Source organism: Leptolyngbya sp. FACHB-1624 (genome assembly GCF_047649235.1).
Lineage (GTDB): Bacteria > Cyanobacteriota > Cyanobacteriia > Leptolyngbyales > Leptolyngbyaceae > Leptolyngbya > Leptolyngbya boryana.
Genome location: NZ_CP180258.1, coordinates 4,706,260 through 5,629,005 on the forward strand (window position 1 = coordinate 4,706,260; position 922,746 = coordinate 5,629,005).

The 922,746-nt window shown below is 47.1% G+C and carries 866 protein-coding genes, 7 tRNA genes, 1 other RNA gene and 4 pseudogenes (2 of these 878 cut by a window edge); 465 read left to right on the forward strand and 413 right to left on the reverse strand.

Translation table 11 applies throughout. From position 1 onward, the window contains the following. The 5 genes from ACMUEV_RS22270 to ACMUEV_RS22290 all read left to right on the forward strand — a co-directional run. Positions 1–208, forward strand: the 3' portion of a protein-coding gene (locus ACMUEV_RS22270) for a thiamine phosphate synthase (RefSeq protein WP_190647381.1). It extends 848 nt beyond the left edge of the window; the window shows 208 of its 1,056 coding nt (coding positions 849–1,056); its start codon lies beyond the left edge, outside the window; the stop codon is at positions 206–208. After that, complete coding sequence (thiS, locus tag ACMUEV_RS22275) at positions 209–412, forward strand: sulfur carrier protein ThiS (protein WP_017287025.1); 204 nt, start codon at positions 209–211, stop codon at positions 410–412. A 34-nt stretch (positions 413–446) separates the two neighbouring features. Further along, entirely contained in the window at positions 447–1,289 is an 843-nt protein-coding gene (gene lgt, locus ACMUEV_RS22280; protein ID WP_190647382.1) for a prolipoprotein diacylglyceryl transferase, read from the forward strand. 117 nt (positions 1,290–1,406) lie between these two features. Further along, complete coding sequence (locus ACMUEV_RS22285; RefSeq protein ID WP_190647384.1) at positions 1,407–2,969, forward strand: FAD-dependent oxidoreductase; 1,563 nt, start codon at positions 1,407–1,409, stop codon at positions 2,967–2,969. An 11-nt stretch (positions 2,970–2,980) separates the two neighbouring features. After that, entirely contained in the window at positions 2,981–3,805 is an 825-nt protein-coding gene (locus tag ACMUEV_RS22290) for a SirB1 family protein (protein WP_017287022.1), read from the forward strand. 48 nt (positions 3,806–3,853) lie between these two features. Here the strand turns inward: ACMUEV_RS22290 and ACMUEV_RS22295 are convergent, their stop codons facing one another. After that, positions 3,854–4,300, reverse strand: a complete 447-nt coding sequence (locus ACMUEV_RS22295; RefSeq protein WP_017287021.1) for an SRPBCC family protein — start codon at positions 4,298–4,300, stop codon at positions 3,854–3,856. A gap of 489 nt (positions 4,301–4,789) precedes the next feature. Between ACMUEV_RS22295 and ACMUEV_RS22300 the strand changes: the two genes are divergently transcribed. Then, entirely contained in the window at positions 4,790–6,439 is a 1,650-nt protein-coding gene (locus tag ACMUEV_RS22300; RefSeq protein WP_190647386.1) for a mechanosensitive ion channel, read from the forward strand. Positions 6,440–6,563: 124 nt separating this feature from the next. After that, on the forward strand, positions 6,564–7,304 hold the full coding sequence (gene ftsE / locus ACMUEV_RS22305) for a cell division ATP-binding protein FtsE (protein WP_239741304.1): 741 nt from the start codon (positions 6,564–6,566) through the stop codon (positions 7,302–7,304). On the opposite strand, the gene ACMUEV_RS22310 is transcribed toward ftsE, so the two are convergent. Continuing rightward, entirely contained in the window at positions 7,301–7,489 is a 189-nt protein-coding gene (locus ACMUEV_RS22310) for a DUF2949 domain-containing protein (RefSeq protein ID WP_017287018.1), read from the reverse strand. The two genes, ftsE and ACMUEV_RS22310, sit on opposite strands and share 4 nt — an antisense overlap. 274 nt (positions 7,490–7,763) lie before the next feature. On the opposite strand from ACMUEV_RS22310, the gene ACMUEV_RS22315 reads away from it, so the two are divergent. Both ACMUEV_RS22315 and ACMUEV_RS22320 read left to right on the forward strand, forming a co-directional pair. Further along, on the forward strand, positions 7,764–8,660 hold the full coding sequence (locus tag ACMUEV_RS22315) for a glycoside hydrolase family 19 protein (RefSeq protein ID WP_190647388.1): 897 nt from the start codon (positions 7,764–7,766) through the stop codon (positions 8,658–8,660). A 113-nt stretch (positions 8,661–8,773) separates the two neighbouring features. Further along, on the forward strand, positions 8,774–9,562 hold the full coding sequence (locus tag ACMUEV_RS22320) for a YdcF family protein (protein ID WP_017287016.1): 789 nt from the start codon (positions 8,774–8,776) through the stop codon (positions 9,560–9,562). A 75-nt stretch (positions 9,563–9,637) separates the two neighbouring features. Here the strand turns inward: ACMUEV_RS22320 and ACMUEV_RS22325 are convergent, their stop codons facing one another. Beyond that, entirely contained in the window at positions 9,638–9,775 is a 138-nt protein-coding gene (locus ACMUEV_RS22325; RefSeq protein ID WP_415354682.1) for a hypothetical protein, read from the reverse strand. Between ACMUEV_RS22325 and acsF the strand changes: the two genes are divergently transcribed. From acsF to ACMUEV_RS22345, 4 genes are all read left to right on the forward strand, one after another. Beyond that, positions 9,774–10,850 carry a magnesium-protoporphyrin IX monomethyl ester (oxidative) cyclase gene (acsF, locus tag ACMUEV_RS22330; RefSeq protein ID WP_017287015.1) on the forward strand — a complete coding sequence of 359 codons (1,077 nt, stop codon included), beginning with the start codon at positions 9,774–9,776 and terminating at the stop codon, positions 10,848–10,850. The genes ACMUEV_RS22325 and acsF overlap by 2 nt on opposite strands. A gap of 110 nt (positions 10,851–10,960) precedes the next feature. After that, positions 10,961–11,557: a hypothetical protein gene (locus ACMUEV_RS22335; RefSeq protein ID WP_190647389.1), complete on the forward strand. Its 597-nt coding sequence runs from the start codon at positions 10,961–10,963 to the stop codon at positions 11,555–11,557. A gap of 33 nt (positions 11,558–11,590) precedes the next feature. Continuing rightward, positions 11,591–12,832, forward strand: coding sequence for a tryptophan synthase subunit beta (gene trpB / locus ACMUEV_RS22340; protein ID WP_190647391.1), 1,242 nt, complete (start codon positions 11,591–11,593; stop codon positions 12,830–12,832). Between the two features lie 103 nt (positions 12,833–12,935). After that, entirely contained in the window at positions 12,936–13,211 is a 276-nt protein-coding gene (locus tag ACMUEV_RS22345) for a hypothetical protein (protein ID WP_190647393.1), read from the forward strand. A gap of 16 nt (positions 13,212–13,227) precedes the next feature. On the opposite strand, the gene dnaX is transcribed toward ACMUEV_RS22345, so the two are convergent. Further along, positions 13,228–16,629 (reverse strand): DNA polymerase III subunit gamma/tau, encoded by a 3,402-nt coding sequence (gene dnaX, locus ACMUEV_RS22350; RefSeq protein ID WP_199329207.1) that lies wholly within the window; start codon positions 16,627–16,629, stop codon positions 13,228–13,230. A 40-nt stretch (positions 16,630–16,669) separates the two neighbouring features. Further along, complete coding sequence (mrdA, locus tag ACMUEV_RS22355; protein WP_017287010.1) at positions 16,670–18,439, reverse strand: penicillin-binding protein 2; 1,770 nt, start codon at positions 18,437–18,439, stop codon at positions 16,670–16,672. Positions 18,440–18,609: 170 nt separating this feature from the next. On the opposite strand from mrdA, the gene ACMUEV_RS22360 reads away from it, so the two are divergent. Beyond that, positions 18,610–19,839, forward strand: a complete 1,230-nt coding sequence (locus ACMUEV_RS22360) for an LL-diaminopimelate aminotransferase (protein ID WP_017287009.1) — start codon at positions 18,610–18,612, stop codon at positions 19,837–19,839. 231 nt (positions 19,840–20,070) lie between these two features. Further along, positions 20,071–21,096 (forward strand): DUF389 domain-containing protein, encoded by a 1,026-nt coding sequence (locus ACMUEV_RS22365; RefSeq protein ID WP_190647397.1) that lies wholly within the window; start codon positions 20,071–20,073, stop codon positions 21,094–21,096. On the opposite strand, the gene xdhB is transcribed toward ACMUEV_RS22365, so the two are convergent. The 3 genes from xdhB to ACMUEV_RS22380 all read right to left on the reverse strand — a co-directional run bounded on the left by xdhB (position 21,074) and on the right by ACMUEV_RS22380 (position 25,344). Beyond that, positions 21,074–23,401, reverse strand: coding sequence for a xanthine dehydrogenase molybdopterin binding subunit (gene xdhB, locus ACMUEV_RS22370; protein WP_190647399.1), 2,328 nt, complete (start codon positions 23,399–23,401; stop codon positions 21,074–21,076). The genes ACMUEV_RS22365 and xdhB overlap by 23 nt on opposite strands. Next, complete coding sequence (xdhA, locus tag ACMUEV_RS22375) at positions 23,398–24,807, reverse strand: xanthine dehydrogenase small subunit (RefSeq protein WP_190647401.1); 1,410 nt, start codon at positions 24,805–24,807, stop codon at positions 23,398–23,400. Before xdhA ends, xdhB begins: the two co-directional genes overlap by 4 nt. Before the next feature lie 135 nt (positions 24,808–24,942). Next, on the reverse strand, positions 24,943–25,344 hold the full coding sequence (locus tag ACMUEV_RS22380) for a gamma-glutamylcyclotransferase family protein (protein ID WP_190647532.1): 402 nt from the start codon (positions 25,342–25,344) through the stop codon (positions 24,943–24,945). Between the two features lie 314 nt (positions 25,345–25,658). Here ACMUEV_RS22380 and hpxO point away from each other — a divergent pair, with 314 nt between their 5' ends. The 8 genes from hpxO (at position 25,659) to ACMUEV_RS22420 (ending at position 31,343) form a co-directional block, all read left to right on the forward strand. Next, a complete protein-coding gene (gene hpxO / locus ACMUEV_RS22385) occupies positions 25,659–26,819 on the forward strand; it encodes an FAD-dependent urate hydroxylase HpxO (RefSeq protein ID WP_017287003.1) in 1,161 nt (386 codons plus the stop codon). Then, positions 26,816–27,316 (forward strand): 2-oxo-4-hydroxy-4-carboxy-5-ureidoimidazoline decarboxylase, encoded by a 501-nt coding sequence (uraD, locus tag ACMUEV_RS22390; RefSeq protein WP_190647404.1) that lies wholly within the window; start codon positions 26,816–26,818, stop codon positions 27,314–27,316. Before hpxO ends, uraD begins: the two co-directional genes overlap by 4 nt. Further along, positions 27,313–28,545, forward strand: coding sequence for a Zn-dependent hydrolase (locus tag ACMUEV_RS22395; RefSeq protein WP_190647406.1), 1,233 nt, complete (start codon positions 27,313–27,315; stop codon positions 28,543–28,545). Before uraD ends, ACMUEV_RS22395 begins: the two co-directional genes overlap by 4 nt. Before the next feature lie 181 nt (positions 28,546–28,726). Continuing rightward, the gene (locus ACMUEV_RS22400) at positions 28,727–29,245 is read left to right on the forward strand and encodes a hypothetical protein (RefSeq protein WP_190647408.1); all 519 of its coding nucleotides are present in this window, start codon (positions 28,727–28,729) and stop codon (positions 29,243–29,245) included. Positions 29,246–29,949: 704 nt separating this feature from the next. Then, a complete protein-coding gene (locus ACMUEV_RS22405; protein ID WP_190647410.1) occupies positions 29,950–30,210 on the forward strand; it encodes a hypothetical protein in 261 nt (86 codons plus the stop codon). A 55-nt stretch (positions 30,211–30,265) separates the two neighbouring features. Continuing rightward, positions 30,266–30,622 (forward strand): hypothetical protein, encoded by a 357-nt coding sequence (locus ACMUEV_RS22410; RefSeq protein ID WP_199329209.1) that lies wholly within the window; start codon positions 30,266–30,268, stop codon positions 30,620–30,622. 102 nt (positions 30,623–30,724) lie between these two features. Beyond that, positions 30,725–30,895, forward strand: coding sequence for a hypothetical protein (locus ACMUEV_RS22415; protein WP_190647537.1), 171 nt, complete (start codon positions 30,725–30,727; stop codon positions 30,893–30,895). Positions 30,896–30,965: 70 nt separating this feature from the next. Further along, entirely contained in the window at positions 30,966–31,343 is a 378-nt protein-coding gene (locus ACMUEV_RS22420; protein ID WP_190647413.1) for a nuclear transport factor 2 family protein, read from the forward strand. Positions 31,344–31,357: 14 nt separating this feature from the next. Here the strand turns inward: ACMUEV_RS22420 and ACMUEV_RS22425 are convergent, their stop codons facing one another. Beyond that, the gene (locus ACMUEV_RS22425; protein WP_348251523.1) at positions 31,358–31,480 is read right to left on the reverse strand and encodes a hypothetical protein; all 123 of its coding nucleotides are present in this window, start codon (positions 31,478–31,480) and stop codon (positions 31,358–31,360) included. A gap of 315 nt (positions 31,481–31,795) precedes the next feature. On the opposite strand from ACMUEV_RS22425, the gene ACMUEV_RS22430 reads away from it, so the two are divergent. The 8 genes from ACMUEV_RS22430 (at position 31,796) to mnmE (ending at position 37,143) form a co-directional block, all read left to right on the forward strand. Further along, positions 31,796–32,107, forward strand: a complete 312-nt coding sequence (locus ACMUEV_RS22430; protein WP_190647414.1) for a hypothetical protein — start codon at positions 31,796–31,798, stop codon at positions 32,105–32,107. A gap of 287 nt (positions 32,108–32,394) precedes the next feature. Further along, entirely contained in the window at positions 32,395–32,622 is a 228-nt protein-coding gene (locus ACMUEV_RS22435; protein ID WP_017286994.1) for an antitoxin, read from the forward strand. A gap of 82 nt (positions 32,623–32,704) precedes the next feature. Further along, positions 32,705–32,908: a PIN domain-containing protein gene (locus ACMUEV_RS22440; protein WP_242044214.1), complete on the forward strand. Its 204-nt coding sequence runs from the start codon at positions 32,705–32,707 to the stop codon at positions 32,906–32,908. After that, on the forward strand, positions 32,905–33,261 hold the full coding sequence (locus tag ACMUEV_RS22445) for a nucleotidyltransferase family protein (RefSeq protein WP_242044215.1): 357 nt from the start codon (positions 32,905–32,907) through the stop codon (positions 33,259–33,261). Before ACMUEV_RS22440 ends, ACMUEV_RS22445 begins: the two co-directional genes overlap by 4 nt. A 75-nt stretch (positions 33,262–33,336) precedes the next feature. After that, positions 33,337–33,549, forward strand: coding sequence for a type II toxin-antitoxin system VapB family antitoxin (locus ACMUEV_RS22450; RefSeq protein WP_190647416.1), 213 nt, complete (start codon positions 33,337–33,339; stop codon positions 33,547–33,549). A gap of 247 nt (positions 33,550–33,796) precedes the next feature. Next, on the forward strand, positions 33,797–35,215 hold the full coding sequence (locus tag ACMUEV_RS22455) for a protein adenylyltransferase SelO (protein ID WP_190647418.1): 1,419 nt from the start codon (positions 33,797–33,799) through the stop codon (positions 35,213–35,215). Positions 35,216–35,221: 6 nt separating this feature from the next. Continuing rightward, a complete protein-coding gene (locus tag ACMUEV_RS22460; protein WP_017286990.1) occupies positions 35,222–35,788 on the forward strand; it encodes a GNAT family N-acetyltransferase in 567 nt (188 codons plus the stop codon). After that, the gene (mnmE, locus tag ACMUEV_RS22465) at positions 35,785–37,143 is read left to right on the forward strand and encodes a tRNA uridine-5-carboxymethylaminomethyl(34) synthesis GTPase MnmE (protein ID WP_190647421.1); all 1,359 of its coding nucleotides are present in this window, start codon (positions 35,785–35,787) and stop codon (positions 37,141–37,143) included. The genes ACMUEV_RS22460 and mnmE overlap by 4 nt, the downstream gene beginning before the upstream one ends. Before the next feature lie 115 nt (positions 37,144–37,258). On the opposite strand, the gene eno is transcribed toward mnmE, so the two are convergent. Beyond that, the gene (eno, locus tag ACMUEV_RS22470) at positions 37,259–38,554 is read right to left on the reverse strand and encodes a phosphopyruvate hydratase (RefSeq protein WP_017286988.1); all 1,296 of its coding nucleotides are present in this window, start codon (positions 38,552–38,554) and stop codon (positions 37,259–37,261) included. Positions 38,555–38,866: 312 nt separating this feature from the next. Between eno and ACMUEV_RS22475 the strand changes: the two genes are divergently transcribed. The 5 genes from ACMUEV_RS22475 (at position 38,867) to ACMUEV_RS22495 (ending at position 44,519) form a co-directional block, all read left to right on the forward strand. Further along, positions 38,867–40,396: a hypothetical protein gene (locus ACMUEV_RS22475; protein ID WP_190647423.1), complete on the forward strand. Its 1,530-nt coding sequence runs from the start codon at positions 38,867–38,869 to the stop codon at positions 40,394–40,396. 47 nt (positions 40,397–40,443) lie between these two features. Beyond that, positions 40,444–41,256, forward strand: a complete 813-nt coding sequence (gene map, locus ACMUEV_RS22480) for a type I methionyl aminopeptidase (RefSeq protein ID WP_017286986.1) — start codon at positions 40,444–40,446, stop codon at positions 41,254–41,256. A gap of 4 nt (positions 41,257–41,260) precedes the next feature. Continuing rightward, positions 41,261–42,376, forward strand: a complete 1,116-nt coding sequence (locus ACMUEV_RS22485) for an anhydro-N-acetylmuramic acid kinase (protein ID WP_190647424.1) — start codon at positions 41,261–41,263, stop codon at positions 42,374–42,376. A 44-nt stretch (positions 42,377–42,420) separates the two neighbouring features. Continuing rightward, positions 42,421–42,879, forward strand: a complete 459-nt coding sequence (locus ACMUEV_RS22490; protein ID WP_071596146.1) for a hypothetical protein — start codon at positions 42,421–42,423, stop codon at positions 42,877–42,879. Between the two features lie 86 nt (positions 42,880–42,965). Continuing rightward, positions 42,966–44,519 (forward strand): serine/threonine protein kinase, encoded by a 1,554-nt coding sequence (locus ACMUEV_RS22495; RefSeq protein ID WP_017286983.1) that lies wholly within the window; start codon positions 42,966–42,968, stop codon positions 44,517–44,519. Here ACMUEV_RS22495 and ACMUEV_RS22500 read toward each other — a convergent pair. The 4 genes from ACMUEV_RS22500 to ACMUEV_RS22515 all read right to left on the reverse strand — a co-directional run bounded on the left by ACMUEV_RS22500 (position 44,516) and on the right by ACMUEV_RS22515 (position 47,588). Beyond that, positions 44,516–45,370 carry a universal stress protein gene (locus ACMUEV_RS22500; RefSeq protein ID WP_190647426.1) on the reverse strand — a complete coding sequence of 285 codons (855 nt, stop codon included), beginning with the start codon at positions 45,368–45,370 and terminating at the stop codon, positions 44,516–44,518. The genes ACMUEV_RS22495 and ACMUEV_RS22500 overlap by 4 nt on opposite strands. A 365-nt stretch (positions 45,371–45,735) precedes the next feature. Then, positions 45,736–46,113, reverse strand: a complete 378-nt coding sequence (locus ACMUEV_RS22505) for a hypothetical protein (protein WP_190647428.1) — start codon at positions 46,111–46,113, stop codon at positions 45,736–45,738. A 97-nt stretch (positions 46,114–46,210) separates the two neighbouring features. Continuing rightward, positions 46,211–46,837, reverse strand: coding sequence for a Holliday junction branch migration protein RuvA (ruvA, locus tag ACMUEV_RS22510; protein ID WP_017286980.1), 627 nt, complete (start codon positions 46,835–46,837; stop codon positions 46,211–46,213). A 7-nt stretch (positions 46,838–46,844) separates the two neighbouring features. Then, positions 46,845–47,588, reverse strand: coding sequence for a sucrose-phosphate phosphatase (locus ACMUEV_RS22515; RefSeq protein ID WP_190647430.1), 744 nt, complete (start codon positions 47,586–47,588; stop codon positions 46,845–46,847). A gap of 156 nt (positions 47,589–47,744) precedes the next feature. Between ACMUEV_RS22515 and ACMUEV_RS22520 the strand changes: the two genes are divergently transcribed. After that, entirely contained in the window at positions 47,745–49,718 is a 1,974-nt protein-coding gene (locus tag ACMUEV_RS22520; RefSeq protein ID WP_190647432.1) for an amylo-alpha-1,6-glucosidase, read from the forward strand. Positions 49,719–49,788: 70 nt separating this feature from the next. Here the strand turns inward: ACMUEV_RS22520 and ACMUEV_RS22525 are convergent, their stop codons facing one another. The 3 genes from ACMUEV_RS22525 to ACMUEV_RS22535 are packed head-to-tail and all read right to left on the reverse strand — an operon-like array spanning position 49,789 to position 51,495. Then, complete coding sequence (locus ACMUEV_RS22525) at positions 49,789–50,781, reverse strand: permease (protein ID WP_190647434.1); 993 nt, start codon at positions 50,779–50,781, stop codon at positions 49,789–49,791. Between the two features lie 15 nt (positions 50,782–50,796). Beyond that, positions 50,797–51,039: a thioredoxin family protein gene (locus ACMUEV_RS22530; protein WP_190647436.1), complete on the reverse strand. Its 243-nt coding sequence runs from the start codon at positions 51,037–51,039 to the stop codon at positions 50,797–50,799. A gap of 42 nt (positions 51,040–51,081) precedes the next feature. Beyond that, positions 51,082–51,495 carry a heavy metal-responsive transcriptional regulator gene (locus ACMUEV_RS22535; RefSeq protein ID WP_190647437.1) on the reverse strand — a complete coding sequence of 138 codons (414 nt, stop codon included), beginning with the start codon at positions 51,493–51,495 and terminating at the stop codon, positions 51,082–51,084. 383 nt (positions 51,496–51,878) lie between these two features. On the opposite strand from ACMUEV_RS22535, the gene ACMUEV_RS22540 reads away from it, so the two are divergent. Further along, positions 51,879–52,481 (forward strand): hypothetical protein, encoded by a 603-nt coding sequence (locus ACMUEV_RS22540; RefSeq protein WP_190647440.1) that lies wholly within the window; start codon positions 51,879–51,881, stop codon positions 52,479–52,481. Here ACMUEV_RS22540 and ACMUEV_RS22545 read toward each other — a convergent pair. Genes ACMUEV_RS22545 through ACMUEV_RS22555 form a run of 3 tightly spaced genes read right to left on the reverse strand, consistent with a single transcriptional unit; the run spans position 52,478 to position 54,849 of the window. Continuing rightward, positions 52,478–53,503, reverse strand: a complete 1,026-nt coding sequence (locus ACMUEV_RS22545; protein WP_086371041.1) for an ABC transporter permease — start codon at positions 53,501–53,503, stop codon at positions 52,478–52,480. The two genes, ACMUEV_RS22540 and ACMUEV_RS22545, sit on opposite strands and share 4 nt — an antisense overlap. A gap of 6 nt (positions 53,504–53,509) precedes the next feature. Next, entirely contained in the window at positions 53,510–54,064 is a 555-nt protein-coding gene (locus ACMUEV_RS22550; protein ID WP_017286972.1) for a thioredoxin family protein, read from the reverse strand. A gap of 29 nt (positions 54,065–54,093) precedes the next feature. Then, complete coding sequence (locus ACMUEV_RS22555) at positions 54,094–54,849, reverse strand: HAD family hydrolase (protein WP_017286971.1); 756 nt, start codon at positions 54,847–54,849, stop codon at positions 54,094–54,096. A 98-nt stretch (positions 54,850–54,947) separates the two neighbouring features. Between ACMUEV_RS22555 and ACMUEV_RS22560 the strand changes: the two genes are divergently transcribed. Beyond that, a complete protein-coding gene (locus tag ACMUEV_RS22560) occupies positions 54,948–55,727 on the forward strand; it encodes a hypothetical protein (RefSeq protein WP_017286970.1) in 780 nt (259 codons plus the stop codon). Here ACMUEV_RS22560 and ACMUEV_RS22565 read toward each other — a convergent pair. The 3 genes from ACMUEV_RS22565 to ACMUEV_RS22575 form a co-directional block, all read right to left on the reverse strand. Continuing rightward, positions 55,724–56,758 (reverse strand): molybdopterin-dependent oxidoreductase, encoded by a 1,035-nt coding sequence (locus ACMUEV_RS22565; protein WP_190647442.1) that lies wholly within the window; start codon positions 56,756–56,758, stop codon positions 55,724–55,726. The genes ACMUEV_RS22560 and ACMUEV_RS22565 overlap by 4 nt on opposite strands. A gap of 37 nt (positions 56,759–56,795) precedes the next feature. Next, entirely contained in the window at positions 56,796–57,713 is a 918-nt protein-coding gene (locus ACMUEV_RS22570; protein ID WP_190647444.1) for a bifunctional riboflavin kinase/FAD synthetase, read from the reverse strand. A gap of 78 nt (positions 57,714–57,791) precedes the next feature. Beyond that, the gene (locus tag ACMUEV_RS22575; RefSeq protein ID WP_242044216.1) at positions 57,792–59,051 is read right to left on the reverse strand and encodes a glycoside hydrolase family 10 protein; all 1,260 of its coding nucleotides are present in this window, start codon (positions 59,049–59,051) and stop codon (positions 57,792–57,794) included. A gap of 361 nt (positions 59,052–59,412) precedes the next feature. On the opposite strand from ACMUEV_RS22575, the gene ACMUEV_RS22580 reads away from it, so the two are divergent. Then, positions 59,413–60,120 carry an SGNH/GDSL hydrolase family protein gene (locus tag ACMUEV_RS22580; RefSeq protein ID WP_190647447.1) on the forward strand — a complete coding sequence of 236 codons (708 nt, stop codon included), beginning with the start codon at positions 59,413–59,415 and terminating at the stop codon, positions 60,118–60,120. Here ACMUEV_RS22580 and uraH read toward each other — a convergent pair. From uraH to ACMUEV_RS22600, 4 genes are all read right to left on the reverse strand, one after another. Next, positions 60,117–60,476, reverse strand: coding sequence for a hydroxyisourate hydrolase (uraH, locus tag ACMUEV_RS22585; RefSeq protein WP_017286963.1), 360 nt, complete (start codon positions 60,474–60,476; stop codon positions 60,117–60,119). The genes ACMUEV_RS22580 and uraH overlap by 4 nt on opposite strands. 101 nt (positions 60,477–60,577) lie before the next feature. Then, positions 60,578–61,792, reverse strand: a complete 1,215-nt coding sequence (locus ACMUEV_RS22590) for a lipid-A-disaccharide synthase-related protein (protein ID WP_190647449.1) — start codon at positions 61,790–61,792, stop codon at positions 60,578–60,580. 25 nt (positions 61,793–61,817) lie between these two features. Further along, on the reverse strand, positions 61,818–62,267 hold the full coding sequence (locus ACMUEV_RS22595; RefSeq protein ID WP_190647451.1) for a salt stress protein, Slr1339 family: 450 nt from the start codon (positions 62,265–62,267) through the stop codon (positions 61,818–61,820). Positions 62,268–62,374: 107 nt separating this feature from the next. Then, on the reverse strand, positions 62,375–63,397 hold the full coding sequence (locus ACMUEV_RS22600) for a LysR family transcriptional regulator (RefSeq protein ID WP_017286960.1): 1,023 nt from the start codon (positions 63,395–63,397) through the stop codon (positions 62,375–62,377). Between the two features lie 210 nt (positions 63,398–63,607). On the opposite strand from ACMUEV_RS22600, the gene ACMUEV_RS22605 reads away from it, so the two are divergent. The 10 genes from ACMUEV_RS22605 (at position 63,608) to ACMUEV_RS22650 (ending at position 70,600) form a co-directional block, all read left to right on the forward strand. Beyond that, complete coding sequence (locus ACMUEV_RS22605; RefSeq protein WP_190647453.1) at positions 63,608–64,360, forward strand: hypothetical protein; 753 nt, start codon at positions 63,608–63,610, stop codon at positions 64,358–64,360. A gap of 7 nt (positions 64,361–64,367) precedes the next feature. Continuing rightward, positions 64,368–64,853 (forward strand): 2Fe-2S iron-sulfur cluster-binding protein, encoded by a 486-nt coding sequence (locus ACMUEV_RS22610; protein WP_017286958.1) that lies wholly within the window; start codon positions 64,368–64,370, stop codon positions 64,851–64,853. Between the two features lie 60 nt (positions 64,854–64,913). Then, positions 64,914–65,387: a phycobilisome protein gene (locus tag ACMUEV_RS22615; RefSeq protein ID WP_190647455.1), complete on the forward strand. Its 474-nt coding sequence runs from the start codon at positions 64,914–64,916 to the stop codon at positions 65,385–65,387. 85 nt (positions 65,388–65,472) lie between these two features. After that, positions 65,473–66,153, forward strand: a complete 681-nt coding sequence (locus ACMUEV_RS22620) for a V4R domain-containing protein (protein WP_017286956.1) — start codon at positions 65,473–65,475, stop codon at positions 66,151–66,153. Then, the gene (locus ACMUEV_RS22625) at positions 66,150–66,464 is read left to right on the forward strand and encodes a hypothetical protein (protein ID WP_190647457.1); all 315 of its coding nucleotides are present in this window, start codon (positions 66,150–66,152) and stop codon (positions 66,462–66,464) included. The genes ACMUEV_RS22620 and ACMUEV_RS22625 overlap by 4 nt, the downstream gene beginning before the upstream one ends. Positions 66,465–66,477: 13 nt before the next feature. After that, positions 66,478–66,975 carry a hypothetical protein gene (locus ACMUEV_RS22630; RefSeq protein ID WP_190647459.1) on the forward strand — a complete coding sequence of 166 codons (498 nt, stop codon included), beginning with the start codon at positions 66,478–66,480 and terminating at the stop codon, positions 66,973–66,975. Beyond that, positions 66,975–67,631: a V4R domain-containing protein gene (locus ACMUEV_RS22635; protein ID WP_190647461.1), complete on the forward strand. Its 657-nt coding sequence runs from the start codon at positions 66,975–66,977 to the stop codon at positions 67,629–67,631. The genes ACMUEV_RS22630 and ACMUEV_RS22635 overlap by 1 nt, the downstream gene beginning before the upstream one ends. Positions 67,632–67,637: 6 nt before the next feature. Further along, positions 67,638–69,464 (forward strand): serine/threonine-protein kinase, encoded by a 1,827-nt coding sequence (locus tag ACMUEV_RS22640; protein WP_190647463.1) that lies wholly within the window; start codon positions 67,638–67,640, stop codon positions 69,462–69,464. Between the two features lie 29 nt (positions 69,465–69,493). Continuing rightward, positions 69,494–70,201: an NnrU family protein gene (locus ACMUEV_RS22645; RefSeq protein ID WP_190647466.1), complete on the forward strand. Its 708-nt coding sequence runs from the start codon at positions 69,494–69,496 to the stop codon at positions 70,199–70,201. A gap of 51 nt (positions 70,202–70,252) precedes the next feature. Then, complete coding sequence (locus ACMUEV_RS22650; RefSeq protein WP_017286950.1) at positions 70,253–70,600, forward strand: thioredoxin family protein; 348 nt, start codon at positions 70,253–70,255, stop codon at positions 70,598–70,600. A gap of 69 nt (positions 70,601–70,669) precedes the next feature. Here ACMUEV_RS22650 and ACMUEV_RS22655 read toward each other — a convergent pair whose 3' ends face one another. After that, entirely contained in the window at positions 70,670–71,056 is a 387-nt protein-coding gene (locus tag ACMUEV_RS22655; protein ID WP_017286949.1) for a hypothetical protein, read from the reverse strand. A gap of 101 nt (positions 71,057–71,157) precedes the next feature. Here ACMUEV_RS22655 and trxA (ACMUEV_RS22660) point away from each other — a divergent pair, with 101 nt between their 5' ends. Together trxA (ACMUEV_RS22660) and ACMUEV_RS22665 are read left to right on the forward strand one after the other, a co-directional pair. Beyond that, positions 71,158–71,490, forward strand: a complete 333-nt coding sequence (trxA, locus tag ACMUEV_RS22660) for a thioredoxin (RefSeq protein WP_190647469.1) — start codon at positions 71,158–71,160, stop codon at positions 71,488–71,490. A gap of 14 nt (positions 71,491–71,504) precedes the next feature. Continuing rightward, positions 71,505–72,674, forward strand: coding sequence for an LL-diaminopimelate aminotransferase (locus ACMUEV_RS22665; protein WP_190647471.1), 1,170 nt, complete (start codon positions 71,505–71,507; stop codon positions 72,672–72,674). On the opposite strand, the gene ACMUEV_RS22670 is transcribed toward ACMUEV_RS22665, so the two are convergent. The 3 genes from ACMUEV_RS22670 to ACMUEV_RS22680 all read right to left on the reverse strand — a co-directional run bounded on the left by ACMUEV_RS22670 (position 72,671) and on the right by ACMUEV_RS22680 (position 74,071). Beyond that, positions 72,671–72,955: a type II toxin-antitoxin system YafQ family toxin gene (locus tag ACMUEV_RS22670; RefSeq protein WP_190647473.1), complete on the reverse strand. Its 285-nt coding sequence runs from the start codon at positions 72,953–72,955 to the stop codon at positions 72,671–72,673. The two genes, ACMUEV_RS22665 and ACMUEV_RS22670, sit on opposite strands and share 4 nt — an antisense overlap. Then, the gene (locus tag ACMUEV_RS22675) at positions 72,952–73,179 is read right to left on the reverse strand and encodes a hypothetical protein (RefSeq protein WP_190647474.1); all 228 of its coding nucleotides are present in this window, start codon (positions 73,177–73,179) and stop codon (positions 72,952–72,954) included. The genes ACMUEV_RS22670 and ACMUEV_RS22675 overlap by 4 nt, the downstream gene beginning before the upstream one ends. 208 nt (positions 73,180–73,387) lie before the next feature. Beyond that, entirely contained in the window at positions 73,388–74,071 is a 684-nt protein-coding gene (locus ACMUEV_RS22680; protein ID WP_190647476.1) for a response regulator transcription factor, read from the reverse strand. A 112-nt stretch (positions 74,072–74,183) separates the two neighbouring features. Here ACMUEV_RS22680 and ACMUEV_RS22685 point away from each other — a divergent pair, with 112 nt between their 5' ends. Continuing rightward, a complete protein-coding gene (locus ACMUEV_RS22685) occupies positions 74,184–75,596 on the forward strand; it encodes an ATP-binding protein (protein WP_190647478.1) in 1,413 nt (470 codons plus the stop codon). Here the strand turns inward: ACMUEV_RS22685 and purU are convergent. Together purU and ACMUEV_RS22695 are read right to left on the reverse strand one after the other, a co-directional pair. Next, on the reverse strand, positions 75,546–76,400 hold the full coding sequence (gene purU, locus ACMUEV_RS22690) for a formyltetrahydrofolate deformylase (RefSeq protein WP_017286940.1): 855 nt from the start codon (positions 76,398–76,400) through the stop codon (positions 75,546–75,548). The genes ACMUEV_RS22685 and purU overlap by 51 nt on opposite strands. Next, positions 76,397–76,993 (reverse strand): DUF4340 domain-containing protein, encoded by a 597-nt coding sequence (locus tag ACMUEV_RS22695; RefSeq protein ID WP_190647481.1) that lies wholly within the window; start codon positions 76,991–76,993, stop codon positions 76,397–76,399. Before ACMUEV_RS22695 ends, purU begins: the two co-directional genes overlap by 4 nt. Before the next feature lie 91 nt (positions 76,994–77,084). On the opposite strand from ACMUEV_RS22695, the gene ACMUEV_RS22700 reads away from it, so the two are divergent. Both ACMUEV_RS22700 and ACMUEV_RS22705 read left to right on the forward strand, forming a co-directional pair. Beyond that, the gene (locus ACMUEV_RS22700) at positions 77,085–77,381 is read left to right on the forward strand and encodes a hypothetical protein (RefSeq protein ID WP_190647483.1); all 297 of its coding nucleotides are present in this window, start codon (positions 77,085–77,087) and stop codon (positions 77,379–77,381) included. 209 nt (positions 77,382–77,590) lie between these two features. Further along, on the forward strand, positions 77,591–77,782 hold the full coding sequence (locus tag ACMUEV_RS22705) for a PIN domain-containing protein (RefSeq protein WP_242044217.1): 192 nt from the start codon (positions 77,591–77,593) through the stop codon (positions 77,780–77,782). Positions 77,783–77,784: 2 nt separating this feature from the next. Here ACMUEV_RS22705 and ACMUEV_RS22710 read toward each other — a convergent pair whose 3' ends face one another. After that, the gene (locus ACMUEV_RS22710; RefSeq protein WP_190647485.1) at positions 77,785–78,414 is read right to left on the reverse strand and encodes a rhomboid family intramembrane serine protease; all 630 of its coding nucleotides are present in this window, start codon (positions 78,412–78,414) and stop codon (positions 77,785–77,787) included. Between the two features lie 44 nt (positions 78,415–78,458). Between ACMUEV_RS22710 and ACMUEV_RS22715 the strand changes: the two genes are divergently transcribed. Continuing rightward, the gene (locus ACMUEV_RS22715; RefSeq protein ID WP_190647487.1) at positions 78,459–79,541 is read left to right on the forward strand and encodes an acyl-CoA dehydrogenase family protein; all 1,083 of its coding nucleotides are present in this window, start codon (positions 78,459–78,461) and stop codon (positions 79,539–79,541) included. Here ACMUEV_RS22715 and ACMUEV_RS22720 read toward each other — a convergent pair. After that, the gene (locus ACMUEV_RS22720) at positions 79,507–80,379 is read right to left on the reverse strand and encodes a pentapeptide repeat-containing protein (protein ID WP_017286934.1); all 873 of its coding nucleotides are present in this window, start codon (positions 80,377–80,379) and stop codon (positions 79,507–79,509) included. The two genes, ACMUEV_RS22715 and ACMUEV_RS22720, sit on opposite strands and share 35 nt — an antisense overlap. 185 nt (positions 80,380–80,564) lie before the next feature. Here ACMUEV_RS22720 and lnt point away from each other — a divergent pair, with 185 nt between their 5' ends. Further along, positions 80,565–82,034 carry an apolipoprotein N-acyltransferase gene (gene lnt / locus ACMUEV_RS22725; RefSeq protein ID WP_190647489.1) on the forward strand — a complete coding sequence of 490 codons (1,470 nt, stop codon included), beginning with the start codon at positions 80,565–80,567 and terminating at the stop codon, positions 82,032–82,034. Here the strand turns inward: lnt and ACMUEV_RS22730 are convergent. From ACMUEV_RS22730 to ACMUEV_RS22750, 5 genes are all read right to left on the reverse strand, one after another. Beyond that, entirely contained in the window at positions 81,984–82,928 is a 945-nt protein-coding gene (locus ACMUEV_RS22730; RefSeq protein WP_017286932.1) for a bestrophin family protein, read from the reverse strand. The two genes, lnt and ACMUEV_RS22730, sit on opposite strands and share 51 nt — an antisense overlap. A gap of 49 nt (positions 82,929–82,977) precedes the next feature. Then, on the reverse strand, positions 82,978–83,388 hold the full coding sequence (locus ACMUEV_RS22735; protein WP_225885710.1) for a hypothetical protein: 411 nt from the start codon (positions 83,386–83,388) through the stop codon (positions 82,978–82,980). Between the two features lie 120 nt (positions 83,389–83,508). Further along, entirely contained in the window at positions 83,509–84,654 is a 1,146-nt protein-coding gene (locus ACMUEV_RS22740) for an AI-2E family transporter (RefSeq protein WP_190647491.1), read from the reverse strand. Between the two features lie 161 nt (positions 84,655–84,815). Further along, a complete protein-coding gene (locus ACMUEV_RS22745) occupies positions 84,816–85,313 on the reverse strand; it encodes a GNAT family N-acetyltransferase (protein WP_190647493.1) in 498 nt (165 codons plus the stop codon). After that, on the reverse strand, positions 85,313–85,909 hold the full coding sequence (locus ACMUEV_RS22750; RefSeq protein WP_353736644.1) for a tRNA-(ms[2]io[6]A)-hydroxylase: 597 nt from the start codon (positions 85,907–85,909) through the stop codon (positions 85,313–85,315). The genes ACMUEV_RS22745 and ACMUEV_RS22750 overlap by 1 nt, the downstream gene beginning before the upstream one ends. 10 nt (positions 85,910–85,919) lie before the next feature. Here ACMUEV_RS22750 and ACMUEV_RS22755 point away from each other — a divergent pair, with 10 nt between their 5' ends. Then, entirely contained in the window at positions 85,920–86,783 is an 864-nt protein-coding gene (locus ACMUEV_RS22755) for a DMT family transporter (RefSeq protein WP_017286925.1), read from the forward strand. A 51-nt stretch (positions 86,784–86,834) separates the two neighbouring features. Here ACMUEV_RS22755 and ACMUEV_RS22760 read toward each other — a convergent pair whose 3' ends face one another. The 5 genes from ACMUEV_RS22760 to groES all read right to left on the reverse strand — a co-directional run bounded on the left by ACMUEV_RS22760 (position 86,835) and on the right by groES (position 90,325). Continuing rightward, positions 86,835–87,350: a hypothetical protein gene (locus tag ACMUEV_RS22760; RefSeq protein WP_242044218.1), complete on the reverse strand. Its 516-nt coding sequence runs from the start codon at positions 87,348–87,350 to the stop codon at positions 86,835–86,837. A gap of 67 nt (positions 87,351–87,417) precedes the next feature. Further along, positions 87,418–87,759, reverse strand: coding sequence for a XisI protein (locus tag ACMUEV_RS22765; RefSeq protein ID WP_190647497.1), 342 nt, complete (start codon positions 87,757–87,759; stop codon positions 87,418–87,420). Beyond that, positions 87,747–88,163 (reverse strand): XisH family protein, encoded by a 417-nt coding sequence (locus ACMUEV_RS22770; RefSeq protein ID WP_190647499.1) that lies wholly within the window; start codon positions 88,161–88,163, stop codon positions 87,747–87,749. The genes ACMUEV_RS22765 and ACMUEV_RS22770 overlap by 13 nt, the downstream gene beginning before the upstream one ends. A gap of 109 nt (positions 88,164–88,272) precedes the next feature. After that, positions 88,273–89,913 carry a chaperonin GroEL gene (gene groL, locus ACMUEV_RS22775; protein WP_026148478.1) on the reverse strand — a complete coding sequence of 547 codons (1,641 nt, stop codon included), beginning with the start codon at positions 89,911–89,913 and terminating at the stop codon, positions 88,273–88,275. A gap of 100 nt (positions 89,914–90,013) precedes the next feature. Next, entirely contained in the window at positions 90,014–90,325 is a 312-nt protein-coding gene (gene groES, locus ACMUEV_RS22780) for a co-chaperone GroES (RefSeq protein WP_017286920.1), read from the reverse strand. Positions 90,326–90,565: 240 nt separating this feature from the next. Between groES and ACMUEV_RS22785 the strand changes: the two genes are divergently transcribed. Further along, complete coding sequence (locus ACMUEV_RS22785; RefSeq protein ID WP_190647501.1) at positions 90,566–91,129, forward strand: hypothetical protein; 564 nt, start codon at positions 90,566–90,568, stop codon at positions 91,127–91,129. Between the two features lie 71 nt (positions 91,130–91,200). Here the strand turns inward: ACMUEV_RS22785 and ACMUEV_RS22790 are convergent, their stop codons facing one another. Continuing rightward, positions 91,201–91,953, reverse strand: coding sequence for a phycobilisome rod-core linker polypeptide (locus ACMUEV_RS22790; RefSeq protein ID WP_190647503.1), 753 nt, complete (start codon positions 91,951–91,953; stop codon positions 91,201–91,203). A 544-nt stretch (positions 91,954–92,497) separates the two neighbouring features. On the opposite strand from ACMUEV_RS22790, the gene ACMUEV_RS22795 reads away from it, so the two are divergent. From ACMUEV_RS22795 to ACMUEV_RS22810, 4 genes are all read left to right on the forward strand, one after another. Beyond that, the gene (locus ACMUEV_RS22795; RefSeq protein WP_017286917.1) at positions 92,498–93,016 is read left to right on the forward strand and encodes a phycocyanin subunit beta; all 519 of its coding nucleotides are present in this window, start codon (positions 92,498–92,500) and stop codon (positions 93,014–93,016) included. An 80-nt stretch (positions 93,017–93,096) separates the two neighbouring features. Then, on the forward strand, positions 93,097–93,585 hold the full coding sequence (locus ACMUEV_RS22800) for a hypothetical protein (RefSeq protein WP_017286916.1): 489 nt from the start codon (positions 93,097–93,099) through the stop codon (positions 93,583–93,585). A 134-nt stretch (positions 93,586–93,719) separates the two neighbouring features. Then, entirely contained in the window at positions 93,720–94,535 is an 816-nt protein-coding gene (locus tag ACMUEV_RS22805) for a phycobilisome linker polypeptide (protein ID WP_017286915.1), read from the forward strand. A gap of 172 nt (positions 94,536–94,707) precedes the next feature. Next, a complete protein-coding gene (locus ACMUEV_RS22810; protein WP_017286914.1) occupies positions 94,708–95,568 on the forward strand; it encodes a phycobilisome linker polypeptide in 861 nt (286 codons plus the stop codon). A gap of 142 nt (positions 95,569–95,710) precedes the next feature. Here the strand turns inward: ACMUEV_RS22810 and ACMUEV_RS22815 are convergent, their stop codons facing one another. From ACMUEV_RS22815 to ACMUEV_RS22825, 3 genes are all read right to left on the reverse strand, one after another. Then, positions 95,711–95,914 (reverse strand): hypothetical protein, encoded by a 204-nt coding sequence (locus ACMUEV_RS22815; protein ID WP_242044219.1) that lies wholly within the window; start codon positions 95,912–95,914, stop codon positions 95,711–95,713. After that, a complete protein-coding gene (locus tag ACMUEV_RS22820) occupies positions 95,869–96,639 on the reverse strand; it encodes a manganese catalase family protein (RefSeq protein ID WP_242044220.1) in 771 nt (256 codons plus the stop codon). The genes ACMUEV_RS22815 and ACMUEV_RS22820 overlap by 46 nt, the downstream gene beginning before the upstream one ends. An 89-nt stretch (positions 96,640–96,728) precedes the next feature. Next, positions 96,729–97,232 (reverse strand): DUF2243 domain-containing protein, encoded by a 504-nt coding sequence (locus ACMUEV_RS22825; protein ID WP_017286912.1) that lies wholly within the window; start codon positions 97,230–97,232, stop codon positions 96,729–96,731. Between the two features lie 148 nt (positions 97,233–97,380). Between ACMUEV_RS22825 and ACMUEV_RS22830 the strand changes: the two genes are divergently transcribed. The 9 genes from ACMUEV_RS22830 (at position 97,381) to ACMUEV_RS22870 (ending at position 112,155) form a co-directional block, all read left to right on the forward strand. Then, positions 97,381–99,927, forward strand: a complete 2,547-nt coding sequence (locus tag ACMUEV_RS22830; protein WP_190647504.1) for a DUF4132 domain-containing protein — start codon at positions 97,381–97,383, stop codon at positions 99,925–99,927. Beyond that, complete coding sequence (locus tag ACMUEV_RS22835) at positions 99,920–101,017, forward strand: ATP-binding protein (protein ID WP_190647507.1); 1,098 nt, start codon at positions 99,920–99,922, stop codon at positions 101,015–101,017. Before ACMUEV_RS22830 ends, ACMUEV_RS22835 begins: the two co-directional genes overlap by 8 nt. After that, a complete protein-coding gene (locus ACMUEV_RS22840; RefSeq protein WP_190647509.1) occupies positions 101,017–103,341 on the forward strand; it encodes a DUF5682 family protein in 2,325 nt (774 codons plus the stop codon). Before ACMUEV_RS22835 ends, ACMUEV_RS22840 begins: the two co-directional genes overlap by 1 nt. Further along, positions 103,338–104,537: a VWA domain-containing protein gene (locus ACMUEV_RS22845; protein ID WP_190647511.1), complete on the forward strand. Its 1,200-nt coding sequence runs from the start codon at positions 103,338–103,340 to the stop codon at positions 104,535–104,537. Before ACMUEV_RS22840 ends, ACMUEV_RS22845 begins: the two co-directional genes overlap by 4 nt. A 1-nt stretch (position 104,538) precedes the next feature. Beyond that, a complete protein-coding gene (locus ACMUEV_RS22850) occupies positions 104,539–106,437 on the forward strand; it encodes a hypothetical protein (protein ID WP_190647513.1) in 1,899 nt (632 codons plus the stop codon). 79 nt (positions 106,438–106,516) lie between these two features. Next, entirely contained in the window at positions 106,517–109,069 is a 2,553-nt protein-coding gene (locus tag ACMUEV_RS22855) for a U32 family peptidase (protein WP_190647515.1), read from the forward strand. Then, complete coding sequence (locus tag ACMUEV_RS22860) at positions 109,070–109,531, forward strand: MgtC/SapB family protein (RefSeq protein WP_190647516.1); 462 nt, start codon at positions 109,070–109,072, stop codon at positions 109,529–109,531. It begins immediately after the preceding gene. 65 nt (positions 109,532–109,596) lie between these two features. Next, entirely contained in the window at positions 109,597–111,282 is a 1,686-nt protein-coding gene (locus ACMUEV_RS22865; RefSeq protein ID WP_190647518.1) for an ArnT family glycosyltransferase, read from the forward strand. Between the two features lie 102 nt (positions 111,283–111,384). Continuing rightward, complete coding sequence (locus ACMUEV_RS22870; protein WP_190647521.1) at positions 111,385–112,155, forward strand: hypothetical protein; 771 nt, start codon at positions 111,385–111,387, stop codon at positions 112,153–112,155. Positions 112,156–112,231: 76 nt separating this feature from the next. Here the strand turns inward: ACMUEV_RS22870 and ACMUEV_RS22875 are convergent, their stop codons facing one another. Together ACMUEV_RS22875 and ACMUEV_RS22880 are read right to left on the reverse strand one after the other, a co-directional pair. Next, positions 112,232–113,062, reverse strand: a complete 831-nt coding sequence (locus ACMUEV_RS22875) for a Ycf66 family protein (RefSeq protein WP_190647523.1) — start codon at positions 113,060–113,062, stop codon at positions 112,232–112,234. Positions 113,063–113,143: 81 nt separating this feature from the next. Then, positions 113,144–114,070, reverse strand: a complete 927-nt coding sequence (locus ACMUEV_RS22880; RefSeq protein WP_190647525.1) for an NAD-dependent epimerase/dehydratase family protein — start codon at positions 114,068–114,070, stop codon at positions 113,144–113,146. A gap of 125 nt (positions 114,071–114,195) precedes the next feature. On the opposite strand from ACMUEV_RS22880, the gene ACMUEV_RS22885 reads away from it, so the two are divergent. After that, complete coding sequence (locus ACMUEV_RS22885; protein ID WP_415354614.1) at positions 114,196–114,987, forward strand: IS5 family transposase; 792 nt, start codon at positions 114,196–114,198, stop codon at positions 114,985–114,987. A 117-nt stretch (positions 114,988–115,104) separates the two neighbouring features. Here the strand turns inward: ACMUEV_RS22885 and ACMUEV_RS22890 are convergent, their stop codons facing one another. Beyond that, positions 115,105–117,870, reverse strand: a complete 2,766-nt coding sequence (locus ACMUEV_RS22890; RefSeq protein ID WP_190653863.1) for a TIR domain-containing protein — start codon at positions 117,868–117,870, stop codon at positions 115,105–115,107. A 187-nt stretch (positions 117,871–118,057) separates the two neighbouring features. Here ACMUEV_RS22890 and ACMUEV_RS22895 point away from each other — a divergent pair, with 187 nt between their 5' ends. Next, positions 118,058–118,957 carry an MbnP family copper-binding protein gene (locus ACMUEV_RS22895; RefSeq protein WP_347277640.1) on the forward strand — a complete coding sequence of 300 codons (900 nt, stop codon included), beginning with the start codon at positions 118,058–118,060 and terminating at the stop codon, positions 118,955–118,957. Then, on the forward strand, positions 118,954–120,084 hold the full coding sequence (locus tag ACMUEV_RS22900; protein ID WP_190653864.1) for a methanobactin export MATE transporter MbnM: 1,131 nt from the start codon (positions 118,954–118,956) through the stop codon (positions 120,082–120,084). Before ACMUEV_RS22895 ends, ACMUEV_RS22900 begins: the two co-directional genes overlap by 4 nt. Before the next feature lie 95 nt (positions 120,085–120,179). Here ACMUEV_RS22900 and ACMUEV_RS22905 read toward each other — a convergent pair whose 3' ends face one another. Continuing rightward, complete coding sequence (locus tag ACMUEV_RS22905; RefSeq protein ID WP_190653865.1) at positions 120,180–121,958, reverse strand: iron uptake porin; 1,779 nt, start codon at positions 121,956–121,958, stop codon at positions 120,180–120,182. A 131-nt stretch (positions 121,959–122,089) separates the two neighbouring features. After that, complete coding sequence (locus ACMUEV_RS22910) at positions 122,090–122,794, reverse strand: GntR family transcriptional regulator (protein ID WP_017286895.1); 705 nt, start codon at positions 122,792–122,794, stop codon at positions 122,090–122,092. Between the two features lie 443 nt (positions 122,795–123,237). Here ACMUEV_RS22910 and ACMUEV_RS22915 point away from each other — a divergent pair, with 443 nt between their 5' ends. The 5 genes from ACMUEV_RS22915 to ACMUEV_RS22935 all read left to right on the forward strand — a co-directional run bounded on the left by ACMUEV_RS22915 (position 123,238) and on the right by ACMUEV_RS22935 (position 127,451). Then, positions 123,238–124,356 (forward strand): ABC transporter substrate-binding protein, encoded by a 1,119-nt coding sequence (locus ACMUEV_RS22915; protein WP_347277641.1) that lies wholly within the window; start codon positions 123,238–123,240, stop codon positions 124,354–124,356. 59 nt (positions 124,357–124,415) lie between these two features. Next, positions 124,416–125,243 carry an ABC transporter ATP-binding protein gene (locus ACMUEV_RS22920; protein ID WP_017286893.1) on the forward strand — a complete coding sequence of 276 codons (828 nt, stop codon included), beginning with the start codon at positions 124,416–124,418 and terminating at the stop codon, positions 125,241–125,243. A gap of 5 nt (positions 125,244–125,248) precedes the next feature. After that, positions 125,249–126,010: an ABC transporter permease gene (locus ACMUEV_RS22925; RefSeq protein ID WP_017286892.1), complete on the forward strand. Its 762-nt coding sequence runs from the start codon at positions 125,249–125,251 to the stop codon at positions 126,008–126,010. 226 nt (positions 126,011–126,236) lie between these two features. Then, positions 126,237–126,884, forward strand: coding sequence for a TMEM165/GDT1 family protein (locus ACMUEV_RS22930; RefSeq protein ID WP_190653867.1), 648 nt, complete (start codon positions 126,237–126,239; stop codon positions 126,882–126,884). A gap of 291 nt (positions 126,885–127,175) precedes the next feature. Next, positions 127,176–127,451: a GlsB/YeaQ/YmgE family stress response membrane protein gene (locus ACMUEV_RS22935; RefSeq protein ID WP_190653868.1), complete on the forward strand. Its 276-nt coding sequence runs from the start codon at positions 127,176–127,178 to the stop codon at positions 127,449–127,451. An 89-nt stretch (positions 127,452–127,540) separates the two neighbouring features. Here the strand turns inward: ACMUEV_RS22935 and ACMUEV_RS22940 are convergent, their stop codons facing one another. The 3 genes from ACMUEV_RS22940 to ACMUEV_RS22950 form a co-directional block, all read right to left on the reverse strand. Next, a complete protein-coding gene (locus tag ACMUEV_RS22940) occupies positions 127,541–128,905 on the reverse strand; it encodes an FAD-binding oxidoreductase (RefSeq protein WP_190653869.1) in 1,365 nt (454 codons plus the stop codon). 142 nt (positions 128,906–129,047) lie between these two features. Next, the gene (locus ACMUEV_RS22945) at positions 129,048–129,428 is read right to left on the reverse strand and encodes a response regulator (RefSeq protein ID WP_017286885.1); all 381 of its coding nucleotides are present in this window, start codon (positions 129,426–129,428) and stop codon (positions 129,048–129,050) included. Positions 129,429–129,495: 67 nt separating this feature from the next. Continuing rightward, positions 129,496–130,980 (reverse strand): ATP-binding protein, encoded by a 1,485-nt coding sequence (locus ACMUEV_RS22950; protein WP_190653870.1) that lies wholly within the window; start codon positions 130,978–130,980, stop codon positions 129,496–129,498. A 414-nt stretch (positions 130,981–131,394) separates the two neighbouring features. Here ACMUEV_RS22950 and ACMUEV_RS22955 point away from each other — a divergent pair, with 414 nt between their 5' ends. The 3 genes from ACMUEV_RS22955 to ACMUEV_RS22965 are packed head-to-tail and all read left to right on the forward strand — an operon-like array spanning position 131,395 to position 133,693. Continuing rightward, entirely contained in the window at positions 131,395–131,871 is a 477-nt protein-coding gene (locus ACMUEV_RS22955; RefSeq protein ID WP_190653871.1) for a hypothetical protein, read from the forward strand. A 37-nt stretch (positions 131,872–131,908) separates the two neighbouring features. Beyond that, complete coding sequence (locus tag ACMUEV_RS22960) at positions 131,909–132,913, forward strand: acetylserotonin O-methyltransferase (RefSeq protein ID WP_242044990.1); 1,005 nt, start codon at positions 131,909–131,911, stop codon at positions 132,911–132,913. A 21-nt stretch (positions 132,914–132,934) separates the two neighbouring features. After that, complete coding sequence (locus ACMUEV_RS22965) at positions 132,935–133,693, forward strand: hypothetical protein (protein ID WP_190653872.1); 759 nt, start codon at positions 132,935–132,937, stop codon at positions 133,691–133,693. 36 nt (positions 133,694–133,729) lie between these two features. Here ACMUEV_RS22965 and ACMUEV_RS22970 read toward each other — a convergent pair whose 3' ends face one another. The 8 genes and pseudogenes from ACMUEV_RS22970 to ACMUEV_RS23005 form a co-directional block, all read right to left on the reverse strand. Next, complete coding sequence (locus tag ACMUEV_RS22970) at positions 133,730–137,602, reverse strand: PAS domain S-box protein (protein ID WP_190653873.1); 3,873 nt, start codon at positions 137,600–137,602, stop codon at positions 133,730–133,732. A 4-nt stretch (positions 137,603–137,606) separates the two neighbouring features. After that, on the reverse strand, positions 137,607–139,547 hold the full coding sequence (locus ACMUEV_RS22975) for a response regulator (RefSeq protein WP_199329770.1): 1,941 nt from the start codon (positions 139,545–139,547) through the stop codon (positions 137,607–137,609). A 338-nt stretch (positions 139,548–139,885) separates the two neighbouring features. Continuing rightward, positions 139,886–140,275 (reverse strand): annotated as a pseudogene (locus ACMUEV_RS22980) (transposase family protein); the annotation flags it as partial. Between the two features lie 5 nt (positions 140,276–140,280). Beyond that, a complete protein-coding gene (locus ACMUEV_RS22985) occupies positions 140,281–140,754 on the reverse strand; it encodes a hypothetical protein (protein WP_415354683.1) in 474 nt (157 codons plus the stop codon). After that, positions 140,735–141,304 (reverse strand): rhodanese-like domain-containing protein, encoded by a 570-nt coding sequence (locus tag ACMUEV_RS22990; protein WP_242044503.1) that lies wholly within the window; start codon positions 141,302–141,304, stop codon positions 140,735–140,737. The genes ACMUEV_RS22985 and ACMUEV_RS22990 overlap by 20 nt, the downstream gene beginning before the upstream one ends. A 155-nt stretch (positions 141,305–141,459) precedes the next feature. Further along, positions 141,460–141,744 (reverse strand): hypothetical protein, encoded by a 285-nt coding sequence (locus ACMUEV_RS22995; protein ID WP_242044500.1) that lies wholly within the window; start codon positions 141,742–141,744, stop codon positions 141,460–141,462. Between the two features lie 158 nt (positions 141,745–141,902). Beyond that, complete coding sequence (locus tag ACMUEV_RS23000; RefSeq protein ID WP_190651920.1) at positions 141,903–142,343, reverse strand: hypothetical protein; 441 nt, start codon at positions 142,341–142,343, stop codon at positions 141,903–141,905. Positions 142,344–142,813: 470 nt separating this feature from the next. Next, a tRNA-Val gene (locus tag ACMUEV_RS23005) sits at positions 142,814–142,885 on the reverse strand. A gap of 174 nt (positions 142,886–143,059) precedes the next feature. Here ACMUEV_RS23005 and ACMUEV_RS23010 point away from each other — a divergent pair. Then, positions 143,060–143,275, forward strand: a complete 216-nt coding sequence (locus ACMUEV_RS23010; RefSeq protein WP_017286758.1) for a hypothetical protein — start codon at positions 143,060–143,062, stop codon at positions 143,273–143,275. Between the two features lie 68 nt (positions 143,276–143,343). Here the strand turns inward: ACMUEV_RS23010 and sppA are convergent, their stop codons facing one another. Together sppA and ACMUEV_RS23020 are read right to left on the reverse strand one after the other, a co-directional pair. Beyond that, entirely contained in the window at positions 143,344–145,149 is a 1,806-nt protein-coding gene (gene sppA, locus ACMUEV_RS23015; RefSeq protein WP_190651919.1) for a signal peptide peptidase SppA, read from the reverse strand. Between the two features lie 106 nt (positions 145,150–145,255). Next, positions 145,256–147,916, reverse strand: a complete 2,661-nt coding sequence (locus tag ACMUEV_RS23020) for a DUF4912 domain-containing protein (protein ID WP_190651918.1) — start codon at positions 147,914–147,916, stop codon at positions 145,256–145,258. A gap of 257 nt (positions 147,917–148,173) precedes the next feature. Here ACMUEV_RS23020 and ACMUEV_RS23025 point away from each other — a divergent pair, with 257 nt between their 5' ends. The 7 genes from ACMUEV_RS23025 (at position 148,174) to ACMUEV_RS23055 (ending at position 155,939) form a co-directional block, all read left to right on the forward strand. Beyond that, positions 148,174–149,676, forward strand: coding sequence for a glycosyltransferase (locus ACMUEV_RS23025; protein WP_190651917.1), 1,503 nt, complete (start codon positions 148,174–148,176; stop codon positions 149,674–149,676). 57 nt (positions 149,677–149,733) lie between these two features. Then, on the forward strand, positions 149,734–150,567 hold the full coding sequence (locus ACMUEV_RS23030; protein WP_190651916.1) for a glycosyltransferase: 834 nt from the start codon (positions 149,734–149,736) through the stop codon (positions 150,565–150,567). Further along, a complete protein-coding gene (locus ACMUEV_RS23035) occupies positions 150,567–151,982 on the forward strand; it encodes a NupC/NupG family nucleoside CNT transporter (protein WP_017286753.1) in 1,416 nt (471 codons plus the stop codon). The genes ACMUEV_RS23030 and ACMUEV_RS23035 overlap by 1 nt, the downstream gene beginning before the upstream one ends. 3 nt (positions 151,983–151,985) lie before the next feature. After that, entirely contained in the window at positions 151,986–152,720 is a 735-nt protein-coding gene (locus ACMUEV_RS23040) for a hypothetical protein (protein ID WP_190651915.1), read from the forward strand. Continuing rightward, positions 152,720–154,060, forward strand: coding sequence for a cobyrinate a,c-diamide synthase (locus ACMUEV_RS23045; protein WP_190651914.1), 1,341 nt, complete (start codon positions 152,720–152,722; stop codon positions 154,058–154,060). Before ACMUEV_RS23040 ends, ACMUEV_RS23045 begins: the two co-directional genes overlap by 1 nt. A 7-nt stretch (positions 154,061–154,067) precedes the next feature. Then, on the forward strand, positions 154,068–154,946 hold the full coding sequence (locus ACMUEV_RS23050; RefSeq protein ID WP_017286750.1) for a hypothetical protein: 879 nt from the start codon (positions 154,068–154,070) through the stop codon (positions 154,944–154,946). Positions 154,947–155,027: 81 nt separating this feature from the next. Further along, entirely contained in the window at positions 155,028–155,939 is a 912-nt protein-coding gene (locus ACMUEV_RS23055; RefSeq protein WP_190651913.1) for a TIGR04168 family protein, read from the forward strand. Between the two features lie 114 nt (positions 155,940–156,053). Here ACMUEV_RS23055 and ACMUEV_RS23060 read toward each other — a convergent pair whose 3' ends face one another. The 4 genes from ACMUEV_RS23060 to ACMUEV_RS23075 form a co-directional block, all read right to left on the reverse strand. Beyond that, the gene (locus tag ACMUEV_RS23060; protein ID WP_026148458.1) at positions 156,054–156,257 is read right to left on the reverse strand and encodes a phycobilisome linker polypeptide; all 204 of its coding nucleotides are present in this window, start codon (positions 156,255–156,257) and stop codon (positions 156,054–156,056) included. Positions 156,258–156,563: 306 nt separating this feature from the next. Further along, positions 156,564–157,049, reverse strand: coding sequence for an allophycocyanin subunit beta (gene apcB / locus ACMUEV_RS23065; RefSeq protein ID WP_017286747.1), 486 nt, complete (start codon positions 157,047–157,049; stop codon positions 156,564–156,566). A gap of 61 nt (positions 157,050–157,110) precedes the next feature. Continuing rightward, the gene (gene apcA, locus ACMUEV_RS23070; RefSeq protein ID WP_017286746.1) at positions 157,111–157,596 is read right to left on the reverse strand and encodes an allophycocyanin subunit alpha; all 486 of its coding nucleotides are present in this window, start codon (positions 157,594–157,596) and stop codon (positions 157,111–157,113) included. A 332-nt stretch (positions 157,597–157,928) separates the two neighbouring features. Then, the gene (locus ACMUEV_RS23075; RefSeq protein WP_017286745.1) at positions 157,929–158,147 is read right to left on the reverse strand and encodes a hypothetical protein; all 219 of its coding nucleotides are present in this window, start codon (positions 158,145–158,147) and stop codon (positions 157,929–157,931) included. A 182-nt stretch (positions 158,148–158,329) separates the two neighbouring features. On the opposite strand from ACMUEV_RS23075, the gene ACMUEV_RS23080 reads away from it, so the two are divergent. Together ACMUEV_RS23080 and ACMUEV_RS23085 are read left to right on the forward strand one after the other, a co-directional pair. Further along, positions 158,330–159,925, forward strand: coding sequence for an Hsp70 family protein (locus tag ACMUEV_RS23080; protein WP_190651912.1), 1,596 nt, complete (start codon positions 158,330–158,332; stop codon positions 159,923–159,925). A 78-nt stretch (positions 159,926–160,003) separates the two neighbouring features. Next, the gene (locus ACMUEV_RS23085; protein ID WP_190651911.1) at positions 160,004–160,228 is read left to right on the forward strand and encodes a hypothetical protein; all 225 of its coding nucleotides are present in this window, start codon (positions 160,004–160,006) and stop codon (positions 160,226–160,228) included. A 20-nt stretch (positions 160,229–160,248) separates the two neighbouring features. On the opposite strand, the gene hisC is transcribed toward ACMUEV_RS23085, so the two are convergent. Both hisC and ACMUEV_RS23095 read right to left on the reverse strand, forming a co-directional pair. After that, complete coding sequence (gene hisC, locus ACMUEV_RS23090) at positions 160,249–161,295, reverse strand: histidinol-phosphate transaminase (protein WP_190651910.1); 1,047 nt, start codon at positions 161,293–161,295, stop codon at positions 160,249–160,251. 40 nt (positions 161,296–161,335) lie between these two features. Then, positions 161,336–161,755, reverse strand: a complete 420-nt coding sequence (locus tag ACMUEV_RS23095) for a hypothetical protein (RefSeq protein WP_190651909.1) — start codon at positions 161,753–161,755, stop codon at positions 161,336–161,338. An 88-nt stretch (positions 161,756–161,843) separates the two neighbouring features. Between ACMUEV_RS23095 and ACMUEV_RS23100 the strand changes: the two genes are divergently transcribed. Then, positions 161,844–165,989: a tetratricopeptide repeat protein gene (locus ACMUEV_RS23100; RefSeq protein WP_190651908.1), complete on the forward strand. Its 4,146-nt coding sequence runs from the start codon at positions 161,844–161,846 to the stop codon at positions 165,987–165,989. Between the two features lie 118 nt (positions 165,990–166,107). On the opposite strand, the gene ACMUEV_RS23105 is transcribed toward ACMUEV_RS23100, so the two are convergent. Further along, positions 166,108–166,515 (reverse strand): hypothetical protein, encoded by a 408-nt coding sequence (locus ACMUEV_RS23105; protein ID WP_190651907.1) that lies wholly within the window; start codon positions 166,513–166,515, stop codon positions 166,108–166,110. A 12-nt stretch (positions 166,516–166,527) separates the two neighbouring features. After that, entirely contained in the window at positions 166,528–166,767 is a 240-nt protein-coding gene (locus tag ACMUEV_RS23110) for a DUF5678 domain-containing protein (protein WP_190651906.1), read from the reverse strand. Between the two features lie 295 nt (positions 166,768–167,062). Here ACMUEV_RS23110 and ACMUEV_RS23115 point away from each other — a divergent pair, with 295 nt between their 5' ends. The 3 genes from ACMUEV_RS23115 to ACMUEV_RS23125 all read left to right on the forward strand — a co-directional run bounded on the left by ACMUEV_RS23115 (position 167,063) and on the right by ACMUEV_RS23125 (position 168,388). Beyond that, the gene (locus ACMUEV_RS23115) at positions 167,063–167,383 is read left to right on the forward strand and encodes a hypothetical protein (protein ID WP_190651905.1); all 321 of its coding nucleotides are present in this window, start codon (positions 167,063–167,065) and stop codon (positions 167,381–167,383) included. Between the two features lie 101 nt (positions 167,384–167,484). After that, entirely contained in the window at positions 167,485–167,724 is a 240-nt protein-coding gene (gene yidD / locus ACMUEV_RS23120) for a membrane protein insertion efficiency factor YidD (protein ID WP_190651904.1), read from the forward strand. Then, the gene (locus tag ACMUEV_RS23125) at positions 167,702–168,388 is read left to right on the forward strand and encodes a M15 family metallopeptidase (RefSeq protein ID WP_190651903.1); all 687 of its coding nucleotides are present in this window, start codon (positions 167,702–167,704) and stop codon (positions 168,386–168,388) included. The genes yidD and ACMUEV_RS23125 overlap by 23 nt, the downstream gene beginning before the upstream one ends. Here the strand turns inward: ACMUEV_RS23125 and ACMUEV_RS23130 are convergent. From ACMUEV_RS23130 to ACMUEV_RS23140, 3 genes are all read right to left on the reverse strand, one after another. Beyond that, entirely contained in the window at positions 168,385–168,825 is a 441-nt protein-coding gene (locus ACMUEV_RS23130; RefSeq protein ID WP_017286739.1) for a peptidylprolyl isomerase, read from the reverse strand. The genes ACMUEV_RS23125 and ACMUEV_RS23130 overlap by 4 nt on opposite strands. Before the next feature lie 256 nt (positions 168,826–169,081). Continuing rightward, entirely contained in the window at positions 169,082–170,575 is a 1,494-nt protein-coding gene (locus tag ACMUEV_RS23135) for a UDP-N-acetylmuramoyl-L-alanyl-D-glutamate--2,6-diaminopimelate ligase (protein WP_190651902.1), read from the reverse strand. Between the two features lie 30 nt (positions 170,576–170,605). Then, positions 170,606–170,860, reverse strand: coding sequence for a glutaredoxin family protein (locus ACMUEV_RS23140; protein ID WP_190651901.1), 255 nt, complete (start codon positions 170,858–170,860; stop codon positions 170,606–170,608). A gap of 31 nt (positions 170,861–170,891) precedes the next feature. Here ACMUEV_RS23140 and ACMUEV_RS23145 point away from each other — a divergent pair, with 31 nt between their 5' ends. The 4 genes from ACMUEV_RS23145 (at position 170,892) to ACMUEV_RS23160 (ending at position 174,570) form a co-directional block, all read left to right on the forward strand. Beyond that, positions 170,892–171,692, forward strand: coding sequence for an SDR family oxidoreductase (locus tag ACMUEV_RS23145; protein ID WP_190651900.1), 801 nt, complete (start codon positions 170,892–170,894; stop codon positions 171,690–171,692). A gap of 5 nt (positions 171,693–171,697) precedes the next feature. Next, a complete protein-coding gene (gene sbcD / locus ACMUEV_RS23150; RefSeq protein WP_190651899.1) occupies positions 171,698–172,966 on the forward strand; it encodes an exonuclease subunit SbcD in 1,269 nt (422 codons plus the stop codon). A gap of 253 nt (positions 172,967–173,219) precedes the next feature. Then, positions 173,220–174,020 (forward strand): PEP-CTERM sorting domain-containing protein, encoded by an 801-nt coding sequence (locus tag ACMUEV_RS23155; protein ID WP_199329550.1) that lies wholly within the window; start codon positions 173,220–173,222, stop codon positions 174,018–174,020. 106 nt (positions 174,021–174,126) lie between these two features. Further along, a complete protein-coding gene (locus ACMUEV_RS23160; protein WP_190651898.1) occupies positions 174,127–174,570 on the forward strand; it encodes an SH3 domain-containing protein in 444 nt (147 codons plus the stop codon). A gap of 196 nt (positions 174,571–174,766) precedes the next feature. On the opposite strand, the gene ACMUEV_RS23165 is transcribed toward ACMUEV_RS23160, so the two are convergent. Genes ACMUEV_RS23165 through ACMUEV_RS23180 form a run of 4 tightly spaced genes read right to left on the reverse strand, consistent with a single transcriptional unit; the run spans position 174,767 to position 180,435 of the window. After that, positions 174,767–175,132 carry a response regulator transcription factor gene (locus ACMUEV_RS23165; RefSeq protein WP_017286732.1) on the reverse strand — a complete coding sequence of 122 codons (366 nt, stop codon included), beginning with the start codon at positions 175,130–175,132 and terminating at the stop codon, positions 174,767–174,769. An 11-nt stretch (positions 175,133–175,143) separates the two neighbouring features. Then, positions 175,144–176,520, reverse strand: coding sequence for an adenylate/guanylate cyclase domain-containing protein (locus ACMUEV_RS23170; RefSeq protein WP_190651897.1), 1,377 nt, complete (start codon positions 176,518–176,520; stop codon positions 175,144–175,146). Continuing rightward, positions 176,486–179,341, reverse strand: coding sequence for an ATP-binding protein (locus ACMUEV_RS23175; RefSeq protein ID WP_348251643.1), 2,856 nt, complete (start codon positions 179,339–179,341; stop codon positions 176,486–176,488). The genes ACMUEV_RS23170 and ACMUEV_RS23175 overlap by 35 nt, the downstream gene beginning before the upstream one ends. A gap of 17 nt (positions 179,342–179,358) precedes the next feature. Then, entirely contained in the window at positions 179,359–180,435 is a 1,077-nt protein-coding gene (locus ACMUEV_RS23180; RefSeq protein ID WP_190651895.1) for an AEC family transporter, read from the reverse strand. A 346-nt stretch (positions 180,436–180,781) separates the two neighbouring features. Between ACMUEV_RS23180 and ACMUEV_RS23185 the strand changes: the two genes are divergently transcribed. The 3 genes and pseudogenes from ACMUEV_RS23185 to ACMUEV_RS23195 all read left to right on the forward strand — a co-directional run. Then, entirely contained in the window at positions 180,782–182,116 is a 1,335-nt protein-coding gene (locus ACMUEV_RS23185; protein ID WP_242044497.1) for an iron uptake porin, read from the forward strand. A gap of 104 nt (positions 182,117–182,220) precedes the next feature. Next, positions 182,221–183,378 (forward strand): transposase, encoded by a 1,158-nt coding sequence (locus tag ACMUEV_RS23190; RefSeq protein ID WP_415354608.1) that lies wholly within the window; start codon positions 182,221–182,223, stop codon positions 183,376–183,378. Between the two features lie 31 nt (positions 183,379–183,409). Next, positions 183,410–183,673 (forward strand): annotated as a pseudogene (locus ACMUEV_RS23195) (iron uptake porin); the annotation flags it as partial. 136 nt (positions 183,674–183,809) lie between these two features. Here the strand turns inward: ACMUEV_RS23195 and ACMUEV_RS23200 are convergent. After that, positions 183,810–185,000 (reverse strand): pyridoxal phosphate-dependent aminotransferase, encoded by a 1,191-nt coding sequence (locus tag ACMUEV_RS23200; RefSeq protein ID WP_190649023.1) that lies wholly within the window; start codon positions 184,998–185,000, stop codon positions 183,810–183,812. Between the two features lie 106 nt (positions 185,001–185,106). On the opposite strand from ACMUEV_RS23200, the gene ACMUEV_RS23205 reads away from it, so the two are divergent. After that, entirely contained in the window at positions 185,107–185,841 is a 735-nt protein-coding gene (locus tag ACMUEV_RS23205) for a DUF561 domain-containing protein (protein ID WP_190649026.1), read from the forward strand. A 66-nt stretch (positions 185,842–185,907) separates the two neighbouring features. Here ACMUEV_RS23205 and ACMUEV_RS23210 read toward each other — a convergent pair whose 3' ends face one another. The 4 genes from ACMUEV_RS23210 to ACMUEV_RS23225 all read right to left on the reverse strand — a co-directional run bounded on the left by ACMUEV_RS23210 (position 185,908) and on the right by ACMUEV_RS23225 (position 189,431). Continuing rightward, the gene (locus ACMUEV_RS23210; RefSeq protein WP_190649030.1) at positions 185,908–186,282 is read right to left on the reverse strand and encodes a DUF4870 domain-containing protein; all 375 of its coding nucleotides are present in this window, start codon (positions 186,280–186,282) and stop codon (positions 185,908–185,910) included. A 185-nt stretch (positions 186,283–186,467) separates the two neighbouring features. Further along, positions 186,468–187,097 (reverse strand): lytic transglycosylase domain-containing protein, encoded by a 630-nt coding sequence (locus tag ACMUEV_RS23215; protein ID WP_190649033.1) that lies wholly within the window; start codon positions 187,095–187,097, stop codon positions 186,468–186,470. Positions 187,098–187,281: 184 nt separating this feature from the next. Beyond that, a complete protein-coding gene (gene fba / locus ACMUEV_RS23220; RefSeq protein WP_017286723.1) occupies positions 187,282–188,364 on the reverse strand; it encodes a class II fructose-bisphosphate aldolase in 1,083 nt (360 codons plus the stop codon). A gap of 227 nt (positions 188,365–188,591) precedes the next feature. Then, positions 188,592–189,431, reverse strand: coding sequence for an acyl-CoA desaturase (locus ACMUEV_RS23225; RefSeq protein ID WP_017286722.1), 840 nt, complete (start codon positions 189,429–189,431; stop codon positions 188,592–188,594). Between the two features lie 183 nt (positions 189,432–189,614). Between ACMUEV_RS23225 and ACMUEV_RS23230 the strand changes: the two genes are divergently transcribed. Further along, positions 189,615–190,790 carry a TetR family transcriptional regulator gene (locus ACMUEV_RS23230; RefSeq protein WP_190649038.1) on the forward strand — a complete coding sequence of 392 codons (1,176 nt, stop codon included), beginning with the start codon at positions 189,615–189,617 and terminating at the stop codon, positions 190,788–190,790. A 38-nt stretch (positions 190,791–190,828) separates the two neighbouring features. Here ACMUEV_RS23230 and dnaG read toward each other — a convergent pair whose 3' ends face one another. Then, positions 190,829–192,733: a DNA primase gene (gene dnaG / locus ACMUEV_RS23235; protein WP_190649041.1), complete on the reverse strand. Its 1,905-nt coding sequence runs from the start codon at positions 192,731–192,733 to the stop codon at positions 190,829–190,831. 128 nt (positions 192,734–192,861) lie between these two features. On the opposite strand from dnaG, the gene ACMUEV_RS23240 reads away from it, so the two are divergent. Beyond that, a complete protein-coding gene (locus ACMUEV_RS23240) occupies positions 192,862–193,467 on the forward strand; it encodes an HD domain-containing protein (protein WP_190649044.1) in 606 nt (201 codons plus the stop codon). Between the two features lie 119 nt (positions 193,468–193,586). On the opposite strand, the gene ACMUEV_RS23245 is transcribed toward ACMUEV_RS23240, so the two are convergent. Genes ACMUEV_RS23245 through ACMUEV_RS23265 form a run of 5 tightly spaced genes read right to left on the reverse strand, consistent with a single transcriptional unit; the run spans position 193,587 to position 196,681 of the window. After that, on the reverse strand, positions 193,587–193,778 hold the full coding sequence (locus ACMUEV_RS23245) for a type II toxin-antitoxin system PrlF family antitoxin (RefSeq protein ID WP_190649047.1): 192 nt from the start codon (positions 193,776–193,778) through the stop codon (positions 193,587–193,589). Positions 193,779–193,787: 9 nt separating this feature from the next. Next, positions 193,788–194,123, reverse strand: a complete 336-nt coding sequence (locus ACMUEV_RS23250; protein WP_190649050.1) for a cupin domain-containing protein — start codon at positions 194,121–194,123, stop codon at positions 193,788–193,790. Continuing rightward, entirely contained in the window at positions 194,108–195,328 is a 1,221-nt protein-coding gene (locus ACMUEV_RS23255; RefSeq protein WP_242044287.1) for a caspase family protein, read from the reverse strand. Before ACMUEV_RS23255 ends, ACMUEV_RS23250 begins: the two co-directional genes overlap by 16 nt. Positions 195,329–195,373: 45 nt before the next feature. Further along, positions 195,374–196,216: a M28 family peptidase gene (locus ACMUEV_RS23260; RefSeq protein WP_190649053.1), complete on the reverse strand. Its 843-nt coding sequence runs from the start codon at positions 196,214–196,216 to the stop codon at positions 195,374–195,376. Continuing rightward, positions 196,217–196,681, reverse strand: a complete 465-nt coding sequence (locus tag ACMUEV_RS23265) for an acyl-CoA thioesterase (RefSeq protein ID WP_017286713.1) — start codon at positions 196,679–196,681, stop codon at positions 196,217–196,219. Between the two features lie 136 nt (positions 196,682–196,817). Between ACMUEV_RS23265 and ACMUEV_RS23270 the strand changes: the two genes are divergently transcribed. Continuing rightward, a complete protein-coding gene (locus tag ACMUEV_RS23270; protein ID WP_017286712.1) occupies positions 196,818–197,663 on the forward strand; it encodes a universal stress protein in 846 nt (281 codons plus the stop codon). An 89-nt stretch (positions 197,664–197,752) separates the two neighbouring features. Here ACMUEV_RS23270 and ACMUEV_RS23275 read toward each other — a convergent pair whose 3' ends face one another. Continuing rightward, positions 197,753–199,099 (reverse strand): HlyD family secretion protein, encoded by a 1,347-nt coding sequence (locus ACMUEV_RS23275; protein WP_190649056.1) that lies wholly within the window; start codon positions 199,097–199,099, stop codon positions 197,753–197,755. Between the two features lie 248 nt (positions 199,100–199,347). On the opposite strand from ACMUEV_RS23275, the gene ACMUEV_RS23280 reads away from it, so the two are divergent. From ACMUEV_RS23280 to sixA, 3 genes are all read left to right on the forward strand, one after another. After that, entirely contained in the window at positions 199,348–199,857 is a 510-nt protein-coding gene (locus ACMUEV_RS23280) for an HNH endonuclease (protein WP_190649059.1), read from the forward strand. Between the two features lie 221 nt (positions 199,858–200,078). Next, on the forward strand, positions 200,079–201,329 hold the full coding sequence (locus ACMUEV_RS23285) for a DHH family phosphoesterase (protein WP_017286709.1): 1,251 nt from the start codon (positions 200,079–200,081) through the stop codon (positions 201,327–201,329). A 70-nt stretch (positions 201,330–201,399) separates the two neighbouring features. Beyond that, complete coding sequence (gene sixA / locus ACMUEV_RS23290) at positions 201,400–201,888, forward strand: phosphohistidine phosphatase SixA (protein WP_190649061.1); 489 nt, start codon at positions 201,400–201,402, stop codon at positions 201,886–201,888. A 106-nt stretch (positions 201,889–201,994) separates the two neighbouring features. Here sixA and ACMUEV_RS23295 read toward each other — a convergent pair whose 3' ends face one another. From ACMUEV_RS23295 to ACMUEV_RS23315, 5 genes are read right to left on the reverse strand one after another with little or no spacing between them, the layout of a single operon-like run. Further along, positions 201,995–202,213, reverse strand: coding sequence for a type II toxin-antitoxin system HicB family antitoxin (locus tag ACMUEV_RS23295; protein WP_190649063.1), 219 nt, complete (start codon positions 202,211–202,213; stop codon positions 201,995–201,997). Further along, positions 202,210–202,437 (reverse strand): type II toxin-antitoxin system HicA family toxin, encoded by a 228-nt coding sequence (locus ACMUEV_RS23300; protein ID WP_190649066.1) that lies wholly within the window; start codon positions 202,435–202,437, stop codon positions 202,210–202,212. The genes ACMUEV_RS23295 and ACMUEV_RS23300 overlap by 4 nt, the downstream gene beginning before the upstream one ends. 49 nt (positions 202,438–202,486) lie before the next feature. Next, positions 202,487–203,155, reverse strand: coding sequence for a pentapeptide repeat-containing protein (locus ACMUEV_RS23305; RefSeq protein ID WP_190649069.1), 669 nt, complete (start codon positions 203,153–203,155; stop codon positions 202,487–202,489). After that, positions 203,156–204,517 (reverse strand): DICT sensory domain-containing protein, encoded by a 1,362-nt coding sequence (locus ACMUEV_RS23310; protein ID WP_190649072.1) that lies wholly within the window; start codon positions 204,515–204,517, stop codon positions 203,156–203,158. 9 nt (positions 204,518–204,526) lie between these two features. Further along, on the reverse strand, positions 204,527–206,098 hold the full coding sequence (locus ACMUEV_RS23315) for a photosystem II high light acclimation radical SAM protein (RefSeq protein WP_190649074.1): 1,572 nt from the start codon (positions 206,096–206,098) through the stop codon (positions 204,527–204,529). A gap of 358 nt (positions 206,099–206,456) precedes the next feature. Between ACMUEV_RS23315 and ACMUEV_RS23320 the strand changes: the two genes are divergently transcribed. Together ACMUEV_RS23320 and ACMUEV_RS23325 are read left to right on the forward strand one after the other, a co-directional pair. Further along, on the forward strand, positions 206,457–206,777 hold the full coding sequence (locus ACMUEV_RS23320; protein ID WP_017286704.1) for a DUF1830 domain-containing protein: 321 nt from the start codon (positions 206,457–206,459) through the stop codon (positions 206,775–206,777). 147 nt (positions 206,778–206,924) lie between these two features. After that, positions 206,925–207,338 carry a DUF4079 domain-containing protein gene (locus ACMUEV_RS23325; protein WP_026148455.1) on the forward strand — a complete coding sequence of 138 codons (414 nt, stop codon included), beginning with the start codon at positions 206,925–206,927 and terminating at the stop codon, positions 207,336–207,338. Positions 207,339–207,355: 17 nt separating this feature from the next. On the opposite strand, the gene ACMUEV_RS23330 is transcribed toward ACMUEV_RS23325, so the two are convergent. Together ACMUEV_RS23330 and ACMUEV_RS23335 are read right to left on the reverse strand one after the other, a co-directional pair. Continuing rightward, positions 207,356–208,345 (reverse strand): adenylate/guanylate cyclase domain-containing protein, encoded by a 990-nt coding sequence (locus tag ACMUEV_RS23330; protein ID WP_017286702.1) that lies wholly within the window; start codon positions 208,343–208,345, stop codon positions 207,356–207,358. A gap of 168 nt (positions 208,346–208,513) precedes the next feature. Next, the gene (locus tag ACMUEV_RS23335; protein ID WP_190649077.1) at positions 208,514–209,251 is read right to left on the reverse strand and encodes a DUF3120 domain-containing protein; all 738 of its coding nucleotides are present in this window, start codon (positions 209,249–209,251) and stop codon (positions 208,514–208,516) included. Between the two features lie 243 nt (positions 209,252–209,494). On the opposite strand from ACMUEV_RS23335, the gene ACMUEV_RS23340 reads away from it, so the two are divergent. Next, complete coding sequence (locus ACMUEV_RS23340; RefSeq protein ID WP_190649080.1) at positions 209,495–210,349, forward strand: undecaprenyl-diphosphate phosphatase; 855 nt, start codon at positions 209,495–209,497, stop codon at positions 210,347–210,349. 27 nt (positions 210,350–210,376) lie between these two features. Then, positions 210,377–211,723, forward strand: coding sequence for a TIGR03279 family radical SAM protein (locus tag ACMUEV_RS23345; RefSeq protein ID WP_190649082.1), 1,347 nt, complete (start codon positions 210,377–210,379; stop codon positions 211,721–211,723). 47 nt (positions 211,724–211,770) lie between these two features. Here ACMUEV_RS23345 and ACMUEV_RS23350 read toward each other — a convergent pair whose 3' ends face one another. The 5 genes from ACMUEV_RS23350 to acpP form a co-directional block, all read right to left on the reverse strand. Further along, entirely contained in the window at positions 211,771–212,172 is a 402-nt protein-coding gene (locus ACMUEV_RS23350) for a hypothetical protein (protein WP_190649085.1), read from the reverse strand. Between the two features lie 115 nt (positions 212,173–212,287). After that, complete coding sequence (locus ACMUEV_RS23355) at positions 212,288–212,503, reverse strand: hypothetical protein (protein WP_017286697.1); 216 nt, start codon at positions 212,501–212,503, stop codon at positions 212,288–212,290. Between the two features lie 371 nt (positions 212,504–212,874). Next, positions 212,875–214,884: a transketolase gene (gene tkt / locus ACMUEV_RS23360; RefSeq protein WP_190649087.1), complete on the reverse strand. Its 2,010-nt coding sequence runs from the start codon at positions 214,882–214,884 to the stop codon at positions 212,875–212,877. Positions 214,885–215,061: 177 nt separating this feature from the next. Then, the gene (gene fabF, locus ACMUEV_RS23365; protein ID WP_190649090.1) at positions 215,062–216,315 is read right to left on the reverse strand and encodes a beta-ketoacyl-ACP synthase II; all 1,254 of its coding nucleotides are present in this window, start codon (positions 216,313–216,315) and stop codon (positions 215,062–215,064) included. Between the two features lie 80 nt (positions 216,316–216,395). Beyond that, positions 216,396–216,647, reverse strand: a complete 252-nt coding sequence (acpP, locus tag ACMUEV_RS23370; protein WP_017286692.1) for an acyl carrier protein — start codon at positions 216,645–216,647, stop codon at positions 216,396–216,398. A 225-nt stretch (positions 216,648–216,872) separates the two neighbouring features. Here acpP and ACMUEV_RS23375 point away from each other — a divergent pair, with 225 nt between their 5' ends. The 3 genes from ACMUEV_RS23375 (at position 216,873) to ACMUEV_RS23385 (ending at position 220,225) form a co-directional block, all read left to right on the forward strand. Further along, positions 216,873–217,757 (forward strand): CoB--CoM heterodisulfide reductase iron-sulfur subunit B family protein, encoded by an 885-nt coding sequence (locus tag ACMUEV_RS23375; RefSeq protein WP_017286691.1) that lies wholly within the window; start codon positions 216,873–216,875, stop codon positions 217,755–217,757. A gap of 78 nt (positions 217,758–217,835) precedes the next feature. Continuing rightward, positions 217,836–219,212 carry a protein kinase domain-containing protein gene (locus tag ACMUEV_RS23380; protein ID WP_190649093.1) on the forward strand — a complete coding sequence of 459 codons (1,377 nt, stop codon included), beginning with the start codon at positions 217,836–217,838 and terminating at the stop codon, positions 219,210–219,212. Beyond that, on the forward strand, positions 219,209–220,225 hold the full coding sequence (locus ACMUEV_RS23385; RefSeq protein ID WP_190649096.1) for a substrate-binding domain-containing protein: 1,017 nt from the start codon (positions 219,209–219,211) through the stop codon (positions 220,223–220,225). Before ACMUEV_RS23380 ends, ACMUEV_RS23385 begins: the two co-directional genes overlap by 4 nt. Here ACMUEV_RS23385 and ACMUEV_RS23390 read toward each other — a convergent pair. Both ACMUEV_RS23390 and lipB read right to left on the reverse strand, forming a co-directional pair. After that, on the reverse strand, positions 220,222–221,307 hold the full coding sequence (locus ACMUEV_RS23390; protein ID WP_190649098.1) for a sensor protein KdpD: 1,086 nt from the start codon (positions 221,305–221,307) through the stop codon (positions 220,222–220,224). The genes ACMUEV_RS23385 and ACMUEV_RS23390 overlap by 4 nt on opposite strands. Beyond that, positions 221,276–221,932 carry a lipoyl(octanoyl) transferase LipB gene (gene lipB, locus ACMUEV_RS23395; protein ID WP_190649101.1) on the reverse strand — a complete coding sequence of 219 codons (657 nt, stop codon included), beginning with the start codon at positions 221,930–221,932 and terminating at the stop codon, positions 221,276–221,278. The genes ACMUEV_RS23390 and lipB overlap by 32 nt, the downstream gene beginning before the upstream one ends. Before the next feature lie 198 nt (positions 221,933–222,130). Here lipB and hpf point away from each other — a divergent pair, with 198 nt between their 5' ends. From hpf to ACMUEV_RS23410, 3 genes are all read left to right on the forward strand, one after another. Continuing rightward, on the forward strand, positions 222,131–222,760 hold the full coding sequence (hpf, locus tag ACMUEV_RS23400) for a ribosome hibernation-promoting factor, HPF/YfiA family (protein WP_017286686.1): 630 nt from the start codon (positions 222,131–222,133) through the stop codon (positions 222,758–222,760). Positions 222,761–223,023: 263 nt separating this feature from the next. Next, positions 223,024–225,048, forward strand: a complete 2,025-nt coding sequence (locus ACMUEV_RS23405) for an elongation factor G (protein ID WP_190649104.1) — start codon at positions 223,024–223,026, stop codon at positions 225,046–225,048. A 235-nt stretch (positions 225,049–225,283) separates the two neighbouring features. After that, positions 225,284–227,131, forward strand: a complete 1,848-nt coding sequence (locus ACMUEV_RS23410) for a VWA domain-containing protein (protein WP_190649107.1) — start codon at positions 225,284–225,286, stop codon at positions 227,129–227,131. Between the two features lie 6 nt (positions 227,132–227,137). On the opposite strand, the gene ACMUEV_RS23415 is transcribed toward ACMUEV_RS23410, so the two are convergent. Then, on the reverse strand, positions 227,138–227,827 hold the full coding sequence (locus ACMUEV_RS23415) for a DUF6745 domain-containing protein (protein ID WP_017286683.1): 690 nt from the start codon (positions 227,825–227,827) through the stop codon (positions 227,138–227,140). Next, a complete protein-coding gene (locus tag ACMUEV_RS23420; protein WP_190649110.1) occupies positions 227,827–228,147 on the reverse strand; it encodes a hypothetical protein in 321 nt (106 codons plus the stop codon). Before ACMUEV_RS23420 ends, ACMUEV_RS23415 begins: the two co-directional genes overlap by 1 nt. 377 nt (positions 228,148–228,524) lie before the next feature. Between ACMUEV_RS23420 and ACMUEV_RS23425 the strand changes: the two genes are divergently transcribed. The 5 genes from ACMUEV_RS23425 (at position 228,525) to ppk1 (ending at position 233,483) form a co-directional block, all read left to right on the forward strand. Further along, on the forward strand, positions 228,525–229,355 hold the full coding sequence (locus ACMUEV_RS23425; protein WP_190649112.1) for a Tic22 family protein: 831 nt from the start codon (positions 228,525–228,527) through the stop codon (positions 229,353–229,355). A 5-nt stretch (positions 229,356–229,360) separates the two neighbouring features. Next, on the forward strand, positions 229,361–230,230 hold the full coding sequence (gene prmC / locus ACMUEV_RS23430) for a peptide chain release factor N(5)-glutamine methyltransferase (protein ID WP_190649115.1): 870 nt from the start codon (positions 229,361–229,363) through the stop codon (positions 230,228–230,230). Further along, a complete protein-coding gene (locus tag ACMUEV_RS23435) occupies positions 230,227–230,724 on the forward strand; it encodes a DUF427 domain-containing protein (RefSeq protein ID WP_190649117.1) in 498 nt (165 codons plus the stop codon). The genes prmC and ACMUEV_RS23435 overlap by 4 nt, the downstream gene beginning before the upstream one ends. Before the next feature lie 378 nt (positions 230,725–231,102). Next, positions 231,103–231,324: a hypothetical protein gene (locus ACMUEV_RS23440; RefSeq protein ID WP_017286676.1), complete on the forward strand. Its 222-nt coding sequence runs from the start codon at positions 231,103–231,105 to the stop codon at positions 231,322–231,324. Then, positions 231,324–233,483, forward strand: coding sequence for a polyphosphate kinase 1 (gene ppk1 / locus ACMUEV_RS23445; RefSeq protein ID WP_017286675.1), 2,160 nt, complete (start codon positions 231,324–231,326; stop codon positions 233,481–233,483). The genes ACMUEV_RS23440 and ppk1 overlap by 1 nt, the downstream gene beginning before the upstream one ends. 5 nt (positions 233,484–233,488) lie before the next feature. On the opposite strand, the gene ACMUEV_RS23450 is transcribed toward ppk1, so the two are convergent. Next, positions 233,489–234,103 carry a hypothetical protein gene (locus ACMUEV_RS23450; protein WP_144056151.1) on the reverse strand — a complete coding sequence of 205 codons (615 nt, stop codon included), beginning with the start codon at positions 234,101–234,103 and terminating at the stop codon, positions 233,489–233,491. A gap of 211 nt (positions 234,104–234,314) precedes the next feature. Then, positions 234,315–234,391, reverse strand: a tRNA-Met gene (locus ACMUEV_RS23455). A 111-nt stretch (positions 234,392–234,502) separates the two neighbouring features. On the opposite strand from ACMUEV_RS23455, the gene ACMUEV_RS23460 reads away from it, so the two are divergent. From ACMUEV_RS23460 to ACMUEV_RS23470, 3 genes are read left to right on the forward strand one after another with little or no spacing between them, the layout of a single operon-like run. Then, positions 234,503–234,853 carry a YkgJ family cysteine cluster protein gene (locus ACMUEV_RS23460; protein WP_017286673.1) on the forward strand — a complete coding sequence of 117 codons (351 nt, stop codon included), beginning with the start codon at positions 234,503–234,505 and terminating at the stop codon, positions 234,851–234,853. Between the two features lie 60 nt (positions 234,854–234,913). After that, complete coding sequence (locus tag ACMUEV_RS23465; protein WP_017286672.1) at positions 234,914–235,270, forward strand: TMEM165/GDT1 family protein; 357 nt, start codon at positions 234,914–234,916, stop codon at positions 235,268–235,270. Positions 235,271–235,273: 3 nt separating this feature from the next. After that, the gene (locus ACMUEV_RS23470; RefSeq protein ID WP_017286671.1) at positions 235,274–235,564 is read left to right on the forward strand and encodes a TMEM165/GDT1 family protein; all 291 of its coding nucleotides are present in this window, start codon (positions 235,274–235,276) and stop codon (positions 235,562–235,564) included. A gap of 110 nt (positions 235,565–235,674) precedes the next feature. Here ACMUEV_RS23470 and ACMUEV_RS23475 read toward each other — a convergent pair whose 3' ends face one another. Next, positions 235,675–236,145, reverse strand: a complete 471-nt coding sequence (locus tag ACMUEV_RS23475) for a DUF4149 domain-containing protein (RefSeq protein ID WP_017286670.1) — start codon at positions 236,143–236,145, stop codon at positions 235,675–235,677. A gap of 496 nt (positions 236,146–236,641) precedes the next feature. On the opposite strand from ACMUEV_RS23475, the gene ACMUEV_RS23480 reads away from it, so the two are divergent. Both ACMUEV_RS23480 and ACMUEV_RS23485 read left to right on the forward strand, forming a co-directional pair. Continuing rightward, on the forward strand, positions 236,642–237,202 hold the full coding sequence (locus ACMUEV_RS23480; RefSeq protein WP_190649120.1) for a DUF2808 domain-containing protein: 561 nt from the start codon (positions 236,642–236,644) through the stop codon (positions 237,200–237,202). Positions 237,203–237,372: 170 nt separating this feature from the next. Further along, on the forward strand, positions 237,373–237,795 hold the full coding sequence (locus ACMUEV_RS23485; RefSeq protein WP_190649123.1) for a hypothetical protein: 423 nt from the start codon (positions 237,373–237,375) through the stop codon (positions 237,793–237,795). A gap of 101 nt (positions 237,796–237,896) precedes the next feature. Here ACMUEV_RS23485 and ACMUEV_RS23490 read toward each other — a convergent pair whose 3' ends face one another. From ACMUEV_RS23490 to ACMUEV_RS23515, 6 genes are all read right to left on the reverse strand, one after another. Continuing rightward, a complete protein-coding gene (locus tag ACMUEV_RS23490; protein WP_190649126.1) occupies positions 237,897–238,307 on the reverse strand; it encodes a response regulator transcription factor in 411 nt (136 codons plus the stop codon). A gap of 195 nt (positions 238,308–238,502) precedes the next feature. Next, entirely contained in the window at positions 238,503–239,492 is a 990-nt protein-coding gene (locus ACMUEV_RS23495; RefSeq protein WP_017286666.1) for an RNA polymerase sigma factor RpoD/SigA, read from the reverse strand. A gap of 562 nt (positions 239,493–240,054) precedes the next feature. Beyond that, entirely contained in the window at positions 240,055–240,639 is a 585-nt protein-coding gene (locus tag ACMUEV_RS23500; protein ID WP_017286665.1) for a CPBP family intramembrane glutamic endopeptidase, read from the reverse strand. Between the two features lie 66 nt (positions 240,640–240,705). Next, positions 240,706–241,785 (reverse strand): DUF3326 domain-containing protein, encoded by a 1,080-nt coding sequence (locus ACMUEV_RS23505; RefSeq protein ID WP_017286664.1) that lies wholly within the window; start codon positions 241,783–241,785, stop codon positions 240,706–240,708. Beyond that, on the reverse strand, positions 241,778–241,942 hold the full coding sequence (locus ACMUEV_RS23510) for a hypothetical protein (protein ID WP_017286663.1): 165 nt from the start codon (positions 241,940–241,942) through the stop codon (positions 241,778–241,780). Before ACMUEV_RS23510 ends, ACMUEV_RS23505 begins: the two co-directional genes overlap by 8 nt. Continuing rightward, positions 241,939–242,259, reverse strand: a complete 321-nt coding sequence (locus ACMUEV_RS23515) for a 2Fe-2S iron-sulfur cluster-binding protein (RefSeq protein ID WP_017286662.1) — start codon at positions 242,257–242,259, stop codon at positions 241,939–241,941. The genes ACMUEV_RS23510 and ACMUEV_RS23515 overlap by 4 nt, the downstream gene beginning before the upstream one ends. Positions 242,260–242,713: 454 nt before the next feature. On the opposite strand from ACMUEV_RS23515, the gene ACMUEV_RS23520 reads away from it, so the two are divergent. Then, a complete protein-coding gene (locus ACMUEV_RS23520; RefSeq protein WP_017286661.1) occupies positions 242,714–243,709 on the forward strand; it encodes a hypothetical protein in 996 nt (331 codons plus the stop codon). A gap of 46 nt (positions 243,710–243,755) precedes the next feature. Then, positions 243,756–244,751 (forward strand): pentapeptide repeat-containing protein, encoded by a 996-nt coding sequence (locus ACMUEV_RS23525; RefSeq protein ID WP_026148450.1) that lies wholly within the window; start codon positions 243,756–243,758, stop codon positions 244,749–244,751. A 164-nt stretch (positions 244,752–244,915) separates the two neighbouring features. Here the strand turns inward: ACMUEV_RS23525 and atpC are convergent, their stop codons facing one another. The 10 genes from atpC to ACMUEV_RS23575 all read right to left on the reverse strand — a co-directional run bounded on the left by atpC (position 244,916) and on the right by ACMUEV_RS23575 (position 252,365). Next, complete coding sequence (atpC, locus tag ACMUEV_RS23530; protein ID WP_190649129.1) at positions 244,916–245,326, reverse strand: ATP synthase F1 subunit epsilon; 411 nt, start codon at positions 245,324–245,326, stop codon at positions 244,916–244,918. Between the two features lie 82 nt (positions 245,327–245,408). After that, on the reverse strand, positions 245,409–246,860 hold the full coding sequence (gene atpD, locus ACMUEV_RS23535) for a F0F1 ATP synthase subunit beta (protein WP_017286658.1): 1,452 nt from the start codon (positions 246,858–246,860) through the stop codon (positions 245,409–245,411). A 241-nt stretch (positions 246,861–247,101) separates the two neighbouring features. Further along, positions 247,102–247,755, reverse strand: a complete 654-nt coding sequence (locus ACMUEV_RS23540; protein ID WP_190649131.1) for an urease accessory protein UreF — start codon at positions 247,753–247,755, stop codon at positions 247,102–247,104. Further along, positions 247,739–248,170, reverse strand: coding sequence for an urease accessory protein UreE (ureE, locus tag ACMUEV_RS23545; RefSeq protein ID WP_190649135.1), 432 nt, complete (start codon positions 248,168–248,170; stop codon positions 247,739–247,741). Before ureE ends, ACMUEV_RS23540 begins: the two co-directional genes overlap by 17 nt. Before the next feature lie 55 nt (positions 248,171–248,225). Further along, positions 248,226–249,224: a Gfo/Idh/MocA family protein gene (locus ACMUEV_RS23550; RefSeq protein ID WP_190649138.1), complete on the reverse strand. Its 999-nt coding sequence runs from the start codon at positions 249,222–249,224 to the stop codon at positions 248,226–248,228. Between the two features lie 27 nt (positions 249,225–249,251). Next, positions 249,252–249,968, reverse strand: coding sequence for a ribonuclease III (rnc, locus tag ACMUEV_RS23555; RefSeq protein ID WP_017286654.1), 717 nt, complete (start codon positions 249,966–249,968; stop codon positions 249,252–249,254). A gap of 59 nt (positions 249,969–250,027) precedes the next feature. Then, entirely contained in the window at positions 250,028–250,636 is a 609-nt protein-coding gene (locus ACMUEV_RS23560) for a hypothetical protein (protein WP_017286653.1), read from the reverse strand. Between the two features lie 264 nt (positions 250,637–250,900). Then, positions 250,901–251,296: RNase P RNA component class A (gene rnpB / locus ACMUEV_RS23565), an RNA gene on the reverse strand. A 96-nt stretch (positions 251,297–251,392) separates the two neighbouring features. Continuing rightward, complete coding sequence (locus tag ACMUEV_RS23570; RefSeq protein ID WP_190649141.1) at positions 251,393–252,076, reverse strand: hypothetical protein; 684 nt, start codon at positions 252,074–252,076, stop codon at positions 251,393–251,395. Positions 252,077–252,203: 127 nt separating this feature from the next. Further along, positions 252,204–252,365 (reverse strand): hypothetical protein, encoded by a 162-nt coding sequence (locus ACMUEV_RS23575; protein WP_172410470.1) that lies wholly within the window; start codon positions 252,363–252,365, stop codon positions 252,204–252,206. Between ACMUEV_RS23575 and ACMUEV_RS23580 the strand changes: the two genes are divergently transcribed. From ACMUEV_RS23580 to ACMUEV_RS23615, 8 genes are all read left to right on the forward strand, one after another. Further along, complete coding sequence (locus ACMUEV_RS23580) at positions 252,364–252,597, forward strand: hypothetical protein (protein WP_190649144.1); 234 nt, start codon at positions 252,364–252,366, stop codon at positions 252,595–252,597. The two genes, ACMUEV_RS23575 and ACMUEV_RS23580, sit on opposite strands and share 2 nt — an antisense overlap. A gap of 165 nt (positions 252,598–252,762) precedes the next feature. After that, on the forward strand, positions 252,763–254,097 hold the full coding sequence (locus tag ACMUEV_RS23585) for a nicotinate phosphoribosyltransferase (RefSeq protein ID WP_190649146.1): 1,335 nt from the start codon (positions 252,763–252,765) through the stop codon (positions 254,095–254,097). Then, positions 254,094–254,681, forward strand: coding sequence for a nicotinate-nucleotide adenylyltransferase (locus tag ACMUEV_RS23590; protein ID WP_190649148.1), 588 nt, complete (start codon positions 254,094–254,096; stop codon positions 254,679–254,681). Before ACMUEV_RS23585 ends, ACMUEV_RS23590 begins: the two co-directional genes overlap by 4 nt. After that, complete coding sequence (locus ACMUEV_RS23595) at positions 254,645–255,388, forward strand: NUDIX hydrolase (protein ID WP_017286647.1); 744 nt, start codon at positions 254,645–254,647, stop codon at positions 255,386–255,388. Before ACMUEV_RS23590 ends, ACMUEV_RS23595 begins: the two co-directional genes overlap by 37 nt. A gap of 11 nt (positions 255,389–255,399) precedes the next feature. Beyond that, on the forward strand, positions 255,400–255,696 hold the full coding sequence (locus tag ACMUEV_RS23600; RefSeq protein ID WP_190649151.1) for a nucleotidyltransferase family protein: 297 nt from the start codon (positions 255,400–255,402) through the stop codon (positions 255,694–255,696). Next, a complete protein-coding gene (locus ACMUEV_RS23605; protein WP_190649154.1) occupies positions 255,693–256,040 on the forward strand; it encodes a DUF86 domain-containing protein in 348 nt (115 codons plus the stop codon). The genes ACMUEV_RS23600 and ACMUEV_RS23605 overlap by 4 nt, the downstream gene beginning before the upstream one ends. Next, positions 256,037–257,719 (forward strand): NAD+ synthase, encoded by a 1,683-nt coding sequence (locus ACMUEV_RS23610; protein WP_190649157.1) that lies wholly within the window; start codon positions 256,037–256,039, stop codon positions 257,717–257,719. Before ACMUEV_RS23605 ends, ACMUEV_RS23610 begins: the two co-directional genes overlap by 4 nt. Positions 257,720–257,746: 27 nt before the next feature. Continuing rightward, a complete protein-coding gene (locus ACMUEV_RS23615) occupies positions 257,747–257,935 on the forward strand; it encodes a hypothetical protein (protein WP_017286641.1) in 189 nt (62 codons plus the stop codon). Here ACMUEV_RS23615 and ACMUEV_RS23620 read toward each other — a convergent pair. The 4 genes from ACMUEV_RS23620 to cutA form a co-directional block, all read right to left on the reverse strand. Then, positions 257,892–258,482: a pseudouridine synthase gene (locus tag ACMUEV_RS23620; RefSeq protein WP_190649160.1), complete on the reverse strand. Its 591-nt coding sequence runs from the start codon at positions 258,480–258,482 to the stop codon at positions 257,892–257,894. The genes ACMUEV_RS23615 and ACMUEV_RS23620 overlap by 44 nt on opposite strands. A gap of 26 nt (positions 258,483–258,508) precedes the next feature. Beyond that, the gene (locus ACMUEV_RS23625) at positions 258,509–258,709 is read right to left on the reverse strand and encodes a hypothetical protein (protein WP_017286639.1); all 201 of its coding nucleotides are present in this window, start codon (positions 258,707–258,709) and stop codon (positions 258,509–258,511) included. 93 nt (positions 258,710–258,802) lie between these two features. Further along, entirely contained in the window at positions 258,803–259,315 is a 513-nt protein-coding gene (locus ACMUEV_RS23630; protein ID WP_242044289.1) for a GNAT family N-acetyltransferase, read from the reverse strand. Continuing rightward, the gene (gene cutA, locus ACMUEV_RS23635) at positions 259,285–259,611 is read right to left on the reverse strand and encodes a divalent-cation tolerance protein CutA (protein ID WP_190649162.1); all 327 of its coding nucleotides are present in this window, start codon (positions 259,609–259,611) and stop codon (positions 259,285–259,287) included. Before cutA ends, ACMUEV_RS23630 begins: the two co-directional genes overlap by 31 nt. Before the next feature lie 41 nt (positions 259,612–259,652). On the opposite strand from cutA, the gene ACMUEV_RS23640 reads away from it, so the two are divergent. From ACMUEV_RS23640 to aroF, 6 genes are all read left to right on the forward strand, one after another. Beyond that, a complete protein-coding gene (locus tag ACMUEV_RS23640) occupies positions 259,653–260,324 on the forward strand; it encodes a DUF2834 domain-containing protein (protein WP_190649166.1) in 672 nt (223 codons plus the stop codon). Then, entirely contained in the window at positions 260,321–260,989 is a 669-nt protein-coding gene (locus tag ACMUEV_RS23645; RefSeq protein WP_190649171.1) for a 4'-phosphopantetheinyl transferase family protein, read from the forward strand. Before ACMUEV_RS23640 ends, ACMUEV_RS23645 begins: the two co-directional genes overlap by 4 nt. Before the next feature lie 38 nt (positions 260,990–261,027). Then, entirely contained in the window at positions 261,028–262,623 is a 1,596-nt protein-coding gene (locus ACMUEV_RS23650) for an alpha-amylase family glycosyl hydrolase (protein ID WP_190649174.1), read from the forward strand. Between the two features lie 66 nt (positions 262,624–262,689). Next, on the forward strand, positions 262,690–262,959 hold the full coding sequence (gene rpsO, locus ACMUEV_RS23655) for a 30S ribosomal protein S15 (RefSeq protein ID WP_017286633.1): 270 nt from the start codon (positions 262,690–262,692) through the stop codon (positions 262,957–262,959). Positions 262,960–262,965: 6 nt separating this feature from the next. Beyond that, a complete protein-coding gene (locus ACMUEV_RS23660) occupies positions 262,966–263,508 on the forward strand; it encodes a PAM68 family protein (protein ID WP_190649177.1) in 543 nt (180 codons plus the stop codon). A 101-nt stretch (positions 263,509–263,609) separates the two neighbouring features. Then, the gene (gene aroF, locus ACMUEV_RS23665; protein WP_190649180.1) at positions 263,610–264,671 is read left to right on the forward strand and encodes a 3-deoxy-7-phosphoheptulonate synthase; all 1,062 of its coding nucleotides are present in this window, start codon (positions 263,610–263,612) and stop codon (positions 264,669–264,671) included. A gap of 113 nt (positions 264,672–264,784) precedes the next feature. Here aroF and ACMUEV_RS23670 read toward each other — a convergent pair. From ACMUEV_RS23670 to ACMUEV_RS23680, 3 genes are all read right to left on the reverse strand, one after another. Then, positions 264,785–265,530 (reverse strand): IS1 family transposase gene (locus tag ACMUEV_RS23670; RefSeq protein WP_415354656.1). Its coding sequence is split into 2 segments (ribosomal slippage): positions 264,785–265,275 and positions 265,275–265,530, totalling 747 coding nucleotides; the frame shifts between segments, so codons are not numbered across the junction. 8 nt (positions 265,531–265,538) lie between these two features. Then, positions 265,539–266,414, reverse strand: coding sequence for an Rpn family recombination-promoting nuclease/putative transposase (locus tag ACMUEV_RS23675; protein ID WP_190653558.1), 876 nt, complete (start codon positions 266,412–266,414; stop codon positions 265,539–265,541). Between the two features lie 63 nt (positions 266,415–266,477). Continuing rightward, positions 266,478–266,984: a DUF2396 family protein gene (locus ACMUEV_RS23680; protein WP_190653559.1), complete on the reverse strand. Its 507-nt coding sequence runs from the start codon at positions 266,982–266,984 to the stop codon at positions 266,478–266,480. A 167-nt stretch (positions 266,985–267,151) separates the two neighbouring features. On the opposite strand from ACMUEV_RS23680, the gene ACMUEV_RS23685 reads away from it, so the two are divergent. The 8 genes from ACMUEV_RS23685 to ACMUEV_RS23720 all read left to right on the forward strand — a co-directional run bounded on the left by ACMUEV_RS23685 (position 267,152) and on the right by ACMUEV_RS23720 (position 273,333). Then, complete coding sequence (locus tag ACMUEV_RS23685; RefSeq protein WP_017286628.1) at positions 267,152–267,421, forward strand: helix-turn-helix domain-containing protein; 270 nt, start codon at positions 267,152–267,154, stop codon at positions 267,419–267,421. Continuing rightward, entirely contained in the window at positions 267,418–267,678 is a 261-nt protein-coding gene (locus ACMUEV_RS23690) for a hypothetical protein (RefSeq protein WP_190653560.1), read from the forward strand. Before ACMUEV_RS23685 ends, ACMUEV_RS23690 begins: the two co-directional genes overlap by 4 nt. A 59-nt stretch (positions 267,679–267,737) precedes the next feature. Next, positions 267,738–268,502 (forward strand): ABC transporter ATP-binding protein, encoded by a 765-nt coding sequence (locus ACMUEV_RS23695; RefSeq protein ID WP_190653561.1) that lies wholly within the window; start codon positions 267,738–267,740, stop codon positions 268,500–268,502. A gap of 36 nt (positions 268,503–268,538) precedes the next feature. After that, positions 268,539–269,249: an ABC transporter ATP-binding protein gene (locus ACMUEV_RS23700; protein WP_017286625.1), complete on the forward strand. Its 711-nt coding sequence runs from the start codon at positions 268,539–268,541 to the stop codon at positions 269,247–269,249. 64 nt (positions 269,250–269,313) lie between these two features. Then, positions 269,314–270,498: an ABC transporter substrate-binding protein gene (locus ACMUEV_RS23705; RefSeq protein WP_190653562.1), complete on the forward strand. Its 1,185-nt coding sequence runs from the start codon at positions 269,314–269,316 to the stop codon at positions 270,496–270,498. 41 nt (positions 270,499–270,539) lie between these two features. Then, positions 270,540–271,490: a branched-chain amino acid ABC transporter permease gene (locus ACMUEV_RS23710; protein ID WP_190653563.1), complete on the forward strand. Its 951-nt coding sequence runs from the start codon at positions 270,540–270,542 to the stop codon at positions 271,488–271,490. Continuing rightward, entirely contained in the window at positions 271,487–272,413 is a 927-nt protein-coding gene (locus ACMUEV_RS23715; protein ID WP_190653564.1) for a branched-chain amino acid ABC transporter permease, read from the forward strand. Before ACMUEV_RS23710 ends, ACMUEV_RS23715 begins: the two co-directional genes overlap by 4 nt. 92 nt (positions 272,414–272,505) lie before the next feature. Next, positions 272,506–273,333, forward strand: a complete 828-nt coding sequence (locus ACMUEV_RS23720) for a slipin family protein (protein WP_190653565.1) — start codon at positions 272,506–272,508, stop codon at positions 273,331–273,333. Positions 273,334–273,371: 38 nt separating this feature from the next. Here ACMUEV_RS23720 and ACMUEV_RS23725 read toward each other — a convergent pair whose 3' ends face one another. Both ACMUEV_RS23725 and ACMUEV_RS23730 read right to left on the reverse strand, forming a co-directional pair. Then, positions 273,372–273,713 (reverse strand): DUF5615 family PIN-like protein, encoded by a 342-nt coding sequence (locus tag ACMUEV_RS23725; protein ID WP_190653566.1) that lies wholly within the window; start codon positions 273,711–273,713, stop codon positions 273,372–273,374. Then, a complete protein-coding gene (locus tag ACMUEV_RS23730) occupies positions 273,710–273,934 on the reverse strand; it encodes a DUF433 domain-containing protein (RefSeq protein WP_017286619.1) in 225 nt (74 codons plus the stop codon). The genes ACMUEV_RS23725 and ACMUEV_RS23730 overlap by 4 nt, the downstream gene beginning before the upstream one ends. Positions 273,935–274,132: 198 nt before the next feature. Here ACMUEV_RS23730 and ACMUEV_RS23735 point away from each other — a divergent pair, with 198 nt between their 5' ends. The 5 genes from ACMUEV_RS23735 (at position 274,133) to ACMUEV_RS23755 (ending at position 282,407) form a co-directional block, all read left to right on the forward strand. After that, positions 274,133–274,831, forward strand: a complete 699-nt coding sequence (locus tag ACMUEV_RS23735) for a diacylglycerol/polyprenol kinase family protein (protein ID WP_199329738.1) — start codon at positions 274,133–274,135, stop codon at positions 274,829–274,831. A gap of 49 nt (positions 274,832–274,880) precedes the next feature. Then, positions 274,881–276,515, forward strand: coding sequence for a dipeptide ABC transporter ATP-binding protein (locus ACMUEV_RS23740; protein ID WP_190653567.1), 1,635 nt, complete (start codon positions 274,881–274,883; stop codon positions 276,513–276,515). Between the two features lie 65 nt (positions 276,516–276,580). Then, entirely contained in the window at positions 276,581–277,270 is a 690-nt protein-coding gene (locus tag ACMUEV_RS23745; protein WP_190653568.1) for a glycoside hydrolase family protein, read from the forward strand. 422 nt (positions 277,271–277,692) lie between these two features. Then, the gene (locus tag ACMUEV_RS23750) at positions 277,693–277,857 is read left to right on the forward strand and encodes a hypothetical protein (protein ID WP_017286615.1); all 165 of its coding nucleotides are present in this window, start codon (positions 277,693–277,695) and stop codon (positions 277,855–277,857) included. Positions 277,858–278,024: 167 nt separating this feature from the next. Next, entirely contained in the window at positions 278,025–282,407 is a 4,383-nt protein-coding gene (locus ACMUEV_RS23755) for a PAS domain S-box protein (RefSeq protein ID WP_190653569.1), read from the forward strand. Between the two features lie 306 nt (positions 282,408–282,713). On the opposite strand, the gene ACMUEV_RS23760 is transcribed toward ACMUEV_RS23755, so the two are convergent. After that, positions 282,714–283,652, reverse strand: coding sequence for an alpha/beta fold hydrolase (locus ACMUEV_RS23760; RefSeq protein WP_190653570.1), 939 nt, complete (start codon positions 283,650–283,652; stop codon positions 282,714–282,716). A gap of 524 nt (positions 283,653–284,176) precedes the next feature. Here ACMUEV_RS23760 and ACMUEV_RS23765 point away from each other — a divergent pair. Next, complete coding sequence (locus tag ACMUEV_RS23765) at positions 284,177–285,136, forward strand: inositol monophosphatase family protein (protein WP_190653571.1); 960 nt, start codon at positions 284,177–284,179, stop codon at positions 285,134–285,136. Here ACMUEV_RS23765 and ACMUEV_RS23770 read toward each other — a convergent pair. Further along, entirely contained in the window at positions 285,083–285,898 is an 816-nt protein-coding gene (locus ACMUEV_RS23770; protein WP_190653572.1) for a VanZ family protein, read from the reverse strand. The two genes, ACMUEV_RS23765 and ACMUEV_RS23770, sit on opposite strands and share 54 nt — an antisense overlap. 543 nt (positions 285,899–286,441) lie before the next feature. Here ACMUEV_RS23770 and ACMUEV_RS23775 point away from each other — a divergent pair. From ACMUEV_RS23775 to ACMUEV_RS23805, 7 genes are all read left to right on the forward strand, one after another. Further along, positions 286,442–287,674 (forward strand): class I SAM-dependent methyltransferase, encoded by a 1,233-nt coding sequence (locus ACMUEV_RS23775; RefSeq protein ID WP_190653573.1) that lies wholly within the window; start codon positions 286,442–286,444, stop codon positions 287,672–287,674. Between the two features lie 131 nt (positions 287,675–287,805). Next, a complete protein-coding gene (locus tag ACMUEV_RS23780) occupies positions 287,806–288,939 on the forward strand; it encodes an NAD-dependent epimerase/dehydratase family protein (protein WP_051077844.1) in 1,134 nt (377 codons plus the stop codon). Beyond that, positions 288,939–290,276 carry a UDP-glucose dehydrogenase family protein gene (locus ACMUEV_RS23785; RefSeq protein WP_190653574.1) on the forward strand — a complete coding sequence of 446 codons (1,338 nt, stop codon included), beginning with the start codon at positions 288,939–288,941 and terminating at the stop codon, positions 290,274–290,276. Before ACMUEV_RS23780 ends, ACMUEV_RS23785 begins: the two co-directional genes overlap by 1 nt. A gap of 77 nt (positions 290,277–290,353) precedes the next feature. Continuing rightward, a complete protein-coding gene (locus ACMUEV_RS23790) occupies positions 290,354–291,286 on the forward strand; it encodes a phytanoyl-CoA dioxygenase family protein (RefSeq protein ID WP_017286607.1) in 933 nt (310 codons plus the stop codon). Positions 291,287–291,291: 5 nt separating this feature from the next. Continuing rightward, complete coding sequence (locus tag ACMUEV_RS23795; RefSeq protein ID WP_017286606.1) at positions 291,292–292,608, forward strand: DUF4910 domain-containing protein; 1,317 nt, start codon at positions 291,292–291,294, stop codon at positions 292,606–292,608. A gap of 26 nt (positions 292,609–292,634) precedes the next feature. Continuing rightward, entirely contained in the window at positions 292,635–293,423 is a 789-nt protein-coding gene (locus tag ACMUEV_RS23800; protein WP_017286605.1) for a glucose-1-phosphate cytidylyltransferase, read from the forward strand. A gap of 23 nt (positions 293,424–293,446) precedes the next feature. Then, entirely contained in the window at positions 293,447–294,100 is a 654-nt protein-coding gene (locus tag ACMUEV_RS23805; RefSeq protein ID WP_017286604.1) for a PIG-L deacetylase family protein, read from the forward strand. Between the two features lie 143 nt (positions 294,101–294,243). Here the strand turns inward: ACMUEV_RS23805 and ACMUEV_RS23810 are convergent, their stop codons facing one another. Continuing rightward, positions 294,244–295,887 (reverse strand): Ppx/GppA phosphatase family protein, encoded by a 1,644-nt coding sequence (locus ACMUEV_RS23810; protein WP_190653575.1) that lies wholly within the window; start codon positions 295,885–295,887, stop codon positions 294,244–294,246. Positions 295,888–296,079: 192 nt separating this feature from the next. Between ACMUEV_RS23810 and ACMUEV_RS23815 the strand changes: the two genes are divergently transcribed. After that, positions 296,080–296,979, forward strand: a complete 900-nt coding sequence (locus tag ACMUEV_RS23815; protein ID WP_017286602.1) for a 4-hydroxybenzoate solanesyltransferase — start codon at positions 296,080–296,082, stop codon at positions 296,977–296,979. Here the strand turns inward: ACMUEV_RS23815 and ACMUEV_RS23820 are convergent. From ACMUEV_RS23820 to ACMUEV_RS23835, 4 genes are all read right to left on the reverse strand, one after another. Further along, on the reverse strand, positions 296,976–297,608 hold the full coding sequence (locus ACMUEV_RS23820) for a DUF6391 domain-containing protein (protein WP_017286601.1): 633 nt from the start codon (positions 297,606–297,608) through the stop codon (positions 296,976–296,978). The genes ACMUEV_RS23815 and ACMUEV_RS23820 overlap by 4 nt on opposite strands. A gap of 98 nt (positions 297,609–297,706) precedes the next feature. Continuing rightward, positions 297,707–298,642, reverse strand: a complete 936-nt coding sequence (locus tag ACMUEV_RS23825) for a hypothetical protein (RefSeq protein WP_348251540.1) — start codon at positions 298,640–298,642, stop codon at positions 297,707–297,709. A 58-nt stretch (positions 298,643–298,700) separates the two neighbouring features. Further along, positions 298,701–299,474: an RNA polymerase sigma factor SigF gene (locus tag ACMUEV_RS23830; RefSeq protein WP_017286599.1), complete on the reverse strand. Its 774-nt coding sequence runs from the start codon at positions 299,472–299,474 to the stop codon at positions 298,701–298,703. Between the two features lie 370 nt (positions 299,475–299,844). Next, positions 299,845–300,672 (reverse strand): photosystem II manganese-stabilizing polypeptide, encoded by an 828-nt coding sequence (locus tag ACMUEV_RS23835; protein WP_017286598.1) that lies wholly within the window; start codon positions 300,670–300,672, stop codon positions 299,845–299,847. Positions 300,673–300,884: 212 nt separating this feature from the next. Between ACMUEV_RS23835 and ACMUEV_RS23840 the strand changes: the two genes are divergently transcribed. Further along, positions 300,885–301,325: a hypothetical protein gene (locus ACMUEV_RS23840; RefSeq protein ID WP_017286597.1), complete on the forward strand. Its 441-nt coding sequence runs from the start codon at positions 300,885–300,887 to the stop codon at positions 301,323–301,325. A 62-nt stretch (positions 301,326–301,387) separates the two neighbouring features. Here ACMUEV_RS23840 and psbM read toward each other — a convergent pair whose 3' ends face one another. Together psbM and ACMUEV_RS23850 are read right to left on the reverse strand one after the other, a co-directional pair. Continuing rightward, complete coding sequence (psbM, locus tag ACMUEV_RS23845) at positions 301,388–301,501, reverse strand: photosystem II reaction center protein PsbM (protein WP_017286596.1); 114 nt, start codon at positions 301,499–301,501, stop codon at positions 301,388–301,390. Positions 301,502–301,553: 52 nt separating this feature from the next. Beyond that, positions 301,554–301,940 (reverse strand): 2Fe-2S iron-sulfur cluster-binding protein, encoded by a 387-nt coding sequence (locus ACMUEV_RS23850; protein ID WP_415354684.1) that lies wholly within the window; start codon positions 301,938–301,940, stop codon positions 301,554–301,556. Between the two features lie 347 nt (positions 301,941–302,287). On the opposite strand from ACMUEV_RS23850, the gene psbB reads away from it, so the two are divergent. The 6 genes from psbB (at position 302,288) to ACMUEV_RS23880 (ending at position 307,502) form a co-directional block, all read left to right on the forward strand. Beyond that, positions 302,288–303,817 (forward strand): photosystem II chlorophyll-binding protein CP47, encoded by a 1,530-nt coding sequence (psbB, locus tag ACMUEV_RS23855; RefSeq protein ID WP_017286594.1) that lies wholly within the window; start codon positions 302,288–302,290, stop codon positions 303,815–303,817. Between the two features lie 63 nt (positions 303,818–303,880). Then, positions 303,881–303,976 carry a photosystem II reaction center protein T gene (locus tag ACMUEV_RS23860; protein WP_017286593.1) on the forward strand — a complete coding sequence of 32 codons (96 nt, stop codon included), beginning with the start codon at positions 303,881–303,883 and terminating at the stop codon, positions 303,974–303,976. Between the two features lie 122 nt (positions 303,977–304,098). Beyond that, positions 304,099–304,668: a GNAT family N-acetyltransferase gene (locus ACMUEV_RS23865; RefSeq protein WP_017286592.1), complete on the forward strand. Its 570-nt coding sequence runs from the start codon at positions 304,099–304,101 to the stop codon at positions 304,666–304,668. 130 nt (positions 304,669–304,798) lie between these two features. Next, positions 304,799–306,001, forward strand: a complete 1,203-nt coding sequence (locus ACMUEV_RS23870; RefSeq protein ID WP_190653636.1) for an inorganic phosphate transporter — start codon at positions 304,799–304,801, stop codon at positions 305,999–306,001. A 79-nt stretch (positions 306,002–306,080) separates the two neighbouring features. Further along, positions 306,081–307,244 (forward strand): EamA family transporter, encoded by a 1,164-nt coding sequence (locus ACMUEV_RS23875; protein ID WP_017286590.1) that lies wholly within the window; start codon positions 306,081–306,083, stop codon positions 307,242–307,244. 27 nt (positions 307,245–307,271) lie between these two features. Then, positions 307,272–307,502, forward strand: coding sequence for a hypothetical protein (locus ACMUEV_RS23880; protein ID WP_017286589.1), 231 nt, complete (start codon positions 307,272–307,274; stop codon positions 307,500–307,502). A gap of 135 nt (positions 307,503–307,637) precedes the next feature. Here the strand turns inward: ACMUEV_RS23880 and ACMUEV_RS23885 are convergent, their stop codons facing one another. Further along, positions 307,638–309,437 carry a DUF3352 domain-containing protein gene (locus ACMUEV_RS23885; protein WP_190653577.1) on the reverse strand — a complete coding sequence of 600 codons (1,800 nt, stop codon included), beginning with the start codon at positions 309,435–309,437 and terminating at the stop codon, positions 307,638–307,640. Positions 309,438–309,553: 116 nt separating this feature from the next. On the opposite strand from ACMUEV_RS23885, the gene ACMUEV_RS23890 reads away from it, so the two are divergent. Continuing rightward, the gene (locus ACMUEV_RS23890; protein ID WP_017286587.1) at positions 309,554–310,423 is read left to right on the forward strand and encodes a CNNM domain-containing protein; all 870 of its coding nucleotides are present in this window, start codon (positions 309,554–309,556) and stop codon (positions 310,421–310,423) included. Positions 310,424–310,481: 58 nt separating this feature from the next. Here the strand turns inward: ACMUEV_RS23890 and ACMUEV_RS23895 are convergent, their stop codons facing one another. The 4 genes from ACMUEV_RS23895 to ACMUEV_RS23910 form a co-directional block, all read right to left on the reverse strand. Further along, the gene (locus ACMUEV_RS23895) at positions 310,482–311,873 is read right to left on the reverse strand and encodes an amidohydrolase family protein (RefSeq protein WP_190653578.1); all 1,392 of its coding nucleotides are present in this window, start codon (positions 311,871–311,873) and stop codon (positions 310,482–310,484) included. 23 nt (positions 311,874–311,896) lie between these two features. Continuing rightward, positions 311,897–312,220 (reverse strand): Mpo1-like protein, encoded by a 324-nt coding sequence (locus ACMUEV_RS23900; protein ID WP_026148442.1) that lies wholly within the window; start codon positions 312,218–312,220, stop codon positions 311,897–311,899. Between the two features lie 259 nt (positions 312,221–312,479). Continuing rightward, the gene (locus tag ACMUEV_RS23905) at positions 312,480–312,722 is read right to left on the reverse strand and encodes a bacteriocin (protein ID WP_190653579.1); all 243 of its coding nucleotides are present in this window, start codon (positions 312,720–312,722) and stop codon (positions 312,480–312,482) included. 111 nt (positions 312,723–312,833) lie between these two features. Next, on the reverse strand, positions 312,834–313,052 hold the full coding sequence (locus ACMUEV_RS23910) for a hypothetical protein (protein WP_017286583.1): 219 nt from the start codon (positions 313,050–313,052) through the stop codon (positions 312,834–312,836). 254 nt (positions 313,053–313,306) lie between these two features. Between ACMUEV_RS23910 and ACMUEV_RS23915 the strand changes: the two genes are divergently transcribed. Further along, positions 313,307–314,575: an FAD/NAD(P)-binding oxidoreductase gene (locus ACMUEV_RS23915; RefSeq protein ID WP_190653580.1), complete on the forward strand. Its 1,269-nt coding sequence runs from the start codon at positions 313,307–313,309 to the stop codon at positions 314,573–314,575. 132 nt (positions 314,576–314,707) lie between these two features. Here ACMUEV_RS23915 and wecB read toward each other — a convergent pair whose 3' ends face one another. After that, positions 314,708–315,823 carry a non-hydrolyzing UDP-N-acetylglucosamine 2-epimerase gene (wecB, locus tag ACMUEV_RS23920; RefSeq protein WP_190653581.1) on the reverse strand — a complete coding sequence of 372 codons (1,116 nt, stop codon included), beginning with the start codon at positions 315,821–315,823 and terminating at the stop codon, positions 314,708–314,710. 209 nt (positions 315,824–316,032) lie between these two features. After that, positions 316,033–316,410, reverse strand: a complete 378-nt coding sequence (locus tag ACMUEV_RS23925; RefSeq protein WP_017286580.1) for a hypothetical protein — start codon at positions 316,408–316,410, stop codon at positions 316,033–316,035. Positions 316,411–316,895: 485 nt separating this feature from the next. Here ACMUEV_RS23925 and ACMUEV_RS23930 point away from each other — a divergent pair, with 485 nt between their 5' ends. After that, complete coding sequence (locus ACMUEV_RS23930; RefSeq protein WP_190653582.1) at positions 316,896–320,351, forward strand: HEAT repeat domain-containing protein; 3,456 nt, start codon at positions 316,896–316,898, stop codon at positions 320,349–320,351. Positions 320,352–320,434: 83 nt separating this feature from the next. On the opposite strand, the gene ACMUEV_RS23935 is transcribed toward ACMUEV_RS23930, so the two are convergent. The 3 genes from ACMUEV_RS23935 to ACMUEV_RS23945 all read right to left on the reverse strand — a co-directional run bounded on the left by ACMUEV_RS23935 (position 320,435) and on the right by ACMUEV_RS23945 (position 323,675). Further along, positions 320,435–322,072 carry a RecQ family ATP-dependent DNA helicase gene (locus ACMUEV_RS23935; RefSeq protein WP_190653583.1) on the reverse strand — a complete coding sequence of 546 codons (1,638 nt, stop codon included), beginning with the start codon at positions 322,070–322,072 and terminating at the stop codon, positions 320,435–320,437. Positions 322,073–322,139: 67 nt separating this feature from the next. Beyond that, the gene (locus ACMUEV_RS23940; RefSeq protein ID WP_190653584.1) at positions 322,140–323,153 is read right to left on the reverse strand and encodes an SDR family oxidoreductase; all 1,014 of its coding nucleotides are present in this window, start codon (positions 323,151–323,153) and stop codon (positions 322,140–322,142) included. Positions 323,154–323,165: 12 nt separating this feature from the next. Then, positions 323,166–323,675: a DUF6335 family protein gene (locus ACMUEV_RS23945; RefSeq protein WP_017286576.1), complete on the reverse strand. Its 510-nt coding sequence runs from the start codon at positions 323,673–323,675 to the stop codon at positions 323,166–323,168. 190 nt (positions 323,676–323,865) lie between these two features. On the opposite strand from ACMUEV_RS23945, the gene ACMUEV_RS23950 reads away from it, so the two are divergent. From ACMUEV_RS23950 to ACMUEV_RS23970, 5 genes are all read left to right on the forward strand, one after another. Beyond that, positions 323,866–324,957 (forward strand): DJ-1/PfpI/YhbO family deglycase/protease, encoded by a 1,092-nt coding sequence (locus ACMUEV_RS23950; RefSeq protein WP_242044871.1) that lies wholly within the window; start codon positions 323,866–323,868, stop codon positions 324,955–324,957. Between the two features lie 70 nt (positions 324,958–325,027). Then, positions 325,028–325,738, forward strand: a complete 711-nt coding sequence (locus ACMUEV_RS23955; protein ID WP_190653586.1) for an SRPBCC family protein — start codon at positions 325,028–325,030, stop codon at positions 325,736–325,738. Between the two features lie 18 nt (positions 325,739–325,756). Next, positions 325,757–326,926, forward strand: a complete 1,170-nt coding sequence (locus ACMUEV_RS23960) for a zinc-dependent alcohol dehydrogenase (RefSeq protein ID WP_190653587.1) — start codon at positions 325,757–325,759, stop codon at positions 326,924–326,926. Positions 326,927–326,928: 2 nt separating this feature from the next. Beyond that, positions 326,929–327,372 (forward strand): hypothetical protein, encoded by a 444-nt coding sequence (locus ACMUEV_RS23965; protein WP_190653588.1) that lies wholly within the window; start codon positions 326,929–326,931, stop codon positions 327,370–327,372. Next, a complete protein-coding gene (locus tag ACMUEV_RS23970; protein WP_017286570.1) occupies positions 327,373–328,542 on the forward strand; it encodes a zinc-dependent alcohol dehydrogenase in 1,170 nt (389 codons plus the stop codon). A 93-nt stretch (positions 328,543–328,635) separates the two neighbouring features. Here ACMUEV_RS23970 and ACMUEV_RS23975 read toward each other — a convergent pair whose 3' ends face one another. The 10 genes from ACMUEV_RS23975 to ACMUEV_RS24020 form a co-directional block, all read right to left on the reverse strand. Beyond that, entirely contained in the window at positions 328,636–329,355 is a 720-nt protein-coding gene (locus ACMUEV_RS23975) for a carbonic anhydrase (RefSeq protein WP_190653589.1), read from the reverse strand. A gap of 254 nt (positions 329,356–329,609) precedes the next feature. Continuing rightward, the gene (locus tag ACMUEV_RS23980) at positions 329,610–330,737 is read right to left on the reverse strand and encodes a THUMP domain-containing class I SAM-dependent RNA methyltransferase (RefSeq protein ID WP_415354685.1); all 1,128 of its coding nucleotides are present in this window, start codon (positions 330,735–330,737) and stop codon (positions 329,610–329,612) included. Then, positions 330,738–331,823, reverse strand: coding sequence for an undecaprenyldiphospho-muramoylpentapeptide beta-N-acetylglucosaminyltransferase (gene murG, locus ACMUEV_RS23985; protein WP_190653590.1), 1,086 nt, complete (start codon positions 331,821–331,823; stop codon positions 330,738–330,740). Positions 331,824–331,928: 105 nt separating this feature from the next. After that, a complete protein-coding gene (locus ACMUEV_RS23990) occupies positions 331,929–332,747 on the reverse strand; it encodes a segregation/condensation protein A (protein WP_017286566.1) in 819 nt (272 codons plus the stop codon). Between the two features lie 15 nt (positions 332,748–332,762). Then, positions 332,763–332,915 carry a hypothetical protein gene (locus ACMUEV_RS23995; RefSeq protein WP_154660823.1) on the reverse strand — a complete coding sequence of 51 codons (153 nt, stop codon included), beginning with the start codon at positions 332,913–332,915 and terminating at the stop codon, positions 332,763–332,765. A gap of 67 nt (positions 332,916–332,982) precedes the next feature. Then, the gene (locus ACMUEV_RS24000) at positions 332,983–333,336 is read right to left on the reverse strand and encodes a LapA family protein (RefSeq protein ID WP_017286565.1); all 354 of its coding nucleotides are present in this window, start codon (positions 333,334–333,336) and stop codon (positions 332,983–332,985) included. A gap of 125 nt (positions 333,337–333,461) precedes the next feature. Continuing rightward, a complete protein-coding gene (locus tag ACMUEV_RS24005; protein WP_017286564.1) occupies positions 333,462–334,541 on the reverse strand; it encodes an AI-2E family transporter in 1,080 nt (359 codons plus the stop codon). A gap of 6 nt (positions 334,542–334,547) precedes the next feature. After that, positions 334,548–335,288: a DUF3153 domain-containing protein gene (locus ACMUEV_RS24010; RefSeq protein ID WP_190653591.1), complete on the reverse strand. Its 741-nt coding sequence runs from the start codon at positions 335,286–335,288 to the stop codon at positions 334,548–334,550. A 58-nt stretch (positions 335,289–335,346) separates the two neighbouring features. Beyond that, positions 335,347–335,883, reverse strand: a complete 537-nt coding sequence (locus tag ACMUEV_RS24015; RefSeq protein ID WP_017286562.1) for a tetratricopeptide repeat protein — start codon at positions 335,881–335,883, stop codon at positions 335,347–335,349. A 43-nt stretch (positions 335,884–335,926) separates the two neighbouring features. Next, complete coding sequence (locus ACMUEV_RS24020) at positions 335,927–336,403, reverse strand: hypothetical protein (protein ID WP_190653592.1); 477 nt, start codon at positions 336,401–336,403, stop codon at positions 335,927–335,929. A gap of 38 nt (positions 336,404–336,441) precedes the next feature. Here ACMUEV_RS24020 and ACMUEV_RS24025 point away from each other — a divergent pair, with 38 nt between their 5' ends. After that, positions 336,442–336,570 carry a hypothetical protein gene (locus ACMUEV_RS24025; protein ID WP_277880477.1) on the forward strand — a complete coding sequence of 43 codons (129 nt, stop codon included), beginning with the start codon at positions 336,442–336,444 and terminating at the stop codon, positions 336,568–336,570. Between the two features lie 68 nt (positions 336,571–336,638). Here ACMUEV_RS24025 and nuoK read toward each other — a convergent pair whose 3' ends face one another. From nuoK to ACMUEV_RS24050, 5 genes are all read right to left on the reverse strand, one after another. After that, the gene (gene nuoK, locus ACMUEV_RS24030; protein WP_017286559.1) at positions 336,639–336,944 is read right to left on the reverse strand and encodes an NADH-quinone oxidoreductase subunit NuoK; all 306 of its coding nucleotides are present in this window, start codon (positions 336,942–336,944) and stop codon (positions 336,639–336,641) included. Positions 336,945–336,956: 12 nt separating this feature from the next. Then, entirely contained in the window at positions 336,957–337,556 is a 600-nt protein-coding gene (locus ACMUEV_RS24035) for an NADH-quinone oxidoreductase subunit J (RefSeq protein WP_190653593.1), read from the reverse strand. A 50-nt stretch (positions 337,557–337,606) separates the two neighbouring features. Further along, positions 337,607–338,188 (reverse strand): NAD(P)H-quinone oxidoreductase subunit I, encoded by a 582-nt coding sequence (gene ndhI, locus ACMUEV_RS24040; protein WP_199329744.1) that lies wholly within the window; start codon positions 338,186–338,188, stop codon positions 337,607–337,609. Positions 338,189–338,217: 29 nt separating this feature from the next. Further along, positions 338,218–339,336 carry an NADH-quinone oxidoreductase subunit NuoH gene (gene nuoH, locus ACMUEV_RS24045; protein WP_017286556.1) on the reverse strand — a complete coding sequence of 373 codons (1,119 nt, stop codon included), beginning with the start codon at positions 339,334–339,336 and terminating at the stop codon, positions 338,218–338,220. Between the two features lie 381 nt (positions 339,337–339,717). Beyond that, positions 339,718–340,860, reverse strand: coding sequence for a citrate synthase (locus tag ACMUEV_RS24050; RefSeq protein ID WP_017286555.1), 1,143 nt, complete (start codon positions 340,858–340,860; stop codon positions 339,718–339,720). A gap of 324 nt (positions 340,861–341,184) precedes the next feature. Here ACMUEV_RS24050 and ACMUEV_RS24055 point away from each other — a divergent pair, with 324 nt between their 5' ends. Both ACMUEV_RS24055 and codA read left to right on the forward strand, forming a co-directional pair. Continuing rightward, positions 341,185–341,529, forward strand: coding sequence for a hypothetical protein (locus ACMUEV_RS24055; RefSeq protein WP_017286554.1), 345 nt, complete (start codon positions 341,185–341,187; stop codon positions 341,527–341,529). A 155-nt stretch (positions 341,530–341,684) separates the two neighbouring features. Continuing rightward, positions 341,685–342,938, forward strand: a complete 1,254-nt coding sequence (gene codA, locus ACMUEV_RS24060) for a cytosine deaminase (RefSeq protein ID WP_190653595.1) — start codon at positions 341,685–341,687, stop codon at positions 342,936–342,938. A 115-nt stretch (positions 342,939–343,053) separates the two neighbouring features. On the opposite strand, the gene ACMUEV_RS24065 is transcribed toward codA, so the two are convergent. Next, positions 343,054–343,386: a hypothetical protein gene (locus ACMUEV_RS24065; RefSeq protein ID WP_190653596.1), complete on the reverse strand. Its 333-nt coding sequence runs from the start codon at positions 343,384–343,386 to the stop codon at positions 343,054–343,056. A 224-nt stretch (positions 343,387–343,610) separates the two neighbouring features. Here ACMUEV_RS24065 and ACMUEV_RS24070 point away from each other — a divergent pair, with 224 nt between their 5' ends. The 4 genes from ACMUEV_RS24070 (at position 343,611) to ACMUEV_RS24085 (ending at position 347,249) form a co-directional block, all read left to right on the forward strand. After that, on the forward strand, positions 343,611–344,969 hold the full coding sequence (locus tag ACMUEV_RS24070) for an 8-oxoguanine deaminase (protein ID WP_190653597.1): 1,359 nt from the start codon (positions 343,611–343,613) through the stop codon (positions 344,967–344,969). 43 nt (positions 344,970–345,012) lie between these two features. Beyond that, the gene (gene glgA / locus ACMUEV_RS24075) at positions 345,013–346,422 is read left to right on the forward strand and encodes a glycogen synthase GlgA (RefSeq protein ID WP_190653598.1); all 1,410 of its coding nucleotides are present in this window, start codon (positions 345,013–345,015) and stop codon (positions 346,420–346,422) included. Positions 346,423–346,572: 150 nt separating this feature from the next. Next, positions 346,573–346,926 carry an element excision factor XisH family protein gene (locus ACMUEV_RS24080; protein ID WP_415354795.1) on the forward strand — a complete coding sequence of 118 codons (354 nt, stop codon included), beginning with the start codon at positions 346,573–346,575 and terminating at the stop codon, positions 346,924–346,926. Next, on the forward strand, positions 346,914–347,249 hold the full coding sequence (locus ACMUEV_RS24085) for a XisI protein (RefSeq protein WP_190653599.1): 336 nt from the start codon (positions 346,914–346,916) through the stop codon (positions 347,247–347,249). The genes ACMUEV_RS24080 and ACMUEV_RS24085 overlap by 13 nt, the downstream gene beginning before the upstream one ends. Positions 347,250–347,383: 134 nt before the next feature. On the opposite strand, the gene ACMUEV_RS24090 is transcribed toward ACMUEV_RS24085, so the two are convergent. Beyond that, complete coding sequence (locus tag ACMUEV_RS24090) at positions 347,384–347,788, reverse strand: PIN domain-containing protein (protein WP_190653600.1); 405 nt, start codon at positions 347,786–347,788, stop codon at positions 347,384–347,386. A 3-nt stretch (positions 347,789–347,791) separates the two neighbouring features. After that, positions 347,792–348,082, reverse strand: a complete 291-nt coding sequence (locus tag ACMUEV_RS24095) for a hypothetical protein (protein ID WP_190653601.1) — start codon at positions 348,080–348,082, stop codon at positions 347,792–347,794. 172 nt (positions 348,083–348,254) lie between these two features. Between ACMUEV_RS24095 and ACMUEV_RS24100 the strand changes: the two genes are divergently transcribed. Beyond that, positions 348,255–349,217: a glycerol acyltransferase gene (locus tag ACMUEV_RS24100; protein WP_190653602.1), complete on the forward strand. Its 963-nt coding sequence runs from the start codon at positions 348,255–348,257 to the stop codon at positions 349,215–349,217. On the opposite strand, the gene ACMUEV_RS24105 is transcribed toward ACMUEV_RS24100, so the two are convergent. Together ACMUEV_RS24105 and ACMUEV_RS24110 are read right to left on the reverse strand one after the other, a co-directional pair. After that, positions 349,214–349,576 (reverse strand): Lin0512 family protein, encoded by a 363-nt coding sequence (locus tag ACMUEV_RS24105; RefSeq protein ID WP_190653603.1) that lies wholly within the window; start codon positions 349,574–349,576, stop codon positions 349,214–349,216. The genes ACMUEV_RS24100 and ACMUEV_RS24105 overlap by 4 nt on opposite strands. A 2-nt stretch (positions 349,577–349,578) precedes the next feature. Then, on the reverse strand, positions 349,579–351,276 hold the full coding sequence (locus ACMUEV_RS24110; protein ID WP_017286542.1) for a helicase HerA domain-containing protein: 1,698 nt from the start codon (positions 351,274–351,276) through the stop codon (positions 349,579–349,581). A 113-nt stretch (positions 351,277–351,389) separates the two neighbouring features. Between ACMUEV_RS24110 and ACMUEV_RS24115 the strand changes: the two genes are divergently transcribed. After that, positions 351,390–353,012, forward strand: a complete 1,623-nt coding sequence (locus tag ACMUEV_RS24115; RefSeq protein ID WP_190653604.1) for an ArnT family glycosyltransferase — start codon at positions 351,390–351,392, stop codon at positions 353,010–353,012. Between the two features lie 51 nt (positions 353,013–353,063). Here ACMUEV_RS24115 and ACMUEV_RS24120 read toward each other — a convergent pair whose 3' ends face one another. Both ACMUEV_RS24120 and recF read right to left on the reverse strand, forming a co-directional pair. Continuing rightward, entirely contained in the window at positions 353,064–353,864 is an 801-nt protein-coding gene (locus tag ACMUEV_RS24120; protein ID WP_190653605.1) for a glutathione S-transferase family protein, read from the reverse strand. Positions 353,865–353,963: 99 nt separating this feature from the next. Next, a complete protein-coding gene (gene recF, locus ACMUEV_RS24125) occupies positions 353,964–355,136 on the reverse strand; it encodes a DNA replication/repair protein RecF (protein ID WP_190653606.1) in 1,173 nt (390 codons plus the stop codon). Between the two features lie 169 nt (positions 355,137–355,305). Here recF and ACMUEV_RS24130 point away from each other — a divergent pair, with 169 nt between their 5' ends. Beyond that, positions 355,306–356,679 (forward strand): cytochrome P450, encoded by a 1,374-nt coding sequence (locus ACMUEV_RS24130; protein WP_190653607.1) that lies wholly within the window; start codon positions 355,306–355,308, stop codon positions 356,677–356,679. Between the two features lie 14 nt (positions 356,680–356,693). On the opposite strand, the gene ACMUEV_RS24135 is transcribed toward ACMUEV_RS24130, so the two are convergent. After that, entirely contained in the window at positions 356,694–360,413 is a 3,720-nt protein-coding gene (locus ACMUEV_RS24135) for a CHAT domain-containing protein (RefSeq protein WP_415354686.1), read from the reverse strand. Positions 360,414–360,507: 94 nt separating this feature from the next. On the opposite strand from ACMUEV_RS24135, the gene ACMUEV_RS24140 reads away from it, so the two are divergent. Further along, a complete protein-coding gene (locus tag ACMUEV_RS24140; RefSeq protein WP_190653609.1) occupies positions 360,508–360,750 on the forward strand; it encodes a CopG family transcriptional regulator in 243 nt (80 codons plus the stop codon). Between the two features lie 197 nt (positions 360,751–360,947). On the opposite strand, the gene ACMUEV_RS24145 is transcribed toward ACMUEV_RS24140, so the two are convergent. Beyond that, complete coding sequence (locus ACMUEV_RS24145) at positions 360,948–361,649, reverse strand: DUF1822 family protein (RefSeq protein ID WP_190653610.1); 702 nt, start codon at positions 361,647–361,649, stop codon at positions 360,948–360,950. Between the two features lie 17 nt (positions 361,650–361,666). Further along, positions 361,667–362,359 carry a hypothetical protein gene (locus ACMUEV_RS24150; RefSeq protein ID WP_190653611.1) on the reverse strand — a complete coding sequence of 231 codons (693 nt, stop codon included), beginning with the start codon at positions 362,357–362,359 and terminating at the stop codon, positions 361,667–361,669. Between the two features lie 329 nt (positions 362,360–362,688). On the opposite strand from ACMUEV_RS24150, the gene ACMUEV_RS24155 reads away from it, so the two are divergent. Then, positions 362,689–362,982 carry a hypothetical protein gene (locus ACMUEV_RS24155; protein ID WP_348251542.1) on the forward strand — a complete coding sequence of 98 codons (294 nt, stop codon included), beginning with the start codon at positions 362,689–362,691 and terminating at the stop codon, positions 362,980–362,982. 228 nt (positions 362,983–363,210) lie between these two features. Here ACMUEV_RS24155 and ACMUEV_RS24160 read toward each other — a convergent pair whose 3' ends face one another. Further along, complete coding sequence (locus ACMUEV_RS24160; RefSeq protein ID WP_190653613.1) at positions 363,211–363,684, reverse strand: DUF29 domain-containing protein; 474 nt, start codon at positions 363,682–363,684, stop codon at positions 363,211–363,213. Positions 363,685–363,794: 110 nt separating this feature from the next. After that, positions 363,795–366,641 carry a cation-translocating P-type ATPase gene (locus ACMUEV_RS24165; RefSeq protein WP_017286534.1) on the reverse strand — a complete coding sequence of 949 codons (2,847 nt, stop codon included), beginning with the start codon at positions 366,639–366,641 and terminating at the stop codon, positions 363,795–363,797. 176 nt (positions 366,642–366,817) lie between these two features. Between ACMUEV_RS24165 and ACMUEV_RS24170 the strand changes: the two genes are divergently transcribed. The 4 genes from ACMUEV_RS24170 to ACMUEV_RS24185 all read left to right on the forward strand — a co-directional run bounded on the left by ACMUEV_RS24170 (position 366,818) and on the right by ACMUEV_RS24185 (position 371,621). Next, positions 366,818–367,879 (forward strand): AAA family ATPase, encoded by a 1,062-nt coding sequence (locus ACMUEV_RS24170; protein ID WP_017286533.1) that lies wholly within the window; start codon positions 366,818–366,820, stop codon positions 367,877–367,879. A gap of 101 nt (positions 367,880–367,980) precedes the next feature. Continuing rightward, complete coding sequence (locus ACMUEV_RS24175) at positions 367,981–368,220, forward strand: helix-turn-helix domain-containing protein (RefSeq protein ID WP_017286532.1); 240 nt, start codon at positions 367,981–367,983, stop codon at positions 368,218–368,220. A gap of 137 nt (positions 368,221–368,357) precedes the next feature. Continuing rightward, the gene (locus ACMUEV_RS24180) at positions 368,358–369,659 is read left to right on the forward strand and encodes an AAA family ATPase (RefSeq protein WP_017286531.1); all 1,302 of its coding nucleotides are present in this window, start codon (positions 368,358–368,360) and stop codon (positions 369,657–369,659) included. A gap of 30 nt (positions 369,660–369,689) precedes the next feature. Then, positions 369,690–371,621 (forward strand): tetratricopeptide repeat protein, encoded by a 1,932-nt coding sequence (locus ACMUEV_RS24185; protein ID WP_190653614.1) that lies wholly within the window; start codon positions 369,690–369,692, stop codon positions 371,619–371,621. Between the two features lies 1 nt (position 371,622). On the opposite strand, the gene ACMUEV_RS24190 is transcribed toward ACMUEV_RS24185, so the two are convergent. After that, positions 371,623–371,991, reverse strand: coding sequence for a 2Fe-2S iron-sulfur cluster-binding protein (locus ACMUEV_RS24190; RefSeq protein WP_017286529.1), 369 nt, complete (start codon positions 371,989–371,991; stop codon positions 371,623–371,625). Between the two features lie 90 nt (positions 371,992–372,081). On the opposite strand from ACMUEV_RS24190, the gene ACMUEV_RS24195 reads away from it, so the two are divergent. Continuing rightward, positions 372,082–372,168: transfer RNA gene (locus tag ACMUEV_RS24195), tRNA-Ser, on the forward strand. A 27-nt stretch (positions 372,169–372,195) separates the two neighbouring features. Here the strand turns inward: ACMUEV_RS24195 and ACMUEV_RS24200 are convergent. Next, positions 372,196–372,384, reverse strand: a complete 189-nt coding sequence (locus ACMUEV_RS24200; protein ID WP_190653615.1) for a hypothetical protein — start codon at positions 372,382–372,384, stop codon at positions 372,196–372,198. Positions 372,385–372,732: 348 nt separating this feature from the next. Here ACMUEV_RS24200 and ACMUEV_RS24205 point away from each other — a divergent pair, with 348 nt between their 5' ends. From ACMUEV_RS24205 to ACMUEV_RS24220, 4 genes are all read left to right on the forward strand, one after another. Beyond that, positions 372,733–373,443 carry a DUF305 domain-containing protein gene (locus ACMUEV_RS24205; protein WP_199329740.1) on the forward strand — a complete coding sequence of 237 codons (711 nt, stop codon included), beginning with the start codon at positions 372,733–372,735 and terminating at the stop codon, positions 373,441–373,443. A gap of 150 nt (positions 373,444–373,593) precedes the next feature. After that, a complete protein-coding gene (locus ACMUEV_RS24210) occupies positions 373,594–375,252 on the forward strand; it encodes an efflux RND transporter periplasmic adaptor subunit (RefSeq protein ID WP_190653617.1) in 1,659 nt (552 codons plus the stop codon). Positions 375,253–375,256: 4 nt separating this feature from the next. Beyond that, a complete protein-coding gene (locus tag ACMUEV_RS24215) occupies positions 375,257–378,373 on the forward strand; it encodes an efflux RND transporter permease subunit (protein ID WP_190653618.1) in 3,117 nt (1,038 codons plus the stop codon). After that, positions 378,363–378,860, forward strand: coding sequence for a hypothetical protein (locus tag ACMUEV_RS24220; protein WP_190653619.1), 498 nt, complete (start codon positions 378,363–378,365; stop codon positions 378,858–378,860). Before ACMUEV_RS24215 ends, ACMUEV_RS24220 begins: the two co-directional genes overlap by 11 nt. Positions 378,861–378,896: 36 nt before the next feature. On the opposite strand, the gene ACMUEV_RS24225 is transcribed toward ACMUEV_RS24220, so the two are convergent. Beyond that, positions 378,897–380,999, reverse strand: coding sequence for a heavy metal translocating P-type ATPase (locus tag ACMUEV_RS24225; RefSeq protein ID WP_190653620.1), 2,103 nt, complete (start codon positions 380,997–380,999; stop codon positions 378,897–378,899). 433 nt (positions 381,000–381,432) lie between these two features. Here ACMUEV_RS24225 and ACMUEV_RS24230 point away from each other — a divergent pair, with 433 nt between their 5' ends. Genes ACMUEV_RS24230 through rppB form a run of 3 tightly spaced genes read left to right on the forward strand, consistent with a single transcriptional unit; the run spans position 381,433 to position 384,170 of the window. Beyond that, positions 381,433–382,092 (forward strand): DUF305 domain-containing protein, encoded by a 660-nt coding sequence (locus ACMUEV_RS24230; protein WP_190653621.1) that lies wholly within the window; start codon positions 381,433–381,435, stop codon positions 382,090–382,092. A gap of 54 nt (positions 382,093–382,146) precedes the next feature. Next, complete coding sequence (gene rppA / locus ACMUEV_RS24235; protein WP_190653622.1) at positions 382,147–382,836, forward strand: two-component system response regulator RppA; 690 nt, start codon at positions 382,147–382,149, stop codon at positions 382,834–382,836. Positions 382,837–382,838: 2 nt separating this feature from the next. Further along, the gene (rppB, locus tag ACMUEV_RS24240; RefSeq protein WP_190653623.1) at positions 382,839–384,170 is read left to right on the forward strand and encodes a two-component system sensor histidine kinase RppB; all 1,332 of its coding nucleotides are present in this window, start codon (positions 382,839–382,841) and stop codon (positions 384,168–384,170) included. Positions 384,171–384,230: 60 nt separating this feature from the next. Here the strand turns inward: rppB and ACMUEV_RS24245 are convergent, their stop codons facing one another. Both ACMUEV_RS24245 and ACMUEV_RS24250 read right to left on the reverse strand, forming a co-directional pair. Continuing rightward, positions 384,231–384,731 carry a GNAT family N-acetyltransferase gene (locus ACMUEV_RS24245; protein ID WP_017286519.1) on the reverse strand — a complete coding sequence of 167 codons (501 nt, stop codon included), beginning with the start codon at positions 384,729–384,731 and terminating at the stop codon, positions 384,231–384,233. A 200-nt stretch (positions 384,732–384,931) separates the two neighbouring features. Further along, positions 384,932–385,579, reverse strand: coding sequence for a ComF family protein (locus ACMUEV_RS24250; RefSeq protein ID WP_190653624.1), 648 nt, complete (start codon positions 385,577–385,579; stop codon positions 384,932–384,934). 115 nt (positions 385,580–385,694) lie between these two features. Here ACMUEV_RS24250 and ACMUEV_RS24255 point away from each other — a divergent pair, with 115 nt between their 5' ends. Both ACMUEV_RS24255 and ACMUEV_RS24260 read left to right on the forward strand, forming a co-directional pair. Then, a complete protein-coding gene (locus ACMUEV_RS24255; protein WP_190653625.1) occupies positions 385,695–387,860 on the forward strand; it encodes a putative PEP-binding protein in 2,166 nt (721 codons plus the stop codon). A 77-nt stretch (positions 387,861–387,937) separates the two neighbouring features. After that, a complete protein-coding gene (locus ACMUEV_RS24260; protein ID WP_190653626.1) occupies positions 387,938–388,810 on the forward strand; it encodes an ABC transporter permease in 873 nt (290 codons plus the stop codon). Between the two features lie 67 nt (positions 388,811–388,877). On the opposite strand, the gene ACMUEV_RS24265 is transcribed toward ACMUEV_RS24260, so the two are convergent. Both ACMUEV_RS24265 and ACMUEV_RS24270 read right to left on the reverse strand, forming a co-directional pair. After that, the gene (locus tag ACMUEV_RS24265; RefSeq protein WP_017286514.1) at positions 388,878–389,063 is read right to left on the reverse strand and encodes a hypothetical protein; all 186 of its coding nucleotides are present in this window, start codon (positions 389,061–389,063) and stop codon (positions 388,878–388,880) included. Between the two features lie 165 nt (positions 389,064–389,228). Then, positions 389,229–390,527 carry a CCA tRNA nucleotidyltransferase gene (locus ACMUEV_RS24270; protein WP_190653627.1) on the reverse strand — a complete coding sequence of 433 codons (1,299 nt, stop codon included), beginning with the start codon at positions 390,525–390,527 and terminating at the stop codon, positions 389,229–389,231. Positions 390,528–390,708: 181 nt separating this feature from the next. Between ACMUEV_RS24270 and ACMUEV_RS24275 the strand changes: the two genes are divergently transcribed. Both ACMUEV_RS24275 and ACMUEV_RS24280 read left to right on the forward strand, forming a co-directional pair. Then, positions 390,709–390,957: a Ycf34 family protein gene (locus tag ACMUEV_RS24275; protein WP_017286512.1), complete on the forward strand. Its 249-nt coding sequence runs from the start codon at positions 390,709–390,711 to the stop codon at positions 390,955–390,957. Between the two features lie 114 nt (positions 390,958–391,071). Beyond that, positions 391,072–392,487 carry a tetratricopeptide repeat protein gene (locus ACMUEV_RS24280; RefSeq protein WP_190653628.1) on the forward strand — a complete coding sequence of 472 codons (1,416 nt, stop codon included), beginning with the start codon at positions 391,072–391,074 and terminating at the stop codon, positions 392,485–392,487. Positions 392,488–392,598: 111 nt separating this feature from the next. Here ACMUEV_RS24280 and ACMUEV_RS24285 read toward each other — a convergent pair whose 3' ends face one another. Next, the gene (locus ACMUEV_RS24285; RefSeq protein ID WP_190653629.1) at positions 392,599–393,786 is read right to left on the reverse strand and encodes a glycosyltransferase family 4 protein; all 1,188 of its coding nucleotides are present in this window, start codon (positions 393,784–393,786) and stop codon (positions 392,599–392,601) included. A gap of 347 nt (positions 393,787–394,133) precedes the next feature. Here ACMUEV_RS24285 and ACMUEV_RS24290 point away from each other — a divergent pair, with 347 nt between their 5' ends. Then, positions 394,134–394,679: a late competence development ComFB family protein gene (locus ACMUEV_RS24290; RefSeq protein WP_017286509.1), complete on the forward strand. Its 546-nt coding sequence runs from the start codon at positions 394,134–394,136 to the stop codon at positions 394,677–394,679. A gap of 54 nt (positions 394,680–394,733) precedes the next feature. Here the strand turns inward: ACMUEV_RS24290 and ACMUEV_RS24295 are convergent, their stop codons facing one another. The 4 genes from ACMUEV_RS24295 to ACMUEV_RS24310 all read right to left on the reverse strand — a co-directional run bounded on the left by ACMUEV_RS24295 (position 394,734) and on the right by ACMUEV_RS24310 (position 399,341). After that, positions 394,734–396,158, reverse strand: coding sequence for an IctB family putative bicarbonate transporter (locus tag ACMUEV_RS24295; RefSeq protein WP_190653630.1), 1,425 nt, complete (start codon positions 396,156–396,158; stop codon positions 394,734–394,736). A 71-nt stretch (positions 396,159–396,229) separates the two neighbouring features. After that, positions 396,230–397,639 (reverse strand): GAF domain-containing sensor histidine kinase, encoded by a 1,410-nt coding sequence (locus tag ACMUEV_RS24300; protein ID WP_190653631.1) that lies wholly within the window; start codon positions 397,637–397,639, stop codon positions 396,230–396,232. Between the two features lie 201 nt (positions 397,640–397,840). After that, a complete protein-coding gene (locus ACMUEV_RS24305) occupies positions 397,841–398,560 on the reverse strand; it encodes a GUN4 domain-containing protein (RefSeq protein ID WP_017286506.1) in 720 nt (239 codons plus the stop codon). A 103-nt stretch (positions 398,561–398,663) separates the two neighbouring features. Then, positions 398,664–399,341, reverse strand: coding sequence for a response regulator transcription factor (locus ACMUEV_RS24310; RefSeq protein WP_017286505.1), 678 nt, complete (start codon positions 399,339–399,341; stop codon positions 398,664–398,666). A gap of 300 nt (positions 399,342–399,641) precedes the next feature. Between ACMUEV_RS24310 and ACMUEV_RS24315 the strand changes: the two genes are divergently transcribed. Next, positions 399,642–401,063 carry an NADP-dependent isocitrate dehydrogenase gene (locus ACMUEV_RS24315; protein WP_190653632.1) on the forward strand — a complete coding sequence of 474 codons (1,422 nt, stop codon included), beginning with the start codon at positions 399,642–399,644 and terminating at the stop codon, positions 401,061–401,063. Between the two features lie 73 nt (positions 401,064–401,136). Here the strand turns inward: ACMUEV_RS24315 and ACMUEV_RS24320 are convergent, their stop codons facing one another. The 5 genes from ACMUEV_RS24320 to ACMUEV_RS24340 form a co-directional block, all read right to left on the reverse strand. Further along, positions 401,137–402,024 carry a hypothetical protein gene (locus tag ACMUEV_RS24320; RefSeq protein WP_348251543.1) on the reverse strand — a complete coding sequence of 296 codons (888 nt, stop codon included), beginning with the start codon at positions 402,022–402,024 and terminating at the stop codon, positions 401,137–401,139. A gap of 93 nt (positions 402,025–402,117) precedes the next feature. Continuing rightward, on the reverse strand, positions 402,118–402,360 hold the full coding sequence (locus ACMUEV_RS24325; RefSeq protein WP_242044877.1) for a hypothetical protein: 243 nt from the start codon (positions 402,358–402,360) through the stop codon (positions 402,118–402,120). After that, on the reverse strand, positions 402,357–402,908 hold the full coding sequence (locus ACMUEV_RS24330) for an IS630 family transposase (RefSeq protein WP_415354687.1): 552 nt from the start codon (positions 402,906–402,908) through the stop codon (positions 402,357–402,359). Before ACMUEV_RS24330 ends, ACMUEV_RS24325 begins: the two co-directional genes overlap by 4 nt. A gap of 20 nt (positions 402,909–402,928) precedes the next feature. Next, entirely contained in the window at positions 402,929–403,432 is a 504-nt protein-coding gene (locus ACMUEV_RS24335) for a helix-turn-helix domain-containing protein (protein ID WP_415354688.1), read from the reverse strand. 34 nt (positions 403,433–403,466) lie between these two features. Continuing rightward, on the reverse strand, positions 403,467–403,676 hold the full coding sequence (locus ACMUEV_RS24340) for a hypothetical protein (protein WP_190647264.1): 210 nt from the start codon (positions 403,674–403,676) through the stop codon (positions 403,467–403,469). 197 nt (positions 403,677–403,873) lie between these two features. Here ACMUEV_RS24340 and ACMUEV_RS24345 point away from each other — a divergent pair, with 197 nt between their 5' ends. Both ACMUEV_RS24345 and ACMUEV_RS24350 read left to right on the forward strand, forming a co-directional pair. Beyond that, a complete protein-coding gene (locus ACMUEV_RS24345; RefSeq protein WP_190647262.1) occupies positions 403,874–405,673 on the forward strand; it encodes a response regulator in 1,800 nt (599 codons plus the stop codon). Positions 405,674–406,032: 359 nt separating this feature from the next. After that, positions 406,033–406,503: an Hsp20/alpha crystallin family protein gene (locus tag ACMUEV_RS24350; protein ID WP_017286500.1), complete on the forward strand. Its 471-nt coding sequence runs from the start codon at positions 406,033–406,035 to the stop codon at positions 406,501–406,503. 364 nt (positions 406,504–406,867) lie between these two features. Here ACMUEV_RS24350 and ftsH read toward each other — a convergent pair whose 3' ends face one another. The 4 genes from ftsH to ACMUEV_RS24370 form a co-directional block, all read right to left on the reverse strand. Then, on the reverse strand, positions 406,868–408,781 hold the full coding sequence (ftsH, locus tag ACMUEV_RS24355) for an ATP-dependent zinc metalloprotease FtsH (RefSeq protein WP_017286499.1): 1,914 nt from the start codon (positions 408,779–408,781) through the stop codon (positions 406,868–406,870). Between the two features lie 107 nt (positions 408,782–408,888). Beyond that, positions 408,889–409,365, reverse strand: coding sequence for a hypothetical protein (locus tag ACMUEV_RS24360; protein ID WP_242044203.1), 477 nt, complete (start codon positions 409,363–409,365; stop codon positions 408,889–408,891). After that, the gene (locus ACMUEV_RS24365; RefSeq protein ID WP_190647261.1) at positions 409,362–409,739 is read right to left on the reverse strand and encodes a nucleotidyltransferase family protein; all 378 of its coding nucleotides are present in this window, start codon (positions 409,737–409,739) and stop codon (positions 409,362–409,364) included. The genes ACMUEV_RS24360 and ACMUEV_RS24365 overlap by 4 nt, the downstream gene beginning before the upstream one ends. Positions 409,740–409,795: 56 nt before the next feature. After that, positions 409,796–410,275 carry a nucleoside deaminase gene (locus ACMUEV_RS24370; protein ID WP_190647259.1) on the reverse strand — a complete coding sequence of 160 codons (480 nt, stop codon included), beginning with the start codon at positions 410,273–410,275 and terminating at the stop codon, positions 409,796–409,798. Positions 410,276–410,373: 98 nt separating this feature from the next. On the opposite strand from ACMUEV_RS24370, the gene ACMUEV_RS24375 reads away from it, so the two are divergent. The 3 genes from ACMUEV_RS24375 to ACMUEV_RS24385 all read left to right on the forward strand — a co-directional run bounded on the left by ACMUEV_RS24375 (position 410,374) and on the right by ACMUEV_RS24385 (position 412,662). Continuing rightward, positions 410,374–410,844 carry a CBS domain-containing protein gene (locus ACMUEV_RS24375; RefSeq protein ID WP_017286497.1) on the forward strand — a complete coding sequence of 157 codons (471 nt, stop codon included), beginning with the start codon at positions 410,374–410,376 and terminating at the stop codon, positions 410,842–410,844. Positions 410,845–410,857: 13 nt separating this feature from the next. After that, the gene (nblB, locus tag ACMUEV_RS24380) at positions 410,858–411,517 is read left to right on the forward strand and encodes a phycobilisome degradation protein NblB (RefSeq protein ID WP_190647258.1); all 660 of its coding nucleotides are present in this window, start codon (positions 410,858–410,860) and stop codon (positions 411,515–411,517) included. Between the two features lie 353 nt (positions 411,518–411,870). Further along, the gene (locus ACMUEV_RS24385; RefSeq protein WP_190647257.1) at positions 411,871–412,662 is read left to right on the forward strand and encodes a PEP-CTERM sorting domain-containing protein; all 792 of its coding nucleotides are present in this window, start codon (positions 411,871–411,873) and stop codon (positions 412,660–412,662) included. Between the two features lie 67 nt (positions 412,663–412,729). Here the strand turns inward: ACMUEV_RS24385 and ACMUEV_RS24390 are convergent, their stop codons facing one another. Further along, entirely contained in the window at positions 412,730–413,599 is an 870-nt protein-coding gene (locus ACMUEV_RS24390) for a hypothetical protein (RefSeq protein ID WP_017286494.1), read from the reverse strand. A gap of 21 nt (positions 413,600–413,620) precedes the next feature. After that, the gene (locus ACMUEV_RS24395; protein ID WP_190647255.1) at positions 413,621–415,717 is read right to left on the reverse strand and encodes a CapA family protein; all 2,097 of its coding nucleotides are present in this window, start codon (positions 415,715–415,717) and stop codon (positions 413,621–413,623) included. Between the two features lie 270 nt (positions 415,718–415,987). Between ACMUEV_RS24395 and ACMUEV_RS24400 the strand changes: the two genes are divergently transcribed. After that, positions 415,988–417,220: a pentapeptide repeat-containing protein gene (locus ACMUEV_RS24400; RefSeq protein WP_190647253.1), complete on the forward strand. Its 1,233-nt coding sequence runs from the start codon at positions 415,988–415,990 to the stop codon at positions 417,218–417,220. Between the two features lie 104 nt (positions 417,221–417,324). On the opposite strand, the gene ACMUEV_RS24405 is transcribed toward ACMUEV_RS24400, so the two are convergent. The 3 genes from ACMUEV_RS24405 to ACMUEV_RS24415 form a co-directional block, all read right to left on the reverse strand. Further along, positions 417,325–417,642 (reverse strand): hypothetical protein, encoded by a 318-nt coding sequence (locus tag ACMUEV_RS24405; RefSeq protein WP_017286491.1) that lies wholly within the window; start codon positions 417,640–417,642, stop codon positions 417,325–417,327. Between the two features lie 106 nt (positions 417,643–417,748). Further along, the gene (locus tag ACMUEV_RS24410) at positions 417,749–418,213 is read right to left on the reverse strand and encodes a cupin domain-containing protein (RefSeq protein ID WP_017286490.1); all 465 of its coding nucleotides are present in this window, start codon (positions 418,211–418,213) and stop codon (positions 417,749–417,751) included. A gap of 167 nt (positions 418,214–418,380) precedes the next feature. Then, a complete protein-coding gene (locus ACMUEV_RS24415) occupies positions 418,381–420,270 on the reverse strand; it encodes a tetratricopeptide repeat protein (RefSeq protein ID WP_199329189.1) in 1,890 nt (629 codons plus the stop codon). Positions 420,271–420,697: 427 nt separating this feature from the next. Between ACMUEV_RS24415 and ACMUEV_RS24420 the strand changes: the two genes are divergently transcribed. Continuing rightward, positions 420,698–421,009, forward strand: a complete 312-nt coding sequence (locus ACMUEV_RS24420; protein WP_017286488.1) for a hypothetical protein — start codon at positions 420,698–420,700, stop codon at positions 421,007–421,009. Positions 421,010–421,177: 168 nt separating this feature from the next. Here the strand turns inward: ACMUEV_RS24420 and ACMUEV_RS24425 are convergent, their stop codons facing one another. The 4 genes from ACMUEV_RS24425 to ACMUEV_RS24440 form a co-directional block, all read right to left on the reverse strand. Further along, a complete protein-coding gene (locus ACMUEV_RS24425) occupies positions 421,178–421,624 on the reverse strand; it encodes a hypothetical protein (RefSeq protein WP_190647251.1) in 447 nt (148 codons plus the stop codon). Between the two features lie 165 nt (positions 421,625–421,789). Next, on the reverse strand, positions 421,790–422,875 hold the full coding sequence (locus tag ACMUEV_RS24430) for a glycosyltransferase family 4 protein (protein ID WP_190647249.1): 1,086 nt from the start codon (positions 422,873–422,875) through the stop codon (positions 421,790–421,792). Positions 422,876–422,918: 43 nt separating this feature from the next. Continuing rightward, positions 422,919–423,173: a DUF2949 domain-containing protein gene (locus tag ACMUEV_RS24435; protein ID WP_017286485.1), complete on the reverse strand. Its 255-nt coding sequence runs from the start codon at positions 423,171–423,173 to the stop codon at positions 422,919–422,921. Next, positions 423,166–423,375, reverse strand: a complete 210-nt coding sequence (locus ACMUEV_RS24440) for a hypothetical protein (RefSeq protein ID WP_017286484.1) — start codon at positions 423,373–423,375, stop codon at positions 423,166–423,168. Before ACMUEV_RS24440 ends, ACMUEV_RS24435 begins: the two co-directional genes overlap by 8 nt. 151 nt (positions 423,376–423,526) lie before the next feature. On the opposite strand from ACMUEV_RS24440, the gene ACMUEV_RS24445 reads away from it, so the two are divergent. Beyond that, positions 423,527–424,333: a hypothetical protein gene (locus ACMUEV_RS24445; protein WP_190647247.1), complete on the forward strand. Its 807-nt coding sequence runs from the start codon at positions 423,527–423,529 to the stop codon at positions 424,331–424,333. A 58-nt stretch (positions 424,334–424,391) separates the two neighbouring features. Here ACMUEV_RS24445 and bchM read toward each other — a convergent pair whose 3' ends face one another. After that, the gene (gene bchM / locus ACMUEV_RS24450; RefSeq protein WP_190647245.1) at positions 424,392–425,078 is read right to left on the reverse strand and encodes a magnesium protoporphyrin IX methyltransferase; all 687 of its coding nucleotides are present in this window, start codon (positions 425,076–425,078) and stop codon (positions 424,392–424,394) included. A 561-nt stretch (positions 425,079–425,639) separates the two neighbouring features. Further along, positions 425,640–426,773 (reverse strand): N-acetylglucosamine-6-phosphate deacetylase, encoded by a 1,134-nt coding sequence (nagA, locus tag ACMUEV_RS24455; RefSeq protein WP_190647243.1) that lies wholly within the window; start codon positions 426,771–426,773, stop codon positions 425,640–425,642. Between the two features lie 40 nt (positions 426,774–426,813). Here nagA and purE point away from each other — a divergent pair, with 40 nt between their 5' ends. From purE to ACMUEV_RS24490, 7 genes are all read left to right on the forward strand, one after another. Then, on the forward strand, positions 426,814–427,332 hold the full coding sequence (gene purE / locus ACMUEV_RS24460; protein WP_190647241.1) for a 5-(carboxyamino)imidazole ribonucleotide mutase: 519 nt from the start codon (positions 426,814–426,816) through the stop codon (positions 427,330–427,332). A gap of 93 nt (positions 427,333–427,425) precedes the next feature. After that, positions 427,426–428,325, forward strand: coding sequence for a 2-carboxy-1,4-naphthoquinone phytyltransferase (menA, locus tag ACMUEV_RS24465; RefSeq protein WP_190647239.1), 900 nt, complete (start codon positions 427,426–427,428; stop codon positions 428,323–428,325). Next, a complete protein-coding gene (locus tag ACMUEV_RS24470) occupies positions 428,325–429,206 on the forward strand; it encodes an o-succinylbenzoate synthase (protein WP_190647237.1) in 882 nt (293 codons plus the stop codon). Before menA ends, ACMUEV_RS24470 begins: the two co-directional genes overlap by 1 nt. Then, positions 429,191–430,597, forward strand: coding sequence for a 2-succinylbenzoate--CoA ligase (locus ACMUEV_RS24475; protein WP_190647235.1), 1,407 nt, complete (start codon positions 429,191–429,193; stop codon positions 430,595–430,597). The genes ACMUEV_RS24470 and ACMUEV_RS24475 overlap by 16 nt, the downstream gene beginning before the upstream one ends. Positions 430,598–430,659: 62 nt before the next feature. Then, the gene (locus ACMUEV_RS24480; protein ID WP_017286476.1) at positions 430,660–430,992 is read left to right on the forward strand and encodes a hypothetical protein; all 333 of its coding nucleotides are present in this window, start codon (positions 430,660–430,662) and stop codon (positions 430,990–430,992) included. A 72-nt stretch (positions 430,993–431,064) separates the two neighbouring features. Beyond that, positions 431,065–431,146, forward strand: a tRNA-Leu gene (locus ACMUEV_RS24485). Positions 431,147–431,220: 74 nt separating this feature from the next. After that, positions 431,221–432,696, forward strand: a complete 1,476-nt coding sequence (locus ACMUEV_RS24490) for a CoA-acylating methylmalonate-semialdehyde dehydrogenase (RefSeq protein WP_017286475.1) — start codon at positions 431,221–431,223, stop codon at positions 432,694–432,696. 59 nt (positions 432,697–432,755) lie between these two features. Here ACMUEV_RS24490 and ACMUEV_RS24495 read toward each other — a convergent pair whose 3' ends face one another. Continuing rightward, positions 432,756–433,430: an FHA domain-containing protein gene (locus tag ACMUEV_RS24495; RefSeq protein WP_017286474.1), complete on the reverse strand. Its 675-nt coding sequence runs from the start codon at positions 433,428–433,430 to the stop codon at positions 432,756–432,758. A gap of 372 nt (positions 433,431–433,802) precedes the next feature. Here ACMUEV_RS24495 and smc point away from each other — a divergent pair, with 372 nt between their 5' ends. The 3 genes from smc (at position 433,803) to ACMUEV_RS24510 (ending at position 439,236) form a co-directional block, all read left to right on the forward strand. Next, a complete protein-coding gene (gene smc, locus ACMUEV_RS24500) occupies positions 433,803–437,507 on the forward strand; it encodes a chromosome segregation protein SMC (RefSeq protein WP_190647234.1) in 3,705 nt (1,234 codons plus the stop codon). Positions 437,508–437,599: 92 nt separating this feature from the next. Next, positions 437,600–438,742 (forward strand): PRC-barrel domain-containing protein, encoded by a 1,143-nt coding sequence (locus ACMUEV_RS24505; protein ID WP_017286471.1) that lies wholly within the window; start codon positions 437,600–437,602, stop codon positions 438,740–438,742. 89 nt (positions 438,743–438,831) lie between these two features. Further along, positions 438,832–439,236: a hypothetical protein gene (locus tag ACMUEV_RS24510; protein ID WP_071596144.1), complete on the forward strand. Its 405-nt coding sequence runs from the start codon at positions 438,832–438,834 to the stop codon at positions 439,234–439,236. Here the strand turns inward: ACMUEV_RS24510 and ACMUEV_RS24515 are convergent. Continuing rightward, complete coding sequence (locus ACMUEV_RS24515; RefSeq protein WP_017286470.1) at positions 439,143–439,622, reverse strand: methylmalonic aciduria and homocystinuria type D protein; 480 nt, start codon at positions 439,620–439,622, stop codon at positions 439,143–439,145. The genes ACMUEV_RS24510 and ACMUEV_RS24515 overlap by 94 nt on opposite strands. A gap of 61 nt (positions 439,623–439,683) precedes the next feature. Between ACMUEV_RS24515 and ACMUEV_RS24520 the strand changes: the two genes are divergently transcribed. The 5 genes from ACMUEV_RS24520 (at position 439,684) to ACMUEV_RS24540 (ending at position 445,447) form a co-directional block, all read left to right on the forward strand. After that, a complete protein-coding gene (locus ACMUEV_RS24520) occupies positions 439,684–440,631 on the forward strand; it encodes a DNA-methyltransferase (RefSeq protein WP_199329188.1) in 948 nt (315 codons plus the stop codon). Further along, complete coding sequence (locus ACMUEV_RS24525) at positions 440,564–441,913, forward strand: hypothetical protein (RefSeq protein WP_017286468.1); 1,350 nt, start codon at positions 440,564–440,566, stop codon at positions 441,911–441,913. The genes ACMUEV_RS24520 and ACMUEV_RS24525 overlap by 68 nt, the downstream gene beginning before the upstream one ends. A gap of 81 nt (positions 441,914–441,994) precedes the next feature. After that, positions 441,995–443,245 (forward strand): GNAT family N-acetyltransferase, encoded by a 1,251-nt coding sequence (locus ACMUEV_RS24530; RefSeq protein ID WP_190647232.1) that lies wholly within the window; start codon positions 441,995–441,997, stop codon positions 443,243–443,245. Continuing rightward, positions 443,246–443,677, forward strand: a complete 432-nt coding sequence (gene ruvX / locus ACMUEV_RS24535) for a Holliday junction resolvase RuvX (RefSeq protein WP_190647230.1) — start codon at positions 443,246–443,248, stop codon at positions 443,675–443,677. A gap of 99 nt (positions 443,678–443,776) precedes the next feature. Beyond that, positions 443,777–445,447 carry a sensor histidine kinase gene (locus ACMUEV_RS24540; protein ID WP_190647228.1) on the forward strand — a complete coding sequence of 557 codons (1,671 nt, stop codon included), beginning with the start codon at positions 443,777–443,779 and terminating at the stop codon, positions 445,445–445,447. A gap of 95 nt (positions 445,448–445,542) precedes the next feature. On the opposite strand, the gene ACMUEV_RS24545 is transcribed toward ACMUEV_RS24540, so the two are convergent. The 8 genes from ACMUEV_RS24545 to ACMUEV_RS24580 form a co-directional block, all read right to left on the reverse strand. Continuing rightward, positions 445,543–445,854, reverse strand: a complete 312-nt coding sequence (locus ACMUEV_RS24545; protein ID WP_190647226.1) for a DUF3181 family protein — start codon at positions 445,852–445,854, stop codon at positions 445,543–445,545. A 57-nt stretch (positions 445,855–445,911) separates the two neighbouring features. Then, entirely contained in the window at positions 445,912–446,220 is a 309-nt protein-coding gene (locus ACMUEV_RS24550) for a 2TM domain-containing protein (protein ID WP_017286463.1), read from the reverse strand. Positions 446,221–446,381: 161 nt separating this feature from the next. After that, positions 446,382–447,443 (reverse strand): anthranilate phosphoribosyltransferase family protein, encoded by a 1,062-nt coding sequence (locus ACMUEV_RS24555; protein WP_190647224.1) that lies wholly within the window; start codon positions 447,441–447,443, stop codon positions 446,382–446,384. Positions 447,444–447,525: 82 nt separating this feature from the next. Further along, complete coding sequence (locus tag ACMUEV_RS24560; protein ID WP_017286461.1) at positions 447,526–448,452, reverse strand: LysR family transcriptional regulator; 927 nt, start codon at positions 448,450–448,452, stop codon at positions 447,526–447,528. Positions 448,453–448,570: 118 nt separating this feature from the next. Further along, positions 448,571–449,353: a PolC-type DNA polymerase III gene (locus ACMUEV_RS24565; protein WP_017286460.1), complete on the reverse strand. Its 783-nt coding sequence runs from the start codon at positions 449,351–449,353 to the stop codon at positions 448,571–448,573. A 77-nt stretch (positions 449,354–449,430) separates the two neighbouring features. Beyond that, positions 449,431–450,879, reverse strand: coding sequence for a DEAD/DEAH box helicase (locus tag ACMUEV_RS24570; RefSeq protein WP_036045359.1), 1,449 nt, complete (start codon positions 450,877–450,879; stop codon positions 449,431–449,433). Positions 450,880–451,113: 234 nt separating this feature from the next. Beyond that, positions 451,114–452,466, reverse strand: a complete 1,353-nt coding sequence (gene rimO, locus ACMUEV_RS24575) for a 30S ribosomal protein S12 methylthiotransferase RimO (RefSeq protein WP_017286458.1) — start codon at positions 452,464–452,466, stop codon at positions 451,114–451,116. Between the two features lie 278 nt (positions 452,467–452,744). After that, a complete protein-coding gene (locus ACMUEV_RS24580; protein WP_190647222.1) occupies positions 452,745–454,217 on the reverse strand; it encodes an HlyD family efflux transporter periplasmic adaptor subunit in 1,473 nt (490 codons plus the stop codon). Positions 454,218–454,342: 125 nt separating this feature from the next. Between ACMUEV_RS24580 and ACMUEV_RS24585 the strand changes: the two genes are divergently transcribed. Next, positions 454,343–454,624 carry a hypothetical protein gene (locus tag ACMUEV_RS24585; RefSeq protein WP_190647220.1) on the forward strand — a complete coding sequence of 94 codons (282 nt, stop codon included), beginning with the start codon at positions 454,343–454,345 and terminating at the stop codon, positions 454,622–454,624. A gap of 125 nt (positions 454,625–454,749) precedes the next feature. On the opposite strand, the gene ACMUEV_RS24590 is transcribed toward ACMUEV_RS24585, so the two are convergent. Beyond that, positions 454,750–455,061, reverse strand: a complete 312-nt coding sequence (locus ACMUEV_RS24590; RefSeq protein WP_017286455.1) for a DUF6679 family protein — start codon at positions 455,059–455,061, stop codon at positions 454,750–454,752. 645 nt (positions 455,062–455,706) lie between these two features. Here ACMUEV_RS24590 and ACMUEV_RS24595 point away from each other — a divergent pair. From ACMUEV_RS24595 to ACMUEV_RS24615, 5 genes are all read left to right on the forward strand, one after another. After that, a complete protein-coding gene (locus ACMUEV_RS24595) occupies positions 455,707–456,438 on the forward strand; it encodes an SIMPL domain-containing protein (RefSeq protein WP_144056147.1) in 732 nt (243 codons plus the stop codon). Between the two features lie 13 nt (positions 456,439–456,451). After that, a complete protein-coding gene (locus ACMUEV_RS24600; protein ID WP_190647218.1) occupies positions 456,452–457,114 on the forward strand; it encodes a YqiA/YcfP family alpha/beta fold hydrolase in 663 nt (220 codons plus the stop codon). A gap of 344 nt (positions 457,115–457,458) precedes the next feature. Further along, the gene (locus ACMUEV_RS24605) at positions 457,459–457,893 is read left to right on the forward strand and encodes a CAAD domain-containing protein (protein ID WP_017286452.1); all 435 of its coding nucleotides are present in this window, start codon (positions 457,459–457,461) and stop codon (positions 457,891–457,893) included. A gap of 257 nt (positions 457,894–458,150) precedes the next feature. Continuing rightward, the gene (locus ACMUEV_RS24610; RefSeq protein WP_190647216.1) at positions 458,151–458,816 is read left to right on the forward strand and encodes a hypothetical protein; all 666 of its coding nucleotides are present in this window, start codon (positions 458,151–458,153) and stop codon (positions 458,814–458,816) included. Then, complete coding sequence (locus ACMUEV_RS24615; protein ID WP_017286450.1) at positions 458,816–459,238, forward strand: surface-adhesin E family protein; 423 nt, start codon at positions 458,816–458,818, stop codon at positions 459,236–459,238. The genes ACMUEV_RS24610 and ACMUEV_RS24615 overlap by 1 nt, the downstream gene beginning before the upstream one ends. A gap of 61 nt (positions 459,239–459,299) precedes the next feature. Here the strand turns inward: ACMUEV_RS24615 and ACMUEV_RS24620 are convergent, their stop codons facing one another. Continuing rightward, positions 459,300–459,920, reverse strand: a complete 621-nt coding sequence (locus ACMUEV_RS24620; protein WP_190647214.1) for an exopolysaccharide biosynthesis protein — start codon at positions 459,918–459,920, stop codon at positions 459,300–459,302. 123 nt (positions 459,921–460,043) lie between these two features. On the opposite strand from ACMUEV_RS24620, the gene ACMUEV_RS24625 reads away from it, so the two are divergent. Then, positions 460,044–460,862, forward strand: a complete 819-nt coding sequence (locus ACMUEV_RS24625) for a TlyA family RNA methyltransferase (protein ID WP_190647212.1) — start codon at positions 460,044–460,046, stop codon at positions 460,860–460,862. 107 nt (positions 460,863–460,969) lie between these two features. Next, on the forward strand, positions 460,970–461,779 hold the full coding sequence (locus tag ACMUEV_RS24630; protein WP_190647210.1) for a prohibitin family protein: 810 nt from the start codon (positions 460,970–460,972) through the stop codon (positions 461,777–461,779). A gap of 21 nt (positions 461,780–461,800) precedes the next feature. On the opposite strand, the gene ACMUEV_RS24635 is transcribed toward ACMUEV_RS24630, so the two are convergent. After that, the gene (locus ACMUEV_RS24635) at positions 461,801–462,340 is read right to left on the reverse strand and encodes a phycobiliprotein lyase (protein WP_190647209.1); all 540 of its coding nucleotides are present in this window, start codon (positions 462,338–462,340) and stop codon (positions 461,801–461,803) included. Positions 462,341–462,525: 185 nt separating this feature from the next. Between ACMUEV_RS24635 and ACMUEV_RS24640 the strand changes: the two genes are divergently transcribed. From ACMUEV_RS24640 to ACMUEV_RS24655, 4 genes are all read left to right on the forward strand, one after another. Next, complete coding sequence (locus ACMUEV_RS24640) at positions 462,526–463,434, forward strand: ABC transporter ATP-binding protein (protein WP_190647207.1); 909 nt, start codon at positions 462,526–462,528, stop codon at positions 463,432–463,434. Then, on the forward strand, positions 463,435–464,208 hold the full coding sequence (locus ACMUEV_RS24645; RefSeq protein WP_190647205.1) for an ABC transporter permease: 774 nt from the start codon (positions 463,435–463,437) through the stop codon (positions 464,206–464,208). A gap of 217 nt (positions 464,209–464,425) precedes the next feature. Next, positions 464,426–464,671, forward strand: coding sequence for a DUF2281 domain-containing protein (locus ACMUEV_RS24650; RefSeq protein WP_017286443.1), 246 nt, complete (start codon positions 464,426–464,428; stop codon positions 464,669–464,671). Then, positions 464,668–465,015, forward strand: coding sequence for a type II toxin-antitoxin system PemK/MazF family toxin (locus ACMUEV_RS24655; protein WP_017286442.1), 348 nt, complete (start codon positions 464,668–464,670; stop codon positions 465,013–465,015). Before ACMUEV_RS24650 ends, ACMUEV_RS24655 begins: the two co-directional genes overlap by 4 nt. Positions 465,016–465,071: 56 nt before the next feature. Here the strand turns inward: ACMUEV_RS24655 and mazG are convergent, their stop codons facing one another. Both mazG and ACMUEV_RS24665 read right to left on the reverse strand, forming a co-directional pair. Beyond that, positions 465,072–465,881 (reverse strand): nucleoside triphosphate pyrophosphohydrolase, encoded by an 810-nt coding sequence (gene mazG / locus ACMUEV_RS24660; protein WP_242044202.1) that lies wholly within the window; start codon positions 465,879–465,881, stop codon positions 465,072–465,074. Positions 465,882–465,911: 30 nt separating this feature from the next. After that, positions 465,912–466,460: a metal-binding protein gene (locus tag ACMUEV_RS24665; protein WP_190647203.1), complete on the reverse strand. Its 549-nt coding sequence runs from the start codon at positions 466,458–466,460 to the stop codon at positions 465,912–465,914. 79 nt (positions 466,461–466,539) lie between these two features. Here ACMUEV_RS24665 and ACMUEV_RS24670 point away from each other — a divergent pair. Next, positions 466,540–466,612: transfer RNA gene (locus ACMUEV_RS24670), tRNA-Val, on the forward strand. A gap of 466 nt (positions 466,613–467,078) precedes the next feature. On the opposite strand, the gene ACMUEV_RS24675 is transcribed toward ACMUEV_RS24670, so the two are convergent. Beyond that, a complete protein-coding gene (locus ACMUEV_RS24675; RefSeq protein WP_017286439.1) occupies positions 467,079–467,285 on the reverse strand; it encodes a hypothetical protein in 207 nt (68 codons plus the stop codon). 325 nt (positions 467,286–467,610) lie between these two features. On the opposite strand from ACMUEV_RS24675, the gene ACMUEV_RS24680 reads away from it, so the two are divergent. The 8 genes from ACMUEV_RS24680 to ACMUEV_RS24715 all read left to right on the forward strand — a co-directional run bounded on the left by ACMUEV_RS24680 (position 467,611) and on the right by ACMUEV_RS24715 (position 480,564). Then, positions 467,611–469,581: a bifunctional aldolase/short-chain dehydrogenase gene (locus ACMUEV_RS24680; protein ID WP_190647200.1), complete on the forward strand. Its 1,971-nt coding sequence runs from the start codon at positions 467,611–467,613 to the stop codon at positions 469,579–469,581. Positions 469,582–469,828: 247 nt separating this feature from the next. Beyond that, complete coding sequence (locus tag ACMUEV_RS24685) at positions 469,829–471,010, forward strand: aspartate aminotransferase family protein (RefSeq protein WP_199329187.1); 1,182 nt, start codon at positions 469,829–469,831, stop codon at positions 471,008–471,010. An 83-nt stretch (positions 471,011–471,093) separates the two neighbouring features. Further along, entirely contained in the window at positions 471,094–471,330 is a 237-nt protein-coding gene (gene rpmB, locus ACMUEV_RS24690; protein WP_017286436.1) for a 50S ribosomal protein L28, read from the forward strand. 588 nt (positions 471,331–471,918) lie between these two features. Continuing rightward, positions 471,919–477,333, forward strand: coding sequence for a hormogonium polysaccharide biosynthesis protein HpsA (gene hpsA / locus ACMUEV_RS24695; RefSeq protein WP_190647197.1), 5,415 nt, complete (start codon positions 471,919–471,921; stop codon positions 477,331–477,333). Positions 477,334–477,459: 126 nt separating this feature from the next. Then, positions 477,460–478,215, forward strand: a complete 756-nt coding sequence (locus ACMUEV_RS24700) for a type II secretion system protein (RefSeq protein WP_348251401.1) — start codon at positions 477,460–477,462, stop codon at positions 478,213–478,215. Between the two features lie 27 nt (positions 478,216–478,242). Then, on the forward strand, positions 478,243–479,313 hold the full coding sequence (locus ACMUEV_RS24705; protein ID WP_190647193.1) for a PilW family protein: 1,071 nt from the start codon (positions 478,243–478,245) through the stop codon (positions 479,311–479,313). Between the two features lie 31 nt (positions 479,314–479,344). Beyond that, on the forward strand, positions 479,345–479,929 hold the full coding sequence (locus tag ACMUEV_RS24710; protein ID WP_172410472.1) for a prepilin-type N-terminal cleavage/methylation domain-containing protein: 585 nt from the start codon (positions 479,345–479,347) through the stop codon (positions 479,927–479,929). Positions 479,930–480,021: 92 nt separating this feature from the next. Further along, positions 480,022–480,564 (forward strand): type II secretion system protein, encoded by a 543-nt coding sequence (locus ACMUEV_RS24715; RefSeq protein ID WP_348251400.1) that lies wholly within the window; start codon positions 480,022–480,024, stop codon positions 480,562–480,564. 8 nt (positions 480,565–480,572) lie between these two features. Here the strand turns inward: ACMUEV_RS24715 and glgB (ACMUEV_RS24720) are convergent, their stop codons facing one another. Both glgB (ACMUEV_RS24720) and ACMUEV_RS24725 read right to left on the reverse strand, forming a co-directional pair. Then, positions 480,573–482,861 (reverse strand): 1,4-alpha-glucan branching enzyme, encoded by a 2,289-nt coding sequence (gene glgB / locus ACMUEV_RS24720; protein WP_190647189.1) that lies wholly within the window; start codon positions 482,859–482,861, stop codon positions 480,573–480,575. A 248-nt stretch (positions 482,862–483,109) separates the two neighbouring features. After that, entirely contained in the window at positions 483,110–483,457 is a 348-nt protein-coding gene (locus tag ACMUEV_RS24725) for a 30S ribosomal protein PSRP-3 (RefSeq protein WP_071596143.1), read from the reverse strand. A 55-nt stretch (positions 483,458–483,512) separates the two neighbouring features. On the opposite strand from ACMUEV_RS24725, the gene ACMUEV_RS24730 reads away from it, so the two are divergent. After that, positions 483,513–484,292, forward strand: coding sequence for a TIGR01548 family HAD-type hydrolase (locus ACMUEV_RS24730; RefSeq protein WP_190647187.1), 780 nt, complete (start codon positions 483,513–483,515; stop codon positions 484,290–484,292). A 110-nt stretch (positions 484,293–484,402) separates the two neighbouring features. Here ACMUEV_RS24730 and ACMUEV_RS24735 read toward each other — a convergent pair whose 3' ends face one another. Beyond that, positions 484,403–485,458: a hypothetical protein gene (locus tag ACMUEV_RS24735; protein ID WP_190647185.1), complete on the reverse strand. Its 1,056-nt coding sequence runs from the start codon at positions 485,456–485,458 to the stop codon at positions 484,403–484,405. 328 nt (positions 485,459–485,786) lie between these two features. Between ACMUEV_RS24735 and ACMUEV_RS24740 the strand changes: the two genes are divergently transcribed. The 5 genes from ACMUEV_RS24740 (at position 485,787) to ACMUEV_RS24760 (ending at position 489,929) form a co-directional block, all read left to right on the forward strand. Beyond that, a complete protein-coding gene (locus ACMUEV_RS24740) occupies positions 485,787–487,418 on the forward strand; it encodes a hypothetical protein (RefSeq protein ID WP_415354689.1) in 1,632 nt (543 codons plus the stop codon). A gap of 188 nt (positions 487,419–487,606) precedes the next feature. Then, positions 487,607–488,518: a PilW family protein gene (locus ACMUEV_RS24745; protein ID WP_415354690.1), complete on the forward strand. Its 912-nt coding sequence runs from the start codon at positions 487,607–487,609 to the stop codon at positions 488,516–488,518. After that, positions 488,487–488,678: a hypothetical protein gene (locus ACMUEV_RS24750; protein WP_415354691.1), complete on the forward strand. Its 192-nt coding sequence runs from the start codon at positions 488,487–488,489 to the stop codon at positions 488,676–488,678. The genes ACMUEV_RS24745 and ACMUEV_RS24750 overlap by 32 nt, the downstream gene beginning before the upstream one ends. A 31-nt stretch (positions 488,679–488,709) precedes the next feature. Continuing rightward, the gene (locus ACMUEV_RS24755) at positions 488,710–489,294 is read left to right on the forward strand and encodes a prepilin-type N-terminal cleavage/methylation domain-containing protein (protein WP_172410472.1); all 585 of its coding nucleotides are present in this window, start codon (positions 488,710–488,712) and stop codon (positions 489,292–489,294) included. A 92-nt stretch (positions 489,295–489,386) separates the two neighbouring features. Further along, positions 489,387–489,929 carry a type II secretion system protein gene (locus ACMUEV_RS24760; RefSeq protein ID WP_348251400.1) on the forward strand — a complete coding sequence of 181 codons (543 nt, stop codon included), beginning with the start codon at positions 489,387–489,389 and terminating at the stop codon, positions 489,927–489,929. Between the two features lie 8 nt (positions 489,930–489,937). Here the strand turns inward: ACMUEV_RS24760 and glgB (ACMUEV_RS24765) are convergent, their stop codons facing one another. Both glgB (ACMUEV_RS24765) and ACMUEV_RS24770 read right to left on the reverse strand, forming a co-directional pair. Next, entirely contained in the window at positions 489,938–492,226 is a 2,289-nt protein-coding gene (gene glgB / locus ACMUEV_RS24765) for a 1,4-alpha-glucan branching enzyme (protein ID WP_190647189.1), read from the reverse strand. A gap of 248 nt (positions 492,227–492,474) precedes the next feature. Then, positions 492,475–492,822, reverse strand: coding sequence for a 30S ribosomal protein PSRP-3 (locus tag ACMUEV_RS24770; protein WP_071596143.1), 348 nt, complete (start codon positions 492,820–492,822; stop codon positions 492,475–492,477). 55 nt (positions 492,823–492,877) lie between these two features. Between ACMUEV_RS24770 and ACMUEV_RS24775 the strand changes: the two genes are divergently transcribed. Then, a complete protein-coding gene (locus ACMUEV_RS24775; protein ID WP_190647187.1) occupies positions 492,878–493,657 on the forward strand; it encodes a TIGR01548 family HAD-type hydrolase in 780 nt (259 codons plus the stop codon). Positions 493,658–493,767: 110 nt separating this feature from the next. Here ACMUEV_RS24775 and ACMUEV_RS24780 read toward each other — a convergent pair whose 3' ends face one another. Beyond that, positions 493,768–494,823 (reverse strand): hypothetical protein, encoded by a 1,056-nt coding sequence (locus ACMUEV_RS24780; protein WP_190647185.1) that lies wholly within the window; start codon positions 494,821–494,823, stop codon positions 493,768–493,770. 328 nt (positions 494,824–495,151) lie between these two features. Here ACMUEV_RS24780 and ACMUEV_RS24785 point away from each other — a divergent pair, with 328 nt between their 5' ends. After that, positions 495,152–497,008, forward strand: coding sequence for a hypothetical protein (locus ACMUEV_RS24785; RefSeq protein ID WP_415354692.1), 1,857 nt, complete (start codon positions 495,152–495,154; stop codon positions 497,006–497,008). A gap of 182 nt (positions 497,009–497,190) precedes the next feature. Further along, the gene (locus tag ACMUEV_RS24790; protein WP_071596142.1) at positions 497,191–497,655 is read left to right on the forward strand and encodes an HNH endonuclease signature motif containing protein; all 465 of its coding nucleotides are present in this window, start codon (positions 497,191–497,193) and stop codon (positions 497,653–497,655) included. 146 nt (positions 497,656–497,801) lie between these two features. On the opposite strand, the gene ACMUEV_RS24795 is transcribed toward ACMUEV_RS24790, so the two are convergent. Next, positions 497,802–498,881 carry a tocopherol cyclase family protein gene (locus tag ACMUEV_RS24795; protein ID WP_415354693.1) on the reverse strand — a complete coding sequence of 360 codons (1,080 nt, stop codon included), beginning with the start codon at positions 498,879–498,881 and terminating at the stop codon, positions 497,802–497,804. After that, positions 498,847–499,146: a DUF6464 family protein gene (locus tag ACMUEV_RS24800; protein WP_017286423.1), complete on the reverse strand. Its 300-nt coding sequence runs from the start codon at positions 499,144–499,146 to the stop codon at positions 498,847–498,849. Before ACMUEV_RS24800 ends, ACMUEV_RS24795 begins: the two co-directional genes overlap by 35 nt. Positions 499,147–499,288: 142 nt before the next feature. On the opposite strand from ACMUEV_RS24800, the gene ACMUEV_RS24805 reads away from it, so the two are divergent. Both ACMUEV_RS24805 and ACMUEV_RS24810 read left to right on the forward strand, forming a co-directional pair. Beyond that, the gene (locus tag ACMUEV_RS24805; protein ID WP_017286422.1) at positions 499,289–500,260 is read left to right on the forward strand and encodes a sodium-dependent bicarbonate transport family permease; all 972 of its coding nucleotides are present in this window, start codon (positions 499,289–499,291) and stop codon (positions 500,258–500,260) included. Between the two features lie 4 nt (positions 500,261–500,264). Further along, positions 500,265–500,573: a P-II family nitrogen regulator gene (locus ACMUEV_RS24810; protein WP_190647181.1), complete on the forward strand. Its 309-nt coding sequence runs from the start codon at positions 500,265–500,267 to the stop codon at positions 500,571–500,573. On the opposite strand, the gene ACMUEV_RS24815 is transcribed toward ACMUEV_RS24810, so the two are convergent. Beyond that, positions 500,564–501,640, reverse strand: a complete 1,077-nt coding sequence (locus tag ACMUEV_RS24815; RefSeq protein ID WP_190647180.1) for a hypothetical protein — start codon at positions 501,638–501,640, stop codon at positions 500,564–500,566. The genes ACMUEV_RS24810 and ACMUEV_RS24815 overlap by 10 nt on opposite strands. Before the next feature lie 12 nt (positions 501,641–501,652). Between ACMUEV_RS24815 and menH the strand changes: the two genes are divergently transcribed. Continuing rightward, positions 501,653–502,507: a 2-succinyl-6-hydroxy-2,4-cyclohexadiene-1-carboxylate synthase gene (gene menH / locus ACMUEV_RS24820; protein WP_242044200.1), complete on the forward strand. Its 855-nt coding sequence runs from the start codon at positions 501,653–501,655 to the stop codon at positions 502,505–502,507. Between the two features lie 67 nt (positions 502,508–502,574). Here menH and ACMUEV_RS24825 read toward each other — a convergent pair whose 3' ends face one another. Further along, on the reverse strand, positions 502,575–502,796 hold the full coding sequence (locus ACMUEV_RS24825) for a hypothetical protein (protein ID WP_017286418.1): 222 nt from the start codon (positions 502,794–502,796) through the stop codon (positions 502,575–502,577). A gap of 187 nt (positions 502,797–502,983) precedes the next feature. On the opposite strand from ACMUEV_RS24825, the gene ACMUEV_RS24830 reads away from it, so the two are divergent. The 9 genes from ACMUEV_RS24830 (at position 502,984) to ACMUEV_RS24870 (ending at position 513,067) form a co-directional block, all read left to right on the forward strand. After that, positions 502,984–503,760 (forward strand): DUF554 domain-containing protein, encoded by a 777-nt coding sequence (locus ACMUEV_RS24830; protein ID WP_190647179.1) that lies wholly within the window; start codon positions 502,984–502,986, stop codon positions 503,758–503,760. 249 nt (positions 503,761–504,009) lie between these two features. Then, positions 504,010–504,543: a sigma-70 family RNA polymerase sigma factor gene (locus ACMUEV_RS24835; protein ID WP_144056144.1), complete on the forward strand. Its 534-nt coding sequence runs from the start codon at positions 504,010–504,012 to the stop codon at positions 504,541–504,543. Positions 504,544–504,637: 94 nt separating this feature from the next. Further along, positions 504,638–505,957, forward strand: coding sequence for an aspartate aminotransferase family protein (locus ACMUEV_RS24840; protein ID WP_190647178.1), 1,320 nt, complete (start codon positions 504,638–504,640; stop codon positions 505,955–505,957). 58 nt (positions 505,958–506,015) lie between these two features. Beyond that, on the forward strand, positions 506,016–506,519 hold the full coding sequence (locus ACMUEV_RS24845) for a methylated-DNA--[protein]-cysteine S-methyltransferase (RefSeq protein ID WP_036045338.1): 504 nt from the start codon (positions 506,016–506,018) through the stop codon (positions 506,517–506,519). 188 nt (positions 506,520–506,707) lie between these two features. Then, positions 506,708–507,313 (forward strand): DUF3038 domain-containing protein, encoded by a 606-nt coding sequence (locus ACMUEV_RS24850; protein WP_017286413.1) that lies wholly within the window; start codon positions 506,708–506,710, stop codon positions 507,311–507,313. 39 nt (positions 507,314–507,352) lie between these two features. Next, the gene (locus ACMUEV_RS24855; protein WP_190647177.1) at positions 507,353–508,735 is read left to right on the forward strand and encodes a DUF4335 domain-containing protein; all 1,383 of its coding nucleotides are present in this window, start codon (positions 507,353–507,355) and stop codon (positions 508,733–508,735) included. 79 nt (positions 508,736–508,814) lie between these two features. Continuing rightward, positions 508,815–510,260: a glutamate--tRNA ligase gene (gltX, locus tag ACMUEV_RS24860; RefSeq protein ID WP_190647176.1), complete on the forward strand. Its 1,446-nt coding sequence runs from the start codon at positions 508,815–508,817 to the stop codon at positions 510,258–510,260. Between the two features lie 272 nt (positions 510,261–510,532). Beyond that, complete coding sequence (ftsH2, locus tag ACMUEV_RS24865; protein ID WP_017286410.1) at positions 510,533–512,419, forward strand: ATP-dependent zinc metalloprotease FtsH2; 1,887 nt, start codon at positions 510,533–510,535, stop codon at positions 512,417–512,419. A gap of 132 nt (positions 512,420–512,551) precedes the next feature. Continuing rightward, a complete protein-coding gene (locus ACMUEV_RS24870) occupies positions 512,552–513,067 on the forward strand; it encodes a DUF1993 domain-containing protein (RefSeq protein ID WP_190647175.1) in 516 nt (171 codons plus the stop codon). A 201-nt stretch (positions 513,068–513,268) separates the two neighbouring features. On the opposite strand, the gene ACMUEV_RS24875 is transcribed toward ACMUEV_RS24870, so the two are convergent. Both ACMUEV_RS24875 and holA read right to left on the reverse strand, forming a co-directional pair. Continuing rightward, the gene (locus tag ACMUEV_RS24875) at positions 513,269–513,781 is read right to left on the reverse strand and encodes a DUF4168 domain-containing protein (RefSeq protein ID WP_144056143.1); all 513 of its coding nucleotides are present in this window, start codon (positions 513,779–513,781) and stop codon (positions 513,269–513,271) included. A 94-nt stretch (positions 513,782–513,875) separates the two neighbouring features. Next, on the reverse strand, positions 513,876–514,865 hold the full coding sequence (gene holA, locus ACMUEV_RS24880) for a DNA polymerase III subunit delta (RefSeq protein ID WP_190647174.1): 990 nt from the start codon (positions 514,863–514,865) through the stop codon (positions 513,876–513,878). A gap of 142 nt (positions 514,866–515,007) precedes the next feature. Here holA and ACMUEV_RS24885 point away from each other — a divergent pair, with 142 nt between their 5' ends. Continuing rightward, positions 515,008–515,793, forward strand: a complete 786-nt coding sequence (locus ACMUEV_RS24885; protein ID WP_026148424.1) for a DUF1868 domain-containing protein — start codon at positions 515,008–515,010, stop codon at positions 515,791–515,793. A 246-nt stretch (positions 515,794–516,039) separates the two neighbouring features. Continuing rightward, the gene (locus tag ACMUEV_RS24890) at positions 516,040–516,864 is read left to right on the forward strand and encodes a hypothetical protein (RefSeq protein ID WP_190647173.1); all 825 of its coding nucleotides are present in this window, start codon (positions 516,040–516,042) and stop codon (positions 516,862–516,864) included. 109 nt (positions 516,865–516,973) lie between these two features. On the opposite strand, the gene ACMUEV_RS24895 is transcribed toward ACMUEV_RS24890, so the two are convergent. From ACMUEV_RS24895 to sufR, 6 genes are all read right to left on the reverse strand, one after another. Continuing rightward, positions 516,974–517,333, reverse strand: coding sequence for a type II toxin-antitoxin system RelE/ParE family toxin (locus tag ACMUEV_RS24895; protein ID WP_190647172.1), 360 nt, complete (start codon positions 517,331–517,333; stop codon positions 516,974–516,976). Further along, positions 517,326–517,565: a hypothetical protein gene (locus tag ACMUEV_RS24900; RefSeq protein ID WP_190647171.1), complete on the reverse strand. Its 240-nt coding sequence runs from the start codon at positions 517,563–517,565 to the stop codon at positions 517,326–517,328. Before ACMUEV_RS24900 ends, ACMUEV_RS24895 begins: the two co-directional genes overlap by 8 nt. A gap of 22 nt (positions 517,566–517,587) precedes the next feature. Next, positions 517,588–517,968: a hypothetical protein gene (locus tag ACMUEV_RS24905; RefSeq protein WP_190647170.1), complete on the reverse strand. Its 381-nt coding sequence runs from the start codon at positions 517,966–517,968 to the stop codon at positions 517,588–517,590. 11 nt (positions 517,969–517,979) lie between these two features. Continuing rightward, a complete protein-coding gene (locus tag ACMUEV_RS24910; protein WP_017286404.1) occupies positions 517,980–518,189 on the reverse strand; it encodes a type II toxin-antitoxin system HicA family toxin in 210 nt (69 codons plus the stop codon). Then, positions 518,186–518,386, reverse strand: a complete 201-nt coding sequence (locus ACMUEV_RS24915) for a type II toxin-antitoxin system HicB family antitoxin (protein WP_017286403.1) — start codon at positions 518,384–518,386, stop codon at positions 518,186–518,188. The genes ACMUEV_RS24910 and ACMUEV_RS24915 overlap by 4 nt, the downstream gene beginning before the upstream one ends. Before the next feature lie 135 nt (positions 518,387–518,521). Further along, positions 518,522–519,157 carry an iron-sulfur cluster biosynthesis transcriptional regulator SufR gene (sufR, locus tag ACMUEV_RS24920; RefSeq protein ID WP_017286402.1) on the reverse strand — a complete coding sequence of 212 codons (636 nt, stop codon included), beginning with the start codon at positions 519,155–519,157 and terminating at the stop codon, positions 518,522–518,524. A 203-nt stretch (positions 519,158–519,360) separates the two neighbouring features. On the opposite strand from sufR, the gene ACMUEV_RS24925 reads away from it, so the two are divergent. The 5 genes from ACMUEV_RS24925 to ACMUEV_RS24945 all read left to right on the forward strand — a co-directional run bounded on the left by ACMUEV_RS24925 (position 519,361) and on the right by ACMUEV_RS24945 (position 524,732). Then, positions 519,361–519,723: a ferredoxin thioredoxin reductase catalytic beta subunit gene (locus ACMUEV_RS24925; RefSeq protein ID WP_017286401.1), complete on the forward strand. Its 363-nt coding sequence runs from the start codon at positions 519,361–519,363 to the stop codon at positions 519,721–519,723. Positions 519,724–519,795: 72 nt separating this feature from the next. Next, positions 519,796–521,232 carry a Fe-S cluster assembly protein SufB gene (sufB, locus tag ACMUEV_RS24930; protein ID WP_017286400.1) on the forward strand — a complete coding sequence of 479 codons (1,437 nt, stop codon included), beginning with the start codon at positions 519,796–519,798 and terminating at the stop codon, positions 521,230–521,232. Between the two features lie 127 nt (positions 521,233–521,359). Next, a complete protein-coding gene (gene sufC, locus ACMUEV_RS24935) occupies positions 521,360–522,142 on the forward strand; it encodes a Fe-S cluster assembly ATPase SufC (protein WP_017286399.1) in 783 nt (260 codons plus the stop codon). Further along, positions 522,139–523,467, forward strand: a complete 1,329-nt coding sequence (gene sufD, locus ACMUEV_RS24940) for a Fe-S cluster assembly protein SufD (RefSeq protein ID WP_190647169.1) — start codon at positions 522,139–522,141, stop codon at positions 523,465–523,467. The genes sufC and sufD overlap by 4 nt, the downstream gene beginning before the upstream one ends. A gap of 2 nt (positions 523,468–523,469) precedes the next feature. Then, a complete protein-coding gene (locus tag ACMUEV_RS24945; RefSeq protein WP_190647168.1) occupies positions 523,470–524,732 on the forward strand; it encodes a SufS family cysteine desulfurase in 1,263 nt (420 codons plus the stop codon). Between the two features lie 79 nt (positions 524,733–524,811). Here the strand turns inward: ACMUEV_RS24945 and ACMUEV_RS24950 are convergent, their stop codons facing one another. The 5 genes from ACMUEV_RS24950 to rsmH all read right to left on the reverse strand — a co-directional run bounded on the left by ACMUEV_RS24950 (position 524,812) and on the right by rsmH (position 529,313). Then, positions 524,812–526,416, reverse strand: a complete 1,605-nt coding sequence (locus ACMUEV_RS24950) for a DUF3352 domain-containing protein (protein ID WP_190647167.1) — start codon at positions 526,414–526,416, stop codon at positions 524,812–524,814. A gap of 168 nt (positions 526,417–526,584) precedes the next feature. Further along, positions 526,585–527,004 carry a helix-turn-helix domain-containing protein gene (locus ACMUEV_RS24955; RefSeq protein ID WP_242044199.1) on the reverse strand — a complete coding sequence of 140 codons (420 nt, stop codon included), beginning with the start codon at positions 527,002–527,004 and terminating at the stop codon, positions 526,585–526,587. Between the two features lie 86 nt (positions 527,005–527,090). Next, on the reverse strand, positions 527,091–527,285 hold the full coding sequence (locus ACMUEV_RS24960; RefSeq protein ID WP_242044198.1) for a type II toxin-antitoxin system HigB family toxin: 195 nt from the start codon (positions 527,283–527,285) through the stop codon (positions 527,091–527,093). Positions 527,286–527,295: 10 nt separating this feature from the next. Next, a complete protein-coding gene (locus ACMUEV_RS24965) occupies positions 527,296–528,369 on the reverse strand; it encodes a histidinol-phosphate transaminase (protein ID WP_190647166.1) in 1,074 nt (357 codons plus the stop codon). Between the two features lie 80 nt (positions 528,370–528,449). Next, positions 528,450–529,313 (reverse strand): 16S rRNA (cytosine(1402)-N(4))-methyltransferase RsmH, encoded by an 864-nt coding sequence (gene rsmH / locus ACMUEV_RS24970; RefSeq protein ID WP_190647165.1) that lies wholly within the window; start codon positions 529,311–529,313, stop codon positions 528,450–528,452. Between the two features lie 191 nt (positions 529,314–529,504). On the opposite strand from rsmH, the gene ACMUEV_RS24975 reads away from it, so the two are divergent. The 3 genes from ACMUEV_RS24975 (at position 529,505) to ACMUEV_RS24985 (ending at position 532,984) form a co-directional block, all read left to right on the forward strand. After that, positions 529,505–530,689 carry an NAD(P)H-quinone oxidoreductase subunit H gene (locus ACMUEV_RS24975; RefSeq protein ID WP_190647164.1) on the forward strand — a complete coding sequence of 395 codons (1,185 nt, stop codon included), beginning with the start codon at positions 529,505–529,507 and terminating at the stop codon, positions 530,687–530,689. A gap of 724 nt (positions 530,690–531,413) precedes the next feature. Next, positions 531,414–531,632: a hypothetical protein gene (locus tag ACMUEV_RS24980; RefSeq protein ID WP_017286390.1), complete on the forward strand. Its 219-nt coding sequence runs from the start codon at positions 531,414–531,416 to the stop codon at positions 531,630–531,632. 269 nt (positions 531,633–531,901) lie between these two features. After that, complete coding sequence (locus tag ACMUEV_RS24985; protein WP_199329186.1) at positions 531,902–532,984, forward strand: class I SAM-dependent methyltransferase; 1,083 nt, start codon at positions 531,902–531,904, stop codon at positions 532,982–532,984. Positions 532,985–533,189: 205 nt separating this feature from the next. On the opposite strand, the gene ACMUEV_RS24990 is transcribed toward ACMUEV_RS24985, so the two are convergent. After that, complete coding sequence (locus ACMUEV_RS24990; RefSeq protein ID WP_017286388.1) at positions 533,190–534,242, reverse strand: septal ring lytic transglycosylase RlpA family protein; 1,053 nt, start codon at positions 534,240–534,242, stop codon at positions 533,190–533,192. A gap of 343 nt (positions 534,243–534,585) precedes the next feature. Between ACMUEV_RS24990 and purM the strand changes: the two genes are divergently transcribed. Next, on the forward strand, positions 534,586–535,614 hold the full coding sequence (gene purM, locus ACMUEV_RS24995) for a phosphoribosylformylglycinamidine cyclo-ligase (protein WP_017286387.1): 1,029 nt from the start codon (positions 534,586–534,588) through the stop codon (positions 535,612–535,614). A 1-nt stretch (position 535,615) separates the two neighbouring features. Beyond that, positions 535,616–536,428 (forward strand): 16S rRNA (adenine(1518)-N(6)/adenine(1519)-N(6))-dimethyltransferase RsmA, encoded by an 813-nt coding sequence (gene rsmA / locus ACMUEV_RS25000; RefSeq protein WP_190647162.1) that lies wholly within the window; start codon positions 535,616–535,618, stop codon positions 536,426–536,428. A gap of 120 nt (positions 536,429–536,548) precedes the next feature. Here the strand turns inward: rsmA and ACMUEV_RS25005 are convergent, their stop codons facing one another. Next, positions 536,549–537,169 (reverse strand): hypothetical protein, encoded by a 621-nt coding sequence (locus ACMUEV_RS25005; RefSeq protein ID WP_017286385.1) that lies wholly within the window; start codon positions 537,167–537,169, stop codon positions 536,549–536,551. A 148-nt stretch (positions 537,170–537,317) separates the two neighbouring features. Here ACMUEV_RS25005 and ispE point away from each other — a divergent pair, with 148 nt between their 5' ends. Continuing rightward, positions 537,318–538,259 (forward strand): 4-(cytidine 5'-diphospho)-2-C-methyl-D-erythritol kinase, encoded by a 942-nt coding sequence (gene ispE, locus ACMUEV_RS25010; protein WP_190647161.1) that lies wholly within the window; start codon positions 537,318–537,320, stop codon positions 538,257–538,259. Here the strand turns inward: ispE and ACMUEV_RS25015 are convergent. The 12 genes from ACMUEV_RS25015 to ACMUEV_RS25070 all read right to left on the reverse strand — a co-directional run bounded on the left by ACMUEV_RS25015 (position 538,245) and on the right by ACMUEV_RS25070 (position 547,584). Continuing rightward, on the reverse strand, positions 538,245–538,376 hold the full coding sequence (locus ACMUEV_RS25015; RefSeq protein WP_348251399.1) for a hypothetical protein: 132 nt from the start codon (positions 538,374–538,376) through the stop codon (positions 538,245–538,247). The two genes, ispE and ACMUEV_RS25015, sit on opposite strands and share 15 nt — an antisense overlap. A gap of 5 nt (positions 538,377–538,381) precedes the next feature. Next, on the reverse strand, positions 538,382–538,861 hold the full coding sequence (locus tag ACMUEV_RS25020; RefSeq protein ID WP_190647160.1) for a DUF3368 domain-containing protein: 480 nt from the start codon (positions 538,859–538,861) through the stop codon (positions 538,382–538,384). Further along, positions 538,858–539,142, reverse strand: a complete 285-nt coding sequence (locus tag ACMUEV_RS25025; RefSeq protein ID WP_017286382.1) for a UPF0175 family protein — start codon at positions 539,140–539,142, stop codon at positions 538,858–538,860. The genes ACMUEV_RS25020 and ACMUEV_RS25025 overlap by 4 nt, the downstream gene beginning before the upstream one ends. 255 nt (positions 539,143–539,397) lie before the next feature. Next, positions 539,398–539,757: a hypothetical protein gene (locus ACMUEV_RS25030; RefSeq protein ID WP_190647159.1), complete on the reverse strand. Its 360-nt coding sequence runs from the start codon at positions 539,755–539,757 to the stop codon at positions 539,398–539,400. 45 nt (positions 539,758–539,802) lie between these two features. After that, positions 539,803–541,878 carry an NACHT domain-containing protein gene (locus ACMUEV_RS25035; RefSeq protein WP_190647158.1) on the reverse strand — a complete coding sequence of 692 codons (2,076 nt, stop codon included), beginning with the start codon at positions 541,876–541,878 and terminating at the stop codon, positions 539,803–539,805. A gap of 111 nt (positions 541,879–541,989) precedes the next feature. Continuing rightward, on the reverse strand, positions 541,990–542,784 hold the full coding sequence (locus tag ACMUEV_RS25040; RefSeq protein WP_190647157.1) for a tryptophan-rich sensory protein: 795 nt from the start codon (positions 542,782–542,784) through the stop codon (positions 541,990–541,992). 47 nt (positions 542,785–542,831) lie between these two features. Continuing rightward, positions 542,832–543,254, reverse strand: coding sequence for a hypothetical protein (locus ACMUEV_RS25045; RefSeq protein ID WP_190647156.1), 423 nt, complete (start codon positions 543,252–543,254; stop codon positions 542,832–542,834). Between the two features lie 9 nt (positions 543,255–543,263). After that, complete coding sequence (secF, locus tag ACMUEV_RS25050; RefSeq protein ID WP_190647155.1) at positions 543,264–544,226, reverse strand: protein translocase subunit SecF; 963 nt, start codon at positions 544,224–544,226, stop codon at positions 543,264–543,266. Beyond that, entirely contained in the window at positions 544,223–545,647 is a 1,425-nt protein-coding gene (gene secD, locus ACMUEV_RS25055) for a protein translocase subunit SecD (RefSeq protein WP_017286376.1), read from the reverse strand. The genes secF and secD overlap by 4 nt, the downstream gene beginning before the upstream one ends. Before the next feature lie 154 nt (positions 545,648–545,801). Continuing rightward, the gene (locus ACMUEV_RS25060; protein WP_190647154.1) at positions 545,802–546,230 is read right to left on the reverse strand and encodes a type II toxin-antitoxin system VapC family toxin; all 429 of its coding nucleotides are present in this window, start codon (positions 546,228–546,230) and stop codon (positions 545,802–545,804) included. After that, a complete protein-coding gene (locus ACMUEV_RS25065; protein ID WP_190647153.1) occupies positions 546,227–546,457 on the reverse strand; it encodes a hypothetical protein in 231 nt (76 codons plus the stop codon). The genes ACMUEV_RS25060 and ACMUEV_RS25065 overlap by 4 nt, the downstream gene beginning before the upstream one ends. Positions 546,458–546,600: 143 nt before the next feature. Continuing rightward, on the reverse strand, positions 546,601–547,584 hold the full coding sequence (locus ACMUEV_RS25070) for an alpha-ketoacid dehydrogenase subunit beta (protein ID WP_017286372.1): 984 nt from the start codon (positions 547,582–547,584) through the stop codon (positions 546,601–546,603). A 111-nt stretch (positions 547,585–547,695) separates the two neighbouring features. On the opposite strand from ACMUEV_RS25070, the gene ACMUEV_RS25075 reads away from it, so the two are divergent. Further along, positions 547,696–548,841 carry an aminotransferase class V-fold PLP-dependent enzyme gene (locus ACMUEV_RS25075; RefSeq protein ID WP_190647152.1) on the forward strand — a complete coding sequence of 382 codons (1,146 nt, stop codon included), beginning with the start codon at positions 547,696–547,698 and terminating at the stop codon, positions 548,839–548,841. A gap of 57 nt (positions 548,842–548,898) precedes the next feature. Here ACMUEV_RS25075 and ACMUEV_RS25080 read toward each other — a convergent pair whose 3' ends face one another. Together ACMUEV_RS25080 and ACMUEV_RS25085 are read right to left on the reverse strand one after the other, a co-directional pair. Further along, complete coding sequence (locus ACMUEV_RS25080) at positions 548,899–549,282, reverse strand: DUF4346 domain-containing protein (protein WP_190647151.1); 384 nt, start codon at positions 549,280–549,282, stop codon at positions 548,899–548,901. A gap of 30 nt (positions 549,283–549,312) precedes the next feature. Then, positions 549,313–550,503: a GNAT family N-acetyltransferase gene (locus ACMUEV_RS25085; protein ID WP_190647150.1), complete on the reverse strand. Its 1,191-nt coding sequence runs from the start codon at positions 550,501–550,503 to the stop codon at positions 549,313–549,315. Positions 550,504–550,843: 340 nt separating this feature from the next. Here ACMUEV_RS25085 and ACMUEV_RS25090 point away from each other — a divergent pair, with 340 nt between their 5' ends. Beyond that, positions 550,844–552,880, forward strand: coding sequence for an ATP-binding protein (locus ACMUEV_RS25090; protein ID WP_190647149.1), 2,037 nt, complete (start codon positions 550,844–550,846; stop codon positions 552,878–552,880). A 43-nt stretch (positions 552,881–552,923) separates the two neighbouring features. On the opposite strand, the gene ACMUEV_RS25095 is transcribed toward ACMUEV_RS25090, so the two are convergent. Further along, positions 552,924–553,904 (reverse strand): phosphodiester glycosidase family protein, encoded by a 981-nt coding sequence (locus ACMUEV_RS25095; protein WP_190647148.1) that lies wholly within the window; start codon positions 553,902–553,904, stop codon positions 552,924–552,926. 192 nt (positions 553,905–554,096) lie between these two features. Next, a complete protein-coding gene (locus ACMUEV_RS25100) occupies positions 554,097–556,445 on the reverse strand; it encodes an HD family phosphohydrolase (RefSeq protein WP_190647147.1) in 2,349 nt (782 codons plus the stop codon). A gap of 401 nt (positions 556,446–556,846) precedes the next feature. On the opposite strand from ACMUEV_RS25100, the gene ACMUEV_RS25105 reads away from it, so the two are divergent. Continuing rightward, positions 556,847–557,461 carry a Crp/Fnr family transcriptional regulator gene (locus ACMUEV_RS25105; protein WP_036044394.1) on the forward strand — a complete coding sequence of 205 codons (615 nt, stop codon included), beginning with the start codon at positions 556,847–556,849 and terminating at the stop codon, positions 557,459–557,461. A gap of 76 nt (positions 557,462–557,537) precedes the next feature. Beyond that, positions 557,538–558,524 carry a methyltransferase domain-containing protein gene (locus ACMUEV_RS25110; RefSeq protein WP_190647146.1) on the forward strand — a complete coding sequence of 329 codons (987 nt, stop codon included), beginning with the start codon at positions 557,538–557,540 and terminating at the stop codon, positions 558,522–558,524. 94 nt (positions 558,525–558,618) lie between these two features. On the opposite strand, the gene ACMUEV_RS25115 is transcribed toward ACMUEV_RS25110, so the two are convergent. After that, positions 558,619–559,332: a PEP-CTERM sorting domain-containing protein gene (locus tag ACMUEV_RS25115; RefSeq protein ID WP_190647145.1), complete on the reverse strand. Its 714-nt coding sequence runs from the start codon at positions 559,330–559,332 to the stop codon at positions 558,619–558,621. Positions 559,333–559,863: 531 nt separating this feature from the next. Here ACMUEV_RS25115 and metG point away from each other — a divergent pair. The 3 genes from metG (at position 559,864) to lptC (ending at position 563,392) form a co-directional block, all read left to right on the forward strand. Continuing rightward, complete coding sequence (gene metG / locus ACMUEV_RS25120; RefSeq protein WP_190647144.1) at positions 559,864–561,462, forward strand: methionine--tRNA ligase; 1,599 nt, start codon at positions 559,864–559,866, stop codon at positions 561,460–561,462. A 74-nt stretch (positions 561,463–561,536) separates the two neighbouring features. Beyond that, on the forward strand, positions 561,537–562,154 hold the full coding sequence (locus ACMUEV_RS25125) for an NYN domain-containing protein (protein ID WP_017286360.1): 618 nt from the start codon (positions 561,537–561,539) through the stop codon (positions 562,152–562,154). Positions 562,155–562,261: 107 nt separating this feature from the next. After that, positions 562,262–563,392, forward strand: coding sequence for an LPS export ABC transporter periplasmic protein LptC (gene lptC / locus ACMUEV_RS25130; RefSeq protein ID WP_225885746.1), 1,131 nt, complete (start codon positions 562,262–562,264; stop codon positions 563,390–563,392). Positions 563,393–563,557: 165 nt separating this feature from the next. Here the strand turns inward: lptC and psaB are convergent. Further along, positions 563,558–564,205: pseudogene (psaB, locus tag ACMUEV_RS25135) on the reverse strand (photosystem I chlorophyll a apoprotein A2); the annotation flags it as partial. A 65-nt stretch (positions 564,206–564,270) separates the two neighbouring features. Next, positions 564,271–565,248, reverse strand: a complete 978-nt coding sequence (locus ACMUEV_RS25140; RefSeq protein WP_190647143.1) for a helix-turn-helix domain-containing protein — start codon at positions 565,246–565,248, stop codon at positions 564,271–564,273. 529 nt (positions 565,249–565,777) lie between these two features. Here ACMUEV_RS25140 and ACMUEV_RS25145 point away from each other — a divergent pair. Together ACMUEV_RS25145 and ACMUEV_RS25150 are read left to right on the forward strand one after the other, a co-directional pair. After that, positions 565,778–566,722 carry a ParA family protein gene (locus ACMUEV_RS25145; RefSeq protein WP_017286356.1) on the forward strand — a complete coding sequence of 315 codons (945 nt, stop codon included), beginning with the start codon at positions 565,778–565,780 and terminating at the stop codon, positions 566,720–566,722. A gap of 126 nt (positions 566,723–566,848) precedes the next feature. Next, positions 566,849–567,535: an SAM-dependent methyltransferase gene (locus ACMUEV_RS25150; protein ID WP_190647142.1), complete on the forward strand. Its 687-nt coding sequence runs from the start codon at positions 566,849–566,851 to the stop codon at positions 567,533–567,535. Here the strand turns inward: ACMUEV_RS25150 and ACMUEV_RS25155 are convergent. Beyond that, a complete protein-coding gene (locus ACMUEV_RS25155; RefSeq protein WP_190647141.1) occupies positions 567,522–567,926 on the reverse strand; it encodes an NIL domain-containing protein in 405 nt (134 codons plus the stop codon). The two genes, ACMUEV_RS25150 and ACMUEV_RS25155, sit on opposite strands and share 14 nt — an antisense overlap. Before the next feature lie 221 nt (positions 567,927–568,147). Between ACMUEV_RS25155 and ACMUEV_RS25160 the strand changes: the two genes are divergently transcribed. Beyond that, entirely contained in the window at positions 568,148–568,849 is a 702-nt protein-coding gene (locus ACMUEV_RS25160; protein WP_190647140.1) for a PEP-CTERM sorting domain-containing protein, read from the forward strand. Between the two features lie 134 nt (positions 568,850–568,983). Beyond that, positions 568,984–570,162 carry a SpoIIE family protein phosphatase gene (locus tag ACMUEV_RS25165; RefSeq protein WP_190647139.1) on the forward strand — a complete coding sequence of 393 codons (1,179 nt, stop codon included), beginning with the start codon at positions 568,984–568,986 and terminating at the stop codon, positions 570,160–570,162. Positions 570,163–570,196: 34 nt separating this feature from the next. On the opposite strand, the gene ACMUEV_RS25170 is transcribed toward ACMUEV_RS25165, so the two are convergent. Next, on the reverse strand, positions 570,197–570,529 hold the full coding sequence (locus ACMUEV_RS25170; protein WP_190647138.1) for an STAS domain-containing protein: 333 nt from the start codon (positions 570,527–570,529) through the stop codon (positions 570,197–570,199). A gap of 415 nt (positions 570,530–570,944) precedes the next feature. On the opposite strand from ACMUEV_RS25170, the gene ACMUEV_RS25175 reads away from it, so the two are divergent. From ACMUEV_RS25175 to leuD, 3 genes are read left to right on the forward strand one after another with little or no spacing between them, the layout of a single operon-like run. After that, positions 570,945–571,931, forward strand: coding sequence for an exopolysaccharide biosynthesis polyprenyl glycosylphosphotransferase (locus ACMUEV_RS25175; RefSeq protein ID WP_190647137.1), 987 nt, complete (start codon positions 570,945–570,947; stop codon positions 571,929–571,931). Between the two features lie 19 nt (positions 571,932–571,950). Next, a complete protein-coding gene (locus ACMUEV_RS25180; RefSeq protein ID WP_190647136.1) occupies positions 571,951–572,421 on the forward strand; it encodes an ATP-binding protein in 471 nt (156 codons plus the stop codon). A 23-nt stretch (positions 572,422–572,444) separates the two neighbouring features. Continuing rightward, positions 572,445–573,047: a 3-isopropylmalate dehydratase small subunit gene (gene leuD, locus ACMUEV_RS25185; RefSeq protein ID WP_190647135.1), complete on the forward strand. Its 603-nt coding sequence runs from the start codon at positions 572,445–572,447 to the stop codon at positions 573,045–573,047. Positions 573,048–573,122: 75 nt separating this feature from the next. On the opposite strand, the gene ACMUEV_RS25190 is transcribed toward leuD, so the two are convergent. Next, the gene (locus tag ACMUEV_RS25190; RefSeq protein WP_190647134.1) at positions 573,123–574,757 is read right to left on the reverse strand and encodes a CTP synthase; all 1,635 of its coding nucleotides are present in this window, start codon (positions 574,755–574,757) and stop codon (positions 573,123–573,125) included. Positions 574,758–574,930: 173 nt separating this feature from the next. Between ACMUEV_RS25190 and ACMUEV_RS25195 the strand changes: the two genes are divergently transcribed. Together ACMUEV_RS25195 and ACMUEV_RS25200 are read left to right on the forward strand one after the other, a co-directional pair. Continuing rightward, positions 574,931–576,679, forward strand: a complete 1,749-nt coding sequence (locus tag ACMUEV_RS25195) for an N-acetylmuramoyl-L-alanine amidase (protein ID WP_190647133.1) — start codon at positions 574,931–574,933, stop codon at positions 576,677–576,679. 66 nt (positions 576,680–576,745) lie between these two features. Beyond that, the gene (locus ACMUEV_RS25200; RefSeq protein ID WP_017286344.1) at positions 576,746–577,186 is read left to right on the forward strand and encodes a hypothetical protein; all 441 of its coding nucleotides are present in this window, start codon (positions 576,746–576,748) and stop codon (positions 577,184–577,186) included. A 165-nt stretch (positions 577,187–577,351) separates the two neighbouring features. Here the strand turns inward: ACMUEV_RS25200 and recJ are convergent, their stop codons facing one another. Then, positions 577,352–579,595 carry a single-stranded-DNA-specific exonuclease RecJ gene (gene recJ / locus ACMUEV_RS25205; protein WP_190647132.1) on the reverse strand — a complete coding sequence of 748 codons (2,244 nt, stop codon included), beginning with the start codon at positions 579,593–579,595 and terminating at the stop codon, positions 577,352–577,354. Positions 579,596–579,748: 153 nt separating this feature from the next. Here recJ and ACMUEV_RS25210 point away from each other — a divergent pair, with 153 nt between their 5' ends. Next, positions 579,749–581,092 (forward strand): P-loop NTPase fold protein, encoded by a 1,344-nt coding sequence (locus ACMUEV_RS25210; protein ID WP_190647131.1) that lies wholly within the window; start codon positions 579,749–579,751, stop codon positions 581,090–581,092. Next, positions 581,076–582,986, forward strand: coding sequence for a tetratricopeptide repeat protein (locus ACMUEV_RS25215; protein ID WP_190647130.1), 1,911 nt, complete (start codon positions 581,076–581,078; stop codon positions 582,984–582,986). Before ACMUEV_RS25210 ends, ACMUEV_RS25215 begins: the two co-directional genes overlap by 17 nt. Before the next feature lie 91 nt (positions 582,987–583,077). On the opposite strand, the gene ACMUEV_RS25220 is transcribed toward ACMUEV_RS25215, so the two are convergent. From ACMUEV_RS25220 to ACMUEV_RS25230, 3 genes are all read right to left on the reverse strand, one after another. Next, a complete protein-coding gene (locus ACMUEV_RS25220) occupies positions 583,078–583,512 on the reverse strand; it encodes a type II toxin-antitoxin system VapC family toxin (RefSeq protein WP_190647129.1) in 435 nt (144 codons plus the stop codon). Beyond that, complete coding sequence (locus ACMUEV_RS25225) at positions 583,509–583,853, reverse strand: type II toxin-antitoxin system HicB family antitoxin (protein WP_190647128.1); 345 nt, start codon at positions 583,851–583,853, stop codon at positions 583,509–583,511. Before ACMUEV_RS25225 ends, ACMUEV_RS25220 begins: the two co-directional genes overlap by 4 nt. Before the next feature lie 94 nt (positions 583,854–583,947). Then, positions 583,948–584,577, reverse strand: coding sequence for a phosphorylase (locus ACMUEV_RS25230; RefSeq protein WP_190647127.1), 630 nt, complete (start codon positions 584,575–584,577; stop codon positions 583,948–583,950). Positions 584,578–584,648: 71 nt separating this feature from the next. On the opposite strand from ACMUEV_RS25230, the gene ACMUEV_RS25235 reads away from it, so the two are divergent. Genes ACMUEV_RS25235 through ACMUEV_RS25260 form a run of 6 tightly spaced genes read left to right on the forward strand, consistent with a single transcriptional unit; the run spans position 584,649 to position 595,214 of the window. Next, on the forward strand, positions 584,649–587,249 hold the full coding sequence (locus ACMUEV_RS25235) for an efflux RND transporter permease subunit (protein ID WP_190647126.1): 2,601 nt from the start codon (positions 584,649–584,651) through the stop codon (positions 587,247–587,249). Then, the gene (gene hpnA / locus ACMUEV_RS25240) at positions 587,246–588,232 is read left to right on the forward strand and encodes a hopanoid-associated sugar epimerase (protein ID WP_190647125.1); all 987 of its coding nucleotides are present in this window, start codon (positions 587,246–587,248) and stop codon (positions 588,230–588,232) included. Before ACMUEV_RS25235 ends, hpnA begins: the two co-directional genes overlap by 4 nt. 10 nt (positions 588,233–588,242) lie before the next feature. Continuing rightward, entirely contained in the window at positions 588,243–589,256 is a 1,014-nt protein-coding gene (gene hpnH, locus ACMUEV_RS25245; protein ID WP_017286333.1) for an adenosyl-hopene transferase HpnH, read from the forward strand. A gap of 59 nt (positions 589,257–589,315) precedes the next feature. After that, a complete protein-coding gene (locus ACMUEV_RS25250) occupies positions 589,316–591,286 on the forward strand; it encodes a protein kinase domain-containing protein (RefSeq protein ID WP_190647124.1) in 1,971 nt (656 codons plus the stop codon). A gap of 4 nt (positions 591,287–591,290) precedes the next feature. Continuing rightward, entirely contained in the window at positions 591,291–593,390 is a 2,100-nt protein-coding gene (locus ACMUEV_RS25255) for a protein kinase domain-containing protein (RefSeq protein ID WP_190647123.1), read from the forward strand. 57 nt (positions 593,391–593,447) lie between these two features. Further along, positions 593,448–595,214: a S8 family serine peptidase gene (locus tag ACMUEV_RS25260; protein WP_190647122.1), complete on the forward strand. Its 1,767-nt coding sequence runs from the start codon at positions 593,448–593,450 to the stop codon at positions 595,212–595,214. Between the two features lie 63 nt (positions 595,215–595,277). On the opposite strand, the gene ACMUEV_RS25265 is transcribed toward ACMUEV_RS25260, so the two are convergent. The 9 genes from ACMUEV_RS25265 to ACMUEV_RS25305 are packed head-to-tail and all read right to left on the reverse strand — an operon-like array spanning position 595,278 to position 605,077. Further along, complete coding sequence (locus tag ACMUEV_RS25265) at positions 595,278–596,093, reverse strand: glycosyltransferase family 2 protein (protein ID WP_190647121.1); 816 nt, start codon at positions 596,091–596,093, stop codon at positions 595,278–595,280. Between the two features lie 28 nt (positions 596,094–596,121). Beyond that, positions 596,122–597,327 carry a polysialyltransferase family glycosyltransferase gene (locus ACMUEV_RS25270; protein WP_190647120.1) on the reverse strand — a complete coding sequence of 402 codons (1,206 nt, stop codon included), beginning with the start codon at positions 597,325–597,327 and terminating at the stop codon, positions 596,122–596,124. Further along, the gene (locus ACMUEV_RS25275) at positions 597,324–598,817 is read right to left on the reverse strand and encodes a glycosyltransferase family 39 protein (RefSeq protein WP_348251398.1); all 1,494 of its coding nucleotides are present in this window, start codon (positions 598,815–598,817) and stop codon (positions 597,324–597,326) included. The genes ACMUEV_RS25270 and ACMUEV_RS25275 overlap by 4 nt, the downstream gene beginning before the upstream one ends. A 59-nt stretch (positions 598,818–598,876) precedes the next feature. Beyond that, positions 598,877–600,484, reverse strand: coding sequence for a glycosyltransferase (locus ACMUEV_RS25280; RefSeq protein ID WP_190647118.1), 1,608 nt, complete (start codon positions 600,482–600,484; stop codon positions 598,877–598,879). After that, positions 600,463–601,449: a glycosyltransferase family 2 protein gene (locus tag ACMUEV_RS25285; protein WP_190647117.1), complete on the reverse strand. Its 987-nt coding sequence runs from the start codon at positions 601,447–601,449 to the stop codon at positions 600,463–600,465. The genes ACMUEV_RS25280 and ACMUEV_RS25285 overlap by 22 nt, the downstream gene beginning before the upstream one ends. After that, positions 601,446–602,219: a glycosyltransferase gene (locus tag ACMUEV_RS25290; protein WP_190647116.1), complete on the reverse strand. Its 774-nt coding sequence runs from the start codon at positions 602,217–602,219 to the stop codon at positions 601,446–601,448. The genes ACMUEV_RS25285 and ACMUEV_RS25290 overlap by 4 nt, the downstream gene beginning before the upstream one ends. Beyond that, the gene (locus ACMUEV_RS25295; RefSeq protein ID WP_190647115.1) at positions 602,216–602,923 is read right to left on the reverse strand and encodes an FkbM family methyltransferase; all 708 of its coding nucleotides are present in this window, start codon (positions 602,921–602,923) and stop codon (positions 602,216–602,218) included. Before ACMUEV_RS25295 ends, ACMUEV_RS25290 begins: the two co-directional genes overlap by 4 nt. 60 nt (positions 602,924–602,983) lie before the next feature. After that, the gene (locus ACMUEV_RS25300) at positions 602,984–604,240 is read right to left on the reverse strand and encodes an ATP-binding cassette domain-containing protein (protein WP_190647114.1); all 1,257 of its coding nucleotides are present in this window, start codon (positions 604,238–604,240) and stop codon (positions 602,984–602,986) included. Between the two features lie 9 nt (positions 604,241–604,249). Next, positions 604,250–605,077, reverse strand: a complete 828-nt coding sequence (locus ACMUEV_RS25305) for an ABC transporter permease (protein WP_017286321.1) — start codon at positions 605,075–605,077, stop codon at positions 604,250–604,252. Positions 605,078–605,096: 19 nt separating this feature from the next. Between ACMUEV_RS25305 and ACMUEV_RS25310 the strand changes: the two genes are divergently transcribed. Further along, positions 605,097–606,926, forward strand: coding sequence for an ABC transporter ATP-binding protein (locus ACMUEV_RS25310; RefSeq protein WP_190647113.1), 1,830 nt, complete (start codon positions 605,097–605,099; stop codon positions 606,924–606,926). Between the two features lie 29 nt (positions 606,927–606,955). Here ACMUEV_RS25310 and ACMUEV_RS25315 read toward each other — a convergent pair whose 3' ends face one another. Together ACMUEV_RS25315 and msrB are read right to left on the reverse strand one after the other, a co-directional pair. After that, entirely contained in the window at positions 606,956–610,507 is a 3,552-nt protein-coding gene (locus tag ACMUEV_RS25315; protein WP_190647112.1) for a response regulator, read from the reverse strand. A gap of 115 nt (positions 610,508–610,622) precedes the next feature. Continuing rightward, a complete protein-coding gene (msrB, locus tag ACMUEV_RS25320; protein ID WP_190647111.1) occupies positions 610,623–611,039 on the reverse strand; it encodes a peptide-methionine (R)-S-oxide reductase MsrB in 417 nt (138 codons plus the stop codon). A gap of 253 nt (positions 611,040–611,292) precedes the next feature. On the opposite strand from msrB, the gene ACMUEV_RS25325 reads away from it, so the two are divergent. Next, complete coding sequence (locus tag ACMUEV_RS25325; protein ID WP_190647110.1) at positions 611,293–612,621, forward strand: acetamidase/formamidase family protein; 1,329 nt, start codon at positions 611,293–611,295, stop codon at positions 612,619–612,621. 48 nt (positions 612,622–612,669) lie between these two features. Here the strand turns inward: ACMUEV_RS25325 and ACMUEV_RS25330 are convergent, their stop codons facing one another. The 3 genes from ACMUEV_RS25330 to ACMUEV_RS25340 all read right to left on the reverse strand — a co-directional run bounded on the left by ACMUEV_RS25330 (position 612,670) and on the right by ACMUEV_RS25340 (position 617,023). Then, positions 612,670–613,851: an AGE family epimerase/isomerase gene (locus ACMUEV_RS25330; RefSeq protein WP_190647109.1), complete on the reverse strand. Its 1,182-nt coding sequence runs from the start codon at positions 613,849–613,851 to the stop codon at positions 612,670–612,672. 30 nt (positions 613,852–613,881) lie between these two features. Continuing rightward, the gene (locus tag ACMUEV_RS25335) at positions 613,882–614,337 is read right to left on the reverse strand and encodes a single-stranded DNA-binding protein (RefSeq protein ID WP_190647108.1); all 456 of its coding nucleotides are present in this window, start codon (positions 614,335–614,337) and stop codon (positions 613,882–613,884) included. A 142-nt stretch (positions 614,338–614,479) separates the two neighbouring features. Continuing rightward, positions 614,480–617,023: a mannose-1-phosphate guanyltransferase gene (locus ACMUEV_RS25340; RefSeq protein WP_086371047.1), complete on the reverse strand. Its 2,544-nt coding sequence runs from the start codon at positions 617,021–617,023 to the stop codon at positions 614,480–614,482. Between the two features lie 200 nt (positions 617,024–617,223). Between ACMUEV_RS25340 and ACMUEV_RS25345 the strand changes: the two genes are divergently transcribed. The 4 genes from ACMUEV_RS25345 (at position 617,224) to ACMUEV_RS25360 (ending at position 619,683) form a co-directional block, all read left to right on the forward strand. Then, complete coding sequence (locus ACMUEV_RS25345; protein ID WP_017286310.1) at positions 617,224–617,403, forward strand: hypothetical protein; 180 nt, start codon at positions 617,224–617,226, stop codon at positions 617,401–617,403. 5 nt (positions 617,404–617,408) lie between these two features. Continuing rightward, positions 617,409–618,086: a class I SAM-dependent methyltransferase gene (locus tag ACMUEV_RS25350; protein ID WP_017286309.1), complete on the forward strand. Its 678-nt coding sequence runs from the start codon at positions 617,409–617,411 to the stop codon at positions 618,084–618,086. 28 nt (positions 618,087–618,114) lie between these two features. Beyond that, the gene (rbsK, locus tag ACMUEV_RS25355; RefSeq protein ID WP_190647107.1) at positions 618,115–619,041 is read left to right on the forward strand and encodes a ribokinase; all 927 of its coding nucleotides are present in this window, start codon (positions 618,115–618,117) and stop codon (positions 619,039–619,041) included. Between the two features lie 246 nt (positions 619,042–619,287). Then, positions 619,288–619,683 (forward strand): response regulator, encoded by a 396-nt coding sequence (locus ACMUEV_RS25360; RefSeq protein ID WP_017286307.1) that lies wholly within the window; start codon positions 619,288–619,290, stop codon positions 619,681–619,683. A gap of 8 nt (positions 619,684–619,691) precedes the next feature. On the opposite strand, the gene ACMUEV_RS25365 is transcribed toward ACMUEV_RS25360, so the two are convergent. The 5 genes from ACMUEV_RS25365 to ACMUEV_RS25385 form a co-directional block, all read right to left on the reverse strand. Next, positions 619,692–620,438, reverse strand: a complete 747-nt coding sequence (locus tag ACMUEV_RS25365; protein ID WP_017286306.1) for a superoxide dismutase — start codon at positions 620,436–620,438, stop codon at positions 619,692–619,694. Between the two features lie 163 nt (positions 620,439–620,601). Next, the gene (locus ACMUEV_RS25370) at positions 620,602–621,918 is read right to left on the reverse strand and encodes an ATP-binding protein (RefSeq protein ID WP_190647106.1); all 1,317 of its coding nucleotides are present in this window, start codon (positions 621,916–621,918) and stop codon (positions 620,602–620,604) included. A 39-nt stretch (positions 621,919–621,957) separates the two neighbouring features. Beyond that, a complete protein-coding gene (locus ACMUEV_RS25375) occupies positions 621,958–622,707 on the reverse strand; it encodes a proteasome-type protease (RefSeq protein ID WP_026148415.1) in 750 nt (249 codons plus the stop codon). A gap of 139 nt (positions 622,708–622,846) precedes the next feature. Then, positions 622,847–623,410: a TIGR04376 family protein gene (locus tag ACMUEV_RS25380; RefSeq protein WP_017286303.1), complete on the reverse strand. Its 564-nt coding sequence runs from the start codon at positions 623,408–623,410 to the stop codon at positions 622,847–622,849. Positions 623,411–623,460: 50 nt separating this feature from the next. Further along, positions 623,461–624,498, reverse strand: coding sequence for a type II secretion system protein N (locus ACMUEV_RS25385; protein ID WP_190647105.1), 1,038 nt, complete (start codon positions 624,496–624,498; stop codon positions 623,461–623,463). Positions 624,499–624,745: 247 nt separating this feature from the next. Here ACMUEV_RS25385 and ACMUEV_RS25390 point away from each other — a divergent pair, with 247 nt between their 5' ends. Next, positions 624,746–624,880, forward strand: coding sequence for a hypothetical protein (locus tag ACMUEV_RS25390; RefSeq protein ID WP_277880178.1), 135 nt, complete (start codon positions 624,746–624,748; stop codon positions 624,878–624,880). Here ACMUEV_RS25390 and ACMUEV_RS25395 read toward each other — a convergent pair. Beyond that, positions 624,851–625,438, reverse strand: coding sequence for a Uma2 family endonuclease (locus ACMUEV_RS25395; protein ID WP_190647104.1), 588 nt, complete (start codon positions 625,436–625,438; stop codon positions 624,851–624,853). The genes ACMUEV_RS25390 and ACMUEV_RS25395 overlap by 30 nt on opposite strands. A gap of 148 nt (positions 625,439–625,586) precedes the next feature. Here ACMUEV_RS25395 and ACMUEV_RS25400 point away from each other — a divergent pair, with 148 nt between their 5' ends. The 6 genes from ACMUEV_RS25400 to ACMUEV_RS25425 all read left to right on the forward strand — a co-directional run bounded on the left by ACMUEV_RS25400 (position 625,587) and on the right by ACMUEV_RS25425 (position 629,767). After that, entirely contained in the window at positions 625,587–628,094 is a 2,508-nt protein-coding gene (locus ACMUEV_RS25400) for a toll/interleukin-1 receptor domain-containing protein (protein WP_190647103.1), read from the forward strand. 272 nt (positions 628,095–628,366) lie between these two features. Then, a complete protein-coding gene (locus ACMUEV_RS25405) occupies positions 628,367–628,639 on the forward strand; it encodes a papain fold toxin domain-containing protein (RefSeq protein WP_415354796.1) in 273 nt (90 codons plus the stop codon). Further along, positions 628,564–629,052 carry a hypothetical protein gene (locus ACMUEV_RS25410; protein WP_190647102.1) on the forward strand — a complete coding sequence of 163 codons (489 nt, stop codon included), beginning with the start codon at positions 628,564–628,566 and terminating at the stop codon, positions 629,050–629,052. The genes ACMUEV_RS25405 and ACMUEV_RS25410 overlap by 76 nt, the downstream gene beginning before the upstream one ends. A gap of 32 nt (positions 629,053–629,084) precedes the next feature. Further along, complete coding sequence (locus tag ACMUEV_RS25415; RefSeq protein ID WP_190647101.1) at positions 629,085–629,282, forward strand: hypothetical protein; 198 nt, start codon at positions 629,085–629,087, stop codon at positions 629,280–629,282. Continuing rightward, on the forward strand, positions 629,279–629,545 hold the full coding sequence (locus ACMUEV_RS25420; protein WP_190647100.1) for a hypothetical protein: 267 nt from the start codon (positions 629,279–629,281) through the stop codon (positions 629,543–629,545). The genes ACMUEV_RS25415 and ACMUEV_RS25420 overlap by 4 nt, the downstream gene beginning before the upstream one ends. Positions 629,546–629,560: 15 nt before the next feature. Beyond that, positions 629,561–629,767 (forward strand): HNH endonuclease, encoded by a 207-nt coding sequence (locus tag ACMUEV_RS25425; protein ID WP_190647099.1) that lies wholly within the window; start codon positions 629,561–629,563, stop codon positions 629,765–629,767. Between the two features lie 84 nt (positions 629,768–629,851). Here ACMUEV_RS25425 and gndA read toward each other — a convergent pair whose 3' ends face one another. The 3 genes from gndA to ACMUEV_RS25440 form a co-directional block, all read right to left on the reverse strand. Next, positions 629,852–631,369: an NADP-dependent phosphogluconate dehydrogenase gene (gene gndA, locus ACMUEV_RS25430; protein ID WP_190647098.1), complete on the reverse strand. Its 1,518-nt coding sequence runs from the start codon at positions 631,367–631,369 to the stop codon at positions 629,852–629,854. Positions 631,370–631,587: 218 nt separating this feature from the next. Then, positions 631,588–632,424: a hypothetical protein gene (locus ACMUEV_RS25435; RefSeq protein WP_017286294.1), complete on the reverse strand. Its 837-nt coding sequence runs from the start codon at positions 632,422–632,424 to the stop codon at positions 631,588–631,590. Between the two features lie 154 nt (positions 632,425–632,578). Continuing rightward, a complete protein-coding gene (locus ACMUEV_RS25440; protein WP_190647097.1) occupies positions 632,579–633,322 on the reverse strand; it encodes a histidine phosphatase family protein in 744 nt (247 codons plus the stop codon). 118 nt (positions 633,323–633,440) lie between these two features. On the opposite strand from ACMUEV_RS25440, the gene ACMUEV_RS25445 reads away from it, so the two are divergent. Next, complete coding sequence (locus ACMUEV_RS25445) at positions 633,441–633,779, forward strand: NAD(P)H-quinone oxidoreductase subunit M (protein WP_017286292.1); 339 nt, start codon at positions 633,441–633,443, stop codon at positions 633,777–633,779. A 103-nt stretch (positions 633,780–633,882) separates the two neighbouring features. Here ACMUEV_RS25445 and ACMUEV_RS25450 read toward each other — a convergent pair whose 3' ends face one another. The 3 genes from ACMUEV_RS25450 to ACMUEV_RS25460 all read right to left on the reverse strand — a co-directional run bounded on the left by ACMUEV_RS25450 (position 633,883) and on the right by ACMUEV_RS25460 (position 639,103). Beyond that, positions 633,883–635,823 (reverse strand): peptidoglycan D,D-transpeptidase FtsI family protein, encoded by a 1,941-nt coding sequence (locus ACMUEV_RS25450; protein WP_242044196.1) that lies wholly within the window; start codon positions 635,821–635,823, stop codon positions 633,883–633,885. Between the two features lie 2 nt (positions 635,824–635,825). Beyond that, positions 635,826–636,215, reverse strand: coding sequence for a hypothetical protein (locus tag ACMUEV_RS25455; protein WP_017286286.1), 390 nt, complete (start codon positions 636,213–636,215; stop codon positions 635,826–635,828). Positions 636,216–636,373: 158 nt separating this feature from the next. After that, positions 636,374–639,103 carry a GAF domain-containing protein gene (locus tag ACMUEV_RS25460; protein WP_190647096.1) on the reverse strand — a complete coding sequence of 910 codons (2,730 nt, stop codon included), beginning with the start codon at positions 639,101–639,103 and terminating at the stop codon, positions 636,374–636,376. Between the two features lie 146 nt (positions 639,104–639,249). Here ACMUEV_RS25460 and ACMUEV_RS25465 point away from each other — a divergent pair, with 146 nt between their 5' ends. Beyond that, on the forward strand, positions 639,250–640,365 hold the full coding sequence (locus ACMUEV_RS25465) for a quinone-dependent dihydroorotate dehydrogenase (RefSeq protein WP_415354694.1): 1,116 nt from the start codon (positions 639,250–639,252) through the stop codon (positions 640,363–640,365). A gap of 59 nt (positions 640,366–640,424) precedes the next feature. Here ACMUEV_RS25465 and ACMUEV_RS25470 read toward each other — a convergent pair whose 3' ends face one another. The 4 genes from ACMUEV_RS25470 to ACMUEV_RS25485 form a co-directional block, all read right to left on the reverse strand. Next, the gene (locus tag ACMUEV_RS25470; RefSeq protein WP_190647095.1) at positions 640,425–642,020 is read right to left on the reverse strand and encodes an NAD(P)H-quinone oxidoreductase subunit 4; all 1,596 of its coding nucleotides are present in this window, start codon (positions 642,018–642,020) and stop codon (positions 640,425–640,427) included. A gap of 741 nt (positions 642,021–642,761) precedes the next feature. After that, complete coding sequence (locus ACMUEV_RS25475; RefSeq protein ID WP_190647094.1) at positions 642,762–644,258, reverse strand: type IV pilus twitching motility protein PilT; 1,497 nt, start codon at positions 644,256–644,258, stop codon at positions 642,762–642,764. A gap of 129 nt (positions 644,259–644,387) precedes the next feature. Next, positions 644,388–645,332, reverse strand: coding sequence for a glycosyltransferase family 2 protein (locus ACMUEV_RS25480; protein WP_017286280.1), 945 nt, complete (start codon positions 645,330–645,332; stop codon positions 644,388–644,390). A 44-nt stretch (positions 645,333–645,376) separates the two neighbouring features. After that, positions 645,377–646,099 (reverse strand): hypothetical protein, encoded by a 723-nt coding sequence (locus ACMUEV_RS25485; protein ID WP_190647093.1) that lies wholly within the window; start codon positions 646,097–646,099, stop codon positions 645,377–645,379. 79 nt (positions 646,100–646,178) lie between these two features. Here ACMUEV_RS25485 and cobU point away from each other — a divergent pair, with 79 nt between their 5' ends. Then, complete coding sequence (gene cobU / locus ACMUEV_RS25490) at positions 646,179–646,709, forward strand: bifunctional adenosylcobinamide kinase/adenosylcobinamide-phosphate guanylyltransferase (RefSeq protein WP_190647092.1); 531 nt, start codon at positions 646,179–646,181, stop codon at positions 646,707–646,709. On the opposite strand, the gene ACMUEV_RS25495 is transcribed toward cobU, so the two are convergent. Beyond that, positions 646,706–647,299 (reverse strand): Uma2 family endonuclease, encoded by a 594-nt coding sequence (locus ACMUEV_RS25495; RefSeq protein WP_190647091.1) that lies wholly within the window; start codon positions 647,297–647,299, stop codon positions 646,706–646,708. The genes cobU and ACMUEV_RS25495 overlap by 4 nt on opposite strands. Before the next feature lie 95 nt (positions 647,300–647,394). On the opposite strand from ACMUEV_RS25495, the gene ACMUEV_RS25500 reads away from it, so the two are divergent. From ACMUEV_RS25500 to ureC, 5 genes are all read left to right on the forward strand, one after another. Then, the gene (locus ACMUEV_RS25500) at positions 647,395–648,138 is read left to right on the forward strand and encodes a phosphoadenylyl-sulfate reductase (RefSeq protein ID WP_190647090.1); all 744 of its coding nucleotides are present in this window, start codon (positions 647,395–647,397) and stop codon (positions 648,136–648,138) included. Positions 648,139–648,388: 250 nt separating this feature from the next. Then, entirely contained in the window at positions 648,389–649,729 is a 1,341-nt protein-coding gene (locus tag ACMUEV_RS25505; protein WP_017286275.1) for an efflux RND transporter periplasmic adaptor subunit, read from the forward strand. Beyond that, the gene (locus ACMUEV_RS25510) at positions 649,726–652,917 is read left to right on the forward strand and encodes an efflux RND transporter permease subunit (RefSeq protein WP_190647089.1); all 3,192 of its coding nucleotides are present in this window, start codon (positions 649,726–649,728) and stop codon (positions 652,915–652,917) included. Before ACMUEV_RS25505 ends, ACMUEV_RS25510 begins: the two co-directional genes overlap by 4 nt. 56 nt (positions 652,918–652,973) lie before the next feature. Continuing rightward, entirely contained in the window at positions 652,974–654,089 is a 1,116-nt protein-coding gene (locus ACMUEV_RS25515) for a LuxR C-terminal-related transcriptional regulator (RefSeq protein WP_190647088.1), read from the forward strand. A 126-nt stretch (positions 654,090–654,215) separates the two neighbouring features. Further along, on the forward strand, positions 654,216–655,925 hold the full coding sequence (gene ureC, locus ACMUEV_RS25520; protein WP_190647087.1) for an urease subunit alpha: 1,710 nt from the start codon (positions 654,216–654,218) through the stop codon (positions 655,923–655,925). A gap of 85 nt (positions 655,926–656,010) precedes the next feature. On the opposite strand, the gene ACMUEV_RS25525 is transcribed toward ureC, so the two are convergent. Further along, complete coding sequence (locus tag ACMUEV_RS25525) at positions 656,011–656,385, reverse strand: c-type cytochrome (protein ID WP_017286271.1); 375 nt, start codon at positions 656,383–656,385, stop codon at positions 656,011–656,013. A 223-nt stretch (positions 656,386–656,608) separates the two neighbouring features. On the opposite strand from ACMUEV_RS25525, the gene petG reads away from it, so the two are divergent. From petG to ACMUEV_RS25540, 3 genes are all read left to right on the forward strand, one after another. Further along, a complete protein-coding gene (gene petG, locus ACMUEV_RS25530; protein WP_017286270.1) occupies positions 656,609–656,722 on the forward strand; it encodes a cytochrome b6-f complex subunit V in 114 nt (37 codons plus the stop codon). A 110-nt stretch (positions 656,723–656,832) separates the two neighbouring features. Then, entirely contained in the window at positions 656,833–657,522 is a 690-nt protein-coding gene (locus tag ACMUEV_RS25535) for a DUF1361 domain-containing protein (RefSeq protein ID WP_190647086.1), read from the forward strand. A gap of 38 nt (positions 657,523–657,560) precedes the next feature. Continuing rightward, positions 657,561–658,379, forward strand: a complete 819-nt coding sequence (locus tag ACMUEV_RS25540) for a hypothetical protein (RefSeq protein WP_242044195.1) — start codon at positions 657,561–657,563, stop codon at positions 658,377–658,379. A 100-nt stretch (positions 658,380–658,479) separates the two neighbouring features. Here ACMUEV_RS25540 and ACMUEV_RS25545 read toward each other — a convergent pair whose 3' ends face one another. Both ACMUEV_RS25545 and ACMUEV_RS25550 read right to left on the reverse strand, forming a co-directional pair. Beyond that, entirely contained in the window at positions 658,480–660,093 is a 1,614-nt protein-coding gene (locus tag ACMUEV_RS25545) for a 2-isopropylmalate synthase (RefSeq protein WP_017286267.1), read from the reverse strand. 167 nt (positions 660,094–660,260) lie between these two features. After that, positions 660,261–660,767: an NYN domain-containing protein gene (locus ACMUEV_RS25550; protein WP_239741285.1), complete on the reverse strand. Its 507-nt coding sequence runs from the start codon at positions 660,765–660,767 to the stop codon at positions 660,261–660,263. A 556-nt stretch (positions 660,768–661,323) separates the two neighbouring features. On the opposite strand from ACMUEV_RS25550, the gene ACMUEV_RS25555 reads away from it, so the two are divergent. The 4 genes from ACMUEV_RS25555 to ACMUEV_RS25570 all read left to right on the forward strand — a co-directional run bounded on the left by ACMUEV_RS25555 (position 661,324) and on the right by ACMUEV_RS25570 (position 665,948). Further along, on the forward strand, positions 661,324–663,786 hold the full coding sequence (locus tag ACMUEV_RS25555) for a protein kinase domain-containing protein (protein ID WP_190647084.1): 2,463 nt from the start codon (positions 661,324–661,326) through the stop codon (positions 663,784–663,786). 303 nt (positions 663,787–664,089) lie between these two features. Continuing rightward, positions 664,090–665,067 carry an aromatic ring-hydroxylating oxygenase subunit alpha gene (locus tag ACMUEV_RS25560; RefSeq protein ID WP_190647083.1) on the forward strand — a complete coding sequence of 326 codons (978 nt, stop codon included), beginning with the start codon at positions 664,090–664,092 and terminating at the stop codon, positions 665,065–665,067. 141 nt (positions 665,068–665,208) lie between these two features. Continuing rightward, complete coding sequence (locus tag ACMUEV_RS25565) at positions 665,209–665,502, forward strand: hypothetical protein (protein WP_242044194.1); 294 nt, start codon at positions 665,209–665,211, stop codon at positions 665,500–665,502. A 245-nt stretch (positions 665,503–665,747) separates the two neighbouring features. Beyond that, entirely contained in the window at positions 665,748–665,948 is a 201-nt protein-coding gene (locus tag ACMUEV_RS25570) for a hypothetical protein (RefSeq protein ID WP_242044193.1), read from the forward strand. A gap of 155 nt (positions 665,949–666,103) precedes the next feature. Here the strand turns inward: ACMUEV_RS25570 and ACMUEV_RS25575 are convergent, their stop codons facing one another. Then, positions 666,104–667,003, reverse strand: coding sequence for a transposase family protein (locus ACMUEV_RS25575; protein WP_316425607.1), 900 nt, complete (start codon positions 667,001–667,003; stop codon positions 666,104–666,106). A 222-nt stretch (positions 667,004–667,225) separates the two neighbouring features. Here ACMUEV_RS25575 and ACMUEV_RS25580 point away from each other — a divergent pair, with 222 nt between their 5' ends. The 19 genes from ACMUEV_RS25580 (at position 667,226) to rplO (ending at position 677,268) form a co-directional block, all read left to right on the forward strand. Beyond that, positions 667,226–668,140 (forward strand): hypothetical protein, encoded by a 915-nt coding sequence (locus ACMUEV_RS25580; protein ID WP_348251545.1) that lies wholly within the window; start codon positions 667,226–667,228, stop codon positions 668,138–668,140. Positions 668,141–668,654: 514 nt separating this feature from the next. Next, on the forward strand, positions 668,655–669,293 hold the full coding sequence (rplC, locus tag ACMUEV_RS25585) for a 50S ribosomal protein L3 (RefSeq protein WP_190652365.1): 639 nt from the start codon (positions 668,655–668,657) through the stop codon (positions 669,291–669,293). A 3-nt stretch (positions 669,294–669,296) separates the two neighbouring features. Further along, the gene (gene rplD / locus ACMUEV_RS25590) at positions 669,297–669,932 is read left to right on the forward strand and encodes a 50S ribosomal protein L4 (RefSeq protein WP_190652366.1); all 636 of its coding nucleotides are present in this window, start codon (positions 669,297–669,299) and stop codon (positions 669,930–669,932) included. After that, entirely contained in the window at positions 669,922–670,224 is a 303-nt protein-coding gene (locus ACMUEV_RS25595) for a 50S ribosomal protein L23 (RefSeq protein ID WP_017286259.1), read from the forward strand. Before rplD ends, ACMUEV_RS25595 begins: the two co-directional genes overlap by 11 nt. An 18-nt stretch (positions 670,225–670,242) precedes the next feature. Further along, entirely contained in the window at positions 670,243–671,106 is an 864-nt protein-coding gene (gene rplB / locus ACMUEV_RS25600) for a 50S ribosomal protein L2 (RefSeq protein ID WP_017286258.1), read from the forward strand. Between the two features lie 18 nt (positions 671,107–671,124). Next, on the forward strand, positions 671,125–671,403 hold the full coding sequence (rpsS, locus tag ACMUEV_RS25605; protein WP_017286257.1) for a 30S ribosomal protein S19: 279 nt from the start codon (positions 671,125–671,127) through the stop codon (positions 671,401–671,403). Between the two features lie 5 nt (positions 671,404–671,408). Then, positions 671,409–671,768, forward strand: coding sequence for a 50S ribosomal protein L22 (gene rplV, locus ACMUEV_RS25610; RefSeq protein ID WP_017286256.1), 360 nt, complete (start codon positions 671,409–671,411; stop codon positions 671,766–671,768). Positions 671,769–671,783: 15 nt separating this feature from the next. Further along, positions 671,784–672,536, forward strand: a complete 753-nt coding sequence (gene rpsC, locus ACMUEV_RS25615) for a 30S ribosomal protein S3 (protein WP_017286255.1) — start codon at positions 671,784–671,786, stop codon at positions 672,534–672,536. 102 nt (positions 672,537–672,638) lie between these two features. After that, positions 672,639–673,067, forward strand: coding sequence for a 50S ribosomal protein L16 (gene rplP, locus ACMUEV_RS25620; RefSeq protein ID WP_026148407.1), 429 nt, complete (start codon positions 672,639–672,641; stop codon positions 673,065–673,067). 3 nt (positions 673,068–673,070) lie between these two features. Next, positions 673,071–673,277, forward strand: coding sequence for a 50S ribosomal protein L29 (gene rpmC / locus ACMUEV_RS25625; protein ID WP_190652367.1), 207 nt, complete (start codon positions 673,071–673,073; stop codon positions 673,275–673,277). Positions 673,278–673,283: 6 nt separating this feature from the next. Continuing rightward, positions 673,284–673,529, forward strand: a complete 246-nt coding sequence (gene rpsQ, locus ACMUEV_RS25630) for a 30S ribosomal protein S17 (protein ID WP_017286252.1) — start codon at positions 673,284–673,286, stop codon at positions 673,527–673,529. Positions 673,530–673,547: 18 nt separating this feature from the next. Further along, entirely contained in the window at positions 673,548–673,913 is a 366-nt protein-coding gene (rplN, locus tag ACMUEV_RS25635) for a 50S ribosomal protein L14 (RefSeq protein ID WP_017286251.1), read from the forward strand. Continuing rightward, positions 673,914–674,264, forward strand: coding sequence for a 50S ribosomal protein L24 (rplX, locus tag ACMUEV_RS25640; RefSeq protein WP_199329630.1), 351 nt, complete (start codon positions 673,914–673,916; stop codon positions 674,262–674,264). Positions 674,265–674,313: 49 nt separating this feature from the next. Then, positions 674,314–674,859, forward strand: a complete 546-nt coding sequence (gene rplE / locus ACMUEV_RS25645) for a 50S ribosomal protein L5 (protein WP_017286249.1) — start codon at positions 674,314–674,316, stop codon at positions 674,857–674,859. Positions 674,860–674,884: 25 nt separating this feature from the next. Beyond that, positions 674,885–675,286 (forward strand): 30S ribosomal protein S8, encoded by a 402-nt coding sequence (rpsH, locus tag ACMUEV_RS25650; protein WP_190652368.1) that lies wholly within the window; start codon positions 674,885–674,887, stop codon positions 675,284–675,286. Between the two features lie 72 nt (positions 675,287–675,358). Then, on the forward strand, positions 675,359–675,907 hold the full coding sequence (gene rplF / locus ACMUEV_RS25655; protein WP_017286247.1) for a 50S ribosomal protein L6: 549 nt from the start codon (positions 675,359–675,361) through the stop codon (positions 675,905–675,907). Positions 675,908–675,910: 3 nt separating this feature from the next. Further along, a complete protein-coding gene (gene rplR, locus ACMUEV_RS25660; protein WP_017286246.1) occupies positions 675,911–676,276 on the forward strand; it encodes a 50S ribosomal protein L18 in 366 nt (121 codons plus the stop codon). 11 nt (positions 676,277–676,287) lie between these two features. Then, positions 676,288–676,815: a 30S ribosomal protein S5 gene (rpsE, locus tag ACMUEV_RS25665; protein WP_017286245.1), complete on the forward strand. Its 528-nt coding sequence runs from the start codon at positions 676,288–676,290 to the stop codon at positions 676,813–676,815. 9 nt (positions 676,816–676,824) lie between these two features. Next, on the forward strand, positions 676,825–677,268 hold the full coding sequence (gene rplO / locus ACMUEV_RS25670; RefSeq protein ID WP_190652369.1) for a 50S ribosomal protein L15: 444 nt from the start codon (positions 676,825–676,827) through the stop codon (positions 677,266–677,268). Positions 677,269–677,343: 75 nt separating this feature from the next. On the opposite strand, the gene ACMUEV_RS25675 is transcribed toward rplO, so the two are convergent. Then, positions 677,344–677,733, reverse strand: a complete 390-nt coding sequence (locus ACMUEV_RS25675; protein WP_190652370.1) for a hypothetical protein — start codon at positions 677,731–677,733, stop codon at positions 677,344–677,346. A 281-nt stretch (positions 677,734–678,014) separates the two neighbouring features. On the opposite strand from ACMUEV_RS25675, the gene ACMUEV_RS25680 reads away from it, so the two are divergent. Both ACMUEV_RS25680 and ACMUEV_RS25685 read left to right on the forward strand, forming a co-directional pair. Beyond that, positions 678,015–678,278, forward strand: a complete 264-nt coding sequence (locus ACMUEV_RS25680) for a hypothetical protein (protein WP_190652371.1) — start codon at positions 678,015–678,017, stop codon at positions 678,276–678,278. Next, positions 678,272–678,712 (forward strand): type II toxin-antitoxin system VapC family toxin, encoded by a 441-nt coding sequence (locus tag ACMUEV_RS25685; protein WP_190652372.1) that lies wholly within the window; start codon positions 678,272–678,274, stop codon positions 678,710–678,712. The genes ACMUEV_RS25680 and ACMUEV_RS25685 overlap by 7 nt, the downstream gene beginning before the upstream one ends. A gap of 114 nt (positions 678,713–678,826) precedes the next feature. Here ACMUEV_RS25685 and ACMUEV_RS25690 read toward each other — a convergent pair whose 3' ends face one another. Both ACMUEV_RS25690 and ACMUEV_RS25695 read right to left on the reverse strand, forming a co-directional pair. Further along, positions 678,827–679,123 carry a type II toxin-antitoxin system RelE/ParE family toxin gene (locus ACMUEV_RS25690; protein WP_190652373.1) on the reverse strand — a complete coding sequence of 99 codons (297 nt, stop codon included), beginning with the start codon at positions 679,121–679,123 and terminating at the stop codon, positions 678,827–678,829. Continuing rightward, positions 679,120–679,344 (reverse strand): addiction module protein, encoded by a 225-nt coding sequence (locus ACMUEV_RS25695; RefSeq protein WP_017286239.1) that lies wholly within the window; start codon positions 679,342–679,344, stop codon positions 679,120–679,122. The genes ACMUEV_RS25690 and ACMUEV_RS25695 overlap by 4 nt, the downstream gene beginning before the upstream one ends. Positions 679,345–679,442: 98 nt before the next feature. Here ACMUEV_RS25695 and ACMUEV_RS25700 point away from each other — a divergent pair, with 98 nt between their 5' ends. From ACMUEV_RS25700 to ACMUEV_RS25715, 4 genes are all read left to right on the forward strand, one after another. Then, positions 679,443–679,589 carry a hypothetical protein gene (locus tag ACMUEV_RS25700; protein WP_190652374.1) on the forward strand — a complete coding sequence of 49 codons (147 nt, stop codon included), beginning with the start codon at positions 679,443–679,445 and terminating at the stop codon, positions 679,587–679,589. 82 nt (positions 679,590–679,671) lie between these two features. Next, positions 679,672–679,908 carry a type II toxin-antitoxin system Phd/YefM family antitoxin gene (locus ACMUEV_RS25705; protein WP_017286237.1) on the forward strand — a complete coding sequence of 79 codons (237 nt, stop codon included), beginning with the start codon at positions 679,672–679,674 and terminating at the stop codon, positions 679,906–679,908. A gap of 149 nt (positions 679,909–680,057) precedes the next feature. Then, positions 680,058–680,168, forward strand: a complete 111-nt coding sequence (locus tag ACMUEV_RS25710; RefSeq protein WP_242044615.1) for a type II toxin-antitoxin system YoeB family toxin — start codon at positions 680,058–680,060, stop codon at positions 680,166–680,168. Next, positions 680,161–680,694, forward strand: coding sequence for an HNH endonuclease (locus ACMUEV_RS25715; RefSeq protein WP_415354695.1), 534 nt, complete (start codon positions 680,161–680,163; stop codon positions 680,692–680,694). Before ACMUEV_RS25710 ends, ACMUEV_RS25715 begins: the two co-directional genes overlap by 8 nt. Here the strand turns inward: ACMUEV_RS25715 and cas1 are convergent. Then, entirely contained in the window at positions 680,682–681,158 is a 477-nt protein-coding gene (gene cas1 / locus ACMUEV_RS25720) for a CRISPR-associated endonuclease Cas1 (RefSeq protein ID WP_415354696.1), read from the reverse strand. The two genes, ACMUEV_RS25715 and cas1, sit on opposite strands and share 13 nt — an antisense overlap. 81 nt (positions 681,159–681,239) lie before the next feature. Between cas1 and ACMUEV_RS25725 the strand changes: the two genes are divergently transcribed. Together ACMUEV_RS25725 and ACMUEV_RS25730 are read left to right on the forward strand one after the other, a co-directional pair. Beyond that, positions 681,240–682,136 (forward strand): ABC transporter substrate-binding protein, encoded by an 897-nt coding sequence (locus ACMUEV_RS25725; protein WP_190652375.1) that lies wholly within the window; start codon positions 681,240–681,242, stop codon positions 682,134–682,136. A 174-nt stretch (positions 682,137–682,310) separates the two neighbouring features. Continuing rightward, on the forward strand, positions 682,311–682,940 hold the full coding sequence (locus tag ACMUEV_RS25730; RefSeq protein ID WP_242044617.1) for an N-formylglutamate amidohydrolase: 630 nt from the start codon (positions 682,311–682,313) through the stop codon (positions 682,938–682,940). A gap of 233 nt (positions 682,941–683,173) precedes the next feature. On the opposite strand, the gene ACMUEV_RS25735 is transcribed toward ACMUEV_RS25730, so the two are convergent. Continuing rightward, the gene (locus tag ACMUEV_RS25735) at positions 683,174–684,871 is read right to left on the reverse strand and encodes a TROVE domain-containing protein (RefSeq protein ID WP_242044618.1); all 1,698 of its coding nucleotides are present in this window, start codon (positions 684,869–684,871) and stop codon (positions 683,174–683,176) included. A 73-nt stretch (positions 684,872–684,944) separates the two neighbouring features. Then, a tRNA-OTHER gene (locus ACMUEV_RS25740) sits at positions 684,945–685,072 on the reverse strand. Between the two features lie 249 nt (positions 685,073–685,321). Here ACMUEV_RS25740 and ACMUEV_RS25745 point away from each other — a divergent pair. After that, positions 685,322–688,201 (forward strand): NACHT domain-containing protein, encoded by a 2,880-nt coding sequence (locus ACMUEV_RS25745; protein WP_190652376.1) that lies wholly within the window; start codon positions 685,322–685,324, stop codon positions 688,199–688,201. Between the two features lie 4 nt (positions 688,202–688,205). Next, positions 688,206–688,433 carry a hypothetical protein gene (locus tag ACMUEV_RS25750; protein ID WP_348251546.1) on the forward strand — a complete coding sequence of 76 codons (228 nt, stop codon included), beginning with the start codon at positions 688,206–688,208 and terminating at the stop codon, positions 688,431–688,433. Here ACMUEV_RS25750 and ACMUEV_RS25755 read toward each other — a convergent pair. From ACMUEV_RS25755 to ACMUEV_RS25765, 3 genes are all read right to left on the reverse strand, one after another. Next, positions 688,406–688,939: a DUF4174 domain-containing protein gene (locus tag ACMUEV_RS25755; protein ID WP_190652378.1), complete on the reverse strand. Its 534-nt coding sequence runs from the start codon at positions 688,937–688,939 to the stop codon at positions 688,406–688,408. The two genes, ACMUEV_RS25750 and ACMUEV_RS25755, sit on opposite strands and share 28 nt — an antisense overlap. 84 nt (positions 688,940–689,023) lie before the next feature. Beyond that, positions 689,024–690,478 (reverse strand): alpha/beta fold hydrolase, encoded by a 1,455-nt coding sequence (locus ACMUEV_RS25760; RefSeq protein WP_347277623.1) that lies wholly within the window; start codon positions 690,476–690,478, stop codon positions 689,024–689,026. A 109-nt stretch (positions 690,479–690,587) separates the two neighbouring features. Further along, positions 690,588–693,335, reverse strand: coding sequence for a CHAT domain-containing tetratricopeptide repeat protein (locus ACMUEV_RS25765; protein WP_242044619.1), 2,748 nt, complete (start codon positions 693,333–693,335; stop codon positions 690,588–690,590). A gap of 318 nt (positions 693,336–693,653) precedes the next feature. Between ACMUEV_RS25765 and ACMUEV_RS25770 the strand changes: the two genes are divergently transcribed. From ACMUEV_RS25770 to ACMUEV_RS25810, 9 genes are all read left to right on the forward strand, one after another. Further along, a complete protein-coding gene (locus tag ACMUEV_RS25770; RefSeq protein ID WP_190652381.1) occupies positions 693,654–694,577 on the forward strand; it encodes a type IV pilin-like G/H family protein in 924 nt (307 codons plus the stop codon). Between the two features lie 74 nt (positions 694,578–694,651). After that, entirely contained in the window at positions 694,652–696,445 is a 1,794-nt protein-coding gene (locus ACMUEV_RS25775) for a hypothetical protein (protein ID WP_190652382.1), read from the forward strand. Positions 696,446–696,663: 218 nt separating this feature from the next. Continuing rightward, entirely contained in the window at positions 696,664–697,194 is a 531-nt protein-coding gene (locus ACMUEV_RS25780; protein ID WP_348251547.1) for an SH3 domain-containing protein, read from the forward strand. 43 nt (positions 697,195–697,237) lie between these two features. Then, positions 697,238–698,200: a hypothetical protein gene (locus ACMUEV_RS25785; RefSeq protein WP_190652383.1), complete on the forward strand. Its 963-nt coding sequence runs from the start codon at positions 697,238–697,240 to the stop codon at positions 698,198–698,200. A gap of 133 nt (positions 698,201–698,333) precedes the next feature. After that, a complete protein-coding gene (locus ACMUEV_RS25790; protein ID WP_190652385.1) occupies positions 698,334–698,954 on the forward strand; it encodes a tetratricopeptide repeat protein in 621 nt (206 codons plus the stop codon). A 74-nt stretch (positions 698,955–699,028) separates the two neighbouring features. After that, the gene (locus ACMUEV_RS25795) at positions 699,029–699,511 is read left to right on the forward strand and encodes a hypothetical protein (RefSeq protein WP_190652386.1); all 483 of its coding nucleotides are present in this window, start codon (positions 699,029–699,031) and stop codon (positions 699,509–699,511) included. Between the two features lie 29 nt (positions 699,512–699,540). Further along, the gene (locus ACMUEV_RS25800; protein ID WP_190652387.1) at positions 699,541–700,080 is read left to right on the forward strand and encodes a hypothetical protein; all 540 of its coding nucleotides are present in this window, start codon (positions 699,541–699,543) and stop codon (positions 700,078–700,080) included. Positions 700,081–700,336: 256 nt separating this feature from the next. Beyond that, positions 700,337–702,286: a hypothetical protein gene (locus ACMUEV_RS25805; RefSeq protein WP_190652388.1), complete on the forward strand. Its 1,950-nt coding sequence runs from the start codon at positions 700,337–700,339 to the stop codon at positions 702,284–702,286. Next, the gene (locus tag ACMUEV_RS25810; protein ID WP_190652389.1) at positions 702,283–702,585 is read left to right on the forward strand and encodes a hypothetical protein; all 303 of its coding nucleotides are present in this window, start codon (positions 702,283–702,285) and stop codon (positions 702,583–702,585) included. Before ACMUEV_RS25805 ends, ACMUEV_RS25810 begins: the two co-directional genes overlap by 4 nt. Before the next feature lie 131 nt (positions 702,586–702,716). Here ACMUEV_RS25810 and ACMUEV_RS25815 read toward each other — a convergent pair whose 3' ends face one another. From ACMUEV_RS25815 to ACMUEV_RS25840, 6 genes are all read right to left on the reverse strand, one after another. Continuing rightward, complete coding sequence (locus tag ACMUEV_RS25815) at positions 702,717–703,391, reverse strand: pyridoxamine 5'-phosphate oxidase family protein (protein WP_190652390.1); 675 nt, start codon at positions 703,389–703,391, stop codon at positions 702,717–702,719. Positions 703,392–703,677: 286 nt separating this feature from the next. After that, positions 703,678–704,412 carry an SGNH/GDSL hydrolase family protein gene (locus ACMUEV_RS25820; RefSeq protein ID WP_190652391.1) on the reverse strand — a complete coding sequence of 245 codons (735 nt, stop codon included), beginning with the start codon at positions 704,410–704,412 and terminating at the stop codon, positions 703,678–703,680. A gap of 1 nt (position 704,413) precedes the next feature. Next, on the reverse strand, positions 704,414–705,832 hold the full coding sequence (locus ACMUEV_RS25825; RefSeq protein WP_190652392.1) for a hypothetical protein: 1,419 nt from the start codon (positions 705,830–705,832) through the stop codon (positions 704,414–704,416). Positions 705,833–705,870: 38 nt separating this feature from the next. Then, the gene (locus tag ACMUEV_RS25830; protein ID WP_190652444.1) at positions 705,871–706,695 is read right to left on the reverse strand and encodes a hypothetical protein; all 825 of its coding nucleotides are present in this window, start codon (positions 706,693–706,695) and stop codon (positions 705,871–705,873) included. A 363-nt stretch (positions 706,696–707,058) separates the two neighbouring features. Continuing rightward, a complete protein-coding gene (locus ACMUEV_RS25835; protein WP_242044625.1) occupies positions 707,059–708,126 on the reverse strand; it encodes a DUF1822 family protein in 1,068 nt (355 codons plus the stop codon). A 2-nt stretch (positions 708,127–708,128) separates the two neighbouring features. After that, positions 708,129–709,430 carry a hypothetical protein gene (locus ACMUEV_RS25840; protein WP_190652394.1) on the reverse strand — a complete coding sequence of 434 codons (1,302 nt, stop codon included), beginning with the start codon at positions 709,428–709,430 and terminating at the stop codon, positions 708,129–708,131. 249 nt (positions 709,431–709,679) lie between these two features. On the opposite strand from ACMUEV_RS25840, the gene ACMUEV_RS25845 reads away from it, so the two are divergent. Beyond that, a complete protein-coding gene (locus ACMUEV_RS25845; RefSeq protein WP_190652395.1) occupies positions 709,680–711,746 on the forward strand; it encodes a caspase family protein in 2,067 nt (688 codons plus the stop codon). Positions 711,747–711,979: 233 nt separating this feature from the next. Here the strand turns inward: ACMUEV_RS25845 and ACMUEV_RS25850 are convergent, their stop codons facing one another. The 5 genes from ACMUEV_RS25850 to ACMUEV_RS25870 all read right to left on the reverse strand — a co-directional run bounded on the left by ACMUEV_RS25850 (position 711,980) and on the right by ACMUEV_RS25870 (position 716,881). After that, complete coding sequence (locus tag ACMUEV_RS25850; RefSeq protein ID WP_190652396.1) at positions 711,980–712,672, reverse strand: hypothetical protein; 693 nt, start codon at positions 712,670–712,672, stop codon at positions 711,980–711,982. Next, entirely contained in the window at positions 712,665–714,923 is a 2,259-nt protein-coding gene (locus tag ACMUEV_RS25855; protein WP_190652397.1) for a CHASE2 domain-containing protein, read from the reverse strand. Before ACMUEV_RS25855 ends, ACMUEV_RS25850 begins: the two co-directional genes overlap by 8 nt. Continuing rightward, complete coding sequence (locus ACMUEV_RS25860) at positions 714,898–715,131, reverse strand: hypothetical protein (RefSeq protein WP_190652398.1); 234 nt, start codon at positions 715,129–715,131, stop codon at positions 714,898–714,900. Before ACMUEV_RS25860 ends, ACMUEV_RS25855 begins: the two co-directional genes overlap by 26 nt. 242 nt (positions 715,132–715,373) lie before the next feature. Continuing rightward, positions 715,374–716,345, reverse strand: a complete 972-nt coding sequence (locus ACMUEV_RS25865) for an NAD(P)-dependent alcohol dehydrogenase (RefSeq protein WP_017286207.1) — start codon at positions 716,343–716,345, stop codon at positions 715,374–715,376. A gap of 35 nt (positions 716,346–716,380) precedes the next feature. Beyond that, a complete protein-coding gene (locus ACMUEV_RS25870; protein WP_190652399.1) occupies positions 716,381–716,881 on the reverse strand; it encodes a hypothetical protein in 501 nt (166 codons plus the stop codon). 311 nt (positions 716,882–717,192) lie between these two features. Here ACMUEV_RS25870 and ACMUEV_RS25875 point away from each other — a divergent pair, with 311 nt between their 5' ends. Then, entirely contained in the window at positions 717,193–719,559 is a 2,367-nt protein-coding gene (locus ACMUEV_RS25875) for a TonB-dependent hemoglobin/transferrin/lactoferrin family receptor (RefSeq protein WP_190652400.1), read from the forward strand. A gap of 3 nt (positions 719,560–719,562) precedes the next feature. Then, the gene (locus ACMUEV_RS25880) at positions 719,563–720,426 is read left to right on the forward strand and encodes an ABC transporter substrate-binding protein (protein ID WP_190652401.1); all 864 of its coding nucleotides are present in this window, start codon (positions 719,563–719,565) and stop codon (positions 720,424–720,426) included. On the opposite strand, the gene ACMUEV_RS25885 is transcribed toward ACMUEV_RS25880, so the two are convergent. Both ACMUEV_RS25885 and ACMUEV_RS25890 read right to left on the reverse strand, forming a co-directional pair. After that, positions 720,403–721,209: an ABC transporter ATP-binding protein gene (locus ACMUEV_RS25885; protein WP_017286203.1), complete on the reverse strand. Its 807-nt coding sequence runs from the start codon at positions 721,207–721,209 to the stop codon at positions 720,403–720,405. The two genes, ACMUEV_RS25880 and ACMUEV_RS25885, sit on opposite strands and share 24 nt — an antisense overlap. Then, a complete protein-coding gene (locus ACMUEV_RS25890; RefSeq protein WP_190652402.1) occupies positions 721,209–722,261 on the reverse strand; it encodes a FecCD family ABC transporter permease in 1,053 nt (350 codons plus the stop codon). The genes ACMUEV_RS25885 and ACMUEV_RS25890 overlap by 1 nt, the downstream gene beginning before the upstream one ends. Before the next feature lie 532 nt (positions 722,262–722,793). Between ACMUEV_RS25890 and ACMUEV_RS25895 the strand changes: the two genes are divergently transcribed. From ACMUEV_RS25895 to ACMUEV_RS25905, 3 genes are all read left to right on the forward strand, one after another. Continuing rightward, the gene (locus tag ACMUEV_RS25895) at positions 722,794–722,952 is read left to right on the forward strand and encodes a hypothetical protein (protein ID WP_190652445.1); all 159 of its coding nucleotides are present in this window, start codon (positions 722,794–722,796) and stop codon (positions 722,950–722,952) included. 63 nt (positions 722,953–723,015) lie between these two features. Continuing rightward, the gene (locus tag ACMUEV_RS25900; protein WP_190652403.1) at positions 723,016–724,044 is read left to right on the forward strand and encodes a chlorophyll a/b binding light-harvesting protein; all 1,029 of its coding nucleotides are present in this window, start codon (positions 723,016–723,018) and stop codon (positions 724,042–724,044) included. A gap of 411 nt (positions 724,045–724,455) precedes the next feature. Further along, on the forward strand, positions 724,456–725,067 hold the full coding sequence (locus tag ACMUEV_RS25905; protein WP_017286199.1) for a Crp/Fnr family transcriptional regulator: 612 nt from the start codon (positions 724,456–724,458) through the stop codon (positions 725,065–725,067). A 353-nt stretch (positions 725,068–725,420) separates the two neighbouring features. On the opposite strand, the gene ACMUEV_RS25910 is transcribed toward ACMUEV_RS25905, so the two are convergent. Both ACMUEV_RS25910 and ACMUEV_RS25915 read right to left on the reverse strand, forming a co-directional pair. Further along, complete coding sequence (locus ACMUEV_RS25910) at positions 725,421–725,822, reverse strand: ExbD/TolR family protein (RefSeq protein WP_190652404.1); 402 nt, start codon at positions 725,820–725,822, stop codon at positions 725,421–725,423. A gap of 14 nt (positions 725,823–725,836) precedes the next feature. Continuing rightward, a complete protein-coding gene (locus ACMUEV_RS25915; protein WP_017286197.1) occupies positions 725,837–726,478 on the reverse strand; it encodes a MotA/TolQ/ExbB proton channel family protein in 642 nt (213 codons plus the stop codon). 276 nt (positions 726,479–726,754) lie between these two features. Between ACMUEV_RS25915 and ACMUEV_RS25920 the strand changes: the two genes are divergently transcribed. Further along, a complete protein-coding gene (locus ACMUEV_RS25920) occupies positions 726,755–728,227 on the forward strand; it encodes an energy transducer TonB (protein WP_190652405.1) in 1,473 nt (490 codons plus the stop codon). 21 nt (positions 728,228–728,248) lie between these two features. Here ACMUEV_RS25920 and ACMUEV_RS25925 read toward each other — a convergent pair whose 3' ends face one another. Together ACMUEV_RS25925 and ACMUEV_RS25930 are read right to left on the reverse strand one after the other, a co-directional pair. Continuing rightward, complete coding sequence (locus ACMUEV_RS25925; protein WP_190652406.1) at positions 728,249–730,270, reverse strand: iron ABC transporter permease; 2,022 nt, start codon at positions 730,268–730,270, stop codon at positions 728,249–728,251. Continuing rightward, positions 730,267–731,184: an ABC transporter substrate-binding protein gene (locus tag ACMUEV_RS25930; RefSeq protein ID WP_190652407.1), complete on the reverse strand. Its 918-nt coding sequence runs from the start codon at positions 731,182–731,184 to the stop codon at positions 730,267–730,269. The genes ACMUEV_RS25925 and ACMUEV_RS25930 overlap by 4 nt, the downstream gene beginning before the upstream one ends. A 308-nt stretch (positions 731,185–731,492) precedes the next feature. Here ACMUEV_RS25930 and ACMUEV_RS25935 point away from each other — a divergent pair, with 308 nt between their 5' ends. Both ACMUEV_RS25935 and ACMUEV_RS25940 read left to right on the forward strand, forming a co-directional pair. Beyond that, positions 731,493–732,485 carry a helix-turn-helix transcriptional regulator gene (locus ACMUEV_RS25935; protein ID WP_190652408.1) on the forward strand — a complete coding sequence of 331 codons (993 nt, stop codon included), beginning with the start codon at positions 731,493–731,495 and terminating at the stop codon, positions 732,483–732,485. 176 nt (positions 732,486–732,661) lie between these two features. Then, complete coding sequence (locus ACMUEV_RS25940) at positions 732,662–735,205, forward strand: TonB-dependent receptor domain-containing protein (RefSeq protein ID WP_190652409.1); 2,544 nt, start codon at positions 732,662–732,664, stop codon at positions 735,203–735,205. Between the two features lie 102 nt (positions 735,206–735,307). On the opposite strand, the gene ACMUEV_RS25945 is transcribed toward ACMUEV_RS25940, so the two are convergent. Further along, entirely contained in the window at positions 735,308–736,120 is an 813-nt protein-coding gene (locus tag ACMUEV_RS25945) for an ABC transporter ATP-binding protein (RefSeq protein ID WP_242044626.1), read from the reverse strand. Positions 736,121–736,386: 266 nt separating this feature from the next. Then, on the reverse strand, positions 736,387–738,120 hold the full coding sequence (locus ACMUEV_RS25950; protein ID WP_190652411.1) for an ABC transporter ATP-binding protein: 1,734 nt from the start codon (positions 738,118–738,120) through the stop codon (positions 736,387–736,389). 341 nt (positions 738,121–738,461) lie between these two features. Between ACMUEV_RS25950 and ACMUEV_RS25955 the strand changes: the two genes are divergently transcribed. The 4 genes from ACMUEV_RS25955 to ACMUEV_RS25970 all read left to right on the forward strand — a co-directional run bounded on the left by ACMUEV_RS25955 (position 738,462) and on the right by ACMUEV_RS25970 (position 744,453). Further along, entirely contained in the window at positions 738,462–739,433 is a 972-nt protein-coding gene (locus ACMUEV_RS25955; RefSeq protein ID WP_190652412.1) for a helix-turn-helix transcriptional regulator, read from the forward strand. A gap of 144 nt (positions 739,434–739,577) precedes the next feature. Then, entirely contained in the window at positions 739,578–742,139 is a 2,562-nt protein-coding gene (locus ACMUEV_RS25960) for a TonB-dependent receptor domain-containing protein (protein WP_190652413.1), read from the forward strand. After that, positions 742,139–743,152 (forward strand): iron-siderophore ABC transporter substrate-binding protein, encoded by a 1,014-nt coding sequence (locus tag ACMUEV_RS25965; protein ID WP_190652414.1) that lies wholly within the window; start codon positions 742,139–742,141, stop codon positions 743,150–743,152. Before ACMUEV_RS25960 ends, ACMUEV_RS25965 begins: the two co-directional genes overlap by 1 nt. Before the next feature lie 56 nt (positions 743,153–743,208). Next, entirely contained in the window at positions 743,209–744,453 is a 1,245-nt protein-coding gene (locus ACMUEV_RS25970) for an MFS transporter (RefSeq protein ID WP_190652415.1), read from the forward strand. Here ACMUEV_RS25970 and ACMUEV_RS25975 read toward each other — a convergent pair. The 4 genes from ACMUEV_RS25975 to ACMUEV_RS25990 all read right to left on the reverse strand — a co-directional run bounded on the left by ACMUEV_RS25975 (position 744,434) and on the right by ACMUEV_RS25990 (position 750,717). Next, entirely contained in the window at positions 744,434–745,447 is a 1,014-nt protein-coding gene (locus tag ACMUEV_RS25975) for an iron-siderophore ABC transporter substrate-binding protein (protein ID WP_190652416.1), read from the reverse strand. The two genes, ACMUEV_RS25970 and ACMUEV_RS25975, sit on opposite strands and share 20 nt — an antisense overlap. Positions 745,448–745,456: 9 nt before the next feature. Continuing rightward, positions 745,457–747,661 carry a TonB-dependent siderophore receptor gene (locus ACMUEV_RS25980; protein WP_190652417.1) on the reverse strand — a complete coding sequence of 735 codons (2,205 nt, stop codon included), beginning with the start codon at positions 747,659–747,661 and terminating at the stop codon, positions 745,457–745,459. A 128-nt stretch (positions 747,662–747,789) separates the two neighbouring features. Beyond that, complete coding sequence (locus ACMUEV_RS25985) at positions 747,790–748,797, reverse strand: AraC family transcriptional regulator (protein ID WP_190652418.1); 1,008 nt, start codon at positions 748,795–748,797, stop codon at positions 747,790–747,792. A 126-nt stretch (positions 748,798–748,923) separates the two neighbouring features. Next, the gene (locus ACMUEV_RS25990; protein WP_190652419.1) at positions 748,924–750,717 is read right to left on the reverse strand and encodes an ABC transporter ATP-binding protein; all 1,794 of its coding nucleotides are present in this window, start codon (positions 750,715–750,717) and stop codon (positions 748,924–748,926) included. Positions 750,718–750,808: 91 nt separating this feature from the next. On the opposite strand from ACMUEV_RS25990, the gene ACMUEV_RS25995 reads away from it, so the two are divergent. After that, positions 750,809–751,225 carry a DUF1636 family protein gene (locus ACMUEV_RS25995; protein WP_017286181.1) on the forward strand — a complete coding sequence of 139 codons (417 nt, stop codon included), beginning with the start codon at positions 750,809–750,811 and terminating at the stop codon, positions 751,223–751,225. A gap of 143 nt (positions 751,226–751,368) precedes the next feature. Next, complete coding sequence (locus ACMUEV_RS26000; protein ID WP_242044629.1) at positions 751,369–752,397, forward strand: iron-siderophore ABC transporter substrate-binding protein; 1,029 nt, start codon at positions 751,369–751,371, stop codon at positions 752,395–752,397. A gap of 10 nt (positions 752,398–752,407) precedes the next feature. Here the strand turns inward: ACMUEV_RS26000 and ACMUEV_RS26005 are convergent, their stop codons facing one another. Together ACMUEV_RS26005 and ACMUEV_RS26010 are read right to left on the reverse strand one after the other, a co-directional pair. Beyond that, a complete protein-coding gene (locus ACMUEV_RS26005; protein WP_190652420.1) occupies positions 752,408–753,436 on the reverse strand; it encodes a FecCD family ABC transporter permease in 1,029 nt (342 codons plus the stop codon). Continuing rightward, positions 753,433–754,452 carry a FecCD family ABC transporter permease gene (locus ACMUEV_RS26010; RefSeq protein ID WP_190652421.1) on the reverse strand — a complete coding sequence of 340 codons (1,020 nt, stop codon included), beginning with the start codon at positions 754,450–754,452 and terminating at the stop codon, positions 753,433–753,435. The genes ACMUEV_RS26005 and ACMUEV_RS26010 overlap by 4 nt, the downstream gene beginning before the upstream one ends. A gap of 459 nt (positions 754,453–754,911) precedes the next feature. Here ACMUEV_RS26010 and ACMUEV_RS26015 point away from each other — a divergent pair, with 459 nt between their 5' ends. The 6 genes from ACMUEV_RS26015 to ACMUEV_RS26040 are packed head-to-tail and all read left to right on the forward strand — an operon-like array spanning position 754,912 to position 772,591. After that, entirely contained in the window at positions 754,912–755,913 is a 1,002-nt protein-coding gene (locus tag ACMUEV_RS26015; RefSeq protein ID WP_190652422.1) for a hypothetical protein, read from the forward strand. Positions 755,914–755,959: 46 nt separating this feature from the next. Beyond that, a complete protein-coding gene (locus tag ACMUEV_RS26020) occupies positions 755,960–758,050 on the forward strand; it encodes a hypothetical protein (protein WP_190652423.1) in 2,091 nt (696 codons plus the stop codon). A 38-nt stretch (positions 758,051–758,088) separates the two neighbouring features. After that, complete coding sequence (locus tag ACMUEV_RS26025; RefSeq protein ID WP_190652424.1) at positions 758,089–761,478, forward strand: DUF6603 domain-containing protein; 3,390 nt, start codon at positions 758,089–758,091, stop codon at positions 761,476–761,478. Further along, a complete protein-coding gene (locus ACMUEV_RS26030) occupies positions 761,475–764,861 on the forward strand; it encodes a hypothetical protein (protein WP_190652425.1) in 3,387 nt (1,128 codons plus the stop codon). The genes ACMUEV_RS26025 and ACMUEV_RS26030 overlap by 4 nt, the downstream gene beginning before the upstream one ends. A gap of 60 nt (positions 764,862–764,921) precedes the next feature. Then, the gene (locus tag ACMUEV_RS26035; protein WP_190652426.1) at positions 764,922–770,651 is read left to right on the forward strand and encodes a hypothetical protein; all 5,730 of its coding nucleotides are present in this window, start codon (positions 764,922–764,924) and stop codon (positions 770,649–770,651) included. Further along, positions 770,648–772,591: a hypothetical protein gene (locus ACMUEV_RS26040; protein ID WP_190652427.1), complete on the forward strand. Its 1,944-nt coding sequence runs from the start codon at positions 770,648–770,650 to the stop codon at positions 772,589–772,591. The genes ACMUEV_RS26035 and ACMUEV_RS26040 overlap by 4 nt, the downstream gene beginning before the upstream one ends. A 48-nt stretch (positions 772,592–772,639) precedes the next feature. Here ACMUEV_RS26040 and ACMUEV_RS26045 read toward each other — a convergent pair whose 3' ends face one another. Next, a complete protein-coding gene (locus ACMUEV_RS26045) occupies positions 772,640–773,194 on the reverse strand; it encodes a TetR/AcrR family transcriptional regulator (protein WP_190652428.1) in 555 nt (184 codons plus the stop codon). A gap of 116 nt (positions 773,195–773,310) precedes the next feature. Here ACMUEV_RS26045 and ACMUEV_RS26050 point away from each other — a divergent pair, with 116 nt between their 5' ends. From ACMUEV_RS26050 to ACMUEV_RS26060, 3 genes are all read left to right on the forward strand, one after another. Then, positions 773,311–773,910, forward strand: a complete 600-nt coding sequence (locus ACMUEV_RS26050) for a glutathione S-transferase family protein (RefSeq protein ID WP_190652429.1) — start codon at positions 773,311–773,313, stop codon at positions 773,908–773,910. Positions 773,911–773,943: 33 nt separating this feature from the next. Then, complete coding sequence (locus ACMUEV_RS26055) at positions 773,944–774,894, forward strand: pyridoxamine 5'-phosphate oxidase family protein (RefSeq protein WP_190652430.1); 951 nt, start codon at positions 773,944–773,946, stop codon at positions 774,892–774,894. Between the two features lie 158 nt (positions 774,895–775,052). Further along, entirely contained in the window at positions 775,053–775,496 is a 444-nt protein-coding gene (locus ACMUEV_RS26060; RefSeq protein WP_036044364.1) for a YidH family protein, read from the forward strand. Positions 775,497–775,568: 72 nt separating this feature from the next. Here the strand turns inward: ACMUEV_RS26060 and ACMUEV_RS26065 are convergent, their stop codons facing one another. Together ACMUEV_RS26065 and ACMUEV_RS26070 are read right to left on the reverse strand one after the other, a co-directional pair. Continuing rightward, positions 775,569–779,075: an AAA-like domain-containing protein gene (locus ACMUEV_RS26065; RefSeq protein WP_190652431.1), complete on the reverse strand. Its 3,507-nt coding sequence runs from the start codon at positions 779,073–779,075 to the stop codon at positions 775,569–775,571. 111 nt (positions 779,076–779,186) lie between these two features. Beyond that, complete coding sequence (locus ACMUEV_RS26070) at positions 779,187–780,515, reverse strand: AAA-like domain-containing protein (RefSeq protein WP_199329631.1); 1,329 nt, start codon at positions 780,513–780,515, stop codon at positions 779,187–779,189. Positions 780,516–780,792: 277 nt separating this feature from the next. Between ACMUEV_RS26070 and ACMUEV_RS26075 the strand changes: the two genes are divergently transcribed. Together ACMUEV_RS26075 and ACMUEV_RS26080 are read left to right on the forward strand one after the other, a co-directional pair. Further along, positions 780,793–781,329 (forward strand): CARDB domain-containing protein, encoded by a 537-nt coding sequence (locus tag ACMUEV_RS26075; RefSeq protein WP_190652432.1) that lies wholly within the window; start codon positions 780,793–780,795, stop codon positions 781,327–781,329. A 177-nt stretch (positions 781,330–781,506) separates the two neighbouring features. Next, a complete protein-coding gene (locus tag ACMUEV_RS26080) occupies positions 781,507–783,399 on the forward strand; it encodes a serine hydrolase (RefSeq protein WP_190652433.1) in 1,893 nt (630 codons plus the stop codon). 195 nt (positions 783,400–783,594) lie between these two features. Here the strand turns inward: ACMUEV_RS26080 and ACMUEV_RS26085 are convergent, their stop codons facing one another. From ACMUEV_RS26085 to ACMUEV_RS26095, 3 genes are read right to left on the reverse strand one after another with little or no spacing between them, the layout of a single operon-like run. Then, positions 783,595–784,167: a transposase gene (locus ACMUEV_RS26085; protein WP_415354697.1), complete on the reverse strand. Its 573-nt coding sequence runs from the start codon at positions 784,165–784,167 to the stop codon at positions 783,595–783,597. Positions 784,168–784,184: 17 nt separating this feature from the next. Next, the gene (locus ACMUEV_RS26090) at positions 784,185–784,382 is read right to left on the reverse strand and encodes a hypothetical protein (protein WP_242044643.1); all 198 of its coding nucleotides are present in this window, start codon (positions 784,380–784,382) and stop codon (positions 784,185–784,187) included. Then, complete coding sequence (locus ACMUEV_RS26095; protein ID WP_348251548.1) at positions 784,330–784,659, reverse strand: helix-turn-helix domain-containing protein; 330 nt, start codon at positions 784,657–784,659, stop codon at positions 784,330–784,332. The genes ACMUEV_RS26090 and ACMUEV_RS26095 overlap by 53 nt, the downstream gene beginning before the upstream one ends. Here ACMUEV_RS26095 and ACMUEV_RS26100 point away from each other — a divergent pair. The 4 genes from ACMUEV_RS26100 (at position 784,658) to ACMUEV_RS26115 (ending at position 788,798) form a co-directional block, all read left to right on the forward strand. Continuing rightward, entirely contained in the window at positions 784,658–785,488 is an 831-nt protein-coding gene (locus tag ACMUEV_RS26100) for an IS5 family transposase (protein WP_190652434.1), read from the forward strand. The genes ACMUEV_RS26095 and ACMUEV_RS26100 overlap by 2 nt on opposite strands. 99 nt (positions 785,489–785,587) lie before the next feature. Then, positions 785,588–785,872, forward strand: a complete 285-nt coding sequence (locus ACMUEV_RS26105; RefSeq protein WP_190652435.1) for a hypothetical protein — start codon at positions 785,588–785,590, stop codon at positions 785,870–785,872. 122 nt (positions 785,873–785,994) lie between these two features. Continuing rightward, entirely contained in the window at positions 785,995–786,126 is a 132-nt protein-coding gene (locus ACMUEV_RS26110) for a hypothetical protein (RefSeq protein ID WP_277880423.1), read from the forward strand. A gap of 149 nt (positions 786,127–786,275) precedes the next feature. Continuing rightward, positions 786,276–788,798, forward strand: a complete 2,523-nt coding sequence (locus ACMUEV_RS26115; RefSeq protein ID WP_190652436.1) for a filamentous hemagglutinin N-terminal domain-containing protein — start codon at positions 786,276–786,278, stop codon at positions 788,796–788,798. Positions 788,799–789,039: 241 nt separating this feature from the next. Here the strand turns inward: ACMUEV_RS26115 and ACMUEV_RS26120 are convergent, their stop codons facing one another. Continuing rightward, positions 789,040–789,600, reverse strand: a complete 561-nt coding sequence (locus ACMUEV_RS26120; protein WP_190652437.1) for a tyrosine-type recombinase/integrase — start codon at positions 789,598–789,600, stop codon at positions 789,040–789,042. A gap of 112 nt (positions 789,601–789,712) precedes the next feature. On the opposite strand from ACMUEV_RS26120, the gene tnpA reads away from it, so the two are divergent. Further along, the gene (gene tnpA, locus ACMUEV_RS26125) at positions 789,713–790,147 is read left to right on the forward strand and encodes an IS200/IS605 family transposase (RefSeq protein WP_415354698.1); all 435 of its coding nucleotides are present in this window, start codon (positions 789,713–789,715) and stop codon (positions 790,145–790,147) included. Positions 790,148–790,533: 386 nt separating this feature from the next. Here the strand turns inward: tnpA and ACMUEV_RS26130 are convergent. The 7 genes from ACMUEV_RS26130 to ACMUEV_RS26160 form a co-directional block, all read right to left on the reverse strand. Beyond that, positions 790,534–790,604 (reverse strand) — tRNA-Cys (locus tag ACMUEV_RS26130). A gap of 22 nt (positions 790,605–790,626) precedes the next feature. Beyond that, complete coding sequence (gene upp / locus ACMUEV_RS26135; RefSeq protein WP_190653716.1) at positions 790,627–791,262, reverse strand: uracil phosphoribosyltransferase; 636 nt, start codon at positions 791,260–791,262, stop codon at positions 790,627–790,629. A 2-nt stretch (positions 791,263–791,264) separates the two neighbouring features. Beyond that, positions 791,265–792,464 (reverse strand): DUF1688 family protein, encoded by a 1,200-nt coding sequence (locus ACMUEV_RS26140; RefSeq protein WP_190653717.1) that lies wholly within the window; start codon positions 792,462–792,464, stop codon positions 791,265–791,267. Next, positions 792,457–793,719 carry a GTP cyclohydrolase II gene (locus ACMUEV_RS26145; protein WP_017286155.1) on the reverse strand — a complete coding sequence of 421 codons (1,263 nt, stop codon included), beginning with the start codon at positions 793,717–793,719 and terminating at the stop codon, positions 792,457–792,459. Before ACMUEV_RS26145 ends, ACMUEV_RS26140 begins: the two co-directional genes overlap by 8 nt. 118 nt (positions 793,720–793,837) lie before the next feature. Beyond that, entirely contained in the window at positions 793,838–794,398 is a 561-nt protein-coding gene (locus ACMUEV_RS26150) for a hypothetical protein (protein ID WP_017286154.1), read from the reverse strand. Positions 794,399–794,434: 36 nt separating this feature from the next. Continuing rightward, complete coding sequence (locus ACMUEV_RS26155; RefSeq protein ID WP_017286153.1) at positions 794,435–794,704, reverse strand: hypothetical protein; 270 nt, start codon at positions 794,702–794,704, stop codon at positions 794,435–794,437. Between the two features lie 88 nt (positions 794,705–794,792). Further along, positions 794,793–796,064 (reverse strand): pentapeptide repeat-containing protein, encoded by a 1,272-nt coding sequence (locus ACMUEV_RS26160; protein WP_017286152.1) that lies wholly within the window; start codon positions 796,062–796,064, stop codon positions 794,793–794,795. A gap of 35 nt (positions 796,065–796,099) precedes the next feature. On the opposite strand from ACMUEV_RS26160, the gene ACMUEV_RS26165 reads away from it, so the two are divergent. Both ACMUEV_RS26165 and ACMUEV_RS26170 read left to right on the forward strand, forming a co-directional pair. Next, on the forward strand, positions 796,100–796,552 hold the full coding sequence (locus ACMUEV_RS26165) for a GNAT family N-acetyltransferase (protein WP_017286151.1): 453 nt from the start codon (positions 796,100–796,102) through the stop codon (positions 796,550–796,552). 19 nt (positions 796,553–796,571) lie between these two features. After that, on the forward strand, positions 796,572–799,232 hold the full coding sequence (locus tag ACMUEV_RS26170; RefSeq protein ID WP_199329759.1) for a glycosyltransferase family 39 protein: 2,661 nt from the start codon (positions 796,572–796,574) through the stop codon (positions 799,230–799,232). A gap of 774 nt (positions 799,233–800,006) precedes the next feature. Here the strand turns inward: ACMUEV_RS26170 and ACMUEV_RS26175 are convergent. Then, positions 800,007–800,204: an NblA/ycf18 family protein gene (locus tag ACMUEV_RS26175; protein WP_017286149.1), complete on the reverse strand. Its 198-nt coding sequence runs from the start codon at positions 800,202–800,204 to the stop codon at positions 800,007–800,009. Positions 800,205–800,428: 224 nt separating this feature from the next. Here ACMUEV_RS26175 and ACMUEV_RS26180 point away from each other — a divergent pair, with 224 nt between their 5' ends. Next, entirely contained in the window at positions 800,429–800,629 is a 201-nt protein-coding gene (locus tag ACMUEV_RS26180; RefSeq protein ID WP_017286148.1) for a hypothetical protein, read from the forward strand. Here ACMUEV_RS26180 and ACMUEV_RS26185 read toward each other — a convergent pair. The 5 genes from ACMUEV_RS26185 to ACMUEV_RS26205 all read right to left on the reverse strand — a co-directional run bounded on the left by ACMUEV_RS26185 (position 800,594) and on the right by ACMUEV_RS26205 (position 807,040). After that, positions 800,594–801,907 (reverse strand): DNA methyltransferase, encoded by a 1,314-nt coding sequence (locus ACMUEV_RS26185; RefSeq protein ID WP_199329760.1) that lies wholly within the window; start codon positions 801,905–801,907, stop codon positions 800,594–800,596. The genes ACMUEV_RS26180 and ACMUEV_RS26185 overlap by 36 nt on opposite strands. 171 nt (positions 801,908–802,078) lie before the next feature. Next, positions 802,079–802,507: a SufE family protein gene (locus tag ACMUEV_RS26190; protein ID WP_190653718.1), complete on the reverse strand. Its 429-nt coding sequence runs from the start codon at positions 802,505–802,507 to the stop codon at positions 802,079–802,081. A gap of 157 nt (positions 802,508–802,664) precedes the next feature. Next, positions 802,665–803,231 carry a CAP domain-containing protein gene (locus ACMUEV_RS26195; protein ID WP_199329761.1) on the reverse strand — a complete coding sequence of 189 codons (567 nt, stop codon included), beginning with the start codon at positions 803,229–803,231 and terminating at the stop codon, positions 802,665–802,667. A gap of 503 nt (positions 803,232–803,734) precedes the next feature. Beyond that, the gene (gene polA, locus ACMUEV_RS26200) at positions 803,735–806,632 is read right to left on the reverse strand and encodes a DNA polymerase I (protein WP_190653720.1); all 2,898 of its coding nucleotides are present in this window, start codon (positions 806,630–806,632) and stop codon (positions 803,735–803,737) included. A 51-nt stretch (positions 806,633–806,683) separates the two neighbouring features. Continuing rightward, positions 806,684–807,040 (reverse strand): hypothetical protein, encoded by a 357-nt coding sequence (locus ACMUEV_RS26205; protein WP_190653721.1) that lies wholly within the window; start codon positions 807,038–807,040, stop codon positions 806,684–806,686. An 836-nt stretch (positions 807,041–807,876) separates the two neighbouring features. Here ACMUEV_RS26205 and ACMUEV_RS26210 point away from each other — a divergent pair. The 5 genes from ACMUEV_RS26210 (at position 807,877) to ACMUEV_RS26230 (ending at position 815,468) form a co-directional block, all read left to right on the forward strand. Then, positions 807,877–808,890 carry a response regulator gene (locus ACMUEV_RS26210; RefSeq protein ID WP_017286141.1) on the forward strand — a complete coding sequence of 338 codons (1,014 nt, stop codon included), beginning with the start codon at positions 807,877–807,879 and terminating at the stop codon, positions 808,888–808,890. Positions 808,891–808,981: 91 nt separating this feature from the next. After that, positions 808,982–809,347, forward strand: a complete 366-nt coding sequence (locus tag ACMUEV_RS26215) for a response regulator transcription factor (protein WP_071596139.1) — start codon at positions 808,982–808,984, stop codon at positions 809,345–809,347. 4 nt (positions 809,348–809,351) lie between these two features. After that, positions 809,352–809,858 (forward strand): chemotaxis protein CheW, encoded by a 507-nt coding sequence (locus ACMUEV_RS26220; protein ID WP_017286139.1) that lies wholly within the window; start codon positions 809,352–809,354, stop codon positions 809,856–809,858. A gap of 60 nt (positions 809,859–809,918) precedes the next feature. Then, on the forward strand, positions 809,919–812,681 hold the full coding sequence (locus tag ACMUEV_RS26225) for a methyl-accepting chemotaxis protein (protein ID WP_190653722.1): 2,763 nt from the start codon (positions 809,919–809,921) through the stop codon (positions 812,679–812,681). A gap of 96 nt (positions 812,682–812,777) precedes the next feature. Continuing rightward, a complete protein-coding gene (locus ACMUEV_RS26230; protein ID WP_017286137.1) occupies positions 812,778–815,468 on the forward strand; it encodes a hybrid sensor histidine kinase/response regulator in 2,691 nt (896 codons plus the stop codon). 59 nt (positions 815,469–815,527) lie between these two features. On the opposite strand, the gene ACMUEV_RS26235 is transcribed toward ACMUEV_RS26230, so the two are convergent. Both ACMUEV_RS26235 and ACMUEV_RS26240 read right to left on the reverse strand, forming a co-directional pair. Then, the gene (locus ACMUEV_RS26235; protein ID WP_190653723.1) at positions 815,528–816,817 is read right to left on the reverse strand and encodes an ABC transporter substrate-binding protein; all 1,290 of its coding nucleotides are present in this window, start codon (positions 816,815–816,817) and stop codon (positions 815,528–815,530) included. 80 nt (positions 816,818–816,897) lie between these two features. Next, the gene (locus ACMUEV_RS26240) at positions 816,898–817,635 is read right to left on the reverse strand and encodes a glutathione peroxidase (protein ID WP_017286135.1); all 738 of its coding nucleotides are present in this window, start codon (positions 817,633–817,635) and stop codon (positions 816,898–816,900) included. Between the two features lie 306 nt (positions 817,636–817,941). On the opposite strand from ACMUEV_RS26240, the gene ACMUEV_RS26245 reads away from it, so the two are divergent. Next, on the forward strand, positions 817,942–822,930 hold the full coding sequence (locus tag ACMUEV_RS26245; RefSeq protein WP_190653724.1) for a translocation/assembly module TamB: 4,989 nt from the start codon (positions 817,942–817,944) through the stop codon (positions 822,928–822,930). On the opposite strand, the gene trxA (ACMUEV_RS26250) is transcribed toward ACMUEV_RS26245, so the two are convergent. The 3 genes from trxA (ACMUEV_RS26250) to ACMUEV_RS26260 all read right to left on the reverse strand — a co-directional run bounded on the left by trxA (ACMUEV_RS26250) (position 822,927) and on the right by ACMUEV_RS26260 (position 824,473). Beyond that, positions 822,927–823,244, reverse strand: coding sequence for a thioredoxin (trxA, locus tag ACMUEV_RS26250; protein ID WP_017286133.1), 318 nt, complete (start codon positions 823,242–823,244; stop codon positions 822,927–822,929). The genes ACMUEV_RS26245 and trxA (ACMUEV_RS26250) overlap by 4 nt on opposite strands. A 181-nt stretch (positions 823,245–823,425) precedes the next feature. Then, positions 823,426–823,641 carry a Nif11-like leader peptide family natural product precursor gene (locus ACMUEV_RS26255; protein WP_017286132.1) on the reverse strand — a complete coding sequence of 72 codons (216 nt, stop codon included), beginning with the start codon at positions 823,639–823,641 and terminating at the stop codon, positions 823,426–823,428. A gap of 139 nt (positions 823,642–823,780) precedes the next feature. Then, positions 823,781–824,473, reverse strand: coding sequence for an exopolysaccharide biosynthesis protein (locus ACMUEV_RS26260; RefSeq protein WP_199329762.1), 693 nt, complete (start codon positions 824,471–824,473; stop codon positions 823,781–823,783). Between the two features lie 379 nt (positions 824,474–824,852). Between ACMUEV_RS26260 and ACMUEV_RS26265 the strand changes: the two genes are divergently transcribed. From ACMUEV_RS26265 to ACMUEV_RS26275, 3 genes are all read left to right on the forward strand, one after another. Continuing rightward, positions 824,853–825,647 (forward strand): S-layer homology domain-containing protein, encoded by a 795-nt coding sequence (locus tag ACMUEV_RS26265; RefSeq protein ID WP_197693292.1) that lies wholly within the window; start codon positions 824,853–824,855, stop codon positions 825,645–825,647. 239 nt (positions 825,648–825,886) lie between these two features. Beyond that, the gene (locus tag ACMUEV_RS26270; protein ID WP_017286128.1) at positions 825,887–827,197 is read left to right on the forward strand and encodes a hemolysin family protein; all 1,311 of its coding nucleotides are present in this window, start codon (positions 825,887–825,889) and stop codon (positions 827,195–827,197) included. Between the two features lie 124 nt (positions 827,198–827,321). Continuing rightward, positions 827,322–827,744 (forward strand): GFA family protein, encoded by a 423-nt coding sequence (locus tag ACMUEV_RS26275; RefSeq protein WP_026148393.1) that lies wholly within the window; start codon positions 827,322–827,324, stop codon positions 827,742–827,744. 168 nt (positions 827,745–827,912) lie between these two features. Here ACMUEV_RS26275 and ACMUEV_RS26280 read toward each other — a convergent pair whose 3' ends face one another. Beyond that, entirely contained in the window at positions 827,913–828,746 is an 834-nt protein-coding gene (locus ACMUEV_RS26280) for an inositol monophosphatase family protein (RefSeq protein ID WP_415354699.1), read from the reverse strand. Positions 828,747–828,823: 77 nt separating this feature from the next. Here ACMUEV_RS26280 and ACMUEV_RS26285 point away from each other — a divergent pair, with 77 nt between their 5' ends. Together ACMUEV_RS26285 and ACMUEV_RS26290 are read left to right on the forward strand one after the other, a co-directional pair. Next, positions 828,824–829,408 carry a DUF99 family protein gene (locus ACMUEV_RS26285; RefSeq protein ID WP_190653726.1) on the forward strand — a complete coding sequence of 195 codons (585 nt, stop codon included), beginning with the start codon at positions 828,824–828,826 and terminating at the stop codon, positions 829,406–829,408. A 130-nt stretch (positions 829,409–829,538) separates the two neighbouring features. Then, positions 829,539–830,420 carry a DUF4351 domain-containing protein gene (locus ACMUEV_RS26290; RefSeq protein ID WP_190653727.1) on the forward strand — a complete coding sequence of 294 codons (882 nt, stop codon included), beginning with the start codon at positions 829,539–829,541 and terminating at the stop codon, positions 830,418–830,420. A 342-nt stretch (positions 830,421–830,762) separates the two neighbouring features. Here the strand turns inward: ACMUEV_RS26290 and ACMUEV_RS26295 are convergent, their stop codons facing one another. The 3 genes from ACMUEV_RS26295 to ACMUEV_RS26305 form a co-directional block, all read right to left on the reverse strand. After that, positions 830,763–831,347: a hypothetical protein gene (locus ACMUEV_RS26295; protein WP_017286123.1), complete on the reverse strand. Its 585-nt coding sequence runs from the start codon at positions 831,345–831,347 to the stop codon at positions 830,763–830,765. A gap of 174 nt (positions 831,348–831,521) precedes the next feature. After that, on the reverse strand, positions 831,522–833,057 hold the full coding sequence (locus ACMUEV_RS26300; protein WP_415354700.1) for an FAD-dependent oxidoreductase: 1,536 nt from the start codon (positions 833,055–833,057) through the stop codon (positions 831,522–831,524). 27 nt (positions 833,058–833,084) lie between these two features. Beyond that, complete coding sequence (locus tag ACMUEV_RS26305) at positions 833,085–835,124, reverse strand: S9 family peptidase (RefSeq protein ID WP_190653728.1); 2,040 nt, start codon at positions 835,122–835,124, stop codon at positions 833,085–833,087. A 186-nt stretch (positions 835,125–835,310) separates the two neighbouring features. On the opposite strand from ACMUEV_RS26305, the gene ACMUEV_RS26310 reads away from it, so the two are divergent. Continuing rightward, a complete protein-coding gene (locus ACMUEV_RS26310; protein ID WP_190653729.1) occupies positions 835,311–836,759 on the forward strand; it encodes a serine/threonine protein kinase in 1,449 nt (482 codons plus the stop codon). 104 nt (positions 836,760–836,863) lie between these two features. Here the strand turns inward: ACMUEV_RS26310 and ACMUEV_RS26315 are convergent, their stop codons facing one another. Further along, positions 836,864–838,012 carry an AbrB family transcriptional regulator gene (locus ACMUEV_RS26315; RefSeq protein ID WP_190653730.1) on the reverse strand — a complete coding sequence of 383 codons (1,149 nt, stop codon included), beginning with the start codon at positions 838,010–838,012 and terminating at the stop codon, positions 836,864–836,866. A 542-nt stretch (positions 838,013–838,554) separates the two neighbouring features. Between ACMUEV_RS26315 and ACMUEV_RS26320 the strand changes: the two genes are divergently transcribed. The 3 genes from ACMUEV_RS26320 to ACMUEV_RS26330 all read left to right on the forward strand — a co-directional run bounded on the left by ACMUEV_RS26320 (position 838,555) and on the right by ACMUEV_RS26330 (position 841,824). Next, the gene (locus ACMUEV_RS26320; RefSeq protein WP_415354701.1) at positions 838,555–840,018 is read left to right on the forward strand and encodes an ABC transporter substrate-binding protein; all 1,464 of its coding nucleotides are present in this window, start codon (positions 838,555–838,557) and stop codon (positions 840,016–840,018) included. Between the two features lie 82 nt (positions 840,019–840,100). Continuing rightward, on the forward strand, positions 840,101–840,979 hold the full coding sequence (locus ACMUEV_RS26325; protein ID WP_242044927.1) for an ABC transporter permease: 879 nt from the start codon (positions 840,101–840,103) through the stop codon (positions 840,977–840,979). Positions 840,980–841,008: 29 nt separating this feature from the next. Continuing rightward, entirely contained in the window at positions 841,009–841,824 is an 816-nt protein-coding gene (locus ACMUEV_RS26330; RefSeq protein ID WP_017286116.1) for an ABC transporter ATP-binding protein, read from the forward strand. 243 nt (positions 841,825–842,067) lie between these two features. On the opposite strand, the gene ACMUEV_RS26335 is transcribed toward ACMUEV_RS26330, so the two are convergent. After that, positions 842,068–844,026, reverse strand: a complete 1,959-nt coding sequence (locus ACMUEV_RS26335; RefSeq protein ID WP_017286115.1) for a LysR family transcriptional regulator — start codon at positions 844,024–844,026, stop codon at positions 842,068–842,070. Between the two features lie 267 nt (positions 844,027–844,293). Between ACMUEV_RS26335 and ACMUEV_RS26340 the strand changes: the two genes are divergently transcribed. The 6 genes from ACMUEV_RS26340 to ACMUEV_RS26365 all read left to right on the forward strand — a co-directional run bounded on the left by ACMUEV_RS26340 (position 844,294) and on the right by ACMUEV_RS26365 (position 850,218). After that, positions 844,294–845,997: a fumarate reductase/succinate dehydrogenase flavoprotein subunit gene (locus ACMUEV_RS26340; protein ID WP_026148391.1), complete on the forward strand. Its 1,704-nt coding sequence runs from the start codon at positions 844,294–844,296 to the stop codon at positions 845,995–845,997. Between the two features lie 25 nt (positions 845,998–846,022). Continuing rightward, entirely contained in the window at positions 846,023–846,250 is a 228-nt protein-coding gene (locus ACMUEV_RS26345; protein WP_017286112.1) for a ferredoxin family protein, read from the forward strand. Positions 846,251–846,259: 9 nt separating this feature from the next. Beyond that, complete coding sequence (locus tag ACMUEV_RS26350; protein WP_190653732.1) at positions 846,260–847,228, forward strand: HEAT repeat domain-containing protein; 969 nt, start codon at positions 846,260–846,262, stop codon at positions 847,226–847,228. After that, positions 847,221–848,318 carry an Mrp/NBP35 family ATP-binding protein gene (locus tag ACMUEV_RS26355; RefSeq protein ID WP_190653733.1) on the forward strand — a complete coding sequence of 366 codons (1,098 nt, stop codon included), beginning with the start codon at positions 847,221–847,223 and terminating at the stop codon, positions 848,316–848,318. The genes ACMUEV_RS26350 and ACMUEV_RS26355 overlap by 8 nt, the downstream gene beginning before the upstream one ends. A 98-nt stretch (positions 848,319–848,416) precedes the next feature. Next, a complete protein-coding gene (locus tag ACMUEV_RS26360; protein WP_190653734.1) occupies positions 848,417–849,487 on the forward strand; it encodes a YeiH family protein in 1,071 nt (356 codons plus the stop codon). 8 nt (positions 849,488–849,495) lie between these two features. Then, on the forward strand, positions 849,496–850,218 hold the full coding sequence (locus ACMUEV_RS26365) for a sulfite exporter TauE/SafE family protein (protein WP_190653735.1): 723 nt from the start codon (positions 849,496–849,498) through the stop codon (positions 850,216–850,218). A gap of 35 nt (positions 850,219–850,253) precedes the next feature. Here ACMUEV_RS26365 and ACMUEV_RS26370 read toward each other — a convergent pair whose 3' ends face one another. The 5 genes from ACMUEV_RS26370 to ACMUEV_RS26390 all read right to left on the reverse strand — a co-directional run bounded on the left by ACMUEV_RS26370 (position 850,254) and on the right by ACMUEV_RS26390 (position 861,687). Continuing rightward, positions 850,254–856,127 (reverse strand): ATP-binding sensor histidine kinase, encoded by a 5,874-nt coding sequence (locus tag ACMUEV_RS26370; RefSeq protein ID WP_190653736.1) that lies wholly within the window; start codon positions 856,125–856,127, stop codon positions 850,254–850,256. Between the two features lie 293 nt (positions 856,128–856,420). Continuing rightward, positions 856,421–858,610 carry a DUF4157 domain-containing protein gene (locus ACMUEV_RS26375; RefSeq protein WP_190653737.1) on the reverse strand — a complete coding sequence of 730 codons (2,190 nt, stop codon included), beginning with the start codon at positions 858,608–858,610 and terminating at the stop codon, positions 856,421–856,423. Positions 858,611–858,681: 71 nt separating this feature from the next. Beyond that, positions 858,682–860,199, reverse strand: a complete 1,518-nt coding sequence (locus tag ACMUEV_RS26380) for a DUF4157 domain-containing protein (protein WP_190653738.1) — start codon at positions 860,197–860,199, stop codon at positions 858,682–858,684. A gap of 22 nt (positions 860,200–860,221) precedes the next feature. Continuing rightward, the gene (locus ACMUEV_RS26385) at positions 860,222–860,431 is read right to left on the reverse strand and encodes a hypothetical protein (RefSeq protein WP_190653739.1); all 210 of its coding nucleotides are present in this window, start codon (positions 860,429–860,431) and stop codon (positions 860,222–860,224) included. A 5-nt stretch (positions 860,432–860,436) separates the two neighbouring features. Continuing rightward, positions 860,437–861,687: a DUF4255 domain-containing protein gene (locus ACMUEV_RS26390; RefSeq protein WP_190653740.1), complete on the reverse strand. Its 1,251-nt coding sequence runs from the start codon at positions 861,685–861,687 to the stop codon at positions 860,437–860,439. 373 nt (positions 861,688–862,060) lie between these two features. Here ACMUEV_RS26390 and ACMUEV_RS26395 point away from each other — a divergent pair, with 373 nt between their 5' ends. From ACMUEV_RS26395 to ACMUEV_RS26435, 9 genes and pseudogenes are all read left to right on the forward strand, one after another. Next, the gene (locus ACMUEV_RS26395; protein WP_190653741.1) at positions 862,061–863,770 is read left to right on the forward strand and encodes a phage tail sheath C-terminal domain-containing protein; all 1,710 of its coding nucleotides are present in this window, start codon (positions 862,061–862,063) and stop codon (positions 863,768–863,770) included. A gap of 134 nt (positions 863,771–863,904) precedes the next feature. Next, positions 863,905–864,369, forward strand: a complete 465-nt coding sequence (locus ACMUEV_RS26400; protein WP_190653742.1) for a phage tail protein — start codon at positions 863,905–863,907, stop codon at positions 864,367–864,369. A gap of 44 nt (positions 864,370–864,413) precedes the next feature. Beyond that, positions 864,414–864,917 carry a phage tail protein gene (locus tag ACMUEV_RS26405; RefSeq protein ID WP_190653743.1) on the forward strand — a complete coding sequence of 168 codons (504 nt, stop codon included), beginning with the start codon at positions 864,414–864,416 and terminating at the stop codon, positions 864,915–864,917. Between the two features lie 2 nt (positions 864,918–864,919). Further along, the gene (locus tag ACMUEV_RS26410) at positions 864,920–865,426 is read left to right on the forward strand and encodes a phage tail protein (RefSeq protein ID WP_190653744.1); all 507 of its coding nucleotides are present in this window, start codon (positions 864,920–864,922) and stop codon (positions 865,424–865,426) included. Further along, on the forward strand, positions 865,416–865,736 hold the full coding sequence (locus tag ACMUEV_RS26415) for a hypothetical protein (protein WP_199329763.1): 321 nt from the start codon (positions 865,416–865,418) through the stop codon (positions 865,734–865,736). Before ACMUEV_RS26410 ends, ACMUEV_RS26415 begins: the two co-directional genes overlap by 11 nt. A 3-nt stretch (positions 865,737–865,739) precedes the next feature. After that, entirely contained in the window at positions 865,740–866,105 is a 366-nt protein-coding gene (locus ACMUEV_RS26420) for a phage tail assembly protein (RefSeq protein WP_190653746.1), read from the forward strand. A gap of 23 nt (positions 866,106–866,128) precedes the next feature. After that, positions 866,129–866,272 (forward strand): annotated as a pseudogene (locus ACMUEV_RS26425) (DUF6760 family protein); the annotation flags it as partial. Beyond that, the gene (locus ACMUEV_RS26430) at positions 866,253–866,411 is read left to right on the forward strand and encodes a hypothetical protein (RefSeq protein ID WP_190653747.1); all 159 of its coding nucleotides are present in this window, start codon (positions 866,253–866,255) and stop codon (positions 866,409–866,411) included. The pseudogene ACMUEV_RS26425 and the gene ACMUEV_RS26430, both read left to right, overlap by 20 nt. Then, on the forward strand, positions 866,408–866,944 hold the full coding sequence (locus ACMUEV_RS26435) for a phage tail protein (RefSeq protein WP_190653748.1): 537 nt from the start codon (positions 866,408–866,410) through the stop codon (positions 866,942–866,944). Before ACMUEV_RS26430 ends, ACMUEV_RS26435 begins: the two co-directional genes overlap by 4 nt. Positions 866,945–868,928: 1,984 nt before the next feature. Here ACMUEV_RS26435 and ACMUEV_RS26440 read toward each other — a convergent pair. After that, a complete protein-coding gene (locus tag ACMUEV_RS26440) occupies positions 868,929–869,291 on the reverse strand; it encodes a hypothetical protein (RefSeq protein ID WP_190653749.1) in 363 nt (120 codons plus the stop codon). A 477-nt stretch (positions 869,292–869,768) separates the two neighbouring features. Here ACMUEV_RS26440 and ACMUEV_RS26445 point away from each other — a divergent pair, with 477 nt between their 5' ends. From ACMUEV_RS26445 to ACMUEV_RS26470, 6 genes are all read left to right on the forward strand, one after another. After that, positions 869,769–870,152 carry a hypothetical protein gene (locus ACMUEV_RS26445; protein ID WP_190653750.1) on the forward strand — a complete coding sequence of 128 codons (384 nt, stop codon included), beginning with the start codon at positions 869,769–869,771 and terminating at the stop codon, positions 870,150–870,152. Positions 870,153–871,981: 1,829 nt separating this feature from the next. Beyond that, positions 871,982–872,788: a hypothetical protein gene (locus ACMUEV_RS26450; RefSeq protein WP_190653751.1), complete on the forward strand. Its 807-nt coding sequence runs from the start codon at positions 871,982–871,984 to the stop codon at positions 872,786–872,788. A 16-nt stretch (positions 872,789–872,804) separates the two neighbouring features. Further along, positions 872,805–873,323: a hypothetical protein gene (locus tag ACMUEV_RS26455; protein WP_190653752.1), complete on the forward strand. Its 519-nt coding sequence runs from the start codon at positions 872,805–872,807 to the stop codon at positions 873,321–873,323. Between the two features lie 52 nt (positions 873,324–873,375). Beyond that, positions 873,376–875,289 (forward strand): VgrG-related protein, encoded by a 1,914-nt coding sequence (locus ACMUEV_RS26460; RefSeq protein ID WP_190653753.1) that lies wholly within the window; start codon positions 873,376–873,378, stop codon positions 875,287–875,289. Between the two features lie 13 nt (positions 875,290–875,302). Then, positions 875,303–875,695, forward strand: a complete 393-nt coding sequence (locus tag ACMUEV_RS26465) for a DUF4280 domain-containing protein (RefSeq protein WP_190653754.1) — start codon at positions 875,303–875,305, stop codon at positions 875,693–875,695. A gap of 73 nt (positions 875,696–875,768) precedes the next feature. Then, the gene (locus tag ACMUEV_RS26470; RefSeq protein ID WP_190653755.1) at positions 875,769–876,035 is read left to right on the forward strand and encodes a Precorrin-3B methylase; all 267 of its coding nucleotides are present in this window, start codon (positions 875,769–875,771) and stop codon (positions 876,033–876,035) included. A gap of 23 nt (positions 876,036–876,058) precedes the next feature. On the opposite strand, the gene ACMUEV_RS26475 is transcribed toward ACMUEV_RS26470, so the two are convergent. Both ACMUEV_RS26475 and ACMUEV_RS26480 read right to left on the reverse strand, forming a co-directional pair. After that, positions 876,059–877,477: a GH39 family glycosyl hydrolase gene (locus tag ACMUEV_RS26475; RefSeq protein ID WP_190653756.1), complete on the reverse strand. Its 1,419-nt coding sequence runs from the start codon at positions 877,475–877,477 to the stop codon at positions 876,059–876,061. Continuing rightward, positions 877,443–879,491: a GumC family protein gene (locus ACMUEV_RS26480; RefSeq protein ID WP_190653757.1), complete on the reverse strand. Its 2,049-nt coding sequence runs from the start codon at positions 879,489–879,491 to the stop codon at positions 877,443–877,445. The genes ACMUEV_RS26475 and ACMUEV_RS26480 overlap by 35 nt, the downstream gene beginning before the upstream one ends. Positions 879,492–879,681: 190 nt before the next feature. On the opposite strand from ACMUEV_RS26480, the gene ACMUEV_RS26485 reads away from it, so the two are divergent. Continuing rightward, positions 879,682–880,992, forward strand: a complete 1,311-nt coding sequence (locus ACMUEV_RS26485) for an O-antigen ligase family protein (protein ID WP_190653758.1) — start codon at positions 879,682–879,684, stop codon at positions 880,990–880,992. On the opposite strand, the gene ACMUEV_RS26490 is transcribed toward ACMUEV_RS26485, so the two are convergent. Genes ACMUEV_RS26490 through ACMUEV_RS26520 form a run of 7 tightly spaced genes read right to left on the reverse strand, consistent with a single transcriptional unit; the run spans position 880,989 to position 888,836 of the window. Next, positions 880,989–882,071: a family 43 glycosylhydrolase gene (locus tag ACMUEV_RS26490; protein ID WP_190653759.1), complete on the reverse strand. Its 1,083-nt coding sequence runs from the start codon at positions 882,069–882,071 to the stop codon at positions 880,989–880,991. The genes ACMUEV_RS26485 and ACMUEV_RS26490 overlap by 4 nt on opposite strands. After that, positions 882,068–883,249, reverse strand: a complete 1,182-nt coding sequence (locus tag ACMUEV_RS26495) for a glycosyltransferase (RefSeq protein ID WP_190653760.1) — start codon at positions 883,247–883,249, stop codon at positions 882,068–882,070. The genes ACMUEV_RS26490 and ACMUEV_RS26495 overlap by 4 nt, the downstream gene beginning before the upstream one ends. Before the next feature lie 2 nt (positions 883,250–883,251). Continuing rightward, entirely contained in the window at positions 883,252–884,394 is a 1,143-nt protein-coding gene (locus tag ACMUEV_RS26500; protein WP_242044928.1) for a glycosyltransferase family 4 protein, read from the reverse strand. Continuing rightward, positions 884,381–885,505: a glycosyltransferase family 4 protein gene (locus ACMUEV_RS26505; protein WP_190653761.1), complete on the reverse strand. Its 1,125-nt coding sequence runs from the start codon at positions 885,503–885,505 to the stop codon at positions 884,381–884,383. The genes ACMUEV_RS26500 and ACMUEV_RS26505 overlap by 14 nt, the downstream gene beginning before the upstream one ends. Before the next feature lie 4 nt (positions 885,506–885,509). Beyond that, a complete protein-coding gene (locus tag ACMUEV_RS26510) occupies positions 885,510–886,424 on the reverse strand; it encodes a DUF6625 family protein (RefSeq protein ID WP_190653762.1) in 915 nt (304 codons plus the stop codon). Positions 886,425–886,434: 10 nt separating this feature from the next. Beyond that, positions 886,435–887,853, reverse strand: a complete 1,419-nt coding sequence (locus ACMUEV_RS26515) for an oligosaccharide flippase family protein (RefSeq protein ID WP_190653763.1) — start codon at positions 887,851–887,853, stop codon at positions 886,435–886,437. Next, complete coding sequence (locus tag ACMUEV_RS26520) at positions 887,850–888,836, reverse strand: glycosyltransferase family 2 protein (protein WP_190653764.1); 987 nt, start codon at positions 888,834–888,836, stop codon at positions 887,850–887,852. The genes ACMUEV_RS26515 and ACMUEV_RS26520 overlap by 4 nt, the downstream gene beginning before the upstream one ends. A 533-nt stretch (positions 888,837–889,369) precedes the next feature. Between ACMUEV_RS26520 and ACMUEV_RS26525 the strand changes: the two genes are divergently transcribed. Both ACMUEV_RS26525 and ACMUEV_RS26530 read left to right on the forward strand, forming a co-directional pair. Continuing rightward, complete coding sequence (locus tag ACMUEV_RS26525) at positions 889,370–890,236, forward strand: WecB/TagA/CpsF family glycosyltransferase (protein WP_190653765.1); 867 nt, start codon at positions 889,370–889,372, stop codon at positions 890,234–890,236. 2 nt (positions 890,237–890,238) lie between these two features. After that, positions 890,239–891,174, forward strand: a complete 936-nt coding sequence (locus ACMUEV_RS26530; protein WP_190653766.1) for a beta-1,6-N-acetylglucosaminyltransferase — start codon at positions 890,239–890,241, stop codon at positions 891,172–891,174. A 7-nt stretch (positions 891,175–891,181) separates the two neighbouring features. Here the strand turns inward: ACMUEV_RS26530 and serS are convergent, their stop codons facing one another. The 6 genes from serS to ACMUEV_RS26560 all read right to left on the reverse strand — a co-directional run bounded on the left by serS (position 891,182) and on the right by ACMUEV_RS26560 (position 898,926). Then, entirely contained in the window at positions 891,182–892,453 is a 1,272-nt protein-coding gene (gene serS, locus ACMUEV_RS26535; RefSeq protein WP_190653767.1) for a serine--tRNA ligase, read from the reverse strand. Between the two features lie 70 nt (positions 892,454–892,523). Further along, entirely contained in the window at positions 892,524–893,153 is a 630-nt protein-coding gene (locus ACMUEV_RS26540; protein ID WP_190653768.1) for a ribonuclease H-like domain-containing protein, read from the reverse strand. A gap of 92 nt (positions 893,154–893,245) precedes the next feature. Continuing rightward, positions 893,246–893,791, reverse strand: coding sequence for a CAP domain-containing protein (locus ACMUEV_RS26545; RefSeq protein WP_144056133.1), 546 nt, complete (start codon positions 893,789–893,791; stop codon positions 893,246–893,248). Between the two features lie 264 nt (positions 893,792–894,055). Continuing rightward, positions 894,056–895,624 (reverse strand): ArnT family glycosyltransferase, encoded by a 1,569-nt coding sequence (locus ACMUEV_RS26550; RefSeq protein WP_190653769.1) that lies wholly within the window; start codon positions 895,622–895,624, stop codon positions 894,056–894,058. A 3-nt stretch (positions 895,625–895,627) separates the two neighbouring features. Continuing rightward, the gene (locus ACMUEV_RS26555; protein ID WP_242044932.1) at positions 895,628–897,322 is read right to left on the reverse strand and encodes a glycosyltransferase family 39 protein; all 1,695 of its coding nucleotides are present in this window, start codon (positions 897,320–897,322) and stop codon (positions 895,628–895,630) included. A gap of 143 nt (positions 897,323–897,465) precedes the next feature. Continuing rightward, positions 897,466–898,926 carry a type IV pilus twitching motility protein PilT gene (locus tag ACMUEV_RS26560; protein WP_017286087.1) on the reverse strand — a complete coding sequence of 487 codons (1,461 nt, stop codon included), beginning with the start codon at positions 898,924–898,926 and terminating at the stop codon, positions 897,466–897,468. Positions 898,927–899,083: 157 nt separating this feature from the next. On the opposite strand from ACMUEV_RS26560, the gene ACMUEV_RS26565 reads away from it, so the two are divergent. Next, positions 899,084–899,281, forward strand: coding sequence for a hypothetical protein (locus tag ACMUEV_RS26565; RefSeq protein WP_017286086.1), 198 nt, complete (start codon positions 899,084–899,086; stop codon positions 899,279–899,281). A gap of 35 nt (positions 899,282–899,316) precedes the next feature. Here the strand turns inward: ACMUEV_RS26565 and ctpC are convergent, their stop codons facing one another. From ctpC to ACMUEV_RS26580, 3 genes are all read right to left on the reverse strand, one after another. Further along, entirely contained in the window at positions 899,317–900,600 is a 1,284-nt protein-coding gene (ctpC, locus tag ACMUEV_RS26570; RefSeq protein ID WP_017286085.1) for a carboxyl-terminal processing protease CtpC, read from the reverse strand. A 198-nt stretch (positions 900,601–900,798) separates the two neighbouring features. Next, complete coding sequence (gene ispG, locus ACMUEV_RS26575; protein WP_017286084.1) at positions 900,799–902,022, reverse strand: (E)-4-hydroxy-3-methylbut-2-enyl-diphosphate synthase; 1,224 nt, start codon at positions 902,020–902,022, stop codon at positions 900,799–900,801. 99 nt (positions 902,023–902,121) lie between these two features. Then, positions 902,122–902,310, reverse strand: a complete 189-nt coding sequence (locus ACMUEV_RS26580) for a hypothetical protein (RefSeq protein ID WP_026148388.1) — start codon at positions 902,308–902,310, stop codon at positions 902,122–902,124. Between the two features lie 363 nt (positions 902,311–902,673). On the opposite strand from ACMUEV_RS26580, the gene ACMUEV_RS26585 reads away from it, so the two are divergent. After that, complete coding sequence (locus tag ACMUEV_RS26585) at positions 902,674–903,528, forward strand: transglutaminase family protein (RefSeq protein ID WP_190653771.1); 855 nt, start codon at positions 902,674–902,676, stop codon at positions 903,526–903,528. A 77-nt stretch (positions 903,529–903,605) separates the two neighbouring features. Continuing rightward, positions 903,606–904,013, forward strand: a complete 408-nt coding sequence (locus ACMUEV_RS26590; RefSeq protein ID WP_190653772.1) for a hypothetical protein — start codon at positions 903,606–903,608, stop codon at positions 904,011–904,013. Between the two features lie 82 nt (positions 904,014–904,095). On the opposite strand, the gene ACMUEV_RS26595 is transcribed toward ACMUEV_RS26590, so the two are convergent. After that, positions 904,096–904,440 (reverse strand): hypothetical protein, encoded by a 345-nt coding sequence (locus tag ACMUEV_RS26595; protein WP_017286080.1) that lies wholly within the window; start codon positions 904,438–904,440, stop codon positions 904,096–904,098. Between the two features lie 168 nt (positions 904,441–904,608). On the opposite strand from ACMUEV_RS26595, the gene murQ reads away from it, so the two are divergent. Beyond that, positions 904,609–905,517 carry an N-acetylmuramic acid 6-phosphate etherase gene (gene murQ, locus ACMUEV_RS26600; RefSeq protein WP_190653773.1) on the forward strand — a complete coding sequence of 303 codons (909 nt, stop codon included), beginning with the start codon at positions 904,609–904,611 and terminating at the stop codon, positions 905,515–905,517. Here the strand turns inward: murQ and ACMUEV_RS26605 are convergent. Together ACMUEV_RS26605 and ACMUEV_RS26610 are read right to left on the reverse strand one after the other, a co-directional pair. Beyond that, positions 905,514–905,798, reverse strand: coding sequence for a hypothetical protein (locus ACMUEV_RS26605; protein WP_017286078.1), 285 nt, complete (start codon positions 905,796–905,798; stop codon positions 905,514–905,516). The genes murQ and ACMUEV_RS26605 overlap by 4 nt on opposite strands. Before the next feature lie 114 nt (positions 905,799–905,912). Further along, on the reverse strand, positions 905,913–907,070 hold the full coding sequence (locus tag ACMUEV_RS26610) for an MFS transporter (protein WP_242044934.1): 1,158 nt from the start codon (positions 907,068–907,070) through the stop codon (positions 905,913–905,915). A 276-nt stretch (positions 907,071–907,346) separates the two neighbouring features. Here ACMUEV_RS26610 and ACMUEV_RS26615 point away from each other — a divergent pair, with 276 nt between their 5' ends. Then, complete coding sequence (locus ACMUEV_RS26615; RefSeq protein ID WP_242044936.1) at positions 907,347–908,792, forward strand: phosphoglucomutase/phosphomannomutase family protein; 1,446 nt, start codon at positions 907,347–907,349, stop codon at positions 908,790–908,792. 51 nt (positions 908,793–908,843) lie between these two features. Here the strand turns inward: ACMUEV_RS26615 and ACMUEV_RS26620 are convergent, their stop codons facing one another. Next, a complete protein-coding gene (locus tag ACMUEV_RS26620; RefSeq protein WP_026148387.1) occupies positions 908,844–909,221 on the reverse strand; it encodes a BON domain-containing protein in 378 nt (125 codons plus the stop codon). Between the two features lie 236 nt (positions 909,222–909,457). Between ACMUEV_RS26620 and ilvN the strand changes: the two genes are divergently transcribed. Then, the gene (ilvN, locus tag ACMUEV_RS26625) at positions 909,458–909,985 is read left to right on the forward strand and encodes an acetolactate synthase small subunit (RefSeq protein ID WP_017286074.1); all 528 of its coding nucleotides are present in this window, start codon (positions 909,458–909,460) and stop codon (positions 909,983–909,985) included. 102 nt (positions 909,986–910,087) lie between these two features. On the opposite strand, the gene ACMUEV_RS26630 is transcribed toward ilvN, so the two are convergent. Continuing rightward, positions 910,088–913,537 carry a PA14 domain-containing protein gene (locus ACMUEV_RS26630; protein ID WP_190653774.1) on the reverse strand — a complete coding sequence of 1,150 codons (3,450 nt, stop codon included), beginning with the start codon at positions 913,535–913,537 and terminating at the stop codon, positions 910,088–910,090. Positions 913,538–914,184: 647 nt separating this feature from the next. Continuing rightward, a complete protein-coding gene (locus ACMUEV_RS26635; RefSeq protein ID WP_190653775.1) occupies positions 914,185–916,557 on the reverse strand; it encodes an endonuclease MutS2 in 2,373 nt (790 codons plus the stop codon). Between the two features lie 365 nt (positions 916,558–916,922). Here ACMUEV_RS26635 and ACMUEV_RS26640 point away from each other — a divergent pair, with 365 nt between their 5' ends. The 4 genes from ACMUEV_RS26640 to treY all read left to right on the forward strand — a co-directional run. Continuing rightward, positions 916,923–918,113 (forward strand): hybrid sensor histidine kinase/response regulator, encoded by a 1,191-nt coding sequence (locus tag ACMUEV_RS26640; RefSeq protein WP_190653776.1) that lies wholly within the window; start codon positions 916,923–916,925, stop codon positions 918,111–918,113. Then, complete coding sequence (locus ACMUEV_RS26645) at positions 918,110–920,815, forward strand: ATP-binding protein (RefSeq protein WP_190653777.1); 2,706 nt, start codon at positions 918,110–918,112, stop codon at positions 920,813–920,815. Before ACMUEV_RS26640 ends, ACMUEV_RS26645 begins: the two co-directional genes overlap by 4 nt. A 65-nt stretch (positions 920,816–920,880) precedes the next feature. Beyond that, positions 920,881–922,671: a malto-oligosyltrehalose trehalohydrolase gene (gene treZ, locus ACMUEV_RS26650; RefSeq protein ID WP_190653778.1), complete on the forward strand. Its 1,791-nt coding sequence runs from the start codon at positions 920,881–920,883 to the stop codon at positions 922,669–922,671. 8 nt (positions 922,672–922,679) lie between these two features. Beyond that, a protein-coding gene (gene treY, locus ACMUEV_RS26655) for a malto-oligosyltrehalose synthase (protein ID WP_190653779.1) crosses the window boundary here: on the forward strand, positions 922,680–922,746 show its 5' end (the start). Its footprint extends 2,693 nt past the window's final position; only the first 67 of its 2,760 coding nucleotides appear in the window; it begins with the start codon at positions 922,680–922,682; its stop codon lies off the right edge, out of view.

Consider the following 922,746-nt stretch of genomic DNA (forward strand, 5'->3'; position numbering starts at 1 on the left):
ACATTGTTCGATTCCTTGGTATGCGATCGGGGGAATTGACACGCAAAATATTCATGAGGTGCTCGGCGCAGGAGCGCAGCGAGTCTCGGTTGTGAGAGCAATTATGCAAGCTGAACAGCCGACCTTTGTAACGCAATTTTTTATCGCGCAATTAGAACAAAAGCGGCGATTTCAACCTCAATCTACTCCTGATCCTTGGGAAGCGTGAATGATTACATTGCAAGTGAATGGCGAGACAAAAACTTGTGCAGCCGCATTGAACATGCCGGAATTTTTGGAGTCTTTAGGTATGAATCCGCGCTTAGTTGCAGTGGAGTACAACGGCGAGATTTTGCATCGACAGCTTTGGGAAACGACTGAGGTGAAGGATGGCGATCGCTTAGAGATTGTCACGATCGTCGGAGGCGGCTAATGTTGATTAGTGCCACTTCGGATGAATTGCGTTTATGTTGCCTTTACTCGCTGAATTTACTTCGCCAGGAATTGGATTTCAAATTGGGCCGCTTTCGATTCGCTGGTACGGGGTGCTCATCGCATCGGCAGTGCTGATCGGGGTGAATTTGTCTCAATATCTGGCATCGCGACGGCAAGTGAATCCAGAATTACTGAGTGATTTAGCAATTTGGCTTGTGCTTGCTGCGATTCCCAGCGCTCGCCTATATTACGTGATTTTTCAGTGGCGCGATTATGTCGGGAATCCGGCTTCGATGATTGCAATTTGGCAAGGCGGGATCGCGATTCATGGTGCGATTTTAGGTGGAACGATCGCGGCTTTGATTTTCGCACGAGTGAAAAAGATTTCGTTTTGGCAATTGGCGGATTTAGTTGCACCGTCACTGATTTTGGGACAAGCGATCGGGCGTTGGGGAAATTTCTTTAATTCGGAAGCCTTTGGTAGTCCGACGGATTTACCTTGGAAGCTATTCATCCCGCTCGATCGCCGTCCGCTGGGATTAGAGAATGTTGCGTACTATCATCCGACCTTTTTGTATGAGTCCCTTTGGAATTTAGGCGTTTTTGCGTTGCTGATGTTCCTGTTTTTCAAAGGGTCTCGGTTAAAGGTTGGAACGCTGTTTTTAACGTATATGGTTGCGTATAGTGCGGGGCGGTTTTGGATTGAGGGACTGCGAACTGATAGCTTGATGTTGGGCTTTTTGAGAATGGCTCAAGTGGTCAGTTTGACAGGAATTGCGATCGGGGCGATTGGATTGTTCTGGCTGTATGGGATGAAGCGATCGCTCCCCGATGTGGTGGATGATCCAAATCCGGATTCGCAACCGACTCGATAATGCTCATAAAAAACCCTAGAGGCAAGCCCTCTAGGGAATTAAGTCAGGGTGCATCTACCATTGCTGTTTCCTCCAGCGAACAAAGCCAATCCGGAAAACTCAAATTCTTGCTCATTCATGTCGCTTACTGAACAAATTCTTGCGAAAACTCCAGGCAATCCATTGGAAGGATTACGTCGCGTCGATGCACTATGGAAGGCTTTGCGTGAAGGTGCGATCGCAGTTCCGAACGTGGTACAGACGAGTGCCGACGGGTATAGCCCGACTGAGCGCACTTTAGAAATTGAATACGATGTGCTCATCGCGGGCGGAACGCTTGGAATTTTATTAGGTGCAGCGCTCGTTTTGAAAGGCTGGCGAGTTGCCCTAATCGAACGCGGAATCTTAAAAGGACGCGAGCAAGAATGGAATATTTCGCGCAAAGAATTAGCAGCATTTCTGGAATTAGGATTGTTAAGCGAGACCGAGCTAGAAACCGCGATCGCGACTCAATTTAATCCGGTTCGAGTTAGCTTTTCAGAAGGCTCAAATATCTTTGTGCAGGACGTGCTGAATATCGGCGTTGATCCGGTCTACTTGCTCGAAACGTTGAAGCAAGTTTTTCTGCAGCAGGGCGGAACTTTGTTGGAGAACACGCCTTTTGAGAGCGTAGAAATTTGTGCGAATGGGGTTTGTGTCAATCGATCGCTCAATGCCCGATTGATGCTAGACGCAATGGGGCATTTTTCCCCGATCGTTCAGCAAGCGAGACGGGGACAAAAACCGGATGGAGTTTGCTTAGTGGTTGGGACTTGTGCAAAAGGATTTGATCAGAATGAATCAGGGGATCTGATTGCGTCTTTTACGCCGATTCAGAAGCAATGTCAGTACTTTTGGGAAGCTTTTCCAGCAAGAGATGGCAGAACAACGTATCTATTCACTTATTTAGATGCAAATCGCGATCGCTTTTCGTTAGAAGATTTATTCGAGGACTATCTGAATCTGCTGCCTGACTATCAAAACATTCAGCTTGAACAATTAGAATTTGTGCGCGCGCTATTTGGATTTTTTCCTTGCTATCAGAACAGTCCCTTGCACTTGAAATGGGATCGGATTTTGCCCGTTGGAGATAGTAGTGGAAGTCAGTCTCCTCTGAGTTTTGGCGGATTTGGGGCAATGGTGCGGCATCTGGTGCGCTTAACCAATGGTATCGATGAAGCGCTACGATATGAAATGCTAAATCATTCGGCTCTGTCTTTGCTGCAACCGTATCAGCCTAATTTGTCGGTCACTTGGTTATTTCAACGATCGATGAGTGTCGGAGTGAATCAGAACATTGATCCAGATCAGATCAATCAATTGTTGAACACTGTCTTTGGAGAAATGCAGCGATCGGGAGAGCCAGTTTTGAAGCCATTTTTACAAGACGTGGTGCAGTTTGTCCCACTTTCTCAAACCTTACTGAAGACCGGAATTCTCCATCCTGGCTTAGTGTTAAAAATCATTCCCCATGTTGGGATTTTCGCTTTGCTAGATTGGATGTTGCACTATTTCAATTTGGCAACTTATACCGTTCTCTATTCGATTTCCCAATCTTTTCACCCCTGGATTGCCAAACTCCCGCCAGCGCAGCACTATACCTGGCATCGACGAGTTGAAGCGTGGCAATTTGGCTCAGGAAAAGATTACGTAACTGATTAAGGATCTTAGTGATGGAATTCTCGTTAGCTCGGCAGCGGTTTTATCAAGAGGTACGTCAAGATGACGAGAAAATTAACCTTGAGAAAGCAGCTTTATACATCGCTCAAGAGGAATATCCAAATTTAGAAATTGAGAAGTATTTAACTGAGATCGATCGCATGGCTGCGGAAGTTCATGCCCGCCTGCCAGAAGAACCCTATCCGCTCAAAATCATTCAGACGATTAATCGATATTTATATGAGGATTTAGGATTTTCAGGTAATTCTGAAGACTACTACGATCCCTGTAATAGCTTCTTAAACGATGTCATTGATCGTCGAACCGGAATCCCGATTTCGCTGGCATTGTTGTATTTAGCGATCGCGGAGCGGATTGAATTCCCGATGGTCGGAATCGGAATGCCAGGGCATTTTCTGATTCGTCCGGCTGTGAATGAGGAGATGGAGATCTTTGTCGATGCGTTTCACAACGGAGAAATTCTATTCCCTCAAGATTGTCAGGAGCGCTTAAATCAATTAGCAGGACAGCCGGTTGAAATGCGTCCTCAATTTCTAGAAGCGGTTTCTCCACGGCAATTTCTCGCGCGAATGTTGACGAATTTGAAAGGCATTTATCTCAATCAAGGCAAGATTGAGAAATGTCTGGCGATGATTGAGCGGATTCTAATTCTGTTTCCAGATGCGGCGTATGAATTGCGCGATCGCGGCATTATTTATTTTCAAACGCATCGCTGGATTGAGGCGCGGCAGGATTTAGAGGGTTATCTCGATCAAGTGCCAGCGGCGAACGATCGCGATTTGATTCAGCAATTGCTTGATCAAATTGAGAGCGATTGAAGTCGAGCGAACTGGCAGACGGAGCAGGCTGAACTGCAAACGCCCAAGTTAATTCAATGACTCTGCGACCTGCTTCAATCGCCTCAATTGAGCTTCCATATCCTCCTGTGTCCACTTTGCTGCAAACTGATTAAACCCAAAGCGCACGATCGGATTCGGAATCTCAAACTCAAACTGATTCAACAATCTTGTTCCCTTCGCTTCCGGCTGACACTCCCAGCGATCGCGACCCTTAAAAAATCCCTCAAACTGCCATACAACCAGTCCCGGCTGCCGCTCAACTACCACATTCTTCAGCGTCGGGCGCAACAGCGGTATCTGCACAACAAAACGGCTCTGACTGCCCAAATCCGTAGACCAAGCTTCGATCGGTTCACAGCGCAAAGCCGGATTTAGCCAGCGATGCATCAAATTCAAATCCGTAAAACAACGCTCCACATCCGTTGCGCTCGCCTGAATCAAAATCGACTGCTCAAAAACCTGCGGCACTCCCATTTTTCGCTCCCCCAACAGTCCATGAAATTGATCATGGCAAACGAATTGTGCCTTGAGATTAATTCTTAACTAAACCTAAAAAAATGCTGACCTGCATTATCTCTTTCCAGAGAGGGAAGATCCCCCGATTTCTAGAATGGGATACTCTGCCGTGAGGATGCGAGTCAGCATTCGTAGGATACATACGGACTTATCAATTCAAGCTTATTTGTTCATACAAGGCTTGAAGACTTTATGGAAAATTCAAAAAAGTGTTTCTGAGAGCTTTTCTCCAGTGAGAGATACGAGTAATCTTAGGAGTGCAACTGTAAATTTTTGGATGAAATGATAAGTTGTGCGAGATATTTCAGTAATTTTACGATTGACTTCGCAAGGTTATTTTGAACGGTCAAGCCACTTATCTCTTATCTAAATTTCACAGTTGTAAGCATCATACAAAAGCGCTCAAACAACGCTTTTTTGTAAGCGAAAGGGGTTTATCAAAAGACCATGAATGAAACTTATCAGTTTGGGGGAGCGCAGCTACTCATGGGCGACCAAATCCTAGCTCAACTTCCTCCGCCTGGAGAGGCTCCATATTTAGTAGTCTTTGGGGTCAATATTGGCGATATTCTCGTGAAATGGGGCGGGGCATTAATCATCTTCCTGCTCGGTATTATTATTGCCGCCTTTGTTTCGAGTATTGTTCGTGGACTCTTGAAACGGACGACTCTAGACGATCAGCTTGCAAATTGGATGTCTGGCGGTCGCACTAGAGCCGACTTTAAAGTTGAAAAACTCATTGCATCGATCGTGTTTTGGATTATCACGATCCTGGCATTGGTGGCTGCATTAAATGTGCTCGGTCTGAATACCGTTTCACAACCACTCAACAATTTTCTCAATCAGATTTTTGCGTTTCTGCCTCAGTTAGGTGCGGCTGCACTTTTAGCAGGTGTCGCCTGGGTGGTGGCAACTTTGGCAAAAACGATCGTGGTGCGTACCTCAGAATCATTTGGGCTAGATGAGAAAATCTCTGATCCAGAGGATTCCACTTTAGAAGCTAGCCCTTTTCGGCTCAGCGATACCTTAGGAAATGCAGTTTACTGGTTTGTTTTCCTATTTTTCTTACCGCTGATTTTGGGTGTTTTGAATCTTCAAGGCCCGCTTCAGCCCGTCCAAAACTTGTTGAATGACATCTTAGGCGCGCTTCCCAACATTATTAAGGCGGCTGTCATTGGGGTCGTTGGCTGGTTCTTGGCGCGAACTGTTCGCGGCATTGTCACGAACTTGCTGGCAGCAACCGGAACGGATCAAATTGGCGCAAGAATGGGACTCAACCGAGCGCGAGGCGGGCAATCTTTGTCCTGGTTGCTCGGAACGATCGTGTATGTTTTGATCTTGATTCCCACGATCACCGCAGCCTTAGATGCCCTGAGTATTCCGGCAATTTCGGCACCTGCAACTGCAATGCTGAATCAAGTATTGAATGCGTTGCCATTAGTCTTTACAGCGGCGGCAATTTTGGCAGTAGCTTATGTGGTGGGTAAATTCATCAGCGATTTGGCTTCAGGCATTCTCGCCAGTATTGGATTTGATAATCTCTTTTACTGGCTTGGGTTGCAAGCGGCTCCAACGACTCCGACCGTTGCCCCCGATCGCTTCGACACCGAATTTCAAACGGGCGAAACCATGCTTCAGCCCGATCAGCCAACCGGGTTGCGTAGCCCCTCTGAGATTGCAGGGGTAGTGATCTTAGTCGGTATCATGCTGCTAGCGACCGTTGCCGCAGTTGATGTGCTGAATATTCCAGCATTGACCGCGATCTTGTCCGGAATTTTGGTGATTTTCGGACGGATTCTAGCAGGGTTGGCAGTCTTTGCTGTAGGGCTATACCTTGCGAATTTGGCTTATAGCTTGATTACCAGTTCGGGAAGTCGGCAAGCGAAATTATTAGGTCAAACGGCTCGAATTGCGATTATTGGCTTAGTTGCCGCGATGGCGCTTCAGCAAATGGGGATCGCATCGAACATTGTCAATTTGGCGTTTGGACTGCTGCTAGGCGCGATCGCGGTTGCAATTGCGATCGCATTTGGGCTTGGCGGTCGGGATGTTGCAAGCGAGCAACTCCGGGATTGGCTGAGAAGCTTTAAAAATTAAAACTTGAGCCAAAGCGAAATAGAACTGCGTCGGGGATCTAACCCGGCGTTTTTTTTGGGCGATCCCGAGATTTCACGGAGGGATCACATCGGCTTCAGGTGTACAAGAATGGAGTTGATTTCCCGTGCCAAATTCTATGGCTCCTGTCCTGAATTCGCCTCAATCCCCTACCCGTGAAATCGATGCTTCTCAATCGACCGAAGCGCTGATTCAATTGCGTCAAGTGAGTAAAACTTACGCGAATGGCAGTCCAGCGCTGACTGGAATCTCTTTGTCTGTCAACAAAGGTGATTTTTTATTTATTACAGGACCGTCTGGCTCTGGGAAATCGACGCTTCTTAAGTTGCTCTACGGGGCTGAGCGTCCTTCAGATGGGGAAGTTTTAATCGATCGCGAGAATCCTGCCCGCTTAAAAGGCAACAAACTTGCGTTCTTGCGGCGACGCATTGGCGTTGTGTTTCAGGATTACAAATTGATTCCGCGCCGAACCGTGGCAGAGAATATTTCGTTTGTGCTGTGGGCGCAAGGCTATTCGCGAGGTGAAATTCAACGCCGTTTACAGCCCGCTTTGAAGATGGTGGGACTCGTTCACAAAGCCGATTGTTTTCCTGAAGAACTGTCCGGTGGAGAGCAGCAACGGGTAAGCATTGCCCGTGCGATCGTGGGTACACCTCCGATTCTCTTAGCCGATGAGCCAACTGGAAATCTTGACCCGGATAATTCGTGGCAGGTGATTAAAATTTTGAAGAAGCTAAATCAGATTGGCATTACTGTGCTGGTGACGACTCACGATGAAAATCTGATTCGGATGGCAAACCATCCAGTCGTGCAAATCCGTGGTGGCAGATTATATCGAGAGCGTTAAGCCTTTTCTAGCCAATCAAAAATCTGATCTAACTGGTTTAAGGTGACTAAGCCATACTGCCAGAGAATCATCGGCAAGGGTTCGGTGTCGATTTGGCTATGACGCACCGCCAAATCGATCGCTGAATTGGGCAGAGCCAGTTCAGTTTTGAGAAATTCAATTAATTTTGATCGTTTCGCTTCCATCGTGCAGCTACCCATTTATGAAAATCAATTTAACTTATGTAAACAGTTTCTTACAATCCATAGATCATCCTAAAGGTGAGGATTTTTGGAATTGAACAGAGAGAAACCTCTATCCCTGAAATTACGGAGATGTATTGAGAGAGGTAGGGGAGTTGCCCGAAATTACCGACTTTTCAAATCTAATCTTTGTCCAATCTGAGTAAACCAAATAGTTTCAGCAAGATTATTAGAACTTGTTGAAACTTAACCATTGATTTTCTCAGGGACTTTAAGCATGTCATCACCTCAACTGATCATTTGGAGAAAACAAGCTGCTGATCGCTTGCAGCAAGTCTTATTTAGCATGACGAGCCAAGATTTACAGCCGATCGATGCTCATGTGGATACGCTACTACGCCAGTTGAGTAACCTTCCGGCACGTCCAAGCGATCGTGCGCCTTATCAAGGTAGTTTTCCGAATGAATCGGTCAGTGGGGCACGGGTGAAGACAGTGAACCGCTTAAGACAGTTGATTGTGCATATCAAGGGTGCAGAGTTTCAACCGCAAGATCAAATGGTGGATGCAGCTTTGCGATCGATTCTCAATCTGCCTGCGCGCACGACTCAGAATCCTTATGCTGAGATTTTTCCTGAAACGCCGTTGCCTGCGATTACGCTCAATCATTTATTAAAGATTGCACCGTATGCGGATACTCATCAACTGACTTCGCTCTTTCCTCATTTACTGCTGACGATGGCGGAATATGAGATTTCGACTCCCATGCGGCAGGCACATTTTCTCGCGCAGTTGATTCATGAATCGGGTTCGTTCAATTACTTGGAAGAGATCGATCTCGGTGATTATCTAGAAGGTCGCGAAGATTTGGGGAATGTTCATCCTGGAGATGGTCGTCGGTTCAAAGGGAGAGGGCTGATTCAGATTACGGGTCGTGCCAATTATGAGGCGTGCGGGTTAGCGCTAGGTGTGAATTTGATTGAGACTCCGACTCGCTTAGCTGAGCATGATTTAGCTTGTTTGAGTGCAGGCTGGTTTTGGTCGAAACATGAAATCAACAAGTTTGCTGATCGCGATGATGTGGAGACTGTGACTCGGACGATCAATGGTGGATTGAATGGGTTTGCCGATCGACAATATTATTTGGAAATTGCGAAGAAAGTGTTGAACGTGTAAGGCAAAAGGTCAAATCGGACGTATACCTGAGTCGAAACGCCCGATTTGAGGTCTTTTGTGATCTGAGCGGATGCGATGGCACGATAGAATGTCTGCGTCTCAAGCGCATCCTTATGTTTTTATTTCTCTCCAAACTGCTGCCAATCTTCCTTTATCCGTTGGGTTTGAGTTGCATTCTCCTGTTGATTACGCTGGTTTTACTTTGGAAAAAGCGATCGCGACTTGCCCTCATTCCGGTTACGCTTACCGGATTAATTTTGTTTCTCAGCTCGAATGCCTCGGTCAGCAACGCGATCGTTCAATCCTTAGAATTTCAATACTTGCCGCAACAAATTCCGACGGCTGACGCGATCGTGGTTCTCGGTGGTGCAACTGAATCAGCAATTCCGCCGCGCCCGTGGATTGAACTGAAAGAAGAAAGCGATCGTGTGCTGTACGGCGCAAAACTGTATCGAGATCAAAAAGCTTCTCGAATTATCCTCAGCGGCGGACGCATCGATTGGCGACCGAGTAGTTCGTCTGAAGCAGAAGATATGGCAGTGTTAATGGAAACGATGGGCGTTCCGCGATCGGCAATGCTACTCGAACCGAATTCACTCAACACTAGAGAGAACGCCGTAAATTCATTAGAGATCATGAAAGCGCAAAAGATTCAAAAAATCCTGCTCGTGACTTCTGCCATGCACATGCCCCGCGCCATGATGATTTTCAGAAAACTAGGAATTGATGCGATCGCTGCTCCAACCGATTACATAGCACTCCAGATGGATCAAGCATCTCAATCGAAGATAGAAGCGACCATTCTCGATTTCTTCCCAGATGCAGATCAGATGCGGCGAACAACGCGGGCGCTGAAAGAATATCTGGGGATTTTTGTCTATCGATTGCGGGGATGGGCTTAAAGAGGTGGGGAGATCCACTCCCCACCTCCCTACCCCTTAACCAATGTTCCAAATTGTAAAGACTCGTTGCAACTCTTAATAAAACTGTGGAGAAGCATTGCGGGAAGCTTGGTAGACTAGGAGACGTAAAAAAGTCGTGGAATGCTGATGGTAAAACCGTTTATCAGATCCACGCACCGCACATGAACCACACTGCGCGATCGTAAAACTCATGGTAGATTCTCTTAAAAAACCAGGCTTTGAAGAACTGCGCCCTGGAATCAAAGTTCCAGCGAAAGAAACCATTCTCACGCCGCGCTTCTACACCACCGACTTTGACGAAATGGCGCAGATGGATCTGTCTGTCAATGAGGAAGAATTTGAAGCACTCGTGGCAGAATTGCGCAATGACTACAATCGTCACCACTTCGTGCGCGATCAAGAATTTGAGCAATCCTGGGATCACATTGATGGTGAAACCCGCAAAGTCTTTGTCGAATTCCTAGAGCGCTCTTGCACGGCTGAATTCTCCGGCTTCTTGCTGTACAAAGAACTCTCGCGCAAACTCAAAGACCGCAATCCTCTCCTGGCAGAAGGATTTGAGCTGATGTCCCGTGATGAAGCGCGTCACGCTGGATTTCTGAACAAAGCTTTATCCGACTTCAATCTCTCGCTTGACTTGGGCTTTTTGACCAAGAGCCGCAAGTACACCTTCTTCAAGCCGAAGTTCATCTTCTACGCCACCTACTTGTCTGAGAAGATCGGCTACTGGCGGTACATCACAATCTTCCATCATCTGAATGCTCACCCTGAAGATCGGCTCTATCCGATTTTCAAGTTCTTCGACAACTGGTGTCAGGACGAGAACCGTCATGGTGACTTCTTTGATGCTTTGATGCGGACTCAGCCCCAGTTCTTGAACGATTGGAAAGCGAAACTGTGGTGTCGGTTCTTCTTGCTGTCGGTGTTTGCAACCATGTACTTGAATGATATTCAGCGTACCGACTTCTATGAAGCAATCGGGCTAAATACGCGCGAATTTGAGTACACCGTTATTGAGAAAACCAACGAAACCGCAGGTCGCGTGTTCCCGATTATTCTCAACGTTCAGCATCCGGAGTTCTACCCACGCTTAGAAACTTGTGTGAAGAACAACGAGAACTTAAGAGCGATCGACAGCACGAATGCTCCGAAATTTGTGAAGACCCTGAAGAAATTGCCTTACTACATCTCAAACGGTGTGCAACTTGCGAAGTTGTACTTCATTAAGCCGATTGATATGACGACAACCCACGGTCAAGTTCGCTAGACATCTAAAACCCCTTGGTCAGGAGCGGTTCCATCATGGAGCCGCTTTTTCTATGGAAACCTACCCAGAATTTTCGCTTCAATGTTAGGAGTGAGACATGAGCATTGACGATGAAAGCCTCAATTATTGGGTTGATGATTCTGAGCGGATCGCCTGGATTTGCAGCAGAACTTGACCTTGATCCGACCGTGATTCAAAACAGCCCGGTGCTACAGCGTTGGCAAAAACAAGTGCCAAATTTAGCAGACAAAATTCGCAATGATCCGAGTTTTCGGACACGATATCGAGTTGGTTATGCGTCTGAGCTATACATTGGTGTAGAAGATTTGCGACTTGATCGCACAAATTTCGCTACCAGCGCGAACTATCGAGCCTCAAATTGGGGAGCCGATCTCCACTACTATATGCGTCCACTCGGCAGTTATATCAATGTCGCGCCGACAATTGGATATCGACATTTAGAGACAGCGGAAGGCGCAAATTTAGGAGTCAGAGCATTATTTGTGCTGTCGCGTGGGGGAGGAGCAGATATCAGTTTGACTCAAAGTTGGGTGGCTCCCTTTAGCGGAGAAGAAACAGGACTGACCACTTTATCGATCGGCTATGCAGTGACTCATAATTTGAGACTTTCAACGGACATCCAGAAACAGAATTCTCGCGATCGTAAAGAGAGCCGATTTGGAATTGGACTCGAATGGATGCCTTAAGATAAAGAAGTTCTGATTTGAATTGTGCGACTCGTGACTACTACTCCGCTTCCTCCTAATCGCTCTGTTTCGATTGAAAACCGTCCCGACAAGCTTGGCAGATTTGGTAAATTCGGCGGCAAGTATGTGCCGGAAACCTTGATGCCTGCCTTGGCAGAACTCGAAGCTGCGTACCAGCAGTACAGTCAAGATCCGCAGTTTCAAGCTGAACTTCAAGGGTTACTCAAAGATTATGTCGGTCGCCCCAGTCCGCTTTATTTTGCAGAACGGTTGACTCAGCATTATGCACGTCCTGATGGCACAGGCGCACAGATTTATCTCAAGCGCGAAGATTTGAATCACACAGGCGCACATAAGATCAACAACGCGATCGCGCAAGCGCTCCTCGCAAAACGGATGGGCAAACAGCGCATTATTGCTGAAACCGGAGCAGGTCAGCATGGTGTGGCAACGGCAACCGTTTGTGCGCGGTTTGGGTTGAAGTGCATTATTTACATGGGCGTTCACGATATGGAACGTCAATCGCTGAATGTGTTTAGAATGCGCTTGATGGGTGCGGAAGTTTGCCCGGTTGCATCAGGAACAGGAACCCTGAAAGATGCAACTTCAGAAGCGATTCGCGACTGGGTGACGAATGTCGAGACGACCCATTACATTTTAGGATCAGTCGCAGGGCCACATCCCTATCCGATGATCGTTCGAGATTTCCATGCGATGATCGGACAAGAAACGCGATCGCAATGCCAAGAAAAATGGGGTGGGCTGCCTGATATTCTCATGGCTTGTGTCGGCGGCGGCTCGAATGCAATGGGACTGTTCCATGAATTTATCCCTGATTTGAGTGTGCGGATGATTGGCATCGAAGCCGCAGGTCATGGTGTCCCGAGTGGCAAACATGCAGCGACCTTAACGGCGGGTAGAGTTGGGGTCTTGCATGGTGCGATGAGCTATTTGCTGCAAGATGAGGATGGTCAGGTGATTGAACCGCATTCGATTAGTGCGGGCTTAGACTATCCGGGTGTTGGTCCTGAGCATAGCTTTTTGATGGAAGCAGGTCGGGCTGAGTACTATGGCGTGACGGATCAGCAAGCATTGGATGCGTTTCAAAGATTGTCGCAGTTAGAAGGGATTATTCCGGCACTGGAAACCTCTCATGCGATCGCATATCTCGAAACCCTTTGTCCTCAGCTTTCGGGCAGTCCTCGGATTGTCATTAACTGCTCGGGACGGGGCGACAAGGATGTTTTGACCGTCTCGAAGATGCTCAATCCTTAGAGCTTTCTGTGCTCGTTATAAATTACCCGAAAGGGTAATATCCGCTCTCCGTAGCGATGCTCTGTAGAGGTGATGTAATCACTACCATCTACAGAGCATCATCATGCAAATGAATCACTCTTCTAGCGCTCCCCAAAAGAGCATCTTTCAAAGCACCACGTTTTGGGGGGCGGTTTTGACTGCGATCGCTGCTATCTCACCCGCAGTTGCTAAAAACGTCGAAACCTATCAAAACACTGGAAAAATTGATCCAAATGGCATTTCTCAGATTGTTGTTGTTCTAGCAACCTCTGGAGTAACGATTTTGGGACGAATCAATGCTACTGATGTTGTTTACACTCCGTCTGGATTACCTGGAGCGGATAAGCCTAAGGAATAATAGAGTTGGGGAAATGTTAGAACGGAGTATCATCATCGTCCTCTTCTTCGACCTCTTCTAAGGGTGCAGCGTCCGCAGCGAGGGATTGCTCTGCTGTTTCAAGTATCTCGATTTCTGGCTCTTCGGCATCGATCAATTCACCATTAAATGCTTCTGCTAGGATTCTTGCTGCACGAGTCACTTCGTCTTCATCCCAATCTGCCCTAGACAGAGGAACATCTTGAGGAGGCTCTTCTATCGGGGCTTCAACAATGGGCTGCGGTGGAGCAGGGCTAGGTGAAGTCGGTTTAGATACAGTCGGTTTAGGCGGTTCCTCAACTTTTGATTCAGGAAGTGGAGCAGTCGGTGTATCCAAAGTAGGGGCAATGACTAAGCTGAGCTTGATCTCTTTTTCAAAGGTCTTCGTTAATGCGGCTAAGATGCTCTTTGATCGGCTCTGTGCCATCGGTAACAGCTTTTCAGGAATGCCGATTTGAATCGCATCGCCATTGTATGAGAGAAGCGTGCCATGCTGCTTGAAGAGTGCCTGGGTTCCAAAGGGTTGAACTTTGCTGATGATCGTTTGCCATAAGCGATCGAGATCCCCATCAGCACTTTCAGGTTCACGAGGTTGCACTGCCTGTACAGGCTCTGGCTCTGGTTCTACAACAGGTTGAACAGGTTCAATCGGTTCTGCAATCGGTTCTGCGATCGGCTTGGAAATGCTAGGGTTTGCAATCGGTTTGGAGACGCTTGCTTTTATAGATGGAGTAATCGGCTGGCTTGGAACAGTGCTGGTCGATGCAGACAAGAGTCCCATTAGAGTTACTTCTAACCAAAGACGCGGCTGAGTTGAGTTTCTCAGTTGAACTTCGCTTTCTTTAAGGCGTTGTTGTCCAGCAAGAATCGTTGCGATCGACATCGATTTAGCAAATTCGCACAATTGCGCCCAAGTTGGTGCAGTCATTGCGACTAAATCTCCACGACTCGGAGCCGTTTTTGCAATGAGCAGATCGCGATAAAAGCCTGCTAGATTTTGCAGCACGATTAGTGGTTCTCGTCCGCGATCCATCAATCTCCGGGTCGTATCCAGCACAGTTTCAGGCTGATTTTGCGCGATCGCTGCAATCAGTGCCATCAAATCGCGCTCTGGCACTGCACCGACGAGATCCCACACTCGCTCAACAGTAATATCGCCTGATAAGAGACTCAATTGATCGAGCAAACTTTCGGCATCGCGTAAGCCCCCTTGCGAGATTTGTGAGATTAGATAAATTGCATCCTCTGCGATCGCGATTTGTTCTTTTTGCGCAATGGTTTTGAGATGTTTAACCATGCTGTCGAGCGGAATCCGCCGAAAGTCGAATCGCTGACAGCGAGAGATGATTGTTGGTAACACGCGTTGTGGATCAGTGGTCGCTAGAACAAAAACAACCTGTTCTGGCGGCTCCTCTAAAGTCTTCAGCAGTGCGTTAAAGGAAGCTGAAGTCAGCATGTGGCAATTATGGACTAATAGCCCGTTTGCTACAAAGTTGTGATTATCTTCGACTTCGATATCGTAGACGGGTTCAAGCTCTCCTAACTCGATCGACTCAATTGGCTCTAAACTTGTATGCCATTGCTGGGATTGAGAAAGCTTTGAGGTCAGAGATCCATTGACGAGTGGCTCTTTCACCCATGTAAATGTATGGGTAGCGTTTTTCGGCTTTGCGGGCATAGTGAAGCTTTGCAGCATATCCCCAATCGTTGAGCCATGCAACCAAGAGTTGGTTTTCTTCGATCGAGAATCCTTGCGTGTGGAGTCTAATCGACGGGCTGTTGGTACTGGTAATACTAAGCGATCCATCATCCATGTACCACCAAGCCAATCCTTCTGAAGTAACTTGATTGAGCCAGTCTTGTGTAACTGTTTTCTTTCCTGAAGGTTCAGGCTTAACCACTGCACACACTTCTCGAAGTTGAGGATGGCAAGCTGTACGGCAGTAGAATGCTGTCTTTCCGCTGGAATATCCCATATTGGGAGCAGACCAGGTTGTAGGGTGCAATTGTGCCAGTCGCTGTGCTTTGTGTTCCAGCCATTCTTTTTGTTGCTCTGAATGGATGAAGGTAAGCCTGGGAAAGCGACTATGGGAGTTGGGGTAAGTAATTGAACTATCTCCCAGTAAAGTTCCATAAATAAGTCCCAAGCATTCTGCATCCAATGTCTCAAATGCTTCCAAATAGCTTTCGGTGCGGGTGTTCCAGATTCCGTGCCCTTGTCGGTAAGGATGCTTCTGCCAATGCTTTTGAACAGTTTGGGCGTTAACTGGATGAGATCGGGTGAAAAAGTGGGTTGGAATGTCCAAGAGTTTGCCACATCCGCAGGCACAGAGAGGTCGCGAAGCTTCCAACTCAGCAATCCGCTCAGGAATGGATTGAACAATTCGATGATTCTGTTTCGTCGGGTGTTTTTGCCAGTACTTTTGGATATAGGTAACGCTGAGATGTTCTGCGATCGTTGGAATGTCCAAGCGTTCGCCACATCCGCAGGCGCATAGAGGGCGCATTGACTCCAACTGTTCCAACTTGGCTTGATAGGGTGTGGGCTTGAGTCGATGATGCCGTTTGTAGGGGTACTGTTTCCAATATTTTTGGTAAGTAGAGAGACTGGCAGCGTTTTTGAGAAAGCTGGTTGGGATGATGAGAAGCTCACCACAGCCGCAGGCACAGAGAGGTCTGAATGCGTCGATTTCTGGCTGTGTAGCTGCTTTGGTGCGTTTTTTGGGGATAGAATCTGCATCCCAGGCTTCAGGTCGCTTGCTGAGATCCATCCTTCGGTTGTCCGGATTAAATGATTACCAGTACATTTGATTGTACTGCTTTTTGTTTTAATCACGAACACTTGACGATTTCCTTGGTCAAACCAGTTCAGAACTTTCTTGTATTCCCAGGTTCCGGTTTTATCGTTGTAGCTTAAAACTTGCTTGCCAACTAATGTTGGATCATCAATTCGAGTCAGCCCTTGATCTGTTTTAACCAGTGTGTCCCCTGTTAGACATTCATCAATGACATAGACTTTGTAGCGACATTGCACTGGGGCAAATTGAGCACGTTCTATTAATTCACGAATGTTATCAACGCCAGTATTACTGGCAGCATCGATTTCAATGACATCTAAAGCATTTCCCCTCGTAATTTCTTGGCAGGTTTGACAAACGCCACAAGGATTGTCAGTTGGAGCATTCGCTGCAATACAATTGAGAGATTTTGCAAAGATTCGGGCGCTAGAGGTTTTGCCCGTACCGCGTGCGCCAGTGAAGAGATAGGCGGGGGCAATTCGATTTTGCAGCAGCGCATTCGAGAGCGTTGTCGCGATCGCTTCTTGACCCACAAGTTGCGAGAACGTTTGGGGACGGTATTTATGATGCAGGGGAATATAGGTCACAGGATCAATCAGCAAATCGACTGATTGATCCTACCAAGCGATCGTGAATTTGAGTTTATTCGGCTTTGGGTTTCGTCACACCGAAGAACGCTTTATAGATTTCATGGGCAATGGGAACTGCAGCAGTCGCACCATACCCCCCATTTTCAACCACTACGGCAACGGCGATCTGCGGATTATTCGCTGGACCATAGCCGACATACATCGAGTTATCTTCTTGCCCCTGCACTTCTGCCGTTCCAGTCTTCCCTGCTGTGAGTGGAATCGAGCCATCATTCAAGCTCTGAGCCGTTCCAGCTTGCACAACCGCAATTAATCCCTCTTGCAGCACTTTCAAAGCAGCAGGGTCAAATGCGAGCGATTCAGGTTGCATATTCGGCTGATAAGTCTGATGGGCAAATAAGTGCGGCTTGATGCGCTTGCCCCCATTTGCCACCGTTGACACCATGACTGCCATCTCGAGTGGGGTCATCTGCACCATGCCTTGCCCGATCGAGGTACTGACTGTATCCCCGACATACCACTGCTCGTTAAAAACCTTTTCCTTCTCCTTTGGGGTCGGAATCATGCCATGACTTGCCCCATCTAAGCCCATCGTCGAAGTCGTGCCCACGCCAAATTTACCACCCCACTGCGCGATCGCTTCAGGTCCAATGGACATGCCGAGTTGGTAGAAGAATGAATTACTACTGACTGCTAGGGCATCCTTAAACCCGATTGTGCCATAGCTTGCATCGCCGTGCTCGTGGAACAGTGTCCCGCCAATGTTCATAGCGCTGTAGGTCGGCAGCATCGAAGTTGCATTGAACTTACCGGATTTCATGGCTGCCATTGCCGTGACAATTTTGAAGGTACTACCGGGTGGATAGCCTTGCAGGGCACGATTTAAGAAAGGATGCTCTTTCTTTTGCAATTCATCCCAAGCTTTCTGGCTAATTTTGCGCGTAAACATGTTGGGGTCAAACGTTGGTCCGCTTGCCATTGTCAACACGCTTCCTGTTTTGACATCAAGAACCACGACCGCGCCGCGCCGACCGCCTAATGCTCGTTCTGCGGCTTGTTGAAGTTTTACATCTAACGTGAGTTGTAACGGCTGTCCTGCCACAGGCTGCTGAGTTCCTAGCATTTTTAGCTCTCTGCCAGTCGAATCGACTTCGATGAGGCGATTTCCCCAGGTTCCACGGAGTACTGCATCCTGAATGCGCTCAATTCCCATTTGTCCGACTAACATGCCATTGGGAAATTCAGGATGCGCTTTGAGATCTTCTGCGGTTGCTTCACCGATGTACCCTAAAACATGGGCTGCTAGGCTGCCAAACGGATATTGTCGAGTTGATTCAGCTTGCACTTCTAAGCCGCGAATCTGCCCGATTTCGTTAATTGCGGTGTATTTCTTCTCGTCAATGCCGCGCAAAATTCTGACCGGAGCCACTGATTTATATTGAACCGCTTCTAGTTTTTTAAGAATTTCTTCTTTGGGAATCTCTAAAAGTTGGCTAATTTTCTCAGCCGAAACCTGCCATTGCTCTTTGGTTTGTTCGCGTGGATAGAGATAGACCGATCGTGACAGTCGATTCACGACGATCGGCGTACCTTTGCGATCGATTAAATTTCCCCGATCTGCCACGATCGAAATGGATCGAATTCGGTTCTGGTCAGCCAGTTGACGGTTGCGGCTGCCTTCGACCAGTTGTAAATATGCTAACCGGAAGCCACAGATACTCATCAAACCACTGGCAAGCATAAACAAGATCACCGCTCGGAAAGACCGTTGCGATCGCGCTTTATTTACCCAAGAACTGGCAGAGACGGAAAGGTTTGCCATAAGGTCAAGACGAATTCAATGGATCGAAATTACTGTAACAGAAACTTTGCGACTACGGAGTTCTCCGACAAGTCTCCTTCAGAGATTTCAAGTGCGATTTGATACGCTCCGGAGATTTAAGCGAACAATCAACGATAATAGTGGGCTGAACCTGATTTAACTTAATCGACATGGCCACCGTTAACGACAATTATTTGAAGCTGAAAGCAGGCTATCTGTTCCCCGAAATTGCCCGCCGGGTCAATGCTTTCGCTCAGGCGAATCCGGATGCTCCAATTATTCGCTTAGGCATTGGAGATGTGACTGAGCCTTTACCGGAAGCCTGTCGAACCGCCATGATTCAAGCGGTGGAAGATATGGGCGATCGTGGTCTCTTCAAAGGCTATGGACCTGAGCAGGGATATGAATGGCTCAGAGAGAAAATTGCGAAACACGATTTTCAGGCGCGGGGTTGTGAGATTGATGCGTCTGAGATTTTCGTATCGGATGGCTCGAAGTGCGATACCGGAAACATTTTGGAAATTTTTGGTAAAGGCAATACGATCGCCGTGACTGATCCGGTTTATCCCGTCTATGTCGATACGAATGTGATGGCAGGGAATACCGGAGACGCGAATGAGAAAGGCGAGTATGCTGGACTCGTTTATTTGCCGATTTCGGCTGAGAATAACTTCACGGCTGAGATTCCGTCTCAGAAAGTGGATTTAGTCTATCTCTGCTTTCCGAACAATCCAACGGGTGCAACAGCGACAAAAGAGTATCTGAAAGCTTGGGTGGATTATGCGAAGGCAAATGGCACGATCATTTTCTTTGATGCAGCTTATGAAGCCTTTGTGACCGATGAGAGTCTGCCGCGATCGATTTATGAAATTGAAGGCGCGCGTGATTGTGCGATCGAATTTCGATCGTTCTCGAAAAATGCAGGCTTTACCGGAACCCGATGCGCGTTTACCGTGGTGCCCAAAACTTTGACGGCAAAAGCAGCTGATGGCTCAGATGTCGAATTGTGGAAACTGTGGAATCGTCGGCAATCGACTAAATTCAACGGCGTATCTTACATTGTGCAGCGCGGTGCAGAAGCGGTTTACTCAGAAGCCGGACAAGCTCAGACGAAGACCTTAGTCAATTTCTACTTAGAAAACGCCAAGATCATTCGGGAACAACTCACGGCAGCAGGTCTGTCTGTGTATGGTGGAGTGAATGCGCCTTATGTGTGGGTGAAGACTCCGAATGGATTATCGAGTTGGGATTTCTTCGATAAGTTGCTGGATGTATGTAATGTGGTTGGAACTCCCGGCTCAGGTTTTGGGGCGGCAGGTGAAGGCTATTTCCGCATCTCAGCGTTTAACAGTCGCGAGAATGTGATTGAGGCAATGAAGCGGATTACGGCGAAGTTTTAGCACAAGTTGTCGATCGTACTGAATTTGTGGTTGCGAGAGATCTCACTCTTCCTTAATTCCTCTTTGTTTGAGAGGAAAGCGGAATGTAGGGGGATCTCTTGCTACTTTTGAACAAGGAGTTGGGAAAACAGCTTGACCAACCGAAGGCGGTGGAAATTTGTCTCCTCAAATCAATTTATCAATTTGGGAGTGCATTGGTGCTGCTCGATTGTTTAGTGGAGGAATCAGCTCGTGATCATTAACATTCGCAATCGCTTCTCCAGATTTAGGAAGAAAAAAGGACATCCGAATCGGATTCAGAAAGTGCAGACAGAATTGCTCGACGAATCAACACTCAGTCTGCATTACCTCATTCTGATCATGGGGTCCTGCGCGATCGCGACTTTTGGGTTGCTTTCAAACAGTGCGGCTGTGATTATTGGCGCGATGATTATTGCTCCCTTGATGTTACCGATTCGCGGAATTGCTTTTGGTGCTTTGTCAGGAGACTTAGAGCTATTTCGCAAAGGCGCGATCGCAGTGATTGTCGGGACGCTTTTAGCCTTGCTGATGTCTTTGCTGCTAGGACTGATGGTTGGATTACCGAGCTATGGAAGTGAAGTGCTTGCTCGATCGAAACCGACCCTTTTAGATTTGGGAGTAGCAGTGGTCGCAGGAGCAATTAGTGCCTACGCTAAGGCAGAACCGAGAATTTCTGGAACTCTGGCAGGAACCGCGATCGCGGTTGCACTGATGCCTCCGGTGTGTACGATTGGCTTAGGACTCGCGCAGACGAATAGTTCTCTCAGTCTCGGCGCAACTCTGCTCTATTTGACCAACTTGCTTGGTATTGCGCTCTCTTGTGCGCTAACGTTCTTGCTGATTGGATATGCTCCATTCAAACGTGCTCGGAAAGCTCTGATTTGGATGCTGGTGCTGACCTCTGTTTTGCTGCTTCCTTTAGGAGTCAGCTTTGCACGATTGGTACGTCAAGCACAGCTCGAAATGAGTCTTGAACGGGCGTTACTCAATCGCACGGTCACGTTTCAACGCATGGAACTGCTCAATATTCAAACGAATTGGTTGACGACACCGCCCGAAGTGTATTTGAGTGTGCGCTCAAGAGGAGAAATCACACCGAATCAGGTGCAGTTATTGGAACAGTTTATTCAGCGCGAAATGGGACGGCAATTCACGCTGATTTTTTCGGCGAGTCAAATTGAAGAAGTTCGAGGGCAACCAAACCCCTCTAACTCTACGCCTCAGAAGAGACGGTGACTTCTTGGCTTGAATGGGTTCGCACGGATTCGATCGCCCATAAGACGGTTTCAGGGGTCGCAGGTGACGGTAAGGAAACCGTATCGGTCTGACCAAAGGCAGCGATCGCGGCTCGAATGGCTTCTCTCACGGACATGGCTAACATAAACGGCGGCTCACCTACAGCTTTACTGCCATAGATCACTCCATCTTGAGCAGCACGTTTGAGCAAGTGAACATTAAAAGCTTCTGGAATCTCGCAAATCGTTGGAATTTTATAAGTACTTGGCGCATCGGTGCGAAGTCGTCCTTGCTCATCCCAGACTAGCTCTTCCATCGTTAGCCAGCCCATTCCTTGAACGAATCCGCCTTCAACTTGACCACGATCGACAAGTGGGTTTAGCGATTCACCCACATCATGCACAATATCAACTTGACGCAGCTTGTAAGTCCCAGTAAAGCCATCGACTTCTACTTCGCTGACCGCAGCCCCGTAAGCAAAATAGTAAAACGGTCTGCCTGTACAGGTTTCGGGATTCCAATGAATGTTGGGAGTGCGATAGTATCCTGTTGCAGAAAGAGAAACGCGATCGTTATAAGCTCGATCGACCACTTCGGCAAAGCTCACTCTCGCACTCGGATAGCTCTGGCAGTAAATCCAATCATCTTCAAAGACAAGATCTTCTGGTGTATCTAGGTCGAGAAGTTGGATCGCCACATTAGCAAGGCGAGCCTTTAAAGTTTCACAAGCATTTTTAATCGCTTGACCATTGAGATCAGAACCACTAGAAGCGGCTGTGGCAGAGGAGTTTGGAACTTTATCTGTACTGGTATTCATCATGCGAAAGCGATCGAGCTTCACACCAAGCGAAGATGCGGCAACTTGGAGCATTTTCGTGTGTAAGCCTTGCCCCATTTCGGTGCCGCCGTGATTCAGTTGAATACTGCCATCGGTGTAGATGTGAATGAGTGCGCCTGCTTGGTTGTATTGGGTTTTATTAAATGAAATTCCGAACTTGACGGGCGTGATCGCAATGCCACGCTTTTTGTAGCGATGAACTTGGTTAAATTCAGCGATCGCGATTTTTCGCTCTGCAAAATTCGCATTGGCTTGCACTTCGCTCCAAACGCGATCGAGGCGATTATCAAAGAGTTCTTGCCCGTAATGTGTCGTATTTGTTTCACCCGAACCATAGTAAAAATTGCGTTCGCGAACTAGCTCAGGGGGCAAATTCAAAGTTCGAGCGATGCGATCGACAATATCCTCAATCACAATCATACCTTGAGGCCCACCAAAGCCTCGATAGGCAGTGTTTGAGACTTTATTCGTTTTAGCAATTGCACCTCGAACTTCAACATCTGGAATGTAGTAGGCATTATCAACATGCAGCATGGCTCGAAGTAACACAGGCGGAGAGAGATCTAAACTCCAGCCTCCATCTGCATAGAGATCAACGTCTAGTGCCATAATTTTTCCAGTTTCACTAAACCCGACTTGATAGATTCCGAGAAAGCCGTGACGCTTTCCAGTTAAAGTCATATCGTGCGATCGCTTTAGTTTCACGCGCACCGGACGACCTGTTTTATGGGCAGCAATTGCTGCGATCGCAGCGTAAGGATTCGCCTGAGATTCTTTCCCACCAAAGGCTCCACCCATACGAATACAAGTCACAGTAATTTGATTCGAGGGGAGATTCAATACTCGACCGATAATGACTTGAGTTTCTGTCGGATGCTGAGTCGAAGAATAAACTTGATAGTTTCCTTCCCCATCAGGAATCACCCAACTGGTTTGAGTTTCCAGATAAAAGTGATCTTGTCCATTCATGTACACTTTGCCGCTCAAATTAAAAGCAGAGTTTTCGAGTGCGGTTTGAACATTGCCCCGTTTGACGGGATTTGCTTTTGAGTGAAAGCTGTGGTGAGCGATCGCATCTTTGATGCTCAAAATCGGTTGAAGCGGTTCATAGTCGATCGTGACTTTCGAGGCTGCTAGGCGTGCTGCTTCCTCAGTTTCGCCCACTGCCCAAACCACTGCTTGTCCCCAATAGCTAATTTCCTCGGTTGGAAATAGCACTTCATCTTGAACAATCACGCCTGTATTGTTCCGACCTGGAACATCTTCCGCTGTGAGCACTGTGACAAAGCCTTCGACTTCAGCAGCTTTAGACGTATCAATGCTGAGAATTTTTGCTTTTGCGTGAGGAGCAATGACTGGATAAACCGAAAGCATTCCCAGTGGAGGACGTTGCTCATCGGTGTAAATGGCTTTTCCGGTCACATGCAGTTCTGCACTCTCATGAGGCTTATGTTTACCGACGCTCATGATAGCTCCTCCATTTCTACAAAGAATTTTTCTAATAAGTTCGCAACCAAAAGCTTGCGATATGCAGCGCTTCCTCGGAAGTCAGTTAAAGGGGTAAAGCTTTCTCGTAAAACGGGTTTGACTTGTTGAATCGTTTCGATCGTCCAGGGCTGACCGATCAGCAAATTTTCAACCTCGATCGCTCGAATTGGAGTTGCTGCGACACCCCCATATCCTAGTCGAGCATGAACAATGGTGTTGTTTTGATCTACGTCAATTACGAAAGCAGCAGCAACAATGCTAATGTCATCGGTTCCGCGTTTGCCAATCTTGTAGGATTGGCTGAGGCGTTTGACTCCGTGAATTGATTTCGGAATGCTAATAGAAACAATGATTTCACCGGGTTTGAGATCCGTTTGACGATAGCCTTTGAAGAAGTCAGATAAAGGAATCGTTCGAGTTTCGGCTAAATTCGCGATCGTCAATTCTGCATCTAAAGCGAGTAAAACCGGAGGTAAGTCTCCAATCGGTGAAGCAGTGCCAATATTTCCGCCGAGTGTGGCTCGATTCCGAACTTGCCTTGCCGCAAACCAATGCAGCATTTCATCAAGGCTAGGAAAAACTCCTTTCAGAGTTGTTTCAATCGTATGTAGAGGAACGACTGCACCAATCGTGAGTTGGTTACTATCTTGCTCAATGTGCTGTAATTCTCGAATGCCTTCTAGCGAAATCAGAATCGGAAACGATCGCCGATGATGGCTCATTTCCAAGCCTAAATCCGTTCCGCCTGCGACTAAAGTTGCTTCTGGATACTGTTGTAGTAGTTCTAATGCTTCTGAGAGTTGAGTGGGGCGATAGAACTGTTGCGTTTGATTGGAATAGGCAACTGAACTGAGATCTAATGCAGCTTGTTCTAATCGTTCTGAGAATTGATCCGCAGGCGGAGCATTCGTCACATTCTGAGCCGCTTTGCGAATCGGAATATAACCTGTACAGCGACAAAGATTCCCTTCTACTGAGAAATCATCCACTCGACCGTCATAGTAGGCAGAAAACAGACTCATGATGAATCCGGGTGTACAGTACCCGCATTGAGATCCCCCGGCTTCTACCATTGCCGCTTGAACTGGGTGAAGCTTTCCGTTGGCGATTCCTTCAACCGTGACAATTTCCCGACCTGCGATCGCTCCTATAGGAATCAAGCAGCTATTGACCGCTTGATAACATGCCTGACCGTCAGGATTGCGACCCACGATCGCAACTGTACAAGCCCCACAATCACCGTCCCCACAGCCTTCTTTCGTCCCCGTCCGCCGCGACTGTTGCAGATATTGCAGCAAAGTCATCGATGGCGAAACACCCTTGAGGCAAACTCGTTCTCCGTTGAGGGTGAGAAATAATTGGTTCTCTAAAGCCTGATGGGTCATGGGTTTTTTCGATAGAGGGTGGGGAGTGGGGAGTAGGGGAATTGAGAGATAGGGGGATTGGAGAATGCAGAGTGGAGATTTGAGAATTGAATCCACAATTTTGCTTCATCTCCCCACTCCCCACTCCCCACCTCCCTAAACCTTCACCTCTCTCGCCTTATAAGCCGCCCAACCCCCATACGTATTAGAAATGTCTGGCAAATTGTGCTCATCAATCAGTGCTTTCGGATACAAGAAAGCCGTCGCGACTTCCCCATTCTCCAAATACACATCCGTTGCATACATATTCGGCGGTTCATTCGCCTCTAAATACTCAAATTGGGCTTGCGTCATCTCGTAAATTTCTCCTGGAATCGAAATGCCACCCGATTCGACCTCATGAATGGCAGGATGCCAATCTTCTCCTGCAACATGCAGCCGATAGCGCGGCTGAGTGGCAGTCGCACCGATAAAGACTGCATCTTGTAGGTTTTGATGGTCTGGCTGTCCCCGCAAGGCAGAACCACAAATGAACACACGTCGATTGTTTGAGGTCATATTGCTCGTCACGATACTAACTACTCCTTGTGTATGTTGTAGAACTCTAAGGCGGGATCAGAGTGCAGAATAGACAGGTTTGTTACCTTTCTTCATGCTGTCAAGATTCCCTTATCATCTGGGTGAGAGCCGATTGATGGCTCAGCCTATCAGTGTCGGAGGTGACTCGACTAAATTGATAATTTTGCTTCAAGCATGTGGTCATTCACACAATGAGATCACAAGCTATTCTTAAGCAAGCTTGATTGTATACAGTATTCTGAAATTCTGTAACAATCAAGGTACGGGATAATCATTTCGCGAGGAAGTTCGGTATGGATGGGCTAAAGGTGGTGATTATCGGGGCGGGAATCGGTGGGCTGACTGCCGCGATCGCGCTTTCGCAGTCAGGTCACACCGTCGAAGTGTACGAGCGGGCACAAGAACTGCGTCCCCGTGGAGCAGGGATCTCACTCTGGTCGAATGGGGTGAAAGTCCTGAACCGATTTGGCATGGGGAAAGACATTGCCGAAATTGGCGGGCAAATGGATTTTATGCAGTACCTCAGCACTTCGGGAGAGGTACTGAATCATGTTAATTTGCATCCTTTGATTGAAGAGGTTGGGCAGCGTCCTTATCCGGTCGCCAGAGCCGATTTACAGGCAATGCTGTTAAAGAAATTTCCGGGAACTGTGAATTTGGGATATCGCTGTCTCTCAGTTGAGGAACATGGAGAGCAAGTGACGGCGCAGTTTGAGAATGGGCATAAAGCGACCGGAGATTTGTTGATTGCGGCAGATGGCGTGCGATCGAGCTTGCGGCAATATGTTCTCGATCGAGAAGTGCATCCCACTTATCGCGACTATGTGAATTGGAATGGATTAGTCGCAGCCGACGAAGCGTTAACTCCGGCGAATACTTGGACAATCTATGTGGGCAATCATCAACGCGCTTCCCTGATGCCTGTGGGCGGAGATCGCTTGTATTTCTTTTTTGATGTGCCCTTACCCCTCGGAACGAGTGCGCCGCCTGAATTAATTCGCTCTGAACTGGCTGAGCATTTCAAAGGTTGGGCTGAACCCGTTCAAACGTTGATCGAGCGAATCAATCCAGAGCAGACCAATCGCTTAGAAATTTCAGATGTTGGTCCAGTCGATCGTATGGTGCGCGGACGAGTAGCTTTACTGGGTGATGCGGCTCATGCGACTTGTCCCGATTTGGGACAAGGCGGCTGTCAGGCACTCGAAGATGTCTACATGCTGAACCATTTCTTACTGACAACGAATATCAGCGTTGAGGATGCGTTGAAACGCTATGAAGCAGCGAGAGAAGATCGAACTCGCTCGATCGTCAAAAAAGCGCGCAATCGTGCAGAAGTCATTCACGGAAAAGATCCTGAAGTGACGGCTCAATGGTATGACCAACTGCGACAAGAATCGCCCAGTGATGTCACCGATGCGATCGCAAAAACAATTCTCACAGGTCCCTTGCAATGACCTATTCACTCTCAGCGCTCAATCAAATGGAACAATCTGCCTTTACCGATGCATTGGGCGAGATTTTTGAACAGACTCCGACGATCGCGGCTCAAGCTTGGCAGCAGCGACCGTTCGAGAGTGTGGAGGATCTGCATCAAGCCATGATCTCGATCGTGCAATCGATGACCTCTGAACAACAGCTAGCTTTAATCTGTGCCCATCCAGATTTAGGCAGTAAAGCAAAAATGGCAGATGCTTCTGTGAAAGAACAGGCAGGAGTGGGATTAGATCGGCTTAGCCCTGAAGAATACGATCGCTTTCATCAGTTAAATGAACGCTATAAAGCTCAGTTTGGTTTTCCTTTCATCGTTGCGGTGAAGAATCATACAAAGGACAGCATTCTTGAAGCGTTTGTGACGCGCTTGGAGCATTCTCAGAGTGCAGAAATGCAAACTGCGATCGCTGAAATTTCCCAGATTGCTTATTTTCGTCTTATCCAACAGGTAACCTCATGACTTTGACCCTTTTATCGATTAATTGTGCTCGTTTAAATCAAAGTATTACTGACCTTGCTAATATTGGCAGACTCGCAAATGGTGGGGTCTGTCGGCTTGCTTTTACAGATGCAGATTTACTAGCTCGTCAAACTGTTCAATCCTGGATGGAAGCAGCAGGGATGACGACTCGGATTGATGCTGCGGGAAATGTGATTGGTCGATATGCAGGTAAGATTGCTGATGCGCCTGCTTTAGCAACGGGTTCACACATTGATACTGTTCCAGTCGGAGGTAAGTTCGATGGGTGTTTGGGTGTGTTAGCAGGCATTGAAGTGGTTCGGACATTGCAAGAGAACAAGATTCGGCTGGATCATCCGATCGAGGTAATTGTTTTTAGTGATGAAGAGCGATCGGTGATTGGTAGTAAAGCGATGTCTGGCGAAGTTCATGAAGATCCAGGCTACTATGTGCGATTGGATGGTACGCCGATTCAAGACTGTTTAGCAAAAGTGGGTGGAGATTGGGAACGGATTGAAACGGCTCAACGCACTGATATTGCTGCATTTGTAGAATTGCATGTCGAGCAGGGTGGAGTGCTGGAACATGCACAGGTTCCGATTGGTGTGGTTAGCGGTGTTGTTGGACAGTATCGATTTGCGGTCAATATCAAAGGTCGCCCAAATCATGCGGGCACTACTCCAATGCATCTACGCAAAGATGCTTTAGTTGCCGCAGCGCAGATTGTTTTACTAGTAAATCAAATTGCTTCAGAGACTCCGGGTGATCAAGTGGCGACGGTTGGCTATTTGACCGTTTCCCCGAATGCGACGAATACAGTTCCAGGAGAAGTAGATTTAAGAATTGATTTACGAGATTTGTCGCAGTCGCATCTAGAGATGCTAGTAGAACAATTAAAGTCTGGAATTGCAGCGATCGCGGATTCGACTCTGACGGAAATCGAGATGCGGCAGACGTTACACATTCTTCCGACGTTGGCAGCCCCGAAGATTATGAGCACGATCGAGGAAATCTGCGGGGATCTCAAACTACCCAATATCCAGCTTCCAAGCCGCGCGGGGCATGATGCTCAAGAAGTCGGGCGGATGACTGATATGGGCATGATTTTTGTGCCGAGTCGGGCGGGAATTAGTCATTCGGAAGAAGAATATACTTCACCCGAAGAGTGCGCGCAGGGAACGAATGTTTTGTTACAGACGTTTTTGAAGCTCGATCGTCTGTATAGGTAAACTTGGTTTTACTCATCAGGAGTTGGATTTCGGATTTGCCATAAGGTGTATTTTCAATGTGAAGTGGAAAACATGCTGAAATTTTCCGTATAGTGCGTCGATTTGGTGTGGTGTACGGAAAATTTTAGTCTAAACAATTATTAGATGCCTTATGGTGAAACTAAAAGATTAGTAAAATATCATGGATTTAACGCTTCTCAGAACATTTCAACGACAAGTTCTTAACCAATGCGAGTTTTTATTGTTTGCTGCCGAAGATGTGAACGTCAGTTTACATGCTCACAATACAACTCGCGTGTTTTATGCTTTACAGAACTTGCTAAATGCCGCCGCTAATATTTCTAAGGCATTATGGGGACAAGGTGGGCGGTTTGCTGCACAACGTCAAGCCTTACGCGATAGCATTGGTATATCCGACGCTTCTCCTCTTCGAGTTGTCACAATGCGAAATAATTTTGAACATTTCGACGAACGACTCGATAAGTGGTGGAATGAATCTCAACGTCACAATAATGTTGATTTTAACATCGGTCATAAATATGCTTTCGGTCATCACGACCCGATTGATTTTTTTCGTAACTTCGATCCGCAAAACGGCGAGTTATATTTTTGGAGTCAGGAATTTAATATTCCAGAACTCATAACCGAAGTCCAAAGGATTCTCCCGACGCTTCGAGCAGAAGTAGATAAACCTCACTAGGAGTTAACTTTTAAATCACCCGCAGGATAGACTATTGACAACCGCTTGCGTGCGGCATGTGTAAAAAAGACACAGCAACTTTCTTATCTCTATGTGAGGCTACTTGCTGTCGCTCATCTCAGCTGCGATGCCGCAAGCCTTCGGTAGGGGGAATTAAAACTTATCTGTTAGTCCTTAGAATTAAGCTGCTGTGATGCTGGCGGTTTGGTCAGTTTCAGTTGAAGTCTTAAACTCTTATAACGTTGAAGTCTCCCACCAAAAGAGATCGAGACCGGAACAACTACTAGAAATTGCTAAAACAGGAGTAGCACGAGCGATCGAAATGAATCGACAGCAATGATTTGGATTAATGAGCAGTTAGAAGCCTTGAACATCAAACTCACCTAGAGGATCTGCACCATAAATATTGCCAAACTTAGCACCGATGGCACTCCTCAAATTGTCATACTCCCCGAAGACTGCAAAATGACGGGTACAGAGGTCTACATTAAATAAAAAAGTTGGGAGTGAGATCGTTCTGATTGCCAAAGATCATCTCTAGCGATCGCTCTTCGATAGCCTAGAGCTATTCTCTGAAGACTTCATGACCACCAGAGAGCAGCCCCTCAACGTTCGTGAGACTCTCTAGCCGGATAACATATGCTCTGAGGCTAACCGCAGAATCAAACCTATAATAGAGAAGCGTATTCTTTGGAGCAAGCGATATGTCACTCAGCGAACTGTTGCCGACCGTTGAGCAGTTATCTCATCAAGATAAGCTACGACTTATCCATTTTCTCCTTCTAGCAGTTGCTAAGGAAGAAGGATGCAACCTAGAACCAACAGAAATTTCTAATTCGGAGAATATGCTGCTCCAGCAACTTGCATCCACTGAAGCCGTGGTATGGTCGCCTCAAACTGATAGTGCATCTGTCCAAGCACTATCAGACCTTTTGGTCGCAGCAAAGGAAGCCTCCAATGCTTAGTGGGCAGCGCTATTCATTTACTGAACGAAGAGACAAGCTAGGGCGAGCAGTGATCATGCCGTATATCCCTTTAACCCTTACACTGGGCGATCGCTCTCTAGAAGTGACAGCATTGCTGGATACAGGTGCGAGTGTTAATGTTCTGCCCTACGAGATTGGTCTACAGCTAGGGGCAGTCTGGGAAAATCAAACGGTATCCATTCCATTAAGTGGAAATTTAGCGCGGAGTGATTCACGCGGTATAGTCGTGTCAGGTACGATCGCACGGTTCCCTCCTGTCCTGCTTGGATTTGCTTGGACTGAGATGAGAGATACACCTGTAATTCTTGGGCACATGAACTTCTTCGCAGAGTTCAACGTGTGTTTTTACCGACACGAGTTGGCTTTTGAGGTTTGCCCGAAGGACGAATGAAGTTGGTAGCCACAGCCAGTAGCCTAACAACACAGTGGATCGGACGGTACAGAGTCTTCGCGCTTCGTTCCAGTTCTCACGCCGCTGCTAACTTTAGCCGTTATGCTGCAAGCCTTCGGTGGAGGGATCTTAAAGCTTGAAGTCTCCTACCAAAAGCGATCGCGATCGAAACAACTGCTAGAAATTGCTAAAACAGGCGTAGAACGAGCGATCGCAACCGATGAAGCGACAGCAGCAACCTGGCTCAAGCAGCAGCTAGAAGTCTTGGGGTAGAAATGACATGACGATTAAGGCGATCGATAATAAGAAATAGTTAAGTGTCGGTATAACTGTAGTGGGAAAGATGGATTCAGAAATTGAAACCCAAATTCGTGAGTGTGAAGCGCGGCTTTATACCGCAATGTTAGCCTCCAACGTATCTGAGTTAGATATGCTCATTGCTGATGATCTACTTTTCGCTGGACCAACCGGTGAACTGGCCACTAAAGCTATGGATTTAGACTTGCACCGTACTGGTGGTACTCAGTTTCACGAACTTGTGCCTAAAGAGCTAGTAATACGAGTTTGCAGCGAACACTTTGTTCTTGCATCAGCTAAAATTTTCTTGAACGGCACGTATTTAGGAAATGCTTTTGCAGGTGATTACCGCTACATGAGAGTTTGGCATAAAGGAACAAGTGGCTGGCAAATCGTTGGTGGTAGCGTTATTGCGATCGTCTAAAGTTCTAAACTTGCTCAATCTTGCATCGTGGCAAATGGCAATACTTTGAAGTAATCGGTTCGTTGCTGAGAATTGACTTGCAGCAATGATTTAGAGTTGATGCGGAATAATACTTGGGGGCTACTGGAGATGTTCATTAGCAACATCTCAAAATCATCGGACTTGTCAAGCAAATTGCATCAGGTCATAAGGCATCAACAGCGATCGCAAAAGCACGCTTTAAGAATGAGATTGCATAACCTCTCTAGACTCGAAACTTAAACCTATACAAAGCGACCTAAATTAAAGTTGCTTCTATTCACAATTGAGCTTTTTTCATTGCCACAAGGTATCGATGAATCTTGCCAGAAGTTTTTCTCGATCGACAAAACTAGCTTTATCGCTTGCTGTCATCCGTGCAATCATTTCCCACTTGCCAACTGCACCCTCTACTTAGAACATCAACCAAAACCATGCCCAAACGTGAACCTCCAGAAATCCAGACCCCCTTACCACGATCGTCGCGGTGGTCTTACTGGGTGTTTGTCCCACTCTGCGCGCTTGCATACACTTTGTTCTGCTTTGCGTTTATTATGGCTGCTTGGGGCTGGCGCGGTGCACCAAAGCCGTGGTGGTATGCAGTAGCCCATGTGCTGACAATACCGGGCGTGTGGTTCCCCCCTTACATCGGCGCGCCATTATGGGGTGGAATCATGGGGTTCGGACTCATCCGACTGACCCGGCGGATTCGGAGCCGTCGTCCTCCTATTCCACCGCGCTTATGAACCCAACACCTGCCATCATGTGCACCGACCGGATTGCACGCTTATGCTTCGTTGCGCTTTGTCTATTAGCCTGTGATGCTGAATATGGAGTTTCCTACTTTCCCTGCTAAAAATAGCGCCTAGAATGTTGTTGGTGAGGGCAATGGCGATCGACATCGAAACAACTACTAGAAATTGCTAAAACAGGAGTAAAACAAGCGATCGCAACCGATGAAGCGACAGCAATAATTTGGATGAATGAGCAGTTAGAAGCCTTGAACATCAAATACACTTAGAGGATCTGCACCATGAATATTGCCAAACTTAGCACCGATGGCACCCATCAAATTGTCATACTCCCCGAAGACTGCAAAATGACGGGTACGGAGGTCTACATTAAAAAAGTTGGAAGTGCGATCGTTCTAATTGCCAAAGATCATCCTTGGCAATCGCTTTTCGATAGCTTAGAGCAATTCTCTGAAGACTTCATGACCACGAGAGAGCAGCCCCCTCTCGACGTTCGTGAGGCTTTCTAAATGCAATATCTGTTGGACACGAACATCTGCATCTATTTGATTAAGCAAAGACCTCCAAAGGTATTGGAGCGATTTTCAAATCTTGCTTTGTCAGATATTTGATCAAGCGGCTGCGACCCTCTATGGCGCAATCAGAAGCGATCTAGAAAGTAGAGGACTGGTTATCGGAGCAATGGACATGCTGATTGCTGCCCACGCATTGAGCCTTAGCGTTACGTTAGTCAGCAACAATGTGCGAGAGTTTTCACGCATTGCCAATCTATCTCTGCAAAACTGGGCAGAATGAATCGCGACAAAGGGAGTAAATCTGACATGAGCATTGCAGCGATCGAATTACTAATGGAGAACATTGCTGAGTTTTGTCACAAATGGCAAGTGACAGAATTCGCTCTATTTGGCTCTATCCTGCGCGATGACTTTCGCCCCGACAGCGACATTGATGTAATGGTGCAATTTCACCCAGACGCTCACCCCACTTTCCGTACCCTAGACCAGATGGAAGCAGAGTTGCAAACCATTTTTCGTCGGGAAGTTGACCTGATTACCCGTCAGGGCATTGAAACCAGTCGTAACTACTTACGCCGTCACGACATTCTTTCCTCAGCCCAGGTGATTTATGCAACTCGAAATTCAGGATGAGTGTTAAGTGCAGAATGGAGCCTCAATCCTTCAGTTATACTGAAACCCCAATGCGGGTCATCCAACCGTTTCCCCATGCAAACTACTCTCAATCTCGATGAATCACTTCTCAACGAAGCCTTGGAGCTTACCAACCTTACTGATCAAGAGGAATTAGTTAATTTGGCTCTTCGAGAATTTGTACGATCGCGCCGTAAGAAGAACCTTCTTGACCTCACGGGGCAAATTCAATTCGCTGAGGATTTCGACTACAAGGCATTGCGCGAGACTCGTCATGCTGCTGATTGATACATCGATTTGGATTAGTGTCTTCCGAGATCGTACAAGTCAAGTCTGTCAAAAGCTCGAAGCTCTGATTCACGATCGTGATTTTGAGACGATGGCTCAAGTACGATCTCTACAACATTTTCGTTTTCAGCCTTGAGAACCTTCAGAAGCATATCTTCCGAATTCCAAAATTCTGTGCAAGGCGAGAAGTCGTTCTGGGGATCTCGATTTCCCGCTAGGATGATAGAAACCTCACCGATCCAAGTTGATGACCGAATTTGTGAACCCACTCTTAGCACTCGACTACGAGCCTGCGTTTGAGCGCTTAGGAGATGATTTTTCCGATCGCGTTTCTGCCGCGTCTTTTCCGCAACATATTCTTAGATTTCGCAACGACGATATCTTGGCACAGTTGGGCTTAGATGCCGTAACGGATGAGCATTTCATCGAAGCGTTTGGCAAATTTCAGGGGCGCGATCCCCTCCTGGCGATGCGCTATCACGGGTATCAGTTTGGAACTTATAATCCAGCCTTGGGCGATGGGCGCGGCTTTCTCTATGGGCAAGTTCGTGCAAATGATGGTGAATTGTATGACTTTGGCACAAAAGGCTCTGGGACAACGCCTTATTCACGTGGGGGTGATGGTCGATTGACGCTCAAGGGTGGCGTGCGAGAAGTTTTAGCAGCAGAAATGCTGCATCGATTGAAGGTGAGAACTTCGCGCTGTTTGAGCTTGATTGAAACGGGAGAAGGGCTTTGGCGAGGCGATGAACCTTCGCCCACTCGATCGTCGGTGATGATTCGCTTTAGTCGATCGCATATTCGCTTCGGAACATTTGAACGACTCGATGCCCTGAACCGCAAAGATTTGATCGCGATTCTGCTCGATCATGTGATTGAAATTTACTATCCGCATTTGACCAATGAGCGCGATCGCTATGCTTTGTTTTATGCAGAATTAGTTGAAAAAGTTGCTGATCTCGTTGCGCAATGGATGGCGGCAGGCTTCTGTCACGCCGTTTTGAATACGGATAATATGTCGATTACTGGAGAAAGCTTTGATTACGGGCCTTATGCTTTCATTCCAGCGTATCAGCCTGGATTTACTGCGGCTTACTTTGATTACTATGGGCGCTATGCCTATGCCAATCAGCCTGAAATTTGCTACTGGAACTTGGAAATGTTGCAGGCTCCATTAAAGCGAGTGATTTCGGCTGAAGATCTGAAATCTGGATTGTCGAAATTTGTCGATCGCTATGAGTCATCTTATCGGCAGAGAATGCTGTATCGATTGGGATTTGATCAGCTAGAGCAATCGATCGCGACAAATTTGGTCTATCGAACTGTGCAATTTCTGCAAGCGTCTCAAATCGACTATCACGATTTCTTTGCTCAGATTACGCAACAGTTCGATCGCAGTTGGAGTGAGGATGCAGGCAATATTTTCTCTCAACGTGAGACTTCTAACACGGAGTTAGCAACCCTATTTGAAAACTGGCGACAGAGTTATTGCCAGGCTTTAAATACCTTGAGCCATCCTGAGCTTGAAGCAGTTCCGGCGCGGTTGAAAGCTTACAATCCTGACTTTGGTTTAGTTCGATCGGAGATTGAAGCGGTTTGGAATCCGATTGCAGATGACGACAACTGGCAACCGTTTTATGATTTACTCACTCGAATTCGCCATTGAAAGTCTATGCTGCAAACACCAGTTCTTTTAACGTCCCGCTTAATTGTTCGGATGCTTCAGCAGAATGACACAACTGCGATCGTCAATTACTATACGGAGAATCGAGATTTTCTAGAGCCATTTGAACCCTTTCGTCCTAAAAATTTCTATACACGTGATTTTTGGGCACAGCAGATCGAGAAAAGCCTGATCGAATTTGGCTATGATCGATCGCTCAGGCTCTTTCTGTTTAAGAAAGATGATCCTAAAAAAGTTATTGGTGCTGTCAATTTCACGAACATTACTCAAGGCATTAGCTATTCGTGTAGTTTGGGCTATAGCCTCGCTGAGAATGAACAACGCAATGGTTATATGAGTGAGGCATTAGAAACAGCGATTCGCTATGTTTTTAATGACTTGAATATGCACCGAATTACTGCCAACTATATGCCCCACAATCGCCGCAGTGCAGGCGTTTTAAGACGATTAGGTTTTACGATCGAAGGATATTCCAGAGATTACCTGCTCATCAATGGCAAATGGGAAGATCATATTCGCACAAGCTTAATTAATCCAAATTGGAGAGTGGGATGAGTGACACCATTGCGGCGATCGCGACTGCAATTGTTCCAGAACAAGGCAGTGTTGGCATTGTCAGATTGTCTGGATCGGAATCAGTTGAGATCGCAAAAAAACTCTTCCATGCACCGGGTCAGCAAGCTTGGGAAAGTCATCGAATTTTATATGGATTTATTCGTCATCCTGAAACCGATCATCTGATTGATGAAGCTTTACTTTTACTCATGCTCGCTCCGCGATCGTACACGCGCGAAGATGTAGTCGAATTGCACTGTCACGGTGGAATTATGGCAGTCCAGCAAGTTCTGCAACTCTGCATTGAGCAAGGCGCAAGACTAGCGCAACCTGGAGAATTTACACTCAGAGCGTTTTTGAATGGACGAATTGATCTGACTCAAGCGGAAAGTATTTCAGACCTAGTCGGAGCGCGATCGCCGCAAGCTGCACAAACAGCACTCGCCGGATTACAAGGCAAACTCGCGCATCCCATTCGTCACTTGCGCGCCACTTGTCTCGATATCTTGGCAGAAGTAGAAGCGCGAATCGATTTTGAGGATGATTTACCGCCGTTGGATGAAGATCTGATTCGATCGCAGTTTGATCAAGTCTTAGCCGATGTCACTCGCATCTTAGAGACGGCCGATCGTGGAGAACTGCTGAGAACGGGGCTGAAAGTTGCGATCGTCGGTCGTCCGAATGTTGGAAAATCGAGCTTACTCAATGCCTGGAGTCGCTGCGATCGCGCAATTGTCACGGATCTTCCTGGCACAACGCGCGATGTTGTCGAATCTCAATTGGTTGTGGGTGGAATTCCGATTCAAGTTTTAGATACGGCAGGGATTCGTGAGACTGAGGATCAAGTCGAAAAAATTGGCGTTGAGCGATCGCGTTTAGCCGCTGAATCTGCGGATTTGGTTCTGTTCACGATCGATGCTCAAGCCGGATTTACCCAACTCGATCGCGAAATTTACGATCGAGTCCGCGATCGCCCTTTAATTCTCGTGATTAATAAAATCGATCTAGCTGAACCGACTTCAGCCCTACCTTCAGCCCTACAAATTGTGAAAACGGCTGCGGCTCAAAACCAAGGCATTGATGCACTCGAAACTGCGATTTTAGACACCGTTCAATCGGGACAAATTCAAGCCGCAAATATGGATTTGGCGATTAATCAACGTCAAGCAGCAGCACTGACTCGCGCAAAACTGGCATTGCAACAGGTGCAAGTGACGATCTCGAATCAGTTGCCCTTAGATTTTTGGACGATCGATTTACGCAGCGCCATTCAAGCCTTGGGCGAAATTTTAGGTGAGGATGTTACAGAATCAGTGCTCGATCGGATCTTTAGTCGATTCTGTATTGGTAAATGAGTTGAACTGGCTGCGTTTTGGTTGCGTTGCGAAGTGGGGAGTGGGGAGTGGGGAGAACCTAGACTCAGATTGCTCCCTATCCCTTTATCCCCCTATCAGGTTGATTGTTGCCGGGTTACTGATAACTCGGAGCCATACCAATCGTTCCGGCATACACCGCACGATCGCCCAATTCATCCTCAATTCTCAGCAAGCGATTGTATTTCGCTACCCGCTCACTGCGACAGAGCGATCCGGTTTTAATTTGTCCTGCGCGGGTCGCGACTGCCAAATCTGCGATCGTCGTATCTTCCGTCTCACCGGAGCGATGGCTGATGATCGAGCGGAATCCATTTCTTGCGCCTAAATCGATCGCCTGCAAGGTCTCGGTCAACGATCCGATCTGATTCAGCTTAATCAGAATCGAGTTGCCAGCTTTTTGCTCAATGCCTTTCTGCAAGCGCGTGATATTCGTCACGAACAAATCATCACCTACAAGCTGACATTTGCTGCCGATCTTCTCCGTCAGCAATTGCCAATGCTGCCAATCATCTTCGTGTAAACCATCTTCGATCGACACGATCGGATAGCTGCTGACCAATTGCGCTAAATAATCCACCATTTCCGTTGGTGCATGAGCCGTTCCATCGTAGGTGTATTGCCCATTTTTATAGAACTCACTCGCCGCCACATCCAGCGCTAGCGCCACTTGTTCACCCGGCTTGTATCCCGCTTTCTCGATCGCCAGAATTAATAAATCAAGCGCCGCCTGATTCGACTCTAAATTCGGCGCAAATCCGCCTTCATCGCCTACGCCTGTCAGCAAACCTTTATCATGCAACACCTTGCTGAGTGAAGCAAAAACCTCTGCACCCCATCTCAGCGCTTCTCGGAACGTTCCCGCTCCCACTGGCACAATCATGAACTCCTGAAAATCCACATTGTTGTCTGCATGTGCGCCGCCATTAATCACATTCATCAATGGCACAGGCAAAACATTCGACAGCGGACCGCCCAAATACCGATAAAGCGGCAATCCCAAGGAATCTGCGCCAGCCTTCGCCGTTGCCAACGATACGCCTAAGATCGCATTCGCGCCCAAACTTGCCTTATTCGCAGAACCATCGATCGCGATCATCGTACGATCGATCAATTCCTGATTAATCGCATCTAATCCAATCAATTTTGGAGCCAGCGTTTTTTCAACATTTTCAACGGCTTTCAGCACACCTTTTCCACCGTAGCGACTCTTATCATCGTCACGGAGTTCATGCGCTTCAAAACTTCCCGTCGATGCACCGCTTGGAACTTGTGCAATTCCATAGGCACCATTGGCAAGGGTAACTTCAGCTTCGATCGTCGGGCGACCGCGAGAATCAAGAATCTCACGAGCGCGGATGGATTCAATTGCAGTGTCTCGTGCATCAATCATTGGGATCAACCTTTATAAAGAGGGAGCAGAAAATAGGCAAATCGATTTTTGCCTTTGCTTAGAATACAGGCTATGGCGATAGGCTTGATAGTCTTGAATGTTTAAGTCTATGGCTTACGTAAAAGTCGGGAGAACAGGCACAGTCCAAAGTCCCGTCTCACCCGTTGCGATCGCGTCATCCAATCGTCAAATTTTCCTGACTGCGCCAGAGGATTTTCAATCCTGATCCTCTATCGTGTTTGCAGATCTAAAGAGCTGGATTGCGTAGCGTAGAATCAGATAACGCTCGGAGATCTTCAATCTTATTTTCCTATGCAAACGTCTCGTGAATCGCTCCGCAAGTTTCCCCAACCGCTCGATCGAGTCGCGATCGCACTGATGCTCGCCACTGCCTTTTTGATCGGAATTCTGCTGCTGAGCGGCGATCGCAGTGCACCCAGAGTACGTGATTTTAATTGGCAAGGAAAACAAATTGGGGCAGACGATCGCGCCTTCCTGCTCACCTTTAGTCGCCCGATGGATCATGCCAGCGTTGAGAAAAATCTCCGCATCCAGCCCGAATTAAAAGGCAAAGTCAGTTGGGCAGGACGACGCATGGCGTACACCTTCGATCAACCCGCGCCTTACGGAACCGAATTCACAATCTCACTCGAAAGTGCCCGCGATCGCTTTAGTAAAGAAGGCTCAAGCAACGGCATTCTCCAACCCTTTCGCGAGACCTTTAAGAGCCGCGATCGCAGTTTTGCGTTTATCGGCGCAGAAGGCAATGAAACTGGGCGGCTGATTCTCTACAACATGACTCAGCAAGATAAAAAAGTCCTCACGCCGGAAAACCTGACTGTGATGGATTTCAAAGCGTATCCCGGCAATGACAAAATTCTATTTAGCGCGATCGAACGCACGAATCCACCGCAATCTCTTGCCGAACAGAAACTCTACACCGTGACAACGGGGATTCACATCAATGATCCGGTGCAGTTAGGCAGTGCCTCAACCTCCACCGCATCCGCTTCTCCCACTCAAGTCGGACAAATCACCGAGGTTCTAGACAATCGAGACTATCAAAACCTGAAATTCGATCTTTCGCGAGATGGCAGTGTAATTGTCATTCAGCGCTTGAGCCGTCGCGATCCCAATGATGCAGGCGCGTGGATTTTGCGAGAAGGGCAACCTGCACAACCGATCGATAATCGCCAAACTGGAGGCGACTTTCTGATCACACCCGATGGAGGATCGCTCGCGGTTGCTCAAGGACAAGGATTGGCAATTTTGCCCCTCAAACCCCAATCTGAACAATCTCAAGCTAATCCGCTCGATTTTCTGCCCAAATTTGGAACCGTGCTCAGCTTTTCGCAGGACGGAAGCGCTGCTGCTATGGTGAAATTCAACACCGACTACACGCGATCGATGTTCCTCGTTTCCCAAGGGGTGCAAAAAGAAATTCTCAAAATTCCGGGATCGATTATCAGCGCCGAATTTGATGCGAACAATCAATTTTTGTACTGTTTGCTGACCAATCTTCTTCCAGGCACAACCTTTCAAGAACAACCGTTCTTAGCCGCGATCGACTTGAAAGCAGCGCGAGAAGGCAAACCGATGGAACAGACCTTACGCCCGCTGGTCTTACTGCCGAATCAGCGCGAAACTACAGTTGATTTAGCACCTGACGGCAAAGCCTTAATTTTTGATCAAACTCAAGCAGACGATCGTGCCAAAGCTGAAGGCGGACAAGCAGTTGCCAATAGTAGACTCTGGCTCCTGCCGCTCAAAGACGATCTAACGGCTAAAACGCAGCCAGAAGAATTACCATTTGCTGGACTGCACCCGCGATGGTTGCCGTAGTTTGAGCTAAGTTAGTAAAGCAGATATTTCTCAATAAGCGCCCTTACATGAACATTCTGAGCAATCTTCTTCCGCAACCCTCGAAAAAACAGCGTCGGGGCATCGAACTCAAATCTCCTGAAGAAATCGCAATCATGCGCCAATCTGGGCGCATCGTTGCCACCGTGCTGAAAGAGATCTCAGAAATGGTTCAGCCAGGAATGACCACTTGGGATTTAGATGCTCATGCAGAAAAACGCATCCGCGAAATGGGGGCGACTCCAAGCTTTAAGGGATATCACGGGTTCCCGGCTTCGATTTGTTCTAGCATCAATCACGAAGTCGTTCACGGTATTCCCAATAAGAAGAAAGTGATTCACAAAGGAGATGTGCTGAAAGTCGATACAGGCGCATTCTTTGAAGGATTTCACGGCGATTCTTGCATTACGATCGCCGTTGGCGACGTTCCCCCAGATGCCGCTAAATTAATCCATGTGGCTGAGCAGGCGTTATACAAAGGCATTGAAAAAGTGCGCGCCGGGGCATTTTTGCTCGAACTCGCGGGCGCAATCCAGGATTATGTGGAAGAAAATGGCTTCAAAATCGTGGAAGACTTCACAGGACACGGCGTTGGGCGGAATCTGCACGAAGAACCGTCGGTGTTCAATTTCAGAACCTATCAAATGCCGAATGTGAAGCTGAGAGCAGGCATGACATTAGCGATCGAGCCAATTGTCAACGCAGGCTCCAAAAATACGAGAATTCTGCCCGATCGCTGGACAGCGGTGACGGTAGATCGTTCTCTGTCTGCACAATTCGAGCATACGGTTTTAGTCACAGAAACCGGATACGAAATCTTAACCGATCGCAATTTGGTCTAATCTCATGCGCGTTATTGGGCTAATGAGTGGTACGTCCGTCGATGGAATTGATGCGGCGCTTGTTGATATTTCTGGCTCGACCGAGGATCTGCAAGCGACGTTAATCGCAGGCGCAACCTATCCCTATCCAGCAGACCTGCGCGATCACATTCTCGCAGTCTGCGGGGGTGCGCCGTTGTCGCTGGCGGAACTTGCAGAACTCGACGATGCGATCGCGACTCAATTTGCCCAAGCCGCACTGAAGATTCAAGCCAATCAAGCTCCGGCTGTGCTGATTGGCTCACATGGTCAAACGGTCTTTCATCGTCCGCCAAATGCTCAACTCGGATACAGTTTGCAGATCGGAAGAGGGGAGGTGATCGCCTATCAGACCAAAATTGCGACGGTGAGTAACTTTCGGGCGGCAGATATCGCGATCGGGGGTCAGGGCGCGCCGCTAGTTCCGCCGATTGATGCTGCATTGTTAAGACACCCAATCGAGCATCGCTGTGTGCAAAACATTGGCGGCATTGGCAATGTCACTTATCTGCCGCCGCTCAAAGCTGACCTGCCGATTCGAGGATGGGATACGGGGGCTGGCAATATGCTGATCGATTTAGCAGTTCAACGATTTTCCGAGCAAACGTATGATCGCGATGGAGCTTGGGCTGCCCGTGGCACTCCAAATCTAGAACTTGTCGATCACTGGTTACAACAAGACTTTTTCCAACAACCGCCGCCCAAATCTACGGGGCGCGAACACTTTGGTGCAGCTTATCTCGATGCGTGTCTTGCAGACGCGTCTGGCTTAACTCAAGCCGACATCCTAGCAACCCTCACCGAATTTACCGCTGCCTCGATTGCCGAGAGCTATCAGAGATTTTTGCCGCAATTGCCCGATCGAGTACTCGTCTGCGGTGGAGGCAGTCGCAACACTTACTTAAAGCAGCGGCTGCAATTTTTACTGCCTGACAGCATCATTTGCACGACCGACGACCTGGGATTAAATGCCGACTTTAAAGAAGCGATCGCCTTCGCTGTGCTTGCCTATTGGCGATATCACGAGATCCCTGGTAATCTCCCGGAGGTCACAGGCGCACCAAAATCTGTTCTTCTAGGGGAAATTCACCACGTAGTATAGAAAGCGGCGTGATAGCATGTGGAGCCACCGATCTAAAACTTACCGTGAACCACACGTTTTTAATGCAACCCGGACGTTGGACGCTTCAAGGCAACTGGCTGGAGCGCGAAGAACTTCCGATCGCGGTCAAAGGCAGAATTCTCATCGCCTGGAGCCGCGATGATTGGTTCACAATGATTACGAAGCTCACCTTCCCCTATCACGATCGTGATGAAGTGACGTTGCAATATCGAGGACGCTTGAGTGCAGGCGATCGCCGTTATACATTCGTGCTTCAGCATAGCCAACTCGGACGGGTTGAAGGCGAAGGATTGGTTGCACCAGAGTCGCTTGTGCAACGGCATTGGGTGTTAAGCGATCGCCAACAGCGCCGCAGTAGTTTTGAAACTCTGTATCGATTAAACGACGATCGCTATTATTTCTCAAGCACGACACTCACCGGACATCATCTGAACAGCACCATGGAAGCGACCTTAGAGCGGCAGGCAGAACAAAATACTTAAGTACAAGATTGCAGCTTCATAAAGTTATTACAAAATCGAAGCTGTCCATACTGAAAGCATCTTGTTCATCGATTCCCCTTCCCTGCATGGCTGACCCTAGAATTGGACAACTGCTCTCAAATCGCTACCAACTGATCCAACTGATCGGTCGTGGTGCGATGGGGCAAGTATACAAAGCAGAAGATGTCCTGCTCGGCGGGGTCATTGTTGCTGTGAAGTTTCTTTCACAGACGTTACTGACTCGCAAAATGCGCGATCGCTTCCGCAGCGAAGCTCGAACCTGTGCCTTGTTAAGTACAAAAAGTATGCACATTGTTCGAGTCATGGACTATGGCGTGGACGATCAAGAAGTGCCTTACTATGTGATGGAATATCTAGAAGGCAATAGTCTGAGCGATGTGATTGGGGTGCAGAATTTACCATTGCCGCGATTTTTAAGCCTAGCGCGCCAAATCTGCGCAGGGCTGCAATGCGCCCATCAAGGCATCACGATCGAGGGCACGACGTATCCGATTATCCACCGTGACATTAAGCCCAGTAATATTCTCGTCATTCAAGACCCAGGATTTGGGGAACTCGTTAAGATCTTAGACTTTGGCATCTCGAAACTATTGCAAAGTGATGCCAGCCAAACGAGTTCTTATATGGGCACGTTGGCATATTCCTCTCCGGAGCAGATGGAAGGGCGCGAACTGGATGCACGATCGGACATTTATAGTTTGGGTGTGCTGCTCTACGAGATGCTGACTGGGAAAATGCCGCTCAAAGCAGATACGCATTCTTTTGGCGGTTGGTATAAAACGCATCATTTTCAAGCTCCAGAGCCTTTTGAAGCGATCAGTCCTTCAGCGAAAGTGCCAAAGATATTGGAGTCTTTGGTGATGAGTTGTCTGGCAAAATTACCACAAGACCGTCCTGACACGATCGAAGATATTCTCAAAGCGTTGGAGCCGTTAGAACAACGCTACAATGCGACTCGTCAAATTAGTCATCGCATCGGGGAAGCGCTGCTCCGGCGACCTGTTGTGACACCGCCGAGAGATCCGAACGGTCTTTCGCCAGATGAAGCCTGTCAGTTAACGACTTGGCCTAAAAATAAACCGATCGCGCAAATTGTCTTTCCCCATATTCTCGAAACCAAGCGTGAGACTTCTGCAACGCTTTGGGTGATGTTATCGCAGCAAGAAATTGAGAACATTCAAATTGGGAAGCTCTACAATCAGTTTTTCAAAACCTTCTTGTGTATTCAATCCCCGCATCCTGTCATCATGTGGGTCACTGCGCTATACAATCAACTCCAGCATAAAGATGGAAATCCTCGCTGGCTCAAGTGTTTTCTGGATTTGAAGACCGAGCAAGGGCAAAAACTGACGCGATTACTGATCGAGAAAGAAAGCTACTACATCTTATTCTTTGCCATCGAAGATCCTCATCACTGTGCTTACGTGATGCCGTTACAGACAACACCAATGCAGCGATCGCAGTTGCTCGAATGGATGCTCGCGAGTCAAACTTGGGCATCGGTTGGCAATGCTGCTACGAGTAAAGAGTTGCTCAAAACCGAATTTGAGAAAGCAAAGCCAAAAATCATTGCAGAGTTAGCCAACCGCGATTCGCAGATTAAAACGCTGCTGCCTTAGGGAGCAGGAAACAATAAGATTGGATGCATACTTTGACGCAGGAGTTCAGCCGCAAAGCTTGGGATTGCGCCAAATGCATGATCGCTCAAATTAGAAGACAAGGAGATCGCGCTAATATCGTTTTCTTGGGCTGCTTGTAGAATTTGAGTCAGCGCATTCCCTTTACGAAGTTCAATTTCAGCTTGTAGTCCTGCTGCTTGTAGTTGTGCTTTCGCAGGCTCTAAGGTTTCAGTCAAGATCTGCTGTTCTTCTGCGGCTGAAAGTTCATAGTGTCCACTTTCAAGGACGCGACAAATCATACAAGCAGGAGAAGCATTGGCGCGTTTGGCAATTTCAGCGATCGTATGTTTGGACGCATCGCTGTCATCGTATGGAACGAGCAATTCTCGAAACAGATGCTGACAGCGTAAGCTCAATTCTTCGGAAGTCATGGCTGAGATCAACTGCGGACGAATTGCCAGGATGGGAATGGGAGATCGCTGAGCTAATTCTACCGTGGTACTGCCAAATAGCTTTTCTGTGAGCAGATTGCGGCTTTGAGTCCCCATCAAAATGACATCTGATTGATGCTTTTTGACTGCGCGAAGCATCACCTCAATCGGTTTCCCGCTTTCGACTTCGACTTGAACGTCAATCCCGGTTAGATCGTGCTCCAGTGCAGGAGCAAGTTGAGCCTGTGCGCGTTCAATTTTTGCTGCATCCGGTTTTGGCATACCCGGATCTGCCGCAATAGGCACACTGTGCAGAAAAGTAATTTGTTGTATTCCGCCTTGTGCAAGCTGCGGCACGAACCGCACGAGGCGCTGAAGACCGTCTGTCAAATCTGTGCAAATGAGAATTCGGTGAAACATAGGAGTGAACGATCGCGGTGTTGCTTTTACTGTGCAACATTGGACGCAATCCGACAAGGTTTCGATGATTTCTGTTGTGTCTTGCCTGTTCCTACTGAGTGCGACATCTTTCCACTTCACAGAATGATGTGAATTCGTTTGAATTAGGATGGTTTGGAATGGTCTTGCAATTCTTGAGGGTGGAGCACTTTGAGAAGTCAAGATCGCATGTTGCAAACGATAATATGCAAAATCCCCTCAGATCTGTGTTCACAAGATTGAGGGGATTCTGTATCTTCAAAGCTCGCTAAATTAGGGGATTTAGCGAACTGAACCGAACGACTGCGATGAGCGGATATTGCTATCCGATCGTCGTCCTGTCCGGCTTAGTCAAGCGCGTTTTTAACGCCACTCACTGCCTTATCAACAGCCTGTTTGGTGTTATCGATCGCTTTCTGAGTCCGAGATGCATCCTCGTTTGCACGCTTCTCGATCCGAGCTGCATCTTTTCGAGCTTTCTTCGCAAAGAAGCCGCCATCGGTGGCATCAGAAACCTTCGATGCATTGCTTCTCGCTGCATCTTTGACGGTCTCACGTGCTCCACGCACAAAGTTTTTGGTATTTGCCGTATCTTCGCTCACTTTCGAGTGAACGTTACTCTCTGCATTCATCGGAGCCGCGATCGAGAACGCAGGACTCGCAAAAATCATCACCGCAGCCAAAGCAAAACTCATCAACGCTTTCACAACATAGTTTAGTTTCATAGGACACACTCCATATGTAATTTCATCTTGTTGTACCTGGTTTGCGCTGTGGCTCAAATCGCTCGACCGATAGAGCTTAGAATATCTCAGGATGTAATCATTGACTCAACCAAGCGATCGCTTGTCGAATCCAAGCTTCGGTATCTGCTGATTTCGACAAGGCTGTATTCTGCCCAACTGCTTGCAACGCCTGTGAAATTTCTTGATCGGTATAGCCGAGTGCGAGTAGCGTCATTTCTACATCTTCGAGAATATTCGCCGCAGGTCCTGCACCCGGAGTCACGACAATTCCCGATTGTTGTCGCCATTCGGATAGCTTCGTTTTTAGCTCCAACGCAATCCGCTCGGCTGTTTTCGCTCCCACTCCTGGCGTTCGAGAAAGCAAGCGCGTATTGCCCGACACGATCGCTTGCACCAAGTCCTGCAATCCCAGAGTATCGAGCAACGCAACAGCTAACTGGGGTCCAATCCCGCTGACGCTCACCAATTGCCGAAATAGATCCCGCTCTGCTGCTGAGCCAAACCCAAACAACGTCACCTGATCTTCTCGCACATTCAAATGCGTAAAAATCTGCGCCTCTTCACCTTGACCTGGTAGAGATTGAATCAATCGCGGTACAACTTGAATGTCATACCCGATTTGATTCACCTCTAACGTCAAGGTGACGCGATTAGTGTTGGTTTTTTGAATTGCAGCGATCGTACCTTTAAGATAGCCAATCATAGAATTTTTACTGAAAGCCGAAGTATTTTAGCCCTTCTAAGATGCCAGCAGCACAATGAGATTGAGCCAGATAATGATGCGGAATCGGATGATCTCGATGCCAAGCGAGCAGTTCTGCTTGAGCATTGCCGACAATGATGCCGCGTTCTTCTCCGACCGCAAATAAAGCAATATCATTCCCCGAATCGCCACACACGATCGTTGCTTCAGGTGCAAAATTTAAGGTCTGCCGCACAAAGGTCAAAGCCGATCCCTTATTCGCATGACGGGGCAATAGGTCTAAGTCTCTGCCGCTACTGTAAATCAATTGCACGTCTAAACCCTGTTGAGTCAGCAGTAGCTCAAGTTGCGGTAAAACCTCGATCGATGCTTCTTCCGTCAAGAAAAAGCTAACCTTAAATTCGCTCTGCTCGGTATCCGGTTGCAGGACAAGATCGGCGAAATGTGCTGTGGTTGCTCTGACCTGTTCAACATTCCACCCGATTTTGAGCTTTTCTGACCAAGTTGCATCCGGCTCTCCTGCTAAATCTGTATAGATCGCAGTACCAACGGCGGCAATCAGCAAATCGGGTTCAAACAGCGGCGCTTCGGCTGCTAACTCTCGGTACAGCGCTAGCGATCGCCCGGTCGAATACACAATTTTGCTGCCGTGCGATCGCGCTTCTAGCAACCACTCATTCAAGGCTTCGTGAGCGAAGTCATCGCCCACCAACGTATGATCCAAATCAGTCACAAATAAAAACGGCGACACATTTCACCTCATAACTGCCACTGTACGAGTTTAGATCTCAACTGCAAAAATATCTTGATTCCCAAGATTGAGCTTTGAAATCCGAATTTCTTGTAGCGAAACTGCTCCTTCTTTGCGACCGTCTCCTAGAATCATTAGGCTGGCTAGATTATTTTTATGGTCATTGATTTTGGGCGGGAAATTTGCGGGGTTCTGCCGTCTGCGGAAACACGAGAATGGTTGGTCACAAACGGAATTGGTGGATTTGCATCCGGCACGATCGCAGGGGTTCTCACCCGCCGCTATCACGGACTCCTGATTGCAGCACTCAAGCCTCCCCTCGATCGCACACTGCTGGTGACAAAGCTGGATGAGTCCGTTCGATACGGTGAAGATGTTTACCCGCTCAGCACAAATCGTTGGTCAGATGGAATTGTTGGCCCGCACGGATACCGACATCTTGAGCGCTTTTTTCTCGAAGGAACGGTTCCGGTTTGGCGATACGCTTGTGGCGATGCCATCCTCGAAAAACGCATCTGGATGCAGCAAGGTGAAAACACAACCTATGTTCACTATCAATTACATCGTGCAACACAGCCGTTAACACTGACGTTCAAGACATTTGTAAATTATCGGGATTATCACGGTAATACCAATGGAAATGGTTGGCAAATGGAAATAGATGAAATTGAGCATGGTTTAAAGCTCTCTGCCTATCCTGATGCAACGCCTTTCTTTTTAATCTGCCGAGGTGCGAGCGTCACAGCCTTTCATGATTGGTACTACGGATTTGATTTAGCCGTTGAGCGATCGCGAGGACTCAGCGATCGAGAAGATCATCTCCATGCTGCAACATTTCAAACCACGCTCTATCCTGGTCAGTCGCTCACCTTCATTACGAGTACAGAAGCGAATCCGAATCTTGATGGCGAAACTGCCCTACGCGCCCAGCATAATCATGAACAAAGACTGTTTGACTGCTGGCGACTCGATCGCGTCAAACAAGTCGAAACCTCTCCTATTTGGGTACGCCAACTGGTACTGGCGGCAGATCAGTTCATTGTGAATCGTGCTCCGAATGGGAAAACCATCATTGCGGGATATCCCTGGTTTGGAGACTGGGGACGCGATACGATGATTAGTCTTTCGGGCTTAACGCTAGCAACCGGACGAGTAGAAATTGCCCGATCGATTCTCTACACGTTCGCGCAATATCTCGATCAAGGGATGCTTCCGAATCGTTTCCCTGATGCTGGAGAAATTCCTGAATACAATACTGTCGATGCAACGTTATGGTACTTCATCGCGATTTTTGATTACTACAATGCAACCGAAGATCATGATGTAATCGATAATTTATTTCCCATGCTGTCTGAAATTATCGATTGGCATTGTCGTGGGACTCGGTACAACATTCACTTAGATTCAGCCGATGGCTTGCTGTATGCCGGAGAAGCTGGAACTCAATTGACCTGGATGGATGCCAAAGTTGGAGATTGGGTGGTTACGCCTCGGATTGGTAAACCGATCGAGGTCAATGCTCTTTGGTACAATGCGCTGCGAATTATGGCAAAATTCGCTCGGCAACTCGGGAAACCTTACCGAGAATATGACGCGATGGCAGAACGAGTGCTTGCCCGCTTTGAACGCTTTTGGAATGCAGAGACAGGTTACTGCTACGATGTCCTCGATTCACCTGACGGCAACGATGCCTCACTGCGCCCGAATCAGATTTTTACGGTCTCTCTGCCGGAAAGTCCATTGAATGTGAATCAGCAGAAAGGCGTGGTCGATGCTTGTTCGCGATCGCTGCTCACATCTTACGGATTACGATCTCTTGATCCACGCGATATGAACTATCGAGGACGGTACAGCGGTGACTCAGTTCAACGAGATGGAGCTTACCATCAGGGCACAGTCTGGGGCTGGTTGATTGGATCGTTTGCGATCGCGCATCATCGAGTGTATGGTGATCCGGTCAAAGCCCGAGAATTTCTCGAACCGATGGCAAACCATCTGCGGAATCAAGGCTTAGGCAGCCTCAGCGAAATTTTCGATGGAGACGCACCGATGATGCCACAGGGGTGTTTCGCTCAAGCCTGGACGGTTGCAGAAGTCTTACGAGCTTGGATTACTTTAGCCAAGAGCTAAATCATCGTTAGATGCCCTTATTCCCTGGTTGGGGCTATCTTCTAAGCAATGCTTGAGAGACAAGAGGTGGTTAAGCAAGGAGAGCATTAAACAGGTAGCCGATACTAATGATCCCAAAAGTCATTAGGCTAATAAACACAGCTAAAAGTTGGGGGCGAAGCACTTTTCTTAGAATGACCATCTCAGGCAATGAGAGAGCCGTCACAGCCATTGTGAACGCTAATACAGTACCCAGCGGCATTCCTTTGTTGACCAATGCTTCGGTAATGGGCATAACACCAGCAATGTTTGCATAGAGCGGTACACCCAAAATTACGGCAATAGGAACAGCAAATGGGTTGCTAGCCCCTGCTAACTGTGTAACTAAAGTGGTTGGAACATAGCCATGAATCCCAGCACCGATCGCAATACCTACAACGACATAAAGCCATACCGATCGCACAATTTCACTGGACTGAAACCATCCTTGCTGAAATCGCTGTTTCCAAGTGACATGATTGACGTTAAAGTTGTCCTCTTGAGCATTGCCTTGGTGGGCTTTTTGTAGTTGCCATACAAAAGGTTCAACCCATTTTTCCAACTTGAGCCATCCGATGATATACCCAGCTAAGATTGCTAATCCAACCCCAAAGCCGATATAGAGGAGTGTAACTTTTAATCCGAATAGTCCCCACAACAGCACAACAGCTACTTCATTCACCATTGGGGCAGAAATCAGATAAGAAAATGTCACACCCAGAGGAATACCTGCTTCCAAAAAGCCAATAAATAGTGGTACGGCAGAACAAGAACAAAAAGGTGTGATAATCCCCACCATTGCCGCTAGAATATTTCCGCCCAAAGTACGCTTGCCTTCTAACCATTGCCGCACGTTTTCAGGTTGCAAAAAGCTCTGAAATGTTCCCACAACAAAACTAATGACGATCAGTAAGGTCAAAACTTTGGGGACATCGTAGAGGAAAAAATGCAAGCTAGCTCCGAGGTGGGATTCCACAGTCAGCCCAAAAAGATGATGAACAATCTGGCTTGCCAACCAGTCAAACGGATAAAATGGATCGAACATGATTCGCGCTCCCCTCTATATTTGCAAGAGCGGTTGAATTTCTTCACTGGTCATCACTTTACCTTTGCCTACAACCTTACCGTTAACCGTCAAGGCAGGTGTAGACATGACTCCTCGCTTGGCAATTTCGATGGGATCAGTAATGTGAAGAATTTCTGCTTCTAGGTTAAGTGCCGCGATCGCTGCTCTGGCATTAGCTTCTAGTTGCTGACATTTTTTGCAGCCTGTTCCCAATACTTCGACTGTAATCGGATTCATAGCAATTTTCCTCCTAATGGTTTACGTCAGATCGCAATCGCATTAACTTCTGGAAGGCGTGACTTGAGATTGATCTAGGACAACGCATTCTCGATCAGTTGTTTGTAGATTGGCGTAGCACTGGTTAACCAGCGGTGTTAGCTCATCATGAAGCGTTTGTAACTGGCGAATCATATTCTCAATTTCACTAACTTTTTTGCTGAGACGCTCATAAACCGCCTGACAGGTGAGCGATCGCCCATCCTTTAACGCAAGAATGTCTTTGATTTCATCTAGACTCAGCCCCAAAGATTTAGCCCGTGTAATAAAGGTAAGCCGATCCACATCTTGTTGACTGAATAGCCGATATCCTGCTTCTGTGCGCTGAGGGGATGGAATTAACCCAATTCGCTCATAAAAGTAGAGAGTTTGTGGATTAACGTCTAATCGGCGCGAGACTTCCCCCACTTGAAACATTGACATCACTCCATTACGACCTGGTAAGCTAATGATAAACCTTATACTGTGATATAAGGTCAAGGATTACCAGGTAAAGTTTGTTGAAGTTGCCGGGCATCTAACACTGCGTTGGTGCGGACGGAACAGAGGTTATCGGTGAGAGTTCAAGCTTGTCTGCCGCCGCACAACTTCAACGATCAATAGAATGCATGAGCGAGGCTGTAATTCAGGCTCTCAATTCTCACAATTAAAGTTGGATTAGATTTGTTGGTACCGTTTCTAACTCTTGGCAGATTAGCATCAATGCCAGAAGACAGAGGGCGATCGTAGATTGAATTTCTACAGTAATAGCGTATCTATCATTACAAAAAATTCACATCTAACGACCTTCGAGGAGAAAAATGAATCTTTTACAACGCACCTTGGCAACCCTCAGTGCAACAGGTACAGCCGCATTAATGGCACTCCCTGTTTTCGCACAATCTGCTCCTACTGCTGCGGAGTGCTCAGCTTATATTAATGGTGGAGTTGGAGGTCCAGTGGATACTCAATCTTCTTCCAATTATTCCAATCAAACCTCGTCTTCTGGCGCTTCTAATCAAACCTCTCCTTCGAGCTACGATACGGCATCAAGCGGCATTCAAGGAAATACCTCAGTTCCACTCGGAAATGGTGCAGTTCCCCCTTCGCCTTCGAGTGTGAATCAATCTCCAGGTTCGACGAACATGGAGCAGTCGATGAATGCAGAAACGATTAGTTCGACTCAATATAATACAGTTCTGCAAGCCGCAGGCTCGCCTCAGCACCGTCAGTTTGATGCAAACAACCGCAGTGCTGCGATCGCATTCCGCAACAATGGTCCTGCTGGAACTTCAGGGCACGAAGCTATGATGAATCTCGAAGCTTACCGAGAAGGTCAGAACTTGATCGCGTCGCGGAATTTGAATGAAACTGCGATTCGCACCTCGTCTAACCCGATTCCGGTTGCTTGTCTGCCTCGCTAGTAGCGGATTCGTGGATCAATATAAGCATTGATAATGTCGATCGCAATACTCGCGATCGACACAATTGCCGCAAAGAAAACGACAATGCCTTGCACCGTGGGATAGTCTCTTTGATTAATGGCTCGGTACAAGCGATTTGCAAGTCCCGGCCAAGAGAATGTCACTTCGGTGAGAATTGCTCCTCCTAACAACGCAGCCAGCGTCAGCCCCAGAATTGTAATCACTGGAATCATTGCGTTTTTCAACGCGTGATTGATCAGGATTTTCGATTCTGGGATTCCTCTTGCGCGTGCCGCTTCGACATATTCGGCTTGCAAAGTCTGCCTAAGATTGACGCGCACAATTCGCTCAAAAATCCCACTAATCAGCACCCCTAAGGTGATCGAAGGTAAGGCGAGATAGTAAATCGCGATCGCAAATTGCTCGAAATTTCCACTCAGCAAACTATCGATCGTATATAAACCCGTGACATTCGGCGGCGGGCTGATCGTCACTGGGAATCGAGTCCCCAATGGAAACCATCCCAAACCGACTGAAAAAATTAGCTGCAAGACCATTCCAAACCAAAACATCGGAATGGAGTACGTAATAATGCCAAACAGCCGACCTGTCGCATCGAGTGAACTATTCGGACGTGAGGCAGAGATCGCGCCGACGGTTATGCCGACAACGAGCGCGATCGCTAAACCGACGATTGTTAGTTCAACCGTTGCCGGAAAGAACTTGCCAATAATTTCCCAAACCGATTGTCCTTGAGTCGTCAAAGACTTACCCAAATCGAAGCGCAAGAGCGCTCCAATATAATCAAAGTATTGAAATAGCAAAGATTTGTTCAATCCAAGCTGCGCCCGCAACTCGTCTTTTGCGGCTTGCGATGCCCGAGTGCCTAGCATGGCATCAACTGTATCCCCAGGCGTGGCTCTCAGCAGCAGAAATACGATCGTCGTAATCAGCCAGAGCATCAGCGGAGCCATCAATAGACGAGATAAAACGTAGTAGCGTAACGCACTCGATCGAGACATAGCTTTCTATGATTTTTCAACAACCTGGCTGCCATGACCTCGCGGATCGCTTGGCTTGGTTCCAACGGGCGATGAGAACGCCGAAGTCTGTCCAATACTTTGAGCGTGAGGTAAATCTGAACCAGAAGATAACGCTACCAGATTTTCTTCAATAATGGTGCGTGGTTGTTCCCCAATTGCTTGCGCGATCGCGGTTCCTTTGTCATTCAGATAAACGAAATGCGGAATACCATCAACGCGATACGACAAAATCTCTGGCAACCATTTCTCGTTATCCACATTCAGCATGACGAAATTAATGCGATCGCCGTAGCTATCTTTTAACGATTTGAGTTCGGGAGCCATTGCCTGACAGCTTGTACACCAATTGGCGTAAAACTCCATCAGCGTTGGGTTGCCATTGGTGAGTGCCACTTCAAGCGGAACTGCCTCAGCAGACATCGCATTCAGCGAAACGCCTGTAGTTTGAGTTTTCAGCCCAAGTGCAACGGCAACCGAAAGAGTGATTGCAACGATGGCAATAAGAAAGTTTCGGATACGATTTGGGGTTGAGGATTCCATGATTTCTGATATCAGCAATTTTCTATAGTTTACCGACCCTTTAAGACAGCATCGACGAATTCGCAAAATCCATTGCCTTCTTCTGCGATCGTTACATAAGTCGGCAAATGCTGAAGTTGATTCTGATAACGCTTCAGATTCGCAACTCCAATCGAGATGGGAAACTGGCTTGCATCAAATAAACTTTCGTCGTTGGGACTGTCGCCGATCGTGGCAATCTGTTCGCGATCGTAGTGGGTAAAGTCATGCTCTAAAATTCGGCTCAATCCCAATGCTTTGCTTTGTGCTACCAGTTTCAGGTGACATTGAATCGTGCTGTATGTGAAGCCCCAACCTTTGGTTTGGCACAGGAGATTGATGCGTTCGAGTTCTTCTAACGTCAAATCTGCCACATCAAATGTCCAATCTGTTCGCCGAAAGGCATTATCACTCGATTCTTGCAGATTAGGAAAATGAGTCTGCAACTCGGCAAACATCTCTGCTAATTTCTGACGATGCAAATTCACATCGAGAATTGGGACAAGGAATTCTTGAGTTTCACCGCGATAAAACAAGCCGCCATTCTCTGCGATCGCACCCCAGATCGGCAAATAATTCGCTAAGCCGCTCACCCAACCTGCCGATCGCCCCGTCACCACAAGGATTTGAATTCCAGCGTGATGGCATCGATCAAAGGCTGCTAACAGTTTCGTGCTGAATTTTTCCTGAATGGTCAGCGTTCCATCCATATCTGTTGCAATTAATCGAATTCGGTGTAAATTTTCAGCACAATCGAGTGGTGTCATTTCAAAAAAATCCTGACTTGATTTGTGTACAAATTATCAAGTTCCCAGTGACATCGGGGCATTCTGGAATCGACCACCTCTTCCTGTAAAAACGTCTTATGTCGATGGTGTCCCCCCTTTTGGCTCAGACTGCTGCAAAGCCTGTCAAAACTCAATCTGCATCGAGTCAGCCTGCTCGTCCGAATTCTCCTGCTGGCGGTAATGTTTGGATGATGACCTCCGGCGGGCTGTTTTTACTGCTGATCGTTTTAGGGGTTTTCTCGACACTGCAGGCGAATAAGCTGAAGAAACAGGTGAAGTTTGAGATCGTTAAAAATCGCGAAATTCAGAAAAAGCTGAAATATGCGGTGGAAATGATGGGGAAAATGGAGCGCAACCCCGATCTGATTCACTCGCGTGAATTTAACCTCGACTATCTGCGGATGAGAATGGCAGAAGAGGTCTTCCATTTCGCGATCGTCAATCAAATCAAAATCAGAGTCAAAGACAAAATTACATTGGCACTCCGCCCGACTCAAGCAAATCAGGGAGAAATTGGAATTGCGAGCACAGGTCGCCAAGTCGATGAGATCTTTGATGTCTTGTACAAATCTGGCGAATCGGCTCAATCGACTCGCGTCCTGTTTCGGATTCAAATCAAAATTCTCAAACTTCCAACTCAGCCGACTTCTGTGACGATCAATCAAATCATTGATTGCTTTGAAACCTTCCTCAGCCCCACGCATGAAAATGATACGTGGCAACCTGCGATTCAAGGCAGAATCGCGAACATGCGCTGGGATCAAAATGCAAAACCCACGCCGCTCCTAGTTTTAGAACAGACTCAAGAAGGCTCGAACGTCACCTTCAGAACAAATCGCATCGCGAGTAAAAACTAGGCGTCTAAAGTAGTTTGAATTTTCAGGATTCCAGAACTTCCGTCTTTACTATTCTTATCCTCGATCGCTTGCTGCTGTCGTTCTGAACTCGCACGCGCTAATAGCGAATATTTTCCAGCCTGAGTTGGTTTCCACAGATAGCGCCACAATGTCCATTCATGCGGCGATTCTGGACGATTCTGCTCGGCAGCTTGCCAGGTTACACCGTCATCTGTACTGATTTGAATTGACGTGATCGCAGTCGATCGATCTAAAGCAACGCCTGCTAGTAAAACGCCTTTTTCCCAGTTATTGCGGGTTAGCTTGACTTGATGCTGCTTGTTCCAGACTCTAGAATCGTGAACTTGCCGCATCAACGAATGAGTTGGGATTTCGGCAGTATTCGACCAGCCTTGATTCTCCCAAAATCCGGTCTTCGTTTTGGCGATCGCATCAATTCCAACGATCCATTTCGGTTGCTTTTGCCCAAAATGCCCCGGAATGATAATCCGAACCGGATAGCCATGTGCTGCCGTTAAAGGTGTGCCATTCATTTGATGCACTAATCGCACTTCAGGACGCATTAATTCTGCAACAGGTAAAGTCGTTTCATACCAATCTGCGCCTTTCATCGCAAACTCGATCGCGCTTTTTTTCACACCTGCCTGCTTCAAAAAGGGCAGCAATGGCGTACCTGTCCATTTCGCATTCCCGATTAAATTCCCACCTGCTGGATTGCCGATACATTCCATCGTCAGGTAAAACTCTTCTTGCGGCGCATTGAGAATATCTTGAAAGTTCAAAGTCACAGGAGTATTGACTTCACCCCCAATCTTCAACTGCCATTTCTCAACATTTACCTGAGAAGGGAGCGCATAAGACTGCACATAAAACTCGTCAAGCGGCGTGATCAAGTGATCTGGTAGAGCTTCAGCCGGATCAAGCGAAAAGAGTAAATTCATCGATTTAGCTTGACAGCCGCCCAAAACACTTGCAGCAATCAGCCCGCCCGAAGTTTGACCTAATAATTTCAGAAGTTCTCGACGATTCACAGCAAGCTCACAAGGTAAAATCTCAAACTTATTATCGCTAACTCATTGCAGCAAGTGTCGATCGTGCTGTTTCACAATCTGCTTGAATCTGCGCTTTCAACTCTTCTAATGACGCAAACTTTTGCTCAGGGCGAATAAACTCCTCAAGCTCCACAATCAGCGTCTTTCCATACAAATCGCCCGACCAATCGAGCAAATGCACTTCGATCGTTTGACTGAGACCATTCACCGTCGGACGATTGCCAATGTTCATCACACCCAGGATCGAAGTTTCTCCAGCCCCTGAAACTCTCACCGCATACACGCCCCGGCAAGGCACAAGCTTATCTCCTAAAAGCTGCAAATTCGCGGTTGGAAATCCGATCGCTCGACCCAGTTGTTGACCCGTTACGACCTGTCCAATCAGCCGATAAGGTCTGCCGAGCATTCGATTCGCAGTCTGCAAATCTCCAGACAACAGCGCTTCTCGAATTGCTGAACTGCTAATCCGCTTGCCTTGAAAGAGTAACAACGGCACGATCGTCACCCCAATCCCAAACGTTGCCGCGATCGCTTTCAGATCGTCCGCCGTTCCCGTGCGTCGATGTCCAAAACAAAAATCAGCCCCTACACTCACCTGTCGAGCCTGAAGCTGATTGACCAAAATTTCTTCGACAAATTGCTGCGGCGTTAGCTTTGCCAGTTCACGGTTAAACGGCAGCAACACCAATTGTTGAACCCCGATCGCTTCTAGGTGCAACACTTTCTCTTCTTGAGGCGTGAGCAGCGATCGAGGTTCTCCAGTAAAAAATTCTTTCGGATGTGGACTAAAAGTTACAACCGTAGTCCGAGCGATCCCGTCATTTTCCAGCACAGGTGCAATGACTTGTCGATGCCCCAAATGGATACCGTCAAAGTTTCCCAGGGCAACGGCAGTCGGAGTTAAAGCAGTAGTCGGCGATGAAGTTATCCACACGCTTCACATTTTTACACACTTCGATCCGCAAAAGTTGGAAGACAGTCTTAAAAATAGACAAATCTCCCCCTGCACGATCTACCACTGTGCGAGTCGAGTCGCAGGTTCAGGGAAAAGCGCCTGGAATCCCGCTTGGCGATCGCTGGCAGGCTCCGGAGCAATATCCCAAAGGCTCTCGTAATAGAAGTAGGCAACGCCTAACCCTCGTTCCTGAGCCGCTCGCGTTTGCTCTTGAATTTGGCGAATCGAAACGGGATTTGTTCTTTGCCCTGTGAAGACCCCAACCCCGGTTGAGATTCGTTTTTGGGCTTCTTGAATTTCAGGACGTGAAATCTTTTCAATGAAGCTTTGCAAATTTGGACGGTACACTTGCACAATCAATTCATCTGCAATCCCTTGCCGAACCCAAGCGAGCCAGTCCTGCAAATGGAATTTGTAGGCAAAGTCATAATAGTTAGGTGAAATTGAGAAAATTGCATTGGGTTTGCGGTCTCTCACGGCTTTCTTCAATTGCGCCATGAATGCCGTAATTTTGTTGGCTCGCCAACGCATCCAAGCTTGATCCGCTGGATTATTGGGAACGTCTTTTTTTGTCTCTCTCTTATAGAGCGCTCGGGTGTAAGCATCATAGCCAAACTCACGCGGCAGGCTCATATTGTCATCAAACTGAATCCCATCCACGTTGTACTGAGTCACCACTTCTAAGACTAAATCGGTGATGAACTGCTGCACCTGAGGATGAAAGGGATTGAGCCAAGCCACTTCGCCTGCTCCACTGATGGAAGTCTGATCGCCATTGCGCTGCTGAGTCAGCCAGTCTGGATGATTCAGTGCGAGTTCTGACGTGAACGGAATCATGAATCCGAACTCAAACCAGGGAACGACGAGCAAGCCTCGACGACGGGCGCGATCGACAACATCCGCGAGAATGTCATGTCCATCTGAACCACGATACACAAAAGGCTGGATGCCCTGGCGTTGGGCAACTGCACTGGGATACGTCACATAGCCAGAATTCCAAACCACCGGATAAATCGTATTGAAATTCAAGCGTCCCAATTGATCCACTGCGTTCTGCACTTTCGTGCGATCTTTCATGACATCGAGATCGTTGAACGTCAGCCATACACCTCGAATCTCGGTGCGAGGAATTTGTGGAACGACGGGTGAAGGTTGAACAGTCGGGGTCGGAGTCGGTTGTGAAGGAAACAGGAGAGGACGTTGCATCTGAGCGATTGCAGGAGTACTCGCCCAAACAACAGTGATAAAAGATGCCAAAAAGAGCGGCATCAGAATCGTTTTTCTCCAGTGACGGAACCAGGATCGAAGCTTAATCATGAGCAACTCAATCAACATCAAAACAGGCAAAATGCACTAGCTCTACAGTTTACAAGCATGGAGGAAGGGCATCGGGATCTGATTTCGTGCAATATCAAAACTTTGTAAACTCAAAACTTTGTAAAATTTCAGATCCCAACCTGACGTGACGCATTTTCTCTCTGGAAGTGCCCGATCGCTTGCCAAGGGGAGTGAACAATTCTATGGTGACTGGATATCAGAATTCGCCCTGATGGGATTCAGGGTTCTGGGAAAATCTAACTTGGGGCGACTGAGAAATGTGCTAATACGGATACGAAGTACTGAACTTTTATTTACCATACTAAGTCAAAGAAATTATTGATGATTGGAGTGTTTTTGCATGAAGCGTGTGCTCAAAATTGGCTTACTCTTTGGGTTTACACTTCTTGCTAGTTCGCCCTGTGTTTTGCCTGCGGTTTCGTCTCCGAAAGTAGATAAGCTGCCTTCGGTAGACTGGTGGCGTTCTAAGGTCAGTTCTCAAATTACTGCAAGTACGGGAAAGCGTTATACAGGTTGCGTTTTCGGGGATTCAATTTCTTCTGGATTGGGCAATTCGCTGGGTCAATCAAACTATAACTTTGCGATGGGCGGCATGAGTACAGTGTCGCTTCTCGAACAGTTGAAGCAGCTTAAAGCAGGCAATATTCAGTGCCAAAACGTGATCGTTGCGATCGGCACAAATGACGCGATGTATTCAATTAACAATGTCGATTTCAAAAATAATTTGCGCCAGATTGTGACGTTAACTCGTGGATTAGGAGCATCAGAAATCACCTTGTTGCCTGCATTTTACTCGACGGTTGAAGCGAGTAAAAATCCAAATGTGGCAGGTACACTCGATCGTGTCGATGAAATTAACACTTTGATTCGTCAAGTCGGAACAGAGCAAGATGTCACGGTGCGAATAGACGTGATTCAACCCTTATTTCGCGATCGAGCGCTGCGGGGAGATCTCACCTTAGATGGCGTACATTTAAATAATTCTGGCAAGCGCATCTATCGTCAAGCTTTGCTCGACCTTTTGAATTCGGCTGTGAGTTCGCGCTAACTACCTCGATAGGTGCTGTACGACCACGGGGAAGCTAGCAGTGGAACATGATAGTGGGCAGTCGCATCTGCGATTCCGAAACGGATGGGAACGCGATCGAGAAATGCAGGCTCTACAGGATGAGCGAATTTCGAGGCGAAGTATTCGCCGATCGCGAAAACTAGCTCATAGATGCCAACGTTGATCTCTGATTCATTCAACATTGGGCTATCAGTCCGTCCATCTGAATTTGTCAAAACTGTTTTAATCAAGGTTTTCTGATCCGTTTGCGAATCAATTTGCCAGAGTTCAATCTTGAGATCTGCGGCAGGACAGCCGTGAGCGGTATCTAGAACGTGAGTAGTCAGTTTTCCCATGAGTTTGATGTGGATGGATTCGCGTCGGGGTTCACGGTTTTAGTCCCTCAAATTCCTAAATTTGGGGACTTTAAAACGATGACTGCCGAAGTGTACAAAATCTAGCAGGTTTTCAAGATTTCGAGGAGACGATCGCTAATTCGATCCGCTGCACCCGGTTCTCCCATACGTCGATGCCCATTGTCGGCGATCATTTGAATGCGATCGGGATTTTCTAACAGCGATCGCACTGCATTCCCCATTTGTGAGGGTTGCTCAACCAAGGTAACGGAGGCACCTAGCAATCGAGTTTGCGCTTCAGCAAAAGCGGGCGTAAATTGTGGACCTTCTCCCGGCATGATGAATGCAGGCTTTCCAAGTCCAATAAATTGTTCAGTCGCCGTTCCCGCCATCGCGATCGCAAGTTCACTGCGCTGAATACATTCTGCAAATCGCCCTGGCATTAACTGGAGTGTGGCTTGTTTCTCGCCGTATCCATTAACGTAAATATTGGATTCTGTAGAAGTCCAGCGATAACTCAGCAATAAATGATGCAGGTGATCGAGATCGATTCCGGGCGCGATCGCGCTTAAAAATCGCATGGGACGTTGAAAATCGCCCATCATCGCATTGAGCGCGCGCAGCATTAATTCCCAATTGGCAAAACATTCAGGCGGGCGCGAACCGGGAATCAACGCGATCGTCAAACAGTCAGACTCTTTTACACCCGACCACTCTAAGCCATCCATCATCGGATTGCCTAAGTCAAACGCTGGCACATGAAAGCGCTTGAGAACTTGAGCTGTTAAGCGATCGCGCGGAAAAACAGCCTTACACTGCGGGCGTTTCATTAACCAACGATCCCAAGGTTGAAAAATACATCCCGTGGAACGTTCTAATCGATCGTCCCACCAGGATTTTCGAGGAATAAAGCCATTCTCATCGCGCAAGTAATACTCAGATTTTGCGGTCGCAACAAAGGCAAACGGCAAGCCACTTGTCCAGGCAAATAGCATCGGCACAATATCGCCAACGGCTAAAACCATCCCGCCTGATTTTGCCCAGGTATGAATCGCTTTAATTTGTTCAAGTGTTAATTTTACTAATCCCCCTTGTATGTCTCTCACGAGCTGTTTGTTATCCATATAAATAAATCCACCGGATGGCATAACTTTCACGGTGCCAATCACTGGAATATCTGCTTTTTGATATGCATGGCCTTCGCCTACGATCGGTAAAGCTTCGATCGTCACATCTGATTTCTGTTGTAAAGCTTGAAGAATCCGAATGGCGATCGTATCTTCTCCGTGACCATTACTTAAGCACAATAAACGCATAGTCGCTCCAAAACAGTAAAAATCCTCAATCCGAAGACGGGGTAATGTCTTGCAGAGCTTCTAAATAATCGATCGCGGCTTCTAGGCGAGACGAATAGTGACAAGCAAATTCCTCAAACCAGCGCCCTTCTGATGATTTTGGCTGAAGAGATTTTAGCCATTGTTCAGCTTGTGCAGCTAATTCAGCGCGGCGTTGCTGTTTGAGTTGCTCACGACGCTGCTGTTTTTGTTGTCGATCTAACTCGACTTGTCGTGCCACTTCTGCCTGCTGTTGTAAGTTTTCTGTTTTGATCTCCTCGACTAACGGCTGAGGAGGTGCAGCAGACCGCGCGGTTCGAGTCTCAGACACGTCAATCTGAGACAAAAGATCCTCGATCGATCGAGTTGAGAAATTGGCAGCAGGTGGAGAGGGTCTTGAAGTAGGGGGAGGTGGAGAGGGATGGAGACTTGCCAACAACTGATCGATTTCGTCCATAGTCGTGAGGGTGCAGAATTTCATCAAAGCTCAACTAAATTCTAGTCCAGCCCAAACCTGCGATCGACAAGCTGTTGAGACAAACCCCATCGCAATGCCGCCAGACTTTATTCCAACTCCGAAATCGCTCGATTACTCGCTGCTTGAAGCATTGCCTTTAAACTCTGGGTTTCTGGAAAAGCTGGAGTCGGACGCTCAAACTCGATCGGCTGATTTGTAAACTTCGGCAGTATCTCTCGACAGAACGCATCCGCTGCTTTTGATCGATAGCGAGTCGGATTAATAATCACCGAAAGAGTCCGCTTCACCACGACATCATCGATCTTGGCGCGATGCAACATCCCCATCTGCAATTCTTTCTCGATCGCGCTAATCGACACAAAAGAAGCTCCTAGCCCAGACTGAACAGCATTCTTAATCGCCTCGATCGAATTGAGTTCCATCTCGATCTTTAATCGGCGTGTCTCAATCCCACAACGCCCCAACACCTGATCAATGACTTTCCGAATCGTCGATTGTGAATCCAGGGCAATAAACTGCAATCGATATAAATCATCTTTTTGAATCGTCTCTAACCTTGCCAATGCATGATTGGGAGGTAAAATTAGCGCGAGTTCATCCTCAGCATAGGGAATAATCTCCAATGAATCTTGAAGTTCTGGAGAAATTTCACCGCCAATAATCGCCAAATCAATTTGACCATTGGCAACACTCCAGGAAGTTCTGCGGGTAGAATGCACATGCAACTGAACCGCCACATCTGGATATTGCTGACGAAACAGACCAATCATTCTGGGCAGCAGATAGGTTCCCGTTGTCTGACTTGCTCCGATAATCAGAGTGCCACCCTGGAGATTTTGCAAATCCTCGATCGCCCGGCACGTTTCCTGACACAGCGTTAGGATTTTCTCGCCATAATTTAACAGTAGATGTCCTGCCTCCGTTAACTGCGCCCGTCGCCCACCCCGATCAAATAAGGGCACATCCAACTGCCGTTCTAGATTCTGGACTTGCAAACTAACGGCAGGCTGAGACACATACAGACTATCAGCGGCCCGTTTAAAGCTACCCTCAGACGCGATCGCTCTTAGGATACGTAATTGATCAAGGGTGAAAGGAAGGTCAGACATACGGCTAAGCCTAAAGTTGTGGGGAGCTTAAAGCGAGTAAGAAATCAAATTTAGCAAACTGTGAGTGCGTTCACTCTAAACTGGGAAGCAAGACCGGAAATGCAAAAAATTGTAAACTTATCCTGAAGTCCGTTGCGTTATCGCACAAATTACATCTCCCTAAAAAATAGATGTGGCAAGTATTGTACAGAACGATGAGTAGATCAGCTTATGAACCAGGAAGTTATACGGGACTTTCTGAATGTACCAGGAATCGTGGGGATCGCCCTACTAAGTGGACACTCTGAGCCAGTTTTTTATACGCACCACCCTGCTTTTGCCGAAGGAAATAAATCTGATTTGCTCCAGAGTATCTTGCAACTCGTGGCAACGATTCCGCCGGAGTATGATGGGTTCGCGTTTCACTTCGCTGAGTACCAGATTGCACTCCATCGATTGCACTCTGATCTGCTTGCCTTAGTGATTAAAAACGATACTTTAAATTCTGAACAATTTATTTCTGCTTTTACGGTGCTGCGCTCCGCGATCGCGACGAACCCGACATGGGAGATCGTAACCAATTCGACATTAGAGATCGCGACGAATCCGACAGTCGAAACTGACAATCTTCCGCCGCTTCCGTCTCCTGCCCATCCGAAACTCAGGGATGTCATGCAGGTCATGAACGAGTTGAGTGAGTTTACCCAACGATTTTTAGGCATCGCCGTCATTGCGAACTACTGGAAATCAAGCCGTCTAGACGATGTATGGTTCCAGCAATTTCAGATTGAGCGATCGGGGCAAATCATCTTTTTAGGGGAACCCTCAAGCCTAGAACAGTCTGTAACTGCTCAAGACCTCGAATTGTTGCGATGTTGGATAGCCCGCTTTATTCAACGCTGTTCGCAAGCTGTGCGAGGTTATGCTGCTTTGGTCGAGCAACAAGCGCTTACCGACTTGCAAAAAGCCCTCCTCTTGCCCTAAAAAAATCATGGTAAAAACTGTCCGCCTCGAACCGATCGCCCAAGAGAGTGCGGTCGAAACAATGGGGAATCTCCTCTCGGTTCTGATTAACAAAGATCTAGATGTTCTCAAAGAATGCGGCGGTCGCGGCATGTGTGCGACCTGTCATGTCTATGTCAAATCAGGCATGGACGCTTTGACGCCCACAAATCGGCGAGAGCAACGCACGTTAGAAGTGATTACATCGTGCAAGACAAACTCGCGATTAGCATGTCAGGCAAGAGTCATCGGCAGTGGAGTCGTCGTCGAACTGCCCCCAGGGATGTATATCAATTCGATCAAAGACATCGAAGCGTTGATTGGACGCAGAGCAGAACAAGATTTGCTGCATCCTCTGACCGGGCAAGTTTTGGTTGAAGCTGGCAAATTAATCACGCGATCGATGATGAAAAAGATCGAAGATACGACCACCTTCAATATGTCGAATTATTTCTCAAACTCCTCTGAAGTGTGAGTCTCTTAACCCAATCGGGAACGCTGCATACAAATGTAATTGCTGTAATTGCGACCCCCTATGCTGAGCCAAATCCAACGGTTAAGTCAAACAACCGAAGGACGTTACGCGACCGATGAGGAGCTTCGTTTTTTGGCGGAGTATGCTCGATCGTTTGAATTGCGCGTCCAAACCTATCAAAAATTACAAGCGAGCGAAGCTGCGATTGTTCAACAAGTCCTCGCCAAAATGAGAGCGATCGATCCAACCTTACTCCGCAATGGGAGCGAGGACGTCACAGCGAAATGGAAGCGCGACACTTTAAGAGTTTTGCGCTATTCTGCCGTCGCAATGCTGTTGGATGATTCAGAAACGTTGAGAGAACGATTTCTATTTTGGTTTCAGACCATTATGCGTGCCTTCAACGCTCAAAAATCCTGTGGCGTGACTTATACCGTGATGCAAGAAGTGGTCAAACAAGTGCTCACCCCGAGTGAAGCCAATTTGATCCTGCCGATTCTGGAAGTGAATCGTCGAATGCTTGGAACCGTCTAATTTCAGAGCTTGTTCTGGGCACACTGACCACTATCAGCGCAACCTGTTGTTGCTTCCTTTTTGTCCTTCCACCCTTGTCGCGACTATGGCGTTCTCCCTTGCTCACCAAACTCCCTCAAAACTCAAAAATCCCAAAAAGCACAACCATTATGGCTTCAAGGATTTTTTCCAGTTCGACCCCGATCAAGGCACGATCGTGGATTGGAATAATAGTCAGAACGTTCTGACGACTGAAGACTTTATCATTGGCTTAGTCGAAGGGCTAGAAGAAGAAGTCGGAGATGCCTCAGCCGCAACCATGTACACAATCGGGTGTGAGTGGGGGCAAAAAGACGCTTTCTTTTTCGAGAAGTGGTTTGAGAAAGAATACGATCGCTCGATTCGTCAGACGAATTTGATGTTTTTGCTCGAAACTTGGTGGTGGCCTTTCACGGCGCAAGGTTGGGGACGTTGGGAAGTCGATTTGGGCGATCGTAAACAAGGGTTTATGTTCATCAATGTCTTTGATTCGGCAGTTGCGAGAACCTTGGGCGATGTTGGGAAACCCGTCTGCTTTTTGTATGCAGGGTTATTCTCAGGTTTCTTCACGGAACTCGTCAAAAAGCAACTCAGCTGTATTGAGATTCAATGCTATTCGATGGGTGAGACTTACTGTAAATTCTTGCTCGGTGGGCAAGAGCGAATCGATGCGGCATCGTTCTGGCTGAATGAAGGTGCAACCGCAAGAGACATCGAAAAACGGTTACGTTCGGGAGAGTTGAAATGATTTCGTCACTCGCTCCCCAAGATACTCAGAATTGGCTACAGTCCTCCGTTCATTCTTTTTTCACGACTTGTAATTGGGAAAATCAAGCGCAGTATTCGACGGCTGAAGAAGTCGCGATGTTGGAGCAAGCCGTCGCGCCTGAAGTGCTGACCGAACTCTCGTTTGAGCTAAAAGTGAAGCAATTTTTTGCCGCAATGCGTTGGGATGGGACGCCAGCGGTCACGATGGCAGTGGCTCCTGAACCGGAAAGCTTATCTGATGAACTAACTGAGAGTAAGTTTACTCTGACTGATTTCTCTAACCTCTTCTAACTTCTCTAAAACGATGATGCAATCTCCTCTTGAAGGCGTATTTGACGAAGCCGAGAACCGCTATCTCAAACCCGAAGAATTACAAGTGATCGGGCAATATGTTGCTTCGATTTCAGAGCGCATGAGTGCATACCGTGCCCTCCGCAATCATGAAATCGATTTAGTTCAGCGCGCAGCCGATGAACTGCAACTCGAACTGCCCAGCCTTGAGACAACAACCTTGGAGCGCACGATCAAAAACGGCATGTTAACCCTGCGTCAATGTGCCATGGGAATGTTGCTCAACGATACCGAATATGTGCAAAAGCGCTTGCTGAGTTGGTTAAAGGATGCGATCTCATTGCATAACGATCAAGAAATCAATGCGGTCTTCTTTCGATTGATGCAGCAACAGCTTCGACTCTCTCTCAATGCGCAGCAAGTCGCGCTGTTAGAACCGTTTCTGAGCCTTGTTGACTCAGTAATTCCAGCCCAAGAAGAAGAAATGCTCACCGTCGCAGGTATTTTCTAATGATTTCTGTTCGCGATTTATTAATTCACGATCGTCTTCCCGCAAACTATTACGCGAGCGATGTCTATGTGCGCGGCGATCTAGAAATGGGATTGCTCGAAAGTCGTCGGGGCGATCGCTTACTCGCACTTCCCGAGACTTTGATCCAAGCCATCTACTCGGGTTTGGCAAAGGAAACAGGACAAGCTTCTCGCCTAGTGTTGTTTAATTGCGGACGCTGGTGGGGAAAAAATTTCTTCAATCGCTTTCGAGATGAGGTGAGCGAGTACTACGAAACTCCGCTCGTCGATATGCAGATGGCGGATTTTCTTCAGGCATTGAAGCAATGCTGGATTACTTACGGACTGGGTCAGTTGAGTTTAGATCAGACCTATCACGATCGTGGGTTTCTGATTGTTGAAACTCAACATTCGCCTTTTGCAAGACTTGCAACCGAGGCTGAAGTGCCGTCGTGTTTTCTAGAAGCTGGCGTTTTGGCATCGGTTTTTAGTCAGCTGGCAGGGCGGGATTTACATTGTGTGCAGACTCAATGTGAATCGCTCGGAGCAGCAAGCAATCTCTTTATTATCGGTCTGCAAAAACGCCTAGAAGTGGCTGAAGCATTAGTCGATAAGCAACTCGACCACGAATCAATTTTGCCTCGTTTATTTGTCTAGCTTGGGATGAGTCGCGCGGATGTGTTGAGGTTACAGGAAGTCAAGCGATCGAACTATCGAATTTTAGGCTTGATTGGGCGGGGACAGTTTGGACGAGTGTATTGTGCAATGCACCGTCAAACTGGAAAGTTAGTCGCGCTCAAAGCCCTCGATTTGACTGGCTCTCCAACGAGCCAGTTTTTAAGAGAATTGAAGTTCTTAGTAACGCTTGAACATCCAAATATTGTTGCCTGTGAAGCGATCGAGCATTGGCAGGGAAAGCGCTGCCTCGTGATGGAGTATTGCGAGGGTGGAACGCTGCGGCAATTGATGGAAAATCATCATCGGTTAGATCCAGTCCTCAGTGTCAAACTGGTATGTGATGTGCTTGCCGGGTTAGAACATGCGAGTCTTCAAGGCATTGTGCATTGTGACATTAAGCCTGAGAATATTTTGCTGAGTGTGGATGCTTCAGGTTGGAGTGCAAAAATCTCTGATTTTGGAATTTCACGCTTGAGTCACGACCTGACTCGTGAACCTGCAAATTTAACAGGATCACCTGCTTATATGGCTCCGGAGCGGTTCTATGGGCAGTACTCTCACTCAACGGATCTCTATGCAGTTGGTGTTTTGCTGTATGAATTGTTAGTTGGGCATCGCCCGTTTTCAGGCGCACCGCCTGACTTAATGGTGGCGCATCTCAATCAAGCTGTGAATATTCCCGCGCATATTCCGACACGGCTACAGACGGTAATTTTAACGGCACTTCAGAAGTTAAAAGCAAGACGGTATCAGTCTGCAACCCAAATGCTTGAGGCGCTGCAAGGGGCGATACAAGATCGATCTCAACCGCAATTCGCCCCGCACAACTTTGCAACGGCGATCGCGGCTCCAAAATTTACCTTGCAAACTTTAAGACAAGAAGCTTTACTTGATCGGGTTGATCAACTTTCCGTAATTGAAGTCTTGCCTGAATGCGATCGCGATTTGTGCGAGTCGAGCTTGATCTTTTACAGCCAAGATCAAGCGATTTCCGCTCGATCGTATGCCAAGGGATTCTTTGATCGCCGTGCCGGAAAGATTCGGCGCAACGATCCCATTGCAGAACCCATTCAGGACTTAATCGTGCGATCGAGCGGATGTTTTGCGGTCACGGAGCGTTCAATTTATCGACTGTCAGACACGACTGCGCAGCGAGTGGCTCAATTTAATCACCCTTCTCGTATTGCGATCGACCCATCTGGCAAATGGATGGCTGTTGCAACACTCAACCAAAGCCGAGCTAAATTTTTCAGCATTTGGACATTACCACAGGCGCAGCTTGCCTGTCGTCCTGCACTTTGCGAACCGAGATCTGGCGAATTCATTGCGATCGCAGCCCTTCATACTCGACACATTGCACTCGTATCTAGAAAACTGGTATCTAGAGAACTTGGCTCCACCCGATTCGATTTCTTCAATCGACATGGAAAAGCGTTTGGGACGTTCAGCATTCCTCTACAAATTGAGCGAGTCTTTCCAACGAGGAATGCTCATTTTCTAATTGCGATTGAAACAGGGTTTGAACGATCGCTTGTGTTGCTCCATCTCAAACCGTATCGCGTGATCCGAGTTGGAATTCTAATCACCCCAAAATTCGTCACTGCTTATCCTTGGGGAATTGTCGTGTGTGATGATCATCATTTAATTGCGCTCGACTACAATGGACAGCAAATTGGGCAGGCAGAACTTCCTGCGGGGATTTGCGCGATCGCGGCGCACGGAGAAACGGGCTTAGCCATTGCTACCTGGAATGCTGGACAAAGTACACTGTATACTTTGAATCTTGAAGTGATCCGCTCCGCAAGCTTGTAAGCTAGATCTGGTCTTCATTTCAGTTGGGTATGTCTTGGTTTACGTCGAGCCATTTGATAATGTTCGGTTGGTTGGTTGGATTTGCGATCGCGCATAGTGGGTTAGCTTCGTTGCGAATGATGGCAGAGCAGCGGATTGGAGCAAGATTTTACCGTGTGATTTTTGCGCTGGTGAGTTTAGGGATTGCCGTTCCGATGATGATTTACTTTTTTAATCATCGGTATGATGGGCTGCAACTCTGGAATGTGCAAGGCATTCCGGGCGTGAGTGAAGCCGTTTGGATCGGATCTGCGATTTCTTTTCTGTTTCTTTATCCCGCGACTTTTAATTTGTTAGAGATCGCAGCGATTCAAAAACCGCAAGTGCATTTATACGAAAGCGGAATAATTCGGATTTCGCGACATCCGCAAATGGTCGGACAAATCTTGTGGTGTATTACTCATACAGTATGGATAGGAACCAGTTTCATGGTTGTGACCTCGATCGGGTTAATTTTGCATCATTTATTTGGGGTGTGGAATGGCGATCGACGGTTAGCACTTCGGTATGGCGAAGCGTTTGAAGCCGTGAAAGCGAGAACCTCGATCGTTCCGTTTGGAGCGATTTTTGCGGGGAAGCAGAAACTGGATCTAAAAGAATTTTTACGTCCTGCATACCTCGGTGTGACTGCATTTACGCTATTGTTTTGGTGGCTTCATCCGATCGTCATTCGTGCATCTGGGAACGTACCCTGGTAGCATGATCCCAAGCGTTAGTAAAAAGCAAATAATTAATCATTCTGGAGAACTATGCAAGCAGGCATTAGCGAAGGGGCGTTTAAACAAGAAGTTCTTGAGTCTACGACCCCTGTTCTTGTGCATTTCTGGGCACCCTGGTGTGGAATCTGTCGGTTGATTGAACCTTCGCTGAATTTGCTCCTGAAAGAATGGGGCACTCAGTTGAAATTAGTGGGTGTTAACGCAGACGAGAATTTGAAGCTCGCCAGTATGTATCGGATTACGACATTGCCGACGGTGCTTCTGTTTCAGGGCGGTCAGGTGCTATATCGGCTCGATTGCTATCAACGCCGTGAGGAGTTGAAGTCGATTCTCCAAGAAATTCTGGTTCCGGCAGCGAGCACGGCTCGGAAAATATAATTTTATTAGATAATATTTACAAACGATCGTCTGGTTAGGCGATCGTTTTTTTGTGAATCTGCGGCGAGTTCAAGCAGCTTTTGATTGCAGATATTGTTTCAGGCTCAATAACGTTGCGGTTTGTCCAAGATTGAGCGGAAGGAGAGAGATGCCTTCGATGCGCGATTGTACCCAGCCATCGCCCCAAGCCCATTCGTGAAAGCCGTCAATGCCCTGGCTAAGCAGAAAGCGAACGCGATGAGGTTCACTCAATTCGACTTCGTGCTGGATCGTGACCAATCCGACTTGCCCTTTGAGTTTTACGCCAGGAGTCAGGGTTTCTGGATAGCCGATCGAGAAGCGCTCAAACCAGAGCCATTTTTGTAATTCGTTCACATCGGTCAACGCTTTAGTCAGCGTGGCTTCAGAAGCTTCGACTTCGATGCGGAGACTGCTCTGCTGAAAAGTACCAAACATAGACGATCGAGACTGAATGCGTGCTTTCTCACTGTAACGCTTTCCCAGAACGTAGCGAAGGGCTTTAAAATTGAAAAGGCAATTTGTTGGGAAATCTCATCATGAGTAGCGTTCTTGTAATTGGTGATTCGGAATTTGAAGCTGAGGTATTGAACGCCACTCAACCCGTTTTGGTTTATTTTTGGGCAGAGTGGTGCGGTCCTTGTCGGCTGATGGCTCCAGTGATTGAGACGATCGCGAAAGAATACGGCGATCGCTTGAAAGTGGTGAAAATGGAAGTCGATCCGAACCCTGAAAGCGTGAAACAATTCAAAGTTGAAGGCGTTCCGGCGTTTCGCTTGATTCAGGATGGCGAAGTTAAGCAGTCGGCAGAAGGAGCAATGAACAAGCAGAAGATTGAGGAATTACTGAACAAAGGATTAGTGACCGCTTAATTAAGGGTAGAAAAATGCAGTTTGCCAAACGCTTAGCCCCCCTGCAAATGAATGTTTTTGCAGATATGGATCGGGCAAAATCGAGAGCGAGAGCGGCGGGGCGAGAGATTCTGGATCTGTCGTTAGGATCTTCGGATTTGCCGACCGAGCCACATGTGATTGAAGCGATCGCTCAGTCTCTCCATGATCCGTCTACTCATGGATATTTGCTTTTTCATGGCACGAAGGCATTTCGGCAAGCGGCGGCAGAGTGGTACACGCAGAAGTTTGGAGTCGCGGTTGATCCAGAAACCGAGGTTTTACCCCTCATTGGCTCCCAGGAAGGAACGGCGCATTTACCTTTGGCAATTTTGAATCCGGGTGATTTTGCGCTGTTGCTCGATCCGGGCTATCCCTCTCATGCGGGTGGGGTTTATTTGGCAAGTGGTCAGATTTATCCGATGCCACTTTTGGCTGAGAATCAGTTTCTACCTGTGTTCGAGGAGATTCCAGCGGAGGTTTTGGCGCAGTCGCGGATGATGGTGTTGAGCTATCCGCATAATCCAACGACTGCGATCGCGCCGTTGTCTTTCTTCCAAAAAGCGGTGCGATTCTGTCAGGAGCATGATCTGGTTTTGGTGCATGATTTTCCTTATGCAGATTTTTATCTGGGTCAGGAAACGATGCCTTCGGTGCTGCAAGCTGATCCAGATAAGACAGTTTCGATCGAGTTTTTTACCTTCTCGAAGTCTTACAAGATGGGTGGATTTCGAGTGGGATATGCGATCGGCAATTCGGAGTTAATTCTGGCGCTGCGACAAGTGAAAGCGGCGGTTGATTTTAATCAGTATCTTGGCATTTTGAATGGTGCAATTGCAGCGTTGCAGGGCGATCAATCGGCGGTGCATCAAGCAGTTGAGATTTATCGGCATCGCCGGGATGTGTTTGTCGATCGCTTACATGAGATTGGGTGGCAGGTGCCGATGCCGGAAGCGGCGATGTATGTTTGGGCGAGGTTGCCGGAGCCTTGGGTAAAAGATTCGATCGACTTTGCGGTGAAGTTAGTTGAGGCGACGGGAGTTGCGGTTTCTCCAGGGGCGGGATTTGGCAAATCGGGAGAAGGATATGTGCGCTTTGCGTTAGTGCATGAGCCGGAAAAATTGGTAGAAGCGGTCGATCGAATTGCAGGATTTTTGCGAGGTTAGTACACATCGTCGTGAGTTCCGATGTCGAGAAGGACAATGTATTCTTTCTCGGCTTCTGCATCTTGCTCGATCGAAAATACTATCCGGCAATCGTAACCACAAGAGCAAGCTTTCAATCCTTCTAGTTTGCCGGATAAGTTGTGCGTTCCCAGACTTGGATCGTAGATATCAGCTTGCATTTGCGTTAGCGTTGCTTCAATTTGCTGTTGCAGTTTTGGATTGCGACGGGCGAATTTCCGGAAGGCTCTGCTAAATTTTGATGTTGTTGTCAGTTCTCTCATTCGTCATCGCTTTCCAGAGATTGACGAAGGTCTGCAATGATTTCTTCGACAGGTTGTGGTTTGAGTTTGCCTTCACGAAACAGTTGGAGCGATTCTTTCGCATCTCTTGCGATCTCTTCTCGGTGCTGCTCAATATGCCGATTTCGCAAAATCTCGATCAGCATCTCTTGTTGGTCTAAAGGGAGTTGCATTGCGGTTTCAAGTGCTTGATCAAGTGTTGCCATCGGTTTAGAGGTAGAAATAGGAGATAGGTTGATCGTATTTCAATTTTACTAGGACTCTACGATCGACGTTTTTAGCCCAAAAATTTTGCTCTCACTTTCTGATGCGAGTGAGATAAGAACAGTTTAATCGGGCGAGACATGCAACAATTTTTCAGTAGAAGGTTATCTGTATTTGAGCCTCTCACTTCAAAACTCTCAATTTGCTGCACTAGAGTTGTTTCAAGCGGTAGCCAACACCGTGAACGGTTTCGATCAAGTCTTCCGGTGCGCCTGCATTTCTGAGCTTTTGACGCAAACTTTTGATATGGGATTTGACAGTTTCTTCAGTGGGTGGATCTTGAAGTGACCAAATTCGATCGATAATTCCTGAGCGGCTCAGCACCTTTCGTCCACTAGAGACAAGCAACTCTAACAACGCATACTCTTTCGGGGTGAGCGTCAGCGGTGCATTGGCATAATTTACTTCATACGTACTTGAATCGATTTGTAAGTCGCCCCAGATCAGTTTCGGATTTGGGCTACTGGTTCCGCGCCGAAGTAAGGCACGAACTCGTGCCATCAGTTCCTCAATATCAAACGGCTTGACCATGTAGTCATCTGCGCCTGCATCGAGTCCTAAGATTTTGTCGGCGATCGTATCTCGTGCGGTCAACATTAAGACCGGGGTCGTTCCATTCTCATTGAGTGCCCCGCGTAGACGTTTGCATAAGCTAATGCCATCTAATTTTGGCAAGGTGACATCTAAGACGATCAGGTCATATACCAAAGAATTTAGCCAATCCCAGGCAGACTCACCATCTTTTACAACATCTACTGAGTAAGCGCGATCGCTCAGAGTTTCGGTGAGAATCTCTGCTAAATGCTGGTCATCTTCAACGACTAAAATACGCATATCGACAGGAAAGCTTGCATGATTGTTACTGTAATCAATCTAGCTGCACACAATAGTTAATTTTTCCTGCTATTTTTGCGGATAAACGGCTCGATCTGAAAAATTAGAAAATATGACTTTCTTAAATTCATCAGAACGAAACTGGCTCGTTGCAGGCTTTGGATTGCTGCTTGTGATTCTTTGTATCAGCAGTTTAATCTCATATCAAAATGTAAATCAACTAGTGGAAAGCAGTCACAAGTCTCAGCAAACTTATGAAGTGATTAAAAATTTAGATGAAGTGTTTGCAGAAATTACGAGTGCAGAATCTGCTCGGCGCGGATATATTTATCTAGGAAATCGCAGCGAATTCAATCGATATAAATCTGCTATTGATCGGATTCCAGTGAAGCTGAGCCAGTTGCATCAGCAGTTTTTGCTAGAGCCAAAAGAATTTTCAAGTTATCAAGAGCTACAAAAAATAGTCTTACAGCGAGTTGAGCTTTTAAACGAATCGATCGCGCTGTATGACATCAATCAAACTGCATTGATGCAGCAAAGCATTTTAACGAGTCGAAGTATTGCTTTGAGAGAACGAATCCACACTGTAATTTCCCAACTTTCTCAGCAAAAGCAGACAGAGTTAAAACAATCAATTGAGCAATCAAAACAAAGTATTCAGACGCGAAAAGTGATCGAAGTTTGGATGATGATTGCTGGATTTATGGCAATTTTTATCTGCTTTGCGGCTTTGTATAGTCAGGTCACTCAACGGCATCAAGCAGAATATCTAAAGCAGAAATTGATGCAGCAGAAGGAAATCAGCGATCTGAAAACTCATTTTTTCTCGATGGTTTCTCATGAATTTCGCACCCCGCTGAGTGTCGTTCTAGGATCAGTTCAATTGCTGATTAAAGGGAATTCAGATTGGAGTGAAGCCCGGCGATTGAAAAATCTCGATCGAATTCAATCTGCTGCAAAATCAATGCAGCAACTATTTATCGATGTGCTGACCTTAACTAGAGCAGATGCAGGAAAACTAGAGTGCAATCCAGAAACGATCGATCTAGAAGCATTTTGCTTGAATCTCGTGGAAGATTTTGAGATTTCGACGAATCACGTGATCCACTTTCAAACGCAAGGAAAATATACTCATGCCGATTTGGATGAGCGATTGTTGTATTCGATTTTGAGTAATTTGCTGGCGAATGCGATCAAGTATTCTGAGCCAGGCAGTAGTGTTTTATTACTGCTTGATGGAACCAGCGATCGCATTCGATTTCAAGTCAAAGATCAAGGAATTGGAATTCCTTTAGAAGATCAGCCAAGAATTTGCGAGCCTTTTTATCGGGGGCAAAATCTAAACTATGCAGCCGGAACAGGTTTAGGTTTAGCAGTCGTTAAAAAGTGTGTGGAGTTACAGCAGGGCGTGATGACGATTGAAAGCGAAAAAGGTCAAGGCACGACTGTCACGATCGAACTGGATCGCCATCTTCTAACCAAAGACAACCGTTCGATTTCCATACACCAAAACGCGATTTTGTAGATGTAGTCGAACGGCTCTTGCAAGCACAATTCGCTCTAAATCTTTTCCTTTGCGAATGAGATCTTTGACATCATCTCGATGGCTGACTCTGACCACATCTTGTTCAATGATTGGGCCTTCGTCGAGATCTTTAGTCACATAATGTGCCGTCGCTCCAATGATTTTTACCCCTCGTTCAAAGGCTCTTTGATAAGGGTTTGCGCCTGCAAATGCAGGTAGAAATGAGTGATGAATATTAATCACATTCGAGAATTTTGAGACAAAATCTGCACTCAAGACTTGCATGTATTTTGCCAAGATGACTAAATCGATCTTGTACTGTTCTAAGAGTTCTAATTGTTTTGCTTCTTGCTCGAGTTTTGTTTCTTTGGTGATGGGAATGTGATGGAAATCGATTTCAAATTGTTTTGCGATCGCTCCAAGCTCTTCGTGATTGCTGATAATCACTGGAATTTCCGCTTTGAATTCTCCCGATCGCTGTCGCCAAAGCAAGTCATACAAACAATGATCTTGCTTGCTCACCCAAATCGCAATTCGCGGCACGGCATCTGAGAAATGTAATTTCCAACTCGCATTTAAAGGAGTGGCAACGGCTTGAAAAGCAGGCTCGATTACCTCACGTGGTAAATGAAATCCTTCAAGTTGCCATTCGATTCGATTGAGAAATAATCCTGCTGAGAAGTCAGTATGTTGATCAGCGTGAATAATATTTCCGCCATTTGAGTAGATAAAGTTTGCGAGCTTTGCAACTAAGCCTTTTTGATCAGGGCAGGAAATTAACAGGGTTGCGGTTGGAGTGTTCATTTGGGAGAAGGAGAAGCACTAGGGCGGATAGAGGGACTAGCTTTAGGTTTGGGTTTATCCCGTTTCCATTCTATTAAAGGGCGATCAACTGCATTTTGAAAGTTGATCGGAATTAGTAAAACAGAGAGATCTCGATTGTCAGGCGGATCAACTAATGCATACAGGAAATTTCGATTAAAGTTTGGTTTGCCAATTACTAAGCGATGATTTTTCTGATTATTTAGTTTTACTTCAACGATGGCAGAAGGTTTATCTAAACCGAATTCTGACTTTTTAGCAGGGGGGACAGTAAAAGTGCGATCGCTTTTCCCTGTTGCAAGCAGATTGAGAAGAAAAGCCACTGCACCTTCATCTGCGGGGGCGACTTCTGGCTTTTTCAATGTCCAATTGCCTGCTTTCTCAAAGACAAGGGTTTGTTTTGGAGTCTGCACCGTGAACGCTTGAACGTCTTGTTCTTTGAAGTTAAAAAGCGGCTTCTCGTCGGACTGGGCTTGATCGACTTGAGGCGGCTTTTTCGACTCGGTGTAATAAACATATCCACCCAGTGCCAAAGCAGCAAAGACGAGAGCGATCGAAGTGCGCTGAAATTTCATAGAAAGCAACAAATCACCGCAGCTATTTTAGAGGATTTCGCGACGGTGGCGACTCGGTTAGAATTGAGTCAGGCATTTGGAGGGTAAGAAAATGACTCAAGCAACTGATTTAAAACAAGTCGTTGAACATCGGATTACCCAAATTATTGATCAGCTTCAGAAAGACCATCCTTTTCTTCAAGATCTCGATCGCACTCAACAGATTCGCGAACATACGGATGAACTGTTAGAACTTTGGCAACTGCAACAGATTCTAGAGATTCCACAAGAAGAGTTGGTTAGCATTGTTCAAGATATTATGGTCATGAATAGTGTTGCAGGAATGCTCAACGATTTGACACCAGCGCAGATGCAAATGTTTGATGAAGCGGTGAAGCGTGGAAATTAGAGATGGGTTACTTGCTGGATACAAATATTATCACCGCGATTTTGAAAGAAAACCAGCAAGCGATGCGTCAATTCAGACGCGCAAGGCAATCTCGCTCAAGGCTTTGTATTAGCTGTATGAGCTAATACGAAATCAAGCGCGGTCTTATCTATTCCAATGCAACTCGCCAGCTATCAAATTTTAAAACTTTTTGTTTATCAGTCGAAATCTTGCTGATTGATGATCTCGAAATCATTGAAACTGCTTCGGGAATCCATGCTGATTTGCGCAGACGGGGTAGACCGATTCAAGATGCAGATATTTTGATTGCGGCAACTGCGATCGTGCATTCTTTAACCGTTGTTTCTAATGATGCCGATTTGCAGAATGTGCAGTCGTTAAATCTAGAAAACTGGCTTTAAATTTATCGAATCCAAGCCTCGGCTTGCCTAAAAACATCTAGAAATTGACCAAATCCTTCTCGAAGTTGCGGCAAATATCGTGCAGCAAAAATGCCGCCGAGAAAGCCAAACAGATGCTCTTCCCAGGAGATGCGCTGATAGATGGGAAGCAAACCCCAAAGATATTTGCTGTGAAAAAAGGCGGTGAACACTAAGAGGAGAACGGTTGGGATATTGCGCTCGAAGAATGCCAAAGACATTAAAAAACCTAAATACCCAAACGTTACGCCACTTGCACCAATATGATTGGTGCGATCGCGCCCAAGTAACCATGTTCCGAATCCGCTTGTTAATGCAACAGTGAACGTGACGGCTCCAAAATTCTCAGGGTTTTGTAACAGAATCAATCCACCGTAAGTGATAAACGCGACCGTATTGCTTTCTAAATGTCCCCAACTGCCATGCAAAAACGGAGCAAACAGCACACCCCATAATCCAGGCAATTGCCGGGGACGAATCCCTAAGTTATTCAAAGACTTTGCGAAAAAGCCAAAATTGATCACCGCCACAATCCAAGCGATCGCGACTAAATATCCAAGAATTTTGGCGCGTTCAACCCAGTTGAGTACCGCAGTTTGGCTAAAATCAGTCATACGCAAATCAGAATTCGCACATTCTCACATTCACCCTTTTATACATGCAAACTGCATCTCTTCTGGAAATCGCGAATACTTATCTGCGGGAAACGATTCAACCGATCGCCAACCAGCTCGATGAAGAGGTCAAAGCATTGCGATCGGCATTACAAGGATTGGGCGATCGTCAACTGCTGGCGCTGAGAGTTCCTAAACTTTATAACGGCGCAGAATTAGACGCTTCTGCGTTTCACTCCTTTCAAACTCAAACGGCTCGATTTTCTGGTGCGCTCGCCTTTCTCCAAACGCAACATCAAAGTGCTGGAGCAATTTTATCGAAAAGCGAGAATGAAGCGTTGAAGCAAGCTTACTTACCGAAGATGGGAACAGGTGAGAAGCTTGTGGGAATTGGGTTTTCACATTTACGGCGATCGAATCATCCGCCGCTTCAAGCGATCGAGACGGCTCATGGGTATGAGCTTCACGGTCATATTCCCTGGATCACCGGATTTGGATTGTTTGAATCGGCGCTGATTGCAGCCGTCTTACCCAATGGTCAAGCGGTTTACGGCATGATTCCTTTTAAAGATACAGATGCACAGGGTTCAATTCGATTGAGTGAACCGATGCAGCTAGCGGCAATGAGTTCGACGAATACGGTAACAGCAGAATTGAAAAAGTGGCATCTTGCAATTTCAGATGTGGCATTTGTAGCGGAAGCAGGGGCGATTTTGAAGCAAGATCGCGTGAATGTGCTTAATCACAGTTTCTTTTCACTCGGGTGTGCTCAGGCTGGATTAGATATTCTCAAAGCGGCGATCGAAACTAAATCAGAGCTAGCGATCGCACCTGCCTATGCCGCGCTGTCTGAGGAATGGCAACGCTGTCAGCACTTGATTACTACGGCTCAAGATCAAAGCTTCGAGGAACGTTTGAAATTGCGAGCTTGGGCGATCGAACTCGCAACAAAGTGCGCTCATGCCGCCGTTGTAGCTTCGAGTGGAGCGGCAAATTCTAAAGGACATCCAGCCCAGAGAGTTTATCGAGAAGCATTAGTGTTCTCTGTTTCGGGGCAGACGGCAGCCGTCTTAGAGGCAACGTTGGATCGCATCACACGATTGCATGAGATTGATCAGCGAGCGTAATATATCGGCGAGCCAGATCTGAGAAGACGGTATCCGTAAGAATGGTTTCTTCGAGTTTGACTCCGAGAATTCGGGCGTTACTGAGATCCGATCGCGTTAAATTTGCGCGGCTCAGATTTGTCCATTGCAAGTTTGCGCCATAGAGAAAGGCAGCTTCTAAGTTTGCTCCCGTCAGATTTGCACCTGAGAGATTCGCTCCATGCAGACGGGCATTTCTAAAATTTGAGAGCGATAACGACGCACCCTCCAAATTTGCACCACTAAGTTTTGCTTCGCTGAGGTTGATTCCCGTGAGATCGATACCGCTGAGATCGGCTCCATTTAAGAAGGCTTCGGCAAGGTTGGTATCGCTGAGAAACGCGTTTTTGAGCGATGCACCGCTGAGTTTTGCAGCTTGCAGATTTGCCCAGTTGAGGTTTGCGCCATCAAGCTTAGCTCCGCGCAGATTGGCTCCGATCAGTTTCGTGCCGCAGAGATTCGCTCGTTCCAAGATAGCGCTACGAAGGTTCGCATGGCTGAGATCGGCTCCACTTAGCCGCGATCGCGTAAAGTCAGATTTGACCAGAAATGCGCCATTCAAGCGAGCTTTCGTCAAATCGGTATCCGTAAAATTGCCTTCAGTGAGTTTGACAAACTGGAAATTTGCCCAGTTGAGAAAAGCGCCTTTAAGGTTGGCTTTCATCAAAAACGATCGACTGAAGTTTGCACCAGTAAGGTTGGCGTTTTCCAAATTGATATCGACAAGGGTGAGATTGCTGAGGTCTGCATTCCTGAGATTGACTCCAGAGAAATCTCGATCGCCGTATTCATATCGTCGGAGTAGCTCGCTGACTTCCATGTCTGCTTCCAATCTTAAGATTCTCTTCAGCTTATGCGGTTTACCTAAAATTGCGCGGAGATAGAAACAGAATGAAACGGTTGCTTACTAAAGTTCATATCGAGATTGAATTCAAAAAATCCCCAGCAGCAGGATTTATAGGTTAACTGGTAGTATCGATCGCACAAGAGTTAGTGTTGTGTTTTATGAAGCTGAAAATAGCTTTACTGATCGCAATTTTCAGCGCTGGATTAATGGGATGTGCGCCTGCGCCGATTGGGCTTTGGAGTCTGGCTTGGGTAGCGTTGGCTCCCTTGTGGGTCGTGACAGTTAAGACTCGATCGAGAAAGCCTGCCATTCTTTGGGGAATTGTTTATCACGGATTTGCGCTGCATTGGATTACGGGCTTGCATCCGTTGATGTGGCTCGGAATTCCGTGGATTGCCAGTGTGGCGGTCGTCGCATTCGCTTGGACATTTATCACAGGATGGGGAGCGCTGTGTGTAGGGCTGTGGGCGTGGGGCGTGAGAACGCTTAAAGCTCCAATGTTGCGAATTCTCATCGGGGTCGCGCTCTGGTGTGGGCTAGAAACGGTGCGACAGTGGAGCGCTCTCGATTGGACATCGCTCGCTTATACGCAGAGTCCAGCGAATCTAATTATTTTACATTTGGGAAGAATTTCAGGGACTTTGACTGTCACCGCCGCGATCGTGCTGGTGAATGGATTGCTTGCAGAGGCTTGGTTAGCTAAAGAGAAGCGGTTATATGGAATTGCCATTGCGAGTTTTCTTGGGCTGCATCTGATCGGATTTGGACTTTATCAAAGTGCGATCGTACAGAACCCGGAAGCCAAACTTACCGCAGGCATTGTGCAAGGCAATGTGCCAACGCGAGTCAAACTTTTTGCAGAAGGGTTGAAAAAAGCATTAGACGGCTATTCTTCAGGCTATCGAACTCTTTCAGATCAAAATGCTGATTTTGTCGTCACGCCAGAAGGAGCATTGCCGTTTTTGTGGCAAGGGCAGAATTTGAAAAATAGCGTCAATCAAGCGATCGCGGGCAAGAAAACGCTTGCATTGATTGGCACATTTTTTCCAGAGGGCACGCGATATACCCAAAGCTTGATCGCGATCGACCAAGGCAACACGATCGCTCGATACAACAAAATCAAATTAGTTCCTTTGGGCGAATATATGCCGTTTGAGGAAGTTCTCGGGCGGTTATCGCCGATTGAATCCTCAATGTCGCCGGGAGACTTTAATCAAGACTTTCAAACGCCATTAGGACGAATCGCGATCGGGATTTGCTTCGATTCTGCGTTTTCAGAAGTGTTTCGCCGTCAGGTGGCAAAAGGCGCGCAGTTTTTGATCACTGCCTCGAATTTAGATCCTTACAGCACCGTACTCATGGCACAACATGAAGCACATGATGTGATTCGAGCGATCGAAACTGATCGGTGGGCAGTGCGGGTAACGAACACAGGATACTCCGGCATTGTTGATCCACATGGTCGGGTGCAATGGCGATCGCACCCGAATCAATATGCAGTTCACGCAGACACCATTTATCGCCAGCAAACCCAGACTTTGTATGTGAAATGGGGCGATTGGCTGACTCCGACTCTACTAGGAGCGAGCGTTACGTTGCTGTTCTTCGTAGGTCGTAATCAGCGATAGATCTTGAGGGTTAATACTCGGCTCTAAGCTGATTAAATCGATAATATTTTTCAGCATCGTTTCACAGATTGCATCGAGGGGTAAATCATTTGGATCGCGTCCAAATGGATTTTCAATTTCAATGCCGATCGCTTCAATTCCAAACAACGTAAAGCTAATCAGCACAACCACTGGAGCCGTCCACCAGCCTAAATTTCCCACCATTTGAAACGGCAAAGATAGGCAATAGAGCAAAATTAACTGTTTGAGGTGAATGGCATAAGCGATCGGCATCGGGGTTTTGAGAATTCGCTCACATGCGCCTAAACAATCGACTAATCCATTTAGGAGTAGCTGCATCTCAACGAGTTGATGAATTTTGACACGATCGTGCTGATGCTGTAATTGCAAATAATCGCCAATCCAAAACGCAACTCTCAAAGGTGGATTCGTCACCGTTTTCAGTTTTGAAACATGCTCAGGAGTTAATAAACTTTCTAACTCTGAGTCTGCAAGTTCTTGGCGAAGATGTGCTTTTGTGGTTACTGCAAAAGCAACTAACAAATGCAGAGCTTCAATTTTTTCGATACGATCGCGCTCTGTTTTCTCGCACACGGTCACCCAGATTTGTCGAGCGAGATTTCGGGTATCGTTGACCAATTTTCCCCAAGCTTTTCTGCCTTCCCAAAAGCGATCGTAGGCTGTATTAGTACGAAACACTAAGAGCAAGCCTAAGACAATATTAGGAATTAAACTCGCTAAGGCAGGAACTGAAACCGGAATCCCTTGACCAAATGCAATCGAGACAATTAGCCCAAAAAAACCGCAAAAGAGCGATCGCGGTAAAACATCTAAAACAACTGAGCCTTTCAGTTGAAGTGCCGTTCGCAGCCAGCGCTGTTTTTCAAAACTCATACATTCGATCGCATTGCAACCGCTTCATAATACTTGACCATTTGCGATCTTAACGACGGACTGTTCCCGTAAATCCAGCCGCTTTGAACTGTAAAAGCTTTAACGGCAAAGGCTGACTCTCTGGCACATTAATCGGAAATTCAAATTCACTGACTCCAGGTGGCACTTCTGGAATTGAACCTAAGCGAGTCCGATTTTCAATAATCGGATCTTCATTCGCATCGTAAATCCGTCCAAAAATATCTGCGTTGACGATCAATTTATTGGTCGGATTGGTTGCTTTGCCAAACACCATAAAACAGCGCGCCGATTGAGGTACACCGCCCGCTGTAATCGCTCCTTTGGCTAAATCCTCGGGACATTCTCGATACGATACATCTGAGAGTTTAATCTGCACCAATGCCCACGCATCGAATGTCCCCAACAGCCAAATGCACGCTGCCAGGAGGATTGCAACCATCGATCGCATTCTCATAACTCAACTATTCCAGATGTGATACAGGCTCAAGTTTAGCGCACTAGTCGTTCACGATAATCAATTTGATAAGGAGAGTGAGGAGTGGGGAGAGAATGCAGGCAACTACTCCTCTTGAGATTCGCTCGGCGGTTCATCTTTTGGTGCAGTCGAGCTATGGATTTGTGTGGCTGCTGGCAGCTTTTGTAATTCTGGGGGGGTGGGTTCGAGCAGTTCTGCTTCGATTTCGTCTTTGCGCCAGCGATCGAGGATGTCCCGCACTAATGCCTCACGCACCCAAATCTGACCCACAATCACAAGCGGAATGGCTAAAAACAAGCCAAGAAAGCCAAAGAAAACCGTGAATACAACTTGTGACATCAACGTTACCGCAGGTAAAATTGCCACCTGACGCGACATCACAAACGGAACGAGTAAATACTGCTCTAATTGCTGAATCACAATGTACAGCACTAGCACGGCAACGGCTTTCCAGGGCGCATCGAGTAATGCCACTGCCATTGGCGGAATCACACTTAAAACAGGACCCACATTCGGAATTGCTTCCAACAATCCGGCTAAAAGCGCATTGGCTAATACCAGCGGTACACCTAAAATCAGCAGCGCGATTCCGCTGACTAGACCGATCACAATCATATTGATCATGATCCCAATTACCCAATTGACCAATGAAACTTCGCACATTGCCAGAATTTGATCTGCCCGTCTCCGATAAAACGACGGAAATAGTGCGATGAATCCTCGTCGATAAGATTGAGGATCAATCAGCAACATAACGGTCAGAATCAAGATCAATAGAATATTCAACAGAACGTTGAATGTGTTCGAGAAGAATGAAAAGAAGTTACTGAGTAACCGCGCTACAAGCGGTTGACCCTGACGGATCAAATCTTCTACATCCGGGATATATTGCGCCATTCCTCCAGGAAGCGTGTTCTGCATTTGTTGCGCCCAGATCTGAACGCGATCGAGTCCCCGGGGCACAATTTCTACTAACTGCTGGAACTGTGCAATAAACGGCGGCACAATCAGCGCGACGAAAAAGATCGCCGCAGTCAATAAGGTCACAATTGCAATGAGAACAGCTCCGCCTCGCTTGATTTTGAAGCGCTGCAATGTATTGACAAAACTATTTAATGCGGTCGCAAACACAACTGCTGCATAGACGAGCAGTAAAACCTGTCGCATCTCCCACAGCACATAGAGGGAAATCGCTAATGCTAGAAATCCGACCCACTTGCCAAGTCCCACAATTTCTCACCCCTAACACGAGCAAACTAATCGAGTTTAGCTGCTCTGGTCGTATGTGAGTCTGATTTTTTAAACTTCATTACGGGAGGGGGGATGGATTTTTTGACGTAGGGCGATCCTGAATTTGGTGGGGAGTGGGGAGTGGGAAGTGGTTTTGACATTTACAACTCAAGGAAGGCAGGTTGATTCTCAGTCAGGTATTTGACATACACTCGATCGCATCGGGCAGTTTCAACACCTGTTGCGGGTTGATAACCATTTTTTTCGTAGAGTTGAACGGCTTCTTTTAAAACACTCGCGGTTTCGATCCAAATTTGTTCAAAACCTTTTTGAGCGATCGCGTTTTCCAATTCACTGAGTAAAAACTTTCCTAATCCCAATCCTCGCACTTCGGGTCGCAAGTACATTTTGCGAATTTCAACTGCGTTTTTGCTTCTAGAAATTGGATAGTAAGCTGCTGTTCCCACCAGTTGATGATTGCGCTCAACGACCCAGAATTCGCCACTTTGATAGAAAGTTTCGACTTCTAAGACATCGCGATCGGCTCCTTCCGGTTCTTGAATCAGTCCATATTCTGCTAAAACTGAGCCAATCAGGTTGAAAGCAGCCATGCGATCGTGCGGCTGCCAAGCTCGAATTAGAAAGTCTTGGTACTGCATTAGCTATGAATTCTGGGCTGAGGATATAACGTCGAGAGAATTTGACTTTCGATGGCTCCGAGTTCTTCGAGGCGTTGAGTGATCAGCGATCGCTCAAAGTATGTATCCGCTAATGTCCAATACACCCCATAATGTCGAGCTTCAGAAGCCATCAAGGCTCGATAAAATTTCGCTAATTCTTGATCCTCGCAATGCGTGGCGAGAAGTCCCAACCGCTCATGACTCCGAGCTTCGATCAAGCCAGAAACCAAGAGAGAATCTAACATGCGATCGGGTTCTTCGCGACGAATTTGTTTGTTCAAACTTGCACCATAAGGCGGCGGTGCAAGCGGTGCAAGCGGAATGTTGCGACGCTCTAAAATTTGGTTGACTTGCTCAAAGTGTTCGAGTTCTTCTTGAGCGATCGCGGTTAGCATCCGCACTAATTTTGCACTGGAAGGATAGCGAAACATTAAGTTCAACGCAACTCCAGCCGCTTTCCGCTCGCAGTGAGAATGATCTAGCAAAATTGTGTTTAGATTAGCCAAGGCTTGCTCGACCCAAGCAGAACTCGTCGGCTGTTGCAAAAAGCGAATCGTCGGCAAAGAAGAAACCACGGAAACTCTCATGATTTGGTTGGCATTTGCAATTCTAACGGCTTTTTTTGAGTCTTTGAAGGATGTTTCGAGTAAATACAGTCTGAGAAACTTAGATGTTTACATCGTGGCTTGGACTGCCAATATCTTTGCTGTTCTTTTTCTGATTCCCTTACTATTTGCGGCTGGTATCCCAAAAGTTGAGCCTGGATTTTGGGTTGCATTGCTGATCGGTGGAACGTTGAATGTCATTTCTTTTACGCTTTACATTCGCGCAATTCAAATCGCAGATTTATCGCTAACGGTTCCATTAGTGACGCTGACTCCATTATTTTTGCTAGTCACGTCGCCGTTAATTGTGCAGGAAAATCCAACCTTCGCCGATGCGATCGGAATTGCTCTGATCGTGATTGGCTCTTATGTTTTGAACTTACGCGAGCGCAAGAAAGGCTACTTTGCACCCTTGAAAGCCTTGCTGAAAAATAAAGGCAGCCGATTCATGTTGATGGTTGCCTTTATCTGGAGTATTACGTCTAATTTCGATAAGGTTGGAGTCGTCAATTCCTCCCCGCTCTTTTGGTCAACAGCACTTTATGCTTATTTAGCAGTCGGCATGTTTCCGATCGCGCTGTTCAATTCCCGCCACAAGTTCAAGCAGATTTTGCCAAATTTGCAGCCGCTGATGTTAATTGGGTTCTTTCATGCGATCGCAATTACGTTTCAAATGATTGCCGTAACCTATACTTTAGTCACGCAAGTCATTGCGATTAAACGCATGAGTGCGCTCATCAGTGTACTGTTTGGGCATTTCCTATTTCGAGAAACAGGTTTAAAAGAGCGGCTCGGTGGAGCCGCAATTATGGTATTCGGCGTAATTGTGTTGACGTTGTTCTAAAAAGTTGTCTGGTTCTCTTACGTTAAAGTTCGATCACACGGAATTTCTGATTTAATCGGTTCCTCCCCAACTCCAGGTTGGATTGCCATTTCGCACTGATTTCTGCAAGATCACCGTTGTGAAGTCGTTGGCATCTGCCTGTCCAGTCATATCAAGGATCAGGTAAACCTTTCCATTCATGAAGCGGAGGCGCAGATACGAATGTCCCTGATAAGCTTCATTGCCAATACGAGTGATGCCAGCCGTTGCGGTGCATTTGCTGTACTTAGGTTTGAGTTTGCCGACCCAAGTGACACTATAATCGTCAGTCGCTGCGATCGTCATGTTCTCTGCGATCGCCTTAAAGTTTGCTGACCCATCGATCGTATAACCTCCCTCACGATAGGGTCGCGGAGTTTCGGTCAACGTCACCTTATCAGGACAGATCGCGCCAGTATCGTTTGCTGTGAGGACTCGCATTTCAACATTGGCGGCGCTGGCTGGAACGGCTGAGAAAATAGATAAAGCAACAATTCCTAAACCCAATCGAGCAATATTCGATCGCATAAAATAGCTCAGTTTTTGCATTGTAGTGGTTCCGTTAAATACACCACCGCTAGAGCAATTTCCTGAATTCAAAACGCACAGTTCGTCCTTATGCGATCGCAAAATCTGTATATTGCCGAACGTCTGGTGGCTGAAACCCTAGAACAATATCTGTAGCTGGAATACCTGCTGCCAGTAAATCATCTACAACACACAAATCTGTCCAATCTTCTTCCACCCAAACCTTGTCATTCTTGATCCGGAGATACATTGTGATGTGACGCACTCTGTTTTTGTTCTGCCAGCCCGATCTCAACCAAAGATATTGATCCCGCACCTCGTCAAATGCCAACAAGCTTTCAACTTCATCATCAGGAGAATGTGGAGTTAGATTTTGATAGCTTGTCAAAATTTGCTGAATAATCTTGCGATACTCAATCAGCTTGTCCATCGCACAATAACCTCATTTGCAGTATCGATCACGATCAAGAGAATTTGGTTCTGCTCAATTATGGTTTGAACGGCTTTGAACTGAAAGAAACTATTGAAAATTTCTTCACGAATTGCAAGATAAACTTGCCGCTCTGGGTCAGTAAGACTTAGAAAACTACGATAGATGATGTACTGTCCCAGTGCGACCTCCAGATCTCGAACTGGCGAAGGACTAATAAAACTTTTAACTTCAACTGCAATTTTTCTAGCATTTCGTTCAGCCGCAAAGAGCTTCGTTGCTGCCATATCTGCATAGACTTGGATCTCTTCGTATTCGATCGTAAGAGGATCTCTTGTAATCATCCAACCATCTTTGCTCAGTGCATTTTTCATGGCATCGTGATACAAGTCTTTCGCAGGCATAGCAATCTTGAAATTTAGATAGAACTGAATCAGATCCGGCAACAGGCTCAATAAAAGCGCGATCGCTCCTTTGCAGAAACGATCGCGCTAAATTGTTTAGAGACTGAGATTAGTAATCGAAGTCGCCCATGCCGCCACCAGCGCCAGCACCAGCCGCAGCACCATCTTTCGGCTCAGGCTTGTCTACAACGATACACTCGGTCGTCAAGACCATTGCCGCGATCGATGCAGCATTTTGCAATGCCGAGCGAGTTACTTTCGCAGGGTCAACGATACCAGCAGCCAGCATGTCAACGAATTCACCCGATGCAGCATTGTAGCCAACATTGAATTCTTTCTCTTTCACACGCTCAGCAATCACCGCACCGTTTTGACCTGCGTTTTCAGCAATTCTCTTCAGAGGAGCGGTCAACGCACGAGCCACGATTTGAGCACCGATCAACTCTTCGCCGCTGAGGTTGCTAGAAGCCCAGCTTTCGAGTTCAGGAGCCAAGTGAGCCAAGGTTGTACCACCACCAGGAACGATACCTTCTTCAACAGCAGCTTTCGTTGCGTTGATAGCATCTTCGAGGCGGAGCTTACGATCCTTCATTTCGGTTTCGGTTGCAGCACCGACTTTGATCACTGCAACACCACCTGCCAACTTAGCCAAGCGCTCTTGCAGCTTTTCTTTGTCGTAAGAAGACTCGGTTTCTTCCATTTGACGGCGAAGTTGTTCGACGCGAGACTTCACTTGCGCTTCGTTGCCTTCAGCGACGATCGTGGTGTTGTCTTTGGTGATCGTGATGCGGCGAGCTTTACCTAATTGGTCAAGCTTAGTCGTATCGAGTTTCAGACCTGCATCTTCGGTGATCAATTGTCCACCAGTCAGAACAGCGATATCTTCGAGCATTGCTTTCCGACGATCGCCAAAGCCAGGAGCCTTAACTGCTGCAACGTTCAATACGCCACGCAGACGGTTCACAACCAAGGTTGCCAGAGCTTCTTTCTCGATGTCTTCTGCAATGATGATCAGGGGACGACCTGCACGAGCGACTTGCTCAAGCACAGGAACGAGGTCTTGTACCAAGTTGATCTTCTTGTCGGTGATCAAGATGAAAGGTTCTTCGAGAACTGCTTCCATGCGCTCGGTATCGGTTGCGAAGTAAGGCGAGATGTAGCCTTTGTCGAAGCGCATCCCTTCGGTGACTTCCAATTCGGTCGTCATTGATTTGCCTTCTTCGAGCGAGATAACGCCTTCTTTACCGACTTTATCCATTGCCGAAGCGATCATTTGACCGACTTCTTCATCATTCCCTGCCGAGATGGTTCCAACTTGCGCGATCGCTTTGGAATCTTCAACCGGACGAGCATGTGCTGCAATTTTTTCAACCAAGAATGCAGTTGCTTTGTCCATACCACGCTTCAAGAGGATTGCGTTTGCACCAGCGGCAACGTTGCGCATTCCTTCTTTGACGATCGCATGAGCCAAAACGGTTGCAGTCGTGGTTCCATCTCCAGCCGCATCATTGGTTTTGGAAGCCGCTTGACGAATCAAAGCAACGCCAGTGTTTTCAACGTGATCTTCGAGTTCGATTTCTTTCGCGATCGTTACACCGTCATTGACGATCTGAGGTGCGCCGAACTTTTTCTCAAGCACAACGTTGCGTCCTTTGGGACCCAAAGTGACGGCAACTGCTTCAGCGAGAATGTCCATACCGCGCTCTAGAGCACGACGAGCGTTTTCGTTGTAAATGATGCGCTTAGCCATAGTGGAGTTAAAAGCTTTGTAAGGTTTACAGAGAGAAAGAAGAGAGAAGAGAAATTTGGATCTGCGGCTTTAGATTGCTGCAATCCAAAATCGAGAATCGTTATGAAACAACAGCCAATATGTCTTTTTCAGACAACAGAACATAGTCGTCGCCACCGAGTTTGATGTCGGTTCCTGCATACTTCGAGTACAGAACTTTGTTGCCGACTTGAACTTCCATCGGTTGGCGTTCGCCTTTTTCATTGAGCTTGCCGTTTCCAACTGAAACGATTTCGCCGACTTGGGGCTTTTCTTTAGCGTTATCCGGCAAAATAATTCCGCCAGCAGTTTTTTCTTCTGCTTCGCTCACTTTCACAAATACGCGATCGCCCAACGGTTTGACGGTGGAAACGCTCAGAGACACAGCTGCCATACAAATTCTCCAAACAATCTAAATGGACACGAAACGATCAAATACTGTTAAGCTGGATGTCCCATTTCACAACAGGTTCAGCCAGTTGCCGCAGTACGGGTAATTTTTCAACGCTTACCAGTCTACAGGCATTTGGATCTTTGAGTTAGCACTCTCATCTCCTGAGTGCTAATTTAACGAAGTGCGGTGTTAGATGCAACTTTTGGATGAGTACGGGTTCCCGAACGGGTGAGCAGTTTTATGAGTGTTGAGATTCTAAATCAGGCGGCAAGGGCGTTTCGCTCCGGCACATCCCGACCGGATGCAGAGCAAGTTGTGGATGCGCTCTTACAGGCAGAAAAATTTGCGAAACAACATCCACCGCAATTTTCTTTTGACCAGCTTGTTGGTCAATGGCGACTTTGCTTCGCAACTGGAACCCGCAAGCTTCGACAAGGCGGTATTCAGTTAAAAAAAGGCTATTACGTGCCGAAATTGGCAAAGGCTCAGATTTCTTTTGCGCGAGATGAAGCGGAGCGCATCGGAAATCTGGCACAGCTTGGCGCATTGCAATTGAAATTTACGGGACCTGCCCGATTTCAGACGAAGAAAAATTTGTTGGCGTTTGAATTCACACAGATCCAGGTGACGTTTGGATCGATCGTGCTGAAGAAAGGTGCGGTCCGAGGTGGAGAAGCAAAAGAACAAGAATTTGAAGAGATGTCGATCGCTAAACTGCCTTTCTTTGCATTCTTTTTGATCACTGACGATTTAATTGCAGCGCGCGGTCGTGGCGGCGGGCTGGCGCTCTGGATTCGCGAATAGATGGATGAATCCGATTTAGACGATGAAGTAAAGTTCCTCAGCATCCAAATCGGATGACGATCGCAGACTAATTAGCGTTTGCGATAAGGAACAGACTTTTCAATGTCAATGTCATACACAGAAGTGCGACCTGGGTTTCCGCCTTGAGTGTTGACACTTCTCGCCATATTGAGGAACAGCGAAGGATCGCCATTTTTGGGTCGATTCTCGTAAGACGTGAAGTTGCGAACCACTTCTTGCCAGATCGTTTGAGGGAAGCCCAACTTCGCCCGATAGTAACCATCGTAGCGGGGAGAAGTAATGTTAAACGGCGTTTCACCCAATGTCCGGCTTGGTAGAGTCCGACGGCGATGATACGGAACAGTGTTCTCACCAAAGTTTTCGATGTACTCTTCACTGTTTAGTAAGTCATCGACAAACCCTTTGACCCCTTTGGTCATCACAACGGCTGACCAAGCAATCTTCTCAGCTTCGTTGTAAACTTTCCGTCCCAGAACTTTCTGAACACAGTGTTCCACGAAGCGATAGTTACTATTTTTGTTATAGAAGCTATCGATAAAGGTATTCGAGAGCAACAGTCCGCGAATGAAATCACGCACCGTGATCTGTCTGTTGCGAAGTTGAGATTCAAGAATGGTTTCTCGATCCCATCGAAAAGCATGGAAGAAGATCTGACGATACGCCGCATTAATCAGATCTCCCATCTCCGTGGGTGAATACTGATTATCAGTTGAATAAATGATTGCTTGATCATCGGGTGCGCCTAATGCATCAACCCGCTGGTTAGGACAAGTAGGAGAATAGGCTAAGAGAGGAATTGCCACGTTATACAAACCTCCAACTTTATAAAACTTGAAAAAATGGCACCTTCGATCATAAAAGATAAGGGGATTTCAACCGACATCCGTTCGATAAAACGTTACAGACCTTAACTTCATCAACACAGAATACCAGATAAAGCCAACAGAAACCTCGCTATAAATTCGTAGAAAACCATTACGAAATGACGCTGAAAGTTCTGCCCTGAAAGCACTTTGCCGTTTAATTTCGTTTTTCTTAATGACTAAACTTTGAAATAGAAAGCTTCAGAAATCCTGAGAAAGCTTACAAAAACTGGCTTTTGTTTCAGTTTATATTTCTTAACTAAGTTTGTATCTTATCTGCTGAAAATTGCACAAGTTTTGCACAAGCAGACTGCTCTAATTAATTCAGCAAGAATAGTCAAAAGAAGTAAATCTTTAACAGAAAAGCTTAAGACTTTAATTCTTATGGCTAGTCTTAATGAGACGGTTGCTCTCCAGGTGCGACTGATTCTCACAGATTTAAACAGGAAGTTTACTCAATCCAACACATTAGGAGATTGAATCAATGCTAGATGCCTTTACTAAGGTCGTTTCACAGGCTGATACACAAGGTCAGCTCGTCAGTGGCGCACAAATCGACGCTCTCTTGGCAGTCGTAAAAGACGGTGCAAAGCGCACCGATGTTGTGAACAGAATCACAGGTAGCGCTTCGACGATCGTTACGAATGCAGCACGGGCATTGTTTGAAGAACAGCCTCAATTGATTGCTCCTGGTGGAAATGCTTACACCAACCGTCGTGTTGCAGCTTGTATGCGCGATATGGAAATCGTTCTGCGCTACGTTACCTATGCAGTCTTCTTGGGTGATGCAAGCGTGCTCGACGATCGCTGCTTGAATGGTCTGCGTGAAACCTACATTGCTTTGGGCGTTCCGACCTCTTCAATGGCGAACAGCATCGTCAAAATGAAAGAAGCTGCGATCGCGATTGCCAACGATCGCAACAATATCCAACCGGGTGATTGTAGCTCTTTGATTGCTGAATTGAGCAGCTACTTCGATCGTGCTGCTGCTGCGATCAGCTAACTCCCTCAATTCTCGGCGATGCGATTCATCGCACTCGCTTTAGTTTGAAAACTTCTACAACACTACGGAGAAAGAATCCAATGAAAACACAATTGACAGAAGCAGTTGCTGCTGCTGATTCACAAGGTCGTTTCCTCGGTAACACCGAGCTGCAAATCGCTTTCGGTCGCCTCCGCTTGGCAACCGCTGATCTCGAAGCTGCAAAAGCTTTGGGTGACAAAGCAGATTCACTCGCTCAAGGTGCAGCAAACGCTGTATACCAAAAATTCCCCTACACCACCCAAATGCAGGGTGCGAACTATGCTTCCGACGCACGCGGTAAAGCAAAATGCTTGCGTGACATCGGTTACTATATTCGGATGATCCAATACTGCTTAATCGCAGGTGGAACTGGACCTGCAGATGAGTATCTGTTGGCAGGTTTGGCTGAAATGCACAGCCGTTTTGAATTGGTTCCTGCTTGGTATGCTGAAGCGCTTCGCTACATCAAAGCAAACCATGGCTTGAGCGGTGACCCTGCACTGGAAGCAAACTCCTACATCGACTACATCATTAACGCACTTGCATAATTGTGCGGTTTGCCCAGGACGATCAGCATTCCTGTCTGTGAGAGAGCTATGTTTATCGTTCTGGGCAACTTTTGTCGGCATGAACGCTTAAGAAACAATTGATTAGTCCTTTGTAAGATTGGGAGAACCAAACTATGCCTGGTTTACAAGAAGCTGCACGGTTAGGGATTACGCCTTTTGAAGAAGCAAAGCCCGTTGAACTCCGTGCGAATTGGACTCAAGATGAAGTGCAGGCCGTGATTCGAGCAGCGTATCGGCAAGTGCTTGGCAACGAGCATCTGATGCAAAGCGAACGGTTGGTTGCAGCAGAATCGCAGCTCGTTCAGGGTGTGATTTCGGTGCGGGACTTTGTGCGGGCGATCGCAACGTCTGATCTCTATCGCGAGAAGTTTTTGTATCCGAACTTCCATGTGCGCTTTATCGAGTTGAACTATAAGCATTTCCTAGGACGTGCACCTTACGAGCAGGCTGAGATTTCCTACCATTTGGACTTGTTCCTGAATGAAGGCTACGAAGCTGAAATCAACTCTTATCTGGATTCAGTTGAGTATCAAAGCAGCTTCGGCGAAAACATTGTTCCTTACCATCGCGATTTCCAAGTCGATCACCCTGGATCACGGGCGATCGGCTTTAGTCGTTTATTGCACCTCTATCGCGGATATGCAAATAGCGATCGCTCTCAGGGACAAAAACAGCCTCGTTTAACCTGGGAAGTTGCGAAGAATCTAGCAACCCCGATCTCTGCTCCTTCGGCAACTGCACTTTCAGGTGCGTTAGGTGGCAACCGTGGTGATGTCTATCGTCTGCGGGTGTTGCGCTCTGCATCTCCAAACTCAGCCGTTGTGCGGCAGGCAACCACGGAAGTGCTTGTTTCTTATGATCAACTGTCCTCGAAACTTCAACAGTTGAATCGTTCGGGCAGCAGAGTGGTCAGTGTGACTCCTGTCTAAATCGATTGAGGGAATTGCTAATCGATGAAGTCCCAGGAACGATTTCTTTAATCTCGATTCTATCCCGCCCTAAGCTCAACTTCGGGCGGTTTCTGCAATGTAGCAGTGGGATTCTAATGAATGGCAAGTCCCTTATTCAGTTCATTTCCTACGATATAAAGGAGAGTTTTAGGTGGCTATTACAACAGCAGCAGCTCGCTTGGGTATCTCCAGTTTGGATGATGCCAAAGTCGAATTGCGTCCTTATGCGACTCAGGACGAGATCGAAGGCGTGATTCTTGCGGTTTATCAGCAAGTTTTGGGAAATCCTCATCTCTTAAAGTCTGAGCGCCTGACCATTTCAGAGTCTTTGCTCCGCAACCGTCAGATCACCGTGCAAGAGTTTGTGCGTCAAGTTGCTAAATCAGACTTGTACAAGGAGAAATTCTTTTACAACTGCTTCCAAAGCCGGACGATCGAGTTGAACTTTAAGCACCTGTTGGGTCGCGCACCTTACGATCAGTCTGAAATCACCGAGCATTTGGATCTGTATCAATCCAAGGGATTTGAAGCAGACATTGATTCTTACATTGATTCGGATGAGTATCAATCCAGCTTTGGCGAAAACATTGTGCCTTACTATCGGGATTTCACGACGACTGGCGTTGGTCAACGCACGGTTGGATTCCCTCGCTTGCTGCAACTGTATCGCGGCTATGCCAATAGTGATAATGCAACTCTGACCGGCAGTGCACCTCGCTTAGCGAAGAATATTGCTCAGAAATCTGCTCCGACGATTATTCCGTCTTCGGCACCGGGCTTTGCGTTCTTGTCTGCTCAGAAAGGAGATGCGACAGCGAGTGCATTTGGTGGCTCTAAGGCGCACGGATCGGGGCAATTCTACCGGGTGGAAGTGGCTGGTATTCGCGGTGGCGGTTATCCAAAAGTTCGCCGGGTGAATAAGGTTGTGGTGATTCCTTATGAGGAACTGTCGGCACATATGCAGCGAGTTCAGCGTCAGGGCGGTAAAATCGCGAGCATTACTCCGCTATAGGATGTGAATTAGTCGTCAACTGCATTGATTTTGCAGAGTGGGGAGTAGGGAGCGACCACGGGAACAATTCCCCACTCCCTACTCCCCACTCCCCACTTCATGCCTAATTTAGGACTGTTACACAAGGACTCCCCACACTCTCTTACTTCGTAATCTGTTTGACTGTATCAACTGCGCTATCGACAAAGTTTTTTGCACCGTTATCGCTGGTCTTCTGCATGGCAGGAGTCGCGGGAGTGGCATGTAGTTTTGGATCGGGTTGCGGTGGTTCTGGGATTGGACCAACGGCTTGGGGGTTAGCTACATACTCAAATTGACCTTTACCATCGATTGTCCTTTTGCCCATCGACCTTCAGCGCTTTCTTGACCTTCGGAGTTATTCCAGAATTGATAAGCGTACTCTTTCTTGCCATATTCGTGGGCAATCTTGGGAGTGACCGTCTCTTCAAATCCGTCGCTCTGTAATTCTTCGATCGCGGCTAACCATTGATTCTGATGCATCGTATCCCGTGCAATCATAAAGCTCAAGTGGTCTCTCACACCTGGATCGTCGGTCATTTCGTATAACCGAACCGCCTGCATTAGACCTTGTGATTCTGCGTGCAGGTTCGAGCGAAAATCTGCCAGCAAGTTTCCACTGGCAACAATAAAGCGACCGTTCCAAGGGAAGCCGACACTATCGGCGGGCATTGCACCTTGTCCAGACACAATTTCGTGCTGAGGATTCATCGCTGCTGCAATTACATCGCGGGGATTGGTTCCGCCCATGACTGCACCGACAACTGGATCTTTTGCGCCTTCTTCCTGCATTTCTACAGGTGCTTTGTCGAGCAGATGAGCTACCATCGTTGCCAACATTTCAACGTGACCAATTTCTTCGGTTCCCGTATCTAGCAATAGGTCGCGATATTTTGCAGGACCGCGACAGTTCCAGCCTTGGAATAAGTACTGCATCATTACGGTCATTTCACCCATCGAACCGCCAATTAATTCTTGTAGCTTTTTGGCGTAGATTGGGTCGGGCTTAGAGGGAGGAGTAAAGTACTGTAAACGCTTCGTGTGTAGAAACATAAGATTCCTCTAAAAAAGAGTTAATTTCATGCGAACCTCTCCGTTTTAGCGATGCAATCTAACCGTTGAATCAGCCTATAGTTGAACACTCAGGGCATAGATTCAGGAGCGTTTTTCCAGCGATCGAGTAATTTCAAACCCGCTATAATCAGCCCAATTCCAAACATTAAAAAACCAATGTCCCAAAGCAGGTAATGTGTGCCGGAATGGACATGATGAATTCCTAAAATTTCGTGATCAATGAAGCCTTCGATCGTATTAAATAATCCTGCCCCAAATAGAATTAATCCGATGAATGGTTGGGAAGATTTTGGTAGTTGATCTTGGAGATGCGATCGCCAAAGTAAAGTTACACCTGCGATCGTCAATCCATAATCGGCTAAATGAAACAATCCGTCTGCGACTGAATGGACTTTGACATCACTCATGTTCGTCATCGGTCGCACACTGCTTAACATGTGATGCCACTGCAAAATCTGATGCAGCACAATTCCATCGAAAAATCCCGCAAATCCCATACCGAGCAAGATTCCAGCGAGCATGAATTGCTTAGAGAGGAGCCGCGATTGTTGAGGTTCTAGAACTTGAGTCATAAGGCTAAAACCTAAATCCTAGTCAGGAGAAACTGAGCATCGTCTATCTATAGAGCCAAATGAACCTGACGAACAGGATGCATCGCGAAGTTGCGTGCTATGATAACGAGTCAAATCCCTGCGATAGTATAATTGAACCATCAATCAGATGATGCTGAATGAATCTTTCGATGCCTGTGGCACACATCAATGTGACCGTCATCCTCTCATCGATCTTGATCCAGCAGACTGGTGTTGGGCAACTTGGCGCAAACGTCCCCAGTTGGTTCGTCCAGAGCCACAACCTTTTGAATTAGAAGCCGCGATCGCGAAATTAAAAAAAGTAAAACGATTGAAAAGTAGACATTGGCAATGGGAGGCTTGTGAAATTCCGGTTTCAATGTCGATCGAGGAAGCATTTTTTTGGTATGAGGCAATTACGAAAGCACATCACTTCGATCGCGTTCGAGACTTAGTAAAACGCTTTGAAACTGAACGTTTTGAAACTGAGCATCTAGCCGCTCCAGTGGAGATTGCTGAAATACAGGAATGGTTTACTCTCGTTGAAAGTAACTATGCGCCTGCTCAAATGACGTTTATCCTAAGCTATTTTCTATCGATTGAACAGCTATTAGATAAATTAACTGAGCATCGGCAATATCAACTATTTGTAGGATTCAGGCAGCATATTTTGCCTTACTTGAATGAGACGAAATTTGAAGCAATCAAAACTTATATTAGGGCAAATTGGGAGCCTCAAAGGTTCTACTTTAGACCTCATCTTTCCGCCTTATTAGGTATACATGACTGGCTTGAAGCCTTAGTTGCAAAATGGAAGCCTGAAAGATCCTATGCTGCTTTCGATCGCAATTTTAGACTTGAAGTTATTTTTGGGCTAGAAAGTGCGGATTTAGTCATGCATCATGTTCGTCGTTTAAGATTACGATTGGGGACAGCCGAACAGGTTCGAGCATGGTTAGCACATACAGAATTAACGGCACTCGAACTCGTCACAGAAAGCATTGCTGCGCTCAATAGCAACAAAGAAGTATCAAATGCTGCTGAGATGTTTGATGTGCTGACTTTGATCCGATCGCCCATTGTCGCTCCCCAAATTCTTGCTCTTGTTCAGCGATCGCGAATTCGCGATCGAGCACAGCAATGGCTAGAAGAAAATCTAGAATTGTCGATCGCGGGATTACTTCCCCTCACGATTCAAAAACATCCTTTAAGAGAAACCGCGATCGCTTGGCTCAGAATGATGCAGCGACAAGGATTTGGTAATTTGATCCGTGAAAAAATGAATGATGAATATCAGCAGATCGAACTGCTCATTTTTGATGCTCCGCAGCGAGAAGAACTGGGCAAAACGCCTAAGTGGTTTAAAGCGATCGTAGATGCGGCTCCGAAGCTTGAGCCACTAGATTGGGTGAAAGTGAGTGATTTACCCGCGATCGTCGTTGGTGACACTCGACTCTCAACAACTCACCATCAAGCAATCTTGAATCTACTCCAAGCTGATCCTGACAATTGCTCATCAATTCTGAGACAACATACAAATGCTGATTCACTCAGCCAATTTGTGTGGCAACTCTATGAACAATGGAGCTTAAAAAAGCCGAAAGGTCGAGCAGACTGGGTGATTTTAGCATTAGGGCGATTAGGCGATGATGAGATTCTTCTCAAGTTAGCTGATTTGATTCGAGCTTGGTGTAAAGCATCAAAGCATCAGCTTGCAATATCGGGAATCGCTGCACTAACATTGCATGCGTCAGAGACAGCAATTTACCAATTGATGCAATTCGCATACCCGCCGATTTCTAGACTGATTCGACCTGAACAAGCACTCGATGAGATTGCAAAAGCGCGCAATCTATCTCGGCGACAGTTAGAAGATTTTGCAATGCGAGAAGTTCTTGAGAGGCATTGCACTACGATTGCGAATTCGGGAAGCCCCCGCAAACGTAGACCCAAGACCCATCAAACCCAACTCAGCAAAACCCAACTCAAGCAATTTCTCACCCTGCAATCGCTACGATTTGAGCAGCAAATGATTCACAGAGTTGCTTATACTGTTGCAGAATTTCAGTCCTTCGTCTTTCATCCGATCGTGCGTCCAATGGCTCAGAGTTTGATTTGGCAAGCTAAATCGATGTGTTTTCGCATTGCCGAGGATGGAACTCTCGCGGATAGCTCTGATATGCCCGTAGAACTCTCTTCAGAAGCCGAGATTTACTTGCCACATCCGTTGGAGATGCCAGATCGATCAACCTGGGCGGAGTTGTTGTCCGACTATGAATTGATTCCGCCCTTTGCCCAAGTCAATCGCCCAATATATTCTGTGTCAACCCAGGAACAAGATGCTACGATTGTCACCCGGTTCGCCGATCGAGGCGTTTTCACTGTCAATTTAACTCAATCTCTGATGAAGCTAGGCTGGACTGAAACCTATATCGGGCGCGGACATTGGCGCGGGTATTGTAAGCGATTTCGTGCTGACCATACCGCCGCTATTCTCAGTGTCTCGGAGATGCCCCGCGAGCACGGGTATCAACGCATCGATCGCATTTTCTTTGTTGCAAATGATTGGGATGGTAGGCGTGTCCCCACTGAGCGCGATCGCATTCCGCTAACGACAGTTGCTCCACTTGTTTTTAGCGAAGTGCTCCGCGAAATCGACCACCTGACCCACCGTTCCAAAAAACGTCATGCCTAAACGCGCTCAGATTGAACTTCAACGCCCCGCTGCCGAATCGCTCTACGCAACCGAACTGAAGAAACTTGCCGAACTCGATCAAGATGCACCTCGTCCGGGTGGATGGAAGCTCACCCCGCAATCGGTTTTGAAATTCATTTTAGGCGATCGCTCACTGAGCATTACTCAAAAATTCGTCGGCAGTCGTGCCCAATTGGAACGCTGCATCGTCGCACTCGCAACCAATCGAGGTTTGATGCTGATCGGTGAGCCGGGAACTGCAAAAAGCTATCTCAGCGAACTCTTAGCAGCGGGAATTAGTGGAGATTCAACTCTCACGATTCAAGGCAGTGCGGGGACAACTGAGGACAATATCAAATACTCTTGGAACTATGCTTTATTACTAGCAGAAGGCCCAAGTTCTCGATCGCTTGTTTCTGCCCCTCTTCATCGCGGCATGAGCGAAGGTAAGATTGTCCGATTTGAGGAAATTACGCGCTGTCCCTTAGAGATTCAAGACACTTTACTGTCTGTGCTCAGCGATCGTATGATGAGCATTCCAGAATTACCTGATAGCAATCGGAGCTTATATGCAAAAGTCGGATTTAATGTGATTGCAACTGCTAATACTCGCGATCGCGGGGTCAATGAAATGAGTGCAGCCCTGAAACGGCGCTTCAACTTCGAGACCTTGCAACCTATCTCAGATTTGCAGCAAGAAATCGAGCTAGTTCAGCGAGAAACAAATCGGATGTTAGAACAGGCTTCCATTCCAGCGAGTTTGAATGAAGATTTAACCGAAGTTTTAGTTACTACATTTCGCGAGCTTCGCACCGGACAAACTGAAGACGGGCGAACATTTGAGCCGCTGACAACTGTGATGAGTACGGCTGAGGCAGTTTCAGTCGGATATGCTTCGGTGATTCATGCTTATTATTATGGCGATCGCGCTCCAACTCCTGAAAATCTTTTACACAGCTTAGTGGGTTCCGCTTTAAAAGATGCAACTGATGATTTGAAAAAGCTCCGGCATTACTTTAATCATGTAGTAAAAAATCGCCAAGACCAGCTTTGGCAAGACTATTACACGGCTCATCATCAGGTGTTGTAATGGATTTTGATACTTCAATTCTGAATTTAGATGCGAAGGTGATCTTTTTTCCAGTTCGCCATCATAGTCCTGCTTGTGCGCGATTTGTTCGAGAGCTTGCAACGAAGATTCGCCCTGCTGCAATTTTGATTGAAGGACCTGCGGATTTTAATGATCAAATTTCCGAGCTTAACTTACCGCACCAATTACCGATCGCGGTGTATAGCTATGCTCATTTTTCAGACAATACTCGCTTAGCTGCGTTCTATCCTTACTGTGTCTATTCTCCAGAATGGCAAGCGCTACAAATCGCCAAAGAATTAGACATTCCGGCTGAATTCATTGATTTGCCCTGGTCGAAAATGGCGACGACAAAAACGGCTCATCATCGTTATAGCGATCGCGAACTTCGCCAAAGTCAGTACGTCAGCCAATTATGCGAAACGCTTGGAATTGAAGGGCTGGATCATCTCTGGGATCATTTATTTGAAATTGATCCAGCAATAACTTTGGAAACTTATCTCGATCGGGCGCATCAGTTCTGTTTCCACTGTCGAGCTTTAGACGAACCCACACTCGAAGATCAGCAGCGTGAAGCCTTTATGACCGAGAAAATTCGGCAAGCGATCGCGCGATACGGGGGTCAAATCTTAGTGGTAACGGGTGGCTTTCATAGTTATGCACTTCACACCCAGCTTTTGAATCCACCGACTGAGCCACAAGCAAGTCTAGTCTTTTCCTATCTTGAACAGTGCCTTAAACCTGCGATCGTTCAGCAAGGCATTGCGCTAACTCCTTTTTCTTACGATCGCTTAGATAGCCTGACTGGATATGATGCGGGAATGCCCAATCCAGGCTTCTATCATCAGGTTTGGCAGCATCGTTATCAAAGCTCCGCTCAAGAAGACACTTACACTCACAATGCGATCTATCGCGAAGTGTTTGCTCAAATCGTGACAGCATTACGATCGCATCAACAACTAATCAGCGCAGCAGATTTGATTGCCGTTGAATCTGCTGCCCATGCTCTCGCTGCTTTGCGAGGTCATGCAGAGATTTGGCGACAGGATATCATTGATGCGATCGTGACTTCTCTAATCAAAGAAGAAGTGACAACCACTCACCCCCTACTGCGGGCAGTCCATGAAGTTTTTCGAGGATCAGAACGAGGGAAGCTTGCTGCGGGAATTTCTGTGCCGCCTTTAGTTCAAGAGATCAAGCAGCAATTAAAACAGCATGATTTAGAACCCCAACCGATCGGGCGAATTGTCCAACTCAATCTACTCGAAGAACCCGCCTGCTCTAAACTTTTGCACCAACTGCGAATCTTACAAATTGCGGGCTTTAATCGCACAGGTGGAATCGATCTGGCTGCACGTCAGGATCTCTCGATTCAGTGGGAGGAATGGTCGATCGCGTGGAGTCCAGCCTATGAAGGCAGTTGTATTGAAGCTGCAATTTATGGGTCTACTTTACTGGAAGCGGCTGAGATGCGATTGCTAGAGCTTGCGAAAAAATGTGAGCAGCAATCTGAAAGTGCTGCCTTACTCTTACTCGATGCTTGCTTAATGGGAGTTCAAACACTGATTCCTCCTCTCTATCAGCAGCTTCTCACACTTATCCAATCTGATAGTGATTTCTTTGCTGTTACTAGCACCTTAACGCATTTACTTTATCTCTATAGCTATGACGAACTCTTGGGAATTGCAGAACATGCAGAAATTGGTTATCTCTTGCAGGTTACTTTTACTCGCAGCCTTTGGCTCTTAGAAAGTCTTGGACAAGTTCGAGATCAAGATCAACAGCTTCTCAATGCAGTCAAAACGCTCCTCGAAACAGTGCAAAGATGCGATCGCGCACTGAACCTCGATCGTGCAGCCTTTGTTGCTGTTCTCACTCGCACGAGCCAGGAGCAAACTCAAAATCCAGTTCTACGAGGTGCAACCATTGGCGCACTATGGGTACTCGACGAAGCTCCTACTGAGCAAGTTTTAACCGATTTATATGCGATTTCTAATCACTTAGGCGATTTCTTAACGGGTCTGTTCAGCATTGCGCGTGAGATTGTTCAGCGTTCTCCAGAACTGTTAAATCAAATCGATCGCATCATTGCCCAGTTTGATGACGAAGCATTTCTCGAAGCTCTGCCCTCACTGCGACTGGCGTTTACTTATTTCACTCCCAGAGAACAGCACATGTTTTCACACGCGCTGACTCAATTTTGGACAAAATCCCCTGCGCCAATCTTGGAAATCTCGCCTGAACAGATGGCTCAGGTTAAAGCACGAGAAGCCAGATTACTCAGCACGATCGCACAATATGGACTGCGAGGTATCCGCGAATGAATGATCCACTCACTCAAGCCATGCGTTGGAAAGTCATTTTATCGGCGCATCCAGATTCCAACATCGGACAAGATGCCTCAGAAACTTGGCAGCGACGAGCCGAAGCATTATCGTTTTTGTACGATCGAGAATACCAATCCCGCAATGTTCGCCCAAACTCAAGCCATTCTCGGATCAATCAAAAAGATCGACCGAGCAACTCCCAAAACCCATCTGACCCAAAGCATTCTCGCGAAGGCGGACTTGCAGGCTCAGCATTGACGATTCCAGAGTGGATTAATGAAATTCATGAACTCTTCCCGAAAAAGACAATTGAGCGTTTAGAAAAAGATGCCTTAGAGCGCTATCGGCTCGAAGAAATGATCACCGATCCAGATCTCCTGAGTCGTGCAGAACCAAGCCTAACTCTACTCAAAGCTGTCCTCCGAACAAAGCATTTAATGAATCAAGCCGTACTAGCTATGGCGCGGCAACTTGTTCAAAAAGTAATTGATCAATTACTCGAAAAACTCGCGCGTGAGGTTCAATCTCCGTTCTTAGGCACGCTCGATCGACAACATCGCTCTTGCCTAAAAATTGCGAAAAACTTCGACCCAAAAGCCACAATTCACCATAATCTCAGCACCTATGATCCTGAGACAAAACGGCTTTATATCAAAAGCCCTCATTTCTATTCTCGAATTCGTCGAAATCTCGATCGCTGGCAGTTAATCATTCTGGTCGATGAATCTGGCAGCATGATCGATAGCATTATTCACGCCGCAGTAACAGCTTCTATCTTTTGTCAATTGCAGCAGATCCGCACTCATCTTTGTATTTTCGATACCTCGATCGTCGATCTCACCGAACAATGCCGTGATCCGGTTGAAACCTTAATGCAAGTTCAACTCGGAGGCGGCACGAACATTGGGCAAGCGTTGAACTATGCTGAAACACTGATTGATCATCCTCGCAACACGATCGTTGTTCTGATCACTGATTTCTATGAAGGCGCACCTCGCGAAACGCTGTTTAGTACAACTCGCCGTTTAATTGAAAGTGGTGTGACGATGCTAGGACTTGCTGCACTCGACTCTGATGCCAATCCGAACTACGATCGCACAACTGCCCAAGCGCTGGTCAATCTGGGAATGCATGTTGGTGCAATGACTCCCGGAGAACTTGCAGAATGGATTGCTCGAACAGTGAGGAAGTAGCATGTCTCGGACAGATTTACTTGCATTAACCACAGATGATCTGACCCTCCTAACCAATCGCGGCATTGTCAATCGCGCTAAACGAGAACTCGAACAATTTACAGTTGAGATCATCGAGAAAAATGACTTCGTGCGTCTGAAATGGTCAGATTCAGTTGAATGTACCTTTCCGAATGGCGAACCTGTCAGCGATCGACACTGTACCTGTTCCGCAACTACAATTTGCCGCCACCTCATCCGCTCAATTCTCGCCTACCAGCAATCCAACTCTTTTACTCCTCAACCCTGGAATCCAGGCAGCATCTCAGACGAAGAACTTGCTAAGCATTTCACACCTTCCCAACTGCAAAGGCTCAAACAACAATTTGAAACGGATCAAGTCATCGAAGTGCGATCGAGTACAAAGCCGATCGCATATCTGCACTCTCTCGGTCACACCCTCCGCTTTCTCGTCCCTCACGATCTCCGATATACCCACTGCGACTGTTCCGAGCCTTCTCCTTGTCAGCATGTGCCTCTCGCAATTTGGGCATTCCGCCAACTTCATGATCAAACGAGCGCGATCATTTCCACTGAAACTGATCTGACGACTCCAACTCAGCTTCTCGACGACATCGAATCAGCTCTCGAAACCTTACTCCAGCGAGGACTGAACAATCTCACTTCAAGCTTACTCAGTAAACTTCAACGCTGTGAACAACACTGTCGCCAAGCTAACCTGATCTGGTTTGCTGAGATTCTCGTCGAACTCTTGGAACAATGCGATCGCTATCAAAACCGAGATGCTCGCTTTTCTCCTCACGAAGTCATTGCTTTAATCGCTGAACTCTGTATCCGCAGTGATGCTCTGCGTTCTAACACAGGCAAAGTTCCTCGTCTTTTCATCGCAGGTACACAGCGCGATCGCACAACCGCAATTGGAACTGCCCGCCTCATCGGTTTAGGCTGCGGTGTCCAGTTTAAACAGAACAGCACCACACTCACCAGCTACTTTCAAGATGCCAATACTGGAATGCTGACGGCATTTTCAACCGAGTTCGATGCTCCCGATCCCTTCTCCGATATCGCTCAAAAACCTGTTCTCAAGCAGCACACGTTCACTGAACTGGGTTCAGGACAACTGCTCATCCAATCTGCCAAACGCTCTCCCGATTTCCGTCTTCTGCCCGGACGTTCTCCGCTCTCTCTCAACCCTCAATCCTTCCAATGGAGCCAACTCCGCTCCCCGCTGCTCGTCGAAGACTTTTCTGAACTTTCCGCGCATTTACAACTTCTCCCTCCTGCTGATCTCCGTCCTCGTCATCTCACCGAGAATCTGTATGTGTTAGCGATCGACAAAGTAACCTCTGTTGAATTTTCCCCGATTGACCAATCTGTAACTGCGACGCTCTGGGATGCCCAACAAAACACAATTCGATTGAATTTTCCGTATCACGATCGTGCTCAAGCGGGCACAGAAGCACTGCTGACCCAACTCACCCAAGAGCCTCTCTGCTTTGTCTCCGGTCACATTCGTTCCGGTCATCAACTGACTATTTCGCCCATTGGACTTGTGTTTGAGGATTCCTTTTTGCAACCTTGGATCGCTGAACATGTCTCAGAAAGTGTATTGATTGCAAATTCAACTTCGATCGGGCTTGATCCGATTGAGACTTATTTAGAGAGCGTGTTAAATGCGATCGCGGATCTTCTCCTTATCGGAATCGAGCACTCCAATTCTCAGACCTTACAAACTTGGCAAGAGATCAATGAAGCCAGTCACAAGCTTGGATTTCAGACATTGACCGCAACGATCGACCCGATAACATCTCAATTAATCGAACCCCATCAGAACCTTCAATCTCTTAGCCAATCCATTCTCACCCTGTCCGTTCTGCACCATCTGGTCGATCGAGAATAAAGAGCGAAATTCTCAGCCAATCTTTGTAAGAACATCTTAGGATTGAAAAGCCTCTCTATCGAATGACGATCGACTAACCATGAACACTCCAGAACTTCTTTCACCTGCGGGAAATTGGGACTGTGCCAAAGCAGCGATCGAGAATGGCGCAGATGCAATCTACTTTGGACTGGAGCGGTTTAATGCTCGGATGCGGGCAGAAAATTTTACAGAATCCGATTTGCCAGAGCTAATGGAGTTTCTGCATTGGCGCGGCGTGAAAGGATACGTCACCTTGAACACGTTAATCTTTCAAAATGAATTAGTCGAGGCAGAACAATATCTACGATCGATTATTGCTGCCGGAGTCGATGCTGTCATTGTTCAAGACATCGGCATTTGTCGCCTGATTCGCCACTTGTCGCCGGATTTTCCGATTCATGGCTCGACACAAATGACCGTGACCAGTGCCGCAGGAGTCGAGTTTGCAAAAGAATTAGGCTGTCAGTTAGTCGTTCTCGCGCGCGAATGTTCGATCAAAGAAATCAACAAAATTCAAAAGCAACTTACGGAAAGCAATCTTACATTGCCGCTGGAAGTCTTTGTGCATGGAGCGTTGTGCGTTGCTTATTCAGGGCAATGTCTGACGAGTGAAGCATTGGGCGGTCGATCCGCAAACCGAGGCGAATGTGCTCAAGCCTGCCGAATGCCTTATGAATTAATTTCTGATGGCGAAGCCGTAAATTTAGGCGATCGACGATACTTGCTCAGTCCACAAGATTTGTCAGGCTTAGCTGTTCTACCAGACTTAGTAAAATCAGGAGTCACTTGCCTCAAAATCGAAGGACGACTGAAATCTCCTGAATACGTGGCAAACGTCACGCGAGTGTATCGCAATGCGCTCGATCAAGCGATCACCGATGTGAATGCTGAACGATACAACTTAGAAATGGCATTTTCGCGCGGATTACATACTGGATGGTTTGAGGGCATTAACAATCAAGAATTAGTCCATGCCAGGTTCGGGAAAAAACGAGGCGTTTATCTCGGCGAAGTCACCCAGATTCAGCACGAGCAAATTACGATCGCGACCAAAGCCCCCGTCAAACCCGGTGATGGCGTTGTATTCGACAGCGGACATCCCGAAGCCAAAGAAGAAGGCGGCAGAATTTATGCCGTCGAGCAACATCGCAATCAAACAGTGCTGACCTTCGGCAGAGATCAGTTGAATTTGAGACGAATTGATATTGGCGATCGCGTTTGGAAAACCAGCGACCCAGAACTCGATCGTCAAATTCGCCAAACCTATGCAGGAGATCAGCCAAAATTCCAGCGCCCGATCGACATCGAAATTCATGGCGAAATTGGCAAAGAATTGATCGCGATCGCCAGAGATACGGTCGGGCACATTACGCGCATTGAATCTGAAATGCCCCTGATCGAAGCGCATTCCAAGCCATTAACCACAGAACGACTGAAAGAACAATTCGGCAGATTAGGCAACACCCCTTTCTGTTTAGGCAAATTCGAGAACCATCTCACAGATGCAGCCATGATCCCCGTGAGCGAATTAAATCGAATGCGGCGGGAAATCGTCGATCGCTTAGAAAATCTCAGAATGCAGCCAAAACAATGGCAGTTAGACGAAGCGCGATCGCATTCAGAATTATTGCCTCGCATCGATAACGAATCTGAGAAATCCCCTGAATTCTCGATTCCGGCAGACTTCGAGCCGAAGACTTCCGATTCAAAGTCCCCCACTCGTGGGGGATTTAGGGGGCAGAATCCCCTCCAACCGCAGCCAGAACTCACCATCCTAGTTCGCAATCTCCAGCAACTCGAAACCGTTCTCAAACTCGGAATTCAAACCATCTACTGCGAATTTGAAGACCCGCGCGCTTATCGCCAAGCCGTTGAACTCACCCGCCAACGCTCAGATGCAGAAATTTGGGCCGCTCCCCCTCGCATTACCAAACCCAGTGAACAATGGATTTTAGAACAAGTTCGCAAATCCAACGCCGATGGATATTTGATCCGAAACTATGATCATTTGAAATTCTTTGAACACGATCGTAAAATTGGCGATTTCTCCCTCAACATCGCCAACGCCATCACCGCAAATTACTTCAAACAATTCGGCTTAGAACATCTCACGGCTTCCTATGATCTCAATATTCAACAACTGATTGCTCTGCTCAAAAGCTGCCCCCCAAATTGGTTAGAGATTACCATTCACCAACACATGCCAATGTTCCATATGGAACACTGTGTTTTCTGTGCATTCCTCTCGACTGGTACTGATTTCACCAATTGCGGGCGACCGTGTGAGCAGCATGAAGTAAAACTCCGCCTTGCCTCCGGTATCAGCAGCGCAAAACATCCCGGCATCGAACACATCCTTCAAGCAGATGCGGGTTGTCGAAACACGGTCTTCAACGGAACCGCACAAACCGGAGCAGAATTTCTGCATCACCTCGTTCACAGTGGCGCACAACGATTTAGAGTAGAATTTCTGAACGAATCGAGTCAGCAGATTACGCAAACGATCGCACTCTATCGCCAACTGCTCAATCACGAAATCACAGGTGCTCAACTCTGGCGAGATCTCAAACTCCAAAATCAACTCGGTGTCACGCGCGGAACTTTGACTTAGATGCACAACTGGGACAATTTAGTGATCCGATTAGTCCTTGCCATACTTGCAGGAGGCATGATCGGGTGGGATCGAGAACAACGACATAAGGCAGGTGGACTGAGAACGCATATGCTCGTCAGCTTGGGAGCGGCGTTGTTTGTGCTTGTCCCGATCGAAATCAATGGTTCGGGAGAGGAGTTAAGCAGGGCAATTCAAGGGATTGCAACTGGAGTCGGATTTTTGGGCGCAGGGGAAATTTTGCATCAATCGCGCCCTGATCAACGCAATCCTAAAGTCAAAGGGTTAACGTCTGCTGCCTCGATTTGGGTCACAGCCGCGTTGGGAATCACTTCAGGAGCAGGACTTTGGCTATTGACGCTCTTAGGTACGGTATTGACTCTGCTAATCTTAATTGGGGTCAAACAAGTTGAACAACGCGCGATCGTTTCCCGCCGAAATGACCTAGATGAAGAAGAATGATGCAGAATAAATGATACATTGCATCGACTCAGTGACATTTAGCCTAACAATTCAATATTTCCAACATGGATCATGAGATCTCCTCCGGTCAAAAATCAGGGATTGCGACAAAATACCAAGCTTGGATTGATCCGGCTTGGTCGATCGGGCTTTGGGCAGCCGCGCTCTTGTTATTCACAATCAATTTAGGCGGATTGCCCTTACGCGATTGGGATGAAGGAATTGTCGCGCAGATCGCCCGCGAAATTTCTAAAGCCCCATTTGATACGCTGGCTTGGCTCTTTCCGCTTGACCCCAATGGCGCACCCTATTGGAATAAACCACCGCTAGTGCATTGGATGGTGGCGCTGTTTTATCGAATTTGGGGCGTGAATGAATGGACATCTCGCCTTCCAGGAGCCTTGTTAACCGCAACTTCTGTACCCTTACTCTACGGAATCGGGCGCGAAATCTTTTTCCAACGCAGTCCCGCAATTTTTGCGGCTTTGGTGTATCTCACCTCACTGCCAGTCGTGCGGCAGGGACGCTTGGCAATGCTTGATGGAGCCATTCTCTGCTTTTTCTTGGCAATGATTTTGTGTGTTTTACGATCGCGCAGAGACTTGCGTTGGGGATTGGGCATTGGGCTTGCCTTTAGCTGCATTTGTTTAACGAAAGGAATTTTAGGAATTTTATTAGTGGCGATCGCGCTAGCGTTTCTCGCGTGGGATACGCCTCGATTGCTGACATCGGCATATTTGTGGAGTGGATTTGGATTAGGGTGCATCCCGGTTGTGCTGTGGAATGGTGCGCAGATCGTTCGCTATGGCAATGAATTTCTAGGCATCCATTTCTGGAACCAGTCTTTGAAACGAGTGTCAGACCCCGTAGAAGATAATCGCGGCACAGTCTTCTATTACGCTTTGGAAGTTCTGAAACAGGGCGTTCCGTGGGTGTTATTTCTACCCGTTGGATTGCGGCACGCTTGGGAAAATCGCAATCTCAGTTGGGCAAAATTGGCACTGGTTTGGAGCGGCGTGTATTTCGTTGTGATTTCGGTGATGCAGACAAAGCTGCCTTGGTATGCGATGCCGCTCTATCCTGCATTTGCGCTGATGATTGGCGCACAGATTCAGGAATTCTGGCAACCCGCAATGTTTTCCGATCCGCGCCCGATTCCCAAAGCCCGGATTTGGATGGCAGTCTTTTTGGTTTTATCGATCGTGGCTTGGGCAGGCACAATTTATTACGGCATGAGAGCGCAGCCGGATGTGCAGCTTGTATTCTCGACTTTAGCGTTGACGCTGACCGTAGCCTCGATTTTAGTTGCACGGCAGGATATTCAATTTATTGTGGTGTTGATTTGGGGAACGTATCTGACGCTGCTCGCGCTGATGATGTCAAATCATTGGGTATGGGAATTACAAGAAACTTTTCCAGCCAAACCCGTAGGCGTGATGATTCAGAGAGCAACTCCGAAGGGGCAAACCATCTATACGTCATATTCTTATTTCCGTCCGTCTTTGAATTTTTATAGTCAGAGAACGATCGTGCCTGAGACCTCTGAGAGGTTGATCAAGCGATGGAAAGAAGATGCTCATCCTCATTTGTTGCTGGACATGGAAGCCCTGAAGAAGTTGCCGCAGAAGCAAATGCAGTGGTTAGGAACGACAGAAAATTGGGTATTGGTGAGCCGGAATCCTGTAACCAAGACAACCACAACAGCAATTAAAAAACCGAAAAAATTGCCCCCTCGATCTGCACGCAGGTGAAACATCTTTGCATAATTCGATCCTCTGAATCGTGAGAGAAACCAAGACCAAATCAATTGCAGTTTGTGATTGATCTGGCAAAAGTTGATCTCAAGGAGATTCATGATGACTCGACTCTGTGTTCCCTCTCGTTCAATGAGCGCGATCGCCAGCCTCACACTGATCACACTCGCAGGAATTGGCAGCCCTGCCCTGGCTGTGATTGATTGTGATAAAACCCCAGATGCACCTTTATGTACTGGTGAACCGAGACCCAAACCCAAGCCCAGACCCGTTCCTGCCCCAGTTCCGCCTTCTCCCATCGTGCAACAAGTTTTAGCTCGATCCGGTCAAATCCAACAAACGATCGATACCGCTTGGAGCGAATTTGGCAAAGGCGTACTGGCGCAGCAAATCAAAGATGAGCTGGATGGAAAACGCGTTGGCAAAATCATAAAAACCATTCACCTGAAAAATGTCTCAGTCAATTTGCGAGATCTCGCCATCAAAGAGGTGAAAGCTGGTCCAGGAGCGAATCAAATTAGTGTGCGTCTCGTTGCTCCTCGGAATAATGTCAACGCTTCTGCGAATGTGTTTGCATTACCTGATCCGTCGTATCGTGTGTTTTTCGATTTAGAGCTAGACCTAACGCTGAGTTTGGATAACTCTAGTAGTCCAATTCGAGTTGATACGTTCAATGCTCGATCGACCAATCTCGATGTGCGCGGTTCCAATCTCGTCGGCACGGTCACCAAATCGATCGGAGACTTCTTCACTGGGGGTGGCTTTAGCCGCAATATTACTGCTCGCGCGACTCAAAGCATTACGAAAGAACAGTTGGCAGCCAATATTCGAGCGATCGCTGATCGCTTCAGTGTGTTCGCTGGATTGTAATTCTTTCGCTTAAAAAATGAGGTTCTTCTCCTGGTACCGGAGAGAACCTCATTTTCTCTAGCTTCTCAAAACTGATCTACGACTCTGGCTCTTGTTTCTCATGCTCCGTGGCTTCATATGCCACTTCTTCTTCGATCACCTCATCGGCTGTAACTGCCGAATCAGAAACACCAGCCACTTCTACAGGAGAAATCACTGTTGGTGTTTCAGCGATCGTGTCCTCCTCAAATCCGAAATCATCATCTTCATCCGTCACAACTTCAGTCGGAGTTGCAGGAATTGCTGATTCAACCGGAGTTGTAGGAGGAGTTGATTCAACCGGAGTTGCAGGAGTTGTCGATTCTTCGCGAAACTCTTTGCGAACGTAGACTTCTTTATTTTTCTCAGGCTTCTTAAATAAACCAGCGACCGCACCGCCCACTGCCCCAATCGTTCCCATCACATCCGGCTTACCCACTTCAGGATTGGGATTCCCAAAATCCTCGCGGGTCAAAGGCTGATAGGGTTCTGCCGTAGTCGTTTGCTCTCCTCGATTCAACAAGGATTGCGCGCGATCTTTCACCGTTGAGAACAGTTGTTTTCCTTGCTCGACTGCTTTCGCCGTCTTTTCCGAGTTGAGTGCTTCTGTAAATTTTGTTTGCAATTCAGCTGTCGAAGGCGTGTAGCCTAATCGAGAAGTCAGCGATTGATAGCCAAACCACCCAATCAGCGTCACACTTGCCATCTGTCCTAACAACACCCCCCCGGTAATACGATCGGCACAAATCCAAAGTACCAATGCGTAAAACAATCCCACTCCTGCCAGAGTTAGATCGCCTTTACGATAAATTTCTGGGTAAAAAAACGCGGACATGTAAAGCCCGAAGCTACCCAATGCAACGAATAACGCTAAAAGAAATGTCAGCATTTTGCTGCCCTCAACTCGGAAAAACTACATTAAATGTACTCTGAAGCGCCAGAGTACACAGGTAGGGTTAACAGAACTGCACTAAGCGAGAATTTGATCATCGAGTGAGAAATCAATCTCTTTGCGATCGCGTCCAGTCTTCAAATAGTCGTTCTGGAAGGAGTCTTTCAGCCCTGAAATCAAATCAAACTCCGGTGTCCAATCGAGTTCGGTGATCGCCTTGTGCACATCTGCAAAGAAATGTTGCGCCCGCATCGGAAAGGCTTTTTTCTTGCCAAAGTCAAACGATTTTGGATCGTAATGCACGATTTTAAGACTGCCTGGATCCTTGCCAACCGCTGTTGCACAAGCTCGCGCCAATCCATCAAAAGTGACTTCTCGTGTGCCTGACACGTTATAGATTTGTCCGATCGCGATTTGATTTCCTAGCACCTTCGCCATTGCTGCCGCTAAATCTTTCACATGCCCAAACTGGGTGAAATGTTGTCCATGTCCGGGAATCGGAACGGGACGATCGCGCACAATGCGATCGAAAAACCACGCTTCTAAGTCGTTATAGTTTTGCGGCCCGTAGATGTAAGTCGGACGAATCGAGGTAAACGGAATTCCAGCATCCGCCAAATAAGATTCGGTGTCATGTTTGCCTTTATGCCGACTCTTCGGATCGACGGCATCGCCTTCGACATGGGGCATTTGATCGGATTTGAGATAGACTCCCGCCGAACTCATATAGACAAAATGTTGAATTCGCCCTTTAAACAGTTCGGCTAAAGGCTGAGTATCACTGAGTTCTCGCCCGTTATTGTCAAACACGGCATCAAAATCGAGATTTGCCAACTGTTTCAAATCGTCTGCATTCGTGCGATCGCCCGTCACTTGCTTTACGCCTTCGACTGGAGCGGGCTTATTGCCTCGATTGAACAGAGTCACATCATGCCCTTGCTGCACCAAAAGCTGGGTGAGATAGACTCCGATAAACCGAGTCCCACCCATAATTAGAATTCGCATCGCGATCGCGCCTAATTTACAACAAGTTTTATCTTAGAGGATGTTTTAAAAGACAATTGAGGCTGTAAAAAAGCTCTCCGGTCATAAGCTGTAAATACGTAAAAGCACAGCACCGAGAGAGCTACATGAGTAAATCGTATCCCAGTAACCTCACTCCTGCCCAATATGAATTGTTGAGCGACCTGCTACCTGATGCAAAACCAGGGGGACGACCGCGAGAAGTAGACTTATGGGACATTCTCAATGCAATTTTTTATGTTTTAGTCGAAGGAGTGCGGTGGCGAGCGTTACCTGGAGATTTTCCAGCTTGGCAAACGGTCTACACTTACTTTCGTAATTGGCGTAAGGATGGAACCTGGTTGAGCATTCACGACCGTCTCTATCGCTGCATCCGCATCGAAGTCGGGCGCTCTCCGAGCCCATCTGAAGCAATTGTCGATAGCCAAAGCGTGAAAAGTGCGGCAGGAGTGCATGCAGCAATCGGATTTGATGCAGGTAAGGTGATCAAAGGGCGCAAGCGATTCATCACGGTCGATACGCTGGGATTGATCTTACGGGTCTTTGTCACTGCTGCCAGCACCCCAGAACGCGCCGGCGGCAAAACTGTCCTCCAGCGGGTGCGACAACGCGGGAAAGCCGTGTCTCGTCTACACACGATTTGGGTGGATGGCGGCTTCGATGGCTTTCCCTTTATGCACTGGGTGGTCACCATCTGTCGTTGGATTGTCCAAGTGGTCTTACGCCCGGAACAAACCAAAGGCTTTGTCCTGCTCAAAAAGCGATGGGTGGTGGAACGAACTCTGGGCTGGCTGATGCACTGTCGTCGCTTAGTTCGGGATTATGAGTTACTTCCAGAAACTTCAGAGACTTGGATTTACTTAGCAATGATTCGGATCATGGTTAGGAGATTGGCATAAAATTTGACCGACTCCGACTTTTAAAACACCCTCTTAGGGCGATTGGGGGAGTGGGGGAATGGGGAATTTCTGCATTCGCTGCTGTGCTGTTCGATTACGATCGCTGGAATAGCTTTGTCAGAAAAGCGAGGGATTTCCCCAAGGATTCGGATCATCACTGATAGACTTCGGGACAACATCCTTGCACAGGTCTTGGTATTGCTTGCCATTTGGATTGTATTTAAGATAACCATCGAGCCACTGACACCCTTGCTGTTGCAAGTCATCTAAGTCGAAATTCCAGAGAATAGCTGCTCCATCTTCACCCGCAGAAGCAAGCAGAAGATGACTCGGATTTGGACTGAAACTGATACTCTTGATCGGGCTGTTCTGCCCTTTCAAGGTACTCAGCATTTGTCCGTCTAGATTCCACAATCGGATCGTCTTGTCTTCACTCCCCGTCGCGATCGTCTTGCCATCAGGACTAAAGCTCACACTGTTCACAGAACCACTATGCCCTTTGAAAGTTCTAAGAAGTTGCCCGTCCAAATTCCATAATCTTGCTGTCTTGTCACCACTACTTGTCACAAGCAGTTTGCTATCAGGACTAAAGCTCACACTCTCCACAGACCAGTCATGACCTTTGAAGGTTTTGAGAACTTGCCCATCCAAATTCCACAACTTTACAGTCTTGTCATAGCTACCTGTGGCAAGCATTTTACCGTCGGAACTGAAGCTCACACTTTTTACAGACTCATCGTGTCCCTTAAAGGTTTTGAGAACTTGCCCATCTAAATTCCACAACTTTACGGTCTTATCGTCACTGCCTGTCGCGAGCATTTTACCGTCGGGGCTGAAGCTCACACTATTCACATGATAATCATGCCCCTTCAAGGTTCTAAGCTCTTGCCCGTCTCGATTCCAGAGCTTTACTGTATCGTCATAGCTAGCTGTCGCGATCGTTTTACCGTCCGGACTAAACCTGATAAACACGACACCGGAAATATGTCCTTTGAGGGTTCTGAGAGCTTGCCCGTTTCTATTCCATAGCTTGACTGTGTTGTCCTGACTACTCGTTGCGATCGTCTGACCATCGGGACTAAAACTCACACTATGTAAGCGGTCATCATGCCCTTTAAAGGTTTTTAGCCCTTGACCTTCAATGCTCCATACTCTTGCTGTACCATCATTACTGCTTGTCGCGATCGTTTTGCTATCAGGACTAAAGCTGAGACTCAGCACATACTCTTTATGTCCATTGAATACACCCAGTTCTTGCCCCTCAATGCTCCACAATTGAGCAGCATTCTCACTCGCGCCAGCAATCATCTTGCCATCGGGGCTAAAGCTCACACTGTCCACACCTCTACCAAGCCCATTGAGCGTTCTCAGGACTCGACCTTCCAGGCTCCACAGCTTAACCGTATTGTCACTACTGCCTGTGGCAAGAATTTTACCGTCAGGGCTAAAACTGATACTCTTTACACTACCACTATGACCCTTGAGCGTTTTAAGGAGTTGGCCATCTTTACTCCAGAGCTTCACTGTGCTGTCTGCACTCCCTGTCGCGATCGTTTTACCATCGGGACTAAAGCTCACACTGAAGACAGGATTGCTATGCCCCTTGAGGGTTTTGAGTAATTGTCCATCCAAATTCCAGAGTTTAACTGTGTTGTCATGGCTTCCTGTCGCGATCGTCGTACCATCCGGGCTGAAACTCACGCTGTTGACATAAGATTCGTGCCCTTCAAACGTTTTGAGTAATTGTCCATTCAAATTCCAGAGTTTAGCTGTGTTATCCCAACTTGCAGTCGCGATCGTTTGACCATCGGGACTAAAACTCACACTATGGACAAAGCCAGTATGTCCTTCAAGGGTCTTGAGTAATTGACCATCTTTGCTCCAGAGTTTGACTGTATTGTCTCCACTGCCAGTCGCGATCGTGTTGCCATCGGGGCTAAAACTCACACTATTGACAGCAAGGCTATGTCCTTCCAGTCGCGTGCGTTCCTTCACCCCGTAAATTAACTGGTGCAGCGTTGTCGCAACCTGCATTGCTGTATTGTCGATCTGAAGGTTTGCTTGTTTGATCTGTTGTCCTGCCTTCAGCCCTGCGAGTAAAGCTTCAATCTCCAGATGAGATGAGAACAGATTTAACGCGCTGAGGCTTTGAGCATTTAACTCCGCATTGACTTTTCGCTCGATCGCTTCTTGTCGCTGTTGAAAGGCAACCCCCGCAGATCCTAATGCTAGTAACGCGAATGTTCCGACTCCAGTCAAAAATGCTTGTTGCCGTCTCGCTTCTTGGCGCCGTTGCTTGCGCTCTGCCTCACGGCTTGCATTCACATACTGTCCCTGTCGTTCGGTCGGTTGCGGGTGCTTTCCTGTCCCGCGCAGCAATGCAGTTTCTGCGGCTTCTAAATCTGCTCCTCGTAGCAAATAGCTCTCGTTGCGCTGATGTTGCTCCCACTCGATCGCTCTAACTTCCAAGCGAGTATGCGATTTCACGTACTCTAAATCCATCTCGATCGCAGTTGTTAACTGCTGAAACCCACGATCGAAGTCATCCGATTCTCGAAAAAACAGCCAGTTATGTCTTGCGAGTGCCGGATGAGTGTGCCCAAAGCCTTCGCGATACACAATCGGCACAAGTCGCTTGTTATGTTTGACCGCATGATTGATTTCACGAGTGCAGACTTCTGACGCGATCGAATCTGGGCTAAGGATAAATACGAAGGTCGCAGTCCCTTCAATTCCACGCTCAATCTCCTGCCACCAATCTGCGGTCAGTGGAATATCCTGCCAATCCACCCAAGTTTCGCGTCCTTGGTCTTTCAGCGCATTGTGCAGCCGCTCCACAAAGAGCTTATCTTTCCGAGAATAGGAGATAAAAACGTCAGTCATGGCAGCAAAAGCGGGTCTCTGCGTGGGTAAAAAAGATACTAAATTCTACTCGCGTTTTACGGAGATGCTCGAAGCTTTTTTATGTCAGAGATCGAGTGTAGTAGGGAGTGGGGAGTGGGAAAACGACAGAGTACTACAAGCCGTCTTTTGAATCCAAGCTACGCCTGTTTTAGAGTTGGAACGACCTGTGAACGTGCAGTTTATGAAGATTGGTGTTTCTCTGTTTGGACTTTCGATTTGTTTGATGGCTCAACGTGTAGCGGCGCAGGAAACGCAGCCGATTACGATTCAGTTTCGCGGCATGGCGGGGCAGCAAGTTTTTCGATGCGATGCCGCTTACTCGCTTGGGACACCTGCGATTTCTGTTAACCCAACTGATTTTCGGTTCTATGTCTCGGAAGTCGCATTGATTGATGCTCAGGGTCGCACAGTGCCCGTTACCCTCACACAAGATCAGAAATGGCAGTATCAGAATGTGGCATTGATCGATTTTGAAAACAAATCTGGCATGTGTTCTAATGGCACGATCGACACCAACGATCGCATTGTTGGCACAGTTCCAAAAGGAACTTACAAAGGCGTGAAATTTACTTTAGGGGTGCCGTTTAATCTCAATCACAATGATGCTGCGATTGCACCTTCTCCGCTGAATCTGACTTCGCTCTGGTGGAATTGGCGAGCAGGCTACAAATTCGCTCGAATTGACTTCACGCCTGCGATGTCAGCACATTCCAAGCATGATGCTCCAGGTAAAACGCCTGCCCATCATCGCGATCGGGCTGGATTTATCATTCACTTGGGAAGTACTGGCTGTATGGGTGGAGCGCAAAAACCAGAAAGCTGCAAAAATCCCAACACTTCAACGATTACCTTCAATAATTTCAATCCAGAACAAGATGCAATTGCTGCCGACATCACGGCGCTCGTTGCCAATACAAATCTTGCAAAAAATCAGCCTGAAACACCACTCGGCTGCATGTCTGATCCAAAAGACGGCGATTGTGCTGGAGTGATGAGAAACTTCGGTTTACCTTGGAACGGACAACCTGCCCGTCAAACCTTCTTTCGTGTTGCTCCGAAACAATGAAGCGCTTTCTCACGTTAATCGTTCTGGCAGTTCTCTCATTCTGCTTGTCTGTGGGATTGAGTTCGGCTCTTGCAACCGAGCGCTATCAATGGAATCTGCCGGATTGGACACCCACGCCTATTGTCCCGGCAGATAATCCCATGAGCAATGCCAAGGTTGAGCTAGGACGACATTTGTTTTATGAAAAACGCTTGTCGATTACAGGTGAGTTTTCTTGTGCAACGTGTCATGACCAATCGAGAGCATTCACCGAGAAGAAATCTGTCTCGATCGGAGCAACAGGGGATTCTCATCCTCGCAATGCGATGAGCTTAACCAATGTTGCCTACAATTCGGTACTCACTTGGGCAAATCCCAACTTGATCAATTTAGAAGATCAATTGCTCGTGCCCTTGTTTGGAGAGCATCCGATCGAGATGGGCATGGTCGGCAAAGAGCAAGAAATCCTGGCAATGTTAAAGAACGATCCGAAGTATTCCAAATTGTTCAAAGCTGCTTTTGATGGAGAGGTCAGCATTAAAAATTTGGCAAAAGCGATCGCAGCTTTCGAGCGCACGTTAGTATCATTCAATTCGCCTTACGATCAGTATCGATATGGAGGCAACGATCGCGCCATTTCAGATGCGGCAAAACGGGGTGAAGCCTTATTTGAAAGTGAACGGCTCGAATGTTTTCATTGTCATGGGGGAATCAATTTCTCGGATTCTGTAAAACATTCGCGCTTAGCTTTTCATGAGATTGCGTTTCACAATACTGGGCTTTACAACCTAGATGGAAAAGGCGCTTATCCAAGCAATAACACTGGAATTCAGGAAATCACACTCAAACCCTCTGATATGGGTCGATTCAAGGCTCCGAGCCTCCGCAATATTGCTTTGACTGCGCCTTATATGCACGATGGCTCGATCGCATCTCTCGAAAAAGTGATTGAACATTACGAAGCAGGCGGACGAACGATTCACGCAGGCGCATTTGCCGGGATCGGCAGCGAGAATCCTTTCAAAAGTTCATTTGTCAAAGGGTTTCAATTGAGCGATCGAGAAAAGCAAGATCTCCTCGCTTTTCTGCAAAGCTTGACTGATGAATCGTTCATCCAAAATCCAGCGTTTAGCAATCCAAATTCCTGAGGATTGCAAATAAAAGACTTTATTCTGCTGCTCTCTCAACGATCCTGTTAAGAGAGCAGCAGAATATCTTTAACGCTTCGAGTCAATCGTTACTTCTAGAAACTAAACTGGGTGCGAACATTTCCTACAAACACGGTCGGATTACTCTCGAAATTGTTCGCGTTAAAAATCGCATAGAACGAAGGCACGATCGCAATATTTCGCGTCAACGGATAGTAGTAAGACACTTCTAAATCGTACTGCGTTCCCCCATCACCTCCACCTGACAGTAAAAATTCCCGACCATCAATGTAGTCATGTGGCATCACAAACGAAATCACGCCCAATGCCCCTTTCTTACCCAAATCCGGGAAACCCAATCCCGCTTGGAAAGATTGCACCTTCACATCACCACCCGCGCGCACAGGATTCACCGGATTGATGTTGGTACGTCCATAAGAATACCGCCCAAAAATTCCAAATCTCGGCGTAATCAACCAATCAAAGTTTGCAATAAACGCATCCGAAGTTGACTCTCGGACTCGCCCCCCAAATCCATCATCTGCAAAACCGTAAGGCAGCGGTTCACCTGCTGAACCTCCTGCAAAGCCATTCGTCGGGTCAAGATTCGATCGTGTATACAAAAACCGGAAATTAAAGCTAGGACTCGGAGCATAAGCTAATTCAGCACTGAGCGTATTTGTGCCCTTGAATAGTCCTCTAGCCGGATTACTCGACGTATTGAAGCCCGCAGCAGAGTTGAGAAATTCTGTATTCTCAGCTAAATAAGCTGCTGTGAGGCGTAGTTGTTTATTAATGTTCCAAGCAACAACCGCTCCCGAACCGCGATCGACTGCATTGGACAACGTACTTCCATTCGAGTTAAAGCTACTTGTCCCTGTCAAGTAAAAGGTAAACCGATTTTGATCAAAGTGGCGATAGAAGTTGACTCTCGGACCAACAACAACTCGAACTGCATCATTGAGCGGAAACGAGTAAAACAACTCACGAATTGCTAGTCCTGAATTCGGAGGCAATCCGGTTTGATCCAAGAAAGGAGTTCCCCAAGAGTTAAAAAAGCCCGAAGATACTAACTGATTGGCTGGGGAGTTGCCGTTTCCAGAAACAAGCTGAGTGACTAACTGATCTCGCCCTGTAAACGAAGTGGTTAAGTTTAAGAACGTATAGTAGCTAAATGTCGGATTTACATTGCGGCGCTGAACCCGCGAAGGCACTCCACCCGCTCCTCGCACAGGCGGCGCAAAAGCACTATTTCCCCCACCTGCGGGATTTCGTTCTGCGGTGATATCTCCACTGGGAAAAGCGCCCGTGAGATTAAACCAGACATTCCCGGTGAGCTTTGTCGTGGTTGAGAATTGTTGTTTTTCGAGCGTCGTTACTTTTGCTTCTAAAGCATCGACTCGACCTCGTAACGTTGCAAGTTCTGCAGCAAATTCTTCTTGCAGTTTCTGTAGTGTTGCTAAATCTTCTTTCTTGACTAAATCAGCAGTTGCAGCCGCAATCAGTTCATTCACTCGATCGAGACACGCATTTAACCCGGCGGCAAACTCGTATCGCGTCAACGCCCGATTGCCGCGATAGGTTCGGTCAGGATAGCCTGCAATGCATCCATATCGCTCAACCAAGGATTGCAGAGCTTGAAACGCCCAATCGGTCGGTCTCACGTCTGAAAGTTGCGAAACAGAAGTAACCTGACTCACGCTTGCAGGCACAGACTTCGATTCAGAAGTCTCAAGCTGGGAAAGAGGAGCAAAGCGCTGCATTCCATCCGCTGCTGGTTTTTGCTCGATCGCTGATTCTGCACTCACACTCGAAGCGAACCCAAGGCTCGCTATCCATGCAGCAGCCGGGGCTAACAGAAGCCGCTTATTCATAGATTTATTCACTCCTCCACCACCCGGATCGTATCCGGTATACAGACTTATTACTGACCTAATAAATACAGCGAGCACAATTTAATCTTCTGTAGTGCTGTATACATACTTTTGCTGGAGAACAGCATTTCCTAACTTTCCGCCTCTGTCGTAAGTAAGGCTTCTAACTCTTGAATTTCTTGTACGACTCGCTCCTTACTCGCGATTAAGTGATACTGAATGGCTTGCATCGCGGCGAGAGCATCCCGCTGGCGAATCGCTTCTAAGACGCGGCGATGTTCCCCGCGAATTTCTAAAACATTCGGGTTATGCTCGATCGTTCTCAATCTCAGCAGCGCCATCTTATCGAACACCTGATCTAAAATCTGCACCAGCCACGTATTACTAGAACTCTCCGCAACTGAGCGATGAAATTGATAATCCAAATGCAAAAGCTGATACGGAGTGAGCGAATTTGCGGGAGTCAAACTTGCTTTTTCTGCTTGTTGCAAGGCGCTTTCAATGCATTGAATTTGCTCATCACTCGCAGTTCCACACGCCGCAGAAACCGATAATTGCTCTAGCGCAATCCGGCAATCATAGAGTTGGATTGCATCCTTGATCGATAACACTGCGACTCGCATCGCTCCCTGAGCATCAGTCGTCACCAAATGATCGCGTTGCAATAACCTCAGGGCTTCTCGAATCGGCGTTCGGCTCACTTGCAACTGGTCGGCAAGTTGGGTTTCAATCAAACGACAGCCAGCAGCCAGTTCCCCAGACAGAATCGCACTGCGCAACATTTGATAGGTCTGTTCATGAAGCAATTGAGCACGTTGGAGAGATTGACCAGACATCAGCACAATAGAGTCCTCGCTCTAAAAAACTTGATAAGCGATCAAGCAATATTTTCGACGCTAAACCACAAAAATTTACTTCGTAAACGTTGAAAGCGTGAATGGTCGAGTTTCTTCATCATTCATCTTTCAAACTGGCAGGAAAGGGAAGTATATAAAAATTTTTATATTAGTTTGGAAATCATCCAAGCGCTTAAGAAACTCTAAACCCAGTAACGAAAGATACAGAAAGCAGGATAGATGATCTCAATAATGCTCTAAGGGAAGTTTTGTATCCTGTATGCACTACAAGCCTTGTTATTTACGGGCTTCGTAAGGGCAGCGATGCTGTACTCAATCCGCAACGCCTTCACTCAGCGCGCTATCTTCCTAACCCTACAACCCATCTTATATATTTTTGCGGATTTTGCGGTTTCGCTGACATTTAACGCTGGAGAATGATTGTGAGTAAGATATCAAGACGTTTATCAAGCCTATCCTTAATTGCGGCATCGATCGTGGTTTTCGGAGGATGCGCCTCTCAGCCCACGGCTACGGCTCCAACAGGCAGCGCTGCTAACTCGGCTAGCCCTGCCGCCAATCAGCAAGGACTCAAAGCCGTTCGCGTGCAACTTTCGTTTTTGAAACAGAGCTTAGATGCTCCCTTGATTGTTGCCATGAACAAAGGCTACTTCGCTCAAGAAGGCTTGAATGTCTCCTATGAACGAGGATTCGGCAACGCAGACACCATTAGCAAACTCGGGACTGGAAAATTTGATCTGTCTTTCAGCGACATGTACAACGCGCTGGAATTCAATGAGAAAAACCCGAATGATAAAGTGATTGCGGTGGCGGTGACGCAGAGTAGAGCACCTTTTGCAATTTTGACCCTCAAGGAGAAAGGGATTAATTCTCCCAAAGACCTCGTTGGCAAGAAACTAGGCGCACCCACCGGAGATGGGCCTCGCAAACTCTTTCCCGTGCTCGCCAAGGAAGTCGGCTTTGATCCCAACTCCGTGGAGTGGACGACCATGGAACCCCGACTTCGGGAAAGCTTCTTGCTTCAAGGTCAAGTCGATGCAATTAGCGGATTCTCAACCTCCGCATTGCCCAGTCTGCTCAAAGGCGGCAAGAAGCTAGAGGACATCAATATTTTCTACTACAACGACAATGGCATGGATTTTTATGGCAACGCCATTTTGTCAAAAGCCAGCTTTGTCGAGCAAAATCCTGACACCGTGAGAGCATTCGTTAAAGCTTACCTACGTGGCTTGCAGGATGTGCTGAAAGATCCAACGGCAGGACTTGATGCAGTCATGGCATCCGATGATTCAAAGCTGATGGATCGCGAAGCTGAGAAGGTGCGATTACAAGTTGCCTTAGAGCGGATGTTTATCAGTCCTGAAGTGGAGCAAATCGGGCTAGGCAGTGTTGATCCGGCGCGGCTAGAGAAAACCTTGAAGCAAACCGCCGAAGGGTTTGGCTTAAAAACGACGCCATCTGTCGCAGATATTTATACCGACAAGTTCTTGCCCCCGAAAGAGCAGCGGACTTTGCCCAGCGATCGTAAACCGTTGTCCTAACCTCGTTCACACCAGGGCTGATCTGTTCAGCCCTTTTTTCATTTACATCTTGAGGAATTATGCAGCCACAGGTTGATTCTCTATCGGTCAATTCTGGTTCGTCATCTGGAGAGCCATTATTGGAGTTTGATCGGGTTGGATTGGAGTATCCGTTTGAAGGGAAAATGCGACGGATTATTCAAGAAGTGAATCTCTCGATCCAACCGGGTGAGTTTGTGTCGTTTGTCGGTCCCAGTGGATGTGGGAAGACTTCAATTTTGCGGATGGTCTCAGGCTTGAGTCCGGCTCCGATCGGGGAAATTCGCTATCGCGGCACACCGATTAAAAAGCCCCTGCGCAATACTGGAATTGCCTTTCAGAATCCAGTCATGCTGCCGTGGCGCAATACGATCGACAATGTGATGCTGCCACTCGAAATCGTCGATTCGTACAAGAAAAACTATCGTCAGCGCAAAGAAGAGTATGTGCGCATGGCGCAAGATCTGCTGGCAACGGTGCGCTTACAAGATTTTCAGAAGCAATATCCTTGGCAGTTGTCCGGTGGGATGAGACAACGGGCTTCTTTGTGTCGATCGCTGATCCACAGCCCAGAAATTCTGCTCCTCGACGAGCCGTTCGGAGCATTAGATGCTTTTACCCGCGAGGAAATGTGGGGCATGTTGCAAAACCTGTGGATGAAGGTCAAATGCGTCGGTATTTTGATTACGCATGACTTACGAGAAGCGGTCTTTTTATCCGATACCGTCTATGTGATGGGCGCGCGTCCTAGCTCGATTATCTACGAAGTCAAAATTGATCTCCCGCGTCCAAGAACCTTGGAAATGGAGCTAAGCGACGAGTTTAATCACTACTTTGCCAGCATTCGCAAACACATTCAGCACAACTAGCACCGATGGAAAAATTTCTGAAATCAAAGTCAGCAGGCTTTGTGTTGCCATTCATTGCAACTGTTGTCCTCTTCATCGTCTGGGAATTGGTCGTGATCATTTTTAAGATCCCGCCCTTCAACTTGCCTGCACCCACCAATATCCTCAATGCTTTGATCAATTTTGCACCGCAGCTCACTGTCAATGCGATCCGCACGCTTTGGACAACGATGCTAGGGTTCATTATCGCCGTTGCAGTCGGAGTGGTACTGGGATTCATTATTGGGTATTCACGGACAGCTTATCTGACGCTGTACCCCCTGCTTGTGGCATTTAACACGATTCCCAAAGCTGCATTAGTGCCGCTGCTCGCCATTTGGTTTGGCGCGAATGCAATTCCAGCGACGTTAACTGCATTTTTGCTGGCTTTCTTCCCGATCGCGGTGAATGTGGCGCTCGGATTAGACACCGTTGAGCCAGAAATGAAAGATGTGCTGCGGGCATTAGGCGCAAATCAGGTCGAAGCGTTCCAGAAAATTGGTTGGCCTCACACCCTACCCTACATTTTTGCATCGCTGAAAATTGCCGCTTCATTTGCATTTATTGGAACGGTCATTTCTGAATCCGTGGCTTCTAATGCAGGACTCGGCTTTTTGATTGTGCAGGCCACCTCGGATTTCAATGTTCCCTTAGCCTTTGCAGCGTTGCTGATTCTGGCACTGATGGGAATTTTGCTGTATGGCTTTTTCGTTCTAGTTGAGAAAAAAGTAATTTATTGGGCGCGGTAGCCCATCTCCTGTATAATCAATTCAGTTTGAAGGGGAGTAGCTGCTGACATTTGTTCAGCCCGCTTGAGTCAACATACTGGCGATGAGCCTGGTTCAAGCGACAAGAAGCTTTTTTACTTGGAAGCGAGACCTTCACTAAGTTCACGAATTGCAGTGAGCTTGGTGAGGTCTTTTGTCTTTCATCAAGCTTGCTCAGTTCATTATCAACTGACTGAGAGGAAGCCTGATGTTAGAGGCATTTACAGCTGGATTATTGTTTATCACGATCGGGGAATTGGGCGATAAGACGTTCTTTATCTCGATGTGTTTAGCAATGCGACATTCGCGGCGGTTTGTATTTTTGGGATCGATGTTGGCATTAGCTGCGATGACGATCCTTTCGGTTCTACTTGGACAAGCTGCGAATGTTTTGCCTCAAAGTTGGGTGCATTACGGCACGATCGTGTTATTCACAGTGTTTGGATTCAAAATGCTCTACGATGCCAGCAAAATGAAGCCGGAGTGCCAAGACAAATCGCTGCTGGATAACTCGGAATGTGCTTCTGAGGCGGAGAAAGAAGCCATAGAAGCGGTTTTCCAAGCAGAGGCAAATCTCAAGAAGAAAACCCGTCTTGCAATTATGTTGGAAGCCTTTACGCTGACCTTTATTGCCGAGTGGGGCGATCGCACTCAAATTACCACGATGGCACTAGGAGCCTCGAAGAATTTAATCGGAGTAACGCTCGGTGCAATTTTGGGACATGCGATCTGTTGTGCGATCGCCGTATTTGGCGGTCGATTGATCGCGTCTCGAATTTCAGAGCGAACAGTGACGATCGTGGGGGGCTTATTGTTCTTTGTGTTTGCGATCGTAACTTGGGTACAGCCTGCTTAACTTCTTCTTTACTAAAACCTGCACTGCTCAGTTTCGCAGTGCAGATTCCTCGCGATTGCGCCCGCACTAGAATGATCATTTTCTCGAATTCCGTTACTCTACCCCAAGTTTTCAAGTTCTCAATGATTTTCCTTCTCAAAGCTGAGTGACCTTCTCTCTCAAGGAAGGTCGCTTGAGCTAGAGACATCCTGTATATTGCACATAGATGGCAAGCATCTACACGACAGAACGAAACCGTTAAAACAAATTACTGAAGAATTCCTATTTTTATTCAAACAGGAGATTATCACTATGGGTATTCTGGCTTGGGTTATTTTAGGACTATTAGCTGGAGCGATCGCCAAAGCAATTTATCCTGGCTATCAAGACAGCAACATTTTAGGAACAATGCTTTTGGGAATTGTTGGTGCTTTTATCGGTGGCACCTTGTACACCTTGTTGACTACAGGAATGTTATCCCTCAGTGCAGTAGGCTTCACCCTGCCTGGGCTATTGATTGCAGTAATGGGTGCTATCGTTGCCTTGTGGCTCTACTATGCTTTCGTCAGCCGCCGAAGAATCTACTAACGTCATTGAGCGAAGGTAAGGATTTGTCGTTTTCGCTGCAGCAGTCTTTCTACACCTAGTCCTAAGACTGCTGCGAAAACGAGTATTACTCAGGGCAATCCACGACCGCTGGTATTCGCAGGAATACTTTGTTCAAAACTGAAAAAATTACCCGGATCGTATTGCTGTTTCACCTGCTTTAATCGTTGCCAATTACTTCCGTAGTAGGCGGTTTGCCAGTTTTTAATCGAGCGATCGCAGTAATTCACATAGCATCCCCCAGTAACATACGGTTGCATGGCTGAGCGGAAATTTTGCACCCAATTGATATGGGCAGCTTGCTCCTGCGGTTTTGTCCAATATGCTTGATATTGAATGTTCCACTTCACTTGGCGATGGCAGAACGCTGTGGCATCAGGGGGAATTTTGGCGATCGCGCCGCCATAACTATCAAATTGCAGCACGACATTTCGACTGGGTGCTTGCTTGAGGAATTTAACAACCGTGGCAATGCCCTCTGCATTTAATGGACGAACAACATAATCAGAAGCATTCTTAAATTTCGTCTGTGAACCATGCCAATGAGCTAAGCGTTTTGGATAATCTGGCTTTAATCCAGCAAAGGCATAGACTGCTTCAAGGTAAGGCAAGGTCTCGATCTCGGTTTCTTTCGGTGCGATCGCGAATAAAGGCGCGAGCACAGTGCGTAATTCTGCTTCGGTTCCCACAAATTGACCCACGATATAGACCGAGTTTCCCGGTGTGAGTTTCAAAATGCTCGTATGACGATCGTCACTGTCTGGTGCAAAAGCTTGCCATTGTTGAATCACCCGTTCTATCTCAGTCGCATCCCATTTGAGTTGATAGATGGTGACTTTATCGATCGCATGAGTTTGAAACTTGAGCGCAGTCACAATGCCAAAATTTCCACCTCCGCCACCCCGCAACGCCCAGAACAAATCAGCATTCTGAGTCGCATCCGCAACAATGAGTTTTCCCTTAGCCGTCACCATTTCTACGGCTTGCAAGCTATCGCAAGTCAATCCTTTCCAGCGAGCGAGTAATCCATAGCCGCCTCCGAGCGTTAATCCGGTAATGCCTACCGTCGCACAAGATCCACCTGGAATTGTGACCCCTTCTGCCGCAAGAGTTTCATAGATCGCAACGAGTTCTGCGCCAGCTTGGATGGTAGCTTGTCCTGTAGTGCGATCAAATCGAATCTGCTCCATATCGTTGAGATCAATAATCAGCGCATCATCTGCAACCGAAAACGCCTCATAACTGTGTCGTCCACTCCGAACTCGTACCGGAACTCCACTCATTTGCGCCCAATTTACAGCGTTGACGACATCTTGCACAGACTGACAGAAGACAATCAACAGCGGCGAGGCAGCAAATCGCGCATTGAAGTTCAGCCGCGCATCTTCATACCCTGCTTCGCCTGCGTAAATGACTTTTCCAGTAAGTTCAGCCATTGCATTGTTCCAAATCGCTTGCCTTTCATAGACACAAACACACTGAGAAGCATTTCAGAAAATTCGCAGAGGATAATGACAGTTCAGCTGTCAAAATTCCCTAAGTACATCGGGCAAATACTACATTTCAAGTTGCGTTGCTTCAATCATCATGCCAAGCTAACGCATCAGCAATCTGTTGGGCAAGCGTGAGGGGACGAAATGGCTTAGTAAACACAGCGGCGATTTTTAAATCGTGGAGATTATGTTGCTCTGAAGCTTGCACTTTAGCAGTCATCAAAATGACAGGGATAAGCTGGGTCTCAGGATTTTGCTTAAGGTGATGTAACGTAGCACAGCCATCCATATCCGGCATCATCAGATCCAGCAGAATTGCATCCGGTTGATGTTGAGTCGCGATCGCAATTCCTTCTGCACCCGAACTTGCCGTTAAGACGTTCCAACCTGCTCCCATTTGCAGACCGAGTGTGGCGATCGCTCTCACATCTTCCTCATCATCCACAATCAAAATTTGCTTGTTCATTTCTAATCTTTGGAGGTCTGATATTCACAAAGTAGCAATGAATCGAGGAGAAGTCGGGGAGCTATTCTTAAATCGTTCCATCGCTAAGCGGCAATTCAACATGAAATGTGCTGCCTTGATTGACGATACTTTCGACCCAAATTCTGCCACCATGTTGCTCGACGATGTTGCGACAGATCGCAAGTCCTAGTCCAGTTCCTCCCTTTTGTCGGGCATCCGAGGCATCGACCTGCTGAAATCGCTCGAAGATGGTCTGGATCTGATGAGCAGGGATGCCTCGTCCTTGGTCACAAACACTAATACAGATGCTTGAAATCGTCGATCGTGCCTGCATCCAAACTTGATTGTTAGGTTGTGAGAATTTGATCGCATTGCTGAGCAGATTGGTTAAGGTCTGCACAATGCGATCGGGATCAACTGTGAGAAACAATGATAGCGGCTCTGTAATCAGTTGAATGTTTGAGCCATTCGCCATTGATTGCATTTCTTCGGTGGCTTGTGTCATTAAGTCGGCTAAATTGCACGATCGTAGATTCATCGTGATTTTGCCTGAGCGAATCCGTTCAAGATCAAGAATGTCGTTGATTAAGCGAATCAAGCGTTCTGCATTCTTGATCCCAATATTGAGAACGTGCTGTCCTTGTTCGGTGAGGTTGCCTAACTGCCCACTACCGAGCAGATCCAGCGAACCCATCATAGAAGTCAGCGGAGTCCGAAGTTCGTGGCTGACTAAAGAAATGAATTCGTTTTCGAGGCGTTTGCGTTCGGTGATGTCGTTAGCAATGAGGAGAGCGTAAGCGGTTCCATTGAGTTCAATGTGATCAACCGAAAGTAAAATGTGCTTCCTGGTTTGAGAACGAGTCAGCAATTCAAACTCTAGATTATGAAAGGCGGTGCGGGTTTGAAGACGACGCATGAATGCATCAATATCACGACCCAGATGTAATTGGGCGATCGTACAACCAATCACTTCATCCAGCGAGTAGCCGCTAATGCTCAAGAAACTAGAGTTGACTTCGATGAATTGACCTTCAGGAATGGTCACGATCGCGATCGGGTTTGGACTTTGCCGAAAAATGGTTGCAAACTTTTCTTCTGCGTGTTGACGATCTCGGATCTCTTGCTGGAGTTGTTCATTTTTCGATTGCAGTTGATTTTGTAATCGCCGCAGTGTTAGATGTGTTTCAATTCGAGCCAGCACTTCTTCGATTTGAAATGGTTTTGTAATGTAGTCAACGCCGCCCGCTTGAAATGCTTTTACTTTGTCGTTGACCGCTTCTAAAGCACTGATAAAAATAATGGGGATGTCACGAGTGCGATCGTCGGCTTTAAGCTGTTCACAGACTTCGTATCCATTCATCTGCGGCATATTGACATCGAGCAAAATGAGATCCGGCGGCATCACCTGTGCGCCTCGAATGCCCGTGGAACCCTTTGTCACGCTCCGAACTTTGTAGCCGCGATCGATCAGCATCGTTGAGAGCAGATTAAGGTTTTCCGGGGTATCGTCAATGACTAAGATATCGGCTTTCGGCAAATCGGACTCGGTCATTACAAACCTTAAGTGGAACGCTCATCAGATTTTATGACGTGACCGTAAGTCTCCAAAGAACCTTCATCAAAACAAAATTTCTTTTCTCGATGTTGTTCCAAATTTTTTCCACCTGCAAATTTCGGATTGATTTGTTGCTCTCTCTCTCCCGCACAGGGTTTAAAACCCCGTGCTAACTGTGCGAAGTCCCTGAAGGGACTGCATCGCTGTATTCTGGCAGTCTCTTTAGAGACTTCGCACGGTTAGACCGTGATTTTCAATCACGGGCGGGAGAGCGCGATCAACGTTCAACCGAAATTTACAGGTAGATTTTTTTCAGCATCTCCCCGACTTTTCCTCGATTGTTCCTTACTTTAAGGGTCATCAGCAAGTTAAAGCTGATGTATCCAATTTAGAACTTTCTCAGAGGTTATTATGTTGCATCATATTTCGGTTGCGGTAAATCAGCCATTGCATGTTGGAAATGTACTAGCAGAAGTTTTACAAGGTCGTTGTTTTCCTTTTCCGCCACACCCAGGAAGCTATATGGTGGTCGTTGGAGACGAGTATGGAACGGGAATCGAACTTTATCCGGCAGATACTCAATTGACTCCAGGGCTAGAAGAAGTTGAATTCTCCACTGGAAATATGGCTCAATCGTTTACTTCGATTCATGCAGCGATTTCCGTTCCTACTTCTTTAGAGCAGATTGGAGAAATTGCAAACCGGGAAGGCTGGCTGGTCAGACTGTGTGATCGTGGCCCCTTCGAAGTGATCGAATTTTGGGTGGAAAACAAATTAATGCTTGAATTTCTCACGCCTGAACTGGCGAAGGACTATTTACAGTTCGCACAGCCAGGTGTCTTTGAGGCGTTTTTCAATCAAGCTGCCGCCCAACTCGTTGAAGCTTAACTATTACTGTTGAACATTACTTGGAGTGAAAGACATCATGTTGACAATGGAAAGAATCGAAGTTGCTCCTCAAGAAGCAATGCTCAATCTCATTAGTGGGTTCTGGATTGCTCGATCGCTCTATCTCGCTGCAAAAATAGGGGTTGCCGATTTGTTTGACGACCAACCGAAAACGATCGCTCAACTTGCCGCCGGAACGAATACCGATCCGCGATCGCTGTATCGACTTCTGCGTGCTTTAGCCAGTATTGGTGTCTTTACTGAAGTATCTGATCAACAGTTTGCGCTGACTCCGCTGGCTGCAACCCTCAAAAGTGATCATCCAGCTTCAATGCGGTATGCAGTCATGGCGCAAATGGGATACGACCATTCTTTAGGCTGGAGCAATGGATTACACAGCTTGAAAACAGGCGAGATTGCGTTTGATCAGGCTGCGGGAATGAACATTTGGCAGCACTTCGCTCAACATCCTGAAGATGGACACATCTTCTCACAATCGATGTCGAGTATGGGAATTGCGATCGCGCAAGCGGTGGCTGCAAGCTATGACTTTTCTCAGTTCGATACGATCGTTGATGTCGGTGGAGCGCAAGGCAGCTTAATTTCTACGATTCTGCAAGCGAATCCTCATCTTAAAGGCATTCTGTTCGATTTACCCGAAGTTATTGGGAATATTGAGGGCGATAGAAATCTTCAACGGATTGCTGGAAATTTCTTTGAGTCTGTTCCGACGGGGGGTGATGCTTATGTGATGCGATGGATTATTCATGATTGGAATGATGAAAAGTCCTCGATCATTCTGAACAATTGTCATCGAGCCATGCCAGATCACGGCAAATTGCTGCTAGTTGAAAGCATTCTTCCACCCGGTAATGAACCGTCTCCAGCCAAGTTGATTGACATGATTATGTTGTTGATGACGGGTGGACGGGAACGCACTGAAGCAGAATATCGATCGTTGCTGCGATCGAATGGCTTTGAACTGACACGAGTCATTCCCACACCTTCAATGCTCAGCATTATTGAAGCTGTCAAACTTTAACGTATCTCCTTCCCAACCGTTATGAAGCGCCATTTTGCTCTCCTGCCGTTGACTGCTGCCCTTGCTTTAGGCTCCAGTGCCTGTCTGAACATTTATGCATCTGCTCCACCTTCTAAAAGCAGTCCGGTTGAAGTAGCATCTGCTCCACCCTCTAAGAGCAATCCGGTTGAAGTGGCACAGAACTCGAATCAATCGGTACAAGTTTCTCACGATGCTAGTACTGTTAGTTCTGACAACTCTCAATCAGAGCAAATCGGGGGCTTGAGTCCGTCTCAGCAAGCTTCACTCAAATCGTTAGGGATTGCGATCGCAGTGCCAGGCGCGATTCCAGCAGGCTATACGGTCATCAAAGTTGATACCGAACCTTGCCCTGAAAATGCGTCTCGTTCAGAGAAAGGCACTTGTCGGTTTGGGCCACAATACGGCATTGTTTATCGCAATGCCGAACAGAATAGCTGCTTTGCTATCGAAGCGACAGGCGGCGGAGTGGGTGGTGTGCCGAGAGAGTATGCAGCAAAAGTCAAGACTGAGTTGTTGGGAGAAACTTCGCTGCTATTCGGTCAAGAAAATGGTGAATTCAAAACGCCTTCAGCAGAGCAGCTTGATTCACCACAGCCCAATTTATTAACGGATTGGGCAGGTGTGGGTCCGTTCTATCGCATCAGTGGAGGCGATACTGCTCGGGACGCTTACTACAAAGGTGGATCACCTCTGTGCCAGAATACGATTACTCCAAATCAAGCGATTGAGATTATGCAATCAATCACTTGGCTCAATTAGCTTGCTATAGCGATCGTTGCTGATCTTGATCGAGCATCAGATTGTGTGATTCTCGGATTGAGAAAGCTCAGCAATTTCGTCAAAGCCAAACTGTTGAACTAGCTCGGTTAATGCGATCGCGATTTGCTGCTCAGATTTTGGAATTTGCTGAATTAATTGCAAAATTTGATCAGCATCTACCGCGAGCGATGCTTGATGTAGTTGGGCAATCCAAGCAGAAGGCATCGCATCTAGCATGTCACGAGTGAGTTCTAACGTTGGTTCAGTTGAGGGGGTTGTCTCTTCCTCGTAGACATAGTTCACGCCAAGATGCTGAGCTAATTTCTCAAATAAGTGAGCTTCTCGAAACGGTTTTGCTAATAAGTCATCACAGCCAGCCGCCAAGATCGAAGCGCGTTGTTCTTCAAAGGCACTGGCAGTCAACGCTAAGATCTTCGATCGAGTCTGAGCCGATTCCAGCGCGCGAATTTGTCGAGTTGCTTCATAGCCATCCATGACGGGCATTCGCATATCCATCAAAATTAAGTGTGGCTGCCAGTGTTGCCATTGAGCGATCGCATCTTCTCCATTGATTGCTGATCTCGTTTCAAATCCCACCATTGTGAGCAATTGTTCTACGAATTCTCGATTTTCAGCGCGATCGTCTACGACTAAAATTCGATAGCTCGATTGTTGTGGTGTAAGCTGCAACACCCGTTTTGAATTCACCATGGGTATAACATCTTTGGGATTCGCGATCGCGATTTGAATCCCAAATGAAAACGTTGATCCTTGTCCGACTGTCGATTCAACCTGAATATCACCGCCCATCAATCGCACAAAGCGACGACTGATTGTCAGTCCAAGCCCAGTACCTTCCCGCAATTGGGAACCGCTATGAGTTTGAATAAAGGGACGAAATAGCTGGTCAAATTCTTCTGGAGCAATGCCCTGTCCCGTGTCTTGGACTTTGAATTGGAGCATTGTTTCTGATTGCACTGTTGCTTCGAGCGTAATGCTGCCGTGGTCTGTAAACTTCATCGCATTGCTGAGCAAATTGATCAAGACTTGTCTGAGCTTGTTTTCGTCGGTTTGGATGTACTGCGGAAGATTAGGTGCGATCGTAAAATTCAACGCAAGATGTTTTGCTTTTGCCCGCATGAGAAACATTTCTTGTAGCGTGTACAAAAGATGATGCAAATCAAAGGAAACCAGGTTTAACGTCGTTCGTCCGGCTTCAATCTTGGACATCTCCAACACGTCATTAATCAGATCCAGCAAATGTTCACCACTGCGATTGATAATGGCAAGCGAATTGCGTTGTCGATCGGATAGTGCAACCTCGCGCTCCATCAATTGAGCAAATCCAAGAATTGCATTCAACGGCGTTCTCAGTTCATGGCTCATGTTGGCAAGAAACGTACTCTTTGCGAGATTTGCGGTTTCCGCTGCTTCTTTCGCGATGCGTAAATCGGCTTCAGCTTTGTATCTGGCTCTTCCGATCGCAATGAGTTCACCCACCAATCTGAGACTGTTAATATCCTCCTGACTCCAAGCTTTCTGAAAATGAGTCGTGTCCACGCCCATAAAGCCCGTCACGTTTCCCTGGTAAATCACGGGTACTGCCATTAACGATTGAATCGACTGTTGCATAAATAACCGTCGCTCTGGAGAGTCCGGAATCATTGCGATATTGGCCGTATATAAGGCTTCTCCAGAAAGAATCTGCTGATGTAACACCGGAAATTCAGGAACACTCGACCCTCTTGCTTCAGGAGTCAAAGGCACAACATTCTCACCGCACCATTCGTACAACAATTGGCATTCACTGTGATTGTTCCGGTACTCGAAAATGCAGCCACGCTCTGCACCAATATGGCGAGTAATTAGCTCCAAAGCTTCTCCAATTGCGGTTTCTGCATCTTGGTCAATGAACTGTCGAGAGATTTGACTGAGTAAGTTATCGAGTCCAGCGCGACGTTGCAGTGATTCTTCGGCAGCTTTACGATCGCTGATATCCACAATCACGAACTCAAAGCAGCCTTCTTCTAAGCTCGGACGCAGCGAAAACAAGCCCCAACCTGTTGAATCGTCTGCTCGACGCAATTGCGTTTCTAAATCGCGTACTTCTTCGTTTTGCTGAAGAGCATTCAACATCAGCTGCCGTGCCTGCGGATCAACCTGAAACTCGCTGGTGTAGCGTTTATCAATCAAGTCGTTTGCCGATTCAAGCCGCAGAATATCCGCACAGCGTTGATTCGCATCGAGAAATAAACCATCTTCGATGCGGGTGCGTCCAATCCCAACTTGAGAATTCTCGAACAAATGACGGTATTTCAATTCACTCCGCCGCAGCGCTTCTTCGGTTTGTCTGCGGGAGGTAATATCGGTAAAGACAGACTCTAAAACATTTTCGGCAGCATTGATCGACAAAGTAAACATTCCCCATCGCAATGATCCATCCCGATAACGAAACTGCATTTCATAGTTCGTGACTTTGCCATGCTTTTGAATTTCATCGAGAATGATGTCTCGATCGCTGAGATCGGCATAGAAATCGATCGTGTATTTCTTAGCAACGACTTCATCAGCGCGATCGTAACCAAGAGCTGCGATCGCATACGGATTTGCTTCTAGAATTAGCCCATCTTCTAAGCGAATTCGGTAGATGCCAACTTGAGCCGTTTCAAATAGATTGCGGTATTTGAGTTCACTGCGCTGTAAGGCTTGTTGTTGCGCTTGGAGTAAAGCATTCTGATGCCGCAATGCTTCTTCGGCTTGTTTTTGTTCAGTGATGTCGGTTTGCGTTCCAATCCACTCTTGAATCTTGCCCTGCTCATCGAAAATGGGGACACCTCGCACCGCAAACAATCGATATTCACCCGATGCTATCTGCACCCGTTGTTCAACTTCATAGATTGTTCCAGAATTGACTGCGTCTAACCAAACCTGTGCGGTAGGAGCGCGATCGTCGGGATGAACGCTTTCAAGCCATCCCCAGCCTTTTGCACTTTCGGCGCTGCGTCCCGTGAGCGCACACCAAAGCGGAATATCTTCGACTACTTCTCCTTGAGCATTGGTCATCCAAACCGCTTGAGCCGTTGCGGTGACAAAGGCACGATATCGACCTTCACTACGACGAAGTGCTTTCTCAGCACTCTTACGCTCGGTGATATCTCGAAAGAACGAAATCCGCCCGTAGTATTCACCTGTTGGAGACTTTACTGCTTTACTATGGCGTTCGATCGTTCGTCCATCTTTCAACAAAAGCTCATCGTGCAGAACTTCATCTAAGTTCTGATAAAGCGCTTCGATGTCTGCTAAAAAAGCTTCTGGGTCTTCTACCTGATCTGCAACCATTTCTGCAATCTGACGCGAGCTTCTAGCCGTTAGAATTTGTGGCAATCGCCAGATTTCACAGAACTTTTGATTGTAATCAACAATGTTGCGGTGTTCGTCTGCAACTAGGATGCCATCGATCGAGGCTTCTTGCTGAGCCTTGAGCAACGCATTACTACGTCGAAGTTGTTCTTCGATCGCTTTTTGCTCGGTAATGTCTCGCATCATTGAGGAAACGAACTTCAACGAGCCATCTGGATTTTTGTGCGTCATGATCACTTGGGACGTTGGAATCTCTTGTCCATCTGTCCTCAGCAGGCGCGTTTCGCCCATCCAAATTCCGTGTTGTAAAGCAATCGGAAAAGCTTCTTCCATCAAAAACTTAGCAGCTTCGGGAGAATGATAGTCTAGAATGCTTTTCTGTAAGAGGTCTTCGGTTTCTCCAAACCCCATGACTCGGCGGGTTGCGGGGTTGACATAAAGCGTTCTGCCTTCCGCATCGGCAATTCCAATCAAATCAATGGCTGACTCTAGAACGGTAATCAAATCGTCGCGTTGGAGTTGCGGAACTGAATTAGAGGCGTTACTCATAGGTTTAACCTTCTAAGCAGAGACTTGCAGCTTGATACAGCGCTTGTACAGTAAATCCATCGACTGGATATTGCACAATTGCAAATTCATACCTCATTGGGATGGCTGAGAGTTGTTTTTGCAAGGCTTCTTTTGAAGTGTGAGAAAGTGCAATCGCAAATTCTCCATTCCCCCAATATCCTAAGATTGCCGTGTTGTTAAAAGTCATTTCTAAATGTTGACTTAATTGTTTCAATGTTTGATTTCCAGCGGCGTGATCCTGTTGAATATTGATGTGCCTGAGTGTTGGCAGATATGCGATCGCAAAATAGCCCGATTGGGTTTGTGTTATGAGCGTCGCGATCGCTTGACTCGAATGATATTGATTGGAAAGTCCAGTGATCGAATCTTTAGTGGACAATGTTTGCAGCAATCGAATTCGCTCTAATCGTTGGGTAATCCGTGAAATTAATTCGTGCCCAACCACAGGTTTAACCACATAATCATCGGCTCCCGCTGCAAAAATTTGCTGAACCGTTGCAGGGTCTTGATGAGCAGTGAGGAAGACGATCGGCAAACTTTGCCAAGTTGGATTCGCTCGAATCGCTTGACAGAGTGCGACTCCATTGAGTTGCGGCATCTCCACATCCAAAATCATCAGATCCGGATTAACACTGGGTAGAATCGTCCAAAATTGTAAGGGATTCTCGATCGCCGTGACGCGCATTCCCCAAGGTTCAAGTTGTTGCTTTAAAGCGGCGAGAATGATCGGATCATCATCGACTGCGAGAATGTTCCACGATCGAATCGAAGCAGGTGTCGTAATGGGTTGAACTTCAATTTGAACTTCAATCTGCTCGATGCTCGACTGCTCAATCTCCAATACTTGACTCAACTGTTGAACGAGCAACTGGAGTGCGGGGTGCTGTTGAGAATTTAGTTGTCCTGAAAAAAGTTCCTCAAGCTGACGCGCAATCTGAGTGCCTTCGGGACGATCGAACATTCCCAATACGCCCGCCAATTTATGCGCCGCTCGTTCTGCCGCTTGCTGCATATCCTCGGTTAACGTCTCAGTCCTCAACGCTTGAACGGCTTGCTGTAGCACTGTTAGGCGTTCTTCCATTAACCCACGATACTGATTCCAAAGTTGCTCTACCGCTTGATTGTATGGTTCAGAATCGGGGACTTCGGGTTCAGAAACCGGAGAAGCGATCGCTTTCGCGTCATCGATCGCCGTTTTCTTCTCTTCTTTTCCGATGGTTTGATTCAATCGATAGCCTAATCCGTAGACGTTCTCAATCCAATTGACTGCACCGACGGCTTTTAACTTCTGCCGCAAGCCTTTGATATGGGATTTAACGCTGTCTTCTTGCGGGGGATCATCAAACGTCCATAGATGCTCAATAATGTCTCCACAGCTAAATACACGGGCAGGATGACGCAGAAATAGCTCTAAAAGGCTATATTCCTTCGGGGTCAGCGATAATAGTTCCTTGGCATAAGTAACTTGGCACGATTGCGGATCAAGCCGCAAATCTCCAACTTCTAACAGCGACGCTCCCACAACACCGCGTCTCAGGAGTGCTCGAACTCGTGCTTGCAGTTCTCCCAAGTCGATCGGCTTGACTAAGTAATCATCCGCTCCTGCATCTAATCCTCGAATGCGATGTTCGGTTGCATTTTTTGCCGTCATTAGCAAAATGGGAGTTTCACAGCGGCGATCGCGAAGTTGCTGACAAAGTGAAATCCCATCGAGTTTGGGCAAATCCACATCGAGCAGAATTAAGTCATAAGTGGTGCTTTCTGCGCATTCCCAGCCGATCGAACCATCATCAGCAATATCAACTGCATAGTGATGTGCTTTGAGCGATTGCGCGACTAAATTCGCGATCGCCTCATCATCTTCAACAATTAAAATCCGCATCCAATCCCAACATCCAACGCTGATTGCATTGTACGGGTTCACGATGCGAGGAAGCCTTACGGAATGCAACAAGTCCCCTAGTTCTCCCCGATTTGACTTTATGCGAGCGAGTCCTTTCGGAGTGCTGAAAATTCTCTTTTTGAGCAAGTTTCTCCACGGCTTCTCCCCGATAAATTGATTCAATTCAAATCAGTTCAGGAATGCGACGGAGACACAACTTAACGCTGCCACCGATAGCATTCAGAACCAAGTCACAAATTAGGGGAACATCCACGCTTCAAACTCTCAAAGAATTGCTACAAAACGCACAGTTGCAACAGCAACTCAAAACCACAGCCAATCAAGCAGAAGTCATCGCACTATTAGACCTCCTGCACGAATCAGTTTGAGTGAGTAAGCTCGTAGTTGAGTAAGCCTGCAATCAGGTTGAAGCGTAGCCCAAAGCGCTTGCGTCGATTGCGATAGCGCTCCGATAAGATGCGAAAGATCTTCAGCTTGCGAAAGGTGTGTTCTACCGTGATGCGAACTTGCGCTAATTGGCGATTGAATTGCCGTTCCGCTTTGGAGAGGGAGCGCTTGCGCGACTTTTTGAATGAAGTACACCTGTAAGCATGAAACTTGGCGATGCCTTGATAGCCTCGGTCTGCGACCCAGAGTTGCTCAAGTTGAGTCGGAAGTTGCGAACCCTTGAAGATGCGAAAGTCATGTTTTCGCCCTTTGTCAAAAGCAGTACAGATAATCATACCGCTGAGATAGTCCACAACCACTTGAGCTTTTAGCGTGTGCCATTTCTGCTTGCCACTGTAGTAAGGTCGTTGTTTTTTTTGGGGCGTTCAATTGGACTCTCACTCACATCGACGACGAGGATGTTCCATTCGGTCTGGGCTGAGTGCAGCGCTTTTTTACCTGGCAAGCAGAACTCACCCGACTGAATCAAGATGTTTTCAATCTTGCGGACAATGTGTCCAACCGTCGTTTCATGAATTCCCCAACTTTGCCCGATGTGGAACTGGCGCTCAATCCTGTAGGAGGGTTTCCCTCCGTAGGGAATTGAGTAAGATGGTGCGATATTCTCGCCAATATTCCATCGCAATGAGCAGTTGGTCTTCGACACCAAACTTGCCTTGTCCGCCACGTTTCCCCTTGCGCATGAGCCTTGGTTTAGAGATCGCACTCGGAGCCATAGAGGATTGTTCTTGTGCCAGACAGGGAGAATGCGATCGCATAATTTAAGGAACGATGCTTCCATGAGACGAGGTTGAGACGGGAGTCGATTCAAAGGGAAGTTTGGATACCTTCGGGTCAATTTGGGGAGCTAGTTCGTAGATATTGCGATAGCCGTAGTTATACAAGGCAATGTAGGTTGAGAGATTGAGGGAAGCCGTTGGTAGTTTTGAAGGAAAAGGTGCTTCAGCGTTGATGAAATTGTTGTTGCAATAGATGAGAATTCGCGCTGATTTGTCAGGAAACGTTTTTTTCAAACTTTCAACCGTAATGTCTGGAAAGCTCAGATTGATTGCCCCTTTGATATGCAGCAAATCATACTTCTCGCGGCTCCGGGCATCCAGGATGATCGTATTCGGTTCACGGCTCATGCGAATAAAGTCGTCCTCAGAAATTCGGCGTGTCTCCCGATGCTTTGCAGCTTCATAGGAAACGCGCAAATACCCTGGCATATCAATTGCCGGATTATCTAAAGGGGGTTTGGGAGCGGCGATCGCTGCCTGATTTCTAGAAGTAGCCAGCATCTCACTGGACAGAACGATGCAAGAGAGGAGAGCCACTGCGAGATATTTCATCACTGTTTCCTTATCAAAGAAGATCGAAGAAGCTTGACTGGCACCCATTTTCCATAACTCTGCTGCAATCCTACTGATAGAGATCCCGTCAGAGCTACTCAAGCTTATCAAACCAGAGAAAAACAAGGCTGGACTATCTCAATCTGTTAACGATCTCACTCGAAGCCGTAGAGGACTTTTCCCGATCCATCTGGAGAAAATCTGACGCACCATTCCCCATCCGCCAGCCAGATACGCAACGGGTGATGAATGAACTTGCCATAGATGAAGGCGAGAACCACGATAAGCAGGAATGAGATCCCCACACCTTGAAATACTTTCCAGGATCGGGCTGTCCATTGATTTTCCATTGGCGCAAATCTTGAGGGAACGGGCTTAGAATTCCCCTGTTGTGCCTCAAGATTTGCGTAAGCTTCCTGCCGCCGCCGAAGCGACTTCACAAGTTTGCAAAAATCCTCGGTTAACTCAGGGCTCCTCCCAGTATTGAGGGATCAGCTTTAATTGAAAATTTACCCATTCATACGAGGCTTCGTCTTCGCTATAGTTTCTGGCAGTGTAGAGAGCGGTTACGATCGCGGCTCTAATGATTTGGACTTCTTCAGTACCGCATGCTCGGAAGGAATACAAGGTCGAACACCTCGCCTAAACCGATTCCTAATCCAGCGATAAAGACAAGATAAATCCATATCTGACGCTGCTCAAACCCCGCAGAACGCAGGCTGAGATCCGCTAGAACCGCTGTCACAAGTGGCAGAAAGACTAAACCCAAGAACTCAAACTTGCTGACAAATAGAAATGCACAGACACTAATCAAAAAGCTCAGGAATACAACGATCAATAAAGTGCGAGAAATCACCCCGAACAACTGCTCAAGCAAAGCCCTGCCCGTTCCAGAAATGATCACGATTGCAAGGATTGCGGCGGCTCCAACAAGCCAGATAATATGATGCGCCGCAAGATACCATCCGAGCATGGCATGAGCGCACCAAAACAGTCCTAACGAGAGCCAGGGCAACGAACGAGAAGATTCGCTATTCATAGAATAAAAGCAATCGCTCAGCGAAATGGGTAAGAAGGAGCTTCCATGCTTCAGCGTACCGTAACCAAGCTAGTACCGTGTAGATCCAAAGCACGATCGCTAGAATCAGCTATGCTGCGGTCGTCATCGGCGCAGATGCAGACTCGAAATTTATCATCAAATCGATTCCTTCCATTGCCACTGGAATAGGGAACGGGCTTATGTTTTCTAGAGGCAAATTTTGTCGATCACGCTTGATACAACTGAACTTTAGTACGCGCGTCCACAACTTGCAGGTTGATTTTATAAGTGCAAGTTGTGAACGTAACAAATGAAAAATGCGGTATCAGTCTAGGTATTCATAGCTTTTTGTTGGGGTTTCCCCCTTAAGAAGCTGTGAATACGCTTTGATATCGCGTCTCACTTATTCGGTTGTAACTCGGTTTTAGGGATGTTTTAGGGAGCTATGAAACTCGGTATCCTGAAATTGATGGGCGATACTGGATTCGAACCAGTGACTTCATCCCTGTCAAGGATGCACTCTACCACTGAGTTAATCGCCCGCAGTTATTTACAGTAGCAAACTTCTCTCGGCTTGTCTAGTCCTAATTTTTTATCCGCAAATCCAATGTGAAACGTAAACAACTTTAAAGAAGTATGGCGCAATTTGGGGACTTGCTGGAATAATCAGTTTGTAAGCTAAACATCTGTCGTGAGTTTGATAGGGAGAATACGTTTTGGATTCGCGCACTCAGCAATCGGCACACTTGCCCTCTCAAGTCGCTGCTCAAGAGGACTTCAGTGAATACGTCGCTCATCTTCAACTTCATATGGCGTTACAAGCTCGGAATCTCGTTCCCCGACTGACCAACACTCCGGATCATCGGGAGCAGTTACTCCATCAAACCCAAGCAGATTTTGAGAAGTTCGCTTCTCGGCAAATGTTTTTCTAACTGGGCTTCCATCGATAAACGCTTCAATGTAGTCAGAGCACGAATGCTCTGACTTTTTTATTTCAGATTTATTTGATGAATAAATCCACGGGTAATCGCAAGTAAACGTTTTGAGGATCATTCATCGATTTCAGGCTTTCTAGCTCGGCTTGGAACTTTTTCATCTCGCTGGTGAGCGGATCGATCTCGGTAGATTCTTCAATGCTCGATCCCATCAAACTTTCGAGCAAGCGCTCTTCAAACGATCGCGGTTTTGGAAATTCTTCAATTTGCCAATCTTCCCCAAGGTTTGCTCGCTCGGCTGCGGCTCGAATTGCGTCTTGCAACCCACCCAATTGATCAACTAAGCCCAATTGCTTCGCCTGAATCCCTGACCAAACCCGACCTTGAGCAATTTCTGCCACCTTGGACTTCTGCAACTTGCGAGAAGCTGAAACCTTGGTGAGAAACTGATCATAAATACGATCGACACTCTTTTGAATCAGGGCTAGCTCTTGAGGGGTTTTCGGACGAGAAACGGTTTGAGCATCCGCAAATCGACCCGTTTTGACGACATCCCAAGTGATTCCATTGCGATTCGCAAGTTGCTGCACATTGAGAATTCTGCCGAAAACGCCAATCGACCCTGTAATCGTCGTTGGCTCTGCAAAAATCTCACTCGCATAGGTAGAAATCCAATATCCACCCGATGCGGCAACATTGCCCATCGAAACAATCACAGGTTTGACCTGATTGGTCAAAATTGCCTCACGCTGAATAATCTCTGAAGCGGTCGCACTGCCACCTGGACTATTGACTCTCAGCACGACAGCTTTCACATCGTCATCTAACCGTAATTCTCGCAGTTGTCTCGCTAAGCGATCGCCTCCGATTTGCCCAGTCGCACCTTGCCCATTGACAATTTCGCCTTCAGCATAAACAACGGCGATTTGATTGCGACTGGATCGATCATTGCGGTTGCTCTCTGCAACTCGTGCATAATTTCTTACGCTAATTTGTCGAAACGACTTGGTATCATCGTCCTGACCCGTAATCTTCTTCAGGTCTGCAATCACTTCATCGAAATACGCGACTCGATCAACTAATTTCTGTTTGACGGCTTCTTGAGGGTCTAACAGCCCGGCGCGATTTGTGATTGCTTGCAGTTGTCGAGGAGTCAGCTTTCTAGCTTTGCTCGTTGTACCTAAGATCTCAGTCCAAATGTCGCTTAATAGCTTCTGAGTTTGTTGGCGATCTGCCGGACTGCGACGATTCTGCAAAAATGGCTCAACCGCCGATTTATATTTACCGACCCGCGTCACCTGCACACCTACCCCAAACCGTTGGAGAGCCTGAGCAAAAAACACGCCCTCAGAACTTAATCCATTCATTTCCAGCCCACCGATCGGATTCATGGCGATCGTATCTGCGGTAGAGCCTAAATAATATTCGCGTTCCTGCCAATCGACATCATACGCGTAGATTCGTTTGCCACTCTGTTTGAAGCGCTCTAGAGCGGAACGGACTTCTCTTAACGTTGCATAACCTGTCGTATTCGGATTGTTGCCCCCATTCAGATATAGCCCGACAATCCGATCGTCTTTTGCTGCCTCATTGATCGCATCTAACACCGATCGCAACCCAATCACATTGGGACGATTTCCAGCGATCGCATCATTGAGAACATCCCGAGTACTAGCACTAGCAGGCGCATCCGTAATTGTCTGCGAAAGATCAAACACTAAGACAGATTTGTCTCGCACCGTCGGAGCCGAATCACGAGCCGCCATCATCGAAATCGAGATGAGTAGCAGTAAAAGCCCACCCACGCTGATACCTAGAAAAATAAACAAACCAAGTACAGTGGCGAGGGTGTGTTTCAGAAAGTCACGCATACGTTAGAGAAGCATGGGAAGAAGTCGCTTTTCCATGCTACATCTGTTTTTGCAGAATCAGTTGGAAGGCGGGGGAGTGGAGATATCTCTCTATCCCCCTATCTCCCTAATTTTCTGGAACATACGCTGGCAGCGATCGCACCAGACTCGTCCACTCCTGATTTGCATTCACATAGCCAATCTCAGCCATATAAGTGCGATCGCCTTGCGAAATCGGCACATCACAGCTCAATGCCATATCGTCGATGTCATGTTCCTCATAGCGAGCAGGCAATTGCGTTCCTGCATCTGTCACATCGTACAGCCGCAAGACCAGATTCTCACCAGAACTGATATCCAGTCGAGAACGCAACGATCGAGGAATATCCCAGGACGCATAAGCCCATCGAGAATTTCGAGGAGTCAACACCAAACGCCCTTCACTGATGCTTGTCGTGAATGAATTCGGTTCACCTGAGACAAACACATTGGTATCCACGAGATCGGGGTCAAATTCATAGGAATCGATCGCTGTCTCGCCCGTGACAAACTGATTCGGTTCAGTGACAGCAGCGTCTTGCGAGTCTTTGCGTTGACCCGATAAGAATGACCAAGCTGCGGCTCCTGCTCCAGCTGCTGCGGCTCCTGCTCCAGCTGCTGCGGCTCCTGCAGTTGCTGCGCCTCCTGCAAAAGTATTCACCCCCGTTTGAGCAGTATCGCTGGCAGTCTCCCCGGCTCGATTCGTAATTCGTTGGAACCAATTCGGCGAGTCAGAAGGTTCTGCTTCAGGCAATTCAGTAGACGCATCATCGCGATCGCCTGACAAGAAAGATTTTGCAGAATCGACTGCACCTGTTGCAGCTGCGGCTCCGCCTGCCACTGCTGTACTACCCGCGTTCGCTATATTGCCCAGGAAATTAGAACTCGAAGTTGCCGGAACGCGCACATGGGTCGATCGAGCTAATCCCAACCATTGACCTTCTGGAGTGAGATAGCCAATTTCAGCGAGATAATCGCGATCAGGGAGTGCGATCGGCAAGCGTTGACGTTGGGTTAATTCATCACAATCAAATTGTTGAACACTGTGAGCAGGCTGATTTTCCAAGTCGATATCGGTGACATCGTACAGCCGGAGCGCTAGCTTCTCGCCTCCCTGCTGACGCATTGCCTGACGCTCCTCGCTCGGAAGATCCCAAAATGCCTCAACTTCTTGAGGGCTACGCGATTTGAGCACGACTCGGCTCTGCTGACCCCGATTACCAAAGGTTGACCAAGCGGCGGCGCCTCCCGCGATCGCAGTTCCTCCCGCGATCGCAGCGCCTCCAAGATTGCCCCAATCCCCGAATCCATCTTGACCTGCCCGAGTCGCATCTCCGACGAAATTTGCATCTGCATTGGCATCGACACCTAGCCCAGTCCCGAATTCAGGCGCATCAACCGCTGCGGAGCCATTGCGATCGCCGTGGAGCGGATCAAACCCACCTTCTACATAAGGGGCGCTGAACGTATCGTCGCGTTCTGGTAAATCTCCGGCGGCATAGCCAGGAGCATTAAAGCTACCTGTTGCACCTGCATCGACTGGACCGCGACGACTGCGAGCGAGCATCCAGAGCAGGGTTGCACCAGAAGCAATTGGGAGTAGCCACCAGAGCCAGTTCGGTAAGCCTCCTGTGCCTGCTCCTGCGCCATTCGCCCCGGCTGTATCGCTACTTGGGAACAAGAATGCTAAAGGATTGCCGTCTCCAGTTTGCGAGGTTCCATCTTGAGCGTTATTGCCGCTTGGAGAGGTAGCTGTGGTTCCCGCTGTGCCTGCTGCGTTCTTTTCAGTTGCAACTGGGGCTTTTTTATTGTCTGTACCTGCTTTGCTCGGTGCTTTTGCCTCAGGTTTAGCCTCCACTTTCTTGCCTGAAGCTGGAGCGGCAGCACTCAGCGCGATCGCATCCGCGACTCCGGATTGGGTGAGCGTTTTTTGTCCGACTGGAGCCGTCGCAAATCCTAAAAAGGCTTTCACGGCATCGTTCGGTTCACCTTTATAAACGTAGTAAAGCGCTTGCGAGAAGGGATAGCGAGGATCGGTTGGGGCGACATTATCCAAGGCTATTGCCTTCGCGCCCGCCAAACCTTTCGTTTGATTCGCCGTCACGTAGCCGATACCAGTGTTGCCCAGTCTAGAGACAACTGCTTTCGTCGTATCTTCGTTCAGTTTCTCAACCGTTGCGCCTGTTGCAAAATTCCCTTGTCTGAAGACAGGATAGCTTTTGAACGCTTCGCGGGTGTCGCTAGAATCCGGTCGATCGACAAATTTCACCGGGGCAGAAGATCCACCCACTTCTGACCAGTTTTTGATTTCGCCGCGAAACATTTTGGCAAATTGGGTAATCGTGATGCTTTTTGCGAAGGGGTTGTCTGCACCGACCAAAATTGCAATTTTGTCTCGTCCCACGGGCACAGCCGTTAAGCCTTGCGCTTTTTCTTGCTCGTTGAGCGGTCGCCCGATCGCTGCGAGATCCACTTTTCCTTCAACAACGGCTTTGATGCCTTCGGGAACTCCGTTAGCCGCAACGTTAACTTTCGTGTCTTGAAATCTCTGCTCGAATCCTTTCTTCAAAACATCGTTGACCGCTGCCATGCTGGTTGAGCCATCGATTCGGACATTGGTGCCCGCTTTCACGGAAGCCGGAAGTTGGAAGGTGGGAAATTGTTGTGCTCGAACCAGTTGTACTTCTGCGACGGTGGTGGTCAAGAGAAGTGCAAAGCCGACTGCGGAGGAATATTTTTTATGCACCATACTTTTTTACCTGTGGGAGCAAAAACTTTTTTACACCGTTGCAGCCCATAAAGACAAGTGCAACTGGATACGAACGGCTCTGAATCGAACCCTGAATCGAACCTGAGAACGTCCGAATTCATATCAATTCATACCATTAGATTCGCGTATTGATCACCATAGGATGAATTTAATCGTTTTGATCCGCTGTTAAGAGTTTATTAATGGTTGGATGAATATGGGAAGATTGGGGCGTTCAAAATATCAATCAGTGTGGAATGCAGAATTCGCAGCGGCAAGAAGAAGTCACGCTCACGATGTCAGGCAAATTGATCGATTCAGGCTATCAAAATGCTTTTAAAGCAGAGGTGCGATCGTATTTCGATCACATTGCGGCGCAGATCGATCGCTGGAATCAGCGCAATCAATATTATTATCAAGACCTCGATCGCTTGCATCAATTCTTCATTCCACCGGGTCGCCGAGTCCTGGAAATTGGCTGTGGAACTGGAAATTTACTCGCTGCACTTGATCCTGCGATCGGAGTCGGCATTGACTTTTCTGAACCCATGATTCAGATTGCTCAAGCAAAATACCCTCATCTCCAGTTCTATTGCTTAGATGCAGAAACGCTCAGTCCGGATGATCTCAATCCGGCAGAATTCCAGTTTGATTTTATTGTGCTTTCTGGAGTATTAGGACATTTAAGCGATGTGCAGCAAGTATTAACAAGACTGCACCCTTTTTGCCATCCTCGAACCCGATTGCTTCTCACCTTTCACAATTTTTTATGGCAGCCTTTGTTGCACTTCGCTGAGAAAATTGGTCAGCGTCGTCCCCAGCCTGCTCAAAGTTGGTTATCGATGACCGATGTGCAAAATTTACTTCAAATTACAGGCTACTTACCGCTGCGATCGAGCAGGCGTTTCTTGTGTCCCAAGCAGATTCCCGTAATCGCACCCTTTTTTAATCGATTTTTGGCGCATCTGCCGATCCTGAATCATTTAGGACTCACCAATTACATTGTGGCAAAGCCTCAGTTTGGAGCAAATACACACCATTACTCTTGCTCAGTCATTGTGCCTGCTCGCAATGAGGCAGGCAATATTCGAGATGCGATCGCGCGTTTACCGCAATTAGGAAGTCATACCGAAGTCATTTTTATCGAAGGACACTCTCAGGACGAGACTTGGAACGAGATTCAAAACGTGGTCAGTCAAGGGCATCCGCACTTTACTTTAAAGGCTTTACAGCAGACAGGAAAAGGCAAAGGGGATGCGGTGCGGCTTGGATTCGCACAGGCAACGGGCGATATTTTGATGATTTTGGATGCAGATTTGACGGTGCAACCCGAGGATTTACCCCATTTCTTTGAGGTGATTGCTCGCGATCGCGGCGAATTTATCAATGGCTCAAGGTTGGTTTATCCGCGATCAGGCAAGGCAATGCCTTGGTTAAATAACTGGGCAAATAAGTTTTTTAGCTTGGCATTTTCTTTCTTACTCGGACAGCCAATCAAAGATACGCTATGCGGCACAAAAGTTTTGCGGCGAGATGATTACGAAAAAATTGCAGCCGGACGAAGCTATTTTGGGGATTTTGACCCGTTTGGTGACTTTGATTTACTCTTTGGGGCAACCAAACTGGGCTTGCATTTAGTCGATGTGCCTGTTCGGTATCAACCTCGAACTTATGGCACATCTAATATTGCGCATGTTCGTGAGGGATTAGTTTTATTGCGAATGTGCCTCTATGCCTCTCGGAAAATTAAGTTTTTCTAGGGTTGAGCGTTTCTAAATCCTGTATCTTGAGTGAATCGGCAATTTGCACAATAAAGCATGAAAAGACCTTGGAACCCGATCGAGGCTTGGGCAAAACTGACGAATCCGCGTCCTCCCCAACATGGACATGAATCTGCTCCACATTCGCCCCGGTTGAATCCACTTGAGCAAGTCTCGATCGTGCTTCCGGTTTATAACGAACAAGCTTGCATTCAGCGAACGTTTGAAGCGGTTTTGCACTATCTCAAAACGCATCCCAATTTTACGTTCATTTTTGTAGATGACGGATCGAGCGATCGCACGAAACACATCATCACCGCCGGAATTCGGATTGCAAAAACGCCTCAGATTAAATTGCTGTCTTACAAACCGCGAGCAGGCAAAGGGTATGCGATTCGGCGAGGAGTTGAATATGCAAATGGTGATTTGATCTGCTTTCTTGATGGCGATTTGGCTTATTCACTTGCCCACCTAGATCAATTGATTGAAAAATTGCAGACTTGCGATGTCGTTATCGGCAATCGCGCTCTGATACGAGGTCGTCACCAGCCCGAGAACTTCGATCGCAAAATTACCGAAAAAGTTTTCAACTTCTTATCCCGTAGGATTTTGAACTTGCAATACAGCGATATGCAGGCAGGGCTAAAAGGATTTCGGAGATTGGCTGCGAAACAATTATTTTTTTACCAAATTTTAACCGGATTTTCGTTTGATGTGGAGCTAATTTATTTAGCGAAACAGTGGGGATATACGATCGGAGAAGTTCCGGCGATCGTCTCGAAACAGCATCAGAAAAAAATGTCGAAAGTTCATCTGTTACGCGACTCGATTAAAATGCTTCTGGATCTGCTCAAAATCCGATTTAATGATCAGCTAGGTCGATATCAATAATGTCTTGGTTAAATTTAGTATCGTTTGCTGGAATCTTTATCCTGTGTGGAATTGCCTGGATCGGGTCTGAAAACCGCCGTGTGATTCCGTGGAAAGTGATTCTCTGGGGCATCGCACTGCAATTAATTCTCGGATTGCTGGTGTTTTCGTTTCCTGTCACCCGCGCGGTTGTGACCGTGATTAGCAACAGTGTGAATGCAATCTTAGATGCCACTGAAGCAGGAGCAAGGTTTCTGTTTGGCTCGCTCTTGGTTCCAGATGTCAGCACACCTGGTCCAATTTTAGCGGGGCGCTGGATTGCCCGCGCGATTACGCCAGCTTATGTTCCAGTTGCTGGCGATCGCTTAAGTCCAGACAATCTCAATTTAGGCTACGTCTTTGCCTTCCGAGCATTACCCTCGGTGATCTTTTTCTCGGCATTGATGTCTTTGCTATATCATTTGCGCGTCATTCAACCGATTGTAAATTTCTTTGCAAAAATCTTTCACCGATTGTTGAATCTCAGTGGTGCAGAAGCACTCAGCGGGGCAACTAATATTTTTGTCGGAATTGAATCTGCGTTAGTGATTCGTCCGTATCTCGCCAATATGACTCGTAGCGAACTCTGCGCGATTTTGACTTGCTGCTACGGGAGTATCGCTTCTACTGTTCTTGCACTTTATGCGGGATTGTTACGTCCAACATTTCCGAATATTACTGGGCATTTGGTTTCAGCCTCGTTCATGGCAATTCCAGCGTGTTTTGTCGTGTCCAAACTCTTGGTGCCGGAAACAGAAACGCCTAAAACGATCGCTGCTTTACCCAAAGAAGAAGAACCTGAAGAGAGTACGTCGAGCGCGATGGAAAGCGTGATTGCAGGCGCATTGGACGGTGTGAAATTAGCGATCGCGATCGCGGCTTTACTCGTTGCTGTGCTCGGTTTAGTAGCGATCGTCAATCTCTTTTTTGCGAACTTAGGTGGACTTGCCGAAAGTAACAATTTAACGATTCGGCGCATTGGCATTATTTTCCAGATTGTGACGCTGCAAAATATCGTCGGTGCGCTGTTTGTTCCACTAACGGCAATCACAGGTGTTTCTGCAAACTGGAACGAGATCTGGGAAACTTCGGTATTGATTGGGCGCAGATTGCTCGAAACAGAAGTGCCGGCTTATCAACAGCTTGGGGTATTAGCGAGTCAGGGGAGAATTAGCGATCGAGCTTTAGTGATTACGAGCTATTGTCTCTGCGGATTTGCGCATTTGCCTTCAGTTGGAATTTTCGTCGGTGGATTTTCTAGTTTGATTCCATCGCGTCGTAAAGAACTCGCAAGTGTTGGCTGGAAAGCGCTTTGGGCTGCGACTCTCGCAACTTTGATGATTGGTTGTGTGGCGGGTGTTTTTTATCTTGGTAATCCATCGGTTTTGAGAGGGTAGAACATGAAACGCAATTGGCTTATTGGATGGTTTGCTCTCGCAATTGTCCTATTCACAACTCTCTCCAGCATTGCCCAAACTCCTGCTCCTACCCCAACTGGAGCTTTAGGCGTTCCGGTTGCTCCGATTCCGGTTGATCCGTCTTTACCTGCGAATCGTCCGCCAATTCCGACAGCTTCTCCTTCACCTACAACTTCTCCGGTTGCGTCTCCTGGGGCATCCCCTGCGCCAATTCCAATTGCGCCTCCTGCGCCTGCGCCGCTACCTGCTGCACCCACGGCAGATCCACTGCCGACCAGTGGCGACTATAAAGATCCCAACGGACGTTTTATCGTTGGAATCCTGAAAGACTACAAAGTCAGTCCGCTTGCTGGAACGGTTCTGATCGAATCTCCAGATGGAAATTTAGCTTATAGCGTTCTTGCTCAGCCTCAATCTCAGTTGGGTGTCGCTGGAAGTATTATTCCAAATGAAGCATTAGTGACTGCTGCACAGAATGCATTTCGCCAGGGGGAAGGATTTCAAACAGGTGAAGTGCGATCAATCCCAGGTGGTGTGCAGATCGATTGGACAGGGAATTTGACGATCGCAGGTGCAACTCAACCGGTTGGCGGTGTAATTGTGGCAAGACAGACCAGTAATAGTGTTTTGCTCGTTTTAGTTGCAGCCACAAACGAAGGGGGAAGTCGCGTTTTAGGTGCAGCAACTACAATTGCAAATAGTTTGCGGGCAAGTTAATGGCGTTTGTAATAGCAGGAGAACGGAGTGGAGCAGGCAAAACCACAGTCACGCTCGCATTGTTAGCTGCATTGAGACGGCGCAATCTGACAGTGCAATCGTTTAAAGTTGGACCGGATTACATTGATCCGATGTTTCATCGTCATGTGACGGGGCAAGCTTGCTATAACCTTGATCCGGTTTTAACTTCGGAAGCTTATGTACACCAGTGCTTTGCTCAACGGGCTTCCGAGTATTCGATCGTAGAAGGGGTGATGGGCTTATTCGATGGAGCCGCCGGACACAAGGATTTTGCGAGTACTGCTCATATCGCTCGATTATTAGATCTGCCGATTTTGCTCGTGGTGGACTGTCGAAGCTTGTCTTACTCGGTTGCTGCGATCGTGCATGGCTATCGATCGCTTGATCCGCGATTGAAATTTGCGGGAGTCGTTTTAAACCGAGTCGGCAGCGATCGCCATTTAGAACTGCTGAAATCTGCCTTAATAGATGTGCCGATTTTGGGAGTTTTACGGCGACAAGACGCGATCGAGATTCCCGATCGCCATTTAGGATTAGTTCCAACCGATGAACTGCCAGGATTGACTGAGTTAATCGATCGCTTAGCCGAATTAGGGGAATCTTGCTTCGATTGGGACGCATTGATGCCCTATTTGAAAACAGCAACAACCCCAAAAGTCTCAGTTCCTGAATCTTCAAGATCTGTCAAAATCGCGATCGCAAGAGATGCCGCGTTTAATTTTTACTATCAGGACAATCTTGATCTGCTGAGGCAAGCAGGAGCGGAACTCATCGAATGGAGTCCTTTAAGAGATACATTCCCCAATGATGTAGATGGACTGTATTTTGGTGGTGGCTTTCCTGAAATGTTTGCAGAAACGCTGAGCGAAAATCATGCAACACGACACGCAATTCGAGCAGCCATTCAATCGGGAATGCCAACTTATGCAGAATGCGGTGGACTGATGTATCTCAGTGAAAAAATTATCGATTTCTCAGAACAAGCTTTTTCAATGGTTGGAGCAATTCCAACAACAACCGTCATGCGATCGCGCTTAACCTTGGGATATCGCAAAGCGACCGCATTACAAACAACCCCGATCGTCAAAAAAGACGAGACACTACACGGGCATGAATTTCATCGATCGAGTCCTACAACTGAATCAGAGAAACCTTTATTTGAATTGACAGGCCTTTCTCGATCGTCGATGCAATACGACGGTTGGCAAACACCCAAATTACACGCTTCCTATCTGCATCTACACTGGGGCGCAACTTCGCAAATCCCACAGCGATTTGTTCGATACTGTACTAAATTCCGCAGCGATCGCTATCCTTAAAAAGAACATGGATAACAGATTAGACATGGCTGGATCGATTCAAGAAATTGCTCAACGTCTTACCGCCCTAGATCAGAAAATTGAGACAATGGGCGACACCTTCACCGAAACCTATCGCAGCTATCTTCAGCAACTCGGTCAAACCGTGCGGCAGCAACTCATTCTGTCGTGCTACAAAATCTGTACCGAAAATTATCCCAAACGCTTTTTAGCCCTCCCCCTCAGTCAGCGTCAACAACTCCAAGACGACCTCAAAGCGCTCGCCGATCAAACTGCAACCGATTTACAAGAACTGCTTCAACCGATCGAGCATACCCAACCCGAGCCAGTCGAACTCCCCGACGAACTCGCAGCCCTGCTCTCGGACGAAGATCTCGATGACGAGGACGACGAATATCAAGAGGAACTCGAACCTAAAACCCCTCTGACCCCGATCGAAGCATTGACCATTTGGCAAGAACAACTCGATCGCTCCATTCACAAGACCCTAAAAACTGCCTCGAATCGCGCCAATCAATATCTCCAAGACGCTGAAATTCTGCAAAAGCGCATTCCCCAAGCGGTAATTGATGCTGCATCCAAATCCGAAGGCAACGATCCCAATTCTCCTAACCTACTCAATGTGCTCGTCAGCGCGAGTGAAAAATCTGGTACAGATGGAACTCCCGCAGCAGCGGCAGCAGCACTGAATGCACTCATCCATGTCGTTGCCGTCAATCTCAAGCTAAACGAATTAGAATTCAATGACATTCCGCTGATGAACTTGCGAAACAAGATCCGAGATCTCAAGAAACAATTTCAGGCGATCGCGCGTGAGTATCAGAAAAAACAGCGGGAACACGCCGTTCTCGAAGCCCAACATGCCTGGAAATCAACCTGGACATAAACCATCCTCAATCAATCGAGCTATGCCAAAATTCCCCACCCCGCCTATCCTAGAAAGAAGGAAACCAAGGGGAGGCGCGTAGTGGTAAAGCAAACCATTAAATTAGCCGCGATCGGAGATGTTCACGATCGATGGGAGGCTGAAGACGAAGCAGCGCTGAAAGCTTTAGGAGTAGATTTAGCTCTGTTTGTCGGAGATTTTGGCAATGAATCGGTTGAAATCGTCCGCTTAATTTCTCAGGTGCAAATACCAAAAGCAGCGATCATGGGCAATCACGACGCTTGGTATAGTGCAACCGATTGGGGTCGTCAAAAAAGCCCCTACGATCACCGCAAAGAAGATCGCGTTCAGCAACAGTTAGATTTGCTCGGTGAAGCTCATGTCGGGTATGGGAAGCTTGATTTTCCCAACTTCAATCTCAGCGTCGTGGGGAGCCGTCCGTTTAGCTGGGGTGGCTCGAAGTGGAAATATGAGCAATTTCATCATGAACGCTTCGGAGTCGAGAGCTTTGATGAATCGGTGAATCTAATCATGAATGCCGTGGAACAAACGGAGAGTGATACGATTCTCTTCATCGGACACAATGGACCCAAAGGACTAGGAGATCGACCTGAAGATCCCTGCGGCAAAGATTGGCAACCGATCGGAGGCGATCACGGTGATCCAGATTTTGCAGACGCGATCGCGCAAGCTCGTCAACTCGGAAAAAAGATTCCGTTCGTGACGTTTGGGCATATGCATCACACGTTGCGTCACACGCAAACCGAACTCCGTCGCGCCATTCACGTTGATACTGCTGGAACGGTTTACTTAAATGCTGCCAGCGTGCCCAGAATCATCAAACAAGACGGACAAAAACTGCGGAATTTCTCAATCGTCACCCTCGAAGATGGCATCGTCACCCAAGCCGAACTCCTTTGGCTCGATGCCAACTTTAAAACTGCATCCAAGACTGTTCTCTATCAAATCCAGGAAGCAGAAGCGATCGCCTAGCAACTTGCATCTAAGCCGAGGAAAGCACAGGTAGCATTTAGCAATAAAAAAGGAGGTTCAAAAAACCTCCTACGAGTGCTCAGAGTTAGCAAACGTTAAGAAACGGCATCAGCCTTAAGCCAAACCTGTATTCATCCCAGGTCTGCCAGTTGCCAATTCAACCTTGACAATCTTGCCGCCCATCTTCTGGATGCGTTGCTGTTCTTTAAACCAGTTTTCGTAAGGAACAAGCTTCGTGAAGAACGTATTTTGCAATTCTCGCTGAGTCCGGATGCGGGTCTGGCTGGGGACGCAAGCCGTAATCTTGAACATTCTCATGAGTCGGTCTCTCCTAAGGGATAAAAAGGTAGGAAGAAGTGCCCCTACGAATGAAGGGAAGTCGCGTTTAGAAAGATCTCAAAAATAGTGCGATCGCTTAGACTCAGCTATTGATGATAGCGCCTTAACAAATCGTAAACGAAATCGCATCACAGAACAATGCTGTTTTTAAAAGGTTGGAAGCCAAGAGTCAAGATTAAATCGTAAAAGCCAAAACGAGCCTCAACAACCTAACCGTCACTCCAGACTTCCAAACTTAGAAGCTAAAGAACAAAAGCGATCAGCATTTCGTTCTGTAACTTAGTCTTAGCTCAAGCCAGAGCAGATGTAGTCGAAGTAAACGCCCATTTCTTTACCAGCGTCTGCACCAACCAAGCTAGCGGTGACTTCTTTCATTGCTTGGATTGCTTGTACAGTCGAAGTAACAGGCACGCCCAAGCTGTTGTAGGTTTCTTTCAATCCGTTGAGAACGCGCTCATCGAGGATCGAAGGATCTCCAGCCAACATTGCATAGGTGGAGTAGCGGAGGTAGTAGTCGAGGTCGCGGATGCAAGCAGCATAACGACGAGTCGTGTACATGTTGCCACCGGGACGGGTTACATCCGAGTACAACAAGGACTTAGCAACTGCTTCTTTCACGATCGCTGCTGCGTTAGCAGAGATGGTGGTTGCTGCACGAACGCGCAGTTCGCCAGTTGCGAAGTAGCCTTTGAGTTTGTCGAGCGCAGAGCTATCCAGGTATTTACCCTGAACGTCAGAAGTGTTGATTACCGAGGTAATTGCGTCTTGCATGATTTCAAGTTCCGTAAGTCGCGTGGTCTTAAATTAAAAAAGAATCGATCGTGGCGAGCAATTACTGCATTGCACCGACGAGGTAGTCGAAGTAAGCACCTGCTTCTGCTGCATCATCAGCCGAGAGCAAGGAGGTTGCAACGCTCTTCATAGCACGAACGCCTTCTGCAACTGCGGGGATCGGGGTTCCCAAAGAGTTGTACATTTCTTTGACACCAACGACTCCGATTTCTTCGATCGGGGTTACGTCGCCTGCTACGATTCCGTAGGTTACGAGGCGCAGGTAGTAATCCAAGTCACGCAAGCAGGTTGCGGTCATTTCTTCGCCGTATGCGTTTCCACCAGGAGAAACAACGTCAGGACGCTTTTGGAACAATTGGTCGCCTGCTTGCTTCACGATGCGCTCACGAGCACCCGTCAAGGTTTCAGCAATGCGTAGACGCTTTTCACCAGTGGTGACGAAGCCTTTGATCCGATCCAATTCGCCGGGGCTGAGGTAACGTGCCTCAGCGTCAGCATTCACGATTGATTTCGTGACAATACTCATTGATGGATTCCTCCAAAGAAATGTAACCGAATTTGTTTAAAAGGGAGTTCCCCAAGTGGTTTTGGAGTCACGCGATTGGGTTGAGCCACCGCCTTTGACTTCGCCACCTTCCGAAAATTATTGTGCGGCATTGCGTTAACCTTCCTGGGCGCTCTGCAACATTTTGTAATATCTTTACTCAGGTTTGAGGCAAGTTCTGAAATTCCGATTAAAAACGTGCCACAAGTTTGTATAATTTCTACCGCTAAAAATCGTGCGCTCGATTGCTAGCCCATTCTGTAGCGAGGTGCGATCGCTGGCAACCCTGGTTCAGTTGCCAGATTTGATTCCAGCTAAAAGAGTTTTGTCGGTTTGAGAAAGAGCCAACTCACGAAGAAGAACGAGGCTGTGAACAGTTGTGCGATGTCGAGTGCTGAGAGGTAGCCGTCCATTAAAGCAGCGATCGATCGGTCTGCGATGCCAAAGAGCCAGGATGAAATGCCGAGAATCCAGATACTAGAACGCAGTCGCGCCAAAAACGCGACGGATTCGCCAGAAGGTTTGCGAAACATAATGTGGGTTCCGAGAGAGTGCAACAGGTTCAAAGTGCCTCTATGTTACAAAATATTATTTATGCTTGCCATAAGTCCACCGATATACATAGTGAAGTTCTGACTTTTGGAGTCTTGCTCTAGAGGCAGGAGTTGTGATTTGGTGAGGTCAGAAGAATCTGTTCGTTTCACCTTCATCTCCAATGCCCTACGCGATCGATTTCGGAACCAGTAACACCGTCATTACGCGCTGGAATGCTGTGACTCAGCAGCCAGAAACTTTAGCAATTCCAGGAATTTCTCAACGTCTCGCCCAGAATCCGTCGCTGATTCCCAGTTTGTTGTATGCCGAGAATGCAGCACAGGGCAAAGTTACGATCGGGCAGGAGGTACGCGATCGCGGTTTAGATATCAGTCAGGACTCCCGATTTTTCCGCAACTTCAAGCGCGGGATCGGAACAGAGGTGCAAGGATTTCTGCCCGAATTAGATGGTCAGGTGATTCGATTTGAGCAGGTGGGCGAGTGGTATCTCACCCAAATTATCAATCAGTTGAAAACGACCGATCCAGAGATTGCAGAGTCAATTGTCTTTACTGTCCCAGTGGATAGTTTTGAAGCGTATCGGCTTTGGCTCGGGCAGATTTGTGAGTCTTTGGATATTAATCAGGTGCGGATGATTGATGAGCCAACAGCAGCGGCATTGGGATATGGATTTGTCGATCGACAAACTTTACTCGTGGTCGATTTTGGCGGTGGAACGCTGGATTTATCGATTGTTCAAACAAATGTGAATCAATCGTCAAAGCCGACAGGATTCATTTTGAAATGGGGACAGAAATCATTTAAGGAACAGTCAGGACAACAAGCAAAGACGGCGAGAGTGATTGCAAAAGCTGGACAAAATTTAGGCGGATCGGATCTAGATAATTGGCTTGTCGATCATTTTGTGAATACACAAGGATTCACAGCAACGCCATTAATTTCGAGATTGGCAGAACGATTGAAAATTCAGCTTTCGCTCTCCACTGAAGCGCAGGAAGTTTTCTTTGATGATGAGCGTTTTGAAAGCTATGACTTGTCTTTAACGCGATCGCAGTTTGAGCAGATTTTGAGCGATCGCGGTTTCTTTACGAAGCTCGATGAATCGATGGAACAAGTCTTGCAACAAGCCCGCAGACAAGGGTTAGCTGTGAGTGATATTGATGCGGTTTTACTGGTCGGTGGAACGGTTCAAATTCCAGCAGTGCAGAACTGGGTGAAACAGTATTTTGATGAGCGTTTGATTCGGTGTGAAAAGCCGTTTGAAGCGATCGCTCAAGGGGCATTGCAACTGAGCCAAGGCATTGAGCTAAAAGATTTTCTTTATCACGGCTATGGAATTCGCTATTGGGATCGGCGGCAGAATCGCCATAATTGGCATCCTTTGATTAAAGCAGGACAGCCTTACCCGATGGAGAATCCAGTAGAGTTGGTACTAGGAGCGTCGTTAGAGAGTCAGCCGAGTATTGAATTAGTTGTGGGTGAGTTAGGAGCCGAAACAGTTCAGACCGAGGTTTATTTTGATGGCGATCGCTTAGTGACTCGCAATGTTTCAAGCTCGCAAACGCAGGTGCAGCCCTTGAATGATAAAGATGGGTCACGCAGCATTGCTGAGCTTGATCCGCCGGGAAGTCCGGGCAGCGATCGCATTAAGGTACAGTTCATGGTCGATCGCGATCGTTTTTTGCGGATTACGGTGGAAGATTTACTGACGGCTCGAACATTGGTTGAAGATCAAGCAGTTGTCCAGTTGAGTTAGCTACTCTGCTGAATAGTTTGTTATTCTGACCAGAATTTGGCTGAATATACTTGAGAAGTACTCGTGAATACATGCCCTATGACTCAAGCGATTCCTTTTCAAACGGTTATTGAATACGTCGAAGCACTCTCTGAGGATGAACAGAATGAGTTGTTTGATTTGATTCAGAAACGGCGGGTGATGAAGCGGAGGCAGAAAATTGCTCAAAATGCAGAAAAGACACTGGAAGCTGTCAGGAATGGCACAGCAGAACGAGGAACAGCGGCTGACGTGATGGCTGTTATCTTCGGGGATGATAAATGAGAACGCTAATCTATGACCGACTAGAGTTGAGATGAAAGAGTGGTGATAAGAATTCGATTCTGTTCATCTGTACCAACGCTGATCCGAAGTTTGTCATCAAGTTTGGGTTGGTTGAAGTAGCGTACTAGGATGTTTTGCTGCTTAAGCGCCTCATAGATTTTTGCAGCATTGCCTGGAGGTTGAGTGAGGAGGAAATTTGTTTGAGAATTCCAGACCTCAAAGCCCAACTGTCTAAGTTCGATCGCTAACTTTTCCCGCGATTTTTTCACCTTCTCCGCACATTCATTTTTATAGTCCTGGTCACGCATTGCGGCAGCACCAACTAAAGTTGCGATCGCATCGACACTATAGCTATCACGAACTTTGAATAAGCCTCGAATGAGGTGAGGTTGCGCGATCGCAAATCCAAGCCGCAATCCTGCTAAACTGTAGCCTTTTGAAAGCGTTCTCAAAATGATCACATTCTGAAACTGTTCTACTAAAGGCAAAGCGGTCTCTTCAGCAAAATCGACATATGCCTCATCAATCACAAGTACGCCGTTCAAGTTTGCGGCAAGTTGACGCAGATCGGACATTGGAACTACATGCCCCGAAGGACTATTTGGAGACGCAATAAAAGTTACTGCACCTTGAGCCTCAATCAGTGCATCTAGCGGTAGCTGATTGTTTTCACCATAAGGAATTTCTAAGCGATCGGCATCTTGAATTTCCGTCAAAGTCCGATACAGGACATAAGTCGGCATCGGATACACGACTTTACGCCCCGGCTCTGCACAGGCTCTCACGACAACATTCAACATGTCATCGCTGCCATTTCCTACCATGATCCAATCTTTGGGAATGTTCAATGCTTCGCTTGTCGCTTGTCTGAAATCATTTGCATAAGGATCAGGGTAGCGGCGAAGCCATTCGGGATCGAGATTTTTCAGAACTGCGATCGCATGTGGAGACGGAAGATACGGATTCTCATTGGTATTGAGTTTAATGATGGGTGTTCCAGGTTTTGGTTGCTCACCGGGAACGTATCCCGTCATCGCATCAACACTGGGGCGAAAGTAAGAATGCATGAAGAATGATTTGCGCGACAGTTATCAGCTTAGCGCTTGCTCAGATCGCTGGAGAAGACCATTCGCAAAAGACATCAATGCCAATATGCAGAATGTAAAGCGCGATCGCAGTTGCAATGGCAGAGTCAATTGGAAGAGGAACACCAGAGAGATTGACTAGAGCAGTAATGATTCCGGTGACTAAGGTTGCATTTGCAGGGTTCTTTTTTGCGCCTTGGATTAAGCTGCGGAGGCTGTCATTTTCGCCGCAGACTTCTTGTTGGACTCGTTTGAGGAAGATTTGCCAGAGCGATCGCTTTTCGTCGCCAAAAGAACGGGGTTCACCATAGCGATCGACGTAAATTTGCGCGAAGGTTGCTTCAAAATCTTGGGTCTGTTCTAAAAGTTGTAAGACCTCGCGATCGGCAGCGGGAGATTGACGGAATTGGTTGATTTCTTCTGGGGTGGGAAAGATTGCCATAAAGATTTTCTGACGATCGAAGTGTGTCTCTCCGGAGATGCTAGATGATGAGTGTAGCTTTTTACAAGCCTCTACTTGTGTTTGGACTATGCAGACGATCGAAATTCGGCAAACGACGGGATTTGATGCGATCGTGTCGATCGCAGGATCAGAGTTTGAGATTACGGTGAGCGATCCGTTTGCGGAGCAAGATGAGAAGCTTTTGGAATGGTACTTTGAGCAGTGGATTCAGTTTCCATTCTCAGATGGCACGATCGCGAAAAGAGCAGCGGATAGTGTGCGATCGTATGGCGAGAATTTGTTTGATCAAGTGTTTGCCGGACGAGCTTATGGGGCATATCAGAGAGTCAACACGCCGTTAAGTCATTTGGAAATCGTGATATCGGGCGATCCGGAGTTTCAGGCGTTGCACTGGGAGGCGATGTGGGATCGAGATTTTGCCCGTCCGTTAGCGATCGACTGTGTGATGGTGCGACAGCGCAGGATTCGTGGAAAGGTAAATACGGGGCAGGTGCAAGAGTCGCCTGTGCTGAATTTGCTGATTGTGACAGCGCGACCAAATGAAGAAAAGGATGTCGGGTATCGAACGATTTCGCGTCCGATGGTGGAAGCGATTCGGGATGCAGAGTTGCGGGTGAATGTGGAGATTGTGCGTCCGGGGACATATGAGGCGTTTGTACAGCATTTAGAAGCAAAGCCAGAAGGGTTTTATCATGTTGTGCATTTCGATTTGCATGGCGGATTGATGGACTATCAGCAGTTTCAGACTTATTCGCATCAGGCGGGAAATTATACGTTTCAGCGAGGGTACGGGCTGAAGGATTTGGCAGAGTATGGCGGAGTAAAGGCGTTTCTGTTTTTTGAGGGAGATGAGGCGGGGCAAGCGGTTCCGGTAACGGCGGATGAGATGGCGGAGCGGTTGCAGGGGCGGGGAATTCCAGTTTGTATTTTGAATGCTTGTCAGTCAGGGAAGCAGGTGGGGAGTGGGGAGAATGGAGTGGATGAGCGCGAGACGAGTTTGGGCGCGCGGTTGATGGATGCGGGAATGCAGATGGTCGTGGCGATGGGATATAGCGTCACGGTAGATGCGGCAAAAGTGCTCATGCAGCAGGTGTATCGGCAGGTGTTTGCGGGGGAGGCATTGTCTCAGGCGGTGCGATCGGGGAGACGGGAATTGTTCGATCGTAAAAAACGGCGGGTGTATTTCAATCAGGAAGTGGATCTCGAAGATTGGTTGTTGCCTGTGGTGTATGGCAATCAGAAGCTCGATTTTCGGTTGCGAGAGATGACGCTTGCGGAGGCAGATGAGTATTTTGCGAATCGAGGGACGGAGTATCAGTTTGCGGGGGCGACTTACGGGTTTGTGGGTCGAGATTTAGATATTTTGAAGTTGGAGAAGGGACTGCTCAAGCATGGGGTTGTGCTAGTACAGGGAATGGGTGGCACGGGGAAAACGTCGCTACTGCGGTATTTGCAGGAGTGGTGGGTGCAGACGAATTTTGTCGATCGCGTCTTCTACTTTGGCTATGACGTGAAGGCTTGGACGCTGGAGCAGATTTGTTTTGCGATCGCGGAGGTGCTGTTTTCAGATGTGGAGCGGCGGCAGTTTCAGGCGATGCAGATGCAGGCGCGGGTGGGGAGACTGGTGCAGGAGTTGCGGAGTCGGCGCTGTTGTTTGATGTTGGATAATTTGGAGTCGGTGACGGGGGAGGCGTTGGCGATTCAGAATACTTTGCCTCTGGAGGAGCAGGAGCGGATTCGGGATTGTTTGGGGCGGATTGCGGGTGGAAAGTCGATCGTGCTGCTAGGTTCGCGGAGTCGGGAGGAATGGTTGCGATCGGTTTATCGCGATCGCTATGAGTTGAAGGGGTTGGATCAAGAGTCGCGATCGCAGTTGGCGAAGTTGGTACTGGAGCGGCATGTTTCGGATGTGGCAAAGCGGAAGGAGATTTTGGCAGATCGGGAATTTGAGCGGTTGATGCGATTGTTGGCGGGGTATCCGTTGGCGATCGAGGTAGTGTTGGCGAATTTGGCACGGCAGAGTGTGGGGGAGGTGTTGCAGGGGTTGGATGCGGCGGATGTGTCGCTCGATCGGGCTGGGGGACGGACGGAGAGTATTTTGAAATGTGTGGAGTATTCGCATAGCAATTTGTCGGAGGAGGCGCAGAAGTTGCTGCTGTGTTTGGCTCCGTTTAGTGGGTTTATCGATCTACGTGATTTGAAGAATTATGCTCAACAGTTGCAGCAGCTAGAACCGTTTCAGGATTATGCGTTTGAGCAGTTTGATGCGGCGGTACAGGAGGCGATTGATTGGGGATTATTAGCTCCGAAGTTTGAGGAGATGTCGCAGTTGCTTTCAATTCAGCCTGTGTTTCCTTATTTTCTGAAGACGAAGTTAGCTCAGCAGGATGAAAAGACTCGTGAAGCACTGCGAGAGGGATTTAAGAATCACTATCTGGGATTGGGAAATTATTACTATCAGTTGATGAATTCTAAAGATGCACAGGAGCGGCAGTTAGGGATCTTCTTCTGCAAGTTGGAATATGAGAACTTGTCCAGTGGGTTACAGATTTGTTTTGACCTCCAAGAATCTAGTCTTTTGATTTTCAATTGCCTTCAAGAATATCTAGAAAAGATTGGAGATAAGAAAGTCAATCTGGAATTAGTTAGATCAGTAGAAATGAATTTAGAAACTTATCCACTAGACAGGCGTGATCAGGAATTTTGGCGACAATTGATCAACCTATTAGATCAGTTGGGACGATGCTATTTATGGCTTCAACAATATCAACAGTCACGCGACACTCACAAGAAACTGATTGATACTATTCAAGAAGTGGATTTCCTAGATAATACTCAAAAAGCCCTTTCGCAAGCTGGCAGCTATCATCAATTAGGCATAACTGCCCAAAAGTTACACGATTATGACGAAGCTCGCAATTACTATCATCAGGCGCTCCAAATCAAAGTCGAATTCAATGATCGCTATTCCCAAGCTAGTACCTATCATCAGTTAGGTACAGTTGCTCAGGAGTTACGCAAATATGACGAAGCCCGCAATTACTATCATCAGGCGCTCCAAATCTATGTCGAATTCAACGATCGCTATTCCCAAGCCCACAGCTATCATTGGTTAGGCATGGTTGCTGAGGAGTTAGGCAAGTATGACGAAGCCTGCAATTACTATCAGCAAGCACTGCAAATTGAAGTCGAATTCAACGACCGCTATTCCCAAGCCCATAGCTATCATCAATTAGGTAACGTCGCCTTGGAACTAAGCGAATATGACGAAGCCCGCAACAACTATCAACAAGCACTGCAAATTAAAGTCGAATTCAACGACCGCTATTTTCAAGCCATCACCTATCATCAGTTAGGCAACGTTGCTTACCTAATGCAGGAGTATGATGAAGCCCGCAACAATTATCAACAAGCACTGCAAATTAAAGCCGAATTCAATGACCGCTATTCCCAAGCCAGTACCTGTCATCAGTTAGGTAATGTTGCTTACCTAATGCAGGAGTATGACGAAGCCCGTAACAACTATCAACAAGCACTGCAAATTAAAGCCGAATTCAACGACCGCTATTCTCAAGCTAGTACCTATCACCAGTTAGGTATGGTTGCCGAAGAACTCGGAGAGTATGAACAAGCCCACAATTACTATCAGCAAGCATTGCAAATCAAAGCCGAATTCAACGACCGCTATTCTCAAGCCAGTACCTATCACCAGTTAGGTATGGTTGCCGAAGAACTCGGAGAGTATGAACAAGCCCGCAATTACTATCAGCAAGCATTGCAAATCAAAGCCGAATTCAACGACCGCTATTCTCAAGCCAGTACCTACCACGGCTTAGGCATTGTTGCCGGGAACTTTGGGGAGTATGAACAAGCTCGAAACGACTATCAGCAAGCACTTCAAATTTATGGCGAATTCAATGATCACTATTCTCAAGCCCGCATTTATCATCAATTAGGCATCGTTGCTCAACACCTCAGAGAGTATGAACAAGCTCGAAACGACTATCAGCAAGCACTTCAGATCAAAATTGAATTCAACGATCGACATTCCCAAGCCCGCACTTACGCACAACTGGGATCGTTAGCAGAAGCGGAGGGAAATGCTGCGGAAGCTAGAGCTTGTCTGCAAACCGCACTGGAAATCTTTACGGAGTTTGGGGATGAGTATTCGATGGCGATCGTTCAACAGATGCTCGATCGCTTGTCGGAGTGAATGAGATCGAATTGTGAGATCGTTTTGATTTGTGCGATCGTAGACAAAGAAAAGCGAGTGAGATGCGATCGCACCTTTTCTCTAAACGGTGCTTTTAGCTAGGCGGAGCCACCGCGCTTTATGATTCAGGCTCAAAGACCTCAAACGTCAGAAATCCTTGAGGCTCATGAAAACAAATTCTGAAGCGATCGAAAAAACCAGCCTTGCCCAGAACATTCAACTTCACGCCCAACTGTTCTGAGAAGCCAATCTGACCAATGAAGCGCTCTGCCCCAAGTTGCACCTCTAAATCATGGAGAAAAATGCGAATCAGCGTCCCACTGCCAACCTGCAACAAAACTTGCCTTCCAGTCTGAAAATCAAACCCAACTTGACGCGCAACACTTGCCTGAAAAACACTGTAAGCCGCACCCGAATCGACATAAACCTCAATCCGCTCCCAACGATCTCCCAACTTCACCCCGATTGGAATAATCGGTTCAAGATTGCCTCGCCTTTGCACATAGGGAAACCGAATCAGAGCCACAAGATACACCTACTAAATCAACAAATCATACGATGTCTCTGGGTGAGGAACATCAATCACTAAGGGCAAAACTTCCACGCCTGCTTCAACAAAAGGACGACACACTTCTTCCCTAGTATCAGCAACGCCTACAATCTGCCCACCTTCGATCGCAACCACTTTACCAGGATATTTTGCAATCAGCTCGTCATAATGAGTCGCAAGCCATTGACTATCAGATGCGAGAATGTCGGCAAGCATTTGGACTTCCATACTCTCAGCCTCATTGACAATATTCTCAATTCTATCAATATGCGATCAATTGTCGGAGTGAATGAGATCGCTCACCTATAATCAACACAGTATTGCAACGATAGAACAGAAGCTCAGTTAGGCAAAATGGCTTAAACTCTTTCAGAAGCATTCAAAAAGTCACTCATTGCGGCAATCGATCGCGCTAGAAATCAGATTACTTAGAAACCTGGTGAAGCCGAACCCCACCTGACAATCCAGAAAAATACCTGAGTAATCCTAACTTTTTATCTGTTGGACAACTAAGAGAACTGTGATGAATCCTCTACTCGAACAGTACGCAGTGAGTACAGAATTTCCAGAAGCGAGCGGCGCTGAACAGCTAGAGATGTTGCAAATGCGCGATCGCCTTTTGGCAGTAGAATCAACGCTTTCCAATCAAGAAAAAGCTCTCCTCAGTCAAGCCGATCGTCGCCTCATCCAGCAAGCCCCACAAGTACTTCTAGAACTCTCTCAGTTTTTAGATTTAGCCGCAACACGACGGATTCAAGACATCCCCGCAGAGCGATGGTGGTGGTATTTAGATGTATTGGCACAAATTCAAGAAAACACTGCACTATCAACCGCGCTAACGTAATTCTTATCGAGCGTCAGATTGAGTGCGATCGTCAGTCTTGCCGTTAAAGCGATCAGGCAACTTAGAATGAAGAAAAGCGATCGCGAGTGATTACGAAATTCATGAAACTTCTGCTGATCGGATTGGTAAGAGGCTATCGTATCGCAATTTCACCGTTGTTTCCGCCGACTTGTCGGTTTTACCCAACCTGTTCACAATATGCGATCGAGGCTTTAGAAACACATGGCGTACTCAAGGGCAGTTGGCTCTCGGTGCGTCGAATTTGTCGCTGTCATCCGCTCAATCCGGGCGGTTATGATCCTGTTCCACCGAAAAAAGATGAAACCTTATCAGAAAGTTGAGATCGCCGAATGCCATGAACCTCTGGTCGAAATTTCAGAGCAGTTCAATCGAGTCACCCCACATCCTTATGCAAAATTAGGCGCACCTTATGGAGAGAAGTCGCCATTTTTTGTCAGAGCAGGAATTCTCGATCGCTTAATTCAAGCCGATGCAGAATTGCAGAAAATTCGACCCGGCTGGAAAATCCAAATCTTTGATGCCTATCGCCCAGTTGCAGTTCAGCAATTTATGGTCGATTACACGTTTACAGAATTAGTCAATGCAAATGGATTGCAATTAGAAACACTTTCAGAAACGCAGAGAGGAGAATTTCAGCAACAAGTCTATCAATTTTGGGCAATGCCGAATCTAGATCCTGCGACACCTCCACCTCATAGTACGGGAGCCGCGATCGATATTACCTTAATTGGTCAAAATGGCAATGTTATCGATATGGGATCAGAAATTGATGAGATTTCAGAGCGATCGTTTCCAAATCATTTTCCACCAGATTCAGAATACGGTCAGCATCGCAAAATTCTATTAAACGCAATGACCGCTACCGGATTTAAGCAGCACTGGAACGAATGGTGGCACTTTTCTTATGGAGATCAGATTTGGGCATGGCTGACAAATCAAGCAGATTCATCAGCCCATGCGATCGCGAAATATGGCAGAGTTTAGCCTTCGATCTTGACGGAAAGAATGCGATCGTTTCCACGAATTGCATTCACAACATCCATATCTTCGGTTTTACCAAAGACAGTATGCACGCCATCGAGGTGAGGCTGTGCAGAATGGCAGATGAAGAATTGGCTGCCGCCCGTGTTGCGTCCAGCATGAGCCATCGATAAGCTGCCTGCTTCGTGCTTGTTCGGATTGATTTCGCAGTTGATTTTGTATCCAGGGCCTCCGGTTCCTGGCATTCCAGGTGCGCCTTCACGCGAGTTTGGACATCCACCTTGGATCATAAAGTTGGGAATGACGCGATGGAATGCAAGCCCATCGTAAAAGCCTTTGTTTGCTAAATCGACAAAATTCTTGACGGTGTTTGGGGCATCCTTGTCAAACAATTCGAGATTGATTGTGCCCTTGTCGGTTTCCATGATTGCGCGAGTCATAATCTAAGCCCTTCGTTTTCGGCTTTTCCATCCTATCAGGGAGATTGAGGATCGAGGCATGGGTGGGAGGGGAAAATGGTGGGGAGTGGGGAGTAGGGAGTAGTCAACCGCATGAATTTTGCAGAGTGGGGAACTAGAGAGCACTCTGAGTCCGGTTTTTTCTAATCCCTCTATCAGATTGATTGTGGTAAACGAGTAGGAAAGTCAGGCAATTTCTCATTCCCCCACTCCCCACTCCCTACAGCTATCACTCAAATTAATACCGATCGCTTAACGCCGCCCGCGCCTGTTCTCGATCGTCAAAATGAATCTTCTCCGTTCCTAAAATTTGATAATCTTCATGCCCCTTGCCTGCAATCAAAACTCCATCTCCCGGTTTTGCCTGCATGATTGCGGTTTTGATGGCAACTGCGCGATCTGCAATTACTGTCGGATTGACTGTATCTGGAATGCCTGCCACGACATCCTTCAAAATCTGCTCTGGATCTTCAGTTCTCGGATTATCAGAAGTTACAATTACTTGATCTGCCAAAGTTGCAGCAATATTTCCCATCTTCGGGCGTTTGGTACGATCGCGATCTCCTCCACAGCCAAACACACAAATCATCTGCCCCGAAATAAACGGACGAGACGCTTTCAGCATGTTTTCCAAACTATCAGGCGTATGGGCATAATCCACAATTACGCTAATGTCTTGATCTGGCTTAATTTGCACTTGCTCCATGCGTCCTGGCACACCAGAGAAACCAGGCAGCGCTTCGACGATCGCACTTAATTCCAATCCAGAATGCAATGCGGCTCCAACTGCAGCAAGTAAATTTGCCAGGTTAAATTGTCCAACTAAAGGCGATTTAAAGGCTGCATCTCCCATTGGCGTATGCAAGGTTCCACTCACACCATCGGACTCATATTGCAAATTGCTGGTGCAAAGGTCGGCTTTCTCTTGAGTGCTATATGTCCAAACTGATTTTGGATCTAGCTTTTCCACCAATTTCTTACCATAAGCATCATCCAGATTGACGATCGCTTTTCCTTTCAAATAGCTCGAATCAAATAACAATGCCTTTGCCGCAAAGTAGTCATCCATATCGCGATGAAAATCGAGGTGATCTTGCGTCAAATTTGTAAAGACTGCCACCTCGAATTCACAACCCAAAGTTCTCCCCTGCGCCAACGCATGAGAACTCACTTCCATCACGGCAAAGTCACAACCTGCATCGATCGCGCTTTTCAACTGATGTTGTAATTCAACCGGAAAAGGAGTGGTATGCAGTGCCGTTTGTTGAAAGCCTTTCCAACGGGTGTAAAGCGTTCCTAATAACGCTGGAGATTTGCCCGATCGCTCTAGCAGATATTCGATTAAATGCGTCGTCGTCGTCTTACCATTCGTGCCAGTCACTCCGATCATTTTGAGCTTTTGGGCAGGAGAGTGATAGAACGTCGTTGCCAGTTGGGCGCAAGTTTGAGCCATATCGCTAGACGGAATCACCAGAGGCGGATTCTCAGATTGAAAGGCAGGATCGCTTTTCGCTTTTTCAGCAGCTTGAGGTGAAACAACGGCAGCGATCGCTCCAGCAGCGATCGCACTTTGCCAAAAATCGCCACCATCCACCCGCGTCCCCGGCATTCCGATAAACACATCTCCAGGCTGAACCGCTAAGGAATTCGTCGTGAGTCCCTTCACTTCGGCTTCCAATGCAGGATGATTCGGGAGTTCTCCCAACGTTGCCAAAAGTTCTCTGAGTTGCATCGCTCTCTCCTTGCCTGAGTTTTTCAGTTTCTAATCGTTTGCTGACATGTAATTCTGTAACATAGATTCCAATTGTGCGATCGACGACCTTGGCGAAGGACGGGGCAGAGCGCGATCGTCGAGATACAAAACCGGAATTTCGTACTGATAAGCCGCAAACCAATCCTCACGAGTGGTGATATCTCGAACCTCAAGATCAAAAGCGAGCGAGTGAATCTGCTCAAGTTTTTCTTGCAATCCTTCACAGAGATGGCATCCTGGCTTACTGTACAGAATTAGTTTCATTTGTATTCTCGTCGTAACTCACTGAAATCTTATGTCTAAAACAGTTCTCATTACGGGTGCATCGACGGGAATTGGTCGATCGACGGCAATTTTGTTTGCCGAAAAAGGCTGGAACGTAATTGCAACCATGCGAAATCCAGAAAAGGCAAATTTCTCATCCGACAAGATACACGTTCTGCCGCTAGATGTGACAAATTCAGATTCGATTCACACTGCGATCGCAAAATCTCTTGAATTCGGCAAAATTGATGTTCTCGTCAACAATGCAGGCTATGGTCTCATGGGCGCATTCGAGAATTGCTCCCCTGCTCAAATCCAGCGGCAGTTTGACACGAATGTATTCGGATTAATGGAAGTTACACGCGCCTTATTGCCGCATTTTCGAGAGTCCCGGTCGGGCGTGATTATCAACGTTGCCTCGATCGGTGGAAAAATGTCTTTTCCAACTTACTCGCTCTATAACTCGACAAAATGGGCAGTAGAAGGCTTTTCAGAAGGATTGCAGTACGAATTAGAGCAATTCAATATTCGAGTCAAACTGATCGAACCTGGCCCGATTAAAACGGACTTCTACGATCGCTCTCCTGAGATTGCGACTTCAGATCTCAAGGTTTACGACGAGTACGTCAACAAGATCATTCCGAAGATGAACCAAGCTGGAGAAAAAGCACCTGCACCCGAAGTCGTTGCCAAGGCGATTTACAAAGCTGCAACCGATCCGTCTCGAAGACTGCGATATCCAGCTGATCCGGGCGCATGGACTGCGGTGATCTTAAGAAAGCTCCTGCCCAGCCATATCTTTAGTACAATTATTCGCAGTAACTTTCACTGATCGGTATGGTCAAAATTCTCCACCTGTCGGACATTCATCTTGGAAGCGGGTTTGCTCACGGCAAGATTAACCCTGAAACTGGGTTGAATACTCGACTGGAGGATTTTGTCGCTACCTTGGCGCGCTGTATCGATCGCGCGATTTCTGAGTCAGTTGACTTAGTACTATTTGGCGGTGATGCTTTTCCGGATGCGACTCCGCCACCTTATATTCAGCAAGCCTTTGCGCGTCAATTTCGTCGCTTAGTGGATGCAGACATTCCAGCCGTTCTACTCGTTGGCAATCATGACCAACATTCTCAAGGAGTTGGAGGCGCAAGTTTGTGCATTTATCGAACCTTGTGCGTTCCGAATGTGATTGTAGGCGATCGCTTAGAAACGTATCGCCTTCAAACCCGCAGCGGAGACGTGCAGATCATTACCTTGCCGTGGTTAACGCGATCGACGTTATTAACGCGACCCGAAACCGAAGGATTATCCATGTCGGATGTCGGGCATTTATTACTCGATCGATTACGAGTTGCAATGGAAGGCGAAATTCGCAAGCTCGATCCAGAAATCCCAACGGTTCTCCTCGCGCATTTAATGGTTGATGCTGCTCACTACGGCGCAGAGCGGTTTCTTGCGGTTGGAAAAGGATTCACAATTCCATTGGAGTTTCTAACTCGCGACGCGTTCGATTATGTGGCATTGGGACATGTGCATCGACATCAAATTTTGTCAGAAGATCCGTTCGTCGTGTATCCAGGAAGTATTGAACGAGTTGATTTTAGTGAAGAACACGAAGAGAAAGGCTTTGTTTTAGTCGATCTAGAACGTGGCTCTACAGCGATCAAGTTTTGTCCTTTGCCAGTGCGATCGTTCTGCACAATTGAAGTAGATTTAACCGAATCCGACACGCCTCAAGCCGATTTACTCAAAGCGATCGCAAAAAGAGACATCACCGATGCAGTCGTGCGTGTCATTTATCAAGTTCGCCCAGAGCAAATTGACTTAATCGATGATGCAATTTTGCATGAAACGTTAGAAGTTGCTCATACTTACACGATTCAGGCAGGCTTAATCAGTCAAATGTCGCGATCGCGCTTACCAGAATTGGGCGTTGGCAGCGCGATCGCACCTCTAGATGCATTGCAGGCCTATTTAGCCAATCGAGAAGACCTGAAGCTTTTAGCAGAACCGATTCTAGAAGCAGCAAAAGCTTTGCTCGCTCAAGAAGAGTTTTACATCGAAACAGAAGCAGGCGTTGAAGAGACGCAGTTGCGGTTACTGTAGACGAGCAATACTAGTAAAAACACTGATTTGTGGAGTTGAGAATATACAGTACTACTACTTACGTATTAGCTTCACGATTCGGGCAATTTTAATAAAGACTTAGTTAATTGCTTTAGAGATCAAGGTGATTTCTCGACAGTTCGCTAAGATTTAGTCATGAAAGCCCCATAGAAACGACGAAATCTATGCAATTAGACTGCGTTCAGCAGGTCTAAAACATACCAGTATTCACCTAGATTCAGACTAGAGAATCATGAAAAAAATTAATAAAAGCAGCGTGTTTGCGATCGCTTGTACCGCATTCATGGGCGCTTTTGGAAATTCTCACGCAACCGCAGCAACCTTAAATCTCACAAATTCAGGCTTGCAAAATGGAACATTAAACGGAGCATTCTTTCAAGAGATTGATCCAAATGATCCAGCCGGGACAGGCGTTTTGAACTCTTTCGTGCGGTTACAATCTCCTGGCAACAGCACTGTTGAAGAAGGCTACAACACAGACGCTCGCCCTTTGCAGTTCAATGAGAATAACAGCCCGCAATTTACGAGATCGCTCAAACTCAGCGATGTTCCAATTTTTACGATTGGAGGCGTGAAATATCGCCAGTTTGTCTTGGACATCAACGAGCCGAATGCCACTCCCAGAGACCAAGACAAGCCCCTAATTGACCTAGAGAAATTGCAAATTTTCTTGGGCAACGCAGGCAACTTGGTGAATTATCCAACCTTCGGTGGCAATGCCGTGAAAATCTTTGATTTAGATGGCAACGAGGACAACACCGTCAAACTCCGGGATACCAACGCAGGAAGTGGCAGAGCTGATCTCTTGACTTACATCCCTGACAGCCTATTTTCCGGTCCCAATCAGTATGTATATCTGTACTCGAAGTTTTCAGGTGCAGAAGGTGGATTTGAAGAATGGGCAGTGCAGGTGAAAGAAAAACCTGATACTCCACCTAAATCTGTACCAGAACCCGCAGCGTTTGCAGGATTGGGCTTGGTCGCTGGAGCAATGACCTTTGCTCGCCGTCGTAAGTCGAGTCAAACTGCTTAGACCTAATTTTCCGCTGATTTGCCTGTCATCTCGCAAATCAGCGAGAACTGCGTCAGTTTGGAAAATCTGGTGTTAAAATCTGGTCGATATCCTAGAGTCGATCGTTATGCGCTGGTCTACAGTTCTGAAATTCTTCCTTGGTGTGCTGCTTGCGATCGCAATTTTGGCGGCTGGCGGGCTAGTTGCAGCACGGGTGATGATCGCGCGGCTATCTGTGCCGCCCTCGAAACCGATGTTTCCGAACGATACACCTACAACAAAACCACCAGCAGCAAAGCCTGCGGCAACAGCAAAACCGACAGCGGCAAAAACCGAAACTTCTGCAACCCCGCTTCCAACTGGAGCTTTCCCGGCAAAGGTAACGCAATCGATCGGGCTAGTGATCCGCGATGCACCTTCGCTGGACGCTGTTTCTATCGGTGGGGTTGATTTTAATCAGCAAGTGACGGTGATTGAAACCAGCGCAGATGGAAGCTGGCAAAAAATCCGTTTGGCTAACAATACAGAAGGATGGGTGCGCGCTGGAAATGTCGAGAAAGTGAGTAACTAAGTTCGGAACATATCCTGCTTGAGTTTCGACCTCGCTCAAACCGTGAAAAAACTTAGCGATCGATCACGTGTTGAGTGGACTTGAATCGTGGAAACTCTTCATTGAGATATAGCAATGCTAAAAAGAGTGGGGAGTTCTTCCTAAGAGATCAAAACTTCCCACTCTTTTTAGCATTTACACTTCAAACAGAATTGCTCTACAAACCCAAGACTTCAACAGCCTTTGCCATGACTTCATCAGGATCAAAAGGTTTCGTCAAATAGAGATTTGCTCCCACTTCGGCTCCTTTTTGCTTGTCAAATTCCTGACCTTTGGCAGTCAGTAGAATGATATAGATATCTTCAATCTCCTGCTTGACCGTCTGACACACTTCAAACCCGTTCATAAACGGCATCATCACATCCAAAAACACAAGTTGTGGACGTTCCGATTGGATCACCTCGATCGCTTCTTTTCCATTCGTCGCAGTCAAAAGCTCAACATCTTGATCCTCAAGCTCCTCTAAGGTCTGCTCTAGTAACAAACGAATATGAGGCTCATCGTCAACAATCAAAATTTTCATGATTCTATCCTCTAGTACAGTACTTCAAATACATCAACCGTCTGGGTTTTACCTTTCACAGTCAATGTCCCAACTTCTCGAAACGAAAAGCGATCTTTCGCTGCCTCATAGACATTGCGATTGACTAAAATCTGCCCCCCCTTCGCAACCGACTGCAAGCGAGAGGCAACATTCACTTCATCGCCGATCGCCGTATAGTCCATATGCTGCGGAGAACCAATATTGCCAACAATCACGCGCCCTGAACTAATGCCAATCCCCGTCAGAAAATGCTTCTGAATCCAATCAATCGGGATTGTCCGAATTCTTTGCTGCATCGCGATCGCGCTTTTGATCGCACAAGTCTCATGATGACTCACCTCAAAAGGCGCACCAAACAACGCCACAATCATGTCACCCACAAATTTATTGACCGTGCCTTGGTGAGTAAAAATCTCATCCACCATATGCGTAAAGTAAGTGTTGAGATATTCCACCATCTCAGTTGGCGGCAACTGTTCGCATTGCTGAGTAAAATTGCGAATATCCGAGAATAAAACGCTGATTTGTCGATACTCTGGAACCAGCGAAAAGCTCCCACTCGCATCGAGAATCGCTTGCACAAGCTGCGCGGGCACATAGCGCTCAAGATTACTTTTGACTCGTTCTTGATGCAATCGTTGCTTGTGCAAAAGCGCATTCTCTAGAGCGGATGCGGCTTGCGAAGCTAGCGTATTGAGTAACTTTAAATCAGCTGCGGTGTACGTAATCGCCTGTTCGCTGCCGAGCATCATGACCCCGATCGTGCGATCGCTCACCTTCAAAGGAGCCGCAATCAAGGCATGGAGCTTCGATTCTTCTGGATTACACCTTGCATCTGAGTAAACCTCATTGACGATATCGCTTTTTTGATGTTCTAGAACTGCTTCTAAGATTCCATCCTGCAATTGAGTCGGTGAATTTCCAAACGCGGTAATGACCTCTAACTCAGCCGCTTTCAGGAGCATCACAGCCCCACAATCACTTTGAATCGATCGCTTCGCTTCACTGAGCACTAAAGCCGCGACTGCTTCGACTTCTAGGCTTGCAGTCATTTTTTCAGAAAGATTGTGGAGCAGAGTTACTTCTTTATAGCGATCGAGCGTTTCCTGAGCCAACGTTTTTTTCTCAATCTCTCGGGCAGCAATGTAGCTCAGAACCGATGCAAAAGTTGCTTCACCAATCACATAGCCGATCAGTTCTCCATCGACCTGAATCGGATATTTCGATGATTCAGTCGGCGTGCCCCAAATTGTCTGCCCTTCACGATCTTGAATTGAAACTGAAGTTGCACTGAGCGCTTGAAGACGAGCCAGAATCTCCTTGACCTCAGATTTAGCAACGAGTCGTTTCAAGCGAATGGGAACCATGATGTTCTGCAACTAATAAAAACACAGCGTTTTGTAACCCTTCAGCTTGTGAAAGATCCTGCGCCCTATCTGAGTGTTCCCAAAATTTGACGCTGGCAATGACCATATCCGGTTGGGTAGATGCAACTTTCTTGAGTAATTCTGCATCGTTCGTTGCTTCAACTGCGGTAAAGCCTTTCGAGCGAAGAATATCCACAAGAATCTTCGAGGTCGTTTCATTCTCATCGACTACCAGAATTTTGCGCGGGGATCTCCCTTGAGCGATTAACGATTCGACTTCTTGGCAAAGCACTTCTAAGTTGATGGGTTTCGTGAGATGGCGATCGATTCCCAACGAATGACAGCGTTCAGGCGCATCGACGATCGACAAAATAATCAAGGGAATTCCCATCGTCTGAGGATGATGCCGCAAGACCGCAGCCACATCAAACCCGTTCATTTCAGGCATCATCACATCCAGAATGATCAAATGAGGAAGCGATTCCTTCGCCATCTGAATAGCTTCTTTGCCATCTCTAGCTTCTTCGACCTGATAGCCTTCTGTTTCTAACTGTTGGCGCAGCAGCGCACGAATCGGAGCTTCATCATCCACGATCAAAATCCGTTTTTGCGTTGCATTGACCTCACTACCCTGCTGTAATTGCTGAATCAATGCACTGAAATCAATTTCTCTGATGTGAGTCGGAGAAGCAGAACTCGGCAAGCTAAATGAGAACGTACTGCCTTTGCCAATTTCACTCTCGACCCAGATCTGTCCATCATGATGCTCGATAATTTGCTTACAGATCGGCAACCCTAACCCGGTTCCAGTTGGCTTATCGGTCAGCGTATCTCCCACTTGCTTAAACTTCTCAAAGACTTTGGGCTGATCTTCAGGACTGATGCCAATGCCCGAATCTGTAATACTCACCACAATCGTGTCGCCTTGCCGAGCAACTTTACACGTAATATCGCCGCTGTCGGTAAATTTGATCGCGTTCGAGAGCAGATTGATCACGACCTGGATTAAGCGATCGCGATCGCCAACCAATTGCGGCAAATGTGGATCAAATTGTTCTACTAAGGTGAGATTCTTCGCTTGCAGTAAGGCAGACGTTGCCGCGATCGCACGTTCTACAACTTCGGTAATCTGAAGTGGCTCAGATTTCCAGTCCACTTTACCGGCTTCCATTTTGGCAATGTCGAGCACATCGTTGATCAACGCGGTTAATCGCATTCCTTCAGACACGATGATGTCGATATTGTCATTGACCTGACGTGCCGCTCGCTGCATTTTCTTATCAGTCGTATCCAGTGAGGGGAAAACAACCTCCTCTAGCTTTTTCTTAATGAGTTTGGCAAAGCCTAAAACTGAAGTCAGCGGTGTTCTCAGTTCATGAGAAACCGTTGAAATGAAGTCGGTTTTCATCTGATCGACTTCTTTTTCAGCCGTAATATCATGAATTAAAACAACAGTTCCAATCTTAATTCCTGTCCCATCCAGAATTGATGTAGCAACTGCCTTACCAACACTGCCTTGAGCAATTTCAACTTCAGTCACCAGTGTTTCTTGATTTTGCGATCGCTCGATCAGATTCACTAAGTCTTGCTTAAAAATGGCTTGAACTGACTTGCCATTCAAAGATTGTTCTTCTAAGCCAAACAGTTTAAGCAGTGCCGGATTGTAGCAAGTAATACTTCCCTCGGTATCACTAACAAGTAATCCATCAGCCAAGTTATCTAGAATTGTTGCTAGATATGCCAGAGTCGATTGCAGTTGCTGACTGGTCGCTTGTAATTGATTGTTTAATGCCGTTTCTTGCTCAGCTCGCTCGCGAATTTCTTCCCAGTGCTTCAACTGTGTGAGTGCAGTAATCATAACTACAACGAGCAGTCCTGCCATGACCATCGTTAGCGTATTCAACGCATTTAATTGCTCTTCTAAGTTCTCACGTGGAATGACTAATGCAACTGACCAATTTGCACGACGAATCGGCATATAAGCAACATAAACCGATCTGTGATCGAGTGTGACCATTTCAACGCCTTGTTTGCGGGCTGTCATCGACCGAGCGATCGCGGCAAGAGTTGAATCAGTATTCTGGGTTAAACTCTTTAGCCCTTCAGTAAATGCTGAGTTAGGATGAGCGATCGCAACGCCTTGAGCATCGAGCGCAAACGCATAGCTTCCTTTGCCAAGCTGAGTTGCTGAAATTGCTCTTGTTACTTCAGCAATGGGAATGTTTCCTGCAAGAATACCCGTTACTTTCGACTGCTCATTTACGGGTAAATTGTAGAAAGATAAGCTTTTCGATCGCATTTCTGCTCGATCTTTGTCCGTTGCTTTCGCCAACGGAATTGACCAAACTGGCACAGCAATATTAATTTGCCGTTTGCCTGTGGTACGGGAAATAATCAAATCGGAGACGTTCGATTCTCCTTTCATAGATTTTTGGAAATATTCGCGATCGCTCAAGTTCTTCCCGGTTGCAAATCCGCCTCTTGTTGTGGCATACGAGCCATCCGGATTGACTAAGATAAACATCCAGAAGTCAGCCAGTCGATCTTGTTCTAGCTGTAAGAACGGCTCTGCAATCTCCCAATTCATCGATCGGACTTCGACGCTATTCGACATTGACTCGACTTCGCCTAAGCGCCGATTCAGCCAAGAATCAATCTCTAATCCCGCAGATTGCACTTTCAGTAATGCATTTTCTTTGAGTGTGCTGAGAATAATACCCCGCACAATCCAATAGCTCGTAAACGCAGTCACTCCCACAGCAGCGATAAAGCTACCATGTAGTAGTAAAGATACGATTTTACGACGAGTCATTGATTTCATAGGATTCCTCTGGCAGGTTATTTAGCGAATAGGGCAAGCGTCAGCTTTCGAGCAGAAACAAACAGCAGAAACACTCCCAAACAGAACATCCCGGCTAAGTTCAAGTGGGCAGGTGCATAGAAAAATTGGTCAGCCGAAAAGATAAAAAGTAGCGTGATCACCGAAAAAGGCATTGACATCGCCAGCATTGCTGTTGCAAAGCCTAAGTCAAAGAATTGTTCAGCTTGTGCCGGGTATAGTTCATTAATTTTGGTGGTATGTAACAATGCCCAGAGGCTACAAGATGCTTGCGGAAGTGCCACATACAAAGCTGTTGCTTCGATCGAAGTGGGTTGCAGCACCACGATCGCGCAGCTACTCAGCAAAAATCCAACCCCTGCTCGCCCAAGCAAAATCACCAAGATTTTACTCGCTTCTAGTAATTTCAATTTCAGCGAAATTCCCACATACATGAGAATGAGGGGAGTTGAGCAAAGCGCAATTTTCTGAATTGTTTCGACTAAAACGTTGGGAAGTGTGCCTGCATTTAGCCCAAATGTTGCCAAAGCCATCCCCAATACGATCGCAATATTCACAGGTTCAGTCAGTAAAAATTTTCCTAGTTCAACCCATTGAATTTTGCTATTTTGCTGTTGCGATCGAGCGACCCATAAGTAAGCCAGAATATACAAGCCAATCAGCACAAAAATCTTGTTCCCCATATCTGCCAACGCTGCCCAAGCAAGCCCCTGTCGCCCGACAAACTGCTCAATAAAGGGGTAAACGGTAAGACCCGGCGCAAGCGATGGAAACATCAGGATTAAAGCTCTCGCCTGCGCCGCATTCTTCCGGTCTAGTACTAACGGCGTAAACAGAATGCCGAGAATTAAGAGATAGAAGTTAACACAGAGCGCAAACGCAGGAAGTAAAACTAAATTTAGGCTCGTGTTGATCTCAATGGTCGATAGAAAGATAGTTGCAGGGAGCGCAGCACTTAAGATGAATGTGCGTAAAACTGCGGTGGAATTCGGTGCAGAAAATTTCGGTTTGAGCAGATAGCCAATGCCGATGAGCAATAGAAGGGAGACAACTTTTTCGAGAATTAAGGGGTTCATGCGCGGGTAGCTCTCTGCACGTTTCCTTAGTACCCAAAAATCACCTCAAGAACGACATCTCCGCAATAATTCGGTCGTCCTTGAAAAACTCAGAAGCCTATCTTCGTGACTTTCCACATCATCAACCAATTATTGAGAGATGATCTTCATTGCTATCTAGCTTAATTAGAAATATTTGCAATTATTTACAATATAGGAATCAAAAAAATGTCGAGGTAAAGGTTTTATCTTTACTTACCAATTGCTTTATGTCTCAGTATTGACATTAATTCTTAGTAAGTGGTAGGGTCGCTATTGACCTTAGTTCCCAATAAAGTGGAGCAAGTTATCTAGTGTGAGTTGAGTGATGTCTAATATTGTTCGAGGTTTGGCAGGGCTTTCAGGCTTGGCACTGTCTGTTTTTTTAATGCAAACAGGAGAGGCTGCTGCTTCCGAAGTGCGATCAGTAGATGAGAATTTACTAGGAGAAAGTACATTAAAGCAGGTTACTTCCGTTTCCCAATTATCCGATGTGCGTCCGACTGACTGGGCATTTCAGGCGCTCCAGTCTCTAGTAGAACGATACGGATGTATCGCAGGCTATCCTGATCGAACTTATCGCGGCAATCGCGCCCTAACCCGCTATGAATTTGCAGCAGGATTAAATGCCTGTCTCGATCGTGTCAATGAGTTAATCGCCGCAGCAACAGCAGACCTCGTTAAAAAAGAAGATCTAGCAGCATTGCAAAAGCTACAAGAAGAGTTTGCTGCAGAACTTGCTACCTTACGAGGTCGAGTAGATTCACTTGAAGCTCGAACCACGACATTAGAAAAACAGCAATTCTCCACGACGACAAAGCTCCGTGGAGAAGTCATCTTCTCAGGTGCGAGTGTTTTTGGGGATGAAAGAGCAGGTGGCGGCGCTTTGAGCGATAATCCGACCTTCTCTTATCGGGCACGATTGAATTTTGAGAGTAGCTTTACAGGCAAAGATCAACTGCGCGTCAGATTACAAGGTCGCAACGTTATTCCTCTCAGCGGCAGTGCGACTGGAACCAATATGACGCGGCTTTCTTATGATGGAGATAGTGGCGGACAGGTTGGAGTTGATGACTTGTACTATCGCTTTCCGTTGGGAGATAACACTCGGGTTTGGCTGATCGCGAATGCTTATGGCTCGGAAAATATCGCGAATCCATTGAATCCATTTTTGCAAAGTGATGGCAGTGGTGCTTTATCGCGGTTCGGTCGTTATAGTCCCATCTATCGAGCCGTAGATGGACCCGGTGTTGCTTTAGAACATAAATTTGGCAATACCGCTACGCTCTCGCTTGCTTATCGTGCCCGAAATGCAAGTTCTCCTGAAGAGAAAGCAGGACTATTTGATGGCAATCATAGCGCTCTAGCCCAGTTGATCTTGAGTCCTAGCAGAAACTTGAGTGTTGGTTTAACCTACGCGCGCGCTTACTACTCGGGGACAGCGGTGGATACAACTGGTAGTACAGGCAGCGCCTTTGCTCAAAGACCCTTCGGCAATACGGCAACGCTGACAAATTCTTATGGCGCGATCGCAAGTTTTCGAGTCAGCCCACAGTTTAATATCTCTGGTTGGGTTGGATTGACCAATGCAGAAGCAAAAGCTGGGGTGAACCGAGGTGCAGATGCAGACATTTTCAATTGGTCAGTGGCCTTAGTGATGTAGAAAAGTCCTGAAACGTCTGATTTATCGAGAGTCTCATGTGAGACAAGAATGGCTTGGGCGGGGCAAATTGTGAGAGGCTTAAGTTCCTACACAAAAACAATCTCATGCAACTGCCCCATCTGTATCGTGAACTAATCGACCAATTCCGTCAATGGATTCAACCGCGTGACCAACGGCACTTAGAGGGCGTATCCGAAGCGGTTGCTGCAATTCTACAATCCGAGAGCGCCTGCTTGAATCATTGGTTGCCCTATTTGAGCCATCGCGGTTGTACCGCCCGCAGTCACCATGCTCGCTTGAATTACTTACTGACCAATCCGCAGGTCAATGCTGAAACCTTCTATGTTCCATTATTGCAGCAATTGCTCTGTGCCTTTGCCGGGACAGACTTGCTGCTGACGCTCGATACCAGTGTGTTGTGGGATCAGTTCTGTTGGATTGGGGTCTGCTTTGTTTGGGGTGGACGCTCGTTCACCTTAGCTCAGATGGTTTTGGAACATGGCAGTGCAACAGTTGCTTTTGAAGCTTATCTTCCTGTCTTAGAGCAAGTTTTCAGCCTGTTGCCCTCTGATTGTCGGGTGACGCTGCTGGCAGACCGTGGCTTTGAGCATGGCGAACTGATGCGGTGGTGCAATCGACACGCATGGGACTGGTTGATTCGGGCTAAAAGCAATCTCACGATTACCCTCGCTCCCGGTGTATCGCAGTCTGTTGCTCAATTGCTGTCTCCAGTCGAGCAGGCTTACTTGTTCCCGAACGTGACAATTCTCGAAGACATCCCCTGCCATCTCGCCACTGCTACACTGCCAGGGGGACAAGAGCCTTGGGCTGTCCTCAGTAGCCAACCCCCTTCATTACAGACGTTTGAGCGCTATGGTCATCGCTTTGGCGGAATTGAACCGCACATTAAAGACTACAAATCTGCTGCCTTTGACATCATTGGCTCTCATTTACGCGATGCCACAGGGCTTACCCGTCTGTTCATGCTGCTCGATATGGCAACGCTGATTGCTTTGGTTTTAGGCTTTTTGCTCGTGCGTTGCGGTCAACGCAAACGGCTCGATTCCCATCCAGAGCGAGGCTTGAGTTTTCTGCAACTTGGTTTGCGCTATCTCAAACAACTTCGTCATTTGGGTCAACCCTTGCCCCGATTTCAGCCTCTGCCACGTCGGAGTCCACCGACGGCATGTGCTTCTCAAAGTAAGCGCGATCGTTTAAATCAAAGGATTCTATTCTCCAAAGTCACCACGTTCTCATCGTGAGACAGCAAAAAGTTTTCTACATCACTAAGGGTCAGTGGCTCTAGCATTTCCTGACTTAGGCAAAAAAGGGAATTTAGGCGGCATCATTGTGGGAATGCCACCGAAAGCAACGAGTAATGATGTCGCAGCTCGCGAAGACCGTGATACTTCGCTGCATCTAGAAGCGCTTTACCGTTATCAAGTCTCCGATAAGATTTCGATCACACCTGGTTTAATGGTGATCTTGAATCCTGAGCATAATCGGAACAATGATACGCAATATGTGGGAGTCGTCAGAACGACGTTCTCTTTCTAGATCTTTATTCTTTTCTTCACACCTTCGACTCTCCAGAGCAATCCGGAGAGTTTTTTTGTGAGGGAGCCGAACTTGAAAGCATGTACCGATATCGATCGAGCTTGTCACTTTCATCCCAAATTGACTGGTCATCATCTCAAGGACTTTTCATACCATCGATCGATGATTGAGAGGCGGAAATCGCTTGCAAGCCTGTGACCAATCGTTGAATTCCTTCGATCGCGGTTTCCTTCTCTAATGCTCCATAGCCAACTCGGAGATAACATCCCTCTTTCAGCCCAAACGTGAATCCTGGCAAGACTGCGACCTGATGATCTCGAATCAATTGCTGGACTAACTCCATCGCATCTAAATCAGTCTGCACTTTCAGCAAAAAGTAGAATGCTCCCTCTGCTTTTGGCACGGTACACAGATGCGGAATGGTTTCTAATTTTGCCAAAACAATTTCTCGGACTTGGGCGATCGCGTTTAACTTTTCCTGACAATACGCTCTCCCCGCTTGCAATGCTCCCACCGCTGCAAACTGAGACACCACCGCCGGACAAATCACATTCGTATCCTGAATTTTTTGCACGGATTCCAACAAAAATTTCGGAATCACCATATACCCAATCCGCCAACTCGCAAATCCATAAGCCTTCGACAGACTGAAGAGCGAAATTGTATGGTTAGCACTTTCAGCAATGCTGCCTGCTGAAAAATGTTCAACCCCATAAGTGAAATATTCGTAAGCCTCATCTGTAATGTGAAAGCAATTGTGTTGGCGACAGATCTGATTCACTTCTCGCAAGGCTGATTCAGGATAAACTACCCCAGTCGGATTATTCGGTGAAATCGTCACGACTGCGCGCGTTCGCTGCGTCATTGCTGCCCGAATCAAATCAGGTTGGATTTGATAATGGTCATCCGTCGGTACAAGAACGGCTCGACAGCTTGCCAGATCGATCGCCATTTCATGATTAAAGTAAAACGGCGTTTGCAAAATGATTTCATCGCCTGGATCGGCGATCGCCAAAACCACATTCAAAAACGCCATATTGCTGCCAGCAGTCACGACAATTTCGCGATCGCTTAAATCAATTCGATTTTCTGTAGTTAACTTCTGAGCGATCGCGGATTTCAATTCTGGAATTCCTTCTACCGCTTGATACTTGTGATTTGCAGGGTCAGCGAGAAAATTGGTGATTTGGGCGATCGCCTGACCAGGAGGCGGATAATTTACGACACCTTGCCCTAAGGAAATCGTTCCGGGGGTTTGCCGAATCAACTCTCCTACGATCGGAATAATTGGCGACTGAACCGCTCTCATCCGCATCGAATCCTGCATCTTTCAATCTCTCCCTCTGCAAATCCAAAATTCAAACTTTCAAAATCCAAAATCCTTCTCTAACTCTGGCACAATGTTCTGTACTCATTTACTCGAATGAAGCAACATGATTTCTACGCTACAAACCGCGCTCACCAACCGCCACGCACTCAAAATCATCAGTGGCTTAAACAACTTTGATGCCAATAACGTCGCCTCGGTGATCAAAGCTGCCGATCTCGGTGGTGCGACCTTCGTTGATATCGCTGCCGATGCGACCTTGATCCGTATGGCAAAACAACTGACCGATCTGCCAATCTGCGTCTCTGCGGTCGAACCTGAAGCTTTCACAATGGCAGTCGAAGCAGGCGCAGATTTAATTGAAATCGGTAACTTCGATAGCTTCTACGCTCAAGGTCGCCGCTTTGAAGCTGAAGAAGTTTTAGCCTTGACTCACGCAACTCGCGCACTCTTGCCGAACATCATGTTATCGGTCACTGTTCCTCACATCTTGCCGCTCGATCAGCAAGTTGAACTCGCAGAACAGTTAGTCAAAGCAGGCGCAGACGTGATCCAAACCGAAGGCGGCACTTCTTCGAGTCCTGAGCACGCTGGAGCATTAGGTTTAATCGAAAAAGCTGCTCCAACTTTAGCAGCGGCTTACGAAATCTCCAGAGTCGTGACCGTTCCCGTACTCTGTGCATCTGGTCTCTCTAGCGTTACGGCTCCTCTCGCGATCGCGGCTGGAGCTTCTGGAATCGGAGTCGGCAGTGCCATTCACAAACTCAACGATGAACTGGCAATGATCGCTGTGGTTCGTTCGTTAGTCGAATCTCTGACCCGCGCATCCGTCAACGTTTAAAGACAAAAAACCGGAACGGCTTAAACCTGTTCCGGTTCTCATCTTTGAGCAACTGATTTGAGCACCTTAGAGCAAACGGAAAATAAACGGGTAGCGATACGCTTCATCTGGCTTGCCAATGCAATGGAGCAACGCCACGATCGTTAATCCCCAGTGCAGTAAGAATCCGAATGCAATCACCGGAAAGAACAGCCACCCACCTAATCCGAAGGTAATAAATGAGAGGAATGCGATCGGTGTACCAATGACGATCGCCCAGAACCAAACATTCAAGTGAAAATTCATCGATTCTTTTGCGTTGGCTTTCACCACTGGATCATCTGAAAGCAAATTGATCGCAAACGGTACACCAAACGAAAACAGAGTGGTACTAAAGAAAATTGAGCCGTGACTGAGGCAGGATAACAAGCGGCGCTTATCGGGATTAAAAGTGGTTTGCATCCTGGAGTTCTCCTATAGTGCTTTCGATTTACAGGTTGATCTTATCGTTTTGTATCTTGCCTGTAGTAGTGAAGCTTACCGCACTTCTAACGGTTCCCGCCTTTTCCTTTAGGCATATTAATTTCAGACTAAACGGAACTCTCACGAGAACGGTTAGCCGAAATCCTCGATCGATTTCAGACCGATTAAACGCCTCGTTGCGGCTGCGATGGGTTTTGTGCGTTCAAAATGAGCTGATATCGTCGCAAAATCGACTGGCTATAAGCTGCAATACTCGGATATCGATGTCCTGCATAATATTGCGTCTTAGTTGAGGTATATTTCTCCGGTTTCCCGCTGTACCACCAAGCGGCGACTCGTTGAATTGCGATCGCAACATTTCCACGACTTGCCACAATTGACTTCTGCCAGTACTGATTTAGCTTAAAATCCACGATCGCGATTTGCAATTCAGGGCTTGCCAAAAAGTCTTTTCTTGACACAGAAAAGCCCAACGCTTCTTTCGACCATTGCGGCAAATTTTCTGGCATGACTTGAGCATATCCCAACGCACCAGAATGTCGATTAACCGCTTGGAAATTTGCACCACTTTCCTGCCCAATAATTGCTTGGCGGATCAGCATAACCTCTGGTGCAATCTGCGTTTGAGGTTTAATTTCTAAACTGATGAACGTCGAAAATGAATCAACAATATCTGCCGCATAAACAGGCGAGTTTGTAACAAGTGGAGATGCGATCGCAAAAACAAGAATACTCGTAATCTCAGGCAAACGAAATCGGGTACAAAAGCTCTTCGCTTGAAAATTCAGACTCATTCAGGTAAAGAAGAAACGAACTCAAAAAGTCTACAGGTATCTGTGTCTTTTGTTGAATATGATTGAAATTTCTGATGCGTTCGATCGAGGAAAACAGAATAAAAAAATCGTTTTTATAAGAGATTTTCATAAAAAAAGCTGGATGTCTTAGACATCCAGCCCTCCCAATTCACATGAAAAAGAATTAGACCGCAGCAGCCGTTTTGTTCGTTACTGCATTCAATTCGCCTTTCTTGTATTTAACAGCAAACAATTCCATCGGTTGCTGTTTGATTTTGCTCGCTTGACCTGCTGCACCAAATTGGTTGTAACGGTCAGCACAAACTTTTTGCATGTACTTGATCGACGGTTTCAAGAAGTGGCGGGGGTCAAACTCTTTCGCGTTTGATGCCAAAGCTTCACGAACCGCAGCAGTGATTGCCAAACGGTTGTCGGTATCGATGTTGACTTTACGAACACCCGACTTGATGCCTTTTTGAATTTCTTCAACAGGAACACCATAGGTTTCAGGAATCGCACCGCCGTATTGGTTGATCAACGCGATCAAATCTTCAGGAACCGAAGAAGATCCGTGCATCACCAAGTGAGTGTTCGGCAAACGACGGTGAATTTCTTCAATCCGGCTGATTGCCAAGATTTCACCCGTCGGCTTGCGAGTGAACTTGTAAGCACCGTGGCTGGTTCCAATTGCAACTGCCAATGCGTCTACTTGAGTCCGCTCAACGAAGTCAACCGCTTCATCGGGATCGGTCAACAGCATCGAGTGATCCAATTCACCTTCAAACCCGTGACCATCTTCCGCTTCACCTTTTCCGGTTTCGAGCGATCCGAGACAGCCCAACTCACCTTCGACCGAAGCGCCGATCGCATGAGCGACCTTCACCACTTCCGAAGTCACAGCCACGTTGTATTCGTAGCTCGAAGGAGTCTTCGCATCTGCTTCTAAAGAACCGTCCATCATGACGCTGGTGAAGTTATTCTTCAGCGCCGTGTAGCAAGTTGCAGGCTCATTTCCATGATCTTGGTGCATCGCGATCGGAAGATGAGGATAGGTTTCAACTGCCGCCAAAATCAAGTGGCGGAGGAAATTTTCACCAGCGTAGTTCCGTGCACCACGCGAAGCTTGCAGAATGACCGGGCTATCGGTTTCATGGGCAGCAAACATGATCGATTGGATCTGCTCCATGTTGTTGACGTTAAATGCAGGGATGCCGTAACCGTTTTCAGCCGCGTGATCCAGCAACAGCCGCATCGGGACAAGCGCCATATCGAATTCTCCTGGTTATCTCAGCAAGGTCTGTTTTCACAAACTTAATTGTTACGATAATCTTAAGGCAATTTTTGCCTCTGTAGTCGTCGAATTTCCAGGTTTGTTAGGTAAAAATAGCTATTAAATATTCTGATAGGTTTTAGAAGCATTAATAAGTCGGGATCAAAACGCGATCGCAAAAGTCGATTCAAACCTCCACATTCGCGTTTTGACGCTCAGTAGATTCAATGCGGTGGCATGATCACGCGACGAGCCAAACCAAGCGATTGCAACGCTCGAATCGCCCACCAGGTCATATCAATCTCCCACCATTTCCGTCCAGCTTTCGCGACATTCGGCTGAGCGTGGTGGTTATTGTGCCATCCTTCGCCATAGGTCAGCAGCGCTGCCCACCAGAGATTTCGCGAATTATCCTCAATCTCATAGGTCTTGTACCCAAACACATGGGTTACGGAATTAATGAACCAAGTGCTATGCCATAGCAACACTGCCCGCAGCACAAATCCATAAATCACAAATGACCATCCTCCCAACCAGTAGAGAAACAGCACCACTGGGATTTGCAGCATCAAGAAATTGGGCGTGCGATCGAGCCAGCGATATAAGGGCTCTTTGTCGAGATCGGGGGCAAACTTTCTGTAGGAGTTGTAATCAAAAAACTTTTGTCGGGGATAAAGCACCCAGAGCATATGGCTCCACCAGAAGCCGCGTTGTGCGGAATACGGGTCGTTATCCACATCTTCCGTATGCAAATGGTGCATCCGATGTCCCGCAACCCAGAAGATTGGGCCGCCTTGCATTGCCAAGGTTCCAATAATAGTCAACACGTATTCCAAAGGCTTGGGAACTTGTAAGCTCCGATGCGTCAGCAATCGGTGATAGCCCAAACAAATCCCAATACTGCCAAACAACCAATGCAACAAGAGCATCACGCCTAGCGCTTTCCAGGAAAAACAGAACGGAGCCAGCAGCGCTAGAGCATGAAATGCCCCAAAGAAAAAAACGTTCGTCCACTCCAATTTCAGGGCTGGTTCAGAGTTGACTTGAACAGAATTAGAAGTCATGAAAATCCCTTACTAACATTGACTCTCGATCGACCAACATTGAGGACGACCGAATTCGTATCACCCAACTTACGACAAATCCGTTAAAGTTGAGAAACGCAATTGCAAGTAACACTTACATTTTTAGACTAGCAACGACTGAATTTAAATGCAAGTGCCACTTGCATATTTATTTCTAAAGACATGCCTACCCCACGCAACTCGACCCGGGAACGCCTCATCCAAGCCGCCTTAGAGTTATTCACGGCGAACGGTATTACCGACACTACTACCAAACAAATCGCTGAATTAGCCGACGTAAATGAAGTGACTCTGTTTCGGCATTTTGGCAACAAACATGGGCTGTTACTGGCTGCGATCGAAGAAGCGGCGGTTTTTACTCAACTCGGTCAAACGCTAGTAGAACGGGCAGATCAAGCTGATTATATCGACCAAGCGCTGAAAGAATATGCGATCGCCTGTTTGGAAGCGCTGGAGCAGGTTCCAGAAATGGTGCGATCAGTGGTGGGTGAAGCGGGACAATACCCGACCGAAAATCGAGAGGCTTTAGGGCGGGGTCTGACCCAAGCCAATCGCTATGTGGCGGAATATTTCGATCGCGTGATTCATCGCCGCCAAATGCAGCCTAATTTATCGTCTGAAAGTCTTGCAAGTCTTCTAAATGGCATGCTGTTAGGCTATGCAGTGATCGAATTCACCAGCGAATTTCATGAACTTTGGCAAAGCCGCGACGATTTTCTAACGAATTTGGTGACTTTATTTTTGCAAGGCGCGATCCAGCCGACCCAGGCTGAGTCTTTAGAGGTTCGAGATTTGCCAGCAGACACGGTTCATCAAATTTTACAGCGGGCAAAAAAGCAAGGCGTTCAGGATTATGCGATCGCTTATGTTTTATTCGGTGCAGGCTTAAGTGCGCGAGAACTCACTGAATTGACGCGATCGGATTACCACGTCAAGCAAATTCAAGTTTCGACGCGCCAAGTTCCGTTAAATCAATGGATATTAGAAAAACGCTACGGTTCTCATACAAAAAATCCGCTGACTCAATGGCTCAAAACTCGTAAAGATGCGCTTCCTGCCATGTTTCTAGCGAGTGAAAATCAGCCCATTACCGAAGCTGATATTCTGCAACGTTGGACTGATTGGACTGAGGGAATTCCAAATGAACCAGGGATCGAACAAGCCTATCAAACTTGGTGTGTTGATCTCTTAATGCGAGGCATTACGATCGCAGATCTGAAGATTTTGACGCAACAAACCGAAGCGCAACTTCAGCCTTTTGTCGATCGAGCACGAGAGAAATTAGCAATCGAACAAGCAATCAGACTTGATCAGCCACCTCGGTCAATTGCTAAATAGATGAAAACAATCTTTACTAATCTTTGTGCATTGCAAACTTAATCCACTGCGATCGGAGCTTGAACTAAATCGACAAAACTGACCTGGCGTAAGCGATCGAGTTCTGTGATACGTTGTTTCTCAACGTAAGCTTTTTGCTGATAAAACTGTCCCAGATCAGGCGTAGTACTGAGATCCGTTTTCTGCCAAAGATCGAGGAAGTGGCGATAGCGTTTTTCACACATTACCCGCTCAATGCCTGCGGTAGCAGACCGAATCACAAGCGGCGCGCGCAGGATATCTCGCTGTGTTTTTTCGTCGAGTTCAAACAGCGAATAGACTTGAGACATCTCGCGGGGGAAATTGTGTGTGCGATCGCGCAATTGTTCCAGCAAATCGACCTCTAGACTATCCTGCTCAATGTCTGTGATTTGTCGCCAGAGAAATCGGTGATGAGACAGACTGAATTCTAGATCTTGAGCAGAAATTGCGTTACGAAGTTCTACCCGGTATTCAGGAGCATGGAGGTAGAGACGCAGCAATTGAGCTTCGCATTCTTCAAGTAAATTGCGATCGCCCGGAGTTTGCCATTTCTGCGATCGACCATGCCAGCGCTGTCCTCGAACTTGAAGCCGCAGATTTTCTTCGATTTGTTGAGTAAGACGGCTATTGCCTTGGCTAAGCAGTTCTGAGCAATGATGAATGTAATGCGTTCGCAGGGAGGGATTGGGCAGGTTTCCGAGAAGTGCCACGATCGCCATAACTGCCTGTTGGAATTGATCAGATTGTTTTAGGTCTTGATTCGCGATCGCTTGATTAATTTGCCAATCGAGCCAGAGAGGAGCGTGATCGAGAAGATCCTGATAAGCCTTTGCAGAGTGATTCTTAAGAAAATCATCGGGATCTTTTCCATCTGGGAGATTTAAAATCCGAAGTTGCACTTCTCCTTGATAGGCAAGCGTTGCAACTTCTCCGATCGCGCGTTCTGCGGCTTGAACGCCTGCGCGATCTGCATCAAAGTTGAATACAACGCGCTTCGATTCGGTATAGCGAAGAAGTTGCTTGACTTGAGCAATGCTGAGCGCCGTTCCGAGAGATGCAACCGCATTCGTCACGCCAGCAGCATGAAGCGCAATCACATCGAAATAGCCTTCGACAACAACCGCTTGATCCTGTTTCGCGATCGCGCTTTTTGCTTTGTCTAGCCCAAACAGCGTCCGACCTTTATCAAAGAGTTCGGTTTCTGGAGAGTTGAGATATTTAGGCTGTTCATCCGTCAGAGTTCGTCCCCCAAAGCCAATTACCCGACCCTGACTATCTTGAATCGGAACCATTAAACGATTACGGAAACGATCGTAATAGCCGTCTCCAGTTTTCCGAGGCACGAGCAGACCTGCTTTTTCGAGTAAGACGATCGGATATTTCTTTTGTTCAACTAAGTATTTGCAAAGAATGTCCCAACCTGCCGGAGCGTAACCGAGTTGGAATTGCTGAATCGTTTCGACAGAAAGTTTGCGATCGCGGCGTAAGTAAGCTAGAGCATCGGCTCCTTGAGGTTGCTGTAAGGCGTGCTCGTAAAATTTCGCGGTAATTGCCAGAATTTCGTAGAGCTGTTCTCGAACTGACAATTGACGTTGAAGTTCTTGGCGATCCTCCGCTTGTAGAGTTTGAACGGGGACTTGATACTTGCGTGCCAGATCGAGCACAACTTCGCTAAAGTTGCGTTTGCCTAACTCCATTAAAAACTTAATCGTATTGCCGCCTGCACCACAGCTAAAGCAGTAATAGAATTGTTTACTGGGGCTAACTGTGAAGCTAGGGGATTTGTCGTCGTGAAATGGGCATAAGCCAACGAAGTCTTTACCCTGTTTTTTCAGGACGACATGTTCCGAAACAACGTCTACAATATCAGCGCGTTGTTTGACTTGCTCGATCGTATCGGGATGCAGGCGAGGAACGTTCATGATCGGCTCTTCGTTGGTACACCTATTCTAGCAGATTCTTTGGGGAATACGCTGTAAATAGGAATGAGTTAATCCAGTGTACGCTATCTGTAGCGTTTGACCGAAAGTTTAACACTCTAGATTGGATCATGCAACTTACGACCACTCGACTTCAAGCTCAGATTCAATTCATTGTCGAAATTGACAAACTGAAGCATGTGCTCCGACAGACGATTTTGATGGATCAGTCACGGCGAGAAAATGATGCGGAGCATTCTTGGCATCTGGCGATGATGGCGATCGTGCTTTCTGAATACGCTGATCCAGCGGTGAATTTGCTGCGAGTTCTCAAAATGGTGCTGATTCACGATTTAGTAGAAATCGATGCAGGAGATACGTTCTGTTACGATGCGATCGCGCTGCAAGATCAAGAAATTCGAGAGCAGAAAGCGGCAGATCGATTGTTTGGCATGTTGCCGGAAAATCTTGGGGCAGAATTGCGATCGCTCTGGGAGGAATTTGAGGCGAGAGAATCTTTAGATTCCCAGTTTGCAGCAGCACTCGATCGGCTTCAGCCTTTATTGCATAACTACAATACGCAGGGTGGAACTTGGAAAAAGGCGGGCGTGACGGTTGATAAGGTGAGAAAACGGATGGAGCCTGTTGCGATCGGATCTCCGGTGTTGGGCGAGTTTGTCGAAAGTTTGATTGAGGATGCAGTGCGGCAAGGTTTTATTCGTGAGGCTAGTCATTGAGCTTCTAGTGAGCTTCATTCTTCAGAACTCTCTTTGAACTGAAAGTTTTAAACTTCTGTAAGGTGGCTCAACTTAGCTTCTGCCAGTATTGATTACTATTGATGAAATTGAGGACAATTCTACTCATTATCTGGTAGAAGAACATCCAAATCGACATCAATCCCATTTGTTAAAGCGCGTATACGATCGATCAACTCGGAACTCACAGCTTGAATTCGTTGAGGATTCTTCTGCATATCTTCTGATAGAAACTCTAGGAATTGTTTAAGCACCGGACCATCTTCTTCTGTACGATCGCTGTAATAAGTCATCTCCTTCTCCTATTTCAACACTGCGTGAATTGCTAGCCAAATGCAAGCAGGATCATTGCTGGTATAGCTCACACGATGTTTTTGATGGGCTGGAATGAGTAGATAGTCTCCAGCTTTTAGCTCGATCGTACTTTCATCCTCATACATCAATTGCGCTTCACCTTGAAGCAGGATGACCCATTCATCACGCGATTGGTCGTACCACTGATCGGGTGGAGTTGTTTGCCCAGTTGAAATAATTCGCTCGATCGAGATTTGATCCGTTTCACACAACGACTCAAACAATTCTCGATCGAGCTTCAATCCCGTTAAATCAAATATATTATCTATCAAGGTTTCCCCCATGAGCCGGATTCACAGCGTAGTAGACGATTTAAGATTCCGATCGCTTTCGCATCTTTCGAGGTTTTCACTCGTCGCTCCATAGCAACATTCGTTAGTTCCATCGAGAGACGAACTAAGTACGCTTCATCTTCGGCTGTCTTCACTAGGTCGGGTTTCATCGCTTGTAGATTACCCCGAAACGATCGAGCTGGATCAAACTTGAATTGTTTGCTCAAAGACTCAATAACAAAGCGTTGTTCAGGACGGGCAATCTTAGCAAGCGGTGCGATCGGTTGTCCTAAAATCTGCTCTTGCATGGTTGGGTTGCTTACTTGCCGTTGTAGCCAAGCTTCAGACGTAGAAATTGGCAAATCAGTCGTGAACTTATCGACTTTTGCATAAGCATGAGCTTCAGAGTATGCAATGCGACCGTCTTTGTTGTAGTCAGCAGAAGCAACTTTTCGTCCAACGCGATCGCGTCCTGTCAACCCTGCAAAAAAGCTCGAACTATAGTCCCGATAATCTGCTTCGTTTACTTCTGGAGTACAGCCAACTGAAGGACGAGATTTGATCGTTGCAAAGAACCCGCAGCGAGTCTGCAAAGCAATGCCTTTATTCGGATCACCCCCTCGGTAAATCAAATTCGCAAATGAGCCAGAATAGCACTGAGACATCATGGTGACGAAAGGCTTATTCTGTGGCAGACGATCAAGCATTTGCGTGAAATTTTGCACATTCAATTGGCGATCGCGCCACATGAGTAAAGTCGAATTGTCTTCGTTCACTCGATTATGTCCGCCATGCCCGGAAAAGTAGAAAAATAAGGGAGTTGAAGATTTCTCTTTTGCTGCCTCTGTTAGCCAAGTTCTCAGATTCGCAATGCTAGAAGCACCTTGTACATTCGGAATCGTATGAGCTTTGTACTGTTCCCGACCTCGCTCATCGAGATATCGCACGGTTTTCTCACCTGTGTTGCCATTTGCGAAGTAAATCGGCGCAACGCTCGGATTGTATCCTAGCTCTTTGAGCGATCGCTGAAAGTACAGCATGTTCTTCTCTAGCGCAATTTCGTTATAAGAAGGTCCACCACCACCGCCAAAGACTAAAAAATTCTGAGTACTCGATCGCTGACAGGTTGGAGCCTGGGATAAAGAAGGCTGACTAATTGCCTGAGAATTGGTCAGAGTAACGCTTGCAAGCAAAACCGGGATAAAGCGTCGCATCATAATTGAGCAGAGATTGAGATGTGATTAGAGAAATGATACCCAAACCTATAAAGATTGAATGGCGTGAATCAGACCCTGACACACCCGTGTGAGAAAGTCAAAATCGAGCGTTTCAATGCGATCGCTCGGTTGATGATAATGCGGATTTCTCAGATTTGCTGTATCCGTCACCATCAAAGCCCGATATCCCCGATCCCAAAATGCAGCATGATCACTCCGGCGCGTATCCGGAATAATTTTGCCGCGCATTCCCGCAGGCAGCCATTCACAGCCCACTTGAGCGCGCCGAATCGATCGACTGAGGCGCATCAAATCGGGAATTGTCGGAATATTGCCAATTAACGCAATGAAGTTCCCCTGATCCGGATAAAATCTCTCTAAACCTGCTGGATAGCGTTGTGAATTGCGTTCATGATTACAATACCCAAGCATCTCCAAAGCAATCATTAACCTTAACGGTTCACCATTCAACGACTGTGCATATTGAGTGTTACCAAATGTATCCGATTGTGTGAAAATTTCTTCTAAATCAAAAGCAACTAACCGAATCGGGTAACGGGCAGGCTTTTCAGAAAACGCTTTTGCCATTTCTAACAACACCGCTACTCCCGTCGCATTGTCGTCGGCTCCCGGTGAATTGGGAACCGCGTCATAATGTGCGCCAATCAGAATTGGCGGTTTTTTCTTCTGCCCCGGCAAGTTCAGAATCCAGTTGTAGTGAATCTTTTGCCCGACTTGAAACGCATGAGATTCAACGGTTCCCCAGCGTGAGAACTGCTCGCGAATATAGTGTTGAACATAAAAATGCCCCTGCGTCGCGAAATACGGATCGCGATCGCGGGCAATGACTTCAATATGCGATCGTAATCGTGCAGTTAACTCTTGCATCTAATTGACGATCGTTAAAGCACTGTGAACATCGGAAGGCAACCGTCTTAAAATTTTGCCTTTCTCCATATCCACAGCAACTAAAATCACTCGACCGCTGACAAACAGAACCGTGTCATCCGTGGATCGAATCTCATACTCGATCGGAAGTCGCACCCCTTCGAGCGCAGTCAAGCGAGTTTTGACGATCGCTTTCATTCCCATCCGCAACGGTTGATGATAGCGAATTGCCAAATCGATCACCGGAAGATTACACCCCATCGCGACCAACTTCGAGAAATCGATACCCCGTGCCTGCAAGAACTCAATTCGGGCTTCTTCTAGCCATTGGATATAGCGTCCATGCCATACGACACCTGCGTAATCCGTATGGTGCGAATAGACAGTAATCGGATAAATAAACCATTCCGGCGGAATCACGGATGGCACAAGATTAGATGTGGGAAGTTGAGGAGACTCTGACACGATCGTACTTCACAAACGATAACAAACGAACTATCAGGGGACAGCAGCCCCTAGACTTGAAACAGGCGCAACGTGGGATTTTCTTTCCCAATTGCCTCACCCTTTTCAAAGTCTACTGAGAAACGAGACAGAAGCGATGATAGAAAAAATCTTATTAGCCGATTCTGGCACTGGGCGTTCTGAAGATATGCTGAATGCACTGCTGGCGATTCCCTCCATTCAACGCGCGATGGTGACGGTGCTGCATGTGGTTCCACCCCAAACCAGTTCAGATTCGATGACGGAGAAATGGGAAGAAGGTGGAAAAACCTTAGCAACCGCAGTCCAATCGCTGAAGATTGATCAGAGCCACGTTTCGGCGATGCTAAGAGAAGGCGACCCGAAAGATCAAGTCCTGAAAGCGGCGGATGAGGTGAACGCTGATCTGATTATTATGGGATCGCGCGGATTGAAGCGATTAGTCTCAATTTTGGAGAATTCCGTCAGTCAGTATGTGTTTCAGCTTTCCTCGCGCCCGATGCTGCTGGTGAAAGATGACATTTTTGTGCGATCGATTAATCGTATTGCTGTTGCCGTTGATAAGTCTGAGTCGTCGAAGCAAGCTTTGAAGATGGCGCTGTTTTTGGCACGCGATATTAAAGGCGGACAAGTAACGCTGATTCACATCGATTCTAATCCCAAAGGGGCTGAGAAAGTGGGAGCAGAAGCAGAAAGAGATCCTGCGTTCGCAGATGCGATCGCGCAAGCGAAACAAGCGGGAGTCGCCTACAAAGCAGTGGTTACCGCTGGAAAAGCAGGTGAAGCAATCTGCCGGGTTGCAGATGAGACGAAGGCAGATCTGCTGATCTTGGGATCGCCCGATCGCCGCCCTTCGATCGCGAAAGGATTGCCCGATCTCGATCGCTTATTAGGAACATCGTTGTCTGACTATGTGCGAGTCTATGCAAATTGCCCCGTGTTATTGACCCGAACGCTCGGGTAATTTCAATTTCGGTTCCAATAAACAATGGGTAGAGTATGGATGATTCCGTCTCTACCCGTTTTACGCTTCCAATTTGATCTGCATACAATCTAAGAGTTCAAATCGACTGTCACCTCAGCCGACATTCCAGGTGTCACTGCCGATTCAAATCCTCGAATCGAATCTCGATCGAACACAACTTTCACCGGAATGCGCTGCACGACTTTGGTAAAGTTCCCAGTCGCATTATCAGGCGGCAAGAGCGCAAACTGTGCCCCAGAAGCAGGAGAGACACTCTCAATCCGTCCTGTAAACTCATGATGCGGGAACGAATCTAATTTAATCTCAACTTTTTGTCCGGGATGCATCTTCTCAAGTTGGGTTTCCTTGAAATTCGCAGTCACCCAGTATTGATCATCCACGATCGCTAAAAGCGGAGTGCCCGCCTGAACCTGCTGCCCAGTCTGAACATTCTTCCGTCCCACTCGTCCACTGACCGGAGCCGTAATCGTCACATATGCCAACTGCTGCTTCGCATTCTTCAACGCGACTTGAGACTGATTAATCGCAGCTTGCGCTGTCTGATAATCACTCTGACTTACCTGGGTCTGAACATTTTGTGCCTGTGCCTGCTGCAATTCCCCTTGTGAAGATTCCAAGCCAGCTTGTGCCGTGGCAACGCCTTGTTCAGCTTGTGCGACCTTCGCCTGGGCTTGTCTAACGCCTTCACTCGCAGAATCGCGCTGAGCGCGTGCTACTTCATACGCTTGTCGTGCCGTATCTAACTCGCGCCGCGACACTGCACCCGAACTGTACAACTGATTAAACCGATTGTAGTCCGCTTGAGCCTTGGCTAAATTCGCATTCGTTTGCGCTAAGTCGGCTTGCGCTCTCGGCACTCCAGCTTGGGCTTCAGCAACTTGTGCCTGAGCTTGTGCGATCGCGGCTTGAGCCGTACCAATTCCACCCTGAGCTTTTGTATTCGATGCAGTTGCATTTTGACCGGAGAGCGCAACATTCACCTGTGCAGTATTCGCCTTCTGTTGTGCCGCCGCTAAATCCGCTTGCGCCTGTTGTAATTTAATTTGAAAATCTCGATCGTCTAGTCGAATCAATGGCTGACCCGCTTTCACGTCTTGGTTATCATCCACCAACACCTGATCGACCGTTCCTGCGACGCGAGAACCGATCGAGTGAATATTACCCGTAACCGTTGCATTATCTGTACTCTGGTGCGCTGAAGCGTATTGCCACCAGTTGTACCCAAACCCACTTGCTGCGATCGCACCAACACCCAAGCCTGCCAAAATTAGCTTCATTGGCTTCTTGCGGCGAGTCGCCACAGGCTGCTCTGGAGGAGCAACAACTTTAGGAGTCACTTGATCGAGCTGCGGCGCAGGTTTAACTAACTTGTTTTCCTGAACTGGAGCATGATCATCAAAAGATGCAGAACTCATAATTCACTCAAAATGTGAGGAGCAGTAAAGCAGAAATCCATTTCCTTAGAGCCCTAAGGATTTGCATAAATTCATAATACCACAATTTAATTCGAGCACTAATTGTTTGCACTATAACTATGGTCGGATTTCCGCAAAATTCAAAACCTGCTTCTAGAGAGATTTCTTAACTTAAATCCAGGCTTCACAGCCGTCTCAGGATTGAATATGTTAGCATCAGTGCAAATAAGCACGTCTTAAAAATCCGAATGGGAAAGGTTCTGGTGCTCAATGCCTCCTATGAACCGCTCAATATCACCAGTTGGCGGCGAGCAGTTGTCCTGCTAATCAAAGGCAAAGCTGAGCAAGTCGAGCATAACGGAAAGTTCGTTTATTCGGGGTTCCCACTCCCCACGGTGATTCGGCTGCGCCATTATGTGCGCGTGCCCTACAAGGAGATTCCCCTCACCCGCAAGAATCTCTTGCACCGAGATTCACACTCCTGTCAGTATTGTGGCTATACAGGCGATGACTTGACCCTGGATCATGTGATCCCGCGATCGCGAGGCGGAGCAGACACTTGGGAAAATATTGTGACTGCCTGTGTGCGCTGCAATGTGAAGAAGGGCAATCGCACGCCGAAAGAAGCATCGATGCCTTTATTCACGAATCCACACCGACCGCACAGTGGGCTTTATTTTGAGGTGACGAAGCATGTCAAAAATGGTGTGAACCAGGAGTGGCAGAAATACGTCATTGGTGGAGTGCGAGAAGAGTAGTTCCAATCAGAAGTGATGTAGTTTACGATCGCATTCTCTCTCTTATGAGAGAAATCGAACAAACCGATCTGCCGTTTTTTGAAGTTTTTTGCGAAGATCAAGAAGTGCCTACGATCGATCATGTCTAAACAGGATGGGATCGACTGAGGCTGGTTCTATTTTTCGCACAACTTTAACGTATGCAATCTGATTCAACTGTGCCCCTCTCTTCATTTGTAACAATGGAACCAGACTCCGGTATTTCTGGGCTGAATCCGACTGAGGTTCAAATTATTTCATCCCCTCAAACTTCTAACGGATCGAATTATACGACCGAATCGCGCGGAAGATTTCCTTACGAAGTGGTTCGATCGTCTGAGCAAGAACAAAAAATTGAAGCTTTTCGCCAAGTTCTCGAACGACATCGAGGCGAACGTCAAATTATTCTGCTTCAAGATTTCCCTGACCCAGACGCACTCTCTTCAGCTTGGGCATACAAATTAATCGCTCAAAAGTTTGAAATTCAGTGCGAGATTGTCTATGCCGGAATGCTTTCGCACCAGGAAAATATCGCCCTTGTTAAGCTCACAAATTTACCGCTCCAACGTCTACCGATTCAAACTGCGAAAACGAAAGATTTTTCAATTTATAAAGGCTGTGTCCTGATCGACAATCAGGGAACGACGAGCCAACTTCTCACGTCCGTTCAGCAGGCGAATATTCCGATTACCGTGATTATTGATCATCACAGTATGCAAGATGACCTCAAAGCTGAATTTATCGATATCCGCACCTACACCCGTGCCACTGCCACGATTCTGACCCAGTACATTCAATCGGGAATGTTGAAGCTGGATACGAGTACGCCTGAGCATGTGAAGTGTGCAACGGCGCTCATGCACGGATTGCGCTCAGATACGAATCGCCTGATGCAGGCGCAGGAAGAAGATTTTCTGGCTGCGGCTTATTTGAGTCGATTTTACGATGCGCAATTGCTGAATGCAGTGATGCAATCTTCGCGATCGAAGCAAGTCATGGAAGTGATTGAGCGATCGCTGAAAAATCGCATGGTACAGAATAATTTCTCGATCGCGGGAGTGGGTTATTTGCGATACGACGATCGTGATGCGATTCCGCAAGCTGCGGACTTCTTGGTTACTGAGGAGAATGTCCATACTGCGGTCGTTTACGGGATTGTTCACGACGAAGATGAAGAACTCGAATTCGTCGTGGGATCGCTGCGAACGAATAAAATTACGCTTGATCCCGATGAATTTATCAAAGAAGCGTTTGGACAAGATGCTCACGGCAGATTCTTTGGCGGAGGACGATCGCAAGCGGGGGGATTTGAAATTCCCATGGGATTTTTATCTGGATTTACAGAGAATAGCGACTATGCCAAAACAAAATGGTCAGTCTTTGATGCTCAGGTCAAACAAAAGCTATTGCGCCTAGTCAACCCGGATCAAAATTATCCAAAAGGCGTGAATTAATCCCAAGGTAGAGGATTGAGGGGCAAAGGGTGCTGTAATGATCCGTGTAGTCCTTCAATCTTCTGTAGATATGGAACTTTATCTGATCCGACATGGCTTAGCCGGACAACATGGCGACTATCCTGATGATGATCAGCGTCCTCTGACTCCAGAAGGGGAGCGTAAAACAGAACAGGTTGCAAAGCGAATGCGATCGCTCGATTTAAAATTTGATCTGATTCTGACCAGCCCTCTGACTCGTGCCAAGCAAACGGCTAAAATTTTGCAAAAAGCAGGGTTGAGCGATGCATTAGAAACTGCTGGCTACCTTGCCCCAGGAGGCGATATTCAGAATTGGCACGCTTGGGTTGAGAGTTGGCGATCGCCCGACAAAGCATTAGCGCTGGTTGGACACGAGCCGGATCTCAGCAGTTGGGCAGAGTTACTGATTTGGGGAGAAGTGCGCGATCGCTTCATTCTAAAAAAAGCGGGTGTGATCGGCTTAGAGCTTCCCGAGAGCGGAAGTGCGATCTCCAATAGCCAACTATTCTGGCTAACTCCGCCTCGGTTGTTTCTGTAAACAAAAAATGCGATCGCATGGTTCAGCATTGAGAGTTTGCCTCTGTTGGCTTGGCTAACTGCGATCGTGATGGACCTCTTGCCCATGTTTCCAATTATGGTAAGAGTTAAGCCGTTTGCAGCGTCATCGGTTCAGGAATCTGCTCACCTTCTACCTGCCAAGCTTCTAAATACATTTCGATCACGTCTTCACCATTACGAATCGCTTCTTCACGAGTTTTGCCAGATGTGCAAGGCATAACAACCAAGTCAGCAAATTCTGGAACAGTAACCAGGAACAGTTGATCTTCATCAGACCATTGAATGATCATGCTGTATCGGCTCATCTTTCCTGATCCTCCTCTCTTAAATTCTTGAGTTCTATCAGTAGTTTTTCGAGTTGTTTTTCTAAATAGAGTGGAACATCATCTCCATCTTTTCCTGGGATCGTCAATGTTTTTTTCAGGAGAGGATGCCGCCACCGCTCATGACTCCCTTTGCCACGCTTAGGCAGATATGTAAATCCTTCACGTCCAATCTGAGCTTTCAATTCTCGAATTTTTCTAGGCATGAATATTCGTTTAGAGCGTGCCCTATCTTTTCAATCCTTTTTTTTATTCTTACCTACTTCCTTTGCTCTCAAGTTCGCCTTTCGATGCCTCCGCTAGGAGAGTCCCAATCACACAAGCTCCGATCAGATTTGCGCCTGTTAGGTTTGCATCCTGGAGTTCTGCACAAAGCAGATTCGCACCTGAGAGGTTCGCGCCTGCTAAATTCGCACCTTGCAAATCGGCTTCTTCAAGATTCGCTTCGCTGAGCTGTGCGCCCTGCAAATCTGCTTGAGTCAAGTTTGCACCGAGCAAATTGACCCCACTTAAATTTGCGCCTCGTAAATCTGCACCTCGTAAATCAACGCCTTGCAAATTCACGCCCATCAAGTTTGTGCCGCTGAGAAATGCACCGGATAAAGCCGCGCGAGTTAGGCGCGATCGCATGAGATTCGCCCCGCGCAAATTACTGCCGCGCAAATCTGCCTCAGTCAAATCTGCCTGCATCAAATTTGCACCCGTCATCGACGCGCGCAAATCCGCCCCAATCAGCTGGCATCCGACTAAATTCGCACCGTCTAAAATGGCTCCCGCCAGCTTTGCGCCTGTGAAATCTGCCCCCGCCAGTTTTGCTCCCGCCAAAATCACGCCGCCCAAATCTGCTTTAGACAGATCTTCATCCTGCAAATCTACGCCCGCGAGTTGCGTTACTTTTCCCGATCGAATCGCCTGAATATCCATCTACCCTCGCTCCGTCACTTTCTCAGATAGATTCAGCAATTCTTCGTCAGAATGAGAATCTAACAACCACATTCCAGCCGCGATTTTCGGCATTTGAATCGGTAGGCTTAACCCTTGCTGAATCGCGCTGACAAGAAGCGTTAAAGCTTCGACGAGCTTTGTATCCCACCGCTCTCCCGCTTCCGCTTGGCACTGAGCGAGCGCATCGGTTAAATTGCTTTGAGTCACGCGCTGTTGAAACTCAGAGAGTAAGCCAAGGATTCTTGATTCTAAAGGAATTTCGTCGCCTGCGAGTCCAGCAGGTTGTCCTTTTCCATTCCAGTGTTCAGATTCATGCGTAATGATCGTTGCGATCGCATTCAATCTGCCCATATTTCTTAAAAGCTGAGCGCCTGGAACGATCGGACAACTCGGTGCGGCATCGGGATCAGGCTCGGTCACCCGTCCAAAGCTTCCTGGACTGAGTACACTATCTGCTCGCTGTAAGAATGCGAGTCGATGCAGCAAGGCAGAGAGCCGCAACCGATTCACCTGCCAAGCCGGAAGATCGAGCAACTGTGCCATCGCAACCGATAGTGAAGCCACTTCAGCCGCAGCATTTGGATTGCTCACATCGGTTTGATCAATCAATTGAGCCAGACGGAGAAAGGCTTGTAGCTCATTGGAAACGAGATTGTTATCTAACGCTTCGTGCTTGTGTTTCGAGTGACCGTCTTGTAAATAGTTCACAACCATTGAAACCGCTTGATAGATTTCGTCTTGGTCGCTACTCTGAGCAGAAATTTCTGCGACTTTTGCCCGAAGTTGATTGGCTAAATCCGGATTGTAGCGATCGATATGAGCGATCGCAATATTCACCGTCTCTTCGACTAAGCCCTGCTCAAATGTCCAAAAGCCGTAGAACTTCCGCTCTAAGTCTTCTTCTGGCACACCTTGAGTCCCATAGTCTTCAGGCGAGAGTTCCTGACAGAGCACCATGGCGGTATAAGACGGAGCCAAAATCATCAAGTGCCATTCTTGAGCAACCGGATCGGCTGGATCTAAATCGACTAAAGTGACATTCGATCGCTGACTGGTGGGATGTTCTGCAAATCCGGCATCTGCCGTCGCCATGATCACAATTTGGTCGGCTCGATTCGCGATATCGCCATAGCGATCAGCTTCGACGATATACCATTTTCCCCGCTGGAAAGCAGTAATCACGAGAGGCGCACTCTGACAGGTGAGAATGCAGTCTTCCAGAGCATGACAGAGTGAAACCAGCGTATTTTTGTAATACACACCGAAATTGAGCGGGCGTTTACCGACCTCGCCGGACTGGTGCGCGACTTTTAAATCTTTGAGAATTGAGCCTTCTAACATGAGCGGAAATTAGGGAGCAGTAACAAGTTGAGGATTGGATTTCTCGATCGGAGCAGTTAAGGCTTCTTCTAGATCAGCACGTCCGAGACGTTCTTCTAAAATATCCATGACTTCCCGTCCGAAATCATTGGGATTGCGCTGCCAAGCTTGCAGACAAACTTCACCAAAGAATGATCCCAAAGGTTCTGGATTCCATAACAGTTTGCGAACTGTCCAAGGTTTCACATTCATCGGATCGTATCCCGGCTTCAGAATGTCATTCTTGAGCGCATATTCTTCTAGATGCGTATGAGGTTGCAGCCCGATAAAGAAAATCGCAGGCTCAACTTTGTCAGCTCCGAAGATTTTTTCTAATTCGCGATGATACGCGATCGTTTGTCGAATCGTTTCCGGTCGCTCATCAATCACGTTAAACGAATAATTCACCGAAACAAGATCGTTGAATCCTGCCGCTTTCAAATCTCGACAGTTTTCTAAGACGGTTCGGAGATTGTACCCCATTCTCATTTTGCGTACGAGTTCCTGAGAGCCGCTGGTAATGCCGATCTCAAAGTAATTCATGCCAGTCTTCACCATCAATTCGGCAAGCTTCGGCGTGAGATTATCTGCGCGAATGTAAGCTGCCCAGTGAATATCGGTCATTCCAGCATCCACGATCTTTTGCAGAAGCTCGATCGCATCATCAATATACTTCCGAGCCGGAATAAATTGAGCATCTGTAAACCAGAAGTTGCGCACGCCTTTTTTATAAAGCTGCTGCATTTCTTTGACGACTTCATCGGCTGGATTGATCCGAACTTGTTTACCTTCAATCACGGTATAGACGCAGTAGCAGCAATTATGTGGACAACCGCGCTTGGTCTGGACTCCGATGTAGAAATCTTGAGATTGAAAATAGTAGTCAAATTCGTCCCAGATCGACGCAATGTAATCGTAATCGCAAGCCGCTTTCTCGATCGGGGTGGGAAATTCGTGAATCATGCGATCGCGCGGTTTCGTCTCGCCGACGATATAACACCGCTCATTTAAGAAATCTTCACCCCGCAGCAGTTTTTCAAGCAGCGTTTCCCCTTCGCCCACCGATACGATCGTGCCTTTCGGCAAACTTCTCGCAACTTGCTCATAAAACACGCTCACTGCGCCCCCACCCACAACCAATTTGGCATCTGGATGATATTTGCGAGCGCGTTTGAAGCCCCGTTTGATCAGATTGGCATTGCGCCACAATTCGCCGTAATAGCCTGAAGCGATTCGCAGTAAGCCAAGCGCGCCTCTCGCCTTCAAGAACGGATTTAAAGCGTAGTAGTACTCAAAGGTGTATTGCAGTGGATTTCCCCCGCGGCCCCCCACAGGTGCGTAAATCTGAATGTCGCGCCAAGAATAGACCAACAGCGTTGGCTTGAACTGATCAATGCAATCATCCAGCGCTGAGGCGTAATCCAAAGGCGGGACTGTGCCCAAATCTAAGATTTTTTGGGTGATGTCAGGAAACTGCTTGTGAACGTGATCGGCAAGATACACGGCTCCAATCGGAAAAATCGGATTACAAGGCAACCGGACGTAGAGAATGCGAGTTTCCATAGCCTTCATGGGTGAGGAATCCATCAGCGTTGATTCATCGGATCAATGGATCCTGAGTAATTTTCACATAACTTTACGATATCACTGACTCTCGTTCTCTGCATGGATTGTCCTCAAGAAGCATCCACGCGATCGCAAAACAGCCTTAATCTTTTTTGAGAACTCTGTATTTTTACTGCACAAAGTATTCAGGTATGAACTAAATTTAATTTTTTGCGTTGAAGACTTACAAGTTCTCAATCTCAAAGCATAAATCGTCTTGAAAAGAAACCGTTGGTAATCACCTTTACAGTTGTTAGAAATCCGGCAATGTTAGTGTCAAGGTACTTCGCTACTTATCTAAGGGGTTTCAATCGCCATGCCTCAAATTCTTGATCCCGTTCCTTCTAATGGATCTGATCCCGTCCTTTGTTGTTATGTAAATGCTACAAGTCAAATTCAAATTGCTCGGATTACAGATGTGCCAAATTGGTACTTTGAACGAGTCGTTTTTCCAGGTCAGCGATTGATCTTTGAAGCAATCGTGACAGCTCATTTGGAAATTCATACTGGCATGATGGCAAGTGCGATTTTGTCAGATACAATTCCTTGTTCAACTCTGATTGTGACGGAGGGAGACGAGGATGCCTCCTTTCGCCAAGAGCTGAGGTCAATTCTGGCAACTCCAGCGGAATCCTAAATTTTTTCTGCAATTTTTATAAGAAAAACCGCTTCGTCTATCGATTTGCTTAGTAAAAGGTGTGGGGATTCGTTAAGAAACAACCGCGATCGCATTTTGATCGCGGTTGTTTTTTGCACAATGAGAAGGCGAGTTAGGTAGAACGTTTTGGATTTACCGTCCTTTCTTTGGTTATGGCGAATTGCTGCTTGGGCGATGGGTTTGACAATCGTGGCGTATTTGCTTCAAGCAGCGACGGGATCAGGATTATTATTTGGCATCAAATGGGTGAGATCGCTGCATATTGGCGTAGGAATTGCGATCGCGATTTTAGTCTTGGTCTTACTGGGAATTGGCATTGTCGGAACCCTAGGGCATTACGGCAGTTTAGGTCATTCCAATCATTTATGGTCGGGGCTGGCTGTCGTTGAATTGGTATTTCTTTCTGCCTGGAGTGCCGTACAGATTCCCACTCAGCCTTGGGCACGTTCTGTTCACATTGGCGTGAATTTTCTCTTATGCTTAGGGCTAATTTGGGTCTCGATCACCGGGTGGGAAGTGGTTCAAAAATATCTTTCTTGACTCTCTTTCTTGGATCTTTAGTAAAAGGTATCGAAATTACTCTTCAAAAAGCGATCGAGATCCGCAAACGAGCAAGCATGAGTCGGAGTTGGCGTATCGTAACCTTTGAGATCAACGTTATATCGCTCAAAGAACGCCAACTCACCCACATGACTTGCCAGATGCCGATACGTCGTTTCACCCATCGCAATATCGAGTCCGATTTGTTTCGTTGCTGTTTCTAATCGAAATGCTGCATTCACGGTATCACCCAATGCTGTGTAATCGGGTCGATCTCCGCTACCTGTGTTACCGACCATCGCAAATCCCGTATTCACACCTGCCCCGATCCGAATCGGAAATGGCAAGGGATAGTCTCGATACAAATCACTCGTCATCTTATGAAGCGCATTAATCGCCTGACAGATTCGTAGTGACTCATCCCGCTCGACTCCATGCGCTCCATGCGTCCAGACCGCCATCACCGCATCGCCAATATATTTATCGACCCAACTGCCATACTCTCGAATAATCTCACCTGCTTGGCGAAACCAAGTCCCGATCATCTCAGAAAGAATGCTTTCGTCTAGCTGACGCGTCAGAATCGTAAAATCGCGAATATCAACAACCAAAACCGAGATTAAACAGCGCACTGAGAGCGCTGCGGTTGCCGTGAAATCTTTAGAGTCGAGATCGCTCGACGGAGCAGGACGATTCATAGGACAGAAGAAATCTAGTTCAGTCTGTCCAAACGTGAGACGATCGCCATTCTGCAATGTCACCGGAATGCTCACCCGCCGCCCATTCACAAAAGTGCCGTTGCGACTGCCGAGATCGATCAAATAATATTCTCCCGTTTCCATCCATTGCAGCATGGCATGGTTACGTGAAATCCAGCGATCGCCAATCACAAATGTGTTATCCTCGCTCCGTCCAATTGTCCAGCAGCTATTACCCACTAAAGGCAAGCGCTGACGATTGAGATCGCTATGTAGGATGAGATGAGGAATAGGTTGGAGAGTTACCACAGGCTCAACAAGGAAAATAAGGTCATTCTTTCCTTATGATGCAACGCTTGCGATGGAAATGTGTCAGTAGTAGCGCTTGTAATGTAAAGGTGAAGTGAATTATTTTTTACTGTATTTTCCGCAGTATTCAACTGATAGAAATTGCGTGCAATCGCGCTATCTACGAGTTTATGCCAGGGTTGCTGCAATCCAGAAAAGACTGTCAACTAGAATGGTACTGAGAACAGCACCACCAAATGCTACCCAATGCGGCGTTTTCACCCGCAGCGAGAGAACACCGATTACAAGGAGTAGTGTAGCTAGTGAAATCACCCAGAAAATGCCATGAGGTGTGTACATTTGCATAAGAGCTTCTTGAAAGATCGGCTGCACTGCATCTGGTTCTACCTGCATTAATCGCCGCCAATACGGAATCAAGTCACTCACGTAGAAATATAAATCAGTGATTGCAGTTCCAAAGAGGGAGCCTAAGTAGAAAAAGTTTCCAAGTTTGCACCAATTCTGCCGCAATCCCCAGATCGCGATCGGCAGCCCAATCGCTTCGATCGGTAAATGTAACGTGGGTTCCCAACGCATCCACCCCCAGTAAAGCGAGCCAGCAAGCCATGTCCAAGTGAATCCTGTGATTAACTCACCCCAGTGTTGTGTTTTTGATTTCGCAGAAAGCGAGATCGAGACCCAAACCCATACTGAAGTGAGTAAAAGGCAGAGCAGCGGAATCGATCGGACTAAGGGCGCTTCAAAGAACACAGGAACCGACACCAAAAAGACCGATGCACCGAAAATGAGACGATTGCGCGACGGGAGTTGCCGCTCTATCAGAGAAGATTCAGTGAGAGAAGATTTAGAAACCGCGATCACTTCAGCCTCTTGGGATGGGGTGGGGGTGGGCGAATAGGAAATCAAAGGAAAATTTAATCCTGTTCATTTTATTTACTTAACTTAACATTACCATAGGATTTTCTGGGGACGGGAGCCTCAATTTGTAAATCATTCTTAAGGAGAATGCCCCCCCTAGGCATATTTCAGAATAGCGGAACTATCTTGAAATTGCGAATAAATTTAGGAGAACGAATTCAGAAATCGCTGAAATGGCAGTACACTGCACAGCGAGAGTTCTGCTCCTAGTTTTTGAAGGTTGAGAAGCGCATGACCCCACTTTTAGTCGTTGCTAGTGAGAGCAATAGTCTGTTTGCTCTTTTCCAAGGTGTTGTCTTGGGTTTAGTGCAAGGAATTACAGAGTTTCTGCCGATCAGCAGTACGGCGCATTTGATTATTTTTACAGATGTGTTCGGCTGGCAGAACCAATGGAAAAAAGAAGCGATCGATGCGATTCAGTTCGGCAGTGTCATCGCGGTGCTGATGTACTTTTGGAAGGATATTCGGAATATTCTCTCAGGAGCTTTGGGGGCATTTGTGCGCAAGGAGTGGTATCGCGAAGACTGGAAGATCTTTATCGGCATTGTCTTCGGAACAGTTCCAGCCTTAGCGGGTGGCTTGATGCTCAAGGAGTCGGGCATCAAGTTAGAGAGTGCGACACTAATTGCTGTGATGTCGATCGTGATGTCGCTTTTGTTGGCACTTGCCGAGAAAGTCGGTTCTCGGAAACGGGGGTTTGATGAGCTTGAGGTTAAAGATGGGATTTTGGTTGGACTTGGGCAAATGATTGCGTTGCTGCCTGGAGCCTCGCGCTCAGGTTCGACTTTGACGACTGGCTTGTTTTTAGGATTACGCAGAGAAACAGCGGCTCGATTTTCCTTTCTGCTCGGTCTGCCGACTTTGGCGATTGCCACCTTAGTGCAAACGAAAGATGTGTTGCAAGATGGTTCAATGGGAATGCCTTTGCTGTTTGGCATCATTTCAGCGTTTGTGTTTTCGTATTTATCGATCGCTTGGCTGCTGAAGTTTTTGCAGCGTCAGAGTACTTGGGTCTTTGTCTGGTATCGCTTGGCGTTAGGCATTACATTATTAGCCGCAATCGCCACACAAGTTCTAAAGGCTTAAACTAGAGAAGCTGTCAAAGTTCGAGTCATGAGCGAGATTTCTATTCGTCCGGCGTTAATTACTGGGGTGTTGTCGGGTTCAATCGCGCAAGAGATTGGATTTGAGGTGGGCGATCGCATTGTATCGATCAACGGCGAAAAGCCTCGCGATCTGATCGACTATCAGTTTTTGTGTGCGGACGAATTTTTAGAACTCGACGTGATCGATCGCAAAGGAAAAACCCATCAGATCGAAATTGAGAAGGATTACGATGAGGATCTGGGTTTGGAGTTTGAAACGGCTCTGTTTGATGGGTTGATCCAATGTACGAATCGCTGTCCATTTTGCTTTATTGATCAACAGCCTCCGGGCAAGCGAGATAGTCTTTACCTCAAAGATGATGACTATCGGCTGAGTTTTCTTTATGGGAGCTATTTGACTCTGACGAATTTGACTCAGCGCGAGTGGAACCGGATTGAACAGATGAGGCTTTCCCCACTTTATGTTTCAGTTCATGCAACTGAAGCAGATGTCAGAACTCGGTTGCTGAAAAATTCAAGAGCAGGTCAAATTCTCGACCAGATGCGATGGTTCCAAGAACGACAGCTACAGATCCATGCTCAAGTGGTTCTCTGTCCTGGTATCAATGATGGTGAGCACTTAACTCGGACGATCGAGGATCTAGCGCAGTTTCACACAGGAGAGATTCCAGCAGTTGCGTCGATCGCGGTGGTGCCCGTTGGACTGACCCGATTTCGACCCGATGAAGATGAGTTGATTCCCGTTTCCCCGGAGAAAGCGAGAGAAGTAATTGCCCAAGTACAAGCACTGCAAGCTAAGTTTCGAAAAGAGCAGGGCAGTACGATTGTTTGGTTAGCAGATGAGTGGTTCTTAATTGCTGGAGCCGATTTACCTCCAGAATCACACTATGAAGACTATCCACAAATTGGTAATGGTGTAGGTTCGATTCGATTGTTCCTAAAAGAGTTTGAAACAGCAGCACAACGACTTCCACAGAAGATTGCGCCTGCACGCGAGTATATCTGGGTTTTGGGGAATGCAGTTGAGAGAGCGTTTCTGCCGATTCTCGATCGCTTAAACCAAGTTCAAGGTTTGACGGTCAAAATGGTTGCTCTGAATAGCCAGTACTGGGGTCAGAGCATGACTGTCACGGGGCTACTGACTGGGCAAGACATTTTGGCAGCACTGCAAGGGAGAGCGCTCGGAGACGGAATTCTTTTGCCGTCTTTGATGCTGAAACAAGATGCAGCCGTATTTTTAGATGACATGACTGTGGCAGATTTGGAGCATCGATTGGCAACGAAAATTACGATCGTTCAAGGGGTTGAAGGTCTGATTGAGGCTTGCCAATCGATGCAGGCTATTGCGGTTTAATTGCAGTTGCTAGATAGCTCTGCCCACTCGCAACTATGCAAATATTGTTAATCAGGCTTGCGAACTCGTTCTTCGATATCTTCCAAGGTTTTGAGTACTAGTCGTTTTGCTTGGAGTCGCCAGCCGAGTTTTTGAATTTGGAAGGCGATCGCGCCTCCAGCGATGGTGGCAACAAAATCTAACGGTTGCGACATGGAAATGCCAAACAATAAACCCAATCCAGCAATTCCCCAAAATGGTAGTGCAACCGTTTGACGCTGATCTTCAATGATTGTGCGAATTGGATCAGTTGGCATTTCTGTGAGCAGTTGCTCTTTGACTTGCTTTTGCTCATTGGCAGAAACCGATAAGCCAATTTTTTGTCGGAGCTTTTCAATTTTACGGGCATCGGTACTGTACTGTGTCAGTTCATCTTCTGCCATGAGAATTAAGCGATCGTACTGTCCCATTCTGTTTTGAATAACTCGCCTCCTCTATTGTTCATCAAATTCTGCTTTAATTCAGGGTTTTACGGTTGGATAAGTTTTTGCCGCAAGATTGTAGCAATCAAACGCAAGCCATTTCCTAGTAGACAACCTTCAACATGCCTAGTCCTAAACGATGAGCAATGACTCTAATTTTTGTTTGTTCTTCAGCACTGAGCGGACTGTCTAACGTCATTGCAGCTTGCAGGACTCGATGAGCATCACTTTGAGCAATTTGACCTGTGGCGAGAATTCGGTCAAGCACCGAGCTAACAGCACCATCAGAGCAGGTGGAATTGGTTTGAGTGTAAAGCATCGCAGATCTCGCTAGAGTAGATGTTCAGTAAGCATTGCAGCTTGTGTTCTTGTTTATACTTTCGTCGGCAAGGCGATGATTTCCGTACAGCTAAAGTAAAGAATCAGTGAATCTTATCACTCAGAGAAAATACTGAGATGGGTTGCTTGAAGCTGCGATCGCATCTAGAACTGCCCACGCATATCTAATAGCAGCGCTGATCGATCGAACGATTAGATCAACCTTCGTAATTCTTGTAGCAACCCATGAGGAATTGCTTTCATCAGGTGCCGAGTAGATGAAAGCAATTGAGTTAGCGATGCCGATTTCAACAAAAAAGCCCCCAGAATTTCTGGGGGCTTGCAATCTATCACTCAAAGCAACTTTTGTGCTTATTTGCCGATCACTGCTTTCGCACGAGCCACAACGTTATCGACGGTGTAGCCGAATTTCTCCATAGCAACGTTACCTGGAGCCGAGATACCAAAGCGCTCAATGCTGATTATGTCGCCTTCGCTTCCCATGTACTTCTGCCAACCGAAGCTAGAAGCAGCTTCAACCACGAGGCGTTTTTGATCTGCTTTCGGGAAGATGGTGTTCTTGTAAGCTTCATCTTGCTCCTCGAACAATTCCCAACAAGGCATCGATACCACGCGGACTTTGTGACCTTCTGCACGCAGTTTCTCAGCAGCAGTTACACAAAGGCTCACTTCACTTCCCGTTCCCACCAAGATGATGTCTGGCAGGTCATCGCTACCGGAAAGAATGTATGCACCGCGAGCGACTGCATCGATCGAGCTACCATCCAAGTTCGGCAATGCTTGACGAGTCATTGCCAACAGCGAAGGCTGCTTACGACGCTCCATTGCGATCTTGTATGCACCAGAGGTTTCATTTCCATCTGCAGGACGGAAGACCAACAGATTCGGAATCGCACGCAGCGATGCAAGCGTCTCAATCGGTTGGTGAGTGGGACCATCTTCACCCAATGCAACTGAGTCATGAGTCATGACATAAATCACGCCTGCTTCAGACAGTGCAGAAAGGCGAATCGCTGCCCGCATGTAGTCTACAAACACCAAGAAGGTTGCACAGTAAGGAATCAAGCCCGAATTGTGCAATGCAATTCCATTACAGATTGCGCCCATTGCATGTTCGCGGACTCCAAAGCGGAGGTTGCGGTTTTGGTAAGAGCCTTTCTGGAAGTCACCGAACCCTTTCAGCAAGGTCAAGTTCGAGTGAGTCAAGTCAGCCGAACCACCGATCAGTTCGGGAACCACAGGCGCGATCGCATTCAAGGTCTTCTCAGACGTTTGACGGGTCGCTAAGCCTTTATCTTCAGGCGAGTAGACCGGAAGGCACTTTTCCCAACCGTCTGGAAGCTTGCCGCTCAGCAGGCGCTCAAAGGTTGCTGCATCTTCAGGATATTTTGCTTTGTAGTCTGCAAATGCTGCATTCCAATCAGATTCGAGCTTCGCACCGCGCTCGATCGCTTTGCGCCAGTGATTCAACGCATCTTCGGGAACCACGAAAGGTTCGTAATCCCAACCTAACTGCTTGCGGGTTGCAGCTACTTCGTCACCACCCAAAGCAGCACCGTGAACGCCTGCGGTTCCTTGCTTGTTGGGTGAACCGAATCCGATCGTTGTGCGGATTTTGATCAAGGTCGGCTTGGTCGTTTCTTTCTTCGCTTCTGCGATCGCTGCTTCGATTGCAGCAGTATTGGTATCGCCATCGGGCACAGTGAGAACTTGCCAACCATACGCTTCGTAGCGTTTACCCACATCTTCAGTAAAGGAAACCTCAGTGTCTCCATCGATCGAGATATGGTTGTCATCATAGAGGGCAATCAGTTTACCCAAACCCAGGTGTCCAGCCAGTGAGCAAGCTTCACCCGAAACGCCTTCCATGTTGCAGCCATCACCCATGATCACATAGGTATAGTGATCAACAATCGTTGCATCGGGCTTGTTGAATTTTGCAGCCAGGTGCGCTTCAGCAATCGCCAAACCAACCCCATTACAAATCCCTTGACCCAAAGGCCCAGTTGTGACCTCAACACCCGCAGTTTCAAAATTTTCTGGGTGTCCAGGCGTGCGCGATCCGAGTTGGCGGAACTGTTTGATATCGTCGATCGTCACACTGTCATAGCCCGCTAAATAGAGCAATGCATATTGCAGCATTGAGCCGTGACCTGCGGACAGCACGAAGCGATCGCGGTTGAACCACTGCGGATTTTTGGGATTAAACCGCATGAACTTGTCCCATAGCACGAAGGACATCGGAGCCGCACCCATCGGCAATCCTGGGTGTCCGGATTTTGCTTTCTCAACGCCATCGATCGCTAAAAAGCGAATCGAATTAATGCAAAGTTCTTCGAGTGACTGGGCTGCAACGACCATGATTTCTGTTAAGAATGAACGACGAGTGGGAAATAACGGAAGAATTCGATCAAATCCGAATACTTGATTCCATTATGAGGAAAAGTAGGCACAAATACCTAATCAGAAAAAGCTATCAAAGGCTGTCAACTGATAACGGCCTCCTAATAATCCTAGATAACGGTAGCCAGTTCAAGTTTATGGCTCAAACTTTTTGAAGGCGAGCGTGACATTGTGTCCGCCAAACCCAAAAGAGTTGGACAGCGCAACGTTCACGACATGTTCGCGGCTTTCATTGGCAACGTAATCGAGATCACAAGCTGGATCGGGTTCGACCAAATTAATCGTTGGAGGAACGCGATCGTTGTGGATTGCCATCACGGTTGCAACGGCTTCAATTCCGCCAGAACCGCCGAGCAAGTGACCCGTCATCGATTTCGTGGAGCTGACGAGAATTTGTTTTGCGCGATCGCCCAGAGCAGTTTTAATCGCCATCGTCTCATTTGGATCATTGACGGGCGTACTGGTTCCGTGAGCATTGACGTAATCCACCTGATCCGGAGTGAGTCCGCCATCTTTTAGACAGAACTGAATCGCTCTTGCGGCATCTTTTCCGCCTGGAGTTTGTCCTGTGATGTGATAAGCATCGCAAGTTACGCCATAGCCGACGATTTCAGCGTAAATCTTTGCGCCACGAGCCAGCGCGTGTTCCATTTCTTCGAGCAGAAGAATTCCAGATCCTTCACCTAAGACGAAACCGTCGCGATCTTTATCAAACGGGCGGCTCGCGTGAGTAGGGTCATCATTTCTTAATGAGAGGGCTTTACACGCTGCAAATCCTGCTACTGCAAGCGAAGTGACTGCCGCTTCAGTACCACCGCAAATCATGGCTTGAGCATAGCCGCGTCGCACCCATTGAAACGCATCGCCGATCGCATTCGAGCCAGCCGCGCAAGCGGTCACTGAACAAGAGTTTGGACCTTTTGCACCAATGTGAATCGCCGTAAGACCTGCCGCCATATTCGCAATCATCATGGGAATCATGAACGGACTACAGCGATCGGGTCCTTTGGTCAGGTTAATTTCTTGCTGATCTTCGAGAACTTTCAAGCCGCCAATGCCCGTTCCGATCAAAACTCCGACCTGTTCTGCATTCAGATCATTGATCTCGAAATTTGCATCTGCCAAAGCTTGTTTACTGGCTGCAACCGCAAATTGACAAAAGCGATCCATCCGTTTTGCTTCTTTGCGATCCATATATTGAATCGGATCAAAGCCTTTTACCTCAGCGGCAAAACGACAATCATGCCGAGACGCATCGAATAAAGTAATGGGGGCAATGCCATTACGTCCCGCCATTAGCCCGTCCCAATACTCAGAAAGCGTATTGCCGATCGGCGTAATTGCACCAAGCCCTGTGACAACAACGCGCTTATTTACCGTATTTGTCATGATGTCCAATGAAAAAAGGATGTGGGGATAAAGAATGAGGGACAAGTCACAGTCTTATCCCCCATTCTTCGGAGATTTGACTAAGCCGAGGCTGCAACTTTGCCACTGATGTAATCGACTGCAGATTGAACCGTTGCAATTTCTTCTGCCGCTTCATCGGGGATTTCGATGTCGAATTCTTCTTCGAGTGCCATCACCAATTCAACGGTGTCGAGTGAATCTGCACCTAAATCGTTTGCAAAACTAGCAGCAGGAACAACTTTAGCGGCATCGACACCTAACTGTTCTGCCACGATCTTCTGGACTTTATCAAAAATTTCGGTCTCGCTCATAAAATTCCTCTTGAGTTGCAGCCGCAACGAATCACACTAAACACAGAAATGCTCATTCATTTTGAGCATCTCTTCATCTTATCTGAATGAAGTCATCTCATATCAGATTCGGGTGCGGTGAACATTTTGCCACGATCGCTGACCAAATTCCTCAGTTTTTCTTAAGATCGGTGTTTTCGAGGCGGTGGGCGCTACTATCAAAGTCGGATGAGTCGGGCAAATTCTATGGTTCTGAAATACGCTTATTTCCCTGGTTGTGTCGCGCAAGGAGCGTGTCGGGAGTTGGATCAATCGACCAAAGCTGTGTCGCGATCGCTCGGAATCGAATTGATCGAATTGAAAAAAGCTGCTTGTTGCGGTTCGGGAACGTTTAAAGAAGATTCTCAACTGCTCGAAGATACGGTCAATGCGAGAAATATTGCTTTAGCTGAAGAATTAAACTTGCCGCTCTTGACGCATTGCAGCACCTGTCAGGGCGTAATCGGGCATGTGGATGAACGGTTGAAATCAGCAGATTCAGAGTATTTGAATCAAGTGAATGGGTTTTTGAACCGGGAAGGATGTTCGCCTTATCAGGGAAGCACTGAGGTCAAACATTTACTCTGGGCATTGGTGAGTGATTATGGACTTGATGCGATCGCGGCAAAAGTCACTCGCAAGCTCTCAGGTCTTAAATGTGCAGCATTTTATGGCTGTTATCTCTTGCGCGGGCAGGATCGTCCTTTAGATGATCCATTCAATCCCACGTCAATGGAGAACTTATTTGAGGCAGTGGGCGCAACACCGATTCAGTATCGCGGTCGGACTCAATGTTGTGGATGGCCACTCTCGAGTTATGCAACTGAGCAGTCGTTTCAGATGGCAGGGAAGCATATCAAAGCGGCGATTCAAGCTGGAGCCGATTGTATGGTCACGCCATGTCCGCTGTGCCATTTGAATTTAGACTCGCGACAGCCAGAAGTTGAACAAGTCATTGGAGAGAAATTAGGCTTACCAATTTTGCATTTGCCGCAGTTGGTAGGATTGGCGATCGGGATTTCGCCTTCGGAGTTGGGACTCGATCGCCACATCGTTGCCACAAAATCAGTGCTTGCAAAATTAGGAAAATAGAAAAATACTAAGAAATAGTGCCAGGCTTGACACACTAGGTTACTTTAGTAGGTAAACGCACCGAATTCGTGAGTCTCTATGCAGCTACACTGCACTCGTCCTGGTTGTGCCCGTCCTGTGAATCATTTCGCAGACCTAGACGACCCCAACATCTTAAAATCTGTTCCCCAGAAATTTTGTATGCATTGTGGCATGCCATTGATATTGGTGGGACGGTATTTGCCGACAAAATTATTGGGACAAGGCGGATTTGGCACAGCATTTCTGGCGCGCGATCGCTATACGCCAGGCATGAGATCGTGTGTGGTCAAGCAGTTTCAACCTTCTGGCAATCTCAAGCCTGCTCAGCTCAAAGTTGCTCAAGATCTGTTTGAACGAGAAGCCGAAGTGCTCGAGCAACTCGGACGAGAACATCCGCAGATTCCCGATTTGTTCGCGTTTTTTGAAGTCACTGATCCGAATTCTCCGAAAAACGCCAAATTCTTTTACTTAGTTCAGGAATATATTGAAGGGCAAACCTTAGAAGCAGAGCTAGTTCAAAACGGAAGATTTTCTGAGTCAGACATGCGCAACGCTCTAGAGCAAACCCTGAAGATTTTAGAGTTTGTGCATGAGAATGGCTCAATTCATCGGGATATTAAGCCTTCTAATATCATGCGTCATCAGAATGGGCGCTTCTACTTGCTCGATTTCGGAGCAGTCAAATTTGTCACAAAGGCGGTTGGAAATATTCAAAGTTCAACCGGGATTTACTCCGCAGGATTTGCTCCGCCCGAACAGATTTCAGGCAGCCAGGTTTTTCCTGCAAGTGACTTGTACGCTCTAGCAGCCACTTGTGTGATGTTACTCACTGGAAAATCGCCGCAAGATTTATTTGATAGCTATAACAACCAGTGGAATTGGCGAAAGCAGGCTCAAGTCAGTTCGCAATTTGCAGACGTCCTCGATCGTATGCTGCGTCATGCTCCAGCAGAGCGCTTTCAATCTGCAACTGAAGTTCTCGCCGCCCTCGCTCCAAAACCCACTCCCCCACCTCCCACTCCCCCACTCCCCACTCCGACTCCTCAGCGATCGCCGATTATTTCCCGCTTCTCAACCCTAGAATGGATCGGCGGATCAATCTTCACTGGATTTGAGGCAGGCATTTTAGCGATCGCAATGGTGAGCCTGCTCGGAACAACCCTCATCAGTGCGACCTTCTGGCTGATGTTGGTTGGAATTCTGCTCTTGGCACAGTACTGGCGATTCATTGAAAAGATTGATCTCGTGATTTTGGCAGGCGTTTCACTGTTGACGGTTGGATTTGTCAGGCAGCTAAATGGGGCAGGTGAATTTGTTCGGGCAGGTCATCCGGCACTGAATGTTTTAATTTTTGCAGGCTTAACGGCGTTGGTTGCACTCGCGATCGGACTTGTATTTCGTTTAATCTTCAACCTAGTTTCTCGACTCTTATGACTCAGAAAAACGAAGCCCCTGCTTTACTTTTTTCGTTGTTGATTACAGGTAGCTTGATTGCTGCTGGCGTTTGGTGGCTAGCTGAGAAATCAGGCATTCCGGTTGGTAATTTTGAGCCGAAGCCTTCTGCGACTCCTTTGCCCAATTCAAAGCCTTCAACCGATTGGACAGAGGTGCAGAATGTCCCACCTGGAATTTTTAATTATGGTGGCAGTACGTCTTGGGCACCGATTCGTTTGAGTGTGGATGCAGCACTGCAAGCTGCTCGTCCCGAATTTCGACTGCGTTATGTGAATCCAGTTGGCAGCGCGCCTAGCTCAGCAGTCGGCATTCAGATGTTGTTGAATGGTCAAGTTCAGTTTGCTCAATCTTCACGACCTATCACGCCACAAGAGCAGCAAGACGCACAGCAAAAAGGCTTGAGCTTGAAAGAAATTCCCATCGCGATCGATGGCATTGCGATCGCAGTTCACCCCTCTCAATCTGCACCGGGATTAACCCTCGATCAACTCCGCGAGATTTACTTAGGGCGGATTACCAATTGGCAACAAGTCGGCGGGCAGGATTTAGCGATCGTTGTTTTTTCACGTCGGGATCTCGATGGCAATATCTTCTCTGAGCAAGTACTCAAAGGACAGCCTTTACCTGCAACGACTCAGATTGTTGGCACCACAACAGAGGGATTACAAAAAGTAGGCTCAACTCCTGGGGGAATCTACTTTGCTTCAGCGCCTGAAGTTGTGCCGCAGTGTACTGTGAAAACAATGCCGTTGGGAACAACGAATCAGTTTGTTGCAGCTTACGAAGGATCGCTTGCAACTTGTCCAACTCGGAATCGATTAAATACAAAAGCCTTTCAGGATGGCACTTATCCGCTGACCCGCAATCTTTCGGTAATTGTGAAACAAAACAATAGCAGAGAACAACAAGCAGGTGAAGCATATGCGAATCTGCTTTTGAGTACTCCAGCACAGGAGGCGATCGCGAAAGCAGGATTTGTGCGCGTGCGTTAATTTCCTCGTGGCTCTGTTGCAATAATATGCACATCAATGTTGCGCAAGGATTTTAGCAATCGCTGAGTCAGAGAGCCGCGAATCAAAGTGCTCCAGTACGATCGACGACTTTCCCCAATCACAATTTGCGTAATTCGGTACTCTTGAGCAACTTGTGCGATCGCTTTTGCTCGATCGGGTTCTGTTACGCGAATAAATTGACCGCCAAACTCCTGACAAACTCGCTCACAAGTCTCGATATGTAAGGTTTCTGCTTTTGTTAAAAATCGATCTGGCGCGTTGACAAACAGACAGTAAAGTAACCCGTGCATATATCCTGAAATTCTAGCTCCGCGCCGAAGTAACTGAATCGAATTGGGATACGTCGAAATGCAGACTAAGATGCGCTCATGAATGTTACAGAATGAAGCATTCTCACTTTCAATCTCCTTCTCTTCAACATTATCGGCAATCTCTCGCAGCGCTAGTTCTCTGAGTGCAATCAAATTCCGACGCTGAAAAAAGTTTTGCAAGGCTTGATCAATCTTCTCAGGCGCATAGATTTTGCCATCTTTGAGCCGCTCCTCTAACGTTTCAGGAGTCACATCAACTACGACAATCTCATCGGCTTGTTCTAAAACGCGATCGGGGATTCTCTCTCGGACAACAACGCCCGTAATTCGAGCTACCAGATCATTCAAGCTTTCTAGATGCTGAATGTTGACGGTCGAGAACACATCAATTCCCGCTGCCAAAATTTCTTCGACATCTTGATATCGCTTCTCGTACTTTGAACCTGGCACATTCGTATGCGCTAGCTCATCAATCAACGCAAGCTGAGGCTGGCGAGCCATCACTGCTGCTGTATCCATTTCAGTGAGGACAACTCCCGAAACCAGCAGTTGTTGGCGGGGGACTTGTTCTAGCCCAATCGCTTTTTGCGCGGTTTCCTCTCGGTTATGCGTTTCGAGTAGCCCGATGACAACATCGACACCTTCTTGTTTCAAGCCGCGCGCTTCTTCAAGCATCTTGACCGTCTTCCCAACACCAGGCGACATGCCGATGAAAATCTTATGCTTGCCCCGACGAGAAAGTGTGTTCATGGAGAGTGACTTCAAAGACTTCAGCAAACGCGATCGCAATTCTTTCTTTGACCTCTTCGACCGTAACGCCTGGAACAAACTGCGCCAAACTTCCGACCGGCTTATCTGCAATTCCACACGGCACAATTCGCTCAAATCCAGTCAAATCAGGGCAGACATTCAACGCAAACCCATGCATCGTAATCCAACGACTGACTTTTATCCCAATCGCCGCGAGCTTTCGCCCCTCCACCCAAACCCCAGTCAATCCTGGAATCCGAATTCCTTCTAATTCATACATTGCTAGAACTCGGATGATCACTTCTTCCAACTGTCGCAGATACCAATGCAAATCCTTGCGATAGTACTGCAAATTCAAAATCGGATAGCCCACCAGTTGCCCAGGGCAGTGATAGGTTACTTCTCCACCGCGCTCAATTCGATGCAATTCATACTCACCCGGAGCAAACTTGAGAAATCCGACATCCGAACCCTGTCCGAGCGTGTACACAGACGGGTGTTCTAGCAAAATTAAAATATCATCAAGAGCCGCATTTTCTTTGCGCTCATTCACCAGCGATCGCTGCCATTTCCAGGCAGTTTGATAAGGCACTAACCCTTGAGAGTACAAAAAACACGATCGCATAGAGCTTGGTGAATCCCCGATTAATAAGATTCGCTCAAAATTGCAGAAAGATCAAGCGAGAAACAGGGGAGATCACCGCCCTTTTTGAATCAAGAATTGTCAACAGATGCAAAACATTTTTAACCGAACTGTTTACTGCAATACCAAAGTGCTAGTGTGAAGTTAATCACCCACCATTCCAGGGGAGGAGCAGCTTATATGAAGCTTGTGATTCAGGGAAAGAACATTGAAATCACAGATGCGATTCGAGAGTACGTTCACCAAAAAATTGAAAAAGCGGTGAACCACTACCAGGCATTAACAACCGAAGTCGATGTTCATCTCTCTGTCGCCCGAAACCCTCGCGTTGCAAAACAAATTGCAGAGGTCACGATCTATGCGAACGGAACTGTCGTTCGCGCCGAAGAAGCCAGCGAAAATCTTTACGCCAGTATTGATTTAGTCGCAGATAAAATTAGTCGGAGACTCCGAAAATACAAAGAAAAACGTGCAAATCATCGTCATGAAAAAACGACTGAACTTCTAGAAGGACAGCCTGTGGTAGAAGAGTTGCGGCTCGACCGAGAACCGGAACTGCCTGCCCAAGTGGTTCGGACGAAGTATTTCTCAATGCCACCAATGACCGTTGATCAAGCGATCGAGCAGCTAGAACTTGTCGGACATGACTTCTATATGTTCCGCAATATCGAGACGGGTGAAATCAACGTCGCTTATGAACGGAATCACGGGGGATACGGTGTCATTCAACCGCGCAACGGCAACGGACACACTCACCAAAATGGGAATGGTAAACACGCGACTGAGACTGCCAGCTCGCTAATTTCATAAGACAAGATGGGGTGCTCAACGCGCCCCATTTTTGTTAAGACAATCTGAGATTTCAATCGATTGGATGCAATCAATTTGATAATCCATAGACTGAATAATTTCAGATTCAGAAATTCCCGATTTTCTATCTCAATTCAAGCTTCGATCGCGCTGTAAATTTAATGTCTGATTTTTGCACTCTTCAATGCAGAAATTTAGAGATTACATTTACAGAAATGCGATCGAGGTATGTTCTGCATTTCACTTAATTCAAGAGGTCAGATATGAAAGGTAATTCTATCGGCATCCGAAGTGTGGCGATCGTAGGTCCTTACCTGAGCGGCAAAACCACCTTACTCGAAAGCCTACTTTGGGTCACCAAAGCAGTGTCTCGCAAAGGAACGGTTCAAGACAAAAACACTGTCGGAGACAGCAGCCAAGAAGCCCGCGATCGCCAAATGACCGTTGAAGTCAACGCAGCACACACCGTCTATGAAGACGTGCGGTTTACCTTCCTTGACTGTCCCGGATCGGTAGAATTTGCTCAGGAAACCTTGAACGCCCTGATCGGCGTAGATGCAGTGGTTGTCGTCTGCGAACCTGTCGTCGATCGAGTGATGACTCTATCGCCCTTGTTCAAATTCCTAGACGATTGGGAAATTCCGCACTTTGTATTTTTGAACAAAATGGATCGCGCTGATGTAGATTTCATGGAAGTTCTACACGCGCTCAAAGCTGTTTCAAGCCGTCCACTGATTCCGCATCAATATCCGATTGGCCGGGGCGAATCGATTTTAGGCTTTATCAATCTCGTCAACGAGCAAGCCTACCACTATCATCCGGGCGCACCTGCTGACCCAGTTCCTTTCCCCAATGAACTCAAAGAAGAAGAGCAGCTTGCCCGTATGGAAATGCTGGAAACGCTCGCAAATTGGGATGATCACCTGCTAGAAGAACTTTTAGAAGAAATTGAGCCCCCCGAAGAAGAGATTTTGAACGATCTGAAAATGGAACTGGGTGCTGACTTGATTGTGCCTGTGTTCTTTGGATGCGCCGATCGCGATTATGGTGTGCGTCCTTTACTCGAAGCATTACTACGAGAAACATCAGAGCCAACTGCGATCGCAGAACGCCGCAACATCAAATCTGATGCAGAAATCGCTCAAGTGCTCAAAACTTACAACACTCAACAAGGAGGCAAGCTCTCTCTGATTCGCGTTTGGCAAGGCACCATCACAGACGGCATGACCTTAAATGGAGTACGCATCGGTGGAATGTATCGCCTGATGGGGCAACAACAGCAAAGTATCAATGAAGCTCATGCAGGTGAGATTGTTGCACTTGCCCGAATGGAAGGCATTAAAACAGGCGATACCCTTTCGCCAGCAGAAGTTCCAGCACTGCGTCAGCCTGAGCAGATCAAACCTGTCTTTGCCATGGCAATTCAAGCCGAGAAGCGCAATGATGAAGTGAAGCTAACGGGAACACTTGCAAAACTCTTAGAAGAAGATGCTGGACTCCGTTGGGAACAGCATGGCGATACCCATGAAATCATTCTGTGGGGACAGGGTGAAATTCACTTGCAAGTTGCACTCGATCGCTTACGCCGCAAGTACAATCTCCCAATGGTGACGCATCTGCCCCAAGTTCCCTACAAAGAAACCGTTCGCAAATCCACAAACTCTCATGGTCGCTACAAGCATCAAACAGGCGGACATGGACAATTTGGAGATGTCTATCTCGACATTCAGCCTGTTGCACGCGGGGATGGCTTCCGGTTTGGTGAAAAAATTGTGGGTGGAGTCGTTCCGAAACAGTACATTCCAGGAGTAGAAATGGGTGTACGGGAGTATCTCACAACGGGACCACTAGGGTTCCCAGTTGTCGATATTGCTGTGACTTTAACGAATGGTTCCTATCACAGTGTTGATAGTTCGGAGCAAGCTTTCAAGCAAGCCGCTCGGATTGCAATGCAGGAAGGCATGGCGAAGTGTGAGCCTGTGTTACTAGAACCGATCGTCAAAGCTGTGATTTCTGTTCCAACGGATTTCACTTCAAAGGTGCTACGGCTGTCGAGTGGTCGTCGCGGTCAAGTACTAGGCTACGACGCGAAAGAGGGTTGGACAGGTTGGGATGATGTCGTTGTGCTCCTGCCCCAAGCAGAAATGCATGACTTAATTGTAGAACTGCGATCGCAAACGATGGGAGTCGGATTCTTCCAGTGTGAATTCGATCATCTGCAAGAAGTCCCCGATAAGCTAGCCGAAAGAGTTCTCGTCACGACTGGACACAGCAACGGTAAACGTTAGTTTTTGATCTATCTCTCTAAGGATCAGCGTCTCCGGAGTCGAGCAATTTCGACTCCGGTTTCTTGTTGAAGGAACTTGCTCAATGACGACGATCGACCAATTGAATTCCTCTACTTAATCTATTTTGGTTCAAATGTACTATAATAGAGCGAGGGATGATCGGCAATCACTGACCATCCCTCGCTCTCGATTTGGGCACTCTGGCTACATGATGAACCTAGTAGAGGGGCTGTAAATGATCGAAACTAAGTACGATTTTGAACAGGCAATTCTTCCGACTGGTACCCCCCTTCAAACCAATTTATTGCTACGATTTCGAGCTGATCTTCCTGAATCTCCGCGCCGCGATTTGAACTTATCTCTCGTCATCGATCGCTCTGGATCAATGGCAGGCGCGCCGCTACATCATGCTTTGAAAGCTGCTGAATCTGTTGTCGATCAACTCGAAGCAACCGATACGCTTTCAGTCGTGGTTTACGATGATGTCGTAGATGTTCCGGTTGCTCCTCAAGCTGTGAGTGACAAATCTGCACTCAAATCTGCGATTCGTCGAGTTCAAGCAGGTGGGCTTACGAATCTTTCGGGTGGCTGGCTCAAAGGATGCGAGTTTGTCAAAGCGCATCTTGATCCACAAAAGGTCAACCGGGTGCTGCTCCTGACGGATGGTCATGCAAACATGGGGATTCAAGATCCGCGAGTCCTAACTACAACTTCAGGACAAAAAGCAGAAGAAGGCATTGCGACCACGACCTTAGGGTTTGCTCAAGGCTTTAATGAAGATATGCTGATTGGCATGGCAAGAGCCTCGAAAGGGAACTTCTACTTCATTCAGAGCATTGATGAAGCGAGCGAAGTGTTTAGCATCGAACTCGATAGCTTACGGGCAGTCGTGGGACAAAATCTCTCAGTGACGATCGAGCTTGCTCCCGGTGTTGAACTACTCGATACATTGAGCCTAGCTGAGGTGACACAAACTGCTCAAGGCGCAACTGTTATTGGCTTAGGCGATTTATATGAGCGCGAAGACAAGTTACTAGGCTTGAGCTTGTCACTTCCCTCTGCATCGGTTGGCGATTTGCCGATTATGAGAGTGCATTACAGCGCAGATGTGATTCAAGACGGAGCAATTCAATCCGTTGCAGGAACATCTGAGATTGTGGTAAAGATTGGCACGATCGAGGAATCTGCCAGCGCTGCATCTAGTCATATCCTTCTAGAACTCAGCCAACTGACGATCGCGAAAACGAAGGAAACTGCGCTGAATCTAGCAGAACAGGGCAAGCATCAAGAAGCAGAATTTGCTCTGCGATCGCTGATTCAAAATCTTCGCAGTAAAGGCTTAGACGAAACCTTTGAAATTGCAGAAGAGATCGAGCAGCTTGATTACTTTGCAAATCGGATTGCACAAGGAGCACTCGGAAATGCAGGACGCAAAGAACTAAGAGATCAAAGTTTCCAAAGCTTGACTCGCAATCGGAGCGATCTAGCAGGTCGGGGTGTGACGGCTGGCGAAGAAATTGCAGCCATGGCAACGGTGCAAGAAGTTGGCTCTGGAATTGAATTAATCTGCGTGCGAGAAGGCGGAAAACTGCGAGTCAAGGTCGTTTCCGATGGCTATGATTCGACCAAGAATGTACAGTTTCCACGTGCGATTCGAGCAGAAGGAGCGCGTTATGTCGTGGAAGGAATTGAGCTTTCCGCAGATCAATCTTTCTACCGAGTGCAAGGTCAGATCCAGCGATTTGTGAAGCCAGGGGAAGTAGATGTATTTGCAAGTTTTGGTCGATCGCGATCGAGAACTGCATCCACCGCATCAAAAGCACCCGCAACAGCCGCAGCTTTGCCAACCACAGATACAGTTGGAGATGGCATCTTAGTGCAGTGTGTGAAAGACGGCAGCAAGTTGAGAGCGCGAGTCGTTGCAGACGGGTACGAACCGGACTGGAACATGCGCTTTCCGCGATCGATTCGCGAAGAAGGAATGCTCTATGTCGTCGAAGCGGTGAAAACGGCTCCTGATGGTAAGTCTTACATTGCTTGCGGCGAGATCAAGCGGTTCGTCCAAGCTGCAATCGCAAGTTAACCCAATCTAAGCTTCGATCACAGGCTGATAGTCGTCTGGATTGTCAAATCCAGCTATCCAGGCGGCTGCCTGATGACAGGTTCGTAGATAAGGCGGAACTCGCAAAATATGCAGATGTCCCGTTGAAGGACAAGTCACTTTTAAGAGCATCAGCGGCTCGTCATCTTCAAAAGCAATACAGATCAGTTGACGTTCTCCACCCGCATCGGTATCACGATCTCGCACGACACCCCCCACCTGCTGCAAAAAGGTGTCGTATCCCAATCGCTCAATCAGCACCCGGCGCAGTTCAACATTTTCGACATTGAGAATATCTTGTCCCGTATGGGTTTCAAACGCGATCGCATCGCTGACCCGCACGCCCCGCCAGCGCAACACAAATCCATGCCCTTTCGGAAGGTGCATAATTCCGCTGTCTGCAATTTCAATCCAGTGCGTCACATGCAACCCTTTCGGCAGGAACGTGAGATTTGGACAATCACTAATATCCAAGCTTTCACACGTGAGATTTTCGGGCAGCGTGTAAAGGGCTGACGCGCGACTTAGATTCAAATGACCCAAAACGCGCATCCCGTCCCAAGCGCGACGTTCAAGAATCAACTTCCGAGCACGATCGCCCGAAATCGGTTCATGAGTTTCAGGAAGAGGACGAATCGACTTTTTGGGAATTCGCCCATTTGCCATTAAGCTCCGCATTAATCAGACACCTCAACATAGTGACCAGGACGATATTCGCGCTGTTTCCAAACTCGATACAATCCCTGCGGAAGCTCGATCGCATGATGTTCCTCGTGAACTAAGGTGGCACTGAATGCTTTAACTTCTAAAAATAGATTCTCACCTTGCTCCCAAAGTTGCACCGCTTGAACTTGCTGAATTCGATGCCGATGTCCTGTTACTTCACCTTCGGCTAAGGTTACACTCTCGCGTTTTCTCACGTTATTGGGAAGACGATCAATTTGTCTCAGTAAAACATCACCATGTCGGTAAAGCGTACCTGCAATCGGACTTCGCATCAGCGTACTCCTGAAAGTCTAAATTAGTACAATTTTACCAATTGAATACTCTGAAGGTCAATATTTATAGAGAGTCCTCAATCTTGCTTTAAGACAGGCGATCGCACTTTGAGTGTCATAACCAAGCGAATCGATGCTACTATTGCCAAGAATTGTTTCGCAAATTGTTCATATTCATGAACAATTGTCATTTGATCGCGATCGGAAACTTAATTCGTTTCGCCTCGGTCAAACTGAACAGGATGATTGAGCCGAATCACAACTCCGATCTGATGCAACGAGCCTGCGATGAAAATCCGCCGTTTGCAGATGATCGATAGGGACAGTAAACGCCTCGGATTTCAGTCGATGTATCGTTTTTGAAGCCAGGAGCAATCATGAAGTCATTGGTTCGTTGGAGTACAACCGCTGCGTTAGTTGGCGGAACCTTGATGGGGACGCTAGTCGGCGGGCTGCAGGCACTTGCCCTAACACCAGAACAAATTAGTCAAAAGTTACGGGCTGTTCCAGTTTTCACGATCGCCAATAACCAAGGTGCGCCACTCGTCGCCCAGCCTCCCAACGGTCAAAAGGGAAATCCGGTTGCAGGGGTATTTATTAGCCAGAAAGATGCAGCAGCATTTTTAGAGAATTTGAAAGCAAAGAATCCAGCCCTGGCAAAGGATGTCAGAGTCGTTCCGGTCTCGCTCGCTGAAGTCTATCAACTCAACCAGGGAGCACAAGGCAAGCCTGATAAGTTAGATTTCGCGTATGTTCCTACGAAGCAGCAGGTTGATTCTGCTGTCGCGATTCTGAAGCAAGGGGGTCAGCAAGTCAGCCAGTTTAATGGCACACCGCTATTCGTCGCACGAGCTGGAAAAGAAAAGGGATTTTTGACGATTCAAGAAGGCAACCAGTCTGTGATCCCAATGTTCTTTAACAAAGAAGATTTACAGCCGTTGGTTGATCGCTTTAAGCAACAAAAGCCTGATTTAGCAGCCACAGTGGATATTCAGGTCTTCCCGCTTGAAGGCGTAATGGAAGCGATGAAAAAGGAAAAAGACCCGCAACTCGATAAGATTGTGCTGATTCCGCCGAGAGAGACGATCGAGTTTGTGCGATCGCAGCAACCGCAGCAAGGTCAACAGCAAAGACCGCAGCAAGGTCAACAGCAAAGACCGCAGCAAGGTCAACAGCAAAGACCCGCTCCACAACCGCAAAGACGTTAATTTGAATGGGATTTTCAGTTCCCGGTGTCCAACTTTGGCAGTGGCGATCGCGCGCAAAAAATAGCGCGATCGCCCACGGTCTTCCCCCGAACGAAGTCGATTGGCTCTTGCAAGAATTAGCAGGAGTGAGTCGGCTTTTCCTGCGTTTGCAGCCAGAATCCGAGCTTGAGTTGAAGGTGTCTTTACAAGAACTCGATCGACTTTGGCAGCGCAGAGTGCAGGAATTCGTTCCCGTTCAGTATTTAGCGGGCGTTACGCCTTGGCGTGAATTTGAATTGCACGTCGCTCCGGGAGTCTTGATCCCGCGACCTGAAACGGAATTGCTGATTGATTTGGCACTCGCGCAAGATTTAACCCTCAAATCGGGGCATTGGGTAGATTTAGGAACCGGAAGCGGGGCAATCGCGATCGGACTCGCTTTTGCCCTACCGAATGCGACCATTCATGCCGTTGATCGCAGTGCAGAAGCTTTAGCGATCGCATCACTCAATGCAAAAACCTTGAATGCACCTGTTCAGTTCTATCAGGGCAACTGGTTTGACGCGATCCCTCATTTGAAAGGTCAACTCAGCGGAGTGGTGTCTAATCCGCCTTATATTCCGACTGAGAGTGTTGCTGAATTGCAGCCTGAAGTGAGATTACACGAACCGCATCTGGCTTTAGATGGCGGAGCAGATGGGTTAGAGAGTATTCGAGAATTGGTGAATCGTGCCCCGGACTATCTAATTTCGGGAGGCGTTTGGATGGTTGAGATGATGATGGGACAAGGAAACGCGATCGCACAACTGCTTTCGGCACAGGGAAGTTACGATCGCATTGAGATTCACAAAGATCTCGCTGGAATTGAACGATTTGTAACCGCTTACCGACTATGATGCGACCGACTCCAATACCACCCGAACCTGGACAGGAATCTGTCTGGGATTATCCGCGCCCACCGAGATTAGAGCCTGTTGAGAAACAGATTCAGATTATTTTTAATGGCGTGACGATCGTCGATACGCATCACGCGATGCGAGTGTTAGAGACAAGCCATCCTCCGACTTACTACATTCCACCAGAAGACATTCAGCAACAGTACTTACTGCCCTCGGCTCGCACCACATTCTGCGAATGGAAAGGGGCAGGCAGTTATTACAGTGTCAAAGTGGGAGAAAAAAGCGCGATCGATGTCGCTTGGTACTACAGCAATCCGACTCCAAACTTTGCAGCGATTCAGAACTATGTCGCGTTTTATGCAGCTCCGATGGATGGATGCTATGTGAATGGAGAAAAGGTGATTCCGCAGCCAGGACAGTTTTATGGAGGCTGGATTACAAAAGATATCGTAGGCCCATTTAAGGGTGAGATGGGATCTTGGGGGTGGTAGCTAAGAAACTGAAACCTTGAAGTGTTTCCAAAGCCTTCAATTTCTTCGCGTAAAATAGAGCCTAGACCGAGGACGATCTAGGCTCCGTTTTTTATAACCCAACCTAATTAAGCTAGTCGGGAAGTCTCGTAAGAGTTCAATACCTTTATTACTTTCAATCTTACGCAAAGCATTTCCAAACTGGTGGGAAAGCACACAGTTCTTTAGATTTTGACACTTAGTTTAACAATACGGCTGGGATCATACGACCGATCCTGCGAAACTACAGTTTTGGCAAAGACAGAACTAAACGCTAATTTTGCCCAAATTGGTCGATGAGATCGCGTCGCATCGCTAAAAATAACGCAACAATAAAAGTATCCTTAACTCCAAGTGTTCATGAGCAGCAACGAATTAAACAGCACCGAATTTGCCCGGTATCTTGAGCAAACTGGAAATGTGACAAAACCCTGGTTGCTCGCTCAGCTTAGACTCATGAAGCTGAAAGAACAACGATCGCAGCTATCCTTAGAAGAATATGAACAGCGAGTGACCGATATTCATCAGGATGTGATGAATTTGGGCGAATGGTGGGTTGGAATCGAAGATGAGGTGTTCTAATGCGACGGCGTAAGCAAGCGACGGTGGAAATTAATCTCAATGATCCGCAGTACTATCTGAATCGAGAGTTGAGTTGGATTGAGTTTAATAGCCGAGTTCTTCATGAAGCATTTGATCCACGCACGCCTTTACTTGAGCGCTTAAAGTTTTTAGCGATTTTTAGCTCGAACTTAGATGAGTATTTCATGGTACGCATCGGAGCACTCAAAGAGCAAATTGAAGCTCAGGTAAGAAAGCTGAGTCCAGATGGTCGCACGCCTCAAGAACAGTTAAATTTAATCAACGATCGCTTACGTCCCCTTGTTGCAAAACAGCATCGTCATTTTGAAGAAGCACTGCGCCCGCAGCTTTCAGCACAAGGCGTTTATCTACTGGACTATATCGATCTTAACCAAGAACAACGAGCATACTTACATCAATACTTTGAGGAAAAAGTTTTTCCAGTTCTGACTCCGTTAGCGATCGATCCTGGACATCCTTTTCCTTACATTTCCAATCTCAGTCTCAACTTAGCGGTTGTGATCAAAGACCCGGTAGACGACGAGGAACTGTATGCACGAGTAAAAGTTCCGAAAGTTTTGCCACGATTTATTCCTTTGCCGATCGAGACGCAAGATCTGCCAACGTCGATCGCAAAAAGTCGGGCAACCGTCTGGGCAGGTGTGCCGCTCGAGCAAGTCATTGCTCACAATCTAGAGGCATTATTTCCTGGCATGAACATTCAGGAATATCATCCCTTCCGAATCACGCGCAATGCCGATTTAGAAGTCGAAGAAGATGAAGCCGATGATTTGATGTCCGCGATCGAAGAAGAATTGAGAAAGCGGCGATTCGGTGGTTCTGCCGTGCGCCTTGAAGTCAATCCATCGATGCCCGAACAATTGCGATCGATGCTCATCGAAGAGATGGAGATTTCTTCAGAAGATGTCTATGAAATCGAGGGTCTACTCTGTCTGCGCGATCTGTTTATGTTTGGAGGATTACCGCTTCCAGAGCTAAAAGATCCCCCCTGGAGTCCGATTACACATCCGAAGCTCAAAAGAGTTAATGAAGTCCCTGTGCAAGAAGCTTTAACGCATGATGAGAACTTCTTTTCAGTCATGCGAAAGCAGGATTTGCTGGTACATCACCCGTATCATTCCTTTTCTCGCAGTGTGCAGCGATTTATTGAAGAAGCAGCCCACGATCCGAATGTGCTGGCAATCAAGATGACCCTATATCGAACTTCAGGGGATTCTCCGATCGTTCAAGCATTAATTGCAGCCGCAGAGAATGGCGTTCAAGTTGCCGCTTTAGTTGAACTCAAAGCTCGATTTGACGAAGAAAATAACATCAATTGGGCGAAAAAGTTAGAAAGCGCCGGGGTTCACGTTGTTTATGGGTTAGTCGGGCTAAAAACTCATACGAAGCTTGTCTTAGTCGTTCGACGTGAAGAAGACCGAATTAAAAGATATGTGCATATTGGCACAGGTAACTATAATCCGAAGACAGCTCGCCTTTATACCGATTTAGGGGTTTTTAGTTGTCGAGAGGAGCTAGGCGCTGATTTAACGGATCTCTTTAACTATTTGACCGGATATTCACGGCAGCAGTCTTATCGCAGATTATTGGTTGCGCCTGTGAATTTGCGCGATCGTATGTTGGCATATATCGAGCGTGAAATTGAGCATCAACAGAACGGCGGTCAAGGTCGAATTGTTGCCAAGATGAATGCTTTGGTTGATCCGCGCTTGATTATGGCATTGTATGAGGCTTCGCAAGCGGGGGTTCAAATTGATTTGATTGTGCGGGGAATTTGCTGTCTGCGCCCCGGATTGCCCGAGATTAGTGAGAATATCCGCGTCATCAGCATTGTGGGACGCTTTCTCGAACATGCGCGCATTTTCTATTTCAACAACAATGGTGAGCCAGAGGTCTTTATTGGCAGTGCTGACTGGATGCCGAGAAATCTCGATCGCCGAGTTGAAGCAGTTGTCCCTGTCGAAGAACCGAGTCTGGCTCAAGATTTGCAAGAAATTTTAGGCATTATGCTGGCAGATAACCGTCACGCCTGGGATTTGCAGTCGGATGGTAAATATGTCCAGCGCAAACCCCAAGCGGATCAAGCTGAGCAGAGTTCGCAGCAAACTTTTATGGACATGGCACAGAAACAAAGTTGATTGCTTTACGCCAACAGTTCCGGTGGCAAAATGGCTTGTAGCCCACCTTCTGGAAGAGGAGATTGTAAAACTGGTAATGGAACGCCTAAATTTGCTAGCACGTATTTAAGGCTATTAGGCAATGCCCACAAATTGTTTGCTGTCGCAGAACCATTTGAAAACCGATTTCCTTCTGCGTATATACCGTTCCAATATCTTAAACAAGCAGAAATGATAGGAATACAACGCCTTGTTGTCCAGTCTTCAACTGAATAAAGATTTTCTCGATACCAAACCCAAGGCTCATTTCTCAACGCCAATAGTCCAAGTAAGCCCCAATCAGCTTGAAGGGACGTATTAAATATCTCATCTTCCATATCCCAAGTTACATTGCCTTTATACTGCTGTTCCTTGAGTTGCTCCCAAAGTCTGTAACAGTGAAAATGTGAGCCATAGCTATCCATCATGCGATCTGGCCCATGAAGGACAATTAAGCCTGGATGGTCTTGTGTGCTGATTAATTCCTGAGCGTTCATAATTTCTTGCCAGGATGTCCCTTTGAGAAACTGTTTGACCAAACCCTTACAGCGATCTCGCACCTCTTTGGAAGAGCCAAAAAAGATTGCAGGGATGTACATCATCTACCCTCCTAGGAGCCGATTGACTGACAAAACGTCTGAAGTTTCTTGCACTGCAATTTTCATTCTGCCCAAAGCTAAACCTCCGGGCGGAGCGCGCAATAATAAAACTCTTTGTCAGCTAATTCGACCTACTACTTTGCAATAGATTTAAAATTAAAATCTGTTTAAACGACTAAAGCGGTAGACTCTTCTGAATCTACCGCTTTAGATTTGGTGGCGGGGCATGGATTTGAACCATGGACCTTCGGGTTATGAGCCCGACGAGCTACCAGACTGCTCTACCCCGCGTCGCTGTGTGCTTTCGCTTGGCAACTCAACTAGTATAACCCCAAGTTCCCAAAAGTTGCAATACCCAATTTAAAAAGAGAAGATAGAGAGGTTCTTATTCGAGCCGAAATCATGGCAACTTGGCGGTGCGTAAAATATTGTGGAGCTTGCTGCAACCTCGATCCGAGCGATCGACCAGAGTTAGAAACCTATCTCAATCCCGAACAACTCCATCTGTATCTCAGCATGGTCGGTGAAGACGGCTGGTGTGTGAATTTCAACCAAACGACTCGCGAATGCGAAATTTATGACACTCGACCGAGCTTTTGCCGCGTCACGCCGGAAACCTTTCAGGAGATGTTTGGCATTGAGCCAGAAGAATTAAACGAGTTCGCGATCGACTGCTGTCGCGAACAGATCGAAGCCGTTTATGGCGATCGCAGTTTGGAGTCGTTGAAATTTGAGCGAGAAATTGGACTCTAGCAAAAGAAAGCATTTGCGGGTATAGTGTCAGAATAATGAAAAGAAAATGAAAGTAGTTTCATGCCTTCTCCTGACCTCCCCACCCTTGAAACACAAGAAGTCATCATTCTTGAAAAGACCCAGCCGAGCCTGAAGGCGAATTTTCTGAGCGCCTTCGGTTCCACTTTCATCACGATCTTCTTAGCCGAGTTAGGCGACAAGACCCAACTGGCAACCTTGCTGATGAGCGCTCAATCTCATCATCCTTGGATCGTGTTTGCGGGCGCTGCGACTGCACTCGTGGCAACCAGCTTAGTCGGCGTTCTGGTCGGGCGTTGGCTCTGTCAAAACGTTTCTCCAAAAACCTTGGAAAAAGCAACCGGTGGAATTCTCTTATTAGTTGCAGCGCTGTTAGTTGTCGATGTCATGGGGATGTAAATTATGGACTGGCAATTAATGGGCATTAGTTTTGTCACTGTCTTTTTAGCAGAGCTAGGCGATAAAAGTCAGCTTGCCGCGATCGCGCTCAGCAGCAACAGCAATAACTCTCCCAAAGCAATTTTTCTTGGAACTGTAGCGGCGTTAGTTTTAGCCAGTTTTATTGGTGTGATTCTTGGAGAAGGAACCGCACAGCTTTTGCCGACAAAATGGACAAAAATCATTGCAGCGATCGGATTTTTGATCCTAGCCGTACGACTCCTTTGGTTTAGCAACTGCGAAGAAGAAGCGTAACCCCATTGCAATTCTACAATTTAGAAAAAATTAGAGAAAAAGCCTCCAAATGCTGGAGGCTTTTCAATGGAGTTCACCGCACGAATTGGAATTCACCATTCCAAACTTGTCTAAAATTCACGTTTCAGCAGCCATCCCCCTGCAAGTAGCTTGCACGATTCAAGCATCCAATAGCCGATGTGAAGCTGATCCATTCCCGTTGGAACTTGCGCAGGCGCAAAGAGATTCAGATTCAAGCCGAGCGCACTCATCTGAGGCGACAGCAAATAGGTGCAAGTTATCGCGATCGCAAACAACACTCCAGCTAATACGATCGAAGTTAAAGTCTTCTCAGACTGCTGCTGAACTAAAACACTCGTCAAAACCGAAGCAGCACAAAGCAATTCTAAGCGATTAAATATCCAGAAAATTCCATATCCAGCCGTTGCAAAATCAGGCTGCGACATCATTCCAGCTGCAAATAGACTTGGCAGAACTACCAAATCAAGCAACACACTACTGCTGATCCAAAATGCCAAGGTGAGGATCAAAATCTTTCGCCAATTTACAAAATTGGAACTGACTTTTGAAGCGACAGTCATAACGCAGACCTATGCTCGAATTACTCTAAATTCAGCCTAACAAATCCCACTTTAGACAATGGATTTGAGACAAGAAACTTAGCAAAGAAATTTAGATCAAAAATAGAGGATCTAGCGATAAAAACTAGATCCTCTATTCAGGTAATCGAACATTAAAATATAAATCGAAACTGATCAGAATCCTGCAACTTCCATCTTGAGAGATGCAATATCCTCCTTAATTGATAACAGTACAAACTCAATTGGCTACGTATCTTCTGAAAACAGCAAGATATCCAGTTGCAGGGGCTTTGAGGCGGAGACACAGAACTCAAAGCGGTGGTATGGAGATTGAGGAGAAACATCTCTCTGTGTCTGCATTTAAATTAGCATTTCTCTCCAAAATTGACGAGCGAGTTTAATAGTTAAAAATCGAAGTTAATATAAGTTAATCTTCTCTTAAACTCCGGTTTAAAGTACGATCGCTTAGACTGAAAGTATTGCTCTACATCGCTTTATGAAAAGCCAATTCGCTGCAATTGTCTTCAGTCTTTTGAGCTTGACGCTTCCCGCTCAAGCCGTACAAGTTCGAGGCACAACTTACTTTGTCTCCCCACCTCGGCTAGTCGGTGCATCCACCACTCAGAATCATGTCTATGCTTGGAGCGCAACCTACTACTTTACGTTAGAGATTCCAGACAATTCGGGCGAACCCCTGCAACGAGTGACGATCGCTCAAGACGATGGAGTTGATCGGGTTCGGTTCAATCTCAAGGAAACAGAAGCCTTCGACGGCGATCGACGATCGCGCACTAAACTTGGACTCGGTGAAGTTACGCTTGACGAGAAAACCAAAGCCGTAACTGTTAACTTCAATCCACCAGTTCCGGCTGGAAAACGAGTGACGATCGCACTTGCACCAGAGCGCAACCCAGCTTACGGAGGAGTCTACCTGTTTGGAGTCACTGCCTTTCCCACAGGCGATCCAGCCTATGGACAATTTCTAGGATTTGGGCGCATCTCAATTTACGACAATCGCTTTGATTCGTTCTTTTTCCGTCCTCGATTTCGGCATTAGCTACAGATCGATCTGTTTCTATCCCACATCAACCCTTGCGCGGCTGCAAACTCTGTATCTTCTATTCCGCAAGCTTTAGTGCCACTTCGGGAACAGGAACATCTTGCACCAAAATCGATTTTGTGACTAGTCATACTGAAACTGTGAGAGTCCCCAGGAGTGAACCCATCATGCAAGCTTCTCTACGCTGGTCAATTTTTCCGACTGCGATCATGGCTGTTTTCGCAATGTCTAATCTCGCTGCAAGTCAACAAGTGGTCTCGATCGCCTCTAATACGTCGCCCATTACTCTCAATGGCATATCCGGAGGTGACAAAAAAGATTCAAGCTGTGCTGGCTTCATTGGCGATCGTCCAAATCACACCGTTCAAGTCACTGCCGATCGTAATCTCAAATTTACACTTCAAGGCAGCGGCGAACCGACACTATTGATCATCGGTACACAAGGACAAAATTTTTGTGTCCAAGCTGATCGTCTTTCTAACGGCAAGGTGGAAATTCCAGGGCGATGGACAAAAGACAATTATTCAGTCTTTGTAGGAGACAGAGGACGGGCGCGAAATCCTTATACATTGTCTATTTCTCCGCAATAGAGCAGACAAATGAGCCGCTCGATACGAACATATCTGCTCTCAAACACGATCATTTCAAATCAACAAGAGCGCCGATCCTTCTAACAGGATCGGCATTCTAATTAAGAGTGACTTTTCTTGTGTTCCGCTTCTTGCCCCAATTGATTGACTATCGCAATCAAATCCTGCACTGCCGTCTCTTTATTACAAAACGCATCCACTTTTGCCGTCTGCAGCATCACCTCAGTCTGAGGATCTTCTAACGACGAATACGCCAAAATCTTAATCTGGGGATGCACGCTCTTAATCTGAGTTGAAGCACTCAGCCCATCCATGACAGGCATTTGTAGATCCAGAACTATCACATCGGGGCAATGCCGATCCGCCATTTCCACAGCTTCTCGTCCATTGCTCGCTAAACCTACTAACTCGATTCCCGCTTGACGCTGCATTGCTAACTTCAAGCTAAATCGGGTTAGTTCATGATCATCGACAATTAAAACACGCAACACTTTGCACTCACTAGACAGCATGGGACAACCGACCGATAATTCGAGTGTTACAGGAGAGTGTAGCGAGACGAACACTCTGAAAACCTCTACCGCAAGGATTAATCTAGTCAGCCATTTTGGAGAAGAGCGAGGAGAAGCAAAAAAAATCAGCGATCCTTTTACTAAATCAAGCATTTAGAAGAAGCATCGCTGATAGCAACCGACAGACTTGAAAACTTACATCCAATCTTTCAATAAGGCTTGACGACGAGGGTGACGTAGCTTTCTCATCGCTTTCGCTTGAATTTGGCGCACACGCTCGCGGGATAAATCATAGATCTGACCGATTTCGCTCAGGGTGTAGTGCTGACCATCCGTTAAACCAAATCGCAACTTAATAATTTCACGCTCACGATCGCTCAAATGATCCAACACGGAGTTGAGGCGATCGACTAATAATTTGTGATCCAGATTATCGTTGGGTGCAACATTATCTGCATCTTCGATCAGTTGCATTAATTCAGTATCTTCATCGCGTCCCACCCAAGCATGAAGCGATAAAGTACGCTGGCTCACGTCTAGAACCTGCTCTAACTTATCTTCCTCCATATCCAGCGCACCTGCTAACTCTTGCTTGGTCGGCTTGCGACCGAGTTCTTGAGAAAGCATTTGCCGAACTTTACGAACCTGATTGAGCTTTTCAACCATGTGTACGGGTAAGCGCACTGTTCTCGATTGAGACGCAATAGCACGGGTGATCCCTTGACGAATCCACCAGTAGGCATAGGTTGAGAACTTATAACCCCGTTCGTAATCGAACTTTTCAGCAGCCCTCATCAGACCCATCGCCCCTTCTTGAATTAGATCTAAGAAAGGTACGCCCCGATTCAGGTACTTTTTCGCGATCGAAACAACTAAGCGCAAATTTGCCCGGACTAACTTCCGCTTTGCTCGCTCTCCTATGACTCCACCTTTTGAAATTTCTCTAGCGAGTTCAATCTCTTGTGCCTGAGTTAAAAGGGGGTAGCGTGCCATCTCTCTCAGGAACATTCCAACCGAGTCATCTGATAGACCTAAATATTCGCTGGTTTTACCACGCAGCGATTTCGCCAAAGCTTCGGGTGAAAGATCTTCATTTTCGAGAGACTCGAGTTCGGAAAGATCGATATCGCCCTCAGTTACAACTGAGTCAACCGGAAAGGAGTCAGTGGGTAATTTAGTTGCCATTGTCAGGTTACGCTGGGTCTTTAATTTTTTCGGAAAGTCATCTTCAACTGCAACCTACTGTAATCGAAATGTTTGAGTTTGGTTCAGTAAAATAACGCTTTTTTGATTGTTTTTTATGCACTTTATCAAGGCTTAGTTTATGAATTGAAATGAGTCCGTTTTTTCGCTGAATTTCAGTAGCTATACGGAAGAAACAACACGGTGGAAAGGCGGTATAGTAATCGGTTTTTGCTTAAGTAACTGTCCAGAACTTTCACTGAGTTGTACAGTTACACTAACTCATTTTAAGAATTAGATCCGGGGAATTGCAGTGGTTTTTTGAAGAAATTTGAAATTGTGATGTTTCTCCGAAATATTGCGGAGGAATCAAAGAAACCTGGATCGATTCAATTTGAATTTTGAAATTAGTGTCTTTGTAGAGTAACTTAGACTACAAAAAATAGCGCACTAATTTGAAGAGTTAAAGACAAAAGTCGAAGATTGACACTTTTGAATGGGATAACCCAAAAAAACACGCCCTAAAGTACACTCAGGGCGTGTTAATGCAAAGATTGACAGTAGATTAGTCGCGGTTGCTCAATTTCCAAGTTGCGCCAGAAACGAGATTCGTCAGAATGTGCGCCACAATCGGGACTAAGAGATTTCCTGTCCAAACGGCACTCAGACCTAATGCTATGCCGACTAAGGATGCCCATACGACATACGACCATTGTTTAAGATTGCTCATATGCAGGACTCCAAAACAGAGGCTTGATAACAGAACGCCAAGCTCATCTAAGCCAAACTCTGGCAGCATGACCCCTCGAAATAAGAGTTCTTCACTTAACCCGGGAAGTAACCCAAGCCAAAGCAGATCAGGAACGAGCAGGGGTTTGATCACCATCGTGAGATATTGATCCGCACTTCTGCGATACTCTCCCCAAATCCGGTAGACGATCGCACTGGCAATCGAGATGCCAACGCCTAATGCTAGTCCTTCAAGCAAGGCTTGAACTGAGAAGCGAACGGGCAACATTGATAACTGGCTAAAATGAAGCCAAATTTTAGAAACAACTAATAGAACAACCGCGGTTACCCCCATTGCAATGAGAACTTGGGTACGAGTTAGCGGCTGCATTTCCGGCGTATCAGGAATTTGTTGTGCCACAGTAAATTTAAGGTGCTTGATTTAAGGCTCACAGTATAACTCAAGCGCTCGAAAGGAAACTAGAGGCTAAATTCCTGTAAGTTGCGATCCCCGAATCGATTGATCGAACCGTTTGAGAGCAGCGATTTCTGGACTTAACGCTGTCGGGTTGATCCCTGCACGATCGCAGATCAAAATCCCGATCGCTTCTAAATAAGATTTGACGATTGTTGCGCGAATTCCCAAAGCTTCTGCGGAAACATTAAGCTTTGTCTGGTTCTCTTGCACGGCAATAATTCGCGTGCGTGTCTGACTGAGATGCAAGATTGCACTCCCTCCGCAGGCAGAAGCAGGAATCACTAAAGCATTCATTTGATCCGCCCAAATTGCATGAGCCTTAGGAAATTCTGTAAATCGTGGCGCACGACTCAAGCCGACTAAGACACAAGGTAAGAAAGTATGTCCTAATTCTTCCGCTGCCGATCGCGGAGAGAGATCAGGATCAAGGGGTAACGCAGACAAAGCAGGCGCGTGTGCACAAGGCACATGAAATGTGCGCACAATGAGATGACTGATCACCGCTTCTGCTCCAGATAGCGGATCTACACCTTGCCCATGTCGATAGTTCTGCAATGCTTCACTACCTGTATCGTCAGGAAATCGAGCGACAACTGCGATCGCATCGGCTCCAGCCTGAATGAGTTTCTCAGCTGCTCTCAATAAGCTATCAGGATGCTCGATCGTGCCCCAGGTCGCGCCGGACTTTGCCGTTCTTAGTTCAACATTCAAAGGCTGATCTGTGACCACATAGTCCAAAATATTTAGTCCTAATGTGGCTCTTGCAGCATCCGCAACTTGTAAATGCCTTAGTTTCAGATCAGGTTCGATAGCTTGATCCAAAATCAAGCCAATCCGATTCGAGGTAGTGGGTAACAGTCCCCAATGTCCAGCAGCGAACTGATCTAACCCATAGCCTTCTACATAAAGTGCATTCGGTAGATTCCAGTAGAGTTGTGCGCCGTTGAGAACATTGGGGTGCGTGATCAAACAATCTGCAACTTCCGAGATCGCGCGCGCGACAGGCATTGCATCCCCTGCATATCCGCCGATTGCAGCTCCAATCCCAGTTGGAACAATCAGCCCAACCGTAAATGATGGTTTATTCACGAGTCACGACCGCTTCGATTTCAACTGTATTTGCATCAATTCGAGTAATTGCCCACCGCAGAGGCTCACCGAATTGACGCAGTTTTTGTTCGATAAGTGGATGTAACTCTCGAACGGGAGCTAAAGAAAGTTCGATCGTAATAAAATCCGTGATCATCCTTGCTGTCCGAATTGCTTTTTGTAAACGGTTTCTTCTTTTTCGGTTTCGAGTTTGATATTCGATCGCGGATACGAGACACAAAGCAGCGCATATCCTTGCGCTTGTAAATCGGGGCTTACACCCATCCCGTCTGTTTGATCAACTGTGCCTTCTGTAATCAACGCAGCACAGGTCGTACAAACGCCCGCTGTACAGGATACAGGGAGATTCAAACCTTTATCGTCATTCGCAACACTGAGAATCGTGCGATCGTCGGGCACTTCGATCGTGTAGATCTGACCTTGATGTGAAATTTCGACAGTATAAGTAGCCATAAACAATGATGTCTGGAGGATCATTATTATCCATCACGAGTGGCGATCCTGCCAGCGCAAAAGTTTTTGCTGACCATTCTAAATTTATCCTCAGTTAATAGCCCCTTAACCTCTTCTCAGTCGGAATTTAATAGCCAAGTGAGATGCTGCTGTAAGACCTGAAAAGTGCGTCTTTGTCGATCACGAGGTTTCTACTAGTAGGATCGCTACTCGTGCCATATTTTCAGATATTTCTAAGAGTGATCTATCGTGCTCTCTTCACGTCAAATGATCCAACTGCGGGGATAAATAATTTTGAGTTGATATTGACGGGTGGATCAGGCAAAAGGAACAGCAATAGCAATAGTACTGATTTCAGGAAAACGGCAGCAGCAATGCGATCGCATTTTACTCTCGTTAAGACCAGCACTGATTCGGGCATTCTAACCAATGATGAGCTTTGACCCAGAAAGAGATGAACGATCCGATTGCTCCAATCGTGAATCAGTTTGACCAAGATCCGAGTGCAATTCGGATTCAAAAGTTACTAGTTTACGTGTGTCGAAATCATTGGGAGAGTGAGATGTCCCTTTTCGATGCTAGCCAGTGGAGATCACTGATCGAAGAAGTCAGAATCGCGTATCCGACACTCGACCAATTGCGCTCTCGTCTGACTCATCAAATCGGAACGCTGAATAAATCCAAAGAATATGCCGCAATTGGACAAATCATTCTTTCTGTTCTAGAGGGACTTTATGCCGAAGGTGCGGTCACGATGGTTAGCGCGTCACGGCGATCCACGAAATTAGAACAAGATATCAACATTCATCGCATCAAGAAGCTTCTTATCTACACTTGTAAAAAATATTGGGAAGCGAATTCTTACATCATTGAACAAACCGCTCTTCCGGACCTGATTGATACTTTGATCAAACAGTATCCCACCACTGCAGAACTGCGATCGGGGTTGAATAAAATGGTGAAGACTTTGAATAAATCGGTTGAGTATGCATTGATTGCAGAGATCATTATTCGTGAAGTAGAACCCCTGTATGGCAATGATCAACCAGCAGACAATTTAGCGCTGTGTGATCCGATTGACTTATTTGATGTTCGGTGTGCGATTCTCAAATCTGTAAACCCTCTACAGACAAAGGTTTTACTGTTTTCATCCGTTTACTATTTGTTCGAGTTTTGTGAGCAAGATTGGTCAAATCTCAAACTTTATAGCTTAGATGGATTACTGCGAACCGTTGTGATTCAATCGGCAACGATCGAGGAACTCCAGCAGCTTTTAAATAGTAAAGCGAGCCAACTGCGAGATCCAGATACTTATCTAGAGATTGTGCCTGTGCTAATCAGATCTCTGAAAAAGGATTACAACGATCTCCGGCAAAAATTGCAACAAGTCTCTAGCGTGAGTAGTCTTGCAGATACAACAATTGCACGATCGACTCGCGCATTTTCCTAGAAGTTGGGAAAACTGAACATCAAGATCTTTGTAGGGCTGCATGACGATGAATGCTCAAGAATTGATGCGACAGTATGATGCCGGAAAACTCAACTTTTCGAGTCAAAATTTAAGCAGAATTAATTTGATAGGGGCGGATTTAATTGGCGCCAATTTGGCTCAGGCAGATCTCAATCATGCAGTTTTAATTCTAGCTTTTCTCAATCGCGCAAATCTGAGCCAGGCAAACTTGTTGCAAGCGAGCCTGAGCGGTGCAAATCTCAGTCAAGCCGATTTACTCAATGCGAATTTACGGGATGCAGATTTACACGGCGCAATTCTCTGTGGAGCCGATTTGCGTGGGGCTGACCTTTCACTCGCGATCGCATTAGATGCAAATTTTAGTGGAGCGGATTTGCGAAATGCAAATTTTAGCGGAGCCGACTTGCGCGGGGCGGATTTACGCGGCGCAAATTTTAGAGAGGAGAAACGCGCTTATGAAGGCGCAACGCTACGCGGAGCCGATTTACGTGGGGCGGATTTACGCGGCGCAAATCTGAGTGGAGCGGATTTAAGTCGCGCCAATCTCGCAGGTGCAAATCTCAGCGAAGCGAGTTTGAGAGAGGCTAACTTGGCGCAAGCGAATTTGAGTGAGGCAATTTTACGCGGTGCTTTTCTGACCGATGCGAACCTGAGCGAGGCAAATCTGACTCAAGCGAGCCTCAGAGACGCAAAGATGAATCGATCGATTCTCAATCAAGCAATCCTCAGCCAAGCGAATCTCTCAGAAGTGACCTTAAACCATGCAAAATTACATAAAGCGAAGCTCGATCGTGCGAATCTGACGCGCGCTCAAATGAATCAAGCAGATCTAAGTCGTGCGGATTTGCAGAATGCAATTTTAATGGATGCCGTTTTAGTCGCCGCTTATTTGGGACGTGCTGATTTGCGTCAGGCAAATCTGACTCGTGCGAATTTTACACGCGCTGAAATGAGTAGTGCTTTAATGACAGGTGCGATCACGGATTCTATGATTCAACCCGATGGTTCAACTGTATCGTAACCTGTCGTTCCAAGAACATAGAAGAACTCATACAAACCCTCTCTCGAAACCACCCAATTTTTTAATTGTCTTCTCTATCTAGCACTTGATAACGCTGCTTTAAAGCAGAAAAAGAGGGTACGATCGTACCCTCTCAACGTTGATTGAAGACTTCAAATTTAAAGTTAAACCTGACCACCAGCAGCCTGCAATCTAGCGCGCGCACGCTTCAATGCTTGAGTTGCTTTCAATTGGTCTTCTTTAGATCCACCTTGTTCTGCTTGAGCAAATTTGGTTTGTGCGTCCGCGTAAGCAGTTTGAGCAGCAGTCCGATCGATATCTTCACCACGTTCTGCCCCATTGACTAGAATCGTGACTTCATTCTTCTCGACTTCCGCAAAACCGCCCATCACTGCGATCGGAACCCAATTTTTCTCAGCCCGAACGCGCAGAACGCCCGTTTCTAAAGCCGTCAGCAAGGGAGCGTGACCTGAGAGAATGCCCAGCTGCCCTGTAGTGCTAGGAAGAATCACTTCCTCAGCCGAAGAATCCCAGACTGTTTTGTCTGGTGCAATTACACGAACAGTTAAAGCCATAGTAAAAAATGAAGGTAAAGGGTGAAATGAGAAGCGGTGAAGGATGAGAGTTCACCCTTCACAATTCAGATTTTCCTGGCAATTAGCCCGCCTTCATTTTTTCTGCTTTCGCGATCGCTTCATCGATGTCGCCAACCAAGTAGAATGCTTGCTCTGGCAGATCATCCAATTCACCAGCCAAGATCTTCTTGAAGCCTGCGATGGTTTTCTCCAGGGTTACATACTTACCAGGAGATCCGGTGAAGACTTCTGCCACGAAGAACGGCTGAGACAAGAAGCGCTCAATCTTACGTGCACGAGCAACGGTCAAACGATCGTCTTCCGACAATTCGTCCAAACCAAGAATCGCGATAATATCTTGCAATTCTTTGTAGCGTTGCAGTGTCGATTGAACTGCACGAGCCGTATCGTAGTGGTCGTTTCCAACGATGCTGGGTTGCAACATGGTCGAAGTCGAATCCAATGGATCTACCGCTGGATAAATTCCTTTTGCAGCCAAACCACGGGAAAGAACGGTGGTTCCATCCAAGTGAGCGAAGGTGGTTGCAGGTGCGGGGTCAGTCAAGTCATCCGCAGGTACGTAAACTGCTTGAATCGAAGTGATCGAACCTTCGGTCGTCGAGGTAATCCGCTCTTGCAAGTCCCCTACGTCTGTACCCAAAGTCGGCTGATATCCTACCGCAGACGGCATCCGACCCAAGAGTGCGGATACTTCAGAACCGGCTTGCACAAACCGGAAGATGTTGTCAACGAACAGCAATACGTCTTGCTTGTTCACGTCGCGGAAGTATTCTGCCATCGTCAATCCTGACAGACCGACGCGCATCCGTGCTCCCGGTGGTTCGTTCATTTGACCGTACACCAGAGCGATTTTCGATTCGTTCAGGTTGTCTTTTTTGATTACGCCAGACTCGATCATTTCGTTGTAAAGGTCATTTCCTTCACGAGTCCGCTCACCTACACCTGCGAATACGGATACTCCACCGTGATTCGTTGCGATGTTGTTGATCAATTCCATCATGATGACGGTTTTGCCGACACCCGCACCACCGAACAGACCGATTTTTCCACCACGACGGTAGGGCGTGAGCAAGTCGATCACCTTAATTCCAGTTTCAAAAACTGACGGCTTCGTTTCGAGTTCGGTCAGTTTCGGAGCGGGGCGGTGAATCGGAGAAGTTTCAGTGTTATTGACCGGACCTTGGTTGTCCACAGGTTCGCCCAATACGTTAAAGATTCGTCCTAAAGTTGCGGTTCCAACGGGGACGCTGATCGGTGCGCCCAAGTCTGCAACTTCCATGCCGCGAACTAAACCATCGGTGGAACTCATTGCCACCGCACGAACTTGGTTATCGCCCAAAAGTTGTTGCACTTCGCAGGTCACTGAAACGTGTTGACCTGATTCGGTTTGACCCGAAATGGAGAGTGCGTTGTAGATTCGGGGCATTTTGCCACCGGGAAATCGAACGTCCAATACGGGACCGATGATTTGTGTGATGTAACCGATGTTTGTTTTCTCTGCGGTGGTGACCATGAAGAACGCCCTACAAGTTGTGGTTCTACTATTTGTGAATAGACCGTGTGAATACACGGGTTGCGCGGATTCGCCAAGAGTTAGCTTATCATTGAAGGGTTACAGATGATTAAGCAATTTTTCCTATTGTGCGATCGTTTGTTGTCTATGACACTGCGAAGAAATTGAAGCGCAAATCTGAGTGAGCAAGGATGGACTCAACTCATGTTTTGAGATTTTTCAAGACGCTGTAGAATTTTGACTAACTCCGAAATAATCGACTGTAGAGCGTTTCATGAGACATGCTGGCGATCGCGAATCCCCAGCCACACGCTTCAAGCTCATCATCGCTTAGATCCGCGATCGTACTTTTCCCCATCTCTTCGCCTAACTTCAGCAGCAACTTTTGCCCAGAAGTTTGTCCCAATGGAATTAATTTCACGCCTGCGCTGACGAGATTGGTTGCCCAACTGTGCAGATAGGCAAGAAGCGCCGAGGATTCTTCAATTTCCCAGAGTGCCGCGACGAGTCCGAACGCGATAGCGAAATTGCACCCGTCTGGAAAATTTGGAATTGGTTCGGGATAGAGCGCGCGGAATAATCGTAAAAGTGAACCGCCCATTTGTAGACTTTGCGATCGCAGTTCTTCGGTTTCGCGAGCAGCGGTAAACCATTGATTCCACTCCAGAACGCGATCGAACTCTTGATTCAGTGTGGCGCGATACGATCGCAGCATCATGGCTGCTTCGAGCCGAACTGCACCATAGTTTAATTCTTGAATGATCCAATGTTCGAGAGCATCGACATCGTGAATCACACCTGTATGTACGAGAGTTTCTAATCCTTCTGAATAGCTATATGCGCCAACAGGCAAAGCAGGACTTGCCAATTGCAAAAGCTTAGTGAGAGTGTCCATACGCACCGGATTCGGGTTGAAAGGGAACGATTTCAGATTTCACTTGGAGTCCGCGATGTTCTAACAAGTCTTGCAGCACTGGATCAGGTGAAAGTCTCAAATACGCGCTACTAATTTCTAGCGGAACGTGGCGATTTCCTAAGTGATAGGCAGCTTGGAGCAGATCTAATGACTGTGAGGTTGTAACGGTGAGAACGGGTTCAGGCTTTGCTTGAATTTTGGCGAATTTTCCCTGATCGGATTCCAGCCAGTCGCCATCTTTGAGCGTTGTGCCTCTGGGAAGATTGAGATACACTTCTTGCCCGTCATCAGATTGGAAGAGAAAGCGAGATCGCGTTCTCTCTTCAGCCGTGAGCGAGAGAATATAATCCGGTGAGAATTGAGGGGGAATGCGTCGGACGAAAGTCGGAGTCACGATAACAAACTGAAAACGAATTGTTCTCAGAGTATCGTGCTGTGATTTGAGAGGGCTAAATTTTTAGAATATCGATCGCTTTGCCATTTGCCTGCATCGATTCAGAAAGTGCGACTAAAGTTTGGACTAACCCCGCACCGAGCCAACCTGAAGAAATTGCTGAAGTTCGATTGTGCTGAACGCAGTCTAGGAAATGATTGCAGACTTGTTGCAGCGGTTCTTGATTTTGTAGTTGAAGAATTTCGCGGCTTTGTGCGATCGGTCTAAATTTCTCGTCAAATTTTCCCCACTGTACAGTTAATTGATCTTGAGCGAGTTCGTCAAAAATCAAACTGCCATTCTCGCCAACAAGACACGATCGCCGCTGTTTGTCTGGATTGAGCCAGCTTAAATGCAGTCTTGCTTCAAAGCCAGAAGGATACGTCAAAGTCGCCCAAACGGTATCGGCTAACCCTGCTTGTAACCAAGTCGATCCTTTTGCTTCAACTTGGCAAGGCGTTTCACCGAGCCAAAAATTTAGGATGGCAATATCGTGAATCGCTAAATCCCACATTGCATCGACATCAGAGCGAACGGGGCTGAGATGCGATCGCGTTGAATACCCATATCGCAACTGCCCAAGTTTGCCAGATTGGACGAATTCTCGACCCCGCAACACCGCAGGATGGAACAAATAAGTGTGATCGATAACGAGTTGACGCTGTTGTTGCTCAGCTAAACGGCAAAGTTGGACTGATTCTGCAAAACTTAACGTCAGCGGCTTCGCTGCGAGGACGTGCAGATCTTGTTTCAGGGCGGCTGTGATTAGAGAATTGTGAGTCGTGGCGGGAGTAGTAATTGCAACTGCATCTAATCCATTCATTTCTAAAACGTCTTGCCACTGCGTTGTGCAGAAAACGTCTAATTCAAACCGTTTCGCGATCGCTTCTAATTGCTCAAGGCAGGGATCGACGACTGCCACCACTCGCGCTCTGGGATTGTGAAGAAAATTCCGCAGAAGATGCGCTCCCCAACGTCCAACGCCAAGCAGTGCGATCGCTGTTTGCTCTGACATAACCAACCTCTTAAAATCTTGGGCTGGTTAAGTCTCCTGACCGCTCAGCACCAAAAACGCCTCTTGCGCGGCTGCTTGTTCGGCAGCTTTGCGCGATCGACCTGTTCCTTGTCCCATACAGCGTCCTTGAATCCAGACTTCTGAAACAAAGCGGTTCGGATCATTGTGAGTGTTCCCCATTTCCTGAGTGCGATATTCAGGGAGCGTTTTCTGATGCCCTTGTGTCCAGTTCTGCAAAGCAGCTTTGTAGTTTTGCCGAGCCGGATCAGCGAGAATTTCTTCAGCAAGGGGGTGAAATTGCTCATCGAGCCAAGGATGAATCAAACTGAGGTTATGAGTGCTTAGGTAAAGTGCTGCAAGAACGGCTTCGAGAGAATCGGCAAGCCGAGAATCACGTCCAGCCGGATCAGATTTGGCACTCGATGCGACGAGAAGATAACGATCGAAGCCAAAGGAATCTGCAATTTTGGCAAGAATACGATCGCTCACTAGAACAGATCGAATTGCAGTAAATTCTCCGACTTTCAAATCCGGATAAGTCTTGAGCAGAAATTCGGCAGCTGCTAATTTCACCACTGCATCGCCTACGAATTCAAGCTGTTCGTAGTTTCGTTCGGCTGAGAAGGTAATGTGAATCAGCGCGAGATCCATCAAATTCCAGTCGATCGCGTCGAGCTTTGATAGCCCTAATCGTTGAGCCAGTGCGTGGAGTTCCTGCTGACGGCGCGGGTAGGCAAGAGACATGGGATCAGTAAAAAATCAGGCTGTTCCCATCGTAGGGGTGAAAGGACACTCCGACAAATTTAAGCGGATTTCAAAACGGCATAGGTGCGCTCGATTTCGCTAACGGTTGCGCTTGTCAGTAAGGGCACTTCCGGCGTTTCATGCCGATTCATCGAAATCGTGGTGACTTTTAGCTGATCTGAACCGGGGAGAAATGACATCGTTCCAGTTCTGCTGCCCCGCCAGTGTTGGACTCTAACTTGCTCGATCGTGCCCGGAAAGACACCCGCTAAAAGCGCTAACACTTCGCTGGGTAAGCCAATCACGACTTGCCGCCCAAAAAATTCTTCAAATCCGGCTAATAATTTTTCCGCCCGCATCATCGGGTCAGGATGTTCGACGATTTTCTGAAGCCATCGTCCCCACTGAATTCTTCGTCCATAGGCTCGCCGACGTTCGTCAAAGGTTTGAGTCGGAATTAATTCAGGAGACCCGATCGCAATCACAGCGCGATAAATCGGTTCGACGCCGCAATTCACTGCTGCACCGGGTCCGGCAAACTCTGCGTGATATTGCTTACAGAGGATTAAACCGCTCTTTTTATGTTCGCTAATTGCGAGCAGGGATTCTGAGGACGGGCATACCTCGGAATGCTTCGGGAGTTCGAGTGTAGAAGCTTGACTTTTCACAGACTTACCCTACGGGGGTGCAAGTGGGCGATTGACTGACGAACGGCTCAGACGCGGACGTTTAGCACATTTATAGTAGACCAGGCAACCCCAACTCATTGCTTAACTTTCATGGACTTTGCTGAATCTACATATTGGTTCCCACTGTTTAAAGTAAGTTCAAGAAGAAAAGCGCGGATCACAATTTCTGAAGGGAGTGATTCTCAGTATCGGGCGCGCGATCGAGGGAAAAGTCCGTGTTTTCCACGAGTTTAGAAGCGGGTCGAGAAGAGTTAGACATAAGCCGGATTCTGTTCTCTTCATATCAAAGATATAGAGAGGGCAGTTATCTATCTGGGATTGAAGTTACCTTCAACCTCAAGCGGTTCACAATCGTCCGCAGACATGTCCGCAAACAATTCGCCGAAACAGGAAAAAACCCAACCTTTGTTTCGTCTGACCTTGCTCCCAACCGGGGTTTACCGAGCCAATACCTCTCGATATTGCTGGTGCGCTCTTACCGCACCTTTGCACCCTTACCAACGGAGTTGGCGGTATCTTTCTGTGGCACTATCCTCACGCTCACGCGCACTGGGCGTTATCCAGCAAGTCTGGGTTTTTGGGAGTCCGGACTTTCCTCAGATTTAGAAAAACTAAATCCGCAACCGCCGCGCTGACTCTTCTCTGTTGTTTAGTCTAGCTGATTGAGGGGGAGTGGGGAGATGGGGAGTGGGGTAGAAGAATCATGATTTTGGGCTTCGTTATTTTCCCTAGCTCCTACGGCATCTTAGGATTCCAGGGAAGTCCGGCTGTCCAGTCGAGTTTGCGGACGTTGAAGCGGCAGACGAGGCGAATGCGATCGCCGGTTGGAGATGTGCCGAAACCGATGAAGCGCAAGACGAGATCGAGATCGAACTGGAACGGTTCTTTGCTATTGACGAAGTTTTTGTAGAGTTTTTTCTTGGCTTCGGGGGCTTTTTTATTGGGTTCTGAAAAGTCTAGTAAAGTTTTGCTTGCTTTGATCGTGCTATCTTTGCGAGCCATCATGTCTTCTGCAAAGATGTCCTCGAAGAGGGTTTTTCCAGGAGCAATGACGCTGAAAACTTGACGCTGAAATAGATCAGTCGAGTCGCCAGGAACGGAACGGGTGACCCGACGCGATCGCTTATCGTACTGTTCGGTTAAGACACAGTAGTCCCAATCGACATAGAGCGCCCGATCTTTCGTTTTGTTATTGATTCGGATTTGTAGCTTTTCCAGGTTGTGATATTCATAGCGACTGTTGAACTTAAAGCTAACGCCAACGGCATCAGTTAGATTTTGGTCGGCGAGCTGCTGCTTTAAGTCGTCCTCGTCGAGCCAGACCATCACTTCATCGTTGAATGAATTGACGATTTGGTAGAGGACGTAAGTAACGCACAAAAAATAGACCGTCAGTAAGACAAAATCGAGTTCAGTCATTCGCTTAGAGCAGATACAGTTTTGATTCTGTTCTTATACCATTTTGAGATTGGTTGTGTTCATCGATCAAAAAATCGGCGCAAGTTTCAATTGCGCCGATTTTTTCAAGACAAATTTAGAAGTTAATTTAACGCTCAAAATCTTTTTTGGCGTGTTTCCGATCGTAAACATCTCCACTAAATGGCTGTACTCCTGACTCTGGATACTGGTCATCTCTTAAACCGAAGATTCGACCAAATGCGCCGGAGAAATAGTCTACTACGTCTACTACAACTTTTGGAACGCTCATGAAATCACCTCTGAAGTTTCTAGGTCAACCAATTCAATGGGTGAATGATCTCTTACTGAGTCAATTATCAGGATTTCAAGAAAAAATGACTAGCGATCGCATCAATTTGTTAGAAAGAACAGGCTTTTTTCGGTGTTTCTTAAAGCTTTGTATTTTTGTTTTAAATAGCAACATAAATGAAGAGGGAGAACAGGCGCGATCGCGACAATTTCTTTACAAATCGAGAGGCTGATTTTTGTCGAATTCACTATAATGCGCCGCGCATCGCACATAAATTCGCTAGAAAAATCAGAAAGGGTCGCTTGACTTTTGGTTAAATTAACTATAATTTAGATGAAGAAGCGCTTTCAACTGCCCCCTAACTCTCACAACCCTTTTGCATCTAAGGAGGATTTGGGTGGAAGACCTTAAACTGACAATTCAACCTGAAGATTACAGTCTGCTCACTGATTTATATCAGTTAACAATGTCAGCTTGTTATGTGGGCGAGGGTTTGGATCAACGACGTGCCAGTTTTGAGCTTTCAGCGCGACGCTTGCCCAAAGGTTTTGGTTACGCGATCGCGATGGGTCTCGCACAAGCGTTAGATTATTTAGAAAGTTTTCGATTTAGCTTAGATCAAATTTCAGCACTGCAAGCCACCGGGATTTTTGACGATGCGCCCGCTGAATTTTGGACGGTGCTAGAAACAGCATGCTTTGAAGGAGATGTGTGGGCGGTTCCAGAAGGGACAGCAATTTTTGCCAATGAGCCATTTTTGAGAGTTGAAGCTCCGCTGTGGCAAGCGCAATTGGTGGAAACTTATTTGCTGAATGTGATTAATTATCAAACTTTGGTTGCAACTCGTGCGGCGCGGCTGCGAGATATTGCAGGCAAAGATGCGACATTGCTAGAGTTTGGAACTCGGCGGGCGTTTAGTCCACAAGCCTCAGTTTGGGCAGCCCGAGCGGCATTAGCAGGCGGACTTGATGCCACTTCAAATGTTTTGGCAGCTTTGAAGCTGGATCGTAAACCTGCTGGAACGATGGCGCATTCGTTGGTGATGGCGCTGGGTGCGATCGAAGGTACTGAATCTCAAGCGTTTCAAGCTTTTCATCGCTACTTTCCAGGTGCGCCATTATTAATTGATACCTATGACACGATCGCGGCGGCGGAAATGCTTTCTAAACAGCTTCAAGCCGGAGAAATTCAGCTTTCGGGTGTGCGGCTTGATTCAGGTGACTTGGTTGATCTCTCGAGAAAAGTACGATCGCTGCTGCCTGGCGTTCCAATTTTTGCCAGTGGCGATTTAGATGAATATCGGATTGCGGAACTGAAAGCTCAGGGTGCATGTATTGAGGGGTATGGCTTAGGCACGCAACTTGTCACAGGTGCGCCTGTGAATGGCGTTTATAAATTGGTCGAAATTGATGGCATTCCTGTGATGAAGGAAGCAACTGGAAAGATGACTTATCCAGGGCGCAAGCAAATTTTTCGAGGTGAAAACGGCGATCGCTTAGGTTTAATCACAGAAGCTGCGAATGGTGAAATTCCCTTATTACAATTAGTCTTGAAGCAGGGAGAGCGAGTCAATGAACCGGAGACGATTGCTGAAATTCGCGATCGGGCAACGGTCAATGTTGCGCGATTGCCAAAAGCGGTTCGATGTCTTGAAAACCCGGTATCGATTCCAGTCGAACTATCCCAAGCGTTATCTGAGTTAACCGATCGTACCCGGAGCCGCCACGCATGAGAATCGCGTTATTTGGAACAAGTGCCGATCCGCCTACGACGGGACATTTAGAGATTTTGCGCTGGCTCTCGCAGCGATTTGATCACGTTGCAGTTTGGGCCGCCGACAATCCGTTTAAATCTCAGCAAACTGAGTTGAGTTATCGAACCGAGATGCTGAAAATTTTGGTGGATGAGTTAGCTTGTGCCAACGTGGAAGTGCATCCAGAATTGAGCCATCCGAGAACTCTGATTACGGTCGATCGCATTCAGCAACGCTATCCGAATGCAGAATTAACGTTAGTGGTCGGATTTGATGTCGCGAGGCAATTATCGAAATGGTATCGTGCTCAAGAATTGTTGCAGCGTGTTCAAGTGCTAGTGATTCCGCGATCGCGCTATTCATTTACTCAAGAAGATTTGGAGCAGTTGAAGACTTTGGGCGCGAAGACTGAGATTGCCCCGGCAAGTGTTCCAGATGTTTCTTCAACGGCATATCGCGAAGGCTGTGACTTATCTGGGGTGACCGCTTCAATTCAGGCTTATATCGATCGGGAGCAATTGTATCCATGCCACGCACACATCGAAAAACAACCAGTTCATTAATAGGAGAGAAACTTGCAGATTTCAGGGTGGGAGTCGATAACGCGATTTTCTCAGTCGATACGGCGCAAAATCGATTACTGGTTTTGCTCGTGATGCGTCATGAGGAGCCGTTTTTGGGTCAGTGGAGTTTGCCTGGGACACTGGTTCGCCAAGGGGAATCGCTAGAAGATGCGGCGTATCGAATTCTGTCAGAGAAGATTCGGGCGCGTAATCTCTATTTGGAGCAGCTTTATACGTTTGGTGGCCCCGATCGCGATCCGCGTGAGGCGAAAGATAGTTATGACGTGCGGTATCTATCGGTGAGCTATTTTGCGTTAGTTCGATTTGCAGAAGCTGAACTGATTGCAGATGGGGTGAGCGGAATAGCTTGGTATCCTGTGGATCAATTACCTGAACTTGCCTTTGATCACAACAAGATTTTGGAGTATGGTCATCGACGTTTAAGAAACAAATTAGAGTACAGCCCGGTTGCGTTTGATGTATTGCCTGAACTGTTTACGCTGAGTGATTTGTTTCAGCTTTATACGACTGTGTTGGGAGAAAACTTTTCAGATTATTCTAATTTTCGATCGCGCTTACTCAAGCTTGGGTTTCTCTCAGATACTGGGGTAAAAGTTTCCAGAGGAGCGGGGCGACCGGCAAGTCTATATCGCTTTGATGCTGAGGCATTTGCGCCACTAAAAGATAAGCCTTTAGTGTTTATTTGAGTGTTGAAATTATGGGACTTGGGATTGAAGAATTACTAGCCGATAAGCGAGAAGAGATTTTAGCGATCGCGCGTAAGCACGGAGCTTACAATATCAGAGTTTTTGGCTCCGTTGCTCGTCATGAAGCAAATAGTAAGAGCGATATTGATTTCTTAGTGGATATGGGTGAAAAACATAGCTCCTGGTTTCCTGTTGGATTAATTCAAGATCTTGAAGATCTACTAGGGCGAGAAGTGGATGTTGCAACTGAGAAAATGCTGCATGAGCGGATTCGCGATCGTGTCTTGAAAGAGGCAGTTTCCTTATGATTGACGATGGCTTAAACATGACCTGCATTGCAGAATGTGTTGCCCGAATTGAAGAATATACTACTGCTGGACAAGACGCATTTTCAGCATCAACTTTAATTCAAGATGCCGTTATTCGGAACTTTCAAGTAATTGGCGATGCAACTAAAAACCTTTCTCCAGAACTTAGACAAGCTCATCCAGATGTTCCATGGCGAAGAATGGCTGGATTTCGAGATGTACTTGTTCATGACTATCTAAGAGTTGATCTGGCGATTGTTTGGGAAATTATCGAAATTGAATTGCCTAGTCTCAAACCGAAAATTCTAGAAATCTTGCAAACTTTGAATTCCACACCATCATGAAAATTGCGATCGCACAACTCAATCCGACGATCGGAGATCTCCAAGGTAACGCGGACAAAATTCTCAAAGCAGCTCACCGCGCAGCATCCGAAGGTGTTCGTTTGTTACTGACTCCAGAACTTTCACTTTGCGGCTATCCTCCTCGCGATTTACTGCTGCATCCAAGCTTTGTTGAAACAATGGCACAGCAGCTTTCTCAACTCGCATCAAGTTTGCCTGAAGGTGTAGCAGTGCTAATCGGAACAGTTGAGCCGAATGCGGAAGCGATTTCTACAGGTGGTAAGCCTCTGTTTAACAGCGTCGCTCTGATTGAGAAAAGCAACATTCTCAAAATCTTTCATAAGCGGTTACTACCAACCTACGATGTCTTTGATGAGGATCGTTACTTTGAACCGGGAAATGAGCCGAATCAGTTCGAGCTAGATAGCGTTCGGATTGGAGTCACAATCTGTGAAGATCTCTGGAATGATGAGGAATTCTGGGGAAAACGCACGTATAACTTGAACCCGATCGCGGATTTAGCTCAAGTAGGAGTCGATTTTACGATTAACCTTTCTGCGTCTCCTTACACGGTTGGAAAGCAAAAGCTTCGAGAAGCAATGTTGAAGCATGGAGCGGTAAGGTTCAATCAACCGTTGATCTATGCGAATCAGGTGGGTGGCAATGATGATCTGATTTTTGATGGGGCGAGTCTTGCGATCGATAGAAAAGGTGAACTGATTGCACGTGCCGTGAGCTTTGAAGAAGATTGGGTCGTGCTTGAGTACGATTCAGAAAAGCAAGACTTCGAGAAAAGCTCGATCGCGCCTGCACCAGAGTGTAAAGAAGCTGAACTTTGGGCAGCATTAGTTCTGGGTGTGCGAGATTATGCCCGCAAATGTGGCTTTTCTAAGATTGTGTTGGGCTTGAGTGGTGGGATTGATTCATCTTTGATTGCTGCGATCGCATCTGAAGCAGTAGGCAAAGATAACGTTCTCGGTATTTTAATGCCTTCGCCTTATAGTTCAGATCACTCGATCCAAGATGCTCTAGCACTCGCTGAGAATTTGGGAATTCAGACTCAAACATTTCCAATTGGAACCTTAATGGAATGTTTTGACCACACGCTCGATCCCTTGTTTGCTGGAACGCCCTTTGGACTGGCAGAAGAGAACTTACAGTCTCGAATTCGCGGCACCTTGCTGATGGCAGTATCGAACAAATTCGGACATCTACTCGTTTCGACTGGGAATAAATCTGAGGTCGCTGTTGGTTACTGTACGTTGTATGGCGATATGAATGGGGGACTTGCTGCGATCGCAGATGTTCCAAAAACTCAAGTCTACAAACTGTGCGGATGGTTAAATCGCTCTGCTGAAATCATTCCGAACAATGTTCTGACCAAGCCTCCGAGTGCAGAACTGAAGCCAGATCAAAAAGATCAAGACTCATTGCCAGAGTATGACGTGTTGGATGATATTCTCGATCGCTATCTTCACCAGCATCAATCTTTAACAGAAATCGTTGCAGCCGGACATGACGCTGCGATCGTCGAACGAGTGGCGAAATTAGTTCGGATTGCGGAATTCAAGCGCAAACAAGCTCCGCCTGGATTGAAAGTTACCGATCGCGCGTTTGGAACCGGGTGGAGAATGCCGATCGCGAGTCGCTGGATTGCTCAAATTTCTCACAATTCGTAAAATATGTAGTTGTGTGAAGCAGGACCGATGACGAGACGAACTTCTCCAGACGATTTACAAAATTGGGACGATGCTCAGGATATCGAGCATTTAGTGAACGATAAGCGATCTCATAAACGTGCCACACCTGCTAAAGGTCGTCGCCGCAATCGTCGCTATGAAAATCGCTTACTCAAATTGCAGATCGAGAACGTTGAGTTTGACGAAGGTAGCTAAGTTCATCGGGGGTTAATTCTCGCCATTCTCCGGGAGATAGTCCTGTGAGGCGAAGCTTTCCGATCGCAACTCGAACCAGTCTCAAAGTTGGAAATCCCACAGATGCAGTCATGCGGCGAACTTGGCGATTTCGTCCCTCAGTTAACGTGATTTCGAGCCAAGCGGTCGGAATGTTTTTGCGAAAGCGAATCGGTGGATCGCGATCAGGTAAATCTGGCTGAGCCAGTCGATCGACGATCGCCGGACGAGTTAAATAATCCTTGATTTTTACGCCTTTTCGTAATTGAGCGATCGCTTCGTCTGTTGGAATGTTTTCAACTTGTACCCAATAGGTTTTGGAATGTTCAAATTTTGGATCGCTGAGTCGGTGCTGAAGCTGACCGTTATCCGTCAACAGCATCAAGCCTTCGCTGTCTTGATCGAGCCGACCGACCGCGTAAACATTCGGCACAGGAATGAAATCTTTTAGCGTCGATCGAGGATTCGGTGAGTCATCGGTAAACTGACTCAGCACATTGTAAGGTTTATAAAACAGCAAGTGAGGCATAACGATTGCCAAAGACTTGCTTGATTTTACGATCCTAGGAAGGGCAATGTGAGCCAGCGGCGTGATCGACCATTTGAAGTTGTTTCTGACAGTTGCAGCACAATTTTTAATTCATGCAGCGGCTTTGTTGTGCGCGCGATCGGCGTATTGAATAGCAGCGCGATCGTAATCACTAGAACTAATGTCCAAGCGGTCGGAAACTTAATCAGTGGGAAATGACGAACCATCGATATGTCTGAGAACAGCTTGTTCATTATGGCGGAATTCGTCCAAGATGACACAGTTGAACAATCGGTGGCATTACGGAATTTATTGCGAACTTAAATCTTTCGTCCCAAAATAATCACATCGCGATCGCACTGCCAGGATTGAGCAACTTCGGGCAAATATCCCCATTGGGCAAAGCCGAATTTTTTCAGCAATTCAACACTGGGCATATTTTCAGCAAAAGCAATGCCGAGCAACGTTCTAATGCCGAGGTTTGGAGATTGTGAGATCGCATGTTTGAGCAAAGTCTGCCCAACTCCTTGTCGATGAAATTTCGGTGCAACGTACAAGCTAATTTCAGCCGTCGATCGATAGGCTTCTCGACCGTAATACATGCGAAATGCAAACCAGCCTGCAATCTGATGGTCTCGCTCTAGAACCCATAAAGGATAGCGATCGGGTGAATGTGATCGAAACCAATCGAATCGACTCTCGACTGATACAGGTTCAACATCAGCCGTAATGGTTTTTGCCGCAACTGCGTGATTATAGATTTCAACAATGGCGGGTAAATCCGCTTCAACAGCATCTCGAATCATTGCGGCGTAACCTGCTGAGAAATCCATTGCAAATAAGGGTGTGATCCTTGAACAATCGGGAGGGCAATAATTTCAGGAACTTCGTAAGAATGAAGTTCGCGGATTTTCGCTTCGAGTTCAGCAAAGCGATCGAGTTTTGACTTAATGACCAATTGCCATTCTTCTTCTTGGTGAATCTCCTCTCGCCAAGTGTAGACGGACTGTACGGGTAGGAGTGTTACGCAGGCTGCTAATTTCGCAGCAACCAGCGATCGCGCTAGCATTTCCGCCTGAGCCTTTGAGCTTGCGGTTACTAAAATCACTCCGAACTCTGATTGTGTCATAAGCTTAAAAATGAACCCTAGCGACTTTCAGTGTAATTGCCATGAGCAAAAAAATCCTGTTGACTTTAGTATGGATCGGTTTTGTAAGCTATGCTTTCACGCTTGCTCCTCCTCAGCAGCCTGACACGTTTGATTTAATTATCAATCTCTCAACCGGAAAGATCGCAGGGGTGAATCCTTTGATTGTGGCGCTCTTTAATATCATGGGCGTTCTGCCGATGGCGTATAGTTGCATCACATTCTTGGATGGTCGATCGCAAAAAATTCCGGCTTGGCTGTTTACGCTTGCATCATTTGGTACTGGTGCATTTGCGTTATTGCCGTATTTGATTTTCCGTCAGCCAAGTCCGACCTTTCAGGGACAGAAAAATTGGCTACTCAAGATTTTGGATTCTCGAATTACAGGCAGCGCGATCGCACTCAGCGGAATTGGTCTATTTCTTTACGGAGTGATGAATGGCGATTGGATTAACTTTGTGCAACAGTGGCAGACCAGCCGATTCATTCATGTAATGAGTTTAGATTTTTGTCTATTATGTGCATTGTTTCCGATTCTGTTGCAAGACGATATGAAACGACGTGGTTTAACTGATTCACAAGTGTTCAAGATTCTGTCATTCGTCCCGTTCTTTGGAGCGTTTATTTATTTGGCATTGCGTCCACCCACGATCGAGCAATCGACTCCTGTTCCATCTGAGCAAGTTGCAGTATGAAGTTAGGCGATTCTGAAGTCCACATTTGGCAAGTGAACTTAGACGAGGTGCAACTTCATCTCTTATCTGCTGATGAACAAATCAGAGCCGATCGATTTAAATTTGAGCAGCATCGCAAACGATTTATTGCAGGGCGATCGTTTTTGCGATCGCTGCTTTCCCGCTATTGTCAAACCGATCCAATGGCTCTGGAGTTTGAATATAGTTCGTATGGAAAACCTGCACTCAAGCGATCGCGAATTCAATTCAATCTGGCTCATTCGCAGCATTTAGCTTTATACGCAGTCACTTACGATCGACTTGTGGGAATTGATGTTGAAGCAATTCGACCGATGGATGATTTAGAAGCTCTAGTGCAGCGATTCTTTCTACCTTCGGAGTACAAAGCAATTCGAGTCGATCATGCTTTGTTTTTTCAGTACTGGACTTGCAAAGAAGCGTTTCTCAAAGCGATTGGAACCGGAATTTCAAAACTGAAAGAATTAGAGATTGAGAATGCACAATTAAAGACGATTCCAGTGGAAGCGAGATCGCGAAAATGGCATCTCCAGCAGCTATCCATTCAAGATGATTTTGCTGGAGCCATCGCAGTTGAGCAAAACTGTCCATCTCTCGAATTGAAGTCTTTTAAATCACTCACAGGTGAGATGCAGGAGATTGATTAGTCAAGCAATACTCCAGAAAGTATGCTCTCCTCAACAATATGACAATCGAGTTTAATCTCTTCGCGCCTCGCAACGAAGCAGTGGAGCTTATTGGTTCTTTTTCGGATTGGCAAGGCGTTCCGATGGAGAAAGATGAAACAGGCTTTTTCCGAGTTCAGCTTGAGCTAAAAGATGGTGATTATCAATATAAATTTCGCATTAAACATCAAGATAAATGGATTGAAACTAACGATCCGTACATGACAGAAATGGATCGTAAAACTCAAAATGGCATCGTTCATATTAAAGAAGGTCAACGCATCTTAGATACCTTTATTTGGCAACATGACGATCGCTTTCTCCCTGATAATCGCGATCTAGTTCTCTACGAAATGCACATTGCTGATTTCTGTAATGCCGATCCTTCTGATCCGACGAAATTCAAACAAGCCTTAGAAAAGCTCGATTATCTCAGCGAATTAGGCATTAATGCGATCGCGCTAATGTCGATTACTGAATATGCGGGCGATTACCGTTGGGGATATATGCCTCAACACTTTTTTGCCCTAGAAAGTAGCTATGGCAAACCTGCGGATTTCAAATCTTTTGTCGATGAATGCCATGCGCGTGGAATTCGCGTTTTCATCGACTGTATTTTCAATCATACGCATGAAGAAAGCCCGTTATTGCTAATAGATCGAGATTATTGGTACTACCACGATCGACATTACCCTGAAGACGATGCGAACTACTGGGGGCCTGAACTCAGCTACGAAAACTACGACCCCGATCGCGACATCCGCCCAACTTGGAACTACGTCAATGCCATCGTGCAATTCTGGACTCATGAGTATCACATTGATGGTATCCGTTATGATGCCGTTCGCCAAATTGCGAACGATGAATTCTTTGGCTGGTTATTTGATCAGGTTCAAGTTCCTAAGCCGTTCTTTCACATTGCAGAACACATTCCCGACTCTAGCGAAATCTGCAAACCGCAAGGCGTATTTGATGCCTGCTGGCATGAAAGCTTTCGCTACTTTCTCACAGATCTACTGATTGGCAAAGACATCGACTTCAACGAATTCAAATCTGCTATCGCGGCTCAACCGCAAGGCTATGCAGGTGCGACTTCTGTGATTAACTATCTCGCAACCCACGATCGCGAACATCTCATCGTCGAACTGCAAGACGCTGGCATTGATGATCTCGATCGCATCAAACTCGGCGCAATGATTCAATTCACTGCCCTTGGAATTCCTATGCTCTGGATGGGGGACGAATTCGGACAAGACACGTACAAAACCGAAACGACAACTGAACCTAACCCACTTGATTGGTCACTGCTTCAGAAAAATCAGCCTCTTTTTGACTTTTACAAACGCCTGATCGCACTGCGGCATGAAAAATCATCCTTACGCAGCGACAATCTTGAATTTTTCCATGAGAACGGCAAAGTTTTAGCCTATGTGCGGTGGAATGAGGCAGGAGAAAGAGTGGTCGTTGTTGCCAATTTCTCAGATCAAGATTTTGAGAATTATGCGATCGACCATTTTCCCGCTGATGGAACTTGGAAAGATTGGAGCGATGGGCAAGAGGTTGACCCTAGTGCGATCGATCTTCCCAGTTTCAGCGCCAAAATTTTGCTCCAATGATCCTGCTCCCGAATTGCTGTGATAATATTGTAAACTGCCGTATTCATCGCAATTCAGGACAACGTAATGGCACTGGTACAAGAGCGCAAACAAGAAATCATCACCCAATATCAAGTTCACGAAACCGACACCGGATCGGCTGATGTCCAAGTTGCCATCCTCACCGAGCGGATCAACAAACTCAGCCTTCACCTCCGCAGCAACAAAAAAGACCACGCATCTCGCACCGGACTTTTGAAAATGATCGGTCAGCGTAAGCGTCTGCTCGCCTACATCCAAAAAGGTGACGCTGCACACTACCGCGAACTCATTGCGCGCCTCGGCATCCGGGGTTAATCATCAATGGCTTCCGAATCCAATACCCCTGATCCCCAACCAGAGCGCCTACCTTTCGAGCCAGGACGCAAGAAAGCAGCGAAGCCTGCTAAACCTGCGCCCGAACCCGAAAAGAAAGCCAGCATGAAGTCGTCGGGCAAATCTGGCTTAATCGAGAAACGACCAACCTCGGTGAAGAAGCCAGCCGCTCGACCTGCTGCCCCAGCCCCAGCCCCCATCCCGGAAGTTGTGACTCAACGAATGGCGCGACGGATGGCGTTTTTTTGCGGCATTCCAACCACGCTGGGTATCGCTACATTTGTGGTCAGCTACTTCATCGTCACCCAAGGCATTTACAAACTGCCGAATGTTGCCGTGGTGCTGGTGAGTATGCTCTTTTTTGGGTTAGGGGTGATTGGATTGTCCTACGGTGTGCTATCCGCCTCTTGGGATGAAGATCGAGTCGGCGGACTCGTTGGAGCGAGCGAATTTACAACGAATGTAGGTCGCTTAGCAGGAGCCTGGAAAGAAGCACGGGCGCGACAAAAGCAACCGCGCAGCGAGAATTAGGCAATCGATCAGGCTACGATGAAAAATGCACTGCTGATCAGGGCGGATTCTAGCTCAATCAGCACGCTACAGAATCAATACACTCAGCAGGATTTTTTAACATGATTGTGGTTATGAAGGTTGGCTCCCCAGAAGCCGAAATTGCTCGCCTCACTGAGGAATTCGTCAGTTGGGGACTCAGCCCGGAAAAGATCGTCGGTAAGCACAAAGTTGTGATCGGGCTAGTTGGCGAAACTGTCGCAATGGATCCGCTGCAAATTCAAGAAGCTAGCGCTTGGATTGAACAAGTTTTAAGAGTTGAGCAACCTTTCAAACGCGCAAGCCGCGAGTACCGCAATGGTGAAGCGAGTGAAGTTGCCATCCCGACTCCCAATGGTGTGATTTATATCGGAGAGCATCACCCGATCGTCACAGTTGCAGGTCCTTGCTCGGTTGAAAACGAGGAAATGATCATCGAAACGGCACGGCGCGTTAAAGCGGCTGGTGCTCAATTCCTCCGAGGCGGTGCATTTAAGCCGAGAACGTCTCCTTATGCATTCCAAGGTCATGGTGAAAGCGCATTAGGCTTATTAGCTGCTGCCCGTGAAGCAACCGGATTGGGGATCATCACCGAATTGATGGATGCTTCTGATCTCGAACCGTTGGCAGAAATTGCAGACGTGATTCAAATCGGCGCGCGCAACATGCAGAACTTCTCGCTGTTGAAGAAAGTCGGCGCACAAGACAAGCCGATTCTGCTCAAGCGGGGTATGGCCGCAACGATCGAAGATTGGCTGATGGCGGCAGAATATATTCTTGCTGCAGGAAATCCGAACGTAATCTTGTGTGAGCGTGGAATTCGTACCTTCGATCGCCAATACGCTCGTAACACGCTCGATCTCTCTGCGATTCCAGTGCTGAGAACATTGACTCACCTGCCGATCATGATTGATCCGAGCCATGGAACCGGACGCGCAGAATATGTTCCTTCGATGGCAATGGCATCGATCGCGGCTGGAACCGATTCGCTGATGATCGAAGTTCACCCGAATCCGAAGAAAGCGCTCTCTGATGGGCCGCAATCTCTGACTCCTGATGCGTTTGATCAACTGATGCGCGATTTAGCGATCGTCGGTAAACCCCTCGGACGCTGGACAGAACAACGTCAACCTGTCGGTGTCTAATTTAAAAATTTGAAAGCAGTCCTCAGGTGTCTTTGACACCTGAGGATTTTTTGTGCAAAGTTCAATCTTGCTCAGAGAGCCAAGGGTAGTGTTCTAGATGTGTGGGCATAACGTTATACTGCTCGCCCGAACTCATGACGGTTGATGAATAATCCAATCACAGTATCATGCATCTTCTCAGTCTTGGAAAAACAGATCGTCTTTCTGGCAAGTCGCTTGATCCGAGTTCTCAAAGTTAGATGCTTCCGCTCAATGCGCTGTGTGTTGGCTTTGCCAACCGTATGGTGCTGCTCATCTAGCAATCGCAAGTAAGCTCCCCAACTATCGGTGTAAAACCGCTGAATCGAAAAAGGAGCTAACAGTTGCTGAAGTTGCTTAAGAGCTGAGTCTTCATGGGTGGCTAGCACATAGGCAAGTACTTTTCCAGTTTGATGGTCAATCGCGTGCCACAACCATCGTTGATGCTGCTTTGACTCGACAAAACTCCACATCTCGTCCAGCTCCGCCGCCTCGACTCTGACGACCATGACTGCCGTGTTATCCGGTTGGTGCTGTTCGAGCAGACTTGTGTTTACTTGTTCAAGTTGGCTTGACTTTTTTTCAGCGTTTCAATCACAGTCGTTGGGCTAATCTTCAACACTCTGGCGGTATCACGAATACCACTGCCGTTGATTGCCATGTCACTGATTTGCGCTTTGACTTCAGGCAGTCGTCCTCGATAGCTAAAGTTCAAGATAAATGATCGTCTGGAACACTCTAAGTTACGGCAACAATACCGTTGTTTTCCAGCAGCACTGCGACCATGCTTAACGACATCCACACTCTGGCAATCGGGACATTGAACAGGTTCTAGGACCATCTCTAGACTCAGCCCTCTAACACATCGTTTTCATTCTGCCATATATCCACACATCTAGAACACTGCCAGAGCCAAGTTTCTAAATCTTTCACTGTTGCGAAATCCAATAACGCTTCACCCAACTGCTCAAGCTGTTCAGAGGATAAAGTCGCAACCTGGCTTCGCATCGCTTCGTCAAGCTGCCCCACTTTCTTGGTCAATAGTCGGAAAATCAGCGATCGTTCTCCTTCTTCCTTTGCTTCCCGAATCGCCCTTGGTTCCTCAGTCAAATCTAGTCCCAACATTGCTCCAATCTCCGTTTGGCTTAAACTGGAAAATTTGTACAGCATAATCGAGGTCACAACATCTATTATGTTCTGGCGCTCTTGATCAGGGAAGTCCGCTTGCTGTGTACGAGTCAGCAAATATCGCGCTTCATCTGCGGCTTGCTCTTCTTTGACGATCGTTAAGACTACAACAGCGATTGGAACCGGCAATGAACGAATCTCACCTAATTCATTTAAGTAAACTCGATGCACCTGTTCGCCATTGAGCAAAGACCGATGCGGATGAATATCATCTTGCTCGGCTGAGCGTGAAGGATAAATAATCACAGCCTGCCAGTCAGAAAAACGCGATCGATTGCGATAAAAATACAGCGAGGATTCGCTAAACAATCGCTCATAAAGCGTTTGATCTTTTTGGAACTGCACTTCAGAAAAGAAAACGATCCCAGGCTCAGATTCAGGTGGGAGGAAGACCCCATCAATTTCAAACTTTGGCTCTTTGACAGCAACAGAATCGAATTGATAACTTGCTGCATTGTGAGGACGATCGCCGATCAAATCAAACAGCAGTTGAGGAGAACGCTGGAACATTTGATAAAAAATTGGATCGCGCCGCATACAGCAATCTGCAAACTCACTCGATCAAATGTATTGGTTTATTTGTCTTCCTGCAAGATTGACTCAAGACGAAAACCGCTCTAACCAGCGCCGGATTCTCACCTTTCCTGCGACATAAAACGGCAATTGATAATGCTCCGCCATCAGCCAAGCCACAAACGTGAAATGCAGCCCAAACGTCAACGCGATCCAGAACGTCGGAAACCAGGCTCCTGAATCCCCATCCAATGGCACAAAAATCTTCGAGGGTAGCCAGATCAAGCTAGGGGGCAAAACGACCAGCGCAAGTCCGACCATCCAAATAATGATCGACAAGTCCAGATCTGTCTGATTGACCGTCTGCCATTTCCGCCCATTCCAGCGCCAGGTCATCGGTTGCGAACTGTCCTCCACATGTACCGTTTGCTCTTTGAGATTCGTTGTGAAAATATGGCGACAGAAATTACAGGCAAATGCATCCATCAAGGTTAAGGCTTCGATTTGCCCATGCCGACAAATTGGGCAAGGAAAGGCTTCTTGTGTATTCAACGTTTTGCGATCGTGAACCCCATTCGTTTTTGGATGCTGCATGATCCAGCCTCAGAAAATCACTTTGTCTAGTCTAACGATTTTCATCTTGAGCATTGGGATTCCTCTAATTCCTTTAATCCTTGCTATCAGGAGATTCCATTTGCGGATTGAGCAATTCCACCTAGAATAGATGGATAAGTACATATACACAGCGCAGGGCTATCGATATGGCAGAGGGCGAATCTCAGGCACAAGCGCCTCTTTCAGAGCGTGAATTGCAGGTCATTGAATTGGTCGCTGCTGGCTTGACGAACCAAGACATTGCCGAAAAACTAGAAATCAGTAAGCGAACTGTCGATAACCACATCAGTAACATTCTCACGAAGACCGAAACGGAAAACCGGGTCGCCTTAGTGCGCTGGGCATTGCAGTGGGGCAAGGTTTGCCTAGATGATGTCAATTGTTGTCCCTTGCCCCCTTATAACGGAGCGGTATGAGTTATTCGGTTCAAAATCCCAAATTGCCGTTAGCAGTGTATCGCGAGGTCGCTGCTCATTTATCTCAGGTAGAGGGGGTTCAAACGGAACTCACTCCACAAACCTCGAAGCAGTTTGATTACACGCTGAGCCAAGTGGGAAGTTTAGAAATTCAATTCTCACAAACCGCTAGTTCAGAAGCGCGTGCCCAGGTTGAAAAAATCTTGGCGTACTACGGCGATCGCTTTGGGGCTTGGACAATCCTTGCTCAGGCTTAGCGCTGCTCATAAGGCAATCTATAACTTCGCGGCAATCAATTCCAAAGGGTGAAATGAAGATGGTTTCTTCTCCGGTACTCGAAGCAAAATCACTGACTCGTCGCTTTGGTGGATTAGTCGCAGTGAATGCGGTTTGTTTCTCGGTCAATCCCGGAGAAATTTTTGGGTTAATTGGGCCGAATGGAGCCGGGAAAACCACTTTGTTTAATCTCGTAACGGGGATGATTCCACCTTCGAGTGGACAGATGCTATACAACGGAGCAGAAATTTCTAAGCTCCGTCCGCATCAGATTGCCGCGAAAGGGATTGCTCGTACATTTCAAAATATTCGATTGTTTAGCAACTTATCCGTTTTGGAAAATGTGATGATTGCTCGACATCTGCAAACGAGCAGTGGATTACTTCAAGGGGTTATCGGAGCCGCCGCTCAGGAAGAACAGACGACTCGACAAGCGGCTTTAGAACTGTTGGAATTGGTAGGACTGAGCGATCGCGCGGAAGAGAAATCGCGCAATTTGCCCTATGGTGAACAACGCCGCTTAGAAATTGCCAGAGCTTTAGCGCTTCAGCCGCAGGTGTTATTGCTCGATGAACCTGCTGCGGGTATGAATTTGAACGAGAAACATCAACTGAGTGAATTTATCCGTCAAATCCGCGATCGCTTTAATCTGACGATTTTATTAATTGAACATCACGTCCCTTTAGTTATGGGATTGTGCGATCGCATTGCCGTTTTGGATTTTGGACAACTGATTGCAATGGGCGATCCGGCTCAGGTTCGCAATGATCGAGCGGTCATTGAAGCTTATTTAGGCGGCGAATAGGCGACAATACAGTCACTTTGCTTTTCTAGCTGTCCTATGTCTCCTTTGCTCGAACTGATCAATCTCAGCGTCAATTATGGTGGTATTCAGGCATTACAAGCGATCGACATTCAGATCAATCCCGGTGAAGTCGTCACCCTAGTCGGAGCCAATGGCGCAGGAAAAAGCACGACGCTGCGGGCGATTTCTCGAATTGTAGGAGTCCGCAGCGGCAAAATTATCTACGCCGGACAAGACATCACGCAGCGTCGTGCCAGCGAAGTCGTCAAGTTAGGCATCGCTCATAGTCCAGAAGGCAGAAGAGTTTTAGCCCGACAAACCGTGCTGGATAATTTAGAACTCGGGGCTTATATTCGCTCAGATCGGTTTGGAATCAAAGCTGATATGGAGCGGCAGTTTCAACTCTTTCCTCGACTCGCAGAACGGCGCAATCAACTTGCCGGGACGCTCAGTGGGGGTGAGCAACAAATGTTGGCGATCGCGCGCGCTTTGATGAGTCGTCCTCAATTGTTGTTACTCGACGAACCCAGTTTAGGCTTAGCGCCGACGATCGTGCGTGAAATCTTTTCGATTCTTGCCCAGTTGAAAACGACAGGCGTAACGATTCTTCTGGTGGAGCAGAATGCAAATTTAGCGTTACAAATTAGCGATCGCGCTTATGTCTTAGAAGCGGGATGTATTACGCTTTCTGGAAACGCTTCAGCATTATTGGGTGACGATCGTGTAAAACAAGCTTACTTAGGGTAATCAAAACGTGGTAAATCAACTCTAAGGACGAATTTTGTCTGCAATTCAAAATTACACGTGTGCTATGAAATCTATTGTTTCCCGTCGTTCGATCGTATTGTTTGCTCTCACGATCGCAGTTTCGGCTTGTAGTTCTGGAGGATCGAATTCTGGTGGGGGAACGATTTCTGGAGCGATCCCGATCGGAGTAGGGATTGCGCAGACGAGCAATGTTGCCTTACTTGGACAAGAACAAGTGGCAGGCGTGAAGATTGCAGAAAAATATTTCAATGACAACGGTGGTGTGAATGGTACGCCGATCAAAATCGTTCTGCAAGATACAGCAGGGGATGAACAAGGGGCGATCAATGCGTTTCAGACGTTGATTAATCGCGATCGCGTCGTCGGAATTGTCGGGCCGACTTTATCGCAACAGGCGTTTGCTGCAAGTCCGATCGCGAATAATGCGAAAGTGCCAGTTCTCGGCCCCTCAAATACTGCCAAGGGAATTCCACAAATTGGCGATTTTGTGGCGCGAGTGTCTGCCCCAGTGGCGGTCGTTGCGCCTAACTCTGTGCAAGCCGCGCTGAAGCAAAATCCCAATATCAAACGAGTCGCAGTCTTCTTTGCTCAGAATGATGCATTTAGTAAGTCAGAAACAGAGATCTTTCAGCAAACTGTGAAAGATAAAGGCTTAGAACTCGTAACGGTGCAGAAGTTTCAAACCACGGATACAGATTTTCAGACGCAAGCCACGGCTGGAATTAATGCTAAACCAGATTTGGTGATTATTTCGGGACTCGCAGCAGATGGTGGGAACTTAGTTAAACAGTTACGACAACTCGGCTACAAAGGACTGATCATTGGCGGAAACGGATTGAATACATCGAATGTGTTTCCGGTTTGTCAGGCGCTGTGTGATGGCATTCTGATTGCTCAAGCTTATAGTCCTGAACATCCAGGTGCAGTGAATAAAGCGTTTCGCTCAGCCTATCAAGCTCAGTTTAAGAAAGAACCACCCCAATTTTCGGCGCAAGCATTTACAGCCGTTCAGGTCTTTGTAGAAGCGTTGAAGCAAGTGGATACGAAAAAATCGTTAAATGAGGTTCGCACTCAACTCAATCAAACGCTGTTGAAAGGAAACTATGACACGCCGATCGGACAAATTTCTTTTAATCCTGAAGGCGAAATTTTTCAGCAAGCGTTCTATGTGGCTCAAGTGAAAATGTCACCCGATGGCAAGACTGGACGATTTGAGTTTCTCAAGTAATCGGCAAACGGCTCTTAATTCACCTTCTAAACCTTAAACTCGTGTCTTTCACTATCCTGCTGCAAAATCTGTTGAATGGTTTGTCGATCGGGAGCGTGTATGCGATCTTCGCGTTAGGCTACACGCTCGTTTTTTCGATTCTGGGCATTATCAATTTTGCTCACGGCGCGATTTTTACCCTCGGAGCCTATTTTACTTATGCGCTGATGGGGCAAGCTTTTGGTACGAATGGATTGCTGGCTTTAGCAGCTTTGCCGATTCAGTTGCCGTTTGTGCTGGCAATGATTTTTGGCGGGATTTTGACGGGCTTTGTCAGTTTAGCGATCGAAAGAATTGCTTTCCGTCCCCTACGACGCAGAGGAGCCGACCCCTTACTGACGGTGGTTTCAAGTTTAGGGGTCGCTGTTGTGATTGTGAATGTGATTCAGTACCTTGTTGGTGCTGAGATCTATACATTTCCAGCGGAAACGTATGGCAGCTTGCCTGATGCGGTGAACTTTGGGACAGATCAAGCCCCGATTCCAATTCGGAGTGTTCAAATTGTGATTTTTGGGGTTTCAGGTTTCATCCTGGCAGTGTTGGTTTATCTGATCAATGCTACTAAATTCGGTAAAGCGATGAAAGCCGTTGCAGAGGATGCGACGACTGCAAGTTTACTGGGAATTGATAGCGATCGCTTTATCGTTGGCACATTTTTTCTCAGCGGTTTTCTGGGTGGAATTGCTGGCACATTAGTGGCATCGAGCGTGGGAATTGCAGGGCCTTATTTTGGGATTAGTTTTGGCTTGAAAGGACTCGCCGTGATTGTTTTAGGCGGTTTAGGCAGTATTTCTGGAACGGTTTTAGGTGGCTTACTGATTGGGTTGATTGAAGCCTTTGTTCCGGGTGAATATTCGGCTTACAAAGATGCGGTTGCTTTTAGCATTTTGTTTCTGATGCTGCTCATCCGTCCTCAAGGCTTACTTGGTCGCAAATTGATTCAAAAAGTATGATTGATTTTATTTCGACTTATGATTTTCTCATTGTCTCAATGGTATTGGGTGCAATGTTGGGCTTATCGTTGTATCTTCCATTAATGGCAGGTCAACTTTCATTAGCAAGCCCTGGATTTTATGCCTTAGGTGGATACATTGCAGCGATTGGCTCAACTCGAATTTTTCCGACTTCGGGTAGCTTATTTCCAATTCCGCTGTTGCTCTTAGAAATGGTAGTTGCCGCGATCGCGTGTGGCATTTTAGGCGTTTTGATTGGTATTCCTGCACTGAGATTGCGTGGAATTTATTTAGCAATTGCAACGATCGCGTTTGTCGAAATTCTCCGCGTTCTATCGCTGAATTTAGACATTACAGGTGGAGCAGTGGGAATTTTTGGCATTCCTCAACCGTTTGCATCTCGGATTGAGTATCTTTGGATTGCGTTACCGTTACTGTTGCTTAGTGCTGCATTTGTCTATCGGCTCGAAAATATTCGAGTTGGGCGAGCATTTACAGCGATTCGAGAAGATGAGCTAGCAGCAGATGCAGTGGGCATTAATCCCACCTACTACAAAGTTTTAGCCTTTACTTTAGGTGCAATTTTGGCGGGAGTGGTTGGAGTCGTCTATGCTCACTTCCTCAATACTTGGAATGCTCGCCAGGGCACGTTTGATGCCAGTATTATCTATCTGACATTTGTGCTCATTGGTGGATCGCGATCGTTTCTCGGTGCGATTTTGGGTGGAATGGTGTTTACTGCATTGCCAGAAGTTTTAAGAGCGATCGCGGATCTGCCCAATTTACCGATCGCATTGGCACAGCTTTTGCGGGATGGGCGATTAATTATCTTTGGGTTGCTAATCGTGATTGGCAGTATCTTTTTTCCGCAAGGTTGGGTGACACCAGAGCTTTTGAATCGACTGAAACTAAAGCGCCGTTAACCCTCTTCACTAAAGTTAACCAAAAAGTTATGTTTTGAGAGGGTCTGAATCGCAAGTGCTAGAACAGAACTATCTTTTCTCAGGACAAAGATATGGGAAGCTTCATCACCCTAGTTTTAGCACTACTGATTTTGTCGGCGAATGGACTCAAGCTCGATCGTGAATATCAGCGAGGTGTGATTTTCCGCTTAGGACGAACGAAAGCGACGAAGGGGCCAGGTTTGTATTGGATTATCCCGTTTGTCGATCAGAAAGTGCAGATTGATATCCGTACGAAAACTGTCAATATTGAACCCCAAGAAACCGTAACTGCGGATAGTGTTACGATTCGCGTCAATGCCGTGCTGTACTATCGCATTATTGATCCAGCAAAAGCGATTAACCGCGTTGAGAACTACGAAATCGCCGTCTATCAAGTTGCCCTGACGACTCTTCGCAATGTCGTGGGTCAGAACATTTTGGATGACGTGTTGCAAAATCGCGACCAGATCAATACTCGCGTTCAAGAAATCGTCGATGAAATCACAGAACCGTGGGGAATTGTGATCGAGCGCGTTGAGATGAAAGATGTAGAAATCCCTGCTAGTATGCAGCGGGCAATGGCGAAAGAAGCGGAAGCAATCCGTGAAAAGCGTGCTCGGATTATCAAAGCAGCGGCGGAACAAGAAGCCTCAGCGAAGCTCGCGGAAGCATCTCAATTGATTAGCGCAAATCCGGCCGCGTTAGAGTTGCGACGGATGCAAATGCTGACTGAAATTGGAGCGGAGAATAATACGACAACGGTTGTGATGATGCCGTCAGATTTCATTAATGCTGCAAGACGCTTGGCAGAATCCCCTCAGCCTAGCTTTGCGAATGGGCAGGCTCAACCGTTTAATCCAGAGGTGCTGTTTGTGCCGAAGCAGGAGGAGAAGGAGTAGGGCGATCGCTGAAATGTGTTCTACAGGCGATCGATGAGTTACTCTCCGCTAATCTCTACTAGCTTTTCGCCAGATTTCAATAACTCTAATGCATCAGGCAAAGTCGAGCTTAGAATTTCCTGCAAACGGGCATTTGATGTATTGCCACAAGTTAACCAAATAATTTGTGGCGGTGCTTCCAAACGTTCAACGAGATCCACGAAATCGCTATCTTTAGTCATGAATATAACGCCTTGAGCTTTTGCAGCCTCAAAGATTGCGGGATCTTCGGCATCTCTCAAGCCGATATCCCGTAAAGCGATCGCGGTAATTCCAAATCTGCCTGTAATCCAAGTTGCGATCGCAGGCGACAAATGGGCATCGATCCAAATCGTTGTCACGCGACTAAAACAGGGTGGTTGACTTTACGTGAAGCGTAGGCAAGTGCTGCTCTTAAATCATCTCTTTCCAGATCAGGCAGTTCTTCCAAAATTTGTTCAGCACTTAACCCTGCTGCAAATAAATCCAAAACATCGGACACTCGAATTCTCATGCCACGAATACAGGGGCGACCCCCACACTGCTTAGGATTCACGGTGATTCGTTTAAGTAAGTCTGACATTGGATACAGCCTCTATAAAATTAAGTTTTTATCGAGAAGTGCGTTCGTTGAATTCTGCGTGGTGTTGACGACGAGTGCCTACCGTAACTTTACCCTCCTTGTCCAAATTTCAGGAGCATTTCATCATTTCTGCGATCGCATTCTGAAAGAATCGTCGATCGAGAAACGAAACCCGATAAAGTTAGAGAATCGCCTTAGTTGAAAAATATCGTGATTTCTGGCTGGACACATTCCTTATTTGGGCAATTGACGATCGCAACGCTCTGGCTGTTGATTGTGGGTTTGTGTGCCACGATCGTCAATCACTTCAATCCCGATCGTAATGAACTCGTTCGCAAAGTGATTCACATTGGTACAGGCAATATCATTTTGATTGCTTGGTGGTTAAATATTCCGATGTGGATAATCATCGCTGCCTCAATTTTCTTTAGCATTCTCACCCTTTTGTCTTACTATTTTCCAATCCTGCCGAATATCAACAGCATCGGACGGAAAAGCTTTGGAACTTTTTTCTACGCGGTCAGTATTGGGGTGCTAGCGGCTTGGTTTTGGACGGTAGGAAAGCCGGAATTCGCAGCGATCGGCATTCTTGTGATGACTTGGGGCGATGGATTTGCAGCTTTGATCGGGCAGCGCTTTGGTAAGCATACTTACCGACTTTGGGACATGAAAAAAAGTTGGGAAGGCTCGTCTGCTATGGCTGCGATTAGTTTTGCAGTCTGTGCCTTGATTCTGCTTTCGACGGTTGGAAATATTTGGCAAATCTGGCTTGTTTCGCTGCTGGTCGGTTTGTGTGCTGCTGGATTAGAAGCCTTTTCAAAATTTGGAATTGATAATTTGACTGTGCCGATTATGTCTGCTGCGATCGCATTTTTTCTAACGCAAAATCTGTTGTAGCGAGAAGATCGGTTAAAGTGGGTTTCATCGAAAACTACGCGCCAAATTCATGAACGAGCCGCTGTTCTCCGTCGAAAACCTCTCAGTTGCTTACCAAGCCGGACAGAATGCCGTTGTCGAGAATGTTTCGTTTGTCTTGCAACCTGGAGAACGGTTAGGACTCGTGGGTGAATCTGGGTGTGGCAAATCCACCCTGGGACGCGCAGCAATGCGGCTCTTGTCCGATTCTGCACAGATTCAAGGACAGGTCAAATTTCAGGGCAAATCTGTATTAGACATGTCTCCTACCGAACTTCGACACTTTCGGGGAGAAGCAGTTGCGCTGATTTTCCAAGATCCGATGACCCGGCTCGATCCTTTAATGACGATCGGCGATCATTGTCTCGAAACTTTAAAAGCACACGAGCCACATCTGTCAACCAAAGCAGCTAGAGAGATAGCGATCGAGACGCTAAAAGCGGTGAGCATTCCTGAAAATCGCTGGTCACAGTATCCTCATGAATTTAGCGGCGGTATGCGGCAACGAGTTGCGATCGCTCTTGCCTTACTGCTGAATCCCAAATTGATTGTGGCAGACGAGCCAACCACAAGCTTAGATGTCACCGTTTCAGCCCAAATTCTCAAAGAACTGACTCGCTTATGCAGTGAGCGAAACATGGCGCTGATTCTGATTTCACATGACTTAGCAATGGTGGCAGAATACTGCGATCGCATTGCAGTCATGTATGACGGTGAAATTGTTGAAACTGGTTCAACTGAATCGGTTTTTCGGAATCCGCAGCATGAGTATACGCAGACACTCCTGCATTCTGCTTTGCATTTGCAGAAAGATGCAGAGACGATTGTGAGTGCTGATTGCTCAAGTGTTGCACCGATTTTGCAATTATCTGATCTCAAACAGCACTATACGATCGAATCAAATTTCATCTCAAAGTTATTTGATAAAGAAGATCGGACGATTCGAGCTGTCGATGGCATTAATCTTGAACTCTATCCGGGTGAGACTTTAGGCTTAGTTGGCGAATCGGGTTGTGGGAAAAGTACGTTATCCAGAACCATCCTACAATTGCTCCGTCCGACGAGCGGCAAAGTAGAATTCTCAGGTCAAAATCTCACGCAACTGAATCGTGATCAGCTTCAACACCAGCGCCGTCAAATTCAGATGATCTTTCAAGATCCACATGCTTGTCTCAATCCGCGCATGACGATCGGCGAAAGCATTGCTGATCCGCTCCTAATTCACAAGATTGCAACTCCTGAAGCAGCAAAGCAGGAAGTCGAATATGTTCTAGAGCGAGTCGGGTTAACGCCAGTTGAATCTTTTTACAATCGCTATCCTGGAGAGCTTTCCGGCGGACAGCAGCAGCGCGTTGCGATCGCACGTGCCCTGATTACTCGTCCCAAATTAGTCATTTGCGATGAGCCTGTCAGTATGCTCGATGCGACCGTTCAAACTCAAGTCCTGCAATTAATGCAAGATTTGAAGGAAGAATTCGATCTGACTTATCTCTTCATCACTCATGATTTGTGGGTCGCCCGCTATTTCTGCGATCGCATTGCGGTGATGCATTGCGGTAAAATCGTCGAACTGGGTGAGACTCAAGCCCTGTTCAAATCGCCTCAACACCCCTATACTCAATCACTTCTCGGCGCAGCACCCCTATTGAACAAAATGACGGGTTAATCTGCCAATAATCTACCAATTCAGGGAATCGAAGCTAGAATGCTTTGCAGTGCGTGACTTTTTCTATGACCAAAACGGACTCAAAAAAGACCTTACCGAAACCGGATACTTTAGAACAGAGTGTTGGAAGTTGGCTGGTTCGCAGTCTGATTTTATTAGCGATCGTCATCTTCATCGGGCACATGCAGGGGAAACAACCTTCACTACGCTGGTTTGACAGTGCAGAACGCGGATCGGATGCGCCTTTAGTGATGCAGGGAGGCGATCCCTACATTCGTGCTTTGATGCGAACAATTTCTGCGAGCGAGTCGAATGTCCGCAATCCCTACAGTGTTCTCTACGGGGGCGATCGCATTCAGGATTTGAGTACCCATCCTGATCGCTGTATCACGATCGTCAATGGTCCAAATATGGGCAATTGCACAACCGCCGCAGGTCGCTATCAATTTATCACAACCACCTGGCAAGCCCAAGCAAAACGGTATCATCCGGCTCCTGGAGGTTTCTTATTCTGGCAAGATTATAGTTTTGAGCCGCAGTACCAAGATGAAGTGGTGTATCGGTGGCTCAGCGACTCCAGTGCATGGGGAGCCGACATTCGCCAATTATTGAAGCGAGGTCAAGTCAATGCTGTTCTCAAAATGCTATCAGGAACGTGGACAAGCCTGGGCTATGGAATCGAAGACAATTCGATGAGTGACGCGTTGCCAAAGATCTATCAGAAAGTTCTGCAACAAGAATTGCAATCTCGGTAAGTTACTTGGCTTGCAGAATTCTATGAAACTGAATTGAAAGTTCAGCGCGATCGCACATCTGAGATTACAGGCTACCAATCAAGTCAGTCAATTGACTGACTCTGTTGAATGAGCGGTTCAGAGGGATGAGCGATCGCGTGACTGATTCGACGAACTTGCAAACCGCAATGAGTGACATCCTCCATCATTCTGCTGAAAATTAAGTATTACTTTGGCTAATGTCTTACATAAACTAATGTTAAGACGCTCTAGAGTCGGTACAGAGAATTCGGTAAACTACTAGACACTATTTAGATTTTCTTAATAACTCGCTACTCGCTTGTTAGGCGAAATGTTAACTCTTGCCTAACTGTTTAGGAGGCGAGTGAGTTGATGGTGTTACCCATTTTTTCTTTCAATTCCTTGATTGTTTGGAGAACTCTATGAGCCTTGTTCCAGGTACTGCTGTCAGATTGCCCGATGGACGCGAAGGTGTGGTGATTCCGGCTTCGATTTGGTTTCGCGATCGCGTCTTAGTGAAAGTCAAGGGCGGCAGAAAATCTTGGTTCAAAGCGAGTGATTGTATCCCAACATCCTCTGTTGCATGAGGAGCACGGGTCTCGGAATTGATTCAGAAGGATGCAGGTAGTAGAGGACTTGAAGCGCCAAAGTTGTCGCAATTTAAAACTGTTAAAATTTAGGCAACGACTACAGAAAGTTTTAGATTCTGTCGCTTCGGTCGTTCTCCTTTCGCTTCACAGGCTGGATCCTAGGTATGTCACTACACCGAACCGTTCTTGTAATTGCTGCCTCGAGTGATGATGTAATCAAGTATCGACAGCAGTTACAGCACGATAGGAGGGTGACATATGAAATTCTCTCAAAGCAATACAATGCTCTAGAGTTGCCTCTGCCGCAATCGCAGAAAATTGACAGCATTCTCTTAGAGCTTCATTCCCGTTCCAGCAGCAATACGTTGCTACTGGAGCTAAAGCATCAGATGGGCAATAGTTGCCCGCCAATTGTGGTGGTTGATGACGAAGATATAGAAAGTGCAGTCCAGGCTTTTAGGAATGGTGCAGCGGACTATTTAGTCAGAGATCGATTCACCTCTGAGGATTTGTGTCGGGCGCTGGAAAGTGCGATCGCAAACGCCGAACTCCGTCGGGAGTGTCAACAGCGTCAGCACCAGACTATCGAGGCACTGCAACAGCTTAACCAGGAGTTGACTGATCGGGTCGTTGAACTGCAAACCCTGCTGGATATTTTGCCAGTCGGAGTCGCGATCGCAACGGATTCCGACTGTACGCACATGCACAGCAACGCCTACCTGCGGCAGTTACTCGGGGTTACCTCTGACGACAATATCTCGAAGAGTGCGTCCGCTGCCAATCAGCCTCCTTATCAAACCTTCCGCCATGGAGTAGAAATCGCTGCTGAAGATCTGCCGATGCAGATTGCGGGTCGCTCTGGTAAACAGGTGAACGATGTGGAATTTGATATTCTGCTGCCGGATGGGACCCTGCGCCAACTGCTGTGCTACGCAACGCCCCTGCAGAGCGACCAAAACCAAATTCGAGGCGTAATCGGCGCTTTTCTGGATATCACCGAGCGTCATCGAGATGCACTTGCCCTCAAAGCGAGTCAGCAGCGCTACCGCGAACTTGCCGAAGCGATGCCCCAAATGATCTGGACTGCCGATGCCAATGGCGTTGTGACCTACCGCAATCAGCGCTGGTACGAATACACTGGCATGAGTGATGCAGAGTCGATCGGAGTCGCTAGAGCCGATGCTGTCCACCCCGATGAACGAGATCAGGCTTTGAAGGTGTGGCGAACTGCGATCGCAACGGGAGAGCCTTTTGAAATAGAGTGCCGCTTTCGTCGTTGGGATGGTGAGTATCAGTGGTTTATTTGCCGAGCCGTACCCACCCGAGACGGTGAAGGTCAAATCACAGGCTGGATTGGCACGATTACCAATATTGATGACCAGAAGCAGCTAGAAGCCAGATTATTAGATGAAATTGCGAACCGTCAGCGGATGGATATCGCCCTGCAACAAAGCCAGAAACGCCTTGAACTGGCCATGGTAGCTGCTCAGTTGGGCAGCTGGGATTGGGATATTCAGACTGGCACAATTCATTGGTCTACCAGTCTAGAGGGCTTACTTGGCATGGCTCCCGGCAGCTTTGATGGGCAGTATGAAACATTCAGAACCATGATTCATCCTGACGATCTGACCCGGGTTGACCAAGCCATTCATCGCGCGATTTATGATCGGCAAGACTACAACATTGAGTTTCGCTTCATCAAGCCCGACGGGGCAGTGCGTTGGGCATTGAGCTTAGGGCGGGTCTTCTATGATGCCAATGGTCATCCTGTCGCCATGACTGGGGTCGATATGGATATCTCAGAGCGTAGGCAGGTAGAAGCCGATCTGCGCTCCAGTGAAGAACGATTCCGCAACTTAGCAGACCACGCACCCATGAAGATTTGGGTGACGGATGCTACTGGATATTGCACCTATCTCAACCAGCGCTGGTACAAGTTCACCGGGCAAACCGAAGCAACAGGGTTGGGATTCGGTTGGCTGGAGGCTGTGCACCCCGATGATCGCGAATTTTCTAAAGTTATCTTCCTGAATGCCTTAGAGCAGCAAATGGCTTTTCAACTGGAATATCGGTTGCGCCGGCATGATGGTGAATATTGTTGGGCGATCGATGCCGCTAGCCCCTGGATTGGGCAGGATGGGGAGTTCAAAGGCTATATCGGCTCTGTGGTAAATATTCACGATCGTAAACAGGCAGAACTGGCGCTGCAAGAAGCCCATATTCAGCTAGAAGCGGTTCTAACGGCGGGAGCGATCTACACTTGGCGCTGGAATATTGTTGAGGATGTGTTTGCTGCCGATCGCAATTTTGCCCATCTGTTCGGCGTTGATCCTGAGGAAGCGGCTAGAGGTATTCCCCTGGAGACCGTTCTGAACGGCATTCATCCCGACGATCGCGTTCGCATCGTTGCGCGCATTGAACACGCGATCACAACTGGTGAAACCTACACCGAAGAGTACCGCGTCCTGAATGCTGACGGAGAGGAACGATGTGTGATTGCCCGGGGACAGGTTGAATATGATGCGAACGGAAAGGCAATTGCTTTTCCAGGTGCTCTCGTCGATATTACCGAACGCAGAAAAACTGAGGAGGCGTTGCGGCTCTCTGAGGAGCGCTATCGCACCCTGTTTGAATCAATGGACGAAGGCTTTTGCGTCATTGAAATGATCTTTGATCAGAACGATCAACCCGTCGATTACATCTTTTTAGAAACGAACCCGGCGTTTGAGAGACAGTGCGGACTTTACAATGTCCAGGGCAAGCGGATGCGCGAGCTGATTCCGCACCATGAGAACTCTTGGTTTGAAATCTACGGCAGCGTTGCCCAAACTGGTACTCCTGTCCGATTTGAGAATTCGGCTGAAGCGTTGCAGCGGTGGTACGACCTGTATGCCTATCGCGTTGGGCTTCCTCATCAGCGAAAAGTGGCCGTTCTCTTCAAAGACATCACTGAGCGCAAACTTGCCGAAGAAGCCTTGCGCCAGAGTGAAGACCGCTTCCGCATCGCCATTGAGTCAGCCCAACTCGGCACTTGGGACTTGAATCCGAAGACGGGCGTTATGAAATGGGACGATCGGTGCAAAGCTGTATTTGGCATGTCGCCCACAGCCAACATTGACTATGACATTTTCCTAGCGGGACTGCATCCAGACGATCGCGATCGCACTCATCAAGTCGTGCTGCAATCGTTCAATCCTGAGAACAGCGGTGATTATGACATTGAATATCGCACTGTGGGTCTTGAAGACGGGATTGAACGATGGGTCGCCGCGAAAGGAAAAGCTTTTTGCAATTCAGATGGAGAGGTGATTCGCTTTATTGGAACGGTGCGTGACATTACCGAGAAGAAACAGGCGGAGGCTGAACGCGACCAGCTCCTGCAGCGCGAACAGGCCGCCAGAGCAGAAGCCGAACGGGCAAATCGGATCAAAGATGAATTTCTAGCCGTACTCTCTCATGAATTGCGATCGCCCTTGAACCCCATTTTGGGGTGGACTAAACTTCTGCAATTGGGCAGGTTAGATACTGCTAAAACCACTGAAGCCCTCGCGACCATTGAGCGCAACGCCAAGTTGCAGACGCAGCTCATTGATGACCTGCTGGATGTCGCTAAAATTTTGCGTGGCAAGCTGAGCCTAAATATGGCTGCTGCCAATCTATCTTTCGCCGTTGAAGCAGCGATCGGCACCGTCAGTGCGGCCGCTGCTGCTAAATCTATTTCGCTACGGGCTGTCCTACCCAACGTTGGACAAGTCTTTGGAGATATTGCCCGGCTTCAGCAGATTGTCTGGAACCTGTTGTCCAACGCGATCAAATTCACGCCCCAAGGTGGGCGCGTAGACGTTCAGCTTCAGCAGGTGGGCACTGAGGTTCACATCACCGTCAAAGATACTGGCAAAGGCATCAGCTCAGACTTTCTGCCTTACCTATTTGAATCTTTCCAACAGGAAGACGCTTCGATCACGCGCAAATATGGCGGTCTTGGACTCGGATTGGCAATTGTTCGTCAATTGGTCGAGGCTCACGGCGGTACTATCACGGCGCACAGCCTCGGAGAAGGGCTAGGCGCGACGTTCACTGTCCAACTGCCTCTACTCAACGTTACACCGGAGATTCAGCCGCTAGATGAGTATCCACAACAGGAACTTGACCTGACAGGAATTCGCGTGCTGGCGATCGATGACGAACCAGATGCCCGTGAGTTGTTAACAGCACTACTGACCCAATACGGTGCAGATGTTTTAACCGTTGCTTCTGCGGCAGAGGTGCTGTTAAATTTAGAAGCCTTTCAACCGACTGTGCTCGTGAGCGATATTGCGATGCCCGAAGTTGATGGCTATACGTTGATTCAAACGATCCGTGCATTACCTCCCACGCAAGGGGGGCAGATTCCTGCGATCGCGCTAACTGCTTATGCGAGAGAGGACGATCACAAACGGGCAATCAGCAGCGGGTTTCAACGCCATATCACAAAGCCTCTTGACCCAGAACGATTAGTTCAAGCAGTAGTCACCCTCGCCCAGAATCAACTCAATGCCTGTTTGTAAGGTGGTTCACATCGGGCATCTCGAACCAGACCGGAAGCGTTTGAAATTGACTTCCAGGCATCGGATGAAGTACAACGCCAGGTTGAAACTGTCTTCACAAGAATCGAATGATTTGTCCGGACGATCTGCCACGGTTGGGAAGAGTGAATTGGTAGATGCACCCTGATTATTTGCCCTGGTTTCTGACCAGGGTTTTTTATTGCCATTTTTTGAAAATCTTCCGGATTGAATCTCCTCAGTCAGAAGAGTGAATTGGTAGATGCACCCTGATTATTTGCCCTGGTTTCTGACCAGGGTTTTTTATTTTTAAAAATCAATCTGAGGATTTCTGGTTCTTCTTCTCGATCGATACTTCTCCAAAAATCCTAAAATCCCCACCGCCAACTGTTCTGGATACTCTTCATGCAATCCAAGTGATCCCGGCATTCGATAAACTTGCACGCCTGAAAAATGTGCTAAGACTTCCACTTCTTGACGAGATTTTGCAGGCATGTTTTCCCCAATCACCATCATCACAGGTACAGGCAAGGGCTGAAACCAGCTAAACCAATCCTCACGCGACTTGGCGCGATCGAGTCCTCCCGTGACAAATGCGGCTGAGGCAAATCTCGATCGCTTCGTCCGTGTCGTCTTCCACTTTTGCTCAATCAGTTCCGGCGTAATGTTCTGCGGATCTGCAAACACATGCCGCTGATACATCATTCTTAGAAATCCACGAGTCGTATTCAGAAAATACAAAAACTGTCCAATCAACGGCAGCCCAACCAATTTTTGCAAAATCCGATATACCCAACGATGTTCCCCCATCGCTGTTGGCAATGGACCTCGCCAGGTTGGGCATACCAACACCACCCATTCCCAAGGCGGCTGCCGCTGTGCTAACTCCATCACATACCCTGCTGAATGACCTGCGGCAATGACAACCACTGGATCAGGAAACATTGCCTGCACAAAATTTCGCAAACATGCCTCATATAAAGCAGGCGTATAAGCAACTGCCGGACGCGACGACTCCCCGAATCCAATCCAGTCGATCGTATAAACCTGATAATTTCCCGCCAACTGTTTCGCTAAGCCGCGCATCTCCGCCCGACTCGACACCGAACTTAATGCCGGAAGCAACAAAATGGGCTGCCCTTCCCCCACCACCTCATATGCCAACGTTAGCGCCTTCCCTTTCCAACTCCAGCGATGCTCTCGCAGTTCAGGACACTCGATCGTATCTGTTGGGGGATATTCGCTCATGCAAAACTGCCTCAGCCGCTAACTCAGTCCTCTATTGTCCAACAAAAAAGGCAGCCTACATCAAATTTTGTAGACTACCCGAATCGAATAGGAGTAATTGAGTGAAACTTTCTGCGATCGTGGCAACAGTTATCGCTAAACTCGTTGAGAATTTGCTGTCTACTGTGTCTCATCAATCATGAGAGAAGTGCAACCAACTTAGAAACCTAAGCATTTTGCCTTCGTAAATTGTCAGATCGCTCGTAACCTCTAATCTTTCTAACAGTCGTCTGATCACTGATTCTGGGAGATTCTACGGCTTTCGTCTAGTCTTCACTACATTTGAGGATTCGTCTTAGTTTGTACGGAGAATTTCATGGCTTTTCTGACCAGATGTCTGACCAGATGGCGAAAATTTCGCGTCTTAATCTCGTATTGATCCAGATAAATCGTCGAGCATTAGGACTGAGTTTAATGAATTTTCTGATAATCTCCGATTTGACCTCCGAAATTTAGCGATCAGCACTACGGATTAGAAAAAACTAATGCAGTACATCTACGAGGCAGACATTGCGATCGCTGCCGCCAAACAAGCAACGATTCTGTGCAAACACGTGCAGCACTCGATCCAGTTGACAAGTTTAGAAAAGCTCGATCAGTCTCCTGTCACGATCGCGGATTTTGGATCGCAGGCGATCATTTGCCGATTACTCGCTGAACATTTTCCGCAGGATGCGATCGTGGCAGAAGAATCCTCTGCCCTTCTGCGTCAATCTCCGACCCAATTCAGTGCCGTTCAGAAGCTTATTCCTGATGCAACTCCGGAGCAAATCTTGGACTGGATCGATTTGGGACAGGGCAAAGTCGAAGAACGATTTTGGACACTTGATCCGATCGATGGAACGAAAGGTTTTTTGAGAAATCAGCAGTATGCGATTGCGATCGCCTTGATTGAATCCGGCGAAGTCAAAGTCGGTGTTCTGTCCTGTCCTGCGTTTGAAGAGGGCTGCCTATTTGTGGCAATTCGGGGTCAGGGTACGCGCCGAATTTCCCTCGAAACTGGCGCATCTCGCGCGCTCTCAGCTTTAGATACGCCAAATTTCCGTCTTGCTGAAAGTGTAGAAACCAGCCACGGTGACCCAGAGTTACAGCGCAGGATTGCTCGATCGATTGGATTCACAACTCCATCGCTTCAGATGGATAGTCAGGCAAAATATGGTGCGATCGCATCCGGTCACGCCGGACTCTACATGAGACTACCTTGGAAAGAAAAGCCGAACTATCGAGAGAACATTTGGGATCATGCAGCGGGTGCCATCATCGTCGAAGAAGCGGGGGGACGGGTCACCGACATGGACGGCAACCCCCTCAATTTTTCGGTCTCCGCCCAACTGATTGAGAATCGTGGCATCATTGCGAGTTCAGGTGAAATTCATGCAGCAGTGCTGGCATCAATAGCGCAGCAGATGTCCCAAACGACCCCGGACAACCAGCAGGGTGAATAGAGAGATCGTGGCACTCATCACCAAATTTGTTTTTCTCAAGTCTGTGCCCCGCAGGAGTACCTCCATCATGATGGCAGGCAAAACAATCCCGGCACTCGCTAGCATCAAATACAGCTTTGGCTCATGTTTCAGAACATTCGTAATCATCGCCAGTAAAATTCCGAGCGGGATGAAAAATGTGCTGTAGAAGATAAACATCGATGCCAGTGAGAAATCCCACGTGGCAATCTGGACGGTTTGCTCCAATACAAGGAGCAGTCCGGCCGTCGCAACGAACCAGAGCACGGACAAAACCATCAACATTCTGGGTGAGAGCCAGTGACGAATCTGTTTTGCGATCGCACGCGATCCGTTGGGGAACATGTGCTGCCAAGCCAGATAAATCGCTGCTCCAATTGCGCCACCAGCTGTATTTGTACAAATATCAATCCAACTCGATGCCCGCCACGGTAGAAAAACTTGCAGCGTTTCTACCAGAAGAGACAGCGCTGTACTCAAGATCACAACGAGTAAAAATGTTGCTTTTGGTCTGAATCTTCGCTGACGCAATTCGTAAGCTAAATCAATTCCAAATGGCATAAATAGAAAAACATTGCCGACAATATCGCTGAAGCCACTTGCATGCTGAAAAAAACTGCGCATTGCGCTTCTGAATGTCACTCCTTCTGCTGTGAAATTAAACGGCAATAGCGTTACCAGCAAAACGAGTAAAACACTACTTAGCGTAATAAAAATCGAACGATGGGAAGAAGAATTGCTCATAGTCTCAAAGCGATCGTGCGTGACTGTTGATAGAATTTGGAGATTTTTCTAATCGGCAAACCGAGTGCTCTCACTCTCTTCATGCTCGGCAGACAGTATTCCGTTCAGGATCAAATCAATCTTGTCCATCTACTGTAGCGAAACTTTTTGAGACTGCAATGTCAGTGCGGACATAGCATAGGGTTTACATGATCTCAATCACAAGAATGAGTGAATTTTCTACTGAATTGTCAGTAATCTACATGGATTCAAATTTGAGGCACCCTTGCACGATTGCCCAATTTCACTCCCTATTCAATCACCCAAATGGAATTTTTTGCACCTCTATTTTGTTTAAGTAAAGATGACCAAGTTTGGATAAAGATTACGTAGAAATACTGGAAAATTATGCAGAGATGGTAGAGACTTGACTCAGCCAACCTTCAGACGATAATTACAACGTCAACCAGGGGCAACGTCTGCTTGAGTCCATGAGTTCTGATCGAGGTCAAGCTCCATGGACTGTGATTTTAGCGTCCTGATGCCGTGAGGTGCAGAAAGTTTATGAGTAGTTCGAGTTGTCGGTTTTGTGGTTCACCACTGCATCATACGTTCGTTGATTTGGGAATGTCGCCACTGTGCCAAACCCATATCACTCCTGAGCAATTAAACGAGATGGAGCCGTTTTACCCACTCCATACTTATGTTTGTGAGAATTGCTTTCTAGTGCAATTGCAGGAGTTCGTGAGTCCCCAGGACATCTTTACTGAGTACGCTTATTTTTCGTCCTATGTTGATGCGCTGCTCAAGAATGCTAGCGATTATAGCGATCTAATGGTTGAGCGCTTCGGCTTCAATGCTCAGAGTAAAGTGGTTGAGATTGCCAGCAATGATGGATATCTGTTGCAGTATTTCCACAAAAAAGGCATTCCCGTATTAGGCGTTGAACCTGCAGTCAACGTCTCGCAAGTTGCAAAAGACAAAGGCATTCCCGTAGTCAACAAGTTCTTCGGTGTGCAGACTGCAACCGAACTTGCTGCCGACGGCAAAGCTGATTTGCTTCTAGGTAACAATGTTTTGGCACATGTTCCCGACATTAATGATTTTGTCGGTGGCATGAAGATTATGCTGAAGCCAGACGGCGTCATCACAATGGAGTTTCCGCATCTGATGCGGCTGATGGAAGAGAATCAATTTGACACGATTTACCACGAGCATTTCTCGTATCTGTCCTTCATGGCGGTAAATCGCATTTTTGCATTCCACGGGCTGACATTGTTTGATGTGCAAGAAATCCCAATTCACGGTGGATCGCTGCGGATTTACGCGCGCCACACCGACGACGAATCGAAGCCGATTAGCGATCGTGTGACTGAACTGTTAGAACGTGAGAAAACCGCTGGATTCGACAAACTCGAAACCTATTCTCATTTCACAGAACAAGTCAAAGAAACCAAGCGCAAATTACTGGAATTCTTGATCACTGCCAAGCAGAAAGGGAAGACCATTGCAGGATATGGTGCGCCTGGAAAAGGAAACACCTTGCTCAACTACTGTGGTATCCGGACTGATTTTCTGGACTACACGGTCGATCGCAATCCTTATAAGCAAGGTAAATACACGCCTGGAACCCATATCCCCATCTACTCTCCGGACAAGATCCGAGAAACAAAACCCGATTATCTGTTGATTCTTCCCTGGAACGTCAAAGACGAAGTGATGGAGCAAGTCTCTTACATTCGTGAATGGGGCGGTCAGTTCGTGGTTCCTATTCCTGAAGTCAAAATTTACGCCTAGCACTTTTGGGTGTGAGTTTTGATGCGAGTTTTGCCAGTCTTGTGTTCTTGATGAGCTTTGAGTTCTACCGTTGTTCAAATCGATTTATGAGTGGAAGTAGTGTAGGCGCGAGCCTCAACGAAGAGAAACTAATGACTAACCCAACCCAAACCCGACTCCGTACGAAAGACATCATCGCTCAAGACCTTGACTATATCTGTGGCAACCTCACTGAAGAGTTTGGCACGATGGCAGGCAAGAATCTACTCATTACCGGTGGTGCAGGCTTCTTAGGTTACTATTTTGTCCAAGCCGTTTTACATTGGAACCAGAAGCAAGAATCAGCCCAGCAAATTCGCCTCACAGTCTACGATAACTATTCACGAGGCGTTCCGACTTGGCTAACGGATCTCAAAGATGATCCAACTTTGACCTTACTCAAGCATGATATGACTCAACCGTTGCCCGCAGATATGGGCGACTTCCAGTACATCATTCATGCAGCTTCGATTGCGTCTCCCACGTTCTACCGCCGAGATCCAATCGGCACCATGGATGCCAACGTCAACGGACTTCGCAATCTGCTGGAATACTTCAAAAATCAGAAGGATCAAGGTAAAGAAGTTGGCGGATTTCTATTCTTCTCGAGCAGTGAGATTTACGGCGATCCGACTCCAGAGAACATCCCAACTCCTGAAGACTACCGGGGGAATGTTTCCTGTACGGGACCTCGTGCCTGCTATGACGAAGCGAAGCGCTATGGCGAAACGCTGTGTGTGAACTTTGCTCAACAGTACGGATTACCGATTAAATCTGCCCGTCCGTTCAACAACTACGGACCTGGCTTGAAAATTACCGATCGACGTTTACTTCCCGACTTTGCACGCGATGTCTTCAGTGGTCGAGATATCACGATGCTTTCGGATGGTTCACCAAAGCGTACCTTTTGTTATTCGGCGGATTCGATCACGGGTTACTACAAAGTTCTCGTCAAAGGTCACGCAGGCGAAGCTTACAATATCGGAATCGAAACCCCTGAAATCTCAGTTCTAGAACTCGCTGAAAGAGTCGTTGCGCTCTCGAAAGAACTGTTTGGATACGAAGGTCAAGTGATTCGCAAAGTGAGCGAAGACAAGGACTATCTGGTTGACAATCCGGTTCGCCGTTGTCCTGTCATTGAGAAAGCAAGAACTCATCTCGGCTACAATCCAACGATCGGGATTGAAGAAGGACTACGTCGATCGCTGATTTGGTACGAAGGCAATCAAGAAGCGGAGGATGCATAATGCAAGTTTCAATTATTGGAACAGGTTATGTTGGCTTAGTTTCAGGCGTTTGCTTTGCAGAGAAAGGACATCAAGTATTCTGTGTTGATGTCGATCAATCAAAAGTAGACCAGATCAATCAGGGCGTTTCTCCCTTCTATGAGCCTGGATTGAATGAACTATTAGAGCGCAACATTCACACTCGGCTCAAAGCCACGACTGATTTCCGCCAAGCGATTCTCGACACAGATCTTTCACTCATTGCTGTGGGAACTCCATTTGACGGTAAAGAGGTCGATCTGACTTACGTGAAGCAAGTCGCTCAGCAGATTGGAGAAGCACTCAAGGATAAATCGACTTATCACTTAGTCGTTGTCAAAAGTACTGTTGTGCCTGGAACAACTGATCAAGTGGTTCTCCCGATTCTCGAAGCCGCTTCAGGTAAGAAAGCTGGTGTTGACTTTGGTGTGGGAATGAACCCGGAATTTCTCACCGAAGGTGAAGCGATCGACGATTTTATGTACCCGGATCGGATTGTGCTCGGCGGGATTGATGGACAAAGCATCGATATGCTAGACGCACTCTATACGGGATTTGAGAATGTCGATCGCTTAAGAACGAACAACTCCACTGCAGAGATGATCAAATACACGTCAAACTCATTGTTGGCGCTGTTGATCTCTTTCTCGAATGAAGTTGGTAATCTGTGTTCTGCAATTGGCAACACCGACATTGTGGAAGTCATGAAAGGCGTCCATAACAGTCGTTACTTGACAACCGTGCTGCCCAATGGCGAGCGTGTTGTTCCGCCCATTACTAGCTTCCTCGCCGCAGGCTGCGGATTTGGTGGAAGCTGTCTCCCCAAAGATGTGAAAGCTTTGATCGCTCATGGTGAGAAGTATCAAAGTCCGATGCCCTTGTTAGATGCAGTCATTCAAGTCAATCAATCTCAACCGCAGCAAGTCATTGCCCGATTGAACAAGCATTTTCCGTCACTCGATGGCGTGAAGATTGCAATTCTTGGTCTGTCATTTAGACCGAATACGAATGACATGCGCGAAACGCCTGCAATTCCCTTGATCAAAGCACTCAAAGCACAGAATGCATCCCTCAAAGCTTATGATCCGGTTGCAAATTCAGAAGCAGCAAAGTTGATCCGCCCAGAAGAGGCTGAACTTTGCAATAGCTTGAAAGAAGTCCTTGAGAATGTTGATGCGATCGTGCTTGTGACTCGTTGGGATGAGTTCAAAGCCGTTCCCGAACTGATTGCTCAATTTGATCCACAGCCCGTCTTTGTGGATGGTCGCCGAATGTTGGATAAGAATTCGATCCAACGATACGAAGGCATTGGACTTTAAGCAAGACAGCAATCCTTGATCAAGATAATCGCTCGATCAAGGATTGACCCTGGTTACAATTGAAGTAAGGAACCCTTATGCACACCGTTTATTTCGATTCCCCGGTGAGTGACGAAGTTAGACGCGATCGCCTTTACAATGGTCAGCTATTTCTTTACTCTCCTCGCCCTAGCATGTTGGCGCTCTGTGAACATGCGCGTCAAATGATTGCAGCGGCATTCGCTCCACTCGATCCGACTCAAGCACAACATCAGTTAAGCGTCGAAGAATTTGTCGCGATCGCTGCGTCACTTAAGCCTAGTTTTATCCATCATCCCAAGTCAAAGCAGCTCATTCAGAAGATTCTGGAAGAGTATGGCTATGACTTAGAGAAAACATATTTTGATGTACCTCGCTTAAAAATCATTACGAGTCACGCCTATCTCACAGCAGGAGTCGGATATCCTTTTCATCCTCACAGAGATACCTGGTACTGTGCGCCTCCAAGCCAAGTCAATTGGTGGCTACCAGTCTATGAATTTGAGTCAGAAAGCTCAATGGCATTCCATCCAAAATACTGGAACCAGGCTGTGAAAAATAGCTCTAGTGGATTTAACTACTACGAGTACAACAATACAGGTCGTAAGAATGCTGCTCAGCATGTGAAGAAAGACACTCGTTTTCAGCCTCGTGCCGAAGAATTTGTAGATATCGATCCACAAGTTCGTCTAGTTTGCGAAGTCGGTGGAGTTCTATTGTTCTCTGGCGCACAGATGCATTCAACTGTGCCAAATACTTCTGGACACACCCGTTTTAGTATCGATTTCAGAACCGTTCATCTCGATGATCTCATTGCCAAGCAAGGCGCACCAAATATCGATAATGCTTCTACTGGAACTGCGCTCAGAGACTTTATGCGAGCGACAGATCTCGCTCAGCTGCCTGAAGAAGTTGTTGCCTTATACGAAGATACTCCTCCGCCTGAAGGCGAGTTAGTGTTTCAACCGCCTGTTGCTCTCGCTGCCTATTAGAGCCAATGAACATTACTGACCTCAAAACAGTGCTTGATCCCCAAGCGATCGGTGAAGATCTGCATCGCTTTGCGACTACGTTATATCCCATCTGTCGTAGCATTACGGGCGATGGCTTCCGAGAAACGTTGCGTCAAATCGAGCAATTTATTCCACTCAAGCGGTATGAAGTGCCCACTGGAACACAAGTGTTTGATTGGACAGTGCCGCGTGAATGGAATATCCGAGATGCTTACGTCAAAAACTCTAAAGGGGAGCGCGTCATTGACTTTAAACAGCACAATCTGCATGTTGTGAACTACAGTGTTCCAGTTCATGAAACGATGTCGCTGGAAGCCTTAAAACCGCATCTATTTAGCTTGCCTGAGCATCCAGATTGGATTCCGTATCGTACGTCTTACTACAAAGATACCTGGGGGTTCTGCTTAACTCATCAGCAGTTGCTCGACCTACCAGAGGATCAGTATGAGGTTTGTATTGACTCAACTTTAGACGCTGGAAACTTAACCTATGGGGAGTACTACTTACCTGGAGAAGTCGAAGATGAAGTCTTAGTCTCTTGTCATGCTTGCCATCCATCTTTAGCAAATGACAATCTTTCAGGAATTGCGATCGCGGTGTATCTTGCTAAAGCCTTGAGTGAGGTTGCTCGCCGCTATTCCTACCGCTTCATCTTCATTCCAGCCACGATTGGGTCAATTACTTGGTTAAGTCAAAACGAAGATCAAGTCCATCGCATTAAGCATGGTTTAGTCCTGAGTTGTCTAGGCGATCCAGGCAAGTCAACCTACAAGAAAAGTCGGCAGGGGAATGCAGAAGTCGATCGAGCTGTCACCCATGTTCTGAGCCATTCGGAGCAGGATCACAACATTATCGATTTCTTGCCCTATGGCTATGATGAGCGGCAGTTTTGCTCACCCGGGTTTAATTTGCCTGTGGGTTGCTTTATGCGATCGCCCAATAGTAAGTTCCCGGAGTACCATACCTCGGCAGACAACTTGGACTTTATCCAGTCTGAATGCCTCGCAGACTCCTTTGTGAAATGCTTAGGAGTGCTGTCAGTCTTAGAGCACAATAAGATTTATGTAAACCAGAATCCGAAGTGTGAACCTCAACTCGGTAAACGGGGACTCTATCGATCGATAGGAGGTTCCTCTGGAACTGGATTGAATGAGCTTGCATTACTGTGGACATTGAATTTGTCAGATGGACAACATTCATTGCTTGACATTGCAGAGCGATCAGGATTTAAGTTTGACGTGATTAAGCAAGTCGCAGATGCGTTGATCGAGACTCATCTGTTGAAGGAATCGGCTAACTGAGAAAATTCATTAAGAGGGATATCTGCATGAAAGTTGTTTTGTTTTGTGGCGGTCTAGGCACTCGGTTGAGAGACTATTCGGAAAAAGTTCCCAAACCGATGGTCAACATCGGGTATCGTCCTATCTTGTGGCATTTGATGAAATACTATGCTCACTATGGACACAAAGATTTCATTCTCTGTCTGGGGTACAAAGCAGACTATATCAAAGAGTACTTTTTGAACTACAACGAATGCCTCTCCAATGACTTCGTGCTATCCGCAGGCGGCAAGCAAGTTCAAATGATTGGGAGTGACATTCACGACTGGCGGATCACCTTTGTTGATACTGGGTTGTCTTCTAACATCGGACAGCGCCTAAAAGCAGTTGAAAAGTATCTCGAAGGCGAAGAGATGTTCTTAGCCAACTACAGCGATGGACTTAGCAACCTGCCGCTTGATGACTTCATCGATCACTTCATGCGACATGACAAAGTTGCAAGTTTCCTCTCTGTGAAGCCGACTCAGACGTTCCACGTTGTCTCTACTCAAGAAGATGGATTAGTCAAGAGCATTGAACATGTGAACAATGCGGATCTACGCATCAATGGTGGATTTTTTGCGCTCAAGACCGAAATCTTTAAATACATGCAGCCTGGTGAGGAACTAGTGATTGAGCCATTCCAGCGCTTGATTGAGAAAGAGCAATTGGTTGCTTACAACTATGATGGCTTCTGGACTTGTATGGATACATTCAGAGACAAGCAAAATTTGGATGATATGTATTCTCAAGGGAATCCTCCCTGGGAAGTTTGGAAGACCCGCAAAACGCTCTAAGTTGCAAATCTGAGAAGGTGAAAATGCTGAAGTTGATGTTCGATCGAGGAAAAGACGCTGAATATCGGATTCTGTGTCTGGGCGCACACTGCGATGATATTGAAATCGGATGCGGTGGCACGATTTTGAAACTAATCGAAGAGTATCCGAACGCAATCTTTTACTGGGTTGTGTTTAGCTCTAGCGAAGTGCGATCGAAAGAAGCGTTCGAGAGCGCAGATCGATTTTTAGCAGGTGCGAAAGTTGAGAACATTGTTGTCAAAAACTTCCGCAACAGTTTCTTTCCATTCGTGGGTACTGAAATCAAGGAGTACTTTAACGAACTCAGCCAAGCATTTTCACCCGATCTGATCCTGACGCACTACAAGCATGATGCTCACCAAGATCACCGCGTGATTTCCGATCTCACTTGGAATAGCTATCGGAATCATTTCGTTCTGGAATACGAAATTCCCAAGTATGACGGGGATATTGGGAATCCAAATTTCTACGTTCCCGTTAGCGAAGAAATTTGCAATCGCAAGATTCAAACGCTGATGGAAGTGTTTGAAACGCAGAAAAAACGTCAGTGGTTCACTGAAGATACGTTCCAAGCCATCATGCGGCTCCGAGGAATTGAATCGAATGCGCCCAGTAAGTTTGCAGAGGCATTTTACAGTCGCAAGTTAGTGTTTTGATCACATTTTCACGAACCTCTGAAATGAAGCAGAAAGCCTGATGGTCATTGATTATCGACTTTCTGCGATCGTATTCATCAAACTGAAAAAAGCAAGATGACTCAATTTGATAACTATCAAGATGTAGTTGTTCACTGATTCGCTTAATTTGCTTGCAAAATCGGTGTCAGTTTGACGTGATATTCTGCCTCAAACTCCCCTTTTTTGAAATCCAAACTCCACAATTCTAGCGAACAAGGATCATCGGCTTGAGTCGGGGTGATAAGCAACTGAAAACTGCGTTGAACTGCATCAAAACGACATTCAATCGATTGAATGGCTCCGATTTGACGGCGATCGAGGGCAACTGCTAAACGCAACAATGAATGCAATTGTTCAACGACTCGCCGATGGTGTTTGCTCGTTAAATTTCGGTAGGTTTCATGACGTTTCTTAGGTGCATTCTTACGATGATAGCGAGCAAGATTTGCGATCGTTTCAATCTCCATTTCCGTAAACCCTAACAATTCGGCATGTCGGATCAGATAGTAAGAATGCTTGTGATGCGAAGAATGTCCAACATGGTGCCCGCAGTTGTGTAGAATCGCAGCCGCCCAAAGTAAAATTCGCTCTTCCTCGCTCCAAGTATGCAGTTTGCCCTGAGTTTGATCAAATAAACTTAGGGCAAATTCTGCAACTCGTTGGCTGTGCGCTAGATTCACCTGATACTTCTGTGCTGTTTTGAAGACACTTCGTTCGCGAACCGATTTCTGATAGCGTAGCCGATCTTCAATCAGCCCATGTGCCACCATCCAATCCACAATCACGCCTTCTCGCAGCGATCGCTCACAGATGACGATCGAGTCCGCTTTTAATTGCATCATCACTTCCAGCAGAATCATCGCTCCAGGCAAAATAATTTCTGCTCGCCGCTCATTTAATCCGGGAATGACTAAACGCTCTGAAAGACTCATTTTCCGTAACCGATTCACCCAGTCGCGCAAATCTTTTACGGACATTTCGCAGCCATTCAACGGAGTTGGAACTGTGCCAAATTTCTCGCGTGCATTGAGTGCGACTAAAGTTTCGATCGTGCCTGACGTTCCAACCATACGCAGACGTTCTCCAGGTTTGACATGGGCTTGGAGATCCTCAATCGATCGTTCCAACATGCCCCGAATATAAGCCTGTAGCGCATAAAATTCAGTTGAACTAATTGGATCGGTTTTGATATGTTCAGCCGTCAGTCGAACCGCGCCCACCTTGGTACTACTAAGGGTGCGAGGCTCATGCCCATCTCCCAAAATTAGCTCAGTTGAACCGCCCCCAATATCTACAATCACATGCGGCTGATTATCAAAGCTCATCCCCGACAGCACACCGAGATAAATCCGCCTCGCCTCTTCCGCTCCTGAAATTAAATTGACCCAAAGTCCAAGCTCATTCTCAATTCGTTGCAGAAATGCTTGTCCATTCGGGGCTTCGCGGACAGCACTTGTCGCGACCGCAATCACATGTTCGGCGTTCACACTTTTGGCGACATCCTGACATCGTCGGAGGGCTGCCATTGCGCGATCCATTGCCTCTTCTGACAATTCCCCCGTTTTCTTACAAAAATCTCCCAATCGCACGGTCGCTTTCTCTCGTCCAACAATCGTAAACGCAGGTAAATGAGGTTGAATGCGGGCAATCACCATATGAATCGAATTCGTTCCGACATCGATTGCGGCGAGGATGCGGTCTTGATCAGGAGGAATGATGGGAAGCGTCACCGGATTATTCTGGGGTTTCGGAATGGAGTTAACCATGAGACTAGACGTACTGCGATCGAATAAAGGGCTATTAGAGGCAAGAGCGAGAACACCAAACGTCTGACGTGAACAAAAGCGATCGAACTACTTCTAAACTAAGGTTTTACCTCAAATCTTGAGCAATTCAGCGGATCTTTACACAAAAACCGCGCTAAGTTCTTTTATAGACCTGCGATTGACCAATTTTCTATGTGGACTCAGCCGAATCAATCTCCAGAACCGACTTGGCGCGTGATTGCGCGACTTCTACGCTGGCACAAGCCTGAAGGACGACTCATTTTAATGATTCCGGCTCTGTGGGCTGTGGTCTTGGCTGCACAAGGCAAACCACCGGCATTATTAGTCGGCATTATTATTCTAGGAACTTTAGCGACCAGTGCAGCAGGTTGCGTTGCAAATGATCTCTGGGATCGCAATATTGATCCGCATGTCGAACGGACTCGCGATCGTCCTTTGGCTTCAAGAGCACTTTCTGTCAAGGTTGGAATTGGCGTTGGGCTAATTTCACTCTTGTGTGCTGCCGGATTAACAGTTTTTCTGAATCCACTCACATTCTGGCTGTGTGTTGCCGCAGTCCCGGTCATTTTGCTGTATCCAGCCGCGAAGCGAGTTTTTCCAGTCCCGCAGTTAGTGTTATCGATCGCGTGGGGGTTTGCAGTTCTGATTAGTTGGAGTGCGGTCAGTTGCCGTGATACATCAAATTTAGTGTGTCTGACTCAACCGATGTGGTTGCTCTGGGGCGCAACAATTCTCTGGACGTTGGGATTTGACACAGTGTATGCCATGTCCGATCGCGAAGACGACAAACGAATTGGTGTGAAATCAAGCGCCTTATTCTTCGGTCGATACGCGCCTTACGCAATCGCTGCCTTCTACGTCGGAACCGCATTAATTCTTGCGAAACTCGGTGTAGTAATGGGATTAAATGTCTGGTACTGGAGCGCATTAGGGTGCAGCGCGATCACTTGGGCATGGCAATCTTATCAACTCACCCAACCGACAATCCCCCATTCGTTTTACGCTTTCAGTTTCAAGCAGAACGTTTGGATCGGCTTTATTCTCTTAGGCGGCATGATTGCTGGAATCTAGACATCAATCCACTCAACTCGAACGAAGTGAGCCGGACGACCCCAACTGTCCTGCACGCTCGAAACTTCTCGAACCCTCAAGTTAAAGGGTACTGCGGTTGTAATGTACTGCTGGACGATGCGTCCTAACTCTGGGGTTAGTTGTGCGGCAGTCGTTGCAGCCACTCCGAATCCTAACAATTGCTCGATCGGCGTGCGAGGCAATACCAAATGGAACCCAAACGCGATCGCAGCCGTTAACAACATCCCGACTGAAAGATTTGTTCCACAACGTGGATGCACTGCGAGATTCCATTCTCCATGCGTAATTCGGGACAACGCTTGATTTACAGCCCGTCTGACATCAACCGTGTTCGCCTGCCCATAGAGATAAAATCCCTGCTCGGTTGATAATCCGCCTAAACCGCTATTGTCTTCCCAATCAGTTTGCGGTGAGCTACGCCGATCGGGTAATCCACTCAAAATCCAAACAGTGGCATGCTCTAGGGCATGAACTTGGCGCACCGTCAGCATTTCTTTCAATCCTGGAAGAAATCCAATTTTCCTAAGCAACTCAGTGTCTTGAGCCACTTGAGGAGTTGGGAGGAAAAAATTCAAAAACTCATCGAACTCAGAAGCATTTGCAGTCATAACAAAGCAACTTCAGACAATCCTAGAGAAGTTAGTGTCTCAACTCTAGCGTTTGTTTGCTGAAGTTGCAGGGCGGCTGTTGCAAATCGTTGCGACTTTTAGCTGAAAAGATTTGAAGTTGGAACCGCTGCTGCGGGTGCAGGTGGAACGCTTGGCAAATTTGGTGCGACTACAGGACTGCCGACTCCACGAGCCACTTCTATGCCATTTTGCTCCAGAATCACGAGCGGATCAGACCCTCCATTCATTTCAATTCGCTTGACTAAGACCTGTCCACCTGCAATGCGTTGCCCTGCTTGAACATAACGGCTTGTCGCCTCATTGGGAGCCTGAATAATGGCTTGAGGCACACCTGCAACAACAATCACACCTGTTACTTGCACCGATTTCGCAAGAGTCGGATCTGGCAGAGGTGGTAGTGCTTTAATGGGGGATTGCTCTGGCGATTTTGCAGCCACGACCTTCGGATTTGGACGGGATACAACAGCAGGTTGTTTCGCAATCGAGCGATCTCCAACATTCGGGCTGACAGCAGGTTGATTCGCAGTTTCAGGCAGTTTAATGGGAACTTTGAACGAGACGATCGGCGGAATGCTAGAAAATGGATCTTTGCCTTTGGTATTGATGCCGCGTTGAACTTGTCTCGCCCGTTCTGCTGGGTCAGTTGATTGCAGCAGCCCTGCGACCTTGCCTGCTTTACCTGTCGCTGCGTCTTTCTTGTCTTTATCCTTCTCTGGAACAGTGGGTTTTGCAAAAGCCTGGGTTGGGGTCGAAGGCGATGCCGCTGGAGAAGGACTGGCGCTCGTAACAGTTGGCTCTTCACCCACCGTACATCCGCCTATCCAGACTGTTAATGCGCTCGCGCAAAGTACCAGCGTCCCTTTCGGGATTCGTGCTGTGATTTGCTGTGTAAACCGCTTGCTCATGACCACTCCAAAAATTCGACTTAAAAATTCGCCTGGATCACCGTTCGCAGTACAAGCTTGAAATTGACCCGCAGCAGAGAACGATTCAGTTAGTGCAAGTGTGCCCAAATCCGATGGGTTTTTTACTCGCTGCTAATTTTTGAGCGAATTTTTAGAGAAGCTGGGATTAAGCTTCGCTGCAAACCATGATGCTTTGCAGTTTCTGAAGCCCTTTTTTCACTTGGCGTGAAACCGTCACAGCGCTGATTCCTAGTCGCTCCGCTGTCTCTTTCTGAGTCAGGTCATATAGAAAAACAAATTCCAACACTTCACGAGTGCGCTGTTCTAATTGGACGAGTGCCTGCTGCAGCCGAATTTGATCTTCTTGAGCCAGTTGGAAACTCCGATACCGTGAATCAGGAACGAGATCGCCTAAAAATGCTGTGCCTTCTTCGTCGCCGACAGGAGCATCTAAACTGAGCAGCGCGCGATTTTGCACCGAGAGCCGAATTTCCTGCCATTCCTCGATCGAGATATCCAATATCGCAGCGATCTCAATATCGGTGGGTTGCCGCCGCTCTTTTGCTTGAAAGTCACGGATCACGTGAGTGGCTTGACGTTGTAGCGCTTGCCAACGGCGCGGAATTCGGACTGAAGGGCTTTTGTCCCGTAAGTAGTGTTGGATTTCTCCTCGAATGTAGGGAATTGCAAATGAGCTAAATGCATGACCTTTCGACATATCAAACCGCTCGATCGCTCGAATCAGCCCAATACACCCAACTTGGAGCAAATCGTCGTAACTCTCAGTACACTGATTCATCCAGTGGTGAGCCTCTTTTCTCACCAGTCCAATATTCAATTCAACCAATTGATTACGAATAGCAGCAGTTGCGGTCGTTTGATATTGATGAAGCAGTTCTAAGGTTTCACTTTTGAGGTCGGTAGACACAAGATTAGGCATGACGAATTCAGTGGTTGGCGCAAAAGCTCAAGAAGAAATCAAACCGTTTTGCTGATTCAAACTGTGAGGGTAGGAATCACACCGGAAAGACATTAGAGAAAGTGAACAAATAATGAAACCGCGTTTCTTGCTCACTTTTCATGACACATAAAACTTATTTCTTCCAGCGAATTTGTTACAACTGCATTTCCACGGAACGTCTGTCTACCGTGATCTTGGTCACTTTTTTAACGAATTTTTAACGAATTTCTGATTAAGATTAAAACTTGTTTTTATCAAAAAATAAATAATAAAAATGGGGCTATCTGCCCCATAAAATTGAATATTTTGAGTTGAGATCGCACTAAGTTGTGGATCTGATTATCGGTAATTACGCTGCAGGTGCAACTCGTGCGTAGAACAATCCACGGATTTTTACCTCGCTTGCTTCACGCGATCCCATATCGGTTTCTGAGGGTTGATCGCTTTCAAAGGTTCCTGCAATTTCACCCGATGCACTGTCGATTTTTGCAACTTGCAGCGAGATAGTGCCTTTATCCAACTGGAAACGCTTGACGTTTTCCTTTCTCAATTCTTCAGAGTCAGCCGAAGCAGGAAGTGCAACTGCGTTGTCATAGCCTGTGGTCAGACCCCGACCTTTCGGATCAAGGAAGTTGGATGTCCGGTAGGAGGGCACACGGAATTCGCCGGTAAAGTCGGTTGACGTGTTGATGCTCGAAGAACCCGGATCGGTGGTTGCAACTAGACCTTTAATCGTGAACAAGAACGGCACGCGTTCGCCCCCAGGAAGCTGAACGGTAATCGCTTGGAAGTCCAGACCATCTTCTTCGGTGAAGGTCAAGCTACCATCAGAGTTCGATTTTAGGGTTCCTGAAACTGCATCGATCGAGGAAGTATAGCGAGTCATCAACTTCGCCGGGACAAACTCAGCTTCGCGACGCTTGCTCGCCGTTTCTTCTTTGACGAAATAAGATGTGGGTTGCAGACACAATCCAGTGATTGAGTAGGTTTTGCCGCTCTCAATCGGGATAGAGCCACGAGAGGTGGCTTCGATTTGGGGGCAGTTATTTGCCAAGCCCGTGTTACGGATTTGCTCGTAGGTTAAGCCTTCCGTACTGGCAGCGGGAGCTTCACTACAAGCGGTCAAAACACTCAGGCAGAACGCCAACAGTGTCACAATAAAAGCGCGATACCTCATGGTCAACCTCAAAGTAATGTCAAATTTCTGCCAGTGCGTTCGGGCGGGAGTTCAAAGAAGTCAATCTCGGAGAGTGATTCTTAGAAGGGCGCTCTAAACTGCTGTCAGATCTCATGGAGTTTCTAATAAATTCTGGAGTGGCTCTGATCGAACCTCTCATAGCATTTTACAGATATTCGTAAACTTTTTAAGAATCGCCCGCGATCGCATGTGTGGAAAAGTCGATTCGGCGCGATTCGGCTGCTTACGAAGAACGAACGAAATGCTCGAAAAGCAGTACCGTATTAGATTGCGCCCCTACGCTAGGAACGAATTGCATGAATGATGATGATGTGATGTTTAGAGAATATGCCTCGAATTCGGAGGCGCTATCGCGCGATCTCGATCAAATTGCCCAAGAGATTCGGACGATTGCAAAAAACTCGCGGGGAGATGGAATCGCGTTGCTGGCATTGCTGAGAGTTTTAGAAGCCCTCCATCGTGAAATCCGTGAAGGATTCTTTCAAGAGTCTTTGCCCAGTAATCGACAGGCGCTTTACGCGTTGCTGAAAGATATTGAAGCCAGTGGCGGGTGGCCCTATATCCATCGAATGCGGCTACAAGAATTTCTGAATAATTTGCTGGCTGAATCTAGCTTAGATTCGCCTGAATAAAAGTAAAAAGCGCTAGAGATGAAACTCCTAGCGCTTTTTCTGAGTGAAATTGTAAAGTTTTGTTACTCGTCTTTTGGTTGACGGCTAGCGGTCTGGATATAGAGAATCAGCAAAAACACGCTCGGCACAAGCACAAACAAAATCGACGCAATAAATCCTAATTCATTAACTTGCATAAAGCCCGATCCCTTCTAAACTCGGCATCAACACTTTTCAGGATACCACTCATTAGGGTTTCGTCTTTACGCTGACTTCGCCGTTGACTAGCGCCTGACAGGCAAGACGGTAGGACGCTGGTTTTTTCTTGAGTTTACGCTCCTCAAAGGCGGTTCGAGGCGAGAGATTTTCCATCCCTTCGACAATTTCAACGATGCAAGTGCCGCATTGTCCATACCCCCCGCAATTCATGAGCTTGCCACCGAGCGTGTAGAGATCCACTTGATTCTCGATCGCTTTAATCCGCAAATTTGCCCCTTGAGCCGCAACGACTTCTTTGTCTTCTTTGATGAATTTGATGCTGGCAGACTGAAACGCAGGTTTCGGCGGTTCAGCGCTCATCCCTTCTTCAGGTTGGACTTCAGAAATCGCTTGGAGGTCAGTATCGGCGGGTTGCATAGTCTTCCTCTTAAAGAGATAAGGGTTAGTATCCACTCTATTTGTAACTCAAATCGCGCCAAAAGTTAAGAATAATTAAGAAGTGAAACGGGCGAGTCGTCGGAATTTCAGGCGATTTCATATTCGCTTGCAATCGTTTCTAACACTGGTTACACTTCTTTATACACTTTCATTTTTTATGAATTCCTTGTCATACTGCCGATTCAACGTTCCAAGGAATAGCTGGATCATCAGAAACGGCGGGGGGACAGGATGCCTTATCTGGTAAAGTTACCCATATTAGGCACTTTAACAAAAGGCTGAAAGAAGCGTTGCAGTAGACGTAATTTAGAGGAGGAGAGTAGTCAATGGGACTACCCTGGTACCGCGTACACACAGTCCTGGTGAACGATCCGGGGCGGTTGATTGCGACTCACCTGATGCATACCGCACTGGTTGCAGGTTGGGCGGGATCAATGGCGCTTTATGAGCTTGCGATTTTTGACCCTAGCGATCCAGTTTTGAATCCTATGTGGAGACAAGGCATGTTCGTGCTGCCGTTTATGGCAAGACTCGGCGTGACTTCTTCTTGGGGCGGATGGAGCATTACGGGTGAAACCGTCACCGATCCAGGCTTCTGGTCGTTTGAGGGCGTTGCAGCTGCCCACATCGTTTTATCAGGTTTGCTGTTCTTAGCAGCTTGCTGGCATTGGGTTTATTGGGATTTGGAACTTTTCCGCGATCCGCGTACAGGTGAGCCTGCACTCGATTTGCCGAAAATGTTCGGGATTCATTTGTTCTTGTCGGGATTACTTTGTTTTGGCTTTGGCGCGTTCCACTTGACTGGATTGTTTGGTCCAGGAATGTGGGTATCGGACGCGTATGGGGTGACAGGGCATATTCAGCCTGTTGCGCCTGAATGGGGACCGTCTGGATTTAATCCGTTTAATCCAGGTGGGGTCGTCGCACACCACATTGCGGCGGGAATTGTCGGCATTATTGCAGGCTTGTTCCACCTCAGTGTCCGTCCGCCAGAGCGTTTATATCGCGCTTTGAGAATGGGGAACATCGAAACGGTGTTGTCGAGCAGTATCGCGGCTGTGTTCTTTGCGGCTTTTGTGGTTGCAGGAACGATGTGGTACGGCAATGCGACGACTCCGATCGAGTTGTTTGGTCCGACTCGTTATCAGTGGGATAGCGGCTACTTCCGCCAGGAAATCGATCGTCGAGTTCAGGGTGCAGTAGCGGATGGCGCGAGCTTATCAGAAGCGTATAACCAAATTCCTGAGAAATTGGCGTTCTATGACTATGTCGGTAACAGCCCCGCGAAAGGTGGTTTGTTCCGTACAGGTCAAATGAACAAGGGTGACGGGATTGCTCAAACTTGGCTCGGACATCCGGTGTTCAAGGACAGCGAAGGTCGTGAGTTGTTTGTGCGTCGCTTGCCGAACTTCTTTGAGAACTTCCCAGTTGTGCTTCAAGATGCAGATGGCGTGATCCGCGCTGACATTCCGTTCCGTAAGGCTGAGTCGAAGTACAGCTTTGAACAAGCAGGTGTAACGGCAAGCATTTACGGTGGAAAGTTGGATGGTCAGGTGATCACCGATCCAGCGCAGGTCAAACGCTTTGCGCGTGCGGCTCAGTTGGGTGAACCGTTTGAATTCGATCGTGAAACATTGAATTCGGATGGTGTATTCCGGACTAGCCCGCGTGGATGGTTCACGTTTGGTCATGCGGTCTTTGCATTGTTGTTCTTCTTTGGTCATATCTGGCACGGATCTCGGACGATTTTCCGGGATGTGTTTGCTGGGGTTGACCCAGATTTGTCGGAAGAACAAGTCGAATGGGGACGGTTTGCGAAAGTGGGTGATAAGACCACGCTTCGGGAACCTGTCTAAATGGTTTAACGGGTCTAGGCAGGTTGCTTAGGCCCGGTTCGATTCTTTTGTTGGGACACCATCATGGAAAGTGCAGCGTATATTTTGATTTTGGCTTTGGCGATCGGAGTTTTGTTTTTTGCGATCGCATTCCGCGAACCTCCGAGAATTGGTAAGTAAATCCTTCTGTGAAAGAACCCGTCTTGACTCAAGACGGGTTCTTTTTTGCGCTGATTTTGGGCAGGGTGATTTAGGATGTGAAGGTTGGGTTATCTGAGCTTGTGAGCGTTTCTTCGCGTCAAATGGATTATTCTAGTCCGACTCGCTATCGAATTCGGGCTGTGCAGCCGCAGGATTTGAACGAAATTGCGGGAATTTTGGTGGATAGTTTTCCGCTGTATCCGCCGTTTTTGCCCTGGTTGGGTGCGATTATTCGAGTAGGAATTTATGAGGATTTGCGGAGTCGAGCGCGCTCAATGACCTCAAACTATGCGTGTCTCGTCGCGATCGATACGACGCATCGGGATGAATTAATTGTGGGAACGGTGGAGGTGGGGATACGCAGCGCCAATCCTTGGCAACCGAAAACGAGCCAGTATATTTATTTGTCAAATTTGGCGGTGAGAGAAGAATTCCGGCGGCAAGGCATTGCAGAACAGCTGTTATTGGCGTGTGAGCCTTATGTAGAAAGTTGGGGCTATCGCCAGATTTATCTGCACGTTCTAGAGACGAATCAGGCAGCGAAAGCATTGTATTTCAAGTTGGGGTATCGATTGGAGGAAATTCAGTTGAGTTGGGATTGGTTTTTAGGAAAGCCAAGACGGATGCTGTTGCGTAAGGAAATGCGATCGACACATGCAAGAGAGGCTTAATCTGAATTTCCCAACTTGCTGTTAGCGTCCCATGCCGTGTACAATTCGCTGCTCCTTGAGGTTTAGAACCCGCCAAGGGTGCCTGCGTTGAATTAGCTTCTGTTCATGCCCTGAGGAAATTGACGTGGAAATGGATCAGATTGTCTTGCTCATTACGAGTCTTCTAGCATTCTATCTGGCATGGAATCTGGGCGCGAATGATGTTGCAAATTCGATGGGAACCTCGGTGGGTTCTAAAGCTGTCACGCTCAAACAGGCCTTAATCATTGCAGGAACTCTAGAATTCACGGGCGCAGTCTTGTTTGGTCAAACTGTTTCTCAGAAACTCGTTACAGGCATCATCAATCCCGCCCAATTCACGCCCCAAATCTTGCTGATTGGGATGATTTCGGTCTTAATCGCCGCAGGAGTTTGGTTGAATATTGCCACAGTGTTTGGATTTCCCGTGTCGTCTTCTCATGCAACTGTCGGCGCGATCGCTGGAGTTGGCTATCTCGCGTTCGGCAAAACTGCTGTCAATTGGAGCACGATCGGTCTTATTTCTCTCACTTGGGTGATCACTCCCTTAGTGAGTGGCACGATCGCGGCTGTTTTTTACAGTTTGATCAAACAATGGATTCTCGATCGACCTCATCAACTCGAAGAATGGATTCCCTGGCTCAGTGCCGTATTGATTAGCGTTTTCGGTGTGATTGTCTTTCCGACGATCGCCAAACCGATTCAAACTATTATTCATTTACCGATTCCATCTATTTCACTCATGCTTGGAGTCATTGGAATCGGAACGTTATCCGTTTATGGATTCCAAAATTTACAGACCGTAGAAGCGACGATCGCTAAATTTCAAGTGGTCAGTGCCTGCTTTGTCGCGTTTGCTCATGGCTCAAATGATGTTGGCAACGCGATCGCACCCTTTGCCGCGATCGTCTACATTCTGCAAACTGGAAACTTGCCGTTAGAAAACTTCCAGATTCCAGTTTGGAGTTTGATACTTGGTGGAGTTGGCATCGTTGCAGGGTTAGCCGTCTTAGGGAAAAAAGTCATTTCAACGATTGGAGAAGGAATTATTCCTTTGCAGCCTAGCGGCGGACTTTGTGCAGAACTCGCAACAGCAACCACAATATTGATTGCCTCTCGTATGGGATTTCCGGTTTCGACTTCTCACGCTCTAGTGGGCGGTGTCGTTGGAGTGGGATTTGTTCAAGGCATGAAAAGCATTCAGTTTCAAACTCTGAGATCGATCGGTTTAACTTGGTTTGTGACGATTCCCATTGCTGCTGTGCTCAGCGGAATTTTATTTTTGATTTTGCGTACGACTTTCATTGAATTTTAGACAATAGAGTTTATCAACTCTTCACTGGGCACTATAGGTTGTGAAGTTATCTACAGCCGGATGTCAAGGGTGAAGACCGATGGAGCAAGAGCAATCATGGGGTGATTCGCGCCCACCGAATCAAAATGAAGAGATTTCTGCTACATCTGGTGCAAGCACCGATCGGCGGGAAATTACGGAACTGCGCGAGGTGAATGCGCAGTTGAGGAAAGAGGTTGAAGAGTTACGGTCTCAATCTCAGCTTTCTCTCAAGCCCCAAAAACCTAAAGTATCAAAATTAAGGTTGGGGCTTTGGCTCGTTTTGCTTTCGACTTTTGCGCTGTCGATTCATAACGTGATTGTCCGCATCACGATCGGGCAACCGATTCGATTATTTGGTCTATTCTCCGCGGGTGGCTTTATCCAGCCGACAATCGGGAATTCGTTATTGATTCTCTGGATGCGAATGCTGGTGGTCGTGCCTTTGATGATTGGCATTGCGGGATTTCTTTACCCTCCAGTTTGGCAAGATCTTCAGAAAGTCCTGCTGAAGCGCGATCGTCGTCCGCTTTGGCACATTATCGGCAGCGGTGTTTTTCTGTTTTTGTCACAAGTTCTGATTTATATTGCGATCGCACAAATTGGACCAGGTGCTGCGGTCACGATTCTATTTATGTATCCACTGCTCACGGTTCCCCTCGCTTGGTGGTTGTTTAACGATCGACCAACTCGTCTGCGGGTTGTCGTGATGGGATTGATTTTGTTGGGTGTAATTTTGACAGCTATTCCCAGTTTAATGGTCGCAAAATTGGGCGGAGGCGTGTTTTTTGCCATATTCTCCGGAGCGGCATTCGCGCTGTATTTAATTTTGATGCAGCTTGGATTTCGCAAAGTGCATCCGGTTCCCGTCAGTGTGGTGCAATTTCTCACGGTGCTCGTTTGTACGAGTGTGAGTCTATCCTTACCACTTCAATTAGGGGTTGCAGTTTCAGCGACGGGCAGACCTGGATTATTCATGGGAGGTCTAGTCTTGGGGGCGTTCACTCTCGTCGGATACCTCTCGAACAATTTCGGGGTGCGCTATATGGGGGCGGCACAAGCTTCGATCATCGCATCGAGTGGTCCTGTGTTAACAGCGTTGCTAGCCGCTGTGATCATCCGTACTAAGTTAGATTGGGTACAAATTGCTGGAATTTTGCTTGTGACGATCGGGGTCACTGCTCTGAGCTTTGAGCGGATGAGAAAGACCGCAAAATCTGCATAATGGGAAAGGTGTTACTCAAATAATGTGATGCGATTTGCGGTTTCAAGTGGATCTGGGCAAGTTTTAGCGAATGGGTCGTTGCGAATTCAGACCGATGAGTCTGGGGTGCAACGACTTTGTTTTGAAAGCGATCGTGGAACTTTCATTGTGGGTGGTGAGATTGGCGAAGATGGAGATCTCACTGAGGCAGGGCAGGAATTGTATCGGCAATTTTTTCGGGCCTGGGGTGTGATGGGAATTAAGATGACTTCGCTCTAATGTTCGCAAATTGGAGATGAGAGAAGCGAATTGTTCTCTATCTTTCATGGAATTCGAATTTCGACTCTGCTCAACCTGTGAAGACCTCGGATCTAGAGTGTTGAGCAAAGTCGAAATGTAGCGCGATCGCTCAACTTAGCGATTTAATCGCGATGCAAGTGAAAGAAAACCTTCAAATTGCACTTGATTGTCTTTGATCGAACTCGCGCCGCTAATGCTCCGAATGCTACTCAAGCTATCTTGAAGCTGCGTGGCAAATGGATTGTTTGACCTCGATGCACCAAATATCATCGGAAACGCCGCAGTGTTCAAAAAGCTCATGAATGCGCCTTGATTGACATAGAAATAGCCTAAATTCGCATCGGGGAAGGGTGCGATCGCAGATTTAAAGTTGGCAGATTGCGGTAGAGTCCGAGTCGGTGTCGGGCTAAACTCGCTCATTGATCCGCCTCCAAATAACATCACTAAAGTCTGCTCATCTGTCCAACCATGACTTAAGAAATTCAGCGATCGACCTTTCTCAATGGATCCAAAACTCGTGACAGGTTGACCTGCCAGGGTAGATTGATGGACGAGCGCTTGCCCTAAACGAGGGGTGACAAACTCCTGGAATTTCTTTAATCCCGCTTCGGCGGCAGCGCGATCGTCTGTTTGCACCATCATGCCGAAGGCAATGTCTAACCCTGGCGAAATCGAGGGAATAAATCCTTGGCGAGTCGGATAAGCAAATATCGCGTACTCTCCATTCATCCAAGGGAAAATATCGCGATCGTCCACGCCAATGAAATCCTGCATCCACTTCCGGCTTTGTTCCAAGTTTTTCTTCCAGGATGGCTGCGATTCTAGTCCTAGCGTCAATGCTTGCCAATACAGCGCTAAATTCTGGCTATTGGACATCATGTAATTGACTTCTGGCAGGCGACTGAGAATCTGATTGCGAGTAGTCAACGGAGTTAACAAATTCTCTGGAACAGATTGAGTCAAATTCACTGCGAATTGCGCGCGTAATCCTGTGGATTCTGCCCAGACAAAGCCTTCGGCGGTGTCATAAAACTTTGCCAATGGATCCAGTAAACTCGGATCGAGCACGGGTGGCACAGGTAGGTTGGGATTTTTCTTGGTCAGTTCTTCAATCTGCTGTTGATTGAGTTGAGTAAACGCTTTGAGAAATTTGCCATACTCGCCATAGAGCGTCACGATCGATTTAAGCGCTTTCGGGTTTTGCTGAAATTTTTGAAACTTAGGATTTTCACTCAGCTTGCCTTGTGCATCGAGCAGTTCTTGAATCGCTTCCGTTGAAGTTGAACTGACAAAATGATTGGGAAGAACCGCGATCGCAAATTTGGGTTGAGTCGGAACGAAACTTGAGTCTTCTGAATCAGGGTCAGGTGCATCAGGCTGAGGTTTCTTGACAGTCGCTTTAGGCTCAGCTTGAATCGGTATTTTTTCTGCTTCAAACTCCAGGATCGTCACGCCTTTATACTGCGCTTCTTTCGGGGCTTTCTTGCGGCTTTTTTTAACACGATCGACATATTGCGCCAAAGCTGCCGGGTCTTTCACATCGGAAATCGTCACGATGCTTTTCGCTGAAAGAAAGGCAACTCCAAACTGCTCGCCTAGCCAGGGTTTAATATCTTTCTCGAAACTTGCATCTTTTTCAGTGGGATAGAGCAGACTGCCTGGAAATGCAAATCCGTCGGGGAACAACTGAAACTGGCTTAATTCTTGCCAGCGATCATCTTGCGTGTTGACGAGTACGACTCCGAGTGTTTCAGACGGGAGAATTGTCGAGAGAGAGATCCGGGTTGGCTGAGTCAGGGGGGCAACGACAGGAGTCGGCGCAGTCACCGCTTGAGCAGGACGAACCGACAAATCTGAGAAACTGGCTAGACTCAATACAGCCAGGGTTGAGAGCGCAGATCGTTTTAGCAACATGAGTTCACGTGAATATTGCGATTAATTTAGATCCTCGCGATGAGGATGAAATTACTGAGAAACTTCAGTAATCTTTACACAAATAGAATTCCCAAAAAGCGTACGGGAGCGGTGATTTGACGACTTTAGAGACATTTGAAATTGAAACGGCTGAGACACTTCTCCGTTTGCTAGTATTGCTGCTGTTTGTGCTAGCGGTTGCCTTCTTCGTGGCGGCAGAACTCGCGATCGTATCGGCTGCAAAAGGCGAAATCGATCATTTAGCGCAGCAAGGCAATCGTGCAGCACAGCAAGTTCAATATGCCCAAAACAATTTAGGGCAATATTTATCGGTAACGCAGACGGGGACAACGGCGGGTAGTCTGGTTTTGGGTTGGTTGGGGGAAGGGGCGACCGTGCATTGGATCGAACCGTGGATTGCGCTACTCCCGATCGCGCATTTGCCTGCGATGATCACGACGCATACGATTGCAACTGCGATCGCATTTCTGATTGTTACGTATGTCGAAATCGTACTGGGTGAACTGGTTCCAAAAGTATTAGCGGCTCATGCGCCAGAAAGAACAGCACTGTTTCTGATTCGTCCGCTGCAATTTTGCTTTTATCTCTTCTTTCCAGCGCTCGTGATTCTGAATGGAACCGTTCGATTGTTAACGGGGCGGATTACTCAGAAAGAAAATCATCAGGATGCGCTCGTTCCGAAAGACGCTCACTCGATCTTGCTCGCTGGGACGGTGGAGGTGAGCCAACTGAATGAGCAATTTGATTTAGGCTTATCTGCAAGTGATGCGTATCGGACGATCGCGGGATTCATGGTGCATCATTTAGCACGGGTTCCCACAACAGGTGATCGCCTTCAGTGGGGAGAGCTAGAACTGGAAGCAACGCGAGTGGTAGAAAATCAGGTCGAGAAGATTTTACTTCGGCGCGTGACGAGTCCTTTGATCGCTGAAATTGGTGAGAAAGAACTAGCTACGCGCTCTTAAAACGTGCAAAAACTCCGAGTTTGTCAAGACTCGGAGTTCTAATCGGAGGTCTAAGAGGCTATGCGATCGCGCCTGCGAGGCTTCTTTGTGGCAGAGATTTTCTCAAGCGATCGCCATACAGAGCTAAAGCATTGCCGCTCAGTAAGAGTTCGAGGTGATCGCGATCATAGTTCGTCACTTCAGCTGCCGATTTCACGCAGTCTCGCAGTACGCCATCCCAATGACCGTAGTCACCCGAGAAGCAAGCGAGCCGTTTACCCATCTCACCCATCGCGGTAGGGAGATAAGCAGGAGCCGGATCGTCAGACTCAAACGACGTAAAGATTTGACCACGCTCGAAGTACTCCATCGGATCGCGATGTTTCAGCTCAAAGTGTTCGTACAAGCTAGCATCATTGATCTTGGTGGGATCGTGCTGCTTCGTCCACAGCAGATCAAACAAGTTCTTCGCTTGGGTCACAATGCTGCTGCTATTGTGCGCCCCTTGCTCTTGAATCATCAGCTTCGTAAACTCAAGTGCGGAAGGACGATAAGGATGCTTCGGATCAAAGTCCCGAATCCGTTTTTCCCAATGTTCATGGAAAGAATGCGCCAAATCGGGCAGCCAACCGCATCCGCCTTCTAGGAAGCCAACTCTCAAGGTTGGATAGCGCTCAAACACACCGTCAAAGACCATCCGAGCCAGTGCTAACTGTTGCTGGTTTCGCTGCACGAAAATATGGCTCAACACGAAAGTTTCGGTGTGATCCGAGAGTCCGCCCACCATGTAAGACCCAGGCCCGCCATGAATGCCCAAGGCAATATCGAGTTCAACCGCAGCTTGGATAATCGGCTCAAAGTCGGGATGCGAAATCGTCTTGCAAGTCCGAACTTCGGGAAACGCTTCCGGCGCTTTTGGATGGGGAATGGCAATATTCGGAGGCACTGCAACCCCAATTAAGCCTAATTCCTCGACGCAGCGATGCATCTCTTTCACCGACTCTTGCACATCTTGAATCGGTAAAACGCCGATCGCTTTCAAGCGGTTATCGTAGCCCTTACAATCCTCGGCAATGTAGTTGTTGTAGGCTTTGCAAAGCGCGACGGCTAAATCTCGATCGAGATAACTGCCAAAACTGAGATTCCAAGTGCCATAAATGACTTGAACATCGACCCCTTCTTGATCCATGTGCTCAAGTCGCGTGCGATTAAACACAGCACCCAACGTCGTTTCGGGATGCAGATTCCGGAATCCACCTTTTCCGAGTCCTTGAGGTTGCGGGAACAGCCGCACCAAATCATTTTTTCCGGTTGCCGGATTGAAATCGACGATGCGCATCCGTTGATCGCCGAGATTATCAACAATTAATGTCACACGATCGCGATATTCAGGTTCAATATAATCGCGAATTACGAGCGGATTTTCAAGCTTATGAGCATCGGCATCGATGACTAATATGCCGTTATACATAAACGATTACTCCAAAATGAATGTTATGAATGAGCGTTGAAACGTTGAAAAATTTCTCGAAATCCAAACCAATGTTCAAATGACCAAGACAATGAAGCCAGGATAGTAATGCCAGGGTATTTCACAAATGCAGGGTGATTTTTTTCAAATACGGCATGACCGCCCAAAGCAAACACCTGAGTCAGAACAAGACACACAAGCGTCCATCGCCAGTCAATGAATAAAAAAATCACAGCGGAGATCGCTAATGCATTAGTTAAGTGATGAAGTTTTTGATTAATAGGGTGTTGGTGAGATGCAATGAAATGAGTCTTTGCTTCACGGTAGTAGCTCATGAAATCGCTCATGAGTCCCTCCTATTGGACACGGTTTTCCGAACGATAACATAAGCATCTTGAGGGCAATAACCGCTCAAGCATTCGTAACGCGGCGGTCTAAATTTGTAATTTATAGAAAAATAAAGTAACAAAAACTTTAGCTAAAATTTAGAATTTGTGAGTGTGCCAACGATTCGGCATCGCGTTTTTTCAAATATAAATGTGCCAACCTAGGTGACTTCGAGATTGGCACATTGATGCAAATGCTTTTTGTTGTGTTGTCCGAAATTTATAGCTGCCAAAAATTGGAATTGTTGATACCGAGTCCGATCGTACTGAAGCCCAGTGTCGAAGTATACGATCGACCAATATTTGCAAAGGCTGAACTCCCATTGGGTCCTGAAACTGCGCCTGTTTGGATCATGGATAAAAATTGATTAAAAGCAGTCAAGGTCGCTGCCCAATCTGCGCCGCCTTGAAGATCTTCACTGGCAGGTGGAGTTTCTTCAAAATTGAGATCAGAAATAATCATAAATGGCTCCTACAAAAAGAATAAAAATCGCGCATTCAAGAAGTATTAAATACGCGATTTATGTCGAACTTCAAGAGAAGAGTAGCTTAGAAAAAAATCGGTTTTCTAAACTTATGCACCCAATGCGATCATGCTAAAACCACCTGAGTTGATTTTCACGTGTTGAGCATTAGCGAACGATGCTGTACCAAGAGGGCCAGACGTTGTGCCCGATTGCATAGCCGAAAGCTCTTGTTTGTAGTAGTTACCAGTGATCGAAAGATCAAGTCCACCTTCGAGTTCGTTTGCTTCAACTGCGATTTCTTGATAGGTCAATTCATTGATAATCATGATGTTCTCCGTTTGGGTTGAATGTTTTTTGTGGTTAACAACTTTGATTTGAAGCTGTTATGTATAAGGTATCGGTTTGAATTTAGAAATAGGGCATATCTTGCTATTTATGTAGCCAAAATGGCGTAGTTTTTTAGCACTGCCAAAAGCAAAGCATTGTAAAATTCCTCTTAAAATTCAGAACAAGCTATGTTTTTGCGAGACAATGACGGCAGCCTCGAATTCTCAAATTCATCGATCACAAGTCTGTATCTATGACTGCCACATCCACCGATTCAACATTTTCAACGTCTCAATCCCTACGGCATCAGATTGTCATTGTCGGAGGAGGGGCTGCCGGAATTACGGTTGCTGCACAATTAATCGCTCAGGATGCAGCCCTAGATGTTCTGATTATTGAGCCATCCTCTCAGCATTATTATCAGCCTGCTTGGACGATGGTTGGTGCAGGCTGCTATTCCTATGAAGACACCGTGCAACCCGAGCAAAATTGCATTCCGAACGGTGTGAAATGGATTCAAGACGCAGTTGAATCTTTTGATCCTGAACAAAATCAGTTGCGAACCCGCGATGGCAAAACCGTATCCTACGAAGCGTTGGTCGTCTGTCCTGGTATTCAACTGAACTGGAAGGCAATTCCAGGATTAGAAGAAGCATTGGGTAAAAATGGCGTGTGTAGTAACTATGCGATCGCAGGCGCAAACTACACTTGGGAATTGCTGAATAACTTTAAGGGAGGGAATGTCTTATTTACCTTTCCGGCAACGCCGATTAAATGTGCGGGTGCGCCTCAAAAAATTATGTACTTGGCGGACGAGATTTTTCGCCGCAATGGAGTCCGAGAAAAATCGAATCTGCTTTACTGCACAGCGGGTCCTAAGATTTTTGCGATCGAAACATTTGTTTCTCCTTTAATGCAAGTCGTCGAACGCAAAGGAATTCAGCTGAAAACGAAACATAATCTCAAGGAAATTCGGGGTGAGGCGAAGGAGGCCGTTTTTGAAGTCACCACCGATGCGGGGACTGAAACGATCGTAATGCCCTATGAGATTCTGCATGTGGCTCCACCGATGAGCGCTCCGGACTTTATCAAAAATAGTCCGCTGGCTGTCTCTGCTCCGGGAGGTTGGGTAGATGTGCATAAACACACCTTGCAGCATCAGCGCTATCCCAATGTGTTTAGTCTCGGCGATGCTTCTTCGTTGCCGACCTCGAAAACGGCTGCTGCCATTCGTAAAGAAGCCCCTGTACTCGTGCAAAATCTGCTCAGTCATTTGCAGAAGCGACCCTTAGAAGGAAATTACAACGGCTATAGCTGTTGTCCCTTAATTACTGGATTTGGCAAAACGATTTTGGCAGAGTTTGACTATGACGGTAAGCCAGAGCCGAGTTTTCCACTCGATCCGACTCAGGAACGCTACAGTATGTGGATTCTCAAGCGACATGTGCTGCCCTGGGTTTATTGGAATCGCATGTTGAAAGGCAAACAGCACGAAGGAGAAATTATTCGGTCATTTGTCTAATCAGGAGGAGCGTTTCGGCTCTGAATCAAGGATCGAGGCGCGATCGCTGATTCAAAAAATTGATGGGGAGATGGGGAGAAGCAACCATGATTTCAGATCTTCCCCCTATCTCCCCATTAGATTGATTGCCTACTACGCATTCAAATACCGTTCAACAATCTGGACAATCCGTTCTGATGCCAGTCCATCTCCGAACGGACTGACTGCATTCGCCATCGTTTGATACGCACTTGCATCACTCAATAACGTTCCAGCTTCCTGCAAAATACGATCGGGATTTGTTCCAATCAATTTTGCGGTTCCCGCCATCACTGCTTCTGGTCGCTCTGTCGTTTCTCGCAGCACCAACACGGGCTTACCCAGACTCGGCGCTTCTTCTTGAATTCCGCCTGAATCCGTTAGCAATAGATAACACCGCTGCATTGCGCCGACGAGTTCGGTGTAATCCAATGGCTCTGTTAAAAAGACGCGCGGGTGATCTCCCAAGATTGCGGTCAAGGGTTCTCGCACGGTCGGATTGCGATGCAAGGGTAACAACAAAGCTGTATCTTCAAACTGATTCAAGACCTTCAAAAATCCTTGAGCGATGTCTTCGATCGGTTGCCCCCAATTCTCGCGCCGATGCACAGTTGCCAGGATCGTTCGATACTTCGACCAATCCAGTCCCGGAATCTCACAAGCAGGTTGACGATTCGCAACTGTTAACAACGCATCAATCACAGTATTTCCCGTCTGATGAATTTCTCCCAGAACGCCTGATTTCTGTAGATTTTCTACCGAAAGCGAAGTCGGCGCAAAGTGAAGTTGCGTAATCTGGGAAACTAATCGTCGATTTGCTTCTTCTGGATACGGATTAAACACATTCTCGGTTCGTAGTCCTGCTTCGACATGTCCGACCGGAATTTTTTGATAAAACGCTGCTAACGCTGCTGCAAATGCAGTCGTTGTATCGCCTTGTACCAAAACCATGCGGGGTTGAAGCTTCTGAAATAATTCCTCTAATCCTCGCAGCGCCCAACACGTAATATCCGTTAAGCTTTGCTTCGGCTGCATAATCGCTAAATCATGCTGCGGCGACAGTTCAAAAAAATTCATCACCTGATCAACCATCTCGCGATGTTGTCCGGTTAGCACAATCTGAGTCTCGAACAAGCTCGATCGCTGAAACGCCTGAATCACCGGAGCCATCTTAATCGCTTCCGGACGGGTTCCCACAATCAGACAAACTGGAATTGGCAACTTTAACATCACGACTCGTTTAATAATTTCAACAGCACACGATCCCGTTTTCTGCTTTTTCCGTAGAAATCCGGAGTTCGCTCGATCGCCCAATCATCATAAATCGGGATCTACCTTCTCAATATAATTAAGAAATGTAAAGCATATTCTCATAAAAAAGCCCGACCGAAGTCGGGGGAGTCAGACCAGTTCACCGAATGATGATTAACAACGCACCCTTACTCTTCAGTCAGGTTGCAGGTCAAGGGGCAAGAAGCATACACAGAAGTATGCAGGGGATTTTCGTTGCCGCTTAACCACCGTAAGAAATCAACTTCTTGGGGATGGATGCCTTTTGAGGTCAGCCAAGCAGCAGCCAGCATTACGCCAACTGCGTGCACACCCAGAACGCTAATCGAAACAAATAAGATCGAGCTAAATGGCAAAATCGTGTCCAAGACAAACGCCGCGAGTGCGCTCACTGAGACAACTAAAACAAAGACTGGGAAGCCAATCACAATCATGCAGACAGTCAGCGTGAAAACCCAAACCGAGAAGCTTTTCAGTGTAAACAAGACAGCAGAAGTTTCAGGGCTTTGACTGTTAGCCAAGGTCATAACTTTACTCCCAGAGTATAGAGGTTTATTTGATAGTGCGAAAACTTGTACGAGGATATGAAAACGAGAAACTCGTCTGACTGGCGGTTTCAGCAACCGCGCTTTGCTCATGAAAGTAGTATATGGAAAAGATTAGAAATAGTGAATAGTAGTTAAAGAAAGTTTAAATTTGTAGTGAATCTATGACAACGATTGAGTGAGATCACTGAATCTGGGTTCGCATTGTCACTGGGATTTCCACTGAGGATAAATACTTATCTTCCCTCACTCTGTTTTGCCATAAGAAATCTGCCACTGTCAACCCCACGATCGACGTTATTTGCGTGATCTTGATGGGAACTATTACGCAGTCAGGGCTGCATCGTTTTTGAAGACATGGAATTTTACGGAGGTTATTTCTGTAAAACTCACCATCATGACACTTACGCATTCAAATCCGAATCGTAGCCCTGCACACGACTCATCCTCGTTTGCAGGCTTTTTCTATGGCATCGCACACCCGCAAAATCGTTTTTCTCGCTAGCCAAGTCACACTGCTGTGTCTCACGAGTGTGCTGATCCCTCGGGCTGGACTCGCTCAAACGAGTCCAGCAGGTGTTCGGAAACTGGCAGCAGAAACGCAGTCTCAATCTGCAATTGCTGCGCTGAAACGACAGGGCAATCCTGCCATCAAAACGCTGATTCAGCTCGCGAGAGATGAGAAAGAGCCGCAGAAAAACCGAATTTTTGCGATCGTAGCCTTGGGTGAGTTGAATGCGCGCTCAGCGATTCCGGTCTTGAGTAATTTAGTCAGTGCTAGCCCAAAAGCGATTCGGCTAGCGGCACTCGATGCATTTACAAAGATTGAAAATCCTGGAAAAGAAGCGGTTGCTGCTCAAGTTACTGCCCTCAAGGATAAAGATACTGAAATTAAAATTGCGGCGGCTCAGGCATTAACGAATGCAGGGACTGAAGCCAGTCTCGCCATCACAGATTTGATTAGTGCACTTGCAGATCCGAATTTGAAGGTGCGAGTCAAGGCGGTTGATGCGATCGCAGCGGCAGGCTCGCAAGCCAAACCCGCGATCGCAGCTTTGATGGATACTTTGAGCTCACAGGAGCGTGAATTTAAAAAAGCGGCAGTCATTGCATTGAGTAAGTTAGGACAAGACGCAAAACCCGCGGTGCCGATCTTGGCGCAACTGCTTGCAGATCCGGATTCTGAAATTCGAGTTGCAACCGCGACAACGCTAGGAACATTAGAAGGCTATGCGGCTGAAGCAGTTCCGCAATTAGCTCGGGCATTACAAAACCCGGATCGCAATACGCGATCATTTGCCGCATCGGCCTTAGGACGGATTGGAAGTCAGTCACAACCCGCGGTTCCTGACTTGACAAGATTACTCAAAGATTTCGATAAAGATGTGCGAGCGAGCGCTGCAACTGCCTTAGGACGGATTGGGTTAGAAGCGCGATCGGCATTACCTGAATTAGTGAATGCTTTGAAAGATGAGAATGTAGGAGTTCGAGTCAATTCAGCCTTTGCCGTGGGTCGGCTGGCTGGAGCTTTACAAGATAGAGCAGCCAAACTCTCTGCTGACGAACTGAGTGCGGCTTACAGCACGCTAGAGACGGCACTCCCAATTCTGGAAGATCCGCAAGCTTCCTTTAATGAGGATGTGACGAATTCGGTTCGTCGATCGCTGAAATCGCTGAAAAATGAGAAAGACTCGCGTTTGTTTGAGCAAACCTGGGAGTGGGCACAAGCGAATCCAGCAACCGCAGGAATTGTAGCCTATCTACTGGCGATGCCGTCTCTTTGGCTGATGGTGTTGCTCATTCGTCCGATTTGGCTCCTGAAGTTGAACAATGTCCTTCAGCCCTACACGGATTTTGAGATTCCAAGTCCGACAGGTGGCAGTATCAAAATCCCGCTGAGATTTGTCTTATTTGTCGGTTGGTTTCACTATCATCCGAGAGTCCTAGATGCTTGGGTCGGGCAGCAAATTGAAGTTGCCCGCGAAGCCTTTGCCCACAAGAATACGGTCAATGATCGTAAAGTCTATATTCCGATTCCAGTGGTCATGGATGGCAATGCGATCGCAGAACTGTGTAGTGAGGATCTGCATACCACGTTCTGGGATGGTCGGCAGTGTTTACTGATTTGGGGTGAAGGGGGCATTGGTAAAACGAGCTTGGCTTGCCATCTTGCTAAATGGTCGATGTCGGACAATAAGCTAGAGCGGTTGAGCCGTCATCGGATGTTGCCTGTATTGCTTGAGCAAGAGTTAGACTTCAAATTACCAGAGGATAAGAATCCGTTCCGAGAAGCGATTCGAGGGCAGCTGCAAGCTCTAATTGATGCGGCTGAGCCGATTAGTGATGAATTTTTGGAAAAATTGCTGCGGCAGAGACGGATTTTGGTGATTGTCGATCGATTGTCTGAACTGAGCGAAGAAACCCGTCAGCAGATTCGTCCTGGACACCCTGATTTTCCAGCGAATGCTTTGATTGTGACTTCGCGAGTTGAAGAAACGTTAGATGAAGTTCCCAAAACAACGGTGAAGCCGCTTCGGATTGAAGGCAATCGTCTGTCATCCTTCCTCGAAGCTTATCTGAATCAGCGCAGCAAGCGGGAGCTTTTCACTGATCCAGAGTACTTTGATGCGTGTAGCCAACTCTCGAAGATGGTCGGTCAGCGCAATATTACCGTGTTACTGGCAAAGCTTTACGCTGAGCAAATGATTGCTAAAAAAGACGGCAGTGAAGATACATTGCCAGATAATATTCCAGACTTGATGTTGAGCTATTTGAATGAACTCAATCGAGATACTGCCGAAGATGAGCCTGATAATCTTATGGTGCATGAAGATGCCAAAATCATTGCTTGGGAGTGTTTAAAGCACTATTACCGTCCTGCACCAGCAAAGCGTGAAGCCATTCTCGAAGCACTTAAAGCAAAGACTAAAGCAGAGGAAGACGAAGTTAAAATTAGATTAAAGCATTTAGAAAGACGGCTGCGAATTGTTCACGCGATCGGGCCTGCTCAAGATCAAATTTGTTTCGCGCTTGATCCGCTTGCAGAATGTCTCGCAGCGTTGCATCTGGTTGAGCTTTATCAAGACGATCGGGCTGCTTGGGACAACTGGTTGATACAAGCTGATGCGATGCCGGGTGCGCCTGATGCAATTCAGGGGTTTCTGATGGCAATGCGAGATTGCTGTTTAACTCGCAGTGCTGAGATTGCTGTGCCTGATTCTGTGTTGGAGCAGTTAGGTCAAAGAGTGGGCTTAAGTGCTGAGGTGCTGAGAAAATCCCAAATTGACCAGCGCATGAGACGATTGACCCCGATGCTTTCGACTGGAGATACTGTCGATCGCATTGAGGCAATTCGCGAATTGGGCGAATTAGGAGCTGCTTCAAAAGATGTGCTTCCGGCTTTGATTCGAGAGTTTCAGGATCGTGATTGGTCTGTCCGGCGAGAAGTCGCCCGTGCGATCGGGAATATTGGTCCAGAAGCGCGAACGGCTATTCCTGCCTTAGTTGAGCGATTGCGTGATGAAGATCGACGGGTCTGCACAGAAGCGATCGCGACGTTAGGGAAGTTGGGGGTCAGTGCCATTCCTGCTTTAGTGAGTGCGCTGGATGCCAAGACACCCTTTGTCCGGAGTAGTGCAGCCTGGGTACTCGCAAGCTTCAATTCTGCCGCAAAACCTGCAATTCCAGCCCTGATTGCGGCGCTTAAGGATGAGGATTGGCAAGTTCGATGGGTGGCGGCTTATGCGCTGGGCTGTATTGGACCTGAAGCAAAATCTGCAATTCCGTCTTTGATTGAAGCGTTTCGAGGCGAATATGAGCTAGTCAGTAAAGAGGCGAGCCGGACACTTTGGCGGATTAGTGGTGAAGCAGGGGTGATTGTTTCTGCATTGGGAGGAATGCAGCAGAGTAACGATCGCAACTAAAAGAGGTAAATTCGTACTAAGCAAGAGAGATTTGTTGTTCACGACAATCAATCAGATAGGGGTATACAGATAGGGGCATAACACTATACCCGACTGAGCAATCCTCTGAATGCTGCGGCATCTAAACTTAGGGTTTTGTATCCAACTTGATCGAATAAAATCACAATTTTGTCGCCTTCGTATCGCATGACTATCCCTTTACCCCAAGATCGATGGATTACATCGCTATTGAGTGCATAAGGCTGTCTGCGATTGCACTCTGACTCAGAAATTCCTCGCCTACAGTTATCACAGATGCCACAGTGATCGTCTTTGTGTTCGCCAAAGTAGTTGAGTAAGTAGTTGCGTCGGCACTCTCGCACTTCAGCATAACCTCGCATCATTTCTAAGCGCGATCGCTCGACTTGGATCTTTCGTTCCTGAGCTTTGATAACCGCTTCTGCTGCTTGCTCTAGCTCAGAAACATCACTTGCAACGACTTCACCTGTTGGTAGTGATTCAACGATCCCAACTCCTTCTAGCTGTGACAATGCTGCTTTGAGTTTAGTTTGTGAGAGGTTGACGACTTCTTTTAAATCTTTGGGATGAATCGGCTCAGGTTGAGCTTGAATCGTTTGGGCAACTTCTACAATCTTTTCTGAATCAAGCTTGCCACTGCCAGAGAAGAATTTTCGCAGATTTAAGTCATCGGGTGTGTAAAACAGAATCGCTTCTGCAGGTTTTCCATCTCGTCCGGCTCGTCCAATCTCTTGATAGTAAGCATCGATCGAGTCACTGATGTTGTAGTGCAAGACAAACCGAACATTCGGCTTATCGATTCCCATGCCAAAAGCTGTTGTCGCAATGATTACTTCTACTTCATCGCTCATGAATGCAGTTTGAGCCTGTTCGCGCTCTTTGGCTTTGAGTCCTGCATGATATGCGATCGCAGAAACTCCAGCCTCGTTTAATTCTGCGGTAAGCTGCTCAGTCATTTTTCGAGTTGCTACGTAGACAATTCCAGGCTTTTGCAGCTTTTGTACATGGTGAAGAAATGCTGATCGCTTTTCATCGTCATCTTTCTCGTATCGCTTCACACAGAGCTTTAAATTGGGTCGATTGAAGCCTCGAACAATCACGCGCGGATTGTTCATCCCTAATCGCTGCACGATTTCCTCGCGAACAGGCGGAGACGCAGTTGCTGTCAGTGCCAGAATAGGCGGATGTCCTACTGCATTGATCACGGTTCCTAACCGGAGGTAATCAGGACGAAAATCATGTCCCCATTGACTAATGCAATGCGCTTCATCCACAACGAATAAAGAAGGTTTTGCAGCTTGAAGAAGCTCGATCGTATCCGGATTATTGAACTGTTCTGGAGCAAGAAAGAGGAATTCGAGGTCGCCTTGTCTCCAGCGATCGAGAATCGTAGAACGCTGACTTGCTGAGATTGTCGAGTTCAGAACGGCAGCATGACCGACATCAACGTCATCCTGAGAGATCGATTCAACTTGATCGCGTTGTAGAGCTAAGAGCGGGGAAATGACGATCGTTGAACCCGGAATTTGCGCGGCAGCAAGTTGGTAGATTGCCGATTTACCTGAGCCTGTTGGCATGACTGCCAAGGTGTCACGATGGTCTAAGATTGATGCGATCGCAGCTTCTTGTCCAGGGCGGAGGTCTTCATAACCGAGATGAATTTCTGCTAATTCTTGAATGGAAACAGTCTTTTTCTTAGGCATTTCAAACTGCGATCGTGGGGTGAAGACTCTGAGCTTTTGAACGACTCAGAGTCTTGAGAATCTCGACTTAATGCTTATCACTTGCGCCAGATAGTAAGAGCGACAATCCACCTAAAGCTGCAAGCGCGATCGTGCTGAACATTGCAGCCGGGTGTTTAGTGATTACATCGCTCACACTCGGCACTTCAAGCTGTTTGAAATCGCCTTCTACGCGATCGTATCCTTGCATCGGCTCGAACAGATTATTCGGTTCTTCACCCTTCTCGTCTGAGGTTCGCTGCCCGTCAAAGCTAATCGCGAGCAGAATCGCATCGACTAAGCTTGGCGAAATCCGTTGTGCTAAATCGAGCAATCGTCCCACATCTCCAACAATGTAGTCGCGCACTGGATGTTCAGCCGCATAGAGAATTGCATCTGTGACGAGACTCGGATTGTAGTAGGGCGGCAATCCCGTCGGTTTTACACCGAGCTTGGTTTTTCCTTTGTTGTAGAACGGTGTGTTAATCACCGAAGGTAGAATGTTCGCAACATTGATGTTGTTATATCCTTGATGCTTCAACTCAATGCGGAGGGCATCAAGAAAGCCTGCTGTGCCATGTTTAGAAGCAGAGTAAGGACTTTGGTAAGGTAGTGATCGCCGAGCTTCCATCGACGTAATATGAATCAGCGATCCACCTTTAGCGGCTTTTAAATGAGGTAAAGCAGCCATTGCTCCATACGCTTGCCCAGTCAAATTAACATCAATGACTCGCTTGAACTCTTCAGGAGAAATGCGATCGAACGTCGCAAACACACTCGTTGCTGCTGCATGTACCCAAGTATCAATCCGCCCAAATCGTTCAACGGTCTTATCTGCAACGGCTTTTACTTGATCAAAATCGGCTGTATCGGCTGGAACCGCGATCGCTTCTCCACCTTGCTGATAGATTGCTTCGACCAACGTTGCTAAGCCTTCTTGGCTCCGAGCAGAGACAACAACCTTTGCACCCTGCTCTGCAAACTTTAAGGCTGCATCGCGACCAATGCCACTCGATGCACCCATAATCGTGACAACTTGTTGACTAATCGGCTTTAAATTCATGCTTTTATCACTTTATTCAAGTTCGTCTTCTGTCATTCGTCGATCGTCGTAATCTTCAGAGGAACGCGGTTCAAGTTCCCAGCGGCGATCATCGCGATTTTCTAAAATCTCATTGGTATGCAGAAAGTTCCGGTCATCCATTTCTAGTCCAACGGCTCGACCGAGATCATCGACAATATCCATATCCGGAGTCATTGCTGTGCCGCCAACAGATTCATCCCCAACGGCGTTAGCTTGCTCGTAGTTCGCATCAATGTCTCCCCCGGTCAAATCAGGCGAAGCTTCATGAAGTTCGTGACGACGAGCCATCATCGTCCGACCGCCTATGTTGTATCCGGGTAGTTCTTCAACTCCAGTGCCATAAGACTCTGTATACTCTTGCGGAATGTCTCCGAAGTCCTGCTCGTCTTCCAAATCATCTAAATCATCGTCTTCTACTTCGCCGCCGAGGTCATTGAGCGACGCTTCTAAATCATCGAGATCAGTCGGATTTGGAAATGCTGAATCTTTGCTGTAGGTCATGATTGTGTTCTCCGTCTTAGAAAGCATCGCACTTTTGCAAGGTAACGAATTTGAGGACTTCTGCAACTCAGCAAATAGAAAGTTTGTTGATCCATCAAAAGTAAGAGCTTTGCTTCTGTCATCAGAGCGAGGAGCGATCGATACTCCCCTCTTACGCTAGGAGAGCATTGGGACACTGGGAGATATGGTGATGACTGAAGGATCGAAGCGAGTCGCGATCTTAATTGAGCAGGGAGTAGAGGATTCAGAGTTTCAACTTCCCTACACTGCTCTGAAAAAGGCAGGGGCTGAAGTTGTGGTGCTCGGATCGCGCATCAATGAAGAATACAAGGGCAAGCAAGGCAAGCTGACAACCAAAGCAGACGCAACGACAACAGAAGCGATTGCCACGGATTTTGATGCGGTCATTGTGCCGGGAGGACAAGCTCCTGACAAGATGCGAACAAACCTGAAGACCGTACAGTTCGTAGAAGATGCACTGGAGAATGGTGTTTTAGTTGCTTCAGTCTGTCACGGGCCGCAAGTGTTGATTGAAGGTGACATGCTGAAAGGCGTTCGTGCGACTGGATTTCGAGCCATTCGCAAAGATATGCAGAATGCAGGCGCAGAATTTGTAGATGAGCCTTTGGTGATCGATGACAACTTGATTACCTCGCGTCGTCCGGGAGATCTGCCGATTTTTGTCACAGCCATCTTACAGCACTTGGGATTGAGTATTCCTGATACAACCTTGCCGCCTGTGGGCGATATGGATGCAGGCTGGTGGAAACTCGGCGAAGATTGGGGTGGTTCTAGCAAGAGCGAGATTGTTCAGGCGATTAATACTGCACTTTCCGGCGAAAAATATGGATTAGAAGCATTCCAGCACTATTTGGATAATGCCGTAGATGATGCCATGAAAGAAGTATTCCAGGAGGTTTGCCAGCATAAGCAGCAGCATGTTCAACAATTAGAAGCAAGATTATCTGTCTTGGGTGAGCAGCCTTCTCTTACGGCAAATGTGAGTAATGTCTATGCAAGCATTAAGTCCTTTTTCCAAAACAATCAAACGGATGTAGAGATTCTGCGACGCGCGCTCGGCGATATCCAAACCGGAGTCGTCGATACCTACAATCTGCGGAATAAAATCACTGATCCGGCAACAGTCGAGATTTTTGATCAGATGGAAATTACTTTGGCGCGGGATGAATCTCGGATTGCCAATCTTTACAAGGATCGATTGGGCGAACGAACTCCTCAATCTCCGATGCCATCCAGTCGTCCTGCTGCAACAGGTGCGTAAATACAGGCTTGGAACTCGGAGGAAATTCCGAGTTCCGCTTTTTCAAACAGGTTTTCAAACAGGATGAATTATGGAAACTGAATCAAACAAAATTATCAATTCCTCAGAAACGCAGCCCCAGTCTCTAACTGATACCGAAAAGTGGGCATCGATCGTGGGCGGCAGTGCGATGGTGCTGTTTGGCTTGCAACAGCGATCGCTTAGAGGTGTATTAACTGCGATCGCAGGTGGAAGTCTTGCTTACCACGGTGCTACGGCTGAGAAAAGTCTGACCGACAAAGTATCCGATGCAGTGGGTATCAATCAATCACTGAAAGTTGAAAAGACCGTCACGATTAGAAAATCAGCCGAAGAACTTTACAACTACTGGCATAATTTCGAGAACCTACCGACATTCATGAAGCATGTGAAGTCGGTGACAGTCACGAATGGAACGCGATCGCATTGGATTGCTAATGCTCCATTAGGGCAGTCCGTTGAATGGGATGCAGACATTATCAAAGACGAACCGAATCATTTAATTGCTTGGGCATCAGCCGAAAACGCAGAAGTCAATAATTCAGGGTTTGTGCGGTTTAGCCCCGCTCCGGGCGATCGCGGAACCGAAGTCAAAGTCGTGCTGGAATACGACATTCCTGGGGGAAGAGTCAGCGCTGCGATCGCAAAACTGTTTGGTGAAGAACCAGAACAGCAGATTGGAGACGAACTTCGCCGCTTCAAGCAATTGATGGAAGCTGGAGAAATTGCAACGACGGAAGGGCAGCCTCGCTGTCATGGTTAATTTATCAAAGAGTCAATTATGAAAGCAGTCTGTTGGCACGGCGCAAACGATGTTCGCGTCGATAATGTGCCCGATCCTACCCTTCTGAATCCAAGAGATGCCATTCTCAAAGTTACAGCGACCACGATCTGCGGTTCAGACCTGCATATCTATGATGGCTACATTCCCTCCATGCAGCCCGGAGACATTATCGGGCATGAATTTATGGGGGAGATTGTCGAGACGGGGCGCGAAGTCAGAAAATTAAAAAAAGGCGATCGCGTTGTTGTTTCTTCGATTATTGGCTGTGGTCAATGTCACTATTGCAGCCATCACCAATGGTCATTGTGCGATAACTCAAATCCCAATGGTGCTTTACAAGAGCCAATCTTTGGGTTTGGAACTGCGGGAATTTTTGGCTATTCGCATCTGTTCGGGGGCTATGCTGGCTCACAAGCGCAGTATGTGCGGATTCCCTTCGCCGATCATGGCTGTATCAAAGTACCGGATGGCATGACCGACGAGCAGGCTTTACCGATTTCTGATGCCTTCCCCACGGGATATATGGGCGCAGATATGTGTGACATTAAGCCTGGAGATGTCGTTGCGGTCTGGGGCTGTGGGCCAGTTGGATTGTTTGCGATTAAGAGCGCCTATTTACTAGGAGCAGAAAAAGTAATCGCTATCGATCGCTTTCCAGAACGGTTACTGATGGCGAAAACACAGTGTAATGCAGAAGTCATCAACTATGAAGAAGTTGATGCGGGAGATGCACTCAAAGAAATGACAGGTGGACGTGGCCCCGATGCTTGTATCGATGCTGTCGGACTTGAGTCACATGGAACTGGGGTCATGGGTTTCTATGACGAAGTAAAACAGAGTGTTCGGCTTGAAACTGATCGACCTCACGTTCTGCGGCAAATGATTGTTGCTTGTAAGAAGGGCGGCGTGATTTCAGTGATGGGTGTCTATGCTGGCTTTGTCGATAAGATGCCGATGGGTGCTGCTTTTAATAAAGGTCTGACGTTCAAAATGGGTCAGATGCATGGACAGCGCTACATGCCGAAGCTGATTGATCATGTTCTCAAAGGTGAGATTGATCCAGCCTTTGTGTTTTCACATCACATGCCTTTGACTGAGGCAAAACAAGCTTACGAAATGTTCAAGCACAAAACCGATCAGTGCATTAAAGTTTTACTCCGACCTTAACTATGAAATTACTTCGCAAATTCTTTTCTACGATCGTTCTTAGTCTTATTCTCTTCGTCGGCTTCTCGAATATTCCTGCTCACGCTGCTATTACGCCTGGAGAAGCAAAAGGTGTTATTCGCGATTCTGGCAGCATGATGGAAGCAGCAGAAAAGCTCCGAGAAGCAGATTCAACAGCAGAAGTTCGCCAACAGTATAAATTCGACGGCGAAAACAAGATTCATACGGCTCAAGATCCGATCGCGAAAACTCAAGACAAACTAAAAGGCGCAGTTGAGAATGTGAAAGAAAAGATCAATCTAGATGAGCCTCTTCCACCTTCCACGAAAAATTTTCTGGGCAAACGCGAAGAAATCGGCGAGTCGAACGGCAAAACCTTGGTGAGAGAAGAGCCAGGTTCTTATCAACGCAATCGCCAAACTCAAGTCTTTACTGAGGAAAAATAGATGAAAGCACTTTGCTGGCATGGCGCGCTCGATGTCCGAGTCGATAACGTGCCTGATCCGAAAATTCTTAATCCCAGAGATGCGATCGTCAAAATTACTTCAACAGCAATTTGTGGTTCTGACCTGCATATCTATGATGGTTTCATTCCAACAATGCAGTCGGGCGATATTCTCGGTCATGAATTCATGGGTGAGATTGTTGAAGTTGGGCCTTCGGTAAAGAATCTGAAAATTGGCGATCGTGTCGTTGTTCCGTTTACGATCGCTTGTGGAAGCTGCGAATTCTGCCATCGCGATTTATGGTCACTGTGCGATAACTCGAATCCTAATGCTTGGCTGATTGAACCGTTGTATGGTCATTCTCCGGCTGGATTGTTTGGCTATTCACACTTCTTTGGTGGATATGCAGGCGGACAAGCAGAATATGTGCGAGTTCCCTTTGCAGACACAGGACTCTTCAAAGTGCCATCTGAGCTAACCGATGAACAGGTCTTGTTCTTAACGGATATTTTTCCGACAGGCTACATGGCTGCGGAGCATTGTGATATCAAACCAGGTCACGTTGTGGCAGTCTGGGGCTGTGGTCCAGTAGGGCAGTTTGCAATTAAGAGTGCTTTTCTACTCGGTGCAGAACGAGTGATTGCGATCGATCGTGTACCTGAGCGACTTGAACTTGCAAAACGCTATAGCGGGGCGGAAGTGCTTAACTATGAAGAAGTGGATGTAGGCGAAGCTGTCAAAGAACTGACGGGCGGGCGTGGCCCCGATTCAGTGATTGATGCTGTGGGCTTAGAAGCGCATGGAACCAACATTGATTACTGGATGGATAAAGCGAAGCAAGCGGTGAGATTGGAAACCGATCGACCTACAGCATTGCGGCAAGTCATTGTTGCTTGTAGTAAAGGTGGAACTGTTTCTGTACCGGGTGTCTATGGAGGCTTCATCGATAAAATGCCGATGGGTGCTGCCTTTAATAAAGGGCTAACCTTTAAGATGGGTCAAACTCATGTGCATCGATATCTTCAGCCGTTAATCGATCGGATTCAACGCGGAGAGATTGATCCGTCGTTTGTGGTGACGCACACTCTACCTTTAGAGCAAGCCCCTCACGGTTATGAGATCTTCAAGAAGAAGCAGGATAACTGCATTAAGGTTGTGTTGAAGCCTTAACGTCGAACTGCTGTGAACTGGTTGGATTCCCTCGTTCCTGCTAACAACAGGAATGAGGGAATCGTTTTAGGTATACTTCATACCAAGATTTAGCTAAGTCACAATCACGAACTTACCACTTGACAAGTCATAGCGTCCCCCAACAATTTTGAGTTTGCCTTCTTTGATCAAGCCAGCCAAGATAGTTGAACTCTCTGCCAGCCGCTCCGCCTGATATTGCACATTTGCGATAACTGCATTTTGCTGTAAGTCCCCCGTTTTCGCGACCACACGCGCAACAGCAGGCTTAATCTCTTCTACAAACGTACCTATGCGACCGGGTAAGGGGTCGCCTTTCGTGGCTGCTACGACTGCCCCACAACGGCTATGCCCCACGACTACAATGAGTTGCGAACCCAGTACAGCCGTAGAAAATTCTAAACTGCCGATCGCAGTTTGACTCGCCACATTTCCGGCAACGCGAACGACAAACAAATCTCCTAAGCCTTGATCAAACACGATTTCAGCAGGCACTCGCGAATCTGCACAGCCCAAAATCGACGCGAAGGGGTATTGAGCGACAGCAGTTTCTTGCAGACGCAAGCGAGATTGATTCGGGTTCTGTCGCTTCCCTTCCATAAAGCGCTGATTCCCTTCGAGCAGTCGCTTTATGGCAGCGTCTGGGCTAACAGGCTGAGGTTTGGTAGTAGGGTTTTGTGCTATTGATGCTTCTGGATGCCACAGAAGTCCGCTGCTGGCAGCAACACCCATTCCGCCTAATCCGGCAAGTTGCAGAAATGATCGTCGTCCAATAAATCCGTGTCTTTGAGTCATTTGATCAACCTCAAGCTACTATCATCAATGCAATTTTCTCTATCGATAGCATTGATGCAGGTGATGAGGAGACTATATCAGAATCACTGTTCACTTATTCAGCTAAGCCTGTCCATCCATACGAACTGGAGTTGAGGCTCAATCGAAGAGCAATCCTCTCTAACGATCGCGAATTGAATCAGGTTGGCAAGTACTCTTAACGCTTTGCAAGCGAATGTGCTAGGAAAAAGCTCGGAGGTAGTTAATTCACGAGCTTAGTAAAGTTCGTACTTCATCAACTGACAAGGTAATGCACCATTGTAAACTGCAAATCTTTGCGACGATCGCAGTCCGATCGATTGAGCAAGCTCCTTATTTCCGCTCAAAACAAATGCTGTCCAACCTTTGAAACGTTGCTTTAATACATTGCCTAAGCGTTTGTAGAATGCGCCTAAGTCGCTATCTCGACCTAAGCGCTCACCATAAGGTGGATTGCAAAACAGTACCCCACTATCTGCGGGTGCAGCAACGTCTTCTAGCTCGATCGTTGAAAAATAGACATGGTTTGATACCCCACAATTGGTCGCATTGACGATCGCTTGTTCAATTACTTCTGGATTGCGATCGCTGCCCCAAATCGGTGCAGGCAAACTTTCTTGCTGGCTCGCTTCTGCTGCTTTAATTAGCTCATCCAGTAAATTTAGATCAGCATCGAGCCAGGTTTCAAATCCAAATCGTTCACGAAATAGTCCTGGGGCAACATTTAGCGCTTTCAAACTTGCCTCTAAAGGCAATGTCCCAGACCCACAAAGCGGATCGTAAAACATTTGCTCTGGCTGCCATCCAGAGAGTTGGATCAATGCGGCTGCGAGTGATTCTTTTAGGGGAGCCGCACCAACGGCAGGGCGATATCCCCGACGATGCAAACTCTCACCTGAACTATCGAGGCTCACTGTGCAAAGGTCACGATCGATGTGTACTGTAACTTGCACATCGGGTGATTGCAATTCGACATTAGAGCGATCGCTAAATCGATCTTGCTGCTGATCAACGATCGCGTTTTTGACCTGAAGCGCTGTGAAATGAGTATGGTTGAGCTGTTGATTTTTACCTGTCGCCTTTACAGCTAAGGTCATATCGGGAGTTAGATACAATGACCAATCGATGGATTGCACTCCCCGATATAGGTCTTCCGAATCCTGACAGGGAAACTCATGTAACTTTATCAAAATCCGAAATGGTAATCTTGCCCAAAGGTTAACGCGATAGAGAAGATCACGATCGCCTGTGAATGAAACGCCACAAAATCCAGGCTCAATCGTTTTTGCTCCTAACTGCTCTAATTCCTGTGCAGCTAGGGATTCGAGTCCCCGCGCGACTGTTGCAAAATACTGATTCATCATTTAGAGCGCTTCTCTCACTAACTGTGCAGTTCGCTCTGCACTATCAATTATCGCGATCGACAATGCCTGCTGACTCATTGTTGCTAACCGAGCTGGATCATTCAATAGGTCAAGCACCGATTGCTGAAGTTGCTCGGCAGTCAATTCCGCTTGTCGAAACATCTCTGCTGCACCTACTCGAACCATTACCATCGCATTAAAAGCTTGATGATCCTCTGCGGCAAATGGATAAGGAATGAGAATTGCAGGCGTTCCTGTGACTAACAACTCAGTCACAGTTCCGGCTCCCGATCGACTAATTGCTAAATCGGCTCGCTGAAACAATGCCGCCATATTTTGATAGAACGGCAACGCTAAATACTGCGGATGCTGCAAGCTTTTTACGTCTGGATCGTTTTCTCCAGTCAAATGCACGACCCAAGCGCCTTTCTCAAACCAAGCAGGAGCCGCTTCGCGCACGAGTTTATTCATCGCGACTGCACCTTGACTGCCTCCGACCACCACAATTAGCGGCACGCCAGAGGGAATCGGCAAATCTGGCAATTCTGGATTAGCAAGTGCTGCTCGAAACTGCGATCGTACAGGCGTTCCCACTACAACGGTTTTTGCTTTCCGTAATGATTTGGCTGCGACATCAAACCCGATCGCCACAACGGTACACCAAGGCGCAAAAAATCGCGTCACTTTTCCGGGTAAAGCATTCGATTCATGCAAAATCACAGGCAATCCCAAGGTTCGAGCCGCGATAATTGCAGGTGCAGAGATGTATCCTCCAGTCGTCACTACGCCTTCAAACTTACCTCGCCGGATAATTTGGCGGACTTGACGAATCGAGTTGATCAAGCGAAATAGAATCTTCAGCGTCCCTAAGCCGAATTTTTGCTGAAAGCCTGCAACGGAGATTTTGTGCATCGGATAGCGATCGCCCACAAGTTGTGATTCTAGACGATCCGGAACTCCAAGCCATTCGATATGAAACTCTGGCAACTGTTCCGCAATTGCGATCGCAGGAAAAACATGTCCTCCTGTTCCACTAGCAGCAATCAGGAGACGGCGCGATTTAGGCTGATTTAACGAGGATTCCACGGCGAAATTAACAGAACACGAAGGGATTCTACCGCACTCTGGAAAGCATGACAGAAATTATTCTCAGTTCATGTTGGGAATTCGCCTCAGTCCTGAAAAACTTGCTCAATCTGGCAGTACTGTCTCTGCAAGCTCCATCGGTAATCCCACCAAAGATTTCACTCGCAGTTCCTGATAAAACTCATCCTGCGATAATTCCACTTTTGACTGTGCCGACAGCAGCAGTAGCGCCCAAAACACCCCAACTCGCTCATGATTTTCTGTATGATGCGGGTCAATTTTGTTGTTCCGTTCCTGCACTGCGACCCAAAACTCTAAAACCAATTCAAAATCAATCCAGTCTTTGCCATGCGAGACTTCTGACCAGTGATCCGCAAAAAATTCCTCGATCGCAACTGCCATCTCAGACAGATTTTCTTCATGCGCCAAAGCGGCGATCGTTTTAACGGCTTCGGCACGCGGAACTTTCAGCCGTTTCGTCCGAGGTCGCGGCTCCTTCTCTTCTAATGCCACTGCAATAATTTGCAGTTGCTCAATCAATTCTTTCAGCGTGACGCGCCGTCGTTGTGGCGGTTGAGCAACCGCGCGACGACGAAGTTGCCGTTCCAAATTCAAGGGCAAAACCGTTTGCCCAACTGCCATTTCATCAAAAAACTCTTCTTCCGGGAACTCCGAAACCTCTGGCGTAATCTCGACCTGTGCCAGCGTATTCGCTTTCAGCAATAGCAACATCGAGGCATAGAGAAACGCTTGCCCCGATTGAGAAAGATTTGCCTCATAGAGTTCGCGTCCAGTCGCCGGAGCAAGCTCACTGAGAAAGCGATCAATCACATCAATTACCTTCACGTCCCACGGATCGATTTCACCGCGTTCAGCCAGATCAATTAAAAGTGATATCGCATCTTGAGCGAGAGAAACTGCCATAAAATAGCTTGGAAATTAGCGGATCTTAACGCGTGCGAAATAGACGGCAGCCAGAATAATCAAGGCTAATAGCGTCAATGGTACACAAAAACTCCACGGACGACTCGATAAAAGATTAATCTGGCTGACTGAGTTTGTCACGTCGATCGGCATTTCTCCAAAGTTCATAGTGGGGAGTGGGGAGATGTGGAGCAGCAACCATGATTTCAGATCTTCACCCTATTCCCCCATTCCCCTACTGCGCATAAACCTCTGCATCTTGAACATTCGATGCCGCAGGCAATAGACGTTGCTGCTCTTCCAGTTCAGCCTTATACCGTTGGATATCGTCTTCGAGTTCATGAATCCGCTCGTCTCGAACGGTGACTTCTTTGCCGATTTCAACGGTATGTTGGACGTGCGACCAAACACTAAACACCCAAGCTAAAACTGCACCAATTCCGGCTGAGAGAATCAACTCGACCGATAAAGGGGCTTGAAACTGAATGTTTTTAACAATGTGAATCACGACAGGCTCGGTGTTTTCGATGCCGAATAACACCAAAGCTAAGCAGATGACAAAAATGATTACAAAATTTACTTGTCTCATCGTTTGATGCTCCGAATCACGCCGCTAGTTTAGCAAGATTCAGCAGAAACTAATTTGAAGAAAATCTAAGTAAATGATTAAACAGTTCTGCCCCCGCTGCACGATCGCGGTTACTCAATTTGAGTTTAAGCGGGTGGCAGTTCTTTCTCAGGGGGAATCACGATCGCTGAATTTCCCTGAACGATCGCATCAATGATGCCCTTAATCGTTCCTGCAATTGGAACTGCCACAATGATGCCTAACACTCCCGCCACCTGAAGTCCAATCAATAATGCAATAAAAATCCACAAAGGATTTAACCCCGTAAAATCTCCCATAATCTTGGGCGCAATCAGATTGTCTCGAATTTGCTGAAGCACGATCGCAGCGAATGCCACCTGAACGGCAAGCCAACCGCTCTGAAACGCTACCAATAACGTCACAAGACCAATTCCCAAGGTCGCACCGATAAATGGAATAATTTCCGCAACGCCGATGATCAGCGCAAACACTAACGTAAACGGCACTTTCAATGCGGTAAAGACTGGGATCACCGCTAACGCCATAAACAGTGCTAGGACAATTTGACTCAAGAAGAAGTTATGAAAATTTGTTCTCAGCGATCGACTCAACGGAACCGAAAACTTCGCTGGAATCAGATTTAAGAATCCAGTCCAAAGTTGTCCGCCGTACATCAACATATAAAACGCCAGCACAATCACCAGAACCGTATCGACTAAGCCTGTTACGGTTCCCAATGCCAGCCCTAAAGCTTGCGGGGCAATGTTTTGCAACTGGTTCTCAATCTGTGTACTCAGCCGTCCGCCAAATCCCTTAAGATCGATCGGATAATTTCGCGCTTTCGCCCAATTGTCCCAAAATTCTAAATTTGATTGGCTCAATTCTAACCAACCCGGAATTTTCCCCAAGAGTTGGGTGGTCTGGGTGAGCAAAATCGGCATCAAAGTTGTCGCCAAAATCGCCACAAGCGCGATCGTCATCACGATCACAATCACGATCGCTCCTTGCCGTTTAATCCGAAGTCTCTCAAAGGCTTGGACGGGATAATCGAGGAGAAACGCCAGAATTGCCGCGATCGTCAACACAGTAAATAGGTGATCAAAATATGACACGACCCATCCAAGCAGATAGACATTCAAGGCAATAATTGGACCACTTAGCCCAATCATCAACAAGCGCTGTAAATCGTGAGAAGGACGAGCCATATTGCCTTAACTCACTGTCACTGGCTGCTGTTTTTTGAAAAAGATTCCAGCCGCTACGATCGCCGCAATCACCAACGCTCCGATGCCCAATGGGTTAGGCATCCAAAATGCCGTTTCAATATGATTTTGTACACCCGGTTGAAGTGTCCAAATCAATTGTTTGCCGTTTCGACGAGCCGGAATCACCACCCCATTCTTTGTCCGGTTCAGACTCTGTGCGCCCCACGGAGCCTCGACGCTAAACTGCAAATCTAGCAATGAATTTGGACTAATTGGACTGTCTGCAGCAATTCCTAGCGATCGTAGATCGATGTCATAAATCAATCGCGTCCGCTCCAAGACAATGAAATTTCCTTGCTGCACCACAAATTTAGAATCGATTTGTGGCAATTCCAGGGATTTCTTGCCGCGAACTTTTGCCGCAAGTTCTGTGCTGAAAAACTCGTTAAATTTCTTCTCTAAGTCTTGCCCGTTGCTAAATGGAATGGTGGCAATGATCTCATTACTGGAGACTTTGCGAATTTTGCCCTGCAATTTGCGAGTGCGTTGCTCAATATTGGCGAGCCAAGTTTGAGATGTCCCACTGGTCAATAAGCGATCGTCAAGCTGAATTTTTTGGACGATCGTGCCCCCATTTGGACTATCAAACTTCACCCCGACATCGTAGTTGACACAGCCGGACGTGATCAGACAAACGATACACAAAACGATGAAATGTTTGAGCAAGCGAGCGAGTTTAGCAATCATATCGGGGGCGATTCAGTCAGTGTCTTCTATGATGTACCACGATGCGAGGTATAAATCCCTAACTTAGCCAAACTAAACCTGCAATAATCGCGATCGCGGCGATTAATGCTACCCAAATAAAAGCGTTGTCTTGGGTATTCACTTGGCTAAGATCAACTTCTTCCGGCACAATCGGTTTTTTCGGCTCCACTCGTCTGGTTGGCTTTGTTGGCGCAAATTTAGACCGTCCAAAATCGCGATCGGATTCATTTTCATCGATTCCTTCTAAATTTGGAATTTCGGTGAGCCATTCCGGTCGCGTCTTTAATCGTGGCGCTTCTAGAATGTAGAGCAAGCGTTTGCCCTGCTTACGGGTGGTCAAATCTGGATGTTGGCAAGCTTTGCGACACAGGGTAATTGCTTCAGTTCTCTGCCCTGCTGCTTCGTAAGCGGTCACTAACCAAATTTGCATCTCGCCCCCAAGTTTAGACCCTGGTTCGACCAGCGCATTCGATCGCTCTAAAGCGGTGACTGCTTGCCGATAATCTCCCCGCTCAAAAGCTGCTTTTCCTGCTTGATATTCCCGTTGTGCAAGCTCTTTCTGTTCTGTTGTCATGCCGAAAATTGAACCATTCGCCTTCTCTCAGGGTATCGAAAATTTAAGACCTCTGTTTCGCTTTCAATTCGTGGGGAAGCTCTGAATCTTGCGTATAAGCGCGAATTTCGTTGGTTTCTCCCCAAGCTGTCCAGGCTTCTAGGGTTCTCGCTGCCCCGAGTTTTTCGCCTTTTTGATCGAACAGTTCTACCCATCCATCGCTGCCATCGGTGCTGACGGTGACTGCAAACACTTCTTGATTTTGAAGTTTCTCGATCGTGGCTGTGACCGATCCCCAATCTGCGGCTTCGACTTCTTCGACGTAGTAATCATAAGCATTGAGAACAGGTTTAGGAACCATCGATCGTTCTTCTTCATCGGTCAAATTCAAAGTGATCGAAGGGTTCGCCTGAAAAGACTGTGCGCCATCTGCCTGCGCTTGATAGTCATTTGCAACCTTATTTGTCCAAATTTCTCGAACAGTTTCAGCCCACTCACTCATAAATCCATCCAAGGTTTTCAGCCTAAAATATCGTCTCATAGGGCAATCCAGGAGACCAGGTTGCTACAGAAAAATATATGCAACGCCCAAAATCCTTCGCTCTGAATATGCTTCGTAGAAATCTCGATATGGAACTCATTGCTGAAGTGACTGGCTTGACGATCGCTGAAATTCAAATCCTTCAATCTCAGCAACAGCAAGATTAATTGCTATCCTCAAACAAAAAAGAGGTGCAGACTCACTACACCTCTCTTCAGAAAAGTTGGAGAACAATTTACCACTTGAGTAAATTGAATTGTTCCATATCGACCGTATCGCGGTTCCGATAAATCGCTAGCACGATCGCTAACCCAACTGCCGCTTCTGCAGCCGCGATCGTAATCACGAAAATCGTAAACATCTGACCTTTGATCTCTTGCGGATCAAGATAGTTAGAAAACGCCATCAAATTCAAATTCACAGCGTTCAGCATCAACTCGATCGACATCAGGACTCGAACCGCATTTCGGCTCGTCACCAGACCATATACGCCAATGCAGAACAACGCGGCTGCAATGAGTAAGAAATATTGAAGTTGCATCGTTCAAAGTCCTTAGTTTTCAGGGTTGTTCTGTCCAGCGGGAACCAACTCTCGCGGACGCTCTGGCAAAGTTAAAGCGGTATCCGCATCCTCCTCATCCGGCAGAAACTCACGACGCGCCAGCACGATCGCGCCAACTAATGCCATCAGCAACAAAATCGATGCCAACTCAAACGGCAAGAGGAAATCGGTAAAGAAATGCAGCCCGATCGTAATAATCGAACTCTCGACCGGAACCGCTGTTGAAATCGCCCAAGGAGTCGTCAACACCATTGCGCTCAGCAGCGCAAAGATTCCAGCACAGACGAGTGCAGTTGCCGCCCGACGAATCCAAGACTTTGCAATCGGTTGAAATGCCTCGCGCTTGTTCACCAACATAATCGCGAACAAAATCAAGACGTTGACCGCCCCGACGTAAATCAAAACTTGCGCCGCCGCTACGAAGTCTGCATTCAGCAGCAAATACAGTCCTGCAATGCTAATAAAAACGCCGCCTAAAAGAAAGGCAGAATAAACAACATTTTCCAGTAAAACGACCCCGATCGCAGTGCCAATCATCATGGCTGCTAGGATCGCGAACGATACAATTTGAACACCTTCCGCTAAATTCACGGTCTCTCTCCCTAAATACCAAGGCGGGGCAGTCACGCCCCAACGAACATCTATTGCTGTGATTGTTCAACAATCTCTTCAGGACGCAAGCCAGCCCGACGCGAACCAGCAGGTAGATCATGCGGATCGGTCACACCCTTAGGTAAGTATGCAAACTCACGCAACGGGGTCACCATCGGATCATTCGTCACTTTGTACGGCAGGCGACCCAATGCAACACTGTCGTAGTTCAGCTCATGTCGATCGTAGGTAGACAGCTCATATTCTTCTGTCATGGATAAACAATTCGTGGGGCAATATTCCACGCAGTTTCCACAGAAAATACAAACGCCGAAATCAATACTGTAATGATTGAGTTTCTTTTTCTTGGTTTCTTTGTTGAATTCCCAATCTACAACCGGCAAGTTGATCGGGCAAACCCGCACACAGACTTCGCAAGCAATACACTTGTCAAATTCAAAGTGAATCCGTCCCCGGAAGCGCTCAGAAAGAATCAGCTTTTCGTAAGGATACTGAACGGTGATAGGGCGACGGCGCATGTGGTCAAAGGTCACAGACAAGCCTTGACCGATATACTTGCCTGCTTGGATCGCCTCTTTCGTGTAATCACCGACTTGTTTGAGAAATTTCATCATGATGGGTGTTCTCCAGTTCGAGAGGATTAGCCGCCAAACGCGACCGGGAATGCCAGTTTCAAACCTGCGGTGATCAGCAAGTTGACAAGCGAGACGGGAAGTAGAAACTTCCAGCCGAGGTCGAGCAGTTGGTCAATCCGCACACGGGGCACAGTCCAACGCATCAAAATCGCCAGGAAGATCAAGAAATAAGCCTTCAAGAGCGTCATTCCAATGCCGATCGTGGCGAAAATCAACTGCAACCAAGGAGTCGATTCGGGCACGCCAATCAGTCCGGAGATGACACTTAGCGAAATTGGGAATTCCCAACCACCCAGGTAAAGGACAGCAAACAGCAAGGCTGAGAGTGTCAAGTTCACATAAGACCCCAGATAGAACAGGGCAAACTTCATGCCTGAATATTCAGTCTGATACCCTGCAACGAGTTCTTCTTCCGCTTCTGGTAAGTCAAAGGGAATCCGCTCACATTCTGCCAGAGCCGCAATCCAGAAAATAATAAATCCAACCGGTTGCCGCCAAATATTCCAGCCCAGAATTCCGTAGCCCGCTTGCTGATTGACGATATCAACCGTACTCAGCGAGTTCGACATCATGACAACGGCTAAAACTGATAGTGCCAGCGGCAGTTCATAGCTAATCGACTGAGCCGCAGCCCGCAATCCACCCAGCAGCGAGTATTTGTTATTCGAGGCATAGCCCGACATCAAAAGCCCGATCGGCACAACGCTCGATAAGGCAATCCAGAGGAAAATTCCCAGCCCGACATCGGTGATTTGAAGGTTTTGTCCAAACGGCAGAATCAAGTAGGACAAAAAGACGGGAATAACCACGATCGCGGGACCTAGGGTAAAGAGCAGCTTATCTGCTTTCGCCGGAACCACATCTTCTTTCAATACGAGTTTTAAGCCATCCGCAAGCGGGGCGAGAACGCCGAGCGGTCCGATGAATTCAGGACCAATCCGCTGTTGCGCGGCGGCTGAGATTTTCCGTTCTAGCCACACCACAACCAGAACGCTGACCGTCGCTGCAACCAGCATGATCAGCATCGGCAATGGCATCCAGAGGGCTTTTGCTGCCCCGGCGGGGATGCCAAGGCTCTGCACAGTTTCAATAAAGGTTCCTTGAAGGTCAATTCCTGGGTTCATGGTTCCCAACGCAGTAAGAAGGCAGCGTTGAGAGGAGTAGATCTTCTCGACATGAAGATTTATCGATGCTCTCAACGTCTTTCAGTATAGCGGTCGGACTGGGTGCGAAACGTATCGAACTACTGAATTTCTGCCGATTTGAGCCATCAAAGTATCTGATGCAGCGGATTGAGTAAATTGAATGGTTCAGCCGATAAGGCCTGCTAATACTCTATATTGTCTAGGAAATTATCCCTAGTCAGAATTTGTAAAAATAAAAGAAACCCCCAGAAGCAAGATTCCTGAGGGCTGGAGTTCCTGAAAATCGTCACGTTGTTATAGTTGCAAGGGATTGGGGAATCTGCAAGAGGGGTCTAACCCATCATCGAAATTACGCAATCTTTATCCTCGTTTCTCGATCGTGGTGTAAGGCTGCCCATGTAGCCCCGTGTAAATCTGCGTCGGACGGAAGATCCGGTTTTCTGCAAGCTGCTCTTTCCAATGCGCTAACCAGCCTGCAGCGCGGGAAATTGCAAACACAGGCGTAAACAGATCGGTGGGAATGCCCAACTTGCGATACACCAGTCCCGAGTAAAAATCGACATTCGGGTAAATCCCTTTATGCCCCAGTTTTTCCTCGACCGCTTTCTCCAATTCAACTGCGATATCGTAATACTTGTCTTGCCCAAATTTGTCGAATAGCTGTTCAGCCAGCTGTTGCAGAATGATCGCTCTTGGATCTTTCACCTTGTAAACCCGGTGCCCAAATCCCATGATCCGATCTTTGCGCTCCAACCGATCTTGTAAGAATGGGCGGACATTCTCAACTGATCCAATTTCTTCCAGCATCAAAATGACTTCCTCGCTGGCTCCTCCATGTAGTGGGCCTGCCAGCGTTCCCACGGCTGAAGCAATCACTGCGTAAGGATCAGTGAGCGTCGAAGCGGTCACCATCGCTGAAAAGGTGGATGCGTTGATCGTGTGTTCAGCATGCAAAGTCAAGCTGATATCGAAAATTCGAGCGGCGAAGGGATCTGGCTCCTGCTCATTCAACATGTAAAGAAAGTTTGCAGCATACCCCAAATCATCTCGAGGCTGAACGGGGTCATTTCCTTTCCGCATCAGTTGAAATGCTGCGACCATCGTTGGAATCTTTGCCAGGATTCGCACGACAGCTTCTCGGATGTAGGTCGGATCATCGAGCGCCCGTTTCGAGTAGAACAAACCCAACGCCGCAGCACAGGCTTGCAGAGCATCCATGGGATGCCCCGACTCCGGAAAACACTTCATCATGTCGCGAATTCTGTACTTTAAGCGACGATGAAACTGAATTTCATGCTCAAACTCTGCCAAAGTGTCACGGTTTGGCAATTCGTTCCAAATCAGAAGATACGCAGTTTCTAAAAAGGTATTCTGCTCTTGCATCGCGAGATCCTGAATCGGAATGCCGCGATACTCCAGAATTCCTTTCTGCCCATCCACAAAGCTAATGCTGGACTGAGTTGCAGGAATGCCCTCTAGACCTGCCCTAAATTCGACAGTCATGTTTACGGTATGGCTAATGTAAGACTCACAAGTTAACTTACCAGATCTCCTGGCAAGCTTTGTCCAGAACAAACCTGTTCAGAATTTTTTAACAGTTTTCCTCACCTACTGAAATAGCACAGTTTGGTGTTAAAGATTACAAATTTGAGATATGAATCTGTAAACAATTGCGGTTTTTTATAAAAGCTAATACTATCGAGTTAGAAAGCTTTACATCTTGACGAAATTGCATCTACCACCTTGCCAACTGACTCTCTTCCCAAACTGGTTTCTGACTGGAGGGAGTCGATTGGCGATTTTTTATATTCGATCGTAAGGAGTTTTATGCCTCATAACCATGCTCGTAAACAACGTGAAACGGCTCATCATAAAGAACATCGCTCTAACAATTCTCGATTCCGTGAAGACGCTCCGAAGACCATGTTGACTCGCCTCATTGAGCAAGATGCCCCGCTCTTTTCTCACAGTCAACTGGTGTTAATGTACGGATTCTTTCAGGCTGAAATGTCTGCTGAAGCGAACCTTGGTGTTGCTTCCTGGATAAAAGATTGCATTCGACAATATGGACTTCCAAGTCTGGTTCGATTTGATTCTCATCGACGTGCCCAAATCTTCCGACGAGATCAATTTCAACCTTGGATTGAACCTTTGATGGATCAAGCGTGTTAGATTTTCCACGGGTTAGCTTTTCCGATTGTTAGCATCATCCGCTTGGGAACGCAGAATCAAAGATCCGAAATCTGCTAACAATTTTGAAATGTGCAACACCGTTCGCAAGTCTCTAGATCCGCTAGAGTTGAGCAGATCAGATTTCCTGCGGTGCTATGTCTTACGACCTTCTGCTTCGTCAATGTCAGTTACTTCGATCGCATCATGTTTCTGAGTTGGTGGATGTTGCGATTCATGCGGGTGAGATTGTTGAGATTGCCCCTCACTTAGACGCAACAGCGGAGGTGGAACTAGAAATCCAAGGGCATCTAGTTAGTCCTCCGTTTGTCGAATCGCATATTCATTTAGACTCTGCCCTTACCGCAGGTGAGCCTCGCTGGAACCAGAGTGGAACTCTGTTTGAGGGCATCGAAATTTGGAGAGAGCGGAAGCAAAATCTTTCGCTCGATGATGTAAAAGCGAGAGCGATCGAGACTCTGAAGCAACAAGCGATGCAGGGGGTTCTTTTCGTGCGAAGCCACGCGGATGTGAGTGAAGCAAGTTTAACGGCGCTAAACGCTTTGCTCGAAGTCCGCGAAGCTGTCAAAGATTGGATCACCTTGCAAGTCGTTGCGTTTCCCCAAGATGGCATCTATGGCGGGGCAAAGAATGATGCCTTGATGGAAGAAGCAATGGTGCTGGGGGCAGATGTGGTCGGAGGAATCCCGCACTATGAACTGACTCGCGAAGATGGGGTGCGATCGGTACATCGGATTTTTGAACTGGCAGAACAGTACGATCGCTTGATTGATATTCATTGCGATGAGATTGATGATGATCAGTCGCGATTTTTAGAAGTCGTCGCAGCTTGTGCGATTCGGACTGAAATGGGGTCAAGAGTGACAGCAAGCCATACGACTGCTTTTGGGTCGTATAACAATGCGTATGCGTTTAAGTTACTGGGTTTTCTCAAACGCACTCAGTTGAATTTCGTTGCAAATCCGTTGATTAATATTACGCTGCAAGGTCGGACAGATACTTATCCGAAACGGCGTGGGGTAACACGGGTGAAGGAGCTTTGGCAGCAGGGTATGAATGTCAGTTTAGGACATGACTGCGTTCAAGACCCGTGGTATTCGCTGGGGACAGGCAACATGCTTGATGTGGCTGCAATGGCGATTCATATCTGCCAGATGACGGGTCAGGATGAAATGAATGCGTGTTTCGACATGGTGACTTGGGGCGGAGCTAAGACGCTGAATCTAGACCAGTATGGAGTTGAGGTAGGTAAACCTGCAAATTTGATTGTCTTAGATGCGATCGATCGATATGATGCAATTCGCCGCCGTGCCACAGTGCAATATGTGATTTCGCAAGGCAAACTTTTGGCACAGACAGAGCCTCCGAAACCCAAATGGCGCGGGAATTAGAGCTGCCTTATTAGTGTAGAAAATTAGAGTAGAAAAACTGAATCGGAAATTGTATGCAAAACTGCTTTCCGATTCAGGAATCAAACACACAGGATCAAACAAGGAATCTCTACCCTTACTTTTTGCTGTTATAGACACAGGTGTGGCTATCAAGATGTCCCCAAACATGAGGATTGCGAGGGATTCTTCCCTTGAAGAAGAGTTCGACCGCTTTTGGAGCGAACAGTGCTTTGCAATACTTATTTGCTGCTGATTGCGACATCGTACCGATTAGGTGGTCGCAGGCAAATGGATTTTCCCAAGCTTGAAAGTCCGCTCTGTTGTAGCTAAATTTCAGTCCATTCATCTGGCAAACGGTCGAAGCTTTTGCAGGAGCAGTAGGTAACATCGTGGCGCTTCCAGTCACGATCGAGGATAGAGCGAGCAATGCGAGGAATTGGCGTTTCATGATGAAATTTCCTTTTGAGTGATATCGCCTGAAAGTCTTGTTTTGCTTGGCTTCTGGGCTGTTGATACTCATAAGGTATTCGGTTTTTTCGATTGAGTCGATGCCTAAAAATTGAGGAAAGTTAAGGAGATCAGTGAAGGTCTATTTTTAGGAAATGTTAGGTTCAGCACTCTAGCTTGTTCAAGAATGCGCTAAATCAAAGCTTAGTCTTCACGCTGAACGCTATGCCTACTTTACTGGTTAAGAATATTCATACCCTTGCCACAATGGATGCTGATCGCCGAGAAATCCGCCATGCGGCACTCTATATTCGAGACAATGTGATTGAGCAAGTTGGGACAACTGCTGAGTTGCCCCAGACCGCAGATGAAGTGCTAGATTTGCGCGATCGCTATGTTGTCCTTCCTGGTTTAGTCAACACGCATCATCATTTCTTCCAAACGTTAACGCGCGTGATTCCAGCCGCACAGAATTGTGATTTATTCAATTGGCTGCAAGCGCTTTATCCGATTTGGTCAAATCTGACTTCAGAAGCGATTTATATCAGTGCTCAACTGGCAGCAGCAGAATTGATTCTATCCGGCTGTACGACAGCCAGCGATCATCTATATATCTATCCGAATGGCAGTACTTTAGATGATGAAATTCGGGCAGTTCAAGAGATTGGATTACGATTCCATGCCAGTCGCGGCAGCATGAGTGTAGGGGAAAGTCAGGGTGGACTGCCACCTGATTCTGTTGTTGAGAAAGAGCCGGATATTCTCAAAGATAGTCAGCGATTGATCGAGCAATATCATGACAACGATCGACATGCGATGCTGAGAATTACGCTGGCTCCTTGTTCGCCGTTCTCAGTCACTCAGGATTTGATGCGAGAGTCAGCGGCACTTGCTCGATCGTATTCTGGCGTTCGATTGCATACTCACTTAGCTGAAAATCGCTCAGATGTCGAATACAGTTTAGCTACCTTCGGAATGACTCCAGGCGACTATGCAGAATCCGTCGGTTGGTTAGGCAATGATGTGTGGCACGCGCATTGTGTCCAGCTAGACGATCGCGCAATTCTCAGCTTTGGTAAGACTGGAACTGGGATTGCACATTGTCCTTGTAGTAATATGCGGCTTGCCAGTGGAATGGCTCCGATTCGGAAAATGCTCCAGCATCGGGTTCCTGTGGGATTAGGAGTTGATGGATCAGCCTCGAATGATACTTCAAACTTGTTGAATGAGGCGCGCACAGCTTTTCTGATGGCGCGAGTGCGAGAATTGGATGCTGCTGCCATGAGTGCGAGAGAAGCTTTAGAATTAGCGACACTAGGCGGAGCGAAAGTGTTGGGACGGGATGATATTGGCTATTTAGCGCCCGGAATGTCGGCGGATTTTATTGCAGTGAATCTCGATCGAGTCGAGTTTGCAGGGGCACTGCATGATCCGATCGCGGCAATGATTTTCTGTCAGGTGAATCAGGTTGATTACAGTGTTATCAATGGGCGAAAAGTTGTCGATCAGGGGCGATTGACCACGATCGAGCTTGAGACGTTGGTCGAGAAACACAATACTCTTTCGCTGAAATTGGTGCAGTAAAACTCGGTATGATGACAGAGCGAAAATTAAAGAGGGGAGCCAGATGCGGATCTTGTTTGTGGCAGCGGAAGCAGCACCGATCGCAAAAGTAGGCGGGATGGGGGATGTCGTAGGTGCATTGCCGAAAGTCCTGAAAGCGATGGGGCATGATGTCCGAATCTTTCTCCCATATTTCGGATTTCTCAACGACAAAATCGAAATTCCAGCCGAGCCGGTTTGGAAAGGCTATGCAATGTTTAACGACTTTGCGGTCTATGAGACGGTTTTGCCGGGAACCGATGTGCCGCTGTATTTATTCGGGCATCCTGCTTTTGATCCGCGTCGGATTTACGGTGGTGAGGATGAAGAGTGGCGGTATACATTTTTTGCAAATGGCGCGGCTGAGTTTGCTTGGAACTATTGGAAGCCGCAGGTGATGCATTGCCATGATTGGCATACGGGAATGATTCCGGTGTGGATGCATCAAGATCCTGATATTGCGACGATTTTTACGATTCATAATTTGGCGTATCAAGGGCCGTGGCGCTGGAAGTTAGAAAAAATTACTTGGTGTCCTTGGTACATGCAGGGACATAACACGATGGCGGCGGCTGTGCAGTACGCGAATTGGGTGACAACCGTTTCACCGACGTATGCCGAGCAGATTAAAACGCCGACGTATGGGGAGGAATTAGAGGGATTGCTCTCGTTTATCAGCGGTCGGCTGAGTGGAATTGTGAATGGAATTGATACCGAGGCTTACAATCCAGAGACGGATAAAGCGCTGACGAAGACGTTCTCGATCGATACCATCGACGATCGCATTAAAAACAAAATTGCTCTCCAAGAAGAAGTTGGCCTGGAAGTGAATTCCAAAGCCTTTCTCATTGGTATGGTTTCACGATTGGTTGAGCAGAAAGGCTTAGATTTGGTGATTCAAATTCTCGATCGCTATTTGGCTTATACCGATGCTCAATTTATTTTGCTAGGCACTGGCGATCGCTATTACGAAACGCAGATGTGGCAACTGTCTTCTCGCTATGGGGGGCGGATGTCTGTGTATTTGCTCTATAACGATGCGTTAGCTCGTCGAATTTATGCGGGTGCAGATGCGTTCTTGATGCCTTCAAGATTTGAGCCTTGTGGGATTAGTCAAATGCTGTCGATGCGATATGGCTGTGTGCCGATTGTGAGACGCACGGGTGGCTTAGTCGATACTGTTTCGCATCATGATCCGGAGAAACAGGCGGGAACCGGATATTGTTTCGATCGCTATGAGCCATTGGATCTCTTTACCTCAATGGTGCGGGCAAATGAAGCATTCCGCTTTAAAGGACTGTGGAAAGAACTTCAGCAACGAGGAATGCAGCAGAACTTTGATTGGAAGAAATCGGCGGTGGAATACGATCGATTATATCGACGAGTGTTGGGGATGCCAGAAGAAGAAGATTTGACGGTTGCTGTAGAAGCTTGATTGGTTGGTTTTAGCCAGATAACAATCTTGAGCTTGGAATGAGCGATCGCTGCGACAATGAAAACAAGTTTCGCGAACAGATTTCCTATGCCAGCGCTTGACCTCTATCATGATGCAGTGAAACGGGCACTGATTAAAGAAGGGTAGAATATTACCCATGACCCGTTTCATTTGCGTTGGGGACGCAAGGATATGTATGTGGATCTGGGAGCCAAACGCTTGTTAGTGGCAGAACGAGCAGAACAGAAGATCGCAGTTGAGGTGAAAAGCTTTATTAGCGATTCGGAAATGCAAGCGTTTCGAGATGCGATCGGGCAGTTTGCGATTTATCGTTCTGTCCTGCGTCGAACGAATCCAGACTATACGCTGTATTTGGCTGTGCGAAATGTGACGTATGTTTCGCTATTTGAAGAACCAATTGGACAACTTTTGATCGAAGATGAAGGTTTAAAGCTTGTTGTGTTTGACGCAGAGGAAGAGGTGATTCTGCAATGGAAAAACTAGACCAGTACCGTCAAATTATTCAGTCTGTTTTGATGCCTTATACTCAGATTCCTTATTCACACGGGGATTTGATTTGTAAGCCGATTTTCGATCAGCAGCGAGATAGCTATCTTTTAATGACTTTGGGCTGGGATCGGAAGACGCGCGTGCATGGGTGCTTGGTGCATCTGGATTTGATTGATGGGAAGGTATGGGTGCAGCGAGACGAGACAGAAGATGGCGTGACGCGTGAATTACTTGAGGCTGGGATTCCGAAGCAGGATATTGTATTGGCGTTTCATCCTGAAGATGTGCGTCCTTATACGGGATATGCGATCGCCTAATTGATAATTTAGCTCGATCGTGTTTCCCAAGTCGGTTTTCTGCTCGTTAAACTCATGTGTAACTTGTCAAGCAAGTGCTATGGTGGATCATCCGATTGGGGTTTTCTTCTCGTACTCGTATCGGTATGAGGAGTTTAAGGACGAGATTGGAGTAAACGGACAAATCCTTCTTGCTCAAAATGTCGATCGGTCGTTAATGCGTCTGTTATTCCACGCTGTCGCATCAAAACAAAGCTCACTGCATCACACAACGAATAAGTTTTATCCGCTCGATCGGCTAAAAGCGGCATCGCTTCTCGGTGCAGTTGTTCATCGACCCAAATCACTTCAATATCTGGACTGTCAAGTAAATCGGTCGCGTAAGTTAACCCTGCAGAACGAGGAAAACGACGGACTAAGGCTAAAGCAATCAACTCCGCTAAGACATAGCTATGAGTAAGCAGCCTCTGACTTGAACTATTGAGAAATCGCACTGCCTCCGGATGTTGAGGTTCATCTTGATGAAGGTAGCAAAGTAGTCCTGACGTATCTAACAGCACAAATCAATCCTGCCTCTGATACTCATCGGCATAAGCTCTGGCAAGATCAGCATCAATGCTTTCATTGTCTGATCCTGTGGGATGTCCAAGGCGAATCGATCCGGCATGATTCCTAAACCTTTGCCGAGCTTCTTCTTGCTGCGCTGTTAAGGGTGAATCCGCCTGGAGAGATCGATTTTGTTGGTTTAAAACCGTAATAATCCACTCTGTCATGGGCAATCCAGCAGCATTGGCTTTCTGTTGAAGGTCTGCATAGATCTCATCACTCAGTTGTAGCGTTAATTGCTGGCTCACGGTTACTTGATAAACATGGAGGTTAGAGTAATTATAACTCCTGGATTCAGCGCTCAATCTAAACAAATCGTTCAAAATAATGCTCAAGCTAGACCGACAAAATGCTTCTGACGAATGAAGATCGCTAGAGATACGATCGATAAAATAGCCTAGCCCCTTTTCCTGTTGCGCTATGTCTTTCCAGTTTTCCCGGTTTGACTGGTTTTGTTTTTGGTATCCGCCTGGATGGTTGATTCTGTTTAATCGTCATTGGCAGCATTATCATCCGGATCCGGAGGGTTGGAATTGGCTGGAATTCGGGCTGTTTCTGATTCCGGGTGGGTTTTATCTGGCTTTGCTGCTGCGCTGGATGCGATTGGGATTTCGTGCGCCGAAACCGACTGTCACAGAGCCTGATCCGGTTTATCAAAATGCGTTTCGAGAAGAGATTCTTTTCCCGATCGTGACTCGCTATTTTCGAGCCGAACTGCATGATGCGGAGAATTTACCGACAGAACCACCCGCGATCGTCACTCTCAACCATGCGGGAATGTGCTTTCCGTGGGATTTTGTCTGTCTAGGGGTATTGTTAGGACGAAAAACAGGTTGGTTTGTGCAACTCTTAGCTCATCCGATCTTTTTTGATCATCCTTGGTTGGTGTGGTGGTTGCCGCCTGGATGGGCACAGGCTTTGGGTGGGGTACGGGCAGAAAAAGACAGCTTTGAAGCAGCGATCGCAGAGAAAAAAGTATTACTTTATGCACCTGAAAGCTGGCGAGGATTGGTGAAAGGTTGGCGGCATCGATATCAGTTGGCAAAATATGATCCGAGCTTTTTACGCTTGAGTTCACAGTATCAGGTGCCGATTGTATCGACCGTTTGTATTGGCAATGAATCTCTCCATCCTTGGGCATTGAATTCTCAGGTATTGGCAAAATGGTTCAAGATGCCGATGTTACCTGTATCACCCTTAGTGTTGGTCTTTGTATTGTTTCCATCAATGGGGGTTTGGGCAATGAGATCGCGATTAAAGTACTATGTGCGATCGCGACAATTACCCGAAACTGACCTGAGTCGAGCTGAGTTGGTGCAGCGGGCAGAGCAGATGCGATCGCAATTACAGGAAGAAATTAATCAGCTTGTGACTCGCAGCTAGATGTCAACCCATACCGTGACTGAGGCAACAGCGATGTACATATCGTCATTCTTGTCATTGAATTCTTCGATCGCTCTGCCTTGCACAACCATTCCACCGGATTCGACTTTCAAAGTTTTTTGCCCGAATGGGAGAACTTCTAGAACCTCGGCTTCGCGGACTTGTTCGGGATAAGGAACTGCGATTTGGACTTCGATGATCATTTCGTTGGGATGACTGAGTCCCGCGACTTCCCAGATTCCGGGGAGAGCGTTATGAGAGATCGCATTTCTTACGGCTCTAGAAGCTGCAACAGTTGGATCTTGCCCGTGCTGATCGATTCCCATTCCCATTTCAATTACAAATCGTTTCCGTGTCATCGCTAAAATCCTAAATCTGCTTTTGCTGCTTCTGCCGCTCGAAAGACTTCTACATCGGGCATTTCCTCCCAAGCCGTATCGCCAATCTCACGGTAGAAGTTTTCATCATAAGGACGAGTTCGGACAACAACAGGCATCGGAACTGCGTGACCTAGAATTAAAGCTTGCTGTTTGGAATCCAGTTTGGCAAGTACCGATCGCAGACTTTGCCCTCCAGAAACGCCTGTAAAAATTGCCTCAATATCTTTGTCATCATTCAGCAAGGCCGTGATCCGGGTTCCAATTTGCGACATGACTTCATTATCAATCCCAGATGGACGCTGATCGACCACTAGCAACGTGACAAAGTACTTTCGCATCTCACGGGCGATCGTGCCAAAAATCGTTTGTCCGACGGTTGCAGGATCGAGGAATCGGTGTGCTTCTTCGATCGTAATCACAAGCTGCTGAGGTCGATCGTTAATGTCTTTGGTTTGGAGAAATTGCTCAGCTTTTCGAACATAGGCGTGGTGAATTCGTCTGGCAATGATGTTAGTTGCCAGCATGTAAGAGAGTAAATTCGATTGAGAACCAAACTCAACCACCACATGCTTTCCTGCATCAATACATTCAAGAATTTGACCGACATAATTATGTGGGCAACTATTGCGAATGTACTTTAATTCATCCAGACGATTGAGTTTTCGCTGCAATGCCATAATCGAAGATTTACTTCCCATCTTGGTTTCGCAGAATTCCTGAATCTCGCCATTGCTCATGGTTAAGAGTCGATTGATCCAAGCTTTACCAAACTCATTTCTGAGAATGATTGCGTTTTCGAGTGCAGCTTCAGAGAGGTTTAACTCGCCTCGAACGAGCATCAAATCTTCAACATCAATTTGGTCATAGCTGACGTAGAGTTCTTGAGCATCTCGAACGCCTCTTCGCTTTGTCGAATCAGGATCGAGCGTAAAGATTTGCACTTGCCCTGGAAAGAGCTGCCGCAAGCCTTTCACGGTACTAAATTGCTTGCCTTCTCTTGTTGCCTCCCAGCCGTACTCTGAGTGCATATCGAAGATTAAATTTACCGCCGCTTGCTTTCGGACAATTCCCGCAAGCAGCAATCGCGTCAGGAATGATTTTCCGGTTCCTGATTTTCCGAATACGCCGTTACTGCGTTCGACAAAGCGATCGAGATCTAAACAAATCGGAACCTCCATATCAATCGGTTCTCCGATCGCGAAATTGCGCCGATGGGGATCATCTTCCCAACCAAAGACTGCTCGAAAATCTCGTTCACTCGCATCAAAAACCTGGCTAAAGTGACTAGGAATCGTTTTTACGGGTAAGAGTTCGATCGCTTCACTCGAACTTGCTTCATACGAGGCTAATTTAGAAGATTTTTTCTTTGCGACAGGCTTCTCGGTTGGCGTAAACATCAACATCGGAGAAAGCTCGATCGTGCCATAGGTTCCGCTGCCAGCTAGCACTTCTTGCAGAAATAAATTTGTCGGTTCTGGCGGATTGGCAATAATTCGCTGACTAGAGGTGCCTAGAGAAACGTCAGTCAACATGCAAAAAAAGCGCGATCGCGTTCCCTGAACGACGAGGAACTTGCCAACCCGCATTTCTTCAACCGAGACATCGGGATGGAGCCGAACCTCTAGTCCTTGACTCAGAGATCCTTGAATGACTGACCCTAATGGTTTCTCTAAATCCATACGCTACGATAAAGCAATTGTTCTATCTTAGTTCAGCTTGAGACATGCGTACTAAAGTTGTCAAATCTTAAGTAATTTGTAATACGATTTAATCGCTGTAGTCCTCGTGTCGAATGCAAGTTTTAGAGACGGTTATCGATGCAATTGCGAATCGCAAAAGATTAGAAATAGAACTGATCTTTCAACTGTTTTGGATTCTATTTTTCGTGGGTTTGATTCCATCATGGATTGTGTCTCGATATTTCAGTCGCATCGCTCGATGGCTAGCGCTGATTTTGGCGATCGTCATTCTGCTCAACTATATTGGGCTGGTGATTCTCTATCCAACTTGGGCAGATTACGCTGATCCGGCTGAAGCAAATGTCGCAGTTGTGTCTTGGCTATTGCGACGAGGAGAACCCCTTTATCCAACGTTGGATGCAGCCGGGAGATATATCAATAACTATGGTGCTTTTTCTTATATTATCCAAGCTGCTTTCCTCAGTGTTTTCCAGCCGAGTATTTTCTCGTCAAAACTTGCAGGAAGTGTGGCAGGACTATCGAGTTTAACGTTGATTTTTTTATTAATCAGACATCAATTAAGCCGGTGGTTTGCGATCGTTGGAACTGCGATCGCGAGTCTTTGCTTTCTCAATCAAACTTCCGCTTCAGGATTGCTTACGTCTTCATTTTGGGTTCGCCCTGATTCTTTGCTGCTGTTTTTCTCAGTGTTGGGACTATTTTTAGTTGTGCGAGGTGGAAAAGCGATCGCGATTTTTGGTAGTGCGATCGCGCTAGGAGTTAGTACGAATCTCAAAGTTACTGCTTTTCTGCATTTCATTCCCATCTATGTTTTATTACTTGAGCGATTTGGAATCGTATCAGTACTGATCTCAGCAGCTAGCTCGATTTTCATTTCAGCTTTACCGTATCTTCTACCTCAAATCTCGCTCACGAACTATTGGAAGTGGTTACAACAGGTGCGGCTCAAAGGAATTAAATTCGAACAGATTCCCAAGAATCTCCTCTGGACAGCATTTATGGCGATTCCTAGCATGATCGCGCTTTTGTTGAACTGCAATCGAAGATGGTTCTCAAAGCGTTGGTTATACGGTTTAACTTTACTAGCTGGAATTGTGCTCAATGCTGTAATTAGCTCAACTCGTGGCGCATTAGAGAACAATATGCTGCCATTTGTACCGCTTTTGATTTACTTAGCCATTGATCTATTTCGACTGAGGGCATCACGACCTAAACTGATTTCTGTGCTTGGAATCAGTGCCGCGATCGCGTTTATTGCTGCGAGTAGCTTAGCTGTATATTCAACCGAAGTGAAGTTTGTTGAGCGTATGAATACGGCTCCTGGACACCGAGCGATCGCTGATCTCGATCGCTTTATTGCAGCGCATCCAAATCGTACAATCGGTATGGGATATGGGGCTGTGAGCTACCAGCTTTCGAGCTATCGTCCACCGCTCGTTTTTGCTGGCAATCCTTATCTACTAGATTCTGCTTCTTTGATGGAAATGCAAGCGTCTGGGTTGAATAACACTCCCGAAAAAACATTGCAGGCTTTGAAAACTTGCCAAACTCAGATCTGGCTAATTCCAAAAGAGAATCTGCCGTTTCAGGTTTATAGTTACTATCCGCCGCTTCAGAAACTATTTAGCGATCGCTTTAGAAAAATCTTTGCTGAGACTTACGATCGACAAGAATCTACCGAGTTCTACGATGCTTGGATTTGTAAAACTCGGTAGTCGTGAAATTATAAAGCCCCTAAAAAGGGACATTCAGGAAGCTTGCCCAGACTATTCAATATTGATCGAAGTTGGTGCTGATCCGCTTGGAGGTGTGTAACTGCTTGTCGTCGAAGCCTTGCGAAAATCAGCATAGAGCTTATCTCGCCAGTTAAAGAACGGGTCGAAGATGCTCACATCTGCAATACCAGCGACACCCTTGCCTTTGAGCGATTCAGGAATATCTAAATATGCGCCTGTTGGAAACTTGACATACATCGACAATCCAGCCACCGCAAAATCTGCCAGCGTCGGCGAATCACCGACCAAGTAGGGTTGCTCAGTCAACATAAACGAAAGAGCCGTCAAACTGCGTTTCAGTGCATCGGTTGCTTCTTTCACTGTGTCTGGACCCATGCCGACTCCCACGCCTAAAATCCCAAGAAAATCACCCGGAATTGCTCCGACCAAATTCTTCAAAATATCTGGAGTCGAAGTAGGTAGTACGGCTGTGCGAAAACTTTGATTTTGCGAAAGCGATCCGATTAATCCTTTCCGGGCATTCAACCCTAACGACTCATCTGCCCACTGTTCGATCAGCAGACATAGACCTTTTTGCTTTGGATCAGATGGGATAATTGGATTTTCGGGATATTTTCGATCGAGATATTCCGCGATCGCAGTCGAATCAGCAATAATTTCGCTCCCATCTTTCAGCACTGGAACCTTTCTCTGTCCTGACATTTGAAAGAGTTCAATCTGCCCAATTCCCGGTGTGACCTCAACTTTACGATAGGGAAGTCCTTTGTAATCGAGAATCAGCCGCACCTTTTCCGCATAATGCGACATCTCAAATTGATATAACTCAAGCATAAAAAAGCTCCTAAAGCCGATCTTGCCAATCTCTACCTTAGAACCAAATTCCCAGAAACGCATCCGATCCTATGGAGAGATTTCCGACGAAACTCAAATTTAGAAATCAGAATTTTGCAAAAACTCCGACTGCTCGCGCCGCATACTCTGCTCAAACAGATGTCCTGCTTTCACTTCCAAAATTTGAGCCGAATCAATCCACTGGGCATCAAATGATCCTAAGTGAGTCGTCGTGATCAAAGTCTGGAACCGATCCTGAATCGCATCGAGTAATTGATTTTGTCGATTTAGATCCAATTCTGCTAATACATCATCTAACAGTAACAACGGTGGCTCACCGATTACATCTTCGATCAGTTTCAGTTCTGCTAACTTCAATGCTAAAACTAATGTTCTCTGTTGCCCTTGTGAACCGTACTGACGAGCAGGGGTTTGATTGATCATAAATTCAATCTCATCGCGATGTGCGCCGACTAAAGTTGTGCCTTGATGTTGTTCTGCGATCGCTCTCGCCTGAATTTTCTCTAAAAATGCCTGCTGCAAGGCTTCTGGCGTATCTTGCTCTGCTTGGACATTCGGGGCGTAGCGAATTTCTAGTTTTTCAGTACTGCCACTAATCGCTTGATGCCATTCCTCGGCAAACGGCACTAAGCGATCGAGTACTCTAGCTCGGCGGCGAATCACGCGCGAACCTGCGATCGCGAGTTGAGCATCCCACAGAGCTAAATCTGGAGCTTCGATCGATCTGCCTTCACTTTCTTCTCGCAAGCGCGCTCTTAACAAAGCATTGCGCTGCCTTAGAACCTGAGTGTATTGCTGAAGCACATAGGCATAAACAGGTTCAAGCTGAACGAGTAGCCCATCAATCCAATGTCTGCGCTGATCGGGTCCACCTCGCACCAGATCGAGATCGAGACTAGAGAATTGCACCATATTCAACGTGCCAAGAAAATCAAGCTGTCGGCGCAAAGACATACCGTTTTGTGACACGGTGCGCCGCCCGTTTTCTCGTAACGTAATCGTCAGTTCGGTTTCTCCCGTTTCGCGTTTCAGGTGTCCGGTAATTTGAGAAAGCGTTTCACCGTCGTAGATCAAATCGCGATCGCGAGAAGTCCGATGCGATTTCAATGACGACAACAATTCAACCGCTTCAAGAACGTTCGATTTCCCCTGTGCATTGTTTCCCAGCAAAATCGTTTTGGATGAAGTGAAATCAACCTGCTGATCGAGGTAATTCCGAAAGTGACGAAGATGCAGAGAGCGCAGGTACATGATTGGCTTGGGCAAAGTCTTACCAAGTGTACCAAAGATGAAGAAACTGCCGTTCTGGATTTGAGCAGCGATCGCCAAATCGAAAGATCAATCGAAGATTTGAAGGTTGAACGCTCCTCCAGTTACCATATAGACCGTTCCCATCAAATTCTGAATGGTCGAGGGACTGATGAATCTACCAAATGTGCTACGTGCGCCGTCATTACTTCAGACCTTGCATTGGGTTGCTGATCCAGTCGGTTACATGGAAAAGTCGGCTCAACAATACCCTGATATTTTCTCAGCACCAATTTTGGGCGGGAAGCATTTAGTTTTTATCAATCATCCGCAGGCGATTCAAGAGATTCTCACCAGCGATCGTAAACGGTTTATTGCTCCAGGTAGAGTCAATCACATTCTCTCGCCACTGATTGGTGATGCGTCGGTGATTATGCTGGAGGGTGATCGTCATAAGCGCCGTCGGCAACTCTTGATGCCTCCTTTTCATGGGGAACGGATGCGGGCGTATGGGAATTTGATTTGCCAGTTAACTGAGAGAGTGGTGAGTCAACGCGCGATCGCCCAACCGTTTAATGCGCGATCGATGATGCAAGAAATCTCACTACAAGTGATTTTAGAAGCGGTGTTTGGAGTCTGCGAGGGCGAACGGTTTGAGCAACTGAGAGCGTCGATTACGCAAATGTGCGAACTGTTTCGCAATCCGTTAGGTGCGAGTTTTCTGTTTTTCCCCTGGATGCAGCAAGATTTGGGAACTTGGATGCCTTGGGGAAGATTTTTGCGCGCTAGATCGAACATTGATAAATTGCTTTATGCCGAAATTGCCGATCGCCGTCAGCAAGATCTTCGCGATCGAGTCGATATTCTCTCCTTACTGATGGAAACGCGAGATGAAGATGGTCAGCCGCTGAGTGATTCAGAACTCCGAGATGAACTGATGACTTTGCTATTTGCAGGACATGAAACGACTGCAACGGCTATGGCATGGGCACTGTACTGGATTCATCGTCAACCGGAAGTGCGCGAGAAACTGTTACAAGAACTAGATGCGCTCGGTGCGAATCCTGATCCGATGTCGATGGTTCGGTTGCCTTACCTGAGTGCAGTTTGCAATGAAACGCTCCGGCTCTACCCTGTTGCGATGCTGACGTTTACTAGAATTGTCAACGAACCTGTAGAACTGTTGGGATATCCACTTGAGCCAGGGGTGTCGGTGGTGGGCTGTATTTATTTACTGCATCACCGGGAAGATCTGTATCCCAATTCGTACGAGTTTCGACCGGAGCGGTTTTTAGAACGGCAGTTTTCTCCGTTTGAGTTCATGCCGTTTGGGGGTGGGGCGCGACGATGTATTGGGGAAGCACTTGCTGTGGCTGAAATGAAGCTTGTTCTAGCAACGATTTTGTCTCGATATCAGCTTGAGCTAGCTGATAGTCGTCCTGAAGTTCCGCGTCGTCGAGGGGTGACGCTTGGCCCGTCGGGAAGAGTCAAAATTCAGATTTTGAGCCAGAGAACGGCTCGATCGAGTGAAGCGATCGTGTCTTAAATGAGAAGGGGCGATTAGGACATGCCTTGGGAGATGAAGCCTGCCCAGTAGACGGGATGGGCAAAGGGATGGTCTTTTTTGCATAGCTGTTTGAGGCGGCGTTGGGTGCTGTCGATTTTGGTGGCGATCGCGCTCCAGTGTTTGTGGTCTTCTTTGAGGGAAGGGTTGGATTTTAGGCGATCGCGTTCTGCGGCAGCTTGATTGTATTGGCGATCGAGGACGGAGTTTAGTTGATCGTAGTAGTCGCGTTTGAGGTCGGCTCCGGTGAGGTTGCGTAGGTCTTGTTGGGTGTGGTAGAGGGCGATCGGGCGATTGTGGGTTTGGCGGTGGTGGTAGTAGCGAATCGTAAAAATCGAGGTTGCTAGGTCATCGACTGCCCAAAGGGTACTGACGACGTTTCTTGCTCCGGCACAGAGGAAGCCTGTAGCGAGGTTGAGGGGTTCGTCGGTGATGCTGGCAGTGTAGCTGAGTCCGGTTTCGCAGCAGGAGAGGAAGACATCGGCGAGGTTGGGGAAGCGCCAAGCGGGGGAGAGGAGTTGACCGAGGGTGATTTTGCCGTCGGCGAGGAGGAGATGGGATTCGAGGGGGGCATCTAGGCGGGATTGAGCGTGGTGGCTGGAGAGGATGCCGTGGGTGTTTTGGATGAGGGTGCGATAGTTTTGCACACGGGCTTGGCGGCTGCCTTGGAGTCGGCGATCGCTCTGAATATTCAGCAGGTCGGCGATCACTTGTCCTTCAAAGGGGGTGCAGGGGAGGTCGTCGGTGGCGTTTTCGACGGTGCTGTGATCGGTGGGGGTGAGGGCGGGACGATCGACGCAGAATTTTAGGACTTGGGTGTTGGGGATTTGGCGGAGGGTGAAGCGATCGCTGAGGAGTTCGCCTGTGGGGAGTTTGAGGGCGGCGAAGGGGATTTGGTGCAGAAGCAGGTGAGGGATGAGGATGAGTTCGTCGATGTTTTGTAGGTGTTGGCTGATTAAGGTGTTGAGGTCGAGGCGATCGCTTAGTTCATCGAGGAGAGTCGGGAAAGCGTTGCACCAGGTTGCGTAATTTTGGGTGTAGGGGATGAGCCAATTTTGGAGAAGCCAGATGTTGAGGGTTTCTAGGGTTTGGTCGGGGAGAGTGTGGCAGGTGGTTTCTAGTTCGCCGTTGGCAGTTTGGCGCAGGACAAAAATGTAAGTGCCGTTGTTCGTGATGTAGAAGCTGAGGAGGGCGATCGATGAATTTGTGATCAGGGGGGCGAAGCTGTCGATCGAAGGGGGAGTCAGTTGCAAGAGTCCGGCAGAAACGGGATCGAGGCGGCTGATCTGTTGGCGGACTTTTTGTTTTTTGGTTTCGAGCGATCGGATTTCTTCGGTGAGGGAGTCGAGCGCGGCACGGTTGCGGGTGTCGGCTAGGGCGGGGACGAGGGCAGGGGAGAGTTGATCGATTTCGGTTTGCAGGGTTTCGTATTGTTGTAGGTAGGTTTGGAGTTCGGCGGGGATTTCGCCGTTTTGATAGAGGTCGTTGCTTGCCATGAGTTCGGCGAGGCGGCGGGAGCGGGAGCGTTCGACGGTTTCGATCGCGTTGTCGTATTGCTTCAGGTTGACGTATGCCTGGACGAGATTCATGTAAACTCTGGCGGCTTCTTCGAGGATTTCTTGGCGGCGGTCTTCGTGTGCGCCCCAGCTTCTTAATCGATCGTTGGCTTGGATGGCGAGGCGATAGGCTTCTGCGGCGGGTTGCCAGTTGCCTGCGGTGAAGTGGAGGTTGCCGAGGTTGCGGCTAGTTTGGAAGCAGGCGGTGGGTAAAGCTGAGATCGTGCGAATCTCTAGAGCTTGTTGGTAGTGAAAGATGGCGAGTTCGATATTTTCAGCGCGATCTCCCACAATCCGGTCACGGTAGGCAGTGGCTAAGTTGTTCTGCGTCGTTGCCCATTGCTCCGGGAAGGCTTGGCGCGTTCTGACTTCTAGAGCTTGTTGGTAGTGAAAGATGGCGAGTTCGATATTTTCAGCGCGATCTCCCACAATCCGGTCACTGTAGGCAGTGGCTAAGTTGTTCTGCGTCATCGCCCAATCTACCGGGAAGGCTTGGCGCGTTCTGACTTCTAGAGCTTGTTGGTAGTGAAAGATGGCGAGTTCGATATTTTCAGCGCGATCTCCCACAATCCGGTCACGGTAGGCATTGGCTAAGTTGTTCTGCGTCATCGCCCAATCTACCGGGAAGGCTTGGCGCGTATAGACTTCTAGAGCTTGTTGGTAGTGAAAGATGGCGAGTTCGATATTTTCAGCGCGATCTCCCACAATCCGGTCACTGTAGGCAGTGGCTAAGTTGTTCTGCGTCGTTGCCCATTGCTCCGGGAAGGCTTGGCGCGTTCTGACTTCTAGAGCTTGTTGGTAGTGAAAGATGGCGAGTTCGATATTTTCAGCGCGATCTCCCACAATCCGGTCACTGTAGGCAGTGGCTAAGTTGTTCTGCGTCCCTGCCCAATCTACCGGGAAGGCTTGGCGCGTTCTGACTTCTAGAGCTTGTTGGTAGTGAAAGATGGCGAGTTCGATATTTTCAGCGCGATCTCCCACAATCCGGTCACGGTAGGCATTGGCTAAGTTGTTCTGCGTCATCGCCCAATCTACCGGGAAGGCTTGGCGCGTATAGACTTCTAGAGCTTGTTGGTAGTGAAAGATGGCGAGTTCGATATTTTCAGCGCGATCTCCCACAATCCGGTTACGGTAGGCATTGGCTAAGTTGTTCTGCGTCCCTGCCCATTGCTCCGGGAAGGCTTGGCGCGTATAGACTTCTAGAGCTTGTTGGTAGTGAAAGATGGCGAGTTCGATATTTTCAGCGCGATCTCCCACAATCCGGTCACGGTAGGCATTGGCTAAGTTGTTCTGCGTCCCTGCCCAATCTACCGGGAAGGCTTGGCGCGTTCTGACTTCTAGAGCTTGTTGGTAGTGAAAGATGGCGAGTTCGATATTTTCAGCGCGATCTCCCACAATCCGGTCACTGTAGGCATTGGCTAAGTTGTTCTGCGTCCCTGCCCAATCTACCGGGAAGGCTTGGCGCGTTCTGACTTCTAGAGCTTGTTGGTAGTGAAAGATGGCGAGTTCGATATTTTCAGCGCGATCTCCCACAATCCGGTCACTGTAGGCATTGGCTAAGTTGTTCTGCGTCGTTGCCCATTGCTCCGGGAACTTCTTAAAAGTGAAAATCTGAACCGCACAGGTGTAAGCAGCGATCGACAGTTCTAAATTCAACCAGCGATTTCCTAATGGGAACTGTGCAATCAAATTCGCAAAATTCACGGCATCTGCGGAAATCGACCATTGCTGCTCGGAGCTTTTCCCCTCTAGCACTCTCGCCACAACCAACGGAAACACCTGAAGCAGTTCTTCATTGAGTCGTACTAGATTCGCTTGAAAGAATGGATAAACCTGCTGAGGATTTCCACTATGATCAGCAACACACTGCAAAATTTCTAAAACAAACTGTGCTGCATCCTGACCCGACGTACTCTCCACTTCAGCCTGCACACTCTCACCTAGCACTTTCTCAAGCTGCCCTCTAAGATTATCTAGAAATGCTGCCGCATCCGGTTGACCATTTTCCTGAAGGTGCTGACTCATCGCCCCCATCACCATCAGTAACCCTTGATCGACTAACTCCTCATGCTGCTGCAAGATCTCGCCTTCCTGCCCACCCGGACACTCTAGCAATTTCCCGATCAACTCCACATAAGCTTGAATCCGTTGCTCATCCATAATGCCTATCCTCGCGCACTTACTAATTCAAACCTTAAACGTCTTCTAGAACCCGATCGCCTATTATGAACTCATCCGCTACATCAGTCTCACCATGCGCGAAATCACCATCCGCCTCGACGACGATCTCCTGGACTTCATCGATCGCCACGCAAACGGCGATCGTGACACATATCTCTCTACTCTTCTGACCCAATACCGCCGTTGGTCAACTCAACAAGAGATTATTCGCGCCTTACAAACCGATACCCAAGATCCCGACTACCAAGCTGAAATGACTCTATGGGATAGCGTCGCAGGAGACGGTATCGATATTAGGGAACTCGCTGTTCAATAAGATTCCTGCGCTGCGTTGCTCACTCGCCCGTGACTGGAAGTCCGGGCTAACTAAGCCAAGTCCACTAAAGGGACTAAAAAGACCGAATTCTGGTTGCTCCAGTCCCTTTAGTGGACTTTGTTCTGTTAGCTCCGATTTTAATCCGGGAGCGGGTGAGCAACGCAGCAGACATGACTTAAAGTGTCTAAACAGTGAACTCATGCCATTAACTCCTCTCCCTCACCCCAAATTTCTACTAACCGTTGCATCATCTGCTCTGCCAAATCCTGCCGCTCGGTCAAATCCTGCGGCAACTTCGCCTCTCTCGACAACGCCACCTCTCGCCCTTCCTCACCCAAAACCTGCGCCGCCCGAATCCCCCACCGATTCGCGGGTTCTTCCCGATAGATCCGCTCCAACATCGCCACAAGCCTCAGCCGCTCTATCTCATCCGGCTCAAGCTCCTGCAACTGCGGCTCATGACTCCCCCGCTCAATCCGCGCAAAAGACTCCACCATCACATCCAAACTCTGCACTTCATTCCACTCCACCTGCTCCGGCAGATCCTCCGGATCAAACAACGGCAAAAAGCCCCACAGCCTCACTTGCTTCTCCGCACAACTCAGCACCACTGTTCCCACTCGCCCCTGCTGCACATCCTCCGGCAACTCGAAAGCCTCACCCCTCTTTACCTGCAAACATCCAACCCGTCCCACACCCACAACATAAACATCATCCGTCAACACTCGATCGACGAATCCCGATCGCACCTCATACCCCTGCCATTGCAAATATTCGGTCACTGCAAGAAGCGCGATCGTCTTCCAGTAAACCTGCTCCCGACCTGCTGCAATCTGTTCAGCCTGAGTGCGAAACTCAGAAGCGATCGGGATAGTAATCGATAAATCTTGCCCGTTCATGATGTCTCCTTAGTAAATTAGTAACCTGCATCAAACAATTGCTTAATCAGCACCAAACACCGCTCATAAAAGGTATTCAATGTTGAATGTGGAACCCCTAATTCTCGCTGCAAGTCCTTCCACCCTTCGCACTGAAGTCCTCGCCGAATTAGTAAAATCTGTGCTGTAATCTCTGGATGCTTTCTGACATGCAGTTGCCCCAGTTCCCCAGTTGGATCAGTGTGAATCAATTCTCGTAATCGCTGCATCTCTTCACACCCCTGCGGAGCCGGAATCGATTCTGCAATATCCGACCATTCCCCATCCGCAACTCGCACCTGTTCTCGCTGCTTCTGTTCTGCTTGCCGCTTGAGTTGATAATCCAAAAGCCGCATCCTCAGATACTTATTCAATCGCGCCAGAATCCGACAATTGCGATCGCTAAATGGCGTTTCAACCGTATCTGCCTCCCAAAGATTGCGCCAGAAGTACCGCCACATTTCGATCTCAGCATCTTCATAATCCGGGTCAGACCGATAAAACAACTTCCCCGACTGCTGAATCTTGCGATAAATCTGATTCCCAATGATCCGACGCTGCACAATACTCGCCGTCAGTCCTCTCTGAATCAGTTCATGCAATTCTCGATCGAGCGGAGACAACGGCTCATCGTGCATCTCATCATCCATAGGTGTCACCTCTGGTTCAGGCAAAGACTCAAACCGCTCCATCTTGCCCTCCCGATCGTGCGACCCCAGGAAATCTTCCGTTCTTTTTCACACGCTCCATTGTTGGCATCCTTCGCCTCCTGTCTTTGAACGCTTTCAACCTATAGACAGGAGAACGACTCCACTTTTACGGGAATCGCTGATTTTTTTTTTATCGATGCTCAAAGTCCCGCAAAATGGGGAATTTAGGGGGCATAAGCCGACATAAACGAAGCCTTTAACCCAACACAGCAGAAACAAAACAGTACAACCTACTCATCGATCGAACTTCTCTCCCCCGTAATTTTCCCTTTCCCAATCTGTTACTCCAATACAGATTACTGAGATGTCACATGCGAAACCTCAATACTGAAATCATCACCGAAATCCTTCACCAATCCCGCGAAAACTTCATCCTCGCCCAACGTTACTATCGCCTCGCCCTCCTAATCACGCGGCTCAGCCTCATTCTCAGCCTGCTCACATTCGGCGCAGTCGCCTCCGGCAAATTCCCCGATCAAACGATCGCCACCGCCACCAGTACCCTCCCCCTCCTCACCTGCATCCAACTCCTCTCCACCGCCCACAAACACCTCGCATCCACCACCCAACAACTCAATCAAGTCCTCGACAATCTCCCCAACTAACTCCACCCCTCACTCAGCAGAATCATCCAACTCCTCTGCTGAGTGATCTCACCCGTTTGCACATCGATCAACCCAATTCGTAGAAGCTTCAATCCATTCGTAACCATCCACCCGCCAAGCGAAAAAAGCTGAGGTCGTCTAATTTTCTTTTTCCTGAATGATGCAGGTTTGCGATGAGCGATCGTGTCTAGAGAGATGCGATCGCTCTTCATTTACTCATCTATAGAATTATTCGGGCTGCGAAGGAAGCCAATCTTCGTCTAAGGCTTGCTCTAGAGTAAACCAAGGCTCTACAGGAACTAGCTTGTCACTCAGTTGGCTTGCTTTGAGAAAAAGCTTTCTGCCATTTTTGTACTGCTTAGAAAAGATATCCTGCAAAAACGATTTCAAGCTTGGACTCGTCTCCAGAAGCTCTTGAATCTGCAACCGGAAATTAGCAACTTCTATATCCCACCCTCTAAAGCAGGTTTCGCGTTCAGATTCCCAGTATTTGATCTTAAGGAGATGTTCACACAACCGCATCAGATAGCTTGAAATGGCGTGTTTTTCACTTCTGCCCAAACTTTCTATCTCCTCAATCAGATTCTCCAGATCAATCTCTCTAAATTCTTGTGCTTTCAATTGGGCAATCGTTTGATCTATCCACAGTTGATAGTCGGTATCGTATAAAGACTTGGAGTTGACTGTGACTTCGGATTTCATCACTGAATGCCTCTATTGATGCCCTCATTCTATCCAGAAAAAATCACTTCAAAATCAAATGCCCCCCGAACAGGATTCGAGAGGCATTACTACTAGGGTTTCGGTTGTTGCTAGCGCTTCTTGCTGAAATAGAAACGGATGAATAGTTTCTCCATTTCAATCCACACAAACATCAACGCACTCACGCCCACACAAACCATCAGTTCATCAAACGGCAGATAATGCGTGCCAAAGAATCTCCGCAACGGTTCAACATACACCAATGCCAATTGCAGAATTGAAGTCAGAACAACTGCACCCCAGACATAGAGATTCGTAAACGGATTCAATTCAATCGTCAAGCGACTATTTGATCGAATCGCGATCGCATGTCCCATCTGAGCTAAACACAGGGTTGTAAACACGATCGTCTTCCAACGATCTGGATCTAATCCACCTGCTGTATTCTTCGTCGTCCAGTCATAAGCCCACACCATCGTTGCAACTGAGAGAATCGCAAGGATAATCCCAATCCGGATCATGTAAGCTCCCAACCCCCGTGCAAAGATGCTTTCACCCGGATGATTCGGCGGACGATTCATCACATTCGGCTCCGCAGGCTCAACTGCTAAAGCTAAAGCGGGCAAACCATCGGTTACTAGGTTCATCCACAAAATTTGCAATGGAGTCAACGGAACACTTCCCGTTGCTGCAACTGCCGGAATCAAGACGACAGAAGCCGCGATCGTAATTACTTCCCCAATATTCGATCCCAGAATGTACTTGATAAATCGTCGAATATTGGTATAGACCACCCGACCTTCTTCTGTCGCAGAAACGATCGTGGCAAAGTTATCATCCAACAACACCATGTCAGATGCTTCTTTACTCACATCGGTTCCGGTAATCCCCATTGCAATCCCGATATCTGCTTGCTTCAGAGCCGGAGCATCATTCACCCCATCTCCGGTCATCGCAGCAATCTGCCCTGTCTTTTGCAACGCTTGAACAATCCGGAGTTTATGTTCTGGAGCCACACGCGCATAGACACTCACACGATCGACATGCGATTCGAGTTCTTGCTGGCTCATTGCTTCTAGTTCACGTCCAATGAGAACTTCATCACCCGGTTTAGCAATGCCTAGATCTTGAGCGATCGCGCTTGCCGTTAATTGGTGATCTCCTGTGATCATCACAGGGCGAATTCCAGCAGTCCGACAGCGTTTAACCGCTTCTCGAACTTCAGGACGAGGCGCATCCAACATATCGACTAAGCCTAACCAAACTAAGTCCTGTTCTGCCCCTTCTTCATCGGTTTCAGATGGAACTCCTTGCAAAGGCTTGTAAGCAAAGCCCAACACGCGCAAACCGTTTCCAGCAAGTTCATTATTGCGCTCTAAAATTTGGCTGCGCTGAACTTGAGTGATTGGCTCAACCTGATCGCCAACTTGAATCTGTTGACAGCGCTCTAAAACAATCTCAGGCGACCCCTTAGTAAACATCAGATAAGGCGTTGCTAAGAAATCTGTCTCAGATTGCAACAAGCCTGCTGCATCTTCAACGATCACACTCATTCGTTTACGATCGCTAGAAAACGGAAACTCTGCGACCCGTGGCAGTTTACTATTCCACTGATCTCGTTCTAATCCTGCTTTTGCAGCAGCCGTGAGTAATGCTCCTTCAGTCGGATCGCCTAGGATGATCCATTCTCCCGCTTCTTGTTGCAGAATCGAGTCATTACACACTGTACAAGCAAGGAGTAAAGCTCTAAATTCCGGCTGTTCTGCAGGGATAATCTTTGTGCCATCGAGCAGAAATTCGCCATCGGGTGCATAGCCTTGCCCTGTAATTTTCGGGCTAGCACTAATCGTATGCAGCGATTGCACGACCATTTTGTTTTGGGTCAAGGTTCCAGTCTTATCCGAACAAATCGTCGTGACAGAACCTAATGTTTCAACAGCAGGCAACTTACGAATCAGCGCATTGCGGCGTACCATGCGCTGAGTTCCGATCGCTAATGTCACCGTAATCACCGCAGGCAACCCTTCCGGCACAACTGCAACTGCCATACTTAAAGACGTTTGCAGCAAATTCTGCAGCAACCCAAAGTTGCGACTGATCAGCAACCCACCGACGACCACGATCGCAACTAAAATTAATGCACCTGTTACGAGCGCTTGGCTCAGTTGATCCATACGTCGTTGCAACGGCGTGGGTTCTGATTCGACTCCCTGAATCTGTGCGGCAATTTTTCCTAATTCAGTTCGCATTCCGGTTCCCGTCACCAAAACCGTTCCGCGACCATTCACAACCTCAGTCCCTTGGTAGGTCATGTTGATGCGATCGGCAGGCATCGCATCTTCTTTGACGGTGATGTTCGCGTTCTTGCTAACGGCTTCTGCTTCCCCTGTCAGGGCAGCTTCTCGAATTTGCAAGTTTGCGGCTTCTAGAATTCGACCATCTGCGGAGACTTGCGTCCCGGCTTCGACGAGCATCACATCGCCTGGCACTAAATATTTAGAATCGACTTCGCTGACTCGCCCACCGCGTAAGACACGAACTCGCGGCGAAGAAAGCTGTTTCAGGGCGGCTAATGCTTGTTCTGCTCGACTTTCCTGGATGTAACCGAGTGCTCCATTTAAAACCACGATCGCTAAAATCGCGATCGTATCTTTGAAAGGAACTTCACCGGGTTTGAGATTTCCTTGCGTCAGGGCGATGATATCCAAAATCCCAGACACTAACGCCACTCCGATCAGCATCAGGAGCATGACGTTTTTAAATTGGTCGATCAGAATTTCCCAGGAGCTACGACCCCCAGATTCTTCGAGTTCGTTCGTTCCGTATTGTTCTAGGCGAGTGGCGGCTTCTTGCTCACTTAATCCTGTGGTGCGATCGCTATTTAACGTCGCCAGTGATCCAACAGTATCGAGCGTATGCCAAGCCGTGTTTGGCGATGGAAGTGAATGACCAGACATAGACTGAAGAGGTTGAGGAATAATGACCTACAGCACCTTATCATAGTGCTAAAGCGTAGAATATGGCACTATTAAATAGTATTATCTTTAAAGCTAGATGATAGAGTCTAGACATTACTGCGTTTCGAGCGCTTTGTGAACCCTCTATTCGTAGAGATTTGTAGTAGAGATTTGCAGTGAGTCATCCCTTTTCTTTTTCTCAACTGATTGGACGACACGCTGAACTAGAGCAGGTCAGCCAAATTTTGTTGGGTGATCATGACATTCTCTTAGCAGGGGTTCCAGGTATCGGTAGACGAACACTCATGCGTGCAGCTGCTCAGGCTTGTAGTGCAAGAGTACTAGAAATCGATTGCCTGCGCGCGACGAACTATTCTCGATTTCTTGAATTGCTGGCAGAAGCGATTATTCAGACGTTCAAGTCTCCAGAGGAACTAGCGTTTATCGATCGTTGGAGTAAGGAGCATCCCTTCATTTTGCGATCGCAACAGGGACGAACTCAACTAGTTTGGCACCCTGTACCGGGCAAGGAATGGACATTGTTTGAGGCACTACTGACCTTGCCGCAGGCTCTAGCCGAGTGGCTCGACAGTCGGGTGGTGATTGTATTTCAGAACTTCCCGCATTTGAAATCATTCGATCGCTCCAACAAATGGGAGCAATATTTGCGCCAGGAAGTCCAGCGACAGAGCCGGGTGAGCTACGCACTGATCGCGACGGTCGCAGAGCGTTGGTCAGAACCGGATGAGTTGCGAGTACTCTCGCTGAGTCCGCTCCCAGATGAAGTGTTACAAACTTGGCTCATCGAAGCAATGGCGGCTGAGAAATTAAAATTTGAGCCAGAAAGCGTAGCGGTGTTTCTGAACTATGTACAAGGGCATTTTGGCGATGCGATTACGTTGGCGCGCCGGATTCGATTGGAAGCAGAAACGATTGTGCAGCCCCACCATGTGGAAAGAAGTGCGATCGCATTAATCGAAGATCTCTCAGTCACGTTTGAATCATTAATTTTATTACTCCCACACAGCCAAGTGCGGGTGTTAGAAAGCTTAGCGCTCGATCCAACCGACAGTCCCCATGCGCGTGAATATATTCAGAAACATAACTTATCCCGAGGCGGAGGCTTACAGGGGGCGCTGGCAAGTTTGGAGCAGAAAGGCTTAGTTTACGGAGCAGAGCTAGGATATCGGATTGCACTCCCGATGTTAGGAGCCTGGATGAAGTATCGACTCTCGTAGAAAAATCATCGTTCCGTGATAAGTGATACTCGATTTTACTTTCCAGGAGAGGTAAAAAATTATATAGTCATTTCATCTATTGTTGTTAGTCAGCACAGAGCATGTCGAAAGCGGGGAGTGCATTGAAGCAGGTGCTGGAATCTCACAGCATCACGCAGTATCAATTGTCTGCAATTATGGGTGTGAATCGATCAAACTTTAGTCGGTGGTTGCGCGGTGAGCGTGATCCATTAGCAGAAGTGGTCGTCGAAATTTACAAAGCCCTCAAGTCAATTAATCCAAAGGCTGCGTCGGAATTTGTACGTCTATACCTGGGGATTGGAGCGGATGAGGAGATTTAGAAGATGGGGAATGGGGCGAACTAAACTATCCCCCACTCCCCCACTCCCCACTCCCCACCCTAGTTAATTCGGCGGAAGTTTGCCTCGGTTAAGGAAATCACAGGTACGATCGAAAAAAGCCTGATCGATGACCTGATATGCCCGACTCCCCATTTTTACGAAATCCGTACGTGCCAGGAAAACCTGTTTCGCCCTTACTGTTTATCGGGCGGACAGGAGAAATCGAAACGGCATTCGATCAAATTCTCAGTCGGGGACACCTCGCAGTTTGGGGCGGCTCTGGAATTGGGAAAACGTCGTTTCTCAATATGATCGCTGCGCCGCAAACTTGGAAGTTTCGCGGACATGATCCGACTCAGGCAGTCGTTGTGCTGCTCAGTTGCCTGGGCGTGACTCCGTTCACCGCAGAAAACTTTTGGCACGAAGTCTTTGTGATCTTGAAAGATGCCCTCGCGAATGAACCAGAAATTGCTGCCGAAGTCGATAAATTTATTGAGCGACGAACTGCAAGTAAAGATTGTTTACGATCGATTCTCCGCATGATTGGCGATCGCAATAAATTCCTCTTACTCCTGATCGACGATTACGATGTCGCGCTTCGTCCTACAGCAAACTACACCGAAGATGATGCCAGCGATTTCTTAAGCGATTGTCGGAATCTCGCCTCTCACTCCAAAGAATCCGATTATTTCGCGAGCATCGTCACCTCATTGCGGCGCTTGAATGAAGCGGGGATCAAACTCAAACCCGGAGAATCCCCTTGGTATAATCACTATCTATTCCAGCCCTTGAAGCCGTTCAGTGAAACCGATGCAGCCTCGCTATTAGGAGGATTGCCGTTGACCCCTGCTCTGCGGGATGGCATTCGCGATATTGCGGATGGCAGTCCTGCCCTTTTACAAGTTGCTGGATACCTTTTATTCCGAGAATTCCGCGCTGAGCGTATTCCAGATAGCGATGCCTTTGCTACAGAATTTCAGCGAGCCACTGAGCATTATTTTGAAGACAACTGGAATCAGTCGAACGATACCGAACAGACGTTATTAATGCTCCTCGCACTGACCCATTTGAAAGGGCGGCTACTGAAGAAACGTTATGACCTCGGTGATACGGATGTAATTTTTAGCCAAAAGGAGCGAGAATTAAGGGATCTCGAAGAACGAGGGGTTGTGGTCTACCAAGTGCAAGAGGGCAAGAAACAGTATCGCTTTGCTTCCTCGCTCATGGAGTGGTGGGTCGTCAAAGAGATCGAGAATAGTGACGAAGAAGCGTTACAAGCCCGACAGCGCACGTTTCTGAATCTCATGAGCCGTCGCCAAGCGGAAACCGTGACCAATGCGATACGCTGGCTTTGGCAGCATAAAGAAGAAATACCATCTATTCTGTCTTGGTTAGGGAAGGTTACATCTGCCCTACCGATTGGTTTCATTCAGGGATAATTCGGAGCGGCGTAAGCCACTGCTTTAGATATGAGTTACTCGATCGAGCGGAGAAATCCATATATTATCGGTCGTCCTATTACCGAACCTGACCGTTTTTTCGGACGCGATCGCTTATTTGAGTTCATCGAAGACAATTTGCTTCAATCAGCTCAAGTGATTTTATTGCACGGGCATCGCCGCATCGGTAAGTCTTCGGTATTGGCGCAAATTCCCAGAGCAATTGACCTCAAAGAGTTTGCATTTGTGCCCCTTTCTCTTGAAGGAGATAGCCGGAAATCGCTGGCTGAGGTGCTGCACGAATTGTCACGCGATTCTGTGCAACAGTTTGACTTGACGATTCAGGTTCCTCCGGTTCAGGCTTTTGCCGAAAATCCGCAAATTTTTATCGATAATTTTATTCCAGCCCTGCGGCGCGAATTAGGCGTTAAAAATATCGTGCTGCTGCTGGATGAGTTTGATACGCTCTACAACGTCGATGTCAAGCAAGCAGCCGAGCATCTGTTCGGGTATTTACAAACGGCGGTCTATGACAATCCGAATTTGTACATTATTCCTGTCGTTGGTCGGCAGTTAGAAGATTTGCCTTTGATGCTCAGTCTGTTTCGAGAAGCGCCGAATCAAGAAGTAGGGCTTCTCGATCAACGCAGTACTGAACAGTTGATCACAATTCCCGCCAAAGGAATTTTAGAATACGACTTAGCCGCGATCGATGGAATTTGGGAATTGACGGCTGGGCATCCCTATTTCACTCAAGTCGTCTGTTTTGCGCTCTTTTCTAATGCTCGGACAGAAAAACGGTGGAGAGTGACGCGATCCGATGTGCGATTTATTGTCGATCGGGCGATCGAACTCGGTGAAGGCGGATTAGGTTGGTTTTGGGAAGGCATTCCCTTGCCGGAACGCGTCGTTTTTTCAGCGGCAGCAGAGGTTCCACGGGCACGACAAATGGAGTTTCCTGAAATTTCGAGCTTAGACTTTAGCGAAGTCGAGCCGTTGCAATTATTGCGCGAATGCGGCGTTGAACTCACTGAACCGATCCGCAAAGCCTTGTTGAATCTGGTGGGCTGGAAACTGTTAAGAACCTCTGGAGTGCGATCGGGAATTCTCCCAGGACAGAAACATCTTTCTATGCCTCCGACTTTGGCAACCTATCGAGTGTCGATCGAACTGGTACGCCGTTGGCTGATTCAGCGGCATCCGGTGCGGCGAGAATTCCGGGGACTCGAAGATCTGAATACAGAAGCCCAAAATTTATACGAAGCCGCAAAATCTGCGCGGCTGCGCGGGATGAATCCGAAGATTGTCAGCCTGTTGAATGAAGTACTGCGACTCAATCCCAATCATTTTGAATCGCTATTTGAACTGGCAGATAGTTTGGCGGAAATGCGACAGTTCGGGCAGGCGTTGAAATATTACAAACGTGCTTATTTAGTCGATGCGGTGCGCGTTCGAGATAGTTATGTTCAAGCGCTGCTCGATTATGGCGAAGAATTGCATAACTTGGGAGAAACTCAAGATGCGATCGCTCACTTAGAAGAAGCCTTAGCGATCGAACCTGAAAATCTACAAATCAGACGATTATTAGAACAAGTCCGCAAAGAGCAGCAGTATATAGAGCATCTGCGAGTGATTCCGATCACGAGTCAGAATCGCGCTTACATTTCCTCGATCGCGGAAATGAATGCGGAACAAGCAGATTTGCAGACCTTACAGCAGAACTTTAATCAGTTAAAAGCGCAAGTCAATGCAGAGGCTCCAATCGATTTGAAGAATCGAGCCTTGGAGCATTTGAATGATTTGCAAGAAGAATTGTTTACTCAGAAGAAAGTCGATGGCTTGACGTTAATTTATGTGTATCAATGGTTCCGAAAGCATTTGCCCAAACCTTTGGTACAGGCGGTGACAGATTTTGTCGATGCAGTCACCGCAACCATTTCTCATTCAGACAAATCACATTGACCTATTCTTCGTCGAGTGGCAGTCCTCGTTTCACACGTCCTTTCGCAAAGAATCGTCCAAATTGTAGTTCATACACTTCATCTTCGTCTTGGGTTTCGACTTCGATATCTGATTTTGCGTAACTGACACAGAGTAATGCATATCCTTGCCGCTTCAACTCGGGTGAGAGTCCGACGGCTTCTGGCTGCTCTAAATGCCCCGATAAAACTCTCACCGCACAAGCGGTACAGGCTCCATTACGGCAGGAGAAGGGAAGTTCAACGCCTTGGGTTTCGCCGCTTTGGAGGATATAGCGATCGCTCGGCACTTCAAAAGAATAAAATTTATTTTCTTGGCGGTGATAAACACGAACAGTATGAAACTCAGGCATGATGATCAACAAATTTTGAATCTTCTCTATTCAGTATGCGACATGTTCTGTTACTATATGAATTCTGCGGCGTAAAAAGCTGCATGGTTTGGAGAGATGGCCGAGTGGTTGAAGGCGCAGCACTGGAAATGCTGTTTACGGGTGACTGTAACGAGGGTTCGAATCCCTCTCTCTCCGTTCTAAAGCATCAGTAGATTAAGGTTTTCAGGAAGTCCTCGAAAATCCGAGGGTTCTTTTTGCTTCAAACATCAAATGCTTTTCACATTCGGTGACACAGGCTTGACAGACTTCGATGCACGATCGCGCAACGTGAGAATAAAGCGGGAACTGCGGCTGATAAAAGATGCGATCGTTCAGCAGAGTTGAGCGCAATCCTGGCAGACTCGCGCCCATTCCGTATCAGTCAGACACACTTGGCACAATGTTCACATTCGGAAGCGCAGTGAACCGCAGCATTAATAATCGACTGATATGGCTGATGAGGCATTGTTCGTTCTCCTAAGTTGAAGCTGAAACTCAACTTAGGAGAATCATCTTGAAGTCGCCCCTACCAAGCGTCAGGCATTCGATTTCTAGTTGAATGAGTCGCTTTATTTCATCCTGGTTTTATTTTTGTATGTTCTTTTAGTCGGTAGGGATAGTTCTATCAAATCCTTAGCCTCAACCCTTGACTCTCTATCTGACTGGAGAGATCAGAATAAAGAGGTTCTATTACTCCAGCCTCTCTCAATGAAACGCTCCATGTTCAATTCTCGATTTTTAAGACGATCTCTCAAGTCAACGACGACCCAAACCGTTGTTGGACTCGTTGCAATTGCTACTCTCGCCGCCTGTTCCACCACAACTGGACAAAATCCTGCTACCAATTCTTCTCCTGCTGCCAGCACGATGCCGGGAATGGATCATAGCAATATGGATCACGGCAGTATGAATCATGGCAACATGATGATGGATTTAGGTCCAGCCGATGCCAGCTTTGATTTACGCTTCATTGATGCCATGACCCCACATCATCAAGGCGCGGTCGAGATGGCAAAAGAGGCGCAGCAAAAATCCAAGCGCCCAGAAATCAAGAAACTGGCAGCCGATATCATCAAAGCCCAGGATCAAGAGATTGGAGAGATGAAGCAGTGGCGGCAAGCCTGGTATCCCAAAGCCAATAGCATTCCGATGGCGTATGACTCGAAGATGGGACAGATGATGCCGATGTCGGCTGATCAGATGAAAGGCATGATGATGGGAATGGATTTAGGGGCTGCGGATAATCAGTTCGATTTGCGCTTTATTAATGCGATGATTCCGCACCATGAGGGAGCCGTTACGATGGCGCAGGATGCTCTGAGTAAATCAAAGCGTCCAGAAATCAAGAAGCTCGCTCAAGAGATTATCGCTTCGCAGGAGAAGGAAATTGCTCAGATGAAACAGTGGCGGAAAGCTTGGTATAACCAGTAACCCATTTCATCTGAGTTTTAGGTTTGGCTGCGAAACTATTGACTGGGTATCTGCTTGCTGCCTTTGGCTCATGCAGACTGTGTCGCAGCCGAATTCCTCCAGATTCTGCTGAACTCAACCTGCCCCGAACCTCTATCAAGGACGCGATCGATGCTTCACATTTCTTACCGTCCCAAGCGTTCTAGCGGTGCTTCTGCAACCGTCTTGGGCTTGTTGCTGATCATAGTAGCTCCCCAAATCACGCTAGCGCATGCTGGACACGGCAACGAGTTTCAGCATGACAGTCAGCCTGTCCAGACTGTGGGAGCGATTGAGGTGGATGCTGCTACCGCAGAACGTATGGGGCTGACAGTGGAATCCGTGAGCCGTCAACGTCTTGTCTCGGGTATCAAAACGACCGGACAGATTGAAGCCCAGCCGAATCAACAAGCAGAGGTAACAACGCCTGTTGGGGGAACCGTGTTGCGATTGTTGGTTAAGCCCGGAGAACAAGTCAGGGTAGGACAACCCGTTGCCATCATGACTAGTCCAGAGCTTGCCGAACTTCGCACCATTGCCCTTGATCGACAGTCCGAAGCAATAGGCAGCGTTCAACAAGCCGAGGCAGATTTACGCCTAGCGCAGCAAAACTATGAGCAGCAGCAGCGAATTGCTCAAGCCGAGATTCAGCAGGCACAAGTGGCGTTAAATGTGGCTCAAGAGCAATATGACCGCGATCGCGACCTTCTTTCTACTGGAGCTATCCCCCGCCGTACCGTTCTAGAGTCCGAATCGAAACTCGCCGAGGCGAAAGCGGCATTTGCAAAAGTTAGAAGTCAGTTGCAAGTCTCTGAAGCTCAGGCACAACTTAAACGCGCCCAGTCTGCCGTTGATGTAGCGCAATCCAAGAGTCAATTGAGTGGGCAGACTTATCAAACTCGACTGAGGCAGTTAGGCGCAAGTGCGAATGAAGACGGGACAATTACCATCACAGCTCCTATTTCTGGAGTGGTCGCAGACCGAGAAGCGACGATCGGCGAATCGGGACAGGATGCGGGCAAAAAGATCATGACGATCGTAAATGGCAGTAGTGTATTGATCGCTGCCGATATCTATGAGAAAGATTTAGATAAAGTTCAACAAGGGCAAGGGGTACAGGTCAGAGTCAATGGCTTGCCGAATCGCATGTTTCGCGGACGAATTAGTGTGATCGGTGCAACGGTGCAAGGTGATACTCGTGTTGTTCCGGTCAAAGCGGAACTCGATAATGCTGATGGTGCGCTCAAGCCGGGAATGTTTGCTGAACTGGAAGTGTTAACAGATCGAACCCCTGTTGCAGTTTTGGCTGTTCCGAAATCCGCGATCGTTGAAACCAACGACAAGAAAAAGATTGTGTTTGTCCAAAATGGTCAAGCTTTCCAACCAACCGAAGTCTCACTGGGTCGCGAATCGGGAGAGTTTGTCGAGGTCACAAACGGGTTATTTGATGGCGATCGCGTGGTTACACAACGAGCCACTCAACTCTACGCGCAATCGTTACGCACTGGGGGCCAGAAAGAAGCGAATCATTCCCCTAACCCTGTGACTTCTCAAAGTTCCATGCCTTTACCGTGGTGGGCAATTCTGCCTATCGGAGGTTTGCTGATCGGATCTACATTCTGGGCAGGGATGTATTGGGCGAATCGTCGTCAACGCTTTGCTTCACCTGTTCCCGCAGAGTCCAATGGATTTCATCCTAATCCAGAGATTGACCTGAATCATTTTCAATCCCAAAACGGCAAATTGCCGACTGAAGTGACCGAGAAACAGTTCGATCGTCCCCAGAATTAGACCTATGCTGAGTTCTATTGTGAGATGGGCGATCGCACGCCGTTGGGTAGTGGTTCTAGGAGCAATTATCGTAACGCTCTGGACAGTTCGCGCCATTCCTCAAATGCCGCTGGATGTCTTTCCACCGTTCGCACCGCCCCAAGTTGAAATTGAGACAGAATCGCCGGGACTTGCTCCCGAAGAAGTAGAGTCACTGGTGACGTTGCCGATTGAAAGTACAGTCAATGGAACGCCTGGAGTGACTGCGGTTCGATCTGCCTCTGCGCCGGGAATTTCGGTTGTTAAAGTCATTTTTGATTGGGGAACCGACATTTTTCAGGCACGGCAGCTTGTCACGGAACGATTACAGCAAGTTCAGACCAAGCTCCCAGAAGGCATCGAAACGCCGCGCATTTCTCCGATTAGTTCGCCGATCGGCACGATTCTCAAAGTCGCCTTTACCATCGAACCCGGAGCGCAAACTTCCATGATGGACGTGCGACGGTTCATCGATTGGCAAGTAACCAATCGATTGTTAGCAGTTCCCGGAGTCAGTCAAGTAACCGCGTATGGGGGTGAGGTTCGACAGTATCAAGTTCTCGTTGATCCCGCGCAACTCAAAGCCTTTGATGTTTCTCTAGAACAAGTTACACAAGCCGCTGCTGCTGCAAATCTCAATGCGCCGGGAGGATACCTGATCACACCGGATCAGGAGAAACTGATTCGAGGCATTGGACGGATTGAATCGATCGAAGACTTAGAGAAATCAGTCATCACCTCTCGCAAAGGTACTCCAGTCCGACTTGCAGATGTTGCGGAGGTGAAAATTGGTGCGGCTCTCAAGCGGGGCGATGGCAGTGTCAATGGTCAGCCTGCTGTGATTGTCATGATCAATAAGCAACCGCAAGCAGACACGCCGACCGTAACCCGTGCGGTAGAAGCCGCGATCGAGGAATTAAAAGCTGGATTGCCTAAAGGTGTGAATGTTGCAGTGACGTTTCGCCAAGATGATTACATTGCTGCATCGGTTGACAATGTGCGATCGGCGCTCGTTGAAGGCAGTGTGATTGTAGCTGCCATTCTGATTCCCTTTTTGATGAACTGGCGTACACTAGCGGTCTGCTTGCTCGACTTTTTTCTCACCTTGCTGTTTGCCTTGCTCGTCTGCTCTTGGTTAGGACTAGGGCTGAACACGATGACGCTAGGTGGGCTGGCAGTCGCGATCGGAACGGCAGTTGATGATGCGATCGTCTATGGCGAAAACACTTACCGCAACTTACGCGAAAATCGCCTATCGGCTCATCCTCGTCCAATGATGGAAGTCATCTACGAAGGTAGCCAGGAGGTGCGGGAATCGCTGATTGGCGCAACACTAATCGGAGCCGTAGTCTTTTCTCCGATTTTTACGTTAAGCGGAGTCGAGGGGCGCATCTTTACGCCGATGGGCATTGCTTATCTGATTGTCGTGGTGGTGTCTAGTTTAGAATCCTTGGTGTTGTCGCCAGCGTTGTGTGCCATCCTGCTACCCCAAGGACGACTACAAGAGAAAGAACCTTGGGTTGCTCGTGCCTGTAAGCGGTTTTATCATCCTCTGTTGCGGTTTGCGATGCGGCGATCGGTGCTGATTTTATCGCTCTCCGCGGCTTTACTGGTGATATCGCTCTCGATCGTTCCCACACTTGGACGACAATTTCTCCCCGAATTTCAAGAGCAAACTTTAGTCAACACCCTGACTCTCTATCCAGGTACTTCACTCGAAGTTACTAATCGAGCTGGATTTGCCCTAGAAGAAGCACTCAAGACCGATCCTCGCTTCAATTACATTCAAACTCGCTCAGGACGCGCTCCAGGAGATGGGGATGCAGGAGGAGTCAATTTTGCCCACTTGGATGTGGATTTAAGTGAAAAGGGTTTGGCAGACCGTCCTGCTGCTATTAATAAGCTACGAGAAGAATTTGCCAAACTTCCAGGTGTTGCAACGGGAATTGGTGGATTTATTTCCCATCGTATGGATGAAGTGTTATCGGGGGTGAGAAGTCAGATTGCGGTCAAAATCTTTGGTGCAGATTTAGAGCAGTTACGGACGATCGGACAACAAATCGAAGCGCAAATGCAAGCCATACCGGGAATTGTCGATTTGCAGCTTGAACCACAAGTGCCGATCAATCAGGTGCAGATTGTATTGAATCGCGATGCTGCTGCACGAGAAGGACTATCCATTGGGCAGTTGGCAACCACGATCGAGACTGCACTGAATGGGCACGTCGTGTCTCAAGTTCTAGAAGCTCAGCAAACGTTTGATTTAGTCGTGTGGCTCAAACCTGAAGCCCGCGATAACCTGAGTACGATCGAGAATCTTCTCATCGATAAGCCCAGTGGTGGCAAAATTCCCCTAGCTCAAGTAGCGACGATTCGTAACGGAACAGGACCCAATACGATCAACCGCGAGAAAGTCTCTCGTCTGATTGTGGTATCCGCCAATGTGAGCGGGAGAGATTTACGATCGACCGTCAACGAAATCCAAGCCAAAATCAAGCAAAACGTTTCGATTCCCTCTGGTTACTTTGTGCAGTACGGCGGACAGTTTGAGGCAGAAGAACGAGCAACTCAAAATATTTTGGTGTTCAGCGCAATCGCATTTGTCATCATTTGCATCCTGATGTATCTCTCAGTGAAGTCCATTGCCTCAACTGCCATGATCATGATCAACTTGCCGATTGGGTTAGTCGGTGGAGTGATTGCAGTTGCACTTACAGGCGGCGTTATTTCTGTTGCGTCGCTGGTTGGATTTGTCACGTTGTTCGGGGTTGCTACTCGCAATGGATTGCTGTTAGTCGATAACTACAACACTAAATTTGCCGAAGGAATGCCCCTCAAAGATGTCTTGATCAAAGGCTCGATGGAACGGCTCAATGCGATTCTGATGACCGCTTTTACGTCGGCTTTGGGATTAGCACCTTTGGTTGTGGCAGGTGGAGCGGGAAAGGAAATTTTGCAGCCGTTGTCGATCGTTGTGTTAGGCGGACTTTTCACCTCAACTGCATTAACCTTGCTCGTGATTCCTGCTCTATATTCGCAGTTTAGTAAGTTTCTCGTGCCCAATTTTCCCCATCATCACCCTCAAAAAAACTATGAACATTAAGCAATCGATCACCCTTACGATAGTCGGTCTAGGACTTCTCTTAGGAGCTTGTAGCAACAACAGCAACACGGCTAAAAATTCAAGTACGAGTCCTGCGGCAACAACACCCACGACGACTGCTTCCCCCAGCACCGCAGCGACTACAGCTAAAACTGAATCCGGTGGAAAGCATGGTGGAAAAGGAGGACAGACTATTGAGACAGGCGTTTACCATCTAGAATTCATTCCCCAACCAGAAGCGAACGGAACCCATTTAGATTTCTACTTACAAAAAGGCGACAATCACGAAGCAGTTCCCAATGCGAAGGTCACAGCGCAAGTTCAACTTCCAGACGGAACCCAGAAAGCTCTAGACATGAAATATGACCCCGTAGATAAACACTACGCGGCTTTACTCCCTGGCACGGCAGTAGGAGAATACAAAGTCGCCATTCTGACCGATATCAGTGGCGAAAAAGTCAACGGTCGCTTTAGTTTCAAAAAGTAGACTGGCTACAAAAAAAGATTGATGCGATGCTCTGTATTAATGGCTCAATTTGACCCGACGCAGCAGCATCGCATTGATCGAGACAATCACAGTCGAAATGCTCATAAATAAGGCTCCAACGGCTGGAGAAAGCAAAATTCCAAATGGATAAGCAATTCCAGCCGCTAAGGGAATGCCAATCACGTTGTATCCCGTTGCCCAGAATAGATTCTGAATCATTTTGTTGTAGGTGGCTTTGGCAAGCTGAAGGGCATAGGTGGCATCGAGTGGATCATTTTTCACTAACACCAAGTCAGCCGACTCGATCGCGACATTGGTTCCTGCCCCGATCGCGATTCCCAAATCCGCTTCAAACAATGCAGGTGCATCATTGATACCATCTCCGACAAAAGCAGTGGGTTTCTCTGCTTTTAATCGTCGCACTAGGGTTGCCTTATCTTGCGGTAGCACTCGCGCATAGTAGCGATCGATGCCCAATTCTGCTGCAACGGTTTTCGCCACCGCTTCTGCATCACCCGTAATCATCACGGTTTCAATGTTCATTTCATGCAATCGCTGAATGGCTTCTCGTGCCCGTTCTCGAATCTGGTCAGCTAATCCAATCACAGCTAGAACTTGTTGATCGTTGAGAAGCACGATCGCGCTTTCTCCTCGCGATTCAATTTCTTGCAATCCTTTTCGTAGCGCTGACGGAAACTTTAAATTCAACTCTTCTGCCCATTCGGGTCGTCCGACTCGATAGCGTTGAGCGTTGACGGTTCCTTCCACACCTCGACCAGGAATCGCTTTGAACTCGCTCGCTTGAACCAGATGAATCTGGCGATGCTCGGCTTCTCCCACAATTGCCTGTCCTAGTGGGTGTTCTGACAACGACTCCAGCGAAGCGGAAATGGTTAACGCGTCTACTTCATCAATGCCATCTGTATCAATGTGCTGCACCCCGAATCGTCCTTCGGTCAGGGTTCCGGTTTTATCAAATGCGATCGCTTTAATATCTCTCGCTCGTTCAAACGCTTCCCGGCTACGAACTAAAATACCGTTCTTCGCAGACATCGCTGTTGCATTTACGATCACCAAAGGAATGGCTAAACCCAACGCATGAGGACAGGTAATGACTAACACTGTAACGGCACGATTGATGGCAAAGGTTAAGCCTGAGTTTGCTGCTAGCCAGACCACAAACGTTAAGGTGCTAACACCGATCGCGATTAAGGTTAACCAATACGCAAGCTGATCTGCTAAGGCTTGATATCGACTTCTAGAACTTTGCGCCTCTTCGACCAGGCGCATAATTTGGCTTAATGTCGTTTTGTCTCCAGTGCGAGTCACTTGAACAGTTAAAGCTCCCTCACCGTTAACGGCTCCCCCAACCACTTCATCACCCATCTGTTTCGTCACTGGGCGAGATTCTCCAGTCAGAAAGGCTTCATTCACACTCGAAGCACCTTCAGTGATTTCGCCATCAATCGGAATTTGTTCTCCCGGACGAATGAGAATACGATCATGCTCGGTTAAGGTACTCACCGAGACATCCTCAATGCGCCCGTTGGTCAATCGATGTGCGATCTCAGGCACTAAATCTGCTAAATGTTCTAAAGCACGACTGGCTCCTTGCACTGAAGCCATTTCAATCCAATGTCCGAGTAACATCACATCGACCAGTGTTGCTAACTCCCAGTAGAAAGGATCACCTGGCAAACCAAACGTCACTGCCAAACTGTAGACAAACGCAACTGTGATCGCTAGCGCAATCAGCGTCATCATGCCAATCTTGCCTCGTAGTTCGTACCAAGCACCTTTCAGGAATGCCCAGCCGCCATAGAAGTAAATGACAGTTGCCAAGATTGGCGTAATCCAATTGCTTCCTTGTAGATCAATCGCCTGATAGCGAAACCATTCTTGAAACAGTGGCGAAAAATAGAGAATTGGCAAAGTCAGCACCAAGCAGATGAAGAACCGCCGCTTGAACATCTCCGGGCTATGCCCTGCGTGTCGGTCATGACCTTTGTGCTGATGATGACCTGCGTCTTGGTGCGGGGCGGGATTAGGCAGATTTGATTCGAGTTGTTGTTCATGATCGGCGTGCCCAACATATCCCGGATCAGAATGATGTGGATGATTCGAGTGGTCGTGGTGCATGATGGATCGCTCCTCGATCGTGGATCGTTTGCCTTATATTCATATTGGCGAAGAATTCTCAAATTGCTATGAAAGATTGGGTGCGTTTAGGCAAGATCAACCTTGAGATAGAGCAATGTTCGTGTGAACAATAATGTTGAGCCGCAAATATTTCATAGCAATTTTATGATGTTGTGCAAGCTTGAGAATAGAACTGCTATGGATACTCACTTAGGCGTTACTCATGTTTCTAATCTGAGTATGAATGTACGTCAGACTAGCACATCAGGAAGCACGTGAAGCCCTAGCAGAATTTGGAAAGGAGGATTCACACCATACTGTTTTGTTGATTTAAACTCCGTTGGCGATCGCTCACAACTTCCTCATAATTTAGACCTAGCTTAGAAAAGAAGAGTCTAATATTTCTAGACTTTTACAAGGAGGGAACATCATCATGAGAAAAATATTGCTTTACAGTTTTGCAGGGCTATTAACTAGTAGCACAGTTATAGGACTACTCAATATCAGTCGTATCGAAAGTCTCAGTGCCGCACCTACTTCTCAAACTCCTGCTAACAGATCACATTCTCCTCAACGACCCATCATGGGACAAGTTGATCGTCACTTCATTGAAAGGATGATTCCACACCACGAGGAAGCCGTAGAGATGGCTCAATTAGCTTCCAGTCGGGCTAAACATTCTGAAATTAAGAGGTTAGCTGCATCTATTATTCAAGACCAAACCCGCGAAATTAACCAGATGCGAACCTGGTACAAGGCTTGGTACGGGACAAACGTTCCAGCAGTGTCGTCTGGAATGGGCAGGATGGGGAACCGCTCAGGAATGATGGGGAACCACTCAGACAGGATGGGAATGCACCAAAGCGGAATGAGCATGGAGATGGATTTGCAGGCATTAAAAAATGCGCCCGACTTCGATCGAGAATTTATCCGCCAAATGGTTCCCCATCATCAAATGGCAGTCCACATGGCTCAGATGCTGCTGAATCGGACTAATCGTCCCGACATGCGGAATCTTGCTCAATCAATGATCAAATCTCAGACGGCTGAAATTACTCAAATGCAGCAGTGGAACCAAGCCTGGTATCGGTAAATTTTCCCCTATTCCAGAAGGAGCCTAAGCCTTAAGTTGATTGAAAAAAATTCTATGCGAATACTATTAGTTGAGGATGAACCAGATTTAGGGGCGGCAATTCAGCACGCCCTCAGTCGGGATAAGTATGTTGTGGATTGGGTTCAAGATGGCACAGAAGCGTGGAACTGTCTTGATAATTCCCAAGTTCATTACACCTTAGCGATCTTCGACTGGTTACTACCAGGACTATCTGGGATTGAGCTTTGTCGGCGGCTACGATCGCAGTACAATCCCCTCCCGATTCTAATCTTGACAGCAAAAGACTGTATGGAAGATAAAGTCATGGGACTCGATGCCGGAGCCGATGATTACCTCGTCAAACCGTTCGGCATGGCAGAACTGCGGGCACGACTACGAGCCTTACAGCGTCGATCGCCTCAATTTCAGCCACCCCAGCTTCAAGTTGGTTATCTCCTTTTGGATTACAGCACAGCTACGGTTCAAACAACTCAGCCTCAGCAACAAACGATTCCTCTGACAGCTAAAGAATTTCAGCTTTTGGAGTATTTTATGCAGCATCCCAATCAGATTCTCACTCGCGACCAATTAATGAATCAAGTTTGGGATTTACAAGCTGATCCCATCAGCAATGTGGTTCCTGCCCAAATTCGTCTTCTGCGGCGTAAGTTAGCGGACTATGGCTGTGAAGGGCTGCTAGAGACTGTCTACGGGCTAGGCTATCGCCTGAATGCTAAAGGATAGCGATGCAACAGAACCAACTCTTCAACCGAACACGCTGGCGATTAGCAAGCTGGTATACCGGAGTCATGAGCTTGATTCTAGTCATGGCTGGAGGTGTGGCTTATCAGTTGCTCACTGAGGCGCACTGGCACGCTCTACATCAAGAGCTAGAATCTGTTTCAGGCACCCTACACGACGGGCTAGAACCGATCTTGGAGCAGCCTGGACAGATCAACGATCGTGTTTCTCAACTCCTGCCAGGGCTGTGCCTCACTTCAACGCTTTGTGCTGAACCGACAGAAGAACGTCATGTTTTAGGAGCCGTACAGCAAGAAGGATATTACATGCGGTTTCTCGATCAATCTGGACAACTGATTGCGACAAATGGACATCCTCCGAAAGCAATTTCAGATCAGCTACAACAATCTCTCTGGCAAACGCTGGAAACGCCTGACGGAAAACGCTATCACCAAATCTCTATTCTTCTCAAGAATAATCAACATGCTCCTTGGGGCTACTTACAGGTAGGTCGATCGCTGCAAGAATTCGACCACTATTTGGCGACCTTGCGGCTTACTTTTCTGCTAGGACTGCCGATCACTATTCTTTTTGTGATTGCTGCAAGTTGGTGGTTAGCTGGATTAGCGATGCGACCCGTGTATCGCTCGTATCAACAAGTGCAGCAATTTACAGCAGATGTTGCTCACGAATTGCGAACGCCTTTGGCTGCGACGAAAGCCACGATTGAATCTGTTCTAGAACTCGAAACATTACCAGAACCAGAAGCTCGAAATACGCTATACACGATCGAGCGCCAGAACAATCGCCTCGCTCAACTGGTTCAAGATTTGCTGCTCTTGTCTCGCATGGATCTGCAAGTCTTGCCTGTGAAACATCAACCGTGTTGCCTGAATTCTTTGCTGACAGATGTGTTAGATGAATTTAGTGCAATGGCGATCGCGGCTGATATTGATCTCAGACTGGATATTCGAGTACCTTATCCTGTTTATGTCCTAGGTAACGAGGAACAGCTTTTTCAGTTAATCGCTAACTTAGTCACAAATGCCATTCAATACACACCTGCGGGTGGCAACATTACAGTTTCGCTGGGCTGTGACTCGAACCATGCAGTGATTCAAGTTCGAGATACAGGAATTGGGATTGCTTCTGAAGACCAGCCGCGAATTTTTGATCGATTTTATCGAGTTAGCCGCGATCGCTCTCGCCAGACTGGTGGAGCCGGATTAGGACTCGCGATCGCACTTGCAATCGCGAAGCAACACAATGGCAACATTCTAGTTCAGAGTGCGATTGGTCAGGGAAGTGAATTGATCGTTCGCTTACCACTCAAATGAACGCACTACCTTCTACAGAGGTGATGAGCGCGAGGAGCTTATCTGCTGATCACCGAAACACTAGCCATGTGCCCAAAAGCTTTCATGAAACACCACAATTCCTTGGGGAACCTTCTTGGTAAACGGCAAGACTAGGAAAAACTCTGGTGGAACCCCTTCATAAATCAGTTCTGGAACGTTCCGGAAACCAAAGCGCTGATAGTAGTTCGGATCACCCACAAGAGCACAACCCTGTCCGCCCATCTCTTTTAGCAAAGACAACCCCTCATTGATGAGCGATGTTCCAATCCCTTGTTTTTGATGGCTAGGTACTACTGACACAGGACCGAGACCATACCATCCCTCTGAACCGTCAGAAAGGGTGACAGGAGAAAAAGCGACATGCCCAACAACCTGGTCGTCCTGCTCTGCTACAAGCGACAAAGTTAGTGCGCCTGAGTTGCGTAATGCCTGGATGATAAATTGCTCGGTGTGATTGCTGATTGGAAGGGTCTTGAAGGCAGATATTGTGACTTGGGTGATTGCTTCAATATCGGATGGAGTCTCTTTTCTGACAATCATTTGAATCTCTCGTTTATTGTTGCATTGCTGTTACGACTCGTATGACGACCAACCCCGCTGGAACAAGACGAGCAAGGTTGGACTATTGCAAAGCTGACGGGCAGCTTCACGATCGAACCGTTCGATCGCGACTGCCTCAAATTTGATTCTCTCACTGAGCGAGTCCGCAATTCTCGAACTGAAGATTTCATTTCAGAACGTTACGATCGCGGTTCAAAGCTTGGTTTCGCCACTACTGCAATTCCCAGTACGCGAATTTGATGTCGATGTAAAACTTGTATTGCAGCTCTCGCTGTTGCTCCAGTGGTGTAAATATCATCAATCAATAAAACGGGGCAGTTTTGTGTTGCCCCTTTGCCGATCGCAAATGCTTGTGTCAACGTTTGCTCTCGACCCTGAGGCGACAATCCAAACAAAGCCTCAGTTGCCCGAATTCGCTGCAATCCCTTGGGCTGATGAGCATTCCCGGTGATCTGACAAAATGCCCGTGAAATTAGCTCTGCCTGGTTATAACCGCGTTGCTGTTGTTTCTCAAAATGCATCGGAATCGGAATCACCGTCAGCTTTCCTGGATGCAATCTTGCTTTGAGCCACGATCGTCCTAATTCCTCGCCGAGTAACATACCTAACTCAGGATGACGCTCATATTTCAATGCCGCGATCGTACGCTTGAGCGTATCCGTATAGTTTCCCCAAGCAAAAATTCGCTGCTTCCAGAACTGTGTGGGGTCTGAAAATTGATCTCGGTCTAATCTTTTCCGACAGCTTGCACAAAGATAGGTTGAGGTAGAACGATCGCACAACGGGCAAGACTTCTGCAAAATCAGACTTAAAACCCCGTCTAACATCACGCTTCACCAGAAAACCGATCTCAACGTTCCCAAACATTCATTTATTCTGATCAATTCCAGATTGCTCGATCGAGTCTCGTACAATCGAAAATTATCTTGATAGTTTTAGGCTGTGGATACTCTGTTCTCAATCCATCAAATTGAAGCTCAACCCTTGGGTATGGTTGGAGAACAAGCATACCATCTCAGTCTGATGGCTCAAAAAGGCTATCCAGTCATCCCAACGGTTGTGATAATTGCAACTCGGTTTCGTAACTTTCTCGAAACCATTCACTGGCTGCAACCGCTCTTTGCCGATTTGCCTTCTTCCTCGCTCCGTCTCAATCTGAAAGACTCTCAGCAACTGCAATCGATCGCTCGTCAAATCCGTCAAACGATTCAACATGCTGAACTGCCGGAGGCTTGGCTCACCGAGCTTCAAAGCGCGATCGCTCAATTTCCAGTGCTCAGCAATCCCCCGGCTGTGATTCTGCGCCCCTCGATTTTTATTCAAGATTTTGAGGCGACAACTGATGAACTATCACGCCTACTGGAACCCCAAATCTGCTGGACAGATCAACAGAGCTTAGGTGCTGGCTTAAAAGCGCTCTGGGCAGAACTGTTTCGCGCCCGAAACTTAGTCTACTGGCAAAGCGCCAAACTTGAACTGCACCAGATTCAGTTTGCGGTCATGATGCAGCCAATCGGAGACGCGATCGCGTCTGGATCATTGCAGCCGCATTCGATGAATTGGGAACTCACCGCAACTCGCGGGTTAGAAACTGCGATCGCACGAGGCGAAGCATCACCAGAAATCTATCAGATTCAGGGCGATCAAATGCGGCTGCAACAGGCAGGACGGCAAACGGTTTCCTATCAGATTCAAGCGGGCAAAGAAGAACCGTTGGCTCGACTCACCATTCACGAGGCGGCTTCAATCTTACAGCCGCCTCAGCAATTCGCTTTGCTTTCATTAGCTCAAACCTTGCATACTCCTGCTGTTCTGGAGTGGCAATTCTATCCCTCACAGCTTTACATCACCCAAGTGCATGACCGTGACCCCATCGTGAATCAACTGCCTTCCCCACAACCTGCTGAAAATACTCTCTCATCTGGGCTTGCTGCCGCTCCTGGAGTCGCGATCGCGCCTGCTTATGTCCTCACCGATCTCCACCTTCCCGAATTTTCGCTGCCTGAGGGATCGATTTTAGTCACTCCTATGATTTTGCCAAGTTGGGTTCCCTTCCTCAAATCTGCGGCGGCTATCGTCTCTGAGCAAGGCGGAATGACCAGTCACGGAGCGATTTTGGCACGCGAATTGGGGATTCCCGCAGTTGTAGGCGCAACTGATGCGACGCAGCGCATTCACACGGGAGACCTAATTTTAGTCAATGGTGATACAGGGGGCGTTGAGCGGGCGACTCAGCCACAAGCAGTAACCAAGCCGATTTCATCGAGGTCACGATGGAATCTCAATGCGACTTCATTAATGTTGAATCTCAGCCAAACGGATTCTATTGAGCGATCGATCGACCTTGAAATTGACGGGGTAGGACTGTTGCGATCGGAATTGCTGCTCGGCGGAAAGTTGAACGCTCAACTGTCGGATCAGATCCAGCACTTTGCGCGATCGTTTGCGCCACGTCCCGTTTTCTATCGCAGTTTAGATCTGCGATCGCATGAATTTCAGTCTGCGGCTGAAGCCAATCCGATGCTAGGGATGCACGGCACACTCAGCTATCTTCAAAATTCAGAATCATTTGATTTTGAACTCACTGCGTTAAAACAAGCGGTTGATGCAGGATGTTCTAATTTGCGGTTAATTTTGCCGTTTGTGCGAACCGTTGAAGAATTTATCTTTTGCCGCCGTCGAATTGAGCAAGCGGGTTTGTTTGATCTGCCAACGTGGATTATGGCAGAAGTGCCTTCAGTTCTCTTTTTGCTGCCGGATTATGTCCGAGCAGGGGTGCAGGGAATTTGTATTGGAACGAGCGATCTGACGCAGTTAATGTTGGCAGTCGATCGCGATCACAGTGCAATGGCAAAGAGTTTTGATGAGTCTCATCCTGCTGTGCTGGCTGCGATCGCCCAATTAATTCAAACGGCGCATCAGCTCAACATTCCTTGTACGATTTCAACACAAGCAGCGCTCACGCCTAAATTCGTCGATTGCCTGATCGAGTCGGGAATAGATGCGATTTCGGTCAATCTTTCTGCGGTTGAAACCGCTAATCGTGAGATCGCACGGGCTGAACAACGATTGCTCTTGCAAAAAATGCGCGATCGCAAATCAATCTAAGCGCGAGCCGCTCGATTTCATCAACTATTCAACCGAGCAGGTATGATCAGCGAATCAATTTATCGATCGTGTTGCTCATGACTTCGATTCGCCTGCCCCGGTTTCTCAATGCAACAGAACGCCCGTCCCTCTCGCGTCAAATGATGCGAATTGGGGCTGTGATTGTCTTGGCTTTTGTCGCGATCGCGCTACTTGCGCCGCTGATCCAAGCGATCGGACTGCTGCAAAGTCCAACCGAATTTTTGGATAATCCCCCACATGCGGCTCCGAGTTCTGCGCATTGGTTTGGAACTTCAAACCTCGGCTATGACGTGTTTTCACGAACGTTATTTGGCACTCAAGCCGCCATTCAAGTCGTGATTTTAGCAACGGCGCTGAGCTTGATTATCGGAGTGCCGTTGGGCATGGTGAGCGGATATCGAGGGGGATGGCTCGATCGCGGTTTATTATTTCTCATGGATACCATCTACACTTTGCCTGGACTGCTCTTATCGGTCACGCTGGCATTTGTAGTTGGGCGAGGCGTATTCAACGCAGCGATCGCGTTAAGTATTGCCTATGTTCCTCAGTATTATCGAGTCGTTCGCAACCAGACGGTCAGCGTCAAGACTGAACTCTTCATCGAAGCAGCACAAGCGATGGGCGCTTCAACCTGGCGTGTGCTCTCTAAATATCTATTTGCCAACGTGATTCAGAGCGTTCCCGTCTTATTTACTTTGAATGCGGCAGATGCGATTCTCACTCTCGGTGGCTTAGGATTTCTGGGGTTAGGCTTGCCCGCCGAAGTGCCAGAATGGGGGCATGATTTAAGAGAATCGTTAGATGCTTTAGCCACCGGAGGAATTTGGTGGACTGCCCTATTTCCTGGACTCGCGATGACGATCATGGTCGTGGGACTTTCACTCTTTGGCGAAGGGTTGAATGAATTTGTCGATCGTAAAACGCGCTAAACTCAAAATCCCCCAACTCCTCAGAGCTAGGGGATTTTATGGATGAATCATAAAAATTCAATCGATCTTAAACGTCCGCTGCCCCTTCAGACACGCGGGTATCGCCTTCAGCATTACCATCACTCTCATCGCGGTTTCCATCCCGTCTGCCCCGATTCCCGAAGCGACCTGTATTCGTGCGCTTACGGAACTTCCGCGCGTAAGCTTGGTTACGCAGAGCTTTTTCTTTCTTTTGGTTACGGCGCTTAGCCATTGTTTACCCCTTAACTTGACACGTTCTTAGCTGTAAATTAGACGCAGTTGACGATTATATTGCATTAGGTGAGGCTTTTTCTAGTCCCCTTAACGTTTTCCTAAATCGAAAACGTAATCCAGATTACAGCTTAGCTCGAATCTCGCGATCGCGAAGATGAAAAATTTATAGCAATGTCTGCGCAAAAGCTAATGCTTCTTCACGGTTCGTGATTTTGCCCTCTGCCCGCGCTAACTGCAACGCTGCCAATAATCGACCAATCTGAGGACTCGGCGGAATGCGTAGTCCGGTCATCAAATCTTGACCTGTCAAAATAGGATGCGGATGTGCAACCGGATCAGTCGGATCTAAAAAGCGATCGACCAATCGTCGCACTGTCTCGACCGGAATTCGTATCGCAAGACCGAGCAGTGCGATCGCTGGAAAAACCGCGCCAATCGACTGAAAGAATTGATACTGTTCGGCTCGTGACCAATTGGAAATCTCCGGCGATCGCAAGTGCGGCAACGCCTTCACAACAGTACTGACCGCTTGAATTTCAGCCCGACTGTACTTGAGTCGCCACAACTGTGCCTCAGCGAGTGCTGGATCTTCAGGCAGGAGGCTCGCAAGTTTCGCGATCGTCACCCACGTCCGAACAGAGCCTTTCGCCTCAGAAGCCTGCGGCGTTCCGCGCACGGTTCGGCTCAATTCTGACCAGAATTCTGTCCAATTTTCCTGAATATGAACTGTGACATCATCGATCGCCCCCACCTGCGTTAAATGCTCGATCGTGGCACTCGGCAACCAATCTTGCAGCAATCCATCCTCGCACGCAGTTTTAATCCAGCCCGTTCCCCGCGCTGATCCCAGAAGATAATTAAGCTCAGACTGCACCCGTTCTGCCGCAATTTTGCTCAAATTTGGAGCCAGTTGACGAATTGCCTGTTGCGTCTCCGGTTCCAGTGAAAATCCAAGCTGCGCTGCCTGACGATAAGCTCGCAACAACCGCAGCGGGTCTTCTGCTAAATTCTCGATCGACACCATTCTCAACCGCTTGCGCTGCAAATCCTCATAACCATGCAGCGGATCGAGCAAATCTTTCGTATGCGGGTTATAAGCGATCGCATTCACTGTAAAATCGCGTCGTCGCAAATCATCCTCAAGCGTCGCTCCCACCTGCTGAGCAAAATCAGCTGTGCCTTGTTCAAACACTACTCGGGCGATCTGTCGTTCCGCATCCAGCACCACAAACCCCGCCCGATAATGTCGCGCGATCGCCTGCGCCGTCTCGACCGCACCACTCGGAAGCACAAAATCCAAATCGAGATACTCAGAATGCCGATCCAGCAGCGCATCGCGTACCGTTCCGCCAACCAAACAGGCAGAATCGGGTAGCCACTTGAGACTGAAAGGCCACGTCTCCGGAGAGAGTGCCGAGGAAACCAATGCCACGTTGCGATAATGTTCTAACTGCAAATTCACTGCGTTCAGCCAACCCTAGATCGAAGTCGTAATTTAACAAAAAACCAGTCAGAGAAAACTTTTCAGCTTCCGATGCGCAACATAACTCAACCTAAAATGAGATGAAGAATTGAATGCGCCTGAGTTAGAGTAACAGAAAATCCTGCTCGAAATGCCGTCCACTCTATCCTGAAGCAGAGTTATGTGTATTTGCGTCAATTGCCATTACGTCGATCGCTGCACAACCTACAATGCAGTCGAAACTCAACACGAACAGCCTCATTTAACCGAAACGCCTGATTTTGAAGCAACCGAACCCACGATTAACGTCAATATTCGCGATCGTGGCGATCACATTGAGATGGAATGGGATGTTGTCGGATGTCTCAGTTTCAAAGAAGAAACAGGCAAATGGGCAAAACTTCGACCCGGAGAGTTAATCCCAACTTAATCAAAAGTTCCGTAAATTCCGAATTGCACTGATAATTTGAATGTAATTTGAACCCTGGTTCGAGGGAATCATAAGTCTAAAGACCTTACTCCGCGAGAACCAGGGTTCAAGCTTATGCGTTTCATTCGTCGTCCTTCATTTCATGTGACTGCTGCAATTGCCGCATTCGGGTTAGTGGCTTGTCCGGCTTTTGCGCAGGACACAAAGCCCGATGCGCCGAAGCCCTCCCCTGAAGTGGCAAAACAGCTTCAGGACGCGCAAAATTTCTTTAGCCAAGGGGAAGGTCGTGCCCGCGATGCCAAATACCGCGAGGCATTAGAGTCATTCAATCAAGCGATTCAAATGAATCCGACTTGGGGCAGTCCCTATGTCAGTCGGGGGGCTGTGAGATCGAAGCTAGGGGATCATCTTGGGGCGTTGCAAGACTTCGATCAAGCTGCCACGCTCAATCCCACGGATGCGATGATTTATGCGCATCGTGGCAGTGCTCGATTTAGCCTCGGAGATACCGCAGCCGCTTTGAATGATTTGGATCAGGCGATTACGTTGAACCCAAATCTAGCTGCTGCTTATGTGAATCGCGGTTATATCCGGACTCAAACTCAAAACTGGGATTCGGCGATCGCAGATTTCGATCAAGCGTTACGGGCTGAACCCAAATTTGTTCCGGCGCTCGTGAACCGTGGTTTTGCAAAATTGCAGAAAGGCGATCGTCAATCCGCCTTGAATGATCTAAATGAAGCGATTAAAATTCAGCCTAATTCAGCAGAAGCATTGATTGCACGCGGCGCGATCAACTACGAAATTGGTGAATCAGAGGCTGCGATCGCCGATTTCTCCCAAGCGATTCGGATTAAACCGACTGCGGCAGAAGCGTTTTATAATCGCGCGCAAGTCAATGCAAAACTAGGCTATCTCGAAGCCGCAGAAGCCGACCTGACGCAAATGGCAAAGCTGACTCCCGATCGCGCAAGTGTATTTCATCAACGGGGTAAAATCCGCGCTGCTTTAGAGAATATTGAAGGAGCGGCGGCTGATTATAATCAAGCCCTCAAACTCGATCCAAACTTTGCAGAAGCCATCAAGAGCCGAGGCGATCTCCGGGCAACGGCGGGTGATAAACAAGGCGCGATCGCAGATTATTCTCAAGCCGTGCAAATGCAGCCAAATTTTGCAGGTGCGTTGTCTCAAAGAGCAGTTGTGCGGTCGGAACTCGGCGATCGAACTGGCGCAACTCAGGATCTCACTGCCGCGATTAGTGCCGACAGCAATAATCCTGACATCTACGAAGAACGGGGCAAAGCGCGGATGGAATCGGGCGATTGGCAAGGCGCGATCGATGATTTTACCCAAGCGATTCGGCTTGATTCGAGCCGAGCTAATGCGTTTTACCAACGTGCGATTTTAATGGGTGGGCTAGGCGATTTGCAGAGTGCAATCGCTGATTTACAACGTGCATCTGATTTATATCTTCAGAAAGGGGATGCAGAAGGTTATCGCAACACCTTAAGCGAATTAAATCAACTGTAAGGTGCCGTTTTATCGCATTTTCCCAAATCGGGTTTTGGCTTTGCTCAACTTGTACATAGAGACTGTTATCCAATGGGCGCGATCGCTAAATTCAATTTAGCGATCGTTTTTTTACCAATCGACTTGCTTGCGTTCATGTAAAACTCGACCAAACACAGCCTCAGTCTGTTGCGCGAGCTTCGCCCAATCAAATCGCCGCGCTAAATCCTCATACGCATTATTCACCAGCGATCTCGCAAACTCTGGTCGTCTCAATATTTCCAAAATCCCCCACGCGATCGATTCGGGATTATTCACCCAAGTCACAATTCCCGTCCGCCCATGTCGAACCACTTCGGGAAATCCACCCGCATCCGAGACTACAACCGGAACCCGTGCGGCAAAACTCTCTAACGCCACAATTCCAAATGGTTCATACAAACTAGGAAACACCGCGCAATCTGCGATCGTCTGAAATCGATCCAAATCCTGATCGGGCATAAATCCCGCAAAATAACAGCGATCCCAAATGCCGAGCGCTTTTGCCTGCTGCTTCAAATGCTCTATATGTCCGCCCCCGATAAAAATCAACTTCACCCGCTGATTCATCTCATGCAAAATTTTGGGAGCCGCAGCAATTAAACCTGCAACTCCCTTCTCATGCGTCATCCTGCCTACGTAATAGACAATCTTTTCGTCATCTAAGGCAAATCGCCGCCGAAACTGCCAATAATCAAACTCCGGATCAAGCTTCTTCTTTTCGCGCCGAATGCCGTTATAAACCACATCAATCTTGTCCCACGGCGTATTCAGGGTTTGTTCGACTTCTCGCCGCATAAAATTTGTACAGACAATGACTCGCCAAGCTTCATGAGTCAATACCTTCTCTTTGTCGTGCACATGCTGCTGAACCGCATTAAAAATTCCGCTATGCCGTCCATGTTCCGTCGCATGAATCGTGGCAACCATCGGGGTCTTGAAATGATGTTTCAGCGCGATCGCGGCATCGCTAACGAGCCAATCATGCGCATGAATTACATCAAATCCCCCTTCCTCTAGCATCAACTTGCCCCCATGCTGACCCATGCTTTCATTCATCGCCCCGACCCACTGAAAGAAGTCATCATGTTTCGCAACGGCAACCCGATGAACCTGCACCCCATCGACGACTTCAAAATGCGGAGCCTGCCCAAACTCAACCGTGATCAGATGAATCTCATGCCCCAAATTCACCAACTCCGGGTAAAGTTCTGCAACATGGCGAGCGATCCCGCCCACAAGACGCGGTGGAAATTCCCAAGTCAGCACCAAAATCTTCATCTCTCAACGCCCTTTACCGCGTGGTATGTTCCAATTTACTAGCTTTGAGTACCTACGTTCACCCTTGCCGTCAACTCGAAAAATCTTGTATTTTCACGGATAACTTCCTGGATTTCCTCTAGTTAAATGCCATAAAACAGACTCCGTGTGTTACAACATTGACGCGGTTAGTGCTCAAGCAAAGCGTGCTGTCCTATTAATGTACAAAGCATACCGTCTGAAAAACCCAACTTCAGCATTCCCTTGATGAAGGTTTAATCAAAGTGTTCTTCGACACCGAAACTAGGGCAAAATGAGTGCGGGGTTATCTATAAACAATCTGCTGCGATGGAGTTGAAAGAGGCGATATGAGCATTGAAAAGATCGTTGATCAAGCCCTTCAAGATGGCTATTTAACACCGGCAATGGAAGCTGAAGTCGGGCGCATCTGCGATACTGCCTCAGAATTGTCGATCGAAGAATACATGGCACTTGATCGCTTGATGGGCGCATTGCTAACCGGGGAAGTCGTTGCCGTTCCTCGCAAGCAATTCATCAACGTGATGGAAGAACTGGTTTTGACCGAGGCAATTGCGCGGGTAGCAGAAATCGAAGCAACCAGCGATCGCACCTTAGATTTGGGCGATATCGCAGCATATGCGTTGAACCGACTTCCCCCGCTTTACGCTACAACCGAAGAAGGGGCAAATTATCAACGACAGCATGCGAAAGAAGGATTACAAGGCGTAATTTCTCAGCGAGTAGGAGAAGCGATCGCGAAAAACCTTGACAAGCCAGACTTCTTCCCAGAACGGCAAGTGATTGGCAAGAGTTCTAAAGATGAAATTCTGAACCAAGTCAGTACGTTATTACAAGCCTATGCACCGAGCTTTGAGCCAGAAATGCATCACTAAATTACTGAATAGTTACGTTACTTAGTGGAAAGAGGGGCAATTGCCCCTCTTTTTTTATCGTTCTTCCACCCACTCGGGAGTTTGAGAACTTTGAGAAGTCGCAGCCTGGGGGACATAGAAACTTGCAATCAAGGCAATACTCATCCACCACAGGACGCTGACTTCGGGGCGATACAAAACGGTATCGACCGAGCCATGAACGAACATCCCGACCACGGTGGCGATCGCGCCCATCAGCCAAAATCCTTCACGATTTCCCAAATCCCGCACCCGACGCAGTTGGTAATAGCCTTGCGAGAAAATCGTGGTCAACAGCCACAGAAATGCCGTCAATCCGATCAAGCCAGATTCAACCGTAATCTCCAGCAATACAGAATAAGCGCTCAATCCGCTAAATCGCGCCTGCGAATAAAGTGGATAGATTTGCTTAAAGACTAAATCTCCTGGACCAAATCCTAAAATCGGGCGATCGCGAATCATCATGATCACCGCTCTCCAGACATTGAGCCGGAACGCATTACTGCTATCTCTGCTTCCGACAAACATACTTGCGATCCGATAACGGAACGGTGTGACAAACAGATACCCGAGCACTAAAGCACCTGCTAGCCCCCCAAACGCCAGAATTAAGCCCCACTTTCGCCAGAATTGCGGCAGGATTGGACTCCACCAATACCGGAGCAGGACCAGCATGACCAAAGCCGACACCATTAACCCAACCCACGAGCCTCGGCTCTGCGTCAGGAGTAGACAAGCGGTGTTGATTCCGAACATGACGATCGCTAAAATTTTCGGGACTCGATGCTTCCACATAAAAATGGCGCTAAACGAGAGCCAAATTGCAGGCATCAAATAGCCCGCCAGTAAATTTGGATTGCCGAGGAAGCTATAGACCCGAGTAGATTGTGCCAGAGGAGATTCGGGATCAACCCATGTCGCCAGAGAATCTGCCCCATAAATTGCCTGATGAATGCCGTAACCACTGACCACGAGAGCAACATGCAGAAAAATCGTGATGCAGAACGATCGCAATTTGGGCGATCGAAACACTCGCGCTGCCAAGATAAAGAACATCAAATACAGCGACAATTTTCCAAATCCTGTGAATGCAGCTCGCTTCAGTGGAGAAAGCGCGGCTGCAGTGGCTGAAATGCTCCAAAATAGCATCACCAGCAAGTGAATCGGAGTCAGCCCTGCCCGTTTATCCGTATCTGAAACCGTGAGCAGAATCCAAAACAAAATACAAGCGCTCAGCAATACCCCGATTAAATTCGTGGCAACGAAGGGTGAGAGCGCAAACACAAGGCTGATCAAAAGAGCAGCGATCGCATCGCCATGCTGCATCAGCCAAGACCCGTTGCGCCAATTTTGCAACGATCCCACAATGCGATAGACGTAACTGACCTGCCGCCACTGCTGAAGCGGGAGTGTCGCCAAGGTTACTTGTTGCCAAACCGAATTCATAAGCGGATTTTCCATGCTTTCAAGCAAAATAGCCCTAGCAAATTTAGGCTAGGGCTATTATCCGCGATATTGGCACTTTGGCAAGACTACTGGGTGAGCCGAGGTAAGGTAATCACATAGCGATATCCAGGCTCAGCAACGCCTTGAATTAAGATCTGTCCACCGTGCATTTCAGCCAGTTGGCGACTGAGCAGCAAGCCGAGATTCTTGCGAACTGCATCAGCATCAGGAATCTCTGCGACTTCGTCGAGGTCAGCAAGTCTGACACTACTCATCGGCATTGCCACAGGGATGAGTCCGGTGCGATTTCCATTCGTGGAATGCTCGTACTCGAACGTTGAGATCGGACTCGTCTGCGGAGTCAACATTTCGTTGTATCCAATCCCATCTCCTAAGCAAGGATGAGATGCCCACACGCTGAGCCTTAATCCACTGCTCTTGTGAGACACATGGAGCCGGACAATACTGCCTGCGTTCGAGGCTTGAATAACGCTAAACATGAGGTGATAAAGCATCTGGCGGATCTTCTCTTTGTCGAGAAGCCAGATGCGATTGCCTGGTTCAACGGAGAGACGAATTTGCTGTTCTCGACGGCTGGCAGCTTGCTCTAATGTGCTAATCGCCTGCTGGCAGAGCATCTCAATATCAATTGAAGCCAGGTTTAGCGCTCGGCTGCTGTCATCAAGCTGTGAAAGCTCTAAAATCTCTTTCACCAGCGACAGCAAATACTGTCCACTGTGATGAATGATGTCGAGATATTCTTTCTGTTTGCTTGTGAGTGGGCCATAAATCTCACGATTTAACACACTTGCCATTCCCATCACAGACGTTAAAGGTGTCCGGAGTTCTTGGGTAAGTTGCGCCAGGAGTTCAAATTTGACCGGATTCGCAGATACCGGTTGGGAGTGAACGACTGGCATCGGTGTGCCGATCGCTTGCGATTTGATCAAATGTAAGCGCTCATACTCGCTCATGCTTAGGCGGGCAGCTAGCATCAAAAATTCTGCATCTCTCTCCGTGAAATTACGGGGTCGAGAATCCATGATGCACAGGGTGCCAATACAGTCACCGCTCACTGTGATTAAAGGCGCACCGAGATACGCACGGATACCGTACTGTTGACACAGTAAGGAATTTGCGAATACAGGATGCTCTAAGGTGTCGTCGATCGCAAGCACTTGCTGACTGTCAACGACATGGACGCAAAAAGCTTCTTCGCGAGGCAATTGGCGCGTCATCGCGAGATCATTCATCAAACCTAAGCGTGACAAACCCTGAGCAGATTTGAACCGCTGGCGTGACTGATCCATTAACCCGATTAGGCAGATCGGCGCATCTAGAGAGTGAGCCGCCGTTTGGGTCGTTTCTTCAAAGATCGGTACACTTTCGGAGTCGAGTAAGCCGAGTTCCGTGAGTACCAACATTCGCTGCTGCTCACGGGCAGCAGTCGTTAACCCATCTAATCGACAAAAGAGCCTGTTGTCGGGGATTCCCATTCCAACCCCTATCCTCGATTTAAAGAACTTTTCAGACTGATCCAGCGGTAAAGCCGGCAAGCAGTCTGCAACTATACCAAGATTGCCCTGAGTTGCGATCGGATCAACGTTCTCTCCAACGCGAGATCACGGAAGTTTAAGCGTTCTGTACCGATGGAACCTGGAATATTACGGATAGGAAAGATGTGAGAAATTACAGAATTACTTTGTCCAAGCAGGATGGGCAAATAAAGCGGCGATGACTCTCACACCCCGGAGTTGATTCGAGAGCGGTAGATGACCCTTAGGAGCAGCTAAACTCCATGTAAATCCGTCTGGATAGCGAGTCCAGTTATACCCGGATTTCCAACCAATCTTATCCCAAAGCTTGTCCCATTTTTTCCCAACGCTGAGCCAAATTTGTCGCTGAACTGAAAAACCGTACTGATAATCGGAATGGGCAAGCCAGAGCGCATCAATCGTTTGCAAATCGGAAATCGGAAAATTCTCGACTTCAGTAAAGTAGAGCCATTTGCGGAGAACGGCAGATTCTCCAGCAAGTTCACAGAGTTTTTCGATCGTCAGTTTGTCGGCGGCTTGGAATTTTTGCTCGACCAGCAGCTTTTGGAGTTCGGTGTAGTCGATGTTGCGCTCGGATTTGAGCGGTACGATTCCTGTGGGAAAGTGTTGCTGAAGAAAGTCTAGGACTTTGGTTGCTTGGGTGTTAAAAAGGGTCTGGTAAACTTTAGCTTCGGTTCTGCCGGGCGTGTCGCGACGTTCGAGTAGAAATTCCATCAGTACGGGCAATCCATCTTCGCCAAGCGCGTTGAGGGCATCGATCGCGTTCAACTGATTTTTTTCAGAGTCGGATCGCAGCTTTAACTGGAGCGCCGCGAGGCTATTGGGAAGATCGAGAGCTGAAGAAGTTTCTAAATTAGTCATGTAAACGGGTGGAGATTAGGGAGATTAGGGAGTGTCCCCTTATCTAGAATAAGTCCCAGGGTGTAGTGCTTCAACCCGTTGATCAGCAGTTTTTTGAGAAAAATTACGCACTCTCGTCGGGTAGAACCGTTTCAGGAGTGGGCGGACGATAGCCTTTCTCAAAGGCATAACGAACGAGCTGCGATCGATTTTCGAGGTGCAATTTGCTCAAAATATTGCTGAGATGGGTTTGCACCGTCCGGGGACTGACGAAAAGATGGTCGCCAATTTGCTTGTTGGTATGTCCTTGGATCACTTCCCAAAACACTTTTTCTTCGGCAGGGGTCAGGGGAAGTGGAGTCAGTGCAGGTGCAGCAGGCTCGACGACGGCTCCAGATTGCTGCATTAAGCGCACTATCTCAGAATGCATCCGGCGCGATCGCTCTAATTGGGCTTCGATTTTGGCGAGCAGTTCTCGTGGCTCGAACGGCTTAATCAAATAATCGTCTGCCCCGATTAAGTGTCCTTGGACGCGATCTTCGACTTCGCTCCGACTCGATAGAAAAATAAAGGGGACTAATTGACCCGTTCTTAGCGATCGTAATCGACGGCAAAATTCCAGACCATCCATTTCTGGCATGATCACATCGGAAACGACTAAATCGGGTTGGTCTTCTTCAAATTGAGCCAAGCCTTCTAAACCGGATGCTGCCTGCCGAACCGAATAGCTACGTTTTTCGAGATATCGAATCAGAGCCGTTCTCAGTGCCGTATCATCATCCACAATCAAAATCTTCTTCATACCTGCGTCTCCAGCACCTCAAGACGGTAGATTGCAATCTGGGGGTTCAATATTCTCACATGTAGACTTGCGAACTTGACTAACCGGAAGGCTCACTTCAATAAGGTCAACTTTTTAACCAAAAATTTCCCCTTAACATGGTATCCCAGTGATCGAGAGTTCTGGAGTTTCAGAATTATCTTTATGTCCTAATTTCCTCTGTTTATCTTCTGTTCATGTTGAGTCGCCAAATTTGCAAAGAAATTTGGTAGCCTACTAGCCGTTGCCCAACTTATCCTAACTTGAGAATTGCGGGATCATATGTACGAAAAAATTACCCCTCCGACGACTGGCTCAAAGATCACATTTGCCAATGGAGAACCGATCGTTCCTGATAATCCAATTATTCCGTTTATTCGAGGAGATGGGACGGGAATCGACTTGTGGCCTGCTTCTCAGAAGGTTTTTGATGCCGCAGTTCAAGCTGCGTATGGTGGAAAACGCAAGATCACTTGGTTCAAAATCTATGTCGGTGATGAAGCGTGTGAACAGTACGGAACCTATCAATATTTACCAGAAGATTCACTCGAAGCCATTCGCGAATTTGGGGTAGCAATTAAGGGTCCGTTAACGACCCCGATCGGCGGCGGTATTCGATCGCTGAACGTTGCGCTGCGCCAGATTTTCGATCTCTATGCTTGTGTTCGCCCTTGCAAATACTATACGGGTACTCCTTCACCCCATCGTTATCCCGAAAAGCTGGACGTGATTATCTATCGGGAGAACACCGAGGATATTTATTTGGGAATTGAATGGAAACAAGGGAGCGAAATTGCCGATCGTTTAATCAAATATCTCAATGAAGATCTGATTCCGAGTACGCCTGAGCATGGGAAAAAGCAGTTGCCTCTTGATTCTGGAATTGGCATCAAGCCGATTAGTAAAAAAGGGTCGCAACGTCTCGTCCGTCGTGCGATTCAACATGCGTTACGGCTGCCTAAAAACAAGCAAACGGTGACTTTAGTTCATAAGGGCAACATTATGAAATACACCGAAGGCGCGTTTCGAGATTGGGGTTATGAGTTAGCGACGACAGAATTCCGCTCCGACTGTGTGACCGAGCGAGAGTCTTGGATTCTCAGCAATAAAGAGAAGAATCCTGATATCACGATCGAAGAAAATGCCCGTCAGATTGATCCAGGCTATGACTCGATGCCGCCGGATAAGCAAGAAAAGATTTGTGCTGAAGTGAAATCTGTCCTCGATGCGATCTGGGAGACGCATGGCAATGGCAAGTGGAAAGAGAAAGTCATGGTCAACGATCGCATCGCCGATAGTATTTTCCAGCAAATTCAAACTCGCCCCGATGAGTATTCGATTTTGGCGACGATGAATTTGAACGGCGACTATATTTCCGATGCGGCAGCGGCGATCGCGGGTGGCTTAGGCATGGCTCCGGGTGCCAATATTGGTGATTCGGCGGCGATTTTTGAGGCAACGCATGGCACGGCTCCGAAACATGCAGGACTCGATCGAGTCAATCCCGGGTCGGTGATTTTATCCGGCGTGATGATGTTGGAGTATATGGGCTGGCAAGAGGCGGCTGATCTGATTAAAAATGGATTGGCAAAAGCGATCGCGCAACGTGAAGTGACCTACGATTTGGCACGGTTGATGGAACCTCCAGTGGATCCGCCTTTGAAATGTTCTGAATTTGCGGATGCGATTATTCGGAATTTTTAGATTGATGGGGAGATAGGGAGATAGGGAGAAGATGAACAATTACTTTCTTGCTCCCCATCTCCCCACTTCTTCCTCAGGGATTTGAAAATGTATTGATATTGCCACCTCCCAAAACACGTCCAGGAATCGATCTCGGTGCTGTGAAGGGTTGTTGATTCAGTTCTGGATTGGATGGAACAGTTCCCAAGTCTGGAGTAGGTTGCTGAGGGAGCGGGGCTGCCGTCACGGTGGGAATCGGTGCATAGGTGGGAGCAGCGGGCGGAGCGATCACTAGAGGAGCCGTTACGACAGGTGGGACTCCGGCTGGAATCGGTTGAGATCCTTCGACTAGGGCTGAGAAAGAATTTGTTGTCGATCGGGGAGCCGCATTAATCGGGGTATCTAGACGTGCTGTTCCTTCAATCAGAGTTTGTGCAACCTGGGGCGATGTCGTTGTAGCTAATTTGGAGATTGCAGCTTGTAACTGATTTGGCGGTAAAGGTGCAGGAGTCGTCGGATCAACGGCTGCGATCGCAGAGTTCACACCGAGTTGAGTGGAGAGCGCGCTTCTGAACACACCAAATACGCCTTGGCGATTGAGGGATTCTGCGGGTGCTGGTTGCGAACTTTCTGGCGTCGCAGAGGAGGCAGCAGCAAAAAGGCGATTGGTTGTGGTTTGGGTCGGTGTGGGCTGTTGCGGGGTTGCCTGAATCGAGGTTTGAACCAATTCTGTTTTTGGCAACGCTCTAATGTCACTCATCAACAGGGAGAGAGAATCAATATCGGCTCCAATCGCTTGATCTTCAGCAGAAAGCTCTCCATCTGAAGAAGCAGACCCAAAAGAACTGATGAATTCTTGGCGACTGAAGAACTCCCAGGCAAATAAACCGAGGAGCATCAGCGCGATCGATGGTGCCCAAAAAACAGGACGCGCCAAAGGGCGCAATCGGGCGAGCCAATATCGAGAAGACGATCCGCGCATAATTTTCATTCAGAAACGCCACTACTATTGTATTCGATCGCACTTTAGAGACTGGAAATCTCTAGAATTCTCGCAGGAAAATACGGAGAGTTCTTAGGGCGGAGAGATGTTGAGACGAGGTTTGTAGTCCCAGTTTAGAAGCGTTGCGATTTGTGGAACAAGCTGCAACGGCTCGAACGGTTTCGCTAAAATACCTGCCACTTGCAATTGCTCAGAGTCACTTTTTACAACAGGATTTGATGTTGCGGTCAGCAAGATTACAGGGATTTTCTCAGTCTTTGGATTAGCTCTCAGATGCTCTAGAACTTTCCATCCATCGAGGTCATACCAAATCAAAAAATTCCTGCGACAGATAGTGCATCTACGATAAAGCTAAAACCAGTCACAGAAGCAACCGTTTCAGTCGTTAAATCGGCAATCAGTCCATCTACCTTGGTTTGTAGCTGAGTCAGATTTTTGAACAATGCCCAACGCAAATCCTTTTTCAAGTGCTGCCACAATCGCTCAATCGGATTTAACTCCGGGCAATACGGCGGTTGAAACAGCAAGATGATGTTGTCGGGAAGAATCAGGTCTTTGGCTTTGTGAAAGGCTCCGTTATCCACTTGGAGAATGTTGAGACTATCGGGATAGACTTGAGAAAACTGGTCGAGAAAAAGCTGGTAGCAGTCACTATCGACATGCGTAAATTGCAAGAAGAACTGCTCTCCGGTCGTCGGTTCCACGGCTCCATAAATCCAGAAGGCTTTGAACTGCCATTGCCAACTGCCAAGCGGTTTGACTCCCAGGCTTGTGATCAACCGTCCGACGGTCGTTTTCAAGCCAAACCGACTTTCATCTTGAGCAAAGTAGCGCAGTCGCTTAAATTCCGGTTTGGCGATCATCGCATACTGCTTGAGCAGAATTAGGTCATCGCTGAGGTTTGCTTAAATGCCTCCAGGGCTTCGGGATTCTGCTTGGCATGAACTGGACGAGCGGCTTTCAACTTTGCCCCCAAGCGATATCGCACCAGATGATGCACCGTGGCATACTCAGCTTGGACGTTCAAATTGTCGGATAACCACTGCTGCACTTGGGTATAGCTTCCAAAGCCAGTTTCAGGGTCATCTAAGCGCTGCTTTAAGCTCTTGACTGCCCAAGCCGGAATAACTTGCGGTCGTCCTGGACTTTGCCGGGTCTCCAGCAAGCTGGCAAGTCCAGTGCTACGGTACTGCTTCAACCAGCGTTGCACACTCCCACGGTTCCGTCCGACGACTTTTGCAATCTCGCTAATGCTCAGAGCATTCGGTAACTTCAGCAAGTACAACACTTGCAACCGCTCCTTTAGGTTCGGATTCGATTGCTGTTGAATCAGAGCTTCGAGTTCTGCGACTGTTTCTTGAATTTTGATGCGAGTCACGCCTGCCATTGCTGTTTTTCTCCACCCGACAGAACCTATTCTCTCATTTGTTACTCTGTTTTTTCAATTTGGTATCAGCCATCATGATGTCGAGCACAATTGCATCAGGTAATTCAGTTTCAGCTTTCAGTAAACCGTCTTGTCTAGACTCTGCGATCGAAACACTCCACCCCCCTAATTTTACTAAACAAGTTTGAATGACCAAACTCAGGTATTTTTCATCGTCAATTAACAAAATATGTTTAGAACTCATAACAGTGAACTTGCTACATTGGCAACGGAAAATGTGGAGGAGCTTTCCAGCACCGTAAACAATAAAAGTGTGAAAACAGTGAGTGATTGAAAAAAATTAAGTTTACTCGCGGAAATTGGATAAACTGAGATCAATTCTTTAGCCTCAGTGGAAAGTACGATACGATTAGGTTCCTCATGGTGCTGAGGTAGTTGCCGATGCGGTTTTTGCTGATTGAGCATGATTCAATCCTCGCTTCTCAGTTGAGTGAGTTATTGATTGCACAGCGCTATTCTGTGAATTTGACGGAAGACAGTCAGACAGCGCTGCAATTACTTGAAACCTATGGCTATGATTTGGTGATTTTGGATACGACGCGACTCATGTGGGATGCGGAGTCGGACTTGTCGTGGAATAAAGCGCTTGAGTTTTGCCGAAACCTTCGCCTTCAAGGTCATCAGATGCCGATTATGATTTTGAGCGAAACAGATGTAACCGCCGATCGCATTGCAGCCTTGGAGGCGGGAGCAGATGATTTTGTCACACAGCCGATTGATCTCCATGAGCTACTGGTCAGAGTGCGGACATTGCTCCGTCGCGGCAAAGAAACTGTTGAAGAAGTCCTGACCTGGGAGAATTTGAGGTTCAATTGCAGTACGGGAGAGGTGACTTATCACACTCAGATCCTGCACCTTACTCCTAAGGAGTATCGATTACTCGAGCTATTTTTACGCAATCCTAGTAAAGTTTTTAGTCGATCGGCATTACTGGATCGCATTTGGAATCCGGGTGAATTTCCGAGTGAACAGGCTGTCAATACACAAATTAAAGGGTTGCGACAAAAACTGAAAGCAGTAGGGATTCAATCGGATGTCATTGAATCCTTGTACGGACTGGGCTATCGGCTCAAGCCTGCGCCGACTCGAGAAACAGAGGTCTTTGATGCGATCGCTCAAATTTGGCAGCAGTTTCAGCCTAAGCTCCAAGAGTATTTTGCGGTGTTTGAACAAGCATTGACCCATCCCTCGTCTGAAGTGCAAAAACAAGCGAGAATGTTCGCACATCAACTCGTGGGTTCTTTAGGGACGTTTGGGTTTGCAGAAGGATCAACGATCGCACGGCAACTTGAACAAGGCTTTCGGTCAGAACCCCTTGATCACAATTTGATCTCTGAACGAATTGAAGCATTGAAAGCGGTACTCAAACATAAACCCGAGAGCCGCAAACTTTCTGAGCAACCAGCTCAGCAGTTTCCGTCTGGGACAAGAGTTTTACTGATTGATGATGATATGACTCTGACCGCACAGATGCAGGTGGTGCTATCGGCGAATGGAATTCAAGTAGAGAGCGCTTCAGATTCTGCAACCGCGAGAATGATGCTGGCGCACAATCCACCTCAACTGATTCTTCTCGATTTGATGTTGCCGGATGAAGATGGATTTAAATTGCTTGAGGATCTCAATGCTGAATTTTCAAGCATTCCAGTGCTGATTATGACCAGCCGGGATCAATTGAGCGATCGTGTTGCGGTTGCGCGCCTCGGTGGACGAGCTTTTTTACAGAAACCCGTTGCCCCAGAGCAATTATTTCAAGCCATGATGCAAGTTCTAGAAGTGCAGCAGCATTCCGATTATCAAGTGTTGATTGTCGATGACGACCCGCAAATTTGCTCGATCGTGAGAACGCTGCTCGAACCTTGGGGCGTGCGAGTCACAGCTTTATCTGATCCGCGATCGTTTTGGGCAGTTCTAGAGCATTCAGCGCCTGATCTCTTGATTCTTGACATTGAAATGCCAAATTTCAGCGGGCTAGAACTCGCTCAGGTTGTGCGGAATGATATGCGCTGGAGTGGACTTCCGATTCTATTTCTCTCGGCTCATCGCGATACGGAAACGGTTCGCCAAGTCTTTACGGTCGGAGCAGATGACTATGTAAGTAAGCCGATCGTCGATGCAGAACTGATTGCACGAGTCCTGAATCGACTAGAACGCTCTCCCGTTCGTCGCCGGAAAGTATGAAGTCTTGAGTTGCGTTCAGTCAGAGAGCATTTCTGCTGATCAAGGTGCAGGGGCGCGCTATCTATCCCGCTAGAATATTCTGGCGGGATAGATAGTACCCTTGTGTTCCCTGTCCCCAACCCATCTTAACAATCTGTAACTAGCAAACTGTTGTTCCTCACTATTTCCTCACTATTTCGCCATACAGTATGGGTCTAGAAACAATAGTTTTCTACCCTTACTCAGGAGCCTTTCTATTAACGAATTAGCGACATCTTGCCCTAAAGCCATGAACGCGCATCATAACTTGGCAATAGGAAGGCTCTTTTCTCGACATTATTCCAGCACACCCGTATCGTTTGACGCAGAAGGCTCTCACTATGACTTTTACCCATTCGCAGCCCCGCTTCAATGCGCCAGAGTTCTTAAATCCAGAACAAGCGTCATTCGATGCTCGGCTTGAGGAACAGAGACAAGACCGTACTAATTCTTTGCTGTGGACGTGCGATCTCGGGTTTTCGACTCCTCCAGAGATTGAAGTTCGAGAAACTCAGCACGAAATTTTTCTCACAATCAAGATTCCAAACTTGCGCTCTGAAAGTCTCAATATTCAATTGAGCCAGGAAACGATTTTGATCCAAGGCGAACAAGAAATTGATTTGCTCGATACAAGTCTGGATTGGAATGCCTATCCTTTTACGTTCCGCAGCCTAATTCCATTACCTTCTGCAATTCAGGTTCATTCTGCAGTCGCAGATTTGAATCACGATACGATTTCTTTTATCCTCCACAAAGCTTGGAAGATGCGGTATCAGTTTAAGATTGAACCGATCGATCGCAGTTACGATTGATTCCAAACGCTCGGTCATCATTTAAAACTCTAGTTCTGAGTCAGCTAGAGTTTTTTAGTATCAAAAAAAGGCAATAAAAAACCCAGTAGCGCGACACCACTGGGCTGGTAGCTGTGAAAGTTGATACTCTCTAATGAAATGACTTATGTGCTAATAATCGCAGCCCTGCCCTAAATTCTCATCTGTAGATTCACTAGAATGTATTGCCCTTAACACGAAATCCCCCCAAAGATAGAAGCGAGATCTCAGTAGTTATACGGTATATTTTCGTCGTCAATTTGCACATGATTAAAGGCTTTGCGATAAATTGCTGAGAATTGAGGTCTCCGAGTTCTGTGAGAATTCGGAGACCTTCTAGAGTTGGCTAAACGGTTTGTAGCATCGTTGAGTCAAACTTGCCTGTTTGTAGCCAGTGTTCAAGTCCGGCAGGAATTTGAACGCGGCTTAGCTCTTGTCGCAGCGCGTCTCCTTCTAGAACCTCTTGATTCAGCAAAGTCTGAGAAAGTTCTTCAAGGAGTGCTTGGTTTTCTCGCAGAATTGCCAGCGCCATGTGGTGAGCGTTATCGACGATCGCTTTAACTTCTTGATCAATTTCTTCGGTCACTTTGGCACTGATTTGACGGCGAGAAGGCCCGTAGCCTTCCATAAACTGTTGCTGCATTTTTTCAAATGCAACAGGGCCTAGCTGATCGCTCATGCCATAAATTGTGATCGATCGTTCTGCTAAATCAGTTGCTTTTTGGATATCGTCACTGGCTCCAGTCGAGACTTTGTTGAAGATAATTTCTTCAGCAGATCGCCCGCCTAGTAAGGTTGCAATCCGACCTCGAATTTCGTCTTCTGCCATTAAGAATCGATCTTCTTCAGGCAGTTGTAAGGTATAGCCCAAAGCACCGACTCCGCGAGGAACGATTGAGATTTTCTCAACTTTACCTGCACCCGGCATCAATGCCCCGATTAAAGCATGTCCCACTTCATGGTGAGCGACAATCTTCTTCTCGGTTTCGTTAAGCACTCTAGAGCGCTTTTCTAATCCGGCAATGACTCGTTCGATCGCTTCATTAAAGTCTGCCATTACAACTGCATCCCGATTGTTCCGAGCGGCAAGTAAAGCAGCTTCATTCACTAAGTTTGCTAAATCTGCCCCAGCAAAACCAGGCGTCCGAACTGCAATTTTTGCGAGATCAACATCGTCTGAAAGCTTCACTGCACGAGCATGAACGTTGAGAATCGCTTCACGTCCGATTTTGTCAGGGCGATCGACAACGACTTGACGATCGAAGCGACCCGGACGACGTAAGGCTGGATCTAAAACTTCTGGACGGTTCGTTGCTGCTAGCAGAATCACACCTGTGTTGGCATCAAATCCATCCATCTCCGTCAGCAATTGGTTCAACGTCTGTTCGCGTTCGTCATTGCCGCCCATGATGTTGCCTGCGCTGCGAGATTTACCCAATGCGTCTAGCTCATCAATGAACACAATACAAGGCGCTTGCTGTTTCGCTTGTTCAAATAAGTCTCGAACTCGCGATGCCCCGACCCCAACAAACAATTCAATGAATTCAGAACCCGAAATCGAGAAGAATGGTACGCCCGCTTCGCCAGCGATCGCCTTTGCCAACATTGTTTTCCCGGTTCCAGGAGGTCCAACCAGCAGCACACCTTTGGGAATCTTCGCCCCCAGTCGTGCATACTTATCTGCATTTTTCAGAAAGTCCACAATTTCTTGCAGTTCCGCTTTTGCTTCATCTACGCCTGCGACATCGCTGAACTTAACACCTGTCGTTCCTTCGGAGTAGATGCGTGCTTTACTTTTACCGACTGTTAAAGCTGCGGCTCCTCCCCCTTGGCGATTGACCAAGAAGCTATAAATTCCAAAGAAAATCAGGGGCGGAAGTACCCAACTTAACAAGGTTCCAATCCAGCCATAAGCGCTAGGAGTAGGTGCGCTGAATTCAACATTGTTCTCCCGTAAAATTTTTGGTAAATCTAAGTCGATCGCGACTGGAGTAGTTTCAAATACGCGCGGACGAGTGCCTTCTGGTAAGGGTTCGTTCGATTTCAGCGTAAATTCAATTTTGTCATTGCCGACGATCGCTCGTTCGACATTTCCTGATTTCACTTGTGAAACGAAATCACTATAAGCAATCTGCTGCGTCTGCGATCCAAAGCTGGGAGCGACAAAATTCAGCAATATGAGTAAGGTAAATACAATCAGCAACCCGCCTCCGAACTGCCGAGGGCGCTGAGTGCGCTTGTTGTTTGTGTCTACTGGCATTGCGGATTTATCTCGAAACGTTTTCTTTATTGTAGAAAGTTTCGCTCGATCGCCTGTCTGCAATTCTCAGTCAAAAGGTAAGGATTTCCGTACCGTGTAAGGAATATTTAGCGACTTTGATTTCTCAAAAAAGCTGCAAATGCAATCAATTCAGCACGCACTTGAGAAAATAGATCTGGAACAGCCTCAATTAAGGGTTGAATTTGCTCTGGATCAAATTGCTGAGCATACAAATGACGGACAACATGCCGAAACCTGCGATATTCATCTAGCAGCGCCGAATTTGCTTCAGAAATGACTGCGGGACGAACGTCCTCAATTTCAATCGTCATTTGTTTTAACAAGGTTCGATGCCAATTCTGTCCTTGTGGGCGAGAACGATCGATGATTGCAGCAATTAGCTCAAACAAACGCTCTATGCCGTTGTAGAAACCATGCAGATTGAGGGCTGCACCATCAACGTAGAGATCATCACCGGACTGCTGAAACCTTTGCCAACTCTGTTGTGCTCGAGCAACAACGGGTTCAATTTCGCACAATTCTGTATCGATTCGAGCTGCAAGGTCTAATAAAATCTCGCTCAAACAATGACTCCTGTTTGCTCGATCGCTTGCTTAACTGAAGGACGACAGGTTCGATTCGTTGGATCAACTAAATCGATTTTGAAGTCTGAACTGGTTTCGTTGAGAGCTTCGAGCGCCTTGCAAAGCTGATTTGGTGCGATTCCCCAAACTGCTAAATCAATGTCCGACCAAGGAGTATAGCGTTTCTTATTCGTCAGTGAGCCAAAAACAGCAACCTGCTCAGCTGCAAACTGTTGCTTGAGAATTGCCACCAATTTAGGAACCAGTTCCCAAGCATTTTGCCAATGTTCATCTGCTGATTGTGTATCAAGTCGCTTGGCAGGGTTATAGCGGCATAATTCTTCTGGAGATAGCTCTAAAGCTGTTTTCGCCATATCTCTACTCATCCTTTGAATTTATTGTGACATATTGAAGAAGATTGGCATTTTAGTCATGACCAGAAGCCTTGATGCAGTTTGATAATTTCAGCTTCGACTTCAGCGATCGGCCCCCAAACTTGAATCTGCTTCTGTCCATGCTCAAAGACATATCGACATGGAATCTCTAAAGTCGGATTCTGGTTATGATTTCCGGTTAGCTCTAACAATCGCCGTTCCGAAATTCCATAGACCAAACGCCCGATATTTGCCCAATACTGTGTTCCAGCACACATCACACAAGGTTCAGCGGTCGAGTAAAGTGTACAGTTCCAGAGATAATCCGGCTCGTACTGGGTATAAGCAATCCGAATTAAAGTCGTTTCAGCATGATTGACGGTATCAAGGTTGCCTTGTTCTAGCAGCACTGTCTCTTGATCCGGTGCAACGAGAATGGCTCCAAACGGATGATGACCTTGCTCGATCGCGTGCTGAGCAATCCGATTTGCATGACGTAAGTGCTTGAGCATTTGGGTTTGGGTTGGAGCTTGCATCAGTTCAATTTCTGCCCGTTGTTACATCCTATGAATGAAGCACAATCTCACCAGAAAAGTCTTGAATAATTGAAATATCCCTCCTAAACATAGCAATTATGGCGAAAACTGTTGCAGAGGCGATGAGCCGCGCTCCGATTACGGTTCACCCTGAAACCTCAATTACTGAAGTGATTAAAATTCTGGCAGACAAACGGATCAGCGGTTTGCCTGTTCTAGATGACGATCAGCATCTCATCGGCATTATTTCCGAAACGGACTTGATGTGGCGTGAAACGGATGTCACACCACCCGCTTACATTATGCTGCTCGACAGTGTGATCTATTTAGAAAATCCTGGTCGGTATGAAAAAGAGTTACACAAAGCGCTAGGACAAACTGTGGGTGAAGTGATGAGTGCCGTTCCGGTTACAACCACCACTCCGGAAACTCCACTCTCAAAAGCTGCCAAATTGATGCACGATCGTAAAGTGCATCGGCTGCCTGTGATCGATCAATCCGGTCACTTGGTCGGAATCCTCACGCGTGGCGATATCATTCGCACCATGGCAGCCGAACAAACCGAATAATCCTTGTTAATTCATGACTATTACACCAGATTCAGTCCGAGATCTTTTACAATCCCAAGATTTTGGCGATCGCTTACGGGGCATCAATCAATTGCGCCAACTCGATCCGGCGATCGCATTTGAGCTAATTCAAATCCCAGTGGTCGATAGCAATGTGCGAGTGCGATATGCTGCTGTCAGTCAGGTTGCATCCTTGGGAAGTCAAGATCTCAGCACCGCTCTGCAACTGCTCCAAGTCGCCCTTGCAGATTCGGAACCCGATGTTCAGGCTGCCGCCGCAGACTCGATCTGTGCCCTTCAACTGACTGAAGCTTATCCAGATCTTGAAACGCTCTATCGTCATAGTCCAGAATGGCTGGTGCAATTTAGCATCATTGCAGGACTAGGCGAACTGGGTGACCCACGATCGTTCGATTTGCTCGTTGAAGCGTTGAATTCAGAGAATGTCGTCATCCAACCCGTAGCGATCGGATCACTCGGAGAACTCGGTGATCCTCGTGCCGTAGAATTACTCATTCCCTATGCCACTAACCCTGACTGGCAAGTCCGCCAGCGAGTGGTGCAGGCGTTGGCAAGATTGAATACGCCAGAGGCACGATCAACGATCGAAACACTGACGCACGATGAATCAGAATCAGTCGCGAGTCAAGCAAAACAGGCACTTACAGCCTAATCTTTTTTCTCTCTAACCATGAGAGACATGAAAATCACCCGTATCCTATAGAGAAGATACGGGTGATTTTCATAATAAATGTGTCAATAATTACATCGTATTTTCAGTAGCACGGAGTTTCTCATGTTGACAAAATCCTTATATGAACTCGATATATCTCCTTCTTACTTGAAGCTTAAATGAATTCGTACGTACGCATAGGACAATTACGGACGCTCCGTAATAACTTGGATATATCGAAGACGAGCATGAGCCTCTGAACGTAGCAACACTGAATTGTCAAAGCGCACCCCCCGCCTTGAGTCTCGAACCTTCTCTGCAAACCCATTTCTCTGATTTCGTATCGATTTGTTATGAATAAGCAAGTTTCTCTCTCTCTTTTCGCTGGCGTTTTGGCAACGGGTGCGATCGTGGCTTTCCAGCCTTCTGCAAATGCTGCTTCTTTTAGTTTTAGTGCCTCTGATGCAGTCAACGCAGGATGCGTCGGGCAAACGAACTGCAATGTGAATGGCTTCTTCTCTGTCGGTGCGAGTACAACTAGAAACGCGTTTGATCCCGTTCTGACACAAAAAACAGTTGGTGGCGTGCTGGGTATCGGTATCGATAGCAGCAAAGACGCAAATGGGAACCCGGCTGGTGAAACTGTGAACAATCAATCGCTCGGTGAAATTGATATCGACGAAACCTTGAGTGTTGGTTTCAAAAGTGCTGGAGTTTTGAAGGCTTTAGATCTCAGTTTTCTGTACAGACCAGGCGTGTATAACGACGGAGTTTTTGAAGTTGCGCTCGTTCAAGCCGATGGTGGCATTGGGTCAGGAACGCTGCGTGTAACGAGTCCTAACTCTGCTGTTTGGAGTTTACTAGGCGGGACGGTAACTAATCTGTCGCTCTCCTCAAAAGATGCAGGTGGATCTTATCGCATCACCAATCCGTTTGGAGATATCAAGATCACAGGATTCAGCTTGAAAGCGCTAGCTCAAACAGCGCCAAATAGCACCACCACACCTGATGGAGCAAAGAACTCTGATTTCACGCTCTCGAGAGTTGAAGTAACAAAAGTTCCCGAACCCACAACGGTTATCGGGCTGGGACTGGTTGGACTTCTCGCTGCTTCTCGTCGTCGTAAGGCAGCAAAAGCAAACTAAGACATTTCAGCACTAACTCTATACTCTATGAACGTGCGATCGCTTCTTCACTGAGCGATCGCTTTTATTATGAAAACTCAACTGACAAGCTCACCGTTGTTGTGAGGGTTGAGTTTGGGGCGATCGACAAAAGATGATCGCCTGTATTCAAAGCATTTCGAGGCGCGCTCCAAGGCTCTAAACAGTAGAAATCCTTGCCTTTTAGTGTCCAAAACACCAAAATTGGAAACTCATCTGCAGCGGTCAAAGTAATCCGCGTATGACGACTGAGATCCGTGACATTCGAGACTTGGCGACTGATGTTCAGAAATGCCCAATCAATTTCGTCTTGGGCAAAATCGAAGGTGTTGAAAAAAGGATGAGTAGCTTGAGTTCTTTGATCGAGGGCTTGATCGGCTGGAATTTCAAATCTCAATTGATGTTTTTCTAAGGCGAGAAAATAGGGATGAAACCCAATCGAAAACGGCATCACTTCATCTGAGAGATTCGCAATCTTCTGCGTGATCAAGAGAGTCTGACCTTGCAGGGCATACGTGAACGCCAGACGAAACGCGAATGGGTAATGTTCTAAAGTTTGTGCATTGCTAGAAAGCCCGATCGTAAAACTCAACTCGCCCTCTGTTTTTTGATCAACCACTTCCCAAGGCAGATCTCGCGCAAATCCGTGCTGCTTTAGTGTGTAAGTCTGACCTTTATAGGTGTAAGTATTCTCGGGAAGATTGCCACAAATCGGAAACAAAATTGGGATGCCGCCTCGGACAGATAGCGCTGGATCAGCGAATCGGGCGGTATCCATATAGAGCAATTCACGCCCTTGAACTTGCCAACTCGTAATAATGCCCCCGCGATCGGGAACAATTTCGAGCTTAGAATTGGAAGCTCGATCGAGCAACACATAAGTATCAAATTGTTGGCGACGACGTTCGATAGAAAACACAGGCAAGTGAAGGAATGATGGTTAAAAATTGAAAGCCGTCTGTGAGTCTGAGCGGTCAGCTTCGGCATAACGACGTTTGATCGGCTCTAAGCTATTCGTCGAAGGCGAACGGGTAGCATCGTCTAAATGGGTATGAGGGTCTTGGGTTGCCTGTGGGCTAGGAGAGGTTTGCTGCGGAACCATCGGAGCCGGAGATTCATTGTTTTGATTGATAAATGAATTGTTGTTCCAAGGCTGTTGAGAAGGCGGTGAACCGGGTTGAGACTCGCTGGATGGCGCTTCTTCAGTCGGTGCAGATTGTTCAGGGTTCGGTGATTCAACAGGGCTAGAGTCAGGAGATGGCTCGATCGCAGGAGCAGATTGCTCGGTCGGTACTGGTGCAGTCGGGGCAAATTCAACAGAAGGAGTGGCTTCTTCTGTGGGTGACTCAGCCGCAGGAGGAGCTTCTCCTTCCGGTACAGATTGCTCAGGCTGAGACTCAGGCTTCGATGGCTCAGAGATAGGCGTTTGAGATTCAATCTGGGTTCCGTCTGGTTTCGTGACCGTATTTGTCCTTGCATCAATGACAAGCGGAGTTTTGAGGGCTTGCGGAAACGAGTCTGAAACCGACTCGATCTGATGTAGGATTTCTGCTGCGCGATCGCCATGAGCGATTCTCGGTTGGAACCCATTAACTTCAACAGGCAGCAGTTCCACTTTCATTTGACGATCTTTGAGTGCAACTCGCAGCATGGCACTGTCATAGGTGCTTTCAGGCTTGCCACCGAAGATGAAATTTCCGAGTGAGTAGACGATCGGGCGACCTTGATAGAGTTCTGCACCCTGCAAAATGCTGGAGTGATGTCCGATGACGAGATCTGCACCCTGATCGATCGAGAAATGCGCTAACTCCATCTGGGCATCACTGGGATATTTAGAAATCTCTTCGCCCCAGTGAAAGTTCACAATCACCCAATCGACTTGATCCCGAATCGCTTGAATATCAGCCGCAATCCGATCGTTGTGTTTTCGATTAATTCCGGGCTGATTTGCGGTTGCCGCTTGAGTCTCTGAACCGTAGTAACCGAGATAGGCGACTCGTTGCCCATCGACTTCTAAAATTTCTGGACGACGCGCTTCTTTTTCATCTCGTCCGGCTCCAAAGTGGCGAATTCCAGCTTGTTCGAGCGTTTTCAGGGTGTCATCTAGTCCTGTGCTTCCGTAATCCATGATGCGATTGTTGGCAAGATTCACAACATCAATCCCACCATTTTTGAGCACCTCAACTTGTGCCGGATCGACTTTGAATGGCTCAGCTTGCTTGGAGTCAGTTGCGGTTGTAAAGGGAGCTTCGAGATTGACGATCGACAGGTCTGCGAGCCTTGATTCTTCTAATTCAGCAAACGCCCATTTTGGGTCGTCTTTGACCAACTCAGTGTAATTCTTCGTCAATGCCACATCGCCCCCAAATAGGATCGTTGCCGTTCCATCCATGTCCGCCTGAACCTTGTTCACTTGAACTGGCTCGAGAACGGTTTTGATGGTATCCGGGCGAGTGGTGAGAGTCGAATTGGCAGCAGTTGCGGTTTTTTGCTCATTCGGAGCATCCGAATAGCCTAGCCAGCAACCGATGATAAAAGCCGCTGCGGTTGTTCCTGTCAGCAAAAGCGATCGCAAGGCACGGAATTGAACTTTCTGTCGCGTGACTTGCTGAATTCGAGTTTTGATCTCAGCCGGTGCAGCGGATTGGGGAGCACTTTCTGCAAGTTTGGCTGCAAGTTTGGCGCGGCGGGCTGGAGACACGACTCTGACCGTCTTGCGCCAAAGCATCTGCGGCTTGCCGATAAACCGCGTTACAACTTGAATGCCATCGATCACATCAGAATTCAGTTTCCACATGTGATGACAAACGAACCGCATCAAATTTTGTTGAAACTCGGGCGATCGCGCATCGACATCAGGAGAAGGATGGAACTCGATTAAAATTTTGAAACAGCCGGGTTGGGCTGCGGGTTCTGCTTGCGCGAAAAGATTATGAGGTAACAGAAATACATTCAGCCAGTACGCGATCGCCTTGGGATTCCCCGATCGCGCCAGCTCCAAAACGGAAGGCTGAGCCGATTCTGTTGCGTAACTCATAACGTTGAAAACTCCAAATGTATCTTGTCACAGAATACTAATACTGTAATTCTGCGAAGTTGAACGAATTTTATGGCATAAAAGCCGTTTTTTGTCACATCTCAGGAATCTTTTTTCGCAATCAAGCCATAATTTCTAACCTAAGACTGAATCAAACTAACCCACAACTTTATCTGGTAAATAGCAAATAATCCCTAACAAGATACCGATCAGCCTTCTAGGAAGCGAGTAGGATAAAGCTTATTGACTACTTAATTCTGTTTGCTAAGCATGTCTGCTGATCCCAATTTGGCTTCATCCAATTCCCCGAACGGCGAAATTTCAACGATTCCTACCCATGCGGAGATTGCGCGTGAGCGAACCGCTGCTCATCAACGCTCCTTAAACACAGGCTCTCCTCCTCCAAATCCCAACCGATCGATTATTTTGCTCTTGGCACTGGCGATCGTGATCATTGGATTGGTGATCAATCAGTTTTGGCTGATCTTGGCAGGCTCGATCGTGGCGATTTTGCTCTCGGTTCAGATTCTCTTTCCCACCTTGAAGCCGGTCTTGATTGAGCTGGTGACTGAGCAAGATCAGGGCATTTTCTTAGGCACGCTCGGCTTGGTGCTCGGTGTGGTCGGATTAGCTCAGGTACTGGGTCTTGGCAAAAGGCTAGGCGCTTTGTACCAGAAGTTAGATTGGGACGCGATCGGGGCGCTCGGTGAAGTTTTTGGAGCGTTGGGACAGATTCTCATCGCGATTTTGGCGGTTTATATTGCTTGGCGACAGTACGTGATCTCGAAGGATCTAACGATTCAGCAAAATACGATTACGCAACAACAAACGATCGATACTTACTTCCAAGGGATTTCCGATCTGGTATTAGATGAGGAAGGCTTGTTAGAAGACTGGCCGCAAGAAAGAGCGATCGCAGAAGGGCGAACGGCTGCGATTTTAAGCAGTGTAGACGGTTCAGGAAAAGCCAAGATTATTCGCTTCTTATCCCGTGCCAAGTTATTGTCTCCGCTCAAACGGGATCAGAGATTAGGACGAGCAATTTTAGATGGCTCAGGTGGCTATGCCGAAGATCGATTGCATGGAATTCGAGTGATCGATCTGGGGGTGATGCTGGCAGCGGCGGATCTCTCAGGAACAGACTTACGCTGGACAGATTTGAGTGAGGCGAATCTAATTCGAGCCAATCTCACCAATTGCGATTTAGTCAAAACGAATTTTACGCGAACTGTTTTGTGTGGAGCAAGTTTGCAGGGTGCGGATTTGAGCGGAACTCGTTTCTTTTACGGCAAAGCTGAAACAGCTTCTCCTCGTAGTCGCACAGAGCCACCCAATTTTAAGACAGGTCTATATACCGGTGCGGTAATTGAGAATGCTGATTTTACAGGCGTAGAAGATATGTCTGAGGAGCAGCGCTATTACTGCTGTGCTTGGGGCGGTTCGAGAACACGGGGAACCATTCCAGGAGGATGTGAAGGGATTCCCAATAAATTGGGGAGATGACTAGAGGAAAAGTGGAATCACGAGCTTAAAACGTATCGGAAGATTCGGCTGCGCTCAACTCATAAGCAAGTGCGGAACGTTGAGCGCAGTCAAAATGAATCAAGTTATTTCTTGTCGCTGACAACTTTCTCAACAGCTGCTTCTGCTTTTTCAATCAGATTGGCTTGGTCAGGATTTTCTTTCTTAAAGATTTTCAAATCCTTCTGATATTCCTTATCTAATCCATTCGGATCGCTTGCCGCTTCTGTTGCTTTTTCATAAGCTTCTTCCCGGCTAGAATATTGCTCTCCGTCTGGACTGATGACTTCTTCATGTCCCGGTGGCTGAGTCGAAACCGCAGCAAACGCAGGTGCAAAGAAGCCTACCCAACTCATAAAACCAACTAATACTACTGCGAATACTGTTCCGATTAGACGTTTCATATATAAAGTCCTCAATGAATTTACTCGCAGCTATCCTAAAGAATTTGCGATCGTATTTCCGTCTACCACAGGATAGAAGCACGGGCATAAACTCATCTGAAAAAACTTATCGATCGTGATAAGTCAGTTGTGGCACGGGCGATCGTCGCAGCACTGCCATATCTTCCGCATCTAATTCAACGGGCGTTCCACTGCGAATCAATTCTGCAAAATCCTCGTTTGGAATCATGATGCAGAGGGCATAAAGTCTTTCTGCTCCAATATTTCGGATTTCATGAATCCCGGTTGGCGGCACCAGTAGACTATCGCCTGCCTGAATCCGTACTTCTTTACCATCGCAGATGGCAATGCCTTCACCTTTCAGCACGAAGAACATTTCGATCGCGAGTTGATGTCGATTGGGAGGAGTCTTGCCACCAATATCGAATATCTCAACACATAGCGTCAGCGAAAAATTCGCGATCGTAGGGTCAAAGACGATCGCGAGCCGATTCGTATCGTGAGGACTGATGCGGTAAGCCTGATACTCAGCGGGAGATTTGATGACCGGAATCACACAAGATTCATCCATCGAACGAGCCTCTACACGAAGGTCTTACCGTAATTTATAGGTCGCAATCTGCATATTTTGTTTGTTTATTACAAAATGCGAATCAGGAAACCCTCACTTTTCGCAAGTGCTGCTGTAATTAGATATCCCATGTGACTCGTAGAAAACCTTTCTAATCATCATCGTTGTCAGATCTTTTTGTCAGATCTTTTCAAAGCCCGATTTGTCTTACTCTGCTTGTCTCGCTTTTGAGTACTTCCTTGCTGAAGTTTTTGCTCGACTTGCTGCCGTAAACTTAACGCATCGGCATAATCAGGGCGAATTTGAATTGCTTTGTCGATCGACGAGATCGCATCATCAGTCCGTCCCACTCCCCACAGTGCTGCCCCCCGGTTGTTCCAAGCTTCGGCGAGTTCTGGCTTGAGCGAGATCGCCCGATCCAATGCCATAATCGCTGCCTCTAAACGACCCAGCCGCAAGAGGAGTGTACCTTTATTGCTCCAAGCTTCAGCAAAGTCTGGTTTAAGTGTAATAGCTTGCTCATAAAGTGCCAAAGCTGGCTCATATTGTTGCTGCTGCTCTAGGGCATAGCCTTTGCTCCACAGCGCCTCCGGATAATCAGCGCGTGAAGCTAATGCGGCATCACACGCTGCGATCGCAGCTTTACTCTGCTGCAAATAGTTCAAACTATAGCACCGTCCCCAATGTGCTTCAGCAGAGGTTGCATCTAGTTCAATGACTTGCTCATAAGTGTCGATCGCACGTTGATATTGTTGAGCAGTTCGATGTTGATTTGCCTCACTCAAGAGTGCCGCGACGGAATCAACAGACGTTGAAGGAGAGGGAGTAGGAACACTCGTCTGAACAGCAGGAATAGTTTGAGGATGACGAGTTGCATTCCATCCAAACAGAGCGAGGATAACCAGTCCAACCGCAGATAGCGTCATTCGACGATGCGGAATTTTGCTCAAAAGTTTGCGCCCTCTCACAGAGACCTGTTGCTTGAGCGTGTTGCCCTGTGGTAGAGATGTGTTGCTCGAAGATCCTGGCGCTAAAGCAGTAGATTGAGACAAGTTAAGAAAAGGAAGGAAGTTGCGTCTGTGAATCGGTGCGCCAGAGCGGGGAACAGGGTTGACAGCTAGGGTAGCTTGTGTGGCGATCGCAGGAATTTCAGCTGGCTTTGGGGGAATAGATTGCTGCATTTGAGGTGGCAGCGTGATCTGACTAGAGATCGCCTGAAGTGCTGCTAGAGCTTCTCCAGCAGTCGCATAGCGATCGCGAAAATCAGCACAGACCATTTGCTCTAGCAAGGTCGCGATCGCAAGATTGAGATCGGGGACGCGATCGCGCCACTGAAGCTCTCCCGTATTTGTATCTTGGCTCAATTGATGGACTGAAATCCCAGTCAGCACCTCAATGGCAACAATTCCAACCGCATAAACATCACTGCTAAACCGAGGAGTCCCTGCGATTTGCTCGCAAGGCATATAGCCCGGTGTGCCAATCGCAATGGTCTGGGTGGGAGCCGCATGAGGATGACTCAATCCCGTTCTGACTTGTTTCACTGCCCCAAAATCGATCAGCACAATTTCTCCATCAGAGCAACGACGCATCAGATTGGAGGGTTTAATATCCCGATGAATGACATTCTGTTGATGCACGAAACTGAGAACATTCAGCAGACTTTGCAGCAGATGGGTCACTTGCGCCTCTGACCAAGGCTGACCGCTAACGAATTCTTCGCTCAAAGAATTCCCATCGATCCACTCCTGAACCAAGTAAAACTCCGTACCATCCTGGAAGTGAGCGAGTAAGCGCGGAATCTGATCGTGATGTCCTAAGCGATAAAGAACTTGAGCTTCTGTATCGAAGAGCCTCGCGGCAATTTGTAAACTTCGGGGATGAGTAGACTGAGGTTTCAGTTGTTTGACGACGCAGTGAGGTTGCCCTGGTAGATGTAGATCTGTGGCGAGAAACGTTTGCCCAAATCCGCCAGATCCTAACTCTTGGATCACTTGATAGCGACCCCCCAGCAATTTTTTGGGTGAATTGAACTGAAATCGTTGCAAGAGACTCACGGATTCCCCCCACTCATGTTTTAATGCTGCCTTTACCCTATCTCTAAGGATCACTACAGCGGTCAGGTAAAATTCTTGACTTCATTCACTACTGAAATGGTTTCAGGCAAGATTTTAACAATGAATGGTAATGCTGAGTCAGTATCGTCATGGTGATCCCATCAGCCCACGATCGTCAAGTTGAATCAGCCCCAAGAGAAAAGAAAGGGGTGTTGTTTGCAATCAAAAGTAACAGGCTGCACTCCTACTACTCCGAAGCAAACAACTCCCGCTCAACTGCTCGAACATCTCTACTGTAGAGAGTTGTCAGCTTAAAATACATTCCCCAGATGGGCACTGTTTCCGATGTGTTTCTTCCCACAGGTTGACGAAGAGTGCGCTCGAATTTCAAAGAATGGAGAGTTATTAGCAAAGTTAGGATAAATTCATGGCAAACCAAGCTCAAACGGCTGATCTCGATGCCACAATCGCACTTTTGAAGAATGACTTAGCAAAAATTGACCCAGAAGCAGCGATCGCCAATATCGAAGCGTGGCAGCAGCAACTCACGGGAACCGAAATTGCAGAAACATTAGGTGAATTAAAGTTAGCGATCGATGGCGGTGTCCGCAGCGGCGAGATCCCAGCAATTCTCTCGGCTCTCGGTCATCAAGTTTCCTCTGCCGTAGGCTCTCAAGAAGGCAGTTCAGCTTCTAAACTTCAAGAACTCGGACAGTTGCTATCTAACATCAGGAAATAAGCTACTGTTCGTGTATTGAATTCCGATTCGCAAGCTTCAAACATGCGATCTGCAATCATTCAGAGCTGAGCACAGGCGGAGTTTGATCAATTCGGATTCTATAGTAGCGGGCAATTTTCTACTTACATCACCCAAGACCAGTGATTGGTTTAGGTGATGTAATGTGTCTTAGTACAGGAAGATGGAGCCGTTTTCTTCAACGCGCATCGTGGGGCTGTCTGTTCCAAGATCAGTGTTCGTTTCTAAAGTCACCTCGATTGTGCCAGGAGCCTTTTGAGATTGCTTTGGAGTCACTTGCAGTAGCCCAGAATCTTGGCGATCGAGGGTCAAAGTTGTCGGAACTCGCAAACCTTGCAGCATCACAGTTCCCCGACCAGGCAAGGTTCTTACCTGGGTATCGCCAACCGCTTGATACGAAATCGCTGCATTTGTTTTGTTAACTAACATAATGTTCACACGATCACCCTTCAGTTCTACTCTCGCTTTTGGAATAAATTGAGCTTCCGGTGCAGGTGTAACAGTGGGTTTAGGTGGATTCTGAGCAGCAGCAGGGGTCATGACACTACTGACTGTGACTAAGGCAGCTAAAATTCCAAATCCGAATGGTTTCAACATCGTTCAGACTCCGTGAAGTTCCAAATTAAACTGACGATTTGCAATATCCTTATGGTTCATTGCAGTATCTTCATCATACCCAACTGCATTTTTAGAGTTGCTTCCACAAAAATGGGTGATCTTGATCAATCACCCATGCCTAAAGTGCTAATTTTATCGATTCTTCTAATATTTCATCCCAGCTAGAGAGGGCGCACTCTTGCTATGTCCATTCTGAGCAAACTTCTCAGCAAGCAACTGTCGATAGACTGCTTCGTAACCATCGACCATCTGCTTCACACCAAACTTTTCTTCTACATGTCTACGGCAAGCAATGCGATCGATTTCATCAATCCGATGCACAGCCGCAATACATTCATCGACGTTTTGGCAGAGGAATCCAGTCTTTTCATGTGCAATGACTTCAGAAGTCGCCCCGAGTTCTAACGCGATCACGGGTGTCCCTGCAACCATAGACTCCACCATGACTAATCCGAACGGTTCACGCCAAGTAATCGGAAATAATGTTGCAATCGCATTGCCCATTAAATGATTTTTCTGAATATGATTTGCTTCGCCTAGATATTGAATTTGTTCGCCATCAATGTGCGGTTTAATCTCTTGCTCAAAATAATCGACATCGACTCGATCGACCTTTCCCGCTATTTTCAGTGGATATCCAGTCCGTTTCGCAATCTCGATCGCATGATGTGGACCTTTCTCAGGTGAAAGTCGCCCTAAGAAAGCCAGGTACTGTAGTTCATCTGGCTGAGAATAAAACTGATGAGTCGCAGGATCGATCCCGTTGTAAACCGTAGCGACATAATTTAACTCTAATTGTGGCTCCCGTTGAGTATCTGAGATACTTACATAAGGCTGAGACTTAGCAAGACTGAATGCTTTCTGATTATCTAAGCTAAATGTTCCATGTAAAGTATGTACAGTCGGCGTTTTCACTAATTGCGCGCAAGCCAATGCAGCAAATCCAATATGGGAATGAATAATGTCAAATTCGTCTGAGTGCTGATAAACCTGACTTAACTGCATTGCTTCATAAGCTGTATGTTCTTTGACAGATGGATCTAATCGCAATGCACTGGGATGAATCGCTTCAAGATTCGCTTGGGTTCTGGAATCTCCTGTTGCAAACAATGTAACTTCATGACCACGACGAACAAGTTCTTCAGTCAATAAACTCACAATCAGTTCTGCCCCACCATAAGCGGGAGGAGGAACTGTCTCCCACAAAGGAGCAATCTGAGCAATTCGCATTCTTAACCTCCGTTCTGCGTATTAACTCAGACTGTAAGCGGTTTTACTGAATTACTTCATCTAGCCAGAGAGTTACCCTGTCAGACAGATGACTGCTGCTGATGACAGAAGTAGAAGCGGCAAGCCAATCGAAGATTGTTTCTAATTCAGTCAGTGTAATAAAGCCGTACTGCCAAAGCACGATCGGTAAGAGGCTATCGATCTCCTCTGAGTACTGTAGCCCGATTTTTATCGAATCGGATGAGACAGCTAGCTCATCAGTGAGAAATTGAATCAGCGATCGCGTTCTATCAGCCATGGATTTCTTCAATGACCTGAACGCGACCCAATCGGATCGCATAGAGTAGGCGCTCGATTGCTTGCTTTTCTTCGTCAGTTGTTTGCTGATCCAACATTGCCGCTTGAAGCTTTTGACAAGCCAGCGGAGTCATTCTGCCTGTATTGCTGACTTCAGCGAACAAATCGGAAATTGAATCTGTCAGTAAAAGAGAGGATTCCATCGGGAAAACTACAAGAGCGTTGTGATACTAATATCGGCTTTTTGAAGTGGAGCGTGGGTGACAGATCAAGGACTGACCCGTGACTTTTTCCTCTTTAGGAAGTGATATATATCACCGATGCAGTTCTTTTTCCCCAGAAGGAGTCCCGGTAATGATCACAACTGCGGCTAATTTATATGCGCCGGATGCAGGCTACGTTCAGGCGGCGATGAGTGAGATTGATGCGTTTGAGCAATCGCGTGCCACGGGGATTTGGGCGGGTTTGGATAAGGCAACGGTGATTGCAGAGATGCGATCGCGCGTCGCTGATCCGTTCCAAATCAATCAAGGTGGGCAGCCGTTTTGTGGACCCGCCAGTGTGTTGTTTGAACTGGTTCGCAAGCAACCGACTCGTTACGTTCAGATTTGCCAGACTCTATTTGAAAGGGGTGGATTTCAAGGCACAAACCGTTGGATTCAAGCAAGCGCTGCGCTGCGGAGCAATCGAGATCAGAATTTGCGCATGGAGCAAGCAGATTGGATGGTTTTATCAACGTTGCGCGAGTCAGAGAATTCTCTATTTCCGGTAGAACCAAATGCGCCTGATCTGATTCGGAATCTAGCCGGTATGACGAAATCTTGGGAGGTTAAAGGCTGGATTGATGAGCTTTTAGGCTATTCCAAGACTGCCTATCATCAGGCATATCTGTTTAGTGATGTCAAAGCGATGCAGGCGGCGATCGCCGCGATTCAGTCGGGTGGTGTGGCGATGCTGCTCGTCACTGCTGAAGGATTTTTACAAGGCGATCCCCCTCCGGTTCCATTTCCGAGCCATTGGGTAACGTTGCTCGGTGGATTTGAGATGAATGGCGATCGGGTTGCTTTCGACATTTACACTTGGTCGAAAAAACTCACCGTGAATACAGATATGAATTCATTCAAAAAATACTTTTGGGCGGGTGTCACGGGGACTCGGTAAAGTGGGGAGATGGGGAGTGGGGTAGCGAAAGCTGCATTCTCCCTATCCCCCTATCTTCCTATTCTTCACGAACAGCTTCCAACATACGAGAGAAGTAAAACTTCGTGCTCGTCATTGCAGTTCGCTTGACTTTCAATCCACAGTCTTCTAACACTTTTACGATGTCTTTCTCACGATGCTGATAAGCGCGAGTCGTCTTACTCGGGCCTGGGAAAAACTCACCGATTCGCTTCAAAATCACTAATAAACAGGTCTTCGGGGCAAAGCTGAGAATTAAACGATTTTCCGCCAAACTTGCTAAGTGTTTGATCATATCGGCGGCTTGCTCGGTCGGATAGTGAATCAGCACATCCAGACAAACGACGGTATGATAATTGCCGCTTAGAGTCTCCAAATCTTGTACGACGAAAGTCGGATTATCTTTCAGTCCAAGCGCGATCGCTCTTTCTTTCCCTTCTTCCACCATTTTTTCTGAGATATCACTCGAAAAAACGGTTGCACCTGCTTGTGCCAGCGGAATACTCAAGCTGCCAACTCCACATCCCGCATCGCAGATCGTCAAATCTGCTAGATTTTCATCTGCTTTGAACCAGTCCAGCAAAGTATCGACTGTTTGCTGATGCCCTGTGCGGATATCGAGTTGTACCTTATTTACTTCACCATCGCCGTAGATACGTTTCCAGCGATCGAAGCCCGTGGCATTGAAATACTCACGCACTTCGGTTTTATCATCCACTCCGTTCATATATCCGCTTGTGATCTCGTTGATTCGCCTCAACTATCGTATTACGACGATCGCCCCTGAACCCAGATCAGAGCGAAATTCCACGAAGAGACTCCCCATCTCCCCACTTCGCAAAATCCATCCACTTGACGACTAGAAAAGATATCGCCTGACTTTGTGGTGCAAGAACTGGTCTTACTTTTGGTCTTATTCGTGGATTGCTAATAATTTGCGTACAAACATGAGGTTCTTATGAAATTTTCATGTAGCCATCACTACGCCTCGGTATTCTCAGGTATTCTACGAGAAGGCAAAACCCCAAATCACTCGGCAGTTGCCCGTAATTTTACAGGTCTGTTGAGGCTGTGAGGGAACTTTTGCTTTGACAAGTCAATCTGAGTATCTTGGGGGCACCTGAACCGTGCCCCGTTTTTTTAGGGGTTTTCGGATTTCTCTGAACAGGGATAAGTCTACGGAGGGCAACGAGTTACGCACCACCTGTCCTATATCGAAGTGTAAGAGAGTTTGAGAAAATTTACGGAATTCAGTGAGACAGAATTGTATCTGTCACATAAAATTTGTTTACGAAGCAATATTTGTGGTGAGACGCTGCATTTGGATTTCTTGACCAACTTGGCTCCAGCGTAAAAGACGCGCAGGCTGATATAGATAGGTTGGAAGATGTATTGCAGTGCGGGGAGCAGTCGTCGATAGCGCGATCGCAGTTCCCAGATCACAAAGGTTCCAATTCACCAGATTTTGCACACCTGAAAAGAGCGATCGCGTTGTTCCGGCTAAAGTGCCGTCGAATAATCTTGCGGTTCCATTCGTTACTTCGATTTGTCGAGTGTCCCAAGGATAGCGTCCGTCCGGGAGTCCAAGCGGTGAAAGGGCATCACTGACAAGAAAAATTCCGCGATCGTATTCGCTCGCTTTGAGCAAAATCTCCATCATGATCGGTGAGACATGCTGCCCATCTGCAATTAAGCCACAATAAACGTGAGGATTTGTAATGGCGGCTCCTAGTAGTCCAGGTTCGCGATGGTGCAAACTGGGCATCGCGTTGAAAGCATGTGTGACCATTGAAGCGCCTTGATCAAAGGCTTGTTGGGCTTGGGTTGCAGTTGATTGAGAGTGTCCGAGACTAACGGTAATGCCGAGAGATTTGAGATATTCGATCGTGGCTCCACTGGGATCGAGTTCTGGAGCTAACGTTATGACTTTGACGATCGAGGCATAATCGCCTAAAACCTGTTTAATCGTTTCAATTGTGCAGGGCAGAAGAAATTCTTCAGGATGTGCGCCTCGTTTTTGCGGATTGAGAAACGGACCTTCGAGATGAACGCCTAGAATTTCAGGATGATTGGCTTCAGCGATGATTTGGAGCGATCGCTGAATGTTCTCGATCGAGGTTGTAACAATTGTGGGCAAGAATCCATCGATACCTTGATGCCAAAGAAAGTCACAAATTTTGTCTAACTGGTGGGCGTTATCTGAGTTGAGATCGGGAAAGGCTAAGCCTAATGCCCCGTTAATTTGTAAATCAATGCCGCCTAAAGAGATCCAATCTCCTTCAGCATCGATCATAAGGGTCGAAGTTTCGCTGGCTTCGGCTGGGGATTGGATCGAGGGTGCAATCTCAACGATTTTGTCATTCTCGATCAAGATTTGCTGCAAACCGGAGAAACCAGGAACTTGAGCATTGATAATCAGCATGTTTTAGTGTTTGATCTGGATTCGTTTTGGATTTTCGCACATGAGTCAGCCGCTAATTGGGATCATTATGGGAAGCGATTCGGATCTGCCGACGATGCAGGCAGCGATCGCAGTTTGTGAGGAGTTTGGTGTGCCGTGTGAAGTGGAAATTGTCTCGGCACATCGCACTCCAGAGCGAATGGTGCAGTATGCAAAAGAGGCGCATACTCGTGGATTGAAAGTGATTATTGCCGGGGCTGGAGGTGCAGCGCATTTGCCGGGAATGGTGGCATCAATGACGGTGTTGCCTGTGATTGGGGTTCCGGTACAGACGAAGACGCTTCAGGGGGTCGATTCGCTGTATTCGATCGTGCAAATGCCTGCAGGAATTCCAGTGGCGACAGTCGCGATCGGGAATGCCAAAAATGCAGGACTCTTGGCTGTTCAGATTTTGGGAAGTCATGATGCTGAGTTGTTTGCCAAACTGCAAGCGTATCGCCAGAGTTTGACGGATATGGTGCAGCAAAAGCAGGCAGAGTTAGGGCGGGTTGGATATCAGCAGTATCTTCAACAGATGTAACGTTTCTATAACCGATCGTAATTTGGTTCAAACTCAAATGGGAGACTGGAAATCGCTTGCTCATAAGCTTTTCAGTAATTAGGAGATGAGTGGATGACCTTGCGATCGGTTGAGCCTTCTAAGAAAAAACTTTGGTATGCCGCAATTAAACCGCCGATGTATAGCGTTGCGGTCATGCCAATTTGGGTGGGATCTGCGGTGGCTTTTGCAGAGACTCGATCGTTGAATCTTCTGGTATTTTTTACGTTTCTAATTTCTGCAATTTTGATTCTGGCTTGGGAAAATCTCAGCAATGACGTGTTTGATTCTGAGACAGGAGTCGATGTCAATAAGGCGAATTCGGTCGTGAATTTGACTGGAAATAAGTCGCTGATCTTTTGGATTTCCAATGCTTTTTTGGTAGCGGGATTATCGGGAATTTTGGCGATCGCGCTGATGCAGGGTGACTTTACCGTGATTGGGTTAGTGCTGGCTTGTTGTGCGATCGGTTATATCTATCAAGGACCTCCATTTCGATTGAGCTATCAGGGTTTGGGCGAGCCATTGTGTTTCTTAGCATTTGGACCTTTAGCATTTTCGGCGGCTTATTATAGTCAGACTAAAGCTTGGTCAGGAACAAATTTAGCGGCTTCGATCGGAGTGGGAATTGCGACGAGTTTGATTCTGTTTTGTTCGCATTTTAATCAAGTCGAAGATGATGCAGCGATCGGGAAAAAGTCTCCGGTGGTTCGGCTTGGCGCGAAGCGCTCTGCTCAGCTTCTTCCTTGGATTTGTGGCAGCTTTTATGCGTTGACCATTCTATTTGTCATTTTGAAACTGTTCCCAGTTTGGACGTTGCTCTCGCTGCTGAGTTTTCCAGTTGCGAAAAGGCTATGTCATACAATCGGTTCACAGTATCATCAACCCCATAAACTCTTGCGTTGTCGATTAATTGCGGTTGAATTGCATTTTTGGTTCGGATTGCTATTTGGGTTAGGCTTTCTGTTCCTGTAATGCAATTTGAATTTCGACCTTATCAACGACGATTTCGCCAATCTCTCAAAACACATTATGGAGAATGGTCAGTCCGGGAAGGAATTTTAATCCGATTAGATGATCGCTTTGGAGAAATTACGCCACTGGAGTGGTTTGGCTCAGAATCGATGCAAGACGCGATCGAGCTTTGCCAATCTGCTCCCCGTGACATCGATTTCGATTGGATTCAGCAAGTTCCGTTTCCAGCGTGTCAATTTGGATTTGAGTCGGCGCTTAATCCAGGGCAATTCCAAGCAATGCCTCAGAGTGCTTTGATGTCTGATGAATGGAGATCGCTCTGGGATCAGGGCTATCGAACGTTTAAATTGAAAATCGCGATCGCTCCAATCGAAATCGAAATCGCAACAGTCCAAGCCTTACTGGATCAATTACCGCAACATGCAAACTTAAGACTCGATGCAAACATGGGGTTAACGGAATCTGAAACGCATCAATGGCTCGAATTCTGTGATCAATCCAGAATTGAATTTATCGAGCAGCCGATGCGAACCGATCAGTTTGAAACCATGCTGAAGTTGAGCCAGATGTATCGAACTGCGATCGCATTAGATGAGTCTGTCTCAACTTTGGCTCAATTGAAAGCGTGTTATGAGCGAGGCTGGCGCGGAATTTTTGTGATTAAACCAGCGATCGCAGGTTTTCCTTCTCAACTGCGCCAATTTTGTCGAGAACATCAACTCGATACAGTTTTTTCAACAGTGTTTGAGACTGAGATTGGTCGTCGGGCAGGATTACAACTGGCAGCGGAACTGAGTCAGCGAGCCGTTGGCTACGGGACAACGCATTGGTTTGATGAACTGAATAGCGAAGACTTTGAGGAGTTATGGAACAGCCTTTAAGTCGATTAGCGACATTTGATTTTGTAGAGCGTCGCCGAGTTCAGGAAATTGCTGAACTGCGGTATCGAGAGTTGTTGAAATATGAGCATGCGATGCCTCCGGCACACGCGAGCGTGACCGTGTTTTTATGCGATCGAGATCCAATTCAATGGATGGCAGGATTTATTGCAGCTTGTTCAGTGCCTTGTGAACTGTTTCTTTGCAATCCAGATTGGGGCGAAACCGAATGGAAACAGGTGTTTGAATTGGCTCAACCGACTCTGATTTGGGGAGAACCTAGGTTTGTGGAAGGCTTGGAGAATCGCCCCCTAAATCCCCCAAAATTGGGGGACTTTGAATGTCGAGAATTTCCTGATTTCAAAGTCCCCCAGAATGAGGGATTTAGGGTACTGAAGCCGACTGAAGCTCAGCACGAAGCGCTGCTGATCATGATTCCGACTGGAGGCACTTCTGGCACAATTCGGTTTGCAATTCACACTTGGAACACTCTCACTGCTTCTGTTCAAGGATTTCGCCAATATTTTGAACTTGATCGCATTAACTCTTTCTGCGTTCTCCCGCTCTATCACGTCAGCGGTTTAATGCAATTGATGCGATCGCTGCTCACAAACGGCACATTCACGCTTCAATCCTGGAAAAATCTAAACACCGACTTCGATCCGCAAAACTTCTTCATCTCTCTGGTTCCGACTCAACTCCAGCAATTGATGCCTCATGCAGATTGGCTCGCCAAATTCAGAACCATTTTGCTCGGAGGCGCACCCGCTTGGTCAAATCTCCTTGAAGACGCACGATTGAAACATCTTCCGATCGCCCCAACTTACGGGATGACCGAAACTGCTTCTCAGATTGCAACGCTCAAACCTGCTGATTTTCTCAAGGGTGTTCAAGGGTGTGGGCAAGTTTTACCTCATGCAGAAATTACGATCGCTCATCAAAAACTCTTAATCCGCTCAAAATCCTTGATGCTTGGGTATTACCCGAATCTCGATCAGCCTGAAACCTTTGAACCTGACGATTTGGGATACTTTGATGAACAAAACTATCTCCATCTCATCGGTCGTGACAGCAACAAGATCATTAGCGGCGGTGAGAACATTTTCCCGGCAGAAGTGGAATCTGCAATTCGATCAACCAATCTTGTCCGAGATATTCACGTTTTAGGAATTCCGGACGAAATCTGGGGACAGAGCGTGACGGCAATTTATGTTCCTGATGATGAAACGGTTACGTTTGAAGAGATTAAAACTGCCTTAAAATCACACTTAACTTCATTCAAAATTCCTAAACGATGGATCGCTGTCGCTCAGATCCCACGAAGTTTGCAAGGAAAAATCCAGCGCCATCGCATCGAAGCAATTCTGGATTTACATAAAAGATCTGACAGTTGACGAAATCACGTACTACACTTGTATTATAAATCTGACAAACCTATTCCAAAAGGAGACCGTTCATGCATACCTTAACTCGCACCAGCACAACGGAAATGGAAGTGACGAGCATCCGTTTAGAGCGTGAGTTGAAGGAGGAGCTAAAAGCACTTTCTGGCAACCAAGGCTATCAAGCGCTCATTCGCGACATTTTGTGGAACTATGTGCAACAGCGATCGGGCAGCTATTCCCCCTCTCTCTCATCCGCCGATGTGCGTGCCACTCTATCTGCTACCGCTCAAACCGACGATCGCTGCGCCCTTACTGGCAAACCTATCCGCTCCGGCGAGAACATACTCTTGGGACTCACGATCGAAGGCAATCTTATTCCTCTCAGTCTGGGCAGTCTGCCTTAACAGCATTTTGTCGGGATGAGGAGAACAAATTGTTTCCTTTCTCCTTATCCCTGTTATAATATTTCTCATTGCGCGGATGTGGCGGAATTGGTAGACGCGCCAGATTTAGGTTCTGGTTTCGCAAGAAGTGAAGGTTCAAGTCCTTTCATCCGCATTTTTCAATCTATTTCAGGTAGCTTAATCCAACGAAGTTGCGGCAAGATCTTCTCATAGAAGTGAGGAACCGATATGACGCACTCTTCGATCGTTCAAAACTATATCAATGGCGAATGGTCTATTCCCGAAACTGAAACTTATTTAGAAGTCAGAAATCCAGCCACGATCGAAGTTTTAAGTAAAGTTCCGCTCTCGCCTGCGCGTGAAGTCGATCGAGCCGCTCAAGCTGCTCAAACTGCATTTCAAACCTGGCGACGCACGCCCGCGACTGAACGCGTGCAGTATTTATTCAAGCTCAAGGCATTGCTCGAGGAGCATTTCGAGGACATTGCCCAGACGATTACACTCGAATGTGGCAAGACGCTTGCAGAATCCAAAGGCGAAATGAGACGCGCGATCGAGAATGTCGAAGTCGCCTGTGGAATTCCGATCTTGATGCAGGGCTATAACTCAGAAGACATTGCGCGCGGCATTGATGAACATATGATTCGCCAACCGCTGGGAGTCACTGCAGTCATTACACCGTTTAACTTTCCAGGCATGATCCCATTTTGGTTTATGCCTTATGCGATCGCATGTGGCAACACCTGCATTATTAAGCCGTCTGAACGGGTGCCTCTGACCATGCAGCGCATCTTTACTTTGCTCGAACAAACAGGCTTACCCAAAGGCGTGGTCAATCTGGTCAATGGAGCGAAAGAAGTGGTCGATGCTTTGCTGGATCATGCCGCAATTCGATCGATTAGCTTTGTCGGATCGACGGGAGTCGCGAAATATGTCTATAGTCGGGCAGCCGCAAATGGGAAAAGGGCACAGTGCCAAGGTGGCGCGAAAAATCCCGTCATTGTGCTACCGGATGCAGATATTGCGATGACAACGAAAATTATGGCAGATAGTGCTTTTGGATGTGCAGGACAACGATGTTTAGCTGCTTCAATTGCCATTACAGTTGGCAGTGCAAAATCTACTTTTACAGATGCGATCGCTGAAGCTGCAACCTCGCGCCAAGTTGGGTTTGGACTAGATTCCGGGGTACAAATGGGACCTGTGATCACTCATCAAAGTAAGACCCGAATTGAAACTATCATTCAACAAGCAGAAACAGAAGGTGCAACTGTTTTAGTCGATGGTCGAGCACCCAAAATTTCTGGATATGAGCAAGGTCACTTTGTTCGACCAACCATTTTGCAGAACATTGATCCGGCAGGTGAAATTGCTAAAACTGAGATTTTTGGACCAGTGCTGAGCTTGATTCATCTCGATTCAATTGATGACGCGATCGCCCTGATCAATCAAAGCCAATACGGAAACATGGCTTCCCTGTTTACTTCTAGTGGAGCTGCAGCCCGAAAATTCCGCTACGAAGCTGAAGCGGGGAATATCGGAATTAATATTGGAGTTGCAGCACCGATGGCATTCTTTCCGTTTAGTGGTTGGAAAGAAAGCTTTTTTGGGGATTTGCATGGTCAAGGATGGCAAGCGATCGAATTCTTCACCCAGACGAAAGTGATTGTCGAACGCTGGCATGACTGGACACGACAGTTTTAAGAGATCGATGCAGCCCAAACCCGATGCGAGATTCAGACAGAGTTTTCTTTTTAGGGGCGCTATTGAGGCACGTTGAAGGAGATCTCTTCCTGCAACTCTGAAAAGTCAATAAATTCTCTGTTCCGGGATTCTGCATCATTCAGACGGGCTAATACTTCAGGATGCAGGGCTTCTGACGCGCGTTCTTGCACGCTTGTAAAGAAGAAAAAGCGAGTACTACCGACGCAGAGGCAATCCCCATCCTGAAGGCGCTGGCGCTGTTGAACTCTTGTTCCGTTGATGTACGAGCCATTCATGCTATTGAGATCAACGAAGTAGAAGCCTTCATTCACAACATAGAGAATCACAGCATGACGACGAGAAAGCTTACGATCCTGTAGGGGCAATGCTGCCGATCGATTACGCCCGATCGTCCAAACCATTTGCGGTTGTTTAAGACTCATCGATTCACTTCTCAGCAAATTGGTGACGAGCCATGCCTGTTGACCCGACACAACACCTTGAATATAGCGAGGTTTCGCTTCTGGAGTGACCGGAGACTCGATCGCGGATTTCGCTTCTTCAAGATCGATCGTCAACGTTGGGCTTTTGGCGATTTGCTGTTCTTCAGGGTTTTCCTCATCTAGCTGTTCTTCCAGTTCTTCCCAGAAGGATGCGAGGGCATCCGGAGATTGATTGGTGACAGCAGAAATCGCAGAATGGCGATCGTCAGGGCTATGAAATGCTTTTATCATGAGGCTTTCCCAAAAACAGGTCAAATCTGAGGTAGGTCTACTGATCTAGATTTCCCCGGATTGGGAAGAGGGAGACGATTTTGAATTTTGGATTTTCAATTGGGAGACCAGAAAAAGGACCTTTCCTGATTGATTCTGCACCTGTGACTGAATTGTAAACGCTGGCGATATGTGAGTCTCGATCGCTAAAATACGCTAACGCACGGGAAAATCACCTTGACAATCTGATCGATCGCAGTAGAATTGCACAAATCCGTTTGATTTTTTGTAGATCAGACGTTCTAAGTGTGCTATCTATTATAGAAATTCCGCTAATTTAGCTCACTTGTTTGATTCCGGGCTACACTAAACACTGTTTTTTACTGACTCCCTGTGTACGTTAAGCGTGTTGAACTAACAAATTTCAAGTCTTTTGGCGGCACAACGCCGATTCCGTTGCTGCCAGGGTTCACCGTGATCTCAGGTCCAAACGGATCAGGGAAGTCAAATCTACTGGATGCATTGCTCTTTTGCTTAGGGCTAGCAGGCTCAAAAGGGATGCGGGCTGAGCGATTGCCTGACCTGGTAAATCATGCACAGGCCACGAAAGGGCGAGCAACCGTCGAAGCGGCAGTGACAACAGTATTTGATCTATCAGATGAATTAGATCTGTTTAATGCTCTCAGCAATCCAGATGAAAGTAATATCGATGTTTCATTGAATGAGCCAAGTCAGAGTTCGGCAAATGAACATCATGAGAATGGTCATGTCTCTGCACCAGATGTCGTTTATGAATTAAACGGTTCTGAAAATGGTAACAGCAACGGCGAAATTAACGCAGAGTGGAAAGTGACTCGTAAATTGCGAGTAACACAGCAGGGAACGTATACGTCAAACTATTTCATCAATGATGAACCCTGTACGTTAACAGAACTGCATGAGCAGTTGAACCGGATGCGGATCTATCCTGAGGGATATAACGTTGTCTTGCAAGGGGACGTAACTCGGATCATTTCGATGAACGGGCGAGAACGTCGTGAAATCATTGATGAATTGGCAGGAGTTGCTTCATTCGATCGCAAAATCAACCAAGCGAAAGACAAGCTCGATGCCGTAAAAGATCAAGAAGATAAATTTCATATTGTCGAGCGTGAATTGATCGAGCAGCGCGATCGCTTAGCTCAAGATCGGATCAAAGCCGAGAAATACAAAAAACTGCGCGCAGAACTTCAAGCGAAAGAGCAATGGGAAGTCGTCATCCGTTACGAACAGGCAGCTCAAGGCGTTCGCAAATTACAAGAGCAAATTCAGTCGGATGAAACAGCGATCGCTGATTTGACTGAACAGTTAGCAGCACTGCAACTTGAAATCAATCAAGTGACTGCCGAATTAGAGAAACTGAATGCTCATGTGCGATCGCTGGGTGAAGAAGAACAAATCGCTGTGCAATCAACTCTCGCAGCACGAGAAGCAGAACTGCGTCAGTTAGAACGTCAACAGCAAGACTTGCAGAAATCAAGCCAGGATTTGATTGCGACTTTATCCAAAGCGCAGCAAGACCTTCAAGAAAACATGCAGACCTTGGCAGCGTTGACTCGCGAGAAAGAATCTATCGAAACCCAAGAGCTGATTGCAGCAACTCAGAAGCGTGATCAAGCCAAGGCAGTACTTGAGCAGAAACGCGAACAGGCAAATGCTTCGGCTGCCAATGCAGAAGCTTGGGTGCAAGAACAAACTCAATTGCACCATCACATCGAGACCTTGATCAAGGCTTTGGAGCCGCAACGGTCTGAACAAGCTGGATTGAGAGAGAAAACCAATCAACTCGATCGCCAAGTTCAAGAGCAAACAGAAGCCCTCAGAACAACTACAGCCGAATTGAATCAGCAGCAGATCGCAGCAGCAGATATCACTCAACGATTTGCAGCCGCGACGCAGCAAGTTCAATCGATGGCGCAAGCGCTCGCGGAAGTTGAACAAGAGTTGCAGATTCAACAAGAAACTGAGAAACGATTACTTGCTGAACAACGAGATAAGCAACGCGCCTTAGATAAATTAGAAGCCCAAACGCAAGCAGTGCAAGAAGCACAAGGCACTCAGGCTTCACAAGTCATCATGAAAATGGGACTATCCGGAGTGTGTGGCTTAGTCGCAGAACTCGGACAGGTTACTTCGCGCTATCAGCTTGCCTTAGAAACCGCAGCCGGTGGGCGACTGGCAAATATTGTCGTCGAAGATGATGCGATCGCTGCTGCCGCGATCGATATTCTCAAACAGCGTCGGGCTGGACGAGCCACATTCTTACCGCTCAATAAACTCAAGCCGCCTCATATTCCCAATCGTGCCACGATGCGATCGATGCAGGGCTGCATTGATTACGCGATTAATTTAATCGACTTCGAGGATCGCTATTACGACGTATTTGCTTACATCTTCGGTACAACTGTTGTCTTTGAGACACTCTCTGATGCGCGACGACATATCGGGCAATATCGGATTGTGACCTTAGATGGCGAATTACTCGAATCGAGTGGAGCAATGACCGGGGGAAGTAGCGGCGCTCGATCGTCGTTACGATTTGGCAAAGGTCAAGCCGCAGAATCACCGGAAATCGCAGCATTAAAGCGGCGACTGCAAGAAATCGATCAGATTTTGGGACATTGTGAAAGCTCGATCGCGAAAGCAACCATTCTTCAGAAAGACCGCACCAAATTTCTCAGCGATGCGCGTCAACAACACGCAGAATTGAAAGTCAAAGCGGATCAAGCCAAAGTCGAACTCGATCGCTTGGAAAAACAACAAATTCAACTCACCCAGCAGCTTGAAACCAATCAAAAAGAACTGGCAGCAGCGCAAGTTCGATTACAAGTCTTAGAGTCGGAACTTCCAGTTCAAGAGGCGAATTTAGCCCGATTAAGAACGACCTTGGCGGAATTAGAGCAATCGCAGTCTCATAGCGAATGGCAGCAAATTCAAGCGGGCATTCGGGAATTAGAAACCGATCTGAACCAGAAAGAGGGAGATTTAAGAGCGATCGAACAACGCTCCCAAGACCTCGAAACTCAGAGAAAGCTGTTACAAGAAAAAATCGAGCAGGGACAGATCCGAATTCAGGAATCTCGAACCCAGCAAACTCTGCAATTGCAGCAGCAATCAGAAAATACAAATCAACAAACTGCCGTCAATACCCAGATCACCGAACTCAAAGCCACACTTGCTGAACTCGATAAAACCTTAGGCGAAGAACGACACAAACGCGATGCGGTCGATCGACAGCTCCGCGAACTTCAGAATCGCCAGCAGCAGCACATTTGGCAACGTGATCAAACGCTAGAAACTCAGCAATCTCGTCGAGCTAGCCTCGCTGAACAGCAAGCAGCCCTCGAAGCCCAACGCGCCGAACTGCCTGATCTGGTTCCTGAAATTCCCGACAATGCCACTCGCGATCTCGGACAACTTCAGCACGAACTCCGTTCGATGCAAAAACGCCTTCAGGCAATGGAACCTGTGAATATGTTGGCGTTAGAAGAATACGATCGCACTCAAGCCCGGTTAGACGAACTCACCGAAAAACTCGAAACGTTACAAGAAGAACGTACTGAGTTGCTGTTAAGAATTGAGAACTTTACCACTCTGCGACAGCGTGCCTTCATGGAAGCCTATGAAGCGGTTGATTTGAACTTCCAGAAGATCTTTGCCACCTTATCAGATGGCGACGGGCGTTTACAGCTTGAAGATCCAAACGATCCATTTAACGGCGGATTGAACCTGATCGCTCACCCGAAAGGCAAACCTGTGCAACGGCTTGCCTCCATGTCTGGGGGTGAAAAATCTTTGACTGCTCTGAGTTTCATTTTCGCCCTTCAGCGGTATCGTCCCTCCCCGTTCTACGCGTTTGACGAGGTTGATATGTTCCTAGACGGAGCAAACGTCGAGCGATTAGCTAAAATGATTCAGCAGCAGGCGCAACAAGCTCAATTTATTGTCGTGAGTTTGCGTCGTCCGATGATCGAACGCGCTCAGCGAACGATCGGGGTTACTCAAGCACGAGGAGCCTTTACCCAAGTCCTGGGTATCAAGCTTCCTCAAAGTGTTTAAGAATCGGATCACGTTCGGCATTCCGTATCGTTTGATCCTTCATATGGTTTGATAATTAGAAAAAAGCGTAAATAGACAGGATTCGGGACTCAATGACAGAAGAATTTCGCCAACGCTCCGACATACTTGGAACTCAGGTGATTACACGCACCACAGGCAAACGGCTTGGCGTGGTGAGTCAGCTTTGGGTGGACATTGACAGCCAAGCGGTTGTTGCCCTCAGTTTGCGCCCGAATCTGTTCTACGGCACTGCTCAACCGATGATGCTCGATAGCATTCGCCAGATTGGGGATGTGATCTTAGTCGATGATGAAGATGTGATCGAAGATGTCGATCTTGAAGGCTACAGCAATTTAATCGGGTACGAAGTGATTACCGAAACGGGCGAACTGCTTGGAAAAGTTCGGGGATTTCGATTTGATATCGACAGCGGCAGATTAGATGCATTAACGATCGCATCAATCGGGCTTCCACTCATTCCCGATCAAGTTGTCAGCACCTACGAACTCTCGATCGATGAAATCGTCAGCAGTGGTCCCGATCGCCTCATCGTCGTCGAAGGCTCGGAAGACCGCATGAATCAACTCAGCGTCGGCGTGCTTGAACGTCTCGGCATTGGTCGTGCCCCCTGGGAAAAAGACGAACCGCAATATTTGGCTCCAGCCCGTCCTGAAAATCAGCTTCCTTCGGGTCAGCCGACTCAAGTAAATGTGCAGCCACGCATTCAACAACCCGTTGAAGAAACTTGGAGCGATGACGATTTAGGCTATGACGACGAGCCGCGTTATCGTGAACCGATTCCGATCGAGCGAAATCAAGAACCTCCGCGTCAGCAATATCGCGAAGCGCAAGCCTATCCACCGCCAGAAGCGTACGAAGAAGACGAAGAAGACGAATTGGATAACTGGGGCAGTTTGGCAACCGTCGATGATGAAGAGGATAATCTCGACACCAAATCAACCTGGGTAGACGAAGAGGAAGAAGAAGCGATCGTTGTAGATTACACCCCGGTCGTGGATACAGAACCGGGAACTCAACCGACTCCAGACAGCTTTGAACCCGGCAATCTCGATGAAGATCCTTGGGCAGAACAGCCTCAAGCTGAAGCCGAAGAGGATGAAGACACGCTAGAAGTCCCGGCTGAAGACACAGAGGATGAATCTGAACGGATTCCGCTCAACATTCCTGAGAAGCCGAAACAAAAGCAACCCGAATATGAAGAGGAAGGCTACTAAGCTGATCTCTCATGTCTACCGTGGGGTAGGTATCTTGCCCACTCAAATCCAGAGGCAGGCAAAGATGCCTGCCCCACTGTTTATTTCATATGTCAAACAGCTCTGAACTCACGTCTACTTCCACATCTCATCCATTTACTCATGGGCACACTTTTTCCAGCCCCGGTGGACATTTTACCTATCGCGTAATTGGCGCTTGCTGTCGCTTATTCGATCGAGAACAGCTTCCCTACCCCTGCTGCCGAATCGAATGGCGTGGAAAAGAACCCAGTTGGCGCAGAATTGGACGACGGTTTATTGTCGATTTGGCAACTCGCAACAGTCCTTCTTACAGCGTCGAAATCGTCGGACGTGAGGCGCACGAGCCAATCGTCATGACGTTGTATTGGTGCAAACTGCCTCAGCCTCTCAAAGAATGGTGGCATTCCAGCAAACCTGCGACGATCGATTCAACTAACTCTCGACTTGCAGAAGACATCAAAATCGAAGGATAAACGGCACTACCCCATCGGGGATGAATCACGGTGAAGCAATTGCCGATCGCTTTTGTTGCATATCCTAATGTCGATCGCACAACCGCCACATCATCGAGCCGCAAAGACCCGGATTCTGACAAAATCGGCAACCCCGTTTTCGGATCAAACAAATCCGCTAAGTGCCCTTGTTGGCGGAGCATTTCTGTCACTTTCAAACCAAAAGAGAGAAACTGCGATCGCAACACTTGCTTTTGATGATCCGCTTCCGGGCAGTGTTCTGTTAACTCGCGATCGGCAGGCTGTAGAACCACCACGATCGAGCGAATTGGGTCAGACCAATCTGGCAATAACTTCTCAGAATGCTGACAAATAAATTCGCTCGGTGGATGGACAGAATATTGCATCACAAAGTAAAAAGAATGAATCGATCGGATATAGTGCTAATGCACCATTTTTCTGTTAGATATGCCGCAGTTTGAATCGGCTATTGATCATCTTAAATCGCTTGATCATACAGTGACCCATTCAGGAAAAGAAATATCATCTCCTAAACTTTTCTACACCCATGATAACGGTCAGCTTTGGCTCGGCGATGCGGTTGAATGGCTGAAATCACTACCTTCTGAGTCGATCGATTTAGTGTTTGCCGATCCGCCTTACAATCTTAAAAAAGCAGAATGGGACAGTTTTGAATCTCAGAAATTGTATCTCGAATGGTCACTGCAATGGATTGAACAAGTCGCCCGAATTCTCAAGCCGACAGGAACGTTTTATATTTGTGGCTTTTCTGAAATATTGGCTGATCTAAAACTTCCAGCGTCACAGTTTTTTCAAGGATGTCGCTGGCTGATTTGGCACTACAAAAATAAAGCGAACTTATCAAATGATTGGGGTCGATCGCATGAAAGCATTTTGCATTTTCGCAAATCAAGAAAATTCACCCTATCGATTGAGAACATCCGCACTCGTTACGGTGAACACACCCTGAAATATCCCGACCATCCGCAAGCCGAAACCAGCCAATACGGCAAGGGTAAAAAAGTAACAAAGCTTTGGCAGCCTCACCCAAAAGGCGCAAAGCCTCGCGATGTGATTGAAGTGCCAACCACCTGTAATGGCATGAATGAAAAAACACCCCATCCCACCCAAAAACCTGAAGAATTGGTGAGAAAATTCGTCTTGGCTTCTTCTCAAAAAGGCGATCGCATTCTCGATCCGTTCCTGGGTTCCGGCACAACTGCAGTCGTTGCCGAACAACTCGGACGGAACTGGCTCGGTTGCGATCGACACGCAGAATACTTAAGTTGGGCGATCCCAAGAATCGAATCGGCTAAAAAACAATCCGATGAAGCATGGTTTTGGGAAGACCGCAATCGCGAAGAACGACGTTCAAAAAATCGCGAAACATCATAATCTTGTATGGCAATATGTTGACGATCGTGCGCGTCACGTATATCTTTTTCTGGCAACGGTACAAGGAGCTTTTGTGGTTATTCTAATTGGCATTCTCGCTGGTCTTGTCGGATTCGTTCTGCTCGTCTTGTTGCTGCTCGAAGCTCAATATTGGCAGCGTCCAAGCAATACACTGGAGATGACCTCGGGCAAATGGGAACTCGCAGTCTACGAACCCCAGCGATACGTTCTAGTCGGTCAGATCGAATTGACCAATTTAACGCGCCGTTTAGAAGTCATGGCTCCTACGGTTCATGCAGAAGTTCAACTCCTTTCTTCGGGCAGCCTAGAGGGGATTCAAGTCAAAACTCGGATCATTCCCCGCTTCCAAGGCGCAGAACCTCGCAATGATGGCTATTGGGAAGCCCACATCATTAAGAGTATGGGACATGACCCAATCGAAGTGATTGTCGAAATCGAAGGCGCCAACCTCAGCGAATTAAAAGTCGCTTGGATTCAACTGCATTACGTTTCCTATGGCTCTCGAGGTCGATTCCCCAAAATTCGCCATGTCATCGTGCCCCTGAAGTTCCCGGCAGTCGAAGACTCAAAACGCTGGCGACCTGCACAAAATGCTGATGTGTTGCCGATTAAGACCCATTTGCTGACGCACTTAGATGATCCCGTGAGTGTCGTGAAACGGTATGTCATGCCTCATGCTCAACCCGGGGATATTGTGACGATCGGTGAATCTCCGATCGCGATTATGCAAGGTCGTTACCGCCATCCCAGCGAGATCAAACCCGGTTGGTTAGCAACTCGGCTATCTTACATGTTCCATCCGACCTCCAGTTTGGCGACTGCTTGCGGACTGCAATCGCTGATTGATATCGAAGGCGAAGCACGGGTACTGTTTGCATTTATTGTTGGCTCGATCGCGAAAATTTTTGGGGTGAAAGGCATGTTCTACCGCCTCGCAGGTGAACAAGCGCGATTGATCGATGACGTGACTGGAACAATTCCGCCCTATGACCAATTTATCGTCATGGGTCCTGAAAACTCTCAGGAATTATGCGATCGCATTCAACGAGAAACTGGGCTATCTGCGGCAATTGTGGATGTGAACGACTTGAAACGAGTTAAAATATTAGCAGCATCGTCAGGCGTATCTACGTCCTTGCTGCATCAAGCTCTCATCAGCAATCCTGCTGGGAATGCCAACGAACAGACTCCTGTAGTTCTGATTCGTCCGACCGATACCTTTACAGAACGCGCTACTGTTGGGCTGCAATCGGCAAAATAACCTTAAATAAATACCCCTTAAGGTTTACCTAATGCCCTTGCCCAACGCTTAACCTGGGGTTGAATTGCTGCTGATATCCTTATGTCTCGACTTCCTCAGAAGACTGCTTCCGTTGTCATCCGTCCTGTCCAATATCGTGATCTCGATGCGATTGATCAACTTGCTCAGCAATCGCCAGAAATCAACTTGCCCCACTGCTCGACCGTGCGCGAGAAAACGGTATCGCTGCGGAATTGGTACGGAGTTCTGAAGGTGCTCAGCCTGTTTCCCAATCCTTTTCAGTCGCTCTCCTGTGTGCATGTGGCTGAATTGAATCAAAAGATTCAGGGCATGATTCGAGTCTCGCCTTTTAATCGGACAGGCAGCACTTGGAGAGTCGATCGCGTCATGGTCACTCCTGCGATCGTGGAATCTGACCAGGCAGAAGCACAAGTTCTCACGAAAGTCGATGTGGGATCGCTGCTCATTCGATTCTGTCTCGAGCGAATTTGGCAAGCGCGAACCTGGGTTTTAGAAATTGATGTCAACGACAAGTCAGCCTTAGATCTGTATCGCCATAATGGATTTCAACCTTTGGCGAATATGACCTATTGGTCGATTTCGACCGAGCAACTTCAGACGCTAGCTGAGCGTGAGCCAGACTTACCGAATTTGCTGCCCGTCAGTAATGCCGATGCTCAACTGCTCTATCAGTTGGACACGATGGCAATGCCACCGCTGGTACGGCAGGTGTTCGATCGACATATCCAAGATTTTAAGACCAGTGTATTTGGCAGCTTGGTCGAGTGGGCAAAGCAGATTTTGACGCGCACTGAAGTTGTGAGTGGATATGTGTTTGAGCCGCAGCGCAAAGCGGCAATCGGATATTTCCAACTACGACTCAGCCGCGACGGTTCACAACCGCATACGGCACAGCTCACCGTCAATCCTGCTTACACCTGGCTCTATCCTGAATTGATGGCGCAGATGGCGCGAATCATGCAGGATCTCCCGGCTCAAGAACTGCAAATTGCATCGCCGGATTATCAGCCTGAGCGCGAGGGATATTTGGATAGCATTGGCGCAGAGCGGATTGGACATACGCTCTTGATGTCGCGTTCAGTTTGGCACAAAGTTCGAGAAACAAAATCGATCGCAGAAGGATTACAGTTGGCAGAGATGCTGCAAGGCTTGCAGCCTGCTCGGAAGCCGGTGCCAGGACGAATCTCGATGATGAAATCGACGAAAATTACGTCTCCAGATCAGCCAGAACCAAAGTCTGAAACGCCAAAAAATGTGCAAGAACTGCTCAAGATGGCTCAAGACCCGCACCGTGAAGATCCCTGTTGCTAAATGGAAAGAGTTGCAGCCCTTGGACTAGATGTGGGTCAGAAACGCATTGGAGTTGCGGGCTGTGATGGAACAGGATTAATTGCCACAGGGCTAACCACGATTCGGCGCAAATCGTACTCGCAAACGATCGAAGAACTGCGTCAAATCGTAGTCGATCGCCAAGTTGAAATTCTGGTGATCGGCTTGCCTTATTCAATGGATGGAACCCTTGGGAAACAAGCCATCCAAATTCAGAAATTTGCTGAAACGATTTCAAAAGCGTTATCGTTACCGTTTGAATTTATCGATGAGCGCTTGACTAGTTTTGAAGCAGAAGAATCAATGAAAGCGGCGCGGATTTCGCTGCGAGAAAATAAGGAATTAATCGATCGTAAAGCTGCCGCTATCATTCTTCAGCAATGGCTGGATCAGCGAAGATCGACTCGCATTTAGTTTTTCTACATTTCAAATGAACTGCGGATCTGCAAAAACTTCTGGGCATGTTGAGAAATACGAACCTATTTTCATTTCTAGCCCTGAAATGAAGTTTATATGCTTACGCGTATCAATTTACAGACAAAATTATTTTTTGCCTTTTTGGTTCCAACGTCGATCGCCTTGATCGGGCTTGCAAGTAGTTCCAGTACTATCAATCGATTGCTGCAAAGCACGGCTTATCTAAGCCAAACGAGTCTGACCAAAGCCAATGGACTCTGGAAAATGATTGAAGGGCGATCGCAAATTGCAGCCGCACAAAATACTCTACTTCAGCATGAACTTTCTCAACAGGAGCGCACCGTTGCGCTGAGCCGAATTGAAACCGCCTGGGAACAAATCAACCAAGGCATGACCCAGACGCTGCGATCGTCAAACTTTGAAGGGACACTTCAATTTGAGCAAACCTTTCTTTGGGATTGGCAGCGGTGGAAGCAATCCCATGAAAAATTTCTACTCAAGGAGAACACATTTCATCAGTTTGGAATCGCTGACCCACGGCAAGAGCAGGCAAGTTTATCCCTAAAGCCATTCGATGCATCCAAAACGAAGAAGATTGCAGCCGCTCTCAAAGCGCGTAAGCAACTCCTAGATGCCAAAGGGCAGGAAAGCTCCGACTTTCAAGCGACTGAATATCCACTCGCCACGCTGCTGAACGATAGTCAAAAAATTGCTGCACAGATTCAGCAGAATGCAGTAGAAGACGTCAACATCACCCAACGCTGGTCAGGATTTCTCATGATTTTACTTCCTGCTATGGCAGGGGCTGTGGCTTGGGTTTTAAGTCGATCGATTGCTCAACCGATCGATCAACAAATTCGCACGATGATCGAAGATCTCGAAACTGCTAAAGATACGCTTGAAGAAAAAGTGCAGGAACGCACTCAACAACTAGAGCAGACTGTACAAGACCTCACCCAAACTCAACTCCAACTAGTCCAAGCTGAAAAAATGTCGAGCTTTGGAGAGCTGGTCGCGGGAGTTGCTCATGAAATCAATAATCCCGTCTCTTTCATTCACGGGAATTTATCCTACTTACAAGAATATACTGACAATATTCTAGACTTACTCAAACTCTATCAAGCGTATTACCCAGAACCAGCTGCAGCGATTCAAGCTGTGGCAGAAGAGTCTGACCTAGGATTCATTCAGTCGGATTTACGAAAAATTTTGGGTTCGATGCAATTGGGAACCGAGCGCATTCGAGAGATTGTATTATCGTTGCGAAATTTTTCTCGGCTCGACGAAGCTGAATTTAAAGCGGTCGATCTCCATGAGGGGATTGAAAGTACGCTACTCATTCTATGTCATCGTTTGAAGGCATCTCCTGAACGCCCAGAAATTCAGATTCGGCGAGATTATCGTGAACTGCCGAAAGTTGAGTGCCAAGCTGGACAACTCAATCAAGTCTTTATGAATATTCTGAGCAATGCGATCGACGCACTCGAATCAACTTCCCAACCTCAAATCACGATCCGCACCTCAGTCGTTGGAGAATCGGTCGAAATTGCGATCAGCGATAACGGCACAGGAATTTCCTCAGAAATCCAGCAGAAAATCTTCAACCCATTTTTTACGACAAAGCCTGTAGGGAAAGGAACAGGAATGGGAATGTCGATTAGTTATCAATTAATTGTTGAGAAGCACCACGGCAAATTAGAGTGTTGCTCAACAGAAGGAGAGGGGACAGAATTTCTGATTCAGATTCCGATTCGACAGACTACATAAGACTCTAGCTTCGACAAGATAGTCAATAGAATTCAGACGCCCTTCAATCAAGTCCATCAGAAGCGGACTCACCATTCTTTGCCTAATACCGTCTGCTACAGATTGCGTTGAAACTCTTCCAACGTATCGATCAAGCTGACTTGGCACTGCATAGGAAGTAGATCGAGCAAGGGAATTTCGCGTTTCCCTCCGCCAACTTTCACCAGAATGCTTTGGACAATGTTCAGCACGTCATCTTCTTGAATCGCTGCCCCACTCGAGACAAGCGGAAAAAGCCGTTCTGCTAAAACCGTATGCAAATGAGCATCGTTGAGATAGAGATGCCATTTTGCAATGTCGATATACACTGATTCGCCGATTTCAGCAGCTAAGGCTTCGATTGTTTCTGAAGTTGTGGAGTTTGCCATAAGACTTTTTCAGGGTTCAACTTTCAAACCATACTGAATCTACGATGCCAAATTCTCCTATCTCTTGGGTGATTTTGAGGGTTTCTCTTTAGGTTTAAAGCCTTTCGGTTGAGAAGTGGCGACAACAGGTTCAGAGTAGTCTGCGATCGCAAAAATATAAATCGCATGCGCCACTAAGACACTAGCCCAAGCACCTGTCACCCAAACTGACCATGACCAATCGGCTTTTTGTAAAATTCTGAAAAACCACATGCCAGAGTTTGCAGCCGCAAATAAAGCAACATGCGTCGCAAACGTCATACGATCGTCGAGTTGGCGATAGTCTGCGTCTTTACGATCAGGGATTCGAGACCAACGAGGAGGCATAGCAATTTCATAAGCAACGCCTCTATTTTAGCGAGGTGTGTGAGCGTATAGCGAGTCTGTTTGAGTTGTAAGGACTAAAAAAGGTGGGGAGTAGGGAGTAGAAGATCCTCACTCCCCACTCCCCACCTCATATGTAGGACTACTATAGACTGCAAGGCTTTTTAATTACTGAGAACTGAGCGACACGCTTCGATCGCATGAATCACCTGCTGTAATTTCCGCTCCGCCTGTCCTAGTTCTAAAATCGCCTGCGCTTGCGAAAATCCTGATTCAAGACTCGTGCAGGCTCCGGCTCTCCAGAGATAAAATCCACAATTCCAAATGGTCGCTTGCATCAGTTCCGAAGGCTCACCTCTCGTCGCTGCCCGCATCTGATCGATCAGATCCTCATTCGAGACTAACGGCAATTCTTTTGCGGCAAATCCATAATCGCGAGGAACCAACGTTAAGCGATCGAACTTTTCTCCCGCTGCCATCCCAATGATCGCCGTTCGATCGCGCGGCAAATCACAACTGCCTTCTAATCCTTTGACCGTGGTAAATAATGTGGTTCCTCGCAGCGCAAAGGCATCGCGAAACATGCCTTCAGTCGGCGGATGAACATACCCACAAATCAAATGCGACTCGCCTGCATACGGATTCCACATCAATTCCAGCGTCGAAAACGGCGGACGCTTGCCAATTTGCTCTCGATACTCCACCAATCCTTGAGCCAACGGAAAATGATGCGGCAAGTAGACAAATCCTAATCCAGTTTGCTGCAAAATTGCGTGAATCTGTTCCAGCGACACGGTTTTCCAATTCACGCCTAACCCATCCCAAAGCTCAATCAACGGAACGCCTTCTTTGGTTGGCATGCGATCGCCGCCGTGCAGTACAACTGGAACTCCTGCTGCTGCTAAAACGATCGCAACAAGCGGACTTAAAGGCGCAGTTCTCGATCGACCATCATAGGGGTTACACATCACCATCACTGGGATCTTGGATGCGATCGGGGGCAGCTTTTTACCTAACGCATCATAGGCATCCAACATCCCGGCTAGTTCTTCACCCGTTGGGCGCTTGATGCGATGAGAAATCATAAATGCCCCAATCTGAGCCGGAGTTGCTTCTTGCAGCAGCATCAAGCGAGTCGCAGTTTCTGACTCTTGGCGCGTCAAATTTTCGCTTGTATGCGGCCCACTGCCAACTTTTTTAAGTAACTCCCGGAACTCGTAACTCATAGTGCTTGCCTACAGAATGAATGAACCGCTGCAACCTTCCAAAGGGTTCCACAATACCAGATTGTTTCCTGCTCAAACGCCTTCACACGATCGCACTCGGACTTCGCTTCAGAAATGCAGGATGCATGATTTCCTGCACCAATGCCCGAAATCGTTGAATCGGTGGAATTTGCAATCGATCTTGCGTCGTCACCAACACCACTTGTCGCACTAAAACCGGATCGCTCGTCGATCGAATCACTAAAGTCGAATCTAAATGCACATCCTGAATCGCGCCTTGCGGTAACAAAGCAATCAATTCTCCCTGCCGCACAACACCGCGAAATGCATCTAAAGTATTCAGCTCCAAAGCTGCTTTCAACGTAACTCCTTGCCGCTGAAACTGCTCTTGGACAAGCCGTTGCATTCCGTATCCATCTTTGAAAACAACTTGCGGATAGCGAACCAATTCTGACCAAGGCACTTGATCAAATTTCGTCAAAGGATGATCGGCTGCCATCAGAACCCGAACAGGCTCGTCGTAAAGAACATCTACAACCATTTCTGGACTCGCAGTGAGAAAGCGGTTATTCATCACGATCGCCAAATCTACCAAGCCATCTTTCAGGACTTTTAACGCGCGATCGCTCCCTAACGAAGTGACGCGAAGCTGAACGTCAGGATAGTCCTGACAAAATTGCTGCAACACAGGCGGCAAATGAAACGCACAGACCGAATGAATGGCTGCAACACATAGTTCTGGCTGTTTGCCGCATCGCAACTCTTCCAACTCACTGATGGCATTCTGCCATTCCTGGCAAATTTTGCGGGCGTGAGGTAGAAACTGTTCTCCCGCGATCGTTAATTTTGCCTGAGTCGTCCGATGAAACAGCGGCATCCCTAAATCAGCTTCCAATGCCTGGAGTTGACGGCTAATAGTCGATTGAGTGACCGCACATTTTCGGGCAGCCTGTTGAAAACTTCCGGTTTCAACGATCGCCAAAAACGCCTGCAATTGCTCTAGACGCATGACTTCTAACCTGAGTCACAGTTCTGTGACCTTAGCGGATCTAGATACGAAGTTTAGTAAGAGTTGATACCGTAACAAGATTGAATCTGCATTTCTTTTAGTTCTGCTATTTTACCGTTCAAGACGACAAAGAAAGTTGGTGCTTTTGCCAATAAAGACGCTCAACATCTGCACGGCGATACAACGGTGTTCCGGTTCGAGAAATATAGGGTTCAGCACCCGCTTGCTCAAGCCGCGATCGCACTGATTTTTGCGAGCCGCCAATCAGTTTGGCAGCCTCACTCGTCGAAAGAAGCTGCTGTCCAATTTTTGCTAAAACCGCTTCATCATCTTCATTTGCAATCTCTTTCAAGAGCATTTCTGCAAGTAGCCAACATGCCATCGTGTCTGCTTCCGCGCGATGCGATGCGCCAACTGGAAACTGAAAATGTTTAACCAAGTTCGGCAAACTCCGAGAAGGCAACTCTGAGAGCATCAAGCGTGCAAATTGAACAGTGCAAAACTGCTCGGATTGCGATCGATAAAATGGAATCCCCAACCGCGCATATTCTGCTCGAATAAACGGATAGTCAAATCCAATATTGTGAGCCGTTAAAGTTCCCTGCTCGAACAAGGGCAAACACTTGAGCCACACCTCATCCGGCGGCGGTGCACCATCCACCATGTCTTGCGTGATGCCCGTAATATTCGTAATGATCGGCGGAATCAACACGCCAGGATTGATCAAATACGTTTCTTGATTCAGAATGCCGTCTTTCAAATTTGCATTCAGAACCGACACCTCGATCGCTCGACTGCGAGGCGGTTTATGCCCAGAGGTTTCCAGATCAACGACGGTGAGAGTCCGCTGGCTCAGGTCACGATAGAAGGCAAGCAAATCTGTAGAAAGAACAACTGGCATAAAGAAGGTTCAAAAGCTCTAAGACTCCGACTTCTTAAAGAAGTCGGAGTCTTTTATACACAGGGATCTATTGTAGATTACTTCGATCGTGCCGCAGGATGACGACGCTGACCAGAACTACCTGAAGCAGAATGTCCTCCAGAAGGTCTAGAACGCTTCACAGGCTTCTGCTTCGCACCGCCTCTCGAAGAAGCTTCTTCTTCAGGAGTCGGATCAGTCCCGATGGTAATCCAAGCGGGACGAGTGCGATCGTAGATCATCTGCAATGCCGCAGCCGCGATCGTATGCGGTTCGTAATCTTCTGCCAACTGAGACACAATCGGCAAGAACGATGCGACTCGCTCTCCTGCTAGCGTCTCGCGCACTTGAGCTTGCAGCTTATCTAAGTAGCGAGCTTCAATTTCCGCACGAGTCGGAACTGGCTTAATCTCTAAGCGTTGGCGAACGTGATTTTCGATATCGCGCAGTTTGCGACGATCCAGCGGATGCACCAGCGAAATTGCGGTGCCTTCTTTACCCGCACGACCTGTCCGACCAATCCGGTGCACATAGCTTTCAACGCTATCCGGCAAGTCGTAGTTAATCACATGGGTCAAGTTATCCACATGGATTCCTCGTGCCGCGATGTCGGTCGCGACCACCCATTTGATCTGCTGCTGGCGGAACCGGAGCAATAGCCGTTCACGTTGGCTTTGGCTCAAATCACCGTGGTATTCATCCACACTATGTCCAGCGGCTTGTAATTGGCTGGTCAATTCTGCGGCTGCCCGACGAGTTCTCACGAAGATAATTGCGGCTTCGGGATCTTCCAATTCGAGAATCGGTAGAATTGCCCGAGCTTTTGTCCATCCGCGAGGAATCGTGTAAGCAACTTGATTAATGCGAGAAGGAGCGGCTTTGGGTTGTTCGATCGTCACCGTCACCGGAGAGCGCAAGAACTTGGTGACCAACTTGCGGATCGAAGGTTCCATCGTTGCCGAGAAGAACGTCGTTTGACGTTCAACAGGCGCTTGATTCAAGATCTTCTCAACATCCTGAATAAAGCCCATGTTCAGCATCTCATCTGCTTCGTCGAGAACGAGCCAGCTGAGATTATCGAGTCTTAGATCACCACGACCGAGCAAATCAATCACTCGACCGGGAGTTCCGACGACAATTTGAGCGCCACGACGTAAGCGATCAACTTGTAGATCGATCGATTGTCCGCCGTAGATCGTGACGACTTTAACTCGACGATCGTCTGTAAACGTACGAATCGCTTGGCAAACTTGCATCGCCAATTCGCGAGTCGGAGTCAGAATCAGCGCTTGGACTGTGGGGGATTTTGTATCAATCCGCTCCAGAATCGGAAGCCCGAACGCCGCAGTTTTCCCGGTTCCGGTTTGTGCTTGACCGACGACATCACGCCCAGCGAGTAGATGAGGAATGGCTTGGGCTTGGATGGCAGTCGGAGCAGTAAATCCGAGTTCTTCGAGATGGCGAATCCGGTCTTCAGACAGTCCGAGGCTATGAAAAGAAAGGGTCATTGAGTCTCCTGTAAAAGTCATGGTCGTGCGCCATCAGAGGCAACATTCTCGACCTCAAGACGGTCTTTTCATAAACCAAAACCGTCTGAATCGGGTCGCAGTTCGAGCCGAACTACGTGTTAATTGCCAACTTTAAAGGCGCGGGGAAAAGAGATGAAAAGCTAGAAACAGTGAAGGTCTAACATTTCGGTCAGTCTATGCGACAACGGGAACATCGTCGTTTCAACACAGCGATTAAACAGTCATTGCAGGCAGTTGGATCAAGTCCGCAGCCGTGGCAATTCGACCATACAAGTCGTAAATGTCTGCATCCACGATCGTCACTGGCACAATCGTGCCCAACGCCGCTTCACCTTCGACATATACGAGTCCGTCCACATCAGGAGAAAATCGAGCCGATCGCCCAATTCGTTCTCCGGTCTGCGGATTTTCTTGTTCGATCAAGACATCTACGACTTTGCCAATCTGCGCACGATTCTGTTTAAGAGAAATCGCTTGCTGGAGTTGCATCAAGGCATCTCGACGCGCATCCATTACCTCTTGGGGCAACTGATTGGGCAAGTCGTAGGCGGGAGTACCTTCTTCAGGAGAGAAGGTAAACACTCCAACGTGATCAAATTCGTGACGCTGAATAAACTGCTTGAGATGTTCAAAATGTTCATCGGTTTCTCCAGGAAATCCGACAATCAGAGTAGTTCTCAAAACAGCATTCGGGATCTCAGCTTTGAGCCGCTCAATAATGCCGTCGTTGACCCGACCTTGCCAAGGGCGATTCATGGCTCTGAGCACTTCCGGGTGGGAATGTTGCAGAGGTAAATCGAGGTAAGGGAGAACGTTCGGCGTTTCGCGAATCGCTTCGATAACTTTCGGGGTCAATCCGGTCGGATAAGCGTAGTGCATCCGAATCCAAGGAATGTCCACTTTTCCAAGGGCGCGCAACAGTTCGGCTAACTTTGGCTCACCGTAAAGGTCAAGTCCATAGTTGGTGGTGATCTGCGAGATTAAGATAATCTCTTTCACGCCTTCAGCGGCTAAATGTTCAGCTTCTTGGACAATTGATTCAATCGTGCGCGATCGCTGGTTTCCACGCAGATGCGGGATAATACAAAACGCACATCGATAGTCACATCCCTCTGAAATCCGGAGATAAGCAACGCCTTCGGTCGTAGTGCGATAGCGAGGGGTCGTCTCATCTGCGATGTAAGTCGGTTCTTGTGAAACCTCTTTCACACGCTCTCCAGCTTCTGCCCGTGCAATCACATCAACGATTTTGTGATAATCACCTGTCCCAACGAGGGCGACGGCTTCGGGCAGTTCATCTAAAAGTTGTTCCTGAAAGTGCTGCGCCATGCAGCCTGTGATCACAATTTTTTTGTCAGCTTCCGCTAATTCGACCAGTGTCCGCACTGATTCTTCCCGTGCGGCTTGAATAAAACTGCAAGTATTGACAATAACATAATCTGCCAACTCTTCGTCAGCATCAACTTGATATCCGGCCTGAGCCAGTAAGCCAAGCATATGTTCGGTATCAATTCTATTTTTTTCGCAGCCCAAATGAGAGAACGCAATAGTTGGCTTGTTGCCCATGTAACTTCGGAGGGGGTAAGTAAGTCGATCGGAATCCTGAAAAATCGCAGCGATAGCTCCTAGTCGGTTAGCTCGATCGCTCCGGGAGTTTCCTCACGCTACTTCCGCTCGAAGGTTGAGGGGAGTGGTCAGACGCAATCGTTTCGCTACACTATGGTCTATCATAGCGCAGATGTGAAATATTACGTTCTGTTAAATTAAGATTTTTTGCATAAGTCTTGAAAAAACCAAAAAATCGAGGATCCAAGCAGATCCCCGATTCCTGAAACAGTCGAGAATTAGCGAACAGAGAAGGCTTCGTTAAACCGCTTCGTGACGGGTTCAGTCAAGAAAGACAGAATCGATTTCTTCCGAGTCACGATATCCGCCGTTCCCGCCATCCCTGGGGAAAGTTCCACATCTTTGCCGCGCACTTGGATCGCCTTACGATCGATTCTCACCTTAGCTGGAAAGACCGGGCCTAGATCTTGCCCATTCGCATCTTTTTCAACGACCGCATCTGGACTCACAGAAACGAGTTCGCCTTCAATGATGCCAAACTCTTGATATGGGAAAGTTGCAAGTTTGACTTTCGCTTTCATTCCCGGACGGATAAAGCCGATATCTCGGTTGAGAATCTTCACTTCCAGAATTAAGTCTTTGTCTTCAGGCACGATCGAGAGCAGTTCCTCACCTTGCTGAATCGGACCTAATGTGGCTTTCTGGTTGTACACCACACCCGTGAAAGGCGCAGTCAGAGCTTCACGATCTTTACGCTGCTGGGCTGCAACTGCGATTTCACCTTGTTTGCGGGTTAATTCTTCTCGACGCTGTTTTAACTGCTCCAAAACTTCTGATTGGCGCTGAGGCACTAAGCCCATTGCGGTACTTTTCGCAGACTCAAAAGCTTGTTGAGCTTGGCGAATTCGGTCTCGCTGCGCGTCGATTTCTTTTTCCAGCGAAACAATCTGTCCTTGGGCTTCATTAATCTGATTAACTGCACTGGTCAACTGTTGACTCGCTTGAGTGACTTGAGCGGCTGCATTCAGAATCTCTAAATGGGGAACGGCTCCCGTATTTTCGAGCGATCGTAAGCGTTGGCGGCGTTCTTGGGCAATCTCCAAATTTGCGCGCGCATCAGCTTTGCTGGCTGTCGCATTGGTCAATGTAGCACGCGCATTAACCAGATTCTCTTGAAACCGCTCTAGACGATTTTGCGCTTCAGAAATCGCTGCATTTTGCCGATTCGCTTCTGCGATCGCTGCATTTTGCTTGTCACTGAATTCACGCTGACGCGATGCAATCAACTGATCTTGTAATTCATTCCCAGTCGAAGCTTTGCCTTGGCTTTCTGCCTCTAAGCGGCGAATGTCTTCTTGAATTTTTCTCGCATCGTTCTGCAAACTCGCGACATTGGTTTCAGTCGCACCTGGATCAATCTCCATTAAAGTTTGCCCTTTTTGGACAATCTGTCCAGGCTTAACATTGATCTTGGTAATCGTCCCCACACTGGGAGCGCGGAAGGGTCGAACCTCAGTCGAAGGAATTAATTTACCCTGGGCATTCGCGACTTCTTCCACTTCGCTAAAGTGCGCCCACCCGATCGTGCCTAGCACAAGGACACTAATACTGCCTGCCATGAATCGCGTGTAGACCGGGGGCAGTTCTTGGACGGCTTTGCCCAACTCATAAGAGAGGGAATCTTCAGGGTGAGCAAGCTGGTGACGAAGCTGCTTAGATTGCGCGGGACTGGAGGCAAGAGAAACTCTCATAAGTAGTGTCTGTGAAGGGGCATCGCGGAACTTGGTAAATAACCCTTAAGCCAGGGATAGATGCCAGCAGGCTCTATTAATATTTATCCTAAACTGCCCGAATCGATCAGCTTTATTTTTAACTTATGCTCTTTAATTTTTTGGCGCATCTGATCATCTGGTTTCGTCCGTTTCTGGTTCCGATTTGCTTTGTGGTGGCATGGAGCTTAGTCTTGATGCTGGTCTGGCGGGTGTTCGCAGCGACTCGTGATGCCGTGAATCAAGCTAAACACATGCATCAAATTCCCTGCCCAGACTGTCAATTCTTTACAGGCGATTACAATCTCAAATGCCCAGTTCATCCAATGAGCGCACTGTCTGAAGATGCGATCGATTGCCCGGACTATTTTGAAAAACCTTGGAATTGAGTTTCTCGTCTGCTTCAGAGACACCTCGATTGCAACGAAATGAGGCGCTAAAAAAGCTAAAAAGCAAAGAGAGGAAAGATTGCTCTCTCCTCTCTTGCCTTAAATTTGCCGAAGCTGAATTAGTCTTAGTCTTCGCGTTTGTCGAAGGGTGGGTTTGAGAGTTGTTCCGCTTCAGGACAATCATCGGAAACCAGGGGTTCGACACAGCCTTTTGGAACAGAGGCAAGCTTTTGAGTTACCGCCCCAATGCTTTCGAGGCGGACCATTTCTTCCCAAGAGCAATTTTCATCTTCTTCTTCGGTTTCGTAGCGCAGTGTGACCAGATCACCTTCGATATCAAGGATTTTGGCACGTTCGATCCAGCGCTGTTGATCCCGCAAGAAGATCCAGACTTCGCGACCGTCACAACAGAGTTGATAGATCTTGCGGTGTAGCATGTGCTTCTCCTGAGCGAAATAACTCTATGTAATCGAAATTAGACCGCAGTTTGATTTTCTCCGCAGTCTCGTACTGAACAGAACTTTAGGGATTTTTTGGATCGCAGGGATCGCAAGGGAGCTTTCTCATCAAAGATCGAGGATGAAGCGTAAAAAGAGAGAGGCTCGGAAGGCGAGACTGGGGAGGCGACACTCTTAAAGTCATTGTTGAAGCAGTAAAGGGACTAGGCGCAACTCTTGAATCGAGTCAGACTCATTCAAGTGGAAAGAAGACAGTGGCAACATAACATCGGCAATCCGGCAAGATTAAGAGGGGCATCGATGAATTTGCCATCTGTGGTTAGCGTTCCCGATCAGTGATAAATCAAGAGATAGAACTAATCTTTTTGAGTATTAGATTCTACCCTACTATTTTAGCGAACTACTGGTAAATTGCGTAGAACATGATTACTAATCATAAACGATTTCGCGCGTTCCTGGGTTCCTTAATAAACAAACATAGAGGGGTACGGCAATATTGCTACACCGTTTAAGAAAACTTAACTTTTCTAAACTCTGAATCAGGTTGCGAAAAGCGTAACTGAGCGCGGCAAGGATTCAATTCGATGGCACAGTAAAAGGATTCTTACGCAATGGATATTGGTGATGATGAGTTTAGTTCGGAAATCTCACTGGCTGAGTGCTGTGCCGATCGCAGTTGGAATGATGAGCTTTGCAATGATCAGTCCTGCCTTTGCTCAGGAGAAACTCATGCGGACATTGACGGTTTCGGGTCGTGGATTTGAAGATATCCAGACGACACTGGCACAAGTGCGGTTGGGAGTTGAGGTGCAGGGTAAGACTGCGAATGAAGTACAGCAGGAAGTAGCCCGCAAATCGAATTCGGTTGTCAATTTCTTGAAATCGCGTCAGGTTGAGAAGTTGGAAACAACTGGGATTAATTTGAGTCCTCGGTATGATTATGCGAATAACCGTCAGACTTTGATTGGTTATACGGCTTCTAATACAGTTTCATTTCGTACGTCAAATGAGCGCGCGGGTGGAATTTTAGATGAAGCAGTGCGCGCAGGGGCGACTCGGATTGATAGCGTGAGTTTTGTGGCTTCGGATGATGCGATCGCAGCAGCCCAGAAAGTGGCGCTACGCAAAGCGACCCAAGACGCGCAGACTCAGGCAGATGCCGTCTTTAGCGCATTGAATCTGACGCGCAAAGACATCGTCAGTGTTCAGATTAATGGCGCAACGCCTCCTACTCCAGTTTTTCGGGAAGCGGCGTTAATGCAGATGCGAGATGCGAAAGTTTCAGCAGCTCCGAGTCCAGTCATCGGTGGAGAACAACGAGTAGAAGGCTCGGTGACATTGCAAATTAGTTATTAAATTCTTGAGAGAGATGAAGTATGTCTATCTGCATGGGTTTGCGTCGAGTCCGCGATCGATCAAAGCCGAACGTCTTCGCGATCGCTTTCAATCCCTTCGTCTCTCTCTAGAAATTCCTGATCTCAATCAAGGGGATTTTCAAAATCTCACGCTGACTCGCCAAATCCGACAAGTTCGAGCCTTGATCGATGAACCTGTCACCCTAATTGGTTCGAGCTTTGGCGGATTAACAGCCGCTTGGATTGCTGAAGGCTGTGATTTCGTCGATCGCATTATTTTGCTTGCCCCAGCATTCAATTACCTCGAACATTGGCTGCCCCGATTTGATCCAAAAGAATTAGAAAAATGGAGATCGGGAAATCCACTGTCGATTTATCACTATGGCGACCAGCGATCGCGCTTCTTGAATTACGAAATTGTCGAAGATTTAGAGCAATACGACGAAGCGCAACTTCAGAAACCGATCCCGACCTTAATTTTGCATGGCATTCGAGATGAAATTATTCCGATCGCGCAGAGTCGAACCTTTGCAGAAACGCGATCGTGGGTGAAATTCATTGAACTGGAGAGCGATCACGGGTTGACGGATCAAGAACCTGAAATTTGGCAAGCCATGCTTGAGTTTTGCGCATCCCCTAATTTCCCCAAACCGATTACAGATGGGGACATACTGTAGTTTTAAGAACTAAAAGCTCGGAAAAAATAAGTGAGAATACGCGCTGAAATTACGATCGCGACATATGATAATGTCAATTGAAGCTGACTAGAACATATTAACTATATTGTGAAACTTGAACCGACTCGAACCTTCTAGTTCAGATTCAAAATTCATCAAAAGTAGGGTTTACAGAATTCAAATTCTTAAGTCATGATCTATCCTGCTAGTGACAAGTTCCTGTCTGAACTTTCGCTATGTTTGAGAGATAGCGAAAATCAATTTTGAATTCTGCTACTGTCCGTATTACTGGGAGGTCTAGCCCAGCGAGACGAATTTAGGTTATTGTTTCCAAGGAATTTAGTATGGAACCTGAAGTGAAAGAAATGGAAACCCCCACCGCTGTCGAAACACCAACAAAAATCAAAATGGATGAGGCTGGAACTCTAGCGCCTGTGTCATCTGGTGTATCCTCTGAGCAATGGCGCGAGATCGCAGACAAAACTTATACGGTTTTGTCAACTCTGCCAGAATTGTTGGGTAAGTTTTTCTCAGAACAACGCAAACCCCTCGTGGTTGCAGGTTTGATTTTTGGTTCGATCGTGTCTGTGAAATTAACGCTTGCACTGCTTGGGGCAATTAATGAAGTGCCTTTGTTGGAGCCGACGTTTGAATTAATCGGCTTAGGATATAGCGTTTGGTTCATTTATCGCTATTTGCTCAAAGCCTCGAATCGGAGTGAGTTGGGCGAGGAGTTCAACAAGTTGAAAGATCAAGTCGTGGGTCACGTGAACAAGTAAAAACGGCGATTCGGACAAACTATGAAAAAGGAGGGAAATTGATTCTCTCCTTTTTTTTGTAATGCATAAACTTAAGCAATTGTTAAGCGCACGCTTGATCTTTTTCCACCATTCCTCCATAGTTTTTTGAAGCTGAAATTCTGATTCATTTTCTGATCTTCAAGTAAAATACGGTTTGTCGCAGGGTGGCACTTTAATCCAACCAAAATAGTCCTCAGATCCTAATTTCCATTTAATGCAAAACTTTAAAGGCGGTTATGCAATTTTGTAAGCAACTTGTAGCGCGATCAAGCTTTATCGTTGCACTAAGTCTGATCGCTGCACCTGTCTCGGCTCAGATGACGGATGCTCAGATTGTTCGGCTTGTTGAAGCCATGCGCCAAGCTTCTAAGCCAGAAAAACCTGTAACAGGTCTGTACAGTGATTGGCAGGTGAAACCTGAAAATGTCACACGTTGGTCAAAACAATGTGGAGGAAAAGAGTTATCTCCGACTGAGTTTCAAGCCAATGCAGCAGCAGCACGTTCGATTGTCACTTGTGTCATGCGCGATGCGGTTAAACAATACGCAAGAGACACGAATGAGACGACTGCGGTGCAACGCCTGGCAGCTTGGTGGATGACGGGCGACCCAACGAAGTTCAATGCGCGTGAAACGGCTCCCTATGTCCAGAAAGTTGTGAAAGCATATCAGGTGACGGAGCCTGGAAAACCCACTGCCAAGACGTTTTACGATCGCTATATGGCAGCCGGGATTGAGGCAGCGCAGCGCAAAGATCAGAAGACGGCACGGCTCTATTTTCAGCGCGCATTAGATGAGCGTCCGAGAGATCAATCTGCCTTACAAGCGATTCGCAATCTTACGCTACCCACACGCGGGAGCAACCCCAATAGCCCGATTACTGAACAACCGAGTCAAAGATAATGAAAGCTGTTTTGAATTTGGCGATCGCTGGCTTAATTTGTGCAGCGATCGCTCCAGCAGCAAGTGCTGCGGAATGGACAAAAGTGACAGAAAACGAAGCAAAAGATCGGTTTTTCGTCGATACCAGCACGATTCAGCGCAATGGCAATATCGTTTGGTATTGGGAGTATCGAGAATTTCCTGAGCCGAATAATGCGTTTTTGGATACGAAGGTCGATCAGCCGGTGCACGGCGCAGTAGTTCGCTGGTCGTTAGATTGTGGAGCGAAGGCGCAACGGTTACGCAAGGTGAATGCCTATACGAAGAATCGCAAACTGATTCAGAAGTTTGATTATGGCGAAGCTGGAATGATGTTTCAGCCAAGGGCGGGAAGTAGTGCTCATACAGTGATGAATTACGTCTGCAATGCACAGAAAACCTAGATCCTAGCTACAGTGCTGAGAACTCCGGGGTTTAGACTTCGGAGTTCTTTGAGTATTGAATTCAGAGCTTGATCACGGTCATGCTCCAGGAAAAGAAAGCGACGATCGCACCTGCCATAACTGCCAGCACAAGACAAGCAGTAATAATTCCAACGACAATCACTAAACCATCGCCCTCAATCAGTCCTAGGCTGATAATGACTAGCGCAATCGCTGGTAAAAAATTTCCAAATGGAATCGGCAGAACAATCACGCAAGCCAGTAGAAAGAAGAGAATTGATAATAACCGCTCTGCGATCGGAGTTGTGATCAATTTCCATCTTGGACGAATGATTTTCTCGAATCGAGCCAGATAACGTAAAACAATGTTTACACCTTTCTCAAAGTCTTTTCGTTTTATCGATCGATTCGCAATCCATTTCGGAAACCACGGGGTTGTATAGCCCAGCATTAACTGAAGCGAAACCAAAACCAAGGGCATCCCGATAAAGGCAGAGACTCCCGCGATCGGTAACGGTAAGGCTTCAGGTAAAGCACAGATCAAGAGTGTCGGTCCAAACGATCGCTTACCCAATCCTCGAATCAGCTCGCCTAACCGAATGGTTTCGCCATCATGTTGTCGCAGAAAGTCTTGCAAGAGTTTTGACGTATGGAGTTCGGAACGTCGAGTGGCTAGTCTCATACGGAAATTGGCTCAAGCGATTTTCTTCAACATTACTTTCCTGACATTAAATAGGTTTGTCGGATGTGTGACGTCCCCCGGATTGCGTAATAATGAGCAGACATTGCTTGCTCAAGATTTGAAATGTCTAAACAACGACTGGATACGTTACTTGTCGATCGTGCGTTGTGTACGTCGCGCCAGCAGGCTCAGCGATTAATTCAAGCTGGGGAAGTGCGCGTGAATCAGCAATTGATTGATAAACCGGGAACGGAAGTTGAAGTCAATGCTGAAATTGAGGTAAAAGCGCGATCGCGTTTCGTCTCACGCGGAGGAGAAAAACTGATCAAAGCGCTCGAAGAATTTCAGATTAACGTCAGCGATCGAGTCTGTTTGGACGGCGGAATTTCAACCGGGGGCTTCACAGATTGCCTATTACAATCCGGCGCAAAATTGGTGTATGGAATTGATGTTGGATACGGACAAGTGGCATGGAGCTTGCGTCAAGATCCGCGCGTGATTTTACGAGAAAGAACAAACATTCGACATCTAAAAGCTGAGGAATTATATCAAGCAGATCAGCCAATTCCTGATTTAGCTGTGGTTGACGTTTCGTTTATTTCGCTAACAAAAATTCTGCCCGCATTGTGGGAATTATTACAAGTTCCAAGAGAATTAGTGTTGCTCGTGAAACCCCAGTTTGAAGTAGGAAAAGACCGCATTGGTAAAAAAGGTGTCGTGCGAGATTTCAAAGATCAAGCCAGTGCGATCGCGCAAGTTTTAGAATCTGCGACATCCTTGGGCTGGCACTATCAAGGATTAACTTGGTCGCCACTATTAGGGCCTGCTGGAAATATTGAATTTCTTCTCTGGTTACAGTCTGAAACTACAACGAATGCACCTGAATTTGACCAGGTTAAACAACTCACACAACTCGCGCAGAAAACCTTATCCGATTCTTAACCTTTGAGGTTGGGAAAGTATTCGCTCTCTCTTGTATCCCATTGCAAGACGAGTGATTTGGGTACTTTAACTCCATCTCAATCAAAAGGTAAGAAATTATGCAATCTATGAGTTTGAATCTTCGATCGAGGATTCCGTTGATTGTTATTGCTGCGCTCCTTGGCATCGGTGGATTGATCACAATTCTGCGTTCTATCACGGTGATTCAAACTGGAGAAATTGGCATCGTTGATTTTTATGGTCAAGTCTCAGAACAGCCGCTTACACCAGGAGTTCACCTCAAGAGTCCAACGGCTCGTATGGTTACTTTTTCGACTCAAACCCGCGAATTCAAAGAGACATTACAAACGCCTACAAAAGAAGGCTTAATGCTGAATGTCGATATTAGTGTTTTGTATCGAATTGATCCAGCAAAAGCAAAACAGCTTTATCAAACGGTCGGCATGAACTATGAAGAAATCGTGCTTGTCCCCCAAGTACGATCGCTGATGCGGAGTGCAACCGCAAATTTTGAATCGAAAACGATTTACACCAGCGATCGCCAAGCCTTAGCGCAACAACTTCGGGAGAATCTCAACAAAGCGTTGAGCGATCGCGGCATCATTATCGAAGATGCACTGATCCGCAATGTGAAACTGCCAGACAGCGTAGAGAAATCAGTACAAGAAAAACTGAAAGCAGAACAAGACGCACAACGAATGAAATTCGTCTTGGAGCGGGAGCGGCAGGAAGCCGATCGTAAACGCATTGAAGCACAGGGAAATGCGGATGCACAACGAATTTTGTCGCAGGGATTAAGTGAACAAGCGTTGCGCTTTAAGCAAATCGAAGCTATGCAGCAATTAGCCACTTCGCAAAACTCGAAAGTGATTATTGTCGGAGGAGATCAAAAAGCGCCTGTACTCCTTCAGCCCTAATTCGCACAGGCGCTTCATGACTTAAGCGAGACGTTTTTCCAGATATTGACCAATCATCAGTTGTTCGCCTGCGCGTGAAATGATGGTCTGTCGGGTGCGGTATTTGTCGCCCACCAGTTTGAGTTCTTCTTCAAACACAGAGCCTTTGTACTCTGTTCTCAGACAAAGCGTATCTGGATTCGTGAAGTAAAATCCAGCCGTAATCGGCTTAGACGTGGCAAAACCGCGATCGCGATACAACACCGAGCCAATCACCCCAAACAGGGTCGAGCCTTTGGACTCTACACGTCCTGAAGCGCTATTTTCGCTTTCCCAACTCACCGCCGCGCCGCACGTCATCGCGGTTTCATCGGTCAGTCCATGCAGGCGGGCAAGTTCTATCAGTTCAAGATCGCCCTGTTCTAAAAAACGGATCGTCAGCAAGCTATTAATTTCTTTGACTTCGCCAGCGGGCAACGTGTAATATCGTCGCTCCGATCGCCATTGCCCCTGAGATTGTCGGAAAAAAGCTGAAATCAACTGATCATCAGCCTGAGAAGAGAGTAGTAGCTCCACAGTCACAAAAACTGCTCCTTTGTGAAATGAACAACACGGTATCAGCCAAGAATCTAGACCATTTTTGTGGAATTTAGACAATACCATTTCACAAATATTAATATAATTGGGATTGCCTTATAGAAAAACAAACCAAAGACAGAAGATTGAATCTGTCATCATAGTCACAGAGCCATTTCGATTGAACATTGATGCAAGTTTTAGAAGTTGACCAGTTACAGAAAACCTACCGCAGCGGAGGCAAGACAGTCGAAGCGGTACGAAATGTATCTTTTGGAATCGAAAGCCATGAAGTGCTGGCATTTTTGGGAGCAAATGGTGCGGGCAAAACTACAACAATCAAGATGATTGCTGGGTTAGTTTTGCCCGATCGAGGACAAGTCAAAATTGCAGGACGGAATCCCCACCAGCAGTCGATCGCGCTAAAGTCAGTCGGAGCCGTACTCGAAGGCAATCGCAATGTCTATTGGCGCTTAACTCCTGAAGAAAATCTGGAATATTTTGGAGTGCTGCGCGGATTAAGCGGCTATGTGGCACGACAACGGGCGAAAGTTTTGCTCGAGCGATTTGAACTGATGCATAAGCGATCGACGATCGTGCAAAATCTCTCACGCGGTATGCAGCAAAAATTAGCAATCGCAGTTGCGCTAATTCATGAGCCACAATTACTTCTTCTCGACGAACCAACATTAGGACTCGATATTGAAGCAACTCAAACTGTAAAACGATTGGTCAGAGAAATCGCTGGAGAGGGTCGAGCCATTCTCCTCACTACACACCAGCTAGACATTGCAGAAGAATTATCCAATCGAGTTGCAATTATTAAGCAGGGTGAAATTGTCGCTCAAGAACGCACAGAAACTTTGATTCAAAAGTTTTCTGGCGACTCGTATCGAATTGAATTAGAGCAGGAATTAGACCCTGATTGCAGAAGTAAATTAGCCGCGATCGATGCCGTGATTGAAGGAAAAACGATTTATATCCGGCAAATCGACTTGCTGTATCAAGGCTTAGAGATTTTAAAACCAAGCGCGATCGTGCGAATCGAAAAAGATCAAGCCAACCTCGCAGATGTGTTCTTGAAATTGGTAAAGAAATAAATGCTGGAATTATTTGTTGCACAACTCAAATGGAGTTGGATTCAGTACAAGCGCTATGCTCATGAAGTTCTAGGCGGAGTCATCGCACTCAGTATTACCTTCTACGGGCTTTTCCTCAGTGTTGGATACATTGCAGGATCAGGATTTCGATTCGGAGATCGCTTAGATGCTGTAATTGTCGGCTATACCTTGTGGTCGCTGGTCATTTTCATCATGAATGGTATCAATGCAACGTTACAGCGCGAAGCCCAAGTCGGAACCTTAGAGCAGCTATTCATCTCGCCGTTCAATATCACGAAGATCCTGTTGCTCAGAGCAGTTTCAGATCTGTTACTTCAATGCGGTGTCATTACGATCGTCCTTTTCATCATCATGGCACTCACGGGACGATGGCTATCATTCTCAGCAGCGTTGATTCTGCCATTAATCACTGTGATTCTCGGTGCATGTGGATTAGCATTTGCGATCGGAAGTTTGGCACTGATTTTCAAAACAGTTCAGCAGATTGCAGGCATTTTCAATTTCTCATTGCTCTTCGTGTTGACAATTCCTACTGAAACTTGGGCAGGAGCGCAAAAGATTTTAGGCTATTTGATTCCGATGACCACAGGTGCAGGTTTGATGCGGGATATGATGGCGCGGCAAGCAGGATTGAATTGGGGAACTTTCGCGATCGCTTTGATCAATGGACTCATTTATTTTGTGATTGGTATTACTCTCTTTCGCTGGTCAGAACGCGAAACCAAACGCCGCGGCAGACTTAGTGGGTATTAACCAACTTAAAGATTTTGCACTATTAATTTCATTAGTTCAAACATCAGGATTGGTTAACAGAATAATAGGTGGTGCATCAGTTTTGATTGCACTTCTTTAGAAACCACGAATCAGCAGCGCATTCTCACCACCCATTCGAGAACCAGGAGCAATACCCATAATTCCAGTTCTTGTTTCCGGGATACAATTGTCATATCTTCAAGGCGATGAAGCAAAGATGGATAAGCTTGCAGAATCTGAGCAGCAATTACTAGAAAAAATTCGCCAACTTCCCCAAGAGAAACTGGTTGAAGTCGAGGACTTCGTTGATTTTCTGATGCAACGCGCTCAGAAAGTATTACAGCGCTCAGTTTGGGATCAAGAAATTACTGCAATGGCAGATGACCCAGACATTCAGACCGAGCTTGCTGCAATCAATACAGAATTTGCAGTGACCGAAATGGATGGTCTTGCAGATTCATGAGTATCCAGCGAGGGCAAATTTATTTTGTCGATCTCAATCCCGTAAAAGGAAGAGAGCAATCGGGTAAGCGTCCTGTTCTCGTTTTATCGATCAATGCGATTAATCAGGCAAATCTTGTTGCGACAGTCGTAGTTGGAACAAAAGGAGAAAATGTTCGCCGTGATTATCCAACAAATGTTCGTGTTTCCTCAGCAGAAAGCGGACTTCCTCTAGAAACAGTTTTTCTTTGCTTTCAAATGAGATCGATTGATCCAACCCGATTCCCGCCTGAATCATCTGGACAACTCTCTACCGAAAAAATGCAGCAAATTGAAGCTACAGTTCGATATTGTCTAGGTTTATAGAATTTCCAGGCATCTATTATATTTCCTTCCCAAGCAAGATCTAAGACTGCCAAAGCTTAGCTTTCTTTTTTTGCCAATTTCGCTTTTGCCTGCTGCCAGAACTGTTCTAATTCATCCAGCGAATACTCTGATAAAGGTCGATCGACGACCCCTTCCATCTGCACCAAGCGCTGAATAAATCGATCGTTTGTCCCCTGAAGGGCGGCATCTGGATCGAGATTCGCCCATCGCGCCAAATTAATCACGGTAAACAACAGATCGCCCAGTTCTGCCTGCTGATTTTCTTTACTCTCATACTGGAGCGCGTGTTGAAATTCTGCTAATTCTTCTTGAAACTTTTCCCAAACGCCATCCATCGATTCCCATTCAAATCCAGCCTTCGCCGCCTTCTTAGAAATCTTCATGCCAGCGACTAAAGGTGGCAGAGATCGCGCATATTTTCTCAACTGATCGCTTAACTTTGTCTCGCTGAGAGCTTCTGTTGCTTTAATTTTCTCCCAATTTTGATGCACCTCATCCACACTCTCGACTGCTAAATTGTCAAACACATGCGGATGACGACGAATCAGTTTTTCGGTAATGTTTCTTGCCACGATCGCTAAATCAAACTGCTGTTGATCTTGTGCGACTTGCGCCTGGAGAACGACTTGCAGTAAGAGATCACCCAGTTCATCTGCGATTGCAGCTTCATCTCCACTCCGCAACGCATCGACCACTTCATACGCCTCTTCAATCACATACGGAATCAAGGATTGCGGCGTTTGTGCCAAATCCCAGGGACATCCGCCTTCTGGATTTCGTAATTGGGCAACGACTTCGATCAGCTTTTGCAAGGCTTCTAGCGTTTCAGACATTGAAGAATTCATAGGGCTTCCCAGATTTTTCACTCAATCACTTTAGCGCTTTCGTCGCTTGTTCCAGCGTTTGATCCGAGACCCAATCCAATCACTCAAACTGTGACTCATTGCCCCCAGTTCTAATCCAATCCCTAACGCGAGACATTCGATCGGGGCGCGTTGAATAAAACTCACACTCTGCTGCATCACAGTGCTCATCGAAACCTGAACTGTATTTTGCCAATTGGGAATCGCCCCAAAGAACTGTTGTACGATCGCACTCAAAACAATTCCGACGCTCACAAATAAGACAATCCAAACGCTGAGATACAGAATTCGCCCAATTGTCCCAACAATTGCCCCATGTGAAATCAGCGATCGATGACGCAATCCCCGCCGATAAGGCAACCAAATCCATCTCAGAATGCCCCAACGTTTATACTGCTGCGAGTAAATATCCAAATCTGGGCCAAACATCAACCCTGCAAAGAGAAATCCCCCGGAAACGAGCAGCGTCAGATTGCCGCTTTGAGTTAATCCGAACGTGATTCCTGCCACGATCGGTAAGCTCCATAAAGTAATGCTGTCATGTGTCCGACCAGAAGGCATCGCAAATCAAAAAAGAAATCTGGATAAAATCGTAATAGATTTTGAATTATCTGTTATATTAATTAAGCACGCAACGCGCGGGCGATTAGCTCAGTTGGTAGAGCGCCTCCCTTACAAGGAGGATGTCGGGGGTTCGAGCCCCTCATCGCCCATCATGTTTGAAGGTTGTAAGATTCACCGTCTCCAAAGATAACCAAGATAAAGGAAGCGATTGGTTTTGGAGAAGTTGGGGCGTGTGTTAATAAAAATCGATTCCCACTAAAACTCGCTTACAACTGGTCATTATTTCCTGTTAAAATAAAATAGTGCCAAAATATTATCCGTTCCTATAGGCTCATTTAAGAAATTGGGAAGATTTTTGGATTGATTAGGTGGCTACAGTGCCTACCTACATGATATTGAGACAAAAACCATAGTAAAGGGAATAGAATCCCAAACCGGGGAGAGCAAGGCGTTGCCTTGTGATATGACTTGCATCTGTGCACATAGGTCAGCAACGATTTTTTCTGCCAACTCATTCTGTGTGCTGTCAATTCAGGCAATTCTGAGTGAGATCCTCATGCAAAAGCAGCAAGACTCAAAGTAGGAATCGAATTTCGCGATATTACTTCTATCCCTTCAGCCATCTAATGGAAAGTGGCGCTCGGTCTCCCCTGCTTCGAGCAGGCTCAAAAAAGTCTCACTAATAATCTTTTGCTCTTCCTCTGTAAAATCCGTTTTGAGGCGAGCTTCAATCTCATCTTCGCTGAGGTTTTCATTGATCAGAGTTTGAAAGCGTTCCAGAATATCAGCAACAAGATCGCTAGAATCGTTTTCTATATTCATAGGTCATTCATTCAATAGAGGATAGGTCATATCGATCAGTCTCTCTTAAAGGTGAGCCTCAATCGGTTGCAATTCATCAAAATTAACTGCGATCGTAGCGCCAGGTTTCATCCCAGTAGAGAAACGATTTAGGCAGATGAGTACTCAAGCAGTTCTAATGTTGTTAACAACCCAACAGTGTCAAATGATTCCTCCTGACCAAGAGGATGTCAGGGATTCGAGTCCCTCATCGCCCATCTTCAGAAGATTGACATTTTCAATTTAGGCTGAGAACCTGAACTCTTGCAGGTAAAACCTGCTGTAAAAACTCAGGAGCGATAGAGCTATGAAAAATCAATGGGACGATACCATTGCTCAGACATTTGCCAGCGATCCATTAGCGATGCGGGTCTACACCTCGCAACTCCTGGGACGAGAACCGGACTTGGTGCTGCACGGAGGAGGCAACACTTCTGTTAAAGTCACGGTTCCCAATTTCTTTGGTGATCTAGAAGAAGTTCTCTACGTCAAAGGCAGCGGTTGGGATCTAGCCACCATTGAATCAGCGGGATTTGCTCCTGTTCGATTAGAGGTATTAAAGCGATTAGCCGAGCGATCGCACCTGAGCGATTCCGAAATGGTGACCCAGCAGCGAGCGGCAATGCTCAATCCCCACGCTCCAACTCCTTCAGTCGAAGCGATCTTACATGCCATTATCCCGTTCGCTTATGTCGATCACACCCATGCTGATGCAGTTGTGACGATCACAAACAGCCCAAACGGAGAAGCCCGAATTCGAGAATTGTACGGCGATCGTATCTTGGTCATTCCCTACGTCATGCCAGGTTTTATCCTAGCCCGCAAAATTTGGGAAATCACTCATAACCTCAACTGGGACAATTATGACGGCATGATCCTAATGCATCACGGCATCTTTACCTTTGCCGATAAAGCCCGCGATGCTTACGATCAGATGATTCATCTCGTCACCCAAGCTGAGACGTACCTCACCGCTCAAGGCGTGAGCACACCCGCTACAGCCCCCACTACAGATCCGAATTGGATCACGCTAGCCACGATCCGCAAAACCATTTCTCAAGTCCAGGGCAAACCAATGCTCGCACAGTTCAATCAAACTGTAGAAGCAGTCGGCTTCTCCAAACTGGCGAATGTAAGCGCGATCGCCACGAGAGGCCCGATCACGCCCGATCACGTGATCCGCACCAAACCTATTCCAGTGATCCTGGGAACAGACCCGGAAACCGACATTCACACCTATGCCGAACAATATCGGAATTACTTCGATCGTCATACCAATGGGTCTTTGACATGTCTCGATCCCGCACCACGTTGGGCAGTCTGGAGTGGTTATGGAACGCTCACATTTGACCGCAGTATCAAAGCAGCTCAAATCACGACTGACATTGTAGACCACACCATTCGAGCCATTCAGGCAGGCGAAACTTTGGGAGGGTGGACAGCCTTACCCGAAAACGATCTATTCGACATGGAGTACTGGGAATTAGAACAAGCCAAACTGGGAAAAGCAAAAGCTGAACCTGAATTTCAGGGAAAAATTGCGCTTGTCACTGGAGCAGCCAGCGGCATTGGTCGCGCCTGTGCAGAACATCTGCGATCGCTAGGCGCAGTCGTAATCGGACTCGATCTGAACCCTGCGATCGTTGAACAAATGAACAAACCAGATTTTGTCGGGATTCAAGGCGATGTGACTGAACCGCATATCTTGAATCATGCAGTTACAGAAGCAGTTCGTCGCTTTGGTGGACTCGATATCTTGGTCTCCAACGCAGGCATCTTCCCAAGCAGTCAACTGATTGAGGATCTCTCTGCCGATATCTGGAAACAAAGCTTAGCGGTCAATCTCACCAGCCATCAGCAACTTTTACAAGCCTGCATTCCGATTCTCAAACAGGGTATTGATCCTGCGATCGTGATCATCGCAACTCGCAATGTCCTTGCCCCTGGACCCGGAGCCGCCGCCTATTCCGTTGCCAAAGCTGGACTAACTCAACTCGCTCGAATCGCGGCTTTAGAACTCGCTCCCTTTGGAATTCGAGTCAATATGGTGCATCCTGACTGCGTATACGATACAAGCATTTGGAGCGAAGAAGTCCTGTCAAGTCGAGCTGCCCGTTATGGACTCACTGTAGACGCTTATAAAACTCGCAATCTCCTAAAAACTGAAATCACCTCGCACGAGGTCGCCATCATGGTTGCAGCAATGGCGGGTAAAACCTTTGCCAAAACGACAGGAGCACAAGTGCCACTGGATGGGGGAAGCGATCGCGTCATTTAGAGAAATCGTTCAGCAGTTTCAGAACATTCTCCAAACTTTGCTTACCGTAACCTTCACAAAATATAGATGTCCGTTTCATGAAATAAAGTCAGCAAACTTCTATCGTAAAGTTCATTCCTTTCCCCACTCCCGAAAGACTTCTATTAATATGTTCTTTTCACCCCAAATTCAAGGATAAAAGCCAGTGAGTCCAGAAACCCTTGTAAAATCCTCCCCCTTCTCCAGCGCAGAATTCGACGAATACGTCATGTCTACTTACGCCCGCTTTCCCCTAACCCTTGTGCGTGGGTCAGGCTGCCGAGTTTGGGACGACCAAGGACGAGAATATCTGGATTTCGTCGCTGGAATTGCCACCTGCACTCTCGGTCACGCTCATCCCGCGATGATTGCAGCCGTCACCGAACAAGCTCAAACTCTTGTCCATATTTCCAATCTCTATTACAACACCCCTCAAGGTGACCTCGCCAAATGGCTCGTTGAGCATTCATGTGCTGATCGCGCTTTCTTCTGTAATTCCGGCGCTGAAGCCAACGAAGCTGCCATCAAACTTGCCCGCAAATACGCTCACACAGTCCGTAACATTACTCATCCCATCATCATCACCGCGAACGCGAGTTTCCACGGGCGCACCCTTGCTACCATTACCGCCACTGGACAGCCCAAATATCAACAAAACTTTGATCCCCTAGTCCCTGGGTTTCATTACGTTCCCTACAATGACGTTGAAGCGCTAAAGAGCGCGATCGCGAATCTCGATCGCAACGAACCTCAAGTCGCAGCAATTATGCTCGAAGGTTTACAAGGTGAAGGAGGAGTTCGTCCTGGCGATCGCGCCTATTTCCAAACCGTTCGCCAACTCTGCGACGAAAAAGGCATTCTCCTAATCATGGACGAAGTCCAAGTCGGCATGGGTCGCAGCGGTAAACTTTGGGGTTACGAAAATCTCGATATCGAACCTGACATTTTCACATCTGCGAAAGGTCTGGGTGGCGGAGTTCCCATTGGTGCAATGCTCTGCAAATCTCATTGCAATGTCTTCAGCGCAGGAGATCACGCCAGCACGTTTGGCGGTAATCCCTTTGCCTGTGCTGTTGCTCTTGCTGTCTGCCACACACTCGAACGCGAAAATCTTCTGGCAAACGTCCAAGCTCGTGGCGAACAACTCCGTTCAGGACTTATCCAACTCGCCCAAAAATTTCCTCATTTAATCTCCGACGTTCGCGGCTGGGGACTCATTGACGGTCTAGAACTCAGTTCCGACAGCACTTTCACTGCAGCCGACATCGTCAAAATCGCCATCGAGGAAGGCGTTCTTCTCGTCCCCGCAGGCCCAAAAGTCTTGCGATTCGTCCCGCCGCTTATCGTCACTTCTGAAGAAATCGATCGCGCGATCGCGGCGGTCGATCGTGCCCTCACGACTCTAAACTAATCTCACTTTTGCCAAAAGCCCTCAATTGCATATAATAGAAGGCTGTGAGAAATCCTAATCTAGAATCAATCGGAGACCAAACTATGGCACGTCGATGTCAACTGACTGGCAAGAAAGCCAACAACGCAATGGCAGTATCCCACTCCCACCGTCGCACGAAAAAATTACAAGAAGCAAACCTGCAAGTCAAAAGAATTTGGTGGGAAAGTGGGAAACGCTGGGTCAAACTACGTCTTTCAACTAAGGCAATCAAAACTCTGGAGCACAAGAGCCTAGACGCTTTTGCCAAAGAAGCTGGAATCGATCTCAGCCGCCTGTAATTCATCTGCCAAAACCCGATAGACTAATTCGCAATCGTCAATTCTTGTAAGACAAAAATTGACCCTCCGATCGCTGATTTTAGGTGTTCTTGCGGTAATGTCTATACTTTGTAAACTGGAGTTGAGCAACGAATAGCTCAACTCCAGTTTTATTTTTCATCCACTAATTCTTCAATCCCTGGTAGTCATCCTCAATGAAATGGGTAACATACCTGCATCCACTTCCCTCGCTTTCTTCTTCAACCCAGAATTCGGGACAATCTCCGCAATCTACCTAGGGCTTATCTGAGTTTTTCCGTAGCTTATCGGAACTGTCTCAACTTCGTTCGATTTGAGCGCGTGTCTTCTCGGTTGACTCTGCTTTCAATTATGAAGACAGTAGAGAAAGCTCCACCAAAGTATAGAGTTTTGACAAAGTTACAAAGCTCTGACTTGACTATTCCACGGGCAAATATTGGACGATATCTAAACTAGTAGGTTTCGTCGATTTAGCATTAGTTGCCCCTGTGAATGCTCATCTGCGATCGTGAATTCCCCTTCCGATCGAGTACCGCACGATCGTCACTTTTTTCTGCCAACTCAGCAGCTATGTCAAATCACAAACTTAATCTCCAGGGTTTCTTTCACCGTCTTGGAAGTCTCTACCGCAAGATTACAAAGACCTTTGTTAATCGCCTTCTCCGCTATGTTTTGCTATATCAACGGCGAGGCAATCTCTCAACAGCAGGCTTCATCTTGCCAACAACAGTTCTGTTGATTTTGGTCGTAGCGCTCACTGTCGGAGCACTGACGTTCCGTGCCTATAATCGCAATGTCCAAGTGATTGGAGAAGCACAACAACGCGTTATCTATAACGCTGCAACTCCAGCAATTGATCGCGCTCGCTCCAAACTGGAGTTCCTCTTTGACTCTACAAAAGATACTCGACTTCCCAGCGGTGTGCCTGCACAAACCGTTTTAGAAGCAATGCTGCTTAACAATGGGAAAGACCGCGATAGCAGAGACTTTAGCACTCTTCGGATAGCAGACAAAGACGGTAAACCAACCATTGATCCTTATACCTTTCCCGATGAGCGTCGCATCTTTAAAGATGGCAAAGCTCAAAACGTTTGGGCTTTTCAAACAGACACTGATGGTGATGGGAAGATTGATAGTTCTAAAGACTCTACTACAATCTATTCAATCATTCTAAACACTCCTCCTGCACAAACAGTTGGCACAGGAAGAACTAGCACAATTGAGACGATTGCAACTCGCTTATTGAAAATGAGCGATGCTGACAAAGCGAAAGATATGTACGTTCGGCAAGCTCCACTCAGAGCCGATGGAGCGCTAGGATGCAGCATTAGTTCTGCAAACACATCCGCATCAGGGCCAGACGGATGGTTTGACGACAAAGTCAGTAGTGCAATTCTGCGTAAAAACTTCCAAGTTGATGCTCTAGTCATTCCTGGCAACTCAAAAGATACCAAGGCGACTTTGGAATTTGTTCAAGATCGCCAAATCGATCGCGGCAACAAATGGGGAGCTTGGTTCCGTCACGATTTGGAGATTTACCCGGGCGCTACATTTAATTGGAACGGTGCGATGCACACCGAAGGCAGTTTAATCGTTGGGAATAAGAACTTTACAGCCTACTTGATTAGCGCGCCTGCATCCTGTTTATACTATCCTGATTCATCGGAAATTACAGTCACAAACGTAGTTCCAGAATCTGGAGAAACGAATCGAGATTTACTGGGTCTAGTTGCTGCTGGAGTCGTGAAAGATGGGACTAACCAAGGAACTGACGATAGCGCTGTCATCCACCTCCACACTGATACACCAACTAATAGGGCAACCTGGGCGACACTCAACAAAGATACAGCCTCAAGTCAAGCATCAAATCCAATTGATATTACAATTGACCCTGAGGTTGTGCTAACAGAAGATGGATATACGAATGTTGCTCCCCCTACAGGCGTAACCAAAAATGTTCGTAATAATCGAAGCGAGCCATACCTGAATCTTAAAAATAAGGATCTCCCGGCCTTTGGTTTTACTACCGATTCGCCTCCAAAAAAGGTTGATCAGCGTATATATGCTAGTTCTCAACCTGCTCCCTATGTAGACGATTTATATCGTGCTGACGATCGCTGGGGTCCCAAGCCAAAGTATGCAAAAGAAACCGTCCCGTCTGGAGATTTTGGGAAGCCCATCCCATCAAATAAATCAGCACTGCTCAAGAATGAACCAGATGCCGCTGACAAAGATGCAGCCAATGTAGGTCTAGATGGCTATTGGGAGCGTCGGGCACGCTCAGTAGGGATGCGAATTATCGTCGGGCAACGTCTGGAACTTGGTAATTTGTTTACTTGGTATGCTCCAGACGACAAAGATAAAAATGGCTATGTTGGCAATCCTGGTGGTACTTCTGGCAAATTTATCGACCAGAATGTATACGAGCATGAAGGCGATCCCCTTTATCCAGCAACAGTTAAACCATATCCTGCGACATCAACTGGGCGGCTTTCTCACATTGACTTACACCGTCGCACTTTGAGAGATAATCTCTCTTCTGTTCAAAGCACAGCGATTTATCATTCTGCATCTGATGAGAATGGGAAAGACTACCCAGTCGCATGTCTTGCAACAACATCTCATCCTGGTACGCTGCTGACTCTCCGCCAGTCGCTCATCTTTAAACCTTTTGGATTTAAAGGTACAGATGAAACAACTGATGGCTCTCTCCTGACCAATTTCTTTACAGGTATGGGCACAAACGGTTGGGAATTTGATACTCCAGGCGGAAGTGCTAGTGGATTTAAAGCAGCGATCGAGAATACAGATAGTCCTCTACGCAAAGCACTAGACAACCTCGCAAATTTTGCAGGAGACTACAATCCAAACGAAAAAGATTCCAGCGGCAATCCCAAAACTGGAGCATTTCCACCAACACCGAATGACACAATCATTCACCCCTATCCAAAATTATCAATGTGGGGGGATTTCTCAAGTTTGAAACGAGCGCTAGCTGATGTTGGAACTAAGGGATATGACGGTTTAAGCATCGCAGATAAAACTTATTTGCAAACAGCAGCTTGTACGATCGGGATGTTGGCTTACAACATTAATGAAATTCAGAAATTTGATCCCAGCAATCCGTCAAATGATAGATCGCTTTCTGGATCCACGAGAAGGGTGATGGCAGTATTGGCAGATGATCTACGGCTGCTCATGGATGGAGAAATAGCCCGTAATAATCCAGAAGTTCTTCCTAAAGAACGCCTGAGAACTTACGACTATTCAGCAGCCACGAACACCGCTAAACTCGAACAATATCGTCTTAAGGACTATCAATCAGTTCCTCCAGAAGCTTTTATTGGTGCTTTGCGAGCATATCTACTGTCTTCAAGCGGGAAAAATCTTGCGCCTGATAGCCAACAATTCATGGACGAGATGCGTATGGCAGAAATGATTATGCTGAATCATCAAATCCGCCGCGATCGTACTTTTGGATTCCAAGAATCGCCAATATTTGGGGAGTACGCTGTCATTACTCCAGGTTTCGCGGCAGATCCAGATGCGACTAGCAATAAATTCCAACGTTTGCCCGCTGCTTGCGACCCTGATCAATTTACACTTAACGGTGATGACCTAGTTCTAAGCATTGACAGAACTTCGTCCTCACTCCAGCAGAAAGCTTCAACTGTTCTAGCCGCAGGCAGGCTGAGTTCTGCTCCATCTACCGATTTTCCTACTTATGCTCGTTCAACCGACGACCTTACACGAACTCGTTTTTCTCAATATCGGCTAGCTCTGTCACGACTTTGTGGAACAATTAGCGACAGTGGGAATACCGTTCTACCCAAATTTCCATCACTTTACTATCTCTTCCCAGAAGTGACTCATGATCACGATGGAGAAACAACTACAGGATACAACCACGCGCAACCTCTTCGAGAACCTTACATTGGAAATGGAGAAGCTTCTCCAGCGCAGGATCAGTATATTGCAAGCATGAAATCTCAGTTCAAGCGCATCAGCGATACGAAAGCTCTGGGAAGAGCAGGTCATCCAAGTGTCTCTTTCCCAGCAACGCCATCTGATAGTCTCCTCAGTCGGAGACCTAGCACACAGCAAGTTTTTCCGATTGAAGATTACTCTGTTGCAGATGTCGCGCTAACACCTAGAGCATTAGACAAGTGGAAACTTCCCTATCTTCCGCCCAGTAGTGTTCGTTCTCTGGAAGCTTCTCCTAATAGTAATACTCGAGCGAATTACTCAACGAACCTAGTTCTAATTCCCAAAGCAGGTAATGTGAATGAGTTAGATACAATTGCAGTTCCATTCCTTGATCGTGCCTTTTTCGATGGTCGTCAGTTAATGCTAGCTCGAACTCTAGATATCGATTTGGGAATGCTTCGGAGCACAAGAGTTGGTTCAAAGAATAATACTTGGCTACCACTCAGCGGCATCGTTTACGCTTTCCGTGAGGATGCAGTTCGAGAAGATGCTATCTCTCGACCATCATGCACAGGGACAGACTGCAAAATGAATTTACGCGATCCTGCAAACCCTGTTGATCCACCTATCAAGAGCAATGGAAAGTCTATCAAAACGATTGATGAATATCCTGATCCTGATCGTCGTGTCCACGGCTTCCGCTTACGGAATGGTGTGCAGCTTATGCGAAACCGCAGTTTTGAAGGAGTCATTGTGGATGCAGTAGATAACAATCGTGGTCTATCTCTGTTTACAGATCAACCTACTTACATTGAAGGAGACTTTAACCTCCATCAAGATGGAGCAGACGATACGCTGGGTACAAGATTAGAAGAGTTTGACGTACCATTACCCAATAGTGCGACGTACAACCCGAACCAGTTCTACTCTACTCGCGCTAAGCGCGATTCCCGATTCGCAGCTCCCAATAGTGATCGCTGGCGACCCACAGAGATTTTGGCAGATAGTATTTCGTTTTTATCAGAAAACTTCTGCGATGGTACGATCTCCGATATGTTTGTACAGTTCATTCCAAACAGCATCAGAAACTCAGGCTTTACAGGGTCTTCCTATCCAGTTCCTGATTTTGATAGCGCTAGCTTTAGTCAGATGAGTTCAGATCGCTCGTACTATCATCAACCTAACAGAGGATTATTCGATCCCGGTTGTCAAAGCGCAAGATTTACCTCTTTCCATAATCAGAATCGTCCTTCAGCCAATCTAGGTAGAAAGATAGACGGAACTCGTGACAGTGGATGGGACTGGGTACGAGAAAACTCGCGATACAATGCAACCGCCCCTCGTCGAAGCAGTTCAAACAACTATAGCGATGGTAACTGGGTCGATTTTGCAGCTCCAGTCAAGATTTCGCGAGCTGGTCAACCTCTTGTAGCTCGTCCTAGAGACACCACTGGTGCACCAAGAGATCCGAAAGACTCTTCACTTCCAGAGCTAACCCCAGTACAAAACTCAACTCCGAAACGTGATGAACTGCTGCCGCCTGTTCCGTACAACGTCGCGTTTTCTAATCCATATTTCAGATATGGCACTGATAGCTCCGGTAGAGAACTCATTCCAGCAGCGGCATCTCGCATCAATTCGATTATTGTCAGTGGAATTAATCCTTCTCGTCTAAAGCAAGGCTATGGGGGTTTGCAGAACTTCCCACGATTCCTTGAGAGTTGGGATAAGACAGCCCTAAATTTTGCAGGCTCTTTCATTCAGCTCCAGTATACGAACTATGCCACTGCCCCCTTTGAACTCGAAAATCTAGAGCCGTCAGATACGACTAATGTGGATAGAGAGAACATAGCTTACTATGTCCCTCCCAACCGTTTTTGGGGCTATGATGTAGGTCTTCAATTCAGCGCTGCGGGACCAGCAGCATCTCGCTTCATAAGCCCAAGCAGTAGTCGCAGTGAGTTTTACGTTGAGCCACCTGCAAATGATCCCTACATTACATCTCTTTGCGATGCAGCAAAAACGGCTTTTAGCCTTTCAACGAACTGTCCTAAATAATGAGGAGAGACCAAAATGCTGCAGAATTACCAGCTGATCAAGCACTGCTCATTCAGTTCCGTACAGCTAAGGCAAATGCTAAGGTTGTATCGAAAAAATCTACAGCACTCAAATGCTGAGCAAGGCTTGACTCTCATTGAAGGATTACTTGCAATTGTAATTATTTCAATTACGGTTGTTAGCATCTCACCTCCTATTTTTTGGGCAGTTGCAACGCGTGTTCAAACTCAGCGTGCAGAGCAAGCTCTAAAGGTTGCTCAAGGAGAGGTTGATCGAGTCCGCGTCCTAGTGGAGAGGAATGAAGTGAAAATTGCTCAATTTAATCTACTTCCTCCCTACTCAGCAGGTGCAACAGAATCAGATGTAAGAAAGCGAACTTCGAGTAATTTTCCTGCTGCACCTAATACAGAAGCATCAGGCAAAAAAGTTATCTCGACCCGTGATTGTGGTACTGGAACGAGCGGCAATGATGACATAACTTCAAATGGATCTACTTGGAACGGCACTCCATCTCGTTCAATCAATGCTTTCATCCGAGTAGATACCAACGGCGACTGTATTGCAGATTATCTGATGCAGACTTTTCGTAGCCAAGGTCTAGATCAGCAGGGAAATCAGTTCCAGGGTAGAAGCACTCAAAATCTTGCTGCATTTGTCATGGGAGTTCGCGTATACGCTGCTGTGGCAGAGCCAGCATTACTTGCTGGAAGAGGCAAAACTGAGCCTGCTGCGTTGCGAGCAACGAACGGATTGGGGAATCAACTAGATCGCCCCTTAGCAGTCTTATACTCAACAGTCGTTCGGAGTACTGAAGGCAGTCATTTGGAACTCTATCAAAAACTGTGTCAACCAGCAGACGGTCAACTCACTGGCATTTGCTAGAAATTGTCAACCCTGGGTAGATAAACTATGTCTAGAGGATTCTTTCAACAGCACACCTGGCTACGTTTTTTCTATCGCCAAACTCAACGCAGTGGGTTTACATTGCTAGAGCTGCTCGTTGCGATGGTGATTGGAGGCATAATTTCGGCTGGTCTGCTTGTTCTGGTCGTTCAATTAATTCAGGCTAACTCACGAGAAGCTGCCCGAAGCGATACCCAGAGAGATTTGCAGGCAGCTATTGATTACATTGCACGAGATGTACGAGAAGCAGTTTATGTATATGACGGTAACTGCCTTCTTGAGCGCCCTACAGGCAGTACTTTAGAGTGTCCTGGATTAGGGAGGTATTTACCCGAGAATATTTCTGAAAACGCTAGTAATACTCCGGTATTGGCATTTTGGCGAGTTGATGCATTACCTCAAATATTGAGAGATCGCTGCAAAAATAATGCAGATAGATTTGCTAATCCACGAGATCTTCCAGCAGAGGTTCGGGGAGTTCCCTGTCTGTCAGGGCGAATGTATAGTCTTGTTGTTTATTCTCTAAATTCGGAACAGACAACAGGTGCAGTCGGTCGTGCTAGGATTAGGCGCTATGAGTTACCGCAGTTTACTGCTCAAGGTGGTGCTCAAATTCCTCCTCAGATCAACACGGGATGGGTCGATCCGGTTAGCAAAGAAACGAATTTCTTTAGCTGGCCACTCAATATATCCACATTAACGGCATCTTCACCTTTGTCTCTACAGGCTAGTAGACCTGGTAGAACGACAAGTAATTTTGTTCTCACAGATTTTGTCGATCGAATTGGATTGTATGACGGAGCAGGCAACAAGGCGCAGCCCCCAATTCTGAATGGATATGAAGTAACTCCAAGGCGAGAAAGTTCGGCAAGTAACGAACCGCCCCGTGGTTTTTACGTCTATGTAAAAGGAACTGAGAATAAAGGCGCACTCAACCAGGAGGTGGTCATTCGGATTCAAGGTGATGCTGCTGGGAGACCAGGTGTTGCTGGGGTAAATCTAGCTCGTCCCGTTATCCCCATCTCTTTGGAAACTCGTGTGCTGACTCGTGGTGTAACGGATAAAGCAGCAGAATAGTTCGCTCACTAAATCAATGGTGATTAAAGGTATGAAAAGGCGAAGAGTATTGAATTCACGATCGAGTACAGATGGATTTACATTGATTGAGATTTTAGTGGTCGTCATCATCACTGGCATATTGTTTGCGATCGCTGCACCCAATTGGGTCGCCTTTGTTAACCAACAGCGTGTCAGCGCCGCTCGAACTCAGGTTTCCCAAGCAATTCGGAACGCTCAATCTAAAGCGAGTCGTACAAAAGTGGCTCAAGCAATCGTGTTTGAGAATCGAATTGGGCAATCACTTAGATATGCTATTGTTCCTATCTCCGACACTAACGCTCCGGTGGTCGATCGTACAAAAATTACGACATGGGAAAATATAGGAGATGCTTCTGCACTCAGGCTTTCAGTGGCGCAAGGCGATTTTGCTTCTCCACCTCCATTAATATTTAATATCTATGGCAGTGTTATCACTACTAATCTGCCAACGGCAGCGCTAGATCAACCACTCTATACAGTGACAATTGGGACAACTCGCAGCGCGAATCCAAGACGCTGTGTTAGAGTCACAACTTTGCTAGGTGCAACTGAAGAAGCATCAGACAGTGCGTGCCCGCCTAATAGAACATCGTGACCATCAATATTAAATAAATTTAAGGGCAATTATTTATGATGACTAGCCTAAATTTAGCTGTATTTCAAGATTTTAAGAATTAAATTGCTTTCATGAAGAGTAGGAATAAGATTTCTAGGCATGGTTTTACATTGCTTGAAGCAGTTATAGTCCTAGTGATTGCTGGTATTCTAGCTGTAATTGGAGCGCCAGCTTTGCTGGCATGGCTGAGCAATCAACAGTTAACCTCAGCACAAAGCCAGGTGGAAAGCGTTTTTCGGCAAGCACAGAGTACAGCCAAACAGAAGCATATTGATTACCAAATAAGTTTTAAGCGACAAGACTATCCGGTTGAATGGGCGATACATCCGGCGAATTCCAGTCCTATGGCACAAACTTGGCAGACTCTTAATCATGGTGTCAAGCTCTCGCTTGCGGATGCAGACACCACATTGATCAAAGATAGCAATGTCTACAAGATGGTCTTCAATCATCGTGGCGAGTTGTCAGCAGCGAATGGGCGACTCGGTGGACGTGTAACACTGTTGCCTATATCTGGTGGCTCACGCAAACGGTGCGTATTTGTTTCTAACTTACTTGGGACGACTCGGTTAGGAGAGAATCGTCCCAATCGGCAAGGAAACCCTTGTGAATGAGCTGTTTATCAGGAGCTTAGGGTTCGTGATTTTTGGCGATCGAGTTTAAGAATCAGTGTAGATAGGGGTGGGAGACAGAGATCGATTGAATAAGGGTGATTATGATAAGCCCATTCGTCTGACCATTTACCGCCTAGATTCCCCATATTGCTACCTCCAAAATCACGAGCATCGGTATTTAAGAGTTCAGTATAGAATCCCGCTTCAGGCACACCGACTCGATAGTGGCTGTGAGGTTGAGGGGTAAAGTTACAGACAGCAACAATGAAATCGCCTGAATCTTTATCTCGGCGAATGAAAGATATAACACTATGACGGTTGTCACTACAGTCAATCCACTCAAAGCCTGCTTCAGAAAAGTCCTGGACATAGAGAGAGGGTTCAGATCGGTAGAGAGAGTTGAGAATAGTAAAGAAATGCTTGAGTTTGCGATGAGGTTCGTATTGGAGGAGATGCCAGTCTAGATCACCCCATACGTTCCACTCGTTCCATTGAGCAAATTCCATACTCATGAATAGAGTCTTTTTACCAGGGTGAGCGAACATATATCCATAGAGACAGCGAAGGTTAGCAAATTTTTGCCATTCGTCTCCAGGCATTTTGCCGATCATATTGCTTTTGCCATGAACGACTTCATCATGGGAAAGCGCCAGCATGAAGTTCTCGCTGTGGTGGTACCAAATACTGAACGTTAGATTGTTTTGATGGAATTGGCGAAACCAGGGATCCATGTGGAAATAGTCCAACATGTCATGCATCCAGCCCATATTCCATTTAAGATTGAACCCTAGCCCGCCGACGTAGGTTGGCCAGGAAACCATGGGCCAGGATGTAGATTCTTCAGCGATCGATAATGCACCCGGGAAGTAGCTGAAGAGAAGATGATTCATCTGACGCAGGAAGTCCGCTGCTTCGATATTCTCGCGTCCACCGTATTGGTTTGCAACCCATTCTCCATCTTTGCGGCAGTAGTCGAGGTAGAGCATTGATGCAACGGCATCAACTCGCACTCCGTCAATGTGATATTTGTCGAACCAGAAGAGTGCATTGGCAACCAGATAGTTGCGAACTTCGTTACGACCGTAATTGAAGACGAGTGTGCCCCATTCTTTATGTTCACCTTTGCGGGGGTCGGCATGCTCGTAGAGATGAGTTCCGTCAAAGAAGGCAAGCCCATGTCCATCTTTGGGAAAGTGACCAGGAACCCAATCAACGATTACACCAATGCCGTTAAGATGACACTGATCAACAAAATACATGAAATCTTGGGGGGTTCCGTAGCGGGAGGTGCAGGCATAGTGTCCGACAACCTGATAACCCCAAGAGCCATCAAAGGGATGTTCGGCGATAGGTAGAAGTTCGATGTGGGTGAAGCCAAGTTCTTTGACGTAAGGAATGAGTTTGTCAGCAAGTTCGCGATAAGTCAGGAAACGTGCCCCAGGCTTGAGGTCGGTCACGATGACAGGGGGAGAGGGTTCGCCATTCGGTAAAAGAGCAGGTTCGGCAGAGGAGGCATGGAGCCAAGAGCCGAGATGCACTTCGTAGACGGAGATTGGGTTGGTTAAGGGGTCAGTGTGGCGACGTTTTTCGAGCCAGTCTTCGTCGTGCCAGGTGTAGTCATCGAGATCAGTGACAATCGAGGCAGTTTTGGGACGGACTTCTTGTTGGAAACCGTGGGGATCGGATTTTTCGTAGATGTGACCGTTTTGGTTTTTGATCTCGTACTTGTAGTGAGCGCCAACAGTCAGTTCGGGAATGAAGAGTTCCCATACTCCCGTGGAGCCACGGCGCATTTGATGTTGTCGTCCGTCCCAGTTGTTGAAGTCGCCGAGAACAGAGACGTTGCGGGCATTAGGTGCCCAGACAGCAAAGTAGACTCCAGCGATCCCATTTTGGGTCGTCAGGTGTGCACCGAGTTTTTCGTAGATGCGGTGGTGATTGCCTTCGGTGAAGAGGTGAAGGTCGAAGTCAGTCAGGAAGGGGGAGCGGAAGGCATAAGGGTCCTGGATGACGCGATCGCGATCTCCGGATTTGAGGCGAAGTTGATAGTTGGCGAGTTCGGGCACGTCGATCGTGCATTCAAAAAAATGCGGATGATGCAGCGATTGCATCGGGTACTCGGTACGAGATTCGGGCAGGATGACTGAGACAGAATCGGCACTCGGTTGGTAGGCTCTCACGACCCAGACGGTTTTGCCATCTTGCTCGATTGCATGGGGACCAAGCACCTCAAATGGGTCATGATGCTGGTTCCATACAATCCGCTCTACCTGGTCTGGTGCGATCGTCATCGACATAAAGCTACCTGCCTCAAATTAAAATTGTGTATAGCCGTGAGAAATCTGTACTTTGAAACTCTATATGTAAAGATTCTGTAATAAACGGTAGCAAATCATCGTAAAACCCACAATTCTTTTGTCACAAGCTTCCTCTGAATCATAGACAGAATTGGCGCATTTGCGGTGATTTCTAAAAATAACTCCTAACTTGCGAGTTGAAGTTAGGAGTTATTTTCTAATCAGGATCAGTTTAGAGATGGCTGAGATCAGGCGCTACCGGTGAAGGTAACTTCTGGGAATTTCGATTGGGCTTCCGCCATGGGGCGGTTTTTGCCTTCTTCTTGCCAATAGTTGATCACTTCGGTTGCTTTATTCAGCAATTCAACGCGATCGACTTCTGAGATCCAGTGCTTTTTCTCTAATTCAGTCTTGAGTTGTTCCCATGCGTCGTTCCTGGGCCAGAAGAAATAAGAGGTGAGCGGGCTAGTGCCTTTTCCAACCACTTGATCGACTGCCAGCGCAACGTTTTCGTCGAGCCACAGAACTTTTAGAATAAACTTTGTCAAATCCGACCTCCAGCGCAGTCCCAAGCGTAAATTACTACGATCAGCTATTCTACCGTACTGTTTTGATAGATGATAAGAAATCTCTTGAGAAGAATTCTGGGGGATGAAGACTGTGGTGGCTGTGGTATTCGATATTGATGGGGTTGTGCGAGATGTCAGCGGGTCGTATCGGCGAGCATTGGCGGATACGGTGGAACATTTTACCGATGGGGCATTTCGTCCATCGTCGCAGGAGATTGATGCGCTGAAGGGCGAGGGGGTTTGGAATAATGATTGGGAAGCGTCACAAGAGTTGATTTTCCGGCATTTTGAGGCGCAAGGGCTGGCGCGCGAGCAATCGACATTAGCGTATTCGACGATCGTGCAATTTTTTCAGTCTCGGTATCGAGGTACAGATCCGGTGAACTGGAATGGATACATTTGTGGGGAGCCTTTGTTGCTAGAAGCCGCTTATTTGGAGTCGTTGACGAAGGCAGGGATCGCTTGGGGTTTTTTTAGTGGAGCAACTCAGGGATCGGCTCGGTATGTGCTTGAGCAGCGATTGGAGTTGGTAGAGCCTGTATTGATTTCGATGGAGGATGCACCCGGCAAGCCAGATCCGACGGGGTTGTTTTTGACCCTAGAACGACTGGATTGTGGTGAGTGCCCGGTGATTTATGTCGGGGATACGGTGGCGGATATGTACACGATCTCGCAGGCGAGGGAAAGAGATCATGCGCGATCGTGGTTTGCCGTGGGCGTTTTGCCGCCACATGTGCAGGAGACGGAGACACGAAAGAATGATTATCGCGAGACATTGAGGCAGGCAGGAGCGCACATCGTTTTGGATAACGTTCAGGATTTGAAACCGGAAGTTGTAGGGGAGTTAGTTGGTGAAGTGTGAACGCACTCTGACAATGTGCAGTCCACTCGCTGATGCAGAACAGCTAGGCAGTCTTATGCCGCTCTTTGAACAATTTCAGGGGCGGCGAGAGAAGAAATAGCCATCGAGAATTAGCGGGTGGTTCCAACCTGATTGAACGTTGGAGCTTTGAAAGGTTCGCCTCTCATCCAGAGAACACCAATGTTGAGAATGAGGGCAGAGAAGACGATCGCGAATGCCACCTTAAAATAAGTCGGGGGGGCATCGGATTCTTCTATATCTTCTTCGAGTTCGGGAACCGAATTTCTTTCTGTTAATGGATCTGCCTCGAATGGAGTGGGAGAAGCTTCAACGTCAACAGGAATTGAAAGCAGCCAACTGCGTGCAGCTTTTGCACCAGAGAAAGTGGAAGATTCTGAGCCAATCAGTTGTTGAATGAATTGCTTTAAGGGGTCGTGGGGGATGTCTTGCCAACGTGGATCGTTTAGCGGATTCCAAGCTTCTGGGAGATCAAGTTCTCCGAGCAACAGTTGAGCCGCAATTTTACCCAGATCTTGCAAATCCTTTTGTTTTTTGATTTTGAAGGCGGGTTGGCTTTGAGGTTGAGTCGTATGCCAAATTGCCGCTTCCCACAGTTGTAAATCCTGTAGATACACTTGAAACTGCGAGATTTGAGTATTCTGAATCGCGGGATCAATCGCAATCAGAATGCTATCTAAGTTTAAATTGCCGTGAGCGATGCCTTTCTGTACCTCATCACTGTCTTCCAGATAAAGAGGCAGACTATGTAGAAACCAGAGGCTTTGTAAAACTTGAGAGAGGAAATGGTGAACGACTTTCGGCGGGAGATAGTCTTGTGTTTCTAGATAACTTCGCAACGATCGCGGTCGATATTGGGGCGATTTCAGAACTAAATAGCAACGATGATCTTTTGAAGACGCAATACTTTCTTGAGGAACCAATAGTCGAAAGTCTTGAACGCCCCCACAGTGAAAGTCGATCGCTTCTAGCTGTTCAAGTTGTAATTCGATTTGCTGAATGTCGGAAATCGTCCACCAGAAGGAGTAGTACTCTTTGATAATGACTGGAGTTTGTGTCTGTAAATCTTTACCTGCATAAGTTCGCACGCCAGGACGAGTTTGAAGTTGATGCTGAATAGCATATTGTCCTTCTCTACCACTCAGCATCTTTCCCTCAAGCGAGGTGGAACCATTCTCGATCTGCTCGGTTTGAGATTGGACGGGAGCGGATCGAGAATGGTTGAGGTTATCGTTGCTCATAACAAGTGGGATCTATATGACGAAACTGCTTGGAGACGGGTCATCGGAATTCAGGTGCGGAATGTCAATCCCTAGCATGGTTCCTGATGGTATGGCTATTTATTGTAAACAGAATTAGCGATCGTATTTCCGGGTGTTATGCCATGTTCTTGAGACAGATTCACTTGATTTTGGTAGGAATAGAGTTAAACCGCATTGCTTCTGATTCGACGTTGAGCACGGAGGAAATCACGTGGTGAAAAGACAACCTTCTCAGCGCCATCGTCTGCTAAAGCAAGCTTTGAGTTTCACGATCGCGCCTGAAACAACTTCTGAAGCACCCTATCAACTTCAACCGGGAAAATCTGTCGTTTTTAAGATCCAAGTCACGAATCAATCTGCGAGTGCAGATCTGATTTTCTTAAAATGTTCGGAACTTCCGACGAATTGGTTCACGATCGAGTATCTAAGCCAAGCGACTGAGGATGCCCCTGGAATTATTCAACTGACTGAGAAGCTGGCGCTGAATCCTCAAGCCAATGGAGAGATTCACTTCACATTGCATCCACCCGCTGATGCAGCCATTGGAAATTACTTTCCGACCTTACAACTCATCTCAATGGGTGCGCCGGATCTGGTCATGTTGGATGTGATTTATATTCAGTTGTTACCGGATACGCATCTCGATATTCGGTTGACTCCTGAAAGTCGAACCATTCCGAACCAATCTGCCATCTTCGATTTTATGGTTCGGAATCGAGGCAATGTGACTCGAACTTTGAGACTTGAAGTAAAAGATTCACGCAACCTATTTCGAGTTGAAACGGATTTAGTAGACAACGTTTTGAAACTTGCACCAGGTCAAGAGAAGACGATCAGATTAAAAGCTTTTCCTCATCATTCATGGCAGCGTCCACTCCGAGGAAAGCCAGTGCGATCGCTTGTTGGAGTGACTTTAATTCCAGTGGATGGGTTAGCCGATGCAGGTTCTCGCTATTTGACTCAATCCAAGCTAGTTTGGCTCCCGCAACCAAAATGGGTGCTCGCTCTCTTGACATTGATGGGAGCAGGAACTGCTCTGTTTGCCTTAGGTGTGTTGTATCGATTTAATCGTCCCGCGTTCGCAGCACCAGAAATCTTGAGTTTCAATGCGACCGGGCAAAGTGATACCGTGCGATTAAATTGGAAGTTGAACAATCCTGAAAGGCTTGGTAGAGTTGTCATTTCCCAGTTAAATGAAGGGGCAGAAGTTCAGACGGTTCGCTATGATTTCTCAACTTCGATTCCGCAAGAGTTGAAAGTCAAAGCTGACTCGAAGCAGGGATGTCGCACTGCTGCTGCGAAAAATAATTCTTCTGCATTGTGGCAGTTGCCATTGCCCAATTTGCCGTGGTTTGCGTCTCTCCAGCAAGTTCCTACTCCAACGACGATTACTTGTCAGAATATCCCCTTTGTCTCAAGTCAGGCGGGAACTTTGAGATATAAGCTGAAGCTGTTCTCAAAATCAGCAGCCGATGCTCAAGTGCCGATCGCAGAATATACAACCAATGCGATCGCAATTAAGCCAGGAAGTAATGAGCCTCAGTTTGAACCGAGCTTTCCCTCTACACAGCCTGCACAAATTTCGCTGGCATTTTCGATCAATGGCGTACCTGCCACCAGTCAACCTACACATAGTTTTTCAGTGCGAGAAGGAGAATCGGCACAGATTGTTGTGTCTTGGGCAGTTCAAGGTAGCACCGATGTCCAGCTTTTGCCAGGTTCGGGAAATGTTGAGCCGAATGGTTCTACCTCCTATACGCTACGTGCAGGAGAAAGTAAAACTGGGAGTTCGCGTATACGCTGCTGTGGCAGAGCCAGCATTACTTGCTGGAAGAGGCAAAACTGAGCCTGCTGCGTTGCGAGCAACGAACGGATTGGGGAATCAACTAGATCGCCCCTTAGCAGTCTTATACTCAACAGTCGTTCGGAGTACTGAAGGCAGTCATTTGGAACTCTATCAAAAACTGTGTCAACCAGCAGGACGGTCAACTCACTGGCATTTGCTAGAAATTGTCAACCCTGGGTAGATAAACTATGTCTAGAGGATTCTTTCAACAGCACACCTGGCTACGTTTTTTCTATCGCCAAACTCAACGCAGTGGGTTTACATTGCTAGAGCTGCTCGTTGCGATGGTGATTGGAGGCATAATTTCGGCTGGTCTGCTTGTTCTGGTCGTTCAATTAATTCAGGCTAACTCACGAGAAGCTGCCCGAAGCGATACCCAGAGAGATTTGCAGGCAGCTATTGATTACATTGCACGAGATGTACGAGAAGCAGTTTATGTATATGACGGTAACTGCCTTCTTGAGCGCCCTACAGGCAGTACTTTAGAGTGTCCTGGATTAGGGAGGTATTTACCCGAGAATATTTCTGAAAACGCTAGTAATACTCCGGTATTGGCATTTTGGCGAGTTGATGCATTACCTCAAATATTGAGAGATCGCTGCAAAAATAATGCAGATAGATTTGCTAATCCACGAGATCTTCCAGCAGAGGTTCGGGGAGTTCCCTGTCTGTCAGGGCGAATGTATAGTCTTGTTGTTTATTCTCTAAATTCGGAACAGACAACAGGTGCAGTCGGTCGTGCTAGGATTAGGCGCTATGAGTTACCGCAGTTTACTGCTCAAGGTGGTGCTCAAATTCCTCCTCAGATCAACACGGGATGGGTCGATCCGGTTAGCAAAGAAACGAATTTCTTTAGCTGGCCACTCAATATATCCACATTAACGGCATCTTCACCTTTGTCTCTACAGGCTAGTAGACCTGGTAGAACGACAAGTAATTTTGTTCTCACAGATTTTGTCGATCGAATTGGATTGTATGACGGAGCAGGCAACAAGGCGCAGCCCCCAATTCTGAATGGATATGAAGTAACTCCAAGGCGAGAAAGTTCGGCAAGTAACGAACCGCCCCGTGGTTTTTTACGTCTATGTAAAAGGAACTGAGAATAAAGGCGCACTCAACCAGGAGGTGGTCATTCGGATTCAAGGTGATGCTGCTGGGAGACCAGGTGTTGCTGGGGTAAATCTAGCTCGTCCCGTTATCCCCATCTCTTTGGAAACTCGTGTGCTGACTCGTGGTGTAACGGATAAAGCAGCAGAATAGTTCGCTCACTAAATCAATGGTGATTAAAGGTATGAAAAGGCGAAGAGTATTGAATTCACGATCGAGTACAGATGGATTTACATTGATTGAGATTTTAGTGGTCGTCATCATCACTGGCATATTGTTTGCGATCGCTGCACCCAATTGGGTCGCCTTTGTTAACCAACAGCGTGTCAGCGCCGCTCGAACTCAGGTTTCCCAAGCAATTCGGAACGCTCAATCTAAAGCGAGTCGTACAAAAGTGGCTCAAGCAATCGTGTTTGAGAATCGAATTGGGCAATCACTTAGATATGCTATTGTTCCTATCTCCGACACTAACGCTCCGGTGGTCGATCGTACAAAAATTACGACATGGGAAAATATAGGAGATGCTTCTGCACTCAGGCTTTCAGTGGCGCAAGGCGATTTTGCTTCTCCACCTCCATTAATATTTAATATCTATGGCAGTGTTATCACTACTAATCTGCCAACGGCAGCGCTAGATCAACCACTCTATACAGTGACAATTGGGACAACTCGCAGCGCGAATCCAAGACGCTGTGTTAGAGTCACAACTTTGCTAGGTGCAACTGAAGAAGCATCAGACAGTGCGTGCCCGCCTAATAGAACATCGTGACCATCAATATTAAATAAATTTAAGGGCAATTATTTATGATGACTAGCCTAAATTTAGCTGTATTTCAAGATTTTAAGAATTAAATTGCTTTCATGAAGAGTAGGAATAAGATTTCTAGGCATGGTTTTACATTGCTTGAAGCAGTTATAGTCCTAGTGATTGCTGGTATTCTAGCTGTAATTGGAGCGCCAGCTTTGCTGGCATGGCTGAGCAATCAACAGTTAACCTCAGCACAAAGCCAGGTGGAAAGCGTTTTTCGGCAAGCACAGAGTACAGCCAAACAGAAGCATATTGATTACCAAATAAGTTTTAAGCGACAAGACTATCCGGTTGAATGGGCGATACATCCGGCGAATTCCAGTCCTATGGCACAAACTTGGCAGACTCTTAATCATGGTGTCAAGCTCTCGCTTGCGGATGCAGACACCACATTGATCAAAGATAGCAATGTCTACAAGATGGTCTTCAATCATCGTGGCGAGTTGTCAGCAGCGAATGGGCGACTCGGTGGACGTGTAACACTGTTGCCTATATCTGGTGGCTCACGCAAACGGTGCGTATTTGTTTCTAACTTACTTGGGACGACTCGGTTAGGAGAGAATCGTCCCAATCGGCAAGGAAACCCTTGTGAATGAGCTGTTTATCAGGAGCTTAGGGTTCGTGATTTTTGGCGATCGAGTTTAAGAATCAGTGTAGATAGGGGTGGGAGACAGAGATCGATTGAATAAGGGTGATTATGATAAGCCCATTCGTCTGACCATTTACCGCCTAGATTCCCCATATTGCTACCTCCAAAATCACGAGCATCGGTATTTAAGAGTTCAGTATAGAATCCCGCTTCAGGCACACCGACTCGATAGTGGCTGTGAGGTTGAGGGGTAAAGTTACAGACAGCAACAATGAAATCGCCTGAATCTTTATCTCGGCGAATGAAAGATATAACACTATGACGGTTGTCACTACAGTCAATCCACTCAAAGCCTGCTTCAGAAAAGTCCTGGACATAGAGAGAGGGTTCAGATCGGTAGAGAGAGTTGAGAATAGTAAAGAAATGCTTGAGTTTGCGATGAGGTTCGTATTGGAGGAGATGCCAGTCTAGATCACCCCATACGTTCCACTCGTTCCATTGAGCAAATTCCATACTCATGAATAGAGTCTTTTTACCAGGGTGAGCGAACATATATCCATAGAGACAGCGAAGGTTAGCAAATTTTTGCCATTCGTCTCCAGGCATTTTGCCGATCATATTGCTTTTGCCATGAACGACTTCATCATGGGAAAGCGCCAGCATGAAGTTCTCGCTGTGGTGGTACCAAATACTGAACGTTAGATTGTTTTGATGGAATTGGCGAAACCAGGGATCCATGTGGAAATAGTCCAACATGTCATGCATCCAGCCCATATTCCATTTAAGATTGAACCCTAGCCCGCCGACGTAGGTTGGCCAGGAAACCATGGGCCAGGATGTAGATTCTTCAGCGATCGATAATGCACCCGGGAAGTAGCTGAAGAGAAGATGATTCATCTGACGCAGGAAGTCCGCTGCTTCGATATTCTCGCGTCCACCGTATTGGTTTGCAACCCATTCTCCATCTTTGCGGCAGTAGTCGAGGTAGAGCATTGATGCAACGGCATCAACTCGCACTCCGTCAATGTGATATTTGTCGAACCAGAAGAGTGCATTGGCAACCAGATAGTTGCGAACTTCGTTACGACCGTAATTGAAGACGAGTGTGCCCCATTCTTTATGTTCACCTTTGCGGGGGTCGGCATGCTCGTAGAGATGAGTTCCGTCAAAGAAGGCAAGCCCATGTCCATCTTTGGGAAAGTGACCAGGAACCCAATCAACGATTACACCAATGCCGTTAAGATGACACTGATCAACAAAATACATGAAATCTTGGGGGGTTCCGTAGCGGGAGGTGCAGGCATAGTGTCCGACAACCTGATAACCCCAAGAGCCATCAAAGGGATGTTCGGCGATAGGTAGAAGTTCGATGTGGGTGAAGCCAAGTTCTTTGACGTAAGGAATGAGTTTGTCAGCAAGTTCGCGATAAGTCAGGAAACGTGCCCCAGGCTTGAGGTCGGTCACGATGACAGGGGGAGAGGGTTCGCCATTCGGTAAAAGAGCAGGTTCGGCAGAGGAGGCATGGAGCCAAGAGCCGAGATGCACTTCGTAGACGGAGATTGGGTTGGTTAAGGGGTCAGTGTGGCGACGTTTTTCGAGCCAGTCTTCGTCGTGCCAGGTGTAGTCATCGAGATCAGTGACAATCGAGGCAGTTTTGGGACGGACTTCTTGTTGGAAACCGTGGGGATCGGATTTTTCGTAGATGTGACCGTTTTGGTTTTTGATCTCGTACTTGTAGTGAGCGCCAACAGTCAGTTCGGGAATGAAGAGTTCCCATACTCCCGTGGAGCCACGGCGCATTTGATGTTGTCGTCCGTCCCAGTTGTTGAAGTCGCCGAGAACAGAGACGTTGCGGGCATTAGGTGCCCAGACAGCAAAGTAGACTCCAGCGATCCCATTTTGGGTCGTCAGGTGTGCACCGAGTTTTTCGTAGATGCGGTGGTGATTGCCTTCGGTGAAGAGGTGAAGGTCGAAGTCAGTCAGGAAGGGGGAGCGGAAGGCATAAGGGTCCTGGATGACGCGATCGCGATCTCCGGATTTGAGGCGAAGTTGATAGTTGGCGAGTTCGGGCACGTCGATCGTGCATTCAAAAAAATGCGGATGATGCAGCGATTGCATCGGGTACTCGGTACGAGATTCGGGCAGGATGACTGAGACAGAATCGGCACTCGGTTGGTAGGCTCTCACGACCCAGACGGTTTTGCCATCTTGCTCGATTGCATGGGGACCAAGCACCTCAAATGGGTCATGATGCTGGTTCCATACAATCCGCTCTACCTGGTCTGGTGCGATCGTCATCGACATAAAGCTACCTGCCTCAAATTAAAATTGTGTATAGCCGTGAGAAATCTGTACTTTGAAACTCTATATGTAAAGATTCTGTAATAAACGGTAGCAAATCATCGTAAAACCCACAATTCTTTTGTCACAAGCTTCCTCTGAATCATAGACAGAATTGGCGCATTTGCGGTGATTTCTAAAAATAACTCCTAACTTGCGAGTTGAAGTTAGGAGTTATTTTCTAATCAGGATCAGTTTAGAGATGGCTGAGATCAGGCGCTACCGGTGAAGGTAACTTCTGGGAATTTCGATTGGGCTTCCGCCATGGGGCGGTTTTTGCCTTCTTCTTGCCAATAGTTGATCACTTCGGTTGCTTTATTCAGCAATTCAACGCGATCGACTTCTGAGATCCAGTGCTTTTTCTCTAATTCAGTCTTGAGTTGTTCCCATGCGTCGTTCCTGGGCCAGAAGAAATAAGAGGTGAGCGGGCTAGTGCCTTTTCCAACCACTTGATCGACTGCCAGCGCAACGTTTTCGTCGAGCCACAGAACTTTTAGAATAAACTTTGTCAAATCCGACCTCCAGCGCAGTCCCAAGCGTAAATTACTACGATCAGCTATTCTACCGTACTGTTTTGATAGATGATAAGAAATCTCTTGAGAAGAATTCTGGGGGATGAAGACTGTGGTGGCTGTGGTATTCGATATTGATGGGGTTGTGCGAGATGTCAGCGGGTCGTATCGGCGAGCATTGGCGGATACGGTGGAACATTTTACCGATGGGGCATTTCGTCCATCGTCGCAGGAGATTGATGCGCTGAAGGGCGAGGGGGTTTGGAATAATGATTGGGAAGCGTCACAAGAGTTGATTTTCCGGCATTTTGAGGCGCAAGGGCTGGCGCGCGAGCAATCGACATTAGCGTATTCGACGATCGTGCAATTTTTTCAGTCTCGGTATCGAGGTACAGATCCGGTGAACTGGAATGGATACATTTGTGGGGAGCCTTTGTTGCTAGAAGCCGCTTATTTGGAGTCGTTGACGAAGGCAGGGATCGCTTGGGGTTTTTTTAGTGGAGCAACTCAGGGATCGGCTCGGTATGTGCTTGAGCAGCGATTGGAGTTGGTAGAGCCTGTATTGATTTCGATGGAGGATGCACCCGGCAAGCCAGATCCGACGGGGTTGTTTTTGACCCTAGAACGACTGGATTGTGGTGAGTGCCCGGTGATTTATGTCGGGGATACGGTGGCGGATATGTACACGATCTCGCAGGCGAGGGAAAGAGATCATGCGCGATCGTGGTTTGCCGTGGGCGTTTTGCCGCCACATGTGCAGGAGACGGAGACACGAAAGAATGATTATCGCGAGACATTGAGGCAGGCAGGAGCGCACATCGTTTTGGATAACGTTCAGGATTTGAAACCGGAAGTTGTAGGGGAGTTAGTTGGTGAAGTGTGAACGCACTCTGACAATGTGCAGTCCACTCGCTGATGCAGAACAGCTAGGCAGTCTTATGCCGCTCTTTGAACAATTTCAGGGGCGGCGAGAGAAGAAATAGCCATCGAGAATTAGCGGGTGGTTCCAACCTGATTGAACGTTGGAGCTTTGAAAGGTTCGCCTCTCATCCAGAGAACACCAATGTTGAGAATGAGGGCAGAGAAGACGATCGCGAATGCCACCTTAAAATAAGTCGGGGGGGCATCGGATTCTTCTATATCTTCTTCGAGTTCGGGAACCGAATTTCTTTCTGTTAATGGATCTGCCTCGAATGGAGTGGGAGAAGCTTCAACGTCAACAGGAATTGAAAGCAGCCAACTGCGTGCAGCTTTTGCACCAGAGAAAGTGGAAGATTCTGAGCCAATCAGTTGTTGAATGAATTGCTTTAAGGGGTCGTGGGGGATGTCTTGCCAACGTGGATCGTTTAGCGGATTCCAAGCTTCTGGGAGATCAAGTTCTCCGAGCAACAGTTGAGCCGCAATTTTACCCAGATCTTGCAAATCCTTTTGTTTTTTGATTTTGAAGGCGGGTTGGCTTTGAGGTTGAGTCGTATGCCAAATTGCCGCTTCCCACAGTTGTAAATCCTGTAGATACACTTGAAACTGCGAGATTTGAGTATTCTGAATCGCGGGATCAATCGCAATCAGAATGCTATCTAAGTTTAAATTGCCGTGAGCGATGCCTTTCTGTACCTCATCACTGTCTTCCAGATAAAGAGGCAGACTATGTAGAAACCAGAGGCTTTGTAAAACTTGAGAGAGGAAATGGTGAACGACTTTCGGCGGGAGATAGTCTTGTGTTTCTAGATAACTTCGCAACGATCGCGGTCGATATTGGGGCGATTTCAGAACTAAATAGCAACGATGATCTTTTGAAGACGCAATACTTTCTTGAGGAACCAATAGTCGAAAGTCTTGAACGCCCCCACAGTGAAAGTCGATCGCTTCTAGCTGTTCAAGTTGTAATTCGATTTGCTGAATGTCGGAAATCGTCCACCAGAAGGAGTAGTACTCTTTGATAATGACTGGAGTTTGTGTCTGTAAATCTTTACCTGCATAAGTTCGCACGCCAGGACGAGTTTGAAGTTGATGCTGAATAGCATATTGTCCTTCTCTACCACTCAGCATCTTTCCCTCAAGCGAGGTGGAACCATTCTCGATCTGCTCGGTTTGAGATTGGACGGGAGCGGATCGAGAATGGTTGAGGTTATCGTTGCTCATAACAAGTGGGATCTATATGACGAAACTGCTTGGAGACGGGTCATCGGAATTCAGGTGCGGAATGTCAATCCCTAGCATGGTTCCTGATGGTATGGCTATTTATTGTAAACAGAATTAGCGATCGTATTTCCGGGTGTTATGCCATGTTCTTGAGACAGATTCACTTGATTTTGGTAGGAATAGAGTTAAACCGCATTGCTTCTGATTCGACGTTGAGCACGGAGGAAATCACGTGGTGAAAAGACAACCTTCTCAGCGCCATCGTCTGCTAAAGCAAGCTTTGAGTTTCACGATCGCGCCTGAAACAACTTCTGAAGCACCCTATCAACTTCAACCGGGAAAATCTGTCGTTTTTAAGATCCAAGTCACGAATCAATCTGCGAGTGCAGATCTGATTTTCTTAAAATGTTCGGAACTTCCGACGAATTGGTTCACGATCGAGTATCTAAGCCAAGCGACTGAGGATGCCCCTGGAATTATTCAACTGACTGAGAAGCTGGCGCTGAATCCTCAAGCCAATGGAGAGATTCACTTCACATTGCATCCACCCGCTGATGCAGCCATTGGAAATTACTTTCCGACCTTACAACTCATCTCAATGGGTGCGCCGGATCTGGTCATGTTGGATGTGATTTATATTCAGTTGTTACCGGATACGCATCTCGATATTCGGTTGACTCCTGAAAGTCGAACCATTCCGAACCAATCTGCCATCTTCGATTTTATGGTTCGGAATCGAGGCAATGTGACTCGAACTTTGAGACTTGAAGTAAAAGATTCACGCAACCTATTTCGAGTTGAAACGGATTTAGTAGACAACGTTTTGAAACTTGCACCAGGTCAAGAGAAGACGATCAGATTAAAAGCTTTTCCTCATCATTCATGGCAGCGTCCACTCCGAGGAAAGCCAGTGCGATCGCTTGTTGGAGTGACTTTAATTCCAGTGGATGGGTTAGCCGATGCAGGTTCTCGCTATTTGACTCAATCCAAGCTAGTTTGGCTCCCGCAACCAAAATGGGTGCTCGCTCTCTTGACATTGATGGGAGCAGGAACTGCTCTGTTTGCCTTAGGTGTGTTGTATCGATTTAATCGTCCCGCGTTCGCAGCACCAGAAATCTTGAGTTTCAATGCGACCGGGCAAAGTGATACCGTGCGATTAAATTGGAAGTTGAACAATCCTGAAAGGCTTGGTAGAGTTGTCATTTCCCAGTTAAATGAAGGGGCAGAAGTTCAGACGGTTCGCTATGATTTCTCAACTTCGATTCCGCAAGAGTTGAAAGTCAAAGCTGACTCGAAGCAGGGATGTCGCACTGCTGCTGCGAAAAATAATTCTTCTGCATTGTGGCAGTTGCCATTGCCCAATTTGCCGTGGTTTGCGTCTCTCCAGCAAGTTCCTACTCCAACGACGATTACTTGTCAGAATATCCCCTTTGTCTCAAGTCAGGCGGGACCTTTGAGATATAAGCTGAAGCTGTTCTCAAAATCAGCAGCCGATGCTCAAGTGCCGATCGCAGAATATACAACCAATGCGATCGCAATTAAGCCAGGAAGTAATGAGCCTCAGTTTGAACCGAGCTTTCCCTCTACACAGCCTGCACAAATTTCGCTGGCATTTTCGATCAATGGCGTACCTGCCACCAGTCAACCTACACATAGTTTTTCAGTGCGAGAAGGAGAATCGGCACAGATTGTTGTGTCTTGGGCAGTTCAAGGTAGCACCGATGTCCAGCTTTTGCCAGGTTCGGGAAATGTTGAGCCGAATGGTTCTACCTCCTATACGCTACGTGCAGGAGAAAGTAAAACTGTGACCTTGACTGCTCAAAACGCATCTGGAGAGAGAGTTACCCAGTCAGCGGTGATGAGCGCGATCGGGGTTGGTTCTAGCGATCGTTCTCCCTTCCGTTCTGGCTCTCCGTTTCAGCCTCAACGGGTTCCGAAAGCAAGTCCTAATTCTGGAGATCCTGCTCCGCCAGAATCAGAAAACACTCAATCCAGCCCAGATCCAAACAATACTGCACCTGAACAAAGCAGCCCAACTCCATCTACATCTGACGCTCCAACACCTGATGCTTCTCCAACTGCAAGCCCTTGAATGCAATGGAACTAAAATGTAACGGGACTGGCGGGATTCGAACCCTCGACCTAGCGCTTCAGATTTGTGTGAGTTTCCCCACTCTCTGGACTATACCTTCACCTTAAGCAAAAGCTCTTAGGTGGTGATCGTCTAGTCTCTACACCTTCCTAACTTTCGATTAGGCTTGGCTCGGTATTCCCATGAATTGCAAACATTGCGATCGCATAACTACCAATCCAGCATTTTGTAGTCTTTCGTGTGCTGCTTCCTTCAACAATCGGAAATTTCCGAAGAAGAAAACCGCAAAGGCAAAAAGCTGCAAACACTGTAGGATTCAGATTTTCGGTAGAAGAACTACCTGCGATGACTGTAACCCTTCATATGTAGATTGGACGCGCTTAACTCTCAGCGAACTGAAAGCAAGAGCGAAGTACCAGCATTCCGCTAGGGTTCGTCAAGTCGCTAGACATATTTACCGCCAGTCTAATAGACCAAAATGCTGTGTTGTCTGTGAATATGACAAACACTACGAAGTTTGCCACATTAAACCTATTCAGGAATTTTCAGACCTCACACCTATTGCTATCATCAATGACCTCAACAATCTAGTGGCTCTCTGTCCTAACCATCACTGGGAGTTTGACCACGGTTTGCTTACCCTTTAGGGTTCACCGACTTTGACCACATTCACGCGCAGAGTTTCCTCTACGGTGCCCGATGTTTCAGGAGGCGCTCGCTCTATCCAGCTGAGCTACAGCCCCGGATAAGTCGAGATTATAGCAAGATAATTTTGAGATGCACATGAAATCTTTTAGAAAACTTGACCGCATCCCGAAGCCCAAGTCTCATCCCACGGTGAGCCGCCCGTTTCAAGTCCGGCGAGAGAACTGGTTGCTTCTAGAATTAAGCGATCGCTTTTATCCCTGAGTTCGATCGTCACTTGTCCTCGCATCGTATCGCGACAGACATATTGCATTCCATCGATCGTCGGTGCGCGGAGTGGAGTTCCAGGTAGATCAGTTGTCGCAATAACCGTCACGCGATAATCCCGAGTGCGAGCATCCATTCGCCAATAGCCCCAAGGACGAATCACCCAATTGACCTCGGCATTCCAGGGCGCAAATTCGTAAAATTGACCTCGATAGTGAATGCCGACCATCGCAACCGACTCCATCCACCACAGCACGCCGCGCCGCCCACCACCCGCTGTGAGTGCTAAATCTGGTTCGTTATCAAAAGCATTGCAGTTTAGCCAAAACCATTTACTTGGAAATGCGCCACCCCAATTCTTCTCTCCATATGCTGGAGCATTGACAAATTTATAGTCTTTCCCATTCCAATTGATCCATCCGGTGGCATACCCATGCGCCATGAGAATCTGCCAGCCCGGTTCAAAAATCTGAAGTGAAGAGAGCCAGCTAGCGGTCGATTGACGATCGCCCCAACCGTAAATCGGCGAAATTGAATACTGCCATTCCGCAAACTTGCCGTCCGGTGATTTCAGCCGACCTTGATGCCAGGTATTCGTCGCCTGATAGCCTTCGGAAATCGTGCGATCGAACTGATCTGGAGCTAGCAATCCGGTGGGCTGTCTCGCATGTCCGAGCGCCAGACAATCTTTTGCTGCCCAGAAATCATGCGGATTCGAGAAAGTGCGCCATAGATGTTCGTCATCAATGCCTAAAATTTGCGCCATGCCGCCGCTAGTTGGTTGCCCCCCTTGCGGATCTTCGATCGAATACATAAAGGCAAACGTTTGCCCAATTTCAGGCAGCGTTACACGGTAGTACCAGCCCTCAAAAAAGCGGCGGGAACTGCCATCCCAGTGATAACCACTGTGAGGCGTGGGAAGCGGGCTAGAGTTTCGATTCATACAATCGGCATGTTTCACAAGGACCTGTGGGATTGACCGCGCAGCGAATATACGGCGATCGCGCATTATAAATGCAGGTAAAATCGCCAATCAGCGCGCCCACACCTTCAACATAATGATAATCAGGCGGAAGTCGTAGCAGAGATTGAAGCTGCTGTCGTTCGGCTGCTGCCATTGCGGCTTGGAGACGTTCTTGAGCTTGAAGTTCCAGTCGATGCCGGAGCAGAAACGTCAGAATCGTCGGAAGAAGCGCGATCGCGAGAATCAAGAGGACTGAAAGCATAAGTCTATTCTGAGGGATCAATCTAGAGACGGCTAGCGCTTTGCATAAAATCTTTGATGACGATCGCTGAAATTTTGGCAGAGTCTATGTCGGAACAAGTGGACGCGGTATTCTATACGGGCAACCCCAATCGAAAAATTGAATGGATTTTAGCCTGATCATTTCCAATTTTCTCAACCCGCCTGTTTTGTTCTTTTTTCTAGGAATGCTGGCAGTGTTGGTGAAATCTGACCTCGACATTCCAGCACCGATTCCAAAGTTATTTTCGCTTTATTTGCTGTTGTCAATCGGGTTTAAAGGCGGTGTCGAGCTAGCGAGAAGCGGAATTACACAGCCAATTGTGATCACATTGGCAGCCGCGATCGCGATGTCAATTCTGGTTCCGATCTATACGTTTTTTATTTTAAGAACTCGTTTAGATCCTTACAATGCAGCCGCGATCGCAGCCACTTACGGTTCGATTAGCGCCGTTACTTTTATTACGGCTGGTTCATTTTTGGATCAATTGCAGATTCCATATGATGGCTATATGGTTGCAGCGTTAGCATTAATGGAGTCGCCAGCAATCATTATTGGATTAATCTTAGTGAATGTGTTTACCGATCGCAGCGGGGATTCGGAATCGATTCAATGGTCGGAAGTCCTACAAGAAGCATTCTTGAATGGCTCAGTTTTTCTGTTAATTGGCAGTGTTGCGATCGGGTTTATCACGGGCGAACAGGGCTGGCACACGTTGAAGCCTTTTACTCAAGATATGTTTTACGGAGTGCTGACGTTTTTCTTGTTGGATATGGGATTGGTCGCCGCAAAGCGAATCCAGGATTTACAGAAGTCGGGCTTCTTTCTGGTTTCGTTTGGCGTGTTGATTCCTTTGTTGAATGCCACGATCGGGCTTTTCTTAGCAAAAGCGATCGCGCTTTCTGCGGGTGATGCACTTTTATTTGCCGTTCTTTGTGCCAGTGCATCTTATATTGCAGTTCCCGCAGCGATGCGACTCACGGTTCCTGAAGCGAATCCTAGCTTTTACATTTCTGCTGCGCTTGCAATCACATTTCCATTTAATATTTTGCTCGGCATTCCCCTGTACGAATACGGAATTACATTACTTTGGTAAACCTATGCACGCTGTCAAACGGATTGAGATTCTTTCAGATTCGATCGAGCTTCCTAAAATCCTCAAAAGCCTGAAACAGTCAGAAATTCATCGCTACACTGTGATCCGAAATGTTGAAAGTAGTGGGGTTTCTGGCACAAATGAAACTGATGCCACTCTAATTGATATGGCGTATATCATTGCATTTTGTGCGCCGGAACAGGTGAAAGGCGCGATCGAAAAAATCCGACCCATCTTGAATCGATTCGGCGGATCTTGCTATGTTTCTGATGCGATGGAAGTGCGATCGCTCAACTGTACTGCTCATCTATGACCATTTTGAGTACGGAGTTGACTGAGGTGCTGCTCTACGATTTGCAACGCTTGATCGAGTGCAGGCACAACATCGGACTGAGATTGATCGGTTATGAATGAACTTGCCGCTTGAGCATTGAGCAACTCATCCATTTTCTCGTAGAGTTTTTGAGCGATCGTGTGAGCGTCGCGGTTAAAGTTCGTGACCTGTTGGCGTTGATGGAATTTCAAAGCGGCTCCACGTAATACTTGTAGGGTTGCTTGCTCTCCCATTTCAGTTGGCATCAGCCGCAGTCGTAGCAAAACGCGATCGCGCTGATAGAGCCGTTCAATTTCCACTTCTCGAACTTGAGTCACCAATTTCGGGGGAAGGTGGGTTAATTCTTTCAATTCGTCTAATAAAGCTTGGAATTTGGGAAGAGGAACACCCTCGATCGAAGCCTGTAAAATTCCATTTTGGCTCCAAAGAATGCGCCCATGTCTTGCTTGTCGCTCAAAGTACAGCCGTCCAATACCTTCACACAACACTCGTCCAAGTAATTCTTGTAACAGCCGTGCGGGCGGAAGCTGGCTAAGCAGCGCGATCGGTTCTTCTGAATATCGAGTACTGACGGCTAAATCAGGCAATGGATTCGAGGAAAGATTAGAAATAGGAACTTGGCTCGGTTCCGGCTCGGTTTCAAATTCAGCCGGATCTTCTTCAAGCACTAGCGTTTCTTTCTCGTGAAGATTTGGCTTTTCGAGTTCTAGCACTGGAGTGGGGAGCGGTTCTTGAGCGTGAGAACTTGGCGTTTCGGGTTCCGGAGCCTTGGTGAATCGTTCAGTCTTGGGATGAGTTTGATTGTAGTTTAAGTAAGCCGTGAGCGTTTTATGATGCGCCTCTGACGAAATGCTTTGAGGGACAAGCGAGTAATTTTGGTAGCCGATCATGCGTCGAGCGTATTCTAGGGCAGCCACATCATCTAACATCACCATCCCCAAATGAAGTTTGCCCTCCTCGATCGAGAGGGGCAAAATCTGGTGAAAGAGGCACGCTTCAAAGGGCAAAACGCGATCGACAAGCTGAAAAACCTGGTCTGTATTCATGGATGTGTCAACATGAGGGGATCAACTGCTGGTAAGCGATCCTGCTTCGAGCTAGGTTTTAATATTGTTCCCCAGAAGTTTACAGAAATGCTGCTGAATTTCACGTCTGCGTCAAGCCAACCTGCTGTCTTGTTTTTACATGGGTTTCTTGGGAACCATACAGAGTTTCATTCCGTAAGTTCGCGGCTGGAGCAGTTTAATTGCATGGCGATCGATCTCCCCGGTCATGGCAAAACTCAAGAAACGTGGGAGTATAGTCTGCCGAACACTGCTGAAACGATCGTTGAGCTTTTAACACAGGCACAAATTGATCAAGCCAATTTGGTCGGATACTCAATGGGCGGACGCTTAGCGCTCTATTTGGCGTTGACTTATCCTGATCGATTTCCGAAGGTTGTGATCGAATCAGGTTCACCAGGGCTGAAAACAGCCAGAGAGCGATCGCAGAGAATCCAGCACGATCACGAATTAGCCAATCGATTAGAAGCAGATTTCCAGCAGTTCTTAAGAGATTGGTACAACATGCCGCTGTTTCGATCATTTGCTGCGCATCCGAACTTCGAGCAAATCGTACAAGAGAGAGCAAAGAATAATCCGCTTGAACTTGCGCGATCGCTCAGAGAAATGGGAACAGGAATGCAGCCGAGTTTATGGAAGACATTAGAATCGCATCGGCAGCCGATTTTGTTGATTGTGGGAGAATGCGATCGTAAATTCATCGAAATCAATCAAGAAATGGCGGCGCTCTGTCCAACCGCAGAACTGGTGATCGTTTCAGATTGCGGTCATAACGTTCATTTTGAAAAACCAGAAGAATTTGTCGATCGGCTTCAACACTTTCTACTTGATTCGCAATCCAACCTCTAGCGCCCAAAATAAAAGCGGCTTCATCGCTGAAACCGCCCATGACCACACAGTAAACTTTTCTGACGCACTAACTCCAAATCTCCTCAAGCGCATTCAAATCTGTTTCGGAGAGCAGAATCATTGTCTCGTAGCCGATTCTACCCATCTCAGGCTCCTCGCCCAATTCCATCTCAACCAAGTACGACCAGTTTCCTGCTTCTGCTCGATACTCTTTCACCTTTCCTTCACCACCAATAAACCGCACGGATTGATCGGGGCTAAATTTTGGGACTGACTTCACGGCGATCATGTTCTTCACCTCTATACAACCTTGCAACCTTGCTGCCTTCTTCAACCGTTTCCGATGCGATTGCTGAAAGAATATCTAAAGCTTTAATAAAGATGTCTCTCCCGTATGGGTAAACGTTATCATTCGATAGCTCTTTCCTGGGAGCGAGAGCAATATCATCTTTACGGTTAGGATAACGCTACGACGAATGCTAACAACCCTGATCTGGCTCATTCATCCTGCAACACTTGGCGTATTCGTAAAAACAAGCGGCACTTGGATCAATGTTGCAACCGTGCTCATTGGAAGTGGACTCGGCATTGTGCTAAAAGGCAATCTGCCCACCCGAATGCAGCGCATCATTACTCAAGCGCTCGGATTGCTGACTTTGTTTCTCGGTGTAACGATGGCAGGAAGTTTGCTCAAGGTCAAGCTTGGCATTTTCGATGGCGTGATTATTGGGTTAATTGCGATCGTCATCGGCGGTTTACTCGGTGAATGGTGGCGCATTGATGCTCGACTTCGTACGATCGGGGATGCGTTGAAACATCGCTTTCAAGGAGGCGGAAGTTTTACAGAAGGATTTGTGGCGGCAAGTTTACTGTTTTGCGTTGGCCCGATGGCAATGATTGGGAGTTTGAACAATGGCTTGTCAGGAGACAATACACTCCTTTCGATCAAATCTGCAATGGATGGCTTAGCCTCGATCGCATTGAGCAGCAGCTATGGCATTGGAGTCGCGTTCTCGATCTTGCCGATCGTGGTTTATCAAGGCGGACTCTCGATCGCCGCTAGTTTTTTAGCGCAATCCCTATCTGAGCCAGCGACAAATCCATCCGTTTTACTCACCTCTGGAGTCGGCGGATTAATCGTGATGGGACTTGGCTTAAACCTTTTAGAGGTCGCAGAATTAAGCATTGCTGCATTTCTGCCAGGACTGCTGCTTGCGCCATTACTTTGTGCAATCATCGAGTGGTTGGCGTAACCGAAATCGATAATATATCCGTACATATAAACGATGCATGACTGCAGCTTGATCAAGGTTTTTTAAGATTTGCTACCAAATTCAAAAATGTCTCTATAATTGACGACGATAGTGATAACAGGATTGTTACTACTTCAAACCGACCCGGAAGAGCATCAGATCGATCAGCACTTCGATCACGATCGAATGCTTGAAAAATTTTATCTGAACTCTAAACTTGTGTCCCATTTACGAATTAGGAAGAACACAATGGTTGCAACGAAAAGAAGATCGCCGACCTCAACACTTGTATCTAAAGATTCGATCAGCGGAGCTTCCAGTGCGCTCAAGGATCTGCCTGAAAAGCCCAAAGAAATTTGGTCACTGAGAGAAGCCATTAGCCTGCTGAAAGATCAAATCATTTTGGCACTCGATCGTGGGTATACCTATACCGAGGTTTCGCAGATGCTTTCCTCGAAAGGTGTTGAGATTAGCCCTTCTACGTTGAAGTACTATCTCTCTTCTGCTCGTAAAGAAGATGGAAGTAGCACAAAAGGTCGTCGTCGTAGAACATTGTCGATGACAGCCGAAACTTTGCAAAACGGATCGGATGCTTTAGACAGCGAAGCAGGAGCTTCTGAAGAGAAGCCCAAGCGCGAAAAAGCTGCCCCAAAAGCAACCAAATCGGCTCCTAAAACGCCTGCGAAGCAACCTGCTAAAGCTGCAACTAAACCCGCAGCAAAAGCAAAAACTACGTCCACAAAAACGACGAAGACGACCACTCGCAAAAAATCAGCCAGTTAACGGATCGTTGTCGTTCAGCTTCCGCGATCGACATTCAGCAAGAACCTGTCTTATCGCTGAATGTCGATCGTTCATTCCCTAAAAGAATTTAGCCATGTTAGATATCTCTCTACCAGAGAGCCTTGATGCTTTCTGGATGCCTTTTACTGCAAATCGACAGTTCAAAGCTAAGCCTCGTCTGATGGCATCTGCCAAAGATATGCACTACACCACAGTCGATGGGCGGCAGGTTTTAGACGGAACTGCGGGGCTGTGGTGTGTGAATGCAGGACATTGCCGCGATCGCATTGTCGATGCCATTCATCAGCAAGCCGCAACTTTAGATTTTTCGCCCACGTTTCAGATGGGACATCCTGGTCCATTTGCCTTAGCCGATCGCTTAGCCAAAATGCTTCCCGGCGATTTGGATCATGTGTTTTTTGCAAATTCTGGCTCAGAGGCAGTCGATACTGCGCTGAAGATTGCGCTGGCGTATCATCGGGTGCGGGGTGAGGCGAGCCGAACTCGGTTAATTGGACGAGAGCGAGGCTATCACGGAGTCGGATTTGGGGGCGTTTCCGTGGGAGGAATTGCTCCAAATCGTAAGTTCTTTGGCAGTTTACTTCCAGGCGTTGATCATCTTCCGCATACGCATAATTTAAAACAGAATGCCTTTAGTAAAGGACAGCCGACTTGGGGGGCACATTTAGCTGATGAGCTAGAGCGGATTGTGACCTTGCATGATCCATCCACGATCGCGGCTGTGATTGTTGAGCCTGTTGCTGGATCGACTGGTGTGCTGATTCCACCTGTCGGGTATTTAGAGAAACTGCGATCGATCTGCGACAAGTACGGCATTCTCTTGATCTTTGATGAAGTGATCACAGGCTTTGGGCGCTTGGGCAAAGCGTTTGCGGTTGATTACTTTGGAGTCATGCCAGATTTGGTTTGTGTCGCAAAAGGCATTACAAATGCTGCGGTTCCGATGGGGGCTGTGTTTGCACGATCGTATATTTATGATGCGTTTATGCATGGGCAGGAAAGTGCGATCGAGCTATTTCATGGATATACCTATTCAGGACATCCCTTAGCCTGTGCAGCAGCAATGGCGACGCTGGATATTTATGAAGAGGAGCAGTTATTCGATCGGGCTGCCAGTCTTGCTTCATATTGGGAAGAAGCAATGCATTCGCTCAAAGGCGTGCCGCATGTGATTGATGTGCGGAATTTAGGATTAGTGGCAGGAATTGAGTTGGAATCCATTCCAGGACAACCCGGAGTTCGAGCTTACAATGCGCTAGTCAATTGTTTTGAGCAAGGCTTGCTGATTAGAACCACCGGAGACATTATTGCGCTGTCCCCGCCCTTGATTCTGGAAAAACATCATATCGATGAGATGGTGGAACGATTGAGCCACGTATTACGATCGATGTAATGTCCGAGAAGTCGGAGCGTTCTAAACTCCGACTTCTGAGATTGTGGAGTCGATTGCAATGATTTACTACCAATGGTTCACAAGTCCTTTAGGTCAAGTGCTGCTGACTTCAAATGGTCAATCGCTGACCGGGTTGCATCTGCACGGACAAAAATATTTCCCTAATCGAACTGAAGACTGGCAAGAATCAACGCTCGATCTGTTTGTGCAAGTTCAAGAACAACTGACAGAATACTTTGCACATCAGCGCCAGCAGTTTGATCTGCCACTTGAGCCTCAAGGAACCCCATTTCAAAAACAAGTTTGGCAATTGCTCACAGAGATTCCCTTTGGTCAGACTATCTCTTATGGCACATTAGCCAAACAAACTGGCAATCCTACTGCATCTCGCGCGGTCGGTGCAGCGAACGGTCGAAATCCGATCGCGATCGTCGTTCCCTGCCACCGAGTCATCGCAGCCAATGGAGCTTTAACAGGGTATGCAGGAGGAGTCGATCGTAAACAATGGCTCCTTCGGCATGAACAAGCAGAAGTGGGAAATTTATTGGGAAGCGTTGTTTGATTAAAGACTCCCCACTCCCCACTCCCCACAATCTCTACCTCCCGATAGAAGTTCCCCCTGCGCTACCCTCCGCAGCCTAATCTGTGATTGAATTTAGGCGGGGAAACAAAACGAATTTTGATCGAGTCGCATGTTTCAAGACTTGAAACCGCCTCCACACTGTCAAAGTTCTCCCATACGCTGAATATATGACATCGATCGTGCAGCCAACCGCCTCCTCTCCCTCAAATTGGGAAGACCTTAACCTCTCAGCCCAGCCAAGCCCCGATCAGTTGGACAACATCAAAGCCCAACTCGATCTCATTCTGCTGGCACTCGAAGCGATCGCGAATCTCTCCTCGGAAGCCATGCTGCAAGCTGCGACCGATTTGAAGCTCGAATCGATGATCAGCGATCGTGTCTCACTTTGGCGGTTGAGGCAATCGAGTCCTTTACGTAAAGGACAAGGCGGACGCAAAAAGCTCGATGTCGATGAAGCTCGCGCTTTAACTCTAATCATCTGTCATCTGGCAAAACAGCACAGTGAGCTGATTCGGCGCGCTGTTGCACTTCTCGAACAATTGACCGAACAGAATCGCGAACCCCATCAAGCTGCCCTTCTAGGCAACTATCTAGATGCATTTCACAATACCTATCAAGAGCGAATGGAAGAAGGCGAAAAAGCTTCGACTGATTCACTCACCAATCTGGCGTTAAAATTGCTGATTGACCTGCTGTTTTATGGCAATCCGCAAGGTGTACGCCGCCTGTGGTTAACCCTGCTCGATCGCTCATTGCCCACGGTTCCAAATTAAATTGTCCCGACCTGACCTGACGCGCTCAACTTTGAACTCATGTCCTCATCCAACTCTGTGATTCGACGTTACACACCGCCCACCTGCACTTTAGAAATCGCTGCGAAGGATTCGCCGCTTTCGCGTTGGATGGGTCAATCTGTTCTCAAACATCTGCGCTTCAAACTCAGCTTTGACGATCCACGAGTCAGTGAAGAACAGTGGACAACCATTAGAGGCGATCGCAATCAGCTCGAAGCCCTTTGCAATGCGGTCAGCCACTACGTCCAAAATTTTCTCAGCCAGTCCAGCCGATTTGGAAATCGTGACTCTGCAACAGCGACAGAACCTAACACCGCTGTCATGCCTGAAACTGAGCAAAATTCGGCTGGAATTCACCTGCAACCTAAAGGATTGATCTCGCACGAATTACATTTAGGCACGCTTGCCAACGAATCAACCGGATCAACGTTACAATTAAGTGCGGTTCAACTCGCAGATCTTGCCTCTGCACTCGATGAATATTCTGCTGATGTCACTGCACTTCCCAATCTTGAAAAACCGAGTTGGGTGCAGGTCGCTCCTGCATGGGGCACGATCGCAGCAGGTTTCATTGTCGCCATTGGCGTAATGGCAGCCTTTAGACCTCTATTTGACTCATCTCCTGCACCCCAAACCGCCCAATCTCCGAGCAGCAACGATCAGCGCCTTCCAGTACAACCCCTTCCAAGCACTCCTGCACCCAATACGATTGGAGCGCTCCCCACTTCCCCAGTGCCCTTGCCTTCTGGTTCTCCTGGAACCCAAACCGCTCCTAATCTAAATCCTGGTAGTCTCCCAGCACAGCCTGGTCAGCCGCCCCAACTGAGAATTGCTCAAGAACCCGCTGTTGAAGCTCCTCCTCAACAGCAAATCCAAATTCAAACGCCTCCGCTACAAGATGTTCCAGTAGCTTCGATTCCTGACCAAACTAAGCCATCGCCCGCCCAAGGAAATACTACTGGCAACCAAGCTGCTCGATCGAGAGATCCTAACGAAGCACCAACCCCTCCTGAAAATGCGGGTGATGCCGCGATCGCAAGCGCTGCACGTGAAGCATCTCCATCTGCTGAGAGCGCGCCACAACCTTCCTCTCTGTCTCGTGCTGCTGCTCCTCCTGCCGCTGTGCAGATTCCTCAAGCGAAGGAAGCAGAGCAGAGACTACAAAAGGCTTGGCAACCGCCAGCCGATCTTAAGAGCAATTTTGAATTTGTGATTTTTGTGGATGAGAACGGAAATATTACAGACAGACAGCCATTAGACGATACTGCAAGAAAGTTTGCGAATGTCGCTGGAATTCCGAAAATTGGAGAGAATCTAGTTTCTCCACTCAAGGGAAGAGGTTCAGCTACTTTCCGAGTGTTGTACAAACCGGATGGAACCGTTCAAGCCTTCTTGCAGTAATCGTTGAATCGCCTAGACGTTGGAGTTGCTGCACTCCGTTAGAATGGAGAATGCACAAAAAACTCTGGGCGATTTACTCATGACCGTTCGCGTTCGTATTGCACCCAGTCCTACTGGCAATCTCCACATCGGAACGGCTAGAACTGCGGTATTTAATTGGCTATTTGCCCGCCATCATGGCGGCAAGTTTATCCTACGGATTGAAGACACTGATTTAGAGCGATCGAAACCTGAATTCACGCAAAATATTTTCGAGGGATTAACCTGGCTCGGTTTGACGTGGGACGAAGAACCCGTTTATCAAACGGCTCGGATGCATCTCTATCGCGAGAAGATTCAGCAGTTGCTCGATCGAGGATTAGCGTATCGCGCTTATGATACGCCGGGAGAACTCGACGCGATGCGAGAAGCTCAAAAGGCGAGAAATGAAGCCCCGCGCTATGACAATCGCCATCGCAATCTCACCCCCGAACAGGAAGCAGCTTTTCTAGCCGAAGGGCGCAAACCTGTGATTCGATTCAAAATCGACGACGATCGAGAAATTTCCTGGACAGATCTCGTGCGCGGCACGGTGACTTGGAAAGGTCGCGATCTAGGCGGTGACATGGTGATTGCCCGTGCAGCAGAAGGTCAAGAAGTCGGACAACCCCTCTATAACTTTGTAGTGGTGGTTGACGATATTGATATGAACATCAGCCATGTGATTCGAGGCGAAGATCATATCGGAAATACTCCAAAGCAAATTCTGCTGTATGAAGCTTTAGGCGCAACTCTGCCTGAATTTGGACATACCCCGCTGATTCTCAACCAAGCAGGCGCGAAACTTTCCAAGCGGGACGGCGTGACCTCAATTTCTGACTTTAAAGAGATGGGATACACCGCAGAAGCGATCGCGAATTATATGACCCTGCTCGGCTGGTCGCCCCCTGAACCGATGACTGAAATTTTCACCCTGGCTGAAGCGGCTGAGCAATTTAGCTTCGATCGCGTCAACAAAGCCGGTGCAAAATTCGATTGGGACAAACTCAACTGGATTAATGGGCAATACATTCATGCCATGCCCGTTTCTGAGGCAACAAATTTATTAATTCCGGTTTGGAAATCAGCAGGATATGAATTTGATGCAGAGCGCGATCGCGCTTGGCTCGAACAGATTACCGCGCTCGTTGCACCCAGTCTTGCTCGATTAAACGAAGCAGCCGACATGACCCGCTACTTATTCCAATCGTTGGACTACACCGACGATACCAAGGCACAAATGCAACAAGACGGCGCTGCAACTGCTATCCAAGCCATTTTGGATGCCATGCCTGCTGAACTCACCGAGACTGCAACTCAAGATGTCATCAAACAAGTGGTCAAAGAGCAAAACTTGAAAAAAGGCATCGTGATGAAATCTCTCAGAGCCGCTCTAACTGGAGCATTACAAGGTCCTGACCTCGTTCAATCCTGGCTGTTACTCAATCAGAAAGGACTCGATCGATCTCGCTTTGAGCAAGCGTTATCGATCGCGAATGCTGGATAGGGGAATGGGGGAATAGGGGAATGGGGGAATAAAGAGAAAATTGCTTCTTGCCCCCACTCCCCATCTCCCACCTTCATTGCCTGAATCTCACAATTTCTGTTAAATTTAGTTAAGATTCTTCTCATTAATCACTTGATAGAGAATCCGTCATAGTACTTGGGACGCAACTGAGCCTCATTCTCAAGCTAAATCCCAAGCTGTATGGAAAATCCCATACTTGAAGCACGATCGATAAAATTACCGTTGTAGCCATATCACGAGGTTGCCAATTTATGAAATCTTCTTGGAGAACCATCCTGCTATGGGCGATTCCCGCGCTAGTCGTTGGGTTCTTCCTGTGGCAAGGATCAATCGCTCCAGCCGCACCCAACACTGGGAAAAATACTGCTAGTACACGCATGACCTACGGGCGATTCCTAGAGTATTTGGATGCCAATCGAATTACTAGCGTTGACTTATATGATGGCGGTCGTACCGCGATCGTCGAAGCCGTCGATCCAGACTTGGACAATCGGCTACAACGGTTACGGGTCGATCTTCCAGGCGACACTCCCCAACTCATCACACGCTTACGTTCCTCGAACATTAACCTAGATTCGCACCCAGTTCGCAACGATGGGGCAGTCTGGGGTTTACTCGGTAACTTGGTCTTCCCGATTCTCTTATTAGGTGGATTGTTCTTCTTGTTCCGTCGCTCTGGCAATGTTCCGGGCGGTCCTGGACAAGCGATGAACTTCGGCAAGTCTCGCGCTCGGTTCCAAATGGAAGCCAAAACAGGTGTCTTGTTTGATGATGTTGCGGGCATCGAAGAAGCCAAAGAGGAACTTCAAGAAGTTGTCACTTTCTTGAAGAAGCCAGAACGCTTTACCGCAGTCGGCGCGAAAATCCCCAAAGGAGTCTTACTCGTCGGACCTCCTGGAACCGGGAAAACTTTATTAGCAAAAGCGATCGCAGGCGAAGCGGGTACACCATTCTTTTCGATTTCGGGTTCTGAATTCGTCGAAATGTTCGTGGGTGTCGGGGCTTCCCGAGTTCGCGATCTGTTCAAAAAAGCCAAAGAAAACGCCCCTTGTATCATCTTTATCGATGAAATTGACGCAGTGGGTCGTCAACGTGGAGCAGGTATCGGTGGCGGTAACGACGAACGTGAGCAAACCTTGAACCAGCTTCTCACTGAAATGGACGGGTTTGAGGGCAACTCTGGCATCATCATCATTGCGGCAACAAACCGTCCTGATGTGTTGGATTCCGCCTTGCTTCGTCCCGGTCGTTTCGATCGCCAAGTGACCGTCGATGTCCCTGATATCAAAGGTCGCTTAGAAGTTCTCAATGTTCACGCTCGCAACAAGAAGATTTCCGAAGAAGTCTCACTGGATGCGATCGCGCGTCGGACTCCTGGCTTCTCTGGGGCTGACTTAGCCAACTTGCTGAACGAAGCTGCGATTCTCACCGCACGTCGCCGCAAAGATGCGATTACGATGTCTGAGATTGATGATGCAGTTGACCGGGTTGTTGCAGGGATGGAAGGCACACCGCTAACCGACAGCAAGAGCAAACGGTTGATTGCATATCACGAAGTTGGACATGCGATCGTCGGCACTTTGGTGAAAGAGCACGATCCCGTTCAGAAAGTAACCTTAATTCCTCGTGGTCAGGCTCGTGGTCTAACTTGGTTTATGCCGAGTGAAGATCAAGGATTGATCTCACGTGCTCAAATCTTGGCGCGAATTAAAGGCGCATTGGGTGGACGCGCAGCAGAAGAAGTGATCTTTGGAGATGCTGAAGTGACGACAGGTGCAGGCGGTGACATTCAGCAAGTCACAAGCATGGCACGTCAGATGGTCACTCGCTATGGCATGTCGGATTTAGGTCCCCTGTCGCTAGAAAGTCAGCAAGGCGAGGTTTTCTTGGGTGGCGGTTGGATGACGCGATCGGAGTATTCCGAAGAAATCGCGGCTCGAATTGATGCTCAAGTCCGTTCCATTGTTGAACATTGCTTAGAAGACACTCGCAAGATCATTCGCGAAAACCGGGAAGTAATTGACCGATTGGTTGATCTACTCGTGGACAAAGAAACGATCGATGGTGACGAATTCCGTCAAATCGTGGCTGAGTACACGGCAGTTCCTGACAAAGAGCGCTACGTGCCTCAACTGTAAGCTGAGACTCTGTTCATAAACTAATCGGGGTAGTTTTCACTACCCCGATTTTTTATATGAGATAAGCTTGTTAGGCTGAAATCCATCTGAGTTACAGCTAGGATTTACAGAACAAGTCTTAAAAATTACAACATGCAACGGCAAAATATAGATTTAATTCAAAACCTCTTTCAAAGTCGCTTAGCAACTCTTGAGCATCTCTTGAAAACAGCTCAAGCTCATTTTTGTGATGACGAATCGTTTCTTCAACAACGCATCGCGGCTGATATGTTTCCCTTCGGGACTCAGATTGCTTTCACCTGTAATCAGCCACGCAACTTTGCTCTCTGGTGTGATGGTAAGTCTGCGGATAATTTAGATCCAAATGTCACATCTCTTGCACAAGCATACGAACTTATCGCAAACACGAATGAGCTTCTTTTGAGCATTAACGTTGAAGATACAAAGCTAGATGAGATGACACGCATTTATGACAAGAACTTATACATCGAGCTATCTGGTAGCGCCTATGTGAATGAATTTCTCATCCCAAACTTTTACTTCCATTTGGTCACAGCGTATGACATTCTTCGTATGGCTGGTGTACCCCTTGGTAAACGCGATTACATGATTCACCTCGTGCCATTCATCAAGCAGGCTGAAGCCTAATCAGTTAAATGCAGCAGACGAGCCAGTGCTAGAGCCGAAATGGCTGCCGTCGCTGAGTTGATCGATCGACATTCACAGGATTAGGCAAGCTAGAAGCTATGTGTTTCAACTGTGACTGTCTGTTGAAACTCTGTTCATAGACTAATCGGGGTAGTGAAAACTGCCCCGATTTTTTAGCCTGATCAAGAAATGCTTGTGAAACTACTTCGTGCCTTCACAGCTAATATCGCCAATTTTCAAGCGTCGAGCTTCTTGAGCCACTCGATCGCACATTGCACGACTGCCGACTTGACTTTGGAAGGAGTTGAATTCATCCAAACTCAATTGAGGATTTTGGCTGGCAAGAATTTTATAAAAACTTTGACGAAACTCCTGACATAGCCCACGCACTTGATCACGGGCACCAGAATTCACTTGATTAATATTTTGACACACCCCTTTAGGCACGCTGCCACCTGTGACTTGTCGCAGTTGATTTTCAAGTTCAAGTCGGCGTTGTTCTAGCGCAACCGCAGACCGAACGTACCGGGTAAAGGCAGTTTCCTGTGCAAAAGCAGATTGATCAAACATTTTTGCGACTGGAGCGGAGAGATTCGGTGTCCAGCCTGCTAAAACAGCGATCGTCGAAAAGGCACCGATTGCAAGAGAGCGTTTGATCAGCATTTGAGAGAGAGAAGAGGGTTCACGATTCATCATCATAAGGCGGTGTGACATCCGGCAAAGTAGCACACAAGAGAGGTACAAATAATCTGAATTATTTTACTTGCAAGAAGTTCCGCGAACCAGAAAAGAAGTGAGAAATTTTCGATTACTTTCTGAATTGGAAAATTTGACAAAGTTCAATCACCTTTGTTTGCAGCGTGATCGTCTCATCGCTACCTCGTTTTAGGCTAAATTCTAACTCCAGCAAAATTGGGAGAACCTGTTGCAATTGTTGAAGTGACGCAGATTGAAGTTCTTGTTTGAGAAAATAAAGCTGTTTCGGGTTGCCTAGTTCTGCGGCTTTGGCAATTTCTCGATCGTCGCGTTCTCCTGATTCGATCATGAGCTTGATCCACAATCTCAGCCGGAATTGCCCCACGAGAGTGCTGACAATTCGCAAGGCAGGCTCATTTTGGCGTAACAAGTCAGCCACCAGTTCTAATGCCTGAGCCGTTTTCCCTTGCCGAATTGCAGCGAGCAGTTGCAGAGAACTTTGCGTACTGGCGGTAATCAGAGGCGCGATCGCAGATTCATCTAAAGGTTTCTTAGAATCAGCGGCAAAGACTTTCAGTTTCTCTAATTCGCTGTAAAGCTGGCGCGTATCATTGCCGACTGCTTCAGTGATGTAATCGATCGCCTTTGACGTAAGTTTGAGGTCAAATTCCTGCGCCACTCGCTGCACTTGAGTCCGAATTAATTCAGTTTTCCAGGGCGGAATCAGTGAGAATTCTTGAATCGTGGCGTGAGTCTGTAGAAGTTTCGTGGATTTGAGCCGTCCGTCTGGTTTTGAGGAACTTGTCAGCAGCAGCGTTGTGGTATCTGGTAGAGCAGTCAATGTGCGATCGAGTTCAGATAGCATATCTTCCGGGCATCGTTGCGCTAGCGTCGTCTCAGAGAGCCAGACAAGACGATTTCCAGTGCCGAAGGGGGGAGTCATCGCTTGATTAAGGGCTTGAACGACCGCATCGCTTTGCTCCGGGGAAAATTTATCAAAGTTAAAGCTTTCCCACATGGGGTCAAGTGTCTGTTGTTTCAGGGCTTTCACGGCTTGAGCGATCGCGAAACTATCTTCCCCCCAATAAAAGTAAATCCCCATACCGAATTTAGTCTCCCCTTAGTCCTAGAGTTAATCCCTGGCATTCCAAGTTCTTATTTCTCTCGCAGCGAGATGACACTTTACCGTTAGATTTAAGAATGGATTTCTAATTTATCGATTTACGGCGCGAGGCGATCGCACATTGGACGAGAATTATCAAACTTTCCTCAATCGGGTGATGCGGCTGACTTTACCAGAAACGTATAAGTCACAGGTGCAGCATATCCAAGAGTCTCCGAAGTTCCAGCTTGTGCCGGGGCAGGGCTGGCAACCTACTGCTTTTCCAGGGTACACGGTGATTACGCCTCCAGGGTCGGAGGATGGCAAGAATCGCGGCATTTATGCGTCCCTGAAACAGTATCAGTCGCAAATTGTGGAGAAATTGGGCGCAGATATGTTTGTGCCGATTCCGGCTGAGAGTTTTCATCTGACGATCGCGGATTTGATCTGGAATGAGGCGTATCTTCATGCAAAAGAAACGCCAGGTTTTGATGATCGGTTGCGCGATCGAGTGGCGAGCAGTTTTCGACAGTCGCAATTGAGTTCCACGGGGGAATCGATCCGATTTCAAGTGGTGGGCTTGATGGTGATGGCTCGCGCGATCGCGGTCTGTTTGGCGACGACGGATAGTGCGGGATATGAGCGGATTTTGAAGTGTCGCAGGGCAATTTATCAGAATCCGGATCTGATTGAGATTGGGATTGAGCAGCAGTATTACTTTACGCCGCATATTACGTTGGGGTATTTTGGCAAGCTGCCAGAAAATCTCGATCGCGATCAGTTAAGTCAGACCTTTGATGAGTTGCATCAGGAATGGCTGGATCATTATCCAGAGAACGAGTTTTGGATTCATCAAGCTGAATTCCGCAAGTTTAATAACATGACGGAATATGTAAGAAATCCAGACTGGGCTACGTATCAGTTCTAGGGATTCGAGCCTAGTCAATAGAATATCTGTCTAGATAACCGCTATGTGCTGAACCACATAACAGGCGCTCCGAGGAAGAATCAATTTAAAAATTCTTTCTCGGAGACATGAACAGCTTTTGCCCTTAAGAGTTTTTATTCTTGACCCAGAGTTGTTTGCCAACGTACTGGGAATAAGAAGTTGCTGAACTTCTACACTTTAGTCTTGAAACAAGCTGATCATTGATACAAGAAACCAGTATCTTTTATGACAAAAAATCGATACGGGCTTGAGAAAGAGATTCCAAAACCTGTTAAGCGATTAGTTCGACAAGAATGCGGCAATGGTTGCGTAATCTGTGGAAAGCTTCCTTATGAATACGAACACTTTGACCCTCCATACGAGAATGCCCATGAGCATAAGGCAGAGGGGATTGCATTACTCTGCTCTTCACATCATAGGGAGAAAACCTCTGGTCGTATCAGCGTGCAAGCTATTAAAAAAAGAAGAACCAATCCGTACAATCGAGGACGCTCTGCAGTCTGGTCTCATCACTTGACCGAGGACCTTCTATTCCTAAATGTAGGGGGTAATGTGCTACACGGAAATAGTGTTGGCTTGTCCATCAACGGTAATGTAATTCTTGGCATGAAAGCACCTGCAACTGCAGACGGACAATGGCTTCTAACTGGTACTTTCAATGATCCTTACGGAAAAGGCACTCTTCAATTTCGCGATAACGAGGTGCTCATTAATCATGGCTCCTGGGATTTCACGATGGAGGGATCAACTTTAACTGTGAAGAGTGGACCTCGCAAAATTGTAGCCCAGGCCTCTTTTCGCCCTAACGACAACGTTATTTCTCTTGACCAATTAAAGATGAGATTGGCTAATGGTCACAATCTCTCAATAGGAAAGCATGGCATACAGATCAAAGGTCCTCAACTCAACATAATTCTTAGTGACAACAAATCTATTCAGAGTTCTGGAACATCGATTTCTATTGGCGATAGTCAACAATTCGACTTAGAATTTACCACTTTCGCAATCAATTACTCAGCACTTGGAACTTCAGATGACTGGTATCAATAGCGGTCAAAATTAGCTTTATTACAATATTTCTTCGGTACGCTACAGCATAATTCAGAATGCTGCTCGCATTTTTTGAGCCTTCACTTCAAACCTACTAATCGCTTCATACTCAATTCTGTTCACGCTCTTTCTGATAAGCCGCAATCATGTCTTGAATCTCATCAGCGCTGACTGTAGATTGTTCAGATTTGGAATAAATCAGATGAAACACAATATCTGTAGGTGTCAGAACCTGATAAATCAGACGATATCCTCCACTTTTTCCGGATTGAGCGTCGCTATTTCTGGCGCGGACTTTGTAAACTGTATAGGCTGTGCCCGGAATTTGATCACCGATCACATTACCTAACAGTAGCTGATCAAAAATAGGCTGAAGATCGGTTTGAATCTGGCGATACTTTTTTGCAAGTCCTTTCAATCGTCGTTTAAATAGCAAAGTGAACTCGATTTGTACCAAAGAATCAGACATCAATACCGTCCCAAAGTTCTGAAAGTGGGATGGTTTGCCCTGCTTCCGCTTGATGAAGAGACTCCTTCAAATCAGCGAGGATCTGTTCTTTTGAATCAGTTTCTGGATCGAAATCCTCATTGAGCAGGGTAATCCGCACCCGAACTTTAGTGTGTTTATTTAGATTCAGGGGCTGAAGTAGGAGCAGTTCTCCATGTTCATTAATTTCGCCTGTGACTTCGATTTCTTGCATAGTGCAGTCCGTAACTCAACGATTAATTCTTCGATTGTATTTCCGCTTTAGCCTTCGTCTCAAACCAAGCAACGACTTGCTTAATGTTCAGATCTTCGATCGGACTTCCGTTCGCTGCCGCAACTTGATTCAACGGATTAATCGACGCAATCACAAGTTTGGAGAAGAATTTCTTAAATTCGTTGTCGATTCCACCTTGTAAGCTCTCATCCTGGTAGATCCAATCTTCGATTTGAGTCGAGTCAAGGTTCGCGATCGTTTTACCTGAAGCTTGAGCGATTTGTTTCAGCGATCGCAGTGAGTAGATCGCAACTCGTGCAGAAAACTTATCTCTTGAAGTCAAAAGCGCTTTATCGACTTCAAGACATTCTTCTGGGGTGAGAAATTCTGAATCTGGTTGCATAAAAAGTTGGATTACTCTAAGTCGTTTTCGGTCAGGTCAGCATCTTTCAAAATACTTCTCAGTGTCCCCTTGGGCAAATCTCGATTACCGTGAACTGGAATTGAAAGAATCACATCTACTCCTTCCTTAGAATAAATGTGGTGACTGCCTGTCGTTCGCTTCAACACCCAACCTTGACGCTCCACAATCTTGCAAAGCATCTTCCCCGAAATAGATTTCATACAGAAATCTCGACTAATTGCTTCTCAGGTTCAAGTACTTCTCGCTCACTTGCTACCTCTAACCATCCTTGAATCGCATCTTGTAGCATTTCAGTTAACTGTTCACGATTTTCTGCCCAAGTGTGACAGCCTGGTAACGCTGGAACAGAAGCACACCATACATCATCTTCTTGCCAGATTACTGCTTTGATTTTCATGGTTCATCCCCTTGACGAGCGTAATTAATCCTTTCTCTAAATATTGCTCTCTGATTAGATTGCTCCTGAGAATTTGAGGCACATTCACACCTGCAATTCAACTTCACGAACCTCAGCATCTTGCAGTCGATCTGCTTATCCTTTCAGTTGAATCAAATATCCGCAGCGATGCTCACCATTCACAAGCCAGTGAGTTCGCTCAACTTTACAGTCGGGAAGCGCGATCGCAAACATCTCTAACTCATGCCCGCATACACTCGGAAACGACTCGGCAATTTGTGCGATCGCACAGTTATATTCAGTCAGAATAAATCCACCCGTTTCAACAGTGTGACATTCTGCCATGTAGCCTTCTGAGACCCGCAGTTCGACTAATTTTGCCACTCGTTCTTCGAGAGAACCAGAACCGAGTCGATCGCGATATTCGATCGCTTTACGTTCCCATTGTTTCTGCAAGATCGATTTCATTTGATCTTTCGTGACCGTCTCTGCCAACGTCCCCAGCAGAGAAACGGCAAATTCGTCATAGCGATCGGGAAACTGCGATCGACCTTCTCGGCTCAGTTCGTACACATAATTCGGGCGACCCATTCCAGCCTGAATCTTTTTGTGAACAATTAAGCCTTCTGCTTCGAGTTCATTTAAGTGCCGTCGAATTCCTTGGGGCTTTAAATTTAATTGTTCTGCTAAATCTTGCGCGGTCGATTCGCCCTGCTTCAAAAGGTGACGCAGGATATCTTGTTTCGTCGAAGGCTGCTGAATCGTCGTCATCTCCTGCCTCAAGTCATCAATTCCTAACCGACTTTGACAACTCTAATGTTGCTAAAGTACTCTACAATAGGATTAAGCAACACGGAAGTTGTTTTAATTATAAACTGCTTCGTCCTGTTCTGGCTCGCTTTTCTCGATCGCGCAACGCAACACAGGTGTTGTTTTAGTAATAAGATCCTCTAAATGTACTGCTGATCTGACTCATGAACACTGACCCTCAAGCTACACAAGCATCAGACAAAAACCTTGAAGCGATGCGCCACTTTTCCGAGCAATATGCGAAGCGCACAGGCACGTATTTCTGTATCGATCCGGGCGTAACCGCCGTTGTGATCGAAGGACTCGCGAAGCATAAAGAAGACTTAGGATCTCCGCTCTGCCCCTGTCGTCACTACGAAGACAAAGAAGCAGAAGTCGCGGCGGCGTACTGGAATTGCCCCTGTGTCCCGATGCGAGAACGCAAAGAGTGTCACTGTATGTTGTTCCTTACGCCCGAAAACGATTTTGCCGGCGAGAAGCAAGACATTACCTTTGATGAGATTCGTAAAGCTACGAGTAACATCTAGGTCGCACCCAGGGGCGGTTTCGTCCCTCCTTAAAAAGATCCGATTCAGAGAACACGATCGATAAATTCAACCATGAGTGCAACTGTTCAAACGCTCGTTAACCAACCCTACAAATACGGATTCGTCACCAACATCGAATCCGACACAATTCCACGTGGATTGAGCGAAGATGTAGTTCGTTTGATTTCTGCGAAGAAAGAAGAGCCGGAATGGATGCTGGACTTCCGGTTGCGCGCCTATCGGCAATGGTTGAAAATGACCGAGCCAGATTGGGCGGCGGTGGGATATCCCGCGATCGATTATCAAAACATCATTTACTACTCGGCTCCAAAAGTCAGCGAGAAGAAGAAAAGCCTCGATGAGGTTGACCCTGAATTGCTGGAGACGTTTGAGAAGCTTGGAATTCCACTCTCGGAGCAAAAACGGCTCAGTAATGTGGCAGTCGATGCGATTTTTGATAGTGTCTCTGTCGCAACGACTTTTAAAGAGAAGCTGGCGAAAGATGGTGTGATCTTCTGCTCGATTTCAGAAGCAGTGCGGGAACATCCAGAGCTGGTGAAAAAATATCTGGGTAGCGTCGTCCCCGTTGGCGATAACTACTTTGCTGCATTGAATTCGGCGGTGTTCAGTGATGGCTCATTCGTCTTCATTCCGAAAGGCGTGAAATGTCCGATGGAGCTTTCGACCTACTTCCGCATCAATAATGGCGATTCGGGACAGTTTGAGCGCACTTTGATTGTGGCGGAAGAAAGCGCACAAGTCAGCTATCTCGAAGGCTGTACTGCACCGATGTATGACTCGAATCAGCTTCATGCAGCAGTCGTCGAATTAGTGGCGCTGGACGATGCGGATATTAAGTATTCGACCGTTCAGAACTGGTATGCAGGAGACGCAGACGGGAAAGGCGGAATCTATAATTTCGTGACCAAGCGCGGATTGTGCCAAGGGAAGAATTCTAAGATTTCTTGGACACAGGTGGAGACGGGTTCTGCGATTACTTGGAAGTATCCAAGTTGTGTTTTAGTCGGCGATAATTCTGTCGGTGAATTCTACTCGGTTGCTTTGACGAACAATCATCAGCAAGCTGACACGGGTACGAAAATGATTCACATCGGCAAGAATACTCGCAGCACGATCATCTCGAAAGGGATTTCGGCGGGTCAGTCGAAGAATAGCTATCGCGGTTTGGTGAAAATTTCACCGAAAGCAACTGGAGCGCGGAACTATTCGCAGTGTGATTCGATGCTGATTGGCGATCGCGCTCAGGCGAATACCTTCCCTTACATCCAGGTGCAGAATAATCAGGGCAAAGTCGAACACGAAGCCTCGACTTCTAAGATTGGCGAAGACCAGTTGTTTTACTTTGCTCAGCGCGGCATTTCTCCAGAAGACGCAATTTCAATGATGATTAGCGGCTTTTGTCAGGATGTCTTTAACCAATTGCCGATGGAGTTTGCAGTCGAAGCAGATAAGCTGCTCAGCCTCAAGCTAGAAGGTAGCGTGGGTTAAGAAAATCGATTCAGCAGAGTGGGACACCCTTGCTCTGCTGAACTTTAGCGATCGAGGTTAGTCAAGTTTTGAAGCTCCTGATCGCGCCGAATATTAATTGGCATAGGGCACAGTTAGGAGGGAGCGAATGATTGTTGAAAATGGTGAAGTGATTCTGTCGGTTAAAAATCTCACGGCTGAGATTGATGGGACTCCGATTTTAAAAGGAATGAATCTCGAAATTAAAGCTGGTGAGACTCACGCGATTATGGGCCCGAATGGATCGGGGAAAAGTACGTTTTCTAAAATTTTGGCAGGACATCCCGCTTATACCGTAACGGGTGGAGAAGTTCTGTTTCGAGGAAAAGATTTATTCGAGCTTGAACCTCACGAACGCGCAAATTCTGGCGTATTTCTCGCGTTTCAGTATCCGCTTGAAATTCCAGGCGTAACGAATGTGGATTTCTTGCGAGTGTCTTACAATGCAAAGCGCAAACAAGAAGGCTTAGAAGAGCTAGATGCATTTGACTTTGACGATATCGTGCATTCTAAGCTTGAGCTATTAAAAATGGATGCAGGCTTTCTCACTCGCAGTGTCAACGAAGGATTCTCAGGCGGGGAGAAAAAGCGAAATGAAATCTTACAGATGGCTTTGTTAGAGCCGAAGTTAGGCATTTTGGATGAGATTGACTCTGGATTGGATATCGATGCGTTGAAAGTCGTTTCGCAGGGTGTCAATGCTCTTAAGACTTCAGAGAATGCAGTGCTAATGATTACGCACTATCAGCGGTTACTGAACTACATCACACCTGATTTTGTCCATGTGATGGCAGATGGGCGGATTCTCACAAGCGGCGGAAAAGAATTAGCGCTAGAGCTTGAAGAAAGAGGATACGACTGGGTTGTAGAAGGTGAAGCGGTAGGTGCATGATGATTGAAGTCTCAACCGTTCCCGAAGTTGGAAATTTAGGGACAGTCCCGAAAGTTGATCGGGCTGAATATCTCGCCAATTTGCTCAAACTGCGATCGAATCTTGCACCCGAATTGCAGGACATCCGCGATCGCGCTGCTGTGATTGTTCACGATCGAGCAATTCCCTCGACTCGTGATGAAGAATGGCGATTCACAGATTTATCTGGGTTACTTTCTCTCAGCTTAAAATCTGCTGAACCTGCAAGCTTAGGCTATCCGCAAATTGAATCGTTTCTGTTGAAAGAAGCCGTGAATTCGCGCTTAGTCTTTGTCGATGGTGCTTTTGCTCCTGATCTTTCTGCGATAGACGACTTGCCAGATGGCGTTGTCGTGAGCAACTTTGCAAACGTTGCAGAATTCATTCCAGATATCAAAACTCATCTGGCAAAATTGCCCGGTGGAGAGGAAGTTTTCACTGCATTAAATACAGCAAATTTGAGTGATAGCGCGATCGCGTTTATTCCGAAAAATCAAGACGTTGAAGCGCCGATTCACATCCTCTATGTTTCAACTCAAAGCGAAACGGCTCAATACCCAAGATGCTTAGTCGTCGCTGAAACGGGCAGTCGAGCAACAGTGGTTGAAGATTTTGTCACCTTAACCGAGGGTGCATACTTCACCAATACCGTTACGGAAATCGCGATCGCGGAAAACGCAGAAATTCGCCATACTAGAGTTCAGCGAGACAGCAATGCTGCGTTTCACATTGGCAAAACGGCTGTTTCTCAGGCAAGAGATTCTCGCTATTCCTGTACCGCAGTTCACTTCGGCGGCAAGGTGTCTCGACATAATCTAGAGATTTACCAGACCGGGGAGCAGACTGAGACAACGTTGAATGGCTTGACTGTGCTGGATGGCGATCGCGTTGGAGATACACACAGCTTGCTTTCTCTGAGCAGACCGTATGGAATCGGAAATCAGGTGAATAAGACGATTGTTAGCGATCGCGCTCATGCTGTTTTCAATGGCAAGGTCTTCGTTCCTCAAGCTGCTCAGCAGACCGATGCGAGACAACTTAGCCGTAATTTATTGCTCTCTCCGAAAGCACGAGTTGATACGAAGCCACAGCTAGAAATTATTGCAGATAACGTGAAATGCGCTCATGGTGCGACTGTCAGCCAACTCGAAGAAGATGAAGTCTTTTACCTTCAGAGTCGAGGCATTGATCACGAATCGGCTCGGAAATTGTTGACCTATGCCTTTGCCATTGAGGTGATTGATCAAATTCCCGTTGAGTCTTTACGCGATCGACTCGCTACGTTTATTCGTTCCCAACACACCTAACCATGACTTTCCTGCAAGAAAAAACCCTCGCTGCTCAAGTGCGATCGGACTTTCCGATTTTAAATGAGCGTGTTCATGATAAGCCGTTAGTCTATCTCGACAATGCCGCGACTTCACAAAAGCCGATCGCGGTTCTCGATGCGTTGCATCATTACTACGAGCATGACAATGCAAATGTTCATCGTGGCGCACATACGCTGAGTGCGAGAGCGACTGATGCTTATGAAGGCGCACGCGATAAGGTAGCAGCGTTTGTGAATGCAGCATCCCGGCAAGAGATTGTTTACACGCGCAATGCAAGTGAAGCAATCAATATCGTGGCGTATGCTTGGGGCTTGAATAACTTGCAGGCAGGCGATGAAATCATTCTGACGGTGATGGAGCATCATAGTAACCTTGTGCCTTGGCAACTTATTGCTGCGAGAACAGGTGCTGTGATTAAGCATGTCCAACTGAATGAAGAAGAAGGCTTTGATTTTGAGCATTTCAAATCCTTGCTGTCTGAGAAGACTAAGCTGGTTTCAGTGGTGTATGTCTCGAATACTTTGGGATGCATTAATCCGGTTCATGAGATTTGTGCAGAAGCTCACAAAGTTGGGGCGAGAGTTTTAATTGATGCCTGTCAGGCTGTGCCGCATATGCAAGTTGACGTGCAGGCGATCGATTGTGATTGGCTCGTAGCATCCGGTCATAAGATGTGTGCGCCGACTGGAATTGGATTTCTGTATGGCAAGTTAGACGTTCTGCGTTCGATGCCTCCGTTCTTCGGCGGCGGCGAAATGATTGCAGATGTGTACTTGGATCATTCGACTTATGCAGATTTGCCTCATAAGTTTGAGGCGGGAACTCCGGCGATTGCAGAAGCGATCGCGTTAGGTGCAGCCGTTGATTATTTAACGAACATTGGCATGGATAAGATTCATGCTTACGAAGAAGAGTTAACAGCGCATCTATTCCAGCGGTTGGCTGAGATTCCGAATCTGCGGATTTATGGAACTAAGCCAGATGCACAAGGCAGAGGAAGAGCGGCTTTAGCATCCTTTACGGCTGGAGAATTGCATCCTCATGACCTTTCGACTCTGCTCGATCACGAAGGCATTGCGATTCGATCCGGGCATCATTGCACACAGCCTTTGCATCGATTGTTGAATGCTCCTGGATCAGCGCGAGCTAGCTTGTATTTTTACAATACTCACGAAGAGATTGATCAGTTTATTGAAGCGTTGAAAAGCACGATCGAGTTCTTCAGCGGAATGATGAACTAGAACGCAAGAATGATTGAAAAAATAAGGGTGTCGAGCTTTTCTTTGAGCCGACACCCTTATTTTTATCTCCAAGGCTGCTTCAACTTAATTGCACGAAAACACCGCCGCGTTGAATACCCGATCGATTGCCATAGTTACTAATCGTCAGTGATTTCAAGTGCTCAAAAATCGATCCACCTGCTAATTCAGCAATTTTCAAAATCGGCAATTGCTTCTCTAAAATCGGCTGTGCTGCATCCCAATCAATATAGAGATAACCCGTGTTCGTTTTTTGTAATCCAGCGATCGCATTTGTGAATTCTTGACTATTGGCGAGTGTATTGTTCTGCGCCGTCAAGACCGCATTCATCGCATCAATGGAGGTTGCGAAAATTTCGTATTTCCCGATCGTAGTGTGTACTCCAACTACATCTGCTTCAATTTTCTTCGTTGCCGCACCCGACGAGAATTTCGTCCAAACTGAAACCGACTGATTGCCAACATCAATCGTACCTGTACTGATTCTTTGAGCTTTGGCTAATTCGTCTAAATGCGCGATCGCGCTTTCTGCTCCTTCTGTCTTCTCTGCCACAAACACCCAATCAGAATCCGGAATCAAAGCCAGCGCATACTCTCCAGTTACCCAACTAAAAATATCTTTCGGTAAATTGAGGTTCCATCGCTGACCCAAGGTATCAATTGGAGAATTAACCAACTTTGCCAAACTGCTCTCGCTTGAAAGCCCTGACCATAATTGATTGAGATTGATCCCCGAAGCCGAAATTGAAGCGATCGCAGGAATGTAATTCAATGCGCCAACTGCTTTGTCGCTTAATTTGGATGTTTCACCATCTCGCACGATCGCGGTTTCTGCAACTAATCCTTTGCGATCCAAACTTAGCGAAATTGCAGCCGTGGAAGCAGTTGGAGGTTCTTTACCGTTGAGCTTTGCAAGTTCAGGCAAATTTGCAAACACAACTCCAATTCGTCCTCGATCGAGCGCCGCGATCGCTGCTTGATACTGACTCGAATTTTCTAAATTCAATTCCGCAGCTTGCACATTATTAATCGCATCCCGCAGCACTTTCGGACTATTGGCAAACAAGACATACTGGCGACCCACAACCGCACTTGCAACCGTTATGGGAACCGACTCTGATTCAATCTTGCCGTAAATAATTTTTGTGCCTTGATACGCATCGAATACTAATTCAGTTCCAGCAATTGCCCGTTTCTGCCAAAACAGTTGCAGAAATTCTCTCGATCGCTCAGTATCTTTCGTCGCTAAAGCCAGTAAATATCCAGCTTCTTTGCCGTTTGTCTCATCGCGATCGATATCTAACGTTGTAATTGCAGCCGTCACTTCATTGCCTAACCAGGGCTGCACATCTCGCTTGTAGTTCAGTTCCGAACTTCCTAAAACTCCTTGTTTGAATTGTTCAAATTCGGCGCGTGTTGCAGCTCGATCTCCTGGTTTTGCGGACAATTGACGCAATGTTTCTAACTGATCTGGATTCACCAAGAGCGATGCCAGCACTGGAGCTTGTTTCGGAACAAACATCGCCGCAGTCGGCTGAATGCACCGACTGCCTTGGAATAAGCCAAGTGGACTTTGAGCAAAAATCCAGACAAAGCTAACGACTCCAATCACTAAGAGAACGCCAGCGATCGCAAAAACAAGGTTTTGAAAAGAACGGAACTTCATAAGCAATACAAGAGGCGCAAGTCACCAGACCTATTATCTAGGACGTAGGCAAACTTGCAATCGAGACTGCTGAATTTCGTTACTTTTTCACTCATTTGCTGTTTTTAATGGAACGATCGCTTCACGCCACAAAGCGATCGCATCTGAAACAAAGCGCGATCGCATTTCTTACACTCGCGATCGCATTTCTAGAGACTGTGGAGACACCCGAAAGAACGTCGCTAACTGTTGCACTTGAAGCTTCGAGGGTTGAACTGCACCGCTTAAAATCCCATCTACGATCGATGCATCTTCCAAAATCGGCACTAGATCTTGAGGCAGCAAATTCATCTCCGTCATCAGTGACCTAAGCAATGCAAGTCCCGTCAGCCTTGGAAAAACTTCCGTCCTTTCCTCATACTCATAAACGAGCGTTCCTAAAACCTTGAGATAATCCTGATCATCCTGCGTCAAAGGACTGCGATCCAGAATCGCATTAATCCGAGCTTGCGTTGCTAATAGTTCCGCATCATCAGTAATCGGACGAGGAGGAAACCCATTAATCAATTGCATATAATAACTACTCGGCATCTTCAAACCAGTCGTCATTTTTCCAATCCTCCTTGTCGTATTCTGCAAGTCAGAACTGCTCGAATAAAAATGATCTGAAACCGATAATCCAAGTACGTGATTAATCAATAATTGTTACCGCCAATATTAAAAACGATAAAATTTCCGACTAAATCCGCAGAAGGAAACACCTCTCTGACTTGAACAAAGGTATCAAACGAGTTCGACACCACACGCTCATACCAAGTTAGCAAACTGGTCTGAGCATTCGCGTGTTTCTCCCAAAACTTTCTCAGGGTGCTTCGACTAATGACTCGCATAGAAATTGAGCTAGGTCAGAGCATTCTTGAGTCGATCGAACATTCGTACATTTTCATCCGGTGTTCCAATCGTAATCCGCAATCCGCCACCTGTATGCCGAATAATCGTTCCTTGCTGTCTCAATTGTTCAGTTAATTGCTCTAAATCATGACTCGATCGCGCGTAAATAAAGTTTGCTGCACTCTGCCAAAGTTGCAGATTTGGCAGTTGTTCGAGTTTTTGATAAACGATCGCTCTTTGTTCTAAAATCTCTGACACAACTGCTAAAAGCGAATCCCGTTCTGCCAAAGCCAACCGCGCCGCAGCGATCGAGAAACTTGGTAAATTAAACGGCAAGCGCATTTTTTCCAATGCTTCAATCATTTCAGGATGCGCGATCGCATATCCAACCCGATGCGCTGCTAATCGAAATGCTTTAGAAAACGTTCTCAAAATGATCCAATTCGGGTGTTCCAGCAATTGATCCGCCAAAGTCGTCTGGCTAAATTCAAAATAAGCCTCATCAATCACAACTAGAATGTTTTGCGGCAGACTTTTTAACCAAGCAATTTCGGCAGAAGTCAGCGCATTTCCTGTCGGCGAATTCGGATGAACAACAAAAACAACACGAATCGCTTGAGTATCGATCGCATTCTGAGCAGCTTGCAAATCAATCTCAAAATTCTCAGAAGAACGATCCACACTCACCACTGGAATTCCCAAAGTCTTCGCCAAAATTCCATACATGGAGAACGTTGGATTGGCAACGAGAATCGACCCTTCGCCATTCAAACAAGTACACATCAGAATCGAGCGAATCAATTCATCTGAGCCGTTGCCCACTGAAATATTTGAGTTGGTGAATTGCGTTCCAGCGTATTGCGCGATCGCATCTTTCAGCGCTAAATATCCGCCATCTGGATATCGATTGGACTCGATTTCATTTTGCCAAGTCCAGGCTAATTTTTGCTTGAGTTCATCCGGGAGGTCGTATGGATTTTCATTCACATCTAAGCGATCGGGATGATCCAGATGTGAATTATCTGTATGCTGCGTGTTATATGCCGCAAATTCAGCCAGATCGGAGCGAATGAACTCAAGCATGATCAAAAAATTAAAGAGTTTGGCAGAGATCTGAGTCTATCAAACTCTTTAAAGCCTGAGACGAGAAGGAACTAGAACAATTAATGGTCGATCGCTTTTCGTTCTGCAATTCTCAACTTCGCCGATCGAGATCTGACATTCTCCCGAATCTCATCCTCTTGGGCAATAATCGGCTTCTTTGTCAGCACCGTTAAAAGCTCCGATTCTCGCAATCGATGCTTGACAATCCGATCTTCCAAACTATGAAAGCTAATAATTGCAATCCGCCCGCCCGGTTTTAACCAAAGTGGTGCCTTCGCAATCAAAGTCTCCAACACCTCAAGTTCTCGATTCACTGCAATTCGCAATCCTTGAAACACGCGAGTTGCCGGATGAATTCGACCATATCGATATTGCTTAGGAACGGAGTGTGCGATCGCATCCGCTAATTCCGTCGTCGTCTTAAACGGTCGCTGTTCGACAATTCGCTTGGCAATTCGCCGCGACAGTCTCTCCTCGCCATAGGTGTAAAAAATATCAGCCAGCTTCGACTCTTCCCAATGATTCACAATCTCAGCAGCTGTCAACTCCTGCCTGCGATCCATCCGCATATCGAGTGCCGCTTCCTGCCGAAAACTAAACCCGCGATCGGCCACATCCAGCTGCACCGAACTCACACCCAAATCCGCCAAAATTCCATCAAATCGTGTATCACCGGGATCAAATTCTGAGAAATTTTCGTGATAGAACGTAACACGATCACCTAATTTCGCTTTTGCTGCCGCGATCGCAGTTTCATCTTGGTCGATCGCGCTTAACCGCACCTGATCCGCTGCCGCCAAAATCAACGCACTATGCCCACCACCACCAACCGTTGCATCCAAATAATGTCCACCGCTTTGAATCGCCAAACCTTCGATCACTTCGCGACTCAAAACTGGAATATGGTGAAAATCTAAAGTCATGAAAAAAAGGGCGATCACTGCGCCATCGACTTAATTCTATCCGGGTCTAAGTGTAAATTGAATCCTGACAAAATTGATTCCAAACCGCACGAAGAGGCATGATTCTCTATAATTAAAAAAGTGCAACAAGCGCCCAAAAGCCCGAAATCTAAGCTTTTCCCAAAATCTGTGAATCGAGAGGCAGAACACCGATGGCAATGATCGAAACCAAAACAGAACCCATGGTTCTCAACATGGGTCCGCATCACCCCTCCATGCACGGGGTAATGCGCTTAATCGTCACGCTCGACGGCGAGAACGTGGTCGATTGCGAACCTGTCATTGGCTATCTTCATCGCGGCATGGAGAAAATCGCCGAAAACCGTACCAACATTATGTTCGTGCCTTATGTTAGCCGTTGGGACTACGCGGCAGGCATGTTCAACGAAGCCATCACGGTCAATGCTCCCGAACAACTCGCTGGGATCCCCGTTCCGAAACGCGCCAGCTACATCCGGATGATCATGCTGGAATTGAACCGGATCGCAAATCACCTCCTGTGGCTTGGTCCGTTTATGGCAGATGTCGGCGCACAAACTCCTTTCTTCTACATCTTCCGCGAACGCGAACTGATCTACGACCTGTGGGAAGCAGCAACAGGCTACCGCATGGTTAACCACAACTACTTTAGAATCGGCGGTGTTGCTGCGGATCTGCCGTACGGTTGGGTGGATAAGTGCTTAGACTTCTGCGACTATTTCATGCCGAAAGTCGATGAATACGAGAAGCTGATTACTGATAATCCAATCTTCCGTCGTCGCGTCGATGGTATCGGAGTCATCACTCGTGAAGATGCTATTAACTGGAGCTTATCCGGTCCAATGCTGCGCGCTTCTGGCGTGAACTGGGACTTGCGGAAAGTTGACAAATACGAGCGCTATGACGAGCTAGATTGGGATGTGCATTGGGAAACCGCAGGAGATTGCTTTGCGCGTTACCTAGTGCGGATTCGCGAAATGCGTGAGTCCGTCAAAATCATCAGACAAGCAATTAAAGGCTTGCCAGGTGGAGCATTTGAGAATTTGGAAGCGAAGCGGATGCTCGAAGGTCCCAAATCCGACTGGAATGGACCCGATTATCAATTCATTGGTAAAAAGATCGCACCGACGTTCAAGATCCCCAAAGGAGAACACTACGTTCGACTCGAAAGCGGCAAAGGCGAATTGGGTGTCTTCATCATGGGAGAGGATCATATCTTCCCGTGGCGCTTCAAAGTTCGGGCAGCAGACTTCAACAACGTCCAGATTCTCCCCTACTTGGTCAAGGGCATGAAGGTGGCAGATATCGTTACGATTCTCGGGAGTATCGATATCATTATGGGATCAGTCGATCGCTAAACTCCTTGCCCAGACCTCATCAACTCCAGGCAGGTAACGAACCTGCCTTTTTTGTTGCATTCTGTATCGCGTTTGATAAAACACAACATGATGTCCTCAAATGCTTCATTTTAAGCTAGTATGAGTTGCGGCTAGATTTTAAGCTTTCAATAAACTTTTTTTAATCTCGTTCTGTGCTCACACGGAGGCAACCCAAAATCAGTTTCCGTCAACAGCTCAGTGCTGGATATTGTTTGAGAAGCGTGACTTTATTTTCGTCTGTCTACGGATATTCCTGCTAGAGACTCAGCTAGTGCGTATGCTGGAGTAGCTTTCAGGGATGTATTTCAGGCGATTCTATGGCTCGCAGCACTCTAATGAGTTCAAGGATTCGATCGAGGAGTTTCGTAGAATTTGTAGCGTATCTGGATTAACAATCTATACTTCTGTGAGAGCGTTTGGCTATTCGACTAAAGTAGGAGATTTTTCTACTTTGCCTACTCTGCTGTGAAATGGTGCTCCATTCTAGCCACTCGTCCGCCAATTTCAGCAATAACACTGAGCGAATGCACGGACAGACGCTCTTGCAGCAAAAAGATTGACTTTTTTCAACTTAGACGCTATCAATAGTATGTGAACTGAAGCGCGACCCCTAGATGTAGCGTTTCTCTCCAAAACCGGATCTTAAGCTTAATTCGAGTGATTGTTCATTTCTTGTAACGCCCTTATTCTCCACGGTTGAATTATGAAGTACCAAGAGCAGCTAACTCCCTGGGTTGTATATCAGTTGACTTCTGACCTCCAACGTCAGGTTGTCATTCGGTTCCGTCGTCGTAACGATGCAGATTCGTATTTGAAGGTTCTGACTCAGACCCGTCCAAACGCGAAGTTCATCGTAGCATTTGATGCTCCGCAGGCTACAACGAATGTCGCAGCAGAAGAACCTGCTTTGGCAAAAGCGTAAACCCTAGGCGGAGTGTGGTGCAGTTTTTGATTTTTAGTGGACGTGCATCCCTCCTTCCTGAATCCTAGATTTCAGTTTAGATAGCGATTTAGTACAGATACTCTACTGTAGCCAGCTAAAAAATGCAATAGAGTGAAAGACGATCGTTTCTAGTATTCAGGTGAATTGTGTTTGCTCAGGACAATCAATCTTTGGACGAGTCGAGTCCTCTTTACAATTTAATATCGCAGCGAATTCGCGGATGTTCACGGTTAACGTTTGCCGAATTTATGGATCTTGCGCTGTATTGCCCGCAACTGGGCTATTACACGCGACAGCGCGAGAAAATTGGGGCGAAGGGTGATTTTTTCACTTCGTCCCATTTGTCTTTTGATTTTGGGGAATTGCTGGCGGAACAGTTGATCGACATGTGGCAGGTCTTGGGTCAGCCGAATCCATTCACTGTAGTGGAAATGGGTGCGGGTCAAGGATTGCTAGCTGTGGATATTTTGCGATATCTAGAGCGCCGAGATTTAGATTGTTTTTCTGCGCTATCTTATTTAATCCTTGAGAAGTCGGCAGCCCATGTGATTGAACAGCGGCAGCGATTAGGACGTTGGATTGAAAAAGGCGCACGTATTGATTGGACGACGATCGAGAATATTCCAGAATCGTCGATCGTGGGATGTTTTTTTTCTAACGAATTAGTCGATGCCTTTCCGGTGCATTTGGTGACGGTTCAAAACCATCAACTGAAAGAAATTTATGTTGAACTGATCGACAACAGATTTAGTGAAACGATCGCTGAGCTGTCAAGCGAGAGAATCGCGAAGTATTTTGAGTTTGTGGGCGTTAATATTTCTAGCTATGCAGAGGGATATCGAACCGAAGTCAATTTAGCTGCGCTCGATTGGATGGATGCGATTGCGAAACGGCTAAAATCTGGGTTCGTTTTAACGATCGACTATGGGTATTCAGCGACGCGGTATTACAATCCCATGCGATCGGGGGGAACATTGCAATGCTACTACCAACACAGCCACCACAATGATCCCTATATATATGTGGGAGAACAAGATATTACGGCTCATGTGAATTTCACAGCGCTGCAATTACAGGGAGAATTGTCAGGATTGCAGACTGTGGGATTGACTCAGCAGGGATTATTTTTAATGGCTTTGGGCTTGGGCGATCGATTATCCCAATTGACTCTCACCGAACCGACCAGTAGCGAGGATTTACAAAATCGATTGCAGCGCCGCGACGCATTGCATCAACTGATGAATCCAATGGGATTAGGTGGATTTGAGGTTTTGATTCAGAGCAAAGGGCTAAATGCAGACATCAAGCTAAAAGGGCTAACCCATGATTGAGCCGAATCACCTGTAGGTGTAGGAAATCATTTAGGATAAATCCTCCATCCTCACTGATTCAGCGAGGATAGAGGATCGGAGTCTGTACTCAGAAAAATCAACTCAATCTAGAAATTCATAGATGGGTGCTGCAAATCAACCGCGAAATTTCAATTGCAGCATTGAACAGGAGTGAACAATTCACCCATCCGAATGTCCTAAACTTCTAATTTCCTGCAATTCTGTCTCGAACTTCAAGGCGAACGGGAGCAACGCCGCTTTGAACTAATCCGAGCACACGAGCCGCACCTGCGGACAAATCAATCACGCGACCACCGGAGAACGGTCCACGATCGTTAATCCGCACTGTCACTGTTCGACCATTGTCTAAATTGGTTACTTGCACCAGCGTACCAAAGGGCAAAGTTCGATGAGCCGCGGTCATCGCGTTCTGATTGAACACTTCACCACTCGCGCTCATATTGCCGTGAAAGCCAGGTCCATACCAAGACGCCATCCCCTGAGAGCGGAACCGAATGGGACCGAGAGCCACTTCTTGAGGAGCACGTTGCGGACGATTCGACACTTGGCGCAGGGGTTCTGCATTTCCAAGCAATCGGCGGAGACGATTTGCAACCTGGAGCGCATCTTGCTCAGGATCGCGCGTTGAGTTTGGCAGAATCGTTTCTGGATCGACCGCGACGATCGTTTTTTTATTTGCCTCGATCACAAATCGATCGCCGGACTTTTGTTCGTTCCATCGGACGGTGATTTGATCTGCGTTAATACCGTCACGGTGGAGTTGGTTTAATTTTGCTGCGATCTCAGTGGCTCTTCTAACTGGATCAGCAGAGGAATTCTGGCGCGATGGAGTGCGAGTATCAACTTGGGAATTAGACGCACCGTATTTCAGTTTCGCGGCTTGGGTAGAGGAGTCAGCAACCTCACCGACTTTCACTTCGTCTGAGGAAATCCGGGACTGACCTAAAAACGTAACAACGGGAATATTACGGACATAGAGGGTAGCGGCTTTACGCCCAGAGATTTCGTGCGAATGGATTTTCGCGATCGATTCCTGGCTTTGGGGGGTCAGCTGTTCACCGACTTTTTGTTCTTCGCCCATCTTCACCACGGTTGGAGAAGACGGTCGGGGAGCCTCAGTAGACTCTTTCGATCCTTGGCTGGCTGCCTGGGTGGACTCCGCAAGGGCGGCGGTCACACCGACCGTACTGGAACACAGTAACGCGGCAGTCAATCCGCTAATCAATTTTTGGTTCATACATCCTATATGAGATTCACTTCAAACCTTGAGTCCGAGATGTGGCGGTCTGCCAACTGACACAACTTAAGCTGTGCTAACTCGTACTCGCTCCGTGTTCACTCCTGAGTTCAGAACTGCAACAGACTAGCATGAAGTTTTTACCCAGGGGATCAGGGTGCTATCAGTGCGAAATGAAACTTCATATTAGCTTCAAATTCTGACAAAAGACGAAGGTCTTGCATACAAAGGCTTTTAGGGATTTATAGGCAGGCTGAGGATTTTTCAGCTTCACGATAACTTTACGATAACTTCATACATTTTGTGAGGTATGCTGTTGTTTTGCAGATTCACGCGCAGGTTCATGGATTACCGGGAAGCAGGAGTTGATGTTGAAGCAGGACGGGCGTTTGTTGATCGCATTCGCGATTCTGTCAAGCGTACTTATCGTTCTGAGGTTTTAGGAGGCTTAGGTGGATTCAGCGGGTTATTTCAATTACCGTCTGGATATCAAGAGCCGATCTTAGTTTCAGGAACGGACGGAGTTGGGACGAAGCTAAAATTGGCACATCAACTCGATGTTCACAATACGGTTGGCATTGACTTAGTGGCGATGTGTGTGAACGATGTGTTGACCTGTGGAGCCGAACCATTATTTTTCCTCGATTATGTGGCAACGGGAAAATTGCTACCGGATCAGCTTGCCGATGTCGTGGATGGAATTGCCCAAGGGTGTGAGTTGTCAGGATGTGCCCTGATGGGGGGCGAGACGGCGGAGATGCCCGGTTTTTACCAGCCGAATGAGTATGATTTGGCTGGATTTTGTGTTGGCATTGTTGAAAAGGGCCGAATTTTAGATGGCTCGCGCGTGAAAGTTGGCGATGTCGCGATCGGACTTGCGAGTTCAGGCGTTCATAGCAATGGGTTTAGTTTGGTTCGGAAAATCGTCGTCGATCGTGGATTTGATTGGAGCGATCGACCGAGTGATTTGGGCGGTGCGACTTTAGGTGAAGTTTTACTCACACCGACTCAGCTTTATGTCAAACCGATCTTGGCAGCATTGAAAGCCGGAATTGAGATTCATGGCATGGCGCACATTACGGGAGGCGGTTTGCCAGAGAATTTGCCGCGCTGTTTAGCGCCCAATCAAACGGTTGAAATTGATCCCCATGCTTGGGAAATTTTACCAATTTTTCATTGGTTAGCGAGTCAGGGCAATGTTGCACCCAATGCCATGTTTAATACTTTTAATATGGGGATTGGTTATGTTGTGATTGTTCCAGAAGAAAGTGTCGATCGTACTTTGGAATTTTTCACAACTCACGAGTTGAAACCATCAAGAATTGGAACAGTCGTTCCAGGTTCGGGTGAATTATTAGGATTACCGGAATAACGTGCCAAAAGCGAGAAAACAGTTTGGGCAACATTGGCTAAAGAGTGAGAAAGCTTTAGCCAAAATTGTCAGTGCCGCTGAATTGAACGAAAGCGATCGCGTTTTAGAAATTGGGCCAGGAACGGGGATTTTAACGCGGCAATTATTATCGCAAGCTCAGGCAGTCGTTGCGGTTGAAATTGATCGAGATTTGTGCCCGATTTTAGTTCAAAAGTTTGGGCAATTTGAGAATTTCGTCTTACTTCAAGGCGATTTTCTCACACTCGATATTGATGAATTATTAGAGCCTTTTCCAGCATTTCAGCAGCCCCGAAAAGTCGTTGCTAATATTCCGTATAACATTACAGGTCCAATTCTCGAAAAGTTGCTAGGTACGATCGCAGCTCCCAATCCGCAGCCTTTTGAATCGATTGTCTTGCTGCTTCAAAAAGAAGTGGCGTTAAGAATTTGCGGGAATCCCAATTCGAGTCATTACGGAGCATTATCGATTCGGGTGCAGTACTTGGCAAATGCAGAATTTATTTGTGATGTGCCAGCAAAGGCATTTTCACCTCCTCCGAAAGTCGATTCGGCAGTGATTCGTCTGAAGCCAAGAGCGATCGAGCTTCCTGCAAATGATCCGAGAAAATTAGAGACGCTTGTGAAACTAGGATTTGCAAGTCGGCGGAAAATGCTGCGGAACAATTTGAAGAGCTTAATTGAGGTTGAAGAGTTGAATCAATTGCTTGAGCGTTTGAATCTCAATCCTCAAGCAAGAGCCGAAGATTTGAGCGTGGAAGAATGGGTGACATTGAGCAATGCCTTTGTTAGTTGATATTTGTCCCTAGCGAACGGCTTGAATTTCGCTCAACCTGGCAAGAAATTTGATAGCAGATCTCTCATGTTGAGCGAAGCCAAAATACAACTCACTCGTAAATTGATCTCACTTAATGATTTACTGCCCACACGTGCGCTCATAGTAACCGTGCACATCTTCATCGATGCAACGTTTCTTTTTCTTGTCATATCTTCGGCAGTATTTCTTCTCGCGCCAAACGTTTCGAGCGCTGCGATTTTGCTCGATCGTTCTTTCTTCAAATGAGGCTGTAAACCCGCCTGATTCAAGTACCTGATTTCCCCGTTTGATTTCGTATTCAAACTGATTTTCTCCAGGGCGCACAGCTAGAAATCGACCTTTATGCTCATCCCCAAATCGGATATCAAAATCTTCTGAAACATCTCCGTTGAAATATTCTCGATCGGTAAACGGTTTCGTCTCTCCCGGAAATCCAAACGTCACATTTCTAATGACTGCCCGAAGTTCTGGGGCAGGGCGAGTTGTCTTTGAGTAAAATCGCGATCGCGCAGAAGCCACTTGTTCGCCGGGACATTCACCTGTGTAGCGAATTCCGACGAGTGGAACGGTTGCTTGACCAGTATTGCCAACACTTCGACCTGAAAAGAGAAATCCAACCATGGGCAGATCTTGGGCATACCCTGACGTTACGGCAACCATTAGTCCAATCACTGCGAATCCAAATAGACCAAGCACTTTTTTCAGGAATGTCGTTTTCATTGTTCTGCGTAAATCAAGATGACTGCTGTTGCGATTGCTTCTGTTTTCAACTGTTTGGGAGAGTTTACGGAAACACCCGTAAAAAATTATTGGTATGAAGGTGTCCCTACAATCCCGATAATGGTATAGGTCTGACTCAGCGAATCTTATGCGATCGTATTCTCTTGTTGCTCCCGCTAAAATTAATCTCTATCTGCAAATTGTGGGCGATCGCCCCGATGGCTTCCATGAACTCGTCATGGTGCTGCAAAGCATTGAACTGGCGGATTTAGTCACGGTTCGCGCGATCGGCACGGATCAAATTCGGGTTCACTGCGATAATCCGGCAGTTCCGGTCGATCAAACGAATTTGGCATACCGAGCCGCAGAATTGATGATGCAAGAATTTCCTGAAATGGCTGCTCGATTCGGCGGTGTGGAAATTGATTTGCAGAAGCGGATTCCGATGGGGGCAGGCTTGGCAGGCGGATCGAGTAATGCGGCTGCGGTCTTGGTTGGAATTGATCTGATGTGGAATTTGGGGTTAACGCAGTGGGAACTGCAAGAACTTAGCGCCAGACTCGGATCGGATATTCCATTTTGCATTTCAGGCGGGACAGCCTTGGCTACGGGACGAGGAGAGCAGCTTGCACCGCTGACCAGTTTGGATCATCTCTATGTTGTTTTAGCCAAATATCGGGATCTGCCTGTTTCGACCCCTTGGGCGTACAAAACCTATCGGCAAAAGTTTGGTGGCACTTATCCAAAATCGCCATCAGAGATTGAAGCGAAGAAAGCGCGATCGAGAGAAATGCTCAATGCGATCGCTCATCACGATTTCAAACAAATCGGACAGCACTTGTACAACGACTTAGAGCTAGTTGTCCTGCCAGAATTCGAGAAGATTCAACAGCTTCGGGATCAGTTCGCGAAGTTTAATCCGCTTGGAACGATGATGTCAGGGTCGGGATCGACGGTATTTGCTTTGGCAGAATCGCGATCGCAAGCAGAAGAAATTCGAGAAAGAATGCGATCGAGCATTCCTGATGCGGATTTAGATCTTTGGGTGACGAAATTAAGCCAGTGTGGTGTGCATTTAGCGAATTCTTAATCTACGCGATTCAGACAGCGCATTGAAGTCTTGGGCAAGTTCTTGAAGAAATTGATGTTTTAAATTCATGCGACGAGCAACCGAGATTTGTTGCCGTTGGCTTTCTCTGAGAGCCATTGGTTTTACAGCTGTTCAAATTGATCGATTAATGTTTGGATTAGACTCGCAGAAGCACGGAAGGTTGTTTGCTGAAGTCGAGCAATTGCAGTTGGAAAATCGATTTTTCCTTGTTGACCTGCTTTGACTAAGATACCTAAAACCCCGACGATGGCTAAGCCTCTTTGTGTAGCGACCGCTCTTGCAGCTTGATCGTCGAGGAGAATTAAGTCGGCTTGCAGTTCTTCAGCTAATACGATCGCGTCTCGTTCTCCTGGGTCGAGTTCATCAGCAGATAGATTGTTTGAGGTTGTAACTGCTCTGATTTCTACCCAGCTTGGAGGTTGGGCAATCCAAGCTTGAACAATTGCAGGAGATTTGGGAGCGGCTAATTCATCTCGAATGATTTCGGGAATTACGATGCGATCGTACAACTCTGGGAGTAAGTCAATCAAATCAATCAGTAAGAGATAGCAAAGAGGAGAAGTGTCAGAGATAACGATCATGGTGTAGCTAGATTACCTTCTGATTGAAGGGTTTCCAGAGTGTCTAGATCCTTCTTTAAATCAGACAGATCGTAATTGAGATCAACGGCTCGCTGCTTGAAGAAAGCATCAAGTTCCAACCGGGTTGAAAATCCAAGGAGTTCTCTCGCTTTGCCTGAGCTAATCCATGCGTTTCGATAAGCTTCAATAACGCAAAGTTCGAGCATCTTTCGCTCTAAATTTCCTGGGTTGGTTTGTAGCTGATTTCCCAGGATGTCAGGAATCTCGATCGTAATTTGCATTGTTTTATCCAAGATAAATAATTTTCAATCGCGCTCTTGTAAATAAATTACTTATACAGGTTTGGCAAGGATGGAGGCAAATGATCACGTTTTACAAGTTGATTTCATTATCGCTTACGGTCAGCATTCGGGATTCGATCGCAGTCTTTAAAAAAGTGAGCTTTCAGGATTCTGATTGCAAGGTAGATGAAGTCCAATTGTTATCAATAAACGACGTAGATTCATAGCACCAAGGCAGCGGAAACTCGTTCAGACTCAGGAGGCATAAGGCTCTACACAAAATTGTTGATTTAGGGTTGGGACATCAATGTTTCTAAGTTTGGCAAGTTTGATGAGAGCTTCTAGCTGATCGACGTTCTGCTGTTCTAGCCGATCGGCGTAAGTGATGTATTCTTGTTGCTCGGTTTCAGTGAGTAGAGCTTGTTCGCTGCGATCGCGTAATTCATTAAGCCGTTGCTGCTCGTATGGAGGGAGCCGACGTTGAATAATTTCGATGAGTGTTGTTTCATCAGTTGAACTAAGCGATTCGAGCCAGTGAACGACATCATTGAGCCGTTCGGGTGGCAATTGTTGAATGAGTTCGATCGCTCTTTGGCGAATGTCAGTGTGAGTCATGATTGAGTGTCTCACGGGGTTTTCTCATTTTAACGACGATCGCGCTTATTCATCTTGGACGGTGAGCATTCGTGATTCGATCGCGTCCCAAACCTGCGGCGACACTCGCAAGGCAGCTTCTTTGCAGCGAATTATCAGTTCATTAGCGTAGAGATAGTTTTCGAGAGATTGCTTTTCTTCTCTTGATAGCTCGAGCCATTCAGGATTGATCTGGAGAGCGTCATACCAGATTTGACAGATACTATCTGCAAAGGCTTGGCGAATGTGAATTGGTTCATCATCGTAGTATGGGGCAGGTGCTGTGATCGCTTTAAATGAATTGATTAAATTTTGGGAATCAATTGAGGTGAAGATCTTGGAGCGGACACAGTAGGCAAGGTCATGAGCAAAGGTGGAAGTAGGGTCGCGACCGAGAACACTACTGAGATTGCGGGCTTGGACAAGGTTTTGGACAAGGTCACGACCGAGAGTAGGAGCTAGGGCTTGGGCAAGATCAAGAAATAGATCGAGGTCATGATTGCCAAGATAAAGGATATGAACGATGGAGCGGGTGTAAAAGAGTGCAACGCTTCTCTTAGCTGCTGGCTTAAAATCACCTTCAGATCCAGCAGTTACAGTATCTGTCCATTTGATCAAGCCTTTAAGCTTCTCTATATAGATCAATGCTTGTACTCTAGATTCCATTAGAGTTAGAAGGGCATCTGCATTTCTCATCAGACCTGACACCAGAAAGAAAACCTCACGCCAGCGTCTATCCGTTAAATGATTCGTAACCAGAGTTTCTAATTGCTGCTCATCCACAATGTATTGAGCAGTGAGATACTCCTGAAAAGTTAGATGCGAGAATGAATAGGTGTCACTCGCTCGTTCTACTAAAATCCCTTGCTGTACTTGAATTGCATACAGTACCTGTTCTGCATCAAGATGCTTTGGTGCATTCAGATTGCCCACGAGAAAAGCTCGAATCTGATCAGTCAGTTCTCGTTTTGAGAAAAATAGCTGATCTTCGGCAAAGCTTTGATAAGCGATCTCAGATAGTAAAACTTGTTCTAGCTGAAGGTTCAATTCTTGATAGATCGGATCACGGTGAACTCGTCGTTCTGCTGCCCATTTCTTCAGCCAAACCTCCAACGCTTCACCATACAACGCTGATCTTCGCTTCGGTAAGCTCTGCGATTCATCATAAACTGCACAAAGCAAGGTCAAGAGCAGAGGCGTTTGACCGAGTTCTTTGACTGCTTTGTACTCTGAACTATCGAGCAATTGCCAATACTGTTCTGCTACCTTCGGCTCTCGTCGAAACCACTGCTGCACAAAAGTCTGCATCTGCGAATCATTAAAGTTCGCCATCGTCACATCTTTGAAGCGCCGAAATCCCCCTTTATATGCAGCAATTCGACAGGAAGCGATGAAGCGGTTTTTGTCATACTTATCGACGAATGTCTCAATCTGACTGATTGCTCGATCGACATAAACGGTCGGCACTTCATCCAAACCATCCAGCAAAATCAAAAGCTTCCCTGCTTTCAAAAGATTTTGCGTAAACACTTCCGCATTGGGAAAACCGCAAGTCTCAAACTCTTCAGCAATCAGCTTTTCAATCTCACTATGTTGATCCCCAAACTGCTTTAACTCGATAAATACCGGAATCAATTCATGCCGATACCTTGCCGTTTCCCACTTCAGCGCTTCGAGTCCAACCTTCCTCAGAAAAGTCGATTTGCCAATCCCCGGACTTCCTAGCACCATCAATCGAGGCTCAAGATTCGCGACCGCGATGCCTTCCTTGCGCTCAGTTTTCTCAAAGATAAATCCTCGCCCAGTCTCTAGAAACAATTCTTTCAACGCTTCAGGACTTTCAAACCGACGGCTCTCACGGGTATTCAAAACCTGGACATCAGTATAGATCTCTTCCAAAGTCAGCGAATTATCCATCCGCAGACAATCATATTTCAGCGTACAGTGTCGCTTTTCATACGTTCGGACATACTCCTCGATCGCATGACCCACTTGCTGCTGGATTTTCTTATCAATTTGGTTGCCAGCTTGTTTCCAGCCTGTCTCGATCGCAAGTTTGATCAGATTCGTAATGACTGCCTGCGAGATAGGATCAATCGTCATAAGGTATCAATAGGAGGCTTTCTCTCATTGATACACTGCGATCGCGCTTCTACACGGATGATCTAGAGAAATTACAGAAACTTTCGCGATCGCATCCCAATCAATTAGAACTCATCCCCGCAGCGAGTTTGTCTGCCTCTTCGATATTCTCAACAACAGCAACACTAAAAGCCCGATCGCGCAACCAAGCGCAGTAATCGCGATCGCAGGCTGTGCAGATTGACGCACCGCAACTGCTAAAAACGCCCACACGATTACGCCCGTAAATGCCACATCTCGATATTGCAGAATGATCGCACAAGTAATCGCTGCTGCAATCAATAGCATTAACACTGTCCAAACACTTGGCGCAATGCCAAACCCATTCCACTGAGAAGCATATAAAGCAGAGGCAACATTGACGATCGTTGCAACACTAATCCAACCTAGATAAATCCGAATTGGAATCTGAGCCAACCATTTTTCTTCACGTGAAATCCGAATATTTTGAAATCTTGACCACCAATATGCAGCAATCAAATTCAATAAAATCCCCAACATGAAGACAACAGACCACCAGAACTGTTGCAGTTGAAATAAATACACCCAAACAATCTGAAAAATCGATGCCCAAATGATCGGAGCGCGTAATTTCAATAACCGGGGATTATGACGCTGAGCCGGAAGCACTTGATAAATACCAAAGCTGACTAAACCTAGGTAAATCACACCCCAAATCGCAAACGCATAATTCGCTGGCGTGATCAAAACTCCGCCTAAAACCTGATTTGCGATCGCTCCAATATTCAAGCCTCGCAGCGGAAACACATTGGAAAGCGCATTAATGACGATCGCCGCGAGAATTGAGATCAATGTTGCACTCTGAAGCAGCGGTGCAGCGGGAGAATTGCGCTCAGAATTTTGCATATCGCTTTCTAGAATTCACTCATCTAGCGTAGCGGGTTTTCTGCACTTCAACTTCTGCCAGATGACTTGGGCTGAATCCACTTCCAGAGCGGATGACTTTCACCCTGTTGCCAAATCTTGAACACCATTCGTTCGAGTCTTTCCTGCTCAGGCTTAGGCAGACCAAACAAAATATTTCGGCTCTGCCAAACCAGAACACTCACCGTTAGCCCAATACACAACCCTAAGCCAAGTGAAGCAAGCAAATTGTTCGCTAACCCATGCCGCAACGCTGCCCAGGTAAAGTAATCTTGCATCAACGAAATCGGATAGCGTAACCCCCAGAGACTCAGCGCCCCGAGCGTCAACCACAGTCCGATGAGGGTCAGCCACCGACCCAATACTGTCAATTGATGCAAGCGTTGCACAGCGGCTTGAAATTTGGGGTCAAGTTTGGGTGCATTCGGGTCAATGAAATCTGGAGGTGTCATACTTTATCGTTACTCGGCTTCTACTGCTGCCGTTTTCACCGGGGCAAAGGCTCGACCCCGCTTCTCACGCCACAGTGCCAATAGTGTACTCGCGATAAAGATACTTGAATACGCTCCCATAGCAAATCCGATAATCAACGCCAATGCAAAATTCTTCAGCGTTTCGCCTCCGAAGAAAAACAGCGCAAATAACGTCAATAACACCGTCAAAGTTGTGTTGATCGATCGCGTTAAGGTCTGATTGACTGCATCATCGACAATCTCATTGATATGCTGACCTGGGTTAAGTTGAATCGTCTCGCGAATACGATCGTAGATGACAACCGTATCGTTGACCGAGAAACCCACGATCGTCAGTAGCGCCACAACGAACAAGCTATCGACTTCGGTTCTCAAAGGCGTTAACCCCAGAATTGCGAAGAAACCAACGGTGATCAGCACATCGTGGAAAAGCGCGAGAATTGCAAAAATCGCATAGTCCAACTCAAAGCGAATTGTCATGTAGAACGTGATGCCTGCAAAGGAAACAATCAGCGCCAAGAGTGCAGATTGAAATAGCTGTTTCCCGATCGTCGGACCGACAGTATCAATCTGCGTTTTCGCCGCATCAAATTTGCCAATTTTCGATTGCAGTTCTGCTTGCAGTTTGGTGCGCTGATCCACGCTTAATGTATTCGTCCGAATCAACACTGCTCGCTGATCCTGACCGACAAGTTGAAGGCTCGAGTCGCCTAAATTCTCAGTCTTCAGCACTTCACGAATTGCGTCGAGGCTGATGGGCTTATCACAATTTCCAGGCTGACTGCAATCGAGTTCTAGTTGCAGACGCGTTCCACCTTTAAAGTCGAGTCCCGGACGTAAGGGTGTGCCGATTTGAGTTTGGAGCACCAGCATTGCAATAATGCTTGCGAGGATACAGATTGCAGAAATCGCCCACCACAGTCCTCGCTGGCGAATGACATTCAGTTTCATGAAGCGGTCTCCGAGATCGATTGATTAGCTTTGGGAACGTTGGGGCTGTACCATTCAGGCTTGCGTAATCCGGCAAAGGTCAAGGCATACAGCAGGAGGGTGCGGCTACAAGTCACAGCCGTAAACATACTAATGGCGACACCGAGCAGAAGTGTAACTCCGAATCCACGAACTAGCCCAGAACCGAGAAAAATCAGAGCAAGACAAGCGATCGCGGTGGTCACATTACTATCGAGAATGCTGGAAAAGGCACGGAAGAATCCAGACTCAACCGATCGATACAGGGTTTTACCAGACTGCAATTCTTCACGAGTCCGTTCAAAGATCAGAATATTCGCATCGACTGCCATGCCAATACTGAGAATAAATCCAGCGATTCCAGGCAAGGTCAGCGTTACGCCTAAGAGTTTGAATCCGGCATAAGTGAGGAGCGCATAGATAACGAGCGAGATTGCTGAAATCACGCCAGGGAGCCGATAATAGACAACCATGAAGCCTAATACAAACAGCAATCCACCCAGTCCAGCGTAGATACTGCTCTGAATACTATCGCGTCCCAAGGTTGCACCGACTGTCCGATTTTCGACGACTTCAACGGGGAGCGGGAGTGAGCCGCCTCGCAACTGTACAGCTAAGTCTGTCGCTTCTTGGGCTGTAAAGTTTCCGGTAATGACTGCACCTCCACCTGTGATGCCAGTCTGTGCGAATTCTGCACCGACGCTAGGAAAGCTAATTAAGCCGTTGTCTAAGAAAATTCCGAGAGAGCGACCTGTTCCTGCCAAGCTTTTGGTGAGTTGGGCAAATTTATCGCCGCCTTCTTGATCAAATCTCAGTGCGACACTGAAAGCACTTGAACCGGGGGCAGATTCGGGCTGAGCATTCTGTAAGTTTCTACCACCTAATGCAGGTGAGTCGAATAAAGCGGCGATCGCGTCATTGCTACGCTTGAGAGCGGCTTGATTTTCGGCGATCGCTTTTTCGTCGTTCGATTTTCGCAGTTCTTTTTGTTTGGCGAGCAATTCTCGGCGAATTTGATATTCGATCGGGAGCTGCTGTTCTGTTCCAGGTTTTTGCGCCCGAAAATCGAGTTGAGCGGTTCCGCCGAGCACTCGTTCTGCCTGTTCGGGATCGCTGACTCCCGGCAACTGGACAAGAATCTGATTTTCGCCTGCTGTTTGTACAAGCGGCTCTGATACGCCGAGTCCATTAATCCGCCCTTCGATGACGCGCTGGACATCTCCAAGCTGTTCGGATGTAATGTTTTTGATCTCTGCGGTGGGTTTAACCTGAATCGTAATTTGCGAACCGCCGCGTAAGTCCAATCCTAATAGTGTTGGAAAGTGCCGCTCATCCACAATGATGTAAATGGAGGCAAGCACCATCACCAAAATGAGTATTAATAATCCTCGTTGCCGTCCCATAGCAAATCCCGTTATGACAAAGGTTATGATAGCGCTTTCTATGCAGGACGTTGCATTCGATACGGTTCGAGTAATAAAAATAGCCTTACGAAGCCGCTAAGAAATTTGCTCCGGGGTTAGAACATTTGCAACAAGCTGACAATTCGATCGCACCCTAATCACCATTTTGCTGCCTGACTTGCTGCAACAATTCTTGAATGGATAACACGGGTATAGGGGAATTCAAAAACCCTTGAACATCACGAGTCACAATTGCTGCCAATCCTTGAGCAACCGCACTAAAAATTTGCACAGCATCTTCAAAATCAAGCACACCAGAGTTGAAAGCTGAGTCTAGAACGACACGATCGACCGGACAAACCATCATGGCAGTCAGTGTTTCTGAGACTGCTTGCCGCGCTTGCTCAATACTTCGGGTGTGCCTACGTGAGATGTAAAAAATATCCGTTAAGGTTGTCGCTGTAACGTATCCGATAACCTCTCCCACATCGATCGCCTGAAATAGCAATTCTGCATCTTGGGAAAAAGGCTCTCGTTGTAGCAGAAAGTCTAGAACAATATTGGTATCAATCAAAACTCTCACTGAAGATACTTCTCCAACCGTCGCTCTTCCAGCATCGTTGCCACTTCTTCATCAGTTGGGGCAGGCTGGTCTGTTTTCAACAAACCTCTCATTCGTTGGATTGCACCAGAGCGGACAGGTTGGGGTACTGAAGTATCTTGCAGAGATTCAATAATGGCAGAGATTAGTGCAAGGCGATCGCTGGGCGGCAACTTGAAGATTTGTGCCTTTAGTTCTTGTGACAACATAGACTTTCCCAGAATCAACAGGATTTACCGTCTAGTATGAGCGATCCCGTTCTTAATCACCAAATTGATGCTGACTTGATTGACATCGGTGAATCAGTTTAAGGTCAATCGATCGCTGTTCTTCAATCGATTGACCCTTCTCGCTACACCTTAAGCGGAACCATATTCCGAACTGCTTCCACAATCTGCGGCGGTTGCACAATCGTTAACGCTTCCAGTGTTCCGTTATAAGGAGTCGGAATATCTTGTGAAGACATCCGCAACACTGGAGCATCTAATTCATCAAAGAAGAGATCGTTAATCGAAGCCGTCAACTCTGCTCCAATTCCGCCCGTTCTCATACATTCTTCAACGATGATCACACGATGAGTTTTCCGAATCGATTCACCGATCGTTTCAAAGTCTAACGGCTTCAGTGAAAGCAAATCGATCACTTCCGCGTCATAGCCTTCTTTTTCCAACGTTTTCATCGCTTGCATCACGTGGTGACGCATCCGCGAATAGGTCAGAATCGTCACATCTTTACCTTTGCGAACGATTTCTGCCTTATCGAGCGGCAAGTAGTACTCTTCGTTGGGCAAATCTTCTTTCAAGTTGTACAGCAGAACATGCTCAAAGAAGAGAACAGGATTATCGTCACGAATGGCAGATTTGAGTAACCCTTTCGCGTTATAAGGCGTTGAGCAGGTCACAATTTTCAAACCTGGAACCGCTTGGAAATACGCTTCTAATCGCTGAGAGTGTTCTGCTCCGAGCCGACTTCCTACTCCACCGGGACCGCGAATCACAACCGGAATTTTGAAATTCCCGCCTGACGTATAGCGCAACATGCCCGCATTATTTGAAATCTGGTTAAACGCCAGCAGCAAAAATCCCATATTCATCCCTTCAATAATGGGACGCAATCCAGTCATTGCTGCACCAATCGCCATACCCGTGAAGCTATTTTCGGCGATCGGGGTATCCAACAATCGCAAATCGCCGTACTTCTTATGCAAATCTTTGGTGACTTTATAGGAGCCGCCATAATGCCCGACATCTTCTCCCATCACCAATACTGTCGGGTCTTTTGCCATTTCTTCGTCGATCGCTTCCCGAAGGGCGTTAAAGAAGATTGTCTCTGCCATTGCGTTTAAGGTGTAATGTGCTGCAAATACTTATCTTAGAGGAGCAAGCGCAATCCGCAAAGAGTCACGAATATTTCATCGTAGGATGAAGAGAGTGCTTAGAGTTGCGTTATGTCTTTACAACAGCATCGGGCTGAATTTCCATATCTCGCTGGGAAAGCGTATTTTAATTACGGCGGACAAGGAACGATGCCGCGATCGGCAATTGCAGCCCTCCAAGATGCAAATATTCGCTTTCAGGAATTGGGTCCTTTTTCCAGTGCAGCGAATTCCTGGATTGTGCAAGAAGGAAATTTGACGCGAGCAGCGATCGCAAAAGAACTCGGCACAACCGCAGACACAATCACACTCACCGAAGATGTCTCTGTTGGCTGTAATATTGCCCTGTGGGGAATCGATTGGCAAGCAGGCGATCACATTCTGCTCACCGATTGCGAACATCAAGGAATCGTGGCAGCCGTTCAAGAACTTCAGAGACGATTTGATTTAGAGGTTTCGGTTTGTCCCCTATTAGAGACTTTGAATTCGGGTGATCCAAGCGCGATCGTCGAACAGTTTCTCCAACCCAATACTCGTCTCTTCGTGGTTAGCCACATTCTCTGGAACACGGGACAAGTTTTGCCCCTTCAAGAAATGGTGGAAATTTGTCATGCGCGATCAGTACAAGTTCTCGTCGATGCCGCCCAGTCTGTAGGCGTTTTACCCCTAAATCTCACTGAATTAAACGCAGACTTCTACGCCTTCACTGGTCATAAATGGTGGTGTGGAGCGGCGGGAGTTGGTGCTTTGTACGTTCGCCCTGAAGCAAGAGAAACCTTACATCCAACCTTTATTGGCTGGCGCAGTGTGATCACCGATGCCAAAGGAACTCCCGAGCGCTTTCAATCCGATGGTCGCGCTTTTGAGATTGCCACTTCTGCGATTCCGCTGTATCCAGCTTTGAGAGAGGCGATTGCGTTTCATCAGCCCTTTGCCGAAACAAGATATTCAATGATTTGCGATCGCAGTGCGTACCTCTGGCAACGATTGAAAGCATTGCCGAGTGTGCAATGCCTCAAAACCTCGGCTCCTACTTCTGGACTCGTCTCATTTCAGTTAGAGAATGGCAAGCATCCGCAACTGGTTCAATATTTAGAGGAGAGAAACTTCTTTCTGCGGGTGATTCTGAATCCGAATTGTGTTCGGGCATGTGTGCATTACTTCACCACCGAAGAAGAAATCGATGCGTTAGCCCATGCGATCGAGGAATTCCTATAGGTTGCAAACTTCGGCTCCCCTTCACCAACTTCAGCACCAGCGGAGCCGAACCCGATTCTAATCTTGCACGTACTCTTGATCCCCAAACAAACAGGATTCTGCTCGTACAAATTCCCGACCCAAATACGCTGCATGATCCAATCGAGTAATACAGCAAGTTTCAGGCTTCTCAAACACTTCAATACACAACTCTTTCGCCGTCCGACCCCGAAAAATTGCACTCGGCTGTCGCTTCAAACCGCCGCTACAGGGCAACGGTTCACCCGTCTCGGGATCGCAGGCTAAACCTTTTTCGTTAATGGTATTCGTGTAAAAATCGGCGCAAATGACCCCGCCAGATCGATCGAGATAAATCAAAAAATAGCCGCTCGGATCGAGTTCAATAAACCGATTCGAGAGCTTGTCATCCAAAGCAGTGGGATTAAAAACCGCTTGAGTCATGAGAGTCCAACCCGTGTCAGCTTATCCATTCTAAATTTTGAAGTCGATTGTTTGTTGCTTAAACGGCAATTCTTGATTAATCGCGTCAATTTCTTGTTGTTCGAGATCATTAATCTGCTCAATATGCGATCGCAAAATCTGCGACAGCCGACTGTTATAGAACCGATGCAGCGAATGATTTGGCATTGCCGGAAAGCCTCGCCGCTTCTTATGCCGTCCACCCGCACCTGGATCAAACAGTTGAATGCCATTTTGAATGCCCCACTCGATCGGCGCGTAATAGCAAGCATCAAAATGTAAGCAATCAATTTCTTGAGTACAGCCCCAGTAACGACCATATAAGCGATCGCCCTTGGTCAGACAAAACGACATGCCGATCGGATGCTCATTCCCTTCTGCATAAGCTGCAAAAAACACAACGCGATGTCGGTAGCTCGTATAAAGCTGCTCAAAGAATTTCTTGGTTAAATACTTACTGCCCCACCAGCCAAACTTGTCACAAGTATCACTGTAGAAGGTATACATCAGCGAGAACATGGACTTCGGGATTTCATCCCCGGTCAGGATCTTAAAAGATAAGCCAGCATTCGTCACGGCTTTACGCTCACGCTTAATATTGCGGCGTTGATTGGCATTAAATGCGCCTAGATAGTCATCGAACGATTGATAGTTCTGATTCGACCAAATAAAACTGTGATGCAGCCAAGAACTAAACCCGTGACGTTCCATCACTGCCCGCCAATCGGGATCAACATAGAGAAGATTACAGCCCGAGATCCGATTTCGCGAACAGAAATGATCGATCGCGCTCACCATCATTTCGGTAATCTCGTCCTCGTCTTCTCCCGGTGCAATCAAAAATCGATACCCCTCAGCCGGGGTAAAAGGCGACATTCCTAAGAGTTTGGGATAATACTGAACTCCTAAGCGATCGGCTAAATCCGCCCACTGATGATCAAAAACAAACTCGCCGTAACTGTGACCTTTGATATACAACGGCGCGGCGGCAATCAATTCATTGTCTCGCCAGACTGTTAAATGATTCGGCATCCAGCCAGATCGAGCCGTAGTACTCCCCGAGGTCTCCAGAGTATGCAACCAGTCCCACTCCAAGAACGGCGTTTTCAGCGGCATTGCCAGAGCATCCCAGGCAAGCTGCGGAACTTCAGAAATTTTATTAATCCAAGCGATCGAGGTTCGGGGCTGGAATTGTTCAACCATATCCACAGTTCAGTAGCTTCATACAGGGTAATAGATTTGCTCAAATCTGGCATATCAGCCAGCATTGTATCCCCCACCCGGGTACTGCCATTTTGAAGAAATTCGAGCAAAACTGGTTAGAACGCTCTATCGCCGTTAAAGTAAAAATATGATTTTTGGTGCGAATTCGCTCAAGATCGTACATATAGCGGATGAATCATCTCGAACTATGCCGATAAGATCGTTCACTACTCGTTTCGGCAAAACTCTGCCTTGCCTCCGCTCATCGCTCTAGAAACTTGTCATCGCTCTTCTGCTCTGCCGCTTTCCTGTCTTCGTCCCCTATCCAGTCCTAGGGCTTATGGCAAAGTCACGTCAATCTTCGTTTCGTCGCATCCTGCTATGGCGTTTGTTACTCCTTAGTATTCCGGTGCTATTGACAGGCGAAGTTGTTGCGTATAAGAAAGCAAAATCAGGACTCCTTCAAACAGCGCGGTCTACCCTCACAGCTAGCGCTGTCCGCAAAGCAGAAGAACTACAAACTTCGATCGCCACTTTGCGATCGAATCTCGCTTTAGCAACCACGTCTGCCACACTTCAACTCGACTCTCCTCAAGCAACCTATGACTTTCTCGAGCAGTTGCAGCGCAATTCTCCACTCTCGCTGCAATGTATCCAACTGCTGAACTTGAAAACTCAAACTGTTCAGTCCAGTACATGTGGCAATCAACCGATCGTCCAGTTTCCGCGAGATCCCTGGCAAAATAGAGAGACTCCTGCCAATGTGGTCAACTCCAACAATATTGAGGTATCGCCTGGACAGCCTGCTAAAGTTGGCACAGAAGTTTCGGTTGATCATCAATTGAGCTTAGTCATGAGCGCGCCCGTGGTTCTCAAATCTGGAGAGCGTTATGCCTTGAGCGTGCAGGCATCGCTTTACTCAAAACCAGAGCCAGCAGTGAATGCAATTTCATCGGGCTATACCGTTGTCATTGATGATACGGGCGTGATTTTGGCGCATCCGATTCCTGAACGGATCGGGCGGAATATTCGCCAAGAAGCAAACTCTCAGCAGCTACAACGAGTGTTTGAACAGGCAATGGCGAGCAGTACCGTGGGAGCACGCGCCTCAAATGAACGCGAATCGCTTGCACCTGTCCTGTTTGAAGAGAACGGTGCAGAGTGGCTAGCCGGGAGCAGTGCGATTCAGGTGTCGCTGAAGAATGGAGAGACTTCGACGTGGGTTGTGCTCGCGGCAACTTCAGTTGACAGTGCGCTGTTTGGCTTAGGGGATATCAAGCAGGTTTTGATTATCCTTACCCTAGGTCTGTTAACTGCAATTTTATTAGCAACGCTCTATCTCACACGCGATTTGGCTCGTCCGATCGAGAAATTGAGCGAATACGCACTGAAAATCCGCCAGCGTTTTGATGGTGAGCGCGCCCCCAAGAATTTCAAGGTTCGAGAACTCAATTATCTCGCTGAAGCACTCGACAATATGGTGGAGCGTTTAGAAGAACGAGCCAGTGAGTTAGAAGCAGCGTGGCAAGAAGCGCAAGCAGCGAACCAAGTCAAAAGCGAGTTTTTGGCAACGACCTCTCACGAATTGCGAACTCCTCTGAATGCAATTATTGGCTGTGTCCGCTTGGTGCGCGATGGCTGTTGTGACGATCGTGAAGAAGAATTAGAGTTTCTTCAGCAAGCAGATGATGCGGCAATTCATTTGCTGAAAATCATCAATGATTTATTAGACATTGCCAAAATCGAAGCGGGCAAAGCAGAGCTGAGTCTGCAACCTGTGAACATTCGAGAAATGTGTGAGCAATGTCTGAAAATGGTGCAGCCGAGCGCCGAGATGAAGCGGCTGAAATTGGAAATGAAACTGGGCGATGATCTCGATCGTGTTCCCCTCGATGAACGGCGGGTTCGTCAGATGGTGATTAATCTGCTCTCGAATGCCGTGAAGTTTACGCCCGAGGGAGGCTCAGTGTCACTGATTGCCCGGATTGGGTATGGCTATCAACTGGTTCAAGATGTTCGCCCCGATCGCAGTCCGATTAATCAAGAGACCGCTTATCTTTGTCTAGAAGTCGAAGATTCCGGCATTGGCATTCCCAAAGATCGCTGGCATTTATTGTTTAGACCCTTTCAGCAGATTGATTCTTCCATGACTCGCAAGCATGAAGGGACAGGATTAGGACTAGCGCTGACAAAACGATTAGCAGAAATGCACGGGGGCACGTTGTCGTTCTGGTCGGTTCCAGATAAAGGCAGTACGTTTCGGATTTGGTTGCCGTGGTTAGATCCGTTTGCAGAAATAGAGGAAACGGATGCAGATTTATCGATCGCGCCTTCTCCTGTCAAACAATCTCAGCCGCTCAGCATTCAGAACAGCTAAGCACCCCGAATTCAATTCGTCTGACCTGATTGAATTGACAGGGCTATGGGTTAGCTGGATTAAACCTGAGTGCAACCTGATCATCTTGCTGAAAAGTTTGCCACGATCGCTTTAACGCTTCCGGCGCTGGAAATTTTGTGTCGTAAACCGTGATCACATTCGTCAAATCTCGACCCGCCGACTGTAAAACGCGATTGCCTGCCGCCAATGCCACCGACGTTCCCCCATCGAGATTCATCGCTTCATGCGCCCCGATCGCTCTCATAATCTCCGCTTCTTTCTGCAAGGTAATCGGCTTGTGGAAAGTTACCAAATACAACCGATTCGCGCTTTTGGGAAAGCCGATCGCCGATCGCGTCGCCACTCCCATAACCGATGGATCACTGAATCCTTCCTGCCGGGGACGAATCGATATTCTGCCTTGCTTCAACAATCGCGGACCCGCCGTCAACGAGAACCAATGCCGCTCCCACTTGGGCTTTCCCTCCGTTCGAGCGGTCACCATTTCGAGCTGATTGCCGCGCTTGAGTCCTAAAGTAGTTCCATAATTTTCCCAAGGACTGTATTTCAGAAAGCGACCAGCGGCAACCATATTGCCCATGACTCGCTTCTGCTCATCCATGCTAAAGAAAGTTCCGCTGGCGGTGATCGCAGCGCGATGCCGCTTCACCAGAGATTCAAACGCTTCATCGCCCCGAGTCGATCGGGCACTATTTGCCCGAATTGCCTCGTTTGCCAGCCCAATATTAATAAAAGTCTGCGGGTCTGTTAGATCGATCGTGACGAGGCGGATCGGCACCCCCGCAATCTTTCTTTCCACAACTGGGACTGGGCGCGCTACCCGAGACCGCTCAATTGAATCAGCAGCTTGAGCGATGCGAACAGGTTGAGGGGTAATGCCAACGCGAGGCAGCAAAATCGCACAGCTCAGCAGTGTACAGGTAGCCGTAACGGAAAAACTACCGGAAACAGACGATAACCAACGAATCATGAAGCGTTTCTTGGGAAAAACTCTGTCAATCATGCCTTGCTCGTGATTTTTTCAAGGACTGATTAAAAATACGTAATAACTCTGAGCAGAGATCTATCCTCAGGCAGAGGTAAAACCCTAACATTCTCACACCTAGCTTCATTCTCCATACAATTGCCGAGATGATCTGGAAAAGCTTCCAAGTTCAGCAAGATTTCATCAATTCGTCAATATTAGGTATCGAAATTACTTCGCTTTCGGATATGCAATACGTTGATGATTCGATTGTTGCCAGACTTGCACAAAAACTTCTGCGATCGTGCTCATTTCTGATCGCGTCAAGCCGGATTCACTCAACTGCCCATCCTTCCACCGGGCTGCCAAAATCTTGTTAATCATATTTAAGGCATCGTCTGGTGTGGCATCCTTGAGCGATCGCAGTGCCGCTTCACAAGAATCAGCCAACATCAAAAGCCCGGTTTCTCGCGATTGGGGAGCAGGTCCGTCATAGCGAAAATCCTCATCGTTGACGATGATCGTCTGATCCTGCTGAGCGCGTTGTAGGGCTTGGTGATGAAAATATGCGATCGTCATTGTCCCTTGATGCTCTGGGATAAACGCTTGCACGACCTTGGGCAATCGCGCGCGACGTGCCATGACTAAGCCTTCTGTCACATGCTTCTTGATAATGGCTGCACTCTGCCACGGATCATCAATCAGATCATGTTTATTCACGCCCCCCATTTGATTCTCAATAAATCCGAGGGGGTCATGCATTTTGCCGATGTCATGATAGAGCGTTCCCGCTCGGACTAATTCCACATTGCACCCCAGTTTCCGTGCAGCGGCTTCTGCCAGATTCGCAACAAATAAAGTATGTTGAAACGTACCGGGAGTTTCGGATGCCAACCGTTTCAATAACGCTCGATTAGGATTGGCAAGTTCGACCAAGCGTAAGGTGGTGACCACATCAAACAGATGTTCAAGATAGGGGCTAATCCCGATGGCAATAATGCTCCACCCTAATCCCAACAAGCCTTCTAAAACGGCTCCTCCGAGCAAACTGTACCAAGCAACTCCAGAAAGAGCGCCAAGCAGTAGAAAGAGCAAGCCTTGAGTCACTCCAACCCCTAATCCTAGAAAAGCTAACTCCTCGCGCGATCGCACTCTTGCAGCGAACAGTGCCACCGTGAGTCCAGCGATCGCACTCGGTAACCACTGCGTCCAAGTTAATCCCATGGCGATCGGCAAAATGATCGTCAGTAATCCTACCCCAGTGACAGCTAAAACCGAACCATAGAACGTTCCCATCAACACCCCGATCGCAGGTAAATTCGTTGAAGGCACATTGACCAAAATGAACAAGGGCGTGCTGAGACACATCAAGCCCACCAGCCAGTAGTCTCGATTCCGCAATCCTTTGGGATGATAGCGCTGTTCTAATCGCCAAAAAATAACAACGGAGCCACTGACACAGCCGAAGAGTGCCACTAACCCCCACCAATTTGTTTCGCGGCGACTCAGCTTAAAATAGTCAAGCAAAATAAATGCATCCTGCGTGATCTCTTCTCCTTGCTGAACGATCGCTCTACCCCGGTAAGCGTTCACCATCACAAGCTCAACATTATTTGCCGCAAGTTCGGCTTGTTGGCGGGTTCGATCTTCATCTTTGACTAAATTCGGTTTCAGCGCACTGACGAGGATTTGGGTTGCGATCGCTCTTGTTTCGGGCGGAGTTGCAATTTGCAAATTCAGTGTGATCGCATTTCTCACATATGTTTCTTCTAGCCCAGGTGCAATCCCTTGCATCAACATGCGATCGAGCGTTGCCATCACTTCGCCCTGCATTTTCTGCCACGCTACGTCAGAAACATCAAACAAAGTTGGATCGTAAGGCGCACTAAGCTGTGAACGAGCCGTGACATAGTGCTGCTGAGCCGTTGTGATTTTCGCTTCTAGACCCGATAGTCCATCCAGAGTTGTTTGATTTTTATTCCGAAATAGCTCTGTTGCTGCTCGGCGTTGGACTGGATCACTGATGCGATCGACGAGTTGAGTATTCGGAGCTTGAGTCGCTTCTAAGATCGCTTTCCATTCCCAGACTTCGGCTTTGCGTAAATATCGTTGAGTCGGTTCTGACAGCTTTTCAAGTTCGACATAGGGAAACTCTCCAGCGTCTTTCCGCAGTTTTAGTCCTGCATCTAAGTGGGATTGCACCGTTTTGCGAATTTCATCGGACAGAGCCACATCGGGCATCCAGACCGGAGTCGAAATGCTGCGCGCTGCTCTGCGTTTCTCTTCTGTCGCTTGTTTATTTTCGACTTGGGCATCTCTCGGCGCTGTGATCGTTTCAGGCGCAATCTTACCTATACTCAAACGAGGTTGGTCATAAAATCGCTGTCCCAATGCAGCAGATAGCACCAGCGAAGTGAGCACAATCGTCACAGGTTTCGGGACTTTAGGCTGTTTCCCTAACTGTTTTTGCAGCGCACTGACTCGTTGCAACGATCGCATCGACGCGGACTGCTTAAGATGCTTCCCCGACTCATTGCACACGTGTTGAATTTGTTGCGCCCAAGATCGAAGGGAGTTCATCACTAGCTCACCACCTAGTTTTAATCTTGTGGAATCGACAATGATCACACATGACCTACGCACCACTCTACTAGGTTTTGAGACATTTGATTAACCCTTCAACTACGGAAAAATGCGAGATCAATGCCCGTGATAATCGAATCTATCTATCGCTATTAAATATCATTAACTGACCTAGCATAAGATTTTCAAAGTTAAACGATAGTGATAATAAAAGGAACGTTTTTCGGGGCGATCCCGGTATAGTAAGTGAGAATAATTGCATTAATTTTTAGCCGCGTACAGCCTCTTTCCTCGGGTCTATGTCCTAAAAAATTGCAATTACAAATCCCAAAGAATCCTGAGATTTGAGTGTAACTTTCATCACATTAGCCTGTTCGTTCCCCTATCCCCAAATTCTTATGCCCCTGGTTCATTCCTCCTCCCTCAACTCACCCCTCACCCTGTCGCTTTTGAGATCGCCTAAGCTGCAGTTTCAGCGCAAAAAACTGTTAACGCTCCGTCCCGACTGTCTCTGGGAAATCGAAACAGGATATGTGCGTTCTGTAACTTGGACTGGATCTGGAGAAGTCACAACCCTTGGAATTTGGGGAGCAGGTGACATGATTGGGAAACCGCTGTCTCGACTCAAGCATTATCAACTCGAATGTCTCACAGACGTGACCGCACAATTAATTCCGACCTCAAACGCGGAAGCCCAAGCAGCATGGATGCGCTACACGAATCAAACCGAAATCATGCTGCAATTCATGCATATTCGATCGACGTCACAGCGATTACTCAAACTGTTGTACTGGCTTGCCGCAAGATTTGGCACCCAGGTCGATCAAGGGTATCTGCTTGATGTACCTCTCACTCATCAATTAATCGCGGAAATGCTTGGCACGACGAGAGTTACGGTAACGCGGATGTTCAATGACTTCGCTCAACAAGGCAAAATTTGTCCGCTGCCCCGACGTAAGCTGTTGATATTATGTGCTGATCTGGGGCGAGAACTGGCTGAATTTGAATTCTGAGATTGAACTGCGTTAGATTGACAGAAGTACAAACGTAGTAGATCCGCTTCGCTGCAGGCAACCCATCTCTGAATTCATGAATTTATCTCTCGTTCTCTGGCTCTTGATTGCCCTACCCATTCTCGGCATTGCTATTTATCTGATAACTCCTCGCCGATATCAATCTTCTGATTCGGTCGCAACGTCATATGACGCATGGACAGAAGATGGCATTTTAGAGTTTTACTGGGGCGAACATATTCACCTGGGGCATTATGGCGTACCGCCTCGCCGCAAAGATTTTCTTGTCGCAAAATCTGACTTTGTGCATGAAATGGTGCGCTGGGGTGGATTAGATCAGCTTCCCCCGGGCACAACTGTTCTCGATGTCGGGTGTGGAATCGGGGGCAGTAGCCGAATTTTGGCAAAAGATTATGGATTCGAGGTCACTGGGGTGACGATTAGCCCTCAGCAAGTCAAACGCGCTCAAGAATTAACGCCCGCGGGCGTCACCGCACAGTTTCGAGTCGATGATGCGATGGCACTTTCTTATCCCGATGCCAGTTTCGACATCGTTTGGTCAATTGAAGCAGGGCCACACATGCCAGATAAGGCGATTTTTGCTCGAGAATTAATGCGCGTTCTCAAACCCGGCGGCATTCTGGTTGTCGCCGATTGGAATCAGAGAGACGATCGTCAAATTCCGCTCAATTTTTGGGAGCGCCCGGTGATGCAACAACTTCTCGATCAATGGGCACATCCCGCTTTTTCGAGTATTGAAGGATTTTCTGAACAATTGGCGGCAACCGGATTCGTGGCAGGTGAAGTGATCACCGCAGACTGGACAGAACCGACGCTGCCATCCTGGCTCGATTCGATTTGGCAAGGCATTGCCCGACCCCAAGGCTTAATCAAATTTGGGGCATCAGGCTTGATCAAATCCCTGCGAGAAGTTCCGACCTTGATCCTGATGCGAATTGCTTTTGGCACAGGTCTTTGCCGATTTGGTATGTTTCGCGCTCAACGCAATACTGCGACCTCTGATCGATCGCACAATCTTTCAACAGCGACCGCTCCCCTGTAATTGAAACCGCAAAATAAAACCCCTCGATTGAAGAGGGGTGAAACTCGTTAAACACTTTTAGATGTAATCCAACTCACAAGCAAGGCGATCGAACTTACTCTTCAATTTGAGTTTGTTTTTTGCGCTTCAGCAGCAACGCGCCACCGACCGCGGTCAAGCCCAAAATTGCAGTTGGTTCAGGAACCGAAGCCATGCGGAACGAGTGGTTGTCCGACTCAAAACCGCCGCCCCCGATTTGCGAAATCACAATCCGGTTGAAGTACTGATTCTTCTGGGTAGCGGTGAAATGGACGAACCCATTTCCTTCATTGCCATGTTGTGCAGCTCGTACTTCAGCCATTGGATTCACATTGTCGTAGCTAATCTTCTCGATCAGACGATCGCCATCGAAGAACGAGAACACGTTGCCAGGACTCATTGCGCCCCAGTTGATTCCGAAGTAATCCAAATGGTTGGCTAAATCGATCGTCACATCGTTGCCAGCAAACACAGCGAGGTAGTTACTCGTATTCACTTGTCCATTGACACCTGCGGGTGCCCAGACATCAGAACGGACGCTGCTAGACCCATCGTTTTTCTGGAAGCTGTATTTCGCAAATCCCGTTGTCGGCACACTGCCAGAATTGAAATCTACAGTTTTCGTTCCTGGAAGTTGCAAATCAGAGTATGCCCCCTGATTTGTAACGCCGCCTGGTCCAGTCGTACCATGTGTAATGCTGAAGCTGATCGCTTGAGCCGATCCCGTGTGACTGATAATTGCGATCGCCGACAAAGCTGTAACCGAGAGTAAACTTTTGATAACCTTCATAAACTCGATTTCACGCACTAACTCTATGCGTCCATTATTTGTTTAGCCAAGGGCAGAAGCTTTGAGAAAATGTACTGAAGTTTCGATAAAATGCACTTTGTAAAACTTTGTAAATATTGACCGAGGAACCGCAAAAGCCCGTAAAAGTTTTTGAAAGCAATCGTAAATCTTGCAAGACGGTTTCGATAGTTCTACTCAGTTTTTGAGTAACTTGAGACAGTTTGTGCTTCACTTGTATTCCTGCAAGTCAGAAAAAGGCAGGGAAAAAGCAACATGGGCGATGAATTCAAGAACTCTCCGCAGATTTGCAGAGATGGTTTTATTGGGAGAGTGACTCATGCAGAGTGGAAACTGCGCCCTTTTTATTCGATCAGCCCAGCAAGATTTAAGATTTGACCGCACATCTTGCACAACGTTGCTGGTTAGAATTGGAAAGTACTTTGACTCGATGTACGCTTTTTCCATTGTTGTTTAGCTAATCCAATCCAAGCCTTGCCCGGATCACTTACAAGGCTTATTTCTAGATAATCTATGAATTTTCAACCCACAGAAAACTCTACTTTCTCGCTCACCACTCCACTCTATTATGTGAATGATTCGCCGCATATTGGCAGTGCGTATCCAACAATTGCAGCGGATGCTTTAGCGCGATTTCAAAGGCTTCGAGGTCGATCCGTGCGATTTGTGACCGGGAGTGATGAACATGGACAGAAGATTCAGCGCACCGCAGAAGCCTTAGGACGCACTCCGAAGGAGCACTGTGATCTGGTCGTTGAAAGCTTCAAAAAGCTGTGGGCGCAGTTAGATGTGAAATACGATCGCTTTATTCGCACCACCGATGAGCCACATGCTGCGATCGTCAAAGAATTTTTTCAGCGAGTGTGGGAAAACGGCGACATTTATCTGAGTCAGCAGAAAGGCTGGTATTGCGTTGCCTGCGAAGAGTTTAAAGAAGAGCGCGACTTGTTAGAGAACAAGCACTGTCCGATCCACGTGAATAAACCAGTGGAATGGCGCGATGAAGAGAACTACTTCTTCAGACTTTCTAAGTATCAAGAGAAATTAGAAAAGCTTTATGCCGAGGTGCCTGAATTTATTCAGCCGGACATTCGGCGCAATGAAGTCCTGAGCTTTGTCAGTCAAGGCTTGCGGGATTTCTCAATTTCTCGCGTTAATTTTGATTGGGGTTTTCCGGTTCCGAATGATCCGAACCATACAATATATGTATGGTTCGATGCGCTACTCGGTTACATCACAGCATTATTGGAGCCGGATCAAGCGCCAACTTTAGAAAATGCCATTTCTGAGTGGTATCCCTTCAATGTTCACATCATTGGCAAAGATATTCTGCGCTTTCATGCGGTCTATTTTCCAGCCATGCTCATGTCTGCCGGATTGCCACTGCCCGATCGAATCTTTGGTCACGGATTCTTGGTGCAAGATGGTGTCAAGATGGGCAAGAGCGCGGGGAATGCGATTGATCCGGTCGCTTTGGTTGAGCGCTACGGAGTCGATGCCTTTCGATACTATTTTCTAAAAGGTATCGAATTCGGACGCGATGGAGTCTTTGATGAAGTTCGCTTTGTCGATTTGTGCAACGCCGACTTGGCGGATAACTTCGGAAACTTACTCAATCGCGCTTTGGGACTGATTCACAAAAATAGTGGGGGAGTGGTTCCTGAGGCAGAGATTGCGATCGATCATCCTTTGCGATCGATTGCAGAAGGATTAGAAGACCGAGTTGCACAAGCTTACGAAGCCTTGAGGTTTGATACAGCCTGTGAAGAAACCTTAACTCTTTTACGAGCAGGTAACAAATATATCAATGAACAAGCTCCTTGGTCATTGTACAAACAGGGGAAACCCCAAGAAGCAGAGCAAGTTCTTTATGCAGTATTGGAATCAGTCAGGCTTGCAGCGTATTTGCTCGCCCCTATTGTTCCACACACGAGTACTGCGGTTTATCAACAATTAGGTTTTAGTATTGATTTTAATAACAGTAGCTTAATTGATGTGTCAACCTCCTTCCCCAATCAAGCAAGATGGGGAATACTTCGAGCTAAACAACAACTTCAGAAACCCCAACCTGTCTTTCAAAAACTTGAACTTCCGATTGAAGGTTCATCTTAGTTTTCTAAGTCTCTGTTGAATGTCGCTTCTTTATTTCGTTCAAAACCTTTCATAAAAAATTGAGGATATCAATTGTGTTGAATCATCTGAATCATGAGCCGGAGACGGTATTTTCTCCGGAGCAAGTCCTAGAAAATCGCGGGAGAGTTGCCATTTTCATTGATGGCTCAAATTTGTTCTATGCAGCCCTTCAGCTTGGCATTGAGATTGACTACACTAAGCTGCTGGTGCGCTTAACTTCTGGATCAAGATTGCTGCGATCGTTTTTCTATACTGGGGTCGATCGTACCAACGAGAAACAGCAGGGGTTTCTCTTGTGGATGCGACGCAATGGGTATCGCGTCATTTCTAAAGATTTAGTACAATTGCCAGACGGCTCGAAAAAGGCAAACTTAGATGTCGAGATTGCGGTCGATATGATGTCACTGGCAGGGTCTTATGATACTGCTGTCTTAGTCAGTGGCGATGGGGATTTGGCATATGCAGTGAACGCTGTCAGCTATCGTGGGGTGCGAGTTGAGGTTGTGAGCTTACGATCGATGACCAGCGATAGTTTGATTAATGTTGCGGATCGCTATATTGATCTCGACAATATTAAAGAGGATATCCAGAAAACACCGCGCAGCTACACGTATCGTCCGCTGTCAGGAATTGGCTTGATGGATGAACACGACGATCAACATTCATCCTAAAGTTAAGTGATAATTTGGGGAGCAGAATCGAGATTGATTCGTCTAAATTCTCGATCGCTCCCCAGATTTTTTACTTGAGGGCTTGTATTTTGCGTCGTTTTATTCTTTTGAATCTAGCGTTAATCACACTTTTAATGAGCACGACTGCCTGCGGAAATCGTAACCGAGCGGCAGAGCGTTTGGCAGAGGGAACCAAAGAGGCTCAGAAGTTTGATAGTAATCTGACCTTTAAGAATATTACGTTGGAGCAGGCGAACGAGAAAGGACAACTTTTGTGGAAAGTGAATGCCGAGGAAGCCGTTTACGCGAAGGATAAGAAGACGGCAACCATTCAGAAACCCAGAGGTGAGCTTTTTCAAGATGGGCAAACCGTTTTTAAGATTGAAGCAGCGCGCAGTGAAATCAAGGAAGATGGAAAATCGATCTTGATGCGAGGACAAATCACGGCGACCGATGTTCGAGATGGCTCTGTCCTAAAAGGCAAGGAATTAGAGTGGAAGCCTGCTGAAGATGTGTTGATCATTCGGGACGGCTTTACAGGAGATCACAAACAGGTGCAGTTAGCCGCCAAAGAAGGAAGATTTCTCACTCGGGCGCGTCGCGTGGATGTCATGGGGCAGATTGTCGCTCAGGTGAAAGAGCCGACGATGCAAATGCGGGGGGAAAAACTGAGTTGGGAGATTCAGAATCAGAAATTGAAGAGCGATCGTCCTCTGCAAGTCGATCGCTATGAAAATAAACAGCTCACGGATCAAGGCAGCGCCGAACAAACCGAAGTTGATCTCAAAGCGAAAGTCGTGAATCTGCGTCAGAATGCTCGGATTGCACTCAAACAGTCTGGCACTCAGATTACGGGCAATGCTTTGAATTGGAACATTGATCAAAAAACTTTGGTGGCAAGTGAGCCTGTAACGATCGTCAATTCGGCTCAACAAGTCAGATTGACCGCGAACCAAGCAGAGATGCAAATCGATCAGCAAGTGGCAACCTTAACGGGCAATGTGCAAGGGGTCGGGGAGAAAAATGGATCGCGGTTGAGCGCCAATCGAGTCGTGTGGTATCTGATCACGCAGCAATTTCAAGCCAATGGCAATGTGAGCTATCAACAGAGCAATCCGCCCTTTAGCATTGCAGGTCCGCAAGCATCTGGAAAACTCGATGATCAGCAGGTTGCAGTTCAAGGCAGCCAAGAAGGGCGAGTCGAACTGCAAATTACACCTCAGGGAGCAGGGCGATAATTTTCATCGGCAAATTGCAAAACTCCGAGCTTTTGTAAAAACTCGGAGTTTTTTCGACTAGGGATTGCTTAGTCTGTAGTCAGCAGAGACAAATCGTGAGCTTAGGAAGCAAATCACAGCGATCAGACGAGCCGCAAATTCATCGCTTTCCATTTTTCGCCACCGTCAGCTAAATTTACCGGTTGTCGCTGCAATCAAGAAAGCAGCATACGTCAGGATATAGCCGACCGTAAAGTGAACTAAGCCAACCAGCCAACCTTGAACGATCGATAAAGCAACAGGTTTATCTTTGAATCGAACTAAATTTGCCAGCGGTGTGCGTTCATGTGCCCAGACTAAGGTTTCAATTAGCTCTTGCCAATAGCCACGCCAGCTAATCAAAAACATAAAGCCAGTTGCCCACACTAAATGACCAAACAGGAACATCCAAGCCCAAACAGACAAATTACTCGTTCCGTAAACGTTATAACCATTGATCAGCGGAGCCGAGTACTGCCAGAGATAATCGCGCAGCCAACCCATCAGATAAGTTGAGCTTTCATTAAACTGTGCGACATTGCCTGACCAGATCGCTAAATGTTTCCAGTGCCAGTAGAAAGTCACCCAGCCGATCGTGTTCAACATCCAGAAAGTTGCTAAGTAGAAAGACTGTTCCCAAGAAGCAATCTGACAAGTACCACCGCGTCCAGGACCATCGCAGGGGAAGTTAAAGCCAAAGTCTTTCTTGTCTGGCATTAGCTTACTTCCACGAGCATCGAGCGCACCTTTCAGACAGATGAGCGTCGTCACATGTAATCCTAATGCGATCGCATTCTACTGATAGACGGAGATCTGTGTAAAACCTGGATGTAGCCAGGATATCAATCTCGATAGTTTTTTTATGTTGCTGCTCGTAGGATGATGTGATTGCTCGAATCATACTGAATCGTACCTTCTTCTTGAAGTCGATTGAGCAATCGAGTGATAGTTACCCGTGTCGTCGAACAAGCATTCGCGATATCTTGGTGAGTCAATCTAGCTTTGAGCCGAATCCCCTCGCTAGTAGGCTCACCAATCTCTTGAGCGAATAGTGTGAGCAGCCCAATCAAGCGATCGCTGACGCGAAGCTGTCCATGCAGCGTGAGTAGCCGTTCCGTTTGCTGTAATCGTTGGGTAATCAGCGGAACAAGCGCTTGTGCTAAAGTTGCAGACTGACCCAATTCCAAGAGAGAAACAGAGACAAGCTTTACTTCTGATGAAAGAGCCATAGCTTGATAGATAGGGAGACTGGTTAAACTTTTTCCAAAGACCATTCTTTCTGCGACAATGCCTACTAAAACTTCTTCTCCGGTCTCTGTAAAACTACAAAGCTTAACAACTCCCTGTGTGACTAACCAAATCGATTGGGCTGCTAGAGGAATAATTTCACCGCGATTGTATTGGAGTAGCGATCGCGGTTCGAAATTTGTTGGACTGAGTGCAGCAGTCGTTGCTTCCGGCTCACAGTTTCGCGGCTCACTGATGATCCAGCGTAGCGCCAAGAGCTTTCCTTGAGCGCGAATTGTATCTACAGTAATTCGCGCATCAAACTGCTGATGTGCATTATATTGAAGCTTGGCTGAGAATTGAATATGATCGCACCCTACAACATCGGTCAGCGCAGTGCGAAATCGATGCCGATCCTCTAGTGCAATGAGAACTGAAAACGGTTTATCGATTAAATGTTGCGATCGTCGATTTAGCAATGCTGCGGCTGCTAAATTAACATCTTGAATTTTGCCTTGAATATCAGTAACAAGATAGCAGTCAGGTGCAAATTCAAATAAATTTTGATATCGTAAGCGCTCAGCATAAATGTCATGATAGTTGCTGTCCAAGACTTCACTCTGACGATTTAATTCTTCGACAGCAACTTCAAGTTCTTCTGAGACAACGCCTAGTTCCTTTAAGGCGATCGAAAAAAATCACTTGTTGGAGTCTGTTTCGAGTTTTTATATAGATCAAGAATCTTCACGTTCATTGTTTGAATTTGCTGACTTAACAAATGCCCTGTCTTCATGCGAATTCTCTCCTCCTAGCGTGAATATAAAACAGCATATGTAACGATTGTAGGAGCGCCTATTCACCATAATGTAGATGTCTGAAGCGTTTACGTTGCCTAGATCACATTCATTGTTGTGATGACCAATACTAGAAAAGTTTACATTCCCGCTGAAATAGGCTAGAGTTCCCGCAATCCGAAATATCATGCGAATTTAGTCTCGCTTAAGCGTAATACTCATCCTTAGATCTTTAGCTCTCCCCACGAACTGTTCTAGGGATTTGTGTGTCTGAGGCAACGCAGTACGGTATGATGTGCCGCATGTTTCGGTGGCATTTTTGACAAGCAATTTGCGGGAGGAGAAAATGACTTATACGATCGCAATGACCAACATGAAGGGCGGCGTGGGCAAAACCACGATGTCTGTGAATTTGGCGACTTGTTTAGCAAAGTTTCACCAGAAGCGGGTGTTGCTCGTCGATTTGGATACGCAGATCAGCGCGACCTTGAGTTTGATGACTCCTGCCGATTTTGCCAAGCTACGGAATGATAAGCGTACCTTGAGGCATTTAATTCATCGTGCGATTCTGTCTGATCCGAAACTTCCCCAAATCGTTCCCGATGCCATCCACAAGTATGTGTGTCAAGTAAAAGGCTTTGATCTTTTGCCAGGAGATATTGATCTCTATGATGAGTTTTTAGTCTCTCAAATGTTGCACAAAACGGCCGTGCAGAAAGGTCAAGCAGATTTTGAGCAAGTCTGGAATGAATTTGAAAAGAATCTGATTCGGCAAGTACTAGACCCGATCGCGAAAGATTACGACTTGATCATTCTCGATTGTGCGCCGGGATATAACTTGATTACTCGGAGTGCATTACTCGCGAGTAATTTTTATCTGATTCCAGCCAAGCCAGAACCTCTTTCTCTGATTGGAATTCAACTTCTAGAACGTCGTCTTGCTAAGCTCAAAGAAACTCACAAAACAGATACCGAGCAAGTTGAATTAGAACTACTCGGCATTGCCTTTTCGCTCTCTGGCAATCTATTGACGAGCCGTTACCACGGACAGGTAATGAAGCGATTGAATGAAGATTTTAGTGAGGCGAAGCTGTTTAAAACGCGAATTCCATCCGATGTCAATGTCTCGAAAGCAATCGATAGTTTTACTCCGGTTGTCCTCAATAATCCAGGAACTTCAGGATCAAGAGCCTTTGCAATGCTAGCTCAAGAATTGCTACAAAAGCTCTCGCTTCTGACTCGCACAAGCCAGGCAGCGTCGAAAAATCTCTCGCTAGCAGCTTTAGACTAAGATGCCTGGGAAACCGCTATACGAAGCTTGATCCGTTCAATCGTCTCGGGCTGAGACGCTCCCACTCAATTAACTGCCGCAAATGTGGGAGCCAGAATTTTATCTTGATTGTTGAGCGAGGTTAGCATGGGATTACGACTGGAGCAGATTGTACCGTGGGGTCGATCGCTGACTGAATATATTCAGATGTTTGATCTTTCTGAAACCGATCTTCAGAGCAACATTCTAGACTGTGGCGGTGGGCCTGCAAGTTTCAATGCAGAACTGACTCAGCAGGGGCATTCGGTCATTTCCTGTGATCCGATTTATCAATTCTCAGTGGCAGAAATTCAGCAGCGAATCGATGAAACTTATGATGTCGTTCTGAGCAAGGTTGAGGCAACGCGAGACAATTTTATTTGGAAGACGTTTCGATCGCCGAAAGAAATGGGACAGTCTCGGATGAATTCGATGCAGAATTTTCTCCAAGACTTTCCGATTGGATTTCAGCAAGGACGCTATCAAACCTGCGAATTACCGAATCTGCCTTTTGCATCGAAACAGTTTGATTTAGCGTTGTGTTCTCATTTACTGTTTCTATACTCTGACCAGTTGTCACTAGAATTTCATTTAGCCTCTATTTTAGAAATGTGCCGTCTATCTGCTGATGTGAGAGTTTTTCCACTTCTACTGAATATGACGGGTGAAATGTCTCCATTTGTTGATCCCATCATTCAAGCATTGCAAGCTCAAGGCTACTCTGCCACAATTCAGCAAGTGCCTTATGAATTTCAGCGCGGTGGCAATCAAATGCTACGGGTTAGAACGTTGTAGAAATCGCTTGGACTGGACAAGTTGGAATACATTGCTCACAGACGATACAGCGCGATCGCGTAAACGTTAATCGAAACGTCTGCGGATCGAGCGTTAATGCCTCTGTCGGGCAAACTCCTGTACACAGTCCGCAATGCACACAGGTATCTTCATTGATCGTAATCTCGCGACTGGCAAATGAGACGTGAATATCCTGCGATCGCATCCAATCGATCGAGGCATCGAGTTGATCAATATCTCCTGACAATTCGACCACTAATTTACCCACTTGATTCGGCGCAACCTGAGCGCGAATAATATTCGCTGCCACATTGAAATCTTTAGCTAATCGATAGGTCACGGGCATTTGCACAGACCGTTTCGGAAACGTTAGGGTGACTCGTTTTTTCACAGTTCGATCTCCAGGTTGCTTCACTGAAATTATATGAATTTTTTGTAAAGCGCTCCGTACAATCCCGGAATTCCGGCAGAATAATTAAGGCACCGTGTCTACCAACACTTTAACTTTATACAACCTTCACGCTCTGTCTATTTTTTATCCGATTCGATTTCCGAATCTCTTGAGCTTCATCAGGGGCAGCCTATCGTCCACCTCACATGGAGTACGTTGAAATGGCTACCTCGCTTCAGAAAGGCGGATTTGCCCTGTTTCTCACGGCGGCTGCAAGTTTAAGCACGATCGCACCTGCCCATGCCGCGATTGTCACGGTCAATAATTCTGGTAATTGGATCAATGGAACAGATACCCTAGCCAATTTAGGACTCAATCTCGTTTCAATCCCAAATGGTGCAGAAGCCTTTGGAGTTTATTTAGACAAGATCAGTTCACCACTCGGTGACATTGAATTTAGCCCCAGTGTTGTTAAGCGACCCATCGGCCCCAATCAAGCAACAGATTGGCTCACTTGGAGTAATGGCTATCAGGGCGAAGTTTATGCGGCCTATAACACCACAACGCTCAACCTGAAGTTACCCAATCTCATCGCGTTTGATTTTTATGCTGAGCCGAACGTATTGGATTCGTTTACGATTTCTGCGATCGCCCAAAGTGGGACTGTTTCTGATGTCCTAGCTCAGTCGATCAATGGCAACGCAGGGGCACAGTATTTCGGCTTTTACTCCGATGATCCGCTTGATCCAATTCAGTCGATTCAGATTAGTGCTCCGGAGACAGCAAATGGATTTGCGATCGCACAGATGCGAGGTGCTAGAGCTTCCGCAGCTACAGTTCCTTCTCCCGCCCTTCTCCCTGGAATGATTGTCATGGGCTTAGGTATGTGGCGAAAATATCGGTCAAAATCCGATTTAGGCTAGTACTCGCCGAAAGTATTACTCCAGCCAAAAATATCAGCGGGCGCGCGCATGAATGCAATGTCACATCTCATGCTTAAGTCGAACTAGGTTCGGGCATTCTAGGCATTAAGAGAAGCGCCCCGCTGAGTTTTCATATGTTCCGAATCCTAGTGATTGACAATGATCAATTAATCCGTAAACTTCTAAAAAAACTTCTGCAAAATCAAGGTTATGAAGTCTTTGAGGCAACCAGTGGAGAAGAAGGGTTAACACTCATTTCCTCGATTTGTCCTGCACTGATTCTCTGCAACTGGGATTTACCCGGAATTGATGGGGTTTCAGTCTGTCGAGCCTTAAAAGCTGATCCAAATTGGTCGGATATTTATGTTGTTCTACTCAATGCTCAGCCATCAGCAGAACATCACATTAAAGCTCTCGATCAAGGAGCCAATGATTTTCTCTCAAAGCCGTTCCAGATCAGTGAACTCAGTGCTAGATTACGCGCAGGGCTGCGCGTTTACCAGGCATTTCAAGAACAGCGGAGACTCACTCAAGCATTAAAAGTTCAGCAAGAGCGCTTAGAGTCAGAAATTGCTGAAGCAGCGGACTATGTGAGATCGCTCTTACCCACGCCGATGAATGATAAGGTCATGACGCGATCGCAGTTTCTTCCGTCTCGACAGCTTGGCGGAGACTGCTTTGACTATCATTGGCTCGATGCTGATTTTCTAGCAATGTACTTACTGGATGTCTCTGGACATGGCTTAGGAGCCGCATTGGTGTCTGTGTCGATCCAGAATATTCTCCGCGCTCAAATCTTACCTGGAACTAACTTCTATCAACCCGGATTAGTGCTGACTGCCTTAAACGAAGCTTTTGCTTCCGGGCAAGCAGACAATTGGGACGCTGACACACCGGAGCGCTATTTCACAATCTGGTATGGAGTCTACAACTATTCCAAGCAACTTCTGATGTACGCGAGTGCAGGGCATCCTCCTGCACTGGTGCTGTCTGGGCAATCTCCTCATCATCAAGTCCATCGTCTCAGAACACCCGGAACTCCGATCGGGATGTTTCCAGACACTAAGTACAAAACTCAATTCTTCAGAGTAGAGCAAGAAAGTACTCTCTACCTTTTTAGTGATGGCATCTATGAATTCATGCAGCCGAATGGCGAAATCTGGAATCTCAATAGCTTTATTGATGTCGTGAATCAGTGTCACCGCTCAGACTCGATCGACAACTCAGCAGCGATTATTCAGAACGTTCAACATCTCACCGATCGCAAAGATTTTGATGACGATTGCTCGTTACTTCAGATCAAATTGAAGTAAGACAAGAACTCCAAGTTCTCAAAAACCCGGAGTTTCAGATTGCGGAACAGTTTGCTTTGGTCTGATAAAACGCTTCTCGATCAGGAAAAATTTCAAAAAACTGAGCAACATCTGCTAATTCCAGCAGCATCCTCACCTCTTGTCGAACCGAGCAGAGTGATACGGTTCCATCTGCTCCATTTACGAGCTTCAGCACACTGACCAGCGCACCTAATCCAGCACTGTCCATAAAAGTCACTTGCTCAAAATCGATCAAAACCTCGATCGCACCTGCTTCGATGAGCTTTGCGATGTTTTGTCTAAACTGCTTTGCTTGGAGATGACTCAGAATGCCACTTAGCTGAATAACTTTTATAGGGAGACTCATAGACGATGACCAATTGACCTAATTGTTACTTTATCCGACGGGAACCCCTAGGTAATATAGCCCTGATTTTTCAAGAAGCTGCTTATGTAAAATTCCAGATTTTTACTTTCACATTTCGCGCACAATCTCGTCATGATTCAGTAATTTCAACATCTATCGACTGAAGAAATCGCCAGTATCGTGTAGGTGTAAATCCAGATCAATTGAAAAACTTCAAAAATCGCTCAAATTCAGCAGTTGAGGGCGATTTCTTGCCTGATACCGTGCGAAATACGTGATGAGGAATGAGTCATTAGCGTGTTCACAATTTCTTCAAAATAGGCACTCTGTTATTAGCTGGATGCTGATTCGCAGAAGATTTTACTAATCGGGTACATCAATATTCTAAGTCCGCCGCTTAGTCTCTGAGGTCAATATGGTTCAACAGTATTCTCCGATTGAGTTTGCCATTACTAAAACGGATAGTACTTATCTCATCCAACTTCCATCGATGCTAACTGTTATAGAAGCAGTAGCGTTCCGAGCAAAATATCGGGAATTGATTGAAGCAAATTCGTATATAACCAAGCTAGTTCTCGATCTTGATCAGACTACTTTTATGGATAGTAGTGCGATCGGTGCTTTAGTCATGTGTCTTAAAGCAGCAAAAAGTCGTCAGATTGAGTTAGCACTTTGGAGCGTCCGGCCTGAGATTTTAGCAATTTTTGCTTTAGCAGATCTCGATCGACTATTTACAATCGAGCCTGGCACCGTTTCCTCAGACCCTGCACCAATTCAGCCTGCGGTTGAATCAATGCATCCGTCGATTCAGTCTCGGATCAAACGACTCATGGATATTGCTGGAGCACTGGTTGGGCTGACGATTACAGCCCTTTTATTTGTGCCGATTGCGATCGCGATTAAGCTAGACAGTCCGGGTGACGTTTTATTTTCTCAAACTCGCTGTGGACATTTGGGACGGCACTTTCGAGTCTGGAAGTTTCGCTCGATGGTTACTGATGCAGAACAGTTAAAATCTCAAGTCCAAAATGAGAATGAAGGCGCATTTTTCAAGAATGCGAACGATCCGAGAATTACTAGAGTTGGGCAGTTTTTGCGAAAAACAAGTTTAGATGAGTTCCCACAGTTCTGGAATGTGCTGCGGGGTGAAATGAGCTTAGTAGGGACTCGTCCACCCTTGCCCGAAGAGGTTGAGCGCTATGAAGTTCCGAATTGGCAACGACTGGATGTGAAACCTGGAATTACAGGCGAGTGGCAAGTGCATGGTCGATCTCAGATCCGCAACTTTGAGGAAGTGATTCAGCTTGATCTACGCTATCAGCAACGCTGGAGTTTGAAATATGATTTACACCTGCTATTGAAAACAGTAGCTGTTCTACTGAAGAAAGATAGTGCGTTTTAATCTTGAACAGGTATCAGCAATGACGAACTTTAAAGAACCGATGGGAGGTGTGATTTACTTCGATCGATTGATGATGCAAAGTGATTTAACTGCGATTTCTCAAATTCTTCACTGGTTTGAACAATTCCGACTGCCGCCGCTTTCTCAAGCCGCTTGGCTTCAAGGTCAGATTGCTTTAGTAGAAGGCTTTACGAATGCAGTACGCCATGCACATACGAATCTACCATTACATACGATCATTCAATTAGAAGCCGGATTGTACTTCGACCGCCTAGAGATTAGAATTTGGGATCAAGGTTCACCGTTTGATTTAGAGCGCCTGCTCAATCGAGTTGAACAAGATTATCCGAATCCGTTAGAGCATAGCGAGCATTGGGGCGGCACTTTGTTCAAGAAGTTGCGCGATCAGCATCAATGGGAGATTGAATACCACTACCTCAAAGAAGGAGTGAACTGTCTTTGCTTAGTCAAAAAATGCGACAATAGCTAAGACTCATTGCAAGGTAAGACAGTATGGTGAGCGAAGTTAGAACGATCGCAGGTGGCGGTATTCCATTGGTAGGCAATGATATTGATACCGATCGCATTATTCCGGCTCGTTTTTTGCGCTGTGTGACGTTTGATGGATTGGGAGCGCAAGTTTTTGCGGACGATCGCAAACAGTTAAATGGTCAGCATCCGTTTGATTTGCCGCAGTATCAAGGTGCAAAAGTTTTAGTCGTCAATGGAAATTTCGGTTGCGGATCGAGTCGGGAACATGCGCCGCAAGCGATCGCTAAGTGGGGAATTAGCGCGATCGTAGGTGAGAGCTTTGCTGAGATCTTTTTTGGCAATTGTGTTGCGATCGGGATTCCTTGTGTGACGGCTGAGCCGGGTGTCACTAGCCAGCTTCAAGCCTTGTTAGCAGAGAATCCGCAGCTTCAGGTGACGGTAGATTTGGATCAAATGCAGGTGCGATACGGTGAGTTTACAGGCGCGATTTCGATGCCAGAAGGAGCGCGACAAATGCTGACTTGTGGAACTTGGGATGCGTGTGGGCAGTTAGTCGCACAGGCAGAACAGATTCGGGCAACAGCGGCGAATTTGCCTTATGTCGCTTGGGGACAGGCGAGCTAGCAGAAGATAAGATTTAGCCTAACGAATCGGGTTCGTTAGGCTAATCGTCAAGGGTTAAACGTGTAAAAAGGCGCTCTACGCCTCAATTGCAACTTTATTCTGCGAGAGTTCAGTTTCTCGGCTGAGTGCCGCTTGCACAAATCCCTTAAACAACGGATGAGGGCTACTTGGACGAGATTGAAACTCTGGATGGAACTGCGTTGCAATAAAGAATGGATGCCCTGGAAGCTCAATGATCTCAACCAATCGACCATCCGGCGAAGTTCCACTCACCACATAACCAGACTCTAAAAATAGATTCCGGTACGCATTGTTAAATTCATAGCGATGCCGATGCCGTTCGTAGATCACTTCTTCTCCATACAGCGCCAACGTGAGCGTATTCGGAGTCAGACGGCAGGGATACAGCCCTAACCGCATGGTTCCACCCAAATCGACCACATCTTGCTGCTCAGGCAGTAAGTTAATGACGGCATTCTTTGCCTCTGGAACAAATTCTGCACTATGAGCATTTTCCAGATGAGCCACGTTTCGTGCCCATTCAATCACCGAGCACTGCATTCCCAGACACAAGCCTAAGAACGGAATCTGATGCTCACGGGCATACGCGATCGCGGCAATTTTTCCATCGACCCCGCGAATTCCAAATCCGCCGGGAACTACAATGCCATCGACATCCGCGAGATAGTGTGCGGCTCCTTTTTCTTCGATTTCTTCTGAATTGATCCAGCGAAGATTCAGCGCGCTTCCGGTCGCAATTCCAGCGTGTTTGAGGGCTTCGACAACCGAGAGATACGCATCTGATAAGCGCACATATTTCCCAACGATCGCAATTTCCAGCGTTTGAGTTGGTTGGTACAGGCGCTCAACGAGCGTCTGCCATTGGCTGAGATTAGGCTGACGCTGTTCGAGGTTGAGTAAATCGATCGCTTGAGTTGCCAGTCCTTCTTTTTCCAATCGCAGCGGCACTTCATAAATGCTGCGCGCATCCTGACACGTAATCACGCATTCGACAGGGACATCACAGAATTCTGACATTTTCTCTTTCATGCCAGATGGTACTGCGCGATCGCTGCGGCAAACCAGAATATCGGGCTGAATCCCAATCGATCGCAGTTCTTTGACCGAATGCTGAGTCGGCTTCGTCTTCATTTCACCCGCAGCTGGAATCCAAGGAATCAGCGTGACGTGCATATACATGACGTTTTGCCGTCCTACTTCTTTACGAAACTGGCGAATCGCTTCTAAGAACGGCAGCGATTCAATGTCCCCAACCGTTCCGCCAATTTCAGTGATCACAACATCAGGATTCGTATTTTGAGCGACTCTTAGAATTCGCTCTTTGATCTCATTTGTGATGTGCGGGATCACCTGGACCGTGCCACCGTTGTAGTCGCCTCGACGCTCTTTATTAATCACTGCTTGATAAATCGATCCCGTTGTCACGCTATTGAGCCTTGACATTGAGGTATCGGTAAACCGCTCATAGTGACCCAAATCGAGATCCGTTTCTGCGCCATCTTCGGTCACAAATACTTCGCCGTGCTGAAACGGACTCATTGTCCCAGGGTCAACATTGATATAGGGATCAAGCTTGAGAATCGACACTGAGTAATCCCGCGACTTGAGTAATCGTCCGAGACTCGCGGCTACAATCCCTTTCCCAATGCTAGAAACAACGCCACCCGTAACGAATACAAATTTCGTCATAATGCTCTGTGCCGATATCTACCAAAACTTATCCGGTCTATTCTGCCACAACTGCGATCGCCCAGGGGGAGAATATCCGGAGTTTCTCAAGGAATTCGGCAACTGTGAGCTAAACTCTCACGTCAACGAAGGCGGGATGTGATACGGTATGCCTTATTTCGGTTCCAGCAGCAATGAAGCGATTTCTCAGCGCGTTAGTGTTAGCCATCTTGACTGTGATTTTGACGATTTCGATCGCTTGGTCAAAGCCTGCCTTAACTGTGGTGTATCCACCGGGCGAACATGAAACGATCGCAAAACAAATCTTTCTCATCGGTTCGGCTCCCCCTCAAGGAGAAGTGCTTGTCAATGGCAAACGCATTCAGCGTAGTCGTGGAGGACATTTTGCGCCCAGTTTTCCTCTGCAAATGGGCGAGAATCAGTTCTCGGTTCGCTATGGGGAAGAGGAACTGCAGATTAAAGTCACGCGCAAATCGAATCAGCCACCTGCTCCAGTTGGACAATCGTTTGCAGAAGGCTCGCTGACTCCTACGGTCGATGTAGCTCGACTGCCGGGAGAAGCGATTTGTCTCAGCGCGATCGCACCTCCCAATTCGATCGTCAATGTCAAAGTTGCAGATCAGATGTTGCCGTTGATAGCGCAAAGTGCGATCGCAACATTGCCTGCCAATTCGGGTGTGTTGACCGGGTTAACTGAACCAACCCCAACGCAATCGACTCAATACGCAGGCTGTGTGACTCCGAAAACGAGCGGAGATTTAGGAAAAGTCACTTATCTGTTGGGCAATGTGAGTCAAGAAGCGCCTGGAAAAATTTCGATCCTCGATCCGGCTCGATTAGAAATCGCAGAAGTAACCGCTGAGCAAGGAACTGCAAGAACCGGAGCCAGTACAGATTTTTCTCGCTTAACGCCCTTGCCGAGAGGAACAAGAGCAACAATTACCGCGCGCGAAGGCGATTGGTTGCGATTGGAGTATGGGGGATGGATTCGATCGAGCGATGTCAAAATCATTCCGGGAGCTACTCCAGTACGATCGCTGATTCGTGGCATCACATCTCGAACTGTGAAAGATTGGACAGAAGTCCGTTTTCCGCTGCAAATTCCTGTACCGATTACGGTTGCTCAAGATCAAAATCGGTTCATTCTGACGCTTTACAACACAACAGCGCAAACCGATACGATTCGATTAAGTACTGATCCCGCGATCGCTCGATTAGATTGGCAACAAGTTGCACCTGAAAAGATCGAATATCGCTTCAATCTCAAATCGAATCAACAGTGGGGTTATAAATTGCGATATGAAGGCACAACATTAGTGTTATCGCTGAAGCACCCGCCACGAATGCGGAAGAATTCGTTGTCTGGTATGAAAATTCTTCTTGATCCAGGACATGGTGGCAGCGAAGATTTAGGTTCAAGAGGGGGAACCGGATATCCAGAGAAAGAAGTTGCCTTAATCACCAGCAAATTGCTGCGCGAGGAATTGGTCAAGCGAGGTGCAAGAGTCGTGATGACTCGTGAGGCAGATATTGATCTCGATTTAGCTCCGCGAGTGAAGCAAATCAATGAGACTGAACCAACGATCGCGCTTTCGATTCATTACAATGCGCTGCCAGATGATGGTGATGCCATCAATACAAAAGGCGTTGCCACCTTCTGGTATCAGCCTCAGGCTCATGATTTAGCCGTATTCTTGCATGACTATCTAGTGAAAAAGCTCGATCGACCTTCTTATGGTGTGTACTGGAACAATCTTGCTCTGACTCGCCCCACCGTCGCGCCGACTGTGCTTTTAGAACTGGGATTCATGATTAATCCCGATGAATTTGAGTGGATCACGAACCCCGTAGAACAAAAGAGACTTGCAGCGACCCTGGCAGATGGAGTAACAGAATGGTTTGCTCAAAGGCAATTGCAGTGATTTTTGTCAAACTGAAGATGAATGATCTACCCTAGATTCACGTGATATTTCTAACCAAGTGTAAGGATGTTGACTAAGCGGGCTGGTTTAATCTTAATTGCCTTGATGAGTTTGCCGATCGTGATATTGGGGGCGGAAAAACTGGAATCGCGCAGACCCAGTGTTGCTTCTGGTTGCCCAGATTGGGTGCTATCGCAAACTGAAACTTCAGAGAATTTGATTCATCCAGAAAAAGTTGTGGTTGAACCTTGGCAGGGGCGACACAATGTTTTTGCCACTTTCAAAATTCCTGAGGGCTACGAAGCGAACCAGTTTTTTGTGGTCACGCTCAAGGGTTCAAATCCTTATTGTGGGACTGTGACCCGATCGACTCCGACCTCCAAAGGCGATCGCAAAGTTTTCGGGCTATTTAGAACTCGAACAACGTTATGGGTCATCTCAAAAGGGCAGTTAAATCAGTTAGAGGAGCCGAGTAACTGGAAGTTAGCGATATTTAAACCTTCCTAAGAGGATGTTTGAAACGTATCGTTCATCGCACTCACCCGTCCCTGGATTTCCAATCCGGGGCGAGCTAGAACGGAGCGAGGAAACGGTTGATACCTTTGAAACATCCTCTAACTTCTGTGCTACCTGGCACAGCGACAGCATCTAGTTCTCGGTTCGCGATCGTCGTTAATGTCCTACGATCGCTTGAATCGTAGTCAATGGAACTTGGGCAAAGTACTGTCGATAGAATTGTTCTTCTCGAATCGCAGCGAAAAAAGGTTCAAGCATCAGATTAGAAGCTGCCTGTTCCTTGAAGCTGAAGCTGAAGCCCTGATCTGAATACGTGACATGAAAGCCAAGTGATTCTAAGGTTTGAATTCCAGCTTTTAATGCAATATCACCAATCATCAATCGATCGTACAATTGCTGCCGAGTCGCAGTTTTTCCGGTGCGACTGAGATATTTTGCAATGCCCACGAAGGTTTGCCAGATCTCAGCAGCAGGAAGCAAGGTTGGGGGAAGATATGCGATCGCTAAAGGGCATTGTTCAGTCAAAGCTCGTCTGTACCAGATTTTTAATTCATTCCAACTGGTCGGAACAGTTTTTAGCTCAATTGCTTTTTCTTCAGTGCGTTGAGTTCTCCAATCTAAAAGCCATTGCGTTTGAGTCGGTTTGATTTCTTCGCACGATCGCACTGCAACTAATCGAACTTCGTATCGCTTGCGAAAAGTATTGTTCTCAAGTTCCACAATGGCATCACAGCGTCCGGTTGGAAGTTCATAGGCATAATGCCCCCACCATATGCCCGGAAAGCCTTGTGCGGCTGATTCATCGCAAATCATAAACGGGGTGCGAATGTATTCAACTTTGCGTCCGTAGAGGTCTTGAATTTTGGTATTTCTACCCGCTTGAAACCAGCAGTTTTGGATCAATAGTTTTGGAATTGGATTCCCCATTCCACAAGGTTCAATCAACCGCAGTTCTTTGTAGAGTTCGAGATTGAGTTCGCTCACCGTGACGCAAAGATCCGCTTGAATCGTTGGAGTAGGGGGATCACTTTGTTGGAGTAATCGCTGATTGATTGCTTGGGCAAATAGAGGGAGATTGTCGATCGCTAAACTCAATCCGGCGGCAAATGGATGTCCACCAAAGCGATGTAAGAGATGAGCCTGATCTTTGACGAGCTGATAGAGATCGATTTGATTTGTCGATCGAGCCGAGCCACGAGCAAATTCCTCATCTACTGTTAGTAAAATCGTTGGTTTGCCATATTCTTGAGCAATCTGACCTGCAACTAATCCCAGAACCCCGCCACTCCATTGTTCATCCCACAGCACAATTACACCCGTCGTTGAGAGATCCAGTTGTGCGAGTTTTGCTTTTGCTTGCTGTAAGACATCTTTTTGCAGAGCTTTGCGGCGAGTGTTTGCCAGTTCTGTTTCGTCCGCTAGCTCTTTACAGCGTTGGACATCTTGGCTGGTCAATAGCTCGACACAGAAGTGTGCATCGCCTTGAATCCGGCTGACTGCATTGATTCGAGGCCCTAATCCAAAAGAAATATCAGTGGGTCGATCGCCCGATCGCTTACAGAGTTCTAACAATCTGGTAATGCCTGGACGAGTTGCTGTTTTGGTGGATTGTTTCTGAAGCTGCTCGATTCCTTTTTGAGCGAGATAACGGCAATCTCCTTTGAGTTCGACTAAATCTGCAATTAAGCCGATCGCGACTAAATCGAGTAAGTTCTCAATCGGCTTTTCTGGCACATTGGGTAAAGCCTCATACATCGCTTCAACGAGCTTATACGCGACTGCAACGCCAGACAGTGAAGCAAAGGGATGGTCTTTTTCGAGGGAGCGGGGATTGACGATCGCAATCACAGGCGGACGGGATTCTGGCAAGGTATGATGATCGGTCACGATCACATCAATTCCGAGACTCTGAGCATATTGAATCTCATCTAAATTTGTACTGCCCGTATCGCAAGTCACGATGACCTGAACATGCTTGAGCTGATCAATTCCGATCTTCGAGAGTCCGTGTGATTCAGTAAAGCGATTGGGAATGTAGTAAAACAGCTTTTGATTTTGAGGAAAGAACTGTCCTAATCCGTCCCACAGTACTGCCGTCGAAGTGACCCCATCTGCATCAAAATCGCCCCAAATTGCGATCGCTTCTTCTCGTTCGATCGCGTGCACCAACCGCTGCACTGCCCACTGCATTTCTTGACCAAACTCAACCGAACTCATGGGCTGATAATTGGCGGCATTTAGAAATCCGGCTAATTGGTCGATATCTCGAATGCCTCGCTGCCAGAGCAATTGCGGCAAGTAGCGTCCCTCAATTCCTGGAGCTTGCTGCTTCACAGCCTGAACGAATGCGTCTGGAATCTCAGCTTGATGGATTTGCCATTGGGGAACGGGATCGGGCATGAGCGATGAGATAAATACATCGATACTATTCTAAATTATTGGGGGTTAGATGCAGCGGATGTGAATTCTGAGCGGGAAGTTCTCACTTTGAAGGGGGAATGTAAACTGATAAAGTGGGAGCCGAATTAGACTTGACCCTGTATTCCAAGACCTATGGATGATTATCGCGCTAAGACTCTAAAAGAAGCTTTTCGGCTTTGCAATATTGATCCTCTTTCTGGTGCAGGATTAGAGCGATACTATGTCGATTTGTCGTCTGTGCGTAAGACTGAAGCGATCGAAGGGGTCAATTTCGTTTTGGACTCTCAATACCCAGGAGAGTTTTGCACGATTCTATTTACAGGTCATCGGGGTTGTGGCAAAAGTACTGAGCTGAAGCGAATTTGCCACCAATGGGAGCAAGACTATCGGGTGATTTATTTAGAAGCAAACGACGAAACCGATATTAATGATGCTGAGTATACTGACTTCTATCTTGTTGTGATTAAGCAAGTCGAATTTGCCTTACGAGAAATGGGGCTGAGCTTTGATAAAAGGCTGCTCAAGGGATTTGAAGATTGGTTTAAGGATGTCACAAAGGAAAACGAGCAAACGGTTGAAAGCTCGGTCAGTGTAGAAAGTGAAGCAAGTCTGGGAAGTGGCGCTCCGTTTATTGCAAAATTGCTTGTGAAGCTTTTAGCTCAGATTAAGGGTGCGGATAAACAAAAAACTGTGATTCGGCAGACGTTACAGCGAGATATTTCTCGGCTGAAAGCAGATATTAATTTGTTGCTCCAAGACGCTTATCAGAAAATTAAGTCTCAATATTCCAAAGGCTTTCTCGTAATTTTCGATAATCTCGATCGTGTTCCGCCTGAGGTTGGCAATCATTTATTTTTTGATTATGCGGCTCAGCTTCAAGAGCTGAATTGTACGATTATTTATACGGTTCCGATTTCTGTCTTGTGTTCTTCAAAAAATATCGTCAATACATTTGGTGAGCCTCATGTTGTTTCGATGGTGCGAACCTATCAACTCGTACGCGAGCGCTGTGAGCTTGACTATGATGCTGAAGGGCTAAAGCAGTTGCAGCAAATCATTGAGAAACGAGTCGATACTGAGCTTTTGTTTGAGTCGGAGCAAGAGGTTTTAGCATTGGCGAAGGCAAGTGGGGGACATGTGCGGCAGTTGATGCAGATGGTGCGGAGTGCTTGTCAGACGGCAAGTACTCGTAAACATGCCAAGATTCAAGCTGAGGATGTAGAGTATGCGATCAAGCAGCAGCAATTTCATTTTGAACGATTTGTCCGGGATGAGCATTATCCTTTGCTTGCAAAAGTGTGTCTGACGAAAAACGTGACCAAAGATGAGACTGGACAGTTAATGCTGTTTAATACGTCGGTGTTGGAGTACAACGGACTCGATCGTTGGAATTACCCGAATCCAGCGGTGCGCCAGAGTGCTTTGTTCCAAACTGCCCTTCGGGAGCTTCTGACTCAAAATGCTGGAGCAGACTAATCGCGATCGCACTGTAGAACAGTTTCTAGAGCAAAATCAGCAAGAGTTTGCGGAACTTCTGACGTTTATTGATTTTGCAGAGGGGCTGACGATCGGGTTTATTGAAATTAATCAAGAACGGGATAAAGCAACGTTAGTAGAAGCATTACGATCGCATCTTTCGGAGTCGGAGGTGCGACTGGAAGTGATGGATTTTTCTCAGGAGCGCGATTTACGATTTCTGCGAGATGCTTTGATCCAACGTCTGAAGCGAGTTCAGACGCAGCAAAAACTGGTGGTGCTGATTCAGGGGTTGGAGGGTGTGATCGGGACGGATGGGGTGGGCGAGTATCCGCTGATTTTGCAGGATTTGAATTTTGTTCGAGATGCCTACCGTCAGAGTGTGCCGTATCCCTTGCTTTTTGTGTTACCCAGTTATGCAATTACTCGCGTGAGCAAGTATGCTCCTGATTTTTGGGCTTGGAAGTCTGGCTCTTTTACCTTTAAGACTTCGGCACAAAGTCTAGAACAGTTGAAAGTCGGGGCGTTTGAACAGCCGTTGCCTCGTATTGCCTCGACTGAGAATGAGGCTCAGATTGAACAACTCAAGCAGCTTTTGATGGAGCTGTGTCCGTCTGGGAAACCGACTTCATCAATGGATATGCGACTGTGCTGCGAGGTCTATTACAAAATTGGCTCAGCCTATCTCACTCAGAAACAGGCAGACAAGGCAAGGGATTACTTGCTAGAGGGCTTGAAGATTATAGAAGCAAGTCCTGATCCAATCCTGATTCAGAGTTTGCATCGTAAACTAGGAAACGCCTATGGACAATTACGGGAGTTTGAGAATGCAGTTGCGGCTTACGAAAAAGCACTTGAGATTGCGCGTTCACTGAATCAATCTAAACAGGTTGCAATAGTGCTTGCAGATTTGGGAGATGTGGCATTAGCACAGCGAAATTTTGAGCAAGCAAGAGCATTCTATGCTCAAAGCTTAGCAATCAATGAAGCCCGAAACGATCGCTACAGCCAAGCCAGCACGTACCATAATTTAGGCATCATGGCGCAGAAATTGCGCGAGTTTGAGAAGGCAAAACTCTACTATCAGCAAGCACTCCAAATCTTCAACGAATTCAACGACCGCCACTCCCAAGCCTGCACATATGGTCAATTAGGCATCGTAGCGCAGGAGTTGCGCGAGTTTGAGGAGGCAAAACTCTACTATCAGCAAGCCCTCCAAATCTTCAACGAATTCAACGACCGCTACTCCCAAGCCCACACGTACCATCAATTAGGCATCGTAGCGGAGGAATTGCGTGAGTTTGAGGAAGCAAAACTCTACTATCAGCAGGCACTCCAAATCAAAATCGAATTCAATGACCGCTACTCTCAAGCCAGCACGTACCACCAGTTAGGAATCGTAGCACAGAGATTGCGTGAGTTTGAGGAAGCAAAACTCTACTATCAGCAAGCACTCCAAATCAAAATCGAATTCAACGACCGCTACTCTCAAGCCAGCACGTACCACCAGTTAGGAATCGTAGCACAGGAGTTGCGCGAGTTCGAGGAAGCAAAACTCTACTATCAGCAGGCACTCCAAATCTTCAACGAATTCAACGACCACTACTCCCAAGCTCGCACGTACCACCAATTAGGAATCGTAGCGCAGGAATTGCGTGAGTTTGAGGAAGCAAAACTCTACTATCAGCAGGCACTCCAAATCAAAATCGAATTCAACGACCGCTACTCCCAAGCCCTTACATACCACAACTTGGGTTCACTTGCAGAAGCAGAAGCACAGCACAGGGATGCAAGAGCAAACTATCAGCAGGCGTTAGAAAGATATATGGAGTTTGGAGATCATTACCGGAGTGACATTGTGCGCCAAGACCTCGAACGGCTTCCGAATGAATAGACTCGATCGAGCTGTTTGAAAACAGCGATCGTCCTTTTCCCTAAATGTGCGATCGCATAGACCTACCTACCGCTCAGGCAGATGGGGTCGTTTATTCCACTTTATTGATTGTCCAGTCTTCGATCGTCAAACCTGGAATTTTCTCAAAATCACGTCTGTTTCGAGTAACAACTACTGCATCGATAGATAATGCGATCGCCGCAATCCGCAAATCTTGAGCACCAATCCGAACCCTTTGCCGCTTCAACTCAGAATAGCAATCCTCAGCTTCTGATGTGAACTCCAATAAATGTCGAATCTGCCCTAGAAAAAACAATGTCTCGCGAAACCTAGCATAAGCCAACACCCGCGACATTCCAGATTCAGATCGCCGAATCACATCCAATCGACCTCGCAGTTGCTCCTCCGCCGTAATAATTGTAATTGCGATCGCATTCATGCCTCGTTTCGCGATTTGCTGGCTCACTTGCGGATGTTCACGTTGCCATAACGACAGATGATCCGTATCCAGTACCCACAACCTCATGCAGCCGAGTTTCCTTGGTTCAGCCGCGCATCAGACTTATCCAACTGACGATACTCAGCCTCCAATTCACTATCCATCTCTTGCCGATAAGAAGCCATTGCTGCTTGAAACTCATCCCACTGTGGATCGTCCTTAAAGATTCCAGTCAACTTCGTCAAAGCTGGAGAACTCAGGGGAAGTGTCACAATTTCCGCAGATGCCAGACGCACCCGCAAAACCTCCTGTATCTTGGCTAACGCATCTTCACGGGTAACACCTTCAGCATGACAGTCAGGCAGCCCCAAAACACTAGCACGAAACCCATTCGGCTCATTTTCTACAAGAATTGAAATTGCGTCCATGCTACTCTCCTTCGCTTCTGGAATCACGCTCGCTACGCTCTATCCATTGTAATGTCGCAAATTACGATCGTTCCCCTGTATCTGTCGTTTGCAATCAACATCCAAAAGTCTCTATCTCAGCCGCAATTTGCCGCAATCGCTGCAATGCCGCCAGCGATCCCCGAATCAATCGACTCGCCGCGATCGGCTTTTTCACCATCGCCTTTGCCATCCGCAGCCCTTGAATCTTGCCATCCACGATCGCATCACTCAAATCTGGCATATCAAATTGCAGATCATCACTGACCACGCGCAACATCGCAACTGAGTATCGTTGCGCGATCGCGAATCCTTCCATATCGACCACATCCGCTTGATACGTTTCGCCTAACGCTCGCTTTTCTGCCACAGAGCAAATTACACGATCGCTCGTTAATCCCCGCGCAGAGGCAACTCTAAAATGATTTTGCAGTCGTTGAGTCAGTGAGCGATCGCACGCGATTTCTTCTCCTGAGAAGTTGACACAAGAATGATAAAGTGCCAGTTCGCCAATTCCAACTTGAGAGGATAAACTGCCACATAAACCCATGACGAGGAGTGCCGAATGATCCGGAATCGAAGTGCGATCGAGAAAATCAGCAACCGCAATTCCAGCCGGGATTGCAACAACTTGAATCGCATCGCTTGCGCCTTGAGACACAGCCTGATATTCAGCACCTTGGGGGACGAGAATCACCGGAACCATTGAAAAACTGGATGAATTTACTCAAGCAACCTTAACATCCCCTCAACGTTCTTTTTAGCCTTACCTAGTTTATGAATTTGCCCAAACCGACTTCACGGGAGCGTTTCAACATTTCCCGGATCGCGATCGCGATGCCGTGGTTAAGCATCTCCTTCTGGCTGACCATCACAGTCGCCGGATTTTTTGCCCTGAGTTCATTAAAATATGCGCTCTTTCCCGACATCACCTTTCCCGTCGTTGTGGTCAGTGCAGAAGCTCCATTAACGGCAACTTCCGAAACCGAGCGGCAAGTCACACAACCGATCGAACAAGCCATGCAATCGCTGAAAGGCGTGAATGACCTGCGATCTTCAACGTTTCCCAATCAAACGGCTGTCAGCTTATCGTTTGAAGTGGGGACGAGTTTAGACCAAGCGCGTCAAACCGTTGAAGACACAATGAAATCGGTAACGCTGCCGAAAGAGACTCAATTCAAAGTCATCGCCTTGAATTTGAATGAAACCGCAGCGATCAGCTATGCGATCGAAAGCGATTCGCGAAATCTCCAAGACCTGACTCAACTGACAACCAGCCAGATCGTTCCGCCCTTAGAAAAAATCGCGGGTGTGCTGAAAGTAAATACGCTCGGTGCAGGCGGCAACGAACGTGGAGCAACCTTGACGCGATTTAACGGCAAAGATGCGATCGCGATTCAAGTGGTGAAACGCGGAGATGCAAACACGCTCGAAGTCGTAAACACAGTTGAGCAAGAGATTGACACACTGCGAAAAAATCTCAGCAATGTGAAAATTACACTGGCATCCACGCAAGCCGAATATATTCAGAACGCAACCCATTCAACGATCGAGGCGTTGATTGAAGCGATCGCCTTATCGGTGATTGTAATTTATCCATTTCTTCGGAGTTGGCAGGCAACCTTAATTTCAGCCCTTGCCATTCCGATTTCGCTTCTCGGCACTGCGATCGTGATGGCATTTTTTGGATTTAATCTCGAAACCATCACCCTGCTGGCATTGGCGCTTGTGATTGGAAGTGTAGTCGATGATGCGATCGTCGATGTCGAAAACATCAGCCGACATATCGAAGAGGGGGAATCTCCCAGACAAGCAGCCCTCAAAGCAACCAGTGAAGTCGGTTTAACTGTGACCGCTGCCACGTTTACAGCCGTCGCCGTGTTTCTGCCGATTGGATTCATGGAAGGCGTGATTGGGCAGTTCTTTAAACCCTTCGGAATCACAGTTTCAGCCGCGATGATCATGTCGCTGTTAGTCGCACGGACATTATCGCCTGTGATGTCGATTTACATGCTGAGAAAATCAAATCGCCAGCATTCGGGACGCTTTGACAGAGTTGGTTTTTGGTTTACTGATAACTACCGCAAATTACTCCAGTGGTCATTACGCCATCGAGCGATCGTCGTGGGGATTGCGCTTGCCAGTTTTGCAGCAGGGATTGCCATCATTCCGATGATTCCGCAAGGATTTATTCCGAAGCTCGATCGCGGAGAATTTAACGTTCGATACACGGCTCCCTTACCGAAAATCCCATCTCAAGAAGAGATTGCAGCAACCTTAGCAGCAGGCGGACAGATTCCCCAAATTAATCCATTGCAAGATTCGCTCAATGTTGCAAAACAGCTTGAAGACTCCGTGAGAACTGCTCCCGAGGTTCAAACTGTGTTTACAACCGTGGGATCGCGTGAAGGCGAACCGAATAAAGGCTTGATCTACGTCAAGCTAAAACCCGGACACTCTACGCCAACCGCGACGCTTCAGGATCAACTGCGATCGCGCTTGCCGGAAATTTCCGGAGTAACTACCAGCGTTGAAGACATTCCCTTTGTCGAAGCAGGCAGCCAGAAACCACTGCAAGCCTCGCTAAAAGGGGAAGATTTAGCAACGCTAGAGAAAGCTGGAAACGACTTGAAAAATCGCGTACAGACCATTCCAGGCATTGCAGATGTGACGCTCAGCGGGAGTAGCAATCGCAACGGCACTCAGCAGATCGACAGACGCGACGGACAGCGAGTCGTGTATGTCAGTGCAAACTTGGGTAAAGGTCTATCCTTGGGTGATGCAACTGAAAAATTAGTCAATGAATCTAAAACTGTTTTACCTGCAAATGTCACACTCGACTTAGGGGGAGATTCGGCAAGCAGCCGTGAGATCTTTAACAGTTTTGGTAGAACGTTGGGACTCTCCGCACTCTGCATTGCGATCGTTCTCGTATTACTGTTCAAAAGCTTGCTCGACCCAATCGTCGTTACGCTTTCTCTGCCACTTGCACTCGTTGGAGCAATGCTCGCGCTGCTCATCACTCAAAGCGATTTTGGCATGATCTCGCTGATTGGTTTTGTATTTCTGCTCGGGATTACAAATAAAAATGCCATCTTGATCGTTGATTACATCAATCAATTGCGGCGAGAAGGACTCGATCGCAGTGAAGCCATTCTCAAAGCTGGCCCGATTCGACTGCGACCGATCATGATGACAACTGCATCAACGATTTTAGGTATGGTTCCGATCGCGCTTGGACTTGGTGCCGGATCAGAACTCCGCTCTCCCATGGCAGTTGCGATCGCGGGTGGCTTAGTTACATCCACATTACTCAGTTTGTTCGTTGTACCCGTCGTGTACACTCTGCTCGATGATCTCAAACCTAAAAAACGATGAAAGCATTTGTCACTGGAGGCACAGGCTTTGTCGGCGCAAATCTTGTCCGATTACTGCTGCAACAAGGCTACGAGGTCAAAGCACTTGCTCGCCCGAATGCCCGATTAGATAACCTCAACGGCTTGGAGATTGAACTCATATCAGGAGACTTGAACGATCCAGATTTAGCTCGATCGATGCAAGGGTGCGATTGTTTATTTCATGTGGCAGCGCATTACTCACTGTGGCAGCGCGATCGCGATTTGCTTTATCAAAGTAATGTCCTGGGCACTCGAAATGTTCTAGCCGCAGCAAAAGCAGCGGGAATTGAGCGATCGGTTTATACCAGTTCTGTCGCCGCGATCGGCATTGATCCCAGTGGTCAACCGACGACTGAACAGTATCAATCTCCAGTCGAGAAACTGATTGGAGATTACAAACAATCCAAGTATTGGGCAGAACAAGAAGCTGTCAAAGCAGCACGATCGGGTCAAGATATTGTGATTGTGAATCCTAGTACGCCGATCGGAGCTTATGACATCAAACCAACTCCGACAGGCGATATTGTCGTGAGATTTTTAGAGCGTCGAATGCCAACTTATGTCGAAACAGGACTCAACTTTGTACATGTCCAAGATGTCGCTTGGGGGCATTTGCTCGCCTTGCAGAAAGGCAAATCTGGAGAACGGTATATTCTCGGCAATCAAAATCTGAGTTTGAAACAATTGCTTGATGAATTAAGTCAGATTACCGGACTGAGTGCCCCGGCTCGATCGATTCCGGTCTGGATTCCGCTGTCTGTCGCCTGGATTGACGAAACGATTCTCACGAAATTTGGGAAAAAACCTTCAATCCCAGTCGATGGAGTGAGAATGTCCAAACAGCCAATGTACTACGATGCAAGTAAAGCAATTCGTGAGTTGGGGCTTCCCCAAACGCACATTCACATCGCTTTGAAAGATGCCGTAGACTGGTTTCAAGAGAATTTAATTCAAACCGAGTGAGGAGATAGCGATGGGAGTCCCAATACAGCAAGTCGTCGGAATCGGCTCTTACCTAGTCAAACAACGTTTACTAGGTCGAAAACGATTTCCCTTGGTTTTGATGCTAGAGCCATTGTTCCGGTGCAATCTCGCTTGCACGGGCTGTGGAAAAATTCAGCATCCCGTTGAAATTCTCAAACAAAATCTTTCCCCGGAAGACTGTTTCCGAGCAGCGGAAGAATGTGGCGCGCCTGTGGTTTCGATCCCAGGTGGTGAACCGCTTCTGCATCCTCAAATTGGGGAAATTGTTCAGGGATTAATCGATCGTAAAAAATTCATTTATCTCTGCACCAACGGCATCCTGCTCGAAAAGAGCCTCGACAAGTTCAAGCCCTCGCCCTATTTCACCTTTATGGTGCATCTCGATGGGATGCGCGATTGGCATGATCAGTGCGTCGATCGCAAAGGCGTATTCGATACGGCTGTCAAAGCGATTAAAGCGGCGAAGGCACGCGGCTTCCAGGTCAATACCAACACCACCATCTTCGAGGGTGCCAATCCTGAAGAAATGCACGAATTCTTCGATTTTCTCACCGAACTGGGAGTCGATGGAATGCAGATTTCTCCAGGCTACAGCTACGAATGGGCACCTGATCAAGACCATTTCTTGAAGCGTGAACAGACGCATATTCTGTTCCGTCAAATCCTGGCACCGATGAAAAAAGGGAAGAAGTGGAACTTTAGCCATAATCCACTGTTCCTAGACTTTCTCATGGGCGAGAAGGATTATGAATGCACGCCTTGGGGTAGTCCGAGCTATAGCGTTTTGGGTTGGCAGAAGCCTTGCTATCTCTTGAATGATGGCTATTACAAAACCTTCCAAGAGCTATTGGATAAGACGGACTGGAGCCAGTACGGTCGCAAGAGCGGCAATCCAAATTGTGCAGACTGTATGGTGCACTGCGGATATGAGCCAACGGCTGCGATCGACGCGATGCAACCACACAATATTGGACGTGCTATGACCTCTGTATTGGGTAAATAGCAGCAAAATCGGGAATTCTGGAGAGTGACATTTCACATCATGCTCCAGAATTTTCTGCTATGGTTCATCAGTCTGGTGATATTATTCAGCGGCGTTATCAAATCTTGGGACGCTTGGGTGAAGGCAACACAGGTATCACCTATCTGGCAAAGGATCAGACGACACAGAAACAAGTTGCCTTAAAAACGCTTGTTTTACGACAAGCCGTTAACTGGAAAACCATCGAATTATTTGAACGTGAAGCTGAGATTCTTCAGCAGTTCAATCATCCGAACATTCCCAAATATTTAGAGTATTTCGTCGTCGAGACTGAGCGTGACCGCAATTTCTACATCGTTCAAGAACTCGCCAAGGGCAAATCTCTTTTTGATTGGGTACAGCAAGGTTGGCACGGGACAGAAGCAGAGATTCGAGCGATCGCGCTACAAGTCTTAGAGATTCTCAATTATCTCCACACCCTGAATCCACCTGTCTTTCATCGCGATATCAAGCCGCAAAATCTAATTCGTCGCGCTGATGGTCAAATTTTTCTAGTTGATTTTGGCTCAGTTGGAAGTACGTATCACAATACATTCATGCAGGGTAGTACAGTCGTCGGAACTTACGGCTATATGGCTCCTGAACAGTTTCGTGGTCAAGTCGTTGCGGCAACTGATTTATACGGTTTAGGCACAACATTACTCTTTTTACTAACTCGTCGATCGCCTGCCGATTTACCTGTTCAAAAGTTGAGAATTGAGTTTCGATCGCAACTTCAACTCTCACCGCACTTCGCAGATTGGTTAGAAAAGATTTTAGAACCCGCGCCGAAAGATCGGTTTGCATCAGCAGAAATCGCGATCGCTCAACTCCAACCTCCACCCAAACAATCTTCAAAGCTCTCCATCGGAATCGGGGCAATGAGTGCCTTAACGCTCATTGCTTTAGTCGTTACCGATCACTATCGCTACGCAATTATCAATAAAGTTGGACTCACTCAATCTGCTTATACTTCTATCGATCATCGAGATTTATCCATCAAAGAGTATTTAAGTAAAGGTGGAGACCCAAATGCGACAGACATTGAAGGAAGAACTTTGATCTATCAAGCGATCGCTTTAGGAGAAGCTGACTCAATCCAACAAATCGTCGCAAAAGGCGGCAACTTGCAGTATCGCGATCATCAAGGTCAAACTCCCCTTCATGAGGCTGCACAACGCAAGCCAGAAGCGCTGAAAGCAATTCTCGCGCTGAATCAGATCGATATCAGCCTGAAAGATAAAAAAGGCAAAACCGCGATCTATTACATCAATTCTGAAGCCAATGCTCAACTGTTTGTAGAACACATCAGTCGGAGATCGCAGATTAAAGATCAGAAGCAACAACTCATCGAAACTCTGATTCAAACTGCAAGCCAACGAGGCTGGCTCAATCTGGTGCAGAGCCTTACAGAAGGAGATGTTAGTACTTATGTCAATCTCTCAGAAGTCTTTCAGAGAGCTGTGGCAAATTCAGATGCAGGTGTGTTTCGCTCAATGATTGCGAAACAGCAAAAGCTCACTCCAGACATGCTCAATCAAATCCATTTCCATGAACTCAAGTTTCTAACTCCTGAAGAAATTTTGGAACTCCTACCCTATGCGGATGCCCTCGATCGCGGTGGCAATACCTTACTAAATTTTCTGGTAGACCGAGTGGAGTCTGATCAAGATGTACAGACGATTTGGAAGTTGTTACAGGTTGGAGCTAACATTCATCAGTCGAATCTACAAGGCATCACTCCTTTGAAACGAGCGAGCATGGGAGGCAAGAATCGACCCATGCGAGAAGCAATCCGGCTGGCATTCAATGAACGAGCGGGCGTTAACCCATCCCTACGAAGAGAAGAGGAAAGAGTTCGGCAGCAAAATGAACAACAATTTGAGAGAAACTGGCAACGCGAAAATGCGTATCCGCGCCAGACTCGCGAAGATTCAGACCTAAGCAACAAACTCATGGGCATTGGCTCAGCACCGAGTTCACGAAACAGTGAGTACAATCGAAACCGTTAAACCTATGGATATTATTCATTCACGCTACAAAATATTAGAAACATTAGGTCAGGGCGGAGTTGGAACGACCTATAAAGCTGAAGATCTCCACACTCAGCAGTATGTTGCACTGAAAGTAGTGTCACTACGTCAAACTTCAGATTGGAAAACCCTCGATTTGTTTGAGCGAGAAGTAAAAGTTCTCAAGCAACTGAATCATCCTGCCATTCCTCGCTATATCGATTCGTTTGAGATTGATACTCAAGACGATCGCTTATTCTGCATTGTGCAAGCTCTCGCACCTGGGAAAACACTAGCCCAATGGATTCAAAAAGGTTGGCGACCAGACGAAGACACAACGAAAGCGATCGCATTTCAGTTACTCGATATTCTGGTTTATCTGCAAACTTTTCTGCCGCCCATTCTCCATCGAGATATCAAACCCCAGAATATTTTGCGCGATCGAGAAGGCAATATCTATCTCGTTGATTTTGGAGCCGTTCAAGATACCTATCGCCAAACTGTAGCTGGAGGCAGCACGGTTGTCGGCACACTGGGCTACATGGCTCCGGAACAGTTTCGCGGAAAAGCAACTTGCGCGACAGACCTTTATGCTTTGGGAACAACCCTACTTTATTTACTCACAGGCAAAGACCCCAATCAGTTACAAACATCAGATGATCTCCAGTTACAAATTCCGCTGAATTTGAGGATTTCTGCTGAGTTTAGTCGTTGGTTAAAGCGCTGTATTGAAGCAGCAGAGGAAGACCGATTTAATTCTGCGGCTTTAGCACTGTCGGCTTTGCAAGGTCGCAATCCGAAAGAAGAATTTGTATCGAGTCCCTCTCCGCAACGTCCGCGCAATACAAAAGTCTCGTTAATTAAGAGCGATCGCGCCTTACACATCCACTTTTCAGGGCAAAGCTTTCAATCGAGCAAAGCCGATAAAATCCGGATCAGAATCGGACTTGTTCTTCTGTACTTACTCACAGCATTCATTCTCTTTCGGATCGTTGCTGTCAGTCGATTAAACATGTCAGAAGTTGGCTACTACGGTTTAATCTTAGTTACCTTCCCTTGTGTCACAGCCCTAGCCGGAATCTGCTTTGCGAGAGATCTCCAGACTTTAATCAAACCCACAGTTTTGAGCGTTAATGATTACACGCTCATACTGGCAGGAATGCTAAAACGCTTCGAGTTCTACCAAAAGATCTCATTCATTCTTGAGGACATTGAAGACATTCATCTCGAAAAAACTCGTAAAGGAGAGAGTGTCGGTGTCATCAGAATGCGCACCCAAGAAGTATATCAGTTTGGTCAATACCTCTCACCCACTGAACAACGGTGGCTCGTTCATGAACTTCAAACCTTCATTCAAGCAGCAAAACAAAGAGCCAAAGAAAGATTCGAGCAAATTCAAGATAGTAGACTCACGACTTTAGATGCTCTATTTCAACGCGCAATTAGGTGCTATCAGAGCGATCAACTCGCTCAAGCTGAAACACTATTTCATGCAATTTTGATCTTCGATGCTGCTAGTGCAGAAGCATATAACAATTTAGGTGTAATTCAGCATCGTCTAAACCAGCATTCCAAATCAGCAGATTTTTTTCAGAAAGCATTACAAATTGCTCCGAGCTATTGGGCAGCGAGAACCAATTTCGCGATCGCGCTTCAAGAAGACAATTTCACACAAGCGATCGCAATGTATGGAACCCCATGCCCATCTGATCAAACTACAGGCAATGAGCGCTATACCCTAATTTTGTATAATCAATGGCGCGGAAGCCTAGCAGATGCGATCGCAGAGTTCGAGACTCCCCCTCCTGATGAGGCATTACTTGCCATAAAAAATCATTGCCGCCATGCTGATTTGCTGCAATGCAAAGGGGACTTTACGACCGCGATCGATCTCTATCGACATGTGCTGAAATTGGCAAAACACAATCCGGCTCTCAGCGCCGAAATTTACGCAGAATTAGCCTGGACATTTGCAATGATGCACAATCTCAAAGAGGCACAGGCTTGCTTAGCGCGATCGCGAAAACTTGCCCCAAATACTGAACACGGAACGACTCGCTATACCGAAGCCTTAATGCAATACCTCAAACCGAATCGAGGATAATTTCAAGCGTTTCAACGGGAATCTTGAGAGAGACTCTCTTTCCCACCAACCAGTATTATGCGACGTTTACTGCTGATCGGGTTATGCGTATTCAGCTTTTTGCTATCCGTTTTATCTTTCCAAGCCTTTGCGACTGAACCTGGGACTTTTGATTCAATTATTCTCGACTTCCGTGAGTCGCTGACCAGTGAGGAACTCTCTAGCGAACTCAGCGAACTGAAATCTGGCTACAGTAGCGACATTCGCTTAAACAGTGAATTTTCTCAAGCTGATCACGTCTTTGTGATGAAAGGCGATGCAGCGCTGCTTCGGAAACTCAAAAACTCCGACATCGGCAAGTATACAGAATTTGTGGAGCCGAACTACATCTACAAAACGACGGGCAAGCCGAACGATCCCGACTATGACAAACAGTGGAACTTTCAAAGCATCAATATTGAAGAAAGCTGGAAACATACGCGAGGCAAGGGAACCGTCGTTGCTGTGATTGATACTGGGGTGAGCCAAGTTCTTGACTTAAAAGAAACTCAATTCGTTGAAGGATATGATTTCGTCAACGATCGCTCAAACGCTTCTGATGACAATGGTCATGGAACGCATGTTGCAGGCACGATCGCTCAGTCTACAAACAATCGCTATGGGGTAGCAGGTGTTGCTTACGAAGCGAGCATTATGCCTTTGAAAGTCCTGGCAGCCTGGGGTGGAGGAACGACAGCAGATATTGCAGAAGCGATTCGTTGGGCAGCCGATCACGGGGCACATGTCATTAATATGAGCTTAGGCGGTGGGGGAGAAAGCCAATTGATGCGAGAAGCGATCGAGTACGCTCATAGTAAAAAAGTGACGATCGTTGCGGCGGCAGGCAATTCGAGACGGAGTGTTGCTGAGTTTCCAGCCCGGTATCCTCACGTAATCGCTGTTTCAGCCTACGATTCGACAACGAAGAAAGCGCCCTACTCGAACTATGGCACGGGAATTGATATTGCTGCACCAGGAGGTTCAATTCAATCTTCTGCAAATAAGAGTGGTGGAATTTTGCAGAACACGATTAATCCAGCTACAGGGGAATCCGTGTTGGAATACTTTCAAGGAACCAGTATGGCCGCTCCTCATGTAGCAGGCGTTGCAGCTTTGGTTCACTCACTAGGTACACAAGACCCAGATCGCATTGAAGGAATTTTGAAAAAGAGTGCGATCGCAGTTCAAGATGATCCGCAAAATTTCTATGGCGCAGGCAGACTAGATGCAAAAGGAGCCGTCGATTTAGCCTTGAAAGACCGTCCTTTCTTCTGGTGGCTATCTCCGAAGCTTTGGAGTGGTTTCTTCAGTCGTATTTGGTTTGATGGCAGTTCCTTCAACCTCGGTCTGAAGCTTCTCATGTTCGGAGTTGCGATCGCATTCTCGCAAGTATTTATTGCTCAGATGCCTCGAAATCGCGCTTCGCTATATTGGGGCTTGGTGCTCGGAAGTTGCGGATTGTTCTTCTTGCGAGGCATCTTTATCACGAATCTGCCTCAGTTTCCACTCCGCTTAGCAGGTAGCTCGATTCCTGAGTTGGTTGGCACGATTCTCAATTCCAATCTGCTGAATCCAATCTCTGCAAGTGTTCTGATTCCTTTCTTGCTGCTTGCTGGTTTGTTAGGACATCCTTCGTTGAAATGGTTTGCGATCGGGTGTACTTTCGGAGTTGCAGCTTGCTTAGCCGTGAGTGCAGTCTTTCTACCCGAAATGCAATGGCTAGGAAGCAGCGCGATCGCACGGGGCTATCTCGGCGTGAATGCTTTATTGTCGCTAGGTCTTGGCTTACTGGCAGCGCGAGAATAGCTCAGGCATTTTTTCAAAAATCCCCCATTGCATTCGGCTCAGAAGCAATGGGGGATTTTCTATTTATCTACGAAAGAACCGTTTAATCGTTCTAAAACAGAGTCTTAAAGCTGAAAAGACAGTCGTGCGGCATTGATGCCAAATTTTCCAGATGTACCACTGAAATTGCTCAACTGGAGTTAGATACCGTCGATATTTTCTTAGAATTTGTCGAACTCGGAGATCGCACTCTCCACTTTCCATATCAATAAACGTTTTCGTTCCTGCAATTCTGCGATAGTTCCCCCAGATTTCATCAACATAGTAAACGTGAGCCACTTGAACCACGCGGAGAATGAAATCTAGATCCATCGAATAGTGATCCTCGATCGCATAATGTCCAACTCGCTCATGCAGCGATCGATGATAAAAATAAGCGCAGGGATTGCAAGGATAAGGATTGATATTCAGTCCGAGAACGAGATCAAACAAGCGCAACTTAGAAGGCTTATTGATATCAATCACTTCTCCGTGATCGTTCCAGATTCGACAGTTTCCCACGATAAAACTCGGTTCAGGTAGCGTTTTGAAGCGTTGGTTGACTTGATTTAGAGTATCTAGCTCATAGTAGTCATCAACATTGAGAAACGTCAGTACATTGCCTTTTGCAAGTTGAATGCCTTTGTTCATGGCATCGGATTGACCTCGATCCGGTTCAGAGATCCAGCGAATGTGAGAATAGCAGTTCGCATATTTTTGAATGATACTAACTGTGCTATCTGTTGAACCGCCATCAATAATGAGATGCTCAATTTCGTCGCACTCTTGAGCAATGACAGTTTGAAGACAGGACTCAATGAACTGCTCTCCATTGTAAACAGGAGTCACAATACTAATCATAGCGATCGCACAAAACCTGGTGTTCGATTCATAGCACGTCTTGTTGAGAATTCAAAGCGGACTGTAAACGATAGCAAGCTTCATGTAAGGTTTGTTCATGCTCTAAGCGGGCATCCACAAAGTCTGGATAAAACGATTGTGTAGTTAAATCTGCTCCGAATCCAATGAAGCTTGGTAGATCGAAGAGAAGCTGTAAGGACAAAAAAGCAGAACTGACGGCAAAGATACGAATGTTCTGCTTTTTTTGAGTAAAAGCTTTGAGAAAGAAAATTTCAAAGGGTAAAAAGAACAGATTTGAATCAGTCAGGAGAATGACTTCACGATATAAGTGAGAACATAGTTTCTGCAATTCTTTAATCTTATTGGGATCATCTCTAGGATGAGGTTTGATGATCAAGACACTATCGGGTGGAATGCTGTGTGAGCTAAGAAATTCATAGTAGGCGTGAATTTCACGAGCTTGAGGTAAGCGTTCTCCTTCTGAAAAGTTGGAAGTGAGTAGAATTGAAACTGGCGAATCTTGAATGATGGATTGAATTTCAGCTACGCGATCGTCATCGACAAATGAGGTAAAACGCTCAAACAGTTTGAGGAGCTGCACTGGCGCAAGTTTGATGCTTGGCATGGGTGGCGTTTCTCCAAAAATGTCAGGCAGCACAAAGTAGCCAATATCAAAAGGCAGAGAGTAGAGCTTTGTTTTTAGCTTCAGGCGTTCACGAATTCGATGCCAGAGCGATCGTAGTTTCCACCAAGTCCAATCGAAAATTTGATCACGGGTTGGAGGCGGCGTAAACGGGCGACGAACGACGGCGGAATGCTCTGAGAAATAAAGCCCGATGCCGTCACCGTAGCAGACTCGATAAGCAGATGGATAGGCATTGAGTAAAAGCTGATTCGTCAATTGCCAGTTGCGACAGAGATAGATTTCATCGGCTCGATCGAGTCCGAGCCAGCGATGAACTTGGCTATAAATTTGAGCGGGTCGAGTCGAGTCGAGTTTGTGACCAATTGCATTCAGTTGATCAGGGGTGAGATAGACGATCTCCTCCCATTCACAAATCGATCTCGCCATCTGCTCGATAAAGGTTGCAAACTCATAATGCTGCTGTTCAGGAGCATAAAGCTCATAGATGACGAGGTAATTTTGGGAGTCTCTCAACTGCCCTCGATGCAAGAGCGCTGATAATGCAGCAATGAGTTGGATACTTCCTTGGCAGGTGATAATTCGCTTCATTTGGGAAGAAGTTGAAAGAGCTTATCTTTGTAGATAGGTTGGAGTGTATAGGTTTGCTGGAGGTTCTGTTTTAGGTAGGTAAGAGGTTTATAGAGATATAAATTCGGTTGATTTGGAAGCGATGGAACTTGATGTCGAATCGCAAGCTGGAATTTTGTACTCGGCTGAACGAGATGGCTTAATGTTAGGATATCGCCGATCGTGCCGCCTCCCTGATAAGACTCTTCTGCACTAACGACGATCGCATTTTCAGCTTGATTGATCATCGATGCGATCGCTAAATCTTCACTCAGGCGATTTTGAAACATCTGCACCGTACATGAAAGCACACCTGCGGTAAGAATACTGACCAATGCGAACCGCCAAAATGCTTTCTGTAGAAGATTTGAGCCATTTTTTAGCTGAGTTGCAAACAGATGCGCAACTGCAAGCTGAATCCCTAAATAGCACGGGACAAAGTAGCGCCCATTCGTCGATCGTAATCCACCCCAGATCAAGTCAGGAACAACAAAAGTAATAAGTAACGGTAAAACTAAAAGTGCAATCAATACCCAGGTTGCTTTTCGGGTACGGAGAATCAGCGATCGCGCGGAAAGAAAGGTGAGAAGCCCGATCGCAGTTGTAAATAGGAAGCTCCAAGCACCAGTCAAACTGGGTTGCAGAAAGATAAATTGGTAATTCGTGACCCAACTGTTGAGCAATGTGTGTAGCGGAGTCGGTTGAAACATCCAAGCATTCCTTCTTTCGACCTGTGACAGATTGATAAGAACAAAGAATAGCCAGGGTAAATATCCGAGGAATCCAAGGAATGAAGCTTTGAGAAAAGCACTCATAGGTTTCGTCAGTTTCACTTTCTGAGATGCGATCGCATGAATGCCATGACCTACCCAAATCAGAAGCGATAACAGAGACGTATATAGCGATAGAATGATTGAAACGCTATATAGACTCCAAGCTAATTTTTTTGGAGATCGCATTGCATGAAGATATGCAGCGGAAGTAAACAAAGTCGTTGCCGCCCACAGAGAATATTCTCTGACTTCTTGAGCATAGTAAACCTGAAATGGCGAAACACTGACCAGTGCGATCGCGATCCATCCAGTAGATGGCAAACCAAATAACTCAAGACAGAACCAGTAGATCGCTGGAAAAACAAGTAAGCTTAGCAGGCTTGGTAATATTCTGAGTGAAGTGAGATCGTTGCCAAACCATCGCATCCAATAATGTAAAAGTGTATAAAACAGAGGTGCGCGATGCGGTTCTTCAGTTGCTAAAGAGCGTACAACATCAAATTCAGTTTTCTCAGGTGCAAGCTGTTGAAATTTGAGTACCTGATCGCGATCGAAGATTTGAGTATTAAAAATTTGAGTTGTAATTTCTGTGAGCGTATAGCCCGACGATCTCAGTAACGTATGTGCCTCATCATGCCAGTAAGGTCGTTCTCCGAGGGACGCAAATCGGAAAAAAATGCCAAGCAGCAATAGGATCACAACGAGAAGCCTAAAGGGTTGGATCGATTTTATGTTCATTGACAGGTGTGACGATGACTTCAGAACTGGCGAAAGCGCGATCGCAGCTTCCGAATTAGAGATAGAATGCAACGAATGATTGGAGCCGTTTTGATCTGAGTTTTTATTATTCTACTGGCTCGAATCTCAGTTATTACTAAGTCTGCTTTGTCCTGCAACCTTGCTGAATCAGCTTGAGCAGAAAGTTTTTGATAAAGTAGTCCATGCTGTTCAAGTGCTAGATCATAGTTCTGATCAAACAAGCGAATGGATAACTGAATTGGAATACAGTTCTGATTTCTCATCCATTGATTCAATTGTGGGATTTCAAAGAAGTTAAAGGGCTGAACAATGATGAAAAAACCGCGATCGCAAAGTAGATTTGTACTCTGTTGAATCTGCTGCTCTAAGGCACGATCCACTCCACTCATGACTACAATTTGAAATTCTCCACCTGGATCAGGCTGCAGATCTTGTACATTGACTTGCAGCCCTGCCTGTAGATAGTCTGTTTGGGTCTGTACGAGTTGCTCAGAGTCAACAACGTGAGTCAGTTCAGCACGAGGTAAGTCTGCAAGATCTGCGACGATCGTTGAGCAAGTTCGCCAACACAGAATCTTGAGTTTAGGATAGATGCGATGAAGTTCTTGAACGAGTTCGTAGAGTTTGAGACGAGTTTGAAGCCGGGTTGAGGTGTGCAATCGTCGATCGTGTTTGGGAAATTCGAGCTTGTTGAAAATCGATCGATATAGTTGTTGCTGGACTGTTGGTTGAGAGTAATGAGTGAGAAAATGCTCATGTCCAGCTTGGGCAATTTGGTTCGCTTTTTGAGGACGAGCAAGGTAGAACTGAATTTTCTCGATGAGTTCTGTCTCATTGCCGTAGCATTCAAAATGCTTGCCTTCTTCAAAGAGTTCAAAGAGTCCAGACTGCGGACGAATGCGATCGGTGAGTAAAAAACCTCCTGCCATCAGCACTTCAAACACACGCCGATTCAGATCTCCATTCAAACTACTATTGATAACAATCCGTGCTTTTGCATAGTCTTCTAGAGAGCTAGTGTAGTCTTTTTGGCATACATCTATGTCAATTCCAGATACTCGGACTACATTCAAAATATGGGTTCGATACTGGTGTAATTCTGATTCAGAACCGCGAAAAATAACGGCGTACTGCTTCTCTGAGAGTTGAGGAATATATGGATCAATGACGATCGACCCAGGCAACCAAAATACATTTCTTAGTCCTGCCTCAGTAAAGAAGTGAAGATGCTGAGGGCTTTGATATGTCCAGTGGTAATCACAATTGAGATGCTTGCAATAGCTCACCATTCGACTCAACCCACCATCGCCTAAATGAAAGGTGTCTCCCAGTTTCATCACGGTTGGACAGTTCAACGTGTGGAGACCGCGCGGCAGAAAGGTCATGACACGGGCAGACAGACTGACGAGATCGGGTTGGAATGGAAGCTGTTTGAGCAGGGGACGAATGTTGAAAGTGCTGTCAGGAATTGCGATCGCGTGACCTGCTCGAACAGCTTCGATGGGAGGATCAGGACAGGCGATGATGCGAGTTGAGGGCTGAGTAAAGTCGAAATCTGAGAGTGAAGCGGGTTTCGGGCGCAGTATCAGTTCCTTTGGGGTGAACATTCGGAAGGATTGCGGTGACGAAGGAAATAGAGATACGCCAACACTAACATGAATCCCTTGCGAATTTTAGGCAGGTTTGTACACCGAATAATGGATTGAAACGTATCAAATTCCTGTTGAGTTGGGTGAGGAATTGAACGGAACTCCTCACCTGCAAATTGATCAATGTCTTCGGAGTAATTGAATTTTTTAATCCAGAATTTGAACAAACGCTCGATCGCTTGTTCATACTGTTGAAAATATTCGGGCGATCGTGTTTTTAAGCGTCCGTAGTACCCATTATTGCCATGAACTCGATATTTTACGAGGGGTTGATTGAGGTAAAATTTGTGGGCATTCGCGATCGATGTTCCATAAGTTACACAGTCATCGGCTCGAATTCGCCAATCTTCTAAGTAAGGAATGGGAAAGATTGCTTCGAGAACATGCCGCCTCATCGAAAGGGTGGAAGTGCGATGTCCAATCCAAGTTCTTCGATATAGGGTGCTGATTTTTGAATAGCCAAGATCACGAGTGTGGGTGTAACAAGTTGCAATTCTTTCTTCGTTACCAAAAAGTTCTGAACTGGTAAATAGAAAGTCACAAGCTGGATGATTTTGGTAGAAGTTTAGAACGATTTCGATATAGGTTTCTTGGTATAAGTCGTCTGCGTCTAAGAAGAAAATAAGCTCACCTGTGGCAGCGTTGAATCCGTCTTGAAATGCTGCAAGTTGTCCTTCGTTTTTCTTTTTTAAGATGAGATTGATATTTGGGCTTCGATTAGAGGGAATCGTGCCCCCTAAATCTCCCAGAATGGGGGACTTTGAATTTAGAAAATCTTGTAAGACTTGGGCAGATTGATCGGTTGAGCAATCATCTACAATAATGATTTCATCGACTTGGGCTGATTGATTGAGAACGCTCTCGATCGCATCAATCACATAGGTCTGATAATTATAGTTATTGATTAAAACAGAAGTTTTCATCGCAGTATTCGGCTCAGTAAAGATTTTCTAGAAAAGTTTCCTTCTCGAATATCGGGGCGAATATACGATCGTAAAACGCTTAACTCAATATCCCGTTCTGTCAAAATCTCTGCATCTATCGCTTCATGAAAGTATTGAAACCACAATTCGCCGTAGGGGTGATTGTAAGCTTTCCAAGGTTGAGTAAATAGATTGGTATAGTGAATCAATTTCGTTTCCGAATTGTGAAAATCGAATACGTTCCAGTTGGGGTCAAGTTCAGCGATCGCGAAAGGATGATGCTTCAGAAAGGCTGAACTCATTCGATTAAAATCTGTGTAAGTATAGCGCTGCTTTTCGATATCAAGAAAATACCTATCGAGATCAAAATAGCACTTTTCACAATCCATCAGCATTACGCTTAATCCCCAATTTCCACCATATTCTTGCTTAGCGAGAAAGTGGTGAATGCCTAAATCGATCTCATATAACTCTGAAATATCGGTGAGGCAAACTGTATCTGAGTCGAGATAAATTGCCTTGCCCTGATAATTACAAATTTTTGGGATAAGGTAGCGATACAAACTAAATTCAGTGACGTTTTGATATTTAATTTTGAGCGACATCGGCGCAGGAACCGGTTCTTGATCATTTCGCTCGATCGCATTATGAGTCCCGTTCAAAACGTAAATATCTAAATCTTGCTGCGCGTGTTTCCGTAAGGAATAGATTAAAACCTTGCGCTCGACTAAACTGGCTTCTCCAGAACCAATAAAAACTCGAATACTCATCTTGTACCTATTACGATATTCCAAGCTTTGTGAAGTTGAGGCGATTCTAAAACGGCTAACGTATCTCTTGAAGTTGAAATAAACTGATAACCGAAACTTTCAAGATGCTGACGGCATAAGTGCTGATCTGATACATTTAGATGCTTATGTTCATAAAGCACGATCGCAGATCTAAATTTTTCAAAGTCAATGAGTTTAATAATTTCAAAATCATATCCTTCTGTATCAATATGGATAACATCAATATGATGGATATGATGTTTATCACAAAGTTCTTCAAAGGTCAGACAAGGGACATCGCTTGTCATTAGTCGCTCTTCTAAATCTGGAATCCATTGAGCATGTTTTAGAATCGTTGGGAGCGAGAATGAACCAAGCTGACTATACCATTCAGGTGCAGCACTGTCTTGCTTTAAATAGTAGAATTTTTGGGAATTATTTGTATGAGCGATCGCGCTATTTTCCAAAATGATATTGGAGAAATCTTTAAAGTTCTTCTCTAACTCCTGAAAAATATAACGAACAGGCTCAACTTTAACTCCCGACCAATTCCACTTCAAAATAAACGGATAAATCGGATCGCCATTAATTCCATCATTGGCTCCAACTTGAATAAAAAATGGCTGCTGAGTTAGCGAGAGAGCATAGAAAATGCAATCAATTGGATCTTGGAATGCAAAATACCTTAAAGAAGGCGATCGCACAAATTTCCAGGGACATCTTTTTTTCAGAAATTGCCGAATTTTTGACCGAATTCCCATAGGTTAAAAACTCCGCCATTCTGCTTTTGTCAAAATCTTACACTTCTGGGGCAATCCTGCGCTTCCAGTCCCAAAGAAATCCCCGCCTTCTACCACAATCGAAACTGCATCTTGTAGATAATCCAGTACTTCAGATTCGCGATAAGAGAAGAAGATAGGTAAGCGATAAGTGCCGTTTGCTAACGGTAGCTGATTTAATCGACATCTCACAACGCCTGAATTCGCATTCAAAACAACGTTACTATCTGTAAAACTCGTTCTGAGCAATAGGATAGTTTGTCCTTTATCGTCTGAAACGGCAAAGCTAACAATCACACTCTCTAAAGCTTGACCTGAGTAGTTGACATAGCCAAACTCAAACTCATAATCTAAGCCAGATTGAAGAATTTCAACAGCTTGTCCTTGTGCATCTAAGACGCGAAAGCTAGAGACTTTCACTCTTCCTGAACCCGTACGATCGCGTCTTTCCAGCAAAGGAATCCGGCTCATCAACTGATAAGAGTTTCCTAAATAAACGTCGATCGCGGCTTGTACTTCTCCATGAAACGCAACCTGTCCTGCCTCCAGCACGATCGCCTGATTGCATAAAGCGCTAATCGTCTGCATATTGTGGCTGACAAACAAAACAGTTCGTCCCTCTTTTCCCACCTCTTCCATCTTATTCAGACACTTCTGCTGAAATTGGGTATCTCCGACGGCTAAAACCTCATCCACAATCAAAATTTCTGGCTCTAGATGTGCTGCTACTGCAAATGCTAAGCGCACATACATCCCCGAAGAATACCGTTTGACAGGCGTATCTAAAAACCGCTCAACCTCAGCAAAATCAACAATCTGATCAAACTTGCGCGCAATCTCCGATCGACTCATTCCCAAAATCGCGCCATTGAGATACACATTCTCCCGTCCGGTTAGCTCAGGATGAAAGCCAGTTCCAACTTCTAGTAAACTTGTAACTCTGCCTATCATCTCAATTCTGCCTTGAGTCGGCTCGGTGATTCGGCTCAGCAGCTTCAAGAGCGTCGATTTCCCTGCTCCATTTCGCCCAATGACTCCCAAACGATCGCCTGCTTGCAGCGAAAACGAAACATTATCTAATGCCAAAAAATCTTCGGTCGATCGCTTCTGAGCGTTCCGATTGAACAACGATTTGACGGAACTTGCAATCACATCTCTGAGCAAAAAATTAGGCGCATTCGACTGATGTGCAATCTGATAGCACTTACTCAGATTCTCAACCTGAAGTACTAAATTTGACACATCACACTCCTAGATAATGTCCGCAAAGGTTCGCTCAACACTTCGGAAATAGCGAATTCCCGTCCACACCAACAGTACCACTACCCCCAAGGCTAAAACAAACCCCGGCAGATAAAACGACGGTTCACCCTTGAGAATTGCCCAGCGAAAGCCATCAATCACACCAACCATCGGATTGAGTGAATATAACAATCGCCATTGTGCAGGAATAATCTCCACACTATAACCAACCGGAGAAACATACTGCCCAAGCTGAATCAGAAACGGAATCACCTGCGCTACATCGCGAAACCGGACATAAATTGCAGCAAACCACAAGCCAACTCCAAACGCCGCCAATGCTGCGATCGAGACAAAAAATGGCAGGGTTAAAATTCGCCAAGTTGGAATGTATTGATACCAAATCATCACTCCCAATAGCAACATTCCAGACACTAAGAGATCAACGAAATTCACTGCGATCGCACTCGCTGGAACCAGCAATCGCGGAAAGTAAATCTTCGAGATCAAATTCGCATTACTGACCAAACTCTGGCTCGTCTGTCCCAAGGACGCTGCAAAAAATTGCCAAGGCAGTAAGGCAGCTAAAACCAAAATCGGATAAGGCGTATCTTCTTGTGTCGGCAAGTTCGCCAGATTGCTAAACAGAACCGTGAACACAATCATCGTCAGAAACGGGCGAATCAGTGCCCAAGCAATCCCGATCGCGGTTTGCTTATAACGAACTAGGATATCTCGCCAGGATAAGAAATAGAACAGTTCACGATACTGCCACAAGTCTCGCCAATATTGCTTTTCAGTTTGCCCTGCTTCAATGACCAGTCTCGATTTTTTCATCAAACGCTATTGTAGAAGAATGCAAACTAGACGATTTCAACGCTTCATTGGAAGCATCTCCCAATTTTTATCTATTTTCCGCTATTGTGGGCGAGCGATCTCACTCGTTTGGACAACGAATCGCCGTTTAACGATCGGACTCGCCTTGTTTACTCTAGTCGGTGGGCTTGTGCCTGCGGTGGTGGCATATGTAGGCAAATTGATTGTTGATGCCGTTGTTTTAGCCTCTCAGACTAGACTGGAAAGCGATCGTATGGCAGCGATCGGCTATCTCGGATTTGAAGCGGTTATGGTTGCGATTCAATCGGGTAGTAAACAAGGCTTAGTGCTTTCTCAGTCGTTGCTCAGAGTCTTACTTGGGCAGAAAGTCAATGAACTAATTCTCGGCAAGGCACTCACACTGAATCTGGCACATTTTGAAGATTCTGAATTTTATGACAAGATGACGCGCGCTCGGCGGGAAGCTTCGACTCGCCCCTTGAGCTTAGTCGGTCGAACATTTGGATTAGTCCAGGATTCGCTGACCTTGATTACCTATGGCGGGCTGTTGATTCAATTCTCGGCTTGGGCAGTTGTGATGTTGATGATTGCAGCTGTTCCAGCTTTTGTGGCAGAAACCCGCTTTGCCGGAGAAGCATTCCGATTGTTCCGCTGGAGAACGCCAGAGACGCGAGAACAGAACTATCTAGAATGGTTGATCGGCAATGAGTCCCCGGCAATGGAGATTCGGCTGTATCAGTTAGGAGGCATGTTGCTCGATCGCTATCGGGCGATCTTTCATCGGCTGTATGCTGAGGATCGCGATTTAACGATTCGGCGCGGACTTTGGAGCTATGGACTGGGTTTAGTCAGTTCGGCTGCATTCTATGGGGCGTATGTTTGGATTGTTTGGGAAACGATCGCAGGTCAGATCTCGTTGGGTGAGCTAACCATGTATCTCGTGGTCTTCCGACAAGGACAGAGTGCATTTGCATCAATTCTCAGTTCAATTGGTGGAATGTATGAGGATTCGCTGTATTTGTCGAATCTGTATGAGTTTCTCGGTCAGGAAATTCCGCGATCGCTCGGCAGTGCAACGCGCGGAAGTTTGCCGGGTGATGGCTTACGATTTGAGCATGTGACGTTCTACTATCCCGAAGCTGATAAGCCTGCACTAAAAGACGTTTCATTCCATTTACAGCCCGGAGAAAAGTTAGCAATTGTCGGTGAAAATGGCTCTGGAAAAACCACGCTGATCAAATTACTGACGCGATTGTATACGCCAACTGAAGGTCGGATTTTACTTGATGGGCTAGATTTGCAAGCTTGGGATCTCGAAGCCCTGCAACGTCGAATTGGCGTGATTTTCCAGAATTTCATGAAATATCAATTCAGCGTTGGCGAAAATATTGGCGTAGGCGATGTGCTGAATTTAGACGATCGCGATCGCTGGCAAGTCGCTTCTGATAAAGGCAATGCAATTTCATTTATTAAAGATCTGCCCGAATCCTTTGATACTCGATTGGGTCGATGGTTCAAAACAGGACGAGAGCTATCGGGTGGACAATGGCAGCGGATTGCATTGTCACGGGCATTTATGCGATCGAGTGCTGATCTGCTCGTTCTCGATGAGCCAACGTCCGCAATGGATGCCGAATCGGAAGTGCAAATCTTCGATCGATTTCGAGAAATGACTCCTGATCAAATGGCAATTTTGATCTCACACCGATTTTCAACGGTTCGCATGGCAGATCGAATTCTCGTCATGTCTGCTGGAACAGTGCTGGAACAAGGAAGCCATGAACAGTTGATTGAATTAGGCGGACGATATGCCCATCTGTTTGCAATTCAGGCAGCGGGGTATCAATAGGACGATTCCCCATTTCCCAAAATGAACAACTACCGATACAACCAAACCCGCAACAAAGAAAGCAACTGTTCAGTATCAACAGGCTTAGTAATATAGTCTGATGCTCCTGCTTCGATGCATTTTTCTCGATCGCCCTGCATTGCTTTTGCGGTTAACGCAATAATTGGCAGCGATCGAAACTCTGATTGCTCTCGAATCACGCGAGTCGTCTCGTATCCGTCCATTTCTGGCATCATGATGTCCATGAGCACAATATCGATTTCTGGATTCGCTTGCAGAGTCTCAACACCTTCGCGTCCGTTTTCAGCATACAGAACTTCCATTTGATGCTGTTCGAGCAGACTGGTGAGCGCGAAAATATTACGCACATCGTCATCGACAATCAAAATTTTCTTACCCCCTAAGACGGGATCGGCTTGATATAGCTCTTCGAGGATCTGACGCTTCGGCTTAGGTAAGTTCGCTTGAACTCGGTGTAAGAACAATGCGGTCTCATCCAATAGCCGTTCTGGCGATCGCACATCTTTGATAATAATCGTTTCAGCTAGGCGTTTGAGTTGAGTTTCCTGCTGGCGAGACAGTTCTTTTCCGGTGTAGACGATGATGGGAATTTTAGACAAAGCTTCGTCATGCTTGATCTGCTCAATCAAATCAAACCCGCTCATATCCGGCAAGCCCAAATCCATCACAATACAGTCAATTTGCTGCGCCTGTAATATGGCGAGAGCTTCTTGAGCGGTGGATGCAGCAATACTTTTGACATCTCCATTCCCAATCAGATCCATGATGCTTTGGGCTTGAACTTGATCATCTTCAATCACGAGCAAATTCTTGACGCGCCGCTCAATAAACACTTGAATCTCGTTAAACAGGGTGTCTAACTCTTCAGAGGACACAGGCTTTTGTAAGTAAGCGATCGCGCCGAGCTGTAGGCCTCGTTGTCGCTGATCATCACTCGATAAAATGTGAACCGGAATATGGCGTAGTTCTGGCTCATGTTTTAAGCGATCGAGGACTGTCCAGCCATCTAAATCAGGGAGATGTAAATCGAGCAGAATGGCATGAGGTTTGAATTGCTGTGCGAGTACAAGTCCTGGCTGGCTTCTCAAAGCACAGAGCACTTTGAAACCCTGCTGCCTAGCCATGTCGATTAGAATTTTGGCAAAGTTTGCATCGTCTTCGATGATTAAGAGAATGCGATCGTTGGGATGAATGACCGCACGATCGTCTTCTATCTCAGCATACGGAGCGGGTGTAGCAAGGGGGACAGGCTTGGGAGTCGGCAATGTAATCGGCTGAGGCTCTTGATTGAATGAGCAAGGCAGAGTCAAGGTAAAAGTACTGCCCTGCCCCAATTGGCTGCTGAGATGAATTGAGCCACCTAAGCGATGTGCGAGTTCCCGACTGATGGAAAGCCCTAAACCTGTCCCGCCATATTTTCGGCTAGTTGTGCCATCAACTTGCTGAAAGGCTTCAAAAATAAGCTGTTGCTTCTCAGGGGGAATTCCAATCCCGGTATCCCTGACCGCAAAGAAGACCTGAGAATTTGGCGTGAGTCCGATTTGGACTTTCACGCTGCCTTGTTCAGTGAATTTAAAGGCATTTGCGAGCAGATTTTTGAGAATTTGCTGAAGGCGTTTACTATCGGTGTGGATCACTTCTGGATTTTGTAGCTCGATCGCAAAATCTAAGCCTTTACTGGTCGCAATTTGCCGAAATGAGCGATCGAGCGTTGCCTGAATCTCAGCTAAGTTTACAGGTTCAACTTCGAGCGCAACGGTACCCGATTCGATCTTAGCAAGATCCAAAATATCATTAATCAGTGTGAGTAAGTCATTCCCCGCAGCATAGATGGTACGGCTATATTCAACTTGTCGATCGGTTAAATTTTGGTCTGCATTGTCACTCAGAATCTTCGCCAAAATCAGCAAACTATTGAGCGGGGTTCTCAACTCATGCGACATATTGGCAAGAAACTCAGACTTGTATTTCGAGGAAATTTCTAACTGCTCTGCTTTTTCTTGCAGTGCTAGTAAGGCTTGATCGATTTCGCCATTTTTCTGCTCGACTTGACGCTTCTGGACTGCCAGTAATTCTGCTTTTTCTTCTAGTTCTTCATTGAGCTGCTGTAATTCTTCATTCGAGACTTTGAGTTCTTCTCGTTGCTCTTGCAGTTTCAGTTCTGACTCTTCTAAAGCCGTTGCTTGCTCTTGCAGAATTTCATTACTATGTTGAAGCTCTTGCTGTCGAACTCTGAGTTCTTCGGCTAATGCTTGCGACTCAATCAGCAAGCGCTGCGTTTGTGCATCTGCTTCGATCGCTCTCAACACGACACCAATCGTCTGGGTCAATCGATCGAGTAAGGTGAGATGTAGCTCACTAAATTCGTGAATGGAAGCAAGTTCAAGCACGGATACGACCTGCTGCTCAAATAAGATAGGCAAGACAATCAGATTCGTTGGAGTGCTTTCTCCTAATCCCGACCGAATCTGAATATAATCGCTCGGCACTTGAGTGAGTAAGATTCGCTGTTTTTCTAGCGCACATTGCCCAACTAGCCCTTCTCCCAAATGAAACTGATTAGAAAGATGCTTGCGATCGTGATAAGCATAGCTACTGAGCAATCTCAGAACATGGTGTTCCGAATCCATGACATAAAATGCGCCCTGCTGTGCCCCGACTAATGGAGCAATGTAAGAGAGCATCATTCGCGAAACGGTTTCTAAGTCTCGCTCGCCTTGAATCAAATGCCCAAATTCTGCCAGATTCGACTGGAGCCAGGTTTGGCGATCGCTCTTTTCCAAGCTCGCTTTCAGATTTTCTACCATCTGATTAAACGTGCGGATTAAAACCCCAACTTCATCCGCTCGTGGTAATGGGTGCAATTGAATCGATAAATCTCCATCTGCAATTTTCTCTGCTGTGCGGGAAACGTGCGTCAGCGGTTTGGAGATATTGCGGTTGAGTAAAAAGCCCAGAACACCTAGCAGTGCAAATCCAAGCGGAATTCCATATGCAATGCTATTCAATGTATTTTGTCCAGCAAGATTTGCGGCTGTCGATCGGCGATCGAGCAAAACTTGTTCCCGCTTTTTCATGTCTGTAATCACAGTCTGAATCTGTTGCATTACAGGAACCGCACTTGGAACTACGTCAGGTCGTAAGGCTGTCTCCAGCCCTTGGCTTCTTCGGATTTCAATTCGCTTTTCCATGATCGCTAAGCGACGCTCAATCAGCGGCTCCAATCGATCGAGGCTCTGCTGATGAGCAGGATTATCTGAGGACAGTTGGCGAAGCGATTCGATGCGATTCTCGATCGTTGAACGAGCCAGATTGTAGGGGTCTAGGGATTCCTGTTCAGGTCTGAGCAAATATCCTCGGACTGCGCCTTCTGCATCTTTGACCAAGGAAAAAACTTCATCTAAGGCGGTCAAAACTCGATAGGTCTTCGTCACTGATTCTGAAGTGTCAATCAGTTGCCGGGTTCCACTATATGATACAACTCCGATCGCTGCAAAAATTGCTAGCCCAATCCCAAATGTCGCGCCGATCTTTGTCCCAATTCTCAAACGGTTCAACATTGCAATTGTTTCCGAGCAAGCTGGTTAATTGTCAAGTATGACTCAAGTTGATGCATCTAGCCTGGGATAGAGACATTTAGAAGTTGGAGCGTTTGAAAAACTCCAACTTCTGACATCAAGATTCGCCTTCTGACACAAATTCTAATGCGACACCGTTCATACAGTAGCGCTGTCCGGTCGGGCGCGGACCATCTTCAAATACATGTCCTAAATGTCCGCCACATTTTGCACAATGTACCTCAACACGAGTCATAAATAGCGATCGATCAACACTGACCTCGATCGCGTTTTCGAGCGGCGCATAAAAGCTAGGCCAGCCCGTTCCACTATTAAACTTAGTTTCAGACGAAAATAGCGGCGTTCCACAGCCCGCGCACTTAAAAGTTCCTTTGCCGTATTCCTTATCTAAAGGACTGGTTCCTGCTCGTTCTGTGCCATGCTTTCTCAACACCCGAAACTGCTCTGGAGTCAGAGAAGCTTTCCATTCTTCTTCCGTTTTGTTGATCTCAAATGAGTTGTTTTGAGTGTTCACAATGCTGTCTCAATTCACGTGTCTTTTCTTCTGTAAGTCTAGCAAATCTGGTTCCTCTGCATGAAACCTGGACAGGACGGATGCCCGCCCTATCAGCGAGAAACATTGAGCCAAGCTGTTGGAGGAACTGGAAAAGGCTCGCCTGTCTGTAAGATGAAATTGTGTCCTCGGTTGCAGTAATTATTAATACATTTTTTCTGTCTTAATCCTGGAAATAATGTAAGGCGGATTTCTCTACGATTTATTGCTGGATATGCCAAAGCGTCGCGATTTTTTGTTAGGTAGTGCTGCAACTGCAACTGCTGTATCGATGTTTCCTCACGTGAATGCTCAATCTTCTAAACGCCCTGAAATCAACGCTCTACAACAGGGCTATGTGGGTCAGTATCAAGGCGGTGTTTATCTGCTTCCAGCAACTTCTGAAACGGTGCAATGGGGTTGGTTTAACAATGCAGAACCGCCGCGTGCCCGCATCAAATCCGGGGATACGGTGGTGATGGAGACGATGATGGCATCGTTGAATCAGATTTTGCCAGGAAGCTCGATCGAAGCGATTACCAAACTTCGGGTCGATTTTCCGGGTCGAGGCCCTCACTCGGTTACGGGGCCGATTTTCGTTGAAGGTGCAATGCCGGGCGATGTTTTGAAGATTAAAATCAATCGCATTGTTCCTCGCAGCTACGGGGCAAATTGGAACTTACCGGGCGATTTAAAACTCGGTCAATTTCCAGATAAGTTTACTCAAGCTCAAGTCAAACATTTCTATCTCGATTTGGGTCGTGGAATGACTGAATTCCTTCCAGGTATTGAACTTCCAGTCCGCCCATTTCCTGGAATTATTGGCGTGGCACGGGCTGAGAGTGGTCAATATAGTACGGTTCCACCAGGTGCTTATGGAGGAAATTTGGACTGTCGAGAGCTTGTGCAAGGCACGACGATTTATCTGCCTGTATTTGTCGATGGCGCATTGTTATGGTCGGGCGATTCTCACGCAGCGCAAGGCAATGGGGAGATCAATTTAACGGCGATCGAGACGGCTTTTAGTGAATTGAATATCACGGTTGAAGTGATGAAAAAAATGCCGTTGAGTTTTCCTCGCATTGAGACACCGACGCATTGGATCACAATGGGCTACGATCGCGATTTAAACAAAGCGATCGACAAACTCGAAGAAGAGACCGTGAAATTTGTCTCTGAGTGGAAGCGCTTAAGCAGCAAGGAAGCACGGCAGTACATGCAGGATTATGGCATGTGTCATGTGGCTGAAGTCGTGAATCAGGTGAAAGGAACTTACTGTATGTTGCCCAAGCAGCCCACTCCGAAAGTTGCGCCTGCTGCGGTGAAAGATACTCGCGATAGCTATGTGACGACAGCGACGAATGCGGATGCAATGGCGGCGATGAATAGTTCAGCAATGCAAATGATTGAACGGATCGCAGAGCTGAAAAAGCTGTCTTTAATTGATAGCTATGCCTTGGCAAGCCTAGCAATGGACACGCGAATCGGGCGACTTGAACCGGGTGCAAGAACAATTCACAATCTGCTCCCGCGATCGCTTTGGGTGAAGAAGGCGAAGAGTTGATAGTCTGCAGATTGAGCCGCTGTAGCCAAGCTGAAAAATTCTCCAAATCTAGGAGGATTTTTCAGCTTGATCCAAAGCTTCAAATTCTTGCCAGCACAGATACATCGATCGTGGAATATGAAAACATCCTTTCCACTTGCCACCTTTGAGATTCAGTAAGACTTTACCTCGTCGATCGAGATAGCCAAACCATTCTCCATACTCTGCATCGGCAAAATGTGACCAACTATAGTCATGGACTTTCTGATACCACTTCCAACAGTCAGAACGCCCAGTCAAGCGGTATCCCATGACTAACGCAACGAGTGTCTCAACATGAACCCACCAAAGTTTCTGATCCCACTCTAATTGCTGAGGTGGATGACCTTTTACATCCAGAAAGTAGTAGATTCCGCCGTACTTTTGATCCCAGGCAAAATTGAGAGTGTTGATGACAACATCAATGCATTGATTGATCAGTTCGAGATTATTACTGCGATGGGCAATATCCATCATGAACCACATTGCTTCAATCCCATGCCCAGGATTAATCACGCGACCTTCAAAGCAATCGACATGGGAACCATCTGGAGCAACGTTTTCATAGAGGAGATTCTCATCTAAAAAGTCGGTCATGACCTCTTGAACTGTGGCTTCGAGGACTTGATCGAGCGTTGTTTTTGGAAGGAGCCACTCCATTTCCAAAGTGAGATTCGCGAGAATCATCGGAACAGATAAGCCTTTGAGCGATCGCGTTCCTGGATAAGCTTTGTTGTAACTTCCTTTTGGATTATTTTGACGGCGCAACACATTTTGATATGCCTGAAGTGCGACCTCGCGCGCCCAATCCTGACCCGATGCGAGTGCGAACTGACTAAACGCCATTGCCGCAAAGCAATCTGAAAAAATGTTGTAGGGCTGAATCAGAGGTTGACCCGATCGATTCAACGAGAAATACCAATTTCCCTCCGGATCTCGCCCGTGATTGGCTAAAAATTTTGCTCCATGTTCTGCAATATCGAGCCAACTGGAGCGCTTTTCTAGACGATTACAGAGCATGGAGAATGTCCACACTTGGCGATTTTGCAGCCAGATAAATTTATCGGTGTCATAAACCTTGCCAGTGCGATCGAGACAAGTAAAGTAGCCACCGCATTCAGTATCGATCGAGTACTGTTCCCAAAATGGCAGGACGTTATCGAGGAGCGCAGTTTTGTACAGGTCTGCTAGTTGCCGAAAATCGCGCTCCATACTGTGTCTCCTAAAAATCCGCCTTTTATCTTAGAACGGAATGTCGTCTAATTCAGGCTGTGATTCTAATGCTGGAGCCGCTGGAGCTTTTGCCGCACGTTTCGGAGCCGCGCTTGCCACGGGAGCAGGTGCGCTCGGCGTTGCAACTGGCGCTGCCGCTGTCACAGAACTGGAGACTGAAGCCCCATTCAACGCATAAATTTTCTGAATCGTTAATTCAGCCTGCTTTTCTTTAAATCCTTCAGGACGATCAACGGTATTCATGGTCAACCGACCTTCAAGAATCACGCGATCGCCTTCGTGATAATTTGCCTGAATTTCCTGTGCCAAATTGCCCCAACCGACCGCTTTCAATTTGGTGGGCGGATCTTCAGGACGCAAGCCAGAAAATTCGATACGCATCTCAGCGATCGCGGTTTGATTATCTGAGGTGTATCGCAGTTGCGGTTCTTGAACAATGTCCGCCAACAGAATGATGCTGTTCATAGACCTGTGAGAAAGTGAGTGAACGTTATTCTACAGTCGATCGATGGGTTGTTACGAATCGATTTTGGGAGGTGGGGAGTGGGGAGTAGGGAGATGTGTTTCGTTTTCTCTCCCTACCCCCTACTTTCCTACTCTCTACATTTTAGTACACATGCTCTACCCTTGCCTCCTCAATCCCTTGTTCTTGATAGACAAATTCCTGAACTCGTAAGCGATATTCTCGCAGTGTTTCATCGACCCAACCGCGATTTGGGCTATTGGCATAGACGTGAATTAATGGCTCTGTTGCATCCGGTAAAATTAGCACCCAGCTATCACTGCGTTCTGGGTTGAAAATCTTTACCCCGTCGAACGTCTCTAACATTTCTGCGGGATGGCTTTCGACTAAATGCCGCATTAATGCGCCTTTGACTGTCCAGGGACAGCGTACCGAATAGGTTTTATGGGACACTCGCGGACATTCTGATCGAATCTGTGCCAACGTGCGATCCTGCAACGTTAACATCTCGATCAGTTTCGCAATGCAGAACATTGCATCAAAGCCAGGATGTAATTGCGGGAAGATAAAGCCCATCTCGCCACTTCCGCCTAAGACCGTGCTGGAATGGGCATGACACGCTTCCATTAACGCAGTCGGGTTCGCTTTAGTGCGAACTACTTTGCCATCGTGACGACGGGCAATTTGCTCGATCGCGCTCGACGCATGAACGGGAACAACCACTGTTCCACGGGGATGGGCGGTCAAAATCATATCGACCATCAAAGCCGTAAGCGTTTCTCCTCGGATGGGACTGCCCGTTTCATCGACTAAGATGAATTGCTCACCGTTCGCTGAAACTTGTACCCCAAAGGTTGCTTTTAACGCTTCGACAACGTGACCTAATTGATTGAGCAGCGTTTCTCGATCGTTCAAAGATGGCGCAGTTTGCGTCAGACTTGCATTTAAGACCACCGCATCACAGCCAAATTTTGCCAATAATTGTGGTAAGACGGCACCCGAAACCGCATAGGCATAATCGATAATCACTTTTGAACTGCTGGTCTGGATGGCTTGAATATTCAGATGTCGCTCAAATCCTCGGCTATAGATATCGAGCGCTTGATGCACATTCACAACGCCGCCAATTTCATGAATCGGAGCACGACGAAAATCTTCTTTGAAAAATGCTCCTTCGATCTTTTTCTCGATCGCTTTCGAGACGTTGATCCCATTGCGATCGAAGAACTCAATCACAATATGATCCGACTTATCAGGATGAATCCGAATATGCAATCCTCCCGCCACGCCTAAGGTTGGAACCACCGATCGCGCAACTGGGATTGCTGTAGCTTCAAGATTTTGGATATTGATCCCGACGGACATTAATCCGGCAATCATCGATCGAGATACCATTCGCGAAATGGTTCTTTGATCCCGCGAAACGGTGACTTGTGATCCCGGCTTCAAAGTCGAACCGTATGCCGCTCCTAACTTCACGGCAAATTCTGGAATCACATCGACATTTGCTAAGCCCGAAACGCCTCGCTGTCCGAATAGATTCCGATGTGCGGTATATCCCCAAATCAAATTCGTATTCAGCGTCGCCCCAGCTTCAACGCTCTTACTCGGCCACACCCGGACATTGGGACTAATCAGCGCTTCTTCTCCCACAGATGAGAGCGGGCCGACCACTGCGCCTTCTAACACATGCGATCGTCGATCGATCCTCGCCCCGCGTGCAATCACACAAGCCCTGAGATGCACCTCATCGCCAATCATTGCGCCATTCCAAATAATCGGGCGCTTCAGATCTGCTTCATTCCCGATCGTCACGTTATCCCCGATCGCGGTTCCAGCTTCGATGGTGACACGCGACCCGATGCGGCAGTTGTTGCCAATAATCACGGGAGTTTCAATTTTGGCAGTGGGATCAAGATAAGTATTCTCTCCAACCCATAGTCCGGGCGATCGCTCAACATAGGCGAACTCTAATTTCACTCGGCGGGAAAGTCCAGCATATTGCGCTTCCCGATACGCGTCTAAATGCCCGACATCGCACCAGTACCCGTCTGCGACGTAGCCATACATCGGTTCGCCCTTGTCGAGCAACAGTGGAAACAGATCCTTTGAAAAATCCGCCTCTTCATTTTCTGGTAGATATTGCAGAACTTCTGGTTCAAGAATGTAAATCCCCGTATTGACGGTATCTGAGAAGATTTCACTACTCGACGGCTTTTCGAGGAAGCGTTTAATACTCGCATTTTCATCGGTGATTACCACGCCAAATTCGATCGGATTGGGCACCCGAGTCAAAATCAACGTTGCTTTTGATCCTTTCCGGTAATGAAATTCGATCGCAGCAGTGAGATCAAAATCGGTAATACTATCGCCGCTAATGACTAAAAAAGTATCATCCAGTAACTCTGCAATATTCTTGACACAGCCTGCTGTTCCAAGGGGTTGATCTTCTTCGACTGCATAGGTCATCTGCACGCCAAACTCGCTGCCATCCTGGAAATAATCGCGCATCACATCTGGCAGATAGTGGAGTGTCGCGATTATTTCTCGGATCTGATGTCGCTTTAGCAAGTCAATAATGTGCTCAGCGATCGGACGATTCAAAATTGGAACCATCGGTTTTGGCAGATCACAGGTGAGCGGTCTGAGTCGAGTTCCCGATCCGCCTGCCATTAGCACCGCTCGCATAGAATCTCCTTAAAGTAATCGATCGCATCTTTACCTAATTTGACAGTGCTAGCTTTTTTCGGGCAACCTCCCTCACAATTATTAGCAATTGGAAGAAGGTGGGGAGTAGGGAGTAGAAATACATCTCCCCACTCCCCCATCTCCCCACTCCCCACTCCAATTGCTAGAATCTTGACATCACGAATTTGAAGGATTCCGGTATGGTAAAGCTATTTCTATTTGTCGCCTTAGCGGTTTATGTCGTCGGTGTCTATCGCTTTTGGAAGGGGTTTCGCCGCACCAACTTTAGCCAAGGCAAAATTTATTTAGCACTGCTGTGGCCCGCCTTAGTGTTTAATCGGTCTTATCGTCAAAATTTCACCCGTGCATTGAAAGGTTAAAAACATTGAGCGTACAGGATTGGAGTCCACGAATTGTCGCGATCGCCGAACGCTTTAATCGCGAGTATCGAGGAGAGGCGTTTGATTTGCCCGCCGAAGTTGAAGCGATGCCGATTTTTCGCGATCGAGTCGCGGGAACGCTACAAGCAAAAGTGACTTCTCCATTTTGGCAACTTGCTCAGCCGCAAAAAAATCAACGCTGCTTAGATATCGGCTGTGGCGTTGGTTTTTTTGTCTATAACTGGCGCGACTGGAATGCTTACTACGCGGGACAAGACGTGAGTAAGGTCGCCTGTGACGCGATGAATACTCGTGCCCCCCAGTTAAACTCAAAGCTGTTTCGAGGCGTGAAACTTGGGGCGGCGCATCAGTTAGAGTATGATGCGGCTCAGTTTGATCTGGTGGTTTCGACTGGGGTCAGTTGCTATTCAGATGTGGATTACTGGCAGTCGGTTGTGACGGAAGTGAAACGAGTGCTCAAACCGGGCGGAGTGTTTGTGTTTGATGTGCTCGATCCGGATGCCGCTTTGGCTGAGAGTTGGGCAATTTTGGAGACTTATCTGGGTACAGAGGTCTTTTTGGAATCGCTCGCGGATTGGAAGAAGCTGATCCAGTCCGAAGGAGGCAAGATTGTCAAAACGCTCCCCGGAGAGCTATTTCAGTTGCATAAAGTGACTTTTTAGAACGCTTCAGAATTCAGCAGGCGCAATTATGTCTCGACCTATTTTCACCTTCGGTAGTATCAACATGGATCTCGTCGCCCGAGTTCCAAAATTACCCAAGCCTGGAGAAACCCTAACTGGGTATTCATTCTCAACTGTTCCGGGTGGGAAAGGCGCAAATCAAGCGGTTGCAGTTGCAAAACTGGGTGGCTCCAGTCAGATGGTTGGGCGAGTTGGTGATGATGCGTTTGGACAAGAATTGTTAGCGAGTTTAAAAGCGGCTGGAGTGCAAAGCGATCGCATTTTCATCGATCGTTCAACCTCGTCTGGAGTTGCCATGATCGCGGTAGATGACCGGAGCGAAAATCACATCATCGTGATTCCCGGTGCGAATGGAAACGTCGATCAATCTGACCTCGATCGCTTAGTGCTGACGGATTCGTCGATTTTATTACTCCAGCTTGAAATTCCGTTCGAGATCGTTCAAACTGCGGCACGTTCTGCCAAAGCAATTGGGGCAACTGTCATTCTTGATCCTGCTCCTGCTCCTGCCGTTTTTCCCGATGAATTGTACGGTGCGATCGACATCATTACCCCGAATGCCACTGAAACAGAACAGCTTGTCGGATTTCCGATTCATACTCAAGCGGATGCCGAACGAGCCGCCGAAATTCTGCAACAGCGAGGAACGAAGACCGTGATTATCAAAATGGGCGCTCAAGGTGTCTATTGTGCAACCGAAGACGATCGCTTCTTTATACCAGTTTTTCCGGTTGTAGCAATTGACACCGTTGCAGCTGGAGATGCATTTAATGCGGGGTTAGCAGTCGCGTTAGCTGAAGGGCATTCAATGCGGGAAGCAGTGCGATGGGGAGCGGCATCGGGAGCCTTGTCAACGACAAAATCTGGCGCGCAATCCTCACTGAGCGATCGAGCAACCCTAGACGATTTCTTGCGTAAACAAACAAAACCCTGAGTCAAATTTGACTCAGGGAAGGCTTTTGACTACTGATCAAATATCGATAATCAAATGTTTATATAGAGAGGAGAGTAGATAAAATCAAGTTTAGAAAAATTATTTAGACAGAGGCTCTAGCTTGGGAGAGAGCTAACTTGTTTTCAGTCTAGAGATAGAAGCGATGAACTATCGTAAGGCATAGGTTAGAGATTGTCTTCAGATCGGGAGTCCCTCTGAAGCCCATTTTCCGTAGGTTGACCATACATGCAAACCCTGGCGCAGATGGATATTTTAGTCGTCGATGATGATCCCGATACCAGGGATTTGCTTCGATTCATGCTTGAAGATGAAGGTGCGATCGTTACCGTTGCGCCCAACGCGAAGGAAGCATTATCCCTACTTGAAAGAGAACTTCCAAAGCTATTAGTCAGTGACGTTGCGATGCCTGAAATGGACGGCTTTGAGCTAATCGGACGGGTGCGCGAACTCCCCAAAGGTGAAACGCTTCCTGCGATCGCGCTGACTGCTTATGCGCGTGAAGAAGACCGCCAGGCTGCGCTCAGATCCGGATTTAATGACTACCTGACTAAGCCCGTTGATCCTTTGGAACTCATCCGGCTGGTTCAGCAATATTGCTTAGCTTTCCCGCCGGATGCTTAAACCGATGATTACTTTCTCTGCGCTTGCGCGTAGCGTTGATTGACTGCTTGCCAATTCACAACATTCCACCAGTTGGTTAGATATTCTGCGCGACGATTCTGATACTTCAGGTAGTAAGCATGTTCCCAAACATCATTGCCTAAAATCGGATAGGCATTAGGATTGCTCATCAGGGGATTATCTTGGTTTGCGGTTGAAGTGATGCTGAGCTTTCCTTGGCGATCGCTGACGAGCCACGCCCATCCACTGCCAAAGCGATCGGCTCCAGCTTTATTGAACTGTTGTTTAAATGCATCAAAACTTCCGAAGGTTTGATCAATTGCTTTTGCGACAGCCCCAGTCGGTGTGCCTCCAGCTTTTGGAGCCATAATCTGCCAGAACATCGTGTGATTGACATGTCCGCCGCCGTTGTTGCGAATCTTCGTCCGAATTGCCTCCGGAACCTGGTTGAGATTCTGAATTAAACTATCAACGCTCTGCTTCTGAAGGTCTGGATAAGCCTTTAGAGTCTCATTAATGTTATTCACATAAGTTGCATGATGCTTATCGTGGTGAAGTCGCATCGTTTGAGCATCAATGTAAGGCTCTAGGGCAGCATAATCGTAAGGCAATGGATCAAGCTTTGCGGGGGAAGCACTCAACTGTGGTGCTGCTGAGGGAGCCGCATCGACTTGGCTATTAGACTGACAGGCAAAAAATAATGGAACTAGCAAACCGACGAAAAGAATGAGGATACGTCTGAAAGTTGTTTGCATAAGAATCTCTCTATTCCTAGAATCACTCAGACAATACCATAGGCGATCGGCAACTTCGTCCTGATGTGACCTCGCTTTACAGTCCTAATGAAATCGTCATAAGCCCTCTGTCTTAGGGCAGTTGAAAGCTTATGACGGTTCCTGATAGAGCATGTCCCGTATCTCAAAGCGTGAACTCAGCAAACTCATCCTGTTCGGTTGACGTTGGCGGAGTTTGATACTTCTGAGTTTGAATCAATTCGCTCAAGGTCAAATTCGGATTCTGCTGCATCAAGTTCAAAGCAGTCATGAAATCGCGAATAATTTCACCGGGAGTGAGGCGCGTCTCAGTTCCGATCTTTCCGCCGCGAACTGCACTGATAAAGGTTGAAATTTCAGAAGCAGTGAGTTGCTTTCGCATCTCGTAATGATTGAAAAATACGATCGAGATTCGCTGCAAAAGTAACTGCAATTCTGGTTCACTTAATGCCTCTAATCGAATCACAGGCGCACTCGTATCTGCTTCATCGGATTGAATCACGCGACTTTCAGCGGTGCGACGTTGCCAAGCTGGATCGCTATACAATCCGCGTCTGGGATCTTCGAGAAATTGAGGGGTTCCTCCGATCAAGGTTCCAAGATGGCTGACTTTCCCTTGCATCGCATCATTGAACATTGCTAAAAGCTTGTCATAGTTATTTTGACGTGCGATCGCGGTTGAAATCTTCGACAAATGGATGACTTCATCCAAAATGATAATCAGTCCTTTATAGTCAATGTCTGCTGCAAATCGAGCGATCAGCTTCACATAGTCATACCAAGAATCATCATCAATAATGACTCTCACACCCAAAGCTGCTTTTGCTTCGGTCTTAGTGGAAAACTCACCGCGTAACCATCGCATCGCTGATTCTTTTTTGGCTTCATCATTCGATCGATAGCCTGTCCAGTAAGCAATGATCACAGTTGCAAAATCAAATCCATTGACTAAATCTGCAACATCTTGTGTCACTAAGCGAATCTGAGCTTCTACCTGTTGATCGAAGCCTTCATCACTCGGCTTCATGCCGGTGTCCTGAGCCACCTGTGCCTGAATGGCTGCAATCCAGCGCTCTAGAATGAGGGTGAGCGCGCCGCCTTCAGGTCGGCTTTTCGTTGCCAAATTTCGCATCAATTCGCGGTAAGTTGCAACGCCTGCGCCTTGACTGCCAACTAACCGTCGATCGGGTGTGATATCTGCATCTGCAACAACAAATCCCTGTTCCATTGCGAGATTGCGAATCAATTGCAGGGTAAAGCTTTTCCCGGCTCCATATCGTCCAATCACAAATCGAAATGCGGCTCCGCCATTTGCCACATGCTCAAAATCCTGCCGAATGGCTGCAATCTCTTTTTCTCGTCCGACTGCAATATGCTCTAAACCGACACGTGGCACAACTCCTGCACTCAGAGCATTGACGAGAGCAGTGGAAACGCGCTTAGTAAGTTTAGGTTGAGACATAGAGAACCAAAGAATTTCAGAAATTCACAGTAACACTAATTATGTGTCCCCGTTCAAGTAATGCTGCCAATCAATGTTCGGCATCTGCTCAAACGCTTCGTTGAGACATTTTCCCCATTGTTGGCGAATCTGAGTTAAGTAAGGTGCATCAATGTTTAAGCTCAAGCGATATCGAACTTTGAAACTATTCGCCTCATACATGACTAAGTTGATGGGCGGGCCGACTGAGATGTTAGAAATCATGGTCGAATCGATCGATAACAGCGCACATTTCGCGGCTGATTCGATCGAGGTTTCAAAGGACAAGACACGATCGAGAATCGGTTTGCCATATTTCGCCTCGCCAATCTGCAAAAAAGGCTTTTCTTTCGAGGCTTGAATGAAATTGCCTTGACTATAAATCATGAATAGTTCTGGCTCTGAACCGCGAATCTGTCCGCCGAGGAGCACGGTGCAGTTGTAATCAATGCCATCTTTCTCAAGCCAGGGGCGATTTTGTTCCTGCACTTGACGAATCATGTTGCCGATATACCGCGCAATTTCAAACATGCTCGGCAATGTGTGCAGGCTGACTTCTGCTTTTGCGGTGATGTCTTGCTGCATTAAAGTCAAAGCGGACTGCGTGATCGACAAATTGCCAGATGTGCAGAGCAAGATGGTGCGATCGTTGTCGATCGAGAAGTCAAAGAGTTTCCGATAGGTCGAAATGTAATCGACTCCCGCATTCGTTCGAGAGTCTGCCGCCATTACGAGTCCTTCTTTTGTGAGAATCCCAAGGCAATAAGTCATACGGGTAGAGTAAAAAGTCTATTAGCACTACTCTACGATGAAGTGGGGAGTGGGGAGTGGGGGTGTTCCTTTAGTAGCTTCCTACTCCCTACTCCCTACTCTTATTTAGCATTTACAACTGCAAACAGAATTCCTCTCCCTACCTCCCCATCTTCCGCTTCATCTCCTCCAACTCTTCCTGCGTTTCCCACTGCTGAAACTTCTGCTCTAACGGGTCATCGATCTTAGTTGCACTCTGATTCCAGCCATCGACTGCCCAGCGTTGTGAAGCTTGAGCGGCTTGGGTTGCTTTCACCTGTTTGATCTCAGTCTGCAATTCCTGCCGCCGAATCTGAATCTTTTTCTGTAACTCTTCTGTCTGCTGAATCCGTTCTTTGAGAACTTGCATTTGTCCCCATTTCTGATTGCCTTCGCGTAAGAGCGAAGCTTCATGTGCCTCGGCTGGTTCTGCTAAATCCTTGCGTCCTGCTGTTCTTGCTTTCTCAATTCGCACATGCCAGCGCTGAATTTCTTGCGCTGTCGTCAAAATTTCTGCTTCGACTTGTTTTTCTCGCAACCGCAAATCTGCTAACAATCGGCGCGTTTCCTGTTCTTGTTCATACAGCTTCTCTTCGAGTGCTTGTAATTCAAGCTGCGGATTGTTCTTCAAAAACTCATCGATGCGAGTTTCTAGAAAACGCCCAAGATCGTCGAACAAACCCATAAACTGCTCCAAGAGAAAGGGACAGAGGAAGAATTCTCCCCTGCCCTATTCTAAAGTTTTTGTCCGATCGAGAGCGATCGAACCTCGCCATTCCGTCGCACCGTGACGTAATTATTGTCAATATCGACGACGCTCCATCCGCTCGACCCAATGCTCTCACCAATGTAATAGCGCTGAGTCACACCATTCATTTCAAATAAAATTGCAGATTGGGTGGGGTCAGTGGCGATCGCGATGCCGCGTAGTAATCGCTGAGGTTCTGCTGCTGGAGCTTGACTCGGCAGGATGACTGGAGCCACTGGAGCGTTTGGTTTGGTTGCTAAGGGATTACTGGCTGGATTGATCGATAAACGCTCTAGCGCAGAAGAAAGCCGAGAGAGAACTTGGTTGAGTTCTTGCGGATTTTTACTGACGGCTGTGCCAACGGGCATCGGACTGGAAACAGAAGGAACATTGATCACGACTGGCGAATTGAGTTTGGATGCAGTGGGATTTCCTGCAACTGCAACCGGAGGAAGACTATTTTTAAGGGGTGTGAGATTTGTCGGCTTATTTGCAGCTTTGCGATCGATAGCTTCGAGCGATCGCTGCATGTATTTTGCAAATTGGGCGTTTGTATCTTTCGCAGGTGTTTTAATCGTGGTGGAAGTTGCGATCGCAGAGGGTTCTTGGGTCGCGATTGTGAACCATCGCCGAATTGTTCCTCGTTGAATCAGCCACGCTGAAGCGGCAGCGATTGCCGTTAAGCCGAATGCGATCGTCAGAAATTTCAGAAGTCGATTGCTGTGAGGCTTGAGCGGTTCTGCTGCGATCAGTTCATCCATTTCGGGCATGGAACCTGCCGAATTCCATTGAGGGAGGCGGGGCAGGGATGCTGTGGAACGCGGCACGATCGAGGAAAGTGCGGGAGGCATGACGATTTCGGGTGATTTCTGCGGTTGCGCCCGAATGGGTTCAGGTGGGGGAACGCTGCCGGAGAGGAGATCTTCCACATCCTCAAACAAATCATCCATGAGTCGATCGGCGTAGGCATCGACTTGAATCGAGGGTTGAGTTGCAACGAGTGCGCCGCTGATGTTTTGAGGCATAGCTTTGAGTGCAAGGGCGGATATGTGGACTTTCTGGAAACCAGAACAATGGGATCGATTTTCAGTAGGCGATTTTTTGCCACGATCGTGGGTTTCACGATCGGTTTTTCGAGTAAAATCTTCGATTCCGGTCGTACTACGTGTTTGGAATTATACTCACGAACTTTTTTGACGGCGCAGTTCTGATTCACGATGCCCGGATTCTACGGAGATCTGGTGCGATCAGTGGGGAGTGGGGAAGTGGGGAGTGGGGACTCTAAGCGCGATTTGCTCGATCGAAAAGGTGGCCCGTTATGAGGCGGGAGGGGCGATCGCGATTCGACTGTTGCAGATTTGGGGGATTGGGGGTGGGTTAGTCGTCTGTGAAGCGATCGACGGTTAATTCAAATCCTGGGAGTACGTCTTCGCCTGAGAGAATTGTGGGGAGTGGTTTCACTTCTTTGGCTTGTCCTTGGCGGTAGATTTCGACTTGTTGATCTTGTGGATTGAGTAACCAACCGAGTCGGACTCCGCTTTCTAGGTATTCCTGCATTTTTTCTTGCAGCGTCTTCAGATCATCAGTGGCAGAGCGCAATTCGATCACAAAATCGGGTGCGATCGGGGGAAATTTTTTGCGTTGGTCTGGAGTGAGGGCTTGCCATCGAGACGATTCGACCCAGGCTGCATCGGGAGAGCGTTTCCCGCCTTTTGGAAGCTTAAATAAAGTAGAGGAGCTAAATACTTTTCCTAACTGGGTCTGTTTGTTCCAGAGATATAGCTCTCCTCCTGCATCCATTTCTCGGCTGCCACTTTCTCCGCCAACAGGTGACATAACGATTACGACTCCTTTTGCATTCTGTTCGATGTCCCATTCGGGATTGTGGAGGCAGAGTTGGTAAAACTGCTCGTCGGTGAGATGAACATGGTTGAAATCGAGTTTGAGGGGAGACGTGAGTTCCATATTGCAGTCCAAAGGTTGGTGCAAGAAAGAGGATTCTTTTATCGTACTTCTGAACTGGTGGGGTCAGGAGATTGACGCGGCTTTACTTTGCGGAAATTGTTTCATTCTGTGAGTATAAAAGAGAGATCTCCCGGTTGGATGTTTGATTATGCAGAATGAGACGACTGTGCTTGATTCTCCGCCGCTGATTTTCATTTGCTATGCGCGCAAAGATAATCAGGATGATGCCTTCAAACGCCGATCGCTGGATCGACTTCTCGACCATTTGAAGCCATTGCAACGGCAGAGAAAGGCGAGGATTTGGTGTGATCAGAAGATTGATCTGGGAACGCAGTGGGATGACGAGATTCATACGGCACTGAGTTCGGCAAGGGTGGCGATCGCGTTAATGAGTCCTTCGTTTTTTGCGTCGGATTACATTTGCGAGAAAGAGATGCCGAAGATTTTTCAGCAGGTCGATGCAGGAGAGACGATATTACTGCCGATTTTGTTGAGTCCGTTTGATTTGGCATCGGCTGAGGTTGGCTACTCGGATGCTCAGGGTCAGAAAAAGTTCAGATCGCTGAATGATTTTCAGGCGGCGAATGGGATGGAGAAGCCGCTGATCGGATTGCCGGAGCATGAACAGGATGCGGTGTTGCTGCGGGTGGCACAACGGGCGCGGGAGATTGTGAGCGGAAAAAAGTCTGAGGTTCCCATCGGTGGGGAACGGGGAAAACATACACCGAGTAATTTACCGCGATCGCAGACGGAAACATTTGTGGGGCGGGAGGTGGAACTGCGCGAGATTCACGATCGCGTGCAAGATGAAAGTCGGTTGGCGATTTTTGCGGTGTCGGGGATGGGAGGGATTGGCAAGACGGAATTGGTGTTGCAGTATGCAATGCGGTATCGCAATGCGGGGATTTATTTGGGGGCGGTGTGTTGGGTGAATGCTCAACAGGAGATTGGGTCGCAGATTTTGGGGTTTGCTCGATCGTGTTTGGGGTTGCAGTTGCCGGAGTTTTCTGATTCGAGTGAGTTGGTGGCTTGGTGTTGGCGGCATTTTCCAACGGAGTCGAGTCTGGTGGTGTTTGATAATGTGCTGGATTATGCGGATATTGAGAGTTTTTTGCCGCCTGTTGAGGAACGGTTTAAGGTGCTGCTGACGACGCGATCGCGGATTGAAAGCGAGTCGGTTTCGGTGTTGTCGATCGAGACTTTGCTGCCGTTGCAGGCGTATCGATTGCTATATGAAACGGTTAAAGATGAGCGTCGGTTTGATCGAGAGCAAATACAAGCTGCTGAACTGTGTGAATGGGTGGGAGATTTGCCACTGGGGATCAAATTAGTCGGGAAGTTTCTGAAAGTCGAGCCGGATTTGTCGATCGTGGAACTGCTTGCCGAGCTAGAAACAGAGCGGTTAAAGCAGGATGGCATTAGTCAGATCGAAACGGTCTTTGAGTTGAGTTGGGAGAAGCTGAACGCGGCTGAACGACAGTTGGCGATGCTGTTGGGGACGTTTGGGAAAGCAGCGATCGCGTGGGAGTTTGTCGATCGAGCGGTGGAATTTTGTCGAGAGGAAACAGCGTGTTTGTTGCTGGAGCCAAAGGCGTTGCGGCGAGGACGAAGAAGGTTAGTTGAGTTGAGTTTGCTTCAGCGATCGGGAGAAAACCAGTATCAAATCCATCCGCTCTTGCGGGAGTTTTTTAGAAGCAAGGTGACGCAGGAGGAACAGCGATGGATCGCAACGGCGGTGGCGATGGTGATGATTGGAATTGCGAAAGAAATTTCTGAAACTCCGACGCTGGAGATCATTGGCGCGGTGAGTGGGGCAATTCCACATCTGCAAGCGGTGGCAGAAGACCTGATGAAGTTGAAAAGTCGGGAAGAATGCGGCATTGCAGAGGATGACGATCTGACTTGGGTGTTTACTGGAATTAGTCGGTTTTATAAAGGTCAGGGACTTTATGCAGATGCTGAGCCTTGGTCTGCTGCGGAGTTAGCAGTAGCACGATCGCTGTTGGGAGAGCAGCATCCTGATGTGGCAACGAGTCTGAACAATTTGGCAGGATTGTATCGGTTGCAAGGACGGTATGAGGCAGCGGAACCGCTCTACCTGCAAGCGTTGGAATTAAGTCGAACGCTGTTGGGAGAGCAGCATCCTGATGTGGCAGGGAGTCTGAACAATTTGGCAGGATTGTACGAGTCGCAAGGACGGTATGAGGCAGCGGAACCGCTGTACGTGCAAGCGTTGGAATTGTATCGAACGCTCCTGGGAGAACAGCATCCTGCTGTGGCAACGAGTTTGAACAATTTGGCAGGATTGTACGAGTCGCAAGGACGCTATGAGCTAGCCGAACCGCTTTATATTCAAGCGTTGCAAATTGACCAACAAGCATTAGGGCAAGAGCATCCCGATTTTGCAATTGCCTTGAGCAATCTCGCAGGACTCTACACAACACTAGAGCGCTACGCAGAAGCAGAGCCATTGTATCTCCAAGCGATCGCTATCTTCTACGATCGACTGGGAGAAGCGCATCCTTACACGCAAGGAGCTTGGCAAGGATTTATCAATCTCTTAGTTCAAGTGCTACAAAGCGATCGAACCTCCGAACTCTCGGATCATCCAATGACACGATCGATCCTTCAACAACTGCAAAGCGCATCAGAATAAAGAAAGGTTGCCTCGCTTCCCGGAAGATTCGCAGAACGTAAAGCAGCGATCGCACCACAAGTTAGAAACAACAATAAAATCACGCATTGAACGGCAGTAACACCCTATGCGATAGTCATTGAGTATCGATCGCCTCAGAGGAAAGACCCATCGAACCCAATGCAGAACAACTCTAGCAGGTTTATGCGGGCACTCCGTGAAGCGAAGCTACCGCCAGTCAATATCAAAACTTAGAATGTGTCGAATGTGCAGAAGCCCTGCAAACCTATCTCATTACTCAAGGCATTCGAGGTCAGAGAATCGAACTATACACAGGTAAAAGCATCGGTCAAGATAGCTATATCTATGATGACAGCATAGGAGGCGATGCCATTTCAACCAACGGCTATCATACAGGTATCCTCATCTTGATTCAGAACCAAGAAATCGTTTTCGATAATCATCATCCCGATGGATTGGAGCGAACAAGATGGCTGGCAAACCTCATGTTTCCCAGTCGGCTGCACTTGGGTCAGCCCTTTCAAATCATGGAAACACCCTTTTAGAGGAACATGTCATGTCAGAACTCCAAACCCCTCGCTTTTCCCCTCAAAACGAATACTTACATCAAATTCTCCAAGACATCCAGACCCGACCTGGAATGTATTTAGGCAACTGTTCCATCACTCGACTCAGAGCCTTTCTAGATGGATACAGCAGCGCCAGGGCTGATCTAGGCTTACCTGAAACCGAACAAGAAAAAGCATTCAACGAATTTCAAGCTTGGATTCAAAAGCGCTTTAACATCACCGCAGCCCAAGGCTGGGACAGAATCATCCTCGCTCACTCAACCAATGAGCAAGAAGCTTTAACTCAATTTTTTGAGCTATTTCAGCAATTCCAGCAAGAAACCCTTGCGATCGCTCAACCCAGCAACAAACCTATCAATTCCTCGCACTCTAATCCCCAAGTGGCATAGTCAATATTAGAGCGCAAACCGAAACAGAGCCATTGTATCGACAAGCAAACCCTCCGAGAAGTAAAGCGATCGCCATCTTCTACGATCAACTGGGAGAAGCCCCTTTACACTCAACAGACTTGTCGCCAAGTAAAGCAGCGATCGCGGTTTTGAAAAGAGCGATCGCAAATTTCGCCAGTATGATCGATTTACACCTGCTTAAATCGCCCGTATACGATCGCCGCTTATGACAAACTCTCTCATTCCTGCCCTACGAACTCTCCCCAACGCACTTCCCATTGATGGAGCCGTGCGTTTAGAACTTGAAGAAGGCATTCCCATCTTCAAAGCCTCCGAACTCGTTCAAACCCGTATCGAAACCCTACTCAGCAAACAGCAAACCAGCGAACTTACCCTAGAAGAAATTCAAGAACTCGACAGTTACGAAGAAATGGACGACTATCTTAGCTTTGTCAATCGCACCCTTCGCAACCTGCACCTCACACAAAGCTAGAATTCTGCGATCGTAATGTCATCTCGTAACAAACTCTCACCCGAACTTCAGCAACAGATCCGCGAACGCGCTAAATTCCTATGCGAATATTGCCACGCTTCAGAAAAATGGCAATACGTGCAATTCACGATCGATCACATCATCCCAATTCGCCAAGCTGATCTTGCAATTGGAAGACATCCACCCCTACAAGATGCGATCTTGAAGGAATCGCTACCCTAATCTTCAATCGAAAAGGTCGATCGAGAAACCTCGATCGACCCTTTTTTGCAGACGTTCCCAAGCTAGATGACTCAGTGTAACTGACTAACGATTAGTCTGCACTTCTTTTATCTCAACATCATCCGCACTTGGACGTGGCTGATCCGCAACCAACTTCTGCGGAGTCGAAAAACTCGAAGCCGACTCCTGCGCCAAAGCCGTCCATTCCGTGTGGAATACACCTTCTTTGTCCGTCCGCAGATAAGTATGCGCCCCAAAATAATCGCGTTGTGCCTGCGTTAAATTTTGTGGCAAGCGATCGCGACGATAACTATCGAAATAATCCAGCGACGCACTAAACGCCGGAACCGCAATTCCATGCCGTGCCGCCGCCATAATCACCTCCCGCCAAGCCGATTGACGATCGAGAATCGTCTGCCTAAACTCCGGAGCCAACAGCAAATTCGGCAGCGTCGGATTTTCGATAAATGCGTGCTGAATCTTACCCAGGAAGCCCGCCCGAATAATACAGCCGCCCTTCCAAATCCGCGCACATTCCGCCAAATTCAACTCATAGCCATAGTTTTGTGACGCAACATTCAGCAACGCCATCCCTTGCGCGTAAGAACAAATCTTCGAGCAATACAGCGCATCCCGCACCGCATCGATAAACGTTTTGCGATCGCCCTCAAACTTCGGACTCTCATAGCTCAACTGCTGCGAAGCCTCCATCCGCTCCGTCTTATAAGACGACATAATCCGCGCATTCACCGCAGCAATGATCGTCGGGATCGCAACCCCCAATTCCAACGCATCCGTCACCGTCCAGCGACCCGTTCCCTTCTGCCCCGCAGCATCCAGAATCAACTCAACCAAAGGCTTCTGAGTATCGGGATCAAAGACTTTGAAAATATCTGCGGTAATTTCAATCAGATACGAATTCAGCTCAGGAGTCTCATTCCACTCCATGAACACCTGATGCAACTCGTCCTGAGTCAATCCGCCCACATTTTTCAGCAAATCATAGGCTTCTGCAATCAACTGCATATCGCCATACTCAATGCCGTTGTGCACCATTTTGACGTAGTGACCCGCGCCACCTGGCCCAATGTAAGTCACACAAGCTCCGTCATCCACCTGAGCCGCAATCTTCGTCAAAATCGGCTCTAGATATTCATAAGCCGTTCTCGTTCCCCCCGGCATCAAGCTTGGCCCATTTAACGCGCCTTCTTCACCGCCGCTCACGCCCATGCCAATGAACGTAAACTTAGCCGCTTCGAGTTCGCGTGCCCGCCGCGCTGTATCGGTAAATAAAGAATTACCGCCATCAATGAGAATATCTCCTTCATCCAATAGCGGTTTCAGCTGCTCGATCATCGCATCCACAGGCGCACCCGCTTTCACCATGATCAAAATTTTGCGCGGACGCTCTAATGAAGCGACAAATTCTTCGATCGTATAAGTCGCCTGAACATTCTTGCCGCCTGCCCGCTGTGCCATGAAGGCATCGGTTTTTTCGCGGCTGCGATTATAGACCGAAACTGGGAATCCGTTCCGCTCAACGTTGAGCGCGAGGTTCTCGCCCATCACGGCAAGACCAATTACACCAAAACTTTGTGCCATAAAAATTCTCTGCTAACTCTGTAACAGCCAGAAGCAACCGTTCCTTCAACGGTAACTCGATCGCACTTAGAGTAGCCTGGAAGATTACATTAAGACTCTGGCTCAAGAATGATTGAGTGCGATCGCAACATTGCTTGAGCAAAGCATCTCAATCAAAAATGGCACTGTATGCAATTGTTGCAATTGTCAACAGCCTCACATAAATTGCGAACACAAAATTATTTTAAGTTCCGCAGAGCAACTTCCTGGTTTTTACGGTAAGCCTGAGTTCGATTTTTAGCGACATCCGCACGAGCATGATTGTTCGGAACTTCAGACATCAACCGTGAAGCCGTTCCCCACATATCCGCTACTTCTTGCCACTGAGCCGGGGTTTTGGCATCTTTACTCGCTTTGGCTGCTCGTTCTGCAACTCGGACTGCGGTTGCAAAGGAGTCACCATCTTGCTTAATACTGCTTTTCCAGGTTGCTTGAGGAGAATCTGCTGCTTGTGGAGGCTGCCCCGGCAGAATCTTGCCGCCGGTCATGGCATAAACCCCGAGTCCCGCCAACATCAAGCCTGCCGTCAACACCACTCCACCCAAAATCCCGCGATTGAATTGCCGTTTCTCGCGTACAGCTTGGGGAGAAAGCGTTCGGGGCAGATCATCGCGCTCACTGAACGTCTCTCGTAAATCTTGAAACATCCCTTTAATTGGGTTCGGTCGTCGCAGCGCAATCTCTTGTGCCCAAAGCAACTGCCCATCGGGATCGCGATTGATTTCCTCAAACCAAAGCAACTGCTGCTCGCGCACAATTCGACAATTGATATTGACTCGTCGCACATTGCGCGGCGAAATCGACTCGAGAATCTTGCGAATGCGCTCGGTAAGGGCGGCTCGATCGAGCTGTTCCGCAGTCGCCGCTTCACAGAGCAGTTGCAAAACCCCGTTTGCGAAAATCGCACGAGTTCTTACGCCTGAATCTGAAAGCTTATCATTCAGAACTTGAATGATCGCTGCAACGCTCCCTTGATGAGCTTGCCTGTAGATATCGTTGACCGGACTTACAATCATGAGGATTTATTAGTAAGTAAACGAATAACCCTGACTCGGAAGGCTCTACGATAATATATCTCGTGTTTTGGTAATTAGAGCAAGCATAACTTTCAAAAAGGACATTTTTTTGTCTAAAAAACGCAATTCTGACCGATATCTTACGTCAGTATTTCTAATGTAAATGACGCGAATCATTAAACCGACGAATTTGCCATAAATCTGTATTGAAGCGATTCTGATTTTGCAGTTCCCATCGCGATCGATCAATCCAAAACTCAAACAGGGCAGTATTGTGTGCCCGTAATCGCCAAGATCTATCGCTTCCTAGTAATTGAGCGATTAAGTGTTGCAAAATCCAGCTATGGCTAACAATCCAAAGTTGATCCCCATCGCGATGACGCTGCATAATTCGATCGAGAAATCGTTTCGCTCGATCGCGGGCATCGTATAGCGTTTCTGCTTCTGGAATCGGAATCCAATCCGGCGAACTTTCCAGTTTTCGACACAAATCTGGATAGCGAGTCTGTGCTTCTGCCCAAGTTAACCCTTGAAAAATTCCGTTCTGAAATTCTTTTAATTCTTCTGCGTGTTCGACTGGAATTGTTTTTGGGCTCGTCTCGTCTGCTTCGATTGGGGTTTCGCTATCTGGATCGATCAAATCGCTCACCGCTGCGGGTAGATGCGGCACTTGAAAATAGGAGAGTAAAATTTCCGTCGTTTGCACTGCCCGTTTGAGCGGACTGGTATAAACGTGCGAAGGTCGCCACGATTCAGTCCGAAGAGTCTTGGCAAGGCTCTCTGACTGTTGCCGACCCAGCGGAGAGAGTTCGTAATCGCCGTGACCTTGCATCCGTTTTTCGATGTTCCCGATCGATTGAGCGTGGCGGATAAATAGGAGTTTGAGGACTTTCGACATGAGAAATCAATTCTTAGGGGCGAGGAAGATCGATGGACAGATTTGAGGCGATGAAGATTTTTCGCAGGAAGTGCATTTACAATGCTTAAAGCAGGTTATACGAATCTTAGGTCAGCCTATGTTACTCAAGTCCACAACTCGCCACATTCATATTTTTACGGCAGAAGTGCAAAATAATGAGCTAGTTGAGAGCGATAAGGTTCTGACACTAGACGTTGATCCCGACAATGAGCTGCTGTGGAATCAAGATGCACTGCAAAAGATCTACAGCAAGTTTGATGAACTGGTTGAATCTTACAGCGGCGAATCGCTAACCGACTACAATTTGCGCCGAATTGGGTCAGATTTAGAGCATTTAGTGCGATCGCTGCTTCAAAAAGGCGAAATCTCCTACAACCTAGAAAGCCGCGTATTGAACTACAGCATGGGTCTTCCCCAGGTAAAACCGGAAGAATAAGCAGATTGCATCGGCTGCCACACTCAATCTGATAGGGAGATAGAGCACAATCTGAGTCTGGTTCTCCCTACTCCCCACTCCCCAAAATTCATAGAGTTGACGACTACGGTGTCGCCGCTGGATTCGGCACAGGATTCTGAATCGCATTCGGCGCAGGTGCATCCGGCTGACTTGGAGGAATCTTGTCCGCTGTAATTAACGCCTCCATCACCGCTTTCACAATCGGGGCTGCCACTGTCGAACCAAATGCATCTTCTCCTTTTGGCTCATCAATGACTGCTGCTACTACATAACGCGGCGCATCGATCGGGAAAATACTCACAAAACTCGTAATCTTCGCGCCCTCAATATATCCACCATTCGGACCTGCCTTCTGCGCGGTTCCCGTCTTCCCACCAATCCGATAATTCGGAATTTGTGCGGCTTTCCCGGTTCCGTTTTGCACAACCGATTCCATCATTCGCAGTACGGTTTGCGTGGTCTGCGGCGAAAAGACTTGTTTCGGCTCAGGCAAGGTTGCCCGCCAGTAAGGTTGTCCATTCTCATCAAATAACCCTTGCACCACATGCGGCGTTAACAACTTGCCGCCGCTGGCAAGAATGGCTTGTTGTTGCACAAGCTGCATGGCGGTGAGCGAAAATCCTTGACCAAAAGAACTGGTTGCCGCATCAACCGCAGATTCAGAGAAAGTTTTCTGATCTTTAAGTTGTCCTGCTGTTTCAAATGGCAAATCAATTCCGGTCGGTTTTCCTAAACCAATTTTTTCCAACCAAGCGTAATAGGTGGGGCGAGGCATTTGCTGCACAATTCTCACCATGCCAACATTGCTCGAATGCTCCAAAATCTGAGTAATCGTGCTGGGTCCGCGTGCCCCTGCGCTGGAGTAGTCAAAATTCTGAATCGGCCATCCGTCAATTTGGGTTGCCCCTTCATCGTTGATCACTTGATTCGGCTGGATCGCACCTGCTTCTAGCGCGATCGCAACATTCAACGGCTTAAACGTTGATCCTGGCTCATACAAATCCGTCAATGCCCAGTTCTTAAACTGCTCAACTTTTGCTTTGTAGAATTCATTCGGGTCATAAGACGGATCAGACACTAACGCCCGAATCCCTCCATCTCTGGCATCCATCACAATCACAACCCCGCGCTTTGCCTTGAATTTCTTCAACTGCGGTTGCAGGGCTACAAGCGCAGCGCGTTGAATTCGGCTATCAATCGTTAATTGCAAATGCAAATTATCTGACTGTAAAAATCCGCCCGGGATCCGATCTGGCATCATCACACCAGCCCCTGTCCGGCTCAATCGCACCGATTTTACCGATCGCTCTAAAAGATTACTATGCGTATATTCAACACCTGCCTGTCCAATGCGATCGATATCCAAATACCCAACGACATCGGCTGTGAGATTTTGCTGTGGATAAAGGCGCTGCTGTTGTTGAGCAAGTTCTAATCCGTCGATTTGCATCCCTTGAATGCGATCGGCTGCCGCTTCAGAAATCGCATATTCGACGCGAACCCCACTTTCTGCTGAATTAAACCGTTGCAATAATTCGCCCGGGGTCGTTCCGAGAACACTAGAGAGTTGGGTGGCAATTTCCGTTTTCGGAGCTTTAAAGGCGATCGGGTGTGCGTAGAGGGTATAAACCGGACGATCGATCGCTAACGTATTGCCATTGCGATCGCTAATCGGGCGACGGGGGACAAAGGGGCGTAAAAACGTCGTTTGTTGCGATCGCGCTTGCTCCAACAAATCAGGAGCCTGAAACACCTGGAGTCGAACGAGATTTAAGGCTAATAGTCCTGTTGCACCGACGAGAATTGCCCAGACGATAAAGAGGCGACGTGCGCTGGGTTTTGCTTGAGCCGTCCGGAATCGTTCTACCCAATGATCCGCAAATCGCCCGAATGCTTGTGCGGTTGCAGAAGAGTCAAAAACACGTTCATAGGCTTGTTCCACCATCAACGGCAGTTTCGATCTCCGTGGGTTGGGCGTTGGGGGACGATGAGGTGAGGAGGTGGGCTTTCCTCGTTTTGACATAACTAATATCCTATGGGAGCAACGGGCGAAGCTTGCGAAGAGGGAGCAACAGCATTATCGGGACGCATCGGAGCCGTTTTGAGAAAAATCATATTTTCCGGTTTAGAAGGCACTAGACCCGCACCGGGACGAGCCGACTGATCAGCAATCTGATTTTTAAGAACTTCTCCACTTTCAGTGATTTGGCGTTCACTGCGGCGTAATTGTTCTAGTTTGCTGTATTCTCTACCCCAGAGTTGCTGAGAATACACTGTCCAGCCATAAACAGCAAGTACTGAACCTGCCAAAACAAATGTGGCAATCACTGAAGCCTGCTGAGCTAGAAGCAGCGATCGCAACCATTGAGGGGGTTTTTCCTGATTCGGTAATTGCCGCAGAGATGAATGGGACACCGAACCTAATTTTTTTGATCGTCTAGAATTCAGTGCCGTAGCCATACCACCCTCACAAGTCAAAAGTCTTTTAGGTCGAACTCAATTCAAACCTTACAGCGAACATTGTATCGGGAGTTTTAGTTTGTGAAGACTAAAGTCTATGAAATTCCGTAATCCTACCCGATTGATAGTACTAATCGACTCATAATGCGCCCATCTTCCAATTTGTAAAGGTTGAATTCCGATCCCATTTGCTGCATCAAAGATTGGCAAATGGCTAGATGCAATCCAGGGACTTTATCTAAAGTCGAAGGAGCAAGTAAGTCTACAGCCCGTCCAGCTTCTAGATCTTCGACGAGACGCGGCTCGACCGTGCCATCATCGGTAATTGCAATCTCTAACCACTGTGCGTCAATCGGCCGACACCAGATGTCAATCCGTCCTCCTAGATTGGCTCGCTGGCAGGCAATTAGGAGCAATTCATACAAGACCAATTCAATCTTAGTAATGTCTCCAAAGACCATCGGATTAATCTCATGATGAACTTGTGACCAGAGTTGACGTTGTTTGATCAGATGATCGACGCGATCGAGGGCGCGTCTAACTAATCCAATCATTTGAACGGTTTCGTTTCTCACGGTTAATTGCCACTGTTCATCCCGGATGACTTGGCGTGCAGGTTCGATCGCGTCCTCGATTTGACGCACAAGTTGGGTATGGCGTGGAGTTGTTTCTGGGAGTTCGCTTAGCTTGGACGCGCTAAATTTCACCGTGCGATACATGTCTTCTAAACGCCGATGCTTATACCAGCTCAGACGTTCTAGCCGTTCGCGATCGCGCTTTAAACTTTCCGAGATCATCAAATGGCGACGTGACCAAGCGAGCTGTGCGACCAGCGTATTCAGTACTTGATGTTCTCGATCAATCCACTGCCGCCCCAAACTATCCGCCACCAGTAAAATTCCGGTCGGCTCATGCTCTGGCGCAGTGCGGAGTGTAATGGCGAGGAGCTGACCGATTCCGGGAGCATTTAACCATTGGCGAGTTTCAATGGGAATTTCATCGATCGAGACTGGTAGAACTCCCTCATGAGCGAGGACGCGGTGAAGAAAGGTATCCGTCTCGAGCGAGACTTTCATCACCGGATCAAGATTGAATTTGCGCTCCTGATTCGATTGCACAATTCGTCCAACCCGTCGCCCTGCTGACCAAGCCACCAAAATCGCTAATGGCGCTTCTAACGTCTGACCAATGTATTGCAAAGCTGACTTTTCCAGCAAATCCAGATGCTGGGTTTGCTGAATCGTGGTCAATCCCCATTGAATGGTTTGATAAATTTTCTGCTGTTGTTCATTTTGCTGCTGCAACTTCCACTGTCTCAGGACAATCCCAATCTGCTGAGCAACAATCTTGGTTAATTCGCTTTCTACTTGGCTCCAGACTCTGGGAGCTTCATGTGCCAAAATCACGAGTCCTTGGATAGATTGACCGGGTGCTGTATTACAAACTAACAGCGATCGTACTCCCATTTCGAGGAGGGGCGTTCTCCAAGCTGCAAATCGCAAATCATCTTCTAAATTCTCAATCGCGATCGCATCGGTCGATTTCTCTAACATTTGCCAATCAATCGGACTTAATGATGCGAACCAAGTGGGTAATGTTTTCTTATACTTCGGCTGGATCTGATAGTGAACTTCAAATGCATCGTGATCAGCGCTATAGCTCAAAGCCAGCACCCGATCAATTTTCAAGCGTTGAATCAGTAGAGCCGCAGCATTTTGTAGAGCCGTTTTTCCATCGCTGATGCTGTAAATTGCTTGAGCAACTTTTGCGGTCAACGCCTGATCGAGTTTGATTTGCTCGATCGTAGCTTCCATTTCTTCGAGTGGAGATACCAGCGCGATCAGTTGTGCGGCTGCTCGAATCAACTGTTTTTCTGCATCCTGCCACACTCTCGGTTCATCACTTTCTGCGGCAAGAAATCCTAAGAGTTCATCTTGGTACAAAATCGGCGCAGCAATTAGCGATCGTGCTCGAATATATTCCATGACACGCATGGTAAGGTGAGCTTTGACCATTCCCATCGATTCACCGATCGCAATCACCTGATCTGCTTTGAGTGCCTGATAAAAGCTGCTCATTTCTTGGACTGTTAACCCTGCGGTTTGATCGCTCAAACGTGTCCCTTTTTGACTCGTTGCTCTGCGCCAAAAACACCGATGAGTTCTTTCAAACCAATACACACTCGTTCGCGCAGGCTGAATGAATTGCTGCGTCTGATCGATCACCCGATCCAATCGCTGGTCAAAGTTTTTAAGAAATCGCAGTTCTTCTAGCATTGCCAGAACTGGGCGATCAATGGGTTTAATTTGCTGCTTTTTGAGTTCTACTTCTGCGGTTTCTAGCGTTGCAGCAAACTCACCTAATGCGATCGAAATCAGCGATCGCTCGTCAGCTTTTGGAAAATTTCCCCATAGCCGCGAGCCTAAAATGGCAACTCCATGACACCGATCTTTAAACGTAATTGGAAAAATGATCGTGCCTTGAATATTTGCTTTTTCAGCAAATCTACGCCATTCATTTGCTCGCTGCTCTTCTCTGAGATCTGGAAGGGTCAGAGGTTTTTGCTGGATCACTGCCTGTTCAAGAATATCGCCTGCTGTCAGTGAAAATCGCTGTTTGAGCAGCGGCGAATCTGAAATCGGGCTTTTTCCCCCTTTACCAATTAAACGATGTTCGGTACGATCGTAAAGTCCGATCCAAACGAGATCGAACATGAAACAAGTATTGAGATAGAGATAAATCGTTTCGATCGCGACAGTCTTACCCTCACGTAATTGTTGCAATACACGGCTGAGGGCAAGTAATTGATGTTGGGATTGTGTTGTCTCTTTCGAGTAACCCATGAGCGATCTGTCGGGGGATAACACGGACAGGCACAGTTGCCTACTCGCTCTTTAGAGTGCCCGGAGCGAATTGGTTTTGCACGATATTCCACGCTCAAAATGCGCTACTGTAGCCTTGCTCTCTTGTAAGAACTGATTTTTTTACCGTGTCAGATTTTTATCGATCGATGCTGCGTCCGGTGCTGTTTTCTGGGTTGAAAGCTGATCCGGAATTTCTTCATTCTCAGGCAATGCGATCGCTCTCGTGGCTCAGTTCACCGGAGCAAAGCTGGTTGCGATCGTATTTAGAACGCCTGTATGGATATACCTCGCCTCAGCTATCTCAAACGCTTTGGGGGTTGAATTTTCCAAATCCGATCGGACTTGCGGCAGGCTTTGATAAAGATGGCGTTGCAACCAATGTTTTACCTAGCTTTGGCTTCGGGTTTGTAGAAGTGGGAACCGTCACCTTTCACGCTCAACCGGGAAATCCGCAGCCGCGATTGTTCAGATTAGTCGAAGATTTGGCGGTTCTCAATCGCATGGGCTTTAACAATCAAGGAGCCGCAGCGTTACAAGAACGGTTGCAAGATCGAGTGTCTAACATCCCGATCGGAGTCAATTTGGGTAAGTCGAAAATTACTCCACTAGAATCCGCAGCAGAAGATTATCTGAGTAGTTTTCGCTTACTCAAAAGTCTAGGTGATTACTTTGTCGTGAATGTGAGTTCTCCGAATACCCCAGGCTTACGATCGCTGCAATCGACCGACCAGTTAGAGCCAATTCTGTCGGCGCTGCAAACTGAGAATCAATCGGAAAAACCTTTGCTGGTCAAGATTGCACCAGATTTAGCAACAGAAGATATTGCTGCGATCGTTGAACTCGCTCAGCGATATCAATTGGCTGGCATTATCGCAACGAATACCACGATCCGACGAGACGGTCTGAAGACTCAAACGATTCGAGGCAATGCGATTCAAGATGAAGCAGGCGGAATTAGCGGCGCACCTGTGAAAGCGCGATCGACGGAAGTGATTCGCTTGATCTGGGAACAAACGCAGGGCAGCTTACCGATTATTGGAGTCGGTGGTGTGTTCTCAGCAGAAGACGCTTGGGAGAAAATCACGGCTGGAGCAAGTTTGATTCAGGTCTATACAGGCTGGATTTATGAAGGTCCAACCATGGTAAAGCGGATCTTGCGGGGATTAGAAGAAAAACTTCAGCGATCGGGATTTGCAGATTTAAAGTCCGCGATCGGTTCAGCGCATCAGGTCAAACAATAGCGACAAAAAAAGCCTGGGTAAAAACCCAGGCAACGAACATTCTTTGAGGGAACTCTTTCTTACTTGATCATGCCCAACAGTTTGGGCTGAGCAGCAGGAATTTGCGGTGCTGCTAATCCAGGCAAGGAAACCATTTGCTGTGCAACAACCGGAACCGCATTGCGAGCATTCTGAGCGACCTGAACCGTTTTCGCATCGTAAGTCTGCGTAATCAGTTTTGGATACAGACCAATCGCAATGATGGGGACAATCAAGGAAGCGGTAATAAACAACTCTCTAGGGTTCGCATCTAAGAAAATCTCTTTGACTGCTTTGCCTTCTTTGCCGTAGAACATTTCACGCAACATTGAGAGCAAATAGATCGGAGTCAAAATCAAGCCTACCGCAGCGAGTAAAAGCACAACGACTTTGAATGCTGAAGTATAAGCGTCGCTGCTGGTGAAACCGAGGAAGATAGCTAACTCACCCACAAATCCGCTCATTCCTGGCAGAGCGAGAGATGCCATCGAACAAATCGTGAACAGGGCAAAGGTCGAAGGCATTTTTTTCGCGAGTCCACCCATTTCATCCATATCCAAGGTGTGAGTCCGATCGTAAGTCACCCCAGCCAAGAAGAAGAGAGCCGCAGCAATCAAACCGTGGGAAACCATTTGCAGAACTGCTCCGCTCATACCCAGTTCGGTGAACGATGCAATCCCCAACAACACAAAGCCCATGTGCGAAATCGAAGAGTACGCCATCCGACGCTTCAAGTTTCGTTGAGCAAAGGAAGCCAATGCACCGTAGATAATATTTACAATTCCGAGAATCGCCAGAATCGGAGCGAAGTAAACGTGAGCATGAGGCAGCATCTCCATGTTCATCCGAATCAGCGCATACCCACCCATCTTCAGAAGTACACCCGCCAGAATCATTGAAACTGGAGCAGAAGCTTCACCGTGAGCATCCGGTAGCCAAGTATGAAGTGGGAAAATGGGCAGTTTGACACCGTACGCAATCAAAAATCCAACGTAAGCCAGTAATTCAAAGGTCAGAGAATAGTCTTTCAGTCCTAGCTCTTGCATGTTGAAGGTGAAGTTATCACCGTAGAATGCCATCGACAGTGCCGAAACTAGAATAAAGATCGAAGCTAATGCGGTGTAGAGGATGAATTTAGTTGCAGCATACAAACGCTTAGGCCCACCCCAGATAGCAATCAGGATGTAGACGGGAACCAGTTCAACTTCCCATAACAGGAAGAACTGAATCATATCTTGAGCACAGAACACCCCAATTTGTGCGCTGTACATAATGAGCAGCAGAAAGTAGAACAAGCGGGGCTTATTGGTAACTTTCCAGCCTGCCAGCATGGAGAGTGTTGTGACCAGAGCCGCTAGAATGACGAGCGGCATTGAAATGCCATCGACTGCCAGTGTCCAGTTCACACCGATTTGGGGAATCCAGGCGTAATTTTCGACGAGCTGAAAATCCGGATTTTGGAAATCGTAGTGCTTCCAAAAAGCATAGATTGCGAGAACGAGATCCGCCAAACCGACACCTAAGCCATACCAACGAACCGTTTTACCCTGTTTATCAGGGACAAGGGGAATCATGAAGGAAGCGACAAGAGGTAGGGCGATAATGGCCGTTAACCAAGGAAATGAAGTACTCACCATGACATCAGTGACCAGTTTGTAGAGAGATCAGAGGGGGATCGGTGCTTTAAACCGTTTAGACTCAATCCGCTAAAGTTGCCCGATTCAAAAAGCGAGGCTACGGGCGGCGGGAGTCGTGGCGGCGGGGTAATGTCTCAATAGTGAGGCGGCGGTCACAATTCCCACGATCAAACACTTGTAAGGTGCTTGGCGGATCAAGTTGTAGAAGGGAGGAATGTCCAATGAGGATTTCTACCTACTGGAATCATTCTACCCCGGTTTTATTAAGTAAAGTGAACTTAAACAACAGAATGTAGAGGTTTTTGGATTGGACTATCAGATGGTGGAACATAGAATCCCTCTATCTAAAGAGATTTATCAACTGAACATTCTGAATCTTCTCAATGATTCAGAGCACTTTCGGATTGAAGTGGTTGCCTTTCTGAAACCTTTACAATCGTTCACATTATAGTAAGCCGCTGTTAAATATGACAAAAATTTAATAATTGGCTGAAGTACTTACATAGCAAAGGTTTTCAAGAACTTAATAAAAAAGTCACGGAATTCCGTGACTTCTGGCGGTTGAATTCGCGATCGAACTAAAGTCGGTAGATTTAACTTTCAGGCGATGAATGATTTTGCATCCTCCATAAGGATTGACATTCAACGTTCCTCTACCCATCGAGATCCTGGGCTAGAGAGTTGAGCCAAGTCACAACGCGCTGAATCAAATCGTTTTTTCTAGCTGAAAACAACCCTGTCCTAGAGTGGCGATTGATTGTAGTAAGCCTTGCTCATCAATCCAGAGCGGCTCGATCGACGCGATTCGTTTTTGATCATGTAATTTAAGTCGTCTGGATGAAGCGATGCTGATAGCGCATTCTCATCGGTAATCTCACCATTTTTATAGAGATCGAATAACGCTTGGTTCAGAGTTTGAGAGCCGTCTGTGCCTTCTTCCATCAGTTGATAAATTTCGTCGAGGCAGCCTTTTTGTAGATAATCGCGAATGGTATCGGTATTGAGCATGATTTCAAGTGCTGCTGCTCGACCGCCTTGGATCGTTGGGACAAGGGCTTGTCCAATGACGGCTCTCAAAGCTTCTACGATTTGAATGCGAACCGAGTCTTGTTCTTCGGGGGTATAGAAGTTGAGGAGCCGCTTCACGGCGTTGACGGTTCCTTTGGTATGGAGTGTTCCGAGAACTAAATGTCCGGTGAGTGCTGCGCGGATTGCTGTATCGACGGTTTCGCGATCGCGCATCTCTCCAATCAGCAAGATATCTGGATCTTGCCTTAGGGCTGCGCGGAGTGCCTCTTTAAATTCCTGGGTATGAAGTCCAACTTCTCGCTGCGTGATCAAGCATTGATTGGAGGCATGAACATATTCAATCGGATCTTCGATCGTGACAATTTTGCGAGGTAACGTGTCGTTGACATGACGCAGCATTGCCGCGAGTGACGTGGATTTTCCAGAGTTGACAGGTCCAGTGACGAGGATCAATCCTTGGCGTTCTTCAACGAGTTGGGCTAAACGATCGGGAAGTCGGAGTTTCGCGATTGTGGGCACTTCTAGGGAAATGAGCCGTAACACCATCACGCCACCCATCAACGATTGAGCACAATTAACTCGGCATCGCACAAGATTTGGATAGAAAATGGCAGTGTCTAATTCTTGCTTGGTATGAAAAGCTTCTCGTTGCTCAGGGGAGAGGATCTCTTCTAGAAATTCTTCAAACTGGCGGGGTGTGATGGTTCCGTATTGCGCTTGCAAGTGCATCTGTCCCTGAATGCGATATCTCGGAGTTTCGCCAACTTGCAGATGAATGTCGGATGCGTTTTGTTCTAATGCATCTTTTACCATGCGGCGAATGGTTCCAAATTCTTTCAAATCTTCGCTCGGCTGATCCAACTCGATCGCACTCAAACTCATTGCTGGAACGCCCTGTGTCGTCAGACCACAATTTAACCGGGCTTGGATGAACCCCTGGATCTGCACACTCGTGTCTAGCTTTTGAGTTTCGAGATATTGCTTCAGCTGCGATGGCGATAAAATTTCTTGGATGTAATGGTTGTAGCGATCGGGTGTGATCAGCGCAAAGTGATCTTGAGGAATGAGTTTGCCCTGTAGTCGGTAAAAAGGAGCGCGACCAATTTGCATATAGAGACTGGAAGCCCCCTGATGATAAGCGTCCTGAACGAGATCGCGAACCGAGGCTGCGGTCTGAGGTGTTGTGGAAGATACCTGAGTAGCAGTCATTTCTAAAGCTGTGACGAGAAAGGGTACGTCCTGATCCACATTCTTACGATCAGGATTTTTACAGATGTGGAATCTACGTAATATTCTTGCCGAATGAAAACACTGCTGTCAGTGCTATACGGATAAGTTTTACGATCGCTTTACAGATCTAGAAGAAAAGACAAGTCCTTGCAAGGCTTTGATTAAATAGCCAATTTGACCGTAACTGTAAACAAGATTTTCAAACCGCTGAGTTGGGTTCGTCGCAAATTTGACGGACTTGTACAGTCCACGAATTAAGCGTTCTCCCCCACGACGAAATTGACCGATTCCAGCTTCGCCTGCAATTTGTTCGCGATAACATTCGCTAATGCCTTGCCACCAACCGCGATTCAGAAACCACCGCCGTTTGACACGCTCCGGAGCGACATGATGCGCAACATGAGCAGCCGGAATATAGGCAACTTCCCAGCCCATTTGCAGGGCGCGATTGGTCATGTGAAGTTCTTCATTAGAAAGAAGATTTTTACCAACTCGTCCTAGATTCGGATCGAAGCCGCCAATCTGATTGAGAAAGGTTTTCCGGATGGAGTAGTTCAAGCCGCGTGGGGTCAGTCCGGGGCGATCGATGTTAACGACCGAATCTCCTAAATCATATGCCCCTAAATTTCCGGCAAGTCCATCCGAGAGCCAGTCTGGAGCCGTCATGTCATCTGTCCAGATTAAAGTGACTTTGCCACCCGCGATCGCGAGGTTTGGATTATGAAGGTAGGCGTTATAAAGGGTGGTGAGCCAGTGCGGAGAGGCGATCGCATCGTCATCTAAGTAAGCCAAAATCTCGCCGTGGGCAATTCTTGCACCTGTGTTGCGGGCGACGGATAAGCCGATTTCAGGTTCATGAATGTAGCGAATTTTCGGGTTCTTTAATCGAGCTTCGACGACTTGACGAGTGCTATCGGTGGAGGCGTTATCGACGACGATGATTTCAAAGTCTGCGAAATCCTGGGCAAGCAGGCTATCGATCGCTAAACCGAGATAGCGATCGCGATTGTGGGTGCAAATGATGGCGGAAATGGGGAGTGTGGGCACAACCATACCTCAGGCTTGAATCAAGTCAAGCTTTAGAGTGCCCGAAACGCCTAATCTTGCATCTGTCCGTGCATGATTACGAGCGTTTCAGCTAGTCCCGTGAGACGATTTTCTAAGGTTTGTTTGCGATCGAGCAGCTGGCGAAGTTTGTGATATCGGGCGATCGCAAGACTGAGGCTGGGAATTTGCTCAGTCGGACAGGGATATGACCAGCGCTGACCATCGGCATTAATGCCACAGAGGCGATATCCAGCTTTGGGTGCGTCTTTTGTCCCTGGAATTGGGGTGGCGCAGATTTCTTCGATGTAGCTCATTAAGCGATCGACTTCAGCATGACGAAGCGTGGAAAGATCGCCGAGGGGTTCACCTGTGTGGGATTCGAGCCAGCCATCGACAATGGGTCCTTCTAAATAGAGATCCTGGATTTGGCGTAAAATCTGGTTCAGTTCAGTGTGCCAGCTTTCTGTGATCACTTGCATTTCAGCGAGCAGGCTGGATGCCAAAGCAGGATTTGCGGCGTTGCGATGGCTGGAAAAATTAGGTGCTTTGAGTTTAGGGAGATTGAGCGGCTTGGGGTCTGAACTTGGCGCGGGTTTAACACTCGGAGGTGCAGCGATTTCAGGTTCAACGACTTTAGGCGGCTTTGTGTGAAGATCAAATGAGACTGGTTTTTGCAGAGGTTCAGGCTCTGGGGTCGGAGCAGTGTCGAGCGTAGGGACTCGTTTATTGAGTTGAAGTAAGGTGTCTTCAATTCGCCGCAGATCTTTCTTCATTGCTGCTCTGTCTTAGGTTGAAGTAAGGCTAATTGTAGCGGGGAATTCAGATTCAGCAAAGATTTTATCTGAAAAATTTATGGCACAAGTGATTTTGGTGACGGGGGCAGCGCGATCGGGCAAAAGTGAATGGGCAGAAAAACTGGCAAAGGATTCCGGTCAATCTGTTATTTATATTGCAACAGCTCAAGAAAATTCTGACGATCCAGAATGGCAGGCGCGGATTGAGTTACATCGATCACGTCGTCCTTTGGAATGGCAGACTCAATCTGTTCCAGTCGAGCTAAGTGATGCGATCGCGAATTCATCGGATTGTCTATTGATTGATTCGCTAGGAACTTGGTTGGCGAATCTTTTAGACCAGTCTGAAACGGAATGGGAGAAGACAATTGCCGATCTGTTTCAGAGTTTTGAACAAACAGAAAGCTTGCTCATTTTTGTGGCAGAAGAAACAGGCTGGGGTGTAGTTCCGGCTTATCCGATAGGAAGAGTGTTTCGCGATCGCTTGGGGAATTTAACGCGGCGGTTGGGCGCGATCGCGGATACCGTTTATTTAGTCGTAGGAGGACATGTTTTGAATTTGAGTCAGCTTGGCATGCCTTTGAGCTAAACACCTGCTTGCAAAATTTGTTCTGCGATTAGAGTTAGCCCTGGAAATGTAGGAGAAACAATCTGATCTTGACCCTGAAAACGTCCAATTTCTTGATAGAGTTGTCCGCTCAAATGCAAAACAATGACGACATTTCGAGACGGATCGATCAGCCAATACTCTGGAATGCCTCGCGCTGCGTATTCTTTCCGCTTATCGATGTAGTCTCTGTCGTAGTTTTTCTCTCCTGGCTCACCGGGCGAAACGACTTCGATTACTAAAGCAGGAGCAGGCATCTCTGGTGTGATTAGTGATCGCTTCGCTCCAGAAAGTGCCGACCAACATGCTTCCGTCAAGACGATCAAATCGGGATATCGACTGGTCACACTTTGACTCGGAACTACGATTTCAGTTCCGCGATGAATGAGATAGTGAGGAACTGAAAGTTGGAGGAGGACAGAGATCAAAAAAATTGCGATCGCAATATTCCCAGGATTTTCCGCGCCCATTTCGACTAACACCCCGTCAACCAATTCGTAAGGGATGTCTGTTCCATCGTCATACGCCAGATAATCCTCGATCGTGCGAAATCTCGATTTCGCTTGTGTCATTTTTCAACTCCACCAAGATGCTCTAGTTTAACTCAACACAATCCGTCCCCTGAAGTTAGATAATGGATGCTGACGAAGATCCGGAGAACACAATCATGGCGCAAAGTACCGCGCAACCTGCTCTAGATATTCCTAGCTTAAATGAGGAATTATCCAGCCTCAGCCCTCAGAAAATTGTGGCAAAGGCACTGAGCTTATATGACAACATTGCAATTTCATTTAGCGGTGCAGAAGATGTTGTACTCATTGACATTGCACATCGCTTGAAGAAAGACATTCAGGTTTTTAGTTTGGATACAGGGCGACTGCATTCCGAGACTTATCAGTTTATTGAGAAAGTCAGAAAACACTACGGAATTGCGATCGACATTCTCTCTCCTGATGCTGCACAACTCGAAGCTTTTGTAAAAGCAAAAGGGCTGTTCAGCTTCTACGAAGATGGACACAAAGAATGCTGTGGAATTCGCAAGGTTGCACCTCTGCGCCGCAAGCTGTCTAGTTTGGATGCTTGGATCACAGGACAGCGCAAAGATCAAAGCCCTTCGACTCGTTCAGATGTGCCGATCGTGCAAGTCGATGGTGCGTTTTCTTCTGACGATCGTGAGTTAATCAAATTCAATCCGCTCTCGAATTGGTCGTCTGCTCAAGTTTGGACCTACATTCGGGCGTATGAAGTTCCCTACAATCCTCTGCATGAGCGGGGCTTTATCAGCATTGGCTGTGAGCCTTGTACGAAAGCAGTGCTACCCAATCAGCATGAGCGTGAAGGTCGATGGTGGTGGGAAGATGCGACGAAGAAGGAATGTGGATTACATGCTGTGAATCCAACGGAATCGTAGAAGTGGGGGCGGAAGGTTGACCCACGACTCGTATTTCGTCTGAATTCTAAATTATCTGGAAAAAGCCTTAGAAGAGAAATTCTAAGGCTTTTTTACGGCATAACTTTTCCTTCCAAATTCGATATCGATCGGTTAGAATCCTCAATGATTATTAAAAATTCGTAAAAATTTAGCTTCGAGTCCTCGACGATCGTCCATTCGCTTGTCTCGCGTACTCTTTGACCGCTTTGCTCTTTCGCGTCATTGAATTATGGAATCCCTCGACTCTCAACATCAGCCCTCGATCGATCCTCCTGAAACATTCGATGCTCAACCGACCACCCCAAATCGCAGACCTTGGATCTGGTTGCTTTGCACTGGGCTAGTCGCTGTAGGTGGGTTTGGGGTTTGGCGAATGTTCAGTCCGGTAGGAGAAAGACCTGCCGTAGCTCAACCGCAAGGACAACCCCCCAGAGCCGTTGAAACGACGAAACTGGCAACGGGAACTCCAACCCGAACGGTACAGCTTCTAGGACAGGTTGAAGCTAGTCAGCAATCGACGATTCGGGCGCAGACCAGCGGGATTGTGGAGGAGATTTTAGTCCAGCCTGGAGATCGCGTTACAGCAGGGATGGCGATCGCAATTCTCGATGATTCCGATCAACAGTTAGGGATTGCTCAAGCCCAAGCAGCACTCGCTCAACAACGCAGCAATTTAGCTCGCTTGCAAGTCGGAACGCGACCGGAGATCATCGCGCAGCGACAGGCAACGGTGAATGCAGCAAAAGCACGAGAACAAGAAGCTCAGGATAACTTCAAGCGAACGTCTGGACTCGTGAAAGAAGGAGCCATTTCGCAGCGATTGTTAGTCGAAGCGCGATCGAACGTCGATCAAGCGACCGAAGCACGACTCGCAGCAGAAGCAAGCTTAGCAGAAGCAAAAGCAGGTCCAATTCGAGAAGAGATTGACGCACAAAAAGCAACTGTCGCAGCAGCGATCGCGACGGTCAATCAGGCTCAACTGGCTCAGAGACGAACTCAGATCGTCGCAACCGAATCGGGAATTGTCCAAACCCGACATGTGAGCCGAGGCGATTTAGTTCAAAGTTCGGGGCAGATTGTTACCCTTGTTTCCGGGAATCAAGTTGATGTGTTCTTGGAATTGCCGGAGGATTTGAGCGGGAGAGTGACGCCGGGGATGTCGATCGCGTTAACTGCTAGAGCTTTGCCGCAGTGGAAACAGCAAGCAACCATTACAGCCGTTGTGCCTTCTGCGGATACAACGTCTCGGCGGCAACGCGTGAGGGTTCAGATCAATCCACCACAAGGAATGTTGCCTGGGATGGCGATTTCGGGTGCTTTGACATTACCGACGAATCGAGAAAGCTTTGTCGTCTCACGGGATGTTTTGACGCGGCGGCGAAATGAATGGTTTGTTTTTACGATCGCAGATGGCAAAGCAAAACCGATCCCGGTTGAACTTGTCACAGATATGGGCAAACAAGTCGCGATCTTTAGCTCAGAACTGCGATCGGGACAAGAGATCGTCCTGCGAGGCGGAGATGGATTGAATGAAGGTGCACCCGTCAAAATTGTCGGAGACCCATCATGAAATTGATCGAAACTGCGGTTCGCTGGAGACATGGAACGTTTGTTTTGTTCTGTCTACTTGCCATTTTTGGCGTATTTTCTTTGTTTCGACTGCCGCTTGAATTGCAGCCAGGGGGCGATCGACCTGAGATTACAATTCGCACAGCTTATCCAGGTGCGGCTCCGACAGAAGTTGAAGATTTGATTACTCGCCCGATCGAAGAACAGATGGAAGAAGTTCTGGGCGTGAAAGAGATTATTAGTGCTTCGCGTGCTGGCGCGAGTTCGATCACGCTGGAATTTCAGGAAGGAACCGATGTTGAACGTCGATTGGTCGATGTGATCAATCGATTGCAGCAGGTTGGGAATTTGCCACCGGAAGCATCGGAGTCGAATGTGGAATTGGTCGGGGGCAATAGTTCTCCGATGATGTGGATTCCCTTTGATACAAAGCCTGGATTTGAGCCAAATCCTGATCACTATCGGGACTTAGCAGAAGAAATTGTTTTACCTCGATTGCGGCGAGTTCAAGGCGTTGGGCAGTTTATTGTTCCTGGCGGACGGCAGCGAGAAGTTGAAGTTCGAGTTGATCCCAAGGCATTAGCCGATCGCAATTTAACGATCGGTGATGTTGTGCGTGTGCTGCGGGAAAACAATCGCGATATTCGAGGGGGTCCTCTGGAGCTAGGGCGACGAGAATATCGCGTTAGAACGATTAGCCGATCGCAAGATATTGAACAGATTGCAGGCTTTGTGGTGCGGCGAGATGCGGCAGGAACCGTCTACATTCGCGATGTGGCAAAGGTAGAAATGGGGCGCAAGCTTCGCGATGGTGCTTTTCTGTTTAATGATAAGCCCGCAGTCGCAGTTGGCATTATTCGCCAGGTTGGAGCAAATGTCCCTGAGATTTCCAAAGGGGTTCGTGACGCGATCGCTGAACTGCAAGCTCAGCTCGATGAGCAGAAAGAAGGAATTCAGTTCGTCTTTAACTATGACGAAAACGAATATGTTGGTCAATCTGTGAAGTTCGTGCAGGAAAACCTGATCGCTGGAGCGTTACTTGCAACAATCGTCTTGCTCTTGTTCTTAGGATCGATGCGAACGGTTGCTGTGATTGCAATTACGATTCCGATTAGTTCAGTGATGATTTTCATTGTTCTGTCGGGGTTGGGTCGATCGCTGAATATTATCAGCCTTGCTGGGATTGCATTCTCAACTGGCATGGTCGTAGATAACTCGATCGTGGTGATCGAAAATGTATTTACCCACATGCAGCGTGGAAAAAATGCCTTTCGAGCAGCGATCGACGGAACTCAAGAAGTTCGGGGGGCAATGCTCGGCTCGACGCTCACGAATGTTGTCGTCTTCATTCCACTGCTGATGGTCACAGGGGAAGCAGGACAACTTTATGCAGATATGGCAATTACCATGTCTTGTTCTGCCCTATTCTCATTGTTTGCAGCCATTACTTTAGTTCCGATGCTGTCGGGATTGTTTCTGAAAGAGTCAGAAGCAGTGCAGATGTTTGAAGGTGGAGAATATCGGGGTGGCAATTGGTTTGAGCGATCGATTGCGCAAACTTCTACTGTATTTCGCCACGTTCAAGGAAAGTTAGAACGCTTTTTAGTCAGAACGGTGCGCTGGTCAATCGGGCGGCGAAGAATGGGACGACGCTTGATGGTTCTAGCAATTCCGGTGTCATTGCTCGTAGCGAGCTTCTTGCTGCTTCCTCCAGCAGATTATCTGCCTGAAGGAAATCGCAATACGATTCAGTGGCGAGTCGAACCGCTACCCGGAACCAGTGTTACAGAAGCTATCAAGCAATCTGAGCCAGTTCGAGCCTTCGTGCGATCGCAACCGGAGGTCGATCGCGTGATGTTTATCGATCGACCTGGAGGATTGAGAGCAATTTCAGCCATTCTCAAGCCTGAATACGCGACAACGCGCGGACTTGCAGAAATGGTTAACCGATTCCGCGCTGCGAGTAATAACTTCGCGGGTTATCGATTCATGGTTCCGGTGCGTCCATCAATTTTCCGTGATCCGGGCAAAGAATTCGAGGTGGACATTGTTGGAACAGATTTGAATCAATTGGGGCAACTCGATCGAGAAATTTCCGGTAAGTTGCGCGGGTTGAATGGCATTCGGAATGTGCGATCGAACTTTGTGCTCGGTGCAGGCGAATTACAAGTCGTGCCCAATCGCGAAAGGCTTGCAGAAGTTGGACTCTCCGAATCTGAAGTTGGCTCAATGGTCGAGACGGCTTTAGGAGGAAGACTGGCTTCTAAGTTTGTCGATGGGAAAAAAGAACTCGATGTCACCGTTGAACTGCAAAATGCGTTCGTACAAACGCCTCAACAGCTACGAGAATTGCCCCTGTTTGCACGAGGGAGACAGATTCAGTTGAGTGATGTAGCGGAAGTCAGAGAAACTACCGGAGCCGATGTGATTAATCACACGGATTTAGAGCGATCGATTACGCTCACAGCATCTCTTAATGACACGGCATCCTTAGGAGCCATCGTCGATCAAGTTAATCGTGAGATATTAGCTCCAGCCCGCGCGAACTTGCCTGCAAGCTATCGCATCGAACTCGCTGGAACGGCGGATCAACTCGCCAGAACCGTTTCGCAATTATCCTCTGCCTTTGTATTTGCGATTCTGATTACATATCTATTGCTGATCGCCTTATATCGCTCGTTTCTCTATCCAGTTGTGATTATGGCAACGATTCCGATGGGAATGAGTGGTGCGTTATTGAGCTTAGTGTTAGTCAATCAAATTCCAGGGATGTCAGTTCCATTGGATATGATTACTGCATTGGGATTTGTGATTTTGACTGGAATTGTCGTGAACAATGCGATTTTACTTGTCGATCATGCTTTGCAACTTCAGCAGGAAGGAGAAGATTACGATTCCTCACTCTTAAGTGCGACGAAGGATCGATTGAGAGCAATCTTTATGTCGGCAGGAACCAGTGTTTTGGGAATGTTGCCGCTTGCTGTTTTACCTGGACAAGGCTCAGAACTGTATCAAGGGTTGGGGATTGTCCTGACGGGAGGATTAGCATTCTCAACGATATTAACTCCGACGGTCGTGCCAGCATTGATGGGATTGTTGAGAGATTGCTTCGGGCAGAAATCGATCGTGATTCCCGTCGAGCATGGTGCAATGGCAAATTCCAATGATTTGAGTGTGACTGAACCTTAGTAGATTAGTTTCCGGCAGTATAATCGAGTCACTAGATTCTTCGATCGAGATTTCTAATGCCTCAACTGCCAAGCATCGCTGATTCGGCAAGGATTCTGCTCGATTTGCAACAGATCAATGAGATTGCTCAAACGCTTTCAGGCTGTCTGATTCCGGAAGAAATTGCGCGAACAGTCACCACCGGATTAATCGATCGATTCGACTTTGCAATGGTTCGATTGTGGCTCCTCGACACCGATCAAGCGATGCTGCGACTCGTTGCATCCGCAGGGCTACACACTCGCACGGATGGCAGATTTGCCAAAGTTCCGCTCGGCGCTTACAAAGTCGGCAAAATCGCTCAAAATCGCATTGCTTTTTTGAGTAACAATCTGCCTGCTGAGTCCTGGGTGGGCGATCGAGACTGGGCGATCGACAATCGAATTCAAGGCTTTGCAGGCTATCCGTTAGTTGCCCACGATCGCGTGATTGGCGTACTCGCGATGTTTAGCCGCCATGTGCTAGCTCCCGAATTTTTGGAGGTTTTACAAACGCTCTGCACGATTGTCACCATTTCTTTAGATACTGCAATTCAGTATCAGCAAACACAGCATAGTCAGTTGATTTCTACTAGCCAAGCTAGTGAACTCATGCTGTCTGAGCAACTTGTAACTGTGTTGAAAACAGCACGATTGACGCTAGTAGGGACAGAGCGAAGTTTAGCACCATCGATTGTCTATGGGTTTCTCAAAGCAGCCGAAGTTCTCAGCACTGTGGACTGCTCTTATGGTCGCTTGATCTACAGTGAGAGTGCAGTTTCACTCGAAGCAACCGTTCCCACAGCAAGAATTCCTGAACCAGATGCTGTTCGATGGTTAGCGGCATCTTTCGATCGCATTTTTCCCACTTCTAAACATCGCGACATTCAAACCCAATTAAGTTCTGACCAGAAACTGCTTCAGATTGTTCTGAGTGTTCCTTATACTTCGATTGTGTCACCCTCGATTTTGTCGGAACGAGAGGTCGAGATTCTCACGCTGCTCACGCAAGGACACCGCGATCGCGATGTGGCTGAACATTTAATTATTAGTGAGAGCACAGTGAAGTTTCACATCAACAACGTACTGAGCAAGTTGCAAGCAAAAACCCGATATCAAGCGATTTATCAAGCACTCTCATTAGGCTGGATCTAGCCACAAGTCATGCTCCCTACTCCCCACTCCCCATTCCCCCAAAATCCGTCAAAATCCTAAAGGCATCCAGAACTTAGAAAAATTACCCTGATAATAAACAACCGAGAATTTGTCTGAGGTTGCCCTATGAGCTATCGCATGAATCGCCGCGCCTATGCTGAAACTTTTGGTCCAACTGTGGGCGATCGCGTTCGCTTAGCTGACACTGAATTGATCATCGAAGTCGAACAAGACTTGACGACTTACGGGGATGAAGTGAAATTTGGCGGTGGAAAAGTCATTCGGGATGGCATGGGGCAGTCTCCGATTACGAATGCAGAGGGTGCAGTCGATGCAGTGATTACGAATGCGCTGATTCTCGACTGGTGGGGAATTGTCAAAGCGGATATCGGCATCAAAGACGGCAAAATTCATGCGATCGGAAAAGCGGGTAACCCCTACATTCAAGACAATGTGACGATCATCATTGGACCTGGAACCGAAGCGATCGCGGGAGAAGGCATGATTCTTACGGCAGGTGGAATTGATACCCATATTCACTTCATTTGTCCCCAACAGATTGAAGTCGCGATCGCATCTGGCATTACGACCATGATTGGAGGTGGAACTGGACCTGCTGCGGGAACGAATGCGACGACTTGTACTCCTGGCCCTTGGTACATTCATCGGATGCTACAAGCGGCTGAAGCATTTCCGATGAATTTAGGCTTCTTGGGCAAAGGAAATTCGAGCCAACCGGATGCGCTCGAAGAACAAATTAAGGCGGGTGTAATGGGATTAAAGCTCCATGAAGATTGGGGCACGACTCCAGCCGCGATCGATACCTGCCTCAGTGTTGCAGATGAGTATGATGTGCAGGTTGCGATTCACACGGATACACTCAATGAAGCGGGCTTTGTCGAAGATACGATCGCAGCGTTCAAAAATCGAGTCATTCACACCTATCACACCGAAGGTGCAGGAGGTGGACATGCTCCAGACATTATCAAAGTCTGTGGTGAGGCAAACGTTCTGCCTTCTTCGACAAATCCGACCCGACCTTACACACTGAATACGCTGGATGAGCATCTGGATATGTTGATGGTCTGTCATCATCTTGATCCCAGTATTCCAGAGGATGTGGCGTTTGCAGAATCTCGGATTCGTCGAGAAACGATCGCGGCTGAAGATATCCTGCATGATATCGGCGCTTTCAGTATGTTGTCTTCGGATTCGCAAGCGATGGGGCGGATTGGAGAAGTAATCATTCGGACTTGGCAGACTGGTCACAAGATGAAAGTTCAGCGCGGCGCTTTGTCAGAAGATAGCGATCGCAATGACAATTTCCGCGCAAAACGCTACGTCGCCAAGTACACGATCAATCCTGCGATCACTCATGGCATTGCAGACCATGTGGGATCAGTCGAAGTTGGGAAATTGGCTGATTTGTGTCTATGGCGACCTGCAATGTTTGGCGTGAAGCCAGAACTGGTGATCAAAGGTGGCATGATTGCATGGGCACAGATGGGAGATGCGAATGCAAGTATTCCGACTCCACAGCCTGTGCATATGCGTCCGATGTTTGGCAGTTTTGGAGGTGCGATCGCGCCGATTTCCCTCACCTTTGTTTCACAAGCTTCGCTCAAGAAAGGCGGATTGGGTTCGCTGAATCTGCAAAGACAGTTAGTTCCGGTGTCGGGAATTCGGAGCTTGACGAAGCGGGATATGAAATTAAATGATGCAATGCCGCAGATGGAGGTTGATCCTGAAACTTATCAGGTGCGTGCAGATGGAGAATTGCTCACGTGTGAGCCTGCAACGGTGTTACCGATGGCGCAGCGGTACTTTTTATTCTGATCCGGAACTTTGTAGAGTAGGGAGTGGGGAGAACCATGATTTTAGATTTCTCTCTATCTCCCTATCCAATTGATTGTGGAGCTTGCTAGAGACTCTCTAAATAGCTCAGCAAATCTGCCATTTCTTGTGGGCTAGGCTGAAATTTGGGCATGGGAGGAGTCTGTCCGCTGATCACCTGCTTGATCAGACGGGGAGGAGATTTTCGATCAGAAACATTTTTCAGACTAGGACCAACTTTGCCATCTGCCATGATTCCATGACATCCAGCACAGTTAATCTGAAAAATCGCATGACCTTGAACTGAATCCCCATGCAGCGATAACACCTCCTGGACATAGGGGTCAGGTCGGTGCAATCGGGTTGCACCCAAAAGTGCCACTACGATCGCAAAACAAACCACTAGCACGATCGTAATAATTCTTTGGGATAACCCTTCAGATTTGACAAGTTGCTCGTTCAAAAGAGGATATCAAGGAAAAGGACTGTAAAAAATATTCACTCATTTACTAAACAGATTTTAACAACTTTCGGGAACCCCTGCTGCACCGAAATCTGTAATCTTGCAAAAGTTCTGGAGAATAAAAGGTGTTTCAGCGTTGGAGCTACAAGAGGGGCTAAGATAGGAATAAAGAAACCTTCATGATTTAAGTTTCAAAATCTTACAAACTGAGGAGAGTTCAGACATGGTTGAGCCAATTTTGCTTGGCATCGTGCTGGGATTAGTGCCTGTCACGTTAGCAGGTTTGTTTGTTGCCGCTTACACCCAATATCGTCGCGGAAACCAACTCAATCTCTAATCATTCAGAGGAACCCCGGAAAATCTCCGGGGTTTTTTTATGGGGTTGTCATACGATCGACAAATCGAGCCGTTAAATTTGCATCAAAAGTAATTTCTCAATACTGTATTATGGACTTTTCGATCAAGTTGTTGGTTTCAGAAGCGATCCGGACAGTCGTGAATCATGCAGATTGGATAGGCTGGAACCTTTTCCTAGCATTTATCCCTTTGGTTTTGAGCGTGTTTCTGTTTCGACGAACACCTATCGTGAAAACGGCGATCGAATATCGTCACCGCTCCTTATTCTGGTGGCTTGGAGTTGCAGTCTTTGTCGCATTTCTTCCCAATGCGCCCTATATTCTCACTGATATTATTCATTTTGTGAACTGGGTGCGTGCAGGTGCTTCGATTTGGGTTGTTACCCTCATTTATGTTCCGTTGTTTGTTGTATTCCTGACAGCGGGATTTGAAGCGTATGTGATGTCATTAATGAATGCTGGATATTATTTGAAACAGCGCGGGTTAAGACACTATATTTTCCCGATGGAATTAACTTTACATGCACTGAGCGCGATCGGGATTTTTCTCGGACGCTTTTTACGCTTCAATAGCTGGAATATTTTGACGCATTGGAACGATGTGGCAGCTAGCCTGGTTGGAGATGTGTTTGATCGACAACCGATGATCACGATTGTCATTACGTTCATCATTTTGACTCTGCTGTATGCGCTGGTAAAACCGCTGCATTTTGCGATGTCACACTACTGGAAATTTCGTCCGCAACCCGAACGATCGCAATTCGTAATTCCCAACTCGTGAATGGTAGTTAAATGCAGTTTCTGAGACTGCATTTTTTTATGATGACTATCCGGGCGATCGTGTTGGCGGGAATTGGTGTGTTTGGGATGGCGGTGGCTTCAGTTCGGGCAGAAACAGTCACTAAGACAGTTCAGCAAGGCAATGTGAAAGCAGAATTGTCGTATGAGCGCGATCGCAAGCCCGACGAATTTCCGCAAGTTCAAAATCTGCGCTTGAAAATTCAGCGCTCCAATCAAACTGTTTTTGACAAGGCTCCTGGCGCTGAAGAATACGATCGACCCCTGCTGGATTGGAATGCAGAAGATCAAGATAGTTTCCTGGTGCGTGACCTCAACGGCGACCAAGAGCCTGAAGTGATTCTCGATTTCTTTACAGGTGGCGCGCATTGTTGCACGTATTCGCTGATCTATCACTACGATGCGAAGCAGCAGCAATATGTTGAGTCACGGGCATTTTGGGGGAATTTGGGCTATCAACTGCAAGATTTGGAGGGAGATGGAAAAGTCGAATTTATGAGCGCGAATGATAGCTTTGCCTATGCGTTTACGAGCTATGCAGCCTCAGCGTTTCCGATTCAGATTTGGCGGTTTGAGAATGGCAAGATGATCGATGTGACTCGCACATATCCCAAGCTCATTCATAGTCATGCCTATCGGCTCTGGCAAGCGTATCAGGAAGTGAAGGGGAACGATGCCGATGTGCGGGGGATTTTGGCAGCTTACTTGGCAGATAAGTATTTGCTTGGTCAGCAAGAGGACGGCTGGAAGCGGTTACGGCAGGTTTATCAGGAAAGCGATCGTGAAGAGTATTTCGCGAACTTGCGGAAGTTTTTGAAAGAATCAGGGTATGGCGATTGATACCCAATTCAAGGATTTGGCTGACCCAAACTTAAAAAGAATCCCCCGAAGTCTCCTGATTCAAAGAGGACTTGAGGGGATTCAAAGATCAATTGTCTGTTTAGACCGTCGTTTGAGATGCAATCACCTGCTGACTATCCGCAGTTTGCAAGGAAGCATACAGACGATTCAGGGCGTTTACATAAGCTTGAGCCGATGCCACGATAATATCCGTGTTCGCAGCACGACCTGAGAAAACACGATCGCCATATTTCAATCGAATCGTAACTTCCCCGATCGCATCAATGCCTGCGGTGACAGACTGCACCGAGAACTCGATCAATTGATTCGGCACATTTACGACTCGATTGATCGCTTTGTAAACTGCATCGACTGGCCCTGTTCCGGTAGCTGCATCCGTTAGCTCATCTCCATCCGGAGTAATTAAGCGCACGGTTGCGGTCGGACAAGCTGAATCGCCGCAAGAAACCTGAACGAGTTCTAAACGGAACAACTCCGGCACATGCTGAACTTCGTCATTGACGATCGATTCCAAATCGCGATCGGTGACTTCTTTCTTTTTATCCGCCAATTCTTTGAACCGAACAAACGCTTTGTTCAGTTCTTGGTCGGTCAGTTCAAATCCTAGTTCGCCCAAGCGAGAGCGGAACGCATTCCGTCCCGAGTGTTTGCCCAAGACGAGTAGAGTATCGTTTAGCCCGATCGTTTTCGCATCCATGATCTCGTAGGTCTGCCGATTTTTCAGCATTCCATCTTGGTGAATGCCCGACTCATGCGCGAACGCATTTGCTCCGACGATCGCTTTGTTCGGCTGAACCAACATTCCTGTCAAACTCGAAACCAAACGCGAGGTTTTGTAAATCTCTTGCGTATGAATTCCAGTCAAAGGCGTTTCCGATTCAACCGGACGACCGAGATAGGGATTGAAATACGATCGCCGCACGTGCAGCGCCATGACCAGTTCTTCGAGCGAGGCATTTCCAGCCCGTTCGCCAATGCCGTTGATCGTACATTCAAGCTGACGTGCTCCATTTTTCACCGCTTCGAGGAAGCAGGCGACCGCTAAGCCCAAATCATTGTGACCATGCACAGAAATAATCGCTTGATCGACATTGGGAACGTTTTCTTTGATGCCGCGAATCATGTCCCCAAATTCGCTCGGAGTCATGTACCCAACCGTATCGGGAATGTTGATGGTTTTTGCGCCTGCTGCGATCGCGCGTTCTAACACCTGATACAGATACTCAGGGTCGGAACGGGCTGCATCCATTGGCGAAAATTCCACATCATCGACAAACGATTTCGCGTAAGCGACCATTTCTTCAGCGATCGCTAAAACTTCCGCGCGGGATTTCTTGAGCTGATATTCCAAGTGAATATCAGAGGTCGAGATAAAGGTGTGAATTCTAGGTTTGGCAGCGGGTTTGAGCGCTTCGGCTGCCGCTTTAATATCGGCCGGAATCGCACGAGCCAAGCTACAAATCGTCGGCCCTTCTGGTGTACCTACGGCTTGGGCAATTTTCTGAACCGCCTCGAAGTCCCCAGGGCTAGCAAAAGCAAAGCCAGCTTCAATAATGTCAACTCCGAGTCGAGCAAGCTGACGCGCGATCGTAAGTTTTTCATCCACGTTAAGGGTTGCGCCGGGGCACTGCTCGCCATCGCGCAAGGTGGTATCGAAAATCAGAATGCGATCGTCAGATTTAGATGCGTTCATAGCTCGACTGTTTTTTGGAGTGTATTTTTTGTAGAGAAACAATCAAATTCTGCTAAAACCGATGCCCGAATAGCATTTCAGCCTTCGGGCATAGATCCTGTCAGAATTTCTGTAGTGATTGTAGCGCTTTTTGTAGTACGCCGATGAATCGCGTGATGAAATGTTGACTAATATTCAGCCTTTTCGATGCGATCGCGAATGTCGTTGAGATCAATATATCGATCGGTGACATTCCGAAGCTCACGCGCAATCATTCCTTCTGTCGAAACCACCGTAATGTGGGTGTTTTTCGAGCGAAGTTGTTCGATCGCACGCTCAAAATCGCCATCGCCGCTGAATAAAATCACGCGATCGTATTGCTCGACCGTGTTAAACATATCCACAACGATCTCGATATCAAGATTCGCTTTCTGCGAATATCGACCCGAAGTATCGTCATAATACTCCTTGAGAATCTTTGTCCGAACCGTATAGCCCAAACTAATCAAAGCATCTCGGAAGCCCCGCTGGTCTTGGGGATCTTTCAATCCGGTGTACCAATAAGCATTAATTAGCTCAACGTTCTTTTCAGAAGTAAAATACTCTAAAACACGTTTTGGATCAAAGAACCAGCCGTTTTTTTGTTGGGCATAGAACATATTGTTTCCGTCTACAAAAATAGAGAGACGGTTCATTGAGTAATGCATAGAAGCTAGAGAACGTAGAACTTGTATAAGCAAGATATGTGAATAATTAATTCTAGCAACGGAAAACTGAGAGCGGACTAAAAAAACTTAGAATTCCACGGAATTCAGATTTAGTGCGCGACTCGATTTATGGATAAATACTGACATTTCTCCGTTACAAGTGCGATAGGTCGCAGCTTCTAATCGGCTTCAATCGTCAGTTGTCCTTGAATAAATCCACTTTGTTTTAGTAACAGATAAAACCAAAGTGAGGGACAGCTGACACGATTCATCTGGATGTGGCGGAGTTTTCCTAACATTTTAAATTAGATTTATACAGCAATAGGGAATAGACCTTTACTTTAGTGAACGTGAGCGATCGCGGCAGTTCCTCGGCAATTAGATAGATCTTAACAGTCAGATTATCAGTATTGCATTCGACGAGGCGTTAGCTTCTACTCGTATGATTAGGGATAGAACAAGTTCGATCGAAAACCGTCCTGACTTAAGCGATTTTGTGTGATTGATCAAACGTCCCGGTTTGTTGAGTGCGGCTGTATCTAAGATGTCAAAGAAAGTTTCTCCTGCTGGATTATTTCAGGCGTTGACGCTCACCCTAAAATCAGGGTTACGGTCTGGTTTGTTTCAGCAGACGACGGTGAAGCAGCCAGGAGACTTGACGACTGAGACCATGCCGCTAGAGGACGATTCAATCGATCGCGCAATCGCCCCAACAGAATCGCCGACTAAGAAGGACACCAAATTTATTCGATTGGGGCAGGGCTGCCTGGTTTTGTGGGCATTGGTTGCAGGTCTGGTCACTGCGATCGAACCCGAATCTGCTCAATACTGGGAGCGCCAGATTCAGAGTGCTATGTTGCGTATCCGAGGAGCAGTTGCGACTCCGGATAAGATTGTGATTTTGGCGATCGATGATGAAACGCTGCTGCAACTTTCAGGATCAGGTCGCTTACCTCGACGCTCTGCCTATGCAAAAGCGATTGATCGAGTCATGCAATCTGGAGCAAAAGCTGTTGGGGTGGACTTAATTCTGGATTTGCCGAGCTTTGGGGAAACTGAGGTTTCGACAGATTGTACTCAACCGAATCAGAAACTTGCAGAAGACGATCGCCAACTCCAGCAAGTTTTACAACGCTACGGTAAGCAAATTACTTTAGCCGTTGAAACGAGCCGTCTAGATAATCGCCAAGGTGAGCAAATGCGGCTATCGCTGCCGTTTTGTCCGTTCCGAGTGGCGAACATTTCCTATGGTTTGATTGAGTATCCACAAGAGGTCAACGGCAAGATTCATCGCTTGGGCAGTGCAGCCGTGCAAAAGGTGCGATCGTCTCCTGAAATGGCGGCATTGTTTGATGAGGAAAAGATTTTGCCGTTTGCAAATGCGGTTTTGCGATCGGCGAACCTACCGCCTTCAACTGCACGAGGAGAAAATCTCTTTTTGCATGGCGGTGATGGCACATTCAGTCGGACGACGATTCCATTTTGGAATGTTTTATCAGAAGAGAATTGGAATAGCGATTTTCTCAAACGAGGACAGGTTTTCAAAGACAAAATTGTGCTAATTGGGGTTACCGCTTCCAATATCAGCCCTAGTTTGAATACTGCCGTTGGCATGATGCCTGGAATTGAACTGAATGCCAATGCGATCGCAACTCTGCTGGAGAATAAATCGATTCGCAATGCATTTCCGAATTCCAGTCTTGCTGGACTCGCGATCGCGGGATTAGTCCTGAGTGCTGGATTTTTGCAAATGCAAACCAAACGTCCAACAGGAAGACTCGGTTGGGCAGGAGCAATTGCGCTCTTTTGGGCAGGAATCGGATATGCGACATTCACGCAGGGCTTGATGATTTTACCGATCGCTGTGCCGATCGCGGCTATGCTCCTCACCGGAGTTTCCTTCTTGGGGACGGGTCTAGCGCATGAGTACCGCAACAAATTAGCTTTCCGCAAGACGCTCAAACAATTTGCCAGAGCACCCTTAGTGCAAGAACTGATTCGAGATCAAGAAGAGTTTCAGACTCTACTCCAAGAGCATGAGCAAGAAATTTTAGGGAAACAGCTTGGCGGACGCTACAAGATTACTAAAGTTCTCGGTTCAGGTGGCTTTGGTGAAACCTACATTGCAGAAGATAGTCAACGTCCTGGCAATCCAGCTTGTGTAGTCAAACATTTGCGTCCAGCGAGTAACAATCCTCGACATTTACAGCTTGCTCGTCGCTTGTTTAGATCTGAAGCCCAAAGCTTAGAGCGATTAGGCGAACACGATCAGATTCCTCGATTGCTGGCTTACTTTGAGGAGGATGGAGAGTTTTATCTCATTCAAGAATTCATTGCAGGTTCGATGCTGAGTGAAGATCTCACAATCGGGCGACATCTGCCGGAATCTCGCATTGTTCCTTTGCTGCAAGATCTCTTACAAATCCTCGATTTCGTTCACAGTCGAAATGTGATTCACCGGGATATTAAACCCAGTAATATCATTGTGCGATCGCGCGATAAAAAGCTCGTCCTCATCGACTTTGGAGCCGTTAAAGAACTTCATCAACAACTGGCTGAAGGCGATATTGCAACAGCGACGATCGGGATTGGGACTCAAGGGTATATGCCACCCGAGCAATGTGCAGGAAACCCTCGATTAAACAGTGATTTGTATGCGGTCGGAATGATCGGCATTCAGGCACTGACTGGATTACCTCCTAGCCAATTGCAAGAAGATCCAGAGACAGGAGAAATTGCTTGGCGCGATCGCGCAATTGTCAGTGGTTCCCTCGCTGCTATTCTGTCGAAGTTAGTCCATCGTGACTATCGATCAAGATATCAATCTGCAAAAAGCGCGATCGAGGATCTGGCTCAACTGACGAATCTTTCAACATTAACGCTCCCTCCAGAATTCTTTGTTGCGGCTGCAATGGAGATCGAAGAAGATGTGACAACAACTCGCCCCTGGCCCGAAACCTTTGGTGAAGAGGAGCTACCCCCCACTGAAGCACCACCAGAAGTCTGAAATTTACTTTTTAGCGCGGATTTATGCTGCTCTGATAGCCTCCAAATGGGTGCTATCAGTTATCGAGAGGCACGATTGTCCAACAAGAACAAAGCCTGACCCCCGTTACTTTCTTTACAGACAGAGAATCAGAGGAAAGAGTAAATTTGCTTTTAGTAACTTCATCCTGCATAAATTCCCGGTGCTCAATGAAAGCAATTCCAAGGCTCTCGAATCTACCCGTCGTGGATAAGGTGCTAGTCAGACACTGATAGCATTCAGGATTTCCTCATCTCAAAGAACCATATTAGTGAAGCGAATCTTATGATTGATCCGATTCTGTGGAATGACTGGCATCCTGTTGCTCGGTCAGCTGATCTCAAACCTGGAACCATTCTGCGATCGCGGCTACTTGGCACTGATTTAGTCCTTTGGCGCGGGCAGAACACAGGCGCAATGGCTTGGGAAGATCGCTGTCCACATCGAAGTGTGCAACTTTCCAATGGCACTGTAGTAGATAACACGCTGGTCTGTCCTTATCATGGCTTAGCTTACAACTCAGCAGGACAATGTGTTAAAGTCCCGGCTCATCCCAACTATGTCCCACCAAAACAAGCCTGTGTGAAATCGTTTGCGGTACAAGAACAGTATGGGGTCGTTTTCGTTGCGCTCGGCAACCCGCCTACATCAGTTGCTCCGTTTCCTGAATGGAATGATCCGACATTTCAGACCTACCTCAGCGGTGGGCATTACTGTCGCTGTAGTGGATTGCGAGCCATTGAGAATTTTCTCGATGTAGCTCATTTTCCGTTTGTCCATGCCGGAATTTTAGGAGAACCTAGTCAACCTGTGATCGAAGACTATGAGGTACATTCGATCGATACAGGCATTTACATGAAGAATATCCAAGTCTGGCAGCCCGATCCCGATGGAACTGGACAGGGAGGTATTGCTACTTACGAATATTGGACGCTCCGTCCCTTAACTGCTGCCCTGATGAAGAAACGGGAAGATGGTCAAACGATGGTGCTTTTAACTTACATGACCCCTGTTTCTGAAGAAGAATGTCTTGGATGGGTATGGGGAGCATTGAACTATGCTCATCACCTATCCGAAGCAGAGATGGAGGCGTTTCAGGATGAGGTCATGCTGCAAGATGTCGGAAATTTAGAATCCCATCGTCCAAAACGGTTGCCGCTGGATGGTCAGACAGAGTTTCACTTGCCGAGTGATCGTGCTTCTCTCGCCTATCGAAAGTGGCTCAAACAACTGGGAGTAACTTACGGTACATTGAGGGCATAGCACAGAGTTGACCATTCAGATTCCTCTGAACTTGAAGCTACGATCGCGCTCACTGGTTGTTAAAACTCTAAATCAATTACTTTCACAAATAGTTGTTACGTTAAGATTGGGGCATAAAAGTTCGATCGTAATTCTCATCTAATGTCAGATTCTTCTGTTTCTACAGCATCTCTCGAATTACTGCTTCATGAAATTGAAGCGACCCCTAAAGAGTACTGGGGAGACTTGCTAGTGGCGTTGCGGCAAGCTCGACAGAAGATCCCAACTTCGACGGAATCTGTCATCAATGCTGAACAAGCGGCGAAAAATCAAGCAGCGATCGACCTTTTAGATTCTTGGCTGAGCGAAGATGCCTCTGAGGATCAGCAAACCTGGAAGTTTTTGAAGACAGCTTTAGATGAAGATCGCTTGTCCGATCGCCCCTTATTCCCATGAGTCGTTTGATTGTCCTAGATTCAGGTCCACTGGGCATGATAACGAATCCGAAAGCTGAAGGAATTACCCTCGATTGCCAAACCTGACTAAAATCCCTTCTACGTCGCGGAGAAAGGGTTGCAATTCCTGAGATTGCAGATTATGAGGTGCGACGTGAGTTGCTACGGGCGGGATTAGTCAGAAGTGTGCGGTGACTGGATGAGTTGAAACAGACCCTTGAGTATGCTCGGATTGACACAGAAACAATGCTGCAAGCGGCTACCTTTTGGGCAGAGATTCGCCGATCGGGACAACCGACGGCTGATCCTAAAGCACTGGATGGGGATGTAATTTTAGCTGCTCAAGCTCATCTGCTACAGGATGAAACAACACAGGTGATTGTTGCAACCACGAATGTGGCTCACCTTTCTCGTCTTGTGACAGCATTGGACTGGCAGGCGATTTAAGAGACAGGATGATGAATTGAATGGTTTGCTTGAGTTCTTTCAGACGCGTAACATTGGCGCGATTGCCGAAACGAACTCTCTACAAAGACAACTTGTATTAGAGTTGTTGGGGAATAAGTTGTAGAGTTGTGAAATTCCTGCTTTTTGCCATCAGGTTAAGCAGCGATCAAGTAAAAGTTCCAGAGTCCGGCAGCAGTCAGCATCAAACGGTCATCAAAATCTTGTGTGCGATTCCGATAAATCGCACTCGCCGCCCCATAACGCTTGATGCCTGCAAACGCATTTTCACAGACAACTCGCGATTGGCTCAAACTGCGATTTTCTTGTTTCTGTTCCTCGCTTAGCTCACCTCCTCTCGGTTTCTTGTGTGGAATACGAATATTGACATACTCGGATTGCAAGCCTTGAAAGCCTAAATCTACCTCGATTGGGATCTCATCCGGGATATGAAAAGCGATCTCCTCTTCCGCTTCAAATCGCTTATCGTGGAGCTTTCCCTCACGAGATGGACTCAACACTAACACTCGCTTGGTTTGGTCTACTGCCGCAAGATGCTTGCGAGTATGTCGGCGCTTTTTGCCGGAGTAGTTCTGCGTCTGAGTGTCTGGATCTTGCGGACGTTGAATCGGGCGCTCTGTCCCATCAATCATCACCCGCTCCACACCTGGAAACATTTCTAGGAACGCTTCAATACTCCGCAGCTTGCGCTCTGGTAGCACCATCTCATGACCCAACGCTGCTTCAAGAACAGGTTGCAGTTCGTGCATCCATTCGTGTGTTTGGGAGCGGTCCAGGTCAAACAAAATTCCCGCTAAATCAAACGTCGGGTAGCACTTGAAGTAGAGCAAAATATAGAACAGCTTCGCTTCTATGCTTTGCAGTCTCGCTTTGCGTCCACCTCCCCTTGCTCGTTTTCGCACGGGCTTTGCTGCTACTCGACTTGCCTCATACGCCTGCTCAAAACTCGGCAGCAAGGCATCAAAAGCTTTGCGATTTAGCCCTGTCAATGCTCGCAGCAGTCGGTCTTGGTTCAGTGCGCGTTCAAGGTTTAGCATCGGGTAAGATGACGGTTCTCTTGTCTATTATCACTTATTTCCCAACAGGTCTATTATTTGTCCCGAGCGCATGAAAATTTCAGACTGAGAAAGTAAAAGAAAATCAAGTTACGATCGCGACCTTAAACACTACAGTGGGACATTTGGAGAGAGCCAAAAATAAATTTGGGCATTCTGTATCGTGTAAAGGAATACTATTTGCTGGTTCTTTTCTCTAAATGTATGATCCTTGAAGCTCTTTTCACTGGTGCAGCAATCTTCTGCGTAGAAGCAGTCCGAACATTTGCTTCTGAGTTTGTTACTGAGGTCGTTTACCGTTGGAAAAATTCAAGAACCAAAGCTAAGCCTGATGCACAGCAAAATAGCTTCAATGTGAAAACGGCTCAAGCAACAGTACAAGACCTAGAAACGATTGATGCCGAGATAGTTGAACTTGAGCGTAAAGCAAGACGTGACGGAAGTTCGAGTCGAGCTGATCAAGATCGTCAGCAAGAATTAGAACAGCAGCGAGCTGAAAAGTTTAAACAATATGAAGCAGCAAAATCAGAAGAGATTTTGAGTGAACAAGCAGAGAATGCAGAAAACTATATAGCATCGGTATTAAGTAGTGATCGCGTTCATGTGCTTCAATATCACATGGGTCAAGTTGTATTAGAGAAAAAATGCTCTGCATGCCAACGACCAATGATCCTTCAATCTAGACAAAGATTAGATGGTAGCTTATACAGACTTGAGGATTTCTTTTGGTCTTGTACTGGGTACTTTAACCCTGCGCATCTTCAATGCAGAGGAACACAACCCTTTAGGAAACAAGACTCTGCTTTTTTGCACAAAACGAATGTACTTGAGCTAACTGTTTCCAACGCTGATCTTTCCTCAATCTTTGAGAGCCGTTCTGTCCAAAATGCAGTTGTGGAACGAGTAAAATCCCACGTCAAAGAAAAAGATCAGGAAATAATGTGTTCTATTCATCACGTTCCTATGACCTTACGTGAGAGGCGTGAGCATTCAGGAGCAGCATTGGATATGTTTTTTCTAGGTTGTCCTCATCCTGGATGTCAGCAAACCGTAAAGTTGAAATCTGCGGCTCAACTTGCAGCTTATCTACAACGAAAAGAAGGACGAGGGATTCTTTAGTTTTTATTTCAATCGATTTTTACCGGTGCTCTCTGGCTAAGAATTAAACAGCTTCAAAATTTTCTAGACAGTTTTGCCAATTGTGTCCTATAGTGTTTAATTGTCGCTAAAATTCAGTTGGGCAATTTCCGGGAAATCTCTCTGGATAAAACTCCGAGAGCATTTTTATGTGTGCTTGAGCGCACAGTAAAGTCTCCCAGAACTTGCAACCCTTCGAGCAAGAAGCTGAGCCAAATCAGTCTTTCTTCGCGAGTAGATTCCGACTCCTGGAAACTGAGTAGCAACCCTACTTAAGTCCGATCGGAAATCGCATTTTCAGAGCAGATGCACTATCAGCTTTTCGATAAATGCTTGAAGAAACCAACTTAAAAACGCGGAATCCGCTGCCTCCAATCTCCTTGGGGCAAGATTCTTCTGGTTGTCCGACCGTGGATCCGTTGGAGTGACTTGAGACGCAGAGCGGCGATCGTTGGGTTCGCTGATTCTGCATAACGTGTAAAACAGGAGAAAAACAGTGGCTGTCGGAATTGTCGGCACGAAGCTGGGCATGACACAAGTGTTTGATGAACAGCGGAGAGCAATCCCCGTTACCATCATTCAGGCAGGTCCTTGCCCCGTGACGCAGGTAAAAATTAAAGAAACAGACGGATATTCTGCAATCCAAATCGGATATGGCGAATGTACCGAGAAAGCATTGAACAAGCCCGCGCTTGGTCATCTGAAAAAATCAGAATCTCCGCCTCTGCGCCACTTGATGGAATATCGAGTCGATAACGCAGGAGACTACACCCTCGGTCAGCAATTGAAAGCTGATTTGTTTGAGGCAGGTCAAATTGTAGACGTGGTTGGAACTAGCATCGGACGTGGGTTCGCCGGTTATCAGAAACGTCACAATTTTGCCAGAGGTCCAATGTCGCACGGTTCTAAAAACCACCGTGAACCAGGTTCGACTGGAGCAGGTACAACTCCTGGACGGGTTTATCCTGGGAAGCGCATGGCAGGTCGCTTAGGTGGAACTCGTACCACAGTTCGGAAGTTGACCATCGTGCGCGTCGATGCAGAACGCAACTTGATCTTGATCAAAGGTGCAGTTCCTGGAAAACCCGGTGCGCTGGTAGAAATCGTGCCCGCTACGATCGTCGGGAGCAAATAGACAATGGCAGACTTTAAAGTAAAAGATTGGGACGGCAAAGAGTCGGGAACTGCCGCAATCGAATTAAAAACCGCAAGACCCGAAAGTGCAGCTGGCATTCTGCACCGTGCTGTGGTTCGTCAGTTGGCGAATGTACGTCAAGGTAATGCTTCAACCAAAACGCGATCGGAAGTGCGCGGTGGTGGACGCAAGCCTTGGAGACAGAAAGGAACTGGTCGTGCCCGTGCAGGTTCGAGCCGTTCTCCGCTGTGGAGAGGGGGCGGTGTGATCTTTGGACCGAAACCCAGAGATTACTCGATCAAAATGAACCGGAAAGAGCGTCGCTTAGCGCTGAGAACGGCATTCCAAGGACGCGCAGAAGATTTGATCGTCGTGCAGGACTTTGCAGCAAAGCTGCCGCGCCCGAAAACGAAAGAATTAGTTGCAGCGCTGTCTCGTTGGGGTGTTGAAGCGGGATCGAAAGTCTTAATGATCGTGGCTGAACGCGATGATAATGTTTATCTCTCGGCTCGCAACGTTGAAAAACTGAGACTGATCTCGGCGAACAACCTCAATGTGTATGACTTGCTGCACGCAGATCATATTGTTGCGACATCTGCCGCATTAGAAAAAATCCAGGAGGTGTACGGTGAAGACTGATCCCCGCAACCTAGCCGATCTGATTCGCCGTCCGCTGATTACGGAAAAGGCGACTCGGTTACTAGAACTGAATCAATACACGTTTGAAGTGATGCCCAAAGCATCCAAGCCTGAAATCAGAGCCGCGATCGAATACTTATTCGATGTCAAGGTCACTGGAATCAGCACCATGAATCTTCCTCGCAAGAAGAAACGGGTCGGCAAGTACATCGGGTACAAACCCACCTACAAAAAAGCGATCGTCACCCTTGCAGAAGGCGATTCGATCACGCTGTTCCCCGAACAAGTATAACCACCAAGAGAGCAAGTTATGGGCATCCGAAATTATCGACCCTATACCCCCGGCACTCGCCAACGCAGCGTGACTGACTTCGCGGAAGTCACGAAATCGGAACCCGAAAAGTCTTTGGTGACATACAAGCACCGTAAGAAAGGACGGAACAACCGAGGCGTGATCACCTGTCGTCACCGGGGTGGCGGTCACAAAAAACTCTATCGAATCATTGACTTCAAACGCGATAAGCGTGGAGTTGTCGCGAACGTCGCTGCAATCGAATACGATCCGAACCGCAACGCTCGCATCGCATTGCTGTACTACACAGACGGCGAAAAGCGTTACATTTTACATCCGGTTGGATTGCAAGTTGGAACGAAAGTGCAAGCCGGTGCAGATGCGCCGATCGAAGTTGGAAACGCACTGCCGTTGGAGAACATTCCTTTAGGTACGATCGTTCACAACGTTGAGCTTCAACCTGGTAAGGGCGGACAGATCGTTCGTGCTGCAGGTGCTGCGGCTCAGGTGTTTGCGAAAGAAGGGGACTATGTCACCTTAAAACTGCCTTCAACTGAAGTTCGCAAAGTTCGCAAAGAGTGTTACGCCACGATCGGACAAGTTGGCAACACCGAGCACCGCAACCAGAGCTTAGGAAAAGCAGGTCGGAAACGCCATTTAGGTCGTCGTCCTGAAGTTCGTGGTAGTGTAATGAACCCAGTGGATCACCCACATGGTGGTGGTGAAGGACGTGCGCCGATTGGACGCTCTGGCCCTGTTACACCTTGGGGTAAACCCGCTTTGGGTGCGAAGACTCGCAACAAGAAGAAACTCAGCAGCGCCTTGATCGTGCGTCGTCGTCGTAAGACTTCTAAGCGCGGACGTGGCGGACGCGAATCGTAGTTAAGGAGACGATAAACGATGGCACGTTCATTGAAAAAAGGTCCCTTTATTGCAGACCACTTGATGAAAAAAGTGGAAGCAGCACGGGCAAAAGGAGACAACCAAGTGATCAAAACTTGGTCGAGAGCGTCCACCATTTTGCCGCAAATGATTGGCATGACCTTTGGCGTACACAACGGCAAAACCCATGTCCCAGTCTATGTGAGCGAACAAATGGTTGGACATAAGCTAGGTGAATTTGCGCCGACTCGGACTTACCGGGGACATGGCGGCGGCGATAAGAAATCGCGGAGATAGAAACAATGGCGACACAAATCCAAGGAGAAGTTAAGGCAGTAGCCAAGTACATTCGGATGTCACCTTTTAAGGTGCGTCGAGTTCTGGATCAAATTCGCGGTCGTTCCTATCGGGAAGCGCTGATTATCCTAGAATTCATGCCGTATCGCGCGTGTGAGCCTGTCTTGAAGGTTTTACGATCGGCGGCAGCCAACGCTGAGCATAACGAAGGATTAAACCGGGGAAGCTTGGTTGTCAGTCAGGCTTATGCTGACCAAGGACCTGTGCTAAAGCGGTTTAGACCGAGAGCACAAGGGCGGGCATATCAAATCCGCAAACCGACGTGTCACATCACGATCGGTGTTGCTCCAGGCGCAGATTCATAAGGGAGAACAACCAAAATGGGACAAAAGATTAACCCCAATGGATTTCGGCTGGGTGTGATTAAAGAACACCGATCGCGCTGGTTTGCAGAAGCCGATCGCTATCCCGAACTGCTGCAAGAAGACCACAAGATTCGGAATTTCTTCATGAAGAATCCGAAGAATCTGGACAACTTGAAGAAGCCCGGGATCTCCGAAATCCGAGTCGAGCGGAAAGCTGACCAGATTGATTTAGAAATTCGTACCTCTCGCCCCGGCGTTGTTGTTGGACGCGGTGGTGCTGGAATTGAAGTGTTGAGAACAAACCTTCAGCAAGTATTGGGCAACAGCGATCGTCAAATCCGCATCAACGTGGTGGAAGTAGCGAGAGTCGATGCCGATGCAATGTTGATTGGAGAGTACATTGCTGAACAACTTGAGCGTCGGGTTTCGTTCCGCCGTGTCGTTCGCCAAGCAATCCAACGCGCTCAGCGGGCTGGCATTGAAGGAATCAAGATCCAAGTGAGCGGTCGTCTGAACGGAGCTGAAATTGCTCGTCCAGAGTGGACTCGCGAAGGTCGAGTTCCCCTGCACACCTTGAGAGCAGATATTGACTACGCTTACACCACTGCACAAACGATCTACGGAACGTTGGGGATCAAAATCTGGGTATTTAAGGGAGAAATCCTACCCGGACAAGAGCGCGAAGCAGAAGTCGTCGCGCCAAACCAACAGCCCCGTCGTCGCCAGCAGCGTCGTCAGCGTTTTGAAGACCGATCGAATGAAGGGTAGAAACAGCGGGGAGTAGGGAATAGGGAGAAAAAGACTGTAAAGCTTGCTCTCCCCACTCCCCACTCTCCACTCCCCACCCACAGACCTTACAGGTATCGACCAATGTTAAGCCCAAGAAGAACAAAATTCCGTAAGCAGCAGCGCGGTCGGATGCGAGGATTGGCGACACGCGGAAGTCAACTCAACTTCGGTGACTTCGGCTTACAAGCCCTAGAGCCAACCTGGATCACATCGCGCCAAATTGAAGCTAGCCGTCGAGCGATGACGCGCTACATCCGCCGGGGTGGACAAATCTGGATTCGGATTTTCCCTGACAAACCCGTCACTGCACGTGCCGCAGAAACCCGGATGGGTTCTGGTAAAGGTGCGCCTGAATACTGGGTTGCAGTCGTGAAACCGGGTCGGATCATGTTCGAGATCGCAGGAGTGCCCGAAGAAACTGCAAGAGAAGCAATGCGACTCGCCCAGTACAAACTCCCGATCAAAACTAAATTCATCACCCGTCAGCAAGTCGTCGAGGAGGAATCATAAATCATGGCACTTCCAAAAATTGCGGACGCACGCGAACTCAAAGACGAGGAACTCTCAGATCAAATTCTGGCTGTCAAGAAAGAGCTATTTCAACTCCGAATGCAGCAAGGGACTCGTCAACTCGATAAACCCCATCAGTTCAAACATCTTAAGCACCGCCTCGCGCAGCTTTTGACCGTAGAACATGAACGACAGTTGAAAGGTGAGTAATCCCAAATGGCAGTCAAAGAAAGAGTTGGCGTAATTGTCAGCGACAAAATGGACAAAACGGTAGTGGTTGCGGTCGAAAGCCGTACCGCGCATCCCAAATACGGAAAAATCGTAGTCCGAACCAAGCGCTACAAAGCACATGACGAAGAAAACAAGTGCAAAGAAGGCGATCGCGTTCGGATTCAAGAAACTCGCCCCTTAAGCCGCACCAAACGCTGGGCTGTGCTTGAGATCCTGAGTACCAAAGCCTAACCCTACTAGGAGACGGACATGATTCAGCAGGAAACCTATCTCAATGTGGCAGACAACAGCGGCGCACGTAAACTGATGTGCATTCGCGTGTTGGGCGGCAATCGTCGCTATGCCGGCATTGGTGATGTCATTGTTGCTGTCGTGAAGGATGCAACCCCGAACATGGCAGTGAAAAAGTCGGACGTGGTGAAAGCCGTGATCGTTCGCACCCGGAAAACTTTACGTCGTGATAGCGGCATGAGCATCCGGTTCGACGACAACGCAGCGGTCATCATCAACGCAGACGGAAATCCCAGAGGCACGCGTGTGTTTGGACCCGTCGCTCGTGAACTTCGTGAGAAGAACTTCACCAAAATCGTATCTCTAGCTCCGGAGGTGCTGTAGATGGCACTTAAGAAGAAAAAGTCCCCCATTGCACTGAAAATGCACGTTAAAACGGGTGACACTGTACAAGTGATTTCTGGAAACGACAAGGGTAAAGTGGGCGAGATTGTTCGCACTTTCCCTAGACTCAGCAAAGTCATCGTCAAAGGCGTAAACATCAAAACCAAGCATGTTAAGCCAAAAGGCGAAGGCGAATCGGGCAGTATCGAGACCTATGAATTTCCGATCCATAGCTCGAATGTCATGTTGTATTCCGAAAAGCAAAAAGTTGCATCCAGAGTCTGCTACACCTTCACCGAAGATGGTCGCAAGGTTCGCAAACTGATCAAAACTGGCGAAATCATTGATTAGCCCTTGAACTTAACTTAGCCCTGACCAAGCCCAGGGAGGAACTAAAACAATGTCCAACAGACTGAAAACCTCGTACGAAGAAAAAGTCGTTCCCAAACTCAGAGAGCAGTTTGGTTACACCAACGTCCACCAAGTTCCCAAAGTCGTCAAGATCACCGTGAATCGGGGTCTGGGCGAAGCGTCACAGAATGCGAAAGCGCTTGAAGCATCTGTCAACGAACTCGCAATCATCACTGGTCAAAAACCTGTTGTAACTCGCGCTAAAAAAGCGATCGCAGGTTTCAAAATTCGTCAAGGAATGCCAGTTGGGGTGATGGTGACGCTCAGAGCCGACCGCATGTATAACTTTTTGGACCGTTTGATGAACCTCGCGCTGCCTCGGATTCGGGACTTTCGCGGTATTAGCCCGAAAAGCTTTGACGGACGAGGAAACTATACCCTCGGTCTGAGAGAGCAATTGATCTTCCCCGAAATCGAATACGACAGTGTCGATCAAATTCGGGGGATGGACATTTCAATCATCACGACTGCAAATACCGACGAAGAGGGACGCGCCCTGCTGAAAGAAATGGGTATGCCCTTCCGCGATCAGTAAATGCAGTCAAATCACAGAGGCAACTATGGCAGCGAATGACACTATTTCAGATATGCTGACGCGCATTCGGAATGCAAGCTTAGCGCGTCACCAAACCACCGAAGTTCCATCGACTCGTATGACTCGCAGTATCGCTGAGGTACTGGTCTCTGAAGGCTTTATTTCTTCAGTGGAAGAAGTCGGCGAAGCTCCGAAAAAGAACCTAGTTCTTGGCTTGAAATACAAAGGCAAGAACCGCAAACCGATCATCACCGCGCTGAAGCGGGTGAGCCGCCCCGGTTTGCGCGTGTACTCGAACCGTAAAGACCTTCCTCGCGTTTTAGGCGGGATCGGAATTGCGATCGTGTCCACCTCAAGCGGCATTATGACCGATCGCGATGCCCGGAAATCGGGAGTTGGCGGAGAAGTCCTTTGCTACGTCTGGTAATTGTTGGTCGATTGGGTTGCCCAACGTTAGAGATGTGAATTTAACGCATCTGTACGATAGAGGAAATTAGCTATGTCTCGGATTGGAAAACGTCCTATTACGCTTCCCGCTAAGGTGACGATCACGATCAACGGTCAAGAAGTCGTGGTAAAGGGACCCAAAGGTGAACTTACAAGAGTTCTGCCTGCGGGAGTCACCATCAGAACTGAAGGCGATACGGTAAACGTCGATCGCGTGAATGATTCTCGGATGGCAAGAGAGCGGCATGGATTGTGCCGTACACTCGTTGCGAACATGGTTGAAGGAGTTTCGACAGGCTTTAGCCGCCGCCTCGAAATTCAAGGGGTCGGTTATCGGGCTGCTGTTCAGGGCAAAAACTTGAACATGAACATGGGTTATAGCCACCCTGTACTGATCGAGCCGCCGGACGGGATTCAATTCCAGGTTGAAAACAACGTTAACGTTACGGTTACGGGCATCGATAAAGAGATCGTTGGAAACACAGCCGCGAAGATTCGGGCAGTCCGTCCGCCTGAGCCTTACAAAGGTAAAGGGATTCGCTATGCAGGCGAGAAGGTTCGTCGCAAGGTTGGTAAGACTGGCGGTAAAGGGAAGAAATAAACCATGAGCAAAGTAAGTCGTCGAGAATCTACACGCCAGCGCCACCAGCGAATTCGTCGCCGTGTTTCTGGCACTCCAGAGCGTCCTCGGTTAGCCGTTTATCGATCGAACCAGCATATTTATGCTCAGTTAATCGATGATGTCGCTCAAGCGACCATTGCTTCTGCATCAACTGTTGATCCAGAAGTGAAAGGCAAGATCGAATCGGGCGCAAACTGTGCGGCCGCATCTGAAGTGGGCAAGTTGATTGCCCAACGTGCGAAAGCAAAAGGCATCGAGCAAGTTGTGTTCGATCGCGGTGGTAATTTGTATCATGGTCGCGTCCAGACCTTAGCGGATGCTGCCCGTGAAGCTGGTCTTAACTTCTAGGAGCAAAACATATGGCTAAGGCGAAAGGCAAAGAAAAGAAATCCCGTGAAAAGGAATCTGATTTCCAGGAGCGCGTTGTCCAAATCCGTCGTGTGACTAAAGTAGTAAAGGGTGGTAAAAAACTCAGCTTTAGAGCGATCGTGGTTGTCGGCAACGAAAAAGGTCAAGTCGGTGTCGGTGTCGGCAAGGCAAGTGATGTCATCGGCGCTGTGAAGAAGGGCGTAGCAGATGGTAAAAAACATCTGATTGAGGTTCCTTTGACTAAGGCGAACTCGATTCCTCATCCTTCTACTGCTTCTGGCGGTGGTGCGAAGGTCATGATGCGTCCGGCAGCTCCAGGGACTGGGGTAATTGCTGGGGGCGCGGTTCGGACTGTGCTTGAGCTTGCGGGTGTGAAAAATATCCTGGCTAAGCAACTCGGTTCGGGCAATCCTCTGAATAATGCGCGCGCGGCTGTGTCTGCTTTGAGTGGGCTGCGTACGCTGTCGGATGTTGCACAAGAGCGTGACATTCCGGTTGAAAAACTTTACGGCGTTTAGGAGGCATTGATGAGATTAGAAGATGCTGTGCCTCAAAAAGGCTCAACCAAGCGCAAGCGTCGCATTTGCCGTGGAATTTCTGCGGGTCAAGGTGCGAGCGGTGGTTTTGGAATGCGGGGTCAAAAATCTCGATCGGGTCGTCCGACTCGTCCGGGGTTTGAAGGGGGCCAAACTCCTTTGTATCGCCGCTTGCCGAAGTTGAAGTACTTTACGGTGATCAATCGTAAGCACTTTACGGTGATCAATGTGGGTGATTTGGCTGAGTTGGCGGCTGGAACTGAAGTGACGTTGTCTTCGCTGATGGATGCGGGGATTGTGACTCAGGATGATGGCCCGCTGAAGATTTTGGGTGATGGTGACTTGTCGGTGAAGCTGACTGTGAAAGCAGCAGCGTTTACTGAAGGCGCTAAGTCGAAAATCGAAGCCGCTGGCGGAACTTGCGAAGTCGTTTAAGTTCGAAACTTAGTTGATTAAAAAAGCCCTGTACTGAATAGTATGGGGCTTTTTTTATGTGTTTAAAGCTCTAGCTCAGAAAGGAATATCATCAAAAGAAATATCATGAGTGCTCATTCTCTGGTTATAAGGCTTAAAGATCGCTTTATCTGAATTTGAAGGCTGATCTTTTTCCTGGGCTTGATGTTCTTTCATTAATTGACTAAGTTGGGCTGATGTAGATTCGAGCTTTTTTGAAAGAACACAAACTTGATACTTCAGTTCATCAATGTATGCAGCTAATTCAACCGAACAACGTAAATCTAGGGCTTTGCGCTCGACGTTGAGGAGAATTTGACTATGTTGCTCTTGATGCTCATTGTCATAAGCATCCTCTTCGTCATAAGTATTTTCTTCTTCAAGCATTTCATCTTCACTCATCGCCATTGCTGCTTCTATTAGCTCATCCATTGGCTCGTAATTCATTCAATTCCTCCACTCTTATATGGTGAGATGGTCTCCCGTTTTAGATTGCTTTTTGTATGAGTATTCCCGTGATGTCTTTGAGATCTCTTCTTGTTAAGTTGAAGAACTAGAGCAAGGCGAAGTTCTGTAGATGTGACTGAGTAATGGGAAATTGATCGGTTTTGGGACTACCAAGCCATTAATTAAGCATGATGTTTTGGGCGAGACGAGCAAACATCATTCTGCTCTGAAAGCTCTATTGCGAGATATGATCAACACACGATCGTCTGGAGGTTGCAGAAATGCTAGATGTCGATAAGCAATACGTTTACAACGAGCAAGGAGAAGCTATCGCGGTTCAAATTCCACTTGAACAATTTCGACAGATTGAGCAACTTCTTAGCAACGTCCCGCAACCCATTTCACCAGATGAGTCCGATCAACCGGAAGCAGAACTAGAATACGTGAACGGGATTTTGGTCATCAAATCTCAGGGCACGAAGATTCCTGCTTCCATAGTGGACGATATGCGCGAAGAACGGATTCGGGAACTTGGTGGATGGTAAAAGTTCTGTTCGACACAAATATTATTGTCGCTGCTCTGTCTGAAGCTCACGAAATGCACGATCGCGCTAGACCTTGGTTAGAACAAGTACAAATCGATCGAACTATTGAAGGTTTCATCTCAACCCATAGCTTTGCAGAATCTTATTCTATTCTGACACGACTGCCACCACCTTATCGAATTAGTCCGGCAAACGCCGAACGCCTTTTATCAGAAGATTTGACTCAGTTTACTAGAATCAGTTTAACGGCTGAGGATTATCAAGCAGTACTCAGAAAAGTAGTTCAGATGAATATCTCAGGTGGTGGAATTTACGATACTCTCATTGCCTATGCTGCTCTCAAAGCAAATGTAGATATGCTTTTAACATTTAATGTTAAGCACTTTGTCAGATTGGGAGAAGAAGTTGCACAACTCGTTCAGCTTCCTGATTGACGTTTAGGAACAGTGTAACCAAGCAGGGAAAATGGCTCAAGTTCAGGGTAATCTGATGCGCGATAGCTTCGGGCTAATACGATCGCTTCTTCCACAGAATGCTTCGACCTCAGCTTAATTTCTCGATCGCCATTTCTTCGGATTTGCCCGACCGTGAATAATCGCTAATACAATCACGCGATCGACAACAACGCGATAATAGATTACATAAGGAAATCGCCGCACAACAGCCCGTCGGATATCTCTGCGAACCACTTCATACAACTCTGGCATCTGACAAATCTGATTCAGCCTCTCATCCACACAATCTAGAAAATCATCTCCAAGATCCTCTTGTTGTGCCTCATACCACTGATAAGCTTCGTCCAACTCTTGCCGCGCTTCTGGTCGAACAGTTAAAACAAAACTCATGACTTTTTCTTAATCGAGGCTTTGACCTCTTCCCAAGTCATGACATCATCTGGATTTGCATCATAAGCCGCACTTCTACGATCGAGTTCCTGCTCCTGTTCCAGTGTTAATTCAGGAAAACCCTGCTCCGCTGCAATTCCATCCCAAATCGCTTGAACCAGGCGAATACGATCGTCAATACTCAACTCATTAATCTGATTCAAGGTATTGTTGATGTCCATGCCATTGCCTCGATATCTACTCCCAAGATAAGCGATATCTAATCGGTAGATCGATCTATCGATTAGATATTTGTCTAATTCAATATTTTTTGGTAGACATGATCGCTTTTCGCTGTGCCGAAGGCAATGTGATTCACATCTCTGTAAAAGAATTTCAAGAAATTGAGCGGATTCTTTCACAGGAAGGCGATCGCGTACCAGAAGAATCTGAATCCGACAAGAATCTGAATCCGACAAGAATCTGAATCCGAGCAACCGGACGAAGAAATCGAATACCTGCACTTAAGATGGATTAGATATCATTGTGGCAGATCGAGAGAATAGCTTATGATTCCAGTCGATGATGCTCGACAGCAGTTGCAAGATTTGATTGATACCGTCAGCAAGTCCCATCAACCGATCGTAATCGCAGGGCAAAACAACAATGCTGTGTTGCTCTCTGAAGCAGATTGGGCATCGGTGCAGGAGACTCTCTATCTGCTCTCTGTTCCAGGAATGCGAGAGTCGATCCGAGAAGGATTAGCAACCCCGATCGAAGAGTGCGATCGGGAGTTAGAGTGGTGAACTGGAAACTGGTGTACACGAAACAGGCACAGAAAGACGCTAAAAAACTTGCTTCTAGGAACTTACGAGAAAAGGCACAGGAATTACTTGAGATCTTGTAAGAAAACCTGTGGCAAAATCCGCCTCCTTACGAGAAACTAATCGGAGATTTGGAAGGTGCATATTCTCGACGAATCAATCTTCAGCATCGATTAGTCTATGAAGTCATCGAGTCTGAGAATACGGTGAAAATTTTGCGGATGTGGACGCATTATGAATAGCTCAGATGACGCGCATACGGACTTATTTTCTATTAAGCTATCCTCGTTTCTGCACGAGATCCGACTTGAGAAAAAGGGGGAATGGAATTTGTTCAAATTTAGCGACGCTTTACAGCTCCGGATGGAAGAATTGCTAGAGAAGCAGAAATCTGACCAACTAGCAGTGGAGGAAATTGGTGAATTGGACGCGTTGCCTTCGGCTCACGTGAAGCGTGTCCGCAGAACTCGATCGAATTTTCACTCATATCAATGCGATGATGGCGGCTCAGAATGTCAATCAGTAATGATGTTCGGCAGGCTGTTCGAGAGAGCAATTTTTTTGTGTGAGTATTGCCATTCACCAGAACGCTTGAGTGCAAATCGTTTTACGGTTAATCATGCGATTCCGAGATCCTTAAACGGTTCGGATGATCTCCGCAATTTAGCTTTGGCTTGTCGGCGTTGCAATGAGCGGCGATATAACTTTGTGGCTGGGATTGATGCCGAAACTCAGGAAGTTGTGCCGATTTTTAATCACAATCCATAAGCAAAACTCAGCAACGCATTCACCGGATCAGTCGGCGGACGACGATTTCGACCTGAAAACTGCCAATTCCCTTTCAACATCTGCGACCAATAACTAAAATACTCCTGTGCCGCCAACCCTTCCATCCCCCGCACTTGATCGATCGTCTTTTGAGCAGCCACACTCGCTTTTCGCTGCTTTAACGGATGCTCTTTCACCCCATGCCGATACAAAACCGTCGCTTGATTGTGGATTTTAGTCGTGACCATCGCTTTCACCAATTCCAACTTCTGCGCCTGATCCTCATACCGCCGATACTGTGCTAATCGAAGTTGCCCATTGCGCGAGTAAGCAGGCAACGCCGATCCCAAGGGCTTGCCAAATCCAGACAGATAATGCACAGGCATCCCGAGTTCTAGGGCATACATCAACACATCGCCCGTTAACTTGCTGCTGGATGGATGACGAGTTGATGGCTCGGTCACAGGTTCTACGGTATCAGGGGTTTGGAAGACGGTAAGCTTTAGAAATACAATTTCGATCTTATAAATTTAAGTTGGCGGATAATGGCTAAGTTACGCTTGGGATTGGAATGGTTTTTGAATCCAGATCATGTGCCTCTGCTGGTGGGGCTGAAGCAGGGATGGTTTGCAGATGTAAATATCGATTTGGAACTGGTTGAACCATCTGAACACATTGATGCGATCGCCCAAATCCAGGACGGAACGCTCGATATTGCCATTACGGAGCCAGTGCATCTGGTTGAAGACCGCGCTAACGGTCATCCGGTCATTGGTTGGGCACGTTTTTTACATACCAATGGTGGGGTCATGTACTTCGCAGGACAAGGAATTGAGCGCCCTAAAGATATGCTGGGTAAGCGACTGCAATACCCCGGCGCACCCTCGGCTTTAGGAAAGGCGATCGCTCAAACGATGATCGAGGCGGATGGCGGTCAGTTTACCGATGATGCCATTACCTCTGTCGATCATGGCTTTTTCCACACGAACGCACTCGTTGAAAACAAAGCAGACTGTGCAACGCTAGTTTTCTACAATTTTGAAGTCATTGAAGCTCGGCTTCGGGGCTACGATGCTCAGTTTTTTGCCCTTAAGGATTGGGGCATTCCAGATTTCTGTCAACTCATTTTCATCACGACTCCAGAGTTACTGCAACAGCGACGGCAAGAACTTCAGGCTTTCCTGAAGGTATTCCGACGCGGGATTGACTTCATTCATCAGCAACCCGAAGCTGCACAGGCAATCTATAACCAGCACACTGGAGCCTATGCTGACGATGCGATCGGGCAAGCCATCTATCAGGCAACCGTTCCCTGTTTCACTTACGACTTTGCAATGACCACTGACTACTACGACCAACTACAGACCTGGATGCACAACACTGGGCAGATTAGCGATCGCTTATCTGCCACCGCCTATTGGACTAACTCACTCGCCCTTTAAGCGGCATCGAGGCGTGCTTCCAACCTTGATAGTGGCAAATGACGGAGGAATGCTCTGGGTCTCCCATCAAAGATGGCTTGAATCCAGAGCGGCGAGTTTTTCAGAGACAAAAGTGGCGATCTCTGTTTTCCCATATTTAAGGATCGAGCAATTTATCTACTGACTAAGCCACCAATGCCAGACCCTTTCCTCCTGCACTTACCTACTGCTCACACCATTCCGGTTATCGCCAGTCTGCCTCACAGTGGATTGCTCATACCGAAGGAGATTACTAACACTTTAGAAGCTTCTTACCAGCACTATTTACCCAATCAAGATTGGCATCTCGATAAACTCTATGATTTTCTGCCCCGTTTAGGCATTACTGTCCTGCAAGCTGTCTATAGCCGTTACGTCGTTGACCTCAACCGATCGCTCCACGAACCGCTCTTTGGTAGCTTTTGGCAATCGGTCGTTGCTGAAAAGACTGCGTTCAACACCGCAATTTATCGAACTCCGCCTTCAAGAGAAGAGGTTGAACAGCGAGTGGAGCAATACTATCGCCCCTATCACCAACAGCTTCAAACTTTGCTGAACGAACAGATTGAGCAATTTGGCAAGGTATATTTGCTGGATTTACACAGTTTTCTTGGATTAATTGAGGATGAAGTCTGTTTGGGGAACGGAAATGGGGCAACCTGTTCTGAACACTTCATTTCTGTCGTTGAAACTGCTTTTTGCTCACAGAGGTATCAGGTTGTTCGCAATAAGGCGTTTAGTGGTGGACATATCACACGGCATTACGGTCAGATGCCGCAAGTTTAAGCGTTACAAATTGAAGTTCGCTACCCGGTTTACCTGAATGCGAAACAACTGGATTGCGCTTGTGTCCCGGATTGGCAGGTGCCAGAGTTTGATAACGCGAAGCATAAGTTTAAGTCAATTTTCGAGCAGATTACTAAAAATCTAGTATCTGCTTAGCTTCCCTATTTCTCATCATTTTGAACCATAAATTGGGAGTACTTTCAATTGAAAAAATACTCCCAACTTTACACTAGTCAAAGCTCTCCTGCTGCAATCATTTGAATTAATCGAGGTGTTCCTGGATCAAACCCGGCAATATCCCACGACATTGAATCTTGTGGATCAATCAGCGAGATATTGTAGGGAGCCAGGGTGACGTAGACAGCTTTTGCCCCAGGATTTACCTTACGGCGATACTCGGCTAATGCCTGGCTCGGATGCTTGCGTCCTGCCCAGCTTTCACAGTCCGTCCAGAAGCAGAACACGTCTGCCTTGAACTTGTGTTTGATTGCCCACTCATACGCGACTGCCGCATCCGTCCCACCAAAATTCTGGTTGCTCGCTTTGGAGATCGCATCGCTAAACGAATCCCGTGCTGTAATTTTCAGGTCACGGAAATCGGTTGCAAATCCGCGAATGACATAGTGCGGTTCAGCTTTTGCTGTTGCCAGTGCCATCGTGGTTGCAATCTCACAGCAGGTCAGTCCGATCGAACTCACGCTGTAGTAAGACATGGAACCAGAAACATCGATCGCATGTAGAAACACCTTGCCCGTTGGCTGCATCACCTCAAAGGAAAGTTCCAGAGCTTGCTCCAGAATATCCACAATGCGGGGAACAGGTTGCCAGGTTTTCTGACTGCGTCCTAACTGTCCACCGGATTGATAAGTCTTGAGGGCTTTCAAGACATCGATCGGGTGGATGCGTCCTTTTCGCAAATGTTCCGCACTGTTGAGGACTTTTGCCACTCGCTTCAGGTTGTCGCGGTTGTCAGCCGTCAACACATCCAGTTCGGTTAAAGATCCCAGATTTCGTAGCATTGCTCCGATCGGCATATCGTTGAACAGGAGTTGCCATGCCCGCTTGTCCATTTTGCCCACGGGGGCTGCCATTTCATGCGTTAACCGACCTTTGGCGATCGCTTCATGAGTTCTCTCCGGATTGCGTTTCAGCCACTCGTACCACCAGATTTGCGCCAGAGCATCCGAGGGAATTTCTTGCGGTAGGTTCTCCCAACCTTGAATGACCCACTGAAATAGCTGGTCGTGGTCTTCCGTGGGCGGTTTAACGTGAAACAGCCGCAGCGCATCCCGGTGAGAAAAGCCCTGGCGCTGCTGATATTTCAACAGTTGATATGCCAACCCTTTTGCATCAGGGTTTGATAACCAGGACTTACCCGCTTCTCGGACAATCTTTCCAAACCCGCGCATTGCTTTGGTGTAGCTCAACCATTCGTAGAAGTGGCTTCCCGTTCTTACCACCTGGGGAAAGATCGATTGAAAAGCGTGCTTTGCTTCAACTGTCTCACCCATTGATAGCAACACCAGTGCCAACAGAGGCGCGCTGTTATTGATTGCCGGTCCATCGCTGGCGTACAGGATCTCTGAGGCAACGCGATCGGGATTGAGAGCGATCGCTTGTTTCAAGACTTCGACAAATTCACTCGTCAACTCCTGCTTGCCTGCGTAGTAAGCCCCTTGAGCCGTTCCAATCAACAGGCAGCGACGCAGCACATTCCAGAGGTCGGCTTTGAACATCCAACCACCGGAACGTCCCTGAATCATGTCTGCTTCCCGACCCGGAATCGGCTGGCTTTGCGGTGTTTGCGTTTTGTTCTGGACAAAAAACTTGTAAGTCATCACAATCTCCTTCAGCCCGTCAGGGCAATGTTTGGAAATTGGCAGGATGGGAGTTGCACCCATATCACCCGCTTGGAAGGCGATAACCCTCATTCGTCGTCCCTTTCGGGCAAGATGTGAACAAGGATGTTTTAGGCGTTCTACTGTTAAACTACCTGCCAGTGTTTGGTGTAGCGGCGCGGGGGTTGCACCCGCATCTCCGGCGATTAAGGGGGGAGTCGTCCAAAGCGATAACCCTCAATCTGCGTCCCTTTCGGGCAATCGTTGGCGCTCTACGATTGAGCTAGCCGCCACAGGGTTGAAAGTCGAGGGTAGGAGGTGAGAAGCGTTCTCTCGTTTCCTTTCCCTTTGATGAATCCAGAATAGGCAGTTCATCTTCCCCCAGGCGAATTGGCATAAAAACGGCTGAAAGGCTTCCTCCACAGAAGACTTGAAGTTAGGGGAATGGTGGAACCGGAGGAATTCCCCTGGCTTCTGGGGGAAAATGTGAGTTAGAACCGTGAGATATTCTCAAGTTGTCTCCAAATTCCGATTCTCCTAACAATGGCACGCCCCAGTTACGGACCTGAAGCCAAAAAGCGATCGCTCCACCTGTTCATAACCTTGCTCGACTACGCAAACGACGAGTTGGACTGTGATGAGGTGGCTTTGGATGGGCTGCGATCGCAGATTCAGACCCACTGGCAGACCGAGCAACGGTTAGTGGTGCGAACAAAGGTTCGGTTCTTAGAGGCTTTGACTAACCTGGCGAAATCTCCGCTGAATGGCGAACAGATCAAGGAGGCATTGCGGCGATTTGAGGATTTTCTAGAGATCCTAGACGACAATCGCCCCAACAGGGGTGGATCTGAAGTTTGGCACTTCACCCTTAACCTGTGGCACAAGCGGAGCGATCGCCCAGCCAATCTGCGTCAATTCGAGCAGGAATGGGAAAAACGCCGCCCCCAGAAATCGAAGCAGGTGACAGGCAAGGAACCTGTAGAACCAGAAGATTCGGGAGCGGATAGGCAAGATTCCTGGTGGCAACTTTGCCGTAACAGTCTGGAATTACAGCAATACGAACGGTTGACGATTAATCCATTGACGGTCAGCGATGGTATGACCTTCAACCTGGATGAACTCTATCTTCCCCTAGGCTTGATCGAACGCAAGCAGCGGCATCGCAAAGCTGATCGCTCATCAGTCGGTTCACCTGTTGAGGACGGAGACGAGCCAGAAGACACCCTCTCTTTAGAGGAGTTTTTTGACCGTCTGCGATCGCTCGAAAAACAACGAATCGCGATCGTAGGTGAACCGGGTGCAGGTAAAACGACGCTACTTCAAAAAATCGCCGTCTGGCTGCTAGAGCAGGGGGTACTGCCTATCTGGATTTCCCTGGCAGATTTGCAGGGAGCGACATTGGAGAACTATCTCTTACAGGACTGGCTGAAGCAAGCAACCGGGAAGATCAGTGTTCCTCTAGAGCTTCAAGAAGCGTTTGTCCAACAGTTTGAGCAGGGGCGGGTGTGGCTACTGCTGGATGCGATCGATGAGATGGCGATGGATGGGGCAACCGCACTGTCGAGCCTTGCCTGTCATCTGCGAGGATGGATTGCCAATGCTCGTATCATGCTGACCTGCCGCTCGAATGTTTGGGACAGTGGTAAAAATGCCCTCGATGGGTTTACAGTTTACTGCAACCGCAGTTTTAGTTATGGACGTGGAACTGATGGGGATCAGGTGGGTCAGTTCATCGATCGCTGGTTTCAGGATCATCTGGAGTTGGGCGATCGCATGCAACAAGAATTGAACAACCCTCAGCGAAAGCGAGTCAGGGATGCGGTCAAAAATCCTCTCCGATTAGCCTTGCTTTGCCGCTCCTGGTCACTAGCTCAAGGAGCATTACCGCAAACAAAATCCCTGCTCTATCGGCAATTTGTCGAAACACTCTATGAATGGAAGCAGGATCGCTTTCCCACTACGATCGCCCAGCGGCAGCAACTCAATGAAGCATTAGGGCAGGTTGCGCTGCGGGCACTGTTGCAAAGGGAAACGCGCTTTCGACTGTCCCATTCCTTCGCTCAAATTGCATTTGCAGGGTCATTAGACTTAATGACTCTGGCATTACAACTGGGTTGGCTTAACCAGGTTGGAATTTCAGTGACCACAGGCGAGAAGATTTACGCCTTTTACCACACCACATTCCAGGAATATTTCGCCGCACAAGCCATTTCAGATTGGCAGTTTTTCTTTGATCCGGCTCACGATTTTCCAGTTTTTCATGCGTCCTGGCGAGAGGTGATTCTACTCTGGTTGGGGAGAACGGATATTGCTGTTGCTGAGAAAGAGGCGTTGATCACAACCCTCATGAATTTTGACGATCGCTGTGGCGGTTTTTATTCCCATCGAGCTTACTGCTTGGCGGCGGCAGGGTTGGCAGAGTTTCCCCAATCTGGTCATGCCTCAAAAATCCTGGCTCAACTTCTCCAATGGCGATTTGGGGTATTTCCTGCTTCCCTCTGTGAAGGAGCCAGAATCGCGTTGCTGCGAACCGATCGCCAGCTTGCAACTTCGGTTTTAGAGGAGTTTGTCCAGATTGCCGAAAATCCCTTTGCTCGTTGGCAGGCAGCTTACACCCTGGGTAAAACGCTTGATCCTGGCAATTCAACGGCGATCGCTGCCCTGCGTCAACTCATTGACACTCTACAGAGTGAAGCTCTGAAATTACAAGTAATCGAAAGCCTGGGCAGAATTGAGCCAAGTCATCCGATTGTGCTTACTGCTCTAGAGGAGATTCTGGAATCAACCCAGGAGGACAATATTCGCCGGAGAGCCGCTTATAGTCTGGGAAAAATCAATCCTGGTCATGAGAGAGCGATCGCTACTCTAAAGCAGATCATTCACTCAACTGAAAATGCCACATTGCGACTGCGAACCGCAGAGAACTTAATCGCCCTTGACCCACAAAACAGTGTTGCAAATGCTGTACTCCAGCCAATGAGAAGGTCTGAGAAAACAAGTCAAAAACATCAGAATAGAACAACTAATCAGCAAGATCTAAAACACCTCATTAGTACATTAGAACAACGATTATTAACAGCAAAAGACTGGGCGAATCAGCGGCGAATTGCCTATCGACTGGCAACGCTCCAGCCTGGACATCCTGGAGCGATCGACTGCTTGTTGCAAATTCTTTTGAACGAGAAGATTCCAACTCACCATAAACGAGTTGTCGAAGATTTGAAAGAAGTCATGTTGGAAAACCAGTTAAGCCATGTCGTCTATCAATTAAGCTTGTTGTTTACAGACATAGATCTTTCAATTTTCAATCAATCTTTCAAGCAATCTACAGTGCAACTGCATGAGTGCCACAAATTATTGTCATACTGCGCTCAGCAGATGTCTTATGCCGAATTCTCAAATGCCTGGCGGAAGGGAGCTTGAGGATATGACGACGACTCAATCTTTTCCGGCAGATAGCGAAATTGAAGCCATCTTAGAACAACGCATTGAACAGGAAAACAAAGGGTTAGTATTGTCGCAGGGATCATTGATGGAAGCCGACAAAGCCAGTGACACTGTAAAGGACAACATCCTAGGGACGGGCAGAAGACTGATCAAACATCGCAACAGCATTCCTGCCAATGGCTATTGTCGAGAACGCATTTCTTGCTGACGCATGGGCATCGCATCGATCGTGCGAAACAGCCCTGCTAAATCAAGTGGAGTTTGGCTCCGTTGCTTCTCCGTACCATCCTTACCCACCAGAATCACTGCAAACTCCTCAGGGGTAATCCCAAACTGTTCTCTTAGTTTTTCCACCGATGCTGAATTGAGCGATCGCCCATCAACTTGGCTCTCTCCAGTTCCCAAAATTTGCACCAGTTTCAGATCGCGATTGCCTGTCCCTGCTTCATCCGCCTGCCATACCTGCATTTGTTGGCGATACTGAGATGAATCAGTCGAGGGGGCAAAGACCAGCAAGATGCGGTTTTGCCATTGATAGTCGCTCAGCTTAAATTCAATTCTTTGGGAACGATCGGGGTTTGCTGCAACATTGGCTGTCTCTAGTGACTGAGCATGAGAAGGGTTTGGCAAATCACTCATAACAATGAAAGGCTGAGGATAGGCACAGCCCTGTAACAGGGACAAAAGAACGACAAATTCAGTTAAAGACTGCATTGGGGTATGAGAATAACTTTCTTACTGTAACCAAATCGCTGCAAGAGAGACTGGCTCTCAAGGGAGAATTTGAAAGTATACAGGTCAGGCAGAAAGAGGAAAACCCGCTGCCAATAACCAACCGAAGAATAAAGCAGAGCCGATCGCGTAAACCCATGCTTGGTTGAACAGACCAGCAATCAGAGACAAGATCCCCATCAGTGGCGGAAATAGTGGCAACAGCAAAAACATAAATCCCAATTGAGGTAGGAAATTGAGCGTCAACACGAAGCCGCCGATCAGAACGATGCTCTGCCCCAGCCACCAGAGAAGGCGTTTACCGACCCCAATATTTTCTTGCACGATTCCCGCGGCCAGAAACCAGGGGAAACAGGCGATCGCCACGGGCAACCACACTCTTAGCCGAATTGGGATCAGCCACCATTGAAGCCAAACCACCTGCGCCATTGCACCAAAGGCAATCCAGAGAATGACAAACAGCATAATTCCTAGCCCAACGGCGCGCAGGGTAGGGCGAGGTAGACGCGCCAGTATTCCCAGCCAGGTTAACCCGGCAATCAAAAACCAGACCCCAACCGCTCCACCAACTTGAACGCCACCCAAGTTCTGGAGGTCAAACCGCTGACTCAGCAGTACTAACCCTGCCGTTGCCGCCAGTGGTGCAGCGATTAAGCCTGTCCATCGTCGGATAGGAGCTATTTTTGTGGGGATGAATGGAGGGTGCGTTAGGAGAGGTGAGATTGCGGCTAATCCAATTAACCAACCTAACAGGTGTAGTCCGTACCATGCCATGCGGCGATCGCGATACTGGCTATCACTGGTTCTGCCAAATGCTGCATCCAGCCAACGGAGGGCTGACTGATGACTCCCATCACTAAACAAAATAGTGATGTGTTCCACACCCGGAATCACAACTAATTCCCGCCCCTGTCCTGTTGCCAGATTCGTGTTTTCTCCCCCAGACTGTGCCAGCAATCGTTCGGCATTACCCACAAATCGCCCCTCTCCACTCCCTGCCTGTAGTTGCAGATTTCGCGGAGATTGGGGAGTGACATTCGCCCCCGTTGGAGAAACTGCAACCGTTGCAGCAAAGCGTTCTCGATCGCGAATCCCAGCATTCATCACAATCCCGCTGCCCATCGAGTGCCCTAGCAGTGCCAGACGACCTGGGTCAACCTGGGGTTGTTCCAGGAGAGCTTGCAACGCCCTCTCCAGATTCTGCTGCAGCTCATACCGCTCTAAGCGCGTTCCATTTGCGCCATGCCCGTCAAAATCCCAGAGCATGACCGCATAACCCGCATGAGCCAAGACGTGCCCATAGCCGAGCATCAACTGTTTAGAACCTGCAAACCCGTGTGCCACAAGGACTCCTGGAATTGTCTTTGCCCCTTGAGGAGCGAGATATAGCAGAGGAACTCCTTCTTTTTGGAACGATCGCACGTCCAGCCCGGATCGGGCGAATGCGATTCCCAACCAGGACGAAACAACCAGCAGAATCGCGAGTACCAGGAGTCCTAAGCGTTTATAGTTTAATTTCACAGGCTTCAGCCAACATTCAAACACCACCTACTGGTGTAACGCAAAACAATCTTCAGGATTTGAAAATCTAGCCAATATCTCGAAGGTAGCGATTCATGATTCAGGTATTTCACCATGCTTCTCCAATGAGAGTGAAGGCTGCCCAGTTTTTGGGATTGGGATGCGTCTTGAGCGTAGCTAACATCGCTTGACGCAGAGCTTGTGCTTTGTCAGGATTGCGGTTGAGCTGTTGATAGAATGCCTGCATAAGTTCAGCAGTCGGAGCATCAGGCACAGCCCAGAGAGAGACAATTACGCTCGGCACTCCTGCGGCAATAAACGATCGAGATAATCCCACCACACCATCTCCTGTCACACGCCCCCGACCAGTATCACATGCGCTTAAGACGACTAAATCAGCATTTAGCTTTAGGTGTGAGACTTCTTCAGCAGTTAAGATGCCACTATCATTTTCAGAGGGGGCAAAGGCTAGCCAACTTTTGAAACCATTGCGATCGGAGAATGATCCATGAGTTGCGAAATGAATGACTTTGGCATCAGAGATTTTCTGAAGAATTGTTTTTTTAGTTCCTTGCTGACCAGTCAGTGCTTGGGTGTTAAATAAAGACGCAATTGCAATAGCTTCTTGCTCTGCATTTGGTAAATTCGAGAGTCGTTTTGCTTGTGCAGAATTTGGATCGATCGGCATCAATGGATTGCCAACGATTAAAGTACTATTACCTTGAGAGCGAGAGTTCAGCGCACGAGTTTTATCTAGCAATTGAATTGAAGAAGCAGTCCGAATGGTATGCTGTTCAATCAAGAATTGACCGTTTGCAGCTTTGAGAGCAGGGAAAGGAACGAGGAAGAGAGTTCCATCCGGAATAAAAACAATGTGTTGGTTTGGATCAGTCGGGAGTAGAGATGCGATCGGTTCAATCAGCAATTGGTGAAGGGTTCTAAAATTTGCGTCTTGATCAGACTGAGCACAAGGATTTTTCTGGGTTGTTTCTTCTACAATTAACCAATCCGATTGGGCACTCCGAACCCCGATCGATTGCCGACTATTCCCAATCAATTGTGTGATAGAAGCGCATTGTTGCGGTAAAACATCTGTAAGCTTCACCTGTCGAAAGTCGATTGTGCCCGTCGGCTGAATGACCCAAATGTAAAGTTCTTGCTTGCGTTCATTGAGCGAATATTCAACCAGGGTGGCATTTTGCGATCGCGCAATGTGTCGAAGTTGATCCACACTCGGTGCTGCCTGAGAAGGTGAACTCGTCGGCTGTAACTGTTGGCTTAACCGTTCGACTAACGCTTTCGTTCGTCCCCATTCTGAGATTGTTAGTGCTGCTTCAAATTTCTTCTGGGCAATCATCACCTCTTGTAAGATGCGATAGCTCACAGCTTGAGTTTCAAAGAATGAGATTTTGTTTGCTTCAGACAGTCGATCCAATCGAATCGATTCAAACACTGCGATCGCGCTTTTCAGGGATTTTTCTGCTGAAGCAAACTGACGAATGTTGAGGTAAAGAGCGCCTAGATTGTATAAGGCTCGTGCTTCCCCAGATCGATCTTTGACCGATCGATAAATCGGCAATGCTTCATTGTATGAGCGAATCGCATCTTCGTAGCGTTGCACAGCTTGATAAGCATTGCCTTGATTTAATAAAACTTGCGCTTCCCCGTTGCGGTTTTTGAGTGCTCGGTAAAGGGGTAAAGCTTCTGTGTAAGCTCGAATTGCATCCTCATAGCGTGAGACTGCAACATAGGAAATTCCACGATTCATCAATGCTAGCGCTTCTCCATCAGGACTTCTGATCGCTCGATAGATTTTGAGAGCTTCTGTATGTGCCTGAATTGAAGCAGCGTGCCGAGACATTGCACCATAAATAATTCCTAAGTTACTCAGTGCTTCTGCTTCACCTTGAGGATTTTGAATTGATCGAAAAATCGACAAAGCTTCCGTATAAGCTGCGATCGCTTCATCATTGCGATCAAGCAAATCATAGACCACTCCCCGATTCATCAAGACCCCTGCTTCTCCTTTTCGGTCTTTGATGGCGATCAAGATCGGTAAGGCTTGATCGAAGACGGTTAAAGCTTCCTCAAATCGGGAGAGAAAACGGTACGTATCTCCCAAGCTAGATAATGCTGAAGCTTCAGCACGACGATTTTTAAGTTCTCGAAAGATCGGTAAGGCTTGATTGAAAGCTGCGATCGCGTCATCGTAACGAGAGAGAAAACGATAGACAATTCCTCGATTCATCAACGCTGAAGCTGCATTATCCCAGTCCTTGAGCGCTTGGAAAACTGCGAAGGCAGCACCGAAACCTGCGATCGCCTCGTCATTGCGAGAAAGGTAAGCATAAGTGATACTGCGATTCAGCAGGATTTTTGCTTCAAGATCGAGATCGTTCGTTTCACGAGCAATGGGTAGTGCTTCATCAAACGATCGCAGCGAATCTTCATGACGAGAGATCATAGAGTAGGCACTTCCTCGATTCATGAGAACGACTGCGGCATCCTTGCGCCGATTGAGTTGTTGAAAAATCGAGAGTGCTTGATCAAAGGCACGAATTCCTTCTGCATAACGAGATAGCAGTGTATAAGAGCGTCCTTGATCATTCAAAAGCTCTGCTTCATTTTGTCGATCGCCAATTTCTCGATAAATTTTGAGTGCTGCTTCCCAAGAGGCGATCGCAGCTTCATGCTGCTCAGATTTGTACTGCTGATGTCCTTGTTTTGCTAAGCGATCGGCTGCTAATTTACGCTGACTCGGTTGTACTTGAGCAATCGTTTGAGTCAGCGCGAATGATGGATTTGTGCCGATACAGAGAAGCGCGATCGCGAGAAGTTTGAGAGAGCGTTGCATCATGAGTCCTTGATCGTCCGGAGTCCATCTTAAAAGAGAATCTATTTGCGGTTTTTTATTTTTCATTCTTCTCGCTAAATTTGCGGAATTCCGTAAATTTGCCAAAATGCTTCTGTCTGTTTCGGCACATCAACTGTGTACTCAATATATTCCGCTTACAGTTGCATATCCTGGCAAAGATGGGACTCTAAAAAACTGCATAGATTTCAGCAAGCGAGTAGACAACTGGATCAAATTCAAGAAACACGATCGTACAAAAGGAGTTGCCTGCAAACACATTGAATCAATTACATCGCAATTTTTATTTGGAGAGCCTTTACTATGCCGCATCACAGGAACAAACCGATTGCAATGCTTCTCATCATGAGCGTTTGTACAGCAATCTCGGTATTTGGAGGGATAAAAGGTAGGAGTGCCGAAACTCGTGAACAATCTTTGAATAGTCAACAAATCATCGGACGCTGGGAGGGGATTGACAGCACAGGAATATTGGGAAGAGCTGGCGAAGCGACTCCGGTGACGCTTCGCTTCACACCTAAGGGGAAGGCAATCATTCTCACTGCTCCTTCAGAGGGCTTGCAAGGATTCACATTTGATTACAGCTTGAATCCACAACCGAAACCAATATTCCTAGACCTAGACTTTAAGCCAATGGGGGCGAATACGATTGTGCCGACGATCGCACAATTTACAACGCCGCAAAATATGAAAATTCAACTCTCTGGTACTCGTCTAAACGGCGATCGTCCAAAAGAGTTTTTAGATGAGTTGAATTTGAGCAGAGTTTCAGACCATATGGTTGCTGCGTTTCAAGGTGAAGGAGCCGTTGCCACTCAATTGATCCAAGCAGAACAATCCAAAGAGGGTGAAGGAAAGTTTGTCATGACTACTTTAGTTCGGTCTGCCTCAATCTATCGACTTGAAACAGGTCAGTTTCCAATAACGTTGACCCAACTTGGGTTAGGTCATACTGCTACACAGAACTATCGCTTTGAGATGACTGTGAAAAATGACCGATTAACTCTCATTGCTCGTCCGAAAAAAGCAGGCTTGAGAAGTTACATTGGAATTACAATTACTCAACCTTTTCGGGAAGACAAGACAACACAAACCCTTGCGATTGCAAATCTTTGCCAATCGTTTCGCCCTTCTACGATCGCACCTGTGACGCCTGTCATTCATCATATTAACAGAGCCTTTCCGGCGATTGAATGCGGTTCTGGCTCGGAAGCTGTGCGGTTTTGAGTTCTCTGCGATTTGATTAAAGATTAGAAGATCATTGATGTCAGACTTAAATTTACACACTAAAAGTGATAACGATGTTAGCTTTCTCAAAATCAGCCATCCATTTTCCACTTGCCCTACTTTTGCTGTTTAGATTTAGTCAGCCTGCTCAAGGCACTCTCGCAGTTCAGGTTAATCCTGATCTCTCCTCACAGGCTCTATCTGAATCATTAGCAGCGCTTGGAACTCAAGTCGCTGCAAGTCCAAATCCTCAACCTGCTGAAGCACTATTTGAGAGAGCACTTCAGATCGCAGAAACGATACAACCGCTTACAGAGCGGAGTCAAGCTTTGCTCACCATTGCTCGTAAGCTTCGCGAAGCCAACCAAACTTCAAGATCCCAGCAGTTGATTGAACGTGTGATTCAACTTGCACTTGCTCACGCTTCAGAGCGAGCCACAGATGAATATGGCAAAGAGCGACAACAGGAAGATTTAGCCATCATCAGCGCTCAACTTGCAGAAGCCGGGCAGGTTGAGCGTGCCCTCCAGTTTGTCAGAACTAAGATTTCTTTAAAACTGCGGAAAGGGCAAGCGCTCAATAAAATTGCAGTCGCGATCGCGCATCAAGGCAAAACTCAACAAGCTAGAGAACTATTGAGTGAAGCTGTGCGATCAGTAAAAGGCGACACAGAAGACTATGCCTATGAATCGAATGGCAGTTGTGGAAATGAGAAGTTTGCAGTTTTCTCAGACATTGCCAAAAGCTTGAGCTTAGTCTCAGAATTAGATCAAGCATTACAAGTTGCTGAAACGATATGGGGCTGTAACTCAGCATCAGGAGATTCAGCCCAGTATTATCAAGCTTGGGCTTACTTGGGGATTCTGAGCAACCTGAGAACGGTTGGGCAACTTCAACAAACTTGGAATAGTGCTAAACGAATGCCCCAAGCACCGAATGTTTCAGGCGATCCAGTCGAGCGATTAATGACTTGGCATGAGCTTGCCGAGAAACTGATTGATTTAGGAGAAATCCCACTCGCTTTATCGATCACAACTGAACTCTCGACACTCTCCAGGATCAAAGATGACACTCGAATGTCCATCTATCCACAATTGTTAGTCGAAATGGGGCAGGAGAACTTGCAAAAAATTGCCCTTAAACTGGCTAAAAATCGACAATTTGAAGCAGCTTTGCAAGTGACACAGTTACTCGCAGGTGCTCCTGCTCGGCAAGATATTGCTCGTAAAGAAATTGCGGCTCAATTAGCTCACACGAGACAACTCGACAAAGCTCTGCAAGTCGCAAGCTCTGTTTCGGATGCCACCATGAAAACGAGAACGAAACTCGCGATCGTTGAGCGTTTGCAAAAAATCGGACTCACGGCTCAAGCAGATGCCTTGTTTGAGAAATTGATTCCCGCGTTGACTCCTGAATCTGCACCTGAGTTAGTCGCAATTGGACAACGCGATCGTGCCCTCAATTTGATTGCTAAACTAGACGAACAATCAGATGCACAGACACAAATTTTAGTTGAGACTGCAATGCAATTTGTGGAACTGAAACAAGTTGAGCCAGCTCTACAACTCTCTCTTAAACTGAAAGAGGATAGAAATCGACATCCTCTTCTGTTAGCGATCGCTGCGCAACAGGTCAAACTTGGACAACTTGATCGATCGCTAGAAGTAGCATTATTCCTAAAAAAAAGCAGCCTTTGGGATTTGCCTCCTCAGCGAGATCGTCTTTTGACTAGCATTGCTTATGGGTTTGCTCGGTCAGGACAGTCGGTGAAAGCACGTCAAGCCGCAGAAGAGATTTCTGAGGATCTCGCGAGAGTTGCTGTCATCTCAGAGCTTGCAATTCAAAAGCAGCAGGCACAAAAAAATTAAACATCAGTTCGGTGAGTTCTCTCGCTTCGTTGCTCACCTGCCCCGGAATCAATTTAGGGCAGGACGCAAACGAGAGCAAGTATCTTCCAACTACACTTCACCTCTCTACTGAGAAAAAATTCCGAAAATCCGAAATTGCTGCTGTAGTTGTATCTAATTTCAGGGTGATTTACATACCACTTAGCACTGAATCAACCCTCATCAAGCTTCTGAATTCAATGATGAAACCCGTCGCAAAACTCTCTTCTGTTTCAAAACTTCTCGGTCTGATCAGTTTTGGCACACTTCTGATGACTTCCCTGCCTGCAATGGCGCGTCCTGGAATCGTTACGACACATGCTAATGTTCGATCGGGTGCATCTCTCAATGCTCCAGTGCGAGAACTTCTTGCACCCAATGGCACAGTTGAAGTCCTCAACATTGTCCAAGGTAAGGATGGCTGGAAATGGTACTATGTCCGCTCAGAAATCGAAGGAACTGAAGAAGGTTGGGTGCGGAGTGATTTGATTCGCTTCACACCAAGTAACTGGAGATATGCAGTGCTACGGGGCGATCGAGAAAACCGGATCAATGTTCGATCGGCTCCTAGCATTTCATCAAGCATTGCACACTATGGTATTGGCGGAGATGTGATCGAAATCGATGACAGAAGCATGACTAGAGAAGGCAATTACTTCTGGTACCGCGTAACTTTCCCCAATCAAGTCTCTGGATGGGTTCGAGGTGACTTGTTCATCAGAATCGAGTAACCCTCAGCATCCTTCGTAACTTTGACATTGTTCTTGAACCTTTATGAAACGGCTCAATCTATCCCGCATTCAGCAACTTTTCCACTCATTTCGCCTGCATCCTGCTGTCATTGCTTGTTTAACAACAGGAATGATCTTAACGGGTAGTTTTGCGATCGCTCAACCCGTCGCGACAGGTTGGCTGTTTAACGGACAAACCACACCCAATCAGATTACGCTCAATGGTGTGAAGTACACAGGAGAATGTGCTGCAGGGCCATTCTTCCCAGACCTTACAGGCACCTTTATCTCTGCAAAGACTCCGCCTGCCCCTCATACTCGCGTCTTGATCAAAAATGTGACTTCAGGCGTTTCGACTAACCCCCATCCCTACACTAATCGTGAATACGACGAACGTCGCCCGACTTCTGAAGTTGCCAAAATGACCTTCTCAAATCGACATCAGATGCGGAAATTTGGAGTACTCGAAGGCAGTAATACCTTTGAGTACACAATTCAGCAACGGGACAAAGTTCTAGAAACGGGAACTTTTACTTCCGACATTACAACGAATGTACGCACAGAAGAACGGACGGCAACCTGGGTTCGAGACAAAGTGTGCGCCAATCGATCCGTCTCACTCGATGTCTGTGCTGATATTCGCGATCGTCGTGCTCGACAATGCCAAGATGGGCGAATTTTGCAATCTGAATTGACTCCTGATGACCCTGAAATTGTCAGCCGCGTTTACAACGACACTGGAGAAACGCTCAACTTCCGATTTGAGCATCGAGAATATCGACTCGCTCCAGGAGAATATGCAGTCATTAGAACCTATGAATCCGATTCCTCTCAATCGCTTTACTTTAATACGACCTGCAAGGACTGTTCTCGTTTCAGTTCATCTAGCAGCTTTACTCCTGGCAAACGCTATCGTTTTACTTCAACGAAGAATGGCGAAACTCGAACTATTCGTTTAGAGGATTACTCGCGTTCAAATGACTACCACCAGAGAAGATGGCGATAATGCTCAACGTTCAGCGATCGACAGAGCGGCAATCTATCGATCGCGCATTCAGGATGACGATGGAGTTCTTGCAGATTGCATAACCTCGCTCGTGGTTAATCCTAAACCTATATGAGACGTTGAGTGATCAGTCATGACGCATCCCATTCAAAGCACAATTGCGATCGCCGTAGGCATCGTCATTGGGTTAGCTCATCAAATTCCGATTCACGCGAAGGAGTGCATTCTACCCAGGTATGAGGTCGTTACCGAGAATCTGGTCAATGATCACAATCAGCAAGTTGTGGAACTGCTGACGCGAAAAGAATATGAGGCGGCCGCATTGACAGCCCAATTTGCGATCGCAACGGGTGAATCTGTTCTCGGGATCACTCATCCCTCGATCGTCACAAGCTATCATCATTTGTCACAAGCTTATCGCGGCTCGAAACAATACGATAAAGCAGAAGCAACGCTCTTAAAACTGATTCAAGCAACTGAGTCAAAGTTCAGCCAGGAGAGTCGAAACTTAATTCCGGCACTGCATGATCTAGGAGATCTCTACTTTGAGCAAGGACAATACGATAAAGCAGAAACTGTCTATCTGCGTGCGTTGAGTCTACTCGAAAAGACATCTGCAAAAACCTATCTGAGTGAGATTGCCCCTTTGGAAAAACTCATTGCAATCTACACGGCTCAAGGTCATTCGAGTAAAGCACAACAATTTACTCAACGGCTCAACACCCTCCGCCAGCAATTTTATCCTTCAAAGTGATCAGTCGAATTCCCCACTCCCCCACTCCCCTATCATAGAAAAAACTTGTAGCTAACTAAATTGGAGCTTTTCTCATGCAAAATCAACACTTGCAATCAATCTCGAAATTCTTTACGTTAAGTACTCTTGCAATGACGATCGCTTGTACTGGAAGCATTCCTTTGATTCTGAGTAGTCCAAGCAGTGTCCATGCTGAAACTCGCCAGCAATCAGTGGATAGCGTCACAGATTGGTTGTTTGGGAATTTGAATCCTGGGCTAAATCGCCGCCGATTGCAGCATTATGAGCATGGCTATATTCGAGAATGGAATGCGATCCGCCGTGTGATTGACCAAGGTGGCTTGCGCTACTCCAAAGTCGGTCCAAATGGAGGCGCATGTGGTGAGCCAGATTGGACGTTTCCTAATAAAGATGAGGCACTAAAAGAGCGGCTTGCAGATGCCGTCTTTCACAGTCGCTACCCTGGAAGAAGAGGCGCACCGATTCGCCCAAATGAACGTGCTGCAATGCGAGAATGGATCAAGATCAAAAATTCCATGTCTGTTGCCTATTGCTAAAAGCACATGACTTTCTAAGGTTTATTCCAATGCGTCACTTCAGTTTTGTTTTGCTTCTGAGTTGTTTTGCGATCGTAGGGTGTAACGCTCAAATTGATGCCAAAGTCACTCCGACCCAAGCAGCAACTCAACCTAATCTTCAACTCGATGCCAAAGTCACTCCAACTCAAGCAGCGACTCAACCCGATGTTCAAATCAATGCCCAAGTGAAAGAGTCTACCAAATCTGAAGCACCTCAGATTGTAGAAGAGATTGTAGAAGGGCGATATTGGATCGGCGGAACTGATCAGGCACTAGAAGTCCAAGGCGATGCCTCCGGCACAGGTAGACCTGCTCGCTTCCGTTATGAAACTGAGGGAGGTGTGCAAGAATGGCGATCGCTTTCCTCACTTCAAGCTATCAAACCTGGTGTTGTCTATGATGGCAACGATTATTGGTGCTTATCAACAATGCAGCCGAAAACAGGGATAGCGATCTGTTCTAAAGAAGGTTGGGTCACTCAACAAGAACCTTCACAATCCGAACCTTCACAATCCGAACCTTCACAATCCGAACCTGACCAAAAATAGTAGTTATCACTCCCGTTAAATCTTGGAATGTACAACGTTGCCTCGATCAGATTTATCACCTCTAAATTTTCGGTTGATCGTTGATTGCGCTTTCCCGCCCGTGATTGAAAATCACGGTCTAACCGTGCGAAGTCCCTAAAGGGACTAACAGAATACAGCGATTCAGTCCCTAAAGGGACTTCACACAGTTAGCACAGGGTTTTAAACCCTGTGCGGGAGCACGTGATCAACAAATCAACCCGAAGGCAAATTTATAATGACTAAGAGCGTTACGATCGGTTTCCTGAGCTTATATCTCGTGACTTCAATCGGCATTCCAGCAAGCGCAGAACAACCTGCCTGCAAGGATGTTGACAGCATCAACTCGATCGCGCTACCGACTCATCCTATCGATCGTGAAAGAACTTGGGCAACTCGGCAGGCTGAGATCGCGATCGAATTTCTCCGTGCAAATCGTCCTGATCGCAGCAGTGAACTGAATCGGCAGATTCAATCCCGATTAAAGCTTTCACCCGCTGATAAAGCTGTACTTGAAACGATTCAGAACTTAGAAGCTGGCAAAAATGCGAATTCCCTACTTCCGTTCATCACAAATCCTTCACTCTATGCGAATTCATTCTCTCTCCAGCTTCAGCGACTTCCGTTGCACGCTCGAAAAGAATGGATTCTTGCAGCAGTAGAGCAATGGTCAGACCGTGATCCAGCTTTTCAAATTCAAACAATCAACTGGATACTAGACCTTGCGGATAGCTATCAACAAGCTAACAATCAAACTGAAACATTAAATCTTCTCAAAAAAGCGCGATCGCACTTAGACAAAGCACCTGCAAGAGCTTGGATCAATGTTGCTACCGCTTACCGCAAAGCAGGTCAACCTGAAATTGCTCGATCGCTGCTAGCCTCCGTGCCCGATCGCATCACAGCCTCATCTCAAGCGCAAATCGCTCGGGGTACTAGAGATTGGTTAGATCTGGGTCATCAGCTTGCACGATCAGGACAAGCTCAGCAAGGTCTTGTTTACATTGCTCAAGCTGAACAGCTTTTTCAGAAGCACAAAAGTCGGCTAACCTCGCAAGAGTTCACTCGCTCTCTGGCTCTAGCTTATGCCGCAGCAGGACAATCATCCAAAGGATTGCAACTCGTTGGAACCCTCAGGAAATATGACGCATCGCTTGGATATTTTGAATTAGCAAAACAAGCGGCTGAACTGGGTGATGAAAAGTTTGCCCAACAATCTCTCAGCTTAATTCGAGAAGCCTGGAACGTTCGGGATAGCGTCAGCCAAGTCGCAGAGATTTTTGCAAAGGCTAGAAAATTTGAAGCTGCTCGACACATTGCCAATTCAGCAACTTATGGACTTGATAAATTACAAGCACTTGCCGCGATCGCGCATATTGCCTCTCAAGCTAATCAATCGGCTGTGAGCCAGCAAATCATTCAGGAAATCAGTCAAATTCGTTCTTCTGATTTGCCTGATAACAATATTATTCAAGTCATTGATGCGCTGATTGAAGTCGGCGATCGCACACTTGCTCAAGCACTGCTCAAATCACTGAATTCAAATCAAAATCGATTCAACCTTGCTAGTAAATACATCAAAATTGAGGATTTTGCGACTGCAAGACGCTTGCTCAATGCAGAATACGAAGTTCAGAAGAATCAATATAATCTTACTCGCCTAAACATCAATCCGTTTCCAACACCAGTTCCACGATCTGTCCCCCGTTCCCCGCTCGAAGAATTCTTTTCTGCTGCTCAATATATTCCTGTAACAAAAGATCCACCTCTCCGTACAAAACAGACGCGGAAAGCTCCACTCAAGATTTCTCCGATTTCGCCTTCTCAAGCTAACAGGCAATCCGATCGAATTGCTGTACTAGCAGCATTTGCCAATTCCTACGCTTCTGCACGTGATTTCACGACAGCCTATACTTTGATGGCTGAGATTCCAGATACCAATTGCACTCACAAGATTAGGGCTTGGAATCACTTGATCACAGAAGCAATGAAAGCGGGACGCTTGGCGCTAGCATTCGATGCCTTGCAAAACAGCGATCGCTTATCAAAACGAGCAAATCTGAAAAATTCTGAGTTTGTTCGATCTAACCTGGTTGCGATCGCAAAACTGTATTCTCAAGCAAATCAGCCTCAAGAAGCTCTTCTGCTCCTAGAATCAGCACTTTTACTTTTGCAGGACACTCTATGAAAAACATTCAAATCATCGATCGAGCAATCAACTGCGCTTATGATATCTACAGTGCAACCGATGAGGAATTTCTCAAGATTTTCCCAAATCCAGGGCAAGATATTCAATTTAACGAAGACATTGAAGACGATGAAGAAGTGCGGCAAATTTTAGCTCGACTGTGGAAGAGGCGTGTAAAAAAGTCGGAAGTTCACGGCATTCATGGCACGCTCTTTTATCAACTCTCTGAAAAGAAGCCATTCTACCCAAACAAAAAAGATCACGATCTGACAATCAATCATAGTAGACCTCAAGACTAAAGCTGAAGCGTTCAATGAGTAGAAAGCTAAAGCACTCTAGCTGTTGAATACTCTTACGTTTGAGTATGAAATCTATTTAAAGAGCATTCAAACATTGATTACGCTTCAGAATGTCCACACCGAGAAAACGGTCAACAACACTGATCAATATCAGATTCTACGACCTTTTGATTCCAGGGACGCGAACAATCTTTTGCTTTGAAAGCGTCTCCCCCTTTGTGCTTCATATCATCTGTGCCCCAATGAATCTTTTTATCGAGCTTTTGCAGCAATGGAATGTGTTTAGAACAGTGAATGTAAGCTTCTTCTACTTCAACTAAGATCCAACGTTCAGGGCTACGACCGCCACAAATTTTGCTTTCTTCAATAACCTCCGAAGATACATTCGGAAGATGAGCTAGCTCGTCGTTCTCAACAACACAAGCTTTTCCATTGACATGTAAGCCAACTGTATGTTGGAAAAAATCAATGAAAATCATGCCGATATGGGGATTTTCTAGAATGTTGCCGACGCTCGCCATGACTCCATTTCCTCGGTATTCTGGATATACGAGGGTTTTCTCATCTAGCACTTTAACAAAGCCAGGATGACCTGCTCTAAGCGAGCAATCACATTCTCCTTGTGCATCAGATGTCGCGATGAATAGCAGTTCTTGCTGCCCAATAAACTCACACATTAATGGATTGAGATAGGTTAGCATTTGCTTGTTGTAAAATGCTAAGGCTCGTCGAGTTGTGTCATATTTTGCTTGGGCTAAGTGTTCACCTTTAGAACCGGGTAACTTGTTCTCTGTTGTTTTCGTCATGGTTATTGTGAGTTGAGAAGCGTGTGCCTGATCAATCCTTGCTGAAGACATTAGTTTGTAGCGTTTGTGGTTTTGAGCATATGCAACTGAACAGGCTCTTGCATAACCTCTCAGACTTAAAACCGTAGATTATTACGCACGATTGAAGAACCTGTAAAAGTGCTATGAAAAACGATCGCAAAAATCTCTAAAGATAAACTCAAGGTAAAAAGCTGAGAACTTGCTCCTCAAAGGATTGCGTAACATCAAATTGAATCAATCCAGCTTCAAAAGTAGAACAAAAAATCTAAAGTTTGAGCATTTCAAGCGGTTCAATCAGCGCTTGATTTAACCTTGAGTATCCCTGTTGATTCAGGTGCAATTCATCCATTCGATAGTCTGAGCGTAGCTTGCCTTGTGAGTCAGCGAGAATTGAAAACGCATCAAAAATCATCACTCGATCGCTAGCTAGTGCTGCTAGCTCACGATTCATCTCTTGCACAGCTTGACCAATTTCATCTGACCAAAAAGGCTGACGCTGAAGGGGCACATCTCCGACTGGAAAAATCGTAGTCAGAATCACGATCGCGCCCAAAGCTTTCGATTCTTGAACAATTCGCTCAATATTCGATCGACAATTTGCGATGATCTCAGCTTTTCGTTCTGGAAATAATGCGATCGTCTTGAGATCATTAATTCCAACCTGAACAATGATGACTCTAGGCTGTAAGGGTCGGACATGCTGTTGAAATCGTTGAATGGCTTGCACTGAGGTTTGTGAGCTAATTCCACGATCGATGAATTCATACTGACTCATCTCTGGAAATGTCCAATTCTCAGCCCTAGAGTCTCCAAAAAAGACGACGCGCGGTCGATTCTGACTGGGACTAGGAGAAGTAGAATAAGTGCTCAATCCAACCGGATCAAGTCGCGTTTCATTCAGTTCGAGATAGTACTTTTTTGCCTGACTAAATAGGATAACGTTCAGCGCGATCGAAGCTCCCAAAACTGCGATCGCGCCCATTAACACAGTGAATCGCATCCTAGCGACTCTCTGGAACTTTTAAGGATGGAACTTGAGAAGGCTGAACCCTGCGAACGGGATTAGCGCGTTGCTTGAAATGACTGGGAAGCGTAATTTTTGCGCGCTGCGGCAACGTTCGCTCAATTGCCTCTGCTTTTCGGATTTGGTTGAGCGATCGATAGCGTTCAGCAATTTTATATAGCTTCTCCTCGCGCCAGTAAGGAGTCGGAACTAACGGAGGTAAGATAAATTGACCACTCGTTCGAGGTTTTGGATTATATGCATCTCGAACTGCGATCGCGGCATTATCTAGCATTTGAATTGCAGTTCGGTTATCTCCGATCGACTGATACTGAGTCGCAAGTTTGATCAAAGTCTCTGCTCGGTAGGTATCCGAATCAAATTGTTTCAAGCCTTTCTGAACGTTTTCGAGTAACTTCAAACCATGTGCTTTACGTCCGCTTCGGATATTTAGACCTGCTAGCGAAACTTGGTAGTTGATCAGATCACTTTGATAGTTTAAGTTCGGATCACGCAGTACTGCAATCAAAGCTTCTATCTGATCGAGTGCTTTCGCTTTCTGAGGATTTGACACATTCAAGTTTGAAGCATTCAGTTGTTCAAAGGCGTTTACTAAAACTTCTATACGGATTGAGCAATCTTCTATATCGTTTGCAATTGTCCAAGCTTTGACAACCTCACGGCGGTTTTCAGATAACCATTTTGTTGCCATATTTTTTAGGGTGAGCGATCGTAGATATTCCCCTTCGATCATGCCTGCAACTGCTTTCGCTTGCGCTGGCTCAAATAGTACTGCATTCGCAACATCTGTCCAAATTGTCCATTTCTCAGTTACAGGAAACAACGTCATGACTTGCGGAATGGTTTGAATCTGATGGGTTGCAGCAAGCGTATCCACAACTGGAATCACAGCATCACTGAGATATTCGGAAGTCTGAGGCAATTTTTTGAGAAGTGCGATCGCATCATTCAATTGATTGCGACCCGTTAGTTCAGCCGCGATCGCGCCGATTCCCCGCGCTCGTTGTCGAGACTGTGGCGGAAACTGCTCAATCACAAACCGAGATGCACGAGCCGTTTCATTGGCTCGAACCAGTCCAACAAAGAGCGATCGCGCTGTCTCATCTTGCACCCAACTCGATCCTTTCTGAAACTCTTGCAGCGCCTGCTCCCATTGTCTCGCTGCAATTAATGTCTTAAGCTTTCTAGCCTGAGCCACTTGCTCAGATCTAACGTAAACAGCTGTTGGTGGTAGCCTCAAAGGCATAGGCGCGAGCAGCCGATGAGAATCGGTTGTGCAACTTGTCCGAATCATCGGAAGCTGAATTTCTGCTGAGTATGCAGGACGAATACTAGAAGGAACAAACCAAATCGCTGTCAATACGAACAACCAAGATTGAGAAACTATTAAACGCATCGTAAAGTCAACTCTTGAATTACTGAATCATGTCTGTGCTATCGTTCGCTCTTACCTCTGGGCTGAGAGGTTTCCCGCGTAATCTGAGCCACGCATTCGGCTAGATCCTTACGCATTGGAGCGGCACTGTGCCATTCACCGCTCAAAAGTTTACGGCTCTCCAGATGAACGGCAAAGTCCTGGGTGTCTTCGATCGATCCGAGCAGTGCTTCGCTCGATGGAACCTTGAAGAAAATCATGCCCATCTTGGGAGCCAGCGGGAAATGTGATGCCAAGACCTCGACAGTTTGCGTCTCCCCGGATTGCACGAGACTGACCCGCATCCGCTTCGCTTTTTTCTCAGGCGGCATAGACCTGGCAAAGAACATCATCGCTGTGCCGGATTGCTCTCCTTTCCAGTCCATCAAAACAACCCCACCGTTCAGCGTCCAAAATGTTGCCGCACAAGCAAGTGTACTCTGCCCCGCAGGAGAGCGACCCACCGTCCACACTCCTTCAGCAAGCTCATCAAAAGTTTTACCAGCAGCCTCACCATTGCGCTTAACGATCAATTCTCTCTGGTCTCTGAGTGATGACTGGCGCAGGTGTTCAAAGAAATCAGCCCACTTTTGAGGATCATAGGTAGAAAGCCCGGGCAGCCTGACACCATTGTTAATCATGGGGGGTGGATTATTAGCTGGTTGTGCTTGTCCGCTGCCTACACCGCCATCCATCGGAGCACAGCCGACCCAACCCGCACTACCGCCCCCGATCGGGTAAAAACCCGGTGGGCAGTTTCCCTCGGCACGAACTTGTGAAGGGACAAGTGAGGCGACAGAGATAGCCGCCAGCATGAAAAAGAAATTCAATGGCTTCAATGACATTTCAATCATACTTTATTGCTGTAATTGTTAGGTTTGCCAGGTTCATCAGGATGCAGATGAGTTCGGCAGTGCGACGATCTCGATATCGCCACTTTCGGACGTGCATGTACAGCTTCTGCTTAGGACATTGCTGCACTTTGTGAAAGACTCCGAGATGCACATTGCTGTTATACCTGGTCTGTCGGATAAAAGTCACGAGATTTGCGATGCAGAGGCAGAAAGTTTATTTTTGCCTCTGCATCGGTTTAGGTTTCACAGCTTTGCAGGTTATGCAGTTCTGATGCATTGAGAGTTTGTGAGCCATTCCAGACTAACTCGAATCGATAAGTTTGTTCGACGCGCCAAATTCTGAGCAGTAGGGCATTAGTCCGGTTGGAAAACGATCGGAGGTAAGCTCAGAGAGTCGATAGTCATGCGATCGCCAGGATCAACACTCTTGAGCGTTAATGTAAATTGTTCATTCCAATCTCCGATGATCTGAGCAATCAGATACGCCGATCGCGCTTTTGCTTCTTCCTCGACCAACACCGTTTCGCCTGCTTGAATCACCAGTTGTGTCCCAGTTGGCAAAGTGGGAGACTGAATTGATTCTAAGATTGCCAGTAAAGACCATTCTGCCTCTTCTACTGCCCAAGTCGTGATGTAAAGTCGGAATGTATGCTGGTTGAGTTTAATCGATCGATAACCCGATTGTGCTGTTGACGGAATTTGAAGTCCAGACCGCTCGATCTCAGTAAACACAGAACTTAAGTCTGCGCTAAAAGCATTTGCTGAAGCTCTCATTCCGGCAGGCGCTAGCTCCAACGAAAACAGTGTCCAAGACAATTCATCAATTTGAGTCTGAACCCATTGAGCCGCATTGACAAGCGGTTGAATTAGCCATTGAGCAGAAATTGCTAAACTTGACGATGGTAACGGAATCGCACTCAATTCCAAACTGGCTAAGTACCAAAACAATTGCTCAAAATTTGTTTCAAGCTGAGAAACCGGAATGAGACAAGTTGCATCAGAAGTAGAACTTAGATTCAGTCGATCTCCTCTTAAAAACCCATAAAATTCAATTTGATTCGCTTCCTCATTCACACTAGCAGCAATATAGAAGTGAGCTGGATTTTGCATTAAACTCATCGGAAACTCAATTTCGTTGTCTACGACAAATAAAGCAAGGTGAAATTGATCGGCATAAATCGAATTGATCGCAGCGGGTATGCCAAATTCTGAAGGCTCAAGTAATCTTGCCTGAGTTCGATCGAACTGAATCGGAATCGATCGCTCACTAAAATATTGCGCCAGACCTTCTAGAGCGAGTAAAGCAAGATGAGATTGCCAGCGAGTGAGAGAATTCGGGAGCGTCTGGCTAAATGCGATCGCTCGATTAATTCGGTCTGATGTGAGGTCAAGTGGGGTAGAAGCAGCGTTTAACGGAATCATGATCATGCTCCGGAATGATTAAGCAAGGCACAAAGTTGTTCAGCAAACAGATTATTGCTTTGATAGGCTTTTGGCGTTTTGGATTGTTGAGCATCCTTTTCTAGCAGAGCATCGACTTGATCGCGCAATGCGAGATCGATCGCTTCTGCAAACTGAGTCAGTCGCTCTGGATCGATGAAGGTTTGCGCCGTCTCTCGGATATCCTGTTTCAGCCCTTTGAGCATATGCAACCCGACATCAGCACGCAGCGTTTTTAATTTTAAAAGTCGTGCAACGTTGTCTTGACGCTTGAGATCAAGCTGATCAGCAATCTGGGTCATGGTTACGCGCTGACAATAGAGCAGTTTCAATGCTGTCAAGAATTGATCAACTTTTTGACCTTTTAAACGACTGGTGTAATCGTGAATCACAATTTCTAAAGACGCATTCAAACATTTTAAGAATTGAGCGCGATAGTAATTTAAAAATTCTTCTGCGGGATCAGCCTCCGAATGACTCGGATGTTCTGCCTTCGCTTGAATTGCTTTATCCTCGATCGATTCAGTCTGGTACCGATTGAGACGATGTTGCCGAAGACAATGCGCGATCGCAAGTAACTGATTCAGAATTTGATTGGGAGAAACGATCTTCGGCTGCAAATACTCTACCATTCGCTGCAATTGCTCAGAAGTTGGCTCTTTACATCTGCCTTGACTCCCTGCAGCAATGCGATCGTTCAAATACACCGCATGATAGCTTTCAAGATACAGAATGGCAGTTTGAATCGTTTCTGCTGACCAGTAAAATCGTTCTTTTAAGATGCGCTGCAATTGTTTTGAGGTTGTACTGTTGAGAATTGCCCAATCGCTTTTTAAGAATAAACCCTGTTGCTTAAAAAATTGATTCAGTTCTGGATGTTGTCGAACCAATCGAGTTGCCCAAGTATTCAATGTTGCGATCGCTGGATTGTAGCTTGCTAGAATTTTTTTGGACAATGGGCTGTATTCAGTCGAGAGTGAACCATCATCATCTAGCACATAGCTCAGCAGATCGAATTGATGAAATTGATAGTACTCACCAAACTGGCGTGCGATAGAGCTACATTCTTCCAGTGTGCAATGTGAGATAAAGCAGCGAAGACAAAGTTCTGCTTCTGTGAAGCCCTGTTGATAGGCGTAAACCAACTGCTGCTGTAAGTGTTGCGATTCGGAAATGTGCGAATAGTTCTGAGTAATATAGCGGTGTGCGATCGCGCTTTTCTCTGTTCGGTAACCGCCTGCCGGGTTGATGCAGATTAGTGTCCAGTATTTGACGAGATCATCCATACTCACCTCAATTCCTAGCAATCAGAGAAATCAAATTATACTTCCCGGAGGAAGTTATGCATATTGCAAGGATTCTCGACAACTTTTCGGAATTCCGTAATTCAAGTGAGAAGAAAGGAAAATAAAATCTTGATACTAACCTGTCTAGCCGATTAAGGAATATCTGACGATGTGCCGTTTTCTGACATGCTTGAGTCGAATCAATCCACTCACCACCGCACTCTTCTTAACGTTGAGTAGAGAAAGACTATGAAACGTCGTCATTTTCTTCAAGCAGCAGGTGCGCTATATCTTGCTCAGGCAAGCCGATATGGTCAAGTTTTGGCACAATCAAGTTCTCGCAAACTCGCGTTCTTAGTTGGAATTAATAGCTATTTGGAAACGAGTAATTCCTTCGGAGTTAGGCAGGATAATCATCGCGGACTTTCCCCCCTAACAGGTTGCGAAACCGATGTCCAACTTCAACGCGAACTGCTGATCCATCGATTCGGCTTCAAGCCTTCAGATATCAAAATTTTAATCAACCAAGATGCAACCCGCAGCAATATTCTCCAAACCTTTGAAGCGCACCTTATCCAGCAAGCAAGACCTGGCGATATTGTTGTCTTTCATTTCTCAGGGCACGGTTCTCGACTCTTTGATTCGGATGCGATCACTTCAGATCAAGCAAATAGCGCTTTCGTCCCTGCTAGAGCCGATTATCGCAATGCCGATCAGAGCGTCGATGACATCATGGGTAAGACATTGTTCTTACTCATGTCAGCCCTAAAAACAGAGAATGTTACCGCAGTACTGGATTGCTGCTACTCAGGTGGCGGAACTCGTGGCAGTGAGAGAGTTCGAGCCGATGCAAGTCATGCTTTCTATCAACCGAGTGCTGATGAAATTGCTTATCAGAAAAACTGGATGAAAAAATTAGGCATTTCATCACAGGAATTGCGCGATCGTAGAAAAGCAGGAACAGCAAAAGGCATTGTCTTAGCGGCTGCAACTGCAAATCAAATTGCTAAAGAAAGCGATGTAGCAGATGTTTCTTCCGGCTTATTTACTTACTGTCTGACTCAATATCTTTGGGAAACGACGAGCAGTTTAACCGATGCAGAGGCAATGATTACACGATCTCTACTCACTGCTACAGGCTTTCAAGAGCCTGTTTTCGATTCCAAGCCAGAAGTGAAAACACAGCCCATCTACTTCACTTCTCCTGTAAACCAAGCGGCTCAAGCAGTTGTTCGATCGATTCAACGCAATCAAGCAACCCTCTGGCTTGGAGGGTTAGATAAAAAAACGCTCGAAGCATTTGGTAGTGAGTCTCAGTTTTCAACTTTAGAAGGAACAGCAACGGCTACGATTACTCAGCGAACAGGCTTAATCGCAACTGCAACGCTGACCGGAAATCTTGTTCCGGGTGCATTACTCAAAGAAACGTCAAGAGTGATCTCGAAGACGACAAAACTCCGAATTGGTTTAGATTCATCGCTAGGCAATCAGGCTCCTCAAGGTCAAGGTTCCCGAATTGAATTTATTCCTGCTCGCCCTGATGGTTCCTATCCTCAATCGGTACATTACATTCTCAGTCGAGTCACTGCTCAAACGACCTCTGCACCTCGCAATAGTATTGCGCTGTTTTCACCAAGCTTAGAACTTCTCCCTGATTCTTTCGAGCAACCTGGAGAATCGCTTTCAAAGGCGATTGTCCGTCTTACCCCAAAATTCCAGGGACTCTTCGCCGCACATCTGATTCGCCAAACCCTTAACCCTAACAGTTCTAAATTGAAGCTCGAAGTTTCACTTTATCCTCAAAGTCAACCAGGGCAGATTATTGCAAAAGCAAGTACTTACAGAAATTTGCCAACACCAAGTCAGCCAATTCCTGCGAGAACACCTTGCCAACTTCAAATTACGAACCGCGATCGTGTACCGCTCTATTTACTCATTGCCCTGATCAGTCCAAATGGTCGCTTCTCGATCATTTTCCCCAATGACTACATTCGTGAAAGCTTAAGTGGTGAAGTTTCTGCCCAAGCGAATCGACTGATTCCTGACCCAAGCGAATCTTTCCGAATCGCACCTCCGGCTGCTGGACGGGGTGAAGCTTTGATTGTTGCAAGTCGTAATCCATTGACGAGAACCTATCAGCAAATGAGAACGCTAGCAGAAGAATCGAATCGTACTCCAGTTACGATTGCAGATCAGCGAGGAATTGATGCCATTGACAATCTTCTTTCGGATCTCGATCGACAGCCAGAAAGCTCTTTCTACAAAGTGAGTAGTGATGATGTTGCAGTTCTTTCTCTCTCATTTGAGATCATTTGAGACAGCAAAACGAAGAGACTGCAAGGGCGCTTCAGTGATGGGTACAAAACGTTTCTTTGAGCATAGTGCATATTTTCAAAACTTCAGCGCCCAATTCTCACCCATCTTCGGGATCATGAATCCGAAATTCATGCAATTCTACCGTTTTTTTCCCGTGCAGTGTCCGTGTTTGACGATTTAGTTCGATTGACCGGATGGACATTGGATCATTTTTTTCAAAACCGCCAGCGAACTTACTTTCTGATACGGGTTGAACCCGCCGAATCTTCTAGCTGTGTGAGTAGATCATTGATTGCGGTCTGACGATCGCGGGCAGACAACTTTGATTGTTCAATCTCTTGAACGACATCAGACCATAATCCGAAGGATGCGAGCACCTCAATTCTTCGCTGCAATCGTTCTACAGGCTTGAGATTTTTGTTGAGGCGATTGAGCGCTGCGGCGACTTTCTGGCGTTGTGCGGTTGGCATTACTTCAATGTCCCACCCGATGATCACCTCATCTTTCTTCAGGTCAGCATTCCACTTTGAGAATCGCAAGACATAAGTTTTACCAGGCTCCAGTTTAGCTATGATCGGTGTTGTCCGACTTGGCTGGATTCGTTGGCTCCAAATGGGAGAGCCTGAACCTGCCGGAAGAATTTCAGCGCGATCGGGAATTAGCTTTCCATTAGGCTGCGATCGCCACACTAAAATCGGTTGCAATGTCCATAGTTGTTGTGACAAACTGCCAGGAGTCAGCACTTGCCAACCCAAAAGACCTTCACGACCGCCGCCTCTTTTGCGAGGAAGCGGAGAACGGGAGACAATTCGCTGAAAGAATTCTTGCCAATTTGAGCGCTGTTGTGCATGAACAGGAGCATCCGCTAGCACAACAACCGGAGATGCGACCAGAAAGCTCATCAGAACTAGAGTTTGTTTAATCATTTGACTGAGGTTTGAGATTGAGTTGAGCTAGAAATGCAAGATAGGTCAGCGTGGGTAGTAGAAATGGGATCAGAACTTGGGAAGAAATGTAGAACTGTAAGCTAACTAAGCCATAGAGAATTGGGACAATGAAAAACCATTTACAGTTGAGTTTTTTCTGAGTGATTAAAATGATTGTGCTTTTACCAGCGATCGCAGCAATGATGATAATCCAAAGATCAGGAATTGGAAGAATCATACGGTGAGCTACTAAACTATGAATCAAATAAGCATGAATTGTTCCTCCTGACATCTTTCTAGTTGCGTTCGGTTGCCAAAATTTGAAGGCAAGTGGAGTACTAAAATAATCTTCCCCAGGCAGAACTCCTGCATCGAGTTGTCCACCAGGAACGACCAAGACAATTTCATTGTTCGGATTATCTCGATTCTGTAAGTATTGCCAGCTTGGAACTGCATCATAAACTTGATTGGGCGGAATTGAGAAATCGACTAAAGGGTGAAGCCAGGTTTGCCCAAATAAAGCAGAGAGTTGAGTGATTGGATGAAAATAGAGGCGTTCATTCTGCCGCTTGAGTGCTTTTGGATTACACGATCGCACGACTTGATAAGCGAAAGGGAGCATCTCAGTTTGGGCTGAAGTGTCACCAATCAATCGTGCATAAAAGGCTGGATCGCCTAGCAAGTCCATATCTCCACTGCTACCAAATCTCGTGAACTCTGGTAAAGCTGTCACCCAAGCTTGATAGGATTGAACATCTTGAGTGGCTGAGAAAACGATTTGCTTACCGGATTTAGTCGCTGATTGAAGAGATTTTGCGAAGATGCGATCGCTACTCGGTTGATGCCGAAACAATAGATAGTTAATGCCAATGACAGAACTCTCTGATTGAGAAATGCGATCGATGACTTTCGCAAGATATCGGCGATCGAGATTCTGCTCAATTAATTTGATGCCATCTTTTTGTAGGGATTCTTCATTGATTTGAATGAGCAAAGTCGAAGGGGCGGTTGCCTGAATTCCTTGGCGAGTAATCTGGCGATACAAGGCTTGTGCGAGTTGACGTTGATCAATCAGGGCACTTTGGATCGGGAGCCAACTACTTAGAATTGCGAATAAGCTGAGTACGATCGCTTCTCGGCACTTCGGTTTCCATCGTCTAAGCTGTGTCTTCCAACTCGGTGTGAAGAGCCGAAAAGGTTGAGCTTGAGGATGAGAAAATAAAGATGGAATGAGATAGGCTGAAGGATAAGTTAAATTCTTCTCTAGTTTGAGGAACTGACACGCTGAGATCGTTGCCTCTTGAGCATCCTGACGACTCGATAGATATCTTAAAAAGTGAATCAGAAAGTCTTTTGCAACATCATCACGAATTGGCTCACGCATCACAACAACTTGATTCAACCCTAGCTTGATCAGCAATTCTGCAATGCTCAAACCGTTACAGGAGTTGAAAATCGCAAATTGCAATCCGCGTTCTTGAGCCGTTTTTAGCTGCGGTGCAATTTCACTCATGAGAATTGAAGTGTTTGGAGCAATACCGAGTTCTCCGCCCGTGAGCGCGGTTTCGTTGCTATGTCCTGCAAAAAAGAGAATGTCCCAACCTTCGGGATCAGCGATCGCAGTCTTAATCTGTTGCAATAACTCAGGTGTTCGGATCGCTGGTTGCCACCCAACTAAGCTAATCTCAGTGCGATGATCTAGCTGCTGTAAGGCAGCACGTTCAGCTTCAAAGTTCAAGCCAGTTTCATCGCCAAGAATGACTAAGATCCGATTTCTAGTTCGACGAACGGGTTTCGCTTGTTCAGCACAGAGAGCAACTGAAGTTCGGATCACATGAATCGGTTGACCAGAGCCGAATTCTGAGCCAATCTGCCAAGATTCCCAAGGAAGTTTAACAATCTCTGGAGAATCGCAACGCAGATAGAGGGTTGAAGTTTTAGAACGAGTAATTTGTCGTCGAATTTCTAGTAGTTCTGCGCTATTTACCCAGTAGTGAAATTCTGCTAAAAACGTGGCTTCTGCTTGAACCAGGCGAGTGCGCCAATCAATCTCAGGTTCTTCTAAGTTCAGCACGAGACCGGGACGGGCACGTAAGGTTGAGCGATAAAACTGGAGGTAAGTGTTTTTCCAGGTTTGATAGAGCGTCGTCAGGGTTTCTGGATAGATGAGTTTCGCGCTGAGCGTGTGCGCCTCATTCCAGACTAGCTCGAATAAACAAGTTTGCTCAACACGCCAGATTTTCAATAACATCGCAACAGACCTGAGTAAGGTTGAAACACAGTTGAAACACAACGGGCGGCAGGCTTAGAGAATCTAATAGAATGCCACTTTCAGGATCAAAGCTTTTGAGTGTTAACGTAAATGTCTCGCTCCAAGCTCCAATGACTTGAGTAATGAGATAAGTCGATTGTGCTTTGGCTTCTTCCTCAATTAAATTAGTCCCATCTGATTGAATCATAAGACGTGTGCTTGCGGTCAAGGTCGGTTTTTGGATCGATTCTAGAATGGCGGGCAAAGACCATTCTAGTTCTGAAGTTTCCTCCATTGCATGATTGAGAAAAGCACAAAGCGATTCAGCGAATCAATGATCTCTTTGGTAGGCTTTTGGGGGTTTGGACTGTTGAGCGTCTTTTTCTAATCGAGCATCGACCTGATTGCGTCGGTTTGATTCATTACTCGGTCGTTCCATGCCCTTCTCGCTCAAACTCGAATCGCAACTTTCCCGGTTACTTGTCGCTGTTCGAGACGGCGAATCGCGGTAGGAAGTTCGCTTAATGGATAACACTGATCAATCAGAGGCATGAGCTTTCCAGCTTCCATCCATGCCTTCAGAGTGAGTAGATCGGTTTGATTTGGCTTGACCGCAAAACCTTTTACTTTTCGACGGCTGATGCTGGAAATGATAGATCCAAACAATAGCACTTGGAACAGTCGAACTGTTGAGCCACCGACCATTACATAAGTCCCTTGAGGAACTAATGTTGGTAAATAGTCGAAAACAGAGCGGAAACCCGCAGCATCTAGCATCAAGTCATATTGCTGTCTCGCTTGAGTAATGTCGATTTGCGTATAGTCAATGACGTGATCAGCCCCAAGCGATCGCACTTTTTCTAGTTTCTGCGAATTGCAAACCGCCGTCACTTCAGCCCCCAGAATTTTTGCAATCTGAACCGCAAACGATCCAACCCCACCAGACGCACCATTAATTAACACTCGCTGCCCTAGCTGAAGCTGTCCCACATCCCGCAATCCTTGCAAAGCGGTTAACGCAGCTCCGGGCACAGTCGCAGCCTCTTCAAAGCTTGCCGTGATCGGCTTATGCACTAATGCCGTTTCAGGACAACAGACATACTCAGCAAATGCCCCAAATCCACACTCCGACAAATCCCCAAACACTTCATCTCCCGGATTGAACTGAGTAACTGCTTTGCCTACGGCTTCTACGCGTCCTGCAACATCAAAACCGAGAATCTTGAGCTTGGGCTTGAGTAGCGATCCATAGATAAAACGAACTAGAAAAGGACTACCCCGCATCAGATGCCAATCGCCCGAATTGACGGATGTCGCATGAACTCTAACGAGTACACTCTGATCCGTCATCGTCGGTGAATCGACCTCCTGTAAGCTCAGGGTATCGGATGAACCATATTGGGTCTGAACGATCGCTTTCATAAATTGACCTCAGTGATAGATTACGCAACATCTGATCAACGACAAGTGCCTGCAGTCGATCGTACAAAATTTCCCCGGCTCAAATAGTGAACGATTTGCATTTGCTGGGGCTGTCCACGAGTAGGACGCAAACTGGCGTAGAGTCCATGTGTAGAACTGCTAACAGAATAAAGCCGAAACCCATTGTTAGATTGACCGCGAAACACACCTGTAAAGGGGAACTTAGAATAGTCCGCATCTGGAGCAATGTCCTCCAGATTATTGACTCGGACGCGATTCAAGAGAGTTTGGAGGTTTCCTGCGCGATCACGACGCTGCACCGTCATATTGATCGAGGTTCCGATCGGATTTTGAGGGCGATCAGACGTGGGATTTGGCACGATGCCATTGAGTCGATAGATTAAACTACTGCCTTGATCGAGCAGAATCGTGGCTTCGCAAGTCATGGGTTTGGGTAAGACTTGAGCCGTTGCAGGCAAAACTGCACCTGCTCCCAATCCAGCTAAAAGTACAGGCGCGAATACTTTAAATACCATAGGATAACTCAACCTTGATTAGGGTAATGATCGTAGGGCAGAGAACTTTGTTAGGTTTACGTTTATAGCTGATGAGGATATGCATACAGACCATCGGACACTCGAATAATTCACGTCAGTGAAGCGAATACGATACGGCTTATTGACATTTAGTTTCATTTGTGAAATTCTGTTTTTAAGTTGATGAAAATTCTTCTCATTTATTAAGGAGGGAAGAGGAGCCGATCTGCAAGAATCGTGCTTCTCCACACTGCGTTATTCAATTTCCTCAGATGCTTGTCTTACAGTCGTTTACTGAACTTAATTACTCCATGAAATTCAATCTAATCGGGTTGAACGGGCTGCTTCTGAGTGCGCTTCTTGCTGCCCCTGTACTTGCTCTAGATGAGAATCAAAATCAGGAAGCTCTTGAGAAGGGAAAAAATCCGACGCAGCTATCAGAGTTCGATCGCCCAATTACCGAAGCGCAGCAACTTTCTCAAAGCTCGATCGAGCTTGAAGCTAATTCTTCAGAAGTCCCTGAAGAAGAGATTACAGTGACAGGAACCCGAACCCCTCGTTCTGTAAGGCTCTCTCCGTCAACGGTGAATGTGATTACGAATCAGGAAATTGATCAAAACTTAGTTCAAGACTTGCGAGATTTGTTTCGCTATGAGCCAAATGTTGGAGTCGGAAGCAATCGGCGCTATGGGATTCAGGATATTACGATTCGGGGGCTAGGTGGCAATCGGGTTCTGATTCAGACTGATGGGATTCGCGCTCCGAGTCAGTTTACTTTTGGGACAACTTCAGTCGGGCGGGACTATGTTGAGCTTGAAACTTTGCAAAGAGCAGAAGTGATTCGGGGAGCGGCTTCGGCGCTGTATGGCAGTGATGCATTGGGTGGAGTCGTGACGTTTAGAACGATCGAGCCTTCAGATCTGCTGAATCAGTTTGGTAAGCGGGATTCGCTGTCTGTTTTATCAACGAGCTTTGATAGTGCCGATCGCGGTTTTGTCTTTAATGGTTTGACTGCGAATCGGATCGGAAACTTAGAGCTTTTGCTCGGGTATACTCGTCGCGATAGTCAAGAAGCAAGAGTTCCAGGAAATAACGACTTTGTAGACGATCGAGGAGTGGGGCGAAATAACTATCTGGGTAAGCTAGTTTATCGTTTGAGTGAGACGAGTAGCCTTGACTTTACTGTAGAGCGATTTCTGAACTTTGATGACTTTAATGTCAGTCCGTTGACGGTTCGAGATTTGATCAGCCCAACCGGATTTCGGGGGCAGGATGAGACAATCGCTTATACGACATCGCGATCGCGCTTCAGCTTAGCTTACAACTTTGATGATCCGAACAGTCGTAGCTTTTTGAGTGGAGCAAAGCTCCAGCTTTACTATCAGAATGTGAAAATTGAAGAGGAGCGTGTTCAGGACTTTGTACGCACAGGCGCGGGAGTCGATCGACGACGATTGCGGAACTTAGAGAATTTATTTGTCGATCGAGTGTTGGGTGGCGGTGTGCAGCTTCAGAGCCAGTTCAATCTTGGCACTGTTGCAAATCGGTTAACCTATGGGATTGATGTTTCAACGACTCGAAATGAGCGGACTCGTGACGGGATTGAGCAGCGATTTAATGCAGTTGGAACTGCGATCGCAACGACGAATGTGATTGGTGCGGATAACTTTCCGGTTAAGGATTTTCCCGATTCCGATACTTTTCGATTTGGAGCTTATCTTCAGAACGAAATTGAATTTGGTAAGGCTTTTACCCTGATTCCGGGTGTAAGATTTGATGCTTATCGATTAGAGACTCGCCCAGATGCGCTCTATGCCCGGAATCCGGGTGCTGTCTCTGCGGATCTCTCCTCGTCTTCGGTTTCGCCAAGCTTAGGATTTGTTTGGCAGACCACTCCTCAACTTGCGATCGTGGGTCGATACGCGCGAGGATTTCGTGCTCCGCTCTACAGTGAGATTAATGCTGGATTCACGAATCTCACTAGCCCAACATTTCGCTATAAAACGCTCTCAAATCCTGATCTAGAACCAGAGACAAGTAATGGGTTTGAACTCGGCTTGCGGGGTGGATTTTCGCAGTTTAACTTTAGTTTGACAGGCTTCTACAACCGCTATGACAATTTCATTGAGCGATTAGCAAATGTGGGGCAAAGTTTGACGATCGTACCGGGATTACCTGTTGCTCTGTTTCAGTCTCGCAATATAGCAAAAGCTAGAATCTACGGGGTTGAACTCAGTGGACAGTATCGCTTCAGCCCGAAACCTCACGGATTAAGCTTACTCGCGAGTTTAGGATGGACTGTGGGAGATAATTTAACCACGGATCAACCCTTAGACAGTGTAGAGCCTTTCAAAGCGGTTGTTGGATTGCGCTATCGTGCGCCAGAGGATCGATGGGGAGCAGAGTTGATTGGGAGCTTTGTCGCAAAGCCAAGACTCAGTGATAGTCGTCCTGCTAGCTCATTTACACCTTCTGCTTATACGGTAGTCGATTTGACGGGGTTCTACAATATCACGCCGTTAATTAGCTTTAATGTTGGAGTGTTCAATCTATTCAATGCAGAATATTTTGAATATCAGGATGTGAGAACCTTAATCAATGCTGCTGCACCGAGAGATCTCGATCGATTCGCTCAACCCGGTACAAGTGTTCGTGCAGGCTTTACTTATCGGTTTTAACCTATGAAATTTACTCCCTTGCTCCTAGTCCTGCTGCTAGCGGCTTGTCAAGCACCCGCGCCGCCTGTCAGCCAGGCTCCAACGTCTCAAACTCAGCCTGAGATCAAAACGGCTTCTAAGGTGGTTGCTCTAACTTCCTTATCCGCAGATATTGTAAATCGGTTGGATAAAACAAAGCTAGTTGCGATTTCTGGGAGCCGATTGGTCAATCAAAACCCTGACTTTGCTCAATTGCCGCGAGTCAGTGAAGGACGGATGCCACCGAACTTAGAAAAGATTGTCGCCCTCAAACCGGATCTAGTAATTGGCGCAAAAGGATTTCACGATCAAGCGTTGGCAAAGCTACAAGAATCTGGGATTCAAACCTTAGCAACTGAAGTGAATAGTTGGCGATCGCTTTCTGAACTCACTCGCACGATCGCAACAGCGCTGAATGCGAATCCCGACCTCTTAATTCAAAGCTATCAAGCCTTGCTAGAACCTAAGCCTGCTCAAACTTCATCTGTGTTAGTTTTAGCGAGTCGGCAACCGATCCTTTCGCCCAATAAGTCAAGCTGGGCAGGCGATCTACTCAATCAGTTTGCTGTTAAAAACGTAGCCGCAGAGTTGCAGGGGTCATCTGAATTTAATGGTTATGTGACGCTCTCACCGGAGAAGCTGCTTCAGATCAATCCAGAGAAAATCATCCTCATCGATACGGGAGAAGGTGAGATCAATCAACTCAAATCGCAATCGTTTTGGAGTCAGTTAAAAGCAGTCCAGCAGCAGCAGGTTTATACAATGGATTACTTTGGATTAGTCAATCCTGGAAGTATTCGCGAGATCGAAGAAGCTTGCAAAAAACTAAAAGAGACTGTTTTCCGGTGATAAAGAATGCAATGGGCAGATTTGCAGTCCTACAGGAGTGTCTAAAATCAGAGCTTGAATCCCAAACACTTCTGCTAACCGATCGACAGTGAACACTTGATTCGGCTGACCCATTGCATTCAAATAACCTTCTTTCAGCAAACCAATACGATCGCTATATCTCGCTGCAAGATTCAACTCATGCAGAACCGTGATGATTGTAATTTGATGATCACGGTTCAACCTGCGTAAAAGTTCTAATAGCTCTAACTGATAGTGGACATCGAGATAAGTGGTTGGTTCATCTAGCAGTAAAATCTTAGGTTCTTGTGCCAATGCTAAGGCTAAAAAAGCGCGTTGTCGTTCTCCACCTGAAAGTTCTTCGACGGGACGATCGATAAAACCTTGAAGCTGAGTTTGCTCGATCGCAGTTCTTACTTTTTGCTGGTCTAAAGCGTTTAGCTCCCACTGCCACCAAGCCTGATGGGGAGCACGTCCTAGTGCGACTAATTGTTCTACGGTCAGTCCTTCGGGAATGGTTTGTTGTTGAGGCAAGAGAGAAAGCCGTTGAGCAACGATACGCGGTGGTTGCTGATGAATTGCTTTACCATCAAGCAAAACGGCTCCATGCGTCGGTGTAAGAATTCGACTGAGTAGCCGTAATAGAGTAGATTTACCTGAACCATTTGCACCGACTAAGCTTAACCATTCTCCCGCAATCAGAGACAGGTGAATATCCTGTACGATCGTGCGATCACCATATCCCCCGGTCAGTTGCTGAGTTTCTAAAAGTGGAATCTGCATCAAAATACTCCTTGGCGACGGCGGTAAAGTAACCAAATGAACAACGGGGAGCCGAGCAAGGCAGTCACAGCACCGACTGGAAATTCAATCGAGCCAATTCGACAAAGTAAATCTGCCAATGTCAGAACTAATGCACCCGCGATTGCGCTCGTTGGCAACACCCAACGATAATCATTGCCCATGATCAATCGCACCCCATGCGGCACAACTAATCCGACAAATCCAATCAATCCCGAAATACTCACTGCGCTTGCCGCTAGTAGACTTGCAGCGGCTCCAATTAAAATTCTCGATCGAACTAATGACACACCCAAACTCACTGCCATCTCGTTCCCTAAATTGAGTAAGTTGATCGTCTTACCCAGTAAACATCCACTGATCAGCGCGATCACAACGTAGGGCGCAACCAGATGAAGTTCTGCCCAGCCGCGCCCATTTAAGCTTCCGATTAACCAATTCAGAACGCCTTGTACCTGTCCTTCATCTGCGAATAGCAGCAGCAGCGTTTGAGCAGAACCGGATAGAGTCGCGATCGCGATTCCGCCCAGAATCAATCGCTCACTCACAATTCGTCCTCCTTGATAGCCCAGGGCAAACACGATCGTCACTGAAATGAGCGCACCTATCCAAGCACCCATGGGAACGAGTGCCTGCGCTTTCAAGACTGTAATCAGAATAACAGCAATCAGACCAGCACCAGATGAAATGCCTAACACAAAGGAGTCTGCCAAACTATTTCGGAGCATTCCTTGTAGCATCGCTCCCGACATACCCAGTGAAGCACCAACTAACACGCCTGACATAATCCTAGGAATTCTCAAATCCCAGATGATTGTTTGCTGTGTTGCCTCACCTTGTCGGAATAAAGCTTGCCATAGTTCAATAACATTCAGTTTGATAGCGCCTTGGGACAGGGCAAGAATCATGGTGAGAACTAATGCGATGATCAGTCCAAGGATGAGCAAGAGCGCTCTAAACGTAGCAGAATGGTGCTGAAAAGCTCGCGAATTAGCAGAATTCGGCTCCCCTTTTCGCAAGTCCTTTTTAACCATAAACAGTCCATCTCCAACTTTTAATCTTCAATTTTGACTCTGACTGCAACATCTAACTGAAATTGTCACACTCAATACTTGTCATTCTACAGTCTCTCATTTAATCTGAGATTAATTCTCAATAACTTGCTATTGAATTTGTGCGGACGATCGTTCATTCGCAATTCGTTATTTAAGGAGAAAAGGCACAGACGCAAATTTCTATTGATTCTGAAACAAGAATCCAACCCAGCTGATTTGACCGTAGATGAGCATATTCAGCTCAATCTAATTTCACTTCGGTTGTAGGGTACTCTCCTCCCTCACGCTACAACCGGAGCTTTTTTGTATTTATTCGCTGCTATACTACCCATCTTAATATTATTTAATGATTAACTATTGAGAATTTATCGCAGTAAAAATGCTAAACTCTGTTTTGAACTTATTGAGACTTATAGTCAATAAATTGACATTTTTTGACTCTCCTCAATGAGGTAGATGGAATGACTAGCATCACAGTTCAAAGAAATTTGGCGGCGATTCAGTTGTGGATTTGGATATTTCTAACGCAGGCTATGAGCATAGTCAATCGAAAGCGGTGAGAGGGAATCCGTTCTGCGGACTCGCAATCGATGAAGATAACCCATCCGATCTCACAGACGATCGCGTTCAAGCTTGGGTCACTCAACTGAAACCAGATTTTGGCATTTAGTCGAGTGATCCGTTGTTCATGCTGAAGATCTCAGCACACTCTAACTTAGGAGAAAACTAAATCATGCAAAGTTACGGAAATTCGGAAGTTCAATATGATTGGTGGGCAGGAAATGCCCGGTTTGCCAATCTATCGGGCTTATTCATTGCAGCTCACGTTGCTCAAGCTGCCCTCATTACGTTTTGGGCTGGAGCGTTTACGCTATTTGAAATCTCGCGCTATTCGCCAGAGCTTCCCATGGGTGCACAAGGATTGATCTTACTGCCGCACCTTGCAACTTTGGGGTTAGGAGTCGGTAAAGGGGGACAAATCGTCGATACCTATCCTTACTTTGTTGTGGGTGCAGTTCATTTGATTTCTTCTGCGGTATTGGGAGCAGGAGCATTGTTCCACACCTTCAGAGCGCCGCAAGATCTCAAAAAAGCAACAGGACAAGCACGGAAGTTCCACTTTGAGTGGGAAAAGCCTGAAACCCTCGGATTTATCTTAGGTCATCATCTCTTGTTGTTAGGGATCGGCGCATTGTTGCTCGTTACCAAAGCAATGTTCTTCGGTGGAATCTATGATGCGACGATTCAAGATGTTCGTGTCGTGACTGAGCCAACGCTGAATCCAGCAATCATCTATGGATATCAAACGCATTTTGCTAGTGTAAATAACTTGGAAGATTTGGTCGGAGGACATGTCTATGTTGGATTGCTGCTCATCGGGGGTGGAATCTGGCATATTCTTGTTCCACCATTAAAGTGGGCAAGAAATCTGTTGATCTTTTCGGGTGAGGCGATTCTCTCGTATTCTTTGGGTGGAATTGCGCTTGCTGGATTTGTTGCGGCTTACTTCTGTGCAGTAAATACACTTGCTTATCCGGTTGAGTTCTACGGACCTGCACTCGAAGTTAAGCTCGGAATCACGCCTTACTTTGCGGATACCGTTCAGTTACCCATGGGCGCTCATACTCCCCGCTCTTGGTTGGCAAATGCTCATTTCTTCTTGGCGTTCTTCTTCTTACAAGGGCATCTCTGGCACGCCCTTCGAGCCATGGGCTTCGACTTCAAGCGAATTGAGAAAGCATTGAATTCAGTGCAAGTCTAGACTTTGATTTCTGATGATGGAGGAGGATCGTTCCTCTTCCGTCGATCGCACTTCAGCCATGATTTAGGAAGACCCGATGAACCATAGACCGAAAATTGAGTGGGTGAATGCTAGTCAGGAACACAGCCATCATGAACTATCTCGTTCAACTTTGCCAGGTTTTCTTCTGCTGCTTTTGCATTTTTGCACTGTTAACGGGTTTCCTTTTTAGTCTTAGTTGGGCAGGACAAGACGGAATGAGGCGATTGAGGAGGCTGCATCGAATTCCTTGTAGTCGCTGTGCTTACTTCACCGGAGATTACAACCTGAAATGCACAGTTCGACCCTGTGAAGCTCTGACTGAGGCTGCTCTCCAGTGTCGAGATTTTGAACCCTGCTCTGTGAGTCCAGCTATTTCCAGACCTAAGAAACATGCTCTTTACTCTTTCAACCGCTACCGCTAAGACCCATTCTGAAGAACGGTATCTCTCCTTGATCCCTCCCTGTGATGTCACTCAAGCGCGATCGTTTCGGTATCGAGAACACTTGCCCTTTACTCGGGATGGTTTGTGGAGAATTGAATCAGGCTATGTCCGAACGATTACTTGGGATGATGAAGGGACGATCTCTGCTTTAGGGATATGGGGAACTGGAGAGGTTGTCGGACATCAGCTCTCAACGATTACTCCTTACCAGATTGAATGTTTGACTCCAGTGCTAGTCAGAGAAATTCCCTTGTCGGATGATTGCACTCACTTGCTTCTATCTCACCTCCACCAGGTAGAGACCTTGCTGAATGTGACGAGCATCAAGCAGACGATGGTTCGATTGGTCAAGCTTTTAGAATGGTTAGCACAACGATTTGGCAGATTAGATGAGCAGGGATATCTCATTGATATTCCGCTTACCCACCAATGTATTTCCGAGTTAATTGGCGCGACGAGGGTAACTGTGACCCGTTCTTTAAGCGAGTTAAGACGAGCCGGAAAAATTCAGCAACTCTGCCAGCACCGAATTCTTTTACAGAATTTCAGAGCGGTCTGAAATTCATGAAAACAACCCTCAAGTAGATCTGTACGTAAGGTGGTCTGCACAATTAGCGATCGCACAATTGGCGAATCTGCTAATTGTGCAGCAATTGTGTGAAATCCTAGAACGCTAGAAAACTATAACTGCGAGGCTTGCTCTATTTTGCATCTTAGAACTGGTGAGACAAGACAGCATCAGTATGTTTGAATCGACGGACTATCGCCTGATGCTCGTGATTGAATCTGTGATCGCCGTACCTAAAAATTAAGTTTTAACGTCAGTCAATCGAAAACTATCATTTATATAGAAGATGAGCATACTGACTGTCAAACGACACAGCGTAGTAGATTCACAATCTGTGATCAAGTTCACTTCTTCTTCGTTGCGATCGCCATTTTTACCCCATCAATTTTGCGAATTTCGTCCATGACTGCCACAAGTTGACCATGCTGCACTTTTTCATCGGCATTGATCACGACCACCGCTTGCTGATTCGCTTGCACCAAAGTTCTTACCCCAACTTGGAGGTCTGAAATCTGAACAGGGCGCTTGTTTAACGCAATTTCTCCATCCGGCTGAATGCTAACAGCAATTCTTGTTTGCTGCTGAATCTTAGCGGTTGCTGCTTGGGGAAGATTCACCGGTAAGCCTTCTGATCGGGTTAAAAACAAAGTCGAAACAATGAAAAAAGTGAGCAGTGCAAACACCACATCAATCATCGGCACAATATTGATCTGAGGCGGTTGATCGTTTTCTTCAGGAAATAACATAAGACTTCATTCAGTTAGGAGACTCGGCGGGTTTCGTAGCGGCGATCGTAGATGAGTTCAAACCGATTGGCGTATTCCTCAATCAGCGCTGTCTGGCGAGTAAAGAACCCGCGAAAGATGCTAACTGCAAACAAGTTAAAGATCGCGACAATCAGTCCTGATGCAGTCGAAACTAGAGCTTCACTGATCCCACCCGTTACGCCTGCGGTTTGGCTCCCGCCAACATTGCCGATGTTCAGCGACGAGAAGGAAACGATTAATCCCGTGACTGTGCCGAGCAATCCAAACAGTGGAGATAAGCCCACAATCGTATCGAAGATGTTGGTAAATCGCTTCATTCCTGGCACTTCTGCCTGTGCTTCTGCTTTCATCGCCAAACTAAACTGTTCTGGTGTGGGACGATCAAGCGAGAGTGCCGATAGCAAAATCCGAGCCGCAGGCAGATCAAGGTTCTTTTTCAGAACTGCGATCGCTTCTGCCACATCATTTTCCTGATAGAGCATCAACACGCGCTGCATCATCTTCGGTTGACGTTTGATAATGCGACTCCAATAGCGCGATCGCTCAATGATCAAGCCAATCGCCGTAATGGAAAACAATAGCAAGGGGATCATAACAACCCCGCCTGCTTTCAGAATCTCGATCGCGTTACTCATTCCTAAACTCCAACCTACTCTGATAACTGTTCAAAGGCTTGTGAATGCGAAAAACTGTGCTGAAGCGGCAAAATATTCATAGAGCAGCGTAGAACCAAATGAAACTAATTGTCAAGTATTTTTACCTGCTTGCGGATCTGAAAGCCGCCAAATTTTATTTGAAAACAGGCATTCTTAGAGTATGATTTCATTCTTGATCAACCATTGACAGATGTTGGGCGAGCTACTAGCCTGAGATCAGAAAAATCATCTGATGCAATTTATTGTCAATATTTTATGAGCATTGTTCCAGAAATCGCCGAGCAGCGTCAGAAAGAAGCACTAGGACTGAAGCGGTTTTTGCCCTTTAGTTTTACGGGCGCGATCGCATTGCATCTTATCTTGATCCCGTTGTTGGTGATGTTTTGGAAACCAAATTTAGAAGCGACGATTGCAGAACAAGAAATAGAAATCATTGCTGAGGATCAACCTGATGAAGCTCCCCCTGAAACAGATGTTTCTACATCAGTAGAAGCAGGAGGGAGTGGAGGTGGTTCAGAACAGTTCTCACTCTTTAACCCAAATCCTAGTACCCCTCCACCGAATGAAATTGCACAAGCGATCCCCGAACCTGTTCTTGTGCCTGCTCCGACCGTAGAGCCAGAAATTATAGAACCGACTCCCGTTCCTGATCCAACTCCGACCCCTGTACCGAGTCCAACGCCAAGTCCAACGCCAAGCCCAACACCAAGCCCAACACCGACTCCTGTACCCAGTCCAACTCCGACCCCTGCACCCAGTCCGAGTCCAACGCCGAGTTCAACCCCGACTCCGAGCACCTCTGCAAGTCCTGCATCGAGTCCAACGACCTCACCCACCACACAAGCAAGCAAGCAAACGCCTGGAACTAGCACCGGAATCGGCAATGGAACTGGCAATGGAACTGGCAATGGCACGGGTAACGGGATCGGAAATCGGGGTACGGGTAACGGGATCGGCAATGGCACGGGTAACGGAACTGGCAACAGTACAGGCTCCGGACAGCAAGGTCGCCCGAGTCCTTCACCTCAACCTGTTGCGATTCGCCAAGCTCCGCCGCGTGAAGACTCTGACCCGTCCGCTCGTTCTCGCCGCAATCGTCCAAAGTGCAAAAACAACTGCGGATTAGATGAATATCTTGGGGCAGAAGGTTCAGCCCGATTTGATTTTGATGTTGATAAAGATGGCAATGTGACCAATGTCCGCTTGAGACAATCGAGCGGGAATGCAGAAGTCGATCGTAAAGCGGAAGAAGCCATTCGTCGGCGCAGATATGAAGCTTCAGAAAGTGGTTTTCAAGGTCAACGCATTCGCGTCACCTCTGAACAAGAAGGCTCCGATTTCCAGCGGCAAAATGCTAGTCGTCGTCGCCAAGAAGAACAAGAACGCGCGGCACAAGAAGCAGAACGCGCGGCACAAGAACGCTTAGAGCGAGAGCGTATTCAACGCGAAGCCCAACAGCAACAACCCCCTGCTTCTGCGACTGAACCCATCCAACCACCCCCAACGACTTCACCCTCTCCGACTCCTGCTGCTCCATCCCCTGAACCCGCACCCATAGAAGCTCCACCCGTAGAAGCTCCACCCGAACCTGTTCCAGAAGCCCCGCCTGTAGAGGCTCCACCCCCCGAACCTGTTCCAGAAGCCCCGCCCGTAGAAGCTCCACCCCCCGAACCTGCTCCCGCAGAAGCCCCGCCTGCGCAACCGCCTGCGGAGCCGTCCACACCATAATTGATGAGATAAGTTATGGGACTACTTTGTTCGCTTGACTAGAATCAACCACAAAAAATAAGGTGTTCCAATCATGGCGGTTACTAGCCCTGAAGGAATCTCTCTAGGCGCGATCGCAGTTCTTCCGATTACATCGGCAAGGCTGACTAGAATTGCGCCTAAAATGGCAACTAAAGGGACAAGTTGACGGTAACGACCTCCAACTAATAGCCGACCTGCATGAGGTGCAATCAATCCCACAAAGCTAATTGTGCCAACTGTGGAAACGGCAACGGCTGACAGAACCACTGAGATTGCAATCATGGCTGCACGAACTCGTTGCAGAGACATTCCTAGAGTTCGAGGCACATCTTCTCCTAGCGCCAAAACATCTAATCGGCGCGCAAACAACCATACGATCGGCAAGAGTAAAACAGGTAAGACGATCAATCGCCACAGTTCATCCCACTGGCGAGCGTAAGTACTCCCTGACAGCCACACGATCGCTTGTGCAACTCGTAATTTTGCTAGGACTATTAGCACGTTGATCCCAGAAGAACAAAATGCGGAAACGGCGACCCCAACAAGTGCTAACCTCGCTGGCAGTACTCCTTTTTTCCAAGATAGTAAGTAGACCAAGCTAAAAGCACTGACTGCCCCAACGATTGCAGCCAATGAAAGACTCTCAGGAGTCGCATTGGGAACGAAAACCAGAACAATCATTGCTCCTAATCCTGCCCCTGATGTTACGCCAACGATTTCAGGTCCGGCTAACGGATTTCGCACGACTCCTTGAAGCAGCAATCCACTCACCGCTAATGTTGCACCTGCAACCATCGCAACTAACAATCGAGGTAAACGAAGATTTAAAATCACGGTTTGAGATAAGGCAGTGCCTTGACCGGATACCAGATCGATGAGTTGGTCAACACCGATCGTGCGATTGCCGAGTAGGAGTCCTGCGATCGCAATAATGAATAGTAGACCTATCAAACCCGATAGCAACACCGGATAAGAGAACCGACGGGAAGAAGTTTGCTGCTGAGTAGAGATAGAAGGCGTATCATCTCCTAATTGTTTTGACGTAGAAGCTAGCCAAATGAGGAAAGGAGCACCGATGAGCGCGGTAATACTTCCGGTTGGGAGATCGTTCAAGTTGGTGGTCAAACTTTGAGCAATAATGTCCGATCCGACTAACATAATTGCGCCCCATAGTGCCGCACCGAGCAGTAATAATTTGTGTTTTCGACATCCCATGAGTTTGACCATATGTGGAGCAACAAGCCCCACGAAGCCAATCGGGCCGGATATACTGACGACGATCGCGGCTAAGAATACAGCTAGCAAGGTACTGAAGATACGGGTGAGTTGGACTGTGTTACCGAGCGATCGGGCGACTTCTTCCCCAAGAGACAACACATCTAAGGATCTTGCCATTCCCAGTAATAAAATTGCGGCAATTGCGACTCTAGGAGCCGCATACTGAACTTTACTCCAGTCAATTTGAACTAAAGAACCCGCTCCCCAGAAGAATAAATCACTGGTTTCATTTTCGTAGATGAGTTGTAGAGTAGCAGTGAAGGCGGACAATGCGAGAGAGACTGCTACTCCTGCAAGTGTTAGGCGGATTGGAGTGGCTCTGACTGCTCCTGCGATCGCATAAGCTAAAATTGCGGCAAATAATCCCCCAACTAAAGCGATCAGTGTGGGTGAGATTGAAAATAATCCAGGTGAAAAGATGACAGCCAGCGTAACAGCAAGATAAGCACCTGCATTAATTCCGAGAGTCGCAGGTGAAGCTAAAGGATTACGAGTCATCGTTTGTAAAACAGTGCCTGCCATTCCCAAAGCGGCTCCTGCAAGAATGCCAAGTGTGGCGCGAGGCAACCGAAGATAGCGAACAATGTTGTGTTCGGGCGTATCATTGGGTGAAAAAATAGCCTCGATCACGGTAGCAAGATCTAAGTTTGCTTGTCCTTGGGTGATGTGAACCATGAATAGCACCAGCAACAGCATGGTTCCTAAACCAAAGACCTTAAGAGGTGAAACGATTTGAATCTTCATTTTTCAGTGAGTGTAGCAGTCACTTTTTCAACCAATAATTGAGCGCTTTTAGGGCCGCCAAACACCCAAGTTTCTGCGCCAATAGGGTACAACCGTTGCTCCTGGACAAACTTTAATCCTTTCCAGACTGGATTCTCCCGCAATTGCTTGAGGTGAGTGTTATTCTCTCCAGCAATGTAGAGAAAGCTTGCTTGCTCAATTTTGGGGAATGCTTCAATTCCGACAGTATTGAACCCGAAGCGATCGAGTTGTCCTTTCCACGCATTTTTTAATCCAATCTGGTTGAGGATTTGTACTGCCATTGCATCATCTGTGAATAGCCGAATCTGGGGAGTGGCTTCGTTGAACTGCCCTAGAATAAAAGAGCGCGTGTTTTGCTTTGAAGAACGCAGACGATCGCTGGCTGCCTGAAAAGTATCTTGCATTTGACGTAACATTGTTTCCCCAGCTTCACGCCGATCGACTCGTTGTGCGATCGCTCTAAACGTCTGTTGCATCTCATCAAACTGGGACAGAGTATTAGAGTCTGGATAAGGATTAAAGAGCTGTGTTGGCGCGATCGCGGATAAAGCATCGTAGATCGTCTCATGCCGGAGTTGAGTGCCGATGATCAGATCGGGTTGGAGTTGAGCGATCGCTTCTAAACTCGGTTCTTGACGAGTACCCACATCTACCACGGATTCTGCTAGCTTTGGTTCTATATCTACAAAGGTTTTGTAGCCTCGAATGTCTGCGACTCCGATCGGTTGAATTCCTAATGCCAAGAGATTTTCGACATACACCCATTCGAGCGCGACAATACGGCTTGCAGTTGTTGAGATGTTGGAGCGAGATTGATTTTGGCGTGTACAAGAAACTACGGCGGCAGAAGCTAGCGCTGTAACAAGAAACTGCCGCCTACTAAACTGAGACATGGACTTCTCCCTGAATGCTAGTCAAACTACTCTGCTACGTGATGGATTAAACACGTCATTCCTCTCTTTCTTGAGAATTAATGCGAGTTATTCTGATCTGACTCTAAATCACTCACTTCGTCAGTTTAACGATCAAAAATGGCATAAAAACAATCTTGAAACATGTAATAATCGGCTGAGACTTCATAATTATTGAGAATTAATATGAATAGTATCTCAAAACAAGCTAAAATCTTCGGGAGAGTGGTCAACCAAATTTGTTGAAGTTCCTACCGTTTAAGTTCCTATCAAAGTTTGTGGCGATCAAAATGGACATCGTGACACAAGGCGAATTCAATGATCTGTGGCAAGCTGCACTAGAAGCAGATCAAGTTTGGACGTGGCAAGGTCACGAAGGACTGCGCCAATTACCGCAAGCATTGGGGCAAGGGCAAAGACGATTAACGATTTTCCGAGAAGGATTTCAGCTTTGGTTAGATAACGTGATCTACGATCGACCCATTCATCTAGATTATGTGTATCAACTTCCTCAGCTTACGCTAACGTTTTATCTATCCGGTGATTTTCGGATTGTGAATCCTGGTTTAGCGAAAGAGGAAGATCGCTCTGAAGAGAATGGAGAAAGCTGTATCTGCTATCTTCCTGATGTTCGATCGATCGAATATTATCCAGCCCAACAACCGCTACAACGCCTAACATTGAGTGTCGGTCTTGATTTTTTACGATCGTACGCTCTCGATCAAACATTTCCCCTCCTGATTCGGCGACTCTTAGACGGACAGCCGATTGCTCCCTTTCACCAAACCTTTGGGATTGCGGCTCGTACCATTCAACCCATGATTCAGCAGATTTTGTCTTGTTCCTATCAAGGTGCATTGCGGCAGATGTTTTTAGAAAGTAAATCTCTGGAACTGCTAACCTTACAGCTTGCACGTTGGGCAAAAGATGAACAACAACCCATACCATCAACAGCCTGGAAATCTCAGGATTTGGAAAAGCTTGAGCGGGCAAAAGAGATTCTACAATGCTCGATCGAATATCCTCCTTCACTGGTCGATTTAGCGCAACAGGTTGGATTAAATGACTGCAAACTCAAACAAGGCTTCCGCCAAATCTTTGGAACAACTGTATTTGGCTATTTGAGAGCTTGCCAGATGGAACGAGCCAAACAATTGTTGAGAGAAAGTGATCTTTATATTACGGACATTGCTGCCAAGGTTGGTTACAGCAGCTTACCTGCTTTCAGTAACGCATTCTACAGACAAGTTGGAATGAGTCCACACAAATTCCGACGCAGTTAAACCGCAGTTTATTTAATCGAGATTCAATCACTATTTATTGCAAATATTGCTCCGTTTTGATTAAGTCAGCTCCCGATTGCGTAAGACTTTTTCTATCGACTTTGATAAACTAACTTTTAGCTCACTATTAGAACTAAATCCTAATAAGAGCGCACTAAAGTTTTGTGTGAGGCGGTATGAATCGGGCGTTGTGGTACTCTAGTTTTCCACTGTTTTGGTTAGTGTTTCAGTCAACTGCGATCGCAGAATCTCCAGTGAAACGGCTTCAAGAATTTGAGCAGGTTTCTCGATCGGCAACACTACTATCGCAGTCATCTGAAGAACTCCAAACCGATAGAATTCAGATTACAGATGTACGATTCGTGCCCACTGCAACCGGGGTTGATGTTGTTCTGGAGGCTGTAAAACCCCTAGCCCAACCTGTGTTAACAACAAGCGATCGGACTCTCATTGCTGAGTTTGAGAATGCAGTTTTAGCACTTCCTCAAGGTCAAACCTATCAGGTAGACGCTCCAGCAGAAGGCATTCAGCGAGTCACTGTTCAATCGATCGCCCCGAATCGGGTACAAGTAAGCATCACGAGCACAAACGAGACTCCGACCGCAACAATCCGAGCAAGCCAAGCTGGAATTACACTGGCGATCGTCGCACCAACCGAAACAGCAGAAGACGAAGAAGAAGTTGTCGTGACAGCCACTCGAACTCAGGAAACCCGTCGCGATGTTCCCCAATCGATTACAACGATCGATCGGAATCAACTTCAGCAACAGTTTGCAGTCTCTCGTGATGTTTCTGATGCGTTGAGCAAACTCGTTCCGGGACTTGCGCCACCCAACGAGCGAAACAATATTTTTGGGCAAACATTACGAGGACGGAACGTTACTGTTTTAATTGATGGGATTCCTCAAGCAACGACCCCTAATGTTTTTCGGGATTTGCAAACGATCGATCCAAGTGTCATCGAACGGATCGAAGTGCTGCGCGGTGCAACGGCTCTTTATGGAGATGGTGCAACCGGAGGTGTGATCAATCTCATTACTCGCACTCCTGCCCAGAATCGGCTCACAGCTACGACCGAAATTGGAGTGAATACATCGCTGACGGGATCAGAAAATGCTTGGGGTCAAACCGTGCAGCAAACCTTCTCCGGGACAGAAGGCAATGTTGGCTATGTGCTCAGTGCTGGAATCGCAAACATTGGTAGTTTCTTTGATGCCAATGGCGATCGTATTGCACTCGATCCGACTGGACAAGGAGGACTATCCGATGCAGATTCGATCAATTTATTTGGCAAGTTCGTTTACACGCCAGACCAAAATCAACGCTTAGTGCTGTCAGCCAGTCGTTTTGAATATCAACAAGATCCCGCATTTACAAGTGATCCGATCGTCGATCGCCTAGCAGGTCGCCAACGAGCGCGAGTTCTAGAGGGGCTTAATCTTGAAGATGAACCTGGAACTAAAAACTCGATTTTCAATTTGGAATACACTCATCAAAATGTGTTGGGGAGTCGAGTACGTGGACAAATCTACTATCGGGATGTTTTAGCGCGCTTCTTTCCCTTCGATGCTCGCAACACTGCAAGCTTAGGACGTTTGATTTTTCAGTCAAGAGTTGAATCTCAACGATTCGGAACTCGTTTTGATGTTGAAACTCCACTCACAGCAAACAAAGCCGTAAACTTACTCTGGGGGCTAGATTTTAGTCATGAAAATTCTCGGCAGCCTGTATCGTTTTTTGATCCCGCCATCTTCGACAATAGCAATGGTTTAGCATTTCGGAAGTTAGGCGATCGCACTTGGACACCGCCCATTACAACGGATAGCTTAGGATTATTCGGACAACTCGAAGCACGACTCAACGATCGTCTCCTTGTGCGGGGAGGAATCAGACATGAACGGGCTGCGGTGAGTGTCGATGACTTTGCAACGATTGCAAATAATTCGGTCACAGGCGGCAAGGTGAACTATGACGAAACCTTATTTAATCTGGGTACCGTTTATCGAATTACGCCAGAACTCAGTGCATTTGCTAGTTTTTCTCAAGGCTTCTCACTTGCCGACATTGGACGAGTTTTAAGAGCCGCACCCAACAATTTCCAGTTTGAGCGAGTGCGACCTGAACCCCAAAAAGTGAATAACTATGAAATTGGTCTGCGTGGAGAATGGCGCAACGTTCAAGCTTCTATTTCGGGCTTCTATAGTACCTCAAACCTAGGGACTACATTCGCTGCCAGTTTTGTTGACATCATCCGTGCTCCTGAACAAATTTATGGCGTAGAAGCAACCTTAGATGTGCAGCCCAGCCGAAACTGGAATCTAGGACTAACTGCAAGTTTAGCAGAAGGTCGGATTGATGCGAACAATGATGGGGATTACGAAAACTTCCTAGATGGTTTTCGCATTCCACCTTTGAAGCTCACAGCTTATGTAGAAAATGAAACGCTTCCAGGCTGGCGCAATCGTTTACAACTGCTGTACTCTGGTGCTCGCAACCAGTTCAACAATAGTAATGCGTTTGGTCGTCAGGCAGTCAACGATTACATCACTGTAGATTTTGTTAGTCAGATCAAAGTCGGAAGCGGCACTCTACAGGTTGCGATCGAGAACCTATTGAATGCAGATTACTTCCCAGTCGTTTCTCAATTGCAAACGAGCGATACCCAATACTTAGCAGGGCGCGGGCGATCGCTCAGTGTGCGCTATGGTTTCACCTGGTAGCAAATTTTGATGCTAGAACGATTGAGGCATTGAACGCTCAGTCGTTCTAACGACGAAGTGATGCAGGATTATTACGAAAAACATGTGCGATCGCGCTAGAGCTTACGATCGCGCAATATTTTTCGCTTTCTGGCTAATTGGAACACACATGGGCGTTCCTGAGATCGGATCGCTAAAGATCTGGCAGTCTAAATCAAATACCGCCCGTACAATCTCTGCGGTCATCACAGATTCAGGATCTCCGGCTGCAAAAATTCGCCCTGCTTGAACGGCGACGAGGTAATCTGCATACCGACAAGCTTGATTGAGATCATGAAGTACCATCACGATCGTTCTACCTTCGCGCTGATTCAAGTCATACAGCAAATCTAAAATTTCAATCTGATGGGCTAAGTCTAAAAATGTTGTTGGCTCATCTAGCAGCAAAATCTCAGTATCTTGCGCGAGTGCCATTGCAATCCAAGCCCGTTGGCGTTGTCCACCGGAGAGCGTATCTAATGCACGATCGGCAAATTGGGTTAAATCCGTAATCTCTAATGCGCGCTGAACAATCTGTTCATCCTGAGGAGACCACTGTTGCAGCCAATTTTGATACGGATAGCGTCCTTGAGCTACCAGATCTTTGACCGTGAGTCCTTCAGGTGCGATCGGATTTTGCGGCAGTAATCCTAGCTGTTGCGCGACTTCTTTTGTGGGTCGTTGAAAAATTGACTTGCTATCTAAGTACACTGCCCCGCTCACAGGCTTCAACAACCTGGCTAATCCACGTAGAAGCGTGGATTTACCACATCCGTTTGCGCCAATTAAAGCGGTGATCTTGCCAGTAGGAATCGCAAGAGTTAAATCCTGGACAATCACTGTTCCGTCATAAGCAAGAGAAAGATCGCGAGCTATCAGTGTCGCAGGATTTGACATGAGAAAAATTGTCATTAAATTGAACTAAGTCTGATTTAATCAGAATTTTGCTCTTTTGTGAACCCGGTCAATCAGGCAAGCGTTCCGAGCGCCTGATTATAATTTCATCCCTATATACTTGCCATTAATTCTTAGCTATGGCAGCGCGCATGTGTCGAGTATCACAAAAGCTCAAGAATAGAGCCTGTCCTGTTTGACATAGATATATTGTTTGATGTGGGTTGTAAGAGTCTGCGGCAAATTCATCGACTTCATGCTGAATCGTTCTAATTCGCGCTCATCCTCAGCAAGCGAGCAAATTGTGAGTGCGCTTGCTGGGTTAACGTTTCGCGATCGCCATATTCGACAATTTTTCCTTGTTCCAGTATCAAAATCTGATCTACGCGTTGGAGTGTGGGTAAGCGATGCGCAATAATGATTCCTGTCCGATGTTCAAGCAGTCGATCCATTGCTCCTTCAATCATTTTTTCAGTCTGCGGATCTAGCCGAGAAGACGCTTCATCTAGAATTACGAGACTAGGATTCTTCAGAAAAACACGCACTAATGCAAGTAACTGCGCCTGTCCTGCGGATAGACCTGTGCTATCTGCTCCCAATTGAGTGTTTAGCCCATCCGGCAGCGATCGTAACCATGGTGTTAAGCCTAATAATTCAAGCGTTTCTAAAATGTAGGCATCTGAGATTTGATCGTTGAAAAAAGTAAGATTATCTCGTACACTCGCTTGAAATAGCTGAACATCTTGTGTTACTAATCCGACTCGCGATCGCAGGTCTGAAAGTGAGAGATCAGCGATCGCACACTCTCCCAAACGAATCTCACCGGATTGAATGTCATATAGTCTTAGAAGCAACCGAGCGATCGTGCTTTTACCGCTGCCTGTATGCCCTAGTATTCCAAGAATTTGCCCTGCTGGCAGGTGAAACGATAGATTTTGCAATGTCCAGTTTTCAGACTCATATCGAAAGCACACTTGCTCAAAAGAAATCGCACAAGCACCAGAACTTAAAACAGCCTGCCCACAATCATTGAATGCTGCCTCTATGTTGAGCAACTGATGAATCCGCTGAATACTTGCTTCAACCTGTTGGAGTTGCTCAAGTTCTTCTCGAATTCGTTCGATTGGCTTTGCGAGAAGGTTTGTATAGTGAAAAATGAGATAAGCTGTTCCGATCGTAATCGCATTTCTCGACCAAAGATAAGCAGAGAGAAATAGCGCGATCGCATTGCCAATCGTGAATAATCCCACGCTGGTAAACCATAGGACTGTACTAGCAAATCTCGCTTTTTGATAAACCGGAAGCCAGCGTTGCAGCAGTTCATAAAAGCGAAACATCACATAATTCACAGCCCCATTTGCGCGAATGTCTTCTCGTCCAGCAATGTGTTCTCCAATCGTGCCATAGTACTCAGCACTAATTTGGCGATACTCTGCCCAAGGCGCGATCGCGATTGATCTTTGTGCCAATAGCGCAATCAGAGCCACGATCGCAAAAGCCGTCAAGCTCATTCCTGCTAGCTGATTCTCAAAACACAAAACAATGAGAATTCCAAACAGAAGTAGACTGTTACCGAGTACATGAATTACTAGCTCAGAAAAGAATTTAGAAAGTAGATTCACATCCCCATCAATTCTTTCAAGCATTTCTCCGGGCGTGTGTGCTTTGTGAAAAGATAGATCCAATCGCAGACAATGTTCTGCTAAATCCACTCGAAGTGCATTTGTTGCCGTCCATGCGACAATTTCGCTGAGAAAGGTTGCCGCGATCTCAGTGCCTTGCGTGAGAAGCGCGATCGCAATAAACGCGATCGTTGCAGTCAGTAAAGCCTGCTGCGATCCGCCTTGCACAGCAGTATCAATAAAGTAACCCAGAATTTGAGGATTGATGATTTGGAGTGCAATACTGGTGAGCAGTGCGATCGCTAATCCCAAAACGCGCTTCCATTGAGGCGTGAGATAGTCAGCGAGCAGGAGTTTGTATTGTTGAAGAGCATTCTGCATCGTCGCACTAACGGAACAGCCAAAAAGAACACAGCATAGTCTACCGTGTTGAGATCGCGACAGAAAGATGATTTTGACTGCTAACGGGAGTTTTTTGGCTCCTAAACGGATTTTCTAAACAAGATTGAGGAGAACTGCCTTATACGAGTTATGCATTGAGTATGATCGCACTTGGGCTTTGTGTCTATTTCTCCCTCAGATTTTTTCGACTGCAATCGCCGCTACTTTGCAGTCTTTTTCTGACAAACTATTTGATAATAATTTGCATTTAACTCTACACTAACCTGTACAAATTCTGCTGACTGTTTCAAACCTACAGACGTTCACTGCGGTTTAGATTCATGCCTCTGCTCATTTCTGCTGATGATGTACCTCTCATTAGTCCAACGACCCGCGAATTAAGCCTTGACAATCCTGAATGTGGCAGGGTTTACCGATGGGATAGTAATTTATCCGAAGGACTCAATCTGTTAGTAGATGACTATCAACTGGTCGAGGATTTGGTTGTAGAGTATTCCGCCAGCGATCGCAGTGCTGAACCGGAGTTGGAATTGAGTTTTTGCTTACTGGGAACGAATCGGAATGAAGGAATTCGGGCTGGACAAAATTTTTTGAGTATCTCCTGGGATGTCTTTGATGGCAGCATGATGCGGTGGAAAGGGGGCGATCGCATTCTCAAGTTTGACATCCATTTTAGTTTGACATTCTTGCAGCGTTTGGTAGAAGAAGACTTTGGCTTGCTGCCGATCGATTTAGTGCAAGTCTTGCAAGAACCGAGCGATCGCGAGTTTTGGCAGATGGGGAAAACGACTCCTGAAATGCAGACGACACTGCGGCAAATTCTGGATTGTCCGTATCAGGGCGTAACGCGCAAAATGTATTTGGAAGCCAAAGCGATCGAACTGATTGCAATGCGTCTCGCAACACTAGGTGAGCCATTGAAGCCGATCCCCCAAGCTCCCCTCAAATCAGACGAGATTGACCGAATCTATTGGGCAAGAGATATTCTGCTAGAGCAACTGAGTGATCCTCCTTCGCTGCTGGAGTTAGCTCGTCAAGTTGGGCTGAATGACTATAAATTGAAGTCCGGGTTTCGGAATTGTTTTGGTACAACGGTCTTGGGCTATTTGCAAGCGGAGCGGATGAAATTAGCGCGATCGCTGTTGATTGATTCTGCGATGCGGGTGAAGGATGTCGCAGAGGTTCTGGGATATTGCAAAGCAAGTCAGTTTTCAGACGTGTTCAAACGGCATTTTGGCAGCACTCCCAAAGTGTATCAGCAGCAGTGTGGAGTCGTCAGTCTAGCCCGCTGATCCGGATTTGGGTCGAAAATAATCCGAATTTGGGAGTTTTTTGCTTTCGGCATAAACTCCTACTTCGGTATGTTATTGAGAGTGATTCCTGCTAAAACGAGTTCAGGTGCAGCAGCGATCTGACATGTTCTTATGGTGTGAGTTATGAAGTTACAGTTATTGGCGATCGCTGGGTGGAGTGTTGTTTCAATCTTGGCAACACCTCAGTTTGTTCGTGCATCCGAGAAAATCGATCCGAATCCACGTCAACCTGCACAAAGTGTGATGGAGTGGATGGCTCAAATTGAAGCGGCGACGGTGCAGGTGAATGCGGTAAAACTAGAGCGCAGTGAGAATAAACTTGATATTATCCTCGAAACCGCAGAGGGGGAACCGTTTCAAATCGGTGCGATTCGTGCAGAGCGCGATCGCTTAATTGCTGAAATTCCGAATGCAATCTTGGCATTACCAGAAGGACAGAGCTTTCAAGCAGAGAACCCAACAGCAGATATTGCCTTGGTTCAGGTTATCCAAGAGAGTAATCAAATTCGAGTGTTCGTCATCGGTAAGAATGCTCTGCCTCAAACGCTCGTTACTTTGAGAACAGGACAGCAGAGCTATGCCCTGAACGAAGAAGAAGAATCCGAAGAAGAAGAAGTGGTCGTGACCGCCACTCGGACAGAGGAAGGGGTGCAGAATGTTCCGCGATCGGTCACAGTGGTCACTCGTGAACAAATTCAGGCACAGTCCAACGTCAATCGAGATTTGACTTCGATTCTTGGCACCTTAGTTCCGGGCTTAGGGGCAAGCTCCGAAGCTCAGCAAAGCTTTACGCAAACGCTGCGGGGCAGGCAGCCGCTCGTTTTGATTGATGGTGTGCCAATTAGCTCGAACATTGATAACGATACTTCTGTTGCGAACCTTCGCCGGATTGACATTGCCTCAATCGATCGAGTAGAAGTTGTGCGCGGACCTAGCGCAATCTATGGAGATGGCGCAGCCGGTGGTGTAATCAACATTATTACTCGACGCGCGGGTCAGAATCAGATTGTCTCAACTGCGGAAGTCGGGGTACGTTCTGTCGGCAATCTGCGATCGGGGAGTTTTGGCAACCTGCTTCAGTACGGATTTTCTGGACAACAGGGTAAGGTCGATTTTGCAGCTTCGATTACTCGCGATAGTTTTGGGACACCATTTGATGCAGAAGGCGATCGCCCACCAATCTTTGCAGACTCCGAAGCGAATAGTACTTCGGTGAATCTATTTGGAAAATTAGGAGTTCAGATCGATCCACAACAGCGCTTTCAGATTACAGCGAACTACTTCAACGATGCCCAAAGCCAGAATGGAGACTACGATCTGACTGTCGGCGAGATCCCTGGGATTCAGAAGGCGCGGTTTCTAGATAGACCTGTTGAGTTTATTGATTCTACCGATCCATTTAATCGGGGAACCCTCTTTCAATTTGACTATCGCCACGATCGAGTGCTGAATAGTAAATTGCAGGCGCAAGTCTACTATCGAGAAACCAAAACCGCAGCTTCTCTGTTTGATAACCGCGTCTTTGATGCAGATAGTCCATTAGTACTTGGGCGATCGGTGGTCACATCAGAGCGATTTGGCGGACGATTGCAGCTAGAAACGCCATTAGCTTCTAATCTAAGTCTGCTTTGGGGTGCAGACTACTCTAGCGAAGATAGCGAAGGAAATTACGATGTCTTTGATGTCGATGAGTTTGATAGCAGTGGCGGGAGAAGAGCGCGGAGAATTGGCTCAGCGATTCGGATTGCCCCCTTTACGATTAAAAATCTGGGACTCTTTTCTCAACTTCAATGGGATGTGAGCGAAAAGCTTTCTCTCAGCGGTGGCGTGCGCTACGACAATTTTAATGTTTCTGTCGTCGATAATTGGATTGATGGCGAAACTGGATTTGCAGCCCAAGGTGGAGACAAGACGCTCAGTGATGTTGTGTTTAATGCAGGGATTGTCTATAAGCTCACTCCGCAAGTGAGTTTATTTACGAACTTTGCTCAAGGGTTTTCTCTTCCAAATCTGTCCCGAATTTTACAGCAACCCGCAGCAGGGTTTAATTTTGCTGAAGATGTAACGTTATCTGCACCGCAAAAAGTCGATAGCTATGAACTAGGAATTCGCGGTCGGTGGAGGAATGTTCAAGCCTCTCTGGCTGGATTTTATAGCTATTCGAGTTTAGGGACAACCGTCGAATTTACAGATATTGGTGACGAGTTTCGAGTGATTCGTTCTCCTCAGCGCAACTATGGGGTAGAACTCGCGGTGGATTGGCAGCCTAGCGATCGCTGGAAACTGGGTGGCACGTTGACCTGGAGTGAAGGAGAACGCGAAGATCCAGAAACACAGGAATTCCTCGCCATTACAGGATACGAAGTCTCGCCGCTAAAGCTCTCTGCTTATCTTGAGAATGAAACTTTACCCGGCTGGAACAATCGACTTCAGGCAGTCTATATCGGTCGCCGTAACCGCGCCTTTAATGCAGGCATTGATCCAGTTGGGATCGAGAGCTATCTAGTCGTTGATCTGATCAGCAGCCTCAAATTAGGCAATGGAACGCTGAGTTTGGGGGTGAAAAACCTCCTCAACAATCAATATCTCAATATTGGAAATCAACTCAGTGCAGGGTTTGATGATTCTTTTAGGGCTGCTTCTAGAGGACGAGCGTATACGCTAACCTATCGCTGGAGTTGGTAATGCGTCATATTCTGCGATCGCTAGGGTTGTTTTTTCTGGTCACAATCCTGATTGCCTGCCAGCCTCGTGTTGTGCAAAATACACCGCAGTCGGCAATTTCAGCCGATTGTCGCAACGTCGAACATGAGGGTGGTCGGACTCAAATCTGTGGCAAACCTCAGAAGGTCGCCATTCTTGAACCCAAGTTACTAAGTATGGCGTTAGCACTCGGAGTTCAACCGATTGCTTATGCTGATTACTATCTTGTACGATCGCCCCGGTTCGATAATCCGAGCCAGCAAATCCCCTATGCGGGTCAATTTGTGACCAGTCAACCGATCAACCTAGGCAATCGCGATACGCCTTCTCTAGAACTTCTGAAGTTACTCAAACCGGACTTGATTTTGGATGTCAGTTGGCGGAAAAATCCATTGCTGTCAACGATCGCGCCAACCGTTTCGATCGACATCGAAAAGACTTGGCAAAGTAATCTCAAAATCGTCGCTCAAGCGCTCGATCGCGAGAAAAACGTTGAAGCTGTTTTAACTTCCCATCAGCAAGCCCTCGATCGAGTCCGAACTCAATTGTCTTCATTGGTTGAAACTCATCCCAAGGTTTTGAGTGTGATCACCAGTCCGACGATGGATCACATCAGTCTGGATTACGAAGGTAACGCGATCCAGTTGCTACAAGAAATCGGCTTTCAACCTGTGGCTCTCTCCACGATTGATCCCTCATCGGCAGAACGGAGCCAAATTGATTTAGAAACCCTCGCTCAAATTGATGCGGATATCATTTTTGTCAATAGTTGGCTACCTTGGGATGGTCGATCGACCTATAACGTCTCTTTCCAAAATCTCCAGCGCAGGTGGGCAAATCAACCTCTACTCCACGCTTCGCAAGCCTGGAAAGAAAAGCGCATTTACTTCGTAGACTATTACCTCTGGATTGGCACAACAATGCCACCCATCGCTAACTTTCTGATTTTGGAACAACTGCCATCTCTTTTGCTCACCCCGAATCCAAGTCTATGAATTAACGCTCTTTTTCTTCTGCAAAGCCGACAATTTGATTCACTAACGACTTCTCTGTGCGTACTTTTATTATTCTCTGGTTGGGTCAACTTGTCTCAACGATCGGGACTTACATGACCGGATTTGCTCTCGAACTGTGGACTTGGGAACTTACTGGTTCTGCAACTCCTCTCGCTTTGATGGGCTTCTTTTTCCAAGCTCCTCGCATTCTGATTAACTTGGTTTCTGGCGTAATTGTCGATCGCTTTAACCGCAAATCTCTAATGATTCTCGGAGATACGATCGCTGTTCTCTCTAGCATGTTTCTACTTTTACTATCGCTCACTCACACGTTGCAACTGTGGCATCTATATTTCACAACAGTGATCGTGAGTATTTTCAGCCAACTACAAGAACTTTCGTACTCTGCATCCATTAGCTTACTTGTGCCAGTGCAGCAGTATACTCGCGTCAGTAGTATGGGTTCCGCATTACACTATGGTTCCTTGATTATTGCACCCGCGATCGCAGCTAGTCTTTATCCAATCATCGGCATAAATGGCATTTTAGGAATAGATTGCTTCACGTTTTTGATCGCGCTCGCAACATTACTGCCGCGCCGAATTCCCCAACCCGAGCAAGCTGAGACTCCGGTTGATCTTTGGCAGGATCTGAGTGTGGGCTTTCGGCTTCTCTTGAGTCATTCTCCTTTAAGGAATTTACTACTACTGACGTTGCCGTTTGGATTTGTGCATGACTTAGGGGAAAATCTCTATACACCAATGGTGCTAGCGAGAACAAGCGGGAGTGCAGCAGTTTTAGGACAAATTGGGATTTCAGCAGGAATTGGCGGAGTTACAGGTGCGATCGCGGTCACGCTTTGGGGGGGCTTCCGGCAACCGATACGAGGCGTTCTCGTTTCGATGCTAGGCGCAGGATTGAGCAAAATGACTGTCGGGCTAGGGCGATCGGCGCAGGTTTGGCTCCCGGCTCAGTTCTGCTCGTCTAGTAACTTTCCACTGATGGAAAGTTCCGAAACAGCGATTTGGATGACCAATGTGAAACCAGGAGAGCAAGGCAGAGTGTTTGCTGCAAATTCATTGTTAGGGCAGTGTTTATCCGCAATCACGGCACTGATTGCAGGACCACTCGGCGATCAGATTGTCGAACCTGCAATGACTTCTTCAACAGGTCTAGTTCGGTGGATGTTTGGTTCTAGCCCTGGATCAGGATTTGCTTTGATTTACACAAGTTGTTCACTAAGTATGATTGCGATCGCACTTTACGGCTTGAACACCCAGTTCAAGGAAGAAGATACTTGAACAGATCGTCGATCACCGCATTTGCCGCTAAAGGACCGCTGCCAATCCAGTAATCTAGAACCTCATAGACCTTTCCCTGCTGTACGGCATGCAGCTTTGACCAGAGCGGATCAGACAACAGGCGCTGGCGGGTTTTACCAATTTTAGAATCAGTCGGGTCAACAATCACAAAAATTGCATCTCCATCGGCTGCATCAAATTGTTCGTTAGAAATTCCGTATTGGATGGGACTGATCCCGCCTTTACGCTGTGTTGCTTCTGTATCAATATCCTGTGAGGCAGGACGAGCGAGGGCTGCGTCTTTGAGAATGCTGCCATTAAAGCCTGAAGTCGTATAGACCGTAATCATTTCAGGATAGAGGTAGACGATCGAGACTTTAGGCGGTTGCGCGTGATCGCCCATTTTCGCTTTGAATTCTGCTAAACGCTGATAGTAGTTCGCCATGACTTGTTCAGCTTGCTGCGATCGCCCCAACGTTCTAGCAACGAAGGTGAACATATCTTTCCACTCACCGCTATGGTTGAATTTGGTTAATACTGTTGGTGCAATCTGAGAAGCTTGGCGGTAAATGGAAGATTGGTAATCATACCCCAGAATTAAATCAGGTTTCAACGCCAAAATCTTTTCTAGATTCGGTTCACCATTGCTTCCTACACTGAGAATTGAGCCTGCTTGTCGTTTGAGCTGAGGGGATGTTAAATCAACATCGACAGTAGCAATCGGTTGAATCCCTAACGCGATCGCACTCTCCAAACTCAGCGAACCGAGCGTAATCACTCGCTGAGGATGGAGCGGGACACAGGTTTCCCCTGCACTATGTTGGATTAGACGGCACTCTGATGCAGGTTGAGAAGCCGCCAAGGAGCCGCGAGCCTGTGACTGTATCGCAAAGCGATCGGAATTGCAAGCTACAGCTAATACGCTTATAACTAACCCCAAGCATAAGTAAAAGATACAGTTACCCTGAGGAAAATGCTTCGCAACGCGGTTCATCCAATTCTCCTAGAATACAACAGACAATGAGCCTGTGACTGTGAACGGCTCGCCAACATACACACCTAGACGACTCTCATCTGAACCTGTGAAGTATTTTGTGTTGAACAAGTTGCGGAAGTTAATTGCCGCACGCCATTTATCTTGGTTGTAGAAGATAGCAGCATCTGTGCGAACATAGCTTGGAATTTCGTAAGTATTCGACAAATCACCAAAGCGATCGCCCACAAAATTCATCCCAAAACCAACCCCTAATCCCTTCAAACTGCCGCGCTGAAGTTCATAGGTCGTCCATAAATTCGCTGCATTTCTGGGCGTATTGTCCAAGCGTTTATCCTGGAAGCCTGACTCGTCCTCGCTCACAAACGCATTAGTATGCGCGTAGGAAGCAATCACCTTCCAGCCTGGGACAATCTCCCCAACTAGGTCAAATTCAATTCCTCGGCTGCGCTGTTCCCCAGTCTGTAGCTGGTCGTTCGGATCGCTAGAGGTGGGATCATCGGTAGTCACATTTTTCTTACGCAAATCATAAAATGCTAAGGTCGCTGTCAAATTACGAGCTAAATCAGCTTTGATGCCAGCTTCTAACTGTTGACCTATTTCCGGTTTAAATGGAGAGCCGTCCCCATTGCGATTTGTTCCAGAGTTTGCTTTGAATGCAGTCGTGTAAGAGGCATAGAGTGAAATCGCTGGAACCGGTTGATAGACGATCCCAAATCGAGGACTCAATCGACTGTCACGCTGCTCAAACTCTTGTCTTGGTTCTCCAAAGCCTTCGGTACTTCGGTTTTGAGTGTAGCTATCATAGCGCCCACCGATGAGCAGTTTCAAATTAGAAGCAAGTTCAACTTGATCTTGGACATAAATCCCTAGTTTGTTGATTGTGTCATCGCGGAAGAAGTTATAAAGTTCCTCTTTGGGATATTCCACACCATCGTAGGTGGGAGCAAAAATATTGATTGTGCGGTAAGGATCACCGATCGCGAATTTTGGTTTATCCCTCTGTCGTCCGTAGTCTACGCCAACAAGCAGTTGATGATTGACTGAACCTGTCGAAAACCTAGCAATCAAATCCGTCTGAGTCGTGATTGTCTGATATTCCCCTGCAGCAAAATAGGTTGCAAGTTCTAGATCACCCGTTGCTTCATCGAATGAATTGCGGAGCGGAAAATATCGCTCTGGATTGACCCATTGAGCACGAAATGCGTTTCTTAAAGTCAATTGTTCATTAAACTGGTGGGTCAGCAAGTAGCCAACACTAAAATCATTGACACTAAACTCCTGAAAAGGTTCGCCCAGAAATCGACTGCGTGGTAAATCTGTGATCCCAGTCCCGATCGCTAAAAAGCCATCATCCGCAGTGCGACGTTCATTCCGATAGGTTGCGTTCAGCGTTAGCGTTGTGTTTTTCCCGAATGCTAACTGTACGACAGGAGAGAGAAACACCCCTTCACTCGACACAAAATCACGGAAGCTTCCTGCATCTTTGTAATAGCCATTGAATCGGTAAAGAGCTGTTTTGTCTGAGTTTAGCGCACCCGAAAAATCAGCCCCAACTCGAACAGCGCGATAGCTCCCTGCTGATCCCTCTAGCGAATAGTAGGGATTGCGGAGGGGTTGCTTGGAAACGAGATTGATGATTCCGCCCGGTTCTGCTTCTCCAAACAAGATTGAAGCCGGACCTTTCAACACTTCGACGCGCTCTAAATCAGCCGTTTCTAAAGCACCAAAGGTAAAGTATCGAATTCCATCTCGAAAGTAATTACCATCAAAAGCCGAAACTCTAAATCCTCGAATCTTTAAACTATTTTCAAACCCCTGATAAAGCCCTAAATTATTGACCCCACTCACGTTTTGAACTGCATTTCCTAAAGAGTTGCTCGTTGCATTTAACCCCTGATCTCTCAGGATTTCTTGCGGAATGACCTGAATCGATTGCGGAATATCGCGAATTGGGGTGTCTGTTTTAGTCGCAGTTGACGCATTCGGAGCGCGATAGCCGCTCGGCTGCTGATCTCCTGTAATCACGATTTCTTCTTCTAGCTCTTGTTCAGACTCTGGTTGCTGTGCTTGAATCTGTGATCGCCATTCCTGAACTGTAGTGGCAGGTTTCTGCCATTCCGATAACGTTTTAACCTCTGGCTCGACTGCAATTCCAGGAGTTGCGAGTAGAACTATACTTCCAGCCAAAAGAATTGATCGATAGTTTGCCATAACTCTGCCACCACACAATATTGATAGCCATTAACTAAGAACGATTCTCAACAGCATATCGGACGATCGGGGTTGTTTTGTAACCCTGATGAATGGTGAACGGAGTTTTTTTGAATGGTGGACGGAGTTTAGCTAGCACTGCATCGGTTCATGATGGATTGCCGATAGTCTCTAGGATTTACGCCAAATTTTTTGCGAAACGCGATCGCGAAATGGCTGCGATTGCTCAGTCCAACTGCTTTTGCTGCTTCTGTAATACTGAGATCGCCTGACTCTAGTAACTGGCGAGATCGCTCCATTCGATAGTCTTGCAAATAGCCAAAGACCGTCGTCCCAAACACCTGCCGAAAGCCGACTTTCAGCTTACAGTCATTGATCCCAACTAGCCGAGCTAACTCAATCAGCGAAGGCGGATTCTCTAATCGAGCAATGAGTAGTTCTTTGGCATAGTGAATTTGCTCAATGTCGGCTGATTTTAACAACTTAGTCTCGCGCTCTGGACTAATCTCGACTGTCTGAGCAAGGTGCAACGCAATGAGTTCCCACACCTTGCCCTCTAAATACATCTGCTGAGTCAATCCCTGAAACGGACACTGCAAAATCTGCTGAAGGGTAGACTGCATCGCGGCTGTCGTCCGGCTGATTTGGCTGTAGTAAGGTTGTTCGATCGGTCTCAACCAATTTCTAATTTCGTCTGGAGTCTGCTTGGGCAGTCCCGACATCCGCTGGCAAAAAACAGAAGGATCAATGTGAATCATTACCTTCAGATTGCGTTGCTTTGCTTGAATATCTAGCACTTCACCTGGAGCCATGCCGCTTCCACAAAAGAGGTACTGTCCCGCATTCGCACAGTCTAAATTCGATGCTGCGGTTCCAATCAGCGTATAGTTGAGTTCTAAAGGATGCTCGCGATCGCAAGTGATGATTCTCAAGTCTTCGTGGAAGCAGTCTTCTGCGATCGCGAGTTCAACGCCATCGCGAACCTGAATTTCTCGATAATATCCCTCTCCAACAGCACTACAGTACTGCCAAGTCCGATCTATCTCTCGCGATTGAGACGCTTCTAAGTCATCAGTCTGGGAGATTTCAGGACAGATAAGTTCCCAATAGTCTTGCTGTGAAAGGGTAACAGTCATAAGCTGCAATTCGCGATCGCAAAATTTGAAGGCATCTTACCACAAATGCAACTTATTCTCAATTGCTATTCTAGAACTTGAGCGGCTTCCCGGAGGCCAGATGAATTGTCATTGTGCTTGCCTAATTTAGAGGGGCTTGGTATAGACTGAGGGCAAATCTGCAAAGGTTCCCTCTAATTCGATCCTGCTCTCGTGGAGTAAAATAATGCGATCGGCACGTTCCATCACTGAGCGGCGATGAGATACAACCAGAATAGTAGGGTTCCACGTTGGTGAACTGAGCTGAAATAGCTTTAACCAAAGTTTTTGTTCCGTTTCTACATCTAGAGCACTGGATAGATCATCAAAGACAAGTAACTCAGGTTGCCGAATCAGCATTCTCGCCGCAGCAACGCGCTGAATCTGTCCCCCAGACAGCCGCATTCCTCTAGAGCCAATTTGGGTATCGAGTCCATCGGGCATCATTGCTAAATCTCGATCGAACATCGCAAGCGCGATCGCGGCTAACACTTCTGTATCATCTTTCTGTAGCCCCAGCAAAATATTCTCTCGTAAGCTGGTGCTAAAGAGTTGCGGCACTTGGGAGGTGTAAGCACTGCGAGGCGGGACAAAAAACTGAGCCGGATCAGAGATCGTCTGACCATTCCACAAAATCTCCCCTGATTGCATCGGTAACAATCCCAATAGCACCTGCAATAGCGTTGTCTTGCCCGACCCAATCGATCCCGTGATCACTGTAAAACTGCCGCGTTGAAGCTCCAAAGAGATGTTAGTAATACCCACCTTGCTATTCGGATAGTGATAGCTCAAATTGCTCGCTCGTAGTGCTTCCAAGCGATCGCAGGTTTCGTCCTGACGAGGAACAGGTAACTGGGATTTTCGTCCGGTCAGCGTTGGCAGATAGAGAGGATAAGGCTCGACGAGCGTCTGAGCCTCTGCATTGACTAAAGCTTGCATCCGTTCAAACGACACTTCGCTTTGTTTTGAGAGCGCCACAAATCCGCCTAAAAACCCTAGAAAATAAGTGACGTAGGCTAAGTAGTAGACAAATAGCGCAAAGTCCCCAACGCTGAGTGTTTGGCTACTCCGCATCGACTGGGCAGCAAAGAATAAAATCGCACCTGTGCCTAAACTAATGAGATTATCAAAACTAGAATCTAAGATCGCCGTAAGCAGTTGATCTTTGACGATCGATTGTCGGCGCTGATCGCAGAGTTGCCGAAAGTGAGCCAACACACTTTTTTCGGCTCCAGCTACCTGAATCGCTTGCACTGCGGTAAACATCTCACCAACCATGCCTGTCACTTGTTGGGTTGCCTGACGACTGGCGCGGCGATAGCGTTTTATGCGATCGCTGACCCGATGTAGAATCACAGCAATCAACACCAAAGGCAGAAAGACAAATAGCGTAATGGTTGCATTCACACTTAAGAGCAACAGCAAGGCACCGATCGCAAAAACTCCTTCCCCTAAAACCTCATTCGTGCCCACCACATTATCTTCAATCTGACTAGCATCCTCCCGAAAGAAGCTCATCACTTCCCCCGGTGAAATTGTTTCCGCCCGAGCCATCGTTAAACTCTCAGCACCCGGACGTTCTAGCAATTTCGTGAGAAGATTGTGCTGGATCAGACTGTTCATCGTGAAGCGATGTTGCGTTTTGGTGATGCGTCCGAGAATGATCGCAACAATTTGCGCAACCCCGATTGCTAAAAATAGCGCAATCCAACCTTGAGCAGAAAACACCGAAGGAGATTGCTGGGTGAGTTGATTAAAAAACTCTCGAATGACGAGTCCCGGCAGCACGGGGAGTCCTGCAATGCAGAGCCAGAGCAAAGTGTCAGTCCAGTACAGCCTTGGAGCATAGCGGATCAGTTTCCAGAGGAGCAACCCAATAGATGCGCGACGAAGTGTTGTCATGAATTTCCTCCTCTTGACGATCGTTCCACTTTAAATGAGAATAAGTTGCATCAATTTCAGCTTGTTGCTGCGAAGTCTATTGCCAAAGTTTATGACAAAACATACTCTCTTTGTGTGCAAATCCTGCCATCGTTCTGAAGAAGAACTCGCAGAAGATCAAGCTTGTGATGGCAAAATCTTGCTAGATACTTTGACAAATTTAGCAGCTCAACAGTTCGCGCCAGAAGACCTGGAAATCAAATCCGTTGGGTGTTTGTGGGCTTGTAGTCGCGGTTGCGTTACTGCTTTTGCTCATCCGGAAAAACAAACTTACTTACTCATCGATCTACCACCCGACGAAGAATATGCTTCCGCATTACTCCAGTTCACTCAGATGTATATCAGCAATCGCAAAGGTGCATTCATCTGGGATAAACTCCCAGAGCAGTTAGAATCTGCGATGTTTGCCTGTATTCCTGCTCTATCGGCAACCGAGCAAAATGCAGATGAAGAGGATGACTTGAGCTAATTGCGCAAGCAGAGGACTACGATCGCTGGCTAGGAGAAACTGCTTGCAACGCATCATCACGACCAGAGAACTTCACAGTGCTCCAACCATTGCCCTGTTCATTGTGCCAAAAACGTTTCATCAGGATTTACAAATTGAGTGTTTTGAGTCAACAGCAGACGATGAAATTCGATCGCTGGGTTCGCTCCCTACTGCTCTTTGCCCTCACCGCTTTGCTCACATGGGGCTGTAGCAGAACTGTTCTCACCACCCTGCCTCTCACATTGCCCTCAATCCATTGCCAACCGACAGCACCAAGTACAGACTGCGATCGACCTCGCAAAATTGCTGTACTTAGTCCCTATGGATTAGATCTGCTGTTGTCTCTGGGAGAACAGCCTGCTGCCTATGCAGGCGTTTCTGCAAGTCGGCAGCCGTTCAATCATCCCATTGAGCAAGTTCCTTATCTCGGTCGGTATGTGACGACTCAGCCAATCAATTTGGGCGATCGTGCTTCTCCTGCTCTAGAAGCACTCGCTTTACTCAAGCCAGATCTGATTGTGGGTGAAACGTGGCAAGGAAGCCAAGGAAGAGACAAATTGTTTGCCCAAATTGCACAGACTCTCTTGCTCGATGATCAACAAGGAGGTTGGCAGGCAAGCCTTCAACAACTTGCAAGCATTCTCGATCGCTCCAATATGATTCAGCAAATCATGGCTGCTCGAAACGAGCGAATCACCCAAGCTCGCCAGAAATTAGCTGAGATTGCCAATGCTCATCCCCGTGTATTACTCTTGAGTTCTGGTGATCTGACAAGTAACTTTTATGCGTTTGGGCAAGAGCGCAGCATCTATTCCGATTTGCTAGAAACATTGGGATTTAAGATAGTTCGCTTCGATGAATCGTTGCTAGAAACAAAGGATGCATTTCAGCTTCCTGCTGAAGTGTTACCGCAGCTAGAACCTGATATTCTGATCGTTCTAGGCTGGGATAAAAATGATGCGGACAATCGTCCCTTAAACTGGCGACAGCTTCAACAACAATGGAACCAAAGTCCACTCTTAAAATCAATGCCGATCTCCCAATCTGGGCGAGTCTATTTTATGGATGCCCACTTAACAATGCTGCGGGGTTCCCTTGCAGAAGCACAGATTCTCAATGACTTGCTTCAACAGTTAGCACCGAATACTTGAAAATCTCAGGTTATTTCTTGCGATCGCGAATCAGCAGATAGAGGAAAAAGGGCGCACCGATCGCGGCTGTCACGACTCCACAGGGAAGCTCGATCGGGGCGAACAGTGTTCTCCCCACAAAATCAGCCAACACCACTAACACCCCCCCAAGCAGTGCAGAAATTGGAAGTAATTCTTCATGTCGATTGCCGACAATCTGCCGTCCTACATGAGGAGCAATCAACCCCACAAATCCGATTGTTCCCGCAGTTGCCACTGATGCCCCCGCTAATCCCACCGCTACAATGACAAGTAAACCCCGCTGCCATTCAACTCGACTGCCTAATCCTTTCGCAATGTCTTCTCCTAAGTTCAACACATTGAGATGTCTTGCTAATCCAAATGCCGCTGGAACAAATACAATGATCCAAGGCAAGAGTGAAAAAACTTGCTCCCAAGTGCGACCGTAGACACTTCCGGCAAGCCACACTAAAGCTTGACTAACATCGTAAATCGAGCCAAAGGTGATGAGTAAACTGGTGAAGGCACTGGCGATCGCAGACAGTCCAATTCCCATCAAAATCAATAAAATCGGCGAACTTCCTTTGTTCCAAGCCAGCCCATAGATCAATGCTGCCATCACTGCCGCACCTACAAATGCAGAGAATGGGAGCGCGTAGATCGGCGCATCTGGAAACAAGACAATCACCGAAACAGCGGCTAGACTTGCCCCAGTATTGATTCCAATCATGCTAGGGTCAGCGAGTGGATTACGGGTTAAGCCTTGAAAAATAGCACCTGAAAGAGCAAGCGCCACCCCAACCATGAAAGCAACCAGCGTTCGAGGTAAGCGCAAAGTGTGAATCACAAACGCATGATCCGGGTTGCCTGTATCAATACCAAACAAGGTTCTTACAATGTCGAATCCTGCGATCGGGTATTCTCCTCGCCCAACATTGAGGATAATCGCTGCGAATCCAATGACAGCAAGCAGAAGCCCGATTGCAGGCACTCGTCGATCGAGGCGAAAAGATAGTACGGGAGAACGCCACTCATTCATTTTTTCACCTTCGTTTTTGCGAGATAGACAAAAAATGGTGCGCCTACAATAGCAGTCATCACACCCACCGGAAGCTCTTGAGGCTTCAGTAATACTCGTGCTGCAATATCCGAGACTAATAGCAGAATCGCACCGAGTACGGCTGAGTAAGGCAAAATCCAGCGATAATCTGTTTTGATAAAGAATCGAACCATGTGAGGTACAACTAAGCCAACAAAGCCAATTGGACCTGCGATCGCAACTGAACTTCCAGCCAAGAGAACAATGCTCATTGCGGTCAATCCTTTAATCCAAAGCGTCTGTTGACCCAAGCTCGTTGCGACTTCCTCTCCTAAACTAATTGTTGTGATCTGCCGACCCAGTAAGAATGCAATCAGCAATCCAGCACCTAAGAACGGCAAGACCTGTAAAAACAGGTCAAAATCCCGTCCTGCGAGTGATCCTGCTAGCCAAAATCGAATCTCTTCAAACGTGCGCTGACTCACAATCAAAATGGCAGTCGTGATGGAAGAGATCAAGGCAGACAGCGCGGCTCCAGCGACCGTCAAATTTAAAGGAGTTGCACCGCCACGTCCCAAGGTCCCTAACAGATAAACAAGTATCGCCGCGATCGCGGCTCCTAAAAATGCTACCCCCGCATAAACTGTTAACGATGAGCTACCAAACAGAAACAAACTCATCACAACCGCTAAAGCACCGCCTGCTTCAATCCCCAGGATTCCGGTTTCGGCGAGTGGGTTGCGGGTTAGACCTTGCATCAATGCACCAGAGACCGCCAGAGCAGCACCGACCGAGAGCGCAATCAGCGATCGTGGCAATCGCACCGTCTGGATTACCAGATGATCAAAGGAGTTATCAAAGGTCGTGAACGATGCCAAAATCGTCGGCAGTGGAATGTCTCTTGCACCCAGTGTGACGCTGTAAATCAAAACAATGAGCAGAACAATTGAGCCTAAACCGAGTCCCAATAACAGCGAAATGGGGGATTTAGAAGCTTTAGGGAGAGTAGCAGTCATCGTAAAAGAGGACTCTTAATGCGAATAAATCCTAATTGTATCTGTTTATGGGCAAAAAGCAAGGGCGCTTAGAGTCTCAATTTTGCAATTCTAGAGATGTTGAATTCATGACATTAAGAGAGAAATCCATTCTCTTGGAATGGACTACTTCCAGAACGCCAAATTGGATGATAAATCGACTGGACTTACGCATACTTCCAGCCATCACAGGATTACAGAACAGGCGGTAGCAATGAGTGAAGATGACATTGTTAAGGCGATCGCACTTTGTCTCATTTTAGGATTCTGCTTGATGATCATGTCACAAGTTGCTTGATGGTGCGGCAGATCCAGAATAGTCAGCCCTAATATGTAAAAAATAACATTAAAGTTCTCAGTCAGTGTGTTGATTAGTGTTATAAGAGACTCATTCTACAGGGATGAGTTTTTCAATACAGCACGTCTGATAGGGTTTCTAGCATGACTGTTCGTAAGACTGAAAGCCGCTTGCCCACTAACTTTCAAGCAAGTGATTTAGGGGAGTCCGCTGTCGCGATCGATGGACGATCCGTTCTTGTATCATTTGTGACTGCGCCCTTAGCTGTCGATCGGGAGAACAGGTATATTGTCTTGGTCACTGATGCAGGGCTAGCGAGTGCAGTGCAATCCTTTGAATGGAGCTTTACCGAAAACGGAGGTACGCCTCAAACTCAAACTACCACGATCGGTGAAGTCAACTACCGCCCACAGACTGTCGGAACATTAGTTGTGACAGTCCGATTGCTCGGCACAGGCAATACAGAGCAAGGCAGTTTGAGCTTAAATCAGACCGTCATTGTCTTGAATGCTGAACTCGAAACTCTGATTGCAGAAGCACAAAATCAGCCCGGAGCAGGTGCATCGAATCCAGAGGTGTTGCGGGAATTAATTAATGATTTAAGTCCTTACTATCAGGCGGTAACTTTAAAAACCTCTGAAAGCGGGGAGGGCTTTGAGAAGTTCGTCTTTAGCTTAGTTCATGATGGCGCGTTGCAGCGTCCAAGCTTAGCGCGACAACAGCAGTTAAATCAGTTAGCTGCTGCTTTGAATGGAACTGGGGATTTTGTAACGCTAGCAGCGTCGGGAGTTGGAGTGTGTGGGATTCGCTTAGCCCTCTTAGCAATGGTCTTACCTCAAACACCGGGAGGCTCGACTCCGATCTTACCCTGGACAGAGTTGCCTGACGTGCCGAATCAACGGGTGCTAGCAGATGAGCAATTACGGCAAGCATTAGCAAACTTAGAAGAAAATCGGCGGATTGATTTGTTTAACTTGGCTCGGTTTCCCAAGAGCAATATCATGCTTTGTGGTCGGATTTTGGAGACATTGCGCGATCGCTATTTTAGCGGCACAAACTTCAACGACGTTCTAACAGGTCTATCTGGAACCCGTGCCCACTGGATCATGCGCCATTACCGAGAAGGTCCACTCGTGAGATCCTGACGACTTCACGCTCTGACACAGTTCGACACGATGAGTAGAAGAATATATGTGCAAGACCACAACAGGAACACAAACGGCAAACAATGATCGGTATCGCACGATCGAACGAGGTAGCTCTCCGGGCGGATCGGGCGGCAGTAGTCCACCCGATCCAGAAGCCAGTGCGCCCGCTCCCCTCTTTGGTATGCCTGACTATGTTCCTCAGTACACCTTCATTGCTCAAGCTTCGCCCCAAGACAATGGGTTTATCGAACTGGCGAATCGCTACCATGAAAACGCCGGACTCGCACCTAAAACCGTTACTTCGATCGAACATCTCTTAGATTTGTTGAATAATCCCAGTGAAACGGGAACGGGAATCATTAACCGGATCAGAATTGTGTCCCATATCTTTGTAGATAGCCAAAATCTGATCCAGCCCACGAATCTGCTGATTCCATTTGTAGAGAATGGAACTCGGCTCTCTCTAAAACGTCATTTTGAGGGATTTGCTCGCAATCGGATTGCTGCGCTAAAAGCCATGATGAGCTTTGAGGTAGCAGTCCCTCTTGTTGAGACGACTTACTATATTCATCGAGGAGCAGTTGCTCCGATTCTCAATCATTTAAGGTCGAGTCAGGCAACGATTATCAATCAAATCCCGACTGATGCCTCCGGAGAACCGAGCGGAGATTTTCTGGACTTTATCAAGATTGCAGCGAGTCAATGGGCACTGCAACAAAATGTCCTGAACAACGCAGCAGCAGTTACAGCCGCAAATAATGGCTATGACGTGTTACTCGCAGATGTGGCGAGTCGATTGCAGAACAATCCTCTGAACCAAGGTCAGTTAACGACCTTAAAAACTGCGATCGTGGGATTAGGCAATAGTGTGACTCTGAATTCTGCTCTACCTGCCCGACCTGCTGACTACGCGACGAATGTAACCGCAACCTTGGTATCGACAAATGGAAATGCCTTTCAGACCAAACTGATTCAAGCGAGGCAGCGGTTTAATCGCAATAGCAAAATCGATATTCGCGGCTGTCAGGTCGGTCGAGATCAAGATTTTTTACGGGCAATTCAACAGTTCTTTGGCACAAGTGACACTGTTCGACCGACTGTTTCGGGGCCGCGCTGGTTTCAGCATTTTAATGAAATTGGTCACATTACCGGACTCACGAACAATGCCGGAGTCGTCGGACTCTACAACTCAGGGTTTTCGCCTTACAGCGCAACACAAGTCCGTCAACAGTTTGAAAATTGGGCAACTGCATTTGGCATTACACAAGCTCATCTGACATTTTGGCAAACGACTCTAGCATTAGGAGCATTAGCGTTCTGTCGTTTACAGTGGCAAGCTAATATCCCCGAAGCTCGGATTCCCATCCATCGCCTCAATCGAATTCGGTCTGCTGGATTTACAGATGTATTTGCTGCGATCGCGAATGTCTTGTTATTCAACACGAATCTACCGAGTACTGCGCAGATCAGTGCGATGAATGCTCTGTTACCGAATCTTGCAGCTTGGATCAGCCAACTCGATACAGCGATTCCTGGTACGGCAACTCCGGCTCAACTCGCAACGCGATTCACGGAATTCAAGACGATCTATGAAGCAGTCGATCGGCGCTTTGGCAGTGGTGGTGGAGTCAGTGCAGCCCAGCGAGTGATTCCGGCGACTGCCCCATCTCCGTTGACGGTAGCGATACTCAGCGGCTATCAAACACAGTTAAAGACCTTTATTGATAGCAATACAAATTCTAAATTCCAACCCGTACAGCGCTATCTCACAACTGCGATCGCTCAAGTTCAGGGCAATCCAGCCAAGATGCGGTATTACTTGGGGCTGGGATTACCCTTTCTGCTGTATAACCCTGCGGCAACGAATGCGAATCACAATCTCTTAATTGCCTTAACCGATACATCTGGTGCGGCGGCAAATCGACGACAGAATGACGCGATTAAATATTGGATTCGCGCTCAATGGCAAGGCAATATTCCAAGCGGCTTAGGGGCAACGGCAACCTTTGCCCAGTCTCGTCACACCCCTTGGCTTGTCGAAAATCGACAGGCGACGACCGGACTCTCAACTCCGCCTTTTGTGGTCAGCCCTACGACCGAGTATCACGCCAAGATTGTTATTGTTCCTGCCTAAAAGATTGCTCCCATGATTGTTTGAAAGTGAGAACTGAGATGCCCCAACAGGATGCCCTGCAATCGATTCTGACCGAGACAAGTTTAGCGATCGCGCCCCTGCGCTCAATCCGAACTCCAGACCAAGCGATCGCGTTTTTTCGGCAACTCGGATTTGAACTTCCAGCCGGGGCGGGAGGCACTTCACTCACCGCATTAGCGACTCAGGCGGGAGAATTGGTCGAGGCGATTCGGCAGTTACTCTCTGCAAGTGGAGAAGGAGCGGTAGCGAGTGCGATCGCGACTGTTTTTGCCCGACTTGGAACGACTGTTGATGCGATCGCTCAGTTCAAAAATCAGGTGCAATCAGCAGGGGGAGCATCGATTCCTAATATTGATGATTTGCCTCGACGGCTGACAGATTTTTTGCTCTTAGACTATCTGATGCAACAGAAGACGCAAGTCCATGAGGCACTGTTATTGTTGGGGTTAATTGAGCATGAGCCAGCGCCTGCTGCTGGACAAACCATGCGGAGGATTAACTGGGATACGCTTGGCACGTTTTTTACTGACCCCATTCAGATCGCGAATGCAGTCTACGCTTGGGAGAGCGACTTTGATTCAGATAAGTTTTTAGCTCGGTTGGAGCGATTGATGCGATCGGCATCGCTACCGGGAGGACGATACACTCAATCTGATACCACGCGAACAGTGTTGGGCAATAGTTCAACAACCTTGCAGGATTTGCGGTTTCCACTGTTGCAGAAAGGATTTACAGCAGAGACTTACAGCCAGTTTGGAATTACGATCGCACCTGTACAGGCGCAGGCAGGTAAGCCAAAAGGCGTGGCACTGTTGCCCTATTTACTCGGAGGAGCGGCGTTTGAGTTTGGGGTGTGCGATCGCGGTGAATTAGTGTTCGAGTCTACAGCCGATATCCAAGGCGTGGGATTGATTGTTCGTCCGCCGCTGAGTGTTGAAGGGATTCTCAATCTGGTTGGAGCTTTTCGCGCCGCCGTTACGATTCGAGAGAAGACGAGTCGTGCAGATGAAATCGTTTTAATCGGTTCGCCGGGAGGCACGCGATTAGCAGTACAAGGATTAGGGGTGTCTTGGTTTGCTCAGAATCCTCGTGGAGAGTTGGATCTGGGCATGGCAGCCGAGATTGGTGCTTTGCGATTGGTCGTGGCTGGAGGCGAAGGAGATGGATTTCTCCAGCAGATTTTGTCGAGCTTGAATGTGCAGGCGGAAGCGAGTCTAGCACTGGGCATCACGTTACTTTCAGGGTTTACCTTCCAGGGAGGCGCGAAACTCGCTCTAGAATTAGCTGTGCATTTGGATCTCGGTCTCTTGCAGATTCAGGGATTACGTTTGGCCTTAGAACCAGCAGCAGATCGCTTTAAGGTGGAAGCGGGAGCAGTACTGAAGCTCAGCTTGGGACCCTTGCAAGCAGTGGTTGAGAATATTGGGGTGCAGGCGGCGCTGGTGTTCCGGCAAGGGAATTTAGGATCGACGGATTTAGCGATCGACTTTAAGCCTCCCAATGGTGTCGGATTGTCCGTTGATGCTGGCGTGGTGAAGGGTGGCGGGTATTTGTTCTTTGACTTCGATCGAGAAGAATACGCGGGCGCATTGGAGCTAGTGTTCAGTGGTTTTCTGACACTTAAAGCGATCGGGCTAATCACGACTAAGATGCCTGATGGCTCAAAGGGATTCTCGCTCTTAATTATCATCACAGCGGAATTTGGGACAGGATTGCAACTGGGCTTCGGATTTACGTTGCTTGGGGTCGGCGGATTGTTGGGACTCAATCGCACAATGCAGTTGCAGCCGCTCGTCGAAGGTGTCCGGACTGGAGCGCTCAATAGCATTTTGTTCCCCCGCGATGTGATTGCCAATGCACCGCGCATTCTCAGTGACTTACGAACGTTTTTCCCACCGCAGCAAGGTAAGTTTTTGATTGGACCGATGGCGAAGCTCGGTTGGGGAACGCCGACGCTGATTTCTCTGTCCTTGGGCATCATTATCGAGATTCCGGGCAACATTGCGATTTTTGGGGTGTTGCGAGTCGCGCTGCCGACGGAAGAAGCCGCGTTGCTAGTGTTGCAGGTTAGTTTTATTGGTGCGATCGAGTTTGATAAAAAGCGGATTTACTTCTTTGCCACTCTGTTTGAGTCGCGGATTCTGTTCCTGACGCTTGAAGGGGAAATGGGGCTACTCGTCGCCTATGGCGATGATCCCAACTTTGTCGTCAGTGTGGGCGGGTTCCATCCTCGGTTTAATCCACCCCCCTTGCCGTTCCCCAGTCCGAATCGAATTTCAGTCAATATCTTAAACGAATCGAATGCCCGGATTCGGGTGATGAACTATTTCGCAGTAACCAGCAACACGGTGCAGTTTGGGGCACGTGCGGAATTGTTCTTTGGCTTTAGTGCCTTTAGCGTGGAAGGTCATATTGGCTATGATGCGCTGATTCAGTTTTCGCCTTTTTACTTCATTATTGAAATTTCTGCTTCAGTGTCGCTGAAGGTATTCGGAGCAGGCGTGTTCACGATTCGATTGCAGTTTTCTCTCGAAGGGCCAACGCCTTGGCGAGCGAGAGGAACAGGCTATCTCTCGATTCTGTTCTTTGAGATCTCGGCAGACTTTGATATTACCTGGGGTGAGAAAAAGGATACAACGTTGCCCCCTGTGCCTGCGATGCCGATTCTGAAGGCAGAGTTTGAAAAACTGCAAAATTGGCGCGCGATCTTACCGCCCGAAAACAATTTGTTCGTTTCTCTCCGCAAGCTCGATCCGTCTGTAGAACTCGTTTTACATCCAGTCGGTATGCTTCGGATTAGCCAGAAAGCCGTGCCGTTGGATGTGGCGATCGATAAAGTCGGCACTCAAAAAGTAAGCGATGCGAAACGCTTCTCGGTTGAGGTGGCAAGCGGGGGATTAGCCAAGACGGCAGATGTCACAGAACAATTTGCGATCGCACAATTCCAAAATCTAGACGATGCAAGTAAACTGTCTCGCCGCGCCTACGATCCGCTGACGGGCGGACTCGATCTCTCTGCTCCTGGAAAAGCACTGCGCTCTAGTAAACTGGTTCGACGACGAGTGCGCTACGAAGAAATCATCATTGATAGTAACTACAAACGGTTTATCCGCCGCTTCCGGATTTTTAACGGAGTGTTGTTTATACATTTCCTCGGCAGCAATAGCATCAGCCAATCCGTATTATCAAAGGCTTACCGCACTAAACTACAGCCTTTTAAGGAAAAAGTTGCTGTTCGAGAAGAAGCGTTTGTTGTGGCATTTCAAGCGAACAATCAAGCCTTTCAAAGTACGGCTCAATTCAACAGTCAGACCCAAGCACTGGCTTATCTGCAACGGCAGGTCAACCAAAACCCTGATTTATACGATCGCTTACATGTGATTCCGCAGCACGAGGTGAACCGATGAGTGATGCCCTTTCTACCTATTCCTTTTTGCCCTGGTTACGGCAGGGTATTGCAAACAATATCCAGTCGGGCAGTTCCAAACTGCGAGCAGAAATCCCCGTGCAGTTGACCCTCAAAGGCGAAGGGATTAGTCCGTCCCCTTTGAGTGATTCTATTAACAAGTCGATTCAAGTTTATGGGCCTGGGGATGTCGTCGGAATTGAGAAACGAGCGATCGTCAAAGTCGAACCGCGGCATTGGATTACGAACTTTGAGCCGAACTATCTACCCTACATTGAGTTCTACGACGAAGATTTTCCCTGGCGCTACACTCCAGCGGCTCCTGATCTTGCTAAGCATCGCCTTACGCCCTGGATCATGCTTGTTGTGTTGACAGAATCTGAATTTGAGTCGGGGAAGAACATTCAAAATCGACCGCTCTCCTACATTGAGATTGCTCAAGCAGAGACAGTACTTCCTCGATTTGATCAACTCTGGGCGTGGGCGCATGTTCATGTCAATCGAGATCTAGGAGCGACAGGTGAAGGAATGTCATCGACCCAAACCGATGCCTTCTTAGCCAAGTTACAAACGGCGCTCAATGAGAATCCAGACTTTGGCTATTCGCGGATTCTCTGCCCACGCAAGCTTGCTGCTAATACGGCGTATCATGCCTTCTTGATGCCTGTCTTTGAGTCTGGTCGGCTTGCAGGGCTAGGGCTAGATCCAGCAAAAACACCTTCAGTCACAGCCTTTGCCGGAGCAAACTATAGCGGGCGGCTCGATCCCACCGCTTACCCGTACTATCATCGCTGGTATTTTCAGACGGGGAGTCAGGGAGATTTTGAATACTTAGTTCGGCTCTTGCAGCCGAAACCTGTAGATAAAAGCGTCGGTCGGCGAGATTTAGATGTGCAACGCCCTGGTGCGAACCTCCCCGGAATTTTCGATTTAGATGGCATTCTCAAACTCGGTGGAGCGTTACGTGTTCCTTTGGAAAGTTTGAACCCCGAAGAACAAGGAGAAGTGCTGACCTATGAAAATTGGGCACAGCCTTCTCCTCACCCGTTTCAGTCGGCGTTAGCTTCCTTGATCAATCTGGCAGATGACTATACTGTTCAATCCGCGCTGGATGCGAATCAACAGTTGCCCGTTCCACCCACAACTCCGATCGAGCCAGAGCCATCGTCTGAAGCTGTCCCTGAGACTGAAACAGATGCCGATCCGCTGATTACTCCACCCATCTACGGTTGCTGGCACGCGCTGACTCAACGATTGTTGAGCGATCGAGCATCAAATTCCCTCCCAAACTCAGAGAACTGGGTGCATGAGTTGAACCTCGATCCGCGTCATCGAGTCGCGGCTGGCTTTGGAACAGATGTTGTGCGAACCAATCAAGAAGACTACATGAATGCGGCTTGGGAGCAAGTCGGCGATGTGCTAGAAGCAAACCGACGGATTCGCTGGGCGCAATTAGCAAAAGAAGTATCTTGGGTCTGGTATGACCGCCATTTGCGTCCTTGGCGACAGGTGAGTTTGAACTCTGTGCTGGTGTTTACAGCTCCATTGCATCGTCGAGTTGTCGATCCAGGGCAAGGCTTAACAGTTCATCACCAGTTGCAGACAAGTCGAGTCGTGCCCGCACTGATGTCAACGCCGATGCGAAGAGTATTGCGATCGCGCGGTCGCATTATGAAATCGCTGCCTTTCTCTGGAGCGATTCAACCCAACACGTTGCTCGATCGTGTAAACACAGGAGAAGTTAGCCCTGCTCCACCCAAACAAACGCCCGGTGGAGTTCTCACGGTCGATGAAGTCGCGGACATTGTTGAACCGGATGATATTCCAACCCCGATCAAAGATTTGCTGCGTCGCTTTCCTTGGTTGCCTTTGGTGGTGCTCTTGTTGCTCTTGTTGCTCGCAATCCTCGTCTTGGGGCTGAGTGGACCTTTAGTGCTGGTTGCTGCGATCGCGTTTGGGGTGCTGTTCCGGTACTACGATCGCTTACAACGCTGGGCGCAAGGAGTCCAACAGTCAGTTGCGATTCGCGAAGTGGATCAAACCCCTGCCTCAGTTGATGAGATTCCCCGCAGTCCTAATTTTGAAATCGCAGAACCCGGATCAGAGATTCGACCAAAACTCGGTGATACAGATAGCCCAGAAGCCATCACATTTAAAGCCGCACTCAAAGACAGTTACGAACTGATCGAAGCCAGTCGCGAAGTCGGTCAAACGCCTTACCGAGGATCGGTTAATTTGCCGAACTTAGGAACCACTACTTTCGAGAAAATTAATCCCGAAGTTACGATTCCACGCCGTATAGAATCCACAATCTTCTTTCCAGAACGGCTCAAAGATCTCCTACCGCAACTCGCTGAAACCTTTATCGAGGCAATGGCATATCCGGAGATCGATCTGCCCATGTACAAACCTTTAGTCAGCATTTCCTCAGAACTGTTCTTACCCAACATCAACAAAATTGAACAAAACAGTATCACGCTGCTCGAAACCAACCAAAAGTTTATCGAAGCTTACATGGTGGGACTGAACCATGAGTTTGCTCGTGAACTCTTGTGGCGAGAATATCCTACCGATCAGCGCGGGAGCTATTTCCGTCAGTTTTGGGATGTGAGTAGTTTCTTGAATCCTGGCAATCTCAATGATGCAGCACTCAAAGAAAAGCTCCGTGACATTCCTCCGTTACACCGTTGGTCACAGGCTTCTAAATTGGGCGATCACGATCACCGAGAAGCTCAGGGTGACAAGGAAGAAGAAGTTGTCCTAGTCATTCGGGGCGAACTACTCAAGAAATATCCTACGGCTGTGATCTATGCTCACAAAGCAGAATGGGCATTGAAGGATGATGGAACGATCGATCTTACGAAAGAACGTCGCCTTGTTTCCCTCAGCGATGCCGAACTTGCCAATCCGCCCCGCACTAAGGTGAAAACGCCGCTATACCAGGCACAAGTATCGCCTGATATTTATTTCTTTGGCTTTGACCTTACGGCTCTAGAGGCGCGAGGGGGTTCGGGAACTGAGCCGGGCGATCAGAACAAAGCAGGCTGGTTTTTTGTCATCAAAGAGCGACCTGGAGAACCACGCTTTGGTCTAGACATTGACCATTCTGGCGCGCCCAATGTTTGGAATCTCTGGAATGACCTCGCGTGGGAAGATGTGCAACCCGCTCCTCCTGGCTCATTTCTGGAGATTAACCGCAGTTTTACGCTGACGGCTCCTAACCCCGGTGCGGATGCCGAAGGACCTGCCCGACTCACTCAGCACAATGAAGATCGCGACATTCGATGGGATATAGATACGAATGCTGCCGATCTGGCTTACATCCTTTATCAAGTTCCGGTTTTAGTTGCAGTTCATGCAGCAGAAATGTTGTCAGCCCCTTAACTATGAACCCATTCAACCCTTCAGAATCGTCTCTTTTAACAATCACTCAAGGAAGCCCCTATGCCAGAGTTTGAAGATTTTAGAACTGCTCTGAATCAGGCTCGCACCCAGAAGCAGCAGGCTCACTTAGACCTGTTCAAGAGCCAGGAACGGCAACAGCAAATCCAGGCTGAACTGGATCAACTCGCCCAGATTTTTGATCCAAAAAATCAGGAGCATGTGGCTCGGCAACAAAGGCTAAATCGGGCTGCAATCCAAGCCAGGGGAACGGTGCAAGCAAATCAGGAGCGCTACGATCGCAATTTTGAGCTAGAATCTTCGAGCTTTGAGCGGTTCAAAACCTTATTACTTGATCCACGCCAACAGGTAGAACGTCTCTCCGATGACTATCCGATTCTCCTATTGCCCCTGCGTTTAGAAACTCGCTTCAAAACCATTACGACTAACAATACGACTCGTACAGAACTCTGGGTGCGAGTCTATCCCGATGATTGTGCGATCGACACGTTTGAACCTTTACTATCTCAATCCGAATTAAAAAACGCCCAAACGTATTGGACTCAAAGCTGGCAAGCGGGAGGACGCGAAGATCAAGAGCGCGCAGCTTGGCGCGGTTTAGTGAGCAGTCATGGGTCAGGGCGATCGCGCTGGATTCTCGATCGCTATCGCCCGATGAATCTGGATCAAAAACCAACATTCGACGCTGAAAACACGCCGGCTCTCATCTTGACCATTCCAACCGACAATCTGCCTCCAGAAGCAGACGCACTGAAGGTCTACTGGGAATCGGTATGGCGGCTCAATGGAGAAACTGAACAGACGCGAAATACCTTAAATGGAACAGTCGGCGCAGCGCGGGCGGAAGTCCTCATTCAACACTACATTCCCAATAACTTAACTGTTACACCTCAGTCTCCCTTAACTAAGGAAAATGCGTCGATCACTGTAGACTTTGTAGTTTTTCCGAACGCTGAAGATGTCGCAGTCAAACAACTATCCTGGAGCCAGGCTCCCAAAACCACGATCCTGCCTGATTGTTTCGTCCTGATTGGACAAGCTGGCGATATTCGCTTTGAACAAGTTGGTCGTCCGATTCCTTCACCCTTAGTTGTCGGCCCCGATCCCAATGCACCACCAGATCAACAGTTGCGCCAGGAAAATGGCGAACTATTGATCAGTGACGAAATGCGCTGGATGGTCGATTTTGAGCGGGCTGTCGAGTGGGGAATGGGCTTCAAAGTGCCCTTAGATGCTGAGCAGGCACGCAATGGTCTCGATCGCTTAATGGTACTGGGGCTAAAACTCAGTGCAGATGAAAAAGCAGGACAAACCCAACTCGAAACGCTCTTACAGCATCATCACTGGGGACGCAGTGGCTTGAGTATCCTGCCTCAAGGGACACCCACGAACAATACTGATCAGATAGGGGCTGGATTTAGTCGAGCAGAAGATGCTGATGCAAGCTATGACTCCGTGTTTGGTACAACGTCTACTGATGATCCGTTTGCTGAAACCGATATGTTTCGTAAACGAGATGGTCAGTGGTTAGCGGAAGCCCTTGGGATTGATCCGCAGATTTTGAGAACTGTGCCGAATTGCGATCGTACGGATCAAACAGAAGCTCGTGCGATGAATACAGCACTGTGGTCTGCGACCCTGGGCTATAGCCTGGAAACTATGCTGCATCCCGTATTAACAGATAGTGCTGTTGACGATACTCGCTGGTTTTTCAATCGCTTCGTCAGTGGGCGCGGCTCCATTCCTGCTCTACGAATTGGACGACAGCCCTACGGCATCTTGCCCACTACTGCTTTTTCTCAAATTCAGTGGGTGTCTCCCGAACGCCTTCCGAAGCTATTAGGAACATCGAAGCTCGAAATTTCTCGCACGTTTTTGAGTCGCTTGTATGAGATTCTTCAGATTATGGATGCTGATTGGGCAGCGCAGGTTGCGAAGGTTTCCTGGGTTGGCAAACCGGGAGATGCTCACAAGACGCTTTTAGATATTGTTGGACTTCATGCTAGCTCTGTAGAATACTACCAGCGCTATGCCGAGAGCTTGCAGCAGTTGTTCAATCGACTCAATTTGCAAGGTGGGCTAGGCGGTCAGTTTTTTGCGGCGTTAATTGCAGCAGGCTATACCCAAAGCGGTCTAGATTTACTCCAAAAACTCGGATATCGCGGTGAGCAGACACCGGATGTATTACAGAAATTTTTCCTCTCCAGCCAAAACCTGATGAAAGGTGCAGTCATTGACGATCGCCCTTTATCAGAAGTCGATCCGATTCGGAGCTATACCGCCGATCGTAAAAACTACATTCAGTGGCTACAAGAGGCAGCATCGACTTCTCTAGAAACATTGCGCCAACAGCAAGGATTTCTCGACAACAAAGCTCCGAATGCCCTCTTATATCTGTTCTTGCGCCATGCGTTGCTCTTGGGCTATTGGGATGTCAGTTGGCGGCTACATCGCGGCGCGGAAGTGCTTTCAGTGAATGAATTAGACCAACTGCGGCGAGAACCAAATTTTGTGCATGTCAAGACTCAGGCAAATACGAGTGAGAGTCGCTGGCAACTGCTCTATAAGACCGAGGCTCGGATTACGGGAGAAGGCGATCGCACGATCGCAGATTTCATTCCTCAAGCTCTCACTCAATTCACTTTTGAAACCCGCTATCTCAACGACCAACTTCGCGCACTAGAACACTTAAAAGATGTCCCTACCGCAAGATTAGAGCGCCTCTTTGCTGAACATATCGACTGTTGTACCTATCGACTCGATGCCTGGAAGCTTGGTCTAGTCAATTTTCAATGGATGGCAATGCGGAGTCGGTCTGCACCAGCACCAACACCAACACCTGCACCTCTTCCTATTCCTCGCTTTCAACAAGAAGCTGTAGCGTCTCAGCCCGCAAATCGTCGAGGTATTTATCTCGGAGCTTACGGCTGGCTCGAAAATATTCGACCTGAAAATAAAGTTCTCACCCCCAAAAATCTCAGTCCAGAACTCACAAAGATCTTTGACCCCGCATCGGTGCGACAGCCACCTGTAACGGCTCCTCAGCGGAAAGCGCCAGCCGCGCGCGTCGTCTCTCGATCGACAATTTTGCAAGACAACCAAAATGCTGGCTATATCCATGCACCTTCTCTCAACCATGCCGTGACCGCAGCAGTATTGCGGAATGGCTATCTGTCTACTGCTCAACCCGATCATCGTAAAACTTTAGCAGTAAATCTCTCATCTGAACGAGTACGAGTCGCGCTCGCTGTTCTAGAAGGGATTCGCGAGGGTCAAAGCTTAGGAGCACTACTCGGCTACCAACTGGAGCGAGGATTACACGATCGACATAACATGGCAGAAGTCGATCAATTCATTTTCAAACTACGCAAAGCATTTCCGCTTCGAGCCGATCGGCTTTCACCCACTCGTACTGATCCAACTGTCCCAATTGAAGCGATCGAAGCTCGAAACGTCCTAGATGGGCTGAGTTTAGTGAATCACGTTAAACGTCAGACCAATCCTGCCCAACGAGTCTATCCTTTTGGCAAAGCTCTGCCCTCTGCTACTTCTGCTCAAGCGGCTGCGATCAATGCCGAAGTCGATCGGCTCCTCAATCTCCATGATGCTGTTGCAGATCTCGCTTTAGCAGAAGGCGTTCACCAAGCAGTACAAGGCAATTACGATCGAGCCGCCGCAACGCTCGACACCTATAGCAAGGGAAATTTTCCACCCGAACCCGAAGTTGTCCAAACTCCCCGCAGTGGTATTACGCTCACCCATCGCGTCGGGCTACAATTGCAACCGGGTTTGGATTCTACGACCTCGCCTATCGCTGGTTTGCCGATGACACCTCGCGCTCAGGCAGAACCTGCTTTGAATCATTGGTTAGCTCTGGTCTTACCCGAACCAGAGCGAGTTGCTTGTCGGATTAGCTACCGTCATCCCGTCACAAATGCCGTATCCGCGCCGATTACGGTCACACAGCAAGATCTGGGGTTGCAGCCGATCGATTTGCTTTACCTCAATCAAACTGATAGTCAAGCAGGCATGGGCGAGTTAGACGATCGCTTGCGTCGATGGCTGTTTGATCATCCGCCGAGTGGAGCTTTGCGACCGGATACAGCTATTACACTGCACTACACAGAACGAATAGAAAACAAAGTCAGTTTCTTTGAGGTGTCTGCTCTGCTAAACCATCTGCGATCGCTGATCTTGCGATCGCAACCTCTCAAAGCCAGTGATGTGACTCCTCCGACCAGCACTCAAAGTCAAAGCACTGTCATTGATCAGCGTCCTCGCCTCGAACCGCTCGTCACTTCTCTGCAAAATGAACTCACGAATCAACTTCTACCATTCCGAAACTTGCTTCAGGGGCTACTAGCCGATTTAGAAGGGAATCGATCGCAAATTCTTAGCCAAATCGATAGCCACTTGAATACCTTTATAACCCGTATGGCTGCACTCAGCATCTATGGGTTACCGCAAACAGGCTGGGGGCTAGCCTACGATCAGAAACGCCAGATTTTTGAGTCTATCCTTGAGCAAGTGCGATCGCGGGTGAATCTCTGGCAAGAGCGACAGCAGCAGTTCACCTTACAGTTAGCAGCTTATGATGCACTGCCGCCTGAAACTTCGGATCGCGATCGCACCGATGCCCTGATTGCTCTAGAGCGGCTAGTTGCCAGTACGCCCACCTCCACTCCACCTGCTAGCTTAGCGGACTATCGAAGCGCGATCGTGAATCAGTCTACGCTCTTTGCTAATCAACTCAGTAGCTTCCAGGCAATTCTAACCACGAGCGAAGTGAATCTCGCACCTCTGCTCAGTAGTCTTCAAGTGTCGATCGCAGACTTCGACGTTTTGCCTCTAGATCTCAGCGCTCCAGAACAGCAAATCATCGCGCTCACCGAAGATCTGCTGCGAATTGTCACAGCCGTTGCCCAAGATATTGTCCTGCGGCTACAAACGATTCAGACCCAATTCACGACCTATGACAATAGCGCCAATCCTGAAACCCGCTTAACTGCTGTTCAAGCTGTTGCTGCTGCTCTATTCGGTGATGACTTTAAGCTCATTCCCGAATTTACCCTTGCTCCTGACGCTGGCGCGAGTTGGCAAAACGCGATGACAGCTAGCCTCAACCAGGATCTATTCAGTCACCTGAGTGCTGCTGGCATTGACTTCCCCGTCGATGACTGGCTATACGGCATTGCTCGTGTCCGTGAAAAGATGCGCCATTGGGAACAACTTGTTATGCTGAGCGGTGCGTTTGGTAGACCTGAACCCGAACTTCAGCCGATTCAACTCCCTTATCGTTCTGGCGATCCGTGGTTAGGCTTGCAATTTCCTGAAAATTTCCAACTCGGTGAACAGTTAAAAGGCGATCGCTTACTCTATAGCGCCTACTACACTGTGCCATTCAATCCCAATCAGCGCCAATGCGGACTGTTGCTCGATGAATGGACTGAAGTGATTCCGGGTGAGACAGAAACCACCGGAATTGCTTTCCACTACGATCGCCCCAACAGTGAACCGCCCCAAACCTGGTTATTCGTCACACCGCCACGAGCTACGGGCAATTGGCAATGGTCTGACCTGACTGGGGCTTTAATCGAAACCTTAGAGATGGCGAAAAAACGAGCCGTTGAACCTGACCAACTCGACGACACCGCCTATGCCCGGTTTCTCCCTGCCACGATCATGGCAGCGACCCTCTATCAGATCTCGATTTCCGCCAACCTTGCTCTCAACAACAAAGTCCATGACTTTCTGCTAAACCGCGACTCATGAACAAATACACCATTGCCAATCTCTCTGAAGCCCTAAGCCGTCGTACCTTTCCCACGATTACCCTATGGAATCGGTTAGAAGGTCGCCCCCGCACTGCCAACTTCGATCGCGCGCTCAAAGCCGAGGTTCGCGATGCCTTGTGGATGCTGACTCGTCAATGGCAGCTTGGAGAATTTCAAGGAGACGATGCGGGTTCACCCGTTTTCGCCAAACTGCACGTTGCGACGACTCGACTGACTCGCTATCAAGCCAAAAATCATCCTCCCACCGACTTTGCCGATCAACATCCCCTAGAAGCCACGGTCGAACGTCGAGCGATCGCTTTAACCCAAGGACAACAACGCCTTTCTCTAGATTTGCGCCTCCTGATGGGGCGGCAATGGCTCAAACTCATTCGCACTCCGCCGTCTGGCACTGACTATCGTTCTGCTTATCAAACCCGATACCCGATCGACTTACCTGATCCAATGAGCCGGACAGATGCCCCGATTTGTGCCGACCTCAACACTTGGCAACAGGTTGCAGCCGTCGCAGGACGACGATTAGATGGCGGTCAATTGTACCAATATTTAACAACGCCTGCTCCTGCGGGTGAGCCAACGCCTCAAGTTTCTGACGGCATTGCTGTTGCTCCGGGAGACGAGACTTTCCTAGCAGAACAAGCGGTGAAATTTGTGCAATGGTTTCAGAAGCTCTATGATCAGCCGATCGCAGAAAACGATGCCTGGGATGCTGCACGCTTAGAATATCAATTTGCCTGCTCTGCACCTATTGCAACCAGTGAAACGACCTCTAGAGAACAAGTTCTTGTTGCCGATGAATACTACCAGGGACATCTCGATTGGTACAACTTCGACATTGATCCTGCTGCTGAAAGCCTACTGTCTAAGCCAGAGTCTACTGAACCGCCAGCACGATCTTCAGTTTTACAAACCGATACCCAAACACTGATCCCTAACCCGATTAGCTTTGCCGGAATGCCCAATACGCGCTGGTGGAGCTTTGAAGATCAAAAAACTAACTTTGGAGACATCAAACCAGATACTACTGATATTGCCAAACTGATGGTGATGGAGTTCGGCTTGGTCTATGCCAATGACTGGTTTTTGATTCCCTATACTTTACCAGTTGGCAGTCTGGCTGAAGTACGTGGGCTAGTTGTCACGAATGTCTTTGGAGAACGTACCTGGATCGATCCCTCTGGAGCAGGAGCCGATAATGACTGGCAGCGTTGGAGCCTCTTTACGATTAGCCAAAAAGATTCTCCCGACACGCCCTCGATCGCGGGCAAGACTCTGTCAGACCAGCAACCTGCGAGCAATCAATTATTACTCTTGCCAACTGTACCCAAAATTCAAGAAAGCAGTCCGCTAGAGTCCGTCTTGCTCGTCCGCGATGAGATGGCGAATATGGTTTGGGGAGTTGAGAAAATGATTCCGACGGCTAGCGGCATCAGTCAATCTGGCGATGAAGCTGCGATCGCACTTCACAATGTCTATCAACGACTCCTCGATCAACAACTCGCGGTTGATCCGGTTCCAACTCCTCTCGATCGAGCGAACATTCGGTATCTGGTCATGACCTCAGTCCCCGAAAACTGGATTCCTTTCATCCCCGTGCATCAATCAGGTGACTCTCGCCAGATTCAACTACAACGGGCTGCCCTGCCGCGAATTTTAGCAGGTGATCCCAACCCACCGCTGAAAGTCCGCCCCCGAACCAATCTACTGCGCCCCGGACTCGATCAAAAACAAGCCTACTATATTCATGAAGAAACAGTTCCAAGAGCAGGAGTGCGAGTGACCCAATCTTTCCAACGAACTCGCTGGCGTGATGGTCGGGTAGTGGTTTGGCTAGGCGCACGTAAGCAAACTGGACGAGGCGAAGCTTCCAGTGGTCTAGCCTTCGATCGAATCGTTGAAGGACAGCCTCCAAGCTAAATGAATCACCAAGGATCGTAAATTAACATCTCGCATCGTCATCAAGCTTCATGTGCCTAGATTTTGGCAGAGCTGCTGTGGTAGCTGTTTCAGCGATCGCTGAAAGATTTCAGGATTATCCAATCCTTGCGCCACAATCAAACTGCCCTGAATTGTAATTACCATATCTTCTCCGCGCTGCTGAGCTGTCGTCAAATCCAGTCCTGCATCTACTAAAACCTGTGCCACTGCGCGAATCCAAGCAGAATATCTAGCTTGAACACGATCGTGAAAAAGATCGCGCGCTGACCCTAATAGCAAAGTGGCGGTTATACAAGGCTGACGACCCGCTTCATAAAGTTCGCTCAAGCGATCGCACATTCGCTGTAGTTTTTCCAGAGCAGAATCATCCCCTTGCAACGTCGGTAATACATGCTCTGCCAACCATGCATCCAAATAATCCATCACCGCTTGCACCATCTCATCCTTGCCTCCAGGAAAATGGTGATACAAACTTGCCTTTCCTAACCCTGTCGCTTCAGAAATCCTCGCCAGTGTCGCTCCATCGTAGCCGTAATGCCGAAACAGTTGCAGCAAGCAGGGGATGTAAGTGTCTTTAGGCATGATTTAGGTATGAAAAGTAATTTTAGAAAGATGCTATTGACATTATACCGAACGAACGGTACAGTTTGACTAGACCGAACGAACGGTACAAATCTTTCTCACTTCGAGGATCAATCATGATTAAGCTCTATGGGCACGAAATGTCTGGCAACAGCTACAAAGTCCGCCTTTTTCTGGAACTGCTCAGTGTTGAGTATGAATGGATCAAAGTAGATCTGATGAAAGCAGAACACAAATCGCCAGAGTATCTAGCACTCAACTCCTTTGGACAGGTTCCTTTGCTCATTGATCAAGAAGTTAAGCTCGCGGATGCTCAGGCAATCTTAGTTTATTTAGCGCGACAGTACGGTGATGAACAATGGTTGCCGCTCGACGCGTTGCCGTTAGCTCAGGTGATTCGGTGGTTATCTACAACTGCTGGAGAAGTCCGTCAGGGACCAGAAAATGCGAGGCTCTACCATCTGTTCGGCACGACAAGCATCAATATTGAACGCGCTGAGCAAAAATCAGACTATATCCTGACTCAACTGAATCAGCACTTAAGTACACGCACGTGGTTAGAGTTTGAACATCCCACGATCGCTGATATTGCTGTGTTTCCTTATGTTGCCTTGGCACGAGATGGAAAAATTGATTTGGATGCCTATCCTCATGTGCTGGCTTGGATTGATCGGGTGAAGCAATTGCCAGGTTATATCTCGATGGCTGGGCTGTAGGTTGCTCAACTCAAGTCAAAAAGGAGGAACACGATGGCAATCTCAGGCTGGACGCGCACTGAATCTCCTTTCCATGCAGGCGAATTAGCAATTCAAGCCCGTCTGGGAGTCCAGGAACAGATAGATCAACAAGGGCGGCGGATGATTCGAGAATTTCTTCCCGAGCAACATCGCCAGTTCTTTGCCCAATTGCCTTACATGATCGTGGGGACACTCGATCCAGCGGGCAATCCCTGGGCTTCTATATTAGTCGGAAAGCCAGGATTTCTCTCCACTCCCAACGATCGCACTTTGCACATTGCTGCAAAACCTCTGTTTGGCGATCCGTTAGCAACTACTCTTGCAAATGGCATCGATATTGGGTTACTAGGCATCGACTTATCAACTCGTCGCCGAAACCGATTAAACGGAGTTGTGACGGCAACTGGAAAGGATAGCTTTGAGGTACAGGTCAGACAGAGCTTTGGTAATTGTCCTCAGTACATTCAAGTTCGTCGATCGCACTTTGCTGAGATTGATCCGACAGCACTCAAACCCGTCCATTCGATCATTCAGTTTGGAGAATCAGAACGATCGATGATCACAGCGTCCGACACATTCTTTATTGCAACTGCTTATCAAGCGAAATCCGCAGGATCTGCGAGTGGTGTTGATGTTTCCCATCGGGGCGGTAAACCGGGGTTTGTCAGGATTGATGACGATCGGACGCTCACGATTCCTGATTTTGCTGGCAACAATCACTTTAATACGCTTGGCAACCTAGAACTGAATCCTCGCGCAGGATTGGTGTTTGTAGATTTCGAGCAAGGTGACTTGATGTACTTGACAGGAAGTGCTGAGGTTATTTGGGAAGAGACTGAGATACGTGCTTATGAGGGGGCAGCGCGATTGTTACGCTTCCAACTTGAGCAGGGATATCGAGTAGAGGGTAGCCTTCCCTTGCGCTGGTCAGAGCCAGAGTTTTCGCCCTTTCTCGATCGCTAATTTCTCAGCAGTCTCAATCTACTCATCAAAACAAGACAAACAGTTACTAAAATTCGTCATGGTGATTCAAAATGCCTTCAACCCACTTTCCCTCTTCGGCAAGATGTAAATGAGCTTCGGAAGTTTTAGACTACACAGCTTGCTATGTGAATATTGCGATGAAAGAGCCTAAAATCGATCGACAGCGTGAACATCAAGCGAATGAGCGAACCTTTCTCGCGTGGCTTCGCACCTCAATTGCACTGATCGGCTTTGGGTTTGCACTGGCTCGATTTGGGCTTTTTCTCACCCAGTTGAACCTGAGTTTGACTCAACAGAATACGCCCCCACATCCCTTGTTCAATTCGCAAAATTTGGGGCTAAGTCTAGTGGTTTTGGGAATCGTGACGATCGCGCTTGCTGCTTGGCGATATAACCAAGTTTTTTGGCAGATCGAGCGCGGTGATTATCGCCCAGATCGATCGCTGGTGTGGATTATGACCGGCGCAGTGATTCTGTTGGGTGGATTAAGCATTCCGCTGATTATGTGGCGCGATCGAGAACTGCCGCAAAAGCCTATCCCTCAGAAATTGCTGCAACCGAGAATGACTAGGCGGCAGTAGCTTATATTTTTTGCTCAAACGCGATGAGTACTCCTGGCGTTCATCGCTCAATAGGTTTCAGAGAACAATTCTCTAGAGGCGTTGACAAATAGTTCGGGCTTCTAAATGAGTTGAAGAGTTAGCAAAGTATCCTTTGAACCAGCCACAGCTTGACTTCATTAAGCGATCGAGGTCTGAATCTAAGCGCCATACTTTCACTGTATTGTCATACCCCGCAGAAACCAATGTTTTACTATCAGCACTAAAACTGAGACTGAGAATCTGATTACTATGTCCTTCTAAGGTTCTCAGAAGCGATCCATCGGATACTTTCCAGAGATTAATCGTGTGGTCACTACTTGCCGATGCAAGCATCGTGCCATCGGGACTAAACTTGAGTCGTCTGACACTTCCACGATGCCCTCGAATTGTATTGATTACGGATTCCGTTTGAATATCCCAAATTTTAATCAGACTATCATCGCCTCCCGTTGCAAGTCGCTGACCATCCGTGCTGAAATCGGCGGTGAGAACCTGATTACTATGTCGATCGAAGGTTTTGAGCATTGCCCCCGTTTCAACATCCCAAATTCTCGCAGTTAAAAGATTACAAGCGGCTACGATTCGCTTACCATCTTCACTCATGCCAAGGCTTCCAATGCCACACCGCTTTTTAGAATCATCTTGAATCGTTCTGACAAGCTGCCCAGTTCCAACATTCCACAGATTAATCTTCTTACCGTCTCCACCTCCTGTCGCTAAAAGCTTGCCATCAGAACTAAACCGAACACTACCAAAACGATGATCATCCTGTAGATTGCGAACGATTGTTCCCGTTTTAGCATCCCAAATCTTGACAGTGCGATCGGAACTCGCAGAAGCAATTTTTGTTCCATCTGGGCTGAATCGAACACTTCTCACAGCATCTTGATGTCCCTTCAACTCTTTGATCGGTCTTCCAGTTTCAACGTCCCAAAGCTTAATTGAATGGTCTCCTCCACCTGCTGCAAAAAATTTACTATCTGGACTCAGACTCACGCTGATCAAATTCTTCTGCGAAACCTCGAAAGACTTCGGTTCACTAACCTGTAGCTTCCAAAGTTTGACGACTCCATCGACACCTCCCGATGCTAAAAATTGTCCGTCTGGACTCCAACTCAATGCCCATACTCGCCCATAGTGCCCTTTGAGAATTTGAGGGTGAGTCGTTTCATCTTGAATGTCAACCAAATTCCGTTGCTTGATTGCTCCATCAGAATCGGCTGTTACGATCGACTTGCCATCGGGACTAAATCTCACATTCCAAACTGAACTCGAATTATCAATTTCTTTGATCAGCGAACCATCTGCGACTTTCCATAACCGCACCGATCCGCCTTGACTCGCTGAAACAAGCTGTTGTCCATCAGGGCTGAAATGAACGGCTCTCACGACATCAGGATGACCCGGCAATTGGAGGCGTGCTTTTCCAGTCTGCACATTCCATAATCGCACCGTTCGATCGGCACTGGCTGAAGCGAGAGATGTGCCATCGGGACTAAAGTTGATGCTCGTTACCCAACCCGTATGACCTGAGAGCGATCGCAAAAATTGTCCATCCGAAACTCGCCATAGCTTGATCAATTTATCAGAACTACTCGTGGCGAGCATTTGACCATCAGGACTAAATCGCACACTTCTTACATTGTCTTGCTCAGTCTTTACGGTCTTGACCAGTTCCCCCGTTTCAACGTTCCAAAGTTTTACAATGCCATCTCGACTCGCGGAAGCCAGTAACTTTCCATCTGAACTAAAATGAACACTCCAGAGGCGATCTGCGTGTTCTAGTGTTCGTATCAGCTTTCCAGTTTGAGCTTCCCAGAGTTTCGCTGTGCCATCTTCACTCGCTGAAGCAATGATCTGACCATTCGGGCTGAAATTGAGTTCTAAAATGCCATTCGCATGTCCTTCTAGGCGATTGTATTCTCGAACTCCATCGACTGCTTGATATAGTGTTGCAGTGATCTGTTGCCGAATTTCTGGTTTGATCGATTGCGATCGCTCTAAAGTTTGCAGTTTATGCCCTGCTTGAATTGCCATGAGCAACGCCTCAAAAGGGCTAGATTCATAAACTCTTTGAGCTGAGAGATTGAGTTGCCGCAGTTCAGCTTCATTCAATTCATGTCGTGCTTGCTGAACTTGAAAAGCAACCAGACCAGCTGTAAGCAACGATAGACTTAAAATTGCTGAGCCGATCGCGATCGTACGTTTCGCTTTCTTCTGAGCAGCGTTTAGCGTTAGATTCGCTTCCGCGAGAATTTGACTCTCTTCTGCTTGGACAGAAAGCGCATGTTGAACTGCTTGTTTTTCTAGGTCTTGGCTTGCTGCTAGAAAGCGATAGTCTAAAACGCTTAAATCCTGATATTCTGACCATTCCAGCGCATCTTTTAAGGCTTGTCCTCGAAGTAATCGCGATTCATCCTGGCACTCAGAAGCAATCCACGCATTGAAAGCTTCTACATAAGGACGGCATTTCTGGAATTGTTTCTCAATCCACTCCAAATTGAAAACTTGAGCATAAATCTTGTTATAGACTTTTAACTTACCTTGCTGTTTAACAACTAATCCTGAAAGCTGGAGTTCTGTTTGCTCAGGGCTGCTGTCTGCGGGTAGTTCTCCTTGCTGTAAGATTTGCTGATAAATTCCTAAAAGGCGGCTGACTCGCTGTTCATTGCGAAACAAGCGATCGCGAATTGTCCTCAAATGTTCTGGTTCGTCCTGTGCTTCCCAGTTGTCAATAATTCGATCTTGAATCAAGCAGCTAATCGAATTAAATTCTGGATGCTGAGTCACAAGTTGGCAGATTTTCTGAGTGAGAAAAGGTTGCCCACCTGTCCAAGCGAGGATTTCTGCTAGTGCAGCTTCAGGATTTCCAAGATGAGACAGTCCTTGTGCCAGCGTTTGAGCTTCCTGAATCTGAAAACCATGAAGTGCGATCGCTCGTCCGATATTAAATGGCGTTTGCGTTTTATCTGCAATCAAGTCAGAAGGCGTTGCAACACCCAAAAGCGCAAACGTGAGCCGATGATATTCGGGATGATCTACCCGACGATTGTAAAAGTATCGAATCAGCGCGAAGAAATCATCGAGCGAGAAATCCTGACTGAGAACACGATCGATTTCATCAATAAAAATCACAATATCAGTGCGAATCTCAGTCAGCAAAATTTCATCAATGAATAGATTGAGTCGCTGAATGGGAGAAAGGAGATCTTGCTGCGATCGCCACCAGTTTCGCCAATTTACTTTATTTCCTAATTGGCAACTACTGACGATCGCATTGACGATTCCCGCATACCACTTTTCAGCCGTAACTCCTTGCGTCCCGATTCCAGTCAAATCAATAAAAGCACAAGTAACCCCATCGGCTTGCAGTCGTTGCATCGTTTGAACTCGCAAGCTAGATTTACCCATTTGACGAGAGTTCAACACATAGCAAAACTCTCCAGCTTTTAGCGCGCGATAAAATTCCGCATCTGCTTCGCGTGTGACATAGCTTGTTGCTGTTGTTGGAAGACTTCCACCAACCTGGTATGCGTAGTGTCGAAGTTGCTCTGCCATAATCTCACCAGACCAATGCTGATTCAATCAATGTACTGTAGTTTTCTGGCACTGAGTTGGATCTCTGCAAAGACCCGACTTTATCCCATCTATTGATTCAATGACCTGACTTTATACAGCAGCCAACACTCGACCAAAGTAATCTCGATACAAATTGCACCAAGGTGTAACAAAATTGCCTCGTCTCTGAACTAACCCCATACTATGCAATTTGTAAATTTGCATTGAAGCGAGTTCCACCGCATTCGGCGAGAGAACAACCGTCTTAAATGCTTCCAATAGTTGCGGTAACTGCTGTAGAACTTCCAAATAATGCCGCAGATGAGCATTATAAACTCCTGACTCTGTAGCAGCTTCCTGCAACAATTGTTCTAATGTCACTCTCCCAGTTGCAACATAATACAAAGATAAACGCACTAAATAAGGATGTCCGCCTACCGTTTGCATCAAAGCTTCAACCTGTGTTGGGTTCCAACTGAGTCCATGCAATTGTGCCAGAGATTGAATCTGTTCTCGATCGAATTCCGACAATTCCACTGGAACTCCTGCATTAAAGGGAGATTGATTGATGTCTAAAGGAATATATGCCTCGGTTGAATGGGCAATCACTAATCGTAGACGTTTCCATAAATCGACAATCTTGCCTTTCTCGTGCCAACTTCTGAGCATTCCGAGAACATCTTCAACCACTGTAGAATAAGGAAATAATCGATCGACTTCATCAATACCGAGAACTAACGGACAATCGATTTTAGGAAGTAAATATTCTTCAAAGTAAGCTGTGCAGTTATCATTACTTCCCAAAATCTCAGTATCCCAATAGTCATCTAAGCAATTTTTCAGTTTCAATTGCCGACCCACCATGCAGCATAGCCAGCGGAGAAACTTATCTAAATCAGTTAAAATTGCGCGATCGACACTGCTCAAATCCAGATACACAGCTTGACAATTATGATTCGCTGCATAGGACAAAATTCGAGTGAGCAGAGAGGTCTTACCCATTAAATTCGGAGCTTTGACCCGAATCAATGCTCCAGGATTGAGAACAGTCTCATAGCAGAGTAGCTCAACTCCCGTACGCTCAACATACATAGACGAATCTAATGCCACTGCTCCTTCTGGAAACGGTAAATTTGGAGTAACTTCAATACTTCTACTCGGTTGAGATCTTCTCAGAGCTTCCCTAAAGTTCTTTTTCGTCACTCGCTCTCCAATCGCGATCGACAATTTTCTCCAAAGCTTATTTCCAATATCTTTATTCAAATACTCTGCACTGTAACCATAGCTTTTTGCCATATCATCATAGGTTTGTTCTTCCCACGATGCTTGCAGTACTTTGATTTCAATATCACTTAAATGTTGATTGAAAGCGCGAAACACAACATTATCTGCGATCGCTTTAGCGTCAGCCCACAACAGCTCTGATTCTAGCTCTATCATGTCAAGTTTCCCTCTTGTCATAGCTGTTCTTACGCTGACCTTATTTTAAATATGCACTCTGGATTTGACGATTACCCCCTCGGCTAATCATTTTCATCTCCTGATTTAATCTGATTTTTCCAGTACAACCCATCCAAAAAGCCTGATTTTACTCCCCTGGCACTCAACAAATCCTCAGCCGACAATACCAGTAACAAAGTCACCCAGCGCAAGCATATTTACAATTTGTTCGCCCTATAGACTTTGTGCCATCTATTAATGAATGAGGACAATCACCATGAAACGCCATCTTTTAATTGCTTTGAGTTCTGTCGCTGCTCTCTCAATGTCTGCTATTAACGCGATCGCTGCCACTCCCAATCCTCAGCCGGGTTGCCCCGATGGTTGGGTTCCCCGTCCCCCCGAATTGAATCCTGCTCTCGGTGAATGTATGCCAGGTGAGATTGCGCCCCCTAGCGGAGGTGGAATTCTGAAAAAACAACTTCCTGATCTGAAAATTAGGGGATATCAGTTTTCTGAGCGCGCGCCGCAATCTGTTAGAGTACAAATTATCAATCAGGGTAATACGATCGCGAAACCAAGTAACCTAAGACTGACGGTTACTCAAATCAAGGGAGTAAAAGTCAATCGAATGCTTGAAGTGCAGCTTCCCGCGTTTAAACCGCATCAATCCTCTAACTTTCTCGTGAATGCAAGTGAAATTTTGCCCAGTGATGTTGATCTCAAAGATACAACATTTCGCTTGAAAGCAGATGCAACACTGCTAGTCAATGAGTCCGACGAGTCTGATAACGTTGCTCTACATCATCCCTAGCTCAGTAAGCTCGCAAGATTTCTAAATCTACTCGTTTAGCTTGATGAGCAATCAGGTTGTATCTTTGCAAAACATTTAGCCATCAAGATACAACCTGACGACTGCATCCTCTACATTGCACAGTCGTGAAGGCTATTCATTTCGACAACACACTTTGATTCTGTAAGGTTACTGACCATGAAACGAATTGCGATCGCTACTTTAACAATGCTAGGTCTTGTATTTCCCCTTGCTAGTAAGACCTTAGCAAGCCCGATTGATGATCCAAATAATATTGATTGGGCATCGATTCGAGGCTATGACAGCAAGGATTTTAACGAATACTTCAACAAGAAAAAAGCAGAAGGATACCGAGTCGTTGATCTCGAAGTCGATGAAATCAATGGCAAAGCAAATTATGCTGCAATCTTTCAGAAAAATACAGATCAAAGAGGCTGGGCAAGCTTACGAGATTTGTCTGACGAAGAGTTCTCCAAACGCTGGAATGAGTTCAAAGACAAAGGATTTCGGCTGATTGATCAAGAAGCTTATACCTTAAATGGAAAGCGTTTCTATGCAGGCGTTTGGGAAGAAAACAAAGGAAATCTAGGATGGGTTTCGTATCGGAATGTTGACGGAGAAGAATTTGGCAAGCGCTTCAAGCAGTACAGCGATCAAGGCTTCCGCATGATTGATACAGAAGCCTACTCCAGTGGTGGTAAAACGCTCTACAGTGCAATCTGGATCAAGAATACAGACAATGTAAACTGGGTTGCGTTCCGTGATATGTCTGAATCTGCCTATGCAGAGAAGTTTAAGTCTCTCAGTGATCAAGGCTATCGATCGCTAGATTTTGAATCCTATGTTCGCAATGGTGAGCAACAATATGCCGCGATTTGGGTGAAAAACAATGGTAGAGCCTGGGCATCTCGACGCGATATGACGGCAAATCAATACGCGAACTGGTGGAAAACCTACACCGATGAAGGCTACCGTTTAGTAGACTTTGAAGCCTACAACACCCCCCAAGGAACTCGCTATGCAGGCATCTGGCGGCAAAATGGCGAAAAACTTTCCTGGCAACCGAAAAAAGCTGTTGACAATGCGATTTCAGACTATCAAAAGCAATTCAATATTCCTGGAATTAGCGTCGCGATCGTACAAAACGGCAAACTGATCTACACTCGTGGTTTTGGCTATGCAGATATCGAACAGCAGAAGGTTGCTCACTCTGGCACAGTTTTCCGAACCGCATCAGTGGCGAAACTCATTACAAGAGCTTTGACGTTGCGCTTGGACGACCAGAATGTGTTGTCGATCGACAAACTGACTCGAACATATGTGCCCATTCTTCCCCAACATCACACTCACACTGTTCGCCAACTTTTAGAACATCAGTCGGGAATTCGGCACTATCGAGGCAGTAAACGCGCAAACTGTGAAGTCCCCAACAATCCAGCATGGAAGGATTCGAGCAACACTCAATACGCCACTTCAACTCAAGCGACTCAACTGTTCCGTGATGATCCGTTAATGTTCTCTCCGGGAGCTAAAACTTGCTATAGCACCCATGCTTATACAGTCGTAGGCGCGGCAATCGAAGGAGCATCTAAACAATCTTTTACAGGCATCTTCGATCGCGAAATTACTCAAGGATTAGGACTTTCTACTTTACGTCCTGAGCTGATTTCTCAAGCAAATCCGGAGCGTGCTACACTTTACCGCGACAAAACCAGTTCTGCTGCCAAAAACGTTCCCTCAACACGAGACAACATCAGTTGGAAAATAGGCGGCGGCGGACTCGAAACTTCCAGCGTCGATCTTGCTCGATTTGGCATGAGATTACTTCCTGGTCAGTCCTTCCTCTCCCAAAAATCTTATGATGACCTATGGAGAGGGCGCAAAACGATTCAGCATAGCGGTGCTCAGAATGGTGCAAATTCTTATCTCCGAGTTCATTCTGAAAAAGGAACAGTGATTGCAGTCCTCTCGAATCAATCACTTGAGCTTGGGGAGAATGATCCCAACCAAGATGAAGCAGGTGTAGGCAAGTTAACCGATGCAATTAGCAGCATTATCCTGAAGGATTAACAATCCAGATAGCTGGTTGAGAAGAGAGATTTCACCCTCTCTTCTTATGCTTTGTCTAACGACTTGAGAGGCACGTATGCCATAGAAGCCGATAGAAAGGGCGCAGGGGGTAGAGATCGGAGATTTTGTCTACTTCAACAGAATACGATCGCTGTTGTTCGATCTGTTCGATCTGATTGTGCATCGTTTAAGTAGCTAGGCGGAATTAAACTTAAAACGCTCTAGTGCATATCCCCCCGCTTGACTGCGGACTTCCATGCCTTGGATCACCGCCTTGGCTAAATCATACTCGTCTTCAAACATCCGTCCCGCAATCTCATGCGCTTTGAGTTGATGCCACTGACCTTCGATCAGATTGAGATGAGCACTGTAGGGCGGCAGAAAAAATAGCAATAATCCCTGAGTCTCCCATCGCTGCCAGTGGGGTTTGACGAGTTCGCATGTGTGAATCTTACAATTGTCCTGCACCACGACCGTTAACCATCCTGTTTCTGCCAAAGTCACCGCTGCTTTGTCCGCAATCCAGTCCATGACTTTGAGATAACTCTCGCCCTCAAACCCACCTTGGGCAAGGGCATAATCGAACTGCTGTTCGGGTTGCCACAGTCCCAGAATACTGATGCGATGGCCGTGGGTGGGCACTTGTTCCAAACATTTCTGAGTGCCGACTTGACTGTAGCTATAGCTAACCGGACTCGCTAGACAGAACCCTGCTTCGTCTAAATATTTCAAGTCGATGTCTCCTGCTTTAGCAGCAATTTCAAGCATGGTGAGGTCGGCAAGCTTCACTTCATAGAGAGTTGGGTCTTGCTGCTGGTGTTGCGAGTGGCGAGTCCGCTTCCATCGCCACCCCTTTTTTTCAAGATCCGTCGAAGTCGGTCTGGACTCAATTGCACTTGGCGATCTTGTTCGAGTTTTACCGAGAGTTGTTCACTCGTGTAGGTACGCTGGTCTTGCTCTAGACACTGCTCCAAATGCTGCATGTCCGCCTCCTGCCAGCGTCGTTTCGCTCCCCGTCCATGCGCTTCCCACTCCGCCTAGTCCAACTTGTTCCCACCGCTTCAAAGTGGCACGCACCGTGTGTTCGTGGCACTCAAAAATCTCAGCAATGGCTGGAACCGTCCATCCTTGCGCGTTGAGTCGCAACATATGAGCGCGATCTCGCGTCCGTTGCGGCACGGTTTGGGCGAGCCGCAATTCGCTCAAAGTCCGATCTTCTTCGTCAGTCAATGTGATCCGAAGCGGCGCAGGCATAGGCATGAACCGAAAACCTTACAACACTGATGTGTCTGATGATGAGTGGAAAATCATCAAACCATTCATTCCGGTAGTTCAACCTGGTGGTCGTCCACGTTTTAGAAACATGCGCGAAATTATTAACGCTATCTTCTACATCCAAAGAGCAGGCTGTGCTTGGCGCTTACTTCCACACGAGTTTCCACCCTGGCAAACGGTGTATCATTACTTTCGCACTTGGCGCATCGCGGGTGTATGGGAAGCAATGCTCAAAACGGTTCGCGAACACGTTCGCCAGAAGCTTGGAAGAGCAGTGACACCGAGCGCAGGCATCCTCGATGCTCAGTCTGTCAAAACTACTGAAGTCGGTGGAACAGAACGCGGTTATGACGGCGGCAAAAAGGTGAAAGGGCACAAGCGTCACTTGCTGGTCGATACGCAAGGATTTGTCCTGAAAGCTAAGGTATTAGCCGCAAACACAGCAGACCAAGAAGGAGCAAAACAACTGCTGATGGGCATTCAAGTTCAGTTTCCCCGCTTACAGCATTTGTGGGTAGACGGGGGCTACCGCACAACGTTTGTCACTTGGGTCAAAGAGCAGTTAGGTTGGACGGTGCAGCGTGTGCAACATCCGAATGCGGGGTCACGTCGTCGCATCACGATGCCAGGTGTGGAACCTGCACCGATTGACCGCAGTTTCAAAGTGATTCCGCGCAGGTGGGTCGTTGAACGGACTTATGGCTGGCTTGGACGGTACCGTCGCTTGAGCAAAGACTACGAGTTTCTGCCGGAAACGTCCGAAGCGTTCATCTACACGACCTCTCTCCGTACACTGCTACGAAGACTAGCATAATCTGCTACTTCTCAAACGTCCTCTTATTTCGATATCGGTTCGAGCAGGAAGAATGCAGATCGCGCGATCCGTTGAACGCAAATTATTTGGACTCTGAAAATGAAACTCTCTGAACTTTTGAATCAATTACTCGATCGAGGCTTCAATCCTGAAATTCTCAGCAGTGGAGAGATACTTTGCCGCATTAATCTGGATTATGAAAGTTTCGGCTTTACCCTCGTTCTCGGTGAATTTATTCGCTGTATTGCTTGGAGTACTTACGCTGGACAGAGTTACTTCGATCGCGTCTTTCCTGACTTGAATCAAGCACTCTTTGCGGCACAAATGACGGCGGTTTTCGACGATGCCAGACTGACTGAAGCGATCGTGCATCTCGGAAATTGAGCCACTTACAAATTTTGTAAACCTCCAAATTCAAACAAACAAAAGCGGGACGATCGGATCACGAGCCGAGCAGCGTCCGCGCTACCACCTTTCCCAGACAGTGTGGAAAAGTCTTCTCTGGCGTGACTTCAAGCCCAGCTTTACTGGACGGAAAATCCGACGCACTCTGGGTGTTGCTCACAGACGCGATTCGCCGGAGCGAAGACTTCGCATTTATCCAAACGGATAAATGGAAGCAGGGCAACGTCGAATGATTGTTGCTTGTCCAGCCAGTTTGGCGCAAAAGGTGACGTGTAGCCAGTAATGGATGAGCGCGATCTGAAAGAGGAACCAACTTGTTATGACGCTCGGAGAAAATTTAGGGCACTCTACAGATGCCTCTTAATTTGAGTAGTGAACTGCCATGAATCGCGTATTAGTTTGGTTTGGATTTGTTAGCTTAAGTGCTGTCATTTCTGTGGAATCTGCGATCGCTCAAGTCATCCCTGATGGCAGCTTGCCGACCAGTGTGACGAGTCCGAATAACCTAAACTTTACGATCGACGGTGGCACCCGTAACGGCAACAATCTGTTCCATAGTTTCGGTCAGTTCTCTATCCCCACAGGCGGTTCTGCCCTCTTCAACAATGCCACCGATATTCAAAACATCTTTAGTCGGGTAACTGGGGGAACGGTCTCTAATATTGATGGACTGATTCAAGCGAATGGCAGTGCAAACCTATTTCTGCTCAATCCCAATGGCATTCTATTTGGTTCCAATGCCTCGTTGAATATTGGCGGTTCCTTCCTCGGCAGCACAGCGAATAGCATCAAGTTTGCGGATGGGACAGAATTCAGTGCGGGCAATCCGACCAGTCCGCCTTTACTGACAATGAGTGCGCCGATCGGTCTACAAATGGGACAAAATCCGGGGGCAATTGTCAACCATGCCCAAGGTGCTCCTGGATATCAAGGCTATCCGATCGGACTACGGGTTCCAAATCAAACAACCCTCGCATTGCTCGGTGGAGAAATCCTGCTCGATCAGGGTAACCTGCGGGCAACCGAAGGGCATATTGAATTGGGGAGTGTTGCCGGAAAAAGTTATGTCGGTCTCAAGGCTAGCGGCAATCGATGGTCTTTTGATTACGGACAGGTGACAGGATTTAATGACATCACCGTGCAGAGATCGATGATTGATGTGAATGGGAATGGGGCGGGCGGTATTTATGTCGCAGGGCGCAATATTACCATCCAAGAAGGTGGCAGACTGATGGCTCGTAATCTGCCGGGAAGCACTCAAAATGCGCGCGATGATATTAAAATCCAGGGCAGTCAGTCCATTGTTCTTCAGAGTGGATTTGTCTTTCCAGGGTCAGGTTGCACAGTTCAAATTTGTGGTAGTTTAATCTCAAATACAACCCAAGGTCAGGGGAATGCAGGCACAGTCGTCATGACCGCCCCGAATATTCAGATGCTCGATGGAGGACAGGTAGTGCTTGGCGCACGGGGCACAGGAGCCTCCGGTATAGGTGGTAAAGCGGTGATTCAAGCGGACACTCTTGACATTGTTGGAATTAGTAAACTAGCGAACTTTGCGAGTGGCATTTCAGGTTGGATGACCAATGGGGCTTCAGGTCAAGGTGGCGATGTGGTGGTGAATGCTGGACGGTTACGCGTCCTCAATGGTGGGAGCATCTCCGTTTCTTCGCGGTCTAGTTTTGGCAGTCTCGTTCAAAGCGAAAATGCAACTAGTACTGCTGGGGCTGGAAATCTTGAGATCAATGTCCGAGAGTCAGTTGAGGTATCAGGGGTCGGCATTGCGTCAACCGGAGTAATCTCCCCCAGTACGCTAGATGCCTCTGTCTTTAGTGATGCCAAGGGACGGGGTGGAAATATTCGGATTAACACCGATCGGCTTTTGATCAGCGACGGTGCCCGAATTTCTACCTCTATTGATGCTGCGCAAGCCAGTGGGAATGCCGGTAAGTTAGAAATCCGGGCGCGGGAAGCGAATATCTCAGGCAACTTTAGCCCCAATCTGCGCAGTGAAATCATAGCAACTTCTAGTGGACAGGTTGCCGCAGGATCAATCAACATGAAGGTCGATCGTTTAACTGTGGAAAACTCCGGACGGGTTTCGGTTAGCAGCACAGGTTCAGGTGATGCAGGCAACATCAGCATCGATGCCAAACAAATCTTGCTCAAAAACCAGGGCACCCTACAAGCCAATACAAATTTGGGTGGAGAAGGCAATATTACAATCGCCAGTAATGCCTTAATCCTCAGATCTGGCTCAAGTATTACGACAAATTCTGGTAGCAACGTGAGTGGTGGCAACATCAACATCAACTCGGATGTCATTGTCGGATTAGGAAATAGCGACATTGTTGCCAATGCCGTGAAAGGTCGGGGAGGAGATATCACCCTCACGACGCAAGGACTGATTGGGCTAGTCTTTCGCAATACGCTCACGCCGCAAGCTGATCCCACTAACGATATTACGGCGAGTTCCGAATTCAATGTCAATGGCACTGTGCGAATCAACAATATCGGCATTGACCCGAATGCTGGCTTAGTCGAACTCTCGCAAACCCTAATCGATAACAACCAGCAAGTTGCAGCCGGGTGCTCATCGAATCAGGGGAGCCGTTTTGTGATGACCGGGCGGGGTGGCATTCCGATGAATCCGATGGAGCATACCCCGCGCGATCGTACTTGGGCAGATCTACGCTCCATTTCGCCTGCTCAGACTCGATCACTTGCCCAATCACCTCAATCTCCTGTATTAGTCGAAGCAAGGGATTGGCGACGCAATCCGCAGACGGGCAAAGTGGAATTGATTGCTGCTCGTCCAGCCAGTTTGGCGCAACAGGTGACGTGTAGTCAGATGAGCGATCTCATACAATATCGATCAGAAGAGCAACTTGTTGCAACGATCGAATAAAAATTAGAGCGTTTTACAGATATATTTTGATGGGATGAACTGCCATGGATCACCCGTCGCTGCCAAGTCGAGCCGAATTAGAGCAATTTTACAAATCTTTTATACCTGTTTTGAATCGGAAGCGCCTTGCTGGGGATTCTGGTTGGAGCGAAGATTTCGCATCTATTCAAACGGATAAATGGGAGCAGGGCAGGGAGTTCAGGGAGTTCGACGTTGCCTGCAGCTAGGCGAAGCCACCGGATCAGCCGATGTAGTGAGAGACGTTCGTAATATCGCGATGTCCACTGATCTGCGCGATTTCATGAGGCGCATATCCCTGCTTATGCAGATTGGTAATGCCGCTGCGACGAAACGAATGGGTAGATGCGCCATCAATGCCAACCCGATCGCAGGCTTCTCTCAAAATCCCATCCGCCATTCGTGCCGTTAAATGTCCTGTCTTGCTGCCACGCCGACCAGGGAACAGGTAAGGGGAGTTGACGGAGGCGCGATCGCTCAGCCAATCATCAAGGAACGGCTTCAGATTTGTATCGATCGCAATCTGGCGAGTCGCACCCTTACCCTTCGTCGTTGCCTTGCGAAATGTGATCACACCGTTCTGGATGTCACTCACCTGCAACTGGACACATTCACTGATCCGGCAAGTGGTGAAGTAGCAGATTGCAAAAATGCAGCGATCGCGATTCGTCTGCAATCCTTCCGAGAATAATTTAGGCAACTCATTCGCGCTGAGGATTTTTGCCTTGCCGTGACGGTTCACTTTTTGAGCAGCTTGCGGCTGAAAGTTGAGATCAAAGTTCATTGTCCCCGCACGCTAGTTGAAACTACCCACTTTCGTGGGAGACTTTAGTTGCTACACACCTCCCGATGGCTGTAAAAGGGAGCCGTGATAGGTTTGAAAGAAAAACACTATCATGAGTGACCAACGCCGAGGTAGCCATACCGTCACCCGTCTAAGCGCCCATCTCGTCTGGGTGACAAAGTATCGATATCCTGTCCTCAAAGGCGAGATCCAGAAGCGGTGTCGAGAATTGATCATCCAGATTTGCGATGCTGAGGACGTGAAGATCCTCAAGGGAGTGGTGAGTAAAGACCATGTGCATATGCACATCGAGTATCCACCCTCAAAATCAATAAGCGATCTCGTGAGGCGGATCAAGGGTCGCACGTCGCGATTGCTACAGCAAGAATATCCAGAGTTGGAGAAACGGTATTGGGGGAAGCACTTTTGGGCGATTGGATACGGAGCATGGAGTACAGGGAACCTAACGGAGGAGTTAGTGCAAGAGTATCTGGAACATCATCGAAATCCATCGAATCAGGACAACGACAATTTCATGCTGGAATGAGTTAACTTGGGCTTTCAGCCCTAAAAGAACCTATGTACTTTCAGTGCATAGTGGTTTAGTTCGGCGCGAACAATGCGACTAATGCGATCGAATGTACCCATACTTAGAACCAAATAGATTGATGAAGTATCTTCGTGTGCGATCGCGGACTTCTAATCCTAATCAAGTGTGTGTTAGAGTCGTGGTATAAGACTTCCAGCTATTAAAATCAGCTTCTAACACACAAAAAGAGGCGGTATCAATCTCGGTATTCATAGTCTTCCCTTAGGTTTCTCTCCCTTAAAAAGCTGTGAATACGCTTTGATATCGCGTCTCACTTATTCGGTTGTAAGCAGGTTTTAGGATCAGATTTGGCTCACGGCTTTCACCCAATCGCTATAACCCAAAGGCGGCACCCAGATTCGAACTGGGGGTGGAGGTTTTGCAGACCTCTGCCTTACCACTTGGCGATGCCGCCGAATTGCATCGCTACTATCATATCACTTTGTGCCGAATAAACGATCGCCTGCATCACCAAGTCCCGGAATAATATATCCATGTTCGTCTAACCCTTGATCGATCGCGGCTGTATAGATCGGAATCTCAGGATGATGCTCTTGAAAATGCCGAATGCCTTCCGGGGCTGCCAAAATACAGAGAAACTTGATGGATTTAGGATTGGTTTGCTTGAGACGATCGACGGCTGCGATCGCAGAATTGCCCGTTGCCATCATGGGATCAACGACCAACATATCGCGCTCTTCGGTATCGTCAGGCACTTTGAAATAATATTCGATCGGCACAAGCGAATGCGGTTCGCGATAGATGCCGACATGCCCAACTCTTGCCGAGGGGATTAATTGCAGAATGCCATCGAGAATCCCTTGCCCTGCCCGCATGATCGAGACGACAACTAATTTTTTGTCGGCGGCTAAGACAGGAGCTTCCATCTCAGCCATTGGAGTTTGAATCGTTTCGTAGCGCAAGGGCAAGTCGCGAGTGACTTCGTAAGCCAGTAACATACTGATTTCGGTCATCAGCAATCGAAATTTTGCTGTGCTGGTCGTTTCTCGTCGCATCAAACTGAGTTTGTGCTGAATCAAGGGATGAGCGATAATTGTTAAATTTTCAGCCATAGTCAAAAAACAGTTCCGTCACTAGAAATTTGAATTGGGGGAGTTCCGCCGGGGCGAAGAGCGGCGGCAATTTTGCGTCCGGCTGTCCAGGTTCCGCCTTGCAGAACTTTGACAAGTGGGAGCGACTCAGGCGTTAAATCGAGCTTTTTGCGAATCGTGGCAGCAATGCGATCGAGTAAACACACGGTTAAAGCACGCCATTCAACAATCAACTCTGAATCAGCAGCATGGGAAATCTCTGCCAGTTTGGAATCTTTGAGTTGGAGCAGCCCCAAATCGAGACATAAGCCACCATTTCGATATTCGGGGAGCCCGGTCATTTGATCGAGATCAATGATTTTCAGTCCTAAATCTTGCAAGGGTTCGAGTAGAGAATAGGTCAACCATTGCGAGAGCTTGTGAAACGGAACAAGCTGATCTCCTGATAAAGACGAATGTTTCCACACGTCGCCTAAGTTCACGCCGTCGATCGATAATCTCCCCGACCAGATTTCGCCCAATCCAGTGAGAACAGCATTCAACACAACGACCGCAGAAAGCTTTCCTTGGTCAGCGTGAGCGATGAGATAATCAACCAGATTGCCAGGACGAGGCACTTCACCAAACAGATCGGGGGATTGCTCGATCGTCTGTCCCAACTTTTGCAGCAGCGTGGAACGTCCTTCCAAGCCAACCAACGGATTTTCAGAACTGACTTGAAAAAAAGCACCGATCTGCTCAGGTGTGATCTGCTTTAGGGCTTCTGCATCCGCTTGATAAGGATGCTGCGAGAAAGCACTTTGGCAGAAGGCATCAAATGAAGCGATCGCTAAACCTTCCGATCTCGTCCAGATTTGATCGGTCGCTGCTTCGTGATATTTCCAGCGATCGCCTGCGCCTGCATCCAGCAACACGCTCGGAATCACGAGATCGAATTTTGCTTTTGCTTGCTCGATTTTAGACCGTGATTCGATCGCCTGTTCAAGCTGCTGGACACGAGGAATATTGCCGACTTCAAAATGTCGCCATCGACTATGAAACGGCACATCCAAATCAGGATAATGTTCGCGAATCACCGCGATCACGTAATCGGCAACGGCATCAAGCTGCGTCAGATCGACTCGAAAATAAGGGAGTTGATCAGCCTGGGCTAGCTCGAAGAGTTCGTTGCAGCGCTCTCGAATCGCGGTGGGCGATCGCAAATATTCAACTCGATTAGTCACTCAGTCCTCGTCCTTTAATCTCAGCTAAGGCTTCTTCGGTGAGCACTTCACTTTCGGTGTAGTATCCTGCCGCTTTTTTTGCCTCGATTTCGACCATTGCATCCGCTGGAATCAATTCTTCTGGAATCGGCACGCGCGTCACAATTTCAATGCCCGATCGCGTCACAGCATCGTGTTTCATATCGCTCATCGAAATAAAGCGATCGATGCGCGTAATCCCTAACCAGTGCAGCACATCCGGCATGAGTTCTTGGAATCGCATATCCTGAACGCCTGCCACACATTCGGTGCGGGTGAAGTAAGCATCCGCACGATCGCCGCCTTCTTGACGTTTCCGAGCGTTGTAAACCAAGAATTTAGTGACTTCGCCGAGGGCACGTCCTTCCTTACGCAGATAAACGATAATGCCTGCGCCACCTTGTTGAGCAGTTTGCACACATTCTTCGATGCCGTGAACCAGATAAGGGCGACAGGTACAAATATCAGACCCGAAGACATCCGAGCCATTGCATTCGTCGTGAACGCGGACGGTAAGCGATCGATTAGGGTCAGTAATCGCGTCAGGATCGCCCACGATATAGACGGTGATGCCGCCAATTGGGGGCAGAAAGACTTTGATATCGGGACGGGTAATCAGTTCAGGGAACATGCCGCCCGTTTGCTCAAATAAGGTGCGACGTAAGAGGCTTTCTTCAACGTGCAGGCGTTTTGCCAGTCCGGGAAGATACCAAACTGGCTCGATCGCGGCTTTAGTTACGACTAAATCGCCGCCTTTTTTCATGATTTCGCCATCTTCTTGCAGGCGACCTTTGGCGATCGCGTCTTGCAGTTCTGGCATATTGATGTGCGCTTTGGTAATTGCGATCGTCGGTTTGATGTCGTAGCCTTGCTCATAGAGATCGCGATAGACTTCTCCGACAATTGCCCCAAAAGGGTCGAGCGAGACAATTTTATCGGGATCTGACCAGGCTGGATGGGCGTGAAGCAAGGCAGCCGGAGCCGTATTCGTTAAATCAGCGCGATGGTTGGCATCGAGTTTGCCACTGGCGACAGCGAGAGCACGATAGACAGCATAAGAGCCAGAATGCGTTCCGATCACATTACGGTGGGCAGCCGTGGTGAGTGTGCCAATAATTGCACCGCGTTTGATCGGATCGGCTTCGCCCCAGTGGATGGCGATCGATTTAGAAAATTTGGCGGGATGAGATGTGAGAACGATCGGACGTGGCGTTGAACGTTTGGGCTGACTGACCATAGACACTTCGCACCGAGTCGGGTTTTAAAGTTCTGATCGTATCAAGAGACTTGAACAATGAGTAGTGTCTTAGGTAGCAGACAATCGGATTTTCTTGTAAATGAATTTTTCTCGAAACTTATTGCTTGCCATAAGTGAAAGGTGTCCCCCACATTGTCCAGTTCTCTTTGTTGAAGGGAGAACGCCAGCGCTGGATCAGGGCAAGTTCGAGTTTTTGGCGATCGCGGGTTTTGACGGGAGCATTTGACCAGAAGGCGATGCCGAGTGAGGAGGGGAGTTGATAGTCGTAGTGCGCTTGCCGATAGTTGAGTAAGTAGCGTTTGCAGTCGTGTTCGCCTTTCCAGCGTTGATTCGATTTGATGGTTTCACCGACATAGAGAACGATCGGAAGTTCGTAATCAATCACGAAATAGAGGGCTGCAACGCCTTGATCTTCGGCTTTTTGTCGCCAAAATTGGGTGTTTTGTTGGGGAAGTTTGAATGGGTCGATCGCGTACGGATCAGTTTCGATCGACTCAAAGAGTGAGACTTGCTGTTGGGGAGTCAGAGCCGTTTGATAGTTGAAAATTCTCTGTTTCCAGTCTTTGAGCACAGACTCGCTGAGGTTTAAATGCTCACGTGAGGCAGATTCGTTTGACCAATCAGCGTTGGTAAACAAAGAGGGCTGTTCAACAATCATAGGGGGCGTGATGATCGACTGCGATAGGATATCACGCTATTGCGAAGTTGAGGATTTCGGTTGAGCAGGTTGCTCAAATAGACTTCTCGGAGCAGCTTTTCGGAAAGCTCCGCAGTAGTGCATGGTCAGAACTGCTTTATATGCCCAATCTTGAGGAGAAACATCGACAAAGGGATTAGGCAGAGTCTCAGCTCGATTTTGGGTGCACGCTTGGTAGATCTCTTCAGAAGTGGGTTGGCGTACAGGAGCCTGGGCAACCGTCGGACGCGAGAGCCATAAGGTCGTGGAGAGAAGTGATTCTAGCATTGTGACGTTGAAGCGCAACGCGATCGATTCTAGCGCTGAAATCCTTGAAGTCGGGCAACTTGCCCGACTCCACCGTTAATCCAGTTGTTTACTTGATGGCTTGAAACCCAGTTGGGCAAGCGGCAGGCTGATTGTTTGGCACATTCAAAGGCAACTTGGGTAGAACTGGCTTCGCTTCTTGACTGACACAAAGACGAGTCATCGATACCTTTTCCTGCGAGCCACGGGAAGTCGAGACTAAACCGATGTAAGTTTTGAAGCCGCCCGCTTTGGGAACCGCAGCAACGACCGATAAACGAGTGCGATCGCCCTGAGAAAAGACCCGATAGGCATATTGCTCAGAGTCTTCTAATCCCAACTGTAACTCGTCAACTTTAGTAGCAAATTTGGTATGTTCCAGCAAGTAAGCTTGCTGGGCGCGCATCATCGCTTGTACATTCGGAAGCGTCTGGGCTTCGGCTTCCTTTTGTCGGGCATCGGTTTCGTTTTGAAATGCCTCGGCTAAATTGGCATTGCGGGTCTCTTTTAGGCTCGCCCCTTCTAGAATTGCGGCTTTTAATAAGGCAGATTGTAAATCAGCACGATCGAGCACTGCTCCTCTCAAATTTCCTTGAATCAAACAAGCATCCCTGAGGTTTGCGCCCGTGAGATTTGCATTGGTCAAATTGCCCCGAATTAAGACTGCACCCGCAAGATTTGCTCCAGCGAGATTGCTCCCAACCAAATTTGCAGGCACAAATTCTAGCCCAAGCCGCCGAAACTCTTCGTTCTCCTTCTCAGGACTGGGGAAAGGTGCATTCTGGCAAATTAGGGCAGTAAACATTGCAGGAGAGTACGTAGACCCAAAGAAGGGGATTGCAGTGCTTCGGATCGATCGAAATCCACTGAAGAACACGCCACTGAGATTTGTCTCGCTTAAATCTGCACCCTGTAAGTTCACACCAATCAAATCAGCATTCTGAAGTTTTGCACCGCGCAGAGTCGCACCTCGAAGTTGCACACCTGTGGTCGTTGCATTCTTCAAATAGGCTTGGGTCAAATTAGCCTGCGTGAGATTGGCATTTTCGAGGGTTGCTCGATCGAGATAAGCCTGCTGCAAATTTGCACCACTTAAGTCGGCATCGCTAAAGTTTGCCGAGCCAAGATTCGCACCTTTTAAAATTGCGCCTTTGAGGTTCGCATTGACTAAATTTGCACCGAATAAATTTGCGTCTGTGAGATCAGCGTTACTCAAGTCACAATTTGGACACTGATTTGTCTTCAGTAACCGCTGTAAATGATCCGGGTTGGCAGCGTTAGCAGGTGATACGGTTGCAAAGAATGCAATTCCGGGGAAAATGGCGAGAAGAAGTCGTCTCATCGTGAGAAAATGCTACGTTCAAATTGAGTTGACATATGATACTCGAACGCTCTCCCGCTCAGCCTACGATTAAAGTCGCGGATTTTCGGCGCGATTTTGAGGCAATTCAAAGCATTCGGATACGTGTTTTTCAAATCGAACAAGGCGTAGATGCCGCACTAGAATTTGATGGATTAGACGCAGATGCCGTACACTTTTTAGCCTGGGTTGGACAAGATGCAGTCGGAACATCAAGAATTCGATTTCTCTCTCCCCAAACTGCAAAAATGGAACGATTAGCCGTTTTACCTGAATTAAGAAAATACGGAGTTGGTCGCCAAATTGTCGAAACCGTTTTAGAATTTTTGGCTAACAAAAATATCGCGACTGTGCAAATTCATGCTCAAAGTGCAGTGGTTGAGTTCTATCGAAAACTTGGATTCATTCCTGAAGGAGAGGAATTTGAAGAAGCAGGAATTCCGCACATCAAAATGAGCTATACATTTTAGAGAATTGGGATAGGTGTGAGTGTTCGCAAAACAGCAATCTTCGGCTTGGAGAAATGGAATTCCGATCGTGGTCACGGTCTGGGCAATCGGCTTTGTTGTCGATCGCGTTTGGTTTTGGGTTGATCGATCGGTTCCAGCGTGGGATCAAGCTGAGTATTTAACGGGTGCAATGAATTTCTGGCGAGCCTTCCAGCAACCAAGCTGGTTTTCGCAAGAGTGGTGGACAAGCGTTTGGCTTTTGACTTCTAAGATTCCACCGCTTGTATATTTAATCACTACTCCTTTTATTCAGATATTTGGCACCGGGGAAACGCAATCTACGTTAGTCAATTCATTGTTTAGTGCGATTCTACTCGCATCCGTTTATGGATTGAGCCTTCGACTCTTTAATCTCCAAGTCGCCCGATGGGCAACAATGCTGTGCTTATTGCTACCAGGATTGTCTGTAATTCGATTGGATTACTTGATCGATTTTCCACTGAGTGCGATCGTTACACTGACATTTTTTCTATTAACGCTTTGGGCGACGGATACGGTTCGCCCGGTTGCGGATCAGCAATCTCAAGTCGTGACTCAGCCCAGCGTTGTTTCTGTGACTCAATCGATTGCGATCGTGCAGTCTTTCCCATTACCTCAAATTTCTACTTTGCGATCGTGGTTGTATGCAGCAGGATTTGGGGTTTCGTTTGGGCTTTCCTTGTTAACGAAACAACCCGCACTATTTTTCTTATTCACTCCGATTGTGTGGCTAAGTGTTGTTTCCCTTCGGAAAAGAGCTTGGCGACGATTCATTCAGTTAGCAGTGGGAATTGCGATCGCCATTGCAATCTGTTTACCGTGGTATCGCACGAATTGGTTAATTATTCTGACTGCGGGAAAACGAGCAACCGTTGATAGTGCGATCGCAGAAGGTGATCCTGCTTTAACGAGTATTGAAGCTTGGATTTATTACTTCAAAGCGCTGCCGGGTTTAGTGTCTGTGCCCTTATTTGCGGCGGGAATCGCGGGATTGCTTCTGTATTGGAAGCGATCGGTGATCGAACAACAATGGTCGCAAGTCGAAGGGCGCTGGCTCAAAACTCTGGACTATCGAGGTATGGGGCGCAGAGGTTACAGACGAGAAATTTATCAGGCTTGGTTTCAGTCGGTGCGTTGGTTGTTGATCTTTTTGATCGGCGCTTATCTGCTCTGTTCGTTGAATGTGAATAAAGACGATCGCTATATCACACCTTTACTGCCCGTATTAGCGATTTTGCTCGCTCAAGGCTTGCTGCTCTTTCCCGATCGCTTAAAGATTTTCCGCTGGGGTGCGATCGCGCTTTCTAGCATTTTGATGATGTTCAGCTTATTGCCGCTCGAACTCAGCCCGAAATTTCTGCAACTTCCTCATGCACGTCATGCAGTACTCGCGAGCGATTGGCATCAAGCGGATGTCGTGAATGCTGTGATTGAAGCTGACCCTGCTTTAGTCACGACGATCGGAGTTTTGCCTTCGCTACCAGAATTTAATCAGCACAATCTTAACTATCAAGGCACGCTGAGAAACTTTCAGGTGTACGGGCGGCAAGTCGGAACGAATGTGAAACAGGTCGAACAAGATGCACGATCGCTGAATTGGTATGTCACGAAAGACGGTGCTTCAGGAGCAATTCGACGACCTCAAGCGTATGCTGCTTTAAATACTGCGATCGCTGAAAACCCAGATTTCCAATTGCATCGAATTTGGAAGCTCCCGGATCAAACTCAACTTCAACTTTACCGCCGAGCGATTGCGCCGATCCGCGTTGCTCCCCATCCCCAACCGATCCAGCAAGTCAAACTCGAACAAATCCGGATTCCGAATCAAGCGGCTCCTGGAAAACCGATGCCTGTAACCTATCGTTGGTCAGGGTCTTGGAAACAGCTCCGCTCTGGCTTACTGTTACTCACTTGGAACCGAGTTGCAGACGATGCGACGACTGCTGCAAATCCGCCTGTGACACGTTGGTTTCATGACCATGCGATCGCGCTTGGCAACCTACAACCGAGTTCACATCCTGAGCAGGCAGCTTTTCAAATTACAGAACGGCTTGCGGCTTTACCGCCTCCCAATGCTCAAGGAACCTACACGTTAACTGCCGCTTATCTAAACCGTGAAACGAAAGCGACTTATGCGATCGATGTTCCCGACATTCGCTTAACGATTGCTCCGACTGCGACGACTGAAGCTCCAGAGTTAGATTTTGTGACTCAACTGCGCTCACTTGCCACAACGATGCCGCAGGGCATCAAAGCGCTCGATCGTATCTTTGAGAAAGTGGGTCAACTCAATCAATATGATCCGGTTCAGGACTATGTAACGCAGGCTCGACAGATTCTCGAATACCGCTTCAATCAAGAGCCAGATAATCTTGAGTTTGCCTATGGATTAGCACTCGCCAATGTCCTCAAACGCCGCGTTCAACCTGCGATCGAAACGTTTGAGCGGATTACGCAATTAGATGCGAAAAACCCGATCGCTTATGCTTATCTTGCTTTCGTGAATTTGTATGATTTTCGAGCGTCAGCGGCTCAGAAAGCTTTAAATTCAGCGATCGCGCTCAATCCAGCTTTGAAAGAACTACGATCGCTCAATGCTGTAGCAGGATTGATGCAAGGAAATCTCGTACAAGCTTGGCAGGAATATCAGCGATCGAGCTAAAGCAATCAAACGTTAGACTGCGGATTGCTTCTAGACGATCGCACAACTCTGCCCGACAGATAACGTCAGTTCGGGTTAATGTTTGGGCGGCTGGCGAATGGAATTCGCGCCTAAATAGACAAAGTGCGCGGCGGCGCACTCACAGCCCTCTTCAAAAATTAGTCCACGACGGTGGACTTCGTTCGTCTAGCCGCGAATTCTATTCGCATCGGCACAGGGGCGAAATCCCTTATCCCAAATTCACGTTAGATACATTTATTGAGTATGTTGAGTGGCACTACCCACAAAACCATGAAATAATTTCAATGCTGCACAACAGGCAAAGGGTGCTAGTGCTCAAGCTAGCTCAACTCCAACGTGCTTTGCCTGGAGGGAAATAGTAATCAACTTGTCCTAGCCATCTAACGCTGTAACAGACTAGGTTCAAGAAGATTTCCGCAATGCGCTGACAGAAATGGAGAAGGTCGAAAAAGTCGCCAGTGCCTTAAGCGCTCTTTAGGAAAGGCGTGATCAAACCGCTTAAGACTCTGCCCCAAACGACAATAACGCGGCACATTTTTTCAAATCATCAGGCAGGCTATCTTCCTGTGTGCCTGATAAGCACTGATGATTTGGAAGTTGGCAGTTCGTGTGAAGGTCGTGAGATTTTACAAACTGAATCGAGTGAAGCGAAATATCAGGAAGGGTTTTGCTTGAACGCCCCACACCCCTGCTCTTTTCTGCGTTTGAGAACAAAGCAAAAGTTCGAGGTCGCTCGCGCGACGAAAGCGGAGACTAGAGCATTGGTGAGCCGGGTTCTAAGCCCCATTGCTGTTTCAGGAAGTGACGATACATCGCTTCGCGCATCAGCATTTGCTCATACAACTGGACGAGGAACTCTTGAGCCTGTTCACGGCTCATTTGCTGCACCTGGGTCTCGAACGACCGAATGCTGAATTGTTGTTCCAATGAAAGTTCTACAGGTTGACTCATACGTAATACACTCCAAATGAAAGAGAGTAGACCAATTACAGGATGACATGTCCCTTTTGTCAAGGTAGTTTATCCTGAACGAACCGGATGATTCTTCGAGGATTCCCTGACTCAGTTTCAAATCCTACACTTGATATTAAAAAAGATAACAAGCATTTGACAAAATAACCATCCGCCACTGGGGTAATAATTGCAGAGATAACCGTACATCTAGGGAGGGGCTTATGATTATCGGGTGGCTGATTTTAGCCTGGATCGGGGGAGTAGCAACGATCTTGGGGAGTTTGATGACGATCGCGAGTTTGATTTTCAGCGTCGTCATTGAGGGTGATTTGAAAGGAAAATTTAAGCTATTAGGATTTTCAATCGGATGTACGATCGCTGGTTTTTTAATACTGCGATTCGCTCCCGTTCCATTTGAGTAAGACGACTTCTTCTCGCAATTGCTCTTTGGTCGCAGTTGCCAAGCGGGTTCGGAACAGCTCAATATCGACGACTTCATAGCCGAGGGATTTGGCTAGGTCTGCAATCAGTTCTCCGGTGCGAATCATCACTCGAAAGTAAGAGGCTTGATCCCCGACGACATAAGCAAGTTGTGCTCCCGGTCGCAAGGCTTGCCGCAAGTCTGCTAAATGTCTTGCCATTCCGCCGAAATAGAGTTTTGTCGCTCGGGCATATTGCCGCTCAAAACCGCTAGTTTTTTTGAGTTCAATTCGTTTAGCTTCGATTTCGGCTGCGATGCGCTGAATTTCTGGATGGTTCGCGACCCATTGATCATCATCATCGGTTCGGTAAACGCCGCGAGAGTTCGATCGCATTAATCCCTGTTTCATCGATCGTAGGTCGATTTTCGTTTGCAGAAATCCCAAGACGACCGATTCTAAACGGGTAGCACGAGTGTAATCCTTCTCGTTGGGATACGGGGGCGACGTGATCACAGCATCGATCGAGTTCGGCTCTAAAACTTGTAATAAGCTGCGCGAGTCGGCATGGTGAACGGTTGCAGGAATCTCTTTCAATGGGTGAAGATGTTGCAGATCTCTTGAAATTTGCTGCATCTCATTCAGCCACAGTTCAATCACGGGCGCATCTTGTTTGGATTTTCCAACACTGACTTCTGGGGCGAATTTTAAATTGCTCACCGAATAGACAAGAATTTTTGCCAGGGCGAGTTTTTCGTAGCGATCGCAGTTTTCATCCCGATGTTGCTCTAATTGATCGAGTAAAACTAAGGCCTTGTGTAAAGGCAGTTCGCTGATGGAATTTTTCAGGAGTAACTGCGATCGCTCTTCATCTAACGTGCGTAACGGTTGATCCAGATTGGCATGGGCGAGTTCTGCAATTTGAGTGGCGTGAGCCATTAAGCGATCGGCTTCCATATGCCAATTCACTTTCGTGGTTCCCGCGAACCACGCCATTTTATTCGCTTCGACTCCGACACTGGGAATGCCTAATTTTTTGCATTCGACGACAGTTGTTCCCGTCCCGCAGAACGGATCGAGTACAGTTTGATCGGGTCGAATCGCAAAATCTTCGAGGTGTTTCTGAACTAAATGTGGCGGAAACGATAATACAAAGCGATACCAATCGTGAGCGGCACGATCGTGATCTCGAATGTGATTGAGATCAGAACTACGCCGCTGACGACGCGCTCGCACAGGATGAATGGGTAGATCGGGGATAGTAGGCTGATAATATTCCAACGGATTCAACAAGCGCGGTTTAGCACTGAATTGTAGAAGAGCGATCGATTTCTGGCAAGATTTTGCTTAGCGGTAACAATAACACAATGCTGCATTCGAGAACATTGCCAGAAATGCCGCAACATTAGAGTTTCAGCAACCCTAAATAAGGGAGCGATCGCTCAAATTTAATCAGTTCATCAACCCCTGCGATTTCTGTTTCATCTTCGCGAGAATGTTGTAGAAACCATTAGCACGAGAAGGAGTCAGGCTCACATCAAGTCCAGTTGCTTTGATAAAGTCAGGTGAAAGATCTATAACTTCTTGTGGGGTTAAACCACTTAAACCTTCCACTAAGAGAGCAACTAAGCCTTTGACTAATTGCGAGTCTGAGTCTCCCTGAAATTGAATTTTGTCATCTTCTAAATTCGCAACGACAAAGACTTGAGAGGCACAGCCAGCGACTTTATTTTCTGGTGTTTTTTCCGTTTCTGGAAACGGTTTGAGGCGTTGCGCCAGAGTGATCAAAAGTTCGTATTTGCGTTTCGGATCGGTCGAGCGAGCGAGACGTTGCACAATACGATCGAGTGCGGGTGGAAGTTGGGCGGATGACAGTGACATAACTCACGACTATCTAAGTCTTTGTTACTTAATTGTAATCTGTTCGGTTCGATCGTAGGTCAAATCTCCAAGGTCTGGGAGAACTTGGAGATCTGACCTCAACCCGATTACATCAACCTAGCGCATGGAATCCGCCAGGTTGGTGAGAGTCACAATTTTATGAGAGCCTCATTGCCGTCCCAAAGTTTTGCGTCCAGTAACCGTCATAGTAGCCCACTCCGATTTCTTGGAGATTGGGGTCGAGAATGTTTTGGCGGTGTCCGGGGCTATTCATCCAAGCTGTAACAACATCTTGAGCAGTCGGCTGCCCAAATGCGATGTTTTCTGCGGCTCTGGAATAGTTGTAGCCTTCTGCCCGCATACGATCCCAAGGTTGGGAGCCATCGCGACCTTGATGGCTGAAATAGTTATTGCCTGCCATGTCTTGGCTATGTTTTTCAGCCACATCATTCAGGGTGAGATTGAGGCTCAAAGGAGCTAAGCCAAACTGTGCCCGTTGTTGATTGGTCAGATCGAAAACCTGTTGTTCAAATGCACCAAAGCCTGCATTGGTGGATTGAACAGGGGCAGGAGGAGCGGGTTGCAGAGGGGGAGGACTGCTGGATTGGGATGGAACCGGGGTGAGGTTCGATCGAGTTGTGAGTTGAGTTTGGAAGCGTCCACCGAAGGCGGCTTGGTTTGCTTGCAGTATTTGATTCAGATGGTCAACTGAGCGAATAATCATGTTGATTTTCCTTGAATGACAATATGCAGAAAGCAACCTCATGCCAAATTTGACCTCGCATTGAGATCTGACGAAGATTGGTTTCTTGGGGCGATTAGCTCGATCGCCGATTAGACAACTGTGAAAACTTGCCTGAGTCCGAATAAGGTAAGACTCAATGAGGAAAGGAACACAATAAAAACCTGATTAGAGGATTGCTCGTACAGACTTATGGATTTAGAGTTCGTTGACAATGTACTGAGCAACAGTGTGATCAATATTGCGGTGGATGCACGGGGGTTAATGTAAAAGGAAAGTAAACTCTGTCTTTTGGCATATGTGCTACTTCTAATTTTGGAACAGGGCTACTTGCGGGAATTTGGGGGTCAAATTGGAAATTGACCCTAAAATCTAACTTCTAAGGTCAAGCTAAAATGTGCCAGTTGTTAATCTGATCGAAATTAGAGATGCGATCGCACACTTTTTCTTCATCGCAGCTTTAAACACGTCGAGGATACAGGTAATTATTTTGTTTCCATCCAGTTATTGCCTGATCGAATATCAACCACTAAAGGCACGCTCAACGAAACGGCATTTTCCATTACGGACTTAATTTTGGGCTGTAATTCTTGCCAAGCATCCGGTTCGACTTCAAACACCAATTCATCATGTACTTGCAAGAGCAATCTCGCTGGATAAGCTTTCAACACTTCATGTAAGTTCGCCATTGCAATTTTGATGATGTCAGCGCTAGACCCTTGAATCGGTGCATTTGCAGCGGCTCTGAGAGCTTGAGCTTCAAATTGGTCACGCAGTTTGATCTGATCGAGTTTAATCGTGTCAGGTGATGTGCCCCGCAGTTTGAGAAGTGACTCAGACGTGAAATTAAAATAGCGTCGTCGCCCTTTGATCGTTTCAACATAGCCATTGGCGATCGCTTCTCGTTGCATCTGCTGCAAATACTCGAAAACGCGGGAATAGCGATCGTTAAATCGTTCAATAAAGGTCTTCGCCTGAGAGGTTGGAACGCCTGCTTCTCGCGCAAATCGCTGCGCTCCCATGCCATAAATCACGCCGAAGTTAATAATCTTTCCGAGCCGCCGTTCTTCTGAGGAGATTTCATCTTTCTCCATTAATAGTCGAGCAGTGAGAGAGTGAACATCTTCATTGTTGCGATAGGTCTCCAGCAAGACAGGCTCTTGGCTCAGATGCGCTAAAATTCGCAACTCGATTTGAGAATAGTCTGCCGCAACCATAAGCCACCCGTCTTCAGGAATGAACGCCTTACGGATTTGACGACTAAATGCCGTCCGAATCGGAATGTTCTGCAAGTTAGGATCAGACGAGGATAGCCGACCTGTAGAAGTGACTGCCTGATTGAAATCGGTGTGAACGCGATCGGTCTTCGGATTGATCAAATTTGGCAGCGCATCGACATAGGTTGATTTCAGTTTTGATAAGGTGCGATGTTCCACGATCGCATCGACCACGGGATGATCGCCTTGTAGTTTATCCAGGGTTGCTGCATCGGTGGAATATCCTGTTTTCGTTTTGCGAGATTTCTTTTTATCGAGTCCTAGTTTTTCAAATAACAACTCACTCAATTGTTTCGGAGAACCGAGACTAAATTTCTGATTTGCCGAGGCATAGGCGCGTTCTTCGATCGCGGCTAGTTCTGTCTCTAAAGATTTTGAAAATTGGACGAGATAATCTCGATCGATTCTCACCCCGGTCGCTTCCATCTCAGCTAAAACAGGCTCTAAAGGCTGTTCAATTTCTAAAAGCAGCTTGTAGAGAGCAGGAATTGCTTCAAGTTCCGATTGCAGAAGCGGAACTAATCGAAACACAGTGTAAACATCCATTCCGCAATAGTCTGCGACTGCAGGAATGGCAATATCAGCAATGGTTTTACCTTTGGGAACGAGATCAGTATATTCTTTTGCGTGAATTCCTAAATTGCGATATCCGAGATCGCTAAGTTTATGACTCGCTTCAGGATTAAGAACATAGCTGGCTAACATTGTGTCGAACACAACACCAGCGAGTTCAATTCCTTGAAAGCGAAACACTAAGCGATCGAATTTTGCATTCTGGAATGACTTCGGATATTTCACGTCTTCAAGAATGGGACGCAGCGCTTCGAGCACGATCGCTTTATCGAGATTTGTGCCTTCGATATGACCGATCGGAATGTAAGCCATCGCATCGGATTCTGCACCCCAACAGCACCCAATTCCCACTAAATCAGCTTTGATCGGATCAAGATCGGTCGTTTCAGTATCCCAAGCGATCGTTTCTTTTGTCGTTTTTAAGCGATCGACGAGTTCTTTTAGTTTCGCTTCTGTATCAATAATTTGTGGAGTAATCTCGACTAATTCAAACTTTTCAGCATTTGCCGTATCTTCTGCGCTGAAAAACCATACATCCTCATCTGTATATTGTTTAACAACAGGTGTATTCGTTGCTGATTTTGCTGCACTTTCTGTTGTACTCAATTCGCCACTGAGTTGTCGCTTCCATTTCTCGATCTTGTTATAAAACGATTTGAATTCTAATCGTTCGATTAATGGCAGGAGTGTTTCTTCATCAAATCCCTGAAGTTTACAATCAGCCGGATCAATTTCTAGGGGCACATCTAAGTGAATTTGCGCCATCCATTGAGAATGCCGCGCGGCATCGATTCCTTCTTCTAATTTCTTTCTGACTGCACCTTTGATTTCCTCGATCGAGGCGTAGACATTTTCTAATGATCCATATGTTTTGAGTAACTGACTTGCCGTTTTCTCTCCAATCCCTTTCACACCAGGGATGTTATCGGATGTATCGCCACAAAGCGCTTTGAAATCTACGACCTGAGAAGGCAAAACCCCTAGCTTGAGTTTCACCTCTTCTACTCCAAATTCTTTCGGAGGCGGTGCGCCTTTGCCATAGCTGGTACTCATATATAAGATCTTGACTTTTTCGTCTGGATCAACCAGTTGAAACAAATCTCGATCGCCACTCAAAATCTTCACGTCGAAGCCTTCTTGACTGGCTCGCCGCGCCATCGTTCCGATTACGTCATCCGCTTCGTATCCGGGGACAACGACGATCGGTAAATTCATCGCCTTCAAAACTTCTTGGAGATTATCCAGATCTGGCTTAAAGTCTTCTGGCGTTTCAGGACGACCCGCTTTGTAAGTCTCGTCTGCGTCATGGCGGTACGTTGCGCCCCCTAAATCAAACGCGATCGCTAAATAATCCGGCTTTTCTGCTTCCACCGTTTCGAGCAAGGCTTTGAGAAAGCCGTAAGATACACTCGTCGGAATGCCAGATTTTGTTCGCAATCCACCATCGCGACCTTTCGCAAACGCATAATAGGCGCGAAATGCCAGCGAATGACCATCGACGAGAACGATTTTAGGGGAAGAAGTAGCGCTCAAAATATCGACTAACCAAAAAAGACAGATCTTATTGTAGCGATCGAACGCGAGTTAGACCCTCTGCCCAAGGTTAGCTTCCAAATTGGGCAACAAGGTTTGGTTGATCAATTCTTCGAGAGTCTGAAACTCTTCGGAATTCAGGTTGCCTTGACGATAAGTCTGATAACAATGCTGCAACGCCCACTTCACAGATTCGCGATCAGCGCGACGTTTGGCAGCCGTGCGAGCCGAAAACAGCGTGGGGTAATTTTGGCGATCGCTGACCGCCAAACGACAGCCGGGAAGCCAGCAATTGAAGATGTACCCCTCTGCGTCAGTCAAAATCTCAATGAGCCAGCCGTGATATTTTTCTTCAAACATGGTCAGAGTTGAAATAGCGAGCGGTGAAGGGAGGGCAAGCCTTGACATAAAAAACCTGCTCGCAACGAATCAAGCGAAACTCGTTACGAACAGGTGAGAAACTTCGGTTGATTTAGTTTGCGACTGCAATTTCCTCATTCACGGAGAGTGCAGCGCTTCCCTTTCCCAGCGACCGAAGCTCTTGCGCCGTTTGAACGCAAAGAGATTTCCCAGATTTCTCTGAATTCAGAATACTCAATTCGGGTGAAATTGCGGGGGAGAATTCGGGGAGTTTTCGGGGAGACAAAAAAGCGACATCTATCAAGAGTCAGATTATTGGAATCAACAGGGTGAGATCTGAATTTTGAAGAAGCAGAAAAAACCGAGGGCTGGAGTTGATGCTGTCGTTAATAAAGTTCTCATAATCGAACACCGTGTTTTTACGTAGATTTTTCTCAGGGTAAATACTGAAATATCAGCCAGGAAAATTGGTATCAAAAGCGATCGCTTTCGCAGAAAATTTAACCTCTAGCTCTCAAAAATGCGATGAGACTTAGGTTTTAGAAGATACGCAGCTAGAGAAAAGTTGAGCGTTCCCGCTAAATCATATCTTCAAGATTCTCTTAAGAAGGTTGTCATTCTCCGTAAATACCAGTAAGCTCTTAAATAAGTTAAGTCGTGTGTACCAGCATCTATCGCTTGTCCTAATCAATCAGAATTTTGATCGATCGCTGTTGCGGCAATATCAGGGGCTTAGATTAACTCAAACGAATCTAAAACAGGGTTGCACTTCCACTCGCCTAAGAATATGTGGTTTCAGAGTCCTGAGATCAGGCTCAAACTTGCCATGCATTCAAATCTAGGGCGAAAAAGATGAAAAATCCTTGAAGTTGTGATTCAGCGCCATGGTCAAATCTTATCCCAGCCTGCATCCTCACCGATTACTGCTTCGTCTCATTCATCAGCGTTTGACGGGATGCTTGAAAGTCGAAACCAGTATTGCGGACTGGTCAATCTACTTCAGTGAAGGCGAACTGACCTTTGCCACCAGTTCTCTTAGCCCATTTGAAAGACTAGATCGGCATTTGGGGCGGTTGAGTCAGCATATTCCCACCCTAGGCGGTGCAGTACGATCGCAGGTTCGTGCTTTGTTCGATCGTAAGCCGCTCACTAATCACAGTCGGATTAGCCCGGATTATCAAGCGATTTTAAGATTAGTCGAACAACAATATCTATCGATCAGTGAAGCCCAACAGTTGATCAAGCAGTTGGCTCAAGAAGTGCTCACCGGATTTTTGATGCTGTATGAAGGTGAAACTCAAGTCATTGAACGTGCAGAGTTTGATCCCTATCCAGAGCTTTGCCGAATTGAGCTTTTGCCGCTCCTTGCACAACGGTATCAGCCTGCTAAAACAACGGCAACGATAGTCCGTGATCGAGCAGTTGGCGATCGAACACTTGGAGATCGAACAGTTGCTGTTGCCCCAGTGATGGAGCGTCCGATTCAGACTTTAGAAGTTCCCTCAAAGCCTGTTCAAGCCTGTACACGATCGTACAAAATCATTTGCATTGATGATAGCCCCTCAATTTTGCAAGCGATCCAGAGCTATCTTGACGAGCAGTTTACGGTCTTCATGATTCATGATCCTCTCAAAGCCGTCATGCAAATCATGCGGCAGAAGCCGGATCTGATTCTCTTAGATGTAGGGATGCCGAACTTAGATGGATATGAGCTTTGTTCGATGTTGAGACGACATCCCGGTTTTCAAGCAACCCCGATCATCATGGTGACTGGACACACTGGATTCATCGATCGAGCCAGAGCCAAATTAGTGGGAGCGTCTGGATATTTAACAAAACCGTTTACGCAAGCTGACCTACTTCAAACTGTAGCTCAGTATCTTCCAACAAGAGGATAGAGAGAAATACAGGAAGCATCTCCCCACCTCCCCACTCCCCACCTCTCTACTCCCCACTCCCACCTTTACCCCGCCTAGGCTTTACTAACCGATGATGAGTACAGTTTTAATTGTCGAAGATACCCCGTCAGAACGTGAGCTTCTCAGCCACTACTTACAAGAAAGCGGTTACATCGTGATTGAGGCTGTGAGTGCCAAAGAAGCACTCGACAAAGTTGCAGAACAGAAGCCTGATGTTGTCGTGACGGATGTCGTCATGCCCGGAATGAGCGGCTTTGCACTCTGTCGGGCACTCAAAAAACATCCCGTAACCGAAGATGTCCCAATCATTATTTGCACTTCTAAAAACCAAGATATCGATCGACTTTGGGGGATGAAGCAGGGCGCAGATGTCTACATCACGAAACCATTCACCCGTGACCAGTTTATCCGTGCTGTTCAATCTGTAGGAGGCTGAAGACATGCAAAGTTCAGCAATTACTCTGCGCCCAATCCCAGATCGCTTGGGGCAGATGTATCTCAAATTTGATTTGGGTGCAAAGATTTCTGTTGTCGTTCCAATGACTTATGTGCGAGAAGCGATTTCTCGATCGCTGCAACAACTCACCCCTATGCCTGATATGCCATCTTATGTGCTGGGACTGATGCATCGTCAGGGACAGGTGATGTGGGTGATTGATCTGGCGAATCTACTCGATGTTGGCGGAATTCCTGCCCCGATTCATTCTCCAGTATCCGCACAGGATTTGCTAATTCTGCGGGTCGGTTCTACCTCTTTTGCGATCGCCGTTCAACACATTCATGGCTCCATCTGGTTTCCCGCTGCCGATATCCAGCCTTCACTCAGTCATGCAACTGCAAGATTCTCACATTACTTAAGCGGGTGTGTGTTGCAAAAACAGGAAGTGTTATTTGTCTTGGATGCTGAAGCGATCGTTCAGTCGCCGAACTTTCAGCCTCAAGCTTAAACCATCAAGCTTCAACAATATTGCCCGATTCACGTTCTCCCCAAGATACTTACTTGACTCATGGTTGATCAATTGTCTTCTACAAATTCAAGAGTGTTCCCGACTCAATCTGCCTATACAATGGCGGATGCTGCGCGATTGCAATCGCGTCGCGCCTTGCCCGACTGGCTCAATCGCATGAGCTTAAAGCAAAGAACTGCACTCTTAGCAGTTGTACTCAGTACGGTTCCGATTGCGACGATGGGCGCGATTAATTACGTTCTCGCGGATCACGCAATCACACAGCAAGTGACTGGCGCACAGCAATTAGCTGCAACTCGACTGAGCGATTTGATCAGTCGATACATGTCACAGCGCTATGCAGAAGTTCAAGCGTTGGCAAACTTCCCATTGCTGAGCGAAACTACTCCCCGGAATGCAACCAGCCAAGCAGATAGGAATGCTGCCCTCACCCGCATCGCTCAAGCCTATGGCAACTACAGCGATGTTGCCATCTTTGATCTCGATGGCAATGTGCTTGTGCAAGCGGGCGATCGCTCAAATTCCAATCAAATCGGTCAAGCTTACTTTCAAGAAGCCATTCGCAATAACCGTGCTGGAATTAGTCAACCGATGATAAGCGCGGATGGAAAACGCACTGAAGTCTTTCTCACAGCTCCAGTGCGAGATACTCAGACCGGAAGAACAATCGGGATTGTGCGGGCGACCTTACCACTCGAGAAAATGTCTGACCATCTCGTGACCTACACGCTGATTGGGCGAGAATACAGCATCATTGATCCAGCGACAAATCGAGTCATTCTCACCTCGCGTCCAGAGCGCTTTAATCAAGAAGCGCCCGCCATATTTCCTGAATTTTCGCAGATTGCATCTGCGGCAAAAGTGAATACAAGATCGGTGAGTGAATCTCAAGGAGCGTACATTTTCACGTATAGTCCTTGGACAAAGTTAGACAATCTGCCGGAACTAAACTGGCATTTGGTACTCGGGAACAACGTTGAGAATGCCTTTAAGAGCCGTAAAACTCTGCTCATTGCTTTAGCGACGAGTAGCGTGATTGTAACTGTGATTGTCGGTTGGATTGCAATGATCCTAGCAAATCGCCTCACTCGTCGAATTGTGTCAGTTGCAAAAGCTGTGCAGCGCATTGGGCAAGGGCAACTCGATACGCGACTGCGAATGGTTGGTGATGACGAGATTACTTTGCTCGGGAGCAATATCAATTACATGGCAGGGCAACTGCAAAAGCTGATCTTTGAACAAACGCAGACCTCACAGAACTTGCAGCGATTGAATGAAGCAACTTTCAATATTCGCAAGACTTTAGACTTCAATTTGATTATGCAAGCGGGGGTCAATGAAGTTCGCAAGCTCATTGATGTCGATCGCTCAATTGTCTACTTATTTGATGAGCACTGGAAAGGTCGAATTGTCGCAGAATCTGTTGGGTTAGAGTTTTCTGCAGCATTAGGCACTCAGATTACAGATCCCTGTTTTGCAGAGCATTTCATCGAGAAGTATCGGAAAGGGCATGTGCAAACGATCTCAAATATCGCAGATGCGGATCTCGACCCGTGCTATCGCGGGCAGTTGGAAGCGTTCCAGGTGAAAGCTAACATTGTTGCTCCAATGGTTGTCGATGGCAATTTGATCGGGCTATTAGTTGGGCATCATTGCACGGCTCCGCACTACTGGGAGTCTTGGGAAATTAACTTGTTCACTCAGATTGCAGTGCATTTAGGCAATGCGCTGGAGCAAGTAAAGCTCACCGAGCAGCAGCAGCGAGTGACAAGTATTCAAGCCCTAGCAGAAGAACGTCAGCAAACTCAAGAAGCCTTACAAACTCAACTCCTGCAACTGCTGCGCCATGTAGAGCGGGCTGCCATGGGAGATTTGACTGTGCGGGCGGATGTGACAACGGGCGAGATTGGGACGGTGGCAGACTTCTTTAACTCGATCGTAGAAAACCTCCAGCATTTAGTCGGTCAAGTGAAAGAAGCGTCGCTCCAGGTCAATTCTTCACTCGGGAGCCACGAATATGCCGTGCGCGAGTTGGCGCATGATGCGCTGAAACAGGCGGAGGAAACCTCGGCAACCGTTCAATCGGTCCAGAAAATGATGGAATCGATCGAAGCGGTGGCTCAAAGTGCGCAGAAAGCTGCAGAAGTCAGTCGAACGGCAGCCGTGACCGCAGAAACAGGTGGGACTGCCATGGAGTTGACGGTACAGCAAACCTTAGGATTGCGGCATACGATCGGAGATACGGCTAAGAAAGTCAAACGGTTGGGAGAATCTTCGCAGCAGATTTCTAAAGCGGTCTCGTTGATTAATCAAATCACGGTTCAGACGAACTTACTTGCGATTAATGCTGGAATTGAAGCAGCACGAGCGGGCGATGACAGCCAGGGATTTGCAGCGATCGCGGAAGAAGTCGCGGCGCTAGCCGCACGGGCAGCGGACGCAACTCATGAGATTGAACAGTTAGTTGCAGGGATTCAAAGAGAAACGAATGATGTCGTCGAAGCGATGGAAGAGGGAACATCTCAGGTCGTTGAGGTGACGCACTATGTCGAAAACGCGAAGCAAAGTCTAGAACAGATTGTCTCTGTCTCGCATCAGATTGATCAGTTGGTGCAGTCTATCTCAACGGCGACGGTTTCCCAGGTTGAAACGTCTCATACGATTACGAATTTGATGCAGGATATTGCTCAGATTGCAGAGCGGACTTCTGATTCGTCAGTTGAGGTGTCAAATTCACTGCGGAAAACGGTAGATATTGCTCAAGAACTTCAACAATCGGTTGGGACATTTAAGGTGAACTAGTTGTTTGTCAAGTTGAGCCTGATTCACCTGACTGAACTCCTAGACATTTCGAGAACCTAAATTTTCAAACCCACATCAAACTTTCAATCTTGACTTATGCCAAACGAAAAGGAAAACGAAATCCGGCGGCAGTTTCTAGATGAAGCACAAGAATATATTACGAGCTTGGAAGCTTCGATTTTAGAAATTTCTCAGACGAGCAATGCGACGACTATCAATGCGGCACTCCGAGTCACGCACTCGCTCAAAGGAGGAGCCGCAATGATGGGCTTTAAGTTACTCAGCGAGCTAGCGCATCATCTAGAAGATGCGCTGAAAGTCTTTAAGATCAACGATAGTACCTTACCAGATGCGGAAACTGGGCACTTGTTGCTGCTAGCTGTAAGCTGTCTCTATCAGATTGTTGATTTTGAGCGCTATGGTGAAGCAATTAATCCAACTTGGATTAGTAAAGAAGTTGAGCCAATTTTCACAGCACTGCGATCGCGTTTAGGCGATCCTCAAGATGAAACGGCTGCATCCGTTTTGTCGATGGAGAACAATCAAGACTTAGTTCCTTTGCTGTTTGAAACAGAAGTCGAAGAATGCCTTCAGCGTCTTGAGACTGTCCTTGACAGCCCGAATCAGTCTTGCCTGCGCGAAGAAGCAACCTTACTCGCACAAGAGCTAGGCGGATTAGGCGAGATGTTGCAGTTGCATGATTTTAGTCAGCTTTGTGACACGATCGAGCAACAGATTGCTACCGCTTCAAATGATTTACTCATTTTTGTTACACGGGCTGCACTGCAAACTTGGCGACGTGCACAGGTTTTAATTTTAGCAGGGCAGCTTGATCAGATTCCTCTGGAAATGGATGCAGTTGAAATTAATCCAACGATACCTGCACAAGTTGTACAAACGATTTCGGCCACGGCTGACGTGGAAGACCCCAACACCACTGTGAGAGTTTCACTGCGTCAGTTGAATCATTTACAAGATTTGTTTGGTGAATTGACGATCGATCGCAACGGGCTGGATCTGAATTTGAAACGACTCCGAGGTCTAATCCGCCAGTTATCTCAACGACTTCAGACGTTACAGCATGTCAATTATGAGCTAAGAACCGTTTACGATTCTGTTGCTTTGACAAACGCCCCTGTTGCCGTTGCATCTGTGAGAAGTAGTTCGCTACTCACAGAGTTTGATCGGCTAGAAATGGATCAATACACAGACATTCATTTGCTCTCTCAGCAAGTCATCGAAACGATTGTGCAATTGCAGGAAGTTGCAGATGATCTCAGTTTAGGCTTAGACGAGACTGAGCAGAATGCTCGAAATTTAACAAAATCCTCAAAGCAACTGCAATCTGGGTTTACGCGCCTGAAGATGCGACCTTTAGCAGAATTGGTCGATCGCTTTCCGCGAGCCTTGCATGACTGGTGTGTGGAATATGGCAAGCAGGCAAAATTGACGATCACAGGAGAGTCGATTTTGCTCGATCGCAGTGTGATCGAAACGCTGCAAGATCCCTTACTACATCTGCTCCGAAATGCCTTCGATCATGGAATTGAAACGCCGGAAGCTCGAATTGAGCGAGGTAAGTCTCCAGAAGGTCGGATTGAGATTCAAGCCATGCAGCAAGGCAATCGGACGTTGATTACAGTTCGAGATGATGGCGAAGGCATTGCGATCGACAAAATTCGCGATCGCGCGGCTCAGATCGGACTCGATCCGGCTTTACTTGAAGTTGCGAGTGAAACAGAATTACTGTCTCTGATCTTTGAGCCTGGGTTTAGTACGAGCGATCGTGTCACTGAACTATCCGGGCGCGGGGTCGGCATGGATGTTGTTCGCACACATCTGCAACAGATTCGGGGCGAGATTACGATTAATACTCAAGTCGGAGTCGGCACAACCTTTACACTATCTGTTCCAGCGACGCTCTCCACTGTGCGCGTAGTCCTTGCGGAAAGTCATGGCATGTTGCTAGCAATTCCGAGTGAAGCGATTGCTGAAGTTACGATCTTTGAACCAGAGCAGGTGATTCAAACTGGAATTGGCGAAGCGATCGAGTATCAAGGGCAGCCGATTTCTCTAATTCGACTCCAGCGACATCTGAACTTCAACTGTATTCGTGCTCGGCATAGCTATGAAACACCTCCTCTGCTGCACTCTGAAAGTGTCGTCATCATCCAGCAAGGCGGAAAACTGACAGCGCTACAAGTCGATCGCTGTTGGACGGATCAAGAAGTCACTGTACGATCGCTCTCCAACCTCTTACCTCTGCCTTATGGCTTTAATGGTTGTGCAATCTTGGGCGATGGGCGCGTGGTGCCGTTGGTGAATGTTCCAGAGTTCTTATATCAGGTTACGGCTCCGCCTAGCCAACCTTCTTTACCTGCCTTATTGAGTGCGGCTTCCAGCGTTTCTTTGCCGACTTTGCCAAGTGTTCTCGTGGTCGATGATTCGATTAATGTGCGACGATTCCTAGCATTGACGCTTTCTCGATCGGGCTATCAAGTCGAAGAAGCGAAAGACGGACAAGATGCGATCGAGCGATTAGAAGCAGGTTTAGCCGTGCAAGCGATCGTCTGTGATATTGAGATGCCCAGGTTAGATGGATTTGGGTTACTGACAAAATTAAAAGCAAATCAGAAGTTCAATCATATCCCGGTGACGATGCTGACTTCTCGAAGTGGAGATAAGCATCGTCAGCTCGCGAATCAGCTTGGTGCGGCGGCTTATTTCTCCAAACCATACAACGAGCAAGTCCTGTTGCAGACCTTAGATCACTTGATTCATGCGTAAAACAAAACCCGCCTAAGCGGGTTCATCCCATTGCTGGAAATTGATTGAAAAAGTTCTGTTTACGATCGAGCATTCCAAGTCTGAGCTGCATCACTCAAAGCTTGATCAACGGTCTTCTGTTTCAGCATTGCTGCTTGCAGATTTTCGTAAATGGTTTGCTGCAAAGTCTTGATGTTCTTAATCACAGGAATCAGGACTTCTGCTTCTTTGAGTTGTCCAGCACTCACGACTCTAGCTTTGTCGATGCCAGTTGCATTCTCAGGTAATTTTGTGAAATAAGGATCTTCGGCTGCTTTTACAGTCGAAGGCAACACATTCGCCGCTTTGGCAAATTCAAGCTGATTGGCATTATTGGTCAGAAACAGTGCAAACTTCAACGCCGCATCGGGTTGATCGGTATCCCTGGGAATCGCGACATTCATCACCGCTACATTTTTCTTGCGCGTATCGCCTGTGATTTGAGGCGCAGATTCTGAAGCTTGCGCGATCGTCGGGGCATTTTTCGCGATCGATTTCAAAAATTCGGCTCCCGATGCCAAAATCGCCGTATTGCCTTGTTGATAAAGATCGATCGCATGACGATGCCCTTCGGTTAACACTTCTTTCGGCATCAAGCCATTCTGATAGAGATCCACCCAATACTGAAACGCCGCTTTCCCTTGAGGCGAATTAAAAGCTGCTTTGCCCTGGTCATCAACCAGCTTCACTCCCATTTGCACAAAGGATTCCATCACTTCACCAGAATCACTAGGAACAACGGTTGCGAAAAAGGCGTATTTTCCAGTTTTCTCTTTGATCTGCTTTGCGGCTTGTGCAAGTTCAGCGTAAGTTGCAGGCGGTTTTGTAATGCCTGCTTTTTTCAGCAGATCCGTGTTGTAAATGGCAACGCGCGTCGTCAGATACCAAGGAATCCCAAACGTTTTGCCATTTAAGGTGCTCGCTTGCCAAATTCCAGGAAAATATTGATCTTTTACATCGGCTGGAATCTTCTCATCAAGCGTCATCCAGGCATTGCGCTCAGCAAGCTGTGAGGCAAATCCAGGATTGAGATTGACAACATCCGGAGCCGTCTTTGCCGCAACCGACGTTAAAATTTTTCGCTCCATTTCTGCCCAAGGCACATCTGTCCAGCGAACTTTAACGCCAGGATTTTCCTGTTCAAACTTTGCAAACAAAGATTTGAAATAGTCATCAAACTGCGGACTCAGTTGCATTGTCCAAAAATCAATTTGCCCTGTGGCTGAAGTCCCCGCATTTGGCGTACCTCCGCCACAACTCACTAGCCAACTGAGGACAACCCCCAATAGCGAAAAAATCGCAAATGTCTTCCAAGTTCTACTTTGACGCATGAATTTGATCAAAAAATGACAGGACTCGATTGTAGTTCATCACTTTACCGAGTCCTGTCATTTCTCGAAACCGCAATGGCTTAGTTCGCGCCTAAATAAGCTGCTAGATCTTCAGACCCCCCAATCAAGTTGCCTTCAACGAAGACTTGCGGAACCGTTGAAGCACCCGTGACTGCTCGTAAAGTCCGAGGGCTAGCATCGCGCCCTAAAACAATTTCTTCGTAGTCGAATCCGCGATCGCTCAGCATCTGCTTCGCTTTTGCACAGAACGGACAACCAATTTTAGTAAACAGTGAAATTGCTTTGGGCTTCTCGGCTGTTTCATTGATGTATTTCAGCATCGTATCGGCATCCGATACTTTGAATGGATCGCCCGGTTCTTCGGGTTCGATGAACATTTTCTCGATCGTGCCATCTTTCACCAGCATGGAATACCGCCAGGATCTCTTCCCAAATCCTAGGTCGCTTTTATCGACCAACATGCCCATGCCATCTGTGAATTCGCCGTTCCCATCCGGAATCATCCGAATGTAGTCTGCGTTTTGATCTTTGCACCATTCATTCATGACAAATGCATCATTGACAGAGATGCATACAATGTCATCGACTCCATTCGCTTTGAACACTTTTGCCAGTTCGTTATAGCCAGGAACGTGCGTAGATGAACAGGTTGGGGTGAAAGCTCCGGGAAGTGAGAACACAATCACGGTTTTTCCTGCAAATAACTCGTGAGCGGTCACGCTGACCCACTCATTGTTCTCACGAGTGCGGAATGTGACATCTGGAACTTTTTGCCCTGAGCGATCGACGAATGCCATAACTTTTTTCCTAGCGGTTATTAACTTTACTCTTAAATCGTACTCGGAATGACTTCGAGTTGTCAAGAAAAAAGATGAACGTGTGTAGCAGTCGTAGATTCGGGTAGGGATGGAGCGCCATTTCCCCGACTCTCCACTCCCCTAACGTGCAAGATCCTCATCAATCCATCAGAAGTGATAGAGTACGAGCGTTCATTCCGATCAGCCCGAAGCCAGACAGTAGCAAGAGATTCTGTCAAATTATTTGCATCAGAGTTTCTTGAGGTGTGGTAACTATAGATTGGCTTTCTATCTCTGTTCGAGCCGATGACTCAAGCCCCTGATCCAAATAATCGCCCCCAATCTCCTGCCCGTCGCCGGTTGTGGCTCACGCTGCTTGGACGAGTCGGACTCCCGATCGCAGTTCTGGGTGCAGTCGGAATTGCGTACGGAATTTGGTATGGGTCAAAATTTGTACAAGAAGATCTTGCGCCGCTCGTTCAGAATAACTTGAGTGAATTGCTCGATCGTCCGGTGGAATTAGGACGAGTTGAGCGCTGGTCACTCACCGGATTACAGTTTGGCAAAAGCTCGATTCCAGCCACAAAAAATGATCGCGATCGCGCCTCAGTCGATCAGGTACAAGTCGGATTTAATTTGCTGCAAGTCTTGTTGGCTCGCAAATTGAACTTGGATATTACCTTAGTTCAGCCGGATGTGTACTTGGATCAGGAGAAAGATGGAGCCTGGGTTAAAACTCAGATCAAAGCCCAGGAAGAAGAAGGATTTATCAAAACTGAGCTTCAGAGAATTCGCTTCAAAGATGCCAATGTAGAACTCGATCCATTTCCAAAAGCTCGTCAGCAAAGAATTCCCGTCACATTGACGCAAATCGAAGGCGTGGCGAATTTCTTTGATAACAGTCGTCGGATTGCTTATGACTTAGATGGCAAATCGACAAAAGGTGGCGAGTTTGATATCAAAGGCGAAACCATTGTCAAAAACGGCTTGAATTCTAATCTCGACATTCGAGGGCAAAATTTTTCAGTCACGGAGATCGATCGCTTAGTCAAACTTCCGATTAATTTACCGCAAGGTCGAGCGAATGGGGCGGTCAATGTTCAGATCCGACCCGATCAGCGCACGATCGTCAAAGGTAGCGCCAGTTTCAAAGATGTCACCGTTCAGATTCCACAACTTCCACAAACGTTTGCGAAGTCAGCCGGAAATCTACAAATTGATGACACCTTAATCACACTAGAGCAAACCACCACTCAACTTGGAAAAATTCCAATTACAGCAAACGGCAAAATCGATACTGAGAAAGGTTTCAATGTTGCTGCCGAGGTGAAAGCAGTCAGCGTTGAAGATTTCTTTGACACGTTCAACGTCGAACTGCCTTTTGCGGCGGCTGGTGAAGCAACCGCAGAGGTAAAAGTGACGGGAGCAGTGAACGCTCCCGTGATTACAGGTCGAGCGAGAACGACGAAAATTGCCAGAGTTGATCGCATTAATCTCACACAAGCCAGCACTGATTTTCGTCTAGATAGTAAAACTCTAAATCTTGCTCTGAATAACATTCGAGCCATTCCCGAAGTCGGCGGAGAAGTGGTCGCAAGTGGTGCGATAGATTTAAATGCGCCACAGTCGATCGCAATCAATTATCAAGCTCGCAATCTTCCTGGAGATGCGATCGCGAAACTCTATAATTCTGGAACTTTACCGATCACAGTTGGACGGGTGAATGCCCGTGGGCAGGTGATTGGACGCTTAGATCAAGTGCAGACGATCGCTCAGTTTCAAGCCCCCGAAGCCACTTATCCAGGTGTGGGTGAAGTGGTCGTGACAGGCGGCAATACGATTGTCCGCAATGCCGTGTTCCAAGTCGCAGGCGGAACGCTCACGGCTCAAGGTCGCACGTTGAATGGACGTTGGCAAGGAACTGTACAAGCCTCAAATGTACAAGCGAGCCAGTTTTCACCTCAGATTCAAGGTGTCATTAATGGAAATGCTCAGCTTGCTGGATCATTAACGAATGTTAGCCCAGAAAATATTCAGGCACGGGGACAAGCTCGACTGACCAATGGGAATAGTTTTATCAATGCTGACTTTAATGCGATCGCGGGACGATGGCAGGCAGACACTCAGATTGCAGGCATTGCGCTGAGACAGTTTTCACCGGATCTCAGAGGAGATCTGAGTGGGAATGTCAGAGTTGCAGGATTGATCAACGATCTGCGTCCCGATGCAATTCGCGCAGATGGACAAGTGAGATTGTCTCAAGGCATTTCATTGATTGATCAGCCGCTCGTGGCGCAAGTCAATTGGGATGGTCAAAAGCTCAACATTCCCCAAGCAACGGCTCCAGGATTTCGTGCAAATGGCACAATTCTGGCAAATGTGCAGGGAACTCCTCAAATCACAGGCTTGGATTTGAACATTCGAGCCACGAACTATGCTCTGTCTAATCTGCCCATTCCCCGTCCGCCTGTGACGCAACTGACGGGTGCAATCGATTTAGTCGGACGGATTACGGGCACGCCGGATAGTCCAAACGTGGTGAGCAATGTTGCGGTCAAGAACTTTTCGCTGAATGGGATTACGTTTGATCCATTGCTAAGAGGAACATTAAATCTGTTACCCAGAGGCTTTGATCTCAAAGTAGCAGGCATTCAAGATCGAATTGCATTGGATTTAGATCCCACCTTCCGACCGCGATCGCTCAATGTTCAGCGCGGGGCATCGACCTTAGCCGGAAAGACCGTTGGCAATGTTTTCCAAGTTGCGATTAATCAATTTCCGATCACTGGACTTGTTCTACCTGGAGTCAATCTCGCGCCTTATGGTGGCATCGGTGGAACTTTAGCGGGAACACTCAACATTGATCTCGACCAATTGCGCGTCTTGAATGGGAGAGCCTCGATTCAGAACTTCCGGCTCGGCTCTTTCCAAACCGATGTAGCTGCAACAACGTTTGTCAATCGCAATAATGTCTTTGAATTTAGCGAGACCGTGCTGACGAGAGGAGAAAGTCAGTACAGAATTTCCGGCAATGTAGACTTGAGAACGCAACCGAGATTTAATGGTGAAATTGCCATTGCCCAAGGCAGAATCGAAGATGTACTCGGTGGCTTACAGTTCTTCGATCTGCAAGATTTTACACGGGGCGCACAGCCTCCAAGTTACGATCGCGCATCTGCTCTGAACCCTGTGCCCGTTGGCAATCCTCAAGCTCCTTTGTTCGATCAACTGCGCCGCTTTGCTGAAATCAACGAGCTATTGAAGCTCAACGCTCAAGCCATTCAGAACAATCGCATTCCTCAAATCGCTGATCTACGCGGAAACTTCGGTGGAACGATTAAAATTGCAGCTTCCCTGGATCAAGGCGTTCAAGCCGATTTTGATCTCAGAGCACAAGCGGTTGAATTCCGCCCTTATCCCTCATTCTTGACCGTGACAGAGGGCAAGCTGCAACCGAACAACGATCGCGTACTCAAAGCGGAGAGTGTGATTGCCCTCGGCAGGCTCGACAATGGCATTGTCACTCTAGAGCCTTTAAGAATTCAATCTGGGGATTCTCAAATCAATCTAACCGGGCAGTTTGGGGGCGAAACGCAGTTCGGACAGTTGGAAGCACGCAACTTACCGATCGCGGCGATTGAACCGTTCTACCCGCTGCCGCTCGGGATTGATGGCAATCTCAATGCCAGTGTCACCGTCAGTGGATCGCGGACAAATCCCTCGGCAGTTGGACAAATTCAAGTCACAGATGGTTTCCTCAACGGCAAAACAGTTGAATCTGCGGTTGGCAACTTTAGCTATACCAACTCTCGACTGAGCTTTGGCAGCAACATTGGCTTAGTTGCGACTGAGCCGATTTTGATTGAAGGCAGTTTTCCGTACCAGTTCTTACCCGATAGTGTTCGCCCTGATAGTAGTGATATCAGCCTGAATGTCAATGTCAAAAATGAAGGCTTAGCCGTGCTGAATGTCTTTGTTCCACAGCTTGCCTGGCGAGGGGGACAAGGAACCGTCCAACTGAATGTCAGTGGAACCTTGCTGCGTCCGAGAGTCATTGGATCAATTCAGGTTGCCGATGCCACAATCGAAGCAACTGCGCTGCAAGAACCAATTACAGGCTTAACAGGAAATATTCAACTGAATGGCGATCGCTTGACGATCGACAGTTTGCAAGGACAGTTCAACCAAGGACAACTGATTGCCAAAGGAACCTTACCGATTTTTCTAGAAAGTAGTGCTGATCCAGAAAATCCGTTGCAATTAGTCCTCGATCGCTTAGCTATCAATCGTAAAGGACTGTATCAAGGCGGAGTGTCGGGTAATATCACAGTCACCGGAACTGCCTTTGCACCCGAAATTGGTGGACAAGTTGAACTGGCAAATGGACAGGTTCAACTCCCAGATAATGCTGCGAGTTCTGCTCAACCACCTGCGAGTCCTAGTCAGCCGGACAATCAGACAAATCTAACCTTCAGAAACTTAAACATTGTCTTAGGCAATCGCCTGCAAATTGTCAGCGCCCCCTTGATTAATTTTCTGGCAACTGGAACCTTGAGCGTCAATGGCACGCTGAATGCTCTCAGACCGGAAGGAACAGTGCGCCTGAGAAGTGGACAAGTGAATCTGTTTACAACGCAATTTGTATTAGAGCGAGGCTATCCTCAAACGGCGGTGTTTGAGCGCGATCGCGGGCTAGATCCGATTCTGAATATTCGGTTAATTGCTTCTGTACCAGAAGTAACGCGCAGTCGCATCGCCACACCTGGAACCGCAGAATTTACAGACGATTCACTCTTTGCTTCGAGTCTCGGCGCATTCCGAACTGTGCGAGTTCAAGCGAATGTGACAGGACCTGCTAGCCAAATCTTTCAGAATCTAGAACTCACGAGTAGTCCTAGCCGAAGCACGAGTGAGATTGTTTCGCTGATTGGCGGGGGATTTGTCAATACGCTTGGACGGGGAGATAGTCCGTTAGGAATTGCTAACCTAGCAGGCTCAGCGTTGTTAACGAATATTCAAGGCTTTATTGGCAATGCGATCGGACTCAGCGATTTTCGATTGTTTCCCACGTTATTGAGAAATGAAGAGCGACGAGAATCGAGTCTTGGATTAGCCGCGGAGGTGGGAGTGGATATCACTCGCAATCTTTCTGCATCAGTATTGCGAGTGCTGACTGCGGATGAACCCACTCAATTCGGTCTTCGTTACCGCATTAACGACAATTTCCTGTTCCGAGGCTCAACAGACCTCTCTGGTCAAAACCAAGCCGTACTAGAGTACGAACTGAGATTCTAGAGGAACGTCCGGACGCGATCGACGAGTTGATTCGGTCGAATCACACCTTCGATCTTATCGACTGGCTGGGATTCCTTGAATAAAACCAGGGTGGGTAATGCTGTGATGCTGTACTGACTAGCGATTTCAGGATACTTATCTACATCGATCTTAACGATTTTTACTGTGCCGTCTAAATCGTCTTTTGCGAGATCGAGAAACCCTGACATCATTTGGCAAGGACCGCACCAAGTCGCGTAGAAGTCTACAAGAATCGGTGTCTCTGAACCCGTCAGTAATTCCTCAAAGCTGTTAAATTGCTGCTTTGTAGCCATTTGAGCCTATTTGCCTCCAATACCGTGTTCTACTACACTAGCGCGTCCAGTCAAAACCGTCTCAACAGAGAGAGTAGAGATTTATGAACGAAGAAGCACCCTAGTACTCATCTACTAAATCCATCAAAATTTCATGCTAACAATGGCAGAGAGGCAACTCTCTGCCATTGTATCCAGTTCTCTACCGAAGTAGTGCTTTTACTAGCTTTGGATGTAACTGTTCGGGATCAAATTGCGGTTCATTGGGCGGATAAAGCTCTTCTTCCGCAAAAGCAAACCCGTATTCCTGACTGAGCGCGACTAGTTCTTTTGCCCGCTCACAGGTTTTCAGTTTTTCTTGGAGTTCAGCATTCGTTTTCGCGGTTTGGGCAAACGATTTGATTTGATTTGCAGCCATGTTGACCTCTTGGTTTGTCTTTCTACAAATATCGAATCGCCCCGTCCGTTTCTGATTTTAAGCAGAACTTCCAGCGATGGTGCATCAATTTCTATTAAAAAATTGCTGCTAAATCAGAAGAAGCATGAATTTCTAAAACTTAACGCCCTAATGCACCTTTGATCATATCGAGGAGACTCGTGCCACCAAACGCGATCGCGAGCAAAATCGAAGACGACAGAATAAACCCACACACGCAGAGAACGAGTCCACCGAGACTAATGGCTCCGTCATCATCTAGCAAGCCAAAGCCCGTGACAAAGATCCCCATCGCTGGCAGTGTATTGGTGCCGGGAATAGGAATCATCATCGAAATTGACATCAGAGAGATTGCTAAGCCAATGACTGTGCGACCAGGAAGACTGGTACAAACCTGAGTCAAGCGCGGACGAGAAATCGATTCAATCCGTCGTAGCCAAGGCAATCCTACTTTGAGGACTTGGCGAACTTGCTTCAATGCAAAGCCATGATTCTGCCAACTGTTGGGAAACCAAGGTTGATCTCGTCCAGCTAGCAACTGTACAGCTAATAGCAACATCGCAATTCCAAAAGGAACCGAATAGCCTGGAGCCGGAATCGGGAGAGCAGACGGAAACGACAGCAGCACAAAGAGAAACCCAAAAGTACGCTCTCCTGCGAGGTCAAGAATGTCGTTCAAAGTAACTTTGACATCGCTAGAACGGTGATCGGTTGGAGGATTTGAGGAGTGAGCAATGAGTTCGCTAGCGTCAGGTTGCTGCCAACGATCGTTGTCAAAGAAAAATCTTTCAAGTTCGCTGGAAAGGGTAGCCATAAGGATTCTGCGAAGGATGGGGTGTAGTTATAAAACGCCGAGACAGACGAGACAAATCTACAAGACTTGGGCACAAACTGACCTAGCGATAGGAATATCCCTTGCAAATCTTAATTTGAAAAGATCCTTAAAGACAAAAAAGACACAATTTCGCTGATCATGCCTTGACGATAAATTCGCCGTCTTCTTCAGCAGAAATTTCCGGAGGATCTAAGGTTCAAGTCGATCTTTGATATATCCAATAAGCCGAGATCAGCATAATTCATACCGATCAATCCTATGAAATGACTGTGGCAGTTACTCAAGACAATAGCTTGACCCTAACACGACTGCCAATTTGACTTTGAGAGTCTAGCCAATGTTGATTTGGAGAAATACGATGAAATCTTTCATAACTACGATCGCTGTGTTTGGCTCTGTCTGCTCAATGCTAGTTCCTCTGGTACAGACCGAGACTGCGATCGCCGCTCCATCTCTGCTTCATCTGAATCAATCTGTACGCATCCAGCCTCAAATCTTAGCCTTTACAGATATTAGCGGTGTTGATGGCGAAACTGAAATTCGCCAACTTGCCCAATTAGGCGTTCTCGAACCCGCTTCTGGTGGGTTTCGACCCCGATCTTCGATTACACGGGCTGAGTTTATCACTTGGTTAGTCAAGTCTTACAATGCCTTGCAAACGCACAACGTTCGCAAACCGACGCTGATTCGCCTGCCGGATCGATCTCGTTCTGCCTTTCGGGATGTTTCCCCCTCCCATCCTGCTTTTCGGTACATTCAAGCGGCTTATGATGCAGGATTTCTAGCGGGATATGAAGATGGGACATTTCGACCAGATGCGGTCTTAACCCGTGAAGAGATGATTGTCCTCAAATCGCCTGTTGATTCTCGCGGTAGTGGCAATAGCAGCCGTTCAGCCGAAAGCTTGCGGAACTTCATTCAGCGAACTAAAGGATTTCAGGATGCCGATCGCATGAGTGAGCGTTACCTCACCCATATTGCTTTTGATCTGGGCAATGCTGCGAGTGGAAGGAATTTTGAGCGCGTCTACGGGGCGAGATCCCGCTATGAACCGCAAAAAGCTGTCAGCAGAGCCGAGGCAGCCGTTGCGCTCTCTCAATTTAGACGAGCTGGAACAGCCGCACAGGCGATCGAAAAGCTCAATCGCAGATAGTTCATATCCATTGAAACAGCATTGCGGAGTTACACAAAGCTGAGACAGACGATACAAATTGAAACGATTTGGGTAGGAACTGACTTGTGAGGTGGACTATCTATCGCAAGTCTGAATTTGACAACGGGAAATCGCAGTTAGAGCAATCCGGCTGAGCAACTGATGCGCGCGAAAAGGCGACAAACTCTTCCAGTGAGAATATATTGATTAGAGTTGATACCTATAGTGGCTTGCTCCCTATGAACTCCGTCGTCTTTGAAATCCTCATTATCCTGGTGCTGATCTTTGCAAACGGTATCTTCGCAATGTCAGAAATTGCGATCGTATCGGCTAACAAGATTCGACTTCAGCAGCGCGCCGAGAACGGAGATACCAAAGCAAGAACAGCACTTGCCCTAGCAGAATCGCCCAATCGCTTCCTCGCAACTGTGCAAATCGGAATTACACTTGTGGGGATTTTTGCAGGTGCATTTGGGGGAGCCACTCTGTCTGAAAAGCTCGCTGAAGTGCTGCGAACGATTCCTGCCGTTGCACCGTACAGCCAGGGATTAGCGCTCGGTATTGTTGTCGCTTGCATCACCTATCTTTCCCTCGTAATCGGAGAACTCGTACCGAAACAACTGGCGCTCAATGCACCAGAGCAAATTGCTATAAATGTTGCAAAGCCAATGCGATCTCTCTCAAAGTTCGCTGCCCCGATCGTATCTTTGCTCAGTTTGTCCAGCGATACCTTGATGCGGCTTTTAGGAGTCAGACCTTCGGAAGAGCCACCCATCACTGAAGCAGAAATTCAGGTTTTAATCAGCCAAGGAACCCGAGCAGGTACGTTTCACGAGGCAGAGCAAGAAATTGTTGAACGAGTGTTTGAGCTAGATGATCTGATAGTAGGCGCATTGATGACCCACCGCCGACAGATTGTATGGCTTGATGTGAACCTGCCAGATGCGGAAAATTTAGCGCGAATCAACAACAGTGTGTATTCACGTTTTCCTGTCTGTCAGGGAGATTTAGATACAGTTTTGGGAGTTGTGAAAGTGAAAGAACTCTTCACTCGCTCTAGCACGGGTGAATCGATCAATTTCACTACTGCTTCCAGTGCCCCCCTGTTTATTCCTGAGAACACTCATGCTCTAAAAGTTTTAGAGCTATTTAAGAAGTCAGGACAGCACATGACCTTTGTCGTCGATGAATATGGCGCGATTCAAGGATTAGTCACGCTGAATGACATTATGGAAGCGATCGTCGGTGATTTGCCGTCTGAGCATGTCGAGAATCCGCAAGCGGTGCAGCGTGAAGATGGTTCCTGGTTACTGGATGGAATGTTGTCGATCGAAGAATTCAAAGACCTCTTCGACCTAGAAGATCTACCCCAAGACGATCATCAGTATCACAGTCTGGGCGGCTTTGTGATCACGCGATTAGGACATATTCCGGTTTCTGCAGAACATTTTGAGTGGAACACTCTGCGGTTTGAAGTGATGGACATGGATGGCAATCGTGTGGATAAAGTGCTGGTGAGTCAGCGAAAAGACGGCTCATCTGCAATCTGAGACAAATTTTACTAGAAGGCAAAACCGAGCATCATCATAAAGATTCTTGAAAACATCGAACAAATTAGTAAATTTGTTCGATACGATTGTTGAGCAATTTGAGGACAAAACCGGAGTAGTGCAGATGTCAAATGTTGCCCAAGGTCGCTGCTTATGCCAAGCTGTCAGCTTATCTACGACGAAGATGAATCATCAGATTGGAGCGTGCCACTGTAGGATGTGCAGAAAGTGGGGTGGAAGCGCTTTACTTGTGATCGACTGTGAAAGCGAGGTCAACTTTGAAGGCACTGAAGATATTAGCATTTATCAATCCTCCGACTGGGCAGAACGCGGCTTTTGTCGAAACTGTGGTACTCACCTCTTTTACCGATTGAAGCAGAATCAACAATACTTTATTCCTGTGGGACTGTTTGATGATGCAGAGGATCTGTACTTCGAGCATCAGATTTTTATTGACGAAAAGCCCGACTACTACTCTTTTGCAAATGAAACGCACAATATGACAGGTGCGGAATTTTTTGCACAGGTTGCATCAGAGCGGCAATGAACTGCTCGATCGAATGAGTTAAAACATCTATAGCAGCCTTAGACCTGTTGTGAAGTGGGGAGTAGGGAGTGGGGGGATTGTTCCTTTAGTGGCTCTCTACTCCCTATTCATTTGAGCATTCACAACTCAAACAGCAGTGCTTCGTCAATCTCAATTGAGTGCCTAAATTTAGATGGGCTTGACTTGGCTCAATTCATGACTTAACTGCTGATGAATCTTGCCGTTCGTCGCCAAAATTCTTCCGGTCTCAAGTTGCACAGGCGACTGGTCGTAAGCTGTCACAAGTCCCCCCGCTTCTTCAACTAATACAACTCCCGCTGCCATATCCCACATTGACAATCCCCGCTCCCAGTATCCATCCAATCGCCCACAAGCCACATACGCTAAATCCAACGCTGCCGCTCCATCGCGACGCACGCCTTGAGTTAAGTGGGTCAAATGACAAAACTCAGCATAGTTCGTATCCGAAGTTTGACGGCGATCGTAAGCAAATCCTGTGACTAGCAGGCTCCGGTCTAATTCTTGGGTCTGAGACACCTGAATGAGTTTCCGATTTTGAGTCGCGCCTAATCCCTTTGCGGCTCGAAATAGCTCTTGATGAATCGGGTTATACACCACTCCAACCTGCGGCACACCTTCAATCAATAACCCGACTGAAACCGCCACAAAGGGATATTGATGAGCATAATTCGTCGTGCCATCGAGTGGATCGATCGCCCAAAGAAACTCGCTTTGTCGATCGCCCATTTGCCCGGACTCTTCTGCCAGAATCGGATGATCGGGCACATGCCGCTTCAAGACTGCTAAAACTGCATCTTCTGCTGCCTTATCTGCCTCTGTGACCAAATCCCCCGGTCGTCCTTTCTCCCGGATCTCTTGGAGATTCCCCCAATACTGTTGCAAGATTGCTCCAGCGGAAAGCGCTGCTTCGGTGGCAATATCGAGAAAAATTTCCAGATGACGAGAATTCATAAATTCGTGTAATTGAACCGTCAAAATCATAGATCATACTGGGCAGTTGGTGGGGAGGGTCAGAAACAACCCAAGTAAGATAAAAACAATCTGTGATACCTCGATCGATGAATCTCGAAACTCTACTCGAACAAAATCGTTTAATTCGCGCGATCGGCTTTGACGATGCTCCTTTTATTCGTAAATCTGAGCATCCTGTGCAAATCGCTGGAGTGGTCTGTGCGGGGACTCGATTTGAGGGAATGGTTTGGAGTGAGATTCAACCGGATGGGTGGGATGCGACTGAGACAATCACAAAGGTTTTACTCAACAGCAAATTTTTACCGCAACTGCACATTGTTTTACTCGATGGGATTTCGCTGGGTGGGTTCAATATTGTGGATTTGCCGACTTTATCGAACGCGATCGCGCTTCCTTGTGTGAGTGTAATGCGACGATATCCCAAACTCGAAAAAGTAGAATATGCTTTGAAACGACTTCCTGACCCTGAACGTCGATTAGCCATGATTGCTCGTGCCGGGACAATCTACGAAGCTCATCCGTTTGTCTTTCAAGTTTGTGGTGCAACTCCAGAAATTACAGCAAAAGTTCTCACGCGAGTCACGGATCGAGGGCATGTTCCTGAACCTTTGCGACTTGCACATTTGATTGCTTCTGCTGTGATGAAAGGTGAGAGTGGCAAGCAAGCATAAGTTTGGGAGATGGGAAGTTAGCGACGGAAGCTGAGGTTATCGCTGGTGCTGCCGCCATAGTTTTCAGTAGTCAAGCCATACATCAATCAAAAGCTGATAGGCTATTTGAACTACTCTCTCAAGATAGTCCGTGGTCAAAAAAGCTGATATTGGTGGTAAACGTCTCATTAGTCTGGCACCGACTGCTTGGGTGCAATGGGTGACTCAGCAACCCGATGTGATTGCTCAAGAAATCCTCGGATCTGATTTTCAGTGGGTCAGCCGAGAAAATGATGTTTTGGTTAAAGCTTACAGCCCCACTCAGGGAGAGTTTCTGATTCTCAATGAGTTGCAGTTGCGCTACAACGACAAGTTGCCTGTGCGAATGCGAGCCTATGCAGCCCTCGCTGAGGAGAAGTATAGCCTCCCGACCTATCCGGTTTTAATCAACATCTTGCCCCCCGCATCTACAGTCACGATTCTCGATCGCTACGAGGCGAACTTCATGGGGCTACAGTCGCGGCAAGATTATCAGGTCATCAATCTGTGGGAAGTGGAAGCCGCGATCGTGTTTGAGCAATCGCTGAATGCGCTCTTACCGTTTGTGCCTGTGTTGAAGAATGGTGGGGAGACTACAGTGGTACAGCGAGCCTTGAATCAATTGCGCGGGGATCAGCAATTGGTGGAATTGGAATCATTACTGGCATTTTTTGCTAGTTTTGTGTTGGGAAGTGAAGTTGTTCGGCAAATCATGAGGTGGGATATGGCAGTATTGCGAGAGTCACCCTGGTATCAAGAGATTTTGCGAGAAGGGGAACGGTTGGGAGAACAGCGAGGAAAACAGGAAGGGCGACAAGAAGAAGGTCGATCGCTGATCTTAAAACAACTCGCCCGTCGAGTCGGTGCCCTTTCACCAGAAACAACTGCCCAGGTTGAGGCATTGTCGATCGAGCAACTCGAAGAATTAGGTGAAGCATTATTAGATTTCACGCAGATCGAAGAGTTGACAGCTTGGTTAGACCAGAACGCCTAAGAGACAGAATCGGCGGCAAGTGCTAAGCCACAAAAATCGCCCTCAGATGTGTCTGAAGGGCGATCGCGACATTCGAGATGAGCTAGCTTTCTAGAAAAGCGATAGCATTCCTAAATTGATCGTGAAAGACACAGTCTGTCGTGCCCCCTAAATCCCCCAAATTTGGTAGACTTCAAGCCAAAGCGTTTTGGATTCTCAAAGTCCCGCATTCTGGGGAACTTAGGGGGCGCTCCCAGATTTCACACCTCAAATCAGATGCAAGACAACCTACCGTGTAAACATCAGGCGATGAAATTGGATAGGCACGGTAGGAAGGCATGTAGAAATGTTCTGTCTAAGTCGTTAAGCCTTGGAAATCTGTGCCCAATTTGGAGGAGTATAGTCTGAGTTCATTGCTCGATCGACATACCCTGCTAAATTCGGCAAAGCTTCACTCGCAATCTCTCGCTGAAGAAACTGATTCAGCTTTTGCTCCCAATCACTCGGATAATCTCGAATCACAGGATGCCGAACTGCGATCGTTTGATATTCCGCAGCTTCAATATTCAGAATCATATCCAGCTTCAGAATCGCCAGAGGACGAATAAATAACCCGATCGCAGCAAGCTGAAACCCTTGATCGATTCCTTTTTGCCGCAAGACTCGAACAAACTGTGCGCCGTTGGGAATTCCATAACAAATTTGACTGCGATCGAGAATGGCTTCGACTTCAATGTTGTAGCCTTGGGTCAAGCCTGCCTCTAGAGTCATGCCATCATATTGCTGCTCTGGATGCGGCAGGTAAATTGTAATTTGCTGCACAGATCCATCCGTTGCATTAAGCTGACGTGTGAGATATCCCACATGACTTTCGCGATCGCACAAATGAACCAATGCCATATTCAAGACATATTGCTCGAAGCGGGGAATGCCTAATAGCGTGAGCATAATGCTCCTCAGAATTTTGTAGGGTTGACGAGCGATCTACTCGGATGTTCAACACTCAGGCGATTGCTCCCCGCGACAATCTCTCGAACCCTTGCTGCTTCCGAAGCTGCAATTATACTGAACCTTATGTGCGATCGCGCTAATCCTACAAGTCTCTTAAGGTTTACTCTTGCGTCAAGGTAACCAGAGCGATGGAAGAACGCGACTTGCCCAGTCTCTCAGCATCCGGTTTGTGGTGCGAGCAATATCGATATGAGGCTCATCAGGTTCAACTGGAATAATCGGTGCAGGTGAACCCATTCTGAACTGCTCAATCACTCGATTCGCAGCCTCAAGCCCAGTCACATACGCTTTTTCCTGTGACCAAGACCCATGCCGAGTAATAATCCAATCGCCACTCATCAAGAGATTCGCGATGCTCGTCGTTCCCGAAAGCATCGACTGATAGCTTCCAGGAGCGAAGTGCGTCACTGCTTTCGAGAGTCGAATCACACTGCTATCTATGACTTTCGCAGTCCGAAACTCAGGCACACAAGTTGCTAGATCGCGATGCACTTTCGCAACAATGTCTGCATCACTCATCGGCAGCAGTTGATTCGCATGATAAAAATCTGCTTCAATCACACTACCAGGCTGATCTTTCCATTCGTCATGCAGCGCATTCAGATCAAAGAATGTCCAGCCTGTTGTGTTATCAAACCCAAAGCAAGCATTCGAGGGTAGAGGAGCAGACACTTTACGATCGAACCACAGCCGAGTTGCTAAGACATCGATCGCACTTAAATTCATCAAGTTACAAAATTCAGGAAACTGACGCAAAGTTGCACTACTGCTAACAATCTTTTGCATCCCAGTAATCCCAACTGAAAAGATCACGGCATCTGCTTCAAATACCTCTTCTCCACATACAACCCCAGTTGCTTTTCCATCTTGGATGATCACATCGCTGACGCGCTTTTGAGTCAGCACTCGCCCACCAGCAGTCTCAATTTGTTCAACCCAAGGACGAAAGATCTGATCTCCCACAGTGCCCCGACACCAAACCACATCAAAATCAGGCTGATGCGCCAAAATAAAGTAGTACAGCATTCCTAAAGCTGCTGCTGCCGAACATTGTTCTCCCGGTGCAAATAATCCCACCAGTAACATCGGCTCAAATGACTCTTTGTACAGCCGAGCAGAGACTCCAAACTGTTTGAAAAGCTCACGAGCAGTGACCGAATCATATCGCTGCCATGCTTCATCTGAATTATCAAAATCAATCACCGCATAAAGCAATGGCAAAGCAGACAGTCGATCGCTTAAAGGTAATCGCTTAAACCGAGTGTACAAAAACGTACCTAAAGGCGTAGGTAGACGAGGCTCTTGCTGAAAAATCGGAGACTCGACTTCTAAACCATTCGGAGAATATTGCGAAGAGCGAGTCCAGTCCGTAAAAGGCTGCAAGCCTAACTGTTCAACCAGCGAGAAAATATTGCGGTAGGGATACCAGAATCCATGGATTCCCGCTTCGACCGATCGACCTTGCGCCGTTTTCCAACCTGCAACCAGTCCACCTGGATACCCGCCTGCTTCTAAGAGCGTGACATCATACCCTTGTTTTGCCAGATGATAGGCTGAACCTAAGCCAGCCCATCCTGCTCCGACGACAACGACTTTGGGAGATTTCTGAGTTTGATTCATCGATCGAGTTTCGCTAACCGCTTTCACAGCATACCAAGCTCTGCTGGCACACCATCAGGTAATCTTCCACTGATCGAGTAGAAAAGCGTATTCAAAAGCAATTTCTTTTAATCGCTCATATCGTCCCGATGCACCACCATGTCCGGCTCCCATGTTGGTTTTTAAGAGTAAGATGTTTGTGTCGGTTTTGAGATCACGGAGCTTTGCTGTCCACTTTGCAGGTTCCCAGTAAGAAACACGCGGATCGTTTAAGCCAGCAGTTACAAGCAACGCAGGATATGCCTTAGCTTCAACATTATCGTAAGGCGAATAGCCTTTCATATAAAAGTAAAACTCTCGTTCATTCGGATTGCCCCACTCTTCCCATTCTATTGCTGATAAAGGCAGCGAGGTATCTAAAATCGTGGTAACGACATCAACGAAAGGAACTTGTGCGATCGCGGCTCGAAACAAGTCTGGACGCTGATTAATCACCGCTCCAACGAGCAATCCACCCGCACTTCCGCCAGAGATTGCTAAATGATCGCTATCTGTCCAACCTGCTTGAATCAGCGTTTCTGCACAGGTAATAAAATCACTGAAAGTATTCTGCTTTTGCAGAAATTTTCCATCTAAATACCACTTGCGCCCGAGTTCCGAACCGCCTCGAATATGCGCGATCGCGAGAACTACGCCTCGATCGAGTAAAGCTAATCGAGTAGACGAAAAAACATCTGGATAGTTAACGCCATAAGAGCCATACCCTGTCATCAGTAAAGGATTTTGACCATTGCGATCGAGATCTGCTCGATACACGATCGACAATGGAATCTTCGCGCCATCGGCTGCGATCGCTTCGAGTCGTTCACTCTTGTACTGAGTGCGATCGTAGCCACCTAAAACAGGGGTTTCTTTCTTAAGTTCGCGGATCTGTGTGTCGAGATTGTATTCAAAAATCGAAGATGGCGTAACTAGCGAAGTGTAGCCAAACCGAAGAATCTGCGTATTGAATTCTGGATTGATCGATTCTGAAATTTCGTAAGTGGGTTCGGGAAATGAGATGCGATGTTCTTCCTGCGTGGAAAGTTTGCGCACGCGAATATTCGGCAGTCCAGATTCGCGATCGTAAATGACTAAATGATCGGCAAACGCACTGATACCCATTAAAAATACATCTTCATGATGTTCAATCACTGTCTTCCAATGTTCAACGCTCGGATTGCTCACCGGAGCTTGCATGAGTTTGAAATTCAGCGCGTTGTCATTCGTCAGAATATAAAAGGTATCCGTATGATGCTCAATTTCATACTCAATTCCAGTCTCGCGGGGACGAATTAGGCGAAACTCCCCATTCGGATCATTCGCATCGAGATAGTAAACTTCCGAGGTAATGTTACTACCTAAACTCAGAAGCAAATACGCTTCACTCCGAGTTTTATCAATACCGAGGAAATAAGAATCATCTGCTTCATGAAACAGCAGTTGATCCGACTCTGCGCTCTGACCTAACTGATGTCGAAATAGCTTGTACGGGCGATTTACAGCATCAATTTGAGCATAGAAAACCGTTTGATTATCATTGCCCCAAGTAAAAGAAGCAGTATCAGGAATCGATTCGGGATACAGTTGATGAGTTGCTAAATCTAGGAAAAATAGGGTGTAGCGTTCTGCACCTGTTGTATCGATCGAATATGCCAATAATTGATGATTTGGACTAATTTCAAACCCGCCTAAGCTAAAGTACTCTGTCCCTTCAGCTAGTTGATTTTGATCAAGAAGTATTTCTTCGGGCGCATCTAATGTTTGATATTTACGACAGTGAATCGGATAAGCTTTTCTAGTTTCAGTGCGCGTGTAGTAATAAAACTCACCATAGCGGTAAGGCACTGATAAATCATCTTCTTGAATCCGCGAGAGCATTTCCTCGTAGAGTTGGGTTTGCAGCGATTCTGTATGCTGCATTCGTGCTTCAGTGTAAGTATTCTCTGCTTCTAGATAGGCGATGACTTCAGGATTGTCGCGTTCTCTCAACCAAAAATAATCGTCAATGCGTTCATCTCCATGCAGTTGATGCACATAGGGATGCTTGGGCGCGATTGGGTAGGACTGTTTCATTTTAGGCACACAGAGAAATGACCGAATTAAATTCTAGCGATTTAAATGAGAATTGAGGTCTGGCTTGGGTTGGAGGACAACATTTGCGGCAATGTTCACTCAATGTTCACCCAAAGGAACTCGGAGATCGCGCAAGCGTGACTTAAACTAGAACCGTCTGTTTCAACCAAATTGCACTGAATTGTCATGACTACCTTTGTGGGCAAAGCCTTGCAAAACGGGAAATACACCCTGGATCAAGAACTCGGACGAGGCGGTTTTGGCATCACCTACCGAGCGACTCATCATTGGCTCAATCAAGTCGTGGTGATCAAAACGATCAATGATGCGCTGCGTCAAGATCAGCAGTTTGCGAATTTTCAACATCAGTTTCAAGATGAAGCAAAACGGCTTGCGATGTTTGTTCATCCGGGGATTGTGCGAGTCAATGACTTTTTTGTGGAAGATGGTTTACCGTACATGGTCATGGACTATATTCCAGGGCCAACTTTAGCGCAGGTGGTGTTTCCGAATGCGCCATTACCCGAATCAACCGCGATCGCGTATGTTCATCAAGTCGGAGCCGCATTGAATGCCGTCCATCATCTCGGACTGCTGCATCGCGATGTGAAACCTCAGAACTTGATTCTGCATCAAGTTACAGGGCAAGTCATTCTGATTGATTTTGGTACAGCGCGCGAATTTTCTCCGGGGATGACTCAAACGCACACGAGCATGTTTTCCGAAGGCTATGCTCCGATCGAGCAATATCTGCCCCAAACCAAACGGACAGCCGCGATCGATGTGTATGGACTTGCTGCAACGCTGTATTCTCTAGTAACGGCTCAGGTTCCGATCGCGTCCATTTTGCGCGATCGTCAACCGCTTCTAGAACCGCGCGAATTCCGTCCTGATTTAAGTCCGAGAGTCAATCAGGCCATTCTACGAGGCATGGCGCTAGAACCCCATCATCGTCCTGCAACCATGAATGAATGGCTAGCCTTGCTCCCAGACTCTGAGAAACCATCTGTTTCAGTGCCATCGATCAGATCGGTTCCGGCTGCCAGTACACCCATTAGCCAGGTTGCAACGGTTGCCATTAGCTCGCCTCGGGGCGATCGAACAAATATTCAGACCCAGCCGCCAGTCGTGCAGCCCCAGAACCAAAACTGGCAGCCCTGGCTTTGGGGTGGTCTTGCAATGATAGGACTAGTATCTGGCAGTGTTTTAGCAAGCCGATTTACAAGTCAGCAATCGGTTCCCGTACCTCCGAGATCGACTGAATCGCCGCTCGCTGAACCGTCATCTCGTCCAAAACAGAACTCTGAAAAAATAACTGCGCCTTCGGTTGTCCCGCAAGCCAGCCCAAAAGCGACTCCGAACCAAACGCCTGTCCCAACTCCTTCTCCCTCTGTCACACCAGAAGCGGAATCTGATCCGCTCCCTCCTGTCACGACTCCGGAGCCAGAACCCCCGACGAGTCCTCCGGTTGATCCGGAGCCAGCTGCAAGTCCGACACTCTCACCGTCCCCAACTCCCGCACCCGAGGTTTCTCCAGCTTCGGGACAATCTGGTTCGGGACAGGAGAGTAAGAAAGAGCAGAAAGAAGAAAAAAAAGAGGAGCGCCGTGAGGAAAAACAGAAAGACACAAATTGAAATGCGAGGTCGTCGTTGACTGGATTCATGTTTTGGTGGGGAGTGGGGAGAATCTAAACTTAGAGTGCTCCCGATCGCCCTATCAGATGTATTGGGGTGAACGATTAGCTCTGTTCATTCTCAGATTGAAGTATGGGAATGAGTGCTAAGATGAACGGCAACGATAGATTGATCGTTAGTAAGCGAACTAGATGTCCTGCTGTAATAATTTCAGGATCTTGCTGCAAGCTCAGTGCTATCCAAATCATTTCAGGCGACCCCCCTGGAGACGCAACAAGTAGGCAAGTGAGCCAATCCCATTGAGTGAGAGATTGAATAATCAACGCAGCGATCAATGCAGCGATCAACATTAATACCACTGGAACAATAGACCGCACGATCGATAAAATTTTCAACTTTGGATTAATTCCCCAATATTCACCAATCGTAATTCCGAGTAAGATTTGACCGATCAGATTCAAGAAAATCGGGAGTTGAAAATCGAGTTGAGCAATCGCTGGAAAGCTCAATGACAAGACCTCAAACATCAGCCCAACCGCGATCGCGCACAGAAAATTTGCGATCGGAATTCTCAACTTTGTTCCAAAATAAGCAGCAATGAGCGCAATTCCAATAAATAAGCACGAAGTTTGGAGATCAGTCCAAGAAATTTTGATAATACTTTGAACGATCGCAGAAATCTCATCATTGCTCGAACGAGTAAAAGCCACATTTGCAAGCAGAGGCATTCCAGCAACAACCGTGGTAAATCGCATGAGCTGAACCAGAGAAACTAATGCTGTATTCTGGGTGTACTCTGCGGCAATACTTGCCATGACTCCAATGTTTCCGGGAGTCGTTGCTAATAGTCCGGTTAATAAGTCAGTCTTTTCAACTCGCGAATAGATAACGCCAATCAATGCACCCGCCAGCATCAAAAACACAGGCAAGCCGAGAAAGACGAGCAGATGAGCAGATAATGCACTGAGATTGCGATGTTGCAGCGATAACCCGATCGTTAAACCGATGAGTAATTGACCTGCTTTTCGAGCATTGCGATTCGGTTGAATCGGCTCATGAGTCAAGGCTCGATAGCTAGAAATCACGATCGCACCCGCCGCAATTCCGCCAAGCATCCAAGCGACACCTGTTAATCCAAGCACGACCAGCCCAAACCCAATGAGTACGGCTAGAAACCCTTCGATCGCCAGAATGCTATAAACCTCGACCCATCGGTTTAGAGCCGTCGCTTTCAGTCGCTCAGAATTTAGCACAGGTGCAACTCTCCAGAAATAACACTGAGCACTAGAGAATTCCGAGTTCTTGTGAAACTCGGAATTCTCACCTCATTTAAGATCCCATATTGCACGCTAACTGACTGTTGAGAGAGAACGATTTTCTCGATTCGGATGAACGACTCTGCACCATCTGACAGTTCTTTCAATAGAACTGCACCGACATAGCACTCACTAAATTCAACTGTACAAAGATACTTCTTGATAAATTCATATCCAAAACAACGAATTACTTTTTATTTTGAATGAGTTAAATAATTCTAAAAAGTAATCAAGATTTAGATATTTATTACATCACTATCAATCAAAGAAGCCACTTTTTAACTCAGGCTCTAGAAACTTATCAATTTGTTTTATGGATTCAATCGATCCCTCTATGAATAGAAAGAGTAGAGAAGCCAATATTTGTATCCTTGCTTACAGTTGAGAGAAGCTAGGACTGAATAAATAAGAGTTACACAACAAGCGCTGGAGCGATTTCAATCATGAATAGACGGAGGTTCACTCGTCGCGGTTTTTTGGTGTCTCTATCATTTATTTCATTTGCTTTTGTTGCTGCATGTTCTAATATTCAGACAAGCAATTTGTCAGGCAATACGAGTGAAAAAAAAGTAATTCGCATCGCGATTGGAACTCAAGATCAAGTCATTAATACAGCGACTGGAGGCTCTGTTATTCGCGAAGAAAAATTGCTTGAGAAATACTTGCCAAAAACAGGTAAATACGAAAATGTGGAGTACAAAATTGAGTGGTCAAGCTACACTTCAGGACCTCCTATTACAAATAAAATGCTTGCCAATCAACTTGATATTGGCATGATGGGAGATTTCCCACTGACGATCAACATGACGACTTTTCAACAGAAAGGTGGGGGTGTCAATACGCTCTACATTGGGACTTTGGGCTACAGTGCCACCGGAGCCGGAAATGCAGTAATGGTTCCAAAAGATAGTTCTGTCAGAACATTGGCAGATTTGAAAGGCAAGCAAGTTTCTGTGCCCTTCGGTTCCGCTGCACATGGAATGTTACTCAAAGCACTAAAGGGAGCCGGACTAGAACCCGATAAAGATGTGAAATTGATTAGTCAAGCACCAGAAGTGGGTGGCACGAGTCTGCGAACCAATCAGATCGACGCTCATGCAAACTTTGTCCCCTTTGGTGAGATGTTTCCCTTCCGAGGATTTGCTCGGAAGATCTTCGATGGTGCAGAACTCGGTGTCCCGACATTTCATGGTGTGGTCGTGCGATCGGACTTTGCTAAGCAATATCCAGAAGTTGTTGTTGCCTACATGAAAGCCTTGCTCGAAGCGAACAAACTCTTTCGTGAACAGCCCGAAGCTATTTCAGCCAAGGTTGAACAATGGGCAGGAGTCGAAAAGGAAGTCGTGTATATGTTTCTCGGGCCATCTGGATTGCAGCGACTCAATCCTAGCATTCAGCAACCCAATCTAGACGCACTCACCAACAGTGTGACGACTCTGCAACAGTTAGGACGACTAGATGCCACTGTCAAACCTGAAGATGTGAAAAAATTCATTGACAACAGCTATCTGAAGCAGGCGATGCAAGAAATGGGCATGAGCGATCAACAAGTTGCAACAGAGGCTGAGCAATTTGTGATTACAGGAGAAGATGCTGAAACAAAGCAACCGATTCAAGATGCAAAATTGGCAGCTCAACTGTGGCTCAAAGGCGAAGAGAAAGTGAGAAACTATGCTTCGATTCAAAATATGATGGCAGCGTTGAAAAAGCTTCAGGCTGAGGGCAAGCAGGCGGTTAGTGCTATTTTTGTGCACGATCGTAGCAACGGTTGGAAGCTCTTTGCAGAGAATTCTTTCTTTGTTCGCAACAATAATGATATCTCTGCATTTTTGACCGAGAAGGATGCTCAGACTTTTGCTCAACAGAATGGTGCTCAGGTCGTTGGATTCAAAGGGCTACAAGAGTTTTACGCACAAGCCTCACAGCCCATAGCAGCACGCTAGATGCGCTTTGATACAGTCAAGGACGCTTGAACATGGAACAATGTGTTCCTCGCTGTGCTCTTTTACCGATTGGAGGCATTTTATGTCTAGTCCGTCCTCTCCGCGATCGACAAAACCTCGTATGCTCGATCACTGGAGTTTTCTACTTTCACAGTTATTCCAGAGTTCAGACAGTTCTTCACGAATTAACCCGATCAGGCTTTTGTTCCGAGTTCTTTCATTAGTTTTATTTTTTGGAATTTGGCAATTTCTCTGCGCGATCAAGTTTCAATTCTTTATCAATTTTGCCTTTCTTCCTTCGCCTGTAGAAGTTCTGAGTGCAACCTTGAAGTTTTTCTCGCACAATCCAATGGTGCATATTCAGGCAAGCGTGCTGAGGGTACTCTTGGGCTATGCGATCGCAGTCGTGCTGGGCATTAGCTTAGGAATTGTGATTGGCTGGTTTCAAAAGATCGAAGACCTTGTGTTTTTGCCGTTAGAGATTCTCCGCCCCATTCCTGCGGTTGCCTGGATTCCACTGGCAATTCTGATGTTTCCTGATGCAGAGTCGGGAATGGTCTACATTACTTTTATCGGCGCATTCTTCCCAATTTTGATTAGCACGATCAAAGGCGTTGAAGGCACTGATTTACTATTGTTGCGCGTTGGACAATGCTTAGGCGCGAGACAATGGCACGTCTTCAAAGACATTGTGATTCCGGGAGCCATGCCTAGCATTGCAAGTGGCTTAGTGATTGGCATGGGAAATTCTTGGTTCTGTCTAGTCACGGCTGAAATTTTGGCAGGACGGTTTGGGATTGGTTATCTGACCTGGGAGTCTTATGTGACTTCTAACTATCCTCCGATTGTGATGGGAATGCTGCTGATCGGATTGATGGGGTCACTGAGTTCTTATGCAGTGGATCGACTGACCCATGTCTTAATGCCCTGGCGCGTCACGAAGAAAGGGAACGCCAACTAATTCATATTTAGAGGATAGTAAGTGTGACAATGTTAATCGAGCAAGGAACTCCGCAACAAGCACTCAAAGGACTTGTGGAGGTCGAGGATCTATCAATTTGTTTTCAACGAAAAGGACAGTTAATTCCGGTCTTAGAGTCGATCGACTTTACGATCGCGCCAGGCGAATTTGTCTGTTTGCTTGGTCCATCCGGATGCGGAAAATCGACGATTCTCAATGCGATCGCTGGATTTATTAAACCTTACAGCGGTTCTGTTACGGTTGATCGCAAACGGATTGTGCGTCCCGGAGCCGATCGCGGCTTTGTGTTTCAGCAGTATTCACTCTTGCCGTGGAAGACGACCTTCCAGAATGTGGAATTTGGGCTTAAGATTCAAGGCATTCCTGCGGCAAAGCGCAAAGAGATTGTCAACTACTATCTCAATCGTGTGGGGTTGTATAAGCATCGCAACTCTTATCCTTACCAACTATCAGGAGGAATGCAGCAGCGGGCAAGTATTATCCGTGCTTTGGTGAACTCTCCTTCTGTACTGTTAATGGATGAACCCTTTGCAGCATTAGACGCGCAGACCCGACATATGATGCAAGAGCTTCTGCTCGACATTTGGAGCGAGTTGAAAGCAACTGTTATTTTTGTGACGCATGACATTGAAGAAGCGGTGTTCTTGAGCGATCGTATTTTCGTCATGGGCGTGAATCCAGGGCGGATTAAGCAAATTGTAGATGTGCCTCTAGAACGACCGAGACATATCGATATCATGGTGACTTCAGAATTTTTACAATTAAATCGCGAGGTTTTTGAACTCATTCGAGAAGAAACCTTGAAAAGCATGGAGCTAAGCTAAGAGAATGCTTTAAAGGTATAAACAGACTCTTCGCTCACGTTGCCATTCCGGGACGGGTGAATGCGTCTCAACGATTACTTTTAAAACATTCTCTCAGCAGCTTGAACTCAGCCAATCCGAACATTCGATTGGTGAATCGAATTTGCAGCTAAACAGACAAATGCCTGACGCACTCTTAACCAACAGAGACGGGTATAGCTTGTTTAGCTGCGATGTCGATCGCGAGATCAGTTCCAAGTATTGCTATGCTCTAATCTGCTGCAAAAAGTCTGCATGAATCCATTGATTTAAGTTAATAGCTTGTAAATGCTGGTTGCCTGGAATCTGACTCAGTTGATCAATGTGTAATCTCAGCCAGTCAGGACGAATCTGCATCTCTGAGAAAAACCGTCCCGGCTGAGTTTTCTGATACGAACTGCTCAAAATTTGAACAATCACTTCTGGATCAAGATGCGTCCATTTTGCGACTAAAGCTGGCGCACTTGGCGTTGTGTCGTACCAATATTGGGCTGCGGATAATGCCCGAAGATACGCGATCGCGACTTCTGGATACTGGTCAGCCAATTCATTCGTGACTACTACACCATAGAAAGCAGGTAACGCTTCGGAATTGCACCCTTCGAGGTAACGGAACTGTCCGCGACGACAAGCGATGTCGTGAAATGGTGCAAAGTGAGCATAGCCATCCGCGTATTGTTCAGAAAACTCGAATTGGTCAGCCTGTTGCTGAAAAGGGATTAAATTGACTTGATCTAAAAGCCGAGTCGCATTCAGCGATCGCAGCACCATGCCATGTGCAGAAGACCGAAGGGGAACTGCGATCGCTCGTCCACGTAGGTCATCGACGCTGTGAAGATGAGAACGATGGGGAACCACAACCGCATTACAAGACCCATCAGGATTGGTCGAGACAAAGCTAATCAGGCGAGTATTCTGAACTGTATCTTCAGCACTTAAGAGCAAGGGATAGTCACCGAGCACACCAATATTCAGTTGTCGAGATCGCAAGCCATCGACAATCGGCGCTCCGGTTGAGAAGTCTTGCCACTGAATCTGATACTGAATCGAACTATATCGTCCTTCTTGGGGCAGGAAATGTTCGAGCAGCCCCAACCTTTGCATGATTAAGCCTGCTGTGATCGCAGGAATTGTCCCGTTTTGTACTCCAATCGAAAGAGTTAGCACTTCAGACCGTGAAGAAGACTGACTGCGACGCACAAAACTCGGCGATCGTAAACGAACAACGTTCGAGGCAGAAACAGCAGGACTTGTCTTAGCTTGTAGCAGGTTGATGAGCTTTTGAGTCGGATTGAGATTGCGCGATCGCCGACTCGATGAATCCACTGTGTTCGCTTGGTTTAAGCGTCGAGGCACGACCAGGTAAACTGAGCCAGATAAAGCAAACTCCTGAAGCGAAATTGCTGTCATCGTCCCTAATTCACACTCTGGTTGAAAATCAAAGTTAGTTGCGAAGCCGAGATAGTTCCCCTGCATCATGTAGGTTCGCATCAAGCTCATCGTATCCACGGTTTCAAATCGGAGAAATCCATCCAGCGTATGTCCTAACTCAGACAGTCGTGAGTCCAGGACTAAACGGCTCGGTGTGCCTGCAGGAAGCAATGCCCAAGGATACTTTCTCAGATCAGCTAAACTCATCCAGCGCTGTTTTGCTAAGGGATGATGATGAGAGACAAAGACGTGATAAGAAATTTTGTCGATCGCAGTAGTTGAAAGTTCAGAAAACTCTTCAAAATTGACATCAGAAATCCCCACATCTACTGTCTGGCTCGTCATCGCTTGATAGAGCAATTCAGCAGATTCAAACACTAGACACTGAACTTGAATACTCGGATATTGCTGTCGATATTCAAACACAATATTAGGCAACCAACCTTCAGCAAGTGCCATTGTGCAGCCGATTTTTAGACTGCCACATTTTCCTTTTTTAATATCTTCAATTTTCTGAATGAGTTGATTTTCAATCTGAATTAGTTTTGCACCTTCTTCAAACAAGAATTCCCCAACTTCTGTCAGTTGAATCTTGCGCCCTAAACGGTAAAACAGCGAAGTTCCTAATTCTGACTCTAACGATTTGATTTTAGCGCTCACGGCAGGCTGAGTTAAATTCAGCGCATCGGCTGCCTCGGTAAAACTCAGGTAACGAGCTACTTCTAGAAAAACTCGAATCTGATAAACTTCCATCGCTTTACAACCTCATAGGGTGTTTGTTGATCATATCAAATTGATCAATTCAATTCATTTATTGGTTCATAAAATACTGCAATAAAGAAATTCAAAATCGTGCTGCACAATGAAAACAGTTGATTCAATCACATCTTTTTTCAGGCAAACTTCTTCTGGATCAAAGATGTTTCTAATCAAGTCGTTTTCGCTGATTTTTTCTGTAGTGCTTGAGACAGTTTTCAGCGTAAGACTAAAATTCTGTTCATCAATCAGGAGGCTTTTTGAGTGAATACTCAATGGATGAAGACGGATGTGCTGGTGATTGGGGGTGGAACGGCTGGAACCATGGCTGCCATCAAAGCAAAGCAAGCCAATCCCGAAGGTGAGGTACTCGTTCTAGAAAAAGCAAATATCCGTCGCAGTGGCGCGATCGCAATGGGAATGGATGGAGTCAATACTGCCGTCATTCCTGGAAATTCGACTCCAGAACAATATGTGCGAGAAATTACGATCGCGAATGATGGCATTCTCAATCAGAACGCTGTTTATCAAACTGGAAAACTTGGCTTTTCTGTCATTCAAGAACTCGAAAAATGGGGCGTAAAATTTCAGAAAGATGCTCAAGGAGATTACGACCTCAAACAAGTGCATCGCGTGGGTAAATACGTTTTGCCGATGCCAGAAGGAAAAGATTTAAAAACGATTCTGGCGCGTCAAGTTAAACGTCACAAAGCCCAAGTCACAAATCGAGTCATGGCAACTCGGGTTCTCGTGCGCGATGGACGTGCGATCGGTGCAGTCGGTCTTGATGTTCGCAATGGAGATTTTGTCGTCATTCAAGCAAAAGCTGTCATCCTTTGCACGGGCGCTTGCGGGCGCTTAGGCTTACCTGCTTCTGGCTATCTGTATGGAACCTACGAAAATCCAACCAATGCAGGCGACGGTTACTCGATGGCATATCACGCCGGAGCAGAACTGAGTAACATTGAATGTTTTCAAATCAATCCGTTGATGAAAGACTACAACGGTCCTGCTTGTGCTTACGTTGCAAGCCCATTTGGAGCTTACACAGCTAATGCACAAGGACATCGCTTTATTAGCTGCGACTATTGGAGCGGTCAAATGATGCTAGAAGTTTGGAAAGAGCTAAACTCTGGCAAAGGTCCAATTCAACTCAAAATGACTCATTTAGATGAAAATACAATTTCTGAAATTGAGTCAATCCTCTGGGCAAATGAGCGTCCGAGCCGAGGCAGATTCCATCAAGGGCGAGGTGAAAACTATCGCACTCATGGCGTCGAAATGAATATCTCTGAAATTGGACTGTGTAGCGGTCATAGTGCTTCTGGAGTCTGGGTGAATGAGCGGGCTGAAACTTCAGTTCCCGGACTATACGCAGCAGGCGACATGGCAAGCGTCCCTCATAACTATATGATCGGTGCGTTTGTCTTTGGACGCATTGCTGGAGAACATGCCGTTGAATATTGTCAGAATCTCGATCATCTCGACCCTGATCCAGAGTTTCTCGCTGCCGAAAAAGCAAGAATCTATGCGCCGCTCGATCGACCCAACGGAGTACCACATACCCAGGTTGAATATAAGCTGCGTCGGCTCGTCAATGACTATCTCCAGCCGCCTAAATCAGCCAATCGCATGGAGCTTGGACTCAGCAATTTTGTGCGCTACCACGACACATTAGAGCTAATGGGTGCTCGTGATCCGCATGAATTGATGCGCTGTATGGAAGTTCACTTTATTCGCGACTGTGCAGAAATGGCAGCAAGAGCTTCCCTCTATCGCCGTGAAAGTCGCTGGGGACTGTATCACTATCGAGCAGACTATCCAGACAAGAACAATGATGAATGGTTCTGCCACGTGCATCTGAAAAAAGATGATGCGGGTGACATGGTGTTATTCAAACGTCCGATCGAGCCTTACATCGTAGACGTCAATGTTGAAACCGAAGTGTACGACGTAGCTGTTCGTTAAGTTATTTAGAAGAGTGTAAATTGCGATGGCTTTAGCAATTCAAAGAATCGATGTTCCAGTCATTGTCGATGAGTCAAAATGTCTTGAAAAATGTGTCGCCTGCATTGAAGTCTGTCCGCTTGATGTCTTAGCCAAAGACCCTGAAACAGGCAAAGCTTATATGAAGTATGACGAGTGCTGGTTCTGCTTACCTTGTGAAAAGGAATGCCCGACCAACGCAATTACTGTTCAAATTCCATTCCTGTTGCGCTAGAGGAAAGTAATGGACACGAATTCTGAACTTGCTCCTTGGTTAGAAATGCTGCGATCGCCACAAGTTGAAAATCGACTAGTTGCGCTCAAAACCTTACAGCATCTTGGAGACGAAGAGGCTCTAACCCCGTTGATCGAAGCCCTAACAGATGAAAGTCTACTCGTCCAAAAGTTAGCAGTGACTGTACTCTGGGAACTTGCAAATCCAGCAGCCGTTCCAGCCTTGATTGAATGTCTTGCGTCCCCGGATGAAGAAATCCGAGACGAAGCGCGATCGGCATTAGGTGAACTGATTGCTCCAGATCATTTATTGCTGCTCCTAGATGCTTTACTGCGAGATGATCTAAACCTGCAATTGAATATTCTCTTCCTGTTACGGAAGATTCATGACGCTCAATCCTTGCCGTATGTGTTGCCTTTTTTTGAATCTCCCGATCCAGCTTTGCGAGAATCTGCGGTGACAACATTGCGCTATCTCAACCAAGTCGAACGCTGTCAACCTGCATTAGCGCTATTGTCCGATTCGGATGAAAGTGTTCGACGGGCAACAGCTTTAACGCTGGGACATCTCAGTGATGAGCAAGTTGTTCCTTGTCTCTGTGAAGCATTGACTCACGATCCAGATTGGGAAGTTCGGCGCAATGCAGCAAAATCTCTTGCAATTCATGCAGACAAAACCGCGATCGCGCCTCTAGAAGCTGCCTTAAAAGATGATCATTGGCAAGTTCGCAAATTCAGCTTGCAAGCCTTGCAGAAAACTCCAGATGATCGCTCTCTTCCTCTGTTCATTCAAGCGCTCGCTGACGAATATTCAGATGTCCGACGAGACGCTGCGATCGCGCTTGGCATTTTGAAAAATAAAGCGGCTCTCAATCCGTTGCAGCAATCGCTCGACGACCCCGATTGCGATGTCTGCATCTTTGCTCAACGCGCCATTCAGACCATTCAAGAAGCGTTACAAGAACCCTCTAATGCCTAATCATCGTTCTCCCTTCCAGACGGCTCATGACCTTCCCGAAACAGATCCACCTGATCTGATTGCTGAAGCACGCCAACAAGCGGTGACTGAACTGCTCAAAACTATTATTGAACCTGTTCTCAACAACAATATTGTGAGTTTAGGCATGGTTCGCAATCTCAGAGTGGTGGATAACTATGTTTACCTGCGGCTGTATGTTGGAAAGCATCAGCACGATTTGAAACATCAGATTGAGACTGTGCTTTCACAACTCACTTGGTGTAAGAAGAGTTATGTTCAACTCTGCACGATTCCAGGCGTGAGAACGACATTAGCGATTTCGAGTGGTAAAGGTGGAGTTGGAAAATCAACCACTTCTGTCAATCTTGCGATCGCGCTAAGCCTACAAGGCGCAAAAGTCGGGCTGCTGGATGCAGATATCTATGGTCCAAATATTCCACAGATGTTGGGATTAGGACATTCTGAGGTGAAGACGATCGAAACTGCTGAAGGAACGCGATTTCTGCCTTTAGAAGCCCACGGTATCAAAGTCATGTCAGTTGGGCTTCTAGCAGAACCCGATCATCCACTAGCATGGCGCGGACCTGTGCTGCACAAGGTCATCACTCAGTTTATCCAAGATGTCGAGTGGGGCGATCTAGACTATCTTCTGATTGACTTACCACCCGGTACAGGAGATGCTCAAATCACGATCGTTCAAGAAAGCCCCATCTGTGGCGTATTACTCGTCACCACACCGCAGCAAGTCGCGATCGCAGATGTTCGCCGCAGTATTCATATGTTTCGTCGAGTCGGAATTCCAGTACTCGGCATCATTGAAAACATGAGCTATTTGCGCTGTGGGCATTGTGGTGAGCCGACTCCGATTTTCGGCAGTGGTGGGGGACAACAACTTGCAGAAGAACTGCAAACTCCTCTACTGGGACAAGTTCCGATTGAGGCTCGAATTTGTGCGGCGGGTGACTCTGGAAGACCCGTAACCTTGACTGATCCAACATCATTTGTTGGGCAAGTCTTTCTCAACATCGCTTCAGCACTTGACAAAACATTCTGCTCAATCCACAAATTAGCAGACGCAATTCTATGCTGAGTTGATTTCCAATCTGTAACTGCCTTGCTTTGTTGGCAATCTTACCCGAAAGCAAGGCGAATTTCTGTTGAATTGCATCAGTCAATTGAATCAAAGTAATGCGGCACAAAACAAATAATATTAAACCGTTCGCAGCAATAAAAATCGTCACAGCATTTCAAGGTGATGTTTTCTCTCAGGCAATTGCTCAAATCAAAATCAGCCTAGTAAAGATCCAATCTGGAGTATGGCTCGTTTGTGGCTTGACAGCGATCGCTTATCTGATCCGATTGATACCCGGCTTCACTCTCTTCAGTCCTCTCATTCTGGCAATTCTTCTAGGCATTTTCATCCAAAATACAATTGGCGTAGCGCCGAAACACCAAGCAGGGATTCACTTTGCTATGAGAAGAATTCTGCGATTTGCAGTCATTCTGCTCGGTGTTCAACTCAGCCTATCGCAGGTTTTATCTGTGGGCATCACGGGGTTACTCATCATCATCACAACCTTATTGAGTACATTTTGGTTTACCTGTTGGGTTGGACAACAATTAGGAGTGAGTCCTAGTTTAACTCGCCTCATTGCTGTAGGAACTTCGATTTGTGGCGCTTCTGCTGTGATTGCAACGAGTGCAACAACTGAGAACAGGGATGAAGATATCACATATGCAATTGGAATTGTTACCTTGTTCGGAACAGTATCGATGCTTTTGTATCCATTACTCTCCGGGCAATTGAACTTAACACCAGAAGCATTTGGATTATGGTGTGGAGTTTCAATTCATGAAGTTGCCCAAGTGCTTGCAGCGGCTTTTCAAGTAAATTCAGTCAGTGGCGAGATTGCTAGTATTTCAAAACTGTCGAGAGTCCTTTGGCTCGTTCCGATGATGCTCATGCTTGGAGCAATTTCTAAAGCTCCTCAATCAAAATCACGAATTACTATTCCTTGGTTTGTCGTTTATTTTATGCTGTTGATTCTTCTGAATAGCTTGAACTTAATTCCACAGCAAATAAAAACAATGACAGGACAAGTCAATCAGTTTCTCTTAACCATCTCAATGGCAGCAATGGGATTAGAAACAAGATTAAATCAGATTCAAAAGATTGGACTAAGACCTTTGTATTTAGGCGCGCTATCCTGGTTATTCATTTCAATCTCTAGCTATGGATTGATTCAGATCCTTTATTAGTCTTTTGCATGAACCTTACTGATTTAACGATCGCAACAGCATCAATCCTGTTTGTCTGTACTTCAATTCGTTCTGCGATCGGGTTTGGTGATGCGCTTTTAGCAATGCCGCTACTAGGCATGATTATGAGTTTGCGAACAGCAACTCCTATTGTTGCATTGACAGGGTTTATTATTAGTTCACTGATTCTAATTTTTGATCAAGATAGCATTGATCTCAAGTCAGCTTGGAGGCTCATCATTAGTACAGTAATCGGAGTTCCCTTTGGATTACTTCTATTACAGTATGCGCCTGAAAAAACAGTCAAGCTTGGGCTAGGAATCATTCTCATCTTGTATGGACTGTTTAATCTTATTTCTCCTAAGTTTCCGCAGCTTCACCATGAACGCTATGCCGTTTTCTTTGGATTGGTTGCGGGAGTTTTAGGAGGTGCTTACAACATTAATGGACTCCCGATCGCGGTTTACGGAGTGATGCGTCGTTGGTCAGCCAGCTATTTTAGAGCAACAATGCAATGCTATTTTCTGTTTTCAGGAATTGCTACGATCGCAGGTCACGGATTTGCAGGACTATGGACTCTGCAAGTTTGGCGTTTGTTTCTATGGTCAATTCCCGGAATTATCATTGGCATCTATGTCGGTGGCAAAATTAATCGTCTCATTCCACAGCCGATGTTTAATCGTATAATTTTTAGCTTATTGATTACAGTTGGCTGCATATTTATACTGTAGCTTTTATAAGTTCACCCCAACAGATTTGATAGAGGCTACTTCTCGTGAATGGGAAGTACGATCGTAAATTCTGTCCCTTGTCCTACCGTTGAACGAACCTTGATCGAACCACCGTGTTTTTCCACGATAATCTGTCGTGCAATTTCCAGCCCTAAACCTGTTCCTCTTCCCACTTCTTTTGTTGTGAATAGATGGTCAAAGATTTTTTGCTGAGTCGTTTCATCCATTCCCACGCCATTATCACAGATACGAATCTTGATTGATTGATCATCCACAACTGTTGTGTAAATGCCAATTTGATTCGGGTGAGCTTGAATTTCTTCATAGCTCCGTCCCTTATTGCTATCTTCTAAAGCATCGATCGCGTTCGCCAGCAAATTCATAAACACCTGATTCAACTGACCTGGATAGCAATCAACCGCGGGCAACTGACCATATTCTTGAATAATTTTGATCTCTGGACGGCGATCATCTGCTTTTAATCGATGTTTCAAAATCAGCAGCGTGCTATCAAGCCCTGAATGGATATCAAAAGGAACTTTATGATCTTGATCAGCGCGGGAGAAGGTTCGTAAACTGGTACTAATATTCCGGATTCGTTCTATGCCTTCTCTCATTGAGCTAATCAACTTGGGAAGATCCTCGCGAATATACTCTAAGTCGATCTCATCGATTTCTGCTTGAATGACTGGATCAGAGGGAGAAGTTCTTTCCTGATAAAGATCAATGAGTCCAAATAAATCACTGATGTAATCTAGGGCAGGTTGGATATTGCCTTTGAGAAAACCAACTGGATTATTAATCTCGTGAGCAACTCCAGAAACTAGATTTCCTAGAGCAGACATTTTCTCGCTTTGTACCAGTTGTAATTGGGTTTGCTGGAGATTTTGAAATGCTTTTTCTAAAGCATCAGCCTGTAACTGAAGCTGCAACTCGGCTTTTTTGCGATCGCTCACATCTGTCAGTACTCCATCCCAAATAATTGAGCCATCTGGTTGCTGGTAGGGATAAGAGCCACATTGTAACCACTTAATTTTATCAGCAATGACAAATCGCCCTGTCCAAGCCCACGGTTGTAAAGTTTGAGCAGAGGCAAAGACAGAGTTTTCAAAAGATTCACGATCATCAGGATGAATTTTTTCAACAATCAGCGACGCATCTGCTTGAATTGCATCTGGCTCTAACTCATAAATCACGCTAGAGTACGCACTCATATAAGGAAAACTCGCTGAGCCATCGGGAGCAAGCCGAAATTGGTAGATTACTCCAGGCACATTATTGACCACTCGTTGAAAGCGATCTTGAGTATTTTGCAACTCGGCTTGGGAATGCTGCAATTTTTGCAGTGATTGTTCTAGCTGCTGAGCATAGGCTTGCGACTGTTGATACAATTGAGCATTTTCTAATGAAATTGCAGCTTGAGAACAGATCAGTTTGAGCAGATCGACTCGATCGCTCGCAAAAGCTTGGGCAGTTGTAGAATTTTCCAGATATAGAATACCAACCAAGTCACCCTGATTCACAAGAGGAATACAGAGCAAACTCTGGGGCTGATTCTCTATACAGTAGATATCACTTACAGTACTAGGATGAGACTTATAATCAGTGATGACTGTACTCAAAGTGCGTTCAACATAATGTATCAAAGGAACTGGCAAATGCTGACATTGATCAATGAACTTATGCTCTAGTGACTGTACGGCATGATCAAAATATTTAATTCCTAGTTTTAGACATCCCTCATATTTCAGAAAGAGTGCCGCTTTATCAGCACCTGCATTTTCAATCACAATATGAATCAAATTGGTCAACAGTTTTTCTAACTGAATCTCACTAGAAAGCGTCTGAGATGCTTTGAGAAGCGTATGCAGATCTAAAGCTGTAGAATTAGTGCTACTGCTAGCGTGCACAGTCTGCAAGGTAGACAAAGTTTCATCTAGCGCAAATCTAGTGCGTTTGGAAGCTTGAAGAATAGAAGAAAGCAATTTAGGGTATTGTTGCGCTAGATGGACAACTTTCGCTTTCGCTTCCCAACGACTATAGCCGTAGTATGCCTTGCTCATGTAAAGTGTGGCTTGCTGTTCGTCATCACTTGCTAGATAAAATCTCGCTGCAAGCTCATTCGCAAGTGCTTCATCTTGGATATAGCCATTTTCTGCTGCTCTTGCGATCGCAAGCTCGTATTGCTCTGCTGCTTTTGTCGTCTCTCCTAGTACTCGGTATCGCTCTGCCTCAACTAGCTCAAACTTATGCAGAAAATTCATAGGCGCGTGATCTGCCCATTTACGCATCTTGCTCTGATTTGCAGCAATGCGTTCTAAGATCGCTGATTGTTGATCGGCGATCGCATTAGGAAACAAAGCTAATTGGACTAAAGAGTCATAGAAATAAAATGCAGGAGTAATGAGAGGACTACTGACTCCATCTAGATACTTCTCTACTTTATTTGCCATGATCGCCGCTTGTAGCGGTTTACCGAATAGATAATGCAAAATTAATTTATTCAGATAAAGATAGGTCGAACCCATGAAGTTATTGGTTTCTACATAAGTTTCATAGGCGATCTCTTGATCATAGACTTCACCAATCAGTTGAGTAGGATCTTTGGATTCACCTAGCAGATTCAAAACAACCTGATGATGGATTTTATGTAGCTCCAGAATACTATACTGTTTCAACTGACTCATCGCTTGGCTATAGTTCGCCATCTCTAGCTTGAGATCCGTCAAAGGACAAGATCCTGAGAAATAAGAGACATAAGAATAACGCAAGGCTGAGTATGCTGCATGTTCTACATCTCCGGTTTCTAATCCGATCGTATAACCTTTTTTGAGCACTTCTAGTGCCTCTTGCACATGCGCTTTCCAAGCCAAGGTAAAGTGACCTGCCACAAATAATGTAGCCGCAGCATGTTGTTGAGCATTTAATCGATCAATGAGCTTTAAAGCAAGCTGTCCAAACTCATATCCTGTTTCAATATCGCCGAGATTACACAAAATTAGTCCATAGGTTGCATAGGCATGTGTATGAGCAGGCGCATTACCATACTGGAGAGCTAACTGAATTTGCTTGAATGCGATGAGGGGAAGCAATGCAGGACGCACGGTATGAGCCGCAGGACTGAGAATGAGAAGCATCCGCGATGCACCCATCATCAAGGGATCGCTCATCACTGGTCGCTCTAACAATTGTGCCGTTGAGATCGAGGCTAATGCTGCCTGAGCTGCTGAAAGCTCAATGGGAATATCTTCGGGTTTGGGATGAGTGAGGATCTGTACGCCCAATTCCTGAAGAACGTAAAGCCCAAAATCTAGCGCCTCTTCAAATTGATTCTGTGCTTTTAAGCCGTGGATCTTCACCTCATAGACTTTAATGCGATCGAGCAAGTGTAGAGTGTGTTGAAGAACTTCACCGACAAAGTACTCCATCTGCTCAAAGTCTCCGCTGAGATAGGCGCATTCTGCTGCTAGCTCATACAGCGCCAGAGCCAGTTTATAGTGATGTTGCCAACACTGTTGAGGGAGTAATTGAATCCCCGTTGTCAAATAGCTCATTGCACCGCTATATGCTGTAGCAATTTTCGCCTTTTTAGCAGCGACTAAATTTAGCCCTGCCAATTCAAGTTGCTCAGTAGATGTGGAAATTAGCGCGATCGCTTGGTTTAATGAATTAACGATTTCAAAGATTCTGTCTTCTCGCTCAGCTTCGGGAATGACTTGCAGAAGAAGTTGACCAATTTTGAGATGAGTCAGTTGTCTTTGATCGGTTGGAATCAGCGCATAGGCAGCTTGTTGAACGCGATCGTGCAGAAACTTATATGTGCAGGAAACCTCGTCTGTGAGGAATTTATGCTCTGCTTCGGTTGAGTGAGGAGCATAGCTTTCACCCTGAAAGAATTTGTAAGTCTGAGTTTGAGGCAAGATTAGCCCTTCCTGTAAAGCACACCATAATTTTGTAGCAACGTCTGTAATCGACTGTTCACAGACAATTGCTAAAGTTGCAAGCTCAAACTGGTTGCCAATACAGGCTGCTAATCTCAATACTTCTTGAGTTTCAGCAGGCAGCTTTTGAAGTTGAGCCATCATTAGCTCAACGATGTCATCTGTGAGAACGAGCGATTTCACGGTTGTAATATCGCATTCCCAAATGTGTTCCTGCTGATTAAATTGAATCCAACCATCTGCATGTAGGGCTTTGAGAAATTGCCTGGTAAAGAATGGATTGCCATTTGCTTTTTGATAGATTAATTCTGCCAAAGCTTGAGCTAGCTCAATTGTGGTATTGAGCGTATGTGCAACGAGTTGATGAATATCAGATTGAGGAAGTGCAGGTAATGTAATCGTTTGAATCCTAGTATTCGCTTTGCGAATTTCTTCAATACTCAGCAAAAGTGGATGACTTGGAAATACCTCATTATCTCGATATGCACCCAAGACCAGTAGATACTCTGTTTTAGACTTACCCACTAGTAAGTTGAGCAAGTCCAAAGAAGCAGAATCTGCCCACTGCAAATCATCTAGAAAGATGACTAATGGATGCTGATAGGTGGCAAAGATTTGAATAAATTTTTGAAATAGTAGGTTAAATCGCGTTTGAGCTGCACTACCAGAGAGTTCTGGGGCTGATGGCTGCCGACCAATAATACTTTCTAACTCTGGGATGACATCAATAATAACTTGTGCATTGTCTCCCAAGGCTCTCAGAATATTATGCTTCCAGTCAGCGATTTGAGCGTCGCTTTCTCCGAGGATCTGTCTCATCAGATCGCGAAACGCTTGCACAAAAGCAGAAAACGGAAGATTACGCTGAAACTGATCGTATTTGCCTTTGATGAAATACCCACGTTGCTGAACAATAGGTTTATGTACTTCATTGACAACTGCTGTTTTACCAATTCCTGAGAATCCCGCGACGAGCATTAATTCTGTGCTGCCTTGAGAGACGCGATCGAAAGCAGAAAACAAGGCATCGATTTCTGCTTCTCTTCCGTAGAGTCTTTCAGGAATCACAAAGCGATCGCAGATATCTCGCTCACCGAGTTCAAAAGAAACAATTGTACCCGTTGCCTGAAATTGTGTCCGGCATTTTTGTAGATCATGCTGAAGTCCTGTGATCGACTGATAGCGATTCTCAGCATTCTTCGCCATCAATCGACTGACAATTTGAGAAAGTATAGGTGGAACGGTTGGTGCAACCTGATCAACAGCAGCAGGCTGTTTTGCAATATGACAATGGACTAACTCCATTGGATCGTCTGAGGAGAAAGGGATCTGTCCGGTGAGCAGTTCGTAGAAGGTAACTCCCAAAGAGTAAAAATCACTTCGATAATCAATTCCCCGATTCATCCGCCCAGTTTGCTCAGGGGCAATATAGGCAAGGGTTCCTTCTAAGATGTTAGGATTTTGAAGCTCTTGGGTTTCCTTAGATAGACGAGAAGCAATCGAAAAATCAATCAGTTTAATCTGCCGCGTTTCTGGATGGATCAGAATATTGGCAGGCTTAATATCTTTGTGAATAATGCAATGGTTTGCTAATCCCTTTAAACTGGCGCAAAGTTGAAGTGCGATCAAGAAGAACTCGGATAAGTCAAGCGGCTTAGATTCGATATACTCCTTTAACGAGACTCCGCCAAAGTCTTCCATGACAAGAGCATATCCGTTATAAAAAGGTTCAAGACTGTAGCTTCGTATCACTGATGGCAAGTTTAGCTCTCTTGTCAAGACATACTGATTCCGAAACTGCACTAACTCCGCAAGACTGGCATATTGATTCCGTAAAAACTTTACGACGACGGGCTGACCATTACTCTCCCGATGTCCGCGATAGACGATCGTACGGCTCCCAGAGTAGAGTTGTTCGGTTAAACAATATCCTGGCAAAGTAATAGGGTGAGACGTTGCGGATGTCATACGGGCTACGGCTGAAATCTATATTCATGCTTCAGCATGCCCAAGTGGCAAACGATACGCGCTATTGCAAATTAATATTACCCTAATGCCATCTCCCCCAAGATAGATTTTTATACATTATTTTGGGAGTGATTTCGATCACTCCCAAAGCATCTCACGCTTTATAGCATCCTTGCCCCATCTACAATGTCATCGTGACAACTTACCTCAGTCTATCTAACTTCACGAAGCTACGGACTTAAGCCAACTTTAAAATTGTCCGAGATCTTTTTCAGGAGATAGAGAGGTTGCCATTAATTTGGTGCTTGTTTTTCATACTTTAGATTTTCGTTCTTGTTGAGTTGATCAACTAATGCATAGATTGCTTTTGCAGTCGGAAGCAGATCGGCTTCGGTCATATTTCCCCCAAACATACGACGAAATTCAACAACCAGAGCATCCGTTTGCTTGCCAGGTGCTCCAACTTGATCATCGACGCTGCCTAATGCCCCTAGCGACTTATGAATGGGATTCCAATCGTCTTCGCTAACTCCTTCAATCTCTTTTGCCTCATTTGATAGATTCGAGTAGTGCTTGAGCAAATCAACACCAGACGGAATATTTTCTAGCCACTGCTGGCGTGTCAAAGGAATAACTTTCTCAACGCGATTGTCTACGCCACCGCGCTCAACCGTGTTGGTATATACTTTATTGCCTCCCGTCCCTTTCATCTCTGCAGCATCCAACATGAGATTAACAAATTGCTGGGGATTCTCACTGAAGAATTGCTGATAAGCAGGGGGTAGTAATTTGAAGTTGTGGGCAAAGTCCGTACGAGACATTAACCCCTCGGCAATCGATTTTGCATTGGATTTGGCGGGTAGAGTATCGGCTGTTTTGAGATAACTCGCTAGCAAGATCGCTAGTCCTTCTAACTCTTTAGTACTGGTGCGAACAAGTTGCGGCGCGTGCTGTGGCAGTACCGTCTGCTTAAATTGAGCGATCGCTACTTTAGCACTAGCATCAGCTGCAACAAGCTTATCTAGTCCGCCTTGCCCAAATAAATCACTTTTAGCCTGCTTCCTTTTTAAGAAGGTTGATTCCCATTCATACCAATGTTCGGTTTGGTCGTTCAAATATTCAAGTAATTTAGGAAGCTGGTCAATCTTGATGCCTGTAGTTGTCTGAGGTTCAAAAATCATCTCCTTACCCACTTCAGGGTAGATGACTAAGCCTCCTTTCGCTTTTACACCTCCCCCTTGTATTCCTCCAAGCTCGTCCAGCTTGATTTCTTCTTGATTTTTGAGTCCATTGAATTGATGAACCATCGCAGTCAGATTCGTCATCACTGCATTGACTTCGGCCGCGCTCGTCAGGGGAGCCGTGACCCATTCTAGGTTAGAACCTCCAGCAGGGCTACTATCTGCTGTTAGATCGTATTTTGCAGCTGTCACTATCTTTGCCGCCTTGGCGATATTCTTGCCCAGCAGCGGTTTAGCTGCGATTTTGTTACCCGTTCTGAGAGTCTGGACAAGTTCATTAAAGAATGTCGGGTACTGAGGATGGTCATGAAGCCTTGTAATTCTGTTCAGTCCCTCTTCTTTTAGCACATTCGGGTCATTCGGATTTTCTGGGAAATTATATTTGCTAAACCATAATTCTTTAAGTTCCTCTTGAGGCTTATTCTTCTCTCCCTCTACTTTTAAGGCGTGAACTGGGTTCGGTAACATCTGAGTCAGCAAGATTTTATCGATTTTTGCGATCCAGGCATCTTTTTCTTCTTGATGTTGTTCCAGACCTTCTTCGTTATTCACCTCGCTGATATCGCGAACGCGCCATGATGTCTCAAATTCAAAGCCCACTTTTCTTTGAATCACAGAACGATGAATCGAAGAGGCATTCTGCTGAACCACATGGGTGAGTTCATGGGCAATCAACTCTTGCCCACTTCGAGTTCCAGGTTCATACATTCCCTGCCGAAAAAACACGTCCTGCCCCGTCGTAAAGGCTTTTGCCTGAATTGAGCGATTCATCTGATCGGCTCGTGCATCGGTGTGAATTTTCACTCGACTGAAATCTGCACCCATCGCTTGACCCATCGATCGTTGCAGTCCTGCATCGAGAGATTGTCCACTGCCCCTAGCACTGTCAATCGCAGATACTAATGCTTGCGACGCTTCTTGTGGCTCCCCTGTTTCACGCGATGTCTGAAGTTCTTCTTCTTCCTGACGCTGAATCGCTGTAATCTCAAGTTTTGTCTGGAGTTCCTCTTCTTCTGCTTCTTGGGGTTGTGCAGACGGTTGAGGTTGTCCAAGCGGCTGAGGTTGTACAACTGGAGTATTGATCTGATCTACAACCTGAGCAGCAACGCGATCGGCTTCTTGCTCGTACTGATCGTTTGGTTCACCGATCGTTAATTTGGGCTGAACAAAGGGCTTAGTTCTCAGTTGAGAATTGATCGGAGCGGTCTGACTGCTAATCTTACGTGCAAATTGCTTGTCCATGATCAATCCCAACTCTTGAACATGGATTTAGAATACCCAGGGATCAGCTTCAATTAAATAGAAGCATAGATTCAGGAGAGATTTCGGGGGAGCGCACCCCACGTAACAACCGCCGAATACTCAGACCGATTGCGTGCCATCGCTTCCTCCACCGTACCTAATCCCGCAGCGCCACCATCTAACTCTAGGATTTCGTTCCCTTCTGCTGCTCCGATTTCTGTTCTGACTGCTTCATTCTGAATCGGTACTCTTTTACCTGTAGATAGTGCGACATGTCCAGGAACCTCACCAAATGCGACTACCATCCCTGCTGGAATTGCATCCAAGACTGCATAAAGTTCGCGCGGCTGTTTGTTAGCTGGGCGAGTCACTGCCTTTGTCTTGTTTTTCATCATCACATCTACGTATCGGGGTCTACCTCCTTTATGAACGAGCGCTGATTTAATGTATTTCTTATCGATCATTCCAATCCGAAATGCTGCTAGCAGTACTGATTCCCAGCAGTTAACAACAGATGGCTCTGGTCCGTCAGCATAAAGCCATCTTGCTAGAGGAGTACTCGACTTTTCCACCCGCGCTACTGCCATGTCTTTTGATTTACCTGATTTCTTTAATGCTTCCTCCATGCTTGCGTCATATTGCTCGGCGTTCTTCTTAGTTGATGGCAGACCAGTCATTGTGCTTTGTCCCCATTTCAAGTTTGGCAACACTTCTGCCATTGACTCCACAAGGTACGTCGCTTCTAATTCATCCAATCGCTCTAGAAACGCATCTATTTCTTCATCATCAATTTCTATCTCTTCATGCTCGATTCTTGTGATGACATTTTCGATGTTCTCCAAGCTCATCTGTTTAATTGGTGGATCAAAGGCTTGATTTGCCTGGTCTGAGCTATTCTTTTCTCTAAAGGTTTGAATGTTCGACCTCGTTCCACTATTCTGCTGAACCACATGGGTGAGTTCATGGGCAATCAACTCTTGCCCACTTCGAGTTCCAGGTTCGTACATTCCCTGTCTAAAAAAAACGTCTTGCCCCGTCGTGAAGGCTTTTGCTTGAATTGATCGATTCATCTGATCGGCTTGTGCATCGGCGTGAATTCTCACCCGACTGAAATCTGCACCCATTGCCTGACCCATCGATCGTTGCAGTCCTGCATCGAGAGATTGTCCCCTGCCTCTGGCACTGTCAATCGCAGATGCTAATGCTGCCGATGCTTCTTGTGGCTCTCCTGTTTCACGCGATGTCTGAAGTTCTTCTTCTTCCTGACGCTGAATTGCTGTAATCTCAGGTTTTGCCTGGAGTTCCTCTTCTTCTTCTCGGCGCTGTACAGGTAGCTGAGGTTGTACGACTGGAGTATTGATCTGGTCTACAACCTGAGTAGCAACGCGATCGGCTTCTTGCTCGTACTTGTCATCTGGTTCACCGATCGTTAATTTGGGCTGAATGGATAGCGAAGCTAAGGAATGCGATCGTAAATTTGGAGCAGGTTGGCTCACCGAGGTAGACTGTGGAGCAAAAGCTCTCAGTTGCAGACGGGAATTCACTTGATGAGCCGATTTGCCGAGGTGTCGAGCACTTTGCTTCTCCATAATTATCCCTCGATTACTAATTTTAAGCTGCCTTGTGTAGGAGGTTTTCCAGATAGTTTTCTGCTTCTTCAGGCGATAAAAGAACGGAATTACCCTGATGCAAGAGTTCGTACTGCCCCTGATAATAGCCGTGCCCAGCAATTAGACCTGCTTGAATCGCACGATTGCCTAACTCATTGAGGCGATTGATACTCATTGCTTCAACTTCACGCTGCATCATTTCTTCATCCATCGTTTTTACCCAATTGTGATTTTAGGACTGTTGTACCAATTTGTAGTTGGACTCTGCGAGTCAGTTTCGATCGATAAGGGACTTTCTGCCCCATCTACCTGTAATCGAACTAGATAAGTACCGGGTTTGACAGAACGAATGGGAATTCGGAGTAATGGGGTTATTTCAGTTCGCAAAGTCGCTTCAAATAGATAAGCCGCAGGGTTTTCAATCGTCCATTCGTTGAGAACAAGAACAACTCTTTGACGAGGCGCGATCGCTAAATTAGATTCAACCTCAATCTCACCCGATTTTAAGTCATCCCATTGATTAGAACTGATCCAACGACAGCTTTTAATCACGGGACGAATCACGATCGGAACCGTATTCGATCCAACCGTGCTAGTCGTTCCAGTACCAGAAGCAATGCGGTGCAGAACCTGTAAATGCTGAACTCCAGGTCTTAAGTCGTGAATTAAATTGAGCAGCGGCAATTTAATTTGAGTTTCATTCATGTCTATCGGAGCAGCCTCTGCATCTCCAATTCGGATCGCAACCGATTGGCTCTGAAGATGTTTACCTCTCACCACTAAAGTACTTTCCGCAACAAGTGGATCAAACCATCCTGTCTCCGAAACAGCCTGATCAATCACAGGCTGACTGGGAAAAGGAACAATCCCGCCAAAACTGCGATCGCGGATCGGTAACGCCTGTTGATTCGTTTCCTCGCCATCAATCATGACCGTCGTCACTCGATAGCTCATTGATAGAGCATAGGGTGTTTGAAAAAACGTTGTCCAAACTTTTGATAGATCATCCAAACTGAGATCATTGGGCATAATCCGCAGTTGCATGAACTGATCAGCTAAGTTCGACTGAGCTAAAAATGCAAACGAAGAATCTGCTAGAGTCTCCTGAATCATTTCTGGAATGACATTTGGACGATCGCTAAAGACACGAATCACACTTCCAAGTAATCGCTGTGGCTCTAGCTCTGCTTCATTGCCATAAACGCTAATTAAATAGTTCAGATCCAAAGCAGTTTGTCGCTTTGAAACTGTGCCTTTTCGCATGAGTGAGCCTTCAGAGTTATTTAAAGCTGGATTACGGCTGACTTGATAAAGATACAAGTTCACTCCAGTTTGAGTGAGTCCTCCTCCTAAACTACTAGGCTGTAACGTTGTCACTCGGGCACCACTGACATCTAGTTGCACCGCAGACTGAAGAATCCGTTGCAGAATGGCAGTAACAGTTGCGATCGCTAAATAATTACTCATACATTCATCCTCTGCCCAACAAGGTACACGCAATTCTAAAAGAGTGAGCCTCTGTGAAATTACTGGATCTAAGACAGATAGGGTTTTCCGAACCTAGAAAATGAGGATTAAGTAAAGAGATCCGTAATTCTGCGATGTATCAATTATGAAACTTGAGTGAATATGATTCGTGGATTTACTCTCTAGTATCTGGTGAGCAGAGTAGAATTAGTTGCGAATTAGAACAGCACAATTGGGAATTAGCTAAATTTCTAGTTCACGCCATCAGATTTAGCTCAGTAATGACACTGGCTTTCTCAACTTTGATTCCAACTTTGAGAAGTCGATCGAAGACGGATTTAACTTTTCAAAAATCGTTTGTGGAGGATTCCCTGTGCCATTAGATTATTTTGCTCCTGGGGTCTACGTCGAAGAAGTCGATCGTGGCAGTCGTCCCATTGATGGCGTGAGCTTGAGTGTAGCAGGCTTTGTTGGCTTCACTGAAGATGTTCGAGGTGATGCAGAACTTTTCAAGCCGATGCTCATTACCAATTGGGCACAGTATTTAGAATGCTTCGGCAAACCAGGTTCAGACGGATTCACAGATTTTGATGCTTATCTGCCTTTTGCAGTTCAAGGTTGGTTCTTGAATGGAGGAGGTCGCTGCTGGGTCGTCAGTATTGGAACAAAACTTCCGGGTTCGGCTGCACCCTCGGCTGAAGAAACAGGATGTAAATTGCTGACTTCGAGCGGCAAACCCACACTTCGTTTTAATCTCAAAGCAGCGAGCACTAGCACTGCACCTGCCCTGCCTTCTAGTGAAGGTCGTTTAGCTGTCACAATTTTAGAAAGTACGCCCAAACCCTTACCGAGTAACGCTCCTGCTAATGTAGATCCTCCTTTAAACACAGGTGAATACTTTAAGCTCATCGTGCGCAATGGTGATCAAATTCTTGAAGAATATGATCACTTGACGATGAACTCTAAAGCAGAAACAGCGGTTGCAGACTATGTTGTGACTGCACTTGCAGATTCGCAATATGTCGCGATCGCAGATATTGCTCAAAGTGGACAGCCTTTATCTCGTCGTCCTGCAAATGGCTCTTACGAAGTTGCACCCCCTCCCTATGTCGCAAAACTTGAACATTTAGCACGCGACTTGCAAGGTGAGCGCAGCGACAAAACCGGAATGCAAGGCATTTTTGAAGTCGATGAAGTCGCAATGATTGCCTGCCCTGACCTGATGCGTGTGTATCAAGAAGGCATCATGGACATCGATCAAGTGCACGGCGTGATGGAAATGATGCTGAGCCTATGTGAAAATTCTTTCCCAGGACCAGCCTATCGGATGGCAGTGCTCGATGCACCTCCGGTTAAGCCTGGAAAAAATGACAACAAAGCCGTTGCACCAGAACAGCAGAAGCCTCAAGATGTGTTCAACTGGCTCAAAGAGTTCAATCGTCGATCGATGTTTGGTGCCTTGTACTATCCCTGGATCAAAGTTGCGAATCCTCGGAATGGCGGTCGTCCGATCTTGATTCCCCCTTCAGGTCATATGATGGGTGTTTGGTGTCGTACAGACGAATCTCGCGGCATCTTCAAGGCTCCGGCAAATGACACTCCGCGCGGTGTGCTGGGCTTGGCTTACGAAACGAACATGCGCGAGCAAGAAATGCTAAACCCGGTAGGGATTAACTGTATTCGCAACTTTGCCAACTACAATCGCGGCTTTAAGATTTGGGGCGCTCGGACTTTGGTCGAGCCGGATAATGTGCAATGGCGTTATATCAGTGTTCGCCGTTTACTGAGCTATATCGAAAAGTCGATCGAGATTGGGACTCAATGGGTTGTGTTTGAGCCGAATGATTCTGATCTTTGGGCACGTGTGAACCGCACCGTGAGTAACTTCCTTGAGCGTCTGTGGCGCGAAGGAGCTTTGGTCGGTGGATCGCCTAGCGAAGCATTCTACGTCAAGTGCGATGGTGAATTGAACACTCATGAAACCATGATGCTCGGTCGTTTGTATGTTGAAGTGGGCGTGTGTCCTGTTCGTCCGGCTGAGTTTGTCATCTTCCGCATCAGCCAGTGGGCACCGGGTCAGTAATGCCAAATTTGTAGCGCATTGCGTAAAGGTTGATCCCCCTGATTCTCCTAAACTACAGAGAGGTAGGGGAGATCACCTCAAGCATAAGTAACCCAGAGAGATTAATTTGGTCGAAGTTGTAGAGGTGATGCAAAATGGCGATCGTGACCGTTGAGAATTTTGAACTCAAGCTGGATAAATTTGATGCGCTCAAGTTCAAGAGCGTTGATGTTCCGGCTTACAAAACAGATATTCAAGGCGGGGACGCTTTGATGTCTGGAGATAAAGGGGCAGTTCGGCAGACGTTTACGAAAAAGCGGGAAGCTGCCGTACAAATTACGGTGAAAACCATTGCAAGTGGAAACGCAAAAAGTACTAGCTCGCTGATGCGGAAATGGCTGAAAGAATGTATGCCCAAGTCAGAGAATGGCGATGGGTTTCCGGACGCAGCAAGAACCACGGGAACGATCAAAACCTTTAATGCTGCGGGTGAAGTGATCGATTCTTGGAAACTTAGCGGAGTCTGGGTTTGTAAATATACGATCGGGCAATTGTCGATCGGGGGTGGATTGCTCGAAGAAACCTACACGCTGCAAGTTGACCAGTTTGATCCGGCTTAAGTTATGAAAGCAAGTGTTCCTTGAGTTGATTTGGATAATCATTTATGGCAGATACAATTGAACTCCTCTCTAGTGACAGTTTTTCTGTCGAACTTACAGACATCAAAAACTTGATTGTCAAAGAAGTCAGCGGAATGCAGGTGGATATTTCTCCATCTGGTGCAGACAACTCGATCGGGTCTGGACCTAAAGGTAAAGCACTCGTTTTGAGTACGCCAAGCCAACCGAAATATGGATCTGTAAAGCTCATTCTCGTTCCTGGCAAACATCAGCAAGGTGACGACGAAAAGCTTTGGAAATGGTACAGTGATTGCGCCTCGAAGTCGAACTTGGGGGAATCTTCCAAAGCACGGGATCAGCGTAAAGATATGTCCGTGAATGTCTACTACTCTGGGACAGAAGCAAAAGTTGGCATTCTGTATGAATTCCAAGGCGTATTACCCAGTAGCTTTGATGTTCCGGCTCGTGATGCAGGCAGCAGCGAGCTTGAAACTTGGACACTTGAACTACAATACGAACGCCTGAAGTTCTCCATTAAAGATCCCTAACTATGGCTGGTTTTCCTGAGATTTTAACAACTTGCAGGTTTTATCTAGAGTTGCGTTTGGATGGCAGCAAAGATTCTGTAGATGGGTACTTCTTGGAATGTAGCGGCTTTAAATCTTCGCAGCAGGTGATTGAGACAAACCATGTTACGCCTCAAAAATGGGGCGCACAAGGGAAAGCAGTTGGGCGAATTGTCGGAACAAAGATACCGGGAAATGTCAGTTACTCGAATTTGGTACTTCGTCGCGGGCTAACCTGCTCTATGACGTTTTGGAACTGGATTGCAGCAGTTCAAGATGGAAATTGGGCAACCCAACGACGGAATGGCTCTCTGATTATTTTCAATCAAGCGGCTGAGGAGCAGTTTCGATTGGAATTTCAGGGAGCTTTTCCTATGGGCTATCGCATCTTAGATGTGAATGCGCGGGGCGATGAGATGGAAGTCGAAGAAATTGAAGTCGCAGTTGAAGAATTGAAACGAGTCAAGGTGGCAAATAGTGATGCAAGTTGAATTTGAGTTTGAGTTACCGAAGGGTTTTTTGGATGCAGACGGCAATGTGCATCGCAAAGGAATCATGCGGTTATCAAGAGCGATCGATGAAATTGTCCCGTTAAGAGATCCACGAGTGCGCGCTAATCCGGCGTATGCAAGCGTGATTATTCTATCGCGCGTGATGATCAAGCTCGGTGCCTTAGATGAGGTAACGCCCGCAGTGATTGAAGGATTGTTTGCTTGCGATCTGGACTATTTGCAGAAATTTTATCGTTCAATTAATGAACTTGAATCTACTATGGATGAGTCTATTCCGATTCCTGCATAGTCTATGGATGCGATCGAGTTTGAGTTTACTTTGCCGCGTGGCTTGGTCGGGACTGATGGTGCTGTGCATCGTCAGGGCATCATGCGTTTGGCGACGGCAAAAGATGAGATTGCAGTACAGCGCGATCGACGCACTCAAGAGAGTACTGCTTATGGATTACTGATTATGCTATCGCGAGTGATCAAGCAGTTGGGAAGCTTATCTACACTGACTCCAGAGAATTTAGAGAACTTGTTTTCTCGCGATTTAGCTTATTTACGAGAATTTTTTAATCGAATTAATCAACAGGGCAATGCTCATATTCCTGCACAATGCCCCACTTGTAGCACTGCTTTTAAAGTGGAGCTAGAACTTGCGGGGGAGCCGTAAGCTACCCTTCAGGTGCGCTCTATGAAGAGGTAGCTTGTGTTGCATCCGCTTTTCATTGGTCTTTAGAAGATATTCTCAATTTAGATCACTCAGAGCGCCGCCGCTGGGTGTTTGAGATTGGTAAGCTTAAACAACATTCGACACACGATGAATTCTCAATCTATTGATCCAGTCATCTTATCTCAGGTTGCGAAAAAGCTGTTGCGTGATCCGCTCGCGATGAAAGAATTTAGCGCTCGTGTCTACGAAAAGCTTCAAGCTGATCTCAAATTGCAAGCGATTCGAGATGGAAGGTACAACAGATGAGTAGAAATGGGACGACTGAGTTTGGGCTAGATTTTGTTACAGCGAATCGCTTCTATGTGGAGATTGAAAGTAGTTTAACTGCGGCATTTACCGAATGTCAGGGGTTAGGTGTCCAAATTCAACATGAATCGATCTCTGAGGGCGGAGTGAATGATCAGCAGAGAATTCTACTGGGTCAACCGAAATTTAGTGAAGTGACTCTAAAACGCGGGATTACCAATGATCTGGTGTTTTGGAATTGGATCAATGCGGTACTAGAGCAACGCAATCAAGGAACGGCGATCCAGCAGCATCGGCGGAATATCAATATTTTGGTGTTTAATCAAGCGGGTGAGACGATGCAGTGTTGGACACTGATTGGGGCTGTACCGACGGGATGGAAGGCACCTGCTTTGAGTGCGGATGCAAATAGTGTTGCGATCGAAGAGTTGACGCTCGTCTATGAAGGTTTGAAGATTGTTGCAAATCAAGGTGGCGGTGGAGCAACGATTCTGAATTCTCGCGATCAATCTGGATATTTTGCAAGTAACTAAATTATGACTGACTTGCCTAACGATTCATCGAGTTCTTCTGAGGTGCGTCATCCACCGCATCTGACTGCTCCGTTAGGGCAACAGTTTATTGTGCCATTGGGAACACGACGGCTGAATATTCTCGATCCTGGCATTTTTTCGCCTAAGTCAACGCCTGAAGAGGAAGAACCTTTCTCAGATCCGTGGGTTCAGAAGTCTCCTTTTTTTGCACAGTCATCTACACAGAAGAGTGCTAGGCAGCCGAGCGAAGTACTGCAACCTAAAACGTATGGTTCATCACATTCGACTGCTCCCAGAATGGAGTTTGAGGAGTCAAATTTTCCGACAGGAGAGAGCAGTAAGGGCGAGGAAGATTTGAATTCTTTTCCAACATCTATTCAGGATGAATCTATTCTCCAAAGAAACTTAGATGTTGACAATCGCCCGCCTAATCCTTCAGAAAGTACACTTCAAAGAGATATGAAGCAAGATGAGAATCTTGCGGGATTAAGTGAGCCAGCAATCCCACCTCAGAATGTAGTCGATTTCAGCGATCGGGGATCAGATTCCTCAACCAGCACAACTCAAGGCAATCCACAGCTAGATACAACTACTGTACAAGCAAACGAGATACCACAATCTCAAGAAGCTAGTTTTGTTCAGAGGAAGTCAGAAGCTAGTCGTCATGAATCTGATTCCCTAGGTCATAAGATTCAAAGAAGTGCAGAGATAGATGTAAATGTTACAAAAAATGATTCAAGCGCCACAAAATTTAGCGAGCTAACATCACTATCTCAGAATTCAGCGGAATTTGGTGCTCCCGAGTCTGGCTTCTCAAGTAGCGCGACTCAGGACAATACGCAGCTAGATACACCCCCTGTACAAGCAAACGAGACACCGGAATCTCAAGAAGCTAGCTTTATTCAAAGGAAAGTAGAAGTTAGCCGTCATGAATCTGATTCTCTGAATAATACAATTCAAAAAAATGCAGAAATAGATGCCAGTGCTGCAAAATTTAGTGAGCTAACATCACGATCTCAGAATGCAGCAGAGTTTACTAATCCCGAGTCTAACTTCTCAAGTAGCGCAGTTCAAGGCAATACGCAGCTAGATACAACCTCTGTACAAGCAGGTGAGATACCAGAATCTCAAGAAGCTAATTTTATTCAAAGGAAAGCAGAAGTTAGCGATCGTAGCTCTAGTCCTCTAGACAGCAGATTTCAGAACAATAGACCGTTCAATGATAGTTCTTCACGCTCAAATGACTTAACACCTCAGCATCAAGGCTTCAATCTTATTCAGAAACAGCTAGATTCTAGTGACTATCTATCCAATTCCTCAAATAGCACGATTCAAAGCACTCCTCAAAGCAATGAGAGGATTACTCAGCCAATTGAATCAGCATCGCAATCTCAAGAACCTAGTCTTATTCAGAAACAGCTAGATTCTAGTGATCACCTGTCCGGTGCCCCAAACAACACAATTCAAAGCAATGAGAGGATTACTCAACCAATCGAATCAGCATCGCAATCTCAAGAACCTAGTCTTATTCAGAAACAGCTAGATTCTAGTGATCACTTGTCCGGTGCCCCAAACAACACGATTCAGAGCAATTCTCAGATCGATGAGAGGATTACTCAAGCAATTGAATCAGCATCTCAGCCTCAAGACTTTAATTTTGTTCAGAAACAACTAGATTCTAGCAATCATCTGTCCGATTCCTCAAATAGCAAAATTCAAGGCAATGAGAGTATTGTTAATCCAATTGAATCAGCATCGCAATCTCAGGAACCAAATATTGAATCAGCATCGCAATCTCAGGAACCTAGTCTTATTCAGAAGCAGCTAGATTCTAGCAATCATCTGTCCGATTCCCCAGCAACTAGCATTCCAGAGCCGGGAGTTACGGCTGAGCGGCTGCGATTGACCGATAATCATCAACAGTTCGCCCAATTTACTGATCAAACAACTGTACAGCGTTTGCCATCAGAACAGCCTACTCACCTCACAAATGATACCCATCTTTCCGAGAGTTTAGACTCAACGAAACTGGATCGTGGTGAGAACAATCTGAATATCCAACAGATAAGCGCTGATGATTCAGCAATTCAGAGACAAGTTGCTGAAATTCAATATGAAAATTCGCAGAATTCAGAATTCTTGAAAAACTCCGAGTTCTCATCCACTGAAGAAGCTGAGATTCAACCATCTTCTGAAGCATTCTCAATTCAAAGACAAACTGATCTGTCAGCCAATTTTCAACCCCCGCAAGCGTCTCAGCCAGCCGCGAGCGTTCTTCGCACTGAGTCCTCGGATCTGCGATCGCAATTTGACCAAGGTAATGACCCTCTTCAGGCTCAACATTCATCTTCTGAACTAGAAGCAATCCAAAATCAGACTAAATCGGTTCAAATATCCGAGTTAGCATCCAATGTTCAATCTATTGCTCGCAAACCTCACATTGATGAGCCGCTGGCTCCTAAAGATGACAATCAAAACATTCAAGCTCAATCATCCTCAGTCATTCAAAGACAGCCTGAACATCTAGAAGATTTAAGTTCTTCTCAATCGATGCGCTCTGATAGCAAGTCTGCCCCGTCGAAGCCGATTCAAAACGAAGCAGAATACTCTCTACAGCCCTCCACTGAAATACTCGCGATTCAAAGACAGGCTGATCCGTCAAACAGCGCACAATCAGAGCACAACAATCAGCCCACGACTAGCGAGTTTGATGATAGTACTTCAGAGCCTACTCTGAGCAAAGAATCTGACAATTTGTCTTCTCAATCTCCCATCATTCAAAGACAAGCTGATTCATCAGACAATTTAAACGCTCAGCCGATGAATGACGAAATTCATCCTGGTAGTTCAGATTCGCGATCGCCAGCTAATCATGACGCAGTTGCTCACTCTCCACAATCATCTCCCGACATACCCACTATTCAGAGGCAAGCTAGCTTACCGGAAACTATACAACCTGATTTTCACAGCAGCTTATCTCAAAATCCACGCGAAAGGTCGATTAACGCCCCACATTTCTCCTCTGAATCTTCAACGCTTCAGAGAGCAATTAATTCGGAAGATTCACAGTCGATTGAACATGAGCCTCGCTCAGATAGTTCAGATTCTCGATCGCGCTCAGAATTCGATCAAGGTCAAAACACTTTCATTTCTCAACCATCCTTGCCTGCATCAGAAGCAACATCTCAGCAATTTACCAATGATCTAATCGCTCAACGCAAGCAGACTGGCTCTGAACTGCCTCCTATCCCTGAGGAGTTTCAAGAGACAAAGCCCTCTAGAATCGAGAATTTAGGAGATACAAGCAACATACAACGCAGCGAAGAATCCGATCAACCTAACGTTAGCCACAGCCCTTCTAACACCTCAAATTCTCAATCGACAGCAGAAGCAGATTTTATCGGAAATTCTCTCCAGCAGAGACTTGAATCAGCAGATAATTCTCAATCAACAATAGAACTAAAATCGCTTTCTGAACCATCTGCCATTCAGAGACAGACTGAACCATTAGAAAACTCGCAGCTAGGACACAATTTTCAGAATCCTTCTATAGAAGCTGATATCAATAGCTCAGCCTCTCAACAACAGCCCTCTCACCACATTGAAATTCCTTTTAACACACAAGCGCCATCTGAATCACTCAACATTCAAAGACAGAGTACACCAGAGATTGGATCTGGTTCTCACAGTATCAATGCCCAGTTGCGTTCTGAATTTTCTCAAAATCAAGAAACTTCTCAAGAAACTTCAATTTCTCGATCGCCGTCTGAATTTCCTAAGATTCAACGACAGCTAGATTCGGCTCAAAACTTCCAGTCAGAGCAAGAGTCTCAACAGTATGATTCCATTTCGCTCACTGCTCGTTCCTCAGAAATCGAAAATTCAGAATCTATTTCTCGCTCATTTGATTCTGAGATCAAATCTGAACCCGAGGACCTGATTAACAGTACAACATCGAACGAAGCATCTTCTAATCTACTTCAACCATCTTCTAAACCGACAATTGCGCAGCAAATGATTTCAAGAGTAGACCATGATTCTCAGGTGGTCAATTCTCCAAATTCAGCGATCGACAATCAACTCAATGCATCACACTCTACTAGCAAAACCATTCAACCTAAGCTAGATAGCTCCTCAGATCCGGCGACTAAAAGCAAACCTGAGAGCATGTTTGAATCGTCTCATTTCTCACAGTCAACCGCTACCGAGGTAGAATTTGGAAGGAACCAAACAAAGTCTAATGCAGCGACAAACAGTCAGCCAGAATCTAATCTTCAATCAGCTTCAACAGACTTCACACTGTCCACACCAACTTCTCTTCCAGAGAGAGAGAGTAACGGTAGCAAAGCGCCGTCTATTCAAACACATTCTGGAAGCTCTCAAACTGTCATTCAGCAAAACTCAGATAGTGCTATCGATTTAGCTCCTTCAGCCACTCATTCACCCCAACTTGAAAATCTAGAGCCAGAAATTAGTTCTTCTGGGCGCAAGTTTGAACCTTCTAGCAGTCTAGATACTGAGTCAAATCAACCTGCTCGTTCAGAAAATTCTTCAAGTATTCAAAGATCTATAGATTCGGATAGCGATGCTGCTCAAACATATTCTGGAAGCTCTCAAACTATTATTCAGCAAGGAAGTGAGTCGAGCCAGCCTGCTCATTCAGAAAATTCTTCAAGGATTCAAAGATCTATAGATTCGGATAGTGATGCTGCTCAAACATATTCTGGAAGCTCTCAAAGTATCATTCAGCAAAACTCAGACGGTTCGATCGATTTAGCTTCTTCAGCCACTCATTCACCACAGATTGCAAATGCAGAGCCAATTTCTGAGCCTTCCGAGATCAATCTTAAGTCTTCTAGAAATCCGGGCAGTGAATCGAATCATCTTGCTCATTCAGAAAATTTTTCAAGTATTCAAAGATCCATGAATTCAAACAGCGACATGTCTGAATTTGATGGTCAGGCTAGTGAGTCGAATCATCTTGCTCATTCAGAAAATTTTTCAAGTATTCAAAGATCCATGAATTCAAACAGCGACATGTCTGAATTTGATGGTCAGGTTTCAGAAAACTTGAGCGATCGACAAATCTCTCCTGTCTCATCGTCTGAGCACACGGATCTCAACCGTTCTCCAAACTCAGAAATTTTCTCTAATTCATCTCAAAACCTAGATCCTTCTGAAAAAGCTTCTAGCGGAATAGCTCAACAAGACTTTCAGCAAATTTCTGAACCCTTCCAACAACTCGTAACACCGGAATCTTCCGTCGAATCTCCCTCTAACTCCATTCAGAGAAAAGCTGCTCGCTCCTCTGAAGATTCAATTACACCTGCTCAGAATCACTCTAATCATTCTTCCGCCTCTACAATTCCTTCAGAACTAGTTACATCCTCTGAAAATACTCAGCCCGAACTCATCTCACGATCGCTAAACTCATCATTACCCGTGATTCCGACAGTTCTCCAAGAATTATCCGTCTTGCGATCGCTTAATCCAACCCCTGATCTTCAGCCCAAACAGGATGCTTACCCACAGCACACCTCAAAATCAAGCCAAACAATAGATTCCTCTTGGTCAAGCTTAGAAAATCTAGTACAAAGCATCGCTGAGAAGCCTAAACCAATCGAGCGCTCCCTACCTCGAATTCAACGCACTGCGGAAATCTCACAACCACAACCCACGATCCAAAGGAAAGAGACAGATTACATCGAACTCTCGACCTCAGAAAGCGAAACAGAAGTAATTGATTATCTCGATTATCTCGCTCAAGAAGTTTATCTCTTACTGCGCCAACGTTTAGAAATCGAACGGGAGCGGCGTGGCTCCAACTACTCTAGTCGTCTCTAATCACGGTCAATAAACTATGTCCCTGAACTCCCCAATTAAAGCTCAACTGATTGCCCAGAATGGCGGTGAAACGATCGAATTCATGTTCAATCCGACACAACTCGATTTTAGTCGATCGCTACAACTCAACTCATCTGAAGGCGCACGCACCGGAACTGGAATCCCTAAAATCAGCTTTGCCTACCCTGAACCTTACAGTTTGTCGATCGGCAACATCATCTTCGATACCTACGAAACAGGAGCCAATGTCGTCGATGCTCACATTTCTAAATTTAGAGCCGCCGTCGCCTTTTTACCCTCAGCAGCTCGTCCACCCATTTATCTATTTACCTGGGGTAGCCAAGAATACCTCCGCTGCTTCGTCAAAAGCCTCCGATATAAACTGACAATGTTTCTCGCAGATGGCACTCCTGTTCGCGCTGTCGTCGATTTAACGCTAGAAGAAATCGATGCCACAACGACCACACCTGGCATGTCCGCCTCCAACTCCTCATCTCAGCGAACCAGAGATACTCGCCAACAACGATCGCGATAATCAAAACTGCGCGTAAGATATATCAGTATCTTTTCTTACACTCTGAAAAGCCATGCCTGCTGTTCCATATGTCTCTCAAGTTTTGCTGAAGATCGATGGTCAAGATGCGCCTGCTGCATTGCTGGATGACATTGTGCAGGTCGTAGTCGAAGAAAGTCTGCACTTACCTAGTATGTTCACACTGACGATCAAAAACACAAGTCAGCCAGGGCGATCACAAGATGCAATGTGGCAACACGAATCGAAATTCGCGATTGGGAAATCGATCAAAATCGGATTCGTCGAAAGCAGCACAGCAGCACAGGAATACCATCAAGCAGAGCAAGGATATGTGATCGATGGTGAAATTACTGCGATCGAAACTCAGTTTAGTAGCGATGCCCAAGCTCCGATCATCATTCGCGGCTATGATATTTCGCATCGACTTCATCGCGGTCGCCATAGTCAATCCTTTCAAAACATGACAGATAGCGACATTATCAGCAGAGTCGCTCAAAGTGCAGGACTGACACTCGGCACAATCGATAGCACTGCCATTGCTCATGATTATGTGTTTCAGGAAAATCAAACTCACATGCAGTTTCTACGAGAACGGGCTGCACGAAATGGCTTTGAACTATACGTTCAAGATGGCAAACTAAACTGTCGCAAACCAAGGTCAGACAGTACTTTAACTCTAAAATGGCTCTTAGATCTCAACAGTTTTCGAGTTCGCGTCAGTAGCGCTGACCAAGTTAGCTCCGTTGAAGTGCGCGGTTGGGACTATCAGAGAAAAGAAGCGATCGTCGCCACAAAAAACTCACCCACTGCATTAACTTCGATTGCAGCAGGCGATCGCAATGCTGCAAGCACCAGTTTCAACACACAACCTAAACTCATTGTTGTGGATCAACCTGTCAATTCGACTGCCGAAGCAGAGAAAATCGCACAAGCTCTCGTCGATGAATTGGGAGGCGAACTCGTTCATGCAGATGCGAAAGCAGAAGGCAATCCTGCAATACGACCCGGAAGAGTCGCCAAACTAGCAGACATGGGCAAATATAGCGGCGATTATTACATTACGGAAACCCGCCATGTCTTTCAAGAGCGAGTCTATCAAACAGAATTTAGTGTTCGTGGATTGCGAGGCAATGACTTACTATCAATGCTCAGTGCAACGACTCCACTCCAGCCAGGACAAACATTGATGATCGCAAAGGTGACAAACAATAAAGATCCAAAAAAATGGGGACGAGTTCGAGTTAAGTTTCCGACTCTGACAGAAGCACATGAAAGTAACTGGGCGCGAGTCATCAGTCTTGGAGCCGGAACAAATCGCGGTTTCGATTGCTTACCTGAAGTCAATGATGAAGTGCTAGTCGGATTTGAGCATGGAGATATTCACCGTCCATTTGTCATTGGTGGAGTTTGGAATGGGACAGATGCTCCTCCGACATCAGTAGATGATTCAGTTGCAGATGGAAAAGTTCGACTCAGAACCTTTAAGACAAGAGTCGGTCATGAATTGCAGTTTGTTGAAGAAGACAAGGGAAGTAGTAACAAGGGAGTTCAAATCAAAAGCAGTACTGGACATCTCTTACACTTCGATGACAAAGATAAGCAAGTCACGCTTAAAACAAACAGTGGGAATGAAGTTTGTTTAGATGAGCAAAACAAGCAGATTGAAATTAAAACTCCTGGCTCGAACTCTCTAAAATTTGAAGATCAAACGAAAAAAATTACGATGAGTTCGACTGGCGACTTAAACATTAGTGCAATGCAAAACATTTCACTCAAGGTCGGGGGAAGTGAAATCAAAATTTCTAACTCAGGCATCAGCATTAAAATGGGGGGAAATAAAATTGAAATTGCGGCGGCTGGTATTACCGTTCAGGCAACTGGAATGGTGAATGTCAAAGGTATCTCGACAACTGTAAAAGGAGATGCAACAGTTACGGTTTCTGCCCCAGTCATTAATCTGAATTAGAGAGCGATCGCGAATGCCATTACAAGTGTGTATGGGAGCTTCCTTACAATGTTCATTTGGAGCCGCGCCAAGTACTTTAATTGTGATTCCCAAAGGTGCTCCTGTGCTCGTGAATGGAATGCTCGCCGCAACAATTTTCGACAATATCCCAATGGCGAATATTTTGCCGTTTGCCATGTGTAGTTCGATCGCAAATCCAGCCGTGGCTGCTGCAACTGCTGCTGCTTTTGGAGTCCTGACACCCATGCCTTGTATCCCTGCAATTGTCAGCCCTTGGTCACCTGGTGCGATTAAAGTAAAAATCGGCAAAATCCCTGCTCTCCCGAACACGGCAATCTGTAACTGTGCATTTGGAGGCATTATCAAGATTAATACTCCTGGGCAGTTTAAAGTAAATATTGCATAGGTGGGGAGTGGGGAGTGGGGGGATTCGACTTCATTCCTACTAGAATGATTAGAGTAAATTCTGATCAAAAAAGATGGCAAAGCAAGAAGAGCCTTTAACTGGCGAGGCATTGATCAAAGAAGTCTGTCGCCGAATTCGGGTCGCTCGTAGCTATTGGGATGCTCATAATAATGCTGCTTGTCGAGGAGAGCGAGAACGTGCCTTGGCACTTTACAACACGTTGACGAAAGAGCAGAAAGAGAAAATTCCGCAAGTTCTGAGAGTCTGGCTACGCTATCGCAGCGAGAAATACTTTGGCGAACATCGCACGCCTCCAAAGTCAAAGCGCAAATCAAAATAGCAACTCACAATAATGCGATCGCATTATTGTGTAAATGTGAATAACATCACAGAGCTAGCAGGCATCGCAAATCCACTGTTCAGTTCCGACCAGTTAACGGTTTTGTTGAGATAGCCTGAAGCCGAGATCGTATATGTCTCTAACGTCGATTGAGTAGGCTGCCATCCAGCAAAATCGAGTTGAACTTGCTGCAAATCATTTGAGGAGTTAATCAGCAAGTAAGACTTGTATCCTAAAGCAGCATTATTCACAGCAAAAGTCGTAATAGCGCTGTCAGGAGCAGTTTTTGTCGAGACGCGATCGCCAATCATGAATTGATTCAACAATTGTAAGAATTTGCCTCCCAGACGCATCTGACTGCTATCGTCCATTTTGCCGTAAACGCCATCTTTCTCGTTCCAAGTCAAGGTTGCAGTCGCACCATTTGAGAGGGCACTGACCATCGTTAACGCATCAAACACAACCCCTTTATGATTGATCATGCGGGGATCGCGAGTTTCCCATGTCCAGCTAATGTTATATTCACCCAACATGGCTGGAATCGTGCGATTTGGGCTTGCATTTTGCAGCGTTTGTACAATCGTGCGAGTGTAGTCGCCAATCGCGCGAGTGGTCTGAAACACATCTTGGTCTGAGGTAGAAGCACTTCCCGTTGCGTAAAAGTGATAAGTAAAAAAATCAAGATGATTTGCAGTTCCCTTGATGAACGGAACATAAAACGGTTGCAGATCGGGGCGTGCTAGACCGATCCCGCCCACTTGAATCGTCGGATCTGCTTGTTTCATCGCGATCGCAGTTTTGTTATAAATCGTGACCAGTTCATTGACGCGATCGGGCTTCGCTGCATCCTTCAACCCACCCCAGCCACTCTCCGTATAGAACTGAGTAAAGTAGTGATCATCCTTTTCATTCGTCACTTCCCAATACTGCACTTTCAATTGAGCATCTTGGTTGACAATTTTGACCAAATCAGCGCACAGCTTTGCATAGTTATCAAACTGATTGCGATCGAGAAATCCGTCGCGATCCGCATCCATCCAATCTGGCCAAGTCGGAATATTAATCATCCGTTGCGGTTGTTCCCGCTTAAAAGACGAAAATGAAGCCACTAAAGCAGCTTTTACTTTCTTCGCATCCCAAACTCGACGAGCCGTATCGATCAGCCCATCCGGTGTGCTAGAGTCTTGCAACATGCTGCTATTATGAAACCGAATCAAACCCGGATTCATCACAGACATATTACTTTGATAAGCCGAAGTGCTAAAACTCTCAGGTCGAAAACCTTGATACGCATTTAAGCCATAACCCAAATTCGTACTCGCTGCCTGGCTCTTACTCCAATCGACAGTCGCGATGTTCTGGTTTTGGCTCATGAGACTGACGCTTTGAGTAGACTGCTGAAAAGAATCAATTTGATAATCGATATGGGCGAGGATCATCATGATTAGAGTGATACGAATAGGCATGACCTTGAACTTCGACACCATTGATCACCAAGCCTAGCAGTTTAGCATGGTGTTGCGTTAACTGCTCTAAACTATTATTCACAACATTTCGAGCGCTAATTCCTGGGCGAACGACAAAAAGAACATAAGGCACGATCGCAGCCATTAGTGCAGTTTCACTGGTTGAGCTGACTGGAGCGCTGTCTACTAATACATAATCATAGTCTTTCTGAGATTCCGCCACTGCCAAGTAACGTTCAAATCGTCCCCGTTTGACTAAATCGACAATCTTGCCAGTCTGAGGCATCGTTGGCACAAAATCGAGATTAGGTTGCAACGAAATGACTTGATCTCCAACTGAGCGATCGCTCAAGTAACCAAGTTGATGACTTAACTGAGCTTTACGAAAATCTCCGTCAACCAGCAGCACTCGAAATCCGAGTTCGGTTAAAGCATGAGCAAGTTGCAGTGCTACTGTCGTTTTTCCCTCACCCGTTATCGCACTTGCAATTAACAGTCGTATCCCTTTCAGCGGTTGAAGACTAATCGCTGACGCTACTCGCTGAAACTCGATCTCACCTTCAAAGCTTGAATTCGGCTCTATTGCCAGTCGCTTTAGTTTGGGAATACGAGCAACAAGCGAAAATTTTAGAGCCTGCAAATCTTTGGGAGTCAGCAATGGATTGCGAGCTTCGAGCAACAATATTAGTGCAATGCTCCCAATGACAGAAGCAAGAAGCGCATTAATTGCCATCAGAGATTTCTTTGGACTCGATGGTTTAGCATCAACAAAGGGTGCGTTTAACTCCTGAATATTTGGATACGCATTAAAAGCATCAATATTTGATTGTTGTGTCTGTGCAACTAGCCCTTTATAAACTCCTTCCGCAACATCTGCCTGTCGCTGTAAAGCATTGAGTTTTGCTTGATTTGCAGGCAATTGATTGAGGATTTTTTGCCGCTGATCAATTTGTTGCTGGAGTTGTTCTGCTTGTCGTTGTTGTCCATTCGCATTCGTTTCAGCTAACACTAATTGCTCAATTAAGGTATTCCGTCCTTCCGCCCCAGTTGTAAAATCTGTATTGGCAGAAATTCGACCTGCGGCTTGCCCAACATACTGCTGAAGCTGGTTCCGCAAAGTGTCCCGCTCTACGATCGCTCTTTGGACTTGAGGGCTGCGATCTGTGAATGTCGAGCGCAGTTTGTCCAATGTCGATTCGGCTTCAGTGAGCTTACCGCGAAGCTTTTTGTAATCTTCGTTTTGGTCTAACCCTAATGCTTGAACTGCGTCAGTAGGCGAAAGATTTAATCGAGTCGCGAGAGTATTCGCGCGATCGCGAGCCGCTTGAGATTCCGCCTGAACCTGGGCCTGTGCCGCTTCTAAAGTATTGATCGTTCCAACTAGCCCTTTCGTTTGTTCTTCGTTATTTACCAATCCTGTCGATTGTTTGAATTGTGCTAGAGCAGTCTGCGCTTCAGTTAATCTGCGTTGAGCTTGTTCAAGCTGTTTCTGGCTAAAGCCATCGCGCGTATTGTTATTTGCCTGACGAAGCTCGCTCAGACGCTGCCGATAGGCATTGAGAATTGCTTCTGCGCGCTGCTTGGCGATATCGGGACTTGAGCCTGTGACAGAGAGCAGCATGACGCTCGTTTGTTCGAGCGAAGTCACTTCAAAGAATTGTCCATAATTGCGAGGTTTATTCGCTGCATCTCTCTCAGGATCAGCTGCCCAAGCCTTTTCAAGAATCGCATCACTGGTGAGAATCGCCTCTTGAATTTTCAGGGGATTGACTTGAGGTGAAAAGCTCGGATCACTGTTACGGTAAGACCCTAAAGTTCCCAAGTTGGCATCAAGGTTGCCTCCATTCGAGGAAGGCAGAATCAGTTGTGCCTGAGCAGTCCAAACTTTAGGAGTGGTCAACATCGCTCCTACAGTCCCTAATATTACAACTGCATTCAGACCAAGCAAAGCCTTCCAATGTCTAGAAGCAATGAGCGCTATTTTTTTCATTCAGACCGCTCCTAAACAACTGCGGGTATGAGGAATTCAAGCTACATTTTATTCACCTTCGAGCAATTGCAAATACATAAATAGGTAGAACTAAATTAGCGTTACCTGTCAGTTCTCTCTACCGATCGATTGATGTCCGAGAGTGAATTTAAAGCTAACGTACCTCAGAAATTGCGTGCAGTAGAGAGAGATGCTCCTCAAACTCCAACATCAGATTTATGCTTTATCACGTTCAGAGCGCATCATCTATTGGACAATTATCCTGACTCCACTGTGGTGGTTAATGGGAATTCAGCCGCTCTTTTATCCTGCTGTTGTCTTAACCTTATTCGCAATTCACTTGAGCTGGGATCAACTCATTCAAAGACCTTTTCCGGTGTATGTTTGGTCTTGGTTCGTGATGTCGATCGTGATGCTTTGGACAGCAGCCTTGGGGATCAACGAGATGGGCTTTAACCTACAAGTGGCAGCAGCAGCCGTTGTCACTTTTCTCAAAAGCTATTTTTTGATTTTTGCCTGTCTAGCATTACCCTTTTTTAGCCAAGTCCGGGTTGAGGTTGTCACTAGAGCGATCGCTTGGATGTCTTCGGGCTATTTGGTTGCGATCGCGATTCAAATTGCTATGCTGTTCCTCAGAATTGGCGGGAACGGTTATCTGCCGCCACTTGCACGCATTCTGCCAGGCGACAAAGGAAGTTTGCGAGTAATGTTTGCTCATTTTTCAAGCTTTTTAGGTATTCCATTACCCAGAACAGTTCTGTATACGCCTGATCCTCCCATTCTGGGACTCTGCGCTGTTTTATGCTTTTTGATTTGTTTAGGCGAACGCGATCGCCGACTTCGCTATGTCGCCTTACTCGGTGCGGTTGCAGCATTAATTGTGAGCGCCAGTCGGAGCGCATGGCTGTGTTTACCGATCGCGCTTTTTATCGGAACCTGCTTTGAAAATGGATTATTTCGCCAGTTGTCGCTCTGGAGTACGGCTCTGACGCTAATGATGTCTAGTATTTGGGGACTCACGATCGAAGAACTCTTCCGCAAGCCAATGGAAGGATTTACGCAAGCTCGCGCAAACTCTTCGCAAGAACGAGCTTTGGTCGTTCGCAAAACACTCGAAGCTTGGCAAGAATCGCCCTGGATCGGGTGGGGAGTCATTCGAGGGAGAGCGCATTTATATGAAGATAGCTATATTGGTCTTGGCTCCTTCTCGACTTATGCGGCTGTGCTTTATCTAAACGGAATTTTCGGCTTCATTGCTTTGATCGCTGCAATGATTCTGACGCTTTTCGCAACTTATACGCCAGCAGTAAACGGTCATTTTGGCTGTAAATGGGCGTTTGCTAGTTTGATTGCACTCTACATCTCTTGTAATGCCACTCCGCTCAGTTGGATGGCAGTTAATCTCTGGTTCTTTTTCGTTTGGTTAGGGGCTGTCTTGCATGAAGTACAACCCCATCAGGCAAATTTGACGAGTTGGGAGCAGATATCTGGAGAAGGTTAGATCGACAAGCGGATCGAATCTTGATTCCATATGACCCGAACAAACGGGGAAATGGCTAGTGTCATGCGTTTGCAGTACCAACCATAAGCAATAAATTCATCCGGCGCATCTGGAGCCGAAAAAAAGTTCGTTCCATAAATTCCCGATCGAGAACTTCCACTCACAACTGGAGTCTGGCTAACAGGGCGATAAGGTCCTGTAATCTGATCCGCAACATACCAGTACAGCGAAGAATCAGTAATTTGTGCGCGATCGACCGTGCCCAACCACTTAGGATTTAACCAAGTTGTCCAGCAAGAGAAAAACAGATGATACTGACCGTTTCTATAAATGACTTGCGGACGCTCCATTTCATAAAAAGGAGACTCTTGAGTTCCCTCGATCGTAGGAGTTGCCGCAGGCGGCAGCAGTTCATAAGATCCATCAATGCGATCAGCAACAGCTAAGCCAACACATCCTCGATATGCACCTTTCCCGCCTTCTTTGCGATAAGCACAGATAAACATATAGTAAAGCCCGGTCTGCTCATCTTTCACCACATAGGGGTCGCGCCACTGATAATGATCATAGTCAAAACCTCCTAGGCTTCGCTTATACTGTCCGTACCAACGATGATTCGCATCGGGTTTCACCAATTCGCGAGGGCTACGTTGCCAGTGTATGCCATCACTTGAAGTCGCTAACCCAATCCCTTCATTCATAATCTCAGCACCCTCTCCGGCGGCTGAATAAAAAAGATAGTAGATCCCATTTTCTTTGAGCGCGCAACCCGCCAGCATTCTTCCAGCTTCCCAGGAATGCTCAGGGCTGACTTCTAGCACAGTTCCCAAGTCTTGCCATTGTTCTAAGTCCGTTGAAATTGCACCGCATATTTTGCCTTCTAGCCACCAAGGTCCCGATTTACTCGAACCTAACAAGTAAAAAAGTCGATAGACATCTCCATCTTTGAGCAGCCAAGGATCCCAGCTCGGATGACTATTCCAAAGTGAAAATAAAGCACCTAACGCCTTCGATCGACCTTTTGGCAACTGACCGACTAGCTGTGCTGTGGTTTGATACAAGGTACTATTGAATTTCATACTGTTCTTGTGGGTGAAGAATAATCACAAATCCCCAAAACGTCTAAATACTGTTGCGTACAAGTTTCTAATGTGAACTGCTTCAACCATTGGGGATCAACCTGTCGAGCCGGGCTTGATAGGGTCTGAATGATTGCTGATGCGATCGCGGAATCGTCTCCCACTGGAGTCAGCACACCATACTTTCCTTGCGCTAAAATCTCAGCCGGGCCACTCTCGCAGTTTGTCGAAACCACAGGCGTTCCAACTGCCAACGCTTCTACTAAAACATTGCCTAATCCTTCCCAAGCAGAAGACAGCACAAACACAGCCGCTTTTGCCATATATGCATAGGGATTTTGTACAAACCCCAGTAAAGCGACATCCTCGGTTAATCCCAGTTCTTCTACTAACGTGGTCAGACGCTCTCGTTCAGGACCATCCCCCAGAATCACAAGCCGAGCCGGTCGAATCCGTCGAACTTGAGCAAAGGCATGAATCAAGGTCGAAAAATCTTTTTGTGGATAGAGCCGACCTACCGCTAGAACGACAGGAGGTTGATCAGGCTTAAACCAAGGATGTGTCACAGATTCTTGTGCTTGCGTGAACAATTCAGGTAACACGATCGGATTGTAGACGACTTGAATGCGATCGCGATTGAGTCGAGTAATCTCAGCGAGATCGTCTGCAACGCCTTGCGAAACGGCAACGATTCCATCTGCCCAAGGATAAAATAGTCTCGCAGCAGTCGGAGTGAATTGCACCGATCGTTGAGGAATGCGCTGTGCTTCAAGCGAAAGATGATTATGCTCGGACACAATGATGCGAGTTGAAACTCTTGCTAAACGTTTTGCCCACAAAGCAATTTCACAGGGATAATGCAAAGCGGCGAGCATTGTCGTGGGATGAGTCTGCTGGAGATAGCGAGTGATTTTTGGCAAACTTGATGGCATCCATTCTGCTTTGAGATCCACAACTCGAATCTCAGGCTGGACTTGTTCTAAATACACTCCCGCGGCTCTAGCAAGCACAAGATCAACTTGTAATCCATGATCGATAAATCCACGAGCAAGATTCAGCATTGCTTTTTCAGCACCGCCACCATATAGCCCTCGCAAAAAAATTGCAACATCGGGCTTTACTCTAACTCGCTGCTTAACCTGAATTTCAGAAGAACTTGCTAAATGATTGACCACCATAATTAGAAACGCACCAAGAGATTTTTTGGAGAAGACAACCGTTTAGAAGCTTGATGCTCCTGAGTTAAATTTTTCATTAAGGCTAAAATCTGGTTATAGTTGCGGCGACCATCAAATCGTTCTATTGCTAGCTGACGACTCGCGATCGACATCGCTCGTCGTTTCAATGGATCATCAATCAAAACCTTAAGTGCCGTCACCAAAGCACTGACATCTGAGATCGGCACAAGCAGTCCATTCACTCCGTTTTCTACCTGTTCACCGATCGCGCCAACATCAGTGGTAATAATCGGTAAGCCTGCCGCCATCGCTTCCATAATTACATTGGGATAGCAGTCAGCCTGAGTCGGCAAGACAAACATATCTGCTTTAGCATACAATTCCTTGAGTTTTGAACTATTCGCCCCCAAATTCTGATAGACCTTGACTCGCTCAACGCCTGATAGATCCTCAGCAACTTGTGCATCCTGGGTGACAATATCTAGCGTGCAACCCTCCAGCCCACTGCGAAAAGCTTCAATCAGTGTATGTCCTCCTTTGCGAGCAAAATCTCCTCCTACAAATAGCAAACGTACAGGACTATCGATCGTTTGATTTCGCTGAAAATGCCATTGTTCTAAATCGATCCCGGATGAGATCACGGTGACTTTCTCAGCAGGTACATCATAATCTTTGATCAGAGAGTCTTTTGCCCAGTGACAGAATGTAATCAGAGCAGTAGCAGCATGATAAGAATGGCGATTCCACAAAAATTTCTGACGTTCTAGTAAGGAATGTCCCCCAACTTTATGCTGATATCCTGCGGCAACAGTGTCATAGTTGAGCGGTGTAGCATCTGTAGAAATAATGGTTGGAATCTGCTGTGCAAATGAAGATGCAAATAAAGATACGGTTTGAGTATGCAAAAATAGGGCATCTAAAGGCTGAGCCGCTCGAATCGCATCACGGGCACGAAGACTAGACTGGAGCGACCAGTTGTTACGAATCATCGGAAGATGTTTCCATAGATCATTTTTTTCCGCCTCGATCGGCATCCAAACCGGACGTACAGTGCTATCTTGTGCAACCCAGTGTTTTAGATTTTTATAGTGTGTGACATGCCCTAGCATGTGTTCTACGACAAAGCCAAAGTTAAACATAGTCATATGCCTCAGATTTTAGAGTCTGCGCTATGGTTTTCGCGATCGCATTCCAGTTCAATTGAGTCCGAACTTTCATCTGCGCTGCTTGAGACATTGATAAAAGCACAGCAGGATTTGTGAGCAGATCAATCAGATGCTTTGCTAAATGCTCAGAAGTCAAATGCTGAAGCACGATCCCATTGATTTCGTGATCGACAATTTCGGGCATTCCGTCTCGATTGGACACAACACAGGGAATACCATAGTTCATGGCTTCCATCAAAAAAGTTGGGAAGGGATCACAGTAGGCAGGAGCAACGACTAAATCTGTGTTCAGAAATAATCGACGAATTTCTGCACGATCGGCAATATGTCCTGGATTCTCAATTCCGGGTTCTTCGATCGATAGTTTTCGACCAATCACAACAAGCTTCGAGTTTGGCAAAGCTTTCCTAACCTGGCGAAAAGCAGCGAGGACTAAATCTCCACCCTTGCGCTCAAAATCTGATCCATTAAAGAGAATTTGCTGACTTCCGATCGCTTTTTCTCGAACATCAGGAACTTGAAAATCGCCTGACGAACCGACGACTGTGACTTTGTTTTCAGGAATTCCATACTCTTCAATCAGCGATGTTTTCACAACTTGGCTCATGCTAAAGATATGCTCGGCTCGGCTGTAGGCTGACCGTTCGCACTCAAACCAAGCAGTTCTGGTGCGATCGCTTAAAAATGTTGCCCAACTCGACCAATTTCGCTCAGCCAGCGCCGCAGTGTAGTCAAGAAACATGGCATAGGGAATATTGCCAGCATCCCAAACCGGACTATACGTTCCGAAGATCTGGAGTACAAAATCAGGCTTTGGCTGTAAGCGTTGAATCGTTCGCTCAGTGCGTCGTGATTTGAGAATAAACGCAGTGCTGTTTTTCTGAAAAACTGCATTTGCTTTGCTTAAAGAGCCTGTCCTTAGTGTTAGTAGACTTTTCAAGAGTGTTCTAGGTAGTCTGGCTTCATACCATTCGCTCTGTCTCGGAGAAAAACTAAGCTGCTCAAAATGGCTCGATAAGGCTTTGAATAGACATTGATGCCGATCGAGAAATATCGATTCACCTGTGACGAGAAGATGATGTATCACCATTGTTTTAAAGTGCGATCGCAATAGGGGCTGTCGATTCAATCGGAGTAAATCCCAACGGGCTAATACAAAAGCCTTGGCTTAAATCCGTTAAGTTTGGGTCAACCAGTTGAGAGAGGTTTTCCCAAGCAGCTTGATCTCCATACCGTTTTCGCAAGTATCGGCTGGATTTCCAATTCATAAAATGTAAGTACATTAACTCTTCACCCGTTTCGACCGTTAATTTGCCTCGATGCCAAAACCACTGAGTCGGATAATCATACGTTCCATTCATCCAAGGTCGATCAGATAAGACCGTACTAAAGCGCTCTTGAAACAGATGGTGACGCTTATCCGGGTCAACAATTCCCCACACACGGCGTAAGAAACTGGGCAGCCGTTTGCGCCCAAGCAATTGCTTTGTAAAGTAACCCTCATCCATCGGCACATTGATCGGCTGACTCATCAGGTTTTGCCAATCCGGTATCCTGCGAAAAGCATTCACCCAATACGCATTATTCTTGATCAAAAATAGATGCCCAGAAACTCGATCGCTGTGCGTCGAAATCGTATTGTAGTCAAGCACTGCATCTGTATAAAAAGCTCGGAGATTGCCATAAATGACATCAATATCCCCAAAGCCAAAGTAATCATATCCAGCAATATGCTCCTGATGAATCAAGCCATACGCAGGACGAAGATTACACACGGTATAGGCAGAATGAGTTTGAAAACTAATATTTAAGCGATCGCAAACAAGCTGTTGATAGGCTTGAAAGCTCATTTGAATAAATCGCACGTTTGCTGGAGCATTTTCGGGAACTCCACAATCTGTGAAGAAAAGCCAATCGATCGTTGGATTCCAGCGGCATGATTCGAGATACAAATCAAACCATTCAGGAAAACAACCAAAATAAGGCATCAGAAAAATAATCTTCTTCATTGTGCTTAAGTTAGTGAAATAAGCGATCGTATAGTTTATGAATTAATGCTTGATATTGAACGATTTGCTGAGGAGCGACAACCCGAATACAGACCAGATACGCAAATAGAAAAGTAAATGGCTTAACCAGGAAAGGCAGATGAAATGAAATTGCCAGCCCTGGAATACTCAGCAGAATCGGGATAAAGCAAGGGCGAAGAAAGCGACTCATTGACCAATGGAGATGCTTGCAAGCAATCCACCAGTAATAAAGTGTCCAAAGAATTCCAAGTACCGCTGCCACAGCTATGCTTACGCCAATAATCCCCCCTTGATAAGCACCTGCAATAAAGCTCAGAACTGCAAGCGGAGCAATTTGAAGGCTGACTCTAGCATTGAGATCCGGACGACCTTTAGCAACGAGCATAGAATAGAGCGGCGAATTCACGACACGAAAGTAAGCATAAAAAAGTAACCCCGGTAGCACGGTACAAATTGGAATCCATTGAGAACCAAAAATGAGCGTCACAACTGAGGGATCAAGAATTAAGAAAATCAGCGCATAAATCGGAGCCGTCAAAAAAGCAATTTGCTCAACTACCTTAAACAAAGCATTCTCTTGTTTGTCGATCGGCAATTGAGCAAAAACTGGCATTCCCAATTGATTCAGCAACGCACTGGAAATTCCTGAGAGTGTCATCGATAGCTGATAAGCAAGATTGTAGTACCCCAAACTCGCATTACCTAATACTTTTCCGACCGTAAAATTATCCGCATTAAAGCTGAGATAGAATCCCAAACTTGCGCCCACTGAACCGAAGCAAAACGTCAGCACTTCAGATCGAATTTCAGGATCAATTTGGAGCCGAAATCGATGCCTAGAGTAATACCGCGTTAACAGCGCATTGACGATCCAGGAAATTGTATCTCCAATCACGAAAGACCAGTACCCTAACCCTAATAGAGCCGCCCCAGTCGTACAGAGTAGTCGTGTGATTGAGTTTGCCAGACTAATATTTGCGAGTGCCTGATACTGCATTCGCCGCGTCATTACGCCCGAATAAACATAGGTCGCAGAAGATAAAAGTAAATTGAATGCAAAGACAATCAGGATGCCAACTAAAGCAGGTTCATTAAAAAAGCTCGCAACCCAAGGTGAACTGATCGCCATGAGCAGACCTAATCCCAGACCTACTCCTAAGCTAATCGTGTAAGTCGTATTCACGTACTTAGGATTATCGACTCCCTTGTAGATAATGAAAGCTCCTGCTGTGTCTTGAGTAAATAGCGTGAAAAATGACCAAAAAACATAGGCGATCCCAATCACACCAAAGTCTGAAGGCTGAAGCAACCGCGCTAAGACCAAATTACTCAAAAAGACAAAAATTCGAGTCACAAACGTTGCATAAGTAATCCACAATCCACCTCTGAGCAATGAGACTGTCTTCATAGTTCTCTGCTCTGAATAGATTTTGCAATATCTAAACGCTGTGACTTACCCAGAGATCGCTCAATCAGTTGTTTCGCAATCGGCGCGAACTTCACAGCAAGTAACGTCAACAGCGATCGCGGATCTCGATAAAAGATCGAGCGATCGCAATCCCAAGCTTGCTGCATCAACTGCTGAGCCTGCTTTGTATCGCCGCCTGTCAGCGCTAATCGAGCCAGCAAGCGATACATATAGGCATAAGCTGTTGGCAACCAAGGTTCAATCTGCTCCGGAGATCGCAGGTAAGCAGCTTGAAGAACTTGCTCATGCGATCGCTGCATCTGTGCCACATTAAAAGACAATCCAGAAGAACGTACCCGGTAACAACAAAGAGCCTGAGATTCTCGATAAAATCGCCATCGCCGTGTTGCAGCAACTCGGAGCCAGAAATCCAGATCCTCAGAACTCCGCAATGTTTCATCAAACTCTCCCACCTCATCGACTAAAGCCCGACGAAACATCGCATTGGAGCCATTTCCGATGAAATTTTTGCACAATAGTGAGACGAGAGCATCTGAAAAAATCGGCTTTCCGCTCAAAGACATCCAGCTTTGTTGTCCATCATCGCGAATGATTTTTGAAGCACTATAGACGACTCCAATCTGGGGATCACGATCAAGCCTTGCCACATGATTTGCTAATTTATCTGGCTCATAGCGATCGTCACCATCCAGCATTGCAATATACTGTGCTTGCGCCTGACGAATCCCATAATTGCGAGCAGATGACAGTCCCCCATTCGGCTTGATCAATAAGCGAAAACGGGGATCACGCTGACAAAATTGCTCAACTAAGTCCGCAGTTCCATCAGTTGAACCATCATCGACTACGATCGCTTCAAATGCCTGAAAAGACTGGTGCTCTAAGGAAATAAGAGCATCTTCAAGATAAGAGCGAACATTGTAAGCCGGAATCACAACGCTGACTCTAGGATAAGTACTCATGGAAAACTCCCTACATTTGGCATCATGCAACCTGAACATTCAGATTGATTGGTAAAAATCGCAACAAAGCTTTCCAGGTAGTAAACCAATACAGCCTATAGGTATAAGCAAAAGAAACGTTATGTAACTCTTTCTAAAGGTAGAAAGAGTCATCTAAGCTCACACATTAACCTTAGTTTTATGTTGATCTCTACACAACAGAAAATTTATGTGCAAGTTGCTGAACAACTTGCTAATCATGACTTAAGCAAGCATCTGAAGCAGCTACACAGAGTCGAAAATCGATATCTATTACTTTTGAGAGATGAACTTAGAATTTAGAGATTCTTACCATTCGTTGCAAGTCTGGCGACTGTGATTGAGATTCATTACCTGATTAGAATTCATTACCAAAGGAACTTAAACTCAGGAACTTAAACTCGGCTAGAGCATCTTGGAAGACGAAGCATCTCTTGTAATCTGAGCTAGCTACAATCGCTATTGGACGAAATTGGGCGGATTCATCTAAGCATCTATACAACTAGGCAAATAAAATGTATCAGCTAGAAAGTCCTCCGAATTTGACTGTTGATTTACTAGGACGACGAATTACGTTTATGACAGTTTCCGCGATCGTCGATGCGATCCATATTGCTTGTATTGAAGGAAGGAAGCTAACTGTCGCAAACTACAATGTGCATAGCTTCAATTTATCAATGCAGCTTCCTTGGTTTCATCACTTTCTCCAAAGTGCTGAAATCGCCCATTGCGATAGTATGGGTATTCTCAAAGCTATTTGCTGGATGGGAGTAAAATTACCTTTGGAATACCGAGCTTCTTATAGCCTTCTGATGCCAAAGGTATTAGCTCACTGCAACCAACATGGTTTTTCAATTTTCCTCTTAGGCGCGAAGCCTGAATGCTTAAATGCCGCGATCGCGCAAGTCAAACAGCAATATCCCAATGTGATCATCAATGGTCATCACGGCTACTTTGACATGCAGAACGCCCAAGAAAACGAACAAGTCATCAGACAGATCAATCACGCGAAGCCAAAGATTTTAGTCGTAGGCATGGGAATGCCTACTCAAGAGAATTGGATTCAACTCAATCGGGAGCGGTTGAATGTGAATGTCATGATGCTAGGAGGTGCAGTCATCGATCGCCTAGCGGGAATTGTTCCAAACTGTCCACCGATGATCTCGAATCTAGGCTTGGAATGGCTATATCGTCTCTGCCAGGAGCCTAAGCGTCTAGCAACCCGCTATTTACTGGGTAATCCTGCATTTTTGTTCCATATTGCTTTGGCAAAAACCCATTCGTTTTTCCCAAAAGTACAGCCGATGGAGCCAATTACACGGTCTAGAGAGCCTTCAATTCATGGAAGTTCAGAAGTTCCAGTTCGTTTATCGCTGGATTAGAAATGATGAGAGTTTGCTACCTTCTCCAAACCCATAAATCACCTGAACAGGTTGAACGCTTGGTTCGCCGCATTAAATCATTGAGTCCAACTGCTCAGATTTTGATCAGTCATGACTTTACAAACTGCGATTTGCCGCGATCGACATTTGAGGATTTACCGAATGTTGACCTGATTCCATCACGCGGAGGCAGAGGAAGCTTTGAGATTGTCCAGAGTTATCTGGATGCGATCGCATGGTTACTCGCTTCTGGAAGTGATTTTAGCTGGTTGATCAATCTATCCGGTCAAGACTATCCGATCCGACCGCTTGCTGAAGTTGAGAAATCTTTATCTCACACTGATTATGATGGTTTTGTCCATCACTTTGAGGTTTTCTCAAAGCACAGCCCGTGGAAAAGGAATGAAGGCTATTCTCGCTATCACTACAAATATCGAACTTTGAACCGCGATCTAGCAGAGTGGCAGAAAGAGATGCTTAAGCCCGTCAAACTCTTGAACTATCTCCAACCTTTTTTTCGCGTAAATTTCTCTTATGGAATTACGTTAGGCTTAAGGACTTCATCGCCATTCAACCAACATTTTGTATGTTATGGCGGCTCATTTCTTTGTACGCTGTCTAGACTATGTGTGGAATATCTCCACCGTTATGTGCAACTCAATTCGGACATTGTTGATTACTACAAGGGAGTAGCTATTCCTGATGAATGCTTCATCCAAACGATATTAGTCAATAGCCAGAAATTCAAGCTCTGCAACGATAGTAGACGATATTTTGATTTTTCTCAAACCCGGAACGGTCATCCTAAGATTCTCCAATCTACTGATTTTCCAGCTTTGATGAACAGTCATGCTGATTTTGCGCGCAAGTTTGATCTGGCAGTCGATCGCGATGTTCTTGATTTAATCGATACCGCGATCGCACCTATAAGAATCTAAATCCGATCTACAAAACCTCACGTCCCAAATAAGGCTGCAAGACATCCGGCACTCGTACAGTTCCATCCGCCTGCTGATAGTTCTCCAAGACTGCCGCCATCGTTCGCCCGATCGCGAGTCCTGATCCATTCAGCGTATGCACAAACTGAGTACCTTTTTGCCCCGCTTCTTTAAATCGGATATTCCCGCGTCGCGCCTGAAAGTCTTTGAAATTCGAGCAGCTAGAAATCTCGCGGTACGTGCCCGAAGACGGCAGCCAAACCTCTAAATCAAAGCACTTCGCCGCTCCAAATCCTAAGTCTCCTGTACAAAGCTCGATCGTGCGATAGGGCAACTTTAAGGCTTCCAAAATCGCCTCTGCATTTCGTACTAAGCTTTGATGCTCTTGCTCAGAAGTCTCAGGCTGCACCAGTTTTACTAGCTCGACTTTGTTAAATTGATGCAGTCGAATCAATCCGCGCGTATCTCGACCATAGCTCCCCGCTTCTCGACGAAAACAAGGCGTATAAGCACAGTGATAGATCGGTAACTGATCGGCTGACAGAATCTCATCCCGATACAAATTGGTCACGGGAACTTCCGCTGTCGGAGCTAGCCACAAATCATCTTCTGCACATTTGAAGCTCTCTTCTGAGAACTTCGGCAACTGTCCGGTCGCAGTCATCGATCGCGAATTGATCAACACAGGCGGTAAAATCTCAACATAGCCTGCGGCAATTTGCTGATTCAGCATAAATTGAATCAACGCTCGCTCTAATGCCGCACCTGCACCCATCAGCACCACAAATCGCGTCTGGGCAATCTTCGTAGCACGTTCAGTGTTGATAATTCCGAGCTTCTCAGCAATTTCGTAATGGGGCAGAACGTCTATCGACGGTTTGAACTCGTCGCCCCAACGTCGAACTTCAACATTTTCCGTTTCATCTTTGCCGATCGGAGTCGTGTCACTCGGCAAATTCGGAAACCCTAGCAATTGAGTTTCGATCTGTTCTCGAATTGCTTTCTCTCTTGGTTCTAACTCACTGAGTTTTGCTTTGAGTGCATTGCCTTCTTCTCGCAATGCCTGAACCTCATCGCTTTTCGGGTCAGCTTTGATCTTCTGTCCGACTAATTTACCAACCTCATTACTGCGCGCCTGCAACTGCGATCGCTCAACCTCTAACTCACGACGCTGCTGATCCAGCGACACGATCGTCGAAAGATCATAAGATCCCCCTCGCTGATTGAGCTTCGTCTGCACGAGATCAGGATTTTCACGAATTAGCTTTAGGTCAAGCACGACACCACATCCAAAACAACAGAATTTTTAGAGGCAAATCTGCCCCCCATTAGGATACCTCGGCATCTGCTCAATGGTCGAATACACTCTGATACTGCAAAATATCGAGCTGAGCAAATGTCGGCAAACATCGAAAACAAGCTTCTGCCAGCTCCAGCCGTTCTTCACGCCCCAACATGGCAATCAATTTCTGCCGCGCTTCGATCAAATATCGAACATCATTGGCAGCGTATCGCAACTGAGCTTCTGATAAGTTCATTGCATTGCCCCAATCCGAACTCTGAGCGCTTTTGTCGAGTTCTACTCCTGTCAATTCCTGAACTAAGTCTTTCAGCCCATGACGAGGCGAATAAGTGCGAATCAGCTTACTGGCAAGCTTAGTACAAAAAATCGGATTGACATCGATTCCTAAGTGATATCGCAATGCTGTGATATCAAACCGAGCAAAATGGAAAATCTTCGTAATTTCTGCCGCTTCAAACAGTTGTTTGAGATTCGGAGCCTCTTTTTGTCCCCGCTCAATTCTCACCACTGCAACCTGATCGTTTTCATCACAGATCTGCACTAAGCACAGACGATCGCGGTGCGGTAGAAGCCCCATCGTTTCGGTATCCACTGCGATCGCACTCGCAGACCGATAACGCTGTAAAAGTTCCGAAGAAAGATCACGATCGCAGATCTGAAATTCACGCGGCTGCATAAGCTAAAGCACTAAACACAAGCGCTCATTCTACACTACGATGCTGGCGAGTTCAGCCAAACTGAAACCTAGACCCACGATGCAAACCAGCATCATTTCTGCGCGAAATCTTGGGTGAAATAGTACTCGCCACTCGAACTAATACTAATACCGATGCCCGTCATACTGAAGTTACCTTCAATATTTTGCAGGTGTTTCGGGCTTTTCAACCAAGCTTCGATCGCTTGCCCTGCTGGATCACGTCGGCTTGCGACCCAAGCGACATTCTCTGCGGTGCGTTGAGACTGAATAGAGTTGTTAATCGCTTTTGAGCGCTCAGAAAAGCCTTGATGCCCAAAGGAGACAATTTTTTTCGCCATATTGCGACTATGCGATCGCGCTTGATGAGCGATATCCGAACTCCAAGATAATGCGGACAGCCCTTTCCTGGCACGATGTTGATTGATGCGACGCAAAATCTCTTGCTCCATTTCAGCAATCAAACTTGCCTGCGCGATTTGGAAATCTGCTTCTCGAATGCTGGCAACTTGAATCGGGACGGTTCCTGCTCGAACTCCTCCATGACTGAACGATGCTGTCAAAATTCCAATCGACATCACCAAATTCCGTACGGTTTTGCTGGAGGTGCAGTTCAGCATTACGTCTCTCTCCTACGTATGAAGTCACGATGAAGACACTAACGCGAATTTGGGATTATCGCAAGTAATCTTCGATACGATTTGATGTGACAAACTACGTAGGAAATTGTATACCCCCCGTGATGCAGGGGTTTGAGGTCTGTCAATTCTGTCAAAAAAAAGTTTCTAATTCCATTATTTAACTTTAGTGAAAATAAACTTATCGTGAATAATTCAAGCGAAATGGCTGAATTCACATGTGTGAAATTCGCTTATCTAGTGAACCTACTCTTTAGGGCGAGGAAACGGTTTCAGCAGGTTTTTCCCTTGAAAGACGTGAATACGATCGACAATCACGCCCCCACGCCGTAAAGAGACTTCTCCTAACTTGGTGAACGTCTGGAAATACGGAGAAAACTCGACTGAGGAGTCTCTCTTCGTCTGAAAATCGTTAGAAGTCAGGTAAAGTGCATCTCCACCGATCCATTGCGTTGGAGTTGACCAAAACGCAAATCCGCGCATGTCTCGTTTATCGAAACACGTGATCGGAGTTCCATAAATCGGAGTCAGTGCCATTGCCATGTGTCCCGCTAAATGAAAGCGATTGCTGAACATAAAATCAGCGTCTTTCAGAGCCGCTAAGAGTTGCGGCGATTTAGAAAATTCGCGGCGGAGTTGCCCAACATCAATCAATTGAATGGAAGCATCCTCTTGCGGTGGAACAACGCCACCCATGAAGGAAAACTGCCCTGGCTTTTGGAGGGTGCCGATCGCAATGTGCGATAAAGCAATCAGTAACAGCGTGCCGATCGCAATCGTCGAGCCATTCAGCCAACGTCTCAGTATTTTGGGTTGCCAATGTGCAGCATATGCTCCGAGCAGCGGCGTTACCGAAAAGAATCCTGGCATTGTCCAGCCAGGTAAAATCTGCTGATAACCCCCAATAAAAGTAAAAATCAAAAATACAGGTGCAGCATTCCACAGAATAAATGAGTGAATTGATTTCGTAAATCCTGACTTTAATACTGAGACGATTTCTCGAATACTCACAAACCAAAGTGGAAGTCCAAACGTTGGAAAAAGATATAGCGCTGCCATCATGGCAACATTCAATGCTTGCAATGGATTGTAAGCGCGATCGGGAATACTACGATCGCTTTGGAATCGAAATGATACCCAGTCATGTTGAGCATTCCAATACAGCACAGGTGAGAATGCTGCCAGAAATAAGACAAAACTCAAAATTGTCCAAGGCGATCGAAAAACGACCCAATGCTTTCGGCTTGTGATACAGAAACCGAGCAGTCCGAACCCTAATAGAAAGCCATGATATTTGCCAAGACAAGCCAGCCCCACTAAAAGTCCGATCAAGGCAACGCGATAGGTCGGTTGATATTCACTCTGTTTTGGAAAAAACTCGATCGCGCCAACCCACAAAGTCAATGCCCAGAAAAACATCAACGGCGAATCTGGGAGCGTAAACGTCCCAAATCCGAGTTGAAAAATTGGAATCACTGACGCGATCGCTAACGTAATCAATCCAACCCGCACTGAAAATAACTGAACCGTTGCGCGATATAAAAAATACAAAGTCGCCGGAAATAATAAGAGACTGCCGACGCGAATACTGAATTGAGACACATCTCCGGTCAGCCAAATCCCGATCGCAGTTACCAAAGCAACCAGTGGAGGATGATCAAAATAACTCAGCGCCGGATGCAAAGTGTATAGATAGTAATACGCTTCATCGAATCCTGGCGGCAACCAAAACGCAATAAAACTCCGAAACAAAAACCCTGCTAATAAAATCCAAACGACTTTCTGGAGAGTCTGATCTGACCACCACTTTTGCATAACTTATTTCTTCGAGGGACGAATTGGAACGCGCACCAGTTGATAGTTACTGTATTGTTGAAGAAAGCGATATTGATTTGGTTTCATCCCGCTACCCTTTAATGCTGTCGGAGTTGTAATCATCGCGATCGATTCGGTTTTTCCCTCTCGGCGCAATTCTTCTAGATAAGGTTGAATCAACCGAGCACGATTAATAAACGTAATCGGGTTTTGCGTATAGAAGACCAAACTCGGTTTTTCAAAAGCATCCGTTGCCATCACAATCGGTTCATTTGGCAGTTTCTCTTCAACCGTCGCTTGAGCAATCTGCCGCAACGGTAACTGCCGAACTGAGTCAATCACACCCACGGCAGGAGTCACAAAGAACCAGATAAATACTGCCATCCCAATCAAATTCACCGCCCAAAACCAGCGTAATTGGTAACGGAGTGCCAAAATTAACCCCACGATCGCGACAGTGATCCAAATTGAGGCAGCAACGTGCTGTAATCCAACCTGCTGAATTTTGAATCCCAGATCCGGCATGGATGGATCATCATCGAGCCAAGTGGGACTATAAAACGCGCAAATCCCAAAGGCGATCGAGACAATCACGCTGAGATAGACCGTGAGTTTTAAGCCCCAAGATTGCTTTGGTTGGGAGAAATGATGCACATACCACAACGTCACGAGAATCGCAGCCGCAGGATAGAGCGGCAACGTGTAAGTAATGTATTTCGTGACTGCGATCGTAAAAAAGATCAGCACCACCGAAAACCAAACCAGCGCAAACAATCCAAGCTGTTCTGAGCGCGGCTTTTCTCGCCATTTTGATTTGAGAATATTGATAATCGCAGCGGGCAAACACAGTGACCAAGGGAAAAACCCAACCAGCACAATCACAAGATGGTAATACCATGCTCCCGAATGCTGATTGACCACTGAGGTAAAGCGCTCAACATTATGCACCCCAAAAAATGAATCAATAAACGCATTCCCATTCTGCCAATATGCCAACGCATACCAAGGCATACTGACCAATAAAAATAATCCCGTCCCCAACAGAGGCTTCATTTCGCGAAGCACTGAGCGCAGTTGACCGACCCACAGTAGAAACAGAATCACGATCGCACTCGGCAAGACGACCCCAACAGGTCCCTTGGTCAACACAGCAAACCCCATGAGCGCATAAAACGCCCAATACCATCGCCGATTCGAGACGTATCCCAGAAAGAACGCAAAGAGCGATCCCCCAAAACAGGCACTCAGCAACATATCTGAGTATCCCAATCGCCCAAAAAATAGCGTGATCAGATTCAGCGCAACGATCCCCGCTCCCAAAAATGGCGCAATCTTCGACGGAACAAATCGTTTCAAAATATAAAAGCAAAATCCGGTCAGAATCGTGCCTGCGATCGCGGACGGCAATCGGGCTGCCCATTCATTGACTCCGAGCGTTTGAAATGCGATCGCTATCCACCAATAAACTAGAGGCGGCTTATCAAACCGAGTTACCTGATTAAAATATGGCGTAATCCAATTGCCTGTCACCGTCATTTGCCGAGCGGCTTCGACAAATAGCGGTTCTGTTTCATCGACTAACCCAATACTTCCGAGTTGATAGAAAAATGCTATTCCACCTAACGCAAGAATCCACAAGATCGAACCGATTAAAAACCGCGATCGTTCTTTTTTGGGCGCATCAACCTGATTGTTCATGTGTCGAGTCCGAGAGCAAATCATCCGGTAGTTTGGCATGGAATGACCCCCTGAAACAACCAAAATTCAGGCAAACGAGAAGCCCCCTTGTACCTTGGCAATGACAAGAGGGCTTTTCGGATTGTGTAAGTCGGGGCGCTGTTCTACACGCGACCGCGTAGCATTTGTGCCATTTCGTTCTGCTTCGGCGACATTTCGAGCGCCACTTCTTCGGTAATTTGACCGTTCTCGTAAAGTTTGTACAACGATTGATTCATCGTACACATGCCGTCAAATCCGCAGCGAGGAATAATCGCTTCGATTTCATCCAGTTCACCCTTCCGGATATAGTCTCGAATCGCATCCGTATTGATCAGAATGTCATGGAATGCAGCCCGCTTTCCATCCGTTGTCCGACACAAGCCTTGAGCAATCACCGCCACCAGCGATTCAGCAAGTGCCACCCGCATCGTCGGCTGCTCGTTCGGTTGGTAGAGACTGAGCACCCGCTCGATCGTTTTCACCGCACTATTCGTGTGCAAGGTTCCCATGACTAAGTGACCCGTTTGCGCGGCTTTTAGGGCAGTGTTGACGGTTTCTTTATCGCGCATTTCACCGACGAGGATAATATCTGGATCTTCCCGCAGTGCAGCTTTGAGCGCGTTGTCAAACTTGCGCGTGTGCATTCCGACTTCTCGGTGTTTGATCAAGGATTTGCGGCTCTTGTGAACAAACTCGATCGGGTCTTCGATCGTAATAATGTTCTTCGGCATCTCCTTATTGATGTAGTCGATCATCGCTGCCATCGTGGTCGATTTACCGGAGCCAGTCGGACCCGTAATCAAGATCAACCCTTTGTGATAATGACAAACATCTTTAAACACCGGAGGCAAGTTTAACTGCTCCATCGTCAAGATTTTCAGCGGGATCAAGCGCAGCACCATCGCAGGTCCATGTAACGAGTCGAAAATATTAATCCGAACCCGCGCAAATTCGTATTGCGTTGCACCGTCGAAATCTAAGGTTTCTTCAAACTGACTGATTTCTGCCTCAGTCAAAACCTCACCTAACCAACTCATAAACGTTGGTTTATCTGTCTCAGGCCAATCTGTCGTATCGATTTCACCTCGGTTACGAAAGCGAGGCACTTCACCCACACCTAAGTGAATATCTGAAAAGCCCTTGTCATAGGCAGTACGAATAATGTGCTCAAGCGTTGGCGACCCATTGCTAGAGCGGCGGGTGTTGGGTGCGGTCGGGGGAGTCGTCGGACGGTGTCCTAATGTGGGCGGCGGAGTTGTCCCTGCGGAAATAGGAACAGAAGGCGAGCTTGCTGGAATCGGCTGGGGGGCAGCCGGGGCAGTGGAAGTGCTCGCCGCAGGCATTGCAAAGGTTGGAGTGGCAGCTGCATTCGGTTCAGTCACATCCGTACTCGGTTGAGTTGCAGTCGTGCTATTGATTCTAGAAGCGGCTTCAGTCACCTCAGTCATCAAATTCGGCATCGTCCGCATCGCAGGGGGCGGCGCAGGGGGAGTTCGGGGAGCGGCAGGCGGTGGGGCAACTTCACGGCGCGGTGCAGTTACTTCAGTGGGCATTGCGAACGGATTCTGAATTTCTGATGACATATCCCTACGTTGATAAAATCCCTGAGGGGTGAGCAGGTTGGAGGCGACAGGATTTGGATAAAATCTTTACGGTTTTAGCCTTTTCACGGCGATGCCAGACCTCTAACATGAGTAAGCGTTCCCAGATGGTGTAAACGAGTATCAAGTGGGGTGGCGAATGAGTGAATCTGCGCGTTGGTATGTGGTGAAGCGATCGAATGCTCATTGTGAGATTTTGACCCAGGATGAGTTTGAGACTCAACAAACGACAAATCCCTCTGAGGTCACAGAACAGTGGGGTCCGTTTGCCTCAGAGGGAGAAGCGATTGCGCGTCGCGTTGGATTAATTCGATCTGGAAAGTGTCAGCCGAGTTAGAGGGCGGGCGAGCCTCCCTTTAACTCGTTCTTGGTCTAGTTCTTGGTCTGAGCGCGGGTGCCTTGTTTGGCGCTCACCGCTTGATTCAAGACTTGCAAGGCTTTAACGTATTGCGGATCGCTCGTTGTCCCAATCTTGTCGCGATCGCGGACTAGGGCTTGTCTTTGCTGCTCGTTCAGTTCCACGACGACATCAGGATCGATGCCATGTTTGTTGATATCTCGTCCATTCGGAGTGAGATATTTTGCGATCGTCACTGCCATTCCAGAGCCATCTCCGAGACTGCGAACCGACTGAACTAAGCCTTTCCCAAAGGTTTTTGTTCCAACGATCGTACCGCGTTTGTTGTCTTGGATTGCACCCGAGAGAATTTCGCTGGCACTGGCTGAGCCGCCATCGACTAAGACAACTAGCGGTTTGTCGGTTAAAGCCCGACGATTGGCATCTTCTTTATCGGAAATGCCTTTGCGATCGACGGTTGAGACGATTCCACCTTCTTGAATCCACATCCGAGCAATATCAACACTGGCATACAGCAGACCCCCCGGATTGGATCTCAAATCGAGAATGTAGCCTGTCACATTGTCTTTTTCCAGTTTTTGAATGGCGGCTCGCATTTCAGGAGCGGCATTTGCACTGAACTGAACGAGACGGATGTATCCGACTTTGCCAGTCGGACTTTGTTGAACGCTGGCGCGCACAGGATGAATTTCGATTTTGGCGCGTTTTAGATTGAACTCGAGTTGTTGAGTTCCGCGCTGAACGGTGAGTTTGACTTGGGTATTGACAGGTCCACGAATCAAGGTCACTGCCTTGTTCACGTCCATCCCTTCGGTGCTTTTGCCATCAATTTTGGTGATGATGTCTTTCGCAGCGATTCCGGCAGCCGAGGCGGGACTCCCTTCGATCGGGGAAATAACCGTAAGTTTCTTCGTTTTCTCGTCCGCTGCCAGTTGGATTCCGACTCCGGTCAATTCACCAGAGGTGTCGATCTGCATATTTCGGAATTCAGTCGGGTCCATGAAGCGGGTATAGGGATCTCCCAGACGCTTCAGCATTTCGCGGATCGATTTATAGGCTTCCTCTTTGTCTTTGTAATTGCGGTTGAGATATTGGCTACGGATGGCTTTCCAGTCCACTTGGTTGAAGGTGGCATCGACGTAGTTGCGATCGATGACCTGCCAGACCTCATCCACGAGTTCTTTGGGACTGTCCCGGAAGAACGCTTGTCCTTTGTTCAAATGAATTCCGGCTCCGGTGATGGTCACTGCTGTTACGGCGGCAGCCGTTGCACCTAAGACAAGCGCGCGTTTCGTCATGACTATACCTGCTTAAATTCTGGAGAAGTGACAAAAAAGGTTATGCCCAATTTAACACAGGCATTCAGGGGCAATCCGTAATAATTGCCCAGTTTTTGTCATTAAGTTTTGCGGAGAAAGCGCGGGGGAGGGAAAAGTGGGGAGTGGGGAGGTGGGGAGTGAGAGAAGTTTTTTCCCCTATTCCCTCCCCCCTGCTCCCTACTTGGGTTCTACCCATTTCCCATCCGATTTGATGAGATTGATCAATTCCGCAACCCCTTGGTCTTCTGGGACTTTTTTAATTTCCTCGCGTCCTCGGTATAGGGAAATATAGCCTGCTTGTTTGCCGACATATCCATAGTCCGCATCTGCCATTTCACCTGGACCGTTCACAATACAGCCCATGACTGCAATATTTAGTCCGGTGAGATGACTCGTTGCTTCGCGGACTTTTTGTAGAACTTCTTCTAGGTTAAACAGGGTACGCCCGCAAGATGGGCAGGCAACATACTCAACCATCGTGCGCCGCAATCCTAACGCTTGCAGAATTCCGTAGCAGACCGGAATTTCTTTCTCAGGCGCTTCGGTGAGAGAAACTCGAATCGTGTCTCCGATACCTTCAGCAAGTAGTGTGCCAATACCTGCGGTCGATTTGATGCGCCCGTATTCGCCATCACCTGCTTCGGTCACTCCCAAATGCAGGGGATACGCCATGCCTTCCGCATTCATGCGCTGCACCATCAGACGGTTTGCGGCAAGCATGACCGGAACTTTCGAGGCTTTGAGCGAAAGTTCAATGTTATAGAAATTCAGCGATTCGCAGATCCGAATGAATTCTAGAGCAGATTCGACCATGCCTTCAGGCGTATCGCCATAGGTGAACAGCATTCTTTCTGCTAGCGAACCGTGATTGACTCCGATTCGCATCGATTTATTTTGATCTCGTAGGGAAATGACGAGGGGTTCGAGCGTTTCGCGGATCTTCTCGCCGATCGCATCAAATTCAGCTTGAGTATATTCGCTGGTTTTCGGCTTTTCAAAAACGTAGAGTCCTGGATTGATCCGCACGTTATCGACGTATTTCGCGACTTCGAGCGCAATTTTCATCCCATTGTGGTGGACATCAGCAACGAGCGGCACAGGTTGGTAGGTTTTGTAGAGGCGATCGCGAATTTCTTCCATCGCTTTCGCATGTGCCATGCTCGGAACCGTCACCCGAACAATTTCGCACCCAATTTCGTGGAGGCGACGAATTGCGGCGACCGAGCCGTCAATATCGAGGGTGTCTTCGTTGATCATGGACTGTACTGCGACCGGATGATCACTGCCGATCGAGATACTGCCCACGGGGACAGAGCGAGTTTTGCGCCGATGAATAGTGGTATCCGTTAGAGTCTGAGAGGTAGGAGTCGCTGACGCGATCGGGTTGGGGAGAGTTTGCATAACGCTCTGAAGAATGGCTCGACAGCAAAAAAGACAGAACTCACTCTGGGGGAGTTTCTGTCTTTCAGATTGCCATAGAAAGGAACCATTTGGCTGAGTTTAACCTCGAAACAGGCGAGATTCTTGTTTCACGGAGCCAGTCATGGTCGCATTTTGTAATGTCATGAAGGCATGAAAGTCTTCACGATCGTATTTTGATGAGAGCAGAAGCCGCAGTTGATTCTCGGCTTCAATCGAAAGGAGTCCAGTCGATAGTGCTTGTTGAACAACATCACGAATTAGTGCCATAGGAACACCCCAAACAGCCACAGGTAAACAAAGTGAGATTCAGTTAGTAGATAAAGATAGGGACGAACAGACTAGCGTTATGCAAGACTTTAGAGGCGTAACCTGCGGAGCCATCGTCTCTAAGATCTTAAAGGATATTTCACAAAAAAACGGTATCACGCTGAACAAATTTCCGGGTCGCTCAATCGCGCTAAGCTAGAGCAGGATTAGGCTCGAGCAATGTAGACGGCTCTCGCGATCGTGAAGTTCCCGTGATCGTGAAGATAATATTTTTGATGTCTACTGGTTGCCATTCAAACCCCGCTGATCCGGAAGATGAGTTCAGAATGAATTGCAAATTTTTCCCTTAATTTCTAGCTGCCTGTGCTTTACCAAATTTCACATTCGACGACTTATACCTATAGCGATCCCGTCATTTTGCAACCTCATCTGATTCGGTTACGACCGCGTTCGGATGGATGGCAGTCACTCAAATTGTTTTCGATGCAAGTTATGCCAATCCCGATCGCACAATCAGAATTAAGCGATCTCGATGGCAACACTTTGATCAAAGTCTGGTTCTCACCTGAACTCACAGGCTCTTTGACGGTTCAAATCGTGTCGCAAACTCAGACGCATCAAGCAAATCCTTTTAATTATTTACTGGAGCCTTGGGCGATGAGTTTGCCGATCGATTATCCAACTTCGCTGTTTAAACAGCTTCAGCCTTACTTAGGAGCAACTGATGCGATCGCGCTGCAACTGGCGTATGAAATCGCCGAACGTTCTAGCAATCAGGTCACTCAATTTCTTTATGAATTGACTCAGCAGATTTATACCAATTGTGAATATGTGATTCGCGAGACTGGCAATCCTTATCCACCTGGATTGACTTGGACGCAGAAGAAGGGATCATGTCGAGATTTGACGGTTTTATTTATCGAAGTTTGTCGATCGATTGGATTAGCCGCACGATTTGTCAGCGGATATCAAGAAGGAGACGAGGATCATCCTGATCGCCATCTCCATGCTTGGGCTGAGGTGTATTTACCGGGTGCAGGTTGGCGAGGGTATGATCCCACGCATGGACTAGCAGTGAGCGATCGTCATATTGCAGTCGCGGCAAGTGCGATCCCGGAATATGCTGCACCAGTTGTCGGAAAAGTTACGCGATCGGGCGGAGTGCAATCGACGATGGACTATACGCTGCAAATTCAGAGAATTGCGGATTTGATGTGATTTTGATGTGATTGCGATCGCACCATTACCCTGGATTTCCTGGCGAGAATGAAGAAATTCTCACCGATGCAATTCCTATGCAGTTTCTCAAACTAATGCTGATGGTTGGTGTTTTGGGGTTGGGTGCAACGCATCTTTTGAGTCATGCCACTTCAGGCAAGCACGTTGCAAGCTCAAAGTCAGGATTTGTGCCTGTGGTCATGCCGGATGGAGCCGATTTCAATGAGGTTTTGGTGATTGGTCCAGATTGTAATACTGCGCGTGGAAAACGAACTCGATCCCTTGCCGCAAAATTAGCTGAAGCTGGAATTCCGCATCGACGCACTGAGTCAATTGGTTTCACTAATCCCAGTGATATTGCTGGCATGATGCGCCTGAATGAAGTCATGCAGCAGGATGCGCCGATCGTCTTAGTTCGGGGGCAGGGGAAAGGAAATCCCAGTGTGGAGGAAGTGATTGCACTGTATCGCCCCTCGAAGCGCTAAAAGCCTTGGTGATGATTTAGAGTCTGAACCTTCAAATTTTCGGAGTGGGGGCAGCTTAAAAATTCGCTTTTCAGCCCCGTTGTTAGTGAATGATGTACTTGAACAGCACGATCGCTAAACCAACTAAAAAAATTGCACTATTGCTCAGTCCTGCGAGCAGTGAAAGCCACCAGCGATTTTGAAAAACTCGTTCAGTCATTGCACCCCAGGCAGCAAACCCAATTCCCGCGAGTCCCAGAAACACAAACAGCAGGGGAGAAGCCTGAGTGATCAAAAACCACCGAAGGCGTTCATCCTGCGTTGGCACGCGCCAAGTTTGCCAGAGTGCAATATCTACGGTTTCCCAACTTTGCCAGATCAAGAGATTGATGGGAATGCAAGCAAGAGAAAGATAGACTCGCGATCGTCGAAGCCGGGATAAACGCATAGGGGATTGAGTCGCTCAAAAGATATCACTCACTTCACTCTCTCAGCATGAAAATCCTGATAATTCTTTCGTTCTAGATTGATTAGTAAACGCTGGCGTTCTGGATCTGCATCGCAAACGCCTACCGCACAACGGTAAAATACGGGTTGCGTTTTTCTCGGAACTTCTATGCAGCTTCAACAACGAGGACACTTACTCACTGAGCAAGTCAATCCAGCCAGTGCCAATTTAGATCAGCTTTCTTCGATCGAGATTGTCGATGTCTTTAATCAAGAAGATGCAAAAACGATTCATGCGATCGCTCAAGCCCGCGAAGAACTTGCAAAAGCGATCGATCTTACGGCTGAGAAGCTGCGCCAAGGTGGACGGCTCTTTTATGTCGGGGCTGGAACCAGTGGACGTTTAGGTGTTCTCGATGCAGCAGAATGTCCTCCCACCTTTTGTACCCCGCCAGAAATGGTACAAGGCATCATTGCAGGGGGAGCCGATGCACTTGTGCGAAGTTCAGAAGGACTAGAAGATTTAGCAGATCAAGGCGCAGCGGCAATCGCCGATCGCACTGTCAGCGCACTGGATGTCGTGGTCGGAATTGCAGCAGGTGGAACAACGCCTTATGTACATGGAGCCATTGCAGAAGGTCGAAAGCGCGGAGCAACCACAATTTTTATTGCCTGTGTGCCAAAAGAACAGGTGCAAATTGATGTCGATGTCGATATTCGCTTGCTCGTTGGAGCGGAAGTACTCGCAGGTTCGACTCGATTGAAATCTGGAACAGTCACGAAGCTAGCTCTGAATATTCTTTCCACTGGAACGATGGTTCGACTCGGCAAAGTCTACGGAAATCGCATGATTGATGTCGCTGTGACAAACACGAAATTGCACGATCGCGCTTTAAGAATCTTGAGCGATTTAACCGATCTCGATCGCGACCAAGCAGCAGAATTACTAGAAAAAAGCGATCGCTCTGTAAAAACAGCCCTGATGATGCATTGGACAGGACTCTCAAAAACAGACAGCGATCGCGTACTAAAAGAACATCAAGGCAACTTAAGGGCTGCCGTCAAGAGTTTGGCTTAGCCCACTGCGCAGCCAACTCCTTGCAGCGCACCAATGATCCGCCCAATCGCAAAAAGCACGATCGCACTGGCAATCACCACGCCAGTGCGGTACAAATTCAGCCAAAATCCAACAGGTTTTTCATTGGCTTGCTTCAAATAGCCCCAAGCTAGAGCGGACATCATAATGCTAGTTACGCCTGCTCGAATCGAACCAGAACAATCAGAAGCCGTTACTAAGAAACCACACGAACCTAAGAATAAGCAGATTAGCCCAACCATCGCTGCAAAAGATCTCGTCATAGTCTAACCGGGTGTGCGATCGCACGTAGATGAACCGAAGAACAATGTATCACTCAGTGTTCCCAGGCAAAACAGGGCGATACCCCCTATCGGATGAGTTTGGATGATGGCGACTTACGCTTTGATGCATCGCTTGCGCCAAAATGCACCTGCACATGCGACTAGCATCAACCCCAAACCGACTGCACAGACCCCATTCCACTGCCAATCATTCCAGGCAGATGTGCCTAGTTTTGACCCGATCGCACCGCCGACAAAGTACAGCATGATATAGATGGCGTTCAAGCGGCTATGAAATTCTACAGGAAGCTGATAAATCGTCGTTTGATTGGAGATTTGCGTCGTCTGGACTCCCAACTCAATTAACACGACACCAAGCATTAATCCGAGTAACTGAGCCTGCAAACTCCAAAATACTAAGAATGAAGCAATGGTTATGGAAATTCCCAAGGTCAACGTAAAACTTGAACTGCGACGATCGGCGATTCTTCCTACGACTGGTGCAGCTAAAGCTCCAGAAATGCCAGCTAATCCAAACAATCCTGCAACATCGCTGCCAAACTGATACGGTGGCTCTCTCAGTAAAAAAACTAACGTACTCCAAAATGCGCTAAATGCCGCAAATGACATCGCCCCAATCCAAGCCGAACTCTGCAAAATCGGCTGATGAATGAGCAAATCGAGCATGGATCGGAGTAAGTTCGGATAGCTTAATGCCAAGGTTGATCGAGAGCGCGGCAAGCTTTTCGCAAGCACGATCGCAAGTAACACCATCATCCCGGATGCAGATTCATACATCACTTGCCATCCATATTTCGCTCCAACAATGCCACTCACCATCCGCGCCATCAAAATTCCGACAAATAACCCACTCATCACCATGCCAATCACTTTGCCGCGTTGTGCAGGTTCACATAACTGTGCAGCAAATGGCACCAGGATTTGCGCCGAAACTGCACTCGCTCCGATCGCGAAACTTGCCAAATTCAATCCGATTAAATTCGGCGAAACCGCCGCAACTAGAAGCGCGATCGCAGTGATTCCTGTCATGGTCACAATTAACCGCCGTCGCTCCAGACGATCGCCCAAGGGCACGATTAATAAAATGCCCATGGCATAGCCAATCTGCGTCCACATCGGAATCGCGCCAACTGCCTCAGCCGATTCGTTAAACTGAGCCGCAATCATCGCTAAAAGGGGCTGATTGTAATAGAGATTGGCAACCGTTGCGCCAGATGCGATCGCCATTAGCCAAACGAGGGAAGAGTGCATGGATGAGGTGGGGAGTGGGGAGTAGGGGGGAGAGAGATGTAAAACATGCTAAAGCTTTCTCTGCATTGTCGGGCACAATCGACTTTCCACTCCCTACTCTCCACTCCCCACCTTCAACCTGTCACATTAATAACCAAAACCATCCTGTAATCTCCGTGATCGTCTGTAAAGAAACAGGGGAACGATCGAAAAACTCGCTTGAGTCTAGACTATCCCCGTTAAACTGGTCTTGTCCCAAGCCCTTATTTGTTCTGTGAGTTGAGGAGAAGTGCAATCATGGCACACGCGCCAATGACAATTACAACGATTAACCCGATTCAGTTTGGTACAGATGGCTGGCGCGGCGTGATTGCTGCCGATTTTACATTCGATCGCGTCATGAGCGTCGCTCCGATTGCGGCTCAAGTTCTCTCAGAAGTGTATGGTGCAGAGACAGGCAGCAATACCGTAATTGTGGGATATGATCGCCGTTTTCTGTCCGAAGAATTTGCTCGCAGTGCCGCAGAATCCATTCGCAAAGCAGGCTTTGACATTCTGTTCTCGGAAAGCTTTGCTCCGACTCCAGCCTTTAGCTGGGCAGCAAAAAAATTGAATGCTTTAGGTGCGATCGTCATTACTGCCAGCCACAATCCCGGAAACTATTCCGGTCTAAAAGTGAAAAGCGCGCATGGGGGATCAGTACCACCAGAAGTGACCAAGCGAATCGAAGCCCTGTTAGCTAAGGGTGAACCCCTGCCAAATGCTCAACCTGGAAATTTCAGTACCTTTGATCCGTGGGAAAGCTACTGTGAAGGACTGCGATCGCTGGTGGACACAGATGCGATTAAAACTGCGATCGAGCAAGGCAAAGTGACTGTGTTTGCCGATGTCATGCATGGCGCAGCGGCAACTGGACTCGCACGACTATTAGGCGTTGAGATTCAAGAAATTAACAGCGATCGCGATCCGTTATTTGAAGGGGGCGCACCTGAACCTCTGCCGAAATATCTGCCCAAGATTTTGAAAACAATTCGCGAGTTTGACGGCAACAGTTTAGCCGTTGGCTTGGTGTTTGATGGCGATGCCGATCGCGTCGGAGCCGTTGACGCAAAAGGCAACTTCCTCAGTTCTCAAATTCTCATTCCGATCCTGCTGGGGCATCTGATTCAGAAAGGCTTCACAGGCGAATTTGTCAAAACGGTCAGCGGTTCTGATTTGATGCCACTCGTTGCAAAACTCTACGATCTGCCAGTCTATGAGACTCCGATCGGGTATAAGTACATCGCCGATCGCATGTTAGAAACCCAAGTCTTGCTCGGCGGTGAAGAATCCGGTGGCATTGGCTATGGTCATCACATTCCGGAACGCGATGCTTTACTCTCGGCACTGTACGTGCTGGAAACGGTTGTACAAACCGGAACGGATCTCGGCGAGCTTTATCGTCAATTGCAAGAGAAAACAGGATTTTTCGCAGAATACGATCGCATTGATCTGCCGCTTGCCAGTATGGAGGTTCGGGCTAAATTGTTAGGGCAGTTGCAAACGCAGCCCCCACAAGCGATCGCTGGAAAAGCAGTCGTCAGTTGTCAAACCGATGATGGCTATAAGTTCCGACTGGAAGATCAAAGCTGGCTGCTGATTCGCTTTAGTGGAACTGAGCCAGTCTTGAGACTTTATTGTGAAGCAGCCTCACTTGAGCAAGTTCACCAAACTCTGAACTGGGCAAAAGACTGGGCAAGTTAGTTGAAATGCAGAAGTCGGAGTCTTCAAAAAGCTCCGACTTCTCTCCAAAATTTAACCGACTTGAACTTGATTCGTATCAACAGCGCTTGCGCCATTGACCCCATTCGCAACTTCGATCATCTTGTTCAAGATATCTTGACTTGGAACACTGCCTTTCAGCACTACAGTTGTTCCCAACTGCGCTACCCAAAGCGTATTCACATCATCAAGCTGGCTATCTTGGTCGAAAGCTAACGCGACGCGCTTCGCCAAACCGCTCTGGTCATATTCGCCATTTAAGCCGACCCGCTCCGGCGGAATCGTATCGCCTGCCGAAACTCCTGCGTCTGGAGGAGCAGAAGCTGCAGCATCAGGGGCAGGCTGACCCATGACTGCCTGCTCAGGATTTGCGGGCTTCTCCAGCCCAAACATTCTTTGTAACCAACCCATAACAGCGGCTCCTAATTTTTTTGACTTTCACAGTGGATTGAACAATCGCAACACTAGAATGTTCATCGCTCCAGGGAAGGATTGCAGGACATTGAAGTGGCAATTTGATCGCTTTTCACCATAGCGAAGAAATTCTCTCAACTCAACTTTTTTCAGAATTTCTTTTTCTATGCTGTGGACAAGTGGGAGTCTACGTTGCACCATAATAAGGACTGAATGTTATTCGGAACACAGAAATGAAGCACACGCTCTCGGTGTTGGTAGAAGATGAAGCGGGGGTTTTGACTCGGATTGCAGGTCTGTTTGCTCGTCGTGGCTTTAATATTGAAAGTCTGGCAGTCGGTCCTGCCGAACAGATGGGAGTATCTCGGATTACGATGGTCGTGCCGGGAGACGATCGCATTATCGAACAGTTGACGAAACAGCTTTATAAGCTGATTAATGTCATTAAAGTGCAAGACATTACAGAAGTGCCTTGTGTTGAACGCGAATTGATGTTGCTCAAAGTCAATGCAGGCAGTTCGACGCGATCGGAGATTGTCGAATTAGCGCAGATTTTCCGGGCGCGGGTGGTCGATGTGGCTGAAGATTCTTTGACGCTGGAAGTCGTGGGTGATCCAGGGAAAATGGTGGCGATCGTTCAGGTTTTACAGAAATTTGGGTTACGAGAAATCGCCCGAACTGGCAAGATTGCTCTCAGCCGTGAATCCGGTGTGAATACGGAATTCCTCAAATCGTTGGAAGCTAAGGTGTCGATGCCTTGATCGCCATTGATGCTCGAACAATGACATCAAAAATTTAGTCGTCTTTGCAGAGAAAAAAGGGCTGAAAATTACTTCAGCCCTTTTTTCTGGACAGATCAAGCGTTAACCAATCGGTCGCCACCGTCCTATCTCGCCCGATCCAAGACTTGCATAGTACAAGTTGCCATCTGAACCTGTTGTAATCTGCGCCAAGCCAAACACCCCACTGGCAAATCGGCGCTGTCCAACCACCGCACCATTCGCATCAAAGACTAGAGCATCGACGGTTCCTTTACTCAAGTCTGTGATGAATAAGTTGTTGTCATAGATCGATGGGAAAGTATTTCCAGTGTAGAAATCTCCAACTGCGATCGCATTGCCACCGCTACCAAAGTGTTGATAAGCGTAAATCGGAGCCGTTAATCCAGTTTGAGGGCCAGCGTAGAAGGCTTGGACACTTGGGAGATCCTGATAGCCTCCGGTTCGATTACTCGTACCATTGCCTCCTTCATAAGCAACCCAGCCAAAATTTGCGCCGGGACCGCCCGTATTGACTTCTTCCCACTTCGTCCAGCCTACATCCCCAATATAGGGCTGTCCGTTCTGGCGATTGATCGTAAATCGGAAGGGATTTCTCAAGCCCAATTGCCAAACCTTCGATCGATTACTTTGGGGATTGCCATCGTAGAACGGATTGGAAGCAGGTGCATTGCCAGTGATGGGATCAATGCGGAGAATCTTGCCGGACAGACTATCGATGTTGAGTGTTCTGACCGCTCTTGGATCAACCGCATTGTAAGACGCACCATCCCCATTACTGACATACAAGAACCCATCCGTACCAAACTTGACTGTGCCGATCGCATGAGATTCACTATCGAGGTTCAAAAAGTCCTGAACAAAGGTTCCATCAGAATTGCGACCCGACTCAGGAATGTTGAAGTTGTTCGTACTATTCTCATCAGGGCGACTGATATTCTGCCAGGTGCTATTTTTACCCAGAATCACCACTTCACTGGCTGGATTGATCGAGACAATGCCATTGGTAATCGTGGCAGTAAATCGACCCAAGCGAGAAGCTCGGTTGCCAACTCCATCTCGAACTGCTTCTGGATCAGTCTGTGAAGCCGTTTCAGGTGGATCATAAGAATAAAGCAGGTAGACATAGGGACTACCGCTAAAGAATTGGGGATGCACTGCAAGACCCAGTAATCCACGATCGCGCGGACTATTGACGATCGCAGAAATGTCAACGGCTGGAGTTTGTTGCAATACACCATTGCGAGCGACTCGCACTACCCCATTCTTCTGAGCAATGAACAGGTACTCACCACCCGGTGTCCAATCAAACGCGGTCGGTTGAGACAATCCAGTGATTACTGCTTCACGAGCGAAACTACCCGGATCATTATCTGCGATCGTCACCGTTGCCGTTTGCTGAGTTCCCAAGATACCAGCAGAGGGATTACTCAAAATGATATTAAACGTTTCATTCCGTTCTCCTTCCATATCATCTGTGATTGGGACGGTAAACGTCTGGTTGGTCTGACCTGCTGCAAAATTGAGTGTACCAATGCTCGTCGTATAGTCTGCACCTGCCGTTGCAGTTCCATTACTGGTTGCATAGTTCACGCTACCTGCTACGGTCGTGTTACCACTTCGCTGCACAGTAATGGTGACCGCTCCAGCGTTCTCGTTGACATTAAAGTTTTCACTAGAAAAGGCATAGCTTGAATCAACTGCATCATCATCAATAATTTGGATCAAAGCAGTGCGATTTGTTCCGAGTGCTGCACCCGTTGTTTCACCCAAGCCAAACCCAAATTCTTCGGTTGCTTCAGTCGTCGCATCGTTCAGGATGGGAATTGTAACAGTTTTGCTGGTTTCACCTGCGGCAAAGGTCAAGATTCCTTCAGTTAAGGTGTAATCTTGTCCCGCGATCGCAGCGTTGGCTCCTGACCCGTTGGCAGTCGTGTATCGAACGGTAGCAACCCCGTCACTCCCATTGATGCGATCAACACGAACTGCTGCTGTACCTGCACTTTCATTCACTGTCACCGCATTCGTTCCAATCACGATCGTCCCTGGATTGACAGTCACTCGACCGCTGTAAAGCTGAGCCTGCGGGATAATTTGGCGCACTTGATTGGGACTCAACCAACCGAGCAGCGCAGAAGCCCTTCCACCGCGCTCATAGTACTCCATGCGAATATCGTATCGCAGTCCCGCTTGCAGTGCGATCGTGCCTGTGCGCTCAGTTGCGGCTTGGTCGATGAAACTATCAATGACTAATTGATTATTGACAAATAGGCGAACACCATCATCCGTGGTCGTAAAAAACGTGTAGGTATCGCTATAGAGCGGCTGCACTTGCCCTGTCCATCGGACTGAGAAGGTGTCGGCTGCGATCGACGGAGCAGGAGACCCCGTTCCCCAGTTAAAGTTAACCGTAGCATCTGTGCGGGTAACTCTTAAGTTCGTAAAATCGATGTTATCGAAGTATTCACCTTGTAGTCCATTCCCTGTACCCGGTTGAACCGGAGGTAGAGCGGTGCTAAACAGTTGTGATTGAGGGACAACCTGTTTTGTAATACCAGGTGCTGACCACTGTAGTCGGGCAGAGGCAAGTCCACCATTTTCGTAGTAGTCCATCGCGATGTTATAGCGCTGCCCTGCCACGAGATTGATCGTTCCACTGCGTTCGGTTGCGGCTTGATCTCGGTAGTTATTGATCACTTGCTGCCCGTTGATGAAGAGACGATTCCCATCATCGGTGGTCGTAAAGAAGGTATAAGTTCCAGTGACGGGTGCGAGAATCTGTCCAGTCCATCGGATGGAGAAGGTATCCGCTCCGATCAAGGGATCAGGAGAACCAGATCCCCAATTGAAATTAACCGTAGCATCGGTACGAGTCAGCCGCAGATTTGTAAAATCGATGTTATCGAAGTACTGTCCGAATAGCCCATTCCCGGTTTCAAGCAAGCTAGTGTAGCCAGCTAGGCGATCGAGATCAAACGGCAACGGTGATTCGATCGCTCCAGTCTGAGCTTCCAGTATCCAGTTGCCCCCGCTAGCTAGATTTCCAGTCGCATCTGTAGAAGCAGCGACATCAGCTCCTGTGATCTGACTCAGTTGCTGAATTAGAGCAGGGTCTCCGAGAGCAACGTTACAGCCATAGAGCAAGATGTCTGCATTCGGAGCCAGTGAAGTTGCCCAAGTTGAAAGGCGATCTTGATAGGTCGTGATGGTTGCAAGATCAAGGGTCGCATTGCCAAGGCTGAGGCCGTTGATACTGCCATGTGAGGCGATATAGACACTTTCGACATTTTGATAGCTAGCAAGCACTTGGCTAATTTGATCAATGCCGTCTTTGTGCGAGTCGAGCAGGACAATTTTTGTGCCATCTATAACGCTAGAGGCAAGCGTATGTGCTTGCGCGATCGCGGAATCGATGAAGACGATGCGGGAAGCACTTGATTGAGAGAGGGAACTAGCCGAGTCAAACCAGGGACGACTGCCGACAGGAGATGAATTGAGATCGAACACACTTGAGGAATTTAAAAGGTTCTGCATTTCGTTTCGTGCATGAAAACGATAGTAAAAGTCGCTTTGTGAAACGCCGCGATCGCATCGCCCGAAGTTTAGACAAGCTAAAGCTAGACAGCCGGAAGCTCACTCAGTTTTAGCCATCCTGAGTGGTTCCACCATCCATGCTCTTAGTCTGAGCCAGGGTGAATTTCTGCTAAAAACTGCGATCGTGCATTTTACGAAGCAACGAAAAACGTTGTTCGGATGCCCCTGAAGGTTAGATCGCACAATCAATGAGCTTCAGATTGGGTAAGACTCTGAAACGAAAGGGTAGTAGTGCTGACTTCAAATGGTGAGACGCGACTAGATAGGTGGCGCTCGGTTAATCTTCTATCACCTGTTTACAAAACCAGTTTGCAAAAACAGTGAGGTAATTCCTGATGATGCTCGTTTCCTGACATTAGCATTCCAGAAAGAATACTGTAAGCGCTTTCACTTAACTTTAACGAAATTTTAAATTCTGCATCTGTGTTTACACGGCTTTTTTATGCGGAACTGCCCAGTTTTAGCAGGATTTATCGGCAAAACCAAGCTATTGCTCAGTATCCTTACGCAAATCAGTTAGATCCTAAGAAAGCTAAAACTGGGCGATGTTACCGTTTCGTCTGAGTGAAGTTGACTGTGGAATCCACTTACACAGGGTAAGCGATCGTCACTCCGGTTCCACCATCTGCACGATCGGCAAGTTCAAATCTTTGGACTCGCGGATGCTGTTTCAGAAAGTCGTGAACCCCTTGACGGAGCTTGCCTGTGCCATGTCCGTGAATAATCCAAATCGGCGTTCGAGCTTCTGAAATTGCTTTATCAAGCACAATTTCCGCATCTGCGACCCGGCTGCCTCGGATGTCAAACGTATTGCGATCGGTACGAACTGCAGGCATGGAAACCGCAGGTTGAGGAGAAGGAGCAGACTTTGGCTTGGGTTCAGGTTGAGGCTTCGTCACTTTTTCGCCTGTGAGAGACTCAATATCCGTCACGGGAACGGTCATTTTCATGATGCCGAAGCGCACAATTAGCTCCTCATCTCCTGCAAGTTCCAGCACTTCTGCAGTTTGACCTAAGCGAGGAATGCGAATGCGATCTCCCACTTGCGGACGATAGCCGGGTTTGGGTTTCGCGGGTTGCTGGCGCGAAGGTAGATGCTTATCCGAGAGGCGATTCAGGGCATCGGTTGCTTGTTGGGCATCTTGAGCCGTGGCATTGCCTTGCTGAAGTTTGCGAATCACTTTCGCGATTTCGGTTTTGGCTTGCGCGATCGCATCTTGTACGGCTCGTTCTTGCGCTTGCTGCAAGCCACGTTCGCGATCGCGCAGATTTTCTGCTTTTGCCGACACTTCTGTATAAAAGCGTTCTGCTTGCTGAAGCAGGTCTGCGGCTTCTTTCGCTTTCGCTTCTTGCACCCGACGTTGCGCTTCGAGTCCTGCAATCACTTGGTTGACATCTTCCGTCGCGCCACCGACTTGAGTTTGTGCGTTTTCAATCACTTCCGAGTTCAAGCCGAGCCGCCGCGCGATCGCTAACGCATTGGATCGACCCGGAATTCCCCAGAGCAATCGATAGGTAGGAGACAGCGAAACGTCGTCAAATTCGACTGAAGCATTTTCAAAGCGATCGTCTTGATATTTCAAAGCTTTGAGTTCGCCAAAGTGCGTGGTCGCAATTGAAAGCTGCGCGTGATCTGCAAGATATTTGAGCAGCGCGATCGCGAGGGCACTGCCTTCTGTCGGATCAGTTCCGGCTCCGACTTCATCGAGCAGCACTAAAGAATGCGATCGCTCCTTCAATGCCTCTAAAATTCGACTAATGCGGCGAATATGCCCAGAGAAAGTCGAAAGACTTTGCTCTAAAGATTGTTCATCTCCAATATCTGCTAAAACTTGCTCAAACCAAGGCAGTTCGACGGGTTCGCGGGCTGGAACAAATAGCCCAACTTTTGCCATCAGCACTGCTAAACCTAGCGTTTTGAGGGTGACCGTTTTACCGCCTGTATTGGGGCCTGTAATCGCGACGACTCGAATCTGAGGTTGAATCACGAGATCGACAGGAATGACATCGCGACCTTGTTCGTGCTGATTTTGCCAAACCAGGAGCGGATGACGGAGCTGCCGAAGCACGATCGTATTTTCTGTAAAACGCGGTGGATTTGCTTTGAGCCAGAAGCTATAGCGCGCTCGTGCCGTTGCCAAATCCAATGTTGTACAAATGGCGAGTAATCGTTCTAAGTCATCTTTTGCGATCGCAACTTGCTCGGTCAGAACTCTCCGAACCGCTTCTTCTTCGGCTTGTTCTTGGCGCAGTAATTGACGCAGTTGATTATTGAGTTGCACCGTCGGATGCGGCTCAATGTAGAAGGTTGCGCCACTCATCGAGACATCATGCACAATGCCAGGAATTGCCTCTTTGTGAGTCGCTTTGACGGGAATGACAAATCGCCCGTCGCGCTGAGTAATCACTTGTTCTTGCACCGCAGTGGATTGGCGCTGCATAGTACGTTGCAGCATTTCGTAAACGCGATCGCGAACTTGTTTTTGCTGCGATCGAATTCCTGCCAATTTTGGACTCGCGCGTTCGCTGACTTTACCATCGTCATTGAGACAACGATAAATTTCCTGTTCAATTTCAGGATAGGTGCGCAACTCTGCCACTAATTCGCTCAGAATCGGGTAGCCATCCTGATTGTCGATCGTGCGTCTGAGCGTTCTCGCACCCGAAAGTGTCGTTGCGATCGTCAAGAGTTCGACCCCAGACAAAATCCCCTGCAAAGATGCCCGTTCCAGTGAATCTCCAATGTCTTCAATCCCTTCAAAACTTAGCCCAGTCGTGAGTTGAGTTTCTAAATCATAAATTTCTTTGGTTTGGGCAAGCAGATGTTCGGTTTCAGATTGAGTGGTTGGAATTTTCAGCGCACGCAGAACGATCGCGCCTAGCTTGGTCGAGGCAAACGTTGCCAACTGTTGACAGAGGCGTGACCATTCTAAAAGTTCTAGAGTCTCAGTTTGAATCAAGGTTAGGGACAAAAATGATGAAAGCTACAACTCTCTATTGTAGAAGCTTCGCAGAGACAGAAATAGCGCCCTAGCCAGAACTCTATCGAAAAATCAGGGAATTGCCGTGAAATCTCATCGCGCGCGATCGCGCTAAACGACGCTTAACACTTAAACTCCGCGATTTGAGCAAAATTTAAGCCTGACAAGTGCAGCGCAGTTGCAACTCGCTGCCCGAATTTTCCCTGAAACAATTATCGATCGTCATTGTGCTGAACTTTAGTCAGACCGTGCAGTCCGTTATAATCAAATTCTGCAAGTCGCCCAAAATTTCAAGTCGCCCAAAATTTCAGATTGAGCCATGACATCGATTGAGGCAGACCCCCATGAGCAAACCTGTAATTATCTGTGTAGATGACGAACCATTAGTACTAGAAACTCTCAAAATCGAATTAAAACGGGTGCTCGGCGAGAACTGCTTAATCGAGACGGCAGAAGGCGGAGAAGAAGCATTAGAACTATTTGATGAACTGCAAAACAGCAAAGAATACGAAGTCGCTTTAGTACTTGCAGATTACATTATGCCAGGACTGAACGGCGATCAACTGCTCAAACAAATCCACGATCGCTCGCCTCGAACTCTCAATGTGATGATTAGCGGGCAGGCTGATCTAGAAGCAGTCAGTCAGGCTTTGCGGAGTGCTAGACTCTATCGCTACATCTCGAAACCCTGGACACCAGAAGATATTAGCTTAACGATCGTCGAAGCAGTTCAAGCTTATTTGCAAGATCGAAAATTAGAAACACAGACTGAAAAATTACGTGCGATCAATTCTTATTTAGAGCAACAAATTCAAGAGCGCACGGAAGAACTTCAGCAAAAAATGCAGGAACTAGAAAAACTCAACACGCTCAAAGATGAGTTTCTACATGCGGTCAGTCATGATCTCAAAACGCCTCTGATCGGCAGCATGTTAGTCTTTCAGCGTTTGAAAAAACAACTTGATGATCCGGTACAGCTATCCCGATCCATGCTCGATCGCATGGTTGAAAGCACTCAGCGTCAACTCAAGTTGCTTGACTCTCTATTAGCAGTACAGCTTAGCGAACATGGCATGAGGCTCGATCGTCAAGCCATCAAACTTGCAGCCTTTGTAGATGAGATTATTTTGGATTTAGAGCCAATTTTGACTGAAAATCAAGTGACGATCGCGCATACAATCTCATCCGAATCCACGGTTTATGCTGACGAATTTCAACTGCGGCGAGTGTTCGAGAATCTCATTACGAATTCTTTGAAACACAACGCACCAGGGATTTCCTTACGCATCTCTACGACTGTTGAAAATCATATACTCAAATGTATGATTGAAGACAATGGCGTTGGCATTCCCCAGCAAGACTGTGACCTAATGTTTGAACGCTATCAGCAGGGGAGTCGCAATCGGCGATCGCTTGGGATTGGGTTAGGGCTTTACCTCTGTCGGCAAATCATTCAGGCACATGGCGGCGAAATTGGAGTCATCAGTGCAGTTGACCAAGGTGCAAAATTCTGGTTCACTCTACCCACATCATGAACCGTCCTCATCCTTCACTCCAGAATGTCTTAATTCTTGCGTTGATTGCTCACATTCTGAGTGTTGTAGGGTTAATTAGCTATTTCTCGTTTCGCAACAGCCAAGCCTCTGTCCAGGAACTCGCAAAGCAGGTCGTTCAGGAAAGAAGCGATCGCATTGCTGACTATCTCACAACTTATACAGCAGCACCACCGCTTGCGACTCAACTCAATGCGAATGCCATTCAGAATGGAACCCTGAAGCTCGATCGCCTCTCCACTTGGAATCGTTATCTCTTTCAGCAAAGTAACCTGTTCCAAAACCTCGCCTACCTCTATTTTGGGTCAGCCCAAGGCGAGTACAGCGAACTTCGACGATATGGCGATCGTCAATTTCGATATGGCTATAGCGATCGCCAACAACGGTTAAAATCATTTGAACTCGATGCCCAAGGCAATCCGCAAAAAGTTGTGCTAAAGCGGCTCTATGATCCGCGAATTCGTCCCTGGTATCAACTCGCGCAGAGCGGTAAAACAGGCTGGACAGAGATCTATGCCTTTGATGATACCCCACCCATGCTCGGCATTAGTTTTGTACGTCCCGTCTATGAGGCTCAGCAATTTCGAGGCGCGCTAGGAGCCGATTTTTCGCTAGCTGGCATTCATGAATTTTTGAGCAGCATTCAACCGAATTCACAGAGCCGAATTCTGATTATGGAGCGGAACAGCAAGCTGATTGCTACGTCTTCAAACGAGCTACTTTTCGACTCAGAACGCCGACGAATCGATTCGATCACAGTACAAGATCCTCTGATCCGCAGGACTGCCGAAATGCTACGCCAGCGCTATGGGCAGCAGATTAAGAGTCACGCTCCGCAGCTTCTAACGCTGCAATTCGACCATGATCTGCATTACGTTTATCTCGCTCCTTTTGCGGATCAGTACGGTTTGGATTGGTTGATTGTGATCATGGTTCCACAATCGAGTTTTTTGGGGCAAGTGGAGGCGAATCAGCGGATGATGCTCTGGCTTTGCCTAGCTGCGTTAGCCACTGCGATCGTGACGAGCATTCTCACCGCACGATGGCTTTCTCGTCCAGTGCAGCAGTTAAGCGAAGCAAGCCAGAACATTGCCAAAGGAGAGTTTGATCAAATTGTTAAAATCCGAGGTGCTCGAGAGTTCGTCGGACTTGCGCGATCGTTTAATTTGATGAGCCAAGAGATTCAACGATCGCAATCCCAACTTGAAGAGTATGCGCACACTTTGGAAGAGAAAGTTCGAGCGCGGACGCACCAACTGGAACAAGAAGTCGAAGAACGCCAGAAAATTAATGCAGAATTACGAGCCGTCTTTGCAGCAATGGATCAGCTAATTTTTATCTTCGATCGCGATGGACGACATCTCAAAGTTCCAGCAAAACGCGCACAGCAGATTTTCTATAAACCAATCGAATCACGGATTGGACGAACGCTTCATGAAGTCTTTCCCCAGGACATTGCCGATCACTTTCTCCAGCACATTCATCAGGCGCTCGATACTCAGAAAACTGTCGATATTGAATACACGCTAGAGATCGAGGGTGAAGTAGTTTGGTCTGATGCGAGCATTTCTCCGATTGATCATCAGACCGTGATTTGGATATCGAGAAATGTTACTGATCGCAAGCGTGCTGAGCAACAACTCCAACAAAGCCATGACGAACTTAAACAAACCTTAGATGAATTGCGATCAACACAAGCAAAGCTGATTGAATCTGAAAAGCTTGCTGCTTTGGGACAATTAGTGGCTGGAGTTGCACATGAAATGAACACGCCATTGAGTGCGATCCAATCTTCAATTGAGACACTTTCGGGCTTTATGCAAACTGAGTTAGAAGCATTGCCCACATTTTTACAGCAGCTTTCAGTACAACGTCAGCAAGACTTTTTTAGTTTGCTTGACCACGCTGCTGAAACGGCTCCAACATTTGCTCGCTTATCCAGTCGCGAGAAGCGTCAGCTAAAACGTGCCCTGAGCCAACAACTTGAGAGCTATCAAATTAAACCAGCAGATATCATTGCAGATACGTTAATCGATATTGGAGTGTACGATCGCATTGAATTGTTCATTGTTCTTTTGCAAGAGCGCGATCGCGATGCGATTCTGAATGCTGCTTATCAACTTATGATCGCGAAGCGCAGCTTACAGACACTTGCGATCGCATCAAATCAAGCTGCAACTGCTGTTCGCGCGCTGAAAACCTATGCGCGACAGAACGCAGATAGCCAGCCTATTCTTGTTAACGTCATTGATAGCATCGAAACTGCATTAACGCTCTACCGCAATCAACTCAAGCGAGGCGTAGAAGTTGTCCGATACTATGAAGAAGTTACTTTAATCCAAGCTTATGCGGATGAATTGAATCAGGTCTGGATGAATCTGATCCACAATGGCATTCAAGCGATGAATTATCAAGGCACATTAACGATCAGAGTCACTTCTATCTCGAATGGGATTCAAGTTGCCGTAACCGATACGGGAGCGGGCATTCCCCTAGAAATCCACGATCGTATCTTCTCGCCATTCTTTACCACAAGACCCATCGGAGAAGGAAATGGCTTAGGGTTATCGATCGTGCAGCAATTGATCGAAAAACACTCTGGAACTATTTCATTTGATAGCGTTCCAGGTTGTACAACGTTTACAGTCTGCTTGCGACAATCTCTTCCTCGCACTCTGACTTGAGATAGATTGGCACTCAGAGCGAATCGAGTACTGTTGGCAAAGCGGGTTTAATATTTTTTTGGAATATGAAAGTAGGCGCTTGGTACTTGGGCGACGATCGCTGTGAATTCACAGTTTGGTGTCCTCGATCGAAAACAGTAACTTTGGAGTTATCCGATCGATCTGTTGAAATGCAGCGACAAGATGATGGATATTGGAGCACGATCGTTTCGGGAATCAAGCCGGGTGCTGAATATCGCTATCGACTTCAGAGCGGAACCTTTCCTGACCCGGCTTCGCAATTTCAACCCTCTGGCGTGCATGGAGCATCAGCAGTTGTCGATCACCGTTTTGAGTGGCAGGATTCGCAATGGCAGGGAATCAAGCTCGAAGATTTTGTTATTTACGAGTTACATGTCGGCGCTTTTACACCAGAAGGAACCTTTGAGGCGATCATTCCACGATTGCAGACTTTGAAAGAATTGGGAGTGAGCGCGATCGAGATTATGCCGATCTCTCAATTTCCGGGCGATCGCAACTGGGGCTATGACGGCACTTATCCTTATGCTATTCAGAATTCGTATGGTGATGCGAACAGCTTAAAAAAGCTAGTCAATGCCTGTCATCAGCATGGGATTTCCGTCGTCCTCGATGTTGTTTATAACCACTTTGGTCCTGAAGGAGCTTACATTAATCAGTTTGGTGACTACTTTACGGAGACTTACAAAACACCTTGGGGAAGCGCACTTAACTTTGATAACGCTTACAGTCATTGTGTGCGGAGTTACTTCTTAGAGAATGCACTGTATTGGCTGAGAGAGTTTCATATTGATGCTTTGAGGCTTGATGCAGTCCAAGCTATCTATGATATGGGTGCGCGGCACTTTTTAGCAGAATTAGCTGATCGAGTTGAAGAACTTTCACAACAACAAAACCGCAAGCTATACCTGATCGCTGAGAGCGATTTGAATGATGTGAAGTTAATTCGATCGAAGAGTGCGAACGGGTATGGCTTAGATGCTCAGTGGAGCGATGATTTTCACCATGCATTACATGCATTACTCACGGGAACTGACATTGGTTACTATCAAGATTTTGGAACTTGCGAGGACTTAGCAAAAGCTTATCGCAACACGTTTGTATACGATTGGAAGTATGCACCTCATCGATTTCGGTTTCATGGTGCGCCTGCGCTGGATTGTCCGATGACACAATTTGTAGTCTGCATTCAGAACCATGATCAAATTGGGAATCAAATGCACGGAGAGCGATTGTCTCAGTTGATTTCGTTTGAAGGTTTGAAATTAGCTGCGGGGGCTGTGTTACTTTCGCCTTATATTCCACTGCTGTTTATGGGTGAGGAGTATGGTGAGGAAGTTCCGTTTACTTACTTTGTCAGCCATTCTGATCCTGAGCTAATTCAAGCGGTTCGACGTGGTAGAAAGGCTGAATTTGCGGCATTTCATCTTGAGGGTGAACCGCCTGATCCAGAAGCTCCCGAAACATTTCAAGTTTGTAAGTTGCAGTGGGAGCGACATCAGCAAGGCAAACACAAAGTTCTTTGGACGTTCTATCAAAGATTGTTGAAACTGCGGCGATCGCATCCTGCACTCGTGAAGCGCGATCGCGCTTCGGTTTCGGCTTGTGCTGAGGAGAATAAAAAGCTGGTTTGGCTGGAGCGGCAAGATGTGATTTGTATTTTTAACTTTAATCAGAGCGATCAAGTGTTTGAATTTCCAGCAGGACAATGGCGGATTTTGCTCAATTCAGCAGATCAAGAATGGATGGGAGCAGGTTCACTTGCACCGGAGAAGGGGCAAGAGGGAGAAAGCGGAACTGTGCGATCGCAAAGCTTTGTCGTGTATGAGCGGTACTAGAGGATAATATGCGAATTCCAAACTCAACTTATCGAATTCAATTTAGCTCAGAGTTTCCATTCAAATCGGCTGAGA

What these genes read in the sequence shown, in the direction of transcription:
- ACMUEV_RS23095 (WP_190651909.1), bottom strand. Translation starts at nt 161,755, where the DNA reads ATGGCAATCTTTCCCACCCCAGAAGAAATCAACCAATTCCGTCAATCT.
- ACMUEV_RS26420 (WP_190653746.1), top strand. Translation starts at nt 865,740, where the DNA reads ATGGATGCGATCGAGTTTGAGTTTACTTTGCCGCGTGGCTTGGTCGGG.
- cutA (WP_190649162.1), bottom strand. Translation starts at nt 259,611, where the DNA reads ATGACACAATCAGAGTTCGGAGTGATTTTAGTAACCGCAAGCTCAAAG.
- ACMUEV_RS23695 (WP_190653561.1), top strand. Translation starts at nt 267,738, where the DNA reads ATGGTTTCTTCTCCGGTACTCGAAGCAAAATCACTGACTCGTCGCTTT.
- ACMUEV_RS23225 (WP_017286722.1), bottom strand. Translation starts at nt 189,431, where the DNA reads ATGACTTCTAATTCTGTTCAAGTCAACTCTGAACCAGCCCTGAAATTG.
- tnpA (WP_415354698.1), top strand. Translation starts at nt 789,713, where the DNA reads ATGAGTGACCAACGCCGAGGTAGCCATACCGTCACCCGTCTAAGCGCC.
- rnc (WP_017286654.1), bottom strand. Translation starts at nt 249,968, where the DNA reads ATGTCTCTTGCCTACCCGCGCCGTCAGCAGGAACTCCACGCACTGGCT.
- thiS (WP_017287025.1), top strand. Translation starts at nt 209, where the DNA reads ATGATTACATTGCAAGTGAATGGCGAGACAAAAACTTGTGCAGCCGCA.
- ACMUEV_RS26475 (WP_190653756.1), bottom strand. Translation starts at nt 877,477, where the DNA reads ATGATGATCCTCGCCCATATCGATTATCAAATTGATTCTTTTCAGCAG.
- ACMUEV_RS24385 (WP_190647257.1), top strand. Translation starts at nt 411,871, where the DNA reads ATGAATAAGCAAGTTTCTCTCTCTCTTTTCGCTGGCGTTTTGGCAACG.
- ACMUEV_RS25290 (WP_190647116.1), bottom strand. Translation starts at nt 602,219, where the DNA reads ATGAGTATTCGAGTTTTTATTGGTTCTGGAGAAGCCAGTTTAGTCGAG.
- upp (WP_190653716.1), bottom strand. Translation starts at nt 791,262, where the DNA reads ATGGCTGAAAATTTAACAATTATCGCTCATCCCTTGATTCAGCACAAA.
- ACMUEV_RS22935 (WP_190653868.1), top strand. Translation starts at nt 127,176, where the DNA reads ATGGGTATTCTGGCTTGGGTTATTTTAGGACTATTAGCTGGAGCGATC.
- rplX (WP_199329630.1), top strand. Translation starts at nt 673,914, where the DNA reads ATGGCACTTAAGAAGAAAAAGTCCCCCATTGCACTGAAAATGCACGTT.
- rimO (WP_017286458.1), bottom strand. Translation starts at nt 452,466, where the DNA reads ATGGGCAACAAGCCAACTATTGCGTTCTCTCATTTGGGCTGCGAAAAA.
- ACMUEV_RS23570 (WP_190649141.1), bottom strand. Translation starts at nt 252,076, where the DNA reads ATGACTGAACTCGATTTTGTCTTACTGACGGTCTATTTTTTGTGCGTT.
- ACMUEV_RS26020 (WP_190652423.1), top strand. Translation starts at nt 755,960, where the DNA reads ATGTGCAAGACCACAACAGGAACACAAACGGCAAACAATGATCGGTAT.
- ACMUEV_RS23760 (WP_190653570.1), bottom strand. Translation starts at nt 283,652, where the DNA reads ATGAGCGAATATCCCCCAACAGATACGATCGAGTGTCCTGAACTGCGA.
- ACMUEV_RS24790 (WP_071596142.1), top strand. Translation starts at nt 497,191, where the DNA reads ATGAATTGCAAACATTGCGATCGCATAACTACCAATCCAGCATTTTGT.
- ACMUEV_RS26595 (WP_017286080.1), bottom strand. Translation starts at nt 904,440, where the DNA reads ATGCGTTTATCCCGGCTTCGACGATCGCGAGTCTATCTTTCTCTTGCT.
- ACMUEV_RS24610 (WP_190647216.1), top strand. Translation starts at nt 458,151, where the DNA reads ATGCAATTTTGTAAGCAACTTGTAGCGCGATCAAGCTTTATCGTTGCA.
- ACMUEV_RS25880 (WP_190652401.1), top strand. Translation starts at nt 719,563, where the DNA reads ATGAAATTTACTCCCTTGCTCCTAGTCCTGCTGCTAGCGGCTTGTCAA.
- ACMUEV_RS25940 (WP_190652409.1), top strand. Translation starts at nt 732,662, where the DNA reads ATGAATCGGGCGTTGTGGTACTCTAGTTTTCCACTGTTTTGGTTAGTG.
- ACMUEV_RS26410 (WP_190653744.1), top strand. Translation starts at nt 864,920, where the DNA reads ATGGCTGGTTTTCCTGAGATTTTAACAACTTGCAGGTTTTATCTAGAG.
- ACMUEV_RS26325 (WP_242044927.1), top strand. Translation starts at nt 840,101, where the DNA reads ATGTCTAGTCCGTCCTCTCCGCGATCGACAAAACCTCGTATGCTCGAT.
- ACMUEV_RS25160 (WP_190647140.1), top strand. Translation starts at nt 568,148, where the DNA reads ATGGCTACCTCGCTTCAGAAAGGCGGATTTGCCCTGTTTCTCACGGCG.
- ACMUEV_RS22445 (WP_242044215.1), top strand. Translation starts at nt 32,905, where the DNA reads ATGAATCGCGACAAAGGGAGTAAATCTGACATGAGCATTGCAGCGATC.
- ACMUEV_RS24025 (WP_277880477.1), top strand. Translation starts at nt 336,442, where the DNA reads ATGCAACGCCCAAAATCCTTCGCTCTGAATATGCTTCGTAGAAATCTC.
- ACMUEV_RS22850 (WP_190647513.1), top strand. Translation starts at nt 104,539, where the DNA reads ATGTCTCGGACAGATTTACTTGCATTAACCACAGATGATCTGACCCTC.
- ACMUEV_RS23475 (WP_017286670.1), bottom strand. Translation starts at nt 236,145, where the DNA reads ATGACTGTCGCTTCAAAAGTCAGTTCCAATTTTGTAAATTGGCGAAAG.
- gndA (WP_190647098.1), bottom strand. Translation starts at nt 631,369, where the DNA reads ATGGCACAAAGTTTTGGTGTAATTGGTCTTGCCGTGATGGGCGAGAAC.
- ACMUEV_RS25285 (WP_190647117.1), bottom strand. Translation starts at nt 601,449, where the DNA reads ATGAAAACTTCTGTTTTAATCAATAACTATAATTATCAGACCTATGTG.
- ACMUEV_RS23970 (WP_017286570.1), top strand. Translation starts at nt 327,373, where the DNA reads ATGAAAGCACTTTGCTGGCATGGCGCGCTCGATGTCCGAGTCGATAAC.
- ACMUEV_RS22410 (WP_199329209.1), top strand. Translation starts at nt 30,266, where the DNA reads ATGCCGTATATCCCTTTAACCCTTACACTGGGCGATCGCTCTCTAGAA.
- ACMUEV_RS25020 (WP_190647160.1), bottom strand. Translation starts at nt 538,861, where the DNA reads ATGATCGTTATCTCTGACACTTCTCCTCTTTGCTATCTCTTACTGATT.
- ACMUEV_RS26015 (WP_190652422.1), top strand. Translation starts at nt 754,912, where the DNA reads ATGACTGTTCGTAAGACTGAAAGCCGCTTGCCCACTAACTTTCAAGCA.
- ACMUEV_RS26490 (WP_190653759.1), bottom strand. Translation starts at nt 882,071, where the DNA reads ATGAAATTCAATAGTACCTTGTATCAAACCACAGCACAGCTAGTCGGT.
- ACMUEV_RS22960 (WP_242044990.1), top strand. Translation starts at nt 131,909, where the DNA reads ATGTTGACAATGGAAAGAATCGAAGTTGCTCCTCAAGAAGCAATGCTC.
- ACMUEV_RS22635 (WP_190647461.1), top strand. Translation starts at nt 66,975, where the DNA reads ATGATTTCTGTTCGCGATTTATTAATTCACGATCGTCTTCCCGCAAAC.
- ACMUEV_RS23915 (WP_190653580.1), top strand. Translation starts at nt 313,307, where the DNA reads ATGACTGCCACATCCACCGATTCAACATTTTCAACGTCTCAATCCCTA.
- ACMUEV_RS24810 (WP_190647181.1), top strand. Translation starts at nt 500,265, where the DNA reads ATGCACGCTGTCAAACGGATTGAGATTCTTTCAGATTCGATCGAGCTT.
- ACMUEV_RS24505 (WP_017286471.1), top strand. Translation starts at nt 437,600, where the DNA reads ATGACAGAAGAATTTCGCCAACGCTCCGACATACTTGGAACTCAGGTG.
- lipB (WP_190649101.1), bottom strand. Translation starts at nt 221,932, where the DNA reads ATGCGATCGTGTTTTTTGTACTCTCAAGGGTTAGTGCCTTATCAAACT.
- ACMUEV_RS24600 (WP_190647218.1), top strand. Translation starts at nt 456,452, where the DNA reads ATGAAGTATGTCTATCTGCATGGGTTTGCGTCGAGTCCGCGATCGATC.
- purE (WP_190647241.1), top strand. Translation starts at nt 426,814, where the DNA reads ATGAGTCAGCCGCTAATTGGGATCATTATGGGAAGCGATTCGGATCTG.
- ACMUEV_RS22320 (WP_017287016.1), top strand. Translation starts at nt 8,774, where the DNA reads ATGTTTTTATTTCTCTCCAAACTGCTGCCAATCTTCCTTTATCCGTTG.
- ACMUEV_RS26370 (WP_190653736.1), bottom strand. Translation starts at nt 856,127, where the DNA reads ATGACATCCGCAACGTCTCACCCTATTACTTTGCCAGGATATTGTTTA.
- ACMUEV_RS26255 (WP_017286132.1), bottom strand. Translation starts at nt 823,641, where the DNA reads ATGGCTGCAAATCAAATCAAATCGTTTGCCCAAACCGCGAAAACGAAT.
- ACMUEV_RS25540 (WP_242044195.1), top strand. Translation starts at nt 657,561, where the DNA reads ATGATGACTATCCGGGCGATCGTGTTGGCGGGAATTGGTGTGTTTGGG.
- ACMUEV_RS26195 (WP_199329761.1), bottom strand. Translation starts at nt 803,231, where the DNA reads ATGATTATTCGCTCAGTTGACCATCTGAATCAAATACTGCAAGCAAAC.
- ACMUEV_RS23305 (WP_190649069.1), bottom strand. Translation starts at nt 203,155, where the DNA reads ATGGATATTCAGGCGATTCGATCGGGAAAAGTAACGCAACTCGCGGGC.
- ACMUEV_RS25105 (WP_036044394.1), top strand. Translation starts at nt 556,847, where the DNA reads ATGCCCCTGGTTCATTCCTCCTCCCTCAACTCACCCCTCACCCTGTCG.
- ACMUEV_RS24685 (WP_199329187.1), top strand. Translation starts at nt 469,829, where the DNA reads ATGTCTACTTACGCCCGCTTTCCCCTAACCCTTGTGCGTGGGTCAGGC.
- ACMUEV_RS25765 (WP_242044619.1), bottom strand. Translation starts at nt 693,335, where the DNA reads ATGATGCAACGCTCTCTCAAACTTCTCGCGATCGCGCTTCTCTGTATC.
- ACMUEV_RS23770 (WP_190653572.1), bottom strand. Translation starts at nt 285,898, where the DNA reads ATGAGCAATTCTTCTTCCCATCGTTCGATTTTTATTACGCTAAGTAGT.
- ppk1 (WP_017286675.1), top strand. Translation starts at nt 231,324, where the DNA reads ATGCGACGGCGTAAGCAAGCGACGGTGGAAATTAATCTCAATGATCCG.
- ACMUEV_RS23100 (WP_190651908.1), top strand. Translation starts at nt 161,844, where the DNA reads ATGCAGACGATCGAAATTCGGCAAACGACGGGATTTGATGCGATCGTG.
- ACMUEV_RS26160 (WP_017286152.1), bottom strand. Translation starts at nt 796,064, where the DNA reads ATGAGACGACTTCTTCTCGCCATTTTCCCCGGAATTGCATTCTTTGCA.
- ACMUEV_RS24295 (WP_190653630.1), bottom strand. Translation starts at nt 396,158, where the DNA reads ATGGAAAATCCGCTTATGAATTCGGTTTGGCAACAAGTAACCTTGGCG.
- ACMUEV_RS24175 (WP_017286532.1), top strand. Translation starts at nt 367,981, where the DNA reads ATGTCGAAAGCGGGGAGTGCATTGAAGCAGGTGCTGGAATCTCACAGC.
- ACMUEV_RS22650 (WP_017286950.1), top strand. Translation starts at nt 70,253, where the DNA reads ATGCAAGCAGGCATTAGCGAAGGGGCGTTTAAACAAGAAGTTCTTGAG.
- ACMUEV_RS23405 (WP_190649104.1), top strand. Translation starts at nt 223,024, where the DNA reads ATGAAAGGTAATTCTATCGGCATCCGAAGTGTGGCGATCGTAGGTCCT.
- ACMUEV_RS23020 (WP_190651918.1), bottom strand. Translation starts at nt 147,916, where the DNA reads ATGGTGCATAAAAAATATTCCTCCGCAGTCGGCTTTGCACTTCTCTTG.
- ACMUEV_RS22605 (WP_190647453.1), top strand. Translation starts at nt 63,608, where the DNA reads ATGAACCAGGAAGTTATACGGGACTTTCTGAATGTACCAGGAATCGTG.
- ACMUEV_RS22840 (WP_190647509.1), top strand. Translation starts at nt 101,017, where the DNA reads ATGGATTTTGATACTTCAATTCTGAATTTAGATGCGAAGGTGATCTTT.
- ACMUEV_RS25375 (WP_026148415.1), bottom strand. Translation starts at nt 622,707, where the DNA reads ATGACTTATTGCCTTGGGATTCTCACAAAAGAAGGACTCGTAATGGCG.
- ACMUEV_RS24855 (WP_190647177.1), top strand. Translation starts at nt 507,353, where the DNA reads ATGTCCTCATCCAACTCTGTGATTCGACGTTACACACCGCCCACCTGC.
- ACMUEV_RS22560 (WP_017286970.1), top strand. Translation starts at nt 54,948, where the DNA reads ATGTCGATGGTGTCCCCCCTTTTGGCTCAGACTGCTGCAAAGCCTGTC.
- ACMUEV_RS26440 (WP_190653749.1), bottom strand. Translation starts at nt 869,291, where the DNA reads ATGAATGTTGAGCCTGAAGAGGGTCATTACCTTGGTCAAATTGCGATC.
- ACMUEV_RS24070 (WP_190653597.1), top strand. Translation starts at nt 343,611, where the DNA reads ATGCCTACTTTACTGGTTAAGAATATTCATACCCTTGCCACAATGGAT.
- ACMUEV_RS25380 (WP_017286303.1), bottom strand. Translation starts at nt 623,410, where the DNA reads ATGGGTTTGTTCGACGATCTTGGGCGTTTTCTAGAAACTCGCATCGAT.
- ACMUEV_RS25100 (WP_190647147.1), bottom strand. Translation starts at nt 556,445, where the DNA reads ATGAACTCCCTTCGATCTTGGGCGCAACAAATTCAACACGTGTGCAAT.
- ACMUEV_RS23280 (WP_190649059.1), top strand. Translation starts at nt 199,348, where the DNA reads ATGGGAAAGGTTCTGGTGCTCAATGCCTCCTATGAACCGCTCAATATC.
- ACMUEV_RS24015 (WP_017286562.1), bottom strand. Translation starts at nt 335,883, where the DNA reads ATGACAACAGAACAGAAAGAGCTTGCACAACGGGAATATCAAGCAGGA.
- ACMUEV_RS25075 (WP_190647152.1), top strand. Translation starts at nt 547,696, where the DNA reads ATGTCTTTACAACAGCATCGGGCTGAATTTCCATATCTCGCTGGGAAA.
- ACMUEV_RS24755 (WP_172410472.1), top strand. Translation starts at nt 488,710, where the DNA reads ATGAAAAGGCGAAGAGTATTGAATTCACGATCGAGTACAGATGGATTT.
- glgB (WP_190647189.1), bottom strand. Translation starts at nt 492,226, where the DNA reads ATGTCGATGACGATCGCACCAGACCAGGTAGAGCGGATTGTATGGAAC.
- ACMUEV_RS25805 (WP_190652388.1), top strand. Translation starts at nt 700,337, where the DNA reads ATGACTAAGAGCGTTACGATCGGTTTCCTGAGCTTATATCTCGTGACT.
- ACMUEV_RS23245 (WP_190649047.1), bottom strand. Translation starts at nt 193,778, where the DNA reads ATGACTTATTACAGCGATCGTACAGAAGAAGATGGTCCGGTGCTTAAA.
- ACMUEV_RS25230 (WP_190647127.1), bottom strand. Translation starts at nt 584,577, where the DNA reads ATGGTTCCGGTGATTCTCGTCCCCCAAGGTGCTGAATATCAGGCTGTG.
- ACMUEV_RS25575 (WP_316425607.1), bottom strand. Translation starts at nt 667,003, where the DNA reads ATGCTAAACCTTGAACGCGCACTGAACCAAGACCGACTGCTGCGAGCA.
- ACMUEV_RS24365 (WP_190647261.1), bottom strand. Translation starts at nt 409,739, where the DNA reads ATGGCGAAAACAGCTTTAGAGCTATCTCCAGAAGAATTATGCCGCTAT.
- ACMUEV_RS24830 (WP_190647179.1), top strand. Translation starts at nt 502,984, where the DNA reads ATGCTAACAACCCTGATCTGGCTCATTCATCCTGCAACACTTGGCGTA.
- ACMUEV_RS23995 (WP_154660823.1), bottom strand. Translation starts at nt 332,915, where the DNA reads ATGAACTTTGGAGAAATGCCGATCGACGTGACAAACTCAGTCAGCCAG.
- ACMUEV_RS26510 (WP_190653762.1), bottom strand. Translation starts at nt 886,424, where the DNA reads ATGAAGAAGATTATTTTTCTGATGCCTTATTTTGGTTGTTTTCCTGAA.
- ACMUEV_RS23285 (WP_017286709.1), top strand. Translation starts at nt 200,079, where the DNA reads ATGGAACCAGACTCCGGTATTTCTGGGCTGAATCCGACTGAGGTTCAA.
- atpC (WP_190649129.1), bottom strand. Translation starts at nt 245,326, where the DNA reads ATGGCTTTAACTGTTCGTGTAATTGCACCAGACAAAACAGTCTGGGAT.
- ACMUEV_RS22315 (WP_190647388.1), top strand. Translation starts at nt 7,764, where the DNA reads ATGTCATCACCTCAACTGATCATTTGGAGAAAACAAGCTGCTGATCGC.
- ACMUEV_RS24445 (WP_190647247.1), top strand. Translation starts at nt 423,527, where the DNA reads ATGATCACAACTGCGGCTAATTTATATGCGCCGGATGCAGGCTACGTT.
- ACMUEV_RS23625 (WP_017286639.1), bottom strand. Translation starts at nt 258,709, where the DNA reads ATGGTTCGTCATTTCCCACTGATTAAGTTTCCGACCGCTTGGACATTA.
- ACMUEV_RS23830 (WP_017286599.1), bottom strand. Translation starts at nt 299,474, where the DNA reads ATGCCTAATCTTGTGTCTACCGACCTCAAAAGTGAAACCTTAGAACTG.
- ACMUEV_RS22335 (WP_190647389.1), top strand. Translation starts at nt 10,961, where the DNA reads ATGAAAGCCTCAATTATTGGGTTGATGATTCTGAGCGGATCGCCTGGA.
- nuoH (WP_017286556.1), bottom strand. Translation starts at nt 339,336, where the DNA reads ATGAACCCAGGAATTGACCTTCAAGGAACCTTTATTGAAACTGTGCAG.
- ACMUEV_RS25420 (WP_190647100.1), top strand. Translation starts at nt 629,279, where the DNA reads ATGACAAACTCTCTCATTCCTGCCCTACGAACTCTCCCCAACGCACTT.
- ACMUEV_RS25910 (WP_190652404.1), bottom strand. Translation starts at nt 725,822, where the DNA reads ATGTTATTTCCTGAAGAAAACGATCAACCGCCTCAGATCAATATTGTG.
- purU (WP_017286940.1), bottom strand. Translation starts at nt 76,400, where the DNA reads ATGAACACTCCAACCGCAACCCTGTTAATTTCCTGCCCTGATCAAAAA.
- ACMUEV_RS26645 (WP_190653777.1), top strand. Translation starts at nt 918,110, where the DNA reads ATGAACCGTCCTCATCCTTCACTCCAGAATGTCTTAATTCTTGCGTTG.
- ACMUEV_RS23950 (WP_242044871.1), top strand. Translation starts at nt 323,866, where the DNA reads ATGACTGAAGGATCGAAGCGAGTCGCGATCTTAATTGAGCAGGGAGTA.
- ACMUEV_RS25265 (WP_190647121.1), bottom strand. Translation starts at nt 596,093, where the DNA reads ATGATTAGTATTGTGACTCCTGTTTACAATGGAGAGCAGTTCATTGAG.
- ACMUEV_RS23790 (WP_017286607.1), top strand. Translation starts at nt 290,354, where the DNA reads ATGCACACCGTTTATTTCGATTCCCCGGTGAGTGACGAAGTTAGACGC.
- ACMUEV_RS24320 (WP_348251543.1), bottom strand. Translation starts at nt 402,024, where the DNA reads ATGCGCGGATCGTCTTCTCGATATTGGCTCGCCCGATTGCGCCCTTTG.
- rplR (WP_017286246.1), top strand. Translation starts at nt 675,911, where the DNA reads ATGAGCAAAGTAAGTCGTCGAGAATCTACACGCCAGCGCCACCAGCGA.
- ACMUEV_RS24665 (WP_190647203.1), bottom strand. Translation starts at nt 466,460, where the DNA reads ATGCCTTCTGGTCGGACACATGACAGCATTACTTTATGGAGCTTACCG.
- ACMUEV_RS25950 (WP_190652411.1), bottom strand. Translation starts at nt 738,120, where the DNA reads ATGCAGAATGCTCTTCAACAATACAAACTCCTGCTCGCTGACTATCTC.
- ACMUEV_RS24230 (WP_190653621.1), top strand. Translation starts at nt 381,433, where the DNA reads ATGAGAAAAATATTGCTTTACAGTTTTGCAGGGCTATTAACTAGTAGC.
- ACMUEV_RS23180 (WP_190651895.1), bottom strand. Translation starts at nt 180,435, where the DNA reads ATGAACCCCTTAATTCTCGAAAAAGTTGTCTCCCTTCTATTGCTCATC.
- ACMUEV_RS26565 (WP_017286086.1), top strand. Translation starts at nt 899,084, where the DNA reads ATGAGTGAATCTGCGCGTTGGTATGTGGTGAAGCGATCGAATGCTCAT.
- ACMUEV_RS25900 (WP_190652403.1), top strand. Translation starts at nt 723,016, where the DNA reads ATGCAAAGTTACGGAAATTCGGAAGTTCAATATGATTGGTGGGCAGGA.
- ACMUEV_RS23480 (WP_190649120.1), top strand. Translation starts at nt 236,642, where the DNA reads ATGAAAAGCCAATTCGCTGCAATTGTCTTCAGTCTTTTGAGCTTGACG.
- ndhI (WP_199329744.1), bottom strand. Translation starts at nt 338,188, where the DNA reads ATGAAATTTCTCAAACAAGTCGGTGATTACACGAAAGAGGCGATCCAA.
- ACMUEV_RS23145 (WP_190651900.1), top strand. Translation starts at nt 170,892, where the DNA reads ATGTCTAAAACAGTTCTCATTACGGGTGCATCGACGGGAATTGGTCGA.
- ACMUEV_RS24590 (WP_017286455.1), bottom strand. Translation starts at nt 455,061, where the DNA reads ATGCTACACCGCAAGATCTATCAACTCTGTTGTGACGGTCGCGAAGTC.
- ACMUEV_RS26355 (WP_190653733.1), top strand. Translation starts at nt 847,221, where the DNA reads ATGCCTAATCATCGTTCTCCCTTCCAGACGGCTCATGACCTTCCCGAA.
- ACMUEV_RS24010 (WP_190653591.1), bottom strand. Translation starts at nt 335,288, where the DNA reads ATGATTGCTAAACTCGCTCGCTTGCTCAAACATTTCATCGTTTTGTGT.
- ACMUEV_RS26145 (WP_017286155.1), bottom strand. Translation starts at nt 793,719, where the DNA reads ATGGTCAGTCAGCCCAAACGTTCAACGCCACGTCCGATCGTTCTCACA.
- ACMUEV_RS24975 (WP_190647164.1), top strand. Translation starts at nt 529,505, where the DNA reads ATGGCAATGATCGAAACCAAAACAGAACCCATGGTTCTCAACATGGGT.
- ACMUEV_RS23925 (WP_017286580.1), bottom strand. Translation starts at nt 316,410, where the DNA reads ATGACCTTGGCTAACAGTCAAAGCCCTGAAACTTCTGCTGTCTTGTTT.
- ACMUEV_RS26640 (WP_190653776.1), top strand. Translation starts at nt 916,923, where the DNA reads ATGAGCAAACCTGTAATTATCTGTGTAGATGACGAACCATTAGTACTA.
- ACMUEV_RS22920 (WP_017286893.1), top strand. Translation starts at nt 124,416, where the DNA reads ATGCAGCCACAGGTTGATTCTCTATCGGTCAATTCTGGTTCGTCATCT.
- ACMUEV_RS24650 (WP_017286443.1), top strand. Translation starts at nt 464,426, where the DNA reads ATGGATAAGCTTGCAGAATCTGAGCAGCAATTACTAGAAAAAATTCGC.
- ACMUEV_RS24915 (WP_017286403.1), bottom strand. Translation starts at nt 518,386, where the DNA reads ATGAAAATCAAAGCAGTAATCTGGCAAGAAGATGATGTATGGTGTGCT.
- ACMUEV_RS25315 (WP_190647112.1), bottom strand. Translation starts at nt 610,507, where the DNA reads ATGTTGAACCGTTTGAGAATTGGGACAAAGATCGGCGCGACATTTGGG.
- purM (WP_017286387.1), top strand. Translation starts at nt 534,586, where the DNA reads ATGGATTACCGGGAAGCAGGAGTTGATGTTGAAGCAGGACGGGCGTTT.
- ACMUEV_RS24370 (WP_190647259.1), bottom strand. Translation starts at nt 410,275, where the DNA reads ATGCAAGCTCCAACCCAAACCCAAATGCTCAAGCACTTACGTCATGCA.
- fba (WP_017286723.1), bottom strand. Translation starts at nt 188,364, where the DNA reads ATGGCGCTTGTCCCGATGCGGCTGTTGCTGGATCACGCGGCTGAAAAC.
- ACMUEV_RS23785 (WP_190653574.1), top strand. Translation starts at nt 288,939, where the DNA reads ATGCAAGTTTCAATTATTGGAACAGGTTATGTTGGCTTAGTTTCAGGC.
- ACMUEV_RS22290 (WP_017287022.1), top strand. Translation starts at nt 2,981, where the DNA reads ATGGAATTCTCGTTAGCTCGGCAGCGGTTTTATCAAGAGGTACGTCAA.
- ACMUEV_RS24425 (WP_190647251.1), bottom strand. Translation starts at nt 421,624, where the DNA reads ATGTTGAAACCATTCGGATTTGGAATTTTAGCTGCCTTAGTCACAGTC.
- ACMUEV_RS23320 (WP_017286704.1), top strand. Translation starts at nt 206,457, where the DNA reads ATGCCTCAAATTCTTGATCCCGTTCCTTCTAATGGATCTGATCCCGTC.
- ruvX (WP_190647230.1), top strand. Translation starts at nt 443,246, where the DNA reads ATGGAAAGAGTTGCAGCCCTTGGACTAGATGTGGGTCAGAAACGCATT.
- ACMUEV_RS26030 (WP_190652425.1), top strand. Translation starts at nt 761,475, where the DNA reads ATGAGTGATGCCCTTTCTACCTATTCCTTTTTGCCCTGGTTACGGCAG.
- ACMUEV_RS23650 (WP_190649174.1), top strand. Translation starts at nt 261,028, where the DNA reads ATGACAATCGAGTTTAATCTCTTCGCGCCTCGCAACGAAGCAGTGGAG.
- ACMUEV_RS25785 (WP_190652383.1), top strand. Translation starts at nt 697,238, where the DNA reads ATGAAACGGCTCAATCTATCCCGCATTCAGCAACTTTTCCACTCATTT.
- ACMUEV_RS22665 (WP_190647471.1), top strand. Translation starts at nt 71,505, where the DNA reads ATGCAGTTTGCCAAACGCTTAGCCCCCCTGCAAATGAATGTTTTTGCA.
- rpmC (WP_190652367.1), top strand. Translation starts at nt 673,071, where the DNA reads ATGGCACTTCCAAAAATTGCGGACGCACGCGAACTCAAAGACGAGGAA.
- sufB (WP_017286400.1), top strand. Translation starts at nt 519,796, where the DNA reads ATGAGTGCAACTGTTCAAACGCTCGTTAACCAACCCTACAAATACGGA.
- petG (WP_017286270.1), top strand. Translation starts at nt 656,609, where the DNA reads ATGGTTGAGCCAATTTTGCTTGGCATCGTGCTGGGATTAGTGCCTGTC.
- ACMUEV_RS22495 (WP_017286983.1), top strand. Translation starts at nt 42,966, where the DNA reads ATGGCTGACCCTAGAATTGGACAACTGCTCTCAAATCGCTACCAACTG.
- ACMUEV_RS26465 (WP_190653754.1), top strand. Translation starts at nt 875,303, where the DNA reads ATGCCATTACAAGTGTGTATGGGAGCTTCCTTACAATGTTCATTTGGA.
- ACMUEV_RS25015 (WP_348251399.1), bottom strand. Translation starts at nt 538,376, where the DNA reads ATGGCTCTCAGAGAAAGCCAACGGCAACAAATCTCGGTTGCTCGTCGC.
- ACMUEV_RS25725 (WP_190652375.1), top strand. Translation starts at nt 681,240, where the DNA reads ATGGCTAAGTTACGCTTGGGATTGGAATGGTTTTTGAATCCAGATCAT.
- ACMUEV_RS24815 (WP_190647180.1), bottom strand. Translation starts at nt 501,640, where the DNA reads ATGAATACAGACCAGGTTTTTCAGCTTGTCGATCGCGTTTTGCCCTTT.
- ACMUEV_RS23040 (WP_190651915.1), top strand. Translation starts at nt 151,986, where the DNA reads ATGAAACGCAATTGGCTTATTGGATGGTTTGCTCTCGCAATTGTCCTA.
- ACMUEV_RS24990 (WP_017286388.1), bottom strand. Translation starts at nt 534,242, where the DNA reads ATGAACCAAAAATTGATTAGCGGATTGACTGCCGCGTTACTGTGTTCC.
- ACMUEV_RS23080 (WP_190651912.1), top strand. Translation starts at nt 158,330, where the DNA reads ATGCCCTACGCGATCGATTTCGGAACCAGTAACACCGTCATTACGCGC.
- rplP (WP_026148407.1), top strand. Translation starts at nt 672,639, where the DNA reads ATGTTAAGCCCAAGAAGAACAAAATTCCGTAAGCAGCAGCGCGGTCGG.
- sixA (WP_190649061.1), top strand. Translation starts at nt 201,400, where the DNA reads ATGGAACTTTATCTGATCCGACATGGCTTAGCCGGACAACATGGCGAC.
- ACMUEV_RS23275 (WP_190649056.1), bottom strand. Translation starts at nt 199,099, where the DNA reads ATGAGTTCTGCATCTTTTGATGATCATGCTCCAGTTCAGGAAAACAAG.
- ACMUEV_RS26085 (WP_415354697.1), bottom strand. Translation starts at nt 784,167, where the DNA reads ATGCTTGAAATTGCTGCTAAAGCAGGAGACATCGACTTGAAATATTTA.
- ACMUEV_RS25935 (WP_190652408.1), top strand. Translation starts at nt 731,493, where the DNA reads ATGGACATCGTGACACAAGGCGAATTCAATGATCTGTGGCAAGCTGCA.
- ACMUEV_RS26045 (WP_190652428.1), bottom strand. Translation starts at nt 773,194, where the DNA reads ATGCCTAAAGACACTTACATCCCCTGCTTGCTGCAACTGTTTCGGCAT.
- aroF (WP_190649180.1), top strand. Translation starts at nt 263,610, where the DNA reads ATGATTGTGGTTATGAAGGTTGGCTCCCCAGAAGCCGAAATTGCTCGC.
- ACMUEV_RS23990 (WP_017286566.1), bottom strand. Translation starts at nt 332,747, where the DNA reads ATGGCAGTTTCTCTCGCTCAAGATGCGATATCACTTTTAATTGATCTG.
- ACMUEV_RS24805 (WP_017286422.1), top strand. Translation starts at nt 499,289, where the DNA reads ATGGATTTTAGCCTGATCATTTCCAATTTTCTCAACCCGCCTGTTTTG.
- ACMUEV_RS24475 (WP_190647235.1), top strand. Translation starts at nt 429,191, where the DNA reads ATGGAACAGCCTTTAAGTCGATTAGCGACATTTGATTTTGTAGAGCGT.
- ACMUEV_RS26100 (WP_190652434.1), top strand. Translation starts at nt 784,658, where the DNA reads ATGAACCGAAAACCTTACAACACTGATGTGTCTGATGATGAGTGGAAA.
- ACMUEV_RS26405 (WP_190653743.1), top strand. Translation starts at nt 864,414, where the DNA reads ATGGCAGATACAATTGAACTCCTCTCTAGTGACAGTTTTTCTGTCGAA.
- sppA (WP_190651919.1), bottom strand. Translation starts at nt 145,149, where the DNA reads ATGCGTGACTTTCTGAAACACACCCTCGCCACTGTACTTGGTTTGTTT.
- prmC (WP_190649115.1), top strand. Translation starts at nt 229,361, where the DNA reads ATGGGATTTTCAGTTCCCGGTGTCCAACTTTGGCAGTGGCGATCGCGC.
- ACMUEV_RS24375 (WP_017286497.1), top strand. Translation starts at nt 410,374, where the DNA reads ATGGCGAAAACTGTTGCAGAGGCGATGAGCCGCGCTCCGATTACGGTT.
- ACMUEV_RS25145 (WP_017286356.1), top strand. Translation starts at nt 565,778, where the DNA reads ATGACTTATACGATCGCAATGACCAACATGAAGGGCGGCGTGGGCAAA.
- nblB (WP_190647258.1), top strand. Translation starts at nt 410,858, where the DNA reads ATGACTATTACACCAGATTCAGTCCGAGATCTTTTACAATCCCAAGAT.
- ACMUEV_RS25820 (WP_190652391.1), bottom strand. Translation starts at nt 704,412, where the DNA reads ATGCGATTCACTGTGTTAATGGGCGCGATCGCAGTTTTGGGAGCTTCG.
- ACMUEV_RS23980 (WP_415354685.1), bottom strand. Translation starts at nt 330,737, where the DNA reads ATGATGAATCAGTATTTTGCAACAGTCGCGCGGGGACTCGAATCCCTA.
- ACMUEV_RS26280 (WP_415354699.1), bottom strand. Translation starts at nt 828,746, where the DNA reads ATGATTTTGACGGTTCAATTACACGAATTTATGAATTCTCGTCATCTG.
- ACMUEV_RS24655 (WP_017286442.1), top strand. Translation starts at nt 464,668, where the DNA reads ATGAGTATCCAGCGAGGGCAAATTTATTTTGTCGATCTCAATCCCGTA.
- ACMUEV_RS22845 (WP_190647511.1), top strand. Translation starts at nt 103,338, where the DNA reads ATGAATGATCCACTCACTCAAGCCATGCGTTGGAAAGTCATTTTATCG.
- ACMUEV_RS24845 (WP_036045338.1), top strand. Translation starts at nt 506,016, where the DNA reads ATGATTTACTACCAATGGTTCACAAGTCCTTTAGGTCAAGTGCTGCTG.
- ACMUEV_RS25435 (WP_017286294.1), bottom strand. Translation starts at nt 632,424, where the DNA reads ATGATTGTAAGTCCGGTCAACGATATCTACAGGCAAGCTCATCAAGGG.
- treZ (WP_190653778.1), top strand. Translation starts at nt 920,881, where the DNA reads ATGAAAGTAGGCGCTTGGTACTTGGGCGACGATCGCTGTGAATTCACA.
- ACMUEV_RS23960 (WP_190653587.1), top strand. Translation starts at nt 325,757, where the DNA reads ATGAAAGCAGTCTGTTGGCACGGCGCAAACGATGTTCGCGTCGATAAT.
- ACMUEV_RS22500 (WP_190647426.1), bottom strand. Translation starts at nt 45,370, where the DNA reads ATGTTTCACCGAATTCTCATTTGCACAGATTTGACAGACGGTCTTCAG.
- ACMUEV_RS22865 (WP_190647518.1), top strand. Translation starts at nt 109,597, where the DNA reads ATGGATCATGAGATCTCCTCCGGTCAAAAATCAGGGATTGCGACAAAA.
- ACMUEV_RS22645 (WP_190647466.1), top strand. Translation starts at nt 69,494, where the DNA reads ATGTCTTGGTTTACGTCGAGCCATTTGATAATGTTCGGTTGGTTGGTT.
- ACMUEV_RS23540 (WP_190649131.1), bottom strand. Translation starts at nt 247,755, where the DNA reads ATGGACACTCTCACTAAGCTTTTGCAATTGGCAAGTCCTGCTTTGCCT.
- ACMUEV_RS25025 (WP_017286382.1), bottom strand. Translation starts at nt 539,142, where the DNA reads ATGCAAATTACGATCGAGATTCCTGACATCCTGGGAAATCAGCTACAA.
- ACMUEV_RS25500 (WP_190647090.1), top strand. Translation starts at nt 647,395, where the DNA reads ATGGCGCAAAGTACCGCGCAACCTGCTCTAGATATTCCTAGCTTAAAT.
- ACMUEV_RS22890 (WP_190653863.1), bottom strand. Translation starts at nt 117,870, where the DNA reads ATGACTGACGTTTTTATCTCCTATTCTCGGAAAGATAAGCTCTTTGTG.
- ACMUEV_RS25835 (WP_242044625.1), bottom strand. Translation starts at nt 708,126, where the DNA reads ATGATTCCGTTAAACGCTGCTTCTACCCCACTTGACCTCACATCAGAC.
- ACMUEV_RS23515 (WP_017286662.1), bottom strand. Translation starts at nt 242,259, where the DNA reads ATGGCTACTTATACTGTCGAAATTTCACATCAAGGTCAGATCTACACG.
- menA (WP_190647239.1), top strand. Translation starts at nt 427,426, where the DNA reads ATGACCTTGCGATCGGTTGAGCCTTCTAAGAAAAAACTTTGGTATGCC.
- ACMUEV_RS23875 (WP_017286590.1), top strand. Translation starts at nt 306,081, where the DNA reads ATGGAGCAAGAGCAATCATGGGGTGATTCGCGCCCACCGAATCAAAAT.
- ACMUEV_RS24115 (WP_190653604.1), top strand. Translation starts at nt 351,390, where the DNA reads ATGCAAGTTTTAGAGACGGTTATCGATGCAATTGCGAATCGCAAAAGA.
- ACMUEV_RS23155 (WP_199329550.1), top strand. Translation starts at nt 173,220, where the DNA reads ATGAAAAAAATTAATAAAAGCAGCGTGTTTGCGATCGCTTGTACCGCA.
- ACMUEV_RS26230 (WP_017286137.1), top strand. Translation starts at nt 812,778, where the DNA reads ATGCCAAACGAAAAGGAAAACGAAATCCGGCGGCAGTTTCTAGATGAA.
- ACMUEV_RS25580 (WP_348251545.1), top strand. Translation starts at nt 667,226, where the DNA reads ATGATCCTTGAAGCTCTTTTCACTGGTGCAGCAATCTTCTGCGTAGAA.
- ACMUEV_RS25400 (WP_190647103.1), top strand. Translation starts at nt 625,587, where the DNA reads ATGCAGAATGAGACGACTGTGCTTGATTCTCCGCCGCTGATTTTCATT.
- ACMUEV_RS25385 (WP_190647105.1), bottom strand. Translation starts at nt 624,498, where the DNA reads ATGCCTCAAAACATCAGCGGCGCACTCGTTGCAACTCAACCCTCGATT.
- ACMUEV_RS22670 (WP_190647473.1), bottom strand. Translation starts at nt 72,955, where the DNA reads ATGAGAGAACTGACAACAACATCAAAATTTAGCAGAGCCTTCCGGAAA.
- ACMUEV_RS26075 (WP_190652432.1), top strand. Translation starts at nt 780,793, where the DNA reads ATGAAACGCCATCTTTTAATTGCTTTGAGTTCTGTCGCTGCTCTCTCA.
- ACMUEV_RS25165 (WP_190647139.1), top strand. Translation starts at nt 568,984, where the DNA reads ATGTTCCGAATCCTAGTGATTGACAATGATCAATTAATCCGTAAACTT.
- ACMUEV_RS26215 (WP_071596139.1), top strand. Translation starts at nt 808,982, where the DNA reads ATGATGAGTACAGTTTTAATTGTCGAAGATACCCCGTCAGAACGTGAG.
- yidD (WP_190651904.1), top strand. Translation starts at nt 167,485, where the DNA reads ATGAAACTTCTGCTGATCGGATTGGTAAGAGGCTATCGTATCGCAATT.
- ACMUEV_RS22405 (WP_190647410.1), top strand. Translation starts at nt 29,950, where the DNA reads ATGTCACTCAGCGAACTGTTGCCGACCGTTGAGCAGTTATCTCATCAA.
- ACMUEV_RS26530 (WP_190653766.1), top strand. Translation starts at nt 890,239, where the DNA reads ATGATGAGAGTTTGCTACCTTCTCCAAACCCATAAATCACCTGAACAG.
- ACMUEV_RS26610 (WP_242044934.1), bottom strand. Translation starts at nt 907,070, where the DNA reads ATGCACTCTTCCCTCGTTTGGCTAATGGCGATCGCATCTGGCGCAACG.
- ACMUEV_RS25040 (WP_190647157.1), bottom strand. Translation starts at nt 542,784, where the DNA reads ATGCAAAATTCTGAGCGCAATTCTCCCGCTGCACCGCTGCTTCAGAGT.
- ACMUEV_RS25555 (WP_190647084.1), top strand. Translation starts at nt 661,324, where the DNA reads ATGTCAAAGAAAGTTTCTCCTGCTGGATTATTTCAGGCGTTGACGCTC.
- ACMUEV_RS26460 (WP_190653753.1), top strand. Translation starts at nt 873,376, where the DNA reads ATGCCTGCTGTTCCATATGTCTCTCAAGTTTTGCTGAAGATCGATGGT.
- ACMUEV_RS22835 (WP_190647507.1), top strand. Translation starts at nt 99,920, where the DNA reads ATGCCTAAACGCGCTCAGATTGAACTTCAACGCCCCGCTGCCGAATCG.
- ACMUEV_RS23810 (WP_190653575.1), bottom strand. Translation starts at nt 295,887, where the DNA reads ATGGTTAACTCCATTCCGAAACCCCAGAATAATCCGGTGACGCTTCCC.
- rplF (WP_017286247.1), top strand. Translation starts at nt 675,359, where the DNA reads ATGTCTCGGATTGGAAAACGTCCTATTACGCTTCCCGCTAAGGTGACG.
- ACMUEV_RS22940 (WP_190653869.1), bottom strand. Translation starts at nt 128,905, where the DNA reads ATGGCTGAACTTACTGGAAAAGTCATTTACGCAGGCGAAGCAGGGTAT.
- ACMUEV_RS22730 (WP_017286932.1), bottom strand. Translation starts at nt 82,928, where the DNA reads ATGAGTTTTGAAAAACAGCGCTGGCTGCGAACGGCACTTCAACTGAAA.
- ACMUEV_RS22950 (WP_190653870.1), bottom strand. Translation starts at nt 130,980, where the DNA reads ATGACCGAGTCCGATTTGCCGAAAGCCGATATCTTAGTCATTGACGAT.
- ACMUEV_RS23795 (WP_017286606.1), top strand. Translation starts at nt 291,292, where the DNA reads ATGAACATTACTGACCTCAAAACAGTGCTTGATCCCCAAGCGATCGGT.
- ACMUEV_RS22910 (WP_017286895.1), bottom strand. Translation starts at nt 122,794, where the DNA reads ATGTCTGGTCAATCTCTCCAACGTGCTCAATTGCTTCATGAACAGACC.
- ACMUEV_RS26630 (WP_190653774.1), bottom strand. Translation starts at nt 913,537, where the DNA reads ATGCAGAACCTTTTAAATTCCTCAAGTGTGTTCGATCTCAATTCATCT.
- ACMUEV_RS23255 (WP_242044287.1), bottom strand. Translation starts at nt 195,328, where the DNA reads ATGATGCGACGCTTTATCCCGGTTTTGCTTGCAAGCGTTACTCTGACC.
- ACMUEV_RS25840 (WP_190652394.1), bottom strand. Translation starts at nt 709,430, where the DNA reads ATGGATGATCTCGTCAAATACTGGACACTAATCTGCATCAACCCGGCA.
- groL (WP_026148478.1), bottom strand. Translation starts at nt 89,913, where the DNA reads ATGGCTAAGCGCATCATTTACAACGAAAACGCTCGTCGTGCTCTAGAG.
- ACMUEV_RS22380 (WP_190647532.1), bottom strand. Translation starts at nt 25,344, where the DNA reads ATGACCTCAAACAATCGACGTGTGTTCATTTGTGGTTCTGCCTTGCGG.
- ACMUEV_RS25865 (WP_017286207.1), bottom strand. Translation starts at nt 716,345, where the DNA reads ATGAAAGCGATCGTTCAGACCCAATATGGTTCATCCGATACCCTGAGC.
- ACMUEV_RS25175 (WP_190647137.1), top strand. Translation starts at nt 570,945, where the DNA reads ATGGTTCAACAGTATTCTCCGATTGAGTTTGCCATTACTAAAACGGAT.
- ACMUEV_RS24405 (WP_017286491.1), bottom strand. Translation starts at nt 417,642, where the DNA reads ATGAAACGTCTAATCGGAACAGTATTCGCAGTAGTATTAGTTGGTTTT.
- ACMUEV_RS23675 (WP_190653558.1), bottom strand. Translation starts at nt 266,414, where the DNA reads ATGCGGCGCGATCCAATTTTTTATCAAATGTTCCAGCGTTCTCCTCAA.
- ACMUEV_RS26210 (WP_017286141.1), top strand. Translation starts at nt 807,877, where the DNA reads ATGGTCAAATCTTATCCCAGCCTGCATCCTCACCGATTACTGCTTCGT.
- ACMUEV_RS26080 (WP_190652433.1), top strand. Translation starts at nt 781,507, where the DNA reads ATGAAACGAATTGCGATCGCTACTTTAACAATGCTAGGTCTTGTATTT.
- ACMUEV_RS25510 (WP_190647089.1), top strand. Translation starts at nt 649,726, where the DNA reads ATGAAATTGATCGAAACTGCGGTTCGCTGGAGACATGGAACGTTTGTT.
- ACMUEV_RS23490 (WP_190649126.1), bottom strand. Translation starts at nt 238,307, where the DNA reads ATGCTGTCTAGTGAGTGCAAAGTGTTGCGTGTTTTAATTGTCGATGAT.
- ureC (WP_190647087.1), top strand. Translation starts at nt 654,216, where the DNA reads ATGAGCTATCGCATGAATCGCCGCGCCTATGCTGAAACTTTTGGTCCA.
- ACMUEV_RS22720 (WP_017286934.1), bottom strand. Translation starts at nt 80,379, where the DNA reads ATGGAAGTCAGCGAGCTACTCCGACGATATGAATACGGCGATCGAGAT.
- ACMUEV_RS24550 (WP_017286463.1), bottom strand. Translation starts at nt 446,220, where the DNA reads ATGCCTCCTCGTTGGTCTCGAATCCCTGATCGTAAAGACGCAGACTAT.
- ACMUEV_RS26040 (WP_190652427.1), top strand. Translation starts at nt 770,648, where the DNA reads ATGAACAAATACACCATTGCCAATCTCTCTGAAGCCCTAAGCCGTCGT.
- ACMUEV_RS23745 (WP_190653568.1), top strand. Translation starts at nt 276,581, where the DNA reads ATGACCAAAACGGACTCAAAAAAGACCTTACCGAAACCGGATACTTTA.
- ACMUEV_RS25325 (WP_190647110.1), top strand. Translation starts at nt 611,293, where the DNA reads ATGCCAAAGCGTCGCGATTTTTTGTTAGGTAGTGCTGCAACTGCAACT.
- hpf (WP_017286686.1), top strand. Translation starts at nt 222,131, where the DNA reads ATGAAGCTTGTGATTCAGGGAAAGAACATTGAAATCACAGATGCGATT.
- ACMUEV_RS24680 (WP_190647200.1), top strand. Translation starts at nt 467,611, where the DNA reads ATGAAAAATCAATGGGACGATACCATTGCTCAGACATTTGCCAGCGAT.
- rpsQ (WP_017286252.1), top strand. Translation starts at nt 673,284, where the DNA reads ATGGCAGTCAAAGAAAGAGTTGGCGTAATTGTCAGCGACAAAATGGAC.
- ACMUEV_RS23495 (WP_017286666.1), bottom strand. Translation starts at nt 239,492, where the DNA reads ATGGCAACTAAATTACCCACTGACTCCTTTCCGGTTGACTCAGTTGTA.
- ACMUEV_RS24145 (WP_190653610.1), bottom strand. Translation starts at nt 361,649, where the DNA reads ATGAACGGGCAAGATTTATCGATTACTATCCCGATCGCTTCTGAGTTT.
- ACMUEV_RS24150 (WP_190653611.1), bottom strand. Translation starts at nt 362,359, where the DNA reads ATGGAGCGGTTTGAGTCTTTGCCTGAACCAGAGGTGACACCTATGGAT.
- ACMUEV_RS24515 (WP_017286470.1), bottom strand. Translation starts at nt 439,622, where the DNA reads ATGCAATATTCTGTCCATCCACCGAGCGAATTTATTTGTCAGCATTCT.
- ACMUEV_RS24315 (WP_190653632.1), top strand. Translation starts at nt 399,642, where the DNA reads ATGTACGAAAAAATTACCCCTCCGACGACTGGCTCAAAGATCACATTT.
- ACMUEV_RS26260 (WP_199329762.1), bottom strand. Translation starts at nt 824,473, where the DNA reads ATGGCTACCCTTTCCAGCGAACTTGAAAGATTTTTCTTTGACAACGAT.
- ACMUEV_RS25755 (WP_190652378.1), bottom strand. Translation starts at nt 688,939, where the DNA reads ATGCAGTCTTTAACTGAATTTGTCGTTCTTTTGTCCCTGTTACAGGGC.
- ACMUEV_RS23355 (WP_017286697.1), bottom strand. Translation starts at nt 212,503, where the DNA reads ATGCTTTACACTCAAACCAATTCCACCTGCTCTGATGGTGCTGTTAGC.
- ACMUEV_RS25110 (WP_190647146.1), top strand. Translation starts at nt 557,538, where the DNA reads ATGAATTTATCTCTCGTTCTCTGGCTCTTGATTGCCCTACCCATTCTC.
- ACMUEV_RS25845 (WP_190652395.1), top strand. Translation starts at nt 709,680, where the DNA reads ATGAAACGTCGTCATTTTCTTCAAGCAGCAGGTGCGCTATATCTTGCT.
- ACMUEV_RS24900 (WP_190647171.1), bottom strand. Translation starts at nt 517,565, where the DNA reads ATGCAAGAAATCGAAGTCACAGGCGAAATTAATGAACATGGAGAACTG.
- ACMUEV_RS26525 (WP_190653765.1), top strand. Translation starts at nt 889,370, where the DNA reads ATGTATCAGCTAGAAAGTCCTCCGAATTTGACTGTTGATTTACTAGGA.
- ACMUEV_RS25210 (WP_190647131.1), top strand. Translation starts at nt 579,749, where the DNA reads ATGGATGATTATCGCGCTAAGACTCTAAAAGAAGCTTTTCGGCTTTGC.
- ACMUEV_RS25885 (WP_017286203.1), bottom strand. Translation starts at nt 721,209, where the DNA reads ATGCAGATTCCACTTTTAGAAACTCAGCAACTGACCGGGGGATATGGT.
- apcB (WP_017286747.1), bottom strand. Translation starts at nt 157,049, where the DNA reads ATGCAAGACGCAATTACCTCGGTAATCAACACTTCTGACGTTCAGGGT.
- ACMUEV_RS24560 (WP_017286461.1), bottom strand. Translation starts at nt 448,452, where the DNA reads ATGCGTCTAGAGCAATTGCAGGCGTTTTTGGCGATCGTTGAAACCGGA.
- ACMUEV_RS26220 (WP_017286139.1), top strand. Translation starts at nt 809,352, where the DNA reads ATGCAAAGTTCAGCAATTACTCTGCGCCCAATCCCAGATCGCTTGGGG.
- ACMUEV_RS26480 (WP_190653757.1), bottom strand. Translation starts at nt 879,491, where the DNA reads ATGAAAAAAATAGCGCTCATTGCTTCTAGACATTGGAAGGCTTTGCTT.
- ACMUEV_RS23110 (WP_190651906.1), bottom strand. Translation starts at nt 166,767, where the DNA reads ATGGAAGTCCAAATGCTTGCCGACATTCTCGCATCTGATAGTCAATGG.
- ACMUEV_RS26105 (WP_190652435.1), top strand. Translation starts at nt 785,588, where the DNA reads ATGAAACTCTCTGAACTTTTGAATCAATTACTCGATCGAGGCTTCAAT.
- ACMUEV_RS23860 (WP_017286593.1), top strand. Translation starts at nt 303,881, where the DNA reads ATGGAAAGTGCAGCGTATATTTTGATTTTGGCTTTGGCGATCGGAGTT.
- ACMUEV_RS23170 (WP_190651897.1), bottom strand. Translation starts at nt 176,520, where the DNA reads ATGGTTCCCATTCGCTTGAAACGACTCGTTGCTAAATCTGAGGTCAAG.
- ACMUEV_RS25260 (WP_190647122.1), top strand. Translation starts at nt 593,448, where the DNA reads ATGCGACGTTTACTGCTGATCGGGTTATGCGTATTCAGCTTTTTGCTA.
- ACMUEV_RS23300 (WP_190649066.1), bottom strand. Translation starts at nt 202,437, where the DNA reads ATGCCTAGAAAAATTCGAGAATTGAAAGCTCAGATTGGACGTGAAGGA.
- ACMUEV_RS24730 (WP_190647187.1), top strand. Translation starts at nt 483,513, where the DNA reads ATGAAGACTGTGGTGGCTGTGGTATTCGATATTGATGGGGTTGTGCGA.
- ACMUEV_RS24875 (WP_144056143.1), bottom strand. Translation starts at nt 513,781, where the DNA reads ATGTCACACCGCCTTATGATGATGAATCGTGAACCCTCTTCTCTCTCT.
- ACMUEV_RS24185 (WP_190653614.1), top strand. Translation starts at nt 369,690, where the DNA reads ATGAGTTACTCGATCGAGCGGAGAAATCCATATATTATCGGTCGTCCT.
- sufD (WP_190647169.1), top strand. Translation starts at nt 522,139, where the DNA reads ATGATGATTGAAGTCTCAACCGTTCCCGAAGTTGGAAATTTAGGGACA.
- ACMUEV_RS24165 (WP_017286534.1), bottom strand. Translation starts at nt 366,641, where the DNA reads ATGTCTGGTCATTCACTTCCATCGCCAAACACGGCTTGGCATACGCTC.
- ACMUEV_RS26305 (WP_190653728.1), bottom strand. Translation starts at nt 835,124, where the DNA reads ATGAAACAGTCCTACCCAATCGCGCCCAAGCATCCCTATGTGCATCAA.
- ACMUEV_RS23520 (WP_017286661.1), top strand. Translation starts at nt 242,714, where the DNA reads ATGAACGATCCGATTGCTCCAATCGTGAATCAGTTTGACCAAGATCCG.
- ACMUEV_RS25035 (WP_190647158.1), bottom strand. Translation starts at nt 541,878, where the DNA reads ATGACGATTGATCCTATCTCGCAGGCAGTCATTACGAATCTGATCAAA.
- ACMUEV_RS26615 (WP_242044936.1), top strand. Translation starts at nt 907,347, where the DNA reads ATGGCACACGCGCCAATGACAATTACAACGATTAACCCGATTCAGTTT.
- ACMUEV_RS26180 (WP_017286148.1), top strand. Translation starts at nt 800,429, where the DNA reads ATGATTATCGGGTGGCTGATTTTAGCCTGGATCGGGGGAGTAGCAACG.
- ACMUEV_RS26620 (WP_026148387.1), bottom strand. Translation starts at nt 909,221, where the DNA reads ATGGGTTGGTTACAAAGAATGTTTGGGCTGGAGAAGCCCGCAAATCCT.
- ACMUEV_RS22295 (WP_017287021.1), bottom strand. Translation starts at nt 4,300, where the DNA reads ATGGGAGTGCCGCAGGTTTTTGAGCAGTCGATTTTGATTCAGGCGAGC.
- ACMUEV_RS25370 (WP_190647106.1), bottom strand. Translation starts at nt 621,918, where the DNA reads ATGTCTCAACCTAAACTTACTAAGCGCGTTTCCACTGCTCTCGTCAAT.
- ACMUEV_RS25090 (WP_190647149.1), top strand. Translation starts at nt 550,844, where the DNA reads ATGGCAAAGTCACGTCAATCTTCGTTTCGTCGCATCCTGCTATGGCGT.
- ACMUEV_RS25945 (WP_242044626.1), bottom strand. Translation starts at nt 736,120, where the DNA reads ATGTCAAATCCTGCGACACTGATAGCTCGCGATCTTTCTCTTGCTTAT.
- ACMUEV_RS24310 (WP_017286505.1), bottom strand. Translation starts at nt 399,341, where the DNA reads ATGAAGAAGATTTTGATTGTGGATGATGATACGGCACTGAGAACGGCT.
- acsF (WP_017287015.1), top strand. Translation starts at nt 9,774, where the DNA reads ATGGTAGATTCTCTTAAAAAACCAGGCTTTGAAGAACTGCGCCCTGGA.
- ACMUEV_RS24525 (WP_017286468.1), top strand. Translation starts at nt 440,564, where the DNA reads ATGAAGCATGGTTTTGGGAAGACCGCAATCGCGAAGAACGACGTTCAA.
- menH (WP_242044200.1), top strand. Translation starts at nt 501,653, where the DNA reads ATGAGGGGATCAACTGCTGGTAAGCGATCCTGCTTCGAGCTAGGTTTT.
- ACMUEV_RS25180 (WP_190647136.1), top strand. Translation starts at nt 571,951, where the DNA reads ATGACGAACTTTAAAGAACCGATGGGAGGTGTGATTTACTTCGATCGA.
- ACMUEV_RS23350 (WP_190649085.1), bottom strand. Translation starts at nt 212,172, where the DNA reads ATGGGACAGTACGATCGCTTAATTCTCATGGCAGAAGATGAACTGACA.
- groES (WP_017286920.1), bottom strand. Translation starts at nt 90,325, where the DNA reads ATGGCAGCTGTGTCTCTGAGCGTTTCCACCGTCAAACCGTTGGGCGAT.
- ACMUEV_RS26225 (WP_190653722.1), top strand. Translation starts at nt 809,919, where the DNA reads ATGGTTGATCAATTGTCTTCTACAAATTCAAGAGTGTTCCCGACTCAA.
- ACMUEV_RS22970 (WP_190653873.1), bottom strand. Translation starts at nt 137,602, where the DNA reads ATGAGTAACGCCTCTAATTCAGTTCCGCAACTCCAACGCGACGATTTG.
- ACMUEV_RS24020 (WP_190653592.1), bottom strand. Translation starts at nt 336,403, where the DNA reads ATGAGACGATATTTTAGGCTGAAAACCTTGGATGGATTTATGAGTGAG.
- ACMUEV_RS25305 (WP_017286321.1), bottom strand. Translation starts at nt 605,077, where the DNA reads ATGAAAAAATCGAGACTGGTCATTGAAGCAGGGCAAACTGAAAAGCAA.
- ACMUEV_RS24890 (WP_190647173.1), top strand. Translation starts at nt 516,040, where the DNA reads ATGACAAAAAATCGATACGGGCTTGAGAAAGAGATTCCAAAACCTGTT.
- ACMUEV_RS24480 (WP_017286476.1), top strand. Translation starts at nt 430,660, where the DNA reads ATGCATACCTTAACTCGCACCAGCACAACGGAAATGGAAGTGACGAGC.
- ACMUEV_RS22360 (WP_017287009.1), top strand. Translation starts at nt 18,610, where the DNA reads ATGGCCACCGTTAACGACAATTATTTGAAGCTGAAAGCAGGCTATCTG.
- ACMUEV_RS25790 (WP_190652385.1), top strand. Translation starts at nt 698,334, where the DNA reads ATGACGCATCCCATTCAAAGCACAATTGCGATCGCCGTAGGCATCGTC.
- ACMUEV_RS24490 (WP_017286475.1), top strand. Translation starts at nt 431,221, where the DNA reads ATGACGCACTCTTCGATCGTTCAAAACTATATCAATGGCGAATGGTCT.
- ACMUEV_RS22985 (WP_415354683.1), bottom strand. Translation starts at nt 140,754, where the DNA reads ATGGAAGCATCGTTCCTTAAATTATGCGATCGCATTCTCCCTGTCTGG.
- ACMUEV_RS25565 (WP_242044194.1), top strand. Translation starts at nt 665,209, where the DNA reads ATGTCAGATTCTTCTGTTTCTACAGCATCTCTCGAATTACTGCTTCAT.
- ACMUEV_RS26270 (WP_017286128.1), top strand. Translation starts at nt 825,887, where the DNA reads ATGAACTCCGTCGTCTTTGAAATCCTCATTATCCTGGTGCTGATCTTT.
- rsmH (WP_190647165.1), bottom strand. Translation starts at nt 529,313, where the DNA reads ATGACTTTAGATTTTCACCATATTCCAGTTTTGAGTCGCGAAGTGATC.
- ACMUEV_RS24140 (WP_190653609.1), top strand. Translation starts at nt 360,508, where the DNA reads ATGCGCGAAATCACCATCCGCCTCGACGACGATCTCCTGGACTTCATC.
- ACMUEV_RS22475 (WP_190647423.1), top strand. Translation starts at nt 38,867, where the DNA reads ATGCAAACGTCTCGTGAATCGCTCCGCAAGTTTCCCCAACCGCTCGAT.
- hpnH (WP_017286333.1), top strand. Translation starts at nt 588,243, where the DNA reads ATGGGAGTCCCAATACAGCAAGTCGTCGGAATCGGCTCTTACCTAGTC.
- ACMUEV_RS24155 (WP_348251542.1), top strand. Translation starts at nt 362,689, where the DNA reads ATGCGAAACCTCAATACTGAAATCATCACCGAAATCCTTCACCAATCC.
- ACMUEV_RS22815 (WP_242044219.1), bottom strand. Translation starts at nt 95,914, where the DNA reads ATGGGCAAAAGGACAATCGATGGTAAAGGTCAATTTGAGTATGTAGCT.
- ACMUEV_RS22395 (WP_190647406.1), top strand. Translation starts at nt 27,313, where the DNA reads ATGACTTTGACCCTTTTATCGATTAATTGTGCTCGTTTAAATCAAAGT.
- ACMUEV_RS26275 (WP_026148393.1), top strand. Translation starts at nt 827,322, where the DNA reads ATGTCAAATGTTGCCCAAGGTCGCTGCTTATGCCAAGCTGTCAGCTTA.
- ACMUEV_RS25780 (WP_348251547.1), top strand. Translation starts at nt 696,664, where the DNA reads ATGATGAAACCCGTCGCAAAACTCTCTTCTGTTTCAAAACTTCTCGGT.
- ACMUEV_RS22530 (WP_190647436.1), bottom strand. Translation starts at nt 51,039, where the DNA reads ATGAATCCGATTACAGTCGAAGTATTGGGAACAGGCTGCAAAAAATGT.
- ACMUEV_RS22785 (WP_190647501.1), top strand. Translation starts at nt 90,566, where the DNA reads ATGAGTGTTGAGATTCTAAATCAGGCGGCAAGGGCGTTTCGCTCCGGC.
- ACMUEV_RS26120 (WP_190652437.1), bottom strand. Translation starts at nt 789,600, where the DNA reads ATGAACTTTGATCTCAACTTTCAGCCGCAAGCTGCTCAAAAAGTGAAC.
- ACMUEV_RS24510 (WP_071596144.1), top strand. Translation starts at nt 438,832, where the DNA reads ATGTCAAACAGCTCTGAACTCACGTCTACTTCCACATCTCATCCATTT.
- ACMUEV_RS25990 (WP_190652419.1), bottom strand. Translation starts at nt 750,717, where the DNA reads ATGACAACACTTCGTCGCGCATCTATTGGGTTGCTCCTCTGGAAACTG.
- ACMUEV_RS26070 (WP_199329631.1), bottom strand. Translation starts at nt 780,515, where the DNA reads ATGATAGAGCTAGAATCAGAGCTGTTGTGGGCTGACGCTAAAGCGATC.
- ACMUEV_RS25170 (WP_190647138.1), bottom strand. Translation starts at nt 570,529, where the DNA reads ATGAGTCTCCCTATAAAAGTTATTCAGCTAAGTGGCATTCTGAGTCAT.
- ACMUEV_RS25395 (WP_190647104.1), bottom strand. Translation starts at nt 625,438, where the DNA reads ATGGAACTCACGTCTCCCCTCAAACTCGATTTCAACCATGTTCATCTC.
- ACMUEV_RS25875 (WP_190652400.1), top strand. Translation starts at nt 717,193, where the DNA reads ATGAAATTCAATCTAATCGGGTTGAACGGGCTGCTTCTGAGTGCGCTT.
- ACMUEV_RS24715 (WP_348251400.1), top strand. Translation starts at nt 480,022, where the DNA reads ATGAAGAGTAGGAATAAGATTTCTAGGCATGGTTTTACATTGCTTGAA.
- hpnA (WP_190647125.1), top strand. Translation starts at nt 587,246, where the DNA reads ATGAAAGCATTTGTCACTGGAGGCACAGGCTTTGTCGGCGCAAATCTT.
- ACMUEV_RS22450 (WP_190647416.1), top strand. Translation starts at nt 33,337, where the DNA reads ATGCAAACTACTCTCAATCTCGATGAATCACTTCTCAACGAAGCCTTG.
- ACMUEV_RS23780 (WP_051077844.1), top strand. Translation starts at nt 287,806, where the DNA reads ATGACTAACCCAACCCAAACCCGACTCCGTACGAAAGACATCATCGCT.
- ACMUEV_RS23045 (WP_190651914.1), top strand. Translation starts at nt 152,720, where the DNA reads ATGGCGTTTGTAATAGCAGGAGAACGGAGTGGAGCAGGCAAAACCACA.
- ACMUEV_RS22550 (WP_017286972.1), bottom strand. Translation starts at nt 54,064, where the DNA reads ATGGAATCCTCAACCCCAAATCGTATCCGAAACTTTCTTATTGCCATC.
- ACMUEV_RS24570 (WP_036045359.1), bottom strand. Translation starts at nt 450,879, where the DNA reads ATGACCCTTTCTTTTCATAGCCTCGGACTGTCTGAAGACCGGATTCGC.
- ACMUEV_RS25270 (WP_190647120.1), bottom strand. Translation starts at nt 597,327, where the DNA reads ATGAAGCGAATTATCACCTGCCAAGGAAGTATCCAACTCATTGCTGCA.
- ACMUEV_RS25065 (WP_190647153.1), bottom strand. Translation starts at nt 546,457, where the DNA reads ATGTTGTCACAAGAACTAAAGGCACAAATCTTCAAGTTGCCGCCCAGC.
- ACMUEV_RS24305 (WP_017286506.1), bottom strand. Translation starts at nt 398,560, where the DNA reads ATGACTAATTTAGAAACTTCTTCAGCTCTCGATCTTCCCAATAGCCTC.
- ACMUEV_RS25425 (WP_190647099.1), top strand. Translation starts at nt 629,561, where the DNA reads ATGTCATCTCGTAACAAACTCTCACCCGAACTTCAGCAACAGATCCGC.
- ACMUEV_RS26500 (WP_242044928.1), bottom strand. Translation starts at nt 884,394, where the DNA reads ATGACTATGTTTAACTTTGGCTTTGTCGTAGAACACATGCTAGGGCAT.
- ACMUEV_RS23345 (WP_190649082.1), top strand. Translation starts at nt 210,377, where the DNA reads ATGAGCGAGATTTCTATTCGTCCGGCGTTAATTACTGGGGTGTTGTCG.
- ACMUEV_RS24055 (WP_017286554.1), top strand. Translation starts at nt 341,185, where the DNA reads ATGCCTCATAACCATGCTCGTAAACAACGTGAAACGGCTCATCATAAA.
- ACMUEV_RS26025 (WP_190652424.1), top strand. Translation starts at nt 758,089, where the DNA reads ATGCCCCAACAGGATGCCCTGCAATCGATTCTGACCGAGACAAGTTTA.
- ACMUEV_RS24130 (WP_190653607.1), top strand. Translation starts at nt 355,306, where the DNA reads ATGAATCTACCAAATGTGCTACGTGCGCCGTCATTACTTCAGACCTTG.
- ACMUEV_RS22625 (WP_190647457.1), top strand. Translation starts at nt 66,150, where the DNA reads ATGATTTCGTCACTCGCTCCCCAAGATACTCAGAATTGGCTACAGTCC.
- ACMUEV_RS22610 (WP_017286958.1), top strand. Translation starts at nt 64,368, where the DNA reads ATGGTAAAAACTGTCCGCCTCGAACCGATCGCCCAAGAGAGTGCGGTC.
- ACMUEV_RS23175 (WP_348251643.1), bottom strand. Translation starts at nt 179,341, where the DNA reads ATGAAATCAATGACTCGTCGTAAAATCGTATCTTTACTACTACATGGT.
- ACMUEV_RS26155 (WP_017286153.1), bottom strand. Translation starts at nt 794,704, where the DNA reads ATGCTAGAATCACTTCTCTCCACGACCTTATGGCTCTCGCGTCCGACG.
- ACMUEV_RS24100 (WP_190653602.1), top strand. Translation starts at nt 348,255, where the DNA reads ATGTCTTTCCAGTTTTCCCGGTTTGACTGGTTTTGTTTTTGGTATCCG.
- ACMUEV_RS22630 (WP_190647459.1), top strand. Translation starts at nt 66,478, where the DNA reads ATGATGCAATCTCCTCTTGAAGGCGTATTTGACGAAGCCGAGAACCGC.
- ACMUEV_RS23485 (WP_190649123.1), top strand. Translation starts at nt 237,373, where the DNA reads ATGCAAGCTTCTCTACGCTGGTCAATTTTTCCGACTGCGATCATGGCT.
- ACMUEV_RS22825 (WP_017286912.1), bottom strand. Translation starts at nt 97,232, where the DNA reads ATGACTCAAGTTCTAGAACCTCAACAATCGCGGCTCCTCTCTAAGCAA.
- ACMUEV_RS26455 (WP_190653752.1), top strand. Translation starts at nt 872,805, where the DNA reads ATGTCCCTGAACTCCCCAATTAAAGCTCAACTGATTGCCCAGAATGGC.
- ACMUEV_RS22885 (WP_415354614.1), top strand. Translation starts at nt 114,196, where the DNA reads ATGAGTAAATCGTATCCCAGTAACCTCACTCCTGCCCAATATGAATTG.
- ACMUEV_RS26190 (WP_190653718.1), bottom strand. Translation starts at nt 802,507, where the DNA reads ATGTCACTGTCATCCGCCCAACTTCCACCCGCACTCGATCGTATTGTG.
- ACMUEV_RS24825 (WP_017286418.1), bottom strand. Translation starts at nt 502,796, where the DNA reads ATGATCGCCGTGAAGTCAGTCCCAAAATTTAGCCCCGATCAATCCGTG.
- ACMUEV_RS23000 (WP_190651920.1), bottom strand. Translation starts at nt 142,343, where the DNA reads ATGAATAGCGAATCTTCTCGTTCGTTGCCCTGGCTCTCGTTAGGACTG.
- ACMUEV_RS22425 (WP_348251523.1), bottom strand. Translation starts at nt 31,480, where the DNA reads ATGAACATCTCCAGTAGCCCCCAAGTATTATTCCGCATCAACTCTAAA.
- ACMUEV_RS24530 (WP_190647232.1), top strand. Translation starts at nt 441,995, where the DNA reads ATGTCTCGACTTCCTCAGAAGACTGCTTCCGTTGTCATCCGTCCTGTC.
- ACMUEV_RS23260 (WP_190649053.1), bottom strand. Translation starts at nt 196,216, where the DNA reads ATGCAAGAGTTAACTGCACGATTACGATCGCATATTGAAGTCATTGCC.
- ACMUEV_RS23885 (WP_190653577.1), bottom strand. Translation starts at nt 309,437, where the DNA reads ATGTTGCTAAAACGATCTGCGCTCTCAACCCTGGCTGTATTGAGTCTA.
- ACMUEV_RS25735 (WP_242044618.1), bottom strand. Translation starts at nt 684,871, where the DNA reads ATGAGGGTTATCGCCTTCCAAGCGGGTGATATGGGTGCAACTCCCATC.
- nuoK (WP_017286559.1), bottom strand. Translation starts at nt 336,944, where the DNA reads ATGCAACTTCAATATTTCTTACTCATTGCAGCCGCGTTGTTCTGCATT.
- ACMUEV_RS24705 (WP_190647193.1), top strand. Translation starts at nt 478,243, where the DNA reads ATGTCTAGAGGATTCTTTCAACAGCACACCTGGCTACGTTTTTTCTAT.
- ACMUEV_RS22400 (WP_190647408.1), top strand. Translation starts at nt 28,727, where the DNA reads ATGGATTTAACGCTTCTCAGAACATTTCAACGACAAGTTCTTAACCAA.
- ACMUEV_RS23640 (WP_190649166.1), top strand. Translation starts at nt 259,653, where the DNA reads ATGAGCAAAAAAATCCTGTTGACTTTAGTATGGATCGGTTTTGTAAGC.
- ACMUEV_RS25080 (WP_190647151.1), bottom strand. Translation starts at nt 549,282, where the DNA reads ATGACTCAAGCGGTTTTTAATCCCACTGCTTTGGATGACAAGCTCTCG.
- ACMUEV_RS23215 (WP_190649033.1), bottom strand. Translation starts at nt 187,097, where the DNA reads ATGAGTCTGAATTTTCAAGCGAAGAGCTTTTGTACCCGATTTCGTTTG.
- ACMUEV_RS23865 (WP_017286592.1), top strand. Translation starts at nt 304,099, where the DNA reads ATGGATTATTCTAGTCCGACTCGCTATCGAATTCGGGCTGTGCAGCCG.
- rplN (WP_017286251.1), top strand. Translation starts at nt 673,548, where the DNA reads ATGATTCAGCAGGAAACCTATCTCAATGTGGCAGACAACAGCGGCGCA.
- ACMUEV_RS24350 (WP_017286500.1), top strand. Translation starts at nt 406,033, where the DNA reads ATGACTTTTACCCATTCGCAGCCCCGCTTCAATGCGCCAGAGTTCTTA.
- ACMUEV_RS26150 (WP_017286154.1), bottom strand. Translation starts at nt 794,398, where the DNA reads ATGATTGTTGAACAGCCCTCTTTGTTTACCAACGCTGATTGGTCAAAC.
- ACMUEV_RS24710 (WP_172410472.1), top strand. Translation starts at nt 479,345, where the DNA reads ATGAAAAGGCGAAGAGTATTGAATTCACGATCGAGTACAGATGGATTT.
- ruvA (WP_017286980.1), bottom strand. Translation starts at nt 46,837, where the DNA reads ATGATTGGCTATCTTAAAGGTACGATCGCTGCAATTCAAAAAACCAAC.
- murQ (WP_190653773.1), top strand. Translation starts at nt 904,609, where the DNA reads ATGCAGCTTCAACAACGAGGACACTTACTCACTGAGCAAGTCAATCCA.
- ACMUEV_RS25235 (WP_190647126.1), top strand. Translation starts at nt 584,649, where the DNA reads ATGAATTTGCCCAAACCGACTTCACGGGAGCGTTTCAACATTTCCCGG.
- ACMUEV_RS24800 (WP_017286423.1), bottom strand. Translation starts at nt 499,146, where the DNA reads ATGCTTTCAGTCCTCTTGATTCTCGCGATCGCGCTTCTTCCGACGATT.
- ACMUEV_RS24625 (WP_190647212.1), top strand. Translation starts at nt 460,044, where the DNA reads ATGTCTAAACAACGACTGGATACGTTACTTGTCGATCGTGCGTTGTGT.
- ACMUEV_RS23615 (WP_017286641.1), top strand. Translation starts at nt 257,747, where the DNA reads ATGACGAGACGAACTTCTCCAGACGATTTACAAAATTGGGACGATGCT.
- ACMUEV_RS25475 (WP_190647094.1), bottom strand. Translation starts at nt 644,258, where the DNA reads ATGACTGCTACTCAGGTATCTTCCACAACACCTCAGACCGCAGCCTCG.
- rpsS (WP_017286257.1), top strand. Translation starts at nt 671,125, where the DNA reads ATGGCACGTTCATTGAAAAAAGGTCCCTTTATTGCAGACCACTTGATG.
- ACMUEV_RS24735 (WP_190647185.1), bottom strand. Translation starts at nt 485,458, where the DNA reads ATGCTGAGTGGTAGAGAAGGACAATATGCTATTCAGCATCAACTTCAA.
- ACMUEV_RS24615 (WP_017286450.1), top strand. Translation starts at nt 458,816, where the DNA reads ATGAAAGCTGTTTTGAATTTGGCGATCGCTGGCTTAATTTGTGCAGCG.
- ACMUEV_RS25690 (WP_190652373.1), bottom strand. Translation starts at nt 679,123, where the DNA reads ATGAGTTTTGTTTTAACTGTTCGACCAGAAGCGCGGCAAGAGTTGGAC.
- ACMUEV_RS23510 (WP_017286663.1), bottom strand. Translation starts at nt 241,942, where the DNA reads ATGATCACGGATTTTATTACGATCGAACTTTCTTTAGCTCCCGTTCGA.
- ACMUEV_RS25800 (WP_190652387.1), top strand. Translation starts at nt 699,541, where the DNA reads ATGCGTCACTTCAGTTTTGTTTTGCTTCTGAGTTGTTTTGCGATCGTA.
- ACMUEV_RS23575 (WP_172410470.1), bottom strand. Translation starts at nt 252,365, where the DNA reads ATGAGCGTTCCAAAAGTTGTAGTAGACGTAGTAGACTATTTCTCCGGC.
- ACMUEV_RS25280 (WP_190647118.1), bottom strand. Translation starts at nt 600,484, where the DNA reads ATGTTCACCCCAAAGGAACTGATACTGCGCCCGAAACCCGCTTCACTC.
- ACMUEV_RS22555 (WP_017286971.1), bottom strand. Translation starts at nt 54,849, where the DNA reads ATGACACCACTCGATTGTGCTGAAAATTTACACCGAATTCGATTAATT.
- ACMUEV_RS22595 (WP_190647451.1), bottom strand. Translation starts at nt 62,267, where the DNA reads ATGGACGAAATCGATCAGTTGTTGGCAAGTCTCCATCCCTCTCCACCT.
- ACMUEV_RS23975 (WP_190653589.1), bottom strand. Translation starts at nt 329,355, where the DNA reads ATGACTCAAAGACACGGATTTATTGGACGACGATCATTTCTGCAACTT.
- ACMUEV_RS23425 (WP_190649112.1), top strand. Translation starts at nt 228,525, where the DNA reads ATGAAGTCATTGGTTCGTTGGAGTACAACCGCTGCGTTAGTTGGCGGA.
- rplB (WP_017286258.1), top strand. Translation starts at nt 670,243, where the DNA reads ATGGGCATCCGAAATTATCGACCCTATACCCCCGGCACTCGCCAACGC.
- ACMUEV_RS26380 (WP_190653738.1), bottom strand. Translation starts at nt 860,199, where the DNA reads ATGGAGAAGCAAAGTGCTCGACACCTCGGCAAATCGGCTCATCAAGTG.
- ACMUEV_RS22640 (WP_190647463.1), top strand. Translation starts at nt 67,638, where the DNA reads ATGAGTCGCGCGGATGTGTTGAGGTTACAGGAAGTCAAGCGATCGAAC.
- ACMUEV_RS24345 (WP_190647262.1), top strand. Translation starts at nt 403,874, where the DNA reads ATGCGGTTTTTGCTGATTGAGCATGATTCAATCCTCGCTTCTCAGTTG.
- ACMUEV_RS23815 (WP_017286602.1), top strand. Translation starts at nt 296,080, where the DNA reads ATGTGGACTCAGCCGAATCAATCTCCAGAACCGACTTGGCGCGTGATT.
- ACMUEV_RS23595 (WP_017286647.1), top strand. Translation starts at nt 254,645, where the DNA reads ATGCCACGCACACATCGAAAAACAACCAGTTCATTAATAGGAGAGAAA.
- ACMUEV_RS24330 (WP_415354687.1), bottom strand. Translation starts at nt 402,908, where the DNA reads ATGATCGCCAAACCGGAATTTAAGCGACTGCGCTACTTTGCTCAAGAT.
- ACMUEV_RS22955 (WP_190653871.1), top strand. Translation starts at nt 131,395, where the DNA reads ATGTTGCATCATATTTCGGTTGCGGTAAATCAGCCATTGCATGTTGGA.
- ACMUEV_RS24870 (WP_190647175.1), top strand. Translation starts at nt 512,552, where the DNA reads ATGCAACGGCAAAATATAGATTTAATTCAAAACCTCTTTCAAAGTCGC.
- ACMUEV_RS23820 (WP_017286601.1), bottom strand. Translation starts at nt 297,608, where the DNA reads ATGACTGCAAATGCTTCTGAGTTCGATGAGTTTTTGAATTTTTTCCTC.
- ACMUEV_RS25330 (WP_190647109.1), bottom strand. Translation starts at nt 613,851, where the DNA reads ATGGAGCGCGATTTTCGGCAACTAGCAGACCTGTACAAAACTGCGCTC.
- ACMUEV_RS24745 (WP_415354690.1), top strand. Translation starts at nt 487,607, where the DNA reads ATGTCTAGAGGATTCTTTCAACAGCACACCTGGCTACGTTTTTTCTAT.
- ACMUEV_RS23740 (WP_190653567.1), top strand. Translation starts at nt 274,881, where the DNA reads ATGAACGAGCCGCTGTTCTCCGTCGAAAACCTCTCAGTTGCTTACCAA.
- trxA (WP_190647469.1), top strand. Translation starts at nt 71,158, where the DNA reads ATGAGTAGCGTTCTTGTAATTGGTGATTCGGAATTTGAAGCTGAGGTA.
- ACMUEV_RS25920 (WP_190652405.1), top strand. Translation starts at nt 726,755, where the DNA reads ATGAGCATTGTTCCAGAAATCGCCGAGCAGCGTCAGAAAGAAGCACTA.
- ACMUEV_RS22945 (WP_017286885.1), bottom strand. Translation starts at nt 129,428, where the DNA reads ATGAACAAGCAAATTTTGATTGTGGATGATGAGGAAGATGTGAGAGCG.
- glgA (WP_190653598.1), top strand. Translation starts at nt 345,013, where the DNA reads ATGCGGATCTTGTTTGTGGCAGCGGAAGCAGCACCGATCGCAAAAGTA.
- ftsH (WP_017286499.1), bottom strand. Translation starts at nt 408,781, where the DNA reads ATGCCAGTAGACACAAACAACAAGCGCACTCAGCGCCCTCGGCAGTTC.
- ACMUEV_RS25675 (WP_190652370.1), bottom strand. Translation starts at nt 677,733, where the DNA reads ATGAATTACGAGCCAATGGATGAGCTAATAGAAGCAGCAATGGCGATG.
- atpD (WP_017286658.1), bottom strand. Translation starts at nt 246,860, where the DNA reads ATGGTCACCACCGCAGAGAAAACAAACATCGGTTACATCACACAAATC.
- ACMUEV_RS25095 (WP_190647148.1), bottom strand. Translation starts at nt 553,904, where the DNA reads ATGATTGACAGAGTTTTTCCCAAGAAACGCTTCATGATTCGTTGGTTA.
- ACMUEV_RS26385 (WP_190653739.1), bottom strand. Translation starts at nt 860,431, where the DNA reads ATGGATGAAGAAATGATGCAGCGTGAAGTTGAAGCAATGAGTATCAAT.
- ACMUEV_RS24760 (WP_348251400.1), top strand. Translation starts at nt 489,387, where the DNA reads ATGAAGAGTAGGAATAAGATTTCTAGGCATGGTTTTACATTGCTTGAA.
- ACMUEV_RS22345 (WP_190647393.1), top strand. Translation starts at nt 12,936, where the DNA reads ATGCAAATGAATCACTCTTCTAGCGCTCCCCAAAAGAGCATCTTTCAA.
- ACMUEV_RS22600 (WP_017286960.1), bottom strand. Translation starts at nt 63,397, where the DNA reads ATGTCTGACCTTCCTTTCACCCTTGATCAATTACGTATCCTAAGAGCG.
- ACMUEV_RS25545 (WP_017286267.1), bottom strand. Translation starts at nt 660,093, where the DNA reads ATGAACGCATCTAAATCTGACGATCGCATTCTGATTTTCGATACCACC.
- ACMUEV_RS23075 (WP_017286745.1), bottom strand. Translation starts at nt 158,147, where the DNA reads ATGTTTCGCAAACCTTCTGGCGAATCCGTCGCGTTTTTGGCGCGACTG.
- ACMUEV_RS24540 (WP_190647228.1), top strand. Translation starts at nt 443,777, where the DNA reads ATGCTTACGCGTATCAATTTACAGACAAAATTATTTTTTGCCTTTTTG.
- ACMUEV_RS25570 (WP_242044193.1), top strand. Translation starts at nt 665,748, where the DNA reads ATGCTGCAAGCGGCTACCTTTTGGGCAGAGATTCGCCGATCGGGACAA.
- ACMUEV_RS24775 (WP_190647187.1), top strand. Translation starts at nt 492,878, where the DNA reads ATGAAGACTGTGGTGGCTGTGGTATTCGATATTGATGGGGTTGTGCGA.
- ACMUEV_RS22800 (WP_017286916.1), top strand. Translation starts at nt 93,097, where the DNA reads ATGAAAACACAATTGACAGAAGCAGTTGCTGCTGCTGATTCACAAGGT.
- ACMUEV_RS23340 (WP_190649080.1), top strand. Translation starts at nt 209,495, where the DNA reads ATGACCCCACTTTTAGTCGTTGCTAGTGAGAGCAATAGTCTGTTTGCT.
- ACMUEV_RS26090 (WP_242044643.1), bottom strand. Translation starts at nt 784,382, where the DNA reads ATGCAGCATTTGGAGCAGTGTCTAGAGCAAGACCAGCGTACCTACACG.
- ACMUEV_RS22460 (WP_017286990.1), top strand. Translation starts at nt 35,222, where the DNA reads ATGCTGCAAACACCAGTTCTTTTAACGTCCCGCTTAATTGTTCGGATG.
- ACMUEV_RS23965 (WP_190653588.1), top strand. Translation starts at nt 326,929, where the DNA reads ATGAAATTACTTCGCAAATTCTTTTCTACGATCGTTCTTAGTCTTATT.
- ACMUEV_RS25480 (WP_017286280.1), bottom strand. Translation starts at nt 645,332, where the DNA reads ATGGTTGTGCCCACACTCCCCATTTCCGCCATCATTTGCACCCACAAT.
- ACMUEV_RS25770 (WP_190652381.1), top strand. Translation starts at nt 693,654, where the DNA reads ATGCCGCATCACAGGAACAAACCGATTGCAATGCTTCTCATCATGAGC.
- ACMUEV_RS26175 (WP_017286149.1), bottom strand. Translation starts at nt 800,204, where the DNA reads ATGAGTCAACCTGTAGAACTTTCATTGGAACAACAATTCAGCATTCGG.
- ACMUEV_RS26515 (WP_190653763.1), bottom strand. Translation starts at nt 887,853, where the DNA reads ATGAAGACAGTCTCATTGCTCAGAGGTGGATTGTGGATTACTTATGCA.
- ACMUEV_RS22310 (WP_017287018.1), bottom strand. Translation starts at nt 7,489, where the DNA reads ATGGAAGCGAAACGATCAAAATTAATTGAATTTCTCAAAACTGAACTG.
- ACMUEV_RS24470 (WP_190647237.1), top strand. Translation starts at nt 428,325, where the DNA reads ATGCAATTTGAATTTCGACCTTATCAACGACGATTTCGCCAATCTCTC.
- ACMUEV_RS25905 (WP_017286199.1), top strand. Translation starts at nt 724,456, where the DNA reads ATGCTCTTTACTCTTTCAACCGCTACCGCTAAGACCCATTCTGAAGAA.
- apcA (WP_017286746.1), bottom strand. Translation starts at nt 157,596, where the DNA reads ATGAGTATTGTCACGAAATCAATCGTGAATGCTGACGCTGAGGCACGT.
- ACMUEV_RS23380 (WP_190649093.1), top strand. Translation starts at nt 217,836, where the DNA reads ATGCAGCTACACTGCACTCGTCCTGGTTGTGCCCGTCCTGTGAATCAT.
- ACMUEV_RS25460 (WP_190647096.1), bottom strand. Translation starts at nt 639,103, where the DNA reads ATGGGTTACTCGAAAGAGACAACACAATCCCAACATCAATTACTTGCC.
- ACMUEV_RS22420 (WP_190647413.1), top strand. Translation starts at nt 30,966, where the DNA reads ATGGATTCAGAAATTGAAACCCAAATTCGTGAGTGTGAAGCGCGGCTT.
- ACMUEV_RS24895 (WP_190647172.1), bottom strand. Translation starts at nt 517,333, where the DNA reads ATGTCTGATTCTTTGGTACAAATCGAGTTCACTTTGCTATTTAAACGA.
- ACMUEV_RS24910 (WP_017286404.1), bottom strand. Translation starts at nt 518,189, where the DNA reads ATGAAATCTATTTCGGGGAAGATGCTTTGCAAGATTGTGGAGCGTCAA.
- ACMUEV_RS24215 (WP_190653618.1), top strand. Translation starts at nt 375,257, where the DNA reads ATGCTGAGTTCTATTGTGAGATGGGCGATCGCACGCCGTTGGGTAGTG.
- ACMUEV_RS24620 (WP_190647214.1), bottom strand. Translation starts at nt 459,920, where the DNA reads ATGAGACTAGCCACTCGACGTTCCGAACTCCATACGTCAAAACTCTTG.
- ACMUEV_RS22540 (WP_190647440.1), top strand. Translation starts at nt 51,879, where the DNA reads ATGAATCTTTTACAACGCACCTTGGCAACCCTCAGTGCAACAGGTACA.
- rpsE (WP_017286245.1), top strand. Translation starts at nt 676,288, where the DNA reads ATGGCTAAGGCGAAAGGCAAAGAAAAGAAATCCCGTGAAAAGGAATCT.
- ACMUEV_RS25830 (WP_190652444.1), bottom strand. Translation starts at nt 706,695, where the DNA reads ATGTCATTGAAGCCATTGAATTTCTTTTTCATGCTGGCGGCTATCTCT.
- ACMUEV_RS25995 (WP_017286181.1), top strand. Translation starts at nt 750,809, where the DNA reads ATGACAAAACATACTCTCTTTGTGTGCAAATCCTGCCATCGTTCTGAA.
- uraH (WP_017286963.1), bottom strand. Translation starts at nt 60,476, where the DNA reads ATGGGAAAACTGACTACTCACGTTCTAGATACCGCTCACGGCTGTCCT.
- rppB (WP_190653623.1), top strand. Translation starts at nt 382,839, where the DNA reads ATGCAACAGAACCAACTCTTCAACCGAACACGCTGGCGATTAGCAAGC.
- ACMUEV_RS25115 (WP_190647145.1), bottom strand. Translation starts at nt 559,332, where the DNA reads ATGAAGGTTATCAAAAGTTTACTCTCGGTTACAGCTTTGTCGGCGATC.
- ACMUEV_RS22965 (WP_190653872.1), top strand. Translation starts at nt 132,935, where the DNA reads ATGAAGCGCCATTTTGCTCTCCTGCCGTTGACTGCTGCCCTTGCTTTA.
- ACMUEV_RS25195 (WP_190647133.1), top strand. Translation starts at nt 574,931, where the DNA reads ATGAAGCGATTTCTCAGCGCGTTAGTGTTAGCCATCTTGACTGTGATT.
- hisC (WP_190651910.1), bottom strand. Translation starts at nt 161,295, where the DNA reads ATGCATTCTTACTTTCGCCCCAGTGTTGATGCGATGACGGGATACGTT.
- ACMUEV_RS26540 (WP_190653768.1), bottom strand. Translation starts at nt 893,153, where the DNA reads ATGCAGCCGCGTGAATTTCAGATCTGCGATCGTGATCTTTCTTCGGAA.
- ACMUEV_RS25410 (WP_190647102.1), top strand. Translation starts at nt 628,564, where the DNA reads ATGGCTGGCAAACCTCATGTTTCCCAGTCGGCTGCACTTGGGTCAGCC.
- ACMUEV_RS25495 (WP_190647091.1), bottom strand. Translation starts at nt 647,299, where the DNA reads ATGACACAAGCGAAATCGAGATTTCGCACGATCGAGGATTATCTGGCG.
- ACMUEV_RS24110 (WP_017286542.1), bottom strand. Translation starts at nt 351,276, where the DNA reads ATGGATTTAGAGAAACCATTAGGGTCAGTCATTCAAGGATCTCTGAGT.
- rpsO (WP_017286633.1), top strand. Translation starts at nt 262,690, where the DNA reads ATGGCACTGGTACAAGAGCGCAAACAAGAAATCATCACCCAATATCAA.
- ACMUEV_RS23525 (WP_026148450.1), top strand. Translation starts at nt 243,756, where the DNA reads ATGAATGCTCAAGAATTGATGCGACAGTATGATGCCGGAAAACTCAAC.
- ACMUEV_RS25005 (WP_017286385.1), bottom strand. Translation starts at nt 537,169, where the DNA reads ATGAAAACGACATTCCTGAAAAAAGTGCTTGGTCTATTTGGATTCGCA.
- ACMUEV_RS24985 (WP_199329186.1), top strand. Translation starts at nt 531,902, where the DNA reads ATGGATCTTGCGCTGTATTGCCCGCAACTGGGCTATTACACGCGACAG.
- ACMUEV_RS23895 (WP_190653578.1), bottom strand. Translation starts at nt 311,873, where the DNA reads ATGTATAACGGCATATTAGTCATCGATGCCGATGCTCATAAGCTTGAA.
- ACMUEV_RS23660 (WP_190649177.1), top strand. Translation starts at nt 262,966, where the DNA reads ATGGCTTCCGAATCCAATACCCCTGATCCCCAACCAGAGCGCCTACCT.
- ACMUEV_RS23750 (WP_017286615.1), top strand. Translation starts at nt 277,693, where the DNA reads ATGAGCCTTGTTCCAGGTACTGCTGTCAGATTGCCCGATGGACGCGAA.
- ACMUEV_RS23210 (WP_190649030.1), bottom strand. Translation starts at nt 186,282, where the DNA reads ATGCAAACCACTTTTAATCCCGATAAGCGCCGCTTGTTATCCTGCCTC.
- ACMUEV_RS23050 (WP_017286750.1), top strand. Translation starts at nt 154,068, where the DNA reads ATGGATAACAGATTAGACATGGCTGGATCGATTCAAGAAATTGCTCAA.
- ACMUEV_RS22485 (WP_190647424.1), top strand. Translation starts at nt 41,261, where the DNA reads ATGCGCGTTATTGGGCTAATGAGTGGTACGTCCGTCGATGGAATTGAT.
- mnmE (WP_190647421.1), top strand. Translation starts at nt 35,785, where the DNA reads ATGAGTGACACCATTGCGGCGATCGCGACTGCAATTGTTCCAGAACAA.
- ACMUEV_RS24160 (WP_190653613.1), bottom strand. Translation starts at nt 363,684, where the DNA reads ATGAAATCCGAAGTCACAGTCAACTCCAAGTCTTTATACGATACCGAC.
- ACMUEV_RS26560 (WP_017286087.1), bottom strand. Translation starts at nt 898,926, where the DNA reads ATGTCATCAGAAATTCAGAATCCGTTCGCAATGCCCACTGAAGTAACT.
- ACMUEV_RS24640 (WP_190647207.1), top strand. Translation starts at nt 462,526, where the DNA reads ATGCAAGTTTTAGAAGTTGACCAGTTACAGAAAACCTACCGCAGCGGA.
- ACMUEV_RS25445 (WP_017286292.1), top strand. Translation starts at nt 633,441, where the DNA reads ATGTTACTCAAGTCCACAACTCGCCACATTCATATTTTTACGGCAGAA.
- gltX (WP_190647176.1), top strand. Translation starts at nt 508,815, where the DNA reads ATGACCGTTCGCGTTCGTATTGCACCCAGTCCTACTGGCAATCTCCAC.
- lgt (WP_190647382.1), top strand. Translation starts at nt 447, where the DNA reads ATGTTGCCTTTACTCGCTGAATTTACTTCGCCAGGAATTGGATTTCAA.
- ACMUEV_RS25855 (WP_190652397.1), bottom strand. Translation starts at nt 714,923, where the DNA reads ATGTTATTGAAAATCTGGCGTGTTGAGCAAACTTGTTTATTCGAGCTA.
- ACMUEV_RS24435 (WP_017286485.1), bottom strand. Translation starts at nt 423,173, where the DNA reads ATGGCTGATAGAACGCGATCGCTGATTCAATTTCTCACTGATGAGCTA.
- ACMUEV_RS24555 (WP_190647224.1), bottom strand. Translation starts at nt 447,443, where the DNA reads ATGAGTTACGAGTTCCGGGAGTTACTTAAAAAAGTTGGCAGTGGGCCG.
- ACMUEV_RS22735 (WP_225885710.1), bottom strand. Translation starts at nt 83,388, where the DNA reads ATGGTTGCAATCCTCCTGGCAGCGTGCATTTGGCTGTTGGGGACATTC.
- ACMUEV_RS24300 (WP_190653631.1), bottom strand. Translation starts at nt 397,639, where the DNA reads ATGGGAATCCCCGACAACAGGCTCTTTTGTCGATTAGATGGGTTAACG.
- ACMUEV_RS24180 (WP_017286531.1), top strand. Translation starts at nt 368,358, where the DNA reads ATGCCCGACTCCCCATTTTTACGAAATCCGTACGTGCCAGGAAAACCT.
- ACMUEV_RS24260 (WP_190653626.1), top strand. Translation starts at nt 387,938, where the DNA reads ATGACTTCGATTCGCCTGCCCCGGTTTCTCAATGCAACAGAACGCCCG.
- ACMUEV_RS24580 (WP_190647222.1), bottom strand. Translation starts at nt 454,217, where the DNA reads ATGAGAGTTTCTCTTGCCTCCAGTCCCGCGCAATCTAAGCAGCTTCGT.
- ACMUEV_RS24290 (WP_017286509.1), top strand. Translation starts at nt 394,134, where the DNA reads ATGAGCATTGAAAAGATCGTTGATCAAGCCCTTCAAGATGGCTATTTA.
- ACMUEV_RS23580 (WP_190649144.1), top strand. Translation starts at nt 252,364, where the DNA reads ATGAAATCACCTCTGAAGTTTCTAGGTCAACCAATTCAATGGGTGAAT.
- ACMUEV_RS25795 (WP_190652386.1), top strand. Translation starts at nt 699,029, where the DNA reads ATGCAAAATCAACACTTGCAATCAATCTCGAAATTCTTTACGTTAAGT.
- ACMUEV_RS23435 (WP_190649117.1), top strand. Translation starts at nt 230,227, where the DNA reads ATGATGCGACCGACTCCAATACCACCCGAACCTGGACAGGAATCTGTC.
- ACMUEV_RS24850 (WP_017286413.1), top strand. Translation starts at nt 506,708, where the DNA reads ATGACATCGATCGTGCAGCCAACCGCCTCCTCTCCCTCAAATTGGGAA.
- ACMUEV_RS23590 (WP_190649148.1), top strand. Translation starts at nt 254,094, where the DNA reads ATGAGAATCGCGTTATTTGGAACAAGTGCCGATCCGCCTACGACGGGA.
- ACMUEV_RS22875 (WP_190647523.1), bottom strand. Translation starts at nt 113,062, where the DNA reads ATGCTGACATTTCTTTTAGCGTTATTCGTTGCATTGGGTAGCTTCGGG.
- ACMUEV_RS25695 (WP_017286239.1), bottom strand. Translation starts at nt 679,344, where the DNA reads ATGGACATCAACAATACCTTGAATCAGATTAATGAGTTGAGTATTGAC.
- ACMUEV_RS26050 (WP_190652429.1), top strand. Translation starts at nt 773,311, where the DNA reads ATGATTAAGCTCTATGGGCACGAAATGTCTGGCAACAGCTACAAAGTC.
- ACMUEV_RS24000 (WP_017286565.1), bottom strand. Translation starts at nt 333,336, where the DNA reads ATGAGACAAGTAAATTTTGTAATCATTTTTGTCATCTGCTTAGCTTTG.
- ACMUEV_RS25470 (WP_190647095.1), bottom strand. Translation starts at nt 642,020, where the DNA reads ATGGTGAGTACTTCATTTCCTTGGTTAACGGCCATTATCGCCCTACCT.
- ACMUEV_RS23900 (WP_026148442.1), bottom strand. Translation starts at nt 312,220, where the DNA reads ATGAGCGATTTCATGAGCTACTACCGTGAAGCAAAGACTCATTTCATT.
- ACMUEV_RS23905 (WP_190653579.1), bottom strand. Translation starts at nt 312,722, where the DNA reads ATGATTATTTCTGATCTCAATTTTGAAGAAACTCCACCTGCCAGTGAA.
- rplE (WP_017286249.1), top strand. Translation starts at nt 674,314, where the DNA reads ATGTCCAACAGACTGAAAACCTCGTACGAAGAAAAAGTCGTTCCCAAA.
- ACMUEV_RS22880 (WP_190647525.1), bottom strand. Translation starts at nt 114,070, where the DNA reads ATGCGAATTCTAATTATGGGTGGGACTCGGTTTATCGGAGTCTATCTC.
- ACMUEV_RS23465 (WP_017286672.1), top strand. Translation starts at nt 234,914, where the DNA reads ATGCCTTCTCCTGACCTCCCCACCCTTGAAACACAAGAAGTCATCATT.
- ACMUEV_RS23940 (WP_190653584.1), bottom strand. Translation starts at nt 323,153, where the DNA reads ATGAATTTAAAGCCGATTAGTCAACAAGTTGTCACGATTATGGGTGCA.
- leuD (WP_190647135.1), top strand. Translation starts at nt 572,445, where the DNA reads ATGGTGAGCGAAGTTAGAACGATCGCAGGTGGCGGTATTCCATTGGTA.
- ACMUEV_RS25340 (WP_086371047.1), bottom strand. Translation starts at nt 617,023, where the DNA reads ATGCGAGCGGTGCTAATGGCAGGCGGATCGGGAACTCGACTCAGACCG.
- ACMUEV_RS25985 (WP_190652418.1), bottom strand. Translation starts at nt 748,797, where the DNA reads ATGACTGTTACCCTTTCACAGCAAGACTATTGGGAACTTATCTGTCCT.
- xdhA (WP_190647401.1), bottom strand. Translation starts at nt 24,807, where the DNA reads ATGACCCATCAGGCTTTAGAGAACCAATTATTTCTCACCCTCAACGGA.
- ACMUEV_RS22620 (WP_017286956.1), top strand. Translation starts at nt 65,473, where the DNA reads ATGGCGTTCTCCCTTGCTCACCAAACTCCCTCAAAACTCAAAAATCCC.
- ACMUEV_RS25220 (WP_190647129.1), bottom strand. Translation starts at nt 583,512, where the DNA reads ATGAGGTTGTGGGTACTGGATACGGATCATCTGTCGTTATGGCAACGT.
- ACMUEV_RS25550 (WP_239741285.1), bottom strand. Translation starts at nt 660,767, where the DNA reads ATGAACCGTCTCTCTATTTTTGTAGACGGAAACAATATGTTCTATGCC.
- ACMUEV_RS24605 (WP_017286452.1), top strand. Translation starts at nt 457,459, where the DNA reads ATGGAACCTGAAGTGAAAGAAATGGAAACCCCCACCGCTGTCGAAACA.
- ispG (WP_017286084.1), bottom strand. Translation starts at nt 902,022, where the DNA reads ATGCAAACTCTCCCCAACCCGATCGCGTCAGCGACTCCTACCTCTCAG.
- ACMUEV_RS25860 (WP_190652398.1), bottom strand. Translation starts at nt 715,131, where the DNA reads ATGATTCAATCAGATGGGACTAATTTAATTGAGGAAGAAGCCAAAGCA.
- ACMUEV_RS25560 (WP_190647083.1), top strand. Translation starts at nt 664,090, where the DNA reads ATGATTGATCCGATTCTGTGGAATGACTGGCATCCTGTTGCTCGGTCA.
- ACMUEV_RS24205 (WP_199329740.1), top strand. Translation starts at nt 372,733, where the DNA reads ATGTTCAATTCTCGATTTTTAAGACGATCTCTCAAGTCAACGACGACC.
- ACMUEV_RS24005 (WP_017286564.1), bottom strand. Translation starts at nt 334,541, where the DNA reads ATGGCTCGTCCTTCTCACGATTTACAGCGCTTGTTGATGATTGGGCTA.
- ACMUEV_RS26285 (WP_190653726.1), top strand. Translation starts at nt 828,824, where the DNA reads ATGAATCTCGAAACTCTACTCGAACAAAATCGTTTAATTCGCGCGATC.
- ACMUEV_RS23230 (WP_190649038.1), top strand. Translation starts at nt 189,615, where the DNA reads ATGCCTACCCCACGCAACTCGACCCGGGAACGCCTCATCCAAGCCGCC.
- map (WP_017286986.1), top strand. Translation starts at nt 40,444, where the DNA reads ATGAACATTCTGAGCAATCTTCTTCCGCAACCCTCGAAAAAACAGCGT.
- ACMUEV_RS24495 (WP_017286474.1), bottom strand. Translation starts at nt 433,430, where the DNA reads ATGATAAAAGCATTTCATAGCCCTGACGATCGCCATTCTGCGATTTCT.
- ACMUEV_RS26165 (WP_017286151.1), top strand. Translation starts at nt 796,100, where the DNA reads ATGATACTCGAACGCTCTCCCGCTCAGCCTACGATTAAAGTCGCGGAT.
- ACMUEV_RS26060 (WP_036044364.1), top strand. Translation starts at nt 775,053, where the DNA reads ATGAAAGAGCCTAAAATCGATCGACAGCGTGAACATCAAGCGAATGAG.
- ACMUEV_RS22715 (WP_190647487.1), top strand. Translation starts at nt 78,459, where the DNA reads ATGCAAACTGCATCTCTTCTGGAAATCGCGAATACTTATCTGCGGGAA.
- ACMUEV_RS24950 (WP_190647167.1), bottom strand. Translation starts at nt 526,416, where the DNA reads ATGAAGTTCCGTTCTTTTCAAAACCTTGTTTTTGCGATCGCTGGCGTT.
- ACMUEV_RS22525 (WP_190647434.1), bottom strand. Translation starts at nt 50,781, where the DNA reads ATGTTCGATCCATTTTATCCGTTTGACTGGTTGGCAAGCCAGATTGTT.
- cobU (WP_190647092.1), top strand. Translation starts at nt 646,179, where the DNA reads ATGGCACAAGTGATTTTGGTGACGGGGGCAGCGCGATCGGGCAAAAGT.
- ACMUEV_RS23730 (WP_017286619.1), bottom strand. Translation starts at nt 273,934, where the DNA reads ATGTCAGACTTACTTAAACGAATCACCGTGAATCCTAAGCAGTGTGGG.
- sbcD (WP_190651899.1), top strand. Translation starts at nt 171,698, where the DNA reads ATGGTCAAAATTCTCCACCTGTCGGACATTCATCTTGGAAGCGGGTTT.
- ACMUEV_RS25215 (WP_190647130.1), top strand. Translation starts at nt 581,076, where the DNA reads ATGCTGGAGCAGACTAATCGCGATCGCACTGTAGAACAGTTTCTAGAG.
- ACMUEV_RS25440 (WP_190647097.1), bottom strand. Translation starts at nt 633,322, where the DNA reads ATGTCGAAAGTCCTCAAACTCCTATTTATCCGCCACGCTCAATCGATC.
- ACMUEV_RS25225 (WP_190647128.1), bottom strand. Translation starts at nt 583,853, where the DNA reads ATGGACGCAATTTCAATTCTTGTAGAAAATGAGCCGAATGGGTTTCGT.
- ACMUEV_RS22545 (WP_086371041.1), bottom strand. Translation starts at nt 53,503, where the DNA reads ATGTCTCGATCGAGTGCGTTACGCTACTACGTTTTATCTCGTCTATTG.
- ACMUEV_RS22590 (WP_190647449.1), bottom strand. Translation starts at nt 61,792, where the DNA reads ATGCGTTTATTGTGCTTAAGTAATGGTCACGGAGAAGATACGATCGCC.
- ACMUEV_RS24050 (WP_017286555.1), bottom strand. Translation starts at nt 340,860, where the DNA reads ATGACTGTCGAATTTAGGGCAGGTCTAGAGGGCATTCCTGCAACTCAG.
- ACMUEV_RS24065 (WP_190653596.1), bottom strand. Translation starts at nt 343,386, where the DNA reads ATGAAACGCCAATTCCTCGCATTGCTCGCTCTATCCTCGATCGTGACT.
- ACMUEV_RS23765 (WP_190653571.1), top strand. Translation starts at nt 284,177, where the DNA reads ATGCAGTACATCTACGAGGCAGACATTGCGATCGCTGCCGCCAAACAA.
- ACMUEV_RS25250 (WP_190647124.1), top strand. Translation starts at nt 589,316, where the DNA reads ATGGTTCATCAGTCTGGTGATATTATTCAGCGGCGTTATCAAATCTTG.
- ACMUEV_RS25955 (WP_190652412.1), top strand. Translation starts at nt 738,462, where the DNA reads ATGCCTCTGCTCATTTCTGCTGATGATGTACCTCTCATTAGTCCAACG.
- ACMUEV_RS24190 (WP_017286529.1), bottom strand. Translation starts at nt 371,991, where the DNA reads ATGCCTGAGTTTCATACTGTTCGTGTTTATCACCGCCAAGAAAATAAA.
- ACMUEV_RS23135 (WP_190651902.1), bottom strand. Translation starts at nt 170,575, where the DNA reads ATGCAACTCAGAGAACTTTTGGCAACGTTGGGAGAACTCCCGAATCAT.
- ACMUEV_RS26330 (WP_017286116.1), top strand. Translation starts at nt 841,009, where the DNA reads ATGTTAATCGAGCAAGGAACTCCGCAACAAGCACTCAAAGGACTTGTG.
- ACMUEV_RS26240 (WP_017286135.1), bottom strand. Translation starts at nt 817,635, where the DNA reads ATGGCATTCGTCGATCGCTCAGGGCAAAAAGTTCCAGATGTCACATTC.
- ACMUEV_RS24955 (WP_242044199.1), bottom strand. Translation starts at nt 527,004, where the DNA reads ATGACGACTGGTTTGAAGATGCCGAGTAGTTATTATATGCAATTGATT.
- ACMUEV_RS23115 (WP_190651905.1), top strand. Translation starts at nt 167,063, where the DNA reads ATGAATCCTCTACTCGAACAGTACGCAGTGAGTACAGAATTTCCAGAA.
- ACMUEV_RS22765 (WP_190647497.1), bottom strand. Translation starts at nt 87,759, where the DNA reads ATGGACAAGCTGATTGAGTATCGCAAGATTATTCAGCAAATTTTGACA.
- ACMUEV_RS26590 (WP_190653772.1), top strand. Translation starts at nt 903,606, where the DNA reads ATGCAGTTTCTCAAACTAATGCTGATGGTTGGTGTTTTGGGGTTGGGT.
- secF (WP_190647155.1), bottom strand. Translation starts at nt 544,226, where the DNA reads ATGAAACTGAATGTCATTCGCCAGCGAGGACTGTGGTGGGCGATTTCT.
- ACMUEV_RS23025 (WP_190651917.1), top strand. Translation starts at nt 148,174, where the DNA reads ATGCAGAATTCGCAGCGGCAAGAAGAAGTCACGCTCACGATGTCAGGC.
- ACMUEV_RS22990 (WP_242044503.1), bottom strand. Translation starts at nt 141,304, where the DNA reads ATGAAATATCTCGCAGTGGCTCTCCTCTCTTGCATCGTTCTGTCCAGT.
- ACMUEV_RS23460 (WP_017286673.1), top strand. Translation starts at nt 234,503, where the DNA reads ATGGCAACTTGGCGGTGCGTAAAATATTGTGGAGCTTGCTGCAACCTC.
- ACMUEV_RS26580 (WP_026148388.1), bottom strand. Translation starts at nt 902,310, where the DNA reads ATGGCACTAATTCGTGATGTTGTTCAACAAGCACTATCGACTGGACTC.
- ACMUEV_RS24925 (WP_017286401.1), top strand. Translation starts at nt 519,361, where the DNA reads ATGAACACTGACCCTCAAGCTACACAAGCATCAGACAAAAACCTTGAA.
- ACMUEV_RS25890 (WP_190652402.1), bottom strand. Translation starts at nt 722,261, where the DNA reads ATGGTTAAAAAGGACTTGCGAAAAGGGGAGCCGAATTCTGCTAATTCG.
- ACMUEV_RS23035 (WP_017286753.1), top strand. Translation starts at nt 150,567, where the DNA reads ATGTCTTGGTTAAATTTAGTATCGTTTGCTGGAATCTTTATCCTGTGT.
- bchM (WP_190647245.1), bottom strand. Translation starts at nt 425,078, where the DNA reads ATGAACGGAGTGGATGATAAAACCGAAGTGCGTGAGTATTTCAATGCC.
- ACMUEV_RS25775 (WP_190652382.1), top strand. Translation starts at nt 694,652, where the DNA reads ATGTTAGCTTTCTCAAAATCAGCCATCCATTTTCCACTTGCCCTACTT.
- ACMUEV_RS26010 (WP_190652421.1), bottom strand. Translation starts at nt 754,452, where the DNA reads ATGACTGCTACTCTCCCTAAAGCTTCTAAATCCCCCATTTCGCTGTTA.
- ACMUEV_RS25705 (WP_017286237.1), top strand. Translation starts at nt 679,672, where the DNA reads ATGATTCCAGTCGATGATGCTCGACAGCAGTTGCAAGATTTGATTGAT.
- ACMUEV_RS22575 (WP_242044216.1), bottom strand. Translation starts at nt 59,051, where the DNA reads ATGATTAAGCTTCGATCCTGGTTCCGTCACTGGAGAAAAACGATTCTG.
- ACMUEV_RS26245 (WP_190653724.1), top strand. Translation starts at nt 817,942, where the DNA reads ATGACTCAAGCCCCTGATCCAAATAATCGCCCCCAATCTCCTGCCCGT.
- ACMUEV_RS24200 (WP_190653615.1), bottom strand. Translation starts at nt 372,384, where the DNA reads ATGGGCGCGAGTCTGCCAGGATTGCGCTCAACTCTGCTGAACGATCGC.
- ACMUEV_RS23935 (WP_190653583.1), bottom strand. Translation starts at nt 322,072, where the DNA reads ATGCCTAAGAAAAAGACTGTTTCCATTCAAGAATTAGCAGAAATTCAT.
- ACMUEV_RS24280 (WP_190653628.1), top strand. Translation starts at nt 391,072, where the DNA reads ATGCGTTTCATTCGTCGTCCTTCATTTCATGTGACTGCTGCAATTGCC.
- ACMUEV_RS26445 (WP_190653750.1), top strand. Translation starts at nt 869,769, where the DNA reads ATGACGAAATTCATCCTGGTAGTTCAGATTCGCGATCGCCAGCTAATC.
- ACMUEV_RS22855 (WP_190647515.1), top strand. Translation starts at nt 106,517, where the DNA reads ATGAACACTCCAGAACTTCTTTCACCTGCGGGAAATTGGGACTGTGCC.
- ACMUEV_RS25750 (WP_348251546.1), top strand. Translation starts at nt 688,206, where the DNA reads ATGACGACGACTCAATCTTTTCCGGCAGATAGCGAAATTGAAGCCATC.
- hpsA (WP_190647197.1), top strand. Translation starts at nt 471,919, where the DNA reads ATGTCAAATCACAAACTTAATCTCCAGGGTTTCTTTCACCGTCTTGGA.
- ACMUEV_RS26310 (WP_190653729.1), top strand. Translation starts at nt 835,311, where the DNA reads ATGACTACCTTTGTGGGCAAAGCCTTGCAAAACGGGAAATACACCCTG.
- ACMUEV_RS24440 (WP_017286484.1), bottom strand. Translation starts at nt 423,375, where the DNA reads ATGGAATCCTCTCTTTTACTGACAGATTCAATTTCCGATTTGTTCGCT.
- ACMUEV_RS25715 (WP_415354695.1), top strand. Translation starts at nt 680,161, where the DNA reads ATGAATAGCTCAGATGACGCGCATACGGACTTATTTTCTATTAAGCTA.
- metG (WP_190647144.1), top strand. Translation starts at nt 559,864, where the DNA reads ATGAATTTTCAACCCACAGAAAACTCTACTTTCTCGCTCACCACTCCA.
- ACMUEV_RS23605 (WP_190649154.1), top strand. Translation starts at nt 255,693, where the DNA reads ATGATTGACGATGGCTTAAACATGACCTGCATTGCAGAATGTGTTGCC.
- ACMUEV_RS23705 (WP_190653562.1), top strand. Translation starts at nt 269,314, where the DNA reads ATGAAATCTATTGTTTCCCGTCGTTCGATCGTATTGTTTGCTCTCACG.
- recF (WP_190653606.1), bottom strand. Translation starts at nt 355,136, where the DNA reads ATGTACCTGCGCTCTCTGCATCTTCGTCACTTTCGGAATTACCTCGAT.
- ACMUEV_RS25505 (WP_017286275.1), top strand. Translation starts at nt 648,389, where the DNA reads ATGGAATCCCTCGACTCTCAACATCAGCCCTCGATCGATCCTCCTGAA.
- ACMUEV_RS25360 (WP_017286307.1), top strand. Translation starts at nt 619,288, where the DNA reads ATGCAAACCCTGGCGCAGATGGATATTTTAGTCGTCGATGATGATCCC.
- ACMUEV_RS25850 (WP_190652396.1), bottom strand. Translation starts at nt 712,672, where the DNA reads ATGATTAAACAAACTCTAGTTCTGATGAGCTTTCTGGTCGCATCTCCG.
- codA (WP_190653595.1), top strand. Translation starts at nt 341,685, where the DNA reads ATGTCTTACGACCTTCTGCTTCGTCAATGTCAGTTACTTCGATCGCAT.
- dnaG (WP_190649041.1), bottom strand. Translation starts at nt 192,733, where the DNA reads ATGAACGTTCCTCGCCTGCATCCCGATACGATCGAGCAAGTCAAACAA.
- ACMUEV_RS23800 (WP_017286605.1), top strand. Translation starts at nt 292,635, where the DNA reads ATGAAAGTTGTTTTGTTTTGTGGCGGTCTAGGCACTCGGTTGAGAGAC.
- ACMUEV_RS25965 (WP_190652414.1), top strand. Translation starts at nt 742,139, where the DNA reads ATGCGTCATATTCTGCGATCGCTAGGGTTGTTTTTTCTGGTCACAATC.
- ACMUEV_RS22925 (WP_017286892.1), top strand. Translation starts at nt 125,249, where the DNA reads ATGGAAAAATTTCTGAAATCAAAGTCAGCAGGCTTTGTGTTGCCATTC.
- ACMUEV_RS24595 (WP_144056147.1), top strand. Translation starts at nt 455,707, where the DNA reads ATGATGAGTTTAGTTCGGAAATCTCACTGGCTGAGTGCTGTGCCGATC.
- ACMUEV_RS23600 (WP_190649151.1), top strand. Translation starts at nt 255,400, where the DNA reads ATGGGACTTGGGATTGAAGAATTACTAGCCGATAAGCGAGAAGAGATT.
- ACMUEV_RS26430 (WP_190653747.1), top strand. Translation starts at nt 866,253, where the DNA reads ATGAATTCTCAATCTATTGATCCAGTCATCTTATCTCAGGTTGCGAAA.
- ACMUEV_RS22830 (WP_190647504.1), top strand. Translation starts at nt 97,381, where the DNA reads ATGATGCTGAATGAATCTTTCGATGCCTGTGGCACACATCAATGTGAC.
- ACMUEV_RS24275 (WP_017286512.1), top strand. Translation starts at nt 390,709, where the DNA reads ATGTGTATTTGCGTCAATTGCCATTACGTCGATCGCTGCACAACCTAC.
- ACMUEV_RS23715 (WP_190653564.1), top strand. Translation starts at nt 271,487, where the DNA reads ATGATTGATTTTATTTCGACTTATGATTTTCTCATTGTCTCAATGGTA.
- ACMUEV_RS23420 (WP_190649110.1), bottom strand. Translation starts at nt 228,147, where the DNA reads ATGCGAAGTCCGATTGCAGGTACGCTTTACCGACATGGTGATGTTTTA.
- ACMUEV_RS26550 (WP_190653769.1), bottom strand. Translation starts at nt 895,624, where the DNA reads ATGCAAAAGTGGTGGTCAGATCAGACTCTCCAGAAAGTCGTTTGGATT.
- ACMUEV_RS23315 (WP_190649074.1), bottom strand. Translation starts at nt 206,098, where the DNA reads ATGGAAACTCGCATTCTCTACGTCCGGTTGCCTTGTAATCCGATTTTT.
- ftsH2 (WP_017286410.1), top strand. Translation starts at nt 510,533, where the DNA reads ATGAAATCTTCTTGGAGAACCATCCTGCTATGGGCGATTCCCGCGCTA.
- ACMUEV_RS23205 (WP_190649026.1), top strand. Translation starts at nt 185,107, where the DNA reads ATGATTTCTACGCTACAAACCGCGCTCACCAACCGCCACGCACTCAAA.
- ACMUEV_RS23805 (WP_017286604.1), top strand. Translation starts at nt 293,447, where the DNA reads ATGCTGAAGTTGATGTTCGATCGAGGAAAAGACGCTGAATATCGGATT.
- ACMUEV_RS24645 (WP_190647205.1), top strand. Translation starts at nt 463,435, where the DNA reads ATGCTGGAATTATTTGTTGCACAACTCAAATGGAGTTGGATTCAGTAC.
- ACMUEV_RS25365 (WP_017286306.1), bottom strand. Translation starts at nt 620,438, where the DNA reads ATGCAAACAACTTTCAGACGTATCCTCATTCTTTTCGTCGGTTTGCTA.
- ACMUEV_RS23415 (WP_017286683.1), bottom strand. Translation starts at nt 227,827, where the DNA reads ATGCGGAGCTTAATGGCAAATGGGCGAATTCCCAAAAAGTCGATTCGT.
- ACMUEV_RS25680 (WP_190652371.1), top strand. Translation starts at nt 678,015, where the DNA reads ATGCTAGATGTCGATAAGCAATACGTTTACAACGAGCAAGGAGAAGCT.
- ACMUEV_RS26350 (WP_190653732.1), top strand. Translation starts at nt 846,260, where the DNA reads ATGGACACGAATTCTGAACTTGCTCCTTGGTTAGAAATGCTGCGATCG.
- recJ (WP_190647132.1), bottom strand. Translation starts at nt 579,595, where the DNA reads ATGCCCGATCCCGTTCCCCAATGGCAAATCCATCAAGCTGAGATTCCA.
- ACMUEV_RS25915 (WP_017286197.1), bottom strand. Translation starts at nt 726,478, where the DNA reads ATGAGTAACGCGATCGAGATTCTGAAAGCAGGCGGGGTTGTTATGATC.
- ACMUEV_RS26365 (WP_190653735.1), top strand. Translation starts at nt 849,496, where the DNA reads ATGAACCTTACTGATTTAACGATCGCAACAGCATCAATCCTGTTTGTC.
- ACMUEV_RS26265 (WP_197693292.1), top strand. Translation starts at nt 824,853, where the DNA reads ATGAAATCTTTCATAACTACGATCGCTGTGTTTGGCTCTGTCTGCTCA.
- ACMUEV_RS22695 (WP_190647481.1), bottom strand. Translation starts at nt 76,993, where the DNA reads ATGAAATTTCAGCGCACTTCGATCGCTCTCGTCTTTGCTGCTTTGGCA.
- ACMUEV_RS26055 (WP_190652430.1), top strand. Translation starts at nt 773,944, where the DNA reads ATGGCAATCTCAGGCTGGACGCGCACTGAATCTCCTTTCCATGCAGGC.
- ACMUEV_RS26360 (WP_190653734.1), top strand. Translation starts at nt 848,417, where the DNA reads ATGCGGCACAAAACAAATAATATTAAACCGTTCGCAGCAATAAAAATC.
- ACMUEV_RS24980 (WP_017286390.1), top strand. Translation starts at nt 531,414, where the DNA reads ATGAAGTACCAAGAGCAGCTAACTCCCTGGGTTGTATATCAGTTGACT.
- ACMUEV_RS23755 (WP_190653569.1), top strand. Translation starts at nt 278,025, where the DNA reads ATGTCACTACACCGAACCGTTCTTGTAATTGCTGCCTCGAGTGATGAT.
- ACMUEV_RS22435 (WP_017286994.1), top strand. Translation starts at nt 32,395, where the DNA reads ATGAATATTGCCAAACTTAGCACCGATGGCACCCATCAAATTGTCATA.
- ACMUEV_RS23390 (WP_190649098.1), bottom strand. Translation starts at nt 221,307, where the DNA reads ATGAACACACTTTCTCGTCGGGGCAAGCATAAGATTTTCATCGGCATG.
- ACMUEV_RS23160 (WP_190651898.1), top strand. Translation starts at nt 174,127, where the DNA reads ATGCGCTGGTCTACAGTTCTGAAATTCTTCCTTGGTGTGCTGCTTGCG.
- ACMUEV_RS24840 (WP_190647178.1), top strand. Translation starts at nt 504,638, where the DNA reads ATGTTAGATATCTCTCTACCAGAGAGCCTTGATGCTTTCTGGATGCCT.
- rplO (WP_190652369.1), top strand. Translation starts at nt 676,825, where the DNA reads ATGAGATTAGAAGATGCTGTGCCTCAAAAAGGCTCAACCAAGCGCAAG.
- ACMUEV_RS23720 (WP_190653565.1), top strand. Translation starts at nt 272,506, where the DNA reads ATGGGAAGCTTCATCACCCTAGTTTTAGCACTACTGATTTTGTCGGCG.
- ACMUEV_RS26470 (WP_190653755.1), top strand. Translation starts at nt 875,769, where the DNA reads ATGGCAAAGCAAGAAGAGCCTTTAACTGGCGAGGCATTGATCAAAGAA.
- secD (WP_017286376.1), bottom strand. Translation starts at nt 545,647, where the DNA reads ATGGGACGGCAACGAGGATTATTAATACTCATTTTGGTGATGGTGCTT.
- ACMUEV_RS23450 (WP_144056151.1), bottom strand. Translation starts at nt 234,103, where the DNA reads ATGATGTACATCCCTGCAATCTTTTTTGGCTCTTCCAAAGAGGTGCGA.
- ACMUEV_RS26415 (WP_199329763.1), top strand. Translation starts at nt 865,416, where the DNA reads ATGCAAGTTGAATTTGAGTTTGAGTTACCGAAGGGTTTTTTGGATGCA.
- ACMUEV_RS23130 (WP_017286739.1), bottom strand. Translation starts at nt 168,825, where the DNA reads ATGACTCGCGCAATCATGGAAACCGACAAGGGCACAATCAATCTCGAA.
- ACMUEV_RS23850 (WP_415354684.1), bottom strand. Translation starts at nt 301,940, where the DNA reads ATGCAACCCGCCGATACTGACCTCCAAGCGATTTCTGAAGTCCAACCT.
- ACMUEV_RS25810 (WP_190652389.1), top strand. Translation starts at nt 702,283, where the DNA reads ATGAAAAACATTCAAATCATCGATCGAGCAATCAACTGCGCTTATGAT.
- ACMUEV_RS26335 (WP_017286115.1), bottom strand. Translation starts at nt 844,026, where the DNA reads ATGGAAGTTTATCAGATTCGAGTTTTTCTAGAAGTAGCTCGTTACCTG.
- ACMUEV_RS25685 (WP_190652372.1), top strand. Translation starts at nt 678,272, where the DNA reads ATGGTAAAAGTTCTGTTCGACACAAATATTATTGTCGCTGCTCTGTCT.
- ACMUEV_RS24960 (WP_242044198.1), bottom strand. Translation starts at nt 527,285, where the DNA reads ATGCGAGTCATTAGTCGAAGCACCCTGAGAAAGTTTTGGGAGAAACAC.
- ACMUEV_RS24780 (WP_190647185.1), bottom strand. Translation starts at nt 494,823, where the DNA reads ATGCTGAGTGGTAGAGAAGGACAATATGCTATTCAGCATCAACTTCAA.
- ACMUEV_RS26435 (WP_190653748.1), top strand. Translation starts at nt 866,408, where the DNA reads ATGAGTAGAAATGGGACGACTGAGTTTGGGCTAGATTTTGTTACAGCG.
- ACMUEV_RS23250 (WP_190649050.1), bottom strand. Translation starts at nt 194,123, where the DNA reads ATGGGGGAAACCTTGATAGATAATATATTTGATTTAACGGGATTGAAG.
- ACMUEV_RS25930 (WP_190652407.1), bottom strand. Translation starts at nt 731,184, where the DNA reads ATGTCTCAGTTTAGTAGGCGGCAGTTTCTTGTTACAGCGCTAGCTTCT.
- ACMUEV_RS23945 (WP_017286576.1), bottom strand. Translation starts at nt 323,675, where the DNA reads ATGACCTACAGCAAAGATTCAGCATTTCCAAATCCGACTGATCTCGAT.
- ACMUEV_RS23880 (WP_017286589.1), top strand. Translation starts at nt 307,272, where the DNA reads ATGCGATTTGCGGTTTCAAGTGGATCTGGGCAAGTTTTAGCGAATGGG.
- ACMUEV_RS25345 (WP_017286310.1), top strand. Translation starts at nt 617,224, where the DNA reads ATGGTAAAGCTATTTCTATTTGTCGCCTTAGCGGTTTATGTCGTCGGT.
- wecB (WP_190653581.1), bottom strand. Translation starts at nt 315,823, where the DNA reads ATGTTAAAGTTGCCAATTCCAGTTTGTCTGATTGTGGGAACCCGTCCG.
- rbsK (WP_190647107.1), top strand. Translation starts at nt 618,115, where the DNA reads ATGTCTCGACCTATTTTCACCTTCGGTAGTATCAACATGGATCTCGTC.
- ACMUEV_RS23775 (WP_190653573.1), top strand. Translation starts at nt 286,442, where the DNA reads ATGAGTAGTTCGAGTTGTCGGTTTTGTGGTTCACCACTGCATCATACG.
- ACMUEV_RS23835 (WP_017286598.1), bottom strand. Translation starts at nt 300,672, where the DNA reads ATGAGGTATCGCGCTTTTATTGTGACACTGTTGGCGTTCTGCCTGAGT.
- ACMUEV_RS23680 (WP_190653559.1), bottom strand. Translation starts at nt 266,984, where the DNA reads ATGCAGCATCCAAAAACGAATGGGGTTCACGATCGCAAAACGTTGAAT.
- ACMUEV_RS26345 (WP_017286112.1), top strand. Translation starts at nt 846,023, where the DNA reads ATGGCTTTAGCAATTCAAAGAATCGATGTTCCAGTCATTGTCGATGAG.
- ACMUEV_RS23645 (WP_190649171.1), top strand. Translation starts at nt 260,321, where the DNA reads ATGAAGTTAGGCGATTCTGAAGTCCACATTTGGCAAGTGAACTTAGAC.
- ACMUEV_RS22535 (WP_190647437.1), bottom strand. Translation starts at nt 51,495, where the DNA reads ATGTTTCAAGTGGGGGAAGTCTCGCGCCGATTAGACGTTAATCCACAA.
- ACMUEV_RS22795 (WP_017286917.1), top strand. Translation starts at nt 92,498, where the DNA reads ATGCTAGATGCCTTTACTAAGGTCGTTTCACAGGCTGATACACAAGGT.
- ACMUEV_RS24225 (WP_190653620.1), bottom strand. Translation starts at nt 380,999, where the DNA reads ATGCACCACGACCACTCGAATCATCCACATCATTCTGATCCGGGATAT.
- ACMUEV_RS22710 (WP_190647485.1), bottom strand. Translation starts at nt 78,414, where the DNA reads ATGACTGATTTTAGCCAAACTGCGGTACTCAACTGGGTTGAACGCGCC.
- ACMUEV_RS23690 (WP_190653560.1), top strand. Translation starts at nt 267,418, where the DNA reads ATGAGTTATTCGGTTCAAAATCCCAAATTGCCGTTAGCAGTGTATCGC.
- ACMUEV_RS24565 (WP_017286460.1), bottom strand. Translation starts at nt 449,353, where the DNA reads ATGCCAGTTGTTCTTTCTACAGATTTGCTTGCCTTCTATCGTGACCTG.
- ACMUEV_RS26235 (WP_190653723.1), bottom strand. Translation starts at nt 816,817, where the DNA reads ATGCGTCAAAGTAGAACTTGGAAGACATTTGCGATTTTTTCGCTATTG.
- ACMUEV_RS25980 (WP_190652417.1), bottom strand. Translation starts at nt 747,661, where the DNA reads ATGGCAAACTATCGATCAATTCTTTTGGCTGGAAGTATAGTTCTACTC.
- ACMUEV_RS22870 (WP_190647521.1), top strand. Translation starts at nt 111,385, where the DNA reads ATGATGACTCGACTCTGTGTTCCCTCTCGTTCAATGAGCGCGATCGCC.
- ACMUEV_RS23295 (WP_190649063.1), bottom strand. Translation starts at nt 202,213, where the DNA reads ATGAGCCGATACAGCATGATCATTCAATGGTCTGATGAAGATCAACTG.
- ACMUEV_RS26390 (WP_190653740.1), bottom strand. Translation starts at nt 861,687, where the DNA reads ATGAGTAATTATTTAGCGATCGCAACTGTTACTGCCATTCTGCAACGG.
- ACMUEV_RS23630 (WP_242044289.1), bottom strand. Translation starts at nt 259,315, where the DNA reads ATGGATTTCTCAGCAGGTTACGCCGCAATGATTCGAGATGCTGTTGAA.
- ACMUEV_RS22805 (WP_017286915.1), top strand. Translation starts at nt 93,720, where the DNA reads ATGCCTGGTTTACAAGAAGCTGCACGGTTAGGGATTACGCCTTTTGAA.
- ACMUEV_RS25200 (WP_017286344.1), top strand. Translation starts at nt 576,746, where the DNA reads ATGTTGACTAAGCGGGCTGGTTTAATCTTAATTGCCTTGATGAGTTTG.
- ACMUEV_RS23085 (WP_190651911.1), top strand. Translation starts at nt 160,004, where the DNA reads ATGACTCAAGCGATTCCTTTTCAAACGGTTATTGAATACGTCGAAGCA.
- trxA (WP_017286133.1), bottom strand. Translation starts at nt 823,244, where the DNA reads ATGGCTACAAAGCAGCAATTTAACAGCTTTGAGGAATTACTGACGGGT.
- ACMUEV_RS24400 (WP_190647253.1), top strand. Translation starts at nt 415,988, where the DNA reads ATGTCTGCTGATCCCAATTTGGCTTCATCCAATTCCCCGAACGGCGAA.
- ACMUEV_RS25335 (WP_190647108.1), bottom strand. Translation starts at nt 614,337, where the DNA reads ATGAACAGCATCATTCTGTTGGCGGACATTGTTCAAGAACCGCAACTG.
- ACMUEV_RS22675 (WP_190647474.1), bottom strand. Translation starts at nt 73,179, where the DNA reads ATGGCAACACTTGATCAAGCACTTGAAACCGCAATGCAACTCCCTTTA.
- ACMUEV_RS26375 (WP_190653737.1), bottom strand. Translation starts at nt 858,610, where the DNA reads ATGGACAAGCAATTTGCACGTAAGATTAGCAGTCAGACCGCTCCGATC.
- ACMUEV_RS23700 (WP_017286625.1), top strand. Translation starts at nt 268,539, where the DNA reads ATGTCTCCTTTGCTCGAACTGATCAATCTCAGCGTCAATTATGGTGGT.
- ACMUEV_RS26605 (WP_017286078.1), bottom strand. Translation starts at nt 905,798, where the DNA reads ATGACGAGATCTTTTGCAGCGATGGTTGGGCTAATCTGCTTATTCTTA.
- ACMUEV_RS25190 (WP_190647134.1), bottom strand. Translation starts at nt 574,757, where the DNA reads ATGACGAAATTTGTATTCGTTACGGGTGGCGTTGTTTCTAGCATTGGG.
- psbB (WP_017286594.1), top strand. Translation starts at nt 302,288, where the DNA reads ATGGGACTACCCTGGTACCGCGTACACACAGTCCTGGTGAACGATCCG.
- ACMUEV_RS22615 (WP_190647455.1), top strand. Translation starts at nt 64,914, where the DNA reads ATGCTGAGCCAAATCCAACGGTTAAGTCAAACAACCGAAGGACGTTAC.
- ACMUEV_RS22455 (WP_190647418.1), top strand. Translation starts at nt 33,797, where the DNA reads ATGACCGAATTTGTGAACCCACTCTTAGCACTCGACTACGAGCCTGCG.
- ACMUEV_RS23030 (WP_190651916.1), top strand. Translation starts at nt 149,734, where the DNA reads ATGAAAAGACCTTGGAACCCGATCGAGGCTTGGGCAAAACTGACGAAT.
- ACMUEV_RS26545 (WP_144056133.1), bottom strand. Translation starts at nt 893,791, where the DNA reads ATGCTGAACTGCACCTCCAGCAAAACCGTACGGAATTTGGTGATGTCG.
- ACMUEV_RS25815 (WP_190652390.1), bottom strand. Translation starts at nt 703,391, where the DNA reads ATGACGAAAACAACAGAGAACAAGTTACCCGGTTCTAAAGGTGAACAC.
- ACMUEV_RS24420 (WP_017286488.1), top strand. Translation starts at nt 420,698, where the DNA reads ATGGCAAACCAAGCTCAAACGGCTGATCTCGATGCCACAATCGCACTT.
- glgB (WP_190647189.1), bottom strand. Translation starts at nt 482,861, where the DNA reads ATGTCGATGACGATCGCACCAGACCAGGTAGAGCGGATTGTATGGAAC.
- ACMUEV_RS23140 (WP_190651901.1), bottom strand. Translation starts at nt 170,860, where the DNA reads ATGAAACTAATTCTGTACAGTAAGCCAGGATGCCATCTCTGTGAAGGA.
- rplD (WP_190652366.1), top strand. Translation starts at nt 669,297, where the DNA reads ATGGCAGACTTTAAAGTAAAAGATTGGGACGGCAAAGAGTCGGGAACT.
- ACMUEV_RS24210 (WP_190653617.1), top strand. Translation starts at nt 373,594, where the DNA reads ATGCTTCACATTTCTTACCGTCCCAAGCGTTCTAGCGGTGCTTCTGCA.
- ACMUEV_RS26065 (WP_190652431.1), bottom strand. Translation starts at nt 779,075, where the DNA reads ATGGCAGAGCAACTTCGACACTACGCATACCAGGTTGGTGGAAGTCTT.
- ACMUEV_RS25485 (WP_190647093.1), bottom strand. Translation starts at nt 646,099, where the DNA reads ATGAAGAAAGATCTGCGGCGAATTGAAGACACCTTACTTCAACTCAAT.
- ACMUEV_RS26095 (WP_348251548.1), bottom strand. Translation starts at nt 784,659, where the DNA reads ATGCCTATGCCTGCGCCGCTTCGGATCACATTGACTGACGAAGAAGAT.
- ACMUEV_RS22430 (WP_190647414.1), top strand. Translation starts at nt 31,796, where the DNA reads ATGCCCAAACGTGAACCTCCAGAAATCCAGACCCCCTTACCACGATCG.
- mazG (WP_242044202.1), bottom strand. Translation starts at nt 465,881, where the DNA reads ATGAATTCTTCAATGTCTGAAACGCTAGAAGCCTTGCAAAAGCTGATC.
- ACMUEV_RS25975 (WP_190652416.1), bottom strand. Translation starts at nt 745,447, where the DNA reads ATGAACCGCGTTGCGAAGCATTTTCCTCAGGGTAACTGTATCTTTTAC.
- ACMUEV_RS23410 (WP_190649107.1), top strand. Translation starts at nt 225,284, where the DNA reads ATGATCGAAACTAAGTACGATTTTGAACAGGCAATTCTTCCGACTGGT.
- ACMUEV_RS24545 (WP_190647226.1), bottom strand. Translation starts at nt 445,854, where the DNA reads ATGGCAAACTCCACAACTTCAGAAACAATCGAAGCCTTAGCTGCTGAA.
- ACMUEV_RS25535 (WP_190647086.1), top strand. Translation starts at nt 656,833, where the DNA reads ATGGACTTTTCGATCAAGTTGTTGGTTTCAGAAGCGATCCGGACAGTC.
- rpsH (WP_190652368.1), top strand. Translation starts at nt 674,885, where the DNA reads ATGGCAGCGAATGACACTATTTCAGATATGCTGACGCGCATTCGGAAT.
- ACMUEV_RS26005 (WP_190652420.1), bottom strand. Translation starts at nt 753,436, where the DNA reads ATGAATGAGTGGCGTTCTCCCGTACTATCTTTTCGCCTCGATCGACGA.
- ACMUEV_RS25515 (WP_190647088.1), top strand. Translation starts at nt 652,974, where the DNA reads ATGCCTCAACTGCCAAGCATCGCTGATTCGGCAAGGATTCTGCTCGAT.
- tkt (WP_190649087.1), bottom strand. Translation starts at nt 214,884, where the DNA reads ATGGTCGTTGCAGCCCAGTCACTCGAAGAACTTTGCATTAATTCGATT.
- hpxO (WP_017287003.1), top strand. Translation starts at nt 25,659, where the DNA reads ATGGATGGGCTAAAGGTGGTGATTATCGGGGCGGGAATCGGTGGGCTG.
- sufC (WP_017286399.1), top strand. Translation starts at nt 521,360, where the DNA reads ATGATTGTTGAAAATGGTGAAGTGATTCTGTCGGTTAAAAATCTCACG.
- ACMUEV_RS23385 (WP_190649096.1), top strand. Translation starts at nt 219,209, where the DNA reads ATGACTCAGAAAAACGAAGCCCCTGCTTTACTTTTTTCGTTGTTGATT.
- ACMUEV_RS23240 (WP_190649044.1), top strand. Translation starts at nt 192,862, where the DNA reads ATGCAACTTACGACCACTCGACTTCAAGCTCAGATTCAATTCATTGTC.
- ACMUEV_RS24675 (WP_017286439.1), bottom strand. Translation starts at nt 467,285, where the DNA reads ATGAATATAGAAAACGATTCTAGCGATCTTGTTGCTGATATTCTGGAA.
- ACMUEV_RS26555 (WP_242044932.1), bottom strand. Translation starts at nt 897,322, where the DNA reads ATGAACAATCAGGTTGATGCGCCCAAAAAAGAACGATCGCGGTTTTTA.
- ACMUEV_RS25825 (WP_190652392.1), bottom strand. Translation starts at nt 705,832, where the DNA reads ATGCGTTTAATAGTTTCTCAATCTTGGTTGTTCGTATTGACAGCGATT.
- ACMUEV_RS26485 (WP_190653758.1), top strand. Translation starts at nt 879,682, where the DNA reads ATGCTCCTCAAACTCCAACATCAGATTTATGCTTTATCACGTTCAGAG.
- ACMUEV_RS22700 (WP_190647483.1), top strand. Translation starts at nt 77,085, where the DNA reads ATGACTCAAGCAACTGATTTAAAACAAGTCGTTGAACATCGGATTACC.
- sufR (WP_017286402.1), bottom strand. Translation starts at nt 519,157, where the DNA reads ATGACGACGATTCAGCAGCCTTCGACGAAACAAGATATCCTGCGTCAC.
- ACMUEV_RS26035 (WP_190652426.1), top strand. Translation starts at nt 764,922, where the DNA reads ATGCCAGAGTTTGAAGATTTTAGAACTGCTCTGAATCAGGCTCGCACC.
- ACMUEV_RS22745 (WP_190647493.1), bottom strand. Translation starts at nt 85,313, where the DNA reads ATGCAGTACCAAGACTTTCTAATTCGAGCTTGGCAGCCGCACGATCGC.
- ACMUEV_RS22755 (WP_017286925.1), top strand. Translation starts at nt 85,920, where the DNA reads ATGATTTGGTTGGCATTTGCAATTCTAACGGCTTTTTTTGAGTCTTTG.
- ACMUEV_RS25030 (WP_190647159.1), bottom strand. Translation starts at nt 539,757, where the DNA reads ATGACTCACACTGACATTCGCCAAAGAGCGATCGAACTCATTCAACAA.
- acpP (WP_017286692.1), bottom strand. Translation starts at nt 216,647, where the DNA reads ATGAGCGAGACCGAAATTTTTGATAAAGTCCAGAAGATCGTGGCAGAA.
- ACMUEV_RS25730 (WP_242044617.1), top strand. Translation starts at nt 682,311, where the DNA reads ATGCCAGACCCTTTCCTCCTGCACTTACCTACTGCTCACACCATTCCG.
- ACMUEV_RS22770 (WP_190647499.1), bottom strand. Translation starts at nt 88,163, where the DNA reads ATGCCTGCGAAAGACTTGTATCACGATGCCATGAAAAATGCACTGAGC.
- ACMUEV_RS22415 (WP_190647537.1), top strand. Translation starts at nt 30,725, where the DNA reads ATGCTGCAAGCCTTCGGTGGAGGGATCTTAAAGCTTGAAGTCTCCTAC.
- ACMUEV_RS22905 (WP_190653865.1), bottom strand. Translation starts at nt 121,958, where the DNA reads ATGAATAAGCGGCTTCTGTTAGCCCCGGCTGCTGCATGGATAGCGAGC.
- ACMUEV_RS23955 (WP_190653586.1), top strand. Translation starts at nt 325,028, where the DNA reads ATGGAAACTGAATCAAACAAAATTATCAATTCCTCAGAAACGCAGCCC.
- ilvN (WP_017286074.1), top strand. Translation starts at nt 909,458, where the DNA reads ATGAAGCACACGCTCTCGGTGTTGGTAGAAGATGAAGCGGGGGTTTTG.
- ACMUEV_RS24085 (WP_190653599.1), top strand. Translation starts at nt 346,914, where the DNA reads ATGGAAAAACTAGACCAGTACCGTCAAATTATTCAGTCTGTTTTGATG.
- ACMUEV_RS23200 (WP_190649023.1), bottom strand. Translation starts at nt 185,000, where the DNA reads ATGCAGGATTCGATGCGGATGAGAGCGGTTCAGTCGCCAATTATTCCG.
- ACMUEV_RS23310 (WP_190649072.1), bottom strand. Translation starts at nt 204,517, where the DNA reads ATGTTAGAAGGCTCAATTCTCAAAGATTTAAAAGTCGCGCACCAGTCC.
- ACMUEV_RS23685 (WP_017286628.1), top strand. Translation starts at nt 267,152, where the DNA reads ATGGCAGAGGGCGAATCTCAGGCACAAGCGCCTCTTTCAGAGCGTGAA.
- rppA (WP_190653622.1), top strand. Translation starts at nt 382,147, where the DNA reads ATGCGAATACTATTAGTTGAGGATGAACCAGATTTAGGGGCGGCAATT.
- ACMUEV_RS26495 (WP_190653760.1), bottom strand. Translation starts at nt 883,249, where the DNA reads ATGGTGGTCAATCATTTAGCAAGTTCTTCTGAAATTCAGGTTAAGCAG.
- fabF (WP_190649090.1), bottom strand. Translation starts at nt 216,315, where the DNA reads ATGACAAATACGGTAAATAAGCGCGTTGTTGTCACAGGGCTTGGTGCA.
- ACMUEV_RS24285 (WP_190653629.1), bottom strand. Translation starts at nt 393,786, where the DNA reads ATGAAGATTTTGGTGCTGACTTGGGAATTTCCACCGCGTCTTGTGGGC.
- ACMUEV_RS23185 (WP_242044497.1), top strand. Translation starts at nt 180,782, where the DNA reads ATGTCTAATATTGTTCGAGGTTTGGCAGGGCTTTCAGGCTTGGCACTG.
- ACMUEV_RS26400 (WP_190653742.1), top strand. Translation starts at nt 863,905, where the DNA reads ATGGCGATCGTGACCGTTGAGAATTTTGAACTCAAGCTGGATAAATTT.
- ACMUEV_RS26450 (WP_190653751.1), top strand. Translation starts at nt 871,982, where the DNA reads ATGTCTGAATTTGATGGTCAGGTTTCAGAAAACTTGAGCGATCGACAA.
- ACMUEV_RS23375 (WP_017286691.1), top strand. Translation starts at nt 216,873, where the DNA reads ATGGTTCTGAAATACGCTTATTTCCCTGGTTGTGTCGCGCAAGGAGCG.
- ACMUEV_RS25255 (WP_190647123.1), top strand. Translation starts at nt 591,291, where the DNA reads ATGGATATTATTCATTCACGCTACAAAATATTAGAAACATTAGGTCAG.
- ACMUEV_RS24245 (WP_017286519.1), bottom strand. Translation starts at nt 384,731, where the DNA reads ATGATTGTCAGAAAAGAGACTCCATCCGATATTGAAGCAATCACCCAA.
- ACMUEV_RS25085 (WP_190647150.1), bottom strand. Translation starts at nt 550,503, where the DNA reads ATGGTTGAACAATTCCAGCCCCGAACCTCGATCGCTTGGATTAATAAA.
- rpmB (WP_017286436.1), top strand. Translation starts at nt 471,094, where the DNA reads ATGGCACGTCGATGTCAACTGACTGGCAAGAAAGCCAACAACGCAATG.
- ACMUEV_RS25925 (WP_190652406.1), bottom strand. Translation starts at nt 730,270, where the DNA reads ATGAAGATTCAAATCGTTTCACCTCTTAAGGTCTTTGGTTTAGGAACC.
- ACMUEV_RS24630 (WP_190647210.1), top strand. Translation starts at nt 460,970, where the DNA reads ATGAGTTTGAATCTTCGATCGAGGATTCCGTTGATTGTTATTGCTGCG.
- ACMUEV_RS25070 (WP_017286372.1), bottom strand. Translation starts at nt 547,584, where the DNA reads ATGGCAGAGACAATCTTCTTTAACGCCCTTCGGGAAGCGATCGACGAA.
- ACMUEV_RS26205 (WP_190653721.1), bottom strand. Translation starts at nt 807,040, where the DNA reads ATGTCAAGGCTTGCCCTCCCTTCACCGCTCGCTATTTCAACTCTGACC.
- ACMUEV_RS26295 (WP_017286123.1), bottom strand. Translation starts at nt 831,347, where the DNA reads ATGCTCACGCTATTAGGCATTCCCCGCTTCGAGCAATATGTCTTGAAT.
- ACMUEV_RS24945 (WP_190647168.1), top strand. Translation starts at nt 523,470, where the DNA reads ATGACTTTCCTGCAAGAAAAAACCCTCGCTGCTCAAGTGCGATCGGAC.
- ACMUEV_RS24105 (WP_190653603.1), bottom strand. Translation starts at nt 349,576, where the DNA reads ATGACACGGAAACGATTTGTAATTGAAATGGGAATGGGAATCGATCAG.
- ACMUEV_RS26505 (WP_190653761.1), bottom strand. Translation starts at nt 885,505, where the DNA reads ATGGTGATACATCATCTTCTCGTCACAGGTGAATCGATATTTCTCGAT.
- ACMUEV_RS24335 (WP_415354688.1), bottom strand. Translation starts at nt 403,432, where the DNA reads ATGGCAGGCGTGACTCGCATCAAAATTCAAGAAACAGTCGCAGAACTC.
- ACMUEV_RS23440 (WP_017286676.1), top strand. Translation starts at nt 231,103, where the DNA reads ATGAGCAGCAACGAATTAAACAGCACCGAATTTGCCCGGTATCTTGAG.
- lnt (WP_190647489.1), top strand. Translation starts at nt 80,565, where the DNA reads ATGAAGCTGAAAATAGCTTTACTGATCGCAATTTTCAGCGCTGGATTA.
- ACMUEV_RS24135 (WP_415354686.1), bottom strand. Translation starts at nt 360,413, where the DNA reads ATGGATGAGCAACGGATTCAAGCTTATGTGGAGTTGATCGGGAAATTG.
- ispE (WP_190647161.1), top strand. Translation starts at nt 537,318, where the DNA reads ATGCGATCGTATTCTCTTGTTGCTCCCGCTAAAATTAATCTCTATCTG.
- ACMUEV_RS26520 (WP_190653764.1), bottom strand. Translation starts at nt 888,836, where the DNA reads ATGAGTACTTATCCTAGAGTCAGCGTTGTGATTCCGGCTTACAATGTT.
- ACMUEV_RS23125 (WP_190651903.1), top strand. Translation starts at nt 167,702, where the DNA reads ATGAAACCTTATCAGAAAGTTGAGATCGCCGAATGCCATGAACCTCTG.
- ACMUEV_RS23165 (WP_017286732.1), bottom strand. Translation starts at nt 175,132, where the DNA reads ATGAAAATTTTGATTGTTGACGATGAGCCTCATATTCGTTTGTTACTA.
- rpsC (WP_017286255.1), top strand. Translation starts at nt 671,784, where the DNA reads ATGGGACAAAAGATTAACCCCAATGGATTTCGGCTGGGTGTGATTAAA.
- psbM (WP_017286596.1), bottom strand. Translation starts at nt 301,501, where the DNA reads ATGCAAGTTAATGAATTAGGATTTATTGCGTCGATTTTGTTTGTGCTT.
- ACMUEV_RS22580 (WP_190647447.1), top strand. Translation starts at nt 59,413, where the DNA reads ATGAAGCGTGTGCTCAAAATTGGCTTACTCTTTGGGTTTACACTTCTT.
- ACMUEV_RS23190 (WP_415354608.1), top strand. Translation starts at nt 182,221, where the DNA reads ATGCAACTGCCCCATCTGTATCGTGAACTAATCGACCAATTCCGTCAA.
- ACMUEV_RS24250 (WP_190653624.1), bottom strand. Translation starts at nt 385,579, where the DNA reads ATGTTAGACGGGGTTTTAAGTCTGATTTTGCAGAAGTCTTGCCCGTTG.
- ACMUEV_RS25150 (WP_190647142.1), top strand. Translation starts at nt 566,849, where the DNA reads ATGGGATTACGACTGGAGCAGATTGTACCGTGGGGTCGATCGCTGACT.
- ACMUEV_RS25310 (WP_190647113.1), top strand. Translation starts at nt 605,097, where the DNA reads ATGCAAACTAGACGATTTCAACGCTTCATTGGAAGCATCTCCCAATTT.
- ACMUEV_RS24220 (WP_190653619.1), top strand. Translation starts at nt 378,363, where the DNA reads ATGAACATTAAGCAATCGATCACCCTTACGATAGTCGGTCTAGGACTT.
- ACMUEV_RS26115 (WP_190652436.1), top strand. Translation starts at nt 786,276, where the DNA reads ATGAATCGCGTATTAGTTTGGTTTGGATTTGTTAGCTTAAGTGCTGTC.
- rplV (WP_017286256.1), top strand. Translation starts at nt 671,409, where the DNA reads ATGGCGACACAAATCCAAGGAGAAGTTAAGGCAGTAGCCAAGTACATT.
- ACMUEV_RS24265 (WP_017286514.1), bottom strand. Translation starts at nt 389,063, where the DNA reads ATGGCTAAGCGCCGTAACCAAAAGAAAGAAAAAGCTCTGCGTAACCAA.
- ACMUEV_RS24340 (WP_190647264.1), bottom strand. Translation starts at nt 403,676, where the DNA reads ATGAGTTCTAAACATATTTTGTTAATTGACGATGAAAAATACCTGAGT.
- ACMUEV_RS22285 (WP_190647384.1), top strand. Translation starts at nt 1,407, where the DNA reads ATGTCGCTTACTGAACAAATTCTTGCGAAAACTCCAGGCAATCCATTG.
- ACMUEV_RS23470 (WP_017286671.1), top strand. Translation starts at nt 235,274, where the DNA reads ATGGACTGGCAATTAATGGGCATTAGTTTTGTCACTGTCTTTTTAGCA.
- ACMUEV_RS23620 (WP_190649160.1), bottom strand. Translation starts at nt 258,482, where the DNA reads ATGCCTCACTTGCTGTTTTATAAACCTTACAATGTGCTGAGTCAGTTT.
- ACMUEV_RS25045 (WP_190647156.1), bottom strand. Translation starts at nt 543,254, where the DNA reads ATGACACCTCCAGATTTCATTGACCCGAATGCACCCAAACTTGACCCC.
- ACMUEV_RS22325 (WP_415354682.1), bottom strand. Translation starts at nt 9,775, where the DNA reads ATGAGTTTTACGATCGCGCAGTGTGGTTCATGTGCGGTGCGTGGATCT.
- nagA (WP_190647243.1), bottom strand. Translation starts at nt 426,773, where the DNA reads ATGCTGATTATCAATGCTCAAGTTCCTGGTTTCTCCGGTTTGCAGCAA.
- ACMUEV_RS25450 (WP_242044196.1), bottom strand. Translation starts at nt 635,823, where the DNA reads ATGTCAAAACGAGGAAAGCCCACCTCCTCACCTCATCGTCCCCCAACG.
- ACMUEV_RS22820 (WP_242044220.1), bottom strand. Translation starts at nt 96,639, where the DNA reads ATGTTTCTACACACGAAGCGTTTACAGTACTTTACTCCTCCCTCTAAG.
- ACMUEV_RS23060 (WP_026148458.1), bottom strand. Translation starts at nt 156,257, where the DNA reads ATGAGAATGTTCAAGATTACGGCTTGCGTCCCCAGCCAGACCCGCATC.
- holA (WP_190647174.1), bottom strand. Translation starts at nt 514,865, where the DNA reads ATGGGGATTTACTTTTATTGGGGGGAAGATAGTTTCGCGATCGCTCAA.
- ACMUEV_RS24585 (WP_190647220.1), top strand. Translation starts at nt 454,343, where the DNA reads ATGCTCTTTAATTTTTTGGCGCATCTGATCATCTGGTTTCGTCCGTTT.
- uraD (WP_190647404.1), top strand. Translation starts at nt 26,816, where the DNA reads ATGACCTATTCACTCTCAGCGCTCAATCAAATGGAACAATCTGCCTTT.
- ACMUEV_RS23910 (WP_017286583.1), bottom strand. Translation starts at nt 313,052, where the DNA reads ATGATTATCAATGAATTGACCTATCAAGAAATCGCAGTTGAAGCAAAC.
- eno (WP_017286988.1), bottom strand. Translation starts at nt 38,554, where the DNA reads ATGATTGATGCACGAGACACTGCAATTGAATCCATCCGCGCTCGTGAG.
- ACMUEV_RS23870 (WP_190653636.1), top strand. Translation starts at nt 304,799, where the DNA reads ATGGATCAGATTGTCTTGCTCATTACGAGTCTTCTAGCATTCTATCTG.
- ACMUEV_RS24410 (WP_017286490.1), bottom strand. Translation starts at nt 418,213, where the DNA reads ATGGATGAATCTTGTGTGATTCCGGTCATCAAATCTCCCGCTGAGTAT.
- ACMUEV_RS22760 (WP_242044218.1), bottom strand. Translation starts at nt 87,350, where the DNA reads ATGCAAAAACTGAGCTATTTTATGCGATCGAATATTGCTCGATTGGGT.
- ACMUEV_RS25960 (WP_190652413.1), top strand. Translation starts at nt 739,578, where the DNA reads ATGAAGTTACAGTTATTGGCGATCGCTGGGTGGAGTGTTGTTTCAATC.
- ACMUEV_RS24120 (WP_190653605.1), bottom strand. Translation starts at nt 353,864, where the DNA reads ATGCTTGAGTTATATCAATTTGAGATGTCGCATTATGCGGAAAAGGTG.
- ACMUEV_RS22900 (WP_190653864.1), top strand. Translation starts at nt 118,954, where the DNA reads ATGAAGCGCTTTCTCACGTTAATCGTTCTGGCAGTTCTCTCATTCTGC.
- ACMUEV_RS22860 (WP_190647516.1), top strand. Translation starts at nt 109,070, where the DNA reads ATGCACAACTGGGACAATTTAGTGATCCGATTAGTCCTTGCCATACTT.
- ACMUEV_RS22680 (WP_190647476.1), bottom strand. Translation starts at nt 74,071, where the DNA reads ATGCGTATTTTAGTCGTTGAAGATGACCAGCATTTAGCAGAGATTCTC.
- ACMUEV_RS25745 (WP_190652376.1), top strand. Translation starts at nt 685,322, where the DNA reads ATGGCACGCCCCAGTTACGGACCTGAAGCCAAAAAGCGATCGCTCCAC.
- ACMUEV_RS24965 (WP_190647166.1), bottom strand. Translation starts at nt 528,369, where the DNA reads ATGCTTGAGTTCATTCGCTCCGATCTGGCTGAATTTGCGGCATATAAC.
- ACMUEV_RS22505 (WP_190647428.1), bottom strand. Translation starts at nt 46,113, where the DNA reads ATGAAACTAAACTATGTTGTGAAAGCGTTGATGAGTTTTGCTTTGGCT.
- ACMUEV_RS24395 (WP_190647255.1), bottom strand. Translation starts at nt 415,717, where the DNA reads ATGAGTTACGCAACAGAATCGGCTCAGCCTTCCGTTTTGGAGCTGGCG.
- ACMUEV_RS22685 (WP_190647478.1), top strand. Translation starts at nt 74,184, where the DNA reads ATGACTTTCTTAAATTCATCAGAACGAAACTGGCTCGTTGCAGGCTTT.
- ACMUEV_RS22520 (WP_190647432.1), top strand. Translation starts at nt 47,745, where the DNA reads ATGGTCATTGATTTTGGGCGGGAAATTTGCGGGGTTCTGCCGTCTGCG.
- ACMUEV_RS24430 (WP_190647249.1), bottom strand. Translation starts at nt 422,875, where the DNA reads ATGCGAATTGCTCAGATTGCTCCTTTGTGGGAGACAGTTCCTCCTCCC.
- ACMUEV_RS22655 (WP_017286949.1), bottom strand. Translation starts at nt 71,056, where the DNA reads ATGTTTGGTACTTTTCAGCAGAGCAGTCTCCGCATCGAAGTCGAAGCT.
- mrdA (WP_017287010.1), bottom strand. Translation starts at nt 18,439, where the DNA reads ATGGCAAACCTTTCCGTCTCTGCCAGTTCTTGGGTAAATAAAGCGCGA.
- ACMUEV_RS25700 (WP_190652374.1), top strand. Translation starts at nt 679,443, where the DNA reads ATGATCGCTTTTCGCTGTGCCGAAGGCAATGTGATTCACATCTCTGTA.
- ACMUEV_RS23610 (WP_190649157.1), top strand. Translation starts at nt 256,037, where the DNA reads ATGAAAATTGCGATCGCACAACTCAATCCGACGATCGGAGATCTCCAA.
- ACMUEV_RS22930 (WP_190653867.1), top strand. Translation starts at nt 126,237, where the DNA reads ATGTTAGAGGCATTTACAGCTGGATTATTGTTTATCACGATCGGGGAA.
- ACMUEV_RS22300 (WP_190647386.1), top strand. Translation starts at nt 4,790, where the DNA reads ATGAATGAAACTTATCAGTTTGGGGGAGCGCAGCTACTCATGGGCGAC.
- ACMUEV_RS23270 (WP_017286712.1), top strand. Translation starts at nt 196,818, where the DNA reads ATGATAGAAAAAATCTTATTAGCCGATTCTGGCACTGGGCGTTCTGAA.
- ACMUEV_RS23930 (WP_190653582.1), top strand. Translation starts at nt 316,896, where the DNA reads ATGGCATCGCACACCCGCAAAATCGTTTTTCTCGCTAGCCAAGTCACA.
- xdhB (WP_190647399.1), bottom strand. Translation starts at nt 23,401, where the DNA reads ATGAGCGTCGGTAAACATAAGCCTCATGAGAGTGCAGAACTGCATGTG.
- ctpC (WP_017286085.1), bottom strand. Translation starts at nt 900,600, where the DNA reads ATGACGAAACGCGCGCTTGTCTTAGGTGCAACGGCTGCCGCCGTAACA.
- ACMUEV_RS24520 (WP_199329188.1), top strand. Translation starts at nt 439,684, where the DNA reads ATGCCGCAGTTTGAATCGGCTATTGATCATCTTAAATCGCTTGATCAT.
- ACMUEV_RS25870 (WP_190652399.1), bottom strand. Translation starts at nt 716,881, where the DNA reads ATGGTATTTAAAGTATTCGCGCCTGTACTTTTAGCTGGATTGGGAGCA.
- ACMUEV_RS24835 (WP_144056144.1), top strand. Translation starts at nt 504,010, where the DNA reads ATGGTTGCAACGAAAAGAAGATCGCCGACCTCAACACTTGTATCTAAA.
- ACMUEV_RS23550 (WP_190649138.1), bottom strand. Translation starts at nt 249,224, where the DNA reads ATGTCAGAGCAAACAGCGATCGCACTGCTTGGCGTTGGACGTTGGGGA.
- ACMUEV_RS24905 (WP_190647170.1), bottom strand. Translation starts at nt 517,968, where the DNA reads ATGCAACCAGATTCAGAATTTCTCACCCCAGAAGAATGTCTTGAAGTC.